Origin of the sequence: Herbaspirillum sp. SJZ106 (genome assembly GCF_006715495.1) — a bacterium.
Taxonomy (GTDB): domain Bacteria; phylum Pseudomonadota; class Gammaproteobacteria; order Burkholderiales; family Burkholderiaceae_D; genus Herbaspirillum.
The window spans coordinates 283,757-996,164 of the sequence record NZ_VFNI01000002.1 but is presented as its reverse complement, the minus strand read 5'-3'; the positions used below and the strand labels follow the sequence as shown (position 1 = coordinate 996,164).

At 62.8% G+C, this 712,408-nt stretch carries 639 protein-coding genes, 5 tRNA genes, 4 pseudogenes and 1 riboswitch (1 of these 649 only partly in view); of the genes and pseudogenes, 249 read left to right on the top strand and 399 right to left on the bottom strand.

The genetic code is table 11. From position 1 onward, the window contains the following. Positions 1-671: 671 nt before the first annotated feature. Both ispH and FB598_RS09715 read right to left on the bottom strand, forming a co-directional pair. Positions 672-1,637, bottom strand: a complete 966-nt coding sequence (gene ispH / locus FB598_RS09720; protein WP_141913366.1) for a 4-hydroxy-3-methylbut-2-enyl diphosphate reductase — start codon at positions 1,635-1,637, stop codon at positions 672-674. Between the two features lie 106 nt (positions 1,638-1,743). Continuing rightward, positions 1,744-2,199, bottom strand: coding sequence for a peptidylprolyl isomerase (locus FB598_RS09715; protein ID WP_141913367.1), 456 nt, complete (start codon positions 2,197-2,199; stop codon positions 1,744-1,746). A 125-nt stretch (positions 2,200-2,324) separates the two neighbouring features. Here FB598_RS09715 and radC point away from each other — a divergent pair, with 125 nt between their 5' ends. The 3 genes from radC (at position 2,325) to rpmG (ending at position 3,636) form a co-directional block, all read left to right on the top strand. Continuing rightward, positions 2,325-2,999: a DNA repair protein RadC gene (radC, locus tag FB598_RS09710; RefSeq protein ID WP_141913368.1), complete on the top strand. Its 675-nt coding sequence runs from the start codon at positions 2,325-2,327 to the stop codon at positions 2,997-2,999. A gap of 208 nt (positions 3,000-3,207) precedes the next feature. After that, positions 3,208-3,444 carry a 50S ribosomal protein L28 gene (gene rpmB / locus FB598_RS09705; protein WP_006463730.1) on the top strand — a complete coding sequence of 79 codons (237 nt, stop codon included), beginning with the start codon at positions 3,208-3,210 and terminating at the stop codon, positions 3,442-3,444. A 24-nt stretch (positions 3,445-3,468) separates the two neighbouring features. Continuing rightward, the gene (rpmG, locus tag FB598_RS09700; RefSeq protein ID WP_008114372.1) at positions 3,469-3,636 is read left to right on the top strand and encodes a 50S ribosomal protein L33; all 168 of its coding nucleotides are present in this window, start codon (positions 3,469-3,471) and stop codon (positions 3,634-3,636) included. A gap of 196 nt (positions 3,637-3,832) precedes the next feature. Here the strand turns inward: rpmG and FB598_RS09695 are convergent, their stop codons facing one another. The 16 genes from FB598_RS09695 to FB598_RS09620 form a co-directional block, all read right to left on the bottom strand. After that, positions 3,833-5,029 carry a fatty acid desaturase gene (locus FB598_RS09695; RefSeq protein WP_141913369.1) on the bottom strand — a complete coding sequence of 399 codons (1,197 nt, stop codon included), beginning with the start codon at positions 5,027-5,029 and terminating at the stop codon, positions 3,833-3,835. Between the two features lie 68 nt (positions 5,030-5,097). Beyond that, positions 5,098-6,462 (bottom strand): mechanosensitive ion channel family protein, encoded by a 1,365-nt coding sequence (locus FB598_RS09690; RefSeq protein WP_141913370.1) that lies wholly within the window; start codon positions 6,460-6,462, stop codon positions 5,098-5,100. 62 nt (positions 6,463-6,524) lie between these two features. After that, entirely contained in the window at positions 6,525-7,103 is a 579-nt protein-coding gene (locus FB598_RS09685) for a phospholipase D family protein (protein WP_370454989.1), read from the bottom strand. Further along, the gene (locus tag FB598_RS09680; protein WP_141913371.1) at positions 7,100-8,356 is read right to left on the bottom strand and encodes an RsmB/NOP family class I SAM-dependent RNA methyltransferase; all 1,257 of its coding nucleotides are present in this window, start codon (positions 8,354-8,356) and stop codon (positions 7,100-7,102) included. The genes FB598_RS09685 and FB598_RS09680 overlap by 4 nt, the downstream gene beginning before the upstream one ends. 42 nt (positions 8,357-8,398) lie before the next feature. Continuing rightward, a complete protein-coding gene (purN, locus tag FB598_RS09675; protein ID WP_141913372.1) occupies positions 8,399-9,031 on the bottom strand; it encodes a phosphoribosylglycinamide formyltransferase in 633 nt (210 codons plus the stop codon). A 188-nt stretch (positions 9,032-9,219) separates the two neighbouring features. Continuing rightward, on the bottom strand, positions 9,220-9,618 hold the full coding sequence (locus tag FB598_RS09670) for a barstar family protein (RefSeq protein ID WP_141913373.1): 399 nt from the start codon (positions 9,616-9,618) through the stop codon (positions 9,220-9,222). A gap of 110 nt (positions 9,619-9,728) precedes the next feature. Further along, positions 9,729-10,124 (bottom strand): ribonuclease domain-containing protein, encoded by a 396-nt coding sequence (locus FB598_RS09665; protein WP_141914174.1) that lies wholly within the window; start codon positions 10,122-10,124, stop codon positions 9,729-9,731. 198 nt (positions 10,125-10,322) lie between these two features. Then, positions 10,323-11,522 (bottom strand): patatin-like phospholipase family protein, encoded by a 1,200-nt coding sequence (locus tag FB598_RS09660; RefSeq protein ID WP_141913374.1) that lies wholly within the window; start codon positions 11,520-11,522, stop codon positions 10,323-10,325. An 89-nt stretch (positions 11,523-11,611) separates the two neighbouring features. Continuing rightward, positions 11,612-12,370 (bottom strand): SDR family NAD(P)-dependent oxidoreductase, encoded by a 759-nt coding sequence (locus FB598_RS09655; protein WP_141913375.1) that lies wholly within the window; start codon positions 12,368-12,370, stop codon positions 11,612-11,614. A 133-nt stretch (positions 12,371-12,503) separates the two neighbouring features. After that, positions 12,504-14,546 carry a sodium-translocating pyrophosphatase gene (locus FB598_RS09650; RefSeq protein ID WP_141913376.1) on the bottom strand — a complete coding sequence of 681 codons (2,043 nt, stop codon included), beginning with the start codon at positions 14,544-14,546 and terminating at the stop codon, positions 12,504-12,506. A 288-nt stretch (positions 14,547-14,834) separates the two neighbouring features. Next, a complete protein-coding gene (gene adk / locus FB598_RS09645) occupies positions 14,835-15,491 on the bottom strand; it encodes an adenylate kinase (protein WP_141913377.1) in 657 nt (218 codons plus the stop codon). A gap of 281 nt (positions 15,492-15,772) precedes the next feature. Then, positions 15,773-16,588, bottom strand: a complete 816-nt coding sequence (gene kdsB, locus FB598_RS09640; protein WP_141913378.1) for a 3-deoxy-manno-octulosonate cytidylyltransferase — start codon at positions 16,586-16,588, stop codon at positions 15,773-15,775. Between the two features lie 57 nt (positions 16,589-16,645). Continuing rightward, a complete protein-coding gene (locus FB598_RS09635; RefSeq protein WP_050469560.1) occupies positions 16,646-16,834 on the bottom strand; it encodes a Trm112 family protein in 189 nt (62 codons plus the stop codon). Then, positions 16,815-17,855, bottom strand: a complete 1,041-nt coding sequence (gene lpxK, locus FB598_RS09630) for a tetraacyldisaccharide 4'-kinase (RefSeq protein WP_141913379.1) — start codon at positions 17,853-17,855, stop codon at positions 16,815-16,817. Before lpxK ends, FB598_RS09635 begins: the two co-directional genes overlap by 20 nt. 61 nt (positions 17,856-17,916) lie before the next feature. Next, a complete protein-coding gene (locus FB598_RS09625) occupies positions 17,917-18,342 on the bottom strand; it encodes a biopolymer transporter ExbD (RefSeq protein WP_141913380.1) in 426 nt (141 codons plus the stop codon). Positions 18,343-18,351: 9 nt separating this feature from the next. Next, positions 18,352-18,957: a MotA/TolQ/ExbB proton channel family protein gene (locus FB598_RS09620; RefSeq protein ID WP_141913381.1), complete on the bottom strand. Its 606-nt coding sequence runs from the start codon at positions 18,955-18,957 to the stop codon at positions 18,352-18,354. Between the two features lie 185 nt (positions 18,958-19,142). Between FB598_RS09620 and xseA the strand changes: the two genes are divergently transcribed. Together xseA and sodB are read left to right on the top strand one after the other, a co-directional pair. Further along, positions 19,143-20,525: an exodeoxyribonuclease VII large subunit gene (xseA, locus tag FB598_RS09615; RefSeq protein ID WP_141913382.1), complete on the top strand. Its 1,383-nt coding sequence runs from the start codon at positions 19,143-19,145 to the stop codon at positions 20,523-20,525. A gap of 316 nt (positions 20,526-20,841) precedes the next feature. Continuing rightward, entirely contained in the window at positions 20,842-21,420 is a 579-nt protein-coding gene (gene sodB, locus FB598_RS09610) for a superoxide dismutase [Fe] (RefSeq protein WP_141913383.1), read from the top strand. Between the two features lie 73 nt (positions 21,421-21,493). Here sodB and FB598_RS09605 read toward each other — a convergent pair whose 3' ends face one another. The 3 genes from FB598_RS09605 to FB598_RS09595 all read right to left on the bottom strand — a co-directional run bounded on the left by FB598_RS09605 (position 21,494) and on the right by FB598_RS09595 (position 24,508). Further along, the gene (locus FB598_RS09605; protein ID WP_141913384.1) at positions 21,494-22,306 is read right to left on the bottom strand and encodes an SDR family NAD(P)-dependent oxidoreductase; all 813 of its coding nucleotides are present in this window, start codon (positions 22,304-22,306) and stop codon (positions 21,494-21,496) included. 95 nt (positions 22,307-22,401) lie between these two features. Further along, a complete protein-coding gene (locus tag FB598_RS09600; protein ID WP_141913385.1) occupies positions 22,402-24,015 on the bottom strand; it encodes an L-lactate permease in 1,614 nt (537 codons plus the stop codon). A gap of 166 nt (positions 24,016-24,181) precedes the next feature. After that, on the bottom strand, positions 24,182-24,508 hold the full coding sequence (locus FB598_RS09595; RefSeq protein ID WP_141913386.1) for an NIPSNAP family protein: 327 nt from the start codon (positions 24,506-24,508) through the stop codon (positions 24,182-24,184). Positions 24,509-24,946: 438 nt separating this feature from the next. On the opposite strand from FB598_RS09595, the gene FB598_RS09590 reads away from it, so the two are divergent. From FB598_RS09590 to FB598_RS09580, 3 genes are all read left to right on the top strand, one after another. Then, the gene (locus tag FB598_RS09590) at positions 24,947-25,840 is read left to right on the top strand and encodes a helix-turn-helix domain-containing protein (protein ID WP_141913387.1); all 894 of its coding nucleotides are present in this window, start codon (positions 24,947-24,949) and stop codon (positions 25,838-25,840) included. Positions 25,841-25,980: 140 nt separating this feature from the next. Further along, positions 25,981-27,693 carry a thiamine pyrophosphate-binding protein gene (locus tag FB598_RS09585; RefSeq protein WP_141913388.1) on the top strand — a complete coding sequence of 571 codons (1,713 nt, stop codon included), beginning with the start codon at positions 25,981-25,983 and terminating at the stop codon, positions 27,691-27,693. 152 nt (positions 27,694-27,845) lie between these two features. After that, positions 27,846-28,757, top strand: coding sequence for a LysR family transcriptional regulator (locus FB598_RS09580; protein ID WP_141913389.1), 912 nt, complete (start codon positions 27,846-27,848; stop codon positions 28,755-28,757). A gap of 74 nt (positions 28,758-28,831) precedes the next feature. Here FB598_RS09580 and FB598_RS09575 read toward each other — a convergent pair whose 3' ends face one another. After that, positions 28,832-30,133 (bottom strand): MFS transporter, encoded by a 1,302-nt coding sequence (locus tag FB598_RS09575; RefSeq protein ID WP_141913390.1) that lies wholly within the window; start codon positions 30,131-30,133, stop codon positions 28,832-28,834. 150 nt (positions 30,134-30,283) lie between these two features. After that, on the bottom strand, positions 30,284-31,132 hold the full coding sequence (locus tag FB598_RS09570) for a class II aldolase/adducin family protein (RefSeq protein WP_370454691.1): 849 nt from the start codon (positions 31,130-31,132) through the stop codon (positions 30,284-30,286). Positions 31,133-31,324: 192 nt separating this feature from the next. Here FB598_RS09570 and FB598_RS09565 point away from each other — a divergent pair, with 192 nt between their 5' ends. Beyond that, positions 31,325-31,711 carry an OsmC family protein gene (locus FB598_RS09565; RefSeq protein ID WP_141913391.1) on the top strand — a complete coding sequence of 129 codons (387 nt, stop codon included), beginning with the start codon at positions 31,325-31,327 and terminating at the stop codon, positions 31,709-31,711. On the opposite strand, the gene FB598_RS09560 is transcribed toward FB598_RS09565, so the two are convergent. From FB598_RS09560 to FB598_RS09525, 8 genes are all read right to left on the bottom strand, one after another. Then, positions 31,693-32,616, bottom strand: coding sequence for a DedA family protein/thiosulfate sulfurtransferase GlpE (locus FB598_RS09560; RefSeq protein WP_141913392.1), 924 nt, complete (start codon positions 32,614-32,616; stop codon positions 31,693-31,695). The two genes, FB598_RS09565 and FB598_RS09560, sit on opposite strands and share 19 nt — an antisense overlap. A gap of 509 nt (positions 32,617-33,125) precedes the next feature. Continuing rightward, entirely contained in the window at positions 33,126-34,487 is a 1,362-nt protein-coding gene (locus tag FB598_RS09555) for an MFS transporter (RefSeq protein ID WP_141913393.1), read from the bottom strand. A gap of 235 nt (positions 34,488-34,722) precedes the next feature. After that, positions 34,723-36,078 (bottom strand): glucarate dehydratase, encoded by a 1,356-nt coding sequence (gene gudD / locus FB598_RS09550; protein ID WP_141913394.1) that lies wholly within the window; start codon positions 36,076-36,078, stop codon positions 34,723-34,725. Positions 36,079-36,374: 296 nt separating this feature from the next. Continuing rightward, the gene (locus tag FB598_RS09545) at positions 36,375-37,496 is read right to left on the bottom strand and encodes a sterol desaturase family protein (protein ID WP_141913395.1); all 1,122 of its coding nucleotides are present in this window, start codon (positions 37,494-37,496) and stop codon (positions 36,375-36,377) included. A 162-nt stretch (positions 37,497-37,658) separates the two neighbouring features. After that, a complete protein-coding gene (locus FB598_RS09540) occupies positions 37,659-38,756 on the bottom strand; it encodes a LacI family DNA-binding transcriptional regulator (RefSeq protein ID WP_141913396.1) in 1,098 nt (365 codons plus the stop codon). Between the two features lie 513 nt (positions 38,757-39,269). Continuing rightward, positions 39,270-40,562 (bottom strand): MFS transporter, encoded by a 1,293-nt coding sequence (locus FB598_RS09535; RefSeq protein WP_141913397.1) that lies wholly within the window; start codon positions 40,560-40,562, stop codon positions 39,270-39,272. A gap of 75 nt (positions 40,563-40,637) precedes the next feature. Further along, the gene (locus tag FB598_RS09530; protein ID WP_141913398.1) at positions 40,638-41,075 is read right to left on the bottom strand and encodes a MarR family winged helix-turn-helix transcriptional regulator; all 438 of its coding nucleotides are present in this window, start codon (positions 41,073-41,075) and stop codon (positions 40,638-40,640) included. A 242-nt stretch (positions 41,076-41,317) separates the two neighbouring features. Next, a complete protein-coding gene (locus FB598_RS09525) occupies positions 41,318-41,977 on the bottom strand; it encodes a helix-turn-helix domain-containing protein (RefSeq protein ID WP_141913399.1) in 660 nt (219 codons plus the stop codon). A 92-nt stretch (positions 41,978-42,069) separates the two neighbouring features. Between FB598_RS09525 and FB598_RS09520 the strand changes: the two genes are divergently transcribed. Then, the gene (locus tag FB598_RS09520) at positions 42,070-42,522 is read left to right on the top strand and encodes a MaoC family dehydratase (protein ID WP_370454692.1); all 453 of its coding nucleotides are present in this window, start codon (positions 42,070-42,072) and stop codon (positions 42,520-42,522) included. Between the two features lie 27 nt (positions 42,523-42,549). Here the strand turns inward: FB598_RS09520 and maiA are convergent, their stop codons facing one another. From maiA to FB598_RS09500, 4 genes are read right to left on the bottom strand one after another with little or no spacing between them, the layout of a single operon-like run. Beyond that, a complete protein-coding gene (gene maiA, locus FB598_RS09515; protein WP_141913400.1) occupies positions 42,550-43,197 on the bottom strand; it encodes a maleylacetoacetate isomerase in 648 nt (215 codons plus the stop codon). 34 nt (positions 43,198-43,231) lie between these two features. Then, complete coding sequence (fahA, locus tag FB598_RS09510; protein ID WP_141913401.1) at positions 43,232-44,578, bottom strand: fumarylacetoacetase; 1,347 nt, start codon at positions 44,576-44,578, stop codon at positions 43,232-43,234. Next, positions 44,575-45,912, bottom strand: coding sequence for a homogentisate 1,2-dioxygenase (gene hmgA, locus FB598_RS09505; protein ID WP_141913402.1), 1,338 nt, complete (start codon positions 45,910-45,912; stop codon positions 44,575-44,577). The genes fahA and hmgA overlap by 4 nt, the downstream gene beginning before the upstream one ends. A 22-nt stretch (positions 45,913-45,934) precedes the next feature. Beyond that, positions 45,935-47,263, bottom strand: a complete 1,329-nt coding sequence (locus tag FB598_RS09500) for an MFS transporter (protein WP_141913403.1) — start codon at positions 47,261-47,263, stop codon at positions 45,935-45,937. A 213-nt stretch (positions 47,264-47,476) separates the two neighbouring features. On the opposite strand from FB598_RS09500, the gene FB598_RS09495 reads away from it, so the two are divergent. From FB598_RS09495 to cls, 4 genes are all read left to right on the top strand, one after another. Further along, positions 47,477-48,385, top strand: coding sequence for a LysR family transcriptional regulator (locus FB598_RS09495; RefSeq protein ID WP_141913404.1), 909 nt, complete (start codon positions 47,477-47,479; stop codon positions 48,383-48,385). 35 nt (positions 48,386-48,420) lie between these two features. After that, a complete protein-coding gene (locus FB598_RS09490) occupies positions 48,421-49,257 on the top strand; it encodes an alpha/beta hydrolase (protein WP_141913405.1) in 837 nt (278 codons plus the stop codon). 227 nt (positions 49,258-49,484) lie between these two features. Next, positions 49,485-52,106: a sulfite reductase flavoprotein subunit alpha gene (locus FB598_RS09485; RefSeq protein ID WP_141913406.1), complete on the top strand. Its 2,622-nt coding sequence runs from the start codon at positions 49,485-49,487 to the stop codon at positions 52,104-52,106. Between the two features lie 300 nt (positions 52,107-52,406). Then, the gene (cls, locus tag FB598_RS09480; RefSeq protein ID WP_255463872.1) at positions 52,407-53,783 is read left to right on the top strand and encodes a cardiolipin synthase; all 1,377 of its coding nucleotides are present in this window, start codon (positions 52,407-52,409) and stop codon (positions 53,781-53,783) included. A 111-nt stretch (positions 53,784-53,894) separates the two neighbouring features. Here the strand turns inward: cls and FB598_RS09475 are convergent, their stop codons facing one another. Together FB598_RS09475 and ilvD are read right to left on the bottom strand one after the other, a co-directional pair. Then, positions 53,895-54,209 (bottom strand): c-type cytochrome, encoded by a 315-nt coding sequence (locus FB598_RS09475; protein ID WP_141913408.1) that lies wholly within the window; start codon positions 54,207-54,209, stop codon positions 53,895-53,897. 151 nt (positions 54,210-54,360) lie between these two features. After that, complete coding sequence (gene ilvD / locus FB598_RS09470; RefSeq protein ID WP_141913409.1) at positions 54,361-56,031, bottom strand: dihydroxy-acid dehydratase; 1,671 nt, start codon at positions 56,029-56,031, stop codon at positions 54,361-54,363. Positions 56,032-56,249: 218 nt separating this feature from the next. On the opposite strand from ilvD, the gene FB598_RS09465 reads away from it, so the two are divergent. Further along, entirely contained in the window at positions 56,250-57,152 is a 903-nt protein-coding gene (locus FB598_RS09465) for a LysR family transcriptional regulator (RefSeq protein WP_141913410.1), read from the top strand. A 65-nt stretch (positions 57,153-57,217) separates the two neighbouring features. Further along, positions 57,218-58,039, top strand: a complete 822-nt coding sequence (lgt, locus tag FB598_RS09460; RefSeq protein ID WP_141913411.1) for a prolipoprotein diacylglyceryl transferase — start codon at positions 57,218-57,220, stop codon at positions 58,037-58,039. A 223-nt stretch (positions 58,040-58,262) separates the two neighbouring features. On the opposite strand, the gene FB598_RS09455 is transcribed toward lgt, so the two are convergent. After that, on the bottom strand, positions 58,263-58,892 hold the full coding sequence (locus FB598_RS09455) for a bifunctional 4-hydroxy-2-oxoglutarate aldolase/2-dehydro-3-deoxy-phosphogluconate aldolase (protein WP_141913412.1): 630 nt from the start codon (positions 58,890-58,892) through the stop codon (positions 58,263-58,265). Next, on the bottom strand, positions 58,889-60,760 hold the full coding sequence (gene edd / locus FB598_RS09450; RefSeq protein WP_141913413.1) for a phosphogluconate dehydratase: 1,872 nt from the start codon (positions 60,758-60,760) through the stop codon (positions 58,889-58,891). The genes FB598_RS09455 and edd overlap by 4 nt, the downstream gene beginning before the upstream one ends. A gap of 319 nt (positions 60,761-61,079) precedes the next feature. On the opposite strand from edd, the gene pgi reads away from it, so the two are divergent. From pgi to tal, 4 genes are all read left to right on the top strand, one after another. Beyond that, positions 61,080-62,735, top strand: a complete 1,656-nt coding sequence (gene pgi, locus FB598_RS09445; RefSeq protein WP_141913414.1) for a glucose-6-phosphate isomerase — start codon at positions 61,080-61,082, stop codon at positions 62,733-62,735. 83 nt (positions 62,736-62,818) lie between these two features. Next, a complete protein-coding gene (zwf, locus tag FB598_RS09440; protein ID WP_141913415.1) occupies positions 62,819-64,285 on the top strand; it encodes a glucose-6-phosphate dehydrogenase in 1,467 nt (488 codons plus the stop codon). 48 nt (positions 64,286-64,333) lie between these two features. Further along, the gene (locus FB598_RS09435; RefSeq protein ID WP_050468741.1) at positions 64,334-65,188 is read left to right on the top strand and encodes an SIS domain-containing protein; all 855 of its coding nucleotides are present in this window, start codon (positions 64,334-64,336) and stop codon (positions 65,186-65,188) included. Between the two features lie 127 nt (positions 65,189-65,315). Then, on the top strand, positions 65,316-66,251 hold the full coding sequence (gene tal, locus FB598_RS09430) for a transaldolase (protein ID WP_141913416.1): 936 nt from the start codon (positions 65,316-65,318) through the stop codon (positions 66,249-66,251). Between the two features lie 241 nt (positions 66,252-66,492). On the opposite strand, the gene FB598_RS09425 is transcribed toward tal, so the two are convergent. Genes FB598_RS09425 through FB598_RS09410 form a run of 4 tightly spaced genes read right to left on the bottom strand, consistent with a single transcriptional unit; the run spans position 66,493 to position 71,367 of the window. After that, a complete protein-coding gene (locus tag FB598_RS09425) occupies positions 66,493-67,530 on the bottom strand; it encodes an L-idonate 5-dehydrogenase (RefSeq protein ID WP_141913417.1) in 1,038 nt (345 codons plus the stop codon). 33 nt (positions 67,531-67,563) lie between these two features. Continuing rightward, on the bottom strand, positions 67,564-68,358 hold the full coding sequence (locus tag FB598_RS09420; protein ID WP_141913418.1) for an SDR family NAD(P)-dependent oxidoreductase: 795 nt from the start codon (positions 68,356-68,358) through the stop codon (positions 67,564-67,566). A 49-nt stretch (positions 68,359-68,407) separates the two neighbouring features. Next, positions 68,408-69,961: a gluconokinase gene (gntK, locus tag FB598_RS09415; RefSeq protein WP_141913419.1), complete on the bottom strand. Its 1,554-nt coding sequence runs from the start codon at positions 69,959-69,961 to the stop codon at positions 68,408-68,410. Between the two features lie 53 nt (positions 69,962-70,014). Then, positions 70,015-71,367, bottom strand: a complete 1,353-nt coding sequence (locus tag FB598_RS09410) for a GntP family permease (RefSeq protein WP_141913420.1) — start codon at positions 71,365-71,367, stop codon at positions 70,015-70,017. A gap of 379 nt (positions 71,368-71,746) precedes the next feature. Here FB598_RS09410 and FB598_RS09405 point away from each other — a divergent pair, with 379 nt between their 5' ends. From FB598_RS09405 to FB598_RS20710, 3 genes are all read left to right on the top strand, one after another. After that, the gene (locus FB598_RS09405) at positions 71,747-72,805 is read left to right on the top strand and encodes a LacI family DNA-binding transcriptional regulator (RefSeq protein WP_141913421.1); all 1,059 of its coding nucleotides are present in this window, start codon (positions 71,747-71,749) and stop codon (positions 72,803-72,805) included. 195 nt (positions 72,806-73,000) lie between these two features. Then, positions 73,001-74,761, top strand: coding sequence for a gamma-glutamyltransferase (gene ggt, locus FB598_RS09400; RefSeq protein WP_141913422.1), 1,761 nt, complete (start codon positions 73,001-73,003; stop codon positions 74,759-74,761). 13 nt (positions 74,762-74,774) lie between these two features. Then, on the top strand, positions 74,775-74,939 hold the full coding sequence (locus FB598_RS20710; protein ID WP_183405725.1) for a hypothetical protein: 165 nt from the start codon (positions 74,775-74,777) through the stop codon (positions 74,937-74,939). A 108-nt stretch (positions 74,940-75,047) separates the two neighbouring features. On the opposite strand, the gene FB598_RS09395 is transcribed toward FB598_RS20710, so the two are convergent. Both FB598_RS09395 and FB598_RS09390 read right to left on the bottom strand, forming a co-directional pair. Next, positions 75,048-76,370 (bottom strand): hemolysin family protein, encoded by a 1,323-nt coding sequence (locus FB598_RS09395; protein WP_141913423.1) that lies wholly within the window; start codon positions 76,368-76,370, stop codon positions 75,048-75,050. A gap of 191 nt (positions 76,371-76,561) precedes the next feature. Beyond that, positions 76,562-77,569, bottom strand: coding sequence for a zinc-binding alcohol dehydrogenase family protein (locus FB598_RS09390; RefSeq protein WP_141913424.1), 1,008 nt, complete (start codon positions 77,567-77,569; stop codon positions 76,562-76,564). 154 nt (positions 77,570-77,723) lie between these two features. Here FB598_RS09390 and FB598_RS09385 point away from each other — a divergent pair, with 154 nt between their 5' ends. Beyond that, entirely contained in the window at positions 77,724-78,653 is a 930-nt protein-coding gene (locus tag FB598_RS09385) for a LysR family transcriptional regulator (protein ID WP_141913425.1), read from the top strand. 17 nt (positions 78,654-78,670) lie between these two features. Here FB598_RS09385 and FB598_RS09380 read toward each other — a convergent pair whose 3' ends face one another. Then, on the bottom strand, positions 78,671-80,233 hold the full coding sequence (locus FB598_RS09380; RefSeq protein ID WP_141913426.1) for a PLP-dependent aminotransferase family protein: 1,563 nt from the start codon (positions 80,231-80,233) through the stop codon (positions 78,671-78,673). Between the two features lie 117 nt (positions 80,234-80,350). Between FB598_RS09380 and gabT the strand changes: the two genes are divergently transcribed. From gabT to gabD (FB598_RS09350), 6 genes are all read left to right on the top strand, one after another. Further along, a complete protein-coding gene (gabT, locus tag FB598_RS09375) occupies positions 80,351-81,634 on the top strand; it encodes a 4-aminobutyrate--2-oxoglutarate transaminase (RefSeq protein ID WP_141913427.1) in 1,284 nt (427 codons plus the stop codon). Between the two features lie 47 nt (positions 81,635-81,681). Beyond that, a complete protein-coding gene (locus tag FB598_RS09370; RefSeq protein ID WP_141913428.1) occupies positions 81,682-82,815 on the top strand; it encodes an ABC transporter ATP-binding protein in 1,134 nt (377 codons plus the stop codon). 109 nt (positions 82,816-82,924) lie between these two features. After that, a complete protein-coding gene (locus FB598_RS09365; RefSeq protein ID WP_141913429.1) occupies positions 82,925-83,977 on the top strand; it encodes an ABC transporter substrate-binding protein in 1,053 nt (350 codons plus the stop codon). 77 nt (positions 83,978-84,054) lie between these two features. Continuing rightward, positions 84,055-85,338 (top strand): ABC transporter permease, encoded by a 1,284-nt coding sequence (locus tag FB598_RS09360; protein ID WP_141913430.1) that lies wholly within the window; start codon positions 84,055-84,057, stop codon positions 85,336-85,338. A gap of 28 nt (positions 85,339-85,366) precedes the next feature. Continuing rightward, positions 85,367-86,200, top strand: a complete 834-nt coding sequence (locus FB598_RS09355; protein ID WP_141913431.1) for an ABC transporter permease — start codon at positions 85,367-85,369, stop codon at positions 86,198-86,200. Between the two features lie 19 nt (positions 86,201-86,219). After that, positions 86,220-87,680: an NADP-dependent succinate-semialdehyde dehydrogenase gene (gabD, locus tag FB598_RS09350; RefSeq protein ID WP_141913432.1), complete on the top strand. Its 1,461-nt coding sequence runs from the start codon at positions 86,220-86,222 to the stop codon at positions 87,678-87,680. Between the two features lie 81 nt (positions 87,681-87,761). On the opposite strand, the gene FB598_RS09345 is transcribed toward gabD (FB598_RS09350), so the two are convergent. From FB598_RS09345 to FB598_RS09335, 3 genes are all read right to left on the bottom strand, one after another. Then, positions 87,762-88,358, bottom strand: coding sequence for a GNAT family N-acetyltransferase (locus FB598_RS09345; protein WP_141913433.1), 597 nt, complete (start codon positions 88,356-88,358; stop codon positions 87,762-87,764). A 123-nt stretch (positions 88,359-88,481) separates the two neighbouring features. Next, a complete protein-coding gene (locus FB598_RS09340) occupies positions 88,482-89,564 on the bottom strand; it encodes an alpha/beta fold hydrolase (RefSeq protein WP_141913434.1) in 1,083 nt (360 codons plus the stop codon). A 104-nt stretch (positions 89,565-89,668) separates the two neighbouring features. Continuing rightward, the gene (locus FB598_RS09335) at positions 89,669-90,085 is read right to left on the bottom strand and encodes a PaaI family thioesterase (RefSeq protein ID WP_141913435.1); all 417 of its coding nucleotides are present in this window, start codon (positions 90,083-90,085) and stop codon (positions 89,669-89,671) included. Between the two features lie 203 nt (positions 90,086-90,288). Here FB598_RS09335 and FB598_RS09330 point away from each other — a divergent pair, with 203 nt between their 5' ends. Beyond that, on the top strand, positions 90,289-90,504 hold the full coding sequence (locus FB598_RS09330; RefSeq protein WP_141913436.1) for a glycine zipper 2TM domain-containing protein: 216 nt from the start codon (positions 90,289-90,291) through the stop codon (positions 90,502-90,504). A 148-nt stretch (positions 90,505-90,652) separates the two neighbouring features. Continuing rightward, positions 90,653-91,210 carry a phosphonate degradation HD-domain oxygenase gene (locus FB598_RS09325; protein ID WP_141913437.1) on the top strand — a complete coding sequence of 186 codons (558 nt, stop codon included), beginning with the start codon at positions 90,653-90,655 and terminating at the stop codon, positions 91,208-91,210. 28 nt (positions 91,211-91,238) lie between these two features. On the opposite strand, the gene FB598_RS09320 is transcribed toward FB598_RS09325, so the two are convergent. Further along, positions 91,239-92,309, bottom strand: coding sequence for an MBL fold metallo-hydrolase (locus FB598_RS09320; protein WP_141913438.1), 1,071 nt, complete (start codon positions 92,307-92,309; stop codon positions 91,239-91,241). Between the two features lie 268 nt (positions 92,310-92,577). On the opposite strand from FB598_RS09320, the gene FB598_RS09315 reads away from it, so the two are divergent. The 4 genes from FB598_RS09315 to FB598_RS09300 all read left to right on the top strand — a co-directional run bounded on the left by FB598_RS09315 (position 92,578) and on the right by FB598_RS09300 (position 96,282). After that, entirely contained in the window at positions 92,578-93,369 is a 792-nt protein-coding gene (locus FB598_RS09315; protein WP_141913439.1) for a phytanoyl-CoA dioxygenase family protein, read from the top strand. Between the two features lie 268 nt (positions 93,370-93,637). Then, on the top strand, positions 93,638-94,663 hold the full coding sequence (locus FB598_RS09310; protein ID WP_141913440.1) for a TRAP transporter substrate-binding protein: 1,026 nt from the start codon (positions 93,638-93,640) through the stop codon (positions 94,661-94,663). Between the two features lie 165 nt (positions 94,664-94,828). Beyond that, positions 94,829-95,545 carry an MgtC/SapB family protein gene (locus FB598_RS09305; protein ID WP_141913441.1) on the top strand — a complete coding sequence of 239 codons (717 nt, stop codon included), beginning with the start codon at positions 94,829-94,831 and terminating at the stop codon, positions 95,543-95,545. 113 nt (positions 95,546-95,658) lie between these two features. Beyond that, positions 95,659-96,282, top strand: coding sequence for a LysE family translocator (locus FB598_RS09300; protein ID WP_141914177.1), 624 nt, complete (start codon positions 95,659-95,661; stop codon positions 96,280-96,282). A gap of 27 nt (positions 96,283-96,309) precedes the next feature. On the opposite strand, the gene FB598_RS09295 is transcribed toward FB598_RS09300, so the two are convergent. The 7 genes from FB598_RS09295 to FB598_RS09265 form a co-directional block, all read right to left on the bottom strand. Then, the gene (locus tag FB598_RS09295; protein ID WP_141913442.1) at positions 96,310-97,185 is read right to left on the bottom strand and encodes an amidohydrolase; all 876 of its coding nucleotides are present in this window, start codon (positions 97,183-97,185) and stop codon (positions 96,310-96,312) included. Positions 97,186-97,264: 79 nt separating this feature from the next. Beyond that, positions 97,265-98,203: an ABC transporter substrate-binding protein gene (locus FB598_RS09290; RefSeq protein ID WP_141913443.1), complete on the bottom strand. Its 939-nt coding sequence runs from the start codon at positions 98,201-98,203 to the stop codon at positions 97,265-97,267. A 90-nt stretch (positions 98,204-98,293) separates the two neighbouring features. Further along, complete coding sequence (locus FB598_RS09285) at positions 98,294-99,343, bottom strand: ABC transporter permease (RefSeq protein ID WP_141913444.1); 1,050 nt, start codon at positions 99,341-99,343, stop codon at positions 98,294-98,296. A gap of 21 nt (positions 99,344-99,364) precedes the next feature. Beyond that, complete coding sequence (locus FB598_RS09280; protein ID WP_141913445.1) at positions 99,365-100,918, bottom strand: sugar ABC transporter ATP-binding protein; 1,554 nt, start codon at positions 100,916-100,918, stop codon at positions 99,365-99,367. A gap of 170 nt (positions 100,919-101,088) precedes the next feature. Then, the gene (locus FB598_RS09275) at positions 101,089-101,436 is read right to left on the bottom strand and encodes an L-rhamnose mutarotase (protein WP_141913446.1); all 348 of its coding nucleotides are present in this window, start codon (positions 101,434-101,436) and stop codon (positions 101,089-101,091) included. A 7-nt stretch (positions 101,437-101,443) separates the two neighbouring features. Further along, positions 101,444-102,220, bottom strand: a complete 777-nt coding sequence (locus FB598_RS09270; RefSeq protein WP_141913447.1) for an SDR family oxidoreductase — start codon at positions 102,218-102,220, stop codon at positions 101,444-101,446. A 64-nt stretch (positions 102,221-102,284) separates the two neighbouring features. Next, positions 102,285-103,562 carry an L-fuconate dehydratase gene (locus tag FB598_RS09265; RefSeq protein WP_141913448.1) on the bottom strand — a complete coding sequence of 426 codons (1,278 nt, stop codon included), beginning with the start codon at positions 103,560-103,562 and terminating at the stop codon, positions 102,285-102,287. A gap of 292 nt (positions 103,563-103,854) precedes the next feature. Between FB598_RS09265 and FB598_RS09260 the strand changes: the two genes are divergently transcribed. Then, a complete protein-coding gene (locus FB598_RS09260; protein ID WP_141913449.1) occupies positions 103,855-104,712 on the top strand; it encodes an IclR family transcriptional regulator in 858 nt (285 codons plus the stop codon). 27 nt (positions 104,713-104,739) lie between these two features. Here FB598_RS09260 and FB598_RS09255 read toward each other — a convergent pair whose 3' ends face one another. Continuing rightward, positions 104,740-105,621, bottom strand: a complete 882-nt coding sequence (locus FB598_RS09255; RefSeq protein ID WP_141913450.1) for an SMP-30/gluconolactonase/LRE family protein — start codon at positions 105,619-105,621, stop codon at positions 104,740-104,742. Positions 105,622-105,785: 164 nt separating this feature from the next. Beyond that, positions 105,786-106,931, bottom strand: coding sequence for a porin (locus tag FB598_RS09250; protein ID WP_141913451.1), 1,146 nt, complete (start codon positions 106,929-106,931; stop codon positions 105,786-105,788). A 322-nt stretch (positions 106,932-107,253) separates the two neighbouring features. Here FB598_RS09250 and FB598_RS09245 point away from each other — a divergent pair, with 322 nt between their 5' ends. Further along, the gene (locus FB598_RS09245; protein ID WP_141920737.1) at positions 107,254-108,195 is read left to right on the top strand and encodes a LysR family transcriptional regulator; all 942 of its coding nucleotides are present in this window, start codon (positions 107,254-107,256) and stop codon (positions 108,193-108,195) included. A gap of 459 nt (positions 108,196-108,654) precedes the next feature. On the opposite strand, the gene FB598_RS09240 is transcribed toward FB598_RS09245, so the two are convergent. From FB598_RS09240 to FB598_RS09200, 9 genes are all read right to left on the bottom strand, one after another. Then, on the bottom strand, positions 108,655-109,431 hold the full coding sequence (locus FB598_RS09240) for an SDR family NAD(P)-dependent oxidoreductase (protein WP_141913453.1): 777 nt from the start codon (positions 109,429-109,431) through the stop codon (positions 108,655-108,657). Between the two features lie 66 nt (positions 109,432-109,497). Beyond that, positions 109,498-111,258: an IlvD/Edd family dehydratase gene (locus FB598_RS09235; RefSeq protein ID WP_141913454.1), complete on the bottom strand. Its 1,761-nt coding sequence runs from the start codon at positions 111,256-111,258 to the stop codon at positions 109,498-109,500. Positions 111,259-111,346: 88 nt separating this feature from the next. Then, positions 111,347-112,573, bottom strand: coding sequence for a multiple monosaccharide ABC transporter permease (gene mmsB / locus FB598_RS09230; protein ID WP_141913455.1), 1,227 nt, complete (start codon positions 112,571-112,573; stop codon positions 111,347-111,349). 45 nt (positions 112,574-112,618) lie between these two features. Next, a complete protein-coding gene (gene mmsA / locus FB598_RS09225; RefSeq protein ID WP_141913456.1) occupies positions 112,619-114,148 on the bottom strand; it encodes a multiple monosaccharide ABC transporter ATP-binding protein in 1,530 nt (509 codons plus the stop codon). Positions 114,149-114,279: 131 nt separating this feature from the next. Beyond that, the gene (gene chvE / locus FB598_RS09220) at positions 114,280-115,353 is read right to left on the bottom strand and encodes a multiple monosaccharide ABC transporter substrate-binding protein (RefSeq protein WP_141913457.1); all 1,074 of its coding nucleotides are present in this window, start codon (positions 115,351-115,353) and stop codon (positions 114,280-114,282) included. 275 nt (positions 115,354-115,628) lie between these two features. Then, the gene (gene yjfF, locus FB598_RS09215) at positions 115,629-116,648 is read right to left on the bottom strand and encodes a galactofuranose ABC transporter, permease protein YjfF (protein WP_141913458.1); all 1,020 of its coding nucleotides are present in this window, start codon (positions 116,646-116,648) and stop codon (positions 115,629-115,631) included. After that, positions 116,645-117,730, bottom strand: a complete 1,086-nt coding sequence (locus FB598_RS09210) for an ABC transporter permease (protein WP_141913459.1) — start codon at positions 117,728-117,730, stop codon at positions 116,645-116,647. Before FB598_RS09210 ends, yjfF begins: the two co-directional genes overlap by 4 nt. Continuing rightward, positions 117,727-119,277, bottom strand: a complete 1,551-nt coding sequence (locus FB598_RS09205; protein ID WP_141913460.1) for a sugar ABC transporter ATP-binding protein — start codon at positions 119,275-119,277, stop codon at positions 117,727-117,729. Before FB598_RS09205 ends, FB598_RS09210 begins: the two co-directional genes overlap by 4 nt. A 177-nt stretch (positions 119,278-119,454) precedes the next feature. Then, positions 119,455-120,429 (bottom strand): ABC transporter substrate-binding protein, encoded by a 975-nt coding sequence (locus FB598_RS09200; RefSeq protein WP_141913461.1) that lies wholly within the window; start codon positions 120,427-120,429, stop codon positions 119,455-119,457. 599 nt (positions 120,430-121,028) lie between these two features. On the opposite strand from FB598_RS09200, the gene FB598_RS09195 reads away from it, so the two are divergent. The 6 genes from FB598_RS09195 (at position 121,029) to map (ending at position 126,091) form a co-directional block, all read left to right on the top strand. Continuing rightward, positions 121,029-121,955: an aldose 1-epimerase gene (locus tag FB598_RS09195; protein ID WP_141913462.1), complete on the top strand. Its 927-nt coding sequence runs from the start codon at positions 121,029-121,031 to the stop codon at positions 121,953-121,955. Positions 121,956-121,962: 7 nt separating this feature from the next. After that, positions 121,963-122,928: a 2-dehydro-3-deoxygalactonokinase gene (locus tag FB598_RS09190; protein WP_141913463.1), complete on the top strand. Its 966-nt coding sequence runs from the start codon at positions 121,963-121,965 to the stop codon at positions 122,926-122,928. Positions 122,929-122,954: 26 nt separating this feature from the next. Further along, entirely contained in the window at positions 122,955-123,593 is a 639-nt protein-coding gene (locus tag FB598_RS09185; RefSeq protein ID WP_183405724.1) for a 2-dehydro-3-deoxy-6-phosphogalactonate aldolase, read from the top strand. 82 nt (positions 123,594-123,675) lie between these two features. Continuing rightward, positions 123,676-124,824, top strand: coding sequence for a galactonate dehydratase (gene dgoD / locus FB598_RS09180; protein ID WP_141913464.1), 1,149 nt, complete (start codon positions 123,676-123,678; stop codon positions 124,822-124,824). A gap of 164 nt (positions 124,825-124,988) precedes the next feature. Beyond that, positions 124,989-125,297 carry a ParD-like family protein gene (locus FB598_RS09175; protein WP_141913465.1) on the top strand — a complete coding sequence of 103 codons (309 nt, stop codon included), beginning with the start codon at positions 124,989-124,991 and terminating at the stop codon, positions 125,295-125,297. Beyond that, a complete protein-coding gene (map, locus tag FB598_RS09170; RefSeq protein WP_141913466.1) occupies positions 125,294-126,091 on the top strand; it encodes a type I methionyl aminopeptidase in 798 nt (265 codons plus the stop codon). The genes FB598_RS09175 and map overlap by 4 nt, the downstream gene beginning before the upstream one ends. An 85-nt stretch (positions 126,092-126,176) precedes the next feature. Here map and FB598_RS09165 read toward each other — a convergent pair whose 3' ends face one another. The 3 genes from FB598_RS09165 to FB598_RS09155 all read right to left on the bottom strand — a co-directional run bounded on the left by FB598_RS09165 (position 126,177) and on the right by FB598_RS09155 (position 129,686). Next, entirely contained in the window at positions 126,177-127,076 is a 900-nt protein-coding gene (locus FB598_RS09165; RefSeq protein WP_141913467.1) for a Rossmann-like and DUF2520 domain-containing protein, read from the bottom strand. A gap of 61 nt (positions 127,077-127,137) precedes the next feature. Then, positions 127,138-128,148 (bottom strand): helix-turn-helix domain-containing GNAT family N-acetyltransferase, encoded by a 1,011-nt coding sequence (locus FB598_RS09160; protein WP_255515751.1) that lies wholly within the window; start codon positions 128,146-128,148, stop codon positions 127,138-127,140. An 80-nt stretch (positions 128,149-128,228) separates the two neighbouring features. Then, the gene (locus FB598_RS09155) at positions 128,229-129,686 is read right to left on the bottom strand and encodes an MFS transporter (protein WP_141913468.1); all 1,458 of its coding nucleotides are present in this window, start codon (positions 129,684-129,686) and stop codon (positions 128,229-128,231) included. 162 nt (positions 129,687-129,848) lie between these two features. Between FB598_RS09155 and FB598_RS09150 the strand changes: the two genes are divergently transcribed. The 3 genes from FB598_RS09150 to groL all read left to right on the top strand — a co-directional run bounded on the left by FB598_RS09150 (position 129,849) and on the right by groL (position 133,104). After that, a complete protein-coding gene (locus tag FB598_RS09150; RefSeq protein ID WP_141913469.1) occupies positions 129,849-130,790 on the top strand; it encodes a LysR family transcriptional regulator in 942 nt (313 codons plus the stop codon). Between the two features lie 260 nt (positions 130,791-131,050). After that, the gene (groES, locus tag FB598_RS09145; RefSeq protein ID WP_008115200.1) at positions 131,051-131,341 is read left to right on the top strand and encodes a co-chaperone GroES; all 291 of its coding nucleotides are present in this window, start codon (positions 131,051-131,053) and stop codon (positions 131,339-131,341) included. A 113-nt stretch (positions 131,342-131,454) separates the two neighbouring features. Continuing rightward, positions 131,455-133,104: a chaperonin GroEL gene (gene groL, locus FB598_RS09140; RefSeq protein WP_141913470.1), complete on the top strand. Its 1,650-nt coding sequence runs from the start codon at positions 131,455-131,457 to the stop codon at positions 133,102-133,104. Positions 133,105-133,216: 112 nt separating this feature from the next. Here the strand turns inward: groL and FB598_RS09135 are convergent, their stop codons facing one another. From FB598_RS09135 to FB598_RS09110, 6 genes are all read right to left on the bottom strand, one after another. Then, positions 133,217-133,642 carry a DUF6691 family protein gene (locus tag FB598_RS09135; RefSeq protein ID WP_141913471.1) on the bottom strand — a complete coding sequence of 142 codons (426 nt, stop codon included), beginning with the start codon at positions 133,640-133,642 and terminating at the stop codon, positions 133,217-133,219. 1 nt (position 133,643) lies between these two features. Next, a complete protein-coding gene (locus tag FB598_RS09130; protein WP_141913472.1) occupies positions 133,644-134,078 on the bottom strand; it encodes a YeeE/YedE family protein in 435 nt (144 codons plus the stop codon). A gap of 243 nt (positions 134,079-134,321) precedes the next feature. Further along, a complete protein-coding gene (locus tag FB598_RS09125) occupies positions 134,322-135,512 on the bottom strand; it encodes a porin (RefSeq protein ID WP_141913473.1) in 1,191 nt (396 codons plus the stop codon). Between the two features lie 486 nt (positions 135,513-135,998). Continuing rightward, entirely contained in the window at positions 135,999-136,253 is a 255-nt protein-coding gene (locus tag FB598_RS09120; protein WP_141913474.1) for a type II toxin-antitoxin system YoeB family toxin, read from the bottom strand. Beyond that, positions 136,250-136,492, bottom strand: a complete 243-nt coding sequence (locus FB598_RS09115; RefSeq protein ID WP_141913475.1) for a type II toxin-antitoxin system Phd/YefM family antitoxin — start codon at positions 136,490-136,492, stop codon at positions 136,250-136,252. Before FB598_RS09115 ends, FB598_RS09120 begins: the two co-directional genes overlap by 4 nt. Before the next feature lie 80 nt (positions 136,493-136,572). Then, the gene (locus tag FB598_RS09110; RefSeq protein WP_141913476.1) at positions 136,573-136,962 is read right to left on the bottom strand and encodes a DUF4148 domain-containing protein; all 390 of its coding nucleotides are present in this window, start codon (positions 136,960-136,962) and stop codon (positions 136,573-136,575) included. A gap of 669 nt (positions 136,963-137,631) precedes the next feature. Between FB598_RS09110 and FB598_RS09105 the strand changes: the two genes are divergently transcribed. The 3 genes from FB598_RS09105 (at position 137,632) to FB598_RS09095 (ending at position 140,206) form a co-directional block, all read left to right on the top strand. Then, on the top strand, positions 137,632-138,681 hold the full coding sequence (locus tag FB598_RS09105) for a methionine ABC transporter ATP-binding protein (protein ID WP_141913477.1): 1,050 nt from the start codon (positions 137,632-137,634) through the stop codon (positions 138,679-138,681). Beyond that, positions 138,671-139,324, top strand: a complete 654-nt coding sequence (locus FB598_RS09100; protein WP_141913478.1) for a methionine ABC transporter permease — start codon at positions 138,671-138,673, stop codon at positions 139,322-139,324. Before FB598_RS09105 ends, FB598_RS09100 begins: the two co-directional genes overlap by 11 nt. Before the next feature lie 81 nt (positions 139,325-139,405). After that, on the top strand, positions 139,406-140,206 hold the full coding sequence (locus FB598_RS09095; protein ID WP_141913479.1) for a MetQ/NlpA family ABC transporter substrate-binding protein: 801 nt from the start codon (positions 139,406-139,408) through the stop codon (positions 140,204-140,206). Between the two features lie 110 nt (positions 140,207-140,316). On the opposite strand, the gene ylqF is transcribed toward FB598_RS09095, so the two are convergent. Together ylqF and FB598_RS09085 are read right to left on the bottom strand one after the other, a co-directional pair. Then, complete coding sequence (gene ylqF / locus FB598_RS09090; RefSeq protein WP_141913480.1) at positions 140,317-141,276, bottom strand: ribosome biogenesis GTPase YlqF; 960 nt, start codon at positions 141,274-141,276, stop codon at positions 140,317-140,319. Between the two features lie 122 nt (positions 141,277-141,398). Further along, entirely contained in the window at positions 141,399-142,820 is a 1,422-nt protein-coding gene (locus FB598_RS09085) for an MFS transporter (RefSeq protein WP_141913481.1), read from the bottom strand. A 141-nt stretch (positions 142,821-142,961) separates the two neighbouring features. On the opposite strand from FB598_RS09085, the gene FB598_RS09080 reads away from it, so the two are divergent. Continuing rightward, positions 142,962-143,828 carry a LysR family transcriptional regulator gene (locus FB598_RS09080; protein ID WP_141914180.1) on the top strand — a complete coding sequence of 289 codons (867 nt, stop codon included), beginning with the start codon at positions 142,962-142,964 and terminating at the stop codon, positions 143,826-143,828. A gap of 16 nt (positions 143,829-143,844) precedes the next feature. Here FB598_RS09080 and FB598_RS09075 read toward each other — a convergent pair whose 3' ends face one another. Next, positions 143,845-144,786, bottom strand: a complete 942-nt coding sequence (locus FB598_RS09075) for a histone deacetylase family protein (protein ID WP_141913482.1) — start codon at positions 144,784-144,786, stop codon at positions 143,845-143,847. Between the two features lie 180 nt (positions 144,787-144,966). Between FB598_RS09075 and mltB the strand changes: the two genes are divergently transcribed. From mltB to FB598_RS09060, 3 genes are all read left to right on the top strand, one after another. Further along, complete coding sequence (gene mltB / locus FB598_RS09070; protein ID WP_141913483.1) at positions 144,967-146,169, top strand: lytic murein transglycosylase B; 1,203 nt, start codon at positions 144,967-144,969, stop codon at positions 146,167-146,169. Positions 146,170-146,236: 67 nt separating this feature from the next. After that, the gene (locus tag FB598_RS09065; RefSeq protein WP_141913484.1) at positions 146,237-148,405 is read left to right on the top strand and encodes a TonB-dependent siderophore receptor; all 2,169 of its coding nucleotides are present in this window, start codon (positions 146,237-146,239) and stop codon (positions 148,403-148,405) included. Between the two features lie 5 nt (positions 148,406-148,410). Continuing rightward, positions 148,411-149,580 carry a phosphotransferase enzyme family protein gene (locus tag FB598_RS09060; RefSeq protein ID WP_141913485.1) on the top strand — a complete coding sequence of 390 codons (1,170 nt, stop codon included), beginning with the start codon at positions 148,411-148,413 and terminating at the stop codon, positions 149,578-149,580. Positions 149,581-149,639: 59 nt separating this feature from the next. On the opposite strand, the gene FB598_RS09055 is transcribed toward FB598_RS09060, so the two are convergent. Next, positions 149,640-150,182 carry a YaeQ family protein gene (locus tag FB598_RS09055; RefSeq protein ID WP_141913486.1) on the bottom strand — a complete coding sequence of 181 codons (543 nt, stop codon included), beginning with the start codon at positions 150,180-150,182 and terminating at the stop codon, positions 149,640-149,642. A 187-nt stretch (positions 150,183-150,369) separates the two neighbouring features. On the opposite strand from FB598_RS09055, the gene FB598_RS09050 reads away from it, so the two are divergent. From FB598_RS09050 to FB598_RS09035, 4 genes are all read left to right on the top strand, one after another. After that, a complete protein-coding gene (locus FB598_RS09050) occupies positions 150,370-150,948 on the top strand; it encodes a DUF1415 domain-containing protein (RefSeq protein WP_141913487.1) in 579 nt (192 codons plus the stop codon). Between the two features lie 338 nt (positions 150,949-151,286). After that, entirely contained in the window at positions 151,287-151,637 is a 351-nt protein-coding gene (locus tag FB598_RS09045; RefSeq protein WP_141913488.1) for a hypothetical protein, read from the top strand. A gap of 130 nt (positions 151,638-151,767) precedes the next feature. Continuing rightward, complete coding sequence (locus tag FB598_RS09040; RefSeq protein WP_255463871.1) at positions 151,768-152,061, top strand: type II toxin-antitoxin system HicA family toxin; 294 nt, start codon at positions 151,768-151,770, stop codon at positions 152,059-152,061. A 13-nt stretch (positions 152,062-152,074) separates the two neighbouring features. Next, positions 152,075-152,392 carry a type II toxin-antitoxin system HicB family antitoxin gene (locus tag FB598_RS09035; protein ID WP_255463870.1) on the top strand — a complete coding sequence of 106 codons (318 nt, stop codon included), beginning with the start codon at positions 152,075-152,077 and terminating at the stop codon, positions 152,390-152,392. 10 nt (positions 152,393-152,402) lie between these two features. Here the strand turns inward: FB598_RS09035 and cysM are convergent, their stop codons facing one another. Further along, positions 152,403-153,305, bottom strand: a complete 903-nt coding sequence (cysM, locus tag FB598_RS09030) for a cysteine synthase CysM (protein WP_141913490.1) — start codon at positions 153,303-153,305, stop codon at positions 152,403-152,405. Between the two features lie 244 nt (positions 153,306-153,549). Here cysM and FB598_RS09025 point away from each other — a divergent pair, with 244 nt between their 5' ends. Further along, positions 153,550-155,202 (top strand): isovaleryl-CoA dehydrogenase, encoded by a 1,653-nt coding sequence (locus FB598_RS09025; RefSeq protein WP_141913491.1) that lies wholly within the window; start codon positions 153,550-153,552, stop codon positions 155,200-155,202. Between the two features lie 10 nt (positions 155,203-155,212). Here FB598_RS09025 and FB598_RS09020 read toward each other — a convergent pair whose 3' ends face one another. The 4 genes from FB598_RS09020 to FB598_RS09005 are packed head-to-tail and all read right to left on the bottom strand — an operon-like array spanning position 155,213 to position 159,482. Then, on the bottom strand, positions 155,213-156,553 hold the full coding sequence (locus FB598_RS09020) for a four-carbon acid sugar kinase family protein (RefSeq protein ID WP_141913492.1): 1,341 nt from the start codon (positions 156,551-156,553) through the stop codon (positions 155,213-155,215). 6 nt (positions 156,554-156,559) lie between these two features. After that, positions 156,560-157,864 carry a ribulose-bisphosphate carboxylase large subunit family protein gene (locus FB598_RS09015; RefSeq protein WP_141913493.1) on the bottom strand — a complete coding sequence of 435 codons (1,305 nt, stop codon included), beginning with the start codon at positions 157,862-157,864 and terminating at the stop codon, positions 156,560-156,562. 2 nt (positions 157,865-157,866) lie between these two features. Continuing rightward, positions 157,867-158,406 (bottom strand): VOC family protein, encoded by a 540-nt coding sequence (locus FB598_RS09010; RefSeq protein ID WP_141913494.1) that lies wholly within the window; start codon positions 158,404-158,406, stop codon positions 157,867-157,869. Positions 158,407-158,441: 35 nt separating this feature from the next. Then, complete coding sequence (locus tag FB598_RS09005; RefSeq protein WP_141913495.1) at positions 158,442-159,482, bottom strand: TRAP transporter substrate-binding protein; 1,041 nt, start codon at positions 159,480-159,482, stop codon at positions 158,442-158,444. 211 nt (positions 159,483-159,693) lie between these two features. Here FB598_RS09005 and FB598_RS09000 point away from each other — a divergent pair, with 211 nt between their 5' ends. Beyond that, complete coding sequence (locus tag FB598_RS09000) at positions 159,694-160,773, top strand: LacI family DNA-binding transcriptional regulator (RefSeq protein WP_141913496.1); 1,080 nt, start codon at positions 159,694-159,696, stop codon at positions 160,771-160,773. 15 nt (positions 160,774-160,788) lie between these two features. Here FB598_RS09000 and FB598_RS08995 read toward each other — a convergent pair whose 3' ends face one another. The 3 genes and pseudogenes from FB598_RS08995 to FB598_RS08980 all read right to left on the bottom strand — a co-directional run bounded on the left by FB598_RS08995 (position 160,789) and on the right by FB598_RS08980 (position 163,779). Further along, the gene (locus tag FB598_RS08995; RefSeq protein WP_183405723.1) at positions 160,789-162,618 is read right to left on the bottom strand and encodes a hypothetical protein; all 1,830 of its coding nucleotides are present in this window, start codon (positions 162,616-162,618) and stop codon (positions 160,789-160,791) included. Positions 162,619-162,783: 165 nt separating this feature from the next. Further along, a pseudogene (locus tag FB598_RS20985) lies at positions 162,784-162,876 on the bottom strand (amino acid ABC transporter permease); the annotation flags it as partial. A gap of 72 nt (positions 162,877-162,948) precedes the next feature. After that, positions 162,949-163,779, bottom strand: a complete 831-nt coding sequence (locus FB598_RS08980) for a helix-turn-helix domain-containing protein (protein ID WP_141913499.1) — start codon at positions 163,777-163,779, stop codon at positions 162,949-162,951. 91 nt (positions 163,780-163,870) lie between these two features. Between FB598_RS08980 and FB598_RS08975 the strand changes: the two genes are divergently transcribed. Further along, positions 163,871-165,109: an MFS transporter gene (locus tag FB598_RS08975; RefSeq protein WP_141913500.1), complete on the top strand. Its 1,239-nt coding sequence runs from the start codon at positions 163,871-163,873 to the stop codon at positions 165,107-165,109. Between the two features lie 317 nt (positions 165,110-165,426). Further along, entirely contained in the window at positions 165,427-166,653 is a 1,227-nt protein-coding gene (locus tag FB598_RS08970; protein WP_141913501.1) for an HD-GYP domain-containing protein, read from the top strand. Between the two features lie 31 nt (positions 166,654-166,684). Here the strand turns inward: FB598_RS08970 and FB598_RS08965 are convergent, their stop codons facing one another. From FB598_RS08965 to FB598_RS08955, 3 genes are all read right to left on the bottom strand, one after another. Then, complete coding sequence (locus FB598_RS08965) at positions 166,685-167,275, bottom strand: OmpA family protein (protein WP_141913502.1); 591 nt, start codon at positions 167,273-167,275, stop codon at positions 166,685-166,687. Then, complete coding sequence (locus FB598_RS08960; RefSeq protein ID WP_255515758.1) at positions 167,268-167,705, bottom strand: FecR domain-containing protein; 438 nt, start codon at positions 167,703-167,705, stop codon at positions 167,268-167,270. The genes FB598_RS08965 and FB598_RS08960 overlap by 8 nt, the downstream gene beginning before the upstream one ends. Before the next feature lie 164 nt (positions 167,706-167,869). Continuing rightward, positions 167,870-168,889, bottom strand: coding sequence for a GlxA family transcriptional regulator (locus FB598_RS08955; RefSeq protein WP_141913504.1), 1,020 nt, complete (start codon positions 168,887-168,889; stop codon positions 167,870-167,872). Positions 168,890-168,951: 62 nt separating this feature from the next. Here FB598_RS08955 and FB598_RS08950 point away from each other — a divergent pair, with 62 nt between their 5' ends. Both FB598_RS08950 and FB598_RS08945 read left to right on the top strand, forming a co-directional pair. After that, positions 168,952-170,115, top strand: a complete 1,164-nt coding sequence (locus FB598_RS08950; RefSeq protein WP_141913505.1) for a DJ-1/PfpI family protein — start codon at positions 168,952-168,954, stop codon at positions 170,113-170,115. A 109-nt stretch (positions 170,116-170,224) separates the two neighbouring features. Further along, entirely contained in the window at positions 170,225-170,881 is a 657-nt protein-coding gene (locus FB598_RS08945; protein ID WP_141914182.1) for a DsbA family oxidoreductase, read from the top strand. Positions 170,882-170,967: 86 nt separating this feature from the next. Here FB598_RS08945 and FB598_RS08940 read toward each other — a convergent pair whose 3' ends face one another. The 15 genes from FB598_RS08940 to FB598_RS08870 all read right to left on the bottom strand — a co-directional run bounded on the left by FB598_RS08940 (position 170,968) and on the right by FB598_RS08870 (position 187,106). Next, positions 170,968-172,125, bottom strand: a complete 1,158-nt coding sequence (locus FB598_RS08940) for a Gfo/Idh/MocA family protein (protein ID WP_141913506.1) — start codon at positions 172,123-172,125, stop codon at positions 170,968-170,970. Between the two features lie 46 nt (positions 172,126-172,171). Beyond that, positions 172,172-173,182, bottom strand: a complete 1,011-nt coding sequence (locus tag FB598_RS08935; protein ID WP_141913507.1) for a sugar phosphate isomerase/epimerase — start codon at positions 173,180-173,182, stop codon at positions 172,172-172,174. A 112-nt stretch (positions 173,183-173,294) separates the two neighbouring features. After that, positions 173,295-174,275 carry a substrate-binding domain-containing protein gene (locus tag FB598_RS08930; protein WP_141913508.1) on the bottom strand — a complete coding sequence of 327 codons (981 nt, stop codon included), beginning with the start codon at positions 174,273-174,275 and terminating at the stop codon, positions 173,295-173,297. 145 nt (positions 174,276-174,420) lie between these two features. Then, on the bottom strand, positions 174,421-175,449 hold the full coding sequence (locus FB598_RS08925; protein WP_183405721.1) for an ABC transporter permease: 1,029 nt from the start codon (positions 175,447-175,449) through the stop codon (positions 174,421-174,423). Continuing rightward, complete coding sequence (locus FB598_RS08920; RefSeq protein WP_141913509.1) at positions 175,430-176,917, bottom strand: sugar ABC transporter ATP-binding protein; 1,488 nt, start codon at positions 176,915-176,917, stop codon at positions 175,430-175,432. Before FB598_RS08920 ends, FB598_RS08925 begins: the two co-directional genes overlap by 20 nt. Beyond that, positions 176,914-178,119 carry an ROK family transcriptional regulator gene (locus FB598_RS08915; protein WP_255463868.1) on the bottom strand — a complete coding sequence of 402 codons (1,206 nt, stop codon included), beginning with the start codon at positions 178,117-178,119 and terminating at the stop codon, positions 176,914-176,916. The genes FB598_RS08920 and FB598_RS08915 overlap by 4 nt, the downstream gene beginning before the upstream one ends. Positions 178,120-178,265: 146 nt before the next feature. Beyond that, positions 178,266-179,813, bottom strand: a complete 1,548-nt coding sequence (locus tag FB598_RS08910; protein ID WP_141913511.1) for a methyl-accepting chemotaxis protein — start codon at positions 179,811-179,813, stop codon at positions 178,266-178,268. Between the two features lie 529 nt (positions 179,814-180,342). Next, positions 180,343-181,344: an NADP-dependent oxidoreductase gene (locus tag FB598_RS08905; RefSeq protein WP_141913512.1), complete on the bottom strand. Its 1,002-nt coding sequence runs from the start codon at positions 181,342-181,344 to the stop codon at positions 180,343-180,345. Positions 181,345-181,457: 113 nt separating this feature from the next. Further along, positions 181,458-181,667: a hypothetical protein gene (locus tag FB598_RS08900; RefSeq protein ID WP_141913513.1), complete on the bottom strand. Its 210-nt coding sequence runs from the start codon at positions 181,665-181,667 to the stop codon at positions 181,458-181,460. After that, complete coding sequence (locus FB598_RS08895) at positions 181,664-182,470, bottom strand: oxidoreductase (protein ID WP_141914184.1); 807 nt, start codon at positions 182,468-182,470, stop codon at positions 181,664-181,666. The genes FB598_RS08900 and FB598_RS08895 overlap by 4 nt, the downstream gene beginning before the upstream one ends. A 122-nt stretch (positions 182,471-182,592) precedes the next feature. Continuing rightward, a complete protein-coding gene (locus FB598_RS08890; RefSeq protein ID WP_141913514.1) occupies positions 182,593-183,201 on the bottom strand; it encodes a TetR/AcrR family transcriptional regulator in 609 nt (202 codons plus the stop codon). A 152-nt stretch (positions 183,202-183,353) separates the two neighbouring features. After that, positions 183,354-184,106, bottom strand: coding sequence for a 2-keto-4-pentenoate hydratase (locus FB598_RS08885; RefSeq protein WP_141913515.1), 753 nt, complete (start codon positions 184,104-184,106; stop codon positions 183,354-183,356). A gap of 10 nt (positions 184,107-184,116) precedes the next feature. Next, positions 184,117-185,529 (bottom strand): amidase, encoded by a 1,413-nt coding sequence (locus FB598_RS08880; RefSeq protein WP_141913516.1) that lies wholly within the window; start codon positions 185,527-185,529, stop codon positions 184,117-184,119. Beyond that, positions 185,530-186,315, bottom strand: a complete 786-nt coding sequence (locus FB598_RS08875) for a transporter substrate-binding domain-containing protein (RefSeq protein ID WP_141913517.1) — start codon at positions 186,313-186,315, stop codon at positions 185,530-185,532. A gap of 65 nt (positions 186,316-186,380) precedes the next feature. Then, the gene (locus FB598_RS08870; protein WP_141913518.1) at positions 186,381-187,106 is read right to left on the bottom strand and encodes a GntR family transcriptional regulator; all 726 of its coding nucleotides are present in this window, start codon (positions 187,104-187,106) and stop codon (positions 186,381-186,383) included. Positions 187,107-187,376: 270 nt separating this feature from the next. Between FB598_RS08870 and FB598_RS08865 the strand changes: the two genes are divergently transcribed. The 4 genes from FB598_RS08865 to FB598_RS08850 all read left to right on the top strand — a co-directional run bounded on the left by FB598_RS08865 (position 187,377) and on the right by FB598_RS08850 (position 191,460). Beyond that, complete coding sequence (locus tag FB598_RS08865; RefSeq protein WP_141913519.1) at positions 187,377-187,712, top strand: helix-turn-helix transcriptional regulator; 336 nt, start codon at positions 187,377-187,379, stop codon at positions 187,710-187,712. Positions 187,713-187,769: 57 nt separating this feature from the next. After that, entirely contained in the window at positions 187,770-189,053 is a 1,284-nt protein-coding gene (locus FB598_RS08860; RefSeq protein WP_141913520.1) for an arsenic transporter, read from the top strand. Between the two features lie 78 nt (positions 189,054-189,131). Next, complete coding sequence (gene arsC, locus FB598_RS08855; protein ID WP_141913521.1) at positions 189,132-189,560, top strand: arsenate reductase (glutaredoxin); 429 nt, start codon at positions 189,132-189,134, stop codon at positions 189,558-189,560. Between the two features lie 208 nt (positions 189,561-189,768). Continuing rightward, the gene (locus FB598_RS08850; protein WP_141913522.1) at positions 189,769-191,460 is read left to right on the top strand and encodes a phosphoethanolamine transferase; all 1,692 of its coding nucleotides are present in this window, start codon (positions 189,769-189,771) and stop codon (positions 191,458-191,460) included. Between the two features lie 237 nt (positions 191,461-191,697). Here FB598_RS08850 and FB598_RS08845 read toward each other — a convergent pair whose 3' ends face one another. From FB598_RS08845 to FB598_RS08705, 29 genes are all read right to left on the bottom strand, one after another. Further along, on the bottom strand, positions 191,698-192,120 hold the full coding sequence (locus FB598_RS08845; RefSeq protein ID WP_141913523.1) for a hypothetical protein: 423 nt from the start codon (positions 192,118-192,120) through the stop codon (positions 191,698-191,700). Beyond that, on the bottom strand, positions 192,117-192,821 hold the full coding sequence (locus FB598_RS08840) for a hypothetical protein (RefSeq protein ID WP_141913524.1): 705 nt from the start codon (positions 192,819-192,821) through the stop codon (positions 192,117-192,119). The genes FB598_RS08845 and FB598_RS08840 overlap by 4 nt, the downstream gene beginning before the upstream one ends. Further along, entirely contained in the window at positions 192,793-193,317 is a 525-nt protein-coding gene (locus FB598_RS08835; RefSeq protein ID WP_255515756.1) for a hypothetical protein, read from the bottom strand. Before FB598_RS08835 ends, FB598_RS08840 begins: the two co-directional genes overlap by 29 nt. 71 nt (positions 193,318-193,388) lie before the next feature. Beyond that, a complete protein-coding gene (locus tag FB598_RS08830) occupies positions 193,389-194,129 on the bottom strand; it encodes an EscJ/YscJ/HrcJ family type III secretion inner membrane ring protein (RefSeq protein WP_141913526.1) in 741 nt (246 codons plus the stop codon). After that, positions 194,126-194,434 carry a type III secretion system inner rod subunit SctI gene (gene sctI / locus FB598_RS08825; RefSeq protein ID WP_141913527.1) on the bottom strand — a complete coding sequence of 103 codons (309 nt, stop codon included), beginning with the start codon at positions 194,432-194,434 and terminating at the stop codon, positions 194,126-194,128. The genes FB598_RS08830 and sctI overlap by 4 nt, the downstream gene beginning before the upstream one ends. A 20-nt stretch (positions 194,435-194,454) precedes the next feature. Further along, the gene (locus FB598_RS08820; protein WP_304599179.1) at positions 194,455-194,730 is read right to left on the bottom strand and encodes an EscF/YscF/HrpA family type III secretion system needle major subunit; all 276 of its coding nucleotides are present in this window, start codon (positions 194,728-194,730) and stop codon (positions 194,455-194,457) included. Between the two features lie 14 nt (positions 194,731-194,744). Further along, positions 194,745-195,983, bottom strand: coding sequence for a PrgH/EprH family type III secretion apparatus protein (locus tag FB598_RS08815; RefSeq protein ID WP_141913528.1), 1,239 nt, complete (start codon positions 195,981-195,983; stop codon positions 194,745-194,747). Positions 195,984-195,985: 2 nt separating this feature from the next. Then, positions 195,986-196,252 carry an acyl carrier protein gene (locus FB598_RS08810; protein ID WP_141913529.1) on the bottom strand — a complete coding sequence of 89 codons (267 nt, stop codon included), beginning with the start codon at positions 196,250-196,252 and terminating at the stop codon, positions 195,986-195,988. Between the two features lie 90 nt (positions 196,253-196,342). After that, positions 196,343-198,025, bottom strand: coding sequence for a hypothetical protein (locus FB598_RS08805; RefSeq protein WP_141913530.1), 1,683 nt, complete (start codon positions 198,023-198,025; stop codon positions 196,343-196,345). 377 nt (positions 198,026-198,402) lie between these two features. Beyond that, positions 198,403-202,146, bottom strand: coding sequence for a hypothetical protein (locus FB598_RS08800; RefSeq protein WP_141913531.1), 3,744 nt, complete (start codon positions 202,144-202,146; stop codon positions 198,403-198,405). A 116-nt stretch (positions 202,147-202,262) separates the two neighbouring features. Then, the gene (locus tag FB598_RS08795) at positions 202,263-203,051 is read right to left on the bottom strand and encodes a hypothetical protein (RefSeq protein ID WP_141913532.1); all 789 of its coding nucleotides are present in this window, start codon (positions 203,049-203,051) and stop codon (positions 202,263-202,265) included. 23 nt (positions 203,052-203,074) lie between these two features. Beyond that, the gene (locus tag FB598_RS08790; RefSeq protein WP_141913533.1) at positions 203,075-204,157 is read right to left on the bottom strand and encodes an IpaD/SipD/SspD family type III secretion system needle tip protein; all 1,083 of its coding nucleotides are present in this window, start codon (positions 204,155-204,157) and stop codon (positions 203,075-203,077) included. An 11-nt stretch (positions 204,158-204,168) separates the two neighbouring features. Then, positions 204,169-205,278: an IpaC/SipC family type III secretion system effector gene (locus FB598_RS08785; RefSeq protein ID WP_141913534.1), complete on the bottom strand. Its 1,110-nt coding sequence runs from the start codon at positions 205,276-205,278 to the stop codon at positions 204,169-204,171. Between the two features lie 29 nt (positions 205,279-205,307). After that, positions 205,308-207,113, bottom strand: coding sequence for a type III secretion system translocon subunit SctE (gene sctE, locus FB598_RS08780; protein WP_141913535.1), 1,806 nt, complete (start codon positions 207,111-207,113; stop codon positions 205,308-205,310). A gap of 1 nt (position 207,114) precedes the next feature. Beyond that, the gene (gene sicA, locus FB598_RS08775) at positions 207,115-207,618 is read right to left on the bottom strand and encodes a type III secretion system translocator chaperone SicA (protein ID WP_141913536.1); all 504 of its coding nucleotides are present in this window, start codon (positions 207,616-207,618) and stop codon (positions 207,115-207,117) included. Between the two features lie 115 nt (positions 207,619-207,733). Beyond that, the gene (locus FB598_RS08770) at positions 207,734-208,780 is read right to left on the bottom strand and encodes an EscU/YscU/HrcU family type III secretion system export apparatus switch protein (protein ID WP_221292236.1); all 1,047 of its coding nucleotides are present in this window, start codon (positions 208,778-208,780) and stop codon (positions 207,734-207,736) included. A 2-nt stretch (positions 208,781-208,782) separates the two neighbouring features. Beyond that, the gene (gene sctT, locus FB598_RS08765) at positions 208,783-209,553 is read right to left on the bottom strand and encodes a type III secretion system export apparatus subunit SctT (protein ID WP_141913538.1); all 771 of its coding nucleotides are present in this window, start codon (positions 209,551-209,553) and stop codon (positions 208,783-208,785) included. A gap of 18 nt (positions 209,554-209,571) precedes the next feature. After that, the gene (locus FB598_RS08760) at positions 209,572-209,826 is read right to left on the bottom strand and encodes an EscS/YscS/HrcS family type III secretion system export apparatus protein (protein WP_141913539.1); all 255 of its coding nucleotides are present in this window, start codon (positions 209,824-209,826) and stop codon (positions 209,572-209,574) included. 3 nt (positions 209,827-209,829) lie between these two features. Beyond that, positions 209,830-210,534 (bottom strand): EscR/YscR/HrcR family type III secretion system export apparatus protein, encoded by a 705-nt coding sequence (locus FB598_RS08755; protein WP_221292235.1) that lies wholly within the window; start codon positions 210,532-210,534, stop codon positions 209,830-209,832. Further along, positions 210,488-211,489, bottom strand: a complete 1,002-nt coding sequence (locus tag FB598_RS08750; protein ID WP_141913541.1) for a FliM/FliN family flagellar motor switch protein — start codon at positions 211,487-211,489, stop codon at positions 210,488-210,490. Before FB598_RS08750 ends, FB598_RS08755 begins: the two co-directional genes overlap by 47 nt. After that, positions 211,486-212,748 carry a hypothetical protein gene (locus FB598_RS08745; RefSeq protein WP_141913542.1) on the bottom strand — a complete coding sequence of 421 codons (1,263 nt, stop codon included), beginning with the start codon at positions 212,746-212,748 and terminating at the stop codon, positions 211,486-211,488. Before FB598_RS08745 ends, FB598_RS08750 begins: the two co-directional genes overlap by 4 nt. Beyond that, positions 212,730-213,179 (bottom strand): hypothetical protein, encoded by a 450-nt coding sequence (locus FB598_RS08740; RefSeq protein WP_141913543.1) that lies wholly within the window; start codon positions 213,177-213,179, stop codon positions 212,730-212,732. The genes FB598_RS08745 and FB598_RS08740 overlap by 19 nt, the downstream gene beginning before the upstream one ends. Continuing rightward, positions 213,169-214,470: a type III secretion system ATPase SctN gene (gene sctN / locus FB598_RS08735; RefSeq protein ID WP_141913544.1), complete on the bottom strand. Its 1,302-nt coding sequence runs from the start codon at positions 214,468-214,470 to the stop codon at positions 213,169-213,171. Before sctN ends, FB598_RS08740 begins: the two co-directional genes overlap by 11 nt. Then, positions 214,467-214,877 (bottom strand): hypothetical protein, encoded by a 411-nt coding sequence (locus tag FB598_RS08730; RefSeq protein WP_141913545.1) that lies wholly within the window; start codon positions 214,875-214,877, stop codon positions 214,467-214,469. The genes sctN and FB598_RS08730 overlap by 4 nt, the downstream gene beginning before the upstream one ends. Before the next feature lie 25 nt (positions 214,878-214,902). Further along, positions 214,903-216,975, bottom strand: coding sequence for an EscV/YscV/HrcV family type III secretion system export apparatus protein (locus FB598_RS08725; RefSeq protein ID WP_141913546.1), 2,073 nt, complete (start codon positions 216,973-216,975; stop codon positions 214,903-214,905). Positions 216,976-216,982: 7 nt separating this feature from the next. Continuing rightward, entirely contained in the window at positions 216,983-218,122 is a 1,140-nt protein-coding gene (sctW, locus tag FB598_RS08720) for a type III secretion system gatekeeper subunit SctW (RefSeq protein WP_183405719.1), read from the bottom strand. Beyond that, complete coding sequence (gene sctC, locus FB598_RS08715) at positions 218,112-219,821, bottom strand: type III secretion system outer membrane ring subunit SctC (RefSeq protein WP_183405718.1); 1,710 nt, start codon at positions 219,819-219,821, stop codon at positions 218,112-218,114. Before sctC ends, sctW begins: the two co-directional genes overlap by 11 nt. An 11-nt stretch (positions 219,822-219,832) precedes the next feature. Continuing rightward, positions 219,833-220,363, bottom strand: coding sequence for a helix-turn-helix domain-containing protein (locus tag FB598_RS08710; RefSeq protein WP_183405717.1), 531 nt, complete (start codon positions 220,361-220,363; stop codon positions 219,833-219,835). 108 nt (positions 220,364-220,471) lie between these two features. Continuing rightward, positions 220,472-221,026, bottom strand: coding sequence for a lytic transglycosylase domain-containing protein (locus FB598_RS08705; RefSeq protein WP_141913550.1), 555 nt, complete (start codon positions 221,024-221,026; stop codon positions 220,472-220,474). Between the two features lie 223 nt (positions 221,027-221,249). Between FB598_RS08705 and FB598_RS08700 the strand changes: the two genes are divergently transcribed. Continuing rightward, entirely contained in the window at positions 221,250-221,555 is a 306-nt protein-coding gene (locus FB598_RS08700; protein ID WP_141913551.1) for a hypothetical protein, read from the top strand. 176 nt (positions 221,556-221,731) lie between these two features. Here the strand turns inward: FB598_RS08700 and FB598_RS08695 are convergent, their stop codons facing one another. Beyond that, positions 221,732-222,037 (bottom strand): multidrug efflux SMR transporter, encoded by a 306-nt coding sequence (locus tag FB598_RS08695; RefSeq protein ID WP_255515755.1) that lies wholly within the window; start codon positions 222,035-222,037, stop codon positions 221,732-221,734. Between the two features lie 795 nt (positions 222,038-222,832). Between FB598_RS08695 and FB598_RS08690 the strand changes: the two genes are divergently transcribed. Beyond that, entirely contained in the window at positions 222,833-224,419 is a 1,587-nt protein-coding gene (locus FB598_RS08690) for an EAL domain-containing protein (RefSeq protein WP_183405716.1), read from the top strand. On the opposite strand, the gene FB598_RS08685 is transcribed toward FB598_RS08690, so the two are convergent. From FB598_RS08685 to gspG, 20 genes are all read right to left on the bottom strand, one after another. Continuing rightward, the gene (locus FB598_RS08685; protein ID WP_255515747.1) at positions 224,355-226,628 is read right to left on the bottom strand and encodes a CHASE2 and HATPase_c domain-containing protein; all 2,274 of its coding nucleotides are present in this window, start codon (positions 226,626-226,628) and stop codon (positions 224,355-224,357) included. The genes FB598_RS08690 and FB598_RS08685 overlap by 65 nt on opposite strands. Positions 226,629-226,821: 193 nt before the next feature. Then, positions 226,822-227,505 (bottom strand): response regulator transcription factor, encoded by a 684-nt coding sequence (locus FB598_RS08680; RefSeq protein ID WP_141913555.1) that lies wholly within the window; start codon positions 227,503-227,505, stop codon positions 226,822-226,824. 74 nt (positions 227,506-227,579) lie between these two features. Next, complete coding sequence (locus FB598_RS08675) at positions 227,580-228,308, bottom strand: phosphatase PAP2 family protein (protein WP_221292234.1); 729 nt, start codon at positions 228,306-228,308, stop codon at positions 227,580-227,582. 222 nt (positions 228,309-228,530) lie between these two features. Continuing rightward, positions 228,531-231,860, bottom strand: a complete 3,330-nt coding sequence (locus FB598_RS08670; protein WP_141913556.1) for a hybrid sensor histidine kinase/response regulator — start codon at positions 231,858-231,860, stop codon at positions 228,531-228,533. 11 nt (positions 231,861-231,871) lie between these two features. Next, positions 231,872-232,546 carry a response regulator transcription factor gene (locus FB598_RS08665; RefSeq protein WP_141913557.1) on the bottom strand — a complete coding sequence of 225 codons (675 nt, stop codon included), beginning with the start codon at positions 232,544-232,546 and terminating at the stop codon, positions 231,872-231,874. Positions 232,547-233,189: 643 nt separating this feature from the next. Further along, positions 233,190-233,945, bottom strand: a complete 756-nt coding sequence (locus tag FB598_RS08660; protein WP_141913558.1) for an MCP four helix bundle domain-containing protein — start codon at positions 233,943-233,945, stop codon at positions 233,190-233,192. Positions 233,946-234,048: 103 nt separating this feature from the next. Further along, on the bottom strand, positions 234,049-234,636 hold the full coding sequence (locus FB598_RS08655) for a thioredoxin fold domain-containing protein (protein ID WP_183405715.1): 588 nt from the start codon (positions 234,634-234,636) through the stop codon (positions 234,049-234,051). A gap of 93 nt (positions 234,637-234,729) precedes the next feature. After that, positions 234,730-237,555 carry a glycosyl hydrolase family 18 protein gene (locus tag FB598_RS08650; RefSeq protein ID WP_304599178.1) on the bottom strand — a complete coding sequence of 942 codons (2,826 nt, stop codon included), beginning with the start codon at positions 237,553-237,555 and terminating at the stop codon, positions 234,730-234,732. Positions 237,556-237,678: 123 nt separating this feature from the next. Beyond that, positions 237,679-238,203 (bottom strand): type II secretion system protein, encoded by a 525-nt coding sequence (locus FB598_RS08645; RefSeq protein ID WP_183405714.1) that lies wholly within the window; start codon positions 238,201-238,203, stop codon positions 237,679-237,681. Further along, entirely contained in the window at positions 238,190-238,588 is a 399-nt protein-coding gene (locus FB598_RS08640) for a type II secretion system protein (RefSeq protein ID WP_141913561.1), read from the bottom strand. The genes FB598_RS08645 and FB598_RS08640 overlap by 14 nt, the downstream gene beginning before the upstream one ends. Then, positions 238,563-239,012, bottom strand: a complete 450-nt coding sequence (locus FB598_RS08635) for a type II secretion system protein (protein WP_255463866.1) — start codon at positions 239,010-239,012, stop codon at positions 238,563-238,565. Before FB598_RS08635 ends, FB598_RS08640 begins: the two co-directional genes overlap by 26 nt. A 35-nt stretch (positions 239,013-239,047) precedes the next feature. Beyond that, positions 239,048-241,129 carry a secretin N-terminal domain-containing protein gene (locus tag FB598_RS08630; protein WP_141913563.1) on the bottom strand — a complete coding sequence of 694 codons (2,082 nt, stop codon included), beginning with the start codon at positions 241,127-241,129 and terminating at the stop codon, positions 239,048-239,050. Positions 241,130-241,157: 28 nt separating this feature from the next. Further along, a complete protein-coding gene (locus FB598_RS08625; RefSeq protein WP_141913564.1) occupies positions 241,158-241,601 on the bottom strand; it encodes a hypothetical protein in 444 nt (147 codons plus the stop codon). Next, a complete protein-coding gene (locus FB598_RS08620; protein WP_141913565.1) occupies positions 241,598-242,152 on the bottom strand; it encodes a hypothetical protein in 555 nt (184 codons plus the stop codon). Before FB598_RS08620 ends, FB598_RS08625 begins: the two co-directional genes overlap by 4 nt. Beyond that, the gene (locus tag FB598_RS08615) at positions 242,149-242,679 is read right to left on the bottom strand and encodes a hypothetical protein (RefSeq protein ID WP_141913566.1); all 531 of its coding nucleotides are present in this window, start codon (positions 242,677-242,679) and stop codon (positions 242,149-242,151) included. The genes FB598_RS08620 and FB598_RS08615 overlap by 4 nt, the downstream gene beginning before the upstream one ends. Then, positions 242,676-243,422: a hypothetical protein gene (locus FB598_RS08610; RefSeq protein ID WP_141913567.1), complete on the bottom strand. Its 747-nt coding sequence runs from the start codon at positions 243,420-243,422 to the stop codon at positions 242,676-242,678. The genes FB598_RS08615 and FB598_RS08610 overlap by 4 nt, the downstream gene beginning before the upstream one ends. A gap of 4 nt (positions 243,423-243,426) precedes the next feature. Then, positions 243,427-245,058 carry a GspE/PulE family protein gene (locus tag FB598_RS08605; RefSeq protein WP_141913568.1) on the bottom strand — a complete coding sequence of 544 codons (1,632 nt, stop codon included), beginning with the start codon at positions 245,056-245,058 and terminating at the stop codon, positions 243,427-243,429. A 52-nt stretch (positions 245,059-245,110) separates the two neighbouring features. Continuing rightward, positions 245,111-246,292, bottom strand: a complete 1,182-nt coding sequence (locus FB598_RS08600) for a type II secretion system F family protein (RefSeq protein ID WP_141913569.1) — start codon at positions 246,290-246,292, stop codon at positions 245,111-245,113. Further along, complete coding sequence (locus FB598_RS08595) at positions 246,289-246,786, bottom strand: transglycosylase SLT domain-containing protein (protein ID WP_255463865.1); 498 nt, start codon at positions 246,784-246,786, stop codon at positions 246,289-246,291. Before FB598_RS08595 ends, FB598_RS08600 begins: the two co-directional genes overlap by 4 nt. Continuing rightward, positions 246,776-247,216 carry a type II secretion system major pseudopilin GspG gene (gspG, locus tag FB598_RS08590; protein ID WP_141913571.1) on the bottom strand — a complete coding sequence of 147 codons (441 nt, stop codon included), beginning with the start codon at positions 247,214-247,216 and terminating at the stop codon, positions 246,776-246,778. The genes FB598_RS08595 and gspG overlap by 11 nt, the downstream gene beginning before the upstream one ends. Positions 247,217-247,396: 180 nt before the next feature. Between gspG and FB598_RS20700 the strand changes: the two genes are divergently transcribed. The 5 genes from FB598_RS20700 (at position 247,397) to FB598_RS08570 (ending at position 252,757) form a co-directional block, all read left to right on the top strand. Then, the gene (locus FB598_RS20700) at positions 247,397-247,543 is read left to right on the top strand and encodes a hypothetical protein (RefSeq protein WP_183405713.1); all 147 of its coding nucleotides are present in this window, start codon (positions 247,397-247,399) and stop codon (positions 247,541-247,543) included. A gap of 482 nt (positions 247,544-248,025) precedes the next feature. Further along, on the top strand, positions 248,026-248,850 hold the full coding sequence (locus tag FB598_RS08585; protein WP_141913572.1) for a putative hydro-lyase: 825 nt from the start codon (positions 248,026-248,028) through the stop codon (positions 248,848-248,850). Between the two features lie 61 nt (positions 248,851-248,911). Next, positions 248,912-250,159, top strand: a complete 1,248-nt coding sequence (locus FB598_RS08580; RefSeq protein ID WP_141913573.1) for an MFS transporter — start codon at positions 248,912-248,914, stop codon at positions 250,157-250,159. Positions 250,160-250,229: 70 nt separating this feature from the next. Further along, a complete protein-coding gene (locus tag FB598_RS08575) occupies positions 250,230-252,278 on the top strand; it encodes a glutamate cyclase domain-containing protein (RefSeq protein WP_141913574.1) in 2,049 nt (682 codons plus the stop codon). A 2-nt stretch (positions 252,279-252,280) separates the two neighbouring features. Then, positions 252,281-252,757 (top strand): hypothetical protein, encoded by a 477-nt coding sequence (locus FB598_RS08570; protein WP_141913575.1) that lies wholly within the window; start codon positions 252,281-252,283, stop codon positions 252,755-252,757. 55 nt (positions 252,758-252,812) lie between these two features. Here the strand turns inward: FB598_RS08570 and FB598_RS08565 are convergent, their stop codons facing one another. The 11 genes from FB598_RS08565 to FB598_RS08515 all read right to left on the bottom strand — a co-directional run bounded on the left by FB598_RS08565 (position 252,813) and on the right by FB598_RS08515 (position 264,622). Then, a complete protein-coding gene (locus FB598_RS08565) occupies positions 252,813-253,376 on the bottom strand; it encodes a hypothetical protein (RefSeq protein ID WP_141913576.1) in 564 nt (187 codons plus the stop codon). A gap of 9 nt (positions 253,377-253,385) precedes the next feature. Continuing rightward, on the bottom strand, positions 253,386-254,432 hold the full coding sequence (trbB, locus tag FB598_RS08560) for a P-type conjugative transfer ATPase TrbB (RefSeq protein ID WP_141913577.1): 1,047 nt from the start codon (positions 254,430-254,432) through the stop codon (positions 253,386-253,388). A gap of 56 nt (positions 254,433-254,488) precedes the next feature. Beyond that, a complete protein-coding gene (locus FB598_RS08555; protein WP_141913578.1) occupies positions 254,489-255,583 on the bottom strand; it encodes a type II secretion system F family protein in 1,095 nt (364 codons plus the stop codon). Continuing rightward, a complete protein-coding gene (locus FB598_RS08550) occupies positions 255,580-257,154 on the bottom strand; it encodes a GspE/PulE family protein (protein WP_141913579.1) in 1,575 nt (524 codons plus the stop codon). Before FB598_RS08550 ends, FB598_RS08555 begins: the two co-directional genes overlap by 4 nt. A gap of 13 nt (positions 257,155-257,167) precedes the next feature. Next, the gene (pilP, locus tag FB598_RS08545) at positions 257,168-257,716 is read right to left on the bottom strand and encodes a type IV pilus biogenesis protein PilP (RefSeq protein ID WP_183405712.1); all 549 of its coding nucleotides are present in this window, start codon (positions 257,714-257,716) and stop codon (positions 257,168-257,170) included. A 1-nt stretch (position 257,717) separates the two neighbouring features. Then, positions 257,718-258,965, bottom strand: coding sequence for a type 4b pilus protein PilO2 (pilO2, locus tag FB598_RS08540; protein WP_141913581.1), 1,248 nt, complete (start codon positions 258,963-258,965; stop codon positions 257,718-257,720). A gap of 3 nt (positions 258,966-258,968) precedes the next feature. Continuing rightward, on the bottom strand, positions 258,969-260,621 hold the full coding sequence (locus FB598_RS08535) for a PilN family type IVB pilus formation outer membrane protein (RefSeq protein WP_221292230.1): 1,653 nt from the start codon (positions 260,619-260,621) through the stop codon (positions 258,969-258,971). A gap of 2 nt (positions 260,622-260,623) precedes the next feature. After that, positions 260,624-261,019 (bottom strand): toxin co-regulated pilus biosynthesis Q family protein, encoded by a 396-nt coding sequence (locus FB598_RS08530; protein ID WP_183405711.1) that lies wholly within the window; start codon positions 261,017-261,019, stop codon positions 260,624-260,626. Positions 261,020-261,088: 69 nt separating this feature from the next. Next, positions 261,089-261,610, bottom strand: a complete 522-nt coding sequence (locus tag FB598_RS08525) for a hypothetical protein (protein WP_141913583.1) — start codon at positions 261,608-261,610, stop codon at positions 261,089-261,091. A 258-nt stretch (positions 261,611-261,868) separates the two neighbouring features. Beyond that, positions 261,869-262,417 carry a type 4 pilus major pilin gene (locus FB598_RS08520; RefSeq protein WP_221292225.1) on the bottom strand — a complete coding sequence of 183 codons (549 nt, stop codon included), beginning with the start codon at positions 262,415-262,417 and terminating at the stop codon, positions 261,869-261,871. Positions 262,418-263,110: 693 nt separating this feature from the next. Then, on the bottom strand, positions 263,111-264,622 hold the full coding sequence (locus FB598_RS08515) for a prepilin-type N-terminal cleavage/methylation domain-containing protein (RefSeq protein ID WP_255463864.1): 1,512 nt from the start codon (positions 264,620-264,622) through the stop codon (positions 263,111-263,113). A gap of 76 nt (positions 264,623-264,698) precedes the next feature. Between FB598_RS08515 and FB598_RS08510 the strand changes: the two genes are divergently transcribed. Beyond that, positions 264,699-265,007, top strand: a complete 309-nt coding sequence (locus FB598_RS08510) for a hypothetical protein (protein WP_141913585.1) — start codon at positions 264,699-264,701, stop codon at positions 265,005-265,007. Positions 265,008-265,170: 163 nt separating this feature from the next. Here FB598_RS08510 and FB598_RS08505 read toward each other — a convergent pair whose 3' ends face one another. The 5 genes from FB598_RS08505 to FB598_RS20910 all read right to left on the bottom strand — a co-directional run bounded on the left by FB598_RS08505 (position 265,171) and on the right by FB598_RS20910 (position 269,515). After that, positions 265,171-266,685, bottom strand: a complete 1,515-nt coding sequence (locus tag FB598_RS08505; RefSeq protein ID WP_141913586.1) for a prepilin-type N-terminal cleavage/methylation domain-containing protein — start codon at positions 266,683-266,685, stop codon at positions 265,171-265,173. A 9-nt stretch (positions 266,686-266,694) separates the two neighbouring features. After that, positions 266,695-267,498: an A24 family peptidase gene (locus FB598_RS08500; protein WP_141913587.1), complete on the bottom strand. Its 804-nt coding sequence runs from the start codon at positions 267,496-267,498 to the stop codon at positions 266,695-266,697. A gap of 86 nt (positions 267,499-267,584) precedes the next feature. Next, positions 267,585-268,133, bottom strand: a complete 549-nt coding sequence (locus FB598_RS08495; protein ID WP_221292223.1) for a type 4 pilus major pilin — start codon at positions 268,131-268,133, stop codon at positions 267,585-267,587. A gap of 363 nt (positions 268,134-268,496) precedes the next feature. Next, a complete protein-coding gene (locus tag FB598_RS08490; protein WP_141913589.1) occupies positions 268,497-269,309 on the bottom strand; it encodes a hypothetical protein in 813 nt (270 codons plus the stop codon). Positions 269,310-269,380: 71 nt separating this feature from the next. Then, a complete protein-coding gene (locus FB598_RS20910; protein WP_255463863.1) occupies positions 269,381-269,515 on the bottom strand; it encodes a hypothetical protein in 135 nt (44 codons plus the stop codon). 66 nt (positions 269,516-269,581) lie between these two features. Between FB598_RS20910 and FB598_RS20905 the strand changes: the two are divergent. Then, a pseudogene (locus FB598_RS20905) lies at positions 269,582-269,722 on the top strand (IS3 family transposase); the annotation flags it as partial. Between the two features lie 440 nt (positions 269,723-270,162). Here FB598_RS20905 and FB598_RS08485 read toward each other — a convergent pair. Beyond that, positions 270,163-271,665, bottom strand: coding sequence for a hypothetical protein (locus FB598_RS08485; protein WP_221292221.1), 1,503 nt, complete (start codon positions 271,663-271,665; stop codon positions 270,163-270,165). Positions 271,666-271,819: 154 nt separating this feature from the next. On the opposite strand from FB598_RS08485, the gene FB598_RS08480 reads away from it, so the two are divergent. Together FB598_RS08480 and FB598_RS08475 are read left to right on the top strand one after the other, a co-directional pair. After that, on the top strand, positions 271,820-272,956 hold the full coding sequence (locus tag FB598_RS08480) for a HigA family addiction module antitoxin (RefSeq protein WP_370511649.1): 1,137 nt from the start codon (positions 271,820-271,822) through the stop codon (positions 272,954-272,956). 17 nt (positions 272,957-272,973) lie between these two features. After that, positions 272,974-273,459: a hypothetical protein gene (locus FB598_RS08475; protein WP_141913590.1), complete on the top strand. Its 486-nt coding sequence runs from the start codon at positions 272,974-272,976 to the stop codon at positions 273,457-273,459. A gap of 46 nt (positions 273,460-273,505) precedes the next feature. On the opposite strand, the gene FB598_RS08470 is transcribed toward FB598_RS08475, so the two are convergent. Beyond that, positions 273,506-274,195, bottom strand: coding sequence for a hypothetical protein (locus FB598_RS08470; protein ID WP_141913591.1), 690 nt, complete (start codon positions 274,193-274,195; stop codon positions 273,506-273,508). Positions 274,196-274,677: 482 nt separating this feature from the next. On the opposite strand from FB598_RS08470, the gene FB598_RS08465 reads away from it, so the two are divergent. Both FB598_RS08465 and FB598_RS08460 read left to right on the top strand, forming a co-directional pair. Then, positions 274,678-276,066 (top strand): replication initiation factor, encoded by a 1,389-nt coding sequence (locus FB598_RS08465; RefSeq protein WP_141913592.1) that lies wholly within the window; start codon positions 274,678-274,680, stop codon positions 276,064-276,066. Positions 276,067-276,274: 208 nt separating this feature from the next. Continuing rightward, the gene (locus tag FB598_RS08460) at positions 276,275-277,324 is read left to right on the top strand and encodes a site-specific integrase (RefSeq protein WP_141913593.1); all 1,050 of its coding nucleotides are present in this window, start codon (positions 276,275-276,277) and stop codon (positions 277,322-277,324) included. A 39-nt stretch (positions 277,325-277,363) separates the two neighbouring features. On the opposite strand, the gene FB598_RS08455 is transcribed toward FB598_RS08460, so the two are convergent. After that, positions 277,364-277,442: transfer RNA gene (locus FB598_RS08455), tRNA-Ile, on the bottom strand. Between the two features lie 56 nt (positions 277,443-277,498). Next, positions 277,499-279,739 carry an RNA polymerase sigma factor RpoD gene (rpoD, locus tag FB598_RS08450; RefSeq protein ID WP_255515746.1) on the bottom strand — a complete coding sequence of 747 codons (2,241 nt, stop codon included), beginning with the start codon at positions 279,737-279,739 and terminating at the stop codon, positions 277,499-277,501. A gap of 112 nt (positions 279,740-279,851) precedes the next feature. Between rpoD and FB598_RS20900 the strand changes: the two genes are divergently transcribed. Continuing rightward, positions 279,852-280,082 carry a hypothetical protein gene (locus FB598_RS20900; RefSeq protein ID WP_255463892.1) on the top strand — a complete coding sequence of 77 codons (231 nt, stop codon included), beginning with the start codon at positions 279,852-279,854 and terminating at the stop codon, positions 280,080-280,082. Positions 280,083-280,519: 437 nt separating this feature from the next. On the opposite strand, the gene dnaG is transcribed toward FB598_RS20900, so the two are convergent. The 8 genes from dnaG to FB598_RS08410 all read right to left on the bottom strand — a co-directional run bounded on the left by dnaG (position 280,520) and on the right by FB598_RS08410 (position 293,770). Further along, the gene (gene dnaG / locus FB598_RS08445; RefSeq protein WP_141913595.1) at positions 280,520-282,313 is read right to left on the bottom strand and encodes a DNA primase; all 1,794 of its coding nucleotides are present in this window, start codon (positions 282,311-282,313) and stop codon (positions 280,520-280,522) included. 37 nt (positions 282,314-282,350) lie between these two features. Continuing rightward, positions 282,351-282,797: a GatB/YqeY domain-containing protein gene (locus FB598_RS08440; protein WP_141913596.1), complete on the bottom strand. Its 447-nt coding sequence runs from the start codon at positions 282,795-282,797 to the stop codon at positions 282,351-282,353. A gap of 320 nt (positions 282,798-283,117) precedes the next feature. Beyond that, positions 283,118-283,330 (bottom strand): 30S ribosomal protein S21, encoded by a 213-nt coding sequence (rpsU, locus tag FB598_RS08435; protein WP_006462949.1) that lies wholly within the window; start codon positions 283,328-283,330, stop codon positions 283,118-283,120. Between the two features lie 197 nt (positions 283,331-283,527). After that, positions 283,528-284,727 carry an NAD(P)/FAD-dependent oxidoreductase gene (locus FB598_RS08430; protein WP_141913597.1) on the bottom strand — a complete coding sequence of 400 codons (1,200 nt, stop codon included), beginning with the start codon at positions 284,725-284,727 and terminating at the stop codon, positions 283,528-283,530. A 130-nt stretch (positions 284,728-284,857) separates the two neighbouring features. Further along, positions 284,858-286,093 (bottom strand): YbdK family carboxylate-amine ligase, encoded by a 1,236-nt coding sequence (locus FB598_RS08425; RefSeq protein ID WP_141913598.1) that lies wholly within the window; start codon positions 286,091-286,093, stop codon positions 284,858-284,860. After that, positions 286,090-287,298 carry a cation:proton antiporter gene (locus tag FB598_RS08420; protein ID WP_141913600.1) on the bottom strand — a complete coding sequence of 403 codons (1,209 nt, stop codon included), beginning with the start codon at positions 287,296-287,298 and terminating at the stop codon, positions 286,090-286,092. The genes FB598_RS08425 and FB598_RS08420 overlap by 4 nt, the downstream gene beginning before the upstream one ends. A 269-nt stretch (positions 287,299-287,567) precedes the next feature. After that, positions 287,568-290,996, bottom strand: coding sequence for an exodeoxyribonuclease V subunit beta (locus FB598_RS08415; protein WP_370454991.1), 3,429 nt, complete (start codon positions 290,994-290,996; stop codon positions 287,568-287,570). After that, positions 290,993-293,770 (bottom strand): PD-(D/E)XK nuclease family protein, encoded by a 2,778-nt coding sequence (locus FB598_RS08410; protein WP_141913603.1) that lies wholly within the window; start codon positions 293,768-293,770, stop codon positions 290,993-290,995. The genes FB598_RS08415 and FB598_RS08410 overlap by 4 nt, the downstream gene beginning before the upstream one ends. 430 nt (positions 293,771-294,200) lie before the next feature. On the opposite strand from FB598_RS08410, the gene trxA reads away from it, so the two are divergent. From trxA to FB598_RS08385, 5 genes are all read left to right on the top strand, one after another. Beyond that, positions 294,201-294,527: a thioredoxin TrxA gene (gene trxA, locus FB598_RS08405; RefSeq protein WP_050469112.1), complete on the top strand. Its 327-nt coding sequence runs from the start codon at positions 294,201-294,203 to the stop codon at positions 294,525-294,527. Between the two features lie 142 nt (positions 294,528-294,669). Next, positions 294,670-295,932: a transcription termination factor Rho gene (gene rho, locus FB598_RS08400; RefSeq protein WP_008325783.1), complete on the top strand. Its 1,263-nt coding sequence runs from the start codon at positions 294,670-294,672 to the stop codon at positions 295,930-295,932. Positions 295,933-296,211: 279 nt separating this feature from the next. Next, positions 296,212-296,484, top strand: a complete 273-nt coding sequence (locus tag FB598_RS08395; RefSeq protein WP_141913604.1) for a type B 50S ribosomal protein L31 — start codon at positions 296,212-296,214, stop codon at positions 296,482-296,484. A gap of 386 nt (positions 296,485-296,870) precedes the next feature. Next, entirely contained in the window at positions 296,871-298,595 is a 1,725-nt protein-coding gene (locus FB598_RS08390; protein ID WP_141914191.1) for a glycosyltransferase family 39 protein, read from the top strand. Between the two features lie 31 nt (positions 298,596-298,626). Next, entirely contained in the window at positions 298,627-300,015 is a 1,389-nt protein-coding gene (locus FB598_RS08385; protein WP_141913605.1) for an MATE family efflux transporter, read from the top strand. Positions 300,016-300,054: 39 nt separating this feature from the next. On the opposite strand, the gene FB598_RS08380 is transcribed toward FB598_RS08385, so the two are convergent. Next, a complete protein-coding gene (locus tag FB598_RS08380; protein WP_141913606.1) occupies positions 300,055-302,178 on the bottom strand; it encodes a bifunctional diguanylate cyclase/phosphodiesterase in 2,124 nt (707 codons plus the stop codon). 1,013 nt (positions 302,179-303,191) lie between these two features. Between FB598_RS08380 and FB598_RS08375 the strand changes: the two genes are divergently transcribed. Then, positions 303,192-303,647, top strand: a complete 456-nt coding sequence (locus FB598_RS08375) for an XRE family transcriptional regulator (protein WP_141913607.1) — start codon at positions 303,192-303,194, stop codon at positions 303,645-303,647. 192 nt (positions 303,648-303,839) lie between these two features. Here the strand turns inward: FB598_RS08375 and ybiB are convergent, their stop codons facing one another. Further along, the gene (gene ybiB, locus FB598_RS08370; protein WP_141913608.1) at positions 303,840-304,844 is read right to left on the bottom strand and encodes a DNA-binding protein YbiB; all 1,005 of its coding nucleotides are present in this window, start codon (positions 304,842-304,844) and stop codon (positions 303,840-303,842) included. 134 nt (positions 304,845-304,978) lie between these two features. Here ybiB and tsaD point away from each other — a divergent pair, with 134 nt between their 5' ends. Further along, positions 304,979-306,016 carry a tRNA (adenosine(37)-N6)-threonylcarbamoyltransferase complex transferase subunit TsaD gene (tsaD, locus tag FB598_RS08365; protein WP_141913609.1) on the top strand — a complete coding sequence of 346 codons (1,038 nt, stop codon included), beginning with the start codon at positions 304,979-304,981 and terminating at the stop codon, positions 306,014-306,016. Positions 306,017-306,290: 274 nt separating this feature from the next. On the opposite strand, the gene plsY is transcribed toward tsaD, so the two are convergent. The 4 genes from plsY to FB598_RS08345 form a co-directional block, all read right to left on the bottom strand. Further along, positions 306,291-306,908, bottom strand: a complete 618-nt coding sequence (gene plsY / locus FB598_RS08360) for a glycerol-3-phosphate 1-O-acyltransferase PlsY (protein WP_141913611.1) — start codon at positions 306,906-306,908, stop codon at positions 306,291-306,293. Between the two features lie 57 nt (positions 306,909-306,965). After that, entirely contained in the window at positions 306,966-307,460 is a 495-nt protein-coding gene (locus FB598_RS08355) for an aminoacyl-tRNA deacylase (RefSeq protein ID WP_141913613.1), read from the bottom strand. 92 nt (positions 307,461-307,552) lie between these two features. Beyond that, positions 307,553-308,476 carry a site-specific tyrosine recombinase XerD gene (gene xerD / locus FB598_RS08350; RefSeq protein ID WP_141913614.1) on the bottom strand — a complete coding sequence of 308 codons (924 nt, stop codon included), beginning with the start codon at positions 308,474-308,476 and terminating at the stop codon, positions 307,553-307,555. Positions 308,477-308,479: 3 nt separating this feature from the next. After that, positions 308,480-308,989 carry a methylated-DNA--[protein]-cysteine S-methyltransferase gene (locus tag FB598_RS08345; RefSeq protein WP_141913615.1) on the bottom strand — a complete coding sequence of 170 codons (510 nt, stop codon included), beginning with the start codon at positions 308,987-308,989 and terminating at the stop codon, positions 308,480-308,482. A 144-nt stretch (positions 308,990-309,133) separates the two neighbouring features. Here FB598_RS08345 and FB598_RS08340 point away from each other — a divergent pair, with 144 nt between their 5' ends. After that, complete coding sequence (locus FB598_RS08340; RefSeq protein ID WP_141913617.1) at positions 309,134-309,784, top strand: VOC family protein; 651 nt, start codon at positions 309,134-309,136, stop codon at positions 309,782-309,784. A 181-nt stretch (positions 309,785-309,965) separates the two neighbouring features. Here FB598_RS08340 and FB598_RS08335 read toward each other — a convergent pair whose 3' ends face one another. The 4 genes from FB598_RS08335 to FB598_RS08320 all read right to left on the bottom strand — a co-directional run bounded on the left by FB598_RS08335 (position 309,966) and on the right by FB598_RS08320 (position 313,210). Beyond that, complete coding sequence (locus tag FB598_RS08335) at positions 309,966-310,163, bottom strand: hypothetical protein (protein ID WP_141913620.1); 198 nt, start codon at positions 310,161-310,163, stop codon at positions 309,966-309,968. A 74-nt stretch (positions 310,164-310,237) separates the two neighbouring features. Further along, positions 310,238-311,518, bottom strand: coding sequence for a TRAP transporter large permease (locus tag FB598_RS08330; RefSeq protein WP_141913621.1), 1,281 nt, complete (start codon positions 311,516-311,518; stop codon positions 310,238-310,240). Next, positions 311,515-312,075 (bottom strand): TRAP transporter small permease, encoded by a 561-nt coding sequence (locus FB598_RS08325; RefSeq protein WP_141913622.1) that lies wholly within the window; start codon positions 312,073-312,075, stop codon positions 311,515-311,517. The genes FB598_RS08330 and FB598_RS08325 overlap by 4 nt, the downstream gene beginning before the upstream one ends. A 130-nt stretch (positions 312,076-312,205) precedes the next feature. Continuing rightward, entirely contained in the window at positions 312,206-313,210 is a 1,005-nt protein-coding gene (locus FB598_RS08320) for a TRAP transporter substrate-binding protein (protein WP_141913623.1), read from the bottom strand. 196 nt (positions 313,211-313,406) lie between these two features. On the opposite strand from FB598_RS08320, the gene FB598_RS08315 reads away from it, so the two are divergent. The 3 genes from FB598_RS08315 to FB598_RS08305 all read left to right on the top strand — a co-directional run bounded on the left by FB598_RS08315 (position 313,407) and on the right by FB598_RS08305 (position 316,989). Next, on the top strand, positions 313,407-315,425 hold the full coding sequence (locus FB598_RS08315; RefSeq protein WP_141914192.1) for a PAS domain S-box protein: 2,019 nt from the start codon (positions 313,407-313,409) through the stop codon (positions 315,423-315,425). Positions 315,426-315,489: 64 nt separating this feature from the next. Continuing rightward, positions 315,490-316,080 carry a response regulator transcription factor gene (locus tag FB598_RS08310; protein ID WP_141914193.1) on the top strand — a complete coding sequence of 197 codons (591 nt, stop codon included), beginning with the start codon at positions 315,490-315,492 and terminating at the stop codon, positions 316,078-316,080. Between the two features lie 18 nt (positions 316,081-316,098). Then, positions 316,099-316,989 carry an AEC family transporter gene (locus FB598_RS08305; RefSeq protein ID WP_141913624.1) on the top strand — a complete coding sequence of 297 codons (891 nt, stop codon included), beginning with the start codon at positions 316,099-316,101 and terminating at the stop codon, positions 316,987-316,989. A 4-nt stretch (positions 316,990-316,993) separates the two neighbouring features. On the opposite strand, the gene queG is transcribed toward FB598_RS08305, so the two are convergent. Beyond that, positions 316,994-318,100: a tRNA epoxyqueuosine(34) reductase QueG gene (gene queG / locus FB598_RS08300; RefSeq protein ID WP_141913625.1), complete on the bottom strand. Its 1,107-nt coding sequence runs from the start codon at positions 318,098-318,100 to the stop codon at positions 316,994-316,996. A gap of 33 nt (positions 318,101-318,133) precedes the next feature. On the opposite strand from queG, the gene tsaE reads away from it, so the two are divergent. Further along, positions 318,134-318,619 carry a tRNA (adenosine(37)-N6)-threonylcarbamoyltransferase complex ATPase subunit type 1 TsaE gene (tsaE, locus tag FB598_RS08295; RefSeq protein WP_141913626.1) on the top strand — a complete coding sequence of 162 codons (486 nt, stop codon included), beginning with the start codon at positions 318,134-318,136 and terminating at the stop codon, positions 318,617-318,619. After that, positions 318,583-319,935: an N-acetylmuramoyl-L-alanine amidase gene (locus tag FB598_RS08290; RefSeq protein WP_141913627.1), complete on the top strand. Its 1,353-nt coding sequence runs from the start codon at positions 318,583-318,585 to the stop codon at positions 319,933-319,935. Before tsaE ends, FB598_RS08290 begins: the two co-directional genes overlap by 37 nt. Before the next feature lie 85 nt (positions 319,936-320,020). On the opposite strand, the gene FB598_RS08285 is transcribed toward FB598_RS08290, so the two are convergent. Continuing rightward, positions 320,021-320,683: a VTT domain-containing protein gene (locus tag FB598_RS08285; protein WP_141913628.1), complete on the bottom strand. Its 663-nt coding sequence runs from the start codon at positions 320,681-320,683 to the stop codon at positions 320,021-320,023. A gap of 479 nt (positions 320,684-321,162) precedes the next feature. Here FB598_RS08285 and FB598_RS08280 point away from each other — a divergent pair, with 479 nt between their 5' ends. From FB598_RS08280 to FB598_RS08255, 6 genes are all read left to right on the top strand, one after another. After that, positions 321,163-324,150: an EAL domain-containing protein gene (locus tag FB598_RS08280; protein ID WP_141913629.1), complete on the top strand. Its 2,988-nt coding sequence runs from the start codon at positions 321,163-321,165 to the stop codon at positions 324,148-324,150. After that, positions 324,147-324,347 carry a hypothetical protein gene (locus FB598_RS08275; protein ID WP_141913630.1) on the top strand — a complete coding sequence of 67 codons (201 nt, stop codon included), beginning with the start codon at positions 324,147-324,149 and terminating at the stop codon, positions 324,345-324,347. Before FB598_RS08280 ends, FB598_RS08275 begins: the two co-directional genes overlap by 4 nt. A 252-nt stretch (positions 324,348-324,599) precedes the next feature. Continuing rightward, the gene (locus tag FB598_RS08270) at positions 324,600-326,579 is read left to right on the top strand and encodes a methyl-accepting chemotaxis protein (protein ID WP_141913631.1); all 1,980 of its coding nucleotides are present in this window, start codon (positions 324,600-324,602) and stop codon (positions 326,577-326,579) included. Between the two features lie 69 nt (positions 326,580-326,648). Then, positions 326,649-328,529 carry a DNA mismatch repair endonuclease MutL gene (mutL, locus tag FB598_RS08265; protein WP_141913632.1) on the top strand — a complete coding sequence of 627 codons (1,881 nt, stop codon included), beginning with the start codon at positions 326,649-326,651 and terminating at the stop codon, positions 328,527-328,529. 30 nt (positions 328,530-328,559) lie between these two features. Next, positions 328,560-329,513: a tRNA (adenosine(37)-N6)-dimethylallyltransferase MiaA gene (miaA, locus tag FB598_RS08260; protein WP_141913633.1), complete on the top strand. Its 954-nt coding sequence runs from the start codon at positions 328,560-328,562 to the stop codon at positions 329,511-329,513. Positions 329,514-329,589: 76 nt separating this feature from the next. Next, positions 329,590-329,666, top strand: a tRNA-Met gene (locus FB598_RS08255). A 284-nt stretch (positions 329,667-329,950) separates the two neighbouring features. Here the strand turns inward: FB598_RS08255 and FB598_RS08250 are convergent. Both FB598_RS08250 and FB598_RS08245 read right to left on the bottom strand, forming a co-directional pair. Next, complete coding sequence (locus FB598_RS08250) at positions 329,951-331,174, bottom strand: branched-chain amino acid ABC transporter substrate-binding protein (RefSeq protein WP_141913634.1); 1,224 nt, start codon at positions 331,172-331,174, stop codon at positions 329,951-329,953. Next, on the bottom strand, positions 331,171-332,370 hold the full coding sequence (locus FB598_RS08245; RefSeq protein ID WP_255463861.1) for a branched-chain amino acid ABC transporter substrate-binding protein: 1,200 nt from the start codon (positions 332,368-332,370) through the stop codon (positions 331,171-331,173). Before FB598_RS08245 ends, FB598_RS08250 begins: the two co-directional genes overlap by 4 nt. A gap of 264 nt (positions 332,371-332,634) precedes the next feature. On the opposite strand from FB598_RS08245, the pseudogene FB598_RS08240 reads away from it, so the two are divergent. Next, positions 332,635-332,982: pseudogene (locus FB598_RS08240) on the top strand (integrase core domain-containing protein); the annotation flags it as partial. A 144-nt stretch (positions 332,983-333,126) separates the two neighbouring features. Here FB598_RS08240 and FB598_RS08235 read toward each other — a convergent pair. The 5 genes from FB598_RS08235 to FB598_RS08215 form a co-directional block, all read right to left on the bottom strand. Next, entirely contained in the window at positions 333,127-334,038 is a 912-nt protein-coding gene (locus FB598_RS08235; protein ID WP_141913635.1) for a hypothetical protein, read from the bottom strand. A gap of 502 nt (positions 334,039-334,540) precedes the next feature. Continuing rightward, the gene (locus FB598_RS08230) at positions 334,541-335,218 is read right to left on the bottom strand and encodes a glycosyltransferase family 2 protein (protein WP_141913636.1); all 678 of its coding nucleotides are present in this window, start codon (positions 335,216-335,218) and stop codon (positions 334,541-334,543) included. Next, positions 335,215-335,817 (bottom strand): SAM-dependent methyltransferase, encoded by a 603-nt coding sequence (locus tag FB598_RS08225; RefSeq protein ID WP_141913637.1) that lies wholly within the window; start codon positions 335,815-335,817, stop codon positions 335,215-335,217. The genes FB598_RS08230 and FB598_RS08225 overlap by 4 nt, the downstream gene beginning before the upstream one ends. Beyond that, on the bottom strand, positions 335,814-336,590 hold the full coding sequence (locus FB598_RS08220; protein WP_141913638.1) for a PIG-L deacetylase family protein: 777 nt from the start codon (positions 336,588-336,590) through the stop codon (positions 335,814-335,816). The genes FB598_RS08225 and FB598_RS08220 overlap by 4 nt, the downstream gene beginning before the upstream one ends. Next, entirely contained in the window at positions 336,578-337,624 is a 1,047-nt protein-coding gene (locus FB598_RS08215; RefSeq protein WP_221292217.1) for an acyl-CoA dehydrogenase, read from the bottom strand. The genes FB598_RS08220 and FB598_RS08215 overlap by 13 nt, the downstream gene beginning before the upstream one ends. Before the next feature lie 377 nt (positions 337,625-338,001). On the opposite strand from FB598_RS08215, the gene FB598_RS08210 reads away from it, so the two are divergent. Next, positions 338,002-340,422, top strand: a complete 2,421-nt coding sequence (locus FB598_RS08210; protein WP_141913639.1) for a catalase — start codon at positions 338,002-338,004, stop codon at positions 340,420-340,422. A 179-nt stretch (positions 340,423-340,601) separates the two neighbouring features. Here FB598_RS08210 and ligD read toward each other — a convergent pair whose 3' ends face one another. Further along, the gene (ligD, locus tag FB598_RS08205) at positions 340,602-343,238 is read right to left on the bottom strand and encodes a DNA ligase D (protein WP_141913640.1); all 2,637 of its coding nucleotides are present in this window, start codon (positions 343,236-343,238) and stop codon (positions 340,602-340,604) included. After that, positions 343,235-344,242: a Ku protein gene (locus tag FB598_RS08200; protein WP_141913641.1), complete on the bottom strand. Its 1,008-nt coding sequence runs from the start codon at positions 344,240-344,242 to the stop codon at positions 343,235-343,237. The genes ligD and FB598_RS08200 overlap by 4 nt, the downstream gene beginning before the upstream one ends. A gap of 288 nt (positions 344,243-344,530) precedes the next feature. Here FB598_RS08200 and FB598_RS08195 point away from each other — a divergent pair, with 288 nt between their 5' ends. Further along, positions 344,531-346,225 (top strand): thiamine pyrophosphate-binding protein, encoded by a 1,695-nt coding sequence (locus tag FB598_RS08195; protein WP_141913642.1) that lies wholly within the window; start codon positions 344,531-344,533, stop codon positions 346,223-346,225. Position 346,226: 1 nt separating this feature from the next. Further along, the gene (locus FB598_RS08190; RefSeq protein WP_141913643.1) at positions 346,227-346,505 is read left to right on the top strand and encodes a hypothetical protein; all 279 of its coding nucleotides are present in this window, start codon (positions 346,227-346,229) and stop codon (positions 346,503-346,505) included. 217 nt (positions 346,506-346,722) lie between these two features. Here FB598_RS08190 and FB598_RS08185 read toward each other — a convergent pair whose 3' ends face one another. From FB598_RS08185 to FB598_RS08110, 16 genes are all read right to left on the bottom strand, one after another. Next, positions 346,723-348,612, bottom strand: coding sequence for a PD40 domain-containing protein (locus FB598_RS08185; RefSeq protein WP_141913644.1), 1,890 nt, complete (start codon positions 348,610-348,612; stop codon positions 346,723-346,725). Positions 348,613-348,827: 215 nt separating this feature from the next. Further along, positions 348,828-351,251 carry an RND family transporter gene (locus tag FB598_RS08180; protein ID WP_221292265.1) on the bottom strand — a complete coding sequence of 808 codons (2,424 nt, stop codon included), beginning with the start codon at positions 351,249-351,251 and terminating at the stop codon, positions 348,828-348,830. A 5-nt stretch (positions 351,252-351,256) separates the two neighbouring features. Then, the gene (locus FB598_RS08175; RefSeq protein ID WP_255463860.1) at positions 351,257-352,444 is read right to left on the bottom strand and encodes a photosystem II stability/assembly factor-like protein; all 1,188 of its coding nucleotides are present in this window, start codon (positions 352,442-352,444) and stop codon (positions 351,257-351,259) included. A 2-nt stretch (positions 352,445-352,446) separates the two neighbouring features. Next, positions 352,447-353,808, bottom strand: coding sequence for a DUF1329 domain-containing protein (locus FB598_RS08170; RefSeq protein WP_141913646.1), 1,362 nt, complete (start codon positions 353,806-353,808; stop codon positions 352,447-352,449). Positions 353,809-353,839: 31 nt separating this feature from the next. After that, positions 353,840-355,450 carry a DUF1302 domain-containing protein gene (locus FB598_RS08165; RefSeq protein WP_255463859.1) on the bottom strand — a complete coding sequence of 537 codons (1,611 nt, stop codon included), beginning with the start codon at positions 355,448-355,450 and terminating at the stop codon, positions 353,840-353,842. 108 nt (positions 355,451-355,558) lie between these two features. Further along, positions 355,559-357,148 carry a methyl-accepting chemotaxis protein gene (locus FB598_RS20965; RefSeq protein ID WP_141913647.1) on the bottom strand — a complete coding sequence of 530 codons (1,590 nt, stop codon included), beginning with the start codon at positions 357,146-357,148 and terminating at the stop codon, positions 355,559-355,561. A gap of 108 nt (positions 357,149-357,256) precedes the next feature. Then, positions 357,257-358,426: a lactonase family protein gene (locus FB598_RS08155; protein WP_255463858.1), complete on the bottom strand. Its 1,170-nt coding sequence runs from the start codon at positions 358,424-358,426 to the stop codon at positions 357,257-357,259. A gap of 226 nt (positions 358,427-358,652) precedes the next feature. Then, complete coding sequence (locus tag FB598_RS08150; RefSeq protein WP_141913648.1) at positions 358,653-359,774, bottom strand: porin; 1,122 nt, start codon at positions 359,772-359,774, stop codon at positions 358,653-358,655. 156 nt (positions 359,775-359,930) lie between these two features. Further along, positions 359,931-360,827, bottom strand: coding sequence for a phosphate ABC transporter substrate-binding protein (locus FB598_RS08145; protein ID WP_141913649.1), 897 nt, complete (start codon positions 360,825-360,827; stop codon positions 359,931-359,933). A gap of 24 nt (positions 360,828-360,851) precedes the next feature. Continuing rightward, positions 360,852-362,396 (bottom strand): acetolactate synthase large subunit, encoded by a 1,545-nt coding sequence (locus tag FB598_RS08140; protein WP_141913650.1) that lies wholly within the window; start codon positions 362,394-362,396, stop codon positions 360,852-360,854. A gap of 1 nt (position 362,397) precedes the next feature. Continuing rightward, the gene (locus tag FB598_RS08135) at positions 362,398-363,255 is read right to left on the bottom strand and encodes an HpcH/HpaI aldolase/citrate lyase family protein (RefSeq protein ID WP_141913651.1); all 858 of its coding nucleotides are present in this window, start codon (positions 363,253-363,255) and stop codon (positions 362,398-362,400) included. A 26-nt stretch (positions 363,256-363,281) separates the two neighbouring features. Next, complete coding sequence (locus FB598_RS08130; protein WP_141913652.1) at positions 363,282-364,265, bottom strand: protocatechuate 3,4-dioxygenase; 984 nt, start codon at positions 364,263-364,265, stop codon at positions 363,282-363,284. Between the two features lie 44 nt (positions 364,266-364,309). Further along, a complete protein-coding gene (locus FB598_RS08125) occupies positions 364,310-365,647 on the bottom strand; it encodes an MFS transporter (protein WP_141913653.1) in 1,338 nt (445 codons plus the stop codon). A gap of 63 nt (positions 365,648-365,710) precedes the next feature. Further along, positions 365,711-366,559, bottom strand: a complete 849-nt coding sequence (locus tag FB598_RS08120; RefSeq protein ID WP_141913654.1) for an amidohydrolase — start codon at positions 366,557-366,559, stop codon at positions 365,711-365,713. A gap of 24 nt (positions 366,560-366,583) precedes the next feature. Then, positions 366,584-367,609: an amidohydrolase family protein gene (locus FB598_RS08115; protein ID WP_141913655.1), complete on the bottom strand. Its 1,026-nt coding sequence runs from the start codon at positions 367,607-367,609 to the stop codon at positions 366,584-366,586. 17 nt (positions 367,610-367,626) lie between these two features. Further along, positions 367,627-368,601, bottom strand: coding sequence for an ABC transporter substrate-binding protein (locus tag FB598_RS08110; RefSeq protein WP_141913656.1), 975 nt, complete (start codon positions 368,599-368,601; stop codon positions 367,627-367,629). 362 nt (positions 368,602-368,963) lie between these two features. Here FB598_RS08110 and FB598_RS08105 point away from each other — a divergent pair, with 362 nt between their 5' ends. From FB598_RS08105 to FB598_RS08090, 4 genes are all read left to right on the top strand, one after another. Continuing rightward, positions 368,964-369,911: a helix-turn-helix domain-containing protein gene (locus tag FB598_RS08105; RefSeq protein WP_141913657.1), complete on the top strand. Its 948-nt coding sequence runs from the start codon at positions 368,964-368,966 to the stop codon at positions 369,909-369,911. 136 nt (positions 369,912-370,047) lie between these two features. Further along, entirely contained in the window at positions 370,048-371,307 is a 1,260-nt protein-coding gene (locus FB598_RS08100) for an MFS transporter (RefSeq protein ID WP_141913658.1), read from the top strand. 40 nt (positions 371,308-371,347) lie between these two features. Further along, entirely contained in the window at positions 371,348-372,550 is a 1,203-nt protein-coding gene (locus FB598_RS08095; RefSeq protein ID WP_141913659.1) for an MFS transporter, read from the top strand. Between the two features lie 242 nt (positions 372,551-372,792). Then, positions 372,793-373,560 carry a flagellar brake protein gene (locus FB598_RS08090; protein ID WP_141913660.1) on the top strand — a complete coding sequence of 256 codons (768 nt, stop codon included), beginning with the start codon at positions 372,793-372,795 and terminating at the stop codon, positions 373,558-373,560. A gap of 108 nt (positions 373,561-373,668) precedes the next feature. Here FB598_RS08090 and FB598_RS08085 read toward each other — a convergent pair whose 3' ends face one another. The 3 genes from FB598_RS08085 to FB598_RS08075 are packed head-to-tail and all read right to left on the bottom strand — an operon-like array spanning position 373,669 to position 379,372. After that, positions 373,669-375,147: an efflux transporter outer membrane subunit gene (locus FB598_RS08085; protein ID WP_141913661.1), complete on the bottom strand. Its 1,479-nt coding sequence runs from the start codon at positions 375,145-375,147 to the stop codon at positions 373,669-373,671. Next, complete coding sequence (locus FB598_RS08080; protein WP_141913662.1) at positions 375,147-378,290, bottom strand: efflux RND transporter permease subunit; 3,144 nt, start codon at positions 378,288-378,290, stop codon at positions 375,147-375,149. Before FB598_RS08080 ends, FB598_RS08085 begins: the two co-directional genes overlap by 1 nt. Continuing rightward, positions 378,287-379,372, bottom strand: coding sequence for an efflux RND transporter periplasmic adaptor subunit (locus tag FB598_RS08075; protein WP_141914199.1), 1,086 nt, complete (start codon positions 379,370-379,372; stop codon positions 378,287-378,289). Before FB598_RS08075 ends, FB598_RS08080 begins: the two co-directional genes overlap by 4 nt. Positions 379,373-379,603: 231 nt before the next feature. Between FB598_RS08075 and FB598_RS08070 the strand changes: the two genes are divergently transcribed. The 11 genes from FB598_RS08070 (at position 379,604) to FB598_RS08020 (ending at position 392,383) form a co-directional block, all read left to right on the top strand. Beyond that, positions 379,604-380,308, top strand: coding sequence for a TetR/AcrR family transcriptional regulator (locus tag FB598_RS08070; RefSeq protein WP_141913663.1), 705 nt, complete (start codon positions 379,604-379,606; stop codon positions 380,306-380,308). 433 nt (positions 380,309-380,741) lie between these two features. Continuing rightward, complete coding sequence (gene miaB / locus FB598_RS08065) at positions 380,742-382,082, top strand: tRNA (N6-isopentenyl adenosine(37)-C2)-methylthiotransferase MiaB (RefSeq protein ID WP_141913664.1); 1,341 nt, start codon at positions 380,742-380,744, stop codon at positions 382,080-382,082. Between the two features lie 23 nt (positions 382,083-382,105). Beyond that, the gene (locus tag FB598_RS08060; RefSeq protein WP_141913665.1) at positions 382,106-383,239 is read left to right on the top strand and encodes a PhoH family protein; all 1,134 of its coding nucleotides are present in this window, start codon (positions 382,106-382,108) and stop codon (positions 383,237-383,239) included. After that, entirely contained in the window at positions 383,223-383,681 is a 459-nt protein-coding gene (ybeY, locus tag FB598_RS08055) for an rRNA maturation RNase YbeY (RefSeq protein WP_141913666.1), read from the top strand. Before FB598_RS08060 ends, ybeY begins: the two co-directional genes overlap by 17 nt. A 219-nt stretch (positions 383,682-383,900) precedes the next feature. Then, positions 383,901-384,779 (top strand): HlyC/CorC family transporter, encoded by an 879-nt coding sequence (locus FB598_RS08050; protein ID WP_141913667.1) that lies wholly within the window; start codon positions 383,901-383,903, stop codon positions 384,777-384,779. A gap of 25 nt (positions 384,780-384,804) precedes the next feature. Beyond that, positions 384,805-386,436, top strand: a complete 1,632-nt coding sequence (lnt, locus tag FB598_RS08045; RefSeq protein WP_141913668.1) for an apolipoprotein N-acyltransferase — start codon at positions 384,805-384,807, stop codon at positions 386,434-386,436. Between the two features lie 155 nt (positions 386,437-386,591). After that, a complete protein-coding gene (glyQ, locus tag FB598_RS08040) occupies positions 386,592-387,509 on the top strand; it encodes a glycine--tRNA ligase subunit alpha (RefSeq protein ID WP_141913669.1) in 918 nt (305 codons plus the stop codon). Positions 387,510-387,586: 77 nt separating this feature from the next. Further along, the gene (gene glyS / locus FB598_RS08035; protein WP_141913670.1) at positions 387,587-389,707 is read left to right on the top strand and encodes a glycine--tRNA ligase subunit beta; all 2,121 of its coding nucleotides are present in this window, start codon (positions 387,587-387,589) and stop codon (positions 389,705-389,707) included. A 91-nt stretch (positions 389,708-389,798) separates the two neighbouring features. Further along, on the top strand, positions 389,799-390,356 hold the full coding sequence (gene gmhB / locus FB598_RS08030) for a D-glycero-beta-D-manno-heptose 1,7-bisphosphate 7-phosphatase (protein WP_141913671.1): 558 nt from the start codon (positions 389,799-389,801) through the stop codon (positions 390,354-390,356). Positions 390,357-390,396: 40 nt separating this feature from the next. After that, on the top strand, positions 390,397-391,194 hold the full coding sequence (locus tag FB598_RS08025) for a 1-acyl-sn-glycerol-3-phosphate acyltransferase (protein WP_141913672.1): 798 nt from the start codon (positions 390,397-390,399) through the stop codon (positions 391,192-391,194). Between the two features lie 202 nt (positions 391,195-391,396). Beyond that, positions 391,397-392,383 (top strand): M48 family metallopeptidase, encoded by a 987-nt coding sequence (locus tag FB598_RS08020; RefSeq protein ID WP_141913673.1) that lies wholly within the window; start codon positions 391,397-391,399, stop codon positions 392,381-392,383. 141 nt (positions 392,384-392,524) lie between these two features. On the opposite strand, the gene gloA is transcribed toward FB598_RS08020, so the two are convergent. Next, entirely contained in the window at positions 392,525-392,911 is a 387-nt protein-coding gene (gene gloA, locus FB598_RS08015; protein WP_050468214.1) for a lactoylglutathione lyase, read from the bottom strand. Positions 392,912-393,014: 103 nt separating this feature from the next. Then, positions 393,015-393,479 (bottom strand): MarR family winged helix-turn-helix transcriptional regulator, encoded by a 465-nt coding sequence (locus FB598_RS08010; RefSeq protein ID WP_141913674.1) that lies wholly within the window; start codon positions 393,477-393,479, stop codon positions 393,015-393,017. A gap of 32 nt (positions 393,480-393,511) precedes the next feature. Between FB598_RS08010 and FB598_RS08005 the strand changes: the two genes are divergently transcribed. Further along, positions 393,512-394,255, top strand: a complete 744-nt coding sequence (locus FB598_RS08005) for a siderophore-interacting protein (protein ID WP_141913675.1) — start codon at positions 393,512-393,514, stop codon at positions 394,253-394,255. A 180-nt stretch (positions 394,256-394,435) separates the two neighbouring features. Next, a complete protein-coding gene (locus FB598_RS07995) occupies positions 394,436-395,323 on the top strand; it encodes a LysR family transcriptional regulator (protein WP_141913677.1) in 888 nt (295 codons plus the stop codon). Between the two features lie 85 nt (positions 395,324-395,408). Here FB598_RS07995 and FB598_RS07990 read toward each other — a convergent pair whose 3' ends face one another. From FB598_RS07990 to FB598_RS07970, 5 genes are all read right to left on the bottom strand, one after another. Beyond that, positions 395,409-395,777 carry a hypothetical protein gene (locus tag FB598_RS07990; protein ID WP_141913678.1) on the bottom strand — a complete coding sequence of 123 codons (369 nt, stop codon included), beginning with the start codon at positions 395,775-395,777 and terminating at the stop codon, positions 395,409-395,411. A 162-nt stretch (positions 395,778-395,939) separates the two neighbouring features. Next, positions 395,940-396,722: a 16S rRNA (adenine(1518)-N(6)/adenine(1519)-N(6))-dimethyltransferase RsmA gene (gene rsmA / locus FB598_RS07985; RefSeq protein WP_141913679.1), complete on the bottom strand. Its 783-nt coding sequence runs from the start codon at positions 396,720-396,722 to the stop codon at positions 395,940-395,942. After that, positions 396,719-397,750, bottom strand: a complete 1,032-nt coding sequence (pdxA, locus tag FB598_RS07980) for a 4-hydroxythreonine-4-phosphate dehydrogenase PdxA (protein WP_141913680.1) — start codon at positions 397,748-397,750, stop codon at positions 396,719-396,721. The genes rsmA and pdxA overlap by 4 nt, the downstream gene beginning before the upstream one ends. A 134-nt stretch (positions 397,751-397,884) precedes the next feature. Next, positions 397,885-399,390: a peptidylprolyl isomerase gene (locus FB598_RS07975; RefSeq protein ID WP_141913681.1), complete on the bottom strand. Its 1,506-nt coding sequence runs from the start codon at positions 399,388-399,390 to the stop codon at positions 397,885-397,887. 26 nt (positions 399,391-399,416) lie between these two features. After that, positions 399,417-401,687, bottom strand: coding sequence for an LPS-assembly protein LptD (locus FB598_RS07970; RefSeq protein ID WP_141913682.1), 2,271 nt, complete (start codon positions 401,685-401,687; stop codon positions 399,417-399,419). A 97-nt stretch (positions 401,688-401,784) separates the two neighbouring features. Here FB598_RS07970 and FB598_RS07965 point away from each other — a divergent pair, with 97 nt between their 5' ends. The 6 genes from FB598_RS07965 (at position 401,785) to FB598_RS07940 (ending at position 407,521) form a co-directional block, all read left to right on the top strand. Next, positions 401,785-402,816: an aminoglycoside phosphotransferase family protein gene (locus FB598_RS07965; protein ID WP_141913683.1), complete on the top strand. Its 1,032-nt coding sequence runs from the start codon at positions 401,785-401,787 to the stop codon at positions 402,814-402,816. Positions 402,817-402,828: 12 nt separating this feature from the next. After that, positions 402,829-403,545: an N-acetylmuramate alpha-1-phosphate uridylyltransferase MurU gene (gene murU / locus FB598_RS07960; protein ID WP_141913684.1), complete on the top strand. Its 717-nt coding sequence runs from the start codon at positions 402,829-402,831 to the stop codon at positions 403,543-403,545. Then, positions 403,542-404,888 (top strand): Xaa-Pro aminopeptidase, encoded by a 1,347-nt coding sequence (pepP, locus tag FB598_RS07955; RefSeq protein WP_141913685.1) that lies wholly within the window; start codon positions 403,542-403,544, stop codon positions 404,886-404,888. The genes murU and pepP overlap by 4 nt, the downstream gene beginning before the upstream one ends. A gap of 40 nt (positions 404,889-404,928) precedes the next feature. Then, the gene (locus tag FB598_RS07950) at positions 404,929-406,077 is read left to right on the top strand and encodes an FAD-dependent monooxygenase (RefSeq protein WP_141913686.1); all 1,149 of its coding nucleotides are present in this window, start codon (positions 404,929-404,931) and stop codon (positions 406,075-406,077) included. 105 nt (positions 406,078-406,182) lie between these two features. Next, the gene (gene upp / locus FB598_RS07945; protein WP_141913687.1) at positions 406,183-406,830 is read left to right on the top strand and encodes a uracil phosphoribosyltransferase; all 648 of its coding nucleotides are present in this window, start codon (positions 406,183-406,185) and stop codon (positions 406,828-406,830) included. Between the two features lie 265 nt (positions 406,831-407,095). Then, complete coding sequence (locus tag FB598_RS07940) at positions 407,096-407,521, top strand: hypothetical protein (protein WP_141913688.1); 426 nt, start codon at positions 407,096-407,098, stop codon at positions 407,519-407,521. Between the two features lie 642 nt (positions 407,522-408,163). Here FB598_RS07940 and FB598_RS07935 read toward each other — a convergent pair. From FB598_RS07935 to petA, 6 genes are all read right to left on the bottom strand, one after another. Further along, a tRNA-Thr gene (locus FB598_RS07935) sits at positions 408,164-408,239 on the bottom strand. Positions 408,240-408,264: 25 nt separating this feature from the next. Continuing rightward, positions 408,265-408,756 carry a ClpXP protease specificity-enhancing factor gene (locus tag FB598_RS07930; protein WP_141913689.1) on the bottom strand — a complete coding sequence of 164 codons (492 nt, stop codon included), beginning with the start codon at positions 408,754-408,756 and terminating at the stop codon, positions 408,265-408,267. A 141-nt stretch (positions 408,757-408,897) separates the two neighbouring features. Next, complete coding sequence (locus tag FB598_RS07925; RefSeq protein WP_141913690.1) at positions 408,898-409,509, bottom strand: glutathione S-transferase N-terminal domain-containing protein; 612 nt, start codon at positions 409,507-409,509, stop codon at positions 408,898-408,900. Positions 409,510-409,596: 87 nt separating this feature from the next. Continuing rightward, positions 409,597-410,361 carry a cytochrome c1 gene (locus FB598_RS07920; protein ID WP_141913691.1) on the bottom strand — a complete coding sequence of 255 codons (765 nt, stop codon included), beginning with the start codon at positions 410,359-410,361 and terminating at the stop codon, positions 409,597-409,599. A gap of 24 nt (positions 410,362-410,385) precedes the next feature. Continuing rightward, the gene (locus FB598_RS07915; RefSeq protein WP_141913692.1) at positions 410,386-411,792 is read right to left on the bottom strand and encodes a cytochrome bc complex cytochrome b subunit; all 1,407 of its coding nucleotides are present in this window, start codon (positions 411,790-411,792) and stop codon (positions 410,386-410,388) included. A 2-nt stretch (positions 411,793-411,794) separates the two neighbouring features. After that, complete coding sequence (petA, locus tag FB598_RS07910) at positions 411,795-412,403, bottom strand: ubiquinol-cytochrome c reductase iron-sulfur subunit (protein WP_141913693.1); 609 nt, start codon at positions 412,401-412,403, stop codon at positions 411,795-411,797. A 294-nt stretch (positions 412,404-412,697) separates the two neighbouring features. On the opposite strand from petA, the gene mscL reads away from it, so the two are divergent. Further along, on the top strand, positions 412,698-413,120 hold the full coding sequence (gene mscL / locus FB598_RS07905; protein WP_141913694.1) for a large conductance mechanosensitive channel protein MscL: 423 nt from the start codon (positions 412,698-412,700) through the stop codon (positions 413,118-413,120). 96 nt (positions 413,121-413,216) lie between these two features. Here the strand turns inward: mscL and FB598_RS07900 are convergent, their stop codons facing one another. Then, positions 413,217-413,981 (bottom strand): Nif3-like dinuclear metal center hexameric protein, encoded by a 765-nt coding sequence (locus FB598_RS07900; RefSeq protein ID WP_141913695.1) that lies wholly within the window; start codon positions 413,979-413,981, stop codon positions 413,217-413,219. A 23-nt stretch (positions 413,982-414,004) separates the two neighbouring features. Here FB598_RS07900 and FB598_RS07895 point away from each other — a divergent pair, with 23 nt between their 5' ends. Continuing rightward, positions 414,005-415,183, top strand: coding sequence for a Do family serine endopeptidase (locus FB598_RS07895; protein ID WP_141913696.1), 1,179 nt, complete (start codon positions 414,005-414,007; stop codon positions 415,181-415,183). A gap of 85 nt (positions 415,184-415,268) precedes the next feature. Then, positions 415,269-415,958 carry a DUF2461 domain-containing protein gene (locus FB598_RS07890; protein ID WP_141913697.1) on the top strand — a complete coding sequence of 230 codons (690 nt, stop codon included), beginning with the start codon at positions 415,269-415,271 and terminating at the stop codon, positions 415,956-415,958. A gap of 82 nt (positions 415,959-416,040) precedes the next feature. Here the strand turns inward: FB598_RS07890 and tatC are convergent, their stop codons facing one another. The 24 genes and pseudogenes from tatC to FB598_RS07770 all read right to left on the bottom strand — a co-directional run bounded on the left by tatC (position 416,041) and on the right by FB598_RS07770 (position 433,811). Further along, the gene (tatC, locus tag FB598_RS07885) at positions 416,041-416,820 is read right to left on the bottom strand and encodes a twin-arginine translocase subunit TatC (RefSeq protein ID WP_141913698.1); all 780 of its coding nucleotides are present in this window, start codon (positions 416,818-416,820) and stop codon (positions 416,041-416,043) included. 288 nt (positions 416,821-417,108) lie between these two features. After that, complete coding sequence (tatB, locus tag FB598_RS07880) at positions 417,109-417,633, bottom strand: Sec-independent protein translocase protein TatB (protein ID WP_141913699.1); 525 nt, start codon at positions 417,631-417,633, stop codon at positions 417,109-417,111. A gap of 182 nt (positions 417,634-417,815) precedes the next feature. Next, positions 417,816-418,022, bottom strand: a complete 207-nt coding sequence (gene tatA / locus FB598_RS07875; RefSeq protein ID WP_141913700.1) for a Sec-independent protein translocase subunit TatA — start codon at positions 418,020-418,022, stop codon at positions 417,816-417,818. Positions 418,023-418,102: 80 nt separating this feature from the next. After that, a complete protein-coding gene (locus FB598_RS07870; RefSeq protein ID WP_141913701.1) occupies positions 418,103-418,483 on the bottom strand; it encodes a histidine triad nucleotide-binding protein in 381 nt (126 codons plus the stop codon). A gap of 33 nt (positions 418,484-418,516) precedes the next feature. After that, on the bottom strand, positions 418,517-418,855 hold the full coding sequence (locus tag FB598_RS07865; RefSeq protein ID WP_141913702.1) for a phosphoribosyl-ATP diphosphatase: 339 nt from the start codon (positions 418,853-418,855) through the stop codon (positions 418,517-418,519). Between the two features lie 119 nt (positions 418,856-418,974). Next, positions 418,975-419,358, bottom strand: a pseudogene (hisI, locus tag FB598_RS07860) (phosphoribosyl-AMP cyclohydrolase); the annotation flags it as partial. Next, positions 419,355-420,119, bottom strand: a complete 765-nt coding sequence (gene hisF / locus FB598_RS07855) for an imidazole glycerol phosphate synthase subunit HisF (RefSeq protein ID WP_141913704.1) — start codon at positions 420,117-420,119, stop codon at positions 419,355-419,357. The pseudogene hisI and the gene hisF, both read right to left, overlap by 4 nt. 25 nt (positions 420,120-420,144) lie before the next feature. Then, positions 420,145-420,942, bottom strand: a complete 798-nt coding sequence (gene hisA / locus FB598_RS07850) for a 1-(5-phosphoribosyl)-5-[(5-phosphoribosylamino)methylideneamino]imidazole-4-carboxamide isomerase (RefSeq protein ID WP_141913705.1) — start codon at positions 420,940-420,942, stop codon at positions 420,145-420,147. Between the two features lie 84 nt (positions 420,943-421,026). Continuing rightward, on the bottom strand, positions 421,027-421,665 hold the full coding sequence (gene hisH / locus FB598_RS07845; RefSeq protein ID WP_141913706.1) for an imidazole glycerol phosphate synthase subunit HisH: 639 nt from the start codon (positions 421,663-421,665) through the stop codon (positions 421,027-421,029). Positions 421,666-421,704: 39 nt separating this feature from the next. After that, positions 421,705-422,301, bottom strand: a complete 597-nt coding sequence (gene hisB / locus FB598_RS07840; RefSeq protein ID WP_050466674.1) for an imidazoleglycerol-phosphate dehydratase HisB — start codon at positions 422,299-422,301, stop codon at positions 421,705-421,707. A gap of 72 nt (positions 422,302-422,373) precedes the next feature. Beyond that, positions 422,374-423,486 (bottom strand): histidinol-phosphate transaminase, encoded by a 1,113-nt coding sequence (hisC, locus tag FB598_RS07835; protein WP_141913707.1) that lies wholly within the window; start codon positions 423,484-423,486, stop codon positions 422,374-422,376. After that, complete coding sequence (locus tag FB598_RS07830) at positions 423,467-424,282, bottom strand: site-specific DNA-methyltransferase (RefSeq protein WP_141913708.1); 816 nt, start codon at positions 424,280-424,282, stop codon at positions 423,467-423,469. The genes hisC and FB598_RS07830 overlap by 20 nt, the downstream gene beginning before the upstream one ends. Positions 424,283-424,286: 4 nt before the next feature. Further along, the gene (gene hisD / locus FB598_RS07825; RefSeq protein WP_141913709.1) at positions 424,287-425,600 is read right to left on the bottom strand and encodes a histidinol dehydrogenase; all 1,314 of its coding nucleotides are present in this window, start codon (positions 425,598-425,600) and stop codon (positions 424,287-424,289) included. A 47-nt stretch (positions 425,601-425,647) separates the two neighbouring features. Then, positions 425,648-426,298 carry an ATP phosphoribosyltransferase gene (gene hisG / locus FB598_RS07820; RefSeq protein ID WP_141913710.1) on the bottom strand — a complete coding sequence of 217 codons (651 nt, stop codon included), beginning with the start codon at positions 426,296-426,298 and terminating at the stop codon, positions 425,648-425,650. Positions 426,299-426,323: 25 nt separating this feature from the next. Next, positions 426,324-427,574: a UDP-N-acetylglucosamine 1-carboxyvinyltransferase gene (gene murA, locus FB598_RS07815; RefSeq protein WP_141913711.1), complete on the bottom strand. Its 1,251-nt coding sequence runs from the start codon at positions 427,572-427,574 to the stop codon at positions 426,324-426,326. Between the two features lie 9 nt (positions 427,575-427,583). Further along, positions 427,584-427,820: a BolA family protein gene (locus tag FB598_RS07810; protein WP_141913712.1), complete on the bottom strand. Its 237-nt coding sequence runs from the start codon at positions 427,818-427,820 to the stop codon at positions 427,584-427,586. A gap of 39 nt (positions 427,821-427,859) precedes the next feature. Beyond that, positions 427,860-428,624, bottom strand: coding sequence for an ABC transporter permease (locus FB598_RS07805; RefSeq protein WP_141913713.1), 765 nt, complete (start codon positions 428,622-428,624; stop codon positions 427,860-427,862). Continuing rightward, entirely contained in the window at positions 428,621-429,532 is a 912-nt protein-coding gene (locus tag FB598_RS07800; RefSeq protein ID WP_141914200.1) for an ABC transporter ATP-binding protein, read from the bottom strand. Before FB598_RS07800 ends, FB598_RS07805 begins: the two co-directional genes overlap by 4 nt. A 318-nt stretch (positions 429,533-429,850) precedes the next feature. Continuing rightward, on the bottom strand, positions 429,851-430,150 hold the full coding sequence (locus tag FB598_RS07795; RefSeq protein ID WP_141913714.1) for a lipid asymmetry maintenance protein MlaB: 300 nt from the start codon (positions 430,148-430,150) through the stop codon (positions 429,851-429,853). 37 nt (positions 430,151-430,187) lie between these two features. Then, complete coding sequence (locus FB598_RS07790) at positions 430,188-430,820, bottom strand: phospholipid-binding protein MlaC (protein ID WP_141913715.1); 633 nt, start codon at positions 430,818-430,820, stop codon at positions 430,188-430,190. Between the two features lie 201 nt (positions 430,821-431,021). Beyond that, positions 431,022-431,735 (bottom strand): VacJ family lipoprotein, encoded by a 714-nt coding sequence (locus tag FB598_RS07785; protein WP_141913716.1) that lies wholly within the window; start codon positions 431,733-431,735, stop codon positions 431,022-431,024. Next, positions 431,732-432,208: an outer membrane lipid asymmetry maintenance protein MlaD gene (mlaD, locus tag FB598_RS07780; RefSeq protein ID WP_141913717.1), complete on the bottom strand. Its 477-nt coding sequence runs from the start codon at positions 432,206-432,208 to the stop codon at positions 431,732-431,734. Before mlaD ends, FB598_RS07785 begins: the two co-directional genes overlap by 4 nt. 23 nt (positions 432,209-432,231) lie before the next feature. Further along, entirely contained in the window at positions 432,232-433,011 is a 780-nt protein-coding gene (mlaE, locus tag FB598_RS07775; RefSeq protein ID WP_141913718.1) for a lipid asymmetry maintenance ABC transporter permease subunit MlaE, read from the bottom strand. Beyond that, the gene (locus FB598_RS07770; protein WP_183405706.1) at positions 433,008-433,811 is read right to left on the bottom strand and encodes an ABC transporter ATP-binding protein; all 804 of its coding nucleotides are present in this window, start codon (positions 433,809-433,811) and stop codon (positions 433,008-433,010) included. The genes mlaE and FB598_RS07770 overlap by 4 nt, the downstream gene beginning before the upstream one ends. A gap of 382 nt (positions 433,812-434,193) precedes the next feature. On the opposite strand from FB598_RS07770, the gene ychF reads away from it, so the two are divergent. The 3 genes from ychF to FB598_RS07755 all read left to right on the top strand — a co-directional run bounded on the left by ychF (position 434,194) and on the right by FB598_RS07755 (position 437,625). Next, positions 434,194-435,285 (top strand): redox-regulated ATPase YchF, encoded by a 1,092-nt coding sequence (gene ychF / locus FB598_RS07765; protein ID WP_141913719.1) that lies wholly within the window; start codon positions 434,194-434,196, stop codon positions 435,283-435,285. 82 nt (positions 435,286-435,367) lie between these two features. Continuing rightward, positions 435,368-436,276: an SAM-dependent methyltransferase gene (locus tag FB598_RS07760; protein WP_141913720.1), complete on the top strand. Its 909-nt coding sequence runs from the start codon at positions 435,368-435,370 to the stop codon at positions 436,274-436,276. Between the two features lie 227 nt (positions 436,277-436,503). After that, positions 436,504-437,625: a sensor domain-containing diguanylate cyclase gene (locus tag FB598_RS07755; protein ID WP_141913721.1), complete on the top strand. Its 1,122-nt coding sequence runs from the start codon at positions 436,504-436,506 to the stop codon at positions 437,623-437,625. Here FB598_RS07755 and FB598_RS07750 read toward each other — a convergent pair whose 3' ends face one another. From FB598_RS07750 to FB598_RS07720, 7 genes are all read right to left on the bottom strand, one after another. After that, positions 437,626-438,516, bottom strand: a complete 891-nt coding sequence (locus FB598_RS07750) for a DMT family transporter (protein ID WP_141913722.1) — start codon at positions 438,514-438,516, stop codon at positions 437,626-437,628. Positions 438,517-438,827: 311 nt separating this feature from the next. Next, on the bottom strand, positions 438,828-439,088 hold the full coding sequence (locus FB598_RS07745; protein ID WP_050466691.1) for a YfhL family 4Fe-4S dicluster ferredoxin: 261 nt from the start codon (positions 439,086-439,088) through the stop codon (positions 438,828-438,830). A gap of 108 nt (positions 439,089-439,196) precedes the next feature. Further along, complete coding sequence (coaD, locus tag FB598_RS07740; protein WP_079218081.1) at positions 439,197-439,685, bottom strand: pantetheine-phosphate adenylyltransferase; 489 nt, start codon at positions 439,683-439,685, stop codon at positions 439,197-439,199. 36 nt (positions 439,686-439,721) lie between these two features. Beyond that, positions 439,722-440,387 carry a 16S rRNA (guanine(966)-N(2))-methyltransferase RsmD gene (rsmD, locus tag FB598_RS07735; protein WP_141913723.1) on the bottom strand — a complete coding sequence of 222 codons (666 nt, stop codon included), beginning with the start codon at positions 440,385-440,387 and terminating at the stop codon, positions 439,722-439,724. A 10-nt stretch (positions 440,388-440,397) separates the two neighbouring features. Further along, positions 440,398-441,747, bottom strand: coding sequence for a pitrilysin family protein (locus tag FB598_RS07730; protein ID WP_141913724.1), 1,350 nt, complete (start codon positions 441,745-441,747; stop codon positions 440,398-440,400). Between the two features lie 57 nt (positions 441,748-441,804). Next, entirely contained in the window at positions 441,805-442,440 is a 636-nt protein-coding gene (locus tag FB598_RS07725) for a ParA family protein (protein ID WP_141913725.1), read from the bottom strand. Between the two features lie 62 nt (positions 442,441-442,502). Next, positions 442,503-443,873: a pitrilysin family protein gene (locus FB598_RS07720; RefSeq protein WP_141913726.1), complete on the bottom strand. Its 1,371-nt coding sequence runs from the start codon at positions 443,871-443,873 to the stop codon at positions 442,503-442,505. A 205-nt stretch (positions 443,874-444,078) separates the two neighbouring features. On the opposite strand from FB598_RS07720, the gene ftsY reads away from it, so the two are divergent. The 4 genes from ftsY (at position 444,079) to rpoH (ending at position 448,113) form a co-directional block, all read left to right on the top strand. Beyond that, positions 444,079-445,248: a signal recognition particle-docking protein FtsY gene (ftsY, locus tag FB598_RS07715; RefSeq protein WP_141913727.1), complete on the top strand. Its 1,170-nt coding sequence runs from the start codon at positions 444,079-444,081 to the stop codon at positions 445,246-445,248. A 4-nt stretch (positions 445,249-445,252) separates the two neighbouring features. Next, complete coding sequence (locus FB598_RS07710) at positions 445,253-445,945, top strand: cell division ATP-binding protein FtsE (RefSeq protein WP_141913728.1); 693 nt, start codon at positions 445,253-445,255, stop codon at positions 445,943-445,945. After that, the gene (gene ftsX / locus FB598_RS07705; RefSeq protein ID WP_141913729.1) at positions 445,942-446,865 is read left to right on the top strand and encodes a permease-like cell division protein FtsX; all 924 of its coding nucleotides are present in this window, start codon (positions 445,942-445,944) and stop codon (positions 446,863-446,865) included. The genes FB598_RS07710 and ftsX overlap by 4 nt, the downstream gene beginning before the upstream one ends. 348 nt (positions 446,866-447,213) lie before the next feature. Then, positions 447,214-448,113 (top strand): RNA polymerase sigma factor RpoH, encoded by a 900-nt coding sequence (rpoH, locus tag FB598_RS07700; RefSeq protein ID WP_141913730.1) that lies wholly within the window; start codon positions 447,214-447,216, stop codon positions 448,111-448,113. Positions 448,114-448,212: 99 nt separating this feature from the next. Here the strand turns inward: rpoH and FB598_RS07695 are convergent, their stop codons facing one another. Genes FB598_RS07695 through FB598_RS07675 form a run of 5 tightly spaced genes read right to left on the bottom strand, consistent with a single transcriptional unit; the run spans position 448,213 to position 452,228 of the window. Beyond that, entirely contained in the window at positions 448,213-448,803 is a 591-nt protein-coding gene (locus tag FB598_RS07695) for an SCO family protein (protein WP_141913731.1), read from the bottom strand. Between the two features lie 4 nt (positions 448,804-448,807). Beyond that, positions 448,808-449,701 (bottom strand): heme o synthase, encoded by an 894-nt coding sequence (gene cyoE, locus FB598_RS07690; protein WP_141913732.1) that lies wholly within the window; start codon positions 449,699-449,701, stop codon positions 448,808-448,810. Further along, complete coding sequence (locus FB598_RS07685; RefSeq protein ID WP_141913733.1) at positions 449,698-450,840, bottom strand: heme A synthase; 1,143 nt, start codon at positions 450,838-450,840, stop codon at positions 449,698-449,700. The genes cyoE and FB598_RS07685 overlap by 4 nt, the downstream gene beginning before the upstream one ends. Positions 450,841-450,873: 33 nt before the next feature. Next, on the bottom strand, positions 450,874-451,500 hold the full coding sequence (locus FB598_RS07680) for a cytochrome C oxidase subunit I (RefSeq protein ID WP_141913734.1): 627 nt from the start codon (positions 451,498-451,500) through the stop codon (positions 450,874-450,876). Then, on the bottom strand, positions 451,497-452,228 hold the full coding sequence (locus tag FB598_RS07675; RefSeq protein WP_141913735.1) for an SURF1 family protein: 732 nt from the start codon (positions 452,226-452,228) through the stop codon (positions 451,497-451,499). Before FB598_RS07675 ends, FB598_RS07680 begins: the two co-directional genes overlap by 4 nt. Positions 452,229-452,517: 289 nt before the next feature. Between FB598_RS07675 and FB598_RS07670 the strand changes: the two genes are divergently transcribed. Further along, on the top strand, positions 452,518-452,718 hold the full coding sequence (locus tag FB598_RS07670; protein WP_013236083.1) for a twin transmembrane helix small protein: 201 nt from the start codon (positions 452,518-452,520) through the stop codon (positions 452,716-452,718). A gap of 59 nt (positions 452,719-452,777) precedes the next feature. On the opposite strand, the gene FB598_RS07665 is transcribed toward FB598_RS07670, so the two are convergent. The 8 genes from FB598_RS07665 to FB598_RS07635 form a co-directional block, all read right to left on the bottom strand. Beyond that, positions 452,778-453,638, bottom strand: coding sequence for a cytochrome c oxidase subunit 3 (locus FB598_RS07665; RefSeq protein WP_141913736.1), 861 nt, complete (start codon positions 453,636-453,638; stop codon positions 452,778-452,780). Between the two features lie 101 nt (positions 453,639-453,739). Next, the gene (locus tag FB598_RS07660) at positions 453,740-453,967 is read right to left on the bottom strand and encodes a DUF2970 domain-containing protein (protein WP_141913737.1); all 228 of its coding nucleotides are present in this window, start codon (positions 453,965-453,967) and stop codon (positions 453,740-453,742) included. 28 nt (positions 453,968-453,995) lie between these two features. Continuing rightward, complete coding sequence (locus tag FB598_RS07655) at positions 453,996-454,565, bottom strand: cytochrome c oxidase assembly protein (RefSeq protein ID WP_141913738.1); 570 nt, start codon at positions 454,563-454,565, stop codon at positions 453,996-453,998. Then, entirely contained in the window at positions 454,562-454,672 is a 111-nt protein-coding gene (locus FB598_RS20835; protein WP_221292216.1) for a cytochrome oxidase small assembly protein, read from the bottom strand. Before FB598_RS20835 ends, FB598_RS07655 begins: the two co-directional genes overlap by 4 nt. Before the next feature lie 54 nt (positions 454,673-454,726). Further along, the gene (gene ctaD / locus FB598_RS07650) at positions 454,727-456,343 is read right to left on the bottom strand and encodes a cytochrome c oxidase subunit I (protein WP_141913739.1); all 1,617 of its coding nucleotides are present in this window, start codon (positions 456,341-456,343) and stop codon (positions 454,727-454,729) included. Between the two features lie 19 nt (positions 456,344-456,362). Then, a complete protein-coding gene (coxB, locus tag FB598_RS07645) occupies positions 456,363-457,523 on the bottom strand; it encodes a cytochrome c oxidase subunit II (RefSeq protein ID WP_141913740.1) in 1,161 nt (386 codons plus the stop codon). Between the two features lie 32 nt (positions 457,524-457,555). Further along, complete coding sequence (locus FB598_RS07640; RefSeq protein WP_141913741.1) at positions 457,556-458,017, bottom strand: DUF2244 domain-containing protein; 462 nt, start codon at positions 458,015-458,017, stop codon at positions 457,556-457,558. 373 nt (positions 458,018-458,390) lie between these two features. Next, the gene (locus FB598_RS07635) at positions 458,391-459,332 is read right to left on the bottom strand and encodes a methyltransferase domain-containing protein (protein WP_141913742.1); all 942 of its coding nucleotides are present in this window, start codon (positions 459,330-459,332) and stop codon (positions 458,391-458,393) included. A gap of 68 nt (positions 459,333-459,400) precedes the next feature. Between FB598_RS07635 and FB598_RS07630 the strand changes: the two genes are divergently transcribed. Together FB598_RS07630 and FB598_RS07625 are read left to right on the top strand one after the other, a co-directional pair. Beyond that, positions 459,401-460,237, top strand: coding sequence for a ComF family protein (locus FB598_RS07630; protein WP_141913743.1), 837 nt, complete (start codon positions 459,401-459,403; stop codon positions 460,235-460,237). 47 nt (positions 460,238-460,284) lie between these two features. Next, positions 460,285-460,767: a tRNA (cytidine(34)-2'-O)-methyltransferase gene (locus tag FB598_RS07625; RefSeq protein WP_141913744.1), complete on the top strand. Its 483-nt coding sequence runs from the start codon at positions 460,285-460,287 to the stop codon at positions 460,765-460,767. Between the two features lie 83 nt (positions 460,768-460,850). Here FB598_RS07625 and FB598_RS07620 read toward each other — a convergent pair whose 3' ends face one another. The 4 genes from FB598_RS07620 to FB598_RS07605 form a co-directional block, all read right to left on the bottom strand. Further along, a complete protein-coding gene (locus FB598_RS07620; protein ID WP_141913745.1) occupies positions 460,851-461,645 on the bottom strand; it encodes an ABC transporter ATP-binding protein in 795 nt (264 codons plus the stop codon). A gap of 1 nt (position 461,646) precedes the next feature. Continuing rightward, on the bottom strand, positions 461,647-462,540 hold the full coding sequence (locus FB598_RS07615; RefSeq protein WP_141913746.1) for an ABC transporter permease: 894 nt from the start codon (positions 462,538-462,540) through the stop codon (positions 461,647-461,649). Between the two features lie 116 nt (positions 462,541-462,656). Further along, complete coding sequence (locus FB598_RS07610; RefSeq protein WP_141914202.1) at positions 462,657-463,646, bottom strand: ABC transporter substrate-binding protein; 990 nt, start codon at positions 463,644-463,646, stop codon at positions 462,657-462,659. 148 nt (positions 463,647-463,794) lie between these two features. Then, positions 463,795-464,769, bottom strand: coding sequence for an ABC transporter substrate-binding protein (locus FB598_RS07605; RefSeq protein WP_141913747.1), 975 nt, complete (start codon positions 464,767-464,769; stop codon positions 463,795-463,797). Between the two features lie 255 nt (positions 464,770-465,024). Here FB598_RS07605 and FB598_RS07600 point away from each other — a divergent pair, with 255 nt between their 5' ends. Continuing rightward, a complete protein-coding gene (locus FB598_RS07600; RefSeq protein WP_255463857.1) occupies positions 465,025-465,438 on the top strand; it encodes a DUF2946 family protein in 414 nt (137 codons plus the stop codon). 97 nt (positions 465,439-465,535) lie between these two features. Continuing rightward, the gene (locus tag FB598_RS07595; protein WP_141913748.1) at positions 465,536-466,048 is read left to right on the top strand and encodes a copper chaperone PCu(A)C; all 513 of its coding nucleotides are present in this window, start codon (positions 465,536-465,538) and stop codon (positions 466,046-466,048) included. A 98-nt stretch (positions 466,049-466,146) separates the two neighbouring features. Here FB598_RS07595 and rfaE2 read toward each other — a convergent pair whose 3' ends face one another. The 4 genes from rfaE2 to FB598_RS07575 all read right to left on the bottom strand — a co-directional run bounded on the left by rfaE2 (position 466,147) and on the right by FB598_RS07575 (position 470,062). Beyond that, positions 466,147-466,629, bottom strand: coding sequence for a D-glycero-beta-D-manno-heptose 1-phosphate adenylyltransferase (gene rfaE2, locus FB598_RS07590; RefSeq protein WP_141913749.1), 483 nt, complete (start codon positions 466,627-466,629; stop codon positions 466,147-466,149). 166 nt (positions 466,630-466,795) lie between these two features. Then, positions 466,796-467,653 (bottom strand): diiron oxygenase, encoded by an 858-nt coding sequence (locus tag FB598_RS07585; protein ID WP_141913750.1) that lies wholly within the window; start codon positions 467,651-467,653, stop codon positions 466,796-466,798. 137 nt (positions 467,654-467,790) lie between these two features. After that, on the bottom strand, positions 467,791-468,684 hold the full coding sequence (locus FB598_RS07580; protein ID WP_141913751.1) for a PhaM family polyhydroxyalkanoate granule multifunctional regulatory protein: 894 nt from the start codon (positions 468,682-468,684) through the stop codon (positions 467,791-467,793). Between the two features lie 55 nt (positions 468,685-468,739). After that, positions 468,740-470,062, bottom strand: a complete 1,323-nt coding sequence (locus tag FB598_RS07575; protein ID WP_221292215.1) for a branched-chain amino acid ABC transporter substrate-binding protein — start codon at positions 470,060-470,062, stop codon at positions 468,740-468,742. A 156-nt stretch (positions 470,063-470,218) separates the two neighbouring features. On the opposite strand from FB598_RS07575, the gene FB598_RS07570 reads away from it, so the two are divergent. The 4 genes from FB598_RS07570 to FB598_RS07555 all read left to right on the top strand — a co-directional run bounded on the left by FB598_RS07570 (position 470,219) and on the right by FB598_RS07555 (position 474,257). Continuing rightward, positions 470,219-471,346: a DUF3108 domain-containing protein gene (locus FB598_RS07570; protein ID WP_141913752.1), complete on the top strand. Its 1,128-nt coding sequence runs from the start codon at positions 470,219-470,221 to the stop codon at positions 471,344-471,346. 81 nt (positions 471,347-471,427) lie between these two features. Beyond that, complete coding sequence (locus FB598_RS07565) at positions 471,428-472,219, top strand: DUF3108 domain-containing protein (RefSeq protein ID WP_141913753.1); 792 nt, start codon at positions 471,428-471,430, stop codon at positions 472,217-472,219. Positions 472,220-472,310: 91 nt separating this feature from the next. Beyond that, positions 472,311-473,057 carry a 7-cyano-7-deazaguanine synthase QueC gene (queC, locus tag FB598_RS07560; protein ID WP_141913754.1) on the top strand — a complete coding sequence of 249 codons (747 nt, stop codon included), beginning with the start codon at positions 472,311-472,313 and terminating at the stop codon, positions 473,055-473,057. A gap of 18 nt (positions 473,058-473,075) precedes the next feature. Beyond that, entirely contained in the window at positions 473,076-474,257 is a 1,182-nt protein-coding gene (locus FB598_RS07555; RefSeq protein WP_141913755.1) for a serine hydrolase, read from the top strand. 91 nt (positions 474,258-474,348) lie between these two features. On the opposite strand, the gene FB598_RS07550 is transcribed toward FB598_RS07555, so the two are convergent. Beyond that, the gene (locus FB598_RS07550) at positions 474,349-476,754 is read right to left on the bottom strand and encodes a penicillin-binding protein 1A (protein ID WP_370454653.1); all 2,406 of its coding nucleotides are present in this window, start codon (positions 476,752-476,754) and stop codon (positions 474,349-474,351) included. Between the two features lie 624 nt (positions 476,755-477,378). Between FB598_RS07550 and pilM the strand changes: the two genes are divergently transcribed. The 9 genes from pilM to FB598_RS07505 all read left to right on the top strand — a co-directional run bounded on the left by pilM (position 477,379) and on the right by FB598_RS07505 (position 487,325). Further along, entirely contained in the window at positions 477,379-478,242 is an 864-nt protein-coding gene (gene pilM / locus FB598_RS07545; RefSeq protein WP_141913756.1) for a pilus assembly protein PilM, read from the top strand. A gap of 95 nt (positions 478,243-478,337) precedes the next feature. After that, positions 478,338-478,847 (top strand): hypothetical protein, encoded by a 510-nt coding sequence (locus FB598_RS07540; protein WP_141913757.1) that lies wholly within the window; start codon positions 478,338-478,340, stop codon positions 478,845-478,847. After that, positions 478,844-479,434: a type 4a pilus biogenesis protein PilO gene (pilO, locus tag FB598_RS07535; protein WP_141913758.1), complete on the top strand. Its 591-nt coding sequence runs from the start codon at positions 478,844-478,846 to the stop codon at positions 479,432-479,434. The genes FB598_RS07540 and pilO overlap by 4 nt, the downstream gene beginning before the upstream one ends. Next, the gene (locus tag FB598_RS07530) at positions 479,431-480,030 is read left to right on the top strand and encodes a pilus assembly protein PilP (RefSeq protein ID WP_141913759.1); all 600 of its coding nucleotides are present in this window, start codon (positions 479,431-479,433) and stop codon (positions 480,028-480,030) included. Before pilO ends, FB598_RS07530 begins: the two co-directional genes overlap by 4 nt. Further along, positions 480,027-482,096 carry a type IV pilus secretin PilQ gene (locus FB598_RS07525; protein ID WP_255463856.1) on the top strand — a complete coding sequence of 690 codons (2,070 nt, stop codon included), beginning with the start codon at positions 480,027-480,029 and terminating at the stop codon, positions 482,094-482,096. The genes FB598_RS07530 and FB598_RS07525 overlap by 4 nt, the downstream gene beginning before the upstream one ends. 114 nt (positions 482,097-482,210) lie before the next feature. Further along, a complete protein-coding gene (gene aroKB, locus FB598_RS07520) occupies positions 482,211-484,004 on the top strand; it encodes a bifunctional shikimate kinase/3-dehydroquinate synthase AroKB (RefSeq protein WP_141913760.1) in 1,794 nt (597 codons plus the stop codon). A 1-nt stretch (position 484,005) separates the two neighbouring features. After that, positions 484,006-485,163, top strand: coding sequence for a deoxyguanosinetriphosphate triphosphohydrolase (locus tag FB598_RS07515; RefSeq protein WP_141913761.1), 1,158 nt, complete (start codon positions 484,006-484,008; stop codon positions 485,161-485,163). 122 nt (positions 485,164-485,285) lie between these two features. Continuing rightward, positions 485,286-486,395, top strand: a complete 1,110-nt coding sequence (locus FB598_RS07510; protein WP_141913762.1) for an ABC transporter substrate-binding protein — start codon at positions 485,286-485,288, stop codon at positions 486,393-486,395. A 213-nt stretch (positions 486,396-486,608) separates the two neighbouring features. Further along, positions 486,609-487,325 carry a DUF5610 domain-containing protein gene (locus FB598_RS07505; RefSeq protein WP_141913763.1) on the top strand — a complete coding sequence of 239 codons (717 nt, stop codon included), beginning with the start codon at positions 486,609-486,611 and terminating at the stop codon, positions 487,323-487,325. 19 nt (positions 487,326-487,344) lie between these two features. Here FB598_RS07505 and FB598_RS07500 read toward each other — a convergent pair whose 3' ends face one another. Beyond that, complete coding sequence (locus FB598_RS07500; RefSeq protein ID WP_221292214.1) at positions 487,345-488,226, bottom strand: LysR family transcriptional regulator; 882 nt, start codon at positions 488,224-488,226, stop codon at positions 487,345-487,347. Positions 488,227-488,328: 102 nt separating this feature from the next. On the opposite strand from FB598_RS07500, the gene FB598_RS07495 reads away from it, so the two are divergent. Then, positions 488,329-489,339, top strand: a complete 1,011-nt coding sequence (locus FB598_RS07495) for an aldo/keto reductase (protein WP_141913765.1) — start codon at positions 488,329-488,331, stop codon at positions 489,337-489,339. 181 nt (positions 489,340-489,520) lie between these two features. On the opposite strand, the gene FB598_RS07490 is transcribed toward FB598_RS07495, so the two are convergent. After that, positions 489,521-491,872, bottom strand: coding sequence for a Tex family protein (locus FB598_RS07490; RefSeq protein ID WP_141913766.1), 2,352 nt, complete (start codon positions 491,870-491,872; stop codon positions 489,521-489,523). Between the two features lie 144 nt (positions 491,873-492,016). Here FB598_RS07490 and pth point away from each other — a divergent pair, with 144 nt between their 5' ends. Continuing rightward, positions 492,017-492,595, top strand: a complete 579-nt coding sequence (gene pth, locus FB598_RS07485) for an aminoacyl-tRNA hydrolase (protein WP_141913767.1) — start codon at positions 492,017-492,019, stop codon at positions 492,593-492,595. Positions 492,596-492,681: 86 nt separating this feature from the next. On the opposite strand, the gene FB598_RS07480 is transcribed toward pth, so the two are convergent. Next, positions 492,682-493,452, bottom strand: a complete 771-nt coding sequence (locus FB598_RS07480) for a DsbC family protein (RefSeq protein ID WP_141913768.1) — start codon at positions 493,450-493,452, stop codon at positions 492,682-492,684. Positions 493,453-493,645: 193 nt separating this feature from the next. Then, on the bottom strand, positions 493,646-494,902 hold the full coding sequence (locus FB598_RS07475; protein ID WP_370454993.1) for an FAD-dependent monooxygenase: 1,257 nt from the start codon (positions 494,900-494,902) through the stop codon (positions 493,646-493,648). 76 nt (positions 494,903-494,978) lie between these two features. On the opposite strand from FB598_RS07475, the gene FB598_RS07470 reads away from it, so the two are divergent. From FB598_RS07470 to FB598_RS07455, 4 genes are all read left to right on the top strand, one after another. After that, positions 494,979-495,054: transfer RNA gene (locus tag FB598_RS07470), tRNA-Phe, on the top strand. 830 nt (positions 495,055-495,884) lie between these two features. Then, positions 495,885-497,906, top strand: a complete 2,022-nt coding sequence (locus FB598_RS07465; protein ID WP_183405705.1) for an NEL-type E3 ubiquitin ligase domain-containing protein — start codon at positions 495,885-495,887, stop codon at positions 497,904-497,906. A 525-nt stretch (positions 497,907-498,431) separates the two neighbouring features. Continuing rightward, positions 498,432-499,688, top strand: coding sequence for a hypothetical protein (locus tag FB598_RS07460; RefSeq protein WP_141913771.1), 1,257 nt, complete (start codon positions 498,432-498,434; stop codon positions 499,686-499,688). Between the two features lie 198 nt (positions 499,689-499,886). Continuing rightward, positions 499,887-500,444 (top strand): nucleotidyltransferase family protein, encoded by a 558-nt coding sequence (locus tag FB598_RS07455; RefSeq protein ID WP_141913772.1) that lies wholly within the window; start codon positions 499,887-499,889, stop codon positions 500,442-500,444. A 381-nt stretch (positions 500,445-500,825) separates the two neighbouring features. On the opposite strand, the gene FB598_RS07450 is transcribed toward FB598_RS07455, so the two are convergent. The 6 genes from FB598_RS07450 to FB598_RS07425 form a co-directional block, all read right to left on the bottom strand. After that, positions 500,826-502,295 (bottom strand): methylenetetrahydrofolate reductase C-terminal domain-containing protein, encoded by a 1,470-nt coding sequence (locus FB598_RS07450; RefSeq protein WP_141913773.1) that lies wholly within the window; start codon positions 502,293-502,295, stop codon positions 500,826-500,828. Positions 502,296-502,384: 89 nt separating this feature from the next. Further along, positions 502,385-502,894 (bottom strand): flavin reductase family protein, encoded by a 510-nt coding sequence (locus FB598_RS07445; protein ID WP_141913774.1) that lies wholly within the window; start codon positions 502,892-502,894, stop codon positions 502,385-502,387. Positions 502,895-503,093: 199 nt separating this feature from the next. Beyond that, positions 503,094-504,122, bottom strand: coding sequence for a methionine synthase (locus FB598_RS07440; RefSeq protein WP_141913775.1), 1,029 nt, complete (start codon positions 504,120-504,122; stop codon positions 503,094-503,096). Between the two features lie 42 nt (positions 504,123-504,164). Beyond that, entirely contained in the window at positions 504,165-505,148 is a 984-nt protein-coding gene (locus FB598_RS07435; protein ID WP_141913776.1) for a DUF1852 domain-containing protein, read from the bottom strand. A gap of 27 nt (positions 505,149-505,175) precedes the next feature. Then, a complete protein-coding gene (locus FB598_RS20690) occupies positions 505,176-505,325 on the bottom strand; it encodes a hypothetical protein (RefSeq protein ID WP_183405704.1) in 150 nt (49 codons plus the stop codon). A gap of 668 nt (positions 505,326-505,993) precedes the next feature. Continuing rightward, a complete protein-coding gene (locus FB598_RS07425; RefSeq protein ID WP_141913778.1) occupies positions 505,994-509,098 on the bottom strand; it encodes an efflux RND transporter permease subunit in 3,105 nt (1,034 codons plus the stop codon). A gap of 156 nt (positions 509,099-509,254) precedes the next feature. On the opposite strand from FB598_RS07425, the gene FB598_RS07420 reads away from it, so the two are divergent. From FB598_RS07420 to FB598_RS07410, 3 genes are all read left to right on the top strand, one after another. Then, a complete protein-coding gene (locus FB598_RS07420) occupies positions 509,255-510,010 on the top strand; it encodes a response regulator (protein WP_370454650.1) in 756 nt (251 codons plus the stop codon). Positions 510,011-510,020: 10 nt separating this feature from the next. After that, complete coding sequence (locus tag FB598_RS07415) at positions 510,021-511,100, top strand: ATP-binding protein (protein WP_141913780.1); 1,080 nt, start codon at positions 510,021-510,023, stop codon at positions 511,098-511,100. 483 nt (positions 511,101-511,583) lie between these two features. Beyond that, positions 511,584-512,459, top strand: coding sequence for a CsgG/HfaB family protein (locus FB598_RS07410; protein ID WP_141913781.1), 876 nt, complete (start codon positions 511,584-511,586; stop codon positions 512,457-512,459). A gap of 143 nt (positions 512,460-512,602) precedes the next feature. Here the strand turns inward: FB598_RS07410 and FB598_RS07405 are convergent, their stop codons facing one another. After that, a complete protein-coding gene (locus FB598_RS07405) occupies positions 512,603-514,186 on the bottom strand; it encodes a tetratricopeptide repeat protein (protein ID WP_141914207.1) in 1,584 nt (527 codons plus the stop codon). Positions 514,187-514,778: 592 nt separating this feature from the next. Further along, complete coding sequence (locus tag FB598_RS07400) at positions 514,779-515,969, bottom strand: porin (protein WP_141913782.1); 1,191 nt, start codon at positions 515,967-515,969, stop codon at positions 514,779-514,781. Here FB598_RS07400 and FB598_RS07395 point away from each other — a divergent pair. Next, positions 515,913-516,227 (top strand): hypothetical protein, encoded by a 315-nt coding sequence (locus tag FB598_RS07395; protein WP_183405736.1) that lies wholly within the window; start codon positions 515,913-515,915, stop codon positions 516,225-516,227. The genes FB598_RS07400 and FB598_RS07395 overlap by 57 nt on opposite strands. Positions 516,228-516,293: 66 nt before the next feature. On the opposite strand, the gene mqo is transcribed toward FB598_RS07395, so the two are convergent. Next, complete coding sequence (mqo, locus tag FB598_RS07390; protein WP_141913784.1) at positions 516,294-517,943, bottom strand: malate dehydrogenase (quinone); 1,650 nt, start codon at positions 517,941-517,943, stop codon at positions 516,294-516,296. Between the two features lie 566 nt (positions 517,944-518,509). On the opposite strand from mqo, the gene FB598_RS20685 reads away from it, so the two are divergent. Further along, a complete protein-coding gene (locus FB598_RS20685) occupies positions 518,510-518,665 on the top strand; it encodes a hypothetical protein (RefSeq protein ID WP_183405703.1) in 156 nt (51 codons plus the stop codon). Between the two features lie 118 nt (positions 518,666-518,783). On the opposite strand, the gene otnI is transcribed toward FB598_RS20685, so the two are convergent. From otnI to FB598_RS07360, 6 genes are all read right to left on the bottom strand, one after another. Continuing rightward, entirely contained in the window at positions 518,784-519,587 is an 804-nt protein-coding gene (gene otnI, locus FB598_RS07385) for a 2-oxo-tetronate isomerase (protein WP_141913785.1), read from the bottom strand. Between the two features lie 60 nt (positions 519,588-519,647). After that, the gene (locus FB598_RS07380; protein WP_141913786.1) at positions 519,648-520,961 is read right to left on the bottom strand and encodes an MFS transporter; all 1,314 of its coding nucleotides are present in this window, start codon (positions 520,959-520,961) and stop codon (positions 519,648-519,650) included. 281 nt (positions 520,962-521,242) lie between these two features. Then, positions 521,243-521,878, bottom strand: coding sequence for an aldolase (locus FB598_RS07375; protein WP_141913787.1), 636 nt, complete (start codon positions 521,876-521,878; stop codon positions 521,243-521,245). Further along, complete coding sequence (otnK, locus tag FB598_RS07370; protein WP_141913788.1) at positions 521,875-523,173, bottom strand: 3-oxo-tetronate kinase; 1,299 nt, start codon at positions 523,171-523,173, stop codon at positions 521,875-521,877. Before otnK ends, FB598_RS07375 begins: the two co-directional genes overlap by 4 nt. A gap of 57 nt (positions 523,174-523,230) precedes the next feature. Then, positions 523,231-524,139, bottom strand: a complete 909-nt coding sequence (ltnD, locus tag FB598_RS07365) for an L-threonate dehydrogenase (RefSeq protein WP_255515740.1) — start codon at positions 524,137-524,139, stop codon at positions 523,231-523,233. Positions 524,140-524,253: 114 nt separating this feature from the next. Next, complete coding sequence (locus FB598_RS07360; protein ID WP_141913790.1) at positions 524,254-524,955, bottom strand: FadR/GntR family transcriptional regulator; 702 nt, start codon at positions 524,953-524,955, stop codon at positions 524,254-524,256. 261 nt (positions 524,956-525,216) lie between these two features. Here FB598_RS07360 and FB598_RS07355 point away from each other — a divergent pair, with 261 nt between their 5' ends. Genes FB598_RS07355 through FB598_RS07345 form a run of 3 tightly spaced genes read left to right on the top strand, consistent with a single transcriptional unit; the run spans position 525,217 to position 528,184 of the window. After that, entirely contained in the window at positions 525,217-526,158 is a 942-nt protein-coding gene (locus FB598_RS07355) for a 5'-nucleotidase (protein WP_141913791.1), read from the top strand. A 9-nt stretch (positions 526,159-526,167) separates the two neighbouring features. Then, positions 526,168-526,569, top strand: coding sequence for an NUDIX domain-containing protein (locus tag FB598_RS07350; protein WP_141913792.1), 402 nt, complete (start codon positions 526,168-526,170; stop codon positions 526,567-526,569). A gap of 31 nt (positions 526,570-526,600) precedes the next feature. After that, positions 526,601-528,184: a CYTH and CHAD domain-containing protein gene (locus FB598_RS07345; RefSeq protein ID WP_255463855.1), complete on the top strand. Its 1,584-nt coding sequence runs from the start codon at positions 526,601-526,603 to the stop codon at positions 528,182-528,184. A 26-nt stretch (positions 528,185-528,210) separates the two neighbouring features. On the opposite strand, the gene FB598_RS07340 is transcribed toward FB598_RS07345, so the two are convergent. Next, a complete protein-coding gene (locus FB598_RS07340) occupies positions 528,211-529,017 on the bottom strand; it encodes an IclR family transcriptional regulator (RefSeq protein WP_255515753.1) in 807 nt (268 codons plus the stop codon). Between the two features lie 76 nt (positions 529,018-529,093). Next, entirely contained in the window at positions 529,094-529,981 is an 888-nt protein-coding gene (locus FB598_RS07335) for an IclR family transcriptional regulator (RefSeq protein WP_141913794.1), read from the bottom strand. 728 nt (positions 529,982-530,709) lie between these two features. On the opposite strand from FB598_RS07335, the gene FB598_RS07330 reads away from it, so the two are divergent. The 18 genes from FB598_RS07330 (at position 530,710) to FB598_RS07245 (ending at position 546,771) form a co-directional block, all read left to right on the top strand. Next, on the top strand, positions 530,710-531,615 hold the full coding sequence (locus FB598_RS07330; RefSeq protein ID WP_141914209.1) for an SDR family NAD(P)-dependent oxidoreductase: 906 nt from the start codon (positions 530,710-530,712) through the stop codon (positions 531,613-531,615). A gap of 25 nt (positions 531,616-531,640) precedes the next feature. Beyond that, on the top strand, positions 531,641-532,519 hold the full coding sequence (locus FB598_RS07325; RefSeq protein ID WP_141913795.1) for a MaoC/PaaZ C-terminal domain-containing protein: 879 nt from the start codon (positions 531,641-531,643) through the stop codon (positions 532,517-532,519). Positions 532,520-532,553: 34 nt separating this feature from the next. Further along, entirely contained in the window at positions 532,554-533,333 is a 780-nt protein-coding gene (locus tag FB598_RS07320; protein WP_141913796.1) for a citryl-CoA lyase, read from the top strand. Between the two features lie 16 nt (positions 533,334-533,349). Beyond that, the gene (locus FB598_RS07315; RefSeq protein WP_141913797.1) at positions 533,350-534,141 is read left to right on the top strand and encodes an enoyl-CoA hydratase-related protein; all 792 of its coding nucleotides are present in this window, start codon (positions 533,350-533,352) and stop codon (positions 534,139-534,141) included. 129 nt (positions 534,142-534,270) lie between these two features. Further along, a complete protein-coding gene (locus tag FB598_RS07310; RefSeq protein ID WP_141913798.1) occupies positions 534,271-535,401 on the top strand; it encodes an ABC transporter substrate-binding protein in 1,131 nt (376 codons plus the stop codon). Positions 535,402-535,475: 74 nt separating this feature from the next. Beyond that, the gene (locus tag FB598_RS07305; protein WP_141913799.1) at positions 535,476-536,348 is read left to right on the top strand and encodes a branched-chain amino acid ABC transporter permease; all 873 of its coding nucleotides are present in this window, start codon (positions 535,476-535,478) and stop codon (positions 536,346-536,348) included. A 7-nt stretch (positions 536,349-536,355) separates the two neighbouring features. Then, on the top strand, positions 536,356-537,252 hold the full coding sequence (locus tag FB598_RS07300; RefSeq protein ID WP_141913800.1) for a branched-chain amino acid ABC transporter permease: 897 nt from the start codon (positions 536,356-536,358) through the stop codon (positions 537,250-537,252). After that, positions 537,249-538,055 (top strand): ABC transporter ATP-binding protein, encoded by an 807-nt coding sequence (locus FB598_RS07295; protein ID WP_141913801.1) that lies wholly within the window; start codon positions 537,249-537,251, stop codon positions 538,053-538,055. The genes FB598_RS07300 and FB598_RS07295 overlap by 4 nt, the downstream gene beginning before the upstream one ends. Further along, on the top strand, positions 538,052-538,798 hold the full coding sequence (locus FB598_RS07290) for an ABC transporter ATP-binding protein (RefSeq protein ID WP_141913802.1): 747 nt from the start codon (positions 538,052-538,054) through the stop codon (positions 538,796-538,798). The genes FB598_RS07295 and FB598_RS07290 overlap by 4 nt, the downstream gene beginning before the upstream one ends. Position 538,799: 1 nt before the next feature. Next, on the top strand, positions 538,800-540,422 hold the full coding sequence (locus FB598_RS07285; protein ID WP_141913803.1) for an AMP-binding protein: 1,623 nt from the start codon (positions 538,800-538,802) through the stop codon (positions 540,420-540,422). 18 nt (positions 540,423-540,440) lie between these two features. Further along, positions 540,441-540,932: a MaoC/PaaZ C-terminal domain-containing protein gene (locus FB598_RS07280; RefSeq protein ID WP_141913804.1), complete on the top strand. Its 492-nt coding sequence runs from the start codon at positions 540,441-540,443 to the stop codon at positions 540,930-540,932. Further along, entirely contained in the window at positions 540,929-541,669 is a 741-nt protein-coding gene (locus FB598_RS07275; RefSeq protein ID WP_141913805.1) for an enoyl-CoA hydratase/isomerase family protein, read from the top strand. Before FB598_RS07280 ends, FB598_RS07275 begins: the two co-directional genes overlap by 4 nt. Then, positions 541,666-542,655 carry a nitronate monooxygenase family protein gene (locus FB598_RS07270; RefSeq protein WP_370454995.1) on the top strand — a complete coding sequence of 330 codons (990 nt, stop codon included), beginning with the start codon at positions 541,666-541,668 and terminating at the stop codon, positions 542,653-542,655. Before FB598_RS07275 ends, FB598_RS07270 begins: the two co-directional genes overlap by 4 nt. A 323-nt stretch (positions 542,656-542,978) precedes the next feature. Then, entirely contained in the window at positions 542,979-543,743 is a 765-nt protein-coding gene (locus FB598_RS07265) for a GntR family transcriptional regulator (protein WP_141913806.1), read from the top strand. A 41-nt stretch (positions 543,744-543,784) separates the two neighbouring features. Continuing rightward, positions 543,785-544,567 carry a transporter substrate-binding domain-containing protein gene (locus tag FB598_RS07260; RefSeq protein WP_141913807.1) on the top strand — a complete coding sequence of 261 codons (783 nt, stop codon included), beginning with the start codon at positions 543,785-543,787 and terminating at the stop codon, positions 544,565-544,567. Between the two features lie 164 nt (positions 544,568-544,731). Next, entirely contained in the window at positions 544,732-545,403 is a 672-nt protein-coding gene (locus FB598_RS07255) for an amino acid ABC transporter permease (RefSeq protein ID WP_141913808.1), read from the top strand. Next, positions 545,400-546,056 carry an amino acid ABC transporter permease gene (locus FB598_RS07250; RefSeq protein ID WP_141913809.1) on the top strand — a complete coding sequence of 219 codons (657 nt, stop codon included), beginning with the start codon at positions 545,400-545,402 and terminating at the stop codon, positions 546,054-546,056. Before FB598_RS07255 ends, FB598_RS07250 begins: the two co-directional genes overlap by 4 nt. Further along, positions 546,037-546,771 (top strand): amino acid ABC transporter ATP-binding protein, encoded by a 735-nt coding sequence (locus FB598_RS07245; RefSeq protein WP_141913810.1) that lies wholly within the window; start codon positions 546,037-546,039, stop codon positions 546,769-546,771. The genes FB598_RS07250 and FB598_RS07245 overlap by 20 nt, the downstream gene beginning before the upstream one ends. 68 nt (positions 546,772-546,839) lie before the next feature. Here the strand turns inward: FB598_RS07245 and FB598_RS07240 are convergent, their stop codons facing one another. After that, positions 546,840-547,385: a hypothetical protein gene (locus FB598_RS07240; RefSeq protein WP_141913811.1), complete on the bottom strand. Its 546-nt coding sequence runs from the start codon at positions 547,383-547,385 to the stop codon at positions 546,840-546,842. Between the two features lie 257 nt (positions 547,386-547,642). Here FB598_RS07240 and FB598_RS07235 point away from each other — a divergent pair, with 257 nt between their 5' ends. Continuing rightward, positions 547,643-548,701, top strand: coding sequence for an adenosine deaminase (locus FB598_RS07235; RefSeq protein ID WP_141913812.1), 1,059 nt, complete (start codon positions 547,643-547,645; stop codon positions 548,699-548,701). Positions 548,702-548,914: 213 nt separating this feature from the next. Here FB598_RS07235 and FB598_RS20680 read toward each other — a convergent pair whose 3' ends face one another. Beyond that, on the bottom strand, positions 548,915-549,187 hold the full coding sequence (locus FB598_RS20680; RefSeq protein WP_185742255.1) for a hypothetical protein: 273 nt from the start codon (positions 549,185-549,187) through the stop codon (positions 548,915-548,917). On the opposite strand from FB598_RS20680, the gene FB598_RS07230 reads away from it, so the two are divergent. Then, on the top strand, positions 549,186-549,935 hold the full coding sequence (locus FB598_RS07230) for a GntR family transcriptional regulator (RefSeq protein ID WP_141913813.1): 750 nt from the start codon (positions 549,186-549,188) through the stop codon (positions 549,933-549,935). The genes FB598_RS20680 and FB598_RS07230 overlap by 2 nt on opposite strands. Positions 549,936-550,013: 78 nt before the next feature. Continuing rightward, positions 550,014-550,946, top strand: a complete 933-nt coding sequence (gene puuE, locus FB598_RS07225) for an allantoinase PuuE (protein ID WP_141913814.1) — start codon at positions 550,014-550,016, stop codon at positions 550,944-550,946. A gap of 460 nt (positions 550,947-551,406) precedes the next feature. On the opposite strand, the gene FB598_RS07215 is transcribed toward puuE, so the two are convergent. After that, positions 551,407-552,678 (bottom strand): urate hydroxylase PuuD, encoded by a 1,272-nt coding sequence (locus FB598_RS07215; protein ID WP_141913815.1) that lies wholly within the window; start codon positions 552,676-552,678, stop codon positions 551,407-551,409. Between the two features lie 715 nt (positions 552,679-553,393). Between FB598_RS07215 and FB598_RS07210 the strand changes: the two genes are divergently transcribed. The 17 genes from FB598_RS07210 (at position 553,394) to prmC (ending at position 570,247) form a co-directional block, all read left to right on the top strand. Then, the gene (locus FB598_RS07210) at positions 553,394-554,482 is read left to right on the top strand and encodes a porin (protein ID WP_141913816.1); all 1,089 of its coding nucleotides are present in this window, start codon (positions 553,394-553,396) and stop codon (positions 554,480-554,482) included. A 298-nt stretch (positions 554,483-554,780) separates the two neighbouring features. Next, a complete protein-coding gene (locus FB598_RS07205) occupies positions 554,781-555,815 on the top strand; it encodes an ABC transporter substrate-binding protein (RefSeq protein WP_141913817.1) in 1,035 nt (344 codons plus the stop codon). A gap of 101 nt (positions 555,816-555,916) precedes the next feature. Continuing rightward, positions 555,917-556,702, top strand: a complete 786-nt coding sequence (locus FB598_RS07200; protein WP_141913818.1) for an ABC transporter ATP-binding protein — start codon at positions 555,917-555,919, stop codon at positions 556,700-556,702. An 18-nt stretch (positions 556,703-556,720) separates the two neighbouring features. Next, the gene (locus tag FB598_RS07195; RefSeq protein WP_141913819.1) at positions 556,721-557,500 is read left to right on the top strand and encodes an ABC transporter permease; all 780 of its coding nucleotides are present in this window, start codon (positions 556,721-556,723) and stop codon (positions 557,498-557,500) included. A 168-nt stretch (positions 557,501-557,668) separates the two neighbouring features. Continuing rightward, positions 557,669-559,216, top strand: coding sequence for an ABC transporter ATP-binding protein (locus FB598_RS07190; RefSeq protein WP_141913820.1), 1,548 nt, complete (start codon positions 557,669-557,671; stop codon positions 559,214-559,216). Further along, the gene (locus FB598_RS07185; RefSeq protein ID WP_141913821.1) at positions 559,209-560,303 is read left to right on the top strand and encodes an ABC transporter permease; all 1,095 of its coding nucleotides are present in this window, start codon (positions 559,209-559,211) and stop codon (positions 560,301-560,303) included. Before FB598_RS07190 ends, FB598_RS07185 begins: the two co-directional genes overlap by 8 nt. A gap of 4 nt (positions 560,304-560,307) precedes the next feature. After that, positions 560,308-561,228, top strand: a complete 921-nt coding sequence (locus FB598_RS07180; protein ID WP_141913822.1) for an ABC transporter permease — start codon at positions 560,308-560,310, stop codon at positions 561,226-561,228. Positions 561,229-561,357: 129 nt separating this feature from the next. Next, a complete protein-coding gene (locus FB598_RS07175; protein WP_141913823.1) occupies positions 561,358-562,497 on the top strand; it encodes a BMP family ABC transporter substrate-binding protein in 1,140 nt (379 codons plus the stop codon). A gap of 152 nt (positions 562,498-562,649) precedes the next feature. Beyond that, a complete protein-coding gene (locus FB598_RS07170) occupies positions 562,650-563,093 on the top strand; it encodes an SMP-30/gluconolactonase/LRE family protein (RefSeq protein WP_141913824.1) in 444 nt (147 codons plus the stop codon). Positions 563,094-563,200: 107 nt separating this feature from the next. Further along, positions 563,201-563,992 carry a septum site-determining protein MinC gene (gene minC, locus FB598_RS07165; RefSeq protein ID WP_141913825.1) on the top strand — a complete coding sequence of 264 codons (792 nt, stop codon included), beginning with the start codon at positions 563,201-563,203 and terminating at the stop codon, positions 563,990-563,992. A 117-nt stretch (positions 563,993-564,109) separates the two neighbouring features. After that, a complete protein-coding gene (minD, locus tag FB598_RS07160) occupies positions 564,110-564,925 on the top strand; it encodes a septum site-determining protein MinD (RefSeq protein WP_141913826.1) in 816 nt (271 codons plus the stop codon). Position 564,926: 1 nt separating this feature from the next. Further along, positions 564,927-565,196 carry a cell division topological specificity factor MinE gene (gene minE, locus FB598_RS07155; protein WP_050470573.1) on the top strand — a complete coding sequence of 90 codons (270 nt, stop codon included), beginning with the start codon at positions 564,927-564,929 and terminating at the stop codon, positions 565,194-565,196. A gap of 100 nt (positions 565,197-565,296) precedes the next feature. Then, positions 565,297-566,019, top strand: a complete 723-nt coding sequence (locus tag FB598_RS07150; RefSeq protein ID WP_141913827.1) for a response regulator transcription factor — start codon at positions 565,297-565,299, stop codon at positions 566,017-566,019. 357 nt (positions 566,020-566,376) lie between these two features. Continuing rightward, positions 566,377-567,669, top strand: a complete 1,293-nt coding sequence (hemA, locus tag FB598_RS07145) for a glutamyl-tRNA reductase (protein ID WP_141913828.1) — start codon at positions 566,377-566,379, stop codon at positions 567,667-567,669. A 106-nt stretch (positions 567,670-567,775) separates the two neighbouring features. Continuing rightward, the gene (gene prfA / locus FB598_RS07140; RefSeq protein ID WP_141913829.1) at positions 567,776-568,855 is read left to right on the top strand and encodes a peptide chain release factor 1; all 1,080 of its coding nucleotides are present in this window, start codon (positions 567,776-567,778) and stop codon (positions 568,853-568,855) included. A 71-nt stretch (positions 568,856-568,926) separates the two neighbouring features. After that, on the top strand, positions 568,927-569,400 hold the full coding sequence (locus tag FB598_RS07135; protein WP_141913830.1) for a disulfide bond formation protein B: 474 nt from the start codon (positions 568,927-568,929) through the stop codon (positions 569,398-569,400). 10 nt (positions 569,401-569,410) lie between these two features. Then, on the top strand, positions 569,411-570,247 hold the full coding sequence (prmC, locus tag FB598_RS07130) for a peptide chain release factor N(5)-glutamine methyltransferase (protein ID WP_141913831.1): 837 nt from the start codon (positions 569,411-569,413) through the stop codon (positions 570,245-570,247). A gap of 92 nt (positions 570,248-570,339) precedes the next feature. On the opposite strand, the gene FB598_RS07125 is transcribed toward prmC, so the two are convergent. From FB598_RS07125 to FB598_RS07095, 7 genes are all read right to left on the bottom strand, one after another. After that, positions 570,340-573,960, bottom strand: a complete 3,621-nt coding sequence (locus tag FB598_RS07125; RefSeq protein WP_141913832.1) for an indolepyruvate ferredoxin oxidoreductase family protein — start codon at positions 573,958-573,960, stop codon at positions 570,340-570,342. Positions 573,961-574,536: 576 nt separating this feature from the next. After that, on the bottom strand, positions 574,537-575,418 hold the full coding sequence (gene phhA / locus FB598_RS07120) for a phenylalanine 4-monooxygenase (RefSeq protein WP_141913833.1): 882 nt from the start codon (positions 575,416-575,418) through the stop codon (positions 574,537-574,539). A gap of 83 nt (positions 575,419-575,501) precedes the next feature. Further along, positions 575,502-576,242, bottom strand: coding sequence for a GNAT family N-acetyltransferase (locus tag FB598_RS07115; protein WP_141913834.1), 741 nt, complete (start codon positions 576,240-576,242; stop codon positions 575,502-575,504). 3 nt (positions 576,243-576,245) lie between these two features. Next, entirely contained in the window at positions 576,246-577,484 is a 1,239-nt protein-coding gene (locus tag FB598_RS07110) for a multifunctional CCA addition/repair protein (protein WP_141914211.1), read from the bottom strand. Beyond that, entirely contained in the window at positions 577,484-578,185 is a 702-nt protein-coding gene (locus FB598_RS07105; RefSeq protein ID WP_141913835.1) for a glutathione S-transferase family protein, read from the bottom strand. Before FB598_RS07105 ends, FB598_RS07110 begins: the two co-directional genes overlap by 1 nt. A gap of 62 nt (positions 578,186-578,247) precedes the next feature. Next, a complete protein-coding gene (locus FB598_RS07100) occupies positions 578,248-579,216 on the bottom strand; it encodes a complex I NDUFA9 subunit family protein (RefSeq protein ID WP_141913836.1) in 969 nt (322 codons plus the stop codon). Positions 579,217-579,293: 77 nt separating this feature from the next. Next, positions 579,294-581,276, bottom strand: coding sequence for a lytic transglycosylase domain-containing protein (locus FB598_RS07095; protein ID WP_141913837.1), 1,983 nt, complete (start codon positions 581,274-581,276; stop codon positions 579,294-579,296). 107 nt (positions 581,277-581,383) lie between these two features. Between FB598_RS07095 and FB598_RS07090 the strand changes: the two genes are divergently transcribed. After that, positions 581,384-581,932 (top strand): 5-formyltetrahydrofolate cyclo-ligase, encoded by a 549-nt coding sequence (locus FB598_RS07090; RefSeq protein ID WP_370454997.1) that lies wholly within the window; start codon positions 581,384-581,386, stop codon positions 581,930-581,932. Between the two features lie 126 nt (positions 581,933-582,058). Here the strand turns inward: FB598_RS07090 and metF are convergent, their stop codons facing one another. The 4 genes from metF to metK all read right to left on the bottom strand — a co-directional run bounded on the left by metF (position 582,059) and on the right by metK (position 586,242). Further along, on the bottom strand, positions 582,059-582,901 hold the full coding sequence (gene metF / locus FB598_RS07085; RefSeq protein ID WP_141913839.1) for a methylenetetrahydrofolate reductase [NAD(P)H]: 843 nt from the start codon (positions 582,899-582,901) through the stop codon (positions 582,059-582,061). Further along, a complete protein-coding gene (locus FB598_RS07080) occupies positions 582,898-583,254 on the bottom strand; it encodes a phage holin family protein (RefSeq protein WP_141913840.1) in 357 nt (118 codons plus the stop codon). Before FB598_RS07080 ends, metF begins: the two co-directional genes overlap by 4 nt. Before the next feature lie 123 nt (positions 583,255-583,377). After that, on the bottom strand, positions 583,378-584,802 hold the full coding sequence (ahcY, locus tag FB598_RS07075) for an adenosylhomocysteinase (protein WP_370454998.1): 1,425 nt from the start codon (positions 584,800-584,802) through the stop codon (positions 583,378-583,380). A 28-nt stretch (positions 584,803-584,830) separates the two neighbouring features. Further along, positions 584,831-584,924, bottom strand: a riboswitch (S-adenosyl-L-homocysteine riboswitch). 154 nt (positions 584,925-585,078) lie between these two features. Further along, positions 585,079-586,242 (bottom strand): methionine adenosyltransferase, encoded by a 1,164-nt coding sequence (gene metK / locus FB598_RS07070; protein WP_141913841.1) that lies wholly within the window; start codon positions 586,240-586,242, stop codon positions 585,079-585,081. 194 nt (positions 586,243-586,436) lie between these two features. Here metK and FB598_RS07065 point away from each other — a divergent pair, with 194 nt between their 5' ends. The 3 genes from FB598_RS07065 to dapF are packed head-to-tail and all read left to right on the top strand — an operon-like array spanning position 586,437 to position 589,070. Continuing rightward, the gene (locus tag FB598_RS07065; RefSeq protein ID WP_141913842.1) at positions 586,437-587,282 is read left to right on the top strand and encodes a lysophospholipid acyltransferase family protein; all 846 of its coding nucleotides are present in this window, start codon (positions 586,437-586,439) and stop codon (positions 587,280-587,282) included. After that, positions 587,279-588,166: a lipid A biosynthesis acyltransferase gene (locus FB598_RS07060; RefSeq protein ID WP_141913843.1), complete on the top strand. Its 888-nt coding sequence runs from the start codon at positions 587,279-587,281 to the stop codon at positions 588,164-588,166. The genes FB598_RS07065 and FB598_RS07060 overlap by 4 nt, the downstream gene beginning before the upstream one ends. Before the next feature lie 46 nt (positions 588,167-588,212). Next, positions 588,213-589,070, top strand: coding sequence for a diaminopimelate epimerase (gene dapF / locus FB598_RS07055; RefSeq protein ID WP_141913844.1), 858 nt, complete (start codon positions 588,213-588,215; stop codon positions 589,068-589,070). Between the two features lie 119 nt (positions 589,071-589,189). On the opposite strand, the gene FB598_RS07050 is transcribed toward dapF, so the two are convergent. Then, positions 589,190-590,815, bottom strand: coding sequence for an SEL1-like repeat protein (locus tag FB598_RS07050; protein ID WP_141913845.1), 1,626 nt, complete (start codon positions 590,813-590,815; stop codon positions 589,190-589,192). A 367-nt stretch (positions 590,816-591,182) separates the two neighbouring features. On the opposite strand from FB598_RS07050, the gene FB598_RS07045 reads away from it, so the two are divergent. From FB598_RS07045 to FB598_RS07030, 4 genes are all read left to right on the top strand, one after another. After that, a complete protein-coding gene (locus FB598_RS07045; protein ID WP_141913846.1) occupies positions 591,183-592,322 on the top strand; it encodes a porin in 1,140 nt (379 codons plus the stop codon). Between the two features lie 330 nt (positions 592,323-592,652). Then, a complete protein-coding gene (locus FB598_RS07040) occupies positions 592,653-593,321 on the top strand; it encodes a DUF484 family protein (RefSeq protein ID WP_141913847.1) in 669 nt (222 codons plus the stop codon). A gap of 106 nt (positions 593,322-593,427) precedes the next feature. Then, complete coding sequence (locus tag FB598_RS07035) at positions 593,428-594,417, top strand: tyrosine recombinase XerC (protein ID WP_141913848.1); 990 nt, start codon at positions 593,428-593,430, stop codon at positions 594,415-594,417. A 78-nt stretch (positions 594,418-594,495) separates the two neighbouring features. Beyond that, positions 594,496-595,068, top strand: coding sequence for a Fur family transcriptional regulator (locus tag FB598_RS07030; RefSeq protein ID WP_141914213.1), 573 nt, complete (start codon positions 594,496-594,498; stop codon positions 595,066-595,068). Between the two features lie 36 nt (positions 595,069-595,104). Here the strand turns inward: FB598_RS07030 and FB598_RS07025 are convergent, their stop codons facing one another. Next, on the bottom strand, positions 595,105-595,848 hold the full coding sequence (locus tag FB598_RS07025; RefSeq protein ID WP_141913849.1) for an HAD-IA family hydrolase: 744 nt from the start codon (positions 595,846-595,848) through the stop codon (positions 595,105-595,107). 96 nt (positions 595,849-595,944) lie between these two features. On the opposite strand from FB598_RS07025, the gene FB598_RS07020 reads away from it, so the two are divergent. Further along, on the top strand, positions 595,945-596,850 hold the full coding sequence (locus tag FB598_RS07020) for a TraB/GumN family protein (protein ID WP_255515739.1): 906 nt from the start codon (positions 595,945-595,947) through the stop codon (positions 596,848-596,850). Between the two features lie 132 nt (positions 596,851-596,982). Here FB598_RS07020 and argB read toward each other — a convergent pair whose 3' ends face one another. The 4 genes from argB to FB598_RS07000 all read right to left on the bottom strand — a co-directional run bounded on the left by argB (position 596,983) and on the right by FB598_RS07000 (position 600,396). Beyond that, positions 596,983-597,876, bottom strand: a complete 894-nt coding sequence (gene argB / locus FB598_RS07015; protein ID WP_050467787.1) for an acetylglutamate kinase — start codon at positions 597,874-597,876, stop codon at positions 596,983-596,985. Between the two features lie 119 nt (positions 597,877-597,995). Then, the gene (locus FB598_RS07010) at positions 597,996-598,766 is read right to left on the bottom strand and encodes a hypothetical protein (RefSeq protein WP_141913851.1); all 771 of its coding nucleotides are present in this window, start codon (positions 598,764-598,766) and stop codon (positions 597,996-597,998) included. Between the two features lie 47 nt (positions 598,767-598,813). Continuing rightward, complete coding sequence (locus FB598_RS07005) at positions 598,814-599,587, bottom strand: type III pantothenate kinase (protein ID WP_141914214.1); 774 nt, start codon at positions 599,585-599,587, stop codon at positions 598,814-598,816. 2 nt (positions 599,588-599,589) lie between these two features. Continuing rightward, complete coding sequence (locus FB598_RS07000) at positions 599,590-600,396, bottom strand: biotin--[acetyl-CoA-carboxylase] ligase (protein ID WP_141914215.1); 807 nt, start codon at positions 600,394-600,396, stop codon at positions 599,590-599,592. A 209-nt stretch (positions 600,397-600,605) separates the two neighbouring features. On the opposite strand from FB598_RS07000, the gene FB598_RS06995 reads away from it, so the two are divergent. The 4 genes from FB598_RS06995 (at position 600,606) to FB598_RS06980 (ending at position 604,269) form a co-directional block, all read left to right on the top strand. Further along, positions 600,606-601,769 (top strand): VanZ family protein, encoded by a 1,164-nt coding sequence (locus FB598_RS06995; protein WP_141913852.1) that lies wholly within the window; start codon positions 600,606-600,608, stop codon positions 601,767-601,769. A gap of 93 nt (positions 601,770-601,862) precedes the next feature. After that, positions 601,863-602,183, top strand: a complete 321-nt coding sequence (locus FB598_RS06990) for a ferredoxin (RefSeq protein WP_141913853.1) — start codon at positions 601,863-601,865, stop codon at positions 602,181-602,183. 19 nt (positions 602,184-602,202) lie between these two features. Then, the gene (locus tag FB598_RS06985; protein ID WP_141913854.1) at positions 602,203-602,865 is read left to right on the top strand and encodes an alpha/beta hydrolase; all 663 of its coding nucleotides are present in this window, start codon (positions 602,203-602,205) and stop codon (positions 602,863-602,865) included. Between the two features lie 249 nt (positions 602,866-603,114). Continuing rightward, entirely contained in the window at positions 603,115-604,269 is a 1,155-nt protein-coding gene (locus FB598_RS06980) for a D-alanyl-D-alanine carboxypeptidase family protein (RefSeq protein ID WP_141913855.1), read from the top strand. Between the two features lie 303 nt (positions 604,270-604,572). Here FB598_RS06980 and ahpF read toward each other — a convergent pair whose 3' ends face one another. Continuing rightward, complete coding sequence (gene ahpF, locus FB598_RS06975) at positions 604,573-606,171, bottom strand: alkyl hydroperoxide reductase subunit F (RefSeq protein WP_141913856.1); 1,599 nt, start codon at positions 606,169-606,171, stop codon at positions 604,573-604,575. Positions 606,172-606,418: 247 nt separating this feature from the next. Further along, on the bottom strand, positions 606,419-606,982 hold the full coding sequence (gene ahpC, locus FB598_RS06970; RefSeq protein ID WP_141913857.1) for an alkyl hydroperoxide reductase subunit C: 564 nt from the start codon (positions 606,980-606,982) through the stop codon (positions 606,419-606,421). A 368-nt stretch (positions 606,983-607,350) separates the two neighbouring features. Between ahpC and FB598_RS06965 the strand changes: the two genes are divergently transcribed. Next, the gene (locus tag FB598_RS06965) at positions 607,351-607,797 is read left to right on the top strand and encodes a thioesterase family protein (protein WP_141913858.1); all 447 of its coding nucleotides are present in this window, start codon (positions 607,351-607,353) and stop codon (positions 607,795-607,797) included. A 73-nt stretch (positions 607,798-607,870) separates the two neighbouring features. Here the strand turns inward: FB598_RS06965 and FB598_RS06960 are convergent, their stop codons facing one another. Further along, a complete protein-coding gene (locus tag FB598_RS06960; RefSeq protein WP_141913859.1) occupies positions 607,871-609,739 on the bottom strand; it encodes a phosphoenolpyruvate carboxykinase (GTP) in 1,869 nt (622 codons plus the stop codon). Positions 609,740-610,560: 821 nt separating this feature from the next. Between FB598_RS06960 and FB598_RS06955 the strand changes: the two genes are divergently transcribed. Continuing rightward, entirely contained in the window at positions 610,561-611,535 is a 975-nt protein-coding gene (locus tag FB598_RS06955) for a D-2-hydroxyacid dehydrogenase family protein (RefSeq protein ID WP_141913860.1), read from the top strand. Positions 611,536-611,547: 12 nt separating this feature from the next. Here the strand turns inward: FB598_RS06955 and FB598_RS06950 are convergent, their stop codons facing one another. Further along, on the bottom strand, positions 611,548-612,303 hold the full coding sequence (locus tag FB598_RS06950) for an L-asparaginase (RefSeq protein ID WP_141913861.1): 756 nt from the start codon (positions 612,301-612,303) through the stop codon (positions 611,548-611,550). Positions 612,304-612,609: 306 nt separating this feature from the next. Here FB598_RS06950 and FB598_RS06945 point away from each other — a divergent pair, with 306 nt between their 5' ends. Next, a complete protein-coding gene (locus FB598_RS06945; RefSeq protein ID WP_141913862.1) occupies positions 612,610-615,207 on the top strand; it encodes a chemotaxis protein CheW in 2,598 nt (865 codons plus the stop codon). A 128-nt stretch (positions 615,208-615,335) separates the two neighbouring features. Next, a complete protein-coding gene (locus tag FB598_RS06940) occupies positions 615,336-615,824 on the top strand; it encodes an asparaginase domain-containing protein (protein WP_141913863.1) in 489 nt (162 codons plus the stop codon). 12 nt (positions 615,825-615,836) lie between these two features. On the opposite strand, the gene FB598_RS06935 is transcribed toward FB598_RS06940, so the two are convergent. Then, positions 615,837-616,739 carry a LysR family transcriptional regulator gene (locus FB598_RS06935; protein WP_141913864.1) on the bottom strand — a complete coding sequence of 301 codons (903 nt, stop codon included), beginning with the start codon at positions 616,737-616,739 and terminating at the stop codon, positions 615,837-615,839. A gap of 135 nt (positions 616,740-616,874) precedes the next feature. Between FB598_RS06935 and FB598_RS06930 the strand changes: the two genes are divergently transcribed. After that, positions 616,875-617,915 (top strand): YeiH family protein, encoded by a 1,041-nt coding sequence (locus FB598_RS06930; RefSeq protein ID WP_141913865.1) that lies wholly within the window; start codon positions 616,875-616,877, stop codon positions 617,913-617,915. Between the two features lie 51 nt (positions 617,916-617,966). Here the strand turns inward: FB598_RS06930 and FB598_RS06925 are convergent, their stop codons facing one another. Continuing rightward, on the bottom strand, positions 617,967-618,437 hold the full coding sequence (locus FB598_RS06925; RefSeq protein ID WP_141913866.1) for an SRPBCC family protein: 471 nt from the start codon (positions 618,435-618,437) through the stop codon (positions 617,967-617,969). A gap of 118 nt (positions 618,438-618,555) precedes the next feature. Here FB598_RS06925 and FB598_RS06920 point away from each other — a divergent pair, with 118 nt between their 5' ends. The 5 genes from FB598_RS06920 to FB598_RS06900 all read left to right on the top strand — a co-directional run bounded on the left by FB598_RS06920 (position 618,556) and on the right by FB598_RS06900 (position 623,984). Further along, the gene (locus FB598_RS06920; protein WP_141913867.1) at positions 618,556-620,628 is read left to right on the top strand and encodes a UvrD-helicase domain-containing protein; all 2,073 of its coding nucleotides are present in this window, start codon (positions 618,556-618,558) and stop codon (positions 620,626-620,628) included. A 216-nt stretch (positions 620,629-620,844) separates the two neighbouring features. After that, positions 620,845-621,651, top strand: coding sequence for a basic amino acid ABC transporter substrate-binding protein (locus tag FB598_RS06915; protein WP_141913868.1), 807 nt, complete (start codon positions 620,845-620,847; stop codon positions 621,649-621,651). 71 nt (positions 621,652-621,722) lie between these two features. Then, entirely contained in the window at positions 621,723-622,466 is a 744-nt protein-coding gene (locus tag FB598_RS06910) for an amino acid ABC transporter permease (protein ID WP_050467770.1), read from the top strand. A 37-nt stretch (positions 622,467-622,503) separates the two neighbouring features. Continuing rightward, the gene (locus FB598_RS06905) at positions 622,504-623,778 is read left to right on the top strand and encodes a TIGR03862 family flavoprotein (RefSeq protein WP_141913869.1); all 1,275 of its coding nucleotides are present in this window, start codon (positions 622,504-622,506) and stop codon (positions 623,776-623,778) included. Then, on the top strand, positions 623,775-623,984 hold the full coding sequence (locus FB598_RS06900) for a SlyX family protein (RefSeq protein ID WP_141913870.1): 210 nt from the start codon (positions 623,775-623,777) through the stop codon (positions 623,982-623,984). The genes FB598_RS06905 and FB598_RS06900 overlap by 4 nt, the downstream gene beginning before the upstream one ends. Before the next feature lie 135 nt (positions 623,985-624,119). On the opposite strand, the gene gabD (FB598_RS06895) is transcribed toward FB598_RS06900, so the two are convergent. From gabD (FB598_RS06895) to FB598_RS06805, 19 genes are all read right to left on the bottom strand, one after another. Further along, positions 624,120-625,574, bottom strand: coding sequence for an NADP-dependent succinate-semialdehyde dehydrogenase (gene gabD, locus FB598_RS06895; RefSeq protein WP_141913871.1), 1,455 nt, complete (start codon positions 625,572-625,574; stop codon positions 624,120-624,122). A 17-nt stretch (positions 625,575-625,591) separates the two neighbouring features. Then, on the bottom strand, positions 625,592-625,825 hold the full coding sequence (locus tag FB598_RS06890) for a hypothetical protein (RefSeq protein ID WP_141913872.1): 234 nt from the start codon (positions 625,823-625,825) through the stop codon (positions 625,592-625,594). 37 nt (positions 625,826-625,862) lie between these two features. Continuing rightward, on the bottom strand, positions 625,863-626,534 hold the full coding sequence (locus FB598_RS06885; protein WP_141913873.1) for a cytochrome b: 672 nt from the start codon (positions 626,532-626,534) through the stop codon (positions 625,863-625,865). A 33-nt stretch (positions 626,535-626,567) separates the two neighbouring features. Beyond that, positions 626,568-627,179 (bottom strand): FMN-dependent NADH-azoreductase, encoded by a 612-nt coding sequence (locus FB598_RS06880; protein WP_183405702.1) that lies wholly within the window; start codon positions 627,177-627,179, stop codon positions 626,568-626,570. A 50-nt stretch (positions 627,180-627,229) separates the two neighbouring features. Continuing rightward, entirely contained in the window at positions 627,230-628,228 is a 999-nt protein-coding gene (locus FB598_RS06875) for a YCF48-related protein (protein ID WP_255463854.1), read from the bottom strand. A 31-nt stretch (positions 628,229-628,259) separates the two neighbouring features. After that, positions 628,260-630,632, bottom strand: a complete 2,373-nt coding sequence (locus tag FB598_RS06870; RefSeq protein ID WP_141913876.1) for an RND family transporter — start codon at positions 630,630-630,632, stop codon at positions 628,260-628,262. Between the two features lie 77 nt (positions 630,633-630,709). Beyond that, positions 630,710-632,452: a DUF1302 domain-containing protein gene (locus tag FB598_RS06865; RefSeq protein ID WP_141913877.1), complete on the bottom strand. Its 1,743-nt coding sequence runs from the start codon at positions 632,450-632,452 to the stop codon at positions 630,710-630,712. Positions 632,453-632,500: 48 nt separating this feature from the next. Beyond that, the gene (locus tag FB598_RS06860) at positions 632,501-633,865 is read right to left on the bottom strand and encodes a DUF1329 domain-containing protein (protein WP_141913878.1); all 1,365 of its coding nucleotides are present in this window, start codon (positions 633,863-633,865) and stop codon (positions 632,501-632,503) included. 91 nt (positions 633,866-633,956) lie between these two features. Beyond that, positions 633,957-635,327: an aspartate aminotransferase family protein gene (locus tag FB598_RS06855; protein WP_141913879.1), complete on the bottom strand. Its 1,371-nt coding sequence runs from the start codon at positions 635,325-635,327 to the stop codon at positions 633,957-633,959. A 385-nt stretch (positions 635,328-635,712) separates the two neighbouring features. After that, on the bottom strand, positions 635,713-637,329 hold the full coding sequence (locus tag FB598_RS06850; RefSeq protein WP_141913880.1) for a methyl-accepting chemotaxis protein: 1,617 nt from the start codon (positions 637,327-637,329) through the stop codon (positions 635,713-635,715). Between the two features lie 29 nt (positions 637,330-637,358). Beyond that, positions 637,359-638,801, bottom strand: a complete 1,443-nt coding sequence (locus FB598_RS06845) for an NAD-dependent succinate-semialdehyde dehydrogenase (RefSeq protein ID WP_141913881.1) — start codon at positions 638,799-638,801, stop codon at positions 637,359-637,361. A 58-nt stretch (positions 638,802-638,859) separates the two neighbouring features. Further along, positions 638,860-640,464: a bifunctional 3-(3-hydroxy-phenyl)propionate/3-hydroxycinnamic acid hydroxylase gene (locus FB598_RS06840; protein WP_141913882.1), complete on the bottom strand. Its 1,605-nt coding sequence runs from the start codon at positions 640,462-640,464 to the stop codon at positions 638,860-638,862. Beyond that, complete coding sequence (locus tag FB598_RS06835; RefSeq protein WP_141913883.1) at positions 640,461-640,784, bottom strand: NIPSNAP family protein; 324 nt, start codon at positions 640,782-640,784, stop codon at positions 640,461-640,463. Before FB598_RS06835 ends, FB598_RS06840 begins: the two co-directional genes overlap by 4 nt. Beyond that, entirely contained in the window at positions 640,781-641,647 is an 867-nt protein-coding gene (locus tag FB598_RS06830; protein ID WP_141913884.1) for an alpha/beta fold hydrolase, read from the bottom strand. Before FB598_RS06830 ends, FB598_RS06835 begins: the two co-directional genes overlap by 4 nt. Before the next feature lie 18 nt (positions 641,648-641,665). After that, the gene (locus FB598_RS06825) at positions 641,666-642,268 is read right to left on the bottom strand and encodes an amino acid synthesis family protein (RefSeq protein WP_141913885.1); all 603 of its coding nucleotides are present in this window, start codon (positions 642,266-642,268) and stop codon (positions 641,666-641,668) included. A gap of 28 nt (positions 642,269-642,296) precedes the next feature. Continuing rightward, positions 642,297-642,770, bottom strand: coding sequence for a VOC family protein (locus FB598_RS06820; protein ID WP_141913886.1), 474 nt, complete (start codon positions 642,768-642,770; stop codon positions 642,297-642,299). A gap of 12 nt (positions 642,771-642,782) precedes the next feature. Further along, a complete protein-coding gene (locus tag FB598_RS06815) occupies positions 642,783-643,820 on the bottom strand; it encodes a glycosyl hydrolase (RefSeq protein ID WP_141913887.1) in 1,038 nt (345 codons plus the stop codon). A 24-nt stretch (positions 643,821-643,844) separates the two neighbouring features. After that, positions 643,845-644,639 carry an SDR family NAD(P)-dependent oxidoreductase gene (locus tag FB598_RS06810; protein WP_141913888.1) on the bottom strand — a complete coding sequence of 265 codons (795 nt, stop codon included), beginning with the start codon at positions 644,637-644,639 and terminating at the stop codon, positions 643,845-643,847. A gap of 74 nt (positions 644,640-644,713) precedes the next feature. Beyond that, positions 644,714-646,273, bottom strand: a complete 1,560-nt coding sequence (locus FB598_RS06805; protein WP_141913889.1) for an acetolactate synthase large subunit — start codon at positions 646,271-646,273, stop codon at positions 644,714-644,716. Positions 646,274-646,600: 327 nt separating this feature from the next. On the opposite strand from FB598_RS06805, the gene FB598_RS06800 reads away from it, so the two are divergent. Next, positions 646,601-647,335, top strand: coding sequence for an IclR family transcriptional regulator (locus FB598_RS06800; RefSeq protein WP_141914216.1), 735 nt, complete (start codon positions 646,601-646,603; stop codon positions 647,333-647,335). 58 nt (positions 647,336-647,393) lie between these two features. On the opposite strand, the gene FB598_RS06795 is transcribed toward FB598_RS06800, so the two are convergent. Next, the gene (locus FB598_RS06795; RefSeq protein WP_141913890.1) at positions 647,394-648,371 is read right to left on the bottom strand and encodes a helix-turn-helix domain-containing protein; all 978 of its coding nucleotides are present in this window, start codon (positions 648,369-648,371) and stop codon (positions 647,394-647,396) included. Between the two features lie 522 nt (positions 648,372-648,893). Between FB598_RS06795 and FB598_RS06790 the strand changes: the two genes are divergently transcribed. Then, positions 648,894-650,348 (top strand): aldehyde dehydrogenase, encoded by a 1,455-nt coding sequence (locus FB598_RS06790; RefSeq protein WP_141913891.1) that lies wholly within the window; start codon positions 648,894-648,896, stop codon positions 650,346-650,348. A 214-nt stretch (positions 650,349-650,562) separates the two neighbouring features. Here FB598_RS06790 and FB598_RS06785 read toward each other — a convergent pair whose 3' ends face one another. Next, positions 650,563-652,020, bottom strand: a complete 1,458-nt coding sequence (locus FB598_RS06785) for an APC family permease (RefSeq protein ID WP_141913892.1) — start codon at positions 652,018-652,020, stop codon at positions 650,563-650,565. A gap of 158 nt (positions 652,021-652,178) precedes the next feature. Next, positions 652,179-653,159: a helix-turn-helix domain-containing protein gene (locus tag FB598_RS06780; protein ID WP_141913893.1), complete on the bottom strand. Its 981-nt coding sequence runs from the start codon at positions 653,157-653,159 to the stop codon at positions 652,179-652,181. Positions 653,160-653,740: 581 nt separating this feature from the next. On the opposite strand from FB598_RS06780, the gene FB598_RS06775 reads away from it, so the two are divergent. From FB598_RS06775 to FB598_RS06765, 3 genes are read left to right on the top strand one after another with little or no spacing between them, the layout of a single operon-like run. After that, complete coding sequence (locus tag FB598_RS06775) at positions 653,741-655,141, top strand: NAD(P)/FAD-dependent oxidoreductase (protein WP_141913894.1); 1,401 nt, start codon at positions 653,741-653,743, stop codon at positions 655,139-655,141. A gap of 42 nt (positions 655,142-655,183) precedes the next feature. Continuing rightward, positions 655,184-655,558 (top strand): DUF4440 domain-containing protein, encoded by a 375-nt coding sequence (locus FB598_RS06770; RefSeq protein ID WP_141913895.1) that lies wholly within the window; start codon positions 655,184-655,186, stop codon positions 655,556-655,558. A 43-nt stretch (positions 655,559-655,601) separates the two neighbouring features. Then, positions 655,602-657,053 (top strand): APC family permease, encoded by a 1,452-nt coding sequence (locus FB598_RS06765; RefSeq protein WP_141913896.1) that lies wholly within the window; start codon positions 655,602-655,604, stop codon positions 657,051-657,053. A 127-nt stretch (positions 657,054-657,180) separates the two neighbouring features. Here FB598_RS06765 and dinB read toward each other — a convergent pair whose 3' ends face one another. Next, entirely contained in the window at positions 657,181-658,329 is a 1,149-nt protein-coding gene (gene dinB, locus FB598_RS06760) for a DNA polymerase IV (protein ID WP_141913897.1), read from the bottom strand. A 316-nt stretch (positions 658,330-658,645) separates the two neighbouring features. Here dinB and FB598_RS06755 point away from each other — a divergent pair, with 316 nt between their 5' ends. Continuing rightward, complete coding sequence (locus tag FB598_RS06755) at positions 658,646-659,572, top strand: recombination-associated protein RdgC (protein ID WP_141913898.1); 927 nt, start codon at positions 658,646-658,648, stop codon at positions 659,570-659,572. Between the two features lie 97 nt (positions 659,573-659,669). On the opposite strand, the gene FB598_RS06750 is transcribed toward FB598_RS06755, so the two are convergent. Continuing rightward, on the bottom strand, positions 659,670-660,353 hold the full coding sequence (locus tag FB598_RS06750) for a TetR/AcrR family transcriptional regulator (RefSeq protein WP_141913899.1): 684 nt from the start codon (positions 660,351-660,353) through the stop codon (positions 659,670-659,672). Between the two features lie 315 nt (positions 660,354-660,668). On the opposite strand from FB598_RS06750, the gene fusA reads away from it, so the two are divergent. Then, positions 660,669-662,774: an elongation factor G gene (gene fusA / locus FB598_RS06745; RefSeq protein ID WP_141913900.1), complete on the top strand. Its 2,106-nt coding sequence runs from the start codon at positions 660,669-660,671 to the stop codon at positions 662,772-662,774. Between the two features lie 71 nt (positions 662,775-662,845). On the opposite strand, the gene FB598_RS06740 is transcribed toward fusA, so the two are convergent. Beyond that, complete coding sequence (locus tag FB598_RS06740; RefSeq protein WP_141913901.1) at positions 662,846-663,658, bottom strand: class II aldolase/adducin family protein; 813 nt, start codon at positions 663,656-663,658, stop codon at positions 662,846-662,848. 116 nt (positions 663,659-663,774) lie between these two features. On the opposite strand from FB598_RS06740, the gene FB598_RS06735 reads away from it, so the two are divergent. Next, entirely contained in the window at positions 663,775-664,695 is a 921-nt protein-coding gene (locus FB598_RS06735; protein WP_141913902.1) for a LysR substrate-binding domain-containing protein, read from the top strand. Positions 664,696-664,933: 238 nt separating this feature from the next. On the opposite strand, the gene FB598_RS06730 is transcribed toward FB598_RS06735, so the two are convergent. From FB598_RS06730 to rpmH, 7 genes are all read right to left on the bottom strand, one after another. Continuing rightward, positions 664,934-665,010 (bottom strand) — tRNA-Asp (locus FB598_RS06730). Positions 665,011-665,109: 99 nt separating this feature from the next. Then, positions 665,110-665,703 (bottom strand): nitroreductase family protein, encoded by a 594-nt coding sequence (locus tag FB598_RS06725; RefSeq protein WP_141913903.1) that lies wholly within the window; start codon positions 665,701-665,703, stop codon positions 665,110-665,112. 362 nt (positions 665,704-666,065) lie between these two features. After that, positions 666,066-667,466, bottom strand: a complete 1,401-nt coding sequence (mnmE, locus tag FB598_RS06720; RefSeq protein WP_141914217.1) for a tRNA uridine-5-carboxymethylaminomethyl(34) synthesis GTPase MnmE — start codon at positions 667,464-667,466, stop codon at positions 666,066-666,068. A gap of 182 nt (positions 667,467-667,648) precedes the next feature. Next, on the bottom strand, positions 667,649-669,349 hold the full coding sequence (yidC, locus tag FB598_RS06715) for a membrane protein insertase YidC (RefSeq protein WP_141913904.1): 1,701 nt from the start codon (positions 669,347-669,349) through the stop codon (positions 667,649-667,651). 16 nt (positions 669,350-669,365) lie between these two features. Then, on the bottom strand, positions 669,366-669,713 hold the full coding sequence (gene yidD, locus FB598_RS06710; protein ID WP_141913905.1) for a membrane protein insertion efficiency factor YidD: 348 nt from the start codon (positions 669,711-669,713) through the stop codon (positions 669,366-669,368). A 13-nt stretch (positions 669,714-669,726) separates the two neighbouring features. Continuing rightward, the gene (rnpA, locus tag FB598_RS06705) at positions 669,727-670,128 is read right to left on the bottom strand and encodes a ribonuclease P protein component (RefSeq protein WP_141913906.1); all 402 of its coding nucleotides are present in this window, start codon (positions 670,126-670,128) and stop codon (positions 669,727-669,729) included. A 37-nt stretch (positions 670,129-670,165) separates the two neighbouring features. Next, a complete protein-coding gene (rpmH, locus tag FB598_RS06700; RefSeq protein WP_006461360.1) occupies positions 670,166-670,303 on the bottom strand; it encodes a 50S ribosomal protein L34 in 138 nt (45 codons plus the stop codon). 557 nt (positions 670,304-670,860) lie between these two features. Between rpmH and FB598_RS06695 the strand changes: the two genes are divergently transcribed. From FB598_RS06695 to FB598_RS06675, 5 genes are all read left to right on the top strand, one after another. Continuing rightward, the gene (locus FB598_RS06695; protein ID WP_141913907.1) at positions 670,861-671,331 is read left to right on the top strand and encodes a hypothetical protein; all 471 of its coding nucleotides are present in this window, start codon (positions 670,861-670,863) and stop codon (positions 671,329-671,331) included. 340 nt (positions 671,332-671,671) lie between these two features. Next, the gene (locus FB598_RS06690; RefSeq protein ID WP_141913908.1) at positions 671,672-673,594 is read left to right on the top strand and encodes a PrkA family serine protein kinase; all 1,923 of its coding nucleotides are present in this window, start codon (positions 671,672-671,674) and stop codon (positions 673,592-673,594) included. 161 nt (positions 673,595-673,755) lie between these two features. Further along, positions 673,756-675,021 carry a YeaH/YhbH family protein gene (locus FB598_RS06685; protein ID WP_141913909.1) on the top strand — a complete coding sequence of 422 codons (1,266 nt, stop codon included), beginning with the start codon at positions 673,756-673,758 and terminating at the stop codon, positions 675,019-675,021. Further along, positions 675,018-676,547: a SpoVR family protein gene (locus FB598_RS06680; protein WP_141913910.1), complete on the top strand. Its 1,530-nt coding sequence runs from the start codon at positions 675,018-675,020 to the stop codon at positions 676,545-676,547. The genes FB598_RS06685 and FB598_RS06680 overlap by 4 nt, the downstream gene beginning before the upstream one ends. 29 nt (positions 676,548-676,576) lie before the next feature. Next, complete coding sequence (locus FB598_RS06675) at positions 676,577-677,230, top strand: LON peptidase substrate-binding domain-containing protein (protein WP_141913911.1); 654 nt, start codon at positions 676,577-676,579, stop codon at positions 677,228-677,230. 25 nt (positions 677,231-677,255) lie between these two features. On the opposite strand, the gene FB598_RS06670 is transcribed toward FB598_RS06675, so the two are convergent. The 4 genes from FB598_RS06670 to metH all read right to left on the bottom strand — a co-directional run bounded on the left by FB598_RS06670 (position 677,256) and on the right by metH (position 683,814). Further along, the gene (locus FB598_RS06670; protein WP_141913912.1) at positions 677,256-677,945 is read right to left on the bottom strand and encodes a MarC family protein; all 690 of its coding nucleotides are present in this window, start codon (positions 677,943-677,945) and stop codon (positions 677,256-677,258) included. A 123-nt stretch (positions 677,946-678,068) separates the two neighbouring features. Next, positions 678,069-679,223, bottom strand: coding sequence for an MFS transporter (locus FB598_RS06665; RefSeq protein ID WP_221292253.1), 1,155 nt, complete (start codon positions 679,221-679,223; stop codon positions 678,069-678,071). A 505-nt stretch (positions 679,224-679,728) separates the two neighbouring features. Further along, on the bottom strand, positions 679,729-680,025 hold the full coding sequence (locus tag FB598_RS06660; RefSeq protein ID WP_141913914.1) for a hypothetical protein: 297 nt from the start codon (positions 680,023-680,025) through the stop codon (positions 679,729-679,731). Positions 680,026-680,070: 45 nt separating this feature from the next. Continuing rightward, the gene (gene metH, locus FB598_RS06655) at positions 680,071-683,814 is read right to left on the bottom strand and encodes a methionine synthase (protein WP_141913915.1); all 3,744 of its coding nucleotides are present in this window, start codon (positions 683,812-683,814) and stop codon (positions 680,071-680,073) included. 199 nt (positions 683,815-684,013) lie between these two features. Between metH and FB598_RS06650 the strand changes: the two genes are divergently transcribed. Beyond that, positions 684,014-684,604: a 5'-methylthioadenosine nucleosidase gene (locus tag FB598_RS06650; RefSeq protein WP_141913916.1), complete on the top strand. Its 591-nt coding sequence runs from the start codon at positions 684,014-684,016 to the stop codon at positions 684,602-684,604. Positions 684,605-684,611: 7 nt separating this feature from the next. Here FB598_RS06650 and FB598_RS06645 read toward each other — a convergent pair whose 3' ends face one another. Both FB598_RS06645 and rocD read right to left on the bottom strand, forming a co-directional pair. Next, on the bottom strand, positions 684,612-685,493 hold the full coding sequence (locus tag FB598_RS06645) for a dimethylarginine dimethylaminohydrolase family protein (protein WP_141913917.1): 882 nt from the start codon (positions 685,491-685,493) through the stop codon (positions 684,612-684,614). Further along, positions 685,490-686,728 (bottom strand): ornithine--oxo-acid transaminase, encoded by a 1,239-nt coding sequence (gene rocD / locus FB598_RS06640; RefSeq protein WP_255463852.1) that lies wholly within the window; start codon positions 686,726-686,728, stop codon positions 685,490-685,492. The genes FB598_RS06645 and rocD overlap by 4 nt, the downstream gene beginning before the upstream one ends. Before the next feature lie 162 nt (positions 686,729-686,890). On the opposite strand from rocD, the gene FB598_RS06635 reads away from it, so the two are divergent. From FB598_RS06635 to FB598_RS06625, 3 genes are all read left to right on the top strand, one after another. Continuing rightward, positions 686,891-687,358, top strand: a complete 468-nt coding sequence (locus FB598_RS06635; RefSeq protein WP_141913919.1) for an Lrp/AsnC family transcriptional regulator — start codon at positions 686,891-686,893, stop codon at positions 687,356-687,358. 136 nt (positions 687,359-687,494) lie between these two features. Beyond that, positions 687,495-688,106 (top strand): isochorismatase family protein, encoded by a 612-nt coding sequence (locus FB598_RS06630; RefSeq protein WP_141913920.1) that lies wholly within the window; start codon positions 687,495-687,497, stop codon positions 688,104-688,106. A 60-nt stretch (positions 688,107-688,166) separates the two neighbouring features. Beyond that, positions 688,167-688,625 (top strand): cupin domain-containing protein, encoded by a 459-nt coding sequence (locus FB598_RS06625; protein ID WP_141913921.1) that lies wholly within the window; start codon positions 688,167-688,169, stop codon positions 688,623-688,625. A 72-nt stretch (positions 688,626-688,697) separates the two neighbouring features. On the opposite strand, the gene FB598_RS06620 is transcribed toward FB598_RS06625, so the two are convergent. The 10 genes from FB598_RS06620 to hemE form a co-directional block, all read right to left on the bottom strand. Continuing rightward, positions 688,698-689,603, bottom strand: coding sequence for a LysR family transcriptional regulator (locus FB598_RS06620; protein WP_141913922.1), 906 nt, complete (start codon positions 689,601-689,603; stop codon positions 688,698-688,700). 83 nt (positions 689,604-689,686) lie between these two features. Continuing rightward, the gene (gene fmt / locus FB598_RS06615) at positions 689,687-690,640 is read right to left on the bottom strand and encodes a methionyl-tRNA formyltransferase (RefSeq protein WP_141913923.1); all 954 of its coding nucleotides are present in this window, start codon (positions 690,638-690,640) and stop codon (positions 689,687-689,689) included. Positions 690,641-690,695: 55 nt separating this feature from the next. Continuing rightward, the gene (locus FB598_RS06610; protein ID WP_141913924.1) at positions 690,696-691,502 is read right to left on the bottom strand and encodes an SDR family oxidoreductase; all 807 of its coding nucleotides are present in this window, start codon (positions 691,500-691,502) and stop codon (positions 690,696-690,698) included. A 108-nt stretch (positions 691,503-691,610) separates the two neighbouring features. Then, the gene (locus FB598_RS06605) at positions 691,611-692,312 is read right to left on the bottom strand and encodes a thiol:disulfide interchange protein DsbA/DsbL (protein ID WP_141913925.1); all 702 of its coding nucleotides are present in this window, start codon (positions 692,310-692,312) and stop codon (positions 691,611-691,613) included. A 273-nt stretch (positions 692,313-692,585) separates the two neighbouring features. After that, positions 692,586-693,287 (bottom strand): thiol:disulfide interchange protein DsbA/DsbL, encoded by a 702-nt coding sequence (locus tag FB598_RS06600; RefSeq protein WP_141913926.1) that lies wholly within the window; start codon positions 693,285-693,287, stop codon positions 692,586-692,588. 125 nt (positions 693,288-693,412) lie between these two features. Beyond that, the gene (locus FB598_RS06595; RefSeq protein WP_141913927.1) at positions 693,413-694,027 is read right to left on the bottom strand and encodes an SPOR domain-containing protein; all 615 of its coding nucleotides are present in this window, start codon (positions 694,025-694,027) and stop codon (positions 693,413-693,415) included. A 211-nt stretch (positions 694,028-694,238) separates the two neighbouring features. Then, on the bottom strand, positions 694,239-695,972 hold the full coding sequence (argS, locus tag FB598_RS06590) for an arginine--tRNA ligase (protein WP_141913928.1): 1,734 nt from the start codon (positions 695,970-695,972) through the stop codon (positions 694,239-694,241). Between the two features lie 154 nt (positions 695,973-696,126). Continuing rightward, positions 696,127-696,672, bottom strand: coding sequence for a DUF6622 family protein (locus FB598_RS06585; protein WP_370454658.1), 546 nt, complete (start codon positions 696,670-696,672; stop codon positions 696,127-696,129). A gap of 179 nt (positions 696,673-696,851) precedes the next feature. Then, positions 696,852-698,990 carry a primosomal protein N' gene (locus FB598_RS06580; protein ID WP_141913930.1) on the bottom strand — a complete coding sequence of 713 codons (2,139 nt, stop codon included), beginning with the start codon at positions 698,988-698,990 and terminating at the stop codon, positions 696,852-696,854. A gap of 739 nt (positions 698,991-699,729) precedes the next feature. Further along, on the bottom strand, positions 699,730-700,809 hold the full coding sequence (hemE, locus tag FB598_RS06575; protein WP_141913931.1) for a uroporphyrinogen decarboxylase: 1,080 nt from the start codon (positions 700,807-700,809) through the stop codon (positions 699,730-699,732). 286 nt (positions 700,810-701,095) lie between these two features. Between hemE and FB598_RS06570 the strand changes: the two genes are divergently transcribed. Then, the gene (locus FB598_RS06570) at positions 701,096-701,890 is read left to right on the top strand and encodes a transporter substrate-binding domain-containing protein (RefSeq protein ID WP_141913932.1); all 795 of its coding nucleotides are present in this window, start codon (positions 701,096-701,098) and stop codon (positions 701,888-701,890) included. Positions 701,891-701,935: 45 nt separating this feature from the next. Here FB598_RS06570 and FB598_RS06565 read toward each other — a convergent pair whose 3' ends face one another. The 12 genes from FB598_RS06565 to FB598_RS06510 all read right to left on the bottom strand — a co-directional run. Beyond that, on the bottom strand, positions 701,936-702,748 hold the full coding sequence (locus FB598_RS06565; RefSeq protein WP_141913933.1) for a polyphosphate kinase 2 family protein: 813 nt from the start codon (positions 702,746-702,748) through the stop codon (positions 701,936-701,938). A gap of 105 nt (positions 702,749-702,853) precedes the next feature. Continuing rightward, positions 702,854-703,306 (bottom strand): CoA-binding protein, encoded by a 453-nt coding sequence (locus FB598_RS06560; protein WP_141913934.1) that lies wholly within the window; start codon positions 703,304-703,306, stop codon positions 702,854-702,856. A 192-nt stretch (positions 703,307-703,498) separates the two neighbouring features. Next, a complete protein-coding gene (locus FB598_RS06555; RefSeq protein WP_141913935.1) occupies positions 703,499-703,921 on the bottom strand; it encodes a F0F1 ATP synthase subunit epsilon in 423 nt (140 codons plus the stop codon). Positions 703,922-704,114: 193 nt separating this feature from the next. Beyond that, a complete protein-coding gene (gene atpD / locus FB598_RS06550) occupies positions 704,115-705,515 on the bottom strand; it encodes a F0F1 ATP synthase subunit beta (RefSeq protein WP_141913936.1) in 1,401 nt (466 codons plus the stop codon). Positions 705,516-705,579: 64 nt separating this feature from the next. Further along, positions 705,580-706,452 carry a F0F1 ATP synthase subunit gamma gene (gene atpG / locus FB598_RS06545; protein WP_141913937.1) on the bottom strand — a complete coding sequence of 291 codons (873 nt, stop codon included), beginning with the start codon at positions 706,450-706,452 and terminating at the stop codon, positions 705,580-705,582. A gap of 29 nt (positions 706,453-706,481) precedes the next feature. Then, positions 706,482-708,023, bottom strand: a complete 1,542-nt coding sequence (gene atpA, locus FB598_RS06540) for a F0F1 ATP synthase subunit alpha (RefSeq protein ID WP_141913938.1) — start codon at positions 708,021-708,023, stop codon at positions 706,482-706,484. 47 nt (positions 708,024-708,070) lie between these two features. Further along, positions 708,071-708,604: a F0F1 ATP synthase subunit delta gene (locus FB598_RS06535; RefSeq protein ID WP_141913939.1), complete on the bottom strand. Its 534-nt coding sequence runs from the start codon at positions 708,602-708,604 to the stop codon at positions 708,071-708,073. A 1-nt stretch (position 708,605) separates the two neighbouring features. Continuing rightward, the gene (locus FB598_RS06530; RefSeq protein WP_141913940.1) at positions 708,606-709,076 is read right to left on the bottom strand and encodes a F0F1 ATP synthase subunit B; all 471 of its coding nucleotides are present in this window, start codon (positions 709,074-709,076) and stop codon (positions 708,606-708,608) included. A 74-nt stretch (positions 709,077-709,150) separates the two neighbouring features. Beyond that, positions 709,151-709,396 carry a F0F1 ATP synthase subunit C gene (gene atpE / locus FB598_RS06525; RefSeq protein WP_006461334.1) on the bottom strand — a complete coding sequence of 82 codons (246 nt, stop codon included), beginning with the start codon at positions 709,394-709,396 and terminating at the stop codon, positions 709,151-709,153. 83 nt (positions 709,397-709,479) lie between these two features. Beyond that, positions 709,480-710,301, bottom strand: a complete 822-nt coding sequence (atpB, locus tag FB598_RS06520) for a F0F1 ATP synthase subunit A (RefSeq protein ID WP_141913941.1) — start codon at positions 710,299-710,301, stop codon at positions 709,480-709,482. Then, on the bottom strand, positions 710,298-710,642 hold the full coding sequence (locus tag FB598_RS06515; protein ID WP_141913942.1) for an ATP synthase subunit I: 345 nt from the start codon (positions 710,640-710,642) through the stop codon (positions 710,298-710,300). The genes atpB and FB598_RS06515 overlap by 4 nt, the downstream gene beginning before the upstream one ends. Before the next feature lie 676 nt (positions 710,643-711,318). Beyond that, positions 711,319-712,408, bottom strand: partial view of a TonB-dependent siderophore receptor gene (locus FB598_RS06510; RefSeq protein ID WP_255515737.1) — the 3' portion only. 1,043 nt of this gene lie beyond the right edge of the window; 1,090 of the gene's 2,133 nt are visible here — the last part of the coding sequence; its start codon lies beyond the right edge, outside the window — the gene reads right to left on this strand; the stop codon is at positions 711,319-711,321.

The window sequence follows — 712,408 nt, the reverse complement described above, 5'->3', positions numbered from 1 at the left end:
CCCCGTACACCATCGTGTAACCCAACGCGATCAGTGCGTACATGCTCCCTAGCACCAAACCGTTGATGATCTGCTGGATGAATATGTCCATGAATAACTCTTTAATCTGAAATGACGAAAAACGCACATGCCGACGAGATTGCCGGCACGTCGCGAAAGCATGCGGATGAGCAAAATCCGTTCCCGCTTGCCGGGTGGAATGCATGCGTCTGTGCACAAGGCGGTGCGGCCTTCATAAAAACGCCGGCGCATGCCGCTGTTGTGGACGCTGAATTCTTTGCGCGAGGGGGATGATTGGGACGGGCTCAGCCGCTGCCGCTTCGGATGCGCGGGCTTCGGCGTTGCCTGGAATGCCGGATGCGTCGGCGCATGCCGACGGGCATATGGATATGCATGGTGGGGTCTCCCTTGTCTCCTGTTTGCGCCATTGTTTGGCGTCGTACCCAGCCTGTTGGGCGGGCCTTGCGCGAGCCTGCCTGTTGGGTGGCCCGTCGATATTGGTGCGGAATTATACGCAGAACCTGCGCACAATCCAGTCAAAAAACGGCGCTGTTACATAAGAAATCCCGGTAAGACCAGTAAACTCCATCATTTTGATGCAGGAAATATCATCAAAATGAAAAAGGCTTGCATCAGCAAGCCTTTTTCCGGTTCTTTCATTGCCGCGCCGCTCAGGCGCTTTCCGCCGCAGGCGTCTTGCGCGCGCTCAGTCCCTTGGGCAGCGGGAAGGTGACGTTTTCCTCGATGCCTTCCAGCACGCGCACGCTGCGCGCGCCAATCTCCTTGATGCGTTCGATCACGGCCCGCACCAGCACCTCGGGCGCCGAAGCTCCGGCCGTCACGCCGATGCGCAACTTGCCTTCGACCCACTCGGGCTGGATCAGCGCGGCGTCATCGACCATGAAGGCGGGCACGCCCTTCTTCTCGGCCAGTTCGCGCAGGCGGTTGGAGTTGGAACTGTTGGGACTGCCGACCACGATCACCACATCGACCTGGGGAGCCATGAACTTCACGGCTTCCTGGCGGTTGGTGGTGGCGTAGCAGATGTCGCCCTTCTTGGGTTCGGCGATCGCCGGGAAACGCTCACGCAGCGCCGCGATGATGTCGGCGGTGTCGTCCACCGACAGCGTGGTCTGCGAGACGTAAGCCAGCAGTTCCGGATCGGCTACCTGCAGGCGCCTCACGTCTTCCACGGTTTCCACCAGGTGCATGCCTGCTTCGGTCTGGCCCATGGTGCCTTCCACCTCGGGGTGGCCGGCGTGGCCGATCATGATGATCTCGCGGCCTTCGCGGCGCATCTTGGCCACTTCCATGTGAACCTTGGTGACCAGCGGACAAGTGGCGTCGAACACGGCCAGTCCGCGCTCGGCGGCTTCGGCCTGGACCACCTTGGGCACGCCGTGGGCGGAGAAGATCACGGTACTGCCGGCCGGGACATCGGCCAGCTCTTCGATGAACACCGCGCCCTTGGCGCGCAGGTCCGCCACCACATAGGCGTTGTGGACGATCTCGTGGCGCACGTAGATGGGCGCGCCGAACTGCTGCAGCGCGCGTTCGACGATTTCGATCGCACGGTCGACACCGGCGCAAAAACCGCGCGGCTGTGCGAGCAGGATTTCGGATTCCGCTTTATCCATGGTGGCTTCCTTGATTCAAAACTTGTCTACGGCGATAGAGCCGATGTTGGCTTCGGCCCTGAACCTGTTCAACGCTTCAACTCTCGTCGAAATTTTGAAGAGGTTCTTACAGAACTCCAATGATTTTCACTTCAAATTTCAGCGTTTGGCCGGCCAGCGGATGATTGAAATCGAAGATGGCCCCATCATCGTCGATCGCGCGCAGGATGCCGGCAAAACGGCCGCCGCCGGGCGCGGCGAAATCGACCAGGTCGCCGATGCGGTAATCCTCGCCCATCGCCGAGTTTTCTTCCAGCGTGGCGCGCGAGATACGCTGGATCAGCTCGTCGCTGCGCTCGCCGAAAGCTTGCTCGGGCGCCAGCTCGAAAGTCTGGTGCGCGCCTTCCGGCAGGCCCAGCAGGCAGGCTTCCAGGAATGGCGCCAATTGCCCCTGGCCGAACTGCAGCGTCGCCGGATTTTCATTGAAGGTGCTGACGATATCGTCGCCATCCAGCGAAGCCAGGCGGTAATGCAGGGTGAGGTAGGCGTTGTCGGTGACGACCGGGACAGATGGGCTGGACATGAAAGGAAATCAGAGATGCTTGAGAACCCGTTATTGTAAGCCATGTTTGCTTCCAGCGCCGCCGCCGCACAGCGTTAGTCCGCCGCGGCCGCCGGCCCCTGTCCCCTGTTTTGTTGATTTCAAAGATGGCAATAACTGATTGGCCCGAAGACCAGCGGCCGCGAGAACGGCTGATCCGCCAGGGTGCGGCGGCCCTGTCGGACGCGGAATTGCTGGCGGTGTTCCTGCGCGTGGGCGTGGCCGGCAAAAGCGCGGTCGACCTGGCGCGCGAGATGCTCCAGCATTTCGGCTCGCTGGATGCGCTGTTTGGCGCCGGGCTGAATGACTTTTCCCGGATCAACGGCCTGGGCCCGGCCAAGTATGCCCAGTTGCAGGCGGTCATGGAGCTCGCCAAGCGGGCGCTGGGCGAGGAACTGGAGGATGGCGCCCTGCTGAACTCGACCCAGGCAGTAGGCCAGTATCTGCGGCTCCTGTTCAAGAACAAGGCCCATGAATCGTTCGTGGTGTTGTTTGTCGACATCCGCAACCGCCTGATCGCGGTGGAAGAACTGTTTCGCGGCACGCTGAACCAGGCCAGCGTCTATCCGCGCGAAGTGGTGAAGGCGGCGCTTGGGCACAACGCCGCCTCAGTCATACTGGCGCACAACCATCCTTCCGGCGATCCGGAACCCAGCCAGGCCGACCTGGCGCTCACCCGGGCATTGAAAGACGCGCTGGCGCTGGTCGATGTGCGGGTGCTGGACCATTTCGTGGTGGCGGGAACACGCACCCATTCCTTTGCCGAGCATGGGCAGATATGAATTTCCAAAGGCTTTTTCTTTGCACAAACCCTTACCGATCAATGGGTTATGACTGAAGGCGATGCCGCTGGCGACTGCAGGTCGACAAATTGTTAAATAAATTAATTTACAATAGACACAATTGTTTTTCGCAAGTCATTGAAAAATCAATGTTTTTTCCTTATACTCACGTTTTTCCCAAATTCGGAAATTTTTAAGGAGCATCAACATGGCACGTGTCTGCCAAGTCACCGGGAAGGGGCCGATGGTCGGCAACAACGTTTCCCATGCAAACAACAAGACTAAGCGTCGCTTCCTGCCCAACCTGCAGAACCGCCGCATTTTCGTCGAATCCGAAAACCGCTGGGTTTCCCTGCGTTTGTCCAACGCCGGCCTGCGCGTGATCGACAAGATCGGCATCGATGCCGTTCTGGCCGATCTGCGTGCTCGCGGCGAAAAAGTCTAACTAGCAGAGTAAAGGAAATCTATCATGGCGAAATCCGGCCGCGACAAAATCAAACTGGAGTCGACCGCAGGTACCGGTCACTTCTACACCACCACCAAGAACAAGCGTACTACGCCCGAAAAGATCACGATCATGAAGTTCGATCCCAAGGCGCGCAAGCACGTCGAGTACAAAGAGACCAAGATCAAGTAATTGATCGTCCTCTCTTGATGAAGAACCCCGCCAAGGCGGGGTTTTTTATTGCCTGCCGCCGCCCTCGCGCATACACCCTGACCCTCCCCGGGCAGCGCGGCAAGCGCCCCAAAACAAAACCCCCGTGGACTTGCGTCGGCGGGGGTTTTATTTTCAGAGGCGCAAGCCGTCAGGCTTGCCCGCCCTCAGGGTCGGATCACGCGTAGCTGCGCAGGCGCAATGCGAATTCGCGCAGCGCCTTGATGCCGGATGCTTCGGCGCGGGCGCACCAGTCCTGCAATTGCTGCAGCAGCTGCTCGCGGGTCGAGTGCGAACGTTCCCAGATCGCGCCCAGTTCGATGCGCATTTCATGCATCGTCTGCAGCGCCTTGCTGTGCGTGAACAACTCGGACAACTGTTGCTTCTGGCCGTCTTCCAGCTTGGCCGGCTCACGTTGCAGCAGCTTCTTGGAAGACTTCAGGAAGCGCGATTCCAGCTTGGCCTTTTCAATCAGGTGGTCCAGCTCGTCCTTCCAGGCATGCTTGAGGGAACGGGCGTACTTGGCGGTGACGTCGTAGCGGTTGGCGATGACCGACTGCAGCGTGTCGAAGTCGACCGCGGCCTTCTTGCTGTCGAACTTGGGCACCGGAGCCACTTTCTTCACCTTGGCCAGGCCAAAGGTTTCGAGGATGCGGATATACATCCAGCCGATATCGAACTCATACCACTTGGACGAGAACTTGGCCGAGGTGCCGAAGGTGTGGTGGTTGTTGTGCATTTCTTCGCCGCCGATGATGATGCCGATCGGGAACAGGTTGGTCGCGGCGTCGTTGCAGTCGTAGTTGCGGTAACCCCAGTAGTGGCCGATGCCATTGACCACGCCGGCGGCCCAGAACGGGATCCACGCCATCTGGATGGCCCAGATGGCCAGGCCGATGGCGCCGAACAGCAGCACGTTGATGACCAGCATGATGCCCACGCCCTGCCAGCTGTACTTGCTGTAGATGTTGCGCTCGATCCAGTCGTCGGGGGTGCCGTGGCCGAACTTTTCCATGGTCTCGGCGTTCTTGGCTTCGTCGCGATAGAGTTCAGCGCCTTCCCACATCACCTTCTTGATGCCGCGGGTCTGCGGGCTGTGCGGATCCTCTTCGGTTTCGCACTTCGCATGGTGCTTGCGGTGGATGGCGGCCCATTCCTTGGTCACCATGCCGGTGGTCATCCACAGCCACAGGCGGAAGAAGTGGCTGGGGATCGCGTGCAATTCGAGCGCACGATGCGCCTGGCAACGATGCAGGTAGAGTGTCACGCCCACAATCGTGATATGGGTCATCACCAATGTGTAAATGACAATCTGCCAACCGCTCGCGTGCAGCAAGCCGTTGGCAACAAAGTCGAGGATCGCATCTAAGGTCATCACTGCTCCAAAATTAGAAACTGCTATCGGATAACGAACTTGTTCCGTGAAAATGTTTTTATTTTCTTTTAATTTTGCTGCATTGTACGCGAATTCTTCTCGTCTGGGCTATCCGGCGATGGCGGAACAACAGTCGCGTCGCTCTGGCGGAAACTGCGTTCGTCCATGATCCGGATGTCGCGCTTGGCGTGCGCGACCTGGATTCCGTGCTCCTTGAATGCCTTCCAGATGGCCCGGTTGACGTCGGAAAGCACATTCAGGCGGCCGTTTTCCGGATCGGTGATCCAAAAACCCAGCTCCAGCTCCAGGCCATCGGCCCCGATCTTGATCAGCAGGGCCTGCGGCGCGGTCTGTTGAGATACCCGCTGCACCCCAAGTGCGGCCTGCTCCATGATAGACAAGACAGTTTCCACATCGTCCTGGTACAAAATTGTAAGCTGTGTGTACAAACGTACAATGCGGTGGGTCAAGGAATAGTTCTGTACCGGATTGGCCACAAACATTTCATTGGGCAACACCGATTCGATGCCGTCCAGCCCTTCCAGGATCGTATACCGGGTATTGATCTGGGTGACCTTGCCGAAATAGGTATCCACGGCAACCATGTCGCCGATCACCATGCTGCGTTCCAGCAAGATCACGAAACCGGACACGTAGCTGCTGGCGATCTTTTGCAAGCCCAGGCCGATACCCACCCCAAGCGCGCCGCCGAACACCGACAGCACGGTCAGGTCGATCCCCACCAGCGACAGGCTGACCAGGAACGCGATCAGGATCAGCACCGCCTTGGTCAGGCGCGCCACCACCGTGCGCAGCGAGGAATGCATGGTGCTGACCTTCATCAGCCGGTTTTCCAGCACTGCGCCGATCCACAAGGCAATGATCAGGGTCACCAGCACCGAAGCGCCAGCTTGCAAAATCGTCAACAGCGATGCCTTGTGGCGCCCCAGGGGCAGTTCGGTGCGGTCGAGATAATCGATAAAGTCCGGCCACAAGCCGGTGATGTAAAGCCATACGCAGATCCACACCAGCGTCGCGATGGCTTTTTCCGACAGGTGCAGCAAGGCCCCGACGGTGGCGTCCTTGACAAAGATGCTGCGCAGCACATAGAACACGAAGCGCATCGCAACCTGGGCGATGGCCAGCGGAAACATGATTTCCCACAGCGATACCGGATGGCCGATGCGTTTGAGGCAGACATACGCGGCCGCCAGCAAGCCCAGCGCCAGCAGCGGCGACAGCACGCGGGAAAAGCTCTTGACGCCGATCTGCATCATCCGCGACTGCTCGTCGCCGCGCTCCAGCCCCAGGATCTTGCGCAGCCAGCGCGACAGCGCGATCCCGCCCAGCACGCACAACAGGATGACAGCCAGTTGGCGCAGCACGTCCTGCGGCTGGTAGTCGGTGAAAAGGGAAAGGAAATGGTCGGTCATGGCTGGCCGGCTCGTTCAGGAAAGGACAATATGAAATCGGGTCATCATCGGCATCACCGTACTCACGGCGCCGGCTCGGCATCCTGGCGGTGGCGCTCCCAGTTGGCGGCGTAACGCGCGGCCAGCGGCGGATTCTTGCCCAGCACCAGGATGTTCTCGGCGTTCTTGTGCTGCGCCGACCAGGTGAAATTGAAACTGCCGGTAATCACCGTCGCCGATGGCAAGGCGGCATCGATCACGATCACCTTGTTGTGGGCGTTGCGATAACGCGTCTCCAGCCAGACCGGCACGCCGGCGCTGCGCAATTGCTGCAGGCGCCCGCTGGAATTCTTGTCGAGCTGGCCACCATCCATCAGCACGCGCACGTCGACGCCGCGCTGGCGGGCCGCCACCAGCGCATCCGTGATGGGCCGGTTGGTCAACAGGTACGCCTGCACCAGCACCTGCCGGCGCGCCTTGGCCAGTTGGCCGACGATCAGGCCTTCGATATCGTCCCACGGCGCGAAAGCGGCCTGCTGCGTGCCTTGCGCGGCCATGGCAGGCGCCGCCGCCTGCCTGGCCAGGGCGGACGGAGCCGCCAGCAGGCCAGCCAGCAAAAACGGCGCCGCCTGCCGGCACAGGCGATGCAATGCCAGGATCAAGCGCGGCGCTCCAGCACGGCGGCGAAGAAACCATCGGTCTGGTGCAGGTGCGGCAACAGCTTCAGATAGTCGCCCATCTCCAGCACGACCTTCTGCTCGGCCAGCACCTCGCTCATGGGACGCAGCATGAAATCGGGGTGCGCTTGCAGGAACTCGGCGATCACCTCGTCGTTTTCCTCTTCCAGGAAGCTGCAGGTGCCGTACACCAGGCGCCCGCCCGGACGCACCAGGCGCGCGGCGCTGGCCAGGATGCTGCCCTGCTTGGCGCGCATCTCGGTCAGGGTGTCCACGCTCTGGCGCCATTTCATGTCAGGATTGCGGCGCAGCGTGCCCAGGCCGCTGCAAGGCGCATCGACCAGCACGCGGTCGATCTTGCCGGCCAGGCGCTTGACCTTGGCGTCGTTCTCGTGGGCGATCACCACCGGATGCACATTGGACAGGCCGCTGCGCGCCAGGCGCGGCTTGAGCTTGGCCAGGCGTTTCTCGGACACGTCGAAGGCGTACAGGCGGCCGGTATTGCGCATCAAGGCGCCCAGCGCCAGCGTCTTGCCGCCGGCGCCGGCACAGAAGTCCACCACCATTTCGCCGCGCTTGGCGCCGACGATCTGGGCCAGCAACTGGCTGCCCTCATCCTGCACTTCGATCGCGCCATCCTTGAACAACGGCAGGTTCTGCAGCGCCGGCTTTTTCAGCACGCGCAGGCCCAGCGGCGAATAAGGCGTGGGTTCGCAAGCCACCGGCGCCTTGGCCAGTTCTTCGATGACGCTATCGCGGTCGGCCTTGAGCGCGTTGACGCGCAAGTCCAGCGGCGCCGGACGGTTCATGGCATCGGCCAGCTCCAGCGTGGCGGCTTCGCCCACGCGCGCCACCAGCTTGTCGTACAGCCAGGGCGGCAGGTTGCTGCGCATCTGCGGCGCCAGCTGGCTGCGGTCGATCTGCGCCACGCGCGCCAGCCATTCGCCCTCTCCTTCCTGCAAGCCGCCCAGCGACTCGGCGCCGACGGCGTCGGCCAGGCCCAGCAGCGCCATGCGGCGCATCATCGGCCCCACGCCGGATTCGGCGAAATTGGTCAGCACCGTCTTGTTGCGCAACAGGCCGTAGACCGCCTCGGCGATCACGCCGCGTTCACGGCTGCCCAGCTTGGGGTGGTCGCGGAAATAACGCGACAGCGTCACATCGGCCGGGCCGGTGAAGCGCAGCACCTCGCGCAGCAGTTCTTCGGTATGGGGAATGATCGCGGGAGGCAATCTCATGCTCGGTCCTTCAGATTCTAAAATGGGTAGGCTTGCAACGGCTCAGATTGCAATAACGGATGCGGCGTCGGCCGGCGCCAAACGCACGCGAGCGCCTTCCAGCACAAGACGCCCTTGGACGAACCAGTTCACGGCGCGTGGGTAGATGACATGTTCCTGTTCCAGCACGCGCTCGGCCAGCGCTTCTTCGCTGTCGCCCTCCAGCACCGGTACGCAAGCCTGGGCCACGATGGGGCCATGGTCCAGGTCGGGCGTGACGAAATGCACGGTCGCGCCATGCAGCTTCACCCCGGCGGCCAAGGCCTGGCGGTGCGTCGCCAGCCCGGGGAAACTGGGCAGCAGCGACGGATGGATATTGAGCATGCGCCCCCTGTAATGATCCACAAAAGGCGCGGTCAGGATGCGCATGAAGCCGGCCAGCACCACCAGGTCGGGCGCATAGGCGTCGATGCTGGCGCGCAGGGCGGCATCGAACTGGTCGCGCGTGGCGTAATCGCGGCTGGGAATGACCTCGGTCGGAATACCGTGCGCCGCGGCGAACTCCAGGCCGCTGGCGTCGGCGCGGTTACTGATGACGGCGGAAATTCTGGCAGGCCATTTTTCGGCCTGGGCGGCGCGGACGATGGCTTCCATATTGCTGCCTCGTCCGGAAATCAGGATGACAATGCTTCTCATGGTGTGCGCATTGTACCTGCTAGTGTCGCGTTGCACGCCTGGCAGAACCGATAAACCAGGTGGATTTGCCATTCTGGCTAGGCGCAAACCGCAGGATTTGCGACGCCGCCGGAGACGGGACGGGTGCGGCCGGCCGCCGATGTCCGCGCGGCCCGGCGGCGGCCGTGGCGGAAATGATTGATCCGGCTTTACTGGAAGGAATAAAAAACCCGGAACGCGATTTTCTTTTCGGCCCAGTAGTCGGCCGCGTCGCGGAAGACGTCGAGCAAGGTTTCGCGGGCCTCCTTGTCGAACTTCTGGGTATTGGGGAGTTGTTCCAGCACCACGACAAAGCCGGGCTGCTTGCCGGCCTTGTGCGTCAGGTCGGTCAGGCAATCGGCCAGCGCATCGAAATTCTTGCCGAAATGCCTCGGGAAGTGGAAGGCGCTGGCGATGGCGGTCAGCACTTGCTGCTTGGTGGTTGCCTCGGCGCAATAGGCGTAGAGAAAGTGCTGCTCAAGACGAGCGGCCTCTTCCTGCAACTCGGTCACGCGGAAGGCGCGGATCGACTGCACTATATTTGGCGGCACCGTTTTAAACAAACTCATTGTCCCTTCCTATCCATGACGAGGTGGTGTGGTTGCATCCCTGGCTGGCAGCCGGGCTTGCCGGCCCAGCCTGCTTGTGTTGCCCGAATTGCGATCGGACCGCATTCCGATCAGTCGCGAATCCGGCTGAACGTCTTGTAATGGTCGCTCGTGTAATAGTATTCGCCGGATGTTGCAGGATCGCCGCCGCTGATGATCCTGCGGGCCCCGCGGTTGCGCGCACGCGGGGTTTTGACGGTGAATTCGTGATAATACCCGCGCTTTTGCTTGGGTAAAACCCCCTCATAATTGCCGAAAACCGCACCATCCTTGGCGTACGGGAAGGGCCCGCCCTGGCGGATCAGCCCCATGGTCTGCTGGGCTTCGCGCGGCAGCTGGTCGAGCGAGACATCGGCGATGCCGCCCGGCTGCGGGCCGCGCGCCTGGACCGGCGCAGCCAGGACCAGTGCGGCCAGGAGAACTAGCCAGTACTTCAGGAAAAAGGATGAAATGACTCGGGCTCGCATTTTAATGATTGCAATAATATTAATTTTCAGCAATACGACATCGTAGATTAACGTTTTGCTTTCGGCTAAGCAACCATGACATTCACGGTTTCTTCACCCCGGAGCGAACCCACGGCGCGGCATCCCCTCGCAATCCGGCCTCAGGCGTTTTTCTCACCGACGGGTTAAATAAGAACATCCGGGCGGTCCGCCCCAAGCTCAGGCTTGGAGCGCCCGCGCCGTTTCCGGTTCAAAAAACGCCAGTACTTCATCGCGCTTGCCGTAGGTATCGCTCTCGCCCAGCGCAATCAGCTCACGCGTGAAGCTTTTCTCGAACAGCAGATACGACGCCAGCGCCGAACCGCGCGCCTCGGTGGCGCCGATGCCGCCCAGCAAGGTGCGGATCGGCCTGGGCAAACTGGCCACATGGCGGCTGGCGATGCTGTCGATGCGCTGCGACGGCGAAATCACCAGCGTCTCGATCGGCTTCAACGGCGTGCGGGCGCGCTGCTCGGGGGTCAGCACCGACAGCGTCTGGTTGACGCGGTTAGTGCGCTCGATATCGGCCGACAAACCGTCGAGGAAGATGCTCGACATCGCATGGCCGGCCACTTGCGCCAGGCTGGGATATTGCGGCGTGTTGGTGGGCGCATTTTCGCCCTCCTCGCCCATGCGCCCGGCGCCGATCACCAGCACCTTGGACGCGCCCAGGTGAATGGCCGGCGAAATCGGCGCGATCTGGCGCATCGAGCCGTCGCCGCAATATTCGCAGCGGCCGTTGATATAGACCGGGATGGCCGGGAAGATGAACGGAATGGCCGACGACGCCAACAGATGGTCGATGCCGATCTGGTCGCGGATGGCCAGCCGCTGCGTGCGGCGCCACGGCTCGATCTCGTCCTGGCACTGGTAAAACGTGACGTGCTGGCCGCTGGTGTAGGAAGATGCCGTCACCGCCAGCGCATGCAGCTTGCCCTCGGCCATCGCCTCATCCAGCCGCGGCAGGTCGAGCAGGCGGTGCAGCATGCTCACCAGCGGCGTGTTGTCCAGCAGCGAGTTGGGCGGATGGGCGCGCCATTTGCGCAACAACCAGCCGAAAGAAAACAGCGACAGCCAGCGCGCCCCCGAGCGCAAGATCCCCAGCGAATCGGCGCGGTAGACCTGCTCGACCTTGAAATTGGCCCAGACCGCCATCAGCTCGCGCACCGCCTCGCCGAAATCGTCGGCGCGGCAAGCCAGCGCGGTGGCATTGATGGCCCCCGCCGACGTGCCGCAGATGATGGGAAAGGGATTGCTGTGCACCGGCCAGCCGGACTCCAGCAAGATCAACGACAAGGCGTTGAGCACGCCCACTTGATAAGCCGCCCGCGCGCCCCCTCCGGTCAGGATCAGTCCTGTTTTATGTTCCGTTGACTCCATGCCAACAGCTTAGCAGCAGCCCCGCGCCGGTGGCGAAAAATGTTGGGATGCGATGCACAAATGACGGTCCATCATTTGCCCCCGCCGCACTATTTGGGCGCCATGCGGATGGCGCCGTCCAGGCGGATGGTTTCGCCGTTGAGCATCACGTTCTCGATGATGCTCCTGGCCAGTTGCGCGTACTCGGTCGCCCGGCCCAGGCGCGGCGGGAAAGGCACGGCCTGGCCCAGCGAGTCGAGCACCTCCTGCGGCATGGCCAGCATCATCGGCGTTTCGAAAATGCCGGGAGCGATGGTCATGACGCGAATGCCGCTGCGCGACAGGTCGCGCGCCATCGGCAGCGTCATGGCGACGATGGCGCCCTTGGATGCGGCATAGGCGGTCTGGCCGATCTGGCCATCGTAGGCGGCCACCGAGGCGGTATTGATGATCACGCCGCGCTCGCCTTCTTGCGCCGGTTCCGTCCTGGCCATCGCGTCGGCGGCAAAGCGCGCCATGTTGAAGCTGCCCACCAGGTTGATGTTGAGCGTCTTCATGAACAGCGCCATGGTATGCGGCCCGCTCTTGCCGATCAGCTTCTCGGCCGGCGCGATGCCGGCACAGTTGATGAGCCCGCGCACGGTGCCCAGTTGCTGGGCGGCGCGCACCACCGCCTGCGCATCTTCCTCGGCGCTGACGTCGCAGCGCACGAACACGCCGTTCAATTCCTGCGCCAGCTTGCTGCCAACCTCTTCATTCAGGTCGGCCAGCACCGGCTTGCCGCCTGCGGCCGCGATCATGCGCGCGGTCGCCGCGCCCAGCCCCGACGCGGCGCCGGTCACGATGAAAACATTTCCTTCGATACGCATTGCGTCTCCTCGCTTTATTTTTCCAAATGGTTGCGTTTGGAGATTATGCAGCAGACGCCGCGCGGCCGACTATCCGCGCGGCGACAATCGGGGCAGCGCTGAATCAGTCCCACACGATGTGGCGTACCCCGGTTCAGGTCGGCAACGCCGGCAGCAGCGGCACCAGCAGCAAGGCCACGATGTTGATGATCTTGATCAGCGGATTGATGGCCGGCCCGGCGGTGTCCTTGTACGGGTCGCCCACGGTGTCGCCGGTCACGGCCGCCTTGTGCGCGTCCGAGCCCTTGCCGCCGTGGTGGCCATCCTCGATGTATTTCTTGGCATTGTCCCAGGCGCCGCCGCCGGTGGTCATCGAAATCGCCACGAACAGGCCGGTCACGATGGTTCCCATCAGCAGCCCGCCCAACGCCGCCGGACCCAGCAGCATGCCGACCACGACAGGCACGATCACCGGCAGCAACGAAGGCAGGATCATCTCGCGGATGGCCGACGAGGTCAGCATGTCCACCGCGCGGTCGTATTGCGGCCGGCCGGTGCCATCCATGATGCCCGGAATCTCGCTGAACTGGCGCCGCACTTCGACCACCACCGCGCCGGCCGCGCGGCCCACCGCTTCCATCGCCATGGCGCCGAACAGGTAAGGGATCAGGCCGCCGATGAACAGGCCGACGATCACCGCCGGGCTGGACAAGTCGAAGGAAGTGCTCTTGCCGACGCTGTCGAGCGCATGGGTATAGTCGGCGAACAGCACCAGCGCCGCCAGCCCGGCCGAACCGATCGCATAGCCTTTGGTGACGGCCTTGGTGGTGTTGCCCACCGCATCGAGCGGATCGGTGATGGCGCGCACCGAGTCCGGCATGCCCGACATCTCCGCAATGCCTCCGGCATTGTCCGTGATGGGCCCGTACGCATCCAGCGCGACGATGATACCGGCCATCGACAACATCGAGGTGGCCGCGATGGCGATGCCGTACAAGCCGGCCAGCCAGTAGGCGGCGATGATGGCCACGCACACCGCCAGCACCGGATATGCGGTGGACTTCATCGATACGCCGAGGCCGGCGATGATGTTGGTGCCGTGGCCGGTGGTCGATGCCTGGGCGATGTGGCGCACCGGCTTGAAATCGGTGCCGGTGTAGTACTCGGTGATGTAGACCATCAGTCCGGTCAGCACGATGCCCACCACCGCCGAGCCGATCAGCGGCAGGCGCAGCTCGGGCGGCAGCATCAGCCAGCTGGCGATCACGAAGCCGACCAGCGAAAGGCCGGCCGACCACCATAGCCCGGTATAGAGCGCCGACATGATTTTCTTGCCGGGCGAAGCCTTGACCATCGAGCAGCCGACGATGGACGCCAGGATCGACACCCCGCCCAGCACCAGCGGATAAAGGATGGCCAGCACTTCCATGCCTTTCAGCATCAGGCTGCCCAGCAGCATGGTCGCCACCAGCGTGACCACATAGGTCTCGAACAGGTCGGCCGCCATGCCGGCGCAGTCGCCGACGTTGTCGCCCACGTTATCGGCGATCACCGCCGGATTGCGCGGATCGTCCTCGGGAATGCCGGCCTCGACCTTGCCCACCAGGTCGGCGCCGACATCGGCGCCCTTGGTGAAGATGCCGCCGCCCAGACGGGCGAAGATGGAGATCAGCGAAGCGCCGAAGGCCAGCCCGATCAATGGCTTGATGGCGTCATGCAGGCTGGGCGCGCGCCCCTGCCCGTATCCGAACAGGAACCAGAAGAACAGCGTCACCCCCAGCAGGCCCAGCCCGACCACCAGCATGCCGGTGATCGCCCCGCCGCGAAAGGCCACATTGAGCGCTTCGTTCATGCCGCGCGTGGCGGCTTGCGCGGTGCGCACGTTGGCCCGCACCGACACGTTCATGCCGATGAAACCGCAGGCGCCCGACAACACCGCCCCCAGCAGGAAACCGAGCGCGGTCGGCCAGCCCAGTCCGGGAATGAGTGCGATCACGACCAGCAGCACCACCCCGACCATGGCGATGGTGCGGTATTGCCGCGCCAGATAGGCGGACGCGCCCTGCTGGATCGCACTGGCGATATCCTGCATGCGTTCGTTGCCGGGGTCCTGCTTGAGAATCCAACTACGGGATACGAGGCCATAGATCACTGCGACGACGCCGCAGGCAATGGCAAACCAAAGGGCTGTAGCCATGCATGTCTCCTTTATTATCACGACTCATCAACAATCACGAACATCCGCCGCTGCCGCCGGTACAGGAACATGCCTGTTGCCGGCAACCGCCGCCGATACTGCGCCTGCAAATTGTGTCGCCCTTTTTCTTGGATTTCTTATGGTTCTACCGGGGCTGCCGCCGCCGCGCATGAACCTGCACGGTAGCGGTTGAAAAATCCAGTCCATCACTGATCTTGCCTGCCTTGCCACTATCGCGGCTGGTTCGCCGCGCGGGCATAAAAAAAGCGGACCGCAGTCCGCTTTACTTTACTCCGCCAGGGCGGCAAATGCACGATCCCTGATTTCTTCGACCGGGCCTACGCCGGCGATCTTGCGATACTTCGGCGCGCCCGGCTGGCCGGACTTGGCCCAGTCGCCATAGTAGCCGAGCAGCACTTCGGTCTGCTCGTGGTACACCGCCAGGCGCTTCTTGACGGTTTCTTCCTTGTCGTCGTCGCGCTGGATCAGGGCTTCGCCGGTGGCGTCGTCCTTGCCCTCGGCCTTGGGCGGGTTGAACTTGACGTGGTAGGTGCGGCCCGAACCCGGGTGCACGCGGCGGCCGCTCATGCGCTCGACGATGGCGCTGTCGGGCACGTCGATTTCCAGCACGTAGTCGATGGCCACGCCGGCTTCCTTCATGGCGTCGGCCTGGCGCGTGGTGCGCGGGAAGCCATCGAACAGGTAACCGTTGGCGCAGTCGGGCTGCTGCAGGCGATCCTTGACCAGCCCGATGATGATGTCATCCGAAACCAATCCGCCTGCGTCCATTACCTTCTTGGCGGCGATGCCCAGTTCAGTTCCCGCAGCCACGGCGGCGCGCAGCATGTCGCCGGTGGAGATTTGCGGGATGTTGAATTTTTCCTTGATAAAAGTGGCTTGCGTACCTTTACCGGCACCAGGCGCTCCTAAAAGGATGAGGCGCATATCGTTTCCTAAATTGAGGTTTCTGAAATATTGAATGCTTGAATTCTTTTGCGATGGGATGGCGGTCGATACCAACCGTCTGGGCGGTTATGTCTCTTTTTGTGGCGCCGTTTGCATCAGCTCTGGACGAAACTTACCACAAAATCTTACCGAACCATGACAAACGCCCGATTTTTAAGCAGTCTCCAGCCGCTGATTGTGTCGCGCAAGTTTGACAAAAAACTTACAAAACACCCGCCCGCCAAGACTTTCCTCGGCAGTCGTTTTCGGCCTCGCGCACACTACAGGGAGGAAATGGTCTTCACCAGCGGACTGTCCGGCGGCGCCTCGAAATGTTTGCGTACACGCAACAAATCTTCCGGCGTATCCACGCCCGCTTCCGGCACCACCGAGGTCACATGCACCGCGATCGAATGGCCGTGCCACAGCACGCGCAATTGCTCCAGCGCCTCGATGCGCTCCACCGGCGAGGCCGACAGCGTCGGGTACAACTGCAAGAACTTGTTGCTGTACGCGTACAGGCCGATATGGCGCAGCGGCGCGTAATCGTTGGCATGGTCGGCGCCATGCGCCTCGGGCAGCACTTCGCGCGACCTGGCGAAGGCATCACGGTGCCAGGGAATCGTCGCGCGCGAGAAATACATGGCGCAGCCGTCCTTGTTCAAGACCACTTTCACCACGTTGGGATTGAAGGCATCGGCGGCCGTCTCGATGGCATGGGCGGCGGTCGCCATCGGCACCCCGGCCTTGATATGGCCGGCAGTGGCGGCGATCAGGCCGGGATCGATCAGCGGCTCGTCGCCCTGCACGTTGACCACCACCGCATCATCGGCCAGGTCCAGCGCAGCGGCCACCTCCGCGATGCGGTCGGTCCCGGAGGGATGGTCGGCGCGCGTCATCGCCACGTCCACACCGTGCTGCCGGCAGGCGGCATGGATATCGTGGTGGTCGGTGGCGACGATGATGCGCGCGGCGCCCGACAGCGCGGCGCGCTCGGCCACGCGCACGATCATCGGCTTGCCGCCGAGGTCGGCCAGCGGCTTGTTGGGCAGGCGCGTCGATGCCAGGCGCGCCGGGATGATGACGGTAAAGGACATGGGCTTGGAACGTATTGTTGGCGACTTCAGAGGCGCACAGCAGGCGGCCGGACCGGTTCAGGCGGCAGGCGATATCGGAGCGGCATTGATGTCGCGCGCTTCGTCGGCCCACATGATGGGAATGCCGTCGCGGATCGGGTAGGCCAGCTTGTCGCCTTTGCAGATCAGTTCCTGCGCTTTCTTGTCGTAGTCCAACGGGCCCTTGCAGATCGGGCAAACCAGGATATCAAGCAGTCGGGCGTTCACGGAGTTTCTCCACTATATGTTCAGCCAGCGCGCCGTCGATGCGCGCCGATACGGGCACGACCCAGATGCGCGGGTCGTTTTGGATGGCCTCGATAGCCCTGCATTTTACTGCATCCTTCTCCGTCACCAGGATGACATCGGCCTGCAGGCCGGCGAAAGGATTGGCGGAGAAGTCATAATGGTCCGGCAACGGATGCTCGGCAAACGCCAGGCCGGCGCCGCGCAGGGTGGCGAAGAAACGGCCGGGGTTGCCGATGCCGGCCACCGCGGCGATACGCACGGTATGCGCCCCGCCTGCGCCGATGGCCTCCAGCGGACGGCGCACGGACGGCGCGGCCAACTGCACGGCCTCGCCGGCTTCCAGCCGCATCGCGTAACTGCCGGCGGGCGCCGCGCTGCCGGCCGGCAGGTTGGCGACCGAAAAATCCCGGCGGCGCGAAGCCGGCTCGCGCAGCGGGCCGGCCGGCAACAGCCAGCCATTGCCGGCGCCGCGCGCATCCGACAGCACGATCTCGATGTCGCGCGCCAGCGCATAGTGCTGCAAGCCATCGTCGGACACCAGCACGTCCACCTCCGGGTGCGCTGCCAGCAAGGTCCGCCCCGCCGCCGCCCGGCGCCGTCCGACCACCAGCGGCACGCCGGTGCGCTGCACGATCAGGAGCGGCTCGTCGCCCACCTGCGCCGCAGCCGAGCCTGCCAATACTTCCGCCACTGCCCCGGCGCCGCCGGCGCCATAGCCGCGCGACACCACGCCCGGCGTGTAGCCGGCGGCGCGCAAGGCTTCGATCAGCCAGATGGCGAACGGCGTCTTGCCGGTGCCGCCGACAAACACATTGCCCACCATGATGACCGGCACCGGCAGGCGTTCGACCCGTTTGAGCCCCAGCGCGAACAACGCGCGCCGCAACGCCGCCAGCGCGCCGAACAGCAGCGACAGCGGCCACAACAGGCAAGCCAGCGGCCCGCGGCTTTGCCAGGCGCGGGTCAGGATGGCTTCGGCATTGCGGTTGGAGTCGGCCATATTCGATGAACTTGATGATCGCGGCAGGCGCCGCGTCGCACGCTTATTTCTTACTTCTTACTTATTTATTGCTGGACTGCGCGGTGAACGTCACCTTCGGGAAGCCGGCAATGCGCGCCGCCTCCAGCACATTGATCACGGTCTGGTGCGTGGCCAGCGCATCGGCGTTGATGATGACCACCGGATCGCCCTTGCCGCTGCCCTTGAGCGCGGCCTGCATTTCATCGGCCAGGCCCTGCGCGTCGCGCGCCGAAATACGGTGGTTGTTGATGGCGTAGCGGCCCTGCGCATCCACCGCGACATTGATCTCGAACGGCTGCTCCAGCGCTTTTTGCGCATCGGCGGTGGGCAACGTGATCTGCAGCGCGGTGAACTTGCTATAGGTGGTGGTCACCATCAGGAAGATCACGATCACCAGCAGCACGTCGATGAACGGGATCAGGTTGATCTCCAGGTCTTCGCGGGGGCGGCCTTTGCGGAAATTCATGGCGGTCTCTTAGCGGCGCACGTCGTGCACGATGTCGACGAACTTGACCGCCTGCTGCTCCATGTCGACCACGAAACCGTCGACCAGCGCGCGGAAATGGCGGTAGAACACCAGCGCCGGCATGGCGATGGCCAGGCCGAAACCGGTGTTGTACAGCGCAATGGAAATGCCGTGCGCCAGTTGCGCCGGATTGGTGCCGGCGGCGTTTTGCGACGCGAAAATCTCGATCATGCCGACCACCGTGCCGAACAAACCCATCAATGGCGCCAGCGAGGCGATCGTGCCCAGCGTGGTGAGGAAGCGCTCCAGCCGGTGCGCGGCGGCCTGGCCGGCCTCTTCGATGGCTTCCTTCATCACGTCGCGCGGAGCATCGACATTGCGCAGACCGGCGGCAAGCACCTGGCCCAGCGGGGAATTCTGCTCCAGCTTGTCGATCACGTCGTCGTTGACGCGGCCGCTCTGGTAGACGCGCACCACATCGCCCAGCAACTCCGGCGGCAGGATCCGGGCGCGGCGCAGGTAGACCATCCGTTCGATGATCAGCGCCAGGCCGATGATGGATGCGATCAGCAAGGGCCAGATCGGCCAGCCGGCGGCGAGGATGATGGCGAGCAAAACGAACTCCTGTAGGGGGAAGAAAACGGATACGGGTGCAGAATGTAGCCTGTTGCGGCGCTAGGGGCAAGCGCAACCCGGCAGCCGCAGGCATTACGCAGGCATTACGCAGACGTTACGCCGGCCTTATGCAGGCTTTACAATGCGGGAGACATTTTATCGCCCTATATAAATAGCCGCCCGCCATGCCCGCCGACAAGTATCCCCCCTTCCGCCCCGCCCAGCCCGCCGCCGGCGACTCCGGCCCGCCGGTGCTGACGGTGTCGGCCCTGAACCAGTCGGTGGCGCGCGTGCTGGAACGCACCTTCCCGCTGATCTGGGTCGCGGGCGAGATTTCCAACTTCACCCGCGCCGCCTCCGGCCACTGGTATTTCAACCTCAAGGACGACGGCGCCCAGGTGCGCGCCGTCATGTTCAAGGGCCGCGCCCAATACGCCGGCTTCACCCCGCGCGAGGGCGACAAGGTCGAGGTGCGCACCCTGGTCACGCTATACGCGCCGCGCGGCGACTACCAGCTCAACGTGGAAGCGATCCGCCGCTCCGGCGTGGGCGACCTGTACGCGGCTTTCCTGCAACTGAAAGAAAAACTGGAGCGCGAAGGCCTGTTCGACCGCGCCGCCAAGCGGCCGCTGCCGACCTTCCCGCGCCGCATCGGCATCGTCACCAGCCCGCAAGCGGCGGCGCTGCGCGACGTGCTGACCACGCTGCGCCGCCGCGCGCCGCATGTGGAGATCATCCTTTATCCGACCCCGGTGCAAGGCGATGGCTCGGCCCGGCGCATCGCCGCCGCCATCGACAGCGCCTCCGCGCGCGCCGAATGCGACCTGCTGCTGGTCTGTCGCGGCGGCGGCAGCATCGAAGACCTGTGGTCGTTCAACGAAGAGGTGGTGGCGCGCGCCATCGCCGGCTGTTCGATGCCGGTCATCTCGGGCGTCGGCCACGAAACCGACTTCACCATCGCCGACTTCGCCGCCGACTTGCGCGCCCCCACCCCGACCGCCGCCGCCGAGCTGGCCGCGACGGCGCGGGAAGACTGGCTGGCCGAACTGCGCGCCCACGCCCAGGACCTCACGCGCGCGCTGCGCCGAGGGCTCACGGAAAAGGCCCAGACAGTCGACTGGATGTCGCGCCGGCTGGTCAATCCGGCTGCCTACATCCAGCATGAGCGCGTCAAGCTGCTGGCGCTGCAGACCCGCCTCTCCCACGCCACCCGAGTGCCGCTGACGCAGATGCGCCATCGCCTGCAGCAGTTGTCCACCCGCCTGGCGCACCAGTTGCCCGATACCGCCCACGCGCGGCGCGACGTCTGCGACCTGGCGCGCCGCCTGCATGGCGCACTGGCCGCGCAGCAGTTGCGCCAGCGCCAGGCGCTGGCCGGCCTGAACGCCCAGCTCGAACTGCTCAACCCGCAGCGCACGCTGGAACGCGGCTATGCCATCGTCACCGACCGCCAGGGCCGGGTGTTGCACTCGCCCGCCGAGCTGTCGGCGCGCAGCCAGATCACGGTCCGGTTGGCGCAAGGCAGCGCCGAGGTCGATATCGCCGGCGTGCAGCCGCGACTGGACTGAATCAACAAACCCGGCCATTCGACTTTTTTCTCATAAGCTTTTTCCGGCCGGCGCAATGCCGGCGCGGCCATCCGGAGCCATTTATTTTCATGGATGGGCTGGAACGTCCGGCCGCACGGGGCATCTACCGGATTCGCTGCCGCCGCCGTCGCCGCCGCAATAACAATAACGATTCTTATTTACAAGGTATCCAGCGCCGGCGCGGATTTGCAGGCAATTGACCGAGTGCAAAGAATCTTTATCCGCTTTAGAATCACAGGTTCGGAATAGACCCTCGGTAATACCCGATACACCAACAAGACTGAAAGGATTCACCATGGCACATACCCTTCCGGCACTGCCTTACGCCCTGGACGCGCTGGCGCCCACGATCTCCAAAGAGACCCTGGAATACCACTATGGCAAGCACCACCAGACCTATGTGACCAACCTGAACAACCTGATTCCGGGCACCGAATTCGAAAACCTGTCCCTGGAAGACATCATCAAGAAGTCCTCCGGCGGCATCTTCAACAACGCGGCCCAGATCTGGAACCACACCTTCTACTGGAACGGCCTGACCCCGAAGGGCCAAGGCGCTCCGAGCGGCGCGCTGGCTGACGCCATCAACGCCAAGTGGGGTTCGTTCGACGCCTTCAAGGCCGAGTTCACCAAGCAAGGCCTGGCCAACTTCGGTTCCGGCTGGACCTGGCTGGTCAAGAAGGCCGACGGTTCGCTGGACATCGTCAACACCACCGGCGCCGGCACCCCGCTGACCACCGACAGCAAAGCACTGCTGACCGTGGACGTGTGGGAACACGCCTACTACATCGACTACCGCAACGCCCGCGCCAAGTACGTGGAAGCGTTCTGGGGCATCATCAACTGGGACTTCGTCGCCAAGAACTTCGCGTAACCGGCGCCGCCTTTCCAGGCACAAAAAAGCCACGCTTGATCGCGTGGCTTTTTTACGCCTGCCGGAAACGCGCTTACTCCGACGGCCGGGTCGAGGTCAACCCCGTCGGCGGGCCATCGATCGCGGTCCAGCCGCCATCCACCGACAGTGAACTCCCCGAGATGTAGCTGGCTGCATCCGATGCCAGGAAAGCCACTGCCGAACCGACTTCGGAAGGCTGGCCCCAGCGGTTCAATACGGTATGGCCGGCATAAGTCCTGAAGATGTCCGCACGTTCCTTCAGCGGCGCGGTCAGGCGCGTTTCGATGATGCTCGGCATGACGGCGTTCACGCGCACGTTATACGGCCCCATCTCGGCGGCGAAGGCTTTCACCAGTTGGGCGATCCCGGCCTTGGACGCGGCATACACGCCCAGGCCCGGCTCGATGGTCACCGCACGCATCGACGAGCAAGCGACGATGCTGCCGAAACCCTGCTTCATCATCGGGCGGCCGAAGCTGCGGAAGAAATTGAACGCGCCCTTCATGTTCAGGTTCATCACTCGGTCGTACTCCTCCTCGGTGTAATCGACGATGAGCTTGCGAATGTTCAGCGCCGGCGTGCTGACCGCGATGTCGATCTTGCCGGCTGCCTTGAGCGCGTGCTGCGCCAGCGCCTCGATCTCGGCGCCATCGACCGCGTTGATTTGCCAGGCTTCGGCCTGGCCGCCGATGGCGACGATATCAGCCACCGCGCTTTGTGCGCCGGCCAGGTCGGCATCAGCGCATATCACGCGCGCGCCCAGGCTGGCGATGGCTTCAGCCGAAGCGCGGCCGATCCCCGAAGCGGCGCCGATTACCACCGCCGACTTGCCGCCGAGGTCGAACAGTTTCTTGTAGTCCTGCATGAATTGCTCCCATCGATGAAGCGGCCGGTGCGCCAACGTTTGCCGGCATCGGCCGCTTCGGTTAAACATCAACTGCGATTATTGCGTGATCCCGTTCACAGCATCCACGACAGCACCGACGTGGATTGCAGATAAACCAACACCGCCATCACCAGCAGCAGCGACAGGCTCCAGCCGATCACCTTGCGGAAGATCAAGCCTTCCTGCCCGATAATGCCGACTGCCGCCGCGCCCACGGCCAAGCTCTGCGGCGAAATCATCTTGCCCAGCACGCCGCCCGAGGCATTGGCCGCAGCCAGCAGCGCCGGCGACAATCCGGTCTCATGCGCCGCCGCCACCTGCAGCGCGCCGAACAGGGCATTGGCGGAATTATCCGATCCCGTCACCGCCACGCCGATCCAGCCGATCACCGGCGACAGGAAGGCGAAAGCCGATCCGGTGCCGGCCAGCCAACGCCCCAGGGTGCCTGTCTGGCCGGAGTAATTCATGATAAACGCCAGCGCCATCACGCACAGCACCGTGGGCACTGCCCAACGCATCTGCACCAGGGTCTTGCCGTAAGTCTCCAGCGCCTGCGACGCCGACACCTTGAGCATCATCGCCGTGATGGCGCCGGCCAGCAGCAATAGCGAACCAGCAGCCGACAAGGTATTGAGCGTAAACATCGTACCCACCGCCTTGCCATCCTGCGCGCTGATGGCCAGCCCCGGCCAGGCGAACTTGAAGGTACCCAGGCTCAGCCATTTCTGCACCACGCCGAACTGCACCATGGTGAAGATCGCGATGATCAGCGCATAGGGCGCATAGGCCAGCAGCATCTGCTTGCGCGAATGGCCGGCGGCAAGATTGCCGGCATTCCTGGTCACGTCGTTCTGGAAGGCGCCGGCCGGCAGCTTCACCGGACGCCAGAATTTCAGCAGCACCACCACCGCCGCGGCCGAGGCCAGCGCCCCCACCACATCGGCCAGCACCACCGAGAAGAAACTCGCACTGGCCCACTGCGCAATGCCAAAGGAAAATCCTGCGGTAACGGCCGCGATCCAGGTCTGGCTCAAGCCGCGCTTGCCGTCCATGATCCAGATCAGCACCAGCGGTACGAAAGCGGCCACCACCGGCGTCTGGTGGCCCACATGACGGCCCAGCTCTTCAAATGGGATGCCCGTCACCTGCGCCAGCGTGGTGATCGGCACCGCCAGGGCGCCGAAGGCCACCGGCGCGGTATCGGCCACCAGAGCGATCACGGCCGCCTTCAGCGGATGCAAGCCGATCGCCACCAGCATCGCGCCGGCGATCGCCACCGGCGTGCCGGCGCCAGCCAGCGCCTCGATCAGCGCGCCGAAGCTGAACGCGATCAGGATAGCCTGGATGCGCGGGTCGTCGCTGATCAGCGCAAAGCTGTCGCGCAGCACTGCGAAGTGGCCCGATTTCACGGTGAGGTTATACAGCCAGATCGCGTTGACGATGATCCACAACACCGTCAGCACGGAAAACACCGCGCCATACGCGCCGACATTGAATACCACCTCCAGCGGCATGCGGTACACCACCCCCGCAACCAGCCCGCAAATGAGCAACGAAATCGCCGCCGACAAGTGCGGAGAAATGCGTAGCCAGCCCAGCATCACGAACATCGACAATAGCGGCAGCATGGCAAACAGGGCCGACGCGAACAGCGATCCGTTCACCGGATCGTAGATTTGTTGAAACATGGGTCTCCTCCAATGGATATGATTTTTAAGCGCCCAGACAACGGCTTCTCATGGCCGTCTTGCGATCGGTATCGGCTGCGCTTGCCCGTGCGGCGTCAACAAGGCGCACCGGCGCGGCAGGCGTTCAAATAGGTGGATCGTTTTCTCAGGGATGCTCAGGAACGCATCAGGGATGCTTGAGCGGTGCGAAACTGGCCGGCGTCATCAGCTGGTTTTCCTGCGAAACCAGATAACCCGCCTCGGCCGACATCTTCAGGTAGGCCGCCCATTCCGGATCGGACTGCAGCCTGTCGCGCCGCGCCTGGCGGTCGGCCGCATCTCGGTACACCCAGATATGCGTATAGCTGTTCAAGCGCCCCGACTCGGCCACCAGGTAAGCCAGCGGCTCGCCCAAGTGGCGGCGCTGGATATCGAAACCGTTCTTCTCATACAGTTCCAGATGTTTTTTCAGCGTGCCCGGACGGGCGGTATAAGTACGAACATCAAGCAACATTTCTCATTTCCTTTTTTCAGGGCGAGCGCATCCCGCGAATGCAGGGCATGCGTTCGTCATCGACTTGCACGGATTGAATCCGGGGGCGCGCAGGGAACCGACGTGCCATGCGCATATGGCATCGTCAGCCGCGCCACCGGCTTTTCTGGCTATTGGATCAGCGTGGGTCAGATGCTAACCAGCGGCAAACCCGGCACGGTAGGACTTAATTCCGCTTCTATTGGATTTTTCCGCCGAATCGCAGATGCGCCGCAACACGCAAGGCGGACGCGGCTTCCCTTTTGACGGTGGGCTGTATATGCTTGAAAAAGCATGAAAACGATATGCGCGAAAAACACATGCACACAGCGCCTCGCCATGAGAAAAGCATGCTCCGAGGCTGAGTGACAAGACAGTGACAAGACAAGGACGGCCGCCACGGCGCGGGCGCGCAAGACGATGAAAGCAATCAATTTCCCGGACGACACGCCCAACTTCGAAGTTTCCGACTTCGGCGGCATCGCCTCCGAATTCGTATTCGACCTGGTCAAGCTGGAAGGCCGCAACGAGATTCCGCGCCCGTTCCTGCATCGCCACAGCTACTACCACATCCTGTGGATGACCGAGGCGCGCGGCAACCATGTGCTGGACTTCGACAACTACCCGATCCGCCCGCATTCGGTGTTCTTCATCTCGCCCGGTCAGATCCACGGCTGGACATCTGACATCGACGCTTGCGGTTATGCGATCAACTTCAGCCCCGAGTTTTTCCTGCAGATCTTTCCGCGCATCGAGGAACTGGCCGACTTCCCGTTCTTCCACATCGCCAACACCGATCCTGTGCTGTACCTCACCGCCGGCCAGCATGAAGATCTGTTTCCCCTGCTCAGGGAGATCGAAAAGGAAGTCGCCGGCGACCAGCGCTGGCGCTACGACGTGGTGCGCTCCTTCCTGCAGATCCTGTTGACGCGCCTGCGCCGCCTGCACCGGCCGCATGGCGCCGAATCGGCGCTGCCGCGCAGCTACAGCCTGACCAAGCGTTTCAAGCTGCTCATCGAGGAACACTACCTCGAATTCGGTTCCGTGCAAGACTACGCGCAACGCCTGTTCGTCACCGACCGCAAGCTCAACGAGGCGGTCAAGGCCACTACTGGCAAGACCGCCACCCAGCTCATCCACGAGCGTATCCTGATGGAGGCCAAGCGCCTGCTGGCGCAGTCGGAACTCTCCATCGCCGAGATTTCCTATCGCCTGAACTTCGACGATTTCGCCTACTTCTGCCGCTTCTTCAAAAAGAACGTGCAGATGACGCCGGGCGAGTTCAAGAAAAAGTTCTCGGCGCCGCTGGCCTGAAGCGCAGCCCCTGCTGCGCTTTCCGCCAAGAAGTCCAGCAAAACCGCAGATAAGTCCTAACGCCGCCCCGCGCGCGCGCCCTATGCTTGCAGCTGTTCACCAACAACATCCGGCATTGCGCCGGGCTACAAGAGACAAGCATGTCAAAACTCAAAACCGGCGGCCAGCTCCTGGTCGATGCCCTGCTGGCCCAAGATGCGGATACCGCCTTTTGCGTGCCAGGGGAAAGCTATCTCGATGTCCTCAATGCCCTGTACGACCAGCAGCAATCGGTACGCGTGGTCTCCTGTCGCCATGAAGGCGCAGCTTCGTTCATGGCCGAGGCCTACGGCAAACTCACCGGCCGCCCCGGCATCTGCTTCGTCACGCGCGGCCCCGGCGCCACCAACGCCAGCATCGGCGTGCATACCGCCTTCCAGGACTCGACCCCGATGGTGCTCTTCGTCGGCCAGGTCGGGCGCGACATGATCGAGCGTGAAGCCTTCCAGGAAATCGACTACCGTCGCATGTTCGGCCAATTCACCAAATGGGTGGCGCAGATCGACGATGTCTCGCGCGTGGGAGAATACGTCTCGCGCGCATTCTCGGTCGCCATGTCGGGCCGGCCGGGGCCGGTGGTGCTGGCGCTGCCTGAAGACATGCTGACCGAATCCACCTTCCCGAAGGAAATCGGCCGTGCCGACGTCCCCCAGATCTTTCCCGATCCCGATGCGCTCGAACGGATGCAAGCGCTGCTGCGCGGGGCGAAGAAGCCGCTGATGATCCTGGGCGGCTCCGGCTGGGATCAGGAGGGCCTGCGCAACATCGCGCGTTTCGCCGTGCAACAGAACCTGCCGGTGGCGGCCTCGTTCCGCCGCCAGGACCTGTTCGACAACCGCCATCCCAACTATGTCGGCGAAATCGGCATCGGCGTCAATCCGGCGTTGGCCAGGCTGGTCGGTGAAGCCGACCTGCTCATCTCGGTCGGCTCGCGGCTGGGGGAAATGGTCACCAGCGGCTACACCCTGCTGGACATCCCGCGCCCACGCCAGAAACTGGTGCATGTGATGCCCGCGCCGGAAGAACTGGGCCGGGTCTACCAGACCGACGTCAAGATCGCCGCAACGCTCAACGCCTTCGCCCGCGCAGCGGCGCAGCTTTCCCCCGCCGGCGGCGAAGCCTGGCGCGAGTGGCACAAGCAGGCTCGCGACAACTACCTGGCCTACATCGAACCACCTGCGCGCACGACGCAGTTCGACGCCGGCATGGCCGTCAAGGACATGCAGCGCATCCTCAACCAGGATGCCATCCTCACCAACGGCGCCGGCAACTACACCGCATGGGCGCATCGCTATTACCAGTTCTCGCAACCCCGAAGCCAGCTCGCGCCGACCAGCGGCGCCATGGGCTATGGCGTGCCTGCGGCGATTGCGGCCAAGCTGTGCTTCCCGGCACGCCAGGTGGTGTGCCTGGGCGGAGACGGATGCTTCCTGATGACATCCCAGGAACTCGCCACCGCCGTGCGGCATCGCCTGGGCATCGTGTTCCTGGTATTCAACAACGGCATGTACGCCACCATCCGCATGCACCAGGAAAAGAACTACCCCGGCCGGGTGATCGCCACCGACCTGAACAACCCCGATTTCGTCGCTTACGCCAAATCCTTCGGCGTCGATGCGGTCTCCATCCACCAGACCGAAGCATTCGCGCCGGCATTGGAAAAAGCGCTGGCCACGGCCAGCTCCACCTCATTGCCTTACCTGATCGAGCTGGTACTCGACCAGGAGATGCTGACGCCGCGGGCGACATTGTCGGGATTGCGCAAGACGGCGCTGGCGGAACGGATGGATGCGCAGGAAGGGACGGCAAAGTAAACCAGATACAAGGAATTGGCTTACGCCATGTTGCGCCTTGCGCAGCGGCGGACATCCCTCAAGATCCGCCGCGGCTCTCCTGTATGATCTTGTCATCCCAAGCGCTGGGCAAAAAAACAAAAGCGCCCCCAAGACCAGACAGAGACACTCCCATGAAAGACGAACGCTTGCTGGAGATGCAAGTCTTCAAGGCCGTGGCCGACCATGGCAGATTCACCGCCGCTTCGCATGCGCTGGGCGCCAGCCAGCCTTTCGTCAGCCGTACGTTGAACAACCTGGAAAAGCGACTCGGCGTGGCGCTGTTGCGACGCTCCACCCGCCACGTCAACCTGACGGAGGAAGGCAAGATATTCCTCGCTTCCTGCAACAGGATCATCGGCGACATCGAACTGGCCGAAGGCCAGATCTCCTCCACCGGCGCCTCGGCCTCGGGCGACCTGCGCATCACTGCCGCGACCTCGTTCGGGATGGACCAGATCGTGCCGCTGCTGCCAGAATTCATGGAGCTGTATCCCAATGTGCGGGTGCGGCTGTCGCTGTCCGACAACCTGGTCGACATCATCGGCAGCGGCGTCGATGTCGCCATCCGCATGGGCCACCTGCAGGATTCCATGCTGCTGTCCCGCAAGTTGTGCCATCTGCAGCGCATCATCGTGGCCGCCCCGGCCTATATCGCCCGCCACGGCGCCCCCAGGACGCCGGACGACCTGCGGCAACACAACTGCCTGCAATGGGAAGCGCCGATGGACCACCTCAACAACTGGCCCTTCATCGTCGACGGCCAGCGCATGAGCGTGGAAATCAAGGGCAACTTCCAGTTCACCAGCGGCATGTCGTCGGTCGAAATGGTGCTGGCCGGCGTGGGCATGACGCGCATGGCCGAACACTTCGCGCTGCCGGCCATCCGCCGCCAGAAACTGGTGCCGCTGCTCACCGAATACCAGGCCCAGGACGACACTGCCATCTACGCCGTCTACGCCAAGGAACGCCATGTGCATCCCCGCGTGCGCGCCTTCGTCCATTACCTGGTCGAGAAATTCAAGGAACCGCCCTGGACCCGTTGAGGCGGCCAGGGCGGGCATAAAAAAAGCCGCCCCGAGAGGCGGCCAAACACTTGCATGGTCCGATGCCTGCGCCGTTACTTGTCCAGCCGCCTGGGCAGCATCATGGTCACCGCCGCGCCAAATACCATGATCGCGCCGATGATGTACATGCCGATGTCGGTACGTCCGGTCGACACGTTGAGCCAGCCCACCAGGTAAGGCGAAACGAAGCCGGCGATGTTGCCGAAGGAATTGACGAAAGCCAGCGCCGCCGCCACCGAGGCGCCGACGAACATGCTGGTCGGCAGCGCCCAGAACAGGCTGATGCAGGAATACACGCCAGCCGCCGCCAGCGACAGGCACGCCACCGTCACCACCGGCCCGCCGTCGATGATCATGGCCAGCGCCAGGCCGATGGCGCCGATCGTCAGCATGGAGGCGAAGTACAGCCGGCGCTTGCCGCTGAGGTCGGCGCCGCGGCCCGAGAGATACAGCGCGATGGCGGCGACGATATTGGGGATGGCCGAATACAGGCCGATGTGGAACGGGTCGGCCACGCCGGCACGTTTGATCAGCGAAGGCATCCAGAAGCCGACCGCGTACAGCCCCATGATCAGGCAGAAATAAATCAGCACGAACACCCACAACTGGCGGCTGGCCAGGAATTCGCGCACGCTGCCGTGCTCGACCTTGTCGGCGTTCTCGGCACGCAAGTCGGCTTCCATCCGCGCCTTCTCGGCCGGCGTCAGCCACGACACCTTGCGGAAATCGTCGTGCATGAAAAAGAACACGACAATTCCCAGCACCACCGCCGGAATCGCCTCCACCAGGAACAGCCATTGCCATGCCTGCAGCGGATGCACATTACTGAACGCATCGAGGATCCATCCCGACAGCGGGCCGCCGACGATGAACGCCAGCGGCGCCCCCATCACGTAGATCGCCATCGCGCGGCCGCGCCGCTGCGCCGGAAACCACAGGGTCAGCAGGTACATGATGCCCGGCGCAAAGCCGGCCTCGGCCACGCCCAGCAGGAAGCGTGCGACATAGAACTGCATCGGCGTCTGCACAAACAGCATCGCCGCCGAGATCACGCCCCAGGTGACCATGATGCGGGCGATCCATACGCGTGCGCCGACCCGGCGCAAGATCATGTTGCTCGGCACCTCGAAGATCAGGTAGCCGATGAAGAAGATGCCGGAGCCAAAACCGTAGATGGCGTCGTCGAACCTGAGCGCGTCGAGCATCTGCAGCTTGGCGAAGCCGACGTTGACGCGGTCAAGGTAGGCCACCAGGTAGCAGGCGAGGATCAGCGGCAGCAGCCGCCAGTAGGCTTTTTTGTAAACGTCGGCGCCGTCGGCGTGCGCCAGCGGTCCGCTGTTGTATGCGGTAGTCATGTTGTTTGTCTCCTGAGTGGCGGTTGGCTGTATTTTTATTGTTGGGACAGATAGCGCAGTTTCCCGGCTGCCGCTCCTGCCCGGCAAGGGCGCTTCGCCGAAACGAGAGCGCCCTGCCAACGCTGGTTGCCCGATTGTAGTGGGTTGTTCTTAGTCGAACAGGTCGGGCTGCAAGTGGGAGATTTCCGCGAACAGCGTCTGGAAGTGCAGCCAGCCGATGAACTCGTTGCCCAGGTGCTCGCGCGAATAGCCGGCGAACCTGGCGTCGATTTCCTTGGGGCGGATCTCCTGGGCGGCTTCGATCATCAGTTGCATGCGGCAGCAATGGTCGAGCGCGATGAAGTGCCAGCAGGCGTCGTCGATGCTGTGGCGGCTGGCCACCAGCAGACCGTGGTTCTGGTGGATGATGGCCTTGTTGTTGGCGAAAGCGCGCGCCACCGGATGGCCGGATTCCTGCGCCACCGGCACCTTGCCGGCGCCGTCGCCCAGCACCGCGTGGTCGCCATAGAACATGCAGGCGTCCTGCGTGACTGGCGAGAGCGGGCGGCCGAATGCGGCCCAGGCGCCGCCGTGTACGGTGTGCGCATGGCAAGAGGCGACGATGTCGGGATTCTGTTCATGGATGGCCGAATGCAGCACGTAGCCGGCCTGGTTGATGGCGTACTTGCCTTCGACCACCTTGCCGCCGTGGTCGACCAGCACCAGCATCGATGCCTTGACCATCGAGAACGGCACCGCCATCGGATTGGTCCAGAACAGGTCCGGATGCTCCGGGTCGCGCACGGTCAGGTGACCGCCGAAACCGAAGGAAAAACCGTGCTTGGCAAACAGGCGACAAGCCGCGGCGAGCCTTTCCTTGCGGTGCTGGCGCTCTTCGGCGACCGTGTTGAATACCGGTTCCTGCGGAAAGATCAGGCCTTCCTGGCTGGGCTGGTAAACGGATTTGGATTTCTTCTGCTCGCCCGGTTGGGGCTTGGCTTGTGCGGCTTCCATCAGCATGACTGTCTCCTGGGTGATCGAGCAGCCATTATAGGAAGCGCCTGGCGCCGGATTAAGCACTTCGCCGGCATAGGACTTATGCAGCGGCGAACGTAAATCGGCCGCTCCGGACAGCATCGGGGATACCCCCGCGATGTGACACAATCGAGCCTGTCACCCATCCATTCAACTCCGACCTCACGGAGAACCGACATGGCCCACGTCACCTTGCATAACGCCGCCGGCTACGCCCAGGAAATCAAGGCGCGCACCCATCAGTTGACATCCGACGAACCCGAAAGCAACGGCGGCAAGGATACCGGCCCGGCGCCTTACGAACTGCTGTTGGCGGCGCTGGCCTCATGCACCTCGCTCACGCTGCGCATGTATGCCGACCGCAAGGGCTGGGATCTGGGAAGCATTTCGGTGGATGCGCATTTCGGCCGCGATGACAGCGGCTTGGAAACCATCAGCCGCAAGATCGCCTTCGGCAAGCCCTTGCCGCCGGAACAGCTGGCCCGCTTGGCGGAAATCTGCGAGAAGACGCCGGTCACCAAGACCATCCGCCAGGGCACGGCGATTCAGACGTCGATCGCGTAACCGGCGGCGCGCCAGGCGTCGATGCCGCCGGTCAGCGGCCGCACCTTCTTGTAGCCGCGCTGCATCAGCTGGCGCGCCACCATGGCGGCCGACGCCTCGTTGGGACAGGCGCAATACACCACCACCTCCTCCTCGATCGGTCCGTCGAAGATGAAGGTCTGGATTTCCTGGTTGGAGATCGTGACCGCTCCCGGAATCTTTCCATCTTGTTGCGACAGCGGCGAACGCACGTCGATGATGGTGGGCGCGATGCCCTCTTCCAGCATGTTGTTCAATTCCTGCACCGAGATGCGCGCCATTTCCAGGGACTTGCGGAAGCGGCGGCGCTGCCACCACTTGTTGGCGATGAAGGCCGCCAGCGCGATCCCGATCAGCAGCATGCCGTAATGGCCGAGCTGCGCCAGCACGCCGAGCAGGTCGTCCACCGCCGAGCTGAACAGCGAACCGAGGAAGATGCCCAGTCCGGCCCACAGCGCACTGCCGATGGCGTCGTACAGCAGGAAACTGGAGCGACGCGTGCCCATGGTGCCGGACAAGGCACTGGCGATCGAGGCAAAGCCGGGAATGAATTTGGCCACCAGCAAGGAACGCGCGCCCCAGCGCAGGTAGATCGACTCGGTCTGGCGCACGCAGGAATCCGGGGACAGCGAAATGCGGCACAGGCGCGACATGATCTGGCGGCCATAGCGCCTGCCGGCCAGGTACCAGAAGTAGTCCGCCATCAGTGCCGCGACCACTGCCACCAGCAGCAGCAAGGCTGCCGGGTACTGCCCGTTTTGCGCCAGCGCGCCGGTAATGACCAGCGTCGGATAAGCGGGCACGGGCGCGCCCAGTTGCTCGACCAGCACGTTGAAAAAGACGATGAGCAATCCGTACTGCTCGATCAGGTGGTACAGGGTTTCCATTGCATTGTCGCCATCATTCTTGCCGCATGACAAAGCGGCAAGTACATCCAGGTTGTCCGCCACGGCCAACCGCAGGAGGCCATTATAGATTTGCGGCCCGCACATTGTCCGTGCATTTGCCCGTGAATTTTCCCGAGCCTCACGGCCGGCACAACACGCAGATGGGGCCGGAAGCGCAAAAGAAAAGCGCCCCGGCGCCCGCCCGGAAGCGGAACGCGCGGAGCGCGAACGAGGAAAGACCTCGGAGAAAACCTGTACTGCCGGCGTAATGCCGTCCAGTGAAGCGCTGAACGGCATGTGCGTTGGTGCGGCCCTGACTCCGTTCGCCCTGAGTAGCTGCGCAGCAGCGTATCGAAGGGCAGGCAAGAGCGCTAACGCTGGCACGCTGGCTTCGATACGGCCCTGGCGGGCCTACTCAGCCCGAACGGACTCAGTAATGAGGGGTCAGAATGAGCCTTCACTGAACGGCATGCGCCGGCGCCTATGCCCGCCCGCTCATGCCGTTTGCCTCAAGCGCGCCTTGGCAAGGCCCGGCCGCCGTCGATGGTGCCGTTGCCGCCTTGCGGCGCCGGTCTGGTGCGCGCCAGGAACACCAGCACCGCGGCCAGCACCGAGGCGATCGACAGCGCGTACAAACCGCCCTGGATGGAGCCGGTCTTCTGTTCCAGGTAGCCGAAGGCGGCCGGCGCGAAGAAGCCGCCCAGGTTGCCCAGCGAATTGATCAGCGCCAGCACGGCGGCGGCAATGCGGCCGTCGAGATAACCCTGCGGGATCGGCCAGAACAGCGAAGACGCCGCCTTGAAGCCGATGCCGGCAAAGCACACCGCCACGAAACCGACCACCGGGCCGCTGCGGGCAGATACCGCCATCCCGACCGCCGAGATCAGCAGCGTCAGGGCCACCCAGAACTGCTGCTTCTTGAAGCGCCCGGCCAGCACCGCGAACAGGTACATCGCGACAATCGAGACGATCCACGGGATGGAATTGAACAGGCCGACCTGGAAGTCGTTGAAATGCCCCATTTTCTTGATGATGGTCGGGAGCCAGAACGTGGCGCCATAGATGGTCAGCTGGATGGCGAAGTAGATGAAGCAGAACAGCACGATCTGCGGGTCGCGCAGCAGCGTGAACGCCGAGACGTGCGCCGGGCGGCTGGCGGCGCGCTGCTCCTGTTCGGCGGCGATCACGGCAGTCAACGCCTGGCGTTGCTCGGGGGTGAGCCATTTGGCGTCGCGCGGCGTCGAATCGAGCAGGAACCACACCACGAAGCACAGCGCCATCGAGGCCCCGCCTTCGATCAGGAACATCCATTGCCAGCCATGCAGGCCGCCCCCCTGGATCAGCAGCAAGGCGCCGGTAATCGGCCCCGACAGGATGGAGGCGATCGCCGAACCGGAAAGGAATACCGCCATCGCGCGGCCGCGCTCATGGTTGGGCAGCCATTGCGTGAAGTAATACACCACGCCCGGGAAGAAACCGGCCTCGGCCACGCCGAGCAGGAAGCGCATGAAATAGAAGCTGCTTTCGTTCTGCACAAACGCCATGCAGGCCGCCACCAGGCCCCAGGTGAACATGATGCGGGTCAGCCAGGCCTTGGCGCCATAGCGCTGCAGCAGCATGTTGGACGGCACCTCGAACACCGCGTAACCGACGAAGAACAACCCGGCGCCCAGGCCGAAGGCGGCGGCGCCGATACCGAGATCGGCGGCGAGGTGGGTGCGCACGAAACCGATATTGACGCGGTCGATGTAGTTGACGATGAACATCACCACGAACAGGGGCAGGATGCGCCACTTGATCCTGGCGACCGCCGTGGTGAGCGTAAGATTGGCCGGATCGGGGACGCCGGCCGGCGTTGCGGAAGTGTTCACGAGCTTGCCTCCTCTTTCAGGACTCGGTATTGCGCGTTGATGGAAAAACCGGTATTGCCTGCGCTCTTGCTTTTTCTTGTGCTTCTGCTGCGCTTTGCTGCTGTTCTATTTCTCGGCCTTGCCTGCTTCTCCATCGTCCTGACGAAAGTCAGGACCCAGTGTCGTTCAACGGTCTCTGAGTTTTAGCAAAAGCCACTGGATCCCGGCCTGCGCCGGGATGACGGAATACTGGTGCTCAGCGCACCAGGCAAGGTTTCTTGTTATCGAACTTCCAGCCCGGGATGAGGTACTGCATGGCCGCCGCGTCGTTGCGCGCTCCCAGGCCCATGTTGCGGTACAACTGGTGCGCCGCCTCGATCTGCGCCATGTCGATTTCCACGCCCAGGCCCGGCCTGGTCGGCACCTTGACGCGCCCGCCCACGATCTGCAGCGGCTGCCGGGTCAGGCGCTGGCCGTCCTGCCAGATCCAGTGGGTGTCGATGGCGGTGATCTTGCCGGGCGCGGCGGCGGCCACGTGGGTGAACATCGCCAGCGAAATGTCGAAGTGGTTGTTGGAGTGCGAACCCCAGGTCAGTCCCCACTCATTGCACATCTGCGCCACCCGTACCGAACCCTGCATGGTCCAGAAATGCGGGTCGGCCAGCGGGATGTCGACCGACTGCAGCGAGATCGCATGGCCCATCTCGCGCCAGTCGGTGGCGACCATGTTGGTGGCGGTCTGCAGGCCGGTGGCGCGGCGGAACTCGGCCATCACCTCGCGCCCCGAATAACCGTTCTCGGCGCCGCAAGGGTCTTCGGCATAGGCCAGCACATGATGCTGGTCGCGGCACAGGCGGATCGCGTCCTTCAACAGCCAGCCGCCGTTGGGATCGAGCGTGATGCGCGCATCGGGGAAGCGCTCGGCCAAGGCGGTCACGGCGGCGATCTCGTCCTCGCCGCGCATGACGCCGCCCTTGAGCTTGAAATCGTTGAAGCCATAGCGCGCAAAAGCGGCTTCGGCCAGCCTGACGATGGCTTGCGGCGTCGTCGCCTCTTCATGGCGCAGGCGCATCCAGTCGTCGGCCTCATCCTCTGCCGAGAGGTATGGCAGGTCGGTCTTCTTGCGGTCGGCCACATAGAACAGGTAACCCAGCATTTCCACTTCATCGCGCTGCTGGCCCTGGCCCAGCAGCGCCGCCACCGGCACTTCCAGGAACTGGCCGAGCAAGTCGAGCAGCGCCGCCTCCAGCGCAGTCACCGCATGGATGGCAATGCGCAGGTCGAAGGTCTGCTGGCCGCGGCCGCCGCTGTCGCGGTCGGCGAAGGCGGTGCGCGCACGGTTCAGAATCGCCTGGTAGTTGCCGACCGACTGCCCCACCACCAGCGTGCGCGCGTCGTCCAGGGTCTGGCGGATGCCTTCGCCGCCCGGCACCTCGCCCACGCCGGTATGGCCGGCGCTGTCGGTCAGGATGACGATGTTGCGGGTGAAATATGGCCCGTGCGCGCCGGAAAGGTTGAGCAGCATGCTGTCGTGCCCGGCCACGGGAACCACGCGCATGTCGACGATCCTGGGGGCGCCGCGAACGGCTGGTGCGGTTTGGGTGCTGCTCATGCTGGCTGACTCCTGGTTGGCGCCGCGGCGGCGGCGTGTCTCTGTGGTGCTGGTGCGCGCTGCCCGATGAAGCGGGTTGAGGCGCGGTGCGACCTCGTCCCTTCAAGCACATTTGGTAGCGCTACCAAATTAATTTTCGATGATGGTAGCGGTACCAAATTGAGGTGTCAACTGTTGATTTCAGGCATCGGGAAAAGACATGGAATCCGCCCCGGAAGATCAGGACAGAGACTTGAGACGAAGGAAAACGATACGAAACAGCAGGCGAAAAGCAGGCAGCTTAAGCCTGGCGGCACTCACACCAGCGCATACGCGACGATGGCTGCGGCCGCCACATCGATCGCCAGCACCAGTGCCCCGCCCAGGCGGCGTTGCATGAACGCGCCCAGCGCCCAGAACCCCGCCAGCAAGGCGCCGCTGGCCACCAGCAGACGCAGGTAGGACTGTTCATCGGCGATCCATAACAGCGCCGCGGCTGCCGCCAGCAAGAGCGCGAACTGCAGCATGGCCAATACGTTGGCGATGCGCGGCAACTGGATGTCGTAACGCCGGCGCGCCGCCGCCAGGTCGAACGGCGGATAGGGATCGGGCGCGCCGGCCGGCCGCCAGCCGGGCGGCTTGAACCATATTTTCAGCTTATCGCGCCAGCGCGGCATCAGGGCGGCGCTGCGCGCCAGTTGCCAGTAGCCGGAACACACCGCCCACAGCGGGTCCCAGCTTTGCAGCGGCGTGCGGGTGCCGTAGACCGCAGCTTCCTTTTCTTCGGCGAAGGTGCCGAACATGCGGTCCCAGATCACCAGCATGCCGCCGTAGTTCTTGTCCAGGTACTGGTCGTTGACGGCGTGGTGCACGCGATGGTTGGAAGGCGAGGAAAACACGCGGTCGAACCAGCCCAGCTTGCCGACGTGCTCGGTGTGGATCCAGAACTGGTAGACCAGCACCACCAGCCCGGCGATGCCGAACTGTTCGGGCGACACGCCCAGCAACGCCATGGGCAGGTAGAAGATCCAGCCGATGAACACCACCGTGCTCTCCTGGCGCAACGCGGTGGAGAGATTGAAATCCTGGCTCTGGTGGTGCACCGAGTGCGCCGCCCACATCAGCGCATTCTCATGCCCCATGCGATGCAGCCAATAGTCGAAGAAATCGAACAGCAGGATGGCGGCAATCCATCCCAGCGCGCCCTGCCAGAAACGCGCCGCCGGAAAGATCGCGAAGGCCCGGTAAGCCATCGCATACAGTCCCACCTGGAACAGCTGCGTCACCAGCGCGACGAGCTGGCTGATCACGCCCTGGCTGAGGCTGCTGATGGCGTCGGCCAGGCGATAGGTATTGCGCCGGCGGACATAGCCATACGCGAATTCCACGCCGATCAGCAGCAGGAAGACGGGAAGGACATAGACAATGATCTTTTCCATGGGGGAATACGGCGGGCCGCGACGCAGGCGAAGCGCTCATTATGCCGCGAAGCAGCATGCAGCGCAGGAGCGGCCCATTCCTCTACATCGGCAGATGCCGTCGCGCAGAAATCCGGCTATTTTTTGCGCCGCAACCATCCGCCGCGCAAGCCATGGCAGCCCTCAGGCGCTCTGCCGCCTGATGATGGAAAAACCCACATCGACAATCGGCTCGTCGATCTCAAGGCCGGCGGCGCGGTCGATGATGAACTGCGCCGCGCGCTGGCCGATGCCGGTGCCGTCGATGCGCACCGTGGTCAGTTGCGGCTGCAGGTCGCGCGAGAATTCGAGGTCGCCGAAGCCGACCACGGCCAGTTGTTCAGGGATGCGGATGCCGCGGCTCTGGGCCTCGATCATCACGCCCAGCGCCAGCAAATCGGAGCTGCAGAAGATGGCATCCATGGCAGGCTGGCGTTCCAGCAAATCGGCCAGTCCCTTGCGGCCCTGGCCCAGCGTGGTCGGCGCGCTCACATGATGCATCGCCACCGGGGCAACGCCGGCCACCATACCCAGCGCCGCGGCTTCCCTGGCGAAGGCATTCATGCGGCGCTGGCTGCGCTCATCCTTGCCGCCCACCACCGCCACCACGCGCCGCCCGGCGCCATGCAGGTAACGCGCCACCTCGCGGCCGATGTCATCGTGCGAAAAACCGACCAGCATATCGATCGGCGTCGGCGTCAGGTCCCAGGTTTCGACCACCGGAATGCCGCTGGCCAGGAGCCGCTTGCGGGCCTCGGCCGAACGCATGATGCCGGTCAGCACCACGCCGTCGGGACGGCGGCCGATGATGGCTTCCAGCAGCGCATCCTCGCGCGAATTCTCATAACCGCTCTGCCCCAGCATCACCTGGTAACCGGCCGCGGCCAGCGATTCGGTGAGCGTGTGGACGATCTCCTGGAACACCGGGCCGATCACCGTCGGCACCACCACCGCCACCAGCCGGCTCTTGTTGGAAGCGAGCCCGCCGGCCAGCAGATTGGGCACGTAGCCGGTGCGCTCGACCGCGTCCTTCACCTTCTGCAGCACCTTGGGCGAGACCGCCGACGGCGTGTTCAGCGCGCGCGAGGCAGTGATCGGCGCCACCCCGGCCAATTGCGCGACGTCGCGCAGCGTGATGCCGCCGGCGCTCTTGCGGCTGGCGCGACGGCGCGGCTCGGCACTGTCGTCATCGCGCGTGTCGGCGCGGCGGTCGGGCTGGGCTGGAGGGGCATTCTGTGACATGCGCGCATTCTAGCATCGCCACTGGTAGCGTTACCAAAAGGACAAGTCCGCAATGGCCGACTAGATGCAAGCGCAGGCCGAAGCAGCAGCAGGGCCTGGCGCGCCCGATCTGCATCCCCAACTTCACCATCGCGCACATGCAGCAAGCCATCGTGGCGAGCGCCTGGCCAATCCGGATTTCGCGCCGAAGCGGGATTGAATCCTCCTTCGTCACAACATCTCCAGCGCAATGAAAAAACCGGCATGCGCCTAATACCGTTCAATTAAGGCTAATTCTGAGCCCCCATCACAGAAGCCCGTTCGGGCTGAGTAGGCCCGCCAGGGCCGTATCGAAGCCAGCGCGTCAGTCTTACCGCTCTTGCCTGCCCTTCGATACGCTGCTGTGCAGCTACTCAGGGCGAACGGAGTCAGTGCTCTTTACAAACAAAAATGCCGTTCAGCGCTTCACTGAACGGCATTACCGGCATGCACCGATTTTTCTCTTCATCGGCAAGATCGCCGGTCATACGGCCATCATGCGGCAGCCGGCAGCGGCGTCGCCTTGTGGCCCTTGATGCGCAACACCATCACCGCGCCCACCAGGCAAGCCGTGCCCATCAGGATCGACGACAACGTGTAGTTGCCCAGCGTGGCGCGCATGTAGCCGGCCAGCGTGGTGGCGGTGGCCGCTCCCAGCTGGTGGCCGGCGACGATCCAGCCGAACACCACGGGGGCAGCCAGGCGACCGAAGACGTCGTTGGCCAGGCGCACGGTGGGCGGCACGGTGGCGATCCAGTCCAGGCCGTAGAAGATGGCGAAGATGGCCAGGCCGTAGTACTGCAGGCCGAAGGCGTAAGGTAGGAAAATCAGCGCCACGCCGCGCAGGCCGTAGTACCAGAACAGCAGCACGCGCGGGTTGTAGCGGTCCGACAGCCAGCCCGAGAGCGTGGTGCCCACCAGGTCCAGCATCCCCATCGCGGCCAGGATGGATGCGCCGCCGACTTCGTTGATGCCGTAGTCGTTGCACATGGCGATGAACTGGGTGCCGATATAACCGTTGGTCGACAGGCCGCAGACGAAGAAGCTGAAGAACAGCAGCCAGAAATCGGGCATGCGCACCGAGCTGCGCAACGCGCCGAAGGCGATCGCCAGCGGGTTCTTCTTGCTGGCGGCGGCCTCATCGATGTCGGCGGTCTGGCCGACCATCTTCTGGCCGATGGCGGCCGGGCTTTCCGGCAGCAGCAGCCACACCAGCGGGATCGCCAGGAGCGCCACGGCCGACACCAGGAACGCCACCGAACGCCAGCCGTAAGCGCCCACCATGGACGCCATCAGCGGCAGGAACACCATCTGCCCGGTGGCCGCGCTGGCCGTCAGCAAACCCATGGCGAAACCGCGCCGCGCTTCGAACCAGCGGCTGACGATGGTGGCGCCCAGCGTGTTGGCGGCCACGCCGGTGCCGGCGCCCACCAGCAGGCCCCAGGACAGCAGCATGTGCCATGGCATATGCATCAGGGTCGACAGCGCCGTGCCGCTGGCCAGCAGCATCAGCGCGCCCAGCACCACGCGGCGGATGCCGAAGCGCTGCATGGCGGCCGCCGAGAACGGGCCGATCAGGCCGTACAGCGCGATGTTGACCGAGATCACCACCGAGATGGTGGAACGGTTCCAGCCGAACTCCTGCTCCAGCGGCAGGATCATGACCGAGGGCGTGGCGCGGATGCCGGCCGAGCACAGCAGCACGAGGAAGATCACGCCGACTACGACCCAGGCGTAATGGAAGCGCGGCGTGACGGCGTTGGCGAGCGATTGGGTAAGCTTGTTCATGTTGTATTTCTGAAGGAGGTTTGGCGGAATCTGTCTTGGTCTTGTATCGGTGTGTCGGCCGGCCAACGCTGGCGGCTAGATGTCCTGCAGCTTGCCGTAGGCGTCGTTGATCATCTCGGTGAGCTCGCCCGCCAGCCTGGGGCCGAGCTGACTGTCGATCTCATCCTGGGCGCGGCGCCAGTTGGGGCGCGCTTCATCGAGTTTCTTGCGGCCGGCGGCCGTCAGTTGCAAGGCGAAGGAACGCTTGTCCAGGTGTTCCTCTGCCGGCAGGTCGACCGTCTCGATCCAGCCCGCGGCAATCAAAGGCTTGAGCGCCCGGCTCAGGGTGCTGCGATCCATGCCCATGTCGGTCGCCAGCCCGATATTGGCGACCGGCCCGCTGCGGCCGATACGGCTGATCAGCGAATACTGGGTAATGGTGAGTCCGTTGGGCTGCAGATGATGGTCGTAGATGACCGTGATCTTCCGCGTCAGGCGGCGCAGCGGGGAACAGGTGCAGATGTCGTTGCTCATGGACGATCCTTGGGGCTGGATGATCCTGCGATGGGCGCCTGATCATTTATATGCATATACATCGATGTGTATGCATCATATTTTCCAGGCAAGGAACTGTCAAGGCTTCTGTTGGGATCGTTTTACCCGCCCATGCGCTGCTGCCGCCGTGCGATGGGCAGGCGGAAGAAAACCGGGTTGGCGGTTCGGTGCGCTAAAGACAATGTGCAAAAACATGACCGGCGGCAAGCCGGCCAGGCGCCTCAGGCGCGCTTGGTGAGCTTGGTGAGCTTGCCTGCCTTGGCGGGCGGCTTGTCCTTGGCGGACTTGGCGTCCGTGCCTTTGGGCCCGGCCGCTTTCTTGGCTTTGCTGGCCTTGCCCTTCGGCCCGTCGTCGGCCGCCTGTTCCTGCAGCAACGCCTCGTTGGCGGCCTCGCGCCGGCGCGCCACCGATTCCAGGCGTTCGCGCATGATGCTGTCGGCCTGCGGGCCGGGCACGATGGCGTAGTCGCGCGCATTGATTTCACGGCCGCTGTTGCGGTCCACCAGCGCCAGGTCGACCTGCTTGCCGGTCTTGGTGTCGACCAGCATCACGCTCGGGCCTTCCGGCGCGAAGTGCTTGTTGCCCCAGGCATTGAGCGCAATGATGATGCTGCGGAAATCGCGGCCGAGGTCGGTCAGCACGTATTCGAAGCGCGGCGGACGGTCGTTGTACTGGCGGCGCTCCAGCATGCCGGCATCGACCAGGGTATGCAGCCGGCGCGTGAGCATGTTGGGCGCGATGTCCAGGCTTTTCTGGAACTGGTCGAAGCGGGTCAGCCCCTGCAGCGCGTCGCGCAGGATCAGGATGCTCCACCATTCGCCCACGCGCTCGAGCGTGCGCGCCACCGGGCATTGCATGTTGCCAAAACTCTTGCGTTCCATATCGGCTCCTTGGCGGCGTTTTTCCGCTATCATCAGTTACTATCATTTTGCAATGATGATGGAAGTATATCTCAATCCAAACGGGAGATACCGTGAAAGAACCGATGTACCTTGAAGACTTTGAGGTGGGGCAGGTTTTCCGCCATCCGGGCGGCGTGGCCGTGACGGCCGATGCCATCAAGCAATTCGCCGGGCAGTTCGACCCCCAGCCGTTCCACCTGGACGAGGCCGCCGCGCAACAGTCCTTCTTCGGCGGCCTGGCCGCCAGCGGCTGGCATACCGCCGGGCTGACCATGCGCATGCTGGTCGATACGCTGCCCATCCACGGCGGGCTGATCGGCGCCGGTTTCGAGGAATTCCGCTGGCCGCGCCCGACCCGGCCGGGCGACGTGCTGCGGCTGGAAGCGGAGGTGCTGGGCATCAAGTTTTCGCAGTCCAAGCCGTTACAAGGCTTCCTCTACCATCGCGTGACCACCTACAACCAGCACGACCAGGCGGTGCTGGTGATGACCGGCAACCTGCTGGCGCCGCGCCGGCCGCAATAAACCGTCCGGATGCCGTCCGGAATGCCGTCAGGCCGCGTCCGGCTGGTGCGAAGGATGCGCCTGCTGGAACGCCGGCAAGGCGTTACAGGCGTCCTCGATGGCGCACAGCGCCGGGTAAGGCTGCATGTCGACCTCGAAGCGGCGCGCATTGAAGATCTGGGGCACCAGGCAGCAATCGGCCATGGTGGGCATGTCGCCCACGCAGAAATGGCCGCGCGTGTTGTCCGCCGCCAGTTGCTTTTCCAGCGCGTCAAAGCCGAGCTTGATCCAATGCCGGATCCATTCGTTCTTCTGGTCGTCATCCACGCGCAGCTCGTGCTTGAGATAGCGCAGCACGCGCAGGTTGTTGAGCGGATGGATCTCGCAGGCGATGGCCAGCGACAGTTCGCGGATATGCGCGCGCTGCGCCGCATCGCCCGGCAGCAACGATGGCATCGGGAAGCGTTCTTCCAGATATTCCAGCACCGCCAGCGATTGCGTCATATGGTGGCCGTCGTGCTCCAGCACCGGCACCAGCGCATGCGGATTCAGCTGCGCAAAGGCCGGCAGGAACTGCTCGCCGCCGCGGTTGAGCAGGTGCACCGGCACCGTGTCGTAGGCCTGCCCTTTCAGGTTCAGGGCGATGCGCACACGGTAAGAAGCCGAACTGCGGAAATAGCCGTAAAGGGTTGTCATCCTCGTTCCTCCTTAGGGAAATCCTGTATCGAACTCAGGCCAGGCTGCGCGCCGGCAGCACGGTGCCGGCCACTTCGCCGAAACCGATGCGCGGCAGGCCGTCGCGTAGCGCCCATGCGCGCATGACGATGGTATCGCCATCCTCGATGAAGATACGCTTTTCGCCGCCGGGCAACGCGATCGCCTGCTTGCCGCCGCCGGTCAGCTCCAGCAACGACCCCGCCTGTTCCGGCAGCGGGCCGGATTGGGTGCCCGAGCCCAGCAAATCGCCGGGACGCAGGTTGCAGCCGTTGGCGGTATGGTGCGCCACCAGTTGCGACACGCTCCAGTACGAGTCGCGGAAGTTCGACAGCGACAGCCGCTGCGGCGGCTGCCCCGCTTCGCGCATGGCGCGGGTCTGGATCAGCACTTCCAGCTGCAGGTCGAAGGCCCCGCCCTGGCGCAAGGCGGCCGAGTCCAGATAGGGCAGCGGCTGCGGATCGCCCGCCGCGCGCGTCCAGGCGCAGCGGTAAGGCGCCAGCGCTTCCAGCGTGACGATCCAGGGCGAAATGGTGGAGGCGAAACTCTTGGACAGGAACGGCCCCAGCGGCTGGTATTCCCAGGCCTGCACGTCGCGCGCCGACCAGTCGTTCAACAGGCACAGGCCGAATACCTTGTCCTCGGCCGCATCCATCGTCACCGGCTCGCCCAGCGCGTTGCCGCCGCCGATGAAGATCCCTACTTCCAGTTCGTAATCCAGCCGCTTGCAGGGGCCGAAGGATGGCGCCTCGGAATCCGGCGCCCGGGTCTGCCCGAGCGGACGACGGAACTGCTGGCCGGAGACGCCGATGGAAGACGCCCGGCCGTGATAACCGATCGGCACCCATTTGTAGTTGGGCAGCAGCGGATTGTCGGGGCGGAACAGCTTGCCCACCGCGGTGGCGTGGTGGATCGAGGTATAGAAGTCGGTGTAGTCGCCGATGGCGGCCGGCAAGGCGTACTCGGCCTGCGCCTGCGGTGCCAGGCAGGCGGCCAGCTCGCTCTGGTGCGCCGAACCGGCGCGCAGCACATGCGACAGCGCCAGCCGCAGTTCGGACCAGGCCGCCGCATCAAGCGCCATCAGGGCATTGAGCGTGGAACCTTCAGCTGCCGCATGCGCCGCCTTGCGCGCCAGCTCGTCGAAGCCGGAAAAGGCGCCGGCCGCATGCGCGGCCTGCAAGTCGAGAATCTGGTCGCCGATGGCCACGCCGGCGTGGAAGGCTTCATCGCTGCCGGCGCGGCGGAACACGCCATACGGCAGGTTCTGGATCGGGAACGGGCAACCGTCGGCATTGGCGCTTTCCACCCAGCTGCGCAGTGCGGTATCGTGGGTTTCGTTCAGTCGTACGCTTGGCTGGTTCATGCTTGCTCCGGGTTGAAGTTCTTCTGGATGCCCAGCCAGCAGTTCTGGTAATCGCGCTGCAGCGTGGGCGATTCCAGCGCATGGCGGGTGGGACGGATGATGTTGCGCGTCTCGAACATGAAGGCCATGGTGCTGTCGACCTTGTTGGGCTTGCTGGTGTCGGCGCGGCTGGCCTTCTCGAACGTGGCCGCGTCGGGGCCGTGGCCGCTCATGCAATTATGCAGGCTGGCGCCGCCGGGGACGAAACCGCCGGCCTTGGCATCGTACTCGCCGGTCACCAGTCCCATGAACTCGCTGGCCACGTTGCGATGGAACCAGGGCGGGCGGAAGGTATCCTCGGCCGCCAGCCAGCGCGGCGGGAAGATCACGAAATCGAGCGTGTCCACGCCCGGGGTATCGCTCTGCGACTGCAGCACCAGGAAAATCGACGGATCGGGGTGGTCGTAGCTGATCGAGCCGATGGTATTGAAATGGCGCAGGTCGTATTTGTACGGCGCGTAGTTGCCGTGCCAGGCCACCACGTCCAGCGGCGAATGGCCGAGCTTCGCCTGCCACAGCTTGCCGCCGAACTTGGCGACCAGCCGGAAGTCGCCTTCGCGGTCTTCGTACCAGGCCTGCGGCGTGAGGAAGTCGCGCGGGTTGGCCAGGCCGTTGGAACCCAGCGGGCCGAGGTCGGGCAGGCGCAGCAATGCGCCGAAGTTCTCGCACACATATCCACGCGCCTGGCCATCGGGCAGCCGCACCTGGAAGCGCACGCCGCGCGGGATCACGGCGATCTCCTGCGGCTCGAGGTCGAGCACGCCCATTTCCGTGAGCAATTGCAGGCGCCCCGCCTGCGGCACGATCAGCAACTCGCCGTCGGCCGAGTAGAAGAAGCGCCCGCTCATCGACTGGTTGGCGGCATAGATGTGGATGGCGCAGCCGCTCTGCGCCTCGGGCGAACCGTTGCCGGCCATGGTCACGAGGCCGTCGATGAAATCGGTCGGCGCCGCGGGCATCGGTTGCGGGTCCCAGCGCAACTGGTTGGGCGGCGTCGGCACGCCGTCGAAATGGCTCAGCAACTTGCCGCCGTCGATCGGCACGAAGGCCTCGTGCACCGCAGCCGGACGGATGCGGTACAGCCACGAGCGGCGGTTGTGGCCGCGCGGCGCGGTGAAGGCGGTGCCGGAGATCTGCTCGGCATACAGGCCGTAGGCGACCCGCTGCGGCGAGTTCCGGTGCGCCGGCAAGGCGCCCGGCAAGGCCTCGGTGGCGAACTCGTTGCAAAAGCCGGACTGGTAGCCCCGGGCAACGGCGGCAGCCTGCGCCGGAGGCGATTGTGCAATGCTGTTCATGCGATTTCTCCTTGTCACCTTTTTAGCGCATGCGGTGCAGGCGCGCCACCGTCAACGCCGATACCAGCGCCGGCACGGCGGCCGCGACGAACAGCGAGGCGTTGCTCCACTGCATGGCGATCATCTGGCCGCCGATGACCGGCCCCACCACCGAACCGATGCGGCCGATGCCCAGCGCCCAGCCGATGCCGGTCGAGCGCAACGTGGTCGGGTAATAGGTGCCGGCCAGCGCGTTGACGGCCGGTTGCCCGCCGACGACGCAAAAGCCCGCCACCACCACGGCGATGAACAGGAAGGCCGGCACCGCCGCCACCTTGCCGATCAGCGCGATGGCCACGCAGGCCACCACGAAGCAGCTGCCCAGCACCCTGGTGAAGCCGTAACGGTTGATGAACCAACCCAGGGTCAGCGTGCCGACCACGCCGCCCACCTGCAGCGAAGTGCCGATCAGCACCGCCATGCCGGTCGAATAGCCGGCGTCGTGGATCAGCGTGGGCAGCCAGTTGGACAGGAAATACAGGTTGATCAGGTTCATGAAGCTGATCAGCCACAGCAGCAGCGTGATGCCGGCGCGGCCTTCGCGGAACAGTTCGGCCACCGGCATGCCCTCGGCCTTGGTCTCTTTCACGACGATGCGGGTATCGCCGTCGAGCGCGATGGAGGGATCGAGCTTCTTCAGCCAGCGTACCGCCTTTTCCCTCGGGCGGCGGCGCAACACCAGGAACTGGATCGACTCCGGCAGCCAGAACAGCATGGCGATGCCCAGCAGCAGCGGCACCGCGCCGCCCACCCAGAACACCGCGTGCCAGCCGTAGGCTGGGATCAGCGCGGCGCTGACAAACCCGCCGGCGGCGGCGCCCACGGTAAAGCCGCAAGACACCAGCATCATGCGCGTCACGCGCGAGGAAGAAGGGCTGAACTCGCCCACCAGCGCCATCGCATTGGGCATGATGCTGCCCAGGCCGAAGCCGGTGATGAAGCGCAGCGCCAGCAACTGGTCGATGCTGGTGACCAGCGGCGTGGCCAGCATGCACAGGGCGAAGAACAGGGTGGAGGCGATCAGCACCGGGCGGCGGCCGTAACGGTCGCCCACCGGCGTCAGCGCCAGCGAACCCAGCAGCATGCCGAACAGGCCGGCGCCGAATACCGGCCCCAGGCTGGCGCGGCTCACGCCCCAGTCGCCGATGATGGCCGGCGCCACATAGCCCATGGCCTGGACGTCGAAGCCATCCATGATCAGGCACAGGCCGCACAACAGCAGCAAACCGAACTGGAAGGCGCCGAAGCGTCCCTGCTCCACCACCTGCTCGACATTGATCGTGGGCGCGGCTGCGCCCGGCTGAACACTCATGGTCTTGCTCCTCTGTCTCTTGATATTTTTTAGTCCGTCTCGTGGCCGGCCTGCGCACGGCTGTCGCGATTGCCGGGCGCGGCGGCAGGGCATCGTTGATTGTTCTTATTGCCATTGCGCTGACACTGTAGTGCAATCGACTTTCTTTTACGATATAAATGCCGGAATGTAATTCATTGATTTTATGAATAAAGGTCTTCGGAACGCCCGCCCATGATCGAACCCCGCGATATCGACCTCAACCTGCTGGTGGTATTCCAGGAAGTGTTCCAGGAACGCCGGATCGCATCCGTGGCGCGCCGCCTGGGACTGTCGCAGCCGGCCGTCAGCAATGCCCTGGCGCGCCTGCGGCGCAGCTTCGGCGATGAACTGTTCGTGCGCACCGCGCAGGGCATGCAACCCACGCCGTTCGCCGAACACCTGGCCGAGCCGGTGGCGGCAGCCCTGCAGCAGGTCTCGCGCGCGCTCAACCTGCAGGAAGGCTTTGCCGCGCAATCCAGCCAGCGCCACTTCACCATCGCCATGACCGATGTCGGCGAGGTTTATTTCATGCCGGCGCTGGTCGAAACCTGCGGCCGCCTGGCGCCGGGCGTGCGCATCAGCACGGTACGCGCAGGCGCCATCGACCTCAAAAGCGAAATGGAATCGGGCCGGGTGGATCTGGCCATCGGCGCCTTCGACAATGTCTCCGGCGCGCTCTACCAGCGCCGGCTGTTCCGCCAGAACTATGTGAGCATGTTCCGCATCGGCCATGCGCTGGACGGCAAGGGCGACATTACGCTGAAGCAATTCCTGGCGGCCGAGCACCTGATGGTGTCGTCGCAGGAGAGCCCCTACGACCGCATCAACCAGAGCCTGGAGAAGGCCGGGGTGTTGCCCAGCGTGCGCTTCCGCGTGCCGCACTTCACCGCCGTGCCGTATATCGTCAGCACCACCGATCTGGTGGTCACCGTGCCGCGCAAGCTGGCCGAAAGCGCCGCCGCCCCGTTCGGCTTGCATTACATCAAGCCGCCGCTGCGCCTGCCCTCGCTGCAGACCAATATCTTCTGGCATCGCCGTTACAATCAGGATGAAGGCAACCAGTGGCTGCGCGGTTTCATCTCCGAGCACTTCGCCGAATGACAAGAACGCCAAGAAACACAGCACAGGGAAACGACATGAACATCTACCGCGAATACACCCGCGACGCGCTGGACCGGCAATACAACGTCAGGCTGGATATCACCGATTTCCAGGACTACTTCGACCGTTTCGCGCAGCAAGCGCTGGCTGCGCGCCAAGCCCATCCGCATCTGGCCGATGTCCCCTATGGGAAAGACCCGCTGCAGACCTTCGACTTCTTTCCCGCCAGCGACAATGGCCGGCCGCTGCTGCTGTTCATCCACGGCGGCTACTGGCGCTCGCTGGACAAGAACCTGTTCAGCCACCTCGCCCTGCCCTATCTGCAAGCCGACATCAATGTCGCGCTGATCAATTACCGGCTGGCGCCGCAGGTACGGATGGATGCGATTGCCGCCGATTGCGCCACCGCGCTCAAGCAGTTGCATGCGAAGGCCGGCGCCCTGGGCTTCGATGCCGATGCCATCTGGCTCATGGGCCATTCGGCCGGGGGCCACCTGGCCGCGCTCATCGGCGCGCTGGGGCCGACGCCGGTCAGGGGCGTCTGCGGCATCAGCGGCATCTACGACCTGGAGCCGATCCAACTGAGCTATCTCAATGAGCTGCTGCACCTGTCGCCCGACAACGCCGTCCAGGCCAGCCCGCTCCGGTTGCTGCCGCCGCCCGGCGTGAAAACGCTGCTCTGCGCGGGCGGTCTCGAATCCGACGAATTCCGGCGCCAGCGGGATACCTACGCGGCCTGCCTGCGCCAGTCCGCCCATGAGGCGACCATCGCCGAAGCGCCCGGTGCGCACCACCTGAGCATCATCGATGTGGCCGCGGATGCCGGCAGCGAGCTGACGCGCGCCATGCTGGCGATGATCAGGGCCGGCTGAGCGGCCTGCCGCCAGCCGCATCGCTTTACCTGCCTGTCAAGCATGCCGGACCAGAACTCTTTCGATAAATGCCAATCATTATCATTTTCGCTCATCTATAATGGCGTTTTCCTCCGCCTTGCCCGCCTGCAATGGCCTTGCCGGCGAGTCTCACGCGGAGGAAGCAAACCCACAACCGTCGAACAACAATAACTGCGCTACGTCCCGCAGCCCAACGCCGCACGAGCATGTTCAAGAATATCTGGTTCCAAATCCACTGGTTCATCGGCATCACCGCCGGCACCATCCTCATGACCATCGGCCTCACCGGCGCCGCGCTCTCCTTCCGCGAGGAGATCACGGATGCGCTCAACCCCGGCGTCATGCACGTACAGGTGCGCGAGCAACAGCCGCTCACGCCGCAACAGTTGCTGGAACAGATCGGCGCCGCCGAACCCGGCCGCCGCGTCGCCTCGATCACGCTCGCGCGCGAAGCCGGCGCCGCCGTACGCGTCGTGTTCGTGCCGCCGCCGGGCGTGCGCCGCGGCGAGGCGCGCTATGCCGATCCCTATACCGGCCAGGTCTCCGGCCCGGTGACGAGCATGGAATTCTTCGAGATCGTGGAACGCTTCCACCGCTGGCTGCTGCTGCCCACCGAGATCGGCAAGATCGTGCTGGGCACGCTGGCGCTGGCGCTGCTCACGCTGGCGCTGTCCGGCCTCTACCTGCGCTGGCCGCGCCGCCCCTTGTCGCTGCAGGCCTGGTTCAGGCTGGACTTCAAATTGCAGGGCCGTTCCTTCCTGTGGAACCTGCACTCCATCATCGGCACCTGGGCGCTGGCGATGTATGTGATCTTCTCCATCACCGGCGCCTATTGGGCGCTGGACTGGTTCAAGCAGGGCGTGGACACGCTGGCCGGCCAGGAGCGCGCGCCGCAGGCCAAACGCGGCGCCCCGCCCAAGGACAAGCAAGACGCTCCCGCGCCGCTGGACCTGACGCTGGCCTGGAACGCCTTCCTGGCCAAGGCGCCGCATTACCAGAACGCCCAGTTGCGCCTGCCCGAGAAAACCACGCAAGCGGTGCAGATCCTGTTCCTGGACGAACATGCCCCGCACGAACGCGCGCGCAGCCGCATGACGGTGCTGCCGCAAAGCGGCGAGGTCAAACAGCTCGAACTGTATGAGGACAAAAGCGCCGGTGGCAAATTCATCGCCGCCATCTACCCGCTGCACATGGGCACCTTCTTCGGCCTGCCCGGCCGCATCGTCATGGCCATCGCCAGCCTGATGCTGCCGCTGTTCGGCATCACCGGCTGGATGCTGTACCTCGACCGTCGCCGCAAGAAGGCGGCATTGCGCGCCGAGCGCGCCGCGCTGGAACAGGCGGGCATCGCCACGACACCCGCCGCCAAGGAAGGGGCGCAAGCCGCGCAATACCTGGTCGCCTACGCGTCGCAAGCCGGCCAGGCCGAACGCATGGCGCTGCATGCCGCCGCGTTGCTGCGCCAGTCCGGCGCCCAGGCCACGGTGCAGCCGCTGGCGCGCATGACGCCGGAAAATCTGCGCCACCATCCGCGCATCCTGTTCATCGCCAGCACCTTTGGCGAAGGCGAGGCGCCGGACAGCGCGCGCGCCTTCGAGCGCCGCATGCGCGCGGCCTCGGGCCAATCGCTGGCCCACGTCGAATACGCGCTGCTGGCGCTGGGCGATAGCAACTACACCAGGTTCTGCGGCTTCGGCCACACGCTCGACCACTGGCTGCGCAACCGCGGCGCCAAGGCCTTGTTCCCGCCGGTGGAAGTGGACCGCATGGATGCCGGCACGCTGCAAAAATGGGAACGGATGCTGGCCGATCACGGCATCGTCACCGCGGCCGCCGTGGCTGCGGCTACGGCCTCTTCGTCCCCATCCGCGCTGCCGCCGCAAGCCGGCTGGCAAGCCTGGTCGCTTGCGCAACGCCGGCAACTGAACCCCGGCAGCCAGGGCGAGCCGATCTTCCACCTCGAGCTGCGCAAAACCGATGCCGCCGATGCCACCGATATTGCCGCCGACGCATGGCAACCGGGCGCGCTGGCGGAGATCCTGCCGCGCCATGCGGCCGACCGCGTCGCGCTGCTGCTGCAGCGGCTGCAGCTCGATGGCAGCACCATCGTCGACAGCAAAGGCACGCGCCTGCCCCTGCAAGAATTGCTGGCGCGCAGCGTACTTCCGGTCGGCCAGGCCGCGGCCCATGCCCGCGATGCGCAGGCCTTGGCCGATACCTTGCAGCCGCTGGCCGCGCGCAGCTATTCGGTGGCCTCCGTGCCGCAAGATGGCGCGCTGCACCTGCTGGTGCGCCAGACACGACATGAGGATGGCCTGGGCCTGGCGTCGGGCTGGCTGACCGAATATGCGGAAGTAGGCGCCGCGCTGGACGTGCGCCTGGTGGCCAACGCCAACTTCGGGCCGGCCGGGGGCGATGTGCCGGCCATCTTCATCGGCAACGGCTCCGGCATGGCAGGCCTGCGCGGCCACCTGCGCGCGCGCGTGCATGCCGGGCACGCGCGCAACTGGCTGCTGTTCGGCGAGCGCAACCGCCGCCACGATTTCCTCTACCAGGATGAACTGGAACAATGGCTGGCCGCCGGCAAGCTGGCGCGGCTGGACCTGGCCTTCTCGAGCGACCAGAACCAGCGCGTCTACGTGCAGGATCGCCTGCGCGAAGCGGCCGACGAATTGCGCCGCTGGATCGCCGATGGCGCCGTGGTGTATGTCTGCGGCAGCCTGGAAGGCATGGCCGCCGGCGTCGATGCCGCGCTCGCCGAGGCGCTGGGCGAACGGGCGCTGGAAGACCTGATCGAACAGGGCCGCTATCGGCGCGACGTTTACTGATGCTGCCTTCCTGGATGCGCCTGGCCAGGCGCATCCGCACCGGCCTCCCCTCGCCCTTGCGGCCGGGCCTGTAGGCAAGCTCCGCTTTCCTCTGTAGGAATAAGCCGATTCCGCCGCAAAAGCGGCGCGCGCCTCTGGAGCCCGGCCACTCCACCGCATATACTCGGCCCAACCATGCGGCTGCTTTCCTGACTGCCATGTGTACGGCGGCGCCGCAAGGCTGCGACACCGACAACGAGACCGTCCATGGATATCCTGGCCAGAATAAAAAACACGCGCCGAGCCGGCATGCACGCCGCAATGCTCGCGCTCGCCCTGGCCGCCTCGCTGCTGGCCGGTTGCGGTTCGCTGCCGACCATCGTCCCCGACATGGGCATGCGGTCGGACAAGAGCATCCGGATCAAGGGCGGAAGCGGCGTGCTCACCGAAGAACAGGCCAAGGCCGCGCTGGACAGGCTCAAGCAGCAAAACGGCAACAGTACGGTTCTCGATCGCCACCTGGCGGTGGAAGGCGCGGTCACCGGCGCGCCGCTGGTGACCGGTAACAAGGTCACGCTGCTCATCGACGGCCCGGCCACTTACGCCTCCATGACGCAGGCCATCCGGGCAGCCCGTTCGCACATCAACCTGGAAACCTACATCATGGAAGACGATGAGGTAGGACGCCAGTTCTCCGCGATGCTGATCGAGATGCAAAAGAAAGGCGTGCAGGTCAACCTCCTGTACGACAGCGTGGGCGCGCTCAACACCCCGCGCGCCTTTTTCCAGCCGATGATCGATGCCGGCATCAACGTGCTCGAATTCAATCCGCTCAATCCCGCGCTGGCGCGCAAGGACTGGGCGGTGAACCAGCGCGACCACCGCAAGCTGCTGGTGGTGGACGGCAAGACCGCCTTCGTCGGCGGCATCAACATCAGCAGCGTGTATTCCAGCGGTTCGTTCAGCCGCCGCAAGAAGAAAACCCAAACCGATGATGACGGCGGCAGGATCCCCTGGCGCGACACCCAGGTGCGCATCGATGGCCCGGCCGCGCTGGAATTCCAGAAGCTCTTCATGCAAACCTGGAACAGGCAGCACGGCCCCGACCTCGGCGAGCACAACTACTTTCCCAAGGTCGCCGCGGCCGGCGGCGAGATCGTGCGCGCCATCGGTAGTTCCCCCGACGATCCCTACAGCGTGATCTATGCCACCTTCATCTCGGCCATCAACCATGCCGAATCCTCGGTCTACCTGACCAATGCCTATTTCGTGCCCGACCCGCAATTGCGCGAGGCGCTCAAGAACGCGGCCAGGCGCGGCGTCGATGTGCGCCTGCTGCTGCCATCCAGGAGCGATTCCTCGCTGGTGCTGTACGCTTCGCGTTCGTTCTATGCCGAGTTGCTGGGCGCGGGCATCCGCATCTATGAGCGCCAGGATGCCCTGCTGCACGCCAAGACCGCCATCATCGACGGCGTCTGGACCACCATCGGCTCGACCAACCTGGACTGGCGCAGCTTCGTCTACAACCAGGAAATCAATGCCGTCATCCTCGGCACGCAATTCGGCGCAGAGGCGAAAAGCATGTTCGACCGGGACCTTGGCGCCTCCAAGGAGATCACGCTAAAAGCATGGGAACAGCGCCCGATCAGCGAACGCATGAAGGAGTTCGGCGCCAGCATATGGGCGCGGCTGCTGTGAAGGCCGGCGCACAAATAAAAAAAGGAAACGCATCGCGTTTCCTCAACCTCATCGACCTGCGGAGCCCGCAGGCCCCGCGATGTCATGCCGCCACTGCTTGCGGCCCGGCGCTTATTTCAGCGTCAGTATCCATTTCACCAGCTCGCGCGCTTCGGCTTCGCTGACCTGGCCCTTGTTGGCCGGCATCGGCACCGCGCCCCACACGCCGCCGCCGCCGTTGATGACCTTCTGGGCCAGCTTGGTCTCGGCGTCCTTCTGGCCGGCATATTTCTTGGCCACATCCTTGAAGGCAGGGCCGACGATCTTGTTGTCGACCGAATGGCAAGCCATGCAGTTCTTGGACTTGGCCAATTGGGCGTTGGCCAGCGCCTCGGCGGAAATGGCCGACCCGGCGACCAGGGTGGCGATCAACAGCAGGTATTTCATAAGGGCTCCTCAGCATTCTTGAACGGCCGGACCTTCGCTCGCAAGAGGCGCGAGGAAATCCGCAGGCGGGCCTATTCTACCTGTCTTGGCGGCGTTCCGATTATCTTCCTGCGCGTATATCTGTCATAGGCCAGGTTCCATGTCGATGCAGTCAGCCGGTGACCGCGCCCTTGCTGGCGGTGGAAGCCAGCGCGGCGAACTTGGCCAGCACGCCGCGCGTATAGCGCGGGGCAGGCTGCTGCCAGGCGGCGCGGCGCTTGTCGATTTCCGCCTCGGGCACGTTGAGCTGGATCAGTTGCCGGTGGGCGTCGATGGTGACCGAGTCGCCTTCGTGCACCAGCGCAATGGCGCCGCCGACAAACGCTTCCGGCGCCACGTGGCCGACCACCATGCCCCAGGTCCCGCCGGAAAAACGGCCGTCGGTGATCAGCCCGACCGATTCGCCCAGGCCCTTGCCGATCAGCGCCGAGGTCGGCGCCAGCATCTCCGGCATGCCGGGGCCGCCCTTGGGGCCGAGATAGCGCATCACCAGCACGTCGCCGGGCTTGATCCGGTCGGCCAGGATCGCCTCCATGGCGCTGTATTCGTCGTCGAACACGCGCGCCGGGCCGGTGATCACCGGGTTCTTCAAGCCGGTGATCTTGGCCACGCAGCCTTCGGTGGCCAGATTGCCCTTGAGGATCGCCAGGTGGCCCTGTGCGTACAGCGGCCGGTCGATCGGATGGATCACATCCTGGTCGGCGCGCAGCGCCGGCACGCTTTCCAGTTCCTCGGCCAGCGTCTTGCCGGTAATGGTGAGGCAGTCGCCATGCAGCAAGCCGGCCTGGTGCAGCACCTTCAGCACGGCCGGAATGCCGCCGGCCTGGTGCAGGTCGGTGGCGACGTACTTGCCCGAAGGCTTGAGGTCGCAGATCACCGGCACCTTCTGGCGCATGCGCTCGAAGTCGTCGATGCTCCATGCGATCTCGGCGGCGTGGGCGATGGCCAGGTAGTGCAGCACGGCGTTGGTCGAGCCGCCGGTGGCCATGATCAACGCGACGGCGTTTTCGATCGATTTGCGGGTGATGATGTCGCGCGGCTTGATATCTTTCTTCACAGCCTCCACCAGCACGCGCGCCGACTCGGCGGCAGAGCCGGTCTTCTCGTCGTCGGGATTGGCCATGGTCGAGGAATAGAACAGCGCCATGCCCAGCGCCTCGAACGAGGACGACATGGTGTTGGCGGTATACATGCCGCCGCAGGAACCGGAAGACGGGCAGGCGTTGCGCTCGATGCCGTCGAAGTCTTCCTGCGACATGCGGCCGGCGGAAAACTCGCCTACCGCCTCGAAGGCCGAGACGATGGTCAGGTCGCGGCCCTTCCATTTGCCCGGCTTGATGGTGCCGCCGTAGACATAGATGCCCGGCACATTGGTGCGCGCCAGGGCGATCATGCCGCCCGGCATGTTCTTGTCGCAGCCGCCGATGACCACCACGCCATCCATCCACTGGCCGTTGACGGCGGTCTCGATGCAGTCGGCGATGACTTCGCGCGAGATCAGCGAATACTTCATGCCTTCGGTCCCCATCGACATGCCGTCCGAAATGGTCGGCGTGCCGAATACCTGCGGATTGGCGCCGGCCTGCTTGATGGCCGCGATGGCGACATCGGCCAGCTTCTGCAGGCCGGAGTTGCACGGCGTGATGGTGGAGTGGCCGTTGGCCACGCCGATCATCGGCTTGTCGAAATCGTCCTTCTCGTAGCCCAGCGCGTAATACATCGAACGGTTCGGGCTGCGCGAGATGCCCTGGGTGATGTTTTTGGAACGGCGATTGTATGACATGGGGGTCTCCTGGTTGAACGAGGCGAACTCTCTGGGTTGTTCTGCCAGCGATCACGGTATCTGGCGGGCCCCCGGCTACATTCTGGGATGTGATGGATGGCCGGGGATGAGTTCTGGCTGGTGGGTCAGATTGCAGATTGCGCTTGTCCATATCTGCCTGTCAAATATATTATTCATCGACAATTAATATCCCAGAGATATCAGGAAGCCTCCGCCCCATGTCCTCCGACACCCGCCTGGAACTGCGCCAACTGCGCTACTTCGCCGCCGTGGCCGAAGAAAAGCACTTCGGCCGCGCCGCCGTCCGGCTGCACATGACGCAGCCGCCGCTGTCGCAGGCCATCGCCGCGCTGGAGGAAATGCTGGGCACGCCGCTGTTCCTGCGCACCAAGCGCAGCGTGGCGCTGACCCCGGCCGGGGAAGCCTTGCTGCCGGAAGCCCAGCGCATCCTGCAGCAGGCCGCGGCCCTGCCCGACCTGGCGCGGCGCGCCGCCAGCGGCGCCTCGGGCCTGCTGTCGCTGTCGTTCATCTCGACCGCCGACTACAGCATCCTGCCGCCGCTGCTGCAGCGTTTCCGCGCGCGCTACCCGCAGGTACAGATCGACCTGCGCGAAGCCACCACCGACATCCAGCTGGAAGACCTGATGCAAGGCAAGATCGACGCCGGCCTGCTGTTGCCGCCGCTGCCCGACAAGGCCGCCGCCGTGCTCGACTACCGCCCGGTGCTGTCGGAACCGCTGGTGGCCGCGCTGCCGGCCGGCGCCGTGCGCGGGCGCGACGCGGTGGCGCTGAAAAGCCTGCGCGAGCTGCCGCTGATCATTTTCCCGCGGCGCATCTCGCCGGCCTTCCACGACACCATCCTCTCGTGCTTTCGCGATGCCGGGGTGACGCCGCACATCGGCCAGGAGGCGATCCAGATGCAGACCATCGTCGGCCTGGTGTCGGCTGGCATGGGAATGGCGCTTGTGCCACAATCCGTATCCAACCTGAAGCGGCCGGGCGTCGACTACCGCCGGCTGTCGGACCCGACGCCGGACATCCAGACCGGCCTGGCCTGGCGGCGCGACAGCCAATCGACGGTGCTGCGCGCCTTCCTTGAATTGCTGGAACCGGCCGCCTGAACTTGTTTTGTTAGGGCATGCTCCAAATGCATCTCCGTCCCGCCCATCACTGAAAGACCGAATTCATGCTGATCCACCCCATGCCCAACCCGATCGCCCTCCAGATCGGCCCGCTTGCCGTCCACTGGTATGGCCTGATGTACCTGCTGGCCTTTGCGCAATTCATCGTCATCGGCCGCCTGCGCATCAGGCAACCGCATATCGCCGCGGTCGGCTGGAAAAAGGAGGATCTCGACGACATGCTGTTCTACGGCGTGCTGGGGGTGGTCATCGGCGGCCGCCTGGGCGAGATCCTGTTCTACAACCCGACGTATTACTTCGCGCACCCGGCCGACATGATCGCGGTATGGAAAGGCGGCATGTCCTTCCACGGCGGCTTCCTCGGCGTGCTGCTGGCGATGTGGCTGTGGGGCCGCAAGCGCGGCCGCCACCTGATGGACATCATGGACTTCATCGCGCCGATGGTGCCACTGGGCTACGCCGCCGGCCGCCTGGGCAACTTCATCAACGCCGAACTGCCGGGCCGCCCGGCCGACCCTTCGTTGCCGTGGGCGATGATCTGGCCCAACGTCGACAACATCCCGCGCCATCCGTCGCCGATCTACCAGATGCTGGTGGACGGCATCCTGCTGTTCATCATCCTGTGGTTCTTCGCGCGCCAGCCGCGCCCGCGCATGGCGGTGGCCGGCATGTTCTCGCTGCTGTACGGCTGCGCGCGTTTCTTCACCGAGTACTTCCGGGTGCCGGACTACGAGGTGCATGTCGCCGGCTTCACCATCTCGGCCGGACAGATGCTGTCGGTGCCGATGATCGTGCTGGGCATCCTGCTGCTGGTGGTAGCCTACCGCAACAAGCAGCAGGCGCAAGCGCCCGCGCAGGCCGGATAACGCCGGATAACATTTGCAAGACGCCAATGAAAACGGGCGGTACCTTCATCGGTACCGCCCGTTTTCATTGGATCGTCGGCGCGCCTTCGATACGCGGCGTTGCCGCTACTCAGTGCGAACGGAAATCAAATCGCGAAATCGAATAACCGTTCGGGCCGGGCAGCCGCGCAGCGGCGCATCGAAGCCTGCCCGAGCTTGTCGCAGGGACGCGCCGAGGCGAACCTCAGGCCTTCTTCAGCGCGCTGGCCGCCTTCGCCAGTTCGGTGATCTTGTCCCAGTCGCCGGCTTCGATGGCCGCCTTCGGGGTCAGCCACGAACCGCCTACGCAGACCACGTTCTTGCAGGCCAGGAACTGCGGCGCAGTCTCTTGCGTGATGCCGCCGGTCGGGCAAAACGCGACGTCGCCCAGCGGGCCGGCAATACCGTTCAACATGCCGATGCCGCCGGCCGGCACCGCCGGGAACAGCTTCAACTGGCGAAAGCCCGCCTCGCGCGCGGCCATCACTTCGGACGGCGTCATCACGCCGGGCAGCAGCGGCAGGCCGCTGCGCTTGGCGGCTTCGATCAGCGCCGGGGTCAGGCCGGGCGAGACGCCGAATACCGCGCCGGCGTCGCGCGAGGCGGCGAACTCTTCGGGCGCGGTCAGCGTGCCGACGCCGACGATGGCCTCAGGCACCGACTCGGCGATGGCGCGGATGGCCGGCAGGCCGTGCTCGGTGCGCAGCGTGATTTCCAGCACACGGATGCCGCCGGCGACCAGCGCCCTGGCCAGCGGAATGGCGTGTTCGAACTTGTCGATCGCGATCACCGGAATGACCGGCGAGGCGCGCATGATTTCCAGTGTGGTCTTCATACCGTTGTCTTCTCTTTCTCTTTGATCGGAGGCAGGCCGAAAGTGGCGCCGCCCTCTTCCGCCGTACCGACGGTGTTACGGAACATGGCAAACAGCTCGCGCCCCATGCCGTGCTGGTTGTCGAACAGGTCGCTGGCGTCTTGTCCGCGCCGCTCCCATTCATCCTGCGGCACCAGCGCTTCCAGCACGCCGGCCTCGGCATCCAGGCGGATCATGTCGCCGCTGCGCACGCGTCCCAGCGGACCGCCGCCCAGCACTTCGGGCGTGACGTGGATCGCGGCCGGTACTTTACCCGATGCGCCCGACATGCGGCCATCGGTCACCAAGGCCACATGGCGCCCCTTGTCCTGCAGGATGCCCAGCGCCGGGGTCAGCGCGTGCAGTTCCGGCATGCCGTTGGCGCGCGGGCCCTGGAAGGTGATCACGGCGACGAAGTCCTTATCCAGCTCGCCGGCCTTGAAGGCCGCCATGAAGGCTTCCTGCGAGTGGAACACGATGGCCGGCGCCTGCACCGCGCGGTGCTCGTGCTTGACTGCCGAAGTCTTGATGACCGCGCGGCCGAGGTTGCCCTGCAGCAGCTTGAGGCCGCCGTCGGCCGAGAACGGCTTGGCCACCGTGCCCAGCACGCCTTCGTCGGCGCTGGTTGCCGGCACGTCCTGCCACACTACCTTGCCAACCTGGCCTTGCGGCGCCTCGCCGGCCAGCATCGGTTCCTTGCAGTGCTGGCGCAGGCCCTGGCCGAGGATGGTGGTGACGTCGTCGTGCATCAGGCCGGCGTCGATCAGCTCGCGCAGCACGAAGCCGGTGCCGCCGGCGGCATGGAAATGGTTCACGTCGGCGGTGCCGTTGGGGTAGATCTTGGTGATCAGCGGCACCACGGCGGAGAGCCTGGAGAAATCGTCCCAGTCGATCACGATGCCGGCCGCCTTGGCGATGGCCACCAGGTGCAACGTGTGGTTGGTGGAGCCGCCGGTGGCGTGCAGCGCGACGATGGCGTTGACGATGGCCTTCTCGTCGATCATGCGGCCCACCGGCGTGTACTGCGCGCCCTGGTCGGTGATGCGCGCGGCCTGGCGCGCGGCTTCGGCGGTCAGGGCGTCGCGCAGCGGCGTGTTGGGAGTAATGAAGGCGGCGCCCGGCAGGTGCAGGCCCATCGCTTCCATCAGCATCTGGTTACTGTTGGCGGTGCCGTAGAAGGTGCAGGTGCCGGCGCCGTGGTAGGACTGCGACTCGGCTTCCAGCAGCTCGGCGCGACCGATCTTGCCGGCGGTGTAGAGCTGGCGGATCTTGACCTTGTCGCTGTTGCTCATGCCGCTGGTCATCGGCCCGGCCGGCACGAACACCGCCGGCAGGTGGCCGAAGTGCAGCGCGCCGATCAACAGGCCCGGCACGATCTTGTCGCATACGCCCAGGTACAGCGCGGCGTCGAACATGTTGTGCGAGAGCGCGATGGCGGTTGCCATGGCGATGGCGTCGCGCGAGAACAGCGACATTTCCATGCCGGTCTGGCCCTGGGTGACGCCGTCGCACATGGCCGGGGTGCCGCCGGCGAACTGCGCCACGGCGCCGACTTCGCGCGCGGCCTGCTTGAGGATCTGGGGGAAACGCTCGAACGGCTGGTGCGCCGAGAGCATGTCGTTGTAGGCGGAGACGATGGCCAGCGAGGGCGCCTTGTCTTCCTTCAACTTCAGTTTGTCGTTGGCCGGGAAGGCGGCGAAGCCGTGGGCCAGGTTGGTACATGCCAGCGCGCCGCGCTGCACGCCCTTGCGGCGGGCCGCTTCCAGTCGTTCGAGGTAAGCGGTCCGGTAGGGACGACTACGTTCGGCGATGCGTCGGGTGACGCTGGCTAAGGTAGCGTTGAGAGGCATTGTCGTTTCCTGTTAGCGTTAACAATGTAATTTTACTACACAATTTTTAACAAACCGAATCGAATGCCCGGCTTTTCGATACCGCAACGCAGCACCGGCTTGCGCAAGCAACCTCATCATTCTTCAAGACGCCCATCCAGCAGGCGATGCAGGCTTTTCCAGATCTTCACCGGCAATGTCATCCATCCGTCACAAACTGTAGTGAAATTACCATCGAAGGCGCATTTGATGTATAGTCTGCAGGTCGCGCCCAAGAACTCAAGCCGTGCCGGGGCTGGAAAGTGCCCGCCGCGCCACGGCATCCAACAACATTGACCACATGCACACCACCGCCCTGACCGACACGGCAGCATTCAAAGCCCTGCAGCAACACCACGCCGGACAAGCCGTCCACTGGCACATGCGCGAACTGTTCGCGCAGCAGCCCGACCGCTTCGAACGCATGTCGGTGCGCGCCGCCGGCCTGCTGCTGGACTACTCCAAGAACCGCATCGAGTCCGAAACCCTGTCGCTGCTGCTGGAGCTGGCGCGCGAACGCCAGGTGGAAGCCCTGCGCGACGCCATGTTCAACGGCGCGAAAATCAACTTTACAGAACATCGGGCGGTCTTGCACACCGCATTGCGCGCGCCGGCCGGCGAAGCCCCGGCGCAAGTGGATGGACAGCAGGTCGGCGCGGATGTTCACGCCGTACTCGGCCATATCCGCGATTTCTCCGAACGCGTGCGCAACGGGCAGTGGCGCGGCCACACCGGGCGCGAGATCACCGATATCGTCAACATCGGCATCGGCGGCTCCTACCTCGGACCGCAGATGGTCTGCACCGCGCTGCGCCAGTTCAGCCATGCGCGCCTGAAGGCGCACTTCGTCTCCAACGTGGACGGCCACGACCTTGATGAGGTGTTGTCCAGGGTCGATCCCGAGACCACGCTGTTCATCGTTGCCTCCAAGACATTCACCACGCAGGAAACCATGCTGAACGCGCAGTCCGCGCGCAGATGGTTCCTGCGCCACGGCAACGAGGGCGACCTGGCGCGCCATTTCGTGGCGGTATCGACCAATGCCAGGGAAGTGTCGGCCTTCGGCATCGACCCCGACAACATGTTCCCTTTCTGGGACTGGGTCGGCGGGCGCTATTCGGTATGGTCGGCGATCGGCCTGTCGATCGCGCTGATGGTCGGTTTCGAGCGCTTCTCCGAGTTCCTGGGCGGCGCCCACGCGATGGACCGCCATTTCCGCGAAGCGCCGCTGGAAGCCAACATGCCGGTGATCCAGGCGCTCATCGGCATCTGGAACCGCAACTTCTTCAACAGCGAATCGCTGTCGATCGCGCCTTACCACCATGGCCTGCGCTATTTCCAGGCCTACCTGCAGCAACTGGAGATGGAAAGCAACGGCAAGCGCATCACCCGCGACGGCAGCGCCGTGGGCGTGGCCACCTGTCCGTTCATCTGGGGCGATGTCGGCACCAACGGCCAGCACGCCTTTTTCCAGCTGCTGCACCAGGGCACCGACATCACGCCGATCGACTTCATCGCCGTGCTCAAGCCCTCGCACGATATCGACGGCCACCACCAGGTGCTGCTGGCCAACTGCTTCGCCCAGTCCGAAGCCTTCATGCGCGGCAAGGATGCCGATGAGGTGCGCGCCGACCTGCGCAAGCAGGGCCTGGGCGAGGCGGAACTGAACGCGCTGTTGCCGCACAAAACCTTCGACGGCAACCGCCCGAGCAACACCATCCTGCTGCCCGAGCTGACGCCGGCCACGCTGGGCTCGCTGATCGCGCTGTATGAGCACAAGACCTTCGTGCAAGGCGCGATCTGGGGCATCAACAGCTTCGACCAGTGGGGCGTGGAACTGGGCAAGGTGCTGGCCAAGACCATCCACGGCGAACTCCAGGCCGCGCCCAACCCGGCCCTGCACGACGCCTCGACCAATGCCCTGATCGCCCTGGCGAAGCAGGCCCAACAAGCTTGAGCGGCCCCGCAGCAATGACGGATCGCCGGCGCAACTGAACCACGCCGGCCTCGACAACCAACGCAGACGATCCAACCTACATCATGGCTATTTCCGATTTCGACCTGGTTTTATTCGGTGGCACCGGCGACCTCTCGATGCGCAAGCTGCTGCCGGCCCTGTACGCGCGCGACCGCGCCCGCGACCTGCCGCCCGAAGCGCGCATCGTCTGCATCGGCCGCGACGACAAGACCCGCGAAGAGTTCCTGAAGATCGTGGAGAAGGACTCCAAGCCGCACATTCCCGCCGGCAACCTGGACGCCGCCGTCTGGGATCGCTTCGCCGCGCGGTTGCGCTATGCCTCGGTCAACGCCAGGGAAGGCGCCAGCTTCGAGCACCTGAAGGAAGCGCTGCGCGACACCGCCGGCCTGCCGCGCGTGTTTTACCTGGCCACGCCGCCCAGCCTGTTCGCCTCGATCTGCGAGAACCTGTCCAAGGCCGGGCTGGTCACGCCGAGCTCGCGCGTGGTGCTGGAAAAGCCGCTGGGCCGCGACCTCGCCAGCGCGCGCGACATCAACAAGCAAGTCGGCCAGTACTTCGAGGAATCGCAGATCTTCCGTATCGACCACTACCTCGGCAAGGAAGCGGTGCAGAACCTGCTGGCGCTGCGTTTCGGCAACGTGCTGTTCGAGCCGCTGTGGCGCCGCGAATGGATTTCCGACGTGCAGATCACCATCGCCGAAGAGCTCGGCGTGGGCGGCCGCTTCGACTATTACGACACCTCGGGCGCGCTGCGCGACATGCTGCAGAACCACTTGCTGCAACTGCTGTGCATCGTCGCCATGGAACCGCCCGTGTCCAACTCGGCCGATGCCGTGCGCGACGAGAAACTGAAGGTGCTGCGCTCGCTCAAGCGCTTCACCCCGACCACGCTGGCCATGAACGTGGTGCGCGGCCAGTACCGCTCGGGCCACGTCAACGGCGTGCCGGTGCCGGGCTACCGCAAGGAAGACGACGCCAACCCCGAATCGCGCACCGAGACCTTCGTCGCCGTCAAGGCCGAGATCGACACCTGGCGCTGGGCCGGCGTGCCCTTCTACCTGCGCACCGGCAAGCGCATGGCCGACTCGCTGGCCGAGATCGTGGTGCGCTTCAAGAGCGTGCCGCACTCGATCTTCGCGCACCAGAACGACACCCCGAACTGCCTCGTCATTCGCCTGCAGCCCGATGAAGGCCTGCATATGAACCTGATGGCCAAGCAGCCCGGCGACGGCATGCGCCTGCGCCCGGTCGAGCTGGAGCTGGACTTCCGCGAGAAGTTCAAGACCCCGCGCATGGACGCCTACGAGCGCCTGCTGCTGGATGTGCTGCGCGGCCACCTGACGCTGTTCATGCGCAGCGACGAACTGGAAGCCGCCTGGGAATGGGTGGAACCCATCCTCGACCACTGGGAGCAGCAGGAGTCCGACCCCATCCCCTACAACGCCGGCACCTGGGGGCCTGCCGCCGCCAGCGCGCTGATCGGCCGCGACGGACTGCAGTGGCGCGAAGAAGCGCTGCCCGAAGTCTGACTCGCAACCAGCACGCAGAAAGCACGTAAAAAAGGCCGCGCCATGTCCATGCTGCTCGACTCCATCCGCACCCACATCAACTCCCTCTCGAAGTCGGAGAAGAAGGTGGCCGCGACCGTGCTCGCCAATCCGCAGCTGGCGCTGGCGGAAAACCTGACCGCGCTGGCCAAGAACGCGGAAGTGTCGGAGCCGACCGTGATCCGCTTCTGCCGCGCCATCGGCTACGAAGGCTGGCACGACTTCAAGCTGAAGCTGGCGCAAAGCCTGGCGCTGGCGCTGCCGGGCGCGGACGAGACGCTGGCCCAGGACGACCTCGCGGCCGACCTGGTCAACAAGATCTGCAGCCGCTCCATCAATACCCTGCTCGACCTGCGCAACCACCTCAACCCGGACGCCATCCAGCTGGCGCTGGACGTGCTGGCGCGCGCCAACAAGATCGAGTTCTACGGCCAGGGCACCTCCGGCATCGTGGCCAACGATGCCCAGCACAAGTTCTTCCGCTCGGGCGTGCCCACGGTCGCCTACTCCGACCCGCACATCCACAGCATCGCCGCCTCGCTGCTCAAGGCCGGCGACTGCGTGGTGGCCATCTCGCAGCGCGGCGGCAACGCGGCGCTGCTGCGCTCGATCCAGCTGGCGCGCAAGGGCGGCGCCGACATCATCGTGCTGGGCCCGTCCGGCACCCCGCTGGCCGAGCTGGCCACGGTACTGGTGCCGATCGACCTGTCCTTCAACATCGACCCCTACACGCCGATCTCGGCGCGCCTGGCGCACCTGGTGGTGATCGACATCCTGGCCGTCGGCCTGGCGCTGCGACGCGGCCCGGAATTCCGCAAGCAGATGCAGAACGCGCAAAAGTCGCTGCAGAAGTTCGACATGCAGTTCGATTCGTTCTTCCGCTGATCCGCGCCGCTGTGAATCTTGATCCGGATCCGGATCAAGGATCAGGCATCCGCCGACAGACAACCCGCCGCGATTGCGTACAATGAGGTTATCGACTTCCCTTCCAACTTCGCAACCAGGACTTCCCATGAGCCAGCTTGACCAGTTGAAGCAGTACACCACCATCGTGGCCGACACCGGCGACTTCCAGGCGATGAAAGCCTTCGCGCCGCAGGACGCCACCACCAACCCCTCGCTGATCCTCAAGGCGGTGCAAAAGGACGAGTACAAGCCGCTGCTGGCGTCCGTGGTCAAGGCCAACGCCGGCCAGGGCACCGAGCAGATCATCGACCGCCTGCTGGTGGCTTTCGGCCTGGAAATCCTCAAGCTGATCCCGGGCCGCGTATCCACCGAGACCGATGCGCGCCTGTCGTTCGACACCGAAGGCACGGTGGCCAAGGGCCGCGAACTGATCCGCCTGTACGAGCAAGCCGGCATCAAGCGCGAGCGCGTGCTGATCAAGATCGCCTCCACCTGGGAAGGCATCCGCGCCGCCGAGATCCTGGAAAAGGAAGGCATCCGCTGCAACCTGACCCTGCTGTTCTCGCTGCCGCAGGCCATCGCCTGCGCCGAAGCCCGGGTGCAACTGATCTCGCCGTTCGTCGGCCGCATCTACGATTGGTACAAGAAATCCACCGGCCAGGAATACACCGGCGCCGACGATCCGGGCGTGCAGTCGGTCAAGGCCGTCTACAACTATTACCGCAAGTTCGGCTACGCCACCGAAGTGATGGGCGCGAGCTTCCGCAACACCTCGCAGATCGTCGAACTGGCCGGCTGCGACCTGCTGACCATCAGCCCGGAACTGCTGCAAAAGCTGTCCGAAGCGGATGCGCCGGTGGAGCGCAAGCTGAGCGTGGAAGCCGCCCAGGCCGCCGACATCGAGCGAGTGACGCTGGACGAGAAGGCCTTCCGCCTGGCGCTCAACGCCGATGCGATGGCCACCGAAAAGCTGGCCGAAGGCATCCGCCTGTTCGCCGCCGATGCGGTCAAGCTGGACAAGATCGTCGAGGCGTTGAAGTAAAAGACAAGGATTTCCCGACCGCCGGTCTCGCGCAACGAACGCCGCTGGATCGCGGCCTGCGCCGGGATGACGGCGATTGGGGTAAGGCCGGTACTCTTCCACTCGTCGCCGTCATCCTGACGAAAGTCAGGATCCAGCGACGTTCAGACGGTCGCCAATACCCTGCTCCGCTTTCTAGACCTGAAGACGAAAAAAATCCCGGCACGCAGCCGGGATTTTTTATTGGCGATACCTAAAAGCATCAGGCAAAGCTGATCTGCACCTTCATCATCTTCGCGCGGTCGCCGGCGATCTCGAAGGCTTCCACCGATTTCTCGAACGGATAGGTGGCCGTGATCAGCGGCTTCACATCCACCAGCTTCTTGTTCATCAGTTCCACCGCCATGGCGAACTCTTCATGGAAGCGGAAGGCGCCGCGCCAGTCCAGTTCCTTGCCCACCAGCAGGTTGGCCGGGAAGTTGATGTCGCCGCCCAGGCCCACCTGCACGATGATGGCTTGCGGACGCAGCGCTTCCAGCGCGCCGACCAGCGCGCGCTCGTTGCCGCTGACTTCGAACAGCACGTCGAAGTGGCCCTTGTCGGCGGCGTATTCCTTCAGGGCGTCAGGCGTTTCGGCCATGTTGACGGCGCGGTCGGCGCCCACCTTGACGGCGGTTTCCAGCGGCATCTTCGCCACATCGGTGGCGACCACTTCCAGCGCGCCGGCGCGGCGGGCGGCGATCACCACCAGTGCGCCGATCGGACCGCAGCCGGTCACCAGCACGCGCTTGCCGACCAGCGGGCCGGCGCGGCGCACCGCATGCAAGGCCACCGACAGCGGCTCGGCCATGGCTGCTTCGCCGTCGCTGACGTGGTCTGCCACCACATGCGCTTGCGCGCGCTCGATCACGATCTCCTGGCGGAACGCGCCCTGCACGTGCGGCATGCGCATGGCGCTGCCGTAGAAGCGCATGTCCAGGCAATGGTTCTGCTTGCCTTCCTGGCAGTACTTGCAGGCGCCGCAAGGGCGGCTGGGGGAAATCGCGATGCGGGCGCCGGGCTGGATATCGGAAATGTCCGAGCCGACCTCGGCGATCTGGCCCGACACTTCATGACCCAACACCATCGGCTCCTTGATGCGCACCACGCCGAAGCCGCCGTGGTGGTAGTAATGCAGGTCGGAGCCGCAGATGCCGCCGGCCTTGACCTTGACCTTCAGTTGCTGCGGCTGCAGGGCGCCGGTTTCCAGTTCCTGGATGCGCAGGTCGTGCGGCGCATGGATGACGATGCCTTGTTGCATGGTGCTCTCCCGATGTGTGCTTGAAGGATTGATTTACAGTGTCGCGGTCACGCCGCCATCCACATAGAGGATGTGGCCGTTGACGAAGCGCGAGGCATCGCTGCCGAGGAACACCGCGGCGCCGACCAGGTCTTCGACATCGCCCCAGCGGCGCGAGGGCGTGCGGCCCACCAGCCAGTCGGTGAACTTCTGGTCGTTGACCAGCGCCATGTTCATCTCGGTCTTGAAGTAGCCGGGGCCGAGGCCGTTGACTTGAAGGCCGTACTTACCCCAGTCGATCGCCATGCCCTTGGTGAACATCTTCACCGCGCCCTTGGTGGCGGCGTACGGCGCGATGCCGGGACGGCCCAGTTCGCTCTGCACCGAGCAGATGTTAATGATCTTGCCGCGGCCGCGGCCGATCATGTGGCGCGCCACCGCCTGCGCGGCGTAGAACACGCTGTTCAAGTTGGTGTTGATGATGTCGTGCCAGTCGGATTCCTTGAAATCCTCCAGCGGGTTGCGGCGCTGGATGCCGGCGTTGTTGACCAGGATATCGATGGCGCCCATCTCGCTTTCGATCTGTTGCACCGCGGCCTTGACCGCCTCGTTCGAGGTGGCGTCGAAGCTGGATTCATGGATGGTGTGGCCTTCGTCGCGCAATTGCTGCGCCACCTTAGCCAGCTTGCCGGCATCGCGCCCGTTGAGCACGATGGCCGCGCCCGCCTGCGCCATGCCGCGCGCCAGCGCCAGGCCGATGCCGCCGGAAGATCCGGTGATCAGGGCCAGCTTGCCCTCCAGCGAAAATTCCTTCAGGCCTGCGGGCAAAGCGCTTGTCTTCACTGTCATGTCATCTCCTGTTGTCGGTGGTGGTCTTGCGGGTGCTGCTTTATTGGTTTTATTCAGGTTTGACCATCTCGCGCTGGAAGGCGGCGATGGCGTGGTACTCGGCTTCCAGCTTGGCGGGAATGGCCGCGAAGATCGGCTGCAGGCGGCTGTAGACCTTGACCGCCGCGGCTTGCGGCGCGTGGTGGTGGTTCGATCCGACCATGCCCGAGATCGCTTCCAGCGAATCGACCAGGCCCAGCGCATACGCGCCCAGCACGGCTGCGCCCAGGCAGGACGATTCCACGCTCTCGGGCACCATCACTTCCCGGTTGAAGATATCGGCCATCATCTGGCGCCACAATGCCGAACGGGCGAAGCCGCCGGTGGCCATCATGCGCTTGGTGGGGCCGACCAGGTCTTCCAGCGCCGGCAGGATGCTGTAGAGGTTGAAGATCACGCCTTCCAGCGCGGCGCGGATCATGTGGTGCTTGCCATGGTGCAGGCCGAGGCCGAAGAAGGAACCGCGCAGGTCGGCGTTCCACAGCGGCGCGCGCTCGCCGGCCAGGAACGGGTGGAACAGCAGGCCTTCGGCGCCGGGCATGACCTTCTCGGCGATGCGCGTCAATGCCTCGTAGGGATCGACGCCCTCGTCGCGCGCGGCAGCCGCTTCGGCCGTGGCCAGTTCGTCGCGCACCCAGCGGAAGATGTTGCCGCCGTTGTTGACCGGGCCGCCGACCACCCAGTGCTTCTCGGTCAGCGCGTAGCAGAACAGGCGGCCGTGCGGGTCGGTCAGCGGCCGGTCGATCACGGTGCGCATGGCACCGGAGGTGCCGATGGTGACCGCCACGTGGCCGGTCTCGATGGCGTTCACGCCGAGGTTGGACAGCACGCCGTCATTGGCGCCGATGATGAACGGCGTGGCAGTCGACAAACCCAGGCGCTGCGCCATCTCCGGCTGGAGCGCCGGCAGGCGGTAGGTGGTCGGCACCGGCTTGGGCAACTGGGCGGCGTCGACCTGCAGCAGCGCCAGCGCTTCCCTGTCCCATGCCAGCTCGCGCAGGTTGAACATGCCGGTGGCCGAGGCGATCGAGTGGTCCACCACCCACTCGCCGAACAGGCGGAACATCAGGTATTCCTTGATGCCGACGAAGCGCGCGGCCTTGCCGAACACCTCGGGTTTTTCGTGACGCATCCACATCAGCTTGCACAGCGGCGACATCGGGTGGATGGGCGTGCCGGTGCGGCGGTAGATGGCGTTGCCGTCGAATTCCTTCCTGATGCGCTCGGCCCAGACCGAGGCGCGGATATCGCCCCAGGTGATGCTGTTGGACAGCAGGCCGTTGTCGGCATCCAGCGCGATCACGCTGTGCATGGCGGCACTGAAGGACAACAGCGCGATGTCCTGCGGCGCCGCCCGGGCGGCCTTCACCGCGCCGGCGATCGAATCCAGCGCGGCTTCATAGATTTGCTGCGGGTCCTGCTCGGCCATGCCCGGCTCGGTGCATAGCACCGGGTACTCCTCCGCGTGCTGCGCAACCACCTTGCCGTCGAGGGTGAAGACGACGGTCTTGGTGCTGGTGGTGCCGAGATCGACGCCAAGCATGTAGCGGGGAGCGTTGGACATGGTTTGTTTCCTTTAAGGCAAAAGCCCGGCACGCGGCCGGGCGGGTATGGCAATTACACGACCAGGTTGAGCAGCATGATGAAGATGATAGCAACAACCGAAATCAGGGTTTCCATCAGCGTCCAGGTCTTGAAGGTTTCGCCCACGCTCATGTTGAAGTATTCCTTGACCAGCCAGAAGCCCGCATCGTTGACGTGCGACAGGATCAGCGAGCCGGCTCCGGTGGCCAGCACCAGCAGTTCCTTGTTGGTGCCGGGCACCAGCGCCACCAGCGGCGCCACGATGCCGGCGCCGGTGATGGTGGCCACCGTGGCCGAACCGGTCGCCACGCGGATCACGCCGGCCACGAACCAGGCCAGCAGCAGCGGCGAAATCTGCGCATGCACGGCCAGTTGGCCGATGGCGGTGCCCACGCCGGAGTTCACCAGCATCTGCTTGAAGCCGCCGCCGGCGCCGATGATCAGCACGATGGCTGCGGTCGGCGCCAGGCTCTGGTCGACGAATTTCAGTACTTGCTGACGGGTGAAGCCGCGGGCGATGCCGAAGGTCCACATCGCCAGCAGCAGCGCCGCCAGCAGGGCCACGATGGGGTTGCCGACGAAGTCCATCAGGTCGCGCACGGCATGGCCTTCCGGCAGGCTGACGTCGACGAAGGTCTTCAACAGCATCAGGAACACCGGCGACAGCACGGTGACCAGGGTGACGGCGAAGCCCGGCAGGTTCTTGGTTTCCGGCTCGCGCGCCAGTTGCGCCATCAGTTCGTCGGACGGCTTGATGTCGACATACTTGGAAATGAAGGAGCCGAACATCGGGCCGGCGATGATGACGGTCGGCAAGCCGACGATCAGGCCGTAGAAGATGGTCTTGCCGATATCGGCGCCGAAGATGCCGATGGCCAGCAGCGGGCCCGGATGCGGCGGCACCAGGCCGTGCATCACCGACAGGCTGGCCAGCATGGGCATGCCGATCTTGAACAGCGGCACGCCCGAGCGGCGCGCGACGATGAACACCAGCGGGATCAGTAACACGAAACCAATTTCAAAGAACAGCGGGATGCCGACCAGGAAGGCGCCCATCATCATGGCCCAGTGCACGCGCTCGCGGCCGAAGGCGCGCACCAGCGTCTGCGAGATCTGGTCGGCGCCGCCGGATTCGGCCATCAGCTTGCCCAGCATGGTACCCAGGCCCAGCACGATGCCGACGAAGCCCAGCACGCCGCCGAAACCGTCCTGAAAGGATTTGACGATCTTGGGCAACGGCATGCCGGAAATCAGGCCGAGGAAGCCGGACGTGATGGTCAGCGCGATGAAGGGGTGGATGCGCAGGCGCGTGATCATCAGGACCAGCGCGAGGATCGCGATGAATGCGTTAAACAGCAGTGTTGCTTCGTGGCTCATGCCCAGCATGGGATCTCCGTATGCCGATAGCCGACGGCGCGCGGCCTGGCTGGCCGCCGGAGGGGCGCCCATCGCCATGGCGGCTGCGGGCGAGCGTCTCCTGCGGCCGGCCAATGATGTCGGCGCGTCCGTCTGCACTATCTTCGTAGTGTTTTATTGAATATTCCTGAGTGTGGTAGCCAGCGCCGACTGCGCCGCCGTGTTTCCGGCGGTCGATATGTTAGCGTTAACATGGGGCGCGATGATAACGCTAACATTTCGAGCCGGTCAAACACTTGTTGTGCTGCACTGCGGCACAGGCAGGCAATTGGCCGCGGGAAACCGATTCCGGGTCGCCGCCCGCGGCGTGGCGCGGTATGATGTCGGCCACATTGACGACTCCACCGCCATGAGCAAGCGCGCAGCACAAGACAAAAAAACCGTTCCCCTCCCCGTTCCGAAAGGCAGCCGGGCCACCGGCCGCGTCACCATCACCGATGTCGCGGCCGAGGCCGGCGTCAGTTCGATGACGGTGTCGCGCGCCTTGAAGATGCCGGAACTGGTGCAGGAACAGTCGCGCGAGCGCATCTTTGCCGCCATCGAGAAACTGGGCTATGTGCCCAACCAGGCCGCCGCCACGCTGGCCTCGGCGCGCTCGCAGGTGATCGGGGTATTGGTGCCGTCGCTGACCAATGCCGTGTTCATCGAAACGCTCTCCGGCATCCGCGACTACCTGGCCGAAGCCGGCTACCAGTTCCTGATCGGCGAAACCGGCTATGCGCGCGACAAGGAAGCGCAACTGATCTCGACCTACCTGGCGCATGCGCCGGCCGGCTTCCTGCTCTCCAGCAGCGAACAGTATGAAATCCTGCAAAGCCGCCCGGCCAGCCGCACCATCCCCGCCGTACGCATGTTCGACCTGGGGCGCAGCAACGACGAATACTCGGTCGGCTTCTCGCAGACCAGGGCCGGCTATGCGGTGGCGCGCCACCTGGCCGAGCGCGGCTACCGGCGCCCGGCCTTCATCGCCGCCCAGCTCGACCCGCGCATGATGAAACGCCGCGAGGGCTTTCGCAAAGGCTTGCAGGAGGCCGGCATCGATCCCGCCGTGGAAGTGCTGCTGCCGTTGCCGACCACGGTGGACATGGGCGCGCAGCTTTTGCGCCGGGTCCTGGAAACGCGCCCCGACTGCGACGCCGTGTTCTGCTGCAACGACGACCTGGCCCTGGGCGCGCTGTTCGAATGCCAGCGCCAGGGCATCGCGGTGCCCGGGCAACTGGCCATCGCCGGCTTCAACGACCTTTCATGGGCGGCCTGCGCCACTCCCTCCATCACCACCGTCATCACCCCGCGCTACGACATCGGCTACAAGGCGGCGGAAATGCTGATCCGCCAGCTCAAGGGCGAGGACATTCCCAAAGGGCGGCTCGACCTCGGCTTCGAACTGGCAGTGCGCGAAAGCACCTGAGCGCCCATGCCTGGAGGAAAGCGGCGCCAATAATCCGGCGCTTGTCAGAGAAATCCTATAGACAGGTTCGGGGCAACCTCTACAATCACCGGGTGCCGCCATCGATTGCATGCCGCCACCGATAGCGGCATGCAAGGCACAAAATGTTCTAAAACAATAACCACCACGACAAGTCCAGATATCAGGAGAATCCACATGCAAAAATTCACCGGACTTTGCAAGCCGGCCGCATTGGCCTTGCTGCCCCTCTGTACCTCGCTGGCATTCATGCCGGCTTGCGCACAGACGCCTGCGCCCGCGGCGCCGGTCATCAAGTACGACCTCACCTACGACATCATCAGCCCGGTCCATGCCAAGCACGGCATGGTCGCCACCGAGCAGGAGCTGGCCACCAAGGTCGGCGTGGATATCCTGAAGAAGGGCGGCAATGCGGTCGACGCCGGCGTGGCGGTCGGCTTTGCGCTGGCGGTGGTGCTGCCCAATGCCGGCAACATCGGCGGCGGCGGTTTCATGATGATCCACGACGCCAAGACCGGCAAGAACGTGGCGCTGGACTTCCGCGAAATGGCGCCGCAGCGCGCCACCCGCAACATGTACCTGGACGACAAGGGCAACGTGGTGCCCGGCCGCTCGCTGTATACCCACCTGGCCGTGGGCGTGCCCGGCACGGTCGCCGGCCTGTCGCATGCGCTGGCCAAGTACGGCACCATGAAGCTGTCGCAGGTGATCCAGCCGGCCATCGAGCTGGCCGAAAAGGGCTATCCGGTCAGCCCCGGCCTGGCGCTGATCCTGGCCGCCGAGCGCGAGCACCTGGGCCAGTGGGAGTCGAGCCGCGCCATCTTCTTCAAGGACGGCCGTCCGCTGCAGGCCGGCGAAATGCTGGTGCAGAAAGACCTGGCCAAGTCGATGCGGCTGATCGCCAAGGAAGGCCCGAAGGCCTTCTATGAAGGCGCCATCGCCAAGAAGATCGTGGCCGAGATGGACAAGCACGGCGGCCTGATCTCCTCCGATGACCTGAAGAACTACAAGGTGGTGGAACGGGTGCCGGTCACCGGCAACTACCGCGGCTACCAGGTCATGTCGATGCCGCCGCCGAGCTCGGGCGGGGTGCACATCATCCAGATGATGAATATCCTGGAACGCTATCCGCTCAAGGAATACGGCGCCGACAGCGCGCAGTCGATCCACCTGATGGCCGAGACCATGAAGCTGGCCTATGCCGACCGCTCCGAATACCTGGGCGACCCCGACTTCACCAAGGTGCCGGTCAAGGGCCTGACCTCGCGCGCCTACGCGGATGAATTGGCCAAGAAGATCAACCCGGACCGCGCCACCCCGTCGTCCGAGATCAAGCCAGGCCAGCCGCAGCCGTATGAAAGCGACCAGACCACGCACTACTCGGTAGCCGACAAGGACGGCAACCTGGTGGCCACCACCTACACGCTGAACCTGAACTTCGGCAGCGGCATCGTGGCCACCGGCACCGGCATCACCCTGAACAACGAAATGGATGACTTCTCCGCCAAGCCGGGCGTACCCAACGCGTTCGGCCTGGTCGGCGGCGACGCCAACGCAGTCGGCCCGTACAAGCGCCCGCTGTCGTCGATGTCGCCCACCTTCGTGCTCAAGGACGGCAAACCCTTCCTGGTCACCGGCAGCCCGGGCGGCAGCCGCATCATCACCACCACGCTGCAGACCATCCTCAACGTGATCGACTACGACATGAACGTGGCCGAAGCCACCATCACGCCGCGCATCCACCACCAGTGGGCGCCGGACCAGCTGCGCGTGGAAAAGGGCCTGTCGGCCGACACCGTCAAGATCCTGCAGGACAAGGGCCAGAAAGTCAGCGTCCAGCCCTCGATGGGCCGCACCCAGACCATCCAGATCAAGCCGGACGGCTTCTACGGCTTCTCCGATCCGCGCAATCCGGACGGGCGTACCTTGGGGTTCTGATCCGCAATACCCGATGCAAACCGGCGGCTGCGGCCGCCAACAAAAATGCCGCGACGTGATGAACGTCGCGGCATTTTTGTTTGATGCTTGCGGGATCTTCGCCAATTCTTCCGTCATCCCGGCGCATGCCGGGATCCAGCGACGTTCGTTGCGCTCTTCCTGCGCCAATGAGGCATGACAAACGAGACTGTGTCCTGGCCTTCGTCAGGACGACAGTGAGGCGGTCACTCGAACCGACAATGGCTCAATCCCCGCCTCAATCTCTTTCAGTTGGCCTGAACCATCCTTACTCCCGCCCTTCCTGCAGTTTCGGATTGACCTTCACCAGCACGATCTTCGGCCCCGACATGCGCTTGATCACCACGTCGAACGCCGGGAACTCGATACGCTGGCCTTCCTTGGGCAAATCGCCCAGCTTCTCCATCACCAGGCCGCCGACCGAGTCGATGCTGTCGTCGTATTCGATATCGATGCCCAGCATGTTCTCCAGCGTGACGATCGGCAGGCTGCCCTTGCCCAGCAAGCTGCCGTCGTCCTGGCGCGTCCACTCGCCGGTGTTGTGGCGGAACTCGTCGCGGATCTCGCCCACCAGCAGGCTGAGCATGTTATCGAGCGTGATGAAGCCGTCCGGCGGCTGGCCCTTCTTGCCGATGATGGCGAAGTGCGGCGAGCCGGTGCGAAAGCGCCGCAGCAGGTCCAGTGCCGGCAGCGCCGGCGAGATGTACTGCACCGGGCGCAGGTAGGCCTTCAGGTCGGCGACGGCGCGCCCGTCCTGCTGCGCCAGGAACACATCCTTCAGGTGCACCAGCCCCAGCACCTGCTGGCGCTCGGCGTCGAAATACGGGTAACGCGAAAAGCGGTTGCGGTAGATGATCCCGAGGTTCTCCTCCAGCGTCATGTCGTCGCCCAGGGCCACGATCTCGCTGGCCGGGCGCATGATGTCGGCCACATCCAGTTCGGCGAAGTTCAGGCTTTGCGCCAGCACGTTCCATTCGTCGCGGGTGAACTTGCCGTTCTTGCCGCTCTTGTTGCCGGCGCGCAGGATCAGCTTGAGTTCGTCGGACGAGTAATGCGCGTCATGGCCGTGCACGCCGCCCAGGCCGGCCACGCGCAGCAGCCAGTTGGAGCTGGCGTTGAGCACCCAGATCAGCGGATACATGCCCCAGTAGAAACCGTACAGCGGCAAGGCGCACCACAGGCCCAGCTTTTCCGGGCTGCGGATGGCCAGGGACTTGGGCGCCAGTTCGCCGGCCACGATGTGCAGGAAGGAGATGACGAAGAAGGCGAACACGAAGGAAACGCCGTGGATCAGTTCCTGGTTGGTCACCCCGGCCAGCGAGAACAGCGGCTCGAGCAGGCGGGCGAAAGCCGGTTCGCCGATCCAGCCCAGGCCCAGCGAGGCCAGCGTGATGCCCAATTGGCAGGCGGAGAGGTAGGCGTCCAGCTGGTTGTGGACCACCGCCAGGATGCGGCCGCGCAGGCCTTGTGTTTTTGCGATGGCCCTGATGCGCGTTTGGCGCAACTTGACCAGACTGAATTCTGCTGCAACGAAAAAACCGTTCAACGCAACCAGGAAGAAGGCTGCGACGATCAGTAATATATTTTCCAACTAGGGTTCCTATAGGGCTTGTCGAGGGGCCCGGGCCCAAACATGCCGGCCCGGACTCCGTAATTTACCATGCGCCATGGGGTGACCCCGGAAGATTGCGTTAAAGACAACTTTCCATCGTGACGTTGCATGGCCGCTGCCGGGACGACGGGCAAGCTGCTCCCCCTCTACGGCAGCGCAAACCGCCCGGCTCAGAAGCCTTCCAGCACCACCTTGCCGCGCGCGCGGCCGGTTTCGATCAGTGCGTGAGCGCGGCGCAGGTTGTCGGCATTGATCCGGCCGAAATGCTCGCCCAGCGTGGTGCGGATCACACCCTCATCGATCAGCGACGACACACGCTGCAGCAACTGGTGCTGCCGGATCATATCGGGCGTCTCGAACATCGAGCGGGTGAACATCAGCTCCCAATGCAGGGAGATGCTCTTGCGCTTGAGCGGCACGGCATCCAGCGTGGCCGGGTCGTCGATCAGCGCGAACTGCCCCTGCGGCGCCAGCACCTCGACAATCTGGGCGTAATGCTGGTCGGTATGGGTCAGGCTGATGACGATGTCGACATTGGCCAGGCCGATTTTCTGCAATTGCTCCGGCAACGGCTGGCTATGGTCGATCACGTGATGCGCGCCCAGCTCGCCCACCCATTGCTGCGTCTGCTTGCGCGACGCGGTGCCGATCACGGTCAGGCGGGTCAGCTTGCGCGCCAGCTGGACCAGCATGGAACCGACGCCGCCGGCCGCGCCGATGATCAGCAGGCGCTTGCCGTCGCCGCCGTTCTCAGGCACCGCGAGACGGTCGAACAGCAGTTCCCAGGCAGTGATCGCCGTCAGCGGGATCGCCGCGGCGTCGGCATAGCCCAGGCTGCGGGGCTTGGCGCCGACGATGCGCTCGTCCACCAGATGCAGTTCGCTGTTGGAGCCGGGACGCGTGATGGAGCCGGCGTAGAACACCTCATCGCCGGCCTTGAACAGCGTCACCCCGGAACCCACGGCGCGCACCACGCCGGCAGCGTCCCACCCCAGCACGCGCGGCTCCTTGGCCGGCGCGCCGATACGGATCTTGGTATCGACCGGGTTGACCGATACCGCCCTGACCTCGACCAGCAAATCGCGCGGGCCCGGCGTGGGCTGCGGCAAGTCGGTATCCAGCAGGGAATTGGCATCGGCAATCGGCAAACCGTGCTGCGTGTAGACTATGGCTTTCATGTCATTTCCTTTTCCAGAGGTAAAGTGATCTTCGGTGGAAGACGATCTCCCCGGCCATGCCGGCATACCCTCCACCATTGGCGTCCATATTAAGCAAGCGCCGGCGCGTCGGCCATCCGCATTCCCGATTAAGACTTTCACTCCAGACGTGAAAATGATCCGCTTAGAAGATCTCCAACTGTTTGTCCGCTCGGCCGCCCTGGGCAGCTTCTCCCAGGCCGCGCGCGAGGCGAACCTGCTGCCCGGCCAGGTGAGCGCCGCCATCGGCCGCCTGGAGCGCGACCTCGACATCCGCCTGTTCGCCCGTTCCACCCGCAGCCTGCGCCTGACCGAAGAAGGCGAGCGCTACCTGCCCTATGCATTGGAAGCGCTGCAGACCTTGCGCGAAGGCCAGGATGGCCTGCGCGGCAGCGACACCGAACTGTACGGCACGCTGCAGGTGGCCGCGCCGTCCGACCTCGGCCGCAACGTGCTGCTGGCCTGGCTGGCGGAATTCCGCCGCGACAATCCGAGGCTGGATCTGCGCCTGCAGGTGTCGGACCTGGTGGCCGACGTGTTCCGCGCCCCGGTCGACATCGCCATCCGCTATGGCCGCATGGACGATGCCAGCTTCATCGCGCTGCCGCTGGCGCCCGACAACCGGCGCGTGCTGGTGGCCTCCCCCGATTACCTGCGCCGGCACGGCGCGCCGCAAACGCTGCAGGAGCTGGCGCAGCACGACTGCCTGCAGTACCAGTTGCACAACCGGGTCTACGACAAATGGTCCTTCCCGCTGGCCGATGGCCAGCAGACCGTGCAAGTGAAGGGGCCGCTGGTCGCCGACGACGGCGACGTGGTGCGGCGCTGGGCCATGGCCGGCGAAGGCATCGCCTACAAGTCCTGGCTGGATGTAGGCGCCGACGTGCGCGCCGGACGCCTGGACATCATCCTGCCGCAGCAGCGCGGCCAGGCGGTGCCGCTGCATCTGGTGTGCCCGCACCGGCGCCAGTATTCGCCGGCGGTGCGCCAGTTGCAGGCGCTGCTGGCCTCGCGCTGCGCCGCCCTGCACGCCGACCTGGAACGGGAGCTGGCGGCGCGGGCCTGAGCCCATCTCCCCAGGTCCTAGCCTGGCAGGTGGCGCTTGATCACCGCCGCCAGCTTGTCGAAGCTGGGTGCTATCTCCGCGTTGGGCACGCTGGCGTAGCCCAGCAGCAGCCCGCGCCGCGCGCTGCGCGCGTGCATGTAATAGCGTGACAGCGGCCGCACGATGATGCCCGCGCGCAGCGCTTCCTCGCAGATGGCGACATCGTCGCATTCCGGCGGCAAGCCCAGCACCAGATGCAAGCCCGCCTCGCCGCCGGTGATGGTCATCGCTTCACCGAAGTGATGGTCGATCGAGCGCTGCAGCAGTTGCAGCCGCTCGGCGTACAGCACGCGCATCTTGCGGATGTGCGAGGCGAAATGCCCCTCCCCCATGAAGTCGGCCAGGGTGGCCTGCAGGAACACCTGGCCGTTGCGGTAGAGCTCGGCGATGCCGGTCGAGAAGGCTTTCGCCAGCGACTCCGGCACCACCAGGAAGCCGATGCGCAGGCCCGGGAACATGATCTTGCTGAAGGTGCCCATGTAGAGCACGCGGTCGTGCGTGTCCATGCCTTGCAGCGACGCCAGCGGACGGCCGCCGTAGCGGAACTCGCTGTCGTAGTCATCCTCGATGATCCACACCTTGTGCGCGGCGGCGTACTCCAGCAGCATGCGCCGACGCGACAGGCTCATCACCATGCCCAGCGGATACTGGTGCGAAGGCGTGGTGCAGATGAAGCGCGGCGGCCGCCGCAGGTTGGCCAGGCGCATGCGCATGCCCTCCTGATCGACCGTGATCGGCACCGACTGTATGCCCAGCGAATTGAGCACGCTGCGCGTGCCCCAGTAGCACGGATCCTCCACCCAGGCCGAATCGCCATGCTCGCCCAGCAGCTTGACCACGATGTCGATCGACTGGTGGATGCCGGTCGTAATCAGCACCTGCGAAGCATTGCAATTGACCGAGCGCGCCACCCGCAGATACTCGGCCACCGCCTCGCGCAACGGCGCGTAGCCGGCGCCCGGCCCATAGGTCAGCAAATCCGAATTGGAGCGGCGCCAATGCTTGTTCTGCAACCGGCTCCACACCTTGTGCGGCACGCAGGTCACGTCCGGCACGCCGGGCATGAAGGCGCCCCATTGCCGCTCGCCGACGCCCGCCTGGCGCGTGAGCATGGCGCCGCGCACCGACAGTTCCGACTTGCCCGACGGATCGGTCAGCGGCTCGATGCGCTCGACCGCCTCCGGGATCTGGTCGGGCGCGGTATCGGCCACAAAGGTGCCGGCGCCGGTGCGGCTTTCCAGGTAGCCCTCGGCCAGCAGTTGCTCGTAGGCGTAGGTCACGGTGTTGCGCGACATGCCAAGCTCGGCCGCCAGGTCGCGCGAAGACGGCAACTGCCATCCGGCCGGCAGCGTCTGCGCCAGGATGGCTTCGCGGATCAGCTGGTAAATCTGGCGGTTGATGGGCATGCGGGGGCCGCGCACGGCCGTTTTCGCTGCGGTGCTTCCATGACCGGAGGTCTTTCCGGCCTTGGCCGGAGCGTTCTTTTGCGCGCCGCGTTCGATGCGCAGCAGCAGGTAATCGGAGAGCGAGACGAGCTTCAATTGGCACCATCAAATATTTAATATTGGCTCTATATTACAGATCCATTTCGGTTTTAGTATCGGTTCCGGAACAAGAATTTCATGCGCCGCCGAGGCGCCCTTTCACCGGAGCAAGCAATGAACAGCAAGGCCATCAGCAACCAGCAACTGCAGCAGCGCAAGAACGCCGCCACCCCGCGCGGCGTGGGCGTAATGTGCGACTTCTACGCCGAACGCGCCTCCAATTCCGAGCTGTGGGATGTGGAGGGCCGCCGCTTCATCGACTTCGCCGCCGGCATCGCCGTGCTCAACACCGGCCACCGCCATCCCAAGCTGATGGACGCCATCCGCGCCCAGATGGAAAAATTCACCCATACCGCCTACCAGATCGTGCCGTATGCAAGCTACGTGGAACTGGCCGAGCGCATCAACGCCGTCACCCCGGGCAACCACGCCAAGAAGACCGCGCTGTTCTCGACCGGCGCCGAAGCGGTGGAAAACGCCGTCAAGATCGCCCGCGCCCACACCGGCCGTCCCGCCATCATCGCCTTCGCCGGCGGCTTCCACGGCCGCACCATGATGGGCATGGCGCTGACCGGCAAGGTGGCGCCGTACAAGCTGGGCTTCGGCCCGTTCCCGGGCGAGGTGTTCCATGCGCCCTACCCCAACGCCCTGCACGGCATCAGCAGCGCCGACGCGCTGGATGCGGTGGCCAACCTGTTCAAGAGCGATGTCGATCCCAGACGCGTGGCGGCCATCATCCTGGAGCCGGTGCAAGGCGAAGGCGGCTTCTACGCCGCGCCGCCGGAGTTCATGCGCGGCCTGCGCGCGCTGTGCGACGAGTACGGCATCCTGCTCATCGCCGATGAAGTGCAGACCGGCTTCGCCCGCACCGGCAAGCTGTTCGCGATGGAACACTACGACGTGCTGCCCGACCTGATGACCATGGCCAAGAGCCTGGCCGGCGGCATGCCGCTGGCCGCCGTCTGCGGCCGCGCCGAGATCATGGACGCGCCCGCCCCCGGCGGCCTGGGCGGCACCTATGCCGGCAACCCGCTGGCGGTGGCTTCGGCGCTGGCGGTGCTGGAGGTAATTGCCGAAGAAAACCTGGTGGCGCGCGGCGCGCGCCTGGGCCAGAAATTGCAGGACCACCTGGGAGAACTGAAATCGGCCGTGCCGCAAATCGGCGAAGTGCGCGGCCTGGGGGCAATGGTGGCGGTGGAATTCACCCAGCCCGGCAGCAACAAGCCGGACGCCGAGTACGCCAGGAAGGTGCAGCAGCACGCGCTGCAAAACGGCTTGCTGCTGCTGACCTGCGGCAGCAGCGGCAACGTCATCCGCTTCTTGTTCCCGCTGACGATTCCCGATACCGTCATGGACGAGGCGCTGGAGATCCTGTCGGCCGCGATGCGGCTGGCCTGAGTCTTGCATTGCATCGCGCCTGATTTCGCTAAAGAGGGAGAACGACAATGAGTGCAAACGCATTGAGACAAGAAGAGATCGCGCCGCAGGCCGGCGAGGTGCTGGTGCAGTTCAGCGGCGTGAAGAAGACCTATGACGGCGAAAACCTGATCGTCAAGAACCTGGACCTGGAGATCCGCCGCGGCGAATTCCTGACGTTGCTGGGCCCATCGGGTTCGGGCAAGACCACCTGCCTGATGATGCTGGCCGGCTTCGAATTTCCCACCGGCGGCGAGATCCGCCTGGACGGCCAGTTGCTCAACCGCGTGCCGCCGCACAAGCGCAACATCGGCATGGTGTTTCAGAACTACGCGCTATTCCCGCACATGACCATCGCCCAGAACGTGGCCTACCCGCTGTCGGTGCGCAAGATGAAGCGCGCCGAGCGCGAAGCCAAGGTCAAACAGGCGCTGGACATGGTACAGATGGGCAAGTTCGGCGACCGTTATCCGACCCAGCTCTCCGGCGGCCAGCAGCAACGCGTGGCGCTGGCGCGCACGCTGGTGTTCGATCCGCAGCTGGTGCTGATGGACGAGCCGCTGGGCGCGCTCGACAAGCAGTTGCGCGAGCACATGCAGCTGGAGCTGAAGGCGTTGCACAAGCGCCTGGGCGTGACCTTCGTCTACGTCACCCACGACCAGAGCGAAGCGCTCACCATGTCCGACCGCGTGGCGGTGTTCGACCAGGGCGTGATCCAGCAGCTGGCGCCGGTGACCGAGCTCTACGAATATCCCGAGAACCAGTTCGTGGCCAACTTCATCGGCGACAACAACCGCTTCAAGGGCGGCGTCGAATCGGTCAGCGGCGAACGCTGCGCCCTGCGCCTGCCGGACGGCGTGCAACTCACCGGATTGAACGTGCACCGCGCCCATGCCGGCCAGACGGTCGTCGCCTGCGTACGGCCCGAGCGCATCCGCCTGCATGCGGGCGCCGCGCCCGAGAGCGCCGGATCCAACCGCATCAAGGCGCGCATCGCCGGCCTGATCTATTTTGGCGACCACGTGCGCGTGCGCTGCAGCGTGGCCGGCCAGGACGACTGCTTCGTCAAGCTTGCGCTGTCCGACCCGGCACTGGCCGGCCTGGCCGAAGGCGGCGAGGCGACGCTCGAGATTGCGCCGCAGTACCTGCGCTGCTTTCTCTAAGCGCGGCATGGTCTGAACGCAGCAGCGGCTTCAATCCTTGAAGGCAACACAAGATTGCCGGCAGTTCCAGGTACAACTCCAACATCGCAACATAACCAACGAGGAACACATGAAACGCCTATCTCCTGCCCTGTTATCCCCACTCGCCCTGGGCATGCTGTTTGCCGTCGGCGCAACTTCGGCTGCGGCCGCGGAACTGACCGTGGTCAACTTCGGCGGCGCCAACGCCAACGCGCAGAAGGTCGCCTACGTCGACCCCTTCCAGAAAAGCAGCGGCACCAAGGTGGTGACCGCCGAATTCAACGGCGAACTGGCCAAGGTCAAGGCCATGGTGGAAGCGAAGAAAGTCAGCTGGGATGTGGTGGAAATCGACGGCGGCGACCTCAACCGCGCCTGTGACGACGGCCTGATCGAGAAGCTCGACCTGGCCAAGACGATCAAGAAGGACGACTACATTCCCGAAGCCACCGTCAGCGAATGCGGCATGGGCGCCTTCGTCTGGTCTACCGTGCTGGCCTACAACGCCGACAAGCTCAAGACCGCGCCGACCGGCTGGGCCGATTTCTGGGACGTCAAGAAATACCCCGGCAAACGTGGCATGAAAAAGAGCGCACAATTCAATCTGGAGTTCGCGCTGATGGCCGACGGCGTGCCGACCAAGGATGTCTACAAGGTGCTGTCTGAAAAAGGCGGCGTGGACCGCGCCTTCAAGAAGCTGGACCAGCTGAAGCCGTACATCCAGTGGTGGGACGCGGGCGCGCTGCCGGCGCAGTTCCTGGCCTCCGGCGACGTGGTGATGGCCAATGCCTTCAACGGCCGCATCGACGCCGCCCAGCGCGAAGGCAAGAACCTCAAGGTGGTCTGGGCCGGCAGCGTCTATACGCTGGACTACTGGGTGATCCCCAAGGGTTCACCGAACAAGGCGTTGGGCGAGAAGTTCATCAGCTACGCCAGCCAGCCCGAGACCCAGAAGACCTATGCCAACAATATCGCCTACGGCCCGGTCAACAAGGGCGCATTGAAGCTGCTGGACGCCAAGACCCTGGCCAACCTGCCGACGTCCACGGCCAACACCAAGGATTCCATCCAGCTGAGCCTGCAGTTCTGGACCGACCACGGCGAGGAGCTGGAACAACGCTTCTCGGCCTGGGTCGCGAAGTAACTGGCGCTGGCTCCTGACCCGGCGCCGGTGCAGGCGCCGGCTACGCTTTACCCTTGCCGCACCAGGAATACCGAACCATGACCACCATCGCCACCAGCCCTGCAGCAGCCATGCCACTGGCCGAACCGACACCGCAGCAACTCAGGCGCGAACTGCGCGCCGCCGACACCCGCAAGCGCGTCGCCGCCCTGGCGCTGATCGCGCCGCTGGCGATCTTCCTGCTGCTGACCTTCGTCGCGCCTATCGTGGCGCTGCTGCAGCGCGCCGTCGAAAATCCCGAAGTCGCGGCCACGCTGCCGCGCACCGTGGCCGCGCTGGCCAAATGGGACCGCCAGGCGCTGCCGCCCGACCTGGCCTTCGCCGAACTGGCCGAAGACCTGGCGCGCGCCAAGGAAGACACCACCGCCGGCCAGCTGGCGCGCCGTATCAACATCGAGTTGTCCGGCGCGCGCTCGCTGATCATGGGCACCGCGCGCGCCATGCCCCTGCGCGATGCCGCGGGCAAGCCCCTGGCGCCGTCCACCGCCAAGGACGCCCTGATCGCCCTCAACCCGCAATGGGGCCAGCCGGACGTCTGGCGCGTGATCGCGCAGAACGGCTCGCGCTATTCCCCCTATTACCTGCTGGCCGCGATGGACCTGCGCCAGAACGTCTACGGCGACATCGTCCAGGCCGCCCCCGACGCTTCCATCTACCGCACCATCTTCGGCCGCACGCTGTGGATGAGCGCGGTCGTGACCATCATCACCCTGCTGCTGGCCTATCCGCTGGCGTACTGGCTCTCCACCATGAGCGAACGCCGCGCCAACCTGCTGATGATCCTGGTGCTGATCCCGTTCTGGACCTCGATCCTGGTGCGCGTGGCGGCCTGGATCGTGCTGCTGCAATCCGAAGGCCTGGTCAACAAGGCGCTGATGCTCACAGGCATCACGCACGCGCCGCTGGAGATGGTGTTCAACCGTGTCGGCGTGTACATCTCGATGACGCACATCCTGCTGCCCTTCATGATCCTGCCGCTGTACAGCGTGATGAAATCGGTGCCGCCAAGCTACCTCAAGGCCGCCGTGTCGCTGGGCAGTCATCCCTTTGCCGCGTTCTGGCGCGTGTACGTGCCGCAGACCTATCCCGGCATCGGCGCCGGCGTGCTGCTGGTGTTCATCATGGCCGGCGGCTACTACATCACGCCGGCGCTGCTGGGCGGCCCCAATGAGCAAATGGTGAGTTACTTCATCGCCTACTTCATCAACACCACCATCAACTGGGGCATGGCCTGCGCCCTGGGCGCGCTGCTCCTGACCGGCACGCTGGTGCTGTACGGCGTGTACCGCCGCTTCGCCAAGCTCGATGCCGGCATCGCCTGACGCGCCGCCGGCCAATACAGGAACCGCCATGAACAAACCGCCTCTCTTCCCGCCCTACGTCTCGCTGGCCGAGCGCCTGTGGTTCTTCGTCTCGCGCAGCTTCAACCTGCTGGTGCTGCTGTTTCTGGTCTTGCCGATCCTGGTGATGATCCCGCTGTCGTTTTCCGACAGCAGCTTCCTGATGTATCCGATCAAGGGGGTGTCGCTGCGCTGGTACCAGAACCTGTTCGCTTCCGATGACTGGATGCGCGCGGCGCAAAACAGTTTCATCGTGGCCCCCGCCGCCACGGCGATCGCCACCGTGCTCGGCACGCTGGCGGCGGTCGGCCTGAACAAGGCCGACTTTCGCGGCAAGGGCGTGCTGATGGCGGTGCTGATCTCGCCCATGATCGTGCCGGTGGTGGTGGTCGGCGTGGGCGTGTACATGTTCTTCGCGCGCATCGGCCTGTCCGACAGCTACCTCGGCCTGATCCTGGCGCACGCGGCGCTGGGCGCACCGTTCGTGGTCACCACCGTGCTGGCCACGCTGCAGGGGTTCAACCACAACCTGGTGCGCGCCAGCTTGAGCCTGGGGGCCGGCCCCTTGCGCACCTTCTTCCGCGTCACGCTGCCGGTGATCGCGCCGGGGCTGATCTCGGGCGCGCTGTTCGCCTTCGCCACCTCCTTCGATGAAGTGGTGCTCACGCTGTTCGTGGCCGGCCCCAACCAGGCCACGCTGCCGCGCCAGATGTTCGCCGGCATCAAGGACAACATCAGCCCGACCATCGCCGCGCTGGCGACCATCCTGATCATCTTCTCGACCTGCCTGCTGCTGGCGCTGGAATGGCTGCGCGGACGCAACAAGGCGGCCGCGCGCTTCTGACTTATCCGAGGAAACCATCATGCCGCAACTACAACTGAAAGACCCTTCCCTGCTGCGCCAGCAAGCCTACGTCAACGGCCAATGGCGCGATGCCGACGACGGCGCAACCCTGGATGTGTTCAACCCCGCCAACGGCGAACTCCTGGGACAGGTGCCGCAGATGGGCGCGGCCGAGACGCGGCGCTCCATCGAGGCCGCCAACGCCGCCTGGCCGGCCTGGAAAAAGAAGACCGCCAGGGAACGCAGCGCCATCCTGCGCCGCTGGCACGAGCTGATGCTGGCCAACGCCGACGACCTGGCGCTGATCATGACCGCCGAACAAGGCAAGCCGCTGGCCGAGGCCAAGGGCGAGATCGGCTACGCCGCCTCCTTCATCGAATGGTTCGCCGAGGAAGGCAAGCGCACTTATGGCGACACCATCCCCTCGCCCTCGCCGTCCAGCCGCATCGTGGTGGTCAAGGAAGCCATCGGCGTATGCGCGGCCATCACGCCGTGGAATTTCCCGGCCGCGATGATCACGCGCAAGGCAGGCCCGGCGCTGGCCGCCGGCTGCCCGATGGTATTGAAGCCGGCCGAGGCCACGCCGTTCTCGGCGTTGGCGCTGGCGGTACTGGCCGAACGCGCCGGCATCCCGGCCGGCGTCTTCAGCGTCGTGACCGGTTCGCCCCAGGCCATCGGCGGCGAGATGACGTCCAACCCCATCGTGCGCAAGCTGTCCTTCACCGGCTCGACCGCCGTGGGCAAGCTGCTGATGCAGCAATGCGCTGCCAGCATCAAGAAACTGTCGCTGGAACTGGGCGGAAACGCCCCCTTCATCGTCTTCGACGATGCCGACCTGGATGCCGCGGTCGAAGGCGCGATCGCCTCCAAGTATCGCAACGCCGGCCAGACCTGCGTGTGCGCCAACCGCATCTACGTGCAGGACGGCGTCTACGACGCCTTCGCCGCCAAACTGGTAGCGGCGGTGCAAAAGCTGGAAGTAGGCGACGGCATGGACCAGAACACCACGCAAGGGCCGCTCATCAATGAGCAGGCGGTGCAAAAGGTCGAGCAACATGTGGCCGACGCCGTGGCCAAGGGCGCTCGCGTGCTGCTGGGCGGCAAGCGGCATGCGCTGGGCCACGGCTTCTTCGAACCCACCGTTCTGGCCGACGTGACGCCGGCCATGCGCGTGGCGCGCGAGGAAACCTTCGGGCCGATGGCGCCGCTGTTCCGTTTCAAGACCGACGAAGAAGCCTTGGCGCTGGCCAACGATACCGAATTCGGCCTGGCCAGCTATTTCTACTCGCGCGACATCGGCCGCATCTGGCGCGTGGCCGAAGGCCTGGAGAGCGGCATGGTTGGCATCAACACCGGCCTGATCTCCAACGAGGTGGCGCCCTTCGGGGGCGTCAAGCAGTCCGGCCTGGGGCGCGAGGGTTCGCACTATGGCATCGACGACTACCTGGTCGTCAAGTACCTGTGCATGGGCGGCATCTGAACCGAGGCTGACGCGCCTGCCGGATCCCGGCTTGCATGGAGGAGACGGCGGGTGCGGCAACGTTGGCAAGCCCGGGAAGATCTATCCGCGCCCCATCTTTTCCAGCAGCCGCGCCTTCACTTCCGGCCATTCGTCATCGATGATGGAAAAGCGCACCGAGTTGCGCTTGCGGCCATCCGGCATGATGCGCTCGTGGCGCACGATGCCTTCCTGCCGGGCACCCAGGCGCAGGATGGCGGCGCGCGAACGGTCGTTGAGTTCATCGGTGGTGAACTGCACCCGCACGCAATCCATCGCTTCGAAAGCATGCCGCAACAGCAGGTATTTGGCCTCGGTATTGACGCCGGTACGCTGGAAGGATTGCGACAGCCAGGTATGGCCGATTTCCAGCTTGCGGTTGGCGGCGTCCATCTTCCAGAAACGCGTGGTGCCGATGACTTTCCCGCCGGCGCGCTCGATGATCACAAATGGCATGACAGTGCCGGCCGCCCATCCTTCCAGCGCGGTAGCGAGATAATTGTCGATGGTCTTTTCGCCCGGCACCACGGTCAGCGTCATGTTCCACAACTGGCCATCTGCGGCGGCATCAAGCAAGGCCTGGCGATGCCCGGCCGCCAGCAGCCGGAGTTCGACGAGAGTGCCGGTGAGCACCGGCTGCGGCGCGAGGAAAGCGGACATGCGGCTCCGGGAGCAAGTTGGGATGGGACGGCCATGATGCCGCACCGCGCATCCGCGCGCGATGAACAGATGCGCGCAAATCCCCGCGCAACAGATGCAGAGGGATGCCCTCCCCCGCCCCGCTCAGCGTGCCGGCAGTCCCTTGATGAACTCATCCAGCTGGCGCGCATAGAAGCGCGCCATGCCGGTGGTGCCGTGGCCGCGCGTCTGCACGCTGGCCGGGATCAGCAGCAGTTGGGCATTGGGCATGCCCTTCAACACATCCTGCAAGAGGCCGGTTTCCGGCGGGTTGCGTTCATCGTCGGCGGAGTTGATCGCCAGCAGCGGCACCTTGATCTTCGGCAAACCCGGCATGGCGTTGTAGTCGGCCGAGGAGCCCCACTGGTAGATGAAGTCGTTGGCGTCGGCCGTCACCGGTGCGGCCAGGCGCTCATCGACCAGCTTGTCGGCCTGGGCACGGGTGCCGGCGATCTGCTGGTACGCCAGCGTGCCGCCGTTGGTGGCGACCACGAACATACTGTTGGCCAGGCGCAGCGAAGGCGGCTGCACGGTGTAGTTGCCGTTGTTCCAGGCCGGATCCTGCCTGATCGATTCGACCAGCAGGCGCCGCATCATCCAGTTGCGGCTGGACATTTCGGTGGGTTGCGACGCCATCGGCACCAGCGCGTCGGCGAAACCGGGATACGTGCCGCCCCACAGCCAGGTCTGCATGCCGCCCATGGAATTGCCGATGATCAGGCGCAGGCGCCGGATGCCCAGCCCTTCGGTCAGCATGCGGTATTGGGCCAGCACCATGTCGGCATAGTTGTACTGCGGGAAAGCGGCGCGCAAGCCGTCCGAGGGCTTGGTCGACTTGCCCACGCCGATGCCGTCCGGGATCACGATGAAGTATTTGCTGGCGTCCAGCGGCTGGCCGGGGCCGAACAGCTCGCCGCCGAAATCCTTGCCCAGCATGGCGCCGGCGGTCTGGTAGGTGCCGTGCAGCACCAGCACCGCCGGGTTGCCGGGATTGCCGATGGTGACGTAATGCAGGCGCAAGTTGTCCAGCGACTGGCCGTTATGGAAGACGAAGCTCGGCGCGACCCAGTCGCCCTCCACCGGCGCCGGATGGCCGGCCGCGCCCGCCGGCGACGATGCGCACAGGCCGATGGCCGCAGAGGACAACAACATGCCGGCAAAACGCCGGCTGCAGGAAAACAGGTTCATTGGGTTCCTTGTAGGAGGACTGCGTTGCGAAAAGCGTCATCCTAACCGCGCTCCCCTGGCAGCGCAAAACCGCACCGCAACATCAGGCGCCAATGCGTCCCGCTTCAGGCGGGCACATGGGCCATGGTGGCCTGCATCAGTGCGACCACCTTGCTGCCGCCCGCGGTGAACGCATGGACTTCGCCGCTGCAGACCGCCAGTGACCTGCCCGAATTCTGCACACGGCCGATCGCCAGGAAGCGCTCGCCGATGGCCGGGCGCATGAGGTTGATCTTGAATTCGACGGTGACCACTTCGCAACCGGCCGGCGCCCTGGTCAAGGCGGCATAGCCGCAGGCGCTGTCGACGATGCTGGTGGTCGCGCCGGCATGCAGGTAGCCGTGCTGCTGCGTCAGGTGCGCGGAAAAAGGCAGGGCGATATGCACCTCCCCGTCGGCCACCGACACCAACCCGGCCCCCAGCGTCTGCATCAGGCCCTGGGCATTGAAACTGGCGGTGATCCGCTCTTGCATACTGTTCATCTGGATGGTCTCCCTGTATGTTTTGGTGTGGCTGGCCGCCTGGCGGCGCCCGAGATGTAACAACTGTAAGAGATCGCTTACAAAATCTTGCAACCGGAAACCGTGTGCCATGTAACTATCTGCAGCATCTCCCCTTGGCATCGGGGTCGCCCGGGCCACCGGGCACTACCGAAGAATTTCACCACTTCAAGAAAAACGTCATCATGAAAACAATCCATAAAATGACCGTCATCTCCGTCACCATCTGCGCGCTGGCCGTATTGAGCGGTTGCAGCAACATGTCGCGGCGAGACAAGAATACCGCCGTCGGCGCCGGCGTCGGCGCGGTGGCCGGCGCCATCCTGACCGGCGGCAGCGGCATCGGCACGGCCGGCGGCGCTGCCGTGGGCGGAGTGATCGGCCACCAGATCGGCAGGTAATCCCTCCCGGGCCGACCTGAAGCCCGGACAAGCCGCTTCACCAAACCGTCATATTTCCCGGCCATACTTGCATGCCTGAACAGAACCGGGCGGCGCCGTCACTGGCGCCGCCCGGTTTTCCTGTCGCATCGCAACAAGGCTGGCATCCATGGCATTGACTCTTGAAGACATCGGCCTGCTGTTTCAGCAACATGGCCACACGCAATACACCGGCGAACCCGTCACGCAGCTGGAGCACGCGCTGCAAACCGCCGCCCTGGCGGAGCGGGAAGGCGCATCGCCCAGCCTGATCGTGGCCAGCCTGCTGCACGACTTGGGCCATATGTTGGAAGACAATGGCGCCACGCCAACCATGGCCGGCATCGACGACCTGCACCAGTACCGCATCCTCCCCTTCCTGCGCCAGTTGTTCGACGAAGACGTGCTGGCGCCCATCCGCCTGCACGTCGATGCCAAGCGCTACCTGTGCGCGGTCGATCCGGCCTACTTCTCCACCCTGTCCGAGGATTCGGTGCGCAGCCTGCAGCTGCAAGGCGGCATCTTCGATGACGACGGGGTTCGGGATTTCATCGCCCGGCCCCATGCGACCGATGCCGTCAGGTTGCGGCGCTGGGACGACCTGGCCAAGGAGGCCGGATGCGCCACGCCCGATTACGCGCACTTCTCGGCTTATTTCACCCACTGCCTGCGGGCATCCGCGACCTGATCCCGGCCGCGGGAAATGCCCGCGCGCCTCATTGCTTCTCTGACACGCACTCCACCGGCAAGGCCTCGGCATGCCATTGCAGCATGCCTCCGGCCAGGTTGGCCACCTTGCCGAAACCGGCCTTGCCCAGCATCGCGCAGGCTTGCGCCGAACGAACGCCCGAGCGGCATACCGCCACCACCGGCCGTTCACGATCCAGCTCCGCCAGCCGTTGCGGCAATTGCGACAAGGGCAGCAGCCGCGCACCCGGCAAGTGACCCAGCCGGTCGATGAATTCCGACTCCTCGCGCACATCCACGATCTGCACGGCTGATGCATGTTCCAGCAGCGCCATCGGCGCGATTTCCCAGATGCCGCTGAAACGCAAGGTCAGCGGCGCCCAATCGGGCATGTCCAGCGGCGGCGCATCGCCCTCGGGACGGCCGCAGCGCAGGTTGGCGGGCACCGCCTGCGCCATCAGCTTGGGATGCGGGAGGTTCAGGTTGCTCATGTAACCGACGAAGTCGCCGACATCCACCCCGCCGCCCAGGCGGGGATTGAACAGGCGCTCTTCGGCCACGCTGGTGACGGTGACGCCGCGATAGTCGTGCGCCGGGTACAGCAGGCAGGCATCGGGCAAGCTCAGGATCTGCTCCCGCACCGAGGCGAACAGCTGGCGCGGGTCGCCCTGCTGGAAGTCGGTGCGCCCGCAGCCGCGGATCAGCAGGCTGTCGCCGGTGAAGGCCATGCTGCGGTCGTCCAGCACATACGTCAGGCAACCGTTGGTGTGACCGGGCGTGGCGCGCACGTCCAGATGGCGTGAGCCGAAGGCGATGCGGTCGCCATGCCTGAGCGGGCGGTCCGCCAGCTCGGCGCCGGCGGCCTGCGCCACGGCAATGGCGCTGCCGCAACGTTGGCGCAGGCGCCAGGCGCCGGTGACGTGGTCGGCATGCACATGGGTATCGAGCGTGGCCAGCAGGCGCAAGCCAAGCTCGTCCAGCAACGCCAGATCGCGCGGGACCTGCTCATAGACCGGGTCGATCAGCAGCGCCTCGCCGCCATCGCCGAGCAGGTAGGTGTAGGTGGACGAGGCGGCGTCGAACAATTGGCGAAAAATCATGATCGGGAACGTAGAACGCAAAACAGAAAAGGAGCGCCGCGCCTGTGGATATCCAGATACGCCGCGCCGCAATTTTTCCATCATATCAAACCGCTCATGCAACCAGTCCTCCGCCCGCAGAACCATCCCGGGCAGCGATGGCGGCCTCATCCGCAACGGCTGCATTTTGTGTTTGACAAAGCTGCATTTACGTCGCATTCTGTATACAGAACACGATAAAACCAACAATATCCCAACCGCAATCCAACCCACAACCGAGGAGACAAGCATGCAACTCACCCCCCAGCAGCTCAAGGATTTCGATGAACTGGGCTACCTGTTCCTGCCCGAATGCTTCAACGCCGACGAAATCGCGCTGTTGAAACAGGAAGCCGCCAACGTGCTGGCGCAGCAGCGCCCCGAGATCTGGCGCGAAAAGAACGGCGCGCCGCGCACCGCCTTCGCCGCCCACACCTATAACGATGCCTGCAACATCCTGGCTTCGCACCCGCGCCTGGTAAAGCCGCTGCAACAGCTGTTCGGCGAAGACGTCTACGTGCACCAGTTCAAGATCAACGCCAAGGCAGCCTTCACCGGCGAGGTCTGGCAATGGCACCAGGACTTCCCCACCTGGCATGCCGACGACGGCATGCCGGAAGCGCGCGCGATGAACATCGCCGTGTTCCTGGATGAAGTGATGCCGATCAACGGCCCGCTGATGCTGGTGCCGCGCAGCCACAAATCGGGCGCGCTCAAGTCCGAGCACGACCTGGAAACCACCTCGTATCCGCTGTGGACGCTGGACCAGCCCACCGTTACCGAGCTGGTGGAAAAGAACGGCATCGTCACCCCCACCGGCCGCGCCGGCGGCGTGCTGATGTTCCACGCCAACCTGGTGCACGGCTCGGCCGGCAATATCACGCCTTACCCGCGCCGCATCGTCTACCTGACGCTCAATGCGGTCTCCAATGCGATCCGCAAGCCGACCCGCCCGGAATTCATCGCGCATCAGGACTTCACCCCGGTCAAGCCCACCGCCGACGACGCGCTGTCCCGCTACATCGGCCAGAAGGCGGCGTAAGCCATAAGCCTTTTGGGTTTCCCTGTTCCCATCCGCCGGCGCGCAATGCGCCGCGCGGATGGGCAAACGCATCGCCGCATCCGCATCGGAAACAAAAGCGGAAACCGGCATGGCGATGCGCGTAATCGACAATTGATTGGCAATTGATCGGCAATCGGATTGGCAACACCGCAACGCGCTTGACCCGTCGCATCCCGCCCTACCTGCATCTCGTAGCCACCCGGCCGTGTCGCCTGCGGCCGCATATAAAAAGCCAACGGAGACACCCATGAACCACTTCAACTCGCGCCGCGACTTCCTCAAGACCGCCTCGGCGGCGTCGCTCGCCCTTGCCGCCGGCAGTTGGTCGCAGCGCGCCAACGCCGCCGAATTCGTCCTCAAATACGCCAACAACCTGGCCATGACGCACCCGATGAATATCCGGGCCGCCGAAATGGCCAAGGAGATTTCCGAGCAATCCAAGGGCCGCATCGAACTGCAGATCTATCCCAACAACCAGCTCGGCGGCGACACCGACATGCTGGCGCAGGTGCGCTCGGGCGCCATCGACATGTTCACCCTGTCCTCGCTGACGCTGGGCACGCTGGTGCCGGTGGCGCAGATTTCCGGCATGGGCTTCGCCTTCAAGGATTACGACACGGTCTGGGCCGCGCTGGACGGCGACCTCGGCGCCCACATGCGGCAAGAGATCCAGGGCAAGTCGACCCTGTTCGCCTTCGAGAAGATCTGGGACAACGGCTACCGCCAGATCACCAATAATGCCAAGCCCATCCGCAATCCGGACGACCTCAAGGGCATGAAGCTGCGGGTGCCGCCCAGCCCGTTGTGGACTTCGATGTTCAAGGCGCTGGGCGTGTCGCCCACCAGCATCAATTTCGCCGAGGTCTATTCGGCGCTGCAAACCGGCATCGTGCAGGGCCAGGAGAATCCGCTGGCGATCATCTACACCGGCAAGCTCTACGAAGTGCAGAAATACTGCTCGCTGACCAACCACATGTGGGACGGCTTCTGGATGCTGGGCAACAAGAAATCCTTCGAGCGCCTGCCCAGGGACTTGCAGGAAATCGTCCGCGCCAACGTCAACGCCGCCGGCGTGAAGCAGCGTGAAGACGTACGCAAGCTCAACGAATCGCTGGCCGGCGAACTCAAGGCCAGGGGCATCCAGCTCAACGATGCCGACCATGAGGCCTTCCACGCCAGGCTGAGGCAGGTCAAGTTCTACGACGAATGGCACAAGAAATTCGGCGACCAGGCCTGGAGCATCCTGGAGAAGTACAGCGGCAAGCTGTCCTGAAGGCGGGTTTCAGGCAGCGGGAACAGGCGCGCGGCAGATTTTTGTCACGCGCCTGTTGCATTTTTGGGGCATCATCGCGCAACATCGCGCAGCCGCCTGGCGCATTTGCCCGTCATCGCGGCCATCGCAGCGCATCCCATTCACCACATGCAGCCCGGATCGCCCATGGAAATCCTGCACAACATCAATCTCGACTCCCTGCTCGACACCGTCATCAGCCTGACCGCCGCCTTCATCCTGGGCGGGTTGATCGGGCTGGAACGCCAATACCGCCAACGCACCGCCGGCCTGCGCACCAACGTGCTGGTGGCGCTGGGCGCGGCGGTGTTCGTCGACATGGCCAACCGCATGGGCGGCCATGAAGGCGCGGTGCATGTGGTGGCCTATGTGGTGTCGGGAGTGGGCTTTCTCGGCGCGGGCGTGATCATGCGCGAAGAAGGCAATGTGCGCGGCATCAACACCGCGGCCACGCTATGGGGCTCGGCCGCGGTGGGCGCTGCCGCCGGCGCCGACCTGATCCTCGAAGCCATCGTCGCCACCATTTTCGTGCTGGCCGCCAACACGCTGCTGCGCCCGGTGGTCAACACCATCAACCGCAAGCCGCTGGACATGCCGTCGGTGGAAGTCACCAACACCCTGCACCTGATCGTCGACAGCGAGCACCAGAAGCACGTGCTGGCCCAGGTCAACCAGATGCTGGAACAAAGCCGCTACCCGACGCACGACCTGGAAATACGCTCCTTCACCGAAGACGAGGTGGAAATCGAAGCCACGCTGGCCGCCACCTCGGTCGACGGCGACGAGCTGGACGCCCTGGTTGCCCGCCTGCAGGCGCTGCCGGCGGTCAAGCAGGCCTTCTGGAGTCCCAGCACTACCGACTGAAGCGGGTTGCGCGCCATGGCCGGCAGGCTACGCGCGGCGCCGCGATGCGTTATCATCGTGGGCTTGTGCCGCCCTCTCCTGTGCCGCCCTCTCCTGCCATTACCGCCATGCACCTGATCAACTGGTCCGCCGTCCTCGCCGTTTTTTCCGTCTATATCACCGGCGTCATCATTCCCGGCCCCAACTTCGTGGCGGTGCTGCACAAGGCCGCCTCCTCCACCCGTGCGGCGGCGCTGGCGCTGGTGGCCGGCATCGTGCTGGTCAACCTGTTCTGGGCCTCCTGCGCCATCCTGGGCGTGGGCATCGTGTTCGCCGCCTTCCCCTGGGTGGCGTTGATCGTGAAAGTGATCGGCGCGGCTTACCTGCTGTGGTTCGGTTCGCGCCTGATCTCCAGGGCCAGCCACAAGCAACTGGGCGCCGCGGCCGCCGGGATGGCGCAGACCGACGACCTGAAGTCATCCTTCATCCAGGGTTTCCTGACCAATATCGTCAATCCGAAATCGATGGCATTCTTCGCTGCCGTGTTCGCCTCGGCGGCGCCGGCGCATGTGTCGTGGCCGACCTTCGCGGCCATGCTGGGCGTGGTGCTGGTGGTGGCGGGAAGCTGGTACAGCTTCCTGGCGCTGGTGATGTCGCACGGCGGCGTCGCCGCGCGCTACCGCAAGAGTGCGGTATTGGTCGACCGCTGCTGCGGCAGCCTGATCGTGTTCCTGGGGATTCGCCAACTGATCCGCTGACGGGGGATCGTGCCGGACGCTACCGCTTCAGGCTTCCGCCAGTCCATAGCAATGCGCAGCGGCGCCGCCCCACAACTGCGCCTGCTCGGATGCCGACAAACGCGTCTGCGCCCATTCCCTGACCACTTCCGCCACGCGCGCATAGGATGCGGCCAGCAGGCACACCGGCCAGTCCGAGCCGAACATCAGCCGGTGCGCGCCGAAGACGTCGAGCGCCGTATCCAGGCACAGCACAATGTGTTCGTAATCCTTGGGCCGCAGGCCGCGTATCCAGTCCGCCTCGGTCACCAGTCCCGACAATTTGCACGCCACATGCGGCAATGCGCCCAGCGCGCTCAGTTCGCGCCGCCATTGGGCATAGGTATCGTCTCCCTTGCCGAACTCGGCCAAGGCCGGCTTGCCCAGATGATCCAGCACCAGCCAGTGGGCGTCGTGGCGCGCGCAGAATGCCTGGATCGCCGGCAACTGGCGCTGGTACACCAGCACATCGTAGACCAGGCGCTGCCCTTGCAGCCAGGCCACGCCGCGGTTGAAACCGGGCTGTTCGACGAAGGCGGCGACGTCGGCCTCGTCCTGGATCTGGTGGCGAAACCCCAGCAGCTTGTCGCGTCCCCATTGGCCGACATGCTCCGGCAACTGCTCGCTGGCGATATCTTCCCAGCCGACCACGCCGGCGATGCGCGCATCGCGGCGCGCCAATTCCAGCAGGAACCCCGTTTCCTCCCGCCCCGCGCGCGCCTGCACCGCGATCGAGGCATCCAGTCCCTCGGCCATCAGTACCGGATGCAGTTCGGATGGCAGGCGGTCTTGCGCCAGCAGCTCCATGCCCCGGCCGATCCACGGATAGTCCTCTGGACGGTAGCGCCAGAAATGCTGGTGGGCGTCGATGCGTTGCGGCTTCATGGTGTCCTTGAAACAAAGGCGGCAAGAAAGAACAAAAACGGACGCGCCGGATCTTTCCGGCGCGTGCGCTAATGCCCTCTTAGTCGTACAGCACGGCGGCGATCTTGGGATCGTCGATATTGCTCTTGTCGTACCAGTAGAAACCGGTGTCGATAACCTTGGGCAACTTCTCGCCCTTGATTGCCTTGACCGCCGCTTCCACCGTCTTGTAGCCGATGCCCACCGGGTTCTGGGTGATGGCGCCGGCCATCAGGCCTTCGCGGATCGCGTCCTTCTGCTGCTTGCCGGAGTCGTAGCCGATGACGACCAGCTTGCGCTTCATTTCCTTCATGCCATTGACCACGCCGATGGCCGAACCTTCATTGGTGCCGAACATGCCCTTGAGCTTGGGATAGGCCTGCAGGATCGACTTGGTGACTTCGGTCGACTTCAGGTGGTCGCCACCGCCGTATTGCACGCTGACCACCTTGATCTTCGGATAGGCCGACTTGATGCGTTCGAGGAAGCCGTCGCGGCGGTCGATCGCGGTGCGGCTGGTCTGGTCGTGCGCGACCACGGCCACTTCGCCTTCCTTGCCGATCAGGTCGGCCAGCTTGTCGGCGGCCAGCGCGGCGGCGGCCTTGTTGTCGGTGGTGGCGGTGGTGATCGGGATGTCGCTGTCAACGCCGGAGTCGAACGCCACCACCGGGATCTTGGCGGCCTGCGCCTTCTTCAGCAACGGCAGCGCCGCCTTGCTGTCGAGCGCGGCGAAGCCGACCGCCTGCGGCTTCTTGGCCAGCGCGGCCGACAGCATGTCGATCTGCTTGTCGACCATGGCCTCGGTCTCGGGGCCTTCGAAGGTCACCCTGACCTTGTAGTCCTTGGCCGCCTGGTCGGCGCCCGCCTTCACCGCCTGCCAGAACTGGTGCTGGAAGCCCTTGGAGATCAGGGGGATGTAGGTTTCCTGCGCTTGCGCGCCGGCGGCGCCGAAGGCCAGGGCCAGCCCGAGGGCCGTGCCGAGTAGCTTGCTCTTGATCACGTTGTGTCTCCTTTTGTTATCGATGATGGAGTGCCGGTTTCCCGGCGCGGGTTGAAAGCGTTGAAATAAGCGTTGAAATATCGGATGTCCTCATGCGCGCCGGCGACGGCGCAGGATATCCAGGTACACCGCCAGGATGATGATCACGCCGGTCACCACCGTCTGCCATTCCTGCGCCACCGACATGATGCGCAGGCCGTTGACCAGCACGCTCATGATGAAGGCGCCGATGATGGTGCCCAGGATGGTGCCGGTGCCGCCCGACAGCGAGGTGCCGCCGATCACCACCGCGGCGATGGCGTCCAGCTCATAGCCCTGGCCCAGCGCCGGCTGCGCCGAATTCAGGCGGGAGGCGATGATCAGGCCGGCGATGCCGCAGATGGCGCCGGAGAAGGTATAGACCGCGACCTTCCAGAAATCGACCTTCACGCCCGACAGGCGCAGCGCCTCCTCATTGCTGCCCAGGGCGAAGGTGTAGCGGCCGAACACGGTCTTGTTGAGGATGATGGAAGAACCGATGGCCACCAGGAACAGGATCAGCACGGCGTTGGGAATCGGCAGCGACGGGATCAGGTCGCCGATCAGCGAATCCTGGGCGATGGCCGAGAATCCCTCGGTGTCGTTGAAATAGATCGGGCGCGTGCCGGAGATCACCAGCGACAGGCCCTTCAGCAACATCATCATGCCCAGCGTGGCGATGAAGGGTGGCACCTTCAGCTTGGCGATCACCATGCCCGAGACCCAGCCCGACAAGGCGCCGAAGAACAGCGCGGCGGCGATGCCCAGCGGCAGCGGCATGCCCCAGTTGGTCAGCACCACGCCGGTCATGACGGCGCAGAAGGTCATCATGGTGCCCACCGACAGGTCGATGCCGGAGGTGATGATCACGTAGGTGCAGGCGATCGCCAGCACGCCGTTGACCGCGGTCGATTGCAGGATGCTGACCAGGTTGTCCACTTCCATGAAGTTGGGCGAGGCCACGCTGAAGAAGATGATCAGCAACAGCAGGCTGGCGAAGGCCAGCAGCTTCTGGCGCGCGGCCGGGTTGAAGAAGCGTTCGCGCAAACCGGAACGCGCAGCGGACGTGTCGGAATTAGCCATGGGGGATACGGAAGAAACGGGATGGATGTGGTTAGCCATGATCGCCTGGGAGCCTGTGGATTATTGGATGACGGCCGATTCGCGCTGGGTGGCCAGTTGCATGATCTTTTCCTGGGTCGCCTCGGCGGCGGACAGCTCGCCGGTGATGCGCCCTTCGCACATGACCAGCACGCGGTGGCTCATGCGCAGCACCTCGGGCAGCTCGGAAGAAATCATCACGATCGCCTTGCCCTGCGCCGCCAGCGCGTCGAGCAGCTTGTAGATCTCGCTCTTGGCGCCGACATCGATACCGCGCGTGGGCTCGTCGAAGAACAGGATGTCGCAGTCGCGCAAAAGCCATTTGGCAATCACGATCTTTTGCTGGTTGCCGCCCGACAGCAGGCGCGCCTGCTGCTCCACCGACGGCGTCTTGATCGCCAGCTGCTGCACGTAGCCCTGCGCGGTGTCGCGGATGGCGCGCTGGTCGAGGAACATGCCGCGCCGGGTGAAGCGGTCCAGGCTGGACATGGCGATATTGGTTTGCACGTCCATGCCGGTGGCCAGGCCGAAATGCTTGCGGTCTTCCGAGAGATAGCCGATGCCGTGCGCCACCGCATCGGCCGGCGACTTGATCATGGCGCGGCCGCCATGGATGAAGATCTCGCCGGCCTCGAGCGGGTCGGCGCCGAAGATGGCGCGCGCCACCTCGGTGCGGCCGGCGCCCATCAGCCCGGCGAAGCCGAGGATCTCGCCGCGCCGCAGCTTGAAGCCGACATCGCGGATCGCCCGTGCGCGCGACAGGCCGCGCACCTCCAGCACCACCTCGTTGGCCGAGGTGTCGGGCGGCACGCGCTGCGCGCCGTCGAGCTGGCGGCCGACCATCATCGAGATGATGGCGTCCATCGAGGTGCCGGCCATCGGCACGGTGGCGACGTACTTGCCGTCGCGCATGACGGTGACGCGGTCGGCGATCTGGCGCAGCTCGTCCATCTTGTGCGAGATGTAGACGATGCCCACGCCCTGCGCCTGCAGGTCGCGGATGATGCGGAACAGTTCGGCGATCTCGGCGTTGTTGAGCGCCGCGGTCGGCTCGTCCATGATCAGCACGCGCGAATCGAAGGACAGCGCCTTGGCGATTTCCACCATCTGCTGGCGCGCCACGGTGAGCTGGCCGACCGGCGTGCGCGGATCGAGGTCGAGCCGCATGCGCTCGAAGATGGCCGCGGCCTGGCGGTTGAGGCGCTCCTCGTCGATGAACAGGCCCAGGCCCTTCTTCGGCTCGCGCCCGATGAAGATGTTCTGCGCGGCGCTCAGGTGGTTCATCAGGTTCAGTTCCTGATGGATGATGCCGATGCCCAGCGCCTGCGCCGCGCGCGGTTCATCGATCTCGGCCGGACGGCCGTCGACCAGGATCTCGCCGCTGTCCTTCTGGTAGACGCCGCAGAGGATCTTCATCAACGTCGACTTGCCGGCGCCGTTCTCGCCCATCAGCGCGTGGACTTCGCCCGGCACCAGGTCGAACTGGCAATTGTCCAGCGCCAGCACGCCGGGAAAGCGCTTGCTGACATTGCGCAGCGCGATCAGCGGCGGTGGCGACGCCTGGCGGGTGTTGTTTGTCTCTGAATGTTCTTGCATGCTCACCTCGGTTGCATAGCGGCTCTTCTGGGTAGCCGTCGATTTTTTATTTCCCTATTCCACGTCTCGTCGTCCTGACGAGGGTCAGGATCCAGCGTCGGTCAGCGGCCGTCAGCGGCCGTCGAGGCATGACGACCGCCACTGAGCCCCGGCCTTCGCCGGGACGACGGCTATTGAACGACCTGCGTCGAAAGATCGAAGATCTTTTCCATCGCGATCCACTTCTGCCCTGCCGGCGTCCATGGCGTGGGCGCCTGGAAACGCCACATCAGTTCTTCCCATTCGCGCACCTTCGGGTCGTTCTCCATCGCGGCCGCCATGGCCGCCGCGTCATAGACCGCATCGTCGGTTTCCATCACCATCGCCATGCGCGTTCCCAGCCGGTAGATCTGCATGCCGGTCACGCCGTGATGCCGCAAGTGCCGCGCTATTTCCGGCCAGATGCGGCGATGGTGCTGCTCATACTGCGCAATCAGCGCGGGATCGTCCTTCAAGTCCAGTGCCAGCAGGTATCGCATGGCGGCCTCAGCTCAACGCGCGGTCGAGATGGGTATACCCGCCATCGACGAAAATCCATTGGCCGGTGGTATGCGACGACCGTCCCGACAGCAGGAACACCGCCATGTCGGCCATTTCCTCCGACGTGGTGAAGCGCTTGCCCAGCGGGATCTTGCTGGTGATGGCGTCGAGCTTTTCCTGCGGATGGTCGAAGGTCGCGATCCATTTTTCATACAGCGGCGTCATCACCTCGGCCGGGATCAGCGCGTTCACGCGCACGCCATCGGCCAGCAAGGCCGCCGCCCATTCGCGCGTGAGCGACAGTTGCGCGCCCTTGGAAGCGCAATAGCCGCTGGTGTTGCCCTGCCCGGTGACGGCGGTCTTGGACGAGACGTTGACGATGGCGCCGCGCGTGGCCTTGAGGTGCGGCACGCAGTAATGCGCCATGGTGTAGTAATGGATCAGGTTGCGCTGCAGGGAGGCGACGAAGGCGTCGTGCCCGGCATCCAGGCCGACGCTGTCGTTGACGCCGGCATTGTTGACCAGGCCGTCCAGCCGGCCGAAGCGCTTGACGGTTTGCGCCACGGCATCGCCACAGGCGGCGTCGTCCTGCAGCTCCAGCCGGAACAGCGCGGCATGCGGCTGCAGCTGTTGCAGGCGGCGCCAGAAATCGGCCTCCGGTTCGCTGCGCGCGAACACCACGGGAATGGCGCCCTCGGCCGCCAGTTGCATCGTGATCGCGCCGCCGATGCCGGAAGCGCCGCCGGTCACGATCACCACTTTGTCTTGCAGGTTCAGATCCACTTCTGTCTCCGTTTGCTTTTTATCGGTTCGCTTGCCGGTGGATATGCTTGCCGCCTGTGGCGGCTTATCCGCGGAAGCGGTATTGCTCCAGCGACTCCGGCTTCATCTCGATCGAGAATCCCGGCCGGCTGGGCGGCATGTAGGCCGCGTTCCTGACCACGCAAGGGTCGACGAAATGCTCGTGCAGGTGGTCGACGTATTCGGTCACGCGCCCTTCCTTGCTGCCCGAGATGCAGACATAGTCGATCATCGACAAATGCTGCACGTATTCGCACAGGCCCACGCCGCCGGCGTGCGGACACACCACCAGCTTGTACTTGGCGGCCATCAGCATCACCGCCAGGATTTCGTTGACGCCGCCCAGGCGGCAGGAGTCGATCTGCACCACGTCGATGGCGCCGCGCATGATGAACTGCTTGAACAGCACGCGGTTCTGGCACATCTCGCCGGTGGCGACCTTGACCGCGCCGATGCCTGCGCGGATCTTGCGGTGGCCTTCGACATCGTCCGGGCTGGTCGGCTCTTCGATGAACCAGGGCTGGGCAAAGGCCAGCTGGTTGACCCAGTCGATGGCCTGGTCGACTTCCCACACCTGGTTGGCGTCGATCATCAGCTTGCGCTCCGGCCCCAGCACTTCGCGCGCGATGGTCACGCGGCGCTTGTCGTCGGCCAGGTCGCGCCCGACCTTCAGCTTCACATGGTTGAACCCCTGGTCGATAGCCTCCTGGCACAGGCGGCGCAGCTTGGCGTCGTCATAGCCCAGCCAGCCGGCCGAGGTGGTGTAGCAGGGATAACCCTCCTGCTGCAGCGTGCGGATGCGTTCGGCCTTGCCGCCTTCCTGCTCGCGCAGCAACGCCAGCGCCTCGTCGGGCGTGATGCAGTCGGTCAGGTAACGGAAGTCGATGGCGCGCACCAGTTCTTGCGGCGACATGTCGGCCACCAGCTGCCACAGCGGCTTGCCTTCGGCCTTGGCCCACAGGTCCCACGCGGCGTTGACCACCGCGCCGGTGGCCAGGTGGATCGCGCCCTTGTCCGGGCCGATCCAGCGCAACTGGCTGTCGGAGGTGACGTGGCGCCAGAAGCGACCCATGTCGGCGGCGATCCATTCCAGCTCCAGGCCCACCACCAGATGTTCCATGGCCTGGATGGCGGCACAGCAGATCTCGTTGCCGCGGCCGATGGTGAAGGTCAGGCCGTGGCCCTTGAGCTGGTCGTTATCGGTATCGAGGATGACGTAGGCGGCGGAATAATCCGGGTCCGGATTCATCGCATCCGAACCGTCCAGCGATTGCGAGGTAGGGAAACGCACGTCGAGGACGCGCATGGCAGTGATCTTGGTCATCGTCAGTCCGTATGGGTTACCGGCGGCAGCCAAATAACTCACAAATAAAATTTGTTTTCATATATGAGTTACAAAGAATACCTGTTATTTTCCCATTGCCGTCGCATCGAACCGATGATGTTTCAATCGCTACCGATATCGAAATGGAGATGTCAACGCGACATCCATCCACAATCAATAAAAAATACTTTTACAAATAAAATTTGATGCCCTATAAAATCTTCTAAAATCTGCGACGGAAAATCATCCGCCCAACCCGCCCGAGACAGGCAATCCAACAGGCCAGGCCGCCATGCCCAGAACCAGAAAAATCACAACGCCGGAATACGCCGCCGTCCAGACCGCATCGGAGACCGACGACGATGTCGCCGCCGGCGGCGCCAGGAACCGTTATGCGGCGCCCGCGCTGGACAAGGGGCTGGACATCCTGGAACTGCTGAGCCGCTCCGAGCAGATGCTGACGCTGAACCAGCTCTCCAGGCAGCTCGGCCGCAGCGTCAATGAAATCTTCCGCATGGTGGTCACGCTGGAGCAGCGCGGCTACCTGATTGCCGACAACGACCACTATCGGCTTTCGCTCAAGCTGTTCGAGCTGGCCCACCACCACCAGCCGATCCGCTCGCTGGTCAGCACCGCCCTGCCGCACATGACCGAACTGGCCAACCGCGCCGTGCAGTCGACCCACCTGACGGTCTACGAAGCCGGCCGCGTGGTAGTGGTGGCCCAGGTCGACAGCCCCGAACGCTGGGCCTTCGGCCTCAAGGTGGGCGCGCTGGTGAGCCTGACCGACACCGCTTCCGGCCATGTGCTGCTGGCCTTCCGCGACGACGCCGAACGCGCCCGCATGCTGGCCGCCCACGTGCGCATGGACGGCGAACAGGAGATCGAACCGGCGCAGCTGATGCGCCAGATCGAAGACACCAGGAAGCGCGGGCATTCGCGCATGGACAGCCGCCAGATCCGCGGCGTGGTCAACCTGTCCTATCCGGTCATGGGCGCCAACAACCGCATGCTGGCGGCGCTGAACGTGCCTTACATCGAACGCATCGACAAGAAGGTCAACCCCAGCCTGGATGAAGTGCAAGGCATCGTGCAGGAAATCTCGGCGCGGCTGTCGCGGCTGATGGGCGACTCCAGCTTCGGCGCCTGACGCACCGCGTTCCCGGCCGCCGCAAGCTCAGCCGCCGAAACGCGCTTCCGGCAAGCCGCCCACATCATCCAGCGGCACCGTGAACAAGGCCCCGGCCAAGGCATCGTCGGCGCGCTGGCCGGCCGACATGCCCTCATGCGCGGTGGTCACATACAAGCGATCCAGTTGCGCACCGCCGAAGGCCACGCAGCTCGGCTGCGCGGTCGGCATTTCAACAATACGGTCGATGCTGCCGTCGGGCGCGAAACGCACCACGCGCGCACCGCCCCATTGCGCATTCCAGACAAAACCGTCGGCATCCACCGTCGATCCATCCGGGCTGCCCGGCTGCGCCGACAGGTCGGCGAACACGCGCTGGTTGGCGACGGCGCCGGTGAGCGTGTCGTAGTCGCAGCACATGATGCGCTTTTGCAGCGTGTCGCAGTGGTACATCAGGCGGCCGTCCGGACTGAAGCAGATGCTGTTGGAAATCGCGATGCCCGGCAACGGCAGGCGCTCCAGCACCAGGTCGGTGTTGAGCCGATAGAAGCTGGCGATCGGCGCGCGGCCGGGATCTTCATTGAGCGTGCCGAACACGAAGCGGCCCTGGCGGTCGCAACGGCCGTCATTGAGCCGGGTCGTCGGCAAATCGTCCTCGATGCGGCAGATCGGCGCGATCACGCCGGTGAGCAGGTTGAAGAAAGCCAGGCGCGACTCCAGCCCGATCAGCAATTGCTGGGCGTCGGCGGTGAAGGCATAGCAGCACAGCCGCTCCGGCATGCCCCAGCTGCGCGTTGCGCCGCTTTGCGGATGATGGTTCCACAGGCGCGAGGCGTGGATATCTGTCCAGAATACCGATTGCGTGCGTTCGCACCACAACACGCCTTCGCCCAGTTCATGCCGCCCATCGACCACCAGTTGCGCTTTCATCGCCACGTCCTCACATTGCATCATCCACAAGCGCGCCTGCCGGCCTGGCAAACGCGCGCATATCCAATTGTCGCTGCCGACATCGTCATCGTAACAAGCAAAAAAGGGCAGGCTTGCGCCTGCCCTCAAACTACATCAAGACCACCTCAGGAAGGATTGCTACATCAGAACGAATGGGCGATACCGAAGTAACCGCCGGTCTGGCTCAGGCCAGAAACACCGGTATTGCTGCCCCACTCCAGTGCGTGCGAGGCATTGCCGCTATTGCGCACAGTACCCACATCAACGTACAGCATCGTGCGCTTCGACAGGAAATAGTTGATACCCGCCATGTACAGGTTGGCGCTGCCGCCGCCGCCCGACTTGCTGTCTGCTGCACCTGCAGTGCCATTATTGGCATTGACGCGGAAGAAAGCGCCAACCAGCTGGAACTGCGGAGTCACATCGTAATTGGCGCCAATCCAGTAATGGTTGGCACGATCCGGATCGCCAGCGGTAGCATCAGGAGCACGCAGGTTTTCATAACCGACGAACATCTTGAGTTTGTCGAATTTGTAGGTACCGCCCAGGATCAGCTCTTTCGAGTGAGCCCAGACATTGGTGTACTTGCCATTGGCATCGCGCACCACGTCATAGATTGCGCGCAGCTCCAGGCCGTTCTTCTGGTAGGCCAGCGAGATGCCGTCCTTGCGGCCATCGCTGGAACCGCCCGCCGCGGAATTGTCCACGCCTTGGCTAAAGGAACCAGGCTTCTCACCCAGGCTGGTTTGCAAACCCACGGTGAAACCACCGAAGTCGGGGCTCGCGTATTCGATCACGTTGCTGGCGCCTGGCCAGTTGCGTTGATTCACCAGGACGGAAGTGCCGATAGCTTGCTGGCCGGTCGGATCCAGGAACCAGATATCGTTGTTGATGAACAGGTTCTTGCCCAACTTGACCGAGCCGTAGGAACCACCCAAGCCAACGTAGGAACGGCGATTGAACAGCGCTGACGAGCTGGTATCAGTGCCGTTGACGCCGCCCTTGGTCGAATTGAAACCCGACTCGAGCAGGAAGAAGGCATTGTTGCCGCCACCCAGGTCTTCCGTCCCCTTGAAGCCGATCATGCTGGTGCCCCACTGGTTGTTGGCGGCGCTCCACTTGGTGCCCTGGCCATTGGGACCTGCATTAGTCTGAAAATCAACGCCGGCAACAATACGACCATAAATGGTCACGCTGGTCTGTGCTTGCGCCTGCGCCGAAAATGCCCCCAGAAGCGCGAGCGCGCACAGGGTCTTTGCTCCAATAAAGGATGGCTTCACTTGCTTCATGAATAGTCTCCGTGGATATTGCTGTTTAAATTTTTTTCGTCGGTGGGCTTTGGTCGTGCAAGCTCGCACTCTTGACCGTCCGAACCTGACTCGATCCTGACAGTCTTCCAACTTTTTGTTTATGGTGCTGCCCGACCTTCTCTACCCATCCCAAACGCTGCGTTCGTTTATTTTTGCGCGCTTGGAATGTGGCTAGATACTAAGTATTCGGTTCATGTCTTTCCAATGAATTCTTTCGCAATTCCGATATGCGATTTGATATCATCGTCCGCAGCAAAAAATTCCAAGTAAAAAATTTAAAACAAAGGCTCCACGGAGGCATATGAAAAACAGTGACCCCAACTGGTTTCTCCGGGCGCGATTGAAGACACGCCAACTCCTGCTGTTAATCGCCCTCGACGACACACGCAACATCCATCGCGCCTCCAGCGAACTGAACATGACCCAGCCGGCCGCCTCCAAGCAGCTCAAGGATCTGGAAGACATGCTGGGCGTCTCGCTGTTCGAACGCCTGCCGCGCGGCATGCGGCCCACCATCTACGGCGAGGCGATGATCCGCCACGCGCGCATGGCGCTGACCAGCCTGTCCAAGGCGCATGAAGATATCGTGGCGCTGAAGTCGGGCCTGTCGGGCCAGGTGGATGTGGGCGTGATCTTGTCGCCGGGCATGGCGCTGCTGCCTCCGGCGATCGCGCGCGTGAAGGAACACGCGCCGATGCTGCGCATCGGCGTGGAAGTGGAAAGCAGCAACATCCTGCTGTCGCGGCTGCTGCACGGCGAACTGGATTTCATCATCGGCCACATTCTCGATGAAGAAGCCAAACACGGCCTGCATTACCAGGAACTGGCCGACGAGCCCGTGTGCGCGGTGGCGCGCGTAGGCCACCCGCTGCATGCGCACCCCAACCTCAAGCTGTCGGATATGGCCAACGAGCCCTGGATCCTGGCGCCCAAGGGCAGCATCCTGCGCGCGCGCTGCGACCAGATGTTCCGCGAAGAAGGCCTGGCGCCGCCATCCAATGTGGTCGACACCACCGCCATCCTGTTCATCACCAGCCTGCTGCAGCAGACCGATTTCCTGTATGCCATGCCGACCGAAGTGGCGCGCTATTACACCCAGGCGCGCCTGATGGATATCCTGCCCATCGAACTGCCCTGCCGCATGGCCGGCTTCGGCATCATCACGCGCCAGGACAACCTGCTCTCTCCCGGCGCCACCATGCTGCTGCAGGCGATTCGCGAAGTCGCGAAAATGATCTACTGACTGGCCCGGCCCTTCTTCGCGAAACATTATGCTGCCGGGCGGCGGCGCTGCGGCGCCGAGTTTTTTTAAGAAATGTAAGGAAGAGTAAGCCAAGCTGAAATGCTGCATCGAGTGCGGCTTCGGCGCCACACTTGCAGCCCTTGCCCACCGCATTGCCAACTCCCGAAATAAAAAAGAATCGCCATCCGGGCTAACGCCGTTCAGTTCAGACTAACTCATCACAGAACCCGTTCGGGCTGAGTAGGCCCGCCAGGGCCGTATCGAAGCCAGCGTGCCAGCGTTGGCGCTCTTGCCTGCCCTTCGATACGCTGCTGCGCAGCTACTCAGGGCGAACGGAGTCCGGACTCCAAAAACACAAATGCCGTTCAGTGCTTAACTGAACGGCATTACGTCATACGGGCGACTCTTTTTCATTGGCGCAGTGGCCGGGATATCAGTGTCGATATCCGGCCAACGCCGTCACACCCATCCGGCATCGACGATGAATTCCTGCGCCGTGCACATCTCGCTATCGTCGGCCGCCAGGAACAGCACCATGCGCGCCAGGTGCCAGGGCAGCAGTTCGCCCGGCAGGCACTGGTTGCGCGCGATCGCCTGCTTGCCTTCCTCGTCCAGCCACAGCTTGATCTGGCGCTCGGTCATGACCCAGCCCGGCGTGACGGTATTGACGCGGATCTTGTGCGGGCCGAGGTCGCGCGCCAGGCCACGGGTCAGGCCCAGGGTCGAGGCCTTGGCCGTGGTGTAGACCGGAAAACCGCCGCTGGACTGGTGCCAGCTGATGGAACTGAAGTTGATGATGGAGCCGCCGCCGCGGCGCTTCATGCCCGGCACCACCGACTGCACGGCGAAAAACGATGGCCGCTGGTTGATGGCGATGCGGTCGTTCCAGTAATCCAGGCTCACGTCTTCCAGCTTGTGGCGCTCGTCGTTGGCGGCGTTGTTGACCAGCACGTCGAAGTCGCCGATCTCGCCTTGCAGATCGGCGATGATCTTCTGGAAAGCGGGGATGTCGCGCAGGTCGCAATGGCGAAACAGCGGCGCGGGAAATCCCTTCTGCGCCAACTCATGGCACAGGGCCTCGCTGGGTTCCTTGGCGATATCGACGAAGGCCACGTGTGCGCCCTGCTCGGCAAAGGCGCTGACGATCGCAGCGCCGATGCCGGTGCCGCCGCCGGTGATGAAAACCCGCTTTCCCTTGAGGCTGGGGAAGCTGGCCAGTTGTGCATTGCCGCTCATCTTTTCTCCTTGGTGGCCGGCCTCATGGCGAGGCCGGCGCAATGTTCGATTGTTCCGATTGCGTACTCAGTGCGAATGCTTGGGGACGGCGGCGCCGCGGCAACCGACCAGGAAATCGAAGTCGCATCCCTGGTCCGCCTGCAAGACGCGGTCGACGTACAGCGACTGGTAACCGCCGGCCATCGCCGGTTGCTGCGCGGCCAGCCTGGCGGCGCGCTCGGCCTGGCGGCGCGCCATCTCTTCATCGCTGATGTCGAGCTGCAGTTTGCCGGCATAGGCGTCGAGTTCGATGAAGTCGCCGTCCTGCACGATGCCCAGCGGGCCGCCGGCCGCGGCTTCCGGCGCCACATGCAGGATCACGGTGCCGTAGGCGGTGCCGCTCATGCGCGCGTCCGAGATGCGCACCATGTCCTTCACGCCGGTGGCCAGCACCTTGGGCGGCAGGCCCATGTTGCCGACCTCGGCCATGCCGGGGTAGCCCTTGGGACCGCAGTTCTTCATCACCAGCACGCAGCTGGCGTCGACGTCGAGCGCGGGATCGTTGATGCGTTCCTTGTAGTGCGCGAAGTCCTCGAACACCACGGCGCGGCCGCGATGCTTCATCAGCTCAGGCGACGCCGCCGACGGTTTCAGCACGGCGCCGCGCGGCGCCAGGTTGCCGCGCAGGATGCACATGCCGCCATCCTCGATCAGCGGCTTGTCCAGCGGACGCACCACTTCATCGTTGTAGATCGGCGCATCCTTGACGTTGTCCCACATGGTCTTGCCGTTGGCGGTCAACGCATCCGGGTGCGGCAACAGGTTGGCTTCGCCCAGGCGGCGCATCACCGCCGGCAGGCCGCCGGCGTAGTAGAACTCTTCCATCAGGTAGCGGCCCGAAGGCTGCAGGTCGACGATGGTCGGCGTGCCGCGGCCGATGCGGGTCCAGTCTTCCAGCTCCAGATCCACGCCGATACGGCCGGCGATCGCCTTCAGGTGGATCACCGCATTGGTGGAGCCGCCGATGGCGGCGTTGGTGCGGATGGCGTTTTCGAACGCCTTGCGGGTCAGGATCTTGGACAGCGTCAGGTCTTCCCACACCATGTCGACGATGCGCATGCCGGACAAGTGCGCGAGAACATAGCGGCGCGCATCGACCGCGGGGATCGCTGCATTGTGCGGCAGCGACACGCCCAGCGACTCGGCCATGCAGGCCATGGTCGACGCGGTGCCCATGGTGTTGCAGGTGCCGGCCGAACGCGACATGCCGGCCTCGGCCGCCATGAAGTCATGGATGGTGATCTCGCCGGCCTTGACCTGCTCGGACAATTGCCACACCACGGTGCCGGATCCGATGTCGCGGCCCTGGTGCTTGCCGTTCAACATCGGGCCGCCGGTCACCACGATGGCTGGCACGTTCACGCTGGCCGCGCCCATCAGCAGCGCCGGGGTGGTCTTGTCGCAACCGGTCAGGAGCACCACGCCGTCGATCGGGTTGCCGCGGATCGATTCCTCGACATCCATGCTGGCCAGGTTGCGCGTGAGCATGGCGGTCGGGCGCAGGTTGGATTCGCCGTTGGAGAACACCGGGAACTCCACCGGGAAGCCGCCGGCCTCGATGATGCCGCGCCGCACGTGTTCGGCGATCTTGCGGAAGTGGGCGTTGCAGGGCGTGAGCTCCGACCAGGTGTTGCAGATGCCGATCACCGGCTTGCCCTGGAACTCGTGGTCGGGGATGCCCTGGTTCTTCATCCAGCTGCGGTACATGAAGCCGTTCTTGTCGGCGGTGCCGAACCAGCCGGCCGAGCGCAGCTTGCGGCTCTTGTCTTTCTTGTCGTCACTGCTCATTGTGGAATTCCTGGTTTCCTGATCTCTTGAAGATGGTGATTGAAAACACGGGGCGGACCATCGCGGATCGCCCCGTGTTTTCCCGGCCTTACTTGTTCTTGTTATAGACGTCGAAGCACACGGCCATCAGCAGCACGAAGCCCTTGATCATCTGCTGGTAGTCGATGCCGATGCCCATGATGGACATGCCGTTGTTCATCACGCCCATGATGAAGGCGCCGATGACCGCGCCCATGACCTTGCCCACGCCGCCCGATGCCGAGGCGCCGCCGATGAAGCAGGCCGCGATCACGTCCAGCTCGAAACCGAGGCCGGCCTTGGGCGTGGCGGTGTTCAGGCGCGCCGCGAAGATCAGGCCGGCCAGCGCCGCCAGCACGCCCATGTTGACGAAGGTCAGGAAGGAAACGCGCTCGGTCTTGATGCCGGACAGCTTGGCCGCCTTCTCGTTGCCGCCCACCGCATAGACGCGGCGGCCCAGCGTGGTGCGGTTGGTGATGAAGGTGTACAGCACCATCAGCGCGAACATGATGATGAGCACATTGGGCATGCCCTTGTAGGTCGCCAGCAAATAGCTGAAGGCGATGATGGCGGCAGCGAACAGGCAGTTCTTGATCAGGAAGAACAGTTGCGGTTCGTCTTCCATGCCGTGCTTGGTCTGCTTGCGGCGGCCATGGATCTTGATGCCGATCAGCACGATGGAGGCGACCACGCCGACGATCAGCGAGGTGGTGCGGAATTGCGCGCTGTCGGTCAGCTCAGGGATGAAGCCCGAGGACAGCATCTGGAACGCCGGCGGGAACGGGCCCAGCGACTGGCCCTGCAGCAAGGCCAGCGCCATGCCCTTGAACACCAGCATGCCAGCCAGCGTGACAATGAAGGACGGGATCTTGAAGTAAGCGATCCAGTAACCTTGCGCCGCGCCGATCACCGCGCCGGCGATGATGCAGACCACCGAGGCGGTGACGAAGTCCCAGCCGTAATCCACCATCAATACCGCCGCCAGCGCGCCGATCAGGCCCACCACCGAACCCACCGAGAGGTCGATGTGGCCGGCCACGATCACCATCAGCATGCCCAGCGCCATGATCACGATGTAGCTGTTCTGCAGCACCAGGTTGGTCAGGTTCAGCGGGCGCATCAGCGTGCCGTCGGTCATGATCTGGAAGAACGCCATGATCGCCACCAGCGACAGCAGCATGCCGTACTCGCGCATATTGTTCTTCAGGAAGCCGGCGTAATCCTTCTTTTCGGCCATCGTGACCGTTGTGCCGCTGGCCGCCAGCGACTCTTTCTTGCTCATGTTCATGGTCTCCATGTAGGTGCTCCTTGGATGCTTCGATTCTTTTCGGTGCCCGGATACTCAGATCCGCTTGTTGCGCATGATGGCGCGCATGATGCTTTCCTGGCTGGCCTCGCCGCGCTCGAACTGGCCCACGAACTGGCCTTCGTTCATCACGTAGATGCGGTCGCACATGCCCAGCAGCTCCGGCATTTCCGACGAGATCATAATGATGCACTTGCCCTCGGCGGCCAGCTTGCTGATGATGTTGTAGATCTCGAACTTGGCGCCGACGTCGATGCCGCGCGTGGGCTCGTCCAGGATCAGCACTTCCGGGCTGGAAAACAGCCACTTGGAAAGCACCACCTTCTGCTGGTTGCCGCCGGACAGGTTGACCACCTTCTGCAGCACGCTGGAGCAGCGGATCCGCATCTGGCCCCTGAAATCGTTGGCGACCTTGTACTCGCGCGCCTCGTCGATCACGGTGCGCTCGGACACGCCGCCCAGGTTGGCCAGCGAAATGTTCTTCTTGATGTCTTCTTCCAGCACCAGGCCGTCGCCCTTGCGGTCTTCGGTGACGTAGGCGATGCCGTGCCGGATCGCCTTCTGGATGGTGGACAGGTCGACTTCCTTGCCGTGCAGGAAAGCCTTGCCCGTGATTTTCTTGCCGTAGGCGCGCCCGAAGATGCTCTTGGCCAGCTCGGTGCGGCCCGACCCCATCAGGCCGGCGATGCCGACGATCTCGCCGGCGCGCACGCTCATGTTGACGTCCTTGATCGCCAGCCGGTCGGCCAGCACCGGATGGTGCACGCGCCAGTCGCGCACTTCGAAGATGACCTCGCCGACCTGCGGGTCGCGCTGCGGATAGCGGTCGGCCATCTCGCGCCCGACCATGTTCTGGATGATGCGGTCTTCGCTGATCGGCTCGGCGCGGCAGTCGAAGGTATCCACCGTGGCGCCGTCGCGCAGCACCGTAATGGAATCGGCCACCTTGGAAATTTCGTTGAGCTTGTGCGAGATCAGGATGGAGGAAATGCCCTGCGATTTCAGTTCCAGCAACAGTTCCAGCAGCGCATCGCTATCGCTCTCGTTAAGGCTGGCGGTCGGCTCGTCCAGGATCAGCAGCTTGACTTCCTTGGACAGCGCCTTGGCGATCTCGATCAGTTGCTGCTTGCCCACGCCCAGGTTGTTCACCAGCGTCAGCGGCGACTCCTTCAGGCCGACCTTGGCCAGCAGCTCCTTGGCGCGCACGTAGGAATGCTCCCAATCGATGACGCCGCCGCGGGCCTGCTCGTTGCCGAGGAAAAGGTTTTCCATCACCGACAGCAGCGGCACCAATGCCAGCTCCTGGTGGATGATGATGATGCCCAGGTGTTCGCTGTCGCGGATGTCCTTGAAGGAGCGCACGTCGCCCTTGTAGACGATGTCGCCGGAATAGGAACCGTGGGGATAGACGCCGGAGAGCACCTTCATCAGCGTCGACTTGCCGGCGCCGTTCTCGCCGACGATGGCGTGGATCTCGCCTTCGCGCACGGCCAGGTTGACGTTGTTGAGCGCCTTCACGCCAGGGAAGGTTTTCTCGATGCCGCGCATTTCGAGAATGTTGTTCATGATGCTGACCTCTTGTTCTGCACCTGCTTTTGAACGCAATAGTCCCGCACAGGGGGCGGGACTATGCTGATTCATGCCTCATATATTGAATCGAACGGCGGGCCGCAACACAAGGCCGCAGCCCGGCCGGCTTACTTGACCTGCGCTTCGGTGTAGTAGCCGCTGCCGATCAGGACTTCCTTCCAGTTGCTCTTGTCGACCACCACCGGCTTCAGCAGGAAGGACGGCACGACCTTCACGCCGTTGTTGTAGGTCTTGGTGTCGTTGATCTGCGGCTGTTTTCCGCCCAACAACGCATCGACCATGCCGACGGTGACCTTGGCCAGTTCGCGGGTGTCCTTGAAGATGGTCGAATACTGTTCGCCGCGGATGATGGACTTGACCGATGGCACTTCCGCATCCTGGCCGGACACGTACGGGAACGGCTGTTGCGGGGTGCCGTAGCCGACGCCGCGCAGCGAGGACAGGATGCCGATCGAGATGCCGTCATACGGCGACAGCACCGCATTTACCTTGGCGTTGCTGTAGTAGGCCGACAGCAGGTTGTCCATGCGGGCCTGGGCGGTGGCGCCATCCCAGCGCAGGGTGGCGACCTTGTCCATGCCCATCTGCTTGCTGCGCACCACCAGCTTGCCGCTGTCGATGTAAGGCTTGAGCACCGACATGGCGCCGTTGTAGAAGAAGAAGGCGTTGTTGTCGTCAGCCGAACCGCCGAACAGTTCGATGTTGAACGGACCCTTGCCATCCTTCAGGCCCAGGCCCTTTTCCAGCGACTGCGCCTGCAACACGCCGACCTGGAAGTTGTCGAAGGTGGCGTAGTAGTCGACGTTCTTGGAGCCGCGGATCAGGCGGTCATAGGCGATGACCTTGACGCCCTTGTCGGCGGCTTTTTGCAGCACGTCGGTCAGGGTGGTGCCGTCGATGGCGGCGATCACCAGCACCTTGGCGCCCTTGGTCAGCATGTTCTCGATTTGCGACAGCTGGTTGGGGATATCGTCTTCAGCGTATTGCAGGTCAGTGTTGTAGCCCTTTTCCTTCAGGACCTTGACCATGTTGTTGCCGTCGGCGATCCAGCGTGCCGAGGACTTGGTGGGCATGGCCACGCCGACCAGCGCCTTGCTCTGTGCGCTCACTTGCGCGCTGATGGACATCAGGGTGACGCCCAGGCCGAGCGCCAGCCCGGTCAATACCGATTTGATCTTCATGTTGTATGTCTCCAGTTTATAAATGGCGTGTTGTTCTTCTCAAAACACCGCCGCGCACTGCCGCGATCATCCGACTCGTCAACCCGGCTCATGCAGAAGCTCAGGCCTCATGTTTTGCGGCCTCTACAATAATGTCTTTACCAATACATTTCTAATGATTTTTTCAGCGTAATGGATATGCTTTTCAGTATGTTTCTCCCTATGTAAAGAACTTTTAAGTTATCTGAATCCGTTTTACAAACAGGCGTCAAACGCGTTCCGGAAAACCTTCCTTTTCAGCCCGCTGCCGCCGCCTTCTCCGCGGCCACCGGTTTGCCCCGCAAGGCGCCCAGCGAGATCACCCTCTGCGCCACGCAGAATACGAACAGCAAGGCGCCGATGAAGATCTTGGTCCACCATGAGCTGAGCGTGCCGTCGAAAGCGATCAGGGTCTGGATCACGCCAAGGATGAGCACGCCGGTCAGCGTCCCGGCGACGTAACCGTAACCGCCGGTCAGCAGCGTGCCGCCGATCACCACCGCGGCAATCGCGTCGAGCTCGGCGCCCTGCGCGTGCAGGCCGTAGCCCGACAGCATGTAGAACGAAAACAGCACGCCGCCCAGCGCCGCGCAAAAGCCGGAGAAGGCATACACCAGCACCTTGGTGCGGCCCACCGGCAAGCCCATCAGCAGGGCCGATTGCTCGCTGCCGCCAATGGCGTACACCGCGCGGCCGAAGCGCGTGCAGTGGGCCAGCCAGATGCCCAGCGCCAGCATCGCCAGCGCCACCACCACGCTGGGCGAGATGAACAGCTCGCCGAACTCGATGCGGGTCTGGGACATGGCGACGAACCAGGGATCGTCGATGGTGATGGAACTGATGCTGATCAGGTAGCACAGGCCGCGCGCCAGGAACATGCCGGCCAGCGTGACGATGAAGGCCTGCAATTTGAAGTAATGGATCAGCGCGCCCATGGCCGCGCCGAAGGCCGCCCCCAGCGCCAGCACGGTGACGATCACCAGCAGCGGATGCCAATGCGCCGTCTGCAGCAGCCAGGCCGCGACCATGGTCGACAGCGCCAGCACCGATCCCACCGACAGGTCGATGCCGCCGGACAGGATGACGAAGGTCATGCCGATGGCTACCACCAGCAAAAAGCCGTTGTCGATCAGCAGGTTCAGCATCACCTGCGGCGACAGGAAGCCGTCATAGCCCGCCGCGCCCAGCAGCAGCATGAGCGCCAGCAACGCCACTGTCACCGCCGAAGTGAACCACGGCGCATGGGAAGCGCGGCGCAGGGAATCGATTGTGCTCATGATTTGGCTGCCTTGAAGATGCGGCGGAATTCCGGCGATTGCGACAGGCAGACCAGGAACACCACCAGGGACTTGACCACCATGTTCACCTCGGGCGGCACGCCCAGCGAATAGATGGTGTAGGTCAGGGTCTGGATGATGAGCGCGCCGATCACGCTGCCCACCAGGCTGAACTTGCCGCCGGCCAGCGACGTGCCGCCCAGGGTGACGGCCAGGATGGCGTCCAGCTCCAGCAGCAGGCCGGCATTGTTGGCGTCGGCGCTCTTGATGTTGGAGGCCACCATCAGCCCGGCCAGCCCGGCGCAGAAGCTGCAGAAGATATAGACGAAGAAGATCAGCGCGGCGGTGCGGATGCCGGCCAGGCGCGACGCCACCGGGTTGATGCCGACCGACTGGATGAACAGGCCCAGCGCGGTCTTCCTCATCAGCACCGCCAGCAGCACGAACATGCCCAGCGCGATATAGAGCGAGAACGGCAGGCCGAACAGGTAGCCGCCGCCGATGAAGAAGAACGGCTTGTAATAGACCGTGATGATCTGGCCGTCGGTCAGCAACTGCGCCAGCCCGCGTCCGGCCACCATCAGGATCAGCGTGGCAATGATGGGCTGCAGGCCGAGCACCGCCACCAGCAGCCCGTTCCAGGCGCCGCACAGCAGCGCCGCGCCGATCGCCGCCGCCAGCGCCCAGGCCATCGGCACGTTGCTGACGTATTGCGAGACGCCGTCGACCACCACCATCTTGCCGCCGATGAGCAATGCCGCGACCGCGCCGGAGATGGCCACCACCGCCCCCACCGAAATGTCCACGCCGCGCGTGGCGATCACCAGCGTCATGCCCAGCGCCGCCAGCATCAGCGGCGCGGCGCGGTTGACGATGTCGACCAGCGCGCCGTAGAGGTGGCCGTCCTTGATCTCCAGCCGGAAGAAGCCCGGCACCAGGAAAAAGTCGATCAGCAGCAATGCCGCCAGCGCGGCCAGCGGACGCAGCAGCGGATGGCGCCCGGCCCAGCCCAGCAAGGCTTGCAGTCCGCCCGATCCGGCGGCCGCGTCAGGTATTAGTTTGGAATCCATGGATGCGCTCATGCGGCCTCTCCCGCGATCACCTGCAGTACCGAATGCTCGTCGAGTTCGCCGCGCTTGTATTCGCCGCAGGCGCGGCGGTCGCGCAGCACCAGCATGCGGTCGCTGCAGCGGATGACTTCCGGGATTTCGGAAGAGATAAACAGGATGGCCATGCCCTTGCGGCACATCGCGATGACGAAATCCATGATCTCCTGCTTGGCGCGCACGTCGATGCCGCGCGTGGGTTCATCCAGGATCAGCATGCCGGGGTCGGTGGCCAGCCAGCGCGCCAAGAGCGCCTTTTGCTGGTTGCCGCCGGAGAGCAAGCCGATCGGGGTTTCGAGGTCGGCGGTCTTGATGCCGAGCCACTTGACATAGTCGGCGGCGAGCTGGTTCTGGCGCTTTCTCGGCAGCACACGGAACAGGCCCTGGCGCGCCTGCAGCGCGAGGATGATGTTCTCGCGCACCGACAGTTCCAGGATCGCGCCTTCCTTCTTGCGGTCTTCCGAGCAGAAACCGATACCGGCGGCGATGGCGTCGCGCGGCACGGCCAGCCTGACATCGCGGCCGCCGATGCTCAATGTGCCGCTGTCGGCGCGCTCGGCGCCGAACAGCAGGCGCGCCATCTCGGTACGCCCCGAGCCGAGCAGGCCGCACAGGCCGAACACTTCGCCGCGCCGGATATCGAGATCCTGCGGCGCCAGCATCCCCTTGCGGCCGAAACCGCGCGCCTGCAGGAACACCTCGCCCGTGCCCGCGGCATCGGCCGACAGTTCGGCGGCCAGCGCCTCGGCGCCGGCTTCCACCTTGCGCTGGTCGACCGCAACCGCGCCGACCATCTTGTTGACCAGCTCCAGGCGCGACAGCTCAGCCACCGGATATTCGCCCTCGCGCACGCCGTTGCGCAGCACCGTGATGCGGTCCGATATCTCGTAGGTCTGGTCGAGGAAATGGGTGACGAACAGGATCGCCATGCCCTGCGCGCGCAGGTGGCGCAACACCTTGAACAGTTGCTGTACCTCGGCCTCGTCGAGGCTGGAAGTCGGCTCGTCCAGGATCAGTATCTTGGCCGACACCGACAACGCGCGCGAAATCGCCACCATCTGCTGGATCGCCAGCGGATAAGAGGAAAGCTGCGCGGTGACGTCGATCTCGATCTGCAGCTGCTGCAGCAGGCGGCGCGACTCGGCGTGCACCGTCTTCCAGTCGATGCGGCCGAAGCGGCGCGGATAGCGGCCGATGAAAATGTTTTCCGCCACCGAGAGATTGGGGCAGAGGTTGACTTCCTGGTAGACGGTGCTGATGCCCAGTTCCTGCGCCTGCAGGGTGGAGGCCGGGGCGATCTCGCGCCCGTCCAGCGCGATGCGCCCGGCATCGGGTTCGTAGACGCCGGTCAGCACCTTGATCAGCGTGGACTTGCCCGCGCCGTTCTGCCCCATCAAGGTATGCACTTCCCCGGGAAACAAGCGCAGACCCACATCGGTCAGCGCTTTTACGCCGGCAAAAGCCTTATGGATACCGCTCAGTTCCAACATGGGGCGCGCCTGCGCCCCGACAGCCATCGTCATCACAACTCCTGCCATAAGAAACCAGATCCGCCAAACCGCAATCCCCCGTCGTCCTGACGAAAGTCAGGATCCAGCGTCGTACAACAGCCATCGAGACACGACGAAAGCCACTGGATCCCGGCCTGCGCCGGGATGACAGGGGAATTGCAACGGCATCAGCGCATCATGCCGCCACGCTCAATACTTGCGGTTCGGGAATTCCTTGGCCGCGACTTCGGCCGGGAACACGCCTTCTTCGGTCGTAATGCGCTTGGGCACTTCCTTGCCGGCCTTCACGTCCTTGGCGATCTGCATCAGCTGCGGGCCCAGCAGCGGGCTGCACTCGACGGTCACGTTGAGCTTGCCGGCCATCATGGCCTCGAACGCGCCCTTCACGCCGTCGATGGAAATGACCAGGATGTCCTTGCCCGGTTTCAGGCCGGCTTCTTCGATCGCCTGGATGGCGCCGATGGCCATATCGTCGTTATGCGCGTAGAGCACGTTGATCTTCTTGCCGTCGGCCTTGAGGAAGGCTTCCATCACTTCCTTGCCCTTGGCGCGGGTGAAGTCGCCGGTCTGCGAACGGATGATCTTCAGGCGCGGCTCGGACTTGATGATTTCCTCGAAACCGGCCTTGCGGTCGATCGCCGGGGCCGAGCCGACGGTGCCTTGCAGCTCGACGATGTTGATGTCGCCGGCCGGCAGCGACTTGGCGCGCTCCAGCAGCCAGCGCGCGGCGCGGCGGCCCTCTTCCACGAAATCCGAGCCGATGAAGGTCACGTACAGCGACTTGTCGGAGACGTTGACGGCGCGGTCGGTCAGGATCACCGGGATCTTGGCGGCCTTGGCTTCGCGCAGCACGGTTTCCCAGCCGGATTCGACCACCGGCGAGAAGGCGATCACGTCGACCTTTTGCGCGATGAAGGAGCGGATCGCCTTGACCTGGTTTTCCTGCTTCTGCTGCGCATCGGCGAACTTCAGGTTGACGCCGGCCTGCTTGGCCGCGTCCTTGATCGACACGGTGTTGGCGGTGCGCCATTCGCTTTCGGCGCCCACCTGCGAGAAGCCCATGGTCAGCGGCTTGTCGGCCGCGAATGCGGGCAGGCCCGCGATGGTGCTGCCCAGGCTCATGCAAATGGCTGCGCCCAGAAGCGCTCTTCTCTTGATTTTCATTGTTTGTCTCCGTTGGCTGGAAATCCTCGGATTTCCTTGTTATGTGCAAGAAGTGCGTGCGCTGCGCCGGCAGTACTTTTGACTTGTTGGTGCGTGTTATGTACTTTTCCAGGCCCCGCGTTCGGTCTCGAATTGGAGAAAAACCCATCCCGTCAATTCGCGCTCAATATTAGGAGAGCGAAAAATATCTATCCAATGAATTTTTAATGGAATCCGATATCGTTTCGCGCATCGTTGAAGGGAGAAGATGCGAGCCGCGCGAAAACAGTTTTCAACAACCGGCCGCTCACAATTTTGATATCGCTAGCGCTCTTTTTTTCATTATTCCGCGTGGAGGGCCGGTGATAGCATCGGCCTGTTTTTTTTGAAGCGCATTGCATGAAGAGATGAGTGTGGCGTTTCCCGGAACCTGTTCGAGATCGCGAACAGGTTCTTGAAGCCGCTAACAAAACGCTGCCGGCAAGGCGCGCCGGCGCAACGCGGCCGGCGGCGTTTTGTCAGCGGCGCTTAACCCTTTATCTTCTTGTGGGATGGCTTCTGCCGGGGTAGGCACACGATGCCTTCCATCCGTCGCATTTCATAACAACATACGAGACACCATGCCTTCCCGCGCAACCGACGCCACCCGTGCCAGCGCCCAGGCGCTGCCGGAAATCCACACCTTGCAATCCGGCCGCCAGCGCCTGCATGTCATGCCTGAACTGGGCGGCAGCATCGCGGCCTGGGACTGGCACAAGGGCAGCCGCTGGCTGCCGCTGCTGCGTCCCTGGGATGCCGCTTCGCGCGACCTCTACAGTACGGCCTGCTTTCCGCTGTTGCCCTGGTCCAACCGCATCACCGAAGGCGGCTTCGCGTTCGGCGGCAAGCAGCATGCGATCAAGCCTAACCGCACCGGCGAGCCCTACCCGATCCATGGCGACAGCTGGCTGCAAGCCTGGCGGGTCGCTTCGCATGCGCAAGACCGCATGACGCTGGAACTCGATTCCCGGCATTTCGACGGCAACCCGTACGTCTATCACGCCCGCCAGCTGTTCACGCTGCGCGACAATGCGCTGGAGATAGAACTGCGCGTGACCAATGCCGGCGACGCGGCCTTGCCCTTCGGCCTGGGACTGCATCCTTATTTTCTCTGCGACGCCAGGACGCGCCTGCAATTCCGCTCGCGCGGCGCATGGATGTCCGGCGCCGATCCCATTCCCACCGGCTTTACCCGCAAGTTGCCGCCGGGCTGGGACTACAACCGCCCGGCGGCGCTGGACGGCCCGCTGATCGACAACTGCTACGAAGGCTGGGATGGCCTGGCCATGATCGAAGACCCCGCGCGCGGCTTGCGCCTGCAAATGCACACCCAGGACCGCAGCGGCTATACCCTGCTGTACCGACCGCCGGGGCTGGGCTACTTCTGCCTGGAACCGATCACGCACCCGATCGACGCCTTCCACATGCCGAACCGTCCCGGCCTGATCGACCTCGCGCCGGGCGAGGACATGGTGCTGCTGACCCGTTTTTCGGTGTGCGACCTGTGAGGCCCCGATGAGCAAGCCAACCGAGAACGACTGCGCCCTGATCGCGCTGGACTGGGGCACGTCTTCGCTGCGCTGCTACCGTTTCGATGCGCACGGCAGCGTGGCCGAACGCCGCGGCCATCCCTGGGGCATCATGAACCTGCCGGTGGTGGAGGGCGCCGCGGCCAATCCCGCGCTGGCCTTTCGCAGTGCACTGGAAGCGGCCTGCGGCGACTGGATGGCGGCCGCGCCGGATGCGCCGCTGATCGCCGCCGGCATGGTGGGCAGCAAGCAGGGCTGGCGCGAAGCGCCTTACCTGACCGTGCCGCTGGCGCCCGACCGCATCGGCCGCAAGCTGCTGCGCATCGACACCGGCCTGGCGCGCCCGCTTTACATCGTGCCCGGCCTGCTGCAGGTATCGGCGCTGCCCAATGTGATGCGCGGGGAAGAAACCCAGGTCATCGGCGCGCTGCAACAATGGCGCGATGACGAGCTGCTGATCGGCCTGCCCGGCACGCATTCGAAATGGGTGCGCGTCACCCATGGCCGCATCCAGCACTTCGATACCTTCATGACCGGCGAAGTCTATGGCGCACTGTCGGCGCATACCATCCTCGGCCGCACCATGCACAAGCCCGACGTGCCCGACGATGCCGCCTTCATGCGCGGCGCCCGGGTGGCGCAAAGCGCCGAAGGCCTGGCCGGCGTGCTCTCCAACATCTTCAGCTGCCGCACGCTCGGGCTGACCGGCGAACTGGAACCGCAAGCGCAGCCCGACTACCTGTCAGGCCTCCTGATCGGCCACGAGATCGCCGCGCTCAAGGACATGGCCAGCCATCATCCGCAACGCATCGGCCTGATCGGCGACCCGGCCCTGTGCCGCCGCTACCGGCTGGCGCTGGAGCTGTACGGCATGGGACCGGTCAGCGAAGCCGAACAGGCCACCGAAGCCGGCCTGTGGATACTGGCGCAGCATGCCGGCCTGGTCGGCTGAAGCCCATCCGCATCAACAAGGACAACATGAACAGCCATCCCCAGCTACTCGAAGACAACCTGCGCCGCACCGGCCTGATCGCCATCCTGCGCGGCGTGCGCCACACCGAGGCCGAAGCCATCGGCGCGGCACTGTATGAAAGCGGCTTTCGCATCATCGAAGTGCCGCTCAACTCCCCCGAGCCGCTGGCCAGCATCGCCGCCTTGCGCCGCAGCCTGCCGGCCGACTGCATCGTCGGCGCCGGCACCGTGCTGAAGCCGGCGCAGGTGGAACAGGTCAAGGCCGCGGGCGGCGAACTGATCGTCATGCCGCACAGCGACGGCGCGGTGATCGGCGCGGCCAAAAGCGCAGGCCTGTATTGCGCGCCGGGCGTGGCGACCGTGACCGAAGCCTTCGCCGCATTGGCCGCCGGCGCCGACGTGCTCAAGATGTTCCCGGCCGAGCAGCTCGGCCCGCAGGTGGTCAAGGCCTGGCGCGCCGTGGTGCCGCGCGAGATTGCGCTGCTGCCGGTCGGCGGCATCGCGCCGCACGGCATGGGCGCGTTCCGCGAAGCCGGCGCTTCCGGCTTCGGCCTGGGTTCGGCGCTGTACTCGCCGGGCCTGTCGGCCGACGAGGTGCGCCAGCGCGCGCAAACCTTCACCGCCGCCTGGCAGGCGCTGGCCTGAGGCATTGCGCGCCTCGCCATTACTTCAACGACCTGGCCGCTCGGAAGCGGCCTTGGCAGATTTACCCTGAACGGACAAAGCAATGAAAATCACCAAGATCAGCACCTTCATCGTCCCGCCGCGCTGGTGCTTCCTGAAGATCGAGACCGACGAGGGCATCGTCGGCTGGGGCGAACCGGTGGTCGAAGGCCGCGCGCACAGCGTGGCGGCGACAGTCGATGAACTCGCCGACTACCTGGTCGGCAAGGATCCGCGCAATATCGAAGACCACTGGACCATCCTCTACCGCGGCGGCTTCTACCGCGGCGGCGCCATCCACATGAGCGCGCTGGCCGGCATCGACCAGGCCTTGTGGGACATCAAGGGCAAGGCGCTCGGGGTGCCGGTGCACCAATTGCTGGGCGGCGCGGTGCGCGACTCTATCCGCGTGTATTCGTGGATCGGCGGCGACCGCCCCTCGGTCACCGCCGAGGCGGCAAAGAACGCCGTGGCACGCGGCTTTACCGCGGTCAAGATGAACGGCACCGAAGAACTGCAATTCATCGACAGCCATGACAAGATCGAACTGACGCTGGCCAACGTGCAGGCGGTGCGCGAAGCGGTCGGCCCCAACATCGGCATCGGCGTGGACTTTCACGGCCGCGTGCACAAGCCCATGGCCAAGGTGCTGGTCAAGGAGCTGGAGCCGTACAAGCTGATGTTCATCGAAGAGCCGGTCTTGTCGGAAAACGCCGAAGCGCTCAAGGAAATCGCCCACCTGACCTCGACCCCGATCGCGCTGGGCGAGCGCCTGTATTCGCGCTGGGACTTCAAGCGCATCCTGTCCGAAGGCTATGTGGACATCATCCAGCCCGACGTCTCGCACGCCGGCGGCATCACCGAAACGCGCAAGATCGCCGCCATGGCCGAAGCCTACGACGTGGCGCTGGCCCTGCACTGCCCGCTCGGCCCGATCGCCCTGGCCGCCTGCCTGCAGGTCGACGCCGGCAGCTACAACGCCTTCATCCAGGAACAGAGCCTGGGCATCCACTACAACGAAAGCAACGACCTGCTCGACTACATCAAGGACAAGGACGTGTTCGCCTACGAAGACGGCTACGTCAAGATCCCGCAAGGCCCGGGCCTGGGCATCGAGATCAACGAAGACTACGTGCGCCAGCGCGCCGAAGTCGGCCACCGCTGGCGCAACCCGATCTGGCGCCACAAGGACGGCAGCTTCGCCGAATGGTGACGCGCGTCCGGTAACCTCTCCTCGGTAGTACCTTCAAGCCCGGTTCCGACTTTGTCGGCCGGGCTTTTTTATATTGCAAATGCACCGCGTGCAAATATCCTGCGAAAATCCCGCGAAACGGCTAGAATATACGAAACGTATACACAACATATATTCACTGCACCATGGGAATCGTCAAGATATCGGACCAGATGCACGATAACGTGCGCATCGCCAGCAGCGCCCTGAACCGCTCCATCAACGCCCAGGCCGAGCACTGGATGCTGCTGGGCATGCTCTCGGAACTGCACCCCGGGCTGACCCACAGCGAGATCTCGCAAATGCTGGTGCGCGACCAGTTGGCGCGCGAGCATGGCGGCGTGCTCTCGATACGGGAACTGGCCGATGCCGGGCGCGCCCCGGCAGGCCAGGACAAGGCAAAAGGAAAGGACGCGCCCGTGGCGCCCCGCAAGACAGGGAAAGAGTACGCATGAGAAAAGTAAAACTGCGCGGCCCCGCCGAAATCGCCCAGGCGCGCGCGGCCGGGAAACTGGCGGCCGAAGTGCTGCAAGTGGTGGCCGAACATGTGAAGGCCGGCGTCACGACCGACGAGCTGGACCGCATCTGCCACGACCATATCGTCAAGGTGCAAAAGGCCAAGCCCGCCAACATCGGCTACCACGGCTTTCCCAAGACCATCTGCAGCTCGGTCAACGAGGTGATCTGCCACGGCATCCCTTCGCGCCAGACACTGCAGGATGGCGACATCATCAACATCGACGTGACCGTGATCAAGGATGGCTGGTACGGCGACTGCAGCCGCATGTATTTCGTCGGCCAGCCGAGCGCCGCCGCCAAGAAACTGGTCGAGACCACCTATGAGGCGATGTGCGCCGGCATCATGGCGGTGCGCCCCGGCGCCACGCTGGGCGACGTCGGCCACGCGATCCAGTCGGTGGCGCAGCGCGACGGCTTCTCGGTGGTGCGCGAATATTGCGGCCACGGCATCGGCACCGTCTACCACGACGAACCGCAGGTGCTGCATTACGGCCAGCGCGGCACCGGCCTGCCGCTGAAGGAAGGCATGATCTTCACCATCGAACCGATGCTCAACGCCGGCAAACGCCATACCCGCCAGCTTGACGACGGCTGGACCGTGATCACCGCCGACGGATCGCTGTCGGCGCAGTGGGAGCATATGATCGTCGTGACTGCCAGCGGCTATGAAATCCTGACGCCGTGGCCGGATGGTTTCGGCAGCTATCCGGAGATGGCCTTGCGCACCTGAGGCGCAAGCAACTTCCGCAAAGCCGGCGTTGAAATGCCGGCTGGCGGCCCGTTTCCCTCCAAGGATACCCAAGCTTGAAGGAAGATCATGCCGCCGGCTCCTGGGCCGGCGCACCCTGCAATAACGCCGCGATTTCCGCAGCCCGGGACGGCGGCAGCGTTCCGCGCTGCACGGCCAGCGGGATGTTGCGCACGGCCAGCTCCCGGTACAGATTGGCCATCGCCAGGTCGATGCTCTCAAGCGCATCGAGATGCTTCCGGATCGTCCCGATGTCGCCGCGCGCCACGCAGCCGCCCATTCCGCGCGCCAGCCCCCCATCCATCGCCGCCGCCACGGTGCCCCGCAACAGGGGCAGCATGGCCTCCATGGCTTGTCGTTCGGTGGCGCCAAAGCGCGCCCAGAGTTCGGCGCCTTCCTTGAGCAGCGCGATCAGGAACGGGCCGACGTAATAGGCCGACGCATGGTAAAGCGGACGTACCCCGGCCGGCAGGGAAAACGGCACGCAGCCAATGGCTTGCGCCAACTGCCGCAGCGCCTCCAACAGCGGGCCTTGCGCCTCGATACCGACAGTGCATCCCGGCAGCCCCGCCAGCGCGACGTCCGGATTGGCGAACATCTGCATCGGATGAAAGCCGCCAACCCATGCCCCGGCATCCGCAGCGGCGGCCAGGGCCGCGACCTCGGTGGCCCCGGAGCAATGCACCACTGCGCAACCGGGCCGCCACCGCACACCGGCGCAAACCGGGGCGATGGCGTCGTCGCTCACGGTCAGGAACACGATGGTCGATTTGTCTGCCGCCTCCTGCGGCGTCTCCATGACTTGCGCAGCGGGGCAGCGCGCGCGAAAGTCCGCCAGGTTGGCCGCGCTGCGGCTGCTCACCGCGACGACCGGATAACCCGCGCCGGAGAATGCGCCTGCCAGGGTCTGCGCCACGCGGCCGGCGCCAACGAAACCGATGCGGGAAAGCATGCTCTTGGCGTCCATGTTTGGCTCCTGGAACAGATAACGGATGATGGGGATGAAAGACAAATATCCGGGCCAACGGCTACCGCCGCTGTGAGTCCCGTGTTGCCCGCGTTCCGGGGGAAAGCGCATTCAGGCCTGGCGACGGATGCCGCGGGCGCTTCCTGACGAAGCGCTGTTCCATGACCTCCCGCCCCCACTGGCTGCCGGGGGTCTCTTCAACACACGAAAATCCATTCGCCTCATAGAGATGGCGTGCGGCCTGCAGGCCGGAAAACGTCCACAAGTGCGTTGCATCGAACTGGCATTCGTCGGCGTGCGCCAGGGCCGCGGCCAGCAGCTGGCGGCCGAGGCCGGCGCCGCGCGCGGTATCGTCCAGGATGAACCAGCGCAAGTGGGCAATATTGCCGCCCAGGTCTTCGCCATCGATGGCAATCGAACCAACCATCTGTGCGCCTCGCATCGCGACCCAGATGGCATTGGAGGGATTGGCCAGGCGGTCGCAGAATTCGGCCAGCCCCTTGGCCACCACGGACTCGAAATGCTGGCCAAAACCGGCCGTGCGCGCGTAGTACAGGGCGTGCATCTGCGTGATCCTGGCGATGATGCCGGGCTGGTAGCCGCGTACGATCTTGCATGGCGGCGCGGATGGCGATCCCGCATCGTCGGCAAAGGCGCCGGCGTACAGGCGCAGGCCATCCAGCACCAGTTGGTCTTCGCCGGGCCCCAGGCGGGCCAGGGCCGTATTCACCTGGCGCCGGCCGAACGCATGGATTGCGCGCGCCCGGGCCTGGCCGGCTGCGGTCAGGTAGAGTTTCTTGGCCCGGGCGTCCGCCTCATCCACGGCCTCGACGATGTCGCCCGCCGCAATCAGCTTGTGCAGCATCCGGCTGACGCTGGATTTTTCCAGGCGCAGCATGGCGCCCAGTTCGCCGGCGCTCATGCCGGGCGTGCGATCCAGTTCGATCAGGGTGTGCACGGCGGAAGGCGACAGGGAGGTGCCGGCGAAGTCGCCGCCCATGAAGCCCAGTTCGCGCACCAAGGCGCGCGATGCCGCCCGGATGCCTTCGACAATTTGAGGATTGCTGGCCACGTCGCTTCCCAATTAGTTGTACGCTGCAACTATATGCCCGGGACGCAGCCATTGCAATTCCTTTTTGCGGCGCCTCCGGTTCAGCCGCTGAGCGCGCTCCGCGCGGCGCGAATCCGGCTAATGCTGACAAAGGTCGCCACCGCCGTCGCCGCCACGGCCACCCATAAGGCCACCCGGATCGCCACCGCATCTTCGGCCGCATTCATCTGCGCATGGCCTTGCGACAGCGCCGCGGCCGTGTAGACCGACAGCACGATCCCCAGCAAGGCCGCGCCCATGCATTGGCCGAAGGTACGCATGATGGCCAGCACGCCGGAGGCATTGCCGCTGCGCTCGCGCGAGACATTGCCCAGCATTTCCCGGTTGTTGGGGCTCTGGAAGAAACCGAAACCCATGCCGCAGACCAGCGCGCGCCAGCCGATGTCCCAGGCCTGCGCCTGGTCGGGCAGCAAGGCCAGCAGCGCCAGGCCGACGGTGAACAAGGCCAGGCCGGCGGTCGACAGCAAGGCCGGCGAATGGCGGTCGGCGAGACGCCCGGCATGCGGCGCCACCAGCACGATGCCGATCGGCCATGGGGTAAACAGCAAGGCCGATTCGAAGGCGCTGTAGCCATACGCGTTCTGGAACAGGAACGGCAACGCGACGAAGGCGATGCCCTGCCCCACGAACGAGGCCAGCGAGGTCAGGGCCGCCAGCGAGAACCGCACCGAGGCAAAGATATCCAGCGGCAGCAAGGGTTGCCGCGCACGCCGCTGCACCCGCACGAAGGCCACCGCCGCGACCACGCTGGCCAGCCCGAACCCGACGGCGCCCAGCAAGGCCTGGCCCGCCTGCGCGCCGTGGGCCAACTGCGCACAGGCCTCCGCCGCCAGGATCATGGCGCCCATGGCGATGGCCGACAGTACCGCGCCAGCCATATCGAAGGGTTCGCCGGTGCGCACCCGGGCCCCCGGTATCACGCGCAGCGACAACCATACCGCCGCCAGTCCCAGCGGCACATTGATGGCGAACAGCCATTGCCAGCTCAGGGCCGCCAGCAGGGTTCCGCCCAGGGCCGGCCCCACCGCCGTACTGGTGGCGATGAGCACGGCATTGAGGCCGAGGATGCGCCCCAGCAGGCGGTTCGGAAATACCGTGCGGTGGATGGCCGGCGCGATGCTCAGCATGGCCGCGCCGCCCAAGCCCTGCAGCACCCGCATGGCAATGAGCACCTCCACCGTGGGCGACAAGGCGCAGCCCAGCGACGCCAGCGTGAACACCGCCAGCCCGGCGCTGAACAAGGTCCGGAAACCGACCCGGCTGGACAACGAGGCGAAAGTGGCCAACGTCATCGCCATGGCCAGCAGGTAACCGTTGGTCACCCAGATGGCGGTGCCCACCGATGCCCCCAGCTCGCGGGTGATTTGCGGCAAGGCCACATTGACGATGGTGCCGTCGAACACCGCCATCGTGGTAGCCATCATCACGGCGATCATCGCCAGGCGGCGCTCGGCCCCCGGCAGCCCTTCATCGCCTGGCTGGTCTGAAAACAATTCCATGTCCGCTTGCTCCGCTCAAAGAATGATGCACAGACTATAGCGAGACGGCATGCATGGCGGAAGGCGCATCGATTGCAACTGATAACTGCACCAAACGCCATATCTTGGTGTAGTGTTTGGCGCTTGGCGGCAAACACTGCATTTATATTTAGGATGGAACATATGTCCGAACCCGACCTCAACCTGCTCATCGCCCTGGATGCCTTGCTGACCGAAGAAAGCGTGGCCGGCGCCGCGCGCCGCCTGGGGCTGAGCGCCTCGGCCATGAGCCGCACGCTGGCCCGGCTGCGCGCGGAAGCGGACGACCCCTTGCTGGTGCGGGCCGGACGCCGCATGGTGCTCACCCCCTGCGCCGAAGCCTTGCGCGAGCGCGCGCGCAACGTGGTGCACGAAGCGCGGTCGGTACTGCGCCCGGCCGCGCCGGAGCCGGACCTGGCGACGCTGCGGCGCACCTTCACCATCCGCGCCAACGAAGGCTTCGTCGAAGCCCTGGGCGCGCGCCTGATCGGCGCGGTCAATGCCGAAGCGCCGCTGGTGCGGCTGTATTTCGCGCCCAAGGTCGACAAGAGTCCCAACTATCTGAGGGAAGGAACGGCTGACCTGGAAATCGGCGTAGTCAGCGACATGGGGCCGGAAGTACGTATACAGGCGCTGTATCGCGACCACTTCGTCGGCGTGGTACGCAGCGGCCACCCGCTGGCGAAAGGCAAGATGAGTCTGCAGCGCTACGTCAAATTCGGCCATGTCGCGGCTTCGCGGCACGGGCGCACCGACGGACCGGTCGATGCAGCCCTGGCCGCGGCCGGCGTGGAACGCCAGGTGCTGGCCATGGTGCCGAGCTTCCCGGCCGCGCTGGCCGTGGCACGCGGCTCGGACCTGGTGGCGCTGGTGCCGGCCTCCTACCTGGCCGCCGAACGCCTGGTCAACACCTTCGTCTTCGAACTGCCGGTGGCCACCGGGAAGATCACCATTTCGCAGATGTGGCATCCGCGGCTGGAGCTCGATCCCGCGCACCGGTGGTTGCGCGAGGTGGTGCGCCGGGTATGCGGCGAAGCCCGGTCGGAGCAAATTGAAGCCAGGCCGTCATCCACAGAAACCGGCTAAGTCATTGATTTCAGGCAACTCTATCTTCCATCATCTTCCCTGCGGCCAGCATTTTTCGGTGCTGGAGGGGCGAAGTCAGCAACCCCGCCTTGAAAATTCCCCCCTCCGTCCCTATACTTAGCACTCGTCACGGGAGAGTGCTAACAATCCTCCCTGGCTGATACCCCTTTTTCATGCGGTGACGTTTGCTGCATTTGGAAGAAAACCATTGCAGCCATTGCCGCAATCAAGACCAACTTATTGAATTTTAAGGAGTTCTCATGAATCTTCGCCCTTTGCACGATCGCGTTATCGTCAAGCGCCTCGACCAGGAAACCAAGACCGCTTCCGGTATCGTTCTGCCTGATGCAGCGACCGAAAAGCCTGACCAGGGTGAAGTCCTGGCTGTTGGCAACGGCAAGATCCTGGAAGACGGCAAGGTTCGCCAACTGGCCGTGAAGGTCGGCGACCGCGTCCTGTTCGGCAAGTATTCCGGCCAGGCTGTGAAGATCGATGGCCAGGAACTGCTGGTCATGCGCGAAGAAGACCTGTTCGCCGTCGTCGAGAAGTAATTCCCGGCCCGGGCAGCCGCCAGGCTGCCGCACAGGTAGTGCAGATGCACCGGCCGCCCAGGCGGCGGCCACCACGGTGAAACGAATTCAACCGAATTTCTGGAGAATCCAACATGGCAGCAAAGCAAGTTATTTTCGGCGATGAAGCACGCGCCAAGATCGTCAACGGCGTCAACATCCTGGCTAACGCAGTCAAGGTGACCCTGGGCCCCAAGGGCCGTAACGTGGTTCTGGAGCGCAGCTTCGGCGCCCCGACCGTGACCAAGGACGGCGTTTCCGTCGCCAAGGAAATCGAACTGAAGGACAAGCTGGAAAACATGGGCGCCCAGCTGGTCAAGGAAGTCGCTTCCAAGACCTCCGACAACGCCGGTGACGGCACCACCACCGCTACCGTGCTGGCCCAGGCGATCGTTCGCGAAGGCTTCAAGTACGTTGCGGCAGGCTTCAACCCGACCGACCTCAAGCGCGGCATCGACAAGGCTGTCACCGCCATCGTCGGCGAAGTCAAGAACCTGGCCAAGCCCACCACCACCAGCAAGGAAATCGCCCAGGTCGGTTCGATCTCGGCCAACTCCGACCAGGACATCGGCGACATCATCGCCAAGGCCATGGACAAGGTCGGCAAGGAAGGCGTGATCACCGTTGAAGACGGCAAGTCGCTGGAAAACGAACTGGAAATCGTCGAAGGCATGCAATTCGACCGCGGCTACCTGTCGCCGTACTTCATCAACAACCAGGAAAAGCAAGTTGTCGCCCTGGACAACCCGTTCATCCTGCTGTTCGACAAGAAGGTCTCCAACATCCGCGACCTGCTGCCGGTGCTGGAACAAGTCGCCAAGGCTGGCCGTCCGCTGCTGATCATCGCTGAAGATGTCGAAGGCGAAGCGCTGGCAACCCTGGTGGTCAACAACATCCGCGGCATCCTGAAGACCGCAGCTGTCAAGGCTCCTGGCTTCGGCGACCGCCGCAAGGCCATGCTGGAAGACATCGCCATCCTGACCGGCGGCCAAGTGATCGCCGAAGAAGTCGGCCTGACCCTGGAAAAGGCTACCCTGGCTGAACTGGGCCAAGCCAAGCGCGTTGAAATCGGCAAGGAAAACACCACCATCATCGACGGCGCCGGCGAAGCGACTGGCATCGAGGCACGCGTCAAGCAAATCCGCGCGCAAATCGAAGAAGCCACTTCCGACTACGACCGTGAAAAGCTGCAAGAGCGCGTGGCCAAGCTGGCCGGCGGTGTTGCACTGATCAAGGTTGGCGCTGCCACCGAAGTCGAAATGAAGGAAAAGAAGGCCCGCGTCGAAGATGCGCTGCACGCAACCCGCGCAGCCGTTGAAGAAGGCGTCGTGCCTGGCGGCGGCGTGGCCCTGCTGCGCGCTCGCGCCAACGTCAAGAACCTGAAGGGCGACACCCCTGACCAGGAAGCCGGCATCAAGATCGTCCTGCGCGCTATCGAAGAACCGCTGCGCCAGATCGTGTTCAACGCCGGCGACGAACCTTCGGTGGTCATCAACAAGGTGCTGGAAGGCACCGGCAACTTCGGCTACAACGCGTCCAACGGCACCTACGGTGACCTGGTTGAACTGGGCGTGCTGGATCCGGCCAAGGTGACCCGTTCGGCCCTGCAGAACGCTGCCTCCGTGGCCAGCCTGATCCTGACCACCGACGCACTGGTGGCAGAAGTGGCTGAAGACAAGCCGGCCGGTATGCCTGGCGGCATGGGTGGTATGGGCGGCATGGGCGGTATGGACGGCATGATGTAATTGCCGTCGGCCCGCTGGCCGTCGCCCCGTGCGGCGGCCGACGACCGAAAAAAATCCCCGCAGCGGCAACGCTGCGGGGATTTTTGTTTTCAACGGCCCGACTGACTCTGTTCTAACGCCGGCGCGCTTCCAGCCATTCAAAGACCAGCATCCCGGCCAGCATGGCCAGCACGAAGGCGATCGCCTTGCCCTCCCCCATGCCCAGCGCCACCAATGCCGGCCCCGGACAAAAACCGGCCACGCCCCAGCCGATGCCGAACAGCGCGCTGCCCGCCAGCAGGCGCGGCGTGATGCCGGCAGCGGCGGGCAGTTGCATGGGCAAACCCAGCCAGGACGACTTGCGCCGGCGCGCCGCGGCGAAGGCGAACACGCCCACGCCGATGGCGCCGATCATGACGAAAGCCAGCGAGGGGTCCCAGTGGCCGGCGAGATCCAGGAAGCCCAGCACCTTGGCCGGATCGGCCATGCCGGACAGCATCAGGCCGAGCCCGAACAGCAAGCCGCTGGCGAAGCAAACGAGGATGGCAGGCGCACGCATGTCAGCCTCCCAGGACATGCCGCAGCACGAACACGGTGACGAACCCCGCCGCCATGAAGGTCACCGTCGCCACAATGGAGCGCAGCGCCCCGCGCGATATCCCGCACACGCCATGGCCGCTAGTGCAACCGCCGGCATAGCGCGTGCCCAGTCCGACCATGAATCCGGCCGCGATCACCGCCGGCCAGCCGGCATCGATATGCAACGGCGCCTGCCAGCCCAGGGCCGCTGCCGCCAGCGGCGCGGCTACCAGTCCGGCGATGAAGGCCGCGCGCCATGAGCGTTCGCCGGCCCCCGCCCGCAACCAGCCGCCGAGAATGCCGCTGATGCCGGCGATGCGGCCGTTGAGCAGGATCAAGGCCGCCGCTGCCAGGCCGATGGCGATGCCGCCGGCCAGCGAGAATGCCGGCGTGAAATGCGCCCAGTCGATATGCATGGGAAGTCCCCGGAGTCGGATCAGACTGACATTATAGGAAGCCGCACAAGCCGTGGCCCAAAACGCAAAAAGCCCGCGTCCCAAAAGGAACGCGGGCCGTGCAGGCCATCCGCCGGGGAAAGCTTGGGGCGCTGCGGGCACTGCGGATACTACAGGGAGTCGTCGACGACGCCGCATCCGCTTGCAGCGGTGGAGGTGGAGGCGGCGCCGTGGCTGGCTCATCTCGCGCTCACGCGCGCATCATCAGAAGTTGTGGATGATGCCGGCGTTGAACGCGTTCTGGCTGCTGTCCGAACCAGGAGCCTGGCCGTTGGTCACGCCCGGGCTGTAGGTGTCGGAAGCGCGCAGGTTGCGGTAGATCGCGTACAGGCTGGTGCGCTTGGAGAGTGCGTACTTGGCCCCCAGGTTCAACTGGATCAGGCGGCCGTTGGACGCATTGACGAAGTCGGCGCGGGTGTACTGCACGCTGCCCAGCAGCGACAGCGCAGGGCTCAGGCCGTAGTTGACGCCGACGTCGAAGATGTCGTTCTTCTCGTTGTTGACGCCGCCCACCAGGTATTGGCCGGTGGAATCAGCCGTATAGCTGGCGGCCGACGCTGCGGAGAACGAGGAAGCCGAACCGCCGGTGGCCAGCGGCAGCTTCACGCGCGACCACGAACCGTACACCTTGGCCGGGCCGAACTGGTAGGAAGTGGCCAGGGTCCAGGTCTTCAGGCAAGTGTCGCCCGAGGAACCGGCGCCGTTGGTGCATGTGGTGGCGTTGCTGGAGTTGACGTCGCTGGAGGCTACGGTGCCGGCCTTCTTGGCCTGGAAGTACGACACGCCGACATTGAACGGGCCGTTGGAGTAGGCGCCGCCGATGCCGAAGGACTGGCCGGAGGTGTTCTCGCCGGCCTGCTCGCCGAAGCCGTAGATCAGGCTGCCGTAGAAGCCGTTGACGTTGGGGGTGTTATAGCGGATCGAGTTGTTGACGCGTTCGCCGTTGGTGCGGTCCAGGTCGCGTGCGTGGACCTGGCTGACCATGCCGCCGAAGTCGTTGACCGAGGTGAAGGCGGCGATGTCGTCGGTGAAGTCCTTCTGGCGGCCCAGCAGCACGGCGCCGAAGTTGCCCGACAGGCCGACGGTGGCGGTGCGGCCGAACAGGGTGTTGCCTTGGGCGGCGGCGCCGTTATCCAGCGTGAAGCCGTTTTCCAGGTTGAACAGCGCCTTCAAGCCGCCGCCCAGGTCTTCGCTGCCCTTGAAGCCGATGCGCGAACCCTTGATCGCACCGGAGTCGATGCCGGTGCGGTTGCCGTTGCCGGTACCGGTGGTTGCCACCTTGCTGTTGTACGACAGGCTGGCGTCGATGATGCCGTAGATGGTGACCGAGCTTTGCGCATGTGCGACGCCGGCGAAGGCGCCCAGCACTGCCAGTGCCAAGAGGGACTTTCTCATGAGGAACTCCAAAGGTTGTTGAATTGCTGTTTGTTTGTTGGTGGTTCCGCTACCTGTCCAGACAGGGAAGACACCCAGACTTCCAGAAAGAAACATCAAGAAGACTTAATTTATTTAATCAAAATTTATTTCCACAAACAATTTAACTTTTTATTTTTCTTGTTTTTATAGTGTTTATGTCTCTTTATTGCAACTATAAAGCAACATGACAATGCAAACAAAAAATGCCGACTCGCGATTCATTTGGCAGGATGAAACCAAGAAACGATGCAAATAAACAACATCTTATTTCTTGTTCCCGCACAGAACGCGGTCGGCAAAAACCTGCGGCACACGGCAGGCGCAAGGAAAACGCCAACCGCCCCGCAGGAGGACAAGCCTGGAGAATGGGCCTCTCTCACATGAACACCCGGCCCCGGCCAGCGCACGCAGTCGATACTGCGCACGGCCGCTCCAGCCCCGTCGCAAAGCACCCGTATCAGCGGTTCAGTAGTGGAACCGGCACTGGTGCACGACGATACGGTCGCGCAGGCGCTCGAATACCAGACGATGCTCGGATGACAGGCGCACCGAGTTCAGCCCCGGCAAGCGCAACGGCAAGACCGCCACCTGCTGCGCCGGCAGATTGGCGCCATCGCGCAGGCAGCGCAGCAAGCGGGTGATGCGCCGCGCCAGTTCGCTGTCCTGGCGGCGCCAGAAGGCGAAGTCCTCCTGAGCCAATGGGGTCATCAGCAGTTTCATTCGACCTCCGGCTCGGACAGCAAGTCGGCGCGCAACTGCTGCAGGCTGCGCAGCAGGCGGTCGGAATTGATATCGGTGGCGAACAGGTGGGCCGTGTCCTGCATGGCCCGCCAGACCGACTCCTTGACGATGACCAGATTCTCGCCGCTGTCGCGGGTGATGACGACTTCATCGATATCGGCCAGCTCGATGAGCTCGGAAAGCCGGCTGGCCAGTTGCTTGGCGCTGAAGGAATACATGGGATCCTCTTGTTGCAATGAACGTCAAGCGCACAGGCGGCGCGCGCAATGCGCGCTCTCGCGCCGCCCGGAGCGATCCATCAATAGCCGCGGTAGAGGCCCTGCGGATCGGGATGCTTCTGGTATTCGACCAGTTCGGCCTGCACTTGCGCGCGGCTCTTGGTGGAGACGAATGCCGGCAGCTTCGGGTAGTCGGCGTCGCCGACCGTGACCAGGCCCTGGGCATTGGCCACTTTCAATTCTTCGATCACTTGCGCACGGGTCTTGGTGGAAACGAAAGCGGGCAGCCTGGGGTAGTCGTAGTCGCTCACGGTCAGGGTGCCATCGGCACGGGCCTGCTTGAGTTCTTCGATAACCTGGGCGCGGGTCTTGCCTTGCACGTTCTGGGCTTGGACCGAAACGTTTTGCGCCAGCACGGCGCCGCTTGTGGCGGCCAGTGCGAGGGCGATGAGGAGATGACGGGTATTCATGATGTGCTTTCTTACTTTCTTTCAGACGGCTTGATGCAAATTTGGTCTTGTTCTGCGCCTCGCTGCATTTGCATGAATCGGCATAAGGCGCCGGTAGCGCCGGAAGAATCTGGCTGCCTTCCGGGCCGCACATGCACTTTAATCTTTACCAAAACATTGAAAAATGCCGTCGCCTGCAAGTGATAATTTCAAGAAAAGAAATAATTAAGGTATTGACGCACCTGGCTCGCGTTTGGGGAGGGCCGGAGCCGGTGGAGATGGGGAAGCCTGAAAAGAAGCAAGCAATCCAGTCAATGGACGAGAAGGCGGAACGAGGCCGCAAAGACCGGTACGGCGAGGGCAATCGCCGGCATCGTCGCCCCCGCATCCTTGACGGGATGCAATCTCGCCGCATGGAAAAATGCCCGGCCCCGGCGTTGTCGGGTGCAGCGCAAACCCATGCGCGGCCTGCTCTTTGGGGGGCGTCGTAAGACGCCTGGGTTATATGCATAAGCGAAAATTTATTTTCCCCTTATAACCCCGCCGCCTTAAAATAGCGGCTTCTTATAAAAATATCGATGGCAGTGGAGACTTGTGGTTTTGTCCCCGCCTGCGGCGTCTTCCTGAACAGCGAAGGCTCCCATGGCGGCGGGTCGGAAGCACGGGCCCGCTGCCATTTCTATTCCCATCATGATCGAAATCCAAGCTGTTACCCAGCGCTTTGGCAGTGTCGAGGCGGTGCGCAATGTCGATCTGTCGATCCGCAAGGGCGAAGTCTTCGGCATCATCGGCCGCAGCGGCGCCGGCAAAAGCACCCTGGTGCGCACCCTGAACCTGCTCAACCGCCCCACTTCCGGCCGCATCCTGCTCGACGGCCAGGACCTGACCGCCCTCTCCGCGCAACAATTGCGCGAGGCGCGCCGCGGCATCGGCATGATCTTCCAGCACTTCAACCTGCTTTCTTCGCGCACGGTGTACGACAACATCGCGCTGCCGCTGGAGCTGGCCGGCAAATCCAAGGCCGAGATCGCGCAGAAGGTCGAGCCGCTGCTGGAACTGGTCGGCCTGTCGGCGCTGAAGGACCGCTATCCGGCGCAGATCTCGGGCGGCCAGAAACAGCGCGTGGGCATCGCCCGCGCCCTGGCCAACGATCCCAAGGTGTTGCTGTCGGACGAAGCCACGTCGGCGCTGGACCCGGAAACCACCCGTTCGATCCTGGAGCTGCTGCGCAAGATCAACCAGGAACTGGGCCTGACCATCGTGCTGATCACCCACCAGATGGAAGTGATCAAGGTCATCTGCGACCGCGTGGCGGTGATGGAAGCCGGCCAGGTGATCGAACAAGGCGAGGTGCTGGATGTATTCCGCCAGCCCAAGCATGAAGTCACGCGCGCCCTGATCGGCGACGTGATCGCCCATGAGCTGCCCAAGGGCGTGGTGGAGCGCCTGCGCGCGCGCCTGGCCAAGGCCGAAGCGGAAAATGACGCCACCAAGGGCACCGACCACCTGTTCCGCTTCGCCTTCACCGGTTCGGGCGTGGACCAGCCTCACCTGTCGGAAGCGGTGCGCCGCTACAGCCTGGACTTCAACATCCTGCACGGCCAGATCGACGAGATCCAGGGCCAGGCCTTCGGCTCGCTGGCGATCCTCGCCAACGGCACCCAGGAAAACATCAACAATGCAATGCAATACCTGCGCTCGCAGGGCGTCGTCGTGGAGGAGCTGAACCATGTCATCTGAATTGATCGATCTGTTTATCAGCTCCTTCGGCGAAACCCTGATGATGGTCGGCATCTCGGGCGTGCTGGGTTCGGTGCTGGGCGTGCCGCTGGGCATCGCCCTGCACCTGACCGACCGCAACGGCATCCTGCCCAACGCGGCCTTCAACCGCATCGCCGGCCTCCTGGTCAACGCGGTGCGTTCGACGCCTTTCATCATTTTGCTGGTGGCGGTGATCCCGTTCACGCGCTTTTTCGTCGGCACCTCGATCGGCACCGCCGCGGCCATCGTGCCGCTGACGATTGCCGCCGCGCCCTTCATCGCGCGCCTGGTCGAGTCGGCCCTGCGCGAAGTCGACCGCGGCCTGGTGGAAGCGGCCCAGGCCATGGGCGCGACCACCGGGCAAATCATTTACAAGGTATTGGTGCCCGAGGCGTTTGCTGGTATCGTCGCCGGTCTCACGATCACCTTCGTCAGCTTGGTCGGCTATTCGGCCATGGCCGGCGCGATCGGCGGCGGCGGCCTGGGCGACCTGGGCATCCGCTACGGCTACCAGCGCTTCCTGCCGGAAGTGATGGTGGCGGTGGTGCTGATCCTGATCGTTTTCGTGCAGCTGGTGCAGTCCCTGGGAGACCTGCTGGTGCGCAAGCTGAGCCATCGCTAAAAGCGAAAACCACAGCGCGCAGTATGGAAAACAAACCGCAGCTACCCGCTGCGATCATTAAAAAAGCTTGAAAGGAAAGTCATGAACCGTCGTCAGTTGATTCAATTCGTCGCAGGCCTGGGTATCGCTGCCAGCCTGATCTCCGCGCCCGTGCTGGCGCAGGACAAGCCGATCAAGATCGGCGTGACCGCCGGCCCGCACGCCGAGATCATGGAACAGGTCAAGAAGCTGGCCGAGAAGGATGGCCTGAAGCTGCAGATCATCGAATTCACCGACTACATCCAGCCCAATGCGGCGCTGGCCGGCGGCGACCTGGATGCCAACTCCTACCAGCACCAGCCCTACCTGGACGCCCAGATCAAGGATCGCGGCTACAAGTTCGTGAGCGTGGGCACCACCATCACCTTCCCGATGGGCGTGTACTCCAAGAAGATCAAGTCGCTGGATGAACTCAAGCAAGGCGCCCGCGTCGGCGTGCCCAACGACCCGACCAACGGCGGCCGCGCGCTGCTGGTGCTGCAAGCCAAGGGCGTGATCAAGCTCAAGGCCGACGCCGGCCTGAAGGCAACCCCGCTGGACATCGTCGAGAACCCGAAGAAGGTCAAGATCATCGAACTGGACGCCGCCCAGCTGCCGCGCTCGCTGGATGACTTCGACGCCGCCGTGATCAACGGCAACTTCGCCGAATCGGCCGGCCTGTCGCCGACCAAGGACGCCATCGCCGTGGAAGCCTCGACCGGCCCCTACGCCAACGTGCTGGCCATCCGCGCCGCCGACAAGGACAAGCCCTGGGTCGCCAAGCTGGTCAAGGCTTACCACAGCCCGGAAGTGAAGAAGTTCGTGCTGGAAAAGTACAAGGGTTCGGTGATCACCTCGTGGTAATCAGTCACCAGGTAATCGGGTAATCGCTTAAAGCGTCCGGCGCTGCCGGACGCCCATGAAAAAAAGCCACCTTGGTGGCTTTTTTTCATGGGGCGACGCTCAGGCCTGATCTAATCGCGGCTGCCGCGAGGATCCGGCGCGTTGCGCCAGTCGTATTCTTCCTCTTCATCCTCGTCGTCTTCCGACAGCGCATCGGGATTGTCGGTGGGCTGGTAGCTGGCCAGCAGTTCGGCGCGCGAGGCCGGCGTTTCCAGCGAGATGCGGCCGAGCGCGCCGCTGCGGTAGTCCTGCAGGAAGGTATGTGCGGCCTTTTCGAAATCGTAGTCGCCGCCCTTGAGGCGGAAACCGCGCTTGGCCGCCACCCCCTCGATCACCGCCACGCCATCCATGCCTTCGGTCTGGAAGCCGTAGCGCGCCTTGAGCAGTTGCGCATAGCGCTGCAACAGCAGATCGGCCAGGAAGGTCGCGACCTCTTCCTCGATCAGTGCGTTGCTGCCCACCGCATGGCTGGCGGCCAGCATCAGGCCGTCGCTGGGGTGTTCGATCTTGGGCCACAGCATGCCGGGGGTATCGATCAGCACCATGTTGTTGCCCAGGTAGAGGCGCTGCTGGGTCTTGGTCACGGCCGGCTCGTCGCCCACCGCGGCCACGCGCTTTTTCAGCAGCGCGTTCATCAGCGTGGACTTGCCGACGTTGGGGATGCCCATGATCATCATGCGCAGCGGCTTCAACACGGTGCCGCGGTGCGGCGCCACCTGCAGCGCCAGCTTGGGCACGCGCGCCACGTCGGAAGGCTTCTTGCACGACAGCGCCACCGCGGTGACGCCCTTCTGGCTGTTGTAGTGGTTGATCCAGGCCTGGGTCGCGGCCGGGTCGGCCATGTCGGTCTTGTTGAGGATCTTCAGGCAGGGCCGCTGGCGGGCGTTGCGCAGCTGCTCGATCATCGGGTTGCAGCTGGCCTGGGGCAAGCGGGCATCGACCACTTCGATGACCAGGTCGACCTTCTCCATTGCCTCGGCCGCCTTCTTGCGGGCGGCGTTCATGTGGCCAGGGAACCATTGGATGGACATGCGGATTCTTCTTTCTTGCACTTGAGTGATAAGCCGCTATTTTACGGCTTGCGCGCACCCAGCCCCCAAAAAAGAACCCGCCGCGCAACAGATGCGGGCGGGTTTCCCGGCAAACGCGGCGTTCAGGCGCCGCGTGCGGCCAATTCCTTTCCGACAACCCCGACAAAGCGCCAGACCAGCCACAGCGCCAGCGCGTAAGCCGCCGCCATCATGCCGAAGGCCAGCGGATTGCGTACGCCCCAGCCGTCGAAGGTATGCAGCACCGCCCCCATCACCGCCACGCCGACCAGCGCGCCGATCTGGCGGTTGGCGTTGAGCGCGGCGGCGGCGCTGTTGGCGTGCGCGCGGCCGGCCACCTGCATCACCACCGCGGTCATGGCCGGGATGGCGGTGCTTACCCCCAGGTTGGCAGCCGCGCAAACCAGCGCCAGCAGCCAGTACGGCGTGGCTGGCGTGAGCCCCATGGCCAGCGCGGTAAAGACGGCGCCCGCCGACAACCCCAGCAGCAGCGGCACGCGCGGCCCCCAATGCGCCGACATGCGGCCGGAAGTGAGGTTGCCGATGAAGATCACCGCCATCATCGGCACCAGTTGCAAACCGGTCTGCAACGCATCGGCGCCGCGTCCCTGCTGCAGGAACAGCGCCAGATAGAACAGGTTGCCGTAGACGCTGAAGTTGATCAGGAAGCCGATGCCGTTGGCGGCGGCGAACTGCGGCGTGGCGAACAGGGCCTTGGGCAGCAGCGGCGCGATGCCGCGCAGCTCATGCCGCACCAGCGCGACGGCCGCCAGCAGCGTGAGCGCCATGCCGGCGATGATGCGCGCCGAGCCCCAGCCGTACACCGGCCCCTGGATCAGCACGAAGGACACGCCGGCCAGCATCGCCACGCCCACCACATGGCTGTAGAGGTTCAGCGCGCGCTCATGGCGCGGCGCCTGCGGGATCAGCGAACGCGCCATCAGCAGGCCGACGATGCCCACCGGCACGTTGATCAGGAACACGCTGCGCCAGCCCAGCCAGTGGATCAATACCCCACCCAGGAGCGGGCCGACCGCGGCCGACAGGCCCACGGTGGCCGACCACACGCCCAGCATGCGGGCACGCACCCGGTCGTCCTCGTAGACGTGGCTCAACAGGCTCAGCGAACTGGGCATGAAGAACGCCGCCCCCAAACCCTGCAGCAGGCGCGCCGCCACCAGGAACGGGCCGTTGGGCGCGGCGCCGCACAACAGCGACGCCGCCACGAACAGGAACAGGCCGGTCAGGTAGAGCCGCTTGGCGCCGAAACGGTCGGCCAGCGCGCCGCCCACCATCAGCATGGCGGCGAAGGTGAGCGTGTAGCCGTCGACGATCCACACCAGCGTGGACAATGGCGCGGCCAGGTTCTCCGAGATATTGGACAAGCCGACGTTGACCACGGTCACATCCAGCATGGCCATGACAAAGCCGATGGCCAGCGCCACCAGCGGCAGCATGCCGGCGCGGGGGGCGGGAACGACAGGAACGGCAGCGACGGCCGGGTTGGAACATTGCACGGATGACATCAGATTCTTTCGGCGATAGCGCGACATGCGCGCGATCAACGGATTGTAGGCTTCCGTCATGATGCAATAAATAGGTATAAGATCGGCACTCTGATGCAAATTTGCATGATGAACACATGGAAGGACCACATGATGGCAGCGATGGATTGGGACAATGCGCGGGTATTCCTGGCGCTTTACCGCAAGGGCACCTTGCGCGCGGCAGCCGAGCAGCTGGAGATCGACCAGGCCACGGTGGGCCGGCGCCTGGCGGCGATGGAAAAATCGCTGGCCGCGCGCCTGTTCCTGCGCACCCCCTCGGGCTACGTTCCCACGCCTGCCGGCGAACTGGCGGCCGGCGCGGCCGAGCGCATGGAGCAAGGGGCCGAGCAGCTGTTGCGCCAGATGCAAGGCATCGATGAGCGCTTGTGCGGCGTGGTGCGCCTGGCCGCCACCGACAGCGCCGCGCGCCACTTCCTGATACCGGCCCTGCACCAGCTGCGCGAGACGCATCCGAATATCCGCGTGGTGCTCTCCACCTCGACCCAGATCACCAACCTGACCAAGCGCGAAGCCGACATCGCGGTACGCACCGTTCGCCCCGACAGCCCCGACCTGATCGCGCGCCACTTGAAGCGCCTATACACCGGCATCTATGCCTCCAAGGCGTATGTGAAAAAGCGCGGCCTGCCGGAACCCGGCACCGCGCTCAAGGGGCACGACGTGGTGGCCTACCAGCGCACGCTGGCGCCGCACATGGCCGACCAGGTCTGCGGCGAATCCAGTGCCAATGCCAACATTGCGATAGAAGTGAGCAACGGCCTGATGCTGGCCGAATGCGTCGCGGCCGGCATGGGATTGGGCGAACTGCCCGACCATGTCGGCGACTCCATGCCCGGACTGGTGCGCATCTGGCCCGAGCGCAACGAGCCGTACGACATGTGGCTGGTGCTGCACAGCGACCTCAACCGCACCGCACGGGTGCGGGCGGTGGCCGATGCGATCATCGCGGCTTATGAAGCGGCTTGAGGCGGCTTGAGCCGGTTCAGTCCAGATCGGCCAGCACCTTCAGGTGGGCCACCACGCTGCGCCCCAGCGCCGACAGGTTGTAGCCGCCTTCCAGGCAGCTGACGATGCGGCCCTGCGCATGCTCCTTGGCGACCTGCATGATCTGCCGCGTCATCCACGCGTAATCCGCCTCCACCAGCCCCATCTGGCCCATGTCGTCCTCGCGGTGGGCGTCGAAGCCGGCCGAGATGAAGATCATCTGCGGGCGATGCGCGCGCAGCGCCGGCAGCCATTTGTCGGTCACCAGCTGGCGCACCGCGTTGCCGTCGGTATAGGCCGGCACCGGCACGTTGACGATATGCGGCTCGGCCGGACCGCCTCCTGAGAACGGGTAGAAAGGATGCTGGAAGAAGCTCACCATCAGCACGCGGGCATCGTGCGCGAAGGCGTCCTCGGTGCCATTGCCGTGGTGCACGTCGAAATCCACCACCGCCACCCGCTCCAGCCCATGCACATCCAGCGCATGGCGCGCGGCGATGGCCACGTTGTTGAACAGGCAAAAACCCATGGCCTGGTCGGGCGTGGCATGGTGGCCAGGCGGGCGCACCGAGCAAAAGGCGTTATCCAGTTCGCCGGCAAGCACCGCGTCGGTCGCCGCCAGCGCCGCGCCGGCCGCGCGCAATGCCGCTTGCCAGCTGTGGCGGTTGAGCAGCGTGTCGCCGTCGAGGGAGTAATACGGCTCGCCCGACAATGCCAGCGCATGGCTGTGCTCGCGGATGCGGTCGACGGCGGCGGCGCTGTGGATGCGTTCGAGTTCGGCCGGGTCGGCCAATGGCGCGTCGCGGCGGTCGAGGAACTGGTCGATGCGACTGGCGATCAGTTGGTCCTCGATGGCCTGCAGGCGGGCCGGCGTCTCGGGGTGCCAGTCTCCCATTTCATGGCGCTGGCAATCGGCGTGCGTATAGAAGGCGGTAGTCATTGTTGCTCTTGTATCCGGCAGGCAAGCCCAAGATGGCGGCTGGCCCGAACATGTCTCATGCGGCTAGTGTACATCGCGCCGCGCGGCGGCGGCTGGCCGGCCACGCACCAGTCCGGGGCGCGAGGCCCGATGCGGTATACTTCCAGGCTTGTTTCGCCCCTCCTTCCAGACTGCCGCCTCATGCCGATCACATCGCTTCGCCGCTTGCCCGTCCTGACCTCCGCCCTGCTGTTTTCCGCCTTGTGTGCCTTGCCGCCGGCCCTGCATGCCCAGTCCGCGACGCCGCCGGCCAAGCCCCAGAACAAAAGCAAGCCGGCCAAGGACAAGCAGCACGCCAAGCCAGGCGAGCGCAAGACGGCCCCCAAGGCCCAGCAGGCCAGGAAGGCCCCGGTGAAAAAAAAGGCCCTGCCGGAAGAACAGGGCGAGTTCGTCAATTTCAATGAGTGGAAGGACGTCAGGCGCTTCATCGATGAGATGGTCGAGCGCAACGGCTTCGACCGCGCCGAACTCAACAAGCTGCTGGCGCAGACGCGCTACCTCGACACCGCGATCCAGCTGATCAAGCCGGCGCCCAGCAACAAACCCAAGAACTGGGCGGCCTACCGCGCGCGCTTCATCGACCCGGTGCGCATCAACGCCGGCGTCGAGTTCTGGAACACCCATGGCGTCGCCCTGGCGCGCGCCGAGGCGCAGTACGGCGTGCCGATGGAAATCATCGTCGGCATCATCGGCGTGGAAACCGTCTACGGCCGCAACACCGGCAACTTCCGCGTAATGGATGCGATCACCACGCTGGCCTTCGACTATCCGAACACGCCCAACCGCGATGCCCGCATGGCCTTCTTCCGCGGCGAGCTGGAAAACACCCTGCTGCTGGCGCGCGACGCCCACATCGACCCGCTGTCGCTGCGCGGCTCCTACGCCGGCGCCATCGGCTGGCCCCAGTTCATGCCGGGCAGCATCCGCGAATATGCGGTCGATTTCGACGGCGACGGCAAAATCGACCTGCGCAATTCGCCGGTGGACGCCATCGGCAGCGTGGCGCACTACCTCGCCGTACATGGCTGGCAGCGCGGCGAGCCGGTGGCGTTCCCGACCACGGTGTCGTCCGACAACCGCCAGTGGGAAGGCCTGCTGAACCAGGGCCTGGAAGCCAAATACACCGAAGAGCAACTGCAAGCCGCCGGCGCGACCGTGAGCGCTCCCACGCTGCCGGCCGGCATGCGCTTCGGCCTGGTCGACCTGCAAAACGGCACCGGCCCGACTGAGTACTGGCTGGCGACCAATAACTTCTTCGCCATCACGCATTACAATCGCAGCTACTTCTACGCGATGTCGGTGGCCGAACTGGGTCGCGCCGTCGCCGCCGCGCGCAACCGATGATCCTAATCCAGATCCGATAACAAACGGCGCCGGGCAACGTCCCCGGCGCTTCATGACTTCAGTAAAGATGAAACGTATTGCTCCTCTGGCCTCGACGCTGATGCTGACGCTGGCCGGCACTTCCCTTGGCATCTCCAGCGCCGCCCGCGCCGCCGACGGCCGCGATGAATCCGGCGACAGCCTGCCGACGGTGAACGTCACCGCCAGCGGCGCCGGCAAATCGGAAACGCGCGCCCGCTCGGCCGCCGTCGCCGGCTTCGACGACGCGCCGCTGCTCGACACCCCGGCCTCGGTATCGGTGGTCACCGGCCAGCAGATGCGCGACCAGCAGTCGCGCCTGCTGTCGGACGTCATCAAGAACGATGCGTCGATCGGCGAGAACTATGCGCCGGTGGGCTATTACGAAAACTTCAGCGTGCGCGGCTTTACGCTCGATCCGGCCAGCGCCTATCGCATCGATGGCCTGACCGTGGCCGGCGAACAGACCATCGCGCTGGAGAACAAGGAGCGCGTGGAATTCCTGAAGGGCGTGGCCGGCCTGCAGGCCGGCGTGGTCGCCGCCGGCGGGCTGGTGAACTATGTCACCAAGCGCCCTGCCGACGTGCGCTCGGTGATGCTGGGCACCGACTCCAATGGTTCGCGCTACCTCGCCACCGACCTTGGCGCCCTGTTCGGCGCGCAAAAGCAGTTCGGCTTGCGCATCAATGCCGCGCACGAAGACATCCATTCGTATGTCGACCACGCCGACGGCTGGCGCGACTTCGCTTCGCTGGCGGCCTCCTGGGCCATCAGCGCCAGGACGCTGCTGCAGTTCAATGCCGAATACCAGCAAAAGTCGCAGCGCTCGGTGGCCGGCTACCAGTTGCTGGGCGGCGCCGCGCTCCCGTCCGGCGTGTCGCCCTCGACCATGCTCACGCCGCAATCCTGGGCGCAGCCGGTGCGCGATACCTCGCTGAACTACAACCTGCGCCTGGACACCGAATTCAACAGCGACTGGCGCGGCTACATCACGGCCGGCCGCAGCCGCGCGGTGATCGACGATTACCTGGCGTTCCCTTACGGCAGCGGCGCTTCGCCGTATTTCGCGGCCAACGGCGATTTCGATGTGTACGACTATCGCAGCCCTGACGACACACGCCGCAACGATGAAGTGCAGGCCGCCGTCACCGGCAAATTCGCCACCGGCTTCGTGCGCCACGAGCTGACCGTGGGCGCGGCCATGTCGCGCCGCGTGGTGGACAAGTCCGACGGCATCTTCAATAGCTGGGTCGGCAGCGGCAACATCTATACCGGCACGCCCGCGCTGCCGGCGGCCACCGATGCGCCCGGCCCTTCTTATCGCAACCTGGACAGCCGCCAGAAGGCCTTGTTCTTCAGCGACCGCCTGCAGTTCTCGGAACGCTGGCAAGCCATCGCCGGCGGCCGCCAGGTGTGGCTCAACGAAGATGCGTTCAACAGCGACGGCAGCATCTCCCGCCATACCGGCCGCAATATCTTCCTGCCGCAACTGGCGCTGATCTTCAAGCCGATGCACGACATGTCGATCTACGGCAGCTATGCAGAGACGCTGTCGCTGGGTACCTCGGCGCCGTTCTGGGTCAGCAATTACCCAACCACGCTGCCGCCCTCGGTGGCGCGCCAACTGGAAGCCGGCGTCAAATACGACGTCTCGCCCGACCTGAACCTGACTGCCGCAGTGTTCCGCATCCGCAAGGCCTACGAATATCAACAACCCGACAATAGCCCCTTCGGCTTCACCTACGTCCAGCAAGGCCAGCAAACCAACACCGGCATCGAACTCGGCGCCAACGGCAAGCTCACGCCGCGCCTGCAGGTCGGCGCCAGCATGGCCGTCACCCGCGCGCGCGCCAGCGACACCGGCACCGCCGCCTACGACGGCCAGCAGGTGGTCAACGTGCCGCGCTTGCGCAGCGCGGTCTACGCCGACTATGCGGTGCCCGGCGCGGAGGGCCTGAATGTGATGGGCAGCTGGCTCTACAGCGGCAGCAAGCCGGCCACCCGCGACGGCAGCGTAAGCCTGCCGGCCGTGCACGTGTTCAACGCCGGCCTGCGCTACAAGCTGCGCCTGGCCGGACATGAGACCACGCTGCGCCTGAACGTCGACAACCTCTTCGACAAGCGCTACTGGAAGGATGCCGGCCAATACCTGGGCGACAGCTACCTGCACCTGGGCGCGCCGCGCACCGCGCGCCTGTCGCTGCAATACGATTTCTGAACATCATGGACGCGGCTTCCCACCACCTCACGCGCGTCATCAGCCACGGCATGAATGCCGAGACGGTGATTTCCGACTGGCCCGCGCTGACCTCGGCCGAGGTCGCGCGCGTGTTGCGGCATTATCCGCAGGCCGGCACGCCGCAGCGCCTGGAGTGGCACAGCCCGCGCCCGTTCTCGGCGGCCTGTGTGATGCATACCGATGCCGGCCAGATCTTTATCAAGCGCCATCATGTGCGCGTGCGCGACGTCGCCGCGCTGGCCGAGGAGCACCGTTTCGTGGCGCACCTGCACGCCAACGGCCTGCCGGTCAGCACCGCGCTGCGGACAGCGGACGGCGCCAGCGCGCTGGCCGACGAGCATTGGACCTATGAAGTGTTCTGGCTGGCGCCGGGCGTGGACCTGTACCGCGACGCCATGTCATGGACGCCGTTCTCCAGCCGTACCCATGCGTTTTCAGCCGGCGCCATGCTGGCGCGGCTGCACCAGGCTTCGCAGGGTTACGATGCGCCCGCGCGCGCCGCGCGGCCGCTGATTTCCAGCTTCACGATTTTCTCGCAGGAAGATCCGGTGCGCCCGCTGCAGGCCTACATCGAGCAGCGCCCGGCGATCGCCGACTACCTGCATGACCGGCCCTGGCGCGGCGAAGTGGCCCAGCACCTGCTGCCGTTCCATGCCCGCCTGAAACCCTACCTGGATGAGATGACGCCGCTGTGGACGCACAACGACTGGCATGCCTCGAACCTGCTGTGGAGCGACGGCAGCGCACTGGCGCAGGCGCAGACGGTGCTGGACTTCGGGCTGTCGGACCGCACCTGCGCGCTGCACGACGTGGCCACCGCGATCGAACGCAACATCGTCGAATGGCTGGCGATCCCGCACCGGCCCGACCAGTTGATCCACCTCGACCTGCTCGATGCGCTATTGGACGGCTATGCCTCGCAGCTGCCGCTGACGGCGCGCCAGACGCGCGCGCTGGCGGCGCTGTTGCCGCTGGTGCATGCCGAGTTCGCGCTGGCCGAGCTGGATTACTTCCACGGCGTCACGCATTCGCCGCAGAACGCCGCGCTGGCTTACGATACTTACCTGCTGGGCCACGCCGCCTGGTTCAACACCCCGGAAGGGCAGCGGCTGCTGGATCACCTGCAACGGCGGGCCGATGCGCTGCAGGCGTGAAGCGCCAAGCCCTGACTTGCGCCAGTACGACCGGGTAACGCGAACAAAGGATGGACGCCTCAGGCGAAATCCTTGATCGTCTCCGGTTCGATCAGCACCATGTTCTCATTGGCGCCCAGCCACACCTGGCCATCCTGGATGGTGCATTGCAATTGCATCGAGCGCTGCGCCAGCGCCGCCAGCGCCTGGCTGGCTTCGGCCGGGATATTCACTACCTTCAGGTTCTTGGCGCGCTCGACGCGGCTGCCGGTCTGGTTCCACCAGATATTGGAAACGCTGCTGTAGCTGTATACCAGCACGCGCCCGGAACGGCCGCAGGCCTTGAGGATGGCGCGGTCGTCGGGCTGGCCGACTTCGATCCACAGCTCGATGGCGCCGGTCAGGTCCTTCTGCCACAGGTCGGGCTCGTCGGTATCGGACAAGCCCTTGCCGAAGGCCAGCGCCTGGCTGGCGTTGAGGGCGAAAGCCAGCACCCGGATCATCATGCGCTCATCGGTTTCGGACGGATGGCGCGCAATGGTCAGCGCATGGTTTTCGTAATAGTGCCGATCCATGTCGGAGATCTGCAGGTCGGCCTTGAAGATGGTGGATTTGAGCGCCATGGGGAAAATCGTGAGGTAGACGGATACGGATGGTGCAGCGGCTGCCATCGCCGCCGCCAAAGGTTGGCAAGCATAGCCCATCCGCGGGGCGAATGGGCGGCGAGTTTCGCGCCCCTTCACGTCACTTCTCGCCTCCTCTCGCCACTATGCGCCACTATGCGCCACGGCGGCCATGCGACAATATCGCATGGACACCCCATCTTCCCCGCGCAGCGACGCCGATGTCGTCGCCCTCACCCAGGCCTGGCTGGAACAGGCCGTAATCGGCCTGAACCTGTGCCCGTTCGCCAAGGCCGTGCACGTCAAGCAGCAGATCCGTTACCAGGTCAGCCATGCCACCGAATGGGAGGCGCTGTCCCGGGAGCTGGAACAGGAGCTTGAACTGCTGGCCCAGGCCGATCCCGAACAGATCGATACCACGCTGCTGATCATCCCGCTCGCATTGGCCGACTTTCTGGAGTACAACGACTTCCTGGACTGGGCAGAGCGCCTCCTGGCGCGCCTGGAGCTCGATGGAGAACTGCAGATCGCCAGCTTCCACCCGGCCTACCAGTTTGCCGGCGCGCAACCGGACGATATCGAGAACTACAGCAACCGCTCGCCTTTTCCCATCCTGCACCTGTTGCGAGAAAGCAGCATCGACCGCGCCGTCGCCGCCTACCCCGATGCCAGTGCAATTTTCGAGAAAAACATGGCTACCTTGCGCAAACTGGGCCTATCCGGCTGGAATGCCTTACCGTTTTTCGTGTCAGATAAACAATACTAACAAATCTCGAAAAATTCCTGTTAATATCTGTTACAAATTCGAAATGAGTTTCTGCAACTATTGTGGAATAGTATTTTCTGACCTCATGAAATTTGTGCAATTATTTCTACGCAGACATAGAATCAGTTATGTGGCGCGGAGGAATCAAGTGCACCGGTCAGAGAACTCAATGCCCAGTGTTGAAGTCGTTCTTTGATAGGACTAGTCTTTTATCTTGCAGAAAAAAGGCCCAAAGCCTTCGCCTCAGATAGAGTTAGTCGCGTTTTGCAGTTTTACCAACAATTAATGCTTAGGCGGTCAAGCCTTCACAAACATCTGCATAATGGAACGTCCCGATCATGACTACAACTACCGATACTGCTGAAACCAATTCCGTTTCCGACAACGTCAACTACGATCCGAACCACCTGCTTGATGCGTTGATCGAAAAGCTGCACCTGAAAAACGATGCCGCCTTGTCGCGCGCCCTGGAAGTGGCGCCGCCGGTCATCAGCAAGATCCGCCACCGCCGCTTGCCGGTGGGCGCTTCGCTGCTGATCCGCATGCATGAGGTCAGCGAACTGTCGATCCGCGAACTGCGCGAACTGATGGGCGACCGCCGCGAGAAATTCCGCATCAGCGACAAGCAATTCAAGCCGAAGCCAGGCGCCGCCCCCGCGGCCGCGCCGGCCGCAGGCGGCGCTGAATAAGAAAACAGAGCCTCTACCGCCAATGCCGTTCAGTGAAGAACTGAACGGCATTTTTGTTTGTACAACCCATCCCCCCTCTGTTCTGAGCAGGCCGCATCCATATTGAAGAGCGCACAGGCGCACTAGCAAATTGATATCAAAATTTGATATCATTTCCAGTGTGAAAAGCGCTCATCAAAAAACACTGGCCGCCCTCTTCGCCAACCCGCTTCCATCATCAATGGAGTGGCGCAAGATCGAAGCGCTATTCATGGCGTTGGGAGCCGACACCATCGAAGGCAATGGCTCCCGCGTGCGTTTCGTTCTCAATGGAGAAATCGGCACGTTTCACCGGCCGCATCCGCACAAGGAGGCCAAACCGTATCAGATACGCGACGCCAGGGTTTTTCTGCAGAATGCCGGTGTTGATCCGGGAAAGGAATAAGGGAATGGGAACGATGACTTACAAGGGATACGCAGCCCGCATCGAATACAGCGATGAAGACGAAAGCTTCATCGGCCACATCGCAGGCATCCGTGACGTGGTTGGCTTTCACGGCAATTCCGTCGCCGAGCTCAAGGCTGCGTTCGAAGAGGCGGTAGACGACTATCTCGCAACCTGCGAAAAAATCGGCAAAGCGCCGCAAAAGCCCTACTCCGGCAAGTTCATGCTGCGGGTCACTCCCGAAGTGCATGCGCATGCCGCGACCATGGCCGAAGCCCGCGGCCTCAGCCTGAACGCCTGGGCCGCGGAGGCCTTGGTGCATTACCGCTGACGATGCTCCATCAGGCCGGAAACACGCCGGTCGACAAATAACGGTCGCCGCGGTCGCACACCACGAAAACGATGGTGGCGTTCTCCACCTGGTGCGACAGGCGCACCGCCACCTGGCACGCACCCGCTGCCGAAATGCCGCAGAACAGCCCTTCGGTCACCGCCAGTTTGCGCGCCATGTTCTCGGCGTCGGCCTGGCTGACCGATTCGGTCTGGTCCACGCGCGACTTGTCGAAGATCTTGGGCAGATAGGCTTCCGGCCATTTGCGGATGCCGGGAATGGACGATCCTTCGGCCGGCTGCGCGCCAATCACTTGCACCCCGGGGTTTTGCTCCTTCAGGTATTGCGACACGCCCATGATGGTGCCCGTGGTGCCCATGGCGCTGACGAAATGGGTGATCCTGCCCTGGGTGTCGCGCCAGATCTCTGGGCCGGTGGTTTCATAATGCGCCAGCGGATTGTCCGGGTTGGCGAACTGGTCGAGGATCAGACCCTGGCCCTCCTTCTGCATTTGCTCCGCCAGGTCGCGCGCGTATTCCATGCCGCCGCTCTTGGGCGTGAGCACGATCTTGGCGCCGTAGGCGGCCATGCTCTGGCGGCGTTCCTCGGAAAGGTTTTCCGGCATCAACAGCACCATCTTGTAGCCGCGCATGGCAGCCACCATCGCCAGCGCGATACCGGTGTTGCCGCTGGTGGCCTCGATCAGGGTGTCGCCCGGCTTGATCTGGCCGCGCGCCTCGGCGCGGGTGATCATCGAATACGCGGCGCGATCCTTGACCGAACCGGCCGGGTTGTTGCCTTCCAGCTTGCCGAGGATGATGTTGTTGCGGCGCTTGGCTTCCTCGCCGCCGATACGCGGCAGCTGGATCAGCGGCGTATTGCCGATGGTGGACTCGATGGTCGGATAAGACATCTGTTTGGCTTCCTTGCGCAATCCCCGGTGGGATCGGTCTTTGGTCGAAAGAGTCATTTTAATATGACTCTTTATCATGTGCTGGCAAGCCAACCCAACAAGATGCTTATATAGATATAGCCAATTCATTTAAGCCCGCGGCCCGCCTCCTACATGGCCTACACTGCGCAAAGGGATACCCGGCAAACAAAAAACGGCAAAAGGGATCCTCGGCCAACGACCAGAGATGAGCCACGGAGACAACATGCACACCCACGACATCATCAACCAGGTCCCCGACCTGAGGGATTACAACCTCTACACCACCGACGCCGCCCTGAGCGAAGGCGTCCGGCGCGAAGCCGCCGGCTGGCACGCCTGCGCGCTCGCCAGCCACGGCGCCGAACTGGGCAGCACCGAAGTGCTGGAGCTGGCGGAACTGGCCAACCGCCATACGCCCGAGCTGCAGACCCACGACCGCATCGGCCGCCGCATCGACGTGGTGAACTTCCATCCTTCCTGGCATGCGCTGCTGGAGCTGCTGCGCCGCGCCGGCCTGCACGCCCTGCCCTGGATCCAGCCCGGCGATGGCGCCCATGTGGCGCGCGCCGCCGGCTACTTCATGCATGCGCAGGTGGAGGCCGGCTCGCTTTGCCCCACCACCATGACCTTCGCCGCCATCCCGGTGCTGCAACAGGAACCCGTGCTGTTCGAACAATTGCGCCCGCAACTGCTGGCGCGCGAGCATGACGGGCGCGACCTGCCCATCCGGCACAAGCGCTCGATCCTGATCGGCATGGGCATGACCGAGAAACAGGGCGGCTCGGACGTGCGCAGCAACGCCTCGAGCGCCATGCCGATGGACACGCAGACACAAGGGCGCGGCGCCTCTTACCTGCTGTCCGGCCACAAGTGGTTCTTCTCGGCGCCCATGTGCGATGCCCACATGATGCTGGCGCGCACCGGCAACGGCCTGTCCTGCTTCTTCGTTCCGCGCTGGCTGCCTGACGGCGGCAAGAACCCGATCCTGATCCAGCGCCTGAAAGACAAGCTGGGCAACCGCTCCAACTCCAGCAGCGAAGTCGAGTTCAGCGAGGCGCTGGGCATCATGGTCGGCGAGGAAGGCCGCGGCATCCCCACCATCATCGAGATGGCCAACCATACGCGCCTGGATTGCGTCATCGGCAGCGCCGCGCTGATGCGCCAGGCGCTGGTGCAGGCCATCCACCATGCGCGCCACCGCAGCGCCTTCGGCCGCCGCCTGGCCGAGCAGCCGCTGATGCGCAACGTGCTGGCCGACCTGGCGCTGGAAAGCGAAGCGGCCACGCTGCTCATGCTCAAGCTGGCGCATGCCTTCGACGCGCCGGACGATCCGCTGGCGCGCGCCTGGAAACGCATCGTCACGCCCGCCGCCAAATTCTGGATCTGCAAGCGCGCGCTCGAATTCACCGGCGAATGCATGGAAGTCTGGGGCGGCAACGGCTACGTGGAGACCGGCCCGATGGCGCGCCTGTACCGCGAAGCGCCGGTCAACTCGATCTGGGAAGGTTCGGGCAACGTGATGTGCCTGGACGTACTGCGCGCCATCGAACGCGAAGCGCAAGGTTTCACCCTGCTGCTGGACAGCCTGGAACAGGCCGCCGCCGGCCATGTGCTGCTGCAAGCGCGCGTACAAACGTTGAAAGCGCTGCTCTCGGTCCCGCCGACGCAGCGCGAAGCCCTGGCGCGCCGCTTGGTGCAGCAGCTGGTGCTGGCGCTGCAAGGCATGCTGATGCTCCAGCACGCGCCCGCGGCCAGCGCCGACGCCTTCCTTGCCGGCCGCTGCGAGGCAGATGGCGGCCGGGTATACGGCACCCTGGGCGCATCGACGGTGGCAGTGCAAGAAAACATCTTGCTGCGGGCATGGCCGCTTCCATAGCAAACGGCGTTCAGCCGTTCCCCCCGGCCAGCAATTCGAACAGGTCGGCCGCTCCCATCTGCCCGCCTTTCAACATCAGCTCGATGCCGTCGAGATGGGCGGCGTCGGCATGCGCGCGGCACAGCGCCACGCCGGCCGACACATTGCCGAGATACGACAGCCCCCAGATATCCAGCGCCTTCAAGGCATAGCTGGACGTATCCCCGCCCGCCACTCCCACCCGCCCCAGTTGGACTGCCAGCGACAAGCGACACAGCAATTCGCCACAAGCCCACGCCAGGCGCTGCGACGCGCCGGCATCGGCCAGCCGTTGCCGCTCGCCCTGATGCGCGGCAGTGCAGGCCAGCAGGTTGCGGCCTGCGCGCAAACTGCCGGCGATACGCGCCACGGTCGTCTCCAGGTACTGCGTGTCGCCTTCGAACAGGCGCTGCGCATCGAGCAGCAGCTTGTCGTAGGAGTGCGCCGAGCCGACCTGCAGCGCGGTCACCGGCGAGAGGCTGCCGGCCAGCACAAAGACCGGGCCGGCCGCAGCCCCGATCCGGGCCGCATCGATCGGCGTCGCTGGCGGCAGCCATCCCTGGATGCGCCACCATGCGGCGAGACTTTGCGCCACGCTGCTGGCGCCGATGGCCAGCAATTCCTGCTGCAAGGCGCGGCGCCAGATCACACTGCCGATCATGGCCAGGTCGCTCTCGCCGGCAACGTCGAACAGCACCGCATCGGCGCCGCCGTCCAGGGCCGCGTCGACATGCGCATCGAGCTGCGCCGGTTCGGCGTACAACGGATAATGCAGCCCCGCCACCGCCAACTCCTGCTGCCGGAGATGCGCACGCATGTCAGCCTCATGCATCGGCGTGACCGGATGGCAGCGCATGGTCGGATGGCGGTCGATGCGCACCACCTCGCCGCCGGCCTTCTCCGCGGCGTAGAGCTGGCTGAACAGGCAGAAGCGCCGCAGGTTCGGCTGGCCGCCGACGATGGGCACGAAACGGTTGGGGATGCGTTGGCGCCAGATGCGCAGGGCGGCGCCGATGCTGCCGATGTGCGGCGCGCTGTCGAAGGTAGAGCAGATCTTGTAATGCGTCACCGGCACGCGCAGTTCGCCAAAGAACGCGGCCACCGGTTCCAGTTCGGCGCGCATCTGGCCAGGATCCATGGAACGCGCGGCGCCGGCGATGCCCAGGCAGTCCAGTTCCCCGGCCGCATGAAGCTGTGCCGCGGTGGGCACGCGCAAGAACAGGATGCTGCGCAAGCCGGCCAGCGCTGCCGTGGCCAGCGTGTCGGTGGCGCCGGTGAAGTCGTCGCCGTAGAAGGCGACCTTGGGCCGGCCGTCGAGAAAACGCGTATTCACATCACGTCACTTCAGCTTGGCGCCGTAGAAGGCGATGGCGCGCCGCAGCTCCGGCGCCTCCCGCGCGTACTCTTCCAGCGCGATGCCGGCGCGCGCCGCCGCCCACGCCTGGCGCAGGCTGGCCACGCCGGCGGCGGCGCCGTCCGGATGGGCCAGGATGCCGCCGCCGGACAGGAAGATCACATCGCCGCTGCCGATGGCATCGAAGGTCGGCCGCACGGTGCCGGCCCATTGCCCGTTGGAGAACACCGGCATGACGGCGTCGTCGCCGGCCATGGGCGCCAGGCAGGCGCGCGCCGATTCCACCACCTCGTCATTGGATTCGGAGAACTTGCCGTTCAAGCCATGCACATGCAGGTGGTCGACCCCGGCCAGGCGCCACATCGCCTGATAGGCGGCAAACGACATGCCCAGGAGCGGCTCGCGCGACATCATGCCGAAACCGTTGCGGTGCCCATGCAGCGCCAGCGGCGTACTGCGGCGCAGGCTTTGCACGGCGGAGAAGCCGCACCAGTTCAGCCCCACCATCACGCAGCTGCCGCCCTCGCGCTCCACCAGCTCGGCGTGGCGGCGCATGGCGTCGAGCTCGTCGGTGATGTTGAAGGCCACCATCACCCGCCGCCCGCTCTTGTCCTGGTAATCGCGCACGCGCCGCATGACCGCCCGCACCCGCTGCTCCAGCGGCGCATGGCCGGGGTTGGCGCACACCTCGTCATCCTTGATGAAGTCGACGCCGGCCTCGCACAGCCGCCCCACCAATGCCGCCGTTTCTTCCGCCGAGAGGCCGACGTTGGGCTTGATGATCGTGCCCAGCAGCGGCGCATCATCTACTCCGTCCACGCCGGCCAGCCGGCGCGTGCCGGCGATGCCGTGGCGCGGCATATCGAACTGGCGGCGATAGGCCGGCGGCAATGCCACATCCAGCAAACGCAGGCCGGTCACCTCGCCCAGGTCGAACAGGTTGCCGGCGACGGTGGCGGCCAGGGTCGGCAGGTTGGGGCCGACGTTCTCCACCGGGAAGGAAATGCGCACGCGCGCACGGCGATAAGGGCCGGTGATCTTCTGGCGCTGCTGCCATGCATTGGGCAGGCTGGGTTCGGCGACCGTTTCCAACGCGTCGATTCCCATCACCACGGCGCGCGCGCGTTCGCGCAAGCGGTCGGTCTCGCCCTCGACCCGGACGAAGGTGCCGCAGGACTGCTCGCCCGCCATCACTTCCGCCACCTGGGCCGGATCCAGCGGCGTCTCGATCAGGTAGTCGGCGATGAAACGGCTGCCGTCGGCCGGCAGCGCCAGGTGTGCGGGCCCCATCGTCACATCTTGCCCAGGTCGGGGAAGGCGCGCACCGGTTCGCTGCCGTCCCACTGCTCGGCTGCCTCGCGGATGAGGCGGAATACCTTGCCCTTGGGGCCGGCCACTTCCGACAGTTCGATCACGGTGCCGGGATGATATTCGGTCTCGAAGTAGACGAAACGGCCGCGCTCGCCCACCTCGCCGCTCATGCCGACCTTCCATCCCCGGTCGAGCAGGCGTTGCAGGTCGCGGTCGAAATCTTCGGTCCAGTACGCCAGGTGTTGCAGCCCGGTGCGTCCGCCGCGCATGAAGTCGCGATACATCGAGGGCGTATCGCTGCGCTGCTGGATCAGCTCCACCTGCACGCCGCCGGAATTGGCCAGCGCCACCGAGTTGTGGATATCGTAGGCCTGGCCCCGGTAGCGGTAGTTCTTCAGCGGCACGCGTTCCATGTAATAGAACGGCCCGACGCCGAGCACTTCGGTCCAGTATTTCATGGCGGCGTCGATGTCTTCCACCACATAGCCAAGCTGTTTGATCTCTCCGAGAAACCGGCTCATGTTCTTCCTTTTTATTCTGGTTGATATTGCACGCCTCAGGCCAGCTTGCCGGTGTATTTTTCCAGCAGGCTCCAGGCCTCTTCACCGAATTTCTTGTGCCACTCGGCATAGAACCCGGCGCTGCGCAGCTTGGCGCGGAAGGCATCGTTGTCGATATTGTTGAACTGCAGCCCCTTGGCTTTCATGTCCGCCACCAGCGACTCGTTGAGCGCCTTGACGTCGATACGCTGCTTCAGGCCGGCCTCGTTGATGTTGCGCGCGACGATCTCCTGCAGCTCCTTGGGCATGCGTTCGAACGACTTCTTGTTGCCCATGAACCAGAAACCGCTCCAGACATGGTTGGTCATCGAGCAGAACTTCTGCACCTCATAGAACTTCACGGTGGAGATCACCGCCAGCGGGTTCTCCTGCCCCTCGACGATCCTGGTCTGCAGCGCCGAATACACCTCGGCGAAGTTGATGCTGGTGGGCGAGGCGTCGAAGCCGCGAAACAGCGAGGTCGCCAGCGGGCTGGGCGGCACGCGCAGCTTCATGCCCTTGAAGTCTTCCGGCCTGGCGATCGGGCGGGTACTGGTGGTCACCTGACGGTAGCCGTTGTCCCAGCACTTCTCGAAGGCGAACAGCGAGGTCTTGGCCGCCAGTTCGCGCCGCACATACGCGCCCAGGTCGCCGTCCATCGCCGCCCACACCTGGCTGTAATCGCGGAACGCGAAGCCGACGCCGCTGATCTGCCCGGCCGACACCAGCGTGCCCAGCACCTCGGGCGAAATGGTGAAGAAATCGATGGCGCCCGAGCGCACCTGCGACAGCATGTCGGTATCGGTGCCGAGCTGGCCGTTGGAATAGACCTGCAAATCCACCCTGCCCTTCGATTCGGCGGCGATCTTTTCGGCCATCTCCTTGGCGCGCACATTCATCGGGTGCGTCATCGGCAAGTTGTTGCCGTACTTCAGCGTGAACTCGGCGGCATGCGCCGACCCCGCGTAAAAACCGCCCGCCACCGCCGCGGAGGCGAGCGAAGCCTGCTTCAGAAAATCGCGGCGGCTGGAACGGAAGTTCTGCTCGGGCTTGCTCATCGTCGTCTCCTTGGTGTTGTATCCGGCGCATGACCTTGCGCGGCTTGTTTTGATGATGTTTTCTGATTCGATTTGATTTAGACTTTCCTGCACGCCGCAGCAAAATATCCCGGTCAAATCAAGGCATGGCGAAGAATATCGCCGCCGAATCCAAGAGGTCAAAGCAGTTTTTTGATGGTTTTTGATGCAAACTAAAAGATCCAGGCAAGCCATGTCCGACACTCCTCGCAACGCTCCCCCGGGACGCGCGCGCGTCACCGATATCGCGGCCGCCGCCGGCGTCTCCACCGCCACGGTCGACCGTGTGCTGAACCAGCGCCCCGGCGTGCGCGCGGCGACCCTGCAAAAGGTGATGAAGGCCCCCGCCGCGCTCGACTACCTGCCCGAGTCGGATCTCTACAAGGCCATGCGGCCGCGCCCCATGCAACTGGTGTTCCTGCTGCCGCCGCGCAGCAACCGCTACATGCAGATGCTGGGCGACTACATCGGCTTTGCCGAGGACCATCTGGCGCCCTTCAACGTGCGCTGCAAATGCCACCACATCGAAGGCTTCAATCCGCGCGTGCTGGCGCAACGCCTGCTGCATTACGGACGGCAAGCCGATGGCGTGGCCTTCATGGCGCTGGAACATCCGCTGGTGCGCGAAGCCGTCAATACCCTGGTGGAGGAAGGCGTGCATGTGGTGACGCTGATTTCCGACCTTTCCAACTCGCGCCGCGCCGCCTATGTCGGCATGGACAACCGCGCCGCCGGCCGCACCGCCGGCTACCTGCTGGCGCGCTTCCTGAACCGGGACCTGGCCCATCCGGGCAGCGGGCGCAAACCCGGCAAGATCGCCATAATCGCCGGCAGCCTCAGCTATCGCGGCCACGAGGAAAGGGAAATGGGATTCCAGCATGTGCTGGAAGAGATGTGCCCGCAAGTGCAGGTGGTGGGCCTGCGCGAAGGCCACGACGACGCCGACGCCAACTACAAGCAGGCGCGCATCCTGCTGGAGCAGTATCCGGACCTGGCCGGCATGTACAACATCGGCGGCGCCTCCGACGGCGTGGGACGCGCATTGAAGGAATGCGGGCGCGACCAGAAGGTGGTGTTCATCGGCCACGGCCTCACGCCCGACACCCGCGGCCTGCTGATCGACGGCACCATGGATGCGGTGCTCACGCAGCACCCGCAAAACATGGTGATGAATTGCGTGCGCATCTTCAGCAACCTGCGCGAGCGGCGCGACGCGCTGGCCGGCGTGGAAGCGGTGCGCATCAGCGTGATCCTGCGCGAGAACCTGCCATGAGATGCAATACGCTCTTCAGGGGAACAAGGGCGGCATCGAAGGGCTGCGCTCGCCCCATGCCACAAACAGCTTATGGCGGCGCGGGCGGATGCGGCGCTTGCGCAGCCTGGCATAGACCAGTTCGGAGAGCGTGCGCTGTTCGGCATTGCTCATCCTGAGCGAGAAGCGGTACATCCTCAGCAGCATCAGCGCATTGCCCATGAACGCCAGATCGGCCGCCTCGCTGCGCGCCAGGGCGGCCAGTTGCGCGGCCAATGCCAGCACGCGCGCGCCGATGGCGTTGTCGGCCGATGGCGCGGCGCTCTTCAATTCGGGCAACTCCTGCATATCCTGCAGGCCGATCCGGTACAGCGTGTAGCGGTAGTCCGGTTCCAGCGACGCTTCGTCGCCGGCCCGTTCCCCGATGCCTACGCCGGCCAGCCCGGCGAGCAGCTTTTCCAGCGCAGAGAAGCCGACCGCATGGCCGCGCCCTTCCTCCGAGCGCCAGCCGCCGCCGCGCGGACTGAGCAGCCAGGCGAGGAAGGCATGATCCAGCCCGGTATCCCGCGCCGCCCGGCTGCCCAGGATGCGCCGGGCCAGCACCTTGTCTTCATCGCTCATGCGGTAATACTGCGGACTGGCGACAGCGCGTATCGACACCGCCGCCTGCGCCGGCCCATCGCCGCCATTGGCGCGGGAAAAACGATAGGCGGCCAGGTCGTCGGCCAGCGCATCCACCTCTTCCAATGCCAGCCCATTGGCCGCGGCGTAGGCATAGGCTTGCGCCAGATAGCGCCGGTCACCGAAACCAAGAAAGTCGCGGCTGTGCATCGACATGCCGCTGGAACGGGCGACCATCGGCTCATCCTCGCGCCGGCTCACGCCGAACACGCGCTGCAACAACGTCTGATAGGCATCGTCCTGCGCCGCGCGCACGATGCCCGATACCGGCAGGATATCCACCAGCTTCGGCGCCGCGGCCATCAGCGCCAAGGCCGATGGCGTAATGCGCGCCAGCGCCAGCGGGCCGGACGGCAGCACCAGCGACTCCAGCATGCGCACCAGGTCGGCTTGCTGCTGCGGCGGCAACGGCGCCCCGGGCCTGAGGCTATCCAGCGCCAGGTATTGCTGCATCAATTGCACATAGTTAGGCGGATACGCGGTGCGCTCCAGCGGCGACAGGCTGGCATAGAACGCCAACCCGGCTTCGATCACCGGACGCCAGTCGCCGCTCGTCATGGCGCGCTGGAATACCGGCGCCCAGAAGCGGTGGTCGAGTTCGGCGCGCTGGTTGGCCGCGGCATAGCGCTCGTTGACGGTATAGGCGCCGCTTTCGTCGTAGATGATGGCGGAGAGTTCGGCGCGGCTGCGCCCGGCAAAGGGATTGGCGGCGCGGCCGTACAACGACGCGGTCGCTTGTTCGGCCTGCCTGAGGCGAACCGGATCGGCGGAGTCCGGGCGTTCTCGGTCGGCTTGCGCGATGGCCTCGGCGCCGCGGCGCGCGGCCACCAGGCGCGCCTCGATCGCATACAGCGTGGCGCGCGTGATGGGGAGCGGATCGGCGGGGAGCGCATCGGCAGATGCCGCAGCCGATGCGGACGATGCCGATGCCGATGCCGATGCCGATGCCGATGCCGATGACGACGCCGGCTGCGCGGCCGCCGCCGCGTCCAGCACGCTGGCGAAAGCCGCCAGCAGGCGCCCCTGCGCCGACAGCGTCAGCGTCACGCCCTCTTCCGGCGCCGCTGGCTGCGTACTTCCGGTACTTGCCGTATTGTCGGCGTCGTCGCTGCCGGGCGAGGCCTGCGATGTGAAGCGCGACAACGCTTCGCGCGCCGCCACGGCTATACCGGTTTCGATGGCCATGTCATTTCCCTGATCGGGATTCTCATGACTTGGTTACGGACGATGGCAAGCAATCTTTACAGTTGAAAAGGGCGGACGGAAAAAATAGGGATAATTTTTCCGGCGGCTGTTGCCCGCGTGCATGTCCGATCCGTCGCGTATCGATACCACCCGTATCGGAGCGCTGCGACCGTTGCGCTGGCCGATGCTGCAGGCGCGCCCGCAGAAATCGGCCAGCGCGCTGACGTACACCAATGAAATGCCCTGGAACGGCACGATCATGCGGCGAGCGTATCGCAACATTTGTCGCCATTTTTCGTCGTGATGTCGTGCCGGGCCAGGCGTCCTCGCTCAAGCCTGCGTCGCGCCCGACGCCATGCGCCGCTTTTCCTGGCGCAGCAGGTATCGGTTGGGCGACGCCCGCAACGCCTTGCGGAACATGTTGCCGAAGGCGCTCTGGCTCTTGTAGCCGAGCGCCTGCGCCACCACGCCGACGGCCTCGCCATGGGACAGACGCACCAGCGCTTCGCTCAGATGCACTTGCTGCACCCAGTGCCTAAACTGCAAGCCGGTCTCTTTCGGGAACAGGCGGATCACCGTGCGCACGCTGGCGCCGCCCACGCCGGCCCAGTCGGCCAATGAAAACTGCCGGCCCGGATCGTCCAGGATGGCCTCGCAAATCGCCACCAGCCGCCGGTCGTCCGGCCAGGGAATCTCGATGGGAATGGCCGGCGCGCGCGCCAGCTCGGACAGGATCAGTTCTGCCACATGGCCGCCGCGGCTGCCGGCGGCATAATCGGTGGGCTCGGCCAGCAGCGCCAGGATCAGCTCCCGCAGCAGCACCGACACTTCCAGCAGCCGGCAGCGCTCGCCCAAGGCATCGGCCGGCCCGGCTGCGATATAGAGCGTGCGCATGCTGACGTGGCTGAGCATGCGTATCTCATGCTCGACATGCGGCGGCACCCACAGCGCGCGCTGCGGCGGCACGACCCATACGCCGTGCGGCGTACGCACCTGCATGACGCCATCGACCGCATACAGCAGTTGCCCGCGCGGATGCGAATGGGCGCTCAGCAAGTCCCGATGCGCCAGTTCACGGGAAAAGGCCACCACCGGGCAAGGCACCGATTGCAGCGCTTCGGCCTCGCTGCTGGGGCTGACGGGACGTAATCGGGCCACCATGGCACTTAATCGATAAAAATTGTCATGAAAATGAATAGATGCCAATGATACGCTTGCGCATCCCCACACTACAACCGAAGACGTTTTCGCAATGACAACCGATACCACGACAGCGGCGCCGGCCGATACCGGCGCGACATCCTTGCCCCCTGCCGGCGCGGCCCAGCCGCTGGTGATGAGCATCATCCTGGCCGCCGGCGGCGCCCACCTGATCAACGACATGATCCAGGCGCTGCTGCCCTCGATCTACCCGATGCTCAAGGCCAACTACCACCTCAGCTTCACCCAGGTCGGCCTGATCACGCTGACCTTCCAGGTCACCGCCTCGCTGCTGCAACCCTGGATCGGCATGTACACCGACCGGCATCCCCAACCCTGGCTGTTGCCCAGCGGCGCGGTCGCCACGCTGGTCGGCATTGTGATGCTGTCGATGGTCGGCAGCTTCCCGGCCTTCCTGCTGGCGGCGGCGCTGATCGGCATCGGCTCCTCGACCTTCCACCCGGAAGCCTCGCGCATCGCGCGCATGGCCTCGGGCGGGCGCTTCGGCCTGGCGCAGTCGACCTTCCAGGTCGGCGGCAATGCCGGTTCGGCGTTCGGCCCGTTACTGGCGGCCGCCATCGTGGTGCCTTACGGCCAGGGCAACGTGGCCTGGTTCGTGCTGCTGGCGCTGCTGGCCATCGTGGTGCTGTCGCTGGTCTCGGGCTGGTATCGCCGCCACCTTGCCGCCAACAAGGGCAAAGCCCGGCAGCGCCCGGCCCAGGCGCTGCCGGCCTCGACCGTACGGCGCGCCTTGCTGGTGCTGGCGCTGCTGGTGTTTTCCAAGTACTTCTACATGGCCAGCTTCACCAGCTATTTCACCTTCTACCTGATCGACCGCTTCCACCTGTCGGTGGCGAATTCGCAGCTCTACCTGTTCCTGTTCCTCGGCGCGGTGGCCGTCGGCACCTTTGTCGGCGGCCCCATCGGCGACAAGATCGGGCGCAAGCTGGTGATCTGGATCTCGATCCTCGGCGCCGCTCCGTTCGCCTTGCTGCTGCCGCACGCCAACCTGTTCTGGACCGGCGCGCTGTCGGTGGTGATCGGCCTGGTGATCGCCTCGGCCTTCTCGGCCATCGTGGTATATGCGCAGGAACTGGTGCCGGGCAAGGTGGGCATGATCGCCGGCGTGTTCTTCGGCCTGATGTTCGGTTTCGGCGGCATCGGCGCGGCCTTGCTGGGCCACCTGGCCGACCTGTATGGCATCGCCTGGGTCTACGGCCTGTGCGCCTTCCTGCCGCTGGCGGGCTTGCTCACTGTGCTCCTGCCCGACCTCAAGGAGCAGCGCGGCTAAGCGCCCACGGCCGGGCAGCGCCGGCCGCCCTCTCTCCCTCTGTTCTCGCGGGCCCGGTTCCCGGGCCCCATCCCTCTTCCCCCTCCTTCCCGCATGCTTGCGCATGGCAGCAAGCTGCGCCACCCGCCGCCATCGCCCGGGGCTGCCCGCCGTCTTTACATGATGTGGGGCGGCGGCCCCGCCCGTTCCCTTCCGGGCTGCCATATGAGATGATTGGCGTGCGGCAATCCCGGGATGGTCCGCGTGGGCTCCCGCTCCCGACACGATAAAAACCAATATACCTTTTCCCCCGGCGCCCGGAGGAAAGAAGCGCAGACATGCTGAAGAAAATCAAAGTGGAGGAACTGGTCCTCGGGATGTATTTCGCCGGCTTCGACGACGCCGCGTGGATGAACCACCCGTTCTGGAAGAACAAGTTCCTCATCAAGAATCCCAACGAACTGAAGCAGGCCCGCGCCAGCGGCATCGCATATTGCTGGATCGACACCGCCAAGGGCAAGGATGTCGTCGCCCCCGAAGAAGATGAGGATGGCGCGCCGGACGAACCCGCGGCCACCGCCGCAGCGGCCGCAGCCCCGGAGCCGGCAACGCCGGCGCTGGACCCGGCGTTGGTCGATGCGCAAAAACTATGCGAAACCGCCAAGAAGGCGACCCAGGCCATGTTCGCCGAGGTACGCATGGGCAAGGTGCTGGACATGGAGCGCTGCGTCAGCGTGGTCGAGGAAATCGCCAATTCGGTGCTGCAAAACCCCAATGCGCTGGTGAGCGTGGTGCGCCTGAAACTAGCCGACGAATATACCTACCTGCACTCGGTGGCGGTGTGCGCGCTGATGGTGGCGCTGGGCCGCACCCTGGGCATGGACGAGACTTCCTGCCGCGAAGCCGGCCTGGGCGGATTCCTGCACGACATCGGCAAGGCCTTCATCCCGCATGACATCCTGAACAAACCCGGCAAGCTGACCGAGGAAGAATTCGCGATCGTGCGCAAGCATCCGGAGCTGGGCCACAAATACCTGAGCCAGGATACCAACGTGCCCGACTATGCGCGCGACGTTTGCCTGCACCACCATGAAAAGATCGACGGCAACGGCTATCCGGAAAACCTGCGCGGCGCAACGATCTCGCTTTACGCGCGCATGGCGGCGATCTGCGACGTGTACGATGCGCTCACCTCCGAGCGCCGCTACAAGCACGCCTGGGATCCGGCCGAAGCGATCTCTTCGATGGCAACCTGGACCGGCCATTTCGACCGCGCCATGTTCCTGGCTTTCGTCAAGACGCTGGGCATCTATCCGGTGGGCTCGATCGTCAAGCTGGAATCGGGACGCTCGGGCTTCGTGATCCGGCAAAACGACAAGGACCTGACGCGCCCGGTGCTCAAGGTATTCAACTACAACAACGACCGGGGCGTCAGCGATACCGAGATCCTCGACCTGCTGGCCACGCCGGACGTCGACAACATCGTCGCGCGCGGCGGCGAGGAGTGGGCGCGCCTGAGCCATCTCGACGCCATGCAGTTGCTGAGCACGCGGGCGCTGTCCTGACCGGCAACGCGCCGCGGCTGCGCTGCCGCGCCTAGCGGATACGGATCTCGACGAAACGGTTGCGCGGTTCCGGCACGCCCTTCTTTTGCGGTATGCGCGGCTCGCGCGCGCCCTTGCCGACCACCTCGATGCTCAACGGCGCGATCCTGGCGCGGATCAGCTCGCGCTCGACCAATTGCGCGCGCCGCACCGACAGGCTCTCGTTGATGGCATCGCTGCCGATATTGTCGGCATGCCCGACCAGGATGAATTCGCCGGCAGGGAATGTGCGGAACTCCTCGATGGCCTCTTCCAGCAGCTTGCGCGAGGCAGGCGTCAAGCGGTCGCTGCCCAATTCGAACAGCAACTCGTAAGTGCGCGGCCGCAATGGCAGGCTCTGCATCACCGGCGCGTAGCGCGCCTGCACTTCGGACTCGCTCAGGGTCGCGGCTTTGCCGATCTTGCCGGACGCGCTCTCCACCGAGGCATAAGGCGTCGCCAGCGCCGCCTCGCCGGCCGCGGTCTTGACGACGATGCTGCTGGTAGAACCATCCGGCTGCGGCAGCAGCACGAAGCGCTCCGTGGGGCCGGCGCAACCGGCCAGCGCCAGCACGGCAAGGCACAGGGCCAACGACTTATTCATCGCCCACCTCCACGATGAAGTCGGTGCCGCGGATGCCGATGGTGGCCGTCGGCGTGGCCACCTGCTGGCGCTCCGGCGCATGCTTGCCGATCAGGCCCGAGACATAGCGCAAGGTGCCCTTGGCCACCCGCACGGCAATGTTGCCGTCGCCGGAACTCTCGTTGAATTTGAAGTCTTCCAGCACAAAACTGGTCTTGGGGCCGAGCGACATCAGCGTGTCATCGCGCAAGGTGATGCCGGCAGCCGCATCGGCGGCGGTGACGATGCGATCGCCGGAATACAACTTGTCCCCGACCTGGGCCGGCAGCTTCTGCTCCTGCCGCTGCACCTGCACATCGCCGCGCACCACCTTCATGATGCCGGCGAAGCGGTTCTCCTGCGCCTGCGCACCTGATGCGGCGCAGGCCAGCACCGCTACCACCATCGCCACGGATGACAAATGGCAAACGAATCCAGAAACAGGCCGCGCCCGCATGAGATGCCCCTTTTCTTGATGATTTACTAATGGATGAGCCGATATCGCGCCGCCCAAACCCGCCAGGCGGAAGCGGCCATTATAGAACCCATTTTCATCAATGGCCCGAGGGCATCCCGCTACCGCGCAGGGCCGCCCGCCGCAAATCGCGCCCGATAGTCGGACGGCGTCACTCCCAATTTTTCCCGGAACAGCCGATGCATTGTGTCCGCGCTCTTCAATCCGCTTTTCTCCGCCACGCGCTCAATCGTCCATGCGGTATTTTCCAGATGGCGGCATGCATGGTCGAGCCGCATTTCCAATACGTAACGCGCCGGGGTCTTGCCCACCTTCAGCTGAAACTGCCGCGCGAAATTGCGCGGACTCATGGCCGCGCGTTCGGCCAGCGCGGCCACGCGCAAATCGTGCTGCGGATGCTCCAGCATCCACGCCAGCAAATCGGCGAACAGGTCGCTTTCCGCATCCTGTCCCGCCAACGTTGCGCTGAACTGCCGTTGTCCGCCCGGACGATGCAGGAACAACACCAGATCGCGGGCGATGGCGGCGGCCACCGCATGCCCGAGATCGGCCTTGACCATTGCCAATGCGAGGTCGATGCCGGCCGTCACGCCGGCCGAAGTGTAGAGCCTGCCGTCGATCCGGTAGATGGCATCGGCGTCCACCCGCGCTTGCGGAAAATATTCCTGCAATGCCTCGACGGCTGCCCAGTGCGTCGTCACCGAGCGGCCGTCCAACAGGCCCGCGGCTCCGAGCACGAACGCTCCGGTACAGATGCTGCCGATTCTCCGCGCCCTCCCGGCATGCTCCCGCAGCCAGCCGATCAAGGCCGGATCAATGGCGGCGCGGCGTATGGCCGGTTCATGGCCGCCGGCGACAAGCAAGGTGTCGATGTCCGCGGAAATGCCGGACAACGGTTCGATACCGGCCAGCATCAAGGGCGAGCGGGTACGGATGGCCGCACCATCGACCGATGCCACGCGGATGCGGTAAGTGCCGGGAACCTGTTCCTCGGCCCGCGTGAATACGCCGATCGGCCCCGTCAGATCGAGCGGTTCGGTTCCCTCGAAGGCAACGAAGACAATCTGCCTGGCAGCATGGCGATGGGCCGGCGTTGGCAGAAAATCAGATTTCTTTGTCATGGCAATCCTATGATGATCGACCTACGATACTGCCTCCACCACTCTGGCGACACGGACGCAGCATGGAAAGACGATTATTCTTATCCGGGATGACAGCCTTGGGCATGTCGATGGCGACTATTGTATTGGCGTCGCCCGGCCGAGGCCTGGATGCGGCATCAACATCAAATGACCGGGATGATCCGATGTCGGCCTTGCGCCCGCCGAAACGGGCGCGGCCGCTGGTCGCCATCGTTGCCGACAATCGCGGAACCGAAACCACCGACCTCATGATCCCTCAAGCGGTACTGGCCCGTTCGGGCCTGGCCGAGGTCATCGTGGTCGCCCCCGAGCCCGGCAACATTGCGCTGATGCCTGCGCTTGCCATCGCCGCGCAAAGCACCCTCGCGGCCTTCGACCTTGCCTATCCCGAGGGCGCCGACTATGTCATCGTGCCCGCCTTCCACCACGACGACAGCAAAGGCCCCATCATCGACTGGCTCAAACGCCAGGCGGCGTCACGCGCCATCATCGCGGGAATTTGCGAGGGCGCCAAAGTGCTGGGACGGGCCGGCCTGCTGGACGGCCGCAACGCCACCACGCACTGGTATGCCGCCGGGGAGTTGCGCTCCAGGCATCCGACGCTGCGGTGGACGCCCCATCGCCGCTACGTTGTCGACCACGGCATCGTCACCACCACGGGTGTATCCGCCTCCCTGCCGGTTTCCCTGAAACTGGTGGAAGCGATCGGGGGCAGCGGCGCCGCCCAGGCGCTGGCAGCCAGCCTTGGCGTGGCCGACTATGGCGACGCGCATGACAGCGACCGCTACCGCCTGGGCGCCGCCCATGTCTGGAACGCGCTATCCAACAGCGCCGCCGTATGGCGGCACGAAACGATCGGCATTCCGGCCGAGCCCGGCGTGGATGGCATCGCCTTGGCGCTAGCGGCCGATCCATGGTCCCGCACCTATCGCTCCCGGGCGCTGGCATTGGGGGCGTCCCCCTCGGTGCCCACCCGCGACGGCCTGGACTTGCATATCGATGCCCGGATGGACGAAGCGCGCGCCGACCTGGTAGTCCCGCTTGACGCCGGCGCGCCTCCGGCCAAGCAGCTTGACACCAGCCTGACGGCAATCGCAGCGCGCTACGGGCATGGCACCGCCGACCTGGTGGCGCTGCAGCTGGAGTATCCATGGCCCTGCCCATCCCCGGCCGGCGGCACATGCCCCGCCGGGGCCGCCGCATGACATCCGCGCATGGCATCCGCGCATCGGATTTACAATAGCCTCATTCATCAACACCACCTGCCGACCAGTCCACAGGTCTCACGCATGAGGCTCATCCACCATGACTAATATGACTAACGCCCTGAAAATCGACTTCGTCTCCGACATCGTATGCCCCTGGTGCGCGATTGGCCTGGCCAGCCTCAACACCGCGCTCGAACGCATCGGCCCGGCGGCGCAAACCGAGATCGCCTTCCATCCCTTCGAACTCAACCCGAACTTGCCCGCGGCAGGCCAGTCCCAACTCGAACACATCACCGAAAAATACGGCATCACGGCCGACCAGGCCCGCGCCAATCGCGAGCAGATCCGGGCCAGGGCGGCCGCGGTCGGCTTCACGATGAACCGGGACGATGCCAGCCTCGTCTACAACACCTTCGATGCCCATCGCCTATTGGCCTGGGCGCAAGAAAGGGGCGCACAGGCGGCACTCAAGGCAGCCCTGTTCACCGCCTATTTCACCGATGGGAAGAACATCGCAGACCGGGATGTGCTGGCCGATATCGCCCGGCAGGCCGGCCTGGATGGCATGGAGGCGGGTGCGATGCTGGCATCGGACCAGTTCCGGCAACAAGTGCGGGAAGAAGAAGCGCTGTGGGTCCAGCGCGGCATCAACAGCGTCCCGGCAATCGTCGTGAACGACCGCTACCTGATCTCGGGAGGCCAACCGCCGGAAGTGTTTGAACAGCAAATCCGGGCCATCCTGGCGGGCGACGTGCAAGGCTGACGATCCGCAACCGCGTTCATAGGCGATATGGACGGCGCGGCATGGCTCCCGGGTTGCATGGCCGCTGCCTGGCGGACAAGCCGGAGTTACCCCAGCGCCGTCCACTTCCGGCTGCTCGCTGCCGACTCCACCACCTTCTCGATAAAGCGCACGCCCTGCCTGCCGTCTTCCACGCGGGGGTAGTCGGCCTCCAACGGGTCGGCGACGCGGCCATCCGCGCGCGCGCGGATGTCGGCCGCCACGCCCAGGTAGACATTCGCAAAGGCTTCGATGAAAGCCTCGGGATGGCCGGCCGGAATCCGGCCCGCGCGCCGGGCCGATTCGCTCAGCCATGGCGAGCCGCGCGTCAGGATGCGGCGCGGCCCGTCCAGCGGGGAATGGATCAGCTGGTTCGGCTCCTCCTGGCGCCATACCAGCGTGCCCAGTGTGCCGGAGACCTGCAGCCGCAGATCGTTCTCCAGTCCCGCCGCCACTTGCGACGCCACGATGATGCCGCGCGCGCCTTCGGCATAGCGCAGCAGCAATTGCGCATCGTCGTCCAGGCGGCGGCCGGCACCGAAAACGGTGAGATCGGCGCACAGCGCGTCCGGCCGCAGGCCGGTGACGGTGGCGGCCAGGTTCTCGGCATGCGAACCGATGTCGGCCATGGTGCCGGCGCTGCCGCTGCGCAGCGGGTCCAGCCGCCAGTCGGCCTGCTTGTTGCCGCCGTCCACCGCGGCGGCCAGCCAGCCCTGGTTGTATTCCACGGCGATCTTGCGCAGCGTGCCCAGCGCGCCGCTGCGCACCAGGTGGCGCGCTTCGCGCACCATGGGGTAGCCGGTGTAGTTGTAGGTCACGCCGAACACGGTGCCGGCCTTGCGCACCGCGGCCACCAGCTCATCGGCCTGGGCTCCGGTGTGCACCAGCGGCTTGTCGCACACGACATGGAACCCCGCTTGCACGAAGGCCAGCGCTACCGGGTGATGCACATGGTTGGGCGTGACGATGCTGACCAGGTCGATGCGCTCGTCGGGGCCGCGGCGCAACTCGTCGGCCAGCAGTTCCTGCCAACTGCCATGGTTGCGGCCGTCCGCCAGGCCCAGCGCGGCGCCCGATTCGCGCGCGCGCTCAGGCGAGGACGAGAGCGCGCCGGCCACCAGCTCGAACTGCCCATCCAGCGCCATGGCCTTGCGATGCACGGCGCCGATGAAGGCGCCGTGGCCGCCGCCCACCATGGCGTAGCGTAGTTTTCTTTGATTGGACATACCTGGAGCCCTTGTTGGTGTTGGTCGTCGTGGCGGTCCGGCCGGATCAGGCCTGCCGGTCCCTGGCAAACACGGCGTCGAACGCGCCGGCCGCGGGCTTGAAATCGAGCCGCCGGCAAAAGGCCGCGCTCTCGGTGGCGCCGTGCACGCGATCCATGCGGCTATCCTCCCACTCCACCGAGAGCGGCCCCTGGTAGCCGATATCGTTGAGGGCGACGATGATCGATTCGAAATCGACCATGCCCCGCCCCACGCTGCGGAAATCCCAATGCCGGCGGGCGTCGCCGAAGCTGGTGTGGCCGCCGAACACGCCCACGCTGCCATCGCCCTTGCCCCACCAGACATCCTTCATGTGGACGTTGTAGATGCGGCCGGCGAACTGGCGGATGAACTTCACATAGTCCACGCCCTGGTAGGCCAGGTGGCTGGGATCGAAGTTGAAGCCGAAGCGCCGGTGCCCGTTCACCGCGGCGATGGCGCGTTCGGCCGAGGCGATGTCGAAGGCGATTTCGGTCGGGTGCACTTCCAGCGCGAAGTTGATGTCGTGCCGTTCGAATGCATCAAGGATTGGACCAAAGCGCTGCGCGAAGTCGGCAAAGCCCTTGTCCCAGTAGGCTTGCGTGGTCGGCGGGAAGGCATAGATGGCATGCCAGATCGCGGAACCGGTGAAGCCGGTGACCGTCTTCACGCCGAACCTGGCGGCGGCCAGCGCGGTGTCGGCCAGCTCGCGCGCGGCGCGCTGGCGCACGCCTTCGGGGTCGCCATCGCCCCACACATGGGACGGCAGGATGGACTGGTGGCGCTCGTCGATGCGGTCGCACACCGCCTGCCCCACGAGATGGTTGCCGATGGCCAGGCATTGCAGCCCGTGCCGGGCCAGCAGCGCGCGCAGGTCCTTGACATACTGCTCGGACGCCAGCGCCTGCTGCACATTGAAATGGTCGCCCCAGCAAGCCAGCTCCAGGCCGTCGTAGCCCATCTTCCGGGCCAGCGGCGCCAGTTCTGCCAGGGGCAGGTCGGCCCATTGGCCGGTGAAAAGAGTGACGGGTCTTGGCATATGCCGGACTCCTGTTGCGCGTGTTGCGCGATGCGTTGAGCGCGCGGCCCGATCCCGGCCGCCGCGCGAGGAAAGCGTCCCGCCCCGCATCGGAGCGGGACCGGGCCGGTCATCAGAACGGCGAGTCCGGGAAATAGAAGCTCTTCGCGTTGTCCCTGGTGATCAGCACCGAAGGGATGATGGTCGTGGGCGGCAGCTTGTCGCCCTTGATGCGCGCCTCGGCGGTGAGCTTGATGGCGTCGTAGATGAACTTGGGGCTATACGACACGTTGGCCTGGATCAGCGGATTGCTGCCGTCGATCAGCGTCTTGATCATGCCCTTGGCGCCGGCGCCGCCGAACACCAGCTTGATGTCCTTGCGCCTGGACTGCTCGATGGCCTTGAGCGCGCCCACCGCCATGTCATCGTCGGCGGCCCATACGGCGTCGATCTGCGGGAAGCGCGTCAGGTAGTCCTGCATCACCTTGAAGGCATCGTCGCGGTTCCAGTTGGCATACTTGGCATCGAGCAGTTTGATGTCGGGATGCTGCTTGAGCACGGCGTTGAAGGCATCCATGCGCTCGTTGTCGAGCGTGGTGGCGATGCCGCGCATGGCCACCACATTGCCACGGCCGTTGAGCGCCTTGGCGATGTACTCGGCCGGGATCTTGCCGAAGGCCGTGTTATCGCCGGCGACATAGGCGTCCTGCGCGCTGGCGTCTGTCAGGCCGCGGTCGACCACCGTCACATAGACGCCTTTGGCCTTGACCTGGGCCACCGGCTTGGTCAGCGCCGCCGATTCGAAGGGAAAGACCACCAGCGTGGTGATCTTGTTGACCGTGACCAGGTCCTGCAACTGGTTGGCCTGCTCAGGCGCGCCGCCGGCGGTCTTGACGATGACCCGCAGGCCCGGATGGGCCTTTTCCAGATCCTTCTTGGCCTGGTTGGCCCAGTACACGATACCGGCCGTGAAGCTGTGCGTAGCCGACGGAATGGCGACACCGACTACTACCTTGTCGGCTTGCGCCAGGGCCGGCCCGGCCAGCGCCAGCGCCGCTGCGGCGCCCATGGCCGACAGGGCCAGGCGGCGGCTCAAAGAAAGCTTGCTGTTCATGCGTTGTCTCCTGTTGTCTTATGAAAAGGCCGGACAAACCGGCCGGTTGGGGAACACACTGCAAACTGCAACCGATAACTGCAACCGATCACGGAAACCATTCACGGAAACCATTCAGGGAAATCATTCAGGGAACGCCCCGGCTTCACTTCCTGCCGCGCTGCATGAAGGCCACCGCGATGATCACGAAACCCTGCACCGCCGCGTTCAGGTACACGCTGATGATGCTGGTCAGGTTGAGGATGTTGCTGATCACCGAGAGCAGGATCGCGCCCACCACCGTGCCGGCGATGCTGCCCGCGCCGCCCTTCAACACCGTGCCGCCCACGATCACCGCGGCGATCGCCTCCAGTTCCCACAGCAGGCCGGTGGTCGGCGATGCCGATCCCAGGCGCGGCACGTAGAGCAGCGTGGCGATGCCCACGCAGACGCCCAGCAGCATGTAGGTGAGGATCTTGACCTTGTGCACATCCACCGCGGCGTACTGCGCCACCTGCTCATTGGAGCCGATCGCCTGCACGTAGCGGCCGTAGGCGGTGCGGTTGAGGATCACGCCGCCCAGCAGCGCCACCAGCAGGAACACCCACACCGGCACCGGCACGCCCAGCAGATTGGCGTAGTACACCGGGCTGTAGATGTCGGAGAGGTCGTTCTCCAGCGTGATGGCGCCGCCGTTGGAAAAATAAGTCAGGTAGGCGCGGAAGATGCCCAGCGTTCCCAGCGTCACGATGAAAGGCTCGATGCGCCCCTTGGTAATGAGCAGGCCGTGCACCAGCCCGAACACCGCCCCCAGCGCCACCGCCAGCAGCATGCCCGCGGCCACGGCCGCGATGGGCGAACCCAGCACGGGCGCCATGGCGTTCATGAACAGGATCACCGAGCCCGCGATCAACGCCGCCATCGAGCCCACCGACAAGTCGATGCCGCCGGAAATGATGACGAAGCACATGCCCACCGCGATGATGCCGATGAAGGCGGTGCGCGTGAGCACGTTCATCACGTTGTCGTAGGTGGCGAAATTACTGTTGAGCAGGGTGCCGGCAATGCACAACAGCACCAGGCCGATGATCGGCCCAAAGCCGTGCAGCCGGCTCCACCAGGCGGACATGGCGGCGGTGCGGGGACTGCCGCCGGGGCGCGCGGCGGCGGCGTTTTCAGCGGGTACCTGTGGCATGGACGATCAACTCCTCTTCGGTCAGGTGCGACTCTTGCAGCGTGGTTTGCAGGCGACCGGCGCGCATCACCGCCACGCGGTGGCACAGGCCGATCAGCTCCATCAGTTCGGACGAAATCACGATCACCGCCAGGCCCTGCGCCGCCAGGCGTTGCACCAGGTGGTAGATCTCGCGCTTGGCGCCCACGTCCACGCCGCGCGTGGGCTCGTCGAGCACTACCACCGACGGCTCCGGATGCAGCACCTTGGCCAGCGCCAGCTTTTGCTGGTTACCGCCGGACAGCGCAGATGCGCGCACCTCCAGCGCGCCGGCGCGGATGCCGAACTCCTGCACCGCGGCGCGCAGCGCGGCCTGTTCGGCGGCCGGGTCGAGCCAGGGCCTGGCGTAGCGCTCCAGGGCCATCAACGTGAGGTTGGGACGCAGCCCCAAGTGCACATGCAAGCCCTTGCCCTTGCGGTCTTCGCTGAGATAGGTGAGGCCGTGGCGGGCCGCATCGCGCGGGTTCCTGATCTGCACCGGCTTGCCCGCCAGCTCCAGCACGCCGCCGGCGCGCGGGCGCAGGCCGAGCAGGCCCTCGAACAGTTCGGTGCGCCCGGCGCCGACCAGGCCGGCAAAGCCCAGTATCTCGCCGCGCCGCACCTCGAAATCGATATCCTCGGCCCAGCCCGGCACCGTCATGCCGCGCACCCGGATCGCCGGTTCGCCATCCGGCGCCGGCAGCTTGGCCGGGAACAGGTCGGCCAGCTCGCGCCCCACCATCAGGTTGGCCATCTGCCGCCGCGTGAGCGACGCCGTGGGTTCGCGCGCCACCAGCAAGCCGTCGCGCATCACGATCACCTCGTCGGTAGTCCGTTCCACCTCGTCCAGCTTGTGGGAGATATAGATGATGGTCACGCCCGCGGCCTTGAGTTCGGCCATCAACGCGAACAGGCGCTCGGTTTCGCCCGGCGTCAGCGTGGCGGTGGGCTCATCCATGATGAGCAGGCGCGCGCGGCGGGCCAGCGCGCGGGCAATCTCCACCAACTGCTTCTCGGCCACGATCAGCTTGCGCACGCGCGTATCGGGATCCAGCGGCAGCCCGACCTTGGCCAGCGCCGCGCGGGTCTGCTCGCGCATCGCGCGGTCGTCGAGGAACGGGCCCTTGCGGATCTCATGCCCGAGGAAGATGTTCTGCATGATCGTGAGATCGTCCGCCAGATTGAACTCCTGGTGGATCAGCACGATGCCCTGCGCCTCGGCCGCACGCGGACCGCCGCCCGGCGCGCGCACGGCGCCGTCGATCGCCACCGCGCCGCCGCTCGGGCTCTCGTAGCCGGCCAGGATCTTCATCAGCGTCGACTTGCCGGCGCCGTTCTCGCCCAGCAAACCGTACACGCGGCCCGGCTGCAGCGCGAAATCCACGCCATGCAGCACGCGCACCGGACCGAATGCCTTGGTCACGTTGCGGAATTCGACGGCCACGCTCATGGCGCATCTCCCGCGGCGCTGGCCATGCTCTGCTGCATGGCCAGCACCCCCGCGCCCACCACGCCGGCATCGTCGGCCAGGGGCGCGTACTGAATCTCAAGGTGGCGGGTGGAGAGCGCCAGCGAGCGGTGGTACACGCTCTGGCGCACCGAGGCCAGGAACAGCGGCCCCATGTCGGCGACCCGCCCGGCGATGAACACGTGCGAAGGATTGAAGAAATTGACCACCGAAGCCAGCATCTGCCCCACCAGGTTGCCCGCGCGCTGGATGATGGCATTGGCCGCCACATCCCCGGCCCGGCTGGCCTGGGCCACGTCTTCCAGCGTCAGCGCGCCGGTCGCCTGCAGGCGTTTGGCCAGCAACGCGCTCTCGCCGCGCTGCGCGGCCTGCACCGCCATGCGGGCCATCGCCGGCGCCGCCGCCATCGCCTCCACGCAACCCTGGTTGCCGCAGTGGCAACGCGGGCCGGCCTGGTCCACGCAGATATGGCCGACATCGCCGGCCGAGCCGTTGGCGCCGCGGTAGACCTGGCCGTGGCATACGATGCCGCAACCGATGCCGGTGCCGACCTTGATAACCAGGAAATTGGGCAGGTTGCGCTGCAGCCGGTACATTTCGCCGAGCGCCATCAAGTTGACATCGTTGTCCACGAACACCGGCGCGGCGAACGCCTCGCGCAGGTAATCGCGGATGGAAAAACCGTCCCAGTCGGGCATCAGCGGCGGATTGACCAGCTGGCCGCTGGCGAAGTCCACCGGTCCCGGCACGCCCACGCCGATGGCGATGAGCTGTGTCGCCGGCCGTCGGCAGCGCGTGAGCAACTCCCGCATCAGGCCGCGCAGCCGCGCCAGGATCACGCCCGGCCCCTGGCGCACGTCGATGGGTTCGCGGTGGCGCGCCAGCACGGCCATGTCCGGCCGCATGACGGCCACCTGCATGCTGGTGGCGCCCAGGTCGACGCCGATCACCACGCCCAGCGTCTCGCTCAGGCGCAAGGTCTCGGCGCGACGGCCGCCGGACGATTCCTGCAGCCCCACCTCGTCGAGCAAGCCCTCGTCCAGCAAGGCCGCCACCATGGCGTTGGCCTTGCTCTTGGAATAGGCCAGCCGCTGCGCCAGCGCGTTGCGCGATGCGCCGGCCGACCAGAAGATGGTCTGCAAGACGTCGAGGTCTTCCGTGCCGCAGTTGTGCCAGCGTGCCAAGATTTGTCTCCGGTCGTAGCGCCTCATGTCGGACGCTTGCAGGAATACTATGTGGTCGGCTTTGGCTTATCAAGTCGTAACTTAGACCTAATTCAGGTCAATCCAGCGCTGCCAGCAACGGCCGCCATGCGCCCGGTCAAACACCGTCATCCGAGCTTGAAGGTCCCGACCACCAGCGCCAGCTCGCTGGCTTGCCCTTTCAATGAATCGGCCGCGGCGGCGGCCTGTTCGACCAATGCCGCGTTCTGTTGGGTGGTCTGGTCCATCTGGGCGATGGCCTGGTTGACCTCATTGAGCCCGCTGCTCTGTTCTTGCGTAGCGGCCGTGATTTCGCCGACGATGCCGGTCACGCGCCTGACGCTGGCGACTACCTCGGTCATGGTCGCGCCGGCTTGTTCGACCAGCTTGCTGCCGGCGCCCACCTTCTCCACGGAATCGTCGATCAGCGCCTTGATCTCCCTGGCGGCCGCGGCCGAACGTTGCGCCAGCGAACGCACCTCCGACGCCACCACCGCGAAGCCGCGCCCCTGCTCGCCGGCGCGCGCCGCTTCGACGGCGGCATTGAGCGCCAGGATATTGGTCTGGAAGGCGATACCGTCGATCACACCGATGATGTCGGCAATCTTGCGCGAGCTCTCGGTGATGCCTTCCATGGTCTGCACCACCTGGCCGACCACGCTGCCGCCCTGGATCGCTACGTCGGAGGCCGATTCGGCCAACTGGTTGGCCTGGCGCGCGTTGTCGGCGTTTTGCCTGACGGTGGAGGTCAGCTGTTCCATCGCCGAGGCGGTCTCTTCCAGCGAGCCGGCCTGCTGCTCGGTGCGCGAGGACAAATCGAGGTTGCCGCTGGCAATCTCGGACGTGGCCGTGCCGATGGTGTCGGTGCGCTGGCGCACTTCGCTGACGATATTGCGCAGGCTCTCGTTCATCGCGCGCAGCGCTTCCATCAAACGGCCGGTCTCGTCGCGCCCCCTGGGCCGGATATACACCGTCAAATCTCCCCTGGCCACCCGTTGCGCCACCTCGACCGCCGCCTTGAGCGGACGAGACACATTGCGCCCCACGGCAAACGCCAGCACGCATGCGATCAAGACGGTGGCGCCCAGCAAGCCGAAGATCCAGATCTCGGCCACGGTATATACGCGATACGCGGCCCGGTCGGCGCGCGCGCTGCCTTCGCCGTTGATTTTCACGATCGCCTCAAGATTGGCCACCATGCTGCGGAACACTTTGCCGGATTCGCCGTTGAACAAGGCCCGCGTCTCGTCGTATTGCTGATTGGCCGCCATCTCGGACAATTGCTTGTCCATCTCGACATACGCGGCGAAACTCTTGCTGAACTGCGCGTATTGGGTTTTCTCTTCCGGTTCCGAGATGCGCTGCTCGTAAATGGCGCGCTGCTTGGCAAGCATGCCCAGGCGCGCCTGGATGGCCTGGTTGGCGGCAGCGCGCTCAGCCGGTTGCACCGCCGTCACCAACTCCAGCTCGGCGATGCGCATGAGCGGCAGCGAACGTTGTATCTCCCTGGCCGCTTCGATCGAGGGCATCCATTTGCTGACGATTTCCGCCGATGCCTTGTTCACTTCCTTGAGCTGGCTGACGGAGAACAAGCCGACCATCACCGTCAAGGCGATCATCAGGCCGAAGGAAAAGGCGAGTTTTCTTGCGATATTCAGATTCAAAAACCAGTTCATGTCATCCTCAAATTCCGGTTTGTATCGTTTTTTTTTGGGGGGGAGGAACGGATCGACAGCGAAGCGATATCGAAACCGGATCCGGTCATTGGTGGCGAAATGCCGGATCGCGCGCACACGAACCTGGGTGTGACCGTCGGAAGCGCCAGGAGGAGATGCGATACCGGCGTTAAGGAATGGGGATCTCGTGGAGACGACCGGCCCCCATTTCATCAGCAGGAGTGAAATGCGTCCTGGCTCGACACGTGCGCCACCTCCCCCGAGGCCACTCGACAAAGCGAGGCCGGGATGAATATTAAATATTCGGGGGATGTCTTTCCAATGAATTAAATCGCGGGCTTAATGCCCTAATCGATATCATTTGGCGCGGCGGGAATGCGCCTGTCTGCGAAAGCCGATTCCCTGTCCCGCGTTCTTGGCAAGCCGACAAGGCCGCTCATCATGACGGGCAGGAGCGGGGCCGGGACCGCGGAAAGTGCGCCGCCATCCGGGGCTGACGGCCTCTTGCGGCTGCCGCCCCGCGGCGCATCTATTTGACCTTGATAACGACCTTGCCCTTGGCACGTCCGGCCTCGACATAATCCAGCGCATCATTGGCCGCGTCGAACGCAAAGACTTTATCCACGACCGGACGTATCGCGCCGGAATCAACCAGCGACGCAATTCTTTTCAATTGTTCGCCATTGGCCCGCATGAAAAGAAATGAAAAATTGACATTGCGCTGCCTTGCCTTTCTTTTGGCGCCAAAGCTTAAAACTCGCATGATCGATGCGACCAGCCACGAAGCCCCGATCTCTTTTGCAAAATCCGAATCCGGCGGCCCGGAGATGGAGATCAATCTCCCGCCCTTTTTCAGGATGCGCATGGATTTCTCCATCGTCTTGCCGTCCTGGCTATGCAAGACAACGTCATAGTCCGACAAGATCTTTTCAACGTCATCCTGCTTGTAGTCGATCACAATATCTGCGCCAAGGCGCCTCACCCAATCTGCATTGGCGGCACTGGTACTGGCCGCCACCGTTGCGCCCAGGTGCTTCGCCAGCTGGATGGCAAATGTCCCAACCCCGCCGGAGCCGGCCTGGATGAAGACCTTCTGCCCCTTCTTCAATCCCGCTTTTTCGACCAACGCCTGCCACGCAGTTAAACCGACCAGCGGCAGCGAGGCGGCTTCTTCCATCGAGATCGATTCCGGTTTCAAGGAAACGTCTTTTTCATTCATCGAGATGAACTCAGCGAATGTGCCGATCCTGTCTTTGTCTGGGCGGGCATAGACTTCATCCCCGGGCTTGAAGCGGCTTACCTTGGCCCCTGTCTTGATCACCACGCCAGCCACATCGTTACCTAAAATCAAAGGCAATCCATAGGGCAAAATGAGTTTGAATTCTCCGTTCCTGATTTTGGCATCAAGCAGATTGACGCCTGCGGCGTGGACTTGGACCAATACATCATCGTCACGCACATCCGGCTCCGGCATGTCGGCAGGATGCAGACGGTTATTGCGGCCATAGCGTTTGATGATGAATGCCTTCATGATGTCTTTCCCGATTCTGTTTAGGTGTTCCTGCATGCTGGCCGTGGTTTCATGGCTCGCTGCAAAATATTGACTGCCTGGATTTTCCCGATGCCGACGCCATCGAAACGCTCTCACATGATTCCCAAATATGCGCGCAGGCGCATGTCGCCGCCAGTGAAAATCGCCATGGCCTCAACCTCCGGATGCATGGCTTTCGCGGCTGTCGCATGCCGGGTCGCAGCGACGACGGCAGGACATTCCGCTTCCGCAGCGTTTTCCAATCGACCGCTTTCCTGCTCTGCGTCACGCCGCCCGAGTTGGCTGCGAACCGGTATCTTCATGATTCCAGCCGCAAGTCTTTTCTGATACCGGCATCGACCAGGGCCGCCGGAGCGAATCTATGCAAAAAGCGCAAGCGCCTCGCCAACCCGCCGGCGGAATAACGCAGCACGGGGCGGCGGGCACTTGCCGCTTTGAGCACGGTGTCAGCCACCACCTCCGGGCCGTCTGCGCCGCTCACCAGCTCTTTTACGCGCTGTTTCAGGGCCGCGCGAATTTCACGGTACAAGTCGAGCGCATTGTCGGGCTCCATGGAATTCACATCGAACCGGGTATGGATATAACCGGGCTCGATCACCGAGACGCGAATGCCCATCGTACGCAATTCGTGGTCGAGCGATTCCGAATATCCCGCTACGGCATGCTTGGTCGCGGAGTAAAGCGCCATGTAGGGCATGGGCAGAAAACCCAGCACCGAACCGATATTGAGGATACGGCCGGCACGCTGCCGGCGCATGTGAGGAACCACGGCGCGCGTCATTCGAACCAGCCCGAAAAAGTTGGTTTCAAAGATCGAGCGGGCCTGCTCAAGCGAGCTCTCCTCCGCCGCAGCCGGAGCAACGCCGAAACCGGCATTGTTCACCAGCAGATCGATCCGGCCGCTTTGCTTCATCACTGCGTCGACGGCAGCGTCGACCGAATCGTCGCTGGTCACATCGAGCGATAGCATGTCGAACGGCTGTTGCCCCTGGGCCCCGCGCCGACTCGTGCCGTAAACCTTATACCCGGCTGTTGCAAGCCGCAGCGCGCTTGCTTCGCCAATCCCCGAAGAGGCTCCGGTCACCAGTGCGATTTTCCTGTCCATCATGTTCTCCCGACTTTCATCAACAAGCCTCCGGCGGCTTTAAACCAGGTTTTTCCACAAAAATATTACGATCATCATATTTACAATCAAAAAAACAGGCACGCATGCCCGCACCCCTGAAGTCAGGAATCGGACGGTGCCAGTTTTTTCCGTGCCGCCTCGAGAAAACTTTCAGACAACCTGGGGTCGTCGACAGCGCGCGCCATGATCATGGCGCCGACAATCGAAGCGACGATCATGAGCGCCTCTTCATGTCCGGCCGGGGTTCCCCAGCCGGGCAGCTCGCGCGCGACCACATCGATCATCTCTTTGATGCGGCGGGTCGCGGCGTGCCGCACCTCTGGCGCCTGGCGCGGCATTTCCGAACCCAACGCGGAAATCGGACAGCCGGTTTCAATCCCGGCAAAATGCTCCGCCGACAGGTAGGCCTGGATCATTGCCGGCAAAGCCTGCCCGGGCGGAACCGCGGCAGCGATGCGTTCCGACAGACCGACGGCTTCCGCGCCGGCACGATCCGCCGCTTCCGCCAGCAACGCTTCACGCGACGCGAAGTGGGCGTAGAAGCCGCCGTGCGTCAGCCCGGCTTCCTTCATGATGTCGGCCACTCCGGTGCCGTGATAACCGCTGCGCCGAATCGCGCGCGCGGCGACCTCAACGATGCGCTCATGCGTGATTTCCTTGCGGCTGGCGGTTTTTTGCCCAATGGCTTTCGATTTCATGATGACCATCATATATCATTTCGCAAAAAAATGCTCAGCGAATCCATTTGCGCCGTTTTCCTGTCGCGCCCTCCACCGCCTCCCCCTTGCATCGTTTCACTGCCCAAAGGCTCGGCCACCACGCCATGGATGCCCGGCCTCCCCGGCATGCCTTGGCCAGGTTGCTACACGCCAAATGTACACATCACCGCATTCAATCGTCCCAGCCGCCCGATCACCGCGGCCGGACTTTTCATGAAATGCATGCCGGTGCACGAGCCGGTCATGACGACCTGTCCTTTTTGCAAGGGCATGCCGCGTCGCTGCGCATGCCTGGCCAGCCAGGCGACGACCATCTCCAGATCGCGCATGGGGTTGCCGCCCTTGGCCTGGGCGACCAATGCACCGCCGACCTCCAGGCTGGCCTCGAGCCCGGAAAAATCGATCAGGCCCATCGATTCGATCGGGATTTCCGGGCCGAGGACGATGGCGCCATGGCTCTGCAGGTCGGCCAATGCCGCGTTGGGATTGGGGCTAGGAAATGGCGCCAGCCTGGTTTCGACGATCTCGAAAGCCGGCATTGCGGCGTCGAATATTTCGCCGATATCGATGCCCGATGCCGCCAGCTCGCCCGGCCCGACATCGGCGCGCAGGCGCAGGGCCAGCTCTACCTCCACACCGCACAGCGGCCACTGGCTCAACGTGAATGCGGCGCCGTCGCCATGGAAGCCGAGCGCGGGCAGCGGCGCGCAGTGCGGCTCATGCCCCGGCCCCTTGTGCCCGACCTTCCAGCCGCCGACAGGCCCCAGGAAATCCAGGCAGGCATCCTGCACCGCGTAGGCCTGCTCTCTGCTGTCGACCGGCACTTGCCGATAATCCAGGGGAATGCGGCTTTCCCGGGCCTGCCGCAATAGCCGGGCGATGTCGTGTGCTTGCATCGGTTCTGCCTCAATCAGGCGCCAGAGATGGCGGCATGGCCATGCCCAGGGCGGGCAGTTCCATTGCCATATGTTCGGCGAACGCCAACAGCGCGGCGTCGGCGCCGCGCGGCGCGATCAGTTGCATCCCGGTGGGCAGGCCGGCGACCAGCCCGGTGGGAATGGCGATGGCAGGCAGCCCGGCCGCGTTGGCCAGCGCGGTGAAGACCGCGTGGTCGCGCGGCCCGGCGGGCCGGCCGCCGATGATCGCCGGGAAAGCCTCATCCGCCGCCCACGGCAAGGCGGCCGTGGCGGGCGTGAGAATGAAATCATGCGCATGCCACAGCTGCGCCATCGCGCGCCGCAGCAGCATCACTTCGCGCTGCAGCGTATACAGCGCGCTGCCGGGCAACGCGCGGCCGGCCATCAAGGTCGCGCGCGCCACCGCGCCGCACCGCTCTTCGAAGGCGCCGGGCTGCGTCTGCGCCAGCCACGCCAGGCCCGCCGCCGACAGGGATGGCCACAACTCGTTGACGGCATCGGCCAGATCGAACGCGGCCTGCTCGACCACGACATGCCCGAGCCTGGACAGGCAGCGTGCAACCGCCTGCGCATTGGCCGCAATGCCGGGATCGACCTCGACGCCGGCAAACCGCGGCAGATAAAGAATGCGGCGCGCCGCTGCCACCTCGGAGGGCGGCGAGCGCAGCGGCTGCGCGGCCAGGACTTCCATCAAGATCCGCACATCCTGGACCGACCGGCCCAGCCCGCCGACGCTTTCGTATTCCAGGAAAATCTCCGGCAAGCCGCCCTGCCGCGGCACCAGGCCTGCCGACGGCTTGAAACCGAACAGGCCGCAATGCGCCGCCGGCCGCCTGATCGAACCGCCGCCGTCGGTTGCCAGCGCCAGCGGGCCGCAGCCGGAAGCCACTGCCGCGGCGGCGCCTCCCGAGGAACCGCCGGGCGTCAGGCGCACATCCCAGGGATTGCGGGTGGTACCGAAGCGCAGATTGGAGGTATAGCCCTGCATGGCGAACTCGGGAAGGTTGCTCTTGCCGAGCAAGACCGCGCCCGCCGCACGCAGGCGCGCCACCGGCAGTTCATCTGCCGCCTCCGGGCCGGCGCCGTAGAGCCGGCTTCCCCAGGTGGTCGGCATGCCGCGCACGTGAAGATTGTCCTTCACGGTCAGCGGTATCCCGTCCAGCACTCCCCATGCTGCGCCGGCGGCCCAGCGGCGCGCGCTGGCATGCGCCGCCTCCAGCGCGCCATGGGCGACCACCGCGGTCATGGCGTTGATGGTCGGCTGGCATTGCTCGATGCGCGCCAGGCACGCCAGCGCGGCGTCGACCGGCGTGAACGCCCCGCGCCGGTATCCGTCGGCCAGCGCCGCCGCGCCCAGGCGACACAGGTCGCCGGCGGCATCCATTTGCGCAGAGGGCTCCATTTACTCGGGCAGTTCGCCGGCCGGACGTCCCAGCCATTTTTGCGACAGCTTGTCGAGTTCGCCGCTGGCCTTGGCTGCGGCCAGGATGTCATTGAGGCGGGCCCGCAGCTTGTCTTCGTTTTTCGGAAGGCCGATGAAATTGGGCGAGACCTTCAGCACGAACTTGAATTCGGTGTTGAGCTGGGGATTGTTCTTCATCAGCACGTCGGCCACCTGCACGCTGGTCGCCACCAGTTGGGTCTGGCCCGCGGCGAAGGCGGCGATGGTGCTGTTGTTGTCTTCGAAACGGCGCAAGGTGGCGCTGGACGGCGCGACCTTGCTCAGTTCCATGTCATCCATCGAACCGCGGGTCACGCCGATGCTCTTGCCGGCCAGGTCGGGGCCGCCTTTGACCGCCATCGCCTTGGGCCCGAACACGCCGATGAAAAAGGGCGAGTACGCCGCGGTGAAATCGACCACCTTCTCGCGCTCGGCGTTCTTGCCCAGGGTCGAGATGACAATATCCACCTTGTGCGTCTGCAGGTAGGGAATGCGGTTGGCGCTGGTGACCGGCACCAGGACCGCCTTGGCGCCCAGTTTCGCCGCCACCAGGTTGGCCATGTCGATATCCAGGCCCTTCGGCTGCATGTCGGCGTCGACAAAACCATAGGGAGCGAAGTCGGTCGGCACCGCGATCCGGATCTGGCGCGACTTCTGAATATCCTCCAGCATGCTCTGCGCCGTCGCCGCGCAAGCCGTGGCGGCCAGCAGCAGGCTGGCCAATACCTTGATTTTCCAAGTTTTCATTTCACTCTCCCTGTTGGCTGCGTCAATAGAAAACACCCCGCCGCCCGACGCGGCAGGCGTGCCGGTCAGTGCTGCAAAATCGGCGGGGCCTGCCAACCGATGCCCGCGGGCAAGGGCTGCAGGATGCGGCGCAGCCGCGCTACGGGATCGGCGCTGGCGGCGGCATGGGGCTCGCCATCGAGGGGGAGCTTGCGGTCCCAGGTATCCAGGTGGCTGTCCAGCAGCGCCTGTGCCCTGGCCAGGTCGCCCGCTTCCAGAGCCGCGACGATCGCCGTGTGCTCGGTATAGGAGTGCAGCGCCTCCTCGTCGGATTGGTGATGCAGCGCGATCAGCGTGGTGCGCGCGGTGAGGTCGCGCAGCGTTTCAGCCAGGACCGGATTGCCCAGGCAATCGGCCAGGCAGACATGGAAATCCCCCAGCAGGAAACTGCGCTGCGCAATATCGCCGCCTTGCAGCGCCAGTTTTTGCCGCTTGAGATGCTGGCGCAACTTGCGCAGCGTGGCTTTATCCAGCGCCGTGCGCAGGCGCAGCAAGCCGGTTTCGATGACGCGGCGCGCTTCGAACGTCTGGAACGCCTCTTCCCGGCTGGGCTGCGCGACATACCAGCCGCTGCCGACGCTGGAGGTGACCAGCCGGCGCACCGCCAACCGGGTCAATGCTTCACGCACGATGGTGCGGCTGCAACCGAACAGGCTGGCCAGCTGCTGCTCGCTCAACTTGTGGCCGGGCAGCAGCTTCCTGGCGAGAACCGCTTCCAGGATGCATGCGCTGATATCGGTTGATGTGGTCATGCCCAACCTGTATGCAGCTTTCGTGCCATATCTGTATTCAGGTTTGGCGACCACCATGCCTCAAATCCGGGCCATGGCGCGTTCAAGACGCGTCCTTCGTGGTGCGGCATCGCCATGCCCGCCCCACATTGGAACCTGCGGCGGCTCAAGGGGGGATGCTTGGCATGATGCAGCGGGTTGTGGGGCGCCCGGCACCGCAAGCAAGGGCAACGACTTGCGTCGGCCAAACATTTCAATAATAATTGAAATGTTGAATAATTAAATACCGCCATGGAAACCAAAGCCGTCATCACCGCCCTGGCCGCGCTGGCCCAAGAGTCGCGCCTGGCCATCTTCCGCCATTTGGTGCAGCTCGGGCCTGAAGGCAGTGCCGCCAGCAAGATCGGCGAGCATCTCGACATTGCGCCGTCCTCGCTCTCGTTCCACTTGAAAGAACTGGCGCACGCTTCATTGGTGACTGCGCGGCAGGAAGGCCGGTTTGTGATCTACACCGCCAACTACGCCGCCATGAACCAGGTGCTCGGCTTCCTCACCGACAACTGCTGCGGCGGCAATGCCTGCGCACCCGCGGGCGTGCGCTGCCAGCCGGCGACTTCATCGAACTGACCTTACAACGGCCGCTTTCAGGCGCGCCGACCTCCCACTCACCATCAAGGACCCGACGTGCTTGCGGCATTTCTCATTTTCCTGCTTACCCTGATATTCGTGATCTGGCAGCCCAGGGGGCTGGGCATCGGCTGGAGCGCATGTGCCGGCGCCGCCGTGGCGCTGCTCTGCGGCGTAGTCCATTGGTCGGATATCCCGGCGGTGTGGCATATTGTCTGGAATGCCACCGGCACCTTCATCGCCATCATCATCAGCAGCCTGCTGCTGGACAAGGCCGGCTTCTTCGAATGGGCGGCCCTGCACGTGGCCCGCTGGGGCGGCGGCCGGGGCCGGTTCCTGTTCGGCTTGCTGGTCTTGCTGGGCGCCGCCGTCTCCGCGCTGTTCGCCAACGATGGCGCGGCCCTGATCCTCACGCCCATCGTCATCGCCATTCTGCTGGCATTGCGCTTCCCGCCCCGGGCGACCCTGGCCTTCGTGATGGCGGCCGGCTTCATCGCCGATACGGCCAGCTTGCCGCTGGTGGTATCGAACCTGGTCAACATCGTCTCGGCCGATTTCTTCAAGATCGGTTTCGCCGAGTACGCGTCCATCATGGTCCCGGTCAATATCGTCTCGGTGCTGGCCACGCTCCTGGCGCTTTTCGCCTGCTTCCGGCGCGACATTCCCGCAAGCTATGACCTGGCGCAGCTCCAGTCGCCGGCCGCAGCCATCCGCGACCGCGCCACCTTCGTTGCCGGCTGGTGGGTGCTGGCCCTGCTGCTGGCCGGCTTCTTCTGGCTGGAAGGCCTGGGCGTGCCGATCAGCGCGGTGGCCGCCGTCGGGGCGCTGATCTTGCTGGCCGTGGCCGGCCGCGGCCACATCATCTCCACCCGCGAAGTCGTCAAAGGCGCGCCCTGGCAGATCGTCTTCTTCTCGCTGGGGATGTACCTGGTGGTGTACGGATTGCGCAATGCCGGCCTGACAGGCTATCTCACGGGCGTATTGAATGGCTTCGCCCAGCATGGCGTCTGGGGCGCCGCCATCGGCACCGGCTTGCTGACCGCGTTCCTGTCCTCGGTCATGAACAACATGCCCACCGTGCTGGTCGGCGCCTTGTCGATCGACGCCGCCAGCGCCCAGGGCGTCGTGAAGGAAGCCATGGTGTACGCCAACGTCATCGGCAGCGACCTCGGCCCCAAGATCACGCCGATCGGCAGCCTGGCCACCCTGCTCTGGCTGCACGTCCTCGACAAGAAGAGCATCCACATCTCCTGGGGTTATTATTTCCGGGTGGGCGCCATGCTGACGCTGCCGGTGCTGCTGGCGACGCTATGCGCCCTGGCGCTCCGGTTGGGCGGTTGAGACGGCCCCGGCCGCTTTCCCATTGGCGACGCTCCCCGGCCGACGGGCTCCAAGCCGATTTCACACAAGGATGACACCATGACCACGATCTACCACAACCCTGCCTGCGGAACCTCCCGCAACACCCTGGCGATGATCCGCAACAGCGGCGAAGAACCGATTGTCATCGACTATCTCCAGCATCCCCCTTCGCGCGAAACCCTGGCCAAACTGATCCAGGATGCCGGCCTGGGCGTGCGCGAGGCGATGCGCCAAAAGGGAACGCCCTATGCCGAGCTGGGCCTGGACAACCCGGCGCTGACCGACGAGCAGTTGCTCGATGCCATGCTGGCCCACCCGATCCTGATCAACCGGCCGTTTGTGGTGACCTCCAAGGGAACGCGCCTGTGCCGGCCATCCGAAGTGGTGCTGGAGATCCTGCCGCATCCGCAACAGGGAGCCTTCACGAAAGAAGACGGTGAAGCCGTCATCGACGCGCAGGGGCAACGTGTTGCGTCGGGCAAGTGATCCGCCCTGTCACCCATCCCAAGACTTGCGGTTTCAACGAAACAAATTAGCGGTTAGCGTGTCATACCGCGCAGCCTGCGTTCACTGCACAACGTCCCGACAATAAATCGCTTTCCAGAACGAGGCCGCACAACAGAAACCAGGGTTCGAAGGGATGCGCCCAAGGCGCATGACGGATTTGCCGACGAGGGCGGCAGAAAGAGCAAAATTGAAACAATTGCGCAATCGGCTTTGCATCGGTCTGGTCGGCCTGGGCATGTTCTGGATGCTTGGCATGGTGAGCACGAATGAGCTGGCCAAGAGCAGCATCCTGATGGCGAGCGCCCTGCCCGGCATTACGGGAATGTTCATCGCCATCCCCTATTTCCGTCGGCGCCCCCATTGGTTGTCGGCGAGCACGTTCCTGATCCTCCTGCTTTTTTTCCTCGATGCGACGCTGAAAGGATTTTTGCGCGATTACTTTGGACTGCGCCCCAATCCGATCCTGGTCTTACAGGCCATCTTCAACTCGAATCCGAGTGAAACAGGGGAATTCTTTCGGCACAACTGGCGCAACGTGGTAGAGGCCGCACTCGTCTTTCTCGCATCCTGTTTCCTGGCATTCCTGGCCCAACGAAAACTTGCCGGCATCGAGCCCGATACCAGCGCCGCGCCGCTGAAACGGCGCAGCCTCGTCGGCATTGGCGCGCTTCTCACGGTGTTCCTTGCGCTGCACTTCAATCCCACGATGGCCAAGGAAAATCCGCTCCTGTTCTGGCCGCTTCGCTACCTGGACTATCGCGCACAGGTAGTCCGGGCCGAGAACATGTCGAGGGACATCGAGCGCAACATGGCCAAGAAATCCGACTGGCAGGTTCAGTACGCGGGACCGGATCGCAACACCGTAGTGTGGGTGATTGGAGAAAGCATCAACCGCGCCAACATGTCCCTGTACGGTTATCCGCGCAACACGACACCGTTGCTGAACTCGATGCGCAAGGAGCTGATCGTTTTCCGGGATGTCGTGTCGTCAGAGCCGGCGACCATGGCTTCGCTGATGAAGATGTTCACGCCGGCCGACATCGATGACCCAGACGAGTGGAATCGCAAACCCGACGTGCTGATGCTGGCCCAGGAAGCCGGCTTCAAGACGTTTTGGATTTCCAACCAGGTCCCCAACGATGGCTGGCTGGGATTGGTGTCGAACCGCGCCAGCGAAAAGCTCTTCATCAACAAGGGCGCCGGGCGCGGCGAAAACAATTTCGATGGCAACCTGCTGCCTGGCTTGGAAGCCGCATTAAAGAATCCCGCCCCGAAAAAGCTGATCGTGGTCCATCTCCTGGGCGCTCACCCAACGTACGACATGCGCTACCCCAGGGAATATGCGAAGTTCGATGGCGCCCTCGACCACATTTCAGAACAACTCGCCAAGGCCGAGCGCCCGGTGTGGATTCGCCAGCTGCGCAATGAATACGACAACGCCATCGCATACAACGACTATGTTGTCGGCAGCATGCTCCAGTTGACGATGAAGATGACGCACCAGGATCACGCCAGCCTGGTCTTTAGCTCAGACCACGGCCAGGAAGTCGGCCACACGAGAAACCATGCCGGCCAATCCATTTCGGACGCCACCGGCTACGAAATCCCCATGCTATTGTGGACCAAGTCTTTTGCCGGAAAAAATCCGGAAGAGAAAGCCATGCTCGAACATCGCGCCTACCAGACCGACCATTTCGAGCACACCGTGCTGGGCCTTCTCGGCGTTCGCTCAATTTACTACGAAGCCTCGCGGGATATCCTCAGCGAGAATTTTCACAGCCAGGATTTCGTCAATGGCCTGCGGCGCATCAATGGACGGCCATATGAGCCGCGTACGGTCATGTATCAGCAAAGTCCGGTGAATGCAGCAAGTAAGTAAGTGAGTGAAGGAAAAGACGCTTGAGCTCTTCTTGGGACGAGATGACTGAAGAGCTGCCTTCGAACCTGGTTTTGGCATCCCTTCCCTGACAACAAATACGATTCCCAAAACATTACAGCCGCGCTTGCCCGCGGCTGTATACCCTGATGATCGTCAGCAAACTGCTGCGGCAAGAACGGTTTGGCCGCGCTGGTCCTGTCGCGCGCTCTCATCAATTCAAAGTGGCGCAATGATGGCTTACCACGCCTCGGGGGTTTCCGGCTGCAAGATCATCTTTATCATAAAGTTGTTGAAAATCCCGTTCGACACCACTGCCAGGCCCATGCCTTTGTACAGCGCGGCATAGGCCTCGCTGCCCTCCCCGCCGTCTTCCTTGAGCCGCTCCATTACAGCCCTGAGCGCCTTCATGTGGGTAGGAATTGCCTTGTAGGGCGTGCTGCCATCGGCAGCCACAAAATTGCGCAGGCAATCGATGATCTCATTGCTGCTCAAGGCAGGATTGGCCTCCCACCGCTGTTTCAGCTCCGCATAAAGCTGATCGATGGCGCCATCCTCGGCCTCGGGCTGCGCCTGGTTGGCCAGACGGCTTTCCAGGCTGACCGGCGACGGCTCATTGGTCGACAGGATACTCTGATGGGGTCCAGACAATGGGGAAATCATGGATGCTCCGGTGACGATCTTGGAATAGGTGAGGATGCCGGTTCGAGCATCGCCGCCAAGCGTTCCTGGCCGATGTCGGCGGCAGCGGCGCAGGCAGCGTGCAGCGACTGTAGTCTGGCCATGACGCGGGAGCTGGCGCTAGCCACAAAGTCCTCCGCAGAGAATTCGGCGACGTAGTCGCCATGCCGTAACACGAAGCGATCGTGAGGGTGATAGTCGATGCCGATCGGCGCCGAGATACGCTGCTGCAACCGTGCCATCAGGCAGCGATGCCCGGCGCGCAAGGTATCGGGCAGCAACAGTTCCAGCGGGACGTTTTCCGCCGTGCCGCCGGACTGCTCGCGCAGGCATTCCTCGAAGGCCGCCATCACCACTTCCGGGTCGTCTACGCTGCACCTGAGCAAGCGTTCGGTTTCATCGCGCAGCCGCTCTTGCAGCCGTGCCGCCAGCACGGCGTGGTCGGCCAGGTAATCCGCCACCACCGTCAGACTTTGCAAGATTCCCGCCGCGTAACCTTCGGCGCGCGCCTCCCGGTATCGGTCGGCGACCTCCTCCTGTGCCTGCGCCACCAGATCGCCGGCTGCCCGACGGGCATGGTCCAGCACCGCCGAGGCGCGCAGATTATTGCGCAAATAAGCGCTGCGGATGCGCACTCCTTCTTCAGGAATGACTTCACAGACGGTATGGATAATTTTTGGCATAGTCAATTGCTTGAGAAATCAGGAACAGCTCGCCCACCGTCACAGGCCGGCGCGGCGCATCGAAACAAGCGTCCAGGTCCGGGGGAAACAATAACCGCATGCACGCCTGCAAGTCGGCCGGCGCCTGCTGCTGCCATGCCAATACCAACGCCAGGCCCGTAGCCTGAACCGCCAGCAGCGAGTCGCCTCCCATGCTCGCGCCGCCCGCGGCCATCGGAGTGGACGGCATGACCGGCCATGACAAGGCCATGAACCGGCGCACCGGCAACGGCAGGCGCAGCAATCTCCCACGCCAGACCAGTTCTGCCTTCAGCACCTGGGCCCCCAGCAGCGCACAGATGTAGGGCCATTGCTGCCAGTGCCGCAGCAAGAGATGGTCCGGCACGTCCCGGATGCTGCCCACGGTCGCTACCTGGCCCAGCAGCAGGCGATTGACCACGGCGCGCTGGCGCGGATTTCCCAACCCGGCCGCCAGGCGCATGCGATCGGGATGCACATAGGCCAACGGATCCAGCAAGAGCCGCGCCGGAGCGTCGTGCAACGCAGGCCGATCAGGCAACTGAAGATTCATTGGTCTCTACCGGATGGTCTTTGCGGCCGCAGGTTGGCAAGCGGCCCGCGATAGCGCCAGCCCAACCATGCCAGCACACCCAAGATCGCCGCCGCCAGTGCAGCGATCATGACGGGCAGCGGCTGACCAGGCTTGCTCGCCAAGCGCGGCGCTTCATGCTGCAACTCGCCTCGTCGAGAAAGCACGACCGAGATATTGTCGTACTCGACCTCTGCGAAACTGTTCTTGAGGAAGCGCTTGATATCGTTGATCAGCGTCGGCGAATCGACCTCCCCTTCATAGCTGGCCAGGGCCGACAGATGAATGGGCTGTGCCTTGCGGCCGCCCTCTCCGGCATCCATGTCATAGCTTACATGCACCCGCGCAGTGACCACGCCGGTCATGGTCAGGAGCGACTGCTCCAGTCGTTGCTCGATCCCGGAATAGAGCCGGGCCTTCTCGGCACGCGGCGAAGTCACCAGGCTGTCGGCCGGGAACATGTCGGCGATCTGCACGGTCTTGCGCGAAGGCAGGTCATAGGCCTTGAGGATATCGACGGCCGCCGCAAAGTCGGGCTTGTCGACCTCAATGCTGTAGCCGTTCTTGCCATTGTCCCGTTTGGTCGCATCGATGTTGTGGCGATACAGGACCGCCAACACCTCGTTGGCCTGTCCTTGGTCCAGCGCCTGCAGCAATCCTTCGCGCCCGCAGGCCGCCAGCAGCAGGCACAACAGTACGGAAATGGCCAGCCGCTTCATGCTCGCATGAGGGTCTCAGCGGTACCCGTCACCTTGTGCGTGATAACGCCGATGGTTTGCACCTTCTGGCTGTATTCACCCACGCGCACCTGCAGTGCAAACAAGCTTCCCGGCTCGGACAGGTAGACGGGGTCGTTGGCCTTGGCCAGGATGTGAGCGTATTCGGCCTGCACCTGCACCGAGGTGGAGGCATAGGCGTCGCGCAGGCGATCGTCCAGCGAGGTCGTCGAGACCTCTTCCGGCGTGATATCGACCGCCTGCGGGGAGTCGCCGGGCTGGATTGCTGTAATAACTGTCTGATGCATACTTGAATGGCCTTCCGATATCAGCGGAAGTTAGCCAGGATGGTGGCGTCCGTGTCCTTGAACGCCTTTACCGTGGACGATTGGGCATTGCGCAAGATACTGACTTCGGAAATCACCGCCTGGTACTCTGCCAGCAAAGCCGGGTCGGTGCTGCCGGAACCTGTAGTGCCGTTGCCGGCCAATTGGCTACGCAGGTCCTTCTCCCGGGCAAAGAGCAGACTGCCCCCCTTCTCAAAGCTCTCTGCCGTTTCCACCATCAATCCGCCGCCTTGGTAAGGCGTTGTTGCATCTGCCATATAAAACCTCCTGTTTAAAGTGTATGTGGGAAAAACCAATGCTGACGAGTCAGCTTGAAATACTCCGGGCCGCCATACTTGAATGACTTGCCCTTGAATTGCTTGTCCTTGAGTACCACCGAGAAATGGACATAGCGATGACCGAAGTCGTGGTAAAACGCCTCGGTAAATTCCTGCAGCCGGGCCAGGTCGACGTCGCTCAGCCCGCTGGCGATCGTGTATGTGACGCTGTCGGCATTGCTTTGGCGTCGGTAGTCGATCCCGAAGCGGTCCAGGCCGCTGCGGGCCTGGTTGTCAATCAGCTCATCGGACCAGTTGGCCATGCCGATGCTCTGGGCATAAGGCATCCAACTGCGCAGGCTGCCTAGCAGTGATTTCTGCGTCTGCTGGTCGAGGTGGGTGCGCTCCTGGCTCAGTATCAGCAGCGGCCGCGCCGGATCGTCCAGCTTGAGACGATGGAAAACCAAGGAAGGACAGTTTTCCCGCAACAGCTTGTCGATGCGCTGCTCCTCCGTCCGCAGCGTGGCCACCTGAACCGAGGCAGCCATGCCCTCGCGAGCGAGCGCCTGCCGGGCCCACAAGGCATCTCGTTCGTTCTGCGCGAACAGATAAACCAAATCGTCATGCCCTTTAAGCAAGCGATACTGGCCACTATTGCCCGCCACGACGGTCGCCGCATCAGCCACACGCCGCTCCCCCTGGAGATGCATCCAGTACAGCAGGCCGGAAGCCAACAGCGCGGCCAGCACGATGAAGCCCGCCAGCGCGGCCAACAGCCTGGATTGACGACGCGGCTTTGTGGCGGCGACCTCCGTCAGCGATGCTTCGGCGCCAACGATGCCAGGCTCCCATTCGCTGTCCGCAGCGCGCACCGCGAAATCCAGCGGACCGACATGGCAGATCTGCTGAAAGTCCTGAGCCCGTTCCTGCGGCTGCGGATGCAGCGTGCGCAGGCGAAAGCCATCGCCCGCATCGGCATCAATGAGTACCTCAAAATTGCTACCGCCCTCCATCGGCAAAACGATCGTGCCTTCTGGGAAATCGCCCCCTTGCTCCATCAGCTTGTCCGACGGCCCCACGATCACAAGTGTCGCGCCTTCCGGCAATGCGTACTCGCAGCCGCACAAGGGGCCATTCAATAGCCGCAAGACAGCCCGTTTGGCAGCTGCTTCAATCTTTGGTTCAAACTTCGCATCCGCCTGCGCGCCGGCCAATTCCCTGGCAGGCACTTCTTTTTCGGCGATGGTGATCATGCTTACTCCCTCGTTACCATAATCGTCTTACCGCGCAAACGCTCCACCACGTCGCAGGCGCCGCTCACCGTGAGCAGCTGGGGCAACGCCTCGGCATCGATCTCTATATCGAACATGTCGTTGAGCATGTACGCGACTTGCAGCAGATCCAGCGAGTCAGCGCCCAGGTCATCGACCAATAGCGCCTGTTCGTCCGGCAGCCCTGCGGTCATGAAATATTCCCCCAGAAAGCTGCGCACCTGAGTGCGCAATTCATCGCGAGTCATCATGCTCCTCCCGCGAATGCACCTGGTTCACTCCCCGGCGCCGCCCCTCCCCGAGCCGGGGCCGGGCGGTCGTGGACCACGGTGTACAAAGTGTCAGCGCCCACGTTCGGCCGCGCCGTTTGTGGCCTTGGGATGCCATATCCTTTGGGATACGTGCCGAATCCGCTGCCAGAGAACCTTGAACGATTTTCGGATCCTGTTCAAAACCTTCCTGCCGGCATTGATGTGATGGATACCACCCTCTCCGATCGAGATATCGTAGTGTTCCAGGAGGTATGGCCGGAGCACCCCAGATACATTCCTGAGGTTTATGTATGGCCCAATGCTTTCCTCCCCACTCAGAGACACTCTGTCCGGCTCATTGGGCGGCATGTTGCCCTCTGAGCGATATCTCTTGGAGCCCATTACACCCGGCTGCCAACCACGAAGAATTTCAGTGATCCGATCAGAGCTTGAGAACTCTTGTTGACGCGTTTCCAGATGCGGCCCATCGTCATTGCCTCGTTGTCCGGAAGAGCCAGAAACGCTATGCAAGCCAATCTCAAGCGCGTGCGGAGACCCCGTCTGCGACAATGTTGTTTCTGTCTGGCCCAACCCGCTGCCCTCCGTACGCCCCTCGTCCTGGAGGTGTTGCTGAGGAACCGGAGGTACACTCATTGGGTTCGACTGTGGCCTTAGCCACACTATCTCTGATGCTGCGTCCGTCTCGCTCAGCGACGCTATGTCTGATTCAGCGCTTTCCGACCCATCCAGCGACGATATGTCTGAGTCATTGAGCAGCACGTTGCCACTCGAGGCACGATTCTCGTCACCGATACCAAGAGCCTTGAGCATCGCGTTCGTTCTTTGGATCGTATCCGGACCATTCCGGCCGGCATTGATATTGATGGCATTGCCCCCTCCGATCTTTTTGGCAGGTGCCGAATCCGATGCATTGACACCGAGGGCCTCGAGCTCGGCCGTCAATTTCTGGATCAGAGGAGAAACATTCCTGCCGCCCTTGGATTTGGCGACATTGCCCCCTTCGATCTTTTGCCCGGAAAATCCGGAAAATCCGGAAGCGCCAGGCAAGCTGGCTGCAGGTTCCGGCTGAGAATCCGTCTGAGGCGATGCTGACCGCATCTCGACCATCTGGATATCGCGCCAGACATTTCCCTCGCCGCCCATGACGTTCTTTGGTTGGATGGTCTTCATCATCGCCTCTGCATCGACAACCATCGGTGCAAAAGGTTTTAGAACAACGCCTACCACTTTCGGAAGGTCATCGGTCACGCGCTGCTGCTCTGCAATGCTGCTCAGGTCTTCGGTCACGCGCCGCTGCTCTGCAACGCTGCTCGGAACATCGCGACGCCAATCGGCGATCAGACGTTCGACTGGATTGGCTGCGCCATCCGACGAAATCGCCATGCCGGGACGCTCCTCGCCTGCATGGCCAAGAACGCCTCGGTTGAAATCGTCCGATCCATCTTCCAGGCCAAACCCAACCAATAACGCGCGGTTATTGCGAGCGACGTTGCTACTGGCGTACCTCGCCAAAACGGCCTCCGACGAACGGCTAGAACCGCCAGGGCCACCATGGTACTTTTCCAGGAAATCCTTACACAAAGGGCTCGTACTGCCAGCGCCATCAAGGCTCTCATCCAAAGATTTCTCGAACCGACATCTCGTACTCCCGACATTACAGAGCAACTCAGCCACTAACGTAGATGGCTCAGTCGCCTGATACCTGGCTTTCATTGAGACAAGGGATACATCAACATTATTCAAAGCGGTCATGCAAAGCTTCTTTAAAAAATTAATCAAAATTGCTGGGCCCGGCGCATGTCACCCATGGAAATAATGCTCTTGCGATCATTCTCGAACGGCCACAGGCATTGCGACTTACGCATGTGCGCGACCTGCAGCAGATCCGGCCGGTCAGCGCCCAGGTCATAGACCGGTTACGCCTGTACGGCCGACAGCCCGGCGGTCATGAAACATACCCGCGGAAAGCCGCGCACTTAGGGGAAAAATTCACCGCAAGGCATCATGTTCCTCCAGCGACCGCTGGCTCATTCCCGGCGCCGGACACCCACCTCGAGGCGGAGCCGGCCAACGCCGGCCGGGCGACCGTGGACCACGTTATATAAGGCGACGCCTGGCCCCTCCCGCTTTTATCGCCGCCATTCGACACTGCCATCCTCCCGCACTTCCATCTCATGGCCTTGGTCGAGCTTATAGTAGCCCTCGGGAGACAACGACTGGAACTGGTCAGGCTCCAGCGTCGCATTGGCATCCTCCGGCAGCGGCGCGTCACTTCCGATCGCGCCATCGCGGCCTCTGGGTGTACTCGATACCGCCGCCTTCCACTTGTCATATTGGAACGTGGGAGCGGGAACTTCGAACGCACGGATGGAGGGACTGATCTGTATCGGCCGGTTGGTCGTGGACAGCGGCACATAAGCCGGCATCCCGGGACGCTTGCCATCAATTGTCTTGGCGTCACTCCCGACGATGTCGCGACCTTCAGAAACGCTCGGGACAGGGCCTGCTTGCAATGGGTGCCCGGAAAGGCCGCGAGCGCCAGGCTCGGTATCCAAAGGCTCCCGCGGGGAACTCGCCTGCGACGATGTTGCTCGTGGCTCGAACTGCGGGCTTCCTTGCGAGAAGTCCTGGCGAAGCGCGCTGGCTCGGAGCGTATCCATGGCCCTCGTCGAGAGGGATTCCGCTGGCGGTTCGAGCCGGCGGCTGCTTTCCAGCAAGTCCCTTTGAAACATCCTGTGTCGGGTCATAACCGGCGCCCCCGTCAAGCGGGGCTCCACGGGCAATTCGATCCGGGAACTGGTTTCCGACAAGTTCCTGGGAAGCATGTTCCTGAACATAGTCGCCCCCCCTGTCAAGAGCAACTCTGGTTGCGTCAGTGACAATGTGGCGGGTGACAAGCGCGGTGCAGGCACCGGCTCAGCATACTTTGGCGACGCTGCTGTTGCTATCTCAGCTTCCGGCTGGAAATCCGACCGCGCAGAGCCTTTCTCTTCCTCGACCGGCTTGGTGCGTTCCTTGAGTGACTCGAACTCATCGATCATCTCTTGGAGATCCGCATCGATCTTCTTCGTTTCCTTCAGCCCCTCGTCCAAGAACCCGTCAAGCCGTTCGAAGCTTTTCTGATGATCCAGATTGACCTTGTCGAGGCGCTGTTCCTCAACAGTACCGGAAACGTAAGGCAAGCCAACCGAAGATTCCGCCAAAGGAACCTGCGACGACGCAGCTACTTGTTCCTCGGCTGCCGGCCGAGAATCCACCTGTACCGATGTTGCTTGCGCCTTGAGCGGCATGCTTAACTGAAGCGGAGTGAGCATCTCATAGGTGCCCGCTACCTCAGTCTCCGTGCCCAGCGCCTGGATGACAGCCTGCTGCGGATGGAAGTTATTCGCCATCGCGGACGAAACGCCCGTATTCTCGCTGTTCTGGCGGCGGGGTGCCGGAACCGGTTCATCAACCTCTGCCTTCTTGGCAAGCCCTTCGGAACTGGCCGGAGTCGTGCGCCGTTGCTCCACGGAAGTGCCGAGAGCGCCAGGAAAGCTAGCCGTGGATTCCGATGAAAGAACTTCCCGCGGCGCTTCTGTCGGCGCCTCGGTGTTCTGCCGCAAATCCGGCTGCGCTGGCGTTTCTTGTGCCTTGTCCAGCGTGCTGATCCCCTGGGATGGCTCTTCCCCATAGAGCATCTTATTGACTGCCTCTTTGAGACCCGCACGGCGAGCACTGATTTGTTGCCAGGAAAAATCGGAAAGGTCGGGCGTGCCAATCATGGATTCCGACGAAGAAACCTCCTGCGGCGCTTCTGTCGGTACCTCGGCTTTCGGCGGCAAGACCGGCTGCGCTGATCTTGCTTGCGCCTTGAACAGCGCACTGTCTCGCTGAAGTGACTCCGCCTCATCGAGCATCTTATTGATTTCCGCTTTGAGATCGCCAGGGCGGGCATTGCGTTGTTGCGCGGCAAAGTCGGAAACGCCAGGCGAGCCAATCATGGATTCCGACGAAGAAACCTCCTGTGGCGCGTCTGTCGGCGCCTCGGCTTTCGACGGAAAAACCGGCTGCGCTGATGTTTGTGGTATCTCGAGCGACGCGCTGTGTTCTTGAGAAGCCGTCTGCGACGCTGTATCTGATGCCTCGTTCACCGCGCCGTGTCCCATGGCGTTTTCCGCCTTGGCCACGGCCACTTGCGGCCCCTGGGCATCCTGTCTCGCCTGCATGGCGATCCCGTCGGAGTGTGCTGGAACCGGTTCGGTTTCCCCCGTCCTGTTGGCGCCCTCTTCGTGACTTGCCTGATAGAAGGCGGGACCGACCAGCACCGGCCGATTGGTCGTGGACAGTCGCGCATGAGGCATCGACGCGCCACGCTTTAGCGTGCCATTGGGCCCCTGAGATGCGATACTCTTTAAATCCGGCGCACCGCCACCAAGGCTCTCCCACTTATCGCGCACCCGTTGGAACTCATCCGAAACATCCACCCCGGATCGGACAGCTTGAAACTCCTTGGAAATTTCTTTCAACTTCCCGGGATTGTCACGTACGAACTCCCGGGCAAACTTGCTAAAACCGGCAGCATTGTCTTCCTCACCGCGATGGTCAGCTTCGTACTTCTGGACAACTTCGTCCCACCCTGAATTGGAAGCTGCGGCACTGGCCGAAGAATCCGGCGGCGATCCTGCCGATGAACTCGTCAACCTGGCGGCTGCCTCGCTCGCCGGGCCGTGCGCCTTGGTATCGTCGGCGTCGGCCGTTACACCCTGCGGATGACGAACATTCTCCATTCCTGGAGGAACGCCCGTACCCGCGAGGTTATCGCGGGGCTGTGATGGCACCGGTTCCCCCGCCTCTTTCTTCTCAACAGGGTTTTCGACGTTGACATTGACATTCACGTTGAGACTGACATTGGCACTGGGTTTTTGCTCGGGAAATTTGGGATCTCCGGGCCAGTTAATCGTAATTTTGGAAGAAGAGTCCCTCTGCGAGAATACGCCTGGCCCATTGCGTTCCTCCCCAATCTCAGACGCTACGTCTGATTGATCGGACAGCGTGCCGCCATCCGAGCCATAGCTATCGCCACGCCTTATACCCTGCCGCGGCATGGCTGCCGTGTTCGTTTCCGCATCGGCAAACGTCGGGGGCTTTGCCGCGACCGCAGCGGGGAATTTGTATAGTTCGGCCGAGTACAGCAGCACGCGCAACCGGGTAGCCGCTCCGCGCAGGATATCGGCCTCGCTGCTCCCGACTTTGCGAAGAGAAGGGGCGCTCATGCTTTCGACCGCATAGGCTGCGCGTGTCGATATCTCCAAAGTGCGCTGTTCCTCGTTTTGGCTGGCGCCATCTGAGCCGGCTTCCAGACACTGGCGAAGGGCCGGCTCCAGACGGGACGTCAGGAACCTGTCGTAGATCGCCTTGTCGCCCTGCACGGCGCGGTTGATGGGAGCAAGCGCGGCCTGCACCTTGTCATAGCGATTTCCTTGGCGGTATGCGATAAAACCCGATCCAGCCCTCAATTTATCCTTGACCATCAGGGCGCACAGCTTACGCCCAAGCTCGTCACAATTGACGGAGTCATTGCCTTCCTGGCGCAGCGCCAACAAGACCAGGGCGATGTCCTCGACAGAGGTACGCGCAACGTCGTATGCGGCGTCGTAAATCTGGCGCGCCTTCCCGCCATCGGCGGCGCTGTCGAAGAGAGCGGCCACTGCCTCATCCCGGACCGTATCAAAGAGTCTCAGCACGCCTGGCTTACTGGCCTGGATTTCCGCCGAACGGCTCGAACTGCCGGCGCCAATGAACTGCTGCCCCAATAGCGTAGGCGGCTCATCCGCTCCACGCATAAAAATGCTTTCAACAGGGGACGTGCCAACAGAACTCAAAGGTGTCATAAAAATAAACTTAAAAAAAATTAATCAGAATTGCAGGAAGTTGAACCGCATGCCCGGCATGCCCTTGGTGATTCAAGCAAATATCTTGCGGAAATCCTCGAAACGGCTATCGCGCTTCATCGCCATTTCCAGAAGGACTTGCTCCTTGAGTGGCCTTCCCGGGCCTTGGCAATGCGCTTACCCAATTTCACTACCTCGTCATGGAGATTGCCTGACCTGTCGCCGGCAAAACCCGAATACTTCCCCAGCCCCTCGTGCATTACCAGGGCGTACAGTTCATGTGTGAGCGCATCACAAGTGTCGGATCCATTGACGCTCTTGCGTATATCTAGCAGGCGGTTGACCATTTTCTCGAAAACGCCAAGCGCTTTCGGTGTGCTTCGTTCGCACATATCGCGCACCCTCCGCAGTTGGACGGGGTCGGTGAAGAGGGAATCCATCGCCTTATTCAGGTCGAGTCCCGCTCCTTTTTGCTCAAGAACTGCGCCTGCCGTGGTTGCCGTGGTTGCCGTGGTTGCCGTGGTTGCCGTGGTTGCCGTGGTTGCCGTGGTTGCCGTGGTTGCCGTGGTTGCCGTCGCCCTTCGCTCAAGGGACGGACCTGCCGTGGACGCCGTCCCCCTTCGCGCAAGGGCCGGACCTGCCGTGGACGCCGTCCCCCTTCGCTCAGGGTACGGGCCTGCCGTGGCTCCCATCACCCATTGCTCAAAGGCAGGACGAACCGCGGGAAATTGCGGCCCCGTTTGCTCAAAATTCGAACCCGGCCAGGTCGTCTTCATCTCCTCATACCGACGATTCGAACTTTCAAGCCCGACGATCTGCGCAGCCAGCATCGTATTCGACGAAACCGTTTGATATGGGGTATCCCCTATGTTGATGGACACACCATTAGTAATCCAAGGGAACATGGAAAGACTCCTTAAAAGATGGATCAGAATTGCAGGAACTGGCGCAGCATGTCGGTCATGGACTTGATGAGCTCAACGATGGTCTTCTGGAAATTCTGGAAATTGCCATAGTCATTGTTCTCCTTCTGGCCGCGGGCCTGCAAACTGTCCTCCACGCGACTCATCTGCGAATCGAAGCCTGCTTTCCATGCGTTATAGGACGCAATCGAAATACGGTGGCCATTTTCCTGCGCAGGCAGGCCATCGCGCATCTTGCGCACCTGGCTAAGATCGGGGATGACGCAATATGTGCCGTCGGCGGAGTTCTTGTAGCAGCACTGCCCCTCATCCAGGCCAAGGAGCTTGCACACCGCCTTGGCCTCGTCCTGGGTCAACCCGCCCCTGGGCGCCTTGCCGGCGATGAGCTGGCTCTGCGACGGCGGATCGTACTTCTTGAGCAGGCCCTCAAGCGCCTTCTTGATATCGCCGAAGTCGACCTTCATGTAGTTTTCGTTATCGGAATGCACCCATTGACCGAATTTGCCGAGGATGTCCGAGATTCCCTGGTACATCTTGGTGTATTGATCCAGTGCGGCGGCATATTTGTCCTGATTGCCGTTTTCCCACTGGCTAATCGCGTCCGACAACTGCTTCCATATTTCGTTGAGACTGTTGCCTGTGCCTGCTTGCCCCGGCCCGGCCGACGCGCCAAATGACTGAAGCCGTTCATTGGAATCGCCGGCGCCGTCGTTTTGCATCAGGCCGGCGAAACGCTGCACGGCCGCCTTTGTGCGCGGAAGGTCCAGCTTGTCGCTCAGCATGGCGTCCGCCAGCGCCTCCCGCAGGGCCGGCAGCTTACGTTGATCTATGCCGCCGGCTGGCCCTCTCTTCAGTGCGGACTGGATCGCCTCATGAACCTTGGTACGCGCATGGCCGGGTTTCTCAAAAGCTGCCTGCATAGCCAGGGCAGCCCCCAACAAAGTCTTGTAGCTGGCTGCCCGAGTGCCATCAGCGCCGCTGGCAAGCGATTCGCCGGCCTCGATTTTTTCCTGACCAACCGAATCGGGGTCGACAGCATCGTTCTTGGTGGGCGATATGTATCGTTGCGCGTGTTGTGTGATTTCCATATGCGCGTCCGTCAGACCCTGATCGCCTGAACGATAGAATCAATCGTGCTGAGATTTCGATTCGATGCCGTATCGACCAAAGACAATATCCTGGACAACAGTTGTTGCGAGCGTTCCGCCGCCTGCTCTTCGTTGTGCTGTACATTCGTGGCCACGCCGCCTTCGGCGTCGTTGCGCTTGGCCACGGCATTATCCGCAGCCGCGGCGGTACCCGCTCCGGCCTGCGCCGTGCTGGACAATGGCTGTCCGAATGAAGTGACGACCTGGCCGCTGAATTGCTGATGCCCGTGCTTTTGCTGATTTTCGTACTGCGCTATCCCCAATTCGCCTGCATGTGGTTCCTGGCTCAAACCCGGTTGGCGCAGCACCGCGTGTTCTTCTGCGGTCAGATGGCGCTGTTGGTCCGTCAATGAGGCGATCTTGCCGTTGGTATTGAGCTTGTTCACGTGCCCCGGCCCGTTGACGTTATTGAGCGGCGAGGCCTGACGGTTCAGCGCATTGTTCAACTCGGCATTCTCTTGGTGCATCTGCCGTAAGCTTCGGCCATTTTTGGAGAGATTTTTTATCTGCTCCGTCGTACCCTTGGCGTGCTGGAAAAGTCCGACGCCAGACATAGCTGTACTGAGCAACATTCCGCTGATCGCCCCTCCCAGGTTGGCATTGGCGGCACTGATGCCATTGGCGCCCGAGGCTTGGGCCTGCTGCACCGAAATCTTGCCGAACTCGGCCGCAGTATGGTTGCGGGAGGTGTTGACCTGCCCCAGCAGAACCATCAGCATGAACAGCAGCTCCAACAGGCGATCCACACCCGATCCCTTGCGCGATTCATCCTCCACGCCAGGCAGCTTGCTGTCGAGCATCTGGCCGATCTTCGTGCCTTTGGTCTCGTCGGCCAGTTGCTTGAGCATACCGATGAGCTCGGTGCGCTGCTCCGACGACATGCCGACCAGATCATTCTTGAGCGACTCGCGCCTCTGCGCCGATTGAGCGGTATCGTCCAACTCCAGATCCTGGAGAAATTCCGACATCGGGTGCAAGTCCTGCGCTTGTTTTCCCTGGATGGATACATCCGTCAGATTCAGGGAGGCGCGCAAAACGGCCGATTGCGATGTAATTTCCATGATGAACTCCTTTTCGTGAAGTACGGCGCTCAGGCCGCATGAGCGCCGCGCACGGCGCGCGCGGCGGCGACGCCGGTGTCGGCATATTGCTTGATGGCTTGACTGGCGTAAGCGAAGAAGTGTTGCGAAGACTCGAATGATTTCTTGAGGTTCTCGAGCAGATTGGCAGACATGTCGTTGATCAGTTCCTGCTCGCTCATCGTCAGCTTCATGCTGGCGACAATCTCGGCGACCTTGCGGTTATCCACCTGCACGCCGACGTCCAGGCCACTGGTAATGACGGTCTTGCCGAAGTTGACGCCGGCCGCGATGCGCCCAAGATTCTGGGCATATATCTGCTTGCTGACCCCATCGGTGGACAGGCCCAGGCGCTGGCTGACGGCATCGAACATGCGGCTCGCCCCGTTGGATGCCTGGCGCGCCATTTGCGTGACCGCTTTCTTCAGCATCTCCGGGATCAGCTTGCCGATGGTCTTTTCCATCACCTTGCCGAGCACCGAGCCCAAGCGGCCGACCACGTTGGAAACCGCGCTGGCCACGGCACTGCCCGCGCCGGTCACCGCCAATGCCACCACGGCGGCGGCCATCACCACCGAGACCACGATCATGGCGGCCATGCGGGCCGTCTGCTCGTCCACCCCCAGGCCCGTCATGATACCCGCGACCTTGTCCATGACGAACTGCAGCACGGGCTGCAGCAATTTCATCACGGGCGCCATCGCCTCCTGCATGAAGGACTTGCCGGTGACCGCCTGATAAATCCCGTCCGCCACCATCAGCGTCAGGCCGATGCCGGCAAGGGCCAGGCTGACGCCGCCGGTGAAGGGGGTGCCGATGAAGGCCACCGCCGTCACCACCGCGCCCAGGATCTTGCCGACACATCCCATCGCCTTGTTCATCGCCTCGGCCTTGGCCAGATCCTTCTCGGCCTTCTCGGCATCCTTGAGCAATTTCTTGGAGCGGATGTCCGCCTGCACCTGGAGCAGTTCCCGTTGTGCCTCCGAACGGGTCTCGCCAGCCTTGAAAAGAAGCTCTCCCAGTTTCGTCATCAAGCGCAGCATGCGGGCGATGTTGCTGGCGTCGCTCTTCATGGTCTCGCCGCGCACGGCAACCTTCTGCACATTGGCCTTTTCCAGCAACTCGTCGACCTTCGATTGCAAAGCCAGGACATGGCCCTGCTGAGCCTGCACCGCTTGCTTGCCATGCGTCACGTCAACCATGGCCGCGGCCACCGATTCGCGCAAGGCATCCCGATGCTGGCGAACGGCCTCGTACCCGGGCGCCTCAGGATCCATCGCCGCCAGTTGCGCCTCGGCCTTGAGCAGCTCCTGCTGCGCCTCCTCGAGGGCTTGGCCGGATTGCTCCAGCTTGCTGCTCAGCGCTTCGAGCTGATCGAGCGCCTCTGCCACCTTGCCTTGGGCGGCCTCGTATTCCATCGCCAGCCGCGCGCTGCCAGCGTTGCGCACGGCATCGCGCACGGCGGCCGAATGCGCATTGAAGGCCAGCTTGCTCAGATTGGCGCTTTCCAGCGCCTTCGCCATCGAAGCCAGCAGCTGCCCAGCCTGCCGGGTATCGGTCGCGGCGCCGCCACCAGACCGGGGCGCCGCCAGTTGCGGGCGATCGATCATGGCGCCGGCCTGGACGCGGTGCTGCGTTGATGTGCCGCCAGTTTCAGCGGCCGCGTCGGCAACCACCGCGGCCAGTTCCGCGGTAACCTCCTGCGCCTTCCAAAGCACTGTGGGCGGTATCTTCCCCAGCTGACCGGCGCGTTCATTCATGACGTGATTGGCGAGGAAATCGATGCTTCCCTGCGCCCTTGCGTTGACCGTACTCATCTCACTTTTCCTTGTGTTTTTTGGTTGCCGCCCCACCGGACCGGTAGCGCTTCAAGACCGTCAGATAGGCTTTGGCTGCGTCCTTCAATGCCTCGTCGTCGGCCTGCTCCAGCACCGCCTTGAAGCATTGACTGGCCTTTCCCGATTTACCCATCGCCAGCTGGCATTGGCCGGCGTATAGCATCGGCCGGTAGTCGTCATGCCCCTGGGCGAAGGCGACGGCATACAAATCGGCGGCTTTCTGGTGCATCTCCTTCAACTGGTAGACCGCGGCCAGTCCCATGAGAAAATCGACGCAATAAAAGTCGTAGATGCACAGGAAACGGAAAAACTTCTCCGCCTCATCCAGCCGCCCCTGCTGGTAGAAGTCGTAGGCCAGACGGTATAGCCCGTCCATTTGCTCGTCGGAGATCCCATGGATTTCCTTGAGCGTGACTCCTTGGTTGACCGCATCGAGAATGACTTCCAGGTCTTTCTCTTCGGCCTGGCCATATTGATGACTCATGTTGCTGCTCCTTTCGCGTCATCAAACGACAACGTCAGTATCAAATGACCGTCCGCGCCGCGCATTAAAAAAACGCGCATGCGGACGGCTCCAAAAAATTCCTTCTCCGCCACACTCAACTTTCCTCGCCCATGCCGGCCTGTTCCACCTCCTGCAGCCAAAGCAGCAGGTGCACCACGGCATGGATCTCCTTCAGGCTGACCATGTCGTAGAGTCGGTGCGTGCGATACAGACGACGCGCCAGCGGCACGTCCACGATCACCGGCACGCCGACCTGCTCGGCATAGCGACGCACGGCCAGGGCCCGCTGGTTGCGCTCACGCACCGACACCAGCGGAATGGGGCTGAGTTCGGGCTTGAAGTAGATGCCAATGGCCACGTGGGTCGGGTTGGCGATGACCATGCGCGAGTTCTCGATGTCGTACTTGTCCTGCGCCGTGAGCAATTCCATGCGCACTTCCTTGCGCTTTTCCTTGATCATCGGGTCCCCCTCGTTCTCCTTGCGCTCGCGCTTGACCTCCTGCTTGTCCATGCGCAGGTCGCGCAGGTAAATGAACAATTCGACAAGCGCATCCAGAACCAGGATGGCCGCGATGCAGCCCAGGCACGCCAACACCATGTCCACGATCATCTTGCGCCACAGCGCGATAATGGCCGGGACCGATGCATGGACCTGGGCGAATATCTGCTCGCGATGTTCGTTCCACACCAGCACGATGGCGGCGCAGAAAGCGGCCAGGTACAACAGGGTCTTGACGAGTTCCTTGACCGTGCGCACGCTGAAGATCTTCTTGAATCCCTTCATCGGGTTCAGCACGCCCAGATCGAACTTGATGGCCTGCGTGGCCAACATGCCGCGGCTTTGCAGCAACGAAACCGAAACCGTGGCCGCCACGCTCACCGCCAGAATGGGCAGAATGACCTGCAGGCCCAACAACAGCACCTCGGCCACATAGTCATGCAGGTCCAGCGTAAAGCCGCTGCGGGTGGCGCCGATGAAGGCCGCCCCCAGTCGCAACAGGGAGCCCAGCCACACCACTGCCAGTACCCCGCACAACATCAGCGCGGCCACCACCAGGTCACGCGCCTTGAAGGATTGCCCGCGGCGGCCGGCGTCGCGGCGTTTCTTGGGCGTGGCTTTCTCGGTCTTGCTCTCGGCCATGCTCAGTTGCTCCGGAACCAGTCGGGCAAGCTGCGCGCCATCTCGCCCAGACGCAGGATCTCGTCCGGGAAGATCGGTCCGAAGTAGATCAGCAGCACCACCATGGCCACCAGGCTCTTGACTGTGAGCGACACCGAGAAGGCATTGAGCTGCGGCGCGAAGCGCGACAGCAGCCCCAGGATGAATTCACACAACAGCATCACGGCAATCACCGGACTGGACAGCACCACCATATGCGTGACCAGGCCGGTGATCATGCTCAGCAAGGGCGCCTCGGAAAACCGGCATCCCTGCAGCGGATCGCACAGCCGGTAGCTGTCTCCAATGGTCCGTACGAAGGCCATCAGTCCCCCGCCTTGCAGATAGACCACACCCGCGAAAAGATTGAAGAGATTGGACAGATCGGACGTATCCACGCCATTGGCGGGGTCGATGCTGCTGCTCAGGGTGGCCCCGCGCTGATTATCGATAAAGTTGCCCACCGCATGAAAAATCCAGAAGGGCCAGGCCAACAGCGCGCCCAGGATCACGCCCACCAGCACTTCCTGGACGATGGCCGCAAGATAGCTTGCGGTCTCGATGCGCGCCATGGCCTCGATGGGAACCGGCCAGAAGGCCAGCGCCACGAGCATGATGACGGCGCTGCGGGCGACGCCGTTCAACACGCTGCTATTGAAGAACGGCAGCATGAAGAAGACGGGCGCCAGCCGGGCGAAACCCAGCGTCGCACCCAACATCCAGGTGTGTACGTCGAAAAACAGGGAGGTCCGCATGTTGCCGCTACGCTTGCCTCAATTCAGCGCCAGGCGGATGACTTCGCGCCCGAAATTGACCAGGACCTCGCCGTACCAGCCTGAGAGCAGGAACAGACACAAGCTCACGCACAGCAGCTTGATGCCGAACGGCAGCGTCTGCTCCTGCAACTGCGTCACCGTCTGAAACAGGCCGACCAGCAAGCCCACCACAGTGGCGACCACGACCGGCCACAGGACCAGCATGAGCACCAGGTACAGGCTCTTGTTACCGGCATAAACGATATCGCCCATCAGTCAGCCTCCCGCCGCCGGCTTGATGTATTGCAGCAGCAATCCCTGGCTCAGGATGGACCAGCCGTCCAGCGCCACGAACAGGATCAGCTTGATCGGCACCGAGATCACCACCGGACTCATCATCATCATGCCCAGCGACAACAGGATGCTGGAAATCACCAGATCGATCACAACGAAGGGCAGGTACAGGTAGAAGGCGATCTTGAAGGCGCTCTTGATCTCGCTGAGCGCATAAGCCGGCAGCAGCGCGAACACCGAGACGCGCTCCGTTTGCATGCGCGGGTCTCCCTGCTCCAGCTGACGGTCCGACTGGATGCGATCGAAGAACTCGGTCAGCTGGGGGTCGCTGTACTTCTTCAGATAGTCGCGATAAGCATCCAGACCGTTGTCGACGAAGGAACCAACCGATGCCAGACTGGAATAATCAACCGGATTCTCACGCTGGTAGTCATAGACTTTCTGCGCCACCGGCAGCATCACGAAGGCCGACATCATCAGCGCCACCGCATTGAGCACCAGGTTGGAAGGAACCTGTTGCAAGCCCATCGCATTGCGCACCATCACGAAGACGATGGAGAATTTCAGGTAGCAGGTGCCGGCCGCCATCAGGAAAGGCAGCAGTGTGGCAAATGCCAGCAACCCAATGAGCGAAATGTCATTAGACACGAGGCGCCCCGGACAATGCCTGCTTACCCCCAAGCTCATGCAACTCCACCCCCAGGCGGCCATTGATCTCGACCAGTTCCCCCATGGCCAGGCGCATGCCATTGGCCACGATCTCCACCTGTTTTTCCGCTTGCGGATCGAGCTGCAGCACTTGGCCACGATAGAAGGCGTCCAGCTGCGCAACGGTGTATACGCGGCGTTGCAGGATGAAGTCCAGCCGTAGCGGAATCTCGCTCAGGCTGGTAGTGCTGGCCTCGGCGTGCGGTGCGGGATCGTGCCCGATGGCGAACGCACTGCCCGCGTCCTGGCTCGCGGCAGCCGGATTGTCGATAGGGTTGTCTGAATTCACGAATATTTCTCCATTTTCATTGATGCCGTAGCGCGCAATCGCCTTGTCGGCGCTACTCAGTTCAAACGTTTCGGTGGCGATCAGCAAGACATCGCCGCGCTCCAGGCGCGCCAGCAGGGCGACGCTGACCCGGCTATATCCCAGGCGCCAGGCCAGCGCCACGGGCAGCTGACCGGCAGCCGCCGACAATGGCGCAGCCGGAATGGCCGAGACTTCCGGGAAGCGGTCCAGCCACACGCGCCCTTGCGGGGTTTTGACGGACAACAGTCGAGAGGACGGCGCCGGTTCCGTACCTGAAAAGCACAAGGTGGCGTACCGCAGCTCGGGCAGGGGCAACTCCACAGGCTGCTCGGCAAGCTCGAACAGGCTGCGCGCATACTGCGTGGCATCGCCCTGGCGCACCGCCAGCGCGGCGACTTCGGGCGCCACGCTGGCCAGCCATTCGTCCAGGTCGAGAAAGCCCTCCCAGCACAGGCCATCCGCGAAGGCTTGAAGCGCTACCAAAGCCGGCGTCTTCGGAACGGGCCCATAGGCCAGTTTCCCGGCCAGCGCCGGATTGCGCCGGGGCCAATTCGCCAGCGCCGCGCGCGCCATCGCTTCGCGCATCGTCACGGCGCGCAGGTTTGGCAGACGAGGATGGCTCACTGAGCCTCCTCATCCTGGCTTGCGTGCCGGCCATGCCGTCGGTCATGCCCATGCTCGCCTTGCTCGCGCTCCTGCACGAGCCAGGGTCCCGGCGTGCCGGCGGTGTCGACATGCGCCCCCAGGCGTTGTTCGACCAAAGCGCTGCCGGGATGCAGCAACAACGGCGCGTTCGCCATCTGCACTGAGCCCGTCTGGCCGGTGCCGGCGGTCACGCTGACGGTATGCTGCTGCCCCCAGGAACGGAAGCTGTAGGTCCATTCCTGCCGGGCCGGCGCTGCCGGCTCCGCGACGTGGCGGGTGCCGGTGGCGAGCCCGGCGCGGGCTTGCTGCGCCGTGGCCGCCGGCGCGGCTGCGCCATGACTGGCGTCGCGCGCGGCTGCCGGCATTGCGTGCACTGCCGGCGCGGCTTCGCCAGCCACACCCATCGCGCGCTTGCGTGTTGCCACCATGTGTTGCGCCGCGTCTGGCCGATCGGCCCCGCCCTCGGCGCTCTTCTTGTCCGGCGCTACCTGAACCGGCACGGCGGCGAGCGCGCCGACACTGTCGTTCGCCTTCGCAAGCTGCGCTCCCGACGCCAACGACGGCGGATTTTCCGGCCCGGACAAGACACCATGCGCAACGAGACTCGCGCTCGTCGCACCGGCCCGTGCGGGCGCCGAGCCGCGCGTTCCCCGCGTACCTTCCTCGGGCAAGGCGACGAGCGCGCCGATGCCCCCGTCCGCCTTCGCGGAGCGCGCCAGCGGCGTCAATGGCGCCAACGGCCGTGGATTTTTCGAACCGGACAAGATCCTCGCCCCGCCATCCTGCACCGAGCCGCGCGTTCCCTGCCCCCCTTCTTCGGGCATGGCAACGAGCGCGCCGATGCCCTCGTCCGCCTTCGCGGAGCGCGCCAGCGGCGTCAATGGCGCCAACGGCCGTGGATTTTTCGAACCGGACAAGATCCTCGCCCCACCATCCTGCGCCGAGCCGTGCGTTCCCTGCCCTCCTTCTTCGGGCATGGCGGCTAGCGCATCGATGCTGCCGTTCTCCCTGGTGGGCTGCGCCAGCGGCGTCAATGGCGGCCGGTTCTCCGGCATGCCCCAGATCCACTGGCCATACTGGGCCAAGACTTCGCGCACCTCGTCGTGCTCGTGCATATGCTCATCGCGCCTATCGCGCTTGTCGGCCAGGCGACCGTGCAGGTCCCGCAGCCCCTCGTCGAGCCTGCCGGCGTCCTGCATTGGTTGGATATGGGCTATCCTTATCGGGGCCATGACCATCTTTCCTCCACTTCACATTCTTCGGTTTCCAACTGCCGCAAATGCTGCTTGCGGCTTCTTTCCTTCATGAACTCGCGGTAGCGCTCCAGCTGCTGTTCCTGCTTCCGGCACAGCACCTGTTGCGTGTCGACTTGCTGCTGGCATTGCTGCCTGGACTCCTGCTGTTGCCCCAATTCCAGGCGCAGGGCCTGGCTGCGGCGACGGTCGACGGCGCTGCTGCGCAGCCAGCCGAACAGTTTCTGGCGATCCAGGCTCATTCCCTCCAGCTCGCCGGCGCCAGCCAATTGCTCCTGGAGCTGCAACTGGCCCTGGAGCTGGAGGCAGTGATCTTCGATCGAGGCCAGCCGCTGGCGCTCGCCTGCCAGGTGTTGCAAGCTGGTCCGCAGGCGCTGCTGGCGGCGCCGCAACAGTGCGTGGTATTTATGCGGCAAGATTCATCATCTCCGTCAACATGGCCTCGTGCTGCACGACCTGCCCGCTGCCCTGTCGCAGCCAATCCTCCAGCGCGGGCCGCTGCTCCAGCAGGCGATCATTGCCTGCGTGCTCGCCGGGACGGTACTCCCCCAGATCTAGCATCATCTGCAACTCCTCCAGCCGGGCCAGCTTCTCGCGCAAGACGCCTGCGGCCCGCAACTGGCCTGGCGAACATATCTGACCAGCCACACGGCTCAGACTGCGCAGCACATCCACGGCCGGGTAATAGTTACGCGCCGCAAGCTTGCGGCTCAGGTAGACGTGGCCATCGAGGATGGAGCGGATTTCCTCGGCAATGGGATCGACTTCCTCATCGCTTTCCATCAGTACCGTGTAAAAGGCGGTGATGCTGCCTTCGGCTGTCACGCCCGGCCGCTCCAGCAGGCGGGGCAAGGCTTCAAATACCGATGCGGGGTAGCCGCGGCGCGCCGGCGGCTCGCCGGCGGCCAGCCCGACGTCCCGCAAGGCCCGCGCATAGCGGGTCAGCGAATCCTGGATCAGCACGACCTGGCAGCCTTGGTCGCGGTAATGCTCCGCCACCGTGGTAGCGAGCAAGGCTGCATTGCTGCGATCGATGGACGAGGCATCCGAGGTCGCATAGACCACCACGCTACGGGCGCAGTGGGCGGAGGACTTCATCTGCTCGACGAACTCGGTCACTTCGCGTCCCCGCTCGCCAATCAGGCCGACCACAAACACATCGGCGCGCGCCTGTCGCATGAGCATCGAGACCAGGCTGGTCTTGCCGGTGCCGGCCGGGGCGAAGATGCCCATGCGCTGGCCCACGCCGCAAGTAATCAGCCCGTCGAGCACGCGAATACCGCTGTGGAAGACCTCGCTGATGGGCCGGCGCTGCACCAGGGACGGCGGCGCCGCATCCAGCGCGCGCCAATGCGGCGCGAAACCGGACGCAACAACCGGCGCCATGCGGGCCACCTGCTGGCCGTTGGCATCGAGCACGGCGCCGAGCACGCTGTCGTCCAGCGGCACCGTGAGAGAGGCGCCGGTGGGCAGCAGCAGCGACTGGCGCGACAACCCGCGCGGATTGCCCAACAGGCTCAACACCGCCATATCGCCGCGAAAGCCGACGACCTGCGCGCGCGCGGCCGAGGCATCGTCTTGCCAGTGGCGCCGCACCTCGCAGACTTCGCCTACCGCGACGTCGCGTAACGGCGCTTCGATGATGGGGCCGGACAGGCAATGCGGATGCACGAAGCGGCGCAGCAATCGGAGTGGCTGCGAACTCATTGCCGTATGATGTCCAGCAGGCGCAACTGGCGGGTCAGGAAGGCTTCCAGCGCCTGGCCCAGATCCTTGGTATCGCTCAGGTCGATGTCGTCCAGGTCGGTGTAGAGCTGCAAATTTCCTTCACTTTCGCGCAATGCGAGCTGCTTGCTGGCACTGTAGGGAAACGGCGTCATCACTTCCTGCTGCAGCGCCTCCGAGCGCAATCTCACGAGACTGACATGGAATTCGCACAGGTCGCTCCAGAGCATGACCTGCTCCTCCAGGCAAGTGATGAACAAGGGGGGCCCATCCTTGAGTGTGATCTCCACGGTGGCGCCAGGGTCGAGCGGGCGAATCAATGCTGGATTGCAACCGCTTTCAACCAATGTTTTCCTGACCAGTTTCACCCAGGTTTCTTGCGGGATCATGGAATATTCCTTTCCTTAAAATAAGTCAGATGACCTTGAGGACATTGACCTCGACGTTGCTGGCGACCTCGCCGAACGAGATGACTTCCAGGTCGCGGAACCGCACCTCCAGGAGTTTCTTCACGAAGCGACGTACGTCCACGGCGGTCAGTACGATCAGGTCCTTCTGCGCGATCGGGAAGCTCTGGAACACCATCGCGAACTTGTCGATGATGTCATCGGATACGGCAGGTTCCACATTGAGGAAAGCGCCGCTGGAGTTCTGGCGAATGCCTTGGCGAACCTGTTCTTCCATCTCGGCCGAGAGCATCACCACGCGCAGTTTGTTGTCCACGGCAAACTTGTGCGAGATGTAACGGGCCATCGCGCCGCGCACGTGTTCCACCAGCGCGATGACATCCTTCTCGCGGCCGCCCCATTGCGCCAGCACTTCCAGGATCAGCTTGAAATTACGGATCGATATGCGCTCGGAGAGCAACCGCTGCAACACTTCTGCGATCTTCTGCACGCTGACGTTACGCAGCACTTCCTTGAGCAGGTCGGGCGCACGCGACTCCATCTGGTCCAACATCTTCTTGGTTTCCTGGATGCCGAAGAATTCCGGCACATGCTTGACCAGGATCGCTGCCAGGCACTGGTAAAGTTCGTCCTCGGCGCTACGCAACTGAAATCCCAGTTGCGTCAGCGCTTCGTGGTGCGCGACATCGACCCAGTGGGCCTCCTGTTGCGCGGAATCAGGCACGATCTCGGTAGCGATTCCCAGTTGCTCGATCTCCGAAGATATGTTGACCACGCGCAGCTTGCCCCAACGCAGTTGCAGCACCTCGGTGCGAATCTCATTGATCAGCAGGCTCACGCTGTCGTGCTGCTGGACGGCCGACTCCCGCACCATGAACTCCGGTAGCCGCACGCCATAGTCGATGAAGAACTGGCTGCGCAGGCGCTGCGCCAGTTGCTGGTCGGCGAAGATCGGCGACTTCCCCTTCGGCACCAGCAGGATGAACTCCACGGTCTCCTGGGCGACCTTGTCCAGATCGTTGATCAGGGATAACTGCCGGGACGCCGATTGCCCCTCTTCGCCGGCCGCGAGCGCCGACTCGGACGATTTCCCCGGTGTGGACGCCCCATCCATCCCTTTCCTGCGGCGGTTGCCAAAGTAGAGAAACACGCCCAATGCCAGCGCCAGGACCAGGAAAGCCGCGGTCGGGAACCCCGGCAGGAAGGCCACTATCACCGCCAGCACGGCAGCGATGGCCACGGCGAAGGGCATCCCCAGCAACTGGCCCATGATGTTGCGCCCCAGATTGGCGTCGTCGCCGCTGATGCGGGTGACGATGAAGCCCGCGCTGATCGAAATGAGCAAGGCCGGTATCTGCGCCACCAGCCCATCGCCGATGGTCAGCATGGTGTAGGTCTGCAGCGCCTCCGAGGCATCCATATGATGCTGCACCATCCCTACCGTAATGCCGCCCAGCAGGTTCACCAGGATGATGATGATCCCGGCGATGGCGTCGCCCTTGATGAATTTCATGGCGCCGTCGAAGGAACCGTACAGCTGGCTCTCGCGTTCCAGGATGCTGCGCCGTTCGCGCGCGCCCTCGGCATCGATGACGCCTGCCTTGAGGTCGCCGTCGATACTCATCTGCTTGCCGGGCATGCCATCCAGGGAAAAGCGCGCAGCCACTTCAGCCACTCGCTCCGAGCCCTTGGTGATGACGATGAACTGGACAATGGTGACGATGGCAAAGATCACGAAACCGACGATGAGCATATCGCCGATGATGTATTGGCCGAAGGTCGCGATGATCTGGCCGGCATCGGCCTGGGTCAGGATCAGGCGGCTGGTGCTGATCGAGAGCGCGAGCCGGAACAGCGTGGTGATCAGCAGGATGGTCGGGAATGTCGAGAAGTTAAGGATCTTGTCGACGTAGAACGCCCCCATGAAAAGCAGGATCGCGATAACGATGTTCAGAGCGATCAGGAAATCCACCAGCACCGTCGGCAACGGAACGATCAGCATGGCGATGATCATCACCATCAGCATGACGATGATCAATTCAGGCCGGGATCGCACCTGCTCGAAAAGTTGGGTAATCATGCAGCGCTCACTCTGCCTGGCGGCGTTGCTGCGCCAGTTCGGCCGCATAGCTGTGGTCGAGCAGGCGCGCGAAGGCATGCTGGATATCGTCACGGATGATCTCGGCCTGGTCAGGCGCCTCCCCGGGATGCAAGAAAATCTCGGTCGGCAGCCGTTTGCAGGCGCTGCGCACGCCATCAAGCCAGGTCGAACGCTGCGCATGCGTCAGCAACAGGCAGGCATCCAGCGCTTCGCGCACCACCTCTTCAGGCACGATGTCGCGCTCCACCAGCGCGCACAGCAGCAGTAACCAGTCAGCCTCCTCTTCCTCGCGCGGCGGAACCAGCCTGCGTTCCATGAGTCCGCCCACGAACTCCCGGTCGGCACTGCGCAGCAGGCGCAACTTGCGCACCTGCTCCAACAGGTAGCCGAATTCCACGTGGCTGCAACTGGGGTCCTCCGCACGGATGTCGCAGCCCAGGGATTCCTCGACGAATGCCAGTACCTGGTGGCGCACCCGATAACCGTAGCTGGAGATCCACTCCTGGTAATCGTCGATGGCGCGACCATCGCTGCAGAGGAAGCGGCGGTAAGTCTGGCGTAACAACTGTGCCTCGAAACCCAGCGCGGCGCCGAACAGGCGCGCCTTGATCGCACAGTTGACACCGGCCTTGAGCCGCTTGGGATCGGCCTGGTCCATCACCGTCTCCAGGAGCTTTTCGATTCGGCGGCGCTGGATCGCCTCGAGTTGCCTGCGCCTGAGCAGTTCGCGCAGCACCACGACCAGGTCGCTGTCGTCGGGGAACAGGCTGCGCGCCCGGACCAGCAAGGTATCGATGGCCAGGTCCTGCACCGCCGTCACCGCCACCAGTTTTTGCGCCTTGGGACCGGCCTCCTCGTCGAGTACGCGCTCCAGTCCTTCGGCCGAACCGGCTTCCTTCTTCTCCAACTCGCGCCGGTTGCGAAACTGGGTTGCCACGCTGGCCATGTCATCGGCCATGTCGGCCAGCTTCTGCTGCAAGGCAGCCGGCGTGTCGGTATCGGCAATCTCGCCGTCGTCCGGAGCCGCCTGCGTATCGCTGGCGGCCTTGACCTCTTCCTTGTGGCGCATTTCGTTCAGCAGGCGCGCAGCGACGATCACGCTGCCGCCATGTACATTAGCTACCATGGTACAAATCCTCCGAAGATTGGTTGACCGTTTGGCGCGTCTTGTCCTTGGCCCGGATGAGCTTTTCCATCTCCATCTCTTCTTGCAGGTTGTCGGCATTCATGTCGATGCCCTCGGTGATCTCGCGGGGACGGATCAGGAACACCCGCACGGTGTTCTTGCTGAGGGCCTGGTGGTAACGAAAGAGGCTGCCCACCAGGGGAAGATCGCCCAGTAGCGGAATCTTGCCGATATGCTCGCCGTTCTCGCCGCGCGTATATCCGCCTACCAGCAGGCTCTTGCCCTTTGGCACGCGGGCCACCGTGCTGATCTTGGTGCGGCCAATGGTCGGCAGCGCGTTTTTGGAGCTGCCCTCGTTACGTTGCACCTCGCTGCCATCCTCGATGTTCAGGGAAAGTTCAATCTCTCCCTTGCTGGTGAAACGCGGCAGCACGTTCACCAGCGTGCCGTAGGTAACCTTCTGCAGATCGACGGCGCGCTCGGCCACCAGGGGGGTGTAGAAGGTGCGACTGTTGTCGAACATGGCCGGCGTGTTTTCCTGGGTCAGCACGATCGGGCGAGAGACGATCTGGGCCTTGTTCTCCTGCGCGAGCGCGAGAACGGTAGCCATGAAGCTGTTGCCTTCCAACGTACTGAAGGCGCCCATGCCGCTACCCGCGTTGAGGCTGGCGGAGAAGCGGTTGCCGAGAGAAACCGACCCTTGCCAGTTTATGCCCAGCTGATCCAGGTCATCCTTTTCCAGGTCGATGATCCACAAGGCCAGCTCGACGTGACGCTTCTCCTCGTCCAGCGCCTCGACCAGGTTTCGCACCAACCGGATTTGCTCGGAACTGCCCTTGACCAGCAAGCTATTGGTTTCGGGATAGGCCAGGATGCGAACATTGCCCGTGCCCTGCGGTTGGGCCTGCAAAGATGCGGTAGCGTCGGCTGCCTTCTTGATTGCCGAACTTTCAGGCGAAGGAATGACGGTTCGGTCGATGCGGGTATCCAGCCAGGGCGATGCGGTGGTGGTCTTGTTCACAACCGGCGCGGGTGAAGCCTTCCGTGCTTCGCCGGCCAGCAGTTTCTCGATCACCGTGGCAATGCCGGGAATGACGATGGTATCGTCGCGCCGGGTATAGGAACGGTCGGTGACGAAGGTATTGTTCAACTTGATGACCTCGACGCTTTGGTCGTCCACGCCGCCTTCCTGCGCATCCAGGAACTGCGCGGCCTGCGTGACCAGGTCGACATAGATTGGCGGACCGGCGACATAGAAGGTACGGATGTCGTCCGAACGCAAGGAATAGCGCCCATCGGACAAGCCGGACTTCTTCAGGAAGTCGGCCAGGGTCCGGGTTGAAATATGGTGCAGCCGGATGATGCTGTTTCTGGTCTCGCTGGCGTCATAGACATAAATGGCATTGCCATCGTAATAGGTGATCAGCCCCAACTGCCGGCTGATCTTGCCGACAATGTCGCCGTCCTCGAAGTCGAACTCGCCCGACACCTGCATGCCCGCAGCGAGCTTGCTGACGATGATAGGTTTGCCAAGATAGGCGGAGACGCCGCCAAAGAAAGCGCGCAGGCCTTCTTGATGCGCTACATAGCCGGCCCCCTTGGTCTTGCCCAGGTCCTGCGCAAGCGAGACCTGGCAGATCGACAGAAAAAACACTACCCCGAGCCACCATACAGGGCTCAACCAACTCCATTTTTTCACACCAACTTCCTCTATTTTTTGATTTGCGCGTCGAACAGACGCGTTAGGCTCAGACCGGTCAATTTCTTGACCTCGCTGGAGAAATGCGAAGGGGATGCATAACCGTGGGCCATGGCCACATCAGTGACGGATTGGCGGCGCTCGATCACATCGAGCACCGCGCTGGCCAGGCGCCAGCCCGTGAGAGTCGCCTTCGGACTGTCGCCCAGGCTGGCGCGAAAGATCCTGCGAAAATGCCCTGCGGAGATACCATATCGCTCGCTCAAGGCCGCCAGCTTTTCATCTTTTCCCTGCTGCAACAAGAACGACACCATGGAATAAACCTCTGTGCGACGCAGACCGGCGGCGATGCACCGATACTCAGGCGTATCCTCGATGGCCATGCGCAGGAAACCTGCGGTAAGCCGCTTCGGATTGCCATCCAGCAGCCCGTCGGCAAAGCCGCCGTCCTCCTCCCCTTCACCCGAGTTGGACGGGATGCCAAAAGCATGATCGATAAACACTTGTAACTTGGCCAGAGCCCTGATTTCCGGGCCATTCATGGGACAACCTCCGTAATAAGTGGCGCGGTTCATTACATGCCCCGAAATGAAAAAATGTATTCGGCCCCGACCTATCCAAGATAAAACCCGAACCAAAGCAAACGTCAATCAATCGGGATGGGGGCAAAGGCTCGCGTGGGAAACTCCTCGCTTCGGCCGACCTCGCCCTTCCATGCGCACGGCGGCTGCATGCAGCACCAGGGACCGATAACGGCGTACCACGCGCGCGGCATAGCGTTCTCGCAATCCCTCGCGCGCCTGGCCGCCGCCGGCGTTATATGCCCCAACGGCGCGCCAGGTATAGCCGAACCGCGCGATGAAACCGGCCAGTATCTCCGCTCCCACCATGACAGACAGGCAGGCGTCTTTCTTCAAGCGCGCCCGCGTGATGCCTCGTTGCGCCAGATATGGAAAATGCATGCTGTTTATCTGCATCAGTCCCACATCCTCGCTGCCATTGCCATTGTGATGAAGCGCCCGCGAATTCATTGAAGACTCCACCGCAGCGATGGCTCTGAGCATGAGCGGGTCGATGGCATATTTCTTCCCCGCCGCTTCAAAGCAATCGGCATGAGCCAACAAAGGAGAAAATGCCAGCGCCAAACCGCAGGCAAGAAGCCATCGCGCCCTCCCAAGGCGGCAGATCAAATGCGTCAGATCCATCACGCGCCACCTCAACCCGGACAGACAGCACCTCATGCCGCAAGAGACCATCAGGCAACACGGCCCGAACGAATATCCAATCAACACAATAAGATCAATACAAGTAACATCTGCGCGGCCCACGCGGCGCTCATCCGGGGCCAATCCGACAGGAAGGAAAAGCATGCCCATTCTTTGAGACGAACGCCCATTATTGAGCGCGCATTCAACGTCGCAGGGCCCGATGCCGGAGGCATCTTTTCAAAATGCCATCGCTGCCGCAGCCAAACCCGGCGATTTGCAGCGCATCATTACTTCGAAGAAGAACTTGCTCTACGGACGACCGGATTTCCCGAGGCGCTTGGAGAGCCGCCCAATCAAGCTTGCTTCGTTGAACGGCAACCGCCAGAAGCGCGACCGAATCTGCCCGGCAATTTCATCGCGTCTTTCGCAATGCCCGCCCTTAAAGAAGGAGAAAAAATGGAGAAATGCTGGAAGCCGCAGCGACATCACCAAGAGAATCTCGCGCAAACAAGTTAGAAATCCTTGAAACTTGGCACCAGTCTAGCGATTACCCGAAAACCGGGAAATAGGCCACCCTCCCAAAATGAACGGGCTATTTTCCTAATTTTTTTGAATGGCTTATGCGAAGGATTAAAACGCAGACGACTCCCCGGCCAGCGGAACCAGGTCCGGACACGCCATCGCTCCCCTTATGCGCACCAATTAGCGGGAAATACCTTTAGAGAAAATATTGATGATCAATACATCGATCACATTCAAGGCAATTCCCGACATGACATACGCATCAAGCTTCTGCTTGTGCGAAAACCGGGCGGCAAGGGTAATGAGACCCCCCCCGGCCCAGATCGCGTAAGCGGCGCCGATTGGCTTCAAGGCATGGGACAGGCAATAGAAGGAATGGCATATCCCCCAGCAACGAAAGCCGCTGAAAGCGCGGCTGAAGTCGTTTAACGATTTCAGCACGGTCGTCGCAATGACCTTCACGATGATAGCGATGGACAACGTGATGCAAGCAGCCCCCCCCTGTGCATTATTGCCATTCACTCGACTGCGAATGCATGACGGCTCCTCGCCCACCCGGCCGACCGGATTATTGCAGCTTGCCATGCCAGAGACGCAGGAAGCTCGTTAAGAAATAATTAAGAAATATTGGCCCTGGAAAGAAGATTCGAGACAATCAAACTCGATAAAAATTGACTCCATGATTTAGCCGCCACTCCAAGAATGGCGCCCCCAACTTCTATCGAAAAAGGTGAAAACGGAATACGCCTCTCCGCCTGAGTCCCTCAAAAAAGCCGCTGCCACGAAAGGCTCGCGGCAGCGGCGAAACAACTTTACCCGTAGGGAGGGGTGGGGTAGTGGGCAAAGCTGTACTACACGATTTACCTGGAGCGCGTTACCAATATAACTAAGCCTGGAGTCAGTTTATCGATTCACGGAAAACCAGCGAATAGGCCAAACACCTAAAATTAGACAAGCGATATCACTAAATTTTTATTAATGGCTGCTGCCCGGGATTCATCTCAGGCACGGGACAGGGCGCCGTATTAGACTGATGCACGGCCAACTCCCTCCAGCCTGCGCACATGTACGACGGACATCGCATCTGCAAGAAAATGCGTATCCATGGACGAGATCAGCTCCACGAAGTTCAATTCTTCTTGGAGTTCTATTGGCGTGTCTTTGAAATTCTTCCGCCTTTCATATAACTGCAGAAACCCGAATTCGGTTAGGGTTCGTTTTTTTAGAAGTTATCTATTTTTATTTTCAATCTAAATTCACAGCATGCGATTGAGCCCAATCATGCCGACGGCAAATTCCAGGAACATTGCGCTCGGCATCCTCCTTGGCATTTTCGTCGGTGCCGTTTCAATGCTGACCATGACCTGGCTGTCATGGCACGTCAAGTCCCGGGATCTCGATACCCATCTCGATTCCTACACAAGCCAGGTGCTTATCCATACCCAGAGTGCAGTCGCCGAGATAACTCGCACATTGACGAAACTCTCGGCCGACTCCTTCAACGCATGTTCACCGCGACACATCATCGCCATGCGCAAGGCCATGTTCGACATTGATGCGGTCAGGGAGATCGGCTATTTTGACCGGGACGACGTCCTGCAATGCACGACGTGGGGCGCAGTCGACCAACATATTCGCGCCAGACGTTCCGAGTCGCCCATGCAGGATGGCGAACCGGCGGTGACGCCCCTGCGAACGCAATTGCTTGGGATCGACCAGGTGGTGGCTATAAGATATGGAAACTACAACGCACTGATCAATGCCCGGGAACTGCTGAATATCCCGGTGAAAGGCAACGTTCATCTGGCGCTGGCGCGCAAGGATGGATTGCTGATCGAGAATTCAGTTCTCAAGAGTTCCCAAGGAGCGCCGATAGCCCTCAACCCCACTCGCTTGGGCGACCTGCGGAAGGATTATTTGATCGTCACCAGGACACTCGGCGACTGGACCGCCATCGCCGCCTTCCCCAGGCACATAGTGAATGGGCAAGTCAGGGCCGAAGCCAAATGGATCCTGCCCATTGGCGCCTTGATCGCCTGTGCGCTCGCCATCCTGTTCGTCCGTTTCTCCAACAAGACCCCTTCCCCGAAGGAAGAACTGCGCGCCGCGATCAGGACGAAAAACGTGATGCTCCACTACCAACCCATCATCGATTTGCGCACCGGACGCTGCCTGGGTGCAGAAGCGTTGGTACGGTGGAAAAGATCGAATGGGGAGATGGTCCAGCCCGATATTTTCATTCCGATGGCGGAGGACAACGGAATGATTGAGGATCTTACGGAGCACGCCATCGAAAGCGCCGTTCGCGATCTTGAACCGCTGCTTTCAAGCGATCGCTCGTTTCACGTTTCGCTCAACATCAGCGCGGACGACCTGAAATCCGGAAGAATGCTGGCAACCCTGGCCCGTGCCTTGGAAAACACTGCAATCGAGGCGCGGCAGATCTGGCTGGAAGCCACCGAACGCGGCTTCATCAATATCGACGAGGCGCGAAGAACCCTCGCGGCGGCCAAGGAACAAGGCTACATCATCGCCATCGACGATTTCGGCACCGGCTATTCCAGCCTGCAGTATTTGCAGACCCTGCCGGTGGACATCCTGAAAATCGACAAGTCATTCGTCGGCATGATCGGCAAGAGCGATACGCCATTGATCGAACACATCATTGGCATGGCCAGGAGCCTGGAGCTGCACATCGTGGCCGAGGGCGTCGAAGAAGGCTGGCAGGAAAACTACCTGATCGAAAATGGCGTGGACCTGGTACAGGGCTGGCGTTACTCCAAGGCCCTTCCATTGAAAGACTTCATGTCATTTCATCATGATTTTCCCCGGCATCGGGCCAGGCGGGAACGATCACCGGAAAACTGATGGTAAAGCAACTTCCCGCATCCGGCGTCGATTCGACATCGACCTCGCCATCATGCTGCCTGACCACTTCCATGACGAAGGGCAGCCCCAACCCGACGCCACGGCTCGGATCGCCATGGCCGCCATCAACCTGGAAGAACGGCTCGAACAGCCGTGGGATGGCCGCTTCCGGTATGCCGATGCCTTGATCCCTGACAGATATCCTGACCTGCCCGGCCATCGTTGAAAGACCGATGGCAATCACGGTGCCGTTGCCGGAGTATTTGATCGCGTTATCGAGCAGGTTGGCCAGCGCGCGCAGCAGCATATGCCGGTTGCCGCATATGAATAGCTCGTCGGAGACGGCGGGGGCATCGATTTCTATTTTCTTCGCCAGCGCCTGATGCCATGCATGGTCGACGGCTTCGGACACCAAGTCGTTCACGGAAACCGGGACATACGTGCTACGGTCCAGGTGCCCCGCCTGGGAGAGCTGGGTAAAATTCTGGGCCACGCTCAGGCTGTAATCGACAAGCTTGTGAATGTTCTCAAAGAGGCTTGGATCGGCCGCCACGCCTGCCTTGAGGCGCTCTTCCAACAGAGACAACACGGTAGCAAGCGGGCTCCTCAAGTCATGCGCCATATGCCGCAAGGTCAGGCGATCGCTCTGCGCCGCGGAGTGAATATCATGGATATCCACCACGCTGATCATGCTGGCGTCGGAATCGTAGCGTTCTCCATTCATGAAAGGCGTCACAATCACCATGCGCATCCGCCCATTGAGCTCGCGCTCGAACGAGCGCACCGTGCCGCCGACCTTCGCCTCGACTATCTCCTGCAGGACATTGGCAAGGTCGGGGGGGTAGCGGATAGGCGCCGTAGCGTGAATCCCGAGCGACTCTAGCAGGATTCGTCCTTTTTCGTTACACAGGACAAGTTGCCCCCTCTCCTCGACGAACACGGCGTAGGGCAAGGTTTCGATCATCTCGATGTAGCCGGACTGCCACCCCCAGATCTGCTGCATCACCTGCGCAACCGCCTTCTGTTCATCGACGAAAGTCACTGCATCTTGCTGCGGCGCCGGCGCCATGGCGGCAAATCTGCCGGTGCCTATCTTTCCCTTCAATACCGCATATTCGTCGTTAAGGAAATTACGCCAGCCATGGGCGCGCTGCCAACCGCACAATCCGAAGATGCAGCAACAACCGGCGATCACCGCACCAGGCGAAAACCAATACCTCCAGTACAACAGGAACGCCAGCTCGCCGAACGTAAACAAGGCCAGCCAAATCACGGCCATGGCATACATCGGCCAGCCGGTCAGCAGGACGCAAATCAATAGCATCCCCACCAGCACCCCCGCATTAACCGCAAATTTCACCAAGAAAGAAGGATTGCGCAATACGTGCCCGTCCAACAGGGCCTCCGTAAGCATGGCGCTGGCTTCGGTGCCGCGCACACGGGTGCCGGGATCGAGGGAAAGGTTGAAGGTGCCGGCACTGTCGGAGACGCCGTCGCCGATATAGACGATGCGTCCCTTCCATGCGGTGTCGGGCACGCGCCCTTGCAGCACGTCGATATAGGAATACCGGTCAACGTCGATACGCGGCGGCATAAACACCGAAAGCACACCCTGCTTGACCTGCCCCAATCTGGAGACGCTATTCTGTATGTAGTCCCGCACGTCCCCGAACGGCAAGGCCATCCCCGCTTGCCGGATCGCCTGCAGCACAATATGCGGCAATTCAGCGCCCGTTCCCGGCAGTTTCACATAAGGCAAGATGCCTTGCACCAGGTGATCGCTGCCGATAACGATCGCCCGCTGCCCGACAGCTGCGGCGGCGGCCTGCAATTCCTGAGCCGGGAACTGCGCGATCTCCGGCTCCAGCGTATGAGGCAGGATGTGCACCGGCAATACCACTCGCCCTCGGCGCGCGATCGCATCGACCAGCACCTTCTCGCTTTCGCCGGCACAAGGAATGACCAGATCGAGCACGACACTTGCCGCGCCTTGCAATCGATCGAGTACCTGGGCATGCGAATAGTTGATGAAACATTTGCCGGCGCCCAGTGCATCGACCGTTTTCTTGTCGATAATAATCACCGCCGTCTGGCTGAGGCCGCTATGAATGGCGTTGGTGGCGACGGACTGGCGATAGAGTCGGTCCAGCGGCGCGAAAACCGCCTCGGTCATCGGCAGGACGGCGACGATGGACAGCAGCGCCGTCACCGAAATGAGCCTCCATCCGCCACGGGCGATTCTTTGCGAAAATTGCAACAAAAAATAAGGGGGAGTTGGCATTTTTTAGAATTAGAAAGGGATCTTCCCTGACGCCCTCGCTCTGCCATTTGCGGAGCTAATCCACAGAAAAATGTGGCGCCGCCGCCCCCGTCACAGACATCAACATCGACATGCTCCCCTTTCAGGCGAACTCAAGGCGGTAACCATAATTATAGATGGTAGATATCACCATCCCATTTTTGGCCCGCAATCCCAACTGGCTGCGCAGTTTGCTGACATAAGTGGCCAAGGTCGCGTCGTACTTCCGGTCGACCGATCCCCATATCTTTTTCATCAGGACATCCTTGGTCACGATACGGCCGGCGTTCGAAAACAGCATCGTGGCCAGGTCGAACTCACGCTGGGCCAACTCGACCGCCTCCCCTCCGACCGAAACGGTTCGGGCTCCGATGTCGATGGCGAACATGCCGACCCGGATCACTTGTGAGGCCTGCTCCTGCGGATAATATTTGCGCAATTGCGCCTGCACGCGGGCCATCAGCTCCCGCTCACGCAGCGGCTTGATCACATAGTCATCCGCGCCGGAGTTGAGGCCATGGACAATGTCAACCTCGCTGTCATGTTGCGTCACCATGATGACCGGCATCACGTCCGCAAACGAAGCGCGAACCCATTTCAGCACTTCGATCCCCGATTTACCTGGCACGTCCCAATCGAGCATGAGCAAGTCGATGCGCTGCCTGCGCACCAGGTCGATGAAGCTGTCCCCGTCATGGCACACCTCTGCATGATGGCCGGCCTTGGTGACCCACTGCGCAACCGCCGTCGCCTGCAACTCGATGTCTTCCAATATACCGATAATCATTTTTCCTCGCTTTGCGGCCGCACTAGCGATCCAGCAGGCCGAATCCCTCATCAACGTGCCATTATGACATTCCATTACCGCGCCCTGATCGCCGCGAACTCCTGCTTGGCCGCGGCCAACGCGGCCATGAACTCCTGGTTGCCATGCAAGGCTGCCACGATGGCGCTCCCCATCACACGGCCGGCCTCCACGTCGCTTTGCCAGTGCGCGCCGCATACCACACGGCTCTCGCCGTAGTCATATCCTCTCTTTAGCAATGCATCCTGCCGCGCCGGGTTGATTTCCGCCAATACCAGCGCTATCGCCCACCCGTATGTCGCGTGGCCTGACGGATAGGAACCGCCCCGGGCGAGCTTCGCGTCGCGCTGCGGCGTGCAGGAATGGGCATTATAGAAAACAAACGGCCTGATACGCCGGTAATGCTTCTTGGCGGAAGAAACCGCGGCGTCGTGGCTGTCGGCGAGCATTTTTTCCATCAGAGCGGAAAGCGCCGGCAGTGTATTCCGGTCGATAGTATGGCCGAACGCCTGGGAAAATATTGCGCCGATATGCAGATAGTCCGCGTCCTTGATCGCCATCGCCATTCGCGACCGGCCAGCACGCACGTTGTCACGTCTGTAATGCGCCTCATCGTTCAAAAATGCCGCCGAATCCGCCGCCGGAGGGGGCGGCAGGATAAACAGGCTGTCCGGCGCCTCCGATGGGGCAAGATACCCATGATGGACACCGGCATGGGCATGGGCATGGGCACCGGCGGCGGCCATGATGACGAAACAAGCGATGGATGTTCGAGTGCGCTTCATTTTTTCAGTTTCTTTAAACGAAAATCTCGCCCGCAGATGCCATGCCGCGCAACCCGCTGTCTTCGCCCACGCACAGGCAGCGGTGAAAGTCTCGTGGGCAACAGTCCATCGGGGGGCTCAACGGGTGAAAATCGGAAGGAAGATTTCCCTCCCCGCGAGTTGCGGGAGAGGATTCGGCTGTGTGCGCGCACCTGTCAATCGGCGCCAAGGGAAGGCCTGTCATCAACGTGCCGCCCCTGACTCCAGCCGTTCGACCAGTTCATTGATGCGCTTCAACCATTGAAGGCAACGCTTCTTCTCGGCAGAAAACGTGGATGCCAGGGAAACTCGGAAGGCATTCTGCAAGTCGAGGCTCTGGCGCGCCAGTTCCCTCTCGCCCAGGACCATCAATCCTCCCTGGATACGATGCAGCACTCGCCATGCATCGTCGGCCGAGGCGCTCTCCAACGCATTGGTCAATTGAGTCTCTTGCGCGGGCCACGTTTCCACAAATGCCGCGGCCAGCATCCTGGTCACTTTTTCCGGCACAACGGCGGCTTGCGGTTCCTGCGCCGGCATCATCACCTGCGCATGCCGCCGCTCCAGCGCCGCCTTTTCGATCACGCGTTGCAGATCCTTCAGCAGGACGGGTTTCTTCAATATGTCGAAAAAGAGATCCGATTCGGCAGGGGACAACGCGTGGGCGGCCGTGGCGGCCACTACGATGGCATCGGGCTGGAGCCGCATCACTTTCCTGGCCAGCTCGATACCGTCCAATCCCGGCATGCCCAAATCCGTGATGAGGATATTCGCAGGCTGCGCCATCCAGCGCGTCAACGCTTCCTGGCCATCCTTGGCCATGCGGACTGTAGTGCATCCCAGCGTCTCCAGTTGATGTTTGATCAGCAGGAAATTCACCAGGTCGTCCTCGGCGACCAGGATGTCCATCGAACGGGCGATTTCTCCGCTCAATACCGGTTTCTCTTTCACTTTCTTGCCGACCGCTTCGTCCCCGGCCAGCAGCGCATCGCGCCATGCATTGCGCGCGTACAGGCTGACATGGATCACCCCGTCCACTTCCTCCGTCTTGCCAACCGCTTGCGCCGATAAAATGACTGTCCTGACGCCGAGGCGCCCAAAGTCATTTACCCGCTCCTTGCGTCCGACGTCCGATAAGAGCAGGCACACGTCCGGCTGCGGTTCCACCTCGCCGTTCCACACTGTCGCGCCCCACATTTCGAAGAAATCTCGCAACATCCCTGCGTACTGCTGCAAGTCGCACCGGATATCGACGACGCGCCCGGCAAGGGGCCTGGCCTGCATTCCCTGGTCATTGCCGGCGATGATTTCCATTGGGATATCGAGACCGAAAGTGCTGCCCTGGCCGGGCATGCTGGAAAAATAAATCTTCCCGCCCATGAGCTGGGCAAGCTGGTGACACAGGAATAATCCCAAGCCGGTACCGCCGAACCGTCGGCTGATGGAGTCGTCAGCCTGCTCCAGCGGCTCGAAGAGACGCTGCTGCGCTTCGGGCGAAATGCCGATGCCGGTATCTTTCACCTCCAAACGCACCCATGCAACTCCGTGTTCCCGGCGCTGCAATTGCGCTGACAAGGTGACCATGCCGGTCTCCGTAAATTTGATGGCATTGCCAACCAGGTTCTGCAATATCTGCATCAGGCGATGTCCATCGCCGTTGAGGGGAATTTCCAGCGCCGGGGAAAACAGACAGTGGAATCCTAATTTCTTTCCGGCCGCCAGCGGAGCAAACAACTGCGCAACCGACTCCAGAAGATCGTTCACATAGAGCGAAGTCTTGGCAATGCGCAGTTCGTTGGATTCGATCTTGGTGACGTCGAGCACGTCATTGACCAGCTCCATCAATCTCGCGCAGGCGGTCTGAATCAAGTCGACACGCCGGCGCTGGGATACTTCCAGCGCTTCCTGGCTCAACAGCTCGAGATGCCCTATCGCGCCATGCAACGGCGTGCGAATCTCATGGCTCAGCTCGGCCAGGAACATGGACTTGGCCTGGTTGGCCCGGTCAGCCGCGCTCTTGGCTTCCAGCAGAAGCGCCTCATGCTCCTTCTGCACGTTCATATCGACCATTCCGAACAATAGTACGTCGCGGCCTGAAAATCGGGTCCGCGAGCAAACCAGGCCCAGGTAGGTTGCGCCACCTCCTGCCAGAACAATCTCGGCGACCATGACCGATTCCGTGTCCTGGCCCACGGCCTCTTGTTCGGCTGCGCTGGGGCATCCTGCGAAGTGGGCATGGAGATCGCTTGCCGACAAGTTTGAGGACGCCATCATTCTTGCCGCCATGGCATTTCTCAAGACATCATGGCCGGCGTGAGGATCGTAGACGACGATACCGACAGGGAGCGTCTCAATGATGCTTTGGCTGAATTGGCGCGATTCCGCCAGTTCCATGACGTTCTTGTGGCTTGGCTGGAATACGAACTTATCGAAATACCAGGTAGCTCCCCAGATAAAGATCAGCATGAAAAGGCAGCCAATAGCGCCGACGGCGACATCCGAGGAAATGTATTGAACGATTTCTTGCCACGAAAAAGCATAGACGATATTCCAGTCCGGCCCGTTGACATAGTCGATGAGAAAGAGCTTTCCCCCCTGGTAGAAATAATTCTTCCCGGGTTGCTCGTTGTATTGTTTGATGACCGCGCGAATCTCGCCGTCAAGACTGCCGTCGGCACGGTCGGCCGGCCTCATGAGAAAGGCGGGAAACGGCGCATTGTTGGTGACGAACAGCCGCCCTCCGTTTCCGTTCCGGAGAAAGAACTTCTGGAACTGCGCCTGGCGCACCCTGAAGACGATCGTGGCAAAGTAATCCGGCGCCAGATAGATCCGCACGGCAAACCTGGCAATCGCATCGCCGGGGCCTTCCTCATGTCCCGGCAACGAGAACCAGGCGAACCTGTTGCCGCGGCCGTCTGATCGGACAATGGCCATATCGTCCATGGCCTTGTCGGCGGTCTTGCTGCGGATATCGATATAGCGCCTGACGCCCATCGCGGCGACCAGATCTTCCTCCGCTTTATCCATTGAAGGATAGGTCACAAGGAATCTGTGGTCCGATGTATACAGGAATCCCTCAAGGATCAAGCCTTCCTTGTAGTGAAACATCGGCAATGCCGAGGCTTGTCCCAGCATCAGGAACAGCCTTTCCAGCGGCAGGCTGTTTTGGAGTACGCCGCCGTCGACCACGAACGAAAGCGGCATGGGGGACAGTTCCCCCGAATCGATGGATGTCACGACACCCGGTTTGATCCGCCCAAGGTCGATCGGAAAATGGAAAGTCCCATAGGCTTTCTGCAGGCGGGTGAACATCTCTGAGAACTGGGTCACCCTGGCGGAAAGGCGATCGACCTCCGTCTTGATATCCTCCTTTTGGCTGACGAAGTCGCTTATCTGGCGATCCCTGAACTCCAGAAACTCGCCATAGCCGAGCAAGATGAGGGCGATGACGATCATCACCGAAAGCAAAGACGATGCCCCATAAAGCATGCGCCGGTAAGACACCGATGGCATCATCACACTTGCTGCTGGCATCGCCCCTTCTTTCAGCGGTAAAGGCTGTGGTACGCCCGGCTGAGCTCGACGTCATTTTTCACGCCGAGCTTCTTCATCGCCGCAAGCTTCTGGTTACTGATCGTTTTACGGCTCCGGCATAGTTTTTCGGCGATTGCCCTGATAGGCATTCCTTCGCTGATCATGCGAACCACCACCAGTTCACGGGGGGACAATGAAGTAGCGCCGAAATCCGCGTCTTTCTTGTTGCCGCAAAGGTATGAAAAAAGAACCGTGGAAAGCGACGGCGCCACAAAAGTCTGCCCGGAATGCACCGTGGAAATCGCCTGGTGCAAGCAGGCGAAACTCGCCGCTTCCTTGCCGACGAAACCAGCTGCCCCGTATTCCAGGGATGAGAATATGCTATGCGGCTGGATGTACGAACTAAAGAAAATCACCCGCACTTCCGGCGCTTCCCGACGTATCTTCTTCAACAGATTCAATCCGTCGACATGCGGCGTATTCTCGAAAATGTAGTCGCACAGGAGCACGTCGACCTCGTCCTTCCCCAGTTTCGTGAACAATTGCTCAACGGTCTCCGCCGAGAAAACCAGATCAATGTCGTCGCATGTTTCCAGCATGGATTCCACCCCACGCAAGACCACCGGATAATCGTCCGCCACACCGACTCGAATGCATTTCTTCCTGAAAGAATCAACCGTTGCCATAATAGTTCTCACCTTTCTTCAAACGTCATGATGAATAGCCCGAAACTGACGACAGGATAGTGTGAGGAATGACAACACACGGAATACGAAACCTCGTTTTCTGCCCCGACAAGAGACGAAATAAAGTCTGAAAAAGCGCTGAAGGAATAGAAGAAACGGTCGGTTCCCCCAATAGAAATACCGCCCTAAACCACTATTATGACGACCGTCGATTACCCAAGAAATAGGCCAAGGCCCCAAAAATCAGATGGGGAAATCGGCAAACTCCCTTCTCAAACAAGCATTGATGCAATTTAAACAAGCGGCATGGGAAGTCACGATCATTCGCTGCAATTGATATCCAGCGCCATAGATATCCTGTCCATATTCATCATTTTGCGGGAAGCATTGTCCCCACACGAATTTTCTCAACGATCTTTAAATACGCAATTAAATGGCGGCCGAACGTGGCATGGGCATTACCCGGGCCCAGGAAGGGGGAGTGGAAACGGCGAGGCGAGGCGACGCCGTGGTCATGGGCGAACGCATGCGCTGCTGCGAGGAGAGGATGACCGGCAAGCCATAAGCGGGTCTGGCGGTGTGCCTCGGGACAGTTTTCCAAGACATATTGCGTCGGGAGATTCTCCCGCACGCCAGGTTGCCGTCATCTGATCTGGCGGGCCAGCATCAGCAGGCGGTCGACCTGAGCTATCTCGTCGCCCACTTGCTGATCCCCCAAGCGCTCTCTGGCGACGTCATTGGCAAGCTGGCGTATCTGGCGGAGGTACTTCCAGATGGTATGAAAGACCAGCATCGCGACAATCAGCGAGAAGCCGACGCCGACGATACAAAATCCGGAGAACACCGCAAGGGAGATATCGACGCTATGGCTGAGCCCCAGGGAACGCAAGGCACTTTGCCGTGAGTTTTCCACATAGAGCAACCTTGAATTCTGCTCGATAAGAGAGCGCTTGGACTGCACCTCTCCGGAAAAAACCGCTGTCGCCTCTGCAAAATTATTTGATTCCAGCAGCAGCATCAATCTATCCAATGAGTTCAAATATTCCGGCAATATCTTGTCTATCTTATTTGCGATAACAGTCTCGGCGGAACTGCTTACACCGGACGCATAGTACATGCGCCAGCTCCGCTCCATGTCGTGCCGAAGGCGCCTGAGAAGAGCCTTCGCCCGGAAATTCTGCTCGAGAAGAGTGACAAGGACATATTCATTGAAAACAGCGTCTTTATGCCGAAAGTCGGCTATCTGGATCACTGGATCAAAATTTGACGTCAAAATCTGTGTCACCGCCTCCTCATTCTCTTTTAACTTCATATATCCAAGGCCGCCGATTATCACGCTGACAACCAAATTGACGACAATGAGCGCCCATAATTGCAACTTGATATCCCGAATCAGCATTTCCCCCTCCCTCAGGATTTATGAAATCCAAGTAAGACCTAACCCCACCTTCCCGTTTTCACTCTAAGCCGCTGATGACAGCCATTGAGCATCAACCCCAATATCATCGGTCGAACATCTCCGCCAACTGTTCGATGCTCCTCCCGCCGGTGAACGTTTCATACCTGTCCGCGGCAGCATTCCTGTAGAGAATCAACGGCACGCCTTGCGCGTTCATTTGCTTGAAAATTCGGGTGTTTTCGCTCACCTGCGACTCCTCATCGGGATGCGCGCCCGCCTTTATCTCGATTCTTCCACGGCTCTGGGCAAGTTGCGCTTCATGTTCGTTCATGGCGACTACCGGATTCGCGGCGGCGAGGATCCCGGCGCCGATGTGCATTGATGCGCCAGCGAGAAGACCGGTTGGAACCCAGGTGACATGCGCCTTTCCGGAAAAGGATTTCATGTTATTCCAAAGCTCGGAGCAATGGACGCACAAGGGATCGAAAAAGACGTAGGCGCTATTGACCGAAACCAAAGAACCTACTGAAAAGCCATGCGCCTTCGCGGCTAATTGATATTGCTGCGCGGAAGTCATCGCAGCGGTCTCCGGCGGCAAGACCGTAGTTTGGGCATTATCCTGGGAACAGCCGATGATGCTCAACACTGCAAGCTTCGAGAGACCGAGCAGGCCAAATTGACGACGGTTCATCATATTTCCTTATCAAATCAAAAAGCCCGACCGTGCCGTTTCCAATATGTATTGAAGAAATGGCACGGCCGGGCAGAGCATTAATCAATCAGCTTATTGCTTGTATTCCTCCCAGGCCTGATTCCAGGCGCTTCCCTTTCCTGGTTCATAAGCCCAGGCGGCCATGGAGCACCAGTTTGCGTAGGGGAATGGTTTGCAGCGATAAAGCTTCCCGTTATTTGCAACGACCTGGCCGGGGGCGTACTTCGTTCCTTCCTTATAGGGCGAATGTTTCCCGTCGTCCGTCTTGCCGCCGGTGTCGTCCTCCTTGCCGCCGGAGCTCTCACCGCCATAAACCGTCCATGCGTCTGTCCAAGCAAAGCCCTTCCCCGGTTCATAGGCAGAAGGAGCGGCCGAACACCAACCGGAATAAGGAAACGGTTTGCACTGGTATGTCTTACCCGCATTGGAAACAATGCTGCCTGCGCCATATTGGACGCCCGGCTTATATGCGGGATACTTCCCGCCGCCGCCATCGTCTTCCGAACTGCTCTTCTTTTTCACCTGCACAGTGTGCTTGGCAGTCGAAACAAGCTTGCCTTCCTTGACGTTGACGCTGAAAGTGAAGGCTTGGTCCTTGTCCAGTTCCGGCGCCTTGAAGCTCAGTGTCGGACCATCTTGCGTAGCATTCACGCCTTGCGGGACAACCCAGGAATAGCTCAATTTGGCGCCGCTTGAACTGCTGGACTTCGCCGCGGACAATACGACAGACTGGCCGGCCTCGGCCACTGCGGGTCCGCTCAGGCGAGCAACCGGCGGCTTGGGATCAGGCTTGTCGGGGTCGTCCTTCTTCGGCGATACGGTCACGGTAGTCTGTGCGGTATCCTTCAAGCCGGCCGGATCGGAAACCGTGACCCGGAACGTGTATTGCTTGGAGCTTGCGACGGCCGGAACGGCGACGCTGGCCTGCGCGCTGGAGGCATTGGTAATTTTCAAGGCGTCGCCCTGGATCTGCTCCCATCGGAAGGTCAATTTATCTCCGTCCGGATCACGCGATTTCGACGCATCCAGCGTCACTGCCGCCGGCCCCTCCACACGCATATTGGCAACGGCGACTGCAACCGGGGGGTGATTTCCCGAGGAACCGCCCTCCTCATGGCCGAGGCCCTTGTTCATTGCATTGAGGATGTCGCCGTTGTCGGCGTCGATCTCCCAGGAGAACAAGCCGCCCAATTGGTTCTTCCGGACATAAGCGCCCTTGGCCTGCACGGAACGCGCATCATCGAAGGTAATCAGATCGCCGGTACTCTTGTTGAACAGGTAAGGCGCTTCGGCAGCCTGATCGTAATTGTATTCATAGCCACGGATGCCGACATAGTCGGGGCCCAGCATGTCGGACGCGATCTTCTTGTAATCCAGGATTCCTTTTTCCCATTGGCCTGCATGCGGGCCCTTGGCCACTCCGGTGAACGGATTTCCATCCTTGTAGCCGGAAACGCCGGTCCATCCACGGCCGTACATGGCCGCGCCAACCACGATCTTCTTTGGATCGATACCTTGCTTGAGCAAGGCTTCCACCGAATTGTGAGTCGTAAATTTAGTATCGGGGCGATTCTTCGGCGCATACAAGGCGGTCTGGTGTCCCAATTCCTTAAGGTCCCACGCACCGTAGTAGTCGTACGTCATATCGAACAGGTAATCCATGTACTGCGTGGCTTGCTTGTAATCGATGACATTGACCTTTTCCGGCGGCGCGCCGATGGCCGAGGTCAGTTGATACGTCTTGCCGAATTCCTTGGACAACTTGTCAAGCCGCTGACGGAGCTCCTTCATCAAGGTGACGTACAGTTGCCCATCGGTCTGTGCATTGCCCAATGACGGCGTCGCGCCTTTCCCGCCGGGGAATTCCCAGTCGATATCGACACCGTCAAAGAACTTCCAGGTACGAAGGAAATTTTCTACCGAGTCGACGAATACCTTGCGCTTGGCCGGATCGTGCATGCGGAAGAACGGATCCGACAGGGTCCAGCCGCCAATCGATGGAAGAATCTTCAGATTGGGATTCTTCTTCTTTGCGGCCATCATCTGTCCAAGCACGCCCTTCAGAGGCGACTGCATGGTTTGTCCCGGCAGGGTCTTGCCGATTTCCGCCCAGGAATCGTGGATAGCCACGCTGAAATCCGGCAAGCCGGCGCATGCCTGCTGCAACGCCTGATACGGCTGTCCAGCCGCGCGCAGCGCTTCGTTCGTATCGGCGCCGCAAATCGGGACGAAGCCGTACAGGATGTGGGTCAGGTTATCCAGCGGCACCTTGTCGACACTGAAGTTACGTGCGTAGACCGACCAGCTGGTGAAGTATGTTCCCACCACGGCATCGGTGGATTGAGTGAACTTCTTGTTTTTCTTGTCGACGTTATCAGGCAGGTCGTCAGCCAGCTCTGGCACGGTGTCGAACACGGTCACCATGAGCGGATCACTGTCTGTCCAGTTGCCGTCGGCATCGAAAACGCGCACCTGCATTTTTTTCTTGCCAGGCGTCTTCACGTTCGCGACGACCTGGCCGCTTTGCGTTGAACCGGCCGACATGCGCACTTCCGAGGTTGGATCGATCTCGCCATCGATCACGGCAGCCGCCTTCACCGCGCTGCCGTTGCTCCAGATATCGAAAGGCAAAGGCACGTTCACCTTTTTATTGAGCTTGACGATATCCTTGTACGGCGAGGCGCCGCTTGCATTTTGAAGATTGATTTCCACAAAGCCGTGCGGAATGGAAGTAATCTCATATTGTTTCAAGGAGGGTTTTCCAGGAGCTGCGGCGGCAATATTGGAAAAGCACAAGAGACTGGCAGCAGCCATGGCTGTCAGCGTGAATTGAGGTAGGCCTTGGTTGTTCTTGCGTGTGGAGCGTGCTGCTGGGATTGCATTCGGTTTTGATTTCATGAGCATCTATCACGTGGTTAATAAACGTATCCCTAAGGACACCGTTCATTTTCCCGTTTGTGTTTAGAAGCACAATTTTTCTCAAGAGAATCTAAATTCCCTGTCATGCCAGGCGGTCACTCTTTATCGCTGGGATGGCATGACAGTCGGCGGATGATTGCCGGCCGCCCCGCTTGGATCAACACGTTGCTTATAAACGAATATCCAATCGCTGTAAGACTTCGCGTCATTGAACGCCGCATAGCCTTCGGGAAAATTCTGCCTCTTGAACGGCTTGCGATCGGTCTTGCTGAACACCCCCATGACGCCGCCATCCGCGGAACGGATTATCCCCCAGTCGGCGGAGCCGCTGATCGGATCAGGATAGATTCGGCGCAGGTGCCGAATCGGCTTGATCTGCCTGTTATCTTCGACGAGGTCATCAAGCGACAAGGGGTAGCGCCCTCCGCTTCCCGATTGAAAATAGCTTTCGATCGCAGCCCTGAATTGCTCCCCGACAAAAAGCAATTGGGCTTCCTTCTCCCGCTGCAGCATGGTCGAGCGCACCGTTGCCGCTTGCGCAGAAACGAAACCGATGGCCGATATCAGCAGCAACACGCCGATATAGGCTATCCCCGCTTGTTCTCGACGCGCTTTACCATGTCGCATAGGAGCTTCCATCCAAAGCCTTGCCCTTGGCGCCGCTGGTCACCTCGGCAGAATTATCGTCATCTCCCGCGTTGAAAATCCAGGATTCGGATTTCCCCGTGAGAGGGTCCACCGGCACAGCCCGCAAATAGCGCCCCTGCACCAAATTATCGAGCGTTTCGGGATTTTTCCCATGGTCCGATCGATAATCGTCAATCGCCTCTCGCATGATATGCAAATTGTGGCGCAGCACCGTTTCCTTGGCGCGATCATTTTGTTTCAGGTAGCCGGGAGCGACGAATGCCGTCAGGGTCGCGATGATCGCCATCACCACCAGCAGTTCGATCAGCGTGAATCCATTGTTGAACGGGCGCTTCAACCTACCATTCATTGTATGGCGTGCCATCAAGCCCCTCCTTGTGACTGGAAGAGCGGATGTCAAAGACATCATCTCCCGATGAAAACGCTTCCGGACTGCTGTCGTAGCTACGCGTCTGCCAAGTGTCTTCGGCCTCCTTGCCGCTACATTCGCAGAATGGATCGGCAGGCATCCGGCGCAAAAAATACAAAGTGCCTCCATTGGCAGCCTGCTTGTCCGGAACGCCTTCCACCAATGTCCTCAAGGTCGGCGGATAGCCGCTGTCGTCGATGCTGCGTTCAATTCTTCCAGCATCGGACGCGTGCTTGTATGCGTCGATCGCCGAGCGAATCGTCATGAGAGCGCTGCGCAGCTCGGACTCCTTGGCGCGCTGCCTGGCCACCTCGCGTAACGGCATGGCCGCTGTCGCCAGCAAGCTCAGCAAGGTGATCGTGACCAGGAGTTCAATCATCGAGAATCCATGCATGGGACTTTTCGCGGAACGCTTCACGCCGATTCATCCAATCGCCTTGCGGCCGCGACCACCTCCGGATTGCCCGGAAAAAACGACAAGGCCGGCTCGCCTCCCCGCGACTCCAGAGCGCTGGTGCGCATCATGCCCATGCCGTTTCCGAAATGGCCGGCATCGCGGGCATCCCGCCCGTGGGTGTCCGCGCCGTTCTTCGGCATACCGGCGGGCGCCTCGCTGGCCACTTCTTTTGATGCATCCGCACCCGCTCCATGCGATTCGTCTCTTGCCGCCGCTGGTTGCGCCGCACCGATCGGCGCGCTGAGGTCGAAGTCCTGTTCCTGCTGCGGCCTCGCCGTTTTTGCCGCTTCCAAAGTCAATGGCTCGGTGGTGACGTTTGATTCGGTCCCCGTCAGGAAGGCGCTCACCGCCGATGCGGGCAAATCCAGGTTTCGTTCGATATGGGGCGTTATCAACAGGACGATCTCCGAACGCTCATCGCTGTTTCCATCCGAACCAAAGAGCCGCCCCAGCCCGGGGATCCGGGAAAGGCCCGGCAAGCCGTTGGCGCGCGTGCTTTCGGAGCGCTTGACCAGTCCGGCCAGGATCTGGGTCTCGCTGTTCCTGGCGGTCATCAAGGTCTGCGCGTTGCGCGTTCCCAGCGAATAGGCAACCAGTCCGGTCTTGGTGGTGTGCTGCGACAAGATATTGCTAACTTCCATGTCCACCTTGACGCTCACTTCGTCATCGAGGCTGATGCGCGGTTCAACGCGCAGAATCAATCCCACGTCCTGGTATGACACCGACTCGGAAACCACGCCATTGGCATTGGTTGTGGTGACGATCGGCACACGCTCACCGATCTTGATACTGGCCTTTTCGAGGTTGCGCACCCGGATTTTCGGGTTGGCCAAGGTCTTCGTCCGGCCTTGCTTCTGGAGCATGTCGATGGCCAGCGACAATGCGCCTGAATTGCTCGAGACATTGATGCGGTCGCGGTTGATCCGCATCAGATCGCCCAGCGTCAGCTTGCCGCTTGCCGCGTCAGGGGCCGGCCCGAACTGCAATTTCTCAGGATATTGCACGCCAAGATCCACGCTGTCGTTCATATTGACTTCCAGGATCTGCACGTCAAGGGTCACCTCCGATTGCGGGATGTCCAATCCCATGACAATCCGTTCGGCGGCAATAAGACTATCCGGCTTGTCCCGCACGATGACTGCATTGACCCGTTCGTCCACATAGACGTCCTTGGGCTTGATCACTTGCCGCAATGCGCTTACGACCGCCTTGGCATCGGCATGCGAGAGGAAAAAGGTACGGACCGCGTAATCCTGGTAACTACGCGCTTTCTCGGGCGTGGCGGGATAGACCAGCAGCGTATTGCGGTCCAGCACCTTCTTCTCAAGCTGGTTGGTCTTCAGCAAGAGATTGATGGCGCTCTCCGTTGTCGTCTTTTCGGCGAATATGCTTGCGGTCCGGTTGACATCCACATCGCCGTCAAAGACGAAATTGACTCCCGAGACCCGCGAGATCGACTCGAAAATCGTCGCGATCTGTTGTGACTTGAAATTCAGGCTGACCTGCTTGCGCAGCGAGGCGGAAAGTTGCGGATGCATTGACCGTTTGGCTTCGTCGGCGCGCAGCAATTCATCGCGCAGGCGCCGTGCTTGCGCGTGATTGGGCTGCTCGGACAGGATTCTTCCCAGGATTTCCAATGCTTCCTGCTGGCGATGCTCGCCGTACGAGCGGGCTTTCTCCAAGGCGGCATCGGTCCTGGCCTTTTGCTGGAGACGCCGCAGTTCCTGCCGGACCTTGAAGTTTCCGGGATCGGCTTGCTGCGCATTGTTCAGATGCTCGATGGCAGCGTGATCGCTGCCGCGCGCGCCGGCCTGTTGCGCCGCCTTCAGTTCCGCCTGGACATAGTCCTGGCGCCCTATCTCCATCGCTGTCGCGGCGCGGATATCTGCCGGACGCGATTGTTTCAACTGCGCCAGTCCGAACTGCTCTTTCGATGAAGGCGGCGTGCCAGACCTGTCATGGCCGGCCAATGGTAGTGAGCCACACCCTGCCAGTGCGGCAGCGCAAAGCAATGGCAACAATCGGTAAAGTATTTGCATATTCAAGTGTCTTCGCTCAAGGAAACCGTCATGACAGATCCAGCGCATGGAGCATGCCGTCACTGCCGGCAACGATCAGTGCATTGCCGTTCATCTTCTTGAACCGGTATCCATCGGTAATTTTTTGATCAACAAGAACAGCGCCGCGGATATTGCACGCTGATGAACATAAGATAAATGTCTCCCCTTTGCGCTCCAGGATCACCATGCGCATATTGCGTTCCAGCCATTGCCCCACCACCGCGAACGGCGGCGGCAAGGGAACCGGATCGGAAGGCGGCGGCGGGGAAGGTTCCTCTGGATTCTCTTCCTGCGCGGGCGGCGCATTGATGGCGCCGAGCGAATCCCAGCTCTGAACGGCGAATATATCGACGATGACGTCCTTCGCACCGGCATTGGACGATCCTGGAAAAGCGGGTGTGGCCACCGTGCAGACCAGCGCGAGAAGACATGCCTGCAATGAACGCCTCATGAATCCGGCCCCAGCAAGGTAATCTTCAGATCCACGTTGACCACCGGGCTTTCAATGCTTTCCCGTTCGACGGAAAGCCGCTCGATGCGCGCGGCGGGCTGGTCGGCTATTTCACGGATGGCGGCTCGCAGCCCGCTATAGCTGCCCGTCATCGCCATGTCGATGGTGAGCCGCCGTAATTTCCCTTTTGCCTCTATCTGGCGGCTGTAGGTGGCTTGCTTTCCTGCAAGGCCATGGCTTTTCAGGATCTGGAATATCGAATAAGCCTGCGCGCCGCTCTGCAAACGCTGTACCTCGCGCAAGGTCAGGTTTGGCTTTCCTTGGTGCATGCGCGGCTCCGGCATGGCCTGGAGCCTTTTCTCGCTCTCATCGCGAACGGCCTCCAGATGGCTTGCATGGGACTGGATGAAAAAAACATTCGTCACCACCAAGGCCATCAGCACGGCAGCCATGATCAAACCGGGCGCCCCCAATCTGCGTTTGGCCAGATAGCCCTGCCAACGAAGCCTTTCAAGCGACGCGACATGTCCTTTCGTATTCAAACTAATCATGGATTTTCAACGCTCAATGTGAAGAAGCGAATGGTTCTTCCACCTTCAACTTTCAAATGGTGCTGCAAAAGGCCGACGTCCCTGCTCCCGGGTTGCTCGCGCAAACGGTCGATGAATGTGTATATGTGCTCCAGCTTGGCCGCGCCTCCTTCGATACGGACATGACGGCCGGCACGCTCCACGACAATTGACTGCAACGCAATCTCGGGCGTCCACGCATGCTCGATCCGATCGATCACCGATATTCCGGAGCCGGTCGCATTCATGCCCTGCTCCTTCAGCACTTTCTCGATATGCCGCTCCTGCGGCGACATTCTTTTATGGCGCTGCGCTTCACGTTCATTTGCGCGTTTCCTCTGTTCTATCCTGTGTTCGATCGTCTCGATCTCGGTGCGCGTCTGGTCGATTTGCGAGATGCCTTCCACGGCCAGCGCCAGCATCAATCCCGCCGCCGCCATCAACGCCATGGTCAACGTCGTGAATTTCCATCGCGGCTGTACGAAATCCAAACCGGGCAGTTGCTTCATGTCGCAGCCCCCTGGATTTTCTTCGCCGCCCTGTCGCCGCCCCAGGCATCCAATACATGGAAAGCACTTTCGCCATCCACGATTTCTGGCAATTCACCGCAAACATATGTCTTTTCCGGCAGGGGCTGCTTTGTCAAAAGCGATCCTGCCGCAAGCCATGCATCCAGTCCATGTTCGTTACGCGGCAGCGTGATCAGATCGCGCCACCCGTGCTGGCCGCGATACAGGCAAGTGAACACCTCCGGCTCAACCAGCATGAAACAGTACTCAGGCTCCTTCAGTGTCGCCGCGTGATGAAAAACCGACATGGTGAGCATGTCGCTCAATGTCTCCAGACGCCATCCGGTGGCGGTACAGACCTCCTTGATCGCCCCCACCAGATCGGAACACAACGCGCTCGCCAGACGGGTGGCCCCATAGTTCGCCGCTTCCACGGCGACTTCCCAATCAAGGCGGTTTATGCTCCTGGCGATCAACGCGCTGGCGTAAGTCTTCCAAGCCGCGTCCGAGAAGAGCCCCTCCTGCCACGGAAGCACCGCCGCCTGCGCCCAGGGGCTGCCGACCGCGACATGGATTCGATTGCGAAGCAGGGGTTTGACCCTGGTTTGCTCCTTCAGCAGCAAGGCGATCGTATCGATCGGCCGGTCGCCATGCAAAGCGACGATGCTGGCCGGACCGTCGCCTCGTCCGGACGACGGGGAAAGGCGCTGAAGATGGACGGTCGTGGCGTCCAGTCGCAGCATGATGTCATTCCATAGCGATGGCACGCTGCACCTCCTGGAATGTGGTCAGTCTGCGTCGGACGGCGTTGGTCGCGGTTTCACGCATCGAGCGGTAGCTCGGGTTGCCGGCCAAAGCCCGCATGCGCGACTCCATCGATCTTTCCAGCAATGCCGCCTTCATCGCGGCATCCATCGTCAGCACCTCGGCCAGGCCGATGCGGCCGCTGTATCCGGTACCGCGGCAGACCTCGCAGCCGGCCCCTGGAACGACGACCGTCTTGAGCTGATCGAGCGGCATCTCAGCGAGATCCGCGCGACCATCGCCGTCCTCGCCGCATTGACGGCATATGCGACGCACCAGGCGTTGCGAGATGACGCCATTGAGCGCTTCGAGGAAAGTGGACGGCTCCACTCCCATGTAGATGAAACGATCGATCACGCTGAAGCCATCATTGGCATGTACGGTGGAGAAAACACGGTGGCCGGTAAGCGCCGACTGTACGGCTATCGACGCGGTCTCGGCATCGCGGATTTCGCCAACCATGATCGTGTCCGGATCATGGCGCAAGATCGAGCGCAGGCCCAACGCGAAACTCAGTCCCTTTCGCTCATTGACCGGAATTTGCGATACACCATCGAGTTCGTATTCGACCGGATCCTCGATGGTGATGATCTTGTCGTCTCCGGTGTTGATGCCCGAGAGCATCGCATACAGTGTGGTCGACTTGCCGCTGCCGGTTGGCCCGGTCACCAGCGTCAGGCCATAAGGCCGTTGGGAAAGTGCGGCAATGCGATCGGCAGTGAAGTCATCAAAACCCAAGATATCGAGATCCATGCCGGTACGCTGTGCGCGATCGAGCACACGCAGCACGGCATTTTCTCCATAGACGCCAGGAATGATGGATACGCGAAGATCGATTTCCCTGCCGGACATCCCGATCTTGAATCGCCCGTCTTGCGGTATGCGACGTTCGGCAATATCCAGGGTGGCAAGCACCTTGAGGCGGGACATGGTCTGCACCGCCATTTCCCGGTTGGCGATCTGGCGTATCGACTGGAGCACACCGTCGATGCGATAGCGGATCGACAGCCCCTCCGCGGTCGATTCAATATGGATATCGCTCGCCCGATACTGAAGCGCGTCATGCAATGTGGAGTTGACCAGGCGGATCACCGGATTTTCATCCTTGGCGATCGTTGCCAGCGAGATCAGCTCCACCGTCATTCCGGCCGTTTCGTCGGACGCGTCAATGGCCATATTGTCCATCACGCGCTCGCTGGATTCGGCCTCGTCCAACAGGCGTTCAACCTCACCGGGCTCGCCCATGGACAGCGCCATCTTCTGGCCGAAGAAACGTGCGAGCAAGGCTTCCCTCACCTGCCGGTCAAAAGGATCCGCAACGATCAGGCGACGCTCGCCATCGATTTCCACCGGCAAGACGCGCAGCGTCAATGCGTCGTGTACCGGCAGCATGTCGAAGCATGTGGTGGCGCGCGCCAGTTCCGCACGCGTCGTCAGCGACAGGCCGCAACAGGCGGCCACGTCGATGGCGTCCGCCTTTCCCGCTTCAATTTTTTCCTGCAAGCTGCGCGACAGGCTTTCGCCGGCGGCATGCGCGTCTTTGTACCATTGATTGGCGATTTCCCGGTATTGCATCGTATTTTTTCCGTTAGTATCAGCTACCTGAATGGCGCCGTTGAAAGCCTCATCAGATACTGTCGGCCAGACTGAAGATGGGCATGTACAGCATGATCAGCACGGCGCCCACGGTGGCGCCCACCACCAGCATGAGCAGCGGCTCAATCACCTTGCTCAGCAATTCCACCGCGCGGTCGAGCTCCGCATCGTGGAACTGGGCGACGTGCTCGCACATGCCGCCCAACTCTCCGCTTTGTTCGCCCGCTCGCAATAGGCGCTCTGCGACGGACGTAGTCAACGCATTTTCCTTGAGCACCTCGGACACCAGGCGCCCGCTACGCAGCGCGCCCACCGAAGCCTCCAGGCGCGGCTGGAAACGCGCCGGCAGGATCCCGCCCGACAGTTCAAGCGCCTCGATCACCGGCGTGCCGCCTGAAATGAGCAAGCCGATGGTCCGATAAAATCGCGTCAACACGAACAAGGCGCAAATGTCGCGTACCCAGGGCGTATTCCAGACCAGCCCTGCCGCCTTGCGCTTGAACATCGGCATCCTGACGACGAATACCACGCCGCAAAGCGTTGCCGCCATTGCTGCCAGCACAAGGCCGCCGTGTTCATTCAGCAGATGCGACCACCACAACATCGCCCGCGCCGAGGAGGGCAAGGTGCTCATGGTTTCAAACACTGCCGCAAACCGCGGCACCACGAAGAAGGCCATGAAAAACAACACGCAGGCCCCCACGCCGACGACCACGAGCGGATAGATCAGCGCGCTGACGACGCGCTTGCGGATCTGTTCGATCCTGGCCTCATATTGCTGGTAGCGCCGCAGTACCATCGGCATCTGTCCGTTTCCCTCCGACGACGCCACCGTTGCCACCAGCAGCGCCGGAAAAATCTTCGGATGCCTTTGCAATGCGCGAGAAAAAGGCTCGCCTCCATACATCGCCGCCAGGATCGAATCAACCACGTGACGGCGAAAATGGCGTGCATCGGACTTGTCGCGCAACGCTTCGAGCGCCTCGACCAGAACCAGGCCAGCATTGAGCAAGGTGGTCAGTTCCTGCAGGAACAAGGGCAGTTCGAATTTTCCTTGCGCCTTGTTTCGACGCCGCATCGCCGTCTTGCGAATTTCCAGCACGATATGCCCCTTGGCGCTTTCGCTGTCTCGCACATGCGCTTCGCTGGAGCCTTCGACTTCTTTATGAACCAGCTTTCCGGCGACGATCATCCGCACCTTGAACTGGATCATCGCCAATCCCACCATTTCTGCACGATGCGCTTGCGTTCCATCTGGTCTTTCTTCAGCTTGGTGAATTTCACCCAGACCTTGGTCGCATAACGTCTGCGCGCCTCGTCGCGGTCCGGTGAAGATCCGGCGTTGTAGGCGCCCACGGCCGCCCAGGTGTAGCCGTGTGTTTCAATGAACCCGGCGAGAATGATTGCGCCGGCCTTGATCGAGGTACATGGCTCATACAGTTTTTCCTGCGTGATGCCCGCTGCCCTCAGGTAGGAGAAATTGGCGCTATTGATCTGCATAAGGCCGACATCGTAGGTGCCATTGCGGTTATGGTTGATTGCCTTCGGATTGAGCGAAGACTCCACCTTGGCGATAGCCACCAGCAACAGCGGATCAATGCCATATGCCGCTCCGACGCGGTTCCAGCAGTTTTCGGCCCAGGCGGGCAAGGCAGGGAAACAGAGAAAAAGAAGCGCTGCCCACCGCCGCATCGCCCTATAGACCATAGACGATATCCTCATCCACGCTCCCCCCGCCGATCTTTCCGTCGCGACCAAGCGACACGATTTCAGCTTCGCTGTCGCGCCCCGGCACATTCCACTGATATGGCCGCCCCCATCCGTCGTTGGGCACGTCCTTGGCCAGATACGGCCCGTTCCAGCCTTCGCTGTCGTGCGGTTGAACCACCAGCGCCTGCAACCCTTCCTCGGCTGTCGGATAACGGCCGGTGTCAAGCCTGAATTGCGTCACGGCGTCACCCAGCGTCTTCATCTGCGCCTGGGTCGAACGTACCTTTGCCCGATCCACTTGCGTGAAAAGTTTGGGACCAACGTAGCTCGCCAGCAGCGCAATGATCAATAAAACCACCAACAGTTCGAGCAAGGTAAAACCTCCCTGCCTGTTGCCGGAGAGTCGTTCGTTGATTCTGCGTTTCATGAATGCGTCCTATCGTATCGGGGAGAAATGCCGGCGGCCAGATGAAACGTCGCATCCTGCGGCGTCGCCCAACCGATTGGCGTCTATAAAACAATGACGACATTGTGAAAAAATCCACGATCGGTAGCCAACTTCCTCAATGCTTTCTAAACATTTGAGGGAAATTAACTAGCCGCCGACATGAAAGCTATCGCCGGGGATCATGATTTTCGCAATGGGAAATGGAGGAAATGCCATGCAGAAAGCAAGCTCACGCTGGCGCAAATTGCCTTTGCACTGAAATGTGCTCAGCTGGCTGTAAATTCCTGTGGATTTTTCCGTAAATGAGCGCTTAGCGAGATGCTGCTCTACAACTTACGATGGCGTTCTCTTATCGGAACTGCTGGGAATGCCCCTTGATGAAGATGGCATGATGCTGCGCCGGAGATGAAGACACCGACTGAGAAATTTTCTTTGGCAGCATAAGGCGAGAAGGTCTCTCAGGGGCATTACATGACTGCTAGAGCAGATCAATGAAACAAGACTTCCGCTTGCCCTCTGTCCGAATTTCCGGAGCCATGGCTACATTTCATTTTACATGTGTACGGTTTTACGAATTGAGGTCAATGTCTCACCGATATTTGAGGCAATACCCCATATGCATAGCGTGTTATTTGATCCAAGATTCCGAGTCGGAACACATTAGTTCCAAACCAACAACTAATCAACTATAAAAATACCTGCTGGGTTCCCGAAAAACACAAACTTGCCGTTTGTCATATTTCGTTTGATCGGGTCTCAGGGGTCTCAGTGTTAGTCAGGAGACAAAAATGCATAACTTTACTATTTCCCAGGATCGGAAACTATCTGGCTTAACATCGCAATCCAGCGCATTGGAAGTGCGCCTGGCTGCTCGTGATGGACGACTTTCCGGGCATACCAGTGGTTTGGCGAGCGCACATGTTCAAGTTAATCTTGTGATCCTGCCGGCTAACTTGGCTGAAGATTTTCGGCGCTTTTGCGAACTGAACCCGATTCCCTGCCCCCTGTTTACCTGGTCTGAGCCGGGGGCCCCATTGCTGCCTGTGCTGGGACGTAATCTTGATGTCCGTACCGATGTACCCCGCTATCACATATGGAAACACGGCGCGCGCGTAGCGGATGTCACTGATTTACGCGAATGGTGGCGAGAGGACCTTGTTACTTTTGCCCTGGGTTGTTCCTATTCGTTCGAGCACACTTTGTTAGAAGCCGGGATTCCATTGCGTCATGTGACCGAAGGACGCAATGTAGCGATGTACCGCAGCAATATACAAACAAATCAGGTTGGCATCTTCGCCGGCCCAACTGTCGTTTCGATGCGCCCGCTCAAGGCTGCTGACGCAATTCACGCAGTTCAACTCACCGCCCGAACTCCACGCCTGCATGGCGCTCCGATTCATATCGGCAACCCCGAACTGATTGGCATCAATGATCTTAGTCGACCAGACTATGGAGATGCGGTTGCCATACTCGACGATGAACTACCCGTTTTCTGGGCCTGCGGTGTTACCCCTCAGGCCGCCATTTCTGCTGCATGCCCGGAATTTTGCATCACCCACGCTCCAGGCTGCATGCTTGTGACTGATCTGCTGAATGCAGAGCTCCTAAGCTGATCAGTATAGAAACGTACGGGATGTTCCTCTAGTCGTTATCTATCTGGATTGGATGGTTCTTATGTGGTTGAGACATATTACAAAAACTGAAAGAAGAACCCTTGCGGCAACCTTCATTGGTTACGCGACGGATGGTTTTGATTACATGATTTATACCTTTCTGATCCCAACACTGCTCACAATCTGGCACATGAGTACAACCGAGGCAGGCTATATCGCCTCGGGATCGCTGCTCACATCCGCCCTTGGCGGTTGGATAGCGGGAATTTTGGCTGATCGCTTCGGACGGGTTCGTGTACTGCAATGGACAGTGGTATGGTTTGCTTTCTTCACCTTCCTCAGCGGATTCACCAATTCTTTTCCTCAACTCTTTTTTACGCGGGCCATGCAAGGATTTGGCCTTGGCGGGGAGTGGGCGGTTGGGGCGGTATTGACTGCCGAAATTGTTTCGGCGCGTTATCGCGGCAGGGCTTCGGGATTGGTGCAAAGCAGTTGGGCAGTGGGTTGGGGCGCATCAGCTTTGGCCTTCTGGGGGGCGTATGCCGTGTTGCCACCGGAATGGGCCTGGAAAATCCTTTTCTGGATTGGCATTCTGCCAGCGCTACTGGCACTGTATATCCGCCGCAACCTGCAGGAGTCGCCGGTCTTTCTTGCGCAGCAAATGCGCATTCGCGAAACTGGCAAACGTAATGATTTCCTGCGTATCTTCAGTTTTAGCCTGCTGCGCACCACAATACTGGCGAGTCTTTTAGCAACGGGCATGCAAGGCGCCTACTATTCAATCACGACATGGCTTCCGACTTTTCTCAACAATGAGAAACATCTCTCTATTCTTGATACCAGTCTTTATCTTTTGGTATTAATCGGAGGTTCCTTTGCAGGTTACTTGGCAGGCGCCTGGGTATCTGATGCGTTAGGTCGCCGTCGCTGTTTCATGCTATTTGCGTCCCTGAGTGCCGCCGTGGTTTTGTTATATACCAATATTCCGGTTGCCAATGATCTGATGTTGATAGCCGGTTTTGTGCTTGGTTTCTCTCTCTCCGGTTTGTTTGCAGGTATAGGTGCCTATTTGTCAGAATTGTATCCAAGCGATATACGTGGTTCTGGGCAGGGATTTTGCTACAACTTCGGCCGGGCGCTTGGCGCTATTTGTCCTGCACTCATCGGCTATCTCAGTGCCAGTATCCCATTGGGGCAGAGCATTGGATTGATCGCTGTTGCTTGCTATGGCATCGTGATTCTGGCCTGCCTGCTATTACCCGAAACATGCGGTAAAGAACTTAATTTAGCAGGCATGCAGAAAGATTGAATTCACGCGCAGTTTTATTACATTGATCAAAATAGTTTTTGTTGACTAGTACATTGGAAAGAGCATTCTCATGATCCCTGTCACCTCACGTGTTAGTTTTCAACCGATACAACGTGGCCAACAATCGTTGTCGCAAGCGTCTTCTTCAGGTGATGACCATGCAGAATCGAAGAAGTCAAATCTGGACGCGCTTCTCCAATGCTATAACAACCGGGATTTGGGGAAATTCTTTCATCCGGGAGGAGCAGAAGATGCCGCAAAATCCCTGGAGAGCGCAAAAAAGGTTATGTTGTTGACCGGATTCAACGTGGCAGAAGGTATGCCCGAGACCGATGGACCTGGAGGAACTGCCGCGTTGGCCCATGCGCTCAATGAATTGGGAACAGTAGTGACATTTGTCACCGACAGGGAAAATCGCAACGTACTCAAAGCCGCATTGAATGTACTCAATCCAAAACTTGCCGAGTACGCAAAATTTAAATCTCTTCCAATTAAGAGCGCAAGCGATATCAGCTCGATCGCCGGACAATTATTGCGTGATGAAATGCCAGATTCCGTTGTAGCAATTGAGGTTCCATCTCGCAATTCTGATGGTGTTCAACGCAACATGCGGGGAGACGATATCAGTTCTTTCAATTCGTCGCTAGACGAAATTCTGTTGCAGGCGAACAAACTCAAAATTACTACCATTGGAGTGGGTGATGGAGGCAACGAGGCAGGCATGGGTGGCCTTCACGGCATACCAAAGGCGATAGATGGTTCGGAGATGAAAGCAGCAGTCCCGGCGCGATACCCTGTCACCGCATGGAACTCGAATTTTGGGGCTGAAGCAATTGCGGCTGTTTTATTGGCCAGACATGGTCAGCTCGAAAAATTACATACACCCGAGCAGGAAGTTGCCATGATTAATGCCATGCTCGATGCCGGTGCGGTAGATGGCATTACCCGGAGTCGTATTGCTGGAGAGCCGTCAGTTGATGGAAAAGCGCATACAGGCGTCGATGGGTTTGCTCCTGGCGTACATCACGCAATGGTGACGCTACTGAAAAGCGTTGTTGACAACATGCATCGTGGTTTTATTAGCCGCTCCATCCCTCAGAATGCTGCGCCATTCTTAATTGCTGCCTTTGATTCCAGCAATGGCGGTTTAATTGCAGCAAAGAATTTAGCAGCGTTCATTTCCGTGCGATCGCAGCAGACAGCTCGTTTTGTCATTGTGGTGGACCATGGTAATGCTGTTTATGGCGACAAGTCCCGGGATACCCTGGTTTCACTGGTTGGGAATGGTCTGAAAACTGCAAATGCTGTAGGTGTCGATGTCATTGCAATGGCGTGCAATACCGCTTGCACAGCTTTTCCAGAGGCGAAGGAGGGTGTTAATAATCGTATATTGGACTTGATCGAGGTAACCGCGCAGGCCATGGTAAATCATGGTGGCGACAAGCCTGCAATCATTGCAACGCCTGCCGTCGTAGCGCCGGGAACAAATGGCCTCAATAAATATGAGGAAGCCCTCAAGCAGGCATCAGATAAGAAGATGTCATTACCACCGGAGTTCCGTATCGGCGCAACAGAATGGGCAAGCATGATAAACAAGCTTGATCACTTGAGTACTGAACCGGAAGTAACTGAAAAACTTCAGGAATCAGTTGAAAAATACGTAAGGAAAATCCCTGACGATGCTACATCACTGTGGTTGTGCTGCACCCACTACCCGGCTTTGAAGCCGCATATAGAAGCCGCATTAAGAAAATTAGGTCGTTCTCTCGACGTTATTGATCCCATGGAATATCAGGCAGAAAAAATCATGGAATTAATGAGCAGTAAAAAGGAAAAAGACCTGAGTACTCGCTTGCCGTCGACAAAACCAATTGTGATCACGACGGGTAACTTCATTGAAGTCGGCAATATGGCAAGAGAGTTACTTGGCATGAACGACGTCATTGTTATGGAAAGCAAATTTGGAGACGATTTTTCCGTTGAACTGGTTAAAGACGAAATCTTTTTAGCAGAAAGAAACTCCGTCACACAGGACCGGAATTTGGCGGGTTTTCACGCGGCAAAAAGATTCCGCAGGATGCCATCGCCTGCAGAGGGCAGCAGTAGAGCGGAGAATTAACCGTGTCAGTATCAAACTATGAACGCGTGATCACGGAGCTGTGTGGACTGATTGGTTTTGTAGATAAGAGGCATCTTCTCGGCGGTGGAAAATTGCGCATGAACGATCATACGATTTCGTTTTTCCACGATACAACCGGGGATACGGAGGGAATACTTGTCTACATAGACATGGGGAGCCCATCAGATGACACAGCAAAAATATATGCTGACATGCTCGAAATTAATTTTATGCTTGGTATCGGGCAGCGTGGATGCATGAGCTTACATCCCGACACGCATCATGTTTTTTATATATTCCGCGTTACTTTAACTGATGAGGCGTTAGCGCAAACCTTGTTGGATACCCTGATAAGGTTTATCGGCGACGTCGGCATAGAAACACTAAAAATCCGTCGGCATAAACAACTTGACGATGCATTTGAGTTGCAGCATGCGGAAGAATTTCGCAATAGACTCATCAGAGGTGGCTCCATTTGAAAAGACTGCCGCGTACCTTGCCAACCAGTCACGGCAAGGTACGCGTTCAAAGTGTCTAGTCCAGCCGGGGTAATTCATTGACCTCGTATATCGGATACCGAACCTTCAACCATTCCGCCCACTTGCCCGCTTTCACCATCACGGCGCGGCGGTACACGGCGTTGTATTTGGGCGTGCGCGAATGATAGTTCGCGATACGGGTCCACATGTCGCCGCGGTCGGCGAGGATATGCCCACGAATACGCCAGGCCGCCAACTCATAGGGATAGCAACCGGGGGCGATCACATCCTGCGCGGTAATGCCGTATCTCTTCAGCTCCACGAGATAGGCCGTATTGATCTGCATGGCGCCGAGGTCAAAGCTACCGTTGCTATTCTTCACCCTCAAACCTGGGCGGCCGGCTTCCTGTTCGGCCACGGCAAGCATCGCGTTCACCGGAATCTGGAACTTGACCGCCGCGGCGATCGAACAGGCGATCCGTTCGTCCAGGTTTGCCGCCACATGGGCTGGCGACGAGGCGCCGTGCGCCGCTTGCGCCGCATGCACCGAGAACGCCAGCACCAACGCGACCCGGCGCGTGGCGGTGAAAAGCCCGTCGACAGAAAGATGCCTCACCATGACCCGGCCTCAGATCCGCAGTTTGTACTCGCTACGCCCCGTGCCGGTCTGCAACCGCAGCACGTTGAGGGTATAGCGCTCGTTCATGTAACCCGTCACCTCGCAGATCTCGGTCACCATGCGCCCGGGTGCGGAGGCGAGCTTCTCGATGACTACGATGAGGTTAACGGCGCTGGCGATCATCCAGCCGATGGCATCGGGCCTGAAGCTCTGCGCCGCCGGGTCTTCGTAGATGTAGTGCGCCAGTTTCTGCAAACCTTCTTCGGAGGAATTCGCATGCATCGTGGCCACCCCGCCGGGGTGGCCGGAAGTCCAGCTCTTGAGCAAAGTATAGGCCTCGCCGCCGCGCACTTCTCCCACCACGATGCGATCGGGGCGCAACCGCATGGTCACGCGCAGCAATTGCCGCATGTCGATTTCCTTGCTGCTGCGCAGCAGCGCACGGTTATCCACCGTCACCTGCAATTCCTGCGTGTCCTCGATGGCGACGATGCGGTCGCGCGGGCACTGCCTGGCGATTTCGTTGAGGATGGCATTGGCCAGCGTTGTCTTGCCGCTGCCCGTTCCCCCCATCACCAGGATGTTCTTGCGCCGCGATACCGCCTCGCGGATGGCGTCGATCGGGTGGGCGAAACTGCGCACCTTGCTCGCAGTGGCTTCGGTTGCGCTACGAAATGGCAACGCGCCGATCGGCCTGATGACGCCGCTTTTTCCATAATCGTCCAGCGAAAGCACCGCAGGGAAATGCTTGCGCAACGCAAAGGCCGGCGCCGCCACCAATGGCGGCAAAAGCCCGGCAACGCGCGAGCCGTCGAGCGGAAACTCGCCCTCGATGATCGCTGCGCCTTCGCCGGCCGGCGACTTCTGAAGCAGGCCGACAAGACGCAGGATTGCGCGCGAGCGCGCGGCGGGAAAGTCTGCTTGCGCCATGCGCATGCCCGCGCCGTGGGATTCGATCCACAACGTGCCGTCGGGATTGATCAGAACCTCAACGACGTCGCTGTCGTCCAGCGCATCGAGGATGAGGGGGCCGCAGGCCTCGCGAAGCTCGCTCATCAAGCTTTCGCGCAGCTCTGCCGGGGATTCAATGTCCATGCGACTACGTTTCAAGATTAACCCGCAGGCTGCGAGACGGATTGCTGGATGGCGTTTTCGATGTCGGATACCGCCGAAACCACGAGAACCAGCATGCCGCCCATCAGCAGGATGGATGCCAGCAGGAAGCCTCGTGCGGCGCCTTGCACCTTGGCGATCGTTTCGTCAAGCCAGTGGCGTGCGAACTTGGCCATCGACTGGTCGAAGCCCTGCAGGCGCGACAACAGGCGCAGGTAACTGATGCCCTCGCGGTCGGGGAAGTTGTAGCCTGTGTCATGCAAGGCGTCGCCGAAACCCGCGCCGCCGGCGATGTTCTCAAGCGTGGCTTCGATGCGTTGGCGCAACCAGTGCGAGCCTGCGCGCTCGTAGAGCAGTTCGAGCGCCGCTTGCAGCATCATGCCGGCGCGGATCAGCAGCGAGACGTTAAGCATGAAGATGCTGCCGTGAATCGCCCGGTACAGCGACCAGGGCGGGAAACGGTCGAGGAAGATGCGCAGGCGGCCGCCCAGCAGGGGCAGCGAGATGCCAATGACAATGATCGATACGAGCGCGCCCGCCAGCGCATAGAGTCCGTAATGGTCGACGAATGTTCCCAGCCGGTAGAGGATGTACGCGGCGCCATCCCAAGTTTCCGGATCGGAAACTGCGGACAGCTTCGGTACGAGACTGTCCGCCACGATGTGCAGCAGCACGCAGAGCATCGTCAGCAGCACTACGGGATAAATCGCCGCGCCGGCGATCGCGCCGCGGATCTTCGAACCCGCCTCGATCATCGTGATGGCGTCCTGGAAGGCGCTGCGCATGTCGCCGGACTGTTCGCCCGCGGCGATGACAGCCACCTCGTTGGCATTCACCCAGGGGCGCAGGCCGTCCGCGAGAGAGCTGCCCTCGCTGACCGCCTCGTGGCAGCTCTCCAGGATGATGGCATCGCTGGTATCGGGTTTCCTGCCGTCTTCGCTGGCGACGTTGTGCATTTCGCGCAGCGCATCGATGAGCATGATGCGATTCTCGAGCATCATGGTGAGGTGGCCATAGAAGCGCACGCGCTTCTTGGCGCCGAACTGGAGCTTCGCGATCCGATGGTTGAGACGTTCCAACAGTGCACTGTTCATGAGGTTGCTTCCAATGAATCCAAAGAGGCGCCGGCCGGCTGGATCGGTCCGACAATGCGCTCGCCGGCGCGCGGGTCGACGAGCCCGTCGTTGATCTTGCGGATCAGCGCGTCGATCTTGCTGATGCCATTGCTGTGCCGGACCCAGTAGCGCGTCGCCTCGAGGTGATGCCCGCGCACGTAGGCCTGCATGAGGCCGGGCGAAGTGCGCACGACTTCGGCTACCACCGTTCTTCCGGCCGTGCCTTGCTGCTTGCAGCTTTCACAACCGTCGCCCTGGAGGCAGATGCCGTCGAGGTCGCAATAGCGCTGGAGCCGCTTGAGCAGACGCGGCCCCAGCAGGTGTTCGTTGCCCTTCAATGGGATCTTGCAGTCGGAACACAGCCGCTGCACCAGCGACTGATTCACGAGACCGATCACCAGCGTGGAATCCGTCAGGAGCGACTGCATCACGCCTTCGTCCTCCAGGCGCGGCAGGATCGCCAGCGCATCGTTGGCGTGGATGGTGGTCCAGATGAGGTGGCCGGTCATGGCCGCGCGGAAAGCCATCTTGGCGGTCACCGCATCGCGCACCTCGCCCACCATGATGACATCGGGGTCCAGCCGCATCGCGTCGGCGATCGCGTTGGCCCATTCCTGCTCCACGCCGGCGCTGCTACCGCGCTCGCCGCCCACGGGCGACTGGTTCGCGCCTTCGATCTCGTATTCCGGCGGGTCTTCCAGCGTCAGCAGGTGGATGCCCGTGTTCTCGGCCATCAGTTTCTGCATCACCACTTTCAACGTGGTGCTTTTTCCGCTGCCGGTGGGACCGGACAGCAGCACGACGCCCGTCCGGTGTTCCATCAGTTCGTCCAACGCCTCGCATTGCTCCGGCAGATATCCCAGATCCGCCAGGGTCGGGGCGGCGCCCGGGGTATCGGCATACAGCAGACGCAGCACCATCATCATCCCGCGGTCGAGCGGACGGGTATTGATGCGCGCGCCTGACAGCCCGCATTCGCGGAGGAACTCGTCCTTCATGCGCGACCGCTGGGCCTGCATCGGTTTGAAGGTCGGCTCCGCCACGTCGCACATGCTTTGATAGATGGTTGCGCAAAGGCGCGGCCCTTCCTCGGACCGGAGTTGTCCCATCGGACGCAAATACCCATCGATGCGGCACCGGATCTCGCAGTAATCGTGGCGCGCGACGATGTGTATATCGGAGGCGCGCAGCGTCACCGCTTCGCGAACCATTTCGATGATGTAACGCTGAGCCTCCGACTCCGTGCCGACCGGCGCGCGATATCGTCCCTTGCCGAGCCGGTACAGATCCAGCACATTGCGCATGCTGGAAACCACCACTTCGTGGGACAACCCGTGTCGCCGTATCGTTTCCTGATAGCTGAGCACGTGGGGATCGAGGCGATGCGAGGACGACACAACCAGGATGCCATGCCCGGGCTGACGCGGGACGCCGATCAGGCACATCAACCCGCGATTGTCCTCGGCGACCTCAAGCACACCTTGTTCCAGCGAAAGCACGGGCGTGCCCTCGCGAACCAGGGTAACCAGGTCGGGAAGCGTGTAATTCATCGCCTCCCTGTCCTCAACCACGACCCGGCAGGGGGGGCGCGAGCATGAGCGGGCCGCTCTGCATCGCGGGCAATCCGGTTCCGCCGACGGCAAGGCCCGTCTTGATCTCGCGCCCGCCCTTGATGAACGTCACGCTACCGGCGCCGATGCGGGATACCCGATACCCGCCCGGCAAGTTGTCGCCGACCTGTGCGTCAATCGTGGCCCCATTCCCCAGCAGCAGCGTCGCGCTCAGGGTCTGGCCGCGGCCGAAGATGGCCTTCACCGCCGGCATGCCGCCTGCGGTCCCGGAGCTTGCCACGCCTGAAGCATTGTCGAGCTCGGCCTGGGCCTGCGCCCGCGCCGTGCGCGCCTTGAGCAGCATCACTTCCGTCTGCAACTGCTCCAACTGCGCGGCCACCGCGTTATCTGCCGCATCGACGGCGGTGGATGCCGGCGATGCAGTCGGCGCCGGCGCCATAGCGGCAGGCACGGCAGGCGCGTCCTGGCCAGTGGACCGGGGCTCGGCGTGAGCCGCGGAAAATACAAGCATGGCCGATACGCCAAGCAACAAAGCATTCATATTAGTTTTTCGCATAGAAAATCCCATTGAGCACCCAATGCGGAGTGCTTTCAGAAAAGAGAACCTGCATCGTGGTGAGCCGCAGTCCGGGGAATTCCTCGCCGAACAGCGTCTCCGGGGGAACGTCGGTGGCGAGCGTCCAGTTGTAGCCCGTCCAATCGGCCGCGCCCCCCAGCCGCTGCGCGACCGCGCGCTTGGCCAGTTTGGGCGGCGCCAGTCCGAGCGACTGGAAGTGCGAAGCGAATTCGACGTTCGCCGCATTCGCCGAATGCAACGGCTCGTCCTCGCCGGCCGGCGATACGACTCCAATGGCGACTTCGCCCCGCTCTCCCGATTGGGAAAGATGTGCGCCGTCGCCGAACACCGCGGCCACCGTGGATTGGAACACGTCGACGGACATGCCGCCGTCGCGCCGATAGGAAACCGTCGCCGAACCGGCGTCGAACCGGATCCACTCGGCTCGCCATCCGGCCAGCGACAGCGGAATTTTCGCCATGGCATGTTTCCAGACGGCCAGTTGCGCGGCAGGCCTTGCCTGCGACTTCCACGGATGCGGCGGCGGCGCCTCGATGGTTTGCGGCGGACGCAGGAGCTCTTCCTGCCGATGGTGCGCGCGGAGGTCGTGCCACGCCCAGCCGCCGATACCCAGAAGCAGCACGGCCGCGCCGACACCCAGCAACAGCTTCTTTTGCTGCTGCGTCAGATCGCTGGTCAACGACTCCAGCCTGCCCGCCGACGACCGCAGCGCCGATTTCGGCAGCAACTGCACAAGATGCACTTCCGGCCACGCCGTTTCGAACTCCTTGGGCGCATAGATGGCCTCCCACCGTTCGCCGGCCTCTTCGCCCAACTGCACCGTTTCGCGCAACAACGCTTCGACCTCGCCGCGCGCGCCGATAACGTCGCGGCCGGCCATGATTGCGCCTTGCCGCACGCCGACCAGCGCGTACCGGGTATCGGACAGGCGGAAGGCGCCGATCCAGTCTTGTTTGCGCACCGCCTCAGCCAGCAGGACAGCCAACGAATGGGCGCCGGGATCGCCGATACCCTTCGGCCCGTAGCCCACCTGTATGCCCGTGCCTGTCGCACGCCGCACCGTCACGCCGAAACCGCCCTGGAGACCCTGGCGTTGCATGGCCGCGCGACTCAGCTTGGCGACCGGCGGCTGCCACGTCAGGCCGGCCACCAGAGGCTTGCCGTAATGCTGGGTCTGGATGGCTTGGGCCGCCTCTTGATTGATCCTGGCCATAGGTCAGTCCATCACCACTGGCGTGATGAGAAGGATGGTGACGCCGTGACGCTGCTGGCCGTAGCGGCTGCCGCCCAGAAGGAAATTATCGGGGCTGCCCATGCCCGCGCGCTTGCTGGTATCGGTGCTTTGCTCGAATCCGGAGAGCGCCAGCGTCTCGCCGGAGCGCAACCGAACCTTCTGCGCGAACGCACGCAGGCCTACCGTGGGCAGTTGCACCTGGCCGGTGGCCTTGTCGCCAAAGGTCTCCAGCTTGTCGAGGCTGCTCAGGCTGATGTTGTACTGCAGCAGCAACTGGTTGTCGGCCATCGCGTACGGCAGCAGCATCATGTTGAAGCCGGAAGTCACCTGTCCGGGCTCGATGCCGACGGAATTGCCGGTCTGCGCCACCAGGGTGTTGGTAATGGAGGCGACATAGCTGGTCTGGGTGGACACCTGCATCGGCACCGCCTGCAGGTTCAGCGTGGTGACCGATGGCTGCGTGACCACCGTGACCTTGCCCTGGCTGGACAGCGCCTTGAGCAGCAGCGAGGAATCTTTGAACGGTCCCTTGAGGATATGGACGTTGACGCTGTTTCCCAGCACGTCGTTGTTGCTGATCAGCTCTCCGCCGGCGCGGGCGCTCTTGTAAGCGAGGTTCCAGTCCACGCCGTATTGGTCGGTACGATCGAAGTCGATGTTGAGAATCTTGACATTGAGCATCACCTGCTTGGTCAGCAGCTTGTTCTCGTGGTCGATGTACCTGGCGATGCGGTCGAGCACGTCCGGGGCATCGGTCACGGTCATCGACGCGGTGGCCTTGGAAAGCGTGAACTTGCTTTGGCCGGGGGTAAGCATGCCGGACACCGCCTTGGCGACGTCGTCCATCACCGAGCTGGTCAGCGTGGTGGCAACCGATTGCACACTGCCGCCCTGGCCGCTCACACCGCCCTGCTGTCCACCGCCACCACCGCCGCCGCTCGCGGAGCCCTGCGAGCCGCCGCTGACCCCCACCGAGGCGCTGGTATCGGTGGCAACGCTGCTGGACAGCGCGTCCGTTCCCGGCAGCGCGTAAATCTGGAAGGTACGCGTTTCGTTGCGGAACACGTACACCGCACCGTCACGGAACTGCCAGTGAAGGTCCAGTTGCGAGCCCATCGAATCGAGCAGGCCGGAGAGCGGCCCCTGCCAGTTGAGCGAGACCTTCGGTTCCGGCGGCGGCGCGGTCGCGCCGGCGCGCGAGGGGCCGATGTTGATCGTGCGGGGACCATTCTTCCCGGATTTATCGGCATCGTCCGCACCGACATTGCGTGGCGTATGCAGCGCATCGGCGCTGACGTGGACACGTACGCCGCAAATGCGCGACACCTTGTCTGCAAACTGGCGCAACGTCACCGGGCTGGCTTCATAGAGCGTGAGATCGCATGCGACGTCCTGCGACTTCGGCTCCAGCAGCAGCGATTTTGTCGCCACCCAATAACCTTGCTCATGCACGCGCACGGCTGGCGCCTGCACGGCTCGCATCGCGGCGATCCGGTCGCCGGCCTCGGCCATCCCTCGCTCGTTGGCGCTTTCCGCGCCGCGAATCACCGAAGTGCAGCCACCAAGGGCGGTGACTACGGAGGCGGCCACGCCGAGCCGGATCATGGTGCGTATCGTGTTCTTGCTCATATTCATGGTTATTCTCCCCGCGCCTGTACGCGCACGAGTTTCTGTTCCTTGTAGATGTCGACCAGCAGTGGGCGATCGGCCGCGACATAGGCATTGAACAGGCTGGTCATGGCCCCGACGAAATCGCCCTGCATCTGCAGGGCGGCCCGTATGGGAAAGTCGTAGCCGGCATCCCACACCAGCTCGTAACCGGCCATTCCTGCCCACGTGGCGGTCACTTCCTTGAGGCTCTGTCCCGGGAGCGCCTGCCAGACCGCGCCGGCCGCAGCCTCTTGCGCGGAGACGGAGGAGGCCTGAGGACCGGGCTGTGCTGCGGGGTCGGCATGCGCGCCGGCGCTGATGGCGCAGGCCCACGCCGACAGGGTGCAAATCAATCTCTTCTTCATCGTCGTCTTGAATTCCATAAAAATTTCCTTAGGCCGCATGCCTTCCCACGCCGCACAGCGTGTGGCGGCGTCATTGCGGTTTGTCAATCAAAGAATCTTGATCAGTGAACCATCCGGTACTGCGCGCTGTACCGACGCGGGAAGTATTTTCCCGAGAATCGGCGCGCCGCCGGCATCAAGCAGTTTCGAGCCGGATTTGAAACCCATCTGGTCGGGCCCAGAGGTCCATACAAGGAGATCGTGATAGACGCCGTTAAGCAGAACGCCTTCACCAGGATCTTTGCGGTAGACATAGAACTGCCCGTCGTCCGCCAGTGCCCCCCAGCGACATTTTCCGGCGCCGGCGCCGCCATCGCACCATCCATCGACGCCAACCCATCCCATGTGCAAGTCACTCAAGGCCTGGGCCATGCGTGCGCGATCAATGGCGCCCGTCAACGCGGGGGCGGCAGCAAGCATCGCGGCGCCGGCGGCGTCGTAGCTGCGGAACATGGTTGCGGTGTTCTCGCGCAGGCGCATATCCTGAACGTGCTGCTCCTTTGCCGAAACTCCCGCCATGAAATGGGCGAAGAACATGGCAATGACAAAAACAATCGAAAGAGGCCACATAGTTACTGTTCAATCTCTATCCATCGCCCCTTGCTCCGGACGGCAATGGAAAGTCGCGCAGATCCCGAGGAGGAGAAAAAGAGGCGCGATGAATCCAGGCCCCGCATTTGAAAGCGGCGCCCAATCCGATGAGCGACAGCGCCATCGCATCGAAAAAAATGAAGTGATCCAGGTCGACGGTCGCCAGGACCGCGAGAAACGCCGCCAACACAGGGCCGGTCAATCCCTACCCGGCCCGCTCGCTTGCGCGGACTTTATTTACGACAGCGACGTAAATGTGAGGGTGTTGCTATCGGGGCTGGTGCATGCCGCCTGGATGTCAGACAGGGATGACGATGGCGTGATGGCCTTGCCGCCCCCCTCTCCCGACGTCACCGAGGCCCATCCTCCGCTGCGCAGCTTCAGCAGAAGCTGCTGGCACGCTTCCTCCGGAACCTTGGGATAGGTGATGGAGAAGGCTTGATCGTCCTGCAAGGACTTGATCGCCACCTTTCCGGTCCAGACATTGAGGATGATGCCAGCATCTGCATCCTGCGCCATATTGGCGGGAATGGCCTTGTATTGGATGGCCAAGGTATTGTCGAGGCCCTTATATCCCCCCACACCGCTCTTGAGCCCTCTCACGCTGGCCGCGATCTGGGTGATGTTCTGCGCCTCAGTAGAAATTTCCGACGACCGGAACAGCTTGCCGATACCCGCCGCCGCCGCCGCCAGAATCACGATACCCACGATCATTACGACCAGGGCCTCGATCAGGGTGAAGCCCCTCTGGCGCTCGAAATCACGACCACAATCATTGATGCCCACCACTAAGCCCCCATAAATTTATCCAAAAACCAATAGAACCTCGCCACCGTCCGGACTGCTCGTCCAGCACAAGATCAACATGCAAGACATTTCCCAACGGGTAATTCTCGAGGAAACGCGACTATTCCAGCAAACAACACCAACGACACGAAAGCAAAAACAATGCATCTTCAGAGTCGCTGACATGGCCGCCGCTTAAATCATCTCCCGGCCAATGAGTTTTTATATGTAATACGAAATTTTAAAAAAATTTGACCCCGTCCGATATGGGCCATCTCCTCAAAATAATCACGATCTCAATAGGCCGATTCCCAAATCGGGCTCGAGCCGATCATCGAAAGGCGAGCCAGGAGAAAGGCGATGGCAAGTTCAATCCGCGCATACGAATGCCGAGCCGGCGCGCGGCATAAGCGCCCAACTGGTCGGTAATTGCAAATTGGAGTTGCTGCGTTGGCAGCGCTCGTCCGCCTCGGTCTCGAGAGCAATTCTCGTGGCGACCAGCTACGCTGAACCGCCAGCGATCCGCAAAGCCTGCGTTATCGAGGCAGTGCAAGCGAATGGCGTTCGCGTGCGCGGCCGATCAAAAATCGGCAAGCGCGGCTTGTTTCCCAGTAAACCTGCCAAGTAGGCCTTTTGGGAAGCAATATCCCTCCAGCCATATGCGCGAGTATCGCTTTGAACGCTTACATATATTTAGCTGTCAGGGTGGAGGACCACATACCCGCCACGAATATTTTCCGCATTATCGTTGGGATCAAACATCTGGCCGGAATAAGCTACATAGTAAGTCGTATTAGCTCTGGCAACAAAAGTGAGACTACATATCGCGGCATCCTTTACGCCAGTATCGAATGACGGCATGCTTGTCTCTGCAATGGGGAGCTCATTCTCAGACGGCCACCGGCCATTTAATGATTCATAAACAAATATTCCGCAAGGGTAATTTCCGTTTTTTATCATTCTCGTATCATCTCCTGTCATCACGGAATTGGGAGTTGCAGCCTTCGACACGATTACGGTAACAGGTTCATCATAATTGTTAACAACGTAATCCCACGTGGAATTTCTGATTTCCGAATAGCGCACCGCATCCACATCCGCACGACCAGACGGAAAATGTTGAGCAAAAGATTTAGACGCCTCTCTCAATCGCCCGGTATATCTATACTGCGTCGCATATGAGAGCCGCCGCCAGACGCGGCTCTTCGAGTCGCATGTCATGAGGTCCCCGGATTCATTCATTGTCATGCTCAAAGCATGGCAACGCTCCCCCTCGCTGTAAAAATCCTTGCCGGCCATGACGATCTTCGTGCCAAACGCCACTTCGCCACCTGCTTTCAAGCTGTTCACCACCACGCCTGCCGACGGATTATTTCCATCGGCGCCCATTACAATACGGCCGTCATCACCGGGATCGATTACGAGAGGACCACCCGACTGATTTGCATAAATCGATGGACTTTTCCCCTGCCCGTCCCCAGAGAACTTAATGCTCGCCACATCATCGATCTTGTGTTTTGACATATCGATGTCGGCTTCCATCTTGTTCCATTCAGGATGACCATCTGTCTTCTTGCGATGCAGCAGGTCACCAGCAAGCGTCCCCGGACCGGAGGTGTCGCGCATGAACGGCGCGTAGAAAATCTGCCCAATGGCGGTGGGCGTCTTCTTGAAGAAACCGGCCAGGCTGCTCTGATCGGTCAGTTGACCGTAGCTGCTCCAGTACACGGCGCGCGCCCCCGGCTTGCGGCCGTCATGATCCAGATAAAGGCCGCCGGCGCCGATGAGCTGCGCCACCTTCATCGAGTGCGTCGCCACGTCGGGTTGCTTGGCTCCCCGCGCCGGCTCGGTGAAGATCAGCACCTCGATACGCTTGTTGTCATCCTTCAAGGGAACGACCCGTAACGCGCCGTTGTACCTCTGGCCGAACGGGTTCACGGTGTTCTGGTCGATACCCGGCGGCAGGTAGCGCTTCATGTCGCGCCAATCAAGCAAGGTGCCGTCTTCCTGGCTGCTCAGCTTTTCATAGTTGTCGGCCACGTATTGCCCCGCCGCGTCGCCCAGCCGTCGCATCTGGCCGGCGACCGATTCATTGGCGATGCTGTCGTTGTACCGGTTCAGGTAGGCGGCTCCCGCGGCCAGCATCGTCGCCATCACGATGAGCGCGACGGTCACCTCGATCAAGGTAAAACCTTCGGCTCGCATGCGCCCGGCGCATGCCTTGGATGTTGGGCGTTTTATCCACATAATCTGCCTCAAGTGTTGAATTGGAGTTGCTGCGTTGGCAGCGCTTGCTCGACTCGATCTGAGAGAAATTGTCGTGGTGACCAGCTACGTTGAACCGCCAGATATCCGCAAAGCCTGCGTTGTCGAGGCAGTGCAAGCGAATGGCGTTCGCGCGCCCGGCCTGCCGCGGCGGGTCGATCGCGGCCTGCTGCACGACGAGTTCCTGCGAGTGTTGTGTTTTGAGCGACAGGCGGTAGCGCTTGAACGAAAAACCCTCTCGCTTGAGCGCCACGTTCAGCGTATCGAGTCAGAACTGAAATATCAGGCGTGCGCCCTCTCCCCAATCGAAACGAAGCGCATCTGAATCGGACCGCAAGTCAGTGAATCTTGGAAGAGGAGGGCAACATCAGCGTCACCCGTGAACCGGGTGACCTCAGCTCAGAAATGAAGAAAGCGATTGCATGACAAACGGCGGTGATATTCCTCCGACTGTATGCGCAAGTACCACTTCGAACGCTCACATATATTTAGTCGTCAGGTTGGAGCACTGCGTACTCCCCTTTTTCACCACCACCGCCATAAACCACATAATAAATCGCATTGGCGCGAGCAACAAAAGTGAGGCTACACATTCCACCATCCCCTACGGAGGCCCAGCCATCAGGAAGATAACCTGCCTCCATAGCTGTCTCCGCAATGGGTAACTCATCCTCTTCGGGGAAGTCATTCATTTTCGGCATCGAGCGAAAGGGTGTGATGCTAATGGGTGTTTCGTAAACGTATATCGCACAAGCGTCAGTTATGTTCGGTTTAGCCTTCGCCACAATCACGGTAACAGGTGTCAGATTGTTGTTCACGATACGATCCCAGTTACCCGACCGCATTTTTTTTCCGGCAGAATCGCTTCCAGAGCGCCCCTCATTCAATCGCCCAACATAGCTCTCGTCCAACCTATACGCGACTGGCCGCCAAACGCCCCCCCGCTCAGGACCGCCGATCCCCCGGACGCACGTCATGAGACGCCCCAGACGAGTCATTGTCAGGCCCACACCATCACAACGTCCCCCCTCGGAATGAAATTTTTTTCCGGTCATGTTGACACGCTGGCCAAACTCCACGTCACCACCTGCCCTTAAATTGTTGGCCAACACGTCCGCCGTTGGATTAGCTCCGTCAACTCCCATCACAATGCGCCCGCCATCGCCGGGATCGACAACGACAGAAGTACCTCGCTGATCTACATAAATCGATGGATTTCTTCCCGACCATGCTCCTGAGAAATCGACGCTCGCAACATTATCGATCTTGTGTTTCGACATATCGATGTCGGTTTCCATCTTGTTCCATTCAGGATGACCATCTGTCTTCTTGCGATGCAGCAGGTCACCGGCAAGCGTCCCCGGACCGGAGGTGTCGCGCATGAACGGCGCGTAGAAAATCTGCCCAACGGCAGCGGGCTTATTCTTAAAGAATCCGTCCAGACTGCTTTGGTCATTGATTTGGCCGTAACTGCTCCAGTACACGGCGCGCGCTCCCGGCTTGCGACCGTCATGATCCAGATAAAGACCGCCGGCGCCGATGAGCTGCGCCACCTTCATCGAGTGCGTCGCCACGTCGGGTTGCTTGGCTCCCCGCGCCGGCTCGGTGAAGATCAGCACCTCGATACGCTTGTTGTCGTCCTTCAAGGGAACAACCCTCAGCGCGCCGTTGTACCTCTGGCCGAACGGGTTCACGGTGTCCTGGTCGATACCCGGCGGCAGATAGCGCTTCATGTCGCGCCAATCAAGCAAGGCGCCGCCTTCCTGACTGCTCAGCTTTTCATAGTTGTCAGCCACGTATTGCCCCGCCGCGTCGCCCAGCCGTCGCATCTGGCCGGCGACCAATTCATTGGCGATGCTGTCGTTGTATCGGTTCAGGTAGGCGGCTCCAGCAGCCAGCATTGCCGTCATCACAATGATCACAACGGTTACCTCGATCAAGGTAAAGCCTGCATTCCGCCTTCGCCCGGTGAGCGTTTTTGGTGTGGGGCGTGTGATCCGCATAATCGTGCCTCAAATGTTGTATAGCGCCACAAGCACTCCGCCGGCTGCGAGGCTGGGGCCAAATGGCATAGGTAAAGTATGGAAAGTTGCATCGGCCCCGCGCCGCAGGCGCATCACCAGCATCGCCAGTGCGCTGACCAGCACGGCCAGCGCCACCGCCGGCACGATCGCCCCGAACCCGAGCCAGGCGCCCAGCGCCGCCAGCAGTTTCGCGTCGCCCCGCCCCAATGCCTCGCGCCCGGCGATACGCCCGGCGACCCTGGCCACGCTCCAAAGAAACGCGTAGCCCACGACCGCCCCCAGCAGGGACAAAGGCAGCGCGATGAATCCAGGCCCCGCATTGAAAGCGACGCCCAATCCGATGAGCGGCACCGTCAACACGTCGGGCAAAATGAGGTGATCCAGATCGATGGCGGCCAAGACCACAAGAAACGCCGCCAACACGCAGAACCCGGCTAATGCGTACTCCGTTTCCGCGTGGATCGCGGCAACCACGAAGAGCAGTGCGACCAAGCCTTCGACAATGGGGTAACGCGGCGAGATTCTCGCGCGGCAATGCCGACAGCGCGCACGCAGAAGGAGGTAGCTGAGCAGCGGAACGTTATCCCTCGCCGCGATCGCGCCACGGCAATGGCAGCAGCGGGACCGCGAGAAGCATATGCCCCACCCGCCCCCGCCACTTCCCTCGCGCCCGAACAATCCCAGCGGCAACCGATGTATCACTACATTGAGGAAACTGCCGACGCAAAGACCTACAAAGCCGGCACAGCACTCACCCAAAAAAGGAAAGGCGGCCGCCGCGCCCCAATTCATTCGCCACTCTCCCGCGCAAACAAGAAAGCCGAGAAGAAAACACGATGAAGCAACGCAATTTCCTCCTCGCGCCTGGATGCACCCATTTAAGAAAGCGACGTAAACGTGAGGGTGTTGCTGTCGGGGCTGGCGCAAGCCTTCCGGACATCAGCCAAGGATGACGATGGCGTGATGGCCTGGCCGCCTTCCCCTCCCGTCGTCACCGAGGCCCATCCGCCGCTGCGCAGCTTCAGCAGCAGCTGCTGGCACGCCTCCTCCGGAACCTTGGGGTACGTGATGGAGAAAGCCTGATCGTTCGCCGAGGCCTTGATGTCCACCTGCCCCGTCCAGACATTGAGGATGGCGCCAGTCTTCGCGTCCTGCGCCATGTTGGAGGGAATGGCCTTGTATTGAATGGCCAAGGCATTGTCAAGCCCCTTGTATCCGTCCACGCCGCTCTTGAGCGCTCTCACGCTGGCCGCGATCTGGGTGATGTTGCCCGACTCCGTCGCAATTTCCGACGACCGGAACAGCTTGCCGATACCCGCAGCCGCCGCCGCCAGAATGACGATACCTACGATCATTACAACCAGCGCCTCGATCAGGGTGAAGCCCCTCTGGCGCCCGAAATCAAAATCACGATTCTTGATGTCCACTACTGAAAACCTCATAAATTTATCTAAAAATCCAATAGAACCTCGCCACCGCCAGACCGCTCGCCCAGCACATGACTCACATGCTAAGCGCTGTCTAACGAAAAATTGCCGAGGAAACTCGACTGCTCCATCAAACGGCACCGATGACGCAAAAGCAATGCATCCCCAGGCTCGCCGACACGGCGTCGCTCAAACAGTCTCCTGACCAAATAAACTTTTATATGCAGTACGAAATTCTAAAAAAATCCGACTCCGCCTGATATGGGCCATTCCCTCAAAAAATCATGATTTCAATAGGCCCATTCCTAAATCGAGCTCATGCCGATCACCGAACGGCTAACAAGGAGGAGGAAGACGACGATTTCAGGCAGTGCAATACGAATGCTGGAGAGGCAGTCCAAGCGGACGATCCGGCACTTGGCGAGTGACGAATTTCTTTGTACACCCGAGAAAATCAGTACCAATCGCGTAGACTTTTTCTGGCTCCGGCTGCCCTGAAATCAGTGCGCCTACCTTGATCCACTCGACGATCGTGTTATCGATCCGGGGAAAGGAAACTGCGTTGCGCCACTCCCTGCGGTGCCGGAAAAGGCATGTAACAACTTCTTTTTCGGCGAGGAGAAAGCAAAAATCCTCGTCCTGAATAGCATCGGCATTGGCAGAAAGCGAGAACGACAACAAGTCGCGCATACCCGATATCTTCCATCCTGCTTCAGCAACCGCGCGCCTGATGGCGATCTGAAAACCATAGTGGATTCCCACGCCGATCCTGGAGTAGCCATGCTCTTCATCCAGAATGCGAATCTTCAATTGCATATCTGGCATACGCGCGGCAAATTGGGCCTGCGCATAGGATTTCCAGGTCCGCAACGACCATGCATAGTCGGCCCAGGGCAATACGACAGAATGCGCCCAAGGGCTGCCTATAACGATATCAACGCGGTTTTGTATCGACGGATAGATGACGGACAGCGTCTTCAGCACTTCTGTCATTACCTCTGCAGGCCGATCTTCATGGCGGATTTCAATATCCGGCCGGTCATTACATTGGCCGCTCCAACCCGTTCGACAATAGACACGCAGTGTTTCCTTATCGAAAATCATGCTGACTTTATTACCTAGTATTTCCATCTTTATCCCGCCGATACCTTTCTTTGAAAATAAGACCATTGGCATCGGATAGCGAGAACGATGTTCACTAATTAGCGTGTGGGTTAGCGCACTGCCTCATGCCTTTTCTGGTAGGTTCATTTGGAAAGACGCAAGACAGTCTTTCGAGCGAAATTATCGGCCTCCCCCTCACAGGGAGCGAAAATTCTCAATAATCCCTCAATGACATCGATAAGGCCGATGACCTGCTCTTCGGTGAATCGCGTCTTCATGTCCAAGCTCCTGACTACGTGATTGGACTCTAGATCGCCGCACTACTCAAATCAGGGGAGAGGTCGGATCTGCTCAAGCGCCGCAACATTACGGAGCAAGCTTTTTACCAGCGGGGAAATAAATTCGGCGGTATGGAGGCCGCTGATGCGCGGCGCCATATAAACCTGGAATCTGAGAATGAAAAGCTCGAGCGCATGGTGGCGGAGCATGACGGCGTCGATCACGCGCACCTCCTTCGACACGGCGGGCGCGACACATGCCAAACCAATCAGAGGATCAAGAAGCGATCCGTAAGACGGCACAATTTGTGACTGATAGGAATGGAATTAGATTGCAAACAACTGGTTACACTGCGGTTGCACAGACAAAGAAAAAGGCTTTCAGCACATATAGCACTGAAAGCCTTTCTGGCACTGGTGGCCTCCCCCGTGAGTCGAACACGGCACCAACGGATTATGAGTTGGATTAACCCATTGATTTAATTGAATATTGGCTCGCCCTCGCTCGTCACGTTACGCCAAGAATAGATCCGCCATGTCACGTAAAATTCTTAGATCAGCTTCTCTGTAGCAATTGCAAACAATAGTTGCTTTATCGTTCTCTACAAGCTCCTACGGATGCCAGTTCGATTGCCCTTTCGTCATGCCTAGGCCTTAGATGCTGATGCTTTCTCTGGAATTGCGTCAATAAGCACAATTTCCTTTTTCCTCTCCAAGCCGTGCTTCTTCAACAGACGCTGCACCTTAGCAAGCTCCGTCATGGAAAAATACAAAATCGCCTTAATTGGCGGATGAGTCGCCCGTGCTGCATCAGTATAAATTTCGGCTTGTTTGAGAAGATTCCCCTCTAGTTTGTTATTACTTGCCAGCTTAAATTCGATAATTGTTTTGTCAGCACTACCATAGGAAACAACAAAATCGGCAGGGCCTCGGCCATTGTTTACCTCTGCGTTTGCATCAAATGCAGAAGCGAACCACGTAAGTTTAAACATGATCTGGAGATCTGCCTCTCTTTTTAGCGGCTTTCCGCCTACGAGAAAAAGCTTGTATCCATCCTGCTTTTCAATGACGTCCTTCAGATATTTAACCCGCTCCAAACCTTCCACAAAGCTATTTGGAATAGTTTGATAAAACTTAGTTTTATCCAATCTTCCAACCAACTCTTTCAGCTGAGTAAGAAATAGATCACTTGCTTGTTTTAATTTTTCCGAACTCAGTACTCTCGCACCACTGCCTTCCTTTTCCCTCAAACGTATGTAGTAATCTAAAACAACAGGGAATTTATTGATCAACTTCTCCAACGTAGTTTCAAGCTCTTCCTGAGTAGCATCAAGAGGCAAAGTAGAAGTGAAATATGTATTGATCTGGCTCCGCAATTGATCATTGTCAATGCTCGACATTACCGAGGAATAATCCTCCACAAATCCACGATGACTAATCCAAGCCTCATCCTTGGTAAGGATGTCAACCGGGGTCAGCAAAACGAACTGATCTCCAAATTTAGGCAACAAGAATTGTTTAGCTGCCCACGATTTTGTTCTCGAATCAAAGTACACTTTCGGAACGTTAAATTTGGCTAGCCTACTTTTGTGAATATGTTTCTTCGCAAATTCTTCTGTGTATTTAGCCAAAAATCCACAAATTAGATTACATGTGAAGTCACTGATTTGATCTTTCCCAATACCATTTTTGACAAGGGTTAGCTTTTCTAAGTGAGTTCCTGTGTGTACCTCGTTTCCGAAGTCCTTGAAAACTTGAGTGAGGTTGAGTTTTAAAACTCGTGCAAAAGTTTTCCCTAAACCTCGGCCTCCATTCCCAGACTTGCTATATCCAAGCCAATTCTCTTTAATTTCTGGGAAATAGAACCACATCTTCAATGCACCAGGAGACAGCTGGTTGCCAGACTGGGTTTTTAAGAAGCGAACATAGCTAATCATGTCAGCATGCAATTGCTGATATTCAGGATTTTCGCTGTGGAAAAGAAGGAATGGATCAACGAAAAGAGGTAGATCGTTGATAAGCGATATATTAAACGCCCCATATTCCGCTATTACTTCCGGTGTTACCCCGAAGAAATCAGAAAAATAGATTTTAAATCTGCTTCCCATTCCGCCCTCCTCTTTTGGCTCTTGATCGTCGTTCGGCGCCATGTAGTTAATTTTTTTTGTACGTTAGCATAATTATTGGTTACGTAACTCCACAATTCCGGCAATCGCGTGCCTGCTCCTTCACAAGCTAACTGACACACTCAAAAAAAAAATTTCCAAATTACAATGTTTGCGATTCTGTGCAAGTTGGCATATCATGGCAAATATGGATTCCGAAAATTACCGCACCCCTGGTCAACTGATAGAGACGCTATTAGCCGAGAGGGGTTGGAGTAACAGATTACTGGCCACTGTTCTCGACGTAGAGGAAAGCGGTGTGAGCAAGCTAATCAGCGCAAAAAAAGCAGTTACTCCTGAGTTGGCTATATCGTTGGAAGAAGTATTTGAAGTTCCTGCGGAAAAATTTTTAACGCTACAGCGCAACCTAGACCTCGCAAAAGCAAGAATCATCGTGCGTCCGAATCCGACACGCGCACTACGAGCAAAGATTTTTGCCGACATTCCGGTTGTCGAAATGATTAAACGAGGGTGGATAAACGTCGAAGACGTGCGGGACATTGAGGCCATTGAAACCTCTGTCTCAAATTTCTTTGGCACGGGTAGCTTTGACCAAGTGAATTCACTTCCTCATGCTGCAAAAAAAACAGACGCAGACATGCCTGCGTCAAAAGCCCAAATTGCATGGCTCTACCGCGTGAGGCAAATCGCAACAGATATGCTAATGCCGGCATATAGCGAAGAACGTACCAAGGCATCGTTGGTAAAACTCAAGAGCTTCTTGAGCGCACCTGAAGAAGCCCGACATGTCCCACGCTTACTCGCGGAATGTGGAATTCGGTTGGTAATTGTGGAGGGTCTCAAGTCATCAAAAATTGATGGAGCCTGCTTATGGCTTGATGAGAGATCACCTGTGATAGGAATGACGCTGCGCTTTGATCGGATGGACAACTTCTGGTTTGTTTTAAGGCACGAGTTAGAGCATGTCCTCCAGAGGCACGGAATGTCAGAACCGATGCTAGATATCGAAATTGGGACTGAGTACTCGACTACGACGGAAGAGAAATTGGCAAATGCAGCTGCAGCGGACTTCTGTGCGCCACAAGCAAAAATCGACAGCTTCATCGCTCGTAAAGCGCCATTATTCCCAGAAAGAGATTTTCTTGGTTTAGCAAAGATTCTGGGGGTTCACCCGTGCTTGGTAGCAGGTCAGATTCAGTTTAAGACTGGCAGATATGAATTGTTCAGAGGACATCTGGCAAAAATCCGGGACCATGTACTTCCAAGCGCAATAGTTGATGGTTGGGGCGATATTGCTCCAGTTGGAGTGGCGTGACTTTAAATAGGTGATCCATGACGAAGAATGAGCAATTGCAGTCGATGATTCAGTTGTACAAATCCGAAACCGGCAACATAACTGTCGATATGGAATTAGTCGCCGATTGGGCAATTCAACGCGGCGCTACTCTCCCAAAGCCGAAATCTGCTCGTGATTTGCTTGTGGCGCAGCTAGCAGACGCGGCTAGGGCAGAATACCGGCAGGACAGTAAAACTGGTCTCTCCTATCGCGCCAATCATGCTCTGCGCGTCTCCAGGAAAGACGGAAAACAATATACTCTCTGGGTAGATATTGAGGATGCTACGCGCGCTCAGATGTCTTGGTCTTTATCCAATCGCCGTCAGCAAATGGTTGGAGACGCAGTTCACCTGAAAATCGATGAAATGATATGGAATGATCGTCATCCCGAGGAGCAACCGATTCAATTGGTCATGGACTTCACGGATGACGTGGAAGAGCGCTTAAACTCTCCGGGATTTGGATCTGGTGCTGCGGCATAAGTGAGCAGACATAAAAAAAGCGCTGATACTTTGCCGGTGCTTTTTTTTATTTAGTATTGAATGTATGTCTTTTCCCGCCGATTTCAGGTCTGATATTCCATATAGCAGCAGTATACGCATCCTGGTGATCGTCCTTGGGAACCTGCGTTCCACGCTCGCATACATACGTTGTCGCGAAGTTCACGGTTGGATAGCCCTCCAACATCTTATGTAACGTCTTACTGACGGCACCTTTTTTCGCCTTGATAGTGACGGACATCCTTCCGGTACCATGCAGGTTCATCAATAAGGACTGCTTGCCATTCCTCCTCTCCGGATTAAATGATGGTGATGCCAGCATCTTCTCGATGCAACGTCGTTTGCCAGCAAGGATAAACATCGCCTCGCAGCCGAAATTGTGTGCAGCAAGTTCAAGTCGAACACAGTCCCAAACTACATCTGCGACGCTCACTCCCTTTTCATCAGCCCACTTCGTTTCGACGCAAAGAACGGGCATTCCATTATCCTTAACAACAAAATCTAGTTGCGGCTGACGGCCAGCGATCCCAGGAACAGCTAAAACAGGATGATCAACCTCGGCTTGTATGTTGCCTCTTACATTGTGCGACAAAATCTGGGCTATCGGCATTGCCAAGTATCGTTCACAAAAAAGTGATTCACGGCCAGCCAATTTCTCAAATTTAAGCCACGAGGAAATACCCTCGGAAATAGCCTCACGAATATTCTTTTGCTTCACAACAGATTCCCCAATAAGTTTCTAGCAAATGACTTAACAAAATAATTCGTCTCAAAACTCGTTCAAAATCTACCACAAACTATATCTTTTTTTTGACAGCCTTTTGTTAGTAAGCTACTTTTATCCTGTCACATCGCTCTTTAACTGTTTAGTGTAGTTGGCTCGAGAAAAGCTAAGACATACTTACTTATTCATCTCGAAGGCTTAAATCACTCAAACGCACATATCCGGCCATTCTCTCTGCGACCTGCGCCACCGACCACTGCCATTCGCCCACGTAGGCTTATCCATATATCGGCGCATTAAAACTTCATTCGGCCAAACTCCATCGCGTACTCCTATCTCACACCGCCTCGCATACTTTCCTATTTAAATCTCAAACTGTTTTCTCTCTCGCTTTAGCAGTAGTCCATTTGCTATAGCGACCTCCTGCGCTTTGCGGTGGCGCATGTGACTCCTTTTAACTTTTGGAGTCCATCACCATGTCGGAAAATAAGTCATTGAACGGCGTTGATTCTGCACGCCAGTATGATCCTGCTTGTCCTACCCTGAATGAAGATCAGGCCGCCTCACTTTCGCCGGATGTGCGCGCAGCGCACACCGCCGGAAGTGGGGCGGAAGGTGCGCCGCCTAGTAACACAGCACCCTATACCTGCATCGATAGCAACGAGGATGGGCAACTGCCGTATTTTCAGGCGCTCCGTTGGGGTGTCGATAGTTTGTATGTTTCGTACAAAGGCTCGCTGACGGATGAAGCAAAGATTCAGTTAAAGCGCCTCAAAGAACTGGCACAGTCTCAGCGGCCATCAGACGTTGCTGTTGCGCAGATCAAGATTGGCGATCACATCTTTGAAGTCAAAGACAAGGGTACTGGCCTGTTTGGCTTCATTCTCGAAGACAACGCCTACCGAATCCAGCTCGCCAAGCCCGGCTCAAAGCTGCCGATGGCTTACGTGAAAGTCTCCAGCCAATATCTCACTGCACGGACGCCTTGGGAAATCGTTGAAGAGCTGGATTATCTGCTCTCCACGATCAGCTCGAAGTTGGAAGAGCCCAAGGTAAGCCGGATCGACCTGTTCGTGGATTTCGTCTCGTCCATCAACATGGAAAGCTGGGATCGCACGGCGTGGGTGACACGCGCCAATCAAATCAACGCGTACTCGGTGGCGGGCCAGTTCTCCGGCTGGACGGTCGGACTCGGCGGAACGATTGCCGCCCGCCTGTACGACAAGGTCTTGGAGATCGTTTGTCAGAGCAAGAAGGACTACTTGTTCCCCCTCTGGCATAAAGCCGGCTGGAGTGGTTCTGGACGCGTTTGGCGGCTTGAATTCGAGTTCAAGCAGGAAGCGATCAGTCAGCTGGGGATCAAGGACTTTGATCTCGTGATGGAAGGCCTCGGCGGACTCTGGGGATACGCCACGACCGAATGGCTCCGATTGACTGAGCCGAACCCCTCGGACGCTACGCGCAGCCGCTGGCCTATCCATCCACTATGGGCGCTGCTGGCATCCATCGATTGGGAAGATGACGGCGGGCCATTGACACGCACCTTCCCTGTGTCGAGGGAACCAAGCCACGACTGGCTAATGACCCACGGGCTTAGCTCGCTCACTTCATTCATGGCATCCCAAGGCGTTTATGACTTCGCTGAGGGCCTTGCCTTGTTCCGGGAAGAGTTGCACGCGTACCACGAGGAGAAGGCGTTCCTGTTCGGTCAATCCTTCGCGGAATACGTTTGGGACAAGGTGGCGCTCAAAATCCGCCAATACAACCGAGCAATGAATGCTGACCAGCTCACAGAGGTGGATAAGCAGGCCAAGCGCATGAATGCCGTTGCCGACGCCTATCGCAAAGCCAGCGACGGCGAATAATCATGGAGGAATCTGGCCTGCCTTTGCCTGTTGCCCGATGCTTGTCCAGGGAACAGGCGGCGCTTTACTTGGGGATCGGCGTGACTCTGCTGAACGAACTCGGTATTCCATTCGTTCGGTTGGGGCGTCGCTGCGTCTACGACAAAGTTGACTTGGACAAGTGGCTGGACGAATATAAGCAGCGAGGGCGGGCCGGAAAGGAGCATATATGGCCCGAGAAGTTGGAATCTATAGAAGGAAAGATTCACGGTTCTTTTGGATTAACACCACCCTCCCCAACGGCAAACGCGTACGCCAAAGCGCTGGGACTGAAAGTCGAGAAGAAGCCGAAGCGTACCTCGCCAAGCTGACACTCGATGCCTACCGCGAAGCGCATTTCGGCATCAAACGTGAACGAACAGGGCAAGAAGCCGTTGTACGGTATCTCGCGATCAAAAGTAATCTGCGTAGTTTCAAGGATGTTCGTCGTATCTGTCGCATGCTTGACCCTTACCTTGGTGGTCTCACGCTTAGCCAAATTACCGGCGATGTGATCTGGGCCGTCATTGCAGGGGAATCGAAAAAGGGAAATAAACCAGCAACGATCAACCGTTATCTCGCCACGATTCGTAGCCTGCTACGAATGGCACGGGACGAATGGCAGTGGATCGATGTCTTTCCCAAAATTCGATTGCTCCATGGAGAAGTGGAAAGAGACCGCTGGTTGAACCGGGCACAAGCTGAGACCTTAATTGCAGCCTGCCCGACTCATTTAGCGGCACTCGTTCGCTTTGCCTTGGCTACAGGTTGCCGCGCTCGCGAGATTACCGGCTTGGAGTGGCAACGGGTTGATCTAGCCAGAAAGACCGCATGGCTCGATCAAACCAAAAATGGCACGCCGAGAGGTGTCCCTTTAAATCAAGACGCAATAGATGTGCTTGTTGCTCAAATTGGGCAACATCCCCGCTTTTGCTTCACGAACAAAGGGAAACCGATAGGTTGGGAATTTACCAATTCGGCATGGCATGGTGCTTTGAAGAAGGCTGGGATTGAAGATTTTCGATTTCATGACTTACGGCACACATGGGCTTCATGGCATCGTCAGGCGGGAACGTCATGTGATGAACTGAAGGACTTGGGTGGCTGGAAATCACGCCAGATGGTGGATCGCTACGCAAAGTTCTCTACGGATAACCTTGCGGTTGCTGCGGCGAGAATCGAGGGGATTCGGGAAAGTACTGCGCCTGAGTCCGTCACGTTTTTGTCACGGCATAAATAGAAAAAGGGATTCCGATTTCTCGGAATCCCTTGTCAGTACTGGTGGCCCCCCCGTGAGTCGAACACGGCACCAACGGATTATGAGTCCGCTGCTCTAACCAAGCATGAGCTAGAGGGCCAAAAAGATAGCCGGCGATTTTAGCATCCTCGCCGGCTTTCCCTTACACCCCTTAGATCAATTCCCTTCGAGGAAGGACTTGAGCTTGTCGGAGCGCGACGGGTGGCGCAGCTTGCGCAGCGCCTTGGCTTCTATCTGACGAATACGTTCGCGGGTCACGTCGAACTGCTTGCCGACTTCTTCCAGCGTATGGTCGGTCGACATTTCGATGCCGAAGCGCATACGCAGGACCTTGGCTTCGCGCGGGGTCAGCGAGTCGAGGATGTCCTTGACCACGCCGCGCATCGAAGCGTGCAACGCCGCGTCGGCCGGGGCCAGCGTGTTGTTGTCTTCGATGAAGTCGCCCAGGTGCGAATCGTCGTCGTCGCCGATCGGCGTTTCCATCGAGATCGGCTCCTTGGCGATCTTCATGATCTTGCGGATCTTGTCTTCCGGCATTTCCATCTTGATGGCCAGCGTTGCCGGATCCGGCTCGGCGCCGGTTTCCTGCAGGATCTGGCGCGAGATGCGGTTCATCTTGTTGATGGTTTCGATCATGTGCACCGGGATACGGATGGTGCGCGCCTGGTCGGCGATGGAACGGGTGATCGCCTGGCGGATCCACCATGTCGCATACGTCGAGAACTTGTAGCCGCGGCGGTATTCGAACTTGTCCACCGCCTTCATCAGGCCGATGTTGCCTTCCTGGATCAGGTCGAGGAATTGCAGGCCGCGGTTGGTGTACTTCTTGGCGATCGAGATCACCAGGCGCAGGTTGGCCTCGGTCATTTCACGCTTGGCCATGCGCGCCTTCTTCTCGCCGGCGCCCATCTTCTTGTTGATGCCCCGCAGGTCCGGCAGCGGCAGCACGACGCGCGCCTGCAGGTCGATCAGCTTTTGCTGCAGTTCCTTGATGGCGGGCACGTTGCGGCCCAGCACCGCGCTGTAGTCATGGTTGGCGGCGACTTCGCCGTCGACCCAGTCCAGGTTCACTTCATTGCCCGGGAACACCTTGATGAAGTGGGCGCGCGGCATGTTGCACTTATTGACGGCCACATCCAGGATCTGGCGCTCGACCTGGCGCACTTCTTCGACCTGCGCGCGCAGGGTGTCGCACAGCTTCTCGACGACCTTGGCGGTGAAGCGGATGCCCAGCAGTTCGTTGGAGATGATTTCCTGCGCCTTGACGTAGGGCTTGGAGTTGTAGCCTTCCTTCTCGAAGGCCTTGCGCATGTTCTCGAACTGTTGGGCAATGACGCCGAACTTGCCCAGCGCGTCGCGCTTGAGCTGTTCCAGCTGCTCGGCCGAGAAGCCGGCGGCGCCGGCGGCGGAGCCGCTGCTCTCGCCTTCGTCTTCTTCTTCGTCCTCGTCTTCGTCTTCCTCGTCCGCGTCTTCTTCATCGGAAGAGGCGGCTTCGACTTGCTGCACGGACTCGTTCAGGTCGACCAGGCCGTCGACGATTTCGTCGACCTTGATCTCATCCTTGGAGATGCGGTCGGCCGCGGCCAGGATCTCGGCGATCGTGGTCGGGCAGGCGGAAATGGCCTGGATCATGTCCTTGAGGCCGTCTTCGATGCGCTTGGCGATCTCGATTTCGCCTTCGCGGGTCAGCAGCTCGACCGAACCCATTTCACGCATGTACATGCGCACCGGGTCGGTGGTGCGGCCGAAGTCGGAATCCACCGTCGACAGCGCGGCTTCGGCTGCGGCTTCGGCGTCGTCGTCGCTGGCCACGTTGGCCACGTTGTCCGACAGCAGCAGGGTTTCGGCGTCAGGGGCATGCTCGTAGATCGAGATGCCCATGTCGTTGAAGGTGCCGATGATGCCGTCGATCGCTTCCGGATCGACGATGTTTTCGGGCAGGTGGTCGTTGATTTCGGAGAAGGTCAGGAAGCCGCGCTCCTTGCCCAGCTTGATCAGGGTCTTGAGCTTCTGGCGGCGGCGTTCGAGTTCTTCTTCGCTGGCCTCGGTGTCGGAAGAGAAGGCGTCCTTGAGCAAGGCCTTTTCCTTGGCCTTGCGGTCCTTGGCCTTGGCCTTGTCGACGGCCTTCAGTTCGGCTCGCTCGACGGCGTTGAGCGCGGCGATTTCGTCGCTCTCAGGCTGAAATTCCTTGGGTTTGCGGCCACGGCGGCCCGGTACCTTGACGCTCGGCAAGATATAGCCGGAAGTGTCGATGGCTGCCAGCGCAGCGGCATCAGTGGTTTGGCTTACGCTGGACGACGCGCTCGCTGCTGCATTGACATCTTTGGCGTCTTTGGCTTCGACCTGTGCTGCCTTGGTCGTCTTAACGGTCTTGGTTTCGGGTTTCTTGGTGGTCACGGAAGTCTTCGATTTCACGGAAACCGCTTTTTCGGCGGCTTGAGGTAACTTTTTGGCTGGCGCCGCAGTCGCTTTGGGCGCTGCTGCACGTACCGGCTTGACGGGAGCTGCCTTGGCTACCGCTTTTTTCGGCGTTGCTGCTGTCGCAGTCTTGGCCGTCGATTTCACTGCTTTGGTCACGGCTGCAGTCGCCTTGGCTGCCGGCTTGGCAGCCATCGCCCTGGGGGTCTTCGCAATAGCGGCGGATTTTACCGTCGCTGCCGCTTTCGTGCTCTTTACGGACGCTGCTGGAGTTTTTGCGGGTTTCTTCATTGCATTTGCCATAGAATCAACTGCCAATTGAGATTTACTCATTGCGCCAATCAAGTCATGCTAATGATGCAACTTCGGTACCGGCTTGGACAACCCGGTAGACTCCGGCTGCACGCGCAACGTTCCTTTTCCTCTCTACCCTGCGATTCCGGAAAACAGGCAGTTTCGTCATTCCGGGGGTCGCATTTACCGCTCCTGCGATAGCTCGCCGTTTGGTTCCGGTGAGCGCCGCGCAGGGCCGCCAGGGTAAGAAGCAAGAGCCATCCGGCGGAACTAAAGCCCTATAGTATAGCAGATATGGGGCTCTTTTCCCTCCGATCAAGCCGTGAAAACCACCCTTCAAGTGGGCAAATGACGGTAATTTGCGCCGCTTTACCCTTCATTGACGCTTTCTTTCTCGGCCTGGCGACAATCGGCCCTTTTCTCCTGCCGCCCCTGATCTCCCGGACCGCGCAGGCGATGCCATGCTCAGTTCGCCACGGCCGGGCCGGGCAGGCGCTTGAGCGCTTCCTTGTACTGCATCAGCTCGCGGTAGCGATTGCGCTCGGCTTCGGTGCGCAGGTTGGCGGTCGCCAGCACCTGCATTTCCTCCTCGATCGCGCGAATCTTGCTCAGCCGTATGGCGCCGGCCATTTCGGCGCGGACGACGTCGAACTCGGATTCCGATTCGGAGGCGATCTCGGCGATCATCGAATCGAACTCGGGCCCGGCCTCGCGCAGATGCTCCACCAGGCTGGCGAAACTGGCCTGCTCCCCCATGCCCTGCGCCACGCCGACCAGATGCTCCAGCATCTGCGCGCGGTCGGGGGCGATGTTGCCGATCGCCTGCAAGGCCTCGGCATCGAGGTCGGCGGCCAGTTGCGGATGCGCCACCAGCAGGCGCATGATCTGGCGCTCCAATCCGACGGGAGCGGTGCGCTTGCCCCGCGGCGGCGCCACCCTCACGCGCGCCACCGGCTTTTCCAGTTCGAACAAAGCCTCGATCTCGGACGGGGTCGACTGCGTCGCCTGCGCCACGCTGCGCACGATCTGCAAACGCAAGGCCGAGGCCGGCAGGGCCTGCAGCATGGGCTTGGCGGCAAACTGGGCATGCGCGCGGCCTTCGGGCGTGCGCAGGTCGTTGTCGCCGATGATCTCGCGCAACAGGAACTGCGACAACGGCAACGCCTCCCGGATCAGCTCCTCAAAGGCGGCCGCGCCCATTTCGCGCACATAGCTGTCCGGGTCGTGTTCGGCCGGCAAGAACAGGAACTTGATGGTCTTGTTGTCCGATGCGTGCGGCAGGCAGGCTTCCAGCGCGCGGCGTGCGGCGCGGCGGCCGGCGGAGTCGCCGTCGAAGCTGAAGATCACCTGGTCGGTCTGGCGCAACAGCTTTTGCACATGGATCGGCGTGCAAGCCGTTCCCAGCGTGGCCACCGCCTGCGGGAAGCCCAATTGCGCCAGCGCCACCACATCCATATAGCCTTCGGTCACCAGCGCGTAACCGGCCTCGCGAATCGCCTGGCGCGCCTCGAACAGGCCGTACAGTTCGCTGCCCTTCTGGAACAACGGCGTTTCCGGCGAGTTCAGGTACTTCGGTTCGCCGCCATCCATCACGCGCCCGCCGAAGCCGATGACCTGGCCCTTGGTATTGCGGATGGGGAACATGACGCGGCCGCGGAAGCGGTCGTAGCGCTTGCGGTGGCCGCCGCCTTCTTCGCTCTTGTCGATCACCAGCCCGGACTCGACCAGGGCTTCGTTCTCGTACTCGGGGAAAATCTGGCGCAGGCTGTCCCATTCGTCGGGCGAATAGCCCAGCCCGAAGCGCGCCGCGATCTCGCCGGTGAGGCCGCGCCGCTTCAGATAATCGATGGCCGGCTGCGCGGTCCGCAATTGCTGGCGGTAAAAATCGTTGGCGCGCGCCATGACGTCGGACAAGGCCATGCTCTTGGCCTGGTTTTCGGCGCGCTGCGCGGGGGGAATGCGGTCTTCGTTTTCCGGCAGCACCATCCCCACGTTCTGGGCCAGGTCCTTGACCGCCTCGACGAAACCCATGCCCGAATATTCGATCAGGAAGCTGATCGCGGTGCCATGCGCGCCGCAACCGAAGCAATGGTAGAACTGCTTGGTCGGGCTAACGGTAAAGCTGGGGGATTTCTCGTTGTGGAAGGGGCACAGGCCCATGAAATTGGCGCCGCCCTTCTTCAACTGCACATACCGACCCACCACGTCGACGATGTCGACGCGGGTCAAGAGATCCTGGATGAACGACTGTGGAATCACCTGGGGAAGGCTGCGTGCGGGAAATCGGAAACGGCGATCAGGACGACAGCGCGGCCTTGACCAGCGCGGACACCGCGGTCATGTCGGCGCGGCCGGCCAGCTTGGGCTTGAGCACGCCCATCACCTTGCCCATGTCCTGGGCGCCGGCGGCGCCCGTGGCGGCCACCGCGGCCTGCACTTCGGCCTTGATTTCGTCTTCGGACAAGCCGGCCGGCATGTAGGCGGCCAACACGGCCAGTTCGGCCTTTTCGATATCGGCCAGGTCCTGGCGGTCGCCGGCTTCGAATTGGGAGATCGAATCCTTGCGCTGCTTGATCATCTTCTCGATGATGGCCAGCACATGCGCATCGGTCAGTTCGACGCGCTCATCCACTTCCTTTTGCTTCATCGCGGCCGTCAACAAGCGGATGGTGCCGAGCTTGCCCGTATCCTTGGCGCGCATGGCGGCCTTCATGTCTTCCGTGATCTGCTCTTTCAAACCCATTAGGTGCTCCGAAGATGAGGTAGATGATTGGTTGTTCTTGCCGTGGCGGCGGACTGGCCGCCGGCGCAGGCAACGACGCAACTGGCATGCCCGTGTTGCCGATCCTTAAGATCGTAGAACATAGATGGGCTTATCGCCAGAATAAAACATCGCGCCCGGGTTCTATATGCGGCTGCGGGGATAAAAATAAACCCACTGCCAAATAAACCCGCCGCCCCGGGAGCCGCGAACTCAATCTGGCGAAAAATGCGAAAACCCGCTGCGGACCAACACCGGAGCGGGTTTGCACATCAGCCGCGCGAGCACGCGGCGAGAAATTCTTAGTACAGCTTCTTCGGCAGTTGCTGGCTGCGGATGCGCTTGTAGTGGCGCTTCACGGCAGCGGCCAGCTTGCGCTTGCGCTCTGCAGTCGGCTTTTCGTAAAACTCGCGCGCGCGCAGCTCGGTCAGCAGACCGGTCTTTTCAATGGTGCGCTTGAAGCGGCGCATTGCGACTTCGAACGGCTCGTTTTCTTTAACACGAATAGTGGTCATGTAAATTCAAACCAAAAAGGTTAGGTTGGATTAGCAAAGAAAGCGATTCTAGCAGACTGCAACCCCGATTGGAAGGCCGGACGTAGCATTTTTTCCACCCGGAACGTAAAAATCGGATAAAAATCAACCACTTATTCCCGGCAAGCTAAGGCCGCGCATGAACTGTACCCGGCTTGTTATGCGACAAGAATAGCGAATCAGACCGCCGACCCCGCCGCCACGCCCGAGGCCCAGGCCCACTGGAAGTTGTAGCCGCCCAGCCAGCCGGTGACATCGACGGCCTCGCCGATGAAATGCAGCCCGGGCACCTTGGTCGCCATCATGCTCTGCTGCGACAGTTCGCGGGTATCGACGCCGCCCAGCGTCACCTCCGCCTTGCGATAGCCTTCCGAACCGCTGGGCAGGATCACCCAGCGGTTGAGCGAATCGCCAAGCCGGCGCAACGCCTTGTCCGGCATATCCGCGATCCGGGCGCCGCTGTCGAAGCCATTGACCTTGAGCCATCCCTCGGCCAGCCTGCCGGGCAACCACTGCGCCAGGAGATTGCCGAGGCTCTTCTTGAGCGTCCCCTTGCCCGCAATCAGCGCCTCGGCCACGTCAACCCCGGGCAGCAGGTTCAGCGTCAGCGGCGTGCTGAGTTGCCAGAAACTGGAAATCTGCAGGATCGCCGGGCCCGACAATCCCCGATGCGTAAACAGCAGATCCTCCAGGAAGTAGCCGCGCTCTTTCTTGACGCCGGTCTCCACCTCCACCTGCAAGGCGATGCCGGCCAGCTCGACAAAGGGCTCCCAGCCGCGGCCATCGAACGTCAGCGGCACCAGGCCGGGACGCGTCTCCACCACCTTGAGGCCGAACTGCCTGGCGATGCGGTAGGCGAAATCGGTAGCGCCGATCTTGGGAATGGACAAGCCGCCGGTGGCGATCACCACGCTGGAGGCGAGGATTTCGCCGGCGCTGGTGTCGATGCGGAACAGCTCGCCGCTCTTGCCCACCTGCGCCACGCTGCATGGCATGCGCCAGGCAACGTGGCCGGCATCGCATTCGGCCTTGAGCATGGCGATGATGTCATCGGACGAATCGTCGCAGAACAGTTGCCCCTTGTGCTTCTCGTGGAAGCCGATGCGATGGCGCTTGACCAGCCCGATGAAGTCCTGCGGCGTATAACGCGACAAGGCGCTGCGGCAGAAATGCGGGTTCTGCGAAAGATAGTGCTGCGGACCGGCGCCGGCATTGGTGAAGTTGCAGCGGCCGCCGCCGGAGATGCGGATCTTCTCCGCCAGGCGGCTCGCATGGTCGATCAGCACCACGCTGCGCCCGCGCTGCCCCGCGACGGCCGCGCACATCATGCCGGCGGCGCCGGCGCCGATCACGGCGACATCAAACTGTTGGGAACTCATCTCATCTCCGGCACACATCTCGGATGCTGCCCGAGCTTGGTTCAAAACCGTGATTGTCCGCGATCCGGACATACAAAGACAAGGGGCCGGCATCTTTCGATACCCGCCCCCGCAGTTGCCGCAGACCGGTTTACTGGAAGTAAGGCGGCGGCGACTCGCCCATCCACAGTTCGGACGACAAGCGCATCATGTCGTTGAGCGAACCGCGCTGTGTGAACATCTGGCGCAGCCAGCCGGCGTCGGACAGGCGGTCATGCGCCATGCGGCGCAGGCGCTGCAGCGTCTGATGCTCGGCCTCGTTCTGCACATAGGGTTCGAGCAACTGCAATTGCTGCAGCAGGTGTTCGAAGATGGGTAGCTTGCGCGACGCCGACGGCGTGGCGCTATGCAGCGCCAGCATGCCGTTCAGGCCGAAGCGGCTGGCTTCGAAACGGTTGTACTGGTACAGCAGGTAGAAGTCGTCGGTGATCGTGAACGGCCGCTCGGTCAGCACCCAGCGCGCCAACAGTTGCGCATACGCGCCCAGGTGGGCGGCGTGCTCGATGGTCAATGGCGTATCGCAGACCCGGATTTCGACGGTGCCGTATTCGGGCTTGGGACGGATGTCCCAGTAGAAATCCTTCATGCTGGCGATGATGCCCATCTGCATGAGCTCGTCGTAATAGGTTTCGAACTCGGCCCACTTGGTATGCACCGGCGCCGTCCCCGACAGCGGGAAGGCGCGCACCACGTTGCTGCGCGAGGAATCGAACCGTGTATCGGCGCCCTGGTAGAACGGCGAGGCGGCCGACAGCGCGATGAAGTGCGGCACAAAGCGCGAGAAAGCATGCGTCAGGTAAAGCGCGTCATCGCCGTCAGGCACACCGATGTGGATATGCTGGCCGAACACGGTGAAGGTCTTGGCCAGGTAGCCGTACTTCTCGTGCAGGTGATGGAAGCGCTCGCTGGGCGTGATGCGCTGCTCGTTCCAATGCTGGAACGGGTGCGCGCCACCGCCGGAGACGTCGATGTTGAGATAGCGCGCGCCATTGTTGAGCGCGGCGCGCAAGCCTTTCAGCTCCTCGATCAGCTCATCGACGCGGGTGTGGATGTCCGAATTGAGCTCGATCATCCCTTGCGTCATTTCCAGCTTGATCTGCTTTTGCAGTTCGCGTGGGGCGATCCAGTTCAGCAAGTCGACCGCATCGCTGGCCAGGTTGTAGTTGCGGCGGTTGACCAGTTGCAGCTCCAGCTCGATGCCCATCGTGAATGGCGTCGACGAACTGAACGGCAAAATGCCGGCGCTGCCTTGCGGGCGCCCGGCATGTCCTGCTTGGGCGCCGGCATCCAGGCCGGGCTCGTTTCGGGTCAGTGTCTCGGTATTCATTCGCGTCCACTTTCACCAGATTTGATCAGCGCAAACTGCGTCGCGACCGGCCCCAGGAACTCCAGCGCGATCAATGAACCCGCCAGCAGCGGCAGCGCATTGGCGGTCGTGTGCGGGTACAGTGACGACACGGTTTGCATCAGCCCCACCCCGACTTCCGTCATGGGCAAGGTCCCTAAAGTCAGCAGTCCGGCCTGGCGCCAGTTCATGCGCGCAAAACGCGCGAACAGGAAGATGCCGCACCCCATCGCCAGGAAACGCGCGGCAATCAGGATCAACACGGAAAAACCGACCACGGTCAGGTCCGACAGGCGCATCGATGCGCCCACGGTGACGAACAGCATCACCACGAACAGTTCGTTGGCAACGCCGAACTCAAGTTCCATCAGGTCGAACTGGCGATCCAGGTTTTTCGACAGGATGGCGAAGATCAGCATGGTCAGCATCACCGGCAGGTGCAGCGCATGCGCCACGCCAATGGCCAGCGCGATCACCGAGATCACCAGCACGAACTGCGAACTGCCTTCGCGCCCCAGCAGGCGCGCCAGCGGCATCATCAGCCAGTAAGTCAGATAGGCCAGCAGCGCCGAACCGAACAGCGAATACAGCGTGTGCTGGATCAGCGTAGAGACTGGCGTGCCGGCCTCATGCGCAATCACCGGCAACAGAGCGTAAGCGGCCAGCACCGCCACGAAATTGTTCAACGCGGTCATCGCCGCCAGGCGGCGCGTGACCTGGCCTTCGGCCTTGAGGTCGCGCAGCACCACCAGCACCACAGCCGGCGCGGTAGCAATCGCCATCACCCCGCCCAACAGCGCCATCACCGGATCGGAGCCGAACCAGGTCAGCGCGACGCTGACGAAGACGAAGCACAGCACCGCGGAGGTCCCGACGGTGATCAGCAGCCACTTCTCGCGGCGCAGCCAGCCGATGTCGACATACCGCCCGAGCTGGTAGACCACCAGCGCCACGGCGATATCGGCGAACACATTGGTGACCTTGAGCACCTCGCCCGAGAGCAGGTTGAGGCCGCCGGCGCCGAGCACGAAGCCGACCAGCAGATAACCGGTGATGCGCGGCACCCAAGGCGACTTCGACACTACGTAGCCCGCGATCAGCCCAAACAGCAGCAGGCCGCCGAATACCAGCAAGGCATTCCATTGCAGCGTCTGTGCGAGGGTGAAAGACGGAAGAGCCCACTCCATATCTCCTCCTGAAAATGATTCGGATTATTGAAACCGCCGATGCACGCATGCATCATGCAGATCGCGCGAGCGCCGGCAAGCTGTCCGACATGTCGATGGATGCTTGCCCGATGATGGCGATGCCGATTATCTGGGCCGACCGATGGTGCCGCTCGTCGCGATGGTCTTTTTTATATTACAACGGAATAATTGATTTTCTTCGTTTGATTTTCGTCGTCCGGAATTTATCCGCAGCACATTGACTCCAGAGACAATCATTTAGGGGAGCCTCATTGTTCCCAAAACCGTCCGTCGGCGGTAATCAGTGCTGACCTGATTCGTTTGTCAGAAAACACCGACATCAGCGCGCTGCGATAGCGCGCCAGCTGCGCCGCATAATCGGCGCGTTCGCTGTCCAGCAGGCGCCGTTTGTAATCCAGCACCCAGACTTCGTCGTCGAACATGACCACGCGGTCGCAGCGCAGCACGCCTCCTGGCGTGACGATTTCCATCTCGTTGCGCGCCGCGCAGTGCAGCGCCGGATTGAAGAAACGCTCCAGCTCCGGCTGCGCGAACACATGCCGCGCCTGCGCATGCACTACCTGCGCCATCTCCGCCGAAATGCCCAGCCAGCGCGCCAGCACGGGCGCCGGCGGCACCTGCGGCGGCCAGTGCGCCGCATACGTCAGGCGCTCCAGCAAGGCATGCAGCGCCACGCCTTCGTCGATGGCGGCACTGCTTGCCAATGTACCGTCTTCGGCGACAGCCGGCGGCGCATCCCCATCGTCATCGGCCGGCATGCCGAACAGCGAGGGCGGCATCGGATGCGGATCGAACAAGGCGATCTCGACATCCGGCGCCACATCGGCCGCCGCAGCGCCGGCCACCGCCTCAATGGCGATATCGCGCACCGGCGCCTCGGCGGCAAACAGGCGCTGGTACCAACTGCCTTCCTGCAAGCCGCCTTCGCTCGCGCCGCGGGTGCCGGCCACGCCGGACACCAGCAGCAATTGCTTGGCGCGCGTGACGGCGACATACAGCAGGTTCCAGTCTTCCTGCAGGCGGAACGATTCCTCGGCGGCGAACAGGTGCGCGCGCGCGCGGCCGCGCTCGCTGCGGCGGCCGAAGGCGGAAAAATGGGTGGGCGCGTCCCGGTCTTGCGGCCAGTCGCACAGGATGCCGACGTTGTCATCCACCGAGTCGCTGTGGTTGGCGTCCAGCAGCGCCACCACCGGCGCTTCCAGACCCTTGGCGCTGTGCACGGTGAGAATGCGCACCGCATCGGCGGCGGCATCGACGCTGGCCTCATCGGGCGCATCGCCGCCAGCACTGCGTTGCAGCGCGCGCAAGGCGTCGATGAATTTGGGCAGGCTGGGATAACGCCCGGCATCCATGTTCAGCGACAACTCGACGAAGGCCGCGATGTTGCCCAAGGTCTGGCTGCGTGTGAGCGGCGAGGCGTTCTGCGCATAGCGCGCCACCAGTTGGCCCTGGTGCAGGATCCGGTCCAGCAGGTCATGCACCGGCAGATGGGGCGCGGCTTGCAGCCAGCGCTCCAGCAGGTTGACCGCGCGCACGATCTCGGCCGAGGCGCTGCCGTCGCGCTGCATGGCTTGCATGCGCTGCCACCAGTGGCCGCTGTCGGCGTCGCCGCCCGATTTTCCACGAATCGCGATCTGGATCAGGTCGCGGTCGGTCGCGCCGACAATCGGGCTTTTCAACACATGCGCCAGCGCGCGCGTGTCGTTGGGCGTAATCAGGAACGTCAGCAAGGCGATCAGGTCGGCTATCTCCAGCGACTCCAGCAGCCCGCCGCGCCGGTCGGAGATGAACGGGATGCCGGCCGCGCGCAGCGCGCTTTCATATGCGGCGAGGTGGGTGCGCTTGCGCACCAGCAGCATGATGTCGCCCCAGCGCATGGCCCGCTCCGACTTGCCTTCGACCACCGGCACTTCGCGGTAAGCCTTGAGCAGCGCCTGCGCCAGCGCTTCGCCTTCCAGGCGGCGACGCGCGTCCTCTTCCTCTTCGCGCGGCGTGGTCAGCGGGTTGCGCCAGGCGATGGCGCCCTCTTGCTCCGCTTGTTCTGCTTCCGCTTCAACCGGTTTCGCCAGCGGCAAACGCCATACTTCGCCGCCATCGATGCCCAAGGTGGTCTGCTGCGCGAACAGCGGATTGCCGCCGCGCATGAAAGACTGGTTCAGCAACGCCACCACCGCGCTGGCGTTGCGCCGCGTCTGGTTGGCGCGCAGGATGGCCGCGCCCTGCTCGCGCAGCAGCTCGCGCGCGGCCACGAACACGCGCGGCTCGGCGCGGCGGAAGCGGTAGATCGATTGTTTGGGGTCGCCCACCACGAACACGCTGGGTTGCTCGACATCGCCGCCATAGGCGCGCAGCCAGGAGCGCACGATGCTCCATTGCAGCGGGTTGGTGTCCTGGAACTCGTCGAGCAGGATGTGCTTGTAGCGCGCATCCAGACGCGTCTGCAGGTAGGCGGCGCTGGCCTCGTCGTTGAGCAGCCGGTAGGCCTGCCATTCGAGGTCGGCGAAGTCGAATACGCGCTGCTCGGATTTCACTTCCTGGTAGAAATCGAGATAGGCGCGCCCGGCGCCGAACAATGCCCGGTTCAATTGCAGCACGGTCTTTTCCTTGCTGCGTTGCTGCAGCGCCGCCAGCGCCTCGCCGGCGACGTTGAAATCCTGTTCGAAGGCTTCCAGCGCGGCCTCTTCATCGGCGTTGTAATGCCTGGCCAGCGCCGCGAGGAAGGCTTTCACCTTGCCGTTCTTGCGGGGCTTGTCCTTGTCGTCGTAGAACTGGCTGAACAAGGCGTCGAAATTGTCCAGCGATGCGCCTTCGGTCAGCGCCGTTTCGATCGCCGTCGCACGCGCCTTGTTGGCGGCCGATCCCTGCCCGAGCAGGAGCGCCAGTTGGCCGATGCGTTCGCGCAGGCCGCTGTCGTCCCACAAGCTCAGGCGCGCATCGAGGCGGGCGTCGCTGCCGCATAGTTGTTCCAGCCAGGCCAGCGGCGTCGGTTCGCCCTCGCCTTCCCCATCGTCCTGCTGGGTCGAGGCCCACCATTCGGCGCGCTTGTCGAGGAAGGCGTCGAGCAGATTGCGGGCGTTGAAGTCGCCGGCCAGTTCGTACAGTTCCAGCAAGGCGGCCTTGACCGCTGCGCCCTTGGGCGAGCGCAGGCTTTGCATGAAGCGGCGATAAGCCTCGTCCAGCAGCTCGCCGTTCTTCTCGGTCAACGTGTAGCCATGCGGCACCCCGGCCGCCAGCGGCGCGATCTGCAGCAGGCGCGCGAACCAGCTATGGAAGGTGTCGATGGACAGGCTTTGCTCGCTCGACAGGATCCGTTCGTAAAGGCCGCGCGCCACCGGCAACAAGCGCGCAAGATCGGCCTCGGCCACGCCGCGTTCGCGCAGCAGGCCGGCGGCCTCATCGTCATCGGCCAGCGCCAGTTGGTGCAACAGCTCCATCAGGCGTTCGCGCATTTCCTGCGCGGCCTTGCGCGTGAAGGTGATGGCCAGCAGTTCGGACGCCTGGGCGCCGGCCAGCAACAGGCGCAGCATGCGCGCCACCAGCAGCCAGGTCTTGCCGCTGCCGGCGCAGGCCTCGACCACCACCGAATGCCGAGGATCGCACGCCGCGCGCGTGAATGTGGCGGCGTCGACCGCGACGCCGTCGACTTCATAGGCGGCCGGTTTTCCGTCCCTGCTCACAGCCACGCTCCCTTGCGGCACAGGCCGCGCATGTCGCAGTACTGGCAGACGGAATCGATGCCGTTGGCCGGCAACGCGGCGCCATGCGCCACCGCTTGCATGGTGACGCCAATTTGTTGCTTGAGCATCTGCTGCCTTTGCGGGAAATCCGGGGCGGCGGCATCGCCGATCTTCTTGTCCGCGCCCAGCTCCAGCGCAACGTAATGGGCGGCGTCGATGCGGCTGTCGGCCAGCAGGCCGTAGAAGGCCAACTGGTGGTCGTCTTCATCCCTGACCTTTTGCCGCAGGCTGGCCAGCGGCCGCGTCTTGTAGTCCAGCAGCGCGCGTTCGCCCTGCCCGTTCTCGTCGACGCGGTCGAGCCGTCCGTAGAGTTCGATGGCGCCGTCCTCCCAGGCCAGCGTGTGCGACAGGGCTTCCTCGCCCATGACGAAATGCCAGCCCTGCGCTTCGCGCTCGCCGGCCCACAACAGGTAGGCCGGCATCACCTTCTGCCAGCGCGCGTAATACGCCAGCGCGGCCGGATGCTGGTTCAGCGCGCGGTTGAAGACCTCGGCCGAGATGGTTTCCAGCAAGGGCGCGCGCGCCGGCGCCGGGGTCTGTTCGTCGCGCACGGTCTCGTGGTAGCGCGTCAGGATCTCGTGCAGCCAGCTGCCGTAGTCGCGTTTCTCGGGCATGTCGGACAGTTCATCCATCACCGCCACGCGCAGCATGCGCGAAGCGAAGAACTGGTAGGGGCAGGCCAGGAAGCTGCCATAGGCGCTGGCCGACAATTTGGGCGGTAGCAATTCCGGCGCGGCCGGCGCGGGCATGGCCGACATTTGCGCCGGCAAGGTCTTTGGCGGCGGCGGCAACCGGATCTCTTCCAGCGCGGGCAGGCCTTCCTGCGCCAGCTTCAATGCCAGCCGCTGCAGCCAGGGACTGACCGGGTTCGGCTCGCCATCCTGCTGCGTCTGCCAGCACAGCACCACTTCGTCGTTCACGCACAGCAGCTCGACCAGGTCGCGCAATTGCTGGCGCTGGCGGGAAGCGCGCGTGGCCAGCCCCAGCTCGCGCCGCACCGCATTGGAAAAGAACAGCGTCTCCTGCGGCGGCGACGGCAGGTGGGCGGCATCGGCGCCGATCACCAGTACGGCATCGAAGCGGCGCAGGCGCGCGCCGTTCAACGGCAGCATCACGACGCGGCGGTCGGCGATGGGCGGCATATAGGAAGTCGCATCCAGCCGCAGATTGAGCAGGGCGCGCCATTCGGCGAAAGAGAACTCGTCCTGCAGCGCCGAGCCGTCCAGGCCGTATTGCTCGGCGGCGATCTCGTCGAGCAGCAGCAGGCATTGCTCGCCGGCCACATCCTGGCGCAGCGCGGCAGCCATGCCGAGCGCATCGATCATCGCGCGCTCGGTATGGCACCACGCGGCCAATGTCTTGCGGCCGGCGAATTGCGCCGCCTGGCGCGCCAGCGTCGCCACGCATTCCAGATCCGCGCCATCGGCGACATCGGCCAGGGCGCCCTGCACCGCCTGCCATTCGCCGGCGATGTTGTAGCGCCGCAGGCGGGCTTCGATGCGCATGACGCGGTCGGCCTTGGCCGCGTCATCGGGAAAGACGAAGGGGGATTTCAGCAAGTCCAGCAAGGCGCCGGTTTCGCCGCGCGCGGCCACCACCTCGTTCCAGGCCGCCAGCGCGGCGGCGGCGCGGGTGGTGGACAGCTTCCAGCCGGTCTCGTCGGCCACGGCTACTTGCGCGCGTTCCAGCAAGGCGCGCAGGCGGCGCGCGGTCACGCGGTCTTGCGCGACCACGGCGATCTCCTGCTTGCCTTGCGCCAGCCAGCGCAGCACGATCTGCGCGCTTTGCACTGCGGCGTCTTCCAGGTCGCCGGCCGGGCACAAGGCGGGCAACACGGGCAGCGTCACAGGACGCGACGGGTCGCCGGCATCGGCCGGCGGATATCCGCCCTCCGCGTCGTCCGCCAGTTCGGGCCAGGCTTGCATATATAAGGGGTGACGCTGCGCGATGGCGTGCCGATGCCAGTCCAGCGTCACCACGCGCACCGTCTGGCGTTCGGCATAGGCATTCAGGAAGGCGGCGTCCAGGGGTTCAGGCGCGGTCGGGCCGATCCAGACCAGCGGCATGCTGGCGCGTCCGGCCAGCGCCAGCATCGCCGAAAAGCGCTGGGCAATGCGGTCGCTGGCATCGAGTTGTCCCTTCCAGACCTGCCACACCAGTTGCGCCTCGTCGGACAGCATGCCGTGCGCCGAGGGCGCCAGCGGTTCCAGCAACTGCGCCAGCGCCTGCCGCCAACGGTTGTCCGCGGCATCGGTGGCGCCGGCATGGGCGCGAATCTCGGGCAAGAGCGCCTGCGTCAATTCGTCCGAGAGCGACAGCAGCGTATGCGCCAGCGGCAGCAGATCGGCGTTGCGCCGCGCGGAAAACATTTTCTTCAGCCAGCCGTGCTCGCGCAGTTGCGCATAGAGCTGCATGAGGCGTTCGCTTTCCGGGGGCGCCGCCTGCGCGTCGGGCGGCAGCATCGCCAACCAGCCGGACAGGGTATTGATGCGCGGCGCCAGATAAGGCCGCCCCAGTTCGCGCGCCAGCGCGTTTTTGAAATTCTGCGCATGCGAGAACGCCGGCACCAGCAATTGGCAGGAGGAAAAGTCGAGCGCGTCCCCGGCTTGCGACCGCAAGGCGTCGCCCAGCGGCTGGCCATCCATGAGCAACAGGCGCACGGCCTGTTGCCAGAAATCGGCGGAAGGCGGGATCGGTATCGTTGCTAAAGGCATGCGTGGTCGGCAAAGGGGGCTGGCGATTGTATTTTTCTCTCGGCCCGACAGTTTTTATCAATCACAGGGCGTAGACACGCTCTCAATCTGCTGCGCATTGTATGCCAGCGGCGCAGGCGTTTCAGGCCTTTTTCGGCCAATCCGCCCGCAAATGCGCTGCGGGCGGGGAGCCGGGCCGGCCAGCCCCGCTGATGGCGGCTGACAACAACGCCGATGGCGCCGCCCACACTTTTGCAAAAAATCGGTTATGATTGTTTCCGTACCCCGCCGAATACCCCTGCCGCGCTTCAAAAACAACTTGAATTGGCGCGCAACGACTCCACGTAGACTCTGCAATTCCGGAAGCGTTGATGGCTGACGCCAGGCAAAATGGTATTTATCCACGGCGCTATTTGACTACTTATATACTCCCTCATACCGAGGACATGCCATGAGCGAAAACATCAAACATATCTCCGACGCCTCTTTCGAAGCCGATGTGCTGAAGTCCGACAAACCCGTCCTGGTCGATTTCTGGGCCGAATGGTGCGGCCCCTGCAAGGCGATCGCCCCGATCCTGGAAGAAGTCGCCAAGGAATATGACGGCAAGCTGCAGATCGCCAAGCTGGATGTCGATTCCAACCAGGCCATTCCCGCCAAGTTCGGCATCCGCGGCATTCCGACGCTGATCCTGTTCAAGAACGGCGCGGCCGCTGCCCAGAAGGTCGGCGCGCTGGCCAAGGGCCAGCTGACTTCGTTCATCGACAGCAATATCTGACCATGTTCCAGACGGCGGCGCGCCCGCGCCGCCGTTCGCCTGATGCAGGTTCCCGCTGCAGGTTCCCGCGCCAGGCTCATTCGTTGACTCACACCACGCAACTCCCTCCCCCACCTTTATTTTTCCCGTCCCGGGACATCATATGCACTTATCAGAATTAAAAGCGATGCACGTCTCTGCGTTGCTGGAAATGGCAATCAGCCTGGACATCGAGAACGCTGCGCGCCTGCGCAAACAGGAACTGATGTTCGCGATCCTGAAGAAACGCGCGAAATCAGGAGAACAGATTTTCGGCGATGGCGCCCTTGAAGTGTTGCCTGACGGCTTCGGCTTCCTGCGCTCGCCCGACGCCAGCTACATGGCGTCCACCGACGACATTTACATTTCGCCCTCGCAGATCCGCCGCTTCAACCTGCACACCGGCGACTCCATCGAAGGCGAAGTGCGCACCCCCAAGGATGGCGAGCGCTATTTCGCGCTGGTCAAGGTCGACAAGGTCAACGGCGAACCGCCGGAAGCCTCCAAGCACCGCATCCTGTTTGAAAACCTCACGCCGCTGCACCCCAACAAGCTGCTGCAGCTCGAGCGCGACATGCGCGGCGAGGAAAACATCACCGGCCGCATCATCGACCTGATCGCCCCGGTCGGCCGCGGCCAGCGCGGCCTGCTGGTGGCCTCGCCCAAGTCCGGCAAATCGGTGATGCTGCAGCACATCGCGCACGCCATCACCACCAACCATCCCGATACCGTGATGATCGTCCTGCTGATCGACGAACGTCCGGAAGAAGTGACCGAAATGCAGCGCTCGGTGCGCGGCGAAGTGGTGGCATCGACCTTCGATGAGCCGGCCACGCGCCACGTGCAGGTCGCCGAAATGGTGCTGGAAAAGGCCAAGCGCCTGGTCGAAATGAAGAAGGACGTGGTGATCCTGCTGGACTCCATCACCCGCCTGGCGCGCGCCTACAACACCGTGATCCCGGCCTCCGGCAAGGTGCTCACCGGCGGTGTCGACGCCAACGCCCTGCAACGCCCGAAGCGCTTCTTCGGCGCCGCCCGCAACGTCGAGGAAGGCGGCTCGCTGACCATCATCGCCACCGCGCTGATCGAAACAGGTTCCCGCATGGATGACGTGATCTATGAAGAATTCAAGGGCACCGGCAACATGGAAGTGCACCTGGAACGCCGCCTGGCCGAAAAGCGCGTCTACCCGGCCATCAACCTGTCCAAGTCCGGCACCCGCCGCGAGGAACTGCTGATCAAGCCGGACCAGCTGCAGAAGATCTGGGTGTTGCGCAAGCTGATGTACGACATGGACGAGATCGAGGCGATGGAATTCATCCTGGACAAGATGAAGTCCACCAAGAACAACGCCGAGTTCTTCGACATGATGCGCCGGGGCAACTGATCCCCTGCACGGCGCCACAGCAAAGGACGGCATGCCAGGCGCATGCCGTTTTTTTCGCCCGTGGACAGTCAAAAACTGCATGAAATGCAACAAATCCCCGGAAAATGCGAGAAAAAGCCGCCGCGGCGGCGCCCCATCCCAGCCGCGGCTTGACCCAAGCCCCTGATTTGATTGTATAATTTCGGATTTTTCCAAACCGGCAAGTGATCGGCAATCGGGTCAAGAAGCAGTGCGACCGACGAAGTGGCGATTGGCTACCAAACTACCCTGAGGCAGAAAATGAAAGAAGGCATCCACCCGGATTACCGCGAAGTCCTGTTCCACGACGTGTCGAACGACTTCAAGTTCATCACCCGTTCGACCATCGGCACCCGCGAAACCGCCGAATTCGAAGGCAAGGAATACCCGCTGGTGAAGATCGAAGTTTCGTCGGAATCGCACCCGTTCTACACCGGCAAGCACAAGATCGTCGACACCGCTGGCCGCGTCGAGAAGTTCCGCCAGAAGTTCGGTTCGGTTGGCTCGAAGACTGCAGTCTCGAAGTCGGAGTAATCCGCGCTTTATCCGAAAAAGGCAGCTCCGGCTGCCTTTTTTGTTTGCGCACGCGGGATCTCGCATCATGTTTCGCCCCGGCCCGGCATGAGAGAGGGAACGGACTCCCGGCGCGCCGTTGTCTGCGCACCGCAACAGCAAACCCAAATGCCTTGCCGGCGAGCCGCCGTGTAGCAGTCAGAAACAACTATTTACGGGGAATTGCTGCACAATAACGGCTGCGTAAAATTGTCCCGGCCAGCGCTGTTAACCGTCCGGGATGCCAGTGCAAATTAATGGCCCAGGCGCGCATGAAGCGCACCGTACCGGCCGCAATGTTGCCCGCGCCGCACCGGCGCCGGGTTCGAACCGATCAGCACGACAAGACCAAGAGCAATAACATCTTGATGAAGCCAGTCCGTCTTCCAGCAGCAGCCACCAACGCGCTTCCGCGCATGGTGCTGCTCGCACTCGCCCTTTTGTACATCCTGCCCGGCCTGATCGGCCGCGACCCGTGGAAAAACGAAGACGCCACCAGCTTCGGCATCATGTGGACCATGGCGCACGGCACGCTGGCCGACTGGCTCACGCCCAACGTCGCCGGCCTCGCCTTGCCGGCCGAAAGCCCGCTGGCCTACTGGTTCGGCGCCCTCTGCATCAAGCTGTTCGGCTGGCTGCTGGGCGATCCGCTGGCCTCGCGCGTGTCCACCATCGGCTGCTTCCTGGTCGGCTCGCTGTCGATCTGGTACACCACCTATCTGCTGGGCCGCCGTCCCGAGGCGCAGCCGCTGAAACTGGCTTTCGGCGGCCAGCCCGAACCCAAGGACTTCGGCCGCACGCTGGCCGACGGCGCCTTCCTGATCTATCTCGGCTTCCTCGGCCTGCTGCTGCACAGCCACCAAACCAGTCCCAAGACCCTGCAGATCGCGCTGGTCGCCTACGCCATGTATGGCGCCGCCCGCGTATTCGATTTGCACCAGCGGCGCCATGCGCTCTGGCTGGGCGCAGCGCTGGGCATGCTGGTCCTGACCTACGGCTGGCTGTTGCCGGTCGGCGCGCTGGCCGGCTTGCTGGTATTGGCCGCAGCGCGCAAGGATGCGCCGGCCTCCCGGCTGCTGCTGGGCGTGTCGCTGCCGGTGGCCGCGCTGATCTGCGCGCTGTGGGTATACACCATCCGCACCCTGCTGCCGGCGGAAGCCGCCAGCCAGTTCGATATCTGGATGAGCTGGAACATCTACCAACTCAACGGCCCGACATGGGGCGCGCTGGCCTTCTTCCTCAAATACGGCGTGTGGTTCGCCTGGCCGGCCTGGCCTTTTGCCGGTTGGGCCGTGTACGCCTGGCGCCGCCAGCTGGGTTCGCTGCATATCGCCCTGCCGCTGGCCTTCTTCATTCCCCTCACGCTGCTGGTGCTGGTCAACGTCCACAGCGAAGAAGGCATGCTGCTGCCGCTGCTGCCGGCGCTGGCGATCCTGGCCGCGTTCGGCCTGCCGACCATGAAGCGCGGCGCCATCAATGCGGTGGACTGGTTCTCGGTGATGACGCTGACCACCTCGGCCGCGTTCATCTGGATCGGCTGGATCGCCAAGGAAACCGGCTGGCCGGCGCAGATCGCGCGCAATGCCTACAAGCTGGCGCCCGGCTTCAAGCCCGGTTTCGAATGGATTTCGCTGGCCATCGCCATTGCCGCGTCGGTCGCCTGGATCATGGTGGTGCACTGGCGCATCTCGCGCCGCCCTTCGGTGCTGTGGCGCGCGGTGGTCTTGTCCTCCGGCGGCGTGATCCTGTGCTGGGTGCTGCTGATGACGCTGTGGCTGCCCTGGGCCAACTACGGCAAGAGCTACGCCGGCGTGGCCCAGCAGATCGAATCCAGGCTGACCTCGGTCAAGCAATGCGTGCAAAGCAATGTGGGCCCCGCCCAGCGCGCGTCCTTCGCCTATTTCGGCAACGTCCGCTTTGCCGACGACCGCGACCAGCGCTGCGACTACCTGCTGCTGCAGGACGACATCAGCAACCAGGATGCCTCGCCGATGCTGCGCCAGTATCCGGGTTCCTGGCACATGGTGTGGGAGGGCCGCCGCCCGTCCGACCGCGACGAACGCTTCCGCCTCTACCGGCGCGCCGGCCAGTGACGCCGGCCGCGCCTTTTTCCGCTGCTGCAGATTGAATTCCGACACGCCCGCCGTTTCTTCCCGCATCCACGTCGGGCGCATCGCGCGCCTGGCATGGCCGCTGCTGGTCGGCCAGCTGGCGCTGATCGCCAACGGCGTGATCGATACCGTCATGGTGGCGCGCTTTTCGGCGCTCGACCTGGCCGCGCTGGCGCTGGGGGTGTCGATCTACGTGAGCGTGTTCGTCGGCTTGTCCGGCGTGCTGCAAGCCTTGCAACCGACCATCGGCCAGTTGTTCGGCGCCGGCCGCCACGGCGACATCGGCAATGAAGTCAAGCAGGGGCTGTGGCTGGCGCTGTTGCTGAGCATCGTCGGCGGCCTGGTGCTGGCCTTCTCGCCGTTTTTCCTGTCCTTCGCCAAGGCCTCGCCGGATCTGGTCGAAAAAGCCACGCTCTACCTGCGCATCGAAGCGCTGGCCCTACCTGCCACGCTGGCGTTCCGCGTGTATGCCGCGCTCAATACCGCCATGTCCCGGCCCAAGATGGTGATGGCGATCCAGCTCTGCGGCCTGCTGCTGAAGTTGCCGCTCAATGCGCTGCTGATCTTCGGCGGCCTGGGCCTGCCGGCCTTTGGCGGTCCCGGCTGCGCGATCGCCACCACGCTCATCGCCTGGCTGATGATGGCCGTGGCCTGGCTGCTGGTGGCGAAACTACCGGCTTACCGCCCGCTCAAACTGTTCGGCAGCGGCTTCGTGGCGCCCTCGTGGAAGATCCTGCGCACGCTGCTGCGCCTGGGCATCCCGATCGGCTTGTCCTATTTCATCGAAGTCACCGCATTCACGCTGATGGCGGTGTTCATCGCCCGCCTGGGCGCGGTGCCGGTAGCCGGCCACCAGATCACCGCCAATGTCGGCACGGTGCTGTACATGCTGCCGCTGTCCATTGCCAGCGCCACCAGCACGCTGGTGGCGCAAGCCATCGGCGCCAACCAATGGAAGGCGGCAAAAAAGATCGGCTATGCCGGCATCCGCCTGTCGATCGCGCTGTCGGTGCTCATCGGCATCGTGGTCTGGTTCGCGCGCGCGCACATCATCCGCGCCTATACTCCCGACCCCACCATTATCGGTGCGGCGTTGCCGCTGTTCCTGTTCATCGCCTTCTACCAGCTGTTCGACTCGCTGCAGGTCACCACGGCCTTCGTGCTGCGCGCCTACAAGGTGGCGGTGGTCCCGACCGTGATCTATGCGGTGACTTTGTGGGGCGTGGGATTGGGCGGCGGTTACCTGCTCGGTTTCGATACGCTGGGCCTGACGCCGGCCAGCCTGCAGGGCGCGCCCGGCTTCTGGCTGGCCAACAGCGTCAGCCTGGGGTTGGTGGGCGCCGGCCTGCTGGCCTATCTGCGCACCATCCAGCGCCGTGCCGGCGGCGCGCTCAAGGCCTGAGGCCCGATACCCGAAACCCGCAAGCGGCCTCGAATGGCCTCAAACGGCCGAGCCCGGGCCGTTACGGAACATGGCGCCGAACAAGTCATCGTTGCTGGCCTCCAGCAACCCCTGGGTCTTGGCGGCTTCGGCCGGCCGCCCCAGCAGGAAGCCCTGCACCTGATCGCAATGCAGCGCCTGCAGTTCGCGCAACTGGGTTTCCGTCTCCACGCCTTCGGCCACCACTTCCATCTGCAGCGCATGCGCCAGCGCGATGATGGCCGACACGATGGCCCTTCCCGAATGGTCGCCGGCATCCAGGCGCGCGGTGAAGAAACGGTCGATCTTGATCTGGCGGCAATGGAATTGGGCCAGATAGGCCAGGCTGGAATAGCCGGTACCGAAATCGTCGATCGCGATATCGAAACCCAGCGCCTGCAAATCGTTGATAACGCGGGCGGTGCGCTCGACATCCTTCATCGCCGCCGTTTCGGTAATCTCGAACATCAGCCGCTGCGGCGCGATGCCCGCCTCGCCCACGATGCCGGTGATGCTGTCGACCAGGTCGGTACGCATCTGCAACGGCGACAGGTTCAGCGCCACCTTGACCGGTTTGACGCCGGCCATATCCCATTGCTTGATCTGGCGGCACACCGCGCGCAGCACCCAGTCGCCGATCGGAATGATCTGGCCCGAGCGTTCGGCAATGGGGATGAATTCGGACGGCGACATCTCGCCCAGTTCGGGATGGATCCAGCGCAGCAAGGCTTCGACGCCGGTCAGCTGGTGGCTGCCGCCGCGGTACTTGGGTTGGAAATGCAGCGAGAACTGCTCTTGCTCGATGGCTTGCTGCAGCGCCTGGCGCACCGTCAGGTGGCGCATCGCGCTGGCGTGCATGGCCGGTTCGAAAAAGCGGTAAGTGTTGCGGCCGCTCTGCTTGGCCTCGTACATCGCGGCGTCGGCATTGCGCATCAATATGTCGACCGAATCGCCGCTGTTCGGATAGACGGCGATGCCGATGCTGGAAGTCACGCGCAAAGTGGCCTCCTCGATCTGGAAATCCTGGCGCAGCGCCGCCAGGATGTTTTCGCTCAACTGCTCCACCACTTCGGGCGACGAGAGATTGCTCATGACGACCACGAACTCGTCGCCGCCGATGCGCGCCACCATATCCTCGCCGCGGATGCAGCCGCGAATACGCTGCGACACCGAGACCAGCAAGCCGTCGCCCACCGCATGGCCCAGCGAATCGTTGATGCCCTTGAACCCGTCCAGGTCCATGAACAGCACCGCAAACGGCTTGCCGTTGCGGCGCGCGACCTGGATCGCGTGCTGGATGCGGTCGGCCAGCAGCGCCCGGTTGGGCAGGCCGGTCAGCACGTCGTGCGTGGCGAAATGCAGCAGCTTGTCGTTGGTGCGGCCGACGATCCTCTTGAGCACCCGGTTGCGCTGCGCGCCGCTGACGACCAGCGCCAGCGCCATCGCGAAGAAAGCGCCGAACACGATGCCATTGACCAGATGCTCGCGTGTGACGCTGCGCAGCGCATGGCTTTGCGCATCGGGCATGATGGCCACGGCGCGCAGGCCGGCGCAGGCGCTCGCCACCAGTCCCGCGCCCACCAGTACCGAAGCCAATACGCGCCGGGTCTGCTGCGAATTGAGCGAGCCCACCGAATTGGCGCCGGCCTTGCGCGTATTGGTTGCTGAAAACAACGCGACGGCGAACACCGCCGTCAATTCGGTGGCCAACACCGCCAGCAACAGCAGGGATTTCTGGTACTTCAGCTCCGGCACCAGCATCATCGCCTTGAGCGCCATATGGAACACAGCGTTGAGCGCCGCGCCAATGGCCACGCCGCCGACCAGCAGGCGCGCCGCATGCGGCCGCCGCAATCCGGACAAGTGCATCAGGTAAAACGCGCTGCCCAGCGCCAGCAGCAGCGACAAGATTCCCAGCCGCACCTCGAAGCCGACCGCCATCGGCAACCGCAGCGCCGCCACGCACAAGAACAGCGCCGACCAGAGGCCAAGGCCGAACACGCCGGCCCCCAATGTCAGCCATAGCCTGCGGTACTGCGCCTCCTGGGTGGAAATGCGCTCCGACACCTCCAGCGCCGCATATGCCGACAAGCAGGCAACCAGCAGCGCAAACGCCAACAACAGGAAATTGTATGAACCAGGCATAGGTTTGGACCCGCCTCCTTTGGCAGCCTCGCCATGGGCAATCGCTGGAAGCCCATGTGAAACGGCGCTTGCTCAATATCGCGGCAGTACCGCACTTCACGCGCCGTGCCGCACGCAGGCGCGGCAGCCAGAAGCGGAAGGCGTCAGTCGATCTTCCGCTGCATGCCAACGGGTCGCCGCGTTCCATCCCGAACCTCGCCCGATGCCGTCCGGCGCGAACCGCATGCGCAAATGCATGTGTCCGCGGCGACGCCCGCGAGATGTCGAAATTCAAAAAAGTTACGTAACTGAAACGATACTGCGAAGGTGCTGCCGATTACTTTGATTATTCGATTTGTTTCATCCAGCCTGGGCCTTGCAGCAGGAGAATCCGCCAACCCCGTCCATGAACCGGCTTCATAAAGCGCTTCCCCCTCGGGAAGAACGAAGCCTCGATGATGCTGCGCCGCAATTGCGGCGCTCCCCCTGAAGGCCCCTATTCTAGCCGCTCTGCACAAAAATTACTGCTGTCGGACGGCAGGCGGGAAACCGTTCGGAATGCCGCGCCGCCAGCACAGGAAATCAGACCCGTTTCATCGCCAGGGGCGAGATGCGCTCCAAATGAACGCTAATAATAATCTGATAATTTTCTAAAACTGGACTATAACTATATGAACAGTTTGCGCTCGGGAATTTCTCTGTCATGGTAGCGATCCACACCGCATCCGACAGCGTCATTGCCGACAACGTATTGGGTACGCCAAGCAGACTGATGACCTGACATGTGCAACGTATGCCACTTGCAAGGAAACGCCGCAAGCATTGCCGGCGATCCTGTCCGGAGACACACACATGGCGCTCTTCCAGCTTCCTGACAGCACATCCCCCGACGGCCCGGGAACCCCCGCCGCTCGCCGACGACGATACCGGCAACAGGCCCCATCAGGGCAGTGATTGTAAATCACGTTTGCTGCGTAACTCATTCGGAACGCAAACGTACCCCGGAAAACGCTGCGTCAAAGTAACTTCGAATCATGGAAACCGCCAATCAAAAATTCGCCAAGCGCCTGCGCGCTTCGATGGAACAAGCCGGATACGAACCCAAGCCCGCTGTCCTGGAAAGGGAATTCAATCTGCGTTACTGGGGCAAACCGATGACGCTGCATGGCGTGCGCCGCTGGCTGCTCGGTGAATCGATGCCCAAGCAGGACAAGCTGGAGACGCTGGCCGAATGGCTGATCGTCACGCCCCAGCATCTGCGCTTCGGCGAAGAAATTGGCAAACGCATCGACAAGCGCCGCGCCCGCTGGGAAGAGGCCATCGGTTACCGCGAGCGCGAAGCCTTCGAGGCCTTCATCAACCTCCCCGCGCCGCAGCGCAAGATCGTCAAGGAGGTGATCTTTGCGTTTACCCAGGCCGTGGCCAATAACGCCCCCGACAAAGGAACGACGCCGTTGAAAGCGGTTACCCGGCGCCGCACCAAAAGCTGACCGAAACAGCCTTCCGACGCTATTCCCCCTCCCGGTCACCAGATCTCGGTTTGCACAGGGATCTTCCCACATTGATTTCCCGTTTCCCGCCCGGCCGCCTTGTCGGCGCTTCTTTTGCCGTTGACTTCTGTTACCGTTGCCGGGGCGTCCTGGCCCGCTCGATTCCGGCCGCATGGGAGATCGCGCGACAAGTCATCCGCGCTGTCGGATTTCGGCGGCGACTTGCACGCAATGCTCGACCTGCTCCGCAATCGATTCAGGCACTGGACGTTGCCCATCCAGCACCTCGGCGATCCAGGCGGCCGTGGTTTCGGCATCCCGCCCTTCGGGCAGGTCCGGCAGGTCTTCCGCCACGCTCTGCTTTTCCACCAGCACCGTCTTCACGCCGCGGCTGAACCAGTCGATGCGCTGCGCGCGACGCGCATTGGCAACGGTTTCGCCTTCGGTGCCGCGCATCAGGAAGGCATCGCCGCGTTCATGCGGGGCGGCATGGCCGAAGTAGTCGGACAACATGTCCAGGTACTCGGGATGGGTGTAGGACGTCAGGCGTAACGCAGGCGCCGCAAACGGCTGCATGATCTTCACCAGCGTATGCGTCGAATTGCGCACGCCGAGGATGCGGCGCATGTCCAGCAGGCGGGAAATCTTCGGCGCCAGCGCCTGGATCGGAATGAAAGCCGGCTTGCCGGCCGCCATCAAGGCCTGGGCCTCTGCCGCCGAGGCTGCATGGGCGATGCCCAGGGCGCTGATGATCTCGGCGCTGGTCACCCGCTGCGGATCGTGCGTGACCCCATGCATCAGCACCGGCACGCCGCGCCGTACCAGCAGCATGCACAACAGCGGCGTCAGGTTGGCCATCTTGCGCGAACCGTTATAGCTGGGCAGCACCACCGGCGCATAGTCGGACGACGGCGCGGCAAGCGGCGGGAACGACGCTTCGGCCGCGTCGAGGAAGCCGCCGATCTCTTCCACCGCCTCGCCCTTGACGCGCATGGCCAACAGGATCGCACCCAGCTCCAGGTCGGACACGCGCCCGTCGAGCATGGCTTCATACATCAGGCGCGCATCGTCACGCGACAAGCTGCGCGCGCCATCCTTGCCGCGGCCGATTTCCTTGATGAAACGGGCGGCGGCCAACGGTGGCTGGGATTGCCCGCCGGCAGCGCCGGCGGAAGCGGGAATCTGGTCGTTTTGCATGGCCGAAGGGTACACCAAAACCCCGTCCGGGCGCAGCCGCTGCAGCGCCCAAGCGCATGCACACGGGCTTTCCATTACAATACCGCCTTTCCCCGCGCCCTTGCGGATGCGGGCAGCACCACCATATTCCATCCATGATCGTTCTCGGCGTCGAATCCTCTTGTGACGAAACCGGCCTGGCTCTGTACGACACCGAGCGCGGCCTGCTGGCGCACGCCCTGCACTCGCAGATCGCCATGCACCAGGAGTATGGCGGCGTGGTGCCGGAGCTGGCCTCGCGCGACCACATCCGCCGCGCCATTCCGCTGTTGAAGCAAACGCTGGCCGAGGCCGCCGTCTCGGCGCACGACATCGACGCCATCGCCTACACCCAGGGCCCGGGCCTGGCCGGCGCGCTCCTGGTCGGGGCCTCGGTCGCCTGCGGCCTGGGACTGGCGCTGGACAAGCCGGTGCTGGGCATCCACCATCTGGAGGGCCACTTGCTGTCGCCGCTGCTGGCCAGCAAGCCGCCGCCGTTTCCATTCGTCGCCCTGCTGGTCTCGGGCGGCCATACCCAACTCATGCGGGTCGATGGCGTGGGCCGATATGAACTGCTGGGCGAGACGCTGGACGACGCCGCCGGTGAAGCCTTCGACAAATCGGCCAAGCTGCTCGGCCTGGGTTACCCCGGCGGCCCGGCAATCTCGCGCATGGCCGAGTTCGGCGATCCGGCGGCATACCAGCTGCCGCGCCCGATGCTGCACGCCAAGAACCTCGACTTCAGCTTTTCCGGCCTGAAGACGGCGGTGCTGACCGTGGTCAAGCGGCACAACACCAATATCTGCGAACAAGACAAAGCCAACATCGCGCGCGCCTTCGTCGACGCCATCGTCGAGGTGCTGGTAGCCAAGTGCATGGCGGCACTGAAGCAAACCGGGCTCAAACGGCTGGTGATCGCCGGCGGCGTCGGCGCCAACCGGCAACTGCGCGAAGCGCTCGACGCCGCGGCCGCCAGGCGCCGCTACGAGGTGTTCTATCCCGAGCTGCAGTTCTGCACCGACAACGGCGCCATGATCGCCTTCGCCGGCGCCATGCGCCTGCGCGAGCAGCCGGATGCGGCCAAGCGGGAATACGGTTTCAGCGTGCGCCCGCGCTGGCCGCTAGATGAACTGCGGGCGCCGCAGGCAGCATGAAAAAAGGCCGTTTTCACGGTAATGCCGTTCAGTTAAGGCTAATTCTGAGGCCCCCATCACAGAAGTCCGTTCGGGCTGAATAGGCCCGCCAGGGCCGTATCGAAGCCAGCGCGCCGGCATCAGCCGCCTCGCCTGCCCTTCGATACGTTGCTGCGCAGCCACTCAGGGCGAACGGAGTCTGAACTCCATAAACAAAAATGCCGTTCAGCGCTTAACTGAACGGCATTACCGTTTTCACGGCCCTTTTCATTTGCTGCGCGCTATCGCTTGCCGGCTACTTCGCCGCTTTCTTCTTGTCGCCGATCCGGCTTTCCTTGCCCGCCAGCAGGTTGCCGATGTTCTTGCGATGGCGGTAGATCAGCAATGCGCTCATCGCCACCACCGCCAGCAGGATGCCGTCGGTGCTGCCGAACAGCAGGCCGTAGTAGAACGGCGCGAACAATGCCGCCACCAGTGCCGCCAGCGAGGAATAGCGGAACGCATAGGCGATCACCAGCCAGGTCGCCAGCGTGGCCAGCCCCAGCCAGACGTTCAGCGCCAGCAGGATGCCCAGCGCCGTCGCCACCCCCTTGCCGCCGACGAAGCGGAAGAACACCGGCCACAGGTGGCCCAGGAACACGGCCAGCGTCACCAGCGCCAGGCCGGCGTCGTCGACGCCGAATTGCGGGCCGAACCGTTGCGCCAGCCATACCGCCAGCCAGCCCTTGAAGCCATCGCCAATCAACGTCAGCGCCGCGGCCTTCTTGTTGCCGCTGCGCAGCACGTTGGTGGCGCCGGGGTTCTTGGAACCGTAAGTGCGCGGATCGGCCAGGCCGAACAGCTTGGAGACGACCACCGCGAAGGAAAGCGAACCGATCAGGTAGGCGGCAATGGCGAAAAGGATGTTGTACATGGATGAAAAGTCTTTCAGGTGGTTCTTGTCGTTATCGGTTGTTGGGCGTGCGGCGCGCTAGTCCGGCAGCGCACACTGCACCGGCTTGGCGGGCAATACCTTGAGGATCGCGGCCGGATCGATGCCGACCAGGAAACCGCGCCGTCCGCCGTTGATATAGATCTTGCCGAGATCGAGGATGGTCGACTCGACATACACCGGCATCGCCTTGCGGGTGCCGAAGGGCGACGTGCCGCCGATCAGGAAGCCCGAATGGCGGTTGGCCACCTCCGGCTTGCAGGGCTCGACCGACTTGCAGCCGATCTGGCGCGCCAGGTTCTTGGTGGAAACCTTGCAGTCGCCATGCATCAGTACCAGCAGCGGCTTGGCGGCCTCGTCCTGCATCACCAGCGTCTTGACCACCGCGTGTTCTTCCACGCCCAGTTCGCGCGACGACACCGATGTGCCGCCATGCTCTTCATAGTCGTAAGGATGCTCGCTGAAGGCCACGCCATGCTTGCGCAGGAACTGCGTGGCCGGGGTCTCGGAGATATGTTCTTTTCTGGAGCTCATGGGATTTCATACATCGTCCGGCAACGCCGCCATGGGCGCACATTATGCCGCAAGAACGGCATATTGCGCGCCCCCGGCGCGTTGCCCCGCGCTCATCCGCGCGGATGATGTTGCGCATGCAACTGCTTGAGGCGCTCGCGCGCCACATGGGTATAGATCTGGGTAGTGGAAATATCGGCATGGCCCAGCAGCAGCTGCACCACCCGCAGGTCGGCGCCGTGGTTGAGCAAATGGGTGGCGAAGGCGTGGCGCAGCGTGTGCGGCGACAGGCGCGCGGTGATGCCGGCCTGCAGCGAATATTTCTTGATCAGGGTCCAGAACATCTGGCGCGTCATCGGGCCGCCGCGCGCGGTGACGAACAGCGCGTCGTCGACCTGGCCCTGCATGATCTGCGGCCGGCCTTCGGCCAGGTAGCGCGCGATCCAGGCACCGGCTTCCTCGCCGAACGGCACCAGGCGCGTCTTGTCGCCCTTGCCGGTCACGCGCAGCACGCCTTCGTTCATACCCACTTCGATGCTCTTCAACAGCACCAGCTCGGAAACCCGCAGGCCGCTGGCGTACATCAATTCGATCATGGTGCGGTCGCGCAACCCCAATGGCGCCGACACGTCGGGCGCGGCCAGCAGCGCCTCCACCTGGCCTTCCGACAGGGTCTTGGGAAAGCGCTGCGGCTGCTTGGCCGAACGCAGCTTGAGGCAAGGATCGGCGTTGATGCGGTTGTTGCGCAGCGCCAGCTGGAAGAAACGCTTGAGCACCGCCAGCCTGCGGTTGGAAGAACTGGCCTTGCTCTCGGCGTGGCGCGCGGCGAAATAGGCGTTGAGGTCGTCCGGCTGGGTGGCGTACAGCGACTTGGCGCGCTCCTGGCCGAGCCAATGCGCGTACAGGGTCATATCGCGCCGGTAGGCTTCCAGCGTGTTCTTCGACAAGCCATCCTCCAGCCACAGGCTGTCGCAAAATTCATCGATCGCTGCGCTGCTCTCGGGCGGCGCCTCGATCTTGGGGTCGGTGCGTCCCATCGGTCAGTATCCTGTGACGCCTTCGTGCCTGAGCAGCCAGCGCTTGACGTTGAGATAAAAGCTGTCGACATCGTCATGATGCGAAAAGCCGCCCAGCCCGCCCGCCGCCGTCACGCGGTGGCAAGGCACGACCAGCGGATACCAGTTGGCGCCGCAAGCCTGCCCGACGGCGCGCGGCGCCGACTTGATGCGGCGCGCGATGTCGCCATAGGTCAGCACCTGCCCGCTGGGGATTTCCGCAATGGCATGCCAGACGCGCTTCTGGAATGGGCTGCCGGCATCGGCCAGCGGCAGCTTGAAGCGGAATTCGGGATCCTTCAGGTAGCGCGCGATCTGCTTGGCGGCCTTGGCCGCCAGCGCATCGGTGGCTTCCTTTTCGGCGAAATGGCGCGGCAGGTAGACTATCTCGCGCACCACGCCCGCTTCGGTGCGGATGCCCATGCCGCCGAACGGCGTGTGGATGACGGCGGCGAACAGGTCGGCGAGCTGGGTGGCGGGAGCAGATGTCTTCATGATGGAAGTCGGTTGGCAACGATGCTGCGCTATTTTAGAACTCATTTCATCGATCGGCGCGCGATGCGCTCCTGGCAATCGGCGATGCGGCTTGATACCATCGCCGTTTCTGCCGGCCCGGCAACAATCCAATGGAGCCCCCCGATGACCGCAAGCCCCCTGCGCAGCGAACCCGACCACCTGGTAGTGACTGCCGCCTCGCTGGAACAAGGCATGGCTTGGGTAGAACAAAAGCTGGGGCTGAGCATGGCGCCGCGCATCGGCGGCGAACATATACGCCTGGGCACGCATAATGCGCTCATGTCGCTGGGCCCCGGGTTCTATCTCGAAGTGATCGCCATCGATCCGCTGGCACGGGCGCCGTCGCGTCCCCGCTGGTTCGGCCTCGACGCGCTGGCAGGCGATGCCGCGCCACGCCTGGCGCACTGGGTGGCGCGCACCGGCGATATCCATGCGGCGTTGCAAGCCATGCCGCTCAAACCCGGCATCGTCGAAGAAATGAGCCGGGGCGCGCTGCACTGGCTGATCACCATCGCCGCCGACGGCCGCCTGCAATGCGACGGCCTGTTGCCGTCACTGATCCAGTGGCAAAGCCAGCCGCATCCGGCGGCCGCCTTGCCCGACCTCGGTTGCCGGCTGGCGACGCTGCAAGCGCACCACCCGCAGGCAGACGCCTTGTCGGCCTCGCTGCATGCCATCGGGCTGGACGACCAAAGGATTGCCCTGCATGCGGCCCAGACGGCGACACTGACCGCCGCCATCATGACGCCCCACGGAATGCGCGTGCTGGGCTAGCCGGCAGGAACGCAAGCAAACAAGGACACAACAAGGCACAAAAAGAAAAAGGCGCATCAACGATGCGCCTTCAAAAACTCCTGATGCATTCCCGGCTGTTAAGACAGCTCAATCGAATGCACGTCTCCTCAGTTTCCTCGGTATCTATACCGTTTGTTATGCACCACCCGCTTACATTCGGTCAGCCCCGACGCCGCTTTCCGATGTATCGGAAAAGCTGGCCCTGCGAGGCATTGCACATCACAACAAAAAACATCAACAAAGACTGGAATATCCGGTTGCCGAAGCTGCCAAGCACCGCCTGACGGTTCAGCAAAGCACGCACTTTAACAGTACTCAAGGCGCTTTTCAAAGCACTTTTTGAGAGAATTTCACACATGCTTTTTGGCAACTTAACAGACATCTGACGAAGGAGCGGCGCTTGTCAGCGACGCCCCTTTCGTCATGCCTGCATCAGTTAAATACCAGGTTGGGCAGCCACAGCGACAGTGCCGGCCAGTACGTGACCAACGCCAGGAATCCCAGCATGGTCAACAGCCACGGCATGACCGCGATGGTCAGTTCGGTGATGCCCATCTTGGTGATGCCCGAGGCCACGTACAAGTTCAGCCCCACCGGCGGATGGCACATGCCGACTTCCATGTTGACCACGATCAGGATGCCGAAGTGCACCGGGTCGATGCCCAGCTTCATCGCCACCGGGAACAGGATCGGCGCCATGATCAGCACGATCGAGGAAGGCTCCATCACGTTACCGGCCAGCAGCAGCAGGACATTCACCACCAGCAGGAAGGTGATCGGTCCCAGGCCGGAGTCGGTGATCCAGGCTGCCATCGATTGCGGGATGTTCTCGCTGGTGACCAGGAATGAGAACAGCACCGCGTTGGTGATGATGTAGAGCAGCATGGCCGACATCGAGGCCGAGTCCAGCAGCACCTTGGGCACTTGCTTGAGGCTCATGTCCTTGTAGACGAACACGGCGATGATGAAGGCATATACCGCGGCCATCGCCGCCGCTTCGGTCGGCGTGAACACGCCGGTATAAATGCCGCCCATCACGATCACGATCAGGAACAAGCCCCAGCCGCTTTTGCGGAACGCGGCGAAGCGCTCCTTCCAGCTCGCCTTGGGCAGGCGCGGGTAATTGTTCTTGCGCGCCAGGAACCAGGTCGTCAATCCCAGCAGGAAGGCCAGCAGCAGCCCCGGCACCACGCCGGCCATGAACAGCTTGCCCACCGAGGTATTGGTCGAGACCGAATACATCACCATCACGATGGAGGGCGGGATCAGGATGCCCAGCGCGCCCGAAGTCGTGATCACGCCGGCGCCGAAGCGGTTCGGGAAGCCTTGCCTGACCATCGCCGGCAAAATGATGGAGCCGATGGCTACCACGGTAGCCGGCGACGAACCCGAGACCGCCGCGAACAGCGCGCAAGCCAGCACGCCGGCCAGCGCCAGCCCGCCATGCCAGTGCCCGACCATCGACGTGGCGAAGTTGATCATGCGCCGGGCCACGCCGCCGTGCGTGAGGAAATTGCCGGCTAGGATGAAGAACGGGATGGCCATGATCTCGAACTTCTCGATGCCGGTAAACAGTTTCAATGCGACCGACTGGATCGGCACATCGGTCATGGTGAACAGGAACGTGAGGACGGTCAGGCCGAGCGAGATCGAGATCGGCATGCCGGTCAGCATCAGGCCGAACAGCAGGACGAAGATGATGAGGGCGTTCATGCCTTTTCTCCTTTGACTTCTTCATCCAGGCCTTCGACATAGGCGTGGTCGTGCTTGGGTAATTCGCCCGTCCGGGAGAAATTCCATGCCACCTGCAGGAAACGGAAACACATCAGGTAAGAGCCCAGCGGCACCGCCAGATAGACCAGCCACATCGGCACTTCCATCACTTCGGAGGTGCTGTCATGCTGGGCGATGTCGTAGACGAACTCGGCGCCGAAGGTGCCGACGATACCGGTAAACAGCGCTCCGGCGAGCAGGCCGAAGATCACGAACTTGTTGCGCCACGGGGTGTTGAGGCGATTGATCAGCACGTCGACGCCGACGTGGATGCCGGTGCGCACGCCATAGGCGGCGCCGAACTTGGCCATCCACACGAACATGTAGATGCACAGCTCCTGGGCCCAGCTCATGTTGATCTGGATCAGTTGATCTTGCAGCCAGGGGATGTCGAGGCCGGATGCATAACGATGCACCACGGCCACGAAGATGATGACGGTCGCCGCCGCCATCAGGAAGGCGATCAGCCATTCCTCAAGATGGTCGAGAAACTTCATGGTGTCTCCTGCTTCGATGCCGCCGGCGCGCCGTGAGGCGCCGGCCATCGAGCGTGGTTTGATTTCTTCTTGTCAGCAAGCTAGCGGGCGAGCGCCTCAACGGCGCGCGCCCGGTTGCCGGTGGCGGGAATTACCTCTGGCCCAATGCTGCCGCTTCCTTGTTGACGGCTTCGATCAGGTTCTTGTCGATGCGCATTTCCATTTGCTTTTGCACCGGCAAGAGAACCTTGCGCCATTCCGCCTTTTCCTTGTCGGTCAGGCGATAGACGGTGGTCTTGCCGGTCTTCTCGACAGCGGCCAAGGCGGCATCGTTTTCCTGTTGCGCGATGGCGTTGGCATACTTGGTGGCATCCTTCATCGCGCCTTCCAGCTGGGTGCGGATGTCGGACGGCAAGCCATCCCAGAACTTCTTGTTGACGATCACCGCGTAACCCAGGTAGCCGTGGTTCGACACGGTCACATGCTTCTGCACTTCATGCATCTTCTGGGTATAGAGGTTCGAAGGCGGGTTTTCGGTGCCGTCCACCACGCCGGTCTGCAATGCCTGGTAGACCTCGGAGAAGGCCAGCACCTGCGGATTGGCGCCCAGCGCGCGCATCTGCGCGTCCAGCACCTTGGAGGACTGGATGCGCATCTTCAGGCCGCGGAAATCGGACGGGTTATGCAGCGGCCGGTTGGCCGACATCACCTTGAAGCCATTGTCCCAGTAAGCCAGGCCGGTAATGCCCTTGGGCTCCAGCTTCTTGAACAGTTCCTTGCCGATCGGGCCTTCGGTCACCCGGTACAGCACTTCCTTGCTGGGGAAGATGTAAGGCAGGTCGAACACCTCGAACTCCTTCACGCCCAGCGGGCCGAACTTGGCCAGCGACGGCGCCAGCATCTGCACCGCGCCCAGTTGCAGCGCTTCCAGTTCTTCCTTGTCCTTGTACAGCGTGCTGTTCGGATAGACCTCGACCTTCACGCGGCCGTGGGTAGCCTTCTCGGCCAGTTCCTTGAAGCGCTCGGCGCCCTTGCCCTTGGGCGTGTCGTTGGCCACCACGTGGCTGAACTTGATGATGATGGGCTGCTGCGCGAAGGCGCTGCTGCTGACAATGGCGGCTGCCGACAACGCGAACAGCAAGGATTTGAGTTTCATTGCGTCTCCCCTGATTTAGGAATTTAAGAATTTTTGTTATGCACTTGCAGCGCGTAGCCCAAGTGGCCTGCGGATTTTGCATAGCTCCCCAAAACGGGGCAACTGTGGAAAACCACAATCTCCCGCCGAACCCGCCTTCATGCTGCGCCGCACAGTGCTGGCGCCCGGCGGCGCGCGCGGCTACACTGGCGGCGTCATGAAACCGCCGCCGCCCATTGCCACCCAGCCCACGCCCGCTTCGCTGCTGCTCGAACCCAGCCGCAAGGCCACCATGCGCTGGCTGATCCCGATCCTGCTGGTGTTCCTGTTCCTGACCACGCTGATCTGGCTGCCGCGCCAGGCGCAGCAGATGGAGGCCAGCGAGCGGCTGGAACAACTGATCGCCGACTCCTTGTGGGTGGAACAGGCGATCCGTTTCCAGTTGAGCCGCGACGATGAAAGCATGCGCATCATCGCCCGCGAGATCATCAACAGCCACCTGCGCCAGGACCATTTCCGCAGCCGCCTCAACGCCCTGCTGCGCAATAACCGCGAGTTCTACCGGGTCACCTGGTTTGGCGCGGACGGCAAGCCGGTGGCGTCCACCGACGACTTCCCTATCACCCGCGACGACCTTTCCGACCCGTCGCGCATGACCGGCGAACGCGCGCGCCAGATCCGCCGTCCGCTGTACAGCCCGCCGGCCGTGCCGCCCGGCATCGCCGAACCGGCGTTGATGGACTACCACGTGCCGATGTTCCGCGACAACCACTATATCGGCAGCCTGGTGGCCAGCTACGCGGTGGCGCGCATCCTCAACGAAATGGTGCCGTGGTGGTTCGCCCAGGACAATGAAATCTCGCTCACCGACACCGACGACAACGTGGTGGCGCGCCGCACCGCCGGCGGCCCGGGCCTGAACGTCTATACCCACCGGCGCGAACTGGAGCTGCCCGGCCTGACGCTGGTGCTGCACACCAACAGCACCAAGAGTGCGCCCAAACTCCTGCCCAACCTGCTGGTGGGTTCGGTGATCGTGCTCTCACTGGGATTGCTGTGGAGCCTGTGGGCGCTGTGGCGCGACGTCAACCGCCGCACCAAGGCCGAGGGCGCGCTGTTGAATGAGGCCACCTTCCGCGCCGCGATGGAAAACTCGCTGGTCACCGGCATGCGCGCGCGCGACCTGCAGGGCCGCATCACCTACGTCAACCCGGCCTTCTGCAAGATGGTCGGCATCCCGGCCGAGGAGCTGGTGGGCAAGATCCCGCCCATGCCCTACTGGGCGCCGGAGGCGATGGACGAATACCAGGAGCGCTTTTCCAACGTGCTGGCCGGACGCATCACGCCGCAGTTCGAAACCATCTTCCAGCGCAACGACGGCGAACGCTTTCCGGTGCTGATCTTCGAGTCGCCGCTGGTGGACCAGAACGGCAAGCAGACCGGCTGGATGGGTTCCATCCTCGATGTCTCCGAACGCAAGCGCGCCGAAGACCTGAACCGCACCCAGGAAGAAAAGCTGCAAGCCAGCGCGCGCCTGGCCAGCATGGGCGAGATCGCCTCCACGCTGGCGCACGAATTGAACCAGCCGCTGGCGGCCATTTCCAGCTTCACCACCGGCGCGCTCAACATGATGCAGCAAGGCAATGCCGATCCCGCGGCGCTGCAGCCGGCGCTGGAAAAGATCCACGCGCAGGCGCAACGCGCCGGCCACGTGATCCGCAGCGTGCACCAGTTCGTCAAGAAACGGGAACCGGCGCGCCAGCCGTTGCGGATCGGGCAGTTGATCGACAACGTCACGCCGCTGGTGGAATTGCAGGCGCAGCAATTTTTCGTGGTGCTGCAAACCCATGTGCCGCCCAACCTGCCCGCGGTATCGGGCGACCAGGTGCTGCTGGAGCAAGTGATCCTGAACCTGACCCGCAACGGCATCCAGGCCATGGCCGGAGCGCCGCCGGAACGCCGCATCCTGCGCATCGTGGCCGAAATCGACCGCAGCCCGGCCAGCGCGGAGTCGGTGGTGGTGTCGGTGATCGACCAGGGCCACGGCATCCCGGAAGACGTGGCGGCGCGCCTGTTTTCGCCGTTTTTCTCGACCAAGGCCGAAGGCATGGGCATGGGCCTCAACATCTGCCGCACCACCATCGAATTCCACGGCGGCACGCTGACGTACACCAACAACCCGGCAGGCGGTACAATCTTCCGGTTTTCGCTGCCCGCGCAAAGCGGGACCTACTAAAAACAACCGGGAAGAGACTGACGCAAGCCGCACGCCAGACATGGCCGCGGCCCGTTCCAATCCGATGCTGCATATAGTCGACGACGAAGAAATCATCCGCGACTCGCTGACCTGGCTGGCGCGTTCGCGCAATATCGCCGCCGCCAGCTACGAGAGCGCGCAAGCGCTGCTGTCGGCGCTGGAAGGCGCCGCCGGCTTCGATCCCGCCGGCGAATGCATCCTGCTCGACGTGCGCATGCCCGACATGAGCGGCGTGGCGCTGTTCAACGAACTCGCCGCCAAGGGCCTGGCGCGGCGGCGGCCGGTGATCGTCCTGACCGGCCACGGCGATGTGCCCATGGCGGTCGACATGCTCAAGAACGGCGCCTTCGACTTCTTCGAAAAACCCTTCAACGACAACCAGCTGATGGACCGCGTGCTGCAAGCGCTGCAAAGCTCGTGCGCGGCCGGCGAGGAAGATGCGGTACAAGTCCGCCTGGCCGGCCTGTCGGTGCGCGAACGCGAAGTCCTGAACCTGATCCTGGCCGGCAAGATGAACAAGGTCATCGCCGATGAACTGGGCATCAGCATGCGCACGGTGGAAGTGCACCGCGCGCACATTTTCGACAAGATGAACGTCAAGACCGCGGTCGAGCTGGCGCGCCTGCTGAAGTAACCGCGCTCGGACCGTGTCATGAATATCCTCAATCTCCTGCTGCCCGACTTCAGCCTGATCGCGCTGGGCGTGCTGGTCTACCGCATCACCAACTGGGGCGAGCACTTCTGGGCCGGGCTGGAAAAACTGGTCTATTTCCTGCTGTTCCCCGCCCTGCTGTTTTATTCCACCGCGCGCCTGAAGCTGGACCTGTCGGCCACCGGCGGCCTGCTGCAGACCGGCATGCTGGCGCTGCTGCTGGGCATCGCGCTGACCTGGCTGGGCAAGCCTTTCATCAAGGCCACGCCGATGACCTACGAGTCCGGCATGCAGACCGCCTATCGCTTCAATTCCTATATCGCCCTGGCCCTGGCCACCCGCATGGCCGGGGAAGAAGGCGCCGGGCTGATGGCCATGCTGCTGGGCTTCGGCGTGCCGCTATGCAATGCGGCGGCGGTGCATGCGCTGGCGCACAAGAGCGGCAACCTGCTGCGCGAGCTGGCGAAGAATCCGTTGCTGATCGCCACCGCCGCCGGACTGCTGTTTTCCGCCGCCGGGCTGCAGCTGCCCGAAGTGGCCGGGGTGGTGCTGTCGCGCCTGGGCAGCGCGTCGATCGCGCTGGGGCTGCTGATGGTAGGCGCGGGGCTCAGGCTATCGGGGCTCAAGGAAAGCAAACTGATGGTGGCGTGGCTGCTCGCCATCAAACTGCTGGCGGTGCCGGCGGCGGCGTTCTTCATCGGACGCCAGTTGCAGCTGCCGGTGCTGCAATGGCAGATCGTGGTGCTGTTCTGCGCGCTGCCGACCGCTTCCAGCGCCTACATCCTGGCCACCCGCATGGGCGGCAACGGGCCGGCCACGGCCTTCCTGATTTCCTTGGGCACGCTGGTGTCGGCGGCCACCATCCCGTTCTGGCTGATGCTGGTGTCCTGAGGCCTCAGTCCGCTGCGCCTTCCAGGCCATGCCTTTGCAGCGCCCATGCCACATGCTCGCGCACCAGCGCCGACGGATGCGCCTGGCGTGCCTGCAACGCAGCCACGATGCCGGCATCGCCTTTGGCGACGGATGATGCGGCGGCATTGCCCAAGCCGACGGCAAGATTGCGCAGCCAGCGCTCATGGCCGATGCGGCGGATCGCGCTGCCTTCGGTGTTTTTCAGGAATTCTTCCTCGCTCCAGGCGAACAGCTCCACCAGGGCGGCCTGGTCAAGGCCGTGGCGCGGATCGAAGTCCGGCAGGCTGGCGCGCTGGGCGAACTTGTTCCAGGGGCAGTAGAGCTGGCAGTCGTCGCAACCGTAGATGCGGTTGCCGATCAGCGGACGCAACTCCAGCGGGATGCTGCCCTTGAGTTCGATGGTGAGGTAAGAGATGCAGCGCCGCGCGTCCAGCTCATACGGCGCGACGATGGCCTGGGTCGGGCAGACATCGATGCAGGCGCTGCACTGGCCGCAATGCGGCGTGACCGGCGCGTCCACCGGCAACGGCAGATCGGTCAGCATCTCGCCGAGGAAGAACATGGAACCGGCCTCCCGGTGCAGCAGCAGCGTATGCTTGCCGCGCCATCCGAGCCCGGCCTTTTCGGCCAGCGCCACTTCCATGACCGGCGCCGAATCGGTGAACACGCGATAGCCGAAGGGGCCGATTTCGCCTTCGATGCGAGTCGCCAGCTGCTGCAGGCGCGCACGCAGGACCTTATGGTAGTCGCGGCCGCGGGCGTAGATGGAAACCTGGGCCGCCGCCGGGTCGGCGCCGCGGGCCTCTTCCCGGGCGCGCCAATCTTCGTCTTCGCCTGGCCGGGGCGCCGGCAGGTAGGGCATGCGCACGCTGACCGCCCGCACCGTGCCCGGCACCAGTTCGGCCGGACGCGCCCGCTTCATGCCGTGGCTTGCCATATAATCCATCTCGCCGTGGTAACCCTTGTCCAGCCAGGCCTGGAAGCCGGCTTCGCGATGCGACAGATCGACGTCGGCGATGCGCACCTCGGCAAACCCGAGTTCGCGGCCCCAGGATTTGATGGCAATGGCAAGTGCGGCTAAGTCGGTCATGAGCCAGAAAAACAATCAATCGGAAATAAGAGCATGCAGCATCTTCACCTTCACCTGCCCGACGAAGCCGCCACCGCCCGGCTGGGCGCGGGCCTGGCCGGCGCGCTGGCGCCCGGCCTGACGCTGTACCTGCATGGCGACCTGGGCGCGGGCAAGACGGCGCTCACCCGCGCGCTGCTGCATGCGGCGGGCCACCAGGGGCGGGTCAAGAGTCCCACCTATACGCTGGCCGAGCCCTATGAGGTCAAGATCGCAGAGCGCATGGTAACAGTCATCCACTTCGATCTCTACCGGATGGCCAGCCCGGAGGAGTTCCTCGACGCCGGATTCCGTGAACATTTCAACGAAAACACCGTCTGTATCGTCGAATGGCCAGAAAAGGGGGAAACAGTGTTGCCGCCGCCGGACATTCACATCAGCCTGATGATCGCACAGCACGGGCGTGATGTAGAATTACGTGCGTTGTCTGACAAAGGTCATCAATGCCTCGCTCGACTGAAATTCGCTCCGAACCTGTAAAGTCCAAAAGCCGCCGCACCATCCTCAAAGCAGGCGGCGTCCTCTTCGTCTCCGTCGTCACCCCGCTGCCCGCCTGCGCTTCGCAGATCCTGGCCGTGCGCGTGTGGCCGTCCGAGGATTACACCCGCGTGACGCTGGAGAACGACAGCGACCTCAAGGTCACCCACTTCGTGGTGAAGGATCCGGAACGCCTGGTGGTCGATATCGAAGGCATCGACCTGAACGGCACCCTCAAGGACCTGGTGGCCAAGATCCAGCCCAACGACCCGTACATCAAGCAGGTGCGCGTGGGCCAGAACCGCCCGAGCGTGGTGCGCTTGGTGTTCGACCTGAAGGATGAAATCAAGCCGCAGGTGTTTACGCTGGCGCCGGTGGGCGAATACAAATACCGCTTCGTGATCGACCTCTATCCGGCCAACCCGCCGGACCCCATCGCGGCGCTGATCCAGAAGGGCGACTGGTTCAAGGACGCCCCGCGCGACTCCGCCCAGGCCCAGATACCGGCGCAACCCGATCCGGCGCCGCTGGCGCAAGCCAGGCCGCAGCCGGAGGAACAGCCCGAAAAGCATCCCAAGCCGGCGCCGGACGAGCCGCGCATGCAGCTCACGCGCATGATCACCATCGCGCTCGACCCCGGCCACGGCGGCGAGGATCCCGGCGCCACCGGCGCGCGCGGCAACCGCGAGAAGGACGTGGTGCTGTCCATCGCCAAGCGCCTCAAACGCAAGATCGAGCAATACCCCAACATGCGCGTGATGCTCACCCGCGACGCCGACTTCTTCGTGCCGCTGGGCCAGCGCGTGATCAAGGCGCGCAAGGTGCAGGCCGACCTGTTCGTCTCGATCCACGCCGACGCCTTCGTGCAGCCTACCGCGCGCGGCTCCTCGGTGTTTGCGCTGTCCGAGAAAGGCGCCAGCTCCACCGCGGCGCGCTGGCTGGCCAACAAGGAAAACTCGGCCGACCTGATCGGCGGCGTCAACATCAAGACCCATGACCGCCAACTGGCCAGCGTGCTGCTGGACTTGTCCACCACGGCCCAGATCAACGACAGCCTGCGCGTGGGCAATGCGGTGTTGAAGGAAATCGGCGGCATCAACCGCCTGCACAAAGGCGCGGTGGAACAGGCCGGCTTCGCCGTGCTCAAGGCGCCGGACATTCCCAGCATCCTGATCGAGACGGCCTTCATCTCCAACCCGGAAGAAGAAGCCAAGCTGACCGACGAGCGTTACCAGGAGCAGATGGCCGACGCCATCCTGACCGGCATCCGCAAGTATTTCGCCAAGAACCCGCCGCTGGCCAAGAACAAGCTGACCTGATTCCGGCCTGCCTCAAGCAAAAACCCCGGCCTGCATCGCAGTACCGGGGTTTTTCATATGTCCGGAAACAGGGACAGGAATGCCGTCAGGCGTTGCTGACCTTGCGCTTGCCGCGCAGCTTGCGCCAGACCTGCCACAAGGCGCCCAGCACGATGGGAATGATGGCGCCGACGATGCCGATGAGGACCAGGCAATTCAGGTTCTGCTGCACCAGCGGGATATTGCCGAACAAATAACCCAGCACGACCAGGCTGACCACCCACAAGAACGCGCCCAGGATGTTGAACAGCTGGAATTTGGCGAAGGTCATGGCCGACACGCCGGCGATGAATGGGGCGAAAGTACGGACGATCGGGGTAAAACGGGCGATCACGATGGTCTTGCCGCCGTGTTTCTCGTAGAAGGAATGGGTTTTTCGCAGCGCCTCGGGATTGAGCCAGCGGTAATTGTGGGTATAGACCCGGTGCCCCACCAGCGAACCTATCCAGTAATTGAGGGTGTTGCCGGAAACGGCCGCCACCACCAGCAAGACCATCAGGACCCAGATATTCATGGCGCCGGTGGCGCAGAAGGTGCCGGCGATGAACAACAGCGAATCGCCCGGCAGGAATGGCAGCACCACCAGGCCGGTTTCACAGAAGACGATCAGAAAAAGCACCGCATAAATCAAGGTGCCGTACTGCTCAATCAGAACACCAAGGTATTTATCGACGTGGACCAGCACGTCCAGCAACTGCAGATAATCCATAAGCCCCATCGTCCCGATTACATCGCCAGTCGGCTCCCGTGCCGCACGGCCCTGGGGCCTGCCCGCATGGGCAGCCCGCATTTCCCTGATGACAACACTGCCCGATGGCGAGTAATGGCCTCATCACGACGGGCCATCATACACCATCGTTTCCCCTGTTTTCGGACTACATTGCATCGAATCGGGCAAGCGCCGCCCGCGCCATGTGGCGCAATACTCACAAATCAACACGGGCTCTTCAGAACAGTCAGGCGCCGGCCGATAACAGGCATGGCATGCATGCCGGGCAACCAGCCGCCACGGCATGAAACCGCGGATCAAAAGAACATCGAGCCTATCGCCCGAGCGCCTTCGAAGGCGCCGGTTGCGCGCTGGCCAGTCCCGGCGGGACAGGCCGGAAAAAACGGCATATCATCGAGCACAACGGCGCACAACCGAGGACTGCGTCGTTTCCGCCATACCAAAGGGGGATAAAGAGGATGCATGACCATGAGCCGTTCATCAGGGAATTGAACCGCAGGCATTTGTCGGGGGACGAGCGGGATGCGCTGCTGGCCGCTCTTTCTCGCTCGATGGCAATGCTCGAATTCGCCGCCGACGGCACCCTGCTCGACGTCAACGACAACTTCCTGCGCCTGCTCGGCTACCGGCGGGACGAACTGGTCGGCCGGCACCACAGCATGCTGTGCGACGCCACCTACATCACCACCGGGCACTACCAGCAATTCTGGCAACACCTGCGCGCCGGGCAGATCATTTCCGGCACCCTGCAGCGCATCCGCGCCGACGGCTCCACGCTTTGGCTGGAGGCCATCTGCAGCCCCATCCTGGACGACCGCGGCCAGTTGCAGAAAGTGATCTCGGTGGCGGCCGACATCACCGCCCATATCGATGATTCGCGCCAGACCCACAGCGTGCTCAATGCCCTGAACCGGTCGCTGGGCGTGCTCGAACTGTCGGCCGACGGCATCATCCTCGATGCCAACAGCAATTACCTCAAGACCATGGAATACCTGGCCGACGAACTGGTCGGCAAGCCGCACCGCATGCTGTGCTACGACGACTACGCCAACAGCCCGGAATACGCCGCCTTCTGGCGCGATGTCTGCAACGGCCGCTTCTTCTCCGGCCGCTTCCTGCGCCGTGCGCGCAATGGGCGCGCAGTATGGTGGGAAGCCACCTACTCGCCGGTGCTCGACGCCCACGGCCAACCCGAGAAGGTGATCTGCATCGGCGCCGACGCCACCTACCGGGTCACGCGCGAAGTCGGCGACCGCGAACACCTCTACCTGCTCTCGCTGGGCATCAACGAGACCGACAACGCCGTCATCATCACCGACGACCAGAACCGCATCGTCTTCCATAACATCGGCTTCACCCGCATGCTCGGTTTCCAGTCGCGGCAGGTCATCGGGGAGCGGCCGCATGAACTGTTCGCCGACCACCCCAGCTTCGTGCGCTCGATCGAACGCTGCCACGACGAGCTGCTGCAAGGGCGCAGCTTCCATACCGAAGAACTGATCCACGACATGCACGACCAGCCGCTGTGGATGTCGGCCGTGGTCAACCCGATCCTCGATCCTTCGGGAAAACTGATCAACGCGGTATGCGTGATGACCGACATCACCAACACCAAGGTGCACGAAGTGCTGCAATACCGCGTCCTCAACGCCATGGCGCGCGACTCCTCGCTGGCCGAGCAGATGAACCTGCTGTGCGAAGAAGTCGAGCGGGTGGCGCCGGAAGTGGTCGCCTCCATCCTGCGGGTCGACGAGCAGGGCCTGCTGCATACCCTGGCCGGCCCCAGCCTGCCGGAGTCGTATAACCGCGCGCTGGACGGCATCCCGGCCGGCCCGGACGCCGGCGCCTGCGGCACCGCCGCGTTCCTCGGCGAACCGGTCATGTGCGCCGATATCGAGACCGACCCGCGCTGGGCCGCCTATAAGCACCTGGCCTTGCCGAACGGGTTGCGCGCCTGCTGGTCGACGCCGGTCAAATCGTCCGACGGCAAGGTCATCGGCACCTTCGCCTTCTATTACCGCGAACCCCGCGATGCGCCCAGCGCCTTCCACCAGCTGCTGGTGGATGCCGGCCTGCACCTGTGCGCGCTGGCCATCGAGCGCGAAGCCTCGCGCGCGCGCATCCACCAGTTAGCCTTCTACGACTCGCTGACCGGCCTGCCCAACCGCAGCCTGCTGCTGGTCCAGGCCGGGCAGGCGATCGCCGCCGCCGAACGCAGCCGCAGCACGGTAGCGGTGATGTTCATCGACCTCGACCGCTTCAAGCAGGTCAACGATTCGCTCGGCCACCAGGCCGGCGACGAACTGTTGCGCACGGTAGCCACCCGGCTGCAGTCGCAGGCGCGGCGTTCCGACATCGTCGGCCGGCTGTCCGGCGACGAGTTCGTGGTGGTGCTCACGCAATACGACGCCAACCATCTGGCCGAGGTCGTCAAGCGCGTCCAGGAACAATTGTCCGAACCCTGCCACATCAACGGCACGCTGCTCAATCCGTCGGCCAGCATCGGGGTGGCGATGTTCCCCGCCAACGGCAACGACATCGAGACCCTGCTGCACCGCGCCGACATCGCGATGTACCAGGCCAAATCCATCAATCGCGGCCGCCACAGCTTTTTCAGCGACGAAATGAACAGCCTGGCGCAAGAGCGCCTGGCGCTGGAAAGCGCCTTGCGCGACGCCTTGCGCGGCGGCGACTTCGAACTGCATTACCAGCCGCAGATTCATCTGCAGGACAACCGCCTGCACGGCGTGGAAGCGCTGGCGCGCTGGCAGCATCCGCAACTGGGCAACGTCTCGCCGGGGCGCTTCATTCCGATTGCCGAGGAATGCGGCCTGATCGGCGAACTGGGCAAATGGGCACTGGAGGAGGCCTGCTTCCAGCTCTCCGACTGGCGCCGGCGCGGCATCAAGGTGCCATCGGTCTCGGTCAACCTCTCCGCCACCAACTTCCATGACCTGGAATTGCCGCAATTCCTGACCGACCTCTTGCAGCGTTACGCGCTGTCGCCGTCCGACCTGACCATCGAGATCACCGAAACCGTGCTGATGGACACCAACCCCAGCACCAACCAGACCATCGCCGCCGTGGATGCGCTGGGCGTGCCGCTGGCCATGGACGATTTCGGCACCGGTTATTCCAGCCTGGGCTACCTGCGCAAGCTGCCGGTCTCCGAGCTGAAGCTGGACCAGAGCTTCGTGCGCGACATGGCCAAGGATTGCGCCGTGAGCGCGCTCACCAATGCCGTCATCCGCATCGGCGAAAGCCTGAAGCTGACCGTGGTGGCCGAAGGAGTGGAAGACGCCGAACAGTACGAGTTGTTGATCCGGCAAGGCTGCGATGTGGCCCAGGGTTATTATTTTTCGCGGCCCTTGTCGCCCGATGGCCTGGAAAACTGGATCCGCGATTTCATGGCGGGAAAAAGCAGCTACTGCAGCAGGCAATCATGATCGGCCGCGACCAATGCGCCGCCGCGCATGGCGCGATAAGGGAACAGCCCGATCCGATAGGCAATGCGGCATCCGATGCAAAAGAAATCGATCGATTGCGCGGTATCGATAACAAGATAAGATATCAAAAAAATAATCTCATCGCCGGAAAAACAACAGGCCGGGAAAATGTGGGCGCAAACATCGAAAGTAATTGAAACAGAGCAAAAACCTGTCGATATACTTCTGCCTTCCCCAGCAAATCCAGAGACATAAACGTAACCGCCAGGATCCACAGCCTGGCCGCTTCCTGTGTTGCCGCCAGCCTGGCGCAGAGCCTGGCTGGCAAGTTCCAGATGCGCTGTACCACACCTGAAAGGGTGCTCACGGGTTACCGATTGCGAGATGCAAGGCACTCCGGTCGGCGTTGACACGACGTCCTATTTCTCTTGGTTCACAACAAAAACACCATGCCCATCGATACCTCCGCTCCGGCGCACCGCAGCTCCATATTGAACCGATCCGTCGGCGCAAAACTTACCGCGTTGACGGTAGCCCTGGTCGGCGCCGTCTTCATCATCGCGCTCATGCTCATCACCTACTCGGCCTCGCGCATGGTCGAGCAGCGCTCGCTCGAGCAAATGTCCAACGAGGCGCGCAGCGTATCGCACATGGTCGGCATGTTCGACCATACGGTCACCAGCCAGGTCGACCGTTTTTCCGCCATGTTCGGCAATGAGTTCGCGGGCAAATTCACGCTCGACGAAGGCCGCACCATCCAGATCGGCGACCGCGCCACGCCGGCACTGCAAAACGATGGCCACGACCTCAATCTCGACTTCACCATTCCCGACCGCTTCACCGCAGAAACCGGTGTCACCGCCACCATCTTCGCCAAGACCGGCGACGATTTCGTGCGCGTGTCGACTTCCCTGAAAAAAGAAAACGGCGAGCGCGCCATCGGCACCCTGCTCGACCGCGCCCACCCCGGCTATGCGGCGCTCAAGGCCGACAAGGCCTACAGCGGCCTGGCCACGTTGTTCGGCAAGCAATACATCACCAAGTACGTGCCGGTCAAGGATGCGGCCGGCCAGATCATCGGGGTGCTGTACGTGGGCATCGACATCTCGCCCGACATCAAGGCGCTCAAGGACCAGATCAAGGCGCTCAGGATCGGCGACACCGGTTTCTTCTATGTGCTCAACGGCAAGGAAGGCAAGGAGCTGGGCACGATGATTGCCGGCGCCCCGCGCGAAGGCAAGGAAGAAGGCGCCAGCCTGCTCGAGCTGAAGGACGCCGCGGGCAATGGCTATATCAAGGCCATGCTGGAACGCCAGGAAGGCGCGCAGCATTACACCGCTCTCGACGGCCGCAAGAAAATCATCGCCCTCGCCCGTTACCCGGGCTGGAACTGGGTGATCGCCGGCGAAGCCTATGTCGACGAGCTCACGCGCGAAGTCGATACGATGCGCAAGCTCTATATCGGCGGCGGCCTGCTGTTTTTGGCGATCCTGGGCCTGATCCTGAGCCTGGTGGTGCGGCGCATGGTCTCGCGCCCGCTGGACGCGGTATGCCAGGCCGCCGACCGTATCGCCGGCGGCGACCTGACAACCCGCCTGCACGTTGTGCGCAGCGACGAGATCGGCCGCCTGATGCGCGCCTTCAACGGCATCAGCGAAGGCTTGTCGGCAGTGGTGGCCAGCGTGCGTTCCGGCACCGAGGAAATCAACACCGCCGCCAGCGAGATCGCGGCCGGCAACCTCAACCTGTCCGCCCGCACCGAACAGCAGGCCGGCGCCCTGGAAGAAACCGCATCGGCCATGGAAGAGCTGACCTCCACCGTCAAGCAAAACGCCGCCAACGCGGTGGAAGCCGACCAGTTGTCGGGTTCGGCATCGAGCGTCGCCAGCCAGGGCGGCGAGGTGGTCGGCCAGGTAGTCAACACCATGGATGCCATCAATGCCTCCTCGCAGCGGATCGTCGACATCATCAGCGTGATCGACGGCATCGCTTTCCAGACCAACATCCTGGCCTTGAACGCCGCCGTGGAAGCGGCGCGCGCCGGCGAGCAGGGGCGCGGCTTCGCGGTGGTCGCCACCGAAGTGCGCACGCTGGCGCAACGCAGCGCCACCGCCGCCCGCGAGATCAAGGAACTGATCGACGCCTCGGTCGAAACGGTAGGCAGCGGCGGCAAACTGGTGCAACAGGCCGGCGCCACCATGGGCGATGTCGTGGCCAGCGTGCGGCGCGTCTCCACCGTCATCAGCGAAATCTCCACCGCCAGCCGCGAGCAAAGCGAAGGCATCGACCAGATCAACCGCGCCATCGCGCAAATGGACGAAAGCACCCAGCAGAACGCGGCCCTGGTCGAGCAGGCAGCGGCCGCGGCGCAATCGCTGCAACAGCAGGCCCAGCACCTGGCGGCCGCGGTCAGCGCGTTCCGCATCTGATCCAGGCAAGCGGGCCCGGGGACGGAGCGCCCCTGGGCCCGGCCCTGTCCGCGGCGGTATAATCGCGCCATGAACGCACCGCTTTCCTCTTCCTCCGCCACGCCGACCTATCGCCCTATCCAGGCCCTGCCGGACCAGTTGATCTCGCAGATCGCCGCCGGCGAAGTGATCGAACGCCCGTCGGCGGTGGTCAAGGAACTGCTGGAAAACGCGCTGGACGCGGGCGCCACCCAGATCACGGTGCGCCTGGAGCAAGGTGGCGTCAAACGCATCGCCATCACCGACAACGGCCGCGGCATCCCGCCCGAGCAGTTGCCGCTGGCGCTGGCGCGCCACGCCACCTCCAAGATCGCCTCGCTGACCGACCTGGAAAACGTCGGCACGCTGGGCTTTCGCGGCGAGGCGCTGGCCTCGATCGCCTCGGTGGCGCAACTGACCGTCACCACCCGCACCGCCGACGCCGCCCACGCCTGGGAAATCACCGGCTCGCAGCACGGCGCCGTTTCGCCGGCCTCGGGCGCCCAGGGCACCACCATCGACGTACAGGACCTGTATTTCAATACGCCGGCGCGCCGCAAGTTCCTCAAGTCGGAACAGACCGAATACGGCCATTGCGCCGAAGTCGTGCGCCGCATCGCGCTGGCCCGGCCGGATGTCAGTTTTTCGCTCTCGCACAACGGCAAGACCGTCGACCACTGGAACGTCGGCGAATTCGCCAAGCGCAGCGCCCACATCCTCGGCGACGAATTCGCCAACGCGCGCCTGCCGCTGGACGAAGCTGCCGGCCCGCTGCGCCTGCACGGCTTCGTCGGCTTGCCGACCGCCTCCAAGGCGCGCGCCGATAGCCAGTATTTCTATGTCAACGGCCGCTTCGTACGCGACAAGCTGTTGACCCACGCGGTGCGCGCGGCCTACCAGGACGTGCTGCACGGCGACCGCTACCCGTCCTATGCGCTGTCGCTGGAACTCGACCCGGCGCTGGTCGACGTCAACGTCCACCCGTCCAAGATCGAGGTGCGCTTTCGCGACAGCCGCAGCGTGCACCAGTTCGTGTTCCATGCCGTCAGCCGCGCGCTGGCGCAGACATCGGCCACGTCCTTCGGCAATGCGCCGCCCCCGCAGTTGCAACAACCGGCCGCCGGCGCGCCGCTGCCGTGGATGCGCGAACAGCAGCAAGGCTCGTTCGCCAACCAGTTCGCCGCGCAGCCGGCCAAGCCCTTTTCGTTCGGCGGCGATGGCTTCGGCGTGCGCCAGAATTCAGAAGCCTATGGCGCCATGTTCCGCGGCGACGCCGCCATGTCGCCGCCGCAAAACATGGGCGATGCCGCGGCGCGCGCGCAAGCGCCGCAAGACCTGCCGGCCGGCGACTTCCCGCTCGGTTTCGCGCTGGCGCAGTTGCACGGCATCTATGTGCTGGCGCAAAACAGCGCCGGCCTGGTGGTGGTGGACATGCACGCCGCCCACGAACGCATCCTGTACGAGCAATTGAAAAACGCGCTGGATGGCAACGAGATGTTCGTCCAGCCGCTGCTGATCCCGGTCACCTTCTACGCCGACGCGGTCGAGGTCGGCACCGCCGAGGAACACCAGGAAACGCTCTCTGCGCTGGGCTTCGACATCGCCGTGATGTCGCCCACCACGCTGGCCGTGCGCGCGGTGCCGGCACTGCTCAAGAACGCCGACGCCCAGACGCTGGCGCGCGACGTGCTGCGCGACGTGCGCGAATACGGCGGCTCGCGCGTGCTGCTGGAGCGCCGCAACGAACTGCTCGGCACGCTGGCCTGCCACACCGCCGTGCGCGCCAACCGCAGCCTGACCGTTCCCGAGATGAACGCGCTGCTGCGCCAGATGGAAGCCACCGAACGCGCCGACCAGTGCAACCACGGCCGGCCGACCTGGAGCCAGATGGCCCTGTCCGACCTGGACAAGCTGTTCCTGCGCGGACAATAAAGCGTGTTATGCACGATGGCACGCCCTAGCATGGCAGCACCTCCCCTGGCCGTGGCCATCATGGGGCCGACCGCCTCCGGCAAGACCGCGGCGGCCCTGGAGATCGCCCGCCGCCTCCCCTGCGAAATCATTTCCGTCGATTCGGCCCTGGTCTATCGCGGCATGGATATCGGCACCGCCAAGCCCAGCCCGCAGGAACTGGCCGAGGCGCCGCATCACCTGATCGACATCATCGACCCGGCCGACGCCTATTCGGCCATGCAATTCCGCCAGGATGCGCTGCGCCTGGCCGGCGAGATCGCCGCGCGCGGCAAACTGCCGCTGCTGGTGGGCGGCACCATGCTGTACTTCAAGGTGCTGCGCGACGGCCTGGACGAATTGCCGCAGGCAGATCCCGCGCTGCGCGCCCAACTGGATGAGGAAGCCGCCCGTGCAGGCATGCCGGCCATGCACGCCCGATTGGCCGCGCTGGATCCGGTCACTGCCGAACGCCTCAAACCCAACGACAGCCAGCGCATCCAGCGGGCCCTCGAGATCACGCTGCTGACCGGCCAGCCGATGTCATCGCTGCTGGCGCAGAAAGAACCGGAACCGCTGCCCTTCGATCTGCTGCCGCTGGCGCTGGAGCCGTCCGACCGTTCCGTGCTGCACCGGCGCATCGCCCTGCGTTTCGACCAGATGCTCAGCGGCGGCGGCCTGCTGGACGAAGTCAATACCCTGCGCGCGCGCGGCGACCTGCACCTGGGCCTGCCGTCGATACGCTGCGTCGGCTACCGCCAGGCCTGGGAATACCTGGACGGCCTCATCGATTACGACACCATGCGCGAAAAAGGCATCGCCGCCACCCGCCAACTGGCCAAACGGCAGCTTACCTGGCTGCGCTCCATGCCGGAGCGCATCGTGGTCGATTGCAATGCCCCGGATGCCACGGCAAAGGTATTGGATCAGGTGGAACAGGCGCTGGCAGCCCGCCAGGCCAGCTGAACGGGCATCCATCATAAAAAATGGCCACCCTATTGACAGACGGTCGCAATGCTTCTATAGTGTCTGGCTTGCTTCTGGTGATATAGCTCAGTTGGTTAGAGCACAGCACTCATAATGCTGGGGTCGGTGGTTCAAGTCCACCTATCACCACCAGATACCCGTCGCTGCATGGACATTTCATGTGTATGCGGCGTCGTCCGAAAAACCCGCTTCTCTTACGAGACGCGGGTTTTTTGTTTTCTGGCGCTGGGTGGCGTCCGTTCACATCCAATATGGCCCATTCTATATTTTCCATTACGTATACCGAAATGGTCACTTATAAGAGTGCTTTACAAGAAGAGGCTTGGAATCTCAAACCTTCACGCCCTTCTGCCATTGGATCATTGACGCAGCCGCATCTGAACTGAAATTCGCCGCTACCCTCGGGGCGGCATGACTCATTTTTCCGCGCTGGTGTTGATCACCCTCCACTTGTCGCGCTCGGCGCGCAGGATGGTAAATGCTGGATGAACAACATCGCCACTTGCATCGAAACTGATCAGGCCGGTGACGCCCTGGTAACGCAAGGCATGCAAACTGTCGATGACGGCCTTGCGATTGGTGGATTTGGCCTGTTCCACCGCCGCGATCAAGGCATTGGCAGCATCGTAGGCAAACACCGTGAACGGATTGATCGGCACCGATGACTGCTTGTTGTAGGCGTTTTCAAAACGCTTCCAACCAGCCATTCTCTCCGGCGGCAAGCCCGACTCCAACATGATCGTCCCTTCGGCCGCATAGCCCGCTGTCTCTAAGAAGGCTAAGCTAGCTGCGCCGATCTGCGAACTGACCACCTTGGCACCGATATTCAGCCGCACTACGGAACTCGTCAACATGGCAGCCTGCTCCGCATTGCCGCCCCAGAAAATCAGCTCGGGTTTGGCTGCTCGCACCTGCTCCAGTGCGGCATTGAAATCGTAGGTACGTCCAGTCACCGAAAAGCGGCCAGCGACAATACCCCCTGCCTTGCCGAAGGAAGTGACGAAGGAATCGGCCAACCCGGTGCCAAACGGCGTACCATTATCGATCACAGCGATCCGCTTGACCTTCATGTTCTCGACAAGGTATCGGCTCAAATAATCCACCGCCGCGCCGTCGTGTCCGACTACCCGAAACACGCTGCGATGTCCCTGCCGCGTAAGAGAGCGGCCGGTCGAGGCTGGCGAGATATGAGCCAACATGGCAGCTTCGTAGCTGCCCTCGGTCGCCAGACTAACCGTGGTACTGGTATTTCCGATCACGCCGACTACGTCCGACTTGATAAAATAGTTCGCCACCGCCACCGCGGTATTTGGATTGTGCTTGTCGTCCTGAACCTGCAGCTTAAACACCGCACGCTTTCCCTGCAACCTGACGTTGCGCCGGTTGGCCTCGTCCACCGCCAGTTGCGCGGCATCAGCCAAGCTGCGCCCATACAGCTCGGGCATTCCCGACAAAGGCCCCGAGTAACCGATCGCGACCTCGACAGTATCGTCAGCCCAAGCGCTCCCGCCCGCCAGCAGTAAGATGAGCCATGTCCCACTGCGGAGCATGGCTGCCAGCGTCCGGCGCCGCGAACCATTGCCGCACCGCCCGGACGCCGTTTGCCTTCGGAACAATGCCGTCCATCGTCCACTGTTCATTCTTTTCTCCCTCCGATGGTGCGTATTGCCATCCACTGCCGATTCTTGACCTGGTAAAAACTGAGGATCGGATTGCGCACGTTGCCCTCGGTGTCGAAGGCAATGCTGCCCGTCATACCTTCGTACCGAATCTCATGCAGGGTTTGCGTGATCTTGCGCCGATCCAGCGTATTAGCCTGCTTGATCGCCGCCGCCAACATCCGTACCGCATCGTAGACGAACGGCGCATAAATACTCATGTCCTCGCGCGCCGCACCCTGCGCCGAATAAGCCTTCTCGAAACGCTGCCACTGTTCACCCTTGTAGGAGCGCGCACCTGGCTCCAAACCTATCGTACCCTCGCCGGCATCGCCTGCGGTCTTGAGGAATAGCGCACTGACCAATCCGCTGCCACCGATCAGCGGCACTGTGGTACCGAAGCGCCTCATCTCTCGTACCAGTTGGCCCGCCTGGGCATCCAATCCGCCGAAGAAAATCACATCCGGTGCGGCCGCCTTGACGGCTTTCATCACGTCATTAAAATCGGAGGTCTTATGGCTAATCCTGCCCTGCAGGACCACTTCGCCACCCAACGCCACAACCTGTTTGCTGAATTCGCCCGCATAGCCGGAACCGAAAGGCGTCCCATCGTCGATCACGGCGATGCGCCTAGCCTTCATCTCACGTAGAACGTATTCGGCAATCATAACGCCCCCTTCATCATCATGCGCCACAATGCGAAAAGTGGTCGAAAACGCCTGTTGCGTATAGCTGCGCGCAGTCGAACCGGGCGCAATCTGCGCCAACTCTACCTCGTTATAGATGCGTGAGGCCAAAAGGCTAACGCCTGAATTCCAATGCCCCACCACCCCCACTACATCACTCTTGACCAGATAGTTAGCCACCAACACACCAGTGCGCGGATCAGAACGGTCATCTTGGCTGAGCAGCTTGAACACTAGCTTGTCGCCATTAAGGTAGATCGGTTGCCGATTAAGATCGTCTATCGCGATCTGCGCAGCACGCACCAAACTAGCGCCGGTCGCAGCTGAAGGCCCCGACAAGGGCGCCGCACAACCAATGACGACCGTCCGGTCTGCCGCCTGTGTCATCCCGGCCAGCAATAAGCTTGCGATAGCCCACAGCCATCGCCGACGATACGATACATTCATAATCCCCCCCACACATACCTTACCGATCCAAGGTATTTTATCCATGAGCGCGCGCTCCTCCGCTTAAGCAATCTCCGCCAGATATAGTGTCAAGCACTTGCCCACCATAACTAGAACTCATTTCATAAATAGGAGTGAGCTCTATACAAAATGACAATTGCATTTTTCCCAACGGCAAAGATATTTACCTGACGACAATGCAATGCATGGGCACTCAACGAGGTAGCGCTGGCCCCGCTCATTGCCCTACTCTGCCGCAGGTCTCGGTGAACGATCATCCTATCGTATAAAGTCTGAATGGTACGGTTCGCCCTGCACGAACCCAAGATCGCGGACACGATTGCCAGGTGCAGTAACAGGTGCACTCAATATTTCTCGACGTATTACCAGGAAATCCATCGCCGACATGGTTTGGTCTGTTCGATGACAGATGACTACGACTGCTACCAGAATGCTCTGGCCGAGCGAGTCAATGGCATCCTCAAGGGCGAGTTCCTTCTGAACCGTCCTGAGAATCTGGCGCAAGCTGCGAAGATGGTTGCGCAATCGGTAAGGATGTATAACCGAGAGAAGCCGCATACAGCCTTGAAATACAAAACGCCCGATGCTGTGCATCGGGCGTTTTGCATGGCAGTAAAACCTGTCAATCTATTTTAGGACTGGACAACTGTCTTAGCCTGCGCAGACATGACTTCTGCCTCGCGCAGCTTGTGAATGATGTCTGCGGACGTAAATCTCTTCTTGGGCATGGTCTGACTCTCCTTTTCAATAGCATATGGAATTTCAAGTCGGACCAGTTTTTCAGGTCAAGTCACCGGAAGGGCATATCATCGGCCTGGGTGAAGTGTTTTTCAAAGATGAGTAATATGGCATTCCAGAATGAAAAGCCTTATAAATGGCGGCATTAAATTTATCGGCTATAGCCTGGTTGGTTTCAGCTCTAATTTCATTGACGGATTTAAAAAGATCGTACATCCATTCATCATCTGTCCCTATTAATTTTGCAGGGTGCAGTGAGCCGCCTGTCATCAAGGACTGGTCTAGAGAAGCATAATGGTCATAACAATTAGCCTGCCATCTAATCCACTCTTGAGCCAGTTCCGGATATTCCGATAGCTTCTCCTTTGTTTCATGGCGCAATAAGTGCGAGTTGATCCTTCTTTGATTATGTTCATTTATTCCTTTGAATTCGTCTTTTTGAAGGTCATATTCGACCGTGGACATTGCTCCATGAAGTCCATATTCTTCTACAGAACGCTTATCTAGAAATTCACTATCATTGGTTAAATTCCTTTCGTTTACGCTATGAATTTCGTTGTGCACGTCTCCGTAAGGAAGAGTTCGTTCATCCATGGCGTCCTTGATGGAAAAGGAAAAGGCAAGAGAGCCGTTGTCGAGTTTAATAATAGATGCTTGAAATCTGTCTTGATAGGCAGGGTACGCCATATGTTTAAGATCAAAAAACATTACGGCCCTATTAAGCACAAATTCGGTTTTATTATTCTCGGATGGATTTTCGTTTGCATGGGTCAGGTCGTAGATTTTATCCAGTGCGCTTTTTGAATCGGTTCCGCAAAACCAATCCTTAATTTTTTCCCAAATTCCAATATGGATAGATGTTTCTTTTGATGAGCCTTCAATGGCGCGTTGGATGAGTTTATCGCTGAGGGTTCTGTTGAAAAAACAGGATCCGCTGTTAAGAATCATTGACATGGGTGTACTCCGTTTAATGAAATAAATTTCAGCTAGTTGCTCTGTCGTGTTTTCAGAGCGCGGAATTGCAGCGTAAGAGAGGGCACATGCGCGCGGAGCGAAAGTGATTTCCTGCTTATTCAGAATGGGCTATCGGGAAGTTGCGATTGCGCGGCCTGGTTTAACCATATGTGCTGTGGATTGTTGTGAGCGTGAACTATTGCAGACCGCCAGACGGTTGCCGTGAATTTTGACGACTGGATGCTTTCATTCTGAACTCCATGGATATCGCTAAATCCTCGGTCACATGGCGTCGGTATTTACGTGAGCATTCTTTCGGTTTGGATCTATGTGCGCAATATTTCTAAACGATATCTGAATCGCCCCCGGAAACTCTAGACACTCCACAGCCTAAAATCGATGTGACAACGGGCCAGAATACCTGAGTGCGGCAATCACCCATTGGGCATCGGCGCCATCTCGGCAACCGACTGGTTGCCCGCCTCGGCAGGGCTATCCGCCGTCAAGGATACCCGCGCTCGATGGATACAGGTTGCGCCCAACTGCGCAAGGTGTCGCCGAAGCCGCCGCGCGACTTGCTGGCCAGTCGCGCGCTGGTGGTCACGCGCGGCGCCGCACTCCAGGCGATGGCAGCGCCGGTGGCTTGCAGCGCGCGCACCAGATCGACGTCTTCATGGCAGGAGAGCGGCTTGAAGCCGCCGCAACGCAGGTAGGCCTCGGCCGAGATGCCGAAGTTGGCGCCGTGAATATGGCCGTGGCCGTCGCGGTCGCAATATTCCGACCGGAATTTCTCCCAGACATGGCGCGGGTGTTCGCGCCAGTCCGCCACGCCGACCGTGCCGCAGACAGCATCGGCACGCAGCGCCAGCTGGGTCGTGAGCCAATCGGGCGCGACCAGCGTGTCGGCATCGGTAAATGCCAGCCAGCGCGCGCCGCCGGCCAGCATGCGCTGCGCCCCGTGTGCGCGCGCATGGCCGACATTCATGGCGTCGACGTATTCGATATCCACGTGATGGCGGCGGGCAACGGCGGCGGAATCGTCGGTGCAGGCGTCGAGCACCACCACGATACGCACCGGTTCGAGCAGAAGGGTGGGATGTGTGGCAGAGATGCGTGCGGCGGCGAGGCAGCCGTCCAGCAACTCTTCCTCATTGTGGGCCGGGATGACGATGCCGATCATGCGGCTTCTCCCGTGCTTCGCTTCTGCCATATGTCGAGGCGAAATTCCTCATCTTCATAGTGTGCGCAGACGCGCAGTGCGCCGTGTGCCGTAAACAGGGCGTGGATGGCCGCTGTTTCCTGCTGCCTGTCGTCGAAGGGGCGCTTCCAGTGGCAGGCCAGCAGGTGGCCTGCGGGAAGGAGGCTGTCAACGGACTGTGAGACGGTCGTGCGCAGTTGTTCGTCGTCCAGGTAGTAGCACAGCTCGGACAGCACGATGAGGTCGAATGCCGGTTCCCCCCCGACGGGCCACTGCTCCGGCAGGCATTCTTTGGAGACCTGCACATGGCTGTTCCCGTTGACGCGCTCAAGCGTCAGGCGCACAGCTTCGTCACAGAGATCCGAGGCGAGCAGGCGCTCGCAGCACCCAGCCAGCTCGACGGTGAGTGCGCCATTGCCGCAGCCGGGCTCATAGACGCTGGAAAAGCGTGGCTTGGGCAAAGTGGCGAGCAGGATGGACAGCTTGCGTCGTTCATACCAGCTGTCGGCGGTATGCCAGGGATCAGCGCTGCTGGCATACAAGGAGCGGAAGTGCTCGGCGGTGGTCGCAAGTGCAGTCATAAGAAAAATACCTCGTAAGGACGGACGAAGTGAGCCAGGACGTTAGCCGGGAGAACCGGCATGCGGCCCTCATCCTCGGCTATCTGGCTCCGGTAACATTGCATCGCCAGGCGCTTGCTGCGTTCTGCGGACGGCGTCAGGTGCAGGCTCCTGGCACGCCCCCAAGGGAGGCGCGAATCGTCGGGGCGGGCCCAATGCCAGGTCCAGATGGGCACCTCGACCAGCTTGCAGCCAATCTCCTGTTCCATCTCGTTCGCCGCATGGCCTGCGGCCTCGTGATCGGGATGTCCATCCAGCCTCCAGGGCGCGAACAGGATGTCGGTCGGGTGCAGGTAAGCGCGCAACCACTTCTTGAGTTCAGGAAGATGCGCCGTCACCGCGCCGTCCGGAATGCATACGTGCTGGATGGCCGCGTCGCCAAGGCCAAGATGGCGCAAGGCGCCGAGGCTTTCGCGGGCGCGCATTTCCGGCAGCCGGGCGTGCAGCTTCGATTCTTGCGGATGGCTGCCTTCGCCATCGCTGACCGCCACCACGCTGACTTGCCGGCCCAGCGCCGCCAGGCTGCCGATCAGGCCGCCGCAGCCCAGCGTTTCATCGTCGGGATGCGGCGCCAGGATGACTGCGCGGGAGCGTGCGGGCGCCAGCTCGCAGAGCTCGACTGCCGGTAGCGCCTCGAGCTTGCCGCAAGCTTGCCAGACATGCTCCGGCGTGCCGCCGTCGATGTCGATATGGCGGGACGGCGCATCCTCTACGCAGGCATTCAGAGTCGCCATGGCGACTCCTCGCCCTCAATGCATAAGGTGCCGAGCTGCGCCAGATCCCGCTCCGCATGGCTCTGGCGCAGGAACACCGGGAGGTCGGCCAGGATGCGTGCGCTGTGGCGATCCAGGCAATAGGGAGCAGGCCCCAGGGCGCGGCCGACATGGCCAAGTACAGCCTGGCTGGCAGCCTCTACCTGCAGGCGGGTGGACAGGGCCAGCCGGTCGACAGTGGTGGCCGGGTTCGCATCGATGAAACGCGCGCTCTCGCGCAGCTGGTTCAGCGCACCGCTCAACTGGCAGTCGGCCTCGCCCAAGTGCGCCAATCCATGCGGGTCGTTCTTATTGTGCAATGCCTGGCGCAGCTTTTCCGCCAATGCAGCGCCTGCGCCGTACCAGCCAGCGGCGATGCCGATGGCACCGTGCCAGAACCCCGGCCGTTCCAGGTAGAAGCCGGGCGCTCCGACCGGAGTCGCATGGACGCCAGTGAGCCTGACGGTGGCCGTGCGCGTGGCAGCCATGCCCACGGCTTTCCATCCATCGTCTTCCAGCGCGATACCGTCCTGCCCCAGATCCACCGCGGCCAGGCAGGCTTGCCCCTGTTCGTTGCGATAGCTGAGCAGTGCGTGCGTGGCGAACATCGCGCCGGAACACCAGCGTTTTTCTCCGTCAAGCACCAGCGATCCTTGCGCCGCGATACGGCGCGCATGCAGCATCGCACCGGCAGGCTCCGCACACCACACGCCCCACACGGATAGCGGCGGGATGTCGGTGACGCCGGCCTCAGCCAGGATGGCCTGCGCATCGGTATGGGCTTCATACAACTTGAACAGGCTCAGGTCGCGTCCGGCGATGGCGGCCAGCACCCGCCATCGTTCCAATGTGGCGCCGCTGCCGGGCAGCGGCAGGAGATCGAGGCGGTTGTCGACGATCTCGCACAGGATGTCGCCCACCAGGGATGGCAGCGCTTCCTGGGGGCACTGGTCGATGCGCTCTGCGATGAGCTCATTGAGCATACAAGCGATACTGGAACCGTCGGTAGCTGCCATGGTTTCGTGATGGAGAAGAGGAACGGGGACGAAGCTGGGCCAAGCTTGAGTATCGTGAAAGCCGGTTCGCCTGAATGTCGGCAGACGGCGCAGCGCATCGTAGGAATATGACCCGATTTCAACGGCAACGCAGGAAATGAACCTGGACGATGTCCGCCTGTTGTTCGAATAGCAGGGCTGTGCCGTGTACGCCCAGGCCTGCCGCGAATGCGGGAGCCGCGGCGCCCGCCAACTCTTCTTCAGCATGTCTGACCGCCGATGTCGGCGCCGTCTTATGGCCTGTCGTCCGACGCCTGCCTATGCTGGCAACTCTTCGTGCGCGCCCTGCGCGTTCCCTAGCCAGCCTCCCCCCACAGCATTTGAAACGAGAGTACGCCATGCCGACCAAGAAAGCTCCTGCCGCAAAAAAAACCTCCGCCTCTGGATCAGGCAAGCCCGGTTCGGGTTCGCTGCTGTCCACCATGTCGGGACCTGCCGACGGCAAGCCTGCATTTGGCGCCGGCGAGTATTCGCCGACGGCGCTGTTGCAAAAGATTGCCGGCGTCAATGCCGTCTCGGCGGGCCTGCCGAACAATCCCGCCAAGCCGGGCGAGATCGGCGCCCGGGGACGGACCGCGCCGACCGGCGCCACCGTCGAAGCCCCCGATCCGGTGGTGCATGGCAGCACCGTCACCGAAGCCCATGGCTCGGTTAAGACCGGCGCCGCGCAACCGGTGCCGGGCGCCAACGCGCTGGCCGGCTCGCTGGACCGCGTGCGCGCCGATGATAGCGGCCAGGCGCTGACCAGCAACCAGGGCGTACCCGTCTCGGACAACCAGAATTCGCTCAAGGCAGGGTTGCGCGGCCCGACCGCGATGGAAGATTTTCTCCTGCGCGAGAAGATCACACACTTCGACCACGAGCGTATTCCCGAGCGTGTAGTGCATGCGCGCGGATCGGCCGCGCACGGTTACTTCGAGTGCTACAAGGCGCTGACCGAGCTGACCTGCGCGGCCCCCTTTGCCGAGGACGGCAAGCGAACGCCGGTGTTCACGCGCTTCTCGACCGTGGCAGGCGGCGCCGGCTCGGCCGACACGGTACGCGACGTGCGCGGCTTCGCCGTCAAGTTCTATACTGACGAAGGCAATTGGGACCTGGTGGGCAATAACATCCCCGTGTTCTTCATCCAGGATGCGATGAAGTTTCCCGACCTGGTGCATGCGCTGAAGCCGGAGCCGCATTTCGGCATGCCGCAGGCCTCCAGCGCGCACGACACCTTTTGGGACTTCGTCTCGCTGATGCCGGAATCCCCCCATATGCTGCTGTGGCAGATGTCGGACCGCGCCATTCCACGCAGCTACCGCATGATGCAAGGCTTCGGCGTGCATACCTTCCGACTGGTCAATGCCGATGGCGAGTCGGTGTTCTGCAAGTTCCACTGGACGCCCAAGGCCGGCACCCATTCGCTGATCTGGGACGAAGCGGTCAAGATCGGCGGCGCCGATCCCGACTATCACCGACGCGACCTGTGGGAAGCCATCGAGGCCGGCGCCGCGCCCGAGTGGGAGTTGAGCCTGCAGGTCTTTTCCGAAGACGAGGCCGAGGGCATGCCCTTCGACATCCTCGACCCCACCAAGATCGTGCCCGAAGAGCTGGTGCCATTGATCCCGGTGGGCCGCATGGTGCTCAACCGCAATCCCGACAACTTCTTCGCCGAGACCGAGCAGGTGGCGTTCTGCACCGCGCATATCGTGCCGGGGATCGACTTCACCAATGACCCGCTGCTGCAAGGGCGCATCCATTCCTACCTGGATACCCAGATCAGCCGGCTCGGCGGGGCCAACTTCCACGAGCTGCCGATCAACTCGCCGCTGCGCGCCGTCCATAACAACCAGCGCGACGGCATGCATCGCCAGACGTTGCATCGCGGCCGTGTCGCCTACGAGCCCAATTCGCTGGGCGGCGGTTGCCCGTTCCAGGCCGGGGCCGCGGGTTTCAAGAGTTTCCCGCAGCCGGTCGAGGGCGACAAGATACGGGCCAAGCCGGAGAAGTTCGCCGATCACTATTCGCAGGCGCGGCTGTTCTGGCAAAGCCAGACTCTGGCCGAGCAGCTGCACATCGTCAACGCCTTCCGCTTCGAGCTGACTCGCGTGCAGACGCCGGCCGTACGCCAACGGGTGGTGTCGCTGCTGGTCAATGTCGATCCCATGCTGGCGCAACAGGTGGCGGAGGGACTGGGCTTGGAGGTACCGGAGGCGGCGCCCGTCTTGGTGGCGAATGCGCCTCGATATGCCGTTTCGCCGGCGCTGTCGCTGACAAGTTATCCGGGCGATACCGGCATTGCCACCCGCCGCGTGGCCGTGCTGGCCGCCGATGGCGTCGACGGCGCCATGCTCAGGCACGTCTATGAACACCTGCTGCAGCAGGGTGCGGTACCGCGACTGGTGGGGCAGAAACTGGGAGCGATCACCTGCTCGGCGGGCCAGCCCTTCCAGGTGGAGATCACGCTGTCGGCCGCGCCGTCGGCGCTGTACGACGCGGTGGCGATTCCCGATGGCGAACAGGCCGCCACGCTCCTGGCGGCCGATCCCCTGGTGGCGGAGTTCGTGCGTGACCAGTATCGCCATTGCAAACCCTTGCTGGTCGTGGGCAGCGCGAGCTCGGTGATCGACAAGGCCGAACTCCCCAATGTGTTGCCCAACGGTGATGACGACTTCTCGCTGGCGGTGGGCGATGCCGGCCAGTTGCCCGAGCTGTTGCAGCAATTTGTCGAGGCGCTGGCCGGACAGCGCGAGCTGGGCCGCGAGGCGTTGGCGTGAGGGCGGCAGGCGTCGGGAGCGGCGCGGGTCCGGCCCTCATCTTCCGACGCTGCCCCGCTGTCGGAAGATGCCCGGCGGAGATGGCGCCCTGTGTCGATAGCCCTGCGCCGCCGTTCTGATTAATCAGGAAACACCCGAGGCTGCAACCACGAACAGCACGAAGTGAATGGATGCTTTGTTTATTTAGCCAGAGCGGGGAATACCTTCAATGCTCCTTCGGTCAGCCGCTGATTGGATTTTTCAATGTTTTTCCAAGGATCACTTCTTTGCAGTATTTGCACGCGGTCGGCCATATTGGCAACGCGGAATCTGTCGGGCCCGGTTCCGTCCTCAAGCTCCTCCCAGGTGATCGGTACCGAGACCGGCGCGCCATCCCTGGCCCGTACCGAATAGGCGGCCACGGTGGTTGAACCGGGCGCATTGCGCAGGTAGTCGACGAAAATCTTGCCGCCGCGCGCAGCCTTGGTCATGCGCGCGATGAAGCGATCCGGAAGGTGGCGCGCCAGATGCGCTGCCACGCGGTGCGCCCAGTCCTTGACGATGTCCCAGCCATGCTCCGGCCGGATCGGCACGATCAGGTGCAGTCCCTTGCCGCCCGAGGTCTTGAGGAAGGACTCCAGCCCCATCTCCTGCAACAGGCCGCGCAGAAGCTGGGCGCCTTCCACCACCGTCGGCCACTGCACGTCGGGCGCCGGATCGAGATCGAACACGACACGGTCCGGCTGCATCAGCGCGCGCCCGGTGGCGCCCCAGGAATGCAGTTCCAGCACGCCCATCTGCACCGTCGCCACTAATCCGGCGACATCGTTGACCATCATGTACTGCGCCGTGCCATCGCCTTCCGGCACCTCGATCGGCGCGATGGCATCCGGCATGCCCTGGCCGGCGTGCTTCTGGAAAAAACACTTGCCGGCATGGCCTTCCGGACAGCGCACCAGCGACAGCGGGCGCTGCTTCAACTCAGGCAAGATCCAGCGCGCCACGCTCTGGTAGTAGCGCGCCAACTCCAGCTTGGTCAGGCCGGTATCGGGGAACAGGATTTTTCCGGGATGCGTGAGCTTGACGCCTTCCACCGTCACCGGCGCCGACTGGTCGATCTGCCTGGCCCGGTTGCGGGCGCCGGTTTTCTTGCGGGACGAACCGCTCTTCGCAGCGCCGCCGTCGCTCATCGCCGGCGCGCTGTGCTGCTCGGTTTCGCGCACGATGTCGCGTGGTTTCTTGTCCTCGCGCAACGCGACAAAGGTGCCATGTCGCACGATGCCGGCCTGGGTCCATTGCGCAAACTTCACCTCGGCTACCAGCTTCGGTGCGATCCAATGCATGCCGCGCAGTTGCCTGCCACCCGGCGGGTTGGCGAAGGCCGGATGATCTTGCTCCAGCGACTTGAACTGCTTCAGCAACGAAGCCAGGAGCCGTTCGTCGAAACCGGTGCCCACGCGGCCCGCGTAACGTAAGGCGCCGTCGCTGTCGTAGACGCCGACCAGGATGGCGCCGAAGCCGCTGCGTTGTCCAGCCGGATCGGTGTAGCCGCCGATCACGAACTCCTGGCGCCGCTCGCACTTGATCTTGAGCCAGTTGCGGTCGCGCCGCCCGGTATAGGGGGCATCCACGCGCTTGGCGACGATCCCCTCCATGCCGTGCCGACAGGCATGCCTGAATACTTCGCTCGCGTGGCCGACGATATGCTCGCTGTACAGCAGCAGGCCCTCTTCGTCAGCGCCGGGGATCAGCTCGCGCAGCAGCTGCTTGCGTTGGAGTAGCGGCAGTTCGCGCAGGTCATGGCCGTTCAGGTATGGCAGGTCGAAAGCATACAGCGCCAGGCGCACGCCATCGGCCTGCTGCCGCTCGCCGTTGGCGTAGTTCTGCAGCGCCTCGAAGCTGATGCCGCCATGCTGGTCCAGCGCCACTACCTCGCCATCGATCCAGGCATCGTCTAGCGGCAGCTTTTCCAGCGCGCGCACCAGTACCGGCCAGCGTTTGCTCCAGTCCAGGCCTTCCCGGGTATAAATGGCGGCGTGCCCCCCGGCGATACGGCACAAGCCCCGATATCCGTCGAACTTCATCTCCGACAGCCATTCGTCGCCGTCCGGCGCCTGTGCCGCCAGCGTGGCCAGTTCCGCCTCAATGCGGGCCGGCATGCGCGCAGGCTTGAGCGCGGACTTGGGCGCAGCGGCCTGCACCGGCCCGGCCTTGGGCCTGAACGTCGATTGGGTGGACCTGCGCGCTTTCTTCGGCGGCCCGTCGCCCCGGCCGGCCACGCTTTCCGGGCGCAGATCTGTGATGGCGGCCTGCTTGCCGCGCTGGGCGGCGCCGTCATCTTCCTTGATCAGCAGCCAGTTTTCCTTGCCGTGATCGTCGGCATGGCCCATGCGCACCAGCGCCCAGCGGCCTTCCAGCTTTTCGCCGCGCAGCTCGAAGGCCAGATGACCTTTCTTCAGACCGGCCTGGGGGTCGCCTGCGGGCGCCCATTCGCCGCGATCCCACAACACCACGTGACCGGCGCCGTACTGGTGCTCGGGGATGTCGCCCTCGAAGCTGCCATAGTCCAACGGATGGTCTTCCACCCGCACCGCCAGGCGCTTGTCGTGCGGGTCCAGGCTGGGCCCCTTGGGTACGGCCCAGCTCTTGAGCACGCCGTCCAGTTCCAGCCGGAAATCGTAGTGCAGGCGGCGCGCATGGTGGCGCTGGATAAAGAATTGCAGCCTGTCGGGCGTAGCGCGCTTGCCCACCTTGCGCTCAAGCGTGCCACCCGACGGCTCGGGCGTGATGCTGAAGTTGCGTTTGGCGCGATAGCGGTCGAGATGATTGGCGCTCATGCCTGAGCCCTCCTCGCGCCACTGCGGCCGGATGCGGTGCGTGCGGCGGATTTGGCGGCATTGTGCTTGACCCCGGACTTGGTCGCGGCCGCTTTCTTTGCGGCCGGCTTGCGGGCCGGCAGCTTGTGGACGCTGGCGCCCTTCGCGGCGCGGGGCTTGGCCGGCGCATCATTGGCCGCCTGGCGCGACGCGCCGGCGCTCTTGCCTCGCCCTTCCAGGCTGCCCTTGAGCAGGGCCATCAAGTCCACCACCTTGCCGCTGCCCGGAGAAGCGACGGACTGTTCCTCCGGTTCGGCCACTTCGTGGGTCTGGCCGCTTTTGATCTTCTTGTTGATAAGGGCCAGCACATCGTCGCGATAGGTGTCGCGGAATTGCTCCGGCGCCCAGTCGGCCGACATGTGCTCGACCAGCGCCCGCGCCATTTCCACTTCCTGCTTCGACACTCCGGATTTCTTCGCGGTGCGCGACGGCACCGCAATGTCGTCCGGCGCGCGCAGTTCGGTCGGGTAGCGCAAGGTGATCAGGTTCAGCATCTCGCCCTGCGGCAGCAGCGCCGCCAGGTGCTGGCGCGTGCGGATCACGATCTGGGCGATGGCCATCTTGCCGCTCGCCAGCAGGGTTTCGCGCAACAGGGTATACGCCTTGTCGCCAACCTTGGCCGGCGCCAGGTAGTACGGCTGTTCGTAATACAGGATCGGCACCTGCCCGACCTCGACGAAACTCTGGATATCGATGCTCTGCGTAGCCTCGACATTGGCGCGGCGCAGGTCCTCGTCGGACATCAGCACGTATTTCCCCTCTTCGTATTCGTAGCCCTTGATGATGTTTTCCCACGACACTTCGCGCCCGGACTTCTTGTTGACGCGCTTGTAGCCAACCGGCGCCAAGTCACGACGGTCGAGCATGTGAAAGTCCAATTCGTCCTTCTTTTCGGCGGTGTAGAGCTCGACCGGAATGTTGATCAGGCCGAAGCTGATCGCTCCCGTCCACAATGCGCGGCGCATGGCTGTCTCCGTTATCGTCATCACTCATGGAACATTATCGAAGCGCGTGTGGCGCGGCGCAGTCGGCCGGTGGATGAAGGGAGCGTAGGAATACGCCCGAAGCAGCCGTTGAATGCCGGTCTCTTGCTGTTCATCAAGGCGAATCGGCCGCAGGAAGATCCGGCTTTCCTACAGTGAGACTTTCCTACAGGGATTTACCGCTCCCGCCGATACATGCCGGATGCCGACGGGATTAGTCTCAAACGAACACCATTTCGCTGTATCCCATTCACTTTTGATGGAGCCGCCATGTCCGCCACCGTAGCAGAAACCCTCATCGACACGCTTTACCGGATCGGCGTGCGCCAGATCTTCGGCGTAGTCGGCGACGCCTTGAACCCGCTCACCGAAGCCATCCGCCGCGACAAGCGCATCGAATGGATCGGCGTACGCCACGAGGAAGGCGCGGCGCTGGCCGCTTCCGGCCAGGCCAAGCTGACCGGGCAGCTGGCTGTATGCTGCGGCACCACCGGCCCGGGTTCCAACCACCTGGTGGCCGGCCTGTACGAAGCGCGCAAGGATCATGCACCGGTGTTGGCGATCTCTGGCGGCGTACCGGCCGCCAGGCGCGGCACCGACTACCTGCAGGAAAATACGCCGGACATCCTGTTCCGCGACGTGGCCTGCTACACGCAGACCGTGACCAGCGCGGAGCAGGCGCCCGCCGTGTTCCACCAGGCTATCGCCCAGGCCTATGCGCAACGCGGCGTGGCCCACCTGAACATTCCGGCTGACGTGATCGGCGCCAAGGTGGCGGAAACAGTGCCCAGCCTCGCCACGCTGCGCCGGCGTACCGACTTGGCGCCGGACCAGGCAGAGATCGACGCTGCCGCCAAGCTGATCAACGAGGCGAAGACGGTCGCCATTTTCGCCGGCAACGGCTGTCGCGACGCCATCGATGACGTGCTGGCGCTGGCCGCCAAGCTGCAGGCGCCGGTGATGCATACCTTCAAGGCCAAGGACATGGCCGCTTTCAACCATCCGCACTGGATCGGCGGCGTCGGCCTGATCGGCGGCGCGCCCGGCACCGATGCGCTGCATGATGCCGAGCTGATGCTCATGCTCGGCTCAGACTATCCCTATTCCGAATTCCTGCCGACCAAGAACCGCGTAATCCAGATCGACGAGCGAGGCTTCGTGTTGGGCCGGCGCGCGCCGGTGGAGCTGGGCATCACCGGCTCGGTGGCGCCCGCGGTGAAGCAGCTGCTGGCGCAGGTAGAGGGCCAGACTGACAGCGCCTTCCTCAACAAGGTTAATGCCGACCGCGAGAAATGGAACGCCTCACTGGATCGCGATGCCGAGACAAAGCGCCACAGCAAGAAGATCAAGCCGCAGCGCGCCGCACGCCGCTTGGGCGACCTGGCGCAGGACGATGCGGTGTTCGTAATCGACACCGGCGTGGTCACGCTATGGTGCGGCAACTGGATCCGCCAGAGCGGGCGCCAACGTATCCTCGCCTCGTTCAACAATGCCGCGGTCGGCACCTCACTGGGCCAGGCCAACGGCATCCAGGCGCTGGACCGCGCGCGCCAGGTGGTGGTAGCGGTCGGCGACGGCGGCTTCACAATGCTGCTGGGCGAGTTCATGACCAGCGTCGAGCACAAGCTGCCGGTCAAGGTGATCGTGTTCAACAACCGTGAATGGGGCCTGGTGCATCTGGAGATGGAAGAAGCCGGGCTACCGGCCTTTGAAGGATCAGAATTTCCCAACCCGGACTTCGCCGCCTTCGCCCAGGCCTGCGGCGCACAGGGTTTCACCGCGCGCACTTCCGATGAACTCGACAACGGCATCGCGCAGCTGCTGGCCGCACCCGGCCCGGCGGTGTTGAACGTCTTCATCGATGCCGCCGAGCTGCCGACCATGCCGCACATCAAGATAGAGCAGATCTGGCGCTTCGGCATGGCCAAGGTACGCGAAAGCCTGATCTCGATGAAAGGAGGCTGACATGAATTCACCGGCCAATTCCGATGCCGTTGTTGAGCGTCAGCGCGAGCACTATGCCGAAGAGTTACGGGCCCGCTTCACCGACTATAAACGATGGGCAATGACCAACTGGCCGGTCAAAGAGCAGGCACTGACCGACGCTGCCTTCGTAGCCGCCGAGCGCGAGCTGGAACTGATTACCGGTGCGATGCTGCATCCCGGCCGCAAGCCGGATACGGCTTCCATGGGCACTGGGCAGCAGTCACAGTTTGAAGATGTGACCCCGGCACCTTGGCCTTGAGTGATGTTGATCTTCTCGCAGAAGTCCACCTCTCCATTTGGCCCGCTTTCCATTGCCTACTGAAGGCAGCCAGCCGGTCGTGCGATCCTTCATATTCCTGCCCTCTCAAGTCCAGGAGCATCTGTATCAGGGTTTTTGCTTGCCGGATTTCGCCGCCTGAAGTGCCGCGGCTCCCCGTCCGTCATCGCCGGAAAGGAAAGCCGCCCGCATCTCAGACTTAGCTCTGCGGCACGTAAAGCGGCATCGAGTCTTCCCACCGGCTATCGGTCAGGATGCGCTTGTCCGTCCCATCCGCATTCATGATGTAGATCTGGCCATATTGCTGGAAGGTCTGGTCGTACAGCGCCGCTTCATCCCGGAAACCATGCTGCGAACCGCTCCACATGATGCGGCCGTCCGCAGTCCAGACAGCGTGGCCGTCGCTGGACTCATGGTCGGTACAGCGGAACAGGCCGCTGCCGTCGGGGCGGATGGTATAGACGTCGTAGTTGCCGTCATCGCGCCTGCGGGTGAACACGATGCGCCGGCCGTCCGGCGACCATCCTGGCATGTTGTCCATACCTTCGGTCAATACGCGGATCTTCTTCGTGTCCAGGTTAAGGATACGCAAGCCCTTTTCCCTCTGGCTCCAGACGCGGTAGACCAGTTCCTGGCCATCGGCCGAATAGCTCGGAAAGCCAGAATGGATGCTGCCGTCGGTCAATTGTTCGGCGCCGGTGCCGTCGCGGCGCACGCGCCACAATGCGGCCGTCATGGTGTTGCGCTCGAAGAACCAATAGCCCAGGCCGAAAGCGACCCACTCGCCATCCGGCGACCAGCACGGCTGGAAAGCGCCCGCCAGGCCCATGCGCACCTTGGCCTCGTTGAGCCCATGTCCGGATGATTCGAACAGCTTGCGCTTTTGCGATCCATCCGGGCGCATGACAAACAACGAACTGTTGCCCAACTGCTTCTCGGTGAATACGATCCAGCCGTCGCGCGACATCAGCGGGTAGACATCGACATGCCGGTACTCCCATTCCGGATCCCAACTGAAGAGCGGCTTGAGCAGCGGGCGGATCGGCTGGAACGATACCTTTTCGTAGATGACCGACTTTCCGTCCCGGGTCCAGCTCGGGGAGCGGATGAAGGTCTTCTTGCATGGGGCGCGGTCCGAGGTGTAGGCCAAGCCTTCGTTCGGGCCGTACTTGATCAGGTAGCCGATCTCCGAATTGCTCAGAAATTGCGGCGACAACTTGAGATCGTTGCCGCTGGTGTGCTCGATACGATGGCCGCTGGCCACGTCGACCGACACGATCTGGGAGAATGCCTTGCCGTAGTAGTTCGGGCGGCGCGCGCCCCATGTCGCCTCGACTGTCATCTCATAAAACACGATGCGCTTGCCGTCTGGCGACCATTTTGGCGAGCCCAGGCAATAGCCAGGCTTGGAAGCCACCTTGCGAAAGCCCGTGCCGTCCGGGCGGATAATGTAGATGCCCAGTTCCTGCGTATGCTCCCAGCCCTGCCCCTTATCGTGGCCGGTCCATTCAGTGTTGCGGTCGCTGGAGAAAGCGATCCACTGGCCGTCAGGCGACCACGAAGGACGAAAGTAGCAATCGGGCTTCCCTTCCTTGCCGCGCACATCGCCCACGCCGGTCAACTGCTTTTGGCGGCCGGTATAAATATCCATCAGCCAGATGTTGGCGCGGTAGCCGTTGCGGGTGGAAACGAACGCCAGTGTGCGGCCGTCGGGCGAAAGATCGGCTGCGTCTTCCATCGAATCGCTGTCGACCAGCGGCGCGATGCCGGTGCCGTCCGGCCGGGCCCGGAAGATATCCGACTGGCCGTCGCCGCGGCGCTCGGAAGTAAACAGCAGCCATTGGCCGTTGGAAGAAAGGCTGCCGTTATATTCATAGGCGGAATCGGCCAGCAGCTTGCGCTCGTCGGAGCCGTCCGGGTTGGCGGCGTACAGTTCGGAAACCGATGGCGCGATGCGATTCATCAGCATCACTCCTTTTTTCGGCAACGCCGCACTTGCGGCGGCCTGGGCCTTCGCCAACGGCGCCAGCGGCAATTGCGCCGCCAGGGTGCCTGAACCGAACAGGCGAAGGATGGTTCTGCGATCCATGAAGTGCTCCTCATCGTAGTTATTGATTCACGGTATGGCCGTTGCTGCCCGTAGCGCGAAAACGGAAGGAATTTCCCCGCGCCAGTTGCGCCAACGGTGCCAAGAATAGTTGCGGTACCGGGCCGTGTCATTAAACAAAAGTTAAATTCACCGGTACTTTCCAAAAGGCCGGTCCGCCCCGGCGCCGTTGCCGGCGCAGGCGGAGGCTTCTGGGTTCAGTGTCCGAGAACAGGCGACGGCGCAGCGGCGTGGCTTGCGTCATCAGCCCACAGCGGCGCGGCCGGCTTCAACAGAAAGTGCGCCAGCGCGGGCAGCAGCACTAGCGCCCCGATCATGTTGACGATGAACATAAAGGCCAGCAAGATCCCCATGTCCGCCTGGAACTTGATCGGCGAAAACGCCCAGGTCGCCACCCCCAGCGCCAGCGTCACGCCGGTAAGCATCACCACGCGGCCGGTGAACAGCAACGCCTGGCGGTAAGCCTCGGCCAGGGTGCGGCCCTGGCGCATCTGCGCCAGGATGATGCTCAGCACGTACAGCGCATAGTCCACGCCGATGCCCACCCCAAGCGCCACCACTGGTAGCGTCGCCACTTTGAGCCCGATGTCCAGCCACACCATCAGCGCCTCGGCAAGGATCGATGTCAACGCCAGCGGAATGATCGCGCAGGCCACCGCCCGCCACGAGCGGAAAGTGAAATACGCCAGCGCCACCACTGCGGCATATACCAGCAGCAGCATTTCGTGATTGGCTTTTTCCACGACAGCGTTGGTCGCCGCCTCAAAGCCGGCATTGCCGGCAGCCAGCAGGAATTGTGCGTCCTTGCTGTCGTTCTCCTTGGCGAAGGCCTCCACTTCCGCACTGACGCGGCGCAGGGTCGCCGCCTTGTGGTCGGCCAGGTAAACCTGTACCTGCAGCAACGAAAAATCGGAATTGACCAGGCTGCGCGGCGCCCGCGAACTGGCCGTGTTCAACGCCGCCTGGTTCGGCTGCAACTCGTACCAGCGCGGATTGCCCTCGTTCATCGCCACCGCCGTCTGGCGTGCCAGGGAAGCCACCGACTGCGTGGTTTCGACGCCGGCCACCTGGCGCAAGCGCCATTCAAGATCGTCCACGCGTTCCAGCACGGCATGCTTCATCGCTCCCTGGACAGGAGTCCTGACCATCACCACCATGACATCGCTGCTGGTGCTGTAGTGCTGCGTGAGGTAGGCATTATCGCGGTTGTAGCGCGACTGCGGCCGCAATTCCGGCGCCCCGGCATCGAGGTCGCCCACCTGCAGCATGCGGCTGGCATACAGGCCATACGCCCCAAGCAACGCCGCCGCCATGATGGTGCAGACGGCCCAGCGCGGCTGCGTGAACTTGCACAGGAAGCGCCACAGCGTAAACCGCTCCGCGACCTGCTGCTCGGCCAACGCGGCGCGACGGGCGGCGCGAGGGTTCACGCCGGTATAGCTCAGCAACACCGGGAGTACGATCAGATTGGTGAAGATCAGGATCGCCACACCCAGACTGGCGGTGATTGCCAGGCGGCGGATGGACTGGATGTCCAGCATCATCAGCACCGCAAAACCGACCGCGTCGCACGCCAGCGCGGTGAAGCCGGCCGTGAACAAGCGGCGGAAGGTATACCGCGCGGCGACCAGGCGCGGCATGCCGCGGCCGATGTCCTGCATGATCCCGTTCATCTTCTGCGCGCCGTGGCTCATGCCGATGGCGAACACCAGGAACGGCACCAGCACTGCGTAGGGATCGAGCGCATACCCCAACAGCGGCAGCAATCCCAGTTGCCACACCACGGCGATCAGCGAACACGCCATCACCAGGAAGGTGCTGCGCAGGCAGCGGGTGTACCAGAACACGATCACCGCGGCAATCAGCGCCGCCAGGCCGAAGAAGGCCAGCACTTGCAGCAGGCCGGCCAGCAGATCGCCCGCCACCTTGGCGAAGCCGGTGATATGGATCGCGATCTCGTCGCCGTTGTATTTGTCGCGCAGCTTTTCCAGTTGCTGCGACAACGCCGCGTAGTCCAACTCGGCGCCGTCCTCGCCGCGTTCCGCCAGCGGCACGATCAGGGCGCTCGACTGGAAGTCGCGCGCCACCAACTGACCCACTTCGCCCGAGCGCTCGATGTTCAACCGCACCCGCGCCAGCGCCGCGGCCGAGCCATCGTAGTCGTCGGGAATCACGGTGCCGCCTTCGAAACCGCGCTCGGTGACGGCGGTCCAGCGGGTCGAGGGCGTCCACAGCGATTTGAGCTGGCCGCGCACCACGCCCGGCAACAGGAACACGTCGTCGTTGATATGGCGCAGCGCGGCCAGGTAGCGCGCATCGAGCACGCTGCCTGCGCCTTTGTGCTCGACCACGATGCGCAGGCTGTTGGCCTGCGACACCAGTTTCTTGCGCTCGGCCAGATAGTTCTGCAGGTAGGGATGGTTCAGCGGCAACATGCCGTCGAAGCTGGCATTAGGCACGATGCGTCCGGCCTGCCAGCCCAGCAGCAAGGTCGCCAGCAGGCACAGCGCCAGCAGCCAGCGGCGATGGCCGAAGACAAAACGTTCGAGGCGGTTGCCTGAATCCGGGTCGAAAGGAATCGTGTCCTGCTGCGTATGCGACGTATGCGGCGTATGGTGCATGGTATTCATGGTTTGGGGACGGCGGCGAGGGCTGCCTGGGCGGAACGGTTGGAAGGGGAAGCGCCGGCCAGCGCGAAGGCCAGTTCTTCAGGCGCGATACGCAGCAAACCACGCGTTCCGACCAGCACCAGCGCGCCATCCGGCGCCAGCGCGGCGCCGGTGAACGGGAAGCGTGTCTTCATCGGCAGCAGCGAAAAGCTCTGCCCCTGGTCGCGACTGGCCACCACCTGCCCGGTCGCTCCCAGCAGCAGGACGGTTTCATCGGGCAACTGCAATCCGGCCAGCAGCGAAGCATCCACCGGAGTCTGCAGCTCCACCCACGGCGCGCCCGGCCGGGCGCTGCGGTAGACCTTGCCGCGCAGGCCAAACAACATCAGCGCGCCGCTCCTGAGCGGCAGCCCCCCGAACAGGCTGCCGGCCATCGGCGCCTGCTGTGCCGCGAACCGATCCTGCGGGTTATCGGCCGCACGCAGCAGCAACCCCTGTTCGCCGAACAGGAATTGCTCCTGTTGGCGCGCCACGGCGCCGTAAATGGTTGCGCCATTGGGATTGGGCAGATCCTTCATCTGCGCCTGCCAGGTACAGCCCCGGTCGGCGCTGGCGAAGGCCAAGCCATACGCGCCTACCACCAGCACGCTGCCATCGGGACGCAGGCGGATATCCAGGAAAGGCTTGTCCGCGCCCTCATCCACCAGGCGCTGCGCGTCTTCCAGCAGAAGGTTCAGCGGATGGTCGGCATTGGCCGGGTCGGGCCTGACGGCATCCCACGCCTGTTGCGCCGATTGCTCGGCCAGTGCAGCGGCGGCCTGGCCGTCCAACACCTTCGTCCAGCTGGCGCCGCCATCGTCGCTGCGCAGGACGACCCCCATATTGCCGACTGCCCACCCTTGGCGCTGGTCGGCGAAACGCAGCGCGGTCAAGGTTACGCTGACCGGCACGCGCGCCTGTGACCAGTGCCGGCCGGCATCGTCGGAATAGATGATGAGGCCGCGTTCGCCCGCGACCACCAGGCGCTTGCCGGCACGTTCGATAGCCAGCAGGTTGGCCTGTGCCGGATGGGTGACGGCAATTGCCGGACGCTGCAAGGCAGATGGCAGCGTATCGGCGGCATTGGCGTCCACAGCCAGCAGCGCCGCCGCGATGGCGGCAACCACGGCGGCGCGGCGCGTGAAGAGCTGAAACGGCGACTTCATGGTCAACGCACACCGCCGCTGGCCAGCGCGCTGGAGGTGAAGCGGCTCAATTGCTTGGCATCGAAATCCTGGTATGCCACGCCGCCGGTTTCATTGATCGCCGCCGCGTATACCCAACCGCCGGTCAGCAGGTCGAACCAGGTATAGCTCAGCGTGCTCGCGGAAGGCTCGTCGCCGGCCAGGAGCGTGAAGGCCTGGCCTGTCTTCCACAGCTTGCCTTGCGCATCCCAGGTATCGGCCAGCACGGCTTGCCAGGTGTCTTCGTCCAGGTACAGGCGGCGCTTGGCGGCTACATTACGCTTGCCGTCGCGCAGCGTGGCTTCCAGCACCCACACGCGATGCAGTTCCCAGCGCACGGCATCCGGATTGAGCGTCCCCTTGCCGATGACGTCGTTGACCGGCTTGAGAAACAGGCCGTTGTTGTTGTAAGGGATATAGATCTCGCGCTTTCCGACCAGCTTGACGTTGTAACGATCCTGCGCGCCGATGAACAGATTGACGTCATCGAAATTGGCCAGGCCGGCGGCCGATGCGTCCGGCGTGTCGTAGACCAGGGACGGCGACTTGCGCACGCGACGCTGGCCTGGAACGTATTGCCAGCCATCCTTGGGCTTGCTGTAGTTATCGACGTAATCGATGGTCATCATCGCCTGTCCGGCATTGGCCGGCGGCTCGGTGATGTCCAGGCGCGCACGCGCCCACTCCCCGCTGAACGCGTTCGCCTTGCCTTTCATGTCGTAGAACGGATAGGCCAGGCTGGTGCGCTGGCGGTTGGTCAGGACGCGTTCTCCGCCGGCGGTCATCACGTACTTGTCGGCAGTAAAGCTGGTGAGCTGGCCGCGGTAGCTCAGCATGTGGTTCCACAGCGCCTCATGGCCGCTCTTGGGAACCGGAAACGGAATGCCGCCATAGGCGCCTTCCACCGTCAGACCGTCGTTGACCAGCTTGGCGCGGGTAGCGTTTTGCGCCACCGCATCATAGATCGATTGCGGAAACACCGCGCTGCGGTGGGTCGGATAGACATCCACGCGCATGCCCGGCCATTTCGCCAGCAACGCCTTGGTGCCGTCGGTCAGCTTGTCGGCATGCTGCGCGACGTTGGCGGCAGTGATCGATACCACCGGCTTTTCCGACGCGAACGGATCCGGCCGCCGGTTGTTGGCGCCCACGGGCGTATTGACCGCCTTGCCGTCCCAGGCAGGGATGCTGCCGTCCTTGTTGCCGGCGCGTTCGGCGCCGTATGGCGTCAGCGTCCCCGACTTCAGGTTGGGGGCGCCCTGCGCCGCCGCATCGGCCATGCCAAGGCCGGCAACCAGTCCGAGGACCAGCCAGGCGCGGGTAGGTTTGGAAAATGGCGCTTTCATGAGTGTGTCTCCTTGTTCGTTCTATGTTGGATCAGAAGCTGGCTTGCAGGCTCAGGCGCATGTAGTCGCGGTCCAGCAGCGGCTGCGTGCTCGCATTGCCGAGATAGGTGATCAGCGACAAGTTGGCCGTCCACTTGTTGAGATACACGCCGGTCAGGCCGACGATGAATTCTCCGCCATGGTCCGGGCTGCCGGAGAACGGGAAGGCGGTATCGATGACCGACTTGCCCTTGAACGACCAGCCGAGGTTCAGCGGCAGGCTCACGTCCAGACCCGGCGCCACCTGGTACCAGGTCGGCGTAAAGACGACGCGTCCGCCATAGCTGTTCTTGTTGAGCGAGGTGTCGACCTTGTCGGCGTTGCGATCGGCGCTGTTGAGATGGTTGGCCGACAATTCGCCCACCACGCTGGCGCCGTCCCACATCGACGAGGCGCCGGTGACAATCGTCGTCGACAGGTTCAGGTGCGCGGTGCGGCCGGTCGGATAAGGCACATTGCTGGCCAGCCAGCCTGCGCTGGCGCCGGCCGGGATGACGACCGTTCCCGATTTCGCCACCAGTGGCTGGCCGAAGCGCATCGAAGCTTCCAGCCCGACGTTGGCGATGCCGACCAGGCGCGAGATGCTGGCACCGATGGACTTCACGTTGTTCGGCACGGCCAGGTAGTAGCGGCCGGTGGAGGCCTGGGTCACCACCTGTGTCGAAGTATCGTTGTAGCGGATGGCATAGAAGCCCAGATCGGCGTCAAGCCATTCGCTGCGAGTGTTAAGCGCGACACCGAAGTTGTTGGGCAGAGAACCCTTGACCATGCCGGCATACTTAAGCTTGAGGGGGCCCGCGTAGATCGATTCGGCGCCGTCGCCCAGCATGTCGGTGGAGCTCAGGTAGCTGCCGGCCGGATGCAGTCGGGTGGGGCGGTATTTGAACTGGTAATAGGCCTCGACGCTGGTATCGTCGGTGAGCTGCAAAGTTCCCGACAACTGCGGCACCGGAATAGTGGTTTCCTTGGCCTGGGCGCCGGGAATGGAGAGCTTGTACAAGTCGATCGGCGCCATCCCCTTGGCGATGCCGTTCATGCCGAAGAACAGCGTCGTCCCCCAGATAAGCGAGTGCTGGCCCAGCCGGTAGGACAACGTGGCATCGCCTAGCTGGTGCCGGTTGAAGACGAACCAGTCGAGCATCTCGGCATTGTTGCCGGCGATGCGGCGCGTCTCCCCGGAGAACTGGTTATAGGGCGAATTGACATTGTTGCTGGTGCCCGGAGAGGTATTGGCGGTGCCGCTGTTATAGACCGTGTCGTACCATGCAGCGCCCGACAAGCGCAGGCCCATGCCATCCTTCTGGATGTCGAATTCGGAGAGCAGGTCGATCCGGTTCGAGATCAGCCCCCGGTTGAAATTGCGATCCCCATCGTCATTGTTGGCCTTGCCCGTCCCGTTGGTCAGCTCTGCCCTGGGCGAACCGATGCGATAGCCGGCACTGTACTTGACGGTGTTGTCCCAGCGCGTCTGCCAGTCGCCGCCTGGATTGAGGTCGAGCGCGTGGGCCGAAGCGCTGGCCACCAGCGTGCCGGCCATCGCGGCGAATGCCTTGAACGAGGTTCTCTTGTTTTCCGATGCGATTTTCCTTGCGTGCTGTTGCATGTCGTCTCCCTTGTTTATCGTTGTCATCGTTACATCTGTGCGCCGGATGCCTCCGGACGCATTCCGGCGCGTGCGCCGGAGAAATCGGCCTGGATTGCGCAGCCTGGCTCAACCGGCGGCGACCAGCGCGTCCCCCGGTGCCGCGCCGTCCATGATGTCCGCGCGTGCGATCTTGAACACCGCCATCGCGTCGACCAGATCGCCGGCCTGCCGCGTCAAGTCCGAAGCGGCGGCGGCGATCTCTTCCACCATCGCCGCGTTCTGCTGGGTCGCGCGGTCCATTTCGGCAACGGCCTCGCCGATCTGCGCAACGCCGGCCTCCTGCTCCGAACTGGCGGTGCTGATTTGCGTCACGATCCCGGCCACCCGACCGATACTGGTCACGACGTCGGTCATGGTGCGGCCGGCCTGGTCGACCAGCGCCGCGCCCTGCTCCACGCGCTCGACGCTGGTATTGATCAGTTGCGCAATCTGCCTGGCGGCTTCGGCGCTACGGCCAGCCAGCGAGCGCACTTCCGCCGCCACCACTGCGAAGCCGCGTCCTTGCTCGCCGGCCCGGGCCGCTTCCACCGCCGCATTCAACGCCAGTATGTTGGTCTGGAACGCGATGCCGTCGATCACGCCGATGATGTCGGCGATGCGGCGGCTGCTTTCGTTGATCCCCTTCATGGTTTCCACCACCTGGCCCACCACTTCCCCGCCCTGTACCGCGACCTGCGAAGCATCCATCGCCAGATGCTTGGCCTGATGCGCGTGGTCCGCGTTCTGCCGTACCGTGGCGCCCAACTCCTCCATTGACGAAGCCGTTTGCTCCAGCGCCGATGCCTGCCGTTCGGTGCGCACGCTCAGGTCCCGGTTGCCATGGGCAATCTCCGCGCTGGCGGCCGCTACGGCTTCGGCCCCCTGGCGCACCGTTCCGACAACCTGCACCAGAGCCCCCTGCATCGCCCCCAGCGCCTGCAGCAGGGGACTGATCTCATCACGGCCGCCGTCCTTGGGCGAAGCGCTCAGGTCCCCGTCCCGCACTCCCTGCGCGATCACCTGCGCTTCACGTACCCGGCGCCCCAGGACACGCGCCACATGCCAGGAAAACCCGAGCAGCGCGCAGGCCAGCAGCGCCACAGCGCCGGCCAGCATGCTGCTGATGGCGATCGCATTGGCCTCGATCTGTTGCACCTCCTCGAGCAGGCGCTCGCTCTGGCGCTTTTTTTCCGCCGCCAGCGCCGAAAGGAATTGCCCGCGCGCCGACATCGTCTTGCCCGACAGGAAGGCATAGGCTTCGTCCATGCGGCCGGACCGGATCAACGCCAGGTTTTCCCCTCCCACCTTCCAGAATTGCCCGCTGTATTCGGCGGCGTTGGCAAAAAAGGCATTGCCTGCATCGAACGCGGCATTGCGCTTGTACTCGGCCAGAACCTCGTCGATATGCTGGCGCCCCTTGTCCACGTCGGCCAGGGTCTGCGCCACCTTGTCCGGCGCCTTGCTCAACATGGCGTCACGCATCTGCAGCGAGACTCGGGTCATGGCCAGCTCCATGTCGGCCACGCGCATCAGTTGCCGGGTGCGCTCGGCGCTGGCGCGCCGCGCCAGCATCGCCACTTCGTTGAGGGACATCCAGCCGTAAACCGCCACACCAGCCAGCGCCAGCACCAGCACTGCGCACACGATGAACAACCGTCTTGCAATACTCAGTTTCATGAGGAACGCCTCGTTAGCTCTTCCACCGAGGGAAATCGCGGCGCGCAAAGGCCCCGCGTTGCCGATGGCAACGTTTCGGACAACTGTTTTCGTAGGAGATCCGGCCGCTTACTTCACGAAGGTCAGGCTGACCGGCGTGGGCACCTCGGCCGCATGAGACGTTTCCGACAGCTTTCCGGACACGGGATCGATGCCAAACACATTCACCTTGCCGCTGCGCTGGTTCGCCACCAACATCCACTTGCCGCTCGGATGGATCGCGAAGCCCCAGGGCCGCTCGCCGCCTGAGCCGATCCGCTGCACCAGCGACAGCGTGCCCGAGGCGGCATCGACGGCGTACGCCACCAGCGTGTTCTCGCCGCGATCTTCGACATACACATAGCGGCCATCGCGGCTGACGACGATTTCCGCACCGCTCCTGGCGCCCTGGAATCCCTCGCTGCTCACCGGCAGGGTCTGCACCGCGGCCAACCGTGCCTGTTGTGCGTCCCACCGCAAGACCGCCACCTCGGCGGTCAACTCGTTGAGCAGGTAGACGAACCGGCCGTCGGCGCCGAACGCCAGGTGGCGCGGGCCGCTGCCCGCGGGCGCCGCAAAGGCGCGTGCGCCGTCGCCGGCCGACAATGCGCGGGTGGCGCGGTCGAAGTCGTAGATGAACACGCGATCGGCGCCGAGATCGGGCACCAGCACGTGCCGGCCATCCGGCGCGAGCGCATTGCCGTGGTTATGCGGGTTTGCCTGGCGGCGATGGGGGCCGCTCCCGGCGGCCTTGATGGTCGACACCAGCGCCCCCAGGCTGCCGTCGGCATTGAGCGCAATGCTGGAGGTCGAACCGCCGCCGTAGTTGGCCGCCAGAAGCGTCATGGAAGGAGCGTCGAGCGTCAGGAACGTCGTGCCGCTGCCGCCCGTAGCGACTTCATTGATCTTGCGCAGGGCGCCGCTGGCACGGTCGACGGCGAACGCGGTGACGCTGCCTTCGCGGGTGTTGTCGTCATCGACGGCATACAGGATCGGCAACGCCGGATGGGCAACCGCCCAGGTGGAGCGAATACCTTCGGCGACAGGGCCGATCGCCGTCAAGCGGCCGCTGGCGGCATCGAAACGCAGCGCGCGGATCTGGCGCTCGTGCATGCCGACATAGACCAGTTCCTCATCCGCCCCGACGGCGCTCGCTGCGCTGGCGCCGGGCGAGGACAAACCCGCGGCGAATGCCAGCGCAATGAACGCGGCCATCACGCCTACGCGCACCAGAGTATTTTTCCCAAGCGACCGAATCATTACCGGCTGTCTCCAATATCCGTGGTTGGCCTCTTTTGGCTGCCAGGCTTATGCCTGGGATGCGGACCATTCTTGCCTTGTTGGCGCCGCGCGGCATCCCGCATTGCCCTGGATGCCGCTGCGCATGACTTTTTTCGTTGTTACAAGAATAGGGGATGGGGGGCTGCGCGTCTCTGCACAAAAATCAGATTCACTGGCATTTTTCCTTCTCCTATCCTCCTTGGCATCAGAAAGTATGCCGGATACCCGCCATGACCGACTGCTGCGACCCGCCCGGCAACGGCGTCGTGCCGGGCGGATTGGTGCTGACGGCGGCGGCCTGCGTGCCACCGTTTTTTACCGCCGAGGCGGACAGGTAGAACGAGGTACGCTTGGACAGCAGGTAGGTGCCGCGCAAGGTCAGCAACGTGGCGCGGTTGGCCGAGTCGTCGAACCTGAGCGTGGCCAGCATGCCATCGAGCACCACCACCGGCGTCACCGGCGCGAGGCCGGCGATCCAGAACAAGTCGCTCCTGGGCGTGGCCGCACTGCCGTCGTTCTTGCGCTTGAGCCATCCCACGCCGACCTGGTTGCCGCCGAACTTGAGGTAGCCGTTCACGGTAAGACGGGTATCGCTCTTGGCCGACGACGTCAACCCGGCATACGTAGCCGCGGTGCCGCCGTACTGGCGCTCGAATGCGCTGACCACGCCCCAGTTTCCGCCATCGTATTTCAGCATTGCCGAATATTCCCGGCACTGCTGCTTGTCGGTCGACTCCCCCGGACAGTTGGTGGCGGTGGGATTATTGGCGCTGGCAGTGTCGCGCCCGAAACTGTAATTCACGCCGCCGCTCAAGCGCCCCATCGCGCCGCGGTAGGACACGGAATTGTCGGCCCGCGCATTGGGAATGCCGCTGTCGAGCGCACCCAGGCCTTGCGACGCGGCCGCGAAGATATCGGCGTCAAGCATGCCGTAGTAGCGCATGGTGTATTGGCGGCCGAAAGTCAGCGTTCCCCACGGCCCCGACAGGCCCACGAAGGCCTGCCGCCCGAACATGCGCGCCTGGCTCCAGCCGCCGGTATCGGCCATCAGGCCCGTTTCCAGAGTGAAGATCGCCGCCAGGCCGCCGCCGAGATCTTCCGTTCCCTTGAAACCAAGGCGCGATGGCGTGCCGCCGTAGCCCACGCGAAACTGGCCGCCGCTCTGCCCGTTCGAATCGGGCACGCCGCGCACGTATTCGACACCGGTATCGATCACGCCGTACAGCGTGACCGAACTGCTTCCGGCAGGAGGGTTGCTTTCTTGCGCCAGCGCGGGCAAGGCAAGCGTCATCGCGGCGCACAGGCCGGCAGAAATACTGCGTTTCATCGTTGGTCTCCGTAGATTCTTTTATTGTTGTTATTGATTGGCGGGAAAGCGCTGCCCGGAACGGACAGCGCCTACTGTCGTTCTTCTTTTCTTATGGCGTTCCACTTGCTCCTTGCGCCGGCGTCCGGGACGGCGCAACGACGTCATCTTTCCGGCTCAGCCCAGCGCGCCGGTGACATCGTCGAACAGTTCGTCCACTGTCAACCTGCGCGGAATGATTTTCTGGTCCAGCGCCCAGTCGATCGCGAGCTGGATGCCCTTGCGGTTAGGTTCCAGGCCGATCGGCGGGAAGATCTCCGGCACGCCGCCTTCGGTCAAGGCGCGGCTTTCCACCACCATGCGGTAGAGCTCGCGCACGATCTCAGGATGCTTCTTCGAGATGTCCTCGTGCACCACGAACATGTGGTTGATCGGCACCACGCCTTCGCGCGCGAACCAGTCTTTCGCCGCCTCCTTGGCATTGGGCACCAGGGTGCGCACGCGCGGATCCTTGGGCATGTCCTCGCCCAGCAGGGCCGCATCGAGCTGGCCGTCGAGCATCATCTGCGGGATCGACGATCCCTTGGGCAAACGCTGGCAATTGGATGGGTCGCTGTACTCGGCCAGATGGCCGTCGTTGAGGGTCATCCAGGTCACCTTATCCAGGTCGACGCCATATTCGTGGCGCAAGATGCCGCGGATCCACAGCGCGGTAGTCTGGGTATAGGTGCGCACGCCGACCTTCTTGCCTTCGATGTCCTTCGGATCGAGATGACCGAAGTCGATGTTGTATCCGGCGCAATGATGCTGGAAGCGCCCGGAGATCGGCGTGGGCAGCAACACATACGGCTTGCCGTAAGCCTTGGCCTGCAAGAAGGTGACGATGGCGAGCTCGCCGGCATCGAACTGGTTCTCCCGCACCATGGCCTTGAAGCCGTTGTGCGCCGGGGTCGGCCCACAATAGTCGAGTTCGACGATGTCGGATTTCACGCGTCCGTCACGCATCGCCTTGGTGACGGCATATTCGGCCAGGTTGGTACGCAAGATAGGCACCTCGGTTGCAGTGGTTGTCATGTCTGGTTCACTCCTTGTGGATGGTTACAGCCTCACCTCGATGAGCGACGGCCCCGGTTCGCGCGCCGAGTCGGTCATGGCCTTGTAAAAGCCTTCTGCCGAATCGACTGCCGTTGCCGGCACTCCCATGCTCTTGGCCATGGCCAGCCAGTCGATGCGAGGGCGATCGATGTCGATCATCGACAAGGCGCGTGCGCCCGGCGTGCCGGCGCCCATGTTGGCGTACTCCGCCTTCAGGATGGCGTAGCTGTTGTTAGCGAAAATGATGGTGGTGATGTTCAGGTTCTCGCGCGCCTGGGTCCACAGCGACTGGATGGTGTACATCGCGCTGCCGTCGCCGACCATGCAGAACACGCGGCGGTCCGGGCAGGCCAGCGCGGCGCCGGTCGCCACCGGCGTGGCGTAGCCGATGGAGCCGCCCATGTTGTTGATCAGGTCGTGCGGTAAGGCCCCCATGGTGTGGCCCATCGACTCGCGGCCGGTGGTCAGCGACTCGTCCACCAGGATGCAGTTTTCCGGTAAGGCGGCGGCCAGCGCATGCGCCACGCTGACCGGATTCAGGGCGCCGGTCGGCACCGGCGTCTCGATACGCGGCTGCAGGATGGGCGAGATGCTGCCGGCACCCAGCGCGTCGAGCAGCATGTCGAACGCCAACGCACTGTCCTCGTCATCTTCCACCAGCGGATGCACCACGCTACCTTCGCTTTTGAGCAGGCTGGGCTTGTCCGGATAACTGAAGAAGGCAACCGGCTCACGCGTCTCCACCGTGATGATGTGCTTGAAGCCGCGCAGGAAAGCCTGTGCCTGCGGCACCGCATAAGGGATGCGTTCGATCGGCACGCGTCCCGCGCCGCGCTCGATGCGCGCGGTGAAGAATTGCGAACCCAGCCGCGCGCCGGTCGCAGCGGCGACACGGCCGGCCTTCTCCAGCGCCGCGCCGCGCGTGGCCTTGTTGGCCAGGATGATCAGCGCCGGCTCGCCCGAACGCAACACGCGCGCCACATGCTCGATGCGCGCGGCGTCGGGCTTCTTGCGCACGGCAGCCGCACGCGGCGCCGCGACGGGCGCGCCCGCCTCTTGCCAGGAAGTGTCGCCGGGCAGAATCAGCGTGGCGATCCGGCCCGGATGTTCGGACGCCTTGGCCACCGCCTTGGCGGCGTCCCAGGCGATCGCGCCGGCCGAGTCCGCGCGCCGCACCCAGTGCGACAGCGGACGCGCCAGGCCTTCAATGTCGGACGTCAGCGGCGGATCGTACTTGAGGTGCGAGGTCGAATGCTCGCCGATGATGTTGACCATCCCCGATGAGGCGCGCCTGGCGTTATGGATATTAGCCAGGCCGTTGGCCAGCCCCGGCCCCAGGTGCAGCAGCGTGGAGGCCGGCGCGTCCTTCATGCGGTACCAGCCGTCGGCCGCGCCGGTGGCCACGCCTTCGAACAGGCACAGCACGCTGCGCATCCTCGGGTTCTCCAGGGCCGCCAGGAAGTGCATCTCCGAGGTGCCGGGATTGGCGAAGCAGATATCCACTCCCTGGTCCACCAGGGTCGCGACCAGGCTTTCGGCGCCGTTCATCTCAGTAACCCGCCATCTCGCGGCCCAGGCCGACCACGCCGTAGCTGCGCTGCGGCGCCGACATCAGGAAGCGGTAGCCCTCTTCCTGCAGGCGGCGGTGATTCTTGCCGGTGACGTGCGGGTTGCCGACCACCACCTTGTGCTTGTGGCAGGTGTCGACGATGCGGCGCATCGCGTCCACCACTTCCGGATGCTCATACTGGCGCGGGAAACCCAGCTCCTGCGACAGGTCGCCCTCGCCGATCAGGATGAAGCCGATGCCGGGCACGTTCTTGAGGATGTCGTCCAGGTTTTCGATGGCCTGGGTGCTTTCGCACATCAGGCCCACCAGCAGCTCGCCCTCCGGCGCCAGCGGCCAGACGTCGGCCTTCTTGTAGTATTCGTCCATCGACAGGCCCCAGTAGCGCGAAGCATTGGCCGGGCCATCGCCGCGCACGCCCTTGGGTTCATACAGCGACGCGTTCTTCGGACGGGCGTAACGGCACGACGCCACCGCGTTGTAGGCCTGCTCGACGGTGGCAACGTGCGGCCAGATCACGCCGTAGACGCCGCGGTCCAGCACCTGCTTGGCGAAAGACTGGTTCATCTCGGCGCCGTTGGCAGGGATGCGCGCCAGCGGCGTGACGCCCGGCGCCACCGAGCCGGTTTCGGCGATCTTCTTGCGGTTGAGCATGTACTGCAGCGCATCGCCCAGCGCGGCGACATCGTAAGGGTTGTGCTCCATCTCGTAGACGATGCCGTCATACGGCGCATCGCTCATCTCGATGGCGGTCTGCTTGTCCAGTTTGGAAAACGCCGCGAATGCCGGCTTTCCGGATTCAAATGCGCGGATGATGCTGTTTAAGCGTGTGTTCGACATGTCATTTCTCTCTCAGGTAAATCGCCTCAAGCGGCTTTCCAGTACATGAATCCCATTCCTTCGCCGGTGCCCGCCGGCGTGCGCCAGCAAGGCACGTAATCCACCAGCGTCATCTCGGCCCCGGTTTCCTGCAGCGCCTTCATCACGCTCACATAGAGCTTGATTTCGGAGGTGCCGGACTGGTAATAGCCGTCTTCGACCGCGGCCAGGCCGTCGTAGTCGTACTCGCCCAGCATCTTCATGATCTTGTGGTCGAACTCCTCGTCGTTGACGAAGTGCGACAGGCCTCCGGAGGCGAAGATGCCCACCCGCACATCTTCCGGCCAGGCGTTGACGGCATCGCGCAAGACACGGCCGAACTCGATGCAGCGCGCCATCGACGGCTGCGTCGGCGGGTAGAAGCAGTTCATGATGATCGGCACATGCGGCGGCGGGTTGTCGCCCATGATCTGGTGGTACACGAAACTGTAGGCATGCGGCACGACCGGGTAATCCGGCAGCGGTTTCATCCAGACGTTGTCGGGCCAGGCGAACAGATCGGTAAGGTCGAAATTGGCGCGCTGGAAGTGGTCGATCAGGTAGTTCGCCAGCTGCGGATGGCACTTGTGCGTGACATGGTGGTCGGGCGCGTACACCGAACGCTGCGGCGGTCCGTTGTGCACTTCCTCGCCGGTGTAGATGGCGATGGAAGGCGAGAAGTCGGTGAAGATTTCCTTCTGGTCCTTTCCGAGGATGATCGCCACATCGACCCTGGCCTCGCGGTAGGCGGCGGCCATCTTGTCCAGCGCGGCGCGGCAGCGGGCGGCGCGGGCGGTACGCTCATCCAGCGTCAGGAAAGGTTCGAAAGCGGCGCCACGGTGCGCCTCCAGCTCGGGGTAGGTCCAGGTGCGGTTGCGGAACCAGAGTTGCGGATTGTTGCGGTCGCGCTCGCCGTTCTTCAGCCAGTCTTCCGGCGCTTGTCCCAGCATGCCGCTGTGCGGCACCGCCATGCCGAATACGATTTTTGCCATGTACTTTTTCCTAATGAATGTTTTTATTGAATTGGGTCGGCGGCTTACACCCGGCGCGGCGACGATTCATGCGAACGCTCGCGGGCCTTGGGCTTGTCATCCTCGGCGTTGCCTTCCACCGATGCGTCTTCGCTGGCCCTGGGCGCCCATTGCGGCCGGTACAACACCACCGTAGCCGCCGCGCCAATGAGCAGGAAAACCAGGATCACCAGCATCGGCAAGTCATAGCTGCCGGTGGCATGCAGCAGCCAGCCGGAGAGACTTGCCGCCACGCCGCCGGCCAGGCTGGTGGCGACCTGCTGGACACCGGTCACCAGCCCGATGGCCTGGCGCGGGATCAGCGTCAGGCGCGACAGTACCAGATTGTTGGCGGTGGTCAGCCCCAGCCACGACAGCGAGAACACATTCCAGAACAGCGCCGCCTCCAGCGATTCCGCGCGGGCGCCCAAGAGCACCGTACAGCCGCCGACGAAACCGGCGATGATGAACACCTTGCGCACCAGCACCGGGTTGTTGCCGCGCGAGATCAGGTAATCCGCCGCGGCGCCGGCAATGGCGGCAACGATGGCGATGCCGGCAAAGCTGAAGAAGGTGTACAGACCCGATTGCGCCAGCGACAGGCCGCGCTGCTCGACCAGATAGGCCGGCATCCAGGTCATGCAATAGAAGGTGAAATAGCCGTAGCAAAAGTTGGTGATCAGGCCGCCCCATACCACCGGGCTGACCAGGATGCGGCTCAGCGGCACCGTGCCTGCGCGGCGGCCGGCCACCTTGCGTTCGTTCTTGTCCGGGAAATCGTTGCGCACCATCAGCAGCCAGGGCACCAGCCACAGCAATCCGGCCGCGCCGGTGACGATGAACATGAACTGCCACGAGTAATGGACGATGATCCAGGCGCCCACCGGCGCGCCGATGGCCGGGCCGAACTTGTTGCCCATGGCCAGGATTCCCACCGCCAGGCCGTTGCGGCTTTCGTCGAAGTTGTTGCGGATCCAGCGGTAGCTGGCCGGGATGACGATGGCCTCGGCCGCACCGATGATCAGGCGCATGACCACTAACGCCACCAGGGTGGTGACCGCGCCCATCAGCGCGGTGGCAATGCACCACAGGGCGAAGCAAATCGCGTACGGCCATTTCACGCCGTAGCGGTCGGCCACGTAGCCCATCGGAATCTGGAACGCCGCATAAGACCAGAAGAACGCGGCATTGACCCAGCCGCGGTCGACGCTGCTGAGCGCGAATTCGCGCACGAACTCGGGATCGGCCAATGCCGACGAGATGCTGGTGCGGTCGATATAGGAAATCAATACGCCCATCGCCAGAAGCGCGAGGATGATCCAGCCTCCGGCCGCTCCATGCCTTCCAGTCTTGCCTGTCTCCATTTTCTTCTTTCTTTTGGTGTGGTGTCGCTTGCGGGGAGGACGGCATCATGCCGTCCTCCTGCTTTAAGCCAGGCCCGGGTACAAGGTCTTGGCGGTCTTGCTGAAGATCCATGCGCGGTCCTGCTCCGACAGGCAAGCCGTGCCGGCCTGGGCAGTCGCCAGGATCTCGGCCAGCGTACCGGGCGAGGTCGGGAAGTTCGATCCCCATGCCAGGCGCTGTGCGCCGAAGGCTTGCACCACCTTCGGGAAGAAGGTGTCGGCGCTGGCCTTTTCCTTCCTGACGTCGCCGAAGATGCGCGGCGTCAGCTTGAAGTAGATGTTTTCCAGCGGCGCCAGCTCGAACAGGCTGGCGGCCTTGGCGTAGGGAGGGCCATCTGTGACGTCCGGGCGCGCCAGGTGGTCGAGGATGATCTTCACGCCGGGGAAGCGTTTGGCCAGTGCGGTCACTTGCGGCAGGCCGACGGGGCCGGTCTGGATGCACATGGTCAAGCCCAGTTCAGCGCACAGTTCCCAGGCCGGGAAGGAGCGCGGATCGTCCAGCTCGCTGGGATCGAACTCCTTGGTGCTGCCGCCGGTAAACAGGCGCAGGCCGGCCAGGCCGCGCGCCTGCCATTCGCGGATGCGCTGGACCGCGTCCGGCTGCAGCACATCGACCGAGCCGACGGCCACCAGGCGGCCGGCGTACTTGTTGCAGCCGTCGACCACATAGCTGTTGTCGAAGCCGTAGGTGGTGGAAGAATGGACCACTGCCGCCTTGGCTACGCCGGCCGCGTCCATGGCGGCGATCAGCGCCTCCACGGTGGAAGGACGCTCCCGGGACCAGTCCGAACGCTTGCCGAACAACGGCGCCGGCGGGTATTTGCCCTCATCGTCGGAGATGATGTGCGGGTGGATGTCTACGATGGAAGTCATGATGTTTACTGTCCTTCTTGTTGGTCAGCGGCCGCGCGCCTTGAGGCGCTTGTCCAGGCGCGGATAGACGCGGCGCGCATTGCCTTCGAAGATCTTGTAGCGGTCTTCGCCGCTGAGCGCGTCGCAGGCGTCGAGGTAGCGCTTGGTGTCGTCGAAGTACTGGCCGGTGGCCGGATCCTTGCCGCGCACGGCGCCGATCATTTCCGAACCGAACAGCACGTTGTCGGCGGGGATCACCTTGGTCAGCAGCTCCACGCCGGGCTGGTGGTAGACGCAGGAGTCAAAGAAGATGTTGTCGAGCAGGCCTTCCAGCGGACGCTCGCGCATTTCCAGCGACATGCCGCGGTAGCGTCCCCAGTGGTAAGGCACCGCGCCGCCGCCGTGCGGAATGACCAGGCGCAGGGTCGGGAAATCCTTGAACAGGTCGGATTGCAGGATCTGCATGAACACCGAAGTGTCGGCGTTCAGGTAGTGCGCGCCGGTGCCGTGGAAACACGGGTTGCACGATGCCGCCACGTGGATCATGGCCGGCACGTCGAGCTCGACCAGCGCCTCGTACAGCGGATACCACTCGCGGTCGGTCACGGGCTTGCCGGTCCAGTAGCCGCCGGTCGGGTCCGGATTCAGGTTGCAGCCGACAAAGCCCAGCTCTTCCACGCAGCGGCGCAGCTCGGGAATGCTATTGGCCGGCGCGGCGCCGGGCGACTGCGGCAACTGGCAGACAGGGGCGAAGTTGTCCGGATACATCTCGGTGACGCGGTAGACCAGGTCGTTGGAGATCTCGGCCCATTCCAGGCTGGTGCGCTCGTTGCCCAGGTGGTGGCTCATCAGGCCGGCGATGGGCGAAAACAGCGTCATGTCGCTGCCGCGCTCGCGCTGCAGCTTCAACTGGCCATTGCCGATGGCGTCGCGGATCTGGTCGTCGGAGACATGCGCCTCGGCACGCGAAGGCGCGTTGGCCGGGTCGTTGGCGAACTCGACCTGCTTGGCGCGCCAGTTGCGGAAAGAGGCAGGAACGGTCGTGAAATGGCCGTGGCAATCGATGATCATGTTTTTCTCCGTACGGCTTAGGCTTGCGGGTCCACGAACAGCTCGCCGATGGACATGCGGCGCGGCGTCAGGCCTTGCTTGAAGGCGGTGGCTTCCAGGGTTTCGATGGTCTTGAGGTTTTCCTTCAGGCCGTAGGGCAGCGGGTCGTAGCCGACGATCTTGCGCATCTCCAGGTATTTCTTGTCGCCGGCGCTGGTGGCGGTGCCGGCATCCAGGCGCGCCAGCCATTCTTTCTTGGCCTGGTCGAAGGCCTGGTAGATCGATTTGGCGATCCACGGGTGTTCGGCCAGCACCGAATCCTTGACCACGATGGTGCCGTGCATCGGATAGACGCCGGTACGGGCGTAATAGTCGGCTTCCAGTTCGGCGGCGTTGGGCAGCAGGTCGGGGTAATCGGCTTCGACTTCCTTCCAGCCGCCGGTGGGCGCGCCGGTACGGCCGATGCCGGCGGCGGCGGCGAAGCCCGCAGCCAGCTCGCCCTGGGCCATCATGTCGGCCAGCGAACTGCCGGCGGGGGCGTGGATCACATTGTCCGGCAGCTTCAACTGGGTGACGTGCTCCTCATCGTCGACCACCCAGGTCACCTTGGATGAGTCCAGGCCGAACTCGTCGATCAGCACCTGGCGCGTCCACACGCCGGTGGTCACCGAATAGGCGCGCACGCCGACCTTCTTTCCCTCGAGATCCTTGGGCGTCCGGATGCCAGCGTCCGGACGCACCAGGAGGCCTCCATGGTGGAAACGCCGCACCACGAAGACCGGCAGGCCGACGAAGGGCGCGCCATAGGCGCGGGCGATGATGTAAGTGGTGGGCGCCAGTTCGCACACATCGAATTCGACGTCGCGCACCATCCGTCGGAAGGCGCCGATCTGCGGCTGGACGGTGACGAATTCGGCATCCACCCCCTCGATGGGGATGGATCCGTTGCGGATGGCTGCGGTATGCGGATGCTCGGCGATCGCGATCTTGAGCGGGACTTTCTTGGCCAACATGTTCTCCTTGATATTCGTGCTCCGATGCCGGAGCCTCAGCCTCCGGTCTTGGGTGGAGCTAAGAATAGGAGATGGCGAAACGGGCGTCCCTATACAAAAAGTAGATTCACTGGCATTTTTTGCCGGATCGTATCCCGGGCGGCACGGCGCAATGAGATTTGTAACGCGAAGCGCCAATCAATTGAGCCAAAACCGATCCGGGTCTAGAATGGCATCGCCCATCGGTCGAGGGGAAAAGCGCACACGCCAAGAAGCAAGCATGACTTGCCCGTGCCGGATCGACTCATTTCATGCAAACTGAAACGACCACAGACGCTGCCCGCACCAGCCATCCACTCGTTCCCGCAGCACAAGGAGACTTCATGACACACAGTGCGATGACCAGGCACCCACGCAACCCGCGGGATGACACGGCGCTCAAGACGGTTCCCAAGGTTCGCCTGTATGTCGAGCGCGATGCCGAGCAGGAAAACTGGTTCGTCAATGTCGGCCATATGACCGACCGCGGCCGTTGGCGCACCGCGCCGCATGCGCATCCGAAATACGGCCAGGTGATCTTCGTTCGCAAGGGGCGCGGCGTGATGAACCTGGAAGGCCGCAGCCTGCCATTCGAAGGCCCGTGCGCGCTGCTGTTGCCGACCGAATGCGTCCACGGTCTCGACTATGAGATGGACGTCGACCGCTGGGTGGTCACCATCGAGGTGGCGTACCTCACGCAAGTCAACGCCAAGCTCCATGAATTCATCCAGCTCTGGTCCTTGCCCCGCATGATCCCGCTGTCTTACGCACCGGAGGCCGAGGACGATTTTTACCGGCTGGTCCGCAGCCTCGAGCACGAAATCCAGTCCAACGCGGTAGGCCATATCGTCGGCACCGAGGCCCTGCTTACCACGCTGTTGCTGATGCTGGTGCGGGGCGCAGACCTTGAGCAGCCCGTCAGCGAAGGCGCCGTTCGCAACGACATCCGCCTCACGGAACGCTTCCGGGAACTGATCGAACAGCATTACCGCGAGAACCTGCAACTGCAGGACTATGCTTCGATGATGGCGGTCTCGCTGGTGCAGTTGAGGACGGCCTGCGCATCGGCTGCGGGGCAAAGCCCGGCCAAGATGATCCATGCGCGCCTCATCACGGAAGCCAGGCGTCATCTGATTTTCGGCGACATGTCGGTAGAACAGATCGCTTTCTGGCTGGGCTTTGCCGATGCTGCGTACTTCACCCGCTTCTTCCGCAAGGAAGTGGGGCAGACGCCCAGCCAGTTCCGCATCACCGCCCGGCAGCAGCCGCAACGCGCGCCCGGCGGAGCCTGAAAAGTACCGATGAAAATTCATTTTATGCAAGGACGCCCTGCTTCGCATCGCCTATGCTGTTTTGACTGGAAAAACGCCATCTCAAGCCGCGCCGCGGCACTGGCGCCGGCATCTCATAACAAAAAGAGGAAGAGGCATGCGGACGAGGAACCATCCGAAAGTGGAAAAACCGTGGGGGGTCGTCGTCTTGCTCGCACTGGGGCTGATGATCGCCTTCGTGGACCGCACGAGCCTGTCGTCGGCATTGGCGGAGAAAAGCTTCATCGCCGGATTCGGCCTCAACAGCATTGAGCGCGGATGGTTGAATTCGGCTTTCTTTTGGTCGTACGGCCTGCTGCAGATGCCGATGGGCTGGTTGGTCGACCGCTATGGCGTCAAATGGCCCTACACGATCTGCTTCATGCTCTGGTGCCTGGCTGCGGCGGCCACCGGCATGGTGACGACCTTGTCCGCGCTGCTGCTGATGCGGTTACTCATCGGCGTAGCCGAGTCGGTTGTCATCCCCGCCACTTACCGCTATCTCGCCGACAACTTCGAAGAGCACCAGAAAGGAACCGCGCTGGGTATCTTCTCCATCGGCGGCAAAATGGGCCCGGCGCTGGGCGCGCCAATCGCGGCCTGGCTCATCGTCACCCATTCTTGGCAAGTGATGTTCATCGCTACCGGCCTGGTCGGGCTGGTGTGGCTGGTCCCCTGGCTGCTCCTGCTGCGCAACGATTACCCGTCCAGGGAACAACTGGCGTCCCGCGCGCGGAGAGCGTCCTCGGTGCCGCTGGTCAATCTGTTATCCAGTCCTGTCGTTTGGGGCGGTCTGGTCAACAATTTTTGCTACGCCTATTTCACCTTCTACTGCATGACCTGGATGCCGGCGTACCTGGTGGAGCAGCGCGGCCTGTCGCTGACCCATTCGGGGCTGTATACCTTCTTCAGTTTTGCCGGCATCGCCATCGTAGCGGCCATCGCCGGATGGGCATCGGATCGGCTGATCGCACGAGGCAAGGATGCGGTACGCGTACGCAAGTCGTTCATCGTCGCCGGCTTCATCGGCGGCACGACGGTCCTGCTCGGCGCCTACGCGCAGAACCTGGAAATGGCCCTGTTCTGGAACGTGACTTCGCTGTCGCTGCTAGGGCTGGTCACCGCCAACAACCTGGCACTGTGCAAGCTCACGCTCATTCCCAGGCAAGCGGTAGGCTTGAATACCGGACTGCAGCAGGTGGCAACGAGCCTGGCGGGCGGCATTTCCGCCAGCTTGTCCGGCTGGCTGCTGCACCTGGGCGGCAACTACGAGCTGCCGATGATGGCGATCTTCGGCTTCCTGGTCGTCGGAGCCGCCAATACCATCGTGCTCATGCGCCGCGAATGGGCGCCGAAGGTCGATCCGGCCCAGGAATAAGCGACGGCCTTCCAATCTCCCCTGCACCGCTTTATCAACGATGAACAATCCGCTGCGCGAGCTCCCTTCTTTCCGCTATTTCTTCCTGTGCCGGATCGCCACCACCATGGCCAACCAAATGCTGATGGTGATCGTTGCCTGGCAAATGTACGACATCACGCACAGCGCATACGACCTGGGCCTGGTCGGCCTCGCTCAGTTCATCCCGGCGCTGGCGCTATGCCTGGTGGTCGGCCAGGCTGCCGACCGGTATGACCGGCGCATCATCCTGATGGCCAGTTTCGGCGGCCAATGCGCGGTGGCGCTTGTGCTGATTGCAGGCACGAACGGTGGCTGGCTGGGGCGCGACGTCATCTTGGCGGCGTCGATCGCCCTGGGGGTAGCAAAGGCATTTCAGATGCCCACCCAGCAAGCTTTATTGCCCACATTGGTGCCGCTGGCGGCGCTGCCGCGCGCGCTTGCCGTCAATTCCGCCGGCTCGCAATTCGCCACCATCGCCGGACCGGCCATCGGCGGCTTCCTTTATGTTGCAGGGCCGCAAACGGTGTATGGCATATGTGCGGCGCTGCTGCTGGCCGGCGCCGCCGCCCTGCGGCTGATCCGCTATGAACGCGCGCTGCCGCCGCGTGAACCTGCCACGCTCCGGGGTCTGTTCTCCGGAATCAGCTTCATCTGGAAGCGCAAGGAGGTACTGGGAGCGATCTCTCTTGATCTTTTTGCGGTCCTCTTCGGCGGCGCCACGGCCTTGCTGCCGATCTTCGCACGCGACGTGCTGCATACCGGCTCATGGGGGCTGGGCCTCTTGCGCTCGGCGCCGGCCATCGGGGCCTTGTTCATGTCGCTGTATCTGGCGCGCCATCCGATACGCCGCCGCGTGGGCAAGATCATGTTCGGCTCGGTCGCGCTATATGGCATGGCGACGATCGTGTTCGCGCTCTCCGATTCATTCCTCTTGTCGCTGGCGGCGCTTACGCTGACCGGCGCATTCGACATGATCAGCGTAGTGGTACGGCAGTCGCTGGTACAGCTCGATACGCCCGATGATATGCGCGGCCGCGTCAGCGCGGTCAATTCCATTTTCATCGGCGCCTCCAACCAGTTGGGGGAATTCGAATCCGGCTTGACGGCCGGCTGGTTCGGCACGGTGCCGTCCGTTCTGCTGGGGGGAGCGGGCACGCTTTTGATCGTGGCCTGCTGGGTACGGATATTCCCAACGCTGGCGCGCCGGGAAAAGCTGGCCTGATAGCCGTTCCCATACGCCGCCATCAAATCCGGCAAGAAACGCCAGGATTTTCCCGAGCATGTTTTCTCTTCGGGACCTGGCATGCCTATCCGGCCCAATCCCTTTCCCAGCAACGATGCGCGATTGCCGCAGGGCAATCCGGGTGCTATGCTATGACCTCATTTTTATGCGCTTGCCTGCTGCAATGCACAATGACGGGATAATTCGATTCTTTGTTGAACCGAAATGATGGGGGCTTGCAAATGAACAATAATATGCCTGAGTCAGAAGAGGCCAGATACCAAGTGTCCTCCAAGAGGGAAATCATTGCGCTGTTGAGCGCGATGATGAAGGAGAACCTTGAGCTATCCATTCTTCTCAACGAGATGGAAGAGGCGATCGCGACTTCCATCTTGCGCATGGAGGAGGATGTCATGTTCGTCAAGGCGGCGCCGACCCCCAGCCTGAACAAGGCGATCGTGGAAAGCAGCGGCGTGGTTTTTTCCGCCAATCCACGCAACGCCTTGATCAAGTTTTCCGCCAAGCAGGTCCGTCACACCGAACCCCACGAGCAGTTTTTGGCGCTGAAGGTCGACATCCCCGATCAACTGGTGCGCATACAGCGGCGCGAATTTTTCCGCATTGCCATTCCGTCGACCTCATCCCTGCGCTGCAAGATCCGCTTCACTTCGCCCGACGGGAAGTTCAACCTGGTCTGGGTTGCCATCAGCAATATCAGCGCGGGAGGCGTCGGCATCACCGACAAAAGCGCGTCGGTTCCATTGCAGGTGAATACCGTTTATGACGATTGCCACCTAGAATTGGGGATGGCCACGACCGTCCCCATCAGGCTCAAGGTGCGGTCGCTCAAAAAAGAAGAGCAGCCCAACGCAAGCCATATCCACCATTTTGGCTGTGAATTCGTGGAGACCCCGCGCGCTGTTCTGGCGTCCATTCAAAAATTCATCTTGCAATTGGAACGCGAACAGAATGCCCAAAAAATAAAAATCAAGGACGATCCCGCCAAATAAATCATAGCGCGGTATCGCGATGTCTTTCTATTTCCCGGCACGCGCCGTTTTTGCCCTTTCCTCCCTGTCCCTGCCCCCACGCTGACCCAAGACTGCCGTCGTCTTGTCCTAACGCTTTTCCTGCGCAGCCCCCTCCTGCACATCAATGCTCACCCCCATGGCCTGGAACAGGGTGGCCGTATCGGCCAGCCGCGTCGCCGTGGCGCGGATTTCGCCAAGGCGCGCATTGAGGTATTGGCGCTCGCCGGCGCGCGCGGCGCTCGGGGCAACCGCGCCCAACGAGGTCTTCCTTTGCGCATTGCGCCAGGTCTGCTCGCTGTGGCCGCGCGCGGCCGATGCCGCCTGCAGCGCGTCGGCGTCATGGGTCAGCGCTACCAGGCTGTCGGCCACGTTCTGGAAGGCGTTCAATACCGTCTGCCGGTAATTGTCTTGCGACGCCTGATAGGCTTCCTGCGCGGCGCGCCGGCGTGCGCGCAGGGCGCCGCCGTGGAAGATCGGTTGCGTGATGGAGGCGCCGATGCCCCACACCGCGCCCGCGGCGCCGGTGGCCTTGGGCCAGCTGAAGCCGGATTGCCCGAACGAGGCATTGATCGACAGGCTGGGGAACATCTCGGCCGTGGCCAGCGCTTCCTGCGCGGCGGCCACTTTCAGCGCGGCGTCGGCCGCCAGGATGTCGGGGCGCTGGCGCAGCAGGTCCGACGGCACCGACAGCGGCACACGCTCGGGCAGGCGCAAGGCGGCGATATCGAGGTCTGCCGGCGCGGCATCCGGCGTACGCCCCATCAGCACCGCCAACGCATGCCGCGTGGCCTGCCATTGCGATTTCAATCCCGGCAGGCTGGCGCGCAGCGACTGCGCGCTGGCCTGGGCGGCCAGCACATCGTCGGCCGCCACCGCGCCGATTGCGGCGCGCCGCTGTAATTCTTGCGCATCGGTGTCGGCCAGCGCCGCCAAGCGTTCGGTCTGCACGACCTGTGCTTGCAACGAGGCCGCATTGATGGCGGCGATCACCACGTTGGCGGCCAGCGTGCGGCGCGCCGCGTCGAACTGATAGGACTGGGCATCGACCTGGGCCGCCAGCGCCGAGTTGGCGTAGCGCTCCACGCCGAACAGGTCGAAGGTATAGCTGGCATTGATCTCGCCGGCAAAGACGTTGTACAGGTTGGTCGGCGGCCCCATGGTGGGCAGGCCCAGCGCGCGCTGGCGGGTGGCTTGTCCGACCGCGTCGATGGTGGGCCACAGCGATTCGTTGATCTGCGCGCGCAGTTGCTCCTTGGCGCCGGCCAGGCTGCGTTCGGCCTGCGCCAGCGAATGGTTGTGCTGCAGGGCTTCTTCCACCCAGGCCGACAATTCGGGCGAGGCATAGGCCTGCCACCATTGCGGCACGGCGCGCTGGCCCAGCACGAATTGCTGGCGGGCGCCGTCGGGGCCGATGGCGTCCGGCGTGGCTTCCACCGCGTAATGGTCGGGCTGCGGCATGGCCGGCGCATCGCCGCTCGGGCCCAGGGCGCAACCCGACAGCGCCGACAAGGCCAGCATCGCCAGCAGGGTCAGCCGCTGCGGCTTGAACATTTCATGAGTACGCATCAGTGGCTCCCTTGCGTTGCCGCGTCGCCGTGGTGGGTTTCATTGGGCTTGACCCGGTAGCACAGCGCATACAAGGCCGGCAGGTAGAACAGGGTCAGCACGGTGGCAATGGTGATGCCGCCCATCAGGGCGGTGGCCATCGGGCCGAAGAAGTTGCTGCGCAACAGCGGGATCAGCGCCAGCACCGCCGCCGCCGCGGTCAGCGTGATGGGGCGGAAGCGCCGCACGGTGGCGCCGACGATGGCGTCGAAGCGGCCGCGGCCGGCGGCGATGTCCTGTTCGATCTGGTCCACCAGGATCACCGAGTTGCGCATGATGATGCCCAGCATGGCGATGGTGCCCAGCATGGCGACGAAACCGAACGGCTGGCGAAACAGCAGCAGCGCGCCCACCACCCCGATCAGGCCCAGCGGCGCGGTCAGCACCACCATCATGGTGCGGCCGAAGCTTTGCAGCTGCACCATCAGCAACAGCAGCACGGCGATCACCATCAGCGGCATCTGCGCCGAGATCGAGGACTGCGCCTTGGCGTTTTCCTCGACCGGGCCGCCGACCTCGATGCGGTAACCCACCGGCAGTTCGGCGCGCAGCGCATTGAGCTTCCCGTTGACTGCGTTGGTGACGTCGATGCCCTGCACGCCGGCGCGCACGTCGGCCAGCACGGTAATGGTGGGCTGGCGGTCGCGTTCCCAGATCACGCCGTATTCCAGCGTATTGCGGAACTGCCCGAGCGCGGCCAGCGGCACCGGGCCGTTGGCGGTCGGCATGGACAACGTGGACAGGCGGGATGGATCGACGCGTTCGTTGCGCGGCGCGCGCAGGTCGACACTGATCAGCTTGTCGCGCTCGCGGTACTGGGTCACGGTATAGCCGGACAGCTGCATGGCCAGGAAGTTGGAAATCTGCTGCGAGGTCAGCCCCAGTTCGCCGGCGCGCTTCTGGTCCACTTCGAACGACACCGAGCGCTGGGCCGGTTCATCCCAGTCGAACTGCACATTGGTGGCGCGGCTCTCCTTGCGGATCTCGGCCGCCACCTGCTCGGCGATGGCGCGCACCTTGGGGATCTGCTCGCCGCTGACGCGGAACTGCACCGGGAAGCCGACCGGCGGGCCGTTCTCCAGCCGCGTCAGGCGCGTGCGCAGGCCGCTGAACTGGGTGCGCAACGGCTCTTCCAGCGCGCGGGCCAGGGCCTCGCGATCCTCCACCGATTTGGCCGTGACCACGAATTGCGCGAAATTGGCGCTGGGCAGTTGCTGGTCCAGCGGCAGGTAGAAACGCGGCGCGCCGGTGCCGACGAAGCTGACCACATGGTCGATCTGCGGACGGCCCTTGAGCACCGCCTCCATGCGCTGCGCCTCGCGCTGGGTGGCCTCGAAGGAAGCGCGCTCCGGCAGGCGCAGGTCGATCAGCAATTCGGGACGGTCCGAGCTGGGGAAGAACTGCTGCGGCACCAGGCCGAACGCCGCCAGCGAACCGAGGAACAGCAAGGTCGTGGCCAGCACCACGCGGCCGCGATGGGCCACGCACCAGGCCACCATCTTGCGCAGGCGGGTGTAGATCCTGGTCTGGTAGATCGGATGGTCGTGGTCTTCCTCGTCATGGCCGGCATGCGGATTGGCGGCGATCTGCTCGTCGGTGAGCGCGCCGGGTTTCTCCTTGAGCATGTGGTAGCCCAGCAGCGGGATCAGCACCACCGCCGCCAGCCAGGACAGCAGCAAGGCGATGGCCGAGACTTCGAAGATCGAGCGGGTGTATTCGCCGGTGCCCGACTTGGCCAGCGCGATCGGCAGGAAGCCCGATACCGTCACCAGCGTGCCGGTCAGCATCGGGAAGGCGGTGCTGGTATAGGCGAAGGCGGCCGCGCGGCGGCGGTTCCAGCCCTGTTCCAGCTTCACCGCCATCATCTCCACGGCGATGATGGCGTCATCCACCAGCAGGCCCAGCGCCAGCACCAGCGTGCCCAGCGAGACCTTGTGCAGGCCGATGTCGAACATGTCCATGAACAAGGCGGTAACCGCCAGCACGATCGGGATCGAGATCACCACCACCATGCCGGTACGGATGCCCAGCGACACCAGGCTGACCACCAGCACGATGGCGACCGCCTCGGCCACGGCTTCGAGGAAATCGTCCACCGATTTCTCCACCGCGTGCGGCATGCTGGACACCGCCGTCAGTGCCAGTCCGGCAGGCAGCCGCTTGCGCAGCTCCTCCGTGCGCGCATCGAGCGCCTTGCCCAGGCGAATCACATCGCCGCCGGGTTGCATGGTCACGCCGATGCCCAGCACCGGCTTGCCGTTGGAGCGCATTTCCTGCTCCTGCGGCTCGTCATAGCCGCGCCGGATGGTGGCGATGTCGCCCAGGCGGAAGTTGCGGTTGTTGATGTGGACGATCTTGTTTTCGATCGCGCTGACATCCTCGAACTGGCCGGTGGGCCGCACATACACGCGGTCGTTGCCGGTGGTGACCAGGCCGCCCGGCACCACCGCGTTCTGGCCGCCGATGGCATCGGCCAGCTGCTGCGGGCTGATGCCCAGGCGCGTCATCTTGGCGTTGCCGATGTCGATGTAGATGTGCTGGTTGCGGTCGCCGAAATAGTCGATCTTGCCCACTCCGGGCACGCGCAGCAGCTCGCCGCGCAGCTGGTCGGCATAGTCGCGCAGTTGCGCCGGCGTGAAGCCGTCGCCTTCCAGCGCGTAGATGTTGGTATAGACGTCGCCGAACTCGTCGTTGAAGTACGGCCCGCGCACGCCCTGCGGCAAGGTGGCGGCGATGTCGCCGACCTTCTTGCGCACCTGGTACCAGGTCTTGGGTACCTGCGCGGCAGGCGCCGTGTCCTTGATGGTGAAGAACAGCTGCGACTGCCCCGGGCGCGAATAGCTGCGCAGGAAATCCACGTCCGGCGTTTCCTGCAGCTTGCGCGCGATGCGATCGGTGATCTGTTCCTGCACCTGGCGCGCGGTGGCGCCCGGCCAGTCGGTCTGGATCACCATCACCTTGAAGGTGAACGGCGGGTCTTCCGACTGCGACAGCCTGGTGTAGGAACCGACGCCCAACAACGTCACCAGCGCCAGGATGAAGGTCACCAGCGCCTGGTGCTGCAGGGTCCAGGAAGAGAGATTGAAACGGCCAGGCGCGCTCATAGTGCGAAGTCCTCGGCATGCAACGGCGCGATGGGCTTGACCTTTTCGCCGGCGGTCAGCGTATGCACGCCTTGCACCACGACCTTGTCATCGGCGCCCACGCCTTGCGCCAGCGAGATGCTGCGCTCGCCATAGGCGGCCACCGTCACCGCCCGCAATTCCAGCTTGCCGTCGCCGCCGACGATCCACACCGCGGGCTTGTCGCCCTGGTGGAACAGGGCCGTGGCCGGCAGCACCATGACCGGCGCGGCTTGCCGTTGGCCTGCCTCCGGTGCGATGGCGACTTCGCCGGTCATGCCCAGGCGCAGCGCTGCGTCAGGCTGTTCCAGCGTGACCTTGACGCGGTAGGTGCGACTTTGCGGATCCGCCGCCGGGCTGACCTCGCGCACGCGGCCGCCGAAGCTGCGCCCCGGCAAGGCCGGCAACGTAACGGTGGCCGGCGCGCCCGGCCGGATGCCCGCGACCTGGTTGTCGGCCACGTCGGTGATCACGTCCACCGCGCCGGACCAGGCCAGCGAAAACACCGGCTGGCCGGCCGATAGCACGTCGCCGGTATTGGCCTGCTCGGCACTGATGACGCCATCGTGTTCCGCCAGCAGAACGGTATAGTCGCGCTGGTTGCCGGCCACCGCCGCGCGCGCCTGGGCCGCCTTGAACTGGGCCTGCGCCGCCGCATGGGCATCCTGGCTTTGCTCCAGCTGTTGCGTGCTGATCAGGTTCTCGCGCGCCTGCTCGGTATCGCGCTTGAGCTGCTTTTCGGCCGCATCCAGATGCTGGCGCGCCGAGGCCAGGTCGGCCCGCGCGCTGGCGGCATTGTGTTCGGCATCGGCCGGGTCCAAGCGCGCGACCGCCTGTCCCTTGCGCACCGCATCGCCCAGATGCACGCGGCGCTCCACCAACTGGCCGGCCACCCGGAAGGACATCGCCGTGACAAAGCGCGCCTGCACTTCGGCCGGCAGGTGCAGCACTTGCGCAGCGTTACGCTGCTGGGCCTGCAAGACCACCACTTCGCGCGGCGCTTCAGCCACCGGCGCCGGCTTGCTGCAGGCCCCCAGGGCCAATGCCAGCGACAGCGCCAGCACCGAAGGCGCCAGGCGCCGCACGCCGGCAACGCGCGCAGGCAAGCTGCGCAAGCGGGAATGGCGGGAATGGAGAGCAATCTTCACGACGGTCCTTTCATGGAAGGTAGATGTCCGGATCGCCGCGCGCTCCGAATCCCCGAAGGCAAGCGCTTCGGATTTCCGGCATTCTAATTCATATACGAATTCAAATGCAACATTGTATTTGGATTCATCAATGCTAAAATTTCCCCCATGACACGCCAACGACTCAGCCGCGAGCAAAGCCGGGAGCAGACCAGGGAAAGGCTGCTGGACGCTGCACACGCCGTTTTCATGCAAAAGGGATTCCCGCTAGCCAGCGTGGAAGACATCAGCGCCGCGGCCGGTTATTCGCGCGGCGCCTTCTATTCCAACTTCGACGACAAGACCCAGCTGTTCTTCGAACTGTTGCGCCGCGAAGGCGAAGGCATCGACCAGGAGTTCCACCGCATGCTGGGCGGCCCGACCGACGATCCGCTGGCCCTGAAGGAAGAAGTTGCCGCCCATTACTCCCAGTTGTACCAGGGAGACAAATGCAGCCTGCTGTGGATGGAAGCGCGCATCGTCGCCTTGCGCGACGAGAAATTCCGTACCGAATTCAACGGTTTCCTGGAAGAGCGCTATCGCCAGATCGCCGAATTCGTCGAGATGTTTTCCAAACTGACCGGCACCCCGCCGGCAGCGCCGCCGCGCGAGATCGCCATCGGCCTGATGGCCTTGTGCGAAGGCGTGAGCTTTTCGCACCGCTGCGCACCGGGCATGGTGGACGCCAAGACGGCCGAATCGGTCCTGTCGTGGTTCCTGAAGGCTTCGATTGCGGTCCCGGCCGCACTGCAGCCACAACCGCAGCCGCAGCCGCAACGACAAAAGGCAACGCCGGCGCGCAAAGCGGCGGCGAAAAAGAAAAAGGCTGGCTGACACACGCTTGCGCATCGCCTCCCCTGCGCACAGCGAGCCCATCATGCCCTGCTCCGCAGCTTTTCCTGCAATGGACACATTGAACCGGCGGATCCGCGGCAGGCAACGCCCCGGCAGCGACCTGAGCATGCCGGGCGGTCTTTGAATGTTGCCATATCGACACCCTCCGGACACCGCCTGCCCAAGCTGTTGCGCGCATGCTCCGGCGCCCCGCCAAGGCCGCCTCGGACGGGCTCGCCCCAGGCATCAGGTGCTATAATCGCCAGCCTTTGAGGAATGGCTCGCCCACCGCGCCGGCAGGCTCCGCAGGCATCGCATCGGATGCCATGCGCCGCGCCCGCCCTCGCACTGCCGACCGGCCCGACCGCCTCCCTTTGCCGGCGCCCGCATCCCACATGCATCTTCCCTCGCGCCCTACGCTTGATTGAGATTTATGCAAAAGAAAGTATTCATCAAAACCTTCGGCTGCCAGATGAACGAGTACGACTCGGACAAGATGGCCGATGTGCTCAACGTCGCCGAAGGCCTGGTCAAGACCGACCGTCCCGAAGACGCGGACGTGATCCTGCTCAATACCTGCTCGGTGCGCGAAAAGGCGCAGGAGAAGGTGTTTTCCGACCTGGGCCGCCTGCGCGAGCTGAAGAAGAAGAATCCCGACCTGCTCATCGGCGTGGGCGGCTGCGTGGCTTCGCAGGAAGGCGAAGCCATCGTCAAGCGCGCGCCGTATGTCGATATGGTGTTCGGCCCGCAAACCCTGCACCGCCTGCCGCAGATGATCACCGAACGCCGCTACACCGGCCGCGCGCAGGTCGACATCAGCTTCCCCGAGATCGAGAAGTTCGACCACCTGCCGCCGGCGCGCGTGGAAGGGGCCACCGCCTACGTCTCCATCATGGAAGGCTGCAGCAAGTATTGCAGCTATTGCGTGGTGCCCTACACCCGCGGCGAGGAAGTCTCGCGCCGCTTCGAGGATGTACTGACCGAAGTGGCCGGCCTGGCCGACCAGGGCGTGAAGGAAATCACGCTGCTGGGCCAGAACGTGAACGCCTACCGCGGCGCCATGGAAGACGGCGAGATCGCCGACTTCGCGCTGCTCATCGAATACATCGCCGAAATGCCCGGCATCGAGCGCATCCGTTTCGTCACCAGCCATCCCAAGGAATTCTCGCAGCGCCTGATCGATACCTACGCCAAGGTGCCCAAGCTGGTGGATCACCTCTACCTGCCGGCGCAGCACGGCTCGGACCGCACGCTGGCGGCGATGAAGCGCGGCTATACCGCCATCGAATACAAGTCGGTGATCCGCCGCCTGCGCAAGGTGCGTCCCAATATCACGGTGTCGTCCGACTTCATCGTCGGCTTCCCCGGCGAGACCGAAGAGGATTTCGAGGCGCTGATGAAGCTCATCGACGACATCGGCTTCGACAACAGCTTCTCCTTCGTCTTCAGCGCGCGCCCCGGCACCCCGGCCGCCAACCTGGCCGACGACACGCCGCAGGAAGTCAAGTTGAAACGCCTGCAGCGCCTGCAGGCGGTCATCAACGGCAACGTCGCCAGGATCAGCGCGTCCATGCTCGGCAGCGTGCAGCGCATCCTGGTCGAAGGCCCTTCCAAGCGCGACCCCAACGAACTGCAAGGCCGTACTGAAAACAACCGCGTGGTCAACTTCGACGGCGGCCCCAACGGCGCGCGCCTGGTCGGCCAGATGGTCGATGTCACCATCCTGCAGGCATTCCCGTTCTCGCTGCGCGGCGAGATCGTCGTCAAACAATAGCCAAACAAAGACCGGACCCCTCATTGAAAAAGATCCCCAACCAGCCGCACCACTTCATCCCGCAACCGCTGGACAACCGGCGCCTGGCCAACCTGTGCGGGGCGCTGGATGAAAACCTGCGGCAGATTTCCAACGCGCTGGATGTGACCATCTTCCGCCGCGGCGACCGTTTCATCGTCACCGGCACTAACGCCGAACGCGCAGTGGATGTGCTGGAGCGCTTCTATGAACGCGCCGACCGCGCGGTGTCGCTGGACGATATCCAGCTGACGCTGGTCGAACAGCGCGCCAATGCGGCCGCCGATGAAGAAGCCGGATTGCCGCCGCTGAGCGCCAGCGTTCGCCGCGCGCGCAAGGCGGAGGCGCCGACCGCGGAAGAAACGGCCGCGGCCGATGAACAGGCCATCCCCGACAGCCCGATCCTGAAGACCCGCAAGCACGACCTGCGTGGCCGCACGCCGCACCAGAGCCAGTATCTCAACGCCATCCTGGAACACGACATCACCTTCGGCGTCGGCCCGGCCGGCACCGGCAAGACCTACCTGGCCGTGGCCTGCGCGGTGGATGCGCTGGAGCGCGATTCGGTGCAACGCATCGTACTGACCCGACCGGCGGTGGAAGCCGGCGAACGCCTGGGTTTCCTGCCGGGCGACCTGGCGCAGAAGGTCGACCCCTACCTGCGTCCGCTGTATGACGCGCTGTACGACCTGCTCGGTTTCGACCGCACGCAAAAGCTGTTCGAGAAGCAGGCCATCGAGATCGCGCCGCTGGCCTACATGCGCGGCCGCACGCTGAACCATGCCTTCATCATCCTGGACGAGGCGCAAAACACCACGCCGGAACAGATGAAGATGTTCCTGACCCGCATCGGCTTCGGCAGCAAGGCGGTGGTGACCGGCGACGTCACCCAGGTCGACCTGCATCACGGCCAGAAGAGCGGCCTGGTCGATGCGCTGACGGTGCTGCACAATGTGCGCGGCATCGCCTTCTCGCGCTTCACCAGCGCCGACGTGGTGCGCCATCCGCTGGTGGCGCGCATCGTCGATGCCTACGATGGGCACAACAACCCGAAACCCGACACCGCCCGCAGCACCGCGCGCGCGGCCACCAACCTCCTGACCAAAGCAGCCAAGCCCCGCAATGTCCGCAAAACCTAAGCTCGCCTTGTCGGTGCAATACGCCGACGCCAGCCTGAAAGACACCGTCACCCGCCCCATGCTGCGCCGCTGGGTGCAGGCCGCGCTGTTCGCCCCGGCCGAACTGACGCTGCGCTTCGTCGATGCCGACGAAGGCCGCGCGCTGAACCGCGACTATCGCGGCAAGGACTATGCCACCAATGTGCTGACCTTCGCCTATACAGAGGATGAAGACAGCGAAGTGACGCAGGCCGACATCATCTTCTGCACCGACGTGCTGGAGAAGGAGGCCGCCGAACAGAAAAAGAGCGTCATTGAGCACACCGCCCACCTGGTGGTGCACGGCGTGCTGCATGCGCAGGGCTACGACCATGAAGACGAGAAAGACGCGGTCGAAATGGAAACGCTGGAGACCGAATTGCTGGCCGGGCTGGGCTTTGCCGACCCTTACGCCGGACGCTGAGCGCCGATGCGCGGAAATGGCCGGCACGCGCGAGCGTGGCCGGCTTTTTTTTTGCCCGGATGGCGGCAACAGGCGGGATTTTCCAGTTTCCGGCATGCAACTGACGGCATCTGCGCGCAAGCCGCGCCATGCCTGGACTTGCGGCGGTTTAGTGGACTTGTCACATAATTGTTGTATCCTATGCCTCTTCAAAACTACGTCGGGCTCGCGCCTAACGCCATGCAAGAACACCCTAGTAGCGTCAAGTCTGACGCTAAACCCCACCGTTCATTGTTTGAACGTCTCACCGCCCTGATTTCCCCCGAACCAGAAAACCGTGCAGAGTTGCTCGAGGTGCTGCATGACGCGCACGAACGCAACCTGATCGACGCCGACGCCCTGTCGATGATCGAAGGCGTGTTCCAGGTCTCCGACCTGGCCGCGCGCGACATCATGGTGCCGCGTTCGCAGATGGACAGCATCGACATCAGCAAGCCCATCGAAACCTGGATGCCCGACGTGCTGTCGACCTCGCACTCCCGCTTCCCGGCCGTGGACGGCGAACGCGACAAGGTGGTCGGCATCCTGCTGGCCAAGGACCTGCTGCGCTACTACGCCGAAGAATCGTTCGACGTGCGCGACATGCTGCGCCCGGCCATCTTCATCCCCGAATCCAAGCGCCTCAACGTGCTGCTGCGCGACTTCCGCGCCAACCGCAACCACATGGCCATCGTGGTCGACGAATACGGCGGCGTGGCCGGCCTGATCACCATCGAGGACGTGCTGGAGCAGATCGTCGGCGACATCGAGGACGAGTACGATTTCGACGAGGCCGAAGACAACGTGCTGGCCCTGAAGGATGGCCCCCACGGCGCGCGCTGGCGCGTCAAGGCGCTCACCGAGATCGAACAGTTCAACGACGAGGTCGGCTGCCGCCTCGAAGACGAGGATGCCGACACCATCGGCGGCCTGGTCGCCAACCACCTCGGCCGTGTGCCGCGCAAGGGCGACGAGTTCGACATCGACGGCCTGCATTTCGAAGTGCTGCGCGCCGACGCTCGCCAGGTGCATGTCCTGCTGGTGTCCAAGCTGCCGTCTGCGGCAGCGGAAGACGAATAATCCCGCTCTCCCGGCACTGTCCAGCGTGAATTCCCCCGTCCCGAACAACACTCCTGAACAACGCGGGGAAGCCCCCGCGCGCGACCGCATCGGCCCGGCCGCGCTGCTGCCGCTGCTGCTGCCGATCCTGGCGGGCGCCGCCAACGTCTTCGCATTCGCGCCGTTCAGGCTGTGGCCGCTGCAGATCGCGGCGCTGGCCTGGCTGTTCCACCAGGCCATCGTTTCCCCCCAGGCCGGCGCGCGCCGGCACTTCCTGCTGGGCTGGCTGTACGGTTTCGGCTGGGCCGCGGCCGGCGTGCACTGGCTGTACATCAGCATGCACGACTATGGCGGCATGCCCTCCTGGATGGCGGCCCTGGCGGTGGCCTTGCTGGCGCTGTACCTCGGCCTGTACGCCGGCGGCGCCATGGCGCTGGCCGGCTGGCTGCGCAAGCACTGGTCGTCGTCGCCGCTGACGATGGGCCTGCTGATGCTGCCGGCGCTGTGGGCCTTGTCCGAATGGGCGCGCGGCTGGATCTTCACCGGCTTTCCCTGGCTGGTGTCCGGCTATGCGCACACCGCCGGGCCGCTGGCCGGTTTCGCGGCCGTGGGCGGGGTCTATGGTGTGGGCTGGATCGCCGCGCTGGCGGCCGGCGCGCTGGCGCTGCTGTGGCAGGGAATGCGCCGCAAGGGCGCCGCCGGCGCGGCCATCCGCATCGGCGTGCCGCTGGCTACGGTACTGGCGTTATGGGCCGGCGGGCTGGCGCTGCGCCAGGTGGCCTGGACCACGCCGCAAGGCCAGCCGATCTCGGTGCGGCTCCTGCAGGGCAATATCCCGCAGGAAATGAAATTCTCCAACGATGCGCTGGTGTCCACGCTCACCATGTACGAGCAGATGATCAGCGCCGAACCGGCCGACCTGATCGCCACGCCGGAAACCGCCATTCCCTTGCTGCCCCAGCAACTGCCGCCGGACTACCTGGCGCGCCTGGTGCGCTTCGCGCAATCGAGCGGCAGCCACCTGGCGCTGGGCATTCCGTTGTCGGACGCGCCGATGCAATACGCCAATTCGGTGCTGGGCTTCGGCCCCGAAGCCGGCTCGGCGGTGTCGCCTTATCGTTATGACAAGCACCACCTGGTGCCTTTCGGCGAATTCATCCCGCTGGGTTTCCGCTGGTTCGTCGACATGATGCACATCCCGCTGGGCGACATGACGCGCGGCGCCCCCGTGCAATCGCCGTTCGCCGTGAAAGACCAGTGGGTGCTGCCCAATATCTGCTACGAAGATTTATTCGGCGAAGAAATCGCCGGCCAGCTGCGCGACGCTTACCGCGCCGGCCAGCCACAGGCCAGCATGTTGCTTAACCTGTCCAACATCGCCTGGTTCGGCAATTCCATCGCGCTGCCGCAGCACTTGCAGATTTCGCAGATGCGCACCTTGGAGACCGGCCGCCCGATGCTGCGCGCCACCAACACCGGCGCTACCGCCGTGATCGTGCCCGGCGGTGCGCTGGAGGAACTGCCGCCCTACACGCGCGGCACGCTCGCCGCGCAGGTACAAGGCTATGCCGGCCAGACGCCCTACATTCTGCTGGGCAACAAGCTGGTGGTCGGGCTGGCCCTGCTGATGCTGCTGGTGGCCTGGGGCCGCAACAAGGCCGCGCGCATCCGCCACTGACAAGTCGCCAGTGGGCACGCCGAACTGTTTCAAGGCTTGAAACAGTTCAAACCCGCCTGCAATCGGCCACCCCGAAACCGGGTCAAACAGCCCAAAAGACGCTAAAATTCAAGGTTTTAGCAATTCCTCGCCAGTTCCTCCGGCAACCACACAAGATGCTGACATTTCAACAAATCATCCTCAAGCTGCAAGAATATTGGGACGCCCAAGGCTGCGCGCTGCTGCAGCCCTACGACATGGAAGTCGGCGCGGGCACTTCGCACACCGCGACCTTCCTGCGCGCGATCGGCCCCGAGCCGTGGCGCGCCGCCTACGTGCAACCGTCGCGCCGCCCCAAGGACGGCCGCTACGGTGAAAATCCCAACCGCATGCAGCACTACTACCAATACCAGGTGGTGTTGAAGCCGGCCCCGGAAAACATCCTCGACCTGTACCTGGGTTCGCTGCAAGCGCTGGGCCTGGACCTGCAGCAAAACGATGTGCGCTTCGTCGAGGACGACTGGGAAAACCCGACCCTGGGCGCCTGGGGCCTGGGCTGGGAAGTGTGGTTGAACGGCATGGAAGTGACCCAGTTCACCTATTTCCAGCAAGTCGGCGGATTGGACTGCAAGCCGGTGCTGGGCGAGATCACCTACGGCATCGAACGCCTGGCGATGTACCTGCAAGGCGTGGAAAACGTCTACGACCTGGTGTGGACCGAATGGATCGAAAACGGCGTCAAGAAGAAGCTGACCTACGGCGACGTGTTCCACCAGAATGAAGTCGAGCAGTCGACCTTCAACTTCGAGTACTCCAACACCGAGTTCCTGTTCTCGCTGTTCTCCAACTACGAAGCCGAAGCCAAGCGCCTGATGGAAGTGCCTCTGGCGCTGCCGGCCTACGAACAGGTGCTCAAGGCGGCGCACACCTTCAACATGCTCGATGCGCGCGGCGCCATCTCGGTCACCGAGCGCGCCGCCTACATCGGCCGTATCCGCAACCTTTCGCGCGCCGTGGCGCAAGCCTATTTCGAGTCGCGCGAGCGCCTGGGCTTCCCCATGCTGGGAGAGGCCGGGATCAAGGCCGCTGCCTGAGCGCGGCCGCAACCGCATACGACAGAACCGGCGCCTGGCATTGCAGGCGCACCGAGCAAGACAGCAAGACACACAACATGAACCAAACACTTCTCGTAGAACTCGTCACCGAAGAACTGCCGCCCAAGGTGCTGGCCAAGCTGGGCGACGCTTTCGCCGCCGGCATCTTCAATGGCCTGCAAAGCCGCGGCTACCTGGAATCCGATTCCGCCGCCACCGCCTACGCCACGCCGCGCCGCCTGGCCGTCTCCATCACCAAGGTACGCCCCGCCTCGCCCGACAAGGCGATCCGCGAAAAGGTGTTGCCGGTCGCAGTCGGCCTGGATGCGGAAGGCCGCCCGGCCGCGCCGCTGGTCAAGAAGCTGGCTTCCCTGGCCGCCGCCACCGGCGCCGCCGTGATCACGCCGGACCAGTTGGAACGCGCGCAGGACGGCAAGGCCGAAAGCTTCTTCTACACCTATACCGCCAAGGGCTCGGCCCTGGCCCAGGGCCTGCAGGCGGCATTGGAAGAAGCCGTCGCCAAGCTGCCGATCCCCAAGGTCATGAGCTACCAGCGCCAGTTCGGCCGCGCCGCCGGGGAAACCGTGCATTTCGTGCGCCCGGCGCATTACCTGGTGGCCCTGTTCGGCGATGCCGTGCTGCCGCTGACCATCCTCGGCCTGGACGCCGGCCGCACCACGCTGGGCCACCGATTCCTGTCGCCGGGCGCGCTGCAGATCGCCGCGCCCGACGCCTACGTCGAGACGCTGGCCGCGCAAGGCCGCGTCATCGCCAGCTTCGCCGAGCGCCGCGACAAGATCCGCGCCGCGCTGCTGGACAAGGCCGGCGCCGACCAGGTGCTGATGCCCGACAGCCTGCTCGACGAAGTCACCGCGCTGGTCGAATGGCCGGTGGTCTACGAATGCAAGTTCGAGGATGAGTTCCTGGCCGTGCCGCAGGAATGCCTGATCCTGACCATGCAGACCAACCAGAAGTACTTCGCGCTGACCGACGCCAACGGAAAACTGCGCTCGCGCTTCCTGATCGTCTCCAACCTGGAGACCGCGCATCCCGAACACATCATCGGCGGCAACGAGCGCGTGGTGCGCCCGCGCCTGTCGGACGCCAAGTTCTTCTTCGAGCAGGACAAGAAGAAAAAGCTGGCCGAGCGCGTGCCGCTCTTGGCCAACGTGGTCTACCACAACAAGCTGGGCAACCAGTTGCAGCGCACCGAGCGCGTCCAGGCGCTGGCCGGCAAGATCGCCGGCCTGTTGAGCGGCGACGTGGCGCTGGCCGAGCGCGGCGCGCTGCTGGCCAAGGCCGACCTGCTGACCGACATGGTGGGCGAGTTCCCCGAGCTGCAAGGCATCATGGGCACCTACTACGCGCGCCATGACGGCGAAGCCGAAGACGTCGCGCAAGCCGCCTCCGAGCATTACCAGCCGCGCTTTGCCGGCGACGCGCTGCCGGCCACCGCGACCGGCACCGCCGTGGCGCTGGCCGACAAGCTGGAAACCCTGGTCGGGATCTGGGGCATCGGCCTGCAGCCGACCGGCGACAAGGACCCGTTCGCGCTGCGCCGCCACGCCCTGGGCGTGCTGCGCATGCTGGTCGAAAAGCGCCTGCCGCTGTCGCTGCCGGTGCTGGTGGAGGCCGCGGCCGCACTGTTCGCCGGCAACGCCAATTTCAAGAACCCGGGCGCCGACGTGCTGGCCTTCCTGTACGACCGCCTGCGCGGCCTGCTGCGCGAGCGCGGCTTCGCGCAGAATGAAGTCGAAGCGGTGGTGGCGCAGCAGCCGGCCGTGCTGGACAACGTGGTCGAGCGCCTGGACGCGGTCAAGGCCTTCGCCGCCTTGCCCGAAGCCGAAGCGCTGGCCGCGGCCAACAAGCGCATCACCAACATCCTGAAGAAGATCGAAGGCGTGGCCATCGACGGCCACGGCCAGGTGCAGGACAGCCTGCTGCGCGAAGCCGCCGAGCAGGGCCTGCACTCGGCCATGCAGCTGTCGCGCCCGCAGGTGGAAGCGGCCTATGCCAAGGGCGATTTCGCCGGCGCATTGAAGGCGCTGGCGCAATTGCGGCAGAATGTCGACGCCTTCTTCAACGACGTGATGGTCAACGCCGAAGACGAACAGTTGCGCAAGAACCGCCAAGCGTTGCTGGCGGAGCTGCATGGCATGCTGAACCAGGTGGCCGATATTTCCAAGCTGGCCGCGTAATCCTAATCCATCAGCAAGACCGATACCGGGAAGATCCGCCGCGCATGGCCCCAGGCCGGCGCGGCGGATTGCATGAAGGGAAGCCTACCGCATGAAACTGATCATCCTCGATCGCGACGGCGTCATCAACCACGACTCCGACGCGTTCATCAAATCGCCCGACGAGTGGATCCCGATCAAGGGATCGCTGGAAGCCATCGCGCGCCTGAACCAGGCCGGCTACCGGGTGGTGGTCGCCACCAACCAGTCCGGCGTGGCGCGCGGGCTGTTCGACATCAAGACCCTCAACGCCATCCACCACAAAATGCACACCGCGGCCCAGCAGGTCGGCGCCGATATCGACGCCGTGTTCTTCTGCCCGCACTCGGCCGACGACAACTGCGACTGCCGCAAACCCAAGCCCGGCATGTTCCTTGAGATCGCCAAGCGCTTCGGCATCAGCCTGCGCGGCGGCGTGGCCACCGTGGGCGATTCGCTGCGCGACCTGCAGGCCGGCTTCGTGGCCGGCTGCGCGCCCTACCTGGTACTGACCGGCAAGGGCGAAAAGACCCATGCCAAGGGCGGCCTGCCGCCGGGTACGCTGGTCTACCCCAACCTGTCTTCGGTGGTCGATTTCATCCTCAAGTCGCCGGTCGACGTGTCGGTATAGCACCGTCCGTTTCATCACAACAAACAACGCATGCTGCGGCATGGGAGAATGTATTTTGCGCCTTACCTTGATTCTGCGGTCGGTAGTGTTCCTGGTCCTGATGGCGGTGGCCACCATCATCTGGTCCTTCGCCTGCCTCTTGTCCGCGCCCTTCCCTTATGCGCAACGCTACTGGTGGACCTCGCGCTGGAATGTGTTCGTCATCTGGAGCGCCAAAGTCATCTGCGGCATCCGCTATGAGATCCGCGGCAAGGAAAACCTGCCCGATGCGCCGGTGATCCTGCTGTCCAAGCACCAGTCGGCCTGGGAGACCATCTTCTACGTCATCAACATGCCGCGCCCGCTGGTGTTCGTGTTCAAGAAGGAACTCACCTACATCCCCTTCTTCGGCTGGGGCATCGGCCTGTTGCGCATGATCCCGATCGACCGCAGCAAGGGCCGCGACGCCTTCTCGCAGGTGCTGGAACACGGCCGCCGCAGGCTGGCCGACGGCCAATGGATCGTGATGTTTCCGGAAGGCACGCGCACCAGGGTCGGCTCGCAAGGCAAATACAAGGCGGGCGGCTCGCGCCTGGCGGTGGAAACCAATACGCTGGTGGTGCCCATCGCCGTCAACTCCGGCGAACGCTGGCCCAAGGGCTCGTTCGTCAAGCAACCGGGCACCATCACGGTATCGATCGGCAAGCCGATCTCGCCCGCCGGGCTGTCGCCCAACGAGCTCAACGCGCGCGTTGAAAATTGGATAGAATCCGAGATGCGCGTGATTTCGCCGGACGCATACAACAACAACGCGCCCCGGCAGGCCGCCGTCGATCCTGTCGATCCGGCCAGGTCTTAGAACCTGTTGATGATCTAGCCGGGAGTTGAGCAAATGTCATTTCAGGATGGAATGCAAGGCGTAAAACGTAGCCGGGCCGGTTGGCCCGGCGAGGCTTTGCCACGCCGCAGACCGCCTGAAAGAGTATTTGGGCAACCCCGGACGAGATCGTCAACAGGTTCTTGCAGATAGCCAACCGACATATCAGGACGCCGCGACTCCCTTGAAACTGCTTCGCAAACCCAAGCCCAATCCCAACCAGCTTTCGCTGCAACTGGATTTGTTCGCTCCGGAGCCGGAGCAGGGACAGTCGCCCGCGCAACAGATTACCCCTATCCAGGATCCCGGCCCGGCCTTGCCGTCGCCGACGCTGCAGCCGCCGCTGATCGTCACGCCCACGCCGGTGGTGCATGCCGCGCCGCTGCCGCCCCCGGTCGTCGCGCCGCCCGCCACGCTGGTGCCGCCGCCGAGCGGTCGCCCGGCCGACGGCAAACGCCGCATCCAGCTGGGCGAACACACATTGGATTACGTCCTGCTGCGCTCCAAGCGCAGCACCATCGGTTTCCTGGTGAGCGACGAAGGACTGCGCGTGACCTCGCCCAAATGGGTGACGCTGGCCGAGATCGAAAACGCCATCCGCGAAAAGCAGCGCTGGATCCTGGCCAAGCTCAATGAGCGCCGCGAGCGCTCGGCACGCCGCCTGCAGCCGCAGATGCAGTGGCGCGACGGCGCCACGCTGCCCTACCTGGGCGCGGACATCACGCTGCGCATCCGCGCCGGCCAACGCGCCGCGGTCTATCTCGACGAGGATGCGCGCGAACTGAACGTCAGCCTGCCCGCCGACGCCGGCGAGCAGCAATTGAAGGACCGCGTGCAAGGCTGGCTGCAAGCGCGCGCCGAAGAACTGTTCGGCAAGCGCCTGATCGTCTACGCCGAAAAGCTCGGCGTCACCTACCGCTCCTACGCGCTGTCCTCTGCCACCACGCAATGGGGTTCATGCACCGCCGACGGCCGCATCCGCCTGAACTGGCGCCTGATGCACTTCGCCCTGCCGCTGATCGACTATGTGATCGCGCATGAGCTGGCACATCTGCGCGAGATGAACCACAGCCCGCGCTTCTGGGCCACGGTGCAATCGATCTTCCCCGAATTCGAGCTGGCCAAGAAAGCGCTGCGCGACAGCGCGCCGGAAACCCTGCCGATCTTCTGATCGCAGGCGATCGCGTACAAGTCCCAAACGGCACCGTAAACAACAAGAGCCCGCAAGCGGGCTCTGTGGATACGACGCCTGCGCATCGGGACCGGGTATCGCTTTCGCCTCTCCCCATCCCTTGCGCCTGCGATCACTTCATCACTTCTTGTGTTCGATGAACTCGACCTTGTAGCCGTCCGGATCGGTGACGAAGGCAATCACCGTGGCGCCGCCCTTGACCGGGCCGGCTTCGCGCGTGACATTGCCGCCGGCGGCCTTGACGGCCTCGCAGGCCTTGTATGCGTCTTCCACTGAAATGGCGATGTGGCCGTAGGCGGTGCCCATTTCGTACTTGTCGACGCCGTGGTTATAGGTCAGCTCCAGTTCCGCATGGTCGGGATTGGAACCATAGCCTAGGAACGCCAGCGTGTATTTGTACTCGGTGTTTTCCGACGTGCGCAGAAGCTTCATGCCCAGCACTCGCGTGTAAAAATCGATGGAACGTTGCAGGTCGCCGACTCGCAGCATGGTATGGAGAATTCGCATGTGTGCCTCAAAATGTTGCTGGGTAAGACCCGTATTGTAGACGCACTGGATGTTTCGTGCCCCGTGGCGCCTTCGGGACAAGCACGGCAGGATCGGGAGAAATTCAGTCTTGCCGTTCCAGGTTTCCCTGCACGATCTTGAGCAGCGCGACCAGCTCATCGCATTGCTTTTCCGATAAGCCCTCCACTGCCTGCGCCAGGATCCGGGACCCGGTCTTTTTCAATTGGCGCTGCAGCGCCCGGCCTTCCTTGCTGAGCTGCAAGCGCACGGAGCGGCGATCTTGCGCGTCTTCCCTCGCCTCCAGATAGTTCTTGTCCCGCAAGCCGCGGATGAGCCGCGTCAGCTGGGCCTTGTCGCGCCCGGAATGCGCCACCAGGTCGCTCAGCGTGGCGTCGGGGTGTTGCGCAAAGTAATCCAGCACGCGGCTTTCCATATGCGTAATGCCGCGCTCGTCCTCGCGGAAAACCTGTAAGCGACTGGCGCGGTACAAGTGCATGACCGTATGGATGGCCTCAAAGACCTTATCGGCAGCAGGTGATTGGTTGACTTTATCAACTTGATTTTTCATAATGGTAGATATTATCAACTAAATAGGCTTCCATGGATACCATCAATACACCGTCGCGTGCAGTGCAACGTGTCCGCCATGACGTCAAATTCCGCGACGTCACCGTCTCGCGCATCCGCCAGACCGGCGCCAACATGCTCAGCATCACATTCAAGGGCGAGGCCTTGTCGGATTTCGTTTCGCTGTCGTTTGACGACCACGTCAAATTCATCTTTCCGGATGCCGCCGGCGTCCCGGTGCGGCGCGACTATACGCCAATCGATCATGACGAGCAACGCAATGAAATCACGCTGGAATTCGCCTTGCATGCCGAAGGCGCCGCCACCGACTGGGCGCGCCGGGCCAAGGTCGGCATGACGGCGGTGATCGCCGGGCCGCGCGGCTCCATGATCATCCCCGCCGATTATGACTGGCACCTGCTGGTGGGCGACCTGTCTGCCTTGCCGGCGATCAGCCGCCGCCTCAAGGAACTGCCGGCGGGCGCGCGCGTGCGGGCGGTCATCGAGATTGCCCACATGGGCGATATCCGCCAGTTCGACAGCCAGGCGCAAGTCGACGTGAAATGGGTGACCAACGGCGCCGAAGCCTTGGCCGACATCCGCGCATGGCAATTGCCGGCCGGCGAGGGTTACGTCTGGGGCGCGGGTGAAGCGGCGACGATGGCCCAACTGCGCGCCTTGCTGCTCAACGAAAAACAGCACTCCAAGGATGCCATGCGCATTTCCGCCTATTGGAAACGCGGCGCCTCCGACTTCCACGAGAAGCTGGATCAATAGATCGAAGGAAAAATCCGGCCGCGCAAGGTCTTGGCCGCCGCCATGTTGCTCAAGGCCGGCATCCCTTCTCCTGCCTCTGGCGGGTCTTCAGTCCGCAGTCGAATGGAGCGGTCACAGGACCGGACATCCATGAAGTAGAATGGCATCAATCCACAATGCCATGAAAGTTGCTCATACATCATGTTGGAACGCATCCATTTATCCATCGTCCAGGAAGTCGAGCGGCAAGGTTCGCTGACCGCCGCCGCCCAGATCCTGTGTGTCACGCAATCGGCGCTGAGCCACAGCATGAAGAAGCTGGAACAGCAACTGGGCACCGATATCTGGCTGCGCGAGGGACGCAGCCTGCGGCTCACGCAAGCCGGCCAATACCTGCTGGCCGTAGCCAACCGCGTGCTGCCGCAACTGGACCTGGCCGAGGGCAGGCTGCGCCAGTTCGCCCAGGGCGAACGCGGCGCATTGCGCATCGGCATGGAATGCCATCCTTGTTACCAATGGCTGTTGAAGGTGGTGTCGCCTTATCTGGAGGCATGGCCGGATGTGGATGTGGACGTGAAACAGAAATTCCAGTTCGGCGGCATCGGCGCGCTGTTCGGCTATGAGATCGACCTGCTGGTCACGCCGGACCCGCTGTACAAGCCCGGCCTGGTCTTCGAACCGGTCTTCGATTACGAACAGGTGCTGGTCGTGGCCGGCAACCACAAGCTGGCCGGCGCCGCTTATGTGAAACCGCAGCAACTGCTGGATGAAGTACTGGTCACGTATCCCGTTCCGACCGACCGCCTGGATATCTACAATCAATTCCTGTCGCCGGCGGGCGTCACGCCCAAACGGCACAAGGCCATCGAAACCACCGACATCATGCTGCAGATGGTCGCCAGCGGACGCGGCGTCGCCGCCCTGCCGCGCTGGCTGGTGGAAGAATACGCCGACAAGATGGACGTGGCGCCGGTGCGGCTGGGCAAGCACGGCATCGCCAAGCAGATCTTCCTCGGCGCGCGCGAAACCGAAGTCGGCATCGATTACCTGCATGCTTTCATCGAGCTGGCGCGAAACGCTGGCGCCTGAACCCCGGCTCCAGGAGCACAATGAAAAACGGGCAAGCCGCGTGGCTTGCCCGTTTTTTCCTCAAGACTGCGATTTACCGCATCGCTTAACGGCCGTAGTAGTACGGACGGTCGTCATAGCGGTAGGAGCGCACTTCGGTGCGTTCTACGTAGCGCACCGGGCGCGGTGCGTAATAGCGCGGCTGCTCGTAGTACACGGGCTGCGGCGCCTGGTAATAAACCGGCTGCGGCGGAGCTTGGTAGTACACCTGTTGCGGCGGAGCCTGGTAGACCGGCTGGGCTGGAACCGAATTGGCGATCAGCGAACCGATGGCGACCGCGCCGATGATGCCGGCAGCGATGGCGACGCCGTTATTGCCGCCGTGGTCACGCGCCATGGCGGGCGCGCTGACGACTGCTGCCGAGGCGAGAAGGGTTGTTGCGATCAGAACCGTTGCGATTTTTTTGCTGGCCATGATTGGCTCCTGTCAAATGAGTCCGCTATGTTGTCGCGGCACGATTCAACTATATGCCAACAAATCTCGAAATCCATCGATTCTGTGACTTGGTTACAGTTCTTACGAGTCGTACCCCGAATGTGACTATTTGCAACCGGATACGCACAAAGGCGGCGTTTTTCAGGTCTTGCGGTTGCCCAGCAGATTGGCCAGCGCCACGAACTGCGCCACCGGCACCGCTTCCGGGCGGGCTTGCGGGTCGACGCCGGCCTGGCGCAATTCCTCTTCGGTGAACAAACCCGCCACGCAGTTGCGGATCACCTTGCGGCGCTGGGAGAAGGCCTTGGTGACCACCTGCGCCAGCAAGTTCTCATCGCAGGGCATGGGCTGCGCCAGCGGAATCATGCGGACAATGGCCGAGTCCACCTTCGGCGGCGGATCGAATGCGGCGGGCGGCACCACGAACAGCAATTCCATGTGATAGCGCCATTGCAGCATCACCGACAGGCGCCCGTAAGCCTTGCCGCCCGGTTCGGCCACCATGCGTTCCACCACTTCCTTTTGCAGCATGAAATGCTGGTCGCGCACCTGCGGCGCAATGCTGGCCAGATGGAACAGCAAGGGGCTGGAAATGTTATACGGCAGGTTGCCGACCACCCGCAACTTTTGCCCGTCAGACACCGGAATGCTGCCGAAATCGAACTTCAATGCGTCGGCCGAATGCACCGTCAGGCGTGCCGGGTCGAAACGTTTTTGCAGGCGCTCGACCAGGTCGCGGTCGAGCTCGACCACGTGCAGGTGCTTGAGGGAGTCGAGCAGCAGGGAAGTCATCGCCGCCAGGCCGGGGCCGATTTCGACCATGGCGTCGTCCGGCTGGGGCTCGATGCAACGGATGATGTCGTACAGGACGGTGTCGTCGGTCAGGAAGTTCTGGCCGAAACGTTTGCGGGGGATGTGTTTCATAGCTTGCCTTGGTTGCGCGCCATCTCGGCGGCGGCGCGGATCGCCACCGTCATGCTGCCGTGGTCGGCATGGCCCAGCCCGCGCGCGGCCAGGTCCAGTGCGGTGCCGTGGTCGACCGAGGTGCGAATCAGCGGCAGCCCCAGCGTGATATTGATGCCGTGGCCGAAGCTGGCGAACTTGAGCACCGGCAGCCCTTGGTCGTGGTACATCGCCAGCACGCAATCGGCGCCTTCCAGGTACTTGGGCTGGAACAGCGTATCGGCCGGATACGGGCCGCGCGCATCGATGCCGCGCTGCTGCGCCGCCTGCAGCGCCGGCGCGATGACGTCGATTTCCTCGCGGCCGAGATAGCCATTCTCGCCGGCATGCGGGTTCAGGCCGGTGACCAGGATGCGCGGCGCGGCGATGCCGAACTTGGCGCGCAAGTCGGACTGGAGGATATCCAGCGTGCGCGCCAGGCTGTCGCCGGTAATGGCGGCCGGCACATCCTTCAAGGCCAGGTGCGTAGTGGCCAACGCCACGCGCAGATGCGGCGCATGTGACGTGGCTGCGCCGGCCAGCATCATCACCACGTGCGGCGTATGCGTGGCTGCGGCCAGGTATTCGGTATGGCCTGAAAACGCCACGCCGGCGTCATTGATGGTGCTCTTTTGCAGCGGCGCGGTGACGATCGCGGCAAAGCCGCCGCTCATCGCCCCTTCGACTGCGAGATCCAGCGCCTGTAGCACGGCGCGGCCATTGCGCGCATCAAGCTGGCCAGGACGCACCGGTTCCGCCACCGGGCAGTCGATGACGGTCAGGCAATCGGCCGGGAAGTCCGGCAAGCCGCTGTTGCGCCAGGCCTGTATCGACAGTGCGGCGACCCGCATCTGCGGGTCGATGCCTTGCGCGGTTTGCGCCAGCAAGGCGGCATCGCCCAACAGTACGCAACGTACTTCAGCGCGCAACTCCCAGGCCGCGCGCAGCGAAATTTCGGGGCCGATGCCTGCCGGTTCGCCGCAGGTGAGCGCGATGATGGGTCGATTCATGGCGTTGGAAAATCCCTCGTCAAAAAAAGCAAGAGCCGGCGCCAGGGCCGGCTTCTTGCTGGGCTCTCATGCTGGCGACGCCAGATGCACAGGCGCGCAGCGCCGCTTGCAACGGGCGCCGCGCGCTGGCCGCATCAGTCGTCGTTACGGTACTCGACATAGGCGCGGTCGCGGATCTGGCGCATCCAGTCTTCGGTGGCCTCCTCGATCTTGCGCTCGCGGATGGCCTGGCGGGCCGCCTGGCGGGTACGCTCCTTGGAAGCGTCGTCGGTCTTGCGCTCAACCACCTGAATCAGGTGGAAGCCGAACGGCGATTCGATCGGCTGGCTGACCTCGCCCGGCTTCAACTGGTCCATCGCGCGCTCGAACTCGGGTACGGTATCGCCCGGGTATACCCAGCCCAGGTCGCCGCCCTTGGCGGCCGACAAGTCGTTCGAATACAGCTTGGCCAGTTCTTCGAAGGTGGCCGAACCGTGGTCCAGGCGCTCCTTCAGTTCGGCCAGCTTGCGCTTGGCGTCGGCCGCGGTGACCACCTGGTTGACCTTGATCAGGATGTGGCGCACATGGGTCTGCTGGACTGCCGGCGCGGCGGCTTGCTGGTTGCCGGCGGCGCGGCGGCCGACCAGTTTCAGGATGTGGAAGCCGTTGCCGCTCTTGAGAATCGCGCTGACCTGCCCCTCCTGCAGCTGGGACACGCCGTCCAGGAACAGTTGCGGCAAGCGCTCGGCCGGACGCCAGCCGAGGTCGCCGCCGGTCAGGGCATCCGTGGCGTCGGAGTAGGTCGCGGCCGTCTTGGCGAAGTCGGCGCCGGTCTTCAACTGGCGCAACACGTCTTCGGCCCGTTCGCGGCGCGCGGCCAGTTGTTCCGGCGAGGCGTTCTCGGGCACGCGGATCAGGATCTGGGCGATGTCCAGCTCCTGGTGCTCGCCGCCGGCATTGGCTTCGGCGGCCAGGTAGTTGTCGATTTCGGATTCGGTGACGGTGACCTTGTTGTCGACTTCACGCTCGCGCAGGCGCTGGCTCAGGATTTCGCGCCGGATTTCCTCGCGGAAGGTTGCGTAGACCATGCCTTCCTTTTCCAGGCGGGCGCGGAATTCCGGCATCGACATCTTGTTCTGCTCGGCGATTCGCTGCATGGCGCGATCCAGCATGGCGTCATCGACCACGATGCCGCTTTCCTTGGCCATCTGCGCCTGGGCGCGCTCGACAATCATGCGCTCGACCAGCTGGCGCACCAATTGATTGCGCGGGGGCACTTGCACGTTCTGCGCAGCCATGCGCTGTTCGACGCTGGCCAGGCGCTCGGCCACTTCCTGGCGCGTGATGACCTCATTGTTGACCACCACCATGATGGAGTCGACCGGCCTGGGTTCCTGCGATGCACGGGCGGCTGGGGCCCGCGCCGGCGCCGCTGCAGGCGGCGTCGCCACCGGCGCGGCGGCGGCCGGCCTGGTTGCCGCAGGCTTGGCCGCGGGCGCCGCAGCCGGCTTGGCGGGCGCCTGTTGCTCCATTTCCGACGGTGCAACCGGGATGATGGTCGTCGCAAATTGCGCCTGCGCATTGCCGATCACGCCCAGCATGCACAGCAGCGCGGTCACTGTTTTGGTTTTTGCGAGGAGTGGTGTACGCATATTACGCATGGATAAGCACTTGGGTCAGGAAAGGGTTAGAAGTTGTCGTTCGCGGTGCTGTCAGGCAAATTCACGTTCTGATAGCCGGGAACGCTGCTCTTGAGCGCATCCAACGGATTGGAGCCGATCTTCGAGAAGCCGTTGAGTTCCAACTGTACAAAGAAACCGGTCGACGCCTTGGTGGAGGAAGTCGGGATCCGCTGCGCCACCACGCGGAACACCCAGCAGTCGGCCTTGTACTCCATGCCCAGCAGGCCTTCGGCCACGGTCTTGTCGGGAATCGAGTAGTTGATGCGGCCCACAGCATACCAGCGTTGCGACACCGGCCATTGTCCGGAGACGTCAACCTGCTTGAGCGGATCCAGCAAACCGGTATAGGGACTCACATAAGTGCGGTCCAGCCGGTATTGCAGGTTCAGCACGCGCTTGGGCGCCGGCTGCCAGCGCACGCCGAAGGTGGAGCGCACCATCTGGCGCAGGGTCTCGCTGTATTGCACCGTATTGTCGGTCGAGAACTCCTTGGAAATCTGTCCGCCCAGCGCCAGCAGCAGGTCGGATTTGCTGCCCAGCGTGGTCGAGGTCGTGCCGCTCAGGACGACCTTGGGGTCGGCGAAGTAATAGCGCTGCCCCACCGCCATGCGCAGGCGCTCCAGGCCGTTTTCCTCGATCAGGCGCGAGGTGATGGCGGCGGTCAGCTGGTTGGCGTCGCTGATGCGGTCATGGCCCGAGAAACGGTTCTCGCTGAAGATCTGCGCGAAGTTGAAGTCGGCCAGGCCCGAATCGAAATTGGGGAGCTGCGACTGGTCGCGGTACGGCGTGCGCACATAGAACAGGCGCGGTTCCAGCGTCTGGGTCATGCTGCGGCCGAGCAGCGTCGATTCGCGCTCGAAGACCAGGCCGGAGTCCAGCGACACCGTCGGCAGCGTGCGCGAGAAGCTGGTGGGCTGCCCCACGCCGACGTTGTTGAGGCGATAGCTGGTGGCGTCCAGGGTCAGCTTGGGCGTGATGAAGTAGCCCGGGCGCACCCACGGATAGGCCACCGTCTGCGTGATGAAGCCGCGGTCGCCGCCGACCAGGTCGCCGCTGGAGAAGCGCGTGAAGTCGGCCGTGGTGGTGAAGTCGAAACCGCCGACATCGTAGCGGCTGCCGCTGAATACGATCTGCGGCACACGGTCGTAAGGCTTGGTGATCGGGTTGTCCACGTCTTGCAGCAACTGGTACTTGGAAACGTGCCCGTACAGGCTCCAGTAGGTGCTGGAATAGGTCAGGCTGACGTCGCGCGTGAGCAGGCGCTGGGTGCTGCCCGTGATCGAATGGGCGAAGTCCGACGGGTAGTCGTTATCGGACGCCTTGTTCAGGTTCCAGGCCAGGGCCAATCCCGGCGCCAGGGTCTGGTTATGCAGCGAAGACAGCGAGTAGCGGCCGGTGCCGGTCACACGGTCCTGGATGCCTTCCACGTAAGTGGTGCCGGAATAGGTATCGCCCAGGTAGCGCGTTTCCGCCCCCAGTTGCAGGCCGCGGCGGACGATGTACTTCGGGACCAGCGTCAAGTCGTAGTTAGGCGCCAGGTTGAAATAGTAAGGCACCGACAACTCGGCGCCGCCGGTCGAGGTCATGCCGTAGGTCGGCGGCAGCACGCCGGATTTGCGCTCGCCTGACAGCGGGAACGACATCCAGGGCGAACCGAGGATGGGCACGTCCTTGAAGTACAGCACGCCGCCCCGCATGGTGCCGACATCGCGTCCGCTATCGAGATCCATGGTGTTGGCGCGCAGGTACCAGTCCGGATCGGTCGCTTCACAGGTGCTGTAGGTGCCCTGCGTCACTTCCGCCTGGTCGTTGGACAGGAAATCGATGCGCTCGGCCTTGCCGCGCCCGCCATTCTTGCCGAGCAGGTAAGTCGGATTGGTCACGAAACCGGCGCCGGATTCCATATTCATCTGCGCATGGTCGCCGGTGTATTGGTCTTGCAGCCGCCGCATCCATACGTGGCCGGTGGCCTCGACCTCATCCTGGATGATGCGGTATTCCGCGCGGTCGGCCTTGATGGTGGTGCTGCCCTTGACCACTTCGACGTCCCGATCCAGGTTCACCTGGCGGTCGGGGCGTCCGGTCATCTGCTCGGCGCTCACGTTGACGGGCGCATCCTGGTCGTCGGCCGGCGCCGCCGGCTTGGGCGCCGTCATCTGCGCATGCACCGCAAGCGGCAGCAGGCCTGAGGCGGATGCCACCACCGCCGACGAAAGCAGGCGCGCCAACCGCCAATTGACAGTGCGTTCAGAGAGAGACTTGGAAAACCGGATCATGAAAAGAGTGGCAAGACACCGTGCAGGCGGATTTTTTGAAGTTAATCCCTTATTATATGGGAACTCAACCACATCAAACGAATTCCTCAGATAGTTCATGTCTTCCCCAAGTTCTTCCCCCGATCGCCGTTTATCCGATTTGCAAGCCTGGCTCGACACCCTCGCCGCCACCCCGGTGCTGTCTTCCACCTTGCGCCCGGCATCGGCCGATGCCAGCTTCCGCCGCTATTTCCGGGTGGACACGCCGGACGGCGGCACCGCCATCGCGATGGATGCGCCGCCGCCGCAAGAAGATGTGCGCCCCTTCATCCATGTCGCCGGCCTGTTCGGCGCCACCGGCGTGACGGTGCCGAAGATCCTGGCGCAAGACACCGAACGCGGTTTCCTGCTGCTCACGGACCTGGGTTCGACCACCTACCTGCACCAGCTCACCGCAGGCAGCGCGCCCAAACTATACATGGATGCGATCGAAGCCTTGGTACTTTTACAAGCGCAAAGCCGGCCCGACGCCCTGCCCGAGTACGACCGCCCGTTGCTGCTGCGCGAACTGGAACTGTTCCGCGAGTGGTATATCGGCCGCCACCTGGGCGTGACGCTGAGCGACGAACAGAACGCGGTGCTGACCAAGACCTTCGACGCCATCCTGGCCAACAACCTGGCGCAACCGCAGGTCTACGTGCACCGCGACTATCATTCGCGCAACCTGATGGTGCTGCCCACGGGCAACCCCGGCATCCTGGATTTCCAGGACGCGGTCTACGGCCCCATCACCTACGACCTGGTCTCGCTGCTGCGCGACGCCTACATCCAGTGGGACGAGGAGCTGGTGCTGGACTGGGCCATCCGCTACTGGGAAAAGGCGCGCCGCGCCGGCCTGCCGGTGGCGCCCGACATCGACAGTTTCTACCGCGACTTCGAATGGATGGGCCTGCAGCGCCACCTCAAGGTGCTGGGCATCTTCGCCCGCCTGTACCACCGCGACGGCAAGGACGGCTACCTGAAGGACATGCCGCTGGTCATGGAATACACGCTCAAGACCGCGCGCCGCTACGTCGCCTTCACGCCGCTGGTGCGCCTGATCGAAAAGCTCGAACAGGAACACGCGCCCAAGTTCGGCTATACGTTCTAAGGGTCCATGCACATGAAAGCCATGATCTTCGCAGCCGGCCGCGGCGAGCGCATGCGCCCGCTGACCGACACCTGCCCCAAGCCGCTGCTGAAAGTGCGCGGCCGCCCGCTGATCGTATGGCAGATCCTGTCGCTGGTGCGCGCCGGCATCACCGAGATCGTCATCAACCACGCCCACCTGGGCCAGCAGATCGAGGAAGCGCTGGGCGACGGCGGCAAGTTCGGCGCACAATTGCATTACTCGCCTGAAGACAGCGCGCTGGAAACCGCCGGCGGCATTGCCAAGGCGCGTCATCTGCTGGGCGAGGCGCCCTTCGTGGCCGTCTCGGGCGACATCTGGTGCCCGCACTTCGACTACGAGCAGGTCAAGACCGTGCTGGAAGACGAAGACCCGTGGGGCAACCCGCTGCCGTTGGACAAGCGCGACGTGGCCTGGATCTGGCTGGTCAAGAATCCGCCGTTCCATCCGGATGGCGACTTCGCGCTCAACAATTTCTCCATCGCCAATGAAGGCGAGAACAAGCTGACCTTCGCCAACATCGGGGTCTACCGTCCGCAGATGTTCGACGCCATCGCGCCCGGCCAGCACGCCAAGCTCGGCCCGCTGCTGCGCGAATACGCCGCGCGCGGCCAGGTCGGCGGCGACGTCTACCGCGGCGACTGGCACAACGTCGGCACCATCGATCAACTGGAAGCACTCAATCAGCCGCCAGGAGGCATACGTCCATGAGCTTCAACGCCACGCCCTTCGCCGAACGCCGCGCCCGCCTCATCGCCAGCATGCAACAGGCCGGCGGCGGGGTCGCCATCATCCCGACCGCGCCGGAAGTCATGCGCAACCGCGATGCCGACTACCCCTACCGCCACGACAGCTATTTCTACTACCTGAGCGGCTTCACCGAACCCGAAGCGGTGCTGGTGCTGGTGGCGGGCAAGGAAAACCGCAGCATCCTGTTCTGCCGCGACAAGAACCTGGAGCGTGAGATCTGGGACGGCTACCGCTTCGGCCCCCAGGCGGCGCAGCAGGAATTCGGCTTCGACGCCGCCCATCCCATCGACGAGCTCGACAAAAGCATGCCGGCGTTGCTGGCCGACGCCCCCGCCGTCTATTACGCGCTGGGCCACGACGACCGCCGCGATGCCCAGTTGCAGCGCTGGCTGCAAGGCGTGCGCGCCCTCTCACGCAGCGGCGTGGCGGCGCCCGGCTCGATCATCGACGTCAGCGTCCTGCTGGACGACATGCGCCTGTTCAAGGACGCCTTCGAGATCGACCTGATGAAGCGCGCCGGCATCATCTCGGCCGAAGCCCATTGCCGCGCCATGCGCCTGTCCCGCCCCGGCCTGCGCGAATACCACCTGGAAGCCGAACTGCTGCACGAATTCCGCCGCAACGGTTCGCAATATCCGGCCTACGGTTCCATCGTCGCCACCGGCGCCAATTCCTGCGTGCTGCACTACCGCGCCGGCGACGCCGAACTGAAGGACGGCGATCTGGTGCTCATCGACGCCGGCTGCGAACTGGACAGCTACGCCTCAGACATCACCCGCACCTTCCCGGCCAACGGCAAGTTCTCCGGCCCGCAGAGGGAGCTATACGACATCGTGCTGGCCGCGCAGAATGCCGCCGTCGCCGAAATCGTTCCCGGCAAGCGCTTCATGGATGGCCACGACGCCGCCGTGCGCGTGCTGGCGCAAGGCATGCTCGACACCGGCCTGCTGGACAAGAACAAGGTCGGCTCGCTGCAGGACGTGATCGAGAAAGGCGACTACCGCCAGTTCTACATGCACCGCACCGGCCACTGGCTGGGCATGGACGTGCACGACGTCGGCGACTACCGCGACCCGCCGGCCGCCGACGGCAGCAAGCCCTGGCGCACGCTGCAACCGGGCATGGTGCTGACCGTCGAGCCGGGCATCTACGTGCGCCCGGGCGAAGGCGTGCCGGAACAATACTGGAACATCGGCATCCGCATCGAAGACGATGCCCACGTCACGCCCACCGGCTGCGAACTGCTGACCACCGGCGTGCCGAGCAAGGCCGACGACATCGAAGCGTTGATGCGCCAGGGCTGACCCGACGCCGCCGCATCACCCGACATCTATTTCCCGCGCCATGCACATCGCCGACTTCGACCTGATCATCTGCGGCGGCGGCCCGGTAGGCCTGTGCGCCGTCGGCCTGCTGGCGCGCCGCGGACTGGATGCCGCGCGCATCGCGCTGGTCGACCTGAAAACGCCGGAACAGGCCGCCGCCGATCCGCGCACCATCGCCCTCTCCTACGGCAGCCGCCAGATCATGGAAGAACTGGGCGGGTGGCATGGCGTGGAAAAAACCGCGACCATCATCGAACAGATCCACGTCTCGCGCCGCGGCCATTTCGGCCGCACCCTGCTCGACTGCAAGGATTACGACCTGCCTGCCCTCGGCTATGTGGCCCGCTACGGCAGCATCAACCAGGCGCTGGCGACGGCTACCGGCGGCTTGGGGCTGAACCTGTTCCGCCCGGCCGAAGTGGTGGCGCTGACCGAGGAACACGACCACGTCGCCGTCTCGCTGCAAGATGGCCGGGTGCTGCGCGCGACGCTGGCGATCCAGGCCGAGGGCGGCGTATTCGGCCAACAGCAGCAAAAAGGCGTACAGCGCGATTACCGGCAACTGGCGTTGATTACCCATGTGCACGCCGACCAAGCCGTCGCCCACCGCGCCTTCGAACGCTTTACCGATGAAGGGCCGCTGGCCCTGCTGCCGCAGGACGACGGCTACGCGCTGGTCTGGTGCGTGCGGCCCGCCACCGGCGAACGCCTGCTGGCGCTGGACGACGGCGCCTTCCTGGCGGCCCTGAACCAGGCTTTCGGCGAGCGCGTCGGCCGCTTCACCCGCACCGGACCGCGCCACTCCTATGCACTGGGCCTGAACGCCAAACCCGGCCGGACGCAGCGCGTGGTCGCCATCGGCAATGCCGCCCAGACGCTGCACCCGGTGGCCGGCCAGGGCCTGAACCTCGGCCTGCGCGACGCCAGGGTACTGGCCGATATACTGGCGCGCGAACGGACACCGGAGGCATTGCAGCAATTCCACCATCGCCGCGGCCAGGACCGCGACCTGACCATCCGCCTGACCGACCTCATGGCCCGCATCTTCGCCAGCGCGCCGCAAGGCACGCCGGCGCAGGCGCTGCTGGGACTGTCGCTGGGCGCGATCGACCTGCTGCCCACGGCGCGCGGCCTGCTGGCCGGACAAATGATGTTCGGCCGGCGCTGATCGGCCATCCGCTTCTGCATGGTGCGATTCCGCCCCGGGCCGCGGCATGAGACAATGCCGCCATCGCGGCCCTGCCGCACCAACACAGCCCAATCGCCTTCCGCCATGAGACAAGATCCGCGCTTCAAGAACCTGTACATCCTCGACCACCCGCTGATCCAGCACAAGCTCACGCACATGCGCGACAAGCGCACGTCCACCCGCACCTTCCGCGACCTGCTGCGCGAAATCACCTTGCTGATGGGCTATGAAATCACGCGCGACCTGCCGCTGACCACCGAAACCATCGAGACTCCGCTGGTGAGCTACGAAGCCCCGGTGATCGCCGGCCGCAAGCTGGCCATCGTGCCGGTGCTGCGCGCCGGCGTTGGCATGAGCGATGGGCTGCTGGAATTGATCCCCTCGGCGCGCGTGGGACACATCGGCGTCTATCGCGACGAGAACCACCAGCCGGTCGAATACCTGGTGCGCCTGCCGGACCTGCAAGACCGCACCATGATCCTGTGCGACCCGATGGTCGCCACCGGCAACTCTGCCGTGTACGCGGTGGATGCGCTCAAGAAGCGCGGCGTGCCGGCCGCGCACATCATGTTCGTGGCGCTGGTGGCCGCGCCGGAAGGCGTGCAAGTGTTCACCGATGCCCATCCGGACGTGAAGCTGTATGTGGCGTCGCTGGACTCGCACCTGGACAGCCATGCCTACATCGTCCCCGGCCTGGGCGATGCGGGCGACCGGATCTTCGGCACCAAATAAACCGGAATCGCCACGCAACGTGGCGACAACCAGGCAAGAAAAAGCCCATCATGACCAATTGGTTATGATGGGCTTTCAAATTCTGGTGCTGGCTGCAGGACTTGAACCCGCCACCCCCTGATTACAAGTCCGGCGCAGAATTTAATTAAATCAAATACTTAGCCCAATTTTTGCTCCGCAATTAAAAAGAATAGTGCCTCGCAAAGCCTTATTGGGCCTCGCTCATTAAAGAATTGCGGAGCGGAATTTCCGTTGCCGGATACGAATGTTTGCTACAGTTGCCGATGTCCGCAATCGGCCAGTAGCAGCCGTTTCGCAGAAAAAACAAATTATGCTGATATACATCTATCTCGCTGTGACTCTTCTGGCGATCCTGACGGCACTCATCGCCCCGTGGCGATATCTTCGGCAACAGGAGACGTTGCTACCCTCCGACATCGTCTTGCCTTTTGCACCGGCGTTATTCGTGGCGTTCGGACTGGCGCTTCTCAATGATGCTGCACAAGTTGGGTGGGGAGGGATTTTGTATCCAACGATTGCCATATTGCCGGGAGCTATCCTCCTGAATGTCAGGGCGTTCTTTTTGAGGAGGCTGAGCGTCTCACCGGAAAAGATATCTATAGGTTTGCTGACCGCTGCTTCGGTGATAGCGTTTCTTTTCGGTGGAATGATTTCGCCTTGGTACGAATGAATAGTCGGTTTCTTATTCGCTTCCGGCCAGAAGCAGACTCCTGTTGGCCGAGCTTTACGGTCATAAATTGCACATCCAGAGAACCTGAGATTTTCTATGCGACTCCTGAGTAAACCATTGCCTGCGTACTCGACTTGGACTTTTTGCAACCTTGCTGGAATGGCGCTGTACTTGCTACTGGCATCTCAAATATGGCCAATTGACGGTGAGGAGGGTACTCCGGGCGGTCCGGGAGATGCCTTTTACGTGTTCTTTGTGCTTTGGCCATTTCTCTTAAGTATTTTAGTAATGCTTTTCGTCTCGTTTTTTTTGTTCATCCGCACCGCAAGAAAGAAAAGGACTGCATTACTTGTGTGGATCATCGTCGCCGCTTTGTGGGGTGGAGTGGTCCAGATTGATCGCGCGAGGAATGCATATGAGATCGCGGCGGAGTATTCTTGATACGGAGGAAGTCTGCAATCGGCCAGAAGCAGACTTAGCATGCAAAAAAATAGCCCGATAAATTCGGGCTATTTTTTTGCGAGTAAAAATGCTCCTGTTTTAGCGACTACACAAAATCACCAAAAAACAGCCTGCTCCGCAAAAAAAGTGCATTGCGGAACAAAATAAAAAGGCTCTCCGGTCGGAGAGCCTTATAAATACTGGTGCTGGCTGCAGGACTTGAACCCGCCACCCCCTGATTACAAGTCAGGTGCTCTACCAGATGAGCTAAGCCAGCAAAAACTTTAGCCGGCGATTATAGCCTACTTGATGCGGGTAAGTACAGGGCGTCCGCCTTTTTTCGGTGGTTCCGGGTCGTCATCGCCTGGCGCTTCGGTTGTGGCCGGTTTTTTCTCGGGTTCGGATACCGGGACGGAAGACAGCATGGGGGCGCCCCCATCTTTTTCACTGTCTTGCTCGGCCTCGCCGGGCGCAGTGTCCAGGTTGGGCGCTTCGAAGGCCATGCCCTGCCCGTTCTCGCGGGCGTAGATGGCGATGACGTTCTCGACCGGGATCAGGATGTCCCTGGAAACGCCGCCAAAACGCGCGCTGAAGCGGATGCTGTCATTTTCCATCTTCAGGCCGCTGGTGGCTTCGAAACTGATATTGAGGACGATTTCGCCGTTCTTGACGAATTGCATCGGCACCCGCGTATGGCTGTCGACCACTACTGCGATGTGGGGGGTGAAGCCGTTGTCGGTGCACCACTCGTAAATGGCGCGCAGCAGATAAGGCTTGGTGGAAACTTCGGGCATGACTGGGTGTGTAGTGCGATGCACGGGCATGGGCCTGCGCATCTGCCGGCATGGCCGGGGTGGAACTGCAAAACGGTCTGGACTGCTGCCGCCGTCCCGGCCAAAGGGGCGGGAACGGGCGGCATGTACGGCATGTGCGACTTAACGGCGCATGACCTTTTCCGACGGGGTCAGCGCTTCGATGTAGGCCGGGCGCGAGAAAATGCGCTCGGCGTACTTCATCAGCGGTGCTGCAGTCTTGGACAACTCGATGCCATAGTGATCCAGGCGCCACAACAGCGGGGCCAGCGCCACGTCCAGCATGGAGAATTCGTCGCCCAGCATGTACTTGTTCTTCAGGAACAGGGGCGCCAATTGGGTCAGGCGGTCGCGGATTTCGTTGCGCGCCTTTTCCTGGTTCTTCTCGGCGGCCTTGGACTTCTCGTTCTCCAGCGTGTGCACGTGGATGAACAGCTCCTTCTCGAAGTTGAACAGCATCAGGCGGGCGCGGGCGCGCATGAGCGGGTCGGCCGGCATCAGTTGCGGATGCGGGAAACGCTCATCGATGTATTCGTTGATGATGTTCGACTCGTACAGCACCAGGTCGCGCTCGACCAGGATCGGCACCTGGCCGTAGGGGTTCATGACGGAAATGTCTTCCGGCTTGTTGAACAGGTCAACATCGCGGATTTCGAAGTCCATGCCCTTCTCGAACAGGACAAGGCGGCAACGTTGCGAAAATGGGCAGGTCGTGCCCGAATAAAGAACCATCATTTTGTAGAGCCCTAAAAACAAAAGGGGGGCGAGACGCATAACGCTCACCCCGATACGCAATTCCGCAAACTTCGCGGAGTCGAGATTTTACTTGACGTTCTTCCAGTAGGAAGCGTTCAGACGCCAGGTCAGAACCAGGAAGACGCCCAGGAACAACAATACCCAGACGCCAAGCCGTTTACGCGTATTCTGCGCAGGTTCGGCCATCCACTCAAGATAACCGACCAGATCGGCGACGGCGCTATCATATTCGATTGCGCTCATCTTGCCCGGTTTGATCTGCTCGAATCCCGCGAATTTGTGGATAGTCTTGCCTTCGTCGTGGGGATCTTTCTCCTCGACGTACTTGGCGCCCCGGATTCCTTGCAATTCCCACAACACATGCGGCATGCCGACGTTGGGGAAAAGCATGTTGTTCCAGCCGGTGGGGCGGCTGTCGTCCTTATAATAACTGCGCAGGTAGGTATAAATCCAGTCCGGACCGGATCCAAGTCCCGATGCCTTGGCCCGCGCGATCACCGAAAGGTCCGGTGGCGTGGCCCCGAACCAGGCTTTGGCATCCTGCGGCTGCATCGAAATTTTCATCAGATCTCCGACTTTTTCCCCTGTAAACAAGAGGTTATTCTTGATCTGGTCTTCCGACAGGCCGATGTCGCGCAAGCGGTTGTAGCGCATCGATGATGCCGCATGGCAATTCAGGCAATAGTTGACGAACAGTTTGGCGCCGTTTTGCAATGCAGAAACATCCTTGGTGCGATCCGGCGCATGATCCAGCGCAAAATCGCCCTCGTTGGCGCAAGCCAACGCCGGCAACAGCGCCAGCGTGGCGATCAGTCTCTTCAGCAATTTCATATTCTTGTCCTTTTGGCGGCTGGCTTAGTGCGGATGGTAGACGACACGGTCGGGCACCGGCTTGAATGTGCCGGCGGCGCTCCACCACGGCATCAGCAGGAAGAAGCCGAGGTAGATGATCGAGCAGACCTGTGAGATGACAGTACCGATGGCAGTCGGCGGCTGCACGCCCAGATAACCCAGCGCAATGAAGGCAATGCCAAAGACAAGGTAAATATATTTATGCCAGTCCGGACGGTAACGGATGGACTTGACCTGCGACTGGTCCAGCCAAGGCAAGCCGCCCAGGATCACCACCGACAGCCCCATCAGCACCACGCCCCAGAACTTGGCGTCGAACACCAGCATGCCGGCGATCACGGCCAGGCCGATGACGATGGCGGCGATCTTGAATGCCCCGGCCAGGCGCGACTTGAACACCAGCAGGGCGACATAGGCCGCCACCCCGGCGATCAGCCAGCCCATGAAGTCGGCCGTCGTGGCGCGCAGGATCGAATAGAACGGCGTGAAGTACCACACCGGCGCGATGTGCGGCGGCGTCTTGAGCGAATCGGCCGGGATGAAGTTGTTGTACTCCAGGAAGTAGCCGCCCATCTCCGGCGCGAAGAACACCACTGCCGAGAACACGATCAGGAAGATCGACACGGCGAAGATGTCGTGCACCGAATAGTACGGGTGGAACGGCACGCCATCCAGCGGCACGCCGTTGGCGTCAAGCTTTTCCTTGATCTCGATGCCGTCTGGATTGTTCGAGCCGACTTCGTGCAGCGCGATGATGTGCGCCACCACCAGGCCGATCAGCACCAGCGGAATGGCGATCACGTGGAACGAGAAGAAGCGGTTCAGGGTAGCGTCCGACACCACGTAGTCGCCGCGGATCCACAGCGACAGGTCAGGGCCGATGAAGGGAATCGCGCCGAACAGGTTGACGATCACCTGCGCGCCCCAGTACGACATCTGCCCCCAGGGCAGCAGGTAGCCCATGAAGGCCTCGCCCATCAGGCACAGGAAGATCGCCACGCCGAACAGCCATACCAGCTCGCGCGGCTTGCGGTAGGAACCGTAGAGCAGGCCGCGCACCATGTGCAGGTAGACCACGATGAAGAAGGCCGATGCGCCGGTCGAGTGCATGTAGCGCACCAGCCAGCCCCAGGGCACATCGCGCATGATGTATTCCACCGAGGCGAAGGCCAGGTTGGCGTCGGGCTTATAGTGCATCACCAGGAAGATGCCGGTGACGATCTGGATCACCAGCACCAACAGCGCCAGCGAGCCGAAGGCGTACCAGAAATTGAAGTTCTTGGGCGCGTAATACTCGGAAAGATGGGCTTTCCAGGTCGAGGTCAGCGGAAAGCGGGCATCGATCCAGTTCAGCGCCTTGGCGGAAACCGGCGCATCGTCGGGCAGTTTCTTTTCGTGGAATGCACCCATGATCACGCCTCCCCTTTTTCGTCTTTGCCGATGACCAGCTTGCTGTCGCCTTCGAACATGTAACGCGGCACCTGGAGGTTGTCCGGGGACGGCTTGTTCTTGTAGACGCGTCCGGCAAGATCGAACGTGGAACCGTGGCAGGGGCACAGGAAACCGCCATGCCAGTCATCCGGCAGCGAAGGCTGCGGGCCCGATTGGAAACGTGCGCTGGGAGAGCAGCCCAGGTGCGGGCAGATGCCGACCACGACCAGGACATCCTTGCGGATGGAGCGCCATTCGTTGAGCGCATAGTCGGGCGTCTCGGAGAAATCGGTGCGCTTGGACTGCGGATCGGCCACGGCGCCATCGACCTGCTTGAGCGACGCCACCATCTCTGGGGTGCGCTTGAGAATCCAGACCGGCTTGCCGCGCCATTCCACGGTACGCATTTCACCGGGAGCCAAGGTTGAAATATCGACTTCAACCGGTGCGCCCGCAGCCTTGGCCCGTTCCGATGGCTGCAAGGTGGAGACAAAAGCTCCGGCAGTGGCCAACCCGGCTACACCGCCGGCCGCGCAAGTGGCAACAAGCAAACCGCGTCGACTTGCGTCGACCTGATTCTCATCCGTCATAAAGACCCCTATCTCCATATGTAAGTTAGCGTGGACCTTCTAAGTGACCCTCATGCAACTTTTGATTATATATAAGCTGAATAGGGTTTTGAAGCTAACGGGCAGTTATGGCGCCGACTGGCGCAAAAAACCGTTTGATGCAGCGCAACCTGTTGTCAATCTGATCTTTTCTCCTCTTATTTTGCGATGCCACATAAAATGGCGGCCAATTTACTTTTCATCCGCGACGGGATATAACGCCCTAGCGCCATCCCTTCGTAGACAAACAGCAACCTTCCACAGGAGAAAACAACCATGAGCATGCTGAAAGACTTCCGCGCATTTGCGGTCAAGGGCAACGTAGTCGACCTCGCCGTCGGCGTCATCATCGGCGGCGCCTTCGGCAAGATCGTCGAATCCATGGTGCAAGACATCATCATGCCGGTCGTCGGCAAAATCTTCGGCGGCCTCGATTTCGCCAGCTACTACATCCCGCTCAACGGCCAACCCTACGGCTTGTCGCTGGTCGAGGCCAAGAAGGCCGGCGCGGTGTTCGCCTACGGCAATTTCGTGACCATCCTGATCAACTTCGTGATCCTGGCGTTCATCATCTTTCAGATGATTCGCATCATCAACAAGGCGCGCGACCTGACCGCCAAGCAAGAGGAAGCAGCGCCAGCGGCGCCGGCGGAAGACGTCCTGCTGCTGCGCGAAATCCGCGATGCGCTGAAGAAGTAAACCGGCAGCTCCGCCATCGGCAAGCCCGGGCGGGCTTGCTGGGGCAATACGCGGCGCAGGGGCCGCGCTCCCGGTCAATCCGCGCACAAACCGCGCTCAAACCGGATTATCGATGTCGATAAACCGGTGTTCGATACCGAAATGTTGCGCGGCATGCTCGCCCAGCGCCTGCACGCCATAGCGCTCGGTGGCGTGATGGCCGGCCGCGATATAGATGGTGCCGGTCTCGCGCGCCAGATGCACGGTAGGCTCGGAAATCTCGCCGCTGATGTAGGCCGAAGCGCCGGCCGCGATCGCATCGGCCAGCATGCCCTGCGCCGCGCCTGTGCACCAGGCAATGTCACCCAATGCCTGTTGCGGATCGCCGATCAGCAGCGGCATGCGTCCCAGGCGCTTTTCGATCAACGCGGCAAGATCGGCGGCGGTCTTCACCGAAGGCGAACTGCTGCGCCCGAGCCAACCCAGCTCATCGTCACCGAAACGGCCGCTGGCAGCCAGATCGAGCTGGCGCGCAAGCTGCGCGTTGTTGCCCAATTGCGGATGCGCATCCAGCGGGAGATGGTAGGCGAACAGGTTGACGTCATTGGAAAGCAGCAGCTTCAGCCTGCGCTGCCTGGCGCCGATCACCCGCATATCCTCGCCGCGCCAGAAATAACCGTGGTGTACCAGGATGGCGTCTGCCTTCAGATCGAGGGCGGCTTCGATCAGCGCCAGGCTCGCGGTCACGCCGCTGACGACCCGGGCAATCGCCGCCCGCCCTTCCACCTGCAGGCCGTTTGGGCAATAATCGCGGTATTGCCCGGCATTGAGCGTCTGGCCGAGATATTTCCCGAACTCGTCCCTGGTAACTTGCCGGCTCATTTTCATCCTCATCTGGTTTCTATATGCGACGTTTATGGTTGTTGTTTGCCCAAACCGTGACAATCGGTTTGGCAGTGTGGTTCATTGTAACGACCTTGAAGCCCGACTGGATATCCGGCACCTTCAGCTCCCGCGCACGCCCGGCGCAGTCCACGGTGCAAATGCAGGAAGCCGCCCCCGACGCGCCCGCGCTCAGCTCCTACCAGCACGCCGCGCGGCAGGCCATGCCATCCGTGGTGAACATCTTCACCACCATGGAAGCGCGTCCGCAAAAAAGCCCGTTCCAGAACGATCCCTTCTTCCGCAAGTTCTTCGGCGACCAGTTCGATGAGCAGCAGGACGACAAGCAGTCGAGCCTGGGCTCGGGCGTGATCGTCAGCCCGCAAGGCTACATCCTGACCAACAACCACGTGGTGGAAGCGGCCGACCAGATCGAAGTGGCGCTGGCCGATGGCCGCAAGGCGACCGCCAAAGTCGTCGGCATCGACCCTGAAACCGACCTGGCGGTGATCAAGATCGAGCTGCCCAACCTGCCGGCCATCACGCTGGGCCATCCCGAGAACAGTTCGGTGGGCGATGTGGTGCTGGCCATCGGCAACCCCTTCGGCGTGGGCCAGACCGTTACCATGGGCATCATTTCGGCGCTGGGGCGCAACCATCTCGGCATCAACACCTTCGAGAACTTCATCCAGACCGACGCCGCCATCAACCCTGGCAACTCCGGCGGCGCGCTGGTGGACACCAACGGCAACCTGCTCGGCGTCAACACCGCGATCTATTCGCGCACCGGCGGCAATCTGGGCATCGGCTTCGCCATCCCGATGTCGACCGCCAAGACCGTGATGGAAGCCATCATCAGCCACGGCCAGGTGGTGCGCGGCTGGATCGGCGTCGAACCGCAAGACATCACGCCCGAACTGGCCGAAAGCTTCGGCCTGGGCAAGAAGACCGGCGCCATCATCGCCGGCGTGCTCAAGGGCGGCCCGGCCGACCGCGCCGGCATGAAGCCGGGCGACATCCTGGTCAGCATCGAAGGCAAACCGGTCTCCGACACCACCGAGATGCTCAACGTGATCGCCCAGCTCACGCCCGGCCAGAACATTGCCATGACGGTGCTGCGCCGGGCCCAGGAAACCAAGCTCAGCATCACCGTGGGCAAGCGTCCGCCGCCGCCCAGAAGCGAAGACAGCGACGAAGAATAAGAAAAGCCGGAAGGGCTAGAATGCCCGATACCACGCGCCCCCACAGCGGGGCGCGGCCATCGCCATCACAAGGAGATCGAACAAGATGCACGTGCGCGACCTGACCCAGTTCCTGGCCGAACTGTCCGAGAACAACAACCGCGCCTGGTTTGTGATGAACAAGCCGCGCTACGACATCCTGCGCGAAGAGTTCCTGGCGCTGACCACGCAGCTGATCGCCGACATCGCCAAATTCGATCCCGCCATCGCCGGCTGCAATCCCAAGAAGGCATTGTTTCGCATCAACCGCGACATGCGCTTTTCGCACGACAAGAGCCCGTACAAGACCCACTTCTCCGCGGCCATCACCGCCAGCGGCCTGAAAAAACCCAGCCAGGGCGGCGGCCCGGCCTATTACTTCCACATCGACGCGGACGGCAAGCTGCTCATCGCAGGCGGCGAATACATGCCGCCACCGGATCGCCTGCGCGCCATCCGCAACCATGTCATCAGCGACGCATCGGGCTTCAACAGGATGCGCAAGAACAAGAAACTGGTGGAGACCTACGGCGACCTGCAAGACGAAGGCAAGCTGGTGCGCCCGCCCAAGGGCTTCGACCCGGACAGCCCGAATATCGAATACGTGAAGCTGAAAAGCTTCATCGTGTGGACCGAAACCAGCATCAAGAAGAAAGTGCCGACCGACCTGAAAAAGGATGTGCTGGCCGGCTTCAAGGATGCCTATCCGCTGGTGAACTGGCTGCGCAATATTCCGCTGCCGATAGCGGAAGAATAAACGCATAAACGCCCGGGAAAGCCCGAATGTAAAAAAGCCCGCGCATGCAAATGCGGCGGGCTTTTTTTCTTCTGGCGGGAGCCTACTCGGCAGCGGAGGATTTGGCCTCTTCGCCATCCGGCGCGCGCGTGGCGCGTTCGAAGATGGGCGCCACAATCAGGCCTATCTCGTACAGCAGCACCAGGGGCACGGCCAGCATCAGCTGGCTCATGACGTCGGGCGGCGTCACCACGGCGGCGACCACAAACGCGCCGACGATCACGTAAGGACGGATCTGCTTGAGTTTCTGCAACGGCACCAGGCCCATGCGCACCAGCACGATCACGATCACCGGCACTTCGAAAGTGACCCCGAAGGCGACGAACATGGTCAGCACGAAGTCGACGTAGCTGTCGATGTCCGGCGCCACCGAGACCGACTTGGGCGCGAAGTTGTTGATGAACGGGAACACCACGCCGAACACGAAGAAATAGCAGAACGCCACGCCGATGACGAACAGCAGCGAGGATGAAATCACCAGCGGCGCGATCAGTTTCTTTTCATGCGCATACAGGCCCGGGGCGACGAAGGCCCATAGCTGGTACAGCACCCAGGGCAGCGAAAGCAGCACCGCCACCAGCATGGTGACCTTGATCGGGATCAGGAAGGGCGTGATGACGCCGGTGGCGATCATCTTGCTGCCGACCGGCAGCGCGTGGATCATCGGCGCGGCCAGCACGTCGAAGATGTGGGCCGCGAAAGGCATCATGCACAGGAAGACCACCAGCACCACCGCCGCGGCCTTGACGACGCGGCTACGCAGTTCGATCAGGTGCGAGATGAAGCTGTCTTCGGTGCCGGCCGTATTGTTTTCTTCAGCCATGGAGTTTGCTGCGCAAAAGTAAGGTGAGGAAGCGGGGTGCCGTCGGGATTAAACCTAGATCCGGCAGTTGAATGTGTTCGCCGGTGCCGTGATCGGCGTGCCAGGCAAGGCGCGACGACGCGGCGCACTACTGTGTGCAAGGAGGAGCAACGTCGCATGGCGCGGTGAGCACGGTGCCGGCGAATGCATAGCGCTCTCACCAACAAGGAGAGCGGTATTGATTCGGATAATGCTTGTGTTCATGCGGATTTCCAAGGAGATAGCAAGCGGTCAACTGCTGGATCTAGGTTAAAAGAAACCGGCCGACTTGCCGGCGCCGATCGGACGATATTTTGCCACTCGCGCCGAGGCCGAGATGACGCGCGTCTTGCGCCCGCTCTGGTGCTTGTACCATGCCGGGACGGCGGTGGTGCGCGCCAGTTTCTTGCGGCGGAATGCCTTGGCCTTGATCGAGAGCATGTCGGCATTGGGCGTGCGGCTCCAGCTGCTTGCGTCCGCTGCGGCGCTGTCGCCGGCCGCAGCGCCGTCATTGCCGTTCCAGGCGTCGTTGAGCGATGCTTCGGTGTCGGACATGCTCTTGTGGATGCTGCCCGACACGTCGCTGGCGGCCTGCTCCACATCCTTTTGCATCTTGCGCAGCTCGTCCAGCTCGATCTCGCGGCTGACCTCGCTCTTGACGTCGTTGATGTAGCGCTGCGCGCGGCCGAACAGGGTGCCGGCCATGCGCGCCACCTTGGGCAGCCGCTCGGGGCCGATCACGACCAGCGCGACCACGCCGATCAGGGCCAGCTTGGAAAGGCCGATATCAATCATGGGTCTTGGACATTAATGACAAAGTACGCCAGGCAAAGTACGACAGGCTAGGCGCAACGAGGCGCGGTGGACGCGCCCGCCGCACCAGCGGCGAACGCGGAAATCTGGAGGCGGCCTGCAACGCGTCCCTCGCGCATGCGGCATAGCGCCGACGCACCGGAGGCGCAACAGGCGCCGCTTGATCAGCTGCCGGACTTGTCTTTTTCCTTGGCCTGGACATCGATGGCCTGATCCTTGGCCGGCTCGTCTTCAGCGCCCTTGACGCCATCCTTGAAACCCTTGACGGCCTTGCCCAGGTCGGAGCCCATGTTGCTGAGCTTCTTGGTGCCGAAAACCAGCATGACGATCACCAGAACAATCAGCCAATGCCAAATACTGAACGAACCCATTCTCTTCTCCTAAGCGGACATCCCTGCCCTGTCTACAAAACGTTCCTTGTCTCTGCCGGCGCTGCATGCGCGCCGGCTCATTATTGTTGCACGAAGCGTACCCGCCACGGGTGCGGGCCGCCAATGACGTGCATATGCAGATGGTACACCTCCTGCCCGCCATCCGGTCCGGTATTGAACAGCGTCTTGAAACCGCCGCTGCGGTTGCCGTCGGCGTCGAGCTGGAAGCCGCAGCCCTGCTCGGCCGCCAGCCTGGGCGCGAGCAGCGCCATTTTACCCAACAAGGCGGCCTCCCCGGGACCGCAATCGGACAGCGTGGCGATATGCCGGCGCGGCACGATCAGGAAATGCACCGGCGCGGCCGGGTTGATGTCATGGAAGGCAATCAGATCCTCATCTTCGTACAGCTTCTTCGACGGGATTTCACCGGCGGCGATCTTACAGAAAATGCAATTGTCCAAACCGTTCTCCTGCGTAGATAGGGGGGATGGCGCTCAATCCTTGCGCGCGGCTTTTTCTTCTAGGCCGGAAAGGCCTTCGCGGCGCGCCAGCTCGTCGAGCACGTCCTGGGGCTTCAGGTCGAACTGGGCCAGCATCACCATGGAATGGAACCAGAGGTCGGCGCACTCGTAGAGCACCTTGGACTTGTCGCCCGAGATCCGGGCATCCTTGGCGGCCATCACGGTTTCGGTGGCTTCCTCGCCGATCTTCTTGAGGATGGCGTCGTCGCCCTTGGCAAACAGCTTGGCGACATACGATTTTTCAGGGTTGCCGCCGTTGGCCAGCTTGCGCGACTCGATGACTTCGGCCAGGCGCTTCAATGTTTCGCTCATGATTCGCTCTTGCCCGGTTCGGTATCCTTGGCCGCGTCAGCGGTCTTGCGCGTGCGCCTGGGCTTGTCCGCGGCCTTCTCGGCCTTGGCCACAGGCGCGCCGCCGGCGCCCGGCGGCAAATCCTTCAATACCGGCTCGACGGTCAGCCATTCGCCATTGTCGGCGCTGCCGTCGAACTTCTGGAAGAAACAGGAATGGCGGCCGGTGTGGCAGGCGATGCCGGCCACCTGCTCGACCTTGAGCAGCACCACGTCTTCGTCGCAGTCGAGGCGGATCTCGTGCACCTTCTGGAAGTGGCCGGACTCCTCGCCCTTGTGCCACAGCTTCTTGCGCGAGCGGCTCCAGTAGACGGCCTGGCCGATCTCAACCGTCCTGGCCAGCGCCTCGCGGTTCATCCAGGCGAACATCAGCACGTCGTTGCTGCCGACTTCCTGGGTGATCACCGGCACCAGGCCGACCTCATCCCATTTGACCTTGTTCAGCCACTTGGCGCTGATGCTCATGCCAGCCTCATTGGAATGTTCTGGTCGGCCATGAAGCGCTTGGCTTCCTGCACGGTGTGCTGGCCATAGTGGAAGATGCTGGCGGCCAGCACCGCATCGGCACGGCCGCGGGTAATGCCGTCGGCCAGGTCCTGCAGGCCGCCGACGCCGCCCGAGGCGATCACCGGAATGCTCACCGCTTCCGATACCGCGCGCGTGAGATCGAGGTCGAAACCGCTCCTGGTGCCGTCGCGGTCCATGCTGGTCAAGAGAATCTCGCCGGCGCCCAGGCGCGCCATGTTGCGCGCCCATTCGACCGCATCCAGGCCGGTGGCCTTGCGGCCGCCGTGGGTGTAGACCTCCCACTTGCCGTCGCCGGCGCGCTTGGCGTCGATCGCCACCACGATGCATTGCGAACCGTACTTGCTGGCGGCATCGGCCACCAGTTGCGGGTTGGTGACGGCGGAAGTGTTGATGCCGACCTTGTCGGCGCCGGCGTTGAGCAGGCGGCGCACATCGTCGACCGCGCGCACGCCGCCGCCCACCGTCAGCGGGATGAAGACCTGCGAGGCGACCGCTTCGATGATGTCGAGGATCAGGTCGCGGCCATCGGAGGAAGCGGTGATGTCGAGGAAGGTCAGCTCGTCGGCGCCCTGCTCGTCATAACGCCGCGCGATCTCCACCGGGTCGCCGGCATCGCGCAATTCGAGAAAATTGACCCCCTTCACGACGCGGCCGGCGGTCACGTCGAGACAGGGGATGATGCGTTTTGCGAGGGCCATCTTGTTTGCTACCTTATGTGCTGCATCAGTCGCCGCCGGCTTCGGTATCCGCGCCTTCGGCTTGCGTCAGTTCGTCGGCGCGATCCTGCGCGCTGCGCAGGTCCAGCGTGCCTTCATAGATCGAGCGGCCGCAGATGACCGCCTCGATGCCCTCATCCTCCACGTCGCACAGCGCTTCCACATCCTTGATGTTGTGCACGCCGCCCGAGGCGATGATGGGGATCGACACCGCCTGCGCCAGGCGCACGGTGGCTTCGATGTTGACGCCGCCCATCATGCCGTCGCGGCCGATGTCGGTATAGACGATGGCTTCGCAGCCATAGCCCTCGAACTTCTTGGCCAGGTCGATCACCTCGTGGCCCGACAGCTTGCTCCAGCCGTCGGTGGCGACCTTGCCGTCCTTGGCGTCGAGGCCGACGATGATCTGGCCGGGAAAGGCGCTGCAGGCGTCATGCAGGAAACCGGGGTTCTTCACCGCCGCGGTGCCGATGATGATGTAGGACAGGCCGTCATCCAGGTAGCGCTCGATGGTATCGAGATCGCGGATGCCGCCGCCCAGTTGCACGGGAATCTCTTCGACGCCGTTTTCCTCGGCGTAGGCGGCAACGACCTTGAGGATCGACTTGACCGCCGCCTCGTTCTTGGGCTTGCCCGCGAACGCGCCGTTCAGGTCGACCAGGTGCAGGCGGCGGGCGCCTTGCTTGAGCCAGTGCAGGGCCATTTCCGCCGGGTCTTCGGAGAAAACGGTGGCTTGTTCCATATCGCCTTGTTTCAGGCGGACGCAATGACCGTCTTTCAGGTCGATGGCGGGTATCAGCAGCATGGCTACGGTATGACTATCTGTAAAAGGAGTTTGTGGGCAAGGCAGGCCCGGCAGGATTTGCCGGACTTGCCTTAAATACAAAAATCAGGGCTTCCAGTGTACGAAATTCCGATACAGCTGCAAACCCGCGGCGGCACTTTTTTCCGGGTGGAACTGGGTTGCAAAGATATTATCGCGGGCCACCGCGCAAGCGAAGTCGCGGCCGTAAGGAGTCTGGCCGACCACCTGCGCCTGGTCCGCGGGGACGGCATAGAAACTGTGCACGAAATAGAAGAAGGCATGGTCCGCAATTCCTTCCCACAACGGATGCGGCGCCGTCTGGCGCACATGGTTCCAGCCCATCTGCGGCACCTTGTAGCGCGAACCGTCGTCCTGCAGCAGGCCGTCCAGCTCAAAACGCACCACCTTGCCCGGCAACAGCCCCAGGCCGGGAGTATCGCCTTCTTCGCTCCAGTCGAACAGCATCTGCTCGCCCACGCACACGCCGAACAGCGGTTTGCTGCGCGAGGCCTCGACCACCGCTTCCTGCAGGCCGGACTCGCGCAGGCAGCGCATGCAGTCGGGCATGGCGCCCTGGCCGGGCAGCACCACGCGGTCGGCATTGCGGATGTCGGCGACTTCGCCGGAAATGCGCACGTCGGCTTCCGGCGCGACATGGCGCAGGGCTTGCGCTACCGAGCGCAGGTTGCCCATGCCGTAATCCACTACAACAATTTTGTTCATATCGGAAAGTCCGGCGCACAGCGCGCCGGATACTGGTGATTACAAGCTGCCCTTGGTGGATGGAATCGTGCCGGCGGCGCGTTCGTCGAGCTCGATGGCCATGCGCAGCGCGCGGCCGAATGCCTTGAACACGGTCTCGCACTGGTGGTGCGCATTGATGCCGCGCAGGTTGTCGATGTGCAGGGTCACCTGCGCATGATTGACGAAACCGTGGAAGAACTCGCTGGTCAGGTCGACATCGAACGCGCCGATCATCGAACGGGTGAACGGGATGTGGTATTCCAGGCCGGGACGGCCGGAGAAGTCGATCACCACGCGCGACAGCGCTTCGTCCAGCGGCACGTAGGCATGGCCGTAGCGGCGGATGCCCTTCTTGTCGCCGATGGCCTTGGCGAAGGCCTGGCCCAGGGTGATGCCCACGTCTTCCACCGTGTGGTGCGCGTCGATATGCAGATCGCCCTTGGCTTCGATATCAAGGTCGATCAGGCCGTGGCGCGCGATCTGGTCCAGCATGTGGTCAAGGAAGGGCACGCCGGTATCGAGCTTTTGCTTGCCGGTTCCGTCCAGGTTGATCGCGACGCGGATCTGCGTCTCGTTGGTGTTGCGGACGACTTCCGCGGTTCTGGGTGTAGACATGGTCAGGGTAAAGCGGGATTCAAACGAAAGGGTTCTGCAAAGATGGTTCCGGATGCGCCGGCCGCAAGTGCCTCATTGCGCTTGCAGCGCCAGTTTCAGCGCCGTCAGGAAAGCGGTATTTTCTTCTTGTGTGCTAACGGTAATACGCAAACAGTTGTGCAGCAATGCATGCATTTTACCGGCATTTTTGACCAGCACCTTACCGGCGAGCAAAGCGCCGAAAACTTTCTCGGCATCCGGGACCCGGATCAGCACGAAGTTGGCGGCCGACGGGAATACCTCCACCCCGTCCAGCGCCGCCAGTTGCGCCATCAGGTCCGCGCGGCCGCTACGCAGCGCCGCAGCCTGCGCTTCCAGCACGTCGAGATGCTCCAGCATGAACAGCGCGGCCGTCTCGGTCAATACATTGATGTTATACGGTGGGCGCACCTTGTCGAATTCGCGCAACAGCGCCGGCGCGGCCGACATATAGCCCAAGCGAATGCCGGCCAGCCCCAGCTTGGACACCGTGCGCATCACCACCAGATTATTGAACTGCGGCAACGCCTGCATCAGGCTGGCCTGGGCGAACGGCTGGTAAGCCTCGTCCACCACCACCAGGCCATACGGCGCGGCGGCTTGCACGATGCGCAGGATGTCGCCCGCGTCGAACAGCGTACCGGTCGGGTTGTTGGGATAGGAAAGATAGGTGAGCGCCGGGCGATGCAACTCCATCGCCGCCAGCATCGCCGGCAGATCCAGCGTGAAGTCGGCGCGCAGCGGCACGCCGACATAGTCCAGCCCGGCGGCCAGCGCCGACACCTGATACATCACGAAGCTGGGTTCCGGCGCCAGCACCTTGCGGCCGGGCACGGCGCAGGCCATCGACAGGATGGAAATCAGCTCATCCGAACCGTTGCCCAGCAGCACGTCATAGCCGTCCGGCACACCCAGCTTGCTGCGGATCGCCTCTTTCAAGCGCACATACCCCGGCACCGGGTAACGGTTCAGTTCCGCCTGCGCCAGCCGCTGCGCCAGGGCCTGGCGCAGCTCGGGCGGCAGGAGGTAGGGATTCTCCATCGCATCCAGCTTGAGCATGCCCTCGGCGTCAGGCACGTGATACGCCTGCCAGCCGCGCACCAGCGGACGGATCACGCTGGCAATCAAGGGGCCGCAGGGGCTTGGGTCAGCCGGTGACTTGTTCATCTTGTTGGCTCGCAGGTTCCAGCGCCTCAAGGCGCTGGCGGATCAGTTCGCAGTAATCGGGATTGAGTTCGAAGCCGGCGAAACGCCGGCCGCAGCGGCGCGCCGCCACCGCCGTGGTGCCGCTGCCCATGAACGGGTCGAGCACCACGCCGTCCGGCGGACAGGACGCCTTGATCATGCGCTCGACGATCTCCAGCGGCTTTTGAGTGGGATGATCGGCGCGCTCCTTGTGTTCGCGGTGCAGGCGCGACACGCTCCAGACATCCTTGGGGTTGTAGCCCATCTCCAGCCACTTGGCGCCGACGAAGATGGCGCGCGAACGCGCCTTCTTGGTCTGCTCGTCGTAAGGGATGCGGATGGCGTCGAGGTCGAAGAAATAATCCTTCGCGCGCGCAAAGAAACCGATGGTGTCGTGCACCGAGGAGTAACGCCGGGTGCTGCCGCCCATGGAGGGCACGCGGCGATCCCAGACGATCTCGTTGATCATGGTCATGCGCTGCTTCAACATGACGAAGATCTCCGGCGAATAGCGCCAGGTCAAAAAGATGTAGAGACTGCCGTTGGCCTTGAGCTTGGGCAGCGCGGCATCGATCCATTGCTCGGTCCAGGCCAGGTATGCGGCGGTGTCGAGCTTGTCGGAATCGTTGCCGTAGTCCTTGCCCAGCCCGTACGGCGGGTCGGCGATCAGGAGGTCGATGCTGCCGTCCGGAATACGCTGCAACCCCTGCAGCGCATCCTCGCAATGCACGCGATCCAGCCAGCCTTCGCCTGCAAACGGGTCGGAGGCAGCCGTCATCGCATCACTTCAGGCGCAGTTCGGCGGAACGGGCGTGCGCCTGCAAGCCCTCGCCATAGGCCAGTTCCGCGGCGATCTTGCCCAGCGTCTGGGCGCCGGCTTCAGACACCCGGATCAGGCTTGAGCGCTTCTGGAAGTCGTACACGCCCAGCGGCGACGAAAAGCGCGCAGTGCGCGAAGTCGGCAGCACGTGGTTGGGGCCGGCGCAGTAGTCGCCCAGCGCTTCGGACGAAAAACGGCCGAGGAACATGGCGCCGGCGTGGCGGATCCGGTCGGCCCAGCGTTGCGGATCTTCGGTGGAGATTTCCAGGTGCTCGGCGGCGATCATGTTGGCGATCTCGCAGGCCTCTTCCATGTCGCGCACTTTCACCAACGCGCCGCGGTCGGTCAGCGAAGTGCGGATTACATCCTTGCGCGGCATGGCGTCGAGCAACTTGTTGATCGAGACTTCGACCTTGGCGATGTAATCGGCGTCCGGGCACAGCAGGATGGATTGCGCCAGCTCGTCGTGCTCGGCCTGCGAGAACAGGTCCATGGCGATCCAGTCCGGGTCGGTGCTGCCGTCGCACACCACCAGGATCTCGGAAGGCCCGGCAATCATGTCGATGCCGACCACGCCGAACACGCGGCGCTTGGCAGCGGCCACGTAGGCGTTGCCGGGGCCGACGATCTTGTCCACCTGCGGGATGGTCGCCGTGCCATAGGCCAGCGCGCCGACCGCCTGCGCGCCGCCGATGGTGAACACGCGGTCCACGCCAGCGATCGCGGCGGCGGCCAGCACCAGTTCGTTCTTCACGCCGTCCGGCGTGGGCACCACCATGATGACTTCCTGCACGCCGGCCACCTTGGCCGGGATCGCGTTCATCAGCACCGACGAGGGATAGGCCGCCTTGCCGCCCGGCACGTAGATGCCGACGCGGTCCAGCGGCGTGACCTTCTGGCCCAGCTCGGTGCCGTCAGCCTCGCGGTACAGGAAACCGTCGGAGCCGCACTCCTTCTTCTGGCGCTCGTGATAGGCGCGCACGCGGTCGGCGGCGGCTTGCAGCGCCGCACGGCGCGTCTCGGACAGGCCGGCCAATGCCGCCTGCAAAGCTTCCTTGCCGATTTCCAGCGCGGCCAGCGAGGCTGCCTGCACGCGGTCGAAACGCTGCGTGTATTCCAGCACGGCGGCGTCGCCGCGCGCCTTGACGTCGGCCAGGATGCCGGCGGCGGCGCGGTCGATGGCTTCGTCTTCGCCGGCTTCGAAGGCCAGCACGGCCGACAGCTTGTCGCGGAAGCCGGCGTCGGCGGAATCGAGTTTTCGGATGGCAATGCTCATGGGGTCACCTGCAATACGGCTGGGTTCGGCTTGGTTTCGTTACGGTCTTACTTGCCTTTGGACGCCTTCTCGAAAGCGTCGAGGATGGGCTGCAGGCGTTCGCGCTTCAACTTCAGCGCAGCCTGGTTGACCACCAGGCGCGAAGATATGTCGATGATGTGCTCGACTTCCACCAGCTTGTTGGCGCGCAGCGTGCCGCCGGTGCTGACCAGGTCGACGATGGCGTCCGACAGGCCCACCAGCGGGCCCAGCTCCATCGAGCCGTACAGCTTGATCAGGTCGACGTGCACGCCCTTGGCGGCGAAGTGCTCGCGCGCGGTCTTGACGTATTTGGTCACCACCCGCAGGCGCGCGCCCTGGCGCACCGCGTTGGCGTAGTCGAAGCCTTCCTGCACCGCCACCGACAGGCGGCACTTGGCGATGTTGAGGTCGATCGGCTGGTACAGGCCTTCGCCGCCATGCTCCAGCAGCACGTCCTTGCCGGCCACGCCGAAGTCGGCCGCACCGTATTGCACGTAGGTCGGCACGTCGGAGGCGCGCACGATGATCACGCGCACGTCGGGGGCGTTGGTCGGCAGGATCAGCTTGCGCGACGATTCCGGGTCTTCGGCCACGGTGATGCCGGCGGCTTTCAGCAGCGGCAGGGTTTCTTCGAAAATGCGGCCCTTGGACAGCGCCAGCGTCAGTTGTTGGGTCATATTGTCTGCTTCGGATCCGGTGCCGTTACTTGATGCGCTCGATGTCGGCGCCGATGGCCGACAGCTTGGCTTCCATGCGGTCGTAGCCGCGGTCGAGGTGGTAGATGCGCTCGACCACGGTCTCGCCTTGCGCGGCCAGGCCGGCAATCACCAGCGAGGCGGAAGCGCGCAGGTCGGTCGCCATCACCGGCGCGCCGATGAATTTGTCCACGCCCCTGACGATGGAAGTGTTGCCTTCGATGTCGATGGCCGCGCCCAGGCGATTGAGCTCCTGCACATGCATGAAGCGGTTTTCGAAGATGGTTTCGGTGACGTGGCTGGTGCCGTCGGCGATGCAGTTGAGCGCCATGAACTGCGCCTGCATGTCGGTCGGGAAACCGGGGTATTCGGTGGTGCGAAAGCTCACTGCCTTGGGACGCGCGGCCATCTGGATACGGATCCAGTCCTCGCCCGAGGTGAGGATGGCGCCCGCTTCGCGCAGCTTGTCCAGCGCCGCGTCGAGCAGGCCGGAACGGGTGCGGCGCAGCGTGACGTCGCCGCCGGCGGCGGCCACGGCGCACAGGAAAGTGCCGGTCTCGATGCGGTCGGCAATCACTTCATGGGCGGCGCCGTGCAGCTTGTCCACGCCCTGGATCACCAGGCGGTCGCTGCCAATGCCTTCGATCTTGGCGCCCATCTTCACCAGCAGGTTGGCCAGGTCGCCCACCTCCGGTTCGCGCGCGGCGTTTTCCAGCACGGTCTCGCCCTCGGCCAGCACCGCGGCCATCAGCAGGTTCTCGGTGCCGGTGACGGTGATCATGTCGGTGACGATGCGCGCGCCCTTGAGGCGCTTGGCCTTGGCATAGATGTAGCCGGCGTCGATGTGGATCTCGGCGCCCATGGCTTGCAAGCCCTTGATGTGCTGGTCCACCGGACGCGAGCCGATGGCGCAACCGCCCGGCAGCGACACCTTGGCTTCGCCGAAGCGCGCCAAGAGCGGACCCAGCACCAGGATGCTGGCGCGCATGGTCTTGACCAGTTCATACGGCGCTTCCAGCTTGGTGATGTCGTTGCCGTTGAGCACGGTCTCGTCGCCGTTTTCCTGCACGCGCAGGCCCATCTGCTTCATCAGCTTGGTGATGGTGAGCACGTCCTGCAGGTGCGGGATGTTCTTCAGGCGCAGGTCGTCGGCCGTCAGCAAACCGGCGCACAGGATGGGCAGCGCCGCGTTCTTGGCGCCGGAGATGGTGACTTCGCCGGAGAGGCGCTTGCCGCCGCGGATTACGAGCTTGTCCATGTTCTTGCCTTATTTCTGGAATTCTTCGGGAGTGAGGGTCTTCATCGACAGCGCGTGGATCTCTTCGCGCATGCGGTCGCCCAGCGCGGCGTAGACCAGCTGGTGGCGCTGGATCAGGCGCTTGCCGGCGAAGGCGTCGGAAACGATGACGGCATTGAAATGCTGGCCGTCGCCTTCGACTTCGATATGCCGGCACTCAAGGCCGGCGACGATATAGCTTTTGACGAGTTCGGGTGTGGGTAGCATGGTTCGGCTCTTCACTGGGTTCGATAAGGGGCCGGCGCTTCAGTGCGAACCGGCGCGCAGCTTGTAACCGCTCTTGAGCAGGCGCACCGCCAGCGTGGCCAGCGCCACGAAGAACACGGTCACGATGCCAAGGCTGGTCATGGGATTGATGTCGGACTGGCCGAAGAAGCCGTAGCGAAAGCCATCGATCATATAAAAAAACGGGTTGAAATGCGACACCGCCTGCCAGAACGGCGGCAGCGAGTGTATCGAATAGAACACGCCGGCCAGGAAGGTCAGCGGCACGATAAGGAAATTCTGGAACGCCGCCAGCTGGTCGAACTTCTCGGCCCAGATGCCGGCCACCAGGCCCATCGTGCCCAGGATCGCCGCGCCCAGCAGGGCGAACGCCAGAATCCACAGCGGCGCCACGAAATCCAGGTGACCGAACCAGGCGGTGACGACGAACACGCCGGCGCCGACGACCAGGCCGCGCACCACCGCCGCCAGCACATAGCCGCCGAACAGTTCCCAGTGCGACAGCGGCGTCAACAGCACGAACACCAGGTTGCCGGTGATCTTGGACTGGATCAGCGAGGACGAGCTGTTGGCGAAGGCGTTCTGCAGCACGCTCATCATCACCAGGCCGGGCACCAGGAAACCGGTGTACTGCACGCCGGGATAGACCTGCACGTGGTCTTGCAGCACGTGGCCGAAGATCAGCAGGTACAGCAGCGCGGTCATGATGGGCGCGGTCACGGTCTGCGTCGCCACCTTCCAGAAACGCAGGATTTCCTTGTAGAACAGGGTCTGGAAGCCGGTCATTTTTCATCTCCCATGATCTGGATGAACACGTCTTCCAGGTCGGCTTGCTGCAATTGCATGTCGTCGATCTCGGCGCCCGCGGCACGCAGCGCGGCCAGGATCGGCTCGACTTCCCGGTAGTCGTTCACGCGCAGCGTGTATTTATTGCCCGACAACAGCTCTTCGGGATGCGTCACCAGCGCCTTGAGCGCGTCCGGCAGGGTACCGTTCTTCAAGCGCAGCGCCAGTTGCGAACCGGAAATGCGCCTGATCAGGCCTTCGGTGGAGTCCAGCGCCACCACGCGGCCGAACTTGAGCATGGCGATGCGGTTGCACAGCGCCTGCGCCTCTTCCAGGTAGTGGGTGGTCAGCACGATGGTGTGGCCCTCGCGGTTCAGGCGACCGATGAACTTCCACAGCGTCTGGCGCAGCTCCACGTCCACCCCGGCGGTCGGCTCGTCCAGCACGATCACCGGCGGTTTGTGCACCAGCGCCTGCGCCACCAGCACGCGCCGCTTCATGCCGCCCGAGAGGGCGCGCATGTTGGTGTCGGCCTTGTTGGTGAGGTCGAGGTTTTCCATGACCTCGTCGATCCACTTGTCGTTGTTCTTCAGGCCGAAATAGCCGGACTGCATGCGCAAGGTTTCGCGCACGGTGAAGAAGGGATCGAACACCAGCTCCTGCGGCACCACGCCCAGCTTCATGCGCGCGGCGCGATAGTCGGCGACCACATCGTGGCCGTGGATGGCGACGTTGCCGGAATCGGCCCGGTTCAGGCCGGCGATGATGGAGATCAGCGTGGTCTTGCCGGCGCCGTTGGGGCCGAGCAAACCGAAGAATTCGCCTTCTTCGATCGCCAGCGAAACGCCGCCCAGCGCTTGCAGCGACTGGTAGCGTTTCTTGATGTCATTGATTTGCAAAGCGGCCATATTGCCGATAGCCCGTTTCATTCGTTACTTGCAAGAAAGAATAAGGTGGCAGGAATTCGCCCTGCCGGCCTCGCCCTGGCATCCTGGCGCGGCCGCCGTGGCGGCCGTCGCGTCCCTGCGGATGCCTTGTGATGTCATTGGATGGATCGCCGCGCCGCTGCGCCATGGGGCCATGCAAGGCACGCCGAAGTGGCACAGAACCAGCGCCATGAACTGGCGGTAAAACAGGAGATTATAGGGGAATTCGATTTTCCGGGCCGGACTGCCGCAGACGCGAAGGCTGTCCCGGAAATGCCGCCATGACGGCGGCGACGGCCGTCAGTGATGTCGGTCGGTGGCGGAAGTGGGCGCCGCCGAGCCATTGCCGTGCAGCAGCGGGGAAACGCCATAGAGGTCGGCCAGGCTTTTCAGGTTGGCCGGCAGCTCGCCGAACTCAAGCGCCGCGCCGCGGGCCTGCGCCGCCCGGCGCCAGGCCAGGAGCGTGGCCACCGCCGACGAATCGACCTCCGTCACTGCGCTGACATCGATGCTGGCCTGGCCGGCGGCGATGGCCGACAGCCCTTCGCCCAGGACGGAGCGTGCATTGTTGACAGTCAGCGAAGCGCCGGGCTTGAACATGATGGTCTTTCTGAAACGGTAGGATCGGGCCTTGAACTTACTTCTTGCCGGCCGAGCGCGCCGCCAGTTGCTTGTTCTTGTCCGACAGCGCCTTGATCAGGCCGTCGATGCCGCCCTTGTTGATTTCATTGGCGAAGGTGCCCTTGTAGGCTTCCACCAGCCAGGCGCCCAGCACGTTGACGTCATACAGCTTCCAGCCGTCGGCCTTCTTTTCCAGGCGATAGCTCAGCTGGATCGGCTCGCCGCCGCGTGCCGAGATCACTTGCGAATTCACTTCCACTTCAGTGTCGGTCGGCGCCGCGCGCAACGGCTTGAATTCGATCTTCTGGTCGCGCACCTGCGACAGCGCGCCGGAATAGGTATAGACCAGCAAGCTGCGGAATTCGGTGATCAGTTGCTTTTGCTGCTCCGGGGTAGCCTGGCGCCAGAAACGGCCGGCCGCCAGTTGGGTCATGCGCTCGAAGTCGACATAAGGCAGGATCTTCTGCTCGACCAGCTGCATGATGCGGTTGTTGTTGCCCGACTGGATGTCCTTGTCGTTCTTGGCGGTATCCAGCACTTCCGAGCTGATGCGCTTGACCAGCGCGTCCGGCGCCTCCTGGGCGGAAGCCGCTCCGGAAAAGGCCAGTGCGGAAACGGCGATGGCAATAAATTTGGTGAGCATCTTCATAAGTCTTTGTCCATTCGAATAGGAGCGGCCAATCCGCATGCCGCTGAAAGTCGGCGAGCCGGCGAAACGCCCGACGACTGCCGGCCTTCTTTCGAGACCGCGCCCCCCATCGGGTTCCCGCGCCGTCACAGACGGCGACGGATCTTACAGTTTGTGCGATTTACCGCGATTTCAAGAGGCCGGCCGCCGACGGCCGCGCCATCAAGGCTTGATCGCCTCTTCCTTCTGCTCGGCGCCGGCATTGCCGCCGTCGATCTGCGACTGGCGGCGCTGCAGGTAGGTGTCGCGCACAAAGTCGTACTTGTCCAGCGCGGCATCTTCCAGCAGGGTCGAGGCATCCAGCAGCTCGGCGCGACGATCCACCACGCGGATCACGCTGCCGACGTTACGCCAGCGTACCGGACGCTTGTAGGTCCACAGGTCGCCATACAGGTCGACCGGCAGGCCGGCGGTATCGCGGATGGTGGACGGGCCGAAGAACGGCAGCACCACATACGGCCCGGAGCCTACACCCCACTTGCCCAGGGTCTGGCCGAAGTCGGATTTTTCGCGCGGCAGGCGGGCTTCGGTCGCCACGTCCAGCACGCCGCCCAGGCCGAAGGTGGTGTTGATGGCCACCCGCATGAAGGTCGACACGCCCTGCTCGATGCGGCCCTGCAGCAGTTGGTTGATCGACGACCACAGGTCGCCGATGTTGCCAAAGAAGTTGCCCACGCCGGTCTGCACCGGGTCCGGCACCACCGCATCATAGGCCTGCGCGGCAGGCTTGAGCGCCACCTTGTCGACGGTGTCGTTAAAGCTGAACATGGCGCGGTTGAAACCCTCCAGCGGATCGCTGGGGTTGTTGCTGGTGGCGCAACCGGTCAGGGCCGCGCCTGCCAGGACAAATGCGCCGATGCGTGCTGCGTAAGTCATTTCGAATCATCCTTTCCCTCTGCCGCCTTGCTGTAGAGGAACTGACCGATCAGGTTCTCCAGAACAATCGCAGACTGTGTCATTTTTATCGTATCGCCCGACGCCAGGTTGGCAGTATCGCCGCCCGGCTCGATGCCGATGTATTGCTCGCCCAGCAGGCCCGAGGTCAGGATCTTGGCGGAACTGTCCTTGGGAAACTTGTAGCCGTCATCCATGTTGAGGGTGACGATGGCGCGGAAGGTCTGGTCATCGAAGCGGATCGAATCGACCCGCCCCACCACCACCCCCGCGCTCTTGACCGCGGCGCGCGACTTCAATCCGCCGATGTTATCGAAATTGGCCTTGACGGTGTAGGTTTTCTGGCCGAACGACATCGCGCTCATGTTGCCGGCCTTGAGCGCCAGGAACACCAGTGCGGCCACGCCCAGCAGCACGAAGATTCCAACCCAGGCGTCCAGTGATTTACGTTGCATAGTCATACCTTTTATTGATTCTGTCAGCTGAACATCAGCGCGGTCAGGAGGAAGTCCAGGCCCAGCACCATCAGCGAAGCGATCACCACGGTGCGGGTGGTGGCGCGCGCCACGCCTTCCGGCGTCGGCTGCGCTTCATAGCCCTGGAACAGCGCCACGAAGGTTACCGCGATACCGAACACGATGCTTTTCAGCACGCCGTTGGCGATGTCGTTCCACACATCCACGCCGCCCTGCATCTGCGACCAGAAGGCGCCCTCGTCGACGCCGATGAGCAACACCCCGACCACATAGCCGCCGATGATGCCTACCGCGCTGAAGATCGCCGCCAGCACCGGCATGGCGATCACGCCGGCCCAGAAACGCGGGGCCACCACGCGCTGCAGCGGATTGACCGCCATCATCTCCATCGCCGACAACTGCTCGCCGGCCTTCATCAGGCCGATCTCGGCGGTCAGCGAGGTGCCGGCGCGCCCGGCGAACAGCAGCGCAGTCACCACCGGGCCCAGTTCGCGCGTCAGCGACAGCGCCACCAGCAGGCCCAGCGCCTGCTCGGAGCCATATTTATTGAGCGTGTAATAGCCTTGCAACCCCAGCACGAAACCGACGAACAGGCCGGATACCGCGATGATCACCAGCGAATAGTTGCCGATGAAGTGGATCTGGTCGGTAATCAGGCGCGGACGGCGCAACAGGCCCAGCGACGCTCCCAGCATATTGAAGAACATGCGCGCGGCAAAACCGGTGCCGACGATGAATTCGCGGATACTGCGGCCCAGGCTGGCCAGCAAATTGACGATCATGGGCGGCCTCCCAGTCCCAGGTCGTCGGCCAGCGACTTGCCCGGATAGTGGAACGGCACTGGACCGTCCGCCTCGGCATGCACGAACTGCTTCACGTAGGGATCGGTCGAGGTGCGCATCTCGGCCGGCGTGCCCTGCGCCACGATCTGCCCCTGCGACAGGAAATACACATAGTCGGCGATGCCGAAGGACTCGTTGACATCGTGCGACACCAGGATCGAGGTCGAGCCCAGCGCGTCGTTCAGACGGCGGATCAGGTTGGCGGTCACGCCCATGGAAATCGGATCGAGGCCGGCGAAAGGCTCGTCATACATGATCAGCAGCGGATCGAGCGCGATCGTGCGCGCCAGCGCCACGCGGCGCGCCATGCCGCCGGAAATCTCGGCCGGCTTCAGGGCTGCGGCGTTGCGCAGGCCGACCGCGTTGAGCTTCATCAGCACTAGGTCGCGGATCAGTTCCTCGCCCAGGTCGGTGTGCTCGCGCAGCGGAAAGGCCACGTTGTCGAATACCGTCATGTCGGTAAACAAGGCGCCATTCTGGAACAGCATGCCCATCTTGCGGCGCAGCAGATAAAGCTGCTGCGTATCGAGCCCGGGGACGTTCTCCCCGTCCACCGTCAGCGAGCCCTGCTGCGGCTGCAGCTGGCCGCCGATCAGGCGCAGGATGGTGGTTTTTCCCGAACCGGAACCGCCCATTACCGCCACGACCTTGCCGCGTGGGAAATCCATGCGCAACCCGGTCAGGATGGGGCGGTCGCCATAACGGAAATGCAGATCGCGGATTTCTACGATATTTGGCAAAGCGGTTTCTTTGATTTCTTTGGAAAACCGACATTGTAGAGCAAAATTTACAAATCGCTTTTAAGACGGCAATACAGCGTGTAAATGGCATGCAACGAAAAAGCATGATCTTAACAATTTCAATATATTTTCATGTCAGTTGCCAGTTGTTAGCTACAGCCCTCCTTAATGACATATCAGTCATTAAAACCCTGCCGAGCCAACAAATTCATTAGAACGTGGTTCATATGCAACATTTGCCTACTTCTTGAGCATGCCTGTCGATACGTACCGTTTCAACGCCCCGCAGGCATGCCATTTCGTGCCCGGCTGCGCATGCCCGCCCTAGGGCAACCCCGCCCGGCTTGATACAATGGCGGTTTTGCTTTCGGAAGAATTTGTCATGAGCCTCAAATGCGGCATCGTGGGCCTGCCCAACGTCGGAAAATCCACCCTCTTCAACGCCCTGACCAAGGCCGGCATCGCCGCCGAGAACTATCCGTTCTGCACCATCGAGCCGAACGTGGGCGTGGTGGAAGTCCCCGATCCGCGCCTGCAGGCGCTGGCCGAGATCGTCAAGCCCGAGCGCATCCTGCCGGCCGTGGTCGAATTCGTCGACATCGCCGGCCTGGTGGCGGGCGCCTCCAAGGGTGAAGGCCTGGGCAACCAGTTCCTGTCGCACATCCGCGAAACCGACGCCATCGTCAACGTGGTGCGCTGCTTCGAAGACCCGAACGTGATCCACGTGGCCGGCCGCGTCAGCCCGCTCGACGACATCGCCGTGATCCAGACCGAACTGGCGCTGGCCGACATGGGCACCGTCGAGAAGGCCATCCACCGCGAGCAGAAGAAGGCCCGCTCCGGCGACAAAGACGCCGCCAAGCTGGTGGCCCTGCTGGAACGCATCATGCCGGCGCTGGACGAAGCCAAGCCGGTGCGCGCGCTGGGCCTGGATGCGGAAGAAATGCTGCTGATCAAGCCGCTGTGCCTGATCACCGCCAAGCCGGCCATGTACGTGGCCAACGTTTCCGACTCGGGCTTCACCAATAACCCGCTGCTGGACCAGCTGACCGCCTACGCCAAGGAACAGAGCGCCCCCATCGTGGCCATCTGCGCCGCCATCGAAGCCGAGATCGCCGACCTGGACGACGCCGACAAGACCGACTTCCTGGCCGACATGGGCATGCAGGAACCGGGCCTGGATCGCCTGATCCGCGCCGCCTTCAAGCTGCTGGGCCTGCAGACCTACTTCACTGCGGGCGTCAAGGAAGTGCGCGCCTGGACGGTGCCGGTCGGCGCCACCGGCCCGCAGGCCGCCGGCGTGATCCACACCGACTTCGAACGCGGCTTCATCCGCGCCCAGACCATCGCCTACGAAGACTTCATCGCCTTCAAGGGCGAAGCAGGCGCCAAGGAAGCCGGCAAGATGCGCGCCGAAGGCAAGGAATACATCGTCAAGGATGGCGATGTGATGAACTTCCTGTTCAACGTCTGATCCCGACGCCACAGTCGGACTTTGTCTTATTGCAGTCATCGCCGGCAGGTACCCTGCCGGCATCAACCTTTATAGCGGCACCATGAGCAAGCAAGCCATCCCGTCACCGGGCAGCGGCAACAGCCGCGCCAAGCGCCCGACGCAAGCGGCCGACGCTGCGCCCCTGGCCAATGAGATCCGCCCCGGCCAGTCGATAGAACTGCTCAAGGAACTGCACATCCTCACGCGCGACGGCAAGCTCAATCAAGACAGCCGCCGCAAGCTCAAGCAGGTCTACCACCTTTACCAGTTCATCGAACCGCTGCTGGCCGAGGTATTGCAGGACCATCCGGACGTGACGCTGGTCGACCACGGCGCCGGCAAGTCTTACCTGGGGTTCATCCTGTACGACCTGTTCTTCAAGGCATTGCCGGGCGCGCCGCGCATCTACGGCATCGAAACCCGCGAAGAACTGGTGAAGAAATCCGAACAACTGGCCGCGCGCCTGGGCTTTGGCGGGATGTCCTTCGTCAACCTGTCGGTGGCCGACTCCATCGTGTCGGACCGATTGCCGCAGCAGATCGACGTGGTCACCGCGCTGCATGCCTGCGACACCGCCACCGACGACGCCATTCATTTCGCGCTGAAGAAGCAGGCCCGTTTCATCGTGCTGGTGCCGTGCTGCCAGGCCGAGGTGGCCTCGGTGCTGAACCGTCACAAGGGCAAGTCGCTGGCCAATTCGCTCACCGAGATCTGGCGCCACCCGCTGCACACGCGCGAATTCGGCAGCCAGGTCACCAATGTGCTGCGCTGCCTGCAACTGGAAGCGCACGGCTACAAGGTCAGCGTGACCGAGCTGGTGGGCTGGGAGCATTCGATGAAAAACGAACTGATCATCGCGCAATACCGCGACCTGCCGCGCCGCCGTCCGGCCGAGCGGCTGCAGGAAGTGCTGCGCACGCTGGGGCTGGAAGAGATGGGAGAGCGTTTCTTCGCGCCGCAGGTCGCTTGAAACACGAACGCCAAGAAGGGCGGCAGGAACATTTCTTGCACTGGAATGAAATAGCGGCGTTTCTAGCCACAGGGTTTCACAGCAGGACTTCAGCGCGGGGCTGAAGCTGCCGATATAGCAGCAGCCAGCATGACGCTGCCGGAGGCCACAAGCGCCGGCGGGAAAGCAAGGGGATACCGGGAAACCGGTTTGCGCAACGAGGGCCGGCCCAACGCCGGAAAATGCACATGACATCCGCTGTCGACACGGAAACGCTCATCGCCGACAACCGGCAGCTGCGGGCCGAACTGCAGGATCTGCTGCAGCAGGCGCACATCAACCAGTCCATCATCGAACGCCACCAGGCTTTCGACCTGAAGCTCATCGGCGCCAGCGAATTCCGCGAACTGATCGAGGCCATGCTGAAGACCATGCCCGGCGTGTTCAACCTGGAAACCGTGACGCTGTCCCTGATCGACGACGACTATGCGATCCAGCGCATCCTGCGCGATTTGCAGATCGGCCTGAACGAATTTCCCAACCTGCTGTTCCTGAAACGGCCCATCGACTTCCCCGATGAAGACGGGCACCGCCCGTCGGCCGAGAAACCGCGCCTGGGCGAATACCTGCCGGCGCTGCACGGCCCGCTGTTTCCCAACTACCAGCCGGTCAGCGTGGCGGTGCTGCCGCTGGTACGCCAGCATCGCCTGCTGGGCTACCTGGCGCTGGGCAGCGCCTATCGGGAGCGCTTCACGCGCAAGCTGGCCACCGACTTCATCCAGCGCCTGGCGACGGTGGCCGCAATCTGCCTGGAAAACGTGATCAACAACGAGCGCCTGAAGCATATCGGCCTCACCGATCCGCTCACCGGGGTCAACAACCGCCGCTATATCGAGCAGCGCATGCATGAGGAAGTCGCGCGCGGCCAGCGCGAACGTTCGGCGTTGTCCTGCCTGTTCATCGACATCGACCATTTCAAGCGCGTCAACGACCAGTTCGGCCACCAGAGCGGCGACGATGTGCTGCGCGAAGTGGCGGCGCGGATCAAGAAGGAACTGCGCCTGTCGGACGCGCTGGGCCGTTTCGGCGGCGAGGAGTTTGTCGTGCTGCTCACGCATGCCACGCGCGAAGATGCAGCGCGCATCGCCGAGCGCATCCGCGCCGGCATCGGCAACCGCGGCATCATGATCGAGGGCTCGCGCGATCCGCTCAAGATCACCGCCTCCATCGGCGCAGCCTCATTGGTGCCGCCGGACCGCAGCCGCCCGGCCGAGGAAGTCAAGCAGGCCATGCTCAAGGCTGCCGACCAGGCGCTCTATCAGGCCAAGGAAAGCGGCCGCGATCGCGTGGTGCTGGCGCCGCTGGCCTGATCAGGCGACCGAAGGCGCGACCGCGCGCCGGTCGCGGATGATCCACGGGGCGGCGATGATGAACACGCCGCCGACCACATCCTGGGGCCGCAGCTCGGCGGCGCCCAGCAACCACGCCGACAGGCTTGCCACCAGGATCTCCGCCAGCATGACCACCGCCGTGATGTTGGCCGGCAAGCGCGCCACACCATATTGCAGGCACAGGTTGGAGATCAGGAACAGCACCGACCACATCCCCACCAGCGGCCACGCCGCCCCCGGCGTCGCGCTTGGCCAGGCAATCGATCCCGAGAGCGCCAGCACCACGCCCAGCAGGCAAGCCAGGAGCGCTCCGCCGCTCAGCATGGAAATGGCGCGGGCGCCGTCCGACACGCCGTGCAAGCGGCGCAGCAGCACATTGTTGACGGCGAAGCACATGCCGCCCAGCAGCGCCAGCCAATCAGGCAAGCTGCGCGGCAGCGGCAAACCCAGGCGCGGCTGGTAGAGCACGATCACCGCCCCCGCCAGCCCCAGCGCCACACGCCCCAGCGAACGCGCGGTAATGGCTTCGCGCAGCACCACGCGCGCCAGCACCACGGTCCAGATCGGCATCAGGTAAAACAGCAGGATCACGCGCACCACGTCGCCATAGGCGATGGCGACGTTGAAGGCGGTATTGGTCAGCCCGGTGGCCAAGGCCACGCCGAGCAGTTCGGGATGCCGGCGCAGTTGCCCGATATCGCGGCGCTTGATCGCCAGCAGCATGGCAGTGCAACCCACGAAGATCGCCGCAGTAGCCCACAGCGGATGCAAGCCCATGCCTTCCAGGGCGCGCATGCCAGTCCAGGACAGGCCCCAGATCGTGGTGTTCAACAGCAATGCCGCAATGGCAGGCTTGGGAATGTGTTGCATGCGCGTGTCTTGTCTTTGCTTGGGCCCGGGCAAAAGATAAAAGCCGGTAATCCCGTCATGCCGTTCAGTTAAGGCTCATTCTGAAACACTCATCACAGACGCCGTTCGGGCTGAGTAGGCCCGCCAGGGTCGTACCGAAGCCAGCGTGTCACCGGTTAGCGCTCTTGCCTGCCCTTCGATACGCTGCTGCGCAGCTACTCAGGGCGAACGGAGTCTGGACTGTACAAACAAAAATGCCGTTCAGCGCTTAACTGAACGGCATGACGGCAATGCCGGTTTTTATCGCAACGCCAGGATGGAAACTCCCGGGATCAGCCTTGCTTGGCTCCAGCCTGCAGGCGTTCGTACTTGTCCATCAGCTGTTCGCGGCTTTCGCGCCATGCGGGATTGAAGGGGATGCAAGCGACCGGGCAGACCTGCTGGCATTGCGGCTCATCGAAATGGCCGACGCACTCGGTGCATTTGTCCGGATTGATCTCATAGATCTGTGGCCCCATGTAGATCGCTTCGTTCGGGCACTCGGGTTCGCAGACATCGCAATTGATGCAGTCGTCGGTAATCATCAGCGCCATGGCTGCTCCTTTGCGCCGCCGTTCCCGCGCCGCGCCTTGCCGTCTGCGAATTTTCCTGCTCGAACCTTCATTTCCCTACCCCGCCTGCCGTTGACGAGCGCACCGGCCTCAGCCGTTTTGCTTCGCTATCTTGGCCTTCAGCCACTTTTCGACCGAAGGAAACACGAACTTGGATACATCGCCGCCCAACTGCGCGATCTCGCGCACGATGGTGCCGGAGATGAACTGGTATTGATCCGACGGCGTCAGAAACAGGGTTTCGACGTCCGGCAGCAAATAGCGGTTCATGCCCGCCATCTGGAATTCGTATTCGAAGTCGGACACCGCGCGCAGGCCGCGCACGATCACACGCGCATTGTTCTGGCGCACGAAGTCCTTCAACAATCCGGAAAAACTTTCCACCTGGACATTCGGATAATGTCCCAGCACTTCATTGGCAATCGACAAACGCTCTTCAAGCGAAAAAAACGGCTTCTTGTTTTTGCTGTCCGCTACCCCGACCACCAATTTGTCAAACAATCCGGAAGCGCGACGAACCAGGTCCTCATGGCCGCGCGTCAACGGATCGAATGTCCCTGGATATACTGCAGTGACCATGGTGTCTCCTCACCGGCAATTCAATCAGAACGCGCATTATGCCTGAATTTGCGCGCCGCTTTTGCGTTGCAATAAATGATAGAACACCATGCCTGCCTTGTCCGAACGCAGCACTTCCCACGGCGCCATCCATGCCGGCGCCTGTTCTCCCTCCAGCCGAAACTCGGCTTCGGCATAAACCAGCCCGGACGGCGGCAGCAACGCTTCGCATACCGGCAGCATCTTTTCCAGCCAGCCCTGGTGATAGGGCGGATCGATGAACACCAATTGGAATCCGCCCGGTTCGCGCTGCGCCGCATTGCGCGCCACGGCCTGGGCGTCGCCGCGAACGATGGCGATGGCATCGGCCTTGAGCTTGTCGCGGTTGGCTTCCAGCTGGCGCACCGCAGGGCCGCTCTGCTCGACCATCACGACGCGGCGCGCGCCGCGGCTGGCGGCTTCGAACCCCAGCGCGCCGGAACCGGCGAACAAGTCGAGGCAAGCCACCCGGCTCCAATCGCCATCCAGCAAATGGGTAAGCCAGTTGAACACCGTCTCGCGCACGCGGTCGGGGGTCGGGCGCAAGCCTTCGGCATCCAGCACCGGCAGCGGGGTACGCTTCCATTGGCCGCCGATGATGCGCACCTGATGCGGGCCGCGCGAGGCCGGCTTGCCGCCCTGCCCGGCCTTGAGCGCCGGACGTTTCCTGTTTGCCTGGTTCATGCCGCCGTCCTTACTGTGCGGCCGTCGCGGCGGCCGGAGCCTCTTCACCGACGATGACCGTCGACAACTGCTCGGGATGGATATGCCGGCGCAATGCCGCACGCACGTCGGCGATGCCGACCTCGCGGATGCTGCCGATCCAGCGCTCAAGATAATCCAGCGGCAAGTTGTAGAAACCGATCACGGCCATGTTTTCCAGCAGCTTGGCGTTGCTGTCGATGCGCAAGGCGAAGCCGCCGGCCAGATTATCCTTGGCCGCTTTCATCTCGGCCGCGGTCGGGCCGTCCTTGAGGAATTGGGCCAGCGTGTCGCGCACCACCTGCAGCGCTTGCCCGGTCTGCTCCTTCTGGGTCTGCAGGCCGATCTGGAACGACCCCGGCTGCGCCAGCGGCGAGAAGCCGCTATAGACGCTGTAGGCGAGGCCGCGCTTCTCGCGCACCTCATCGGTCAGGCGGGAAACGAAACCGCCGCCGCCCAGGATGTAGTTGCCCACCGTGAGCGCGAAAAAGTCCGCATCGCCGCGCTGGATGGCGGGCGCGCCGATCAGGATGTGCGACTGCGAGGCCGGATGCGCGATACGCACCTCGCCGCCCTTGGGCGCGGCGACTTCGGGCAATGCCGGCAACGGGGCGCCCTGCGGCAATTCGCGGGTCAGCCGCGCCGCGATCTGTTCGGCCTGCGCGCGCGTGATGTCGCCGATCATGGCGATGACGGCGCGGTTGGCCACATAGTGGGTTCGGTGGAAAGCCACGATGTCATCGCGGCCGATGGCCTGCACGCTGGCTTCGCTGGCGTCAATGGCATAAGGGTGGCTGCCGTAGATCGCCGCCATGAACGCCTTCTCGGCGATGGCCTCGGGCTTGGTCAGCTCTTCGCGGATGCCGGAAATGGCCAGCGCCTTGTCGCGCTCCAGGCCGGCTTGCGGAAAGCTGGGGTGGGCCAGGATGCGCGCCAGCAACGCCAGCGATGCATCGCGTTCGGCCGGCGACGACAGTGTGCGCAGGTTGACGCCGGCGCGGTCCTGGCCGGCGCCGGCATTGCGTTCGGCCGCGACATCGGCGAAACCGTCCAGGATCTGCGCCTCGCTCAGGCCGCCGCCCTCCTGCCCTTGGCCACCTTCCACGCCGCGCGTCAGGCTGGCCACGGTCAGTTCGGCCAGGCCGGCACGGCCGGCCGGATCACGCCGCTGGCCGGCATCGAACTGCACGCTCACATCCAGCATCGGGATCGCATGGTTGGCCACGAACAGCACGCGCGCGCCGTCGGCTTGCGTCCACGACTGGATTTGCAACGCCGCCGAGGCGGACAGCGAGAAGCCGAGGCCGATTGCCAACAACAGAAAACCGAAATATTTTTTCATGAGACCCGATACCAATTAAAAGCGATGGATGCCCGTTCCAGGGGACGTCCTGGCGCGTCATCCGCCGTGTTTCTTTTCCACCCAGTCCAGCACCGGCTGCCACTGTTCAAGGTCGCGCTGCACGCGGGAGGGGGCGATATCCCACAACGTCAGCCCGTGCGCGGCCAGTTGCACATAGTTCTGCGTATCGCGCAGGTAGCCCAGCACCGGCAGCTTGAGGCCATCGATGAAGCGATGCAGCTGCTCGGCCGAACGGGTGCGCGCGTCGACCCGCATGCCGACGATGCCTACGTCGATCTCGCCGTTGCGCACATTTTTCTCGTCGGCCAGGCGGCGCAGGAAGTCTTGCGTGGCCAGGATATCGAAGATCGACGGCTGCAGCGGCACCAACACCTTGTCGGCCATCTTCAGCGTATCGTTCAGGCGCCAGCCGTGCAGGCCGGCCGGCGTATCCAGCACCACGTGGCTGGTGCCCTTGGGCGGCTTGGCAATGTCGTCCTCGCTGACCTCCCAGGTCGCAATCGGCCGGGCTTGCGGCGGCCGGATATTCAGCCAGGCGCGGGCCGATTGCTGGCGGTCGATGTCGCCCAGCAGCACGCCATGCCCGCGGCTGGCGAAATACCCGGCCAGGTTGGTGGACAGCGTGCTTTTTCCGACTCCGCCTTTGGGATTGGCGACAACGATGACAGGCATGTTTTCCTCCGAGAAGAACAGCGAACCTGGCCGATTGCAAAAAACGACGTTGCTGCCGATACTCAGTGCAGCATCCCCGGCGGCGGCGGTGCGGGCTTCTTGCCGTCCAGCGGCAGCGGCACCAGCGTGGCCACGGTCAGGTTGTCGTCCTTGAAGTATTTCTGCGCCACAGCCTGCACCTGTTCGGGCGTGACGGTCTTGAGCCGGTCGATGATGCGGTCGATGTTCTTCTGGCCGATGCCGGTGGTTTCCATCATGCCGATTTCCATGGCCTGGCCAAACACCGAGTCACGCTTGTAGGTCTGGGACGCGATGAGTTGCGTCTTGACGCGCTGCAGCTCTTGCGGCGACACGCCGTCCCTGGCGATGCGCTCGACTTCGGCGCGCAGCAATCCTTCCAGTTGCTCGGTGGTGACGCCCTCGGCCGGGCTGCCTTCCAGCGTAAACAGCACCGGGCCGCGCGCCACGCCGCTGTAGTCGGCGCCGACCGCGGTGGCCTTGTTGCCGGTGCGCACCAGGCTGGCGGTCAGGCGGGCGTTCTCATAGCCGTCGAGCACTGCCGAGAGGACATCCAGCGCGTAGGCCTCCTGGTCCTGCTCGACATCGCGCAAACCCGGCACCTTGAAACCCAGCACCACATAGGGATTCTCGGCCGGCGCCTTGACTGTGACGCGGCGCATGCCCAACTGCTGCGGCTCGTTCTGCGGCTTTCCCGGCGGCAGCGCGTGCGGCGGGATCTTGCCGAAATACTTGTTGGCCAGCGCCAGCACGCGCCGGGCATCGACGTCGCCCGCCACCACCAGGGTGGCATTGTTGGGCGCGTACCATTGGCGGTACCAGGCGGCGATATCCTGCACGGTCATGTGCTGCAGGTCGTCCATCCAGCCCACCACCGGATGGCGATAAGGGTGTGCAGTCCAGGCGACGGCGTTGAGCGCCTCGTGGAGCAAGCCCATGGGCTGGTCGTCGGTGCGCCAGCGGCGCTCTTCCATGACCACCCGGATTTCCTTGGCGAACTCGCCGGCGTCGAACTGCAGGTTGGCCATGCGGTCGGCTTCCAGCGCCATCACGGCTTCCAGGTGGGATTTCTCGATCTGCTGGAAATAGGCGGTGTAGTCGTTGGCGGTAAAGGCATTCTCGCGCCCGCCCATCTCGGCCACCAGGCGACTGAATTCGCCGGCCTTGTGCCTCTTGGTGCCCTTGAACATCATGTGTTCCAGCGCATGCGAGATGCCGGTGGTGCCGTTGAGCTCATCGACCGAACCGACCTTGTACCAGACCATCTGGACGGCCGTCGGCGCGCGGCGGTCTTCCTTGACCACCACCTTCATCCCGTTCTTGAGCACGAATTCCTGGGCCGTCTGCGCCTGTGCCAGCGCCGCGCAAAAGCCGAAAAGACCGATGGTGAGGATGGCCCTGATCTTCAATTTCATTCGCTGTGCTCTGATAAAATGCGGGATTCATTGACCCTGGCGGCTGTGCGCGGGTCTTGTGGATGGGCAATTGTAACCTGTCCCATGCGCTTGTCAGGGCATGTTCCGGCGCCTTCCTCGCAACCCGATCCGCCAGGATCGCCCTGCGGCGCCCCACACCGCTTGCGCCGCAGGCAACAACCAGACCGATTCCATTCCGCCACCGATGTTTAGTTTCTTCAAAAGAAAACCCAAGCCGCAAGCCGAGCCGGAAGTGCAGCCGGAAATCCAGCCGGCGGCCCCCGTCCAGCCTGAAACGCCAGCCACACCCTCTGTTGCCGTGCCGGCAACCCCGCCGGACGAGGCCGATCTGCCTCCGGATCTGCCTCCGGATCTGCCTCCGGCCCAGCCTGAGGCCGGCAACCTTGCCGAACCTGCCGCCGAGGACTCAGCCGAAGACATCGACATCGTCGAAGCTCCCCAGCCGACGCCCGAAGCCAAGCGCTCCTGGCTGTCGCGCCTGAAATCGGGCTTGTCCAAGACGTCCAGCAACCTGACCACGCTGTTTGTCGGCGCGCGCATCGACGACGACCTGTACGACGAGCTGGAGTCGGCGCTGCTGATGTCCGACGCCGGCGTCGAAGCCACCCAATGGCTGCTGGACGAACTGAAGAAAAAGGTCAAGACCGAGCGCCTGGCCGAGGCCGACCAGGTGCGCACCGCCTTGCGCGGCCTGCTGATCGATCTGCTGCAGCCGCTGCAGCGGCCGCTGGTGCTGGGCCGAGAACAGCCGCTGGTGATGATGATCGCCGGCGTCAACGGCGCCGGCAAGACCACCACCATCGGCAAGCTGGCCCTGCACCTGCAGGCCCACGGCCAGTCGGTGCTGCTGGCCGCCGGCGACACCTTCCGCGCCGCCGCGCGCGAGCAACTGGCGATCTGGGGCGAGCGCAACAATGTCAGCGTGATCGCCCAGGAGTCGGGCGACCCGGCCGCGGTCGCGTTCGATGCCGTGCATTCGGCGCAGGCGCGCGGCACCAGCGTAGTGATGGTCGATACCGCCGGCCGCCTGCCGACGCAATTGCACCTGATGGACGAACTCAAGAAGATCAAGCGCGTGATCGCCAAGGGCATGGCCTCGGCGCCGCATGAAGTGCTGCTGGTCATCGACGGCAACACCGGACAGAACGCGCTGGCCCAGGTCAAGGCCTTCGACGATGCGCTGGGCCTGACCGGGCTGGTGGTGACCAAGCTCGACGGCACCGCCAAGGGCGGCATCCTGGCCGCGATCGCCAAGACCCGGCCGGTGCCGCTGTATTTCATCGGCGTGGGCGAAAAGATCGAAGACCTGCAGCCCTTCAACGCCACCGATTTCGTCGACGCCCTCTTGAGCTGAATTGATGATTGAATTTTCCCGGGTATCCAAACAATATTCGCGCGAGGTCTATGCCTTGCGCGACATCTCGCTGTCGGTCGGCAAGGGCGAGCTGCTGTTCCTGGCCGGCCCGTCCGGCGCCGGCAAATCGACGCTGCTGAAGATGATCGCGGCGATCGAACGCCCGAGCGCGGGCAAACTGACCGTGAGCGGCCAGGACATCGGCGCCATCAAGGGCTCCGGCCTGCCCTACCTGCGCCGCAACCTGGGCCTGATCTTCCAGCAGCAGCGCCTGCTGCTGGACCGCAACCTGCTGGCCAACGTGATGCTGCCGCTGATCGTCACCGGCGCCTCCCGCGCGGATGCCGAAAAGCGCGCGCGCGCCGCGCTGGACAAGGTCGACCTGCTGGACAAGGCGCAGTCCGAGCCGCAGGAACTGTCCGGCGGCGAGCAGCAGCGCGTGGCCATCGCCCGCGCCATCGTCAACCGCCCGCAGATCATCCTGGCCGACGAGCCCACCGCCAACCTCGACCGCGCCAACGCCAACAAGGTGCTGGCCGCGCTCAAGTCGTTCCACGGCGTGGGCGTGACCTGCCTGATCTCGACCCATGACGAGCAATACCTGACCGGCGCCGACCGCATCGTCTACCTGGACCGCGGCCGCATCGTCGATGGCTGGCACAACGGCGTGGCCAATCCGGTGGAGGTGTCGCCATGAACTGGCTGCGCCAACACCTCGCCGCCGCGGCCGACGCGCTGCGCCACCTGCTGCGCTCGCCGGGCAACTTCATCCTTAACGTGCTGGTGGTGTCGATCGCGCTGGCGCTGCCGTTTGCCGGCCTGTCGGCGCTGGAGAACGTGCGGCCGATTTCCGACCAGATGTCGGTCGAGCCCGAGATCAGCATCTTCATGAAGATGGATGCCAGCCGCGATGCCGCGCAGGCCATGGGCAAGACCATCGCCCAGGTGCTCAAGGACAGCGATACGGTGGGCCGCGTGGAATTCATCCCGCGCGAAAAGGCGTTCGATGCCATGAAGAACAAGAGCGGCCTGGCCGACGTGCTGGCCACGCTGGGCAGCAATCCATTGCCGGACAGCTTCGTGCTGCGCCTGCCGGGCTTCCAGAACGCCATGGATGCCGGCCGGGTCGACGATATCGCGCAAAAGCTCACCAACCAGCCGGGCGTGGACACGGTGCAAATCGACTCGGCCTGGGTCAAGCGGCTGGCGGCGCTGCTGCGCATCCTGCGGCTGGTGCTGCTGTTCCTGGGTATCACGCTGGGTGCGGTGGTGGTGGCGGTGGTGTTCAACACCATCCGCCTGCAGGTGATGACGCAGCGCGAGGAAATCGAGGTCTCGCGCCTCCTCGGCGCCACCAACGCGTTCATCCATCGCCCGTTTTACTACACCGGCGCCTTGCTCGGCTTGTGTGCCGGAGCGGTGGCGCTGGGCCTGGTGATCGCCGCGCAGCAGCCGCTGAACGCGGCCATTCTGGATTTCGCCCACCTGTATGCATCCGAATTCCAGCTGGCGCTGCCCAGCGCCATGGCGATCTGCCTGCTGCTGGCGGTGAGCGCCCTGCTCGGCCTGTTCGGCGCGATGATGTCGGTGCGCAGGCACTTGGCGCGCATGCAGTAAAAGCAAGCATTCCCGCAATGCAATGGCCGCCGGCATCGCCAGCGGCCATTTTTCATTGGGGCCTTGAAAAACGATCAAATTTTAACTTTATCGTCTTGCAAAAATTGTTACAGGTTTTTGACTTTCTTTTTGACCTGCCGCAGCAACTTTCATCCCGGATGCCCTTCTAATATTCAGGGACGAAAGCAATGATTATCAAAACTGCAATAGGGCAGTTCTATCGGGGTCTTCCAAACTTGCAATTAGCACTCTCAATTGACGAGTGCTAAAATACCTTATCGAAATGCTCCAGTTTTAAAGCATTGCTTTAATCTACACGTCCCTCCGTTCAGGAAACAAGGAGAATCAATGAAATCAGCGTCTGCACAATCTGCACTTATGCCGGTCGAGTCGAATGCACTCGCGCTCGGTTTTTCCGGCAGCCTGGGCAACATCGACGCATACATTTCGGCAGTGAACCGCCTGCCCATGCTGACGCAGGAAGAAGAAGTCAAGCTGGCCCGCGACCTGCGCGAAAAGAACGATCTGGGCGCGGCCCAGAAAATGGTGCTGTCGCACCTGCGCCTGGTGGTGTCGATCGCCCGCGGCTATCTGGGCTACGGCCTGCCGCACGCCGATTTAATCCAGGAAGGCAACATCGGCCTGATGAAGGCGGTCAAGCGCTTCGACCCGGCGCAGAACGTGCGCCTGGTGTCTTACGCCATGCACTGGATCAAGGCCGAGATCCACGAGTACATCCTGAAGAACTGGCGCCTGGTCAAGGTGGCCACCACCAAGGCGCAGCGCAAGCTGTTCTTCAACCTGCGCAGCCACAAGGAAGGCCTGGACGCGATGTCGCCGGCCCAGGTCGAGGCGCTGGCCAAGACGCTGGACGTCAAGCGCGAAGAAGTGATCGAGATGGAAACGCGCCTGTCCGGCCGCGATATCGCGCTGGAGTCGCCGACCGATGACGATGACGACAAGTTCGCGCCGATCGCCTACCTGTCCTCGGAAAACACCGAACCGACCCGCGTGATGGAAGCCAAGCGTTACGACCGCATGCAGTCGGAAGGCATCGAAGCCGCCCTGTCCAAGCTGGATGACCGCTCGCGCCGCATCGTGGAAGCCCGCTGGCTGGCCAACGACGACGGCTCCGGCGCCACCCTGCATGAGCTGGCCGACGAGTTCGGCGTATCCGCCGAGCGCATCCGCCAGATCGAAGCGGTGGCGCTGAAGAAGATGAAGACTTCGCTGCAGGCGTATTCGTAATCTCCACAAGCAAGGCAACAAAAAAGAAAGGCACCCTCGGGTGCCTTTCTTTTTATCGGTATGTATCGGGTTATCGGGTACGTATCGGTACTGTTTCGCTCAGGACAACAACTGCTTGAGATCGTGCGCCAGCATCTGCGGGTCCTGGCCGTGCTTGACGAACAGGCGGATGCGTCCTTGCGGGTCGAACACATAGCTGCCCGCGGTGTGGTCCATCGTATAGCTGCCCGGCTGCTTGCCCGGCACCTTCTGATAGAACACCTTGAATTCCTTGGCCACCTTTTCCGTCTGCGCCAGGTCGCCGCGCAGGCCGAGGAAACGCTTGTCGAACGCCGGCACATATTGCGACAGGATTTCCTGCGTGTCGCGCTCCGGATCGACGGTGACGAACAGCACCTGCACGCGGTCTGCATCCGGGCCGAGTTCCTTCATCACGTTGGCCATCTCGACCATGGTGGTCGGGCACACGTCCGGGCATTGGGTATAGCCGAAGAACATCACCACCGCCTTGCCCTTGAAGTCGGCAAGGGTGCGCGGCTTGCCGGTATGGTCGGTCAGCGCGAAGTCCTTGGCGTAATCCAGGCCGGTGACATCGGTGTTGTTGAACTTGAGTTCTGGCTTGGACTGGCCGCAAGCGACCAGCAAGGTAGCGCAGGCTGCCAGCAGCAGCGTGGAGAGGAATCGCGTCATCAGGTCAGAAGGTACGGAACAGGAAATAGTGATCCACCAGCAGCACCGCGAACAGGATCGACAGGTAGACGATGGAGTAGGCAAATGCCTTGCGGGCGATCAGGTCGGTGTAGTGGCGGTAGATCTGCCACGAATGCCAGAAGAAGATGCCGCCCAGCACGATGGCGGTACCCAGGTAGATCAGGCCGCTCATTCCGATGGCAAAGGGCAGCATGCTGGTCGCCAGCAGCGCGATGGTGTACATCAGGATGTGGAACTTGGTCACGTCCATGCCATGCGTGATCGGCAGCATCGGCAGGCCGGACTTGGCGTAGTCGTCGCGGCGGTACATGGCCAGCGCCCAGAAGTGCGGCGGGGTCCAGATGAAGATGATCATCACCAGCACCCAGGCCTGCATCGGCACGTCGTTGGCGATCGCGGCCCAGCCCAGCGCCGGCGGCATGGCGCCGGCCAGGCCGCCGATCACGATGTTCTGCGGCGTAGCGGGCTTGAGGACGATGGTGTAGATGATGGCGTAGCCGACGAAGGTGGCGAAGGTCAGCCACATGGTCAGCGGATTGACCAGGTTGTAGAGCACCCACATGCCCAGGCCGCCGATGACGCCCGAGAATACCAGCGTCTGCGCCACGGTGATCTCGCCGCGCGCCAACGGACGGCGGGCGGTGCGCGCCATGCGCGAATCGATTTCGCGTTCGACCAGGCAGTTGATCGCGAACGCGGCGCCGGCCAGCAGCCAGATGCCCACGGTACCGAACACCACCTTGTGCCAGTCCGGCAGCTCCGGGGTCGACAGGAACATGCCGATCACGGCGCAGAACACGGCCAGCTGCGTCACGCGCGGCTTGGTCAGGGCCCAGTACTGGGCGATGCGGTTGGGTTGGGCGGTCAGTGTGGTCATACAGAGCCTAGTGGCGCGGCAACGGCCGGCTGCGGATTAGCCTCGGCGATGCCGGCGGGAGCGTATCGAGTCTTGTAGTTTAACATGACCAGCAATATGACCAGCAGCGCGGCCCCGCCGTTGTGCACCACAGCAATGGCCAGCGGCCAGTTCAGGTAGATGGTCGCCAGGCCCGTGGCCAGTTGCAACCCCACGATGATCAGGAGCCAGCGGCCGCTCTTGCGCAGGCCCTCGTCGCGCAGCGCCTTGTGCGCCAGCCACACGACATACAAGATCACGACAAAGGCGAAACTGCGATGCACCCAGTGGATCGCCGTCAACGCCTGGAACGGCAGGAAGTCGCCGCCGGCCGTCATGCCCAGATGGCGCCACAGGGTGAAGCCATGTTCGAAATCCATGTCCGGCACCAGCTTGCCGTTGCATAGCGGAAAGTCGGTGCAGGCCAGCGCCGCGTAATTGGTGCTGACCCAGCCGCCCAGCGCGATCTGCAGCGTCAGCAGCGCCAGCCCTAGCGTGGCGGGCCACACCAGCGCCCGGGCGGCGGGCGTCACCGGCAGGTGCGGACTCTGGCGCGCGGCCAGCCAGACCAGCATGGCCAACAGCGTCAATCCCAGCAGCAGGTGGATGGTGACGATGACGGGTTGCAGCTTCATGGTCACGGTCCAGGCGCCGAAGGCGCCTTGCAGGCAGACAAAGCCCAGCAAGGCCGTCGGGAACCACGGGCGGTATTGGGATTCGGTTCCCTGCGACTTGATCCAGCGTCGCCAGGCCATCGCCATCAGCGCGATGATCAGCACGCCCACCGCCATGGCGAGATAGCGGTGCGTCATCTCGATCCAGGCCTTGCTCCAGGTCACCGGGCCGGTCGGCATGGCTTCCTGCGCGGCGTTGATATGCGCATGCGCCAGCAAAGGATTGGAATGGTTGTAGCAGCCCGGCCAGTCCGGGCAGCCCAGGCCGGAATCGGTGAGCCGCGTGAAGGCGCCGAACATGATCAGGTCGAAGGTGAAGAACAGCGTCACCCACACCAGCTTGCGGTACTTGTTGTCGAAGCCCTTGGCCCGCCATACCAGCGAGAGCGGAATCAAGGCCACCAGGAGGCCGGTCAGCCCCAATTCAATCAGCGTCGTTGCGTTCATCTTCTTTCAAACCTGCGCCGCGTCACGCCTGGCCTAGCCAATGGCCGAGGCGCGCAGCAGCTTGGAAATATCCTTCTTCATCTTGCCCGGATCCGGGTCCTTGGGGAAACGCATCATCAGATTGCCCAGCGGATCGATCAGGTAGATATGATCCTCGGCCGCGCCGCCCGCTTCCACCGGCAGCCAGGCCTTCAGCCTGGCGGCATCCACCCGCAGCATATCGGTGCCGTCGTATTCGCGGATGAGCATGGTCTCCACCGGCGCCTTGTCGGTCACCAGCCAGACGCGTTCGATGCGCTCCATGTCCTTGCCTTGCATCAGCCGCAGCTGGCGCATGGTGAACAGTTTGTTGCGGCAGGCGGCGGCACAGTCGGCGCTGTCCACCTGCAGCATGATCCACTTGCCCTTGTAATCCTCCAGCCCGGCGCGGTCGCCGTCGAGCGCGCTGCTGCCCAGGTCGGGAATCGGATACTGGCGCGGGTCGATCAGCGTGCCGTAATTGTTGCGGCTCTCCGGCTTGATCACGTAATAGGTGAAATACGAGGCGATCATCGGCGCCGCGCACACCAGCACCACCAGCAGCATCTTCCAGCGGCCGCGACGGCGGCGCTTTTCATCGTCGGCGGCAGCGGCTGGCCGGCTTACATCGAGGTTTGTCATTGCCTGTCGTTACCTTTGCGTCTCAATCCCGTGACAAGAAAAAATACCAGCGCCATCGCCGCCAGCGCATACCACTGCAAGGCATAGGCGCGGTGGCGATCGATGCCCAGCGCAGGCGCGGGCCAATCGCGCGCCAGTCCATCGTCGCCATCCGGCGGCGCGGCGCGTTGTTCCACCACCAGCGACGACAACGGCAAGCCGCTGGCCGCGGCCAGCGCGGCGATATCCAGGTTCTGCAGGATCGCGCCCGGCCTGGGCGCATCGGCCTGCCCCAGCTGCAGCACATGGCCGGCATCGCGGCGCAAGACGCCATCGATGCGCGTCAACCCGGCCGGCGTGGGCGGATGCGGCACCTTGGCGCGATCGGCAACATCGCGCGGCGCCCACCCGCGCGCCACCATGACGACGCGCTGCGAACCCGCTATTTTAAACGGCGTCAGCACATGGAAGCCCACCGCGCCATCATGCGGACGATTTTCGAGATAGACCGTCCACTGCGGCACGAACTCCCCCTCCAGCAGGACATGGCGAAATTCGCTGGCGCCAGCCTCGCTATCGGGCGGCAGCGCCTGCAAGGGCGCTTCCTTGGCGCGCGCTTCTATACGCTGCTGGATCGCCAGCTTCTCTTCGGCGCGATGAGTCTGCCATTGCCCGAGGGCGATACCGGCGGCGGCGACCGCGATCGTGGCGCACAAGGGGATCCAGCGGAGTCGGAATCTGATTGGCATTAGAGCGTGTGATGACTTATTTCAGCGCCCGCGCCGCCCCGGCAACGGGCCGCATGCAAGGCGCGACGACGCGTCGTGGCGGCGCCACGGCAAGGAAGAGCAACGCAGCAGGCGGCCCGGAGGGGTCGGATGAGAAGCGTGCACCGCGCCTTGCACTGCATCCTTCTCTCATCTGAACGCGGGGGCTGAAATAAGTCATAACACGCTCTACAATGGACGAAAATATTTCAAACGGCCGCGCCGGCGATGCACCCCGGCGACGCGGCGGAGACACCGGGATTCTACCCTCATGAAAATCGTCGTCGCGATCGCGTTCATCCTCATCCTCGCCAGCCTGGCTTCCGCGCTGATCTTCCTCATGCGCGACAAGGGCAAGAGCAATCGCACGGTGCAGGCCCTGACCTTGCGCGTGGGCTTCTCGGTGGCGCTGTTCCTGTTCATCCTGCTGAGCTACAAGCTCGGATGGATACAGCCCACCGGCATACGCTGACCGCATGAAAAAGCCGCACACGGGTGCGGCTTTTTCACATCCCGAGGCCAGGAACAGGCTTACAGCCAGTACACCACAACGTACAGGCCCAGCCACACCACGTCCACAAAGTGCCAGTACCAGGCCGCGCCTTCGAAGGCGAAGTGGTTGGTCGGCGTGAAATGGCCGCGCAACAGGCGATACAGCACCACCGACAGCATGATCGCGCCCATGGTCACATGGAAGCCGTGGAAGCCGGTCAGCATGAAGAAGGTCGAACCATAGATGCCGGAGGTCAGCTTCAGGTTCAATTCGGTGTAGGCATGGATGTATTCATACGCCTGGAACCCCATGAACACCGCGCCCAGCAGGATCGTCAGGAACAGCCACACCGCCGTCTTCTGGCGGTGGCCGGCGCGCAACGCATGGTGCGAGAGGGTCAGGGTCACGCCCGAACTCAGCAGCAGCAAGGTATTGATGGTCGGGATCGGGAACGGCCCCATGGTGGTGAAGCTCTCCACGGTGCCCGCCGGGCCGACGCCGCCCCAGTGCGCGGTGAAGTCGGGCCAGATCACCTTGTGGTCGAGGTCGGCCAGCCAGGGCATCGTGATGCTGCGCGCGTAGAACAATGCCCCGAAGAAGGCAGCGAAGAACATCACTTCCGAGAAGATGAACCAGCTCATGCTCCAGCGGTAGGAACGGTCGACGTGCTCGCCGTAGAGGCCGGACTCGGACTCCTTGATGGCGTCGCCGAACCAGTAATACAGCACCACCAGCACCATCAGGATGCCGAAGATATTGACATAGGGCGCCCATGCCGCGCCGTTGACCCATGCCGATGCGCCAGCCATCGTGATGAGCATCGATATGCCGGCCATCATCGGCCAGCGCGACGGCCCCGGAACGAAGTAGTGCGGCGCCTTGGCTTGTTGAGAACTCATTTCCATCTCCCGATACGAAATTCAGCTGACTCGTTGTTTCGTTGTTTTGAATGACCTGCGCCCGTTTCAGGCGCTGCCGGCCACTTGCCGTTGATTCATTGTCATGTCGCAGCCTGCGCCACCACCAGCTTCACGATCACCACCAGCACCGCCACGAAGATGGCCGCGCCGATCACGCCGGCCACCAGCACATGGACGGGATTGAGCCTGGCGGCATCGGACTCGTAGTCGCTCTTCTTGCGCACGCCGAAGAAGGACCAGAACACCGCCTTCATCGTCGCGCCGAACGACGCCTTGCGTTGCGATGCCTGTTTCAGATCCTCGGTCACTGCATGTCCTCCCGGCGCATCCGCCTGCTCAGCCCTGCGTCTTGTCCTTGCCGCCGATCTCGAAGAAGGTATACGAGAGCGTGATCGTCGTCACATCCTTGGGCAGCTTGGGATCGATGTAGAACACCACCGGCATCTGCTTGGCCTCGTTCGGCCCCAGCGTCTGCTGCGTGAAACAGAAGCACTCCACCTTCTTGAAGAAGGCCGCCGACTGCTGCGGCGCATAACTGGGGATCGCCTGGGCGTCCACATTGCGCGACTGCGTATTCACCACCTCGTAGGTCACCTGGGTCATCTCGCCAGGATGCACCTGCATGCTCGCCACCGTCGGCCGGAAACGCCACGGCCCTTGCGAATTGCCGTCGAACTCGATGGTGACCGTGCGCGACTTGTCGATCTGCGTATTGGCCGGCGCCTCCACCGTCACATCCTTGGGCGTCAGGAAATTGACGCCGGTCACCTCGCAGATCTTGCGGTACAGCGGGATCAGCGCGTAGCCGAAGCCGAACATCAGCACCGCCACCACTACCAGCTTGCGCAGCATCACGCGGTTCAAGCCGCGCTCCTGGCTTCCGCCTTGCGGATCGTTCTTGCTCATTTGGCGAACCAGATGCGGTTGACGAAGATGCCGACGAAGAAGGCCAGCGCCACCAGCCCCAACAGCAGGCCGGTGCGCAGATTGTTCGGTTTCTTGCGATCAGACATGGGAATCCCGGGTTGGTCGGCGCACACCGGCATTGCCCGCGTGCGCCCGGCTCGTCACTTGAAAACAGGCGGCTCTTCGAACGTATGGAAAGGCGCCGGGCTGGGCACGGTCCACTCCAGGCCTTCCGCGCCTTCCCACGGTTTGGCTTCGGCCTGCTTGCCGCCCTTGATCGACGGGATCACCACCCAGAACAGGAAGTACACCTGGCTCAGGCCGAAACCGAAGGCGCCGATCGAGGCCAGCATGTTGAAATCGGTGAACTGCGCCGGGTAGTCGGCATAGCGTCGCGGCATGCCGGCCAGCCCGAGGAAGTGCATCGGGAAGAAGGTGATGTTGAAGGTGATCAGCGAAGCCCAGAAGTGGAACTTGCCGCGCCATTCGTTGTACATGTAACCGGTCCACTTCGGGCCCCAGTAGTAGTAGCCGGCGAACAGCGCGAACAGCGAACCGGCCACCAGCACGTAGTGGAAGTGCGCCACCACGTAGTAGGTATCCTGCATCTGGATGTCGATCGGCGTGACCGCCAGGATCAGGCCGGTGAAGCCGCCCATGGTGAACACGAAGATGAAGCCGACCGAAAACAGCATCGGCGTCTCGAAGGTCATCGAGCCGCGCCACATGGTGGCGATCCAGTTGAAGATCTTCACGCCGGTCGGCACCGCGATCAGCATGGTGGCGTACATGAAGAACAGCTGCGCGGTCACCGGCATGCCGGTGGTGAACATGTGGTGCGCCCAGACGATGAAGGACAGGATCGCGATCGAGGCGGTCGCGTACACCATCGAGGCGTAGCCGAACAGCGGCTTGCGCGCGAAGGCCGGGATGATCTGCGAGACGATGCCGAAGGCCGGCAAGATCATGATGTACACCTCGGGGTGGCCGAAGAACCAGAAGATGTGCTGGTACATCACCGGGTCGCCGCCGCCGGCGGCGTTGAAGAACGAGGTGCCGAAGTGGCGGTCGGTGAGCGTCATGGTAATGGCGCCTGCCAGCACCGGCATGACCGCGATCAGCAGGTAGGCGGTGATCAGCCAGGTCCAGCAGAACATCGGCATCTTCATCAGCGTCATGCCGGGCGCGCGCATGTTGAGGATGGTGACGATGATGTTGATCGAGCCCATGATCGAGGAAGCGCCCATGATGTGCATGGCGAAGATGGCCATGTCCATGCCCGGGCCCATCTGGGTCGACAGCGGCGCGTACAGCGTCCAGCCCGCGGCGGTGGCCCCGCCCGGCGCCAGGAACGAGCCCGCCAGCAGCAGCGCGGCCGGCGGCAGCAGCCAGAACGAGAAGTTGTTCATGCGCGCGAACGCCATGTCGGAGGCGCCGATTTGCAGCGGGATCATCCAGTTGGCGAAGCCGACGAAGGCCGGCATGATGGCGCCGAACACCATCACCAGGCCGTGCATGGTGGTCAACTGGTTGAAGAACTCGGGACGGAAGAACTGCAGGCCCGGATGGAACAACTCGGCGCGGATCAGCAATGCCAGCACGCCGCCCGAGAGCAGCATGGTGAACGAGAACCACAGGTAGAGCGTGCCGATGTCCTTGTGGTTGGTGGCGAACAGCCAGCGGCGCCAGCCGTGCGGATGGTCGTGCGCGTGGTCGTGATGGTGGCCATGCGCGTGATCGTGGGAATGATCAGGGGTGTGATCAACGGTAGTGGTCATAGTCCTGCTCTCCAATCGATTACTTGCGGCCGGCCAGCACTTCTGCGGGCTGAACGATGTTTTCCTGCGCCTTGTTGGACCAGCTGTTACGCGTATAGGTGATCACGGCGGCGATCTCGGTGTCGTTGAGCACGGTCTTCCAGGCCGGCATGGCGTTCTTGCCGTTCAACACCACATGGATCTGCTGCGCCCTGGGGCCGTTGACCACCGGGTCGCCGTCCAGCGGCGGGAAGGCGCCGGGCACACCCTTGCCGTTGGCCTGGTGGCAGACCGCGCAATTGGCGGTATAGACCTTTTCGCCGCGCTGCTTGAGCTCGTCGATGGTCCAGGTCTTGTTCGGATCGTCGGCCTTGGCCGCCATTTCCTTCTTCTTTCCATCGACCCAGGTCTTGTAGTCGGCCTCGCTGACCACATTCACCACGATGGGCATGAAAGCATGGTCCTTGCCGCACAGCTCGACGCACTGGCCGCGATAGGTGCCGATCTTCTCGGCGCGGAACCAGGTGTCGCGCACGAAGCCGGGGATCGCATCCTGCTTGACGCCGAAGGCGGGAACCGTCCACGAGTGGATAACGTCATTGGCGGTGGTGACGATGCGCACCTTCTTGTTGACCGGCACCACGACCGGATTGTCCACTTCCAGCAGGTAGTTGTCGTTCTTCTTGATCGAAGCGTCGGTGACCTGCTCGCGCGGCGTGGCCAGGTTGGAGAGGAAGGAGATGCCTTCGCCCTCGCCCTTCAGGTAATCGTAGCCCCATTTCCATTGCATGCCGGTGACCTTGATGGTGAGGTCGGCATTGGAAGTATCCTTCATCGCCACCACCGTCTTGGTGGCCGGCAGCGCCATGCCGATGACGATCAGGAACGGCACCACGGTCCAGGCGATTTCCACCGTCGTGCTTTCATGGAAGGTGGAAGCCTTGTGGCCAAGCGACTTGCGGTGCTTGAGGATGGAATAGAACATGACGCCGAACACCGCCACGAAGATCACCAGGCAGATGATCAGCATCAGGATGTGCAGGTCGTAGATTTGTTCGGCGATTTGGGTGACGGGCGGCTGGAAGTTCATTTGCCTTACTGCGGGTCCCCCTGGACTGTCCACCACTGCCTGGGACGGAATTGCCGCCGCCAGCAGCGATGCACCGAGGGTCAACGATTGAAGGCGCTTCGCATGTTTCATGGATTTCCTCAAAAGCCCAAAATTTATAAGAATTAGAATTTCGCCAACACGCCGATCCTTGCGGACAATTCGCGTTCCAGCTCGCGCGCGAACTCGCGTCGTTTCCATTCGCTCATAAAACGGCCTACTTCCACACGCATGCCGGAACACTCCAGCCCCACCAGCGACTGGCGGGAGACCGGGAAGGCGATGCGCGCGCGGCGCGGATCCAGCTTGATACGGCTTGCCTTGCCTGCCTGCGTCAATTCAACGACCAGGCAGTCGTCCAACAAAGCGACATATTCACAATCAGTTGCATGACGGGCGTACACCAGAAAGGCGATGCCGACCGCCGAAATCTCAACGACAGAAAAAATCAGGATGATCCAAGCGCCATGGACGGTGAATGCCAACGCGACCGCCAGCGATACGACACAGAGTATTGCAAAGACCCACGCCAACTGGCGCGGCGCAATCGAACAATTGCGCTTCAATATCCATTCCCGCGTCTCCATAGCACCTCGCCAGCATGATTGTCGGTCGAGCGTGTCTCTAAGTCGAACCGCTGAAGACCGCGTCGGCGCTGCATCGACGGGGCGGTTGCCGCCCTCCGCGACGTTCTGTGGCGCTGGTGCTGTCCGCATTGCGGCTCTTTATTTATTCTTAACCGTTTGAGTATAAGGGGTAACGCCGCCCGTGATCAAGCAAACCCACCCCCATGCCCCGGAACGTTTTTACCGAACTGCGCCAAACATGCCCTGCCGCCCGCTGTCCGGCTTGCAGACTGGCTTGCCGAGCCGGCACCCGATTCGGGCAGGGCGTAACGATACAACAACGATGGCCGATCCCAGATGGACTTTGGCAACTAAGCCTTATATGCCGCCGCCACTACTTCCTGGGCAAATCGAACCGGATGATACTTTCGCCGGATGCGGTCTGTTTCGGCACCGGCCGGAAGGCATGGCCGTACACCACCTCGAACGTCAGCGGAATCTTGCCGTCGCCATTGCGCATCACCTCGAAGGCCGCCAGCAGGCGCTGGCGCTGGCCGCGCGAGAGCAGCCCGCGGCGGCGCGTTTCCAGCGGGTTGCCGCCCCAGGCGCGCACGTCTTGCAACAGGCGTTGCGGCGTCTCGTAGGTCACGGTAATCGTTTCCATGTCCATCACCGGCGTGGAAAAGCCGGCATTGACCAGCATGTCGCCGAAGTCGTGCATGTCCACGAACGGCAGGGTATGCGGCGCCAGGTCGATGCTTTCGAAGGCGCTGCGCACTTCGCGCAGGGTATCCGGGCCGAAGCACGAAAACATCAGCAGGCCTTCCACCCGCAGCACGCGCCGCCATTCGGCGAACACGCGGTCGGGTTGCGGATGCCAGTGCAGCGCCAGGTTGGACCAGACCAGGTCGAGCGAATTGTGTCCCAACGGGAGTTGGGCGAAATCGGCGCACGCCAGCTCCGGCCCCTTGCCGCCGGCAGCGCCCAGCCACTTGTTGATGGAGCCGAACAGGCGGTCGACTGCCGATCGGGCGCCGCGCTGGTGCTCTGCCGCCACGCGCAGCATGCCGTAGGCGCCGTCCAGCCCGACCACCTGGGCCTCGGGATAACGCTTTTGCAGCATCGGCAGGTCGGCGCCCTCACCGCAGCCGGCGTCGAGCACCTGGTTGGGGGCGATCTTCACCAGCGCCAGGCGCTCCTGCATGCGCCAGGACACCTCGCGGCGCAGGAAGTCGGATTCGGCCACCCGTTGCGGCTGGCCGAAGGTACGGCGCACCAGAGGCAAGTCGATCGGCGCGCTGAGTTTGGCGCTGGCGGATGGCGGACTGAGGGACATCGAATCGGGAAACAGGTGAGATAATGGCCGTAGTTTAGTCGAAATCCATTTTCCCCGGGCGCAACCCCATGGACGTCAAACCGCACAAACCCAGCAATGCGCCCGCCGCGCCCCGGACCACCGCCGCCAACAAGCGGGCGGCGCCGGCCAGGCCGCAAAAAGCCGGCTGGATGAAACGCATGCTGGCCCGCATGCCGCAATTGCTGCCCTCCTCCTGCGCCCTATGCGGCGACGCCGGGCGCGACACGCTGTGCGCGCCTTGCCGCCAGCGCTTCTTCACGCGCCAGCATCGGCGCTGCCTGCAGTGCGCGCTGCCGATGCCCGCCGCCGGCAAGGAATTGCGTTGCGGCGCCTGCCTCAAGAACAAGCCAGCCTTCGACGCCACCCTTGTCGCCACCGACTATTTCGCGCCGTCCGACCAACTGGTGCTGGCCCTGAAGTTCGGCGGCGACCTGCGGCTGGCGCCGCTACTGGCCGAACTGATCCGCAATGCCGCGCTGCGCGACCCGCTGCCGGGCGGCGATGCCCAAGCGCCGCTGCCGACCATGCTGGCGGCGGTTCCGCTGGGCCGCGTCCGCCTGCGGGAACGCGGCTTCAACCAGGCGCTGGAAATCGCCAAGCCGCTGTCCAGGCTGCTCGACATTCCATTGCATCCCTACCTGCTCGAACGCGTGAAAGAGACCCAGGCGCAGTCCGGCCTGCCGCTGGCGGCGCGCGGCCGCAACATCCGCAAGGCCTTCGTGGTGCCTTACGACGCCATGGACCATGTGCGCGGCCGCCACGTAGGCATCGTCGACGATGTCATGACCACCGGCGAGACCCTCAACGAGTTGGCCGCCACCCTCAAGCGCTTCGGCGCCAGGCGCGTGACCAACCTGGTTTTCGCGCGCACCCTGCCGGGCTAGGGCCAATTAACAAACCCTGGCCCGCATCGCATTTTCAGGAGATTTATTTGTTTCACGTCGTACTGGTCGAACCGGAGATCCCTCCCAATACCGGCAACATCATCCGCCTGTGCGCCAACACCGGCGCGCAACTGCACCTGGTCGAACCGCTCGGCTTCCCGCTCGACGACGCCAAGATGCGCCGCGCCGGGCTCGACTACCATGATTACGCAACCATGCAGGTGCATCCGGACTGGGACACCTTCCTGGAACGCCGCCGCGCCGATCCGCAATTCGATCCGGCGCGCATGTTCGCCATGACCACCCACGGCTCGACGCCGTTCGCCGGCCTCGCCTTCCGCCCCGGCGACACGTTCGTGTTCGGCTCGGAAACGCGCGGTCTGGCGCCGGCGCTGCGCGAGTCGTTCCCCGCCGCACAGCGCATCCGCCTGCCGATGCGGCCGGACAACCGCAGCCTCAATCTCTCCAACACCGTGGCGGTGGTGGTGTATGAGGCGTGGCGGCAGAACGGCTACGAGGGCGGAAGCTGATACATGCCTGCTCCCTGCGCAAGCAGGGGCGACGACAAACAAAAACGGCTCCCGCAGGAGCCGTTTTCGATGGTGCGATGTGCTCAACCGAGCAACAAGGCATCGTCCGACAGTTTCTCGCCGCGCGTCTGCTCGAACATCTTGAGCAGGTCCGGCACATCCAGCCCGGCGCGTTCCTTGCCCGACACGTCCAGCACCACCTTGCCCTGGTGCAGCATCACGGTGCGGTCGCCATAGTCCAGCGCCTGGCGCATGCTGTGGGTCACCATCATCGTGGTCAGCTTGCTCTCAGTCACGATCTTGGCGGTCAGCTCCAGCACGAAAGCGGCGGTCTTGGGATCGAGCGCGGCGGTATGTTCATCCAGCAGCAAAATGCGCGAAGGCTGCAGCGACGCCATCAACAGGCTGACCGCCTGGCGCTGGCCGCCGGACAGCAGGCCGATGCGGTCGGCCAGGCGATTTTCCAACCCCAGGTTCAGGATCGCCAGCTTCTCGCGGAACAGCTCGCGCATCTTGCCGCGAATGGCGAAATGGAAACCGCGGCGGCGGCCGCGCGCCATCGCCAGCGCCATGTTTTCTTCGATGGTCAATGCCTCGCAGGTGCCGGCCATCGGGTCCTGGAACACCCGCGCCACCATGCCGGCGCGATCCCACGCCTGCTTGCGGGTGACGTCGGTGCCATCGATTTCGATCGTGCCCGAATCCATCAGCAAATCGCCCGAGATGGCATTCAGAAAAGTCGACTTGCCCGCGCCGTTGGAACCGATCACGGCCACGAACTGGCCGGTCGGGATTTCCAGCGAGAGACCGCGCAGCGCCGGGTTTTCAATCGGCGTGCCGGGATTGAAGGTGATCTTGAGATCGCTTGCTTTCAACATCTCAGGCCCCCTTCATCAACAGTTTCAGCTTGCGCTTGCCCATCGGCAGCACCAGCGCCAGCATCACCAGCACCGCGGTCACCAGGTTCAGGTCCTGCGCCTGCAGGCCGATGAAGTCGCTGTTCAAGGCCAGCGCGATGAAGAAGCGATAGAGGATGGCGCCCAGGATCACCGCCAGCGTGGTCCACACCAGGCGGCGCGCCGGCAGGATGTTCTCGCCGATGATCACGGCCGCCAGGCCGATGACGATGGTGCCGATGCCCATGGAAATGTCGGAGCCGCCCTGGGTCTGCGCAAACAGCGCGCCGGCCAGCGCCACCAGGGAGTTGGCCAGGGCCATGCCGGCCAGCGTGGCGGTGCCGGTAGCGATGCCTTGGGCGCGCGCCATGCGGGCATTGGCGCCGGTGGCGCGCATGGCCAGGCCGATTTCGGAAGAGAAGAACCAATCCAGCAGCAGCTTGACGACGGCCACCACCACCAGCAGGATCAGCGGACGGCCGACATAGTCGGGGATCCAGTCGGGCTGCAGGATGGTAAAGATGGTCGACTCGGAAATCAGCGGCACGTTGGGCTTGCCCATCACGCGCAGGTTGATCGAATATAGCGCGATCATCATCAGGATACTGGCCAGCAGATCCATGATCTTGAGCCGCACATTCAACCAGGCGGTGGTGAAGCCGGCCAGTGCGCCGGCCAAGATGGCGACGCCGGTCGACAGGAAAGGATCATAGCCGGCCGCGATCATGGTGGCGGCCACGGCGCCGCCGAGCGGAAAACTGCCGTCGACGGTCAAGTCGGGGAAAGTGAGAATGCGGAAGGAAATCAGCACTCCGAGGGCCACGAGGCTGAAAATCAGGCCGATTTCCAGTGCGCCCAACAGCGTATACAGCGACATAAAAGGTCTTTCTTAAAAAACACATTCGGCATTGGCGTGATACGCCAGTGCCGAATGTCTTCTGCGTTCCACGAAGCGCCGCAGGGATGGCGCGGCGCCTCGCGGTGCCGTGCAGATCAGTTCAATACCTTGGTCGCCGACTTCAGGAACTCCGGCGACAGGGTCACGCCCTGCTTTTGCGCTGCCGAGGTATTGACGTACAGCTCGAGGTTCTTGCTGGTCGACGAAGCGATGTCGCCCGGCTTCTCGCCCTTCAGGATGCGCCCCACCATCTTGCCGGTCTGGCGGCCCAGGTCGTAGAAGTTCACCCCCAGCGCCGCCACGGCGCCGCGCTTGACGCTGCCGGTATCGGAAGCGATCAGCGGGATCCTGGCGTCGTTGCAGACCTTGGCCAGCGATTCGAAGACCGAGACCACGTTGTTGTCGGTGGTGGTGTACATCACGTCGATCTTGCCGATCAGGCTCTTGGCGGCCGGGGCCACGTCAACCGAGCGCGGCGCGGCAGCCTCGACCAGGGTCATGCCCTGTTTCTGCAACTCGCCCTTGATGTTGTTCAGCGCCGACACGGAATTGGCTTCGCCCGGATTGTAAACGATCCCGACGCGCTTGGCGTTGGGCGCCACGCGCTTGATGATCTCGACCTGCGGGACCGGATCGAGCATGTGCGACATGCCGGTCACGTTGGTGCCGGATGGCTTCCAGTCCTTGACCAGCTGGGCCGCCATCGGGTCGGCGATGGCCGAATAGACGATCGGGATGGTCTTGGTCGCGGCCACCATCGGCTGCGCCGACGGGGTGCCGATCACGACGATGACGTCAGGATTGTCGCCGACGAACTTCTTGGCGATCTGGCCGGCGGTTCCGGCATTGCCCTGGGCGCTCTGGAAATCCCATTTCAGGTTCTTGCCCGGCTCGAAGCCTTCGGCGATGAGTTCATCCTTGGTGCCATCGCGCACGGCATCCAGCGCCGGGTGCTCGACATAGGAAGTCACGGCGACCACCTTATCGGCCGCCAGCGCGGAAGCGCAGACGGCACTGATGGCCAGCGCGCCGGCAATGGCGCGCAATGATTTGTTTAATGCAAACACAGTCCACTCCTCTTTCATGGCGGTCGGCGCCTGGGCAGCCGCGCTGCCTGGCCCGTTATTCATATATGACGATAAAACGATGTACAGATGGCGACTTGCCCCCAAATAAAACGATCCCGCTCGATAGCGGGATCGTTTTATCGGAGGCGTCAGGTGCTACTTTAACTTATTGCTTGATGACGGTCTTGGCCGAGCTCACCAGTTCCGGCGACAGGGTCACGCCCTGCTTTTGCGCCGCGGCCGTATTGACGAACAGTTCCAGCTTGCTGCTGGTGGCCGAAGCGATGTCGCCCGGCTTGTCGCCCTTGAGGATACGCGCCACGACCTTGCCGGTCTGGCGGCCCAGGTCGTAGTAGTTCACGCCCAGGGCGGCGATGGCGCCGCGCTTGACGCTGTCGGTATCGGAAGCGACTAGCGGGATCTTGGCGTCGTTGCCGACCTTGACCAGCGATTCGTAAGCCGAGACCACGTTGTTGTCGGTATTGGTGTAGATCACATCGACCTTGCCGATCAGGCTCTTGGCGGCGGTGCCGACGTCAACCGAACGCGGCGCGGCGGCTTCGACCAGGGTCATGCCGGACTTGGTCAGCAGCTCCTTGAGCGCCTTGACCACCACTGCCGAATTGGCTTCGCCCGGGTTGTAGACCATGCCCACGCGCTTGGCGTTGGGCACCACGCGCTTGATCAGGTCGACCTGCTTGTCCAGCTCCAGCACATCGGATACGCCCGTGACATTGGTGCCGGAGGCCTTCCAGTCCTTCACCAGTTGCGCGGCGACCGGGTCGGTCACGCCGGAGTAGACCACCGGGATGGTCTTGGTGGCGGACACCAGCGCCTGGGCCGACGGCGTGGCGATGGCCACCACCACGTCAGGCTTGTCGCCCACGAACTTGCGGGCGATCTGGGCGGCGGTGCCGGTGTTGCCCTGGGCGCTCTGGTAATCCCACTTCAGGTTCTTGCCGGCTTCGAAGCCCTCATCCTTCAACTCATCCTTGACGCCATCGCGGATCGCGTCCAGCGCCGGGTGTTCGACGATGGCGGTCACCGAAACCGCCTTGTCCGCCGCCATGGCGGGGGCCGCGCAAACTGCCGCCAGGGACAATGCGCCGACCAGGGCGCGCAGTTTAGTGTGATAGGACATGAAGTCTCCCTTCAGGAATTGTTTGGAATACGCGAAAAGACGCTAAGTCTAGCCTAGCGCACCTCAACAATCAATTTGCGCAGCGCCATTCCTGCCGCCCGCCGTACGGGACTGAAACGCCCGCCCGGGAAACCGGGAGACATCGCAGGATGCCATCTCGACACGCGGCGTATCGATACCGTTATCGCAGCTCGCATTCCTGCCTCGCACCCGGCCGGACGAACTTGCTGCGGCCAGTTGCTATAATCCCCCGTCATGCCTTCACGCCCGCCAGCCTCGCATTCCCCCGCAGCACGCCGCCCCAAGCAGCACGCCGTGCTGCCGTTCTGGCGGCGCGCCTTGCTGCATCTGGGGCTGGTCTTGTCCATGGCCGCCGGCCCCTGGCTGCAGCCGGCCTTGGCGCAGGCGCCGCAAGACATTCCCGCCATGGCGATCTGCAGCGTGGCCAACATCGGCGGCGCGGGCAATGCCGGCGGCACGCCGGCGCATGCCGCCGCCCATTGCCAGCTATGCTGCGGCAACCAGACGCCCTATCCCTTGCCTGCGGCCGACTTGCCCGGAACCGCCGCGTCCGGCATCAGCTATCCTGTGGCGCGGGCATGGCAGGCCGGCTTTGCGCCCAGCCTGGCGCCGGGCGCAAAGCGCGCCAGGGCCCCGCCTGCGGCCTGATCCCCTTCAAAAACGCAGCAAAAACAGGCCGGATGAAATGCGCGCGGCATAGGTTCCGCGCGCTCCCGGCGCCAACACCTCCAAAGGACGCACTCATATGAAGCAATTCTTCCAACGCGCCGCCGGCATTGCCGCCGCCGCAGCCCTCCTCGCCGCCGCACCGCTGGCGCAGGCACATGAATACAAGCTGGGACAACTGGAAATCGGCCATCCCTACGCGCGCGCCACCGTTCCCGGCCAGCCGGCTGGCGGCGCCTATTTCAGCATCGAAAACAAAGGGGCGGCGTCGGACAAGCTGGTCGCCCTGTCGTCGCCGGTCGCCAAATCGACCGAAATCCATACGATGGCGATGGAAGGCAACCTGATGAAGATGCGTGAAGTCGATGGCGGCCTGGAAATCAAACCCGGCCAGAAGATCGCCATGCAGCCGGGCAACGGTTACCACATCATGCTGATGGGCTTGTCCAAACCGCTCAAGGCCGGCGACAAAGTGCCGCTGAGCCTGACCTTCGAAAAGGCCGGCAAGGTGGATGTCACGCTCAATGTGGAAGACCCGGCGGCCGCCTCGGGCGCGGGCAAGGATGACATGAAGGGCCACATGCACCACTGACCCCGCTGCCCCCACTGCCTCGTCAAGCGCCGAGCAGAAACGACAAGGCCGGCAGGAGCGTTTGCTCCTGCCGGCCTTGTCATTGCGGGGACGCAACCTCAACCCGCCAGCTTGCGCACCTTGGCCAGCAGCTTGGTCGTCGAGCGGTCGTGTTCGAAGGCGATCGCCAGCACTTGCCCGCCATAGGCCACCACCGCCTTGCCCTCGGGAATGGCGCCCATGTCGTAGTCGCCGCCCTTCACGTAGATTTCGGGCTTCCCCTCCTGCACCACTTCCAGCGCCGTATCCTCATCGAACGGCACCACCAGCGATACCGATTCAAGCGCAGCCAGCACGGCCATGCGATCTTCGCAGGTGTTGATCGGGCGATCGTCGCCCTTGCCCAAGCGCTTGACCGACGCATCGGTATTGGCGGCCACCACCAGCGAAGCCCCCTGCGCGCGCGCCTGCGCCAGGTACGTCACGTGGCCGCGATGCAGGATGTCGAATACGCCATTGGTCAGCACCACCGGCTTGGGCAATTGGGAAATGCGCTCCTTGAGTTGGGCGCGGGTACATACCTTGTCTTCGAAATTGGCCATTTGGAATTGGTTTGTGCCGGCGATGTATGACCGCCGAAAATGGAAAAAGCCGCAACAGATGTGCGGCTTTCGATTTTACTGCCTGGGGAGGCACCCGTGTGCGGCACTATGCGCTTGCCACCGCGCCAGGGCCTCTCCCTTTGGCGTTTCGCTGCCGGCCGCCCAGTCAGGCGGTGGCGACGGATTCGCCCGGCATCAGGCGCTGGGAAACTTCCTTGCGGTAGCGATTGAGCTCCTGCACCGTCCCGAAAGTGCGCTCGAACAGCAGCGACATGTTGTGCAGGATGCGATCGACCACCTTCTTTTCCCATTCGGTGTCGAACTTGATCTGGTTGTCCAGCCAGCGCTCCAGCCACTCCGGATCCGGCAGGCGGCTTTGCACCGTGTCGTTGGGGAACAGCGCCTGGTTGACGTGCAGGTTGGTCGGGTGCAGCGGCTTTTCGGTGCGGCGGGCGGAGGCCATCAGCACGCCGATCTTGGCGAAGGCGGCGCGAGCCTTGTCGCCCACCTCGTTGAGCGCCTTCTTCATGTAGCGCAGGTAGGCGCCGCCGTGGCGCGCCTCGTCCTGGCTGATGATCTTGTAGATCTGCTTGATGACCGGCTCGGTGTGCCAGTCGGCGGCACAGCGGTACCAGTGGTTCAGGCGGATTTCGCCGCAGAAGTGCATCATCAGGGTTTCCAGCGGCGGCGCAGGATCGAACTCGAAGCGCACGTTGTGCAGCTCCTCTTCGGTCGGCGCCAGCTCCGGGCGGAAGCGGCGCAGGTACTCCATCAGCACCAGCGAGTGCTTCTGTTCCTCAAAGAACCATACCGACATGAATGCCGAAAAATCGCTGTCGCCGCGGTTATCGCGCAGGAACATCTCGGTCGCCGGCAGCGCGGACCATTCCGTGATCGCATTCATGCGAATGGTCTGGGCCTGCTCGTCGGTGAGCAGCGAAGCGTCGAACTTGTCCCAGGGGATATCCTTATCCATGTTCCAGCGGACCTGTTCGAGCGATTTGAACAATTCAGGGTACAGCATCTGTGGTTTGCCTATATGCGTTAAGTGTTTGATTTTAACAAAGTTTTTCCCTATCCCATACTAAAACCGTCAGGTTTCAGGAATATGACAACCTTCACCAACCCGGCTTGGCGTACCGGGTTTTGAAGCGAATCGGATCAGGGGGAAGTTGGCTTGCGGGAGGCTGGCTTCTTGTTTTGCCGGGATTGTACAACACCCGCCTTGGCCGGCGTGCTCGTATTTGCCGGACTTTTGGGCACTTTCTTGGCCGCCGGCCTGTCCGCCCCGGACTTTTCGGCCGGTTTCACCGGCGCCGCCCTCTTGGCGGCAGGCTTGGGCCTGACTTTGGGCGCGGGCTTGGCGGCCGGCCGCGTTGTCTTATTTTCGCTACGTTTGGCGGTTTTGCCTGTTTTGGCCGCCTTCCTGGCATCAGCGGGCTTTACCGGCTTGAGCAAAGTATCCTGTTGAGCCTGCGCGCCGGCCATGGCATTCCCCACGGCATGCTTGAACTGCTCCTGCAACACATTCCACCAGGCATTGGGATTGGCAATGGCCGATGTGAAATCGGGCGCCGTCTCTGGCTCCGCCGCCGGCTCGGGCTCGCCATGCTGCGGTTGCGCCTGGTTGTCCGTCCCGGCCGGCGCCGGTTCCGGTTCCGACTCCTGCTCCGCCTCGTCCCGGGCCGCGCCTGCCGGCATGCCGCCCGGCCACATCGGGAAACCGAACGGGAACGGCGGCGCGCCTTCGCGCTCTTCGGTCGGCGCCTGTTCCGGTTCACCCCCGCGCGAGGCCATGATGGCGCTCATGGCCTGCAGCGTCGACAAGGTCGCGCTTTGCACTTCCATCGTCTGGATGGTGGCCTTGAGCATGTTGAGGTTGAGCTCCAGCCAGGAAGCCACGGTCTTGAGGTCGGCAATCTTCTTGTTGATATCGTCCACCGACAGCGAAGGCGCGGCCATCGATGGCGCCCCCATGCCGCCCCATATCTGCTTCATGAATTCGATCGTATCGGCCACCGAACCTGCGCCCGGCATCTTTTCCTGATTCAGCATTGCATACTCCTGTGGAGATTGAAGCCGCATGAAGGCGCGGCCGGATACCGAGGCATCAGCGCGGCGGGCGCTGCATCTTGCACGAGGTAGGCAGCACGGTCTGCTCGGCCGGAATGAAGCGTTCGGTACGGAAACCGTAGCCGCTGCCCTCGTTGTCGAAGCGGATCCCGCCGCTGTCGGCGCGCTGCATCTGCATCAGGTACAAGGGCTGGATCAGCTGATGATCGGCCGCGCGCATGGTGGCATCGTGGAACGCGCTTTGATAATGCGCGCCTTCCAACGCATATGCAACCGCCTTGGGATCGGCGCTTTTGGCCTTTTCAATGGCCTTGGCCAGCATCTCGATCATGACCTGCATGCGCAGGTACATGTAATCGTCCTTGGCCTGCGGATAGCGCTTGCGAAATTGCTGGTAGAAGACGTCGCTGGGCGAATCGGCCGCGCCGGTGCCGGCGTTCGGATGCCATTCGGCCACCGCGCGCACCGTGCCCACGCCGGCCTCGCCAATGGCCGCGGGCGCGCCCAGGCTGTTGGCGTAGAAGGTGTAGAACTTGGCCTTGAAGCCGGCATCCCTGGCGGCCTTCACCAGCAGCGTCAGGTCGTTGCCCCAGTTGCCGGTAATCACCGCGTCGGCGCCGGCGCTCTTCATCTTGGCGATGTACGGCGCGAAGTCCTTGATCTTGCCGATCGGATGCAGCTCGTCGCCGACGATGGCGATGTCGGGCCGCTTGGCCGCCAGTTGCTCGCGCGCGGCCTTGGCCACCTGGCGGCCGAAGCTGTAGTCCTGCCCGATGAGGTAGATGCGCCTGGTTCCGGCATCCGCCTTGATGGCCTCGGTCAGCGCCTGCATGCGCATGTCCGCGCTGGCGTCGAAGCGGAAATGCCAGAAGCTGCATTTCTCGTTGGTCAACGCCGGATCGACCGCCGAGTAATTCAGGAACAGCACGCGATTGTCCGGCTCGCGCTGGTTATGCTTGTTGACCGCATCGATCAGCGCGGCAGCCACGGCCGAACTGTTGCCTTCGATCAGGAAGGGAATGCGCTGGTCGGTCAGCTGGCGCAACTGCACCAGCGAATCCTCCACCCCCAGCTTGTTGTCGAACGTGGACAACTGCAGCGGATGCTTGCCGTCCGGCAGGGTGACGCCGCCGCGCGCGTTGATGCGGTCGATGGCATAACTGATGTTGCGCACCACCGCCTCGCCGGCGTTGGCGAAGGGGCCCGACAAACCGTCGATCATGCCGATGCGGATGGGCGCGGCAGGGACGGCTGGTGTGGCAGGCGGGGCGGCCTGCGCAACCGCATGCAAGGCCAGCGTGGCGGCGACTGCGACGGCGCACAGCAATGGATGGAACTTCAATCGCACGATTTCCCTCATCGATATCCGGTAGAAAACCGCGGGGCACAAAGGCCGCGTGCCATGCCGGCGCCGGCCTCCCCCACGGAGAAGCCGCATTGTACGTTGTTTGAAATTGCCTCCGGAATTGCCCCGGCCACCACGACGAAGCCGGCACGATCCGATACACTTGGGCCCATGACAGAAGTTTCCCGCCATCCCAAACGCTGGTCACGCGCGCTGGCGTTGGTGGCGCTTTCCCTGGCATTGCACCTGCTGCTGGTGGACTGGGGCAAGCGCCACCTGATCGCACCTGCCGCGCCCAACGAGCAGCACGCCATTTCGGTCGCGCTGCGGCCGGTGCCGCCGCCGCAACAACCGGTATCGCTGCCGGTGGCCAAACCGCCCGCCGCCAAAGCCGCGCCGCCGAAAAAGGCCGCCGCCCCGCGCCGTGCGCGGCCCGTCGCGGAATCGATCGAACCGCCCGACGAACCCATCCGCGAAACGGTCGTCGTCGTCAGCGCGCAACCGGCGCCGGAAACCGCCGCGCTCCCTTCCGGCGCAACCGACGGCGCCGGCGCGGAAGAGGCCGCCGCTGCCGGCAAGGACAGCAAGGACGCCGGCGTTCCACCATCGGCAGAAACGCAGCCGCCTGCCGCCGGCACCCATTACGTCACCGACCCGCCTCCCACGGCGCGCCTGGAATACGACGTCCAGGCCACCTATAACCAGATGCCCGTGCACGGCTCCGGCACGCTGGACTGGAAAACCGATGGCAAGACCTACCGGCTGGACGGCAAGGCCGAGGACTTCCTCTTCACCTTCCTCAATTTCTCCAGCAATGGCGAGATCGACGCCTTCGGCGTGTCGCCCGAGCTGTACACCGAAAAGCGCATGCGCAGATCGGCCACCAACACGCATTTCAACCGTGAACGCAACGTCATCAGTTTCTCGGCCTCGACCGAAAGCTATCCGCGCAACGGCGGCGAGCAGGACCGCGCCAGCCTGGTCTGGCAGTTGGCCGCTATCGGCCGCGGCGATGCCGGCCAGTACCGGCCCGGCGCGGTAATCGACCTGTTCGTGGCCGGCGCACGCGACGCCGAAGTCTGGCGCATCCAGGTGCTGGGTGAAGAAGAGCTCAGGCTCCCCATCGGCCAACTGCGCGCCTGGCACGTGGTGCGCATGCCCAAGCCGGGCTCCTACGACCAGCGCATCGATATCTGGCTGGCGCCGCTGCACGACTGGTATCCGGTGCGCCTGCGCTATACCGATCCGCGCCAGAATGGCGATTATCTGGACATGTTGCTGGAGAAGGTGAAGCAGTGACGCCGCAACTTTTGCGGCAAGCCATGTCAAAATCGGGAACAACCCCTATCATCAACCGATGATCAACACAAAGAACCCGCCATGACCAACCTGCGTATCGCCCGCCTGGGCGCCCCTATCATCGCCCCTGTTATCGCCACTGCCGCCGCCCTGGCAGCCCTGCTCGCCGTGCCGCCGGCGCACGCTGCCGACGGCCCGCATCCGGTCGAGAAGCGCGCCTTCAACCTGCCGCCCTCGGCCGAGCTGGCTTATTCGATCCAGGCCAAGCAAAGCGGCCTGGACATCAAAGGCCAGGGCCTGGTGAAATGGACGAATAACAAGACGTCCTACAGCGCCACGACCGAAACGCGCGCGATGCTGCTGGGCAAGATCCTGGAAACCAGCAGCGAAGGCGCGGTCGATGCCTACGGCCTGGCGCCGGAACGCTTCGTCGAGAAACGCCTGCGCCGCGATCCGTCGACCACCACCTTCAATCGCGAGCAGAACAAGATCACCTTCACCCAATCGTCCGACACCTTCCCGCTGCAAGGCGGCGAACAGGATCGTACCGGCATCACCTGGCAACTGGTTTCGGTAGCCCGCGCCAACCCGGCCAAGATGACGCCGAACTCGGAATGGAAGTTCTTCGTGGCCGGCCCGCGCGACGCCGAACAATGGACCTTCAAGGTCGTGGGCCGCGAAAAGATCCGGACCGCCCAGGGCGAGACCACCGCGGTCCACATCCTGCGCGCCCCGCCGCCGGACGACCAGGGCCAGAAACTCGACATCTGGCTGGCGCCCTCGATGGAGTGGTATCCGGTGCGCCTGAAATTCACCGACCCGGATGGCGACTATATCGAGCAGACGCTGGATTCGCTCAAGAAAACCAACTAAGCTAGCAAGCAATCCCAGCGCGGGGCCTGTGCCGGCATCGATGCCGGCCAGGCCCCGCGCCGTTACATCCCCATCTCCGCAGGCAGGCAACATGTCCGATACCTCTCCCGACGCGGTCGCCCCGACCGTCAAGACCCAAAGCGCGCTGGTGCTGTTTTCCGGCGGCCAGGATTCCACCACTTGCCTGGCCTGGGCGCTTGCGCGCTACCCGCGCGTGGAAACCATCGGCTTCGACTACGGCCAGCGCCACGCCATCGAGCTCAGCGTGCGCCCGGCGCTGCTGGAAAAGATCAAAGGCTTCTCGTCCGAATGGCAGGCGCGCCTGGGCCAAGACCACATGATCGACCTGTCGCTGATCGGTTCGATTTCGGATACCGCCCTGACGCGCGACGTCGAGATCGCCATGCAGGACAACGGCCTGCCCAACACCTTCGTGCCCGGGCGCAACCTGCTGTTCATGACGGTGGCGGCCACCCTGGCTTACCGCCGCGGCCTGAACGTACTGGTAGGCGGCATGTGCGAAACCGATTTCTCCGGCTATCCCGACTGTCGCGACGACACCATGAAGGCGCTGCAAGTGGTGCTCAACCTGGGCATGGCCACGCAACTGAAAGTGGAAACTCCACTGATGTGGATCGACAAGGCCGAGACCTGGGAACTGGCCCGCACGCTGGGCGGCGATGCGCTGGTCGAACTGGTGCGCGCCGACACGCACACCTGCTACCTGGGCGAGCGCGGCGCGCTGCACGACTGGGGCCACGGCTGCGGCAAATGCCCGGCCTGCGAACTGCGCGCGCGCGGCTATCGCCAGTACCTCGCCCGCCAGCAATCGGCCTGATCCAGCCAGCATAAGCCGATGACCAGGAAATCCAGGCTGCTGGCCGGCGCCGTCGTCGCCCTGCTGTTGCTGCTGGGCGGCGCCGAGATCGCGCGCCGCGCCGCCGACCTGCCCAGCCTGCCGGTGCTGGCAGACCTGCAACTGGACCTGACGCCGCGCAGCCAGACCTACAAGCTGTACGACGCCAACCCGATCCGCCGCTCCCGCCATCCGGCCCCGCTGCCGACCGCGCTGCGTCCGCTCGACCTCGCGCTGCCGTGGAAGGAAGGTGGCACGCTGGATGTCGCCGCCTTCCTCAAGGCCACCCATACCCACGCCTTCCTGGTGGTGCAGGATGGCACGATCGTATTCGAACGCTACATCGGCGGCTACGATGCCGCCTCGCGCTTCGCCTCGTTCTCGGTCGCCAAATCCTTCGTCGCCACGCTGACCGGCGCCGCGCTGGCCGAGGGCAAGCTGGCATCGCTGCAAGAGCCGATCGGCAATTACCTCAGCGGCGAAGAGATCGCACCGGCCTACGGCAACATCACGGTCGACCAGTTGCTCAACATGCGCTCCGGCATCGATGTCGACGAACGCTACGGCGGCTCGCTCACCTCGCCGGTGGTGCGCATGTATGTCAGCACCGATCTCGGCAAATTCCTCGCCGGGCTCAATGGCCTGCGTTTCGCGCCGGGTTCGCGCTTCGAATACCGCAGCGTCGATACGCTGGTGCTGTCGCGCGTACTGGCGCGCGCCACCGGCCAGAGCCTGTCAAGCTACGCGCAGCAGACGCTGTGGGAACCGCTGGGCATGGAGCAGGACGCCAGCTGGAGCACCGACAGCCAGGCCCACGGCGTCGAAAAGGCCTTCTGCTGCATCAACACCACCGCCCGCGACTTTGCCAAGCTGGGCCTGCTCTACCTCAATGCGGGGCGGGCCGGCGGCAAGCAGGTCGTCAGCGCCGCCTGGACCGACGAACCGCGCCAGATAGTCAACCGCGGCCATGCCCTCGACTACCGCGACGGCTGGTGGATCCCGCCCGGCAACGAGGCCGACCGCGACTTTTCCGCCATCGGCGTATTTGGCCAGTACCTCTACGTCAACCCTGCCACCCGTACCGTGATCGTCAAACTGAGCGACCACGGTGTGGAACAGGATGAAGTGCTGACCCTGCTGGCGATGCGGCGGATCGCACACTTCGTTGCCGGCAAAAACTGAAGCAGTTTTCTGGCGCACATAAAAAAACGCCGTCCGCTGTTATAGCGGACGGCGTTTTTTCAATCCTGCGATGGCGGCGTTGCGCCAACAGTCAGAACAATTCGTTCTTCATCTGCGTCTTGGCCTTTTCCTCTTCCGGCGACAACACTGGGCGGTCGCCCATGCCCAGGTCGCGCACCATGGCAGCCGGCGGATACTCGGCATAGTAGTACTCGCCGCCGGACTCGATGATGCCGTCCGGCACCTTGCGGTCCACGTTGGGCACATCCTTCAACACCTTGGACATATAGCTGATCCACACCGGCAGCGCCAGGCCGCCTCCGGTTTCGCGGTCGCCCAGGCTCTTGGGCTGGTCGTAGCCGATCCAGGCGATGGCAGTCAGGTTGGGCTGGTAGCCGGCGAACCAGGCATCCATCGAGTCGTTGGTGGTGCCGGTCTTGCCGGCCAGGTCGGTGCGCTTCAACGACAGCGCCTTGACCGCGGTGCCGTGACGCACCACATCGCGCAGCATGCTGTCCATGATGAAGGCATTGCGCGCATCGATGACGCGATTGGACTCATCGTCGGCCGTGGCCGGCTTGGCCTGCGACAGCACATTGCCGTTGTTGTCGGTGACCTTGGTGATCAGGTAGGGATTGACCTTGTAGCCGCCGTTGGCGAACACCGAATACGCGCCCACCATCTGCAGCGGCGTGACGTTGCCGGCGCCCAGCGCCAGGGTCAGGTATGGCGGGTTCTTGTCGGCGTCGAAACCGAAGCGGGTGATGTATTCCTGCGCATACTTCACGCCGACGCGCTCCAGGATACGGATCGAGACCAGGTTGATCGACTTCTGCAGCGCGCGGCGCATCGAGATCGGGCCTTCGAACTTGCCGCCGTAGTTCTTCGGCTGCCAGACCTGGCCGCCGGTCTGGGTGAAGGTCAGCGGCGCGTCGTTGATGATGGTGGCCGGCGACAAGCCCTTTTCCAGCGACGAGGAATAGATGAACGGCTTGAACGACGAGCCCGGCTGGCGCCATGCCTGCGTCACGTGATTGAACTTGTTGCGGTTGAAGTCGAAGCCGCCTACCAACGAACGGATCGCGCCGTCCTGCGGATTGACTGAGACGAAGGCCGATTCGACTTCCGGCATCTGCGTGATGATCCAGTTCTTGCCGTCCTGGAACACGCGGATGATGGCGCCGCGGCGGATCTTCTTCTGCGGCGGCGCCTTGTCCGACAGCAGGTTGGCGCCGAAGCCCAGGCCGGAACCGGAAATGGTGATTTCCTCGCCGGTGGCCAGCAGCGCGGTGATTTCCTTGGGCTTGGCCTCCAGCACCACGGCCGCGACCATGTCGTCGCTGTCGGGATGGTCGGCCAGCTCCACTTCGATGGCATCTTCCAGCGCTTCCCTGGAGGCGCCTTCGGGCAACTCCATGTAGCCTTCCGGACCGCGGTAGCCGTGGCGCCGTTCGTAGTCGATGATGCCGCGGCGCAGGGCGATGTAGGCGGCGTCCTGGTCGGTCTTGGTGATGGTGGTGAACACGTTCAGGCCGCGCGTATACGTCTCGTCCTTGTACTGGGCATAGATCAGTTGGCGCGCCATTTCGGCCACATATTCGGCGTGCATGCCGAAGGCCGAGCTGTCGCCCTTGACGCGCAGTTCCTCATCCCGCGCCGCCAGGTATTGCGGCTCGGTGATGTAGCCCAGCTGGCGCATGCGCAGCAGGATGTACTGCTGGCGCGCGTGGGCGCGCTTGGGATTGACCACCGGGTTGTAGGCCGACGGCGCCTTGGGCAGGCCGGCCAGCATCGCCGCTTCGGCAATGGTGATGTCCTTGAGTTGCTTGCCGAAATAGATCTGGGCGGCCGAGGCGAAACCGTAGGCGCGCTGGCCCAGATAAATCTGGTTCATGTAGACCTCGAGGATCTGGTCCTTGGTCAGGTTGTTCTCGATCTTCCAGGCCAGCGGAATCTCATAGAAGAATTTGCGCGTGGCCTTCTGCAGGAAGGTCGGCTCGTTGCTGGTCAGGAAGAAATTGCGGGCCACCTGCTGGGTGATGGTGGAGGCGCCGCCGCCGCCGCCTGAGAGGTTGGAGAAGGTGGCGCGCACGATGCCCTGGTAATCGACCCCGCCGTGCTCATAGAAGCGGTCGTCCTCGATGGCCAGCACGGCCTTCTTCATGATGTCGGGGATGTCCTTGAAATGCACCAGGTTGCGGCGCTCTTCGCCGAACTCGCCGATCAGCACGCCGTCGGCCGAGAAAATGCGCAGCGGGATCTTGGGACGATAGTCGGTCAGGGTATCGAGGTCGGGCAGCTTGGGATAGGTCAGGGCGACGATAAAGGTCACGCCCAGCACGGCCATCGCCACCACACCGAGGAGGATGCCGAAGAGGCCGAGAATGAAACGGACAGACCAGTGCAGGCGCTTGCGCGGCGCTTTGTTCCCGTCCGCCGGCGGCTTGCCAGCCGGCGTCGGGTTCGGTTTTTCGCCAGCGTTTGGAGGTGAAGACATGCGAAATAAACTAGATAAAGGCGAGATAAGAACCTATTTACGATCCCGTCCGGGGTCGCTCAAATACCCTTTCAGGCGGTCTGCGGCGTTGCAAAACCTCGCCGGGCCACCGGCCCGGCTACGTTTTGCGCCTTGCAGCCCATCCTGAAATAGCATTCGATCAACTCCCGGCGAGATCATAAACAGGTTCTAAGCGAGTCAAATCGGGCCGTAGCCGAATCAGAGAGACAAGGACGCATTATAGCGGCTCGCCCTTGCGACCCAAGCAGCCAGGTTCGGGCGAGCGCCAGCCGCAGCAGGCCAGCGGGGCGCCAAAGTTGCCGCGGGCAAGGATTAGCCCCGATCTGCCTCCAATTCGCATCAATTTGATGCAATCGCCAGACAATTGCCCGGCGCCGGCCGATGGCCCGGTGTTGCAAATAGACCAAACCTCTTTGACCCGGGCGACTGCCGCGGTTCCCTTCGGGCGCCGATTCATTTGCGCGGCATTCTCAAGTTTCATCTATTGCCGGCCATGCGCGGCCTGCCGAACAATCACCGGCTCCATCGAAACGTATCCGAAGCGGGTATTTCCACGTGGCATTTTCACTGGCATTGCAGAGATCGCGAATCGGCACCCATGGCATGTGCGCCGGACTGGACATCGGCGCCGACCGCATCCGGCTGGCCGTGCTGCGCCGGCGGCGCGGCCGGCTGCGGCTGGAACTGCTGGCCGAGCATGCCTTCGGCCAGGTCATCTGCAACGATGGCCGGATCGATGACTTCGAATTGCTCGCGCATGGCTGCCGCCGGCTGATGCGGCAACACATGATCCATGCCGGCGCGGTGGCCATGGCGATCCCGGCGGCAACGGTCACGTTGACGCCGCTGGTCTTGCCCGCCTCGTCGAACGAACCGCAACGGCTGGCGCAGGTTCGCGCCGAGGCGGCGGCCCACCGGCGGCAATCGCTGGACGAATTGGCGCTCGATTATCGTGTGCTCGGCCCGGCACCGGCCTCCCCCGCCGATGTGCAGGTGCTGGCAGTCACGGCGCCGGCCATGCTGGTGGAAGACCGGCTGGCCCTGGCCGAAGCGCTGGGCCTGCAAGCGCGCGCGGTGGTGGCCGACGGCTGGAGCCTTGCGACCTTCCTGCGCGACGGCGATGGCGCGGCCGTCTTGCATCTGGACGCCGCCTCGGCCTGGATGTCGCGGCACGCGCACCACTGGCAAGCGCTCGCGTGGCGTGGCGACGGCGCCTCCATCACCGCCTTGCTGGAAGAATTGGCGCCGCTGCTGCGGCCATCGCCGCCACGGCTGCTGCTCAGCGGCGATGCCGCCGCCCTGAACCCGGTTGCGGCGGCGCTGCGCAAGTACGCCGGCATCCCCGCTGCCGTGGCCGCGCTTCCTCCTCGCATCCTGGTCGCCGGGCATGTGGCGGCCGCCATCGCGCCGCGCCGGCTCCCGGCATTCCATTGCGCCGTAGCGCTGGCCGGCGAAGGACTCACGTGAGCAGGCGCACGGCTTCCCCGAACTTTGCCCTGCCTCCGCCCCGGCGTCGCCGGGCGCGCGAACTCTCGTTCTACCGTTGGCTCGCATGTTCAGCCTTGCTGGGCATCTTGCCGGTACTGGCGCTGGCGATGCGCATCGATGGCCAAACGGACGGCATCGGCATGGCAAACCGTTTGCTGGCGGCCGAACTGCACACCCTGCAGCCGCAACTGGATCAGCGCGCGGCAAGCCAAAGCCGCATCGCGCACATGCAATCCCGGCTGGCGACGCTCAACGACCAGGCCGCCCTGCGCGCGCGAGCCGCGTCATTGCTGCGCGCCGCCTCCGCCGCCGCGCTGCCGGAAATCAGGCTGTACCGCATCGCCCTGCAACCGCGCGCTGGAGAATTGCGCGGCCATGCGGCGGATGTACGCGATATCCAGGCATACGCCAATGCGTTGCTGCATGCCGGCATGGAACGTGTCGCCATCCAGGATCTGCGCGCCACCGACCGGCATGCCGACGACGGACGCTATGACTTCACGCTGTCGCTGCCGTTCTCACCGCCGCCACTGCATGGCGACAGGCATGACGACAGGCCTGCCGATGCCAGCGTCCTGCCATGAAACGCCGATCCGCACTGCCGGCGCATCCCGCGCATTGGCCGCTGGCAGCGCGCGCCATCCTGTTGCTGGCCGTGGCGCTGGCTTGCGCCGCCACCGGGCTTTTCCTGTACGTGCAACCACGCAGCGCACTGCGCCAGGCCGCGGAAAATCTTCGCCACGACCAGCAATCGCGGCTGCTGGCCGCGTTGGAAAAGGTGGCGGAACTGCCCGCCCTGCGTTCACAGGAAAACCTGCTCGACATGCAATTGCTGAGCGCGCAAGAGCCGCTATGGTCCGGCGACAGCCATTCCGTCGCCGGCCTGTTGCAGCTCAAGCTGGCGCGCCGCGCGCAAGAATGCGGCCTGGAGATGGAATCGTTCAAGCCGCTGGCGCCGGCCCAGCCGGCGACCCATGCCGAGATCGAACTCAGCGGCGAGTACGCCGGCCTGCTGCGGTTCGTGGAGCTGGTCACCGCGCCGCCGCTGCCGGTACAGGTCGAGTCGATGGAGCTGGCCCTGCACGCCGCCCGCGCAGGCCGCCAGACCTTGCTGATGAAAGTCGTCCTTGGCGCTGTGCTGCGCGATGCCGAGGCCCTTGCCCAACCATGACAGCGCCATTCGTTCCCCGCCATCCGGCCTGCCGCTTGCCGCTACATCTATTGCTGGCCACGCTGCTGTCAGGCTGCGGCGCTGCGGATCAAGCCGAGGCCACCCGCGCCTGGATCGCCCAGGCCAGGCGCGAGGCCGACTCCCGCGTACCGGCGCCGGCACACGCCCAACCGGAACAAACCGACGCGGCCGCCCTTTCCCTGACGGATACACCAACCGATCCGTTCGGCATGGCGCAACGGCGAGCCGCACATCGGCAAGCCAGCGCACGCAACGACGACCGCATGCAGCAAGCCGGGCCGGTCGGGAAATCCGCGCCGCACATCCGGGTATTGGGCACGCTGGTGCAGGAAACCTCCGCCTATGCCGTGCTGCAGGTAGACGGCCGCAGTTTGCGCGTGCGGGTCGGCGACGAACTCCCCGCGGGACTGGGACGCGTGGTGCGCATCGATGAACAATCGGTGCAAGTGGCCCACCGGGGCGCAACGCAAATACTGGCGGTAGGCAGCGGCGCTACGCAAGAAATGGCGTCCAATGCGCCGCCGTCCGCGGACAAACCGCGCCAGCCACGACAACGCCATTGGGTACGGCCATGAGCGAGCGCATGATGCCGATGATTTGCTGCCTGCTCAGCTTGCTGGGCTGCCTGCTCCTGTCTTTTCCGTCGGCGGCGGAAGAAAACCGGCTGGAGTCGGTCAGCGTGAAACAGGAAGACGATGCAACCGTCGTCGAACTGGATTTCGCGCATCCGCCCGCGCCGCTTCAGGTGGGTGAGTTCTCGACCGTCAATCCGCCGCGCCTGGTGCTGGATTTCCCCCGTACCGCCAGTGCCGGCGATATCAACCGGCGCATGCGCGGCACGGGACTCATGCAGCAGGCCATGCTTGCCGCCGACGGCCAACGCCTGCGCCTGCTGCTGGAGCTCAAGCAAAACGCGGCACATCGACTGCACTACGACGGACGGCGGCTGCGCATCGTGCTGCGCGAACGGCTGGCGGCCCCGGAACAGGACGAGCACGCGCAACCGATGCTGGCCGGCATCGACTTTCGCCGCGGGCCGACCGGCGCAGGGCAAATCACACTGGAACTGCCATCGGCGCACACCACGGTCAATGTCCGCCAGTCGGGCCAGCAGATCGTCGCCGACATCCCCGGCGTCACATTGCCCGCTGCACTGCAGCGCCGCCTCGATGTCGGCGACTTCGCCACGCCGGTGGCGCATTACAGCGCCATACGCCATGCCGGCGGCACGCGGCTGATCATCGAACCGCATGGGCTATGGCGCTACGACGCCTACCAGCGCGGCCGCCGGCTGGTGATCGAGGTGCAGCCGGCAGCGCCGCAGGCGCAGCGACCGGCCGCCGAACCCAATTACCAGGGCGAACAACTGTCAATGAACTTCCATGACATCGACGTGCGCTCGGCGCTGCAAGTGCTGGCCGACTTCACCGGGCTCAACATCATCGCCAGCGATGCCGTGGGCGGCCAGCTCAGCCTGCGGCTCAAGAACGTTCCCTGGGACCAGGCGCTGGACATCATCATGCAGGCGCGCGGCCTGGGCATGCGGCGCAACGGCAACATTGTCTGGATCGCGCCGCGCGAGGAAATGCTGGCGCGCGAAAAGCAGGAACTGGAACAACAAGCCATGATCGCCGACCTCGAACCGCTGCATGCCGAGGCGTTCCAGCTCAACTACCAGCGCGCCGACACCTTCCGTCGCGCGTTCGGCATCGGCGAGGACGGTGCGGCGCTGGCCGAACGCCGCAACGGGCTGCTCTCGCGGCGCGGCAGCGCGGTGGTCGATGCCCGCACCAACCAATTGTTCGTCACCGATACCCCGGCCGTGCTGGCCAATATCCGCAAGCTGCTCGAACGCATCGACGTGGCCGCGCGCCAGGTGCTGATCGAGGCGCGCATCGTCGAGGCCGACGACAGTTTCGGACGCAACCTCGGCATCAAGCTGGGCCTGTCGGCCCGGACCAACGGCGCGGCCATCGGCAATTCCTACGGCGACGTGGCCGAGCTCAGCGGCCAGGCGCCGCCCGCCTCCGGCGCCTCCGCCCGGGAACCCGCCGTCAATCTCCCGGCCCAGTCCATCGGCGGCTCGCCGCCGGGCAGCTTTGCCTTCACCCTGTTCAACGCGGCCGCGCACCGCTTCCTCAACATCGAGCTGTCGGCGCTGGAATCCGAAGGGCGCGGCAAGATCGTTTCCAGCCCGCGCGTGGTCACCGCCGACCAGCAAACCGCGCTGATCGAACAAGGCGAGGAAATCCCTTACCAGCAATCCACCAGCAGCGGCGCGACCGCCACCGCCTTCAAGAAAGCCAACCTGAAGCTGGAAGTGACGCCCCAGATCACGCCGGACGGCAATGTCATCCTCAATGTGGATGTCAACAAGGACAGCCGCGGCACCGCCACGCCCGGCGGCCTGGCGATCAATACCAAACACGTCAAGACCCAGGTCGAGGTGGAAGATGGCGGCACCGTGGTGCTCGGCGGCATTTACACCCAGACCGAACACCAGCGCGAAGCCAAGGTGCCGCTGCTGGGCGACATCCCGGTGCTGGGCCACCTGTTCAGGCACAGCGCCCGGGTGCAGGACAAGACCGAGCTGCTGATCTTCCTGACGCCGCGCGTGGTGGCGGCGCAGCACCGCCATTGATGCGCATTTTTCCCCGGCGGGCCGCCAAGGACGGTAAAATCAGCGTTTTGGCCGAAAAACCGCGCAACGGCAATACCGCCGCCGCTTTCCGGCCTGCTGCGCAGAATTTTCGATATGACAGGAAGCATCTTTCTTGTCGGCCTCATGGGCGCCGGCAAGACCACCATAGGCCGCGCCCTGGCCAAGAAGCTGGGCAAGCGCTTCGTCGATTCGGACCACGAAATCGAAGCGCGCACCGGCGCATCGATCCCGGTCATCTTCGAGATCGAGGGCGAAGAGAGCTTCCGCCGCCGCGAAGCCGAAGTCATCCGCGCCCTCTGCGCGCAATCCGACATCGTGCTGGCCACCGGCGGCGGCGCCGTCCTGCGCGCCGAGAACCGCGAGAACCTCAAGCGCCACGGCACCGTGATCTACCTGCGCGCCAGCATCAACCAGATCCTCCAGCGCACCGGCCGCGACAAGAACCGCCCGCTGCTGCAGACCGCCGACCCGCGCCGCAAGCTGGAAGAACTGTCCCGCCAGCGCGAGCCGCTGTACCGCGAAGTGGCTGATTTCGTCGTCGAAACCAATCGCCCCAATGTGCAGTTCCTGGTGCAGACCATCATGAGCCACCTGGAGCTTGCGCCCAAGCAGGCCGAGGCGGATGCCTGCGCCGGCGGCGCCGTGACCATCGAACGCGCCAGCGCGACGCTGGTCACAAGTGAAGGCCACGTTGTCTTTGCCGCCTCCGCCACGACCTCCTCGACCACCACCTTCACCGGCGCCGCCAGCGCCGGCCACCACCAGAACACACGCAGCATGAACCAAGCCGATATCCCCGCCGCCCCGATCACCCTCGAAGTCGACCTGGGCGAACGCAGCTATCCCATCCTCATCGGCCGCGGCCTGCTGGACGATCCGTCCCTGCTGCCGCAGTTCGTCAAGGGCAAGCGCGCCGCCATCGTCACCAACGACAAGGTCGGCCCGCTGTATCTGGAAAAGGTCAGCACCGCCCTGCGCGCGGCCGGCAAGCAAGTCACCGAGATCGTGCTGCCCGACGGCGAAGGCGAGAAGAACTGGGCCAGCCTGATGAAGATCTTCGACGTGCTGCTGGCCGAGAAATGCGACCGCAAGACCACCCTGATCGCCCTGGGCGGCGGCGTGATCGGCGACCTGACCGGCTTCGCCGCGGCCTCCTACATGCGCGGCGTGCCGTTCGTGCAGGTGCCGACCACGCTGCTGTCGCAGGTGGACTCGTCGGTGGGCGGCAAGACCGGCATCAACCACCCGCTGGGCAAGAACATGATCGGCGCGTTCTACCAGCCGCAAGCGGTGCTCGCCGACACCGCCACGCTGCACACGCTCCCCGCCCGCGAACTGGCCGCCGGCATCGCTGAAGTGATCAAGCACGGCGCCATCATCGACGCCCCCTTCTTCGACTGGATCGAGGCCAATATGGTCAGGCTGGTAGCCAAGGATGACGCCGCGCTGGCCTACGCCATCCAGCGCTCCTGCGAGATCAAGGCCGACGTGGTGCGCCAGGACGAACGCGAAGGCGGCCTGCGCGCCATCCTCAACTTCGGCCACACCTTCGGCCACGCCATCGAAAACGGCCTGGGCTACGGCCAATGGCTGCACGGCGAAGCGGTCGGCTGCGGCATGGTGATGGCGGCCGACCTGTCGCATCGCCTGGGCTACATCGACGCCGCCGCGCGCGAACGCATCCGCGCCGTGACGGCCGCCGCCGGCCTGCCGACGGTGGCGCCGGATCTTGGCGCCGAGCGCTGGCTGGAGCTGATGGAAGTCGACAAGAAAAACGAAGGCGGGCAGATCAAGTTCATCCTGGTCAAGCCGCTGGGCAGCCCGCTGATTACCAACGCGCCGCAGGAGTTGCTGATGCAAACCCTGGCGGCCTGCACCGGAGAGTGACATGAGTTTCGAAGCGCCGCCCCACCTCGCCCCCTACGCCGCCAATTCGGCGAATTCAAGGGGCCGGCGCTTCGATGAGACTCCCCCCGGTTCGCGCAGCCAATTCCAGCGCGACCGCGACCGCATCGTCCACTCCACCGCCTTTCGCCGCCTCGAATACAAGACCCAGGTCTTCGTCAACCACGAGGGCGACCTGTTCCGCACGCGCCTGACCCACAGCATCGAAGTGGCGCAGATCGCGCGCTCCTGCGCGCGCAACCTGGCGCTCAACGAAGACCTGGTGGAAGCCATCTCGCTGGCCCACGACCTCGGCCACACGCCCTTCGGCCACGCCGGCCAGGATGAACTCAATGACTGCATGAAGGAGCACGGCGGCTTCGAGCACAACCTGCAAAGCCTGCGCGTGGTGGATGAACTGGAACAGCACTACGCCGCCTTCGACGGCCTGAACCTGACCTTCGAGACACGCGAGGGCATCCTCAAGCACTGCTCGCTGCACAACGCGAAACAATTGGGCGACATCGGCCAGCGCTTCATCGACAAGAAGCAGCCTTCGCTGGAAGCGCAACTGGCCAACCTGGCCGACGAGATCGCCTACAACAACCACGACATCGACGACGGCCTGCGCTCCGGCCTGCTGGGCATGGCGCAGATGTGCGAGGTGGATTTCTTCGCGCGCCACCTGCGCGAAGTGGAGCAGGCCTACCCCGGCATCACCGGCCGCCGCGTGATCCACGAGACGGTGCGCCGCATGATCAACGCGCTCATCGTCGACCTGATCGATACCTCGCAGGCGCGCATCGCCGACGCGGCGCCGCGCGATATCGAGGACGTGCGCAACGCGCCGCGGCTGATCGCCTTTTCCGACGCCATGGCGGCCGAAGCCGCGATCCTGAAAAAATTCCTGCGCGAGAAGCTCTACCGCCACTACCAGGTCAACCGCATGACCGCCAAGGCGCGCCGCATCATCAGCGAGATGTTCCAGGCCTTCATCGGCCAGCCCAACCTGCTGCCGCCGGCCTACCAGGTCCGGGATCTCGCCGACGAGGCGCAGCGCCTGCACAAGCAGGCGCGCCAGGTGGCCGATTACATCGCCGGCATGACCGACCGCTACGCGATACGCGAACACCGGCGGCTGTTCCTGATGGAAGAGACATAATAAATAAAAAAATATGAGATTTAGCCTCTATTTACGTCACTGCGGCTGATGACCGTTGCCCTCCTGTCCGGCGTTGCTAACATCGGAGATTCCCGGTAACTGCGCCAACAAGGAGATCCCCCATGCGACTGCCTGCGCTATTGCTGACCGGCGTGCTGGTTCTCGCCTGCAGCCCGGGCGCCGGCGCCAGCGACATCGTCATCGGCCAATCGGCCGACCTGAGCGGCCAGCATGCCCACCTCACCCGGCAATTCCTCGCCGGCGCCAATGCCTACTTCGCGCAAGTCAACGGGAAGGGCGGCATCCATGGCCGCCAGATCAGGCTGGCCACGATGGATGACCAGAACGACCCCATCCTGGCAATCCAAAACACGCGGCAACTGCTGCAAGAGGACAAGGCGCTGGCGCTGTTCGGTTATGTCGGCTGGCAAACCAGCAGTGCCGTGCTTCCCATCGTCAATGAGAACGGCGTCCCGTTTTTCGCGCCGGTCACCGGCGCCCGCATCGTTTATAACGCGCTCAACCGCCACGTATTCACTATCCGCGCCAGCTACGTCGATGAATACAGCTACATGTTCGCGCATTTTTCCAGGATCGGGCTCAAGCGCCTGGCCATCTTTACCGACCATCCCAACGTACCGAGCCACGCCCTCCTGCAAACCATGATCGACACCGCCGGGGCAGAACTGGTGACGACCGTCAGCGCGGTCGGGCCGAGCATGGAAGAGATGGCCGGCAGCCTCCTGCGCGCGCGGCCGGACATCATCCTGGTCATGAGCATTTCGCCGGCGCTCAATCTCCCCTTGATCGAACTCTTGCGCGCCAAAGGCTATCGCGGCTACTTCTATGCCGCCTCGCTCGTCTACAGCACGCTGGACGATTCCCGGCACAAGGCGCTGGCCGGGATGATCGTCTCGCAAGCCATGCCCTTCCCGTGGAAAAGCACCCTCCCCATCGTGCGCCAATACCAGCAGGCGATGCGCCAGGCCCGCGCCAGCGAGTTCAGCCATCTTGGACTGGAAGGATTCATCGCCGCCAGGGTGCTGGCCGAAGGCATCAGGCGCGCCGGCCCCGCCCCGACGCGCAACAAACTGATCGCCGCACTGGAAAGCATCAATGAGAAGAACTACGACGGCCTCGGATACCGGATCAATTTTTCCGGACCCAACCGCCATGGCGCCTCCCATGTCGACCTCACCACCATCACCAGCGCAGGCACCCTGGCCCATTAGCGTACACATCGCGGGCTGGCGGAAGAAGGTTGGAACATTGTTAAAATCCAGCAACATCACGCAAAACGATACGTACTGTCTCGATTCAACATTAAATCGATCAAAGTTGCCTTCCTGACCTTCAGATTCCCGGGCCGATGCCGTAAGTTGAAAAAGGACTGCCGTTTCCCCCTTTCCCCTTCCCCGAGTGCGGTCCTAGTACAGGAGACCGTCATGGCCATCAGCACCACCGCCAGCAGCGTAGACACCAAGCCTTTGCTGCCCGCCACCTCGCCCGCCGAACCGGCCAACCCGCCGTCCGCCGCGTCATCCAACGACAAGATCGCCGACGCGCAAAAGGCCAACCTGCTGACCGAGTCCGGCGCCCGTGCCCAGCTCAATGTTTCCATCCTGCAGGCTTCGCTGGAAGTGTCGATCAATTCGCAAAACGATCCGCTGGCGCTGGTCTACAAAAGCGCCATCGAAAACATCAACGACGTGCTGCGCCCCGAGATGGGCGACAACGCCATCCAGAACGCCATGGCGCAGGACAACTCGCCCGAGGGCACGGCGGGCCGCATCGTCTCGTTCGTCACCAACCTGTTCGAACTGTACAAGCAGAACAACCCGGACAAGGACGACGCCACCAATATCGACAACTACATGGCCCTGATCTTCAAGGGCGTCGACCAGGGCTTCAAGGAAGCGCGCGGCATTCTCGACAGCCTGAGCGTGCTCAACGGCGACATTGCCAGCAACATCGACAAGACCTATGACCTGGTGCAAAAGTCGCTGGCCGACTTCATCGCCAAGGTCAAGGGCGAAAAACAGGACGGCGGCGATACCGACGCCGGCAATGGCGACGGCAGCGGGGGGACCGTGGTCGCCAGCCAGACGACGGTAAGCGTCTCGGTCTCGGTGACCCAGACGCGCATCAGCACCACCGCCTGAACGGGCGCCGCCGCCGGCGTTACTTCCGAATGAAATCCGCCAGGGCCCGCAGCGCCATCGGCAAGTGCCGACGGCCAGGGTAATAGAGAAAGAACCGGCCGGCGGGTGCGCCCCAATCCTCCAGCACGGCCTGCAAACGGCCGGCGGCCAGGTCCTCGCGCACCATCGCCTCATAGACATAGGCGATGCCCGCGCCGTCGCGCGCGGCCTGGATCATCAACGCATCGTCGTCCAGCAGCAAAGGGCCGGCGACCTCGATGGACAGCGCTTGGCCCTCGCTCTGGAATTCCCAGGCGTAGCGATTCCCGCTGGGGAAGCGCCGGCCGATGCAGGCATGTCCATGCAATTCACGCGGCGCCTGCGGCACGCCGCGCGCGGCCAGGTAATCCGGCGCGGCCACACACACAAAGCGCTGCGGCGGACCGATCGGCACCGCCACCATATCCCCGGCCAGGCTCTCGCCGAAACGGATCCCGGCATCGAAGCCATCGCCCACGATATCGGCCAGGCCGTCGTCGGTCACGATTTCGAGCTGCACGCGCGGATACGCGGCCGCGAAACCGGCCAGCGCCGATGCCAGCAGCAACCGCGCCGCCGGGCGCGGCACGTTCAGGCGCACGGTACCGGCCGGTTCGGCCTGCAAGGCGGTTGCATCGGCCAGCGCCTCGGCCACCTCGCGCAACGCCGGGTCGAGCCTGGCCAACAGGCGCTGGCCGGCTTCGGTCGGCGTCACGCTGCGCGTGGTGCGATGGAGCAGCCGCACGCCCAGCCGCTGTTCCAGGCCGCGCAGGGCATGGCTCAAGGCCGAGGCCGATACGCCGCGCTCGGCGGCCGCCTTGCGGAAACTGCGGTGGCGCGCCACCGCCGCAAAGGCATCGAGTTCATGCAGGTCAGGAAGCATATTGATGAAAATGGCTCAGTAGTTCATCAAGCATAACCCGACTTATCACTTTCTATCGTCCGCGCGACACTGACGGCCTTCCATTGAACGAAAGGTCGAACCATGCAACAGAAACGTCTCGGCAGCGCCGATTTCACGATCTCCCCCATCGGCTTGGGCACCTGGGCCATCGCTGGCGCGGGATGGGAGTTCGGCTGGGGCGCGCAGGATGACGCCGATAGCCTGGCCGCGCTGGAATATGCGGTCGAGCGCGGCGTGAACTGGATCGATACCGCCGCCGTCTACGGGCTGGGCCATGCCGAGGAAATCGTCGGCCAGCTTCTGCGCCGCGTTCCGGCTTCGCGCCGTCCGCTGGTATTCACCAAGGGCAGCCTGGTGTGGGACCGCGCAACCCGGCAAATCTCGCACTCGCTGGCCCCGGAGTCGCTGGCGCGCGAGATCGAGGACAGCCTGCGCCGCCTCCAGGTCGAGACGATCGACCTGTATCAGCTCCACTGGCCGGCGTTCCCGCCGGGCGGCCCCGACGCAGGGATCGAAGCCGCGCTGTCGGTGCTGGCCAAGGCCCGCGAGCAAGGGAAGATCCGCGCCATCGGCGTCTCCAATTTCGACGTGCCGCAGCTCAAACGCGCGCAGGCGGTCACCGCCATCGCCTCTCTCCAGCCGCCATACTCGGCGCTGATGCGCGAGGTGGAAACCGACATCCTCCCCTTCTGCGAGCAGGCCGGCATCGGCGTCATCGCTTATTCCACGCTGCAGTCGGGCCTGCTGACCGGCGCGATGACGCGCGAGCGCATCGCCGGGCTGCCTGACGACGATTGGCGCAAGCGCCGCAGCCCGGATTTCCAGGAGCCGCGCCTGACGAGCAATCTCGCGCTGGTCGACGTCTTCGGCCGCATCGGCAAACGGCACGGGCTGACGCCCGCGGCCGTGGCGATCGCCTGGGTACTGCGGCAGTCCGCCATCACCGGCGCCATCGTCGGCGCGCGCCGTCCCGCGCAGGTCGATGGACTGCTGGGCGCGGCGGACTTGCGCCTGAGCGCCGACGAGTTGGCCGAGATCGCGCCGCTGCTGCCCGAAGGCATGGGCACGAACGTACCCGAAGCACAGGGCTGACGCGCGCCGGCCTGATCTCAGACAGCGCCGGCACCATTGCCCAACCCGCCGCATCGGCCGCGGCATTGTCCGGCGGACTTCGGGGCTGGCGCCATCGCGGATAAAAAAACAGGCTATCCCCTCACGGGAACAGCCTGTTTTCTTTTAGCCGGGGCGATGCGCAATCAAGCGCCCGGACGGATCATCCCTTCAGCTTGGCAAACGCCGCCGCCATCGCATTGCCGACTGGCGCCTGCTCGCGCGAGCGCTGGTTCTGGTGCTGCGACAGACGGCGCGAATCGTTGCGGTCGCCGCGCTGCTCATTGCGCGCGCCCGGCGCCGGCGCGGTGTCGTTCAGGCGCATGGTCAGGGCGATGCGCTTGCGCTTCTCGTCCACTTCCAGCACCTTGACCTTGACCACCTGGCCGGCCTTGACCACCGTGTGCGGGTCCTTGACGAAGGTGTTCGACAAGGCCGAGATGTGCACCAGGCCGTCCTGATGCACGCCGATGTCGACGAAGGCGCCGAAGGCCGCGACGTTGGTCACCACGCCTTCCAGGATCATGTCCGGACGCAGGTCCTTGATCTCTTCCACGCCTTCCTTGAAGGTGGCGGTGGTGAACTCCGGACGCGGATCGCGGCCCGGCTTGTCGAGTTCCTTGAGGATGTCGGTGACGGTCGGCACGCCGAATTTCTCATCGGCGTACTTGGCCGGCGACAGGCCCTTCAACAGCGAGGTCTGGCCGACCACGCTCTTCACGTCCTTCTTGATGTCGGCCAGGATCTTTTCCACCAGCGGGTACGATTCCGGGTGCACCGCGGAGGCGTCCAGCGGGTTCTCGCCGTTCATCACGCGCAAAAAGCCCGCGGCCTGTTCGAACGTCTTCTCGCCCAGACGCGGCACCTCGCGCAGCGCAGCGCGCGAGACGAACATGCCCTTCATGTCGCGGTAGGAAACGATGCTCTGCGCCACGCTGGCGTTGAGGCCAGACACGCGCGCCAACAGCGGCGCCGAGGCGGTGTTCACATCGACGCCGACGGCGTTGACGCAATCTTCCACCACCGCGTCCAGCGAACGCGCCAGCTGCGTCTGGCTCACATCGTGCTGGTACTGGCCCACGCCGATCGACTTGGGATCGATCTTGACCAGTTCGGCCAGCGGGTCTTGCAGGCGGCGCGCGATCGACACCGCGCCGCGCAGCGACACGTCCAGTTCCGGCAATTCCTTGGAAGCGAATTCCGAGGCCGAGTACACCGAGGCGCCGGCTTCCGACACCACGATCTTGGTTAGCTTCAGTTCCGGGCGCAGCTTGATCAGGTCTTGCGCCAGCTTGTCGGTTTCGCGCGAGGCGGTGCCGTTGCCGATCGAGATCAGCGACACCTGGTGCTTCTCGGCCAGTTGCGACAGCGTATGCAGCGAACCGTGCCAGTCATTGCGCGGCTGGTGCGGGTAGATGGTATCGGTGGCCACCACCTTGCCGGTGGCGTCGACAATGGCGACCTTGACGCCGGTGCGCAGGCCCGGATCCAGGCCCATGGTAGCGCGCGGGCCGGCCGGCGCGGCCAGCAGCAGATCCTTCAGGTTGCGGGCGAAGACGTTGATGGCCTCGGCTTCGGCTTCTTCGCGCAGCTTGGTCATCAGTTCGGTTTCCAGGTGCATGAACACCTTCACGCGCCAGGCCCAGCGCACCGTGTCGGAGAGCCATTTGTCGGCGGCGCGGCCCTTGTTGGACACGCCGAAGCGCGAGGCGATGCGGCCTTCGCACGGGTTGTGCGGGGCATCCCACTTCGGCTTTTCTTCTTCGCTATCCAGGCGCAGCACCACGTTCAACACCTCTTCGCGGCGGCCGCGGAACAGCGCCAGCGCGCGGTGCGAGGGGATGGTGCCGAAGGTCTCGGAGTAATCGAAGTAGTCGGCGAACTTCTCGCCGGCGTCCTGCTTGCCTTCCACCACTTTCGACTCGACCACGCCGTGCTCGGTCAGGTATTCGCGCAGGTTCTGCAGCAGCTCGGCGTCTTCCGAGAAACGCTCCATCAGGATCTGGCGCGCGCCGTCCAGCGCCGCCTTGGCATCGGGTACGCCGGGGTTGTCGCCGTTGTCGGTGGTGAAGGCCGGCTTGAGGTACTTGGCGGCCTCTTCTTCGGGATTCAACGCCGGATCGTTCAGCAGCGCATCGGCCAGCTCGGTCAGGCCGGCTTCGGCGGCGATCTGCGCCTTGGTGCGGCGCTTGGGCTTGTAGGGCAGGTACAGGTCTTCCAGGCGGGTCTTGTCTTCCGCGTGGACGATGGCGTCCAGCAGCACCGGCGTCATCTTGCCCTGCTCTTCGATCGAGGCGATGATCGCGGCGCGACGGGCCTCCAGCTCGCGCAGGTAGCGCAGGCGCTCTTCCAGCAGGCGCAGTTGGGTGTCGTCCAGGCCGCCGGTGGCTTCCTTGCGGTAGCGGGCGATGAAGGGGACGGTTGCACCTTCGTCCAGCAAGGCGATGGCGGCAGCGACCTGAACCGGCTTGGCGACGAGTTCAAGGGCGAGTCGTTGTTCGATAGAAGGCAGCATTGTGAAACCCAGTCAACAGTAAAGAAAAACAAGCGTTGGATGATACGCAATTCAACCGCGTGCGCCAATCTTGACATTGGACGCGGAACGGCAAACTCGGGATAATCGCCGTTTCAACGTCGCACTTCTGTCCATTTTTGCAACATGTCCATTCGCCTCATCGTCGGCCTCGGCAACCCCGGCCCGGAATACGAACAAACCCGGCACAACGCAGGCTTCTGGCTGGTCGACAACCTGGCCGGCCCGGTGCGCCTGGCGCGCGAGGCGCGCTTCAACGCGCTGGCCGGCAAGACCTCGGTCGCCGGCAACGAAGTCTGGCTGCTGGAGCCGCAGACCTACATGAACCGCTCCGGCCAGTCGGTCGGCGCGCTGGCGCGCTTCTACAAGATCGCGCCCGAGGAAGTGCTGGTGGCGCATGACGAACTCGACCTGGCGCCCGGCGTGGCGCGCATCAAGAAAGGCGGCTCGTCCGGCGGCCACAACGGCTTGAAGGACATCACCGCCGCGCTGGGCACGCAAGACTACTGGCGCCTGCGCCTGGGCATCGGCCATCCGCGCACGCTCGGCTTGCAGCAGCCGGTGGCGGACTTCGTGCTGCACCGCCCGCGCAAGGAAGAACAGGCGCTGATCAACGAGGCGCTGGACAAGAGCCTGAACGTCATCCCGCTGCTGTGCCAGGGCAAGTTCGAAGCGGCAATGATGGAACTGCACACGAGCAAATGACTACGCGTGCCGTCCGCTTGGACGCGCGCGTACGCATAAAAAACAAGGGGCGCCCGCCATGCGGACGCCCCTTTTTCATTGCCGGCTTACTTGAGCGAGGACAGCTTCTGTTCCAGCGCCTTGGCGTCGATCGCGCCAGGCACGCGCGAGCCGTCGGTGAAGATGATGGTCGGCGTGCCGGTGACCTTCATCTTCTTGCCCAGCGCCAGCACCTCGTCATGCGGTGCGTTGCAGCTGGCGGCAGCGGCCGGCGCTTCCTTGCCGTTGATCATCCAGTCGCTCCAGGCCTTGCTCGGATTGGGCGCGCACCAGATGTTGCGCGACTTGACGATGGAGTCCGGCGACAGGATGTTGTACTGGAAAGTGTAGACGGTGGTGTTGTCGACTTCCTGCAGCGTCTTGTGCAGGCGCTTGCAGTAGATGCAGTTCGGATCCTCGAAGATCGCCATCATGCGCTTGCCGTTGCCCTTGACGGTCTTGATCGCCTTGTCCAGCGGCAGGCCGGAGAAGGGCACCTTGTTGATGGCCTCGATCTTTTCCTTGGTGAAGTCGCGATAGGTCTGCGCATCGACCACGCGGCCGATGAACAGGTATTGCGCCTTGGCGTCGGTATAGATCACGTCGCCGTCGATCTGGATCTCATACAGGCCGGCATACGGCGTCTTGGTCACGGCATCGACCTTGGCGCCCTGGCCCAGGCGCGGCTCGATCAGCTTCTTGATGGTAGCCTCGGTGCTGTCGGCCGCTTCGGCCTGCGCATGGGCGGAAACGCCCGCCACCGTCGATGCCAGTACAGCCACGGCCATGCCGATGTGGCGCAGCGTGCGCGCCGGGCCGGTGGTCAGAAAATTATTCATAGTGGTCCTGATTCAAATCAAACGCCCGGGCAATCCTGGCGGCATCGGCCTGAAAACCGTACCACACCTGCCCTGGCGGTCACCCCGTGGGAATTGGTTGATAGATGGCGCAAACGTCGCGGCCGGATCACAAACAGGTTCCAGGATCCGGCCAGGCGCATTACCTTACCTCAAATCGGCCCGCCTCACTTGCTCACTTGCCCAGCGCATGCGCGATCAGCCGACGCTTTAAGACCGGCAAGCGGTTGATCAGGTTCATTCCGATATTGCGCGCCATGCGCAACGGCTCGGCATCGGTGGAAAAAATGCGGTTCAAGCCATCGGTGGCCAGTTGCATCAGCAATACCTCTTCCTTGCGCGCACGCGCATAGCGGCGCAGCACGCGGCTGTCGCCGCAGTCGTATTGCGGCTCGCGCGCGGCCAGCGTATCGATCAGCGCCGCAACATCGGCAAACCCCAGGTTCATGCCGTGGCCGGCCATCGGATGCACGACATGCGCGGCATCGCCGATCAGCGCCACGCGCTCGGCAATCATCGCGTGCGGCTTGATCAGCGCCAGCGGGAACGCCTTGACCACCTCCGGCTGCAGGGGCGTGAGCGCCCCCAGCACCGGCGCGGCCCAGACCGCCAGTCGCTGCGCCAGTTCGGACAAGGGCAAACGCAACAATTGCTCGGCCAGCGCATCCGGCGCCGACCACACCAGCGAGACGCGGTTGCCCGGCAACGGCAGCAGCGCCACCACCCCTTCGACCGGGCTGAACCACTGGTAGGCCACGCCCAGATGCGGCTTCTCGCAACTGAAATTGGTGACGATGGCACGCTGGCCGTACGCGCGATAATCGAGCCCGATGTCGCACTGGCCGCGCACCCACGAATGGCCGCCATCGGCGCCCACCACCAGCGACGCCGACAGGCTCTCGCCGGATGCGAGCGTGAGCGTAGCGGCCTCAGGCGACACCGACAGCGCCGTCGCCCGGCCCTGCACCAGTTTTACATTGGGCGCGAAACGCAGCGCGGCATTGAGCGCAGCATCCAGGTTGCGGTCTTCGACAATCCACGCCAGCGCATCGGTGCGCGCGCCATAGGCATCGAACGACAGCAATCCCGCCCCGCCCTGCGCCGAGGCGCCATCGCCCTGCACCGTCATGTTGTCCACGGGCGCGATGCGCCCGGCATCCATCGCCTCCCACACCCGCACCGACGACAGCAGCCGGCGCGCGGTATGGTTCAAGGCATACACCCGCACATCCCAGCTGGCCTCATCGGCCGGCGCAGGACGCGATGGCGATGGCGACGACGGCGGCGCCAGCAACGTCACCCGCAAACCCGCCTGCGCCAGTCCAAGCGCAGCGGCCTTGCCTACCGCGCCATTGCCGACGATGCAGATATCGGTACCGGCCGCAGCCGGCGAAGCAGTCATGAATTGGGCATTGGAAGTCATGGGTCGCATTATAAACGCCGCCTCATAAACAATTTATGAGAAAGGCCTTGCAGTATTTTTTTTCTTTGCTATAATCTTGCGTCTTGGCCTGGTAGCTCAGTCGGTAGAGCAGAGGATTGAAAATCCTTGTGTCGGTGGTTCGATTCCGCCCCGGGCCACCAAAATATCTTTTTGCAGAATTGGCAGCCACACTTTCGAGTGTCGCTGCCTTTTTTGTTTTCTCGGCCTGTGCCATCAAGACCAGCATTTCTCCGCGCTCAATCTGCTCTGCGCAGCATCAGCCATCTTCAAAGCGGTTTGAAGTCGAAGACTAACAATCGCTGCGACTACAAATTAATCGATCAGGTCAAGGATGACCTGCTACGGGAAGTGAGGGCCAATCCAGAGTTAGTTCGTGCCGCAGGTGGCCTTGTTCGCTTTGCTGAGAAAGAGAATGTCAAGTATGCAATATTGCGGAATTATGTCAACGCAGATGGCAGTCTTAGGCCGATAGCCCGGAATCGGATCGCGAGCGCGGGCGGGGCTGCAACGTCCAAAGACTCGCAGGTGCAGTCATTCCTGTTGGAGTCCCCCCCCTCGGGCTGGACCAAGGCTGATCTAGAAACTGAGCCGCTTGACCTGCCCCGGGAATTGGACAGTTTAGTTTAGAACTGGAGAGGAGGCAGAGACGCTTGAGCGTTTTTTGAAAGAGACAGTATCCAGCCATGGCTAGAATGACTTCCCCATCACAACAAGTCTTCATGCTTCATCGATGCACATCCCTCCTGTTGGACCTTCTTCGCTTGGCGCGGCAGCCAGTCCGTTAAGCGGATCGCCCCGTCAACTCACCGAAGTCAGAACGCTGATACTTGAGTATGCAGGGGGGCGGGACACTGCTCTTCATAAACTACGCTGCGTCAGCTTGCTGGCAGCCATAGCTTGGATCCATCATCAGTTCAGTCAATCGTACCCACCTGACATTTCGGCAGCGCGCCGGGATCTCACGCAACACATGATGCGTGCATGCAGCGAAAGCACGAACATCCAGGCTTTGGTCGACGGCCTTCTGGGGCCTTGCCAGGATAGTACGGGCGTCAGATCGCGCGGGTTCTCGCTGATTTATACGCAACTCGCCGATGAAGTTCTCGCGATGCTGGAAACCGGCGCGCACACGAGCCAGATCCTAGGCGCTGCGGTCGATATTTCAACGGAACTACAGGAGCAAATGGGCGGCGATGGCGATGCGCTTTATCCCTATTTCCTACACGTATGGGAGAAAGTCGCGCCACCAGGCGACGACACGCGTAAAGAGGTGAGGGATCAGTTTCTGCATATGAATAAAGGCACGCTGGATTTATCGGCGATACCTTTGCATAGCCTGCCGCTCATGCCCGATCACTGCACCAGCCTTACCCTAATCTGGGACCAATTGGATGAGTTGCCGCCGTTCCCCAAGCATCTCACCAACCTTGACCTGATTGCCCCTCACCTGACTGTATTGCCGGCCTTTCCCGCGAACCTCGATAGCATCAAGATAAGTTCCGGCCGGGTGCCTGAGTTCCCGGCCTGGCCCGGGCGCCTCAAGAAGCTTGAGGTATTCAGCCTCGAGGCGGCCAAGTTACCAGACCTTCCCGCGAGCCTCGAGAGCCTTGAGGTACTTTGCATGCAGTTGACCGAGTTGCCGGCCTTGCCCGAGCACCTTAAAGTGCTTACCGTATCGAGTCACGAGCTGACTGAATTGCCGGCTTTGCCTAAGGATCTCAAGAAGCTTCAGGTATGGTTCAATCTTCGGCTGACTGGTTTGCCGACCTTGCCCAAGAACCTCGAGCTGCTTGACGTAGCGGGGAACATGCTGACTTCGTGGCCGACTGAGTGGCCCGCGAGCCTCCGTCTGCTTGATGTCAGCAACAACCAACTAACCTCGTTTCCCGAAAATATTTACAGTCTGCCGCCAACGTGCCAGGTGGATATCACAGGCAACCCAGGATTGGCAGGTGATCTGCCAGGGATAAGGGAACGCATATCCGTAGCAGACTACAATGGCCCTCTAATCTTGTTTGATATGTCCGAGGACGATAACAATTCGCCGGCACGCCCCCTTCACGAGGCGGTCGAGAAATGGCTGGGGAGCGTCGATGAAGCTCAAGCGGAACGATGGCGAGAGCTCGACGCTGAACCGGCCGCAGGGAAGTTTTCACTGTTTTTGGATCGGCTATGGGAATCCGTCAATTACACGCCCAAGCTCAAGGCAGCGGTAGCCACGTGGCTACCCAAGATCGCGCAGGATAGTGAACTTCGAGCATTAATCTATGCGATTGCCGACCGATCGACCGAGTCTTGCGAGGACCGGGTTGCATTGACTTATAACGACATGAAGAACCTCGATAATGCGTACGAAGTCAGTCGCGGTGCATATGACACCAGGCTCGATGCGCTCGTCGAGCTCGGACGTGGCGCATTTCGCCTGGATGCGCTGGCGAAGATCGCCAGCAGGAAAGTTGAATCATTGCGACAAATGAAAGAAGAAGAAGAAGAAGAAGAAGAAGAAGAAGAAGAAGAAGAAGTAGAAGTGGACGAAATCGTAGTCTACCTGGCCTATCAGGTCCGATTGCACGAGCGGCTGGGCTTGCCCACCGACCTTGTGGACATGCGGTTCTTCAATGTCTCCGGGGTGACCAAACAGGACCTGGATGATGCAGTAACCGAGGTCCAAAGCCGGGAGCAGGCGGAGTTTTTTCAGTATTTCCTCCTCGATTGGGCGCCTTGGCAGGCAATGTTGACCCGTTTTTCGCCCGGTTGGCGTGAGCGGGAACATCAGATGTTGACGACCCTGCAGCCTGCTTTTAAGCAAGAGGTGAAGGCGAAATTGGCAGAGGTCGGTTTGTCAGAAGATGATGACGATGCATTGGCTCAATTGGGTAGTGCAGTGATGAAAGAGCAGGAACTGGAAGTTCGCTACAACGTTGCAAGAGAGGTTTTGCGCGCCAGGGGAGAGGAAGCATTTCTCGACCGGATTCTAGAACCCATTTCATAAATAGGCGTGAGATGCGTTCTAAGCACTAATCACCCAAAACGATATGGGTAACGCTTATGGTTCCTACGATCTGGAACGCGCCTAGTCACAAGTTCATGGATATCACTAAAGATTCCTTTTCGAAAAAGGCAGCCACACTTTCCGGTGTCGCTGCCTTTTTTGTTTCCTCAGCAGCGGCCATCAAGGCCAGCATTTCCTCGGCGCAATCTGGCATCGTCTGCCATTTTCAAAGCGTTTTTGCGTCAGGCACGCGGTCACCACGCACGTATTTACTTAGCATTTGGTACGGCATGTCCCAGTCCATTGCGACCCCGTACAAAGTCCGCTCACCGATTGCTCGATCCATAGCATCTTGCAATGTCATGACGTCCTCCTATTAAAAACCGGAATTTGCGCGAAATGTGAAAGATGGCGGGCATCTTATTTTATAGAGTAGCGGTCTCCCCCTCTATCACTCCGTGTGCGGGGATATTTTGATCAATGATAAGCAGGCTGCGTGTGGCGAGCACGGCACCAGGAGCAAATATGCGTCTCCCCCCCTTTTCGACTCTCCGATATCCAGGTATGGCATGTACGCCTGATCAGGCAACGTCGCCGTCAGAAGAAGCTTTCTCTTCGCAGATATCTCTTGCACAGAATGTACAGGCTGTGCACTCCGTTCCGTTCATCCCGTTTAATATGGGGGGCGGGGAGCCATGGCAGTTCCAGCCAGAAACGAGGGAAAACCCGAGTGATGCTTTCGCAGGGGAGTGGTCTGCCGGGTTCTCGACGTTAGCGCAACGCCCGCCACCGCCAGAAACGCCTCAGGTCATTAGAGATGCCCTGAAAGGAATACCGCCCTCGACGTTCGCACAACGTCCGTCATCGCCAGAAACGTCATCAATCATCGAAACTGCTCTGCAAGGGGAGCAACTCCTCGCAATGAGAAAGCGGAGCGCAGACCATGCGACAAATCGAATGTCCATGCCTCCTCAAGCAAAGCTTGTCAAAAAAAGTTTTATTGTCGGTACTGACCTGCTACGGAAAGTCGAGGCAGACCCAACGTTAATTCAAAATATAGGCCTTGCTGAGTTTGCCAGGCAGGAGGGCGTTCCGAAACACAGCTTGCGAGAATATGTCTGTACAGATGGTAGCCTGAGAAAGGCAGGCCGGGATCGGATCGCCGAGGAAAATGGATGGCGTTTTGCTCCTATTGATGCTGACTTTCTATGGAAAGTGAAGGTCAATCCAGAGTTAGTTCGCGACGCAGATGGCCTGGTGGACTTTGCTGAGCGAGAAAACGTCAAGTATGAAACATTGCGTCGTTATGTCACTGCGGATGGCGAACTGAGGCCGGCCGCCAATGATCTGCTCGGCAAGGAGGATGAAACGCTTAAGACTACTGTTGAGGATGACCTGCTACGGGAAGTGAAGGCCAACCCAAGCTTGATTCCAAACGCAGGCGGCGTTGCTGGCTTTGCTATACAGAGGGGTTATTTTTATAGCGTATTGAACAATTATTTCAATGAAAGTGGCAGTCTGAGGAAGATGGCCCGGGATCGGATCGCCGAGAAGGACGGACACCGTTTTGCTCCTGTTGATACTACCTTTCTACGGAAAGTGAAAGCCAATCCAGGGTTAGTTCGCGACGCAGGTAGCCTTGTTCGCTTTGCTGAGAAAAAGAATTTCAAGTATGCAACATTGCGCCATTATGTCAACGCAGATGGCAGTCTGAGGCCGATAGGCCGGAATCGGATCACGAGGGAGGACAAGACTGTGACGTCCGAAGGCTCGCAGGTGTAGTCATGCCGGCCCGGGTGGAGGGTTGCACCGACGCTATTTCAACAAGTACGTGGCCGAGAATTCTCAGGAAACGCTTCAACAAGAAAAGCCATGGGGCTTCCCGTAGCACTCCTAATCCCACGGCAGCGCGATACGAAAGTGCATCCAGTACTAAATCCAGCATAAAGCCGCAACTTTTCGCTTACCAGGCTTCTCGCAATGAAATTCAAAAGCAACTTGGCTGCGCTATTACTAAATGATCCATACAGACTAAGGCTACTGAAGATCGTAGCGACATTGTCCTTGCCTGACTGCTGGATAGGCGCGGGTTTTGTGCGAAACACCGTATGGGATGCCATCCACGGCTTTGCAAGCCGTCCTCATCTGTCGGATATTGATGTTATATGGTTCGATTCCACGCGATGTGACCCAGGAATCGATCAGGAGCTGGAAAGCCTTCTGATGACTATGGATAGTACGGTTCAATGGTCCGTCAAAAACCAGAGCAGAATGCATTCGAAAAATGGTGACAAGGCCTATCAATCGTCCACCGATGCTATGCGCTTTTGGCCCGAGACTGCGACAGCCATAGGCGTGAGGTGGGAAGAGAATGAAGGTATCCAAATAACAGCTCCGTATGGACTGGATGATCTTTACGAAGGAGTAATTCGCCCCACACCCCGATATCAAGTGGAGAAGAAGCAAATTATGGAAAACCGAGTTGTTGCCAAAAATTGGCTTCAACTATGGCCCAAGTTGCGCATGGTGCCTTGGTAGAATTCAATAGTCCCAACCGTTGATAGTCCACTTCCGGCCGAGGCTGTATAAAAACAGAGCGTCAGTCTACTTTTCAGTTCTTGGCCGACAGACCTCTTACAGATGTCTCGATAGCGTCCTGATGTAGGCAGAATGCACATCAAACGGAGCGTTGATAGTAAGACGTTAAAGCGCTTACGCGCCCATTGCCTTCAACAGCAATGCCACAAGAAGTGCCGCTGCCCCCTCGACTACGCGTTGACGCCATCTGGCGCTTCTTGGTCACCAGCTTCGGTTCGAAGCTGCCACTGCCATAACGATCTCAGGAAACTTCAATCGCTGATCGCCAGATTCATCCTGAACGTCTTGCCATTCTTTCCGCTTCGGGTGTTGCACGCTTCATTAGCGACGCTTGCATGCTTGCCGCGACGTCGAATCCACCCGCGCAAACCACTCAGGCCAGGAACTGCGGCGCCTGTGACCCGCTTCGATGTCAGGAATCAAGGTCAGCGCCAGCACGGGCAACTGACCGGCAGATTTGGCGATCCGGTATTTGACGCCATGCACGCACTCGCGGTCGCCAAATTCGCAACGATTGAGATGGGTGCCGCCGCAGGGGCCGTTTGCCAGGCCTTTGGGGCATGTCTCCGGGCATATGTAGAGGGTATCCTGCAAGCGGCAGCGGCCGCAGGTATCGCAGCCGAGCAGCGGCCGTTTGATCGCCCGTTCGACGGCATGCAGCGCCTGCGCGGCGATGCCGTCTTGCCAGAGCGGGCGCGTCACGCTCCAGCCAAAAGCTTGGCTGAGCCACCCTGTGCGGCTGAAGAACCGACCATGTACCTTGGATAGCAGCGTGTATTTCAGGCGCTCCCGGCGGGTGGCGGCGACATTGGATTGCCCCATTTTCCAGGCGCCGGCATCGGGGGTGAAGCAGACCCTGGGCGCGTCAGGCATCTCCCAGCTTACCTGCCAGCGTTCGATCCAAGCGGCCAGTGAGGCCACGCTGTCGCGCTGCTTGCAGATTGCCTGCTCCAACGCCAGCAGTTCGTCCAGCGCATGCAACCCGGACACATGGACTCCAGCGTAGCCCATCAATTGCAAGCCCACGATCTGCAGCGCCAGGCGCGCGCGGCTTCGTGCCCCGGCATAAGCGGGCGATACCTGCCGCTCCCGCTCCAGCAACCCGCGCATGGATTCGGTGATGACGATGCCGGGCACCTTCTGCAGGGCGGCCGCGCGTTTTCCTGTCAGCTGCATGACGCAGGCCAGCATCGGTTTTGCGCATGCCTGGGCGCGCATCCAGGCCTGGGCCTCAATATGCTTGGCGGCATCGAAACCCAGTTGCAGGGTAAGGAAATCGGCGCCGGCCAACAGCTTTTTCTGCGCCTTCAGATACTGGGCGCCGCCTTCTTCTTCGCGGTATTTGAATGGGTTCAACGCGGCGCCCAACAGCCAGTCCGGGCCATGCGCACGGGCCAGTTGCAGCGCGGGCACCGACTCAAGATAACGCACCGGCGCCTGGCCGGGGCGGTGACCCGGCAAGCGATCGCCGCTGAGCAGCAACAATTGGCGCAGGCCGCGGGCTTGCATCGCCTCCATCTGCAGCAGCAAGTCTGCGCGCTCGCGGTCCTTGCCTGAAAAGTGGAGTAAGGATGAGGCCGGATCGCCCAATGCGCCGGCGCCTGCCAGGGGACTCAGGTCCGAGCGCAGCCCGACCCGGTCGGAAAAGGCCGGCAGCAACGGCCAGCCGGCCAGATGCCCGCGTTGCACGATCCGCTCAAGCGCGGCCAGGCGCGCAGTTGACTGTTGAGGAATGATCTCCAGTACGCAGACGAAGCGCCCTTCATTCAGCACCTGTTTCAATACGCTCAAGGCAGCGACCTTTATAGATCAGAAGGTGACGCAGTCGCTATCGAGCAACGATTGCAACAATTGCGGCAATAGCGGGCGGCGGCAAGCGCTCAAGCCACGCTATGCGCGGCGATGTTGCGGTACTGGCCTTTGAAATACAGCAACGGCTGCGCGGCAACCGCTTCCTGCAGGTTCAAGGCTTTCACTTCGCCAATCACGATGACGTGGTCACCCGCGGCATGTTCGGCGTAGATTTCGCAATCAAGCCAGTGCAGGCTTCCGGCAATGAGCGGATTACCCAGCGGCGATTCTCGCCATTCGATGCCATGCCACTTGTCCGTGCCTCGACGCGCGAACTGGTTGGAGATACGGACCTGTTCATTTGACAGGATATTGACCGCGAACCGGCCTGCCTGGCGAATCCTGGGATAGCTGGCCGAGCCTGACATGACGCTGAAGGACACCAGCGGCGGGCTCATCGAGACGCTATAGAACGATTGGCAGGTGAAGCCGATCGGCTCTTCATCGACGAGCGATGTAATCACCGTGATACCGGAAGCGTAATGCCCGAGCGCTTCGCGAAAGCGCAATGGCTCGACGGCGGTACTGGAAATTGACATGGCAAGAATGAAATACAGGTACGGATCGACAGCGTTAAGGGGAGCCCGGCGTCGTCCGAAATATTAGCGGACTCATGCAGGCTGACTTGGGCCGTTACGGATGTGGAAGGCGCTCATCAACCAGCGCCGGCCGGGCCAAAACGGCACTTTGCATCTGGCCGTCGCGCATTTGTCGCGACGGCCATTTCCCGCCTCGGAATTACTTCGCGAGTTCTTTGCGGACGATTTCCGCGCCGGCGCTCAAGGCATTGAGCTTGCCTCTTGCCACGCCACGCGCCAGGGGGGCCATGCCGCAGTTGGTGCAAGGATAGAGCTTGTCCGCATCGACAAACTGCAGCGCCTTGCGCAGGGTATTGGCGACTTCCTCGGGGGTTTCAATGGTGTTGCTGGCCACATCGATGGCCCCGACCATCACTTTCTTGCCCCGGATGAGTTCGATCAAATCCATGGGGACATGAGAGTTATGGCATTCCAGCGAAACGATATCGATGCTGGATTTTTGCAGCTTGGGGAATGCTTCTTCATATTGCCGCCACTCGGAGCCCAGCGTCTTTTTCCAGTCGGTATTGGCCTTGATGCCATAGCCGTAGCAGATATGCACGGCCGTTTCGCATTTCAGTCCCTCAATGGCTTTTTCCAGGGTGGCAACACCCCAGTCGTTCACCTCATCAAAGAAGACGTTGAACGCAGGCTCATCGAACTGGATGATGTCGACACCGGCGGCCTCCAACTCCCGGGCCTCCTGATTGAGGATCTTGGCGAATTCCCAGGCCAGTTTTTCGCGGCTCTTGTAATGCGCGTCATACAGCGTGTCGATCATGGTCATGGGACCTGGCAACGCCCATTTGATGGGTTGCCCGGTCTGTTGACGGAGAAACTTGGCGTCCTCGACGAAGACCGGTTTCTGGCGCGAGACAGCGCCCACGACGGTCGGCACGCTGGCATCGTAGCGGTCGCGGATTCTGACGGTCTCGCGCTTCTCGAAATCGACGCCATCCAGGTGCTCGATAAAGGTCGTCACGAAATGCTGGCGCGTCTGTTCGCCATCGCTGACGATATCGATGCCGGCGTGCTGCTGCTCTTGCAACGCCAGGCGCAAGGCGTCCCGCTTGCCGTCGCGCAGTTCTTCACCTTGCAGCTTCCAGGGTGACCAGAGTTTCTCGGGCTCTGCGAGCCAGGAAGGTTTAGGCAGGCTGCCGGCAGTCGACGTGGGTAACAGTTTTTTCACAATAGATGACCTGGTGTGGGAATGAATCAATGAATCAGTGAATCAATGCGCGCAATTGGCGGACCATTGCGCCAGAACGGCCTGGTAAGGCTTGATGAAATGCTCCTCGACAAACCTGCCCTGCTCGACAGCCAGCCGGCTGCGCTCTTCCCGGTCATAGACGATCCGGGTCAATGAATAGTCCTGGTGCTTCAGGCTGGGTTGATAGGATCTTCCGGCCACGGAATTGGCGTTGTAGATCTCGGGGCGATAGATCTTCTGGAAGGTATCCATCGTGCTGATGGTGCTGATCAGCTCAAGGTTCGTGTAATCGCCGAGCAAATCGCCGGAGAAATAAAAAGCCAGCGGCGCGGCACTGTTCGGCGGCATGAAATAGCGCACCTTCATGCCCATTTTCTTGAAGTATTCGTCGGTCAGGGAATACGCGTCCTGCACGTATTCCACGCCCAATACCGGATGCTGGTTTTCAGTGCGCTGATAGGTCCTGCTGCTCGACACGCTCAGGCAGATGACGGGCGGCTTGTTGAAATGTTTCTTGTACGTGTCCGAATTCACGAAGGACTTGAACAGCTTGCCGTGCAGGTCGCCAAAATCCTCCGGCGCGCTGAACACCGGCTGGTTCTTGTTGCGCTCCGGCAGGACAACGCTGAAGTCGTAATCGCGCACGTAGGAGGAAAAGTTATTCCCCACGATGCCGGCGATACGTTCGTTGGTGTGGCGATCGATGATGATGGTCTTCAAGATCTCAATCAGGGGGAGCGCGTTGCCGGCGCTTGCGCCATCGACGGTCATCTCGACCGAGATGATCTCGAGCTGGACGTTATAACGGTCCCCCGTGGGATTGTCCCAATGCGCCAGGGCATTGAAACGATTGTCGATCATCCGGAAGGTGTTGCGCAGGTTTTCCTGGCGGCTCTCCCCCCTGGCCAGATTGGCGAAGTTGGTGGTGATGCGCGTATTCTCGGAAGGACGATAGTCCTCATCGAAACAAATGCTCTTGATGGCAAATGTGAATTCTTTACTCATGATGGTCCCGTACCCTAATTTCTGAGATCAAGCCTGCGCCCACTGCTTGCGCCTGTTTTTCAGTACTTCCAAAAAATTTTGTTTTTTTGATTCGGCAGTCTTGTCATTGACGATATGCGAGACGAATTCTATGCCGATCAATCCATGAATAAAAATGAATTTATCTAATAAAATCATTACATTTACTCATGCAATGGACGCATGCCGATGCGCCTGGAGACGGCCCGCGCCATTTGCCCCACCATGCATTGCGCGCTGCCGCCGCCCTGCCAGGCGAAAAACCCGGCATCAGAACCATCGGTCGCGTTTGGTGAACGCCTTGATCAACAGGAAGATCCGCCAGCTGCGGATCGACGCTGGCGGCGGAGTGTGAGATTGGGGCTGGCGCCACAGAGGCGCTTCTTACTGCAGAGACAGCGCATGATGGATGGAATGGCCGAAAGCCCGTTCAATCTTGTGCTGGCAGGGCGCCTCCAAGCCATTCTGCTTGGAGGTCTGGCGACGGATGGCGCGCCCCGGATTCGATTGCGGAGTCGTCGCCGCCATAGAATTTCACGCCCGGCTCAATTGCCCGGTTAACCGCAGATCTACAGTCTCATACGCCAGAAGCAGACCGGCAATGCGAGCGTGCTCAAAGTCCAGATACAAGTGCCCCGGTTCATGGCGGCGGACGATCCGCTTGCCCTGATGCAGTATGTGCAAGGTCATTTGCCAACCATGCCGACTCTGCGTGGCGACAACGCGGATGTCATGGCAACGATATTGCGCGTGGTGGACAAGCGACCGGGGGCTTCCTTGCCTGCCACGCGGCCTTCCATACAGGCGCAAGTCGGCGCGCGGGCACATCAGCGCATCGCCTTGCCGCGCATGCGCTCCGCCCAGCCCAGTACGAACACGAAGAACACGGGCACGAAGAACACCGCCAATACGGTCGCGCTGACCATGCCGCCGAACACGCCGGTGCCGATCGCCTGTTGGGTCTCGGCGCTGGCGCCGCCGGCCAGCATCAACGGCACGACACCCAGGGCGAACGCCATCGAAGTCATCAGGATCGGCCGCAGGCGCAAGGCGGATGCCTTGACCGCAGCTTGTGCCAGGCTCATCCCGTCTTCTCGCAGCTGCTTGGCGAACTCCACGATCAGGATGGCGTTCTTGGCCGACAGGCCGATGACGGTGATCAGGCCGACCTTGAAGAACACGTCGTTGGGCATGTCGCGCAACAGCACCGCGGCAACTGCCCCGATCAGGCCCAGCGGCACCACCAGCATCACCGACAGCGGAATCGACCAGCTCTCATACAGGGCCGCCAGCACCAGGAATACCACCAGCATGGACAACGCCATCAGCATCGGCGCCTGAGCGGCGGACAAGCGTTCCTGCAGCGACTGTCCGGTCCAGGCCACGGAAAAACCGGGCGGCAGCTGCTGCGCCAACCGCTCCATCTCGGCCATGGCCTCGCCGCTCGACACGCCGGGCGCGGCGCTGCCGGCAATGCGCACGGACGGCAGGCCCTGGTAGCGCACCATCTGCGTGGGCGTGCTCTGCCAGACCGGCCTGACCAGCTCGGCCAGCGGCACCATGCCGCCGCCGGCGTTGCGCACGTAGAGCTTCATCACGTCCTCTATCTGCATGCGCGAGGCGGCATCGGCCTGTACGATGACCTGCTGCATGCGGCCTTCGTTGGGGAAGTCGTTCACATAAAGTGAACCCATCGCCGCCGACAGGGTGTCGCTGATGCTGCCGAAGGAGACGCCCAGCGCCGCCGCCTTCTGGCGATCGATTTCCAGCCGGACGCTGGCGCCGGCAGGCAGCCCGTCCGGGTAGACCCCGCTCACCTTGCTGCTGTGCGCGGCCAGCTCAAGCAGCCTGGCCTCGGCCTCCTTGAGTGCGGCATAGCCCAGGTTGGCTCGGTCCTGCAGGCGCATCGCGAAACCGGACGAGGTGCCCAGCTCTTCGATGGCCGGCGGCATCAGGCTCATGACGACGCCGTCCGAGCTGCCCTCCATCGCGGCCTGGGCATGCATGACTTCCGTGACGGCATCGGATCCCTGGCGCAGCTTCCAGTCCTTGAGCTCGGTGAACGCCATCGCCGCGTTCGGGCCGGAGCCCGAGAACCCGAACCCCAGCACCGACAGATTGGCGCCGATGTCGGGACGCGTCTTCAGGTAACGCTCGTATTGCTCGACCACCTTCGAGGTGCGCTCGGCGGTCGCATCGGAGGGCAGCTGAAAGGAAGTCATGAAATATCCTTGGTCTTCCTCCGGCAAGAAAGCCGACGGCAAGGAACGCAACGCGAACAGCAGGATGGCCGACAGTCCCACGAACACCAGCATCACCCGTGCGCCGCGCGCCACCAGGCCGACCAGGCGCGACTCGTAGCGCGCCGTCATGCGCGCGAACGCCCGGTTGAACCAGCCGAAGAAGCCGCGCTTCTCATGATGGCCAGGCGCCACGGGCTTGAGCAGCGTGGCGCACAAAGCCGGGGTCAGGCTCAGCGCGAGGAAGGCGGAAAACAGGATGGACACCACCATCGACAACGTGAACTGTCGATAGATCACCCCCACCGAGCCGCCGGCCAGCGCCATGGGGATGAATACCGCCGTCAGCACCAGCGTGATGCCGACGATGGCGCCGGTGATTTCCTTCATTGCCTTGAGCGTGGCTTCGCGCGGCCCCAATCCTTCATGCGCCATGATGCGCTCGACGTTTTCCACCACCACGATGGCATCGTCGACGATGATGCCGATCGCCAGCACCATGCCGAACATGGTCAGCACATTGACCGAGAAACCGGCCGCCAGCATCACCGCCAGTGTGCCCAAAAGGGCAATCGGCGCCACGATTGCCGGGATCAGCGTGTAGCGGATGTTCTGCAGGAACAGGTACATCACAATGAACACCAGCACCATGGCCTCGATCAGCGTCTGCACCACCTTCTGGATGGATATCTTGACGAAGGGCGCGGTGTTGTACGGCAAGGAGTAATGCACGCCGGACGGCAGGCTGGCGCGCAGCTCGGCCATGCGCGCCTGCACGCCCTCGGCGACGCGCACCGCGTTGGCGCCCGGCGACAGCTGCACCGCCGCTACCACAGCGGCCTTGCCGTCTTCGCGATTGGAGAAGCCGTAGGACTGCGCGCCCAGCTCGACGCGCGCGACATCGCCCAAGGTGACCCGCGCACCGTCGTCCTTGGCCTTGAGCACGATGGCGGCGAACTGCGCCGGCGATTGCAGCTGCCCCTGCACGGTGAGCGGCACGGAGATCTGCTGGCCGGGCAACGCCGGCATGTCGCCCAGACGCCCGGGCGCGATCTGCACGTTCTGCTGCGCGATCGCGGCGCCGATATCGCTCATCGACAATTTGTAGGCATTCAGCCGGAACGGGTCGACCCAGATGCGCATCGCCTGCTCGGCGCCGAACAGCTGCACGCGCCCCACGCCGTCGATACGGCGCAGCTCCTCGACAATGTTGCGCGCCATGTAGTCGCTTAACGCGACTTCGTCCAGGCGGCCGTCGGCAGAGGTGAGGCTGACCATCAGCAGGAAGCTCGAAGCGGCCGACTCGACCGTCACGCCGTTCTGCCGCACCGCCTGCGGCAGGCGGGCCTCGACCGCCTTGAGGCGGTTCTGCACGTCCACCTGGGCCAGCTCGGGATCGGTCCCGGGCTTGAAGGTCACGGTGATTTGCGCGGAGCCGGAGGTGTCGGCCGACGACTCGAAATACAGCATGTTCTTGACGCTGGAGAGCTCGCGCTCGATCAGTCCGACCACGCCGTCGTTCATCGCCTGCGGCGTGGCGCCGGGATAGCTGGCGCTGATGGACACGGTGGGCGGCGCAACCGAAGGATAGCGCTCTATCGGCAGCTGCGGGATGGCGATCACGCCAAGCAGGATGATGAACAAGGCAACCACCCAGGCGAAGATGGGACGGTCGATGAAAAACTGGGGCATGCAACACTCCTGGAATCGGCCCGCGATAGGGCGCCACCGACGTCTCTTTGCTGGGCGCGGCGACACGACAGTACAATCGCAAGAAAAGGCGGATTCTGCCCGGCGAAGATGAGGATTGCGCTACGCAATTGTGGAGTTTTGATGGAGAGGGGAACAATGTCAGAGAATGCGACAGCCACGGGCGAGGCAAGTCCTGCGGAAACCGTGCAGGAAACCAACGTGCTGGTGCTGATCGCCGAGGACGCGCCCGAGATCGCCGAGATCCTGGCCGCCTACCTGGCGCGCAGCGGCATGCGCAGCATGCATGCCGCCGACGGCGCCCAGGCCCTGGAACTGCACCTGGCGCTCAAGCCCGACCTGGTGCTGCTCGACATCCAGATGCCGCAGGTCAGCGGCTGGCAGGTGCTGTCGCAGATCCGCCAGCGCGGCGACACGCCGGTCATCATGCTGACCGCGCTGGACCAGGACGTCGACAAACTGATCGGCCTGCGCATTGGCGCCGATGACTACGTGGTCAAACCGTTCAACCCGGCCGAAGTGGTGGCGCGGGTGCAGGCGGTGCTGCGGCGCAGCTTGCCGCGCCAGCAGCGCGACGAGCGCCGCATCCTGAGAGTGGCGCCATTCGTCATCGACTTCGACCAGCACGAGGCGGTGGTCGAAATCGGCGATCGTTCGCACACGCTGGCGCTGACGCTGACCGAGTTCAGATTGCTGGCGCAACTGGCGCGTGCGCCGCGACGCGTATTCAGCCGCGCCGAGCTGCTGACGGCCTGCCTGCCAGAAGGCGACACGCTGGAACGCACCGTCGACAGCCACGTCAGCAAGCTGCGCAAGAAGCTGGAAGACCTCGGCATCGCCGGTATCCCGGTCAGCATCCGCGGCGTCGGCTATCGCTTCCACCATGGCCTCTGACGCGCGCGCCATGAACATCCTGCCCGTCGTCGCCCGCTCCAGGGGCCTGGGTCGCCAGATCGTCAGCTCGGTCGCCATCCTGGTGCTGGCCATCATGATGATGGTGCTGCTCGGCTCCTATGTCTTCTACGCCACGCTGTGGGTGTTCTATCCGGCCGGCCTGTCGGCGCCCGACAGCTGGCTCCCCTCGCCGGCGGAATGGGGCTGGATCATCGCCACCACGCTGACCGGCCTGGCCATCGCGGTGTGGGTCGCCATTCGTCTCTCGCGCCGCATCCTGGCGCCGCTGAACTCGGTGGCCACCAGCCTGCGCCAAGTGGCGCAAGGGGACTTGGCGGCACGCGCGGCCACCGACGATCATTCGCTGGGCGAGGCCGCCCAACTGGTCGACGACTTCAACGCCATGGCCGAACGGCTGCAGCGGGCGGAACAGGAACGCATCTTCTGGAACGCGGCCATCGCGCATGAGCTGCGCACCCCGGTCACCATCCTGCGCGGCCGCCTGCAGGGCCTGGCGGAAGGCATTTTCCGGCCCGAGCATGCGCTGTTCTCCAGCTTGCTGACCCAGGTCGAAGGCCTGGGACGGCTGATCGAGGATTTACGTGTAGTCGGCCTGGCCGACAGCGGACACTTGCAATTGCAGTTGCAACAGACCGATCTGCAGAAAGAAGTGATGACGGTGCTGAAGGCCTGTGAATCGACCCTGCTGGAAAAGGGTTTTCGTCTGTCGCTGGCGCTGGATACGCAGCAGGCGATATGCGACCCGATCCGAATCCGGCAGGCGCTGCTGGCGCTGTTGGAAAACGCCCTGCGCCACGCGATACCGGGTCCGCTGACGATCAGAACATCGTCAAACGACGGCATGCATGAACTCAGCGTCGAAGACAGCGGCCCAGGCATCAGGGCGGCCGATGCGCAGATCATCTTTGACGCTTTCCAGCGCGGCCCGCTGGAGCCCGATACCGCCCCCAAAGGCAGTGGCCTGGGGCTTGCGGTTGTCAGGGCCATCATTGGCGCTCACCATGGAACCGTCATCTGCAGGCGCTCCGAGTTGGGAGGCGCGTGCTTCCTGATGCGTTGGCCTGCCTAGAGTCCGGTATTGTTTCGACGTTGCAGGAGAAAAACAGACGCCCGGATTGAAAATCCTTGTGTCCAAGGTTCGATTCCGCCCCAGGTCGCCCAACAGGATTTAAAAACATTCAGCCCAGCTTCGCGCTGGGCTTTTTGTATTTGTCTTTTTTGTTTGCCTGGCGCTTTCCGGCCCCCTCCCGGCATGACAAGACGAAGCCCCATCGATCCGCACACGCCAAATTCCCCCGACGCATAGCGCCTTGCCGCCACCCGCTCCCGGTGACCTGAATTCAATAAAAAACGTAAGTATCGGGAATAAATTTACACATGAAATATCGCGCAAATATTGTTGACATAAGGAAATATGCTAGGATCAGCACCGCAATGCGGAGGAAGTTCCAATTCAGCAACTATTTAATGCTCCTCCCATGTCTTATCGCGCAGTCGCCAATCTGACCTCGTGCGCCTTGATAGATCAACTTATTTAGGGGTGTTAAATCCGATGGATACTTCAGTGAAAAACTATAAAGCAGCAGCTGCGCTATTTGCCGGGCTGTTCCTTGCCGGCTGCTCGACCATGGACATGGGAAGCAACAGCGCCAAGACGGCCGCCACCGGTTCCGCCGGCGGTGCCAACGCGCAGAATGCGAATGCCCAGCTGGAGAAATGCGACAAGCCTTTAGGCACCATGGCGATCATTGAAGATACGTCAGCCCCCTGGTACGGGATTCTGACCGGGCAATACAAACTGGGCTCGACGGTTCCGGTGCTCAAACTGCTGGTTCAACAGTCGAATTGCTTCGTGGTGGTGGAACGCGGCCGCGGCATGACAACGATGATGGGCGAACGCGCCCTGCAAGACTCCGGCGAATTGCGCAATCGCTCCAATTTCGGCAAAGGGAAAATGGTCGCGGCCGACTACGGCCTGAGCCCATCGATCACATTTACCAATAACAACGCAGGCGGCGCCGGCGCAAGTGTCGCCGGACTCCTTCCCGGCGGATTCGGCTCGGCCATCGGCGCGCTTGCCGGCAACATGAACTCCAAGGAAGCCAGCACCTTGCTGACCGTGATCGATAACCGCTCGGGCGTACAGCTGGCAGCGGCCGAAGGCAGCGCCACCAGCATGGACTTTGGCGCGCTGGGACGGCTCGTCGGCAGCTCGGCCGGCGGTTCGCTGGGCGGCTATTCCAATACGGCGGAAGGCAAAGTGATCGTTGCCGCGTTCACCGACTCCTACAACAACGTCGTGCGCGCCATCCGCAACTACAAGCAACAGACCGTCGCCGGCGGATTGGGCACTGGCGGCAACCTCGCGGTGCAGGGCGATGACGACGCACCGGTTACAAAGAAGACCGTCAAGAAAAAGAAAAAATAAGACCGGCCAGGCTACGCAGCGGAGCGCCGGGTTTCCCAAGCAAAACGCCAACCGTCGCCGGTTGGCGTTTTGCATTTTGGCGGCATCCGGCGACGGCCGATCTCGGCATCCGCGCCATTCCCGCTGGACAAGCGCCGGGCGCCTCAGCCCTGCACGATATCGGGAAACGATGTCTTCAGGCGGTATTGGCGCTGCCGGTAATTCCCCTCGAGGCCATTGAAGCTGCAATCGACGTCGCTGAACAGGCGGCCGATGCGGTTCAATATGGAACGCTGCTCCTCGGTCTCGATGGCCACCAGGCGGCGCTTGCTCCTTGCGTAGTAGTCGCAGATATCGACGACCAGGCAATGGCCGTAGTCGGCATTGTTCACATCGATCAGCAAGGCTTCGGGCTTGGTCAGGCCGAACGTCGCCGCCAGTTCGACCCGGGCGCTGAGGAATGGATTCGCATTCCTGAATTTGTCGCTCAGGTAGCCCATGGCCTCCTTGGCCCAGCCATTGGCATGGGACCTGGCCGAGAATGCCTCCAGCGCGACCTTCGCATTTTCATGGCCCTGCTCCGCCGCCTTTTGCCACCAATAGAGTGCCCTGACATCGTTGAGCTTGTCATCGCGGCGGTTTCTCCAGGAGATCTGGGCGAACTCATATTGGGCTTCCACCAGGCCCATGTCGGCGGCCTTTTCCAGGTATTGCAAGGCGACCTCGAGATTGCGCTGCGAATAGATCGAGCGCGAATAGATCCGGGCCAGCGCATGCCATGCCTGCGCCGCGCCGCCCTCGCCGGCCAGTACCAGCCAGTTGAGCGCCTTCTTGAAATTCGCCAGGCCATGCTCCATGAATACCCTGTTGCCGTGGCGGTCGATCTTGGCGCAGAGAAGGCCGAGCTCAAGTTGCGCCTCGGTGTTGCCGGCCAGGGCGGCCAGTTCAAGGATGCGTCCGATCTCGATGGGATCGGGATGGTTCGCCTGCAGGCGCCATTGCGCAAACCGCAGCAGCAGGGTCGACTCTTCGGATGAGAGCAATACGCCGCTGGTGACCTCCGCGTCCTTCTCCATTTGCGCCACCGCGACGGCGTTCCGCGCAAACAGCTTCTCTACCAGAGGGACGGCGCCGCGGGAAAAACCGGCGTAATCGGATTTTTTCCACGCCTTGTCGAGCAAGGCGTATTGCGCCTGCTCAATGCCCGCATGCGCGGCCTCGGTGATCAGGCGCTCTTCGAACTTGAGGGCGCCGTCATGCAATATCGCCTTGAAGTTTTCCCCGGCCGCATCGCCATCGCCGCCGGCATCATCATGGCCGTGCCTCTGCATTTGCTGCGCCAGCAGCCACTGCGCCTGGTGGTCGTCCTGGCTGGCCAGGAAAGACAAGGCGCCGATGGCCCTCGCATGGCTGTTGCTGTCGAACTGCTCGGCGTTGTCCAGGACCAGTCGGGCAAACGTGAGCCCGGCATGGGCAATCCCCGCGTCGAACGCCTTCTCGTACCAGACCGCGGCTTCGCGCGGGGACGACAATTCCTTGACCTGCTCATAGGGGATATTGCGCCCTATCATGATCCATGCGTCATCCACGCCTTGCTGCGCCGCCCGCTTCAACCAATAGAATGCGGTGCCATTGCTCCTGGGCAGGCCGCTCCCGCCGTACAGGTAACGGCTTCCCAATGCCAGTTGGGCCCTGGACTCGCCTGCCCGTGCAGCTTTGATAACGGCCAATTCTTCTCGTGTCGCCATGGTGGTTACCTGTTGCTTTCGTGAGCGTGATGAAACGTGGTGTCGGGGCGATGCGGCATCCGACCTCTTCCATATGGATGTCCGCGCAACAGCCGCCGCAATCGCAAAATCAAAGGCAAAAGAATCCCTTCCGGCGCAAATCATTGCGTCGGTTTTTCCGTGCCCCCGGGGATCGTCGGACGATGAAATCGCGTCAGGCACGTAGTTCGGTTTGGCGGCTTCTTCCACCCGCAATCGACGTCGCCTTCAATGTCGAAGGCAGCGCTATTTTGGCAGCGGAAGACGCCGAAAATTTCATGGCGAAATGGACTCTTACCAATGGTTGATGACTGTTAAGAGCCGCGCCACGACAAGGTTCCCGGTTACTGTTGAGCATTGCAAAGAAGCGTCAGGACACGATGCGACCATGCTGCGAAAACGGCGCCATCCGGACCGGAATCCGGATGGCGATGCGGTTCGGCTTGAGCTCGGCGGGAATCGATTTCCTCGATTCCTCGGCGGGAAAACAAGAAGGGCACTGCATGAACAATCATGCAGTGCCCCCTCTTTTTTTTACGTCTTTCCTACTGTCGTCCGAATGACGACCGATGCATCAGAACTTGTGGCGGATACCTACAGCCACAGCGGCCTGGTTACCGTCGTTGCCGGTGCTGTCAGACACGCCGGTGTTGACGATATCGGTCGCCTTCGTGTACGCCAGGAAGGCATACAGGTCGGTGCGCTTGGACAGCCAGTAGTCGGTACCGATGTTGAATTGGGTCAACTTGCCCTTGCCCGAGACGCCATCGAACTGGGCGCGGGTGTGTTCCACAGCGCCCAGCAGCTTCAGCGATGGGGTCAGGGAATAGGCGGTACCGATTTCGTACACGTCAGCCTTGTTCGCGCGCGCCAGGGTACGGTTGGTCACCGTGTCCAGCGAGCCGACGCCAACCGCGCTCAGGTTGGCCTGGGTGTTGAGGTCTTGCTTGACGCGCGACCAGTTGCCGTACACGCGCGCCGGGCCGAACTGATACGAAGCCACCAGGTTCCAGCCCTTGTAGGCGGTGCTGCCTGCGCTACCCGACAGCGTGTTGACCGAAGCGGTGGTGCTCGACGACGGGATCAGGCTGGTGTCAGCCGAGTAGCCGGTGCCGTTCGCCTTGGACTGGTAGTAGTTCAGGCCCAGGCCCAGGGGACCGTTGTCGTACTTCAAGCCGGCGCCGAAAGCCTGGCCGGCGGAAGTCTGGCCCGCGGTTTCGCCGAAGCCGTAGATCAGGTTACCGGTGAAGCCGCTCAGGTTGTTGGTGGTGTAGCTGATCGAGTTGTTGGTGCGGGTGCCTTCCAGGCGATCCAGGTTGTGGCCGACGTTACCGGTCCAGCCGCCGAAGTCGGCAACCGAGGTGTAGGAAGATATGGTATCGGCGAAGTCGGTTTGACGACCCAGCAGCACGCTACCGAAACCACCTTGCAGGCCGACGACCGACTTGCGGCGGAACAGGTTCGAAGAAGTCGATGCGTCCGAACCTTGCAGGGCGCCGGTATCGTTGGCAAAACCGACTTCCAGGTTGAACACCGCATTCAGGCCACCGCCCAGGTCTTCCACGCCCTTGAAGCCGATGCGCGAACCCTGGATGACGCCCGAGTTGAGGCCAAACTTGCTGCCAGTGCCACCAGTGCTGGTCGCCACTTTGCTTTGGTAGACAACGCCGGTATCAACGATGCCGTAGATGGTGACGGAGCTTTGTGCATGAGCAGCACCTGCGAACGCGCCGAGAACGGCCAGTGCCAGCAGAGATTTTTTCATTTGACATCCTTCTATAAAAATAGTCTTGAGGATCCGTACTTTCAGTCGGATGCACAGACATTAATGCTTCTGATTCTTCGTGACTTCACCTTTGTTTATAGAAGCAATTTTTTAGATGAGATCAAAAAATTAAAATGGCATCTGTTGTATTTTTTTATCGGGAAATCCGTTGTGGGCGCCAATGCGCAGCGCGCTACTGATGAGTCGATCCGGACGGGCGGCATCTTGCAGCAGTACAAAAAAAATGCCGCCCAGTGATTCACTGGACGGCATCACAGCCTCAATGGCCTTTCCTGTCAGTTGCCTGACATCAGGCCATCGCGGTCACAGCGCCATGTCGGCCGCCGCGTTTTCCTTCGGCTTGCTCATGCTGGCCTTGTTGCCGTCGAGCTGCGCCGGCTTTGGCCCGATGACCGGGGGCGGCGCCAGTTGCAGCACGTCGCTGGTATAGGCCCATTCCTTGGCGACCTGGTCGGGGTGGTCGTTGAGCTTGGTGCCGTAGCTCGGCACGATCTGGCGGATCCTGGTTTGCCATGCGGGCGTGGCGACCTTGTCCTTGAACACCTTTTCCAGCACGGTGAGCATGATCGGCGCAGCCGTCGATGCGCCCGGCGAAGCGCCCAGCAGGCCGGCGATGCTGCCGTCCTTGGCAACCACGATCTCGGTGCCCAGCTTCAGCACGCCGCCCTTGTCTGCATCGCGCTTGATGATCTGCACGCGCTGCCCGGCTTGCCACAGGCGCCAGTCTTCCTTCCTGGCGTTGGGGAAATACTCCTTGAGCGCGGCGAAGCGTTCGTCATCCGACAGCATCAGCTGGCCGGCCAGGTACTCCACCAGCGGGTATTCGGCGATGCCGACCTTGGCCATCGGCCAGGCATTGTGCGTGGTGGTGGTGGAGAACAGGTCCCAATACGAGCCTTCCTTGAGGAACTTGGTGGAGAAGGTGGCGAAGGGGCCAAACAGGATCACGCGCTTGCCGTCCAATACGCGAGTATCGAGGTGCGGCACCGACATCGGCGGCGCGCCGACCGAGGCCTTGCCGTAGGCCTTGGCCAGGTGGCGTTCGGCCACCGCCGGATTGTCGGTCACCAGGAAGGAGCCGCCCACCGGGAAACCGGCGTACTCGCGCGCCTCGGGGATGCCCGACTTTTGCAGCAGCTTCAGCGCGCCGCCGCCGGCGCCGATAAAGACGAACTTGGCATCGGTCTCGGTGCTGCTGCCATCCTTGAGGTTCTTATAGCCGATGCGCCAGGTGCCATCGGCATTGCGCGTGATATCGCGCACTTCGCTGGAAAGCTTGAGCGTGAAATTGGGACGGCCTTGCAGGTAGGCGACGAACTGGCGGGTGATTTCGCCGAAGTTGACGTCGGTGCCCAGCGGCGTCCAGGTGGCGGCCAGCTTCTGCTTGGGGTCGCGCCCTTCCATCATCAGCGGCACCCACTTCCGGATCTGCTCGTGGTCTTCCGAATACTGCATGCCGGCGAACAGCGGGCTGGCCTGCAGCGCTTCATAGCGCTTCTTCAGGTACGTCACGTTGTCGTCGCCCCAGATGAAGCTCATGTGCGGGGTCGAGTTGATGAACGAACGCGGATTCTTCAGCACGCTGTTCCTGACCTGCCAGGCCCAGAACTGGCGCGAGATCTGGAACGCTTCGTTGATCTCGATGGCCTTGGCGATCTCGATCTTGCCGTCCTTGTTCTCCGGCGTGTAGTTCAGCTCGGCCAGCGCCGAGTGGCCGGTGCCGGCGTTGTTCCAGCCGTTGGAGCTTTCTTGGGCGACGCCGTCCAGGCGCTCGACCATTTCCATCGACCAGCCCGGTTCCAGCTCATTGAGCCAGACCGCCAGCGTGGAGCTCATGATGCCGCCGCCGATCAGCAGCACATCAACCTTCTTGACGTCGGCTGCCTGCGAAGCCGGTGCCAGCACCAGCGCAAATACAAAACCCAGCAATGCCAGGTAGGATTTTTTCAACATTGTCTAATCCATGTTTGATGAAGTGAGATCTACCCCAAGCTTGCCAAAACGGCAAATGCAGGATGCGACGGCGCCAAAAGCGCACTTTCGTCGCCGATGGCGCATGCCTGCATGGACTTGGGGATTTCAGACAACCGGCTTTGCAAACGCCAGGGGTCGGCCAACCTGGAAGGTCGAGCGCGGCGCTCCTGCCGTTCCGCCCGCATTGCGCCCACCGCTGGGTACGCAACACTTGCCGGGTGCGGCCGGCGATGGCCACAACGCGCACCAAACCTGGCCCGATGCGCCTGCCGGATTCAACTGCCTGTCCGATTCCTGTCTCCGGCATTTGAGCGATGCCTGTACAAAAACGTCTCCATCAGAGCGAACCGGGATTGGGTCATGTTGAGCTGGCAAGCTTAACATGTTGCGCCGGTGCTGGCGATGACGGATATCCCTCACTCATCCCTCGCTCCGGCGCGCAAAGATGCGCAACAGCAAGTAGAATCGCAGGCTTGGGCGCTTGCGCCGGGCATATGCACCTGCATGCGCCGGCAGCCCCCTCCATTGGACCCGGATCAACAACAATGAACATCCCTGAACAGGGCAATCTGATTTGCCGCCAATGCGGCCGGAAGGCCGGCATGCACCCGTTGGCGTCGGCCATCTGGCATTACGCCACTTGCGTGAAATGCCGCAACAAGGATTCGGTGACCGAGCAGGCCAAAAACGTGCCCGTGTGATGGCGCTCGCGCCAACGCGTCTTTCACGCGTCTTTCTGACGCGGAAGAAAAAAGCGGAACGCATGCGTTCCGCTTTTTGTTTGTGGCCCGTATGCGGCCCTGGCAGCAACTGCCCTGGTCAAGCCTTCAGCTGGGTCAATCCCTGTGCCGCGATCGCCTTGAGCCAGCCCAGGCCGGCCGAGGTGGCGCCGGCAGGATTGTATTCGCAGCCGATCCAGCCCTGGTAGCCGAGCGTGTCGATCAGCTTGAGCAGGTAGGGATAGTTCAGCTCGCCCACGTCCGGCTCGTGGCGCTCGGGCACGCCGGCGATCTGGATGTGACCGATGCCGGCCATGTCGCGCTTCAACTTGACAGCGACGTCGCCTTCGACGATCTGGCAGTGGTAGCAGTCGAACTGCACCTTCAGGTTCTCGGCGCCGATCTCGGCGCAGATGGCCTGCGCCTCATCCTGGCGGTTCAGGAAGAAGCCCGGGATATTGCGGGTGTTGATCGGCTCGATCACCACGGTGATGCCGGCGGACTCGGCCTGGTGGGCGGCATAGGACAGGTTGTCCAGGTACACCGCGCGGTGCCGGGCCCGGTCTTGCCCGGGCTTGATCAGGCCGGCCATGACGTGCAGCGTCTTGTTGCCGATCACCGAAGCGTACTTCAGCGCGGTCTCGATGCTGCGCTTGAATTCGTCTTCGCGGCCCGGCAGCGAAGCGATGCCGCGCTCGCCGCCGGCCCAGTCGCCCGGAGGCGCGTTGAACAGCGCCTGGGTCAGGCCGTTGGCCTCCAGGCGGGACTTGATTTCCTCAGGCTGGTAGTCGTACGGGAACAGGAATTCGACGCCCGGAAAACCGTCCTTCGCCGCGGCGGCGAAACGGTCCAGGAAGTCATGTTCGACATACATCATGCTCAGGTTGGCGGCAAAACGCAGCATCGTGCTCTCCTTGAATGTTGACGTGCGGCCGGCTCCGCTCAGTCGGAACCGGCCAGGTCCTTACTTGTTGACCACGCTGGGCTTGGTGGCCAGTGTAGCAATGGCGCCCACCACCAGCATCACGGCCAGCATGTACATGCCGATCGCATTGCTCTTGGTCAGGTCCTTGAAGTAGCCGATCAGGTAGGGGCTGACGAAGCCGGCCAGGTTGCCCACCGAATTGATGGCGGCGATGCCCACCGCGGCGGCGGCGCCCGACAGGAATGAAGTCGGCAGCGACCAGAACAGCGGCGCGCAGGTCAGCACGCCGGCGGCGGCCAGCGACAACGCAGCGATCGAGATCACGGTATTGTCGGCGAACATGGCCGCGCCGATGAAGCCGACGCAACCCATCATGGCGGGGACCACCAGGTGCCAGCGGCGTTCGCGCGTGCGGTCGGCGCTGCGGCCGATCAGGTTCATGGCGACGATGGCGCAGCCGAACGGGATCGCCGACAGCAGGCCGATATGCAGGTTGCCGGTCACGCCGGTGGCCTTGACCAGGGTCGGCATCCACAGCGTCAGGCCGTACTGGCCCATGACGAAGGCGAAGTAGATCAGGCACATCAGCCACACGCGCCCATCCTTGACGATGTCGCCGAAGCTGTGGCCGCTTTCCTTGCCCTTCTGGTCGCCGTCGATATCGGCTTGCAGGACCTTCTTCTCATCGTCGGAGAGCCACTTGGCGCTCTTGACGTCGTTGTCCAGGTAGAACAGCGTGACCAGGCCGATCAGCACGGCCGGGATCGCTTCGATCACGAACATCCACTGCCAGCCCTGCATGCCGCTGCTGCCGTGGAAGGCGTCCATGATCCAGCCCGACAGCGGGTTGCCCAGGATGCCGGCGACCGGGATGCCGGACATGAACACCGCGATCACCTTGGCGCGGCGGTGCGACGGGAACCAGTAGGTCAGGTACAGGATGATGCCGGGATAGAAGCCCGCCTCGGCCAGGCCCAGCAGGAAGCGCAGGACATAGAACTGGGTCGGGGTCTGCACGAACATGAAGCAGGCCGACAGGATGCCCCAGGTGACCATGATGCGGGCGATCCAGATGCGCGCGCCGACCTTGTGCATCAGGACGTTGCTGGGCACTTCGAACAGGAAGTAGCCGATGAAGAACAGGCCGGCGCCCAGGCCGAACACGGTTTCCGAGAAGCCCAGGTCGATCGACATCTGCAGCTTGGCGAAGCCGACGTTGACGCGATCGAGATAAGCGATCACGTAGCACAGCATCAGGAACGGCATGATGCGCCAGAAGACTTTCTTGTACAGGCCGTCCTTGGCCTGATCGTTGGCGCCGCTTGCGACGCCAGTGGTTGTTGCGGTGGTCATGCTACGACATCTCCCTAAGAGGTATTCGGCCGTTGGTGGCGGCCGCTGGTTGCTTGGCGCCTGCATTCGCATGCAGGCAATTTATGGATTCAATATGGACGGGCGCTCAGGCTGGCCGGCAAATGGCAGGCTGCGTCCCTTGACATTGATCGTCCGGTCTTATGCCGGCTCTTGCATCTTCCAGCCGTTGGCGGCGGCATGGCGATGGATGGCGGCGCAGGCAGCGCCGCCATGCTTGTTACGTTACTGATGTGCTGAGGTATCGATGGCCGATGCGCCGCTTACCAGCGCGCCTTGAATACGTCCCGCAGCTCTTGCAGGGCCGGCTCGTCCAGCCCCGTGGCGCCGCCTGAGAGATGCCATAACTTGGCGGTCTCTTCCAGCTCTTCCAGCGCGAAGGCGGCCTTGGAGACCGAGCTTTCCCATACCACCGGGCCGAGCCGCTCCAGCAGCACGCCGCGCACCCGGGTGGCGATCCTGGCGACCTGTTCGGCCACTTCCGGCGCGCCGGGACGGGCATACCTGATCAGCGGGATATGGCCGACCTTCATCACGTAATAAGGCGTGATCGGCGGCAGCACATCCTCTTCCTTCCACACGCCCTTGATGGTCAGGCTGACCAGGTGGGTGGAATGGGTGTGCACCACCGCATGCATCTCAGGGTTGTTGTCATACACCGCGCGGTGCAGCACCAGGGTCTTGGACGGCTTGTCGCCGGCCACCCAGTTGCCGCCGGCGTCGACCTTGGAGATCGCGGCCGGGTCGAGGAAACCGAGGCAGGCGTCGGTCGGCGTGATCAGCCAGCCGTCGTCCAGCCGTGCGCTGATGTTGCCGGCCGAGCCGACGGTGTAGCCGCGCTGGTAGAGCGATGCGCCGATGCGGCAGATCTCTTCGCGCAGTCTGGCTTCGTTGCTCATGCCGCCTTCCCCGCCAATACGCGCAGCGCCTTCTCGAAGAAGTCGACCGTGCCGAAATTGCCCGACTTCAGCGCCAGGGCTACCGGTTGCTCATCCAGCGTGGCCGTGGCCGGCACGCCCGGATCGATCTGCGGGCCGATGCGCAGCGCGCGCACGTCCAGCGCCTGCACCACCGCGCCGGAGGTCTCGCCGCCGGCCACCACGAACTGGCGCACGCCGCGTTGCTTCAAGCCGGCGGCAATGGACGCCAGCGCCTGCTCGACGATATGGCCGGCCTTGGCCACGCCCAGCTCCTTTTGCACCGCCTTGACTTCGTCCGGGGTGGCGGTGGCGTAGATCAGCACGGGTTCATTCTTGATGCGCTCGTCGGCGAAGGCCAGCGCCTGGCCGACCACGTCTTCGCCGCGCGCCAGCGCCAGCGGGTCGATACGGAACGACGGGCGCTTGGCCTTCCATTCGGCGACCTGGGCATTGGTGGCCTTGGAGGCGCTGCCGGCCAGCACCACGGACAGGCCGTCGACCTTGGGCAGTTGCGCCGCTTCGCCAACCGCATGCAAGAGTCCGGCGCGGCGGAAATTCTCCGGCAGGCCCAGGGCCACGCCGGAGCCGCCAGTGATCAGCTTCAGTTCGGCGCAGGCTTCGCCCAGCGTGAACAGGTCCTTGTCGGAGACCGCGTCGGCGATGGCCATCTTGACGCCATCGGCGCGCAGCGCGGCAAAGCGCTCCTGCACGGCGGATGCGCCGCGCGCGACCGCGTCGTAGCGCACCAGGCCGACCTTGGATGCGGTCTGGCGCTGCAGCACGCGCACCAGGTTGGCGTCGGTCATCGGCGTAAGCGGATGGTTTTCCATGCCGGATTCGTTGAGCAGCGCATCGGCCACGAACAGGTAGCCGCGGTAGATGGTGCGGCCGTTTTCCGGGAAGGCCGGGCAGGCGATGGTGAAGTCCACGCCCAGTTCCTTCATCAAGGCATCGGTCACCTGGCCGATGTTGCCGGCGTCGGTCGAATCGAAGGTGGAGCAGTACTTGAAGAAGAACTGCGTGCAGCCCTGCTGCTGCAGCCAGCGCAGCGCGGCCAGCGATTGCTCGATGGCCTCGGCGGCGGGGATGGTGCGCGACTTCAATGCGATCACCAGCGCATCGGCGGTCAATGTAGAAACCGCGGCAGGCATCTCGGCCGGCACGCCGATGGTTTGCACGGTGCGCATGCCGCCGCGCACCAGCATGTTGGCCAGGTCGGTGGCGCCGGTGAAATCGTCGGCGATGCAGCCGAGCAGAGGTTTGGCTTGGGACATGATGGACTCCGGAATCTGATCGATACTCATTGCTGCCTATCGGCGCTGCTTGACTGCTTACCTGGCCTTGGCCGCGGGCAGGTCGATGCCCGGGAAGATCTTGATCACGGCCGAGTCGTCCTCGCCGCCGTGGCCGGCGGTGGATGCCATCATGAACATCTGGTGCGCGGCGGCCGACAGCGGCAGCGGGAACTTGCTGCGGCGGGCGGTATCGAGCACCAGGCCCAGGTCCTTGACGAAGATGTCAACCGCCGACAGCGGCGTGTAGTCGCCGTTGAGGATGTGCGGCACGCGGTTCTCGAACATCCAGGAATTGCCGGCGCTGTGGGTGATGACGTCGTACAGCGCATCCGGGTTCACGCCTTCGCGCAGGCCCAGGGCCATCGCTTCGGCGGAAGCGGCGATGTGCACGCCGGCCAGCAACTGGTTGATGATCTTGACCTTGGAACCGATGCCGTGCGCGTTGCCCAGGCGGTAGACCTTGCCGGCCATGCCTTGCAACACGTCTTCGATCTTGGCGTACACCTCATCGGGGCCGGAGGTCATCATCGTCATTTCGCCGGAAGCGGCGCGCGCGGCGCCGCCGGAAACCGGCGCGTCCAGCAGCAGCAAGCCCTTCTCGCCCAGGCGCTTGCCCAGCTCGACGGCAAAGTCCGGCGCCACGGTGGCGCTGGAGATCACCACGCTGCCGGGCTTCAGGGCGGATACGGCGCCGTTCTCGCCGAACAGCACGGCTTCGGTCTGGGCCGCGTTGACCACCAGCGTGATCACCACGTCGACCGATTTGGCCAGCTCGGCCGGGTTGGCGCAGGCCACGCCGCCGGCGGCGGCGAACTTGTCCAGCACTTCGCGGCGCACATCGCAGGCATGCACATTGAAGCCGGCACGCAACAGGGAGCTGGCGACGCCGAAGCCCATCGCACCCAAACCGATCACACCCACATTCTTGGACATTGTTGTCTCCACTGAGAAGCAAAAGGCGCCGCTGCCATTATCGTGATGCAGACCGCTGCGCCGGTTGATGATGTGACGCCGGCCCGAGGCCGGCGTCGCCTGTTACTGAATCCTTGTTGGTAAAAACTAACTTTGCCCCTGGCTCAAACGACGCGCCGCATTGAACATGTGCGCCTGCGCCGCGCTGCGCGCCGCCATTTCGTCGCCGGCGCGGATCGCCTCGACGATGGCTTCGTGCTCCTCGCGCACCTGGCGCGAGAAATCCTCGTAGCGGGCTTCGTTGCCGCGCGTGACCGCCGTGGCCGCCTCCAGGTACTGCGAGAGGAACTCCAGCGTCTTGATGAAGTAAGGATTGCGCGTGGCCTGCGCCAGCGCGCGGTGGAAAGCCACATCGGCTGCCACGCCGTCGCCGCCGGCGGCCACATCGGCGCCGATGCGCGCCAGCGCCGCGTCGATGGCGGCGATGTCTTCCTCGGTGCGGCGCTTGGCCGCCTGGGCCGCCACTTCCGCCTCGATGGCGCGGCGCAGCTCGACGATCTGCAGCACCGCATCGGGCGAACTTACTTCAGCATAGTCAATGCGCAGCGGCTTGATGCCCGCCTGCTCCGTCACGAAAACGCCGCTGCCCTGGCGCGGTTCCACCACGCCCTCATGCTTCAGGCGCGAGATCGCCTCGCGCACCACCGTACGGCTGACGCCGAACTCCTGCGCCAGCACCACTTCAGTCGGCAGCTTGCTGCCACGGGGGAAAGCGCCGGCATCGATGTTCTCCAGCAACTGCCTGGCAACCGTGTCGCTGAGCGCTTGCGCGGGGATTTTCTGAAACATGCTGTCTCGCGTCGTTATCGTAAGGTTATCCGGTCATCATACAAATTTATCGATGGCTCGGCAACGCGATTTTTTCTTTTTACCGGGAGAAACAGCCTTTAATCGAGATAAATGAATACAATTAAGCGATGTTAATCAGTTATATCGACAAGTTCACCCCAGACATTAAAATTTCATATAACTGGCGATTTAGCCGGCGTCGGCCCGCCTGGGCCGCTCTACAATCACGGCTTACCCAGCCAGTTACACGGAAATGCCTTCATGCCCTACGACCTCTCGGACAAACTCGTCATCGGAATCTCCTCGCGCGCCCTGTTCGACCTCGAAGCCGAAAACGCCATCTATGACGAGCAAGGGGTCGATGCCTATACCGACTACCAGCGCGCCCATGAGAACGACGCGCTGCAACCCGGCACCGCCTTCCCGCTGGTCAAGGCGCTCTTGCGGCTCAACGACCTGATTCCCGAACGCCGCCTGGTGGAAGTGGTGGTCATTTCGCGCAACACGCCCGACACCGGCTTGCGCGCCTTCAACGCCATCGCCGCCCACAAGCTCGACATCAGCCGCGCGGCCTTCACCGGCGGCGGCCCGACCGCGCCTTACCTGAAGGCCTTCAAGATCGACCTGTTCCTCTCGCGCGATACCGGCGACGTGCAGGAAGCCATCGACGCCGGCGTCGCCGCCGCCCAGCTCTACACCGCGCCGGTCGAATACAGCGCGCCGGAAAACCAGATCCGCATCGCCTTCGACGGCGACGCCGTGCTGTTCTCGCCGGAGTCCGAGCGCATCTTCGCCGAGAAGGGCCTGGAGGCCTTTGCCAGACACGAACAGCGCCACCGCAAGAAAGCCATGAAGGAAGGCCCGTTCGCCAAGCTGCTGCTGGCGCTTTCCGCCATCCAGAAACAATTCCCGCCCGCCGAATGCCCGGTGCGCATCGCCATCGTCACCGCCCGCAACAGCCCGGCGCACCAGCGCGTGATCCACACGCTGCGCACCTGGAACGTCAATGTCGACGAAGCCTTCTTCCTCGGCGGCCTGAAGAAAACCGACGTACTGCAAGCCTTCGGCGCCCATATGTTCTTCGACGACCAGGAAGGCCATGTCGAAACCGCATCCGTGGTGGTGCCCTCGGGGCGCGTGCCTTACAAGGGCGGCACGCTGACCGGCGCCGCGAAGCCGGCCGCACGCGCGGTCAAGCGCTGAGGCGGGCCCATGTACCCGATCTCCATCAAAGGCGTGCTGCAGGCGCCGGACGGCAACATCGTCCTGCTCGAAAACGAACGCAACGAATGGGAACTGCCGGGCGGCCGGATCGAAGACGGCGAAACGCCGCAACAATGCCTGGCGCGGGAAATCGGAGAAGAACTGAACCTGCGCGTGGAAGCAGGCTCCATCATCGACGCCTGGATGTTCGAAGTGATCCCCGGCAAACGGGTATTCATCGTCACCTACGGTTGCACGCTCATCGGCGCCTTCGCGCCGGACGTCAGCCATGAACACAAGCGGGTGGGATTGTTCGCGCCTGATGCGCTTCCGGAAAACCTGCCGGCGGGCTACCGGGTTTCGATCGAACAGGGGCTGTCCCGCTCGAATACGGATGTGCTGGACTGTTGACGGCAAAGGCCTGCCGTTTTAAAACGAAGGCATGCACACCGGCAATCCACCCTCATTAACTTCCTCCACCATGGAAACCGAACTGAAACTGCTGCTCGCCCCCGGGCACGTCAAGGCACTCATCAGGCATCCTCTGCTGGCGCGCCATGCGCTGGCCGCGCCGCGCACCAAGGACCAGACCGGCGTGTACTTCGATACTCCCGGCAACGACTTGCGCCGCAACGACGCCGGCCTGCGCGTGCGGCGCACCGGCGGCGAATACATCCAGACCCTGAAAGCCGGCGGCGGCGTGCAGGGCGGCCTGCACCAGCGCAACGAATGGGAATCGCAGGTCGCGGGCGAACAGCCCGACCTCGCGGCGCTGCGCGAAATGGTGCCGGCCGACGCCAAATGGGCAAGGCGGGTCTTTACATCCGAGCTGGCCCAACAGATCCGCCCCATCTTCGCCACCCGGATCAAGCGCATGCTGTGGGACCTGAAGCTGCCCGACGGTTCCGAGGTGGAATTCGTGCTCGACCGCGGCACGGTCGAACATGGCGACCTGAAAACCCGGGTGTGCGAGATCGAACTCGAACTCAAGGCCGGCAGCCCGCTGGCGCTGTTCGATTTCGCGCTGCAACTGATGCAGGACATCCCGCTGCGCGTCGGCATCCAGAGCAAGGCCCAGCGCGGCTACGCGCTGTACCACCAGGCCGCCGGCGGCGCGCCCGCCAGCAACGCCACCAAGGCGGCCGCCCTGGCGCTGTCGAAGAAGATGAGCGTGGAGCAAGCCTTCAGCGCCATCGTCGGCAACTGCGTGGAGCAGATCCAGGCCAACGACATCGCCGATGGCGACGCCGGGGATGTGGAACGCCTGCACCAGATGCGGGTCGGCCTGCGCCGCCTGCGCTCGGCCTTCACGCTGTTTGGCGAAGTGATCGCGTTGCCGGATGCGCTGGCGGGCGAATTCGAATGGCTGTCCCGGCACATCGGCGCCGCGCGCGACTGGGACGTGCTGGCCGGCGCCACCCTGGCGTCGGTGCCGGCCGCAGACCTCGATGCGCCCGGCCTGGCTGCGGTGAAGAAAGCGGCGCACAAGCAGGCGCGGGCGCTGCACCAGGCCGCGGCAGAAGTTGTGGCATCGCCCCGCTATACCGCGCTGGCGCTGCATTTGAGCCGCTGGATGCTGGCCGCGCAATGGCGCGAAGCGATGACCGGGGAACAACTGGCGGCGCTGGAACAACCGCTATCGCGCTTCGCGCGCCAGATGCTGCGCCATGACGAGAAGCGCATGAAAAAGCGCGGCAGCAAGATGAAGGACGATCCCCGTTCGCGCCACCGCGCCCGCATCGCGGCCAAGCGGATGCGCTACGACACCGAATTCTTCCAGGCGCTGTACCGGGAAAAGAACAGCAAGCCCTACCTCAAGGCGCTGTCGCGCCTGCAGGATCAACTGGGCCTGCTCAACGACATCTCGGTCGCCAACCGCCTGCTGGACGAACTGCAGGCAAGGCATCCGGCGCTGGCGGCCGGCATCGGCTATGCGCGCGGCTTCCTGGCCGCGCAGGTCAGCGACGGCGAAGAGAAGGTCCGGCGGCTGTGGAAGAAATGGAAAGCGCAGCAGCTGCCGCAATAAGCAAACATGAATGGCATGGGACGGCGTCAAAACAGGCTGCTGTCAATCGCATCGAGTTCCAGCTGCAACAGGCGCGCGGTCTTCATCAGCGCCGGCGCCAGCTCATCGCGGATCATCAGCCGGTCGGGCAAGGGCCCCACGGCGCTGCAGTTCAGGCCCATCATCAGGGGCGGCGCGCCCAGCGCCAGCGGCACACTGATGGCGAAGGTGTCGCGCTGGTATTCGCCGGCCGCCAGGCAATAGCCGTGGGTATCGAGGTCGCCGAAGGCGCGTTCCATCTTCGCCACCACCTGCGGGCCGTGTTCGCCGCTCTTCTTCCAGATCGAAAACAGCAGGCGCTGGCGCTGCTGCGGCGGTTGCGCCCATACATAGGCGCGGCCGATGGAACTGAGCGCCATCGGCACCGTCCGTCCCACGCCCAGGCGCAGGGTGGCGATCTTGCTGCTGTTGCAGTACTGGAGATAGACCATGTCGAGCTGGTCGGCCACGGCCAGCCCGACCGACATGTCGTAGCGGTCGGCGAAATCCTGCATGATGGGCCGCGCGATGTCGGGCACCGGACTGTTGGCCAGATATTTGTGGCCCAGTCGCAGGCCGCGCACGCCGATCTGCACGCGCACGCCGTCCGGGGCGCGGTCGAGGTAGCCCAACGCCACCAGGGTCGCGGTCAGGCGCGACACCGACGCTTTCGAATAGCCGGTACGGCGCACCAGCTCGGCATGCGCCAGCGGCTTGGCGCTGCCATGGAATACCTTGAGCAGCTGGAGCGCGCGCTCCAGCGTATGGGTGCCGGCCGAGGCTTGCGCGCCGGCCGCGGCATCGTCATGCACCACGTCGGGCAAGGAGGCGTCTTCGGCGCGCGCATTGTGCCCAGTGCGCCCACTGCTCCCAGTGTTCCGCCGCGATATCTCAAGCTTGCGCACGTTGCGTCTCCATTTCCTGCAACTGCCGCCGCATCGCCAGCAACTGCGGGCCGGCCTTCTGCTCCACCCGCGCCTTGGTCAGCGTGCGCGACTGCCCGGCACACAGGAGCACCATCGGCAAGCGGTCGGCCAGTTTCAGCGGCGTGGCCACCACGGTGATGTCCGGCCCCCAGTCGCCGGTAGAGACGCAATACGATTTCTCGCCGATCTGGGTTTCGGCGTCGGTCAGCTTCTGGCGCACCGCCATCCACTCGTCGCGCTTATGGTAGGGCCGCATGTGGTCCAGCAGGTAGCCGCGTTCGTTCTCGTGCAGGCAAGCCAGCAATGCCCATCCCACCGGCGATGACGCCATCGGCATATGCTCGCCCACGCCCAGTCCGACGGTGGCGGTGTTGGATGCGCTGTGGCAGTTTTCAAAGAAGATCATGTCCAGGCCGTCGCGGCCGGCGAGCGCGACAAACACCCCATTGTCGTCGGCCAGCTTCTGCATCAGCGGACGCGCCTGCAGCACCACATCGGTATCGACCATGGCGGCGAAGCCGAGCGTGAGCACCGATACCGCCAAGCGGTATTTGCGGCGCTGCTCGCTGTAGGTCAGGTATCCCAGCGCGGTGAGCGTCTGCGCCAGGCGCGAGACGGTGGCCTTGGGCAAGCCGGTGCGCAATGCGATGTCCTGGTTGGCCAGCCAGTCGGCCTCGCCAAGGAAGGCATCGAGCACGGCGAAGCCGCGTTCGATCGGCTTGATGGTGCCTGGCGCCGACGCATCGGCGCGCAACACGGCATTGCCATTGCGGTATTCAGGAGGATTGGGCGCGCGCAGCACGATGCGCACGTCCTTGACGCGCCGCGCCGGCTTGCGCACGGCCGCCTTCATGCGCGCCTTCCATGCCGCACGCTGCGCAATACAAACAAGATGGCGAAATTCACTGGGTCTCCTTGCCTTGCCGCGCATCTGCGTGTGGATGCGCATCTTTTTTCTGCCTCGCGCTGCCGCACGCGAACCTGCAAGCGTATTTTTCCGCGCTCTGCCGACACCATGCGGCCGCTGCCGCGGCAGGGTCAACCGATGAATATTTTATGTTCCGTACTTTGAAATTTTCAACACTGTTTTGAATGGCGAACATTCATTGCTGCGCCGCGCCAGCCACCGCGACAGTCAAGAAAAAGCCGCGATAGGCCTGTAGATGGCCCGCCTTTCTTCAACTTTAGCCATCCACATCGGTTTATCCCGCAGCGCAAGATGCAACGGCGCAATACCCTGACCTGTCGCGCCATGTTTTGGAAGGGTCAAGCATATTCCGTTGTACGGAACACCGTCAAAACCCTGCTTGACACCCCCTCCCCGCTTCCAGACTATACGCACATCGCAGCACCGGAGGCGTCCATGACGACGCCGCACCACCTTCCGGAAAAACACCAAGAAACAACGCAAGAGAGACACGTTTTTCCCGCCCGGCAGCGGCGCGGGAAAAACGCAGGCGGCGCCCCACGCAGGCGCGCCGCCGCCACCAGCCAACCGAAACGAGAATGCGGGATCGTCCGCAGGGCGCAGCCTTGCCCATCGTTTCAGAACAGGGAAAGACAGTCATGAGCAATGCACGCATGTTGGAAGGCAAGGTAGTCATCGTCACCGGCTCGGGCGGCGGCATCGGGCGCGAGATCGCGCTGGCGATGGCGCGCCAGGGCGCCGCCGTGGTGGTCAATGACATCGGCGCCTCGCTTGCCGGCGAGGGCGCCAGCAACGGCCCGGCGCAGCAGGTCGCCGATGAGATCAAGGCCGCCGGCGGCCGCGCCGCCCCCAACACCGACAGCGTGGCCGATGCCGCCAGCGCCGAACGCATCGTCGAACAGGCGGTGCAAACCTTCGGCCGCATCGATTGCGTGGTGAACAATGCCGGCATCCTGCGCGATGCGCTGTTCCACAAGATGAGCGGCGACGAATGGGACGCCGTGCTCAAGGTGCACCTGTACGGCGCCTACCACGTCAGCCGCGCCGCCGCCGTGCATTTCCGCGAACAGCAGTCGGGCAGCCTGGTGCACATGACTTCCACCTCGGGGCTGATCGGCAACCTGGGCCAGGCCAACTACTCGGCCGCCAAGCTGGGCCTGACCGCGCTGTCCAAATCGATCGCGCTGGACATGCAGAAATTCAATGTGCGCTCGAACTGCATCGCGCCCTTCGCCTGGAGCCGCATGATCAGCTCGATCCCGGTCAAGAGCGAAGAGCAGCAGGCGCGCGTGGAAAAGATCAAGCAGATGACGCCGGACAAGATCGCGCCGCTGGCGGCCTACCTCGCCAGCGATGCGGCGGCCGACGTCAACGGCCAGGTCTTCACGGTGCGCAACAACGAGATCTTCCTGATGAGCCAGCCGCGCCCGCTGCGCTCGATCCACCGCGCCGAAGGCTGGACGCCGCAGACGGTGGCCGAGCATGCGATGCCGGCGCTGAAGGCCAGCTTCATCCCGTTGGATCGCTCTGCCGATGTGTTCCAGTGGGATCCGGTGTAAGCGCGGCGGCAAGGAAAACACAGCCATGGCCATCGACTACCACAAGCTGAAGAACTGGAACTTCCCGGTGCTGCAGCACAGCTACGACGCAGACGACAGCATGCTGTACGCGCTGGGCATCGGCGTCGGCGCCGCGGCGGCCTTGCCTGACGGCGAAGGCGCGCTGCGCTTCGTCTATGAGAAGAACCTGCAGGCCATGCCCAGCATGGCGGTGATCCTGGCCCACCCCGGCCTGTGGATGGGCGCGCCGGAAGCCGGCGTCGACCTGTTGAAGGTCGTGCACGGGGAACAGCGCCTGCGCCTGCATCGCACGCTGCCATCGTCCGGCACGGTGACCGGCGTATCGCGCGTGAAAGCGATCGTCGACAAGGGCCGCGACAAGGGCGCCTTGCTGATCGTCGAGCGCGAACTGCGCGACCCGTCCGGCGAGTTGCTGGCCACCGTCGAGCAGACCAGCTTTTGCCGCGGCGACGGCGGCTTTGCCGCACAAGGCCAGCCCAGCGACGACACGCCGCCCGCCATGCCGGCCGTGCCCGGACGCGAACCCGACCTGGTGTGCGAATTGCCGACGCGCCCCGAAAGCGCGCTGGTATATCGCCTGTCGGCCGACCGCAATCCGCTGCATGCCGACCCGCAAACCGCGCGCCGCGCCGGCTTTCCCTCCCCCATCCTGCATGGGCTGGCGACATACGGCGTAGCCTGTCATGCGCTGGTGCGCAGTTGCTGCGGTTACGACGCCAGCCGCTTGCGCGCGCTGGCCACGCGCTTTTCGGCGCCGGTCTATCCCGGCGAAACCATCCGCACCGAAATCTGGCGCGACGGTACGCAATTGCAATTCCAGTCGCGCGCAGTCGAGCGCAACCAGGTCGTGCTGGCCAACGGCACGGCCGAAATCGCCGCCTGACACCACCTATACCGCAAGCACAACGGAGAAAGACATGACCGGCAAGACAGCAGACATCAGATCCGACATCGCCTACAGCACCCCAGACCGCATCGTGGTGCGCGGCAAGGATCTGCCCAACGAGATTCTCGGCAAGATGAACCTGGGCGATTTCGCCTACCTGCAACTGACCGGCAAGACCGCCACGCAGCAGCAGTCGCGCATGTTCAACGCCCTGCTGATCACGCTGGTCGAGCACGGCATCACTCCCAGCGCGATCGCCGCCCGCATGACTTACGCCGGCGCGCCCGAATCGCTGCAGGCGGCGGTGGCCGCCGGCCTGTGCGGGCTGGGCACGGTGTTCGTCGGCACCACCGAAGGCTCGGCCAAGATGCTGTACGAAGCCTTTGAAGGCGCCGGCGACCAGCCCGACCTGCAGGCGCTGGCCGAACAGACCGTGGCCGCTTTCCGCGCCCGCAAGCAGGCCATCCCCGGCCTGGGCCATCCGGTGCACAAGCCCATCGATCCGCGCACCCCGCGCCTGTTCCAGCTGGCCGAAGAAAACGACATGGCCGGCAAGTACGTCAAGCTGGTGCAACTGATCCAGGCCGAGGCCGAACGCGCCACCGGCAAGGTCTTGCCGATCAACGCCACCGGCGCGCTGGGCGCGATCTGCTGCGAGTTCGGCTTCCCCTGGCAGATCGTGCGCGGCTTCGGCGTGATGGCGCGCGCCATCGGCCTGGTGGGCCACATCCTGGAAGAATCGCAGTCGCCGATGTCCTACCGGTTGTGGCATGAGATCGAAGACCGCGCCAGCGCCCACCTGCGCGGCTGAAAACGGAGCCAGGAATATGGATCAGCCTCCCGTACTGTGCGAGTTCGCCGATGGCGTGGCGACCGTCACGCTGAACCGGCCGGACCGGCTCAACAGCCTCAACGATGCGATGCACGACGCCATCGCCGCTTTCCTCGACCGCGTCGAGCATGACCCGGCGCTGCGCGTGCTGGTCATCACCGGCGCCGGCCGCGCCTTTTGCGCCGGCCAGGACCAGGGCGACCGCAAGCCGCTGCCGGACGGCCAGAAGCGCGACATGGGCGCGGCGCTGGAGCGTTACTACAAGCCGCTGATGCTGCGCCTGCGCGCGCTGCCGGCGCCGGTGGTGTGCGCCATGAACGGGCTGGCGGTGGGCGTGGGCGCGACCCTGGCGCTGGCCTGCGACATCGTGATCGCCAAGCGCTCGGCCTACTTCCTGCAGGGTTTCACCAAATTGGGCCTGATGCCCGATGGCGGCGCCTCGCAGTTCCTGCCGCAGCGCATCGGCACGGCGCGCGCGATGGCGCTGTGCCTGCTCAACGACAAGCTGGAAGCCCAGCAAGCCGCCGACTGGGGCCTGATCTGGCGCTGCGTGCCGGACGATGAATTCGACGCCGCCAGCCGCGCGCTGGTGGCGCAACTGGCGCAATCGGCCACGCGCGCGCTGGCCCTGACCAAGCACGCCATTTATGCCGCCCAGAGCAACACCCTGGCGCAGCAACTTGACCTGGAAACGGCATCGCAGCGCCTGCTCGGCGATACCGACGATTACCAGGAAGGCGCGGCCGCATTCCGCGAAAAACGCAGTGCCGTATTCAAAGGGCGGTAGACCGAAGGCAGCAGCGCAGCAGCAAGCACAGGGCAATTGGCCGGCGCACAATCGCCTGGCCGAACATGAAGAAAAAGACGGCCGCCGCGGGAACGGCGCCGACCATAACAGGAAACGAAGGAGATGATGATGACCAAGTTCAGCAAGGCAATCCAAGCGGGCGTCCTGGCCTGCGCACTGGCGGCGTCGGCCGCCTCCCATGCCGCCGACGTGACCATCGGCGCGCTGTTCCCGATGAGCGGCCCGAACGCCTCTTACGGCGACATCTTCGGCTCCGGCGCCAACCTGGCGGCCGAGCACATCAACGCCGACAATCTGCTGGGCGGCAAGCTGTCGATCCAGTACGAGGACAGCCAGGCGCTGCCGCAACAAGGCGTCATCGGCATGAACAAGCTGGTCAACGTGCAGAAGGTGCCGTACGTGCTGTCGGCGTTCACCGGCGTCTCCAAGGCGATCTCCACCATCGCCACCCGCACCAGGACGGTGGCGGTCAATGGCGGCGGCGTCGGCCCCGACCTGGCGGAACTGGGCCCCTACTTCTGGAACATCATCCCGCTGGCCAACTATGAAGTGCGCGCCATCATTCCTTACCTGGTCAACGAGCGCAAGATGAAGAACTTCGTGCTGGTCTATATCGACGACCCGCTCGGGCAAGCCATCCGCAAGGAAATGGAAAGCGCGCTGCCGGCCGCCGGCGGCAAGCTGGCCGAGGCGCTGTCGGTCCCCGCCACGGCGCAGCAATTCGGCGGCATCGCCGCGCGCGTGCGCGCGGCCAACCCGGACGTGATCTACATCGCCTCCTACGGCTCGCAACAGTCGCAGATCGTCAAGCAGTTCCGCGACAACGGCATCAAGCAGCAGCTGGCCAGCTATACCGCCTTCTCGATCCCCGAGATCAATGCCCAGCCCGAGGCCGCCGGTTCGCTCTATACCTCGCAGAACATCGACTGGAATTCGCAGGACCCGGTGACCAAGCGCTTCGTCGACGACTACAAGAAGAAGTACAACAAGATGCCGACCGCCTACATCGCCAACTACTACAACGCGGTGCGCATGTTCGGCCTGCTGGCGCAGCAGCTGGTCAAGAAGGGCCAGCCGATCACCGGCGAGAACCTGTTGAAGCAGCGCATCGAGACCAAGACCTTCGACCTGGTCGGCGGCAAGGTGAGCTTCGCCGAAAACGGCACCGTGACCATGCCGATGCAAATCAACGAGATCGACGGCAAGGGCGGCAAGGTGGTCAGCGCCGCGGCCAGGTGAGCGGGGCCATTCCGCTTCGGATGCAATGATGCCGCCGGCCCGCGCATGCGGGACGGCGGCGCAAGGACAAAGACATGCTGCTGCTACAGCTATTGATCAACGGGGTGCAGGTAGGCGCGCTGTATGCGCTGATCGCGGTCGGCTTTTCGCTGATCTTCGGCTCCACCCGCATCTTCCATTTCGCGCACGGCTCGACCTTCACCATCGCCGCCTACGTGTTCTACGACCTGCTGGCGATCATGCAGCTGCACTGGACGGTCGCGGTGCTGGGCGCCTGCGCGGCGGCGATCCTGTTCGGCCTGGCGCTGAACCGCTTCGTCTACGTGCCGATCCAGAAACATGAAGGCTCCTTCTTCACCGTCTTCGTCGCCTCCTTCGGGGTGGGCATCGTGGTGCAGAACCTGTGCGGAATGCTGTTCGGGCGCAGCTTCGTGTCGGTCAATACGCCGCTCTCGCGCAGCGTCGAAATGCTGCCCGGCCTGTTCGTCTCGCCGCTGGCCGGCATCGCCATCGTCATCGCGCTGGTGTTTTTCTTTGCGCTGCAACTGTTCCTGATGCGCACCCATACCGGCATGGCCATGCGCGCGCTGTCGGAAAATCCCGAGCTGGTACGCGCCTACGGCCTGTCGCCGCGGCGCCTGTCGATGACGGTGTTCGCGCTGGGCTCGTTGCTGGTGGTGCCGGCAGCGCTGCTGTCGGCGGCCGGCTCCGGGCTGAACCCGGCCATCGGCCACCACGTCATGCTCATCAGCCTGGCCGCCACCATCGTCGGCGGCGTCGGCAGCCTGCGCGGCGCGGCCTGCGCCGGCCTGCTGCTGGGGCTGGCCGAAAACCTGGCGCTGGCCTGGTTCGAGCCGCAGTGGAGCGAAGCCATTACCTTCATCGTGCTGTTCCTGTTCATCCTGTTCCGCCCTTCCGGTTTCTTCGGCCGGGCCACTGCCAGCTGAGGTTGCCATGCTTGCCTATATCCTTAATCTCGCCACCCTCATGTGCATCAACGCGGTGCTGGCGATCACCCTCAATTTCATCATGGGTTACGCCGGGATCTTCTCGATCGCGCATGCCATCTTCTTCGGTGTAGGCGCCTACAGCGCGGCGTATTTCGCGCTGAATGTGAGCGCTTCCATCTTCCTGGTGATCCCGGTGGCGATGGCGGTGGCCGGGCTGCTGTCGCTGGTGCTGGCATTGCCGGCGCTGCGCGTGCGCGGCGAATACTTCGTGGCCGCTTCGCTGGGCCTGCAGGTGCTGGGCGTGACGGTGTTTTCCGAATGGAAGTCGGTCACCGGCGGCCTGGGCGGCATGATCGGCATCCCGCCAGCCGACATCTTCGGCCATGCCGTGGTCGACCCGGTGCAGTTCCTGCTGCTGGCGGTGTGCTGCCTGATCCCGGTGCTGCTGGTCACCAGCGTGCTGCTGCGGTCCTCCTTCGGCCGCAACCTCAAGGCCATCCGCGACAGCGAATCGGCGGCGCACGCCTTCGGCAAGAACGTGGCCGTCATCAAGACCATGTCGGTGGTGATCTCGGCCATGCTGGCGGCGGTGGCCGGCGCGCTGTACGCGTTCTACATGGGCTTCATCAACGTCGAGAGCTTCATGCTGGACACTTCCGTGCTGCTGATGGCGATGGTCATCATCGGCGGCACCGGAACGCTGCTCGGGCCGATCGTGGGCACCGTGCTGCTGATGCTGCTGCCGGGCGTGTTCAGCTATATGTCCTTCCTGCCGCAGACCGAGATCGGCTCGATCCAGCAGATCGCCTACGGGCTGGCGATGGTGCTGCTGATGATCTACCGGCCGGGCGGCATCGTCGGCTCCGGCAAACCGCGCGCTACCAAGGAGCAAGCCGCATGAACGCCATCATCGAACACGACCGCGGCGCGCTGCAGGCCGCCGGCCAGAATCCGGGCGGGGAAGTGCTGCTGTCGATCCGCAACCTGAACAAGAGCTTCGGCGGGCTGAAGGTCACCAACGATGTCTCGCTGGATTTGCGCGCCGGCATCGTGACCACGCTGGTCGGCCCCAACGGCGCCGGCAAGACCACGCTGTTCAACCAGATCACCGGCCACCTGGTGCCGGAATCGGGCGACATCCTGTGGCGCGGCCAGTCGGTGCTCGGCAAGAAGCATTTCCAGATCAGCCGCATGGGCATCGCCCGCACCTTCCAGGACCTGCGCCTGTTCAACCATATGACGGTGGAAGAAAACGTGCTGACCGTGATGGAGCCGACTTCCTGGATCTGGCAGCCGGGCGGGCGCGCCGCGCGCAACCGGCGGCGCGAGAAGGTGCAGGCCATCCTCAAGCGCACCGGCCTGGCGGCCAAGGCGCACACGCGCGCCATCGACCTGGCCTATGCCGAGCGCAAGTTCCTCAGCATGGCGCGCATCATGGCCGCCGAGGCCAACATCTGGCTGCTCGACGAACCGGCCTCGGGCCTGGATCGCAGTTCCTACGAACTGTTCCTCGACCTGCTGCGCACCGAGGTGAAGAAGGGCGTGACGGTGTGCATCATCGAACACAACCTCGACATCGTGGTCGGCATTTCAGACCGCATCGCCTTCCTCGACCAGGGCAAGCTGCTGGCCGACGGCCTGCCCGATGTGGTGCTCAAGGATCCGCACCTGGCGGCCATTTATTTCGGAGACCAGAACACATGAGCGCGCAACCCAATCACGAACCGCAGCCGCTGGTGCTGGAAACGCGCGGCCTGGTCGTCGGCTATGGCGGCCGACCGGTGCTGCGCGATTTCGACTTCGGCTTGCGTCCGGCCGAGGTGCTGTGCCTGATCGGCCATAACGGCGCCGGCAAGTCGACGCTGCTCAAGACCCTGTTCGGCCTGGTACAGCGCCAGGATGGCCAGATCCTGCTGGACGGCCGGGCGCTGGATGCCGTGGAGCCGCGCCGCCTGACCGCCGCCGGCATCTCGCTGGTGCCGGAAGGCCGCGGCATCTTCCCCGGCCTGACGGTGGCCGAGACCATGAAGATGGGCCTGTGGTCGGCCGGCGTCCCCGCGGGCGAACGCGCGGCGCGGCTGGATTGGGTGATGTCGGTGCTGCCGGCCTTGAAGCAGTTCTACGAGCGCCGCGCCGGCAACCTCTCCGGCGGCCAGCAGCAGATGGTGTCGATCGGGCGCGCATTGCTCTCGCGCCCGCGCTGCCTGCTGATGGACGAACCGTCCATCGGCCTGGCGCCCAAGCTGTTCCAGGATCTGCTGCAGCCGATCCGGGAACTGCAACGCACGAAAGAAGGCGGCGGCATGGCCATCCTGCTGGTGGAGCAGAACGTGAAAGAAGCCCTGAAGATCTCGGACCGCGTGGTGGTGATGAAGTCCGGCGCCATCATCCGCGAGGCGCTGCCCGAGGAACTCAACGACAACGCGAAACTGATGGAGCTGTACTGACATGCCCGCTACCGACCTTCTCCTCACCATGCCCGCGCTGCTGGCGCGCAATGTCGCCGAGCGCGGCGATGCGGTTGCCTTCATCGATGGCGAGCGCCACATCACCTACCGCGAATTCGACCGCATGGCCGGGCGCACCGCGGCCTGGCTGCAGCAGCAGGGCATCGGACCCGGCGACCGCGTGGCGGTCTGGCTGGTCAACCGCATGGAATGGCTGGCGATGTACTTCGGCCTGGCCAGGATCGGCGCGGCCATGATGACGGTCAACACGCGCTACCGTTCGCACGAGCTGGCCTACATCCTGGAGCGTTCGCAAGCCTGCATGCTGGTGCTGCAGCTGAACTTCCGCAAGATCGACTTCCCTGCCGTGCTGCGCGACGTGCCGGCCGAATCGGCCCGCACCGTGAAGAAGGTGGTCGTGGTCGATGCCGCTGGCGCCGCCGATGGTGCCATACCGTCCGAAGTACTGGGCAAACCCACCGTCGCCTTCGATCTGGCCGGGCTGCCGCACGCCGATGTGCCGGACGTCTCCTCGCCCGACGCCCACAGCATCCTGTTCACCACCTCGGGCACCACCTCCGGCCCCAAGCTGGTGTTGCATCCGCAGCGCACGGTGACCCTCCACAGCCAGCGCGTGGCCCCGGCCTACGGCTTCACGGAAGAAGGCGTGCGCCTGCTGGCGGCGCTGCCGTTTGCCGGCGTGTTCGGTTTCAACGCGACGATGGCGGCGTTTGCCGCGGGCAAACCCATCGTGGTGATGGATACCTTCGACGGCCCCGGCGCGGCGCGGCTGATCAGGCAGCACCATGCCACGCATGTGTTCGGCAGCGACGAGATGTTCCGCCGCATCATCGAGAACGGCGAAGGCGAGCGGCCCTTCCCCAGCGCGCGCGTGTTCGGTTTCGCCTGCTTCCATCCCGGCATCGTCGAATATACGCAAGCGGCCTGGGCGCGCGGCATTCCGATGATCGGCCTGTACGGCTCCTCCGAAGTGCAGGCGCTGTTCTCGCTGCAGCAGCGCGCGCTGCCCCTGGAGGAACGCATCAAGGGCGGCGGCATGCCGGCCAGCCACGGCCTCGGCGCCGAGGTGCGCATCCGCGATATCGACAGCGGCGAACTGCTGCCGGTGGGCCGCAGCGGCGCCATCGAGATCCGCAGCGACACCAATTTCATCGGCTACCTCAACAACCCGGAAGCCACTGCCAAGGCCATCGATGGCGAGGGCTTCTTCCGTACCGGCGACGTCGGCTACCTGCGCGAGGATGGCAGCTTCGTCTACCAGACCCGCCAGGGCGACGCCATGCGCCTGGGCGGCTACCTGGTCAGCCCGGTGGAAATCGAGGATGTGATCAAGACCGTGCCCGGCGTGGCCGATGTGCAGGTGGTGGCGGTCGACATCGCCAACCAGGCGCGGCCGGTGGCCTTCGTCATCGCCGCGCCCGGCAGCCGGCCGGCGGAGCAAGAGATGGTGCGCGCCGCGGCGGCCGCGCTGGCCGCCTTCAAGGTGCCGGCGCGCATCTGGCTGGTCGACGAATTCCCCACTACGCAGAGTTCCAACGGCACCAAGATCCAGCGCGTGAAACTGCGCGACATGGCGCTGCAACAACTGGCCCAGACAGCCTGACCCTTTTCGGAGCAAACGATGAGTTCGTATTACCTGGAAGACTTCAAGCCCGGCCAGATCTTCACCAGCAGCGGGCGCACCATCACCGAGGCCGACCTGACCATGTTCTCGATGATCTCGGGCGACTGGAACCCGATCCACGCCGACGCCGAATTCGCCCGCGGCACGCGTTACGGCCAGCGCCTGGTGCACGGCACGCTGGGCATTGCGATCTGTACCGGGATGCTGCACCAGATCGGCATCTTCGAGAAATCGGTGATCGCCATGCTGGGCCTGCGCGAGTGGAATTTCAAGCAGCCCATCGTGGTCGGCGACACGGTGCATCTGGAACTGGAGATCCTGTCGGTCGAACCCGGCAAGAGCGGCCGCAGCGGCAAGCTGGGGCGACGCTTCCGCCTGCGCAACCAGCGCGGCGAAGTGGCGCAGGAAGGCGACAGCGATGTGCTGGTGCTGACTCATGAAGGCGCGCGCCAGCAGCAGGAACAATCCTCGCAGGCGGCACAGCCATGAGCGCCCAGGTCCTGCGCGAGGATCGCGACGGCCTTTGCACGCTGACGCTGAACCGTCCGGAAAAGATGAATGCGCTCACAGTGCAGATGTTCCTCGAACTCGACGAACACGTGGCGGCGCTGGAGCGGCAGACCGAGACCATCGGCGCAGTGCTGCTGCGCGGCGCCGGCCGCTGCTTCTCGGCCGGCAACGATCTGCGCGACCTCGCCGCCGGCCAGCCATTGCCGCGACCGCATTTGCAGGCGCACACCATCGATCGCCTGGCGCGCCTGCCGCAACCGGTGATCGTGGCCGTGCATGGCCACTGCTACACCGGTGCGCTGGAGCTGGCGCTGGCGGGCGACCTGATCGCCGCCGCGCAGTCGGCCAGGTTCGCCGACACCCATGCCAAGTGGGCCCTGACGCCGCTGTGGGGCATGAGCCAGCGCCTGCCGCGCCGGGTCGGCGAAGCTCGCGCGAAAGAGATGATGCTGCTGGGCCGCACCTATTCCGGCGCCCAGGCGGCCGCGCTCGGCCTGGCCAATTTCTGCTTCGCCGATGAGGAGTTCGACGCCGATGTCGACGCATTGGCGCGCGAACTGCTGGCCGGTTCCTGGTTCTCGCATCGCGCCAACAAGCGCCTGCTGCTGGAAACCGATGGCCTGCCGCTGCAAGCCGGGCTGGCGCATGAAGTGTTCCGCAACGCCGGCAAAGGGCCAGACATGCAGGAGCGCATCGCCGCTTTCGGCAAGAAATGACTTTTCCCTATCGCGCCATGACTGAACTGCTGCTCCCTTCGCCCGCCGCCCTGCCGGGCCGCCTGCGCCTGCCCGTGATCGGTTCGCCGATGTTCCTGGTGTCCAATCCGGCGCTGGTGATCGCCCAATGCTGCGCCGGCGTGGTCGGCTCCTTCCCGGCGCTCAACGCCCGGCCGCAGGAAGCGCTGGAGACCTGGCTGACCGACATCGCCGAAGGGCTCGCCGCCTACCGGCGCCAGTACCCGCAGGCGCTGGTGGCGCCTTATGCGGTCAACCTGATCGTGCACCAGTCCAACCCGCGCCTGGAAGACGACCTCGCCACCTGCGTGCGCCATCGCGTGCCGATCGTGATCACCTCCCTGCACGCGCCCGACCGGGTGGTGGAGCAGGTGCATGCCTATGGCGGCATCGTGCTGCACGACGTCACCACGCTGCGCCATGCCAAAAAGGCGATCGGCGCCGGCGTGGATGGCCTGATCCTGGTCTGCGCCGGCGCCGGCGGCCATGCCGGCGCCTTGAGCCCGTTCGCGCTGGCCTCCGAAGTGCGCGCCATCTTCGACGGCCTGCTGGTGCTGGCCGGCGCCATCGGCCACGGCCAGGGCATCCTGGCGGCGCAGGCCCTGGGCTGCGACCTGGCCTATATGGGCACGCGTTTCATCGCCTCGGAAGAATCCTCGGCCGCGCCGCTGCACAAGCAGATGATCGTCGACGGCACTGCCGATGACATTTTGTATACGCCGCATTTCTCCGGGGTTCCCGGCAATTACCTCAAGCCCAGCATCCGCGCCGCCGGGCTCGATCCGGACCACCTGGACAAGGAAGACAAGCAAGCGATGGATTTCGGCAAGCCCAGGCGCTGGAAGGACATCTGGGGCAGCGGCCAGGGCATCGGCGCCATCTCGGCCATCCTGCCGGCGGCGCAGATCGTCGAGCAACTCCATGAAGAATACCGGCTGGCGGGCAGGCGGCTGGGCATTCCAGGCTGAACCGGGCCGTGCTTCCCGCGACGGGAAGTCCGGCTTTCATTGCCTCCTCGACCCATCTTCCCTCCCTGAAGCACCGCACAAAGACGGTGCATGCCATCGCGGCGGGCGCGCACCAGAAGGCACCAGAAGGCGCCACGTGCCCATATCCCAGGCATTGCCGATCTGCATTGCCGCCTTTCCCCTCTGCAATTTTTGTGCGACCGCACATGCATGACTGTCCGAAAATCCTTGTCACACAAGGCTTTCGCTGCCAATAATCGTCGCGCAGTTTTGTATTCCAATCTTGTATATCAGTGTGGCACGCAACTTGCTGATGAGTGGACATGGGCACAAATCCTTCCGTCAAGTCTTCTTCCCAGATCGCGATCCGCATCACCGAAGCGATCCTGGCCAAGCAGCTTGCGCCGGGCACCCGCCTGGGCGAGCAGCAGTTGGCCGACCTGTTCGGCGTGTCGCGCACCCTGGTGCGCGAGGCGCTGATGCGGCTGATGGCGCGCGGCATCGTCACGGTCAGCGCGCGGCGCGGCTGGTTCGTGATCGAGCCGACGCCGGAAGAAGCGCGCGAAGCCTTCGAGGCGCGCCGCGTGATCGAGCTCGGCCTGTTGCGCCAGGCACGCCTGCGGCCGATCCCGCAGGCCGCGGTGGAGCAGCTGCGCGAGCACATCGCGCGTGAAGAGGCGGCCATCGCCGGCGCCGACGTCGGTGCGCGCAGCTACCTGCTGGGCGACTTCCACGTCTGCCTGTGCGAATGCCTGGGCAACTCGCTGTTGTCGGAAACGCTGCGCGACCTGACCGCGCGCACCACCCTGACGGCCATGCTGCACCAGTCGTCGGAGCAGGCGGAGGATTCATGTGCGGAACATGTGCTGATCGTCGAGGCACTGGAACGCGGCGATCTGGAACAAGCGGAACAACTGATGCAGGCCCACCTGCAGCATGTTGAATCCGGGCTGAACCAGGTGCGCAGCAGCGATCCGCTGGAACCGCTGCGGCAGGCGCTGGCGCCGGTGTCGCACGAAGGGGCCGTGAAGACGGCAGCCGTCACCGACATCATGTCTCAACGTCATCCATCCAAAAGGCCGCAGTGAGAGGGCCGCTCATCAACGTCGTCAAGTAAAGGGAAACTGCCATGAAATTATCCAAACTCCTGATCGGCCTGATGGCCGGCGCCATGATGTTCTCCGCCAGCGCCGCGCGCGCCGACGCGCTGGACGATATCCAGAAGAACGGCACGCTGCGCGTGGCCGTGCCGGCGGACTTCCCGCCGTTTGGCTCGGTCGATGCCAACCTCAAGCCGCAGGGTTTCGACATCGACGTGGCCAACCTGATCGCCAAAAAAATGGGCGTGAAGGTCGAGCTGATTCCGGTGTCCAGCGCCAACCGCATTCCTTACCTGACCACCAGGAAGGTGGAGCTGGTGATCTCCAGCATGGGCAAGAACCCCGAACGTGAAAAGGTGATCGATTTCACCTCCGCCTACGCGCCGTTCTTCAACGGCGTGTTCGGCCCGGCCGACCTGCCGGTCAAGAGCGCGGCCGACCTGGCCGGCAAGACCGTGGCGGTGACCCGCGGCTCGGTGGAAGACCTGGAACTGACCAAGATCATCCCGGCCAATGCCACCGTCAAGCGCTACGAGGACAACAACAGCACCATCAGCTCCTTCCTCTCGGGCCAGGTGCAACTGGTGGCGACCGGCAACGTGGTGGCCGCGGCCATCATCGCCAAGAACCCGCCCAAGAAGCCTGAAACCAAGTTCCTGATCAAGGATTCGCCGTGCTTCATCGGCCTGAACAAGGGCGAGAAGAAGCTGCAGGACAAGGTCGACGCCATCCTGGCCGAGGCCAAGAAGGATGGCAGCCTGAACGCCATCTCGCAGAAGTGGCTGGGCCTGCCGCTGCCGGCTGGCCTGTAACTTGCTGGGCTGAGTTAAAGCAATAACGCATCGCCGGCGCGATTTCGCCTGGCGCCGGCGATGCGGGCAACGGCAGCAATGGGGGCAGGCGAACCACCGGGGCGCCGCGACGGCAACATCGCGCGGCAATCCCAGCAACACTGAGGCAGGGCAAACACGACATCATGGCCTATCAATTCGATTTCCTATCAACCTTCGACTACGGCGACGTCATCGTCAAAGGCGTGCTGACGACGATCGAACTGATCGCCATCGGCGGCGTGCTGGGCATCGCGGTCGGCATCTTCGGCGCCTGGGCGCGCACGCAAGGGCCGGCATGGCTCAAGCCCATCGTCAGCGGCTATGTCGAGATCATCCGCAATACGCCCTTCCTGGTGCAGCTGTTCTTCATTTTCTTCGGCCTGCCTTCGCTCAATATCCACATCAGCGAAATCCAGGCCGCCATCCTGGCGATGGTGATCAACCTCGGCGCCTACAGCACCGAGATCATCCGCGCCGGCGTGCAGGCCGTTTCCCGCGGGCAGATCGAGGCGGCGGCCTCGCTGTCGATGTCGCGCATGCAGATTTTCCGCTACATCATCCTGCGCCCGGCGCTGCAAAAGATCTGGCCGGCGCTGTCTTCGCAGGTGGTGATCGTGATGCTGGGTTCGGCCGTGTGCTCGCAGATCGCAGTGGAAGAACTGTCGTTCGCCGCCAACTTCATCCAGGGCCGCAACTTCCGCGCCTTCGAGGCCTACATCGTGGCCACCCTGATCTACCTGGTGCTGGCGATCCTGCTGCGCCAGCTGCTGCGCCTGATCGGCCAATACTTCATCACCGCCCGGAGGAACGCATGATCTCTTTCACCACCTGGGACATCGTCCGCAACCTGATGCTGGCGTGGCGCTGGACCATCGTCCTGTCGCTGGTCACCTTCGTGCTGGGCGGCACGCTGGGCCTGATCATCCTGTTCATGCGCACCTCGCGCCAGAACTGGCTGCGCCAGATCGCCCGCCTCTACATCGAACTGTTCCAGGGCACGCCGCTGCTGATGCAACTGTTCCTGGTGTTCTTCGGCATCGCCCTGTTCGGCGTGGAAGTGCCGGCCTGGCTGGCGGCCGGCCTGGCGCTGACCTTCTGGAGCGCGTCCTACCTGGCCGAGATCTGGCGCGGCTGCGTGGAAGCGATTCCCAAGGGCCAATGGGAGGCGTCGTCGGTGCTGGCCATGAACTACTTCCAGCAGATGCGCCACATCGTGCTGCCGCAGGCCTTGCGCATCGCCATCGCGCCCACCGTGGGCTTCGGCGTGCAGATCATCAAATCGACCGCGGTGACTTCCATCATCGGCTTCATCGAATTGTCCAAGGCCGGCTCGGTGATCACCAACGCCACCTTCCGCCCCTTCACGGTGTTTGCCATCGTGGGCCTCTTCTACTTCGTGCTTTGCTGGCCGCTGTCCAAGTACAGCCAGTCTTTAGAAAGGAAATACAATGCCGCTCATCGCCATTGACAACGTCAAGAAACGCTTCGGCAACAACGAGGTCCTCAAAGGCATCAGCCTGGACGTGGAACCCGGCGAGGTGATCGCCATCATCGGCAAGAGCGGCTCGGGCAAGTCCACCCTCCTGCGCTGCATCAACGGCCTGGAAACCATCGACGAGGGCAACATCAGCGTGGCCGGCGCCAAGCTGGGCGCCTCCGAACTGGAGTTGCGCAACCTGCGCCTGAAGGTCGGCATGATCTTCCAGCAGTTCAACCTGTTCCCGCACCTCTCGGTGGGCCGCAACGTGATGATCGCGCCGATGATCGTCAAGGGCACCTCGGAAGCCGAAGCCATGGTCACGGCCAAGGCCAACCTGGAAAAGGTCGGCCTCGGCCACAAGTTCGACGAGTTCCCGGACATGCTCTCCGGCGGCCAGCAGCAGCGCGTGGCGATCGCCCGCGCGCTGTCGATGGAGCCGCAGGCGCTGCTGTGCGACGAGATCACCTCGGCGCTGGATCCGGAACTGGTCAACGAAGTGCTGGCCGTGGTGCGCAGCCTGGCCAAGGAAGGCATGACCCTGCTGATGGTGACGCACGAGATGCGCTTCGCGCGCGAGGTGTGCGACCGCGTGGTCTTCATGCACCAGGGCAAGGTGCATGAGGTCGGCCCGCCGGAAGAGCTGTTCACCCGTCCGCAGACGCCGGAACTGCAGCAGTTCATCGGCATGACCCAGGGCGCCTGATCCCGCATCGGCGCATGAAAAAGCCGGAAGCGTTTTGCGCGCTTCCGGCTTTTTTACGTTCGCTGCGTTCAGCGATCCAGCTGGCACACCTTGCGGTCGTTTTCGTAGAACACCACCGGCCCGGTGGTGTAACGCTCCTTGGGAATGGCCAGCATCAGATAGTCCTTGATGCGGTAGGAAGCGCCGGAGGCCGGCATGCGATATAGGTAATTGACCCGCAACGCGCCGTCGCGCAGCGTGACCGACAGCGGCGTGAACACATGCGGGCGCTCGGCGGCATCGGGGGCTTGCATGGTGCGGGCCACCAGCAGGTATTGCTTAGTGTCGAAATGCGCGCCCGAGGGGCCGGCCGGCCGCTTGTCCCCCATCACCGGCGCCGGCGCCATCCACTGGTCCCACTCGGCGCGGCTGCGGATCAGCGCGCAGAAAACCGGCTGCCGGCTGTCGTCCCAATTCTTGAGGAAGCCCTGGTAGGAACCGCTCATGATGGTCTTGAACGGCACCACCGTCGGATCTTCCTTCTCCGCCCACGGCATCCAGGCGCAACCGGACATGCCGGCCAGCGCCGTTGTACACACCAGCAATTGCAACGAACCCTGAATCGTCTTGCGCATGCATTTCCCCCATGAAGGTTTGCATTTAAACATGCTTTGCCGCCATCCAAGCGTTTTCATCGAATTTTTACATCGCTTTCACATTCGATATCGGCCCATCCTGGCGACTTGCTGTTCAGAGCATGCGGCCGCGATAAGGTTCAGCCCCGGCCGTGGCCTGATAGGTCCGGTATGGGATTTGCGTGATAATGTCAGATTCGGGAGCGGATATCCTTGGCGCTCCCATCGTTCTCGCCATTCTTAAAGGGTAGTCAGCCATGAACTCAGCAGTCACTTCTCCATCCGCGTCGGGCAAGGCGCTTGCAGCCTTTATCGCCGGCATGCCGAAAACCGAACTGCACCTGCACATCGAAGGCACGCTGGAACCCGAGTTGATGTTCGCGCTGGCCCAGCGCAACCAGGTCGCGCTGCCTTACGCCTCGGTCGAAGACCTGCGCGCGGCCTATGACTTCAGCGACCTGCAATCCTTCCTCGACCTGTATTACGCCGGCGCCGACGTCCTGCGCACCGAGCAGGACTTCTACGACATGACCGCCGCCTACATCGCGCGCGCGCAAGCCGACAACGTGCGCCATGCCGAGATCTTCTTCGATCCGCAGACCCATACCGAACGCGGCATCCCGATCGCCACCGTATTCGCCGGCATTGCCGCGGCGCTGCGCGATGCGCGCCGCCGCGACGGCTTCGGCAGCGCCATGATCATGTCCTTCCTGCGCCATCTTTCGGAAGAAGACGCCTTCGCCACGCTGGAAGCGGCGTTGCCGCTGCGCGACCAGTACCAGGACCTGTGGAGCGGCATCGGGCTGGATTCTTCCGAGCGCGGCAACCCGCCGGAAAAGTTCGCGCGCGTCTACGCGCGCTGCCGCGAACTGGGTTTTCGCCTGGTGGCCCACGCCGGCGAGGAAGGCCCGGCGGCCTATGTGACCGGTGCGCTCGATGTGCTGAAGGTGGAACGCATCGACCACGGCGTGCGCAGCGAGGAAGACCCGGCGCTGATGAAGCGCCTGGCGCAAGAGCGCATCCCGCTGACGGTATGCCCGTTGTCCAACCTCAAGCTGTGCGTGGTGAAGGACATGGCCGAGCACAACCTGGCGCGCCTGCTGGATGCCGGCCTGGCCGTCACGGTCAATTCGGACGACCCGGCCTATTTCGGCGGCTACATGACCGCCAACTACCAGGCCGTGGCCGGCGCGCTCGACTTGAGCCGCGAACAGGTCCTGCAATTGGCGCGCAACGGCATCGAGGCCTGCTTCCTGCCCGAGGAAGACAAGGCCGCGCTGCTGCAGGAGCTGGAACAGTACGCCGCCGTCAACTAGGATTTTTGCCCTCCTGCCCGGCCGCCGCGCCGGGCGCACTCCCCTCAAGCCCCCTCCCGCACGGTCGCCAAGCGGCCCGCGCACATCAAGCACGCTTCTTGCATCATGGAAGTCCTGAGCCGGATTGGCGAATGGATTGTCTGGAACCGCAATCCGAAAACGACCACATCGGCCAGAAATATTGCCGGGAATCAGTATGTAGATTGGCGACAATCATTTGCGCCGCAAAGGCCGTACGCAAGCCTGGGCTGTTGAGGCAAGCGGTATTTGGCTTGTTGCGGCCGACCTCAAGGAAACGGAGATTTTGCGCTGCGCCGCAGCATCAACGGCTGGCCCAGGATGAACCAAAGAAAAGCGGATGGCGCTCTTTTTGGTGCAAAATAGCTCCGTTTTGTTGCAAATATTTTCCGTGATTGTCGACGATCTGCGCCAAGACATGCCCGGCATCCGCAGGAACAGGATCTTCATCGAAAGCATGAGCATCATGAACAAAGCCAGCAAATCCGGCCGCGCAGCGGCCACCGTCCAGACCCGCGCCGCTGTCTCCACGCGCGACCGCGAATCGTCCATGGCAGTCGAAGAACGCATGTACCAGGACATCTACGACGCCATCATGGAACACCGCCTGCCGCCGCGGACCAAGCTGACCGAGCAGACGCTCTGCCAGATCTACGATACCGCGCGCCACACCGTGCGCAAGGTGCTCTCGCGCCTGGCCACCGAAGGCATGGTGGATCTTGAGGCCAACCGCGGCGCCTTCATCGCCAGCCCCTCGCATGCCGAGGTGCGCGACATGTTCGAACTGCGCAATATCCTCGAACACGCCATGCTGGAAAAAGTCGGCCGCGAAGCCGGCGCCCGCCAGATCGCCGGATTGCGGCGCATGGTGGAGGAAGAGCGCGAGTCTTACCTGACCGGCGACCGGCCGCGCTGGATCCGCCTGTCGGCGCAGTTCCACCTGGCGCTGGCCGAACTGACCGGCAATGTGCTGCTGGTGGACACCTTGCGCAAGCTGGTTTCGCGCACCACGCTGATGATCGCCAAGACCGAAGCGCCGGGCCACAACGCCTGCTCCTTCGACGAACACGAAACCGTGCTGGAGGCGCTGGAGAGCGGCGACGTCGAAGCCGCCCAGGAACATATGGCACATCACTTGCATTTGTGCGAGGATCGGGTGCGCCCCGACGCGGACGACCAGTTCGACCTGCGCGCCGTGCTCGGCAAGGGACTGTAGGTTTCCCCTGCGGCCGGGCGCCGGCAGCTCCACTGTCCGCAAGGCCGCGCGATTTTCACCGCAACCTGATTGAACAACATGTCTTTGCAAGCAAACTACCCCCGCGACCTGGCCGGCTACGGCCGCAACCCGCCGCATGCGCAATGGCCCGGCCAGGCGCGCGTGGCCCTGCAGTTCGTGCTGAATTACGAAGAAGGCGGCGAGAACTGCGTGCTGCACGGCGACCCCGCCTCCGAACAGTTCCTCTCCGAAATCGTCGGCGCCGCCGCCTATCCGGCGCGCCACATGTCGATGGAATCGATCTACGAATACGGCTCGCGCGCGGGCGTATGGCGCATCCTGCGCGAGTTCGAGAAACGCGGCCTGCCGCTGACGGTATTCGGCGTGGCCATGGCCTTGCAGCGCTGCCCGGACGTGACCCAAGCCTTCATTGAACTCGGCCACGAAATCGCCTGCCACGGCCTGCGCTGGATCCACTACCAGAGCATGGACATCGACACCGAACGCGCCCACATGCGCGAGGCCGTCAAGATCTTCCGCGAACTGACCGGCGCCGCTCCGCAGGGCTGGTACACCGGCCGCGACTCGCCCAACACCCGCCAGCTGGTGGTCGAACACGGCGGCTTCGCCTACGACTCCGACTACTACGGCGACGACCTGCCGTTCTGGACCCAGGTCCAGACCAGCGACGGCAACGCGCAAGCGCACCTGGTAGTGCCGTACACGCTGGACGCCAACGACATGCGCTTCGCCACCCCGCAAGGCTTCAACACCGGCGAGCACTTCTACCAGTACCTGAAAGACAGCTTCGATGTGCTATACGAAGAAGGCGAGGAATCGCCCAAGATGCTGTCGATCGGCATGCACTGCCGCCTGCTGGGACGCCCCGGCCGCTTCCGCGCGCTGCAGCGTTTCCTGGACTACGTGCAATCGCATGAGCGCGTATGGATCTGCCGGCGCATCGATATTGCGGAGCATTGGAAGAAGGTGCATCCGTATCAGGCAGGTTGATGTGTGCAGAAATGAAAACGCCGGCAGATGCCGGTGTTTTTTTCCTTGATGCGCAACGAACGCCACTGAATCCTGACTTCATCAGGATGCCTCAGAAAGCAAGATAGCGAACCACAACACCGAAGCCGCAGGCGAGAAGCAAGCACCGCGATGCCGAAGGCGAGCCGGTTATGAAGTCCGCATCTAACCAGCCGGCGGAGCGGGCAAAAAAATGGATCAGCAAAGCAGTCGGAGCGAAGCGACTCTGCATTGCCCATTTTTTTGCCCGCTCCGCCGGGGACCCCGAAGGGGCTGGGTAGTTGCGGTCGCCTTTCTTTGCTTACTTTCTTTGGCGAAGCAAAGAAAGTGAGCGGCTGCCGGGCCGCCCCCGGCGCTCCGTGTCGACCGGAGAAAGAAAAGCATAAAGCCAGTACATCGATAAGCAGCAAGAGCAAACTACCAAAAAAGAAGCCAAGAAACTTCAGTTAGTCGCCGCCCCCGCCTCAAACCACTTCCCAATCACCGCCCGCTCCTCATCAGTGATATGAGTCATGTTCCCCAAAGGCATGCTCTTGGCCACATACGCCTGCTGATAAATCTGCTGCGCATGCTGTGCAATATGCTCGCGGCTATCGAGCAACACCCCCTTGCCCGGCACCGGCATCAGCGTGGACTTCTCCGCATGGCATTGGATGCAACGCGCCTGGATCACCTGCTGCACCTGCGCGAAACTCACCCCGCCCGTCCCTGCAGGCGCAGGCTCCGTCTCAGCGCCATCGCCCGCAACCGGTTTCGCCTCTGCCGCATGATGCAAGGCCGCCGGCACCGGCTTGCCGCGCATCATCGGACTCAGGCCGATTGCCACCGCCAGCAGCAAGGCCACCGCCACCCCCGGATACCACCAGTTATTCACCCCCTTGTGGCGCAACACGAAGAACTGCCGGATCAACGCCCCCGCCGCCATGATCATCAGCAGCACCACCCAGTTATGCGGCGCGGCGTAGGTCATGCTGTAGTGGTTGGACAGCATGGCGAACAGCACCGGCAGCGTGAAGTAGGTATTGTGCACGCTGCGCTGCTTGCCGCGCTTGCCGTGGATCGGATCGGGCGCCTGGCCGGCGCGCATGGCCGCCACCATCTTGCGCTGCCCGGGAATGATCCACACCAGCACGTTGGCGCTCATGATGGTCGCCAGCGACGCGCCGCTGATCAGGAACGCGGCGCGGCCCGAGAACAGGTGACAGGCGGCCCAGACCGACACGACCACCTGCAGCCCGACCAGGATGTTGGCCAGGCGCTCGCCATTGGGACGGTCGCCGATGCTGCTGCAGATGGCGTCGTAGATCAGCCAGTTGAAGACCAGGAAAGCGATCGCCGTACCGCCAGCCATGGAGCCCGACATGTCGAACACGTTCTTGTCCACCAGGAAGACGTTGGCATTGAACAGGTACAGCAGCGAGAACAGCGCAAAACCGGACAGCCAGGTGCTGTACGACTCCCAATAGAACCAGTGCAGATGCTCGGGCACCGCCTTGGGCGCCAGCAGGTATTTCTGCGGGTTGTAGAAACCGCCGCCGTGCACCGCCCACAGCTCGCCCCCAACGCCCTTTTCCTGCAGTTCGGGATCGGTGGGCTTGACCAGGCTGTTGTCGAGCCAGACGAAATAGAAGGAGGAGCCTATCCAGGCAATCGCCGTGATGACGTGCAGCCAGCGCAGCAGCAGGTTGAGCCAGTCGAAGATATAGGCTTCCATGTTCGGATCGGTTTCCTCAGGGTTGTTAGGCGGCCCACCATGCGAGGCCGGTGGATGTTGTCGGTTCTAGCATAAATAGTGCCGGGTCACGAGAGCAATATCCGGCAAGCACCCACGGAATCGCCGACCGGCGCTCGGCACCGTGCCCATGGCGAATCATGCCCCATTGCCGCCCCGATGATACGGACAGGGCCGCATTCGCATCATGATTCGCCACAATCGTCGAAAATAATGTCGACAATATTTTCTAACAGAATCAAAGCGCAAGCCCTCATGACAACTCCCGGATGACCAGTATTGGCGCGGTTCTTCGGGGTTACCTTGATTCACATGCATAACCGGCGCTCCTCCGGTTTTAGTGCATTGCGTCAAATCCAGTGCATGCGAAGCACCAAGTTGTTGCAAATAGAAAAAACCATTGTCAACAAAATGAGGTCGCGTTGGCAACCCGCTACAGCGGCTATTGTTGGGGGAAAACAGCCAGGCCCGCACCGGCCTCGCAGCCTGCATGGCGCCCACGCGCGTCCCGCCCCGGAAAAGGCGCAGGAAATTCCACCAGCAAACGAAATGGCATTGGCACGATATCTGCTAAACATCCGTTCTGAATCCGTAGTGACGAATGGAACGGGAGAGCAGCAACACCGTTCGCCTGCGGTGGAACGATCTGAACTTGCCGGGCAATTCCGTTCGGCGTCTTTTTAAACAGGGGAGCGTAATGAAAAAAACTCGTTTGGCACTGGCCTTGGCATCCTGTCTGGTGGCCGGCAGCGCAATGGCACAGTCCAGCGTCACCATCAGCGGCCTGGTCGACGCCTTCGCCGGCAGCATGAAGAACAGCGGCGACACCGGCGGCAAGGCATCGGTCGGCTCCGGCGGCCTGACCACTTCGTGGATCGGCTTCAAGGGCACCGAAGACCTCGGCGGCGGCCTGAAGGCGGAATTCGCCCTGACCTCGTTCTTCCAGACCGACACCGGCGCCTATGGCCGCTTTGCCGGCGACAACCTGTTCTCGCGCGACGCCAACATCGCGCTGGCCGGCAGCTACGGCCGCGTGATGCTGGGCCGCGGCCTGGCGCCAAGCTTCCTGCCGACCGTCCTGTTCAACCCGTTCGGCGACTCCTTCACCTTCTCGCCGCTGGTGCTGCACGTCTATACGCCATCGGGAAACTTCGGCGCCCGCAGCTGGACCCAGGCCAACGCGGCCGATAGCGGCTGGAGCAATGAAATCATCTACACCACGCCCAAGTTCGGCGGCCTGCAGGCCAACCTGCATTACCAGTTGGGTGAAGTCGCCGGCCAGACCGGCAAGAAGAACATCGGCGTGAACGCGCTGTACTTCAACGGCGGCCTGGCCCTGACCGGCCTGTACTTCGATGCCCAGGTCAGCAACCCGAACTCGGGCAGCGCCATCATCGACGCCACCGCGCCGTTCGCCTCGATCACCCGCCAGAAGACCTGGATGGCCGGCGCCACCTATGACTTCAAGGTGGTCAAGCTGTACGGCACCTTCCAGTCCAGCAAGGACACCACCAACGGCAATCCGCAAGCCAAGGACAAGGTCTACAGCGTGGGCCTGTCGGCGCCGGTGGGCAACGGTTCGATCCTGGCCGGCTTCGCCCGCACCAAGCGCACCGGCGACCTGCTGGCCAGCACCAGCGGCGACGTCTCGCGCAACACCACTTCGGTCGGCTACGACTATTTCCTGTCCAAGCGCACCGACGTGTATGCGATCGTCATGAACGACAAGATCTCGACCCAAAGCAACGCCACTTCCTTCGGCGTCGGCATTCGTCATCGTTTCTGACGGATGCGCAGTATTGAAGCGCTCCGGCGACGGGGCGCTTCAAAGGAGCCTGCCGGGCGGTCTTCCTTCCCGTGCGGCAGGCTCCGGCAACAGCAGCAACGTAGTGCATGCAGTACGGCGAGCCGGCGACTCCTTCTGGGCCGGCAAGCCAAGTCTTGAGCCTGTACTTCGGTGGGAACCGCATTACCGGAATGCGTCGCGAGCCGTTCGTTTTGCTCGGCCGATCTCCTCCTTGGTGTTGCGCGCATTGCGGTTTCCACCTTCTTTTTCTTTCAATCGCTTTTCGGGAGACTTCCCCATGCGTTCATTCCGCTTCCTCGGCTGCTCGGCGGCACTGTTGCTCGGCCTGGTATCGGCATCGTCCTCTTTCGCGCAAGAGACCAAGATCAAATTCCAGCTGGACTGGCGCTTCGAAGGCCCGTCCGCGCTGTTCCTGGTGGCCAAGTCCAAGGGTTACTTCGCGCAGGAAAAACTCGACGTCACCATCGACGCCGGCAACGGCTCTGGCAACGCCGTCAACCGCGTCGCCTCCGGCACCTATGACATGGGCTTTGCCGACATGGCCGCGCTGATGGAATTCGCCGCCAACAATCCGGATGCGCCTTCCAAGCCGGTCGCCGTGATGATGGTCTACAACGACACCCCGGCGGCGATCTTCTCGCTGAAGAAATCGGGCATCAGGAAACCGGCCGACCTGGCGGGCAAGAAACTGGGCGCTCCGGTATTCGACGCCGGCCGCCGCGGCTACCCGATCTTCGCCAAGGCCAACGGCCTGGATGCGGCCAAGACACAATGGACCAGCATGGATCCGCCGCTGCGAGAAACCATGCTGGCGCGCGGCGACGTGGATGCCGTCACCGGTTTCTACTTCACCTCGCTGCTGAACCTGAACGCGCGCGGCATCAAGGATGAAGACGTCAACGTGATGATGTTCCCCGACTACGGCGTCAAGCTGTACGGCAACGCCATCATCGCCTCGGAAGCGATGGTCAGGCAGAAGCCGGAAGCCATCAAGGCTTTCCTGCGCGCCTTCGCCAAGGCCACCAAGGATGTGATCGCCAATCCCGAAGCCGCCATCAAGGCAGTCAAGGAACGCGATGGCCTGATCGACGAGAAGCTGGAGCTGCGCCGCCTGAAGCTGGCCATTGCCAGCGCCATCGCCACGCCGCACGCCAAGGCCGAAGGCTACGGCCAGGTGTTCGGCCCGCGCCTGACGCTGATGGCCTCGCAGGTGTCGGATGCCTACGGCACCAAGACCCGCGTCAACGCCGACAAGGTCTGGAACGGTTCCTTCCTGCCGTCCAGGGCCGAACTGGATGTCTTGCCGAAGTAACGCGCCACACCATGCCATGCCGGCCGGCCGCGGCAATGCGGACAGTCGGCAGTTGCAACCCGCGGCGCCTGCCGCAAACACGTACACAAGAACCACCACCCATGAGCGATACCTTCGTCGATTTCCGCCACGTCTACCTGGCCTATGACGGCGCCGCCGAGTTCGCGGTCGAAGACATCGACCTGCAGACCCGGGCCGGCGAATTCATCGCCATCGTCGGCCCTTCGGGCTGCGGCAAGTCCACCTTCATGAAGCTGGCCACGGGCCTGAAGCAGCCCAACCGCGGCAGCGTGGTGATCGACGGCCAGCCCGTCACCGGCCCGCTGAAGTTCGTCGGCATGGCGTTCCAGGCGCCCACGCTGCTGCCCTGGCGCACCACGCTGGAGAACGTGCTGCTGCCGCTGGAAATCGTCGAACCGTATCGCCGCGACTTCAAGCAAAAGAAAGCCGAATACGCCGAGCGCGCCCTGAAGCTGTTGAAGACCGTGGGCCTGGACGGCTATGCCGACAAATACCCCTGGCAGTTGTCGGGCGGCATGCAGCAGCGCGCCTCGATCTGCCGCGCGCTGATCCATGAGCCCAAGATGCTGCTGCTGGACGAGCCCTTCGGCGCGCTCGACGCCTTCACCCGCGAGGAACTGTGGTGCGTGCTGCGCGACCTGTGGGCCGAGCGCAAATTCAACGTCATCCTGGTCACGCACGACTTGCGCGAAGCGGCTTTCCTGGCCGACACCATCTACGTGATGAGCAAGCGCCCGGGCCGCATCGTGGTGCGCCGCGAGAACCCGCTGCCGCGCCCCTGCGCGCTGGAAACCACCTATACCGATGCCTTCAACGCCCTGGTGCACGAGCTGCGCGAGCATATCGGCCACGTGCGCAACACCTGACCCGGCGGAGAACACGACATGAAAACCCCGTTCAACGGCAAACTCAACAAAGCCGCCACCACGCTGGCGCCATGGATCCTGCTGCTGGCCATCCTCGGCGTCTGGCAGTTCATCTGCAGCGTGTGGCAGGTTTCCGACTTCATCTTCCCCAGCCCGATGTCGATCATCCAGGCCATGGTGGAATTCTCCGGCCCGATCGCCCACCATGCGCTGTCGACCTTCTGGGTCACCATGGTGGGCTTCGCCATCGCCGTGGCGGTGGGCGTGGCGCTGGGCTTCATCGTCGGTTCCTCGCCGCTGCTGTATGCCGCCGCCTATCCGCTGATGACCGCCTTCAACGCCCTGCCCAAGGCGGCCTTCGTGCCGGTGCTGGTGGTGTGGTTCGGCATCGGCGCCGGCCCGGCCATCCTGACCGCCTTCCTGATCTCGTTCTTCCCGATCATGGTCAACATCGCCACCGGCCTGGCCACGCTGGAGCCGGAACTGGAAGACGTATTGCGCGTGCTGGGCGCCAGGCGCATGGACATCCTGCTCAAGGTCGGCCTGCCGCGCTCCATGCCGTATTTCTTCGCCTCGCTGAAGGTCGCCATCACGCTGGCTTTCGTCGGTTCCACCGTGTCCGAGATGAACGCCTCCAACGAAGGCATCGGCTACCTGCTGGTATCGGCCGGTTCCTCGATGAAGATGCCGCTGGCCTTCGCCGGGCTGGTGGTGATCGGCGCCATGGCGATGGCGATGTATGAATTGTTCGCCATCATCGAACGGCGCACTACGGCCTGGGCGCATCGCGGCAAGTGAGCCGATGGCCGGCCGGCGCGCGTAAAAGCGGTTTGCGGCCGGCGCCAATTTGTCTATGATGAGGCGCGTATCGGCAATTCGCCAAAGGCCTTATAAAACCCAGGGGAGCGCGCCGCCGCACAGGCGGCCGCCAATCATGAAAAAGCAAGAGAACCACAGGGAAAACACGTGAGCGCAGCTCCACTCCGTCTGGAAATCAAGCATGTGCGCAAGGCCTATCCGGGCGTGCTGGCCAATGACGACGTCAGCCTGTGCGTGGCGCCCGGCGAAATCCATGCCGTGCTCGGCGAGAACGGCGCCGGCAAATCGACGCTGATGAAGATCATCTTCGGCGCGGTCAAGCCCGACGCCGGCGAGATCCGCTGGAACGGCGAGACGGTGCAGATCGCCAACCCGCAGGCGGCGCGCCGGCTCGGCATCGCCATGGTGTTCCAGCACTTCTCGCTGTTCGACACGCTGACCGTCACCGAAAACATCGCACTCGGCCTGGATGCCAAAACCGACCTCAAGGAACTGGCTGAGCGCATCACCCAGACCGGCGAGAAATACGGCCTGGAACTGGAGCCGCACCGCCATGTGCATACGCTGTCGGTGGGCGAGCGCCAGCGGGTGGAGATCGTGCGCGCGCTCTTGACCGATCCGCAGTTGCTGATCCTGGACGAGCCGACCTCGGTGCTCACGCCGCAGGCGGTCGAGAAACTCTTCGTCACCCTGCGCCGCCTGGCCGACGAGGGCTGCAGCATCCTCTACATCAGCCACAAGCTCGACGAGATCCGCGCGCTGTGCCACAACGCCACCGTCATGCGCGGCGGCCGCGTGACCGGCAACTGCGACCCGCGCAACGAAAGCAGCGCCAGCCTCTCGCGCATGATGATCGGCGACGAACTGGTGCGCCTGACGCGCGAACGCAATCCGGAATCCCTGCGCAACGAGCGCAAGCTGCACGTCAACCGCCTGTCGCTGCCCAAGGCCCACCTGTTCGCCACCGAGTTGAAGGACATCGAATGCGAGGTGCGCGCCGGCGAGATCGTCGGCATCGCCGGCGTCTCCGGCAACGGCCAGCAGGAACTGCTGGCGGCGCTGTCGGGCGAAGACCAGCGGGCCGCGCCCAACATGCTCATCCTGGGCGGCAGCCCGGCCGGCCACCTCCCGCCCAACCCGCGCCGCGCGCTGGGACTGGGCCTGGTGCCGGAAGAACGCCTCGGCCGCGGCGCCGTGCCGACGCTCTCGCTCACCGCCAACATGCTGCTGTCGCACCAGAAGACGCCTTATGTGAAGCGCGGCATGATCGATTTCGGCTTCACCCGCCGCGCCGCCGCCTCCATCATCGAGCGCTTCAAGGTCAAGGCGGCCGGCCCCGATGCGCCGGCCAAGAGCCTGTCGGGCGGCAACCTGCAAAAATTCATCGTCGGCCGCGAGATGGAACGCAAGCCTGCGGTGTTCGTGGTGGCCCAGCCGACCTGGGGGGTGGACGTGGGCGCCGCCGCCCAGATCCACGGCGAGATATTGAAACTGAAACAGGAAGGCTGCGCGGTGCTGGTGATCTCGGAAGAACTGGATGAATTGTTCGCGCTGTGCGACCGCCTGCATGTGATCGCCAAGGGACGGCTGTCGCCCTCGATCCCGATCGAGCAGGCCACGCGCGAACAGGTCGGCGTATGGATGAGCGGTCTCTGGGATGAGCCCGCTTCCGCCAGGGAGGCCGGCCATGTCTAAGCTGCTGTCGCTGCCCTTCCGCCTTGAGCTGCGCGGCGCGCCTTCGCGCGCGATGACGTACTGGTCGCCGGTGATCGCCATCGCGCTCACGCTGTTGCTGGGGGCCCTGCTGTTTCTGGCGCTGGGCAAGGATCCGCTGGCCGGGCTCAAGGTGTTCCTGGTCGCCCCGTTCTCAGGCAAGCGCGCCATCAGCGAGCTGCTGTTGAAATCCATCCCGCTGATCCTGTGCGCGCTGGGGCTGGCGGTGTGCTTTCGCGCCAGCATCTGGAACATCGGCGCCGAGGGCCAGTTCACCGTCGGCGCGCTGGCCTCCGGCGCCATGCTGGTGTGGCTGGACGTGCCGGGCCACGGCATCTCCGGCGGCGCCGGCCTGCTGCTGATGATCGCCGCCGGCATCGCGGGCGGCGCTTTCTGGGCAGCCATCACCGCCTTCCTGCGCGACCAGTTCAATGCCAACGAGATCCTGGTGTCGCTGATGCTGACCTATGTGGCGCAGCTGCTGCTGATGTGGGCCGTGAACGGCCCGCTGAAGGACCCCAACGGCATGAACTTCCCGCAGTCCAAGGTGTTCTCCGACGAGTTCATGCTGCCCATGCTGGTGGCCGGCACGCGCCTGCACGTGGGCTTCGTGGTGGCGGTGGCGGCGGCGCTGCTGATGGCGGTGTTCATGCTGCGCAGCCTGCGCGGCTTCTCGCTGACGGTGGGCGGCGTGGCGCCGCACGCGGCGCGCTATGCCGGCTTCTCGGCACGCTCGGCGCTGTGGGTGTCGCTGCTGATCTCCGGCGCCTTCGCCGGCCTGGCCGGCGCCTTCGAGATCGCCGGGCCGATCGGCCAGTTGCTGCCGTCGGTGTCGCCGGGCTATGGCTTCGCCGCCATCATCGTGGCCTTCATCGGCCGCCTGCACCCGGTCGGCGCCATCCTCGGCGGGCTGATCATGTCGCTGCTGTATCTGGGCGGCGAGCTGGCGCAGTCGCGCCTGGGCCTGCCCTCGGCGATCACCGGCGTGTTCCAGGGCATGCTGCTGTTTTTGCTGCTGGCCTGCGACACCCTGATCGATTACCGCCTGGCCTGGAAGAAGAAAGCCTAAGACCATGGAACAACTCGCTCCCCTCATTGCCGCCTCGATCAACGCCGGCACCCCGCTGCTGCTGGCGGCCATCGGCTTGCTGATCAACGAACGCTCCGGCGTGCTCAACCTCGGTGCCGAAGGCATGATGCTGGTGGCCGCCATCGCCGGCTTCGCGGTCGGCTATTCGACCAGGAGCCCGTTGCTGGGCTTCATGGCCGGCGCCGTGTGCGGCATGCTGATGGCCACGCTGTTCGCCTGGCTGGCGCTGCGCCTGGCCACCAACCAGGTGGCCACGGGCCTGGCGCTCTCGATCTTCGGCGCCGGCCTGTCGGCTTTCGTCGGCCAGCGCTTCGTGGGCCTGGCGCTGCCGGCGCAGGCCAATTCGGTGCCGCTGCTGGGCGACATTCCCTTCATCGGGGCCGCGCTGTTCCACCAGCACTGGATGAGCTATGTGGCCTTCGCGCTGTGCCTGGCCAGCATCTGGTTCCTGTACCGCACGCGCGCCGGCCTGGTGCTGCGCGCGGTGGGCGAGTCGCCCGAGTCGGCGCATGCGCTGGGCTATTCGGTGCGCGGCATCCGCTACGCGGCGCTGCTGTTCGGCGGCGCCTGCTGCGGCCTGGCCGGCGCCTACATGTCGCTGGTGTACACGCCGATGTGGGTGGAAGGCCTGGTAGCCGGGCGCGGCTGGATCGCGCTGGCCTTGACCGCCTTCGCCACCTGGCGCCCGGCACGGGTATTGCTCGGTTCGCTGCTGTTCGGCGGCGTCACCATCGCCCAGTTCTACCTGCAGGGCATGGGCGTAACGGTGCCGTCGCAGATCCTGTCGATGGCGCCGTATATCGCCACCATCGTGGTGCTGGCGCTGATCTCGCGCAATCCGGACTGGATCCGGCTGAACATGCCGGCGTCGCTGGGCAAGCCGTTCCGTCCCGGTTCCGCATGAACGGCCGGAAGTACGTTCGGTACGGCAAGGCGGTACAACGACGCCAGCGCAGCGGTCCGGCCGTTCATTTCGAATAGATGCTTTTCGTAGTCGCAATACGCATTCCAACCAACCTGAGGGAGAACCACAATGATCATTTCGCGCAGAGCCTCGCTGGCGATGCTCGCCACCCTGGCCGCGGCAACCCTGATCGGTTGCGGCAAGAAGGAAGAAGCCGCTCCGGCAGCCCCGTCTGCGGCCCCTGCCGCCGCCGCGCCCGCCGCCGATCCGCTGAAGGTGGCCTTCGTCTACATCGGCCCGGTCGGCGACGCCGGCTGGACCTTCGCCCACGACAAGGGCCGCAAGGCGGTCGAGGAGAAGTTCGGCGACAAGGTCAAGACCACCTTCGTGGAGAACATTCCCGAGTCGGCCGCCGATGCCGAGCGCGTGTTCCGCCAGCTGGCCACCGACGGCAACAAGCTGATCTTCGGCACCACCTTCGGCTACATGGAAGCGATGCTGAAGGTGGCCAAGGAATTCCCGGACGTGAAGTTCGAACACGCCACCGGCTTCAAGACCGCCGACAACCTGGCGCAGTACGACGTGCGCACCTATGAAGGCGCCTACCTGGCCGGCGTGGTGGCGGGCAAGATGAGCAAGTCCGGCAAGCTGGGCGTGGTGGCTTCGGTGCCGATTCCCGAAGTGGTCCGCAACATCGATTCCTTCACGCTGGGCGCGCGTTCGGTGAACCCGAAGGCGACCACCGCCGTGGTCTGGGTCAACAAGTGGTTCGACCCGGGCAAGGAACGTGAAGCCGCCACCACCCTGATCGGCCAGGGCGTGGACGTGCTGATGCAGAACACCGACTCCGCCGCCGTGGTGCAGACCGCGCAGGAAAAAGGCGTGTACGCCTTCGGCTGGGATAGCGACATGACCGGCTTCGGCCCCAAGGCCCACCTGGCAGCGTCGATCATCAACTGGGGCGTGTACTACACCGCGCGCGTGCAGGCGGTGCTGGACGGCTCCTGGAAGAGCAGCACCAGCTGGATCGGCCTGAAGGAAAACGGCATCGACCTGGCCGCCTTCAACCCGGACCTGCCGGCCGACGTGAAGACGCTGGTGGAAGAGCGCAAGAAGGGCATCGTCGACGGCAGCGCGCCGATCTGGAAGGGTCCGATCAAGGACAACGCCGGCAAGGAAGTGCTGGGCAAGGACGCCGTGGCTGACGACGGTTTCCTGCATGGCATCAAGTTCTACGTCGAAGGCGTGGATGGCAAGGTGCCGGGCTGAAGATTGATAGCCCCGGCGCGCCGGGGCAACCGGCAAGCCAACGGCCGGGAGCGTCGCCAGACGCCCCGGCCGTTTTTCATGGGCCGGGGCATTTGCCGCGGCGCCAGGCCGCGATGGAGGGATAATGGCGCATCGCCCTTTCTGGAGACGCCATGTCCGCCCCGCTGCCGGTTCTTGTCTTGCATGTGACGCTGCCCGTGGCGGCGGCGCAGGCCTACGCCTTTCTCGCCGATCCGCGCAACATGGCGCAATGGGCCTCGGGCCTGGGCCAGGGGCTGACGCAGGAAGGCGGCGCCTGGGTGGCCGAGGGGGAAACGGGCAAGGTCAGCATCCGTTTCGCCGAGCCCAATCCCTACGGCGTGCTGGACCACGAGGTGACGCTGCCCGGTGGCGCGCGGGTGGCCGTGCCGATGCGGGTGGTGGCCAATGGCGATGCGGCCAGCGAACTCACCTTCATCCTGTTCCGCCAGCCCGGCATGGATGACAAGAAATTCGCCGAAGACGCCCAATGGGTGATGCACGACCTGCAGGCCCTGCAACGGCTTTTGTCGCCTCCAGCCGACTCCGCGGGGCAAGCGGCCGCCCCGGCCCCCTGATCCCGCCGAAAAGCCCCGTCGGCCGCTATCGCAGCGCCAGCCTGCCTGTATAATGCACAGCCAATATTTACGGGAAACGATGTCCCCCGTTCCAGACCAGACGATTTATGCAAAAAGCCCGCAAACCGATCGAAATCAAGATATCCACCGTCGTTGCCATCTCGGCAATCCTGCATGAAACCGATCCTGCCGCCCTGGAAAAGGCGCTCAAGGACATGACCGGCGGCGTATCCGACTTCTTCGAGGATGAGTTTGCGGTGCTCGACATCGGCGCGCTGGAAGGCGCCACCGCTGCCGACATCGACTGGCAGGCGCTGGTCGGCCTGTTCAAGGCGTTCCGCCTGAACACCGTGGCCGTGCGCAATGCGCCGCAAGACTTGCACGCAGGCATCGTCGCCCATGGCCTGGCGATCGACACTCCGGCCGCGGCCGGCGCCGGCGCGGCCAATGCGCGCGCCCAGGAAACCGCGGAGCACAAAGCCCCGCCCGCCAAGCCCGCGCCGCAGCCCGAACCTGCTGCCGCGCCCGTGCCCGCTCCCTCAGCCGCAGCCGCCCCGGCAGCCCGCACCATGATCGTCGACACCCCGGTGCGCGCCGGCCAGCGCATCTATGCGCGCGGCGCCGACCTGGTGGTCATGGCGGCAGTCAACAACGGCGCCGAGATCATCGCCGACGGCAGCATCCACGTCTATGCGCCGCTGCGCGGACGGGCGCTGGCCGGCGCCTCGGGCAACACCGAGGCGCGCATCTTCGCCGCCTCGCTGGAAGCGGAACTGGTCTCCATCGCCGGAGTCTATCGAACCTTCGAGAACGGCCCTCCGGCGGAGGTCGCCGGCAAGCAGGTGCAGGTGCGCCTCAATGGCGAACGCATCGACGTGCTGGCGATGCAGGCGGCCTGAACGCAATACCGAATTTAGATAGAACGCATTTCACCAATCAACCTGAAATGCGTTCTGGCAAGCCAATCCAATAGGCTGAATCGCATCAGCACATCTGTTCTTCTTAAGGAGTTTTTTGTGGCAAAAATCATCGTTGTGACTTCCGGTAAGGGAGGCGTCGGCAAGACGACGTCGAGCGCCAGTTTCGCATCGGGCCTGGCAATGCGAGGCCACAAGACGGCCGTGATCGACTTCGACGTCGGCCTGCGCAACCTGGACCTGATCATGGGCTGCGAACGCCGCGTGGTGTACGACCTGATCAATGTCATCAACAAGGAAGCCACGCTGAACCAGGCGCTGATCAAGGACAAGCACTGCGACAACCTGTTCATCCTGCCGGCCTCGCAGACCCGCGACAAGGACGCGCTGTCCGAGGAAGGCGTCGAACGCGTGCTCAACGACCTGTCCAAGATGGACTTCGAATACATCATCTGCGACTCGCCCGCCGGCATCGAGCACGGCGCGGTGATGGCGCTGACCTTCGCCGACGAGGCGATCGTGGTGACCAACCCGGAAGTGTCCTCGGTGCGCGACTCCGACCGCATCCTCGGCATCATCCAGGCCAAGTCGCGCCGCGCATCGAGCGGCGGCGAACCGGTCAAGGAACACCTGCTGATCACCCGCTATGCGCCCAAGCGCGTGGAAGACGGCGAGATGCTGTCGTATACCGACGTGCAGGAAATCCTGCGCATCCCGCTGATCGGCATCATCCCCGAATCCGAATCGGTGCTGGCGGCGTCCAACCAGGGCAGCCCCGCCATCCACATCAAGGACAGCGACGTGGCCCAGGCCTACCAGGATGTGGTGTCGCGCTTCCTTGGCGAGAATGTCGAGCTGCGCTTCACCAACTACGAAAAGCCGGGTTTCCTGCAGCGCATTTTCGGAGGTAAGTGACATGTCCCTGCTTTCATTCCTGTTCCCGACCAAGCCCAAGAGCGCGGTTGCAGCGAAGGAACGGCTGCAGATCATCATCGCCCGCGAACGCTCCAACGGCCGCCAGGGCCCGGACTTCCTGCCGGCCCTGCACAAGGAACTGATCGAGGTCATTTCCAAGTACACCAAGGTCAATGCGGATGACATCAAGATCTCGCTGGATCGCCAGGGCAACCTGGAAGTGCTGGACGTGAACGTGGTGCTGCCGGACGCCGATTCGGCGCCGGTCTGAGCCGCCTTAACGCCTCGCATCCCGGCCGTCGTCCTGGCCCCGCCCCAGGACGACGGCGACCACGTCCCGGTACGCTGTTTTTTCTTTCTTCCCTGATGCGATGAAGATCGGGATCCTCTCCTCCTCCGCCGACTGCGTGGCCCTGCTGCGCCAGTTGCCCGCCGCGCGCAACTGCGCGGCCTATGCCGGCGCAGATGGCTTGCTGGCCGCGCGCATGGAGGGGGTCGCGGTACTGATCATCGATCTGGACGGACTTGAGGCGCAGGCTGCGCCGCTCGAAGCCGGCTTGCGCGCCTGGCGCGAACCGGCGCCGCCAGAGGGCGGCGTCGCGCCCGCCGTGCTATTGCTGGCCGCCCCGGCGCAAAAAGCCTTGCTGCAAACGCTGCGCGCCGCCGGCGCCGACGATTACCTGGTCAAACCCATCCGCCGCAACGAACTGGCGCTGCGGCTGGAATTGCTGTTGCATGCGGCCGATCCGCAGGCGGCAGGGTCCGTGGTGCACAGCGGCGGCTTCGTGTTCGACCTGGATCGCCTGCGCGTCTCCTGCCCGGCGCGTCCGTCGCTGGATGCCGCGCTCACCCGGAAGGAGTCGGAACTGGCGCTGCTGCTGCTGGAACACCTTGGCCGCCCGCTGTCGCGCGCGTTCATCCAGGAGCGCATCTGGGGCGCCGAACCCGAGGTGCCCACGCGCACCATCGACACCCACGTCTCGCGCGTGCGCAACAAGCTCGGCCTGAAACCGGAACATGGCTACAAGCTGGCCACGGTCTACGGCTATGGCTACCAGCTGGAACGCATCGAATCCAGCACGGCCGCAGGCTAAGCCCCGCCCGCTGAACGCACGGCCTCCGGCCCGGGATGCGGCATTCCTGCAACAGACGGCAACCGCCTTATTCCCCCTGGAAGGCATTTCTGTCTGGCAATGACAGCGCAAGACTTGTTGCCGGAACGCCAACCTCTACTGCAGGCGCAACCCGGACGTGACGCTGCGGCGGCGGTGCTGGCGCCTGTGTCAAGCTGTGTCAAAGCATGATCCATATCAGGGATGAATACCGACTATCGGCCCGCCGCCAAACCCCTTATTGCGCAGCGGGTATAATAGCGGTGTTGTAAATGGTCGATTTACCGTCGACTTTGGCTCCGAATTCAAGCCCAGCGGCATCGAAAGCCGCGTTATTCCATGCATTTGCTCGCCGTCGGACTCAACCACACTACCGCGCCGGTTTCATTGCGCGAAAAAGTGGCCTTCCCCGCTGACCAGATCGGTCAGGCGGTGGCGGCGGCGCGCGCCTGGTTCGGCGGCAACGACCGCATCATCTCGGCCGGCGAAGCGGCCATCCTCTCCACCTGCAACCGCACCGAACTGTATGCTGCCGCGGCGGCCGGCCGGGATGGCGTGGATTTCGCCATCGACCGCACCGCGCAGTTCCTGGCCGAGTACCACAAGATTCCCTACGCCGACCTGCGCCCCTTCCTCTATGCGCTGCCGCAGGACAATGCCGTGCGCCATGCCTTCCGCGTCGCCTCCGGGCTGGATTCGATGGTGCTGGGCGAGCCGCAGATCCTGGGCCAGATGAAGGATGCGGTGCGCCAGGCGGAAGCCGCCGGCGGGCTCGGCACCTACCTGCACCAACTGTTCCAGCGCACCTTCGCGGTGGCCAAGGAAGTGCGCACCACCACCGAGATCGGCGCGCACAGCGTGTCGATGGCGGCCGCCGCGGTGCGGCTGTCGCAGCGCATCTTCGATTCCATCGCGGGCCAGAACGTGCTGTTCATCGGCGCCGGCGAAATGATCGAGCTGTGCGCCACCCACTTCGCGGCGCAAAACCCCAAGACCCTGACGGTGGCCAACCGCACCATGGAACGCGGCCAGATGCTGGCGCACCGCTTCAACGGCAGCGCGATCCGCCTGGCCGACCTGCCGGCGCAACTGTCGCGCTTCGACATCGTGGTGTCGTGCACCGCGTCTTCGCTGCCGATCATCGGCCTGGGGTTGGTCGAACGCGCGGTCAAGGCACGCCGCCACAAGCCCATCTTCATGGTCGACCTGGCCGTGCCGCGCGACATCGAATCCGAAGTCGCGCGCCTGGACGACGTTTTCCTGTACACCGTGGACGACCTGGCTTCGGTGGTGCAGAGCGGCGTCGAGAACCGCCAGGCCGCGGTGGCGCAGGCCGAAGCCATCATCGAGACCCGCGTGCAGTCCTTCATGCACTGGGTCGACAGCCGCGCCATGGTGCCGCTGATCCAGGACCTGCACGAAACCGGCGAGGCGCTGCGCCTGGCCGAACTCGAACGCGCCCGCAAGATGCTGGCCAAGGGCGACGATGTCGAGGCGGTAATGGAAGCCCTCTCCAGGGGGCTGACCGCCAAGTTCCTGCACGGCCCGCAACAGGCCCTGCATCACGCCCAGGGCGAGCAGCGCAGCCAACTGGTCGAACTGCTGCCGCAACTGTTCCGCGCCAAGCGTTAGCGCCCCTCCTCTTTACGCCCGTGCTGCGTGCATGGGCCACCGCCTTGCCGTCGCCCTTCTTTGCCGCGTGACGGTTCCGCAAGACATTTTCACCCTACCCAAGCACATGAAACCATCGATGCTCGCCAAACTCGACCAGCTCGCCGAACGGCTGGAAGAACTCAACAGCCTGCTGGCGCAGGAAGACGCCACGGCCGATATGGACAACTTCCGCAAGATGACGCGCGAACATGCCGAACTGGGCCCGCTCGTGGCGCTCTACCTCGACTACGTGCAGTCCGGCCGCGACATCAAGACCGCGCAGGAACTGCTGGCCGACCCCGACATGAAGGACTTCGCGCAGGAAGAGATCAATGCCGCCCGCGCGCGCATGGAAGCGCTGGAAGGCGACCTGCAGAAGATGCTGCTGCCCAAGGATCCGAACGACGAGCGCAACATCTTCCTGGAAATCCGCGCCGGCACCGGCGGCGACGAATCGGCGCTGTTCGCCGGCGACCTCTTGCGCATGTACACGCGCTATGCCGAGCGCAACCGCTGGCAGGTGGAAATCGTCTCCTCCTCCGAATCCGAACTGGGCGGCTACAAGGAAGTGATCGCGCGCATCGCCGGCTTCGGCGCCTATTCGCGCCTGAAGTTCGAGTCCGGCGGCCACCGCGTGCAGCGCGTGCCGGCCACCGAGACCCAGGGCCGCATCCATACCTCGGCCTGCACGGTGGCCGTGATGCCGGAAGCCGACGAGGTCGAGGATGTCGAGATCAATCCGGCCGACATCCGCATCGATACCTTCCGCGCTTCCGGCGCCGGCGGCCAGCATATCAACAAGACCGACTCGGCGGTGCGCATCACCCACTTGCCGACCGGTATCGTGGTGGAATGCCAGGACGACCGCAGCCAGCACAAGAACAAGGCCTCGGCGCTGAAGGTGCTGGCCGCGCGCATCAAGGACGGGCAATTGCGCGAGCAGCAGTCGAAGGAAGCGGCCACCCGCAAGTCGCTGATCGGCTCGGGCGATCGCAGCGAACGCATCCGCACCTATAATTTCCCGCAGGGGCGCATGACCGACCACCGCATCAACCTGACGCTGTACAAGCTGGATTTCATCATGGACGGCGACCTGGAAGAACTGACCAATGCGCTGATCACCGAACACCAGGCGGAATTGCTGGCGGAACTGGGCGATAGCTGACAACGTCCAACCGGGCTTCGCACTCTCCACTACAATCCCTGTCAGCCCTCTTCTTTCAAGGTGAACGACTCATGAAATCATCCAAACCGGTCTTCCTGCTGGTGGCGCTGGTGTGCATCGCGCTGCTCGGTTTCGCCATGTACCTGCAGATCGTCGAAGAGATGCAGCCCTGCCCCTTGTGCGTGATCCAGCGCTACATGTTCGTGCTGGTCGCGGTATTTTCGCTGATCGGCTATTTCATGCCGGCCCCGGCACGCCGCGCCAGCGCCGCGCTGGGCTTGCTGGCCGCGCTGGGCGGCGCCGGCACCGCCATCTGGCACCTGTATGTGAAGGCGCATCCGGGCGTGTCCTGCACCACCGACCCGCTGGAAACCGCGCTCAACCAGTTGCCTACCGCCAAGCTCCTGCCGCAGATGTTCACCGCCGACGGTTTCTGCTCGGCGCCGTGGCCGCCGATATTCGGCCTGCAGATCCCGACCTGGTCGCTGATCTGGTTCGTGGTGCTGGGCCTGGTGCTGCTGCGCCCGATGTTCAAGCGCAGCTGAATCCCTTCCCATGAGCGGACATGCATCCAACTTGGCCGGCTGCAGCCTGGCGACGGTATTGAAGGTGGCACCGCTGGATGCGCTGGAAAACCGTATCCTGCTATGCCACGCGCTCAAGCTGACGCGGGTGCAGCTGATCACCCAGTCCGAACGGCGGCTGGACATCGCCGAGGCCGAGGCGCTGGCAACCCTGTTCGAGCGCCGCTTGCGCGGCGAGCCAATCGCCTACATCGTCGGCGCGCGCGAATTCTACGGGCTGGATTTCCGCGTCACGCCGGATGTATTGATTCCCCGTCCCGATACCGAACTGCTGGTGGAGCTGGCGCTGGAACGCTTGCCGCAAGGCGGCCGATTGCTGGACATGGGCACCGGCTCGGGCGCCATCGCGGTGGCCATTGCCCATACCCGGCCCGATGCCGGGGTGGCCGCGCTCGACGCCAGCGTTGCCGCGCTGGAGGTGGCGCGCGGCAACGCGGCGGCCAACGGCACACGGGTGGATTTCATGCTGAGTGACTGGTATCAGGCGCTGGATGGCGCGGCCCGGTTCGATGTCATCGCCTCCAACCCGCCCTATATCGTCGCAGGCGATGCCCATCTGTCGCAAGGCGACCTGCGCTTCGAGCCGGTCGATGCGCTGACCGACCATGCCGACGGCCTGTCGGACCTGCACGCCATCGTCGGCGGCGCGTCCGCCCACCTCAACGCCGGCGGCTGGCTGCTGATGGAACATGGTTACGACCAGGCGGCCGCGGTGCGGGCATTGCTGTCCGGGGCCGGTTTTTCCGAAGTGCAAAGCTGGCGGGATCTGGCAGGCATCGAGCGGGTGACCGGCGGCAGGCAGGATTAAGCTTAGGCGCACTCTCCCGCTGCGGCCGCACAAAAGCCGCCGGGCCCTGGCTTGCGTCAGGGCCCGGCGGCGTTCAACAGCGCATCAAGTCCTCACGCCGCTTTCTTTCCGCCCCCATCCGGCCCGGCCGGCGTATCCGTTACCGCGATGTTGCGCAACGCCGGTTGCTCGATCATCTTCAGCAGCGATGCCTCCTTCTGCCTGGCAGCCTTGAGGTGACGTTCCTTCACGTGGCCATAGCCGCGGATATCTTCAGGAATGCGCGCCACCGCGATCACCTGCGCCAGGTTGTCCGCGGTCAGTTGCCCCAAGAGCCGCAACATGGTCGCGCAGTACTCGTCGATCAGCGCCCGCTCCTGCTTGCGCTCGGCGGTGTGGCCGAAGGGATCGAAGACGGTGCCGCGCAGGAAGCGCAATTTCGCCAGCACGCCGAAGGCCGGCATCATCCACGAGCCGTACTGCTGCTTGACCAGGTGGCCGTTATCGTCATGCCTGGCCAGCAGGGGCGGCGCCAGATGAAATTTGATCCGGTAGTCGCCTTCGAACATGGCAGCGATCTTGTCGCGGAACGCGCCGTCGGTATAGAGCCGCGCCACCTCGTATTCGTCCTTGTAGGCCATCAGCTTGAACAGGTATTGCGCCACGGCCCGGGTCAGCTTCAATCCGCTTCCCGCCTCGCCCAATAAGCTTTCCGCCATCTGCACCTGCTGCACGAAGTCGCTGTAGCGGCGCGCGTAGGCGGCGTTCTGGTAAGAGGTCAGGAAGCCGATGCGGCGCTCCACCGTTTCCTCCAGCGTGGGCGCGCGCTTGAACTCGATCACCTGCGCCGTCATGCCGTTGCGCTTGGCGGCATTCAACGCCGTATCGATGTCGTGCGCGGCCACGCGACCCCAGGCGAAGGCTTGCTTGTTGAAGTCCACCTGCAATGCATTGAGCTCGATGGCGCGCAGCAAAGCGGCTTCCGACAACGGCACCCAACCTTTCTGCCAGGCGTAGCCGAGCATGAACATGTTGGTGGCGATGGCGTCGCCCATCAGCGCGGTGGCGATGCGGCCGGCATCGACCAGCGCCACGTTGTCGCGCCCGCAGGCTTTGGCAATCTCGCCTTCGCTGGAAGCGGCCGGGAATTGCCAGTCGGGATTGCGCACGAAAGCGGCGGTGGGCATCTGGGTCGAATTGACGGCCGCATGGGTGCGTCCTTCGCCCATGCGCGACAAGGCATCGCGCCCGGCGGTGACGATCACGTCGCAGCCGATCACTAGGTCGGCCGCGCCGGTGCCCACGCGGGTCGAATAAAGATGCTCGGGGCTGTCGGCCACGCGCACGTGCGACATCACCGGCCCGCCCTTCTGCGCCAGCCCGCTCATGTCCAGCACCGAGCACACGCGCCCTTCCACATGCGCGGCCATGGCGATGATCTGGCCGATGGTGATGACGCCGGTGCCGCCCACGCCGGTGACCAAAATGCCGTAGGGATCGGCCAAGGACGGCAATACCGGTTCAGGCAGTAGCGGCATGGCCGGCGCCGCATCCGCGCCCGGCTGCACCCGCGCCGGCTTCTTCAGCTTGCCGCCTTCGACGGTGACGAAGCTGGGGCAGAAGCCGGTGACGCAGGAGTAATCCTTGTTGCACGAGGACTGGTTGATCTGGCGCTTGCGGCCGAACTCGGTTTCCAGCGGCTCGACCGACAGGCAATTGGACTGCACGCTGCAGTCGCCGCAGCCTTCGCATACCGCCTCGTTGATCACGGCGCGCTTGGCCGGGTCGGGATAGGCGTTGCGTTTGCGGCGGCGGCGCTTTTCCGAGGCGCAGGTCTGGTCGTAGATCATGGCCGACACGCCGGCCACTTCGCGCAATTCGCGCTGCACGGCGTCGAGTTCGCTGCGGTGGCGGATGGTGACGCCGTCGGCCCATTTGATATCGTCCGGATACTTGTCCGGTTCGTCGGTGACGACGATGATCGGGTTGACGTTCTCCGCCGCCAGTTGCCGCGAGATCATCGCCGGATCGAGCGGGCCGTCGAACTCCTGGCCGCCGGTCATGGCCACCGCGTCGTTGTAGAGGATCTTGTAGGTGATGTTGACCTTGGCCGCGACCGAGGCGCGCACCGCCAGCAAACCCGAGTGGAAATAGGTGCCGTCGCCGAGGTTGGCGAACACGTGCTTCTCGCTGGTGAACGGCGCTTGCCCGACCCAGGTCACGCCCTCGCCGCCCATGTGGGTGAAGATGCTGGACTCGCGGTCCATCCAGGTCACCATGTAGTGGCAGCCGATGCCGGCCAGGCCGCGGCTGCCGTCGGGCAGTTTGGTCGAGGTGTTGTGCGGGCAGCCGGAGCAGAAATGCGGGATGCGGTCCTTGTTCGGGTCCGGCTTGCTGCTGATGTTGAGCGCGGCTTCCTTGGCTTCGAGGAAGGCGATGCGGGCGCGCACGCGCTGCTCGACCGGATGGCCGGCGAAGTAGCGCGAGATGCGCGTGGCAATCGCGCGCGCGATCTGCGCCGGGTTCAGCTCGTAGGTGGCCGGCAACAGCCAGTTGCCGTGGCCCTCGCGCTGCGAGCCGCTCCATTCGCCGGTGTCGTCGAACTTGCCGACCACGCGCGGGCGCACGTCGTCGCGCCAGTTGTAGAGTTCTTCCTTCAACTGGTATTCGAGGATCTGGCGCTTCTCTTCCACCACCAGGATCTCTTCCAGCCCCTGCGCGAACTCGCGCACGCCTTCGGCTTCCAGCGGCCAGGTCATGCCGACCTTGTAGAGGCGGATGCCGATGTCTCGCGCGACCTGTTCGTCGATGCCGAGGTCGTCCAGAGCCTGGCGCGTGTCGAGGTAGGACTTGCCGGCAGTGATGATGCCGATCTTGGCGCGCGGGCTGTCCCACACGATCTGGTTGAGCTTGTTGACGCGCGCGTAGGCCAGCGCGGCATACCACTTGTAGTTGTTCATCCGCGCTTCCTGCGCGAGCACGCTGTCGGGCTGGCGGATGTTGAGGCCGTCCGGCGGCAGCGCGAAATCTTGCGGCAACCGGATCTGCACGCGGTCCGGGTCGATCATCACCGACATGCCGGACTCGACCAGGTCGGTCACGCATTTCATCGCCACCCACAAGCCGGTGTAGCGGCTCATGGCCCAGCCGTGCAGGCCGTAGTCGAGGTATTCCTGCACCGAGGACGGATACAGCACCGGGATGCCGCAGGCCTTGAGGATGTGTTCGCTCTGGTGCGCGGTGGTGGAGGACTTGGCGGCGTGGTCGTCGCCGGCGATCACCAGCACGCCGCCGTGCGCGGAGGTGCCGGCCATGTTGGCGTGCTTGAAGACGTCGCCGCAGCGGTCCACGCCCGGCCCCTTGCCGTACCACAGCGAGAACACGCCGTCGTGCTGCGCGCCGGGGAACAGGTTGACCTGCTGCGTGCCCCACACGCTGGTGGCGGCCAGGTCTTCGTTCATGCCCGGATGGAATTTGACCTGGTGGGCGTCGAGGTATTTCTTCGCCTTCTCGGCGGTCTGGTCGACCGAGCCCAGCGGCGAACCGCGATAGCCGGTGATGAAGCCGGCGGTGTTGAGGCCGGCGCGGCGGTCGGCCTCACGCTGCAGCATCGGCAGGCGCACCAGCGCCTGGATGCCGGTCATGAAGACACGGCCGCGTTCGAGGGTATATTTGTCGTCCAGCGAGACGTCGTCCAGCAACAGCCGCGGGCTGGATGGTAGGGGTGCGTTCATGCGGTCTCCGTGCCAAAAATCGTGTTCTTGGTTTCACATGCGCCTGTGCCGCTGAGCTTGGTGTGGGCCTGGCTTCACGGGCGGTCAAAACGCCGGCGCCTTGTGGGCGCAGGTTTGTTTCTATTTATGGAGCCAAGGTAGCACAACGATGGGTAGCCCGCTACGCGCGTCGCAGCAGGGTTTCCGGCGTTTTGGAGGTGTTTTTTTGGCAAGCCGGAAACAATTCCGCACGTCCTGCGGAAGGGGGCGGCTTGCAAAGAAGAAAATGCCGGAAAGGGGGAAACAACAATATTTCCAGCTGTGAAAAAAGAGGACGGAAAGCGCAAAAGAGGCAAGTTGTTACAAGCAAGACGCGAATGTAACAACCGGTAAAAGAAATAGGATGGACGGCGCGGCTGGCGTTTAATAAGAATCACTTGAACAGCGATTGAATGGTATCCACTCTCTGTGCAAGGTTCCTCCCCTCTAGTGTTGAAAGCACCACTAGCTCGCGGATCTGGCCTCCCCTGTCAGATCCGCTTTTTTATTCCCGCTTCCTTTCCGTTCCTTTCTGCTCCTTTTCCGCGCGCGCCCCGATCAGCGGTTCGGCGGCAAGTTGGTCTCGCCCGCCAGCAGCGTATCGGCCGGCAGCGCTTGCTGCGTTTTCAGCTGTTCGTAGAACGGCGTGAAATCGGGCGCGGTGTCGTTGAACAGTTGCTCGAAATCACGGATCACGAAATAGGTTTCCTGGTACGAGTCGATCTTGTACAGCGTGCGCATGATGCGCTCGACCTGGAACGGGATGCGGCGCGGCTGGTCGCTGGACAGGCAATACTCGACCTCGCCGCCCGATGACAGGATGCCGGCGCCGTAGATGCGCAAGCCCTGCTCGCTCTGGATCAGGCCGAACTCGATGGTGTACCAGTACAGGCGCGCCAAATAGGCCAGGCCATCCAGCTTGAGCGCCTTCAGGCCGCCCTTGCCGTATTCCTGCAGGTGGTCGGCGAAGATCGGGTTGAACAGCAGCGGCACGTGGCCGAAGAAGTCGTGGAAGACGTCCGGCTCGACAATGTAGTCGAACTCGCGCTCTTCGCGCAGCCAGACGGTGACCGGGAAGCGGCGGTTGGCCAGGTGTTCGAAGAAGGTCTGGTCCGGCACCAGGCCGGGCACGGCGACCAGCTGCCAGCCGGTGGCCTGGTACAAGGCTTCGGTGGTGCGGTCGAAACGCGGGATGCCTTGCGAGACATCGAGCGCCTTCAGGCTGTCGATGAAGACATCGCAGGCGCGGCCGGGAATCAGTTTGGCCTGGCGCGCATACAGGCGCCGCCAGCGGGCGTGCTGCTCCGGCGTGTAGCTGTCCCAGTTCTGCGCCACCACGTAGTTGGCGTCGGCCTGGCTGTAGTCGCCGCGCAATGCGCCGCTGTCGGATTTTGTCGCGACCGTGGCGAAAAAGTCGTCGGTATTGGGATTGGTGCTCATGGCAAATCCGATGTCAAAGTCAGATGCATATTATGCGCCGCATTGCGCCGCCGGTCATGCCGGCGTGCAGTGCGCGGGCCGGATCAGGGCTGGCCGCCGCTCCCTTTGCCCTTGCCGCCGAGGCCGGTCACGCGCGCGCCCCATTTGAGCAGGGCCTTGAAATTGGCCTTGACGATGTAGTCCAGCATGGCGGCCTGTTCTTCCATCGCTTCCTGGAACACGGTGGCCGAATTGGCGGGGCTGATCTTGAGGTAGGCGTCGGCCTCGCCATAGTCGCGGTGGATGTCCATGCCGGCCTTTTTGGCGATATGCATCATCACCTTGTTGGACGACAGACAATGCATGTAGAGCGTATCGACGTCGGCGTTGCGGCAGCGCATGGAAGCCCGCAGGAACAGTTTGGTGCCCACGCCCAGGCCGCGTGCGGCGGCCGAAACGGAGACGCCGAACTCGGCCACCACCGGCTTGATGGTGGCGCCGCTGATGCGCGAACTCTCTCGCGGCGCGAACGCCAGGTGGCCGACCCCGAGGAGGCGCAGCCTGCGGTCATACACGCCGAACACGGTGTCGCGCGCGAAGTCGATGTTCTCCACGTAGCGGGTCACCATATCGTCCGACAGCTTGGAGCCGAAACGCAACAGCCGGTCCTTGTCTTCCAGCGCCAGGAAATGGCGCAGCAGGTGGCGGCGCGACTTCGGCGACAACTCCTTGACGAACACCATCGGCCGTTCGGCCTTGTGCTGCGGATCGGCATGCGGCGCATCGCCGCCGGCTTCTTGCTTGCCGCCCCGACGTTGCAGCCAGGAGAAAAAGGGATTGGCCATCTCTCAGTCCTGCGCCGGCGGCCGCTGGGCGGCAACGAAAACGGCGACCTTCTCGCTGCGCGCGGCATGGATCGCCTCCGGGATCTTCTGCGGCTGCGCCTGGTACAGGCCGGCGATGGCGCCGGCATCGATGTCTTGCGCCGCCTTCAACGCCCCTTCCAGATAGGCGGCCTGCGGGAAGGGCCTGGCGTCGAAACCGGTGCGGCCACGGTGGTCGCATTCGGAAGCGCGCAACATGTCGACGAAGCGCTGCGGCTTGCGGAAGGCGTCGCAGCGCGAAAACAGCGTCACCAGCGTGGCCGGGCGCATCTCGAAAGCGCGGCCGACATTGCCATGCTCGCGCGCGGTCATCAGGGCCAGGTCGCGGCAATCGCCCGGCGCCTTCAGGCGCGCGCAAACCTGTTCGGCCAGTTGCACGCTGCGCGCTTCATGGCCATGGTGGCGCGGCCACATTTCGGGCGGTGTGGCGCCCTTGCCGAGATCGTGCATCAATACGGCGAAACGCACCGGCAAGGCATAGCCTTGTCCGGCGGCCCAGTCGATGGCCAGCATCACATGCACGCCGGTATCGATCTCGGGATGCCATTGCTCCGGTTGCGGCACGCCCCACAACGCATCCAGCTCGGGCATGATGCGCGCCAGCGCGCCGCAGCCGCGCAGCACCTCGAACATGCGCGAGGGTTTTGCCTCCATCAGGCCGCGCGCGATTTCCTGCCAGACGCGCTCCGGCACCAGCGCATCAACCTCGCCTTCTTCCACCATGCGCCGCATCAGCGCATTGGTTTCCGGCGCCACGCTGAAATCGGCGAAGCGCGCGGCGAAACGCGCCACGCGCAGGATGCGCACCGGGTCTTCGATGAAGGCGTCGGAAACATGGCGGAAGATGCGGCGCTCGATGTCGGCCTGGCCATGGTAAGGATCGACCAGGGCGCCGTCCTGGTCCTGGGCGATGGCGTTGATGGTGAGGTCGCGCCGCGCCAGGTCGTCTTCCAGGGTGACGTCGGGCGCGGCATGGAAAGCGAAACCCTTGTAGCCGGGCGCGGTCTTGCGCTCGGTGCGCGCCAGCGCGTATTCCTCATGGGTATCCGGATGCAGGAACACCGGAAAATCCTTGCCCACCGGACGGAAGCCCTGGGCCAGCATTTCTTCCGGGGTAGCGCCGACCACCACGTGGTCGCGATCCTTCACCGGCAGGCCCAGCAGGCCGTCGCGCACTGCGCCGCCGACGGTGTAGGTCTTCATCATTTGTGGTTGGGAAGGATTTCTTTCTCGGCCAGGGCTTCTGCGATCCAGCGCGCCACCGCAGGATGCGCCTTGACGCGGTCGGCGTAGGCTTGCAGCGCCGGCGCCAGCGGCACCTGGTAGCTGGTGAAGCGCATCACCACCGGCGCGTAGAAGGCGTCGGCAATCGAGAAGTCGCCGAACAGGAATTCATGATGGCCGAACTGCGACAGGCATTCTTCCCAGATTTCGCAAACGCGGCCGATGTCGGCCTGCGCTTCGGGCGTGCGCCCCTGGCCCGGGTAGCGGCCGCGGATGTCCATGCTCATGGCGCTGCGCAGGCCCATGAAACCGGAATGCATTTCGGCGCTGATGCTGCGCGCGATGGCGCGCGCGTCGGTGCGCTCGGGCCACAGGCCGCGGTCGGGGAATTGCTCGGCCAGGTATTCGCAGATGGATAGCGAATCCCAGATCGCGATATCGCCGTCCAGCAACACCGGTACCCGGCCGGAACCGGTATAGCGGGCGATCTCGGCGACGGTATCGGGCTGGTCCAGCAGCACGCGCACTTCCTTGAAGGGGATGTCGAACGCGGTCATCGCCACCCAGGGACGCATCGACCATGACGAGTAGTTCTTGTTGCCGATCACCAGCGTGGGCAGATGGCGCCCGGCCTTGCGCAGCGTGGCGGACAATACCGGATCGAGTTCTGTGTCTTGCATAGGGGCTCTTTTCTTTGGATCGGAACTTTGGATCGGAAAACGGCGCAAATGACGCGAACGTCTCAGCGCCTGGCGTTGCTGCGGAAAAGGTCGAACTGGCGTTGGAGGTCGCGCGGCGCAAGGCAGGCCGGCGCGACGTCTTCCAGCGCAGTGGGAACCAGTTCCAGCTCCGGCGCGATGGGGCCGGACATGACATTATCCACCCGCATCGAGGCGACATTGTCGCGGCTCATCAACTTGCCGGGCAAGTGTTCCAGCGCCCAGGCCTGCAGCAGGCCCAGCGCTGGCGGCAAGGCGACGATGGGGCGCATATGGCCGCCATACCAACCGGCCAGTTGCACCAGTTCGCGCAGGCTGTATTGCGTCGGCCCGGCCAGTTCATAGACCTTGCCGCCGATATGCGGCAGCGCGATCGCCTTCCTGAAGGCCTGCGCCACGTCGCCGACATAAACCGGCTGGAAGCGCGCCTCGGCGCTGCCCAGCGCAATCACCGGAAAACGCCGCTGCAGGCCGGCGAACAGGTTGAGGAAACGGTCGTCTTCGCCGAATACGACAGAAGGACGGAAGATGGCGACCTCCAAGGAGGACGCCGCCAGCGCCTCGCGCTCGCCGGCCGCCTTGGAGCGCAGGTACATCGAGGGGCCGTGCGCATCGGCGCCCAGCGCGCTCATGTGCAGGTAACGCGGCACGCCGTGCCGCACGCAGGCGGCGACAATGCGGCGCGGCAGGGACACTTGCTGCCGTTCGAAATCCGGGCCGTAGGGCTGGCCGCGGCGCGCCGGCCGCGAATGCAGGATGCCGACCAGGTTGACGACCACATCCGCCTCGGCCACCAGTTGCGACAGCACGGCATCGTCGTGGATATCGGCCTGCACCACCGATACCACCGGCGACACCAGCAGGTGCTTGGCGCGCTCGTAACGGCGCGTGGGCACCATGACACGGTAGTCGGTGGCGCTGCCCAGCAGCCGCACCAGCCGCGTACCGATGAAGCCTGAGCCGCCAATGACGAGGATCTTGCGTACTGCCATGTTGCGCCTCCTGTATCCTGTGCCGCCTGCGTTTGCTGCGCTGCCCGCGTTAGCTGCGCGACGGCGGCCGGTTCGAATCAGGGCAGGTCGGTGGCGACGTTGGAGTTAGGCGCCACCATGCCCATGCGTTGCTTGAGCGACTGCGGACGGTTCTCGAACATGGCCGCATAGTACGTCGCATTGGACATCACGTTCTTGACATAGCCCCGGGTTTCGTTGAACGGGATGGTCTCGGCGAAGATCGCCCCTTCGACCGTGCGCGGCAAGGTCGCGCGCCAGGTGCGCGGGCGGCCCGGCCCCGCGTTGTAGCCGGCGGTGGCCAGGGTTTCGGAACCGTCCAGGTTGTTGAGCACCATGCTCAGATAGCTGGTGCCCAGCAGCAGGTTGGTGTTGATGTCGTTGACCTGGTCCGCGGTGAATTCGGTCATGCCGATCTTCTTGGCGACGAACTTGGCGGTGGCCGGCATCAACTGCATCAGGCCGGAGGCGCCGACGTGCGAGCGCGCGCTCTTGATGAAGCGCGACTCCTGGCGGATCAGGCCGTAGATCCAGGCATTTTCCATCCCCAGCGGACGCGTGGCCGCGTTCATCTCGCCCAGATGCGGCGCCGGGAAACGCTGGGTGAAGTCGAATTCGGCGCGGGTGCGGTCGGAGGTGTTGACCATGCGGTCCAGCACGTCGCTCTGGCGCGCGTATTCGGCCGCGGCCAGCAGTTGGCGGTCGGTCATCTTGCGCAGCTCCCAGTTCCATTCTCGGATCGCCTCGAAGCGCAGGTTGAGCTGGTAGAACCGGAGCGAACGCTGGAAGCCGGCATTTTGCGAATAGAGGGCGATTTCGCCGGCCGTCGGCGGCATCGGTCCCGGCGGAATGGTGATCTTCTGGCCCAGTTCTTCCAGCGCCAGCTGGCCATAGAAGCTGAAGTTGGCCGAGATCGATTCGAACAGGCGGCGCGCGGCGTCGTTCTGGCCATCTTCCTTGAGCGCGCGGCCGAGCCAGTAGGTCCAGGTGATATCGTTGCGCAGCGCCGCCGGCATGCTCTCGATCGTCGTGCGCACGGTCTTCCAGTCGCCCGCGCGCAGCGCCATGCGCACCTTCCATTGCAGCGCATCCTGCGTCAGCAGCGCATCCCGGGTCTTGCGCCAGTAGTCCATGGCTTCCGGCGCCAGCTTGTAGGAAGCGGCCAGCGCAATCTGCGCCCAGCCTTGCGCAACCTCCTGGGCCGTCATCTGGCGCGCACGGTCGCTGAGATAGGTGGCGGCCTGGGCCGGATTGCTGCGGGCCACGCGGCCCAGCGCAATGATGTAGAGCTGGTGGTTGGCAACGCCGCTGCCGGGCCCCTTGGCCAGCATCAGCGCGGGCTTGTCCATGACCTGCTGCACGGTGACATCGCCATTGTCGACCAGCACTGCAGCGCGGCGCGCGACCGTGGTGTTGCCGTTCTCGGCGGCCTGGCGGATCTGGAACCAGACATCGGCATCGGTGAACTGGCCGTTCTGCGCCAGCGTGGCGATCAGGTCGCTGCAACCCTGGCCGTAATCCTTGGGCGAAACCAGCAGCGCGCGCGCCTCGTCGGCGACGTTGGCGCCTTTGAGCGCGCGCGAGTTCAAGGCGAAGCATTTGACCTGGACGTCGTCGTCCAGGATGAACTTGGGATACTGCTCGTCGAACAAGGCCCAGTTGCCTGTCTTGCCCAGCGCCAGCAGCCAGTCGTTGCGCAGGCGATCGACCAGGGCCTGGCCTTCGTACCGGGTCATGAAGTCGCGGATTTCCTGCTCGCTGGCGGAATAGTCACGCACGCGCGGTTTGAGCCGATAATAGTCGACATACGACGGCAGGTCGTAACCCGACAAGCGCCCTGCCAGCTCCTGCGCCAGGGCGCCATTGTCGCTGGCGGCCGCTTGCCGCAGCGCAAGGAAGATGTCATCCGGGGAAGCATCGGGCGCCAGGCGCTTTTGCGCCTGGGCTGCGGGTGCGATGCTCAACGCCGCGCCGATGGCCACGACCAGTGAAACCGCCAGCGGACGCAGGCATTTGCCGAACAGATAATTCTTCAGGCGCATTCTTGTAGAACCTAGTGTGAATGAAACAAACGACGGAACAGATGACGAAACAGACGACGACGCCAAGCATAGCATGCGGCCCTCACGCGCCGAATCGGGAACAGGCCTTGGACAGGCAACTGAAAAACGCCCTGCGCGCCGACTTGCTGGCGCGCCGCAAGGCGCTGGACGCGCATGGCAAGGCGGTCTCGGATGAACTGATCGGCCGTCGCGTGCTGGCCTGGTGCCTGGCGCATGGCATCGCCAGCATCGGGGTCTATCATCCCATCCGCAAGGAACCCGACCTGCTTGCCGCCTATAACGCGCTGGCCGCGCGTGGCGTGCACCTGTCCTTGCCGATCGTCACCAATAAAGATTCACCTCTGGAATTTCGTCGCTGGCTGCCCGGCGAAGCGCTGAGCAAAGACGCCCTGGGAACACTGGTTCCGGGCGAAGAGGCGCCGGTAGTGCAGCCGCAGGCCCTGCTGGTGCCCTGCGTCGGCTTCAATGCCGCCGGCATGCGGCTGGGCTATGGCGGCGGGTTTTACGACCGCACACTGGCGGGTCCGCACCGGCCGCTGGCCGTGGGGGTATGCTATGCCTTCGGGCTGGTGGAATTCGCGGCCGAACGGCACGACATGCCGCTGGATCTGGTGCTGACCGATGCCATTGAATAAATACGACAGCACCGCACCAAGATGTTCTGCATAGGCGTAGCGGAACGACAATAAAAAAATCCGGATATATGTGTATATCCGGATTTTTTATTACTGCGGCTCATTACTGCCGCTTTCCAGCCAAGCTTACTTGACCAGACGCTGCCACACCGCCTGCGTCGGCCCGGCCTGGTTGAGCGAGTAGAAATGCAGGCCAGGCGCGCCGCCGGCCAGCAGGCGTTCGCACAATTGGCTGACCACATCCAGCCCGAAGGCGCGGATGGAGTCGACGTCGTCGCCGTAGCTGGCCAGCTTTAGGCGCACCCAGCGCGGGATTTCGGTGCCGCACATGTCCGAGAAGCGCACCAGTTGCGAGTAATTGGTGATGGGCATGATGCCGGCGATGACCGGCACCTCGGCGCCCAGTTTGGCGGCATCGTCCACGAAGCGGAAATAGGCATCCGCGTTGTAGAAGTATTGGGTGATGGCCGAATTGGCGCCGGCCTTCACCTTGCGCGCGTAGTTCTGCACATCGTCCTGCGGCGACTTGGCCTGCGGATGCATCTCGGGGTAAGCCGCCACTTCGATGTGGAACCAGTCGCCGGTTTCCGCCCGCACGAATTCGACCAGCTCGTTGGCATAGCGGAATTCGCTGGAGGCCTGGCCCATCGCGCCATAGCCGCTGGGCAAGTCGCCGCGCAGCGCCACCAGGCGCTTGACGCCGTTGGTCTTGTAGTCGTCCAGGATGGCGCGCAGGCTGGCGCGCGAACTGCCGATGCAGGACAGGTGCGGCGCCGCCTCATGGCCTTCGGCGGTGATTTCCAGCACGGTATCGCGCGTGCCCTGCTGGGTCGAACCGCCGGCGCCGAAGGTCACCGAGAAATACTTCGGCTGCAATTCGGCCAGCCTGGCGCGCGTGGCGCGCAGTTTTTCGGCACCTTCCGGCGTCTTGGGCGGGAAGAATTCGATACTGAAATTATGCTTGTTCATCGGTTCGATCCGGATTTCAGCAATAGGGTGGACAAGGCCCAGGACACGATGCTGTAGAGCAGCGCGCCGCCCACCGCCGACCAGAAACCGCCGACATGGAAACCGCCCACCAGTTGCGCCACCACCCAGAACATCAGGCCGTTGATGATGAGGATGAACAGGCCCAGCGTGAGCACGGTCACCGGCAGGGTCAGCACCACCAGCACGGGGCGCACGATGGTATTGACGAAGCCCAGGATCAGCGCGGCCACCAGGGCGGAGCCGAAACTGTCGACCTGCACCGAGTGCATCAGGTAGGGAACGGCCAGCAGGGCCAGGGCATTGATCAGCCAGGTCAGCAATAACATAAACATGGCACTTCCTTTCGGGCCTTGTCAGAATTGGACGGGCTGCCGCACGCGCAGCGGCAACGTGACGACAGCCCGTATGGTGCAGGCACGGCACGATCAGGCAACAGCCCGATCGTGCACAACCGATCAGTAACGGTAGTGATCGGCCTTGTACGGACCTTCGGTCTTGACGCCAATATACGCCGCCTGTTCCTCGGTCAGCGTGCTCAGTTGCGCATTGAGCTTCTTGAGCTGCAGGCGGGCGACCTTCTCGTCCAGATGCTTGGGCAGCGTGTAGACGCCGATCGGGTAGTTCTTGGTGTTGACGAACAACTCGATCTGGGCAATGGTCTGGTTGGCGAAGGACGAGCTCATCACGTAGGACGGGTGGCCGGTGCCGCAGCCCAGGTTCACCAGGCGGCCTTCGGCCAGCAGGATGATGCGCTTGCCGTCCGGGAAGATGATGTGGTCGACTTGCGGCTTGATGTTTTCCCAGGTGTATTGCTTCAGCGCGGCGACTTCGATTTCATTGTCGAAGTGGCCGATGTTGCAGACGATGGCCTGGTCTTTCATCTTCTTCATGTGGTCATGGGTGATCACATGGTAGTTGCCGGTGCAGGTGACGAAGATGTCGCCGTGTTCGGCGGCGTAATCCATGGTCACCACGCGGTAGCCTTCCATGGCGGCCTGCAGTGCGCAGATCGGGTCGATCTCGGTGACCCAGACTTGCGCCGACAGCGCGCGCATGGCCTGCGCCGAGCCCTTGCCGACGTCGCCGTAGCCGGCGATGACGGCGATCTTGCCGGCGATCATGACGTCGGTGGCGCGCTTGATGCCGTCCACCAGCGATTCGCGGCAGCCGTACAGGTTGTCGAACTTGGACTTGGTGACCGAGTCGTTGACGTTGATCGCCGGGAAGGCCAGCTTGCCTTCCTTGTGCATCTGGTACAGGCGGTGCACGCCGGTGGTGGTTTCTTCGGTGACGCCCTTGATTTCCTTGAGGCGCTTGGAGTACCAGTTGGCATCCTTGGCCAGGTAGCGCTTGATGGAGTTGAACAGGCACACCGCTTCTTCCGAATCCGGCTTGTCCAGCACCGAGATGTCCTTCTCTGCGCGCGCGCCCAGATGCAGCAGCAGGGTGGCGTCGCCGCCGTCGTCCAGGATCATGTTGGAATAGCCGCCGTCGGTCCATTCGAAGATGCGGTGGGTGTATTCCCAATATTCGTCAAGATTCTCGCCCTTGACCGCGAACACCGGGGTGCCGTTGGCGGCGATGGCCGCGGCGGCGTGGTCCTGGGTCGAGTAGATGTTGCAGGAAGCCCAGCGCACCTTGGCGCCCAGCGCTTCCAGCGTCTGGATCAGCACCGCGGTCTGGATGGTCATGTGCAGCGAGCCTGTAATGCGCGCGCCCTTCAGCGGCTGGGCCGCGGCGAACTCTTCGCGGATCGCCATCAGGCCCGGCATTTCGGTCTCGGCGATCTTGATTTCCTTGCGGCCCCAGTCGGCCAGGCCGATGTCGGCGATGATGTAGTCTTGGGATGCGGTAGTAGACATGGCAACGGCGTTGTTCACGCCCTCCTTTCATAGAATCAGAAAAAAAGTAACGTGAGCGCGGTTGCCAGGCCCCCTGGCGGGAGCCTGTTCACCGCAAGCAAGCCTGGCAGGATTTCCCTGTCGCAACGCTCCTTGCCGCGGTGAGGCATTGTGCAATCTTGCTGCCGTCCCCTGCATGCAATGCCAACGTGCGGGAACGGTGCGGAGGAAACCCCGCGGGAGGTGCATTCTAGCGCGCCGATGGCGATTGGGAAACCCTTGCGAGCCCCAATCGCCCCGCGTGCGCAGAAGATATTACAGCCCGGCGGCAGCGCGCAGTGCGGCGGCCTTGTCGGTGCGCTCCCAGCTGAATTCCGGCTCTTCGCGGCCGAAGTGGCCGTAGGCGGCGGTCTTGGCGTAGATCGGGCGCAGCAGGTCCAGCATCTGCACGATGCCCTTCGGGCGCAGGTCGAAATGCTCGCGCACCAGGTGCCCCAGTTGTTCGTCGCTGATCTTGCCGGTGCCGAAGGTGGTCACCATCACCGAAGTCGGCTTGGCCACGCCGATGGCGTAGGAGACCTGGATCTGGCAACGCTCGGCCAGGCCGGCGGCCACGATGTTCTTGGCCACGTAGCGGCCGGCATAGGCGGCCGAACGGTCGACCTTGGACGGATCCTTGCCGGAGAACGCGCCGCCGCCGTGCGGAGCCGCGCCGCCGTAGGTGTCGACGATGATCTTGCGGCCGGTCAGGCCGCAGTCGCCCTGCGGACCGCCGATGACGAAGCGGCCGGTCGGGTTGATCAGGTAGCGGGTATTCTTCAGCCATTCGGCCGGCAATACCGGGCGGATGATCTCTTCGATGGCCGCTTCATGGATAGCGCTTTGCTGCATCTCCGGGGAGTGCTGGGTCGACAGCACCACGGTGTCGATGGCGACCGGCTTGCCATCGACGTACTTCAGCGTCACCTGCGACTTGGCGTCCGGACGCAGCCATGGCAGGCGGCCGTCCTTGCGCAGTTGCGACTGGCGCTCGACGATGCGGTGCGCATAGTAGATCGCGGCAGGCATCAGTTCCGGGGTTTCGTTGCAGGCATAACCGAACATCAGGCCCTGGTCGCCGGCGCCTTGCTCCAGATCGACGCCGCGGCCCTCGTCAACGCCCTGGGCGATGTCGGGCGATTGCTTGTCGTAGGCGACCAGCACGGCGCAGCTCTTGTAGTCGATGCCGAAGTCGGCGTTGTCGTAACCGATGCGCTTGATGGTTTCGCGGGCGACGTCGATGTAGTCGACGTTGGCGCGCGTGGTGATCTCGCCGGCCAGCACGACCAGGCCGGTGTTGCAGAGGGTTTCTGCAGCAACGCGGGATTGCGGGTCTTGGGTGAGAATGGCGTCCAGGATCGCGTCGGAAATCTGGTCGGCTACCTTGTCGGGATGGCCTTCGGAGACGGATTCGGAGGTGAAGAGAAATTCGTTGGACATGCTGCAGCCTCTAACAATAAGTGATTAAACCCATGTCGCGGCCAATCATTTGTCGAGCCTGCGACGCTTTAGCGATATTTGTACCCCGTCTCGCAAGTTGTCATTAACTCGACGGCATGTGCTATTTTACGCCTCTTGCGATTTTCTGCAATTTGACGGTTGTTTTTACGGCCCTGTCCCTGTTATCGGCAAGTATGCTCGTTTCTTTATTCCGCCTGTTGTCCTTTTTGCCCTTGCCGGTTTTGCACGCCATCGGGCTGGCAATGGGTTGGCTGGTCTTTCTGGCATCGCCCGCCTACCGGCGGCGTTTCATCGACAACATCGAACGCGCCGGCCATCGCGCCCATTTATATAAGGCTGTCGGCGAAGCCGGGAAAGGCATGTTCGAATTGCCCTTCATCTGGTGCGCCAACCCCGGCCGGGTGTTGCGTACCGCCCGCGTCGAGGGTTGGGAATTCGCCCAGCAGGCGCTGGATGCCAAGTCCGGCCTGATTCTGCTTACCCCGCACCTGGGATGCTTCGAGATCACCGCACAGGCCGTGGCGCAGCGCACCCGACTCAGCGCGCTGTATCGCCCGCCGCGCAAGGCGGCGCTCAAGCCGCTGATCGAGGGCGCAAGGGCGCGCGCCAACCTGCACCTGGCTCCGGCCAGCCTGGCGGGCGTGCGTATCCTGCTCAAGGCCCTGAAGAGCGGCCAGGCGATCGGCCTGCTGCCCGACCAGGTGCCGCAGAATGGCGAAGGCGTCTGGGCCGATTTCTTCGGCAAACCGGCCTATACGATGACCCTGTCGGCCAAGCTGCACCAGATGAGCGGCGCGCCCATCGTGCTCGTTTATGCCGAGCGGCTGTCGTGGGGACGCGGTTACGCCGTGCGTTTCGTGCCCTTTGAAGGCGAACTGGGCGATACCCCGCAGCAACAGGCGTGCGCCATCAACGCCGCCATGGAGGCGCTGATCGCCCAATGTCCGGCCCAATATATATGGAGCTACAACCGCTACAAGGTGCCGCCGGGCGTGGCCAGACCGGAGGAGATGCAATGAGGGCCCTGATCGGACTCATGTGGCTGCTGCATTGGCTGCCACTCCCCATCCTTGGCCGCCTTGGCGAAGCATTGGGCTCGCTGCTTTATATGTATATGCGGCCGCGCCGGCGCATCACGCTGGTCAACCTGCGCCTGTGCTTTCCCGAAAAGTCCGAGGAAGAGCGCCGCGACATCGCGCGCCGGCATTTCCAGGCCTATGCCCGCAGCGCGCTGGAGCGCGGCGTGCTGTGGTGGGCCTCCGAGGCGCGCCTGAGACGACTCATCAAGATCGAGCCGGGCATCCCCTTCGAGACCCTCAAGGCCGGCCCCGTCATCCTGCTGTGCCCGCACTTTGTCTGCCTGGAAATCCCCGGCATCTCGCTGGGGATCAATTCCGAGTATTCGGTATGCACCCTCTATGCACGCCAGCAGAACCAGATCATCGATGAAGCCCTGCTCAAGGGACGCTCGCGCTTCAAGCCGGTCACCCTGCTCACGCGCGAGAAGGGCGTCAAACCGATCATCCGCGCCATGCGCGGCGGCCTGCCCTTTCTCATGTTGCCGGACATGGATTTCGGCATCCGCGACGCCGAATTCGTCCCTTTCTTCGGCGTGCCCGCCGCCACGCTCACGGCCACCGCGCGCATCGCTTCGGCCACCGGCGCGTCGGTCGTGCCGGTGGTCACCACCTTCCTGCCCGGCTACCGCGGCTGGAAGACCACCTTCTATCCGGCCTGGACGGATTACCCGGGCGACGACATCGTCGCCGCCACCCGCCGCATGAACGCCTTCATCGAAGAACGCGTGCGCGAAACCCCTGCCGAATACTTCTGGGCCCACAAGCGCTTCAAGACCCGTCCGCCCGGCGAACCCGATCCTTACCGCCGCGACACGGCCGGCTGAACATTCAGCCTGCCTTCCTGTAAAAAAGCGGCCCTATAATGTCTTCATGAAGATCAAATTCACCAAGATGCATGGCGCCGGCAATGACTTCGTCGTGCTGGACGCCATCAACCAAGCCATTTTCCTCCGGCCCGACCAGTGGAAGTTCATTGCCGACCGCCGTTTCGGCATCGGCGCCGACCAGATGCTGGTGGTCGAAAAGGCCCGCGGCGATGGCGTGGATTTCCGTTACCGCATCTACAACGCCGATGGCGGCGAGGTGGAGCAATGCGGCAACGGCGCGCGCGCCTTCGTGAAATTCGTGACCGACAAGGGCCTGACCGACAAGCGCGCGATCCGGGTGGAAACCATGTCGGGCATCATCGAACCCCGGCTGGAAGAGGATGGGCGTATCACCGTCGACATGGGCGCCCCGATCCTGGCGCCGGCCGACGTGCCGTTCGACAGCGCCGGACTGGAAAGCCGCATGGAAGGCCAGGACGCCCTCTGGCCGCTCGATGTTGCCGGGAAGACAGCCTGGATTTCGGTAGTATCGATGGGCAACCCGCACGCGGTACAGGTGGTGGCCGACACCGAAGCGGCCCCGGTCCTGCAGGATGGCCCGCTGATCGAACATCATCCGCGCTTCCCGCGCCGGGTCAACGCCGGCTTCATGCAGATCGTCGACCGCCATCATGTGAACCTGCGCGTGTATGAGCGCGGCGCCGGCGAAACGCTGGCCTGCGGCACCGGCGCCTGCGCGGCGGTGGTGGCCGGGATTCGCCGCGGCCTGCTGGATTCGCCGGTCGCCGTGCAAACGCATGGCGGCATACTCAGCATCGCCTGGCAGGGCGCAGGCCAGCCAGTGCTGATGACCGGCCCTGCGGTGTCGGTGTTCGAAGGCGAAATCGACTTGCCGGATTGATACCGGCGCCGCTGGCCGAAGTATCGTCCTGAATAAAAAATGGCTTGCCGCTTGGCAAGCCATTTTTATTCAGGGAAGCGCCTGGAACTCAGTGCATCGACAGGAAGAGCAATGAATCCTCATTCAACGCCCACACCTTGCTCTTGAGCCTCTTCCGCGTTCGAGTCTGCATCGGGCACAACCGTCTTCAAACGATACAGGCGCTGCCGGTAATTGCCCTCGGGACCGGATGGTCCGCAATCCACGTCTTCGAACAAGCGACCGATGCGGTTGAGCGCGCCGCGTTCTTCGCCCGTCTCGACCATGATCAGGCGGCGCTTGCTGCGCGCATACTGGGCGCGGATGTCGACCATCAGGCAATGGCCGCAGTCGGCCTGCTTGAGGTCGAGCAGCAAGGCCTCCGGCCGCGTCAGGTTGAACAAGGCCGCCAGCTCGATGCGCGCCGCCAGGAACGGGTAGGCGTTGACCTGCTCCCGGGTCAGCTGCGCGCGCGCCTGCACCGCCCACGGCGCCGTGCCGGGACGATCGGCGACTTTCTCCAGCAATGCTTGCGCCTGGACGCTGCCTTGGGTAGCGGCCTTTTGCAGCCAGTAAAGGGCGCGCACATCATTGGCCGGGTCGTCGCGGCGATTGCGCCAGGCCGTGACGCCGCATTCCAGTTGCGCCGCCATATGCCCCATCTCCGCCGCGCGCTCCAGATAGTGCTGTACATCGGCCAGGTTGCGCTGGGAAAATTCCGGTTTCAGGTAAATGCGCGACAAGGCATACCAGGCTGCCGCCATGCCCTGCTCTCCGGCCAGCGTCAGCCAGCGGATCGCCTTCTTGTAATTAGCAGAACCTCGCCCAGGGAATTGCCGCTCACCCTGCTCGTCCATCCGCCCATATAACAGTCCAAGCCCCAACTGGGCATCGCGATCCCCGGCCAAAGCGGCCAGCTCCAGCAATTGCTGGACATAGAGCAAGTTGGGCTGCGCCTCGGCCAGCCGTACCTGGGCCAAACGCCTTAACAGTTGTATGTTCTGTCCACCGAGGCTGGAAGCCAGCATCTCGGCCGGCGCATTCAGCTGGCCGGCCACCGTCTCATATTGCCTGAGCAATACATCGGCCAGGGGCTGGGCGCGCTGGAGGAACCCCGGCATGTCCGACTGGCTCCACGCCGCATCGGCCAACGCATGCTGGGCCTGTTCGATGCCGGCGTCGGCAGCCCTCTGGGTCCACTGGCGGATTTCATCCTGCGGCCGGGCTACCTGTGGCGCCAGCTCTGCACCGGCTGCAACTGCAGCCACAGCCTCGCCGCTTTGGGCCAACTGCCGCTGTACCTCAGGACTTTGCTGGGCCAACAACCATTGGGCATCAGGGTTGCCCTCGCGCGCCACCACCTCCAGCGCCCGGATCGCCTTCTTTTTAAGATCGGCGCTGATCTGCGCAACATTGCCCAGCACCAGCCTGGCAAACACCAGTCCGGCCTTGCTCAGTCCGGCATCGAATGCCCGCTCGTACCATAAGGCCGCATCCTGCGGCCTGGCCAGGGGCATGACCACTTCATAGGGGATGTGCTGGGCGATCAGCATCCACGCATCCGCCAGTCCTTGGCGCGCGGCGCGCTCCAGCCAGTGGAATGCGGTTCCCAGACTTTGGGGCAAGCCGTTACCGCCAAACAGGTAACGCTTGCCCAGGGTGAGCTGCGCCTCGGCCTGGCCGGCCCGCGCGGCGCGGATGATTGCCAGATCTTCTCGATTTGCCATTAGCCTTCTGCGATAGATCAGAAAATCAAAATTATGCCCTACAAATCACATTTTTTTAAAATGGAAGACGAAACACTATAAATGCATCTTTTTAACAACAATTTGACGCATGAGACGGATCGGATCAAGTTCCCCCTCAAAGGGCCGATAACAAGGCGTACCCCGCAAGCGAAAATCCGCTTTGAACGGATCCTTCGCATGGAAAGCGTTTGAAAAAAACAACACTCAGCAAGCAGTTTGACGCTTTCAACCAAAATTCCAGCCGCCAAACGACCAATCTGCGGCCATGCCAAATGAGAACCCTTAATGTCTCACCATCCGACTAGAAGTACGGATCCTCAAGACTATTTTTATAGAAGGATGTCAAATGAAAAAATCTCTGCTGGCACTGGCCGTTCTCGGCGCGTTCGCAGGTGCTGCTCAAGCACAAAGCTCCGTTACTATCTACGGTATCGTTGATACTGGTATTGCATACACCAGCAAGGCTGTTAACACCACCACTGGTAACACCGGCAGCAAGTTCGGCCTGAACTCGGGCGTCATCCAGGGTTCGCGTATCGGTTTCAAGGGCGTTGAAGATCTGGGCGGCGGTCTGTCGGCCGTGTTCAACCTGGAAGCTGGCTTCAAGAACGACACCGGTGCGCTGGATGATACCAAGACCACCAACACCCTGTTCCGTCGTAAGTCGGTCGTCGGTCTGCAAGGCGGTTTCGGTAGCGTGCTGCTGGGTCGTCAAACCGACTTCGCCGACACCATCTCCGCTTACACTTCGGTGGCTGACTTCGGTGGCGTGACCGGCGCCGTCGGCCACAACCTGGATCGCCTGGAAGGCACCCGTACCAACAACTCGATCAGCTACACCACCGCTAACCTGAGCGGCTTTACCGGTAACCTGATCTACGGTTTCGGTGAAACCGCTGGTCAAACTTCGGCTGGCCAAGCTTTCGGTATTGGCGGTAAATACGACAACGGCCCTCTGGGCTTGGGTCTGAACTACTACCAATCGAAGCAAGGTTCGACCCCGTCTGACACCTCGCTGCTGAGCTCCGCTGGCGCTGGCGATGCAACCAACGCAGGCAACTCCGCTGCCAAGGTTCTGAACGTTGTGGCTAGCTACCAGTTTGGTCCGGCACGTGTGTACGGTAACTGGTCGCGCGTCAAGCAAGACCTGAGCCCTTCCGTGACTACGACTGCCAACCAGACCCTGGCAAACGCCAACAAGGCTGACGTGTACGAACTGGGTACCGCTTACTCCCTGAGCCCCTCCCTGAAGCTGCTGGCTAGCGTGCAACACACTCGCGCCAGCTTCAAGAGCGTTGATGGCAAGGGCAAGCTGACCCAAATCAACCTGGGTACTGACTACTGGCTGTCCAAGCGTACCGATCTGTATGCCTTCGTGTCGAACATCCGTGCTTCGGACATGATCAACACTGGCGTCTACGGCGACACGACTGGTTCCGATGCCAGCCAAACCGCTGTTGCAGTTGGTATCCGCCACAAGTTCTAATTTAAGGACCTGATGCCCGGCATGAAAATGCCGGTCTTCACTACTTGAGTTAAAACCGATTCGGGCTTGCATGAGCAATCATGCAAGCCCGTTTCTTATTCCGCGCCCCTGCGTCATTTTTCCGAACGGCCCTCCCGGTTTGACTCTCTGTGCCTACGCACTCCGCAACAGACCGCCTGCCGGCAAAGCCGGAAGAAGCGCTCTCAGCGATTGTCAGCCTTTCCGATAGCGAGGATAATCTCGCGATACTCTTGGCATTGCCTGGCGGCATGGAGAAAACATGATCCCGCCTGACAACACTGCCGTGACACACATACGAACACACTAGCGATGACCACCCAACTGGACTCCGATCTGATTGCCGAATACCTGCTTGATCACCCTGGCTTCTTCGAAGAGCATGCAGAGTTGCTGTCGAGAATCAAATTGACCAGCCCGGTCATGGGCCGCGCCGTTTCCCTGCAGGAACGCCAGATGGAAATCCTGCGCGAAAAGATCAAGGTGCAGGAGCTGCACATGGCCGACCTGATGCGCATCGCCCAGGAAAACGACGAAATCACCAACAAGTTCCAGGCATGGACGCGCGCCCTGCTGCTGGCGCGCAATGAGACCGACCTGCCGCACACGCTGGCCGATCAGTTGAAAGAAATCTTCCATGTGCCGCAAGTTACCCTGCGCCTGTGGAATCTGCCCGAAACGCATGCCGCGCAATGGTTCACGCAGTCGGTGTCGGAAGATGCGCGGATTTTCGCCAATGGCCTCTCCGCGCCATTTTGCGGTCCCAACAAGGACTTCGAAGCCGCCTCATGGCTGGAAGACGCCGCCTCGGTCAAATCGGTCGCGATCCTGCCGCTGCGCGGCGGCGCCTCGCCGGACTCATTCGGCCTGCTGGTGCTGGGCTCGGGCGACCCCAATCGCTTCACTGCGGAGATGGGCACCGACTTCCTCACCCGCATCGGCGAAACCGCCAGCGCGGCACTGGCCTGCCTGCTGCGCTGAAAACGGGCCGCCCGTACGGCCTTTATCCGCCTCCGCCTTATTTCGCCGCGTCCGGGCAGCGTGGCACAGCCTGGGAACCTGAGCAGGTTCTAAGAAATGAGCGCCGATGGATACCGCCCCGCACTCGCTGATTCAGCAATACCTCTCCACGCTGCGCACCCAGCGCAAACTGTCCGCCCATACCACGGAAAACTATGGCCGCGACCTGCAGGAACTGCTCGGCCTGCTGTCCACGGCGGCCAATCCGGCCAGCGGCGATGGCGCCCTTGATTTCCGCAAGACCAGCCAATTCCAGATCCGCAAATGCGCGGCGCAACTGCACGCGCGCGGCCTGAATGCGCGCTCGATCTCGCGCAAATTGTCGGCATGGCGCGGTTTTTTCGCCTGGCTGTCGATGGAAGTCGAATTGAAGGCCAATCCGGTGGATGGCGTAAAGCCGCCCAAGAAAAGCAAGCCGCTGCCCAAGGCGCTGGCCGCCGACGATGCCATCCGGCTGGTGTCGCAGGGCAATCCGGGCAAGGATCCTTCTTCCACCATGGCCGCATGCAACCGCGCCATGTTTGAGCTGCTGTACTCCAGCGGCCTGCGCGTGTCAGAACTGGGGACGATCGACATCGCCGATACCCGGGAAGGCGCTTATGAGTCAGCCGGCTGGATCGACCTGGAGAACGCCGAGGTCACCGTCACCGGCAAGGGCGACAAAAAGCGCAAGGTACCGGTGGGGCAAGCCGCCCGGCAAGCCATTGCCGACTGGCTGCCGATCCGCGCATCGCTGGTGAAAGCGGATGCCGGGCCCGACCGGCATGCGTTGTTCCTGACCGAGCGCGGCACGCGCATGTCCGCCCGCGTCATCCAATTGCGCCTGAAAACCCACGCCCAGGCGCTGGGCATGGCCAGCGATGTGCATCCGCACATGCTGCGCCACTCCTTCGCCTCCCACGTACTGCAAAGCTCCGGCGACCTGCGCGCGGTGCAGGAAATGCTGGGCCACGCCTCCATCACCGCCACCCAGGTTTATACCGCGCTCGACTTCCAGCGCCTGGCCCAGGTCTACGACCAGGCGCATCCGCGCGCCAAGAAGAACGGCCCCAAATAGGCCCCATCGATTCCTGCTGCAAGGCGACAGGAAACCCCGTCATGCATCGGCTAGAATAGAGGCTGAATCACCATGTTGATGCCGCCCATGAAAGCCAAACCCGCCGCTATTCCAGCCAGCAGCCACAGCGCCCAAGCCGACTCCATGGCCGCGCTGGCCCAGGCGCAGCTGCGCGAGGCGGGCGTGCGCGTGACGCAGGCGCGCGTGAACGTATTGGGCGCATTGCTGGAAACCCGCAGCGCGGCCTCGCACCAGGATATCCAGGATCGCTTCGCCGGCATGGATCGCGTCACCCTGTACCGCGCGCTGGATTGCCTGACCGAAGCCGGCCTGGCACACAAGATCTCCAGCGACGACCGCATCTTCCGTTACAGCGCCGGCGCCGACCATCCGGAACACGGCCTGCACGATCACTCGCACGGCAAACAGCACCAGCACGGGCATTTCAAGTGCACGCGCTGCGCGCGCGTATTCTGCCTGGACGCCAGCGACGGCACCGACTTCCTGGCCACCGTGCTGCCGGACGCCGACAAGCACCGCTCCACCGCCGCGCAACTGCAATCGGCCCTGCGCAAGACGCTGGGCAAGGGCTTCCAAAGCCACGAAGTGGAACTGACCATCAAAGGCTGGTGCGCGGACTGCGCGGACTGAGTCCGGCGACCCACGCCACATCCCCGTCCCCATCACTCAGTGCCGCGAACGCGCGGCACCCAGCCCGGCCAGCCGCCGCGGCAACTGCCGCACCGAACTCACCTTGACGTCGACATAGGAAGGAAGGCGGCTGCGCACGCGCTGCGCCGCCAGATGCCCCTGCATCGCATTGCCGATCAGATACTGGGTCACCCAGGCGGTACGCACGCCCAGCTCGCGGGCGGCCTTCAGGTTGTCCACCGTGTCTTCCACCAGGATGCAACGGCGCGGACTGATCTTCTCGCGCGCCAGCAGCTTGCGCAGCATCAGGCGCGACGGCTTGGGACGCAGCTGGCGGTGCACGTGCATGGACTCGATCGAGATATGGCGCGAGAAATGCCGGTGCAACCCCAGATGGCGCAGCAACTCGCGGGAATAGCGGCGCGGCGCGTTGGTCAACAGGATCTTGCGCCCCGGAAGCTGCTGCAGCCAACGCCCGATGCCGCGTTCGGCACGCACCATCCCCGGCAAATCATCGAACAAATGGGCTTCGTGCAGGAAATCTTCCAGGCGCACGTCATGGTGGCGCACCATTCCCAGCAGCGTCGCGCCATACAGTTTCCAGTAATGGCGGCGCAGATGGTTGATCGCCGCCTCGTCGCACGGATGGCCGGCCTGCTCCAGCACGCGCGTCATGTACCGGTTCATGTTAGCGTTGATGGCGGGGAAGATCGCGTGTGACGCGTTGTGCAGGGTATTGTCGAGATCGAACAGCCAGAGCGGTGTAGTATTGGGCGCCATAAATCAAACCATCCGCGCCCCGTACCGGGTCGCGGCGATATCGATGCAAGAAAAGAAAGGCAAGCAGTGAAAGGCTTTGCGGGACGACTGATTATAGTGACATTGGCTTTGCTGTCCTGTTTTTATCTGCCGCAGGCGCATGGCGCCGCGCCCGCGGCTGCGGCCACCGGCCAGGAGCCGCCCAACCGCGGCGCGCTCTACCGGGTTTCCGACGGCCGCCACACGCTGCACCTGTTCGGCACCATCCACGTCGGCGCCAGCGACTTCTATCCGCTGGAACGGCGCATCGCGCAGGCGTTGGGCGAAGCCCCCGTCCTGGCGCTGGAACTGGATCCGCAAAACGCCGGCGCCTTGCAGGCGGCGGTGCAAAAATACGGCATCTACCCGTCCGGCCAGCGCTTCGAAGATCATCTCGACCCGGCGCTGGCCCAGCGCACGATGGCCGCGCTCAAGCGCTACCAGTTGCCCGCGCAACAGATGCAAGGCTTGCGGCCATGGATGCTGGCCATGGTGCTGACCGTACAGGAATACGCCAGCAGCGGCTATCACCCCGAACTGGCGGTAGACAGCTACCTGGCCGGCGCCGCCCGCGCGCATGGCGCAACAGTGGTGGAACTGGAAAGCGCCGAACGGCAGATGTCGATCTTCGCCCGGCTCGATGCCGCGCATCAGGCGCAATTCCTGGGCGACACGCTCGATGAGATGGATGACGCCGACACCACCCGCAAGCTGGCTGAACTGGTCGGCGCCTGGCGCCATGCGGACAGCCAGGGATTCGAAAATGCATTGCAGGAAATGGAGCAAGACCGATCCTTCGCCAGTGCCTTCACCCGCCAGGCGCTGCTGGACGAGCGCAATCCAGATCTGGCCGACGGCATCGCCGCGCTGCTGACCAGGCATGACAAGGCGGTGGCCGCCATCGGCATTCTGCACCTGGTCGGCCCGCGCAGCGTGCCCGCGCTGCTGAAAGAAAAAGGGCTCAAGGTAGAACAGATTTACTGAACGGCGTGACCTCAAACCCGCGAACCGGAAAACCAAAAAACGAAAAAGGATGAGCAAGCTCATCCTTTTTCATTCCCGCAACCATTGCCATGGCATGCACGCTGGCGCCGGCCGCCGCCAGCGCCTGTATTCCTAGTGCGAACGGATCATCGTGCCGAAAGCCTGTTCGGTCAGCACTTCCAGCAGCAACGAATGCTCGATGCGGCCATCGATGATGTGCACGGTATTCACGCCCGACTTGGCCGCGTCCAGCGCCGAGGAAATCTTCGGCAGCATGCCGCCGGAGATGGTGCCGTCGGCGAACATTTCGTCGATCTCGCGCGCCGACAGGTCGGTCAGCAGGTTGCCCGCCTTGTCCTGCACGCCGGCGATGTTGGTCATCATGATCAGTTTCTCGGCATGCAGGATCTCGGCGATCTTGCCGGCCACCACGTCGGCGTTGATGTTGTAGGCCTGGCCGTCGTCGCCGAAGCCGATCGGCGAGATGATGGGGATGAAAGCGTCATCCTGCAGCGCCTTGACCACCGCCGGATTGATCGCCTCGATCTCGCCCACAAAACCGATATCGAGGAACTGGCCCGGCTTCTCCTTGTCCGGCATCTGCATGCGGCGCGCGCGGATCAGGCCGCCGTCCTTACCGGTCAGGCCCACCGCCTGGCCGCCGTAGTGGTTGATCAGCATCACGATATCCTGCTGCACTTCACCGCCCAGCACCCATTCCACCACTTCCATGGTCTCTTCGTCGGTGATGCGCATACCCTGCACGAAGGTTCCCTGCTTGCCGATCTTCTTCAGCGCGGCATCGATCTGCGGGCCGCCGCCATGCACCACCACCGGGTTCATGCCGACCAGCTTCAGCAGGATCACATCGCGCGCGAAACCGTGCTTCAGGCTTTCCTCGGTCATCGCATTGCCGCCATATTTGACGACGATGGTCTTGCCGTGGAATTTGCGGATGTAAGGCAGCGCCTCAGCCAGGATTTCGGCTTTGATCTGTGGCGCAACATTGGTCAGGTCGGTGGTCATGGCGGTGTCCTGTGGGTGGGGGTGGGTTCTTGGGTACGCGATTTTACATGGAAAGAACGATCCGTTCGCGCGGCTGTGCGTGGCTGTGCGTTAATGGCAACGTACCGGCCGCGGAACGCTCAGGCCGAGCAGGCGCGGATTTCCTGGTCCGGGAAGGCGCCCTTGATCTGGTCGAGCGCGGCGCGCGCATCCGGGCTCAGGTCGTGCAGCTGGAACACCTGCTTGCCGGCGCCGGAGCGGCGGGCGATGATGCGCGCGCTGCGCACGCCCCGCCCAATCAACTGGCCGATATACGCCTTGGCCGCCTCCTCGGTACGGAAGATGCCCAGCGAGATGCCGTAGCGCAGCGCCGGATTGGGAGAACTCTCGGGGATCACATAAAAGTCGCCGATGCCCAGGCGGCGCAGTTCGGCCGTACGGCGCTCGGCGCCGTCGCGACCATCCTGCGACGGGATGTAGACCATATGGCTGGTGACGTCCTGCGTCAGCTTCTGGACCACCTTCTCGCCCAGGTTGAGGCTGGCCAGTTGCGAGGAAAAGCGGCGCGCATCGGCAGCGCTGAAATTGCCGACCTCGGTGCAGGACGGCGCGACAGCCGCCGCGGCCCGCTGGGGTGCCGCAGGCGACGGTGGCGCTGTGGCAGGCGCGACGCCGGATGCCGGCTCAGGTGCGGCGGCGGCAGGCTGGGCTGGCGCGTCTTGCGTGCGAACTTGCGGCACCAGCTTCTGGCTGTTGGGCGGCAGGATCGACAGCAACTCCGGGTGCAACTGTTCGGCCAGGCGCTGCGGCTCGCGGCGCTCGGAAGCGGTGGCGCCCAAATAACCGTGCTGCAATCCGAACAGGATGCCGTTGCCGATCAGCAGTAGCCAAAAAAGCAATTTCAGCTTCATCCGCGCTTCCGTCTTCCTTTGCCTTGTCCAGTGAGACAGCCGGCCGTTCAGCCGCTGTAGACCATGGCCGCATGCAGGCCGGCCAAGACCAGATTATCCACCTTTTCCAGTGGCGTATCGCCCAACCTCAAATGCGCAACCAGCGCCGCGCCGGCGCCGCCGGACAGCACGCAGCGCAAGGCGCGCCCCGGCGGCGCCTGGCGGCGGCGCTCATCCAGCGAATGCGCGATGGCGCCGGCCTGGGCTGCGATACAGCCGGAGACGATGGCATCCACCGTGTTGTCGGCAAATGGCTGCGCCAGCGGCGAAATGGATTCGATCTGCGGCAACTGCGCGGTCGACAATGCCAATGAAGTGGCCATCGTGCCCAGCCCCGGCAGGATCATGCCGCCGATGAACACCCCTTCCGCGCTCACGGCATCGATCGTAGTTGCCGTGCCGCAAGTCGCGACCACCAGCTCCTGCCCGGGAAACAAGGCGCGCGCCCCGATGGCCGCGGCAAAACGGTCGCAACCGAGCTGGCCGGGATTGCGGTAGCCATTGCGCAGTCCGGCGCGCTGCGGCACCGAGGCGAACCATTCGATCGCGACATCGGCGCCGAAGGCCTGCTCCAATACCTCGTCCAGCGTCTCGCGCAAGGCCGGCCCTGCGACATTGGATACGCATACGCGCTCCACCGTCAGCCCCTGTTGCCGCCATGCGGCCGCCAGCGACGCGGCCTCGCCGCGCGCCACCGTGCCTTGGCGCAACCAGCGGCTGGCGCCCCCTTCGGCCGGAACCGCCCATTTGATCCGGGTATTGCCGGCGTCGATCAGCAGCATGCTCACGATGCCTGTTCCTGCAAACGCAACGACACATCGCCCGCCAGCACCGCCGCCTGGCCGGCGCCGGTATCGATCAGGAAGCGCCCCATCACATCCACGCCGGCGGCGATACCCTCCTGCACAATACGGCCGTTATCGATTATTTTCACCGGCTGCCCGGCATACGAATGGAATGCTTGCCAACGCGCGATGAAAGCGCCGAAACCGTACCGTTCGAACTCCACCAGCACATCGGCCAGCGCGCTGGTGATGATGGCCAGCACCGTCTCGCGCGGCTGCTTTTGCAGTTCAGGCGCAGTGCCGATGGCGCGTCCCAGTTCGAATTCCAGATCGGGCGGCACTCCCAGGTTCAGGCCGATGCCGATGACCGCCCAGGTGGCCTGGCCGGCGCCGCCATCGGCGGCGGTCTCGATCAGTACTCCGGCCAGCTTGGCGCCATCGCGCAGCACATCGTTGGGCCACTTCAGTTGCGCCTGCACGCCCAGCACCTGGAGCGCTTCGGCCAGCGCCACGCCCACCGCCAACGGCAATCCCAGCAGCGCGTGCAATGGCCGCTCGAAACGCCAGGCCAGCGAAAAGGTCAGCGAAGTCTCCGGCGCGGTGCGCCACGCACGGCCGGCGCGGCCACGGCCGGCGCTCTGGCAGTCGGCCACGCGCAGCACCGGCAGCGCCAGGGTCGGCAGGCGCTGCATCAGGTCGGCATTGGTCGACCCGGTCTGCGCCACGGCCTCGACGACGATGTCCTTGACGTTGGCGTTATCGGAACCGGCCAGCAGCTTGGCGACGCGTTCGCCCTGAACCAGCATCCCGCCGTCGCCGCGCTCGCGGAAGGCGGGTTCAGGCAAGGCCGCGGCCGGCAAATGGGAAGTCTTGTTCATAGGCCGCATTGTAACGGCAGACGGCCACAAAGCGCCGCCTGCGGCGCGCAGGAGGCCCGCCGCGCAACACCTCCATTCCATGTAAAGAGCCGCGCACGCGGCTGTGGCGGCCGGTAAAATCGGTTACCCTCTGGCCCATGGAAGCCAAGCCCAATACGACACCGGCGCCATCCGGCAAGCCGCCTCCCAACACCCCCATTGCCCCCGCCGCCTCGTCCTTCGCGCGCGTGAGCCTCTTGGTGTACACGCTGCTGATCGTCTATGCCAGCTGGTATCCGTTCTCGGGCTGGCGCGACATGGGCCTGGGGCCGTTCGATTACCTGTGGTCGCGCCTGCCGTATTACTGGACCGGTTTCGACATCTGGACCAACATCGCCGGCTACGCTCCGCTGGGCATGCTGCTGGTGCTGGCCATGCACCCGCGCATCGCGCCGGCGTGGGCGATCTGGCCGGCCACGGCCGCCGGCGTATTGCTGTCGGCCTGCATGGAAGCGGTGCAGACTTACTTGCCTACGCGCATCCCCTCCAATCTCGACCTTCTCACCAATGCCGCCGGCGTATTCGTCGGGGCTTTGCTGGGCGCGGCTTGCAGCCGCTATTTCCTGCGCGAGAGCCGTTTGCTTGCCATGCGGCGGCGCTGGTTCTCCGGCGAGGCCAGCCGCGGCCTGGCGGTCGCCGGGCTGTGGCCGCTGGCGCTGGTCTATCCGCAAAACCACCTGTTCGGGCTGGGCCACCTGGTGCCGCCGCTGTCGGCCTTCTTTTCCGACCTGCTCGACACCCCTGTCGACCTGGCCACCACCTGGATCAACAACGCCCAGCTCAGCGCCGAACAATACTGGCTGGCCGACGTCATCGTCACCGCCTGCGGCCTGACCGGCGCGGCGCTGCTGCTCTTGCTGCTGTTGCGCAAGCAAGCGCCGCGCCGCGCGCTGGTAATGCTCTACCTGTTCGGCTGCATCGCCGTGAAATCGCTGGCCTGCGCGCTGTTTTTCGCGCCGCAAAATGCCTTCGTCTGGGTTTCCGCCAGTTCCGCCGGCGGCATCGTGATCGGCGCCATGATGGTCACCGGCCTGTCCTTCGCCCCGCCCACGGCGCAACGGCGACTGGCCGCGCTGGCGCTGATCATCAGCCTGGCGCTTACCAATGCGGTACCGGCCAACCCGTACTACATCTCCACGCTGGAGACCTGGGTGCAAGGCAAGTTCCTCAACTTCGACGGCGCCGCGCAGTTCCTGTCGGTGCTATGGCCGTTCCTGGCGATCTGGTTCCTCTACCACCCGGTGCACCGGAAACAAAAATGAGCGGGGTGTATCATGGCGGTTTTGCCGCGACACCAGGCGCATCAAGGCTGACCAGGCGCCCACGCGCCACCTGACCACGGACCGATCCGCATCATGAGCGACCAACCTTTCTACGAACACCACGTCTTCTTCTGCCTCAACCAGCGCAAGCCCGGCGAGCGTACCTGCTGCGCCAACAAGGGCGCCCAGGCCGCACAGGAGCATGCCAAGAAACGCATCAAGCAACTGGGCCTGGCGGGAGAAGGCAAAGTGCGCATCAACAAGGCCGGCTGCCTGGAGCGCTGCGAGGAAGGGCCGGTGGTAGTCATCTATCCGCAGGGCACCTGGTATACCTACGTCGACAATGAAGACATCGACGAGATCATCGACAGCCATATCGTCGGCGGCAAGATCGTCGACCGCCTCAAGATCTGAACCGCAAGACAAGAAAGCAATGAACGCACATACCCAGAATTTCATGATTGCCGGCGCCGTCGGCCAGCTCGAATGCGCGCTGGACCTGCCGGACCCAGAAACCTTCGCCGCGCCGGCCGGCCTGGCGCTGGTGGCCCACCCGCATCCCCTGTTCGGCGGCACCATGGACAACAAGGTGGCGCAGACGCTGGCGCGCACCTTCCTCGCGCTGGGCTATGTCGCCGTGCGCATGAATTTCCGCGGCGTCGGCAAATCCGAGGGCGTGCACGACCACGGCGTGGGCGAGACCGACGATATGGCGCTGCTGCTCAAGCACATGCGCGGCCAATATCCGGACCTGCCGCTGGCGCTCGGCGGCTTTTCCTTCGGCACCTTCGTGCAGGCGCAACTGCAACAGCGCCTGCTGCAGGACGCTCCCGCCAGCGCCGCCGAACGCCTGGTGCTGGTGGGCACCGCCGCCGGCAAATGGCCGATGCCGCCGGCGCCGGCCAACACCATCCTGATCCACGGCGAGCAGGACGACACCATTCCACTGTCGGCCGTGCTCGACTGGGCCCGTCCGCAGGAGCTGCCGGTGGTGGTGATCCCCGGATCGGATCATTTTTTTCATCGCAAGCTGCAACATATCAAGAACGTGGTGGTCGAAACCTGGCATCGCCGTCCGGCGCAGCCGTTGCCCTGAGCTTCGGCGCACCGGCGGCGATGCGGCAAATCGCCGCCGCGCGCGGTTTCCGAGAGGGGGGTCGTCAGGGAAGTCGATCCATTCAACTTGGGACGGAAGCCGCACGGCGTTTATAATCCCGGGCGTGCAGTTCGCCATGCGGCTCCGGCCAATGGCCTTTCGCTGCGTGGCGGCAACCGAACCCACCCATCTTCTTTTCAAACTACAGCAACGATGTTTCCCTCTGCTGGCATTTTCTCTTTGGCACCGATGAAAAAAATACTCGCGGCCTTCGCCGCCACCGTCCTTTCGATTTCCGCCCTGTCCGCCTCCGCGCAGACGCTGCCGCCGCCGACCGTGGCCGCCAAGTCCTGGCTGTTGCTGGACGCCTCGGCCAACCAGGTGATCGCCTCCGCCGATGCCGACACGCGCGTCGAACCGGCCTCGCTGACCAAGCTGATGACCGCCTACCTGGCTTTCGCCGCCCTGCGCGACAAGCGCCTGAGCGAACCGCAGGAAGTCAGCGTCTCGGTCAACGCCTGGAAGGTCGATCCGAGCAGCTCCAAGATGTTCATCGAACCGAACAAGCCGGTGTCGATCGAGAACCTGCTGTACGGCCTGATTTCGGTCTCGGGCAACGATGCGGCAGTGGCGGTGGCCGAAGCCGTGTCCGGCACCGACGATGCCTTCGTGCAGCTGATGAACCGCGAAGCGCAGCGCCAGGGCCTGACCAATACCCACTTCTCCAACCCGCATGGCCTGCCCAGCCCGGACACATACACCACCGCGCGCGACCTGGCCATCCTGTGCCGCAACCTGATCAACGACTTCCCCGAGTATTACAAGAAGTATTACTCGGTGAAGAAATTCACTTACAACAACATTACCCAGCCCAACCGCAACCGCCTGCTGTGGCTGGATCCGACGGTCGACGGCATGAAGACCGGCCACACCTCCAGCGCCGGCTATTCGCTGATCACCTCGGCCCACCGCCCGGTACCTAACGGCGAACGCCGCCTGATCTCGGTGGTGATCGGCACCGTGTCCGACCAAGTGCGCACGCAGGAAAGCCAGAAGCTGCTGAACTGGGGCTTCCAGAACTTCGACGCCGTAAAGCTGTACGCCAAGGGCCAGCCGGTCGACACGCCTGACGTATGGAAGGGTTCGCAAGGCAAGATCAAGGTCGGCTTCAAGAACGACGTCTACATCACCATCCCCAAGGGCACCGCCGACAAGGTCAAGACCCACCTGGATCGCAACGACCCGCTGATCGCCCCGATCTCGGAAAACGCCAAGGTCGGCACCCTGAAGGTCACCATCGACGACAAGACCGTGACGGAATTGCCGGTGGTCGCGCTGGAATCGGTCGGCCCGGCTGGTTTCCTGGGGCGCGCCTGGGATTCGCTGCGCCTGATGTTCAAGTAATCAGCTACCTGCTTCAAACGAAAACGCCATCGGGATCCGATGGCGTTTTTTTATGGCTGGCGACTATGCTTGAACGTCCCCGGCTCCCTGCGTCTTTCTTCGCATGCCGCCGTATCTCACCGTTCGGGCTGAGTAGCGCCGCAGGCGCGTATCGAAGCCAGCCTGGACCGACAAAGTATCGACGGAGAAGCTTCGATACGCCGCTTTGCGGCTACTCAGTCCGAACGGTTGCCTGCTCGCATACAAACAAAAACGCCACCGGTTACCCGATGGCGTTTCCTTGCTGCCTGATGTGGCTGGTGCTTACGCGACGATCGCTTCCTTCTTTACCGCCGGCGCCTCGTCTTCCACCGAGGAGCGGATCAGGTGGTCGAAGGCCGACAGTGCGGCAGTCGCGCCCGCCCCCACGGCGATCACGATCTGCTTGTACGGCACCGTGGTCACGTCGCCGGCGGCGAACACGCCGGGGATCGAAGTCTGGCCGCGGGCGTCGATCTCGATCTCGCCATGTTTGCTCAATGCGACCGTGCCCTTGAGCCATTCGGTGTTGGGCACCAGGCCGATCTGCACGAACACGCCTTCCAGCTCCACGTGCCTGATCTCGCCGGTTTCGCGCTCCTTGTAGCTGATGCCGTTGACCTTCTTGCCGTCGCCGGTGATCTCGGTGGTCTGCGCCGAGGTAATGATGGTCACGTTGGACAGGCTCTTGAGCTTCTTCACCAGCACCGCATCGGCCTTCAGTTCCGGCGCGAATTCGAGCAGGGTGACATGGCTGACGATGCCGGCCAGGTCGATCGCCGCTTCCACGCCGGAGTTGCCGCCGCCGATCACCGACACGCGCTTGCCCTTGAACAGCGGGCCGTCGCAGTGCGGGCAGTAGGCCACGCCGTGGTTGCGGTATTCGCGCTCGCCCGGCACGTTGACTTCGCGCCAGCGGGCGCCGGTCGACAGGATCACGGTCTTGCCCTTCAACACGCCGCCGTTGGCCAGCTTGACTTCGATCAGCTTGTCGCCGGCCACCAGTTGCTCGGCGCGCTGCGCGTTCATGATGTCGACGTCATAGGCCTTGACGTGCTGCTCCAGCGCGGTGGCGAATTGCGGGCCTTCGGTTTCCTTGACGGAGACGAAGTTCTCGATCGCCAAGGTATCCAGCACCTGGCCGCCGAAGCGCTCGGCGACCACGCCGGTGCGGATGCCCTTGCGCGCCGCGTAGATCGCAGCGGCCGCGCCGGCCGGACCGCCGCCGACGATCAGCACGTCGTACGGTTCCTTGGCGCTCAACTCCTCGCCCTTGCGGGCGGCGGCGCCGGTATCCAGTTTGGCGAGGATTTCCTCGACGCCGGTACGGCCCTGGCCGAACACTTCACCGTTCATGTAGACGGTCGGCACGGCCATGATCTGGCGCTGCTCGACTTCGCCCTGGAACAGCGCGCCGTCGATGGTCACCGAGCGGATACGCGGATTGATGATGGACATCACGTTCAGCGCCTGCACCACTTCCGGGCAGTTCTGGCAAGTCAGCGAGACGTAGGTCTCGAAGCTGTAGTCGCCATCCAGGTTCTTGATCTGCTCGATCACCTTGTCGTCGAGCTTGATCGGGTGGCCGCCGACCTGCAGCAGGGCCAGCACCAGCGAGGTAAATTCGTGGCCCATCGGGATCGCAGCAAATTCGATGCTGATATCGGTCCCGGGGCGGTTCAGTTTGAACGACGGGGTACGTGCGTTCGCAGCGTCGCGTTGCTCGACCAGCTTGATGCGGTCCGACAGCAGCACGATTTCCTGCAGGAGTTCCTGCATCTCACGGGATTTGGCGCCATCATCCAGCGATGCGACGATCTCGATCGGCTGGGTGACCTTTTCCAGGTAGGCCTTCAATTGGGTCTTGAGATTGGCATCAAGCATGATGATTCACTTCCTCTGTTGAGAGTTTCATATCGTCCGGGCCACGGCATCCGCCTTATGGGTTTCAGCCGCTTGCCGTTGATGTTTGGCGGGTCCGGACGTGTACTTCTTCAGTATTTCAAACCGCGTAAATCGTTGAGTGGGCGTAGCGAGCGGTTCAAGGTCGGCAGGAGAAGCGCAGCCGTACGATTAGTACGGCGAGCATCGCAGTGCCGAGATTGAGCCGCGCAGTAGCCCAATCAATGATTTAGATCTTGCCGACCAGATCCAGGGATGGCTTCAGGGTTGCAGCGCCTTCTTCCCACTTGGCGGGGCAGACTTCGCCCGGGTGCGAAGCGACGTACTGGGCAGCCTTGACCTTGCGCAGCAGTTCGGAAGCGTCGCGGCCGATGCCGTTGTCGTGGATTTCCAGGACCTTGATCTGGCCTTCCGGGTTGATCACGAAAGTGCCGCGCAGCGCCAGGCCTTCTTCTTCGATCAGCACTTCGAAGTTGCGCGCCAGGGTAGCGGTCGGGTCGCCGACCAGCGGGTATTGGACCTTCTTGATGGCTTCCGAGGTGTCGTGCCATGCCTTGTGGGCGAAGTGGGTGTCGGTCGAGATGCCGTAGACTTCCACGCCCAGCTTCTTGAATTCGGCGTAGTTGTCCGCCAGGTCTTCCAGTTCGGTCGGGCAGACGAAGGTGAAGTCGGCCGGATAGAACACGAACACGGACCATTTGCCCTTCAGGGTCGCTTCGGAGATGTCGACGAACTTGCCATCGTGGTATGCAGTTGCCTTGAACGGCTTGATAGTGGTGTTGATCAGGGACATGTCTATTTCCTTTTTAGGGGGTTGAGTGAAGCAGTGGGAAGAATAGTAAAACGCCAAACAAAATAGATCAATTTTATTTAATCAATATTTTTGATTGGATTTAACTATCGACGTTGAGGGCAATGCTATCGGATCCGGCGGCGCATGGGCACTTGCGTATCCATCCAGACCACATGGCGGCGCTGCGCGTTTCTGCAAGCCGCCATCCCGGCAAATTCCGATCGCGATCGCTTAACATTGAAGCGGCGCCGTCCGGAACTCGACAGCACGCCGGCGATGCCGCAGGATAAGGATCCCGTTGCAATGTTACTGCAAGGAAGCGGATTTTGTGCATCCGCACCATCGTCCACGACCGCAACCAAACCACTATGAACGAGCACAAACCCATCCCCGGCCATCGCGCCGACTATCGCCACTTCCACGCCATCCCGACGCGCTGGATGGATAACGACGTCTACGGCCACGTCAACAACGTGGTCTATTACAGTTGGTTCGACACTGCGGTGAACCATTACCTGGTGGCCGGCGGCGTGCTGGACATCGAACGCGGCCCGGTGATCGGGCTGGTGATCGAGACGCGTTGCAACTACTTCGCCTCGGTGGCGTTTCCCGAGCAGGTTGACGTCGGCGTGCGCGTGGCGCACATGGGACGCAGCAGCGTGCGCTACGAGCTCGGCATCTTCAAAGCGGGAGAAGACAGCGCCGCCGCGCAAGGCCATTTCATCCACGTCTATGTGGATCGCGCCTCCCGCCGCCCGACAGACATCCCGGCGCCGATGCGCGAAGCATTGGCCCGCATCGCCGTCGCCGGCTAAGCCGCCGCCCAAATGAAAACGCCTGCCGCATCGCTGCGGCAGGCGTTCCTTACTTCATCGATGCAGCACAGGCTCAGGCGGCCAATTGCTTCTCCAGCTTGCCCTTGACGCCTTCCAGCTCGCCCGGCAGCTTGTACTTGAGCTTTTCGAACAGCTCCGCGTGCAGCTCCAGTTCCTTCTTCCATGCGGCCTTGTCGATGGAAGTGATGGTGGCGAACTGCTCGGCGGTGAAGTCGATGCCATCCCATTGCAGGTCGTCGAAACGCGGCGTGAAACCGAACAGGTGTTCGGTGGCGCCGGCCTTCACGCCTTGCGGATCTTCGATGCGGTCCAGCATCCACTTCAGCACGCGCATGTTGTCGCCGAAGCCCGGCCACACGAACTTGCCGTTCTCGTCGGTACGGAACCAGTTGACGCAGTAGATCTTGGGCAGCTCGGCCGGCGAGGCGGCGATCTTCTTGCCGATGTCGAGCCAGTGCTGGAAATACTCGCTCATGTTGTAGCCGGCGAAAGGCAGCATCGCGAACGGGTCGCGGCGCACCACGCCCTGCTGGCCGACGGCCGCGGCGGTGGTTTCCGAGCCCATGGTGGCGGCCATGTAGACGCCTTCGACCCAGTTGCGGGCTTCGGTCACCAGCGGCACCGTGGTGGAGCGGCGGCCGCCGAAGATGAAGGCCGAGATCGGCACGCCGGCCGGGTCGTCCCAGGCGGCGTCGATCACCGGGTTCTGGGTCGCGGCGACGGTGAAGCGCGCGTTCGGGTGCGCGGCCTTGCGGCCGGTTTCCTTGGCGATTTCCGGAGTCCAGTCCTTGCCCTGCCAGTCGATCAGGTGCGCCGGCGCTTCCTTGGTCATGCCTTCCCACCAGACGTCGCCGTCATCGGTCAGCGCCACGTTGGTGAAGATGGTATTGGCCGCGACCGAGGCCATGCAGTTGTAGTTGCTCTTTTCGTTGGTGCCCGGCGCCACGCCGAAGTAGCCGGCTTCCGGGTTGATCGCGTACAGGCGGCCATCGGCGCCGGGCTTGATCCAGGCGATGTCGTCGCCGATGGTGGTGACCTTCCAGCCGCCGAACGCCTTGGGCGGAATCAGCATGGCGAAGTTGGTCTTGCCGCAGGCCGACGGGAAAGCCGCCGCGACGTAATGCTTCTTGCCCGCGGGCGACTCCACGCCGAGGATCAGCATGTGCTCGGCCAGCCAGCCCTGGGCGCGGCCCATGGTGGAGGCGATGCGCAGCGCGAAGCATTTCTTGCCGAGCAGCGCGTTGCCGCCGTAGCCGGAGCCGTAAGACCAGATTTCGCGGGTTTCCGGATAGTGCACGATGTATTTGGTGGCGTTGCACGGCCATGCCACGTCCTTCTGTCCGGCGGCCAGCGGCGCGCCAACGCTGTGCACGCAAGGCACGAAGTCGCCATCGGCGCCCAGCACGTCATACACCGCACGGCCCATGCGGGTCATGATGCGCATATTGACGGCGACGTAGGGCGAATCGGACAGTTCGACGCCGATGTGAGCGATCGGCGAACCCAGCGGGCCCATCGAGAACGGCACCACGTACAGCGTGCGGCCGGCCATGCAGCCGTCGAACAGCCCGTTGAGGGTCTGGCGCATTTCGGCCGGGTCGGTCCAGTTATTGGTCGGGCCGGCTTCTTCCCTGGTCTTGGAACAGATGAAGGTACGGTCTTCCACGCGCGCCACGTCGGACGGATCGGAGCAAGCCAGGTAGCTGTTGGGGCGCTTTTCCTGGTTCAGCTTCTTCATGGTGCCGGCGGCGACCATCTCGGCGCACAGGCGATCGTATTCTTCCTGGGTGCCATCGCACCAGAAAATGCGAGCCGGCTTGGTCAGCGCGGCGATTTCCGCAACCCAGTTGATCAATTTCTGATGTTTGACGTACGCGGGCGCGTTGACTGCGGGAACACCAGCCATAAGGGGTTGATTCATAGGTTGTACCTCCAATGCCACAAGTTAAAGAATTCGTCTTGGCACGGCAGGATCGTCGTCTGCTTGTAACTGGCGGGTGGGTGTGGGCGCAGGTCACGCCAGCCAGCGATACGGCGGTCTTGTCGATAGCGGCCGGATCTCGGCTGCAAGGCCCGCGCCGTGGATGGGGGCGGGCTCCAGTCACTTTTCGACAGTCAAAAGTGAGAAAAAGTGGCAGGGATTGTACCCCGATAAAAAAGAATTTACTGAAATTTGTAGCAGGAAATACCCGACTTATGTAGTAGGTAATTACAAATTAAAAAAAAACTGTTTTTTCATTACCCAGGCGCATAACACGATTTCTCGCCAAATCCGCATGAATACTGGATTCTAGCGGGATTGCGGGGAGTCAGTCATTCACACAGAGAATATCTGATTTGGAAATCGGCAAAATTTTTCATCCGGCCCCTCTTCCCATGTTTTTGCCGGCCTGGCGCCAGGGATCATGGAATTGATGCCCGCCATGCCGTCGCCGCCTGACGTCGCCCGCGCCTGGACAACACCCAGGCCCGCGGCCCGGCCCCGGCATCCGCGCCCGCCGCCGCAGTGCGTCCAGCGCCGCCACTTTCTCCAAAAAAAATATGCGAGTAAAGCAGATAATCATGCAAGCATCGCCCGCAATACACCAGGGGGAAACCTGCGGACGAACCCGCCCCAAAGGGATTGCCGCATCGGCTCCCGGGCAGCCCGAAGCCCGGCAATCCCTTTATGATGTTGCCGGTGCGCCTCATCCATCTTTTCCGCGATGACGCGATTGAACAGGCAAAGCCACGGAGACCCTCATGAAAATTGCCATCCTCGATGATTATCAGGACGCCGTCCGCCACCTCGATTGCTTCCGCATGCTCGACGGCCACGACGTCAAGGTGTTCAACAACAGCGTGCGCGGCACGGGGCAACTGGCGGCGCGGCTGGCGCCCTTCGATGCCCTGGTGCTGATCCGTGAACGCACCGTGCTCAACAAGATGCTGCTGGAGAAATTGCCGCTGCTGAAACTGATTTCGCAAACCGGCAAGGTCAGCGGCCACATCGATGTGGCGACAGCCACCGAACGCGGCATCACCATCGTTGAAGGCGTAGGCGATCCCACTGCGCCGGCCGAGCTGACATGGGCGCTGATCATGGCCGCCATGCGCCGCGTGCCGCAATATTGCCTCGCCCTGCGCGCCGGCGCCTGGCAGCAGGTATCGGCCACGCCCCATCACAATACGATCGGCAGCGCATTGAAGGGGCGCACGCTGGGCATCTGGGGCTACGGCAAGATCGGCCGCATGGTGGCCGGCTACGGCCGCGCCTTCGGCATGAAGGTAGTGATCTGGGGGCGCGACGCCAGCCGCGAACAGGCCGCCAAGGATGGCTACGGCATCGCTGCCGGCAAGGAAGAATTTTTCAGCCAGGCCGACGTGCTGTCGCTGCACCTGCGCCTGAACGAGGCCACCCGCGGCATCGTCAAGGCGACCGACCTGGCGCTGATGAAACCGACCGCCTGCTTCGTCAACACCAGCCGCGCCGAACTGGTCGAGGCAGACGCGCTGGTGGCCGCCTTGAACCAGGGCCGCCCCGGCCTGGCCGCGCTCGATGTCTATGAACAGGAACCGCTGCCGGTGGACTCGCCCTTGCTGAAGATGGATAACGTGGTGGCCGCGCCGCACCTGGGCTACGTGGAAAAGGATGGCTACGAGCTGTACTTCCGCGCGGCCTTCCAGAACATCCTGGACTATGCCGCGGGCACGCCCAGGAACGTCCTCAACCCCTGAGCGTGCCAGGTCCTACTCTGGAGTGATGCGGTAAGTGGCGCGCACGGGCGGGTCGTATCGCAACGGCGGCGCCTTGCCCGACGCCCGCCACAGATGCCGCCAACCGGGCGGCCATGGCAATGGCGGCCCGGCATATTCAGGCACGTTGCGGCGTATCGGAATGACCGGCAAGTACTCCGGCATGCTGCCGTTGTCATGCCAGCCCAGGCTGAACGCATAATCGGGCAGCAGCGTGGCGCATACCATTTCGAACCAGTTGCTGTGCTCTTCATCCTCACCCAGCGCCTGCGCCAGGCCCTGCGGATCGAACTGCGCCAACAGGCGCGCCAGCTCTTCCGGCGTTGCGCCGGGCGTATCGCCCCACCCCATCACCGGGTTGAAATTGTAGTCGGCCCCTGAACCATACCAACCTTCGCGCCAGGGCCGCTCTATCCATTGCCGCGGCCCGGTAAACAAGTGCCAGCGCCAATGCAGCCCGGAAGGCTTGGGCCAACTGTAGAGATACAGCCGCTGATAACCGTTGCGGTGCAACTCGCGCACCATCGCCATCAGCCGCGCATGCGGCATGCGGTCCGGCGGCGAGCGTCGAAACAGGATCGGCGTGCCGTCCGCATGCTGGACTTCGTCGGACGACAGGTTGAGATCGAGCGTGCGCACCTCGCTGCCAAAGCGCGCAGAAATCCAGCCCGTCAACAAATTGACGGACACGATCACGCCATAGCCGCGATGGCGATGAAAGATGACGGTGCCGGGCGCCAATGGTTTCATATCCGCTGCATTATAAGGTTCATTTTCTGATGAGGTCCCGCCCCATCCCGTACCTCATTCCGTACCTCATTCCGTACCTCATTCCGCACCTCATTCCGATGATGAGCGGCGTCGTTGCCGCCGGGGCTGACAGCGCCGCGCGCGCATTGCCGTGCGGCATCAAAAATCGATGCGCACCGCTGTTCGGATTGGCACGCAATTTGCAGCGCCTCCTTTGCAAAACACAAAAAAACAAACAACAGATGTCGGAAGATCCAACATCGCGATTCGTTGGTCTTGCGGCGCTACCAGAGGGGCTCGACAACCATGCAACATGCCACGACCGTACAGACGGAAACGTTTTTGCCCTACATGCGCGACGTCGCCAAATGCGAACAGTCGCTCCAGGAACTGAACCTGATGTGGCGCGTCATCGAAGCCTCGGCCAAGATGAACTGCCCCACCGAAGCCAAGACCATCCTCCCCACCATGGCCGCCACCCGCTCGGGATTCTCCCGGCTGGAACGCGAACTGGTGAGCAGCCTGGTGGAAGAAAAAGTGCGCAACGTGCTGGCTGAAATCGGCACCAAGGCGCAATACGTGATCGACATCGTGGTGCGCAACCTGTATGAACGCACCGCCGACGTCGGCTTCCTGGCCACCGACCGCGAACTGTGCAACTTCGTCGCCGGCATCAGCGATTCGGTCGAGGCCGCGCGCTATCGCCTGCGCGAGTACCGCAACAAATACACGGTCTACAACGAAATCATCCTGACCGACACCGACGGCAACGTACTGGTGCAGATCGACCCGGCCACGCCGCTGGAGCACACGGCCGATCCGCTGATCAGGCAGACGCTGGAATCCGAAACCTACGTCGAAACCTTCCGTGCGACCGACCTGCGGCCGTCCAAGGATCGCGCACTGATCTATTCGCGCCGCATGCACCATCCCCAAACCGGTGCAGTGATCGGCGTGCTGTGCCTGTGCTTCCATTTTGAAGAGGAGATGGCCGGCATCTTCTGCGCGCACCGCGACCCGGAAGCGCGCGCCAACATGTTGCTGCTGGACGGCGACAACCGCGTGATTGCAAGCGCCGACGCCCTATGGATTCCGCCCGGCACCGAAGTGCCGGTCAACGCCGGCGGCCAGGCGCGCCTGATGATGTTTTGCGGCCGCGAATACCTGGTGCGCACCTTCGCCTCCGAAGGCTACCAGGGTTATCCGGGCCCGGTTGGCTGGCAGGGGCAGGTCATGATTCCGGTCGAAGTCGCCTTTTCCGGCATCGCCGGCGACGTGCTCTCGCGCCTGTCGCCGGAGCTGGCCGAGGGGCTGCTGTCGCACGCGCATTCGTTCTGCCCGCCGCTGTACGACATCATGACCGCGGCCAAGACCATCCAGCGCATCGTCTGGAACGGCCAGGTGATGACCGCCGGGCAGCGCGGCGAGATGCTCAAGCTCAAGACCATCCTCGACCAGATCAGCGAAACCGGCAACCGCAGCAACGAACTGTTCGCACAGTCGATCCACGACCTGTACCAGACCGTGCTATCGTCCAGCATGCGCGACGCCGAGTTCACGACCAGCCTGCTGGTCGACCTGCTCGACCGCAACCTCTACGAACGCTCGGACGACTGCCGCTGGTGGGCGCTCACGCCGGAGCTGCGCGCGGCGCTGGCGCAACCGGCGCTCGATGAAGCCACCACCGCCAGGCTGACCGAGATCCTCGCCTACATCAACGGGCTGTACACGGTCTACACCCGCCTGTTCATCTATGACCGCAACGGCCGCATCGTCGCCAGCACCGGCGACGATCTCGATAGCGTGGTCGGCAGCAGCATCGATGAAGCCACGCTGGCGCAGGTGACCTCGCTGCGCAGCCAGCAGCACTACCATGTCAGCGCCTTCGGCCCCAGCGCCTTGTACGGCGGGCAGGACACCTACATCTACCATGCGGCCGTGCGGGCGCTGGACAATGACGGCGCAGTGGTAGGCGGCATCGGCATCGTGTTCGACGCCGCGCCGGAATTTCGCAACATGCTGCGCGCAGGGCTGGCGGGCAAGGAAAAGATGAGCGCGTTCTACGTCGACCGCAGCGGACGCATCCTCTCCAGCACCGACGACAACCGCCCGGTCGGCAGCACGCTCGACATCGACGTTGCCATGCTGCAGCTGGCCAATGGCCAATGCAGCTCCGGCGTCACCTTGCATGACGGCCAATACGCCATCGTGGCCTGCAGCGCCTCCAACGGCTATCGCGAATTCAAGGTCAGCGACGGCTACCAGGAAGACGTGATCGCGGTGGTGTTCCAGTGCTTTGGCGCGACCAACCAGGGCAACCAGCAAGGCGCGTCCAGCCAATTCCTGCTGGAGAGCGGCATTACATCGCCGGACGACCTGGAATACGCCACCTTCTTCTCCGACAATAGCCTGTTCGCCATCTCGGCGGCCAACGTAATGGAAGCCGTGCCGTTCTCGGCCGTCCTGCCGACCTCGATGGGCAATCGCGCCGAGCAGGTGGGCGTACTCGGCCTGAACCACGACAACCAGCACAGGGAATTCGTCTGGGTATTCGACCTCGGCCACCTGATCCGCGGCACACGCTCGGCGGTCACCAGCAGCAGCCAGGTGATGATCGTGCGTCACGGCGCGCACACCATCGGCTTGCTGGTCGATGAGCTGCATGCCGTGCCGCAGTTCAGCCCGGCGCAAATCACCCACACGCCGCTGGCCATGCAGGGCGACTCCATGCTGGTATCGCAGGTGATCAAGGCCAATGGCGGCAAGCTGCTGATCCAGGCCATCGAGGTCGAACGGCTGTTCGCCTACGTGATCGACGGCACCATTCCGCTGCCGCCGCCGGCACAGGAACTGGATGCGGCCCCCCAAGCCATGCCGGGGGAAAGGCAATTGATGGCGGCCTAAGCTGCGACAAGTCTGAAGTCTGGGGAGGGGGAGCGAAGCGCCGTCCGTGTAAGATAACGGGCGGTGCTTTTTTTTGAACTCATTTCATCGATAGGCGTGAGATGCGTTCTACTTCTGACAGGACAACCATGAGTCTACGCATCATCGCCACCGGCGGCACCTTCGACAAGCATTACGACGAGATCGCGGGGCAGCTCGATTTCGGCGCCAGCCACCTGCCGCAAGTCATCGCCCGCGCGCGCATCACCTCCGACGTGGCGCTGGAGGAATTGCCGCTGCTGGACTCGCTGGAAATGCAGGACGCCGACCGCCAGCGCATCCTCGCCAGTTGCCGCGGTTCGTCCCAGCGCGCCATCGTCATCGTGCACGGCACCGACACCATGCAACTGACCGCCCAGGTACTGGGCCAGGCGCAACTGGACAAGGCCATCGTGCTGACCGGCGCCATGATCCCCTACGAAATCGCCAACTCCGACGCGCTCTTCAACTTCGGCTTCGCCTGCGGCGTGGCGCAGTTGCTGCCGCCCGGCGTCTATGTCGCCATGAACGGCCAGGTCTTCGCCTGGGACAAGGTGGCGAAGAACCGCAGCGCCGGGGTGTTCGAACACATCCAATAAGCCACGCGCACTTCAGGCGCCGCCATGCAGGCGCGCCCACGCGCGGCAGAATTCCAGCAAGGCGGCCAGGCTGGGCGATGGCGTCCGGTGGCTGCTGACCACCATGTAGAAATGCCGGCGCAAGGTCGGCAGCGGCGTCGCCAGTTCCACCAGCTTTCCCGATTCGATCAGGTCTTCCACCACCGCGCGCGACAGGCAACTGATGCCCAGGCCTTCGGCCGTGGCGCGCTTGATCGCTTCCGAATTGCCGAACTCGAATGAGGAAGGCAGGTAGTGCAGGTAGGGAATCAGCGCATGCTCGACCGCCTCGCGCGTGCCGGAACCCGCTTCGCGCAACAGCCAGTCGGCTTCGCGCAGCATCTTGAAGCTGATCTTGCGGCCGCCGGCGACGATGGGATGATGCGGCGCCGCCACCACGATCAGCTCGTCGGTCATCCAGGGTTCCACGCTGACATCGCTGGCGTGGCACGGCCCTTCGATCAGCCCCGCGTCGACATCGAAATTGACCACCGCATCGACGATGTCGGCCGTGTTGGCCACCAGCGCACGCACGCGCGCGCCGGCATGGCGTTTGCGGTAGGCCGCGATCATGGCCGGCAGCATGTAGCTGCCGATGGTGGTGGAAGCGCCGATGTGCAATTCGCTGCCGGCAGCCGGGTCGGCGAACTGGCGCTCGATGGTGTGCGCCGCGTCCAGCATGTGGCGCGCCTGCGGCAGCAACAGCCGGCCGCTGTCGTTCAACACTAGGCGCTTGCCGACGCGGTCGAACAATTGCACGCCGAGCAGGCTCTCCAGCTCATTGAGCGAAGCGCTGGCAGCCGACTGCGACAGCGCGACCAGCCCGGCCGCCGCCGTGGTGGAGCCGGATTGCGCCACCGCCAGGAAGATTTGCAACTGCCTCAGGGTAATTTTCATGATCGCACCGATGGCGGTTGACCCCATATCAACCTAATAAACAGGTTGATATTAACAAAATAACGCGTTTTTCTTTTATATTCCCGACGCGTAAAGTCCACCCCATCATAAAAAAACACCCGAACAAATAACGACATGCGTGCCGCAAGCCATCTCCAAACCCTGCCGCCGGCCCTGCCCGGCCTTGCCCTGTCGGCCGCCGTGGCCTGGGCCGCCATGCGCCTGGGCGATGTCGCCTGGCTGCAAGAACATGGCTTTTCGGCGCTCACGGTAGCCATCGTACTGGGCATCGTGCTGGGCAACACCCTTTACCCGCGCATCGCGGCGCCGTGCGGCGATGGCGTGCGCTTTTCCAAGCAAACCCTGCTGCGCGCCGGCATCATCCTGTACGGTTTCCGCCTGACGCTGCAGGACATCTCCCATGTCGGCCTGGCCGGCGTGGCCATCGACGCCGCCATGCTGCTCTCCACCTTCGGCCTGGCCTGGCTGGCCGGCGTGAAACTGCTGAAACTGGAGCGCGACGCCGCCTTGCTGATCGGCGCCGGCAGTTCGATCTGCGGCGCGGCCGCGGTGATGGCGACCGAACCGGTGCTGCGCGCGCGCAGCGAACAGGTGACGGTGGCGATATCGACCGTGGTCATCTTCGGTTCGCTGGCGATCTTCCTCTATCCGCTGCTCTACACCCTGCAGGCAGAACCGGCATGGGGCGCGCGCCTGCCCGACTTCGGCATCTACATCGGCTCCACCGTGCATGAAGTGGCGCAAGTGCTGGCCGCCGCGCGCTCGATCGACCAGCACACCGCCGACACCGCGGTGATCACCAAGATGGTCCGGGTGATGATGCTGGCGCCGTTCCTGCTGATGCTGTCGATGAAGGCCGGCCCGTCTTGTTCCGGCCAACGCGGCAAGCTGTCCATTCCCTGGTTCGCGTTTGCCTTCATTGGCGTGGTGCTGCTCAACTCGCTGCTGCCGCTGCCCGCCGCCGTGGCCCAACTGGTGCTGCAGGTCGACACGCTGCTGCTGGCCATGGCAATGGCCGCGCTGGGCCTGACCACCCACCTCTCTGCAATCCGCAATGCTGGGGTGAAGCCGATGATCCTGGGCGCCATCCTGTTCGCCTGGCTGGTCATCGGCGGCGCGCTGGTCAATGGCGCGCTGGGCCGCCTGCTGGCTTGAATCCCCAACCGAATGAAAAAGCGCGGGCCGTTGCCGGCCTGGCGCCTCGCCTCAGTGCAAGCTGCCGTCCACCGTCAATTCGCGGATGATGCGGATGGTGTCGATATCGGCCTCCTCGTAGGCCGAACGGCGGAATTGGTTATAGAAGGCTTCGGGACTGTTTTCATCCTCGGGATGGCCGTCGTCGTATTCAAAACGCACGAACAGCGAGCCGGGCTGGGGCTCTTCGATGGTCATGCTCATGCGCGAAGGCGGGATCTCCCCCTGGGCCGGCACTTCGTAGAGCACCTGAATTTGCGGCAGGTAGGTCACGCGGTCATGGATCACCAGCTCGCCATAGCGCAGCTCGCGGCGCACGTTGTCCATGCTCTTGTCGCTCAGGCGGCAGTCGTCCAGGTGCGGCATGAACAACTTGGGCGCCTCCGCGCGCATGACCAGGCCGCGCCACAATTGCTCGCGCGTCAGGGGCTCGATCAGCGGGTTGAGCGGATCGTTGATCTGGATGAGGTGGTTGAATTTCATGGCTATGCTTCTAGAACGCTGATAGTTTTTCCGTTTGCCGGTTTGCGGCATTGTCCCACATCGGGCGCGAACATCGGGACTGATACAATGGCCCGTTTCCCCGCCCACCACGATCCGTATGTCCGCCCCCTCCTTCGGCCTGAACAAGCCTCAAAGCGAAGCCGTCCACTACATGGCAGGCCCCTGCCTGGTGCTGGCCGGCGCCGGGTCGGGCAAGACGCGCGTGATCACGCAGAAGATCGCCCACCTGATCGAGAACTGCGGCTACGAATCCAAAAACATCGCGGCGCTGACCTTCACCAACAAGGCCGCGCTGGAAATGCAGGAGCGCATCGCCAAGCTGCTCAAGGATCCGAAGCAGGCCAAGCATCTGACCGTCTCGACCTTCCACTCGCTGGGCGTGAAGATCCTGCGCCAGGAGTCCCAGCATCTGGGGTTGAAGGATCGCTTTTCAATCATGGACAGCGACGATTGCTTTGCCCTGGTGCAAGAACTGGCGGTGACCACCGACAAGGCCATCATCCGCGGCATCCAGAACAGCATCTCGCTGTGGAAGAACGGCCTGGTCGATCCCGAAATCGCGCTGAAAAACGCGCGCACCGAAGACGAGGCGCAGGCGGCGCGCATCTTCCGCAGCTATGTCGCCACCCTCAAGGCCTACCAGGCAGTCGACTTCGACGACCTGATCCGCCTGCCGGTGGAACTGTTCCAGGCCAACGAGCAAGTGCGCGACCGCTGGCAGCGCAAGCTGCGCTACCTGCTCATCGACGAATACCAGGACACCAACACCTGCCAGTACGAACTGGTCAAGCTGCTGGTCACCGGGGTGGGCAAGAAACCGATGTTTACCGCCGTGGGCGACGACGACCAGGCCATCTATGCCTGGCGCGGCGCCACCATCGAGAACCTGAAACTGCTGGGGGTGGACTTCCCCAACCTGCACCTGATCAAGCTGGAACAGAATTACCGCTCCAGCACGCGCATCCTGCAGGCGGCCAACGCGGTCATCTCCAACAACCCCAAGCTGTTCGACAAGACCCTGTGGTCGGAACACGGCCTGGGCGACCCGATCAGCGTCATGGCCATGGACGACGAGGAGGCCGAGGCCGACCAGGTGGCGATCTCGCTGTCGGCGCACCGCTTCGAGCGCCACGCCAAGTTTTCCGATTACGCCATCCTGTACCGCGGCAACCACCAGGCGCGCATCTTTGAAAAGGCGCTGCGGCGCGAGCGCATTCCCTACGTGATGTCGGGCGGCCAGAGCTACTTCGACCGCGCCGAGATCAAGGACATCATTGCCTACCTGCGCCTGATCGCCAACCAGGACGACGACCCGGCCTTCATCCGCGCCGTCACCACGCCGCGCCGCGGGGTCGGCCAGGCCACGCTGGAAGTGCTGGGCACGCTGGCCGGCCAGTGGCAGTGCTCGCTGTTCGAAGCGGTCTACAAGGGCGGCCTGGAAGACAAGCTGACCGATCGCCAGTTGCTGCCGCTGCGCAAGTTCTGCGATTTCATCAATGCCATGGAGCCGCGCGCCACCCGGCCCGGCCCCTCCGGCAGCGGCGAGAATGCCGCCAAGGTGCTGGATGACATGATGGAGGCCATCAACTACGAGTTCTACCTCTACGACTCGTTCGAAGAACGCGCCGCCCAGGCCCGCTGGCAGAACGTGCTGGACTTCACCAACTGGCTCAAGGAACGCGCCTGCGGCGGACGCGACCGCGACGGCGAGGAAAAGAACCTGCTCGAAATCACGCAGATGGTGGCGCTGATGAGCATGCTCGAAGGCAAGGACGAAGAACAGGACGCGGTGCGCATGTCCACCCTGCACGCCTCCAAGGGCCTGGAGTTTCCGCATGTGTTCCTGGTCGGCGTGGAAGAAGGCATCCTGCCGCACAAGGGAGACCCCGACACCCCGCCCGAGGAAGCCGCCGCGCGGGTGGAAGAAGAACGCCGCCTGATGTACGTGGGCATCACGCGCGCCCAGCGCTCGCTGCACCTGTCGTGGTGCAAGCGCCGCAAGCGCGCCAAGGAAATCATCGAATGCCAGATCTCGCGCTTCGTCAAGGAAATGCGCCTGGACGAAGGCGAAGCGGTGCCGCAGGAATCGGAAAAGATCACGCCGCAGGCGCGCCTGGCCAACCTCAAGGCATTGCTGGCCAAACCGCGCCCCACGCCGGACCCGATCTGAGCGGACCTTGCACAAGGGTTTCCCGACGCACAACATTTACGCGCGCAGAACCGGAAAAACGTGGTTTTCAGGGCAAGGATCGATGCTTTTTGCCTGTCATTGCCCATCGCCGGCGCTGTCGCGGTTTACAATCTCGCCTGCAAAAAAATCCGGACGTTTCCTTTTGGCAAGAAAATAACGCCCGGCACATACCGACATTCGAATAAGGTTTTGAAGATGAACAACATGTTTTTCCGCCGTGCGCGCGCACTGGCGCTGACCGCCGGCTTCATCGGCATGCTGGGACTGGCCGCTTGCGGCAAGCAAGAAGACCAGACCGCCGCGCCGCAAGCCTCGGCCCAGCCGCGCGTCTACCTGGTCGGCGTGGAATCGGCCTATGCGCCGTTCTCGGCGGAAAACGAACAGAAGACCGTGGTCGGCTTCGACATCGACGTGATGAAGGTGCTGGCCAAGAAGATCGGCATCGAAGTGAAGTTCGTGCCGACCCCGTTCGAAAGCATCTTCAACTCCCTGGCCCAGGGCGACCTCGACCTGCTGATCTCGGCCATCACCATCACCGACGAACGCAAGAAGTCGGTCAATTTTTCCGACCCGTACTTCGTGGCGACCCAGGCCATCGCCGTCCCGGCCAATGACACCAAGGTCACCAGGATGGACGACCTGAAGACGCTGGTCGTGGGCACCCAGAGCGGCACCTCCGGCGACGAGCTGGTGCAGCAGGTGCTGGGCAAGAACAACGCCAGGATCAAGCGCTTCGAATCGACCCCGCTGGCGCTGAAGGAACTGGAAAGCGGCGGCGTCGATGCGGTCGTGGCCGACGAACCTGTGGTGAAGAACTACATCGCCAACAACCCCAACAGCAAGCTGCGCACCGTCAACGATCCCACCTTCCCGAAGGAAGACTATGGCATCGCCGTGCGCCGCGATGACCCGGAACTGCTGGCCAAGGTCAACAAGGCCCTGGCCGAGATGAAGGCCGACGGCAGCTTCGCCGCCATCAGCACCCAGTATTTCGGCAAGTAAGCAAGGCATGACCCGGCGACGGCGGCGGCATGCCGCCGTCGTGTTTTTCTGACCCACCAATCGAGTCCGACATGGATTTCCGCTGGAGCATCATCCAAGGCTATGCGCCGCTGTTCGCCAAGGGCGTCCTGATGACGCTGCAGGTGTCGCTGATCAGTATCGTGATCGGCACCCTGATCGGCCTCATGGTGGGCATGCTGCGCCTGTCGGAAGTGCGCCACGGCGGCTGGAAGTGGCCGCTGAAGCTGGGCCGCTGGATCGCCGGTTTCTACGTCGCCTTCTTCCGCGGCACCCCGCTGTTCGTGCAGATCATGCTGATCCACTTCGCGGTGATGCCGGTGCTGGTGCACCAGGAACACGGACTGATCATTTCCGGCGACCTGGCGCGCGTGATCAAGCAGGACTACGGCGCCTTCCTGTCCGGCACGGTGGCGCTCTCGCTCAATGCCGGGGCCTATATCTCCGAAATCTTCCGCGCCGGCATCCAGTCCATCGAACGCGGCCAGTCCTACGCCGCCGCCAGCCTGGGCATGAACTACGGCCTGACCATGCGCTACGTGGTGCTGCCGCAGGCGTTTCGCCGCATGCTGCCGCCGCTGGGCAACGAAGCCATCACTCTGCTCAAGGATTCCTCGCTGGTCTCGGCCATCGGCCTGGCCGAGCTGGCCTATGCCGCGCGTACCGTGGCCGGCACCTATGCGCGCTATTGGGAACCCTACATCACCATTTCCGTGATCTACTTCGCCATGACCATTTGCCTGGCGCTGGTCGTGGCCCGCCTGGAACACAAGTACAGCGCGCCGCACCGCCGCTGAACCGCCAACCGGCGCGATCAGCGCGCCTGGAACAAGCATGCACAATTTACCTTTCCTTTCCCCCGGCCGCGCGCGCGTGGCCGTGATCGGCGCCGGCCCGGCCGGCCTGATGGCGGCTGAAGTGCTGGCGCAGCAAGGCGCAGACATAGATGTCGACGTCTACGACGCCATGCCCTCGGCCGGCCGCAAGTTCCTGCTGGCCGGCGTCGGCGGCATGAACATCACGCATTCCGAGCCGCAGCCGGACTTCCTGCCGCGCTACGGCGACCGCCGCGAACAATTGGCGCCCTTCATCCGCCGCTTCGACTCGGAACGCCTGCGCGCCTGGATTCATGCGCTGGGGATCGATACCTTCGTCGGCAGCTCCGGGCGCGTGTTCCCGCTTGAGATGAAAGCGGCGCCGCTGCTGCGCGCATGGCTGCATCGCTTGCGCGAATCGGGCGTGCGCTTCCACATGCGGCATCGCTGGCTGGGCTGGAACGAAGACGGTTCGCTGCGCCTGTCGACGCCCGCCGGCGAAATCAGTGCGCAGGCCGACGCCGTGGTGCTGGCCCTGGGCGGCGGCAGCTGGCCGCGCCTGGGTTCGGACGGCGCCTGGGCGCCGCTGCTGCAACAAAAGCAAGTCGAAGTAGCGCCGCTGCAGCCGGCCAATTGCGGTTTCGACCTGGCCTGGAGCGAACACTTCCGCACACGCTTCGCCGGCGCGCCGGTCAAACCGGTGGTGGCCAGCGTGGCACGGCCCAATGGCGGCATGCTCAACCGCCGCGGCGAGTTCATCGTCACCGCCCACGGCATCGAAGGCAGCCTGGTCTACGCCTTGTCGGCCAGCCTGCGCGACGCCATCACCGCCAACGGGCAGGCGCACCTGTACCTCGACCTGTTGCCCGACTGGACGCTGGAAAAGGTGCAGGCCGAACTGGCCCATCCGCGCGGCGCGCGCTCCATGTCCAGCCACCTGCAAAGCCGTTTGCATCTCAAGGGCGTCAAGGCCGGCCTGCTGCGCGAATGCGCCAGCAAGGAAGACTTCGCCGACGCCGCCAGACTGGCGCGCGCCATCAAGGCGCTGCCGCTGGCGCCGACGCGTCCGCGCCCGATCGCCGAAGCCATCAGCAGCGCAGGCGGCGTCAGCTTCGAGGCACTGGACGACGCGCTGATGCTGCGCGCCTTGCCCGGCGTCTTCTGCGCCGGCGAGATGCTGGACTGGGAAGCGCCCACCGGCGGCTACCTGCTGACCGCCTGCTTCGCCACCGGCCACGCCGCCGGCGCCGCTGTATTACACTGGCTGTCCACCCAACAGGAGCTACAGAAGTGAGCAGCGAAGACCGCATCATCGACATCGAAACCAAGCTGGCGCACCAGGAACACCTGGTAGACGAGCTGAACCAGGCCGTCTATCGCCAGCAAAAGAAGATCGACGAACTGGAAATGCTGCTGGGCGCGCTGGCCAAGCGCTTCCGCGAATTGTCCGACGCCAGCCAGGACCGCGCCGCGGCCAACGAGAAGCCGCCACATTATTAAGCAACAAACACTATTCAGTGAAGTTGAAATTCTCTCCGTCGTCCTGACAAAGGTCAGGACCCAGTGTCGTTGAGCGGCGTTGAGGTACAACGAAAGACATTGGATCCCGGCTTGCGCCAGGACGGATAGCGACCGTCAAATGCCCCCCATGCACAGGTACTTGACCACCAGATAATCGTCAATACCATAGTGCGAACCTTCGCGACCCAGACCCGATTGCTTGACGCCGCCGAAGGGCGCCACTTCGTTAGAAATCAGGCCGGTATTAATGCCCACCATGCCGCTTTCCAGTCCTTCCGCGATACGCCAGATGCGGCCAATATCGCGCGAGAAGAAATAACTTGCCAAGCCAAATTCGGTATCGTTAGCCATCGCCAGGACGTCTTCGTCGCTCTTGAAGCGGAACAGCGGCGCCATCGGGCCGAAAGTTTCCTCCTTAGCCACGCGCATGCCGGAAGTAACGTCGGCGATCACTGTCGGCTCGAAGAAGCTGTGTCCGAGTGCATGGCGTTTTCCTCCCAGTAGTACTCGGCCGCCTTTGGCGACGGCATCGGCGACATGTTCTTCAATCTTCTGCACAGCTTTGTCGTCGATCAGCGGGCCTTGGGTCACGCCGGCCTCGACGCCGTCGCCGACTTTCAGTTTTCGTACCGCCACCACCAGTTTTTCAGCGAAGGCATCATACACTGCGTCCTGTACGTACAAACGATTGGCGCAGACGCAAGTCTGGCCTGCGTTACGGTATTTTGATGCGATGGCACCTTCAACTGCGGCGTCCAAATCGGCGTCATCAAACACGATGAAAGGCGCATTGCCGCCCAGTTCCAGCGACAATTTCTTGATGGTTGGGGCGCATTGCTCCATCAGGATACGGCCGACTTCGGTCGAGCCGGTAAACGTCAACTTGCGCACCGTCGGGTTGCCGGTCATTTCGCCACCGATGGCACGCGATACCCCGGTCAGCACGCTGAAGACGCCGGACGGAATGCCGGCGCGCTCAGCCAGCACCGCCAATGCCAAGGCCGAATAGGGTGTGGCTTCCGCCGGTTTGAGCACCATCGGGCATCCGGCCGCCAGCGCAGGCCCGGCCTTGCGCGTGATCATCGCCGCCGGGAAATTCCACGGCGTGATGGCAGCGCAGACACCGATCGGCTCCTTGGTCACGACGATGCGGCTGGTTGTCGACGGCGAAGGAATAGTGTCGCCGTAAATACGCTTGGCCTCTTCGGCAAACCATTCGATGAACGATGCAGCATAGGCGATTTCACCTTTGGCTTCGGCCAGAGGCTTGCCTTGTTCGGTGGTCATGATCAGGGCCAGATCATCGGCATTTGCCAGTATCAGGTCGTTCCATTTGCGCAGGACGATGCTGCGCTCTTTTCCTGTTTTCGCGCGCCATGCCTTCCAAGCATGGTTCGCCGCAGCGATGGCACGCCGTGTTTCGGCTGCGCCCATCTTCGGCACCGTGCCGATCTGCAGGCCGGTGGCAGGATTGGTGACGGCAATGGTTTCGCCGCTGTCGGCGTCGCACCAGACACCGTTGATGTAAGCCTGCTGACGCAGCAGGGTAGGATCTTTCAGTTGTAGCATGAGGACACTCCGTCAATTCAATCTGGTTGGTTGCGGCCACACAGCCATGCAAGCAGTGGCAGCAAGCAGGTAGAAAAGATAATCAAGATGGTCGCCGGTGCGGCGCTGGCCGATCTGTTGTCGTCCTTGATGACGGCAAATATCTGATGCTTCAGCGTGCCGGAAATCAGGCCGGAAATGATCACCGGCGAGATGATACGAGACGGTATACCGCGGATCCTCTCTCTCAGCCCTGGACTAGCGCTCGCCACGCATGAACTCCACAGGATCTTGGCGACAGCGCTAAACTCAGCGATCCTTGCTTTCTTCCTTGCCCGAATGCTCTGTCGACCCAGGCATCCGCGATGCAAAAGCCGGCAACATCCGCGTCAAGGTCGCATCCTTGCGCACTCTGTGATGGAACAATGCAGCGGCGATATGCAGCAAGACTACGACCCAGGCGACCCAATGCCCGACGAATTTGTGAATGGCATACATAGGCGTCTCGACCTGCTCCGCGGTCCAACCAAATGACGCCGAAATCCAATGAAATACTATTGAGTCTCGAAATGCCGGAATGACGAAGAGACCGAAATCAGTTGGATCATAGGTGTTAAGGTAACCTGTCAGCGGCATCACAATCATGAATACATACAATGCCCAATGCGCCAAACGTGCCAACCAATGCTCAAGCGCACTGCCAGGCACTGGATCCGGCTCGACATTGATCATGCGCCAAATCCAGCGCGGAATCACCAGTACGCCAATCGTCACGCCCAGCACCCAATGGATGTTCAGGATCGGCACCACCAGCGCGCCGTTAGGCTGAATATCGAATAGCGCCGGCTTGATGCTCGTTTCCGGATCAACAAACCAGATCACGTAATACACCACGATATATGCCAGCACGAATGCCGCCGCCATCGTCCAGTGGAAGAATTTGGCAACCGCGCCAAAACGGTCTGCAGTGTTTTTCAGCATACATTTCCTCTGAAGAGTGAATCCGGCACAAGTTTAGTCCAGGCTCAGCGCCGCGATGCGCGCCGATGCATCAGCAATCGCCTGCTCCTTATCGGCATCGCTCATGGCGACGCCCTCAGCTCGAATTACGGTCACGTCCGTAACCCCCAAGAAACCCAGCAGATCCCGCAAATAGCGCTCCTGATGATCCAGCGCGACCTCGGCCATGCCTTCCGCATATTGCCCGCCGCGCACCGAAGCAATGTAAGCCTTCCGTTTGGCCAGCAAGCCTTGTGGCCCCTGATCGGTATAGGCGAATGTCTTGCCAGCCACGGCCACACGATCTATCCACGCCTTGAGTGACGAGGGAATCGAGAAGTTATACATCGGCGCGCCGATCACCAGCACATCGGCGGCCAGCAATTCATCCAGGCAGGCCTGCCCCAACGCAAAGTCGCCGCACAACGCGGGATCATCGACTTCTGCGCCTTGGCTGGCGACCAAGTGCCGCGCCGAAAGATGCCATGGTGCCTGGCTGGCCAGGTCACGATAGACCACCTCCAATCCAGGATGCAAGCTGCACAAGCGCGCTACGATGTAGGCGGAGAGTTTTCGACTAACGGAGTTCTCACCCAAAATGCTGGAATCGAGATGGAGAAGTTTCATTTTCATCAATCAATAAAATAGGGGAATGCACTGCCAAGATGGCATCGCGCTCAGCGTTTGGCGGATATGTCACCATCGATGGGCTTGAGTGCGCCCTCTTTGGAAAACGGCACCACCTGCCCAAGCCGATTGACCAGCACTGCAGTCAACGCCTGCGGCGCGCTCCACAGAACCTGCCAGCTCACGCCATCGTCTCGACTCTGCAAGACCTTGCCTTCCAGCGATGACGCCGTGATCAACCTTTGGCTCGCCTGCACGGTGGTAATGGAGCCAGTCGTCGGTACTTGCACCTTCTGCCAGCTTATCCCGCCATCGGTGCTGCGTAGCAATTTCCCACCGAGGCCCGCTACGATCAGCGCTCCCGATGGCGTGGCCACAGCGCCGCTCCAAAGCGAGGCCTTGCTATCGGTCGTCAATATTTCCCAGTTCTGGCCGGCATCTCTGGAACGGAACAACGTACCTTGCTCGGCGGCCAGATAGAGCGTCTGGTCTGTACCGGGGAACAGACGCAGCAAGTTGAGATCACTGCGCTTGGCGCCAGCCGCCACCGGCAAATGCAAAGTAGTCCAGGTCTTACCGCCATCAGTGGTCTGCAAAAGCAGAGACCACAATCCCGCCGCCCAGCCGTGCTGGCTGTCACGGAAATAAACCGAAAACAGCGGCTGGTCGACATCGGTGGCGCTGCGCTGCAATTGCCAAGTCTCGCCGCCATCTTCGGTATGCATCACGGTACCGCCGTGCCCCACCGCCCAACCCTGGCGATCATCGACGAACGACACGCCGGTCAGCGTGAAGTCGACCGGCACCTGCCGCGCCTGCCGCCAAGTCTTGCCGCCATCGTCGGAGAGAATCACATCACCACGCGCCCCGACGGCGACAATACGCTCGCCGGCCAGTGCCGCATTGAGCATCATGGCGCGATCCGCATGGCGGTCGGCCGCTGCCGCCCGGATCGGCACCGGCTCCATGCCCTGCGCCCACACGCTTGCGCTGCCAAGCACTCCCGCCGCCAGCGCCACGATAAATGGTAGCTTCTCGCACACTCTCATCACATCTATTCTCCCGCGCATCTCGGTTTCCTCAATGGCTCATCATGCTGTTGACCTTGATCTTTCCCTTGCGCGGGAACAGGCGTTCCAGTACCACCGCAAAAGCTGGCAGGGCAGTCATGGCCATGATCAGGTTGACGATGAACATAAAGGCCAGCAACTTGCCCATGTCTGCCTGGAACTTAAGCTGCGAGAACGACCAGGTCGCCACGCCGATGGCCAGCGTGATGGCGGTGAAGATGGTCGCCACGCCGATTTCCTGGATCGACTTCTCCAGTGCCACGTCTATAGGCTCCTCCGCTGCCAGGTGCATCTGCAGGCGGCTGTAGATATAGAACGCATAGTCCACGCCGATGCCGACAGCCAGCACCATCACCGGCAGCGTGGCCACCGTCAGCCCAATCTGCAACTGCTTCATGAAGGCATAGCCGATAAAGGTGGCCACTGTCAGCGGCAGGCAGCAAGCCACCACCGCGCGCAAGTCGCGATAGACCGCAAACACCAGCACCACGATGGCGGCATAAACGTAAAGCATCATCGGCAGCTCTGACTTCTCCACTTCTTCGTTGACTGCTGCGATCACTCCGGCATTGCCTGCGGCCAGGCGTATCGTCAGACCCGACAAGGGATGCGCTGCGCGGTACTGCTTGATTGCCGCGATCACGCCATTGATGGTGGAGGCCTTGTGGTCGGTGAGATAGAGGTGGGTGGCCAGCATGCTGCAATCCTTGGACAGGTAGCCGCGCACGCGCCCGATCTCCACCGCCAGCGCCGCGTAGTTGGCGGGATCCAGCGGCACCGAATACATGTTGGGATTGCCTTCGTTGTAGCCCTCGTTGTAGACCTTCATCTGCTCCGCAAAGGAGCTTACCGACATCACGCCCGGCACGTAGCGCATGGCCGCATCGAACTGTTCCTGATAGCGGCCGAAGGCCACCTTGTCACAGGAATTCTCAGGCGCGGCCAGGATCACCGAGAGCCAGTCCAGTCCGGTGTCATAGTTTTTCGAAATTGACGTGGCATCCAGGTTGTAGCGCGAATCGGCGCGCAATTCCGGCGCGCCGGCCTGCAAGGTTCCCACCAGGCGGTCATTGCTGTACCAGACCGACGCTCCGAACAGCACCAGCGTCCCCAGCACGATCACCTTGGCATTGCGCGGATGCGCGGCCTGAGCAAACACCTGCAGCCAGCGCGCACGTTTCTGCTGGGCGCGCATGGCGGCATCGGCATAGGCCTTGTTGACCTTGAGCAGCGAAGCGGCAAGCGGCAGCATGAACAGGTTGGTGATGATCTTGTACCCGACGCCGATGGAAGCGGTGATAGCCAGCTCCTTGACCATGGGAATTGGAATGAGCGTCAGCGTGATGAAAGACACGAAAGCCGTCACCAACGCCAGCACGCCCGGAACCAGCAGGCCGCGGAAACTGGCGCGGGCCGCTTCCTCGCACCCCATGCCGGCGGCGATGCCACGCACGATGTAATTGATCTGCTGCACCCCGTGCGACACGCCGATGGCAAACACCAGGAAAGGCACCAGCACCGCCAGCGGGTCCAGTCCATATCCCAGCAAGTGCAGCGTGCCGAACTGCCACACCAGCGACACCAGCGAACAGAAGATGGGCAACAATGTGAACGGCAGCGAACGGCAATACCAATACACAGCCAGCGCAGTCAGCAACATGGCCATGACGCAGAATTTGAAAACGCCCTGGGCGCCATCGGCGACATCGCCGATCTGCTTGGCGAAACCGATGATCTGCACTTCGAAATCGGCATCCTCGAACTTGGCGCGGATTTCACGATTGAGCAGGTCGTTGTAGGCGAGATAGTCGACCTTCTTGCCATTGGCGTCGAATTCGTTGATCTCGGCGATGATCATTGCACTATCCTGCTTGCGCGACACCAGGGTGCCGACGAAGCCGCCGTTGTTGGCGCTGTCGCGAATGCCTACGATCACCTCTGGCGTCAGGTTCTCTGGCGTGACGGTGCCGGCGATAACCGGATCGGCACGGAAACCCTCTTCGGTAATCTCGTTGACGAAGGTATTGGGCGTCCACAACGATTGCACGCCCAGGCGGTTGATGTTGGGCAGGAACATGACGGCCTGGGTCATGGCGTTCAGACGCGTCAGACCCTCCTTGCTCCAGATGCTGCCGTGACGTGCGCGCAGCACGATGTTCAAGCGATTGGCCCCGAACAGCTCATCACGGTATTGATGCTGCGTGGCGACGTATTCGTGATCCGAGGGAATCTGCTTCTCGAAGCCGGCATCCATGCGCAGCTTCAGCGAGAATACCGCCATGAGCGCCGTGAAGGCCAGCAACGCCAGCAGGATGGGCACGCGCGCGCGGAACGCCAGTGCCTCCAGCCGGGCCAGGCTAAGAAAGCCGCTAGGAAAATGCATAATGGTCTTGGTTCAACAGGAAAGGCGTCGATAGACCGAACCTGGCTACGCCCGCCGAGGGCGCAGCCAGGCCGGGATCAAAAGTTATAGGTCGCGGTAGCACCCACGAAATTGCGACTGCGCAGCGGTTGGTCGAAGATCGTGTCGCCGCCCCAGAACATGGCGTAATTAAGCGAGAACTGCCACTTGGCCGGATTCTGGATAAAGCTGACGATGAAGTTGGCCGATTTGGCGCCTTGCATAAAGGTACCCGCGAAATTGGGCGTACGTCCATGCAGAGCCTGGAAGTAGAAAACCTCCGGCACCACCTGCCAGCCTGGAATCAAAGAACCGTCATAAACCCAACTGAAGTCCAGGTTGTAGCCATAGGACAGTGCCGTGCCAACTCCGGATGGCGTATTGGCGCCGGTCGCACGGGCATTGGCCGTGGTGTCATAACCCCATCCCCATAAGCCGGAGGCCACCGGGATGCCCTGGTAGGAACTCTTCATGTTGGGATAGTAAATACCCACCGCTTCGATCATCAGGTTGGCAGTATCGGCCCCACCCAGCGCCTTTAGGATGGTCGGATTGTCGCTAGGAGTCATGCTCAGCAGACCGGTGACGGCCAACTGGTACTTGGCGGACTCGACGTAGCAATTGCCGTTGGTCAGGCAGCCGGTGCCATTGGTGGTCGGGCTGTTGCCGGCGGAGGAAGTGTTGAGCGAGATCGGATCCTTGGGACGATACGACAGCTCGGTACCCACCGCCCAGTTACCGACCGGGAAGTTCATACTGGCGCCGAGCATCTTACGATCCTGCAGGTAGGAGTAACCAAAGCCCGAGACTGCACTAGTGGAAGTCGACATGACCGGCGACTTGTCGTGGTAGTTCATCAGGTACAGACCGAAATTCATTTCGGTATCCTTCGGACTGTAACGCAGCGCCACGCCATACTGACCGCTGGAACGCGGCGTACTGGTGGTCGGCACGCCCAGCTCCTGAGCACCATTGCCGATGGTACCCACCGACCAGTAACTCCCCACCGGCGGGAAGTAGTTGCGTTGCCATCCTTGCTGCACGTAGGTCTCGAGGCTGAAACCATTGCCCAGCCCGCTGGCAAAGTTGACCATCGGCGCCGGCAGCACTGCTTCCTTCATCTGAGTACCGGGCTGCGACAGGCGCATCAGGTCCAGTGCGTTAGTCTGGTTGATACCGCCTGGGATGAACAGGCTCTCGCCCCAGTTCACCACCTGATTACCGACCCGCAGGCGGGCGCGCTGGTCACCGAGCGAAAACTCCTTGCTCACCCACAGATCCAGCAGTCGCGTCTTGTTGCGTAGCTGGCTGGCCGAATTTCCGGGAAAGGAACTACCACCGCCGCCGCTGACGTAGCCGGTGGCGCTATCGGCAGAGAAGTCGCGCAACCAGCTCACACGACCAAGAAACTTGACGTCCTCCGGCAGCTTCAACATCAAATCGTGGGTGCCCTTGATGTAGGTGGTGAAGGCACTCCCACGGTCGTAGTTCAGGTTACCTTGGTCGTTGTACTGCGACAGCGAATCGGCACAGCCACTTGGCGCACCTGCACCGGTCGGACCGGATGGCTGACCGCCGTTGACGCTGCCGATGATGCCGGAACAAACCGGTTTGCTGGCACGGATGCCGACGCCCACCGTGACGGTGGAGTCGAAGTTGCCCGAGACCGTCTCACCGTCGAAGGTAAAGGCCTGGGCGATGCCCGAGTAAAGACAGGCGCCCATCAACGGCAGCACGATCGGCAACACTCGTGGCAGCAGCGATCCTGCACGCTGCGGCTTCTTACGCATTTGCATCTTCATGGTTTTCCCTTCCCCGTAAAGGTCTTGTCAGAGAATTGCACGCGCACTTCAGCGGTCGCTGATGGCACGCAGGCTGTCGGCGCCATAAAAGGCGTCTCGCAGGCGCGGATTGTCCTTGGCTTCGGTTTCCCAGCGAATGTCCTTGCCGGTACCGGCCGAGTGCGAATCCATCAGGTAGCGGCCTTCGGCCAGGTTGTACTGGGCAAAACCGGAGAGGTCGCAGGCGCCGGTCTCGTAGACCGGGATGATGTAACCCTCGCGGTGCTTCCACAGCTTGCTCTGAGCGTCGTAGTCATCGGCCAGCACCAGGTTCCAGCTGTCCTCGTCGACGTAGAACGTGCGCTTGGGCGCAAGATGGCGTACTCCCGGTTTGACGCTGGCCTCAACCACCCAGACACGATGCAACTCGTAGCGGCGGGCGTTCTCGGCCACGAAGTCAGGCTTGGCGATGTCGTCGAGATTGGCCTTGAAGTTGTTGGCCCCGAAACTGTTGTAGGCGATGTAGATTTCTTTTTTCCCGACCAATTTCCAGTCGAAGCGGTCCAGCGTGCCGTTGAAGACGGTCGGCTCATCCATGGTGTACTGGTTTTCCATGCCGATCTGCGGTGCATCGTAGGCATAGGAAGGCATACGGCGCACGCGGCGCTGGCCCGGGAAGTAGTAGAAGGTCTCGGTACTAGGCCGATTCAGGTAGGTCGCCACCACGAGGGCTTGCCCGGCCAGCGCGGTCGGCGCAGAATAGGCGAAGTAGGTATAAAACTCGATCCCCGACAGAGAGGACAGCTTGGTGCTGCCCTTGACGCTGGCCGGATAGAACAGCGTCATCTGTTCGCTGGCCTTGATCCATTCATTGCTTCCCTTGCGCGGCGAGACGGCCGTGATGGTATTGGGAAAGTCCACGCCCAGCGCGCGATAGCGCATCTTGCTGTTGTACATCACTTCCAGGCCGGTCTTGGGCAGCGGGAAGGGGATGCCCGGCACATTGGCTTCGGCCAGGCTCCAGCCGTCCGCGCCGATCTTGCCATCGGCCACGTTCTTCTTGGTGTTCTCGACCACGAAGTCGGGCGCGGCACAGTAGCGATGGCTGGGATAGATATCCATCTTGTAGCCCTTGACCTGCTTGATCAAGGCCACCTGTCCCGGCGTGAGGTGGGCGGCGTATTTTTCCACATTGGAGGCATCGATGACCTCGGTGGGCTTTTCATCCTTGTACTTGAAATAATCCTTGCGCAGCTTGCCGTAGGACCAGCCTGGCAACTCCACGTTTTCCGCCTTCCATTCCGGCACGCCCTGGCCGGCGGCCTTGTCGCCTCCCAGCGGCGTCAAGGTAGTACCCAGATCTTGCACCGAAGCAGCGTGCGCAAACGTCGCGCCCACCACCAGGGTGGACAAACCGAGGATCGTTTTCTTCATGACCACTTTCTCCATTGACTCAAACCTGTTGCGATTGATGAGGAATCAGGGCAAGCCGCCAGGCCTCATCCCGGCGTCCTGTCTATCCTGTTCAGAGGGAGGCGAGACCAGCACCGAAGATATCCAGCCCCTTGAACATCAGCGAGCGCGGGATGGTCAGCGAAGGCATCACGCGCATGACGTTGGTATAGCGACCGCAGGGAATCATCAGCACACCGTGACCGACCACATAGTCCATCAGCTTGCCCAGCTTCTCGCGCGAGAGCGGCTCGCGGGTTTCCTTGTTCTCGACCAGCTCGATGCCGATCATCAGGCCGCGGCCGCGCACTTCGCCGACCCAGGGGCTGTTGAAGTCGCGGATGCGCTGCTGCGCTTCCAGCCCCAGCGCGTGGGCGCGGTTGATCAGGTTCAGACGGGGGTCTTGCAGGATGCTGATATTGGTCAGCGCCACCGCTGCCGAGATCGAGTTGGCGGCGAAGGTATTGGGCTGTGAACCATCGGGGATCTTGGCCGCCAGGTCCGAACGCATGACCAGGCCCGCCATCGGCATGTCGCCACCGATGCCCTTGCCGAAGGTCAGCATGTCCGGTTTCACGCCCGAGTGTTCCACCGCCCACATCTTGCCGGTGCGGCCGGCGCCGGCCTGCACTTCATCGACGATCAGCAGCGCGCCGCTGCGGTCACAAGCCTTGCGCAGGATTTGCAGGAACTCCGGCGAGGGCGGCACATAACCGCCCTCGCCCTGCACCGGCTCCACGATCACGGCAGCCACGTCATCGGCGGCGGTATAGGGCGTGTTGAGCAGGTAGTCGACATATTCACCAGCGATCTGTTCGGCGCTCTTGTTGCTGGTGTCGAAGGGGAAACGGTAGGCATAGGGATAAGGAGCATGGATCACGCCGCCCATGAAGGGACCGAAACCCTTGCGATAGGCGGTACCGGTGGTGAGCGCATTGGAGGCATTCCAGATGCCGTGGTAGCCGCCGTGGAAGGCGATGACCTGGTGGCGGCCGGTAACACGCTTGGCGAATTTGACGGCTGCTTCCAGCGCATCGCTGCCGCCCTGGGTGAAGAAGGTAATGCAATTGCCGCGCAGGCCTTCGGGCATGATCTCGGAGATCTTGGCCGCCAATTCAGTGCGCTTGGAACTGTTGACTTCCATCGAGTGCATCAACATCTCGGACTGGGTGCGAATGGCCTCGACCACCTTGGGATTGCAACGCCCCACGCTGCTCACGCCCACGCCGGCGGAGAGGTCGATGAAAGTATTGCCGTCCGGATCCTTGAAGGTCACGCCGAAGGCGCGATCCATGGCAATGGGCATGCGTCCGCCGCCGCGCGCCATCGACTCGGTACGCGCCGACAGGTCCAACGCCGCCGCGGTCTTGGGGCCAGGATAGGTGGATGACACCATCTTGGGAGCGTCGGCAAAATTGAGTGCCTCCAGTTCTGCTTCAATCATGAACGTACCTTTCTAAACCGTTTTCAAGAAAGTGTTCGCCTGCGCCAGCGGCAAGCGAATTACCAAGGAAAGACACTGTCGGAAACGTTGGAATCACTTCCTTCCGGCATGCAAGGATTAAAACCCTTTTGCCGGATAAGCCAGTAGCCCAAATGAGCAAGTCATCACGGCAGGGAAACCGGAGCTGTAAATAATTTCGCGGGGGGCCATCCGCGTATCACTCGCAAGGAGCACAAGACTGACAAATCTCTGACAACACTGGATCAGTTACCCTGGCAAAGGTGTTATCCACTGCCATTTCTGCGCGCCCTGGTCGGCAAAAAAAATGGCGGCCGAAGCCGCCGTCAAAGGCACAGTCAAGCACCATGAACACACACCGAAACACTCATCCTGCCAGCAGCGGCACCTGCAAATCGGCAGCCGTCCCGGCCGTCTGACCCAGCGCCGCCGGGACGGCAGCGATCCTGAATACCGACACCGTCCCCAGCAGATTGCCGGCCTGCTGCCGCAGGCTTTCGCTGGCGGCAGCGCTCTCTTCAACCAGCGCCGCATTCTGTTGCAGGGCGTCGTCCAATTGCCGGATGGCGCGCTCGACCTCGGCAATGTCGCCGCTCTGGGCCACGCTGGCCTGACTGATCTCGGACACAATAGCCGAGACGCTGCGCACCGCCGCCACGATCTCCTGCATGGTTTGGCCAGCCCGATCCACCAGCCGCGCACCGGTCTGGATGCGCTCGACCGACTCGCCGATCAAGACCTTGGTCTCACGCGCGGCCAGCGAGCTGCGCTGGGCCAGCGAACGCACTTCGGTCGCGACTACCGCAAAGCCCCTGCCTTGCTCTCCGGCGCGTGCCGCCTCCACGGCGGCGTTCAACGCCAAGATATTGGTCTGGAAGGCGATACCGTCGATCGTGCCGACGATATCGGAGATGCATTGCGAACTGTTCTCGATGCCGCGCATGGTCTGCACCACCTGCTCCACTACCTGCCCGCCCTGCAGCGCCACGGCACTGGCCCGCTGCGCCGTGCTACTGGCCTGGCGGGCATCGTCGGCATTCTTTTGCACGGTCACGCTCAGTTCATTCATGGTGGCCGCCGTCTCTTCCAGCGCCGCGGCCTGCGCCTCGGTTCGGGTGGACAGGTCAGCGTTGCCGGAGGCGATTTCGATGCTGGCGGCGGCTACGTTCTCGGCCTCACGGCGCACTCCGGCGACGATACCCACCAGCGAATGTTGCATGCGCTGCATCGCTCCCAATAGTTGGGCAATTTCGTCCCGCCCGGTAACGCTGATCTCCTGGTCGAGCGCTCCCGCAGCAATATGATTGGCAGCCTGCACCGCGCGCTGCAAAGGCGACGCAATACTGCGGATCAACAATCTCGCCAAACCCATCGTGCACAGCAGAGCCGCCACGCCGACAGCGATCAGCGCGCGCCGGGCCGACTGGTAAGCCTGTTCGCCATCGACCACCGAAGCAGCCGACTCCTGGGAGACCGAGTCACTGATGGACTTGAGGATGCCCGCCATCTGGTCGTAAGGTCGGGCGCTGTCATCGGCCAGCATCAGCGCTTCGGCTGACTGTCCGGCCTTGGCCAAGGCAATGGCCTTCTCAGCCAGTTCGCGGTAGGTTTTCCAACTCTCCGCCAGTTGCCGGCTGATGGCGCGTTCATCGTCATTGCCGGCGAAGTCGAGCAGAATCTGCAAGTACTTTTCCGCATAGGCCAGTCCATCGCGCCTGGCTGCTTCGGCTGCCATGCCGCCGGCGCCATCGTCGGCCAGCAGGGACAAGGTCACGCCTACTCGGTACTGCGCCATGCCGATACGGATGCCCGAGACCGATTCCATCGCCGGCACATTCACCCGTCCCAACAGATCGACCTGGGTATTAATGCGACTCATGCGACCATACGAGAACACGGCCATGCCAATCAGCATAAGCAACAGCAAAAGAAAGGCCAGCCTGAGCTTGGCCGCGATACTGAACCCCTTGAACGCCTGCCCCATGTCCCTGCCCCTCATTGCACACCCGGCGCTCAGCCCGGTACGTGGGTGATCTGGCTGATCATCTTGGTGACCAGAAAGCTCTCGAACCCCTCTACTCCGCCTTCGCTGCCGAAGCCGCTCTCGCCAATACCGCCAAAAGGCAGCTCGGGATGAGCCATGCCTGAATGGTTGATGTTGACCATGCCGGCCTGCAACATATTGGAGACGCGATGGGCTGTTGTCAGCGACTGTGTGAACACGTAGGAGGCCAGGCCCAGCGGCAAGGCATTGGCCATGGCGATGGCATCCTCGACCTGGGCGAAGGGCGTGACCGCCGCTACCGGGCCGAAGGGTTCTTCCTGCATCACCCTGGCCGTTTGCGGCACATCCACCACCAGCGTTGGGGCATAGAAATGTCCGCGCTGGCCGATGCGCGCGCCGCCGGTAACCAACTTCCCCCCCTGGGCCATGGCATCTTCGATCAAACCATGCACGGCCTCGAAACGGCGACCGTGGATCAACGGCCCCATCTGCACGCCCGCCTCACTGCCGGGGCCGACCTTGACCTGCTGCAAAGCACTGGCGAAGGCCGCCACGAAGCGATCGTAAATCCCCTTCTGAACATAGAAGCGCGAGGGCGAAACGCAGACCTGTCCGGCATTGCGGGTCTTCAGGCGCGCCAGCAGGCGCGCCGCCGGCTCCACCTCGGCGTCGTCGAACACCAGCACCGGCGCATGACCGCCCAACTCCATGCTCATGCGCTTCATGTGCAACGCTGCCTGGGCGGCCAGCTTGCTGCCCACCGGCACCGAGCCGGTGAAGGAGATATTGCGCACCAGCGGCGACTCGATCAGTTGCCGCGAAATCTCTGACGACACACCCGAGACGATGTTGAAAACGCCCGGCGGCACCCCGGCGTCATGAAACAGGCGGGCCATCAGTACGATGGCCGCTGGCGACTCCGACGGCCCCTTCAGGACGACAGTACAACCAGCGGCCATGGCGGCGGCCACCTTCTTCATGGCTTGGCCGAAGGGGAAGTTCCACGGGCTGATGGCCGCACACACGCCCACCGGCTCGCGCACCACCAGCTGCCGTACGTCAGGATGGCGCGGGCTGACCACGCGGCCATACAGGCGACGGCCTTCCTCGGCGTGCCAGTCCAGGTGTTCGGCGGCGTTGAGGATCTCGGCCACGGCGTCGGCCAGTGGCTTGCCGTTGTCCATGGTGATAGCCGGCGCCATCGCATGCGCCCGCTCGCGCGCCAGCGTGGCGGCGCGGCGCAGGATGTCGGAGCGCTCCAGCGGCGACACCTGGCGCCAGAGCAGGAAGGCACGGTGGGCGGCCTGGATGGCCTCTTCGATGTCGGAGGCCTCGGCCCATGGCAGACGCCCTAACACCTCGCCGCTGGCGGGGTCGTTCACTTCCTGATAACGACGGCCTTCAACTCCCAGAAAACGTCCATCGATGTAGAGCTGCAAATCTGGATACATATGTATCACCTTGAAAAAGAGGCGCACCCACCGGGCGCACTGAGAATAAATGCGCGGCCTAGGCTGCCACGCGATCAAGGTAGCGAGCCATCACGGCCGGCGCATCTTCGGCGCGGCCGGCGGCGGCGATGAAACGGTCCGGACGCAGCAAGACCCAGTCCACGCCTTTTTCCTTGAACCAGGCATTGAGCCTGTTTTCATAATCCTGGATCACCACGCCGGCGCCGGTCGGCGGCTGGCCTCGCTGCCCGGATCGCGAGCGCGCCCCTTGCAAGTAGTCGCAGCCGAAGGCCTCCATGCGGCGGCGCAGTTCGAGGTCGGCCCCGGCCAGCACATCGCTGCGCCAGCTCAGCAGCGTGAAGCGGCTGCCACATAGGTCATCCAGCCGCACCACCTCACCCGCGCCGTTTTCCACCAGAGATTGCAGGAACATGCGCCCCACCAGATCGCTGCGGCTGCGCGGATCGCCCTGTATCACCGCCTGGCTTCTGAAGCTGGGCATGGGCTTGAATTTCATCTGCAAGATATAGTCGCGCACCCGCGCAATATCCTTGATGGCCAGGAAGAATTTGTCGCGACACCAGGCCAGCAGGCGGTTCTTCTGCGACAGCACAGCGCCGAACAAATCGGCCAGGGCGATCATGGCTTTCACGTGGGCATGACGCTCCTCGTGATAACTGGCCAGCAGTTCCGGCTTCATCCTGCCCTGGAGAATCCAGGCCAGTTTCCAGCCCAGGTTGAAGGCATCGCGCAGGCCGGCGTTCAAGCCCTGGCCGATCCACGGCGGGGTGATGTGGGCGGCATCGCCGGCCAGGCAGATGCGGCCGCAGACCAGCGCCCCGGCCACGCGCGAATTGTGGGTATAAACACGCGCACGGATGATGTTGAGGGATTCGACGTCGGCTACGTGTTCGTGCAACAGTTCCCGCACCTTCTCCGGGGCCAGCATCTGCTCGCCATCCTCGCCGGGGAAGAGCATGAATTCCCAGCGCCGCACGCCATAGGGCAGGGCCAAGCAGACATAAGGACGCCGTGGTTCGCAATGCAGCGCGGTGTAGGGCGCATCGAGCGGATCGCCATCGCATTCGATCACCACCCATTTGGCCGGATGGGTCTTGCCCTCATAGGGCAGCTTGAGGATCTTTTCGCGCACCGTACTGCGGCCGCCATCGCAGCCCACCGCATACTGCGCGCGCAAAGTGTCCTGCATGCCCCGGGCATCGACGATGGTGGCCAGCACACCCTGATCATCCTGCACCAGATCCCGCAGTTCCACGCCCGAACGCAGCTCCACATGCGGGAAGCGTTGCAGGCCCTGGCGCAGGGTAGCCTCGCCCAGCGGCTGCGAGAACAGGTTGCGCCGATACCAGCCGAACTCGCGCGTGGTCGGCTGGATCTCGGCGAAACAGCGACGGTCGGCGGTGTACATGCGCATGGGCACGTTCTGGATCACATCGCGCACGATGGCGTCGGCCATGCCGGCCGCCTGGAAGGTACGCAAGGCTTCGTCATCGATGCCGACCGCGCGCGGATAGTCGAGCACGTCCAGGTTGCGCTCGATGACCAGGGTCGCAATGCCATAGGTACCCAGCAAATTGGCCAGCGTCACGCCGACCGGCCCGGCGCCGACGATGAGCACCTGGGCTTGCGCGCCTGCACTCATGAAGCGCTCCCACCGGAAGGCTCCGGGGCGCTGATCAGCAGGCGGCTTTCCTGCTGCACCAGCAGGCCTCGCACCTGCTTGCGGAATTCGGCGAATTGCGCATCGGCCAGCAGCGCAGAGCGACGGCGTGCACGCTCTTCCAGGCTGTCGAAAGCCCAGTGGTAGACCAGCTGGTTCAGGTCACCGCTTTCGGGAATCATCATCGCCACCAAATTGCCCAGATGGCGAATCTGGTGTTGGCGGCCGCACTCGTTATAAATGCGTACGTAATCGCGCACGCCGCCCGGCACCATCGTATAGGTGCGCAGTTCGTGGATCATGGATTTTCCCCTACCGTTGCATGTTGTTCTTGCGCCAGGAATTGCCGCACCACCTCGGCAAAGGCTTCCGGCTGATCATCGTGGATGTAGTGGCCGGCATCGGCGATGGTGCGGGTGACGATGTACGCATTGAGCCGGCGCATCTCGGCGGCGATCTCGGCCGACAGGTAGTCCGAACGTTCGCCGCGCACCACCAGGGTGAGACACTTCAGCGCCGTGACATGCGGACGCAGGTCAATGACGCGGGAAAGGTCAGGTGTGAGGCGCGTGGTGCTGATGCCGACGTGGTCGTAACGCCAGGTGTAGCCGCCATCGATCTCCTTGAGCATGTTGCGCAGGCGCTGCTGGCGGGCCTCCTCGGTGACGCTGGGGCGTAGCTCGCGCATGAAGGCGCTGGCGTCTTCCCAACTGGCGAACCGGCTGGGGGTGGTGGCCAGCTCGCGGCGGATACGGGTGGCGCCGGGACTGTTCTCGAATGCGCCCGGACCGGCATCCTCGATGATGAGCCGGCGCACCTTGGCGGCATGCCGGGCGGCATAGACGATGGCATTGATGCCGCCCATCGAATGGCCGAGCAGATCAAACTGGCGCAGGCCCAGGCGAACCACCAGCGCTTCCATGTCGGCCACGTAGGTATCGGTGTAGTAGTTGCAGCCGACGTCCCAGTCACTGTCGCCGCGCCCGCGCTGGTCCAGGGCGATGAAGCGGTAATTCGCCGGCAGCCGCTGCACCAGGTCGGCAAAGGTCTCGCCATAGCCTCGTATGCCATGCAGCATCAACAGGGGAAAGCCTTCCGGATCGCCCCATTCGGTGATGTGGAAGTTCAGTCCCGACAGGGCCAGCGAATAGTCTCTGCGCTGCATGATGGTCTCCGTCCCTTGTCAGACCAGACCGTCTTGTCCCTTGACCTCGGAGGCCTTCAGGCCGCCCAGGCGGGCGTTGAGGCGACCGCGTGTAGCGAAAGCCCAGATCAGCACGACCTCATCGCGGTTGGGGCCATCGTTGAACTGGGCACTGACGGTGTCGTAGTGCGAGCGCACGTAGAGCGCATCCTTGTGCGCCAGCGGGATGTCGATGATGGTGCCGGGACCGCCGCGCTTGCCGGTGGAGGGCACCCAGGACTTGCCGCCGCCCACGCCATCGCGTACTGGATTGGCAGCGGGATTGGTCAACAAGGCATTGCCATGTTCGTACTCGCCATCGATACCGACCAGACAAGCCTTTCCATAGCTCTCGATAGCCTGGCCCTGAGCCGCTTCACGGATGCGACGACCGAACTCCACACCCAGCGCCGGCGAGGGATCGATCCAGGACGACAGGTCTTCCACGTACTTGCCGGCGAAGGGGTTGTGGATACAGGCGGCGATCACGATCTTGCGCAGCGGGGCGCCATCGGCTGCCTTACCGGTCTCTCCGGCCAGGGTGTCTTCAATTTGCTGGTACCACTTGCGAATATGGAAATTTTCGAAATTCGGAGTTTTCATCATGTGTCCTAAAAAGGGAGTCAGTCGCTTACAACGGATCGAGGTGGAAATTGTCGCTGGGTGCGTTGTATTGCCCCAGCAGGCGTTTCCCCTCTTCATCGTCGTGCGCGGTCTCGAAGAAGAATTCGAAGCGGTGGCCGTCCGGATCGTGGAAGTAGATGCCGTAACCGACCTTGTGGTCGGTGATCTTGAATATCTCGATGCCTTTGGCCAGCAACATGCCGTAGAGGCGGCGGAATTCATCCATGTCGCCTTCCACCTCCAGGCCGTAGTGCTGCATGTTGACTTCGCCGCGCACGGCCCTGGCCGGATCCTCGACGCGGATCAGCGCGATGTCATGGTGCTTCTTGCCAAAAGAAAGGAAGACCCAGCGTTCTGCCCGGGCGGTGACCGTCATGCCCAGTACGTCCTCGTACCAGGGTGCCGAGCCATGCGGGTCCTTGACGAACAGGGCGAGGTGGGTGCGGCGGATGCGCGGCTTGATGGTGGGGATGTCGGACATGGCGCCGGCTCCTTAGTCGATCGATTGCGGATGGGCATGTACGGGCGCCACGAAGGGCGTCCAGGCCACCGAGGTGATCTCGCTGAAGTCGCGCCATTCCTTGTACCAGCTACGCCCGCCATCCGTGGAGCGCAACAGGTAGCCGTACTTGGCGCCGGCGAAGAGCAGTTGCGGATCGGCCGGATGCCCGCCGAAGGCCCATACCGTGGAATTGGGTGCGGTATGCAGCAGGCTCGCAGTCCAGCTCTGGCCGCGGTCTTCCGAACGATAGATGCGGGTACGGGTACCGGGTGTGCCATCGCCGATGGCCAGCAGCAGCGTATTGCCCTGCGGATCCAGCGCCTGGATGGTGCGGGTGTAGTACATGCCGTCGAAGCGTTCCTTGGAAGCCTTGGCCACGAAACTGCGAGCGTCGTCGGTGCTCTCGCAGACCGAATTGACGGTCACCACGACATGCTTCACGGGTGCATCGGTCGTGGCCGGCAGCACGGTGATGGCGTGGATGTCGGAATTGTTGATGCCGCGTCCCGGGGTGTCGATGCGGGTCCAGGTATCGCCTTCGTCCTGGCTGCGCCAGGCTCCGCCTTCTTCCACGCCGAACCAGACTTCATTGGGCGCATCGGCGCGCACGAAGATAGTCAGGATGCGCGGCTTGTGCACCCCCGAGCAGAACTCCGGCAGTTCCACATCCAGTTGCTGCCACGACAGGCCGCCATCGTGCGAACGGTACATGCGGGCGCGCGAAGGCGCACCCGTGCCGGCGAAAACCAGTTTGGGATTAGTGGGGCTGAAAGCCAGCGACCAGACGGTCTGGTCATCGGCGGGCGAGGCGATGCGCTTGAAGTGCGCGCCCCCGTCGGTGCTCAGGCAGATACCGGCATCGGCGCCAGCCAGTACGCGCGCCGGATCGGATGGATCGACGGCAAGGCTGCGCACCACGCCGTCGAATTCAATGGCCTCCTTCAGGCCCAGGCGATGCCAGGTCGCGCCATTGTCGACGCTGCGCACGATGCCTTGGCCGGCGGTGCCGACCAGGATGGTTCCTTGCATGATGGTGTCCTTTTTTCTGTCAGGTCAGATGTAGATGCCGCGGGTGATGCCGCCGTCGACCGCGATCGATTCGCCGGTGATGGCTGCGGCTCGCGGCGAGGCCAGGAACAGCACCACATCGGCGATTTCCTCCACCTGCAGCACGCGGCGGATCGGCGTGGCCTTGGCGTAGTTCTGCTCGACTTGCCCGGGGGTCAGGCCTTGCAGCTTGGCTTCCTTCTCGTAGAGCTCGTGGATGTGCGGGGTCTCGACCACGCCGGGGTGGATCACGTTGACGGTGATGCCGTCCGGCCCCAACTGGTCGGACAAGGTCTTGGTGAGATGGCAGATGGCCACGTTGCGCATGCCCGACAACTGCTTGCTGCCGCGCCCGGTCAGGCCGCCGATGTTGATGATGCGGCCGTAGCCGCCGGCGCGCATGTGCGAGGCCGCAGCCTTGGCGAAGCGCATGTAGCCGACCACCTTGATGTTGATGTCTTCCAGCAGGCCTTCGGGGCTGGCATGCTGGATCTCGGAGCGCACCAGGCCGCCCGGATGGGCCGCACCGTTGACCAGGATGTCGAGACGGCCGAAGCGCTGCACCGCCTGCGCCACTGCAGCCTCGACCTGTTCAGTGTTGCTGACGTCAGCGGCCACGGCGATGACTTCAGTGCCGGTGGACTCGCTCAGCTCCTTGGCCACTTCTTCCAGCTTGGCCTTGCTGCGCGCCACGATGGCCACGCGCACGCCTTCGCGCGCCAATACTTCGGCCACGGCGCGGCCGATGCCCAGGCTGCCGCCGGTAACGATGGCGGCCTTGCCTTGCAGTTTCAATTCCATGCTTGCTCCTTGTTCAATGCGATCAATACGTTCCGGCGATGCCGGCAGGTAAGCGAATGCGCCCGGCTGGAGCCTTACAGCGCCATCTCGATCAGGGCCGGGCCTTCGCCGGCGAAAGCGGCCTGCAATTGCTGCTGCAATTGCTGCGCGTTCTCGGCCCGCGAGGCGGGCACGCCATAGGACTGCGCCAGTCCCACCCAGTCGATGCGGGGATGGTCCAACGAGGTCATCTGTGCGGCGCGCTCGCCGAGGACAGCACCATCGCGGCGCAGTTCGTTGCGCAGGATGGCGTACTGGTGGTTGGCGGCGATCAACACCACCACCTTGGCTTTTTCGTGCGCCAGCGACCATAGCGTCTGGATGGTGTATTGCGTGCTGCCGTCCGAAAGCAGGCCGACCACGGTGCGATCCGGGCAGGCCACCGCCGCGCCCAACGCCACAGGCAAACCCTGGCCGATGGCACCGCCGGTGTTAGTCAGGACCGTATGCGCACGAGCCGCATCGGAGACGGCATAGAAGGGATAGCCGCAGGTGCCCCCCTCTACCGAGACGATGGCGCGCTCCGGCAGTTCGCGCGCCAGCACGGCGGCGATCTTCTGCGGCGTCAGTTCACCCTCGGGCATGGCAGGCAAGTCGTGCTGCGGCATCACGTAGGCCGGCGCGGCCAGCGCGTCGGCCAGTTGCTCGACGCGCTCGGCGGCGGGATGACCGGGCAGGCTGATTGTCAACAAGCGTTCGGGTGCCACCAAGGCGCTGGGATGACCGACGTAGCCGAAGTAGGTGATTGGCGGCAAGGCGCCTACCAGCACCACCAGGTCGGCCTCATCGAGCACTTGACGCACCGGTTCCGGGAAATAAGGCAGGCGGTCAAAGGAAGGCAAACCCTGGCCCCGCTCGGCGCGCGCCGGGAAGGTTTCAGCGTAGACACCGCATCCCAGTTGCGCGGCGATGCGCGCCACGGCGCGCTGCGCGCGCGCGCCCAGACCGCTGTCATCGCCGCCGCCGCCCAGCAGGAACACCACGCGCCGAGCACGCTGAATGCGCGCCATGGCCTGGGCGGGCTGGTAGTCATCGGCGGGCTCGGTGGCGCTGGCCTGACCGGTCGCAGCGGCGCTTACCGGCTCCATCACCTCGAATTGGTAGTCGGCCGGGAAGATCAGGGTGCTGCCTTGCCCGCCTGCCGCCATGCTCTGGCGCACGGACTCGGTGGCGGCCGGAACGATATCGGCGGAACCGGTGATGCGGTGGACCCAGCCCGAAACCGGATAGGCCAGCGATTCGATGTCCGACGTCAGCGGCGCGTCATAGGGCAGGTGCCAACTGGTATGGTCGCCGATGATGTTGACGATGGGCGTACGGGCGCGGCGCGCGTTGTGCAGGTTGGCGATGCCATTGGCAAAGCCCGGCCCCAAGTGCAGCAGCGTGCTGGCCGGACGGCCCAGCATACGGCCGTAGCCGTCGGCAGCGCCCGTGCAGACGTTCTCTTGCAGGGCCACCACGCAGCGCAGCTTGGGAAAGCTCTCCAGGCCGCGCACCAGATCCAGTTCAGTCGTGCCGGGGTTGGCGAAACAGGTGTCCACGCCTTGCGCCAGCAGGCCGGCCCATAATGCGTGCGCTCCAGTGTATCGGGTCATTTCTCTTCCTTTGCCGCCAGCGGCCAGCGCCGCACATGGGCGCTCTTGTAGGGTTGAACAGACCAGCATCACCGTAGCGGCGAGCTGGTTTGCGGCATCTCAAATCAATCCGGCGTAAAATTACATATTTTCGTATAGATGAAATTTGTACATAATTCATCATATCGAACTAATGATTTATTGCTTGATTTTGAATATAAGAGATTTATGCAATAGCCTTGAGCCCAAATCGGCAATTGGTGCAACCACCCCGTTCCCATGAAGCCGGGGGGCCTTACAATAGCCAGCCATCAGGCGCCCCGAATGCCTTCAACCACGACCAAGACCATGAATAGCCTGAGCCGCATGCTGGATGTCCTGACCCTGTTCAAACCCAGCCAACCCGTCATCGACGTCGATATGATCTGCGCCCAGTTGGGCTATACGCCGGCCAGCGCCTATCGCTATGTGCGGGAGCTGGGCAATGCCGGTCTGCTGGTGAAGATGCCGCGAGGCTACGCAGTAGGGCCGAAGGTGATCGAGCTTGACAGTCACATGACGCGCTTCGACCCCTTGCTCTCGGCCAGCCGAGACATCGTCGGCGACCTGGTGGCGCAGACCGGATTGGAGTTGCTGATCAGCGAGTTGTACGGGTCGACGGTGATCAACATCCTGCAGGAGTCAGGCAGCAATGACGCACGCCTGAACTATGGACGCGGCTCCCCCATGGATCTGTTCCACAGCGCCACGGCGCGCGTGATCCTGGCCTACCTGCTGCCGCGCCAATTGCGCAAGCACTTCGACCAGGCCAATGCAGAGGAACTGCGGCTGGTGGGCAGCAACTGGAAGGATTTCTCGAAGGTGATGCTGAAAATACGCAGGGATGGCTTCTGCGTCAGCGAGGGCGAGTTGGACCCGGGCAAGATCGGCATCGCTGCGCCCATCTTCGACGAGAAGCAGCGCATCTTGGGCAGCATCACGCTGGCCGGCAATACCGAACGGGTCAATGCCTTCAACCGCGACTTCCTGTCGGGACTGATTACCGATGCGGCGCGCAAGATCACGGCGCGCATTGCGGGCTGAAGAACCCGCATGAAAAACGCGCCGCCCCTGGGCGGCGCGCTTGCATGACCGGCGACGACTACTGGAATACTTTCTGCATCGAGCGTCGCGAGGTCTGCGATGGCAACTCGCCAAACAAGGCCTGGTAATCCTCGGCAAAGTGGCTCAGGTGGAAAAAGCCCCAGCGTGAGGCGATATCGCCGATCGATGCCTGCTGCGCCATGGTGGACAACAGTTCGCGCCGTACGCCGTTCAGCCGCAAGCAGCGCAGATAGTTCAGCGGGGTGGTCTCTGCCACGGCCTGGAAACTGTTCTGCACCGTGCGCCGGCTTACCTGCAGACGCTGGCATACCTCGAAGATGCTAGGGACATTGGCAGCATCGACGATAGTCTGGCGATGCAACTTTTCGACGATATAGCTGCGGGTGGTGCTCATCTGGCGGCTGGGATCACAATCCGGCGCCGACAACAGCCCCAACAACTCTCCCAGCAGCGACGATTCCAGCGCCTGCTCGCGCTGATCGGCCTGGGCATCGTACTGCCACTGGCCGCCATCGATCTGCAGCATCGCACGCGAAAAGATGTTCAGCAGCCGCTCGCGACAGGCGCGCAAGCCCGCCGGCGGTACTTTGATGACCGGCTGCTTCAACAGCGCGGCGATGCGATCCGGATCAGGCATCTGATGCAGATGCTCCTCAAACAGGTCGCTGTCGAAGGTCAGCGACAGCAGGTCGGTGTCCATCGGCATGTGGAACATGAACTCCTCACCACCCTGCAGGAACAGGATGCTCTTGTCATCGGCTTCGCGCCCTTGCACGTGCGCCGCACCCGGCGTGGTGATGGGGAAGGCGAAGCAGATCTGGTCCTTTGGCGCTTCGCCATGCTGCACCACCCGCTTGTTGATGCGTTCGCGGAAGGCATGGCAACGCCGGGTCGACAGTTGCATCAGCGAGCTCTCCAGCTTGCCGGCGGAAATCTGCGCATAGGTCTGCTTCCACGCACCGATGGCGGCGGCGTGCACATGCACATCCTGAAAACGGTGAATGCTTTGCAACATGGTCTCTCTCCAAGTGAGCCGCGATTGCTCCCGCGAGCGCGGCTCTGTCTCCATGCATTTAATGTGCCTGCACTGTTATTTTTCGTTCAAGGTCTGCCGCAGCAACAAGGACGGGATTGGCAACCGGCCCGGGGATCGCATAGCACCTGCTTTATTTTTCTATTTTATGCAAATTTATCTCAAAGGAAAAATTTAGCAAATACTTTTACAAATTTATATACCTTGTCACCTCATTTTTCAAAATAGTGCAATTTCTGCTTTTACGCACAACATCAATGCACCCCGAGCAGGAAATGAGCAACAACCCTTTCCTGATGGCAATGGCAGGCTTGCGGCTCGTACCCCCTATACGAATTCCGGGGCGTTTCCTGCCACGCCGAATTGCTCATTTGGGCTAACTGCACCGCCCTGCTCTCTATACATTCTGGCTACATGCAGGCCAGATTGCATAACTCCCAGCGTGAGCAGCGCGCAAGTGGCCGCATGCCGTTTCCCTCGACAACCGCCAACATGAGAATGAGCATGTCTCTCCATCTTCAGCACTTTATTGCCGGCCAGGCCACAGAGGCCTCCGATGGCCAGCGCATGAACCTGGTCAATCCCATTAACGAAGAAGTCTATGCCAGCGCCGCACAAGGCACGGCCGCCGATGTGGCACGCGCTGTTGCCGCCGCCAAGGGGCAATTGGAAGGCGGCGCCTGGAGCAAGCTGTCAGGTCTGCAACGCGGCCAGCTGCTGCACAAGCTGGCCGCGCTGGTGGAGCGCGATAGCGACCTGCTGGCCGACATGGATGCGCGCGCCATCGGCCGCTCACCGATGGAACCGCGCATGATGGACGTGCCCAACGCCATCAGCCATCTACGCGCGGCGGCCGGCTGGGCCAACCAGATGGAAGGCCGCACCATCCCTACAGCCGGTTACATGGGCAAGCCAACCCTGTCCTATACCGTGCGCGAACCCATCGGCGTAGTCGGCGCGATCCTCCCCTGGAACGCGCCGCTGATGATTACCAGCTGGAAGGTCGCGGCGTTGCTCGCGGCCGGCTGCACGGTAGTGGTCAAGCCAGCCGAGGAAACCCCGCAATCGGCGCTACATCTGGCGCGCCTGGCACAGGAAGCCGGCTTCCCGGACGGCGTCATCAACGTCGTAACCGGTTATGGCAACTCCGTCGGCCGCGCACTGTGCGAACATCCCGACGTGGCCAAGATCAGCTTCACCGGCAGCCCTGAAGCTGGGCGCGCCATCCAGCGCATCGCCGGCGAACAGTTCAAGCGCGTCACGTTGGAACTGGGCGGCAAGAGCCCACAGATCGTATTCGACGATGCGCCCTTCGAGGATGCGCTGTTCGGCTGCACGCTGGGCCTGTTCGTCAACCAAGGCCAGGTGTGTGCGGCCGGCTCGCGCATCCTGGTGCAGCGCGGCCTGGCGCAGCGCTTCGCCAAGGCATTGGCCGAGGCTGCCACCGGCATCACCGTGGGCGACCCCAGCCAGCCGGGTGTGCGCATGGGGCCGGTAGCCAAGAAGGCGCAGTTCGAGCGCGTGAACCGCTACATCCAGCAAGGCCTAGATGAAGGCGCCACCCTGCTGGCCGGAGGCGTCTCGCGTCCGGACAAGGGTTGGTTCGTGCAGCCGACCATCTTCGCCGATGCCAACAACAGCATGCGTATTGCCCGCGAAGAAATCTTCGGGCCGGTAGGAACCATCATCACGTTCGATACCGAAGAAGAAGCCATCGCCCTGGCCAACGATTCCAACTACGGCCTGGCCGCTACCGTCTGGACCAACAACCTGGCGCGTGCGCATCGCGTCGCGTCCGGCATCAAGGTCGGCGCGGTGGGCGTGAACTGCTGGAGCCCGCTGGACGCCAATCTGCCCTGGGGTGGCATCAAGGACAGCGGCATGGGTCGCGAAGGCGGCCTGGCGGGCGCACTGGCCTACACCGAAGAAAAGACGGTCACCGTGCTGTTGGCCTCCTGATTCCGAATCCCTCCTGACAGACGCGACGTGGCGTGAGCTGCGCCGCGTCTTTTTTTCATCTTTTCCCCCAGACATGTCCAGCCATCCCTGGGCCGGCGCCAATGCCTACGAGATCCTGACCAACCGCGGCATCGCTATCGTCGCCGGCATCAGAAATGAGAACGGGCCTTGCAACAGCAAGGCCCGTTGTTTATACGCTCGCCCGCGCGTCGGCCTAGAGCTTGTGGCTGCCCAATGCAGCAAAGCGCAGCGGTGCACAGCGGCGCAAGCGGGTGGCCAACATGACACCCAGCACGATGGCCAGCGGAATCATCGAGCACAGCGCATAGGACATGGACTTGCTGGCGCCAGTCAACACGTCGAAATGCACGACCGCCGTGCACAGGATGTAGAGCAAAGCCACCAGCGACACCGCCGGCAGGATGCGCACACGCCAGGCGCTGGAACAGGCATCGGGATGCCGGCGGAAATAGCAGATCACGGCAGCAGATGTCATGATCATCAGCAGAATCAGGCACAGCGCGGCCAGGCTGGAGAACCAGGCGAACAGGTGCAAGATGGGATGGGCATCGAGCAGCGCGAACAACGTCACCACCACCGCCGCGATCGCGCTTTGCAGAACCGATCCCATGTGCGGGCTCTGGTAGGTCTTGTGCGTGGTACCAAGCAGGCGATGCAGAAGTCCATCGCGCCCCACGGCGTAGAAGTAACGCGCCGCGGAACTGTGGAAGGCCAGCAGCCCGGCATAGATGCTGATGACGAACAGGATGCGGATGAGCGCCGTCAGGCCGGCGCCTGCATAGTGGTTCGACATGACATAGATGAAGGCAGTTGGATCCTGCATATGTTCCAGCAGCTTGACCACCTTGTCGCTGCCGGCGCCGATGATCAGTGCCCATAGCGAAATGCCGTAGAAACCGCCGATCAGCAGCACTGCGGTATAGGTGGCAATGGGGATGGCGCGCTTCGGATCCTTGGCTTCCTCGCCATAGATGGTAGTGGCTTCGAAACCGATGAAGGCGGCAAAGGCAAACAGCAGGCCGATGGAGGGCGTACCGCTCATGACGTTGGCCGGGGCGAAAGAATCCAGATTGATGCCGTGGTCGCCGCCCGAGCGGAGGATACAGAAATCCAGCACCAGCACTGCCATGTATTCGGCTATCACCACCACCGACAGTAGCCGTGCCGACAGGTCGATATTGCGATAACCGAGAACAGCCACGCTCAACATGGCGGCAGCCGCATAGACCCACCACGCCAACTGGACGCCGAAGACATCGAAGATGGTAGCTGACATCACCCCGCCGAACATGCCGTACAGGCCGATCTGCAGGATGTTGTAGGCGAACATAGCCAACACCCCGGCCACACCGCCGGCGATGCCTCCCAGGCCGGCACTGGAAAACGCATAGAAGCCACCGGCATTGGTGACGTGGCGCGCCATGGTGGTGTAGCCCACGGAGAAGGCCAGCAGCAACAGCAGAATCAGCAGCAGCAGCGCTGGGGTCCCGGCGCCGTTGCCCAGCATGATGCCGATAGGAAAGCCGCCGGCGATCACGCTCAGCGGACTGGCAGCGGAAACCACGAAGAAGATGATAAAGCCCACGCCCAGGGCATTCCTCCTCAGCGTGCTTTCTTGCCTGCCTTGGGTAGCGTAATCGACCTGGCTCATCGGCCTTTACCTTATAAAAACCAGCGTTCCTGGACATCGCCGATGATAGCTATCGACTCCTTCACGCCCGCATGCAGCATGGGCGAACTGGCAGTCTAGAAGAGATGCTTTTTTTCCTTTAGCCCAAATTGGCAGGTTGAATTCCAATGCGACGCGAATTACTGGAGGACTATTTGCGCTGGACGGCGCGCCGTTTGGGAAGGCAGTTCACCGAACAACGCGCGGTAATCCTCCGCAAAGTGGCTGAGGTGGAAAAAGCCCCAGCGGGAAGCAATGTCGCCGATCGAGGCGTCCTCACTCGACAGCAGCTCGCGACGCACTCCGTTCAAACGTACGCAGCGCAGGTAATTCAGGGGCGTCGTTTCGGCCACGGTACGAAAACTGTTCTGGATTGTGCGTCGGCTCACCCGCAAGCGCTGGCATACTTCGAAAATGCTGGGTACGTTGGTGGCGTCTTCGATGATCTGGCGGTGCAGCTTGTCAACGATATAGCTGCGGACGGTGCTCAGATGGTGATGAGGATCGCAATCAGGCGCCGACAACAGCCCCAGCAACTCCCCCAACAGCGCCAACTCCAAGGCCTCCTCGCGCCGTGCGCTCCGCTCGGACTGCTCATCCTGCCGCAGCTGATCACCCGCAACCGGCAACATTGCATGCGAGAAAATCTTCAAGAGCCGCTCTCGGCACATATGCAAGCCATTGGAGGCGACTTTCATGACCGGCTGCTTCAACAGCGCGGCAATGCGATCCGGATCAGCCATTCGAGGCAAGTATTTATAAAAGAAGTCTTGATCGAACGTGATGGCGAAGAGATCGGTATCCGTGGGCATATGGCACATGAATTCCTCTCCGCCCTGAAGAAACAGCATGCATCCTTCATCGACTTCACGTCCTTGGACATGGGCTCCTCCAGGCGCGGAAACAGGAAAGGCAAAGCAGATTTGGCCCTTGGGCGCTTCGCCATGCTGCACAACGCGCTTGTTGATACGCTCGCGGAAAGCATGGCAGCGCCGGGTCGAAACCTGTATCAAGGAACTTTCCAAACGCCCCGCCGAAATCTGCGCGTAGCTCAAATTCCATGGACTGATTGCAGCAGCGTGCGCATGCACGTCCTGAAACCGGTGAATGCTTTGCAACATTGTCTCTCTCCAAATGAACCACGTTTCTACGACAAGCGTGGTTCTGTCGTTAAGCATCTAACGTGCCAACTTTTTGATTGTTTTTCGGTGGTGCTCAATTCATGAGGTGGTCACCAGCGTTCGCATGCGAACGCGGCTTGCCACAGATGGCCCACCCATTAGTTTTAGCATCTTTATCTCAAAGGAGAAATTTGGCAAATATTATTTTATGTTTTCAACATAGAAGATGCATTTTTTCAACATTGTGCAATTTTTGTTATTTATGCACAAGAACAATGCAGCATCTGCAAGCGCTTGAACCAAGTTGCATCGAGCCATCAGGCGGATGTTTTTCTCAGACAATTAGCCGCCCACACACACCACCATCTTTTTCAGAGTAATAGGGGTGATGGTTCTGCTCCCGCCGAGTTCGGACAACGCTCACACATCTCTACCGGGCATGACGCCGACTGCATGAAATTGAGATGCCCTTGGAGGGGCTGGGCACTGATTGGCATATGCCGATTTGGGTTACCTCCGCATGGCCCCAAAAGCGAGAATCAGCCTGCTCGTTTCCCTACACATCATTACGCCTCCATCTCATGAAAAAGACTTCAGACGGACACAATATCAAACGCGGATTCCCCCTGGATCAGGGCCTGACCTCACCTGCCGCCTTCGATCATCGCGCCCCTGCCCACGCCGACTACGATGCCGTTGTAGTAGGCGCCGGATTTGCAGGACTTACGGCTGCACGCGAACTAGGGTCAAGAGGGCTGCGCGTCGCGATCGTCGAAGCGCGGGATCGCATCGGAGGACGAACCTTCCTGGCAGAGCAGGAAGGACAAAAGTACGAAATTGGCGGCACATGGATCCATTGGGGACAACCTTACGTTTGGAGTGAACTGCAGCGATATGGCCTGGGGATCTCCGAGTCGGTGAGCGGGACAGCAGATACCATCAGCCTACTGACCGACGCCGGGTTGGAAAGCGACACGGCCGAAGCGATGGGCAAAGATCTCGAAACCGCTTTGCAGTTATTTTGCGATATTGACGGCACTGGCGGCCGAATGATGTTCGCGAACCCACATGCTCCATCCGACGTGGCAGGCCACCTCGATCAGTCAAGCCTGGCCGATCGGCTTGCCGAGATCAACATCTCCGGCCGGCAACGCAGTTTGCTGCAAGCATTCATCACCATGAATGCGGCGACTGATCCTGCTAAAGGCGGTATGTATGACCAGTTGCGCTGGTGGGCACTTGGTGAATATTCCGCCGATTCACTCCTCAAGCGCCTGGGCCGGTACAAAATCGCGCAGGGTACTTCTGCACTCGCCCTGGCGTTGCTGCGAGATTCGAAAGCCGAACTTCTGGTGGGCGAACCCGTCACCGAGATCACCTCCGTCGCAGGCGGAATACGCGTCAAGGGAAAGAATATTTCACTAAACAGCAAGACAGTTGTTGTTGCTGTTCCCATGAATGTATTGAGTGATATCAAATTCACGCCCGGCCTCCCGGCAGAACGTCAATCCGCACACCGGGAGAACCATGTGTGCGCCGGCACGAAGTTCATTGCCAGCATCGATCGCAATGTAGGGGCCTGGGTCGGCTTTGCCCCCTACCCCAATCCTCTGACCATGGTCATCGCTGACCGTGAAATCGATGGCAAGTCCCTGCTCGTAGGATTTGGCCCGGACGACAAAATTGATCTGAACAACATCGAGCAGATCGAAAAGGAACTGCGCAAATTCCTCCCTGGGATCAATGTCACCAATGTGCTTGCGCACGACTGGTCAAACGATCCTTACGCAAAGGGTGGATGGACCTGGTTTGAGCCAGGCCAGACGACAAGGGTGCTTGCTGCACTACAAACCTCAACACCGCCGCTTTTCTTTGCGAATACGGACTGGGCGAGCGGCTGGAGAGGTTTTATTGACGGCGCGATCGAAGATGGCATCCGCGGCGCCAGGGATGTCATCGACTTCCTGCACCTGCGTGCATAAACCTGGTCATTTCACAACCAAATTTTTCCCGAGGAAAATCTCATGAATATCAACCTGGCAATTGAAAAACTCCAGACGCTGTGCCGTAATGGCGACGCCGCCAAGCTTCATCGCGAGATGTTTTCCAATGATTGCAGCATCAGTGGAGAAGGCGCACAGGGAATCACCGTCGGCTCCGATCTGCTGCCAGCACTGACAGAGATGCTCAAGGTCACGCCGAAGCTCTCGATACGGTCCGTACGAACAGTCGAACTCACCGAAAACGCTGCGGTGACCTGGCTGGAATGGAGCTCTCCTTCTGCCGACGGCAAAGGCGATACGATTTCATTCCGCTCGCTTACAGCATGGCGAAAAGAAACGGACACTTGGCGTATTGTGGCCGACATGTATGGCTTCGGTCTTTTTAGCGCCAGCTAACAGAGCGACTACCTGAATTACACTAATCTTTGAGGAGCCTAGGATGTCTGAATCAGCTCGATCACCGGTGGAGCATACCGGCCTCAAAAGAGATGCAATCGGCTGGTTCGGCATCTTCCTTATGGTGATCACGACAAATGGCCCGCTAACCTCGATGGGAGGCGGAGTACCGGTAAGCATCACCCTGGGAAACGGCATTGGCTTGCCCGGTTCCTACGCTATCGTCTGTCTCGCCTACCTCCTATTCGCGATTGGCTTCTGTGCGATGACTCCCTATGTGGAGAATGGCGGAGCCTTTTACGCCTATATCACGAAAGGCTTGGGAACCATCGCCGGAGTGGGCAGCGCTTGCATTGCCGTGCTGTCCTATATTGCGATGCTGCTCGCCTGCCATGCCATGCTTGGGCACTTCATGCAAGTCGCGATGGCATCGTTGGGAATCGCCGCGCCTTGGTGGGCGTGGGCTTTTGCTTGCGCCATCGGAGCTCACCTGCTTTGCGTTCGGGGCATCGAATTCAGCGGACGCTTGCTATTGATGCTGATGATGTGCGAGGTCGGCGTCATTGTATGGGTAGATGTGCTGGAGCTATTCCGTCATCCAATGCCCGGGACGCATCTTTCCCTGGAGCCTTTCTGGCCGCAGTCCGTTTTCACGCCAGGTTTCGGCCCTTCTCTGATTTTTGTCGTGGCATCCTTCATGGGCTTTGAAACGGCGGCAATCTACGCGCAAGAAGCGAGAGATCCCCAACGTTCCGTACCACGCGCAATGTATTTCTCGATCGCGTTTATCGGCCTTCTCTACGCAACGTCCATTTACCTCATGCTCAATCATTTTGGGTTAACGCATGCAGTAAGCGTTGCCGCGAACGACCCTGGAGGCATGTGGCTGGCAATGTTCCAGACCCTGGCTGGCCCCGTTGCGGCCAAGATTGGTGCGGCACTGGTCATTACCAGCCTCTTTGCTGCGGTCCTGAGCTTCACTAATGTAGTGGCAAGATACTGGCACGCCATGGCTATCCGCGGCCTCGTCTGGCAACCGCTGTCCAGAACCCATCACAAGCATCGCTCTCCGCACGTGGCTTCCGCGATCACGATGTGTATATCGTGTACGCTGATTTTTCTCTGTGCGATGGCCAAGTTGGATCCGATGCTCCAGGCCTTGCCTTGGGCCAGCGTTCCATCGGCGGTGGGAGTCTTGAGCTGTCAAGTACTGGCAGCTGTCAGCGTGGCGACTTTTTTCCGTCGAACCAAAACAAACGTGTCACGTTGGCGATCGATGTTTGCACCGGTAGTCAGTACGCTCATACTGCTTTTCTTCCTGTGGCAGATGATCAACCATGTACAGCTTTTGTCGGGACTGTCTTCCGAAGTCAGCTACTTCCTGGCATTTAGTGTCCTGATTGCGGGAGGCCTGGCATCATTTTATGCACTTCATCTGCGTCGCCGAGCCCCGCTAAGATTCGCACAACTATCGGAGTTGGTTAAACAACAGTAGTTAATCGACTGCAAGTAGGAAAAATGGAGAAGGGCAATTCAGCGAGCAACTCAACAGGCTATGTATTCTGCTTGCCGATGCACCCTCTTCGTGACAAGAAATCCGATGGGAGAAAATTCGCCTGAACTCAATCCAGATCCAACGTAAGCTGCCCAGCGCCCGTTCCCTGATCAGTGCCGGGTCGGCTCAATCCGCTTGCTTTCACCCCCAAGAGACGGAGGGATTGCGTGAAACTGACTCTTTTCAGACAAGTACCGGCCGCCATTCGTATTGATACAGCGTCTGATGTAAGCGCGTTCAAGGTGACGTCGCGGGTAATAGTAGAAAAATCCTGAAAGCGCAGTTTGACGCCAATCTTTCTGCAAACATAGCCTTTCCGCTGCAGATCCGCTGCAACCTGTTCACATAATCGCGTGAAAATTCTGCCGAGCTCTGCTTTATCTCGAGCAACATCAAGATTGCTCTCAAAGGTCGTTTCACGGCTCATTAATACCGGCTCACTTTCCGTAATAATCGGCCGGTCATCTACACCGTGAGCGACCCTGTGCAACCAGGCTCCAAAGCTGCGGCCAAAATGCTCAATCAGCCATAATTCCTCGCAAGCCGCCAGTTCGCCAATTGTCCGGACGTTCAATAAGGCCAGCTTTTCAGCCGCCTTGGGGCCGATGCCATTAACCTTCGACACAGACATCGGCCAGATCCGGCTAGCCAGATCCGCCATCGTGATAATGGTGAATCCATCCGGTTTTTGCATATCGGAGGAGAGCTTTGCCAGTAGCTTATTCGGAGCAATTCCAACCGAGCATGTGAGCTTCGTCGCATTGAATACCGCGGCTTTCAGTTGCTTGGCAATGTCCTCGGCACTTCCATCTAAAGCGCTGACATCAGCATAGATTTCATCAATCCCGATATCCTCGATGATCGGGCTGATCGCCCTGATCGCATCTTTAAACAATCGCGAGTAGTTGCGATACAAGTCAAAATTTACAGGTAGAAGAATTGCATCAGGAGCCAGTTTCGCGGCTTTCATCGCCGGCATCGCTGAATGCACGCCCAGAGCGCGGGCTTCATACGTGGCCGTCGTAAGAACGCCTCTTCCCACGTAGTCGCGAAGCCTGGAGAACTCGAGGGTGCCATCCTGTCTCTTTCTGGGAGCGTGCGATTGTCTTCCGGCAACCACCATCGGCTGGCCACGCAACTCAGGATATTGAGATAGCTCACAAGATGCAAAAAACGCATCCATATCAATATGAGCAATACGCCGGCAAATTGGCATGGTCTGAAATTCAAGTAAGTTGCTGGCATTTCACAAAGACCGCCAGCAAAGATGTGCTGAAGAAATCCTATGCTCGGATTTTCTTACATAGTTAGCCACTTTGTATCTTATTCTGGCAGACGCTTGCTCTGACAATCCCTTTTAGGCGCCTCTCTCCTGTTAACGGCATCAAGCTGAAGTACGCGGGCTTCGGCGGCGCAGGCGAACAGCCTTTCTTGCCCTTCCCCTGAGGAATTTCCACAAACTACTCATGGACAATCCGGCATCGCTCGGCAAGAGCCAGGCGTGTAAAATGAACGCTTTTGCCCGGAACGTTATGTGGTTTAAGAACCTCCAGATCTATCGCCTGCCCGCGCCGTGGGCGATCACCGCCGACGAGCTCGAATCCCATCTCGCCCCACAGGAATTCACCGCTTGCTCCAGCATCGAAATGCAGAGCCAGGGCTGGGTCTCGCCGCGCAACAACGAGAAGCTGGTGCACGTGGTGAACCGCCAGTTGCTGTTGCAACTCTCCACCGAAAAGAAACTGCTGCCCTCGACCGTGATCAACCAGGTCACCAAGGCGCGCGCGGCCGAGCTGGAAGAGCAGCAAGGTTTTCCGCCGGGCCGCAAGCAGACCAAGGAATTGAAGGAGCAGGTCACCGACGAGCTGCTGCCGCGCGCTTTCTCCATCGTGCGCAGCACCTGGGTCTGGATCGACCCGGTCAACGGCTGGCTGCTGGTCGATGCCGGCAGCCCCGGCAAGGCCGAGGAAGTGTTGAAGCTGCTGTTCAAGGCGATCCCCAAGTTCCCGCTGGAAACCCTGCGCACCGCCATGTCGCCGGCGGCCGCCATGACCGACTGGCTGGCCAGCGACGAAGCGCCCAACGGCTTCACCGTGGACCAGGATACCGAGCTGCGTTCCACCGCGGAAAGCAAGGCCACCGTGCGCTATGTGCGCCACACGCTGGATCCGGAAGACGTGCGCCGCCACATCGAATCCGGCAAGCAATGCACGCGCCTGGCGCTGACCTGGGCCGACAAGGTGTCGTTCGTGCTGACCGAGAACCTGTCGGTCAAGCGCATCGCGCCGCTGGACGTGCTGAAGGAAGATGCCGACTTCACCGGCAAGAACGAGGATGAGCGCTTCGACGGCGATTTCATGCTGATGACCGGCGAGCTGTCCAAGCTGCTGGCATCTCTGGTGGAAGCGCTGGGCGGCCAGTTGAAGGAAAACGACGGGACGCTGGCGCAGGCGGCGTAAGCGGCCGTTGCAAAAGTAACCATCCAAAGAAAAAGGGAGCAATGATCGCTCCCTTTTTCTTTGCCCGCGCGGCGCGGCACATGCTCAGGCGCCCGCTTCAGGCTGCCCGCTTGGCCACCTTGCGCCGGACCGGAACGGCCTCGCCCTTGGGTTCGGCCAGCACGCTCTCCAGTGGCAGCATCGCATGCCGCAAGGTCGCCGCCAGCCGCGCGTTGGACACGCCGTCGCGCGCGCCCAGCGCCATGCCGTTCAGAAAACTGGTGTAGAAGTCGCCCAATGCCGTGACGTCGGCATCGGCGCGGATCTCGCCGTCGCGCTGCGCCTGCTGCAGGCGCGCGCGGATTTCGTTGCGGCGCTTGTGGCGGCGTTGCGAAAGCGCGTCACTGTGTTCCGCGTTCTCGGGAGCACAGTTGATGGCCGAGATCACCACCATGCACCCCCTGCCCGCCGGCAAGCCCGCGCCCGCTACGCCGCCCTTGCCGGAATACATCTGCACGCTGGCGCGCAGCATCGCGTATAAATCTTCACGAATGCCGTTGCCGGCCTGCAATTCGCGCAACGGCCCGGCGCTGACGGTGCGCGAATAAAACTCCACCGCCTCGCGGAACAAGGCGTTCTTGTCGCCGAAAGCCGCGTACAGGCTGGGCGCCTTGACGCCGATCGCCTCGGTCAGGTCGGCCATGGTGGTGCCTTCGTACCCCTTGCTCCAAAAGACCTGCATGGCCTGCTGCAGCGCCTGCTCGCGGTCAAAACTGCGGGGGCGGCCGCGTGTTCGTATCATCGGTGTTCCTTTATTGCCTGGTTGCCTTGTTTCTGTCGCGAGCGTTCCCGCAGTGCGCAGTGTAGTTTATTTTAATCTGCATTACAAAAATATCGGGAATTGCTCTTGAAGAAACCTCCGCAGGTTCTTATTATCTAATCCTCGTTACAGAAATGTGGCGAAAATGGCGGAACAGGAGCGCAACTCTTGTCCTGCCGCCAACAAGACGGGCGCCGGACCAAAGTCAACAGGCGCCCTTGGAATCCACTAACAATCATTTCATCACCATCCACGCAACAGACTGAGGAATGACGGCACCCACTGAAAGGATATGCCATGAGCCGCAAGACCCGAATAGAAAACTACCGCAACATCGGTATCAGCGCCCACATCGACGCAGGCAAGACCACGACCACCGAGCGCATCCTTTTTTATACCGGCGTCAACCACAAGATCGGCGAAGTGCATAACGGTGCGGCCACCATGGACTGGATGGAGCAGGAACAGGAACGCGGCATCACCATTACCTCGGCCGCCACCACCGCCTTCTGGAAAGGCATGGCCGGCAATTATCCCGAGCACCGCATCAATATCATCGACACGCCGGGCCACGTCGACTTCACCATCGAAGTCGAACGCTCGATGCGCGTGCTGGACGGCGCCGTGATGGTGTACGACTCGGTGGGCGGCGTGCAGCCGCAATCCGAGACCGTCTGGCGCCAGGCCAACAAGTACAAGGTGCCGCGCATCGCCTTCGTCAACAAGATGGACCGCGTCGGCGCGGACTTTTTCCGCGTGCAGCGCCAGATCGAGGAACGCCTCAAGGGCCGTGCCGTCCCCATCCAGATCCCGGTCGGCGCCGAAGACCATTTCTCCGGCGTGGTCGACCTGGTCAAGATGAAGGCCATCATCTGGGACGAGGCCAGCCAGGGCGTGCTATTCAAGTACGAGGACATTCCTGCCGAACTGGAAGCCAGCGCGCGCCAGTGGCGCGACAACATGGTCGAGCAGGCCGCCGAGGCCAGCGAAGAGTTGCTGGAGAAATACCTCTCCGGCACGCCGCTGACCGAGGACGACATCAAGCACGGCCTGCGCCTGCGTACCGTGGCCAACGAGATCGTGCCGATGCTGGCGGGCAGCGCCTTCAAGAACAAGGGCGTGCAGGCCATGCTGGATGCGGTGATCGACTACCTGCCCTCGCCCATCGATGTGCCGGCGATCGCCGGCCATGCCGAAGACGACTCGGAAATCGAACGCCATCCGTCCGACGATGAACCGTTCTCGGCGCTGGCCTTCAAGATCATGACCGACCCGTTCGTGGGCCAGCTGACCTTTTTCCGCGTCTACTCGGGCATCGTCAATTCGGGCGACACCGTGTACAACCCGCTCAAGGGCAAGAAGGAACGCCTGGGCCGCATCCTGCAGATGCATGCCAACGAGCGCAAGGAGATCAAGGAAGTGTTCGCCGGCGACATCGCCGCCGCGGTCGGCCTGAAGGACGTGACCACCGGCGACACGCTGTCGGACCCGGAGCACCCGATCATCCTGGAGCGCATGGTGTTCCCGGAGCCGGTGATCTCGCAGGCGGTGGAACCGAAGACCAAGGCCGACCAGGAAAAGATGGGCATCGCCCTGAACCGCCTGGCGCAGGAGGATCCCTCGTTCCGCGTGCATACCGACGAGGAGTCGGGCCAGACCATCATGTCCGGCATGGGCGAGCTGCACCTGGAGATCCTGGTCGACCGCATGCGGCGCGAGTTCGGCGTGGAAGCCAGCGTCGGCAAGCCGCAGGTGGCTTACCGCGAAGCGATCCGCAAGGCGGTGGAAGATGTCGAAGGCAAGTTCGTCAAGCAGTCCGGCGGGCGCGGCCAGTACGGCCATGTGGTGCTGAAGCTGGAACCGCAGCCGCCCGGCAAGGGCTATGAGTTCGTCGATGCGATCAAGGGCGGCGTGGTGCCGCGCGAATTCATCCCGGCGGTCGACAAGGGCATCCAGGAGTCGCTCAAGGCTGGCGTGCTGGCGGGCTACCCGGTGGTGGACGTGAAGGCCACGCTGACCTTCGGTTCCTACCACGACGTCGATTCCAACGAGAACGCCTTCCGCATGGCCGGCTCGATCGCCTTCAAGGAAGCGATGAAGCGCGCCGGCCCGATCCTGCTGGAGCCGATGATGCAGGTCGAGGTGGAAACGCCCGAGGAATTCATGGGCAACGTGATGGGCGACCTGTCGTCGCGGCGCGGCATGGTGCAGGGCATGGAAGACATGGTGGGCGGTGGCAAGCTGGTGCGCGCCGAGGTGCCGCTGTCGGAAATGTTCGGCTACTCGACCACGCTGCGCTCGCTGACCCAGGGCCGCGCGACCTACTCGATGGAGTTCAAGCACTACGCGGAGGCGCCGCGCCAGGTGGTGGAGCAACTGAGCGGCAACAAAGCCAAGGGCTGATCTTCTCCGGCACCTCACAACCGATGCATCTTGCGATGCATCGGTTTTTTTTTCGCGTCTTCAGGTGAACTTCAGGTAAACATGTCCGGCTGCGTCGCCACCAGATGCTCGTAGATGGGCTGGAAATGCAGCCAGCCAATGTAGTCGCTGCCGACGTGTTCGCGGCTGTAGCGCGCCTTCTCCGGCGGCACCAGCCGGGGCGCCTGGCCGCTGGCGGAAATCAGCAGTTGCTGCTTGCAGCAGCGCTCCAGCGCGATGAACCAGAACGCCGCCGATTCGATGCTATGGCGGCTGGCGGTCAGCAAGCCGTGGTTCTGGTGGATCGCCGCCTTCACGCCGGCAAAAGCGTTGGCCACGCGATGCCCGGCCTTGACCTCGACCGCCACCTGGCCGGCCTCGTCGCCGATCACCACGTGGTCTTCATAGAAGGCCGCGGCATCCTGGCTGATCGGCAACAGCGGCTGGCCCAGCGCTGAAAACGCGGTGCCGTATTCGGTATGGGCATGGCACATCGCCACAATCTCGGGATGCGCCTCGTGCACGGCAGCATGCAGCACGAAGCCGGCGCGGTTGACCGCATAATCGCCCTCCACCACGCGGCCCTCATGATCGACCAGGATCAGGTTGGACAGGCGCACCTGGGCGAAATGCACGGCCATCGGATTGGTCCAGTACAGGTGCGGATGCTCCGGGTCGCGGATGGTCAGGTGACCGGCGAAGCCGTAATCGAAGCCCTGCTGCGCGAAGGCGCGACAGGCGGCGACCAGGCGCTTTTTCAGGTGCAGGCGCTGCTCTTCATGGCTCTTGAAATCGGGGATGTCGGGGAATTTCAGTCCCAGTTGCTCGGGCTGGTAGACGGAGGTGCGTTTGACGCTGTCGAGCATGGGGTCTCCTCAGATGTTCTGGTTGTGAAAGCCCATGGTGGCAGCTGCCGCCGGCGTTGACAAAAGACGTGTTTTCACCGATTGTTGAATCAGGCTCAACCATATCTTCATCGCCGATGCGCAAGCTCCCGTCCTTCTTTTCGCTGCGCGCCTTCGAGGCTACCGCCCGCCTGGGCAGTTTCACCCAAGCCGCCGAAGAGCTGCACCTGACCACTTCGGCCATCAGCCACCAGGTGCGGGCGCTGGAACAATGGTGCGGCAAGGCCCTCTTTCTCCGCCAGACGCGGCGCGTGAGCCTGACCATGGAAGGCCAGTTGTTGAAGAACAAGCTGTCGCCGGCCTTCGACGCCATCGAAGATGCCTGCGCGGCCTTCCGCCCGGGCGATGACCGCAGCGTGCTGGCGGTGCATTGCGCTCCCAGCTTCGCCAGCAAATGGCTCAGCCCGCGACTGGCGCAGTTCATGCAGGCGCATCCCGGCATCACCCTGCAGATGTCGTCCAGCGCCGAACCGGCCGACCTGGGCCGCGACGGCGGCGCCGATATCGACATCGCCTATGGCCCACCGCCACATCGGGAAGGCGTGGCGGTAGAAGCGCTGGGCAGCGAAGCCACGCTGCCCTTGTGTTCGCCGCGCCTGCTGGCGCGCCACCCGGTGCAGCAGGCGTCAGACCTGCTGCAACTGACGCTGATCGAGTCCAAACTCAATCCGGTGCGCTGGAAGGATTGGTTCGACCTGCACGGCATCCGCCTGCCGCCGCGCGCCCATCCCTCCTTCGACCGCGGTTCGCTGGCAGTGGCCGCCGCGGTGGACGGACTGGGCGTGGCGCTGGAGACGGCACGCTTCGCCGAGGCCGAACTGGCGCGCGGGGAGCTGGTGGTGGCAGGGGATGGCAAGTTCAAGACGATTCGACGGGAAATGCACTTCCTGTGCTATCGGCGGGGAGACGCGGGCGCCAGGGGGATCAAGGCGTTCCGGGAGTGGATTGCGCTGGTGGCGGATGGGACGGACGATTTGCCGGCGCCGCTTCCGGGATGACGATTCGCAGCGAGAACCTGGATGACAAAAACAAAAAGGGCCTGCCCGATGAGCAGACCCTTTTATTTATTTGGCGGAGGAGCGGACGGGGCTCTCCTACATGCTGCAGGCCGCGGAATCGCTTGCAAGCGATTCCCTTCTCGCCCCGCCGCAAGCCGCGCAGGCGGCTTGCTCCGCACCGCCACTTTTTGCTTCGCAAAAAGAAAAAGGGCCTGCTCAATGAGCAGACCCTTTTATTTGGCGGAGCGGACGGGGCTCGAACCCGCGACCCCCGGCGTGACAGGCCGGTATTCTAACCAACTGAACTACCACTCCTAAAACCGTCTTCAGCTGTTGGTTCTCGCTGAAAGACCGCTATTCTATAAGAGGTGTTTCAGAAAATCCAGCGTTTTGTCGCGCTTTCGCCAAAATTATTTACGCCTTGAATTTGCCTTCAAACGCCAGCTTGGCGAGCGGCTCGCGCGGGCTGGGCAATTCGCGGGCTTGCAGGCCTTCGGGCAGGATGGATTTGTCGCCCAGCTTGCCGATGGCGATGGCGGCTTCCACTGCGTATTCGGGCGGCACGTTCAGTTCCACGCGGGCCTTTTCCTTGTCGAAACCGGCCATGCCGTGCGCGTGCCAACCGGAGATGCTGGCTTGCAGCGCCATGTAGCCCCAGGCCGCGCCGGCGTCGAACGAATGGGTCGGCGCCGGCACCGCCTCGGTGGCGCCCGGCGGGACCATCACGGTGCGCGACAAGACCACGATCAGCACCGATGCCCTCTCGGCCCAACTGCGGTTGAATTCGTTGAGCAGGCCCAGCAGGCTGTCCCATGCGGGCGTGCCGCGACGCGCATAAACGAAGCGCCAGGGTTGCGCATTGTAGGCCGAAGGCGCCCAGCGTGCGGCCTCCAGGAAGGTCAGCACGGTTTCTTCCGAGATCTCGGCGCCGGTGTAGGCGCGCGGCGACCAGCGGTTGATGAAATGCGGATCAATGGGGTAATCGGCCAGACGTGGATTGGAAGACATGCGCACTCCTGTGGATGAGTCGTGAAAAAAAATGCATCTTAGCAGCGGCGCGCCATTCCTGCAGGCGAGCTCTTCGGCGGCGCAATGAAAGCCGAAGCGGGTGAAGCGCATCAACATCCGCTGGTACGCACATGGACGTAAAAAAGCCCGCGTACCTTGCGGTTCGCGGGCTAAATCCAATTCTCAGGGGTGATGAATTGGAGGGGGAGGAACTTCAGAATATCCATCTCCCTCCGACGCCACTATCGTTTTTACACGCTGTAACATCCGCTGCGAAGTTTTATCAGTTCATCAAGCGTTTACATGCCGATGGCAACGTCTTGTTACGTCCATCAGCGCTTTGTCAGGGCGCGGGCGCGACATCATTTGCCGATACAGAAGCGCGAGAAAATCACCCCCAGCAAATCATCCGGCGTGAACTTGCCGGTAATGCTCGACAGGCGCCCCTGCGCCAGGCGCAACTCTTCCGCGAACAGGTCCAGCGCATGCTCGCCTGCCTCGTTGTCGAGCGCGGCGTGGGCGGCGGCGTGCGCCAAATGCTCGTCGGCCGCCTTCAGCGCCAGCAGATGGCGTTCGCGCGCGAGATAGCGCGATTCCACCGTCTGCTGCCAGCCGGCGATGCGCAGCAGTTCCGCGCGCAGCATGTCCACGCCCTGTCCTTCCGCTGCGGAAATGTAGACGTGCGTCGCGTCCGGCATCTGGTCCACCGCGGCCTTGTGGCCGGAACGATCGATCTTGTTCCAGATGCGGATGATGGGCACGCCTTCGGGGAAGCGCGAGGCGATCTTCTCGTCTTCCCGCGTGGGGCCGAGGTCGGCGTCGAGCATGTGCAGGATGACGTCGGCCTTGGCCACTTCGGCCCAGGTGCGCTCGATGCCGATGCGTTCGACTTCATCGGGGCCGCCGCCATCTTCGCCGGCCTCGCGGATGCCGGCGGTGTCGATGATGTTGAGCGGCATGCCTTCGATCAGGATGGTCTGCGTGACCTTGTCGCGGGTGGTGCCGGCGATCGGCGTGACGATGGCCACATCCGAGCCGGCCAGCACGTTGAGCAGCGATGACTTGCCCACATTGGGCTTGCCGGCCAGCACGGCATTCAAGCCGTCGCGCAGCAGCGCGCCCTGGGCGGCGTGCTTGAACACGTCTTCCAGGGTCGCGCGGATTCTTGCCAGCTGGCCGCGCGCGTCGGATTGCTTGAGGAAGTCGATTTCCTCTTCCGGGAAGTCGAGCGTGGCTTCCACCAGCATGCGCAAGCTGGTGACCTGCTCCACCAGTTCATGGATGACGTTGGAGAAGGCGCCGCTCAGGGATTCCGAGGCCGACTTGGCGGCCGCTTCGGTGGTGGCCTCGATCAGGTCGGCGACGGCCTCGGCCTGGGCCAGGTCGATCTTGTCGTTGAGGAAGGCGCGCTGGGTGAATTCGCCCGGCTCGGCCAGGCGCAAACCGATTTCGGCGCCAGCCTCCAGGCAACGCGCCAGCAGCATCTGCATCACCACCGGGCCGCCGTGGCCCTGCAGTTCCAGCACGTCTTCGCCGGTATAGGAATGCGGCGCCGGGAAGTGGATCGCCAGGCCTTGGTCGATCAGGCTGCCGTCGGCGCGGCGGAACGGCAAATAGGTGGCATGGCGCGGCGCCAGGCGCTCGCGGCCGCACAGCGCGGCGATCACCGGCACCAGGTTCTTGCCGGAAATGCGGACCACGCCGATGCCGCCGCGTCCGGGGGCGGTGGCGATGGCGGCGATGGGAGAGGAATCGAAAGTCATCGTGTGAGTCATTTATTGTCGTAGTGGCTTGTTGCGGTGCCGCCTTTCCCTGGCGCTGACATGCCTCGGCACAACCGCCATGTTAAGGCCTGTGAAGAATCTGCGAGCGAAAAAAAACCCGTGTATTTCCACGGGTTTTTCAGGATCAGTCCCGGCGCACCGGGACTGGCGCGGCAATCCGCTTACTTGGTCTTGCCTTTTTCGATGTTCTTGGTGATCACCCATTGCTGCGCGATCGACAGGATGTTGTTCGTCACCCAGTACAGCACCAGGCCGGACGGGAAGAAGAAGAACATGAACGAGAACACCAGCGGCATGAACATCATGACCTTGGCCTGGACCGGGTCCGGCGGCGTCGGATTCAGCTTGGTCTGCAGGAACATCGAAGCCGCCATGATGATCGGCAAGAGGCCGACCGGCATGTTGAAGTAGGGGATGGTGCCGAACAGCGTGTCCGGGGCGGTCAGATCATGGATCCAGCCCAGCCACGGCGCGCCGCGCATTTCGACCGATGCCAGCAGCACCCAGTACAGCGAGATGAACACCGGGATCTGGATCACGATGGGCAGGCAGCCGCCCAGCGGATTGATCTTTTCGGTCTTGTACATCGCCATCATTTCGCGGTTCATGGCCTGCGGATCGCCCTTGTGGCGTTCGCGGATGGCCTGCATGCGCGGCGAGACCGCCTTCATCTTGGCCATGCTGCGGTACGAAGCGGCCGACAGCGGGAAGAAGATCAGCTTGATCAGCACCGTCAGCAGGATGATGGTCCAGCCCCAGTTGCCGACCAGCGCGTGGATGTGCGTCATCAGCCAGAAGATGGGCTTGGCGATCAGGGTCAGCCAGCCATAGTCCTTGACCAGTTCCAGGCCGGGAGCGGTGGCTTCCAGCACCTTGGACTCTTGCGGGCCGGAGTACAGGTGCGCATCCATGGTGACCGAAGCGCCCGGGGCCACGGTGCCCAGCGGCAGGATGGTGCCGACCGCGTACAGGTTGGTGGCGACCTTCTTGGTGAAGATGTCGCGCTGCGCCTGCTGCGGCGGGATGAAGGCCGAGACGAAGTAGTGCTGCACCAGCGCGATCCAGCCGTTGTCGGCCTTGGTGGCGTGCTCGGCCTTGCCTTCCTCGATCTTCTCGAAGGTCATCTTCTGGAACTTGCTGGCGTCGGTGTAGACCGCCGGACCGGTGAAGGTGCTGTAGAAATGCGACTCGCCGCCCGGCTTGTTGCCGTCGCGCAGCAGTTGCAGGTACAGCGAAGGAGTGATCGCCGCGCCGCTGTCGTTGGTGACGGTGTGCTTGAGGTCGATCAGGTAGCTGTCGCGCTTGAAGGTGTAGGTCTTGGTCAGCTTGACGCCGCCTTGTTCGGACTCCAGCACCAGTTGCACTTCGTTGCCGTTGTCCAGGGTGCGCGCACCCGGCTTGGCGACAAACAGCGACTTGTGGTTGGGGAAGGCGCCGCCGATCAGGCCGGTTTCCGCCAGGTAGGTATGGGTTGCGCCCGAGTCGAACAGCACCAGGTTCTTGCTCGGATCGACCACGTCGCGCTGCTTGAGCAGCTCCAGGCGCTTGAGCTCGCCGCCCAGGGTATCGATGTCGGCCTTGACCACGTCGGTGGTGATGGTGATGGTGATGGTTTCGCCCTTGCCGACCGGCGCGGCGGACGCGTCGGCGGGCACCGCGGCGGGCGCCGATGTGCCGGCCTGCGGCACCGGCGAGCCGGACGGGCTGGCGACCGGGGCGGCAGGATTGGCGGCCTGCTCCTGAGTCTGGTTCGCCGATGGGAAGAACATCGACTGATGTCCGTTATGGCGCATCCAGCCATCCCAGAGCAGCAGCAAAGAGAAGGAGAATACAACCCACAGGACGGTACGTTTGATATCCATATGCGTATTGGTTAGTTCAGGAGTGACTGCAACCGTCAGCGGCCACAGCAGGGGAAACTCGCGCCGCGCTGCTCTGCGGCGAAGAACGTGGGGAAATCAGGGGAGCCTCGGTTGCCGCCTTGGCGTCGCCCGTGCCATCGGCGGCGCCGGGCGAACTGGGAACAGGATCAAGCCCGCCGGGATGCCAGGGATGGCATTTACACAAGCGCCTGCCCGCCAGCCAGCTGCCCTTGAGCGCGCCGTGCAGGCGCACCGCCTCGGCGGCATAGTCGGAACAGCTGGGATAAAAACGGCAATTCTGCCCGAGAAAAGGGCTCACTCCCAGCTTGTAGGCGCGTAACAGCAGGAGCAAAGGCGTTTTCATCACTTCCGGCTTCCTATTTCCTGGCAAACGCTGGCGCGTTCGGCAAAAAGTCGAACAACTGCGTCAGCTCGGCCCGCAAGGCGGCCTTGAGCGCCGAATTGGTGGCCGCATCGCGCCTGGCGTTCACGGGCCGGGACAAACGCACGATGCAGTCGACGGCCGGCAAGGAAGCCTGGCGAAACAGTTCCCGCGTGGCGCGCTTGATCGTATTGCGCGTCACCGCGCGCGGCGCAAAACGCTTGGCCGCCACCACACCCAGACGAGCATGCGGCAAGTTGTTGCGGCGCGCGTACAACACGAAATGCTCCGTACGATGGACGGGGCGCAAACGAAAAACGGATGAAAACTCATCCGTTTTAACGATTCGCCGATCGCGTGGGAAAAGCGTAGAGAGCGTAGGAAGTACGTCCGTCACGCGATGCAGCAGCGCACTGTCGCAGCTTGTTGGCTTATTAAACAGCAGCCAGACGCTTGCGGCCCTTGGCGCGGCGAGCGTTGATGACGGCGCGGCCGCCACGGGTTGCCATACGAGCGCGGAAACCGTGGGTACGCTTGCGACGCACGACGGAAGGTTGGTAAGTACGTTTCATGTTGGACTCGCTTAGTTGGGATGCTTATTCAGCAAACAGCAAAAATAAATCGGAATTCTGGAACCGCTTTCAATGTGCCTGTTCCGTATCACCGATGCCCTGCTGTCCGTTGCCCCGGCAGCCCCGCATCGCTGACACCATTTGTCGGCCCCTCTTCGTCCGCGTGTCTTCTTGTCTTTATACGTTGGTATTCAGACCAGTTGAAAGCTGAAAGAGCACTGCGACGGCACCGTGCGCAATTCTTCAGATGGTGAACCCTGAATTAGACTGCATTTTCCATTTACCTGTCAATGACTTATCTGCTTTTGGGCGCATCCTGCTCCTCCGATATGCCACACCGCCCATATGCAAACATGGAAACATTTCCTGCATGACATCATTTTCATGCCCGCCGCCTTCGACGCACACAAATGATGCATCCGGGAAATGCCATCGCGCCAGATGCGCTCCCGCACGCACGCCGATCGCTCAATATATGTTCTAAAAGATTTCGAGCGCACGGTCTTGCCCCCCCTCCATCCCCGGATCGCGGAATGGCCTTCTTACCGCGCAGCCGCATGCATACGTTGCATATCGACATGCGAAAAAAAACGATTCCGCCAAGCCCTGCAGCCGCCGACGCTGCGGGCATGGCAAATGAGGCTCAACAGCAACACTTGGCGAATGCATCCCGCCGTCGTTACAAAAAAGCCGCGCTGTCGCTCGCCCAAAAGAACAACTGCCATGTCGCAGCGATGATATTGCCGGGCCGCGCACTTGAACGCAGGGCGCGGCATGCCATACCGCTGCGCACGCAAGAAGTTTTCCCCATCTGGCACGATTCCAGCTATAACGAAAGCGAGGGATGCGCGTGCATGCGCGGCGCGAAAAACCAGCCCGGCGCGCACGACCGGAGGCGCTGCCGCGGCAGGCCGGCAGCGTCGTTGCCGCGCCGTTTTCCCATATTGGCGAGCAGGTCTTTCCTGGGCGGCGTGACGCGCAAAAATAGCGCATCGCAGCGTCAACCGCCGTGCCTTGCCGCACATTGAAAGAGCATGGGAAGACGGGGATCCATCGCGCGAGCGCGTCGGCATGACGGCGGCCCATTTCTGCAAGAAGGGATGCAAAACGCCAGGTGTTTTCCGCTACGCGAAAATAAATCCGGCCTATGCTGAAACAAAGCACATGCGATTCGATCAGTAGCAGAAAGAGAAAAAGGAATAGAATAAAAACCGAGGTCTTTCGCATCGCGCTGTCGATGCTACGGCTTTCAAAGAGCACTTCGGCAATGGCGCCTTTCCAAGCCCGCCGACGCGCTCTTCGATAACCGCAGATGGCAAGTCCAGACATATGAATCTGTTTCGTATCTTTTGAAGCGACGGAGGTGGTATGGATATCTACAGCAGCTTTGCAAGCCGGTTCGACAAGACCAGAGAAGAAGAATGTTCGCTTGAAGAGTATCTGAATCTTTGCAAGAACGATCCGGCGGTGTATGCATCTGCTGCCGAACGGATGCTGATGGCCATCGGCGACCCCGAAAAGGTCGACACCCGGGAAGACCCACAGCTCTCGCGCATCTTTGCCAACAAGGTGATCAAGGTCTATCCCGCCTTCAGGGAGTTCTACGGCGCCGAAGAGGTCATTGAACAGGTGGTCGCCTATTTCCGCCATGCCGCACAAGGCCTGGAGGAAAAAAAGCAGATCCTTTACCTGCTGGGCCCGGTCGGCGGCGGCAAGTCGTCCATCGCCGAACGCCTCAAGCAGCTCATGGAACAGGTGCCCTTCTATTCCATCAAGGGCTCGCCGGTCAACGAATCGCCGCTCGGCCTGTTCGACTACGACGAGGACGGCCCTATCCTGGAAGAGCAGTACGGCATCCCGCGCCGCTATCTGAAGCCGATCCTGAGCCCGTGGGCGGTCAAGCGCCTGCATGAGTACAACGGCGACATCCGCCAGTTCCGGGTGGTCAAGCGCTACCCGTCCATCCTGCGCCAGATCGCCATTTCCAAGACCGAGCCGGGCGACGAAAACAACCAGGACATCTCCACGCTGGTAGGCAAGGTCGACATCCGCAAGCTGGAACAGTATTCGCAGGACGACGCCGACGCCTACAGCTACTCGGGCGGCCTGTGCCTGTCCAACCAGGGCCTGCTGGAATTCGTCGAAATGTTCAAGGCGCCGATCAAGGTGCTGCACCCGCTCCTGACCGCGACCCAGGAAGGCAACTTCAAGGGCACCGAAGGCTTCGGCGCGATCCCCTTCGACGGCGTGATCCTGGCCCACTCCAACGAATCGGAATGGAAGGCCTTCCGCAACAACAAGAACAACGAGGCGCTGCTGGACCGCATCTTCATCGTCAAAGTGCCGTATTGCCTGCGCGTGTCCGAAGAGATCAAGATCTACGAGAAACTGATCCGCACCTCTTCGCTGGCCAAGGCCACCTGCGCGCCCGGCACGCTGAAGATGATGGCCCAGTTCTCCATCCTGACGCGCCTGAAGGAACCGGAAAACTCCAGCCTGTTCTCCAAGATGCAGGTGTATGACGGCGAGAACCTGAAGGACACCGACCCCAAGGCCAAGTCGTACCAGGAATACCGCGACTACGCCGGCGTCGACGAAGGCATGAACGGCATCTCGACACGCTTCGCGTTCAAGATCCTCTCGCGCGTGTTCAACTTCGACACCACCGAGGTCGCGGCCAACCCGGTGCACCTGATGTATGTGCTGGAGCAGCAGATCGAGCGCGAGCAGTTCCCGCAGGAGCTGGAGCAGAAATACCTGTCCTTCGTGAAGGACACGCTGGCCTCGCGCTACGCCGAATTCATCGGCAAGGAAATCCAGACCGCCTACCTGGAATCGTATTCGGAGTACGGCCAGAACGTGTTCGACCGCTATGTGACCTACGCCGACTTCTGGATCCAGGACCAGGAATACCGCGACCACGACACCGGCGAAAGCTTCGACCGCGCCGCGCTCAACGCCGAACTGGAAAAGATCGAGAAGCCGGCCGGCATCAGCAATCCGAAGGACTTCCGCAACGAGATCGTCAACTTCGTGCTGCGCGCGCGGGTCAACAACGGCGGCAAGAACCCGTTGTGGACCAGCTACGAAAAGCTGCGCGTGGTGATCGAGAAAAAGATGTTCTCCAACACCGAGGACCTGCTGCCGGTCATCTCCTTCAATGCCAAGGGCTCCACGGAAGAAATGCAAAAGCACGAAGACTTCGTCAACCGCATGGTCAGCAAGGGTTACACGCCCAAGCAGGTGCGCCTGCTGTGCGAATGGTATTTGCGCGTGCGCAAGTCGTCGTAAGTTGTACCGACGAACGCACCGGTTGATCAACGGCCGGTGCATTCGCCAAAACGCTCGGGCTGTCTGCCAAGACTGCCGCGACAGCCCGCCCGCTTGGGAACTGTCCACGCTCTCCCCGTGGAGAGCGTGGACAGTTCCCCAGACCAGCAGGAGAACGGACAGTGCTGCATCAGATTATCGACCGTAGGCTAGCTGGCAAAAACAAGGGGATTGCCAACCGGGAGCGCTTCCTGCGGCGCTTCCGCGGGCATATTCAACGCTCGGTGGCGGATGCGATCCGCGACCGCAGCATCACCGATCTGGAACAATCCAAGAGCATCAGCATCCCGCGCAAGGATGTCTCGGAACCCTTTTTCCATCACGGCAAGGGCGGCCGGCGCGAAGCCGTGCATCCGGGCAACCAGGATTACCTGCAGGGCGACCGCATCCCGCGCCAGAACGGCGGCGGCGGCGAAGGCGGCAGCGCGGCCAGCAACGAAGGGGAAAGCGAGGATGACTTCGCCTTCGAGCTTACGCGCGAAGAATTCATGCAGTACTTCTTCGAAGACCTGGAGCTGCCGCGGCTGGTGGAAACCAACCTGATGACGCTGCCCAACTGGAAGAACATGCGCGCCGGCTATTCGGTGGACGGCTCCCCCACCAACATCGACATCGTGCGCTCGCTGCGCAGTTCGCTGGGGCGGCGCATCGCGCTGGGGGCGCCGCTGCAGAACAAGCTGGAGGAACTTGAAGCGCAGCTGGCCGAACTCAACCGCGACCCGAACGAACACCTGCCCGAAATCAAGTTGCTGGAAGAAGAAATCCACCATGTGCGCTCGCGCATCTGGCGCATCCCCTTCATCGATCCGTTCGACCTGCGCTACGTCAACCGGGTACGCCAGCCGCAGCCGTCCAGCCGCGCCGTGATGTTCTGCGTGATGGACGTGTCGGGCTCGATGGACGAACAGCGCAAGGATCTGTCCAAGCGCTTCTTCATCCTGCTGTACCTGTTCCTGACGCGCAATTACGAACACATCGAGGTGGTGTTCATCCGCCACCACACGCGCGCCGACGAAGTCGACGAGGAGACCTTCTTCCATTCGCAGGAAAGCGGCGGCACCGTGGTCTCCAGCGCGCTGGAGCTGATGCACGAGATCATCGCCAAACGCTATCCCCCCAGCGAATGGAACATCTACGGCGCCCAGGCCTCCGACGGCGACAACTGGAACGACGACTCCCCCAAGTGCCGCGAGCTCCTGGAAAACGCGATCCTGCCGCTGATGCGCTACTTCGCCTATATCCAGGTGGCCGAGCCGGAGCAGAACCTGTGGACCGAGTACCTGCAACTGATCGATTCGCACCCGCACTTCGCCATGAAGAAGGTGCAATCAGCGGCCGAGATCTATCCGGTGTTCCGCGAACTCTTTGAAAAACAGGTGCACGCATGAACAGCCGCTTCAAGTACGATCCGCTGCCCTGCCCGTCGGACTGGAGCTTCGACCTGATCGAACGCTACAACGACGAGATCGCCCGCGTGGCGGCGGGATACAAGCTGGATATCTATCCGATCCAGCTGGAGATCATCTCGGCCGAGCAGATGATGGATGCCTACGCCTCGCACGGCATGCCGGTGAACTACCGGCACTGGTCCTACGGCAAGCATTTCATGCTGACCGAGCGCGACTACAAGCGCGGCCAGATGGGCCTGGCCTACGAGATCGTGATCAACTCCGATCCCTGCATCGCCTACCTGATGGAAGAAAACACGATGACCATGCAGGCGCTGGTCATCGCGCATGCGGCCTATGGCCACAACTCCTTTTTCAAGGGCAACTACCTGTTCCAGCTGTGGACCGACGCCAGCGCCATCATCGACTACCTGGTATACGCCCGCAACTACATCGCCGAATGCGAGGAAAGGCATGGCTTCGAGCGGGTCGAGGAATTGCTGGACTCCTGCCATGCCCTGATGAACTACGGCGTGGATCGCTACAAGCGTCCGCAACGGCTGTCGCTGTCCCAGGAACGGGCGCGCCAGCGCGAGCGCGAGGCTTACCTGCAGTCGCAGGTCAATGAATTGTGGCGCACATTGCCGGCGAAGAAGGAAGCGGCTGCCGCGCTGGTCGAAGAACGCTTCCCGCCGGAGCCGCAGGAGAACCTGCTGTATTTCGCCGAAAAGAACGCGCCGCTGCTCGAACCATGGGAACGGGAAGTGGTGCGCATCGTGCGCAAGATCGGCCAGTATTTCTATCCGCAGCGCCAGACCCAGGTAATGAACGAAGGCTGGGCCACCTTCTGGCACTACACGCTGTTGAATACGCTGTACGACCAGGGACGGCTGACCGACGGCTTCATGATGGAGTTCCTGCATTCGCACAGCAACGTGGTGTTTCAGCCGCCCATCACCAAGCCCTATTACAACGGCATCAATCCGTATGCGCTGGGCTTTTCGATGATGAGCGACATCCGCCGCATCTGCGAAGATCCAAGCAATGAAGACCGCGAATGGTTTCCCGACATCGCCGGAAGCGACTGGCTGGAAACCCTGCATCACGTGATGCGCAATTTCAAGGATGAGAGCTTCGTGGCGCAATACCTGTCGCCCAAGCTGATGCGCGACATGCGCATGTTCGCGGTGCTCGACGACGAGTCCCGCAGCGAAATGGAAGTGTCGGCCATCCACAACGAGCGCGGTTACCAGTATGTGCGCCAGGCGCTCTCGCGCCAGTACGACATCAACCACCGCGAACCCAACATCCAGGTATGGTCGGTCAACACGCGCGGCAACCGCAGCCTGACGCTGCGCCATTTCCGCAGCGACGGCCGCTCGCTGGGCGACAGCACCAACGAGGTGTTGCGCCACATGGCGCGGCTATGGCAATTCGACGTCTACCTGGAGAGCGTGGACGACAACGGCTACATCGTCCAGCGCTATGAATGCGTGGCGGAAAACCGGTATTCGCTGCGGACGTGAAGGCCCGCTTACAACGCCCGTCACCGATCATGCCCGCCGCTCCCGCCACACCCCGCCGGCCGATTTCGGCGCAAACCATCCCGCTGTTTCCGCTGGCCAGCACGCTGTTTCCCGATGGCCGCCTGCCCTTGCAGATCTTCGAAGTACGCTACCTCGACATGATCGGAAAATGCATCGCCGAAGGCAGCGGCTTCGGCGTGGTGGCATTGACCGAAGGTTCGGAAGTGCGCCGGCCGGGCCAGACCGAACGCTTCGTCGGCGTCGGCACGGTCGCCAGCATCAACGAATGGTCCACTCCCTCGGTGGGCCTGATGCGCATCGCCTGCAGCGGCGCCGCACGCTTTCGCATCCTGCAGGCGGAGCAGCAAAAGCACGGGCTATGGACGGCCGAAGTGGAGATGATGGAAGCCGACCATGCGGTGGCGATTCCCGAAGAACTGACCAATACCTCGCAGGCGCTGGAGCATCTGCTGCAATCGGTGATGCGCCAGGGATTGCCGGAGAGCGAGGTGCCGATCGCCATGCCGTTCAAACTGAACGATTGCGGCTGGGTCGCCAACCGCTGGGCCGAGATGATGCCGGTGCCGGTCGAGGTCAAGCAAACACTGCTGGCGCTGGACAATCCGCTGGTGCGGCTGGAGCTGGTGCAGGATGCGCTGGATGAACTGGGCTGGCTGAGATAAGCGGCCATCGGCCTGGGAAAGGCGCTCAGGGCGCCGCGCCGCTGATGCCCGCTTCCGCCAGCAAGGCCGCCATGCCGGACCAGAAGATCTGGATGCCGATGCACAGCAAGATGAACGCCGACAGGCGCAATACCACCATCGTCCCTAGGCGCCCCATCAGCTGCACCAGCTTTTGCGCATAGTTGTAGCACAGGAAAACCGCCAGCGCGGTCAGCGCCGCGCCGAAGGCCGCGCTCCCTACCGAAATCACCCAATCCAGCAAGCGCGTGGGCGTGTTCGCGCCCAGCGTGATCGATGCCGCGATGGTGCCTGGCCCGACGGTCAATGGAAAACTCATCGGGTAGAAACTGCGGGCCTTGATTTCCTCGTCCGGCAGGTCTTCGTCGTAGCTCTTGGCCACCTGGTTGGGGATGGCCGAGTCCTGGCTGTTATTGGAGAGCAGTTTCCAGCCCGATGCCGCCACCAGCAAGCCGCCGCCGACACGCACGATGGGCAGCGAAATGCCGAAGAACGTCAACACGTGCGAACCGATGAAGATCGCCCCCACCAGCATGAACCAGCAATTGATCGCCACCTGGCGCGCAATCTTCTTTTCCGTCTTGCGGCTGACATTGCCCAGCAGGTTGGCGAACACCGGGGCGATGCCAAGCGGGTTGAGGATCGGCAGCAGCGTGATCGGGATCAGGATGGCCGCTTTGAGGAACAGGATCAGCATGCTGGGCGCAGGAAGGGTGGCAAATCGTTATAGGGATGGCGCGGATTCCCCGCCGCCCACAAGCGTAGCGGAAAGCCGCCCGGCTGCCAACCGCGGCAACCGGCCATGCGGCCTGGACGGCGCTCAGGCCGTCTTCAGGCGAACGCCGCGCACCCGCATGAGCAACAGGCATGCGATCGACAGGTTGACCAGGTTCCAGCCTATGCCATTGGCAAACGCCGCGTGGTAGGAGCCGGTGAGGTCGAAGATCTTGCCCGACATCCAGCCGCCCAGCGCCATGCCGAACATGGTGCACATGATGACCGTCCCCACGCGCTGGCCAGCCTCGGCCGCCGGGAAATACTCGCGCACGATGATGGCGTAGGACGGCACGATGCCGCCCTGGAACAGGCCGAACAGCGCCGAGATCACATACAGCGAAGCCAGCCCGTCGAACGGCAGGAACAGCAGCAGCGACAGGCACTGCAAGACCGACCCCAGCAGCAGCGTGCGCAGGCCGCCGATACGGTCGCAAATGGCGCCCGATACCAGCCGGCTGACCACGCCGCAGGCCAGCATCAGCGACAGCATCTGGGCGCCGCGTGCGGGGCCGTAGCCGAGGTCACCGCAATACGCCACGATATGCACCTGCGGCATGGCCATCGCCACGCAACAGGCCACGCCGGCCACGCACAGCAGCAGTTGCGCCTGGCCGGTGGCAAGGCCGAAGGGGCGGTTGCCGGCGCCGGCGCGCGCGGCATGGGCGCCCGCCGCCAGCGCTGGCGGACGCGCGCGCATCAGCAAGGCCAGTGAGCACATGACGACGGCGCAGATGATGCCCAGTCCGATATAGGTTTGCCGCCAGCCGACCGCGCCGACGAAGTGCTGGACGATCGGCGGCCAGATCGCGCCGCCCAGGTAATTGCCGCTGGCGCATACCGCCACCGCGATGCCGCGCCGCTTGAGGAACCATAAGGAGGTATCGGCCACCAGCGGCGAAAAGGTCGCCGACGTGCCGAGCAGGCCGATCAGGATACAGTGCGCCGCCATGAAGACCCAGATGTTGGGAGCCAGCGCCGCCGCGACAAACCCGCCGCCAAGACAGGCGCCGCCCAGCATCAGCGGCACGGTGATGCCGGCCTTGTCGGCCAGGCGCCCCATCAGCACGCCGCCAACGCCCACCCCCAGCATCGTCAGTGTGTAGGGCAATGAAGCCATGCCGCGCGCCACGCCGAAATCGGCCTGCACTTCCGGCAGCACCACCGCCACCACATACATGCCGCTGGCGCCGACGATCATCAGGATCAGCGTGATGAACAGCCGTATGGCGGCGTAGGGCGAGTCGATCTGGTGCCGGCTTGCGGCCTGGCTGGATGGGCTGGAATCCACTGTTTGTCTCCGTGTTCTTATAACCACGCGCTTGTGGTTTTTATCGCTTCGGCATCATGCCGCCCGGGTGGCGGCGTGCGCTGCACAGACTAACACGGTCGCATTTTGGCTGCAGGCGAGCCTGATAAGGCGCAAAAACAAAGGCCGCCCAGCGGACTAATGCCGTTCGGTTAAGGCTCATTCTGAATCCTCATCACAGAACCCGTTCGGGCTGAGTAGGCCCGCCAGGGCCGTATCGAAGCCAGCGCATCACCGTTGGAGCTCTTGCCTGCCCTTCGATACGCTGCTGCGCAGCGACTCAGGGCGAACGGAGTCTGGACTGCATAAACCTCCACAAACAAAAATGCCGTTCAGCGCTTAACTGAACGGCATTACACCCTGCGGGCGGCCTTGGCCAGAACCTGACGGCCAAACGCTACAGCCAATACGAACGCACGTGGTAAGGATGCACCTGACGATAACCGCTGCGCTCTTTCTTCTGCGCGATCTTCCGCAGCATCAGCAAGCCCGCTTCATGGCCGTCGACCACGATGCGCTTGCCGCCGCCGCGCTGCATCTGGGTACCGCCCCAGGTCTGGGTCAGGATCCAGTCGCCCAGCAAGTCCTGGCCGAGGTCTACTATGAAGGTGCTGCGCGAGGCCCCGGAAAAGTGCAGGCGCGTGGCTCCGGTCACGGGCAGCGGATGGGTGGCGTTGTCGGCGGAATCGATCATGGCGCAGGATGATAGCAGGACGGTATACGAATTCAAGATAGAACGTTAGAGATTGGGCGCCAGCCAGCGTTCGATCTCTTCCTTGGGCACGCCGCGCCGTTGGGCCATGTCTTCCACCTGGTCTTCGCCGATCTTGCCGACCACGAAGTACTTGGACTGCGGATGCGCGAAGTAGAAGCCCGACACCGCCGCGCCCGGGAACATGGCGTACGACTCGGTGAGCTGCATGCCGATTTCCTCGCATTGCATGACGCGGAAGGCATCGGCCTTGACCGTATGCTCCGGGCAGGCCGGATAACCCGGCGCCGGGCGGATGCCGAGGTATTGCTCTTTGATCAGCTCGGCGTTGCTCAGCGACTCGTCCGGCGCATAGCCCCACAAATCCTTGCGCACGCGCTCGTGCAGGTATTCGGCAAAGGCTTCGGCCAGGCGGTCGGCCAGGGCCTTGAGCATGATCGAGGAATAGTCGTCATGCGCGTCCTCGAAACGTTTCTCGTACTTCTCGATGCCCAAACCGGCCGTCACCGCGAACATGCCGATGTAATCAGCAATACCCGAGTCCTTGGGCGCGATGAAGTCCGACAGGCACTGGTTGGGGCGCGCCACGCCGTCCACCACCGGCTTCTCGGTCTGCTGGCGCGTGCCGTAGTAGGTGAAGGCGACCTGGCTGCGCGAGTCGTCGGTGTAGATCTCGATGTCGTCGTCGTTGACGGTATTGGCCGGCAGCAGCGCCACCACGCCGTTGGCGGTCAGCCAGCGACCGTCGACGATCTTCCTGAGCATGGCCTGGGCTTCCTCGAACACCTTGGAAGCCGCTTCGCCCACCACTTCGTCCTTGAGGATGGCCGGGTAAGGACCGGCCAGGTCCCAGGTCTGGAAGAACGGGCCCCAGTCGATGTAGTTGGCCAGCATCCCGAGGTCGACGTTCTTGAACACCCGGCGACCGATGAACTTGGGCTTGACCGGCGCGAAATCCAGCCTGGTCTTGTTGGCGCGCGCGGCCGCCAGCTCCAGCATCGGCACCGCCTTCTTGTTGGCGTGCTGCTCGCGGATGCGCTCGTAGTCGGCATTGATATCGGCGATGTACTGGTCCTTCTGCTCGGGCGTGAGCAGCGACTGCGCCACCGATACCGCACGCGAGGCGTCCGGCACGTAGACCACCGGGCCTTCGTAATTGGGCGCGATCTTGACCGCGGTATGCGCGCGCGAAGTGGTGGCGCCGCCGATCAGCAACGGCATCTTCACGCCGCTGAAATACGGGTCGCGCTGCATTTCCTTGGCGACATAGGCCATCTCTTCCAGCGACGGCGTGATCAGGCCGGACAGGCCAATGATGTCGGCGTTCTCTTCCTTGGCCTTGGCCAGGATCTGCGAGCACGGCACCATCACGCCCATGTTCACCACCTCGAAGTTGTTGCACTGGAGGACCACGGTGACGATGTTCTTGCCGATGTCGTGCACGTCGCCCTTGACGGTGGCGATCACGATCTTGCCCTTGGGCTTGGCCACCACGCCGGTCTCGATCTCCTGCAGGCGCTTCTCTTCCTCGATGAAGGGAATCAGGTGGGCCACCGCCTGCTTCATCACGCGCGCCGATTTCACCACCTGCGGCAGGAACATCTTGCCCTGGCCGAACAGGTCGCCGACCACGTTCATGCCGTCCATCAACGGGCCTTCGATCACGTGGATGGGACGTCCGCCGGACTTGAGCAGGTTCTGGCGCGCTTCCTCGGTGTCTTCCACGATCCATTGCGTGATGCCGTGCACCAGCGCGTGCGACAGGCGCTGCTCGACGCTGCCGTTGCGCCACTCCAGGGTAGCCTCTTCCTTCTTGTCGCCGGCCTTGAGGGTGGCGGCGATCTCGATCATGCGTTCGGTGGCATCCGGACGGCGGTTGAGCACCACATCCTCGACCGCCTCGCGCAATGCGGCCGGCAGGTCGTCGTAGACGCCGATCATGCCGGCATTGACGATGCCCATGGTCATGCCGGCCTTGATAGCGTGGTACAGGAACACGGTGTGGATCGCCTCGCGCGCCGGGTCGTTGCCGCGGAAGCTGAAGGACACGTTGGACACGCCGCCGCTGATCTTGGCGTAGGGCAGGTTGTCGTGGATCCATCGGGTGGCTTCGATGAAGTCCACCGCGTAGTTGTTGTGCTCTTCGATGCCGGTGGCCACCGCGAAGATGTTGGGGTCGAAGATGATGTCTTCCGGCGGAAAGCCGACCTTGTCCACCAGCAGGCGATAGGCGCGCTCGCAGATCTCGATCTTGCGCGCGTAGGTGTCGGCCTGGCCGACCTCGTCGAAGGCCATCACGATCACGGCCGCGCCGTAGCGGCGGCACAGCTTGGCCTCGTGCAGGAACTTGGCCTCGCCTTCCTTCATCGAGATGGAGTTGACGATGGACTTGCCCTGCACGCACTTCAGGCCGGCCTCGATCACTTCCCACTTGGAGGAGTCGATCATGATGGGCACGCGCGCGATATCCGGCTCGGAGGCGATCAGGTTCAGGAAGCGCGTCATGGCGGCGACCGAATCGAGCATCGCCTCGTCCATGTTGATGTCGATGATCTGCGCGCCGTTCTCGACCTGCTGGCGCGCCACGGCCAGCGCCTCGTCGTACTGTTCATTCAGGATCAGGCGGGCGAAGGCCTTGGAACCGGTGACGTTGGTGCGCTCGCCGACGTTGACGAACAGCGACTGGTCGTTGATGGTGAACGGCTCCAGTCCCGACAGGCGCATTTCGTGCGTGGTATCGGGGATCTTGCGCGGGGCGATCGAGGCCACCGTCTCGGCGATCGCCTTGATGTGCGGCGGCGTGGTGCCGCAGCAGCCGCCGGCGACGTTGACGAAACCGCTTTCGGCGAACTCCTTCAACAGCGCCGAGGTGACGTCCGGCGTCTCGTCGAAGCCGGTGTCGCTCATCGGGTTGGGCAGGCCGGCGTTGGGATAGATGCAGACGTAGGTGTCGGCGATGCGCGACAATTCTTCCGCATACGGGCGCATCAGCGCCGCGCCCAGCGCGCAGTTCAGGCCCACCGTCAGCGGGCGCGCGTGGCGGATCGAGTTCCAGAACGCGGTCACGGTCTGGCCCGAGAGGATACGGCCGGAAGCGTCCGTCACGGTGCCGGAGATCATGATCGGCAGACGCTTGCCGGATTCTTCGAAGAAGGTGTCGATGGCGAACAGCGCGGCCTTGCAGTTGAGCGTGTCGAAAATGGTTTCGACCAGCAGCACGTCGGCGCCGCCCTCGACCAGCGCGCGGGTCTGCTCCAGGTACGAGGCCACCAGCTGGTCGAAGCTGACGTTGCGCGCGGCCGGGTCGTTGACGTCCGGCGAGATCGAGGCGGTCTTGGGCGTGGGGCCGAGCGCGCCGGCCACGAAACGCGGCTTGTCGGGCGTCGAATACTTGTCGCAGGCGGCGCGCGCAAGCTGGGCCGACTTCAGGTTCATCTCGTAGACGAGATGGGCCATGTGGTAATCGTCCTGGGCCACGCCGGTGGCGCCGAAGGTATTGGTCTCGATCAGGTCGGCGCCGGCGGCCAGGTATTGCTCGTGGATTTCCTGGATGATGTGCGGCTGGGTCAGCGACAGCAGTTCGTTGTTGCCCTTGACGAAGAGTTCCTTGCCGGGAACGCTGAAATCGGCGAAACGCTGGCCGCGGTAGTCTTCCTCGGTCAGCTTGTATTGCTGGATCATGGTGCCCATGGCGCCATCGAGGATCAGGATGCGCTTGGACATCAGGTCGCGCAACAGCAATTCGGTCTGGCAGAGTTCGTTCGGCTTCATCTGGCTGGTTCTCGTCTTAGAGCGGAAATGCGCCGTACCCCGGGGTCCGGGGCAAAAAAAACGGCCGTCGCGGGGCCGGTTTTCAGGGCGAAAAATATTGTTAAATTATACGCCAAAGGGGCTATCCTTCCCCGGCGGCGGGCGCTTGCGCCCGGCAAGACCGCAACATTCCAGAACGACAACAGCCCAACAACACTCCATGCCCGCCTCCCAGAACCCGCACGCCCGCATCGTCATCCTCACCGCCTTGGAAAGCGAACTCAATGCCGCCGATGCGCCGCCGGGCGTGGAAGTGGTCTATTGCGGCGTGGGCAAGGTCAATGCCGCCCTGCACACGACCCGGCGCTTACTGGCCGGCAAACCCGAACTGGTGATCAACTTCGGCACCGCCGGCAAGATCGATCCGTTGCATGACGGCCTGCTGGAAGTGGCTGCCGTGGTCCAGCGCGACATGCTGGCCATGCCGCTGGCGCCGCGCGGGGTGACGCCATTGGCCAGTGAAACCGAGCAGCCGGCGCGGCTGGAATCGGGCTATCCGGGAGTCGTGTGCGGCACCGGCGACAGCTTCGTCACCGCCGCCGACGACTGGCTGCTGCGGGAAAAGATCGACCTGGTGGACATGGAACTGTTCGCCATCGCCCGCGTATGCCGCCACTTCGGCGTGCCCTGGCGCGCCTTCAAGTTCATCACCGACGGCGCCGACGACGATTCGGCCAGCGACTGGCAAGACAAGGTGCACCTGGGCGCCGAGCTGTTCTGGCGCCATCTGCCGCTGGTGGTCGGCCGATAAAAGCCGCTCAGGCCGACAATCTGGCCGTCCCCTCCTCCAGGCGGCCGGCATTGGCCGCGCGCCGGCGCGGCTCGGTCAGCTTGAGGGTCAGGCACTTGGCGGCGCCGCCGGCCTTCATGAATTCGGACAACGGCGTTTCATGCACCTCAAACCCCTTGTCCTCCAGCTGTGCGCGCAATGGCGGCGAGGCCCGGTTCAGGAATACGTGGCGGCCGGCATTGACGGTGTTGCAGGCGAAATCCAGCGCGTCCTGCTCACCGACGACGATGCGCCGTTGCTGCGGCACCCGGCAGGCGATCGCCTTTTGCGAAGCGGCATCGAACGCGGCCGGGTAGTACATCACATAGCCGCCCTCGAGCGGGCAGAAGCAGGTATCCAGGTGATAGAAGCGCGGGTCGGCCAGTTGCAGCGACTGCACTTCGAGGTCCAGCCAGCCGGCGATCAGCGGCGCCGCCAGCACGTCGGTGCGATGGCCGTAACCCATCCACAGCAGTTCGGACTGCCGATCCAGCAAAGCGTCGCCGGCCCCTTCGAAGGCAACCGCGTCGGGCATGCGCAGCACGCGCAAGCCCTGCTCCCCGAACCAACCGGCGAAATGCGCTTCCTCCCCCTGGCGCTCGGCATGGCGAAAACGCGACAACACCACCTTGTCCTCCAGCACCAGGCCGCCGTTGGCGGTAAACACCATGTCCGGCAGGCCGGCGGCGGACGGCATCTCGCGCACCTCGGCCACCTGCCCCAGGCCGTCGCGCAGCGCCTGCCACTGCCGCGCGGCCAGCGCCCGGTCGCCATGGGCGACATTGCCTTCCATCCAGGGGTTGATCACATAGGACACTTCGAAGTGTCCTGGCGGGCACATCAGGAAGAGCTCGTGGCGTTGCTGCTTCATATTGATTCTCCTTGGGGTGGGGCCGGGATTTCATGGAAAACCTCGCCGATGATGCGCAAGGCGGTATCGATCTGCTCATCGTCGATGACCAGCGGCGGCGCGAAGCGCACCACGGTCTCGTGGGTTTCCTTGGACAGGATGCCGTGCGCCATCAGGCGTTCGCAAAACGCCCGCGCGCCGATCGCTTTGGGATCGAGGTCCATGCCGATCAGCAAACCCTTGCCGCGCACTTCGCGAATGGCCGGGTGGCCGATGGCGCGCAAGCCTGCGCGCAAACGCTCCCCGAGCCGCCCGGCATTGGCCGCCAGGGCGCCATCCTGCAGGAGCTCCAGCGCCTTGAAACCGACTGCCGCCGCTAGCGCATTGCCGCCGAAGGTGCTGCCATGGTCGCCCGGAACAAACACATCCATCACCTCGCTCGATGCGAGGAACGCCGATACCGCCAACAAGCCGCCGCCGAGCGCCTTGCCCAGCACCAGGCCATCCGGCCGGATGCCTTCGTGGTCGCAGGCCAGCAGCTTGCCGGTGCGTCCCAGCCCGGTCTGCACCTCATCGCAGATCATCAGGACGCGATGGCGCGTGCAAATCTCGCGGCATTGCCGCAAGTAACCTTCGGGCGGCACGATGATGCCGCCTTCGCCCTGGATGGGCTCGACCAGGAAGGCCGCGGTATCGGGCGTGATGGCCGCTTCCAGCGCGGCGGCGTCGCCGAACGGCACGCTGTCGAAACCGCCGTCGAAGGGGCCGAAGCCGTCACGGTACTGCGCCTCCGACGAGAAACCGACGATGGTGGTGGTGCGGCCGGCGAAGTTGCCGCGGCACACCACGATGCGCGCCCGGCCATCGGCCACGCCCTTGCGCCTGTAGGCCCATTTGCGGGCCGCCTTGATGGCCGTCTCGACCGCCTCGGCGCCGCTGTTCATGGGCAGCGCGCGTTCCATTGCGGTCATCTCGCACAGGCGCTGCAGGAACAGCCCCAGCCGGTCGCTGTAGAAGGCGCGGGAGGTCACCGCCAGACGCTGCGCCTGCTGCGTCAGCGCCTCTACCAGCGCGGCGTTGGCATGGCCGAAGCTGACGGCCGAATAGGCCGACATCATGTCCATGTAGCGATGGCCTTGGTCGTCCCACAGCCATACGCCGTGTCCGCGGCTGAGCACGACCGGCAGCGGCGCGTAGTTATGCGCGCAATAGCGTTGCTCCAATGCGATGTGCGGATTATCGATGCGGGCGTTCATGTTGCCTCCCATGCACATTGGCGCAGCCTTTGCGGCAAGATCCGTTCAGCGCCGCCAATTGACTCCATGGATACATGATAGTTTCAGGATTGCGAAATTACCGTTCTTTTTTATTCTCTTAAACATTAAAATATGAACGATTCATTCTAAAAATCCATCAACATGGAAAAATTCGATCGTTTCGACCGCATCATACTGGAAACCCTGCAGCAAAACGGTCGCGCCAGCAATGTCGAACTGTCGGACAAGGCGAACCTGTCGCCCCCGCAGTGCTACCGGCGGGTGCAGCGGCTGGAACAGGACGGCGTGATCCGCGGCTATGCCGCCCGGCTCGATCCGGCCGCGCTGGGGCTGGGAGTGATCGCCTTCGTCAGCCTCTCGCTGGCGCGCGAACAGTTCAAGCAGGTGCGCAGCGTGGAGAAAGCGATCCGGCAATTCCCGGAAATCCTGGAGTGCTACACCATTTCGGGCGACTTCGATTACCTGCTCAAGGTGGCGGCGGCCGACCTCAAGAGCCTGTCATCCTTCCTGACCGACCGCCTGATGCAGGTGCCGGGGGTGGCCGGCGTGCGCTCGATGGTCTGCATGGAAGAGATCAAGCCCGCCAGCCCGCTGCCGCTTCCCGACTGAAACAACCCTCCCCTGCCTGAAGCCCTCCATCCGGATTTGTGCGTTTTCAGCACAGATCTTGTCGCGTGCCACTACTATCGGGCACGCCTGCGCCTGACTATGCTTCGTCCTGTCGTCAATCAACCAGGAGCAGAACATGTCGCACCCCACCATCCGCAGCATCGCCGGCGCGCTTGCCCCGGTTTCGCTTGAGGCCGCCAGCACCGCCCTGCTGGTCATCGATTTCCAGAACGAATATTTCACCGGCATGATGCCGATCCCCGACGGCAAGGCGGCGCTGGCCAACGCCAGGCGGCTGGTCGCCATGGCCGACCGCCACCGCATGCCGGTGTTCCACGTGCAGCATGTGACGCCGGCCGGCACGCCGATCTTCGCCGAAGGCGGCGCCACCGTCGCCCTCCATCCCGAGATCCAGCCGGCAGCGCATCACCACCTGGTCAGGAAAGCCAATGTCAGCGTCTTCCAGGGCACCGACATCGAGGCGCAGCTCAAGGCCGCCGGCATCAAGACCTTGCTGATCACCGGCCTGATGACCCATGCCTGCGTGGCAGGCGCGGCCCGCGACGCGGCGCCGGCCGGGTTCGACGTGATCGTGGCCGCCGATGCCTGCGCCACGCGCGACATCGAGGCGCCCCACGGCGGCGTCATCGCACACGACGCACTGCACCGCGCATCCCTGGTCAGCATCGCCGACACCTTCGGCAGCGTGCTCGACACCAATGCCATCCTGGAAATGAACGTAGCCTGAGCCGATCCGGCCCGTCTTTCTTCACGCTTGACTCACCCGACCTTAAAGGAGTACTCCGACATGAAACGTATCGCCACCGCCGCACTGCTGATCGCCGGTATCGCCGCCACCTCCGCCGCCCTGGCAAACGCCCCCAAAAAGGCGGAAGTCAAGGCCCAACCGCTGGTCTCGTTCCCCGCCTCCGACCTGCAATGGCGCGAACTGCCGGGCACCGGCGGCATCAAGGTCGCCGATGTGCGCGGCAGCATCACCGGCAAGGGTCCTTACGACGCCTTCGTGATCTTCCCGGCCGGCAAGGACAATCCTTACCACATGCACACACAAAACCTGCCGACGGTGGTCCTGAAGGGCACCTTCTACGCCGTCATCGACGGCAAGCGCATCCAGTACCCGGCCGGTTCCTTCTATAACCTGCCGGCGCGCATGCCGCATTACAGCGGTTGCGAAAAGGGCGACGACTGCGTGCTGTTCCAATATCAGGCGGACCACTTCGACTTGATTCCGGTCGAGAAGAAGTAAGCGCATTCCCCCAAACAAAAACCCGCTGCATGCATTTGCAGCGGGTTTTTATTTGTGCCGGGCAAGCAGCATTCAGAATGCCCAGCGGTTCTGCGCATAGTAGTTACCGACGAAGTCGACGAAGGCGCGCACCTTGGGCGACATGTGGCGGTTTTGCGGATAGAGCGCATACAGGTCGCGCGAATGCAGACGGTAATCGGGCAAAAGCTGCACCAGGTCGCCGCGCCGCAGGTCTTCGCAAACGACGAAGGTGGCCGAAGCGGTAATGCCCATGCCGGCGCGCACCGCATCGCACACCACCATGCCGCTGTTGGATTGCAGATTGCCGCCCACGGCCACATTGGACAGCGCGCCGTCCGGCCCGGTAAAAGTCAGTTCGGTAGTCTGCAGCGCCAGCGAATACGCCATGTAGTTGTGGGCCGCCAGATCGGCGGGCGTGCGCGGCAGGCCGTGCCGCTTCACATAGGCCGGCGAGGCGACCAGCACCATGTCGCTCGCGCACAGGCGCCTGGCGACCAGCGTCGAGTCCGGCAGGGTGCGCGTGATGCGCAAGCCGACGTCGAATTCCTCGGCGATCAGGTCGACGAAACGGTCATTGCACACGAAGTCGACCTTGAGCTCGGGATAGCTGCGCATGAAGTCCGGCAGCCACTTGCCGGCTTCCATGATGCCGAACACCATCGGCGCATTGATGCGCAGCAGGCCGGAAGGGTGGCTCTGGTGATGGTGCACCATCTGCGCCGCATCCTCGATCTGGTCCAGGATCTGCACGCAGCGCTGATAGTAGGACTGCCCCACTTCCGTCAACGCGAAGCGGCGTGTGGTGCGGTTGAGCAATTGCGCGCCCAGTGCCTGCTCCAGCTGGCGCACCTGGCGCGACACCACGCTGTGCGACATGTCCAGCGCCACCGCCGCCGCCGAGAATCCGCCGGCGTCGACGACGTGGCGGAACGTACGCATGGCTGTCAATTGATCCATGATTTCCCCCCTTTTTGGAAAAACACTCCTGCCCTGCATCCCGCTCTTGCGTCGGGTATTGCCCCAACCCGAGGCCCTGGCGCTCAGGCTAAGCGCCCGCCCTCCAGCGCGAAGCCCTTGAGGAACTCCGATGCCGGCAAACGCTTGCCGCCCGGCTTTTGCAGTTCGGTCAGCAGCAGCGCGCCATCGCCGCAAGCCACCACGATGCCGGCCTGGGCATCGGCCGACAGCACCTGGCCCGGCACGCCCTGCAGCGCAATGCTGACCGGCCGCGCCTGCCAGATCTTGATGACGGTTTCGCCGAAACGCCCGCTGGCGCCGGGGAAGGGATTGAAGGCGCGGATCTTGCGCGCCAGCTCGGCAGCCGGTCGCGAGAAGTCGAGCGCGGCCTCTTCCTTGGCGATCTTGGGGGCGTAATTGGCGCCCTGCTCCGGCTGCGGCGTAGCCGGCAACCGGTCTTGTTCCAGCCTGGCCAATGCGTCGACAATCATCTTGCCGCCCAACACGGCCAGCTTGTCGTGCAGGCTGCCAGTCGTATCGTCGCCGGCGATCGGCAAGCTTTCGATCAGCAGCATGGGGCCGGTATCGAGCCCTTCTTCCATCTGCATGATGGTGATGCCGGTCTCGGCGTCGCCCGCTTCGATGGCGCGGTGGATCGGCGCGGCGCCGCGCCAGCGCGGCAACAGCGATCCGTGGATATTGATGCAGCCCAGGCGCGGAATGTCGAGCACGCTCTTCGGCAGGATCAGGCCGTAGGCCGCCACCACCATGACATCGTGCGGCGTCGTGCGCAGCAGTGCATGCGCCTCTTGGGCGACCTCGGGATACTTGCCGTCCAGCCGCAGCGAGACCGGCTGCGCCACCGGCGTGCCGTGCTTCTGCGCGCATTGCTTGACCGGCGAGGCCTGCAATTGCATGCCTCGCCCGGCCGGACGGTCGGGCTGGGTCAGCACCAGGGCGATGTCGTGGCCGGCGGCGTACAGCGCTTCGAGCGCGACGGCGGCAAATTCCGGCGTGCCGGCAAAGATGATCTTCATGGTGGCTCCAAATGCCGCCGGCACTGCGCGGCGGCAAAAAATACAGATTGCGTTATTACAGATTGCGTTTCTTGTGGGGGGCGCGTGCGAACGCCATATCGTACAACCAGTTGGGCAACATCCTGAGCAACTTGGAGACCACGCCCATCTGCCACGGGATGACGCGGTAACTGGCGCCGTCGGCAATCGATTGCAATGCGCGCGCCGCGAATGTCTCCACCGGCATCAGGAACGGCATGCGGTAGTGGTTGACCTGGGTCATCGGCGTATCGATATAGCCCGGGGCGATAGTGACCACCCTGATGCCGCTGCTGCGCAACTCCACCCGCAGCGACTCGCAGTAGCTGATCACCGCGGCCTTGGAGGCGCTATAGGCCCCGGCGCCCGGCAGGCCGCGGATGCCGGCCACGCTGCCGATGCCGACCAGCCGGCAGCGGCGGCGCTCGGCCTCGGGCAGCGCCTTCATGCGCGCGACGAAAGGCGTGAAAGTGGCAAACGTGGCAGTGACGTTGACCGCCAGGATGCGCTCGAAGGCGGCCAGGTCTTCGCGGTACTCGGTCAACGTGCCTTGCGAGATGCCGGCATTGGCGATCACCACATCGGCGCCGCCGAACTCGGCCATGAAGGCATCGGCCGCCGCCTGCAGCGCCGCATGGTCGGTGACGTCAAGCGCATAGACGCGGTGGCGTTGCGGATCGGGCAGGCTGGCGCGCAAGGCGTCCAGCTCGGCTGCGCGCCGCGCCACCAGACCCAGCGTCGCGCCCTGCTGCGCATAGGCCCGCGCCAGCGCCATGCCGATGCCGCTGGAGGCGCCGGTCAGGAAAACGCGCTGAGGTTTCGTCGTTCCGGGAGAATCCGCCATATCGGCTCCTGTCTGTTCTGATGCATGCGCCTGGGTGAAGATGGACAACCTGGAATCAAAACGGCTCGCGGCTTTGCAAACGCGCGCCGCTCTGGCGGATCGAGGCGCTTACTTCTTCTTTGCTGCGCCGGCCGCCTTCTCGGCCGCGGCCTTGGCGACCAGGTGATCCATCACCTGCAATGTTGCGGCTTGCAGCATCGGTCCGGACTGGTTGGCCTGCGCCGCACTGACCAGCGCCAGGGAGGTGACATAACGGCCGTCGATGGCGATCATCGGCACGCCGTCGACCTTGTAGGCTTCCTGCAGCTGAACCGCGCGGCGCGCCTTGGTCTGCACGCCGAAGGAGTTGTACAGGTCGAGGAATTTCTGCTTGTCCAGGCCGGCCTGCTCGATATAGGCCAGGATGGTCTTGTCGGTGTTGATGCGCTGCTTCTGAACGTGGATCGCATGGAAAATCTTGGGCACCAGCTCGTCGGACTTGCCCATCGCTTCCAGCGCGTAGTACAGCTTCTGCTGCGGCGTGAACCTGTCGCGGAAAGCCACCGGCACCTTCTTGAAGCTGATCTTGTCGCCCTGTTTCCTGACCCAGTCCATCAGCGACGGATCCCAGGAGGCGCAATGCGCACAGTCGAAAAAGAAGAACTCGACAACCTCCACCTTGCCGCCCGAGTCGGTGGGCTGGGCCTGGTCCAGCACGCGATAATCGGCGCCCGCTTGCGGATTGGCCGGCGCAGCGCCGGCATTCACGCTGGCCGACAGGGCCAGCACGCCAAAGCTGACTGCCGCCAGCAGATGTTGATAAAAGCGCATGACATTACCCTTCTCTGATAAATATCCGACAGCGCCGCCAACCCTGGCCCCGGCCCCTGCCCAACACTCCCGCGACGATTATCCCCTGCCGCCGGCGCACATCGGATTCTGATCGGATGAATTACACGGAAACGCGTACGATCGCTGCATCGACATCGACATCGACATCGCCATTGCTATCGGCGTTGCGCCTGGGCGCCGGCACCGGACAGCGCCAAAATGAAAACGGCCCGCGACCTTGCGGACGCGTGCCGTTCTGGCGAATCAAGGCGCTTACTTCTTCTTTGCTGCGCCTGCCGCCTTTTCGGCCGCGGCCTTGGCAACCAGATGGTCCATCACCTGCAGCGCTGCGGCCTGCTGCATCGACTCCGGCTGGTTGGCCAGCGCCACGCCGACCAGCGCCGGCGAAGTGACGTAACGGCCCTCGATGGCGATCATCGGCACACCATCGACCTTGTAGGCTTCCTGCAGCTGGGCCGCCCGGCGCGCCTTGGTCTGCACACCGAAGGAGTTGTACAGGTCGAGGAATTTCTGCTTGTCCAGGCCCACCTTCTCGATATAGGCCAGGATGGTCTTGTCGGTATTGATGCGCTGCCCTTCAACATGGATCGCATGGAAAATCTTCGGCGTCAGTTCTTCCGCCTTACCCATCGCTTCCAGCGCGTAGTACAGCTTTTGCTGCGGCACGAAGCTGTCGCGGAAAGCCACCGGCACCTTCTTGAAGTTGATCTTGTCGCCCTGCTTCTTGACCCAGGCCGTCAGCGACGGATCCCAGGCCGCGCAATGCGGGCAGTCGAACCAGAAGAACTCGGTGACTTCCACCTTGTTGCCCGAGTCGGTGGGCTGGGCCTGGTCCAGCACGCGATAATCGGCGCCCGCTTGCGGATTGGCCGGCGAAGCGCCGGCATTCACGCTGGCCGACAGGGCCAGCACGCCAAAGCTGACTGCCGCCAGCAGCTGTTGATAAAAACGCATGAAATTACCCTTCTCTGATGGATATTCGGAAAGGGCCGATGACACGGCCCCCGAATCCGGCTCCCCCGCCAGCTATCCCCTGTTGCCGGGACGAATCGGATTCTTGTCTGAGAACCTGTACTAAATTACCTGGGAATGCGGACGATCGCCGCATCGACCCCGTTATCGGACAATTTGCTGCGCGTCCGGTTCATCGTTTCGGCCTGTTCGAAGGGGCCGATGCGCACGCGGTACAGTACGCCGCTGTCGGCGGTACGCTCGGTGACCTTGGCTTCGAAACCGAGCAGGGCCAGCTTGGCGCGGGCGCTTTCCGCATCAGCCTGGTCGCGGAAGGCGCCGGTCTGCAGGAAGTAAGTCCACTTGTCGTCGGCGGCATCGCCCTTGGCTGGCGCCTGGGAGGCAGGCTTGGCGTCGGCGGTCTTCGTTTCAGCCGGCTTGGCTGGCGCGACCGGCGCCGGGACAACTGGCTGCGCCGCGGCCGTGTTGGGCGGAACCGGCGTCTGCGATTGCGGCGGGTTGCTGTCGCGGTTGCCGTACAACGGACGATTGGGGTCGGCCGCCTGGGCCGGGGTCGGATCGGCGCGCTCGGGACGGACCACCTTGTTGACGAAGGGAATCGGCGACTTGGTGATCATCAGCGCCACGCCGACGGCGATGCCCAGCCCGACGATCAACCCCAGGATCAGGCCCAACAGCGTGCCGCCGGCCTGTTTGTGATGTTTCGCGTTCAACTGTTTCACGTTTCTCTTGTCTTGATTAGCTTAGGGCCTGTTAACATTAATTTACGAGTGCGAGTGTCCAGCAAGCGTTGTCTGCCTAGGCGTGGCGACGCGTCGTAGTGGTGCTACGGCAAGGAGCCACAACAACGGCAGGCGACGCTTGCTGGCTGCTCCCGGAGGGTTGCATCTCGCAAATTAATTGTTAACAGGCCCTAGCGGCTTGGTTAGCAATTTACATTCTGGCCGGCGCCGATACGCCCAAGAGCGCCAGGCCATTGCGCAGCACCTGGCGGGTGGCGGCCATCAGCGCCAGGCGTGCGAGCCTGGTTGGGACATCGTCGACCAGGACGCGTTCCGCATTGTAGTAGCTATGCAGTTCGCCTGCCAGATCGCGCAAATAGAAAGCCACCTGGTGCGGCCCGAGCTCGGCCAGCGCATGCGCCAGCATTTCCGGATACTCGGCCAGCTTGGCCAGCAGCGCAGCTTCCCGCGGCGCGGTCAGCGGCGACAAGTCGGCCACGGCCTTGAGTTCCTCCTCGTCGCCGCCCCACTTGCCCAGCACCGTGCAGATGCGCGCGTGGGCGTACTGCACGTAATAGACCGGGTTTTCGTCGGACTGCGCCAGCGCCAGGTCGACGTCGAACACGAACTCGGTGTCGGCCTTGCGCGAGATCAGGAAGAAGCGCACCGCATCGCGGCCGCGGGTCAGGTCGCGGGCTTCGCCTTCGATGGCCTCCCCGGCCGACCATTCGATCAGGTCGCGCAGCGTGACGTAGGAACCGGCGCGCTTGGAGATCTTGACCTCTTCGCCGTTGCGCATGACGGTGACCATCTTGTGCAGCACGTAGTCGGGGTAGCCCTGCGGGATGCCCACGCCGGCGGCCTGCAGGCCGGCGCGCACGCGCGCGATGGTGCCGTGGTGGTCGCTGCCCTGGACGTTGATGACCTTGCCGTAGCCGCGCTGCCATTTGTTGATGTGATAGGCGACGTCGGGCACGAAGTAGGTGTAGGTGCCGTCGGTCTTCTTCATGACGCGATCCTTGTCGTCGCCATAGTCGGTGGTGCGCAGCCACAGCGCGCCGTCCTGCTCGTAGGTCTTGCCGGCCTTGACCAGCGCCTCGACCGCGGCGGCCACCTTGCCGTCGGCGTACAGCGAGGACTCGAGATAGTAATTGTCGAACTTCACGCCGAAGGCCTGCAGGTCGAGATCCTGCTCATGGCGCAGGTAGGCCACGGCGAAACGGCGGATCGATTCGATGTCCTCGACATCGCCGCTGGCGGTGACCGGTTCGCCATCGCTGGCAGAGACGGTCTTCTGGTCGAGGAAGTCGCGCGCGATGTCGGCGATGTAGTCGCCGTTGTAGGCCGACTCCGGCCAGCCGGCGTCGCCCGGCTTGACGCCGCGCGCGCGCGCCTGCACGGAAGTGGCCAGCGTGGCGATCTGCACGCCGGCGTCGTTGTAGTAGAACTCGCGCAGCACGTCGTAGCCCTGCGCTTCCAGCAACGACGACAGCGCATCGCCGAGCGCGCCCTGGCGGCCGTGGCCTACGTGCAGCGGACCAGTGGGGTTGGCGGAGACGAACTCGACCAGCACCTTCCTGCCTTCGCCGGCCCGGCTCTTGCCGAAGTCGGCGCCCTGTTCGAAGATCGCCTTTACCACCGCCTGCCTGGCGGCAGCCGCCACGCGCAGGTTGATGAAGCCGGGACCGGCGATTTCCGCCGACTCCACCAGGCCGTCGCGCGCCGGATCGGCCAGCACGGCGTCCACGATGGCTTGCGCCAGTTCGCGCGGGTTCTTCTTCAGCGGCTTGGCCAGTTGCATGGCGATGTTGCAGGCGATGTCGCCATGCGACGGATCGCGCGGGCGCTCCAGCGTGATGCTGGGTTGCAGGTCGGTGCCGGCGACGAGCGGCTTCAACGCGGATGAAAACAGGTCGGCAATGCTTTGTTTCTGTTGTGCGAGCATGGGAATGGCAGGTAAAGCGGAAGCGGCCGCGACGCATCGGAACACCCGCGCCGGGAGGAATCGCTTGAAATTAGTTGAGCAGCCGAGATTATACCGGCTTGCCGACCCGCTTTGCGCCCGGGGGCGCCGCCATTCCAGCTTTTTGCGGCCGCCCTCAGCCCAGCGCCGGGTCCGCCTGGGCGTGACCGGCCAGCGCGCGGCGATAAAGATGCACGATTCGCAACAACCGGCCGGCGAAGATGCCGGAGAAGGCGCCATACAGCGCGGCCTGCGGCAGGGTGAACCAGGCCATGGACGCCAGTTGCGGATGCAAGGCCAGCATGACCGCGGCGCTGTATTTGACGGTGAAAATTCCCAGCGTCAGCAACAATGGCTGCCAACTGCCGCGCTGGGCGATCCGGCGGCGCGCGGCATCGACGCCGATGGCGGCGGCAGCGCGACTATGGAAACTGAGAAACCCAGCGGCCAGCATGGCGACGGCACCCGGCAGGGCGTTGGCCGGATGGGCGCTGAAACTGAGCAGCAAGCCCGACAACGACAAGCCGAGCATCACCACCGGCATCGCCAGCGCCTTGACCAGCGGGGTTTCCTGGTCGCGGCTTGCTTGCCAGCCGCGATACAGCAGGAAGGCCAGCAAGGGCCAGACCCATAAAGGAGTGTGCGTGACGATGCCGGCGATCATGGAATGCTCCTGTGCAATGGATGAGTGACGGGAGCAAGCTTAGCGGCCGCTGCAACGCCGGCACAGCGCCTTGCGACGAAATGCATGGCGCCGACGGGCAAGCGCACTGGCAGCGGTGTGAAGTGCGGCGTAAGTGTGGCCTGATGTGCGGCCTGATGTGCGGCGGCAGCCTGGAACAGGTGCTCAGATACAGGTGCTCAGATGTCGACCGGATCGACCTCCAGCGACCAGCGCACCCGCGTCTTCACCAGCCTGAGTTCGGCCAGCCATTCCCTCAGGAAAGCCTGCAAGGCGGGACGCGAAGGGCATTCCACCAGCAATTGCGCGCGCTCGACGTTGGCCACGCGCATCATCGTCATCGGGATGGGGGCATTGATGGTGATGGCGGGCGCGGTCAGCATGGCCGCCGCCTCTTGCAGGAAACCCACGGCCTGCGCCAGCTCGCGCGCTTCGGCGCGCAGCAGCGCCTGGTACATGAAGGGCGGGAAACAGGCTTGCTGGCGCTCTTCCAGCAGCGTGCCGGCGAAGCCGTCGTAGTCGTGGCGCATCACCGCCTGGTACAGCGGATGGTGCGGATAACGGGTCTGGATCAGTACCTCGCCCGAACTGCCGTCGGCCGACAACCCGGCGCGGCCGGCACGGCCGGCCACCTGTATCAGTTGCGCGAACAGACGTTCGCTGGCGCGGTAGTCGTGCGAGAACAGCGCGGTGTCGGGGTTCATCACGCCCACCAGGGTCAGCTTTTTGAAGTCGTGCCCCTTGGCCACCATCTGGGTGCCGATCAGGATGTCGACCTCGCCGCGGTGCACGCTGTCGAAGGCGACCTGGGCGGAACCCTTCAGGCGCGTTGAATCGGCGTCGATGCGCAGCACCCGCGCTTCCGGGAAGATCGCATGCAAGCCCTCCTCCACGCGCTGGGTGCCACGCCCCAGCGGCTGCAGGTCGATATTGCCGCAGGTCGGGCAGGACTTTGGGATGTGCAGCTCCAGGCTGCAATGGTGGCAGCGCAGGCGGCGCTCGGGCCGGTGCACCACCATGAAGGCGTCGCAGCGCATGCAATTGCTGATCCAGCCGCAGGCGTCGCACGCCAGCACCGGCGCATAGCCGCGCCGGTTGAGGAACAGCAGCGACTGCTCGCCGTTTTCCAGCCGCTTGCGGATGGCGCCGATGAGGGTGGAGGTCAGCCCGTCCTGCGGCTTGTCGCGCTCCATGTCGACCACCTTGACGGTGGGCAGCACCGCCTGCTGGGCGGCGCGCTGGCGCAGTTCCAGGCGGCGGTAGCGGCCGGCCTGGGCGTGCTGCCAGGTTTCCAGCGATGGCGTGGCCGAACCCAGCACCACCGGGATACCCAGCTGGTGCGCGCGCCATACCGCCAGGTCGCGCGCGGAATAGCGCAGGCCTTCCTGCTGCTTATAGGACGGGTCGTGCTCTTCGTCGATGACGATGAGTTTGAGGTGCGGCAATGAGGACAGGATGGCCAGGCGCGTGCCCAGCACGATGTGCGCCTGCCCCAGGTGGGCCGCCAGCCAGTTGCGGGTACGCTCGCCCTCGGCCAGCCCGCTGTGCAGCGCCACCACGTTCAGATGGGGGAAGCGCGCGCGGATATTGCCTTCCAGTTGGGGGGTGAGGTTGATTTCCGGCACCAGCACCAGGATCTGCGCGGGCGCTTCCGCCGGCGCGGCAGGCGGCTCCGCGGCAGCCGTGGCATCGGCCGCGCGTTTCAGGATGGCGGCGGCGGCCTGCAGATAGACTTCGGTCTTGCCGCTGCCGGTGACCCCGTACAGCAGCAGCGGCGCGAAACCCTCCGCCTGGGCGATGACGTCGACGGCCTGTTGTTGCGCGGCATTGAGCGGCGGCGCGGCGCCGAACTGCATGGGATCGGCGGGCGGCGCCGGCTCGGCAGCCGGTTCGCTCTCGGCGTCCTTGGCCTTTGCCTTGCGCTTCTTGGGCGGCGCGGCGATCTTGCCCAGCGCCTTGAGCGCCTTGTCCAGCGCCACCGTGGTCAGCGCGCGCAGGTTCTTGGGCAGGCCCGGCAACATCACTTCGCCCAGCGGTCGCTGGTAATAGTCGGCAGCAAAGCCGCACAGCGCCAGCCAATGCGCGGACAACGGCGGCAACTGGCTGCGTACGGCAAGCACGTCCTTGATCTTGTCTGCGCTCAGTTCGGTCCGGGCCGCATGGCCGACCACCACGCCGACCGCTTCGCGCCGCCCGAATGGCACCACGACCAGTTGGCCGATGGCGGGGATCGTCTCATCCTCCTGCCCGCGCCAACAATAATCGAAGACGGTATGCAAGGGGGTATCGAGCGCGACTTGGAGGATGCACTGTTCCACGAACTTAATGTAATTCCTGAAAAACCGGGCTAACTATAGGTTTCAACTGTACTTTTTAAGCTATCCACAAATCCTGTGGATAACTTTGGGGACAAGTCGCTCTTGACATGCTTTCCGCCAGACTGGAGGCGGCTTTCAATAAATTGCCCAAATCAAAAGCAAAAAAAATATTCAATAAAATCAAATACTTGTATTTTTACTTAATGAACGGAAAATTTATTTTCTAAAATTTTTTCAGCCGCCGTTCCAACCTCTTCCATGTGCATAAGTCCGGAAGCCACTAGTCCCTCGCAGCCATTTGTCAAGGGTCCGCCATCGACAATGCGGGGGAATTTTTCATATCCACCCAGCAAGAATGACGACGCGCATTTAAAGTAAAACGTGAAAAGCGCGCGTAAATGGCGGTTTAATAAGCGCTTTTAGGGTTATGCACAAATCCTGTGGGTAACTTTGTTGAAAAGTACCTCTTGACAACCTGCAAGCCCGCCAAGGCTGGGCCTCCCGATAGATTGCCCAAAAGCGAAGCAGAAAATAACATCAATAAAATCAATGACTTGAGAAAACGCTTCCAGCGAGGAATTTCGCATGTCGATATTATTGATTCTTAATTAGAAACAAGCCAAAAATGTGCATAAGTCAAAAAATGACTTATCAAGGATGCATGCTTGCACCGTGCCGGTTCACGCTGCCACACACTACGAACCGTGGCCGGTGGCCGGCGCACAGGCGTACAGCGACCTCAAGACCTCATGCTGCGGCTGATCTCATGGACTGCGGCAGCCAGCGTGCTCACCGCCTCGGGCGGGGTATGCTGGGAAATGCCGTGCCCCAGGTTGAAGACATGGCCGTTACCCGCCGATGGCTTGCCGAAGGATTCCAGCAGCTTGCGCACCTCGGCGCGGATGGCGTCGTCGCCGGCGAACAGCACGTTGGGGTCGAGATTGCCCTGCAGCGCCACCTTGTCGCCGACGCGACGGCGGGCCTCGCCCAGGTTGACCGTCCAGTCCAGGCCGACGGCGTCGGCGCCGATGGCGGCGATCTGCTCCAGCCACAGGCCGCCGCCCTTGGTGAACACGATCACGGGGATGCGCACGCCGTCCTGCTCCCGCTTCAACTGGCGCACCACGTCGGCCATGTAGGCCAGCGAGAATTGCTGGTAGATGCCATCGGCCAGGGCGCCGCCCCAGGTATCGAAGATCATCACCGCTTGCGCGCCGGCGTCGATCTGCGCATTCAGGTAAGCCGCCACCGCGGCGGCGTTGGTCCTGAGGATGTGGTGCATCAGGTCCGGCCGGCCGTAGAGCATGCTCTTGACCAGGCGGAAGTCGTCCGAGCCGCCGCCTTCGACCATGTAGCAGGCCAGCGTCCAGGGGCTGCCGGAAAAACCGATCAGCGGCACCCGGCCATCGAGCTCGCGGCGGATCTGCGTCACGGCGTTGAATACGTAGTCAAGTTTGGCAAGGTCGGGCGCTTGCAGCGCCTTGACCGCCGCTTCGTCGCGCAATGGGCGCTCGAACTTGGGACCCTCGCCTTCGGCGAAATACAGCCCCAGGCCCATCGCATCCGGCACGGTGAGGATGTCCGAGAACAGGATGGCGGCATCCAGCGGATAACGTGCCAGGGGCTGCAGCGTGACTTCGGTGGCGTAGTCGGGGTTGGCCGCCAGGCCCATGAAGGAGCCGGCGCGCGCGCGCGTGGCGCGGTATTCAGGAAGATAGCGACCGGCCTGGCGCATCAGCCACAGCGGCGTGTAATCTGTCGGCTGGCGCAGCAAGGCGCGCAGGAAAGTATCGTTTTTCAGCGGTGCGAATCGGGACATGGTCGACCTGGACAATAGCGAACGGCAAACCTCCATTATCTCATCCAAACCGGCAAAGCCCGGCTAATTATCGGTATCGGCCGGCGCCGATATCGACCTGGATGGCAGCGAACCCGTCATTTCCTCGCGGGATTGCGCTACGCGCCGGCAAGCCGCGACAAAGCGCATCATCCTGCGAAAGCGCAAGCATTTTTGTTATGATCGGCGGGCAACAAAAAGACAAACAGGCGGCACGCCATCACTCAAGAATCGGGCGCCGCATTGCCAAAACCGATCAGGAGACAACATGAAAAAATTTCTCGGCGCCGCCTTGCTGGCCGTCCTCGCCCTCGTTTCGCTGTCAAGCCGCCCGGCGCTTGCCGCCGACGGCGACGCCAACGCATCGCGCCTGGATCAGGTGCTCAAATCCGGCAAGCTGCGCGTCTGCATGACCGGCGACTACAAGCCGTTCACCTTCTACCGCCCCGACCAGACGTTCGAAGGCATGGATGTGGAACTGGCCACATCGCTGGCCAAGTCGCTGGGGGTGGAAGCGCAGTTCGTGAAGACCACCTGGAGCAACCTGATGAATGACTTCATCGCCCAGTGCGACATTGCCATGGGCGGGGTCTCGATTACGCTGGAACGCCAGAAGAAGGCGGCGTTCTCGGCGCCGACCATGGTCGATGGCAAGGCGCCGGTGGTGCGTTGCGCCGACAAGGACAAGTTCCTCAATTTCGACCTGATCGACCAGCCGGGCACGCGCGCCATCGTCAACCCCGGCGGCACCAACGAACGCTTCGCGCGTGCGCGCTACAAACGCGCCACGCTGGCGCTGCACCCCGACAACGTGACCATCTTCCAGCAGATCGTCGACGGCAAAGCCGACGTGATGGTGACCGATGCCAGCGAGACCATGTGGCAGTCCAAGCTGCATCCGGAACTGTGCCCGGTCAACCCCCAGCAGCCGCTGCAGTTCGCCGAGAAGGCCTATATGCTGCCGCGCGGCGATATCGCCTTCAAGGAATATGTGGATGCCTGGCTGCACCTGGCCAAGACTACCGGCGAGTACCAGCAGGTATTCGACAAGTGGCTCAAGTGATGGCGGATCGCCAGTCCGGCCGGCTTCAGGCCCAGGACTGGCGGCTCAGTCGACCTTGAGTTTTTTCAGTTCCGGCTTGGGATCCGGAAACTTCAGCTTCAACGCCTCCAGCGTTTCCAGCACAATATTGGCAACCACCAGGTTGCGATGCGTCTTGGAATCGGCCGGCACCACGTACCAGGGCGCATGTTCCGTGGAGGTGGCGCGCAGGACATTCTGGTAGGCCTGCTGGTAGGCATCCCAGCGCTTGCGTTCCTCCAGGTCCTGGAGCTCGAATTTCCAATGCTTGTTGGGATCGTCGATGCGCGACTGCAAACGCGCCTTCTGCTCATCCCTGGAAATATGCAGGAAGAACTTGAGGATGACCGTGCCGGTCTCGCTCAGCAAGCGCTCGAAGTCGTTGATCTGGGCGTAGCGGCGCTTGCATTCCTTGTCGTCGATCCACTCATGCACGCGTGTGATCAGCACGTCTTCATAATGGCTGCGGTTGAACACGACGATCTCCCCCGCCGCCGGCACCTGCTGGTGCACGCGCCAGAGATAGTCATGCGCCAGCTCGACTGATGTCGGCGCCTTGAAGTTGGCGATGCGGATGCCTTGCGGGTTGACGCCGGCGAACACGTCGTTGACCGTGCCGTCCTTGCCGCTGGTATCGATCCCCTGCAAAATCACCAGCAGCTTGTGCCGGCGGCCGGCATAGAACATCTGTTGCTGCTCGCCGATGGCGGCGGCCAGGCGGCCGATCTCGGCCTTGTCCTGCTCCTTGTTGCCCGATGACAGCGGTTTGGACGAAGCGTGGCCGTCATTGATCTCCACCTTGCTGTCGGCGACGAATTGCTCTGCAATTTTTTTCGGCATGCTGGGGCTCTGCGGTTGTTGTGGGAAGGTCCTGATTACATCTTGTTGATTATGTCTTGCCGATTGCGTCCTGCCGGCTGCGGCATGTCAGTTGCAACCGCGCCGCTACAGCACACCGAGGTAATTTCCCTGGCGATGTTCGATCTTGATGCACTTGTCCATGATCACCTTCAATCCCGCGCCACGCGCTTTGGCAGCGGCCTCCTCGTGGAAGATGTCGAGCTGCATCCACACGCATTCGGCGCCGATGGCGATGGCGTCATCCACCACCGGCGGGATGTCGGACGATTTGCGGAAGCAGTCGACGATGGAAATAGCCAGCCCTTCTTTCGCCAGCGCCGACGCCGCATCCTGCAATGTGGCGTGGCAATGCTCGCCCAGGATGGTCTGGCCGGCGTACATGGGATTGACCGCGACGATCCGATACCCCGCGGACTGCATATAAGCCGCGACATCGTAACTGGCCCGCACGGGGCGATTGGACAAGCCGACCACGGCAATCACCGGCTTGCCGCCGGCATGGAATGAAAGTGGCGGGACGTTCCCGGTTTGCTGCATGAAGTCCTCCTGTCTCGTTCGGTTCCGGCGTTGTACGTCTGTGCTCAAGAGCGCCGTTTATATTGAGGCAGACTAGCGCAATATGCGCCAGCGCGCATCCATCGGCGCGCGCACCAATGAAAAAAGGCAGCCGAGGCTGCCTTTTGACTTCTTGCTTGCGCCATCCCTTGCGGAGATGGCGATGCCGACGAATCAGCGCTTCTGACGCAACTTCTGGATCGCAGCCAATTGCGCGACTGCGGCAGCCAGTTCGGCTTGCGCAGCGGCGTAATCGATCTTCGAATCGCGGTTGGCCAATGCTTCTTCGGCCAGCTTCTTGGCTTCGGTTGCCTTGGCTTCGTCCAGGTCGGCGCCACGGATCGCGGTGTCGGCCAGCACGGTCACGGCATCCGGCTGCACTTCCAGCAGGCCGCCCGCCACGAACACGAACTCCTCTGCTGCCTGGCCCGGCACCTTGATACGGACGGCACCCGGCTTGATGCGCGTGATCAGCGGCGTGTGGCGGGGATAGATACCCAGCTCGCCCGCTTCACCCGGCAACGCGACGAATTCAGCCTCGCCGGAGAAGATTTCCTCTTCCGCCGAAACCACGTCCACGTGAATAGTATGTGCCATGTCGTTTCCTATCCGATTGACCGCGTCCGTACATCAGCAATGCACGGACGCGGCGCCAAAGATCAATAAATACAAACTGTCGCAAAACTACTGCGCCGTCCGGTCTTGAGCCCTGCGGCGCCCAGCGTACTCTCGTACGCTTGTGCTCCTCGAGCCCAGGCCCGAACCGCGCGCTACGCTTTTCAACAGCTTGTTAGTTGATCTTCTTGGCTTTTTCGATTGCTTCTTCGATCGTGCCGACCATGTAGAACGCTTGTTCCGGCAGGTGATCGAGTTCGCCGCTGGCGATCATCTTGAAGCCCTTGATCGTGTCCTTGAGCGAAACGTACTTGCCCGGCGAACCGGTGAACACTTCGGCAACGTGGAAAGGCTGCGACAGGAAACGTTGCATCTTGCGAGCACGCGCCACCAGCAGCTTGTCTTCCGGAGCCAGTTCGTCCATGCCCAGAATCGCGATGATGTCGCGCAGTTCCTTGTAGCGCTGCAGGGTACCTTGAACGGCACGGGCTGTTTCGTAGTGTTCCTGGCCGACCACTTGCGGGTCCAGCTGGCGCGAGGTCGAGTCCAGCGGATCGACCGCAGGGTAGATACCCAGCGAAGCGATGTCACGCGACAGAACGACGGTCGAGTCCAAGTGGGCGAAGGTGGTTGCCGGCGACGGGTCGGTCAAGTCATCCGCAGGGACGTAGACGGCCTGGATCGAGGTGATCGAACCGGTCTTGGTCGAGGTGATGCGCTCTTGCAGGCGGCCCATTTCTTCAGCCAGCGTCGGCTGGTAGCCCACGGCGGAAGGCATACGGCCCAGCAGCGCGGACACTTCGGTACCGGCCAGGGTGTAACGGTAGATGTTGTCGACGAAGAACAGGACGTCCTTGCCTTCATCACGGAAGCCTTCGGCGATGGTCAGGCCGGTCAGCGCCACGCGCAGACGGTTGCCCGGCGGCTCGTTCATCTGGCCGTACACCATGGCCACCTTGGAGTTGGCCGGGTTTTCCAGATCCACGACCTTGGCTTCTGCCATTTCGTGATAGAAGTCGTTACCTTCACGGGTACGCTCACCAACACCGGCGAACACGGACAGACCGCTGTGCGCCTTGGCGATGTTGTTGATCAGTTCCATCATGTTCACGGTCTTGCCCACGCCGGCGCCGCCGAACAGGCCGACCTTGCCGCCCTTGGCGAACGGGCACACCAGGTCAATCACCTTGATGCCGGTTTCCAGCAACTCTTGCGACGGCGACAGTTCGTCGTATGCAGGAGCCTTGCGGTGGATTTCGGCGGTTTGCGCATGGCTCACCGGACCGCATTCGTCGATCGGGTTGCCCAGCACGTCCATGATGCGGCCCAGGGTCGCAGTGCCGACCGGCACGGTGATTCCATGGCCGGTGTTCGTGATGGTCAGGCCGCGGCGCAGACCGTCCGACGAACCGAGCGCAATGGTACGAACCACGCCGTCGCCCAGCTGCTGCTGGACTTCCAGGGTCAGGTCAGAACCTTCCAATTTCAAGGCATCGTAAATCTTGGGCATCGCATTGCGCGGGAACTCTACGTCCACCACAGCGCCGATACACTGAACGATTTTGCCATCAGCCATTTTCGTTCCTTCAATAGATAAAATTTAAAATCTGATTCGCATCGCTGCGTTACGTCTGCCGCTATCAGCCGACCGCGGCCGCACCAGCAACGATTTCCGACAGTTCCTTGGTGATCGCTGCCTGGCGGGTCTTGTTGTAGACCAGCTTCAGCTCTCCGATCACACTGCCGGCGTTATCGCTTGCAGCTTTCATCGCCACCATCCGCGCCGATTGCTCGGACGCCATGTTTTCAGCGACAGCCTGATAAATCAGTGCTTCAACGTAACGCACCAGCAGCTCGTCCACCACGCTTTGCACATCGGGCTCATAGATGTAATCCCAGGAGTGCGAACCCTCATCAGCCTTGAGCTTGTCGCTGGTCAGCGGCAGCAATTGCTGCAGGGTTGCTTCCTGCTTCATCGTATTGATGAACTTGGTGTACACCAGGTACACCGCGTCCAGCTTGCCTTCCTGGTATGCGTCGAGCAGCACCTTGACGGGGCCGATCAGCTTTTCCAGGTGAGGCGTATCGCCCAATTGCGTTACGTTGGCGGCCACGCGGGCGCCAATACGATTCAGAAAACCGAGACCCTTGTTGCCGATGGCAACGGTCTCGATGGCAAGGCCCTGGCCTTCCAGTTCACGAATCTTCGTCGTCAGCAGACGCAGCGAATTGGTGTTCATGCCGCCGCACAGGCCCTTGTCGGTCGTGACGACGATGAAACCAACACGCTTGGCGATATCCTGCTTGACCATGAACGGATGCGTGTATTCCGGATTGGCCTGCGACAGGTTGGCCGCAATATTGCGGATCTTGTCGCTGTATGGGCGGGCAGCGTGCATCCGGTCCTGCGCCTTGCGCATTTTGGATGCCGCCACCATTTCCATCGCCTTGGTGATCTTCTTCGTATTCTCTACGCTCTTGATCTTGCCACGTATCTCTTTACCTGTAGCCATGAGTAAGACTCCTTATAGCTTCAGTAAAATTAGTACGCGCCGGATTTTTTGAAGTCGGCGATGGCTGCTGCCAGGGCCGCTTCAGCATCCTTATCCAGTTGCTTGGTGTCTTCGATCTTCTTCAGCAGGTCGGCATGGCTGGTCTTCATGAAGTTGTGCAGACCGGCTTCGAATGCCAGGATCTTCTTCACTTCGACGTCGTCCATGTAGCCCTTGTTGACCGCGAACAGCGTGACGGCCATGATCGAGATCGATTGCGGCGTGTACTGAGCCTGCTTGAGCAGTTCGGTAACGCGCGCGCCGCGATCCAGCTGCTTGCGGGTGGCTTCGTCCAGATCGGAAGCGAACTGCGCGAACGCGGCCAGTTCACGGTACTGCGCCAGGTCGGTACGGATACCGCCGGACAGGCCCTTGATGACCTTGGTCTGCGCTGCGCCACCGACGCGCGACACCGAAATACCGGCATTGATCGCAGGACGGATACCGGCGTTGAACAGCGAGGTTTCCAGGAAGATCTGGCCGTCGGTGATCGAGATCACGTTGGTCGGAACGAAGGCGGACACGTCGCCGGCCTGGGTTTCGATGATCGGCAGCGCGGTCAGCGAGCCGGTCTGGCCCTTGACTTCGCCGTTGGTGAACTTCTCGACGTAGTCGGCGTTCACGCGGGCTGCGCGTTCCAGCAGGCGGCTGTGCAGGTAGAACACGTCGCCCGGGTAAGCTTCACGGCCCGGCGGACGGCGCAGCAGCAGCGAAACCTGACGGTAGGCAACAGCTTGCTTGGACAGGTCGTCATAGACGATCAGGGCGTCCTGGCCGCGGTCGCGGAAGTATTCGCCCATAGCGCAACCCGAGTAGGCCGACACGTATTGCATCGCTGCCGATTCGGAGGCGGTCGCTGCCACGACGATGGTGTATTCCATCGCGCCGTGCGCTTCCAGTGCGCGCACCACGTTCTTGACCGACGAAGCCTTCTGGCCGATCGCGACGTAGATGCAGGTCATGTTCTGACCCTTCTGGTTGATGATGGCGTCGATCGCGACGGCGGTCTTGCCGGTCTGGCGGTCGCCGATGATCAGCTCGCGCTGGCCGCGGCCGACGGGCACCATCGAGTCGATCGACTTCAGGCCGGTCTGCATCGGTTGCGACACGGACTGGCGCGCGATCACGCCCGGAGCGATCTTTTCGATCGGGGCGGTCAGCTTGGCGTTGATCGGCCCCTTGCCGTCGATCGGCTGGCCCAGGGCGTTGACGACGCGGCCCTTCAGTTCCGGACCGATAGGCACTTCCAGGATACGGCCGGTGCACTTGACGGTGTCGCCTTCGGAAATGTGCTCGTACTCGCCCAGGATAACGGCGCCGACCGAGTCACGCTCCAGGTTCAGCGCCAGGCCGAAGGTGTTGCCCGGGAATTCCAGCATCTCACCTTGCATCACGTCGGACAGACCATGGATACGGCAGATACCGTCGGACACGGAAATCACCGTGCCCTGATTGCGAATCTCAGCGGTATCGCCAAGGCCTTGGATCCGGCTCTTGATCAGCTCGCTGATTTCAGATGCGTTGAGTTGCATACTAACTCCTAAAAATTTTTCTTTCGCTTACGCCAGGGTCCGGCTATTCACGCGGCCAGAGCAACATGCAGCTGCTGCAGTTTCGCGCGCACGGAGGTATCGAACACTTCGTCGCCCACCACGACACGCACGCCGCCGATCAGGCTGCTGTCCACTTCCACAGAAGGGTTCAGCTTGCGGCCGAACTTCTTCTCCAGGGTGGCGATCACATCCTTGACCTGCGCATCGCTCATCTCGAATGCGCTGACGATATGTGCATCGGCCGAACCTTCCTGGGCGTTTTTCAGCGCATGGAATTGTTCGGCGATCTGCGGCAACAGGGTCAGACGGCCATTGTCGGCCAGGGTCTTGACGAAGTTCTGCGCTTCAACTGAAAGCGGAGTCTTCACTGCTGCGGCAAACACTTCAGCCAGCTTGGCATGCGAAACGGAAGGATTTTGCGCGAGTGCCTTGAGCTCGGGATGCGCTGCCACCTGGGCCATCTCGGTAACGAGATCGGACCAGGCTGCCAGGCTTCCGGCCTTGGCCACACGGAACAGGGCTTCGGCGTAAGGGCGAGCGATCGTTGCGAGTTCGGCCATATTACAGCTCTGCCTTCAGTTGGTTCAGCAATTCGGCATGCGCCGCCGCATTGACTTCGCGCTTGAGGATCTGCTCGGCGCCCTTGACCGCCAGCGTCGCGACTTCGCCGCGCAGTTCTTCGCGCGCCTTGTTCACTTGCTGTTCGGCATCGGCACGGGCATTGGCGATGATGCGGGCTGCTTCGTCAGCGGCCGTCTTCTTCGCCTCTTCGATGATCAGCTGCGCGCGCTTTTCGGCTTCGCCGATACGCTTCTGGCCTTCATCGCGGGCCGACGACAATTCAGCCTGCACGCGCTTTTCAGCGGCAGCCAGATCTGCCTTGCCGCGGTCGGCGGCTGCCAGGCCGTCCGCAATCTTCTTGGCGCGCTCGTCGAGCGCCTTGATCAACGGCGGCCACACGAATTTCATCGTGAAGCCGGCGAGGATGAAGAAGACCACGAACTGAGCAATCAATGTTGCATTTAAGTTCACGGTAATTTCCTTCTCAGAATAACGAGTGCCGGAACCAATCGTCCGGCAGGGTGAGAGTGGCTAGGAAGCCCGAATTACTTGGCGATGAACGGATTTGCGAATGCGAACAGCATGGCGATACCAACACCGATCAGGAACGCAGCGTCGATCAGGCCGGCCAGCAGGAACATCTTGGTTTGCAGGGTATTCATCAGTTCAGGCTGACGTGCGGATGCTTCGAGGTACTTACCGCCCATGATCGCGATACCGATACAAGCGCCGATAGCGCCCAGGCCAATGATCAAACCGCAAGCCAAAGCAACGAAAGAGACATCAGTCATGACAATTCCTTAAGAAAAGTTAGTAAATACAAAAAATCAAAAACCAAAAAACAAACCAAAAACAGATACTGCAAGCCTTGTTGTTAGTGCGCTTCGTGCGCCTGGCCCAGGTAAACCAGTGTCAACATCATGAAGATGAATGCTTGGAGCAGCACGATCAGGATGTGGAAAATTGCCCAGATAGAACCGGCGATCACGTGGCCGACAAAGCCGAAAGCGGTCGCGGTCGATCCCAGCAATGCGATCAGCAGGAACAACAGTTCGCCTGCGTACATGTTGCCGAACAGTCGCATGCCCAGGGACACGGTCTTGGCGGCGAATTCGATGATGTTCAACAGCAGGTTGAACGGCGCCAGCCAGATGCCGAACGGCGCTGCGAACAGTTCGTGGATGAAGCCGCCGGCGCCCTTGATCTTGACGCTGTAATACAGCATCAGCGCCAGCACGCCCAGGGCAATGCCCAGGGTGCCGTTCAGGTCGGCGGTCGGCACGATGCGGTGATGCATTTCACCCATGCCGAAGATGCGGAAGATGGCCGAGGCCAGGTCGACCGGCAGGAAGTCCAGCGAATTCATCAGGGCGACCCAGACGAACACGGTCAGGGCGACCGGCGCGATGAAGGTGCGGTTGCCGTGCACGATGGCCTTGGACTGGTCCTCGACCATCTCGACCACCATTTCAACAAACGCCTGGAAACGGCCCGGCACGCCCGAGGTGGCCTTGCGGGCCGCCAGGAACATGAACAGGCAGGCGATCACGCCACAGAACACGGACCAGAAAATGGTATCCACGTTCAGGATGGAGAAATCGACGATCTTGGTTTGGTGGTGCGTGGAGAAATGTCCGAGGTGGTGGACAATATATTCGGAGGCTGTTGGCGCGTGCTCAGCGGCTTCTACGGTCATGGTCGGTGTCTAAACAGTAAAATGAAATAACTCTTAAGCACCACGATGAAGCTCAGCACGAATGCGAGCCAGTTGACACCGTGGTACAACCAAACGATCACGCCCATGAGCGCAAAGGTCGTAGCAATCTTGATAAATTCCCCGAAGAAAAACGTCATCGGGTTGGTACCACCAGGCTTACGCGCGCTAACGTAGAGTCGCAAGGCAAACAGGGCGTTGGGAACCACGCAGCAGATTCCGCCCAGCAAGGCGGACCATAGCGCCGGCAATCCGCCCAGCATGCCTGCCACCAAAGCAGCGACGACCGTGGTTACGAGCTGCAAAAGGATGATGCGCAGCATATATATCCAATATCGTGCATGCACCGCACTCATTACGAGCAAACGGCAGCTTAAAAGCCCGGCGATTATAAAGGTTCGTTTTCAGGTTAGTCAAACCTTTTACAGCCAGATCACGGCGTTATCTCAGCCATTTATCGGCGAGATGTGGAAAATAGTGGACGGATTGGATTTTGCGCATTGCAACAAATAATGCGATGAAAAATGCCCCGCGCGCCGCGATTTGTTGCAACAGGAAAATTGACGGGGTCCGATCGCTGCGTATTACCCTCTGCCGTCCGAGGCAGTCGCGCCTGCTGCAGCCTGACAATCCTGTCAGCAACAGGGTTTTTGTCGGAACAGCGCCCGATGTCATCCGGTTCGCCCCGGCCCACCAGCAAAAACCCATGGAAATTCAAGGATTTACCTGTCTCCGGGGGCCGCTCGCCAGTGTTTTGCGCCCCGCTCCCGCGTCAACAGCAGAACGCAAGTTGTCCGATGACAGGTTTCGCTTTGGGAATTTTATGTTGCAGCACAGCGTAGTTTCGCGGCGAGGCGCCACTCTACCGTAAAACCACGGTACCCATGGCAACCGATTTGTCCATCAAGTCAACAAAAGCGCCGCCAGGAACGGGCAGCGGCGGCGCCTGCAACGATGGCTGCAAAGGCTGCGCTCCCGACCGCGCGCAGCCCGGCGCCATCAGAAGTCGACCTTGGCCGACAGTACGAAGGTGCGGCCGGAAGAGGTTCCTACGTAGCCGTTTTGCATCACCCAATAGTTCTTGTCGAACAGGTTTTCGATGTTGGCGCGATAGGTCACGACCTGGCCGGCAATCCTGGCGATGTAGCGCGCGCCGATATCCATGCGGGTCCAGCCGGGCACCTTCAGGGTATTGGCGTTGCTGTACCACATGGAACCGGTATTGGTGACACGGGTGTTGAGCGCCAGGCCGGCCAGCCATGGCGTATCCCAGTCCAGGCCGAGGTTGAAGTTGTGGTTCGGCACCGCGCCGACTTCCTTGCCATCGGTTGCGCCATCGCCGGTGTGCGATTGCTTGGTGTCGAAGAAGGTGCCGCTGGCATTGAAGCGCAGGCCGCGTCGCAACTCGCCGTAGGCCGACAGCTCCAGGCCGCGGATGCGTGCGCGGCCGTCTTGCGACGTATAAGTCGTGCCGTCAATGGTGGTGGAGGTGCTGTTGGCCTGTTCAATCTGGAAGACCGCCGCGGTCGTGGTCACACGTCCCCAGTCGGCTTTCACGCCCGTCTCGTATTGCTTTGACTTATACGGGGGAAACTGTTGATTCGGGTTGCCATCAGTCGCACCGGTGAACCCGCCCGCGCTGAGCGCGGCCGTGTAGTTTGCATACACCGACAAGTTCTCCAGAGGCTTGACCACCACTGCCAGCACCGGGGAAATGGCGATTCGGTTGGATGTTTGCGCGTCATCGCTGAGGCTGTGCTGGTAGACCTGCTGGCGACGCAGGCCGGCAATCAGGCGCAATCTGTCGTCAACCAGGGACAAGGTATCGGTCAGCGCCAGGCTGGTCAGGCGGATCTGGTTCTGCGGCGCGGGCTGGCCACGCACGCCCGCGGCGGCAGGAAGCGCGACCGGGTTGTACAGGTTGGAGCTCACCCCGGTGCTTCGGGAGTCGAAGAAGTAGTCGGTCTGCTGGTCGAGCATGTTCGCTCCCAGCATCAGGGTGTGCTTGATGCCGCCCGTGCCGAAGCGCGCACGCAAGCCGACATCGGCCGACGTGGAGGTGACGCGCTGATCATAGTAGCCGTTGTAC

Bases quoted from the DNA above. Each gene is read 5' to 3' on its own strand.
- FB598_RS09655 (WP_141913375.1), bottom strand. From the start codon at position 12,370: ATGCGTATCGAAGGAAATGTTTTCATCGTGACCGGCGCCGCGTCGGGG.
- FB598_RS09120 (WP_141913474.1), bottom strand. From the start codon at position 136,253: ATGAAACTGCTGATGACCCCATTGGCTCAGGAGGACTTCGCCTTCTGG.
- FB598_RS08025 (WP_141913672.1), top strand. From the start codon at position 390,397: ATGGGAGAATGTATTTTGCGCCTTACCTTGATTCTGCGGTCGGTAGTG.
- FB598_RS09715 (WP_141913367.1), bottom strand. From the start codon at position 2,199: ATGTCCAGCCCATCTGTCCCGGTCGTCACCGACAACGCCTACCTCACC.
- FB598_RS08130 (WP_141913652.1), bottom strand. From the start codon at position 364,265: ATGGCAAAAATCGTATTCGGCATGGCGGTGCCGCACAGCGGCATGCTG.
- atpA (WP_141913938.1), bottom strand. From the start codon at position 708,023: ATGCAACTCAACGCATCTGAAATCAGCGAGCTGATCAAGAGCCGGATC.
- yidD (WP_141913905.1), bottom strand. From the start codon at position 669,713: ATGAAAACGCCTTTGCTCCTGCTGTTACGCGCCTACAAGCTGGGAGTG.
- FB598_RS06940 (WP_141913863.1), top strand. From the start codon at position 615,336: ATGAGTCTACGCATCATCGCCACCGGCGGCACCTTCGACAAGCATTAC.
- adk (WP_141913377.1), bottom strand. From the start codon at position 15,491: ATGCGCCTCATCCTTTTAGGAGCGCCTGGTGCCGGTAAAGGTACGCAA.
- FB598_RS06995 (WP_141913852.1), top strand. From the start codon at position 600,606: ATGGAAGCCAAGCCCAATACGACACCGGCGCCATCCGGCAAGCCGCCT.
- FB598_RS08870 (WP_141913518.1), bottom strand. From the start codon at position 187,106: ATGACCACATCAACCGATATCAGCGCATGCATCCTGGAAGCGGTTCTC.
- FB598_RS08355 (WP_141913613.1), bottom strand. From the start codon at position 307,460: ATGAGCTCCAGAAAAGAACATATCTCCGAGACCCCGGCCACGCAGTTC.
- FB598_RS06810 (WP_141913888.1), bottom strand. From the start codon at position 644,639: ATGGAATTGAAACTGCAAGGCAAGGCCGCCATCGTTACCGGCGGCAGC.
- mmsB (WP_141913455.1), bottom strand. From the start codon at position 112,573: ATGGAGACCATGAACATGAGCAAGAAAGAGTCGCTGGCGGCCAGCGGC.
- FB598_RS07720 (WP_141913726.1), bottom strand. From the start codon at position 443,873: ATGAAATTGAAGATCAGGGCCATCCTCACCATCGGTCTTTTCGGCTTT.
- FB598_RS07435 (WP_141913776.1), bottom strand. From the start codon at position 505,148: ATGAGTAAAGAATTCACATTTGCCATCAAGAGCATTTGTTTCGATGAG.
- mutL (WP_141913632.1), top strand. From the start codon at position 326,649: ATGAACGCACCGCTTTCCTCTTCCTCCGCCACGCCGACCTATCGCCCT.
- FB598_RS08480 (WP_370511649.1), top strand. From the start codon at position 271,820: ATGGCAAATATGGATTCCGAAAATTACCGCACCCCTGGTCAACTGATA.
- FB598_RS08785 (WP_141913534.1), bottom strand. From the start codon at position 205,278: ATGGAAATTACATCGCAATCGGCCGTTTTGCGCGCCTCCCTGAATCTG.
- FB598_RS08635 (WP_255463866.1), bottom strand. From the start codon at position 239,012: ATGATTGAACTCCTGGTCACGATCACCTTGCTGAGCTTGCTGGCGACA.
- FB598_RS09585 (WP_141913388.1), top strand. From the start codon at position 25,981: ATGTCAAAACTCAAAACCGGCGGCCAGCTCCTGGTCGATGCCCTGCTG.
- map (WP_141913466.1), top strand. From the start codon at position 125,294: ATGAGAAAAGTAAAACTGCGCGGCCCCGCCGAAATCGCCCAGGCGCGC.
- FB598_RS07000 (WP_141914215.1), bottom strand. From the start codon at position 600,396: ATGCTGGTTCAGGGCGAACGCGTCGCCAAGCTGCTGGCCGGTTCCGAT.
- FB598_RS09130 (WP_141913472.1), bottom strand. From the start codon at position 134,078: ATGCATATCGACTGGGCGCATTTCACGCCGGCATTCTCGCTGGCCGGC.
- FB598_RS09280 (WP_141913445.1), bottom strand. From the start codon at position 100,918: ATGCAAGAACATTCAGAGACAAACAACACCCGCCAGGCGTCGCCACCG.
- FB598_RS08290 (WP_141913627.1), top strand. From the start codon at position 318,583: ATGCCTCGCTCGACTGAAATTCGCTCCGAACCTGTAAAGTCCAAAAGC.
- pgi (WP_141913414.1), top strand. From the start codon at position 61,080: ATGCACACCACCGCCCTGACCGACACGGCAGCATTCAAAGCCCTGCAG.
- FB598_RS08745 (WP_141913542.1), bottom strand. From the start codon at position 212,748: ATGGTCATGGCCCCGATAAGGATAGCCCATATCCAACCAATGCAGGAC.
- FB598_RS08220 (WP_141913638.1), bottom strand. From the start codon at position 336,590: ATGGCGACTCTGAATGCCTGCGTAGAGGATGCGCCGTCCCGCCATATC.
- FB598_RS08085 (WP_141913661.1), bottom strand. From the start codon at position 375,147: ATGCGTACTCATGAAATGTTCAAGCCGCAGCGGCTGACCCTGCTGGCG.
- FB598_RS08225 (WP_141913637.1), bottom strand. From the start codon at position 335,817: ATGACTGCACTTGCGACCACCGCCGAGCACTTCCGCTCCTTGTATGCC.
- FB598_RS08410 (WP_141913603.1), bottom strand. From the start codon at position 293,770: ATGCCTTTAGCAACGATACCGATCCCGCCTTCCGCCGATTTCTGGCAA.
- FB598_RS09360 (WP_141913430.1), top strand. From the start codon at position 84,055: ATGACCACCATCGCCACCAGCCCTGCAGCAGCCATGCCACTGGCCGAA.
- FB598_RS06875 (WP_255463854.1), bottom strand. From the start codon at position 628,228: ATGAGAGTGTGCGAGAAGCTACCATTTATCGTGGCGCTGGCGGCGGGA.
- FB598_RS07490 (WP_141913766.1), bottom strand. From the start codon at position 491,872: ATGCTGCCTTCTATCGAACAACGACTCGCCCTTGAACTCGTCGCCAAG.
- FB598_RS08380 (WP_141913606.1), bottom strand. From the start codon at position 302,178: ATGCCTGGTTCATACAATTTCCTGTTGTTGGCGTTTGCGCTGCTGGTT.
- FB598_RS07665 (WP_141913736.1), bottom strand. From the start codon at position 453,638: ATGAGTTCTCAACAAGCCAAGGCGCCGCACTACTTCGTTCCGGGGCCG.
- FB598_RS06780 (WP_141913893.1), bottom strand. From the start codon at position 653,159: ATGTTGCAAAGCATTCACCGGTTTCAGGACGTGCATGCGCACGCTGCT.
- FB598_RS07900 (WP_141913695.1), bottom strand. From the start codon at position 413,981: ATGAGCCGGCAAGTTACCAGGGACGAGTTCGGGAAATATCTCGGCCAG.
- FB598_RS08270 (WP_141913631.1), top strand. From the start codon at position 324,600: ATGCCCATCGATACCTCCGCTCCGGCGCACCGCAGCTCCATATTGAAC.
- FB598_RS07210 (WP_141913816.1), top strand. From the start codon at position 553,394: ATGAAAAAAACTCGTTTGGCACTGGCCTTGGCATCCTGTCTGGTGGCC.
- groL (WP_141913470.1), top strand. From the start codon at position 131,455: ATGGCAGCAAAGCAAGTTATTTTCGGCGATGAAGCACGCGCCAAGATC.
- FB598_RS09315 (WP_141913439.1), top strand. From the start codon at position 92,578: ATGCAACTCACCCCCCAGCAGCTCAAGGATTTCGATGAACTGGGCTAC.
- FB598_RS08575 (WP_141913574.1), top strand. From the start codon at position 250,230: ATGATCCCTGTCACCTCACGTGTTAGTTTTCAACCGATACAACGTGGC.
- FB598_RS06880 (WP_183405702.1), bottom strand. From the start codon at position 627,179: ATGAAACTTCTCCATCTCGATTCCAGCATTTTGGGTGAGAACTCCGTT.
- FB598_RS08875 (WP_141913517.1), bottom strand. From the start codon at position 186,315: ATGAAAACTTGGAAAATCAAGGTATTGGCCAGCCTGCTGCTGGCCGCC.
- FB598_RS20680 (WP_185742255.1), bottom strand. From the start codon at position 549,187: ATGATGCTCATGCTTTCGATGAAGATCCTGTTCCTGCGGATGCCGGGC.
- FB598_RS06820 (WP_141913886.1), bottom strand. From the start codon at position 642,770: ATGTCCGACATCCCCACCATCAAGCCGCGCATCCGCCGCACCCACCTC.
- FB598_RS09075 (WP_141913482.1), bottom strand. From the start codon at position 144,786: ATGACTACCGCCTTCTATACGCACGCCGATTGCCAGCGCCATGAAATG.
- petA (WP_141913693.1), bottom strand. From the start codon at position 412,403: ATGACGGATGAGAATCAGGTCGACGCAAGTCGACGCGGTTTGCTTGTT.
- FB598_RS08660 (WP_141913558.1), bottom strand. From the start codon at position 233,945: ATGCTGATTCGGGATATCAAGTTGCAATTATGGGCGCTCATTGTCGTC.
- prfA (WP_141913829.1), top strand. From the start codon at position 567,776: ATGAAACCATCGATGCTCGCCAAACTCGACCAGCTCGCCGAACGGCTG.
- FB598_RS08610 (WP_141913567.1), bottom strand. From the start codon at position 243,422: ATGCTGCGACTGGACGCCACGACCGTCCATCTTCAGCGCCTTTCCCCG.
- FB598_RS08800 (WP_141913531.1), bottom strand. From the start codon at position 202,146: ATGACACCTTTGAGTTCTGTTGGCACGTCCCCTGTTGAAAGCATTTTT.
- FB598_RS09525 (WP_141913399.1), bottom strand. From the start codon at position 41,977: ATGGAACGCAAGAGTTTTGGCAACATGCAATGCCCGGTGGCGCGCACG.
- yidC (WP_141913904.1), bottom strand. From the start codon at position 669,349: ATGGATATCAAACGTACCGTCCTGTGGGTTGTATTCTCCTTCTCTTTG.
- FB598_RS07040 (WP_141913847.1), top strand. From the start codon at position 592,653: ATGACCACCCAACTGGACTCCGATCTGATTGCCGAATACCTGCTTGAT.
- FB598_RS08095 (WP_141913659.1), top strand. From the start codon at position 371,348: ATGAACAATCCGCTGCGCGAGCTCCCTTCTTTCCGCTATTTCTTCCTG.
- atpB (WP_141913941.1), bottom strand. From the start codon at position 710,301: ATGACCGTAGAAGCCGCTGAGCACGCGCCAACAGCCTCCGAATATATT.
- FB598_RS20710 (WP_183405725.1), top strand. From the start codon at position 74,775: ATGCAAACCGGCGGCTGCGGCCGCCAACAAAAATGCCGCGACGTGATG.
- zwf (WP_141913415.1), top strand. From the start codon at position 62,819: ATGGCTATTTCCGATTTCGACCTGGTTTTATTCGGTGGCACCGGCGAC.
- FB598_RS08935 (WP_141913507.1), bottom strand. From the start codon at position 173,182: ATGCCAAGACCCGTCACTCTTTTCACCGGCCAATGGGCCGACCTGCCC.
- FB598_RS07455 (WP_141913772.1), top strand. From the start codon at position 499,887: ATGAAATTCAAAAGCAACTTGGCTGCGCTATTACTAAATGATCCATAC.
- FB598_RS09365 (WP_141913429.1), top strand. From the start codon at position 82,925: ATGAAACGCCTATCTCCTGCCCTGTTATCCCCACTCGCCCTGGGCATG.
- argS (WP_141913928.1), bottom strand. From the start codon at position 695,972: ATGCTCGCACAACAGAAACAAAGCATTGCCGACCTGTTTTCATCCGCG.
- FB598_RS07890 (WP_141913697.1), top strand. From the start codon at position 415,269: ATGCACGTGCGCGACCTGACCCAGTTCCTGGCCGAACTGTCCGAGAAC.
- FB598_RS09005 (WP_141913495.1), bottom strand. From the start codon at position 159,482: ATGAGCAAGCCCGAGCAGAACTTCCGTTCCAGCCGCCGCGATTTTCTG.
- FB598_RS07200 (WP_141913818.1), top strand. From the start codon at position 555,917: ATGAGCGATACCTTCGTCGATTTCCGCCACGTCTACCTGGCCTATGAC.
- FB598_RS08670 (WP_141913556.1), bottom strand. From the start codon at position 231,860: ATGCCAGCAGCAAGTGTGATGATGCCATCGGTGTCTTACCGGCGCATG.
- glyS (WP_141913670.1), top strand. From the start codon at position 387,587: ATGAACCAAACACTTCTCGTAGAACTCGTCACCGAAGAACTGCCGCCC.
- FB598_RS08010 (WP_141913674.1), bottom strand. From the start codon at position 393,479: ATGAAAAATCAAGTTGATAAAGTCAACCAATCACCTGCTGCCGATAAG.
- FB598_RS09540 (WP_141913396.1), bottom strand. From the start codon at position 38,756: ATGTCACAGAATGCCCCTCCAGCCCAGCCCGACCGCCGCGCCGACACG.
- xseA (WP_141913382.1), top strand. From the start codon at position 19,143: ATGCCCGCCGACAAGTATCCCCCCTTCCGCCCCGCCCAGCCCGCCGCC.
- FB598_RS06660 (WP_141913914.1), bottom strand. From the start codon at position 680,025: ATGATCGATTCCGCCGACAACGCCACCCATCCGCTGCCCGTGACCGGA.
- FB598_RS08190 (WP_141913643.1), top strand. From the start codon at position 346,227: ATGAATTCACCGGCCAATTCCGATGCCGTTGTTGAGCGTCAGCGCGAG.
- FB598_RS09125 (WP_141913473.1), bottom strand. From the start codon at position 135,512: ATGAGAAAGTCCCTCTTGGCACTGGCAGTGCTGGGCGCCTTCGCCGGC.
- FB598_RS09530 (WP_141913398.1), bottom strand. From the start codon at position 41,075: ATGAGCAACGACATCTGCACCTGTTCCCCGCTGCGCCGCCTGACGCGG.
- fmt (WP_141913923.1), bottom strand. From the start codon at position 690,640: ATGAAGATCATCTTTGCCGGCACGCCGGAATTTGCCGCCGTCGCGCTC.
- FB598_RS07265 (WP_141913806.1), top strand. From the start codon at position 542,979: ATGGGCACAAATCCTTCCGTCAAGTCTTCTTCCCAGATCGCGATCCGC.
- FB598_RS07810 (WP_141913712.1), bottom strand. From the start codon at position 427,820: ATGCTACCCACACCCGAACTCGTCAAAAGCTATATCGTCGCCGGCCTT.
- FB598_RS07575 (WP_221292215.1), bottom strand. From the start codon at position 470,062: ATGAGGGAAATCGTGCGATTGAAGTTCCATCCATTGCTGTGCGCCGTC.
- FB598_RS09065 (WP_141913484.1), top strand. From the start codon at position 146,237: ATGAAACGTATTGCTCCTCTGGCCTCGACGCTGATGCTGACGCTGGCC.
- FB598_RS07360 (WP_141913790.1), bottom strand. From the start codon at position 524,955: ATGTTTCAGAAAATCCCCGCGCAAGCGCTCAGCGACACGGTTGCCAGG.
- FB598_RS07570 (WP_141913752.1), top strand. From the start codon at position 470,219: ATGACAGAAGTTTCCCGCCATCCCAAACGCTGGTCACGCGCGCTGGCG.
- FB598_RS07610 (WP_141914202.1), bottom strand. From the start codon at position 463,646: ATGAAAGAGGAGTGGACTGTGTTTGCATTAAACAAATCATTGCGCGCC.
- FB598_RS09195 (WP_141913462.1), top strand. From the start codon at position 121,029: ATGCCTTCCCGCGCAACCGACGCCACCCGTGCCAGCGCCCAGGCGCTG.
- FB598_RS08920 (WP_141913509.1), bottom strand. From the start codon at position 176,917: ATGAGCGTGGCCGTCGAATTCCGCAACGTGACCAAGGCATTCGGTCCG.
- FB598_RS08200 (WP_141913641.1), bottom strand. From the start codon at position 344,242: ATGCGCCGCGCATTGTGGACGGGAGCGATCAGCTTCGGCCTGATCAAC.
- FB598_RS08600 (WP_141913569.1), bottom strand. From the start codon at position 246,292: ATGATCCAGTTCAAGGTGCGGATGATCGTCGCCGGAAAGCTGGTTCAT.
- FB598_RS09010 (WP_141913494.1), bottom strand. From the start codon at position 158,406: ATGAGCCGGTTTCTCGGAGAGATCAAACAGCTTGGCTATGTGGTGGAA.
- FB598_RS09250 (WP_141913451.1), bottom strand. From the start codon at position 106,931: ATGAAGCAAGTGAAGCCATCCTTTATTGGAGCAAAGACCCTGTGCGCG.
- FB598_RS07290 (WP_141913802.1), top strand. From the start codon at position 538,052: ATGAGCGCGCAACCCAATCACGAACCGCAGCCGCTGGTGCTGGAAACG.
- FB598_RS07745 (WP_050466691.1), bottom strand. From the start codon at position 439,088: ATGGCGCTGATGATTACCGACGACTGCATCAATTGCGATGTCTGCGAA.
- FB598_RS06920 (WP_141913867.1), top strand. From the start codon at position 618,556: ATGTCCGCCCCCTCCTTCGGCCTGAACAAGCCTCAAAGCGAAGCCGTC.
- FB598_RS06965 (WP_141913858.1), top strand. From the start codon at position 607,351: ATGAACGAGCACAAACCCATCCCCGGCCATCGCGCCGACTATCGCCAC.
- atpE (WP_006461334.1), bottom strand. From the start codon at position 709,396: ATGACTGATGTCTCTTTCGTTGCTTTGGCTTGCGGTTTGATCATTGGC.
- pdxA (WP_141913680.1), bottom strand. From the start codon at position 397,750: ATGAATCGACCCATCATCGCGCTCACCTGCGGCGAACCGGCAGGCATC.
- FB598_RS09320 (WP_141913438.1), bottom strand. From the start codon at position 92,309: ATGATTTTTCGCCAATTGTTCGACGCCGCCTCGTCCACCTACACCTAC.
- FB598_RS07060 (WP_141913843.1), top strand. From the start codon at position 587,279: ATGAGGGCCCTGATCGGACTCATGTGGCTGCTGCATTGGCTGCCACTC.
- FB598_RS07685 (WP_141913733.1), bottom strand. From the start codon at position 450,840: ATGAACGCAACGACGCTGATTGAATTGGGGCTGACCGGCCTCCTGGTG.
- FB598_RS08905 (WP_141913512.1), bottom strand. From the start codon at position 181,344: ATGAAGGCATTCATCATCAAACGCTATGGCCGCAATAACCGTCTGCAT.
- FB598_RS09590 (WP_141913387.1), top strand. From the start codon at position 24,947: ATGAAAGCAATCAATTTCCCGGACGACACGCCCAACTTCGAAGTTTCC.
- minE (WP_050470573.1), top strand. From the start codon at position 564,927: ATGTCCCTGCTTTCATTCCTGTTCCCGACCAAGCCCAAGAGCGCGGTT.
- FB598_RS08865 (WP_141913519.1), top strand. From the start codon at position 187,377: ATGGAAACCAAAGCCGTCATCACCGCCCTGGCCGCGCTGGCCCAAGAG.
- FB598_RS08325 (WP_141913622.1), bottom strand. From the start codon at position 312,075: ATGAAGTTTCTCGACCATCTTGAGGAATGGCTGATCGCCTTCCTGATG.
- FB598_RS09035 (WP_255463870.1), top strand. From the start codon at position 152,075: ATGACTTACAAGGGATACGCAGCCCGCATCGAATACAGCGATGAAGAC.
- FB598_RS09080 (WP_141914180.1), top strand. From the start codon at position 142,962: ATGGATTGGGACAATGCGCGGGTATTCCTGGCGCTTTACCGCAAGGGC.
- glyQ (WP_141913669.1), top strand. From the start codon at position 386,592: ATGCTGACATTTCAACAAATCATCCTCAAGCTGCAAGAATATTGGGAC.
- FB598_RS07345 (WP_255463855.1), top strand. From the start codon at position 526,601: ATGCACACCGGCAATCCACCCTCATTAACTTCCTCCACCATGGAAACC.
- FB598_RS08110 (WP_141913656.1), bottom strand. From the start codon at position 368,601: ATGTTGGCCAAGAAAGTCCCGCTCAAGATCGCGATCGCCGAGCATCCG.
- FB598_RS09275 (WP_141913446.1), bottom strand. From the start codon at position 101,436: ATGCGATACCTGCTGGCACTGGACTTGAAGGACGATCCCGCGCTGATT.
- queG (WP_141913625.1), bottom strand. From the start codon at position 318,100: ATGACCGACTTAGCCGCACTTGCCATTGCCATCAAATCCTGGGGCCGC.
- sctT (WP_141913538.1), bottom strand. From the start codon at position 209,553: ATGCGGACCTCCCTGTTTTTCGACGTACACACCTGGATGTTGGGTGCG.
- FB598_RS08840 (WP_141913524.1), bottom strand. From the start codon at position 192,821: ATGCCAAAAATTATCCATACCGTCTGTGAAGTCATTCCTGAAGAAGGA.
- FB598_RS08115 (WP_141913655.1), bottom strand. From the start codon at position 367,609: ATGATCATCGATTGCCACGGCCATTTCACGACCGTTCCTGCCTCTTTC.
- FB598_RS07100 (WP_141913836.1), bottom strand. From the start codon at position 579,216: ATGGCAGTACGCAAGATCCTCGTCATTGGCGGCTCAGGCTTCATCGGT.
- FB598_RS09050 (WP_141913487.1), top strand. From the start codon at position 150,370: ATGGACACCCCATCTTCCCCGCGCAGCGACGCCGATGTCGTCGCCCTC.
- xerD (WP_141913614.1), bottom strand. From the start codon at position 308,476: ATGGGACGCACCGACCCCAAGATCGAGGCGCCGCCCGAGAGCAGCGCA.
- kdsB (WP_141913378.1), bottom strand. From the start codon at position 16,588: ATGTCCTTTACCGTCATCATCCCGGCGCGCCTGGCATCGACGCGCCTG.
- FB598_RS08195 (WP_141913642.1), top strand. From the start codon at position 344,531: ATGTCCGCCACCGTAGCAGAAACCCTCATCGACACGCTTTACCGGATC.
- FB598_RS08105 (WP_141913657.1), top strand. From the start codon at position 368,964: ATGACACACAGTGCGATGACCAGGCACCCACGCAACCCGCGGGATGAC.
- metF (WP_141913839.1), bottom strand. From the start codon at position 582,901: ATGAACAAGCATAATTTCAGTATCGAATTCTTCCCGCCCAAGACGCCG.
- pilO (WP_141913758.1), top strand. From the start codon at position 478,844: ATGAAACGCCGATCCGCACTGCCGGCGCATCCCGCGCATTGGCCGCTG.
- ctaD (WP_141913739.1), bottom strand. From the start codon at position 456,343: ATGACCACTACCGTTGATCACACCCCTGATCATTCCCACGATCACGCG.
- FB598_RS09045 (WP_141913488.1), top strand. From the start codon at position 151,287: ATGACTACAACTACCGATACTGCTGAAACCAATTCCGTTTCCGACAAC.
- FB598_RS08165 (WP_255463859.1), bottom strand. From the start codon at position 355,450: ATGCAACAGCACGCAAGGAAAATCGCATCGGAAAACAAGAGAACCTCG.
- FB598_RS08310 (WP_141914193.1), top strand. From the start codon at position 315,490: ATGCTGCATATAGTCGACGACGAAGAAATCATCCGCGACTCGCTGACC.
- FB598_RS06960 (WP_141913859.1), bottom strand. From the start codon at position 609,739: ATGAATCAACCCCTTATGGCTGGTGTTCCCGCAGTCAACGCGCCCGCG.
- FB598_RS06865 (WP_141913877.1), bottom strand. From the start codon at position 632,452: ATGAAGATGCAAATGCGTAAGAAGCCGCAGCGTGCAGGATCGCTGCTG.
- FB598_RS20835 (WP_221292216.1), bottom strand. From the start codon at position 454,672: ATGTCTGATCGCAAGAAACCGAACAATCTGCGCACCGGCCTGCTGTTG.
- FB598_RS08675 (WP_221292234.1), bottom strand. From the start codon at position 228,308: ATGAAGCGCACTCGAACATCCATCGCTTGTTTCGTCATCATGGCCGCC.
- FB598_RS08135 (WP_141913651.1), bottom strand. From the start codon at position 363,255: ATGTCGAACACACGCTTAAACAGCATCATCCGCGCATTTGAATCCGGA.
- FB598_RS08530 (WP_183405711.1), bottom strand. From the start codon at position 261,019: ATGGAATTCAAGACGACGATGAAGAAGAGATTGATTTGCACCCTGTCG.
- FB598_RS07300 (WP_141913800.1), top strand. From the start codon at position 536,356: ATGCTTGCCTATATCCTTAATCTCGCCACCCTCATGTGCATCAACGCG.
- phhA (WP_141913833.1), bottom strand. From the start codon at position 575,418: ATGAGCACCAATCCCAATACCGACGACTTTTTCGCCACGGTCGCGACA.
- FB598_RS20965 (WP_141913647.1), bottom strand. From the start codon at position 357,148: ATGAAACTGAGTATTGCAAGACGGTTGTTCATCGTGTGCGCAGTGCTG.
- FB598_RS06930 (WP_141913865.1), top strand. From the start codon at position 616,875: ATGCGTGCCGCAAGCCATCTCCAAACCCTGCCGCCGGCCCTGCCCGGC.
- FB598_RS07695 (WP_141913731.1), bottom strand. From the start codon at position 448,803: ATGACGCGATTCCTCTCCACGCTGCTGCTGGCAGCCTGCGCTACCTTG.
- FB598_RS06870 (WP_141913876.1), bottom strand. From the start codon at position 630,632: ATGCATTTTCCTAGCGGCTTTCTTAGCCTGGCCCGGCTGGAGGCACTG.
- FB598_RS09185 (WP_183405724.1), top strand. From the start codon at position 122,955: ATGAACAGCCATCCCCAGCTACTCGAAGACAACCTGCGCCGCACCGGC.
- FB598_RS08680 (WP_141913555.1), bottom strand. From the start codon at position 227,505: ATGATTATCGGTATATTGGAAGACATCGAGTTGCAGGCGACGGCGGTT.
- FB598_RS07730 (WP_141913724.1), bottom strand. From the start codon at position 441,747: ATGAAAAAATATTTCGGTTTTCTGTTGTTGGCAATCGGCCTCGGCTTC.
- FB598_RS08755 (WP_221292235.1), bottom strand. From the start codon at position 210,534: ATGAGCTTGGGGGTAAGCAGGCATTGTCCGGGGCGCCTCGTGTCTAAT.
- FB598_RS07410 (WP_141913781.1), top strand. From the start codon at position 511,584: ATGGATACTTCAGTGAAAAACTATAAAGCAGCAGCTGCGCTATTTGCC.
- FB598_RS08275 (WP_141913630.1), top strand. From the start codon at position 324,147: ATGATCGGCCGCGACCAATGCGCCGCCGCGCATGGCGCGATAAGGGAA.
- FB598_RS06675 (WP_141913911.1), top strand. From the start codon at position 676,577: ATGCCCGCCGCTCCCGCCACACCCCGCCGGCCGATTTCGGCGCAAACC.
- FB598_RS08655 (WP_183405715.1), bottom strand. From the start codon at position 234,636: ATGAACCGTCGTCAATTTGGCCTGCTCGGTCTCTCGAAGCTTGCAGTG.
- FB598_RS09605 (WP_141913384.1), bottom strand. From the start codon at position 22,306: ATGCAGGACTACAAGAAACTGTTCGACCTCGGCGGCAAGTCGGCGGTG.
- FB598_RS09500 (WP_141913403.1), bottom strand. From the start codon at position 47,263: ATGAGTGTTCAGCCGGGCGCAGCCGCGCCCACGATCAATGTCGAGCAG.
- otnK (WP_141913788.1), bottom strand. From the start codon at position 523,173: ATGTCCCAAGCCAAACCTCTGCTCGGCTGCATCGCCGACGATTTCACC.
- FB598_RS08615 (WP_141913566.1), bottom strand. From the start codon at position 242,679: ATGAAGCAACTGCCCGGTTTGGATTTCGTACAGCCGCGATGGAAATTC.
- gudD (WP_141913394.1), bottom strand. From the start codon at position 36,078: ATGAGCAGCACCCAAACCGCACCAGCCGTTCGCGGCGCCCCCAGGATC.
- FB598_RS09435 (WP_050468741.1), top strand. From the start codon at position 64,334: ATGCTGCTCGACTCCATCCGCACCCACATCAACTCCCTCTCGAAGTCG.
- FB598_RS08180 (WP_221292265.1), bottom strand. From the start codon at position 351,251: ATGCACCATACGCCGCATACGTCGCATACGCAGCAGGACACGATTCCT.
- groES (WP_008115200.1), top strand. From the start codon at position 131,051: ATGAATCTTCGCCCTTTGCACGATCGCGTTATCGTCAAGCGCCTCGAC.
- sicA (WP_141913536.1), bottom strand. From the start codon at position 207,618: ATGAGTCATCAATATGGCCAGGCCGAAGAGAAAGACCTGGAAGTCATT.
- FB598_RS08235 (WP_141913635.1), bottom strand. From the start codon at position 334,038: ATGTCAATGATTCTTAACAGCGGATCCTGTTTTTTCAACAGAACCCTC.
- FB598_RS08930 (WP_141913508.1), bottom strand. From the start codon at position 174,275: ATGAACAGCAAGCTTTCTTTGAGCCGCCGCCTGGCCCTGTCGGCCATG.
- FB598_RS07475 (WP_370454993.1), bottom strand. From the start codon at position 494,902: ATGCGACCCATGACTTCCAATGCCCAATTCATGACTGCTTCGCCGGCT.
- ybeY (WP_141913666.1), top strand. From the start codon at position 383,223: ATGTCCGCAAAACCTAAGCTCGCCTTGTCGGTGCAATACGCCGACGCC.
- FB598_RS09370 (WP_141913428.1), top strand. From the start codon at position 81,682: ATGAGTGCAAACGCATTGAGACAAGAAGAGATCGCGCCGCAGGCCGGC.
- FB598_RS06695 (WP_141913907.1), top strand. From the start codon at position 670,861: ATGCATACGTTGCATATCGACATGCGAAAAAAAACGATTCCGCCAAGC.
- FB598_RS09425 (WP_141913417.1), bottom strand. From the start codon at position 67,530: ATGCAACAAGGCATCGTCATCCATGCGCCGCACGACCTGCGCATCCAG.
- FB598_RS08910 (WP_141913511.1), bottom strand. From the start codon at position 179,813: ATGAACTGGTTTTTGAATCTGAATATCGCAAGAAAACTCGCCTTTTCC.
- rpmG (WP_008114372.1), top strand. From the start codon at position 3,469: ATGGCGAAATCCGGCCGCGACAAAATCAAACTGGAGTCGACCGCAGGT.
- FB598_RS07150 (WP_141913827.1), top strand. From the start codon at position 565,297: ATGAAGATCGGGATCCTCTCCTCCTCCGCCGACTGCGTGGCCCTGCTG.
- FB598_RS07630 (WP_141913743.1), top strand. From the start codon at position 459,401: ATGGACGTCAAACCGCACAAACCCAGCAATGCGCCCGCCGCGCCCCGG.
- dgoD (WP_141913464.1), top strand. From the start codon at position 123,676: ATGAAAATCACCAAGATCAGCACCTTCATCGTCCCGCCGCGCTGGTGC.
- argB (WP_050467787.1), bottom strand. From the start codon at position 597,876: ATGACCACCGACCTGACCAATGTTGCGCCACAGATCAAAGCCGAAATC.
- FB598_RS09465 (WP_141913410.1), top strand. From the start codon at position 56,250: ATGTCCTCCGACACCCGCCTGGAACTGCGCCAACTGCGCTACTTCGCC.
- lpxK (WP_141913379.1), bottom strand. From the start codon at position 17,855: ATGGCCGACTCCAACCGCAATGCCGAAGCCATCCTGACCCGCGCCTGG.
- FB598_RS08500 (WP_141913587.1), bottom strand. From the start codon at position 267,498: ATGAATTGGGGCGCGGCGGCCGCCTTTCCTTTTTTGGGTGAGTGCTGT.
- FB598_RS07990 (WP_141913678.1), bottom strand. From the start codon at position 395,777: ATGGCCAGCAAAAAAATCGCAACGGTTCTGATCGCAACAACCCTTCTC.
- FB598_RS07005 (WP_141914214.1), bottom strand. From the start codon at position 599,587: ATGCTGCTGATCGACGCCGGCAATACCCGGATCAAATGGGCGGTTCCG.
- FB598_RS07995 (WP_141913677.1), top strand. From the start codon at position 394,436: ATGTTGGAACGCATCCATTTATCCATCGTCCAGGAAGTCGAGCGGCAA.
- FB598_RS07680 (WP_141913734.1), bottom strand. From the start codon at position 451,500: ATGACAAACCTCGATGTAAGCCGGCCAGCCGCTGCCGCCGACGATGAA.
- FB598_RS07950 (WP_141913686.1), top strand. From the start codon at position 404,929: ATGCACATCGCCGACTTCGACCTGATCATCTGCGGCGGCGGCCCGGTA.
- FB598_RS08845 (WP_141913523.1), bottom strand. From the start codon at position 192,120: ATGATTTCCCCATTGTCTGGACCCCATCAGAGTATCCTGTCGACCAAT.
- FB598_RS09085 (WP_141913481.1), bottom strand. From the start codon at position 142,820: ATGTCATCCGTGCAATGTTCCAACCCGGCCGTCGCTGCCGTTCCTGTC.
- FB598_RS09265 (WP_141913448.1), bottom strand. From the start codon at position 103,562: ATGACCAAGATCACTGCCATGCGCGTCCTCGACGTGCGTTTCCCTACC.
- FB598_RS08170 (WP_141913646.1), bottom strand. From the start codon at position 353,808: ATGAAAGCGCCATTTTCCAAACCTACCCGCGCCTGGCTGGTCCTCGGA.
- FB598_RS06945 (WP_141913862.1), top strand. From the start codon at position 612,610: ATGCAACATGCCACGACCGTACAGACGGAAACGTTTTTGCCCTACATG.
- aroKB (WP_141913760.1), top strand. From the start codon at position 482,211: ATGACAGGAAGCATCTTTCTTGTCGGCCTCATGGGCGCCGGCAAGACC.
- FB598_RS08515 (WP_255463864.1), bottom strand. From the start codon at position 264,622: ATGCGAGCCGAAGGTTTTACCTTGATCGAGGTGACCGTCGCGCTCATC.
- FB598_RS08155 (WP_255463858.1), bottom strand. From the start codon at position 358,426: ATGATTCGGTCGCTTGGGAAAAATACTCTGGTGCGCGTAGGCGTGATG.
- FB598_RS08900 (WP_141913513.1), bottom strand. From the start codon at position 181,667: ATGAAGATACCGGTTCGCAGCCAACTCGGGCGGCGTGACGCAGAGCAG.
- FB598_RS07350 (WP_141913792.1), top strand. From the start codon at position 526,168: ATGTACCCGATCTCCATCAAAGGCGTGCTGCAGGCGCCGGACGGCAAC.
- FB598_RS06635 (WP_141913919.1), top strand. From the start codon at position 686,891: ATGGAAAAATTCGATCGTTTCGACCGCATCATACTGGAAACCCTGCAG.
- puuE (WP_141913814.1), top strand. From the start codon at position 550,014: ATGTCTTTGCAAGCAAACTACCCCCGCGACCTGGCCGGCTACGGCCGC.
- atpG (WP_141913937.1), bottom strand. From the start codon at position 706,452: ATGGCTACAGGTAAAGAGATACGTGGCAAGATCAAGAGCGTAGAGAAT.
- FB598_RS06620 (WP_141913922.1), bottom strand. From the start codon at position 689,603: ATGGATCAATTGACAGCCATGCGTACGTTCCGCCACGTCGTCGACGCC.
- FB598_RS08340 (WP_141913617.1), top strand. From the start codon at position 309,134: ATGACCGCAAGCCCCCTGCGCAGCGAACCCGACCACCTGGTAGTGACT.
- FB598_RS08605 (WP_141913568.1), bottom strand. From the start codon at position 245,058: ATGCAATACCGGGAAATCGCCAATCAATGGTACAAAGACGCGCATGCC.
- FB598_RS09405 (WP_141913421.1), top strand. From the start codon at position 71,747: ATGAGCAAGCGCGCAGCACAAGACAAAAAAACCGTTCCCCTCCCCGTT.
- FB598_RS07425 (WP_141913778.1), bottom strand. From the start codon at position 509,098: ATGCCCCAGTTTTTCATCGACCGTCCCATCTTCGCCTGGGTGGTTGCC.
- FB598_RS09385 (WP_141913425.1), top strand. From the start codon at position 77,724: ATGATCCGCTTAGAAGATCTCCAACTGTTTGTCCGCTCGGCCGCCCTG.
- mlaE (WP_141913718.1), bottom strand. From the start codon at position 433,011: ATGATCGTCAATTTGCTGGCCAGCCTGGGCCGCAGTATCCGCGAATTC.
- FB598_RS07030 (WP_141914213.1), top strand. From the start codon at position 594,496: ATGCCGCCCATGAAAGCCAAACCCGCCGCTATTCCAGCCAGCAGCCAC.
- FB598_RS08820 (WP_304599179.1), bottom strand. From the start codon at position 194,730: ATGGCAGATGCAACAACGCCTTACCAAGGCGGCGGATTGATGGTGGAA.
- FB598_RS07565 (WP_141913753.1), top strand. From the start codon at position 471,428: ATGACCAACCTGCGTATCGCCCGCCTGGGCGCCCCTATCATCGCCCCT.
- FB598_RS06650 (WP_141913916.1), top strand. From the start codon at position 684,014: ATGCCCGCCTCCCAGAACCCGCACGCCCGCATCGTCATCCTCACCGCC.
- tsaE (WP_141913626.1), top strand. From the start codon at position 318,134: ATGCAGCATCTTCACCTTCACCTGCCCGACGAAGCCGCCACCGCCCGG.
- FB598_RS07105 (WP_141913835.1), bottom strand. From the start codon at position 578,185: ATGCAAGACACAGAACTCGATCCGGTATTGTCCGCCACGCTGCGCAAG.
- FB598_RS07115 (WP_141913834.1), bottom strand. From the start codon at position 576,242: ATGGCCAATCCCTTTTTCTCCTGGCTGCAACGTCGGGGCGGCAAGCAA.
- FB598_RS07110 (WP_141914211.1), bottom strand. From the start codon at position 577,484: ATGAAGACCTACACCGTCGGCGGCGCAGTGCGCGACGGCCTGCTGGGC.
- FB598_RS08805 (WP_141913530.1), bottom strand. From the start codon at position 198,025: ATGACCGCTTTGAATAATGTTGATGTATCCCTTGTCTCAATGAAAGCC.
- FB598_RS08305 (WP_141913624.1), top strand. From the start codon at position 316,099: ATGAATATCCTCAATCTCCTGCTGCCCGACTTCAGCCTGATCGCGCTG.
- FB598_RS06850 (WP_141913880.1), bottom strand. From the start codon at position 637,329: ATGGGGCAGGCGTTCAAGGGGTTCAGTATCGCGGCCAAGCTCAGGCTG.
- FB598_RS08070 (WP_141913663.1), top strand. From the start codon at position 379,604: ATGACACGCCAACGACTCAGCCGCGAGCAAAGCCGGGAGCAGACCAGG.
- mnmE (WP_141914217.1), bottom strand. From the start codon at position 667,466: ATGACTTTCGATTCCTCTCCCATCGCCGCCATCGCCACCGCCCCCGGA.
- FB598_RS09305 (WP_141913441.1), top strand. From the start codon at position 94,829: ATGGAAATCCTGCACAACATCAATCTCGACTCCCTGCTCGACACCGTC.
- gntK (WP_141913419.1), bottom strand. From the start codon at position 69,961: ATGTCCAACGCTCCCCGCTACATGCTTGGCGTCGATCTCGGCACCACC.
- FB598_RS07620 (WP_141913745.1), bottom strand. From the start codon at position 461,645: ATGTTGAAAGCAAGCGATCTCAAGATCACCTTCAATCCCGGCACGCCG.
- FB598_RS08005 (WP_141913675.1), top strand. From the start codon at position 393,512: ATGGATACCATCAATACACCGTCGCGTGCAGTGCAACGTGTCCGCCAT.
- FB598_RS07655 (WP_141913738.1), bottom strand. From the start codon at position 454,565: ATGAGCAAGAACGATCCGCAAGGCGGAAGCCAGGAGCGCGGCTTGAAC.
- FB598_RS07400 (WP_141913782.1), bottom strand. From the start codon at position 515,969: ATGAAAAAATCTCTGCTGGCACTGGCCGTTCTCGGCGCGTTCGCAGGT.
- FB598_RS07805 (WP_141913713.1), bottom strand. From the start codon at position 428,624: ATGACCGGCTTCCAGACCCTGTTCTACAAGGAAATCCTGCGTTTCTGG.
- ylqF (WP_141913480.1), bottom strand. From the start codon at position 141,276: ATGTCCATCCAATGGTTCCCTGGCCACATGAACGCCGCCCGCAAGAAG.
- FB598_RS07865 (WP_141913702.1), bottom strand. From the start codon at position 418,855: ATGAGCGAAACATTGAAGCGCCTGGCCGAAGTCATCGAGTCGCGCAAG.
- FB598_RS07320 (WP_141913796.1), top strand. From the start codon at position 532,554: ATGACCGGCAAGACAGCAGACATCAGATCCGACATCGCCTACAGCACC.
- rocD (WP_255463852.1), bottom strand. From the start codon at position 686,728: ATGAACGCCCGCATCGATAATCCGCACATCGCATTGGAGCAACGCTAT.
- FB598_RS07035 (WP_141913848.1), top strand. From the start codon at position 593,428: ATGGATACCGCCCCGCACTCGCTGATTCAGCAATACCTCTCCACGCTG.
- FB598_RS08580 (WP_141913573.1), top strand. From the start codon at position 248,912: ATGTGGTTGAGACATATTACAAAAACTGAAAGAAGAACCCTTGCGGCA.
- FB598_RS06555 (WP_141913935.1), bottom strand. From the start codon at position 703,921: ATGGCACATACTATTCACGTGGACGTGGTTTCGGCGGAAGAGGAAATC.
- FB598_RS07245 (WP_141913810.1), top strand. From the start codon at position 546,037: ATGCCGCTCATCGCCATTGACAACGTCAAGAAACGCTTCGGCAACAAC.
- FB598_RS07240 (WP_141913811.1), bottom strand. From the start codon at position 547,385: ATGCGCAAGACGATTCAGGGTTCGTTGCAATTGCTGGTGTGTACAACG.
- FB598_RS08555 (WP_141913578.1), bottom strand. From the start codon at position 255,583: ATGAACAGTGCACTGTTGGAACGTCTCAACCATCGGATCGCGAAGCTC.
- FB598_RS07280 (WP_141913804.1), top strand. From the start codon at position 540,441: ATGAGTTCGTATTACCTGGAAGACTTCAAGCCCGGCCAGATCTTCACC.
- FB598_RS06985 (WP_141913854.1), top strand. From the start codon at position 602,203: ATGAACGCACATACCCAGAATTTCATGATTGCCGGCGCCGTCGGCCAG.
- FB598_RS06570 (WP_141913932.1), top strand. From the start codon at position 701,096: ATGAAAAAATTTCTCGGCGCCGCCTTGCTGGCCGTCCTCGCCCTCGTT.
- ftsY (WP_141913727.1), top strand. From the start codon at position 444,079: ATGTTTAGTTTCTTCAAAAGAAAACCCAAGCCGCAAGCCGAGCCGGAA.
- FB598_RS06795 (WP_141913890.1), bottom strand. From the start codon at position 648,371: ATGTTGCAAAGCATTCACCGTTTTCAGGATGTGCATGTGCACGCCGCC.
- mmsA (WP_141913456.1), bottom strand. From the start codon at position 114,148: ATGAACAACATTCTCGAAATGCGCGGCATCGAGAAAACCTTCCCTGGC.
- FB598_RS08885 (WP_141913515.1), bottom strand. From the start codon at position 184,106: ATGCAAGCACACGACATCGCCCGGCTATTGCGGCAGGCCCGGGAAAGC.
- FB598_RS09650 (WP_141913376.1), bottom strand. From the start codon at position 14,546: ATGGCTACAGCCCTTTGGTTTGCCATTGCCTGCGGCGTCGTCGCAGTG.
- FB598_RS06935 (WP_141913864.1), bottom strand. From the start codon at position 616,739: ATGAAAATTACCCTGAGGCAGTTGCAAATCTTCCTGGCGGTGGCGCAA.
- FB598_RS07045 (WP_141913846.1), top strand. From the start codon at position 591,183: ATGAAAAAATCTCTGCTGGCACTGGCCGTTCTCGGCGCGTTCGCAGGT.
- FB598_RS07420 (WP_370454650.1), top strand. From the start codon at position 509,255: ATGTCAGAGAATGCGACAGCCACGGGCGAGGCAAGTCCTGCGGAAACC.
- FB598_RS07710 (WP_141913728.1), top strand. From the start codon at position 445,253: ATGATTGAATTTTCCCGGGTATCCAAACAATATTCGCGCGAGGTCTAT.
- FB598_RS07230 (WP_141913813.1), top strand. From the start codon at position 549,186: ATGAACAAAGCCAGCAAATCCGGCCGCGCAGCGGCCACCGTCCAGACC.
- FB598_RS08335 (WP_141913620.1), bottom strand. From the start codon at position 310,163: ATGTGTGAAATTCTCTCAAAAAGTGCTTTGAAAAGCGCCTTGAGTACT.
- rfaE2 (WP_141913749.1), bottom strand. From the start codon at position 466,629: ATGGCCAATTTCGAAGACAAGGTATGTACCCGCGCCCAACTCAAGGAG.
- FB598_RS07525 (WP_255463856.1), top strand. From the start codon at position 480,027: ATGAGCGAGCGCATGATGCCGATGATTTGCTGCCTGCTCAGCTTGCTG.
- pilP (WP_183405712.1), bottom strand. From the start codon at position 257,716: ATGAATGCTTTGTTGCTTGGCGTATCGGCCATGCTTGTATTTTCCGCG.
- FB598_RS07175 (WP_141913823.1), top strand. From the start codon at position 561,358: ATGATCATTTCGCGCAGAGCCTCGCTGGCGATGCTCGCCACCCTGGCC.
- FB598_RS06860 (WP_141913878.1), bottom strand. From the start codon at position 633,865: ATGAAGAAAACGATCCTCGGTTTGTCCACCCTGGTGGTGGGCGCGACG.
- rsmA (WP_141913679.1), bottom strand. From the start codon at position 396,722: ATGAAACACATCCCCCGCAAACGTTTCGGCCAGAACTTCCTGACCGAC.
- FB598_RS06770 (WP_141913895.1), top strand. From the start codon at position 655,184: ATGAATATCAACCTGGCAATTGAAAAACTCCAGACGCTGTGCCGTAAT.
- FB598_RS09410 (WP_141913420.1), bottom strand. From the start codon at position 71,367: ATGCTGGGCATGAGCCACGAAGCAACACTGCTGTTTAACGCATTCATC.
- FB598_RS09260 (WP_141913449.1), top strand. From the start codon at position 103,855: ATGCCCAGAACCAGAAAAATCACAACGCCGGAATACGCCGCCGTCCAG.
- murU (WP_141913684.1), top strand. From the start codon at position 402,829: ATGAAAGCCATGATCTTCGCAGCCGGCCGCGGCGAGCGCATGCGCCCG.
- FB598_RS06825 (WP_141913885.1), bottom strand. From the start codon at position 642,268: ATGAAAACTCCGAATTTCGAAAATTTCCATATTCGCAAGTGGTACCAG.
- FB598_RS09670 (WP_141913373.1), bottom strand. From the start codon at position 9,618: ATGAGTTTGTTTAAAACGGTGCCGCCAAATATAGTGCAGTCGATCCGC.
- hisA (WP_141913705.1), bottom strand. From the start codon at position 420,942: ATGCTGCTGATACCCGCCATCGACCTGAAAGACGGTCATTGCGTCCGC.
- FB598_RS09325 (WP_141913437.1), top strand. From the start codon at position 90,653: ATGGCATTGACTCTTGAAGACATCGGCCTGCTGTTTCAGCAACATGGC.
- FB598_RS08485 (WP_221292221.1), bottom strand. From the start codon at position 271,665: ATGGCGCCGAACGACGATCAAGAGCCAAAAGAGGAGGGCGGAATGGGA.
- gmhB (WP_141913671.1), top strand. From the start codon at position 389,799: ATGAAACTGATCATCCTCGATCGCGACGGCGTCATCAACCACGACTCC.
- FB598_RS09110 (WP_141913476.1), bottom strand. From the start codon at position 136,962: ATGAATACCCGTCATCTCCTCATCGCCCTCGCACTGGCCGCCACAAGC.
- FB598_RS08245 (WP_255463861.1), bottom strand. From the start codon at position 332,370: ATGGATAAAATACCTTGGATCGGTAAGGTATGTGTGGGGGGGATTATG.
- FB598_RS07940 (WP_141913688.1), top strand. From the start codon at position 407,096: ATGTTTGCTACAGTTGCCGATGTCCGCAATCGGCCAGTAGCAGCCGTT.
- FB598_RS06800 (WP_141914216.1), top strand. From the start codon at position 646,601: ATGAATAGCCTGAGCCGCATGCTGGATGTCCTGACCCTGTTCAAACCC.
- gabT (WP_141913427.1), top strand. From the start codon at position 80,351: ATGAACAGCAAGGCCATCAGCAACCAGCAACTGCAGCAGCGCAAGAAC.
- FB598_RS08565 (WP_141913576.1), bottom strand. From the start codon at position 253,376: ATGGTGAGGCATCTTTCTGTCGACGGGCTTTTCACCGCCACGCGCCGG.
- FB598_RS07635 (WP_141913742.1), bottom strand. From the start codon at position 459,332: ATGTCCCTCAGTCCGCCATCCGCCAGCGCCAAACTCAGCGCGCCGATC.
- FB598_RS07970 (WP_141913682.1), bottom strand. From the start codon at position 401,687: ATGATCCGGTTTTCCAAGTCTCTCTCTGAACGCACTGTCAATTGGCGG.
- hisF (WP_141913704.1), bottom strand. From the start codon at position 420,119: ATGGCCCTCGCAAAACGCATCATCCCCTGTCTCGACGTGACCGCCGGC.
- FB598_RS07640 (WP_141913741.1), bottom strand. From the start codon at position 458,017: ATGGAGACGCGGGAATGGATATTGAAGCGCAATTGTTCGATTGCGCCG.
- FB598_RS08440 (WP_141913596.1), bottom strand. From the start codon at position 282,797: ATGGGTTTGAAAGAGCAGATCACGGAAGACATGAAGGCCGCCATGCGC.
- FB598_RS07585 (WP_141913750.1), bottom strand. From the start codon at position 467,653: ATGCTGTACCCTGAATTGTTCAAATCGCTCGAACAGGTCCGCTGGAAC.
- metK (WP_141913841.1), bottom strand. From the start codon at position 586,242: ATGTCCAACGAATTTCTCTTCACCTCCGAATCCGTCTCCGAAGGCCAT.
- FB598_RS07180 (WP_141913822.1), top strand. From the start codon at position 560,308: ATGGAACAACTCGCTCCCCTCATTGCCGCCTCGATCAACGCCGGCACC.
- FB598_RS06515 (WP_141913942.1), bottom strand. From the start codon at position 710,642: ATGCTGCGCATCATCCTTTTGCAGCTCGTAACCACGGTCGTCGCTGCT.
- FB598_RS08465 (WP_141913592.1), top strand. From the start codon at position 274,678: ATGTCGGAAAATAAGTCATTGAACGGCGTTGATTCTGCACGCCAGTAT.
- FB598_RS09565 (WP_141913391.1), top strand. From the start codon at position 31,325: ATGGCCCACGTCACCTTGCATAACGCCGCCGGCTACGCCCAGGAAATC.
- FB598_RS07915 (WP_141913692.1), bottom strand. From the start codon at position 411,792: ATGGGTGCATTCCACGAAAAGAAACTGCCCGACGATGCGCCGGTTTCC.
- FB598_RS09255 (WP_141913450.1), bottom strand. From the start codon at position 105,621: ATGAAAGCGCAACTGGTGGTCGATGGGCGGCATGAACTGGGCGAAGGC.
- FB598_RS08940 (WP_141913506.1), bottom strand. From the start codon at position 172,125: ATGTCCAATCAAAGAAAACTACGCTACGCCATGGTGGGCGGCGGCCAC.
- gabD (WP_141913432.1), top strand. From the start codon at position 86,220: ATGCCGCAACTACAACTGAAAGACCCTTCCCTGCTGCGCCAGCAAGCC.
- FB598_RS09025 (WP_141913491.1), top strand. From the start codon at position 153,550: ATGCACACCCACGACATCATCAACCAGGTCCCCGACCTGAGGGATTAC.
- FB598_RS07800 (WP_141914200.1), bottom strand. From the start codon at position 429,532: ATGGCCGCTTTGCAAATCAATGACATCAAGAAACGCTACCAGTCGCTG.
- FB598_RS06980 (WP_141913855.1), top strand. From the start codon at position 603,115: ATGAAAAAAATACTCGCGGCCTTCGCCGCCACCGTCCTTTCGATTTCC.
- FB598_RS06755 (WP_141913898.1), top strand. From the start codon at position 658,646: ATGTGGTTTAAGAACCTCCAGATCTATCGCCTGCCCGCGCCGTGGGCG.
- FB598_RS07755 (WP_141913721.1), top strand. From the start codon at position 436,504: ATGACATCCGCTGTCGACACGGAAACGCTCATCGCCGACAACCGGCAG.
- FB598_RS07270 (WP_370454995.1), top strand. From the start codon at position 541,666: ATGACTTTTCCCTATCGCGCCATGACTGAACTGCTGCTCCCTTCGCCC.
- FB598_RS07010 (WP_141913851.1), bottom strand. From the start codon at position 598,766: ATGAAGCTGAAATTGCTTTTTTGGCTACTGCTGATCGGCAACGGCATC.
- FB598_RS08215 (WP_221292217.1), bottom strand. From the start codon at position 337,624: ATGGCAGCTACCGACGGTTCCAGTATCGCTTGTATGCTCAATGAGCTC.
- FB598_RS09240 (WP_141913453.1), bottom strand. From the start codon at position 109,431: ATGAGCGGCAATGCACAACTGGCCAGCTTCCCCAGCCTCAAGGGAAAG.
- FB598_RS09205 (WP_141913460.1), bottom strand. From the start codon at position 119,277: ATGACGATGGCTGTCGGGGCGCAGGCGCGCCCCATGTTGGAACTGAGC.
- FB598_RS08630 (WP_141913563.1), bottom strand. From the start codon at position 241,129: ATGCAAATACTTTACCGATTGTTGCCATTGCTTTGCGCTGCCGCACTG.
- rpsU (WP_006462949.1), bottom strand. From the start codon at position 283,330: ATGACCACTATTCGTGTTAAAGAAAACGAGCCGTTCGAAGTCGCAATG.
- FB598_RS07170 (WP_141913824.1), top strand. From the start codon at position 562,650: ATGTCCGCCCCGCTGCCGGTTCTTGTCTTGCATGTGACGCTGCCCGTG.
- FB598_RS08125 (WP_141913653.1), bottom strand. From the start codon at position 365,647: ATGGAGACAGGCAAGACTGGAAGGCATGGAGCGGCCGGAGGCTGGATC.
- FB598_RS08585 (WP_141913572.1), top strand. From the start codon at position 248,026: ATGCATAACTTTACTATTTCCCAGGATCGGAAACTATCTGGCTTAACA.
- FB598_RS07250 (WP_141913809.1), top strand. From the start codon at position 545,400: ATGATCTCTTTCACCACCTGGGACATCGTCCGCAACCTGATGCTGGCG.
- FB598_RS08390 (WP_141914191.1), top strand. From the start codon at position 296,871: ATGAAGCCAGTCCGTCTTCCAGCAGCAGCCACCAACGCGCTTCCGCGC.
- FB598_RS09485 (WP_141913406.1), top strand. From the start codon at position 49,485: ATGTTCAAGAATATCTGGTTCCAAATCCACTGGTTCATCGGCATCACC.
- ahpF (WP_141913856.1), bottom strand. From the start codon at position 606,171: ATGCTTGATGCCAATCTCAAGACCCAATTGAAGGCCTACCTGGAAAAG.
- FB598_RS09600 (WP_141913385.1), bottom strand. From the start codon at position 24,015: ATGTTTCAACAAATCTACGATCCGGTGAACGGATCGCTGTTCGCGTCG.
- FB598_RS20700 (WP_183405713.1), top strand. From the start codon at position 247,397: ATGAAAGCTATCGCCGGGGATCATGATTTTCGCAATGGGAAATGGAGG.
- gabD (WP_141913871.1), bottom strand. From the start codon at position 625,574: ATGCTACAACTGAAAGATCCTACCCTGCTGCGTCAGCAGGCTTACATC.
- FB598_RS20685 (WP_183405703.1), top strand. From the start codon at position 518,510: ATGAACATCCCTGAACAGGGCAATCTGATTTGCCGCCAATGCGGCCGG.
- FB598_RS06885 (WP_141913873.1), bottom strand. From the start codon at position 626,534: ATGCTGAAAAACACTGCAGACCGTTTTGGCGCGGTTGCCAAATTCTTC.
- FB598_RS09330 (WP_141913436.1), top strand. From the start codon at position 90,289: ATGAAAACAATCCATAAAATGACCGTCATCTCCGTCACCATCTGCGCG.
- FB598_RS08175 (WP_255463860.1), bottom strand. From the start codon at position 352,444: ATGAAGTCGCCGTTTCAGCTCTTCACGCGCCGCGCCGCCGTGGTTGCC.
- FB598_RS09420 (WP_141913418.1), bottom strand. From the start codon at position 68,358: ATGACAGTGAAGACAAGCGCTTTGCCCGCAGGCCTGAAGGAATTTTCG.
- FB598_RS08665 (WP_141913557.1), bottom strand. From the start codon at position 232,546: ATGGCAACGGTTGATTCTTTCAGGAAGAAATGCATTCGAGTCGGTGTG.
- FB598_RS07510 (WP_141913762.1), top strand. From the start codon at position 485,286: ATGCGACTGCCTGCGCTATTGCTGACCGGCGTGCTGGTTCTCGCCTGC.
- FB598_RS09390 (WP_141913424.1), bottom strand. From the start codon at position 77,569: ATGAAAGCCATAGTCTACACGCAGCACGGTTTGCCGATTGCCGATGCC.
- FB598_RS06625 (WP_141913921.1), top strand. From the start codon at position 688,167: ATGAAACGTATCGCCACCGCCGCACTGCTGATCGCCGGTATCGCCGCC.
- FB598_RS09660 (WP_141913374.1), bottom strand. From the start codon at position 11,522: ATGGAGTCAACGGAACATAAAACAGGACTGATCCTGACCGGAGGGGGC.
- dinB (WP_141913897.1), bottom strand. From the start codon at position 658,329: ATGCCAATTTGCCGGCGTATTGCTCATATTGATATGGATGCGTTTTTT.
- FB598_RS08880 (WP_141913516.1), bottom strand. From the start codon at position 185,529: ATGGAGCCCTCTGCGCAAATGGATGCCGCCGGCGACCTGTGTCGCCTG.
- FB598_RS07925 (WP_141913690.1), bottom strand. From the start codon at position 409,509: ATGATGGTTCTTTATTCGGGCACGACCTGCCCATTTTCGCAACGTTGC.
- tatC (WP_141913698.1), bottom strand. From the start codon at position 416,820: ATGGCTGAAGAAAACAATACGGCCGGCACCGAAGACAGCTTCATCTCG.
- FB598_RS07445 (WP_141913774.1), bottom strand. From the start codon at position 502,894: ATGTCAATTTCCAGTACCGCCGTCGAGCCATTGCGCTTTCGCGAAGCG.
- arsC (WP_141913521.1), top strand. From the start codon at position 189,132: ATGACCACGATCTACCACAACCCTGCCTGCGGAACCTCCCGCAACACC.
- FB598_RS08710 (WP_183405717.1), bottom strand. From the start codon at position 220,363: ATGAATGGCCCGGAAATCAGGGCTCTGGCCAAGTTACAAGTGTTTATC.
- FB598_RS07830 (WP_141913708.1), bottom strand. From the start codon at position 424,282: ATGACGGCTGCCTCCGACCCGTTTGCAGGCGAAGGCTGGCTGGATCGC.
- FB598_RS06630 (WP_141913920.1), top strand. From the start codon at position 687,495: ATGTCGCACCCCACCATCCGCAGCATCGCCGGCGCGCTTGCCCCGGTT.
- FB598_RS20910 (WP_255463863.1), bottom strand. From the start codon at position 269,515: ATGAAGACGCGATTCACCGAAGAGCAGGTCATCGGCCTTATCGATGTC.
- FB598_RS08090 (WP_141913660.1), top strand. From the start codon at position 372,793: ATGAACAATAATATGCCTGAGTCAGAAGAGGCCAGATACCAAGTGTCC.
- mltB (WP_141913483.1), top strand. From the start codon at position 144,967: ATGCCGATCACATCGCTTCGCCGCTTGCCCGTCCTGACCTCCGCCCTG.
- FB598_RS08375 (WP_141913607.1), top strand. From the start codon at position 303,192: ATGGAAACCGCCAATCAAAAATTCGCCAAGCGCCTGCGCGCTTCGATG.
- FB598_RS07205 (WP_141913817.1), top strand. From the start codon at position 554,781: ATGCGTTCATTCCGCTTCCTCGGCTGCTCGGCGGCACTGTTGCTCGGC.
- FB598_RS07080 (WP_141913840.1), bottom strand. From the start codon at position 583,254: ATGTTTATGTTATTGCTGACCTGGCTGATCAATGCCCTGGCCCTGCTG.
- FB598_RS08150 (WP_141913648.1), bottom strand. From the start codon at position 359,774: ATGAAACGCAGTATTTCTGCCGGCCTGTGCGCCGCGATGACGCTTGCC.
- ggt (WP_141913422.1), top strand. From the start codon at position 73,001: ATGCAAAAATTCACCGGACTTTGCAAGCCGGCCGCATTGGCCTTGCTG.
- FB598_RS08535 (WP_221292230.1), bottom strand. From the start codon at position 260,621: ATGAATATGAGCAAGAACACGATACGCACCATGATCCGGCTCGGCGTG.
- FB598_RS09595 (WP_141913386.1), bottom strand. From the start codon at position 24,508: ATGTTGCTTGATGTTCGTACTTATACCGCCCGTCCGGGCACGCTGAAA.
- FB598_RS08210 (WP_141913639.1), top strand. From the start codon at position 338,002: ATGCCGACCAAGAAAGCTCCTGCCGCAAAAAAAACCTCCGCCTCTGGA.
- FB598_RS07195 (WP_141913819.1), top strand. From the start codon at position 556,721: ATGAAAACCCCGTTCAACGGCAAACTCAACAAAGCCGCCACCACGCTG.
- FB598_RS07725 (WP_141913725.1), bottom strand. From the start codon at position 442,440: ATGCCTGTCATCGTTGTCGCCAATCCCAAAGGCGGAGTCGGAAAAAGC.
- purN (WP_141913372.1), bottom strand. From the start codon at position 9,031: ATGAGAAGCATTGTCATCCTGATTTCCGGACGAGGCAGCAATATGGAA.
- FB598_RS07215 (WP_141913815.1), bottom strand. From the start codon at position 552,678: ATGGAAGCCTATATCTTCGACTGGCTCAACCTGCTGCTGCGCTGGCTG.
- hisG (WP_141913710.1), bottom strand. From the start codon at position 426,298: ATGACCCAACAACTGACGCTGGCGCTGTCCAAGGGCCGCATTTTCGAA.
- FB598_RS07795 (WP_141913714.1), bottom strand. From the start codon at position 430,150: ATGTTCAAGCCCGGCGCTTCGCTGACTGTCAACAATGCACGCTCCGTC.
- FB598_RS09015 (WP_141913493.1), bottom strand. From the start codon at position 157,864: ATGGGGCCCGCACACCTGGCGCTGCCGGCCGACGGCAGCCGTTTCATC.
- FB598_RS07325 (WP_141913795.1), top strand. From the start codon at position 531,641: ATGGCCATCGACTACCACAAGCTGAAGAACTGGAACTTCCCGGTGCTG.
- FB598_RS08100 (WP_141913658.1), top strand. From the start codon at position 370,048: ATGCGGACGAGGAACCATCCGAAAGTGGAAAAACCGTGGGGGGTCGTC.
- FB598_RS09150 (WP_141913469.1), top strand. From the start codon at position 129,849: ATGTCCGAACCCGACCTCAACCTGCTCATCGCCCTGGATGCCTTGCTG.
- prmC (WP_141913831.1), top strand. From the start codon at position 569,411: ATGAGCGGACATGCATCCAACTTGGCCGGCTGCAGCCTGGCGACGGTA.
- FB598_RS09155 (WP_141913468.1), bottom strand. From the start codon at position 129,686: ATGGAATTGTTTTCAGACCAGCCAGGCGATGAAGGGCTGCCGGGGGCC.
- FB598_RS07750 (WP_141913722.1), bottom strand. From the start codon at position 438,516: ATGCAACACATTCCCAAGCCTGCCATTGCGGCATTGCTGTTGAACACC.
- FB598_RS07355 (WP_141913791.1), top strand. From the start codon at position 525,217: ATGCCCTACGACCTCTCGGACAAACTCGTCATCGGAATCTCCTCGCGC.
- FB598_RS08490 (WP_141913589.1), bottom strand. From the start codon at position 269,309: ATGCCAATGGTCTTATTTTCAAAGAAAGGTATCGGCGGGATAAAGATG.
- FB598_RS07760 (WP_141913720.1), top strand. From the start codon at position 435,368: ATGAGCAAGCAAGCCATCCCGTCACCGGGCAGCGGCAACAGCCGCGCC.
- FB598_RS08815 (WP_141913528.1), bottom strand. From the start codon at position 195,983: ATGATCACCATCGCCGAAAAAGAAGTGCCTGCCAGGGAATTGGCCGGC.
- FB598_RS06645 (WP_141913917.1), bottom strand. From the start codon at position 685,493: ATGAAGCAGCAACGCCACGAGCTCTTCCTGATGTGCCCGCCAGGACAC.
- FB598_RS09625 (WP_141913380.1), bottom strand. From the start codon at position 18,342: ATGAATTTCCGCAAAGGCCGCCCCCGCGAAGACCTGGAGATCAACCTG.
- otnI (WP_141913785.1), bottom strand. From the start codon at position 519,587: ATGCTGCGTTTTGCCGCCAACCTGAGCATGATGTATGTCGAACATGAC.
- FB598_RS06610 (WP_141913924.1), bottom strand. From the start codon at position 691,502: ATGGCGGATTCTCCCGGAACGACGAAACCTCAGCGCGTTTTCCTGACC.
- FB598_RS08315 (WP_141914192.1), top strand. From the start codon at position 313,407: ATGAAACCGCCGCCGCCCATTGCCACCCAGCCCACGCCCGCTTCGCTG.
- minC (WP_141913825.1), top strand. From the start codon at position 563,201: ATGCAAAAAGCCCGCAAACCGATCGAAATCAAGATATCCACCGTCGTT.
- FB598_RS09200 (WP_141913461.1), bottom strand. From the start codon at position 120,429: ATGAAAATCAAGAGAAGAGCGCTTCTGGGCGCAGCCATTTGCATGAGC.
- FB598_RS08995 (WP_183405723.1), bottom strand. From the start codon at position 162,618: ATGGCCATCGAAACCGGTATAGCCGTGGCGGCGCGCGAAGCGTTGTCG.
- FB598_RS08140 (WP_141913650.1), bottom strand. From the start codon at position 362,396: ATGAACGGCGCCGAAAGCCTGGTCGCGACCCTGGTGGACCAGGGAGTG.
- FB598_RS07975 (WP_141913681.1), bottom strand. From the start codon at position 399,390: ATGCGTAATATGCGTACACCACTCCTCGCAAAAACCAAAACAGTGACC.
- FB598_RS07895 (WP_141913696.1), top strand. From the start codon at position 414,005: ATGCGACGTTTATGGTTGTTGTTTGCCCAAACCGTGACAATCGGTTTG.
- FB598_RS08725 (WP_141913546.1), bottom strand. From the start codon at position 216,975: ATGATTACCCAACTTTTCGAGCAGGTGCGATCCCGGCCTGAATTGATC.
- FB598_RS09495 (WP_141913404.1), top strand. From the start codon at position 47,477: ATGATCGAACCCCGCGATATCGACCTCAACCTGCTGGTGGTATTCCAG.
- FB598_RS08965 (WP_141913502.1), bottom strand. From the start codon at position 167,275: ATGAATAAGTCGTTGGCCCTGTGCCTTGCCGTGCTGGCGCTGGCCGGT.
- ybiB (WP_141913608.1), bottom strand. From the start codon at position 304,844: ATGCAAAACGACCAGATTCCCGCTTCCGCCGGCGCTGCCGGCGGGCAA.
- FB598_RS07530 (WP_141913759.1), top strand. From the start codon at position 479,431: ATGACAGCGCCATTCGTTCCCCGCCATCCGGCCTGCCGCTTGCCGCTA.
- FB598_RS07295 (WP_141913801.1), top strand. From the start codon at position 537,249: ATGAACGCCATCATCGAACACGACCGCGGCGCGCTGCAGGCCGCCGGC.
- FB598_RS08925 (WP_183405721.1), bottom strand. From the start codon at position 175,449: ATGCCACAGGTACCCGCTGAAAACGCCGCCGCCGCGCGCCCCGGCGGC.
- FB598_RS09055 (WP_141913486.1), bottom strand. From the start codon at position 150,182: ATGGCGCTCAAATCCACCATCTTCAAGGCCGACCTGCAGATCTCCGAC.
- FB598_RS06840 (WP_141913882.1), bottom strand. From the start codon at position 640,464: ATGAGTGCAGGCGCGCAAGCCCAGGTGCTCATCGTCGGCGCCGGGCCG.
- FB598_RS06600 (WP_141913926.1), bottom strand. From the start codon at position 693,287: ATGCGTTTTTATCAACAGCTGCTGGCGGCAGTCAGCTTTGGCGTGCTG.
- FB598_RS09105 (WP_141913477.1), top strand. From the start codon at position 137,632: ATGATCGAAATCCAAGCTGTTACCCAGCGCTTTGGCAGTGTCGAGGCG.
- sctW (WP_183405719.1), bottom strand. From the start codon at position 218,122: ATGGTAGCTAATGTACATGGCGGCAGCGTGATCGTCGCTGCGCGCCTG.
- rsmD (WP_141913723.1), bottom strand. From the start codon at position 440,387: ATGAACCAGGCAAACAGGAAACGTCCGGCGCTCAAGGCCGGGCAGGGC.
- FB598_RS06955 (WP_141913860.1), top strand. From the start codon at position 610,561: ATGAAAATTGCCATCCTCGATGATTATCAGGACGCCGTCCGCCACCTC.
- FB598_RS07615 (WP_141913746.1), bottom strand. From the start codon at position 462,540: ATGTCGCTGTATACGCTGTTGGGCGCACTGGAAATCGGCCTGATTTTC.
- chvE (WP_141913457.1), bottom strand. From the start codon at position 115,353: ATGAAGATCAAATCGGTATTGACCGGGCTGGCGCTCGGCCTGGGCGTC.
- tal (WP_141913416.1), top strand. From the start codon at position 65,316: ATGAGCCAGCTTGACCAGTTGAAGCAGTACACCACCATCGTGGCCGAC.
- FB598_RS08460 (WP_141913593.1), top strand. From the start codon at position 276,275: ATGGCCCGAGAAGTTGGAATCTATAGAAGGAAAGATTCACGGTTCTTT.
- FB598_RS06765 (WP_141913896.1), top strand. From the start codon at position 655,602: ATGTCTGAATCAGCTCGATCACCGGTGGAGCATACCGGCCTCAAAAGA.
- FB598_RS20690 (WP_183405704.1), bottom strand. From the start codon at position 505,325: ATGATTTTATTAGATAAATTCATTTTTATTCATGGATTGATCGGCATA.
- FB598_RS09355 (WP_141913431.1), top strand. From the start codon at position 85,367: ATGAACAAACCGCCTCTCTTCCCGCCCTACGTCTCGCTGGCCGAGCGC.
- ligD (WP_141913640.1), bottom strand. From the start codon at position 343,238: ATGAGCGCCAATCATCTCGACCGCTATCGCGCCAAACGCAACTTCAGC.
- FB598_RS09210 (WP_141913459.1), bottom strand. From the start codon at position 117,730: ATGAGCGCATCCATGGATTCCAAACTAATACCTGACGCGGCCGCCGGA.
- FB598_RS07605 (WP_141913747.1), bottom strand. From the start codon at position 464,769: ATGTCCTATCACACTAAACTGCGCGCCCTGGTCGGCGCATTGTCCCTG.
- FB598_RS08705 (WP_141913550.1), bottom strand. From the start codon at position 221,026: ATGGATCTGACGCATTTGATCTGCCGCCTTGGGAGGGCGCGATGGCTT.
- FB598_RS06665 (WP_221292253.1), bottom strand. From the start codon at position 679,223: ATGATCGTCGGCGCCAGCGGCATGTATGTGGTGGCGGTGGTGCTGCCG.
- miaA (WP_141913633.1), top strand. From the start codon at position 328,560: ATGGCAGCACCTCCCCTGGCCGTGGCCATCATGGGGCCGACCGCCTCC.
- FB598_RS06775 (WP_141913894.1), top strand. From the start codon at position 653,741: ATGAAAAAGACTTCAGACGGACACAATATCAAACGCGGATTCCCCCTG.
- FB598_RS09100 (WP_141913478.1), top strand. From the start codon at position 138,671: ATGTCATCTGAATTGATCGATCTGTTTATCAGCTCCTTCGGCGAAACC.
- FB598_RS08425 (WP_141913598.1), bottom strand. From the start codon at position 286,093: ATGAATACCGAGACACTGACCCGAAACGAGCCCGGCCTGGATGCCGGC.
- FB598_RS08185 (WP_141913644.1), bottom strand. From the start codon at position 348,612: ATGGATCGCAGAACCATCCTTCGCCTGTTCGGTTCAGGCACCCTGGCG.
- FB598_RS08980 (WP_141913499.1), bottom strand. From the start codon at position 163,779: ATGGTGGCCCGATTACGTCCCGTCAGCCCCAGCAGCGAGGCCGAAGCG.
- atpD (WP_141913936.1), bottom strand. From the start codon at position 705,515: ATGGCTGATGGCAAAATCGTTCAGTGTATCGGCGCTGTGGTGGACGTA.
- queC (WP_141913754.1), top strand. From the start codon at position 472,311: ATGTCCGATACCTCTCCCGACGCGGTCGCCCCGACCGTCAAGACCCAA.
- hisH (WP_141913706.1), bottom strand. From the start codon at position 421,665: ATGAACAAAATTGTTGTAGTGGATTACGGCATGGGCAACCTGCGCTCG.
- FB598_RS06740 (WP_141913901.1), bottom strand. From the start codon at position 663,658: ATGCTCGACAGCGTCAAACGCACCTCCGTCTACCAGCCCGAGCAACTG.
- FB598_RS07465 (WP_183405705.1), top strand. From the start codon at position 495,885: ATGATGCGTGCATGCAGCGAAAGCACGAACATCCAGGCTTTGGTCGAC.
- FB598_RS06785 (WP_141913892.1), bottom strand. From the start codon at position 652,020: ATGAGCCAGGTCGATTACGCTACCCAAGGCAGGCAAGAAAGCACGCTG.
- FB598_RS06725 (WP_141913903.1), bottom strand. From the start codon at position 665,703: ATGTCTTCCAATCCACGTCTGGCCGATTACCCCATTGATCCGCATTTC.
- hisB (WP_050466674.1), bottom strand. From the start codon at position 422,301: ATGTCTACACCCAGAACCGCGGAAGTCGTCCGCAACACCAACGAGACG.
- FB598_RS07460 (WP_141913771.1), top strand. From the start codon at position 498,432: ATGCGTCTCCCCCCCTTTTCGACTCTCCGATATCCAGGTATGGCATGT.
- FB598_RS09580 (WP_141913389.1), top strand. From the start codon at position 27,846: ATGAAAGACGAACGCTTGCTGGAGATGCAAGTCTTCAAGGCCGTGGCC.
- FB598_RS06830 (WP_141913884.1), bottom strand. From the start codon at position 641,647: ATGCAGCGCAGAGACTATTCGCTGGCCCTGTCGGGACTGAACTTCCAC.
- FB598_RS07275 (WP_141913805.1), top strand. From the start codon at position 540,929: ATGAGCGCCCAGGTCCTGCGCGAGGATCGCGACGGCCTTTGCACGCTG.
- FB598_RS06845 (WP_141913881.1), bottom strand. From the start codon at position 638,801: ATGTATCCAGATTTGCAGCTCTACATCGATGGACGTTTTCTGGGAGTT.
- FB598_RS06690 (WP_141913908.1), top strand. From the start codon at position 671,672: ATGGATATCTACAGCAGCTTTGCAAGCCGGTTCGACAAGACCAGAGAA.
- mscL (WP_141913694.1), top strand. From the start codon at position 412,698: ATGAGCATGCTGAAAGACTTCCGCGCATTTGCGGTCAAGGGCAACGTA.
- FB598_RS09135 (WP_141913471.1), bottom strand. From the start codon at position 133,642: ATGCGTGCGCCTGCCATCCTCGTTTGCTTCGCCAGCGGCTTGCTGTTC.
- trbB (WP_141913577.1), bottom strand. From the start codon at position 254,432: ATGAGCGAGCTTCGCGAGGCCTGCGGCCCCCTCATCCTCGATGCGCTG.
- FB598_RS08285 (WP_141913628.1), bottom strand. From the start codon at position 320,683: ATGGATTATCTGCAGTTGCTGGACGTGCTGGTCCACGTCGATAAATAC.
- FB598_RS08650 (WP_304599178.1), bottom strand. From the start codon at position 237,555: ATGAAATCAAAACCGAATGCAATCCCAGCAGCACGCTCCACACGCAAG.
- sodB (WP_141913383.1), top strand. From the start codon at position 20,842: ATGGCACATACCCTTCCGGCACTGCCTTACGCCCTGGACGCGCTGGCG.
- FB598_RS09340 (WP_141913434.1), bottom strand. From the start codon at position 89,564: ATGAACCTGTTTTCCTGCAGCCGGCGTTTTGCCGGCATGTTGTTGTCC.
- FB598_RS07580 (WP_141913751.1), bottom strand. From the start codon at position 468,684: ATGCTGAATCAGGAAAAGATGCCGGGCGCAGGTTCGGTGGCCGATACG.
- FB598_RS08080 (WP_141913662.1), bottom strand. From the start codon at position 378,290: ATGAGCGCGCCTGGCCGTTTCAATCTCTCTTCCTGGACCCTGCAGCAC.
- FB598_RS08690 (WP_183405716.1), top strand. From the start codon at position 222,833: ATGCCGACGGCAAATTCCAGGAACATTGCGCTCGGCATCCTCCTTGGC.
- FB598_RS09285 (WP_141913444.1), bottom strand. From the start codon at position 99,343: ATGGCTAACCACATCCATCCCGTTTCTTCCGTATCCCCCATGGCTAAT.
- FB598_RS09695 (WP_141913369.1), bottom strand. From the start codon at position 5,029: ATGACCTTAGATGCGATCCTCGACTTTGTTGCCAACGGCTTGCTGCAC.
- FB598_RS09190 (WP_141913463.1), top strand. From the start codon at position 121,963: ATGAGCAAGCCAACCGAGAACGACTGCGCCCTGATCGCGCTGGACTGG.
- FB598_RS07550 (WP_370454653.1), bottom strand. From the start codon at position 476,754: ATGTCTTCACCTCCAAACGCTGGCGAAAAACCGAACCCGACGCCGGCT.
- FB598_RS08525 (WP_141913583.1), bottom strand. From the start codon at position 261,610: ATGTGGCCTCTTTCGATTGTTTTTGTCATTGCCATGTTCTTCGCCCAT.
- rpoH (WP_141913730.1), top strand. From the start codon at position 447,214: ATGAAATCAGCGTCTGCACAATCTGCACTTATGCCGGTCGAGTCGAAT.
- maiA (WP_141913400.1), bottom strand. From the start codon at position 43,197: ATGACAACCCTTTACGGCTATTTCCGCAGTTCGGCTTCTTACCGTGTG.
- FB598_RS07505 (WP_141913763.1), top strand. From the start codon at position 486,609: ATGGCCATCAGCACCACCGCCAGCAGCGTAGACACCAAGCCTTTGCTG.
- FB598_RS06670 (WP_141913912.1), bottom strand. From the start codon at position 677,945: ATGCTGATCCTGTTCCTCAAAGCGGCCATCCTGATCCCGATCACGCTG.
- cls (WP_255463872.1), top strand. From the start codon at position 52,407: ATGCTCGCGCTCGCCCTGGCCGCCTCGCTGCTGGCCGGTTGCGGTTCG.
- FB598_RS08790 (WP_141913533.1), bottom strand. From the start codon at position 204,157: ATGGAAATCACACAACACGCGCAACGATACATATCGCCCACCAAGAAC.
- FB598_RS07315 (WP_141913797.1), top strand. From the start codon at position 533,350: ATGGATCAGCCTCCCGTACTGTGCGAGTTCGCCGATGGCGTGGCGACC.
- FB598_RS09115 (WP_141913475.1), bottom strand. From the start codon at position 136,492: ATGTATTCCTTCAGCGCCAAGCAACTGGCCAGCCGGCTTTCCGAGCTC.
- ahpC (WP_141913857.1), bottom strand. From the start codon at position 606,982: ATGTCCCTGATCAACACCACTATCAAGCCGTTCAAGGCAACTGCATAC.
- FB598_RS06805 (WP_141913889.1), bottom strand. From the start codon at position 646,273: ATGACCCGATACACTGGAGCGCACGCATTATGGGCCGGCCTGCTGGCG.
- FB598_RS07185 (WP_141913821.1), top strand. From the start codon at position 559,209: ATGTCTAAGCTGCTGTCGCTGCCCTTCCGCCTTGAGCTGCGCGGCGCG.
- FB598_RS07135 (WP_141913830.1), top strand. From the start codon at position 568,927: ATGAAATCATCCAAACCGGTCTTCCTGCTGGTGGCGCTGGTGTGCATC.
- metH (WP_141913915.1), bottom strand. From the start codon at position 683,814: ATGAAGCCGAACGAACTCTGCCAGACCGAATTGCTGTTGCGCGACCTG.
- FB598_RS06910 (WP_050467770.1), top strand. From the start codon at position 621,723: ATGGATTTCCGCTGGAGCATCATCCAAGGCTATGCGCCGCTGTTCGCC.
- FB598_RS07920 (WP_141913691.1), bottom strand. From the start codon at position 410,361: ATGAAATTGCTGAAGAGACTGATCGCCACGCTGGCGCTGTTGCCGGCG.
- fahA (WP_141913401.1), bottom strand. From the start codon at position 44,578: ATGAACCAGCCAAGCGTACGACTGAACGAAACCCACGATACCGCACTG.
- FB598_RS07335 (WP_141913794.1), bottom strand. From the start codon at position 529,981: ATGAAGGCGGCCGTGCGCAAGCCGGCGCGGCGCGTCAAGGACGTGCGC.
- FB598_RS08620 (WP_141913565.1), bottom strand. From the start codon at position 242,152: ATGATTAGTTTGAATACGAAAGGACATGTCGCGTCGCTTGAAAGGCTT.
- FB598_RS08645 (WP_183405714.1), bottom strand. From the start codon at position 238,203: ATGCGACATGGTAAAGCGCGTCGAGAACAAGCGGGGATAGCCTATATC.
- FB598_RS06855 (WP_141913879.1), bottom strand. From the start codon at position 635,327: ATGATTGAAGCAGAACTGGAGGCACTCAATTTTGCCGACGCTCCCAAG.
- FB598_RS07555 (WP_141913755.1), top strand. From the start codon at position 473,076: ATGACCAGGAAATCCAGGCTGCTGGCCGGCGCCGTCGTCGCCCTGCTG.
- tatA (WP_141913700.1), bottom strand. From the start codon at position 418,022: ATGGGTTCGTTCAGTATTTGGCATTGGCTGATTGTTCTGGTGATCGTC.
- FB598_RS09345 (WP_141913433.1), bottom strand. From the start codon at position 88,358: ATGTCCGCTTTCCTCGCGCCGCAGCCGGTGCTCACCGGCACTCTCGTC.
- sctE (WP_141913535.1), bottom strand. From the start codon at position 207,113: ATGAGTACGGTCAACGCAAGGGCGCAGGGAAGCATCGATTTCCTCGCC.
- FB598_RS08950 (WP_141913505.1), top strand. From the start codon at position 168,952: ATGGAAAGACGATTATTCTTATCCGGGATGACAGCCTTGGGCATGTCG.
- FB598_RS09295 (WP_141913442.1), bottom strand. From the start codon at position 97,185: ATGAAGCCGCAACGCATCGACGCCCACCAGCATTTCTGGCGCTACCGT.
- FB598_RS07405 (WP_141914207.1), bottom strand. From the start codon at position 514,186: ATGGCGACACGAGAAGAATTGGCCGTTATCAAAGCTGCACGGGCAGGC.
- FB598_RS08770 (WP_221292236.1), bottom strand. From the start codon at position 208,780: ATGGCCGAGAGCAAGACCGAGAAAGCCACGCCCAAGAAACGCCGCGAC.
- FB598_RS08430 (WP_141913597.1), bottom strand. From the start codon at position 284,727: ATGAGTTCCCAACAGTTTGATGTCGCCGTGATCGGCGCCGGCGCCGCC.
- rpmB (WP_006463730.1), top strand. From the start codon at position 3,208: ATGGCACGTGTCTGCCAAGTCACCGGGAAGGGGCCGATGGTCGGCAAC.
- FB598_RS06915 (WP_141913868.1), top strand. From the start codon at position 620,845: ATGAACAACATGTTTTTCCGCCGTGCGCGCGCACTGGCGCTGACCGCC.
- FB598_RS07095 (WP_141913837.1), bottom strand. From the start codon at position 581,276: ATGCGCCTGAAGAATTATCTGTTCGGCAAATGCCTGCGTCCGCTGGCG.
- FB598_RS09095 (WP_141913479.1), top strand. From the start codon at position 139,406: ATGAACCGTCGTCAGTTGATTCAATTCGTCGCAGGCCTGGGTATCGCT.
- FB598_RS08810 (WP_141913529.1), bottom strand. From the start codon at position 196,252: ATGATGACTCGCGATGAATTGCGCACTCAGGTGCGCAGCTTTCTGGGG.
- FB598_RS08975 (WP_141913500.1), top strand. From the start codon at position 163,871: ATGACAACCGATACCACGACAGCGGCGCCGGCCGATACCGGCGCGACA.
- edd (WP_141913413.1), bottom strand. From the start codon at position 60,760: ATGCCTCTCAACGCTACCTTAGCCAGCGTCACCCGACGCATCGCCGAA.
- FB598_RS07375 (WP_141913787.1), bottom strand. From the start codon at position 521,878: ATGAGCAACGAAGCCAGACTGCGCGAAGAGATCTGCCGCATCGGCGCA.
- fusA (WP_141913900.1), top strand. From the start codon at position 660,669: ATGAGCCGCAAGACCCGAATAGAAAACTACCGCAACATCGGTATCAGC.
- plsY (WP_141913611.1), bottom strand. From the start codon at position 306,908: ATGTACAACATCCTTTTCGCCATTGCCGCCTACCTGATCGGTTCGCTT.
- FB598_RS09575 (WP_141913390.1), bottom strand. From the start codon at position 30,133: ATGACTACCGCATACAACAGCGGACCGCTGGCGCACGCCGACGGCGCC.
- pilM (WP_141913756.1), top strand. From the start codon at position 477,379: ATGTGCGCCGGACTGGACATCGGCGCCGACCGCATCCGGCTGGCCGTG.
- sctI (WP_141913527.1), bottom strand. From the start codon at position 194,434: ATGCATCAGACAGTTATTACAGCAATCCAGCCCGGCGACTCCCCGCAG.
- FB598_RS09475 (WP_141913408.1), bottom strand. From the start codon at position 54,209: ATGAAATACCTGCTGTTGATCGCCACCCTGGTCGCCGGGTCGGCCATT.
- rpmH (WP_006461360.1), bottom strand. From the start codon at position 670,303: ATGAAACGTACTTACCAACCTTCCGTCGTGCGTCGCAAGCGTACCCAC.
- FB598_RS07415 (WP_141913780.1), top strand. From the start codon at position 510,021: ATGAACATCCTGCCCGTCGTCGCCCGCTCCAGGGGCCTGGGTCGCCAG.
- FB598_RS07395 (WP_183405736.1), top strand. From the start codon at position 515,913: ATGAGCAGCACCTGCGAACGCGCCGAGAACGGCCAGTGCCAGCAGAGA.
- FB598_RS07965 (WP_141913683.1), top strand. From the start codon at position 401,785: ATGTCTTCCCCAAGTTCTTCCCCCGATCGCCGTTTATCCGATTTGCAA.
- FB598_RS08345 (WP_141913615.1), bottom strand. From the start codon at position 308,989: ATGAAGACATCTGCTCCCGCCACCCAGCTCGCCGACCTGTTCGCCGCC.
- FB598_RS08625 (WP_141913564.1), bottom strand. From the start codon at position 241,601: ATGAGGCGTTCATTGCAGGCATGTCTTCTCGCGCTGGTCTGCACGGTG.
- FB598_RS08795 (WP_141913532.1), bottom strand. From the start codon at position 203,051: ATGTTCCCTTGGATTACTAATGGTGTGTCCATCAACATAGGGGATACC.
- FB598_RS09535 (WP_141913397.1), bottom strand. From the start codon at position 40,562: ATGAACAAGCTTACCCAATCGCTCGCCAACGCCGTCACGCCGCGCTTC.
- FB598_RS08050 (WP_141913667.1), top strand. From the start codon at position 383,901: ATGCAAGAACACCCTAGTAGCGTCAAGTCTGACGCTAAACCCCACCGT.
- FB598_RS08890 (WP_141913514.1), bottom strand. From the start codon at position 183,201: ATGATGGTCATCATGAAATCGAAAGCCATTGGGCAAAAAACCGCCAGC.
- FB598_RS06950 (WP_141913861.1), bottom strand. From the start codon at position 612,303: ATGAAACCATTGGCGCCCGGCACCGTCATCTTTCATCGCCATCGCGGC.
- FB598_RS07600 (WP_255463857.1), top strand. From the start codon at position 465,025: ATGCCTTCACGCCCGCCAGCCTCGCATTCCCCCGCAGCACGCCGCCCC.
- FB598_RS07930 (WP_141913689.1), bottom strand. From the start codon at position 408,756: ATGCCCGAAGTTTCCACCAAGCCTTATCTGCTGCGCGCCATTTACGAG.
- FB598_RS06535 (WP_141913939.1), bottom strand. From the start codon at position 708,604: ATGGCCGAACTCGCAACGATCGCTCGCCCTTACGCCGAAGCCCTGTTC.
- gloA (WP_050468214.1), bottom strand. From the start codon at position 392,911: ATGCGAATTCTCCATACCATGCTGCGAGTCGGCGACCTGCAACGTTCC.
- FB598_RS06565 (WP_141913933.1), bottom strand. From the start codon at position 702,748: ATGCCGAAAAAAATTGCAGAGCAATTCGTCGCCGACAGCAAGGTGGAG.
- hisC (WP_141913707.1), bottom strand. From the start codon at position 423,486: ATGAACAAGTCACCGGCTGACCCAAGCCCCTGCGGCCCCTTGATTGCC.
- FB598_RS07515 (WP_141913761.1), top strand. From the start codon at position 484,006: ATGAGTTTCGAAGCGCCGCCCCACCTCGCCCCCTACGCCGCCAATTCG.
- upp (WP_141913687.1), top strand. From the start codon at position 406,183: ATGAGACAAGATCCGCGCTTCAAGAACCTGTACATCCTCGACCACCCG.
- gspG (WP_141913571.1), bottom strand. From the start codon at position 247,216: ATGAAACGCAGAATCAACGAACGACTCTCCGGCAACAGGCAGGGAGGT.
- FB598_RS07790 (WP_141913715.1), bottom strand. From the start codon at position 430,820: ATGAAGATGCTCACCAAATTTATTGCCATCGCCGTTTCCGCACTGGCC.
- FB598_RS08330 (WP_141913621.1), bottom strand. From the start codon at position 311,518: ATGAACGCCCTCATCATCTTCGTCCTGCTGTTCGGCCTGATGCTGACC.
- FB598_RS07305 (WP_141913799.1), top strand. From the start codon at position 535,476: ATGCTGCTGCTACAGCTATTGATCAACGGGGTGCAGGTAGGCGCGCTG.
- FB598_RS09560 (WP_141913392.1), bottom strand. From the start codon at position 32,616: ATGGAAACCCTGTACCACCTGATCGAGCAGTACGGATTGCTCATCGTC.
- FB598_RS09310 (WP_141913440.1), top strand. From the start codon at position 93,638: ATGAACCACTTCAACTCGCGCCGCGACTTCCTCAAGACCGCCTCGGCG.
- FB598_RS08120 (WP_141913654.1), bottom strand. From the start codon at position 366,559: ATGACTTCCATCGTAGACATCCACCCGCACATCATCTCCGACGATGAG.
- FB598_RS06735 (WP_141913902.1), top strand. From the start codon at position 663,775: ATGCGCAAGCTCCCGTCCTTCTTTTCGCTGCGCGCCTTCGAGGCTACC.
- FB598_RS08505 (WP_141913586.1), bottom strand. From the start codon at position 266,685: ATGCGGATCACACGCCCCACACCAAAAACGCTCACCGGGCGAAGGCGG.
- FB598_RS07670 (WP_013236083.1), top strand. From the start codon at position 452,518: ATGAAAATCGTCGTCGCGATCGCGTTCATCCTCATCCTCGCCAGCCTG.
- FB598_RS06835 (WP_141913883.1), bottom strand. From the start codon at position 640,784: ATGATCCACGAACTGCGCACCTATACGATGGTGCCGGGCGGCGTGCGC.
- FB598_RS09335 (WP_141913435.1), bottom strand. From the start codon at position 90,085: ATGAACAGTATGCAAGAGCGGATCACCGCCAGTTTCAATGCCCAGGGC.
- FB598_RS09690 (WP_141913370.1), bottom strand. From the start codon at position 6,462: ATGACCGACCATTTCCTTTCCCTTTTCACCGACTACCAGCCGCAGGAC.
- FB598_RS09175 (WP_141913465.1), top strand. From the start codon at position 124,989: ATGGGAATCGTCAAGATATCGGACCAGATGCACGATAACGTGCGCATC.
- FB598_RS07675 (WP_141913735.1), bottom strand. From the start codon at position 452,228: ATGCCAATCAGATTCCGACTCCGCTGGATCCCCTTGTGCGCCACGATC.
- FB598_RS07310 (WP_141913798.1), top strand. From the start codon at position 534,271: ATGACCAAGTTCAGCAAGGCAATCCAAGCGGGCGTCCTGGCCTGCGCA.
- cyoE (WP_141913732.1), bottom strand. From the start codon at position 449,701: ATGACCACACTGACCGCCCAACCCAACCGCATCGCCCAGTACTGGGCC.
- FB598_RS06925 (WP_141913866.1), bottom strand. From the start codon at position 618,437: ATGAAATTCAACCACCTCATCCAGATCAACGATCCGCTCAACCCGCTG.
- FB598_RS08250 (WP_141913634.1), bottom strand. From the start codon at position 331,174: ATGAACAGTGGACGATGGACGGCATTGTTCCGAAGGCAAACGGCGTCC.
- FB598_RS08320 (WP_141913623.1), bottom strand. From the start codon at position 313,210: ATGAAACTCAAATCCTTGCTGTTCGCGTTGTCGGCAGCCGCCATTGTC.
- dapF (WP_141913844.1), top strand. From the start codon at position 588,213: ATGAAGATCAAATTCACCAAGATGCATGGCGCCGGCAATGACTTCGTC.
- cysM (WP_141913490.1), bottom strand. From the start codon at position 153,305: ATGTCTTATCCGACCATCGAGTCCACCATCGGCAATACGCCGCTGATC.
- FB598_RS08280 (WP_141913629.1), top strand. From the start codon at position 321,163: ATGCATGACCATGAGCCGTTCATCAGGGAATTGAACCGCAGGCATTTG.
- pilO2 (WP_141913581.1), bottom strand. From the start codon at position 258,965: ATGGCCAGGATCAATCAAGAGGCGGCCCAAGCCATCCAGACCCAGCAT.
- yjfF (WP_141913458.1), bottom strand. From the start codon at position 116,648: ATGAGCACAATCGATTCCCTGCGCCGCGCTTCCCATGCGCCGTGGTTC.
- FB598_RS08145 (WP_141913649.1), bottom strand. From the start codon at position 360,827: ATGACAACCACTGCAACCGAGGTGCCTATCTTGCGTACCAACCTGGCC.
- FB598_RS06560 (WP_141913934.1), bottom strand. From the start codon at position 703,306: ATGCAGCAAACCGGGAACGTCCCGCCACTTTCATTCCATGCCGGCGGC.
- FB598_RS08730 (WP_141913545.1), bottom strand. From the start codon at position 214,877: ATGATCCCGCAAGAAACCTGGGTGAAACTGGTCAGGAAAACATTGGTT.
- FB598_RS09455 (WP_141913412.1), bottom strand. From the start codon at position 58,892: ATGAAGACCACACTGGAAATCATGCGCGCCTCGCCGGTCATTCCGGTG.
- FB598_RS07050 (WP_141913845.1), bottom strand. From the start codon at position 590,815: ATGGCAAATCGAGAAGATCTGGCAATCATCCGCGCCGCGCGGGCCGGC.
- FB598_RS06990 (WP_141913853.1), top strand. From the start codon at position 601,863: ATGAGCGACCAACCTTTCTACGAACACCACGTCTTCTTCTGCCTCAAC.
- sctN (WP_141913544.1), bottom strand. From the start codon at position 214,470: ATGAGTTCGCAGCCACTCCGATTGCTGCGCCGCTTCGTGCATCCGCAT.
- ftsX (WP_141913729.1), top strand. From the start codon at position 445,942: ATGAACTGGCTGCGCCAACACCTCGCCGCCGCGGCCGACGCGCTGCGC.
- FB598_RS07480 (WP_141913768.1), bottom strand. From the start codon at position 493,452: ATGAATAATTTTCTGACCACCGGCCCGGCGCGCACGCTGCGCCACATC.
- FB598_RS08640 (WP_141913561.1), bottom strand. From the start codon at position 238,588: ATGGCACGCCATACAATGAATGGTAGGTTGAAGCGCCCGTTCAACAAT.
- FB598_RS09665 (WP_141914174.1), bottom strand. From the start codon at position 10,124: ATGCGAGCCCGAGTCATTTCATCCTTTTTCCTGAAGTACTGGCTAGTT.
- FB598_RS07380 (WP_141913786.1), bottom strand. From the start codon at position 520,961: ATGACCACCGCAACAACCACTGGCGTCGCAAGCGGCGCCAACGATCAG.
- FB598_RS09570 (WP_370454691.1), bottom strand. From the start codon at position 31,132: ATGCTGATGGAAGCCGCACAAGCCAAGCCCCAACCGGGCGAGCAGAAG.
- ilvD (WP_141913409.1), bottom strand. From the start codon at position 56,031: ATGTCATACAATCGCCGTTCCAAAAACATCACCCAGGGCATCTCGCGC.
- FB598_RS06605 (WP_141913925.1), bottom strand. From the start codon at position 692,312: ATGCGCTTTTATCAACATCTGCTGGCGGCAGTCAGCTTTGGCGTGCTG.
- FB598_RS06790 (WP_141913891.1), top strand. From the start codon at position 648,894: ATGTCTCTCCATCTTCAGCACTTTATTGCCGGCCAGGCCACAGAGGCC.
- FB598_RS09000 (WP_141913496.1), top strand. From the start codon at position 159,694: ATGTCCGACACTCCTCGCAACGCTCCCCCGGGACGCGCGCGCGTCACC.
- hisD (WP_141913709.1), bottom strand. From the start codon at position 425,600: ATGAGCATTGCCATCCGAAAACTCGATTCCGCCGACGCCGGCTTCCGC.
- coaD (WP_079218081.1), bottom strand. From the start codon at position 439,685: ATGGTCACTGCAGTATATCCAGGGACATTCGATCCGTTGACGCGCGGC.
- FB598_RS08475 (WP_141913590.1), top strand. From the start codon at position 272,974: ATGACGAAGAATGAGCAATTGCAGTCGATGATTCAGTTGTACAAATCC.
- mqo (WP_141913784.1), bottom strand. From the start codon at position 517,943: ATGTTGAAAAAATCCTACCTGGCATTGCTGGGTTTTGTATTTGCGCTG.
- FB598_RS08955 (WP_141913504.1), bottom strand. From the start codon at position 168,889: ATGACAAAGAAATCTGATTTTCTGCCAACGCCGGCCCATCGCCATGCT.
- FB598_RS08420 (WP_141913600.1), bottom strand. From the start codon at position 287,298: ATGGAGTGGGCTCTTCCGTCTTTCACCCTCGCACAGACGCTGCAATGG.
- pth (WP_141913767.1), top strand. From the start codon at position 492,017: ATGTCCATTCGCCTCATCGTCGGCCTCGGCAACCCCGGCCCGGAATAC.
- radC (WP_141913368.1), top strand. From the start codon at position 2,325: ATGGCAATAACTGATTGGCCCGAAGACCAGCGGCCGCGAGAACGGCTG.
- tsaD (WP_141913609.1), top strand. From the start codon at position 304,979: ATGATCGTTCTCGGCGTCGAATCCTCTTGTGACGAAACCGGCCTGGCT.
- FB598_RS07330 (WP_141914209.1), top strand. From the start codon at position 530,710: ATGTTGGAAGGCAAGGTAGTCATCGTCACCGGCTCGGGCGGCGGCATC.
- FB598_RS08230 (WP_141913636.1), bottom strand. From the start codon at position 335,218: ATGATCGGCATCGTCATCCCGGCCCACAATGAGGAAGAGTTGCTGGAC.
- FB598_RS07495 (WP_141913765.1), top strand. From the start codon at position 488,329: ATGCAACAGAAACGTCTCGGCAGCGCCGATTTCACGATCTCCCCCATC.
- FB598_RS08700 (WP_141913551.1), top strand. From the start codon at position 221,250: ATGCCGGAGGCATCTTTTCAAAATGCCATCGCTGCCGCAGCCAAACCC.
- FB598_RS08760 (WP_141913539.1), bottom strand. From the start codon at position 209,826: ATGGGCGATATCGTTTATGCCGGTAACAAGAGCCTGTACCTGGTGCTC.
- FB598_RS06680 (WP_141913910.1), top strand. From the start codon at position 675,018: ATGAACAGCCGCTTCAAGTACGATCCGCTGCCCTGCCCGTCGGACTGG.
- pepP (WP_141913685.1), top strand. From the start codon at position 403,542: ATGAGCTTCAACGCCACGCCCTTCGCCGAACGCCGCGCCCGCCTCATC.
- rho (WP_008325783.1), top strand. From the start codon at position 294,670: ATGCACTTATCAGAATTAAAAGCGATGCACGTCTCTGCGTTGCTGGAA.
- FB598_RS09235 (WP_141913454.1), bottom strand. From the start codon at position 111,258: ATGAGCAGTGACGACAAGAAAGACAAGAGCCGCAAGCTGCGCTCGGCC.
- mlaD (WP_141913717.1), bottom strand. From the start codon at position 432,208: ATGCAACGTAAATCACTGGACGCCTGGGTTGGAATCTTCGTGCTGCTG.
- murA (WP_141913711.1), bottom strand. From the start codon at position 427,574: ATGGACAAGCTCGTAATCCGCGGCGGCAAGCGCCTCTCCGGCGAAGTC.
- hemA (WP_141913828.1), top strand. From the start codon at position 566,377: ATGCATTTGCTCGCCGTCGGACTCAACCACACTACCGCGCCGGTTTCA.
- FB598_RS08970 (WP_141913501.1), top strand. From the start codon at position 165,427: ATGCTGAAGAAAATCAAAGTGGAGGAACTGGTCCTCGGGATGTATTTC.
- FB598_RS07065 (WP_141913842.1), top strand. From the start codon at position 586,437: ATGCTCGTTTCTTTATTCCGCCTGTTGTCCTTTTTGCCCTTGCCGGTT.
- FB598_RS07500 (WP_221292214.1), bottom strand. From the start codon at position 488,226: ATGCTTCCTGACCTGCATGAACTCGATGCCTTTGCGGCGGTGGCGCGC.
- FB598_RS06750 (WP_141913899.1), bottom strand. From the start codon at position 660,353: ATGATACGAACACGCGGCCGCCCCCGCAGTTTTGACCGCGAGCAGGCG.
- coxB (WP_141913740.1), bottom strand. From the start codon at position 457,523: ATGAAACATGCGAAGCGCCTTCAATCGTTGACCCTCGGTGCATCGCTG.
- FB598_RS07125 (WP_141913832.1), bottom strand. From the start codon at position 573,960: ATGAACGCACCCCTACCATCCAGCCCGCGGCTGTTGCTGGACGACGTC.
- FB598_RS08830 (WP_141913526.1), bottom strand. From the start codon at position 194,129: ATGAAGCGGCTGGCCATTTCCGTACTGTTGTGCCTGCTGCTGGCGGCC.
- hemE (WP_141913931.1), bottom strand. From the start codon at position 700,809: ATGTCCCGATTCGCACCGCTGAAAAACGATACTTTCCTGCGCGCCTTG.
- FB598_RS08395 (WP_141913604.1), top strand. From the start codon at position 296,212: ATGAAAGAAGGCATCCACCCGGATTACCGCGAAGTCCTGTTCCACGAC.
- hmgA (WP_141913402.1), bottom strand. From the start codon at position 45,912: ATGAACAGCATTGCACAATCGCCTCCGGCGCAGGCTGCCGCCGTTGCC.
- FB598_RS07255 (WP_141913808.1), top strand. From the start codon at position 544,732: ATGGCCTATCAATTCGATTTCCTATCAACCTTCGACTACGGCGACGTC.
- miaB (WP_141913664.1), top strand. From the start codon at position 380,742: ATGCAAAAGAAAGTATTCATCAAAACCTTCGGCTGCCAGATGAACGAG.
- FB598_RS09165 (WP_141913467.1), bottom strand. From the start codon at position 127,076: ATGGACGCCAAGAGCATGCTTTCCCGCATCGGTTTCGTTGGCGCCGGC.
- FB598_RS06815 (WP_141913887.1), bottom strand. From the start codon at position 643,820: ATGCAAGGAACCATCCTGGTCGGCACCGCCGGCCAAGGCATCGTGCGC.
- lgt (WP_141913411.1), top strand. From the start codon at position 57,218: ATGCTGATCCACCCCATGCCCAACCCGATCGCCCTCCAGATCGGCCCG.
- FB598_RS07595 (WP_141913748.1), top strand. From the start codon at position 465,536: ATGAAGCAATTCTTCCAACGCGCCGCCGGCATTGCCGCCGCCGCAGCC.
- FB598_RS07235 (WP_141913812.1), top strand. From the start codon at position 547,643: ATGAACTCAGCAGTCACTTCTCCATCCGCGTCGGGCAAGGCGCTTGCA.
- FB598_RS07285 (WP_141913803.1), top strand. From the start codon at position 538,800: ATGCCCGCTACCGACCTTCTCCTCACCATGCCCGCGCTGCTGGCGCGC.
- FB598_RS08595 (WP_255463865.1), bottom strand. From the start codon at position 246,786: ATGGTCTATAGGGCGATGCGGCGGTGGGCAGCGCTTCTTTTTCTCTGT.
- FB598_RS09680 (WP_141913371.1), bottom strand. From the start codon at position 8,356: ATGAGATTGCCTCCCGCGATCATTCCCCATACCGAAGAACTGCTGCGC.
- FB598_RS07260 (WP_141913807.1), top strand. From the start codon at position 543,785: ATGAAATTATCCAAACTCCTGATCGGCCTGATGGCCGGCGCCATGATG.
- FB598_RS08895 (WP_141914184.1), bottom strand. From the start codon at position 182,470: ATGGACAGGAAAATCGCACTGGTGACCGGAGCCTCTTCGGGGATTGGC.
- ispH (WP_141913366.1), bottom strand. From the start codon at position 1,637: ATGGATAAAGCGGAATCCGAAATCCTGCTCGCACAGCCGCGCGGTTTT.
- FB598_RS07785 (WP_141913716.1), bottom strand. From the start codon at position 431,735: ATGACTTACGCAGCACGCATCGGCGCATTTGTCCTGGCAGGCGCGGCC.
- FB598_RS07025 (WP_141913849.1), bottom strand. From the start codon at position 595,848: ATGGCGCCCAATACTACACCGCTCTGGCTGTTCGATCTCGACAATACC.
- trxA (WP_050469112.1), top strand. From the start codon at position 294,201: ATGAGCGAAAACATCAAACATATCTCCGACGCCTCTTTCGAAGCCGAT.
- FB598_RS08550 (WP_141913579.1), bottom strand. From the start codon at position 257,154: ATGAATTACACGCTTCCCGACCTGGTTACCCTGGTTCGCGAGGGCACG.
- FB598_RS08945 (WP_141914182.1), top strand. From the start codon at position 170,225: ATGACTAACGCCCTGAAAATCGACTTCGTCTCCGACATCGTATGCCCC.
- FB598_RS09490 (WP_141913405.1), top strand. From the start codon at position 48,421: ATGAACATCTACCGCGAATACACCCGCGACGCGCTGGACCGGCAATAC.
- FB598_RS09545 (WP_141913395.1), bottom strand. From the start codon at position 37,496: ATGGAAAAGATCATTGTCTATGTCCTTCCCGTCTTCCTGCTGCTGATC.
- tatB (WP_141913699.1), bottom strand. From the start codon at position 417,633: ATGATTGATATCGGCCTTTCCAAGCTGGCCCTGATCGGCGTGGTCGCG.
- FB598_RS09060 (WP_141913485.1), top strand. From the start codon at position 148,411: ATGGACGCGGCTTCCCACCACCTCACGCGCGTCATCAGCCACGGCATG.
- FB598_RS06905 (WP_141913869.1), top strand. From the start codon at position 622,504: ATGCACAATTTACCTTTCCTTTCCCCCGGCCGCGCGCGCGTGGCCGTG.
- FB598_RS09245 (WP_141920737.1), top strand. From the start codon at position 107,254: ATGAAAAACAGTGACCCCAACTGGTTTCTCCGGGCGCGATTGAAGACA.
- ychF (WP_141913719.1), top strand. From the start codon at position 434,194: ATGAGCCTCAAATGCGGCATCGTGGGCCTGCCCAACGTCGGAAAATCC.